This is a genomic window from Priestia sp. RMT2NF4 (assembly GCF_047872835.1).
GTDB classification, from domain to species: domain Bacteria; phylum Bacillota; class Bacilli; order Bacillales; family Bacillaceae_H; genus Priestia; species Priestia zanthoxyli.
On record NZ_JBLQZO010000001.1, the window covers coordinates 862,740 to 1,668,702 of the forward strand.

An 805,963-nucleotide genomic window follows, 5' to 3' on the forward strand; every position below is an offset into this window, starting at 1 on the left:
AAGATACTTTTCTTATCCACTGGACGGTCTTCTTGCTGAGTTGGATCATGAGCAGGTAATACCTTATATCCGATAAACAGAGAGACAAGAGAAGCAAGTATTCCTAAAACAAACACCCAGCGCCAATTATCCATGCTAAGAGATACAGCACCTAAAAAGGCTCCAATCGCCGTTGAACCGAACAGTCCGCCGATCGCTAATACTAAAAAGAAGTTTCGGATTTTATTCGGAAACGAAATCAGCGCAGCTGGAATAATGGTTAAAAACAGCATTCCTGAGCTTAAGCCTTGAATCAGACGACCAAGGGATAAAAACGCCACATTTTCAGAAAAAACGTTGATAATCGAACCTGCTAAAAAGACTAAAACGAACGTTAAGTATGCTTTACGCACGCCATATTTTTTCGCAAGCATCGGACCAATTGGTACCCCAAGTCCAAATGCCAAGTTAGAAATAATAGATGGCAATAGTAAGCTTTGTGTACTCGCATCAAATCGATTTTGAATCAATACTTGATTGACCGTGTAAGATAAATTCAAAAAATACTGAGGGCCAATTGAAAATAGCGTTAAAATCGCCATAATTAAGTATTTAGGTACGCTTAAACCTTGTTTGTCGGAGGCTACTGCTGGATTATTCTGACTCATATTTATTCCTCCTTTTATTAAATTCTTTTCATATGACTAACAATTCCTTACATATTTTATTGTACAAGTTGTATCATGCAAGTTATAGCAGCACTACATATTATACATCTTTTAATGAAGAAATCAACTTCTTTGTTTCAACTTAAAAAGACTATTTTTCAATAGCCTTTTTGTTCATCTATATGTATTCGCTTTAACATCCATTACTGCGCCATCTTTTAAAATCAAGATTCAAGCGTGATAAACTTTTTTCCAGTGCCAAAACCTCTTCTTCCGACCAATTTTCTAACACTTCAGCATAGGCTTGTTTACGCTTGCTTTGTACATGCTGCAAAATATCTTTCCCTGCATCCGTCATTTCAATTAAACTAATCCGCCCATTTTCTGGACTCGGAAAGCGACGAACAAACTGTTTAGTCTCAAGCGCAGATACTTGCCGGCTAGCTGTAGATAAGCTCAGCTTTAAATTTTCAGCTAATGCATTAATCCCGAGCGGACTGCGCTGATCTAGCTCGCTTAACAGTAAATACTCAGAACGGTCCAAGCTTCCAAGCTTAGGACTGTGCGTCGTTGTTAGACGAACAAGCAGCGCAATTTCGTGTTCAATGGTTTGCAGCGAGTCTCGCTTCACCTCTGTCTCCCCCTTTATCTCATGAAACATTCTGTACTTTTTAATATGTTTACTATACCGCAACCGTTCGCGTGAACCAACCTTTTTTCCGTTTTTCTTCTATTATATAGAAAGATATCATAGATGAGGTACATTTAATTCCAACATCACAGGACAGTGGTCGCTTCCCATTACATGCGGATGAATAGTAGCTTCTTGAATAACATCTTTGATTCTCTCCGAGACGATAAAATAATCAATGCGCCATCCGATATTTCGTTCTCTCACTTTGTTCATATACGACCACCACGTGTATGCTCCTTCTTGATTCGGATACAAATAGCGAAATGTATCAAGAAATCCGCTAGCAAGAAGCGTCGTCATTTTTCCTCGCTCTTCTATTGTAAAACCAGAATTCCCTCGGTTTGGCTTCGGATTACGCAAGTCAATTTCTGCGTGTGCTACGTTTAAGTCTCCGCACAAAATCACCGCTTTACGGCTATTCAATTTGTTTAAGTACACGAGCAAATCGTCTTCCCATTGAAGCCTTTCTTCAAGCCTTGCTAAATCTCTTTTAGAATTTGGCGTATACACATTTACTACATAGCATTGTTCAAATTCAAGCGTAATGATACGTCCTTCGTCTTCCGATTCTTTATCCACACCGTATGAAACCGATAAAGGCTTCTGCTTTGTAAAAACAGCCGTTCCAGAATAGCCTTTTTTCACGGCGTAATTCCAATACTGATAATACCCTTCTAGCTGCAAATCAATTTGGCCTTCCTGCAGCTTCGTCTCTTGAATACAAAATACATCTGCATCCACTTCTTGAAAATAATCTAAAAAACCTTTTCGCACACACGCGCGAATGCCATTTACGTTCCAGGAAATCAACTTCATAAACTGTCCACGTTCTCCTCACTTGATTTATGTATCAGTGTTTAGTGTAGACAATTTTTTGCACGAGTTCAAATAATTTAAAGAGTACCCTTCTCTTTAAGGTATTCCTGATATTTCTTCTTATTTTATTTTCTGTACCTCAAACACTAGATACAAGAGGTGAAACATAATGTCAACAAACTACACGTATGAAAATAACGAACAAGTTTCTACTGTTTCTAAAAAAGAAGAGCATCCTACTAAAGAATGCGAAACACAGAATCAAACGGCGCTTACCAAAGAAGATTTTTCTTTAAATGATTCTGCCATTAAGCACTTCAGCAGATAATGGCTCCGCAAAAATAGAGGTTGAGACATAGTTAAGTAGGCGAAACCTTCGTTTACCAAACCAATAAAAAGATCCGAACGATTTATCGTTCGGATCTTCCTTAAACTATTCCTACCCTAAGTTCTTTCTTTACGAAATAAAGCTGCGAATCGTATCTGCCACAAGTTCATGATCTTCTTCTTGCGACATACCTGATACGGTAATGGTTCCAATTACGCCGACGTTTTTAACCGAAATTGGAAATGACCCTCCTACTGCTTCGAATTCCTGAGGATTCGCTGCGTAAAACTGCGCGTAAGAACGATCTTTTAACTCGCAGTACAGCTTCATATAATACGAGCTGTGATGGTGACGAAGAACGGTGTTTGATTTTCGTTTTATCCATTCTTCATGATCGGGAATAGCCCCTTCCATCGCATGTTGAAAGAGAGTTTGACCATTTCGTTTAATACTTACGGTTACTGCCTTACCTTTGCTTTTCGCTTCATTAATAATGGCCGTGCCGATCTGTAACGCCTGGTCATTTGTAAATTGATGAAAGATTAGTTCTTTTTCCTGTTGAACTACTTTTTCAAGCAGCGTCTCTGTCGAATGATTACTCACTGTTTCTCGCTCCTTAGTTAAAATAAACCGCTCGTTTTTCTTTGCTGCTTTCAAATGCCGCTTCGATAACTTTAACCACGTCACGAGCTTCTTCTGCTGAAACCGGAAGCTCTTCTCCTCGAAGCAGGCTGTCGGCGATTTTTTGATAATACATTACGTAAGAACCGTGCAGCGTTTCAATTTCTGTTGTTTCTCCTTCCCCTGTTGTCAGCTTACCGTAGTGTTCAGGACGATCCGCTCCCCACGTATCATCCACAGGCTTCTTGCCAGCTCTTAGCATATCTTCTTGGCCGTCAATTCCGTATTTGATATAGCTTGCTTTTGTTCCGTGAACTTGAAAGCGAGGCCCGTTGCTTGGCACAATGGCGCTTGAATGTAAAATAACACGAAGAGAACCGTATCCAAGCACTAAGTGGAAGTAATCATCCGTGCGTGCATGATCTCGCTGCCCAAACACATCAGCTTGAACAAAGTCAGGCATTCCAAAAAGATGTAAAGCTTGGTCAATTAAATGAGATCCTAAATCGTAAAGCGCTCCTGACCCAGGTCCTTCATTTTCTCTCCAGCGGTCTCGAACAGCTGGACGATAGCGATCAAAATGAGCTTCATACATTTTTACGTCGCCTAATTTCCCTTCTTCAATCAGCTGTTTCACTGTCAAATAATCATTGTCCCATCTACGGTTATGATAGACGCTTAGTTGAACACCTTGTTCTTTTGCTAATTGAATTAATTCATTTGCTTCTTTTTCGGATACCACCATCGGCTTTTCAACAATTACGTGCTTACCTGCGCGTAGTGCGTCTTTCACCATTTCATAGTGCATGCCGCTAGGCGTTGTAATAATAACTAAATCAATGCTGTCATCTTCTAGAAGTTCAGACAGAGTGCTCACTACTTCAACATCTTCTAAGTCGCTCTTTACTTTTTCAGGATTTGAACTCATTACCTTTGAAATATGAAATTCGTCTAACACGCTTAAAAGCGGCGTGTGAAAGACCGTTGCTGAAAATCCGTATCCTACTAATCCTACTTTTATTTTTTTCATCGTTTTTCCTCTCCTTTATCAAAATCTGTGACGATAAGCCGCACTTGATTTTGTTCTATTTTTTCTTTTACATCCGCTTCTGGGTCTTTATTTGTAATTAAGATATCAATGTCGCTCATATCACATACTCGATGTAAAAATTCACGTTCAAACTTCGTATGATCCGCAAGCATAATCACTTGTCTTGCACATTGAATCATCTGTCTTTTTAAAAACGCTTCTTCTTCACTTGGAGACGTAATAGCATCTGCACCAACGCCGCACGTACCTAAAAACAGCTGATCTACTTTGTATTCCTGCAACGTAGAAATCGTTCTTGGCCCGGTGACGTTACGGTTTTTCCCGTTAAACTTGCCCGGCAGCAAAAACGTATCACACGGGGTATATTGATCGAGCAAATCCACATTATCAATGGAATTTGTAATAACGTTTACATGCTTTACATCCATATACTTTGCCATCAGTGCGATGGTAGAAGACGTATCTAAAAGCACGTCATACCCCTCCGACATTAACGCAGCTGCTTCTTTAGCAATTTGTTCTTTCGCTTTGGTAGGCGTTCGCTCACTGTAATCGATGATATGACTTGACGATAGCGTCGCTCCGCCTTTGACTCTCATAACCTCACCGTGTTCTTCAAGCTTGACTAAATCGCGTCTCGCCGTATCTTTTGAAACGGTGAACATATCGCAAATTTCGTCTAATGTAATCGTGCGGTGTGTGTGAAGGTATTCAATAATCGCACTCATGCGCTGCTCTTGATACACCCGAATACCCTCCTTTTTTACTTTGATATGAGCTAATTGTAGCGCAAAGAAAAGTTAAAAACCAGAAAAAAACTTAAAAAAATTAAGTATTTTGCTTTTTTAACTTAAATTATAAAAGTACACAAACGTCTTCTGGAAATAACTATCTTATTTTGGATAATACTTCTTTTATATCTGATACCCTTTCACGCTTTTGACTAATCGCTTATGATTTAGACTTCTAGCAAACAAACGTATGTGCAAAAAAAAGCGGGAATCTTTACGATTCCCGCTTTTTCGTTACATCTTATGTTCAAGCGCCTTGAAGTTTTTTTGAAATTGCTCCAAGCGAACAAGTCCTTCTTCACGAAGGCGTTTATTTTCTTCTTCAATTGCTTTTGTTTCCTGCATTCCTTTCATAATAATATTCCACGTTTGTTCCATCGTTTCTACTTTTACGCTAGGGGCACCGGACATTTTGGCGGTTTTAACACTTTGCTGTGAAATATTTTCTGCATTTCGAATGAGCAGTTCATTTGTGCGTTTGTCTAATTCGTTCATAGACTCCGCTACTAAATTTTGACGCTTTGCTGCGATTGCGTTAATGAGTCCATTTTTAAAAATAGGAATCGTTGTAATAAACGCCGAATTGATTTTGCCGATCAGCTTTGTATTTCCTCGCTGCAGCATACGGATTTGAGGAGCAGATTGATAAGATACTTGTTTTGCCATTTCTAAGTCATATAATCGCTGCTCCATTAGCTCAACTGCGTTTTTTAAAGTTTGAAGCTCCATTGCCGCCAGCTGATTTCCACTCGACGCTCTTTCTTCAAGCACCTTTAGCTCTTGTTTCAACTCTTCTACTTTCACTTCGCCCGCTACAATGTATTTTTCAAGCTCCATATAATACTGATAGTTTTGCTCGTAAAGCTGTTCAAGCGTTGTGGTCGAATGCTTCATTTCCGTTTCATATTTTGTAATCTCTACATATACTTTATCAATTTCAGAGCCCATTGTTTCATATTTTTGAAACAGCTTATCCACTATTTTTTGACCGCGTTTAAAAAGCTTAGAGAAAAACCCTTTATCTTCAACAAAATCCTTTGCATCAAATTTATCCATAATTTTTCCAAGCTGCTTTAATAATTGACTGGACTCTTCCATGCTAGACGATTTAATTGTACTAAGCACTTTTCCGGAAAACGAGGAAATTTCATTAGCTGTTTCTTTCCCGTATTCAAGCAGAGCCAGCTGATTTTTATAATCAATTTGTTCTGCCAAGCGACGTACTTCCGGCTCTTCTCGCAGTTTTGCTTTTACTTCGGTAGGCTTTGTTTCTAAAACTTCTTCGGCTTCGTTTACATCTAAAGGCTGTAATTCATTTGTTGCCATTTAAAAACCCTTCTTTCTTTAAAAGATTCGTTTTAACCATTTTTGAATGAGCGACGGTTCTTTGAATTCTTCATTAAAGCTAATATCTTCTAGCCAGTGCATATCGAAATACTTTTCTTCGACGAACGCTTCTATATCCAGTTGACCGGTTGGATTAAAGAGAACAATATCAACGCCGAATTCATTTAATAGAAGCAGTAAAGCTGCATCTTCACGCGTAAACGCTTCTCGTTCATTTCCATGATAAATAATGAGACGGGGTACATGCTGCGTATAATCAAACTTTTGAAGCATGCGAAGCACGTTGTTTGGAAGCTTCAAAGACTGATTAAACAAATACATTTGATGCTGATACGCATCTTCATGATCCAAGCGAAGGAGCTTTGAATGTGCACAATACCTAGAAATAGCTGCAGCGAGCCCTTTCTGAAGTCCGATAGGCAGCTCTTTATAGCGCCACCAGTTGCTTTCAATCATTCTATCAGGACTGAGCGTGCCATCACTTCCGAGAGCTCCTTGATAGTGAAAGTGATTATTTCCTTCTATTTTTTTAGCAAAAGGAACAGAATCAATCGTCAGAGCTAACTCATCTTCCGTTTGCATGAGCTCATGCACTTTACTCCAGTACTCTTTTCGGTTTTTAGAGATACCAAGTACTTTTGAAAACAAGACCGGCACGTGTACATATGGCTTGGACACTTGAAAATTAGGACGAATAAACGCCCGTTCTCTCATTAATAAAAAGATTTCATCATACGTCGTTTTAAGAGTAACTGAAGTTGGAAAATACGAACGAAATTGCCAAGGTTTATACAGCATGGACTCCTCTGAATGAAGCACTTGCTCAATTTCTTGAGAAGCTCGAAATGCTACCGTACCTTTTCGAACCGGTTTATCCGTTGGAAAAGGTACAAGAGAGCTAGTAGAAGGAAACGTATAAACCGTTGTTAAGTGCTGATTCTTATCTACTTCTTTTAAATGATCCTTTCCTTCTGGATGAAAGGTAAGGACGTCAAAACCTAGTAAAATTAAATAATGGAGAAAATACTGCTCGCTTTTATTTGCATCCCCATACCACATGATGCGAGGCGCGTGCTCAGGAAATGCTTTATCGACCATCCAAGGTTTTACATGATTCCACTGCCACTTTATTAAATCGATTAATACGCGTTGAAAATGCCCGTCCATAAAGCCCTCTGCGTGCTGTTCTTTAAAACACGTTAACGTTTCAATAAATTTTTCACGTACTCTTCTATGTATAGCGGGATTTTCTGACTTCACGATCAGCTTTTTCCCTTCTAAAAAAGCAAATAGCCGATTGACAGAAAGGCCGCGTTCTTCTTGATTAATTTTAAGGATCGTTTGTACTTCTTTTAATCTATCATTAGAAATGGACTTATCAAGCTTATCGTGCAGGACAAGGATCGATGGTGATGAATGCGCAAGTTCATAAAGAAAATCTGCGTACTCGTCCGCATCAAGATGAGTGCCTACATATCTGCCTGCCACTTGTTTATAGGTAGTTTGCTGCTCATTTTGTATAAAGTCACCTCGCAGAGAAACACCTTTAGAAAAAAGAGAAGTTCCATCCTCCTCGTTAAGATTAATCATATGAGGATCAATTAATTTACTCACACCTTACAGCTCCTTTCTTTTCAGACATATACATGCTAAAAAGAAAGGGTACTCGTTAAAGCACCCTTTCTTTTTCATTTATCGCATGCCTTTTTTATACGGATAGTCCGTAGTTGCGGCAAAGATTGGCCAATCCGCCAGAAAAACCGCTGCCAATGGCATTAAATTTCCAGTCGTTTCCGTGCTTGTATAGCTCACACACCACAACAGCTGTTTCGATTGAAAAATCTTCGCCTAAATCATAACGAAGCACTTCTTCATTTGTTTGGGCGTCAATGAGCCGAACAAACGCGTTGGATACTTGTCCAAAGTTTTGTCCGCGAGCATCTGCGTCGTGAATCGTGACGCTAATTCCGATTTTTTCAACGTGGTCAGGAAGAAGAGAAAAATCAACGGCGATTTGCTCATCGTCTCCATCTCCTGCACCTGTACGGTTGTCACCGGTATGCTCCACAGCTCCGTTTGGACTTTTTAAATTGTTGTAAAAAACAAACTCTTCGTCATTTACGACTTGGCTTGATTTATTGGCTAAAAATGCACATGCATCTAAATCGAAGTCCTGAGACCCAGCATATTTATTTGTATCCCACCCAAGACCTACTATTACTTTTGTTAAGCCTGGGTTCGTTTTGGTTAGGTCAATGCGCTGACCTTTTGATAAAGAAATTGACATAAAAACATCCTCCGTACATTTTCTTACTTTAATGATTAGGCGTTTAAACCAAAGTCGTTTACAAGTGCCGCCAAGCCGCCTTGATAGCCGCTGCCAATGGCATTGAACTTCCATTCTCCACCGTGTCGATACAGCTCGCCTACCACGACCGCTGTTTCAATCGAGAAGTCTTCACCTAAATCATAACGAATTAACTCTTCGTCATTTGTTGCATTTAAAATACGAACGTAGGCGTTGCTTACTTGGCCAAAGTTTTGACCGCGTGCTTCCCCTTCATGGATCGTAATGGTGAACGCAATACGTTCAATAGATTGAGGCACATTTTTCAAATCTACTTGAACCTGCTCATCGTCTCCTTCACCTACGCCTGTACGGTTATCTCCGGTATGTTCAACCGCTCCGTTTGCACCCGTCGTATTGTTGTAAAAAATAAAATCAGATTCTGAAGCGCATTTTCCCGCTCCGTTTAATAAAAAGACAGATGAATCTAAATCAAAATCGTTTCCACCGTCATACTTATTTACATCCCACCCAAGACCTACTACTACGTTTGTTAATCCTGGATTCGTTTTTGTTAAATCTACTTTTTGTCCTTTTGAAAGATTAATAGCCATTTCGTTTCCCTCTTTTCTAGTTGTTTATTTTGTATATTTGTTTGCAATTTCAGCCAATCCAGTATCTCTCGTTGCATCTCCAGTTGCTGAAAACTTCCACTCTTTTCCGTCTCGATAAATTTCCCCTGCAAATAAAGCTGTTGCTCCTGAATGGTCTTCAGATAGATTAAAGTGTACAAGCTCTTCGTTTTTAGCGCTGTCCACAACACGAATAAAAGCATTTTTAATCATACCGAAATCTTGGTTTCGCTCAACACACTGATAGATGTTGACTACAAACACAAGTTTATGTACGTTTCCAGGAACATTTTTTAAATTAACAAAAATTTGTTCATCGTCCCCTTCACCTGCTCCGGTAAGATTATCGCCTGAATGCTTGACGCTTCCACAGTTACTATGACGATTTCCAAAATACACAACGGCTGAGTTACTTACAAGTTTATCGTTCGAATTGAGCATAAGAACAGATGCATCGCAGTCAATCTCTGGGCCGCTTCCTCCAAAACCAAAAAAGCTGCGTTTTTTTACAGGATCCCATCCTAATCCAACCGTAATAGAAGATAACCCTTCTCTTCCCTTTGTTAAATCAATTTTCTGCCCTTTTTGTAGATTAATAGCCACGTTTATTTACTCCTTTACTATAGCGAACACATTCTTTTACAGGTTCTATATAACTTTACATAATAGCGTAGATAAATGAAAAAATAGTGAAATCTTTGATACTATTTTTAACGTTTACGTAAGTCTTCTTATGGAGAGAATACCACAATTTGGTGATTGTTTCAAAAATTAAGCTATGTTTTATAACGTAAATTCATTGACTGAGAGTTTAAAATTTAAGTTAAACTATTAAAAAAAGGCTGTCTCTAAACCGGAAATCCGAGTTATGAGACAGCCTTTTTTGGCTTATTGAGCTATTTTTAAAGTCGGTTCTTGCTGTTCAGCTGTTTTAGCAGCTGCCACGTTTTGAATACGGCCTTCAGCTTTGTATTCAAACGGGCTCTGAAGTGTTTTAATATAGTTTACCGTTGCTTGTAAATCTTCTGGTCCCACTTCCATATCTGACGAAAGTGCACCAATACCATACTTTTCATTTCCGTACATGTAGTTATTCACTACTACCGTATATTCTTTTTCTTTGTCGATTTTACTTCCATCTGGTAGCGTAATATCGACTACTTTATTTGTGCTTCCATCCCACGTATAGTTAAAGCCTGCAATATGGAAATCTAGTCCAGATGATGTAATTTGATTATTTAACACCGTTTCTAAATCCGCTCCGCTTAGCTTTACTTTATTTAAGACGTTGCCAAACGGCTGAATCGCAAACAAATCACCGTATGTCACGTCACCTGCATCAAGCTGTGAACGAACGCCTCCGCCATTCATTAACGCAAAGTCAGCGTTCATTTCTGCTTTCATACCGTCAGCAATTAAGTTTCCAAGCGCGATATCACCTGTTGCTCCGCTAGAAGGATAGCCTTTTGCCAAATCTGTAGATGAATTCCCAACCACTTGTGCTTTAATAGGCGCTGCTAAATCTTCGTACTTTTTCATAATGCTTGAAACTTCAGGATCTGGCGTATAGTCTTTTTGGTATACGGTCACAATTTTTGCATCTTTTTTCACGATGTCACCCGTGTTATCAATTTCAACGTCTACGTCAGAAAACGCTGAGCCGTATGAATAAGCTTGAACGATTAGTTTGTTATCTACTACTTTGTTGTTGTATACGTGATTGTGAGCTGAAAAGATCACGTCAACTTCATCGTCAACTTTTTTAGCGATATCTGCTGCATCAAACTCGGTAGACGTTCCATTTTGATTAGATGGATTATGAGCAAGTACAACGATTGCTTTAATACCCTTATTTTTCAGCTCTGCCGTATATTTATCAATTGCTTCTGCTTCGTCCGTAATTTTTAAGTTTTCATTTCCTTTACGAACAATCATGCTTGGCGTTTCTTGTGTTACAACGCCGATGAAGCCGATTTTCTTGCCGCCTACTTCTTTTATCGCATAAGGTTCTGTAATTAATTTATTCGTTGACGTATCATAAGCATTTGCCGCTACTACTGGGAAATTCATGCCGTCGTATCCTTTTGTTCCTTTTGGATGGTCTCCGCCTTCAATCATACGGTGAAGCTCAGCAATACCTTCATCAAACTCATGGTTTCCAAGCGTCCCTACATCAAATCCAAGCGATTCCATCACTTCAACCGTTGGCTCGTCTTGAAACAGCGCTGAAACTAGCGGACTTCCGCCAATCATGTCTCCTGCATGAACTAAAAGCGTATTCGGATTTTCAGCTTCTTGTTTACGAATAGCTGCTGCTGTATATTTCATATTTCCAGCTAACAGCGATTGGCCATTTGAATTGATTTTTGTATCTGTATCGAGCTGACCGTGAAGGTCGTTCATGCCTAACAGCTGAATCTTTGTATTATCTTTTGATTCGCCGTTTAAATTAATTTTGTAAATGCCGAATCCTTTGTCGTCCGTTTTATTTGTATACGTAATGTTACTTCCTTCAGTTAAATAGCTTTCTCCGCGCGGTGAGCTTGTGAACGTCACGTTAGCCGTTCCTTTAATTGGTGCAATGGACCAGTTATCATCAGCTGTCGGTGTAATTTCTTTTTGTTCGGTGATGTAGTCCATTAGAATTTGACGGTTTTCATCCGCTGAATCCACCACAAGCTCGCTTCCTTTTAGACCAGGGAAGTTTCCGCCTCCGCCAGCTCGGTAGTTATTTGTCACAACGATAAACTCTTGATTCGGGTCAACTGGTTTACCGTTATACGTTAAGTTAACAACTCGGCTTGAATCTGCGTGAATCACGTTTCCATTCACATCGTATTTTGCTGGTTTTGTCACGTCGATTTGGTATTGAACGCCGTCAATGACGTCAAAATTATAAACAGGGAAGCTTGGGTTTAATAATTCCTGCTCTTCTGTTTTGTTCGGTGTAATTTGATTAAACTTACCGGCAGACATATCAATCCAGTCTTTTACCACAGAACCCTTTACTTTGACCGCTTTTAACGTGTTGTCATATAGATACAGGTCGCCTGCGCTTCGAATCGTTAAGTCACCTTTTTTAATTTCCGTATATTCATCAACGCCGTTTCTTCCTGCTTTAAAAGGGGCTCCCACTGACAAAATCGGAAGGTCTTTATATTCCGGCTTGTTTTGAGAAACGTATTTTTCCACGTAGTCTTTTTGTGCATTTGTTACAACTTGAATAGAGGGATCATCTTTCACAAGAGAAAAATAGCTGTGAATATCATCCGTCGTTTTACCGATGGGTGTGTTCACATATTTAACCGTTGCATCGTGATCTTTTTGAACTGCTTTAACAACACCTTTATCCGGTTCTACCGTACTTTGCGTAACCGTTTTCCCTGACGCATCTTTTACGTCTTTATACGTTTCACGCGTGGACGATTGAGAGTTTACTACTTTCCATTTTCCTTTTTCTTCTTTTAACGTTAAGTCAATTAAGCCAAGTGACCCTCCGCCGTAACCTGCTTGGACAGCCGGAACGCCGTTGATTGTTCCTTTTGCATTATCAACGCCAGGAAGAGGCTTTTTATCTGCTCCAAGGAACAAACCGTCTAGCGAAGCTTCCGTTTTAGCAGGGAAGACTTTATGCGTATGCGAAAACGTAATAGCATCAATGCCTTTTACTTCACTTAATGAGTAAATGACATCTTCCGTGTTTTGCTTGTTGCTGCTAAACCCGGAGTGAGCCATCGCGACAACTACGTCCGCGCCTTTTTTCTTCATTTCTGGAATGTACTTGTTGGCTGTTTCCACAATGCCTTTTGTAATGACTTTTCCATCAAGGTTTGCTTTATCCCAATCGTTAATTTGAGGAGGCACAAAGCCAATGAAACCAACTTTAATCGTTCGTTTCTTTCCATTTTCATCGACGACTTTTTTATTCATAATTTTATACGGCGTAAATTTATTTTTGTCGTTTTTCGGGTTGTTGTCATGATCATCAACGTAAACATTGGCATTTATGTAAGGAAAGTTCGCGTCGTTATACGCTTCTGTTAAGAAGTCTAATCCATAGTTGAACTCATGATTTCCAAGTGTTGCAATATCGTAATCCAGCTGATTCATGGCTTTAAATACAGGATGAACTTCACCTTTTTTCAGCGGGTTAATCTTGGCTTTATACGTGCCTAGAGGCGTTCCTTGAATGAGGTCTCCGTTATCTACTAATAAGCTGTTTTTTACTTCTTTTCGAGCATTTTTGATTAAGGTAGCGGTTTTAGCTAAACCTACTTTTTCATAAGGGGCGTCTTTGAAATAATCATAGTTTAATAGATTCGTATGAACATCAGTTGTTTCCATCAGGCGTATATTCACAAGCGCATCTTTTTTATTGTGGCCTTGATGCTTGCTTTGCTGTGAGCTTTGTCCAGGGTGACGTTCTTCTGCTCCTGCCTGTGTAGTTAGAAGCGGCATTGATAATAAAGAAAGTGCCAGTGATGTAGTTAGTATTTTCTTCGTTTTGCTGCGTTTGTTCTTTTTCATCTACCATTCACCTTTCAAGTAAGTTATCATCGCTATAAATCTAGCAACTGTTCAAAAATAGTATAGCAGAAAAGATTTATAAAGGATGTAAATTTTTTGATTTTTTAGTAAACCATTTGTATGCGTTTTATTAACTTTTTGTAAACCGAAAAAATTTTTTTAGTTTCTCTCTTTAAAACAAAGGACTATAGTTTTTATTAATTGGATGAACCCTCCTTTTTAAATGAGTCTTATTACCTAATACATCAACGTTCCCACGTTCTCTTTTCATTCAAAAAAAATTTATTTCAAGCGGTGTGTATATATGTACTATACATAGGATGTGAAAAGCAGACATTAAGTTTGTCACAGCTTCTAACAAAATTTCGTAGATATAAAAAAGAAAGAGAAGGTTTTGTCTTCTAATAAATAGATATATTTATATAATTTTACATTTATAACATGGAAACGAGATTGAATTATAAGGCATACCTACTATATCAATCCAATCTAAAGCATCTATACACATGAAACCTACGTTCATCCTACAAATAAAAAAATCCGAACGAAGTTGATTCTCCATCAAGAATCGTGATTCATCGTTCGGATTTTCTTCAATTAGCACACTTTTGTCCCAGGTTTGTTTTTTTACTGACCTAATTCTTTAATTTGTTTCATAATACTTGATACATCTTGAATTGATTGAAACAATTCACTGTTTTTTAGCGCTTCTGGATTGAAGCTGCCATCCTTTATATTGGCTTCATACGCTTCAATTCCACTAATGATTTTTTCGTTTTGCTGAACAAGCTGATCGTGCACATCAGAAGCGATGTCAGGAGCTTTGGTTTGATTAAATTCTTCGGCTTTCCCTTTCATTTCCTGCAGCTTTTGCTCGAGCTTTTTTATTGCCTCATCGTCATTAACAGCTTTTTCCGCTAGAGGCGGTATTTCTTCAGCAAACTTTTGAGCTTCACTCACGTAATCTTTCGCATCGTTTGCGTAGTTCAACGTACTGCTTGTATCTTCAAGAAAAGAACAGCCGCCGACCATAAAGAGAACAGCAGTTGACATGACTAGCATCCACTTTTTCACTTAGCACTCAACCTTTCTTATTTTCTTTTCTACTATCTTCTTTTCGATTTTCGTTTCTTTAACTCTTTCATAATAATGGGTACAGCTTTTTTTATTCCTTTTTTTACAGCGGGGCTTTTTAACAGTCTCGATAGTTTTGACATTTTTAAGCTCCTCTCTTCTTTTGAAATAACAAAAAACACCTTTACCATATGTGGTAAAGGTGTTTGTATCCAGACCTTTACCAATGGCAACATTGGCAAAGGTCTCGCTAACAATTTGCATTGTCAATAAAGCCGGAGATAATAATCTCGAAATGACGACTTTACTGCAAGAGCTACTCCCCTTTGAGCAAAACAGCATTTTTTGTTAACACAATCATAACGTATGTTCCTGATTATCGTCAACTTATATGGAATTAATACACATCTTTTTTGGTAAATACCAGAAACGACACGAGCAGCCCGGCAAGTCCCCAAATGGTTAAAACACCTAAGGAAAATCCTAGTGTCATTCCTTCAGTCGGAGGAGCTGTGCCTTGCAGGTAAGAAGTTAAATTTAAATTGACCATAAACAAGTACTTAGCTGAATTCCACGAAGAAACCATACTGCTTAAAATCGTACCTGCAATCAAACAAGCAAGCATCACCCCCATACCAGCAGCCGTACTTTTAATTAAAACGGACAGCATAAAAGCAAGCGTTCCAACCACCAGGGATACAAACCAAGCAAGGCCAAATTCCATTAAAATATATCTCCACTGCGAAATTAAATGAACGTCCGCTGTATTCAAATCATTGCCCTGCACGCTAAATCCCGTAAGAATAGGCGCTGTCCAGCCTTTAAATCCAAATACAACGCCAGAAATGAGATACGACAAAACGCCAAACATTAAAATTAAAAACGAGACGGACATGACGAGCGTGATGTATTTACTAAGCAGGATTTTCCACCGTTTCACAGGCCTCGTCAACAGTACCTTGATGGATCCCAAGCTGTATTCTGAAGACACTAAATCCGCTGCAATAATCATAATCATTAGCGGCAGCAAAAGCTGAATGGCGTTTTCAATGAACCCTCGCACAAACGTTGGGGCTCCTGGTTCCGAAGGATTAATATCGTTATCTAAGTAATACTGCTGCTGCGCCACGCGAATTTCAAGCTGCTTGCGCCAATCATCTGAAATTTGGCTTCCGCTCAGCCGGTTTTGCGTATCGATAATTTCTTGCTGCAGCGTACTGCGCCAATCGGTCGTTCCTAGCTTTTCTTGAAGGCGCTGCGTTTCGCGAAGCTGAGCATAGGTGAACATGGAAATCAAAGCGCCCATAATAAGGGTAACGATTAACAGGCGCTTTTTTCGAACGAGCTTGATCATTTCATTTTGAACCAAACTAATCAATCGATTCGCCTCCTGTCATTTCGATAAATAAATCTTCAAGAGTCGGAAGCTTTCGGTTCATTTCTTTTACCGTTACTCCTGCTTGAATGAGCTGTTTGTTCCACTCTCCCACTTCAGCTTCTTCATAAAACGTCGTGACATATTCTCCCTGCACTTGCACAAAGTCCGTCACTTGTTTTAAGACGTCTATTCCCGCTGGCTGCGGATCTAGCTTCCACAGTAGGCGCTCCTGCTGAGTTAACAGGGTCTTCACCGATTCTGTGTGAATAACTTCTCCTTTTGCAATAATCGCTACTCGGTCACACATCAGCTGAATCTCGCTCAGCAAATGACTCGATACTAAGACGCTTAGACCTTCACTTTCAGCTAAAAAGCGAATAAATTTACGCATATCCCGAATCCCAGATGGGTCGAGTCCGTTCGTTGGCTCATCTAAAATGAGCACTTTTGGTTTTCCGAGAAGCGCTTGCGCAATTCCTAAACGCTGCCTCATGCCTAACGAATACGTGCGAACTAAGTCGTGGATGCGCTCTTGCAAGCCAACTAATGCCACAACTTCATGAATGCGTTCTTCCGTCATAGAAGGAATCATACGTGAAAAATGCTGCAGATTTTCCCAGCCGCTTAAGTATGGATACAGCTCAGGATTTTCAACAATACAGCCGATATGCTCCATCGCTTTTGTAAACTGCTTCGATACGCTGTATCCACAGATAGAAATGGAACCAGCCGTCGGGCGAATCAAGCCGACAAGCATTCGAATCGTTGTCGTTTTACCGGCTCCATTGGGTCCTAAAAAACCGAACACTTCGCCTCTTTTTAATTCAAAATCAATATTTTTGATGATTTCACGTTTTCCTATTACTTTTCTCAGTCCTTTTACGGAAAGTGTTACTTCACTCATATCATTCCCTCCCTTACCACGTAATAAGCGATGCTACACGTTCTGCGATCAGCTTGTAGCCTTTTGCATTCGGATGAAACTTATCAGTATATAAGTAGTCATCTACCTTTAACTGAAACAAATCAAAGGTCGGAACAAAAACAGTTTGCTTATAATTAGCGCTTAATTCGCTGCTTTTATAATTCCATTCTCGTACAATAGCCGTTGTCGTTTTTGCATCTTGCAGGTTACTAAACGGATTATACAAACCAATTAAAAAAATCGTCGCGTCTTTATTTGCCGAACGGATGCTTTTTAAGATGCTGTCTACGTTTTTTAAATAGTCATTTTCTAGCTTTTGAATATTGTTTTTATTTAAGTTTTGCAGCGTTTGTCCACCTTGAAATAAGTCATTTCCGCCAATCGTAATCAGCACGGTATCTGCAGACTTAATCTGCCGCTGAATTTGCTGCTGCTTTACTTGACTTGCCAGCTGCGAAGACGTTTGACCTTTTATTCCAAAGTTACTTAAGAGGATTTTTTTCTTCGTTTTTTCTTCAAGATTATCTTTTAAATACCCAACGTATCCTTTTCCCGCTGCGTCTCCTGTTCCTCTTGTCAGTGAATCTCCTAAAGCAACAATCGTATAATTTTTGGTGCTTTTGTTACTGCTGCTTGTTTCTTGCTTCGGCTTTGGCATTTCTTTTACAGTAGCTTTTGAGGCGCTAACATAATCATAAATAGACATTCCAAGCCCTGCTGCAAACAGCAGACACGAAATAATTGAAATAAAGGATACGATCCATACCCACTTTCCTTTCGCTTTCACTGGCTGCACTCCTTTTCGTCTTTTTAGTTATCTTTTTTTAGAGCTTCAACTGTTTTTAGTAACGCCGACCAGTCTAAATGACCCCAGCCATTTTCGACCCCTTGTTCATAGTGACCTTTCACAAGCTCTCCTAACGGAAGCGGCGCGGACACTTTTTTGGCTGCATCAATAGCCAAGTTTACATCTTTTAATCCAAGCTCCAGCTTAAATCCGGCTGGATCAAAGTCTCTTTTAGCAATTAAATTGCCGTAATTTTTATACACAGGAGATGCAAATAAGCTGTTAACCACTTCAAGAAACTGCTCCGCTTGCATCCCGTACTGCTCTACCATTACTACTGCTTCAGAAACAGCTTCTAACATCGATACTAGTAAAAAATTATTGCCAAGCTTAGCTACATTTGATAAGTAAGGCTCGTCTCCTACAGTAAAAATAGTTTGACCAATCGCTTCAAACAGCGGCCAAACGTGCTCTCTTGGTTCTTTATTACCTGCAACTATTACTTTGAGAGCCGCAGCAGCTGCTGCGTCGGGGCGCCCTAAAACGGTCGCTGCAACAAAATGCTGTCCTGATGCAGCATGTGCGCTTGTTAATTTTTCGGACAAATCTACGCTAATAGTACTCACAGAAACGTGAATACCGCCTTCTTGGAGGCCTGCAAGTATACCGTCTTGTGACATCGTTACTTCTTCTAAAGCCTCGTCATTGGAAAGAATCGTAAAGACAAGATTCGCTTCTTGTGCTGCTTGGGCAGGTGTCTCTACAACCTTTGCTCCTTTTTTCACAAGACTTTCCGCCTTTGAAGCAGTTCGGTTATAAATCACAAGTTCATGACCCGCTTTTATCATATTTTCCGCCATCGGTAATCCCATATTTCCTAAACCAATTAAACCCACTTTCATCTTTACCACTCCATTTCAGCGCTCAGTATGTACATTTATACTTGTTTTCTACCTTTAGAAAAACCATATTTTCATTATTATATAACTACAGTAAAAGCGAATACAAAGAATAGCCTTTCTAAAATGTTCAAAATGTGACATTTTTTAGACGTGTCTTATGAAAAACTTGTCAAAAAAATACGGATAGTTTTTAAATAAAGCGCTTGCAAGCATAGGAAATTTCTGCTAAGATATAAGAGAATTATTTTTGTTCGGTGGGGATGTATGAGTATTGTCACTTTTCGTCTTTAGATTTGAGCAAGAATAGTACCACAATGTGCGAGTCCGCACGAGGAGGCAACAATTATGGAACAAGGTAAAGTAAAATGGTTTAACGCAGAAAAAGGTTTTGGATTCATCGAGCGCGAAGGTGGAGACGATGTATTCGTACACTTCTCAGCAATCCAAAGCGAAGGCTTCAAATCTTTAGACGAAGGTCAAGCTGTAACATTTGACGTAGAACAAGGTCAACGCGGACCTCAAGCTGCTAACGTTCAAAAAGCATAAGAAACACAACATATCAGAAACAGATCCTTTAAGGGATCTGTTTTTTTGTGTACAAACATAAAAAAGCCCTGTTTTTCAACAGGGCCAGTCGGTACAAATACAGAAGTAAAGTTAATGGTACTCTTAGTATAGCACAAGATCATAACAATCTATACGAAATAATAAAATAAAACTTTCATCCAGCACGTTTACCTATGTTTATAGCTATTCCAGACTCTCTAGGGCGCTCGCAAATCGTTTAATTCCTTCTCGAATAACCTCTTCTTCCCCTCTGCCAAACGTAAAGCGAATAGCTCCGCTTTGAGAACTCAGCACGCTTCCTGGGACAAAGGCCACTCCTTTTTTAAGCGATTCTTCCAATAGACGATAGTCATCGACCGGCTGATTCACTTTGCACCATAAGTGAATCCCGCCTTGAGGCGAATCGAAAGATACTTTTGATCCAAGCAATTCGTTCAGACTCGACGACAGGGCATACTCTTGCTTTTTGAGCTCTTGTCTAAGCTTTTCAATATGAGAAGAAAACGTAGGAGAATCTAAGAATTGATAAGCAATCCACTGCGGAAAGATGCTATGACCAAAATCAATTTGCTGCTTAGCGTCTGCCAGGCGCTGAATTACTTGCTCCGGCCCCACTATCCAGCCGATTCGAAGGCCTGATGCAACAATTTTAGAAAGCGAGCTGATATAGAGGACGTTTCCGTTCTCGTCCATCGATTTCAGCGTTTGATGTACATTGCCATCAAATGCCGTGAGTGAATAAGGATCATCTTCAATAAGCGGAATGCCGTATTCTGAAGAAAGCTCTAGAAACCGCTTTCGGCGCGCTTCTGATAACACAATACCGGTCGGATTTTGATAGTACGGATTTAAAAAAACCATTCGAATGCGATGCTTTTTATGTAATTCTACTAAGTCGTCCGGGTTGGCTCCATTTTTATCTACAGGCAGTAAAAACGTTCGTAGACCTGCTGATTGAAAAAGTGGCAGTGAATAGCTATAGGATGGATCTTCAATCGCTACTGCATCCCCTGGTTTTAACAAACACTGCACAATCAAATGAAGTGCTTGCTGTGCACCTGATGTAATTAGAATAGAATTGGAGTCAGTGGAGATTTTCCGGTACTCATAAACATGAGCAGCAATAGCATCACGCAAACGTTCATTGCCGTGGGGATGATCATAGCCTAAATGTTCATTAAAAGGCATGCCCGCTAATATTTGCTGAAAATCTTCGCTTGGAAATAAGCTAGGAGCTAACTCTCCGCTGGCTAAGTTCACAAAATCTGTTCGCAAAGCCTCGCTTCTGATTCGCTGTACGAGCGGTAAATTAGGCAAAAATGAACCGTCTTCTACATATCTCCCCCAGTTTGGAATACGTTTTCGGGAAATTCCCCAGATGCTCGAACTCACTCGCGTGCCGCTTCCTTTTTTACGTTCTACGATTCCAAGTGCCTGCAGCTCTTCATAAGCAGCTACTACCGTGCTTCTGTTCACGTTGAGCTCAGCGGCAAGCGTTCGTTCTGATGGCAGCATAGAATCCGGTGGAAAAGCTCCCGATGAAATACAGCTTTCAATATATTCTGCAATTTGTTTATAAATCGCTTTTTTGCTAGCGCGATCTGGTCTCCAGTTCATGCGGCGTCAGTCCTTACATTTAAACTTTCTTAATTAGTAGTTTATCCTTTATCTCTCTTATCTTAAAGCAGTTTTATAAAAAAAGACCATCCAATTCGGTGTTTTTTTGCTCATCCACTTTATCAAAAATTATAATAGTAGCTATTTTTCATTTTTAGGTATTTTAGTTTACATAATAATTTTATAGTTAATCATATTGAATGAATTTCACCATGAAAAAGAGATTGAGACATAACCACACCAGTCCAATCTGAAGACGAACAAATGGGATACATGAGCCCATATGGGTTGCTTGGTACACCACATTTGATTTCCGTGCAAGACTTCGCTTTCCGCGGGCGGCCGGTGAGCCTCCTCGTCGCATACGCTCCTGCGGGGTCTCACCTATTCCGCTTTTCCCGCAGGAGTCTTCGCCTTGCTCTCCAATCAACTGCTAGAAGCAACGAAATACATGAAAACTACATTCACCATGCCAATAAAAAAACCCAAACGAAGTTGATTCTCCATCAAGAATCTCGATTCATCGTTCGGATCTTTCTTCAACTAAAATACTTTCGTCACAGCCTATTTTTTTATAAAGGCGGTAAATCTAGCTTGCCTTCTTGAAACAATTCTTTCACCATGTGCTTGGCATACCCTGTTGCTTGCCCAAGCGTTATTTTTGCTGGCATAGGCGCTTCGTTTGCATCAACGATTACATCGATAATACACGGTTTATTCTGTCTAACTGCACTTTCAAAAGCAGGCAACAGCTCGTCTTCCTTTTCTACTCGGTAGCCAACACCTCCGCAGATATCTGCATACCTAGCAAAATTCGGGTTTGTTAAATCTGTCCCAAATTCAGCATTTCCCATTACTTCTTGTTCAAATTTAATCATGCCGATTTTATGATTATTAAATAGCACTACGACTAGCGGAAGATTGTATTTAACAGCTGTAATAAAGTCAGCCATTGTCATCGCAAAGCCGCCGTCTCCACACACCGCAAACACCTGCTTCTCGGGATAAGCAATTTTTCCAGCAATTCCGCCCGGCAGCCCGCATCCGAGAGTGGCTAACCAGCTTGAAATCACAAACTGCTGATTTGTCATCCGAAAATGACGCGCCATCCATACTGTGACGTTTCCTACATCTACAGACAAGACCGCGTTATCATCCGCTACGTGCTGAAGCGCTCGAATCACTCGCTGAGGCTTGATAGGTACACTTTCTTTGGCTTCTTGGTTATCAAGCTGATTCCACCACTTTTTCATACGTTCTTGACTTTGCTCTAAAAACTGGCGATGCTCTGAGCGGCCCACATTTTCTAAAAACCACTGAACCGTTGCTTTCGCTTCTCCTGCAAGCCCCGCATCTACAGGATATCTTTTGCCAATTTGTGCAGGATCAATATCAATATGAATCGTTTTCGCATGGTCTGGCAAAAAGCCTGTAAACGGATAGGACGTCCCAATCATGATGAGCGTATCCGCTTCTTGCATCGCTTCATACGCTGGCTTTGTCCCGATTAATCCAAGTCCTCCGAGACAATATGGATGCTCATCCGGTATTGCGCCTTTTCCAGGAAGCGTAAGGACAATAGGTGCTGCGATTTTTTCTGCAAATGCAAGCAGCTCTTCTCTCATTTCATGTGTGCCTCGACCGGCTAGGATAACCGGGCTTTCCGCTTTACCAATCAAATCTTTTGCTTTTTCAAGATCTTCTCTATGGGGAAAAATGTCTTGCTTGACAATGATGCTTGATGTTTCTCGTGCTTCTGATCCAACTTCAAAACGAGGAATATCATCGGGAATGGTTAACACAGCCACACCTTTTTTAGCATACGCTGTTCGAATCGCTTGATTAACAACAGTCGGAAGCTGCTCAGCGGACATGACTCGCTGGTTATATACAGCCACATCATCGAACATTCTCTCTAAATTAATTTCTTGAAACGCATCGCTGCCGATGAGATCTGATTCTACTTGCCCCGTAAGTGCTAAAACGGGCGCTTTGTCTAATTTGGCATCATATAAGCCATTTAGTAAATGAATTGCTCCCGGTCCGGCAATAGCCGTGCATACACCGATTTTACCCGTTAACTTCGCATATGCAGCTGCTGCGAGAGCTCCCGCTTCTTCATGCCTTACTTGAATAAATTTAATTTTATCCTGGGCTTTGCGAAGCGGTTCAATAATTGAATTAATGGAGTCTCCTGGCATGCCGTAAATATGATCAACGCCCCATTCAATTAGCAGTTCAATCAGTTTTTCTCCAGCTTTTTGTTTAAACATATGACTACCCCTTTCTTCTTATATATAGAGATAGTGTGACCTGATACGCTCTTTCTTACTTATTTTCAGCCGTATAATTTTCGTTTTCTTTCGTTAAAAGAAGGCAACATCTTCGTTAAATTTTCTTCATTCCTTGCAATTATCATTATCTTTTGATATTCTATAAGAAGAATTATTTTTGTTCGGCAACAATCGATAGGTGAATACTTTCGTCTTAAAGATTTTGATCATGAGCAAGGATAGTAATACAATGTGTGCATAGCACACGAGGAGGCAACATTCATGGAAAAAGGTACAGTAAAATGGTTTAACGCAGAAAAAGGTTTCGGATTTATCGAGCGCGAAAACGGCGACGATGTATTCGTACATTTCTCAGCAATCCAAAGCGAAGGATTCAAATCTTTAGACGAAGGTCAAGCTGTAACATTCGACGTTGAAGAAGGTCAACGCGGACCTCAAGCTGCTAACGTTCAAAAAGCATAAGTAGTAAAAAGACTCTGATTTCAGTCAGAGTCTTTTTTTTATGTAGAGCTACGCATAAATTTTTTTAACATGTAGTTTGTACACGTTATTATAAATAGTAAACTAAAAGAGTCTCTTCATTCCGAAGAGACCTTTTGTGGAAGAAATAGTTGAAGAAATAAAGTGTGGATGTTGCATCGTCCTCATTTTTTAATAATTAGCACCAGCCGCCGCCGAAGCAAGAAGCGCCGATGATGATTAATAAGATGAAAAGTACAATGATTAAAGCGAAACCGCCGCCGCAGCCACCGCCGCCATAACCACAACCGTATCCGTAACCTCCGTAGTATCCCATGTGTTTCACCTCCATTTGCTATACTTTAAGATATGTGGATTTAGTTAAATTGCTCCTAATAATTCCATAGAACTTTTGAAAATGTTTGTCATACACTAAAATACTGAGCTTCTCAAACAAGTTCCACAAAGTGATAAAATATCTGATTTTATGGGCATTTACTCCTCTTTTCTTTATCTTTTAAAAATGTAATCGCTCCCTTTTTCATGAATGTACACCGCGCTGAATACCTTTAGTTATGTACACTCACACAGGAGGGGTTCAATATGTTAACACTCGAAATTTCAAAGCAAATCGTTAAAAACGTCTACCCTATTGTCTTATCGAATCGCAGTAAAATTTTTCAAGAGGAAGTGAGCGTCGCCGCTTTGCAAGACTACTTTGGTCTTGATCATGCCTTTAGCGTGTATGCAGCTGCCACCATTATTTATCAGCTAGAAGCCGACGGATATGTATCCAAACCTCTGAAGCGCAGCGAATACAAGCGAATTTTGCTCAAATAAAAACAAGCATCCCCGCAAGGATGCTTGTCTTATTTATAGCTATACCTGTCGAATAATTGCTCGACTCTTTTGTGATAGTCCGCAAGGTAATCAGAGAGCTCTGTTTTACTCAATTTATTTGCCTGCTCCTCAAATAGTGACAGCAGCGAAATTTTAATCATTTCCATTTCCGTTTCCGAACGATTTTCATTTCGCAAATCTTTTCTTAAATTCCACAGGCTTTGCTCCATTTCATGCTTTAATTGTTCTAGTGAGTGTGGTTCTTCAAATCCGGCACGAATGTCTTTTTTAAATCCACTCATCTTATCACTCCTCGCATTTGCACCTGCTAGACAGTATCTAATGTATACTATACCATAAATAACTATACGAGGCTTAAGCATGCATTTTAAGCAATTGGTCACAAAATAAAAAACATCTCTTTGGATGTCTTTACGTTACTTTTTATCTTACTTCGTCTTCTTCACCTTTTACATATTTAAAAAATGAATCAATCATTTCATTTAAAAAATCATTTCGATCTTCAAAATTCATAATTTCTAAAAACTCCACAATATCCTTATCTAAGCTAATAGCAGCAGGAACATAAGCAGCTGCTTCCCTTCTTTGCGGGAATGGAATTACATTATCTTTCTTCTTCATAAAACACCGTCCTTTTTCTGTGCTTTACTAGTGTAAGCTTTCAAGGAACGATTTGCAAGTCCCTCTGATGTAAAATTTTATATAAACATTCTTCTGAAAAGACAGAGTATATCTTTAGCTACTCAAGTAAGCTCATTTGACCTTAGCCTTTTTCGTGTTCTGGCGTCATATTAATAATTCGCCGCTGTTTTCTCTTTTCCTTTTGGCATATTTTAGCAAATTTAAACACAAATAGTTTAAAAGAGGTTTTTATTTCCTTCTTATAGGTTAAAGAAAGGAAACAACATTTTTATATGGAGGGGTTACAAATGATTGCATTAACTGGAAAAGTTGCGCTTGTGACGGGAGCTGCATCTGGAATTGGACGCGCTTCAGCCATTACCTTAGCTGAACAAGGAGCGCGCGTTGCTCTTTTAGACTTAGAGGAAGAAAAATTACAAGAAGTAAAAGAGACCATCATGGCGAGCGGCGGAGAGTGTATAGCCATTAAAACAGACGTATCTGACTCTGAAAGTATAAAAGAGAGTATCGAAACGATTAGCAGCTTATGGAGTCAATTACATATTGTTTCTATTAACGCAGGCATCAACGGTACGTTTTCTTCTATTGAAGAACTATCACCAGAAGATTGGACAAAAACAATTGATACAAATTTAACGAGTACTTTTTTAACCGTGAAGCATTCTATTCCTTATTTGAAAGCTCAGGGAGGAAGCGTTATTATTACTAGCTCCATTAATGGCAACCGTACATTTTCAAACATCGGCATGAGCGCATACAGTTCCTCAAAGGCTGGCCAAATGGCCTTCGGCAAAATGGCAGCTCTTGAACTTTCTACATACGGAATACGGGTTAACGTCATTTGTCCAGGAGCAGTTGATACAAATATTGAAAGCAATACATTCCGTCAAGAAGACAAATTAAAAGAAGTCGCGATTCCAATTGAATATCCAAATGGCAATCAACCGCTTGCTAAACGCTCGGCTAATCCCGAAGAAGTAGCAGATTTAATTTCCTTTTTAGCTTCTGACGCGTCCAAACATATTACCGGAAGTGAAATGTTTATTGACGGCGGAGAATCGCTGCTGTAACGTACAAGCCCCTGCATCAACGTCAGGGGCTTGTTTTTTTACTTTTATGAACAACGTCTACTCCGCCCGAAGCAGATATAATGCTGCCTGTAATCATATCTGAGTTTTCATCACAAAGAAACTCAATAATACGCGCAATGTCTTCTCCCGTACCTGATCGGCCCACAGGCGTTTCCTTGTCTTCTAGTAATCTTGCTTTTATGATATCACTTTCTTTCATGTCTCCTACAATATCTCCGGGACAGACCATATTGGCCGTAATCCCGTATTCGGCTACTTCTAGAGCAAGCGATTTGGTCAGAGAAGCCAGCCCTGACTTAGCGGCACTAAAAGCCGCGCGGTCCATCCATCCAGGGGTATGCTCTACATCTTGAAAACCGTATGTAATAATCCTTCCAAACTGCTGCTTTTTCATAATAGGAACAACAGCTTTAACAAAGTGAAAAACAGAGCTTAAATTCCCTTCCACCATTTCATACCATTCACTGTCTGTGTACTCTATTAATTTCTTTCTTTCAAATACATACGGACCTGCATTATTAATTAAAACATCAATACGTCCAAACCGCTCCATAGCCTGCGCAACGACATATTCAATATCTTCTTTATTTGTTATGTCTCCTTCTACAAACTGTACGTTATCACTATATTGATGCCATTCTTCTTGCAGTTCTCGCACTTTATTTTTATCACTGCGAAAATGGACGGTAACGGAATACTGCTTTTTCAGAAACTGTTCTGTTACTTTTTTGCCAATACCTTTATGACCTGCCGTAATTAATGCATGTTTCATCGACCTTCACCTCTTTTACTCTACTTCTCTACTACATATTAGACAGCTCCTTGATTTCTCCTTTACTAACGGAAAAAAGCCCTTGACGAAAGGGCTTTTCTTTTACGGTCTTAACAAAATTTTACCTGTACTTTTTCGGCTTTCAAGAAGCTCATGTGCTTTCGCTCCGTCTTTTAAGTCAAATACCACAGGATCAGTTAGCACAAGCTGACCTTTGCTGATCCACTCAAACAGCTGCTGTGAGCGTACTTTGCGTTCTTCATAAGATACAAGCACGTTCCACAGATCTCCTCCTGTAAGCGTTTTAGAGGTATCCATTAGCATACGCGGATCCACTGGAGCCGGATCGCCTCCTGCCATTCCGTAAAACACTACGGTTCCTCCTGTTTTTACGGCTTCAAAGCTTTTTTCTAGCGTAACCCCTACAGATTCGTAGGCAACATCTGCGCCTCGTTTCGTTACTTCTTTCACTTGTTCTACCCAGTTATCTTCGTACAAAAAGACATAGTCAGCCCCTGCTCGAGCCGCTGCTTTTGCTTTTTCAGAAGATGACGTTAAGCCAATAACCTGTCCGCCTAACAGCTTGGCAATTTGAACTAAAAGCTGCCCTACACCTCCAGCAGCTGCGTGAACAAGTACATAATCGCCCGGCTGAATGCTGTAGCTGTCTTGTGTTAAATAGTGGGCCGTTAACCCTTGCAAAAGCACAGAAGCAGCTGCATCAAACGAAATATCGTCAGGTACAGCAATTATTTTATCTTGTGGCACGGCAACAAGCTCTGCATTTGCAAAAGGAACGTCAGCAAAAGCAATGCGGTCTCTTACGTTAACATGACTTACTTCTGCTCCTACTTCTTCTACCACACCTGCTCCTTCATATCCTAAAATATATGGAGGTGTACCCGTTAAGTGATAGTTCCCTTTTCTTCGGTAAACATCCGCAAAATTAAGTCCAATTGCTTTTGTTCTTACTAGTACATCTGTTGGTCCAATAGAGGGATTCGGTATATCTTGATAGTGAAGAACGTCAGGTCCTCCAAATCTTTCAAATACTAATGCTTTCATATATAAGTTACCTCGTTTTCTTTATGTATTCCCTTTCATCGTAATTCAACGAGATAACAAACACAAGTTTCTTACTCAGCAAAAAACGCTTTGTCTCCTCATGAGACAAAGCGTTCTTTTACTTTGTTTGCGCTACAACTTCTCGCATTGTTCCATTTTTTTGATAAGACGTATGAAAAGAAAAGGCTTTTTCAAGAACGTGCGGTGTTTGGCCGCCTCGCGTGAGCGCTTCTTCGTAATACGCCATAAGCTGATCGCGATACATTGGGTGGGCACAATTTTCAATAATGCGTTTTGCTCGTTCTCTTGGAGCGAGTCCGCGTAAGTCTGCGTATCCTTGCTCTGTTACAATGACATCCACATCGTGTTCCGTATGATCAACGTGCGAAACAAACGGCACTATGCTTGAAATATCACCGTTTTTAGCAATGGATTTTGTTACAAAAATACCAAGGCGCGCATTTCGGGCAAAATCTCCTGAGCCTCCGATTCCGTTCATCATTTTTGTTCCCATCACATGTGTGGAATTGACGTTTCCGTAAATATCTAGTTCTAGCGCGGTATTAATTGAAATCAGCCCTAAACGACGAATGATCTCGGGATGGTTGGAAATTTCCTGCGGACGAAGAATAAGTTTACCTCGATAGGCTTCAAAATTCGAGAAAACTTGTTTCATTTTATCTGCTGAAAGCGTAATTGAGCAGCAGGAAGCAAACGTAACTTTTCCTGCGTCAAATAAATCAAACACGGCGTCCTGCAATACTTCGGAATATACTTCTAAATCATGAAACTCAGAATCTAACAAACCGTGGAAAACGGCATTTGCCACGGATCCAATTCCAGATTGTAAAGGAGCAAGCGATTCAGTTAATCGCCCTTCTTTAATTTCTTGGCGTAAAAATGAAATCAAATTTTGAGCCATCACAACCGTTTCTTCGTCAGGTGCTACAATTGTAGACGGTGAATCTAGCTGATTTGTAAACACAATACCCTTTACTTTATCTAAATCAATTGGTATGCCTAACGAACCAATACGATCATCGGATTTTTTCAAAGGAATTGCATCTCGCTTTCCTTGAGCGCCCGGATCATACAGATCGTGAATACCTTCTAACAGCTCTGGCTGCGCTGTGTTTATTTCAATAATAATTGATTTTGCATGCTCGGCAAACACCATTGAATTGCCGATTGACGTTGTTGGAATCATCATTCCGTCATCTGTGATAGAAACCGCTTCCAAAATAGCGAAATCTATTGAATCTAACACGCCTGAACGCACCCATTCAGAAGTATGCGATAAATGCTGGTCAATAAACTGAAATTCACCTTCATTAATTTTTTTACGCATCGTCGGATCCGCTTGAAACGGCAGGCGTTTGTTTAACATGCCTTTTTCTGCAAATAGCTTATCCACATCTGACCCAAGTGAAGCACCGGTATACACGCTGACTTTTATTGCCTCAGTTTCCGCTCGTTTCGCTAGCGCAAACGGCACAGCTTTGACATCGCCCGCGCGTGTAAAACCGCTTAGACCAAGCGTCATTCCATCTTGAATCCAAGACGCTGCTTCTTCAGCAGAGACAACGCGATTCTGTAATGCTTCATGCTTAATTCGATTACGTACGTTTTCCATTCTCTTCACTCCTTGTTTTTGCTCTTTTTACCATTTTACTGTAAAGAAAGCGTCCACAAGAGTTTTTGGAATGAAATGGACAAAAATAGCGACAAAACAGCATATTTGATGATAATGAAGCTAAATGACGGTTAAAACCCAAGCAGCTTTCGAAAATAACTGGCGTACGACTGACTGACCGGAATTTTTTCTCCATTGTTCATCACTAATAAAAAAGTCGAATGTGTATCAGGGTAAATTTCTTGAATTTGTGTCACATTGACGATAAAGGAACGATGACAGCGCACAAACTCTTCTTTTGGAAGCACATAATCAAATTCATTTAACGTGTATTTATGCGTACCCGTATACTTCTGTGCGTACACATAGGTTTTTCGGTCACGCGCTTCTACGTAGATGATTTTTGAGAAAGGAACCGGTATCCATCCTTCGTTCACCTTTAACGTCACAACTGACTTTCCGCTCGTTAACGCAGGAAAAATCGCCGTTACGCATCCTTGAACATCTCCTTCATCTAAAAAAGGCACGGCCATGCCGTAGTAAGGTGTGCCGAACACGTCTCGGTGAATAAATTCCGATACTTTTTGCTTTCGTTCTAATGCTTTATATGTAATCGTTCCTTTTTTTATTTGATCTCCAGGGCTGATTTTCAAATTAATTCGTTTGCTTGCTCGGTAATACACGTACGTTTCTAGATCTGAAACGGCAATCGACGCTTCATCGGAGAACAATTCACTGATAACATCTAGTAGGGCTGAGGCTTTAAATGGTTTCATGGTTTCACCTTCTTTTGTCTAGTTAAACACGTTGCTTCTTTATTGTAGCGCAAAAGCAAAAGCGATTGGGAGACAAGCATGGAATTTATCCTTTTAACTGCATAAAATTTCTATTTTTTCACAACATAAAACAATGAAATGAAGGAAGGGTGAAATGTATGGGCTATGCTGAATCGACGTTTCGAATCGCCTGTTCATTTTTTGTGTTGCTTCTTTTAACGCGGCTCATGGGAAAAACAGAAATCAGCCAGTTAAATGTATTTACATTTATTACGGCGATTACGATTGGTAATATTGCTTCTTCCCTTTCCACTGATAAGCGAGTAGAGATTGATAAAGGAGTTTATTCACTGCTAGGATGGACATTTTTAACAATCGCTATGGGCTATATTGGAATGAAATCGAAAAAAGCACGGCATCTTATTACCGGTGAGCCTAAAATTGTGATTAAGCAAGGAAAAGTGATGGAAAAGGCGTTAAAACAAGTGCGGCTAGATATTGAATCTCTTTTAGGCATGCTGAGGCAGCAAAACGTATTTTCCATAAAAGATGTCGAATACGCCATATTAGAAATCAATGGAAATCTTTCCGTTATGCAAAAACAAGATAAAAAGCCAAACGCGTGGTCACAAACGCTTTTATTTCCCACTTCAACCGGCGTTATTTACGACGGAAAAGCGAATGAAGATGCGTTGAAGGACCTGCACGTAGATCATAACTGGCTGCATAAGCAGCTCGAAAAAGCCGGAGTCAAATCAATTGATGACGTCTTTTATGCTGAGGTTCAGTCGGACGGATGGCTTTATATTGACTATAAAAAAGATAAATTTAACTCATAAAAAAAATCCGTACCATATAAGGCACGGATTTTTTATTAGCTTGCTTTTTTTACACGATTTGTAATGGTATCTTCTTTTGGTGATGTTTTGCGAATAAAGAAGGCTAAAACAAACGCGATCACACTTAAAATCGTTGCGATCATAAACGCATCGTTAATACCCATTGCTGTACCTTGATTCACAGCTTCAGCCATACTGCCTTTATCTGTCGGCAAAATTTGCTGATTCGTTACGATGTTTTTCACGTGTTTTTCACCTTGATTCATCATAATGGATACAAAGAACGCCATTCCTACAGCTCCGGCAACCATTCGAAGCGTATTAACCATCGCGGTACCGTATTTATTTAAGCTAAGCGCAAGCTCATTTAATCCAGCTGTAAAGATCGGCATCATAAGCAGTGACATCCCAAACATACGAACAGTATAGACAATCATGACATACATAAATGTTGTGGTTGTTTCAAGCTTTGTTAATTCATATGTTGTCACAACGGTAATTGCTAAACCAATAACAGCAAGCCATCTTGCGCCGAACTTATCAAACAGCCTTCCTGTAATCGGAGACATAATCCCCATTACAATTCCCCCAGGAAGTAGCAGCAAGCCTGAAAGAAACGGTGAAAAGCCGCGTACGTTTTGCATATAAATCGGCATTAAAATCATCCCTGAAAACATTGCCATCGTCACAATTACGTTAATAATTGTTGTCAGCGTGAACATGCGGTAACGGAAAATACGGAATTCAAGAAGCGGCTGATCAATTTTTAACTGACGGAAAATAAAGAACAGAATCGAAATACCGCCTACAATAAACATGGCTAACACTTCGGTGCTGGTCCACCCCTTTGTACCGCCCGTAGCGAAGGCATACAGCAAGCCGCCAAATCCAATTGTTGATAAAATAACGCCAAGCACGTCTAGCTTAGGTCGGCTTGTTTCCGTTACGTTTTTCACCAAAATAATAGCCGCAATTACGTTGATAAGTGCAATTGGAAACATCATAAAAAATAAAACACGCCATGAGTAGTGCTCAACGATTAAACCAGAAAGTGTCGGCCCTACTGCCGGTGCGAAGTTCATGGCTACTCCAAAAATCCCCATCGCAAAACCGCGTCGGTCAGGCGGGAATAACGTGAAAATAACGTTTGTAATTAACGGAAATAAAATTCCCGCTCCTGCAGCTTGCACGACGCGTCCCACTAAAATAACAGAAAATGTCGGTGCGATACCGCAAAGGAGTGTTCCTACTGTAAACAGACCCATTGCTGTAATATACAGCTGCCTTGTCGTAAATCGATTCATTAAAAATGCTGTAATTGGAATAACAATTCCGTTTACTAACATAAAGATGGTTGTTAACCAGTTCCCCGTAGCCGCCGTTACATGGAAATGATCCATCATTTGCGGAAGCGCAATGTTAATTAGCGTTTGATTTAAAAAAGCGACGAGCGCTCCCATTATCATTACGCCAAAAATAGACCGAGTTCGGGCTTGATCGGACTGTTGTGTTTGTGTATTCATTTTAACAAGACCTTTCCCTTTTAAAATTATCTGTATGTAAATCTTCAGATGACAAACAGGTTAAGAATATAGTTTATGTGTTCATTCTATTAATTTATGTCACGAATATTTAATGAACTTAATTATATACCGGATAAATATATCCGTTTCCGAAATATTTGTCAACAAATATGATCATTTTCGTAAAACTTTTCCATCAGTATATATAAAGTAGCTTGCCCTTTAATGAAGAAAAAAATGAGAGCCTTTCAACGAAGGCTCTCATTTCTTTAAGGAATACTTATTTTAAGATTTGAACTTTTACCGTTTTTCTTCCCCATTTTAACGCTTCTTTTTGAGAAGGAAGAAGAACATCAATTTTATTTCCTTTAATCGCACCGCCTGTATCAGCTGCGATTGCCGTGCCATAACCTTCTACGTATACTTTTGAACCAAGCTTAATCACTTTTGGATCGACAGAAATCACTTTTTGATTTGGATTCTTTTTTAAATCGATTCCAATCGCCGTTTTTCCGCTGCAGCCTTTGCAGTTCGCTGTGTACGCTGTTGCTGTTACTTTAAATTCTTTCACAACGTTTGAAGACTTCGCAGGCGCTGCTTTAGCAGGCGTGCTTGATTTTACTTGAGATACTTTTAATACTTGTTTCGGATGAATGCTGTCTGACTTTAAGTTATTCCACTGTTTCAGCTGACTAACCGATACTTTATATGTCTTTGCAATTTTGTATAGCGAATCTCCGCTTTTTACTGTATATGTATTTGTTGCAGCTGATGCACCACTTGCCACTCCGAACAGTGACATTAGAACTAAACTGAACGTAATCATTGTCTTTTTCATGTAATTGATTTCCCCTTTATCTACCAATACATAAAAAATAACACATGAATATTACAGTTATATTTCAATAACATGTCAATAGTTTGATAGTTTAGTTACAGTAAAAATAAATATTCTTCCTTTTAAACTAGTAAATTAATCACCTTAACATTTTAAAAACATACATATTTAGGAATATAACGGTGCTTTTACACACATTTATATTAGATTATTTCATTTGTAACATTTAACTGGTTCTAGAGGCTTATACTTTATTTTAAAATGGTTATTTAGAACATAGTTTATTTAAAATCAATAAATGCGTTAAAGGATCTTAATATAAATCACTTTTTACACCGCAGTTGATTTCCGTGCAAGACTTCGCTTTCCGCGGATGGCCGATGAGCCTCCACGTCGCTTGCGCTCCTGCGGGGTCTCATCTATTCCACTATTTCTACAGGAGTCTTCGTCTTGCTCTCCAATCAACTGCTAGAAGCGTATACATATATGAACCGCCATAACAATAAAAAATCCGAACGCGTTGGATTCTCCATCAAGAATCTCGATTCATCGTTCGGATCTTTCTTCAACTAATATAATTTTTTCATATCCTCTTTATTTGAAATTAAGATAACTGCAATACTTGTTAATACGGCTGCCACTGAAGCATTCTAGCTGCCTCAAACCTTTTTTCTACATTCGGCCAGTAAACGATTTTCCACCAATTATCAACGTATGGATCACGTTCATTTTTGTACTGTAAATAATATGCGTGTTCCCATACGTCTAATACGAGCAGCGGAATCGTATCCCACTGCGTGAGAAGCTGATGGCGCTCAGCTTGCAGAACTTCAAGCTTTCGCGAACGCGGCGACCATACTAAGATTGCCCAGCCAACACCTTCGACTTTTTTAGCGGCTTGAGAAAAGTGCATCATAAACTTCTCATAGCTGCCAAAGTCTTTTTGAAGCTGCTGCAGCAGCTGTCGTCTCGGTCGTCCTCCTCCTTCTGGACTCATAATCTCCCAAAAGATTGTGTGTAAGTAATGACCGGAGCCATGAAAAGAAGCTTCCCGTTCCCAATGTTTTATGAGGTCAAAATTGTTTGTGTTACGGGCTTGCTGCAGCATGAGCTCTGCTTTATTTAATCCATCGACATAGCTTTGGTGATGCTTGCTGTGATGAAGACGCATAATTTCCCGGTTAATATACGGTTCAAGAGCTGAATAGCTATAGCCAAGCGGCGGCAGCTCGTGCTGTCCTGGCGCTATCGATTCTCGCTCCCTGCCATCGTCTCCAAGCCGCTCTTTTAAAACTTTATCAATATGCCGCACTGCATTATTGATTTCTTCTAACGTATATTCGTTGACATCTTCTTCGCTTAAATATTCAAGAACGTCTTCTTGCGTGCGCGTTATATATGACGTTATATCTACTTCTGTAATGGCTTCTTCAAATACAGGATCACATACTTGTTCAAGCCAGGTCTGAACTTCCATCAAGTATCTTTTTCTCTCATCTTGATCGGCCATACTTCCCCTCCTTACACCTCATCTTCACTATCATATTCAAAAGAAAAAGCAACATAACTTCCTACTTGTATCTATTGAGGTAGAAAATTCGACATAAAAAAGCAAGAGCTCCTTAAAGGATAAACTCTTGCCTTTTTTCTTATATCTTCTTCGCCATATCCACATAATCAATCGTTTCTTGCTTACTAACAGCTGCATGCTTCAGCTTTGGGTCATAATAGAGCTCCACTTTTATATTATTGATTTCACAGTCATCTGGCATGTCCTGCAAATCCGTTAAAAACGGCAGCAAGTGATTGTTCATATCGTATTCAAACGCCCCGTTTTGCAAGTAATACACCTTTGGCACATAGTTAATATGGCGAAAAAACTTCACTACGTTGATTCTCTCACCGTATGAGGCGATCACTTCCTCTTCTGTCAGGTTAGGATAAGATAAATTAAACACCTGTTGAACCGGTGTTTTTAGCCATTTGGTTAAACAAGTCTGCGGATTATTGACAAGCGCTTTTGCTCCTTTTACGTACCCCGCTAAAAACATTGACATAAAGCCGCCGCCTGAAGATCCGTAAAATAGCACATTAGACGAACTCACCTGTACTTTTTTCATGAACTTTTCAATTAAAACCGCAATGTCTTTTAAATAAAAACGGTCGCTTGTCCCTTGCCCCCACGCAAGCGACACCTTTCCTAAATAAAGCGTAGGATCGTTATAATAAATAATTGAATCTTGGAATTCATTCATCCACGAATGGCGCTGAAAATATGGAGGACCTGCCGGCATTTCTTGACTTGCTCCTCCTCCTGAACCAAACACAAGCAAATGAGAAGACTCTTTTTTTAATCTCACCAAAAACTCAAACAGCACTCCGTTCCACTCGACTCCTACTAAAATGGGCTTATCAAACGGCAGCTGAAGTTCATCCAGCTTTTCATACGTACTATTTATCTTTTCATATTGATCAAGCAACAGCTCTGCAACTCACTTTCCTTAAAATGATCCGTCTTATGCGTCTGACATTGATCATGGCTCTGTAAAAAAAGAACCTGTTACAGTGTATGAAAATCAGTGGACAAATGTTTGTACACGTTATCAAAAATAGGCCCTACCTACATATCCTCCTAGGCTTCTGTCACGAAATAAAACTCTCTACATACGATACAGCATCATAAAAAATTCAAGGATAGGAGCTGGAGACCCTTGTCAACGCCCTATATGGATTACAATAATCCAAACGTACAATACTTTTCTGATGTGAACAAAAACAGACTTAATACGCGAAACGATCAAAATTACATTAACCGATTGGGCCGGGATGTGCTCAACACATTAGGAAATGTATCATTACTTGATATTTACTTAAGCAAAAGCCGCGTAGTCGAACCGCACTATCACCAAAATGCCGCTGAGCTTGTCTACTGCATTTCAGGCTCAGCCGTCGTTTCATTAATCAATCCGTTTAACAACGAAGTCACAAATATTCCGATTACTCCCGGTCAAGTAGCCAATATCCCTCAAGGCTGGTGGCACTGGGAAATTGCGTCTGAAGACAGTACGCATTTACTCGCTATTTTTGACGCTCCATATCCGGAATACATTTTTGGGTCTGATATTTTAAATAAGACGCCTATTGAAGTGCTTGCTCACACGTACTGCTTAGATCCGGAGCAGCTAAAGAAAACGCTGGCTCCGCTAAAAAATCAAACCATCGTAATTGGACCAACGGACGAATGCGGAGAAAAAAAACACTATAAAAAGAAAAAACAAGGAGGCCCTGTTCACCACCAGAAGCCTACTTATACGTATCCTCCGCCTCAGAATTCTTATTATCAACCTCAAAATCCTTATCACTATCGATACTGGTAGAGACAAAAAAACCCCGCTGCCAGTGCAACGGGGTTTTTTGACGAATACATAACGTTATTAATCTGTATATGTACTGTGAAAAGCGGCTTCAATATATGCAACTTGGAAATGATAATGTCCAATTAAATATTTCACAATATCCACTTGATCGATTTTGCCAGGCTTATCGACCATCGCTTCTTTCACCATTTTTTCAAATGTACCTTGATCAAATTGTTCTTCATGAATAACAATTGTTTCAGAGTACGTTTCGCCTTGCCCTTCTGAAATGCGGTAGTAATACAATTTCTTCACCTCAATTTATCTTAAATGTATGTATACCCTTAACTACTCATTTTAAAACATTTTTTCAGCGTTCTTTTTCCGCTTTACGATAGGCTGCGGCTTTTGCTTTTACGAGCAGCCTTGTAACCCAATACGCTACTAACGTTATTCCTATATCAATCAGAAAAATATAAAACAAGCTCATTCCTTTTCCTGAATCAATAAATTTAAAATGGTGTTCAAGAGGGGCTAGCCCAAATGAAAAAACAGCGCTCAGCAGAATTGTATACAGATAAAAATTCTTTTGGTGATTCGTACAATATTGATAAAGCAGCAGAAAGCCTACCGGCAAAATAGAAGCGGTAATATTCGTTGCGTTCGGAAGCAGCGGCGTTAAGAAAAACGTGTGCGTTAAATGACCGCTTCTCCCAAGTGCAATATCAATATATGCCCAGAGCATGTGCACTGTGTAACCGAAGAAAAACACCTCAAAGATCCTCGTCCGATCTACGGTAAAATACAACAACACAAGAGGAAGAACGAGCGAAGCAAGCACCACCCAAAACTGCCAGTTTCCAAAATCTGAATACTGATGCCAATACGACGATAATAACTCCTGCAGCTTATCGCTTTGTTCATGTATGTGTCCCCAGTATCGTTCATAACTCACTGAAGTAACCTCCTATATAGAGTCTCTGCTTATGTATGTACGAATAAGCTCCATTTTATACAGAGAAACATGGAAAGCGGCCATTTATTGCTTGTGATCACCCAAATAGGTCACCAGGAGTTCACGTTCAATGATTTTGCTCGCTTTTCGATCAACAGCGTACGCTTTTGCTGTAGACCTTGAGCTAACTGACGCGGATAGCTTCTCATCTTTAAAATGCAGCGCGACTCCGTCATCTACAGCGTAGCCTTCTTTCATTTCTCCGCTTGCCATTAACTCATGATACGAAGGTCTTCGATTGCTTTCTCCGTCGTAGTGAGGACAGTTGCTGCCCGTTAAAAATCCTAAACAGTCGATTTTAGACAGTTTATTGTTCATTGAATCGGTGACGCCTTCTTCAAACCAGCAAAGTGAACCTGCGCTTATTCCTGCTAAGATTATTCCTTTTTTATAAGCTTCTTTTAGAATTGTATCAAGTCCCCACTCTTTCCATAAAGAAAGCATATTCCTTGTATTACCGCCGCCTACATACAAAATATCGTGCTGCATCACATATGCTTTTAAATTCATAAAGTTTGGTGAAAACAGCGATAAATGAGACGGTGTACATACCAACTTCTCAAACGCTTCATAAAACCTTTCTATATAATTATCGGCATCTCCGCTGGCTGTAGGGATAAAACAGATTTTCGGCACATCTATATGAGCTTGTGAAAGTATGTATTGATCCAGAAGCAAGTTATCCGGCTCCATCGAAAAACCTCCGCCGCCCATGGCTATAATTTGTCTCATTTCAATCATTCCTTTCAAAAAAGTGATATAGGAAATGTAAATTCATACTATTTCAAACAAGAAGTTTTCCGTATAATGGAAGAGTGATAAAAAGGTGGTGCAAAGCTCTTGAAAATAGTACGAGCACTTTTACTAATACTAGGCATTTTTATTATCTTGTTTTGTATCTTTGGCTATATCGATTATAACGGTCAAAAAATGGAACTTGGAGCCAAACAAGAAAAAAACATTCCTTCTTCCATTAACACTGACGGGGGAACTATTACGCTATCTGCTATCAGTAAAAAATACGATAAAACGCAGTTTGGCTTTTTTGTTATTCAAAACAATTCGACGCATACCTTAACGATTCCTTATGAAAATACGGCGGATCACTTAAAAGACGGAAAGTGGTACGAAGTTGTGCTAAACGGATTGGAGTTTCCTGATAAAACTGTCACGCTGAAGCCAGGGAAATCACTCAAATTAGATATCGCAACTCCTAACTACAAAGTAGGAAAATATCGTTTTGTTCAACACTTTAAAGATGAAAACGGAAAAGAGTATGTACTAGCGGCTCCTTTTGAAATCGTTTGGCCGAGTCTTAAAAATGTTCTCGGACAGTTTGATTAAAGGTAAAAAGAGAGATTTAGAAATACCGAAATTTATCTCACCTAAAGACGAACAAATCGGGTGAATGATTAGTATGAATTGCTTGTTACCCCGCTGTTGATTTCCGTGCAAGACTTCGCTTTCCGCGGGCGGCCGGTGAGCCTCCTCGTCGCTTTCGCTCCTGCGGGGTCTCACCTATTCCGCTTCTCCCGCAGGAGTCTTCATCTTGCCCTCCAATCCACAGCTAGAAGCAGCTACCTTCACTATAAAAACAGAAAAAACGAACGGTTAATCGATAAACCGTTCGTACATTAATTCAACTTATCCTTGCCTCTCTTTATCAGTTCTGATTTAAAACACGAAGCGTAACTTGCTTTGTTCCGACTTTTACCGTCTCTCCGTTTTCGGTAGCTTCTGTCACATGAAGACTGTGTAGCAAAAGATTTTCTTGAAGCAGCGTTTCAAACTTCTCGACAGCTTTCTGCACTTCTTCGTCTCCGCTAAGCTCCAAATCGATACGTAAATTCACGGGTAAATCCAGCTTTTTACGATAGTCTTGAACCGCTCGAATTACTTCACGAGCGACTCCTTCCTGCACAAGTTCTTCGGTTAACGCCGTATCCAACACCGCAGTATACATGCCGTTTGAAGCAACCGCAAAACCTTCTTTTGGCACTTTTTCAACAAGTACGTCTGCCGTTTCAAGCGTTAGGTTTTCTCCTGAAGCAAGCGTAACACTTAGCTTGCCTTGTTCAACAAACTCTTTTCCTTTCTCTTCTGAAAGGTTTTTCAGCGCTTGGTTGACCTCATTAACTTGTTTCCCGAACTTTGGTCCAGCCTGTTTAAAATCAAGTTTTAATACGTATGAAACAAGTTTGTCGTCGTCTTGCTCCACGTTAAAGTTCTTTACATTAAGCTCATCTTTGATGACATCACGATATGCTTTCCACTCTACATCTTCTTCCGTTACCACAAGCGAAAGACTTTGCAGAGGCTGCTTTACTTTTAACGAATGCGTATTTCGGATGCTTCGGCCTAGTTCCACCACTTGAAGCACCGCTGCCATTTCTTTTTCCAGCTTTTCATTCACTTTGGTTTGATCACACACAGGATAGTCTGCCAAATGAACGCTTTTTCCTGTCAGATTTTCATGAATATCATCCGCAACAAACGGCGTAAACGGCGCTAACAGCTGACTAAGCGTGACTAACACTTTATGAAGCGTATCGTAAGCCGCTGCTTTTTCGCCGTCCATCCCTTCTGACCAAAAACGATCGCGAGAACGTCGTACATACCAGTTGCTTAGCTCTTCAATAAATGCCGCGATTTCACGAGCGGCACTTGTAAACCCGTAATCTTCAAGATGTGCTGTGACGCGCTTGACCGTGCTGTGCAAACGCGAAAGAATCCATTCATCCAATTTTGTTTTTTTCAATTCGTACGTTTGCTCAGGGTTATAGCCGTCAAGCTTGGCGTACAGAACGTAAAAGCCGTACACGTTCACAAGTGTATCAATCACTTTTGACTTCGCTTCTTGCACGACGCGCTCTGAAAATTTCTTCGGATTCCAAGGTGCACTGTCTGCTAAAAGCGCCCATCTAAGCGCATCCGCACCAAATGTATGAATAAGATCAACAGGGTCTAGCGCATTTCCTTTACTTTTAGACATCTTTTGACCGTTTTCATCTAACACGTGGCCAAGAGACAAAACGCGCTTATAAGGCGCTTTTCCAGTAAACAGCGTTGAAACTGCCATCAAGCTGTAAAACCAGCCGCGCGTTTGATCAATTCCTTCTGCGATAATGTCTGCTGGAAACTGCTTTTGAAACAGCTCGCTGTTTTCAAACGGATAGTGATACTGCGCAAACGGCATCGAGCCGCTGTCAAACCAAACGTCAATCACTTCCGGCGTTCGCTTCATTTTTCCGCTGCAGACCGGACACGTTAGCTGCACGTCATCTACGTAAGGCTTATGCAGTTCAATGCTGTCACCAACGGAATGAGACGCATGATTTTGAAGCTCTTTGATACTTTTCGGAGCTATTTGATGCGCACATTCCCCGCATTCCCATACGTTCAGCGGCGTTCCCCAGTAGCGCTTTCTGCTGATGTTCCAGTCCACCATATTTTCTAAAAAGTTACCAAAGCGACCGTGCTTGATATGATCCGGGTACCACGTCACGCTTTCATTGTTTTTCAAAAACTGTTCCTTCAACGCCGTCGTTTGGATAAACCAGCTTTCATTTGCGTAATAAAGAAGCGGCGAGTCGCATCGCCAGCAAAACGGATAGCTGTGCTCATGCTTTTCTTTATGATACAGCACGCCTTCATTTGCTAAATAACGTACGATATCAACGTCGCAGTCTTTCACGAAACGTCCTTGAAAAGGCGGCACTTCAGACGTGTACTGTCCTTTTTCATCCACTACGTTCACAAACGAAAAGCCGTTTTCTTTTACGACTCTGTAATCATCTTCACCATATGCAGGTGCTAAATGAACAACACCCGTTCCGCTTTGGTCCGTTACGTAATCAGCCGTTACGACTTCATGACCTTTTTCAACGTTCACAAAATCAAACGGCGGCTCATATGACATCCCTTTTAACTCATTTCCTTTATGATGAGATAAAACCGTATACTCTCCTTTTAACACTTTGTCTGCAAGTGCTTCTGCCACTATATACACGCTGTCGCCTTGCTGGGCTCGAACGTAGTTCATCTCTTTATGCACCGCAAGCGCCACGTTTGACGGAAGCGTCCAAGGCGTTGTCGTCCACCCTAAAAAATACTCATTATCGCGGTTTTTCACTTTAAATTTCACCGTTACCGTTAAATCTTTTACATCTTTATACCCTTGCGCCACTTCATGTGAACTTAATGATGTTTGACAGCTCGGGCAGTAAGGTGATACGCGGTGTCCTTTATAAAGAAGTCCTTTATCATGAATCGTACCAAGCACGTTCCATACGCTTTCAATGTAGGAATTCTCCAAGGTGATGTAAGGGTCTTCCATATCAACCCAATAGCCGAGCTGCTCCGTGAACGTGCGCCATTGTTTTTCATACACAAACACACTTTCCTTACACTTGTTGATAAAAGCTTCTACGCCGTATTTTTCAATGTCATGCTTCCCCGATATCCCGAGCTGCTTTTCGACACCGAGCTCTACCGGCAGTCCGTGCGTATCCCAGCCTGCTTTTCGGATCACTTGATGCCCTGTCATCGTTTTATAACGAGCCACCACGTCTTTAATCGTCCGGCCTAGCGCGTGCCCCACGTGAGGCAAACCGTTGGCTGTTGGAGGCCCTTCATAAAATACAAACGAAGGATGCCCTTCTCGATTTTGAACCGACTGCTGAAACACATTTCCTTTTTGCCACTGCTGCTGGATACGCTGTTCGCGCTCTTGCGAAGACTCCCTTACATTCACTTCTTTCATGTGATACCACTCCTTTTAAAGTTAAAAGCACACAAAGAAACCCGTCCCTATGACTAGGGACGGGTTTTAACCGCGGTACCACCCTGGCTTCTATTGATCCGTTCATCAATAGCACTCAGCAACGTACAATCATACGCGTTCTTTTTAACGGTAGACTACCGTTCAAACTTACTTATAGTTCAGTTTGACTTCTCAGAGAGGATATTCCCCTGCGGCTTGAACACTGGCTTTCAGCTATCACCAGCTCTCTGTGGAACAAACTTGCAGCGTACTGATTCTCTTCAACGAATTTGTGTGCTTTTATTAGTAGCTATTGTATGCGGTTTGGAAGGGAATGTCAATGTTTATGATATTTATGTATGTTTCTCCGTATAACGTAGCCATCTATTGATAAAATAACTGCTTACCACTGTTTGCTGTCTTTTTCACGCTCTCAGGAAAAGGAAATATACACAAAAAACCACCTCATTTAAGGTGGGTATTATTTGGCTCTCCGACTTGAAAGACGCTCTTTAAAACCAGTTAATAAACGGCGGAATGCTCTGAGGGAAATGAAATAGATTGCACGGATCATATGCTCGTTTCACTTCTCGAAGCTTTTTAAAATTCTCTCCATAATAAGCTGTTGGCCAATCTCTGATGAACCGGTCCGGCCAGTTCACATAATCTCCAGTTGTATATCTCGATAAAGCATTTCTTAATTCTTCAATCCATCGAATATTTGCTCGCTCTTCTGAAGGATGGCTCCATGTGGAAAGATATTCCTGTGCAATAATAGCATCTCTATAATAGAAGGCCGTTTCATTAGAGCCAACTTCCTCCACTGCTCCCCCAAGAGACTGGTGCCAAATACTAGATTTTTCATTCGGAGCATTTTCTAAAAAATGCTTCATTGTTAAAATAGCGTCTTTTGGAAAAGGTTTATTAAGAAAAGAACCTGACCTTTTTCGAGGGGCGGGTTGGTTTCCGCTCGGATCGTCAAAAAATTGTACAGCTTCAATATATGAAACTTCCTTTATTACTACTTTTTTAGGACACCCAACATCTATTAAAGGCTGCAGAAGTTCCTTTAACTTGAATGATGAACCAACGAATTCACCTTGAGCAATAATCTGATTCGCTTCTTTCGATTTTAACTCAATCTCCGAAGTTAAGCGCTTATCGGTATTTGTGGCCCAGTGCTGCCATGCATCAAAAGCAGCTTCGAAATCTTCCCATTCCCATGTAATTGAAAAGATTGACACCTTTGAAATAGGCTGCACCTTAAAGGTAAGAGACGTAACAATACCAAAGTTTCCGCCCCCGCCGCCACAACACGCCCAAAAGAGATCACTGTTGTGATTTTTATTTGCCTTAATGAGTTCAACTTCTCTCTGTTCATTTACGATCGCCATTTCAACTTCAACCAAATTATCACAGGTAAGCCCAAACAGCCTTGATAACATCCCAATTCCTCCGCCAAGCACAAGGCCTACAAGACCAACACTGCTTTCCGTTCCTGCAGGGATAGTCGTTCCCTTTTTCCATAATTCATTATATACTTTCCCTAGATTAGCTCCTGCTTCTATTTTTGCTGTCATGCTTTTACTATCGATCTTGATTCTATCCATTTCACTGACATCAATCACTAATCCACCGTTTACTAATGAAAAGTTTTCATAGCTATGCCTGCCGCTTCTTATTCGAAATGGGACATGATTTTCCTTTACCCACTTCAATGCATTTACTACATCGTTTGTATTCTGACAAAATACAAGTATTCTCGGAAATTTAGGCACACCTAAATTATTATTTGTTCTAGCCTGATCATATTCCGCATCATCAGGTGTAACGATTCGTCCAGTAAGCTTTGTTTCCTCCACGATATAACCCCTTTCTTAATACAGATAAGATGCTATATCCTATGAATTTTCTTCAAAAAAGACACACAGTTTAAAGGGAGGAAAAAGAGAATAGAAAACTTACTGGAGGAGTTCCTCGTATGCTTATCTGCATAACTTGAATCCTGAAGAATCCGCAAAAGAGATAATCATACCTCTACAACAAATAAAATAAATATATACAGAATACTCTCATGGGATTCGAAAGGAGAAATCACCTTTGACAACATATCGGATTATGACCTTTGATAGAGGCGGTACTTTAGGTGCTTTAAGTTTACAACTTTTGAATAGATTGGCTTATCAAAATCCCAAGTTAATTAGTGAAACTAATGTTTTTTCGGGAAATTCCATTGTTTCATTCACTGCTCTTGCACTAGCAAGCGGAAGATCACCAGAGGAGACGTTTCAGTTTTTCAAAGATCAAATCTTACCAGCGTTCAGCGTTTCCCGACCGGGCGGACCTGTTTTTAATCAACAATTACCCTATTCTGGTTTTATTAAAGCCATACGAACGTTTTTCCCCCGAGACCTTCGTCTTAGAGACTTAAAGAAACGAATTGTTGTGCCATCCTTTCACTTATTTTCACCAGAGCTGAATCGTTGGAATCCAGTGTTATTTCACAACTTTCCTGGTTCCCCCTATCTTAATGAAAAAGCAAGTGACGTAATACTTAGGAGCAGCGGTGCTCCCGCGACGCAAAGAGCTTATCAAAACTACGTGGATGGGTATACAGTAGCAACTAATACCAGTACAGCTAGTATCGCGTGTGCAGTGGGAAAAGCAAAGCAGCCGTTAAATCAAATTGCCGTATTATCCATCGGAACAGGTGAGCAGCCCACTCAATTAAGAAGAGATACGAAGGGATGGGGAATGGTGAGTGCGGATAACATACGCCCTGAAGATATGGAGGACCTGCCTCCGAATTGGGGAGTGCTTTTAGACCAATCGCCTAATGAACCACTGCTGCCTTTTCTTCAGATTATCTCTGGTGGATCAAGCTACTATGAATCAATGGTTAGCTCTGAGCTTTTAGGCAATCAGTTTTTTCGGTTAAATCCGCGGATTCCTAATTTCTCTAAAACGAATCCTTCGGTGGTACCCGCTCTTATTTCAATTGCTAATAAAACGAATTTACGGCCTGCGTTTCACTTCATTGAAAAAAACTGGAAGTGTTAATATTTTTTAAGAAGAGTATTGAAATACGGAATTTGTTGTTTTATCAACACAAATTCCTCTTTTATAAGAATTTAGCGTTTTTAACTAATTTCAATTTATTTATCATTTCTACCAGGATCAATAAGATCTTTTATTTCTTCTCTTTCAGATAACCCTTATACTCCAGCCCGGTTATTTTAATTCGCAAATTATCATGTAGTAATGTTTTCTCAATCGTACTCATTTTTCCTCATAAAAATTTACACTTTGTAGCATTTTTACAATACACTTGTTGATAAAAACTTCTACGCCGTATTTCTCAATGTCATGCTTCCCTGATAACCCGAGCTGCTTTTTGGATCACTTGATGCCCTGTCATTGTCTTATAACGAGCCAGCACGTCTTTAATCGTCCGACCTGACACGTGCCCCACGTGAGGAAGACCGTTTGCTGTCGGAGGCCCTTCTCGATTTTGAACCGACTGCTGAAACACATTTCCTTTTTACCACTGCTGCTGGATACGCTGTTCGTGCTCGTGCGAAGACTCCCTTACATTCACTTCTTTCATGTGATACCACTCCTCTTAGAGTTAAAAGCACACAAAGAAACCCATCCCTAGTCATAGGGAGGGGTTTCAACCGCGGTACCATCCTGGCTTCTATTAATCCGTTCATCAATAGCACTCAGCAACGTACAATCATACGCGTTCTTTTTAACAGTAGACTACCGTTCAAACTTACTTATAGGTTCAGTTTGACTTCTCAGAGAGGATATTCCCCTGCAGCTTGAACACCGGCTTTCAGCTATCACCGGCTCTCTGTGGAACAAACTTTCAGCGTACTGATTCTCTTCAACAAATTTGTGTGCTTTTATGAGTAGCTATCGTATGCATTTTGGAAGGAAATGTAAAAATAATCCGAAAATCCCTTCAATATTCTAGTTACTGGATAGATTTCTCAACCAAATAATTCTTTAATGATATTCAAATTTATTTTTTCATTAGTTATCACTATATATACCTTATAAAAACTTTATAAAATCATAAGCTAAACTATTGATCTTTCTTTCAATATTTATTATAATAGAAGACAAGCTATTCTAAAGCGAAAGGATGTTCTTATTTGGTAATGAAAGATATTAAGGTAGCCGAATTGTTCGCAGGCGTTGGCGGATTTCGTTTAGGCCTAGAAAATGCAGGTGGGTTTGATGTTAATTGGACTAATCAGTGGGAACCTGCAACTAAGAGTCAACATGCGTTTAATTGCTACGTAGAAAACTTTGGGGAAAACCCTTCCCATGTAAATGAGGACATTTCACAAGTATGGAAAGATATATCAGATCATGACTTACTAGTAGGTGGGTTTCCTTGTCAAGATTACTCAGTCGCACGATCTTTATCGGGTGAAAAAGGTATACAAGGAAAAAAAGGTGTTCTCTTCTGGGAGATCATGAACATCGTTCAATATAAAAAGCCAAAATATGTACTTTTAGAAAATGTGGATAGACTATTAAAATCCCCTTCTAAACAGCGCGGTAGAGATTTTTCAATAATGTTAGCAGCTTTTCGTGATGCTGGATATTGCGTTGAATGGCGGGTGCTTAACGCAGCGGATTATGGATTTGCACAGCGCAGAAGGCGCGTGTTTATTTTTGCTTATGCCGTAGAAACTGAATTTGCTAATCAACAATTCAAATTAAAAGATAAACAAGTTTTACACCATAATGGTTTCTTTGCTCCGGCATTTCAAGTCGAAAAAAAACCTTCTTTGAAACATAAAGACGCTTCCTTCGTTTTACCGCGAGACATTATAGATGTCTCAGATGAATTTAGTGCAATCTATAAAAATGCTGGTATTATGCGTGATGGAATGGTATACACCGCTGAACTTCTTCCCATAATAAAAAAAGCAAAAACGTTAGGTGAAATTGTAGAAGAAGTTTATAACGAATTGGGACCAGTTGACGAACGATTCTATCTAGATGAGAATAAAATTAATAAAAAAGGTCGTACTGAAATTGAAGAGCTACGTTATTTAAAAGGTCCTAAGAAAATTGAGCGAATTTCACAAACAGGTCATAAATACGTTTATTCAGAGGGCGGCATGGCTTTTCCAGAGCCGTTAACCTTACCAGGAAGAACCATGCTGACAAGTGAAGGAACTTCCAATCGTAGTTCTCATGTAATTGAAGACCCGTATACAAAGCGCTTGCGTTATTTATCTCCAGAAGAGTGTGAACGTTTGAATGATTTCCCAATAAACTGGACGAACACTGGTATGCCTGTACGCACTCGATATTTCTGTATGGGAAATGCTTTAGTTGTAGGTTTAGTTACACTAATGGGGCAAAGAATTAAAGATGTGTATGAGCTAGATATTGATAAATTCCATAAACAAGGGTTTGAACAACCTAGTATGCTTTAAAAAACAAAAAGACTTTCCTTACCCAAGGAGAGTCTTTTTATTTCTATTATCAACTAAGTCCTTACTAGTTAAATGGATAAAACTAGTATGTATTGCCTTAGTGTATTATACTAGGCCTAGTACTTATAATTTATACTTTCCAATATAAATTATACGAAAGGAGTGATAATATGGAATACTTAACAACTACGCAACTAATGAAAAAAGCACAAGAAGCCGAAGGAAAATCCTTTAAAGAAATTGATATAACAAATCGATTATCTAATAAGAATTCTAAAGGTGGATTAGGACAAGTAATAGAAGAAAGTTTATTTGGGTACAAGATTAACTCAAATGCCAAACCTGATTTTGAACATTTAAATGTAGAATTAAAGGTTACTCCTTTTAAACGGAATAAAAACGGAAAACTCGCGGCAAAAGAACGCCTTGTTCTAAACATAATTAATTACATGGAAGAAATCAATTATACATTTGAAACATCTAGCTTTTGGAAAAAAAACCAACAAATGCTTTTAATGTTCTATGAATGGTTACCCTACGTAAACAGAGAAGATTTAAAAGTTTTTAAGAGCGTACTGTTCACATTTCCCGAATCCGACTTAGAGATTATTAAACATGATTGGGAAATCATAACCAAAAAAATTCGGGATGGAAAAGCACACGAGCTCTCTGAAGGAGACACAAATTATTTAGGAGCTTGTTCGAAAGGTGCAAATAAGCAGTCTCTCCGATTTCAACCGAATTCCACAACACTTGCAATGCAACGAGCTTTTTCCCTTAAACAATCTTATATGACTGCACTGGTTAGAAAACATCTCAAAAAAGATAACTTAGTAAGCCTTACTACTTCCGGTGAATTAAAGAAAAAATCTTTAGAAGATATTTTAATATCTAGATTCTCACCTTATAAAGGGCTCTCTGCAAAGCAAATTTCAGAGAATTTAGGTGTAGCGTATAAACCTACTGGAAAAAGTTTTATTCCTTTATTAATCAGTTCTCTATTGGGAATCAAAGGAACAAAATTAGAAAACATAGAAGAATTTTCAAAAGCAAACATTCAATTTAAGACCATTCGGTTAGAACCAAATGGAAAACCTGAACAAAGCATGTCATTTAAAAATATTGATTTCCAACTTTGGACAAACGAAGAGTGGGAAAACAGTTACATAAGAAAAACATTTTATGAAACTAAATTTTTGTTTGTTATTTTTGAATTTGAAGAAAAGAAGAAAGATAATCCGAATCGAGAACCTTACTTTAAAGGTATTAAGCTCTGGAATATGCCAGTTACTACAATAGAGAATGAAATAAAGCAGCTTTGGGAAGAAGTTAATAGACTCATAGCAACTGGTGTACAAATTGAATATAAACCATATGGTAAAAAGTTAAGAGAATATAACAATTTTCCTAAAAAAAATTTTAATGGAGTTACTCATATTCGTCCAAAGGGTCAAAACGGAGAGGACAAAGTGACGTTACCCAATGGACAAGTAATAACAAAACAATGCTATTGGCTAAACGATACATATATTGCTTCACTTCTTAAAGATTTAAATTAAAAGTAGAGACTAGCGACAAATTCATTGTGGCTAGTCTCCTGTTCTCTAATTACATCAATAATCGACTCTTTAAATTAACCTGTCCTCTAATGAGGTTATGTTAATAACAACTGGTGAATTTTGTTTTAAAGTTCCATCTGCTTGTAGCATTGGTCCCGCTACAATACACTGCCCTTTCTTTAACGTAGATAATTTCTTTTCCCATTCTTTACGACTTATATTATCTTGAGAAAGGTTAGACGCAATTGAAATGACTTCATTTTCTGGTGGCATAAAGTATATTTTTTGACTTGAATTTTGAAGCCTTGAAATTTCATCTGTACTAAATTGACCTTTTAAGGATTGAGTGGCATACCAACCCGACCAACCAAATTTCCTTCCTTCAGTCAGTATTTTTGCACTAGGAGAATACTCACGGTGATCAAGATTCTGAGCTTCATCTAATACCACTGGTAAAGGTCTATTTTTATCTCCATGATTTAACTGGTGATTCCACATATCCCATAAAATGAATTCTGTAATCATCATTTGCACTTCACGACTGTATCCAGTTAGCTGAACGATAAATACTTTTCCTTTATCTGCAAGTATCTCACTCCAATTATATTGACCTTCATTATTAAATGGATTCTTATCAATCAACGGCTTAATTTGAGATCGTGCAGTCTTAGCCGGACCTGAATTGTCTTGTTCTAATTCATTTAAAAGAAGCTCCAAATTCATACCTTCTTTGTATTTATCTAACCCACGCAGTACTGCTTCATAAATAGCATTCTGTTGTTGAATACCTAAATCTTTAAATATAGAGGAGAAAACTGCTTTAATTCTTTCAGCAATATCCGTATTATCCTCATCAATATAAAGATTCACATCTAATTCTTTTTTATTACGTTTAAAAGGGTTAATTGGAAAGCCATCTTTTGCGACAATAAACTGCTCTAAGCGTCCATTTAACTTCTCTTTAAACTGCGATTCCAATTTTGAACTTTTAAAGCCATCTGTGTAATCAAAAATAATATTTGAAATTCCTTTTTGAGCCAGTTCAAGTAATAAACACTGTATAAAATAACTTTTTCCTTGACCAGATTTTCCTGAGATTAAAATATGTCTATTAGCTAATTCAGAATGACCATACTCCCAGTATATTTCTTTTTTTGAACCCTCAACAGTTCCTAAAAGCACTCTTACATCTTTTAAATCCACAGTGGAAAAATCAGTAGTCTCATTTTCAGTATTTTTATTTACTGCTTCTTCTGTAGCTGATATTGTAAGTTGGGAATGATTTATTATATTTTCCTTTACTTGTAACTGCTTAGCGCTGTTATAATTGTGGGATAAAAGCTTTTCAACTCTAATGTCCGTCTTCCCACCCATTATCTGTTCTTTTAATGCTTGTAGTTCAACCATAATACCTTCATATCCATCTTCTTCTGTTAATTCCACAATTAAAATATCATCTTCTAAATTAACAGCTCGCCAATTTTGTTCTTTTTTAAAGGATAATACTGCACCCTTCCCGATAAATTCTTGGAGATTATCAGCGATTTGATAGTTATCATTTAATAACTTCTCTTTTAGTCTTTCAACTTTTTCATATTGTTTCTCAGGCCAAATAGAATTCACGATTAATTTCTCTACATTGGAAATAAGCAGTTGAGAAAAGAAGTTTCTAAAAAACTTGTTTTTGAATAAGTACTCCCCATCCTCATTATGTTTAGCAAGTTGCTTATTAAATAAGTTATAGGTTTTATTAATTTGCTCTCTAGCCTTAGAAATGGTGGAATCTGGATTGTTACCTATCTTAACCTCTACAGGATAATAATGTAACTTAACATCTTCACCTTCAATTTCTACTCCTATTAATAATAAATCATCACTATGCATTCCATTGACATTTAGGTTCTTAGCCGAAAAAACGCCTTCGCTTTTTGTTAATCTTACTGCACCAGCAATACGAAGAATTTCTTCTAAAGAAACAGGGACCCAAAATATATTTTCATGATCTAACGTACTAATAATATATTTGATAGCTGAAATGATACTTAATTTTTCTCTAGAAAACTGGCCTTTGCTTCCAATAATACGAAGCAACCATTCTCCATTCAACGTATTAAAACTTTTAATAGCAGTTTCAATGCCATTATCTGTTACAGGTATATCTTTTGCGGATAGATATTGTTCAATAATTAACTTATATTGTTCAAATCTATTAGTAACAGTTATAGCATCATATTGAGCAGAAGAAGAGTACTGATCGCTGTAATGAATTACCAATAAATTTTTTGATGATGTTTGAAAGAAATTCAAATCGACATTTGGTTCAATAAAAGTCACCCAATATGACGCATCATATAAATGACTTAAGATATCTTCGTCATAACTCGCTGTTCTAGTTACAATTGTCTCATTTTTACGATAGGGGTTTGTCCCTCCACTTTCTAAGTTACTTGCCAACTCATTGAGAACTTTTGCTACTTGAAGAAGCGGATTTAAGGGCCCACTCACATTCTTCAATCCAAAACCTGTTCTATAATCATGCGTAGTCTCTAAGAATGATAACGAAGACAACAAGCCATCTAGAGAACTTCCTGCTCCAATCTCTTCAACTGTATTTCGAGCAGGTAAATCGTTGGAAAGCATTTTATAAAAAGAAATATGAGCATATCCATAGGCCTGATTATCCATAGGCCTATAGTATAAAATATTTTCTCTAATTAGACGTAATACATCTGTGGAATCAAGCTTTTTTGTATTCAACGATACCCCAAAAGCATCTTCGAATTCCTCCACATTTTCAAATGAAGAAAACCTTTCAAATGAACTTATTAAGTAGGGATTACTATGCAATGCCACTTCAATAGGTACAATCTCTGCTGGACCTTTTTTATCGATTTGTTTTTTTATAAAATTAATTAAACCTTTTACTACTTCCCGATCATTAGTAATGTTAATGACATTAATTTGAATAGGAGATTTGGAGTTTTTTATAAATAAATACTGAAAATGTTCTACAAACTGTGTAAGTTTTTCTTCTACTACATTAGATAAAAATGCGTTAGATTCGCCTATTGCAACTTTTTTTAGCGGCTCATAAATAAGCCATTCTGGGGCATCTTTCTGGGTAACAGGACGATAAAGATTTGCCCCTTTTCCATAAATATAAGGCAGTAAATTATTGGGATTTAATCTATTTAAGATATGCATATCTACCTTTTCATTTTTTAATGACTCAGAAACCTGTAGTTGATAAGCTACATTTAAAGGATGTAATGGAGTAAATAATATTCGATTATTTTCAATAATGCTTCCCAACTTAAACAAATTTTTAATTTCTTCTGGTAGAATAGTGTTTTCAGTAATATTAGCAATTTGGTTAATAAATATATTCACGTATGTAAGCGATAAATTGTATAATTCTTCATTCATATACGTTAGACTTGGTACTTGGTCATGAGACTGATAGTAATTTATTAAATTTTTATATGCTTGCTCTACGGACTCATGTATATTCAATGCAGAGTTTTCTAAACCTGTAACGTCTCTTCTAGCAAATAACAAGCCTTCAGCTATCCAAACATATTCATCTAGCAAGTATTGTTTGAATTCTTCACGAGCAGAAAACTCGACCGTCCCTTGCTTTAATTTATTGGTATTTTCATCGTATTGAAAGTCTTCTTGTCGCTCCCTTTTCAACTTCCAAACACGACTTCCAAATATAGGAGTTACTCGTGAAGTCTCTTCTTTAATAATAAAAGGAATTAAAGAATCCATTATTTGAAGTTCAAATTTAAGAGTATCGTCATTCCACGCAGAAGAGCTGGCAGAAATTCGAAATGCGTTTTTTTGTTCCTCAATTTTTTGATTCTCTTTTTCTATAAATAATTCCACTATACCATTGGATTTATCTCCAAAAACAATCTCATCTTCCTTTTTGTTAATAACAATTTTGCTTGTTCGAACATTTACTTCGTATAAAGTCTTTATATCTTGCAAGAATGGCGGTTCACATTCTACGATTACAATATTGAAATCATATTTTGATTTTGATTGATTATCATGTGCATATACTACTTGACAAAAAGTAGTATTGCCAGGTTGGTGTTCTAACGAAACTAATAGCTTTTTCCCTGAAACAACACAATGTCTCTCTGATTTTTTATGAATAAATTCTTTTTTTAACCGATCATCAAATTCAAAAGTTAAGTTAACTTCCTTCTGTTTAGTAGGATTAAACACAATAATATGACGTTTTTTTTGTCCAGCTTTTGTATCTTTGTTTGGCTTATCCCAATATAATAACTTTTCTTTAGTAAGTTTATATGGAGACTCTACATAATTAAGCATTCTTTGAGGCTTAATCCCTTCCTCATTCCATTCTTTAACTTTTCCATATTCCTCTTCTCTCCAAGTTTCTTTCTTTAGAGCATGTACGCCCTTGTCTCCAAAGTTCTTTTCCAACTGTACTTCAAGGTTCTCATACTCGTGAATATGTTGTACTTTCTCAAATAAGCTATAGTTATCTTCAAGCCTCTTTCTCATTTGAGTAGGTGTATATTGCTCCAGTGTTTTATCAAAAAATAGTCCTAAATGTGCGTAGTCTTCTTGATTGATTTGTCCCTGCCTTAGAAAACCAAGTATTTCTTCATAATCCCATAGAGAAGATTGAACAAAAGCTTCGTCTAATTTTTTAGAAAGATGAAAAATTAGTACTTCTTTATTAGCACGCTCTAAATGAGAATCTTCGATTTTCTCTTTTAAAGTTGCTAATACAGTTTTTACGTTAAATGGCATACCCTCTTTTTGAAGATCACTACTTCCCCCTCTAATACTGTCTAAGGTTTCATAACAAATGCTTAATAGAGCTGTATTTTCCCAAACACCTTTTTGTTCTCCTACTTGATTTCGTAACGTAACTAAAAAGTCAGGAGTTACACTTTCAGAAGTAGCTGCTACTACTACATTAGCCTTTCCTGGTAACTTCAGCAAAAATGTTTGATAGGGCGAGCCTTGTTGATGTTGATATTGAAATGATTGAGAAAATTCTGTTACCTGTAACACATTATAAAATTGATTTACTTGTTCTTCGTTATCAAATTGCAAATAAAAGCGTTCTCCTGCTTTGAAAGACGCTTTTTTTAAGTAATGAATTAGTTCATCTGAGAGGTACTTATAAAATTGGTTTAACATACTGAGCATCACCACTATCACTTTTTTTATCTAGTAAATTTAATTTATCTAACAATTTTACAACTTCTTCCTTAGAATATCTATCAAAATACATGCCGCGCTTTTCTAATTCAAAAAAGACTTGTTTAAGTGACTTTCTCTCATTCTTCAAGCATAAAGCAGTTAATAGTAAAAATAAGTCTTGAGAAACATTTAACATATACCCTAAAGATCCTCTTGTCTTCAAGAAATATTTTTTCCCAACCTCTTCAATTGATAATGAGTAACGGTTTCTAGGACCTTGCATACTAGGCTTCTGATATGCCTCTTCAATACTGGAGAATAGATTGTCCGTCAAAGACTGATAAGTAGAAGAAAATGTCTTATCTTCTTCAGGTAATAAAGAATGCAAACGATATTCTGTAATCCATTGTTCTAAAAGTTTCAAGAACAGTTCTTTTTGTTCTTGAGGCATTGCTTCATATGTATCCAACAGTTCTGAATATGATTGTGAATTCTTTGTACCCATTAATGTATTTAAATGTTCTAATGTATTGATATGAATTAATAGATTTCGAGCTGTATCTTTGATCATATGATATCCATATCCATATCCTTTACGATTTTTACTAGTAGCCTCCCAATCCAACGTGTAATAAACTTCATTACTATTATAGTAAGTTGCTTTAGACTGTTGAGCTAACTTCAATGTTAACTGTGTAATGTAGGTGAAATAATAATAACTTAATAGCAGTTCATAATGATCTTTAAAATAATCCTCATGCTTAACTAAAAATAAAAAATCCTTTTTAAAGATTTCAGAAAGAAAAGGAAGTTTACTTATATACTTTTTCTTTCGTTCAATATTCTCCAGTCCTTGCAATTCATTCAAGATTAGTTTTGCTACTAAATCATCTGATGAATGATTTTTAAACAAACTTTTAAATTCACTGTCATTGTCAGTTAAAATATCCGCTAAAAATTTAGCGATTTCCTGCTCTCCTTTCATTTCTGGCCCACTGCTATAAGGTAAATATTGAAATATATGTGGATGAAAAACTTTAATTTTCCCATTCTTTTGTTGTAAAAACATACGTAATATTTCATGAAAATAAGACTGATCTTCAGGTTTTACGTCTACCAAATTGCTAACATTGTTTATCAGTCTTTCTAAATCTAATTCTTCCCTCAATTCGTTATGGGAAATATAACGCGTAAAACCGCCTAATACACCTTCAAACCCTTTTCTAAATTTTGGTCTTTCAGTCCCCCTAGTCAGAAAAGGTAGAAACGTAGATTTCCGATTGATTGTATGTTTCAAACCAGCTTTTTCATTTTTAATAGACAAAGCGTCTTTTAGTTCTTGTAAATTGTTTTGTTCAATCATCTTTTATTCCCTTCTAAAAGTAAATTCTTCATAATCCTCATCGTACGTTAACTTAAACAGTGCATTTGATTGCAAATTTATAAACATTAATTCTGTCTCTTTATTCCCATGTTTCATTATTTTATCAATGAATTCTACAAATTGAATACAATCCTCTTTATCTTTTTTATTAGGTCTATACCCTTTAGAAATGTTAACCATCATTTCGTATAAAGGGTAATCAATGTCTATTGAGACTGGGTTTTTCTTATTTTCATCGCTATACGCTAACACGATTGTTAAATGAAAACGATTTAGCTTATCTTCGCTATTAGATGGCAAATGAGAAAAAGAAGGGTAAATATTTAAATACTGTGCCACTTGTATATCTTGATTTGATTTATCAATGTAGATGTAATTATCTTTTGGTTTACCATTCCATAGAAAAATTGAATCTTTTAAGAGCTTATACAATTTTTTTAGTCCAGAACGGTTTCCTACATTAAAATGGTAGAGATATATAAGGTAATCATTATAATTTTCATTGTTAAATATTTCTTTTTCTGATTTTGATAAGAATGCTGAAAAACGAATTAATGTTTTATTAAATAATTGGCATGAAGCATTACTTAATTCTTGAAAAGCCCCTAACTCTTTAATTTCAGAATCCCACTCTTCTAATGATTCTAAATCAATATACTGCTCAAATGTATGTCGAATATTAATTGAATTATTGAGCTCAATTAACATTTGATCAAATAAACTCGAGCGTACATGGATTGGATCCAATTGCGAGATAGCTGCTAATAATGGAGATTTTTCTTTCCCTTCAAAAATTAAATTTGGCAATAAACGCTCAGTTTTTTGAATTACATCAGCATTAAAATATTCAACATTTGCATCTGCAGGAATCAAAATATCATGAATAAAATTCAAAAGTGCACGTGTCGAAATGATAGTTTTATGTTTGATAATAACTTGAATTAGTAAATTCACAACATGTTTTCTAACTTGAGGTAGCATAAGTAACTCATAGTTTTCTATAAAAAATCCACGAATTTTATTGTCCTTATCTTTCCTATAGGCCTGGTAGAAAGGGTTTGTATCTAAGGGACTAATAATTTTCTCTAACAAAGTTGAATAATACTGAGATTCAGGTCCACTATCAGTCAATTCAAATGGTTGATAATCACTAAAACTGATTAATTGAAAGTTACAATCATTACGATTTTGAGTAATCATAGAGTCTTCAAAAACTTTACATTTTTCGATAAAATCAGCTAGTATCTTAAATTTTTCTTTACAATACGTCGACTCAATAAAATTATGAAGCACTCCTAAGTTAATAGCTAAAATTAATTTTTCTTGGGAACTTTCAATATTTTCATCACTAAATGGTTGCAATACTTCAGCTAACGTATCTAAAGAACTTTTATGTGGATCAAAGCTTTCTGTAGCATCATTGTGAATTACAAATTCATTTACTAACTCAGGATGCTTATTTTTCATGTATGCAAGTAAATGGGATTTACCATCACCTACACTACCGCATAAAAAAATTAATTTTGAATTCTCTTGAGTTACTGAAGAAAGCAGTGAGGTTTCTAAATCATCCTGTATAGAACGCTTTACATGTAAATACTCTTTAAATAAACTAAATTGATTTGAGTTTTCTATTGCTTCTTGCGAAGATTCTTTTAACTTTGACAGTTCCTGCAAAAGATAGCTTTCACCTTCTTTAAGGTTAAAATTCAATTCACAATTAGCAGTTTGCAATTTTTCATTTTTTAGATACTCTCTATCTTCTGTAGGTGCCTCAAGTTTTTTATCTGGCACTTCTACCGTAGCAGCAGTCGCCCTTGTCGCTTGTAGTAAAAGTTCAAATTTCTCTTCTAAACTAGAAGTTAATTTTTCTTCCAATTTATTAACTATATCTGGATTACTTTTAGGTTGAGGATATTTATATTTAGGAGCAACAAACGAATAATCACCATATACTTCCATGAACCAAACTGCTATTTCAAAGAGACGCTTATGCATCTTAAAAGCTTGATCTAAACCATACTCTAAATACTTATGGGATGCTTTGTTACCAAGATATCGAATTGTATCAAAAGAGCGAGCGATTTGATTTGTTAAAATTTCTTCCTTTTCTAAGTACTGAATTCGTTCAACTAACCTTAAATTATCAATACTCAATAGATCGTCATGCTGATTTGTGACTTCTTTCAATAACTCCTCTGAAAATATTCTTCCTTTTATTAGTACTGTTTGTGGATCTTGATAAAAGATTTCTTCAATATTTTCACAAAGCTCTGCTAGCTTTGGAAATTTATCTTGTAGAAAGATAAAATTATGTGTTTGCAATTACTACCACCTCAAAATATGTATACTTTAAATAATAAGAATTCGCTTTTATAATTCAGCAAATATCTTATGAATTTGATTTATTAACTAATTTTCAACCCATAGTTATTATAACGCATCTTTTACTATGAACCTAGGATAAAGTAATCACTATCTAAATTGGCGTACTATCCCAAATAATACCCATCACCCTCCATCACCTTCTCTAAAAACTCTTCCAAGGAATCGGCGATCTTTATATCATCGTAATAAATCGCATTGTTCTGCTCTTCACTTATTTCTATCAGCAGCAGTGCACTTTCATTAGCTTCAAAAAATAGTAATTTACCCTCTTCTAAATCTTCGTAAAGTTCGATATCAGGGTAAAATTCAAAATCGTTTACTTTTAATCTAGCGTCTCTGATTGAAGAAGGGCCCATGATACGGTTTATATTATATTCAGACCCCTGAATGAAGCCGTACCCCACCTCTAACAGAAACTTCCTTAACTCAAAAGGAAACTTTAAACCTAACGTTCCTTCTACTTCTTTAATATCACTTTCACATACGGGGTAAAATTGATTATCTTTTTGATCCGCAACAAAATCATACCTCATCATTTTCTCTCCTTTAGAACTTACACATACGTACACTCATTACACATTGCTTAACTTAATCCTCATCAGACAAAGCAAAAGCATCACTAACATCCTCTAATTCTTCCATGATGCTATTGAAGTCACCCTCTATATGCAATAATTCCACCATCTGGATAATCCCCACACCATCCACAAGGCAAATACCCGGATCTATGTAATTTAAATATGCTTTCAAAGAAGTTATTTTTAGTACCATTAACCGCTCTACTAATTGCACAATTGTTTAAATCTGCTACGATGTCTTCAAAAAAGGCATCATAACCTTGTAGGCTCTGTCGTAAGTTTTCAGCTATAACTTCTACTATTCCTTCTAACTCACGAGTTTTTTCAGCATCCGTTAAATCATAATATCGCTCCCATACGTCACTCATTTTTAATTCTCTAATGTCTTTCCAACTGTATTCTTCTTCACCATATACTTCTTCATATGCAAGACATTCAGCCTTACCATAATCGTATATTACTTGTATTTTATCTACATCTTCTTTTTCTAGAGAAACCTGGCCATAATTTTTTGATAGCTCAATGACCTCTTCTACTAGAGTATTAAACTTACCACCATTATTCATTACTTATGGAGCCGCCTTTCCAAATTGTGATTCTTTCTTTTTTCCGAATGAAGCCTTGTATTATAAACCCCTAATCAATCCCGAGAGATTTTCGCTAATCCTTTCAAATGATTTTCTTTCATAATTTCCATTGCTTGCTTCACATTTACTATTCCTTTCCTCATCTTCTCGATAAACTATGATTTCTTCAGCTTTATTTTTCTTATTAATTCCTCAAGGGAATGCTCCAATAATGTTAATTCGTTTGTTTCATAATCTTCTATATAAACGTTTCCAGTCTTATTATCTATGTTAATGGCCATTTCGTCCGGAGAAATAAAACCTATCTGTATGTATCTAAATTCCTTTCCTTGACTTTCATCATAATGCGTAAGATGTTTAAAATAACTTTGTACATCCTTACCCGGTTCAACAGGCTCAAGGCATATATATTTCGAATGATAAAGACCTTCTAAGCTTAAAAATAAATAACTGTTAAAATACTCTTTAATTGAATGATGCAAAGGCATTTTAATTTCAGCTTCGATCATACTAAAGTTTTCAACAGCCTTTTTTTCTACTGGTTTCCAAAAAACATACTCTTCTTCATCAGGCTCACTTACATATAGCAGTGGATGTATATCTTCATCCCACGGTGCCTTTGGAAATGTGTTATAGTTTTCATTCCAATGATATAGCAGTTTCTCAAAATAATCCGTCATGGCCGCTTTTACACTCATTTTAAGCCTCCTATTCATACTTGCAAATCCGTCAAATCCAACACCCCCCTGTGTTTATCTATTAGGTTAGCTTTAACGTCTAGTAGATTCGTTACGACACAATATCCCGATACCCCACTTCTTCTACACCTTCATCTTCCATTTTAATTCCTATTCCATTTTCAATATCCCAAGAAACATCGCAAAGTAAACCCAGTCTTCTTTTTCCATTCTTCCTTACTCTTCTTACGATTAATTCCGTGGGCTCCACTAATTTTTTAAAATCTAAGACGGAATGAATGTTTGGAACAACCTGATCTGCTTCTGATTTATTAGCTATCATCTCTCTATACTCTTCATAGTTCTCCATATAGTAATCGTATATATGCTTTTCTGCCTTATTCATTATGTTTTCCATATCTTGAATAAAGTTAAGAAATACTTCTTTTTGTACATTTGAAAAATTAGTGTTTTCGTATGCATCAATGCTTAAAAGAATTTCCTTTTCTTCACCAAACATTTTAATCGTAGTTTTCCCTCGCCAAAAGTTGTTTTTATGTTCAAGCTTTCCAAATAACTCATCATTAATCCTTGTCATTCTAATCGCTCTCCTAGCTTGGCTTTTAAATTACATAGCCTGTTTATTTGTAGCAGCTACCGTTTTTTCTACTCTTCAATTAAATCCATGTAATACTCATTATTGTCTACAAATTTCTTAAAAAAATCTTCTAATGAGTCTGCGATTGCCGTGTCCATATAAAAGACTGGATTATGAGGTAATGTTAAGTCTAACGATATGTATACTCCTTCATTCACTTCAAAGAAAATAAGTTTACCTTCTTCGTCAAGTTCTTCTAAATCGAAGTCGAATTCAAATATTCCTTTTCGTAGTTTAGCATCTGCTATCGTTTTGGGTCCCATAATTCTATTGATTGCCGTATTACTTGGCTCCTTAATAAATCCATACCCAACGTCTAAATATAACTGCCGTAAATCGTTAGGAAAACGAATACCCATTCTTTCTTCTGCTTGTAAAATCTCCTGCTCAGATACATGATAAATGTTATTTTTCCCATTATTAATAAACGCAAAATCTGCCATTGCTGTTACCTCCTATGAGATGCCGTTCATACATTTTTTATGATCAATTAGATTCACTCCAATGGTGAAAACTGTGTACGATTAGCGAAAGTGCAAAATATCTATTTCACTTAAAATCCAGCTGAGAAATGAGCTCTTTTAAACTAGACGACAAATATTTATAGCTTTTCTCTTCATCGTTTTCTACGAAAATTTCTCCAGACTCATTATTCATAACAACTAGCATGCCATTGCTTTCAAAACCTAACGGAATGTACGTACTGTTTTCTTTTTCAAGAATATACTCCTTTACACGTTGACAAAATGTTTCAGGTTCTACACCGGGAATGACAGGATATAAGTTAATATTATACTGAGACACCCATCCAATCATTTCAAGAAACCAATACGCGTTAAAATAAGCTTTTACATCATTATGAAGTATCACGTTTATTTCTTGTTCAAACTGTTGAAAATTTGTATTTTCATACTTTTCTAGAGGCTTCCACGCTATATAGCCTTCTTCGTCTTGAGAACCTACATAAATATGTGCATCTGCTTCTTCATTCCAAGAAATCAAAGGCAACGTTCCATTGAACTCTTCCCATTTTCCCGTTAGTTTCTTAAAATATTGTTTCATTACATGTTTCAAAAGCTTCCCCCTACCTTATATACAACTATATTTCCAACTCGATATTCTCCGTCCCATTCACACGGAATATAACCGCTAAAATCCATACCTAACAATTAAAATAGGATTGCAGAAAATCAGAAAAGGTAGGCCACGTTGCCTCTAATTCTCCTTTTAACAGCAGCTCGTCTCCTCCTTCGAAATTAACTATGTACACGCTATAGGTTAAAGCATCAAGCACTAGTGCGGCATTAGCTGATATTTCACTTAAAATCAGATATTGTTTAGGAAAGCCGTATTCTCTTCGGGAAATAAGCGTATATGCTTCAATGTTATTTTCTTGATCTACTAAATCGAGTAATTCAAAAGGTACGTATTCTTCCCAGAATGGCCGAGCATACCGGTTATAAAATTCTGTGAAGGTTTGGGATACCTTTACTTCTAGCCGTGATAAAGCATCCTTTACTGCAGCTTTACCTTCACGTATATATATTTCCCCTTCAAGAGCTTGGTTCAATTTATCTGGCAACATCTTAATTTAACATTCCTCCTATGTCTTGTTTTCTACCAATTAATTGCCTATTCAACATTTACCGAAATGAATGTAGCAGCATCACTCGGAAAATCATCTAGAAATGCATCACAAGCTAACTTTTTTGTAATGATTTTACATAAAAAAACCGGTCATGGACAGTGAGTAAATATAATTTTCAGGCAATCTAGATTCATACACCACCACTTTCCATTCGGTGGGGCTCCCTTCAGTTAGCCAATATAATTCGTCACCATTCTCCGTATATCCCCAAGGAAGAACACTTCCATTTTGTGGATAAAAATGATGTTTATAATATTGAGGGAATTGAATATTAAACTTCAGTTCAAGCTCTTTTAAGGCCTCTTTATTTACTCCTGGATTTAACTTATGGCTACCTTCAACATATTTATTTCTTCAACAAATAGCTTTAGTTCAAGATTTCCTCAATAAAGCTCTTCGCCCATTTATAAAACCTCCTATTTATTTAGACTTCATAGGGATCTATTGTCTAACTCTTACCATTATCACCTGCATAATCTGACTCCCAAATAATCAGTAAAAGAGATACTCATACCTCTACAGCACATTAAATAAACATATACAGAATGATACCTCTCATGGAATTCGAAAGGAGAAATCACCTTTGACAAAATATAGAATTATGACCTTTGATGGAGGCGGTACTTTAGGTGCTTTAAGTTTACAGCTTTTGAATAGATTGACTTATCAAAACCCGAAGTTAATTAGTGAAACCGATGTTTTTTCAGGAAATTCAATTGGTTCATTCACTGCTCTTGCATTAGCAAGCGGAAGATCACCAGAAGAGACGTTTCAGTTTTTCAAAGATTACATCTTACCGGCGTTCAGCGTTTCCCGACCGGGCGGACCTGTTTTTAACCAACAACTACCCTATTCTGGTTTTATTAAAGCCATACGAACGTTTTTCCCCCGAGACCTTCGCCTTAGAGACTTAAAGAAACGAATTGTTGTGCCATCCTTTCACTTATTTTCACCGGAGCTGAATCGTTGGAATCCTGTGTTATTTCATAATTTTCCTGGTTCTCCCTATCTTAATGAAAAAGCAAGTGACGTAATACTTAGGAGCAGCGCTGCTCCCGCAACGCAAAGAGCTTATCAAAACTACGTGGATGGGTATACAGTAGCAACTAATACCAGTACAGCTAGTATCGCGTTTGCAGTAGGGAAAGCAAAGCAGCCGTTGGATCAAATTGCCGTATTGTCCATCGGAACAGGTGAGCAGCCCACTCAATTAAGAAGAGATACCAAGGGATGGGGAATGGTTAGTGCCGATAACATACGACCTGAAGATATGGAGGACCTTCCGCCAAATTGGGGAGTGCTTTTAGACCGGTCTCCTAATGAACCCTTGCTGCCATTTCTTCAGATTATCTCTGGTGGATCGAGCTACTATGAATCAATGGTCAGCTCTGAGCTTTTAGGCGATCAGTTTTTCCGGTTAAATCCGCGGATTCCTAATTTCTCTAAAACAGATCCTTCGGTTGTTCCCGCTCTTATTTCAATTGCTAATAAAACTAATTTACGACCTGCGTTTCATTTCATTGAAAAAAACTGGAAGTGTTAATATTTTTTAAGAAGAGTATTGAAATACGGAATTTGTTGTTTTATCAACACAAATTCCTCTTTCAGATAAACCCTTATATTTTAGCTGATCATGACAATTCGTTCGTTATTATAATCGTGCTTTTTTATTCTTGCTCGTTTCCCCTATTAAAACTTTACACTTTTCAGCATTTTCACAATCAACTTGTCTTGTTTTTCCCCTTGTTTATCTGTTAAATGATCTCCAGTATATTTGTAATAAAGCTCGATTACTTTATTCGTATTTTTATCTGCTATATATGCTACGTATGTATTTGGAACATACTTAATATTGTTCTTTACAACTTTTTCTTCAGTTCCTTTAAAATATGTATATGCTGAATCGTAATATATACTGATATGCGCTGTTTCTATCTTTTTTGGTTGATTCACATGTAGGTTCTTTTTGAACAGACTCTCTACATTTACCTCCTCATTTTCTTTTACCTTCTCTGCCAGTTCTACGTTCATGTATGAAATTTCATTTTTATTATTAAAGAAATTTTCGGAAGAAGCTACCCATCGCTCATAAAACTGACCGTTGATAGCATAGTCTTCTTTATTTTCATGAATTAACTGATACTCCTCTGGAAACCACATCGTATACTGCCCTGTCTTCGATTTAAACTCATAAAATCCATCATCTACTTTTTTATCTTTTTCTAAAAATTCTCGTGTAAAGTAATCATTAAAAGCGGGGACGTTTGGATAACCGGTTTCATTTATCATCCATATACCTCCTATTAAAATAGTAGCTCCAGCAATGACTGCACTAACTGTTTTGGTGCGTTTTTTCATCATAGCACCTCCTTTTACTTATGTTACGACCTATATTTTATACATGTTCGATACTACCATAATTCTACTAGAAGAAGCATGAACTTAATCAATGAAAGACTCACAAATAGTTCCTACCGCTCTACAAAAAAAGGAAAAAACCACTCCAACCACAACAACCGCTAGCTCCAAAGGAACTAGCGGTTATTCATAATCTCTCAAAAACCATTCACTCTTCCACCGGCTTCTGCTCATCTGTTAATGTATCAATTTTAGTAATTTGAAGTTTGTCTTTACCAGCAGTTTTCACATGGTAAATTCGTTCTTTCTTAAACTGCGTGCTCGCGTCATATGAGTCAGTGAACGTGTATACTTCGTTTGTATAAATGCTGTAGGTTCCGTCACCATGTGACTCTGTTTTTGTCACTAAAAATTGATCGTTAGCAAACGATACGTTTTTGCCGGCGAGTGATGTGATGTAGCTTTTCAGCTGTTTATACACTGGGTGATTCGAGTCGATATAGGGTGCCATCCCACTAAAGTCTCCACTGTTTAAACTTGAAAAGTACGCGGCTTTATAGGAAATAAAAAAGTTTTCAAGATCCGTTTTGCTTACAGCATCTGGCTTAGGCTGTTCATTTTTTAACGACGTCGTGCTGGTCGTTTCTTTTATATCTGAGCTTGTTTCTGCCGTTTGATTGTCACGATTCATATATACAATCGTCAGTAACAAGACAAGGACGATAGCTCCTCCTATTAAAATAGGAAAAGTGCGCCGTGATGATTGCTGCTTTTTGAGCACGGGAAAGTCTGCGTAGGATGGCAGTGTAACAGGTTCTATATCTACCTTTAACCGAGCTAACGGCTTTGGCATCTCCGTGCTTTTTATACTATTAAGCGGCTGAAGTGCTAAAAATTCTTCGTAGGTAACAATAAACTCGTTTACTGCTATTCCTTTATACATGCCGTAAATTCGGTTCCACAGTTCTCGACATCGAGTAGCCTTTATATCTTCACTCAGTTCGTTAAAAAATGGTCGTGATTTTTTAATAAAAGCCGCTAACCACGTTTGATGAGCGTCGACTTTGTGGACTGCATGTAGGTCGGTAAGTGATTGCTTTAACTTGGCGTGTTCATTGGCATCATGTTGGCAAATGACTTCTATACCATGTTCCGTTTCTTTCAGTACAGTAAAAAGACTCTTACTCATTTTTTCTTGTAGCGCATCAAACTGGCTGCAAACATCAGGCCAGTGCAGTTCGAGTAACTGTTTTTGTGCAGTTGTGGCTTTTCGAATGTTTTCATTTAGCTCATGCTGCTTTGTGCGAAAGGCGGTCGTTTTTTGTTTGGTCACTACTTTATTTTTGCTTAGCTGATGCCATTCTTGCTTTAAACTCTTGTCTTCTTCAAGTACTGTGGCTGTCGCTTGTTTTACATGTTCATGCTTTTTTTGAAAGTCAACGAACGCTGACAAATACGTATTCCAGTTTTCCTTCATTTCTTTTAACGATGACGTGTTAGCATGTTTTTCTGTTAGTTGAAAAAAGTCATTTCTAAACGCCACCATATCCGCTTCGGAAGAAAGTTCTTTTCCGAAAAGCTCTGTAACACTTCTATGTATGCTTGTTAACTGTTCAATCTGTCTCATATTGCTTTGACGCTTTTTTATGTACTCCGGATAGTCGCTTGAAAGAAACGTCACCATTGTATATTCACTGTTGTTCATGTTGTACTCTGTCCGTTCTTTTTCCAGTTCGTCATACACTTTTTGCAGATGACGTTCTACTATGGAGAGAAATTTTTCTTTATCCATCCCGTCTACTTCTTCTTTTAGCATGTTTAAAGATTCCGTTTCTCCAATAAGAAATTCCTTTTCCTTATATAGCTGTATCCATGCTTCTAGCAGCTGCGCTGCTGATTTATTCCAGTGGCTTGTATTCATCGTTTGCTTCACCTGTTGTTTTTATTTTTATCCTTTTTTAACTATACAGGAATTTAACAGAAATTCTATTACAGTTTTATTACTCTTGAAAAATCAGGTTCAAGCTTTCTAGAGCCGCTTCTAGCGTTTGTTTGTCTCCTTGATCGTAACTGTGTGCCACCAGCACTACGGTTGTAAATACGGCTTTCCATTTTGCCAGTCTGTGCGTTTCTTCGTCTACTTTTCCGTATTCTTTAAAAAAACGCGCTCTTCCTTTAGAAGGCAAAAAGCTATAGGCAATCGCTAGGTCAACTGCCGGATGACCAATATGAACGTCTCCCCAGTCAATAATGCCTGAAACCATGTTGGTTTGATCAACAATCATGTTTTTAATATGAAGATCTCCGTGAACTAGTACATGTTTTTCTTGATACTTAATTTCTTGTATGTCATTTACATAGTCTTCAAGAATCTCTTGTTTTGAATAAAGACTACGCTCTTTCATTTGCTTGACATACTTCTCTAGCGCAGGCTTTCGCTTCATCATATCAAGCCGATTTAACTCATCAAACGGAACACTGAGCTCTTGCGCTTTTGAGTAAGGATAGTGATGTAACGTGCGAAGAAACCTTGCTAGTACAGAAGCAGATTGTATGCGCTCTTCTTCTGTTAATCTTGCAGGCGGAGTTCCTTGCACGTAGTGATAGCCCGTAAACGGCCAAGGATATGCTGCATTCGGCTTACCGAAAAAAATGGGCTCTGCAATCGATAGCGGCAATTGAGAAGCAAGACTTGGTAAAAGCCGATTTTCCGTTTTTAGTAGTCCCACTGCGAGTTCTCGTCTAGGAAACCGGAAAACAAACCGGTCGTTTACTTGATAGACCGTATTGTCAAAGCCGTAGCCAAGCAGCGAAATTGTAGCGGGCGCAAGTTCTGGAAACTGCGTCTCGATTAGCATTTTGGCAAGCGGTGCTGATACGATTTGTTCTGCATCCCATGCATTTGGCACTGTAATCACCTTTCTTTGATGTTGATTTTGTACGTAAAGTATACTATAAAAATGAAAAAACCTCTGATTCGTTGTCAAAGGTTTTTTCACTATACGTATTAGACATTCACCGAGTTAAAAAACTGCGGTAAATGAGATTTATGCGCGTCTAGCATTTCGTCCAAGAGCTGCTTGGCAATAGTATCAGATGGGACTAATGGATTGATTGTCATTGCAACAAGCGCGGTATTGTAATCTCCCGTAACGGCTGCTTCGGCCGCGACGCGTTCAAAAGATTTGATTTGCTGAACAAGTCCTCGAACAGCTACAGGTAAATCACCAACTGCAATTGGCTTTGGCCCTTCTTTTGTAATCACGCAGCTCACTTCAACAGCAGAATCATTTGGAATGCTGGCAATTGCCCCATTGTTAATGGTATTTACAGGCTGAATATCGCCTTTATCATTATAGATAGATGAAATTAAGCTGCAGGCTGCATCGCTGTAGTACGCTCCTCCTCGCTTTTGAAGCTGAGGCGGTTTAATTGCAAGATTAGGATCTTTATAGAGCTCAAATAAGTCTTTTTCTAACGCGCGCACTACTTCAGCCCGTGTGCCTTCGAGCTCAGCTGCATTTTGTTCTTCTTGCAGCATCTCGTTTGTTTTATAGTAATAGCGGTGGTAGCCGCATGGAATAACTCCTAGGCCTTTAATAAAATCAGGATCCCATGAAACTCCTTTGATATTTCGCATAGACATCGCATTCGTCGGGTCTGCCATGGCGTCAATCACTTGATCTTTCACGCTCACTCCGTCTAAAAAGACATCTAATCCAAAGACCATATGATTTAACCCGGCAAAGCTAACCTGTACGCGGCTTTCGTCTACTTCTAGCGCTTTAGCAATCCCCATGCGAATACCTATTGGCACGTTGCATAAGCCCACTACTTTTTTATGATTGCTATAGCGTAAAATGGCTTCTGTCACCATACCAGCTGGATTCGTAAAGTTTACAAGCCACGCATTTGGACATAGTTCTTCTATATCTTTCACAATACTTAAAATCACAGGAATTGTGCGCAGCCCTTTGAATAAGCCGCCCGGTCCATTTGTTTCTTGCCCAATCACGCCATATTTTAACGGAATTCGTTCATCTTTCATTCTTGCGTCTAACAATCCTACGCGAAATTGTGTAGTGACAAAGTCGGCATCTTTTAACGCTTTTCTTCGATCCAACGTAAGATGAATATCAATTGGGACTCCTGCTTTTTCGACCATTCGTTTTGCCAGGTTTCCAACAATCTCTAGCTTTTCTTTTCCTTCTTCTACATCTACTAGCCAAAGCTCTCGTACAGGCAGCTCGTCATAGCGCTTAATAAATCCTTCAACAAGCTCCGGCGTGTAGCTTGAACCTCCGCCAATGGTTACAATTTTAATTCCTTTTGTCATTTGAATCCCTCCGCTATAATGAATGATTTTAAAATACGTTATACAATACTTTGCTGTTCTTCTGTTACCGGTGAACGATCTATAGAAGCTCCGGTTTCTTCTATAAGTTTTTGTTTGTCCCACATTTTAAAGAATGGAAAATAGACACCAAACGATACCACCATTAGCACAAGCTGCAGAACAGCCCCTGATATGCTTCCTGTAATCAAGTAGCCGCTAATCACCGGCGGCATTGTAAACGGCGTGACAATTCCTATTGGCTTTGCAACGAGGCCTATATCCATTGATACATACGTAATGATGACCGATAGAAGCGGTGCTAAAATAAACGGAATAATCATAATCGGATTTAATACGATAGGCATTCCAAAAATAACAGGTTCGTTGATATTAAAGAAGCCCGGTCCGATGCTTAATCTTCCTAGCTGCTTCATTTGCTGGCTTTTCGCAAACAGCACCATCGCCAACACAAGAGAAAGCGTAGTGCCGGACCCTCCTACAAACACAATATCGTTAAATTCATTCGTTACAATATGCTTTACTGGCTCACCAGAAGCAAGAGCGGTTGCGTTTTCCGTTGTTAGTGTAAGCCATACAGGCGTCATGACAGAACCAACAATCGTCGCACCGTGTAGCCCCGTACTCCACATAAGAGTAATTAAGATAAAAATCAGAATCGTACCGACTAAGCTTGTACCAATATGAGTTAAAGGCTGCTGCAGTAAAACCGTCACGACATTATGTAAATTCCCGAAGTCTCCGACGTTTTCTACAAGCAAACGTAGCATCCATATAACCATTACAGCGCCAAACCCTGGTATTAAAGCTGAAAATGAACGGGCGACAGCTGGCGGAACAGTTTCTGGAAGCTTAATCACGATATTTTTTTGAATAATCTTCCGGTAAACTTCTGTTGCGATAACAGCTATGACCATCCCCACAAAAAGACCTTTACTCGTGAACATCGCCGTTTGATAAGCTGTTTCGACCATAGCCGTTCCATCTGCGTTTTCTCCAATCGTATACGAAACAAAAGGTGTACCGACAAAGAAAGCAGCTAAAGACACTGCACCTGAAGCAAGTGCATCCACTTTATACGATTCTGCTAAGCGATAGGCAATCCCGAACGTAGCTACTAAAGCCATAATTTCAAACGTTCCTCTGTACGGATATAAAATGCTTGCTTTTAGCTTAGGGTGTTCTGTTAAAAAATCTGTGTAGGCTTGAAAAGGCAAATTGGCTAAAATTAAGAAAAGTGAACCGATAATAATAAGCGGCATCGTCAGGACCATACCGTCTCTTAATGCTTGAAGATGACGCTGCTGAGCAGCTTTTCCAGCAAGCGGCATAATATATGTTTCAAGTACACGATTCATTTTGCTCAATTGATTCCCTCCTATTTCGAAACTAACTGCTCAGCAGATTTTAGCACTTCTTCTCCGTTACACATTCCGTAATGAACCGGATTAATAACCTCTACTGGAATTCCTTTTTCCTCTCCTAACTTTTTCATTTGAGGAAGCAAGTAGCGCACTTGTGGACCTAAAAGTAAAATATCTGCATTATCGATATGATTTCTAACCGCGTCTCCTGGCACTGCCCAGATTTTGCACGTTGTCTCTTTTTCTTTTGCGCTTTTTTCCATTTTAGTCACTAACAAACTTGTAGACATCCCTGCTGCGCAGCATAGTAAAATATTCATTTCCAATTCCCCCTTGATCAGTGATTGATTAACATTCATAAGTGAGATGAGTATCTTGCTAAGATGTTTTCTTGTTACCTTCACTATATATTGAAAACGCTTTCAATTAAACGCAATATTTTTCCGTTACCAAAGGAAAAATATTGTTTGAATATTCTTTAAATTAAGAGAGAAAGGGATTGTAAATCAAATTGAATTGTGGTAGATTCTTAAAAAAGATAAGCAGCTCGCCCATCTAGGTAAGCTGCTTATCGACCCTTATTATAACCCAGTAGAAATTGTCTCCTGATGTGAGATTCCTAAGATGGTTACTTCTTGTATACTTATATTATCTGCAAGAGAAAGCGCATATATCTGATCACTTTCTTTTCCTTTGTACGATCTTTCTAGCTGTTCGTCAGGACCTGTATGCGGCTGCAACTTCACACTTTGCAAGCTCTTAAACGTATAGCCTTTTGTTTCTTCGCTAGTAAAATCTCCAAGAAGGAACCCTTTTTTATCATTACTTACTTGTATTTTTGCATATTCGGGCGTTTTGTTTCCGTTGATAAGGATTTGTTCTATTTCGTGAAATACAGCTTCTTTTCATTGTCTTTTTCATACACACGCATCCGCAAATTTCTTACAAGCTCCTATCAACTCTTCTTTTTTAGCAAGCTGACAAACCCACTCTTTAGGAATGCCATCCAGCTGATAATATGCTCCTGCCATAGTACCGGTAATAAAGCCTATTGTGTCTGTGTCTTCTCCTAAATTCACAGCGGTAAGTACAGCTTCTTTGTAGTCATCACTTTGCAGAAAAGACCAAAGAGATGCTTCTAGCGAGCTGACGACGTATCCGGTTGACCCGATTTCATTTCTCGCTGCGTGCGGCAAGCTTAGGTTTAACACTCGTTCATACGCAGAAAACTCTGCTTCATACTCCGTACCTGTTAACTGCTTTTGACAGAGATTTACCGCGTTTTCATATGCTTCAAAAGGCTCGTTGCCGTCAAGAAGACGAATAAGCAGCTCCACATATATAATGCAACCAAGCGTAGAGCGCACATGGCGGTGCGTGACGTGAGCAATTCTTTCTATTTCTTCTTTTCTTTTTGTAAAGCTAGGTTCATCACATAGTGTAAACGCAAGCGGGGCAATACGCATAAGCGCTCCGTTTCCGTTGTCGTATTCAGCGCTTCCTCCCCACTCTTCTTTAGGAAGCCCGCTTTTATAGCGGCGAATCGCTTCGCTTGTTGCGATGCCAATATCAAACATTTCTCCGTACGGCGTCCAGTAGCCATTCGACCAATAATTCGCAAACTTTTGCATCAAATCATATTCATCTTGTTTGTCTATTAAATTATCAATCAAGCACATCGTTAAAGACGTATCATCGGACCACGTTCCTTTAGGCTGGTTGTATGTACCGTAGCCGGTCATAGTCGTAATCCGAAATGTATCGCGTTTTTTAAACTCAACTGGAACGCCTAAAGCGTCTCCGACAGCTCCTCCTAGAATTGTAGAAAGGACTTTTTTATGTAGCGTCATGCAATCAACTCCTTTCTATTATTGTAATTGTTTGATTTTGGAATTTGCAAGAGATCTCTTGCCTAGACGCTTTTTCTTCTTTATAAAAAGGAATTTACCAGCGTTCATCTAATTTAATAAGAGGTAAAAAAACATGTGAGGTGTGGTAGATGATTCAGTTTTTTGAATACAATTGGCAAGTGAGAGATGAATGGTTTAGCTGGTGTTATCGACTTTCTAGAAAAGAACTGTTGAAGAAGCGGACTGGAGGAATGGGCAGCATTTTACAAACTCTGTTTCATATTATTGATGTCGAATACAGCTGGATACGTGCTATCCAAGGTAAACAAGATATCGTGCTTTCTTTTGAAGAACACGATACTCTTGAAAAGCTTCAAGCGCTCTCTTCTGCACATAGACCTGACATTGCCGACTTTCTAAGTCATTTGAATTTTTCTAACAAAAGGTACGTAACAGTCCCTTGGGATTCTACTTCTTACACAGAAGCTGACATCTTGCATCACATCATCATTCATGAAATCCATCACATCGGCCAGCTTTCTATTTGGGCAAGAGAAGTGAATAAACGGCCTATTTCTTCTCACTATGTAGGAAGAAACATAAAAGACATTCCTTCGTACTTCTCTAAAAACAATTGACCAACAAGAACAAACGTTCTATAGTAAATATATGGAGGTGAAAACGATGCGACCTGAACTTACAAAAGATTTACTTATCAAAGACTTTACCGATTTTTACTGGCTCAAAACCGAGCTGCAGCAATTTTGCCGAGAAAACAACATGAGCCCGTCTGGATCTAAAATGGAACTTTCAAAAAGAATTGAAGTGTTATTAACGACCGGTGACACTCAACAAATAACAACGCGACCTAAAAGACGCTCGTCCTCTAAAACACAAGCGCCGCTAACATTAGATACCGTCATTGGGGAAAATCACCGCTGCAGTCAAGAATTACGGGCTTTTTTTAAGAAAGCCATTCATCCTACGTTTCATTTTTCCACGTATATTCAAAACTACTTTAAAGAAAATGTAGGGAAAACCTATCGAGATGTGGTAAAAGCGTGGCATGAAGAAGAAAAACGAAAAAAGCAGCCTTCTTATCAAAAAGAAATTGCGCCTCAGTTTGAGTACAACCGCTTTATTCGCGATTTTTTTAACGATCCGAAAAACAAAGGAAAAAGCCGCGATGATGCAATTGCGGCGTGGAAGTATTTGAAACTTCAGCCTGGAAGCAATCAATACCACTCTTAAATCAAACTCTACATAAATAAAGAGCATTAAAACACCACCTCAAGAAAAGGTGGTGTTTGTGCACGCCTGTAGATTTCTTCATATACGCATGTGCTGTTTGTTACGGCGTAAAATCTTTAGCTATAAACAGACTCTTTTTTAATTAAACCAAGCGTCTGTGAAGTGGACGCATGAATTTCGTTAAAGAAGTCTGGATGATCAACTAATGACATGCCATAGGAAGGAATCATTTCTTTTATTTTTGGCTCCCACTTGTTCATGTTTTCTGGGAAGCATTTTTCCAATACTTCAAGCATAACGTGAACCGCCGTTGATGCACCAGGCGAAGCGCCAAGAAGTGCAGCAACAGAACCATCAGCGGCACTTACAACTTCTGTACCAAACTGAAGCGTTCCTTTTCCTCCGGCTTCCGTGTCTTTGATTACTTGCACACGCTGGCCTGCTACAACAATATCCCAGTCTTCGCTTTTCGCGTTCGGGATAAACTCACGCAGTTCTTCCACACGTTTTTCATTTGATAACAGCACTTGCTGAATTAAATATTTTGTTAACGCCATTTCTTTGACGCCTGCTGCTAGCATGGTTAAAATATTATTCGGCTTTACAGAACTGATTAAGTCCAGGTTTGAACCTGTTTTTAAGAACTTCGGTGAAAAGCCGGCAAACGGGCCAAACAACAGCGTCTTTTTGTTGTCAATATAGCGTGTATCAAGGTGCGGAACTGACATTGGCGGAGCTCCGACTTTGGCTTTTCCGTATACTTTTCCGTGGTGCTGCGCAATTACTTCAGGGTTATTGCATACCATAAATAATCCGCTTACCGGGAATCCTCCAATATGCTTGGATTCAGGAATACCTGTTTTTTGAAGTAAAGGCAAGCTTCCGCCTCCACCACCGATAAAGATGAACTTTGCCGTGTGGTACTCAACTTTTCCGCTGTCTACATCTGCGACTTTTACTTCCCACATACCGTCACTTTTACGTTTAATATCTTTTACACTTCGTTTGTAATGAACGTGAACCCCTTTATTCTTCAGGTGGTCAAACAACATGCGTGTTAAAGCACCAAAGTTTACGTCTGTTCCCGAATCAATTTTAGTTGCGGCAATCGGTTCATTTGACGTGCGCCCCTTCATGATTAACGGAATCCATTCTTTTAGTTTGTCAGGACTGTCGGAATACTCCATTCCTTGAAACAACGGATTGTTTGACAGCGCTTCAAAACGCTTTTTCAGAAACGATACATTTTTTTCCCCTTGTACCAAACTCATATGCGGAATTGGCATGATAAAATCTTGCGGATTGCGAATCAACTTGCTGCTTACAAGATAAGACCAAAACTGTCTTGACAGCTGAAACTGCTCGTTAATTCGGATCGCTTTCGTTATATCTATAGATCCATCAGCTTTTTCTGATGTATAGTTTAGTTCGCACAGCGCAGAATGGCCCGTCCCTGCATTATTCCATTCGTTCGAGCTTTCTTCCCCTGCGTCTGCGAGTTTTTCAAATACTTTAATGTCCCATTCAGGTGCTAACTCTTTGAGTAATGATCCCAAAGTTGCGCTCATGACTCCGGCACCAATTAAGATAACGTCTGTTTTTTTCTGCACGTTGCTCATTATAACCTTCCTCATCCCCTATATTTGTAAAAAGATGTAGGCGCTCCTGCTTACGTAGTAAAAAAATTCAGGTGCGACCTAAGAACACACCTTTTTCTGTCTCACTTATAACTATATCACAGTATAATTGTCTGATGATTATAAACTATTCAAAAATGATAAAAAAGTGAGAAAATCGCCCACAAATTCCAAAAAACTTATTAAATTCCGTCTGCATTTTCTTTTATTAGGAAACTTTTATACCTACTTCTAAGTGGCAAAGCATTGATTAATAAAATAACAAACTATTCCAAAAATTCAGCTTAAAAACCAAAATAACTGCCTTGAAAATTTCACCTACTATAACTATACTCAGCCCAAAGAACAATCAGCACTATAAATAGAAAAGCCTTCATTCTTTTTGACTAGTTATACGTAGATGTATTCATATATGTATAGAGCACCAGCTCATCCAGGTTCATTTTTAGAAAAATAAGTATATATTGCAATGGCTAATTTTCAGCCCATATTGCAAGTTACAATATCTATGTCATATAACATACCATGAAATAAGTGAATAAGTAAATGATTATTCAGAAATTTATGTTATAAAACCTAACATGTATGTTGACTTTTACATAGGACATACTTAACAGTACTTTACATGCTTCTTTCATTTTAAATTTGTTTAATTGCCTTGTTCATGCGCCATAGTTGTTGCTGAGTTCAATCAAAATAAGCCACGATTAGCACGTGACTTATTTTGATTCTTATTGAGCTGGTTGAATATCATCTTGTGTAAACGTCCAAATACCACGATTTTTACTAAAACCGCTAAATTCAAACTTAAAATCGCCTTCTTTTGGTATATCAAACGTTGCAATACCGCTTTGTTTTTCTCCTGGTGAAATGTTTCCGTTCAAATGATTCTCTGTGGCACCAGAAACAACTGTAGCAAAGTATTGAGTGTCTTCTTTTTGAATATTAAAATGAAGTAGCTCACTTATTTTATGATTTTTCTTTCCTTTATTCTCAATCGTAATATTCATTTTGATAAACTGTCCATTTTTGTTTTTAGATAGCTCATCATCCGGTACGACTTGTGGAGAGTCTACTGTAATCGTAAGATCATCAACATTAGCAGTTTCACCTAATTTTTTGGTGACGGTATTGTATAATTTATCCGTTTTTTCTTTATCAAACTTCGCATCAACATTTAGCTCTTTATCGTCCGATTTCTTTTCTGATGACTCAGCTGAGTGTTTCTCGTTTCCACTAGCCTTTTCTGATTCTCCGCTCGAACAAGCCGCAAGCCCTAATACTAGGAAGCATGTAGTTGCTCCTATTAACCATTTTTTCTTACTCATTACGGGTTCTTCCTTCTTTGAATTAGTATTTTATGTATAAAGAGTTAAATCTACGTAACTCTTAATCCAAAAATAGGATATACCAAATACTAACAATCTGTCAAAAGTAAATATATTACAACTGTTCTATATATTAAATAAGGACCTTCTGCTCAAAACTCATTCATTAGACAATAGCAGTACTCATATACCTTAGCAAATTGCCATTCATCACGTACTTAAGTAATGTTTCTATTCCACTGAAGGGTTATGATCGGCTTTTACATGCTTTAGTCCTTCTATTACTTTATTCATTCGTGGCAATAAATCTTTTATTTCGTCTAATGTTAGCTCGTTTTGCGCTTCTTTTGGGTTAAATTTCCCTAACCTTCCTGTTATACCTATAATGTGCCCAACGAAAACTTGCTCATGAGTAATTGCAATTTCTCCAATAGCAGTATCCACAATAAAATCTTCTACCTTGCCTAAATTATCAAATTCATCCGTTAGTTTTGCTATAGCATATCTATACCCTCTACCTTCGTCTAACAATTCTTTATATGTTTCCTGAATTGCATCAAATATTTCATTATACTCCCAATCTTTCATGGTATTACTCCTCCTTTATCTCCGATTAACGCTTAAAAAACAAAGTTTTTCAACCTTGTCCTTTAAATGACTAGCTTATTTTATTTAACCGCCAAACCCCATAAGGGTTATAAAAAGGATCATCACTTTCAAACAGCACACACGATTCTGCCCTTAATTGAAAAACCGGAGCTTTAGGGTCGACACTAAATGTTTCTCCACTATTAAATACGGGATTTTCAATTAACGTATATAGGCAAAAGGTTTGAAACAACTCTACCGTTTCAGCTGGATTGGTATTAGATGTAGACGTTAGTAAATCTTTATAGCCGAAATTATGCATACCACAGGTGTAAAACACATCTTCTTCTCTGGACATTTGAACGAAAGCAGCAAATGCTCTGTTCTCTGTACCATTGTTAACGTATTCTATCCAATTATTTTTGGTAGTGGCCTTTCCAGATGACTCAACGCTCACTGCTAAACCGCCCGATTGAAGAACTGCCTTTGCGACACTCATAATTTCAATAACTTGCTCAAGTGATCCACCTTCTGCAAGAATATACACCATACTACGGTGACTTTGAAGAGTTTCAATATCGCCCTTTGTAAACGATCCATTTCCACCAAGCTCAAACGCTTCAGCTACATAAGGAATATGTTCGTCAACAAATTCTATTTGATACAAATATTCAGGCGTCTGTAATTTACCTATATGTTCCCCTAGGTATACAAACTCTCGTTGACTTTCGTTAAATTTGTCTTTAAATGCTTGTCTATCTTTCCATGTGCCCGGTATTCCCAAAATAATTTTCGGATTATTTTCCACGCTCTCACCCACTGATTAATTTATTGCTAGCTGTTCTTCAACAATAGCTTAAGCAAGTATTTTATTTTGTCATAGCTGACTTCATTAATTATACATTTCATCAGTTTTTCTTATATTTTAAAAAATTTGAAAAGCGCATAGCTGCTCAAGATTCACTTGAAATCAGGATTAACCTCTCTTCGTTCACAACTTCATTATTTGTGTATTCTTGCATTCTAATAGAAGGGATTAGTTTAAATTAAATATTTTCCTGCGTTAACTTTTGAGTTCAAAAACTTTGAGACCCCAAAGTTAATACATGTACTCCTCAGCAATCTTGTATACTTCTCTTTAAATTTAAGCCTGAGTATCTTTGATCTAGGTAATATAGTAATTCAATATACTTTTTACTTTGCAAATTATACGCCACTTCTTCAAAGATTTTACTTAAAAATGAAAGTTCTGTTTTTGTACAAAGTAGTAACTTTCTTATCTAACCTACCTTTTAATGCCACAAACTTTATCATTATCGTTAGTTTTCTAGCCATTCCATGTCATAACTACCTCTGCCATGTAACTGTCATCACTGGCTTCATGAGCTCTCTATTCCCCTACAAATTATTTTCTTATCGTCTCACTCAAATATCCGCTGATTTAATATAAATTAAAGTAAAAAACCTTGAAAGGTAATTTAGCCCATCAAGGTATATGTTTAAAGTGACGTTTTTATTTTTGATTATCCCTTTTCCATACACTTTCTCCGTTAGTTAAAAAAACTGCACTAGGGGGATCATCGTAAAGTGAAATTTCAACTAATGAACCTTTTTTTTGTATTAGCCAGTTGTATAAACTACTTTCCTCACTAGTAGGATGCGCTAAAATATCATTTACTTGAAATGCAACTGCATAATATTCGGTATAATTTGCGTCATCGTCATCTAATCCATTGTCTGTTTCAAAGAGTGTGTCTGGTTCACCAATAATCTTTAATCCACTATCCCACTCTATTATCAAGTCACTATCTTTATAATTTTTTAACGCTTTTATTAAAGGATCATATTCCATGTATATCCCTCTCTTTTTACTTTTTTAATGGTTCTGAAGGCACTATATGCGCTCCGTCCTTTCCGTAATGAATCATCCCTCTAGTAGTTTCAAGATATTCACCAGTATCACGATCGTAGTATTTTCCAATTGGTTTACCAAAGTCTAATCTTTCTTTTTTACCGTTTGGTAGTAGTTGACCTTTCCCTGCAAACTTATCAAGCAATTCTTGTGCTGTTTTATTATCGCCATAGAAAATACTCTTGTTTTTTCCATTTGCTATTTCTTGTTTGTAATTTGGCGTATTAGGAATATGTTTCTCTTGAGCACCTGGCTTTACTTTAGCTGGAAATCCATTTACTTCTCGGTAAGGTCCTATAGGCACTGACTTCTTTCCATAAGAAGGTACACTATTACTCTTACCCTTATCCCCACTACCGCTACTCTCTTCTTTAAACCTCCCTCTCTCTTCAACCTTCTCCACAGCTTTCGACTCGCCCTTGGAAACATCTTTAACCTTATGCTTGGTTACGGTCTTTTCTGCTTTGTTTACACGAAGTACGTATTCTGCTCCTTCGCTTCCGTATTTCACCACTTTCCCTGGCACTCTCGCAAAGCCGCCAAAAACAATTCCTGCTCCAGAAACAGAACGGTCAAAACTAGATAGTTCATTCCCAGTAATAGGATCGTATCCTACACTTGCTTCCCATCCACCTTTTACATTGGAAACTACAGGGACCATATCCGCTACAAAAGAAACAGCTGCTAAACCATCCTGTTGTTGCTTTTTGGCTTCCTCCTCATATACACTTCTTGCGATTTCAGGCTTTTTGTAATTCTCATATAGATACGGATACTTTTTCAACTCTTTTTCTAATTTTGCTTTAGAATGAGACAGTGCCGCAAGATCGCGCTGAACCTTTGGACTGTTTTCCTTTTGAATATGTTTAAAAACTTCTTTAACATGGGGAGCTTTTTTTTCAAGCTGTTCGAGCTTCTTTTTTTGATCCAGTGGATGCATCATTTCCAGCTCTTTTAGCTGTTTTAGTCCAACTGTTTTAATAACTTGCTTTTCTTTTTGTTGAATTTATTAGCATTTTTGTGTAGTCTAAAGCATAAATTTCTTACAAAAAACAAAAAGCACCTGTTGCCTTTAATTGACAATAAAGTGCTTTAAGCTTATATCTTAAATGTATAAAACCTCTATACAATCTTATTCAATAAAACTACCTAATTCCTCTTCCCAAAAACACCCTTTAGTTAAAGAGGCAGCGTCGATTTTTTGAAGTTGGCCAGAAATCCAGTCTAACAAATCTTTAGTTGCATTTTTTTCGAGATAAGCTCTTCTTCCGTTAACAGCCTTTACTTTCTTTATAAATTCTACGTAGACAAGTAAAGCTTCTGCAAACTTTGCTATCGTAGTATTTATTAAAACAACCTTATTATCATTATCATAATCTATATATACGAGCTCTGAGTTAGATTCATCAATACATATTGGATATCCACTACCAGTAAATCCGAAATATAAAAACTTATGATACGTCGTTTCTAATTTATTGTTTTTTTCAATTAATCTTTCTCCACCACCGCTAACTGCAGATTCAAATGTTAGAAATGGAGGAGAAGATTCAGGAAAACCTGCTTCAATTAAGAAATCTTTAGTTTCTTGGGATAAGGGAAGTGAGTTAATTATTTTTTCATCATAGTTAACCAAACCATATATGTCTTTATTCCAATTGTCTAAAAAATCTTGTGGTGAAATCATTTTTTATACCTCCACTAAATATTATTAATTTTCACTTAATACGTTATCTTAATGTTTACGGCTGCTTTTGAGACGTAAATACTTCTCCAATCTCAGTCAAGGGGTCGTTGTCTCTAATCTTGTATTCTTTTTCAAAATTGTGTATGCCTCCAAACCCCTTATGTAATGATTGTGGCACAGCAGCAGCTTGACCTCCACCACCTATATGATGATGTATCAATTTATCACCCTTACAATCTTTATATTGAGGAAAATACTTAATAAAGTCGTCATCTACTACAGGAACTAATCCGTTTTCAATCCTCTCAATATTTGCTTCACTAAAAAATTCGGGATGCTTATCTAATAATTCATTAAAGTGCTTAGAGGCACTTCTTTCCCATCCCGCTGCATTTGCTCCACTTTTTTTCTTTCCTTTATATATAGTTCATTTCAGAAACAAGTCTAGGATCGGCCCTATATTCTATTGGTACTTTTTCTATATCAATATCACGGTAAGCACGGATATCACTATAATCAACTTCATTGACTGTTTTAATTATAGTTTCACCCGTACCCTTAGAAACAGCCGCCTGATCATGAACCCCTTCAACACCCGCCTTACCACCAGGCTTTTCCACTTTCTCCAACGCTTTGGACTGACCTTTCGAAACATTCCCTATCTTATACGTCATTAACCCATTTAACGCTTTACCAAAGGTCTATCGAGGTAACGCCTCTTCTATCCCTACCAGTTGAGGTTGAGGACGTAAAGTCGGTATCTCAGCATCTAGTAAAGGTTTGATCTGCTTTTGAAACGGTTCATACACCTTTTCCGACCAATTGCTTGCTGCTTTTGGGCTAAATCTTTTGTTCAAGACCTACTTCCTTTATCACGTTCCCTTGTTTTTCTTTTCTTGTCAAGGTTAGTTAAATCCAGACTTACCCCTAGTTAGCTACTCTCATTACTTCTTGATCACTATATCTATTCTTCTTCGGATACCTTTTTACCAAATCCAACTTTATAAAAAAACCTTGAAAGGCGTTTAGCCAATCAAGGTAGTAATAAAAAATGTTAACATAAATATTTTTCTTGTCTATGTTCGTAAAATCTCATTTCCCAGCATGAATTTCATAATTTTTTCTTTTATAAAAATTTTAGCAAATCATTCATCCATCCTAAAGTGGAAGAACCGTCTCTTCCTAATTAACACTATTCAAACATTACACCAAAACTAACATTTTCAAAATTCAAATATGCGTTGCAAATATCAGAAGTATAATAGGGTTCAAGTTCTAGAATTTTTCTTGAAGTAATAAACAATCCAAATCCTGATATATCGTTACAATTTTTTTCGAATATTTGGATTTCCGTATCTGTATCATCATTAGCTACAATTATTTCTACATTTTGATTAACTAATTGAATAATCTTTTCATGAATCTTAATCAACTTATCAATTTCTACATATATATTTTCCTTTAGAAATTCTACGTCAATTATATCAAAATCAGTTTCATAATATTTACGATCATCATATTTATAGCTATTTACTTCTATATTTTCATCATATTGTTTCTTAAATATATTGCAAATCACTTCAATATCTTCTTTCTTTAATTCATGTTCTGAGAGAAGGGTATTAACTAATCTCACTATTTTACAACTCCTTTTTCAATTAAATATTTGTATTGTGAATCACTTAATTTGAAAGCTGTATTCATAGTTCCATCTGAGTTAATAAAAGTCCATTGTTTAGTAGTTTCGTTGTAAATATGCGTTCCTTCAACGTTTCTATATTTACCTTGTTTTTGAACTCCAGTATTAATCAGCTCTGAAACATCGTTTTTGAATAATTCCACACTAGATTTGCTACCATCAGGATAACTTCCAAAATCATTTCTGTGTTTACTGAAAGCTTTATCTATTGAACTTTGTTTGAATACAACATCATCAGCATTGTTGACAAATTTACCCGTACCCTTAGCAACACCCGCCTGATCATGAACTCCTTCAGCATTCGCCTTACCACCAGGCTTTTCCACTTTCTCCACAGCTTTCGACTCGCCCTTGGAAACATCTTTAACCTTATGCTTGGTTACGGTCTTTTCTGCTTTGTTTACACGAAGTACGTATTCTGCTCCTTCGCTTCCGTATTTCACCACTTTCCCTGGCACTCTCGCAAAGCCGCCAAAAACAATTCCTGCTCCAGAAACAGAACGGTCAAAACTAGATAGTTCATTCCCCGTAATAGGATCGTATCCTACACTTGCTTCCCATCCACCTTTTACATTGGAAACCACAGGCACCATATCCGCTACAAAAGAAACAGCTGCTAGACCATCCTGTTGTTGCTTTTTGGCCTCCGTTTCATATACACTTCTTGCAATTTCAGGCTTTTTATAATTTTGCTTTAGAGTGAGAAAGTGCTGTAAGATCTTGCTGAGCCTTTGGACTGTTTTCTAGTTCAATTGCTTACTCTTAAGGTGACAGTGCGGCTAATACTATTTGTATGGTATTGCCCTTCATGAGTTATGAACTTCATACAGTCATTTTTTATATTTTTCAAAGGTGTAATTTCTCACAAAAAAGCACTTGTTGCCTAAAATACAATCAAGTGCTTACAGTTAATTTTCGTTTTTTTGTTTTATCTTATATTACAATTAATATCTTGAATATTAAAAATGTATATTTAATTCTTCACGAATTGCTTTTTCTAAATATTCCTCAAAACTCTCTGCTATGATTTCTTTCCCACCGAAATTAAAGTCAAATGTAATAATTTCTATATTCGGTGAATTAAAGCCTACTGGATTTCCTGCACCGTCTATACCAATAGCAGTAAAATTCTCATACTCTTTAGGGAGTACCTTTCTAAAATGCAGAGATTTCTCAACAAATGATGGTGTCGCAACAAACTCTGCCTCTTTCAATCCTAAAATAATAGCCTCACCAACTGCTCCAGAACCATATCTCAAAAGAAATTCTTTAAAATCCTCTGGCAATTTTACTTTTAGTTCATCTTCTGCTTGGTTTACTTCCTCGATATTAAGAGGTCCTCCAAAGGCTTCTGGACACATTTCGAACTCTTCATCGATAGCATTTAATATTTCTATCTTCATTCAATGATCCCCCTTTTAATCATTTCATTGGCATATCTTGCCTTCCAATATTCTTTACGCCACTTATTAAATTCTATCCTAGCTTCTCCACTTCCAACTCCACCTGAATTTCCAAATGGATGTTGTCTTTTATTACCTAAATCATGGTATCTATTAGGCATCTCAATTATTGGGCCCTCAACTTTTTGTTCATGATGATGGAGTATAATTGTATCATTTGCTCCATCTTTTGGTGAGTAACCTTTTTTAAATGAATATATTAATTGTTTATCAGACATATGCGATAATGAACGCTGTGCTTTTACTTCAAACCCTCTAAAATTCGCAGCGAATTTATGAGTTTGATCATAGCCTTCTAGTGCTTGGTGAACATCTTTAGGTAATACTTTATAAATATCTTTTTTTGAATTTAATCTACCCGTACCCTTAACCACTGCCCCCTGATCATTTATCCTCTCAGCATTTGCCTTGCCACCAGGCTTTTCGACTTTCTCCACCGCTTTCGACTGGCCTTTTGAAACATTCCCCATCTTATACGTCGTTAACCCATCTAACGCTTCACCAAAGGTCTTTCCAGGCAAAGCCTCTCCTATCCCTACCAGTTGAGGTTGAGGACGTAAAGTCGGTATCTCCGCATCTAGTAAAGGTTGAAGCTGCTTTTGAACAGGTTCATACACCTTCTTCGACCAATTGCTTGCTGCTTTTGGGCTGACAACATTCCGCATATCACTCAATGTTTTGGTCCCTTTATGTGCAGGTACACGCGGAACGTTTGTTACCATTGGAACAGCTTTTACGGCACCTACTGGTTTCGCTCCTCCAATTATACTTGCAAACAGAATCATGCTGTTTTCCCAGTGCTCTTTTGAAAGAGGTTTGTCAGGATTAAGTGCCTGTTGCCCTACATCTAGAAGTCCCATCGTTGCGTGATTGACAAAGTCATACGGTGAATCAAACGATTTTTCCCCTCTTTCATCCAATCCTTCTTTGAGAGCGATAGCTCCATCAAACCCACCTACCGTCACAAGGTTTCCAAAGTCATACCAGGAGTTGTCCCATTTATCTAACCGCTGTTCTATTACGGTCAAAAAGTCTTGTGCTACTCCTTTATTACCCGTAACTGTACCTTTTGCTAAGGTGACAGCACCTTCTCCTACGTCCTTGACTAAAGCTTTTATACCGGTTTCTTCTTTTTTAGCTTTAGGATTTTCACAGATTTCTGTAAAGTCAAAGGATTCAGCTGTTTTTTTAGTCCCAACACTCCTAATCTGCCCCTGACGCACCACCGACTGCATAAGCATTCCCTCAACGCTCGTAGCGTTTTGAAGAATCTGTTGAGACGTTAGCATGCCCACAGTTGAAGAATCGTTGAGCGCCTGCAGGTATGGACTTTTTTCTAGTTCCACTGCTTGCTCTGCAGGTGACAGTTCCGCTAGTTTTTTCATGTTAGCAGGTGCTGTATCCTGCTGAATTTGCGTTAGCACTTCTCTTATGTAAGGCGAGTTTTTTTCAAGCTTGTGAATTTCTTTTAACTGTTCAGCAGGCGTCATTGCTTGAAGCTGAATCAGTTTTTCAATGCCTACTTCCTTTATCACTTTCTCTTGTTTTTCTTTTCTTGTCAAGGTTGTTGGAATGCCTTTTTCAAAAACCGAGACGCCTCCTGAATCGGTCATCGCTTTTTTCGCCAACGCGCTCAGCTCACTTACATTGCCCGGCTGAATGGAACCATTTTGAAACCCAGCTTTCACTTTAGAAAGCAGCGAATTTAAAGACGTCAGCTGATCTTGAATGACTGAAAGGCTTTGCGTTTGCTGTTCGTCAAAACGGACTAAACCATTCATCGTTTTGTCCGCTTTGTTTTTTGCTTGTTCTACTTCTGTTAAAAAACCTTGGTCGTTAAGCGCTGAAACAGAAGCAAGGTGACTGACTTTTTGAATCGCTGCATTCGCTTGATCGACAAGCGAGACGGTTGTATTTCTTGTTTGATTTAAATGCGCGGGAATAGTGTCTTGCAGAAAGGGCTGCGTAATGTAGCCGTCTTCGCTCGGTTCGAATGAGCGCAGCGCATGTGTGATTTGAGTTAGTCGAGCTTCATAGGAAGTGAGTAATGAATGATACAGCGTTAAAAAAGAAGCATGTCCCGTTTCGTAAAAAGACCGAATCGCTTCTCCTCCTTTTCCTTTAAACGCATCATCTAAGCTTGAAAATGCCTGAACCTGTGAAATCAGGCCCTGAATTTGTTCTTTTTGACTTTTAATAGAGTCTAAGATAGCTTGAATATTTTCGTGAAAAGCATCGACATCAAGTGTTTTCAATAACCTGTAACCTCCTAGCTGTATCGATGTAGAAAAACAACAAACGGTTAACGAACAAGCGCCCGTCATTTTTCTAAACCTAAGCGGACGCTCCTCTTTATAAGGCTTGCATCATCCGCTAGGTAAAACCTTTTTATTTGAATGCCAAATCTATGCTGGTTGAAAGGTTGTTTTTGATAGCTTTATATAAAATATGAACATTATTTAGCGGCGTTTGCAGCTTTTTCATCTGCTTCTTTTATGGACTGCACGGATTTTTTGGTGGCGTTCAAATCATCGAGGAGCGTTTGCTTGTAGTCCACAATTAACGTTTGCAGCTGCTGGTTCAGCTGGTTTAATTCATCGAGCACCGCTAGATCTTGTCCGCTTCCTACGTGAAACGGAAAAAGCGGCTGGAACTGCTGCGCAGCAGCGCTTAGGTCACTAAGCGTTCTATTAATTTCACCATCTATTACTTTAATTTCGTCTGCCATATTGCATCACACCTTATCTTTTGCTTCGTCTTCTTGCATTTTAATGGCGCGTTCCATCCCTTGTATATCCGATTGAAGCGCCGTAATTTTTGCTTCAATTGTCGCAAGGGCATCCGTCAGCTGACGGGTCAGCAAATCATCGTATTCGTCTAACATAGCGGTGCGGATGTCTTCAAACCCAACAGCAAGGCTGCCTGACCAAGTGTCGGAAGTGAGCTCTGGTTCTTTTACCTTTTCCTTTGCACGTTCAAGCTCGCCTTTAACTTCCGTTAACGTGTTTTTACTAGCGGTAAGCTGCTGGATATCTTCATGTGCCTGCTTCACTTGGGTATACAGATGAGCAACAAACATCTCATTCATATGATGACACTTCCTTTATATCTATCTCTTGGTTCTTCTAACAGTAATTCCCTTTTATAGCTTATCAAATAAAGAAAGAGAGCACATCGGCACGTTTTCTTATATTTTTTGGGAATAATGTAGGTTTTTAGTTCAATACCCACTCTTCAGGATAAAATAACCAAAACTATCTTACTATTGACAATTTATCAAGATTTTCGAACTACTTCATGTGTTATTTCCATGCCACTAAAAGGTCTTTTTACACAATTTTTTTGTTAAAACGCATTCATTCTTTCTATTTCCAAATATTTAAACATGCGCTAGTATATACATAATATAAAGAGGAGGTTGAGTATGAGAGAAAAGCTCGTAAGACTCGGTTATTTACTGGGGTTGGCTCTTGTTTTGTCCAGCATTTTATATTTCTTTGCATCGAACTGGCAAGGCTTTGACCGCTACACTAAAATTGCGCTGAGCGTGGGGCTGATGCTGCTGTTTTACGGAAGTGCATTTGCGGTGCGAAAGCTGCTTCCTCAGCAGGCGTTTTTAAGTCACTGGACGCTTTTGGCCGGCGCTCTTTCATTTGGATTAAGCATCGCGCTTCTTTCTCAAATTTACAACACGCACGCTGAATCGTACTGGCTGTTTTTAATTTGGCTTGTGCCGATTATTTTGTTTAGCTTTTTTACAAAGTATCAGCCGTTTTACGTGTTATCGTTTGTTTTATTTCAATTCACCATGGCTTTTTTTATTTCACCAACAGGCGCAGTTTCACAGCGAGGCGAACACGAGACGCTTTTACTTTACGCAGGAATGGCGTTTGTGAACTTACTCATCTTTTGGATCATAAAAAAGAAACAGCGCTCGTCTCCTGTGATCATGTATGCAGCGTTTTGTTTGTTTCACTACATTTTTTTAACTATCTCCCTGCCGGATTTCACAGGCAGCTCTAGCTTACGGATGGGTCTTATTATTTTTTATTTGCTGTTTTTACTAAGCTCCTTGTTTTATTTTTCAAAAGTGGAGCCGCAAAGGTCATTTTTAGGGATTTCCATTGTGGCATTTGCTTTATTTGTTATTGAACAGTTTTTCTCTTTTATTTTTAAACACTACGCTGAATGGTCACTGTTCTTAGCTTTAGGATTTGTGATTTTATTTATTGGTGCAAGCGTATGGTTTGTCAAATGGCTCACTGCTAACACGGCAGCACAAAAAACCTCGCTCCGCGTAATCAAACGAATAGCTGTGATTGGGATTACGGCCATTGCATCGGTCATCGGCAGCAGCTCTTTAGGAGGACTTGTCACACTTATTACAGGAACGTACCCAACAAACGGAATGCTTGTGATTGGCGTTTTGCTGATTGTGGCATGTTATTTAATTAAAGCAGATATTCCAACCGTGAAATATACGCTTTTAATGATGGGCGTATTAATTAGCGGCGGCGCTTCTTTTTTTGTGAACGACATTCTGTTTTTTATCTACGTCATCGCACTTGTAGCGCTTTTAGTATTCACAAAGCATACGCCCGTTCGCCTGTTGCTTTTTGTGCTAGTGCAAGGGCTCCTGTTAATAAAGGTTCCGACTGCTTACTATGACACTATCAAAATAGATTATGTGCTGCTCGCTTTGTTTCTATTAAATGCCGCTGTGTACACGATAAACGTACACCACGCGTTTAAAAAAGCAGCGCTGCTTCTTGCTTTTATCTTTTTACTGTCGCTGACTGAATTAAGCGAACCTTCTTTTTTAAATATTATTTACTGTACGGTGTTTTTTGTAATTTCGACCGTCTTTTTATTTGTGACGGTACGAAAAGAGCCAAAGTATGATTTTATTGTCGGCATGATCTTCTGGTTTGTTTTTTTAGCGATGAAATATTACGACTTTGTGTGGAATTTATTGAATAAATCACTTGTGCTTGTTGTTTTAGGTCTGATCTTTCTTTTCCTAAGCAGGAAATGGGACCTGTCAACGCCTGATCAGCCGCAGCCGTCGTTTCTTGACCGCAGCCGAACCGCTGTATGGGTCATCGTTCTTGTTCAGCTCATTATGCTGGGCGGCATTTTCACTAAAAACGAAGTGCTTCTTCAAAACGGAAAAGAAATTAAGCTCGCTTTACAGCCGATCGATCCGCGCTCGCTGCTGCAAGGCGATTATGTTGAACTTAATTACGACATTGCGCACGTTACCTTACCTCATGTGAAAGACGGAGAAAAAGTGAAGCTCGTTCTTCGCCCTGACAAACAAGGCGTGTATGAATACGCAAAAATCTACCAAGCGGATGATGACTGGAATAAGCCGTATACTTCTAAAGAAAAAGACGTTGTCATTACGGGCAGCTATCACGACTGGGGAATTCAGTACGGAATTGAGCATTACTTTATTCCAGAAGGAACCGGCAGCAAAGTGGAAAGCGAAGCTCGTTTTGCTACTGTACGAGTTGGAAAAAATGGAGATGCGATCGTTACAAAAGTAGGCAAATAAAAAAGCAGCTGCTTCAACATTGAAGCGGCTGCTTTTTGTTTTAATTGATAAATACGCTGATGATCATCGTTAGAATAAGAATCACAAAGAAAATAATGATTCCATAGCCAATCCATTTTATTCTTTTGGGCGTTCCTTTTACATTCATATCCGTCATTTTTCCTTCAATACGCTTTTGATGTTCAGTAACATCATTGTATTCATTGTTAGGTGAAGTGATATTACCCTTCCTTTCTATTTAATCGTTTTCTTTCTTCTAAAAGCTCTTCGTATCTTTTTTCAAGACGCTGCTTGTCTTTTCCTTCTGGGGTGATAGAAAGCTCGCTAATCACTTTTGTTAATTCTAGTTGAAGCGCAAGTTTCTCCGCTTCATTTTGCTGCTGTGACGCTTTTTTGCTTTTACCCGTGTCTTCAATCGCCGCGAGCTCCGCTTTGGACTGTTTTAACGTCAAAACATGCGTCGCAAGCTTTTTAACAAAATAGCGGTCGTGCGTCACAAATAAAATCGTCCCTGGATAAGCTTTTAACACTTCTTGAAGCGCTTCTTTTGTATGAAGATCAAGATAGTTGGTCGGTTCATCTAAAAGAAGAACGTTATAGTTTCCTAAAAAGACTTTTGCTAATGCCGTTTTGACTCGTTCTCCTCCGCTTAGCATCTCTACTTTTTTATACACGTCTTCACGTTTAAAAAGTAAGCGCGATAGCACCGTACGAATAAACTGCTCGGTGTACGGACTGTCTTCTTTAATGTTTTCTAAAATGCTTTTAGCGGGATCTAGATTTTCAAGGCGCTGATGGAAAAAGCCGAGTTTTACAGGCTTCGCAACCGTAATTCCTTCTGTTCGCTGCTCAATCATATTCAGCAGCGTAGATTTTCCGGCGCCGTTTTTGCCGACAATCGCTACTTTCGCTCCTGGCTTCACACCGCCTTTTAGTTTTTGAAACAAGATATGATTACCAGCTGATGCTGAGACTTTGTCAAAGCTTAGTACCTGCTTGCTGTGCACTTGGTGAAACTGCGATAGGTCAAAATGAATTTCTTCCATTTCTTTTGGCTTTTCTTTTTTCTCCAGCTTTTCAATTCTTGTTTCAATCGCTTTTGCGCTTCTATCTAGCTTGGCTTTTTGTTTTCCGACCGCTCGTTTATGAAGTCTCGCTTCAGAGTTCCCCATACGGCTCGGCGCTTTTTTAAGCGACTTTGATTTTTGGCTTTTTTCTTCAGAGGCCAGTTCAAGACGCTGCTTTTCTTTTACATACTGTTCATATTCAAACTGCTGTCTTTCAACCGCGTGTTTTTTTTGCGTCACATATTCTTGATAATTGCCTTCATAACAGTGAATTTTGCCGCCTTCTACTTCCCAAATAGACGTACAAAGGCGGTTTAATAATTCTCGGTCATGTGAAATCAGCAGCAGACTGCCTGTAAAAGACTTCATTTCTTCTTCAAATTTTTCTACGCCTTTTACATCTAAGTGGCTCGTTGGCTCATCGGCTGCAAGCAGTTCCGCGCCGGATGAAAGAGCAGATGCAATTTTCTTTCTTGTTTCTTCTCCTCCGCTAAGAAAGTCCGCTTCAGTTGGCACACTCCACTGACTTTTCATCTCAGGAGAAACGGCAGATGTAGGTTGAACATCAAGCTGCGGAATCAGTGAGGAACGGCCATATGTTTGCACAATCCCTTGATCTGGACTCATTTTCTTCATTAAAATATGAAGCAACGTCGATTTGCCTTCTCCGTTTTTCCCAACAATTCCAATTCGCTCTCCGCGATGTACTTGAAGCTTCTCCGCTTGAAACAGCAGGCGATCTCCATAGCTTTTTTCAATATTTATAGCTTCTAACAATAACATAAAAAAACCTCCCTAGGATTTCTAGAGAGGATTAGAGGTCATAATTAGGCATACGCAAATATGCACCCTTTTATAGAGTAAAAAAAGGGAGAAATCACTTCATATAAGACATATAGAAATGGCACCTAAAAATGTACAGACTAATCCTATCTAGACAAATGTTCATTTAAAATAAAGTTTTAAAAGAATGTCTAAAAAAATAGGATTACTTATCCATTGTCTACGGTACCTTTCCTTTCTTAGTATAAAATGACTTGCTTCTTACAGTGTATGATGAAGTTTTTTAAATGTCAATATCGCTTTGGATGATATTCCCTTCTTTTCCTAAGCACAAAAGATCCTCAGCTGATCTCAGCCGAGGATTCTTTTCTTACACGTATTGGTTCACTTTCCCTGTAAAGTCAGGCAGCCACTCGCCGTGGGCTTCAATTAAATCATCGCACATACGAATGATGTCATCCATAGATAATTCCGCATTTGTATGAGGATCTAGCATCGCTGCTTGATAGATGTGCTCTCTTTTTCTAGTGACCGCTGCTTCAATTGTTAGCAATTGCGTATTAATATTCGTACGATTTAACGCCGCAAGCTGCTCAGGTAAGTCTCCTACATAAGTCGGCATAATGCCGCTTCGGTCTACAACACATGGAACTTCTACGCACGCTTTTGTCGGCAGGTTACTAATTAAGCCTCCGGTATTTAATACGTTACCCGCAAATTTAAACGGCACGTTTGTCTCCATTGCTTCAATAATTCTAGAGCCGTACTCATGTGAACGTGTATGAGTTAACTGACTGTTGTTAACCATTTCTTCTCTCATGGATTCCCAATTGCTGATTTGCTCTTCGCATCGGCGCGGATATTCATCAAGAGGGATGTTAAACTGATCAACAAGATTTGGATATTTATGTTTAATAAAGTATGGATGATACTCTGCGTTATGCTCAGACGATTCAGTAATATAATAACCGAACTTATCCATTAGCTCAAAACGCACCATATCGTGATGCTTTGTTCTTTGTTTTCCTTTTGCCAGACGCTTGATTTCTGGGTATAAGTCTTGTCCATCTCTTTTTACTTCTAGCAGCCATGCCATATGGTTAATGCCTGCAATTTTCTCTTGGATTCCTTCATGGTCCATTCCGAGAGAATCAAATAAATCTTTTGTACATACTTGAACACTGTGACAAAGGCCTACCGTCTTTACATTGGTATAGCGCAGCATTGCACCCGTTAGTGTTGCCATTGGATTGGTGTAATTTAAAAACAGCGCATCTGGACATACTTCTTCAATATCTTTTGCAAAATCAAACAGCACCGGAATCGTGCGCAGTGATCTGAAGATTCCTCCAATTCCTACTGTATCTCCAATCGTCTGACGCAAGCCGTATTTTTTAGGAATTTCAAAATCAATAACGGTGCTTGGTTTATAACCGCCTACTTGAATGGCGTTAATCACATACTTTGCTCCTGTTAAAGCTTCTCTGCGGTTCAAATAGGCTTTAACCGTAATATTCACTTTGTAGTTTTCTTTTAGATTGTTTAGCATATTTTCCGAATCTCTTAAACGCTCAGCATCTATATCGTAAAGTGCAAACTCAAAGCCAGCTAAAGCAGGCACAAACATGCAGTCTCCTAAAATATTTTTTGCAAAAACTGTACTTCCCGCTCCGATAAATGTGATTTTAGACATCGTCATCTTCCTTCCTCGTATTGGTTTTATCCTTTTACAGATCCTGATGAAAGCCCTGCAATAAAGTATTTTTGTAGCACTAAAAATAAAATGGTCATTGGAAGCATCGCAATGATCGCAGCTGCTCCTACTAAGCTAAGATTATTTTGATTTTCGGCAAAAAAGCTCGCTAACGTAACGGTTAATGTATGCATTTCCTTATCTTGAAGGAAGAAAATTGCAAACTGATAGTCGTTCCAAATATAGACGCTTGCAATAATTAAAATAGACGCAGTAACAGGCTTTAGCAGCGGAAATACGATTTTAAAGAAAATCGTTAACGTGCCGGCCCCGTCAATTCTTGCTGCTTCCTCGAGCTCTTTAGAAATAGTGGAGCGAATGAAGCTCGCATATAAAAAGATCGTTAGCGGCAAAAATGCTGCGACATTATTTAAAATAGCAATTTGATACGTGTTCATCATCCCCATATTCACAACCATTTTGTACAGCGGAACTAGCGCTGTTAAAGGCGGTATTACCATCACGGCGATAAAGATAAAATAGACGTACTTATTTAGTTTCGTTTGGCGTCGCGCTAAAGGATACGCAGCCATTGATCCTAAAAAAATAAGCAGAATCGCCGAAACGAACGTAATGATAAATGTATTAACAAAAGAATTTCCTAAGTTCGCTTGCTCCCAAGCCGCTGTGAAATTTTCAAGGTGTATGCTTTTTGGAAATACCCATTTTGAACTAAAATCCCCGGTTGCCTTTAAAGAAGTCGTAACTAGAATATAAAAAGGGACAATATGAACGAGCGTTATACAAAGCGCTAGAAAGGTAAAAAATCGTTTTTTCCGTTTATTTGTATAGTCCATCACGCTTCTGTCTCCTTTCGCTTAAAGTACACAAGTGCTGATAAGCTAATGACTAAAATAATGAGCGCCATGCACACACCTTGAGTTGCAGCATAGCCGGCGTCCTGTCTTCTAAAATATAAATCATACATAAAAGTAGACATTGACTGCGATGCATCTCCAGGCCCTCCTCCTGTCAGCGCAACAATGACGTCAAACAGTTTTAAACCTCCGATAATATTTAAAACGACGTTAATTGTAATCGAAGGCATGAGCAGTGGAAGCGTAATGTTTTTAAACTGCTGAAGAGCCGATGCTCCGTCAAGCTGCGCCGCTTCGTAATAATCTTTTGAAATACTTTGCAGCCCCGCTAAATAAATAATCATCGCAATTCCAACGAATTGATACGTATTGACGAACACAATAATCCAAGAGTTAAGCTCCGGAGTCCCCAAAGCATTAATCTTCTCAAAGCCTAAAAATACAAGAAGGTCATTTAAAGCGCCTCCTTGGTAGGCAAAAAAGAAGTACCAGATATACCCCATAATAATTGGGCTGATAATAACTGGAAGGTAGACAATTGTTCTTGTTACAGCTTTCATTTTAATGCTTTGATTGAGAAGCAAAGCATACAACAAGCCAATAATGTTTTGGAAAATTGTACTGCCTATTCCGTAGAGCAGCGTATTTTTTATCACAAGCCAAGTCGTTGGGTCTGCAAGCAAACGTTTATACTGCTGGAGCCCAATCCAATCGTATGTTTGTGAAAATCCATTCCAATTAGTAAAGGAAAGTCTAATTCCGTTAATAAAAGGATAGATAATAAAAACGGTGATAATTACTAAGCCGGGAAGGTACATCCACCATAAAGAAGACTCTGTTTTTAATTTTTTCTTTCGTTTTTCCGTATCTCTTACTACGGAAACCGACTCTTTCCTGACTATTTCATTCATCGTGTTCACTCCTATTTCAGCTTGTGTTGAAAAGAAGCAGAAGACTATCTCCCTGCTTCTTAGCGAACAAGGAACTTTTGCACACTATTTTATTGTTTACTGAGACGCTTGTACTCTTTTTCCATCTCTTTTGATAATTGCTTTGGCGTTAAACTTCCCGCTAGCAATTCTTGACCTGTAGAAGACATCACTGCCCACATACCGCTCGGTAAATACTTTCGGTCGAAGTATGGCTCAACTTTAATATCGCTATACTTATCGTAGTATTCAGAGTAGTAGTTTTGGGTTTTATTGTTTGTCAGAGCCGATGCTGAAGACGTTCCTTCGGCAATCTTTTTGGCAACTTCCGGCTGTGACACAAATTCAATAAATTTTTTCGCTTCTTTAAGGTGCTTAGAATCCTTCCACGCAGCAAGGGTAAAGCGCTCTCCGCCAATCCAGCTTTGCGTGCCCCCTTTATGAATAGCAGGCACCGGTACCGTTCCTACTTTTACTTCAGGATTTAATTCTGTTGCATCCGGTCCAAGAGATCCGCCCACAAATGTAAAAGCAATTTTATTTTGAGCCATTAATTCCGTTGCTTGAGATACTTTTGCGGTTAATACATCTTCATTCAGCAGCCCTTTTTTCTTCATTTTTGCCATTGTTTCCGCTAGAGGCGTATAGTTTGACCAATTGAATGTCCCTTTTTCCAACTGCTTAGCATAGTTCTTATTTTTTGCTGTAATAAGCTGAGGTGTAGCCAGCTGATCAAACACTTGAGCAATATTGCCATTTTCCCCTCCTGGGATCCATAGAGGCGCTACTTCTCCTTTGCTTTTCTTTTTTACTGTTTCTAACGCTGTTATAAATTCATCCATTGTGTTAGGAGGCTTTATTCCGTATTTTTCTAACAGCGTCGCATTATAGCTAATTCCGTCTTTTGCTTGATTTAAAGGATACGCATACACTTTGCCGCTTTTATCTTTTAAAATTTGATTTAGCGCCGGATCCAAATGCTGAACCCAATCCATATCTTTTAAATCTGCTACATACTCCCCGTAGCGAAGCTGAGACCAGCCGTGCGTATCAAATAAATCAGGCATATCATTTGCACCCATTTTCACACGAAGCATATCTTCATAGCCGTTACCCGGAAAATTCGCATCAATTTTAATATCTGGATTTTGTTTTTCAAATTCTGTAATCGCGTTTTGAAGCGCTTTTCTCTCGCCTTTATTACTCATCGTAGAAAAAAGCGTTAGCGTTGTTTTCCCATTTCCGCCTGTTGCCGCTTCTTTATTTCCGCAGCCCGCTGCCACAACAGAAAAGACTAGTAATAGAACAAAAAGATACGTAAGCTTTTTCATTTATCTTTTTTCCTCCTTATACTCTATCAAGACACAAATAACTGAATATTCAGTTATTTGTACATAGACAAATTCATTGCACAACGAAATAAAGTCACTTATAATTTAATCCTATACTTTTACAAAGGTTCAAAGAGTCCTAGAAATGAAAAAGCTTTTTCATCTACATATTTATCTGCCAATAAGTATGTAGTTTCTAGGGCTTTTTAACCTGCCTTTTTTATGATTTTTTCTATTTTTCTTCCCCCTTATCACTCTTTATGTATGAATTCTGCTTTTCTATCACCCCCTTTCAAGTTATAACTTTTAGGTTACTGCTTCTTGAGCAAAGCTCCGCAGCTTTCACGGTAAATTAGTTTGGTCGGCACCATGACTTTTAAAGGAATGGACCTGCCGCTTAACCGATCTACTAGCATTTTAACAGCCTGCCTTCCCATTTCTTCGGTATATACTTTAACTGTGGTGAGCGGCGTGCTCGCAAATGCTGCGACATCCACATCATCAAAGCTTACAATCGCTACGTCTTCAGGAACCTTTATATTTGATTGCTGCAGGGCACGCATCGCTCCTATCGCCATTGCATCACTTGCGATAAAAAATGCCTCAGGAAGATTTCCTTGCTTAATCGCTTGTCCCATCAGCTCATATCCTTCATTCATTGAATATTCGCCGACATAAACTTTCTCAGAATCGAACAGGCCTTTTTCATGCATAACGCGTTCAAAAACCGTTTGACGCTGATCTTCAATAATAGAACTTCCATTGATATAATGTTCTCTTTCTGTCCCTCCGATATAGCCAATTCTTTTATAACCGAGGTCAAATAAATGATTTAATGCATGTTTAGTAGCTTTCTCAAAATCAATCATGACCGAATCGTACAAATCCTCATCCGCTTTGTGATTGATAAAAACAATAGTATCTAAATGATTGCTCACTTCTTGAACCGTTTCTGGACTAACTCTTCCCACTACAATTACTCCATCAAGATCCTGCAGCAGCTCTTCTTGCTTCATGCCTTTTAGTCTAAATGACTTTACTGTAAAAATTTCTTTTTCTGCGCATTCACTCTCTATTCCATGGCGAATAGAAGAGAAAAAAGGGTCTACTAACTCTTCTTCAAGGGATTGAGCAAAAATGATACCTATCCTTGGAGCTTCTATGTCTTTTCCGTTTGCCGTTCCTTTTCGTATCTTCACGGGCGTATATTGCAGCTCCTTGGCTGCATGAAGAATGCGCTCACGAGTAACCTCAGATACAGAAAGCGTATGATCATTATTTAGTACTCTGGATACGGTTGAACTGGAAACATTAGCGTACGCCGCTATATCTTTTAAAGTTGCCATCTTTTTACCTCTCTATTGTAATCTTCTATTTTTACTAAATATTTATCTCTTATATTGGAAGAATAGCACATTAATAAAACGCTTTCAATAAATAATTTTAAAATTTCAGTAAATTTATTAAAATATTCTCCAAAATTCTTCATTTCTTTTGCTAGTTCCGCCGTTAAAATGACAAAATCACTGCTATTACTACTTTATTTTTATCACACTGCACTAAAACTTAAGTAAACTTTTAGTAAATATTAATTTTTGTGAGAATTTGTTCATATTTGATATAAAACGGTTTGTTGGGGAAAATAAAAGGAGAAATACTGATAAGGAAAGAGAGAGCCTATGATTAGCCAACATTCTTATTTTCAACAATGTCTGCCTGCCCTTCAACAATTACATAATATGAATTTCACGAAAGAACAGCTGTTGCAAAAAGACTTTTTAATTCGGCAAGAAAATGGATTAAGCATGTATTACTCACCTCATAACGACTACATAAATCCAGACGCTCATATTTTCATTGCGGGCATCACACCAGGCTGGTTTCAAATGAAAACCGCTTTTAAACAATGCGTTTCCAGCCTGTCCCATCATCATCCGCTTGAACAAGTACTGTACGAAACAAAAAAATCCGCTAGCTTTAGCGGAACGATGAGAGTCAATTTAATAGACATGTTAGACAGGTGCGGCGTTCAAAAAGCGATCGGTATGGACAGTGCCGCTGAGTTATTTGCTTCACAGCGAGATTTACTGCATACAACTTCTGTACTGAAATATCCCGTGTTTTATAAAGGAAAAAACTATACGGGCCATCAGCCGCCAATTGAACGATCAGCGCTTCTTTCACACTATGCTTTTGAAGTGTTTCCACAGGAATTGAACGAAATAAAGAATCCATGCTTAATCATTCCGCTAGGAAAAGCAGTTGAAAATGTTTTAAGAAAACTTTCGCGTGAACCTTCGTTTTCTCGGCATACGTATTTATTTGGCTTTCCTCATCCATCCGGAGCAAACGGACATCGAAAACGGATATTTGAAGAACACCTAGATGAATTCACGGAAATTGTGGAGGATTGGGCTGTAAAAAGAAAGAGCTGAAACTAGTTTTGCCTCTTTCTTTTTGTAATTTAAGCCTCTTTATTTCGGGCGATATTTGATGCTTTATTACGCAGCCCTGCCCTCATAAAAATTCGTTCTGAAATAAAAGCAGCGATAAAAAATAAAGCGACTAGTCTTCCTAACGTGAACACCAATGAGCATACAGCAATTAAATGGTAGAGCGCTGAAAACATAGGCTCACGTTTTTCACTTGTTTTTTTAATTGAAACGTTCACGGCTAATTCAATCACAGCGGAAAGCAAAATGAGCAGTGCTATTACTTTACCCATCCAACTAAAATCACCAAATCGAGTAGGAATATCAAATACTGGCAGGTTAAGATCCAAATGCAGCCACCGATCTATATAGCTGAAAATAATAGATACAGCAGCTAAGAATACGCATAAAGTCCAAACCTTCACGACGACAAATCCCACCGCTATTTTTCTAATCATAAAAGAATATAGATACTCCAAATTATTTACCACTCCATTTCTCTATGTTTTTAAGAACATTAGGAACCTTATTTGCTATAATTATGTAAAAATACACCTACACGGAGGTCCGCTTTTATGTTAACAAATTTAGAAGAATATAATAACCCTCTTTTATACGACGATGAAAATGAGCAGTATACAGAAGACGTTGCTTTTTTACTAACAGAAGCAGCTAAGGAAAGCGGAATAATCCTTGACTTAGCTTGTGGTACAGGACGTGCGACCATTCCATTAGCAAAAGCGGGACATTCACTGATTGGAGTAGATATTCACCCACCCATGCTGCAAGAAGCACAAAAGAAAGCAGAGGCTTTAAAGCTATCTGTTAAATGGGTAGAACAAGACTGTACCAAACTCGACTTAAAAATAAAAAGCGACTTTATTTATATCGTAGGAAATTCATTTCAGCATTTTCTAACAAATGAGGAGCAGCACGCCTTTTTACACCACGTTTATATGCATTTGAACGATGGTGGAACCTTTATTGTTGGAATACGTTTTCCTTCTATAGAAGAGCTAACGTCAACAGCCGCCGAAGAGTATTGGAAAAGCTATCAAGATTCCGACACCGGATATACAACAGACGTCTACATAAGCAGCCACTATGATGCCATCAAACAAATTCAGCATAATCTCACAACTAGAAAGATAAGAGATCACGAAACAATCATAAAAGAAATAACATCGAAAATAGATTTACGCTACACGTTCCCGCAAGAAATGGAACATCTTTTAGCACGTATCGGATTTATGATTACGAACGTCTACGGAGATTGGAAAAAGAGCGCTTTGACCAACCAAAGCACTCAAATGATTTACGTTTGTAAAAAACAAAGAGTCAATTCCACTCCTTAACACGGTTTATAGCCTGTTTATTTCTAGTATTACAAAGAAGGATACACATATCACCTTAGCTTTTTCTTCTTTTGGCATCTCCTTCTTTTTCTTCTATTTCTCGTTCATTTTGCGCTTCGTGAAACTCTTCTTCTGTTTGTGCAGCAAGATAATCAAACGGCGTATAGTAATTACGGGGAAGCTTTCGATGCCACACCGTTTTAATCATAATAATCATCAACGGAATACTCACCATTAAAATAGCGGCTAAAACTAGTAGCGAAAAAATCATAAATTATTTCCTCCTGCTTTATGAACCCTACCTCTTAAAATAACAAAGCGGATATCCTACACCCATTCACTTATATTCAATCTACATTTACTGTCATCAGTATACGAGATTCATGAGTAACAAAACCGTTTTTTTCAAAGAAACGTTCTGGTTTGCCTTGGCCTCTTTCAGTAGACACATAGACTTCTTTCACTTCTTTTTGTATAAGTAGCTCTTTAAGGAAAGATAAAAGACTCGTTCCTATGCCAGTTTGCTGAGTGCTGCTTAACACACAAATTTCATTTACATAAAACGTCTTATAGTTCGCCCACTGTTCTTCATTTCCTACTATAAATCCTATGAGTTTATTATTTTCACTATGAAAGAAACCTATCCCTATGTAACCTGGAGTTTTACTGATATCGTATAAACGAGCATAAGCAGTGTTTATACTCCAAGGCTCATTCCACGGTGACCCACTAAAAACATTTGTATAGATGATTGCTGCTTCTTCTAATTCTTTATCGGTTAGTAAACGAACTTGACTTTTCATCATTGCTCCCCTTTTCTCAACAGGTCTCTTGAAACTCATTCATAACGTTCAATAGTTCTTTTAAATCCTCTATTATATATGAATCTGTAAAACTTCCGTCAAAGAAAGCGTCTTTTTTCCATACAGCATGCATGCCCGCGCCTCTTGCGCCAAGCACATCATTTCCTGGATGATCCCCGATATATACACTTTCTTCAGCCGACACATCAAGCGCTTTTAACGCTCGCAAAAAGATATCTTTATGCGGTTTTTTAATGCCTTCTTGCTCGGAAACGAGTATAGTATCAAAATAGTGATCAATTCTAAGCGCCTTAATATTCATCCACTGAAAGTCCGTAAAACCATTTGTGATCATGCCTAGCAACAACCCTTTTTTCTTTAGCTCTTTTAGTACATGCTCCATATGTAAAAACGGAACGCAGTGAGCTGGAAAATAGTGAAGGTAATCATCTAGCATCTCTTCCCACGCCAGATTCGAAAGATCATATTCGTTCAAAAGCTGCTGATATACTTTGTCTTTCCATACGTAGCCTTTTTGATCCAGCTCAATAAATCTAGATATGTATTTCTGCTTCGGTATGTGTGCTAGCTCTTTACTATAACGCTCATACTGATCTTGAATAAAATGTTTTAACGAACTGTCTCGGTCTAATAGTGTCCCATCTAAATCAAAAATAACGGCTTTAATCATGATTTGCCTCCTCTATATATAAATCATTCCAGCGATTGGTTAATTATAACATTTATAGCTATACAGCTAACTAGATTTAATTCTTCTCTATAAAAAAGGAGACCTCTTGTTTGGACTCCTTTTTCTTATATCCTTTATTTCCTTGTACTTGAATTAATAGATGTATCTATAAAATCATTTACATATTTGCTAATTTCTCTGTACTTTGTCCAGTGTAAATAGTGATGCCCTTGTAAAACAACTAGTTTTTGCGACGATACGTGACTTAATTGATTTTGGTAAAACATAATATTTGATTTTCCTTCTTCTTTTTTGTCTATTTTTCTAGTAAAAATCATTACGGGCATTTTTGAAGGAAACGACATATCGAGAGTTTTATTTATATTGTTGTTCAGCTCTTTTGCTTCATCAATGACGTTTTTGTTGTAGCCTTTCCAGCTGGAGATTGCTTTTGTCATTTTTAAATTTTTTGCTGTATACGTTCCTTCTTCGGCTAGCGGTAGATACTGATTAGGACTAGTAAGCAGGGCTAAGCGCGCAAGTCCACTTGGCGCTAAAACACTCATCAAACTTGGTATATTCGGCGTTTCTTCTTTAAAATAATCCAGCGCTTTTGGTAACGTAGGATCTATTCCAATAATTGCTTTTACTTCATCTGGATATTTATTAGCGTAATACATGCTGTACACGCCAGAAACTGAGTGCGGCATTAATATATACGGACCTTTTATATCCGATTTTTGCAAAGCTTCTCTCATTTCGCTTACACTATTTTCTACCGTACGTTTTTTATTCGTAATGTCACTCCATCCGTATCCAAATGCTTCTACTACCACAACTTTATTATCCTTCGACAGTTCATTTACTAACGGTTCAAAATCTAGTGCAGGCGCAGCCGTTCCCAACCCGCTTAGTAGTACCATCGTATTTTCCCCTTTACCTTTTGTATATACATGAATATCTCTGCCATTAACCTCTACTAATTGACCAATAGGCGGGTACTTTTTCTTTTCCACTGCCGTCATTACTTGATTCGTTACAATCCACATGATGCATATCCCCAATATAGCTACTATCACGTTTCGTAGAATTCTCAAGAACCTAAACTTTTTTTGCACGTTTACCTCTCCTTTCCGTAAGTAGCAGTTAGTAAGCTGACGAGAATGCTAGCGAATCTTTGTAACTGCTTACTTACTATGACGCTTTAGAAAATGTTTAGTTCTATTTCCTATATAAAATTTAAAAGAATGATAGCAGCTTACTTCAGCACTAAACGAAAAAAAGGCCTCTTCTTATGGTAGAGACCTTTTACTATTTATTAAAAAGCGAACAATAAAAACTGTATCTCCTTCACTTGATGCCTAAGCGTATAACTGACGCTACGTTTTTAGCCGTTCTTTCAATATTTTCATCAGCTTTTTCTAGCGCTTCCTGAAGAGACACTGCCCCGGGCACGACGCTGAATAAAGCAGAAATACCATGTTCATACACAGCTTCACTTCCCGCTCCAATGCTCCCTGCTATCGCTATCACCGGAACGCTATGCTTTTTTGCTGTTTTGGCTACGCCAATGGGTGTTTTTCCGTAAATGGTTTGTCCATCTATTTTTCCTTCACCGGTAATGACAAGATCGGCATTTTTAATATAGCTTTCTAGCTGAGTTGCTTTAATGACGATGTCTACACCTGGCTTTAACTCCGCAGATAAAAATGCCAGCAGGCCGCCTCCTAGTCCTCCTGCCGCTCCGGCACCAGGAATACTTTGAATATGAATACCCATTTCTTTTCCAACAATCGCTGCGTAATGAGCTAAATTACGGTCAAGCTGTTTAACCATATCAGGAGTCGCACCTTTTTGAGGACCAAACACAGCGGATGCTCCGGTTTCACCCGTTAACGGATTGTCTACGTCGCACGCCACTTCTACTTTGACTTCAGCAAGCCGAGAATCCAAGTTTGTCAGATCGATAGAGGCTAACTGAGCTAAACTGCCTCCTCCTTCTTTTATTTCTGCTCCGTTAGCATCAAGAAGCTTTGCCCCTAAAGCTTTTGCCATACCGGTTCCTCCATCATTTGTAGCACTTCCTCCAATGCCAATGATGATATGCTTTACTTTGTGATCTAACGCTTTAAGAATGAGCTCGCCGGTTCCTCGCGTTGTTGTGATAAGCGGGTTTCGTTTATCGACAGGGACATGATGAAGACCTGAAGCGGCTGCCATTTCAATAACAGCCGTGTTGCCGTCTCCAAGAATTCCGTAAAAAGCTTCAACCTCTTTACCTAAAGGTCCGGTTACTCGCGCTTGTATAATATCTCCACCCGTTGCGTCTACAAGCGACTGAACAGTTCCTTCTCCTCCATCTGCCATAGGTACTTTACTAATCTCCGCGTCTGGAAAATGAGATTTTATTCCTTTTTCAACCGCTTCACAAACATGCAGAGCCGTTAAGCTTTCTTTAAATGAATCCGGTGCAATCACAATTTTCATAGAAACACTCCTTTTTGTTTTTACCCGTATAGCTTTAATACACCAAATATAAGCGTGGATACAATTGCCATAATGAGTCCAATCAGCGATTCATAAGGGATTAATTTTAAACGTTCTTTTATTTTCATATTTACACTTCCGCCCGTTGCGTGGAAAAAGCTTCCGTGCGGAAGGTGATCAAGTACGGTCGCTCCGGCATGAACCATAGCAGCTCCGGCTAAAGCAGAAACGCCTAGCTCTAAAATCGTCGATCCAAAAACTTGGCTTGCGACTGCTGTTCCTGCCGTTGTCGAAGCCGTTGCGGCTGACATAAAAATACCTGAAACCGGTGCTAAAACATAAGCAGGCAACCCAATGGCAGACAAGCCTTGAATGATCACGTCTTTTAGCTGAGAGTTAGCAATGATTCCTGCTAATGTCCCCGTTCCAAGCAGCATAATGGCTACACCTGACATTTTCCCTAACCCTGAAATAGCGTATGTATTAAGCTGTTTTCCTTTTTTCATCACAATGGCACCAACAATCCCTCCTGCAGGAAGAGCAACCATCGGATCAACATTAAGATCAAAAAGCGGACGCAGCGCCAGCAGCACGATGGTAACAATAGGTGCTATGATAGCCGTTAAAAACAGCGGTAAGCTGCTTGCATCCACTGTATCTATTTCTTCAGCTTGAACCATTGTTCCTTTTTTCACTAATCGTTTGGCTACTAGATAAGTGGCCGCTACGCCAAATACAGCGGGAATGATTCCTGCAGCCATCACGGATGTAAGCGGAATATTAAATGCATCTGAAGCAGCAATAGCGTTAGGATTAGGAGACATTAAATTCCCTGCCTTTCCCCCTCCAATCATTGCTAATAAAATAGCTGGCTTTGACATACCCGTACGTTTAGCAATCGCTAAAGCAATAGGCGCCACTGTGATTACAGCCACATCAACAAACACGCCTACTGTCGTAAGAATGAGTGTGGCTAGCGCTAGAGCTAAAAGCGCTTTTGTTTCACCTAGTTTTTTCACAATGGTTTCTGCTATAACCGCTGCAGCACCTGATTCTATTAATACCCCGGCCAATACCCCAGCTGCAAGAATTCGCAGCACTGCAGGAATGATGCCTTGCGCTCCTTCAATCATTAAATTAACGGTATCAGCGATATTAACTCCGCCAATCAGTCCTCCAATTAAAGCTCCGGCTATCATTCCGTATGCTGGAGCCACTTTCTTTAAGATTAATATAATAGCAATTACTAATGCACAAATAGCGCCTAATGCGCTTACTTGAACGTCCATAAAGCATCCCCTTTCTTATTTCTTCTATCCCCAGTGCTAATTGTAAGCGCTACCTTTAATTCTTTCATTAGTCACTTCAACAAAAAGAGACCTTGCTATCGCAAGATCTTTTATGCACGTGCACAATTATGAAATTTTAGATAGCAGTAGCGCTACATACAGTTCGAGAAGGTCTTTTACTTTCCTTGGATCTTTTCCCGTGATATCTTGAATTTTATCTAGACGGTAGCTTAGCGTATTCCGATGAATAAAAAGCTTTTTAGCTGCCGTGCTTCCTTCGCCATTTTCTTCTATGTAGATCGTTAACGTTTCGATAAGCTCTTTTTTCTTATCATATTCCTTAAGCTTTTCATAGTATTGCAACAGATCATGATTTTCTTGAAAACCGGCGCGTTGACGTAACAGTACGGGAATTTGATAATCCGAATAGCTGTAGAAATCAGCTTCTGGATGAAGCTTTGAACCAACAGCAAGCGTATCTTTCGCCTGCTGATACGATACATGAAGGCCTTTAAAGTCAGCTTGAACAGATCCTGCAGATAACTTACACACCATACCAGACGCACGAAGCTGTTTTTCCAGCTGTTCAGCATAGCTGCTAGCGCTGCCCGCTTCTATAGATTTCAATAAAACCACTCCGTCTGGAAGCATAGCGTATAGATCATTATTAGCTATGTATTTCTTTACAACCTTCATAACTTCATGGCGATTTTCAGCTTTAATAATTAGTGCCATTCTTGGAAGGTATAAGTTAATATTAAACCGATTCGCTCGTTCAAAAAATAAGGAATCCAGCGGCTCTTCTTGTTGAAGAAGCTGATGAACCACCTCTTCTTTTAATCGTTCATCCCACTGAATTTCCTCTATTAAAATCATTTCTTGAAAAATCATTTCAGCAGCCATACGCACAAGCTCTCCGTAATTACGAATCTGTTCTGGCAGTCCTGTTAATCCCACGACTCCAACAATTTCTCCGTTAAAGAAAATAGGCAAATTCACGCCCGGTTTGGCTCCGCGCAGCGAGTCAGCCTGCTGCTGAGTAATTTCGTAAGAACTGCCGCTTTTTAATACCATTAGCGCTCCTTCGTGAATTTGGTCCATTCGCTTTTTGTCACCAGAACCAATAATGACTCCTTTTTCGTTCATCACGTTAATGTTGCAATCAATAATCTCCATTGTTCTACCGACAATTTTCTGAGCTAATTCTTTTGTTACATATCTCAAGCCTGCTCCTCTCTTTCTTTACATTCCCATCTTTTTAGTTTCTTTATCAAAGTAGAATGATCGATACCTAATTCTTTCGCTGCCTGCCGGAGTGATGAACAATGTTGAATAGTTTCTTTAACGAGTCGCTGTTCAAACTGCTCCACTTTCTTTTTTAGAGGTAAATAATCACATTTTTCATCTTCATGATAAGTATGAAAAGGTAAATGATGGGCTTCAATTGTTTCTCCAGGAACAGACACAATCATATTCTCCACCATATTTCGAAGCTCTCTTACATTCCCTGGCCATTGGTAAGCTTCTAATACTTGCTTCGCTTTATTTGATATGCGCTTTTGGACGTAATACAAGCTGCAAAAGTAGGAAACATAATGATCAACCAGTAAACTGATATCCTCTTTACGTTGAGATAGAGGCGGAAGGCTGATTTCGACTACCTTTAAACGGTAGTATAAATCTTCACGAAACCTCCCCTTTTTAATAAGCTCTCCTAGATGTTGATTTGTTGCCGAAATGATTCGTATATCGATACTTTTTGTTTTAGTTCCTCCAATTTTCTGTACCTGCTTTTCCTGTAACACTCGAAGCAATTTCACTTGCAAGGAAATCGGCATTTCACCAATTTCATCAAGCATCAAGGTTCCGCCATCAGCGAGTTCTAACAGTCCTATTTTCCCTTCTGTTCGAGCGCCAGTAAAAGCTCCCTTTTCATAGCCGAACAACTCCGATTCTAGCAACGGCTCAGGAATGGCTCCGCAGTTCACTTTAATAAATGGCTGATTGTTTCTATCGCTTGAATCGTGAATAAGGTTAGCGACTACTTCTTTTCCGGATCCTGAGGGACCTGATAGAAGAATACTTGTAGGAAACGGAGCTACTTGTTTGGCTTGCTGATAAACCAAGTTCATCCTATTGCTTTGAAACACTAGGGGCTGTTCCGACCCATTCACGTTTACAGCGTATTTATTTGCATTCATATGCGAAAACTCTTGTACCTTTAACAGCTCTTTTTTAACTGCGTTTAACTGTGTAATATCCTGTACAGTGGTCACAACGAGCTCTATTTCACCTTGTTTGTTAAACACTGGATTTCCTGTTACCATAACGTCTCTTTCGCTTGAAATGGTTTGCATAATAGAGCGCTGCTGTTTTTCTACTAACACAAGTAGGGAAACAGATTGATCAATATATCCTTCATCGATAACGGTTTGCATATGCTTTCCTAATACGTCTCGTTTATTTGTTCCTGTGATTTTTTCATAAGCTTCATTTACATATATCGTTATTCCCTTTTTATTTACTACATATATTCCGTCCGTAGAGAATTCAATGATGGCCTGTAACGTTTCCTTCGTCAAATCTTTTTTCCCTTTAAAAGAAGTCATTGTTTCGCATTCCTTTCTTATGGTGAATTTCCGCCAACATATGGTGAAACTTTTCACCACTAACCATTCAATGCACAATAGCCTTTTTCCTTCTAAAAGCGGTGAATTTTTTCCGCGCTTGGTTATAAGAACCAAGGAAAACTGCGCTAATATTTACTTTTCAAATACTGGCATAAAAATTGCAGTCTAGTATGTTGAAAGAATAGGAAAGAGTCTATCCATTTTAAAAAGGATTATTCTCTCCAGCATATAGGGTAAATGTAGTATAAAGTCATTTTGAAAACGCAAACAAAAATTCAACTACGTTTAGGAGGCTATTATATGTGTAATATTATCAAACCTAACCCAAAGCTTTATGTGATGGACAACGGCTCGATGCAAATGGATAAAAACTGGATGCTTGCAATGCATAACCCAGCAACTGTTAAGAACCCTCATGCACCTACGGAATTTGTAGAGCTTCCAATTTATACTGTATTAATTGATCATCCTGAAGGGAAAATTCTGTTTGATACAGCCTGCAACCCTGAATCAATGGGACCACAAGGGCGTTGGACTGAAGCAACTCAACAAATGTTTCCTTACTCCGCTACAGAAGAATGTTATTTACCAAATCGATTAGAACAATTAGGGGTTGACCCTAAAGAAATTAAATTTGTTGTTGCCTCCCACCTTCATCTTGATCATGCCGGCTGCTTAGAATTGTTCACTAACGCCACTGTTATCGTTCATGAAGATGAGTTAAACGGCACTCTTCAGTCTTATGCACGCAATCAAAAAGAAGGTGCTTACATTTGGGCTGACATTGACGCCTGGATAAAAAATGACCTTCGTTGGAAAACGATTAAACGAAACGAAGATACCATCAAACTGGCAGAAGGAATTAATGTCTTGAATTTTGGAAGCGGACATGCTTGGGGTATGCTTGGTCTTCATGTTCATTTGCCTGAAACAGGTGGCATTATCTTAGCATCCGATACAATCTATACAGCTGAGAGCTATGGTCCTCCTGTTAAACCACCCGGTATTATCTACGACTCTCTTGGATATGCAAACACGGTTGAACGTATACGCCGTCTAGCCTATGAAACTAATTCGCAAGTTTGGTTTGGTCACGATGCAAATCAATTTCAGCAGTTCCGCAAATCTACTGAAGGTTATTACGAATGAAATCAAGCAGATGCTTAATATAAAAAAATTTTCTATAAATCGGAGGGCAAACAAATGACCATTTCAAAACTAGTTTTCACCCCTCTCAGCTACACAGGATGGGGATCACTTCAGCAACTGCTTCCCGAAGTAAAAAAATATGACCCAGCTCATATTTTAATCGTCACAGATCCCGTGTTAAAAGACATTGGACTTGTAGATAAAGTGAGTGCTCCTCTTATCCAAAATGGATACGAAGTAGATGTATATGCAGATACGGCACCAGAGCCGCCCTTAGCGCTTGGTGAAAAACTCGTATCTTACGCAAAAAGCCGAAAATTTGATTTAGTCATTGGAGTTGGCGGCGGCAGCGCATTAGATTTAGCAAAACTTACGGCCGTTTTAGCCGTTCATGACGGAGCTGTAGAAGAATATTTGAACTTAACTGGCACGAAACAAATTACGGAAAAAGGGCTTCCAAAAATTTTAATTCCTACGACCTCCGGCACGGGCTCAGAAGTAACGAATATTTCTGTATTATCTCTTGAAAGCAGCAAAGACGTCGTGACCCACGACCATTTGCTTGCAGACGCCGCCATTGTAGATCCCGAGCTTACGCTGAGCGTTCCTTCTAAAGTAACGGCAGCTACAGGGATTGATGCATTAACTCATGCCGTTGAGGCTTATGTATCGGTAAATGCAAATCCAGCAACGGACGCCTTAGCCCTAAAGGCTATACGCATGATCAGCTCTTCTTTAAGAACAGCTGTAGAAAATGGCGAAGATAAAGAAGCACGAACTCAGATGAGCTACGGAAGCTATTTAGCAGGTCTCGCTTTTTTTAACGCTGGTGTTGCTGGTGTTCATGCACTTGCATATCCATTAGGCGGACAGTTTCATATTTCTCACGGTGAATCAAACGCCGTACTGCTTCCATACGTTATGGGCTATATCCGCAGCAGCTGCGTGACAAAGATGCGGGATATTTTTGAAGCACTAGGCGGAAACGCTACTTCTTTATCAGAAGAGAAAGCTTCTTATCAGTGTGTAAAACAACTGCAGACACTTGTTGAAGACGTCGGCATTCCTCAAACCCTTCGCGGCTTTAATATTCCAGAAAGTGCCCTTCAAAAGCTGACAGAAGATGGCGTCCAGCAAAAACGAATTCTTGCTCGCAGTCCTTTGCCTCTTCATGAAAAAGACATACGAGCTATTTACCAGTCGGCTTATGATGGAGCTATAGTGGAACCTATGCACTAAAAAACTCCCCCTTATATAAGGGGGAGTTCTATTTATGCTGCTTTGGCTGTTGTACCAAAACGATTTTCTTTTGGATCGCTAGGCTGGCAGAATAACACAATTAGCCAAATACCGCCGATAAGTGGAACCAATGTAATGAGCTGCCACCATCCGCTTTTTCCCGTATCGTGGAGTCTTCTTGCTCCTACCGCTAACGATGGGACTGCAACCAATAACGAATAGATAACCGGAAGAAAAAGAGGCTTATCAATAACGAACTGAAGGGACGAAAGAATAAATGAAATAACAAAGTTAACTAACACAAACATCCAGTATTCAGTTCGGCTTGCTCGACCAGAAAATACCCCGTAATTTTTTAACACCTTTATGTACCATTTCATCTGCAAAACCCTCCTTTTTTATCATATAATTGTAAATTTATAGTTTATATATCCTTTTTATTCAAAAAACAAACCGTTAAATAAACAAATAACGACATTTTTTATCCAAAAGAAAAAACTTCTTTAAAAAAAGAAGTTTTCTTAATGTATTATGCTTTTTCTATTTAATCAAATCATTTCGGTCTTCCATACTTGGCGGTTCCTCAAGCCATCCGTTTTTGGCCATGATTTTTCCCCCTTCTTGCCCGTATGTTAAAATGTCTTTGGCCGTACTGACAAGTGTAAGGGGAAGATCTCCACGCAAACTAAAGGCAGTGCCTAAAGCGTTGCTTCCCAGCCCGAAACTGCAGAATAAACTCACGCAGTACATCATCAGCTTATCTGAAAAAGGTGCTACTTTTGATTCTGTCGCTTTCGCTCCCCAAGTAGCAGGCGTCTGAATATCGCTCTCCAAAAGAATCTTGCTATAATCACTTACAACTTTTTTAGCCAGCTCTTTTCCTTTTACAAAGTACTTCTTCACTTCAGGTTCATTTGCTACTTGAGCAAACCCTGTGATCATTTGCATGCCCAAAATGTTGCTTTCGATAGCGTAATAAATATGTGCTACCTCTACAGTATTTAATACCCGTTTACTCGAAAATAGATGGATTCCATCCATGTAATCTGTGCCTTCAGCAAACTTCGCTTTTTTAGGCACTGAGACAGCTGGAGGTCTTGGAAGCACGTCTTTTTCCTGAAGGTAATCTACACATTTGTCATACACATCTTGTGTGAAAGCCGTAAGCTTTTTGTAAAAAGAGATCATGTCTTTTCTGTAGGACATGGTTAAATGCAGCGTATGTAGACCCATACTAATTTCTTTTAAAAGGCGAAGAAACATGATATCAAACATCTTATCATAGAGCTTAGGAACGCCTACATTTACGTCTTTTTCTGTATACCCAACCGGTATGGCAGCCCCTTCATTCTGTAAAATTGTTTTGATATCTTCAATGTAGTTCACCACTTGCCTATACGTATCTTGCATAATTTCTTTGGCCCCGTCATCTTCTGCCCGTGCAATAAAATATTCCAAAATCCTTTGGGTCATTGTTTTTTGCTGATAGGTCATCCAAAGAGTAGCAATTTCACTTGAACTTAAGGGTATTTCTTGACTCATACACTAAACCTCCTGCTAGGGATACATAGAGCTCTATTTATTCAAAAGTCGGCATCTGTACAAGTGAAGATTGTATTCTACTTTAACGTTCATTCACGTAATCAGATACAAAACTCTGTCTCTTCCTCAATTAATTCTGCTTCATTTACTATGCACAAACTGGAAGAATTCTATGTATTTCCCCTTGCTTTTAAATGGAGGAAACAAAAAAAGCCCCTTTCCATTCAAGGCGCTTTTTCAAAGAAAACGGTTTTATTCCGTCGTATCAGAAATTCTTCTGTAGCTTCCGCACTTTTTTAGATATTGAATAATATCTTGATCTTTTACACGCTGAATAGCTGATCCGAACAGCTCTGCCGCTATCTGCATACGTTCATGTTTATGTTCAATGGTCATAATATATCGAAGCGCATCCACAACCGGTGCATTGTGACGTGTACGACGAGTTATGTACTCGTGAATGGCTTCATTTAACCCTTCCGATTCCGCTTGTTGAAACTCAGGCTTTCTTACTGCTTGACTATATACCACTTTTTTGACACTCCTTCTCCTTGTTTTTAATCAGGTTTTATCTCTCTTTTATTTCCAGTTCCCTAACAGAAAGAAAACAAAACATGCAATCTTACTTTTTTATAAAAATAATTATTTTTCATATAGTTCTAACAGACGTTTGTGTATCCAAATAGCAGCTTGTAAACCTTCTCCCATCGCTACCGTCACTTGTTCAGAATGAGCCACAATGTCTCCTGCTGCCCACACACTTGAAACATTTGTTTCTTTTGTACGCGGATTTACGATAATGTGCTGATTTTCTAAAAGTTCTGCTCCGAGCTCATGCGCTAATTCTGTTCGAACTTTATTTCCTCCGAACGCTAAAAAACCTCTTTCACCATAGACGATTTCATTGTTTTCGAGGATGACTCCTTTTAACATTTCTGCTTCAGCTATGATTTTTTTTATTGCCGCTTCTTTATAGGTAATTCCCTTTTGCATCAAGGTATCTGCTAAAGGTCCAATCTCTTTTTTGTCATGATTAATGTACGTAATGTCATTTGTCCAATATGTTAACGTAAGAGATAAACTGGCTCCTGCTTTTCCTGACCCTAGTACTAATACCCTTCTATTATTTACTTCATACCCATCGCAGTCGGGACATACATATACGGTTTTTCCCATACAGTGATATAGCTCTTGCTGAAGTTCAGGCGGAATCCGGTCTACTACTCCCGTCGCAAACAGTAAAGTAGCTGCTTCGTAGTTCGCAGAGTTTGTAATGACGTTAAACCCTTCTATTTCTTTTTCACACTGAAGGACACGTTCTTCTGCAAATTGAATGCCGTAGCTTTTTGCTTGCTGCCTCCCCGTTTCTCTTAGAGTTTGCCCGCTTATTCCCTCAGGCCATCCCAATATATTTTGATAATTTTTGCAGAGATTGGAACGTCCATCTTTTGAATCAATAACCAATACACTGCGCTTATATCTTCCAAGCTGAATAGCAGCTTGAAGTCCCGCAATTCCTCCACCTATAATGACGCAGTCATACTTGTCTGCCACAGCACATCACCCCAGCTTTTACTATTTTCTAAACGAAAGCTTCAGTTTTTCATTATCTGTTTTTCTATTATTTTTATACGCTTTATTGTCTTTATTTTTTGAAGTCATTCTACATACAAAAAACCGCCTCGGCAGCTACCCTGCCTAGAGACGGTTTTTTATAAAATGAAAAAGACGATATTACTCATTTTTCTTTCCTGCTTCTTTTTCATTAATTTTAGTAATCAAATCTTCTTTATATACTTCACTATCTTTCCCGTAGCGTAGACGACTATGACAGTTGGGACATAGTGCCGCAGCGTCCTTTGGTTTAGCGAGTCCGCTCTTTGATAGCTTTGAAAGATAGTACATTTGCAAAAAGGAGCTTCCATCTTTTGCGATAAACGGCGCGCTTTCTCCGCAGGCTTCACAAATACCCGCTGCGCGTTTGTGAACATATTGTCCAAGAGCTGCCGTTTGTTCATAAATACTTGTCTTTTTTTCTTTCCCTAACGCCATATGACGAAGCTGTTCAGTTGAATAAGCTGAAACATCCAGCTGTGCTGCTTTTTCCTCAATCACGGAATTTCGTTCAAGTTCAAAAATAATGGCTTCACGCAGCTCTCCGTCTGAATCCCACATAATTTCTAATTGATGATTGATATACGTCACTTCATCAACAAACTCGACCACTCCCGGCTCCACGTAGTGAAATAAATAAACGGCTTTTCCTGATAAAAAATGTTCACGAAGCGCTTTATTGCCTTTAATGAGCTGCATCGATCCTCTTTGGCCTTCCCCCGTATAGAAAAAAGCGGTTTTATCTTTGTTCCATCCGTGCCCTGTACCGTATTCACTTCCGCTTTCTTTTGTGAAAATAAAAATATATGGATGCGCTTTTGGCGTTGATATTTCGCTTTGTTCCTGTCCTTTATAAAGCTTATGAATTTGTTTTCTGCGATAACGATGTCCTTTTTGAAAGAAATCTCCGCGCTGTAAATCCGTAATCAATGAATGGCCTCCTACTGCGGTCCTGCTTTTATAGTACTTATAGCTCTACTATACACTAATTTTTGTTTTCTTTGCAGATCGTTTCTTCTATCTATTGGATTTATATCATGCAAAAAAAGCAGCTGTATGGACAGCTGCTTTTTTTGCTATAGTCAATTTTGCACCGTGTAGTCTTCTCCTAGCCATTTTGTGCTGAGTTTTTTTAACGTCCCGTCTTTTTTCAGCTTTTTAATCGCTTGGTCAACTTCCGACTTTAACTTTTCGTCTTTTTTGTTAAACATAAAATACACTTTTGAATTAATCACAATATCTCCAACCGTTTTTTGCTGAAATTTTAGCGCTTGATTGCTAAAATCGATGGAAAATGGTGTCGCAAGCGTAGCATCTGCTCGGCCTGTTTTTAATTGAGTGGTAGCATCATCCGCACCTTGACCGGCGTAAACTACATCGATTTTATTGCCGTGTTTTTTATTATATTTGTCTAGATAGACAGCCGCATTGCTTGTAGCTCCTACAATCATTTTTTTCCCTTCTAAATCTTTTAATGAATGAATATCATTTCGAGTTTTAGGAACTGTTACATAAAGCGGAGAATAATTATATGTTTCATCATTAAATAAAAACTTTTTCTTTCGCTCAGCGTTCTGAGCCATGTTATGAGCAATCATATCAATTTTATTACTTTCTAAGCTAAGAAGCAGATTTGAAAATTCCATCGTTTTAAATTCAAATTTATAATCCTTTAACTCTTTGTCGATCGCTCTTACTACTTCTACATCATAACCGGTCAGTTTGCCTTTATCATCAATAAAGCAAATGTTAGGAAACTGAGTGCCCGTTCCAACAACAATCGTTTGAACATCTTTTTCTTTCTTTTCTCCCGCACTTGAAGATGCGTTTGTTCCGCATCCTGCCACGCTCACAGCTACTACAATTGAAAGTAAAAACAGCCAATATTTTTTCATACGTTCCTCCCCTGAATCCCTCTATTATGTAATAAAAAGAGGCTCTTGATAAAGCATCTGCTTCATCAAGAGCCTCTGGTTAACCAGTGGGCTTACTTCGTGTAAGATTATTCACATCATAATACTAGTTAACCGATAAATCAAGTAGGTTTTAAAAAAAGATTATCTTGACAGCTCAGTGTCTACCGCTTAAGATACAACTAATAAAACAATAAAACTACATATCTACCAGTCAACTGGAGGCAAATGGACACGACAATATGTGTACGTTTGCTTTTTTTATTGTCGTCCAGCATTTTATCTTTTGGAGGTAAAACGTATGAAATTTGCTTTATTTAGTCTTATTCAAAATATCCCGAACCCGGTTACTGGAGAAACATTAACTGCTCAAGAAAAATTTCAGCATGTGTTAAATCAAGCAGTGCTTGCCGAAAAATTAGGTTTTGATGCTTACGGAGTCGGCGAAAGACACGGAGCTCCTTTTTTGTCTTCTTCTCCTCCCGTTGTTTTAAGTGCAATCGCTGCTAAAACGTCACACATTCGTCTTCTTACTACCGTTACCGTTCTAAGCATTTTAGATCCTGTACGAGTAGCTGAAGATTACGCAACGCTTGATCACCTGTCGGGTGGACGGCTTGAACTGATTATCGGAAAAGGCAATGACCCGCGTCATTATCCGCTTTTTGGCATTACAGAAGAAGAACAATGGGAGTCTCTTGCTGAAAGATACGCTCTTTTAAAACAGCTTTGGACAGAAGAAAATGTCACGTGGAGCGGCCGTTATCGTCCGCCTTTAACTAACGTTACGACTCAGCCTCGGCCGTTTCAGCCTTCTATTCCCGTTTGGCATGGAAGCGCGTCAAGCCCGCTGTCTACAGAACTTGCAGCTAAATACGGAGAGCCTCTATTTTCATCCAATTCTTTTCACCCTCAGGCTAAATATAAAGCGCTGATTGACCATTACCGCGAACGTTTTGCTTATTATGGCCATGACCCACGCAAAGCCATCGTCGGTTCAGGGGCAAGCAGCCTATATATTTCTAATACAACGGAAGAAGCGATTCGCCGCTATCGCCCGTACTATAACGCGTTTAGCAATACAGAGGCAGCGAAACATAATCAATCGCCGTTCACGTCACTAGAAGATATCGTTCAACACGGTCCTGCTTTAGTAGGAAGCCCGGAGCAAATCATTGAAAAAATAATAGATTATCACAACGCTTATGGAAACGAAGTGCTGAGCATCAGCGTAGACGGTCTAAGCGAAGCAGAACAGCGCGAACAGCTAGAGCGCTTCGCAAGTGATATTGCACCTGTTCTTCGAAAAGAAATTCCCAGCAGCGTATGGGAAAATGAAAAAAAGAGATTGAGACATAATGAAATCAATCCAATCTAAAGACGAACAAATCAGATACATGAGCTGAACCGCTTATGACACCGCCGTTGATTTCCGTGCAAGGCTTCGCTTTCCGCGGGCGGCGCTAGAAGAACCTATACACATAAAATTCACGTTCACAATCACGCTATGAAAAAATCCGAACTAATTGGATTCTCCATCAAGAATCTTAATTAGTTCGGATTTCCCTTCAACTAAATTACTTTTGTCCCAACCTCTTTTTAATTTAGATACAATTCGCACGTTTAGTTTACTAACTTTTTAAACTAATAAACTACTCTGGTTAAGACGCCTGCGTGTCTGTATCGTAAATATTGGCTGTTACTTCGCTTCTTTGACAAAGTAAGATGAGCAGCCAAATGCCTCCAATAACTGGAACAAAGTTAATTAAATACCACCAGCCGCTTCTTCCTGTATCATGAAGTCGGCGAACAGTAACGGCAAGTGAAGGCAGAATCATTGCTGCTCCGTAAAGTAATACTAAAATAACTCCAAATACTGCAAGTGAATCGATAAAAACCAAGATATATGGAATGATCATAAAGATATAAGCAAATAATGTAAACATCCAATACTCCGTACGCGTTGCTCTTCCTCGAAACGTCGCATAATTTTTTAACGCTTTTATATACCAGTACATTTTTAAACCCTCTCTTTGTTTATTAAATTAAACTACCTAACCGTTTAATTCCTACGCAACTTTATTAGGTACATCAAACCGGTTTAACTGCGACTCACTCCGTAGACAAAGAAGAATTAATAGACAAATACTTCCCGCAATCGGAATAATAGTAGTGAGCTGCCACCACCCGCTTCTTCCTATGTCATGCAGTCGACGTGCCGTCACAGCAAGGGATGGAATGAAGACTGCAACAAGATAAACTATACGCAAAAACGGAGGCATATCTGTTATAAGTTCAATAGCTGAAAGCACACACCATATAATAAAATTAAATAAGACAAACATCCAATACTCTTTACGTGTTGCTCTTCCTTGAAACGTTGCATAATTTTTTAGCACATGTAAATACCATTTCATACAAAAACCTCCTTTTTAAACCGAATTTTGTAAGACAAGCTTACTAGCAGTAATTACCTTAGCATACAAAAAATTAATTTCATATCCTATTTTTTGAAAAAATCCCAAATGGTAATATAGATATAGGAGAGAGATGGATAATAGTTAGTAATAAATACCCAATAAATTCAGTTAAAAAACCATTTAATTACTATAATTACTTTTAATTTATAAAATGTTTTTTTATAACAAAAATCCTGCCGTATTAATCGGCAGGCTCTATCTTTACTTACGTGCGGTAAAAGTAAGGTCCACATGAGCTTTCATGAGTAATCACATAAGTCCATGTAAAGTCTTTATCTACGACATATAAATCTTCTAAATACATGTTTGTATTTTCACTTAAATCAGCGCTTGTTAGATGCTTACATTTAGATAGCTGCAGCACTCGTTCATCATGCTCAAACAGCAAATAACAGTCGTTCTTAACTTGGTTCTCAAACGCTTGAACCGCTTGTTCCTCTTGCAAGCAAGGAAGCTTTTCATAGCTAAACGTATGCCACAGAAACTGATCCATATAAATTTTCTTTTTTTGCGATGCGCTTAAAGCATCTGCAAATTCATTTTCCCACCGCTTCCGGAAGAATTCACCTTGATTCGATAATTTTTTAACAAACATTCCTTTTTTCTTTAACGCATCTTTCATTTTCACTGTGCTTTCTCACCCTTTATTCTGTATTCATTTCTTTTTATCGGCTTCTTAGCTTATTTGTCCATTAGTACCTATGCGTTAGATTCCTTGTTTTTTGACTAAACTTATTTTATAAAACGCCGGCTTTAACGTGCACAAAAACAATACAACCGTACTTAAAAGCATGATCAGGCTTCCACCAATTACAGCTCCTTGAATTGAAACAATGTGTGCAGCCATTCCGCATAGAAAGGTCATCATAATAATTAGCAGTGACTCAAGTAGCCCATAGATACTTCCTACTCTCCCCATCATGTCAACGGGAATGCTGTTTTGATAAAAGGTTTGAAAACCAGCACTTGCAAAAGCTAACGCAAAAGATAAGCTAAAAAATCCCGCTCCCATGGTTTGAAAAGAAGACGAACACGCATACAGCAAATAGCCAAGCGATACTCCTACACTGCCGGCACCTATTAGAAAGTTCGTGGACAGCTTCTTAGCAAACAGTGTATTAATAACTGCGCCAATCATAATACCAGCGCCTGCTACGCTTACTAAAAATCCGTATTCGCTTTCGGATAAATGAATGACTCTTGTTGCAAATGAAACTTCAAGAGAATCAATTGCCGTGGCCATGACCATTAAGAAACTGAACAATACATAAATGGTGATAATGTATCTGTTGGCTCTACTGAAACGAAACACCGCTTTCCAATCTTCTCGAATGGTGTTTACAGAGAGTTTATTTTCTTTAGTTTTTGTTTTTATATCTAAGTTAGGCATTAATAAAGTAACCATTCCTGACAACACGAGCGCTGCAGCATTGGCATAGATAGCAAACGCGGGCGTTCCAACCATAAATAACGCACCTGCTGCGGCCGGACCAAGAAGAAAGCCTCCTGAGTCAATCAAACTGCGCAGCGAATTAAATCTTTTTCGCTTTTCAGTTGGAATAAGCTTTGTAATATAGACCATCGATACCGGACGAAACATCGAACTTGCCATACTGATGATAAATACCAGCACATAAATGATCAGTATGGATGAGAAGAGCGGAAGGCAAGCAATGACCCCGGCGCGCATCCAATCTAAAACCATCATAAGCTTCCGTTTGTTCATGCGGTCAATTAAGCTTCCAGACCATATATTTGTACATAGCGCAGCAAGCGGCTTTATCATGTATAGCCCTGAAATCGCAAGCGGCGAATTCGTCATATCAAGCATCATGACATTTAAAGCGATCAAATAAATCCAGTCGCCGATATTGCTAGTGCCAATTCCAAACAGCAATAAACACGGGTATTTCCAAGACAACAGCTTACTTTTCATAAAAGAAAGGCCTCCGCTTCACTATTGATTTTTGTCAATAAAAAAATCCCACCCCCAAGACATGTGTCTTAGGGGCGAGATTATGAATCGCGGTGCCACCCTAGTTTGTTCATATGTCGCCATATAAACCTTGTCGAGTACGGCTTTCGCTTATACTCTAGCTTTGTAACGGAAGCAGCCGTCGCACTATCACGTTAGATCCAATGCGCTGCTCAGAGGCTTGTTTCAACAGCGTTTTTCTTGCTCCTTTTCAGCTTCCGGAGCTCTCTGCTAAGAATACGCGCTGTCTACTTTTCTCTTCACGGCATTTAATTTCTAACATCTTACCATTATTATCTATTTTTTGTAAATACTTTATTTCAAAATCATTTTTTTCGGCTGAGAAAAGAATAGTCGGTATCCTACGTATACAAAATAAATGATGGAAGCTACCAGCACGATTCCCCACATATTGTACATATCTTTATTTCCCCATACGCCCGTTAGCGAAAACAGCGCTGGAATTGTTAAAGTAACCCACGACTGTACAATCGCCACTTTCCCTACATATGCAGATACATCTTTTTTGCTCGTATTAAGCACATAAAATAAAAACCATAAAAACGACCAAAGAATCCATGTAATGGCGTTTACGACGTCATGATAGTGAACAAGAGAAACCGTCACGTACACTAAAGCGATAATCGATACCCAAAGTGAGTAGTAGCCAAGCCCTGTTCCCTGCATTCCCTTTAATACCGTCACGCCTACATATAAATACGTAAGGCCAAATAAAAAGATTGCCGTTCTTTCATACAAAATCCAGTTGCTTTGATCTGACGTAATAATTAAATAAAACGGAACAATAACTTGAAAAGCTCCAACAAATAAGTTAAATACGCCTACGTTTTTTTCATCTGCTTTTCCAAGCAGCATGAGTCCGTTTAAAAATAAAGCTGCACCTGACAGCAACAGTCCAATTTGATCCATTTTTCAGTAAGAAAAGCCCCCAGCTTTTCTTGTCCTCCTCTGTGTCGATGTTTTTCTTTAGGATGCGCGGAGCTATGGTTTACATGTAAAAAAGAAAAAGCAATTCCTTTTGAAAAGGAAACTGCTTTTCTTTCTGTTTCTATTACACTTATAAAATGAAGCTGACAACAATCGCTGACAGTACGCTTACAAGCGTAGCTCCATACAGTAAACGAAGACCAAAGCGCGCTACTGTATTTCCTTGCTTTTCACTTAAGCCTTTAACCGCTCCTGACACGATTCCAATTGATGAGAAGTTAGCAAATGATACTAAGAATACGGATACAATTCCAAGTGTTTTAGCACTGAATGTTGAAGCCATATCTGAAAGACTCATCATTGCCACAAATTCATTTGTTACAAGTTTTGTTGCCATAATTCCGCCCGCTGCTACTACTTCTGAAGCAGGAACACCCATGATGAATGCAAACGGTGCAAACACATAGCCAAGCAGGTGCTGGAACGACAGACCAAACAGCATTTCAAACACGTTATCAATCGCAGCCATCAGCGCAACGAAACCAATCAGCATCGCACCTACGATAATCGCTACTTTAAATCCGTCCATAATATATTCGCCAAGCATTTCGAAGAACGTTTGCTTATGACCTGTTTGTACCTCTAAAATATCTTCTTGATCCGTTACTGTGTAAGGGTTAATGATAGAAGAAATAATAAATCCGCCAAATAAGTTAATCACAATTGCTGTTACTACGTATTTTGGTTCAATCATTGTCATATAAGCACCAACAATGGACATTGAAACAGTCGACATAGCTGATGCACAAAGCGTATATAAACGGTTTGGCGGCAGTTTGTCTAATTGCTTTTTAACGGTAATAAATACTTCTGACTGACCTACAATGGCAGAAGCTACTGCGTTATAAGACTCTAATTTTCCCATTCCGTTAATCTTACTGAGAACCAACCCAATCCATTTCATAATGAAAGGAAGAATTTTAAAGTGCTGTAAAATCCCGATTAAGACAGAGATAAAAACGATTGGAAGCAGCACGTTTAAGAAAAACGGCATTGATCCTTTATTCGCGATTCCGCCAAATACGAACTCTACGCCTTCATTTGCGTATGAAAGCAGCTTTCCAAAAACGCTGGCAATCGCATTAATAATAATCAAGCCAAACTTTGTGTTTAGAAGTAAAGCTGATAAAAGAAGCTGAATCACAACCATAATAACGATTGGTCTATATTTGATTTCTTTACGGTTATTACTTGCAAGATACGCTAATCCAAAGACAACGAGTAATCCTAAGATGCCAATTAAATATTTCATAGTATCCTCCACTGCTTACTTATTTTTGTAAGTCTTTTGATGAAAAATAGCCTGGTAAGATTTCGTTAATGTTTGTAATCACAAAATCTCCTTTTAGGTTTGCTAAGATAATTTGTGTGTGATCATCACAGAACTCAGCTAATACTTGTCTGCATGCGCCGCAAGGAGAAATTGGGCCGTCCGTATCTCCTACAACTGCAATAGCTGAAAACTGCTTGTCCCCTTCTGAAACAGCTTTAAAAATAGCCGTTCGCTCAGCACAGTTCGTCAATCCATAGGAAGCGTTTTCAATATTACATCCACGATAAATCTTCCCATCGGTTGTTAAAAGAGCTGCACCAACATGGAAGTGAGAATACGGTACATGTGCTTGTTTGCTTGCTGCGATTGCTTCATCTATTAATTGTTTTGGCTCCACAGTCATCATCCTTTGCTTAGTTTACAGCAGGTTAGTTAGTACTAACCTGCTGTCATTTATTAATAATCAGAGTTGCTTAATTGACCTTTTGCAATTGATACGCCAGAGCTTGCACCAATACGTGTTGCACCAGCTTCAATCATTGCTTTTGCATCTTCTAAGCCTCGAACGCCGCCAGAAGCTTTTACACCTACATCTGGTCCAACCGTTTTTCTCATAAGCGCTACGTCTTCTACCGTTGCGCCTCCTGTAGAGAAGCCTGTTGACGTTTTAACAAAATCAGCTCCAGCTTTTACAGCTAGCTCAGAAACTTTTGCTTTTTCTTCGTCTGTTAAAAGAGCTGTTTCAATAATTACTTTTACTAGCGCTTTTCCTTTTGCAGCATCCACTACTGCTTGAATGTCGCTTTGCACTAAGTCATAGTTTTTATCTTTTAACGCGCCGATGTTGATTACCATATCTACTTCATCTGCACCGTTTTCGATTGCATTTGTTGTTTCAAATGCTTTTACTGCTGAAGTCGTAGCTCCAAGAGGAAAGCCAATTACCGTACACACTTTTACTTCTGGAGCATCTTTTAATAACTCAGCTGCTTTTTTTACCCACGTTGGATTTACGCAAACTGAAGCGAATGAATATTCTTTTGCTTCTTGTGCTAAAACCGTAACTTGCTCTTCTGTTGCATCTGCTTTTAATAATGTATGATCAATAATACCCGTAATGTTTTGACTCATTTTGTTCTTCCTCTCTCTTTCTTAATGAATTTCTTTATAAATTAACGTTGGAGCTTCTACTTTTTCAGCGACCGTGCTGTAAGAATCATAAACGATATCCATTACTTCCTGTACATCCTCGCTATTGCTGTGGATTGTAACAAGAGAGTCGCCTTTTTTCACTGAATCTCCAACTTTTTTATTAAGCATAATACCAACTGCTAAGTCGATTTCAGATTCTTTTGTTGCACGTCCTGCACCTAGCTTCATTGCTGCTACGCCAATTTTTTCTGCAACGATTTCTGAAATGTATCCATCTTCTTTTGCTGGTACTTCAATTTTGTGCGCTGCATCCGGTAATTTAGACGGATCGTCTGCCACAGAAGCGTCTCCGCCTTGTGCGCTTAAGAATGTTTTAAATGATTCTAATGCTTTTCCGTTTTTAATTACTTCTTGAAGCATTGCACGCGCTTCGTCTAAGCTGCTTGCTTTTTCAGCAAGTACAACCATATGACTTCCTAATGTTAAGCAAAGCTCCGTTAAATCTTCAGGGCCTTCGCCTTTTAACGTGTCGATTGCTTCTTTCACTTCAAGCGCATTACCAACCGCAAAACCTAGAGGCTGGCTCATATCTGAAATGATTGCTTTTGTGTTTCGGCCTACGCCTTTTCCGATTTCAACCATTGCTTTTGCTAATTCTTCAGCGTCTTCAAGCTTCTTCATGAATGCGCCGTTCCCCGTTTTTACGTCCAAGCAAATGGCATCTGCTCCAGCGGCAATTTTCTTACTCATAATTGAGCTTGCAATTAACGGAATCGAATCAACCGTTGCGGTTACATCACGAAGCGCATAAAGTTTTTTATCCGCTGGCGTTAAGTCTCCGCTTTGGCCGATAACGGCAATTTTATTTGTATTTACTAAACGAATAAATTCTTCGTTTGTAATTTCAACGTGGAAGCCAGGCACTGCTTCAAGTTTATCAATCGTACCGCCAGTATGTCCTAAGCCGCGGCCAGACATTTTAGCAACCGGTACATCAACCGCAGCTACTAAAGGTCCTAATACAAGTGTTGTTGTATCACCTACGCCGCCTGTGCTGTGTTTGTCTACTTTAATACCTTCAATTTTTGATAAGTCGATTTGATCGCCTGATTCAACCATTGCTTGCGTTAAATTTACGCGTTCTTCCTGCGTCATTCCTTGAAAGTAAATCGCCATCGCAAATGCCGATAGTTGATAATCAGGTAAATCCCCTTTTGTATAACCTTCGATAATAAAATCGATTTCTGCTTTATTTAATTCATGTCCATTACGTTTTTTTTCAATTAAGTCAACCATTCTCATGACGTTTTCCCCCTAAAAGTATCTGCATATTGTGCATCCACTAAAACGTTTTCAACAACTTACACCCTTACTATATAATAGCTTTGAACAATTGTAAACAGATATATTTACATTTGTTCAAAAATATTTATAGCTGCTGTTTTAGTGAATAAAAAAAGACTTCCGCACTCGGAAGTCTTCCCTTATTTTTCAGCTTTTATCACAAATGACAATACGATTCTGTACTTATTCTTTACCTTTTTATAAGGAATCAATACATATGGCTGAACAGGCGGCGTAAATTGTTCAATTCCTTTTTGATTAGCATCAGGAGAAAAGTACATTCTTCCCCACCGTTTAATGATATAGCCCGTGGTTCCTTTAGCAATTACCCCGTCTTTTGAGACATCTGTTTGAAAAGGATACCTGTTTCGCTGTGCCTGCAGAGATGACGCCGAATAAGATGCAATATCTTCTACTATTTCAATGCGATGAAGCTTTTGCTCTTGAAAAAACAGCGTCTTCATCTCCTTTACTCTTGTTTATCTAATAAAAAGCGCGCCGTGAACTGATCAGTAACGAGTACATTTGCAAATTTCCCTTGCAGCGCTCCGTAAATGCTGTCGATTTTCTGATCCCCGCCAGCTACTAAAATGGCGTACTCTTTCTTCTTAAGCTCCTCCAAATCAAGTCCAAGCGTCCGTTCATCCAGGCTTTCATTGCAAATTTGTCCATCTTTATCAAAAAAGCGTGAACAAATGTCTCCTACCGCTCGGGAGGAAATCATCTCTACATCTTGTTCGGAAAAGTAGCCAAGCTGAAAAAGCAGCGAATCCGTTTTGATGGGGCCCGTAGTAAACACGGCAATGTTGGCTTGCTTGCCTAAATCTAAAATGCGCTTAATATGACGATCCGTTTCCATTGCTTTTTTGACTACCACGTGATCGACAATCACAGGCAGAGGAAGATGCATAGGAGGCGTATTGTATGCCTTTCCAAATAAGTACATAATTTCAGAAGCATATGTGCTCGTTTCCGAATGGCTTACTCCGCCTTTTAACTGCACAACCTGCACGTCATTCACATACTTTTGTTTTAAATCGATGGCCACTTGATAAAGAGTTGTTCCCCACGTCACCCCAATAATATCTCCATCTTTTACGATGTCATAGAGATAGTCAGCTGCTGCCACGCCTAGATGACTTTTAATAATGTGATTTTCATATTGAGGCACCGGTGTGACGATTGCTTTTTTTAGATTGAATTTTTGTTCAAGCTGAGAAGACAATTTTTCACTATTGATAGATGAATCCACAATTTTAATTTGAACAATGCCTTCTTCTTTTGCTGTCTGCAGCAATCGAGAAACCGTAGGCCTTGATACACCAAGCTTTTTTGCAATTTCACTTTGATTATAATCAAGAATATAATACATCCTTGCCGCTTCAATCACTTTATTAAATTTCTCTTGATCCATCTCCATCGACTTGTTCTCCCTTACCTCATGAATTTCTTATCCCAATTTTACCAAACTTATGTCTTTAGTTTACTTGTTTGATGAACAAAATTTCAAGAGGGGATTTTGTAACTGAGATGAAAAGAGAAATACTCGGGTTTAAGAAGACCAGTTTTCTACGTATCCATTCATTCCAGCATACTCATAAAGAGCTTCTAATTTACGCTCCGAATAATAGTTAAAATCATTGTGAACTGCTGTTAATTTAAGATTCTCATTACGAACAAACATCTTCTCAAGATATAAGCTCTTAGCAAGTTTATTGCTCTTTTTTGTGTTGCAGCTTTGACAGCTTAGCACCAAATTCCACATATTATCTGATTGGATATAACTCCATGGAATAAAATGATCTACATGAGTAGCGATGCGTTTATCAGAAAGAACTTTCCCACAATAAAAACATTCTTTTGTTTCATATTTCCAAAGGATGTTATAGAATGCATGCAGCGATTCGCGTTTTGATATATTTTCCACTTTCAACAAGACATCTTCCAACTTATTTTTGTCATTATGCTTTTCTAAAAATTTCGCCAAATGATAATTGGTTAAATGAGTAACAATTTGTCTATATTTTTGTAAAAAAATATAGATACTGCTATTAAACTTTATGTATTCTGTTCTTTTATCAAACTCATAAACAGAACCTTCCATATCTCCGTATAACGCCCCTACTACATACCTTGCCCCCACTTTTTTAGTTCTTTCTACTAATTGCAATTGAAGATTACTTGGTAAATGATCAAATACTACTTTATTGGGGATACCATGCATTAACTGAAATTCCTTTAACTCTTTTTGAATTCCAGCTTGTCTGTTGGACGTATTTAATTGATTCAAATCATGATGAATAACCAAGTTCCAATATATTTTAGCAAATGAAAAATACACTTGATCAAACGTGAGGACTAACCGATTGTCAACATTATATAGGTTTTCAATTAAAGCTTTCATCAATCCATATTTATATGTTGTGGTAAAGTGACCATTAGCGAAAAATTGATTAATGATCTTCCAAATTTCTTGTTCTGTTAAATAAGTTTTTTTTATTTCTCCTACTTTTAAATTGAAACTCACCTGCCACCGCTCGCTCCTTCCACTATTGCACCACCAAACTACGCTTCTTCTGTTTCCACTAAATAAATTCGACCATCAAACTTCCCGCGCTCCTTCGCCTTCTCCTCACGCACTTTCTCCAGCTGTTCTGGCGTGGCTCCGTGCACAGCTGCTAGCGCCTGCATAACTTCCAGTAAATCTGCGAGTTCTTCAATAGCATCTTGATGGGTTTGGGCTTCTATGTATTCTTGAAGCTCTTCTTTTGCCTTTTCCTTCAGCTCATTTTGATACTCCTCTCGCTGCAGCACGCGTGATTTGAAGGTGTTTCCACTTTGCTCAATCATTGTTGGAATTTTATCTCGCACTAGCTTGTTATAAGTAGGCATTATTTTTTCCTCCATCTCTTACCTTTCTAGTAAACTAGTATCTTTCAAATTCTGCTTTGTTTCCGTTAAACACATTTAAATCAATAAACGTTTCTTTACCTTTATAGCCGCTGGCACTCATTGCATTTGGAATTACCCAGCCTATACTCCATAGTAGAAATATAAAACTTACAAGAGCGGCTAATATAACTCCTACGGCAAGAAATCTGTTCTTCTTTTGATTTTCTTTATCTATTGTGTTTACCCCCTTTTTTAGAAAATACTTCTAATATTCTAACATAAAAAGGATTTTTCAAAGCAAAAGAGCCTACCAGTCTTTATTTGGAAATATAAAAAACCACCTAAAATCAGGAGGCTCTTCTTTTATGCTGCGTCTTCAGATGGTTCATTATCTTTGGCTGCTTCTATAAGTAAGAAAATAGCCGTTAAGATGTGCATGATCATGCCGACAATTGGAATCCACGCAATAGCAGAACAGACAATTCCCATGATATGCCCTGTCCGAACTTTGTTTGTTTTAATCGCAAATACTAAACCTACAATATGCAATGCGAGCATTAAAATAAGCGGCGTGTAGGCTAGGCCAATAACCAAGGTCCCGCCTAGAATTGGAATCCCCCAAAGAGCCTCTAATCCTCCGCTGACCCATTTCAATATACGACTTGTTTTTCCCAATGTATCCTCCCCCTTTGTCTTCAATGTATGCACAGAGGTTTTGTTTCTGAACGGTTGTATATGAAAAAAGTGGCAAAAATACGTGTACTAAAAATAAATCGATAGTCCCATATAAAGATACGTTTTTATACGGGACTAGTGTAGTAGTGGAAAATGAATGAGAGGAAAAGGCTTTGTTTTACATGTAATAACGAGGAGCTCTTCGTCGAGAGAATGAAGTAAACATCAACAAAGAAGCCGAACTCAAAATGTAAGCTCGGCTTTTTCTTATATGATAAATAGAAGTATTATAAAATGTTTTTTGTATTAGTGTTCTCGACTCTTCTCAAATTTTTCAACAGCCTCAAAATCAAGCTCGGCTGATATCCAATCGCCTTTTTCCGGGAATTCTAGATTTCGAACGACTATTTTATTCGGCCCTTTTTTTTCTAAAATTTTCGCCTGGCAGTTTTTGTACATAACTACTTCTCGTTCTTTGATATCTGTCCACAACAAGTGCAGAACCCCTTTCAATTTTAAGAAGTTAATATTTCGAAACACTGTTTTACATTTTATTATATTTTTTTGGATTTGTTAATTTTTTTGTCTTGTTTTTCATAAAAAAATGATCAAAACGCTTTTTCCTACTACAATATACCCAAAATATCTTTTAACCTTTAAATATTTATGTTATATTTTTAAAATTGTATTACAAGTTTTTTTGTTTTTGCCTTTTCGTTTCTTCTCTTTTCTTCTTTTTACATATTCATAATAGACATATCAATCTATACTAATACGTATTAAGGCTTAAAAGTTCAAAAATATCTTAACATACTAAAAAGCATTGGGTTGTTCCACTAGAAATCCAATGGAATTTACAAAAACTCCACCGAAAAAACTAGAAGCCTTTAGCCATACAAAAAACTGCTTTTACCGCATTTATATTTTAATGAATACTAACAACACAATTTGAGGTGCCAATAATGAACGTACTAACAAACGCTATAATTATCTTATTAGCTTATTTAATTGGATCAATTCCTTTTGCTTTAGTGATTGGAAAAGGGTTTTACAAAACCGATGTTCGTAAGCACGGAAGCGGTAACTTAGGAGCTACTAATACCTTTCGCACTTTAGGAAAGAAAGCAGGTATTATAGTATTGATCGGCGATATAGCAAAAGGCTCGCTAGCCGTCTGTTTACCGCTTATGATGAATAGTCACTTGCATATGCTTGTCCCTGGATTTATTGCTATTCTTGGACATAGCTATCCGGTTTTTGCAAAGTTTAAAGGAGGAAAATCTGTAGCGACTGCCGCTGGTGTATTCCTTGCATTTTCACCATTAGCTTTCATTCTAGGGATTCTTGCTTTTTTAATTTCTCTCAAAATTTCTAAATACGTATCCTTATCTTCACCTATTGGCGCATTGGTTGCCTTTTTAGCATCAATTTATGTAGGTGATGTTGTACTAATCGTATTTGCAGCCGTTATTTTTGTTTTCATTACATGGAAGCATATTAAAAACTTCAAACGAATTAAATTAGGTACAGAGCCTAAGGTTAATTTTTAAACGTCATGAAGTTATTGACTAGTAATCTTTAAATATGTTTACCAAAAAGGTGTTCATGAGTTGAACACCTTTTTTTATTATTTTAGTACGCCTTGTCCCAAGATAGACGTAAATTATGAAATTTATTTTTAAAAAACGCTCTGGATTATAGAGTAAACAATGCATTCCATTTGATATTTACAATTTAACTACTTAACATAGTAATCTTTTTAGTAAATTTGAATAAATAAATGAAACCTTTCCTCTCTACTAACCGTATACCTATCATGCACGTATTAGTTAAAGGAGGAAGACTTGTGCTAAAACGAATTTCACTGTTTATTTTCGTTAATATTTTAGTATTAATTACAATCACAACGATTACATCTTTATTAGGTGTTCAAAGCTATATGGGAAGCGGCGGTTACGGCGGCCTGCTGGCATTTAGCGTCATTGCCGGCTTCAGCGGCGCGATTATTTCTCTTATGATGTCACGCTTAATGGCAAAGTGGATGATGGGTGTTCAAGTTATTGATGAACGTTCCCCTCAAGGTGAATACGAACGATTTGTTTTAGAAGAAACGCACCGACTTGCATCTGTGGCAGGATTAAGAAAAATGCCTCAGGTCGGAATTTATCACTCAGCCGAAGTTAACGCGTTTGCAACAGGGCCAAGTAAAAGACGCTCGCTTGTTGCCGTTTCAAGCGGAATGCTGGAACGAATGGACCGCGATGCGATCAGCGGCGTTATCGCTCACGAAATAGCGCATATTAAAAGCGGTGATATGGTCACAACTACGCTTCTGCAAGGAGTATTAAATACATTCGTTATTTTCTTCTCTCGTTTAGTAGCCAAAGCGGTGTCAAACTTTGTGCGAGAAGAGTTTGCGATGGTTGTTTATTTCCTTACATCGATTGTATTTGAGATTCTCTTTAGTATCTTAAGCAGCCCAATTATTTTCTGGCATTCAAGAAGACGTGAATTCAAAGCTGATGAGCTTGCAGCTAAACTCGGCGGCAAGGAAAAAATGATTTATGCATTAGAATCGCTTCGTCATACTACTTCATTAGTAGATGACCGTCAAAAATCAATTGCCGCTTTTAAAATTAGCGGTAAAGAAAAATTCTCACGCTTATTTTCTACTCATCCACCGCTTGAAAAACGCATTGAGCGCTTGCATTCACTATAAGCAGACAAAACCAGCTTCTTTAAAGAAGCTGGTTTTTTTATGTTATGACTGAGGAGCAAGTACGCGTGCAGCTTCCCACAGTAAGACGCCGTCTTTATTTTTTGTTAATTCCACGTAGCCTTCTTTTTCTAGATACGTAAGCTGGCCGTACACTTCTGAGAAAATAAAGTCAGGTGCTTTTTGATACATATCCGGGAAAAATGCAGCGCTGACTTCAAGCGTTGTTTTCTTTCCTTCCCCCATCGCTTGTAACACGCGCAGCGCCCATTTATGCTGCTTTTGAATACGTTCCATAATTAAAGAATGAATGTCACTAAGCGGTTCACCATGACCGCTGTAAATCAAATCAATGTCGTAGTTCAACGTTTTTTCTAGAGACGCTAAGTAGTCCAATAGCGGCGTTGGCTTAGGGTTTTGAATAGTTGGCTCTAAATACGGGTTTGACGGGACTTTTGGCAAAATATGATCTCCGCCAAACGCGACTTTTTCTTTTCGATTGTAAAACATCAGCTGACTCAAAGAATGTCCCGGCGCTTCAATTACTTCCCACTCATTCGCATACGGAAGTGTATCGCCTTCTTTTAAATAGCCTGCCAGCTTCTGCCCTTTAGGTGAATATACTTGAATTGCAGCCGTTGCTTTACGAAGCCATTCTTCCATTACATCATCACTGACTCCAAACTCCGTAAGAAAATTACGATATAGCTCACTATGCTGCTGAACAAACTCTTCATCTTGATAAATCCAAGGCTCCACAAGCTTATGACCGTAAACCGGTATATCACTCGGCAGCCATTCTAAAAATCCAGTGTGATCCGGATGCTGATGAGTCAGAATAACTTGTTCAATATCCGTTACTTTATATCCTTCTTTACGAAGCGCCTCTTCAAAAACGCTCCACGCTTCTTTGGTTTTCATACCTGCATCAATTAACGTTACCTTGTCTGCTTTTAATAAAAACACATTCACTGGTCCAATTGGAAATGGCGTAGGCAGTTCAATGCGTATCACTTTATGATCTAAACTCATTTTACCAAACCCCTATATCTGCATTCTTTTTACTTTTTTATACTGTTAAACGTCTTATTCTTTTAATTAGTCAATTTCCTGCTAACGTCTACCTGTAAAAGTACTCTGAGGAGCAGTCATTACATAGCTCTTTGCACTCGTACAAACAGTCACATAAACTCATACTATTAATAGTTTAGCAGGTTTGAAGACAAATTGATAAAGGAATGCTTTCCAGTGCGCTTATTTAAAGCAAACGAATGGTTCATCAAACGAAAAAAGTAAGATAGAATAAAGAGACGAAATGATGATATAAGGAGTATAGGTTATGATTAAAGCGATTTTTCTTTTTATCTTAGCAGGTCTTGCTGAAATTGGCGGAGGCTATTTGATTTGGCAGTGGCTGCGCGAAGGAGCTTCGAGCTGGTTAGGACTTCTGGGCGGTATTGCTTTGGTGCTGTACGGCGTCATTGCTACGTGGCAGTCGTTCCCTGACTTTGGACGTGTATATGCAGCTTACGGCGGTATTTTTATTGTTTTAAGCCTGTTTTGGGCGTGGTGGGTTGATAAAAAAATGCCCGATACATACGATTGGATTGGCGGACTTGTGTGTCTGATTGGCGTAGCGGTTATGCTTTGGCCAAGAAGTTAAGTAACCACACAGGAAAGAGCGCGCTTTCTCCCTTTTTGTAAGAAGAAGCAAAATAAAAAGAGGCTAGGACATAACGAGTTGAATCCAATCTAAAGACGAACAAATGAGAGACATGAGCTGAACCGCTTGAGACACCGCCGTTGATTTCCGTGCAAGACTTCGCTTTCCGCGGGCGGACGCTGAGCCTCCTCGTCGCTTACGCTCCTGCGGGGTCTCATCTGTTCCGCTTTTCCCGCAGGAGTCTTCGTCTTGCCCTCCAATCAACGGCTAGAAGAATCTAAACAGGTGAAACCTACGTTTACCCTAACAAAAAAACGAACCACTCATCAACATGGTTGATAAATGGTTCGTTTTTCACTTCGTCTAACATACTTTTGTCCCAGCCTCTTTTTATTTATCACTTATTAAATCTGCCGAAAAAGCCTTTTCTTTTTTCCTTAAACGTATTAGGTCTATGTAAGTTAAATAAGTGTTCGATGCCATTTTCCATCATCTTTTCTAGCAACGCTTCTTGTCCATGCTGGAAATAGTACTCCATTTCTTCTTCGTACAAAGGGAGAAGCGTATGGAAATAGACTGGCCACTCTCCGTGGGTTTCTTTTCCGTTTTCAAGATACGGCATCATAAATGCCTCTTGGCACTGCGGCAGAGGCGGCACGACCATAACACCACAAAAGCCGCTTTCTGGTGAATACGGTTGAACCTGTAATGGCAGCTTCACTTTTTCACCTGTTAACGTTCGTTCATAGGTATCCACGTAGCGATCCAGCTCTTGATTTGGAAATACCATCCACTGACCAATCCAATTCATATGGTTTACTGCAAAGCTTCCTACTTGATGCATGACTTGTGGAATCCAGCTGTACCTTTTATCTTCAAACGGATCTTGATCTGCATGCATCACCAGTTCAACGTACGCGCTGTCTAATCCAGGGGGTGTCGGCAGGCGAAGCGTACTATAACCATGTGTTGCGACCGTATAAAACGGCACTGATTCTGTAGGAGCCATTTCATAAAAACCTGCCTCTGTCACCTCAGCTGATTCTGCTTCGACACGGCGGATAATCGGCCCATAATATGCTTGTAAGTGAGCTTCCACATCCTCATCGAGCGATTCCCGAACAAATGGATTTAACTCTTCAACTGATGCTTCTTCTTCTTGTGATGACCATACTTCATAGAAAGTAAAACCGGTTAAATCACTTTGAAGGATATAATCGCGTACGTCATCTGATACATAAATTTCTTGAGAGATTATTGGAAAATCTCCGAAACGATGCTTGGTTGATTTTGTACGGAAAATATGACTCTTTTTCAATTCGTTTTCTATAAATGCTATTTGTTCAAAACCACCAAACTTATTAGGTATCGAATTTTCATAATCAATACATTCTAAAATATTTGTAATATTAATTGCATAATAATTATCATCATTATGAACTACCTGTAGTATTTCAGCACTGTCTGTTAAATAACGGTCTAAATGCTGAGTAGCCTTTTGTGAGAAAATAGGGGGATTCGAACGCCCTTTATATGTTATATAGTCCTTATACTCTCCTTCTTGAAAAGTTTCCATTACAATAGATTCCCAGCTGTGCTGAAGAGACTCTCCCATAAGTCCCCTATCAAAAAAATCTTCATTCTTTTGTTTATTCTTTGCTGTCAGTTGAACAGCTTCGTCGGTGCAATACATTTGCCATATTTTCATCAGATCACCTAGTTCTTCATTAAGCTTTTTATATGTACTTACACGCTCTTTTGCATAAGCAAGCAGCGAACTTGCTTCATACACTTTACCCATTAAATTCCCTCTTTTATCACTGTAATTAGAAAACCATCAAACTTTTTGTATTTAATCAAATTTTTCCCTATATTATCCATTATAAAGTTTCAGCTAACCTATCTAAATAGGAATATCTAACCTTTTATACACAATTAATTTCTATAAAAAGGATAAAGATACAAAAATATTACATTTTTGATTCCACAAAAAAAGACAACCCAAAGGTTGTCTTTTCCATTACTTCAACTCAGCCCATCTTTTATCTAATGATTTTAACAGCTCATCTTCAGATGTTTGGCCGCCGATGTATTCTTGTACATCTGCTCCAAATTTTTGCGTTACGCCTTCAGGGAATTTTGTCCATTCCCAAGGAAGCGTTTTTTGATCCTTAGAATATTTAAGAAGTTCTTCACCTAAAGGTCCGATGTCTTTTGCTTCGATTGACTTAAAGGCTGGAATGTACTTGAAGTCTTCTATTAGCGCTTTTTGACCTTCTTTAGATGTGACCATCCAGTTTAAGAAGTCTTTTGCTGCTTTTTTATCTGCCGCTGGTGCTTGTTTGTGAATAACCCAGTTGCTTGGAACGTCAATTGCAAGCTTGTCAGATGCAGCTGCATCGTCGCTTAGCGGCATAGGTAGAATCCCTACATCCATGTTCGGCGTAATTTTATCAAGCATTGGCTGAATCCAGTTTCCTTGCTGAATCATCGCTGCTTCACCGTTCGCAAATTTCGTTACTTGCGTGTTATAGTCCGTCGTTAACGGATTTTTATTTCCATATTTCACTGTTAAATCAAGCAGCTTTACATACTGTTTGAACTGCTCGTTTCCTGCAATTTTCGTACTGCCGTCATTTAATCCTTTAATAAATGCATCCGGATCTTTTTGACTGGCAAATGGAATGTTTAAGCCGTGGTTTCCAAGCACCCACCACTCGCCGTAGCCGATAGAAAATGGCGTAATACCGGCAGCTTTTAGCTTTTTAGCCGCTGCTTCTAATTCCGAATATGTTTTTGGAAGTTCTTTAATGCCTGCTTTTTTGAACAGTTTTTTGTTATATGTAAATCCATAGCCTTCAAGACTGATCGGCTGTCCATATACTTTACCGTCCATCGTCATTGGAGTAAGTGTGTTTTCGTACGCGTCATCAATCCAAGGCTGATCCGATAAATCTTCTAATTTATTTTTCCACGTTTTCGCCTCTTGATATCCTCCGTTTGTGAAAAGGTCAGGTGCATTGCCCGACGCAAACTGCGCTTTTAAAGCTGCTGCACCGTCAGCTCCTCCACCAACCGTTTGGATATTGAACTTCACGTTTGGATGTTCTTTTGTATATTGATCAGTTAGAGCTTTTAGCTGATCTGCAATTTCTACTTTTCCTTGAAATACATCTACTACTACTTGATCTCCGCCGCTTTTTTTATTACCAGATGCGCTTTCGTTTGAACATGCGGTTGAAAATAACAGCGTAGCCGATAAAACACCTACTGCTAAAGGCCATTTTTTCATTTTAAATGCCATTTTCCGTTCCTCCCTATTTGCTGCTGGTTTTGATGCCTCAGCCTCAAAACCAGCCCTGTTGCCGCTTCTATTATTTAATTGAACCGCTTGTAATTCCTTTAACAATGTGTTTTTGCATTGCAAAGAAGAAGATTAATAGCGGGATAATACTGATTACAAGTGCTGCTAGTGCTAAATCCCACTGCTTTGTATACTGACCAAAGAAGAAGAATGTCGCAAGCGGAATCGTTCTTAGCTCAGGATCTTGCAAAACAAGAGACGGAAGTAAGAAGTCATTCCAAATCCATAGGCTGTTTAAGATGACGACAGTCACTGTAATTGGCTTTAATAACGGGAATACAATTCTCCAGAATACGCCTAGACGTGAGCATCCGTCGATGATTGCCGCTTCTTCTAGCTCAACTGGAATTCCTTTAATAAATCCGTGGTATAAGAAAATCGTCATACCTGAACCGAAGCCTAAGTACATGATCACAATACCCCAAATGCTGTTTAACAGATTTAAGTTTCCTGCTACTTTTACAAGTGGAATCATGATGGATTGAAATGGAATAACCATTGCCGCTACGAATGCCATAAAGATAATGCTGCTGATTTTTTTCTTTGTTCGAACCAGCATGTAAGCTGCCATTGAACAGAAGATGACTAGAACTGCGTTACTGATGACTGTAATGATCAGCGAGTTGCTAAGCACTTTTAAGTAGTTCATTTGGTTAAATGCATTAACAAAGTTTTGAAACTGAATCGTTGTTGGCAGTGCCGATGTGTTTGATAAAATTTCTGCAAATGACTTCAGTGAGTTTGAAAGCACGTAATAAAAGGGAACCAAGAACACCAGTCCAAGCAGGACCGCTAAAATTTCAACAATAAAGGTTTTGCTCGTATATTTGTTTCCCATTACGATTCAACCTCCTTCTTCTTCGTGTATGTTACTTGAATAATCGTAATCGCTGCTACGACGATGAAGAAAATTAAGGCTTTTGCTTCACCTAGACCGTATCTGTTATTCACAAATGCTTCTGTATAAATGTTAAGCGCTAACATTTCTGTTGATTTGAATGGACCACCGTTTGTTAATGATAAGTTGACATCAAATACTTTAAATGACCATGAAATCGTTAAGAATAAACAAACCGTTACTGCCGGCGCTACCATTGGAATTGTAATGTGACGAAGAATTTGCCATCTGCTTGCTCCGTCAATTTTTGCTGCTTCAATCAGCTCTTGCGGTACGTTTTGCAGTGCTGCTGTGTAAATAAGCATGATATAACCTGCTCCTTGCCATACACTTACAATCACGATGCCCCAAAATGCTGTTTTTGCGTCTCCCAACCAAGGAAGTTCAAAAAGCGAGATTCCCGTGATTTGTCCGATAGATGCAAATCCTTTTACGAAAATGAACTGCCATACAAATCCTAGTAAAAGTCCGCCAATTAAATTCGGCATAAAGAAAACCGTACGTAAAATATTTCGTGTTTTTAACATTTGAGTAACAAGGATTGCTAACACGAACCCAACCACATTCGTTAAGATAATCGCAACGACCGTATATTTTGTTGTGATCCAAAACGACTGCTGAAACTGCTTATCTTCGGTGAACAAGTACTTGAAGTTATCAAGCCCCACCCAGTTAATCGTGCCGTTTACTCCGTTCCAGTCTGTAAATGAGTAATAAATCCCTGTAAAAAATGGTATAAGTACAATCACACAAAACGCTAAAAGTGCGGGCCCTACAAATAGAGCAAATAAACCTGCATTTTTCAAATTTTTACGTTTTTTCGTATTAACTGATGGTTCTCTTTTAAGTTCTTGCTCTAAAGGAACATATTCTGTCTCCTGTAATTTACTTTGGCTATTCATCTTACTAGCACCTCCCTATGTCTTATTTTAGCGAAATCCGCTATTTATGAAACCGCTTTAATTGACGAGTAGGGTGTAAAATATTGACCTTTGTGCAACATTTTCTCCCCTGTGCACATTTTACATACTTTTCTAAAGCATGAAAGAAATAAAAGAAAAAGCTAGAAGTGGACGACATATCTTCTTATCTTATACACTAGAAAAAAGATGTAGTTGGGAGGAACATACTCATGACAGCAAAACGAGCGCTAATTACAGGTGCCAATTCAGGAATGGGGCTGGCCACAACGATTGAACTAGCTAAAAAAGGCTTCGAAGTCATTATGGTATGCCGAAATGAAGAAAGAGGAAATGCCGCTTTAGAAGAAGCGAAACGCCAAAGCGGATCGGATTCCATATCTCTTATGACCTGTGACCTAGGTTCTCTTGACAGTATCCGGGCTTTCAGTGAAGACTTTACGTCTCGCTACAGTGTACTTGATGTGCTGATTAATAACGCGGGCGTCGTGACAATTAAGCGGGAAACAACACAAGACGGATTTGAAATGATGCTTGGTGTCAATCATTTGGGTCACTTTTTATTAACTAATTTACTTTTAGATCCGCTGAAAAAATCTCAACAGGGACGCATTATAAACGTTGGATCCGGTGCTCATAAAGCGGGAAAAATAGACCTCAACAACCCTCACTTAACAACAGGATTCGGAATATGGCGAGGATACTCTCAGTCTAAATTAGCAAATAACTTATTTACGGTTCATTTAAGTAAAAAGTTAAAAGACACCTCTGTAACCGTAAATTGCCTTCACCCCGGAGCCGTTTCTACCGCTATCGGCGTTAATCGTCAAACAGGTTTTGGAAAAAGCGTTCACGCCGTGCTTCGCCCTTTCTTTTTAACACCTCTTCAAGGTGCCGAAACAGCTATTTATTTAGCTGACAGTCCTGAAGTGACGCATATTAGCGGCGCTTATTTTTATAAAAAACGCGTGACTCCTCCTTCTTCAAAAGCAAAAAATGAGCGGCTTGCAGAAGAATTTTGGGACTGGAGTGCGCGCGAAGTTGGTTTATAAAGTAGATAGATACGCTTGGGAAAGAAAAAAGTAATGAAAAAAGGTCAGCTTTTCAGCTGACCTTTTCGTATTAAAAAAACGTTAGTCCTATAGCAAAAATAAAGCCTGATACAATTAAGGTCGTCACGCAGTAGCCCATTATATCGCGTGCTCCGAGCCCTGCGATAGCTAGTGCAGGTAGTGCCCAAAACGGCTGCGCCATATTCATCCATGCTTCTCCGTAAGCAATGGCCATCGCAGCGACTCCCGGATCTACGCCGAGCTGTTCAGCTGCCGGCATAATAAAAGGTCCTTGTACAACCCAGTGTCCTCCTCCTGACGGAACAAAAAAGTTCACAACGCCAGAACTTAAAAACGCAAGAAACGGAAATGTCGTTTCATTTGAAATCGAGATAAATGCGTTTGTTAGCTTCCCGCCTAAGCCTGATAGCTCCATCATGCCTTGAATACCTGCGTAGAATGGAAACTGAATCACAATCCCAGCGGTTCCTTTCGCAGCATTGGAAACGGCATTCATATAGGATAAAGGCGTGCGGTGAAGTAAAATACCCGTCGTAAAAAACAATAAATTCACTGTGTTGATATCCATTTTAAAACCGTTTGTAGCAAAATAATAAATTAAATATGAATACCCAAGAAGTGCAATTGTTAGACTTAAAAACCTGCTGTTCTCCATGCGTACAGCAAATGTTGGCTTAGAAGAAGTTGTCTCAACAACTGTAGCCGGCGCCATTTCATCTTCTGCCAATAGTCTTGGATCAATTTCTACCACTTCTTTTCCCGTCGGCATCATCAGTCTTGTCATAATAGGCAGGACAATCAACAATCCGAGGGTAATAAATAAGTTGTAGCCTGTAAAAATTGTGTCTGAGAGTGGAATAAGTCCAGCCGTTTTTTCCATTGGGTTTCCAGGTGTAGCAGCGACAAGAGGAATCGAACCTGACAAGCCTCCGTGCCATGTTAAAAACCCTATGTAAGCACAGGCAATTAAAAACCGATAATCAGATCCCGGCACGCGTTTCGCTACTTCTTTCGCAAACAGCGCACCTACAATTAAGCCAAACCCCCAGTTAATCATACAAGCCATGGCTGCGCCTAGCGTGACCAGAATAACCCCTTGCGCCGGAGTTTTGGCTAACAGTGCTATGTTTACAAGCCACTTCTTTACAAGCGGCGAGCTAGCAAGCGCATGCCCTGTGACAAGCACTAAGCTCATTTGCATCGCAAATGCAAGAAGGTTCCAAAAGCCGCTTCCCCAAAACTGAACCATCTCAATCGGCCCGTGAGGAGTAAAAACAATACCTGATACAAATAAAATCAGCGTCAGGATTAAAGCAAATACAAACGGATCAGGTAAAAAGCGCTGAACAAGCGCCGTGAAGAAATTAGATAACGCTTTCATTTTACTCCTCCTTTACAGGAATACTCCTGTGAATAAATGTCGACAAGCATCTTTAATTATACATAATTTGTTGAAAATTGTTAATATTTAGTTTAAATAAAAAACCCTTCTGTTTTCCAGAAAGGTTTTACACACTAAACGTTTGAATAAGAGTTGGCTCTCCGTCAAGTTCAATTTTCTTTTCTTGAAAGGAAATATGTAAGCTTTCATAAATATGTTTCCAAAATGAAATAGCCCGCTTATTGCCTGCAAGCTCAATAATCATATACGTTCCTTTTCGATGAGAGAAAATGTCTTTTACCGTTTCAGAAGCAATGCCCTGCTTTCGGTATTTGTTTAAGATAAAAAAATCATTGATGCAGTAATCTGCTTCTTGCTGAAGTGCGGGCTGTTCAAGAAGTAAAAAAAAGCCCGTCAGCTTATCATCTACTTTAATAAAGTATGGCGAGAGGCCTTCTACTTTCCAAAACAAGGGCAGCTCTTCAAAATAAAAAGCTCCATCTTCGCGAATATCTAAAGAAGGTGTATACGCAGATAAATCATGGAGATAAAGAGAATACAAATTTTGCAAAACGCCCGCTTGGCTTTTAGGTACTTTTTCAATCGTAAGCATTCTTAGTTCATCTCCTTCTTTTCCTATCATAAGGGTTTTTTGTGAAAGTTTACAGTAAAAATGTTTGAGGCAAAGTGAAGATAGATAGTCAAAAAGCTCTTTTTTTATTTTGTAGATGTATGAAACGCAATAAAAAAACGATCATCTCCGGTACTGTACGCTCCGTCTGATAATCGTTTTTTATGTTTTGTGTGCTGATGCTGAAGTTTTTCCTTCTTTGTTTTGGTTTTGCGCGTTTCCATGTCTGCAAATATAAACAGGCTGCGGTTTAATTCTGGATTTCGTTTTCCTTCACGCGTCATTTTATCACGCATTTTTTTTGCTTTTGACTTTGCCATGTAGCTTCCTCCCTATATAAACGATGTATACACATCTTACTGCTTTTTTATAAAATGTCAAGTTCAGAAGCACTGATGTGTTAACAGTGCTTCTGTATAGTCATGACTCTTTATTTTTCAGCATATCATCTAATTTTTGCTCCATTCTCTGAAGCCTTTTTTCATTTGCCCCCTGCTTTTGAATCAACCTTTTTAAGCCTATAATAAATGCAATTATTACTCCTGCTATTCCTATCAGGATCAGCAGCATAAGAATTTGAAAAATAATATCACCTATATTAACCATAGTTCCACCTTTTATCTATTTTTTTACATTATATCATTTTTTTAGTTATTTCTGCTTTATTTTATAAAAAAAAGCTCTCAGTGCTGAGAGCTTCATTTACTATCTTCATCGTAGACCGTCCACTTTTCCTGTTTGATTTGATTGGAAACATCAATCAGTTTATTTTTCACTCGATCCTTTTCTGCTCCTGTTAAAGGCGTAGGTCGGTAGTCGTTTCGCGCCGTTGTGGAAGAAATGCGGAATGGAATCACATTGATGTCTTTATTAGTCGTTAGCTTTCCATCTTTAATCGTAAACGTCTGCTGAAATACAAATGTATCCTTATCACTTGGATTTTTGTTTCCGCCAAACATAAAGTTTCCTAAGCTATAGACAATAAATTTATTTTTGTATTCTTCAATTCCTTGAACAACGTGAGGGTGATGACCTAAAATCAAATCTGCTCCGTTATCAATTGTATACTTCGCCAGTGCCTGCTGCGCTGTATCAGGAACATAGTGTCGTTCAGATCCCCAGTGGAAATGCACAATAATAATTTTAGCGCCTTTTTCTTTTAAAGACTTAATTCCGTCTTTAATCTGACTTCTTACTTCTTTTGTGTCATCCCAGCCCGGATATCCAAGCAATCCTACTTTGACTCCCTTTACCGTTGTAATATATGTATCTTCATAGCCAAAATAGCCTATTCCGCTTTTCTTTAAGTTTTCTCGTGTATCATCATATCCTTGCTGTAAATAATCATGCGTATGATTATTAGCCAAGTTAACGGTTTCAATACTTCCTTGTTTTAAAATATTTACAAACGAAGGATCACCTTTAAAACGAAATGTTTTACTTGCTTTTTCCGTCGCAGTTGTCAGCGTTGTTTCTAAATTAACCGTTGTTAAGTCATCTTGCTCAAAGATCGATTTTACATTTTGCGTAAAATACGGCAGGCCATTTCTTGCTGCTACGTCGTTAAAAGTAGAATCGTACCCAAAGCTTTCATCGTTTCCTAAGGTAAAATCTCCTGCTGCGCTAACTTTAATAGTTGTATTGATTGCGTCTTTTTTCTCTTTTTTACTCGCTTCTTCTTTAGACTTTACTGTTTCTTCTTTTTTCTGCGGCTCAGAAGAGGTTTGTTCTCCTGCTCCTCCGCACGCTCCCAATAAAAAACACAAACTTCCATAAATAACAGCTTTTTTTAAATACTTGTTCATGTAACGTTAAAACCCCTTTTTACGTTTTAATAACTGTGTCTGGACTTGGTGTTTACTGCTTATTTCGCCAAATACATACAATTCTCCTGTTTTATCGGCAAAATAAGTGAAATTTTTATAAAAAAAGGAAGTTTTTATATTCTTTTTGGGTTAGAACAAGAGGATTTGGCTAAGAGAAAAGTAGCGCAAACGCTGCGGATAAAACTGATGAGCTGTACTAAACTTCAAGTGATTCACAAAATAGCAGAGCGATTCCAAACGGCACCTAAAATAAAAACCTCCTTTGCTCATGCAAAGAAGGTTTTATTTAAACTTAACAAATCGAATCATTAGATTTAGGATTTTTGAGTCCAAATAACGGGCGGATAAATAGTGCTAAGCCTGTGCCAAGCATTGCCATAACCATCCATACCCATCCATGAAGACTAAATGAAGCAATGCCGCCAAAGTAAGCGCCAATGTTACAGCCAAAGGCAAGACGCGCACCATATCCCATTAAAAGGCCTCCCACAACAGCTGCTCCTGCAACGCCAGGTTTAATCTTTCCTGGTTTGAACGTTCCTTGCGCCGTCGCTGAAATGAAAGCGCCTAGTATGATCCCAAAATTCAATACGCTGGTAGAGTCTGCTAGCACACTTTGCGTTAGCGCTTCTCCATTTGCACCTTGGAAAAATCCCCAGCTTGATACATCTATTCCAGCTGCCATCATTGCTTTTCCGCCCCATAAAGCAAAAGCAGAAGTAATACCCCAAGGATTTCCTCTTACAGCCAGCGTTAATGCATTTAATACAGCCAGCACAATCGCTGCAGTGAATAGAGGCCAAGAGCCGCGAATGATCTTTTTCCACCCTTTTGTCGTAGGAAGCTGCTTCATCATAGGCGGATTTTTCTTTTTGGCAATTTGAATCGTAATCCAGTAAATCGCTGCAAACGCGATAAGCTGTACAATCCAAGCACCAAAATAACCAAGGCCTGTCGATTCAGCTAATGAAATAGGAGGAAGCGAAGGTTGTTTTTGCCAAAATGGCAAATGATACGCCCCGAACATAGAGCCTACAATAAAGGCTAAAAGCGTTAAAATCATGGAAGAAGAGCCACCGCCTAACGAATACAGCGTTCCTGAGGCACATCCATTTCCTAGCTGCATGCCAATTCCAAACATAAACGAACCAACTATCACGCTGACTCCTACAGGTGAAACATATCCTTTTGGCGTTACCCCTGTAAAGCTAAAGCCTGTACTTAAAATAATAGCAAACAGCGTTGACGCAATCGCTAGCATAAGCATATGCGCTTGCAAGCCTTGAACGTTGCCGACAGATACGAGTCGGCGAAATGCTGATGTAAAGCCAAAACGTGCGTACAGAAGCGTCATTCCTAGTGCTAGACCGATAATAAATAACACACCTTGCGTCCAATCAGTCGTTAGCACAATCGCTAGAAGTAAAATAACCGCTGCTATAACCCCTCCTGCAAATAACGGCTTTTGCATAGGGCTTAATTCTGTTACAACAGTAGTTGGCTTTGATTTATATGATGAGTGCAACGTTTGTGCCAAATCATCCACTCCTTTTCTGATAGAAATACTAAGAATTAATATTTATCATCTTATAGCACTTCCCTTTCTCTGTAAACTATTTAGCAAAATGAAAGTGAATTGTTTATTTTTTGAGTATTCTTACTTTCATTCATACAAAAAGCAGAAGTTTCTGTTCTTCTGCTTTTGGCTGCTAAACGTAAATAGAATGAATCTCTTTTAACGGTTTAGGATTAGGCTTTGCAAAATAATACCCTTGAAACAAATCATACCCCATCTCTATCAGGCATTTTAAATCTTCTTCTGTTTCTACCCCTTCTGCAAGAGCCTGTGCCCCCATTTTATGGGTGATAGCTAACATCTCTTGGGCCACTTTTTTCTGTTTCTCATTCTTACTGACTCCGTTTGTGAATTCAAATGCCAATTTCACGACGTCAGGCTCCACTTCTAAAAGCCGATTCAGCGTATTATAGCCAACTCCTACGTCATCTAGCGCATATTTAAATCCGTGGGAGCGATAATAATTCAAAATGTTTTTCAAATGCTCAATATCTTGAACATCCTCCGTTTCAATCACTTCAAACACAATTTGCTCGGGCTTTATATTCAATTCTTTAATTAATGTAAATGTAGATGCTAAGCAATGCTCAGGATTATATATTGCTGTAGGAATAAAGTTAATAAAAATCAGCTGATGATCAATAATACTAGCATTTTTTACAGCTTCTAAGCGGCAGGCTCGGTCAAGAGCGAAGGTTTTATTTCTTATTTGAGCAGCTTCAAACATTTTAAAAGGAGGTATAATACTTCCGTCTTCTTCTAATCCTCTTGATAAAATTTCGTGGCCAACGATATGCACGCGTTCATGATTAACCGATACAATCGGCTGATAATACGAGCAAATTCGCTTGTCTTCAATCAGCTCATCAATCCACAAGGCATCTTTCATTTTTTGGAAAGCGGTGATTGGCTCCATACGCCGCAGGTTTTCAAACGGGCTCCGCTGCTTGGCTTCTACAGCCCACACATGCCGAGGGTCTAGATGCTGATGAACATAATCCATAAAACTCCAAAAGATATCTTCCCTCATCCAGATCATATCTTCTCCAAGAGTCTTCCATTGGTTTTGAGAAATATCTTTAAAGTATTTTTCCAATTTCTTCACATCCCTTGATTGCTGAAAAGAAACCGTATATCCTGTCCTAATTGGCAGACACGCGTCGCACCCCATAGCTCATCTTCTCCCTCATTTATCATCAGTTTTTTGTATGTATACACGGATAGTTCTTAGGAACTATACCACTTTTAAGAAACTTGCAAACCCTATTTTTCCGCTAAAATAGAATGTACCAAAAAGTTTTGGTAAAATGATAGACGTGTTTTATTGTCTACATCATAAGACGCACTTGATAAAAGGAAGTGAACTATACATGAGCAAAAACCGTTTTACGAAGTGGTTTTTATTTTCTTTACTACTCTTTGCCTTAAGTACTGGAGCAATGTATTATACGCTCTATATATCGTACTGGGCGTATTCTATTAAACTGTTTTTAATTGTGGTGCCGCTCTTTACATTATTATCGGTTGCTTTTGGTTCGTTGGTAATCGTTCATGAGCGCAAAAGAAAACGCGTATTTCAGCTACAAAATGAAGGAGGCATTTCCAAAAATACGTTTATTCAAGGTTTTTCCGAAATAACGGTAGGAGCAGGCTGCATCTTGGTGTGCTTTTTTCTCTTTCTTTATTTTCTGATGGATTATTAAGTACATATAAAAAAGACGAGCAGGCAGCTCGTCTTTTTATTTGGATCTTTCTAGAATATCTCGAACGCTTGCATAATCAAGCTCTTTATAAGTACCAACACCTGGTTTTACAAAGGTCTTTTCAACAATCGCATCAAATTCAGAGTCATCAATATCATAGTCACGCAAGCTGTTCGGGGCTCCTAAGTCATTCCAGAAAGTGCGAAGCGCTTTTGCACCTTCCATTGCTGTTTCTTCATCGCTTTTTCCTTCTGGGTTGATGCCAAATACGTTTACAGCCAGTTGTTTTACACGAGAAGGATCTTCTTTTAGCACATGCTCCAGCCAATTAGGGAACAAGATAGCAAGGCCGCCTCCGTGGGGAATATCATACACGGCCGACAAAGCATGTTCAATACGATGAGTAGCCCAGTCTCCCCCGTCCGTTCCGTTTGCTAAGCTTCCGTTAAACGCCGTCGTGCTTATATACATCATCGTTTCACGATACTGATAAGAAGTCAGATTTGTAAGAAGCTTAGGACCTTCTTGTACAGCTGTTCTTAGCAATGATTCAATAAAACCGTCGATCATCGGCGTATTTTCTGTGCGGTGAAAATAGTGTTCAAGCGCATGCGACATACTATCAACAATTCCATAGACTGTTTGGTCGCGCGGCACTGAAAACGTGTACGCCGGATCTAAGATAGAAAAGACGGGAAATACATGAGAAGACGTCCAACCTAGCTTTTCTTTTGTTTCCCAATTTGTAATAACAGAAGTTGAATTCATTTCAGATCCTGTTGCCGCAAGTGTTAAGACCGTTCCAAAAGGAAGAGCACCTGTAATCTCTACTTTGCGTGTAATTAAGTCCCATGTATTCCCTTCGTACACGGCTCCAGCTGCGATAGCTTTTGTACAATCAATCACGCTTCCTCCCCCAACGGCTAAGAGAAAATCAATGTTTTCTTTTTTACATATGTCAACGCCTTTAGCTACCGTAGTCAAACGAGGGTTCGGTTCTACACCAGACAGCTCGTGAACAACTGCGTTAATAGACTGAAGTTCAGCTTTCACTTCGTCGTATACGCCATTTTGTTTGATGCTTCCTCCTCCGTATACTAACAGAACGTTTACTTGTTTAGTGTAAGAAGCAAGCTCTTGCGATAGCTTCGTAATTTGATTTTTTCCAAAGTATAATTTGGTAGGATTGTGCTGCAAAAATATATTCATGTTCTACACCTCTAGTTTTCTTTTCTTGTAAAAAGTGTATCACGAAAGCAGCTTCATCATTATTGAAGATTCTCTATATCTATTATCAATATTTTTGATAACCTTCTTGTACAAGTGAAATGAAGTGTTGAATGGGTGCCGTCAGCCATTTTTTCTTTTTGAATATGAGCTGTGAATAAAGATAAAATTCTTCATGGTCAAACGGGATTTTAATCAGTTTTCCATTTTCAATCTCTTGTTTTACCGCTATTTCTGGCACAAGAGCAATACCTAAATTATCCGCTACGCACTGTTTAATTGCTTCAAGACTGCTAAATGAAATCACCGATTGCATATGAATACCCCTGCTGCGCATCATCTCTTCTAAAAGAGTACGATAAGGGCAGCCACTCTCGGTTAAAATGATGGTTTCACCTTCAAACTCTTCCATTACAACGTTGTTTTTTTCACTAAAAAAATGCGAAGGCGAAGCAATCATAACCATGTTTTCTTTTCGAATAGGAATCACTTCTAAACTTGAAGAGGTTTGAAGGCGATCAAGCAAAACGGCTACGTCATACTTTCCGTCAATAATCCCTTGTGTTAAATTTGGACATAAACCCGCTTCTAGCATAATCTTTAGAGAAGGGTGCTGCTTTTTTAATTCACGAATATACGGTGTAATAAAATAAGCGGCCAGCGACTCCACGGTTCCTATTGAAACTGTTCCTCTAGCATCTTCATTCGTAGTAAGGCGCTCTTTTGCTTCATTTAATAACTCGGTTACTTGATTCACATAATAAAGCAATTCTTCACCAGGCTGAGTCAGCTTCATTTTTTGTCCTGTTCGTTCAAATAGTTTTTGACCGTAATGATCCTCTAATTTTTTTATATGAGTGGTAACGCTTGACTGAGCATACCCTAACTCCTCGCCCGTTCGTGTATAGCTCCCCCACTTCGCTACTTCTTTAAATGTATATAAATAGTTAATATCCATGTGCTGCTCCTTATGTACTGCTGTTTTGTTTCGTTATCCATATGCTAAAGCTGTTCTTAATCAGAACCTATACGTAAATAGAATCACAGTACAGTATAAGCGAACTTGTTTTGCCAAGCAATTTTATCAACCTTAAAAATTCTTTTTATATTAGGCAATTACGTCGTTTTTTGTTCATAGAATGAAAAACAAACTTATGAAAAGAAAGGGTGTATCTCGTGACAGCCTACAAAGAAGTGCTATATAAAGGAAAACGCTTTGTACTGATTCACGTATATGATTCAGGGTACTGTGAAATTCGACCGATTGATCATGCTTTTAAAGTCGAACTTGTGCGATTAGATGAGATAGAACAATGTGGATAACAGTCATGAACGCAGCCATTGCAGCTGCGTTTTTGTTTGTATTATAAACAAGTGGATGAGATAAAAATACCTGAATTGGCTGGCCTTTTACATAATTTCTTCCTGTATACTTTGTAACTAAGGATATCCGCACTTATTTACTTTTTATACTTACACGAGGTGATGACATGAAAAAAGGCTGGCTGGAATGGATATTATTATCCGTTGCGTTAATTTGGGGAGCCAATTATACAATCGGAAAATTTGGAGTTGCTCATATGTCTTCTATCCAATTTAGCGCGCTGCGTTTTATAATGGTTGCTCCTATTCTTTTACTTATTACAGGAATCGTAGAGCGAGGCATTCGGATCGAAAAGAAAGACTGGGGACGTTTAATAGCGGTCAGCATAGTAGGCGTTACACTCTATCAAACGCTGTTTATGGTATCTGTTAAATATACGACAGCTACAAATGCTTCTTTACTTATTTCGATGTCTCCTATTTTCACAGGAATCTTAGCTATCTTATATAAGCATGAAGCTTTTTCGTTAAAAACACAGCTAGGCTCTGTGCTTGCTTTTTTCGGTGCTGCGTTTGTACTGCTGTTTGGTCACTCTAGTCATGCGCTGTCGCAGCTTGCATGGTTCGGAAATATCATGGGGATTGTAGCGGCCGTTGCGTGGGGCTGGTATCCAATTTTAGCAAAACCTTTAGTCGTAAAATATTCTGCTTTGCGCGTAACTGCCTGGTCTGCTTTGATCGGAGCTATTCCTCTTACTGTCTACTGTCTTTTCACCTATCAAACGCTTATCTGGCCAACAGATATAGGCAGCTGGAGCTCTTTGGCATACTCTGTTTTGTTCGTGACGGTGTACGGGCTGGTAATGTGGTATGTAGGAATTGGAAAAATTGGATCTACAAAAGTAATGGTTTACATGTATGTTATTCCTTTGTTCGCCGTTGTCTTTGCTGCTGTAGCCATTGGAGAAACCATCAATTCCATGCAGCTGCTTGGAGGACTTATTATTTTTAGCGGTTTGTATATTGTTAAAAAAAGCCCTGCTCCTAAAACAGCTCTCAAACTTAAAAAAGCAAACTAAAAAGAGTAACGGGTTCGGTTGATGCAAAAAAACAAGCTAAAAGCCATGTAATTAAAAGCCTAATTAGCATCTATTTTAATAGTGAATTAGCAATATGAATGGTAACGAATAACGCTCAGATTTTGTCTGAGCGTTATTCGTATATTATTTTAATGTCCTAATTGAATTAAGCCCCCGTTGGTTTTATTAATAAACATTTAGTATGTTGATTAATTTTATGATTTTTTTATCCTCACCTGGGTCAACGTGAACCAGCTTTGCATTTCGAATAATATCCTCTGTGTAATTTTTCATAAAATCCTTATCTACCTGAGCAGAACTGGACCAATGTGAAGGAACGTTGTACACGTTAATTGTACCATTTCCGTTACTACTATAAGTCACTGAACCATCAACAGAACGAGAACCCTCTAATGTAACAACGTCTTTTGGATAGCTAGCACTAGTATCGTCATAAATATTGACTAATTCTCCGGCTGAAATGTGGCGAACATTTAGCTCATCTATCTCTTGATTTGGTCCTAGCTGTAACCAAATTCGAGCATATTCAATTTGTTTGCTCGAATAGCTAGACTCTTTTTAAACTGTATTCATGAGTAATTTTATATTGATTATATACGCGTTTAAAACCGGTTCGTTCATAAAATAACTTCGCTTCCTCAGTATCTGTATAAAGAACGAGGCTGTCGTAGTAGTTCTCTGCATAGTGAATAATTTCTTTTAAAAGTCGCTTACCTATACCCTTTCTGCGAAACTGAGCTGAAACATAAAATCTTCTTACTCTTCCAACGTTAGCACACTTACTGTAAGGATCTTGATTAAGGGCCGCTACGGCTATTAATTCATTTTGTTCACCGTAAACTCCCCACAGTCTTTCGCCTGTTTTATTAAATACGTTTTGCCCGCTTTTATACTCCGCTATTAGCTTGGTAAGAAAGAAAAAGCCTTCCTCCTGGCTTTCTATTAACAGCTCTTTTATATCATGCTCCATAAGATACGTTAGCGTGATGATCTTCATATATTCTCTCCCCGTTCAACAGGTGATGTTGTTTCCACAGACTGCTTGTTATGAACTAATACTGCAATACCTATGAGAGACGTTACCAGCAATAGGAAGCTTGCAAATAGATATACAATCCTCACCCCAAAGAAGTCCGCTACTGTACCTACAAACGCGATAGAAAGAATAAACGCACCCTGTACAAGAGTTGATTTTGCCGCTATTACTTTAGAAAGAACCCCACTGCTGCAGGCATTTTGATAAATGGTTTCCTGCGCTGCGTCTCGAAGCTGATAGGCAGGACCCATCATTACCAAAAGTGCTAAAGCTAAATACGGGTTCGTTACTAAGCCGTAAAAACCGGTTAAAACAGCATAACCAATTGAGCCCGCGAACATAAGAAGCAAAAGCCTTCCTTTTACCATAGAAGACATTCGGTACACAATAATTCCTCCGACTATGCTTCCAAAATAATACGCACCGTTTATATATCCCCACCATACTTCTCCTTTTCCAAGCACTTCTTTCACAAAAGAAAGAGTAATAGCCCCAATCCAAATGGTTCCAACGAGTGATTCAGTTATGTCCATTATAACGAGTGCTCTGATGCGTTTATGTACCCATAAAAAGCGCCATCCTTCCATTAGCTTTGCCACGCTTCGCTTTTCTGGCTGCTTGTATCTATGAGCTTCTTTTATAAACAGCAAGCAAACAAACGAGAACAATAAAAGACCTGCCGTTATACATAAAGAATAAGTGAATCCTGTTAAAGACAAAACGAAACCACCAAGGGACCACCCTGCAAATAGAAAGGTTTGGTCAATTGTTGAAAGCAAACTATTCGCCTGCATTCTTTGACTATCACTTACTAAGCTGCGGACAACCGACGTTTTAAAAATAGTAAAAAAACCGTTAAAAAAAGAAATGATCCCAACAATGACAAAACACATCGCTAGTACTGTGACTGTAAATTCTTGTGTGAGTAGCATATACAATCCAGCGAGCATTCCTATTTGCATAACCTGTACAGCCCGCATAATATGAATAGATTTATATGTATCCGCTAGTAAAGGTACGCTAAGACCACTAAGGAGGCGAGCAAGTAAGCTCGTCATCGTAATCATTGATGCAAGAGCTGTTGAACCGGTGTTTTGATTTATATAGGAAGTGAGGGCCATTGTATAAAGAACAAAACCTACATTTGTGGTTACTTGACTTGCTGCTAAAAAATAAAAACGCTGAGTCAATTTTTTCTCCTTTCCGTTAGGCGTAACATACAAAGGGAGAATATTTTTTGTTAATTTTTCCCTTTTTAAACTATAACACTATTTGACGAAATCCAAAACTATCTATAATTTAGTAGATGGAGGTTTTTATGTTTAAATATAGTTTTCTTATTGTTCTTATTGCTTTTTTACTTATTAACTTTAACGGCCAGGAAAATCAAATTGTAGGTGGGAGAATAAAAAAAGAGCGAAGTGAGGTTTTCTTTGGAGAATATGACAGCTTTACAGGCCGCTACTCTCGGAGCATTAAACTCAAAAAAGGCGTAACCTACGCTTTTACACTATCTAAAAACACTAAAAGTGGAGACCTTTCTCTATATGTAGAAGATCCAAGACGTACACGTTTCTTTGAGATGACTAATAACTCTCTTTATCTAACACCCGAAAGAACGAGAAGATATCGTATTAACTTTATAGGCTCTGAGCATAAAGGATCTTTTCAGCTTCACTGGAAAAGCAGCGTTCAAAGGGATGATAATGAAACATCTGTTTAATGCCATGTGATTTAGACAACGTTTAAACGAGGAGGAATGGTTTATGATGATTAATCAAGCTGTCCTGTACACTCATCTATTGGACGAAATGAAGGATTTTTATGTAAACTCTCTCGATTTCCCTTTAACCGCCGTTTCGGCTGATTCTTTTTCCATTAAAGTTGGTGAAAGTGAGCTAACTTTTAAAGAAACTTCTCTACATACAAAGCCCTTTTACCATTTTGCTTTTAATGTTCCAGCAAACCGCTTTATGGAAGCAAAGAAATGGGCTACTCAGAGAGTCTTCCTCAATACAGAAGAGAAGAAAGATGAGATTTATTTTGAAGCATTTGATGCTCATTCGTTTTATTTTGAAGATCCTGCTCATAATATTGTTGAATACATTTCCAGATATTCAGACTGCCCGCCATCCAACGACCCCTTTTCTTCTAAGTCGCTTTTAAGCATAGGAGAAATCAACTTGACAACGCCTCATGTCCGCTCTGTAGGGACACAGCTTATTAACTCGGGTATCACCGTGCGCAACAACAGGCCATTAAACGAGAACTTTAACTTTTTAGGAAGCGACAGTGCGTTTTTTCTTGTAGGGGCGCCTAAAAGACGGTGGTTTTTTTCGGACCGAGACTCTGAAGTTCATCCATTAACGGTGAAGGTCAATCATTCTTTAACAGTTGCGCTGGACGAAAAAGGAATGCTGAAGATTACACAATAAATGATTGTTTTTTTAATATAGCCATGTAACAAGCGAACTTGTTACGTGGCTGTTTTTGTTCAAAATTCAGCTCGTACTCCACCTATAGGTTTTGTATATAGTTTTCGATGTCCTTTCTATTCATCAGCATAAAAACCTTGCAATCCTCATCGTTTCTAAGCTTTTCAAACCGTTTTCTCATCTTTTTTTGCCGCTCTCTGTACGTCGTAAGAATAAATGTAAAAAATGACCAATCTACTTTTTCAGGACATCCTTTTGCCATATCTTCACGCGTTTTTCTTGCATATACAATCCTCCGCTTTATCACTCGGTACACACAAACGATTAGCGGAAGCTCTAAATAAATAATGGTATCTGCACGCTTCACTCGCAGGTCATACGAATTGCTGTAGTTCCCGTCGATAATCCAGCTGTCTTTTTTTACAATGTGCTCCTGCAATTCTCTAAAACTATCATTGTCTCTTTCCGTCCAGCCCGGCTGCCAATACAGGCTGTCTAAATGATGTACTTCTAGATCAAGCTTTTTCCCTAATTTCTTGGCAAATGTGGACTTTCCTACTCCTGGAGAAACGCCCATTACCAGCACTCTTTTCATCTCATCACCTTACCTTTTTAGAAAATAAAGCTAATTGAAGAGAAGGCAACTGTTTATACTGACTCGGTGCACTAAAAGCAGACTGCTGTATAAAGAAGCTTCATGTTAGCAATTTTATTCACATAATTTTCAGATAACATATAAACATTCATCATAAATTTCTGTATTCCTTCTTGCTTTGTAGTAAATAGGTTGCTTTTATTAATCGTTTCCTTTACCTTAAATGTGAGTATATAAAAGTAAGGTGAAAAAAATGAATGCATCTATGCTAAAGAGATTTTTACGAAACCTCGGGATTTTTATTTATATTGTCATCGCAGCTATTAATATTTACTTAACGAGAAATGACTTGGGCGATATGCTTACTCGCCTTGTGCTGTTGACTATTTTACTTCCTTTGTTTTTTAGTTTTGTGTATGCGTTAGGAAAATCACATTTTAAAAGACAAGAAGAGCTCGCTGAACAAGAGAAGAAAAAAGAGTAAAAAAAGCCTTTTATAGAGGGGATTCCCCTTTCTAAAAGGCTTTTACTTTTTTTCATATAACTGAACATTAACTACATCAGGATTAACGTGATACTGCTTGGCAAGTTGATTTACGACTTGCTGAATCTCCTTCTTTTTATAGGAAGAAAGTTGTTCGGCGGGCAGAAGAACGAGAACTTGAGCTTCCGCATAGTCATTCAGCACTCTAACCTCTTGAAAACCATACTGCGTCAAAGCTGATTTTAACTCTTTTTCAAAGTCGCTGCTTTCTTGTGGGACGGCTATGGAGAACCGATTGTAAGAAACTAGCGAAACCTCTTTCTCTTCAGGCTTTGTATACACCGCCCAAGCAGTTGTCAGCACTGTGACAGCAATACCAACATTCAATACCCACACTTTCATACCATGAACGCCCCTTTTAATCGAGTTTGTTCATGATATGAAAAAATTTATTGGTTCATGCGTTATCTTCCTAGCCATCCTCCGTCTACGGCAAGCAAGTGCCCGTGAATATAAGCAGACGCATCAGATGCTAAAAAGACGACCGCTCCCTTAAAATCATCTGCTTGTCCCCATCTTCCTGCGGGAATACGTTCAATAATTTGTCTGCTGCGCGTTTCATCGTTAATAAGTGCTTCATTCATATCAGTAGCAATGTACCCTGGTACAATTCCATTAACATTTACGCCTTTTGCTGCCCATTCATTAGATAAAGCCTTTGTAAGCTGAGCAACTCCGCCTTTTGCTGCGGCATAAGCTGGAACGGTAATACCTCCTTGGTAAGAAAGCAAAGATGCCATATTAATGATTTTTCCGCTTCCTTGTTTAAGCATTTGGCGGCCCGCCTGCTGACATAACAGCCATACGGTTTTTAAATTAACGTTCATAACAGCGTCCCAATCTTCTTCTGCAAAGTCTACAGCGGGTGAACGTCTTTGAATGCCCGCGTTGTTCACTAAAATATCGAGCTTGCCAAAATAAGCAACAACCGATGAGATTGCTTCGCTTACTTCAGAAGCATTTTCTAGATCACAATTAACAATAAAACATTTTCTTCCGAGCCGTTCAATTTCTTCTTTTACTCCAAGAAATTCCTTTGATCTCTGCAGCAGAGCGATATCCGAACCTGCTTCTGCCAAAGCAATCGCCATTGATCTTCCAATTCCTCTTGTTGCTCCTGTAATCGCTGCCACTTTACCATCTAAAGAAAAAAAATCTACTGTCATTGTTCATTCTCCTCTCCGTTTGGTGCAAATAAAACCTTAAGTGATTCATCAGGCCGCTGCATAAACTCAAACCCCGCTTGAATATCTTCAAGCTGCAGTTTATGAGAAATTAAAGAATCTGCTGCTATTTCACCAGTTGCCAGTAAATCAATAGCCGTCTGAAAATCTTCCCTTGTATAACATCTCGTTGTAGTTAATGAAATTTCCTTAAAGTGCATTGCTGCTAAATCTACTTCTGGAGCGCTTTTGTATACGCTCACCACCACAATCTCTCCTTGAATACGGCTTGTTTCAACCATTTGTTTTGCTGTAATTTGATTTCCGGCTACTTCAAATACAACGTCTGCACCGACGTCATTCGTAAGCAAACGCACTTCTTTTACAACGTCTTTTTTCGCTGCATCAATTGGTATAAAGCCAAGTTCTTTCGCTTTAGTTAAGCGATAAGAACTAATATCTGAGATCATTACTTTTTTTGCTCCTGCTCGTTTCGCGATCATCCCGATCAGCAGTCCAATAGGTCCTGCCCCTAAAATGACAGCTTGGTCTCCTACTTTCAACCGCGAGCGTCTTACTGTATGTACGGCAACCGCTACAGGTTCTGCAAGAGCTGCATGATCGCTAGACAGTTTCTCTGGCAAGAGGTGAAGGCGGTTCACTGGAACAGCCACGTGCTGTGCGAATCCTCCATCTTGATCAATACCAATTAGTTTTAACTTCTTACAAACGTGAAACTGTCCTCTTACACAGGCTTCGCATGTTCCGCAGCTAAGCGTAGGTTCAACTGCTACCCGGTCACCTAAAGAAAATTCCGTTTCTCCTCGGATCTCCTCTATCACTCCGCTGAATTCATGCCCCATAATAAGTGGTGCTTGTGCTCTGGGGTGTTTTCCAAAATAAATCATCATATCCGTTCCGCAAATTCCAGCATGAGATACCTTTACAAGCGCTTCTCCTTCTTTTATAACCGGTTTCGCTTTTTGCTGCATAACGGCTTTTGCTTCTGAAACATAGACACCTGCTTTCATTTCTCCATCCCCTTTTGTATACTTGTCGACAAGTTAAAGAGAAAAAGGTCCAAAAACATTTTGAATCTTTTATCTCTTTTTTATGCTTCATTCAAAAGTGAAGCTGTTATCGTATTTCGCGTGTCTTCAAAGTGACGTTTCACTTCATCTTGAATACGTTCTGTATTTTGAGACTTTAATGCCTTAATCATTTCATGATGCTGCTTAATCAGTGGGAGCACAGCTGCTTTATCATCTCGAAACCTTTTTTCAGTCGTAATTAAAAGAGCAGCTAAAATAATTTCACGGATGCTTTCCCACAATTTTAATATCCGCTTGTGGTCTGCTTCGATAATCACGAGCTCATGAAACCGCAAATCTTGATAAGCAAACTCTACATAGTCATCGTATTTAGCTGCCATCTTCATTTGATCAATGCTTTGCTCCAGCTTTTTAATAAGCGAATCATGGTTGACTTCAGATAAACGTTCTAAGACAAAGTGTTCTAAAAGCAGACGAACATCGTACAGCTCGTTTAAATCCCTAGTTGTTAAACCAATAACAACTGCTCCCATTCGCTGTAAATCAATGAGCCCTTCGTTTGAAAGGATCCGCAGCGCTTCTCTTATAGGAGATCGACTCATTCCAAACTCTGCCGAGAGCTGATTTTCTGATAGTATGGTTCCTTTTTTCAGCTCGCCGCTCATAATTTGAATTCTTAATTTGCTTACCACTTGTTCTCCCAGCGAGGCTCCGCGAAGCCATCTTTCCGGATAGGTTACCTTTTTAATATGTCATCACTTCCTTAGTCAACTTGTATACAAGTATTCAAGATTTATTATATAGATAAGAAAGCTATTTGTAAACGTTTTCTTTATAAAATGTATATTTTTACAATTCTTTCTTACACTAAGAACTACTGATAAATAAAAGGTGGGAAGATGAATGAATCAAATTATATTGTGGGGGATTCTTGTTATTCCATGGTTTTTACTGCTGCTTCTTGATAAACAGCGAGTTAAACGATTTTTTACTGTAGGGTTGTTTGCTGCATTAATGATGACAATCGCTTATCAAGTAGCGGAAAAAATGCACTGGTGGACGGTTCAAGAAAACGTATTTTTTCTTACTAGCATGGGAGCAACGATTTATTGCCTTCATATAGTGATTACGATCTTTGTCTTTTACCTTACGTATCCCGGGTTTATCTTGTACATAATTGTTAACGTGATTTTGGATTTGATTCATGGTTATGTTATTGTTCCTTTTCTCGCTAAAATCGGGCTTTATAATCTGTATGAAATTAGTCATTTTGGGCTTTTCCTTGTCATGACTACTGTAGCCATTATCCTTTACTTGTTTCAACGGCTGCTTGACTTTATATTTGAGGAAATCCCTGCATAAAAAGCCACAGCAAACGCTATGGCTTTTTATCAATAGAAAAATGGAATAACTGTATCTCCGCGAATCGGTTCAATAGCCGCATGAAACTGAATTCGCAAACTTTTTGACGTTTCGATGTCAGCGGCATCCATGACGTGAAAATGAATGTGAGGTTCGGATGAATTCCCAGAATTTCCACACCTTCCGAGCAGCGTTCCTTTACGAACCACGTCTCCTTTTTTCACAGAAACCGACCCTTTCTTCAAATGTGAAAGCACACTGTATTCTTTTCCTTCATGCTCAATGATAACGTGATTTCCTAAAGGATTTTTTTTATTCGTGTGTCCTATTTCATTATCTTCTTGGCCATCAGCTGCTGCGATAACGACTCCTTCAAGCGGAGCTACAACCTTTTTTCCATATGCATAGTAATCTTCGTTTTTCATTCCATCATTTTTATAGCTTTGCTTTCCTTTTCGCACGACTAAATCATACGCATACCTTTGGTTTTCGACTGGATGGTGATAGTTTAACACCTCATGCTTTCCTCCCCAATAGACAAACCATTCACTTTGAATCGGCATTGTATATTTGTTTGTACTCCATCGCTCTCTCTCTGAAGATGATTCTATAGGAGCAAGCACAAGTGCTTGTATAATGTTATGTTCATCAAACATAACGCTGATGGTTTTTGTCTGCGTAGAATTTATCCAAATAAACTGCTCAATTTGAGGGGTTAAATAAAGATTTGTTTCTAGTCTGTAGAACTGTTCTCCTTGATTAAACAATTTGCTCTGCTCCAAAAATTGCTGAAGCGAAACTTGACGTTTAAATTCTTCGCTTACACAATCATAAAGCTTCTTAAAGTCCCCTTCTGCAAATAAAGTTCCAAACTCTTCTCTGATATTCACTTTTCTCTCTGTATCCATCATTGTAATCCACCCTTTTATATGTATTTCAATTTGTTTGAATTATCTATAAGTAATACGTTTTATGTTATAAAAAGGTTTCATTTTCCAATTATTCTATCTCAAAATCTTCTTCTATGCCGTATTTACAATTTTCTCAATCCATTTTATACTTATTTTACAAATATTTGAAAGGAGGTGCAGCATGATGAAAATAACGTTAAATAAGAAAATCAAGCTGCGCCGGGTAAGTGTTTTTGGCGCTTAGATTTTAAGGAGATTTCACAATGAAAGTAGCATTAGTACGTCATTACAAAGTAAACAAAGGGCTTCCAGAGAATCACCGCTTATCCACCGATGAACTAGTGGCTTGGTTTCAGGAATATGATGAATCAGATATTACGTATGGAGAGACTGATTTGAATAATATTGAATGGAAACGCTGTTTTTCAAGCGATATGCCACGAGCACACAAAACGGCAAAGCATATTTATAAACAAGAGATTACTCTTCTTCCGGAACTTAGAGAAATACCTATGCCCATTATTCCATTAAAATTTAAACTTCCTTTTATTCTCTGGGCATTACTGTTTCGCATGTCCGGACTCATCAACAAACAAGCTCGTAAAGATATGTCTGAGACTAAGAGAAAAGTAGCAGCAGTGCTAGATCGCGCTATTTCCGAGTCAGAAGACGATTTGCTGATTGTCAGCCACGGAGGCATTATGAAGTTTATGCGTAAAGAACTTATAAAACGCGGCTTTAAAGGGCCTCGGTTTGATATTGCTGTTAACGGAAAGCTTTATCTTTTTGAAAAGCAATAGAATGAAGCTTACTAGAAAAACATTCATAAAAAAGTCGCAGAGATCAGTCCCTGCGACTTTTTAATAACCATTTTCTTCAATTGTTAATGCTTCACGCAAAGCGATATCTTTTCGGATATTATGAGCGATTTCACGCGTGATTTCTCCTTTTTCATAAAGTTCTTGCACCGTTTCCCGCTCGGTATGAAACGCTTTATAACATAAATCTCTCGTTGCTTTTTTACGTTTGCCTGAATTATACTCCGTACTCTCTTTTCTAAGTCTTGCCATGGATCTATGGTATTCACTAATGATAGCAAGTGAAATCATTCGATTTTCTTCGTTCATATTTTCTTTAATGACCTTTATTGCTTCTTCCATCATTTGAATACGTACTTTGTTCACTTTGCTTCTTCTTCGCAAGCTTTGTTTTCTTAAAGCCTGCTTATTCGGTGAAAAAATTCGGACTAATAATAATAAAACTTTTTTAAACCTCATCCAGCTCACCAATAATTTGTACCTTACACGATTGGTTACAGCCATTTCAAGCTTGTGCGTATGTTCCAAACAAATATACGCTGTCTCACGGTCTATTTTTTCCTCTTTTAATAGCTTTTCCACCAATTTCCCCTTGGCCTGAAGAGCCAGCAATCGAATTTCTTCTTCATACTGTTTGTTTTCAGAGGCTTCTAAAGGATGAGTTTTAACAATGATGTTATTAATCGTTGTATTATACGTTGAAATTAACGAAAGGGCTGCTCCACGATTTTCCTCGGTCATTTCTCTTTTTAACCGCTGAATAGCAGCTTTGTGCACTTTGATGCGTGCTTTAACCTCTTTTGTATTGCGCTCAGGCTTCTTCGGCGCCTTTTCTGTTTTCGCAATAACAGGTAAAAGAATGCTTGCCGCAACTAAGGTTAACAATATAACGCCTGCTGCTAGAAAAATAATCAGAGAGCGTTCCGGAAAATCACTGCCGTTATCAAGCGTATATGGAATCGAAAACGCTCCGGCTAACGTAACAGCTCCTCGTACACCTGAAACCGTAATAATGCCAATAGACCGAGGCTCAGGTTTTAGATGCTTGTTATTTTTGTAATACCAGCCTACTGACCATGACACCATCACCCAAATAAATCGTAGTACAAGCAAAAAGACAGTAATAATCAAAATATAAAGAAGCACTTGTCCATTATTAAAGTTTGGATCTTGAATAATTGCTTTCGCCACTTTTGGTATTTGCAGACCAAGCAGTACAAACACCAAACCATTTAACAAATATAAAATAACCGTCCAAGTACTTTTTGATACTACTTTAAGCTGCTGGTTAGGTGATTCCTCTCGGTCGCGCTCAATCGCATGCACAATGCCACCTGCTACAACTGCCAAGATTCCTGATAAATGAAAATGCTCAGCAATGTAGAAGACAACAAATGGAGTTAGAATTTGTATTAACATATGAATCGTAATATCTTCCATTCCTAAACGTCGAACAAGTACACGCAGTCTGATAATCAAAAAAGCGATAAATGCTCCTACAAACAAACCGCCTAGCGCTACCCAAAGGAACTGAAATGTAGCATCTACGATGGAAAAGACGCCCGTTACGGTAGCAGCTACTGCTACTTGAAACGCTACAAGACCAGAGGCATCATTCATCAGCCCTTCGCCTTCCAGCAAATGCATAATTCGCTTAGGCAGCTTTACTCGGCTCGCCATAGCTCCAACAGCCACTACATCTGTTGGGGACAAAATAGCGGCTAGTGCAAATGCAGCCGGTAACGGAATGGAAGGAATGAGCCAATTGATTAGATATCCCCCTACTGCCACCGTTACAAAAACCAGTCCCAGCGCTAGTAATAAAATAGGTGTACGAAGCTTCCAAAGAGCAGCTCTTGACACGTTTTTCCCATCATTAAATAATAGCGGGGCAATAAATAAAATAAAAAATAATTCAGGCTCCAAATGGACATCTCCGCCAAATGGCAAGATAGCAAGCCCTGCTCCCAAAGCTATTTGAACTAATGGAACAGGAATAAATGGTACAAAATGATTAATGATATTAGATAGACCAATCAAAGCCAATAAGACTAATATCGTCAGAAAAAATTCCATAAAAACAATCGACTCCTACTTCTATTTACATCCTTTTAAAGTTTCACGTTATCTCTTTTCGTTCATTTTATAGTGTTTAGTTTACGCTTTTTCTGCCAAAAAATGTTGCGGGTTATTAAAAAGTGCTCTTTCTTTTCGGTAAGTTTATTTCTACGGAGATTAAGGGAACAGTATACATGATATTCTTTATTTACCATATAAATCAGCTCATCAAACTTTTATAAAGGAGGTGTTCCCTTATCCGTTTCAACGGGGTAAGGAGATAAATTTGGAAACAGTAAATGTCATCTTATTCATCGTATTAATCATATTAACAGCCTTTTTTGTTGCAACGGAATTTGCCGTCATTAGGGTACGGTCGACTAGAATCGACCAGTTAATTGAAGAAGGAAACCGGAACGCTTTAGCAGCAAAAAAAGTAGTATCAAATTTAGATGGTTATCTTTCAGCCACACAGCTGGGCATTACGGTTACCGCACTAGGTCTAGGATGGATAGGTGAACCTACGGTAGGTCATTTATTAGAGCCGCTTATTGACATGCTTCCTTTTGCTACATCACTTTCGCATGTCATATCTTTTGTTCTTGCTTTTTCGATTGTCACATTTTTAAATGTGGTAGCTGGAGAACTTGCGCCCAAAACGGTGGCGATTCAAAAAGCCGAACAAGTGACGCTGTTATTTTCCCGTCCCCTTATTCTTTTTTCTAAGTTACTTTATCCGTTTATTTGGCTTTTAAACCACTCAGCCAGAGGCGTTGTCGGATTATTTGGCCTGAAGCCAGCTTCTGAAAATGAAGTAGCTCATAGTGAAGAAGAGCTTAGAATTATTTTATCTGAAAGCTATGAGAGCGGTGAAATTAATCAATCGGAGTTTAAGTTCATGAATAATATTTTTGAATTTGATAATCGTACGGCTAAAGAAATCATGGTGCCTCGTACAGAAATTGTTAGCGTATCAGCAGATGAAACGATAGAAGAATTCTTAAAAATGGCTAGAGTAGAGCAATATACTCGCTATCCAGTAGTTGTAGATGGAAACAAAGATCAAGTGGTGGGATTAGTTAATATTAAAGAAATATTAGCTGATTACATAAAAGAAGATGATATTAAACCGCGTACCGTGCAAACATATATGAAACCCATCATTCAAGTTATTGATTCCATCGCCATTTACGACTTATTGCTTAAAATTCAAAAAGACAGAATTCACATGGCCATCTTAATAGACGAGTACGGAGGAACAACGGGGCTTGTAACGGTAGAAGATATTTTAGAAGAAATTGTTGGTGAAATTCGTGATGAATTTGATGATGATGAAATACCGGACGTACACAAAATTAATGAAAATCACTACGTACTAGATGCGAAGGTGTTGATTGAAGAAGTAAATGATTTACTCGGAACAAATATTGAACAAGAAGATGTTGATACCATTGGCGGCTGGATGCTGACCGAAAAGTTTGACCTTGCTAAAGGTGATAGCATCAAAAACGAAAGTTTTTCATTTAAAGTCATTGATATTGAACATCACCATATTAAACGAATCGAAATAACAAAGGAAAAAAGTACGGATACCAGCTAATTATCCGTACTTTTTTTGATGCTCTTTTTTCATTTGCAAATACTCTTTATTCTCTCGTACCTCCTTCCATTTTTCCATAAAAATAGATGCCGATTCTGCTTTTTGTTCATCAATTTGCCGTTCGTTCCGCTCACCGTCTTTGTTGTATTTCTTTCCGCCTTTGTAGTTCGCGTAGCGCCTCGATCGCGTGTATCCCATTTGGAGAAATTTCCGGGCCATGTCCATTCCAACAAAATCACTTTTTTCTTTGTAGGTTAAAAAAAGCTGATAGATGGCGTCGGCGGATTCCTCAGCAATTTCAGGTGTACGAAAACGCCAGTGAGGAAGAATTTCACTTTTATATGGCTCAACAAGGAGAACTCCTTGTTCTCCTTTTCCTACTCTATACTTTTCAGGATGTTTTCTAAAATCGATATGTTCAAAGTCAAGTGAATAATCAAATGCCACGGCTCTCCCCTCCTTTTTTGATCTCTACCCTTTACAAATGAATGATAAAACTTTTCTTAAAGAAGTTTTTCACATGCAGGTGCGGGTAATAATAGGTGGATAAGTATGGCTAACTTTTTTCTTCATACTAAAAGAAGTCCGAACTTATTAAATCATGATACGGGAGATTTCGTTATGTCAATAAAGCTACAGCAAAATCGAATAAAAGCTAATTTTTGGATTACTCCTTCTATATACGGAATTGTTGCTTTTGTTTTAGCCACTATTAGTACATTTTTAGATCGATATTTGACAGCTCACAAACAGTGGTTAAAGCTAGTTCCTTCCGTGTTTCTAACGGATAAAGAGCTTGCTCATACTATTTTAAGTTCAGTATCAAATTCCTTATTAACGATGACGACGATTACCTTTTCTTCTGTTTTGGTGGTACTGACCACGTTTGTAGGTCAGTTTTCTCCTAGAACGATTCAAAATTTTAATACAGATGCCAAAACTCAGCGCGTGCTTGGCACTTTTATCGGTGGATACGTATACGTGCTTGTACTGCTCATTCAAGTTCGCAGCAACCAAGTCAGCAATACTTTTATTGTTCCTTCATTAGCCATCGTGGTAGCATTCATTTGCTTAGGGATGTTTGTGTTTTTGATTCACCACGTCATCAACTGGATTAAAGTCGGAAATTTAATTTCAAACATTGCAAAAAAAACGATGCTTACCATTGAAGAGAGACGGCTAGAACAACAAAAGCACCCCGAATCAAAGAATGAAATACAGGTTGATTTTGATAGTGAAAACACACTGCAAATTAAAAGTAACAGACAAGGATATATTCAATATATCGAACTCAACCATTTAACAGCACTAGCATCTAAATTAAATGTCATTGTTAAACTCGAAAAAGCACCCGGAGAGTATGTAGAAGCAGACACACCGTTATTAACTGTGATCACTCACAATCAATCGTTAGAACGTGAAAAATTTCTTCATTGCTTGTTTATTACAAATGATCAAGAATCGATCCAAGACGTAAAATTAGGTATTCAAAAACTAAGTGAAATTGCATTAAGAGCTATTTCACCAGCTATTAATGACCCTGAAACAGCTATTAACTGCATTGAACAGCTCACGCAAGTGTTTATCAAACTCGGACAAAGCTATTCTTCTTCTCCTTATTATTGCGATGAAGAAGGACGTATTCGAGTGCTGCTAGAAAAACCTTCTTTTACGGATTATTTGTACAAAGCGTTCTATCAAATTCGCCATTATGGAAAAGAAGATGTTTCCGTGATGTCTGCTGTCATTAAGGCATTAACTGTAATCGCTGAAACAAATCGCTCTGCCATCAAAAACGACGTGTGGTTTTTTTCTTCCTATATCGTAGAAGGACTGCAAAAGGAAGAGTGGCTTAAAATGGACAAAGAGTTTCTTAATCAGCTTCTCAAAAACCTTGCAAAAGCTTGTGAAAAAAAATGCGGGTCTATGTTGATAGAATAAAAACCAAAAAAAGCCGCTCATCAACTGAGCGGCTTTTTCTTACGATATAAAATGCTCTATCTTTTCTCTCTTTTTCACTATTATGAGTTTATCGCTATATGACGTACAAAGGATATGCAAAATTTCAGGTTTACTTTGCTTTTTGAAATCTGAATTCCACTGAAACATTTTAATGAAAATAGAAAACGTGGGTGCATAATTCGCTTTTTCGATTTTAGCTTTTTGCAGAACATACCTTTTGATAATAAACCATATTCTTCTTAGGTAATGGGTATCGAGAAAAATAATAAGGTCAGCTTCATTAAAGCTTTCATTCACCCACGTATAGTGTACACCTTCTATGATCCATCCTTGTGAAGCTGTAATATGATGTAAACACTTTTTTCTATCCGCTTCACTTCTTCTTTTATCTCCTTCATGTGTTCGTTCCCACATAATATTATCAAGTTCGTAGTGAGGAACTTCTAATCTATGGGATAACAAACGGGCTAGAGTCGTTTTTCCACTTCCAACGGATCCAACGATATGTATTTTTTTACATGAAGCGCTTTGAATACTTCATCTCCTCCTACTTCAAACCTGTTCTTTTATACATATTGTATCATTCAAGTTCTTTTTCTCTAATGCAAACCAAAACGTTTTATGCTAGTATTTTATGGTACTTGACTGACAAAAGGAGTGAAAACACAGTGCCTAAAACCCTTTTTGGAAAACTTACGCTGTTTTGGATTGGACTATTTTTATTAATTACAGGTCTATTTTTTTATTATAAATATACAAACCAAAGGTTTACAGCTGCAGATTTATTCTTTCGCGCCTCTCCTCCTTTAGCTACTATTGGCTTTCTTTTAAGCGCAGCCGGACTATATGAAGAACGAGGAAAAAACAAGCTAATTCCTCTTGTTGTACTCACCATTAGTTTTATCATGCTCTGCCAAGCAGGCTATCACTTTATCCATATGCATACTCCACCGCCGCGTCCCTGACTTTGTCTCATTCTCATTTATAAAAAAGCTCTTCGTTTAGTATATTAAACGAAGAGCTTTATTTTCTATTCAAATAAACGCACAAGCTTTTTTGTATAGGGATGCCTGTTTTTATCAAATAGCTGTGCACAATCAAATTGATCGATAACCTCGCCTTGCTGCATAACCATCATGCGACTGCTCATAAATTTTACTGCTGCTAAATCATGCGAAATAAAAAGATAAGACAGCTGAAAAGTCTCCTGCAAATCTTTTAATAAATTTAAAATCTTTGCTTGTACCGTAACATCAAGGCTCGCTGTTGGTTCGTCTAACAGTACCAGAGACGGACCTACGCTAATGGCACGCGCAATCGCTACACGCTGAAGCTGTCCTCCGCTGAGTTCATGGGGATAATTCAACGCATATTCTGCGTTAATTCCGACTTTTTCTAACAAATAAAAAGCGATTTCTTTTTCATTTCTGCTCACATGAGATAAAAATGAAGGAACGGTTCGCTGCTGCCGCAAAGGCTCGAGCAAAGAATCGATGATTTTTACTTTTGGATTAAAAGAAGCCGCGGGGTTTTGAAATACCACTTGCATGCCTAGACGAGCTTGCTGCAGTTTTTTCCCTTTTAACCGGTGAAGAGGTTTCTCTGCAAACCATACTTCTCCCTGCTGAGTCTCTGTTAACCTTAGCACGCTTTTTACAAGCGTACTTTTTCCGCTTCCACTTTCTCCGACAATCCCTACACATTCCCCTTTATCGATATGCAGGGAAACATTATTTAGCGCTTTAACGTCTTTATACTGTTTCACAAGCTGCGTGACGCGTAATATATTTTTTTCTTTCATATCTCACTCCTATATCAACACTTTTTTCTGCGTATCTAACAATCGATCAGGCGTTTTCCGTAAAGAAGGAATGGCGTTAAACAGTTTTTTTGTGTAAAAATGACGCGGAGTGTGAAGCAGAGATTCGATACTGTTTTCTTCCACGATTTCTCCTGCTAGCATAATGGCTCCCCGGTCCGCATATTTCCGCACATGACGCAAATCATGAGTAATAAACAGAATGGCACAGCCAGCTTCTTCTTTCAGCTTATACAGCAGCTGAAGAACTTCAGCTGCTGCCACGCTATCTAAAGCCGTAGTTGGTTCATCTGCGATAATCAAGGCAGGCTTCATCACCAGCGCTAAAGCAATCGCTGCTCGCTGAAGCTGTCCTCCGCTCAGCTGAGCAGCATAGCTTTTATACACGCGTTCATTAGGTAAATTCACCGCTTTTAAAGCCTGAAAAATGGCGGCTTTCCTGTCTTTTTTAGACAGCTCACTATGAGTACGAACCGTTTCATCAAACTGCTTTCCAATTGTTAAAAAAGGCGTAAAAGCGCTTCGATAATCTTGAAAGATATACGAAATATCTTTTCCAAGGATAGGAGCCTCTCCTTTCTGTTTAAAGGTGATAGAGCCTTCTTTAAGCGTTACACCTGAAGGCAGCAGCCCTCCTATCGAAGAAGCAGTGATGCTTTTCCCGCTTCCGCTTTCTCCAACGAGCGCCATCCACTGTCCTTGTTCGATTGTGAAAGAAACGTCTTTTATGATTTGTTTTGTTTTATTATAAATGGCTAGATGCTTTACTTCTAAAACGATGACGATCACCTCTTTTATCGATTAACTTGATATTTCCCTCGAATATATTCATCTAAAGCTGTAAACGTCAGCACAAATAAAATAATGGCCACACCTGGTATCAACATTAGCTGCGGAGCATTGTAAAAGTAAGCCCTGCCTTCATTTAGCATCGTTCCCCATTCCGGAGTAGGCGGCTGAGTCCCTAGTCCAATATAGGATAATGAGGCCATCATTAAAATAATTTTCCCTATATCCAGCGTAGCAAGAACAAGAATATGTCCCCCGACGTGAGGAAGAAAATGGCGAAGGATTAAAGGTAGTGTTCCCACTCCGTTTAATTTAGCAATCAGCACATATTCTTTTGACTTCTCTTGAAGCACAATACTCCGCACTACCCTTGCATAACTAACCCACTTTACAATAACCATTGCAGCAATTAAGTTAAATAATCCAGGCCCTAACAGTCCGCTTAAGACAATGGCTGCAATATAATCAGGAAAAGCTAAAAAAGCATCTACAATTCTCATTAAAAAGCGATCTATCTTTCCTCCAATATACCCTGAAACTAAACCAACCGGGACTCCAATCAAAAGAGAGAGCGCTAAGACAAGAAAACTAGTTCCAATCGTAGTCTGAGCTCCAGCTATGATTCGTGAAAAAAGATCTCTGCCTAAGTGATCAGTCCCTAGCCAGTGATCACTGTTGGCTTTTTGAAGCCGGTCTTGCATATTGACTTGTGTGGGGTCCATTGGTATTAGCTGACTTCCAAACAGACAAAATAAAATAAGCACAATACCACACATGCTTATTACTACAAAAAGAAGCTGCGGCTTTTTCACGTTTTATCCCCTCCCTTTACATAGAGCTGGGGATTTACATATTTGTAGCTCAAATCCACAAGTGAATTGATTAAAACAACAAACAGGCCCATCCACAAAATATACCCTTGAATCATAGGATAATCACGATTCATAATCGCATCAATAACTAATTTTCCAATTCCAGGATAAGCAAAAAGCACTTCAATAATAACCGTTCCTCCAAGTAAACTCCCTAAGCTTGTCCCTAAAATGGTAAGAATGGGTGTTAAGCTATACCGAAACGCATGGAAAATAAAAATGCGGCTTTCACTTATTCCTCTTGCTCGAGCAGATCGTACAAAATCTTGTTTCAATCCTTCTAGCAGACTAGCTCTAATCATTCGCATATACACAGCGGACATGGCAAAACCAAGTGTTAAAGAAGGCAGCACAAGATGGGCTGCTGTGCCTGTACCCATTGAAGGAAGCCATTGAAGACGTACAGAGAACAGCTGTATAAACAAAAGACCGAGCCAAAAGCTTGGAATAGACGCTCCAATTAGAGAAATACTTCTGCTGAGATAATCAATCCACTTATTTGGATATAGTGCTGACAGCGTTCCGAGTGGCACAGCTATTAACAGCATCACAACCAAAGATGCAACCGTCAAGCGCAGCGTAGCCGGAAACTTCTCAACTAATTCGTCGATGACAGGCTCTTTTGTCATATATGAAGATCCTAAATCAAACTCAAAAAAACGCTTCAGCCACTTTACATATTGAATATATACGGGTTCATTAAACCCTAGCTCTGTTCGCAAACTATTTATTTGTTCCTCAGAAACTGCCACGTCATCTACGCGGAGCATTTGCTTAACTGGGTCTCCTGGAGCCAGCTTCATTAAAACAAAGCTGAGAAACGATAGGATAACTAAAAAAATGAGTAATTCTATTATTCTTTTACCAATTAATTTCATATCTATTTCACATCTAAATCCTTTGTTATCACATAGTATTCACTTTTGGCTGTAACCCAATTTTTTACATTGTCTCTATAGGCTACAAAATTGTTCGGGTGAACAATCGAAGAATGCAGCGTTTCCTTTTCTGCTATTTCTCCCGCTTGTCTTGCTAACTTATTGCGCTGTTTTTGATCAACGGTTTTATTAAGCTCATCAATAATGGAAGCTAATGCTGGTTCATGAAAATGTCCAACATTAAATGCCCCTCCCTCCGTATAAAGAGCATTAAAGAAATATCCTGCATCTCCTCGCGGCGCGGTTACTAGGCTGTATGTAACGATTCCCCAATCATCTTTTGTTGTCATATACTCATCCATATTTTCCACTTGTTGAATGTCTATTTTCACACCAATCTTTTTGGCTTCTGACTGAAGCATTTGTGACATTAAAGGCAGTTCTGGACGATAAGGGTATGTAACAAGCTTAAAAGAAAGTTGTTTTCCATTTTTTATTGCTTTTCCATCCTTGAGTATATAACCGGCTTTTTCTAAATGTTTTTGAGCCTCACTTGGTCCGTAGGTTTTCGTTTTTTGATCGTTCGAAAAATCCAAACTATCTAAAAATGGACCTGCTGCTGGTGAACCTTGACCTGCGAGCGCTGTGTTGACAACATCTGTGGGATTTAATAATACATCAAACGCTTTTCTCACATTTTTATCTTTAAACGCTTCTTGCCTTGAATTATAGAAAAGCATTTGATTTCTGAGGCTCGGCTGTATATCTACTATAATAGATGAATCTTGTTTTAAAGTATTTAAGCTTTCAATTGCCGGACGATATACAATATCAGCTTCACCTGATTGTAAAGCAGACGTGCGTGAATTTTCATCATCATTAAATGTTAACACAACTTCATCCAATTTTGGTTCCCCGTCCCAGTATTCTTTGTATTTTTTTACTTTCATTTCACTATCCGGTTTAAACGAAGCTACTTTAAATGGTCCCGTTCCCACTGGCTTACTTTTTATATCTGAAGTATCTACATCAATAATTGCCGTGTTTGGATGAACAAGTTCAGAAGGCAGCGTAGCAAGCGGCTCTGTTGTTGTAATGATCAAGATTTGGCCACTGGCTTTCATTTCTTTAATTTTAAGTGCACTTTTCATTGCTTCGCTTTCTTTTATCGTTCTTTCTAACGAATGTTTCACGGCTTCAGCATTCAGATCCTTGCCATTTTGAAACGTAATCCCGGCTCTAATCTCAAATATCCAGGTCGTCCCATTATCTTCTGTTTTCCATTTCTTTGCGAGCCATGGTTCAATCTGTAATTGCTCATTCACTTTGACTAGTGTTTCCGCAATGCCAGCTCTTACAGTGGTGTAATTTAACTGTGGATCGAGCGTGTCACTTGGAAAATTCGATACAAAAGTAAGTGATTTTGTTTCCCTCTCTTGTCCGGTACTCGCGGATTTACTCGAACATGCCGCTAGCATACCTATCGTAGCAAGCGTTAAGCATAGCAGACTTATCTTTTTTTTCATATAAACCCTTCCTTTATTAAAAGCTATCCTTTTTTATGTACTGTCTCTAACTATAATTCCCCTCCTTTAAATCGTAACGATTATTATTATCATAAAAAGTTTAATTTGTTTACCTTACTTTGTCAACAAAGGTTTTTAAAGGATACAGGTGCTCTAACATCTGTTTTCATCCGTTATGATGATTGAATTTATTGATAACGTATACAAATGAGCAAAAAAAACAAAGCCTTCTCGAGGCTTTGTTTATGCAGGGTATTTTTTTCTTTTATATTTCCACATCATATATCGATAACGAATCGTGCAGCCTATACAATACCCCATCAGCGCTACACCTGCAGCAAGAATCACCATTATACTAAATAAATAGCCGACAAGCGTATAACCCATTAAAAAGGAAATGAAAGCAACTCCCACACATATCGTTGCAATCCATTGGTTAAAAAGCTGCTGATCCCGGTCTTCCATTTGATAAGAAGAAGCAGGCTTTCGGAGAAGCGTTTTCCCTGCCATAATTACGGGATTACGCTTTGTTGCAAGTGTGACTACTCCAACGAGAAAAGGCAAAAGTAAAAGCCACTTTGCCGCAAGTAAAGCGATCAAAACCGTTATAACGATAAAGAGTTGATTAAGCTGAACTAATGGTTTGGGAATGCTCATGGAACTCCTCCTTCTTAAAACCTATTATACAAATTGGTTTACTAATTTAAAAGAAAAAGCACTCCAAATGAGCGATAAGACTCATATAAAAAAAGTTACATAATTTCACTAACGTACTTTAAGATCAGTATCGTAAATAAAATCAAGACAACGTATCGTAAAGAACGGATTCGACGTTGAAGAAGACGTTTTACATGCCTTTTATTACGCATATGGGTTCTTCCTTTCGTATATTGAATTGTCTTTAGACACACTTATATCATACTTTTTCGGAAAACACCAACGTCAGAAAAAATTGCCAAGAACCACAGCTTTATGCGCTTAAAAAGCCTTTTCCAATTACGTCTCGTACATCGTGTACAATCACAAATGCTTCATCATCAATTTTTTTAATTAACTTTTTAAGTTTAAGAAGCTCTTGTTTATTAATGACAACGTACAAAATTTCTTTTGATTCTTTTGTATAGTTCCCTCGACCGTTTAGAATCGTTACCCCGCGATCAAGCTGTTCATTGATTTGGTCCGCTACCTCGTTTTTGTTGCTTGAGATAACGGTAACGGCCTTTTTGGCATCAAATCCTTCAATAACGAAGTCAATTACTTTTGTTGTAATGTAAAGCATGACGATCGTAAATAGTAACTTTTCGATTCCAATAATAAAATAAGAAGCCAATACCACTAGTAAATCAACAATTAAAAGTGCATGACTGACTTTCCAGTTTAAAAACTTATTTAGAATTCGAGCAATAATGGCTGACCCTGCTGTTGTTCCACCAACTCGCAAAATCATTCCAATTCCAACGCCTAGCAGTACACCGGCAAAAACCATGCCAATGAGCTCTTCGTGAAGATGAAGACCCCAGCCTTCAGTTACGTGAAGAAAAATAGATGTAGTGATAATCGTAATCATTGTATAGACGATGGTTTTTTTCTCTAAAAATTTATACCCTACGATAAGCAAGATACCGTTTAGAATAAAGTTAGTGACGCCTGTTGAAAGATGCGTTGTATAATATAAAATAATGGATATACCCGTAACGCCGCCTTCACCCAGTCCTATTGGAATGACGAACATGTTAACTGCAAGTGAAAATACAAACGAACCTATTAATAAAAAGATGACATCTTTTACTGTTTTACTCATCAATTAAACCCTCCTCGGCATAAAAATTCACATAAAAAAGCCCCTTCTCCAAAAGAGAAGAGACGCTTATGTTTAGTTTTTATATTACGTATTCTTAAATTGCCATGTATGACTATAATATGTTCACATACGTTTGTCAAACGGAAAGTTTATGCATTATGTGTAACCAAGGCTATGAGTCATTTATCTTTTATGTATACTAGGAATGTTTTAATTTATTTAAGCAAAGACGGATGCAGGAATTAGTCGACTCAATTAATTCTTTATCGCCTTTTTTCAATCGAATTTCTAACGCGCGTTGAAAATAGTGATGTGCTCTGGAAACAACCCGCTGATCAAGTAAACATTTTCCATAATGCTGATAGACAAAGTCTTCATATATGTGAAGGTCTTCATCTGCTTTTAATTGTTCAATGAGTAGCTGAAACGTTTCATTCGCCTTATCCCACTGTTCTTGCCAGTGATATGTATGTCCAAGTCGGATTGTATTCAAAAATTCACCTATTGTATCAGCATGTCGGTCATATAGATAAATGGCCAGCTGCAAGTGTCTTTCACTGCTCGTTAATTCTCCAAGTATGCGCTCATATACACCAATATGTCCATATGTTTTAGCAGCGGCACACTCATCCTCTTCTTCAAGAGCTCGTTTCTTTAAATAGATGATTCCCTGCTTCATTTGGTGTGGGTTAACCGGAACTTCTCGAAGCTGTTCATTAAATCGATAACTCATATTAAACGGAAGATCTCTGATGTTCATGCACGCTCCTTTCATGTGGCACATCAGCAAACATACTTTCATGACCGCTTGCTTATGGTCCATTGGATGTAGGATTCTTTCCATTTTGATACGTTTACGCGATTTACAGGAAAGCTCAGCAAAAGTGCTGAGCTGTTGGTTCTTATTATTTTACTTATATATCCATTTTATCACAAAAAATACTACCGTAAAGATGATCAGGCAGTCTTCATATAAAAAAATGGTTTTTTATCAATAAAAATGGTTTTGTGCTCTTGAAAGCCTATACGCTGATACAATTTTTTGGCTTCTATGTTATTGTATTCAACGTTTAACGATAAAAACATCTTACGCTTTTTGGCTTCTTGCTTGGCTACATTTAAAAGAGCCGTTCCTATCCCTTTTCCGCGGTAATCTTCGTCTACACACAGAGAATCAATATAATAATCTCCATGTTCAGTTTCTATATCAATTTCCCACGCTGGATTATTAAGTTTCGCACGCACAAAACGCTTAACTGGTTCATAAAGCGTTTGTAACATACTTCCTTCGTAGCAAAGCATAAGTCCAACTACCTTCTCATCGACTTCTGCGACTGTAATATGATGATAGCTATAGCGATTCTTCTCAGACAGAATAAACGCTTTAAGTCTTAAAAGCGCTTCTTCATTCGTTGTAGCCGCCGTATGAGAGCGTGCAATACTCCCAAGCATGTCATAAAGTAATTCCGTTACAGCAGAAGCATCTTCTTTTCTTGCTTTCCTTATTTTCACGATTTTCAAACTCCCTTTATTCTCTTCGCTTGCGTTATTTGTAGCAAAACTTCTTACCTATCTACTTTAACACGAAAAAGAAAAGAAAGAAAAAATTAACTCCTAATCTTCCTTTCATTGTATAATTAATGTATATTTTCAAATGAATGGATGATGACTATGAAAAAACGCTGTCAGCAGAAAGATAATACGATGAGCGGGAGAGAACTTATAGCGGAGGTTCTTTTACAAGTGCCTCAGCTGCTCATATGGCCCCTGCGTCTTCTTATACGAATTGGCCGTTCTTTGTTGGATGGTATTTAACAAATTAGGTAGAATCTAAACCATTAAGGCCGCTCTAGGTCTGCCTTAAACATCAGAATATATACAAAGAAAAGACAGAACTATTATGTACAGATAGTGGTGATTACTAACATATGTTCACGTTCTTCATAACTTACAGAAGCACCCTCTTCTGTAATGCCTTCGTTGAACTCATAATTTTCATCATACATCCCGTTCGAAAGCACTTAACTTCTGCTCCTAAATGTCTCCACATTACCAGGGTGCTTTCCAAGCGGTAAGCTCACGCCGCAGCTCATTCAATAACGTTGTCTGCAGGTTCCCAGCTATTTGATTTTTTCGTTGTACTAGTCCTATGGGATAACTTAGCTGCATATCATTTACTTTTCTTACATTATTATTGTATCTATCGGTACGTTATTAGGCTGGTTAAAAACTCCATCTGTTTCCGCAGTGAAGGATGTATCAGGAGCACTGTTTTATACAGCATTTATTGCAGGAGTATTAGCCTTTTTTGTTTGGAATATCGGGAATCGACTGATTACTCCTGTAAATGGTATTCTATTTATGAACATGGTTCCTGTAACTACTTTTATTATCTCCGTTATTCAAGGTTATCACTTGTCTACATTTGAATTAGCTGGTGCACTCATTACTGTAGGAAGTTTGATTGGCAATAATTTATATACTCGTAAAATTAACAAGAAAGAAGCTGTACATTTTACAGAAAGCACAGCGAAATGACTATTTTCTAGTTCAATAAAATAAAAGAGGCTGAGACATTACGAGATGAACCCAATCTAAAAACGCACCACTCATCAAACATGTTGATGAGTGGTGCGTTTTTCACTTCGTCTAAAATACTTTTGTCTCAGCATCTTTTTTGCATTGATTCTGTCATAAGCTTTATTTACCTCATACAAAAGACAACAATCTCGATCTTTACTGAACTCGAAAAAACAAACTCAGCAATTACTGAATTTCTTTGTTAGTTCTTTGCTTTTGTGTATCCTGCTTCTTGTGCATCTTTTTCAGTACAGAACCAAATGACGTTGTTCATTGTTTGATTGTAGTGTGCCCCTGTTGGCACGTGATAAATTTTAGAGTTTTGATTTCCTTTTATTTTACCTTCGCAGCTTGTGGCAGATTGAGTATCTTTTCGATTAGAAGAGGACTGATTTTTTACAGCATCCGTATTATATCCTTTTTCTTGGGCATAGTTTTCAATACTCCAGATGCCTTTTTCGCTTTTTCGAGCCTGCTCCTGTATTTTCTTAAATTCGTCTACGTACTTTGTGTTAGGAGGAAATACCGCTACGCGGGCTAGCCCTTTTGCTAGCAGCTCTTCATTGTATAGCTCATTGTCTATCCATATATACGCAAGTAACCGTCCATATTGATCACGTTCTTGCACATCAAATTCAAGAGTGATCTCCTGCCCTTCTAGCCTTTTTTTCGTGTAAGCAGATGCTTCTGGACCAAAGGGCTGTACGCCTAGTTTGGGATGCTTTGTTTCTGGAGTATCGACAAGAAGTAGTCGTACGCGATCCGTCTTTCCGTTCAGCATTTTTACTTTAAGCGTATCGCCATCCACCACTCTTTCTACCGTAGCTGCCTCACCTACTACGTCTTCACGACTTGCTTTAGAAGGACTATGGTCTTCTTCTTGATCTGATGAAACTTCTACTTGAACTTCTTGTTTTGTATCCGTAGAAGGTGTGCTTGAATGACTTGCCTGCTCATCACTGCATCCAGTAAGAAGCAGCATAAACATCGCGATCATGATGTAAATAATTGCTTTTATTTCTTTCAAAACCCGGGTCCTCCTTTAACACATTCCCTATCTACTATATAAAAGTAAAATGATTTTATAAATAGTGTAAATCACCTAAAAACAAAAACTCGTGAAAATACCTTTCACGAGTTTTTCGCGCAGCCTGTTTTAAAGTCATTATTTTAAATAGCATCTATTTTATTTTTATTTCACGACACATTTTTCGTTTTTGTGTATCCAGATTTTTAATCATGAGGATATTTTACACTACAAATACATTTATCGTCTACCGGCTTATAAGAATAAGGAATAGCCGCACAAATAGAATAAGTGTGAATATTTCAATATAATAACTGACTACCATGATGACTATTTTTTTGTAACATAAATAAGAGCCCTTACTAACAATAGCTAATAGGACTCTTCAAACCTTTGTTTTTACGATCGAATTTTTTGTTTGCGCATCCACTGGGTAGCGACCCACTTTTCTCCTTTTATAACAGGAGCTCCCCCGTGGAGAGTACGGTCATTAAGTTCAGCATCACTATAAAAATATTCAAAGTACACGGCCATTCCCTTTGTCGGAGATACGGAAAGACCCAGCTTAGGAAAATAAGTTTCTCCTCCTTCTTCCACATCGTTTAAGTACATAACCAATGTACTAATACGGTTATTTTTAGATGCTTTACTTGCAGAAGTGAAATAGTCGTGATGCGCTTTGTATTCTTGATCAGGCAAGTATTTTAAAACTTGAAGGCCTTCAGCATATTCAATAGACGGTCCCATTATCTTAGAAAGTCTCTTTTCAATTTGATGTACAAGCTCGTTTTCACTTTCTTCAAAAAACATGCCGCTGCTCGTTCGAATACTGTTTACTTCACGTTCAGCTCCAATTTTTGATCGCTGCATTTTATCTTTGGATAGCTGTATAAGTTCGTCACATTCTTCGGTACTTAGGACATTTCCTAAAACTAGAACAAGAGGCTCTTCAAATCGAGCAACAATATTAATCTCTCTGTCTTCTAATTTAATTTTATTCCCTGAATGGCTAAAAATCGTTTGTTCTTTCGTTAGTAAAGATGTATTAGTTGTAATCATCTTTTATCGGCTCCTCAAAATAGCTATTTTCCAATTCTTCACTCCATTATATGTAAACGCTTACTAATAAGAATTATATCATGTATACGAAGTAAATTCTGCTAGCAAAGGAAATAAATAAAAAGAAGCCCGTTATATAACGGAGCTCCTTCATTTTTTCTTATAGATTTCACTTATATTTTAAACACTTTATAAAGCAGCCTAAAAAAATTCTTTTAATCTAAAGCATACGTGCCAAAGGCCGCCTAAAATCATCGGTACGCAAGTTCTTTTTCACTTAAATTCAGCGTTTGTGCTGTAGAAGCATGAATTTCGTTAAAAAGCGCTGGATTTTTTACCAGTGACAAGCCGTAAGAAGGAATCATTTCTTTTATTTTTGGTTCCCAGTTCTTCATATGCTGCGGGAAACATTTTTCTAGCACTTCAAGCATAACATGAACGGCAGTCGAAGCGCCTGGCGAGGCCCCGAGCAATGCAGCAACGGAACCATCCGCTGAACTCACAACTTCTGTACCGAATTGAAGAGTTCCTTTACCTCCGGCTTCCGTATCTTTGATTACTTGTACACGCTGACCCGCTACGACGATATCCCAGTCTTCGCTTTTTGCGTTTGGAATAAATTCGCGAAGTTCTTCCATACGCTTCTCATTTGACAATAGCACCTGTTGAATCAAGTATTTCGTTAAGCCCATCTCTTTGACGCCTGCTGCTAACATCGTTAAGATATTATTCGGTTTTACAGAATTGATTAAATCCAAATTTGAACCCGTTTTTAAGAACTTTGGTGAAAATCCGGCAAAAGGTCCAAACAGCAGTGTTTTGTTGCGGTCGATATAGCGTGTATCAAGATGTGGAACCGACATCGGCGGAGCGCCAACCTTTGCTTTTCCGTACACTTTCCCGTGATGCTGCGCTACAACTTCGGGATTATTGCATACCATAAATAATCCGCTTACCGGGAACCCTCCAATATGTTTGGACTCAGGAATACCCGTTTTTTGGAGTAAAGACAGACTTCCGCCTCCTCCTCCGATAAAAACAAAGTTCGCCGTGTGATATTCCTGTTTGCCGCTATGAATATCATGTACTTTTACTTCCCACGAGCCGTCTGCGGTACGTGTCAGATTTTCAACGCTGTGGTTATAGTTTATTTCTACGCTTTTACTTTTTAAATGTGTAAACAACATACGAGTTAAAGCTCCAAAGTTCACGTCCGTTCCTGAGTCAATTTTGGTTGCCGCAATTGCTTCAGTCGATGTACGGCCTTTCATAACAAGCGGCATCCATTCTTTTAACTTTTCAGGACGATCCGAATACTCCATCCCTTGAAACAACGGATTATTTGATAGCGCTTCAAAACGTTTTTTCAAAAAGGATACGTTCTTTTCTCCTTGTACGAAACTCATATGAGGGATTGGCATAATAAACTCTTGCGGATGATGAATTAAATTACTGCTTACAAGATACGACCAAAATTGCCTTGAAAGCTGAAACTGTTCATTAATTCGCACTGCTTTCGTAATATCTATAGATCCGTCAGCTTGTTCAGATGTATAGTTCAACTCGCACAGGGCAGCATGCCCAGTCCCTGCATTATTCCATTCATTGGAGCTTTCTTCTCCTGCATCTGCGAGTTTCTCAAATACTTTGATTTCCCATTCCGGCACTAACTCTTTTAGTAAAGATCCCAGCGTTGCGCTCATCACTCCGGCCCCAATTAAGATAACGTCTGTTTTTTTATATACATTGCTCATCACAATCTTCCTTATCTTTTATATTTTAAAAAAGCACCTTTTAGCAACACGCCTGTTCTACCTGACTCTCTATAAATTAAGTATGTCTGACAAGTTGTCTGTCTTACATAATGGGAGTTTTTATACATACCCTTTCATCTTGTCCTTTTTTAACATGCTCAATATCACTTCAGCGGTTTCTTCAACTGCTTTGCCTGAGACATTAACAATAGGACAACCAATGCGCTTCATAATTTTCTCAGCATAGTCCAGCTCTTCAAGGATTCGATCTACATTGGCATAATTGGCTTGAGACGCTAAACCTAAATTTTTTAATCGTTCTTTTCGGATTTCATTGAGCTTATCCGGTGTAATAACTAAACCAATACATTTATTTTTTGGAATAGTAAAAAGTTCATCAGGAGGCGTCACTTCTGGAACTAACGGTATATTCGCTACTTTAAGACTTTTATGAGCTAAATACATAGAAAGTGGCGTCTTAGATGTTCTCGAAACACCAATCAACACTAGATCAGCTCGCTTGATGCCTCTGAAGTCTTGTCCATCATCATATTTAACAGCGAATTCAACTGCTTCTACTCTTCGAAAATAGTTATCGTCTAATTTTCTTGTTAATCTCGGTTGAAGATTAGGTTCTTTATTAAAGGTTTGGCTAAAGGCACTCATAAGAGGGGTCATCAAATCAATGGCTACAATTCCTTCTTCTTGTGCCGTTTGGTCAAGATACTGTTTTAAAGGTGGGATGACGATAGTATACGCAATGATGGCTTCGTTACACCTTGCTTCGGCAATGATATTATCAATATTTTCCTCATTTTCTACGTAAGAAGTATTTTGAATTTCAATATCTTCTCCACTAAATTGAGTTAAAACTGCTTTTACCATCAGCTCAGCCGTTTCACCTACTGAGTCGGAAACTATATAGACAATTTTTCTTTTATTCACATTAAATCTTCCTATTCTTTGATTTTGATAGTTTAATAACGCTAATATTTTTATTTAGCAGCTTACAAGATACACAATTTAATAGTAATGAATAGATAAATATGCTGGTCACTGTGATTATAAACACTTTAACAAAACAATTAAATTAAGAATTTATGTCATACTAATTATGAAATAAAGATAAATATGTTATACTATTTTCATTAAATGTTATATTAGCATTAAATATACGGAGATACAATCCCTTTTCTGCGCATTTTATAAAAAGTTTGAAGAAAGAAAAAGTTTAGATTTTAAAATGTTTTATGCTTTGGCATGGTGGCACTCATCAGGGCTGAGAGGTGTTTTGCAGGGATAGGTACGAGGATAGTTATATAATTATGTTGTTTATAAATAAAAATAATGAACGGTTTACTTTTCACCTTATGTATACTAAAAACATCGCCTAAAAGACGATGTTTTGAAGAGCTGGTTATAATGCATTGTCGTGAAATAGATTCATTTTTATAAAACGGGATTACTTCTAGTAGCTTTTTGTAATAAAAATTTAGAAAGATAATGAGATACGCCGTTTTCGTCACAGTTAAATTCCGTTATGTCATCGACAATTTCTTTAATATGATCCGGCGCGTTTTTCATAGCTACAGCGTAGCTGGCAAACTGAAACATTGGTAAATCATTGTTGCTGTCGCCAATTGCTAGAATGTCTTGCTCGGGCAAATTAAAATGTTTTAGCATTTGCTGAATTCCCGTTGCTTTATTTACGTTTGCCACCATCACTTCGACATTGTGTTTAGATGAAGTAGAAGTTGTAAAGTCTGTTTCTTGCTTGAGTTTTTCAAGCTCTTCTTTCCATTTATCGATATGCTCGTGCGTTCTTGCAAAGAAATAGAACTTTGAAAATTCACTTCCTTCTACGGAATCTTTCCAGTCAATTTCTTCTTTAATTGCTTGTTTACGAGAAAGCCATTCGTTAATTTCCACACTGTCTGGCTTTGGCTCTTTAATTTCATTTTCAACATACGGCTGATCTTGTTTTAACGTCACGCGAGGTGTGCCATACGGGAAAAGCTCGTAGTATACCTTGTTCGCTCTTGCTTTTTCAATAATAGTTTCCACCAATTGAAGTGAAAGCGAATGCTGAAAGACTGATTCTTTTCCTACGTATCCTGCCATACCATTTGATGTGATAAATCCATCTACTTGAAAGCCTTCAGGAACTAACTCTTCTATTTCATCAAACGCTCTTCCCGTAGCAATAAAAACAAAAATTCCCTGTTTTCGTAATTCGTCAATGGTTTCTTTTGTTTGAATACTTACTTTGTTGGAGCGATTTAATATCGTACCGTCCATATCTAAAAAAATTGCTTTAGGTTTTAACAACATATTTATTCCCCCTATTTGTAAAAAGATTGTACTTGGCAAGTATAAACTTTTCCATTTTCAAACTCAATGAATGTACTTTGCTTTTCTCTTTTATAAAGCTACTATAATACTCTCCTTACATCTAAAATTGTACAAGCGCTATAAAGAAAGAATTTTATATTTGCAATAAGCCTTTATATACTAATAGCTGGTTAGGCTAATTTGATATAAAACAGCATTCACAAAAACGAATTTTCCTTTTAGCCTTTAGAGTATCGTTCAAAAAAGATATAATAAGAGTGTTACAGATTAAATACATACAGAGGAGGTCAACATGAACGAACCATCCAATTTTTCTCCTTACCTTATTAAACAAATCAGCGATGCGATCGATGACAATATCAAAGCAAAGTGCATAGACTTTTTATATGATTCTCATTCGTTTTTTTCGAATGAAAAAGATTTTATAGAAGACTACATTTTAAATATATTGCAAGATACGTTTGTTTTAGAGAATAAATTAATAAATCCTAAGGAAATACGAAACCCAGCCTACAAAAGAAGACAATCAAATAAGAAAAACTGGCTGCAAACATTAAAAAAAGATATTAAAGCAGAAAAGCCTAATCCTATTTTTGAAGACATTGAATTAGCCAAAAAAGTGATGGATAAAAAAGTGGATACCGAACACTTAAAAAAGCTGTTTGGCGTGGAAAAACCTGAAGATATTTTAAAGATAAAGTTAAAAGAAGTAGAGGCATGGGCTAAAAGCAAAAAAACAAACATTACCGATTTTCCTTATTTAGATTCAAAAATGAATTATCAAATAGAGAAAGCATTTCACACGGACTTTACTTTTTTAATTGCGGAAATCATCTTAGAAAAATACAATGGAAATTTAAGCAACTGGATTGATAAACGATTAAATTCGTGGGTAGAGGCGCCTATCTTCTCAAACGAAAGTCATTCTCTTAAAACCAATATGGAAGTTAAAACAAACTCCCAAGAAGTCGTTTTATATAATGACTATAAAGTTGATGAAGAATATTTCATTCGCACCATTATCCCTGTGAATGATAATCAAACGGTTCTTTCCAAACGAAATATGGTTTTAGACCCAAAAGATTCCCAAATTATCCAGTTTGCTCTTTCACAGCGCGACGAGATGTTTTATAAAGAAAAAACGGTGACTCTTGATTTAGCGGATATCGTGAAAGAAATTTATAATTCAAAAGGTGTAAAAAACTATGAAGCCGTTGAAGCCCGCATTATGAAAATTGCCAGATATCACGTAGAAGGTGTAGCAAAGAAGAAAAATTCCAGAGATACAAAATTTGCGATCAACTTCTTTCAAAAGGCTGTTATTGAAACCGATGAAGTAACGGGCAGACGATATGCAACGATTGTATTTAGCGATGATACGCATCAAGGCTTTTTAAATCAGCAGTTTGTACAAATTTACAGTGATGTTATTAAAAAGTTTAAAGATAACTCGCTGTCTTCTTTACTGCTTTATGCATTTCAAAAAGAGCGTTTAGACTGTTATTTACAAGAAAAGTCTTACACTCATTTTTACCCGTATCAATATTTTGCTTCAAAAGTTCGTTTTCGTTCAAAGAAAATTGATGTAAACCTAAAATTAATTAATGAATCTCTAGCAGAATTTGTTAGCAATCAAGTACTGATCCAAAGTTATCAGCAAAAACTTCAAGGATTTGAAATCTCTTTTATTCCTCTTCAAAATTATGAAATTCAAGACTATTTTGGAGGAGAACATAGAGAAACATTGGAAGGGTAAATCATTCCCTTCCTTTTTTATTTGACATTTTGCCATTTTCGTCTTTTTGATACAAAATCTCCCTCTATTTTCATTTCATAGTTTGGAAGTTTTGTCATTTTTAACGTACTACACAAAAGCTTTTGCCGTTTTTGACGTACTCCTCCGCTACTTTTGCCGTTTTCTGCGTACTAATTACTGTCTTTTGCTGTTTTTGACGTACTACTTTGCTTCTTTTGCTGTTTTTGACGTACTAAATTCATTTTATTTACTCGTCATCACTTATTAATTGTTAATTATTCTCTTTTTTTCGTAAAACAATCCTACCTTTTGCCATTTTTGACGTACTCCTTCACTACTTTTGCCGTTTTCTGCGTACTAAACATTGCTTTTCCCTTTGTTATGTCCTTTTCAAACCCTATTTTTTATTTTTTTCGCAGCATATATAAAGCTTTTGCCATTTTTGACGTACCAAACGATAACTTTTGCTGTTTTTAGCGTACTACCAGGTCGTTTTTGACGTTTTTCACGTACTAAAAATAGCTTTTGCCATTTTTGACGTACTATTGAAATTCATTGTGTTATTTACAGCGATCAGAGAAGTGATTTTTTTCCCTTTTTTTAGGTGAATCGAGATCACTTTTGCTGTTTTTGGCGTACCACTCTTCACTTTTGCTATTTTCGGCGTACTATATTGAGCCTTTTGCCGTTTTTTACGTACTAAAACGCATAAAGTTTTTTTTGATTTTTACTGATCGTAACAAACACTGTTCTACCGGCGCTTGCTTGCTTTTGCCGTTTTTGTCGTACTAAAAAACCTATACGCTGAATCCCTTGCTATGACAGCATTCTTTGAACCTTTTGCCGTTTTTCGCGTACTACTCGTTCGTTTGCGATTCTGTTTCTTATTGATATAATTTTCACAAGGTATTCTTTGTTATTTTACCCTAATAAATTATTGTTGATATGAAATAGATTGGAGGGATTCTCATGATAAAAAAAGAATTTGCGAAAATTGGAAAACAAATTATTCGCCAATTGTCTAGCACCGTAGAAAAATATAAAGATATTGAAGATCACATGGACCTAGACGCTCATGGGAACCCTACAATCAAAACAGTGGCAGAACATCACCGTTTATCTAAATCTCAAATTTCACAATTAATTTTTTATCACTTCCTTCACGTTGATGAAAGAGGTATTATTTGTGATGTTTCTGAAAAAGAGATTGCAGCCGCTTTGAATTGTACAGTTCGAACAGTTCGCAACAACAATGTAGTATTAGCAGAAACAGAATTAATTTCCTATTCTCGCAGCGGCAAAGGAATCAATATTTTTATTGTTCCCTACCCTCAATATTTTGAAGAACACGGCTTTGGGTTTATGGAATTAGAATATACTCGCTTTGAAGAACTTATTCTAATTGAAAACGTAAATGCCCTTCGCTTAGAGCTGCGCAAAGAATTGGTTTATGACAACGATACGATTAAGCGTCAGTTTAATCCTGGAGAAAACACTTCAAAAATTAGCTTTAATGACTATAAAATTTTTACGCCGAAATATACTCACTACAAGGGTATGATGCAAAAAATAGCTGAAACGCAGGCGAGCGCATTTAAAACCGTTGTCCAAGGATCTACTATTTTCTTTGTTTTAAAAGACGGAGCTAAAAATGGCAAGATGTCAAAACAAGAAAAGAGAGATCAATACGATGCGGCGATTCGACGTACTATTGAAGAGACTTTTGTAAAATTATCTGGACACAGCACAGATTCTACAGGAATTGTTATGTCTTCATTCCAAAACGAAGACATCGCTGATTTGGTTCAGCTTTCTTTTGAATATGGTATTGAACGAGTGAAGTCTGCCCTTTATACATTGATTGAACAGGCCTTCTTCAGCCATGATGCTCAAGTCGTTGAAAATTACGGTGGGAAAATCCGTACGCTCATTCGAAAAGAGCTTTCAAAAAATCTTCAAGATCAAGTCCCTGCCGAACTTACAGCTTCATAAGGGGCTTCTTTGGCATGCCTTTTTTTTATTTTCTATCCCTTCTCCTCTCTTTTTGATACAAATAGTACAAACAAACACCCATTTTTTCAGCTCTCAAATTTCATTATCCTATCTATATAAACGTAATGAGTTTAAATAAATGATATTTCTTGTGTATAACTATGGAATATTACTAAAAAAACACCTTCATACTTATCCACAAAAGAAAGAAAACATATTCAATGACTGTTAGATCATCCTCTTTATTAATAAAAACATCCCTTTTATTTTTTTATTAACGATAATTTCCAGGTTATTTACTCTTTAACATAACTACTTTTACCCACAGTGGAAATAATTCATACTTTTAACAGCAATCTTCATACTATTGATTTTAAAATCCATCTATTGTAGAAGAAAAAACATAGTAAATAAAATAGATTCCATATCTACTACGATAAAAAACATCCTTTAGCCAAAGGATGCTGTTCACAAAAAAGGGCTATTTTCCACACAGTTATTTATTGAAAAGCTATTTTCTTTCTAACCCTTGATATCATTGGGTTTTTAGAGGATTTTTCTTTCTTTAATATCTGTATATAATGTTTGCTAATAAGATCTATACTAATCTCTGCTATAAGATTTTATTTAATATTTGTATAAAGAAATGTTTTAAAAATATCTATACCTGAGGATTTTCACTTTTTCTAAATTAAGGAGTTTTCATTACATATACCAAATACAAATAAATTAAAATAAAACAATAGTTCAAACGCCTCTTAATAAATTCTAGTAGTATATTTTTTAAAATAAATTATACTATTCAGTAGAGAAAAATTTATAAAGCAAGAAAGGGACTTAGTCATGAAATACATACAGTGGGTACAGCAAACTTTATTTAATACCGGTAGGTGGATTGACATTAGTGAAGTAATCATAAAGATTATCCTCATTTTTATCATTGCTCAAATTGTCATCCGGTTTGCTCGCAGTGTCATTAATAAAATCTTTGATTTCAGATTTAAAACTAAACTGCTGAGGTACAACGAACGAAAAGAAATAACGCTGAAAAAACTTTGTCTGAGCATTGTCATGTACGTTGTGTATTTTATTGCACTTATTACGTCTTTAGAGGCAATCGGAATTAATATGAAAGCACTTTTAGCTGGTATTAGCGTAGCAGGGTTTATTACAGGCTTAGGTGCACAGAATTTGATTAAAGATATTTTAAATGGGTTTTTTATTCTATTTGAAGATCAATTCTCAGTAGGAGATCACGTATCTATAAATGATACGAAAGGAACTGTTGAAGAAATTGGATTGCGCACGACAAAAATTCGCGGAGTCGACGGAGAGTTTTATTTTTTTGCTAATAGTAACATTACAAAAGTAGCGAACTACACGCTCGGTGAAATCCCCGAAATACATACACCTGAACAAATAAAAACTCGTGAAGAATAGCTTCACGAGTTTTTATTTACGACCGTTGTAAAGAATTGATCATATGATGTAAGGTGATAATCTGCTTCAATATCGTTATTTTGAAATGCACATGTTTTAATTCCCAGTTCACGGGCAGGTTTTAAGTCGAGTTCGCGATCCCCAATTACTAAATCGAGCTGATACTTATCGTGAAGATAGGCATAAGCTCCGCTATCAGGCTTTCGTTTGTAGCCATCATCCTTTGTAATAATCTCCGTGAAGTAGTGCTCCATATTAAAAAATGCCAGGATATCAAGCGTAGATTGTCTAGACTTGTGCGTAACAATTACATTTGTATCCGCAAAGCTCAGTACGTCTTCTACGTGAGAAAAAGCAGGCTTATCTTTAGGATTGATTTTTTGTTCGAGCACATGGAAGTGTTTATCAAACAAAGACTTTTCAATATCAAAATGCTTGATTGCTACGTCAGAAGATATTTTCATTTGTTTTAAAATATCATCTTCTGAAATCGTTTGATCTGTTAGTAATTCTTTGAATGCTTTCACGATAGTCGGATAGGTATCAAAGATGGTTCCATCAAAGTCCCATAAAATATTCATTTTCGCTGTCTCTCCTTTTTAAAAACGTAACGATTATACCAAATTTTTCACTGCTTGTCAGTGAATCATTTTGTCGTCGTTGCATTTAAAGTAAAAAAACTCGTTTTATACGAGTTTTTTTACTTTATTAGCTGCTGCTGCACCCACTCCCGCAGCTAGAGCTTGAACAGCTGCTGCCGCTGTCATGATGGTGATGACCTCCATCGTTGTGGTGATGGTGGCGGTTGTCTTCCCAGGGGCTTGAACAGCTATACCCACTGTAAGAGGCTGTCTCTCCCGCATACATCGTCTTTTTATATAGCAACAGTTCATTCATATGGCTTGAAAAGTTGGTAGCTTTGTAGAGAGAATAAAAAACAAAGCCTTGAAGAAGAAGTTCGTTTGATACATTTCCTTTTTTAGCCGCTTTTTTAAAATAAGTTGATCCGCCCGTTTTTTTTCTTTTTCGTGCAGCAGTGACTTCTTCTTTTAACGTTTGAATCAGGGCTCTCTGCTGTTTTTCCCATTTGCCGTTTCTTAAAAAATAGCGATCTAGTAATTCATCTTCTGATAACCTTTGAAAATCTTGAAGCGTACTTTTATCAAGCGGATGCTGAAAAAATTTCCCCCAAAGCAGTCGGCTGTTACCCGTTATGTCAAACAAATGAGCATACATCCAATCGAAGAACGCTCGCTTATCCGGCTGTGGGGATGGAGCTGTTTCTACATTTGGCTGGTGATGCAAAAAGCGGTTGAAAAAGTGTTCTGTAAAACGCTCATAATCTACTGTAAACATAATCATTTCATGCCATACTTCATCCACTTTTGCACTAAACATCGGTACGTCTTTGATGACTGCATTTAATAAAAAGTAGCGCTTCATCTCAAAAAACGTCCATTCCACTTCATCGTCTTTTGTATTTTTTCCTTTCATGCGCTGTTTCACTTGCTGAACATAGGCTGCCGGTAAAGAATCTTCTAGTGAATGAACAATATCTTCAAAGCCATTATCTTTATATATTCCGAGCTCATCTGGAAGCTCCTCTTTATACAAGCGAAATCTTCTCGACTTTGCAACCCCTTTAATAATCAAAACTAAAAGAATTACCGCTACTACTATAATTGCTGCTATCATCTTCTTCCCCCTGTATCGTATCTATATATTCAATATTTTACCACATTCGTAAAACACAAAAAAAGAGCTCAATTAACTTGAGCTCTCGTCATCATCGGGTATCTCGTCTACCTTTTCTACTTTGACTAGACCTTTCGTGCTATATTCAAGATCAAAGTATGCTTTAACGATATCCCCTTTTTTCAAATTACTTGGAATCGGTTCATTTAAATTTTTATCGGAAAATTTAATGCCCGTTCCTTCTTTTGTTGTTCCGCTGTATGTACCATTTTCGATTTTTTCAATAGTAATATAATACACTCGATATTTGTGCGCTTCCTCGTCGCCTTTCGCTTTTTCTTTAACGGTTTCTTGTTCAGGAAGCTTACTCAGTGTTTCTTGGGCCTGTCCAGAAGTCGGCTCTGCTGATCGATTTATGAATTGCATCACAACTAACACTAAACATATAACTACTAAAACTAATAATAATATCTTTTTTGCTGATAAAGACAATGAACTGTGCCTCCTTACACCTTTATGTATATCATGCTGCACACAAGAGATTATACACGATAAAGGATTAGAAATTGGAATAAATTCTATAAAAATAGTAAAAATATGAGAAAGTACCTAGAATTTTTTACGCTTTTCTGCACTTTTTTGAGATAGAAAAGAAATTTGGTACCTTATCCTTAAATTGTAACTGATTCACTTCATTTTCGGAAAGAGTTTTGCCCATTTTGTCGTAAAAAAGTCATAATAAGAAGGAATATCACACCATATTGTCGAACGTATGTATATACTTATAATGAACTGCCGAACTGCTTTTCTCTATCCTCATTGTTGAGGCAATATGGCAACTGGAACAGCTTGCTGTTAAATTCAGATTACACATCTATACTCAGGAGGTGGAATGCAAAATGATGTTTGCACTTATTGTTGTGGTTGGTATCGTAGCACTTGGCGTAGCTAGCTTCTACGTCATTAAGCGACCTCAAGGCGCTGTTGATCCTGAGGATCGCAAACCGCTTGTTTCTGTAAACGGGCATGTTAAATTTGCAGAAGGAATTAATCAAATTTCCATATCTAAAATTGACATGTACGATCAGCGTCTTGTTATCAATCAAGTAGCTATTATTCCATTTAACCGTATTCAACGAGCAGAATTTTCAAAGGTTGTCAAAAATGAAAAAGGCCTTCACGGAGCTCCTGTTCAACGCTATTTCGGTGAGTTAACCATTCATTTCACAGACAAGAACGGGCAAGAAACCTACATTCGCTGTGAAACACCGAAAAAAAATCAATTTCACCTCATCTACCAGTACGATTTAATGAAAAGACAATTAAATAAGCGTCTTGGTCTTGAAGATCAGCAGCCTTACCTTACTCTTCAAGAACCATACGAACTATAAGAGAAAACCTCCCTTTTTCACATATTATTTCACTTCCCTGTACATACTAGAAGCGAAACTGAAAATGGGAGGTCATTTCAATGGATTTCGTCCGTTTTTTGCAATATTTTTGTTCAATCGCCGGCGCTCTATGCTTGGGGTTTACCTACTATCACATGTTCAAGCGTGACGCTCCGGTTAAAAAAGAAGAATCACAGCAAGGTGGAACTGACTAACGTTCACCTTGTTTTTTTATTTCCAGGCATGTGTGCTTCGCATTTTGTGGTTGAAAGTTAGATTACTTTAATCATTTGTAAAATCACGGGCGATTTTTCTAAAGGAATATCCTCTGTGTTAATGATAAGAAGTCCTTTTTGGACGCTGTAATTGGAGGAAGGCTGCAACACACCGTTTATGAATAGATTACTGTATGAGTAGCTCTCAGGATCCAATATACGCTGAGTGCCATATTCTTTTAACGCATCTTGATCTGTAAAGATGCGCTTGCTGCCTCCGGCTACGGTATAGTATTCAAAGATGCGAACTTTTTTCGGGAATATATACCTAAATTCCTGCTGAGGCAACACGGGAAGCTTAATAAAAGGTGTTGAACAAGAAGGTGCATACTTATCGCAGCCGTAAGATTTTTTTTTCAAGAAAGACTCTCCTTCACAGATGTACTTAGTTTAGTTATAGTCTTTAAGAATTAAATTTATGCCATTAAACCTATTCCTCAGAAGGAACAAATGCATATATTGAAGGATAGAACATGAAAGGAGGTAACACATTTATGCCTCTTCAAATTATGAAACTCGCTATAGCCGCTGCTACCACTGTAACAGCCAGCCCAACCGTCTCACGTTTCTTTTATACAGCAACTGCTACAACTACGGGTGCAACTACTTTAACAATAGATGCCGCTGACTTTTTTGGTGATACAGGTGGCGCGGCTACTGCACTTCCAGCTTTAGCTACGGATAACAGCTATTACAATGTGTATATCAACGGCGTTTTACAAATGGCTGGCCTTTCCACATATACGCCAGGAGCCACGGGTGTCGGTTCTTTAGCTATTACTGTTCCTGCAGGATCTAGCGTTTTAACAGGTTCTCCTATAGTTTTGGAAGTTGTTAACTTTGCTCCTGATTCTACAACTGATGTACAAACTTAAAAATAACTTGCTACCGTTTTATTTTAAAGCGTAATCGCGTGTAAGATATATAAAATCTCAGTTTTACAGAAATTTAGTGATCACAATAAAAGCTTCTGCGGATGTAGCGCAGAAGCTTTTATTATTGTTATTTATTTAATTCAAAACGCCCAGTTCCCTTTTCTAAACACAGGCTCGCTTGTACCGTCAGCTTTAATGCCGTCGATGTCCATTTCAGCTGAGCCAATCATGAAGTCAACGTGGGTGATGCTGTCGTTTGCTCCGTTTTGTGATAGCTCTTCTTTAGACATCGTTTTTCCGCCTTCTAAACAGAAGGAATACGAGCTGCCGATGGCTAAATGGTTGGATGCATTTTCGTCAAACAGCGTGTTGTAGAAAATGATGTTTGACTGAGAAATTGGCGATTGATGCGGTACTAAGGCTACTTCTCCTAAGTATTTGGCACCTTCATCTGTTTCAATTAGGTGCTTTAACGTTTCTTCGCCTTCTTCTGCTTTTACATCCACAATTTTTCCGTTTTCAAATGTTAGCGTGAAGTTTTCAATTAAGTTTCCTGCGTAGCTAAGCGGTTTTGTGCTTGTTACTTGACCATTTACGCCGTCTTTTTTTGGAAGTGTAAATACTTCTTCTGTTGGCATATTGGCCATGAACGAGTTACCCTCTTCATTAACACTGCCTGCGCCCACCCAAATATGTTTGTCAGGAAGTTCAATTGTTAAATCTGTTCCTGGCGCTTTATAGTGAAGCTTAGAAAATCTCTTTTCATTTAAAATGTCTACTTTTGTATGTAATGAAGCATTATGCTCTTCCCATGCGGCCACTGGATCTTCTTGGTCTACGCGCACAGATTTAAAAATAGCTTCCCATAGTTTTTCTTGCTGCTGTTCTTCTGGAACGTCAGGAAATACTTTAGCTGCCCAGTCTTTCGAAGGAACAGCTACGATGGACCAGCTGATTTTATCAGATTGGATCGCTTCACGGAATTTTTTCATTGCTTTTCCGCTTACTTTTTGGAACGCAGCAATACGTTTGCCGTCTACTCCTTTTAGTAAGTCAGGACCGCTTGAAATTACAGATAAAACAGCGCCTCCGTTTTTCACAAGCTCTTCTCTTGCCTGAGCTTTCCAAGCAGGAAATTCATTAAATACAGATTCATCCGCTTTTTCATATTTCAAACGAACTAAATGATCGTCATGCCAGTCTACATCAACAGACTTTGCTCCGGCTTCGTACGCTTTTTTCGCAATCTCACGAACAAAATCAGCGGAAGAAATATCAGCATTAATGTTTAATACTTGCCCTTTTTGAATGTTTACACCGACTTTTACAGCTAGCTCGGCGTACTTTTCAATATTGCGCTCAAACTGTTCCATAATTTATCTCCTTTACGTATATATTCTAACAACTTTATTGTATCATGAATAAAACATCAATTAAAAATCCTAGCCTATAGTTTACATAATATAATTACGTTATTTTACAGATTATTATATAGAAAAAGTTTGTTCTCTAAGAATCAGAACAAACTTTTGTCTTTCACAGATTCCGTTTTGTAGCCGAGCCGCTCCGAAATGTTCTTGCCTATATCAACCATGCGTTCTTGAAGGTACGTTAATCGCTCATTGGTCATACGCATCGTAGCACCGGAAATGCTGACTGCAGCAACGACTTGACCAAGGTGATCAAAGATAGGGGCTGCGATGCAAGTAATTCCGTATTCATTTTCTTCTAAATCCAGCGCATATCCCTTTTGCTTCACTTCTGAAAGTTCCCGGAGAAAGCTTTCTTCATCTGTAATGGTGTGATCGGTATGAGCTGGTAAGCCTTTTCTTTCAAGAATGCTTGTTACCGTGTTAAGCGGTAAAAAAGCTAGGATAGCTTTACCGACAGACGTACAGTGCATAGGCGCTCTTTTCCCCACTTTTGAGTGCATGCGCAGCGTCTGATTTCCTTCTAGCTTTTCAATATACACTACTTCACCTTGATCGTAGACAACAAGATGAATAACTTCATTTGTCTCACTTTCAAGTTCTTGCAAAAACGGCTTTGCTTCCGTTCGTAGATCAATAGAATCTAAAAGCTTTGAACTTACTTCTAAAAACTTATACCCAAGCTTGTACCGCCCGCTTTCTTGATCTTGTTCAATATAGCCATACTGAGCAAGAGTAGTTAGAATACGGTATACGGAGCTTTTATTAATGTCCATTTGCTTTGCAATTTCTGTCACCCCTACCCCTTCTCTTTCCATGCTGACAATTGTGACAATGTCCAATGCCCGGCTTACAGACTTAACCATATTTTCTCGCTCCATTTTTCCTCTCTCCTCTATGTGTCATTTTACTGCCGGGCATTTTTTATCACTTTTATACGTTTACACGTTCTTTCTCTGCAACAAACGGATTTTGGAGGGTCCCAATTTCTCGGATGGTGCATGCAATAACATCGTTTGCGCTCACCAGCTCCGCGCCGACCGGACTTCCTGTTAAAACCACATCTCCCGGCTTAAGGGTCATAACAGTAGATAGGTAAGCAATCATTTCTCCAACCGAAATAATCATTAAATCTGTCGAGCTGTTTTGTTTTTCAACGCCATTTAAAAACGCTTTTACATGAATGGACTTAAGATCAAGCTCTGTTTCGATTACGGGGCCAAGAGGCGTAAATGAATCAAAGGATTTTCCAATGGTCCAGTGCCCGTCTTTATGAAAATAATCCGGAGCCGTTACATCGTTTCCAATTGTATACCCAAATATATAGTCCTGTACGTCTTCTACTGCGATGTTCTTCGCTTCTTTTCCAATAATAACTGCAAGCTCAGACTCAAACTTGACGTGCTTAATGGCAGTTGGAATGACAATGTCTTCGTTTGGACCAATCACAGAGGATGTGGGCTTAAAAAAGAAGACAGGAATAGAAGGCATTTCTTTTGGCAGCTCCGACTTTGCAGCTGCATAATTAGCGCCTATTCCAATAATTTGATTCGGCTCTAAAGGAGCCAAAAGCCTTACTTCACTCGGTGAAAAAGTCTGCCCTGTATAGTCCCACTTCTCAAATATATTTCCTTCAATAACGCTGATCGTATCCTCTTTTAGTACACCTGTATGACGACTATCTTGTATAGCAAACCTTACAAATTTCATGACATAACTCCTTTTCCCATTTGCTTTGTTTTAATAAGGATCGTAGGTAGTCAGGTTCTTAAGATGTAAGTACAGCCTGCCATCTCTATGCTGACAGGCCGTTTTTTTACTGTTTTATAGCTGCTTTTGCCTTTGCTTCGATACGACGGCGGTGTAAAATGGGCTCCGTATAGCCGTTTGGCTGATCATAGCCTTGAAATACTAAATCGCAGGCTGCCTGAAAAGCAATGGATGCGCTGTAGTTCGATGACATTGGCTGATACAGAGGATCATTTTCATTTTGTTGATCCACTACTTTTGCCATTCGCTTTAGCGTTTCCGTTACTTGTTCTTTTGTACAAATCCCATGATGAAGCCAGTTGGCTACGTGCTGACTGGAAATACGAAGCGTTGCCCGGTCTTCCATTAGCCCTACATTATTAATATCCGGTACTTTTGAGCACCCTACTCCTTGGTCGACCCATCTTACTACATAGCCGAGTATTCCTTGAGCGTTGTTGTCTAGCTCCTGCTGGATTTCATCTTTGCTCCAATTTGGTTTTTCGGCCACAGGAATTTGCAAAATGTCATCTTGTAAATCAGTGGACTTAGTAAGCAATTCGTTTTGAACATCTCTTACATCAATTTGATGATAGTGAAGAGCATGAAGCGTTGCTGCGGTTGGTGAAGGCACCCATGCCGTATTCGCTCCTGCTTTTAAATGCCCCACTTTTTGTTTCAGCATTTCGGCCATCATATCCGGCATTGCCCACATTCCTTTTCCGATTTGAGCGCGGCCTTGGAACCCGCTTGCTAACCCTACATTTACATTAGACTGCTCGTAGCCTTGAAGCCATTTAGACGCCTTCATATCATTTTTACGAATAACAGCTCCTGCTTCCATAGAAGTGTGAATTTCGTCACCTGTTCGATCCAAAAATCCAGTATTAATAAACGCCACTCGGTCTTTTACTTCTTTGATGCACGCTTTTAAATTAAGCGTTGTGCGGCGCTCTTCGTCCATTACGCCAATTTTAATCGTATGACGCTCAAGCCCTAGCATATCTTCAATTGAATTAAATAACGTGTTGGCAAAAGCCACTTCTTTGGAGCCGTGCATTTTCGGTTTAACGATATAGATAGAGCTCTTTTTAGAATTTTGATACGTACCGTTTTTAAGCAAGGTGTGTTTGGCAATTAAACTAGTAATCACGCTGTCTAAAATACCTTCATAGATTTCTTTGCCATTTCGATCTAAAACAGCGCTGTTTGTCATTAAATGCCCAACGTTTCGAACAAACATAAGCGAACGGCCAGACAGTGAAATCTTTTCCTTGTGGGGAGAAATATAGGTACGGTCTGGATTTAAACGCCTTGTCATGTTTTGACTTCCTTTTTTAAAAGTAGACGTCAAATCACCTTTCATTAATCCCAGCCAGTTGCGGTAAACGTCTACTTTGTCTTCTGCGTCTACTGCCGCTACTGAATCTTCACAGTCCATAATCGTCGTAAGAGCTGCTTCCATTAAAATATCTTTTACACCCGCATCGTCTGTTTTACCAATCGAATCCGTACGATCAATTTGAACTTCAAAATGCAGGCCGTTGTTTTTGAATAAAAGAGCATCAGGGCTTTCTTCTTCCCCTTGATACCCTACAAATTTATCTTCTTCCTGTAACTCTGTTAAACTGCCATCGTTTAATTGAGCAACAAGCTTTCCATTTTCAAGACTGTACTGAACCACTTCTGCATGAGAAGACTGAACGAGCGGAATAACTTCATCAAGAAAATTCTTTGCAAACGCAATAACTTTTTCTCCTCGAATTGGATTATAAGAACTCGTGCGCGAAGCTCCATTTTCTTCACTGATTGCATCAGTGCCGTAAAGTGCATCATAGAGACTACCCCAGCGTGCATTAGCAGCGTTAATAGCATACCGAGCGTTATTCACTGGTACCACAAGCTGTGGTCCCGCTTGATAGGCAATTTCGCTGTCTACTCCTTCTGTACCAATAAGAAAATCTTCTGCCTTGTCTTCTAAATAGCCAATTCTCGTTAAAAACGATTTGTATTCGTTAAAGTCACCGTCAGGATTTTCTTGATGCCATGCATTAATTTGAGCTTGAAGCTGATCACGCTTTTCTAACAAACGTTTATTTACGGGTGTTAACTCAGTTACTAACGCTTCAAAATCAGACCAAAAATTTTCTGTACTTAGGCCGCTGCCCGGGAGAGCTTCCTCATTAATAAATTGATAGAGAACTGGAGCTACTTTCAGATTTCCAACTTGTTTGTAGTTTGTCACCGTCTGTTTCCTCCTCTTACTTCTTTACATTTTTAAATTTGGACGCGCTTTCAATTCTTTTTGCCAAAATGGTTAAGACGAACATATGCGGTACTGTTTCTTATTACAAAACAGCGTTTTATTTTTGTTAAAAAAATCATATCATCGAGCGAATGTATTTTCAAGAATTTTCTAAAAATAACCCACTTTTTTCTTTTCTTTCTTGACTTCAGCGCAGCGGCTGGGACTTGGAAAAAGCTTTCCTGCATTTAATAGATTTTTAGGATTAAATACTTCTCGTATATTCGTTTGTGCTTGAATTTCATCTTCATTAAAAACAAATCGCATTTCTTCTTTTTTTTCAATGCCCACGCCGTGTTCGCCGGTAATCGTTCCTCCTACTTCTGCACATACTTGCAAACATGCGCTTCCGGCTTCGAGTGCTTTTTCAGTTTCCCCCGGCTTTCTAGCATCAAATAATACAAGCGGATGCAAGTTCCCGTCTCCAGCGTGAAAAATATTGGCAATGCGAAGGCCAGATTCTTCGCTAATTTTGTTGATTCGCTTCAGCACTTGAGGCAGTTTACTTCTTGGAATAACGCCGTCTTGTACGAGGTAGTCAGGGGATATAGCTCCCATCGCTCCAAATCCTGTTTTGCGATTTGCCCACCACCTGGCGCGCTCTTCTTCACTTTCAGCTACTTTCACTTCCCGTACGTTTTGTTTTTTACATACGTCTAAAATACGTAGAATTTGCTCTTCGATACCGGCTGAAATGCCGTCTACTTCAATTAATAAAAGAGCTTCAATATCTCTAGGGTGTCCGACTGGAAACGCAGCAGCTTCCACTCCTTCAATGGCGGTTTTATCCATCATTTCAAGCGCAGCGGGCACAATGCCGGCTGATATAATGTCGGATACCGCTTGACTGCAGTCTTCTACGCGGTCGAAATAGGCAAGTACCGTTTGTTTGGCTTCGGGGTTTTTCAAAATGCGCACCGTAATTTTTGTAACGATTCCTAACGTCCCTTCTGATCCTGTTAAAAGTCCTAATAAATCATATCCCGGTTCATCTGGAATACCTTGCTTGCCAAGTTCAATCACATCTCCATTTGGAAGCACCACCTCTAGCCCTAAAATATGGTTGGTAGTTACGCCATATTTTAGACAGTGTGCCCCTCCCGCGTTTTCCGCTACATTTCCACCAATGGTGCAGCAATACTGACTCGAAGGATCGGGTGCATAATAATATCCTTTTTCAGAGATTGAATTAGTTAACTTAAGATTAATAAATCCGGGCTCTACAACGGCACGTCTGTTTTCATAGTCGACGCTAAGCAGCCGCTTCATTTTTACTAAACTAATAATCACTTCGTTATTAAGCGGAATCGCTCCTCCGCTCAGTCCTGTGCCTGCTCCTCTTGCAAGAAAAGGCAAGTCATGTTCATTGCAGTATTTAACAATGCTAGAAACTTCTTTCGTATTTTTAGGAAATAACACCGCTTTAGGCAAGTGTCTGTGAATAGTAAACCCATCGCAGTCGTACGCAAGTAAATCTTCTTTGTGATACAAAATAGAATGAGCATCTACTAGTTGAGAAAGATTTTTCACGTGAAGATCTTTTATTCTATTTTTCTTCAACACGATGCGCTTCCTCCTCTTCTTTTTGATAGGCCCACTCCAAAAGCTGTACCGTGTGAACAATTTGCTGACTTCGTCCATATTTTTTCACTCCTACTGCCATCTGCAGCATACATCCTGGGTTTCCCATTGAAATCATTTCTACGTCAGGGGGCACATTTTCCATTTTATTTTGAAGCACGGCTCCCGCCATGTCAGGGTTTGTTAAATTATAAATTCCTGCGCTTCCACAGCATCTGTCTGCGTTAGCCATATGAACCATTTCAACTCCCGGAATAGAAAGCAAAATATCTCTTGGTTCTTCTCTAACTCCTTGACCATGAGCTAAATGACAAGCGTCGTGATACGTAATGCGCGTATGCAGCTTCGCCTGCGGAGGGCGATATCCCGTATCGTGAAGGTATTTTGAAATATCCTGGACTTTTTTAGCAAAGACTTCGGCTTTTTCAAGCCACTCTTGCTCTTCTTCTCTAAATAGTTCAGGATACTCTTTTAACATGCAGCCGCATCCCGCAGCGTTTACAATAATGGTATCGGCATGCTGAAACGCCTCTATATTTTTTTTGGCAAGCTGCCTTCCCATGTCTCGGTCTCCTGCATGAACGTGCAAAGCACCACAGCACGTCTGAGAATGAGGAATAACAACGTCGTTTCCGTTTCTTCTTAATACATTAAGAGTCGCTTCGTTAATATCACTGAACATGACGTCCATAATGCAGCCCGTTAAAAAAGCAACTTCGGCTTTTCTTTCGGCTTTTGCTTTTAGAACGCGTTCTTTTTTATATTTTTTTCGAACAGAACGGGTAATTTTAGGCATTACATGTTCCATTTCTGTTAGATGTGTTGGCATCATATTTAACATGCCTGTTGTGCGCATCATTTTTTGCATTCCGCTTTTTTGATACAGCTTCAATAGACTTCCTGCAGCTTCTAAGCGATGAGAATGAGGAAAAAGTTCTTTTAGAAAAAACTTGCTAATCATTCCTTTCCATCCCGTCAAAGGCATCGCCTGACGAATTTGGCCGCGAGCTTCTTCAATGAGTCCGCCAACGTCTACATTTGCAGGACAAGCAGTTGTACAGGCACGGCAGTCCAAACAAGCAAATACAGGATCTGTAAACTGTTCATTCACGCTTATCTTTCCTTCTGCTACCGATTTGATAAGGTGCACGCGTCCTCTTGGTGAATGCTGTTCTTGCCCCGTTATTTCGTAAGTAGGACAAGACTCCAAGCACATTCCGCAGTGTACACAATCCGCCCATTTTTTTTCGTCTGGCGCGTCTTTCCACAAATAATTGCTAACGCTTTGACATGGAGCATCTTTGATATCCGCTTTCGCTGAATTCACTTAGATTCCTCCTATAAATCGTTTATAGTTAAGCACATTTTTAGCGTCCACCTTTGCTTTAATTCCTGCTAGTAACGGAAAATGAGAAGGTTTTTCCCCCCACACATTTACTTTTTGACGCAGTATAAAAGGCAAATGTTTAACGACCACATATCCTCCGTACGTTTTAGCCGTTTCAGTAAATGAAGTGATAACGGAAAGAATGGCTTCTTCTGAGCCCTTTATGTAGACTGAGCAAAGACCGTGTCCAACTCCTCCATGTGCTTTTACCAGCATGGGAAGGGATGTTTTTAAAGCAGTACTTTTGTTTATCACGTCAAGTACATTCATATTTGGTACACCGACTTTTAAAGTGGCTTCCGTTTCCTCTTCGGAAGAACAGCATGCACCATTTGGACTAATGTTACTAAAAAATCCCCAAAATACTTCGGCTTCTTTTTCATGAAGCACTTTTAAAATCGTATCAGACGGCTGAATGCTTTTGATGTAATTCTCTTGATAATGAACGGAACTTTCCACATCTTCAAAGCTGATTACAAGCGTAAACAGATGCTGCCCTATTACATCTTCAGCTAGAGAAGGATTTAATAATTCCAAGGAAACGGGCTCTATCATGGAGTCTAAGACTTTGCTAACAAACGCATGAACTTCTTCGATATTGCCTGTTGAAAAAGAAAGAAAAAGAACGCTTTGATACTTGGGCAGCGGACGCAGCTTTAACGTTATTTCGGATATAACGCCGAGCGTTCCCATTGAACCAATAAACAGCTTATTCATATCATAGCCAGCCACGTTCTTGACGACTTTTCCCCCTGAACGAACAATGGTTCCATCTGAATATACGACTCTCATACCGATTACTGCATCTCGAGCTGATCCATAAGACAAGCGCTTTGGGCCACTTTCATTCGCTGCAATAACTCCGCCGATTGTAGCGTAGTCTCCTAGAGCTGGATCAAGTGAAACTTGCTGATTGTACGTTTTTAAATACGTTTGCAGCTCTCCAAACGGCGTACCAGCTTTTACAGTAACCGTCATATCGCCTACTGTATGTTCAACAATTCCGCTGTATTCAGTCAGCGAAAGCAAAAGATCTGCTGTGTCTATAAGCCCGCCAAAGCCTTTTTTGGTACCGTTCCCTTCAATGACGACTTTTTTTCCGTGTTCCGCCGCATACCTTAAAACGGCTGCTATTTCTTGTTCTGAAGTTGGCTTAACATGCACGGACCCGTTATTTCCAAGGAAGTGATTCATATGCTGTTCTTCAAGTGTGGAAGGATGAGATAAAATGGATTTTAAATGACCTGGAAGTTCTAACGTACTCAATAAATTGACTCCTCTCGTTTTGTAATAGCAAACAACGTTTCACTAATAACATACAGAAGTGCCATGTATAATACGACTGAAAGTAGTAGATTAATAAGAAGAATAATTAGTAGAATAGATGAAAAGATATATTTTAAGCGCTTACAATCATTTAATCACCTATTCTTGGGATTTTCAACCAGTATTTTCTTCTTATCAACAAAAAAATGTCCGTTCTTTAGAAAAAAAGTTTCTTTTAGTACTTGCCTATCACGAAAGTATTAGAATATAATGTAAGCGAATTCATTTTTACATAAGTCATCAGATGACCTTATCATCGTAGTTTTAATGGTTTCGTTTTACTAAATTCGTAGTTCACTAATTTGAAAATGAGGTGTTAGTTATGACATGGACACAGCAGTTCACTCCTGTAGGAAACAGCGTCATTTGGTCTTCATTAATCGCTTTGATTCCTATTCTTTACTTCTTTTGGGCTCTGGCTATTAAACGAATGAAAGGTTATATGGCTGGGATTACAACCTTACTGGTCGCACTTGCCGTTGCGATGCTTGCCTATAAAATGCCGGCTAGCATGGTTTTTATGTCAGCTAGTCAAGGAGCTGTATACGGTATACTGCCGATTGGATGGATTATCATTACATCCGTTTTTCTTTACAAACTAACTGTAAAAACCGGTCAGTTTGATATTATTCGTACCTCTGTCGTATCTATTACAGAAGATCGCAGACTTCAAGCTTTGTTGGTTGCTTTTTCGTTTGGGGCTTTTCTTGAAGGTGCTGCTGGTTTTGGCGCACCTGTTGCGATTTCAGCAGCTTTGCTGGTAGGCCTAGGTTTTAATCCGCTGTATGCCGCGGGCTTATGTTTATTAGCAAATACAGCACCCGTTGCTTTTGGTGCAATCGGTATTCCTATCACGGCTATGGAGGGTCCTACTGGAGTAGCGGCAATGGAAATCTCTAAAATGGTAGGCCGCCAGCTTCCTTTTATTTCTGTATTTATTCCGCTATATTTGGTTTTTGTAATGGCTGGATTTAAGAAAACAGTAGAAGTACTCCCTGCTATTTTAGTATCCGGCGTCTCTTTTGCTCTTACACAGTTTGTCAGCTCTAACTTTTTAGGACCTGAACTTCCCGATATTTTATCGGCACTCGTTTCACTTTTTGCGCTCGCTATTTTCTTAAAATTCTGGAAACCGAAAACAACGTTTCGCTTTCAATCTGAAAAAGCAGCACATGAAGTAGCTTCCGCTTCGGCTGAGCCAAGAGAAACTCAAGGTCAGCCCGCATTCACGGGGGCTCAAATTGCAAAGGCGTGGTCACCTTTTTTAATTTTAACGATCTTTATTTCCATATGGGGAATTCCTCAAATTAAAACCGCTCTGACGGGACATTATGAAGGAACTAACGCTTTTTTGAGCGCTATCAATTCCGTCGGACATTATTTAACGTTTATGCCAGAAGTACCTTGGTTAAATAATTTAATTTTAAATGGAAATGGAGAACCAATTGCGGCAGTGTATAAGTTAGAATTACTAGGCGCTGCGGGCACAGCTATCCTGTTGTCTGCTGTTGTCACAAAATTTATCGTCAACATCTCTTGGAAAGAATGGTTTATTACGTTTAACGAGACGTGTAAAGAATTAGTGCTGCCGCTGCTTACGATTATGTCCGTTGTGGCATTTGCTTACGTGACAAATGCTTCTGGAATGAGTACAACATTAGGACTGCTATTGGCTAAAACAGGCGCGTTATTTCCCTTTTTCTCTCCTGTACTCGGCTGGCTTGGTGTTTTTATTACAGGATCAGATACATCAGCCAACTTATTGTTCGGCAATTTGCAAAAAATCACGGCCACGTCTATTGGAATGGATCCGCTTCTTGCGCTTGCAGCAAACTCTTCGGGCGGAGTAACCGGTAAAATGATTTCACCGCAGTCCATCGCTGTCGCCTGTGCTGCGGTTGGGCTGGCAGGAAAAGAATCCGATCTGCTTCGTTTTACGGTGAAGCACAGCTTATTTTTACTGCTGATTGTCTGCATATTAACATTTTTACAATCTAGTGTATTATCGTGGATGATTCCTTAATCAAAAAAGCTTCCGCAGCTAGAGGTGAACCTCTGCACGGAAGCCTTTTTCTTTTAGTTAAGATCGATTAATGGCATATACAACAAATAAAACTATGTCTAGCAAAATCATGACAACACCGACAAGCAGCCAGATGTTTCCTTGCGTCTTTTTCTCTCCTTCTTGCATTTCAAACGCTCGAATAGCAAATACAATTCCAAGGGTAAACACGAGAAAAAACAGCTGACGGTAATCAAAAAACGACAGTACGACAAAAATTAAAGTGAAAAACACCATAATCATTTCTAGGATCCGATAAGGCTGCTTTTGACATGCTAATAATAGTTTCATTTCTTGACCTACTTTCATCCCGTTTCTAATAGCGTTATTTTACTATTAATTTTAAATGAGATGTTAGTGTTTCGGGCACTGTTCACTGTTTTGTAACAAAAAAAGCGTACGTTAGCTAAACGCACGCTTCTCCTTTTATTCATTTACATTTGGATTCATTGGATTATCCATCCCTGTTTTATCTTGAATTTTTTTATAGATAAAATACGTGTAGACGGCAATTAAAATGGAGAATGCCCACGTAACGGCTTGACGGAATACAATCATGTTCCCGTACCCTTCTACTCCGTACTTTTGAATCAATACGTATTTTACAATTGCTAAAAATACATAGCGACCTGCGAACAGTACTGTAAGCCAGTTCATCATTTTGAATAAATCAGGCTGGTGGAAGAGCTTAAGAGAATCTTCTCGCTTATAGCCCATTAAGTACGCCGTATCTACAAAAAAGTACAAACCAATTGGCTTTTTTATCACAATGGTAAAAAGGACAACTACAGCCAGTCCAATCATAAAGTATACTTGATTGTTTAACATCGTCGCTGCGTTTCCTGAAATTAAATCAATAATGGTACGTGCCAGCAGCGTAATGACAATAAACAATCCTGTTACGTTAAACTGGCGATCTTTAATAAATGTATAAATGGTATACACAAACGCTGGTGCTGTTGAAAGCAAAATGGCATAGTAATCACCAATAATGTCTTTTCCCTGATTCCATATTAGGTAAGGAATAGCGATATAAAAAAGTAAATCAAACCATACTCGTTTTGTATTGTTCATATATAACTCCTTTAAAAACGTTGTTCCTGCTATTATATGGGATACTACGCAAGAAAAAAAGGCTTTTACCTGGAATGTTATGAAATTTTAATCATTTATGTTTAGATCCAAAGCGACAGGGAAAACGATTTCTAGAAAGACTTCAAGAATTATAAACATCGAAACACTTGAGCAGCAATACATGTGCCACAAGTGAAAAATGCTGAAAGGATTGATTCATTATCGCACTTCACCTAACGTACACGTCAGAAATGGAAAAGGCCATGCAGCTTTCTCACGGCGTGGGGTATGCTGAATATAGCCGTAAACTAGACAAACGTCTACAGGTGGAAAAAGAACGGGAAAAAGATTATCAGGCTAGCAAAGATATACTTCGTGATATTAACCAGCATCGATAATAAAAAGCCGCTTGCTACTCTTGGTAGCAAGCGGCTTTTTATTTACAAATGAACCAAAATTATACATAATAAGGAAGTGCGTGTATCAAAGAAAGGAACTTACTTATTATGATGGAAAAATTACTGATTATTTGTGTATTTGTAGGAATTATTCACATGATTGAAACACTAGCCTACTCTGTGAGACTCGCGGGCTTGAAAACTGGAAAACTAGTCGTGGCCCTATCTCTTTTTAATATTATTGTCATCGTTTCAAGAACAGCTAATATGGTGCAAGCTCCGCTGACCGGCAAATTAGGAGATGCGGTCCAGTCTAAAGAAGATTTGTCCCTTCTACTTCATCAGCTTCAAACTATCTTGCTCGCGGCCTCTATTGGGACAATCGCAGGTGCTCTTTTAATTCCTAGCTTTGTATCAATCTTCTCTCGCATGATTTCACACTTAGAAGTAGCAGGATCTGTACCCAAAATGATGAAAAACATTACTTCCATACATACCCTTGAGAAAGCAAAAAAACACGTGAAGCGTCCTAGGTGGATTATGCTGTCTCAGCTGCGAATAGGCGGAGTGCCCAAGCGATTGCTTCTTTTAAATTTAATGGCTACGACCATTTATACAGTAGGTGTTCTTTCCACTCTTTATGCTTCTACGCTCGAGCCTACTCTTTCTAAATCGATTCTGATGTCTTCTGGTCTTATTAACGGACTAGCGATGATTACCCTTGCAGTGTTTGTAGATCCGCAAGTAGCCATTCTAACTGAAAAGGTAATGAAAGGTGAATCGACTAAGCAATCTATGAATAAAATGGTTGGTACACTCGTCATCTCTCGTTTATGCGGGACAGTATGTGCCCAGATTCTCTTAGTCCCCGCTGCTCTTTATATCGCTTGGATTTGTAAATTAATTCCTTAGAAAAAAGACTTCGTTTCAGAAGTCTTTTTATACATATTCTACTTTTTTGTATCTATAAACAGCAGCAATTAAAAGAAGAAAACAGCTCACTAATGTAACAACTACGGTATAGGTGACACTTTGTGACCAGTGCAATTGTTCAAGTATACGACCGGCGTATTGTGACAGCGCCGCAGGACTCCACTTTAATTGATTCGTAAACAAAGTACTTAAAAATGAAAGTGACGCAATAATCAAAATGCTTACTCCAGCAATTCCTCCGCTTTGTAAAAGAAAGGTTCCAGCTGCCACTAGCACGGACAAGATAAAAATCAGCCACAGGCTGTATAAAAGAAAGCTAACTATCATATGAGTCCAATCCACATGTGAAAATAAAAGGTTTGTATAATACCACGCTGCTATATAGCTTATAAACATTGAGCCAATAACCAGTACGATTTGCGCAGCCCATTTACTCATAATGTATTGAATGACGCTCACCGGTCTCATCATAACAAGTACAGCCGCATGATTTTGTCGTTCATTTGAAATCATATTCATGCTTGCTAGTACAATCAATAAGATTCCTATTGTGCTATATTGTGAAAGGACACCTTGCAATACTTCTTGACCGGTGGGCGTAGGAAGTTGAATAATTGCTCCTTTTGGCAAATTTCCTGCCATGTCAATGATTTGTGGCATATAATAATTCGTTAAAGGCTGTGTGATGCCTAGCAAAATTAGAGAGATGGGCAGCCAAATTGCTTTGCCGTTCGCAAATAATTCATGCAGCTCCTTTTTAAATAAGACTCCAAATATATTCATTTATTCATCACCTCTAGATACACATCTTCGAGAGAATGCTGTTTTCGTTCAAATAAAACAAGATTTGCTTGTTGATCAACAAGCAGTTGAAGCAGCAGCTGCTGCTGAGATGTATCTTTTACACTTACAGTGGCTTTATAAGGAGAATGAAACAGCACCTGTTCACTTGGCAGACTGCTAAATGATGCAGGGAGCCTTTCTTCTGTTTCAATCGTAAAAGCAGGATCCGCAAACTCTTGGCGCAGCGAACTCTTTGTTCCATTCCATTTCATGCGTCCGTTTTTAATCATAATCATGTTATCGCATATTTGTTCTGCATCATGCAAAATGTGAGTTGAAAAAAGGATGGTCGTATCTTTTTTTAATGTTTCGATAATCATTAGGACATCTTTTCTGCCTTCAGGATCCAAAGCCGAAACGGGTTCATCTAAAATTAGCAGTTCAGGTTTATGTAACAAGGCTTGAGCTAAGCCCAAACGTTGTTTCATTCCTCCAGAAAAGCCAGCAATTTTCTGCTTTTCCTTTCCTTTTAAACCTACCGTTTCAAGTACTTCATCTATTCGTTGGGAAAGCACATTCTTTGAAATGTTAGATAAAAGACCTAAAAAAGTTAAATACTGCTGAGGCGTCATCCAATTAAAAAATGTAGGATGCTGGGGCAGAAAGCCAATAAATGATCGTACGTCTTGATGCTGTTTATCTTCAAAAGAAATTTTCCCTTTATTAGGTGCAGTAAGACCTGCAATCATATGCAAAGTAGTCGTCTTACCTGCACCATTAGGGCCTAACAATGCTGCACATTTTCCTTTATCGAGATTAAATGAAAGGTTATCTACAACGGTTATATTACGGTACGTTTTTGTCAGTCCTTCTACTTGCATAAACATCTTCGTTCCACCTCACTGTTTTTTACGTCCTAAAACAAAATATAAAACGGGACCGACTGTACTTACACATAAAATGATGAGTCCCCATAACCATTTTGGTCCGTTTGTCTCTTCTTGCTTTATGCAGCTTATTAACGCTGGAATCATTAAAAGCAATTGTAAGAATAGAATTGGAGCAATTAACAACCAGTTAATGTCCTTCATTTACATCCCCCTTTTTTTTCGTGCTGGAAGCCAAATAATAAAAAACCAATAAAAAAGCGTTGGCATTGGAATTTGAATCAGTCCCCATATTCCCCAAAACCATGGATGGGCGCCGCGTTTTTTTGCATTGATAAAAAGTAGAAAGCTTTGAAGAAGGAGAAATGGTGAAATAAACAGCACAATAATCCATTTTTCATTCATTATAAAAACATCTCCTTTTTTCGTTTATAGTGAAAAACGATAAAAGAAAGAGGCGCAACAATGATGCCAATTACCTCAATGGCGATAAATAAGGCAGGTATTTGTAAAATAGCCGTTGCCATTACCGTTAAAATAACAAGTGCTGTTAATGTAAATAAGCATAACTCTTTTCGAAAAGCCTTTTTCTGCTTTTGTTTTTCAATAAGAAGTTGCTCTTTAATGACGCGAAGAGAAATACGTTCATGACTTGCTAAACTCTCTAGCTGCTCCCAATCTTTTTTTAAAGAATGTAAGGACTGATTGTCATTTTCTTCCCTCATTCTTTCCACTCCTTTCTCAGTATATTTACTCCTTTATTTACTCTTGATTTGACCGTTCCTGCTCGCATATTCAGCATATGGGCAATCTCATCGTATGTATATCCGTAATAATGTCGAAGCAAGACAGGAATTCGAAAGCGTGAATCGAGTTCATTAAAATCGGAAAACATCTCGCTCCACTCCACTCCTTTGTATTTAGCTTTCCACTGAAGCTGATGCGATAAAGCCTGCTTTATTCGCTGAAGACTGCTTTTTTCACGTTTTTGCTTGCGCAAATAATCCATGTACAGTCTTGAAGCAATGGATATCATCCAAGTCGAAAACTTTGCTTCATTTTTGTATGAAGAAAGATTCACGTAACACTTCATCATTGCTTCCTGACACAATTCACTGCATAAGTCCTCATCTAATGTCAGCTTTAAAAGGTATTTATATAAAAATGAATGATAGCGCTGAAATAATAATGAAAAGGCATCATCATCACCTTGTAATGCTTTTTGGACAAGGATGAAATCATCTTGTTCCAAAGCGGTCACCCCTCCTTTTTGTTTCATCACCTATATGACGCTTGAGCGATTGAAATCGTTCATTTTTTATATAAAAAAAACGCCCCGCAGGACGTTTTTATTTAGTACGAAGCATTTTTAATCCTTCTTCATCTTCTTCTAATGAATAGACTTCATCGTTTTTAGCGAATAAAACACCGTGGAAGATTTGAAGGTCATCATCACAGGCTTCGCAAAATTCCTTTTCGCCTTCGTTCCAAAAGCTAAAGAGCGCTAGTTCATCACTTCGCACGCTTGCGTATTTTTGATGAAATTCATAAATCATCATCGCGTAGTAGCGAAGCGCTTCTTCTTTTTTTTCAAATTCAATGGTTTCAATAATATCTTTTTCCCAGCCTTCTAAAAAAAGCCAAGGTTCACAATCACTTTTTATTTTATGAACTCTCCATTTATCTGTCATGATTGAACATCTCCTTACTTACAGCTTACTTCTAAAAATTCTCTTTTCCTTATTATTCAGCAAAAATAACTTTGAATCAAGTAAAACGGAAAAAAACGCCTATTTTTAGGAAATAGGCGCTAACAAGTTGGCTTAATCTGAACTTCTTTTTTATATTAGTAATAGCCCCTTAAACTATAAGGAACTAAACTGCCCGTATAATACTGGGTAACAGGAGGGAAAACGCCGGCTGAAGGCGTGATTTTCCCCCACCAAGATGGTTTTTTGCCCCACCAGTTATCCATCGCTCCATCAGGTGACACGACAAATCCAATTGGACGTGCAAAAGAAGGCATAAAATACGGATAAAACGAATACTGAAAAGGCGTGTAGAAAGAAGAGTAAAACATCTCTTTCCTTATCCGTTTCCGAAGCCGTTTTGGTCAGAACCATCCGGATCGAGCGTATTTGTATTAGAAAGTCCCGAATTTGTATTTACACAAATTCCTGTATTTGAAGACCCTGAACCTTGCGCAGTTTTACTGTTACTTTTTGGAGAAACATAGTACGTGTCGCCAAATGTAACGACTCCTCCTGTAACATTTGGAATCACTACATGATTAATAACAATCGGCATTATCCTCACCCTTTTTATTTTCATCGTGATGTAATATATGAATAATTTATCAAAAGGGTTATAAATTAATGGATATAAATAAAAAATCCCCCTGCAGAGTGGGGTATTTTTACGCTTTTACCTCTTTTTTAGAATGACTTAATTCATCTCGAAGAATATCAAAATCTCGTTCTGCTACTTCTTCAATTTTAGTATACAACTCATTCTCTGTTAGAAGTCCTTTTTCTTCAAGTATTTCGACAAGAGCCTTAAACTTTATTCTAGATAAAAGCATTTCATTTACCGTGCTCTCTGTTGGACGTTCATTTTTCACTTGTTCTTTTTCTTTAACAGGTTCTTGCTGCAGCTTCACTCTGAAAACAATATTTGTATGATCTGTAATTTCAGGTGACTGATAAAATGTGCTATGCGAAATGTTTTTTAGTGTTAGCGTTTCTTTTGTCTCCATATTTGTTACTTCAAAGTACGTATCCTCAAAAAATGCATCATATTTATCATAAGCTGCTTTGCCTACAACCGAAAAAGAAAAGTTTAGCCTTTTCAACTCTTCACCTGTATTCGCATCAGTAATCATTTTTTCTTCAAACATATCAACGTGAAAATTTACGTTATTAATCATTAGTTGTGTCAATTCAATCGCCTCCTTCTTTATTAATACGACATGGAGTGACAAGTTCCCTGTTTTTTTATATAAAAAAACATCTCCCAAAAATGGGGATGTTTTTCAAAGAGCTAGAAAAATGCTTTTTTTAGCTCTACAATTCTTCTTCTGCTTTGTCGTATTTGCGTTCGTGCGCCGTATCTTCTTCGTTATCACGAATGGTTTTTTGAAGCACAAAAGCGGACATCGTTAAGTATAATGTTCCAACAGCATAATAACCTTTTACCGGTAATGATGCATCTAAGGTATAAATTCCTATAAACATAGCTAATAGTGCTGTAATAAAAGCTGTCCATGCTAAAAATGTAAAAGCTGCTGTATTACGCTTTTTCATCGTATGACCTCCTCTTTTCCTTTTTCTGTTAAGCGTCGCTTTCATTTTACATTGTAAAATAATTGTTGTCATGGGTATTTATAGTCAGTTACCCTTTTAATCAGAACAAGAAACGGAAGAATTTAGGTCTTACATCCTATTTTTATCATAAAGCTTTTTTTCGAAATGATGAGATATATGGAATTTCTCTTTAAAAGTATGTTCATTCGTTTTCATTAAGAAAAGCTCCATTTAATTATTGCAATAAAAAAATCATCGCCGAGACGATGATTTTTTTGTTTAGCCTTCAAAGTATTCTTTATAAAAGCCGCCGACTTGGCCAGTGTTATCAACAACAAAATAAAATTCTTCTGTTTCGTTTTTTACATCATATGTTTTTCCTGCTGTTAAAACATTTTCAACCACGAATTTTTTTGCATCTGTATGTATGCATTTTACTTGTTTAATTGTTGGACGATCGTTCCATTCTAAATGAATCATGTATGTACACTCCTTTGTTTTCATTCAAGATTCATTTTATCTTACTTGAAGTAAAAAAGAAACGGAGCGAATTTAAAAATTAAAAAATTCGCTCATGCACTTTTTTTTTGGTAACTGTTGCTTGTACAAACTGTGCCGTTTGTGCAACAATTGTGTCTTTATCAAAATCCATCGACGCAACATGGTAAGAGTTTCGAAGCATGTACTGTCTTTTTTCTGCTGATTGAATATGGTTTAAGATATAAGCTGAATTCTCAGGCGGTACTACGTTATCAACGGTTGATGTTAGTACTAAAGCCGGGCATGTTACATAAGATAAGCGTTCTTTTGTTTCGTCCATTAAAGAAAGCAGCTCACGCATAGAGCGCACTGGTACTTTGTCGTACGTAATTTCATGTACGTTTGGATCCTTAATATCAGGATGATCTTCTTTTAAATAACGAGGCGTATGACGAGAGCGGTAAGGTTCCATTGAAGGAATGGACGTCATAGCCGGATTGATTGCAATAACTCCGTCAAGATCTAATCCTTGGCTTGCTGTATGAAAGGTGAGAGTGCCTCCCATGGACTGACCTAAGATAAATACATGACGGCATTCTTGCTTCAAACGCTGATACCCATTTAAAAAGTCCTGCTTCCATTCCTCGTACGTTGTTTGTTCAATATCATAGTAGTGAGTACCATGTCCCGTTAGTCGCAAACCGTACACAGTAAAACCTTTTTTAGCTAATTCTTTTCCGATATATTCCATACTTTGAGGAGTCCCCATAAATCCATGAGAAACAAGTATACCAATGTCGCTGCCTTTATAATAAAAAGATTCTGCGCCTTGAATTACGTCATAACGTTCCATTTTCTTCACCCTTTATCACAAATTTTCTGACTAAATGAACTATCTTTATAATACACCTATAATTCCTATAAGTCAACTGGGGTTTTTATTTTTTTACGGTTCAAAAAGAACGAAGCAAGAATTATCTCTTGCTTCGTTCTTTTTGAATATGTGGAAATACTAGCTCAGCAAACGTATATGCTTCTTCTAGATGCGGGTATCCTGATAAAATAAACGTATCAATTCCTAGCTCTTTGTACTCTTTTAACCGATCCGCTACAATTTCAGGACTTCCAACAAGAGCGGTTCCAGATCCTTCTCGTGCTAAGCCGATTCCAGCCCATAGATTCGGAGCAATCTCCAGCGCACCTCGATCTTTTGTGCCGCTGTGCAAACTTGACTGTATTTTTTGGGCAGTGGAGTCAAATGACGCAAACTTATCTTGAAACGCTTTGATCGTATCATCATTAACATGTTTAATTAATTTATCTGCAGATTCCCACGCTTCGTCTTCCGATTCTCTTACAATAACGTGCAGTCGAATACCAAAGCGAATGTCCCTGCCTTCTTTTGCAGCTTTTTCTTTCATCTCATCAATTTTCGTCTTGATCACTGCAGGAGGCTCTCCCCATAACAAATATACATCTGCATGCTTTGCGCCTACTTCTTTGCCCGCTGGAGAAGACCCGCCAAAGTACAGCGGAGGATACGGTTTTTGGACAGGAGGCGACGGAATGTACGCACCTGTTACATCAAGATGTTCTCCTTTATAGTCCACTTTTTTTCCTTCCATTACATCTCGCCAAATCGTTAAAAATTCATCTGTTAACTCGTAGCGTTTATCATGGCTTAAATAGTTGCCGTATGTTGCTTGTTCCACGGGATCTCCTCCCGTCACAATATTTAACATAAGTCGGCCGTTTGATATTTGATCGAATGTCGAAGCCATCCGTGCTGAAAGTGTGGGAGACATGACACCCGGGCGAAGTGCAATTAAAAACTTCAGTCGATTCGTAACGGAAGCAAGTGCCGATGCAATCACCCACGAATCTTCACAATTTGAACCAGTAGGCAACAAAGCACCGTCATATCCTAGATAATCCAGCCCGTGTGCGATTTGCTTTAAGTAGTGAATATCACTTGTTCTACTTCCTTCGGTTGTGCCTAGATAATGTCCGTCGCCTGCTGTAGGGAAAAACCATAAGATGTTCATTTCCATTTCCTCCTAAATATTCTCGTATTCTATATAAAGCGTTTTCATATTATTTGTTCAATTCTTGTCCGCTAATTACAGAGATGCATTTGTATATTAGCGTATGTAATACGACTCTTTTTATTTATTAAATTAGTAAAATCATAATACCTGTTTAACCTATATGTCAAGTATGAATTGAAATAAAAAAACAAGAATTAAAAATAATTCTTGTTTTTTTATTTCCTCATACGTGAAGCCATCGCATTAGCAAGAGTTGATTTTGTGGATATATTTTCAAACGATAAACCTAAATGAGAAGCGGTAATTGCGATTTCAGGACGTACCCCAGAGATCGTTGATTCTACGCCTATTAATTTTAAGGCATCGATCAGCTGGAAAATCTGATGAGCAACCATCGTATCAACAATAACCACTCCTGAAATATCAATATAAAGGTGATTCACTTGCTGTTCAGCACAGCGAGTTAGCGTATTTTCTAAAATTCGTCGTGCTCTTGCTGTGTCGATATCCCCAACAAGCGGAAGAATCGCAATATGATCGCTCAATGGAATAACTGGGGAACTCAGTTCGTTAATCAGCTCTTTGTGTGCTTCAAGCAACCGTCTTGAATGCTGATGGTGCTCTTCAACAAATTTATAAACGGTGATATCAAACACGCGTACAATCAATTCGTTCCATTCGTCTAGTTCTTCTTGCGTAATATCTTGGTCATACGCTTCTACAAATTGATTTAAATATGTTAAATACTGTTTTCTAACTCGGAAAAATTCTCGAATAATATAATGAATAGGCGTTCTTACATGCTCTCCGTCTTCCGCAATCTTTAAAATCCACGTTTCAAATGAATCAAAAAATTCTTTTTCACTTTTTATAAATACATCGGCTATGTATAAATGAAATTCATTATTTTGACCTTTTAATACTGAAATGACTTCCGGATGAGTAGATGCATAAACCGATTCTGGGTCATTGTCTTCAAGGCTTTCATACCATTCTTCCGTCAGTTGATCTGCATGTTTTAAGAAAAACATTCGAAGTGCTTCATTTTTATTCAAAACAATTCCCCTTTCCATACGAGCTACTACTATCATTATAATTCAACTTTTTCCCCCTTACTAGTTTTATAAAAAGAGGAGAAAGAAAATTTTTAAAAAAATACGTTTAGTTTATTGATTTTATGCTACATTGAAAATGGCTATAAAAACACGAAGGAGTTTTCAAATGATACGAACGTTAGCTCTTATGAACGATAACAAACTTGTGAAACATATACAATTAGATCAGATTCACGACCCCTCTATTCAGTACTATTGGATTGACTTTAACTGCCCTTCTGAAGAAGAAGCGCTGCTGCTTCAATCATCCTTTCACTTTCATCCGTTAGCGATTGAAGATTGCTTTCATTTTCTGCAGCGTCCAAAACTCGATTATTATGAAGGATACAGTTTTTTTGTCCTTCATTCGTTAAATCGGCAAACGTTAGAAGCTGAAGAAGTTGATCTTTTTATCGGCGATAATTATATGGTTACTTTTCATTTTCACCCGTCAGCTGCAATTGATAAAGTATGGGAAAAGCTGCTTCATACACCTTCGATTCAAGAAAAAGGAATAAGCTACCTTGCGTATTCTGTGATGGATAAAGTGGTAGATGAATATTTTCCCACTGTATATCAAATTGAAGATGAGCTGAATGATATAGAAAACATAGACGCAAAAAAATCCATCTCTGTTTTAATGGAAGATGTATTTAAACTTCGAAGTGATTTGCTAAAAATCAGAAGAACCATTTTGCCTATGCGCGATTTATTGTACCGTGTTATAAATTCTGAACGCTTAGATGTTCATCCTGAACAAAAAAGGTATTTTAAAGATGTCTATGACCACTTATTAAAATTAGCCGATATGATTGAATCAAACCGGGAAATGACGTCTGATATGCGCGATAATTATCTTTCTCTTAATTCAAACCGGATGAATTCAATTATGATGACACTGACTGTTATTTCATCTATCTTTATTCCCCTTACCTTTATCGTTGGCGTATACGGAATGAATTTTGAAAATATGCCTGAGCTAAAGTGGCACTATGGCTATTTCTTTGTACTTGGCTTCATGGGATTGATAACGCTTGGTTTAATTCTATGGTTCAAGCGAAAAGGCTGGTTTAATGCTGATAAAGAGTAGAAAGATTGAGACATATCGAAATCAATCCAATGTAAAGATGAATAAATTGGATAAGTGAGCTAGTGCTATCAATTTCCGCGGCCGGCCGATGAGTCTCCTCGTCGCTTACGCTCCTGCGGGGTCTCCCCTGTTTCGCTTTTCCTGCAGGAGTCTTCGCCTTGCTCTCCCATCAACCGCTAGAAATCCTGCATACATGAATCCTACGTTCATCCTATCAATGAAAAAATTCGAAAGGTTTCGATTTCTACTAAGAGTATGGATTGATTGTTCGGCTCTTCCTTCAACGAAAATATGTTTGCCTAAACCGCCTTTCTATGTGATGATAACTAGTTATTTCCCGAAAATATTTATAAACTAACGTGCTTGCGTTTCCTTTTTCTGAAAAATTTCATAAGATAGTGAAAATAATGCTCAGAAAGGAGGCTGAAGTAGTGGATATTAAAGGCGAACACTTGCTAATGGATGCGTTCGAATGCGATGAAGTGATATTAAATGATCCCTCACTTTTAAGGCAAATTCTTATTGAAGCTGCACTAGATGCAGAGATGGAAGTTTTGCACTGTTATTTTCACCAGTTTACGCCCCAAGGCATTACAGGTATTCTCGTATTAGCTACCTCTCACTTGTCTATTCATACTTGGCCGGAGGAAAACTACGCTTCATTAGATTTTTATACGTGCGGAGACAAAGAAATAATTGAAATTGGTTATGCGTTGCTGAAGCAATTAGCTTCAAAAAAAGCTGTTGTATATTCAATTTCTCGCGGAATTCAACACGCCGAAACTCTAACAAAAAATCGTCAGCATGCTGAAAGCACTCGTCTTCTCGATCGTGGAGATGACTCAGATCACGTTAGTCTACAGCAGATCTTATCAGGTCAGCATGACATTTTGTTTCATCAAAAAAACCGTATTCAAGATATTCAGCTAATCAAAGCATCTGATATTCGAATGTATTTGGATGAACAGCTGCAATTTAGTTCATTGGATGAACATGCGTACCATGAAGCTCTTGTACACCCTATCTTTGCAGCTTCCTTAAGTCCTCGCCGCATTCTTATTCTGGGCGGTGGAGATGGTTTAGCTTTACGAGAAGTCCTTAAATATAAAGAAGTTAAAGAAATAGACCTTGTGGAAATAGATGCTGACGTTGTAAATGCTGCGATGAATGTAAAAGAATTAAAGAAGTTAAATCAACGCTCATTTGAAGATTCTCGTGTCACCGTTCATATTCAAGATGCTGTTGACTACCTCTCTTTGAATTCAGCGTGTTATGATATCATCATTATTGACTTTCCTGATCCTACTAATAAAAAAATAAGTGCGCTTTATACAAAAGAATTTTACACACTTCTCCAACGTTCACTATCGCGCAGCGGCTTGGTCGTGTGTCAGTCAAATTCTCCTAGAGACACACCTATCGTTTTTTGGAGCATTAATAAGACGATGAAAGCTTCTCAGTTTTATACGTTGAGCTACCACACCATTATTCCCTCTTTTGGAGATTGGGGTTTTCACATCGGCTCGAAAACATCTTTGTCTGCCCCTATACTCTCTACTGATGTTTCATCTACTACGCTGCCATCAGACTTTACTAAGCTAATGCGTTTTTCTCCTCATTCTCTTTCTAAAAAACAGTTTGCCGTTGTGAACTCTGCTGAGCACTTGGTTCTGCATAAAATATTTAAAAAAGAAGGCTTATATTTGTAAAAAAGAAAGCTTGGCTTATACATTCCTTTTCTTTTGACATACTAAGATAGTCTCGTCATCACTGCGCGTTAGAAAGGATTGTTATGAGAAAAAATTTGGTTTTTGTTATCTTATTGCTAACTGTTATTTTCCCTTCCCCCGCTTTTAGCCAAGTGAAAGTACCTATACTGATTTACCACTCTATTGATTCCTACACAGGCCACGGGGAAAAAGAACTGTATGTGACACCTGAAAATTTTGAGAAACAACTTCTTTATCTTAAAAAGCAAGGATATACGCCGCTAACATTTGAAAAATGGCAGGAACTAAAGCATGTTAAAAAACCTATATTTATTACATTTGACGATGGATATAAAAACAATCTTACTATCTTGCCTATTTTTCAAAGAACAGCCAGCCCTCAATTTCATCCAGCGGCTACAATTTTTGTAATTTCAGATTTTATCGGTCGTCCCAACCGTTTGTCTCCAGCGGATCTAAAAAAATTTGTTGATTCAGGATTTTTTTCTATTCAGTCTCATACCGCTACTCATCCGGATTTAACTAAGACGAAAAATTTATCCTATGAGCTAGCTGAATCAAAGCTGAAAATTGAAGCCATCACGAGCCAGCCCGTTATTGCTCTTGCTTATCCCTACGGAAAGGTCAATAGCCGCGTAGTGGAAGAAACAAAAAAGAATTATACATTTGGTCTTTCAACGATTCCAAATTTTTTTACTGAAAGTGGACAAAAAAATGAAAACTATCTTATTCCCCGTCTGTACGTCACGTATTCTACAACGATTGAAGATTTTGCTAAGCTATTAAAAGAAAACTAAAAACCCTTTTCTTAAAAGAAAAGGGTTTTTAGAATTTTGTTATTTCCAGTCCTCGCTCTTGCTGCCATTCAGCATAAAAAACTTCGCTGTATTCCTTTATTTTCTTGATTGCAAGCTGTTTTTTTAACCACTTTTCATCTACATTGGCTTCTTTTAAATTGCCAGGCACTACTTTTCCATCCATGATTAAAGCAATAGGTAAATTAGTTTGAGAATAAGGGATGTTTAAATCATTTTTCGTCGGAGGGCCGAATTCATGTTTAGGAGCGACGCTCACCTCTCCATTCGTTTCTAAAATGACGTATTCTGCTTCATACAGTGAAAAATACCCTTGCTGTCTCATTAGATGCTGAAGCTGATTCAAGTCCAAGTTGTTTTTCTTAAGCTCTTTATAAAGGATTTTCCCTTTATAAATAATCATTGAAGGTTTTCCTTCAAGAATTCCTCTAAACCCTGTAAAGGTTTGAGATAGCTTTGTCACTGCGTAGATCAGAAGCCCCCAAATCAAAACGCTATAAAGAATTTCAGTTAACTCTACTCCTTTTTCAAGAGCTGCATCCCCTACAATATTTCCCAGGACAAGCGTTGTAATAAAGTCAAACGGAGTGATTTGAGCAAACTGTGTCTTACCTAAAAGCTTCAGCATAATAAATAGCGCTAAAAATCCACATATCAGTTCAATCGCAATATCTTTATACATTGATACCCTTCCTCTATAGCAAGCATGTTATAGTATCAGTTTGTATCATATGTGAGAGTGATAAACCTGACTTTTCATTTTTCTTTCCTTCGTTTTCCAGCTATAGAACTTTTGATTAAGCTTTTGTCTTACTTGCATAGGTTTCTAACGTTATATATTGATTAAAAATGGATGAGGCTGCCTTTTTTCCTACATATCTAAGGTGCCATGGTTCGTATTTATAACCGGTAACTTCTTCTTCACCTTGAGGATATCGAATAACGAATCCGTATTGATACGCATGTTTTGAAAGCCAATGAGCTTCTAGTGTATCAGCAAAGCAGTCTGCTGCAGCACATATTCCCTTTCCTCCTGTGACATCGATTGCTAGTCCCGTTTCGTGTTCACTCGTTCCTGGGTAGGCGCTATAAGTGCGTGCTTGTTCTTCACCGTCTCGCTTTGCGTAAAATGCAAAAAGCTCTTTTTGCCGCTCGTGAGATCGATAACCAGATACGCCAAGTAAGCTGATACCCTCTTTTTCCGCGTCTCGAAAAAGTTCTTCAAGCGCTTGTGCCGCAGGCTTTCTAAGCATTCGTTTTTCTATTTTTTCGTTAAAGATAAACGGAACGTCGGCATAGACTAAATCGGAAGGCTGGTAAGATTCAGGAAGCTGATGCTTTTTATTAACTAAAGCCGTAACCGATTCTGGATTGGCTATTACCACTGTTTCGTCTACATTAGATTTCGTTAAAGATGAAGAAGCTGATGAGCTTTCTAGTTTTTGAGCCTGTCCATTTTTTGTGAATTCTCCGACAGGCTTTGATGAAGAATTGCTTGTGCCGCACCCTGCTATCATCAGCGCAAAAGCTAAAGAACAAATAAATAAAAAGTATTTCATGATGTCTTACTCCTTCCACATGGCTTTTGATACGCTATAAAAGCCTGTAAAGAAAGAATAAAACATAAATGTTTCTGTCTTTTATTCAGTTGTTTCAAACTTGTAAACACTCTTAAAGAAGTTTAGTATGCGTAAAAAAAAGACTGCCTAAGCAGTCTATTTCAAAAAGATAATATACGTATGAACTTGATTTTGCGTAAAGCTCGATGCAACTAGTTTATTTCCTGATTGACTCCAGGCAAGCTGATCAGCGGCATAGTCTAAATTTACGTTTAAGTGTGTAACATCTCCTGTTAATCCATCTGCTATGAATATCCCTTTATCTCCCTCTTTTTCAGAAATAAAATTATAAGCTAATTTCGAACCGTCGGGAGACCAGCTTACGCCAAAAATTTGAGTGGACAGAGCAAGCTGAAAGGCCTCTGATCCTTTTAAATCTGTGATAGACAGCGTTCTCGTTTGGGCATCTTTTTGCTGAACGAGCGCTAATTGCTTTCCATTTGGAGACGGGATAATAGAAACCACATTATCTCGGATTTTTTCAGGGTCCGTCTGTTCGTTATGAAGAAAAAAAAGCTGGTTGTTTACACCAATATAATAAATGCCACCTATCCCTTTAACTGCATCTAAGATTCGATCGTCTCTGTGCAATAGAGGTTCTGCTTTTCCTTTTACATTTGCTTTAGAAAGCTTTCCTTCCATTGTAATAAACATTACTTCTGAATTATTAAGCCACTCTCCGCTTGATGGGTAGAGAAGAACATTCTTGATTTCAACTGTTTTTTTTGTTTGAACGTTCATTATATAACCAAATGTATCTTCGCCTTTTGCAACTTTATAAAAAAGATATTTACCATTTGGAGAAAGCTTCGCCGCATGTTGAATTTCATTGCTTGGATGCAACACAAAAGTAGACTTGTTTTTTAGATTATAAGTAGCTAAATTCTGCGCATATACCTCTTTGGGACCGAAATCGTGCGACCGAAATTGTTTATTTTCTTGACTAACAATCACTGTGTTTTCATTCAAAAATTGAAACGCTCTTACTCCGTTAATATCTTGAACGTCTTTCACTTCTATTTTTCCATCTTGATCTACGTGGTCCAATACAGTAATTTTCTTGTCTGGTTTTTCAACCGTTTCTCTATGACCTTCTCCTTGGCCGCATGATGCTAAAATAAGAAAAGTGCTTGCGATATATATCATTAATCTATACCGTTTCAATAACGGTTCACTCCTTTTAGCTAACTCAGTTCTCGTTTTTTAAAGGAAACGACACTTTAAAAGTTGTCCATGTAGAGTCAGAATGATGCAGCTTGATAACCCCGTTTTGTTTTTCAGTTAAATCTTTGGCTAATGCTAAGCCAAGACCTGTTCCTCCGGATAAACGCGACCGATCTTTATTTACGGTGAAAAATGGTTGGAATAATTTCTCTTCTGCTTCGGGTGGAATTCCTATTCCGGTGTTGGCTACATCTACAATGATAGAATTCTCTAAAGTATAAGATGCTACTTCCACTTTTCCTCCGGGTTCATTATATTTAATAGCATTGTCAATTAAATTAATAAAAATGTGTATTAAGCTTTCGCGATCAGCCCAAACAACCGCTTCTTTTATATTTGTATGAAGAGTCAAATCAAATTTAGCAGCTTTTCCTTTCATACGATCGCATATGTCTTCTAGAAGCCGTTTCAATTCAACTTGCTCTGGTCGCTGCTCGAAATCATATTTCTCAAGTGCTGAAAGCTTTAAGATTTTATCCACCATTTCATGGAGGCGATTCGTTTCTTTACGAATGTTTTGCACACCGTCTTCCATAAGCTGAGGATCATCTCGATACATATCAAGTAAGTCAACATAAGCTTTGATCGATGTTAAAGGCGTCTTAAATTCGTGGCTGATGTTACCGATAAACTGCTTTTGCTGCTGTTCGAGAGACTGCAGTTTCGAAATGGCGAACTCAAGCTTTCTTTTTTCTTTATTCATTTGATCGATGTTTTTTTCAATCGACGTACTCATAAAAAACAAGCCTTGACTGAGCTCTCCGAGTTCATCGCGCCGTTTGAAGGGCACATCAGTTAAATAATGGCCTTTTCGAATCTGCTGTGAAGTTTTTTGAAGCGTAGCGATGAGAGAAGCAATGCGATAAAAATAAGCATAGCCAATTAAAAAAGCTGCTGCCGCTGCAATCGTTCCCCCCATACGAAATAAGTGCCTAATGTCAGCTATAAACTGCTGATTATTTTTTAGAGAATGGTCAAAACGAAGGACTCCAATAAATTGATTCTCGATTGACACAGGTGCAAAGTAAATAAGGGAAGAACCCGAGATTTGATAGGCTATTTTTCCTTTCAAAGCATAGCTAAGCGTATCAGAAACATCCACATCTTTTTGGCCGATGGGAATAGAGCTTCCTGCTTCCTGTCCTTTTTGATTATATAGGACTGTTTGCATTCCGCTTTGTGATGCAATTGAAGATGCAAGGCGCTGTCCTTTTTGCTGAAGAAAGGAATCTGTATTCAGAGACGGGTCACCTGTTACATAACTTTGATGAATCGTTTGCTCCGCTGCTTTGCTTTTTTGAATAAGTTCACTTTCTAGCTGATCACGCTGATTGGTCTCAATTCCTTTTAATACGAGTACGCTCAGTACGGTTACTGTTAAAATAATTAAAAAAGCAAGAACGAGTCCCATCTTAGCTTTTAGGCTGATTTTCATTCATTGATCCCTGCAGTCGCTTTATATCCAACCCCGTATACCGTTTGAAGCAAATAAGGCTCTGCTTCTCCTACTTTTTTTCGAAGGCGCTGCATGTGAATATCTACCGTACGTGTACCGCCTGCATAATCCATTCCCCAGACAAGATCTAGTAAATCTTCTCGTGTGTACACTCTCTCTAAATTGGCAAGCAATAAAGCAATAAGATCAAACTCCTTTGGTGTAAGCTTAACTAACTCATTGGCAACATGTAACGTGCGCTGAATTAAGTTCACTTTCACTTTTCCCACCGTGATTTCTCCCACAGCTTCAGGAGCTTCATTTTTTTCTATTCGCCGAACAAGTGCTTTAGCTCTAGCTACAAGTTCTCTTACATCAAATGGCTTGGTCATGTAATCATCAGCGCCTAACTCTAAACCTAGAACTTTATCGACGATATCATTTTTAACCGTTAACAAGATAATCCCCATTCCTCTTCGATTCTCAAGTTTTCGGCATACTTCATAGCCGGTTAATTTTGGCATCATCACATCTAATATCATCACGTCAGGTCGAAAGCTTTTTACTTTTTCAAGTGCTTCTTCACCGTCAGATGCTGTGTCTACAATATATCCTTCGCGCTTGAAAGCATAAGATACCGCTGTGGCAATACTTTTTTCATCATCTACTACTAAAATCCTTTTATTCAATGTATCACGTACTTTCATTTGATATTTCTCTTCGTCTATCTTATCAAACAGCTTTAGCAAAAACATCTCCAAGTTGTTTCGAAATTGTAAACAAAAATAAAGAGATTGAGACATAACAAAATCAATTCAATCTAAAGACGCACAAATGAGATAAAGGAGGCTTAGTATGGAGCGCTTTTGACACCGCGGTTGATTTCCGTGCAAGGCTTCGCTTTCCGCGGGCGGCCGCTGAGCCTCCTCGTCGCTTGCGCTCCTGCGGGGTCTCACCTGTTCTGCTTTTCCTGCAGGAATCTGCGCCCTGCCTTCCAATCAACCGCTTGAGTAAACTAAACAGATGAAATCTACGTTTACATGACCATAAAAAAATCCGAATAAAGTTGATTTTCCTTGAAGAGTCTCGATTCATCGATCCAATTTTCTTTTAGCTAAAATCATGTTGTCTTAGCCTTTTATTAGCGTTATTATTCATTTGTAAAAGGAAGGGTTTTATGAGTATTCAAATATTGATAAAGAAGCTCTATACGCTGTTCGCTGCTAATAAAACCGATATACCCGTCCGGTCTAATAACATACAGTGCATCTTTTTGAAGCCCTGCTTTCTTCATATAGGGGTTCCAAGAAAACTCATGCAAAGAGAAGCCTTTTTCTCTCATGCTCTTTTTTAGCTTCTGTGCTGCTGTTCCATAGACGTGTATTTGCCAGTTTAAGGACTGTAAAGATTCAAAATTCCCTTCCACATAAGGTAACCGATCACCACTTTGTACGTTTGTCCCTTGTCCGCTGCTTAGGTTACTATTTCGATATTTAATGCGGATTTGAGATAAAATTGTAAATGCTTTGTGACGGGGATAAGGAAAGCGAAATAAAAAGGATAGTACAGGCGGAAAGATATGCTTTCTAAAAAATTGACTCGTTTTATCTCTTGCCACCATTCGCTTAAAAGCGCGATCAGTTGTATTTACAAGCAGCTCTGCAAAAGGTAACCTTTCTTCTTCGTATGTATCTAATATGGAAAGTGCCGCTTTGTGTTGAAGGACAGCTGCTAATTTCCATGAAAGGTTGATTGCATCTCCAATTCCTGTGTTCATTCCTTGGCCGCCTGCAGGACTATGAATATGGGCTGCATCTCCACTTAGAAAAATACGCCCTTGTCGGAAACGACTTGCTACTCTGTGATGGATATTGTATGTTGAGAACCAATTTATATTTTCAATCTCAGCACCAAATGTTTGTTGAAGAAAAGTTTGAATATTTTCAGCTTTTATATCGTTTTGATCCAAAAGAGCTGAAGGAATAATGCCGATCATTCGATACGTTCCTTTACTTCTAACAGGCATACAAATCAAAAATTCTTCATTGCTAAATGAAATACTGATTTTTTGATCCTTCATCACTTCACCAGAGCCGTGAACATCCATCACATAAAAATGCTGTTTATATTTTTCTCCTTTAAACTCTATATTCATTTGTTTACGAACTGTACTGTGTGCTCCGTCACATCCACAAATATACTTAAAATAAGCGGTTTCCTCTTGCTGGGCTTTTAATAAAGTTTTTACCTCTTCTCCGTGTTCAGCTAGAGATAGTAGCTCCGTCTTCCATTCTACTTCAATCCCAAGATTTTTTAATTTTTCAAGCAGAAACCGCTCGTGGTCGTCCTGTGGAAATGTAAGAACAAAAGGAAAAGGACTTAATCCTTCTCCTAAAGATCCTAGATGAACTTTTGCTTTTATTTTATTCTTTACTCGGACGTATACATCTTCCATCTTAATCCCGCGGTCTATGACTTCATCTGCAAAACCGAACTGCTGATATAATTCAAGGGTTCGCGGTAAAATAGCCATTGCCCGGGAGGCTTGCCCAGGCCCTTCGTTTCTATCAATAATTCGAAAAGAAATGTTATGTCTTGCTAAATTATAGGCCATCACAAGGCCAGTAGGTCCGGCACCAACGATTAGGATTTGTGGCTTCATCATTATCTCTCCTTCTCATTCAGTTGCAGTATCTTTATATTGAGCGAGACTTCTCTTTTTTTACAGAAGATGCAGGTAAAGCAGAAGCAAACAGAGCACACAAACTTATTAAAGAGATAAGAGCTAGAGCGGATACAGAATGATTCCATGTCAGATGTTCTCCAAAGAAAAATAGTTCTCTTACGCCATCTACCATAAACCTCATTGGCAGCCATGGATAAATCCACTCTCGATAAAAATCAGGCATAATTTCTGGGGCCATTGGAAGCAGCGGTGCGCCAAAAAATAGAATAATAACGAAAATCGGAAGTCCCTTTAGTCCTAACCATGAAAGTGCGGCTGATATCAAGGTGAAAAAACTGAAGTAAGCAATAGCTAAGAATAGTGCTGTATCCAAAAATGAAGGAACGCTTATTCCAACTACTTCAGCTAGCCACGCTAGCCCGAAACCTGCAGCTAAAGCAAGTGTAGCACCAATGATTACGAACCCTATTTGGTTAACAATTTTCTCTTTGCGAGAAGAAAACGTGATTTTGTGGATGCTGAGGAAGACAACTGCTGCCCCTGCTATGCTTGCCATCCACAGCGGCTGAAATAATGAAACGGGGGCATTTCCGTTGACACTATGAGTCCCTGTTTTATTGACGTTTATCACTGTCTTTTGAATCGGTGTAGCGAGTGCTAATGCTTGGTTTGCACTTAGTTGCGTTCCGCTTTGTTCAAATCTTTTCACTAGTTGCAAGCGCATATTTTCATTCATCTGATCAACTGCTCCGTTTAGCACCTGACTGGCTAGTGTTGAAGCAGCTGTATTCATTCCTTGATTCACTAACAATCTAATAGCAGGTGCCTCAGGCTGAGCCGTCTGAAGAGTCGCCTGTTTTTTGGTGAAATCTTTTGGAATGATAAGCGCTCCGTAGTATTTTTGATTATTTAACCCTGTTTCAACTTCTTTAGTAGTTGATACAAAAATCCATTTAACCGAAGCCTGTTCAGCGCTTGAACTCTTCATATTTTGTTTTATATGATCTCCTATATTTACCTTACCCTTTGCTGGAACTGTCATTCCTTCGTCGGCATTTACAAATGCGATTGGCAAATTCTTAGGTGCTTGGCTTACTGAAGGAATTAACGTTAGGGTAAAAATGAAAATAACTGCTACCACTATAATTGGTGAAAGATATATAAGCTTTTGATTACTTAATTTCATATAGATATCCCCTTCTTTAAGCATATACACGTTGACGGAGAGATAATGTACATGCTGTTGATTAGTGATCACTATGTAAATTATAATAAATTTACCTGCATTCTCAATATGCAATAATCATGGGAATGTCGCTTACTTAACACAAAACACATAACTGTTCATTATTAAAGAAAAAAGTAGGTGTTTAAAAACTGTGGGGAATTCAAAAACAGATCGTAGAATTATTCGAACGAAGAAATTTATCCGAGATGCTTTAACAGAATTAATGGAAGAGAAAGGATTTGAAGGCGTAACGGTCAGAGATCTGACGAAAAAAGCCGATATTAATCGAGGAACTTTTTATTTACACTACCAAGACAAATACGATTTGCTTGAAAAAAGTGAAAATGAAGTCATTCAAGAGATAAAAGAATTTATCAAAAAAGCAAATCCAAATGAGATTGTATCTGCTAATTTGAAAGAACAGCCTTTGCCGTTTATTATTGCGCTTTTTCAATATATTCAAAAGAATGCGCGTTTTATGCAGGTTATGCTTGGTCCAAAAGGCAACCCTGGCTTTCATCTTAAAATTAAAGAAGTTATGAAAACCAATATGCTGGAAAAATTAGAGCTCATGGATAATAAAACGCCTCCGCTTGTTCCACTTGAACATTTAATGTCTTATGTAACGTCAGCGCATCTTGGCGTCATTCAGCACTGGCTAGAACAAGATATGAAGCAGTCACCTAGAGAAATGGCTCTGACACTCGCTAGCATGACTTTTTTGGGTCCTGCTTATGTTGCAGGCATTAAGCGAACATAAAAGAACCTGCTATTCTCTCGAAGAATAGCAGGTTCTTTTTATTAACCTTCTAGTAATAAAGATTCTGGATCTTCTAATAGTTCTTTAACAGTAGCTAGGAAGCTTACGGCTTCTTTGCCGTCAACGATACGGTGATCGTAAGAAAGTGCAATGTACATCATCGGACGATTTTCGATACGCTCTTCATCAATTGCTACCGGACGAAGCTGAACTTTGTGCATTCCTAAAATACCAACTTGAGGCCCGTTTAAAATTGGTGTAGACATTAATGAACCGAATACACCGCCGTTTGTAATTGTGAACGTTCCACCTTGTAAATCTTTTAATGCTAATTTGTTGTCGCGCGCTTTTTTCGCTAAATCAACGATAGATCCTTCGATACCAGCGAATGTTTTACGGTCAGCATCACGTACAACTGGAACAACAAGACCGTCTGGAGCTGACACAGCAATACCAATATCGTAGAATTTTTTAATTAATAACTCGTTGCCTTGAATTTCAGCATTTAATAATGGGTATTTTTTAAGTGCTGCTACTACTGCTTTTGTGAAGAATGACATAAAGCCAAGTCTTACGTCGTGCTGTTCAAAGAATTTGTCTTTGCGTCGTTTGCGAAGAGCCATAACAGCCGTCATGTCTACTTCGTTAAACGTTGTCAACATAGCCGCTGTTTGCTGAACTTCAACGAGACGTTTGGCAATTGTTTGACGACGACGTGACATACGTTCGCGTTCAACAGGTTTGTCGCTATTTTCACTTGCCGCTGGAGACGGAGATACCGGGTTAGCTGGCTTACTTGCTTGTGCCTGCTGTTTTTGCTCATTTGATTTTTGATCTGCATATGAATCAATATCATGTTTACGCACACGGCCAAGAGGATCAGTAGTTGGTACTTGATCTAGCTTGATTCCACGTTCTCTTGCTGCTTTGCGAGCTGCAGGAGAAGCAATCAGCCATTGTTTTTGATTTCCTTGTTGAGGCGCTTCAGCTGCTGGCGCTACTTCTTCAACTGTTTTTTGCTGAGCTGGAGCAGCTTCTTGTTTTGGTGCTTCTTCTGCTGGTTTTTCTTCAGCTTTTGGTGCTGCTGGTGCTGAAGCTCCTTCTTTCGCTTCAAGACGTGCAATTGTTTCACCAACTTGCACTGTGTCGCCTTCGCCAGCAAGAAGTTCTGTTAGCACACCAGAGTCTTCAGCTGTAATTTCAACGTTAACTTTATCTGTTTCAAGTTCAACGATATAATCGCCTTTTTCAACGAAATCTCCTACTTGTTTTAGCCACTGTGCAACTGTTCCTTCAGAAATTGATTCTGCTAATTCCGGTACTTTAATCTCTCCCATGGTTCATTCCCCTTCCTTATCGTGTAACAACGTCGTTAGCAATTTCATTTTTAGTTAATGCATCTTGTAAAATACGTTCTTGTTCTTGTCTGTGAACTGTTGGATCTCCTTCAGCTGGACTTGAGCGTCTTGTGCGGCCGATGTAGTCAACAGTAGCTCCTTCTGGTGCTACTTCACGCAGTCGATCTTCTACATAGTTCCATGCGCCCATGTTTTCAGGCTCTTCTTGTAACCAGACAATCTCTTTTAAATTTTTATAGCGAGCAAAGATTTCAGCAATTACGCGTCTTGGGAACGGATAAATTTGTTCTAGACGAAGAACGTGTAGCCAATCTTTATCATCTTCTGCTTTGTTTAAGCGTTCCGTTAACTCACTGCTGATTTTTCCGCTGCACAGAACGATTCGTTCAACTGCATCTTCTTTTTTGCCTAATCCAGGCTGTTCTACTACTAAGCGGAAAGAGCCTTTTGTAAACTCTTCAAGGTTTGACACACTAAAAGCATTACGAAGCAAACTTTTTGGTGTCATAACTACTAGCGGTCTTACTTCTTCGCGCTGTAAAATGGCAGCTTGTCGTCGAAGTAAGTGGAAATATTGCGCAGCGCTTGTTACGTTTGCGATTGTCCAGTTGTTTTCTCCAGCTAGCTGTAAATAACGTTCTAGACGAGCGCTTGAGTGTTCTGGCCCTTGACCTTCATGGCCATGTGGCAGCAATAAGACCATTCCAGATTTTTGTCCCCACTTAGCACGACCTGCTGCAATAAACTGGTCAATAATAACTTGACCTGCATTGGCAAAATCACCGAATTGTGCTTCCCAAAGAACAAGCGTTTCAGGAGCAAATACATTATAGCCGTATTCAAATCCAAGCACTGAACCTTCAGATAATGGACTGTTACGAATATCAAAGGAAGCGCTTACGTTCTTCATTGCGTGTAGTGGTGAGTAAACATCCCCTGTCTTATGATCATGAAGAACAAGATGTCTATGTGCAAACGTACCACGTTCAGAATCTTGGCCTGTAATACGAATTGGCGTGCCGTCTCTTAAAATCGTAGCAAATGCAAATGCCTCACCCAATGACCAATCCACGCTTTCATTTTCTTCAAACGCTTTGGCACGTTTAGATAAGATGCGATCAAGTTTTGGAAATACGTTAAATCCTTCAGGGTATTTCACTAGCTCTTGATTCACTTCAAACAGCTCTTCTTTTGTAACAGATGTATCAATATCTGAAATTCCTTTGAAGACTGCTTGTGGCATTTCCATAATTCTATGTTGTTTTTCAGCTTTTGGCGGTACTTTCTCATAAGCTGCTTTTAACTTCGCTTGTAACTCTTCATTAATTTGATCTGCTTGACCGCTTTGAATAACGTTTTGTTCTTCGAGCTGCTTTGCATACATAGCACGAACGGTTGGACGTTTTGTCACAATTTCATACATCTTCGGCTGCGTTACAGACGGTTCATCCATTTCATTGTGGCCAAATCGACGGTATCCAATTAAATCAATCAAGAAATCTTTGTTAAAACGTCTGCGATACTCATAAGCAAAATAAGCAGCCGCTAAACAGGCTTCCGGATCATCCGCGTTTACGTGAACGATTGGAATTTCAAACCCTTTTGCTAAGTCACTTGCATATTTTGTTGAACGAGAATCGACGCTTTCTGTTGTAAATCCAATCATGTTGTTAGCAATAATGTGGATTGTTCCACCTGTTTGATAACCAGTCAATTGATTTAAGTTCAGCGTTTCTTGTACAATACCTTCACCAGGGAACGCAGCATCTCCGTGAATTAAAATCGCGAACGATTTTTTTACATCTTGTTTCGGGTATCCATTCACATCACGCTCATCTTGAGCCGCTCTTGTAAACCCTTCCACAACCGGATTAACAAACTCCAAGTGACTAGGGTTACTAGCCAATGTCAAACGAGCTCGAACTGTGTTCTCTGCTTTAATTTGTTTGTCGGCACCCAGGTGATATTTTACGTCTCCCGTCCAGCCGTAGTTGATACCGATTGAACCTTCTGAAGGAACTAATTCCTTGTTAGGCGCATGCTGGAATTCCGCAAAAATCATTTCATACGGCTTGCCTAATACGTGTGCTAATACATTTAAACGTCCACGGTGAGCCATACCGATATTAACCGTTTTTGGGCTTGTTTCCACTGAGCGTGCAATCAGTTCATCTACAAGTGGAATTAACATATCTACGCCTTCAATAGAAAAGCGTTTTTGTCCGACAAATGTACGGTGTAAAAATTGTTCAAAGCCTTCTACTTCTGTTAAACGCTTTAATACAGAAGTTCTTTTCTCATTTGAAAGAGGTTGGAAAATAGCACCTGACTCGACCATATCAGTCAGCCACTTATTCTCTTCCATGTTATGTACGTGATGGAATTCAAACGCAATGGTTTTTGTGTAGACATCTGTTAAATAGTTAATTGCGTCTAAACCATTTTTGACGTGTGATGGCGCATTCGTACATAAAATATCAACCGGAATTGATTTTAAATCTTCTTGCGTTAAATTGTAATCTTCCAAGTGAAGCAAGACAGGATCTTTCTTCTCGCTTTCAAGAGGCTTAATTGACGCGTATAGATGACCATAAGCACGGATGTTTTCCGCTAGCTTAATAGCCGATGCAATTTTAGATGTGTTAGCTGAAGGTGCAGTCTGTGCGTATTCAGCTTGCTGAACCTGCTCACTTTCGTTTAATGGAGGAGCACCCCAATAATCAAATAATTCTTTTAAGTCTGGATCTACTAGATCTGACTGCTCTTCATATAACTCATACTGTTCTAATACATAGCCATAGTTCGGACCCAAAAATCCTTGCCAAGGCTCCCCTCTATTCGACGTTTCGTTACCCATGATAAAACCCCCAACGAGTTATAATAATTGTCGTACTCAACAATCTTTCCATTTTGAATGTCGATTACCTTATCGTCTGACATCTTTACAACGAGTGATAAATCTCACTGCGTGTGTATCTGATATCTGCTTATATTTTACCACTCTTTTACTCGTCAATCAAAATGAAATCGCTATATTTCTTTAATTTTTTTTACTTTTTTAATAGTCTTACTACTTTTTGAAAGCGTTTTATAAGTAAAGCTGATTAAAGGTCGAATCAGGTGTTAATTAATTGTTATTGACCTAGCTTTTGGCGAAATTAAATTGCTTGAAATATATTTTATGACTATTTAAAAAAAGAAGCAGTGTTTTGCTTCTTTTTTTAAAACTCATCTACGATTTTTTCAACGTCTTTAAAATAACTATCATCTACTTCTGTAAGCTTGCTGCTTTTCGCCGCTTCGAGTAAATGAGTGAACCAAGTTACTTCTACTTTCAAATGCATAATCGTGCGCATAATGATTGACAGATTTGCAATGGAATGATCCACCTTTTTAACTTGGTACAAATTTTGCATTTTTTCTAAATAAGCTGCCGTTTCCTCAATCTTTTTTTCTAAAGCAGAAGCCACTTTTTTTTGATCCACGTAAGAAGTAAATGAAAGAGCAGCATAAACAGGTCTATGCATATGCTCTTTTTTTAACAGCTGTTCAAAATAAAGGCGTTCAAATTCTTCTCTTCCTGCATCCGTGATAGAATAAACGGTCTTTTCAGGTCTGTTCGTCTCTCGAATCACATCGACTACTTTCACCAACTGATCTTTTTCGAGCGTATCAAAAGCGTAATATAAAGAACCGCTTGCAAGTTTAATATAGTGCTTCATTTGTCTTTCATTAATGGTTTGCTGAATTTCATAAGGGTGCTTATTTCCTTCCATTAATAAGCCCAGTATGACTAATTTAACACTCATAACACCTTTCACCTCTTGACATGCATCTTATTTAGTAAAAAAAGCACGAATAAATTTGTGCCTTTTCTATTTTTGAGCTGCAGGTTCCTTAGCTTCTACCCGCTTTTTAGGGGGAACTTCCACTCGTTCATTTCCCATTAAAAAGACAGTAATAATAGCTACTGCAATTGGAATAAGAGCAAGCATAAATGCATACGTGATCGATGTAGACATAGCATCAACAATCTTATCTAATATTTGAGGCGGAATGCTGTTTCGGGCACTTGATTGAAAAACTGCACTCGGATCTCCTATTTGAGAAAATGCTCCTTGTGATCCATTTCCCATACCTTGAAAATTGCGCTGCAGCTCATTTGTAAATGTATTGCTTTGAATCGTTCCAAAAATCGTAACTCCCAGCGTCATTCCTAAAGAACGAGCAAATGAGTTTGTTGAGTTGGCAGAACCTCTAAACTGTGGATCTAGCTTATGAGTTGACGACGTTGGTAAAAGAGAAAAGCTAAACCCTACGCCAAATCCAGTCAAAATCATAAATACCGTGAGCATCCAACGAGGTGTATCAGGTTCCATTGTTCCTAACAAGAACATTCCTACTGCAAATGAAAAAACGGACATAATCATCAAGTTTCGGAAGCTTGTTTTTGTGAGAAAAATCCCGCCGATCGCACTTCCTGCTACTGAGCCTAACATCATCGGAGTTAAAATTAAACCTGCATTTGTAGCAGAACCTCCGTAGACAGCTTGAACGAAAATAGGAATAAATACCGTTAAAATAATAAACGTTGCTCCGTATAAGAAAGCGAGAATCTGTGATGTTGCAAATAAACGGCGCTTGAACATCCAAAATGAAATAATCGGCTCTTGCGCGCGCTTTTCCACAAAAAAGAAGAGTGACAGCGCCACAGCAAAGATAGCAAAAAGAGATAAAATTTGCGGAGAAGACCACTCATACTCTTTTCCTCCAAGTTCAAGAGCAAACATTAAACTTACTACTGAAATGACAAGAGTGGCTGCACCAGCCCAGTCAATTTTTTGCTTTTTATGACTTTTTGACTCTTTATAAAAGCGCATAATAAAAAATAACGATAAAAGTCCAATTGGCACGTTCACGTAAAACACCCAGTGCCAGCTGATGTATTCCGTAATGTAAGCACCGAGAAGTGGACCAAATACGCTTGCTGAGCCAAAAACGGCACCTAATAATCCCGTCATTTTCCCGCGTTTTTCAGGAGGGAAAATATCAAATACGATGGTAAAAGCAATCGGAAGAAGCGCTCCTCCTCCAATTCCTTGAATCGCTCGGTAAATACTTAGCTGCACAATGCTTTGTGCTAAACCACACAATGCGGATCCAAGTAAGAATACGGTTAACCCAAAAATAAAAAACCGTTTACGGCCGTACATATCAGATAGTTTACCAAATATCGGCATACCTGCCATCACGGCAACCATATAAGCGGACGTAACCCAAACAAACTTATCTAATCCGCCTAGATCAGAAATGATTTTCCCCATAGCCGTCGCTACGATGGTGTTATCCATGGCTGACATAAAAATACCGAGCAGCAATCCTGCTACGATAAAACGAATATGTTTTTCTGATGAAACCATTTCAGTTCCTCCTTTCGCGTCATCTTTTTGATGAACAGAAATGATAGCTACTTAAATTATTATATTCAAATTTGAGTATTTTACAATCTTAAATGTGCTATTTTTTAGAAATAAACATAACAAAAGCGTAATGGATTCATTACGCTTTTACTGTGAGCTGAGGTTCTAATTCGATCTCTACATTTCCTTGAATGGCTCTTGAAATCATACAGGACGTTTCTGCTTTTTTTATAAGTCGATTGATTTTCTCTTCTTGGGCCGCAAATTTAGGTGTGACGATCACGTGAGGTTTATGAATGATTTTTTCGTACGTAAACACACCATTCGTTACGTCCACGATAGCTTCTGATTCCATCGTTAAAGCCTCCTGATGGATTCCACTTCTTTCTAGCATCGCTGCAAGCGTGATAATGTAGCAGGTGGCTGCTGCTCCTAGCAGCATTTCATCTGGATTTGTCCCGGCTCCTGGCCCGTCCATTTCTGGTGGAATAGAAATGTTTGTTTTTAATTGCCCTGCTTCAATTGTTCCCACTTCATTTCGGCCTCCTGGCCAATTTGCTTGCAAATGAAAGTGATGTTTTGCCATAGTGTATCCTTCTTTCTTCTATATAATGATGTATACTTAGCGTACCTTTTTTGCTCATAAAATAAAAGTGTTCTGCTTGTAATAGCAAAAAGACTGCTAAACGTGCAGTCTTTGTTGTTCTCTAACTTAAAGGTACTTTCTTTTCGCTTTCAACGACAGTTTTGATTAATGAAGGCAGCCAGTCCTGCAGGTTCGTAAATGAATATCCCCAAAAGCTAGCTTTTTCATTGCTCATCGTCCAAGAATGATCTACTCCGTACGGAGAACTATTTTCATCCGTTAAACGAGAGGTTGTTCTTGCTGTTTTATCCGCTGCTTGTTCAATATATGAAAATAAATTTTTGAGTGAAATGGTACCATTTGAACAAGCGTTAATCGGCCCTTTTAGCTTCTGTTCTGCACACCAAACTAAAAATTCACCTGCTTCTTCCTGTGAAATGAAGTTCATTTCTGCTTCAATAGCCGGTACACCAATTTCTTCTCCATGCATAATTTTTTCTATGTGAAAACGCAAGCGGTCCGTATAATCATCTTTTCCCATAACAATTGGAAAACGGACAGCTGTTACCGAAAACGGTGCTTTTTGAAAGAATACTGCCTCGGCTTGGCGTTTTCCTTCTTGATAGGAAATATTTTCACGGCGTGTATATGAAATAGGATACTTGTATGGATCAAAATCTTCTTCATAACACGTTTTTTCTAAAGAACCATATACTGAAAGAGTCGAGGTAAGTACATAGTGACTCGTACTATGACGAAAAGCTTCAACAGCAACAGCTGCGCCGTGTGAAGAATAGCATATTTGATCGAAGATAACATCCCATTTTCTTCCTCTTGTTGTTTCGATTATAGAATCTTTTTCTACACGATCAAGAAAAATTCGCTCAACTCGGTCGCCGAAATCATCCGGTGTTTTACCTCGCGTTGCTAACGTAACCTGTACTCCTTTAGAAAGCAATGTCTGAACTAAATTTTTTCCGAAAAAACGCGTTCCACCTAACACAAGTGCTGTTTTCATCTTTTTCTCCACCTTTCATATTTGATATGGGTGACCATACCATTATTATCCAACTTTTTCATCCATAAAGCTATGAATCTTTCCGCTTATTTTTTTGTACTTCCACCTATTTTTTCGCCACTGTCGTGTTAAGATGTACATATCTAACCAAAAGGAGCGACAGCGATGAATCCTTCTCCACTTCCCCTTAACGAACGTCTTGTTATTCTTGATATTATTCGGGGCATTGCTTTGCTGGGCATTTTTTTAGTGAATATACCGGCTTTTACTTCTCCGATATTTATTTTTCAGCTGTACAATGTTTCTTATAAGTATGAAGGAATAGATGCTTATATTGATTTATTCTTGCAGCTGTTTGTCCAAGGGAAGTTTTTTACCATCTTTTCTTTTTTGTTTGGACTTGGATGCGGAATTTTTTTGCATAGAGCTGAAGAAAAGCAGTACTTTGCCGCTGCTTTATGGTCAAGAAGAATGGCTTCTTTGCTATTAATCGGGCTTTTTCATCTTGTCTTTTTCTGGTATGGAGACATTTTGCATGTGTATGCTATTGGCGGTCTTTTATTATTCTTTTTTTACAATCGAAAAGCTAAGACGATTTTGCTGTGGGCAATAGGCTTGCTATGCTTTTTTTATCTTTTGGCTTGTATGCAGTTTTTTACTCCAGCACACGTCTTGCAGGAGGCTCAGTGGGAGTATAAAGCTTTACATGAACATGTCTTAACCCAATATTTATCCACCTACAGGCAAGCAGACTATTTATCTTGGCTGTTTTATCGTTTGAATGTTGAAGTGGTGCCTATGCTATTAAATCTACCGTTTTCTATCTTTCCCGTATTTTCTATGTTGTTATTTGGCTTATATACTGCTAAAAAAGGATTGGTACATAATATCGAACAAAATCGTTCTTTTTTAAAGAAAATTCAGTCAATAACAGGCGCAGCAGGTTTCACTTTAACTATTATTCTGGCCATGCTAAAAACAGAGATTTTAAGATACGAACTCTATCAGCAGGCGGCCATTCACCTTTTTACAAGTTTGAGCGGCATTTTTCTATGTTTTTTTTATCTTACCACCTTACTGTTATTCCTGCAATTTTCTCCTTACGCTTCAATGCTGGGTCTTTTTAAGTATAGTGGAACAATGGCATTAACAACTTACCTTAGCCAAACTTTAATTTGCCTGTGGATGGTTCGAGTCTTTGGTTTATACGGAACTCTTACCTTAACGGAAAGCACGGTTATTTGTCTCATCATCTATACACTCCAGCTTTTTCTTAATAAGTGGTGGCTTTATTATTTCTATTACGGTCCGTGTGAATGGTTATGGCGGAGCTTTACATACCGATCTCTCCCGCCTCTTAGGCGGAATAGAAAAGCTTCAGCTTAACAGCAAATCGGCCTTCAAGGTTGAAAGCCGATTTGTCTCCTTTACTGCAAAGGCGGTATAGTTATTCGTTTAATTCCATTTGTCTCAAACTCTCGTATATAATCCATTTCTCGATGAAAAATTTGCATAAAAACTTCATTTTTTATTTCTTTAGTGGGTCCTATTTGCTCTATCACATCTCGTTTAGCCATGCGATAGGCTAGCGCTTCCCAAAACACTTCGTTATCGTATTCTCCAATAATATCTTGAAGAGAATCTTCATGTTCTTCTGTAAACATAACCTCACTGTTTAGCGTGTGAAAAGGTCCTTTTTCAAGGAAAGGCTCTGCGTGTGAAAACATTTGTTTTTCTACATCCGTATATTCCTGTGCATGCTCATCTTCCACTCCAGAACATGCTGTGACCATCCAGTTACCTAAATAAATTAAATCAAGCAGTTGAAAAAAGTGCGTTTCAGATAGTTGAAGTTCAATATCGTTTTTTACAGGAGCTTTTGACATAAGCGCGGATCTCTCCTTTAATTTTGAGGGTAGTTGCTACTAAATAAAATAGCTAAAAGGGTTAATATGCAGGCTAGCAGGAAAACTGAAGAAATGGCTTCACCTCTTTTCTGTAGTGTAAAAATAGAGGTACTGACATCCAAAGAAGTGAATACGAAGGGTGTAAACTTATCATAATCGAAATAAAGACAAGATACAAGACTTTTTTACTAAATTTTCTGACTATTTTCGTCATAAATACCTATTTTTGTTTTGTTTATACTAGAAAGGTCCGAAATTTGTGTGCTGAGCTGTTCAAAATAAAAAAGCGCTGAACCAGGCGCTTTAACGGTGTAAAAAAATAGATAAACCAATAAAAAAAGCAGCTAAAATAAAATCAAAAATCCATTGCCACTTCTCACGTTTTAACAATACGTGCTCTACCCCTGATAACAGCGAACTTATACTAACCAAAACAAAAATAAAGCTTAATTGGTTAAACGAAAATTTAGTGACAAAATTTGATACAAGTATGACTGCTACGGTGATGAACAGTGCCATTTGACTTATAAGTACCCATTTAATTCTCTGTTTATATCCGTCTTTTAAAGCTTGTAATAAATCGTTGCTGATCACTCTCACTAAACCCCTTTTGTATTCCTATCGTCAAAAGTAAGAACGCAGCAAAAAACGCTTATCTGCATCTTAACTACTTAGCAAAACTAGCTATTAAATTGAAACATAAATATCAACTTGACTGCACTCAGGATCAATACAGCGTTCATCATATAATTCAAAGTCTATTTTATAGGCACGATGATTTTTTTTAGCCCACTCGCGAATATAAGCCCAAGCCTCTACTACTACCTGTCTAGCTGGCCCAACAGCTGTTGTAAACACCATATATTCACCTTCTGGGATGATGAACTCTCTCATATCATCTTTGAGTTCGCCGCCAGGTAAAACTTCATATCCTAGAGCAAATGTAAAATCCATTTTTTGATTATATTCAAATTCTGTATAAAGAGCAAATGTATTACCATTTACTTTATTGGCGATTTTATTAGCTAACTGTTGTTTATAAAAAGTCTGCCAGTGCTCAGGAATAAGACCTGTGCCCGTTTCTTCCACAGGTTCATCTGTTCGAATAGGCACTCCTACAACAGTAAATTCATTTACCTTGACTACTTTTTGACTTACGACTAAGTCAGTCAACATATTGAGCCCCCTTAATTCTTCTTTTTCTGTAGTTACAATGAGGGAAATACTTCTTAATATGCATTTTATTTGTATTCAAAGAAAACGTCAACCTTTTATGCAAATCCCTTAACGAAGGGGCTGAAGATCATTCTTCTAAACTATAAAAAAACGATTCTATTTTCTTTGTACACATCATACGTATAAGATACCCCTAATTTACAATAGAGTGAGGTAAAAAAATGAAGATCATTGAACTTGCCGAATTCATTAAAACAAGTAAAAAAACAACTAAACTTGCTCTCTCCTCTTCTACAGTACAGTATACATTAGAAACAGATGATTTGAAAATTGAATTAAAAACAGGCGGCACGAATAAGCGAATCGTGTTTTTTCGCATCTTCTTAAAAGGAACGTACAAGGATTGGATTTGTTATCACCGGAACGAACATCATATTTACGAATTGTATCAAAATATTCCTTTATCTCCTAAAATGCAAAAGCAGCTTTTGTATGCTATTGCATCATAAAAGAGCTGGCTTAGTTAGCCAGCTCTTTTTCAATACATTAGACGAAGCTCAAGCCAATTAGGTTTTAAATGACTCATTTTTTATCAAAAAAACACCGGAAGCTTTGGGGTCAGTCCCTTGCTCCGGTGCTTTTCTTATTTATGCTGTAGCTTTGTAAACGAATGTTTGTGCGGCTTTGCATGTAACTTTCCCTTTGTCCATTGAATCCCTCTGTATAAATAGTACGAGCACCAAAAAACTGCTGGGACGATAAGTACATATGCGACGATACTATTTGTAAAGAAAGAAGAATCTATGGAACGAAGCAATCGATAGGTCTCATTTAAAATACATATATGCACGACATAAATGCCAACTGAATTTTTCCCAACCTTTGAAAAAAACGAGTTTTTGCCAAGACTTGGACTGCTTAATACGAATAAAAACAATGATGCCGATAAAAAAATCGTAGAAATAAAATAGTCTCCGGGCTTGCTGTGCTGGATATTGACCAACCAGTAGCGCTCGGCGATCTCTAACGCTGAAAACACAAAAAAGCTGGCTAAATAAATCATGGGCCTTACGTTTAATACTGACAGAATTTGCTTACCATAAAGGGCAAACATAGCTCCTAATACTGTATAGAACAAACCAAAGAACAGGGCATCTCTCGTTTGAAAAGAAAGTGGAAAAAATAAAGAATAAGACTGTCCAAATAACCCAGTTACATATAATACGGTGCTGATAATCATTAATAAACCGATCTTTTTCCATCTTTGAAATAAGAAAACGATGACAACAGCCCAAATTAACGCAATTAAGTACCAAAGCTGAAATCCGCTTGTGTCACTTCCATAATAAAAGATATCTTTGAATGTGATGGATGATGTTAAATAATCAGCTACTGCATCTTTTCGCTCTGCTAATGTTCCGTGGTTCTGAAATAAGCGCAGAACTACACCAAACAATAAATAAAAGATGAACCAACATGCATAAAGCTTTGAAATATTCCACGTGTATTTTTTTAAGTATGCAGAAGGTTTTGGATGTTTTTGAATTTTATTCGTAAACAAATACCCTGATACAATAAAGAAAAAAGGAACCGCGAATCGTGCAAATGTGTCAACAATGACATCTAGCACATTTTCCTGGTTCCCTAAAAAGAAATCGTCATGTGATGGATTAACATGAATACAAACCACAAACACTGTAGCAAAAAACTTAATAAAATCAATTGAATAATTACGTTCCATCTTGTTGTCAGCTCCTTAAAATAAACTCGAGCTCTATTTTAGCATAATTATCCAAACGAAAAAGACATTTTGGTAAAATTAACCTTATAGTCATGGAAAAATTTTCTTAACTTCCAATATTCTAGTCTTGTTTACTTGTATGATGTCTTTCAATATTCCAAATAAATGATTCTAAAGAACTACAAAACAAAAAACAGATTACCGGTAACCTGTTTTTTAAATTAACATTTTCCATGCAAACTTCTTATCTTGTTTAATATCGATTTCTTTTTCATGTAAAGCCTGCACATGCTGTTTAATTTGTTTGAGAAACAGCATTACTTCTCCGCTTGATACGGCAGCTGAGTTGAGAGATAACGAATGTTTTTTAGCAATTTTTAATTCCTCTGTTTCCACTGAAATACTCACGTGGCGAAATAAGTGCCAAGGGTAATAAACTGTTTTAAAAGATTTTGAGAAATAAATTCCTTTAGAACAAACGGTAATCCCCTCGGTTTTTTGAAGAGGATATGTATTTAAATGAGCTACAATTTTTTCTTTTGCAGGTAAATAGAGCCTGTTTCGCATCTCTTTTTCAACTTCTTCACATAGTTGTCCTGCTACCGACAACACATCTTTTGGATCAGGTGTTTGATGAATTTGAAAAGATGAACAAATAGAAGTTAATTCTTTTGAGGATACACATGGATATATATAGTCTTGACACATATATTCATGGGAATGAGTGCGAATAAATTTCTTGATTTTTTTTAATAGAGATACTAGCTTTCTAGCTGAGTAATCGTTTTGATTGACTTGAAATTTCTCCACGTCATTAAAACAAATCATTTCTTCTTTTCGAATGGTAATGGATTGAATGTTAGCGAAATCTTCCCATAACATTTTTCCTTTTTTCATCCCTCTGCTTTTCCAGTAAATCCCCTTATTTGTAAAGCAAATTCCCCTTTTATCTAGGCCCGCTATAAAAGAGCTGTGTAAATACGCAATTATTTTTTCTTGGGGCTGAAACTGAAAGTATTTGCTAGCCATTTTTTTGTAGAAACTAGGTATTTGCATTACATAAAATTGACTTTCTCTATAGATTAAGCATAAGTCAGTCAAATAATTAGTTTTCAGCGTCGCCACGCTCTCACTTCCTTTTTGAGTGTAAATAACCGTACCCATTTTTTTCTATTACTTTATAAACGTTTTTTGATGAAAAAAGTTTCAACTTTTTTTGTTTTTTATGAAAAAGCTTTAAATTGAAGCATTCCTTTCATCTAGGAGGTTATCTAATTACTCACTTATTCAATAATCTTATTTTAAACGTTCCCTACTTAATTAAGAAACTAAACCAGATAATAGCAATGCTTACCTGCTTTATCCAAATCATCCCCTGTGAACAAAAATAAACCGCAGCGTTAAAACGCGATGCGGTTTGTTTTTTAAGCTAAATAAGCTTCTTTTATTTTTTCATTGTGAATTAATTCCGGTCCTTTTCCTTGCAAAATAATTTCTCCCGTTTGAATCACGTAGCCTCGGTGCGCGATTTGCAGTGCTTGATAAGCGTTTTGTTCAACGAGCAAAATGGTCATTCCGCTTTTATTTAATTCCATAATGATTTCAAATATTTGTTCTACAATGATGGGAGCAAGCCCCATAGAAGGTTCATCTAGCATAAGCATAGAAGGGTTCATCATAAGCGCTCGCCCGATAGCTAGCATTTGCTGTTCACCGCCGCTCATCGTTCCTCCTTTTTGAGTCAGCCTTTCTTTTAATCTCGGAAAATATGTGAGTACTCTACCCATATTTTCTTCTATTATTTTTTTATTAGAAAGTGAGAAGGCTCCAATCGTTAAATTTTCTTTTACCGTCATCTTAGGGAAAATTTTTCTTCCTTCTGGTATGTGAGCTATTCCTAGCCGGGCCGTTTGGTGAGGAGGGAATTTCGTGATGTGGGTGCCTTTATACACGATACTACCTGCTTTGACAGGAGCTTGACCGCTAATGGACTTTAATGTGGTAGATTTACCGGCTCCATTGCTTCCAATAAGAGTCACAATTTCTCCTTCTTCTACATCAATCGTTATTCCTTTAAGCGCTTGAATTCCTCCGTAAAAGGTGTCAACTTCAGTTAACTTTAATAGAGTCATGTGCTTTTCTCCTTCCTTTCTATCTCCTCTGCCGCTCCTTTTCCTAAATAGGCTTCGATCACTTTCGGGTGCGTACGGATATGTTCAGCATTTCCTTCTGCAATTTTTATTCCATGATCTAATACAATAATATGATCAGAAATTTCCATGACGAGCTTCATGTCATGCTCAATTAATAAAATGGTTATTTCCCGGTCTCTTCGTATCGTGTGAATAAGATCCGTCAGCTCTTTTGTTTCACGCGGATTCATACCAGCAGCCGGTTCGTCTAATAATAACAGTGAGGGTCTAGTAGCTAACGCTCTCGCAATTTCGAGTCGGCGCTGCGCTCCATATGATAAGTTAGTGGCTACTTCGTTATATAAAGCTTCTAGCCCAACGTATTCCAACAGCTTATACGCTTCTTTTTTAGCTGCTTTTTCCGCTCTTCTTGCTCGAGGTAAATTCAACAGCGTTTCAAAAGTGGTTGCTTTCAAATGGTTGTGCATCCCAACTAACACATTTTCTAAAACCGTTATATTACTAAACAACCTGATGTTTTGAAATGTCCGAGAAATCCCTTGTTTTGATACGCTGTGAGGTTTTAGCCCTGTTATGGATTGACCATTTAACATAATATCACCTGAGGTTGGCTGATAAACACCTGTCACCATATTAAAAAACGTGGTCTTTCCAGCGCCGTTTGGTCCTATTACAGCTGTTATTGAATTTTTTTGAATATCCATTGTTACGTCTTGATTGGCAACTAAACCACCAAAGGTCTTGGTTACATTTTTCACTTCTAAAATAGACAATTTCTTTCACCTCTATAGATTGACGTTTTTCTTAGCCGTTGAAATCACAGGCTGTATTTCTTCTTCAGCTTCTTCTTTCAACTCTTTCAAATCGAACGTAGGCTGTTTAGCAGGAAGCAATCCCTGAGACCTGTATAGAGCAAATAAAATAAGAAGTCCGCCAAAGATAAATCGCTGCATTTTAGCTGGCGAAAGTGCATCCGGTATAGAGATAACTCCGTTTAAGCTCAGCTGATTAAACCAATCCGTGAGCTCCGTTAATACTTGAAGATTAAGAATGGTTACAACCGCTGCTCCAAGTATGACGCCCGGAACGCTCCCCATTCCTCCTAAAATAACCATCACTAAAATCGTAATAGATTCTAACAGCGTAAAGCTGGTTGGATCGACAAACGTTTGCTTCGCGGCAAAAACAACTCCCATCATGCCTGAAAATGATGCACCAATAGCAAACGCAAGCAGCTTTGTTCTAACAAGGTGAATTCCCATCGCTTGAGCGGCAATTTCATTTTCACGAACCGCTTTCCACGATCGTCCTACTTTAGAATATTCAAACCGCCGTACAATAAAAATAACCGCAGCTAAGATGACTAATACTACATAATAGAACTGACTTGGATATACTAAATTAATCCCAAAAATAGAAGGCGGCGTCACGGAGGACAGCCCCATTGCCCCGTTTGTAATATTGATCGGTTTATCCAAATTGTTAAACACAATTCGAATAATTTCCCCGAATCCAAGCGTAACGATAGCTAGATAGTCTCCTTTTACGCGCAGCACAGGTATACCAAGCAAAACTCCAAATAAAGCGGCTATTAGGCACCCTGCAATGATAAAAAACCAAAAGCTTTCTCCTGATAATGGGTACGTACCAAAAGGCATAAAATTAGCAGCTTGATTAGTCGCGAAAATTCCATACGTGTAAGCCCCAACTGCAAAGAAAGCAACAAATCCCAAATCCAATAATCCGGCCAATCCGACTACAATGTTCAACCCAAGTGCCATAGCAACATAAATGCCTACTAGCGTAGATACTTCCATATATGATTCATAAGCAGGGCCTTGGCTAGCTGAAAAAGGAAGCAGCACAATTAAAATGACCCCTGCTATTAGCCATTTTAATTTAGTAGAAAGAGACATAAAGTACAGAAGTAATAATGAAAATAAAAGAAGTAAAAATGCGACGACGGACTTTTGGGCAAGCATTAAACTACCGCTTGTTGCAATTACATATATAAAAAATAAAATGATTTGCGCCTTTTTGTTTCCTTCAAGCCTACTCATTAATTTTTTCATCGTCATCACCTACACTTTTTCTGTAACGGCTTTTCCAAATAAGCCTTCTGGTTTAAAAATTAACACCAAAATCAAAATAGCAAATGCAAATACATCTTTATACTCTGCTCCTAAAACATTGCCGGTAATTGTTGATAAATTCGCAGCTGCAAACATTTCAAGAATGCCAAGCATTAGCCCTCCAAACATTGCGCCTCGTATATTGCCTATTCCTCCTAAAACTGCTGCTGTAAAAGCCTTTAATCCTAATATGAAACCAATGTAAGGGTCAATTGTTCCGTAATGAAGCGCAAATAACACGCCGGTTGCTCCCCCTAAAGCCGAACCAATAAAAAAAGTAAGAGAAATAACTTTGTTTACATTAATGGACATGAGTGAAGCCGTATCGGGATCTTGAGCTACGGCTCTCATTGCCATTCCCCATTTGGTTCGATTGACGAAAATTTCGAGTCCGATCATTAAGCAAAGAGCAACAATTAACACTACGATAAACGTTACTTTAAATGTAGCATCATCAAATGATGATGAAAGAGAAGAAGCGTTAACCGATACTTTTCCTGAAAATAAAGCAGGGGTATTAACAATATAATTACCATTCTTAAGTTCCGTAATGAAGCGCACAAAATCCTGTAATAGAAACGACATTCCGATAGCTGTAATAAGTGTAATCAGTTTAGAAGACTTGCGCAGGGGGCGATAAGCCACTCTTTCAATTCCCATACCAAGAAACCCAGTCGCAACACTCGTAATAAGAAGAACTAAAATTAACGTCACAACAGCTGGAAAAGCTGCAATCCAACCTACGCCTGTTAATCCTATTAAAATAGCGGTTCCGATAAAGGCCCCTGACATAAAAATTTCGCCGTGTGCAAAATTGATGAGTTCTAAAATGCCATATACCATCGTATAACCTAGGGCAATAATTGCATATACAGCTCCTAATGTTAGTCCGTCGATTAACACTTGCGGCAGCGTTTGTATAATATGAGCAAACATATAACCTCGTCCCTTTCGTCCTATAAAATCAATTTTAAGAAAAGAAAGGTACGGAACATCCATACCTTTCTTTTCTAAGGTTTACTGTGAGATTTCCCCTTCTAATTTAGCTGGATATGAAGGAGCGTCAAACTTATAGATAAAGATTTTAGCGTATTTATTGTCTCCTTTCTCATCAAATCCTACCTTCGTAAGTTCTCCTTTGTATTCTTTAATACCTCGTACAGCATCACGCACTGCTTCATGAGAAGGAAGCTTTTTATCATTGTCTTCAATTGCTTTTTGAATACCTTGAAGCATAACCTTCATGGAATCATACCCGTATACAGAATATGACTCTACTTTTTTATTGAATTTCTTCTCATAATCTTTAGCAAATTGTGTTTTGGAAGCATCTCCTGCTACTGACGTAAGGTACGTATCTTTTACAGCATCTCCAGCAATATCAACTAAAGTTGAGGAGTCTAAGCCATCTCCTCCCATAAATTTAGCGGTAATTCCTTTGTCACGAGCTTGCTTAATTAAGAGTCCGCCTTCTGCGTAGAGCCCTCCAAAATAAACGAGATCTGGCTTTTCTTTAGAGACTTGATTTAACACACCGTTAAAATCTTTTTCTCCAACTGTAATTCCTTCAAATCCAACAATTTTTGCCCCTTCTTTTTCAGCCGCTGTTTTAAAAGCGTCTGCAAGCCCTTGTCCGTAGGCTGTTTTATCTTGAATGACAAAAATATTTTTTGCTTTCAACTCTTTAACAGCATATTTCGCTCCTGCAGGCCCTTGGAAGTCATCACGGGCTACAATGCGGTTAACTGTTTTTAACTTTCGGTCTGTTACATCCGTTGCTGTACTTGCAGGAGAAATCATTGGAATTGAGTATTTCTCATACGTTTCAGATGAAGGAATGGTAACTCCTGAATTTAAATGTCCTATTACGCCATAGACAGCTTTGTCTGATCCGATTAACTGAGCGTTTGCTACGCCTTTTTTAGGATCGCCTTGGTCGTCATACGGCACAAGCTGAAGTTTATATCCTAATTTTTTAAACGTGTCTTTTTCTTCATCAAGAGCTAGCTGAGCTCCCAGTTTGATCGCTTCACCTAACGTTGCACTACCTCCTGACAAAGGGCTTTGCGTAGCAATTTTAATAACATTGCTGCCTTTGTCTTCTCCTGATGTACTGTTGCTGCCACAGCCAGCTACCAATCCTACTGATAAGACCGTTGTTGCTAAAATAGATAACATTTTTTTACTTAGCATGTAGTAATCGTTATAAAACGCGTAATAGCGGCTAGTCTTTTATAACGATTTTCCCTCCCTTTGTTCGCGTCTAGAACGCTTTTTATCTTTTTGGCAAATGTCATTTCTGAAAACGGTAAAAAAGCTTGCTGTTTATGTACACTGATTGTCACATCCTTTCATAATAGATTCACTCTCCTATACAGAGAGAAACTAATAAAAGTAAAATTATAGTCATTTTTTACTATTATAAAAGGATAAACAGCACTATTTCACCAAACTTGTCAGTAATAATGACACATATTTTTATAATTTTCTTAATTTTATAAAAATAATTTTAATTATATTCACTTGTTTTTTGCGATATACTCCTTGACCGTATATATAACAAAAAAGCATGTCACCATAAGGAAACATGCCTTGTAACTATTCAACCTAAAAAAAGGTTGAGACATAACGAAATGAATCTAACCGAAAGACGGACAAATGAGATACATGGGCTGGCCGGCTTATGACACCGCAGTTGATTTCCGTGCAGGGCTTCGCTTTCCGCGGGCGGCCGCTGAGCCTCCTCGTCGCTTGTGCTCCTGCTGGGTCTCACCTGTCCCGCTTTTCCCGCAGGAGTCTCCGCCTTGCCCTCCAATCAACTGCTAGAAGGACAGAAACAAATAAAACGATAGGCATCATCACAAAAAACAAAAAAAACGAACCACTCATTAAATATGTTGATGAGTGGTTCGTTTTTCACTTGGGCTAAACTACTTTTGTCCCAGCCTCTTTTTATGACCCTTTGTTTTCCGCTTCTCCCCGAGTTTAACTATTGTTTCGTAATGCCTGTGATCCCTCTTCCCCTGTTCGGATCTTAATCGCATTCTTTAATTCATAGATAAATATTTTCCCATCCCCAGGCTGACCTGTATTTAGTACTTTTCTTGCTTTATCAACAACGTCGGATACGGGAACTTCGCACACAACAATTTCTACTTTAATTCGGGCGTGCATATTGTCTTGTTTTTTGACCCCCCTGTAAAGTTCCGTAATGCCTTTTTGCAATCCGCACCCTAACGCATCTGTAACCGTAATACCGCTCACGCCAATTTTTGCTAGTTCTTGCTTAAGCTCTTCAAACTTTGAAGGGCGCGTAATAATTTCAATTTTTGTTAAAACATCACTCACTGTGCCCACCCCTTTTACATATTCGATTCGTGATACGCTCTTTCACCGTGCAGCGTAATATCAAGCCCGAGCGTTTCTTCTTCTTGTGTTGCGCGTAGAGATACTACCAACCCAACCACTTTAACAATAATGAAGGTAGCGATGCCGACAAATAGATACGTTGCTACGATAGCCACCAGCTGTTTCCATAGTAGACTTGGGTCTCCGTAGAATAAACCATTCGCGCCGGCATCATTTACAGAAGTTGTGGCAAATAAACCCGTTGCGATACCTCCCCATGTTCCCCCAATACCGTGAAGACCAAATGCATCTAACGCATCGTCGTAACCGATTTTCTTTTTAAGTGAGAAGATACCCCAGAAACAAACTGCTCCGCCGATAAAACCAATTACAATAGAAGCAAACGGTGTAACGAATCCACAAGCTGGTGTAATAGCTACAAGTCCAGCAATCGCTCCCGAAACGGCTCCAAGCAGCGTAGGCTTTTTATTAATAATCCACTCTACTACAAGCCAGCCGATAATTCCTGTTGCTGCCGCTGTATTCGTGTTAATGAAAGCCGTCATTGCAACGCTGTTAATAGTTAAGGAACTTCCAACGTTAAATCCAAACCACCCGAACCAAATCAGCATTCCGCCTAAAAGAGTTAGCGGTAAATTGTGAGGTGCTGCAGCATCGGCATTTTTTCGTTTTCCAACAACAAGAGCTAGAATTAATCCTGCTACACCTGATGAAATGTGAACGACGTTTCCGCCAGCAAAGTCAATAGCTCCTAGTTCACGAAGCCATCCGCCAACTCCCCAAACCCAGTGTGCAACGGGTGCATATACAAATAATGACCATAGGATAGCAAATAAGATAAATGCTGAAAACTTCATGCGCTCTGCAAAAGCACCAGAGATAATAGCTACTGTTAACACAGCAAATGTTAGTTGAAACATCATAAACATGTTATGCGGGATCGTTGCGCTGTAGTCCCCGTTTGGAGTGAATCCAACGCCTTTTAATCCCACCCAGTCCAAGTTTCCAATAAAAGCATTGCCACCGGTCGAAAATGCTAGAGAATAGCCAGCTACTATCCAAAGAACAGATATGACAGCTAATGAACCTACGCTATACATCGCGGTACTTAACATGTTTTTACTTCGAACCATGCCTCCGTAAAACAATGCAATAGCTGGTGTCATAATCCAAACCAATAATGCCGAAAAAAACATAAATACTGAATCGCCCATTTGCATGATGATTTCCCCCTTAAGTACGAATAAATAACCCCTAAATTCAATGTTAGATTATATAACATATCTTGTTATGTTTACTATCATATTTGATTTATATGTATTTAGCAACTACTTTTTGCAAATTTATTCAGAAAACTTTTGTTTTTAAAACTCTTTTCTTTTTGTTATTTATTCTTCTATGTACACAGAAGCTGCAATATTATTTGTGTTTGTTAGAATTTCTGACATAAAAAATCCTCTTCTACTCCAAGAAGAGGATTTTTTTTACAAATACATATATACACCTGGTCCTAAAGGAATACCGAATACAGCAAAAACAATCAACATTACAATCCAAATTCCTAAGAAGGCTAAAGTATAAGGAAGCATAAGTGAAATGATGGTTCCAAGTCCTGCTTTCGGCTCGTATTCTTTCATAAAGGCTAAAATGACAATCATGTATGGATTTAAAGGAGTGATTACATTCGTAGACGAATCCGCTATTCGGTAAGCTGCTTGAATAAATCCAGGATTGTATCCTAACAGCATGAATAATGGAATAAAAATAGGTGCTTCTAGTGCCCATTGAGCAGAGCCGCTAAAAATAAGAAGGCTTAGAACCACAGTTAAAAATACAAAACCAACCACAACTGGAAGTCCAGTTAGATTTAGTGCTTTTAATGCATCCGCTCCTTCTACTGCAATCCACGTTCCAATATTAGTCCAATTAAAGTAAGCGATAAATTGAGCGGCGGCAAAAATAAGGACAATATAGCTAGCCATATCTTTCATCGAATCAGTCATATAAGCAGGTATATCTCTAGAACTTTTGATTTTCCCTACTGTTATTCCATAAACAGAGCCAACTACCACAAAAAACAGCAGCGTAATCGGAATGATACCATCTAAAAAAGGAGATGGAACAATTCCGCCGTCTTCATTTCGTAGAGGAGAGTTGGGCCAAAATAAGAAAACAGCTAGTACAACGACATAAATACATGTAGCAACGATACTGTTTTTTAATCCTTTTGCTTCTACCTCACTGATTTCACCAAAATCATTGCGTTTTTTCCCTTTATAATTACCCAGTCTAGGTTCTACAATCTTTTCAGTGACGATCGCTCCTATAATAGTTAAAACGAATACAGAAGCCGCCATGAAGTACCAGTTCGCTGCAGGACTGACGGCAGCGCTTGGGTCGATTGTTTTAGCAGCTTCAGTAGAAATGCCTGATAACAATCCGTCGGTTCCGGATATAATAAGATTCGCTGTAAAGCCTGATCCCACCCCAGCAAATCCTGCTGCTAATCCAGCAAGCGGGTGTCTTCCTACTGTATAAAATATCATTGCGGCAAGCGGAGGCACGATGACAAAAGCAGCATCTGCGGCTAAGTTGGCCATAATCCCTGTAAAAATGATGGCGTATGTAATAAGAGCTTTTGGAGCATTTAAAATCGTTTTCTTTATGGCCACTTCAAGCAGACCTACTTTTTCTGCAAGTCCGACTCCAAGCATCATAGCAAGTACAAGTCCTAGGGGCTTAAATTCAGTGAAATTGGTCAGCATCGATGTTAAGATATACTGAATGCCTTCATGCGACAACAAACTTTTAATTGGAAGAGTCTTATTAGTACCAGGATGGACCACTGTTACTCCCATACTATTAATAGCAACAGACGCTAATACGATAATAAGCGCTAAGCATACAAACAAAATAAAAGGATCAGGTAGTTTGTTTCCGAATGCTTCTACTCTTCCTAATAGTTTGTCTAGTAAGGTTGTTGGATGTGATTTTTGCTCTGTTTGCAAATTAGGTTGTGCCATACTTTCTCTCCCTTTTCTTTTAGATTCTTTTTGTTTTTTTCCTTTTAATTACCAAAAAGACTATTAGTACATAATAATCTGAATATTTATATTATTCAAGTATTATTTTTGAGGAATTTTTATTTATCTATTAAAACTAATAGCATTTAGATAAATAGAAAGCCAGAAGATATCTTTTGAATCGACAATCAAAAATAACAAAAAGCTCTCCGTTTGAAGAGAGCTTTTTGTTATTTCGCTATACTAGATGGGGCAGACTCTTTTCCTGACTCGTTAACAGCTGTTACATAATAACGAGACTGAGATGCGTCGGAGTCGGCAAAGCTTTTTCGCTCAAATTCCGAAACGCTGCCAATATGGACAAATGTTCCGCCTGGGTTCTTTTTATAAATTCGGTAACCGATAATATTGCCTTCTCGTACCGCGTACCACGTAAGCAAATTACCGCTCATCTTTACATGTGTGGGAGGTTGTGGTGCAGTTGCTTCACGCTCCAATTCTTTTGCTTGGTCAGCTTTTAGTTCTGTATATACAACTAACCTCTCTTGATGGGTTCCTTCTGCACGGTCAAACGTGCCTGTACACGTAATTAGATTTAAATTACGTTTGTTGCTGTACCCAAAAATTTCGTTTAAAGGTGCCTTATCTCGCGGATAGCTTTTTGTACGTTTAACAACAAAGGTAAGCGTGGTCCCCTGTGCATCTCTTACGGTAATTTCATCGTCTTTTTTTAAGTTTTTTAGATTGTAAAAGACGGCAGGGCCGGTTTTACTGTCTACGTGTCCTGCTAGTACAGCATTTCCTTTTACGCCAGGTTTAGCTCCTGGTTCAAACCAAGCAACTCCATTTTCTGTAGATGGCGCTGCCATTTCACCGCTGTCTAATAACCCTACTTGTTCAATTGAAGCCTCCACATGAATAGCTGGAATGGACACTTTTGCAGGAATAATTCCTTTGAATTCTTTGTTTAACTGTTTGGCTTCTGTTTTATGCTTTTTTAATACAGCAAATTCCTCTTCAAGCGTTACCCGGCTTTTTAAATCCTTTGATTGTGCTTCTTTTTCTTTTTGCTTAGCTGCATTCTGTTGCTTCATTTCTTTTGCTTCTACCATTTGTTCTTTAAAATATAGTCCGCCGCTAACAAGCAGGACTAAACTTAATATACAGTAGGCGAGAACAATCGCTTTTTTCACATCGTCACCTCGTTTCACAGCTGTTTATAAAAAAGAAGAGAGAACAACCTCTCTTCTTTTTTTAGGACTCTTGACTTGTAATTCATAAGGAAAAGGAGAAAAAATATTATTTGCTTACTGGTTTCTTGCGTAAAATAACTCCAGCTGTTAATACAGCTAACGAACCTAGTGCAATATAGATCGCTGTTAGTGGGTTCATCGTTGATTCAGATGCCCCGCCCATACCTGTTTTCGGCATATCTGTTGGCATAGCTGTCTCAGCAAACTTATCGGGATTTTGTTTTACAATCGCTTCACCTAAAGCTTGGCCGACACCAAACATTAATTTATACCCTTCACGGTACGTATCATAACTTCCAGCGTAGTCGCCGGATGCATATTGCTCAAATGTTTTAATAACCGTATCTTCATGTGCTTTTATAGCTGCCTGTGCGTCTGCAGTTGGAAGGTTTCCATCTGTTGCTGTTCCTAAGAATGTACCAAATTCTTGCGCGAATTTATGGAGCTTGTCTTTAGCAGCTTTTTCTCCTGCTTCATCGCCTTTTACTTGTGCACTTACTAGTTCAGCTTGGGCATTGATGTGATCTCCTTGCCAAATTTTTTCGAATTGTGCAGCCCCTTCATCGCCATATACTGAACCGATTGCAGCTTTAAAATCTGCTGTGTTAGCATTTTCTAACCAGCTAACATAGTCGTAATCTTTTGAACCGTTGAACCCTTTTTCCATTCCCATTGTTGCTAAAGCAAAATGTTCTGCTGCTAAGCTGTTTAATGAAGAACGTAAATCTGCTGCTGGTGTATCTACTTTGGTATTGTCGAATTTATCAGGCATTTGCGTTACGATTGCATTTGATAACGCTTTACTAATGGCAAACATTTGCTGATATCCTTCGCGGTATGTTTTAGCGGCCGCTTCGTAGTCACCTGCTACATAATCTTCAAATGTTTCTTTTACTTGGTCTTCATGTACGCGAAGCGCTTCTTTTGCTGCATCTTCAGGTAGTTTGCCTTCCGTAGCAGTACTTAAGAACTTAGCAAATTCATTTACGAATTGATTTACTTCTTTATCTACTTCAGCCATGGCTTCTTTGTCATTTTCTTTTGTTGCTTTTACAAAATCATCTGTGTAATTGTTATGTTCTCTGAAAATTCTTTCAAATTCAGCTGCTCCTTTATCACCATAGACAGACGCAATAGCAGGCTCCATGTCAACGGCATTTTGGTCCAATGCTTTAAACGCAGCGTCAGCGTCTTTAGAACCGTCATAGGCTGTTGTCATAGCGGCAACGGCAAGCGTAAAGTGTTCAGATAATAAGTAGTCTAAGTTCGCTCGTAAATCTGCAGCTTTTGTTACTGCCGTTGGTTGTGCTTCCTCTGCGTTTGCAATTGTGGGCATCAATAGTGAAGCTCCTAATACAGGGATCATTAACTTTTTGCTTAATTTCATCATTTTCCACTCTCCTCATTTTTAGTTGATGTACGCTACTTTTTTCATTCTTACTACATCTTAAATCATTAAACAGATTGAACATTTTGAATATTCTATATATTTTATCTTCATGTTCTCCCGTATTTAATGACTCTTTTTAGGAAGTATTCTCTTTCTATCTACTAAACGATTGGCGAATGACCTTGGATCACTTTTTTAAAACTTTTTTAAGATGTCATTTTCGTCAAGAATTCCTTCCCTTTCTACTTATCTAACGAACGCTTTGTTCAGCTAGATCACTTTTTTTGAAAAAGTTTTTAACCGCTTTTTTTCAAGAAGTACTTCCTTTTCTACTTACCTAACGATCACCTTATTCTGTTGGATCACTTTTTTAAAAATTATTTTAAATTCAAAAGAAAAAGAAAGGTTTCTAGAGGAAACCTTTCTTTTTCTCTTTACTTATTTAAAAAATTCCACATCACGCTGTTTACTTCTTGAGGCTTTTCATGCTGAGGGGCATGAGATGCTTCAGTTAATCGGTGAACAGATATGTTTGGCACATATTCTTCAATACCATCTAAGTTTTCAGGCATAAAAGTAGGATCTTGATTTCCCCAAATAATTTGTACCGGGATGTTTAACACTTCTTCTTCTAACGGAAACAAAGATTTTCTTCGAAGGTCTTCTTCCGTGAAAATCTTTAAATTGCGGTAATAACTTAGCATGGACAGCACAGAGCCATTTTCCCAAGAGTTCATGTATGCTTGAACATCATCAGCTGTTAGGTATCCTTTTTTTACACCTGGGTCGATCACAAGCTTACGCAAACCTGAGAAGTTGTCTCGTTCCATATAGTCCTGTGCTTCTTGTTTTTGAAACCATTTCATATACTCACTTGCTTTTTGCTGATTTTTATTTGTTCTAAGCTCACGCATAAATGTATAAGGGTGCGGACCGTTAAAAGCAATTAATTTTTGTACATATTCCGGGTAGCGATAAGCGAATGTCCATCCGATTCCTGCTCCCCAGTCGTGTACAACTAGCGTGCAGGAGCTATATCCTAGGCCTTCAATCACTTGGCGAATATCTTCTACTAATACATCAATCTCGTATGATTCTAGTCCGCTTGGCTTTTCAGATAAGTTATATCCTCTTAAGTCCAGAGCAACTGTGTGAAAATCATTAGAAAATTCATCTATCTGGTGTCGCCAAATATGCGAAAAGTCAGGAAACCCATGAAGAAATAGCATAAGCTCTCCTTGTCCCTTGCTTATGTAGTGCAAATTAACGCCATTTACGTTTATATACTGTTTGCTCATTGTTCATTTCCTCCTTTTATGTAGCTGTAGAGCAGTATAACGCTGTAAAAAATGAACGTCAATTCATTTGCTTCGTTCACTTCTTTTTAGTTTCTTTTATGAATATAGTTAATTATTTAGAGTGGATTTTTTTGAAGGAGTGATTAACAATGGCTCATATCTACTCAAAAGGCTGGTTTGTTCAGCAGTTAAAAGCGGCCAATATCTCTAAAATTGATGGAAGAAAGCTAGAAAGTTATAAAACCTACATTCTTCGTAATTTATATACTGAGCTTATAGAACAAGGTAAAATCAACGGCTAAGAGAGGTTGAGACATAACGAAATGAATCCCATCTAAAGATTTACAAAATGAAATCTACGTTTGTTCTAACGAAAAAAACGAACCACTAATCAAAAGTTTTGATCAATGGTTCGTTTTACATTTCGTCTAACATATTTTTGTCCCAGCCTCTTTTTTTACAGCGATTGCTCAATAAAAGATAGTACGCGCTTTACATATTCTTTTTTGTATACATGATAATTTTGAACGTGTTCTGCTTTATCAGTTTTCCAGAAGTGAAAAGCATCCGGGTGCGTTTTAGCCATTTTTTCACTTTCAGTGTAAGGAATTTTTGTATCTCCTGTGCTGTGTATAAATAAAATGGGTCGAGGGTAAATATGCTCGACTGCTTTAATAGGACTAGCTTCAGCAGGATTTACATCTGCAATAACAGGAAGAATAGCAATGGTTAGCGGTGTAAACGGAAAGTTTGGTAAATGAGACCATACAGATAGATTTTCTTTTAAATAAGAGGTTAAATCGCTAAAAGGACTATCCGCTACTACAGCTTTTACGTCGTCATCTTGAGAAGCTGCTAATAAAGAAGTGGCTGCTCCCATTGAAATGCCGTAGAGCACAATTGGCTCTTTTGTTGTTTCTTTCATTTTCTGAATAACGCCTAATAAATCGAGCTGTTCTTTTACACCAATCGTCGTTTGATTTCCTTCTGAGTCTCCTGAATCTCTAAAGTCAAACATGACTACTCGATATCCCGCTTTTACAAATTCTTTACTCAGCGGCAGAAAGCCAGCTCCTTGTGCTTCACGGTTATTTCCGTATCCATGTGACATAATAATGGTCGCTTTTGGCTGTTCCGTTGGTTCAATCATCCATCCTTTTAAATGGGTTATTCCGTCTTTGCTCAAAAATACTTGATTGCTATAGTGCATGCCGTAATCACTAGGATTTTTCACAGCAGGATTTTTATCTAGTTTTGTCAGGCTTATGCCTACATAAAGAGAAATGGCCGTACAAAGTACAAAACAAAGAATAACAAAGGATATCAGGCTGATCCATATTGTTTTTTTCTTTTTACCTGTATTTGTCTGTCGATTTAGAACTGGAGTCAAGCTCGTTCCTCCTTTTTATCTAAGATCATCTTTCCTATTCTTATTGCTGCTTCCCTTTCTCCATTTTAAAGCTAGCCCATCTATTTTATGAATAAAATTCGTTTTATTTTCCACATATTTTTCCGGTTCAAAGCGATAGCGATGCGCTAGTTCTGTTTTCAACGTTTCGTATTCTTTTGCTGCATCAGGGTGAGTACGCAGATAATCTCGAAACCATATATGCCGATTAATTTCTGGGTGGCCTTTTTCATAAATATGAACGTGATGCGTTCTTTCATTTCCGCCTTTTTGGAAGTATCGTCTTCCTTTTATGCCGTTTTCACCTTTCGCTTCGTAACCAAGCTGTTCCATCTTTTGATTATATGTATCTACTTTTTTTATATCTTTTACTTCAATAAGTAAATCAATAATCGGTTTTGCGCTTAAGCCGGGAACAGCAGTGCTTCCGATATGATGAACCTCTAAAACTTGAGCTGACATTATAGTTGTTAAGGTGGCAGCTTCTTTTGAAAATTCCTTTTCCCACGCGATATTATGAGGTGTCAGCTGAATTTCTCTTACGGACTTCATCTTCAATTCCTCCTTTTGTAACGAAAAAACTGCTTACTATAGAATAGCCTATAATAAGCAGTTTTTCATCATTTAACATGTTATTAAGTTTTATCTAGCAAACGCCTGCTTCGCTAAATTAACAACCGTCATATCATCCATTGGAGGGTTGTGGAGCCCAGCACGCACGTCTCTATAATAGCGCTGCAGCGGATTACTGCGCTGCAAGCTACGCGCTCCTACTATGCGCATGGCTTTGTCAACAACCGTACAGGCACTATTGGTCACTACGTGTTTGACAGCTGCTAATTCTCCCGCTAATGCTGCTCGGTCGCTTGTTTCATCCCATTTATTTGCCACGCTGTACATAAAGTGACGCGCCTGCATGAGTTCAAGTTCCATCTCTCCGACTAAACGCTGCACATTTGGCAACTCGCTAATCGTTCCTTCAATACTATTAGGCGAATATTCTGTAGCAAATGCGACAGCATAATCTCTTGCTGCGATGGCTGTACCCATGTAGCAAGCTGGTATATGAAGCAACCAGCCGCTTGGCTCATTCTTTTTAAAGCCACCTAGGCGTTCAACAAGAAAGTCTTGTTCAATATCGACATTTTCTAGCACAAGATCGTGACTTCCTGTCCCGCGCATTGCAATCATATCCCATGTTTCTTCTATTGAAAGTCCGCTTGTTTCACGAGGAATTAAAAATAAGCCGATCTCTTCTTCACCTTCAATGCTTGCTTTTACTAAGAAGTAATTTAACACCGGAGACATCGTGGTGAATGTTTTTCGGCCATTGATTCGCCAGCCTTTTTTTGTTTTTACAGCTAGCGTTTCCGGTTTGCCTCCTCGAGTAGGACTTCCTGTCTTCGGTTCAGTAGCAGCGGTATTAATAAGTGCACCTTTTTCTATTTCTTTAAAAATAAAATCGAGCATTTGCTGACTCCAAGGCTGTTTTTCACGCAAGTCCATTGTAATCCCCATATGCCATCCAATACTAAGAGCCGTAGAAGCGTCCCCTTGAGCAATTAATTCTTGAAATAATAAAAAATCATAAAGGCGTAATTCATCTCCTCCATAGTTGCTTTCTAGAGAAAGACGTGTATAGCCAGCTTCTTTTAACTCTTGAATATTTTCAAACGGAAACGTACCTTCTTCATCTATTTTAAAAGCTCGTTTCTTAAATTTTTCGACTAGAGGTAGCAGTTTTTCGTACGTAGACTTTTGATTTTTATTTACAAATGAAACACTCATTTGCTTCATCTCCTTTTTATATGACAGAGTGTCCCTATCGGATTAATATATAGTTCTTATCATAGCATACCTCATCTTTTCTGTGCATGTTTGGTGTGTTTATCTTTCTCGTTAAATCTATTCTTTTTCCAATTTAATGGTCTGTTTTACCTACACATTCCATACATTTAATGGAATAAAAAGAAGGGAATGGTGTGAATGAATCAATGTCCAAAATGCGGTGCCAGTGCAAGCACAGATCAATTATTTTGCAATAACTGCGGCTTTTCTTTCACCGTGTCGCCAGCTGCAGCTAAGCATAAAAAGAGCTGGTATATTGGCGGGGGTATTGTGCTTATACTTCTTTTAACTTTTGTATTTTATTTCTTTTTCTCTGGTTCAGAAGAAAAAATGGCCGACCGCTTTATTGAGGCATTGGAATCGAAAGATACAGCTGTGTTAAGAGAGTTATTAGACTCTTCGCAGTCTACTATAGTTATTAATGACACATCTATTCAAGCTCTGTTGGATGCAACTTCCGATGGTTCTATTTTACGAGACGTTGAAAATGATTTGAAAAATAAATCGAGTATCTACTTTACAATAAAAGAACAGAAACATTCACCACTCTTCAAAAAACAGTACGTGGTTGTGCCGTCATCATATTATATCTCCCTCACCACGCCAGAGGATGCAACGGTTACAGTCAATGATACAAAACAATCCATATCCAAAAATCAAACGCAAAAAATAGGGCCTTTTATGATTGGAAATTACCCGCTTACAGCTTCTTATGAAAGCTCTTACGGAAAGCTTACAGACCAAACCACTGTAAATTTTCACCGTCAAAAAGAAGAAAATATATCTGTTGTATTTAAAGGGGCTTATGTTACAATCTCATCGAATAGAGATGACGCTATTTTATTCGTAAACGGAAAAAGCACGGGGCTTCAGGTGAATAGCTCATCACAAATAGGGCCTGTTGCCACGGATGGAAGCGTCACTGTTCATGCAGAAGTGCAAAAAGGCGGCACCACGTTCAAAAGCAGTCCTTACACCATTCAAAGTGAAGAAAGTATTATATTAAATATACAAACGCCCCCCGTTGAAAAGGAAAAAACCGTCATAAAAGAACGAGAAGTAATCGTGCCTGGGCCGCGCTCTTATGCTACTTCAAGCTCTTATATTCTTCCGGGTTCGGATTCTTACAAATTAAGTTATGGTGATATTAGCAGTTTGAGCTCGAGTGAACGAAGGCTAGCTCGAAATGAAATCTATGCGCGGCATGGGTATGTATTTAAATCGAAAGATCTTCAAGCCTATTTTTATGAAAAGTCATGGTATACGCCTGATTCATCATTTAGAGACTCCTACTTATCAAGCGTTGAAAAATATAACGTTGATTTTATTAAATCATATGAATAAAGTGAACTCCCCTTTACCCAGGGGAGTTTTTTGATTGAAGCGAGTGCTTACTCCTACGTTTTTTTACATACCATGATCCCTACATACGTTAATAAATTTTTTATAGCCTTCTTCATTCTTTTCACTGTAAAATATAAAGTAGATGTACATAAACTTACTACACGCATAAGGAGAGATGGAGAATGAATGGAATTGGACGACTTCCACAAAAGCTTAATGGACATTTGATTTTAGAAAATATTCAAGAAACCATGATCATTGCAGATCAAGACTATCGTGTGCAGTGGATGAATGCAAGAGCAATTGAAACACTTCAGCCAGTACTCCCAATCTACCAGTTATCTCATATCGAAGAGTTAATTGGAAAGCATATGGACTTCTTTCATTCCAATTCTGAAGAAGCGGAAAATTTACTCACCTCTCTTCATACAACCTACAGAACGCGTATAACGATTGGCAGTCAATACGTAGCAGAAGCTGTGATTCACCCCATTGATACAAAAGACGGCGAGCGTTATGGCTACTTGCTTATGCTATTAGACTTTACAGATCAAGCCGAAGCAGAGCTTGAAAAAGAACGGTTAATTGAGGATTTGTCCACTCCTTTATTAAAGATATGGGACGAGGTTTTAGCTGTGCCCATTACCGGTAAGATGGATATAGAACGTGGAAAGAAGCTAACTGAAACGGTATTGGAGGCAGTTGTAAAAGAACAGGCGCGCTATTTGCTTATTGATTTATCTTCCCTTCATTCATTAGATGAAGAACACGGTTATTATATTAACACGCTCCACGATGCTTTGCGTTTGATTGGTACCACTTGCCTTATTGTTGGTCTTTCTTCAAAAATGGCTCTGTCGCTTGTAGATTCTCAGTTTAATTGGCGAACATTTTCCACTGTCCAACAAAGCATCTCTTACATTTTAGAAAAAAAGAATTGTCGTATTGCACCCATTTCATAAGCCCATCATATCATTAAGTAATCCTCTCTCAATCGCTTTTTCCTTCAATCGGAAAAGGCGATTTTAGTTATGAGGAATTGTGAACGTTTAGGCACTTATCATCATAGGATACATTAATCAACCATAGAAAAGGGTGAGAGCCTATGCCAAGTGTTATTAACATTTATAATTTAAAGATCAACAGTATCTCAAGCAACGGTTCTGTCAACATTGGCGAAGCACTCCATAACAGTCACACGGCTCATTCAAAATCCACTGGTACGAACTCTTCTTATGGCGATGTCTCACCTGCTTCCTCGAAAATGCGAAACATTTATATCGATCCTGATACAAATGACCAAACAGATATTGCAAACGTTGATCATGTCAATGGTTATCAGCAGTGATATAGGGCAATGCTTGTCAACAGCATGACGACAAACGGTGAATACATTCTCTCTGAACGCAATAGGCCGTTGGAGTAGAATGAATAAAAACAGTAAGGAGTCTCTTTATGCCTCTTCAAATTAACGTTTTTAATATCGTAACAAACGGTGTCACGCAAAACGCAAATATTGATTTCGGTTCCACCATTCAAAACAGTCACACGGCGAACTCAAAGTTTAACGGCGCAAATTTCTCTTTAGGTAACTTCTCTCCTACTTGCTCTCAAATGAATACGGGCGTGTTAGATCCTGACGTAAGCGATCAAGATCAAATTGCAAACCCTTCAGCTCCAATTGGAAATCAAATTTAGATTTAACGATTTTGTCGTTTTACTTGGCACATTACAAGGAGGTGTGTAAATATGTTTCCATTTGGAAAGTCTCCGTTTAAAGGAATGATGGAAAATATCCCAAAAGGAATGGCATCTAAAGACATGAATAAATATATTCAGCAAATGATTTCTTCTACGATGTCCCATTCTTTTCCGGATTTTATGCAAGGAAATGAATTCTTTAAGCAGGCCCAAGACATGATGAAAGAACAGCAGGATGTGGGAAATGAAGGTCATGGACAACAGCTAAGAAGATTTGATTCAAACGTCATTAATACATTAGACGAATGCATTGTTCAGTTAAAAATTCCTAACCGCGATATTGTATCAAGCATTAAAGTCTATCATACTCCATACGTGTGTACGATTGAAGGAATAGATGGAGAAGAATCCTTCAAAGAAGAAATTCAGCTTCCTTGTTCGGTTCGCAAAAAAGGTACACGCGCCGTATATCGTTCCGGGGTGTTGGAAATCCGGATGCCTAAACATGTTAATATTCCTATGTCTCAAATAGACGTCCACGATTTAGATTAAAGTGGACGTTTTTTTCTGTTTTCATGCATACATATAAAATAGAAAGCGGCAAAAGGCCTTGTTTTATTTTTTTAAAGAAGGTGACAAATATGAATCATGGAAAGTTTAAAAAGTGGGCAGAAACGTTACAAGAAGAAAACCATACAAAATTTTGGGAAAAGATTTTTGACGATGATCCTGAAGAAAAGAATGATACGGAAGCAGATGCTTCTCCTCAAATTGTAAATGAGTATCGAGATTATCCTTTAATTGATGTATACGAATGGGCAAATCAACTGTTAGTTGTGATTGAAATACCCGGTGCTAAACGAACAGACGTCGAATTGACCATGCATGAAAATACTTTACACATATCCGGTTCATCTCTTTTAACGATGAAGGATGCAAATGTTCTTCACAAAGAAAGACGTGAAGGAACGTTTCAACGATCAATCATCCTTCCACCTGCTGTAGGGGAAGCGCCATGTCACGCATCATTTAAAGATGGTCTATTGCACGTGAAATTTGATTTGTAATTTATTGTGCAGAACTATACGTAGCATGAAAGGCAGGGAATTTCATGTTTTCTAAGTGGTTTAAACAATCGCCTAAAATTGAAACAGTCCGCAAAATAAATCCGTCTTCCCTTCCAACCAAAAAAAAAGTAAGTCCCATAGACCAAAGCTCTAATCAAAAGCGGAAAGAATTACCCGAAAAGATGAAAACTAAAAAACAGTCTAATCTAAAGAAACCCCCTCAGCAGCCAAAGAAGTTGCCGAGCCAAACGGAGCCTAAGACATCTGATGAAGTTGAATTCACAAAACCTGTTCATTCGTCAGATTCAGCGCTGAACCTGCAGGGAATTATTGATCAAGTGACGCGTTTAACCGACGCGATTCCTAAAATAGAAGAGCTTCATCAGCAATTACATGAATCAGCTCATCTTATTCAATCATTGTCTCAACTGCACGAGCAAACAGCTCATTTACTTTCGGCTATGCAGTCAGCTCCTAATTTCGAAGACATTCAAAATCAGCTCTCTGCGTTAAAGGAAGAATCGTCCAATACAGCTTTATATGAGATGGTGAAAACTCTTGACAAAAAGATTGATGAAGTAACTCAGCCAAAGCAGTCCATTGTTGTTGAAAAAATTATGGTGGAAAAAGTATTGTTAGACAAAATTGACCTTAGTAATAATTTTGGCCAGCTAGGAATTAAAGATTTGACCGGCCACTTAAACATTGGTACAACTTACAGCGCTGACTCTGATCAAGTGGATGAAGAAGTCAAAGACTTATTCTCTGTTAAGCTAAAAGAAAAAAAGATTGATGAACATACAACTGAGACAACGATGAGTTCAGGAGGTGAAACAGAAAAGCCTGATCACTCCGAAGAATAAAAAATGACCGCTACTGCTTATTTAAAGCAATTGTCGGTCATTTTTGTTTCCATAAATAGTTGTAATTCTTTCTGTAGGCGTTCCATTAAGAACGCTGAAATTTCTTCTTGATTTTCTTCTTTATGATGAGATGATGCTACAACAATACGGCCTGTTTTTCCTAAGAAAGCCCGGTATTCAATTACCTTCATCGCAGCATGAAGTAAGTTCGCGTCCGAAAGCGGTGTATTTGTTAGTAGAACAATATTCATTTCATTCTCTTTTTGTCCATGTGTCAGTACAGTCAGCCACGAGTAACCTTTATCGTCTTTTAAGCGAACTTCATGACTAGATAAAGACGCAGATTTCCACGCCGTGTTAGAACTGCTTTGCTGTTGAACAATTTCTTGACACCAGTCTAGACCTGTTTCATTGGAACCCAGTGAAAGAGTTCTCAAAGGACGAGCAAAGGATAAACATAGCTTGCCCGGTTCCTTTTGCAACTGATACAACTCATGGAAGTCCGTCTCTGGATATTGATACGGGGGCACAAAAGCAATTTGCCGCTTGTTCACAGCGGGATGGTGAAATACATGCAAATCAACGCCATATACTCTTTTTAACGTAGCTGCATCCTGAAAAATGGCATCCATCCCCGTTTCTTCTACTCTTCCATCTTTCAATAATACGGCATTATCTGCAAACAGCGAGGCAATGTTGAGATCATGCAAAATGGCCAGAACCGTCAAGCTCATTTCCTGCTGTAACGTTTTTAACAGCTGAAGCAGTTCCATCGTATGTTTTACATCTAAGTGATTCGTTGGTTCATCAAGAAGTAAGTAGTCAGGTTCTTGCGCCAGTGCTTTAGCAAGTAAAACCCGCTGTTTTTCTCCACCGCTCAGCGATTGAAAGGTATGATTTCGATAGTGCCAGACGTTTGTTAATTTCATCACGCTTTCTACCACTTCTTCATCCTGTGCTGATACAGTGCTAAACAAACCTTTTGCCTGATAAGGATAACGTCCAAGTGAAACAATTTCTTGAACCGTAAATTCTAATCCAATTTGATTTTCTTGCGTCATGACTGCAACTTTTTGCGCCAGTTGTTTTGGTGAATAAGCCTTCACGGACTTCCCTTCTACCTTCACTTCTCCTGATTGAGTGGTTAATACATTCATAATTAAGCGAATAAGCGTTGTTTTTCCGCTTCCATTTGGTCCTAGTAAAGCAACAAAAGAACCTTTGTCTACGGTGAACGTGATGTCACGAACGGTCGGTTTCTGCTTATCGTATCCTCCCGTCACATTATATAGTTCAATCATGATATTCCTCTTTTCCGCATACGTTCTTTTACAAGCAGCAGCGTAAAAATTGGCGAACCAATTAAGGCGGTTACGACTCCAATCGGCAGTTCACGAGGTTCTAATATCGTTCTTGCTAATAAATCGGCTAAAACCAAATAACTTCCTCCGATTAAAATAGAAAGCGGCAGTACATGCTTATGATTAGCTCCCGCTACGAGACGCACTACGTGGGGAATAACTAAGCCAACAAATCCAATTGCCCCAGATACTGATACCGCAGCCCCGGTTAATACGGATGCACCTATTAAAATCATTCTTTTTTTCTTCTTTACGTCTATCCCCATAAATTGAGCGGATTGATCGCCAAATGCTAAGCCGTTCAGCTCTTTCACATGTAACAGCAGCATAATCGTACCGACTAAAAAGAACGGCCCTAAAATTTGAATATGCGACCATCCTCTCATTGATACGCTTCCCATTAGCCAATATAAAACCTGCCTTACATCTTCTTCAGGAGAAAGAGCTACAATTAATGAAATAAGCGCGCTCATAAAGGATGATAAAATAATCCCCGCTAAGATGATGGTTTCATTAGCCAAATTGCCGCTTGCGAGTTTCGTAATACCAAAAACTAAAAGAAGAGTAATAAAACCAGATACGATGCCGACTACAGGCAGCGTGAAGATAGACAAACCAAAAATACTCCAGTGAAAATAAATTGCCATGACAGAGCCAAGGGTTGCACCTGAGGAAACTCCGATCGTGTAAGGATCCGCAAGAGAGTTTCTTAATAGCCCTTGAAAGGCAGCCCCTGCTATTGAAAGCGAAGCTCCTACTAAAAATGCCACCAGTACTCTTGGAAAACGAATTTGCCAAATGATTAAATCCATGTTTTCTGGACCGTGATATAAGGATAGTCCGGTAAGGTGGCCAATAATAATTTTGATTGTATCTCCTACGGTTAACGAAACTGTACCAATAAATACTCCCATAATCACCGAAGTACATACAATAAATAAACTGACTATGTATAAAATAGATGCTTTGTTTAAAAAAATACGTTTAAAAATCAATACTTTCAGCTCCTCTAGGAAACGAGGCGTGATGTTTTACATTACATTAACCATTCATTTTCCTGTCCATAAACCATGTTTCCATCCTACATAGTATTGGAAACAATCATCTTTTATTTGTTACGAGTGCTAGACTGTTGAACTAGGCAACGTAGAATAGCGTACTAAAGTTCTCGGTGAAAAAACAAGCGAAAACCTCTACAAGCTACACTTTTTGTGCTTGCTCCGGGCTTTTATAGTTGTCTATTAAATGATACAGCTTTTCCATATCTATAGCTTCTCTCACATATGCTGCTGCTTTTGAAAAAGACTCCTCTTTTTGCAGGCGACTGTTGAATGTATCCGTAATAGGCGGCAATTTTTTATGTTTACGAATTTGATTAAGCAAAGCTCTGCGCAAAGCATCGTTATGAAACACATCATGAACATACGTGCCAATGATGTTGTCTTTAACCGTTCCTTCTTTTTGATCATCTACCACCGCAAAGGCTTTCGTCATGCTTTTAGAAACCGTCTTTCCCATATGAATTTCATAGCCTTCAATCGAAACCTTCTCACTCTCTAACTGAACATATCCAGAAACTCTTTCTGTTTTTTTGCTGGTTGTCATAACGGTTTCCACTGGAAGCAAACCCAGCCCTTTAATAGATTCAATCCGGGACTCTACTGCATCGGGGTCCGTAATTGTCTCGCCTAACATTTGATATCCCCCGCAGATGCCAATAACGTGAGCGTTCGTTGCGTTCAAGACTTGATTAATGGCTAGAGCCAGGCCGCTTTCTTGTAAAAACTGCGCATCTTCAATCGTATTTTTGCTTCCTGGTAAAACAATTAAATCAGGCGTACCTAGTTGTGATGGCTTGGTTACAAGTCTCACATGACAGTCTTCTTCTAAGCTTAGAGGATCAATGTCTGTAAAATTTGAGATGCGAGGATACGAGATAACCGCAATATCGATTTCTTTTAACGGATTTACAAGCGTTGAGTAATTTCTGAGTGATAGCGAATCTTCAGCGTCAATTTCCACGTCGTGCATATAAGGAATCACTCCTAGTACCGGAACTCCCGTGTATTCTTCAAACCACTTCAACCCCGGTTTTAAAAGCTCTAAGTCTCCTCGGAATTTATTGATTAACACTCCAATTACTCTAGGTTTATGTTCATCTGGAAGCAATTGAAGAGTACCCACCAGACTCGCAAAAACCCCTCCTTTATCAATGTCTCCTACTAACACAACAGGGGCTTGGGCTATCTTTGCTACGCGCATATTTACCAGTTCCCGATCGTTCAAATTCACTTCAGCAGGACTTCCAGCACCTTCAATCACAATTCGATCATAATGATTGGCAAGCTCTTTATAAGACTCCGTGATAACGTTCAAACCTTCATTAAAAAATTCTTGCCGATACTGAAAAGCAAACATATTACGAAGCGGTTTTCCATGAACGACAATTTGAGATTCATGATCACGAGTTGGTTTAATTAAAATAGGATTCATATTGGTTGTTGCTTCTACTCCAGCCGCTTCAGCTTGAATTCCTTGCGCTCTTCCAATTTCTTTTCCATCCATTGTAATGTATGAATTAAGCGCCATATTTTGCGATTTAAACGGTGCAGTTTGATAGCCGTCTTCTTTAAAAATACGGCAAAACGCTGTAGCAATCATGCTTTTTCCAGCGTCTGAGTGCGTTCCTTGAATCATAAGAGGTTTTCCTTTTTTCACTTTTTCCACTCCCTATCACATAAAAAAACCTTAACTGTAAAAGTCAAGGTTTGGTCATGCGCTCATTAACACATTGTCTTGACTTATTTCTCCCACCGAAAAATAAGGGGTTTTTAAAAGCAGGTCTCCTGGCTTATGCTTCATTTTACTTCTGCATCCTTCCTAGTTTGACTAGTGGGTCTTTGCAGGTTCATCCACATTTACAGTAGCGGGGGCTGCACCGGATTTACACCGATTTCCCTATTATCCTCCTTAGAGGCACTTTTAAAATCATTTATTCTTTATTGTAACGAATTTTATAACCATTCACAATAACGATTTTCTTCTATTATTATATATTACTGTGTTTATACTTATTTGGGTCTCGTATGCTATAATAACAATTATTTTCCAAACATCTTATGAAATAGCTAGGAAGGTGCTCGTAGTTGAAGAAAAAAATCATTTATATCTTTATTAGTTTGCTTGTTCTTTACATAGCAATCATGTCTTTTTGTATGTATCAAACCGCTCATCAGCCTGTTCCGCAAAAAGCAGATTATGTGCTCATTTTAGGTTCCAAAGTAGACGGAGATCAAATGTCTCCTAGTTTAAAAGAACGAGCAAAAACGGCTTTATCTTATTTAAAGACTCATAAACAAACAAAAGTTATCGTAACGGGTGGAAAAGGATCCGATGAAGAAATTTCTGAAGCAGAAGCAGCCTATCGTTTTCTACGAAAAGAAGGAATTAAAAAGAATCGAATGATAAAAGAGGATCAGTCAACTTCTACTTTTGAGAATTTCACTTTCACTAAAAAGAAAGTTGATATTCAACACAAAAAAGTCGTGCTTGTTAGCAGTGATTTTCATTTATTTCGCGCCTCTATTATTGCCAAGCGTCAAGGTTTTGACGTTTATCCTTTAGGTGCAAAGACACCAAATTCAATTAAACTTCAAGCCTACTTTCGTGAGTATGCTGCTATCTTAAAAACGTGGCTGTTTGATAAATAAATAGAGTACACCCCTATACAAACGAAAAACACGGCATGAATTCATGCCGTGTTTTTTATTAATCATCCGTATCGATAACTGCTTTTGGTAAACCCGTGTATTTCGCCCAGTAGAAAATACCGATTGAAACAAGAGCAATTAAAATTAAGTCAAGCGGGTTGCTTAGCACACCTTGTCCTCCACCAAATGAGCCTAGGTAAGAGATAACAAGCATAATAATATAATAAGCAACTAGCCACCAAGCAGATTTAAGCTGCTGTGCAAATTTTACAACGTCAGTTGGTACGTATTTCTTAAATGCTACGTAGATAACAACCATTAGAAGCTGTGATCCTAGAAGCCAAGAAATTGTCGTCCATCCTGACCAATATACGATGTATGAACAGAAGATAAATGACACAGGAGCAATAACGCTCATGCCTTTTAATTTGAAAGGCTTTTTAAGGTCTTTTGCATTTACTCTGAATGCAGCAGCTGAAATTGGCGCAATCGCATAAGACAGAATAAGTGCTACTGAACATACGTTTACTAGCGCTTCCCAAGAAGGAAATGGCAGTGTCCAGAATACGGACATTCCAAACGATAGCCATAGTGACGCACGTGGAATTCCTGTTTTCTTATCTACTTTTGAGAAACGTTTAAATAGTGTTCCATTACGAGACCAAGCATAAACTAAACGAGAAGTTGTATTCATGAAGATGTTCCCGTTACCGCCTGGTGATAAAATAGCATCAAAAATAACAAGCGTTACTAACCAGCCAAGGCCTAAAATAAGTGCAATATCTTTAAATGGTAAAGAGAATTGCTCTTGAATTGTTCCCCATCCTCCTGATAGCATATCAGCCGGAATGTTACCAATGAACAATACTTGCAGTGCTGTGTAAATAATCGCTGAAAGTACAATACAGATAATGAGCGCGATTGGAATATTACGCTGCGGGTTTTTAACTTCACTGGCTACAGAAACAATAGGGTGAAGTCCTAGGTAAGCAAACATAACGCCACCTGTTGAAATGGCTGCTTGAATACCATTAAAACCAAACGGAGTAAAATCGCCAGTTGTAAAGTTAGCTGATTTAAAGTGATAAGCTAACACGACGATAATTGTAAGAGGAACCGCATATTTGAACACAGATATAATAACATTTGACTTAGCAAATGCTTTTACACTTACGTAGTTAATGATAAAAAATAGCGTTAATAACGCGAACTGAAATAACCAGCCGATTGTAGTAGGCGATTCAGAACCATGTTTAGTTAGACCAGGAAGCCAAAACGCAACATACTGACGTACAGCCGTTACCTCGATGGCAATCAAACTTGTGTAAGCAATAATGGTAATGAATGAAATTAAGTAACCCACTAAATGACCATGTGAGTAAACCGGATAACGGATAATTCCACCGGTACGCGGCAGCGCTGCTCCAAGTTCAGCATACACTAAACCGATAAGTAAAATAATGACTCCGCCAATCAGCCACGAAAAACTTCCGGCTGGACCAGCCTTTGACGCTACGTTACTAACCGCAAATAACCAGGCGGAACCAAAAATAGCTCCCATCCCAATTAACGTTAGGTCAAGTAACGATATTGATTTTTTAAACTTTCCTTGATTTCCTTGATCAGACATAATATCCTCCTTTAAAATTTCCACTCCACATATCTACGCCCTTGCGTCCGATATGGGATTCTTTACATCATCCTCCTCTTACTAAGACCTCACAAGTGGATATGTTAACAAATATTCTCTAAAAAACCAAGTTAAAAACTTTATTTTTTTGTAAAACATCGTTGAATTGCTTATGTATAGCGCATAAATTCCACAGAAGATTTGAGGACTACTCCTCCTATTTAACCGCATTTTTCTTAGGTTAAACATAAAAGAATATTCAAACTATTTACCGTAAAAAAGGGTCTGAGATATAACGAAATCAACCGCTAGAAGCAGCTACATACGCAACACCTACGCTTGCCATACCAATAAAAAAATCCGAACGATGAATCGTTCGGATTTTGCTTTAATTAAAATAATGTTGTCCGTGCCTTTTTTTGCTTATTTAAATACTTTTACACGTTCACTTAGTGGTTGAAATTCTTTTTCACCCGCAGGTGACACGGGATTACCAAATGGCATTTGAGCAATCAGCTTCCATGAACTTGGAATATTCCAAGCTGCTTTTACTTCATCGTCAATCAATGGATTGTAATGCTGTAAAGTTGCTCCTAGGCCTTCGAGCTCAAGAGCTGTCCAGATCACATGCTGCAGCATGCCTGATGATTGGTTAGACCAAACCGGGAAATTTTCGCTGTAAGATGCGAACTGCTTTTGCAGCCCTTCAACTACTTCTTGATCTTCAAAGAAAAGAACTGTTCCATAGCCGCTTCCGAATAAGTTCATTTTTTGATCCGTATCTGAAAAATTTTCAGCTGGAACAATTTTACGAAGCGTTTCTCTCGTAATATTCCACACTTTATCATGCTGTTCGCCAAATAAAACGACTACGCGTGCGCTTTGGGAATTAAATGCTGAAGGAGTATGTTTCACCGCAAAGTTAATAATTTCTTCAATTTTTTCTTCTGACATTTTTACATTTTTATCAATTGCATAAATAGAACGTCGGTTTTTAATTGCTTCATAAAAATCTTTTCCAACCTGTTGTTGATCACTTGATTTATCAAATAATTTATCTAAAAAACCCATTTTCCACACTCCTAATTGTTTGTTTTTTTAAGCTTAAATTGCATGTTTATACCCTTCCCCCTGATAAAAGGAGATAAACAAGATATAATGAATTCTTATATCTCTAATTCGAGATATTAAACCAAAAAAATATTAATTGAAATTTAATTACTTTATGTAACTTACTTTACAATGATTATTTTGTTCTGTCAAGCGAAAATTATTATCTTTTTCTTTTCTTGATTATATGAAAAAAGACTGCTAAATACGGCAGTCTTTTTTCGTAGATGCTTAATGTTCATAAACCATCTTTCGCGTCATTCCCCCGTCTACTACGAGGTTAGCTCCTGTTACAAAATCATTTTCGGCGTTTGTTAAGTACATACACGCTCTTGAGATATCCGCTGGCGTTCCTACCCGATTAGACGGATGCTGCGTATGATCGATTTCACGAAGGCCATCGTAGTCAGATGTCTCAATCCATCCTGGAGAAATAGCATTTACCGTGATGTTGTCATCACCAAGCGAAACGGCAAGTGCATGAGTTAAAGCAACGATTCCTCCTTTTGTAGCAGCATAGGCTTCTGTATCTGGTTCAGACATTGAAGCTCTTGTAGAAGCTAAGTTTACAATGGAGCCCCCGCTTTCGTTTTTCCTCATCACTTTAGCTGCTTCGCGAGAACATAGAAACACGCTGCGCAGGTTCGTATTGATAATGTCATCCCATTCATCAACGGTTAGCTCATACGGTGATTTCCAGCGGGAAACGCCTGCATTATTAATCAAAATATGTATCGTTCCATACGTACTGACCGTTTTTTCAACGAGATGTAAAATGTCGCTTTCTTTTCGGACGTCTGTTTTTACAAAAATGGCTTCTCCGCCTTGTCTTTGAATAGCTTCTGCGTGACGCTCGCCTTCGGTTTCGTCCACATCTGCCAATACCACTTTTGCTCCTTGTTTTGCGTATGTGCGTGATACATCTTTTCCTATTCCATTCGCAGCTCCGGTAACAACAACAACTAAATCTTTAAATGACATAGCATCTCCTCCTTATACGCTTTATTCACTTTTTTCTTCGTCTTTAAACAAGTGATCCGTGACGAAAAGAGCAAACGTTTCAGCCGTTAACTTGCATCCAGAAGCTTTTGGGTGACCTCCTCCTCCAAGGTGCCCAACAATTTCGGCTAAGTTGATTTCGTCTTTTACTGCACGGAAGCCAATCTTTTGGCGTCCCATGTCCACCATAACGGAAAAGTCGATATCTTCGTTTTCTAGACACAGTGCATTTCCTAGCTCAGACTGATATGTATCTGCAAATACAATGCCTACGTTGTACGCTGTTTTAGCAATTTCAACACTTTCTTTTATGATTTGTTTTTGCTTGTCGTAAATATATTTTTCAATCTTTTTTTCTTCTGCTTCTAGTAAAATTTCGTGTTTGTCCGTAAACGTAAATTCTTGATTTTCAGTATGGTACGATTCACGAAGCGTTTCTAGAATGGTCTCTTTAAATTCTTCATGCGGGATTAGATAATATAGGTGATTGAGGCGCTTTGCTTTCAAATTATTTTCATGAAACCAGTCCCACGTATCAAATAAGCGCACAAGTTCTACATATTCATCAAGCAACTCCGTTTTTTGAAGCATGTTGTTGCGCACTAAGTAGTCGTAGAAAAGAGATGTAGCTGCTGTCTTTTTACCGTTTTCGTCTTCTGCAATAACATGAACCCAATCGTATTTCTCAGCTAGTGGAAGAGCAGAGATATGATGGTCAATAAGAGTGATTTTCTGGCCTTTTTTTACCAGTTCATTTAATTTTTCCGCTACTTCATCGTTTACGCTAATATCCGTTATGTATAAAGCTGTGTCTCCATCGTTTTCTTCTTCAATAAAATGCGTCACTGTGTCATTGATGCGGCCAATGCTTACCGTGCTGTAATCAAAGTTGTCGTCGCCAAACGCTAACCGACCCAACAGTGCTGGACTTACCCCGTCTAAATCGTTATGTGAAATTAATTTTATTTTTGTCATCAATCAAAACTCCTTTATTTTCAGTCGCCTTAGTATATGTACCGGCTTGTATATTATAGCAATTTCAACATAAAAATGCTGTTATTTACTTTGAAGAGAAGGAATATCTTCGCAATAAACAAAAGTGAAGTAAACGTTTAGACTTACCTGTATCAAAAGAGAGTGAGACATAACTACATCGATCCAATCAACAGCTAGAAGCAACTACACACATGAAACCTACGCTCACCAATACCAATAAAAAAATCCGAACGAATGTGATTCTCCATCAAGAATCTCGACTCACCGTTCGGATTTTCTTTTAACCAACCTACTTTTGTTTCAGCCTATTTCCACTTACTCTAAATTGCTGTGCTGCTTAAACGCCTGTTCATGATCCGTTTGGTTCAAATTCCCGTATTCTAAGCAAATCGTATCAAACACAACATGAGCACATTGATCAAACAATGAACCAAGCGGCTGAATAGAAGCGGCTTCATTTTCGCTTCGGTATTTGGTTGCAGCGGGAATGTGCAGCAGCTCATCAGTATGAGCAGTTAATGGTGATTCTGTACTAGCTGAAATGCCGATAACTGAACATCCTACTTCTTTGGCTTTTTTAGCTACGCTCACCACTTGCTGTGTTTTTCCTGAACCAGATACAGCCACCAATACGTCACCCGCTGCAATCGAAGGAGTAATGGTCTCTCCTACAACGTATACTGTTGCACCTAAATGCATCAGTCTCATCGCAAATGATTTGCCCATTAACCCGGAGCGACCTTCGCCTATAACAAAAATTCGTTTTGCTTGGTAAAGTGAAAACGCTACTTCTTCTATTTGCGGTTCTTTTATGTGATTCATTACGGTCGTAATTTCATGTAAAATCGTTTGTGTTTTTGTCATTATACGTTCCCCCTGCTCATAAATAAGTCTTGAAATTCAGCAGATGCCTTTGCCACATCCGCACTTTTTGTAATCGCTGATCCAATAATCGCGACGTCCGCTTTCATTTGAAGTAATGATGCTGCTGAGGCTGGATTAATTCCTCCTGCTACTGCTATTTGCGCATCTGAATGAAAATACTGCCGCAAATTTATTTGACTCAGCGATTTTCCTTCTTTTTCTTGCTCGTCTTTGCTGATATGATGGCAAAAAATAGCGCTTCTATAAATACTTACTTGCTTTTGCGAGCTGCTTGACGTGTTTAATAAATCAACCATCATTTTTTTATTCCATTTTTCGCTGACATTTGCACACGTCTCTATCGTGGGTAAAGGTGATACGCCCATTACTGTTGCTATATCTGCTCCTGCCTGATAGCACATTGTAAATTCATACTCTGCGTTATCAATCGTTTTGATATCTGCTACAATCATCTTGTGCGGAAATGCCTGTTTGATTTTATAAATGCTTTCAATTCCATACTCTTTTATAAGAGATGTACCTACTTCAATCCAATCAACATAGGGTTCTGCCAGCTTGGCAAGGATAATAGCTTCTTCAATTGTGACGCGATCTAATGCTAATTGTATCTTCATCTTTCTTCTCCTCACTTTCTACTAAACCGGTTTAGTAACAACGTAAAAAAAACGAATATTTTGATGAGCTAAAAAGAGCACGCCATAGGCGCTCTTTTTAGCTTAATACGACAACGTTGTTTCTCGAATAATTAATTCACATTCATACTGGTACTCTTCATAAGCTATCTTTTCTTTCAAAATTTGTTTAATAAGTAAATCTGCTGCTTTTGTTCCCATGTCAAAAGCAGGCTGCGAAATCGTGGTAACGGCAGGCGTTGCTACATCTGCGTAAGGAATATTATCATAAACAATTAAAGATAAATCATTGGGGATATTAAATCCGTGTTGTTTAATAAATTTCTGCACTTCAATGAACACTAAATCGTTTCCAGCCAGCAGCGCTGTCGGCGGATTATCGGCTGCAAATAGCTTCTCCAGCGCTTTTTGCATGTCCGCTTTTTTGCAGTTAATAATCATAAATTCATTTACAGGCATATTGGCTGATGTTAACGCTTCTTTGTACCCTTCTACACGTTCAATCCGGGGTGTAATAGTTAATGGTTCTGTAATGATCGCTATATGCTTATGTCCAAGCTCGAGCAGATGCAAAATAGCCTGTTTTGTGGCTTCTTGGTTGTTCGCCACTACGGATGGAATTTTTCCTTTTACATCATGAATTTTACGATCCATAATAACAACCGGATATTCTTCTTTGATCATCTGCTCATAAAGAGAAGTATTGGCACCCGTTGGAAATAAAATAAGGCCATCTACTTGCTTTGCTTTTAACATATTAATATATTTCTTTTCTTTATCAGGGTCATCATCTGCGTTGCAAATGATGGCATGTATATCTTGCGAATGGCAATAGTCTTCAATGGCACGAATGACTTCAGTAGAAAATCTGTGCATAATATTTGCGACAATAATCCCGATCATCGACGTTCGCTTTTGTTTTAAGCTCCGTGCTAGATAGTTGGGCTGATAGCCCAGTGTATCAATCGCTTCTTTAATTTTCTTTCGTGTTTCTTCGCCCATATATTCGTATCGCTTGTTAATGTATTGTGATACGGTGCTTTTGGAGACATTTGCTGCTTTTGCGACATCAAGCATAGTAACTTTTTGCATCATGATCCGTCCTTTTCATTCAATCCCTAAAATTATGCTACTCCTAGTGTAAACGAAAAAAACGAAAAAGGAAAAGCCTTCTTGATAGCAGAAGGCTTTATTTATTAAGCGTACGCAAGCCTAGCTTCTTGAATTTCATGAGTAAAACGTTTCGCTTCCCTTGTTACTTGAAGTAAGTATTCAGGAGTTGGAAGCTGCTTTCCATCCACTAATGTGCTTCCTGCTCCAATAGCAGCTGCTCCGGCTTTAATATAAGCTCCCGCATTCTCAGCCGTAACGCCGCCTGTTGGCATTAACGGAATATGAGGAAGCGGTCCTGCTATATTTTTAAAATAAGCGGGGCCTACTACGCTTGCCGGGAAGACTTTAATCATATCTGCGCCGCATTCATAGGCTGTTAAAATTTCAGTAGGTGTAAAAGCACCCGGAACGCTAATGACTCCGTATCTTTTAGCCGTTTTAATTGTTCGTTCGTTCACCGTAGGGGAAAAAATAAATGACGCTCCTGCCATAATGGCAATTCGTGCTGTTTCTTCGTCTAGAACAGTTCCTGCTCCAATAAACATCGAATCGTCAAATTCATTTTTCAATTCTTTAATAACCTCTACGGCAGCAGGGTTTTCCATTGTGATTTCTAGATTTGTTACTCCGCCTTCTTTTAACGCGTAGGCAAGCGGAATAATTCGCTCAGCGCTTGCTCCTCGAATGACCGCTACAATACCGCTACTTGTAATTTTCTCAATATGCATCTCAATTCTCCTTTTCTATCATTACATTAAGCCGTTGTTTCAACTGGCTTCACACTCTGAACTTCTCTTGGCTTTTTCGTTGCGACAATGGTTAAAACTGCCGCAAGGAATAATGATCCAGCCATAAAGATATAGGAAGCGCCAAACCCTCCTGTTGATCCATTTAAAAATCCTACAATATAAGAACCGGCAAATGAACCAAGTGCCCCCATGCTATTAATTAAAGCCATCGCTCCTCCGGCAACATTACGCGGTAAAATTTCAGGAATAATCGCAAAGAACGGTCCGTACGGAGCATACATCGTTCCTCCGGCGATAACGAGTAAAGTAAAAGAAAGCCAGAAGTTGCTTGTGCCAACTAAATAAGATCCGTAAAAGGCAAGAGCTCCTACTAATAAGAACGGCCATACAAATGCGCTTCGTTTTAAAAACTTATCTGACAGATATGAAACCGTTAACATTAATACAACTGCTAATACGTAAGGAACGGACGCTAACCACCCTGTCTTCACTATACTCATGTTAGGCGCTGCTTTAATAATAGACGGCAGCCACATAACAAATCCGTAGACGCCAATACTCCATAAAGCATATTGAATGCTTAATAAAATGACAGTACGATTTTTGAAAGCTTCTTTATAGCCTTTAACAGGTTTAATTCCTTCTTGTTCTTTTTGCAGCGCATCGTGTAAGTCTGCTTTTTCTTTTTTCGACAGCCAGCCTGCATCTTTTGGCTCATCGTTTACTAGTTTCCACCATAAAAACGCCCAAATAACAGCTGGAAAACCTTCTAAAATAAACATCCATCTCCAGCCAAATGATTCTAGCAAATATCCAGAAACAATTGACATCCAAAGGACCGTTGCCGGGTTTCCTAAAATTAAGAACGTGTTGGCTCTAGAACGTTCTGCTTTTGTAAACCAGTGGCTTAAAAAAACGAGCATAGCAGGCATAACGGCACTTTCCACTACTCCTAAAGCAAATCGAATAACAAACAAAAATCCGACGTGGCTTACCATACCTGTAGCTGTAGCAAGTGCTCCCCATAAAATCAGAGACCAAAAAATCAGCTTTTTGGCGCTTTTATTTTCAGCATAGTGAGCGCCAGGAATTTGGAAAAAGAAATAACCTAAGAAAAAGAGCGATCCTAATAAAGACGAAATACCTGGCGTAATATGAAGATCTTCTGCCAGCCCTGCTGCTGCTCCAAACCCGTAGTTTGCACGGTCTAAATATGCAAGGCTATACGTAATAAATACGATAGGAATTAACCGAAGCCATCTTTTTTTTGCTAGCTGCTGTTTCATTATCACTTCACTCCTTGTTTTTGGGATTCCATATATTTTTGCAACTGCTGTTCAGTTGGATATCCGTCGTTATCTCCAGGGCTTTGTACAGCTAATGACCCAATAGCATTTGCTCTCATGACAGATTGAGTAAGAGCATCATGTTGAAGAAGTCCGCTTAACAGCCCTACTGCAAAGCCGTCTCCTGCACCGACTGTATCCACTATTTGTTTGACTTTTATTCCTTCAACCATTCCTTGCTCTTTAGCCGTCTTAAAAAAGGCTCCTTGTTCACCTAGTTTAATAACGACAAGCTCTACGCCTGCATCTAAATAGTAAGAAGCGATGTCTTCTGGGTTTTCGTATCCGGTTAAAATTTTCCCTTCTTCAATGCCTGGCAGAACGTAGTTTGCTTGTTTAGCAGCTTCGTTGATTGTAAAAATCATTTCTTCCTTCGATGTCCAAAGAGTCGGTCGCAGGTTCGGGTCAAAGGAAACCGTTCTGCCAGCTGCTTTCATCGAGGTAAGCGCGTGTAGAGCAAATTCACGCATGCTTGCTGACACAGCAAGCGGTATTCCTGTCATATGCATGTGTTTTGCCGCTAAAAAATAGTTTCGATTAAAATCGCGTGGGTGCAAGTGACTGGCTGCCGAATTTTTTCGGAAGTAACAAACTTCCGGATCTCCCACTTCCACTTTTGATTTAATTTGAAAACCTGTTGAATGTTCGCTATCTACTAGTACACAATCGGTGTTGACCGACTCCTCTTGTAGCCGTTTCATAATAAACGTACCGAAAGGATCATTGCCGACTTTGCTCACCCACCCTGCGCGCAGACCGAGACGAGCGAGACCAATTGCTACATTTGTTTCTGCTCCGGCTAGCTCTTTTGTATAATGCTTAATCTCATACAGCGGTCCTGGTTGTTCTGCCATGAACATCGCCATTGCTTCTCCGAAGGTAATAACGTCTAATGAATTCATTGCACTTCCTCCTGTTCTGCTGCTTGCACCAATGAAATGAAGCGGGGGATTTGTTCCGGTTCATCGATTGGAAACTCTAAAGCTTTAAAAATCGAATGAGAAAACCCTTTCAAAATATCTTTCCACATTTCATTTGAATCGTTTGATATAGAGGTTGTTACTAGCTTTCCGCTATTCTTTATTACGTGTTTAATATGAATATAGCCTACAAATGACCTTAGCTTTTTGATTGCTTCCTGGGGTCGTTCCTGTACATAAAGCCAGTTACCAATATCAAACGTCATGGAAACAGGAATTTCGTAAGCGTTATCAAAAAATGCGTGCAAAGATGCTATGTTGCCTCCATAACTGGTTTGATCGTTTTCCACAAATAGATGTAAAGCTGGAAATGCCTGCAATAGCTCCTGCAATTCCCCTATAGGTGATTGTGGCTGATAAAAACCAAGAGAAACTTTTACCCACTGAGCGCCAAGTGATACGGCTTCTTCAAGAATAGATTTTAATTCTTGTTTGTTTAACTCTCCACTTTCTTTCCACAGTTCGATTGGAGCCGAATATACTGTAAAAAGCGGATATCTTTTTAATTCTTTGGCAATAAGCTCAATCTCTTGATCTACTTTTTTCATTAACTCTCTTCGAATTTCCACTCCATGTACTTGCTGTTCATATATTTTCCCAATCATGGTGTGCTGAGAGCTTGTCGTTTCAAATGCATTTAAAGGAATAATGATATGATTCATAAATCGACCTACCTTTCTTATTATACTAGCTAACCACTTACTAAACCGGTTTAGTAAATCGATTTATCTAAATTATAAGACTATTGAAAGCGCTTTTCAAGCCTTTTTTATAAATTATAAAAAAAAGAAACAACACGGCGTTATGCCGTGTTGTTTCTTAGTGATCTTCTGTGCTTTTTACTAAATTGCGATCTTGTTGATAAATATCATAGATTAAGAAACTAAAACCATAGTACAAGACCATGATTACAACTGACTTTGTCATGATAAATAAAGCGCCTAGCCCGATACCAACTAACAGCGTCTGGACACTCAAACGGTCACGCTGAAAAGCTAGCTGTGATAGGAAATAACCAATACCAATTAAAATAGCCAACACCCATGTATTTTGAATGGCTAATACATAGTGACTATATAAATAAAAGCTAGGAAAATAGACGGTGCTTTCTACGAAGCTGGAAATACCGCTGTATGCAAGCCACCACTTTTGCTCTCTTTCTGTTTTAGGAACGGTTGCCTCAATTGACGTGGGCATCTCCTGTTCCACAAAAACCGTTTCTCCATGATCTTTCATCCATTGGATCATAATGGAAATAATAATAAAACCTGCAAAGATTAAAAGCAGCAGATATTCAATCCACGCTGGATACGGAGCCGTCCGGTGAATCGTATCTAGATATACTCCCTGCAATCCTAACATAGAAAGTGGAACCGCATGGTATACCATCACCGCAATATAAAATAGTAAAATTAGCACATAAAAAAAGAACTGTTCTTTGTAGTAGCGAATTTTTTTGCCTTCTGAAGCAATTCGCTTAACAGTCACGCTCTCCAAGTACGGACGAATAATGCTTATGATAATAATAAGACACGTAAATACAATCATATAGTTATGTAATCACCTTTTCAACTTCATTATGTAACATTTTTTTCCATCCGCGAGAACAGGTGGTTAACAGCCTCTGTCCTTTCTTATAGTACCAAAAAACTAAACTTTTTGACAATCCTGATTTATCAATTAGGAAGATGAAATAAGCGTAGCTACATTGATACCGCTAATTGTGACCATAGGAGATCCCCCGCCTGGGTGAGTCGTTCCTCCTACAAAATATAAGTTTTTAACATCTTTTGAGACGTTGCTTGGACGAAGAAAACTATCCATTTTCCGATTTGAACTCACTCCATACAAAGCGCCTTTAAATGCACCAAAGGTTTGTTCAATTTCACATGGAGTAACAATTCGTTCATGTACAAGCGAGGGCTCAATATCTAAACCAAACTGAGAAAGCTTGCGATAGACAACCTCTCTGTAAGCTTTCATTTTTTCTTGATTCTCTTCTTTTACAGCAGGGGCATTCACTAAAATAAATAAATTATCACCCGGAGCTACCGTGTTATCGGTATACGAAGAATTACAAACGTAAATGGTAGGGTCGGTTGGAAGCGTTTTTTGCTGAAATAGTTCATAGAATTCCTGCTTGTAATCCTGAGAAAAGTACACTTGATGATGAATCAGCTGAGAAAAGCGCTTTTTAACTGCTGCCATAATTACATAGGCTGATATGGAAGGCTCAAACTCAGCTGCTTTTTTGTTTTTAAAATGAGGTCTATCCTGCTCTTTTACGAGTGCCGGATAGGCTTTTAGCAAGTCCCCGTTTACAATAACGATATCCGCGTCTATCTTTTCTTCTCCATTCACTTCCACTCCGACAGCCCGCTTATTTTTTACTACTATTTCAGTCACGCTGCAGTTTGTGTACAGCTTTCCTCCAGCTTTTTGGAACACATGCCCCAGCCCTTTTGCAATTCTAGTATTTCCTCCTTTTACATAGTACACCCCGTCATTCATTTCTAAGTGTCCAATCAGTGAAAAGGTAGCGGGCGATGTATAAGGTGAAGATCCAATATAGGTTGCGTATCGATTAAATGCATTTCGAATGTTTTCATTTCGAAAAAAGCGCTGATGAAACGTATCTACTGTTTCAAACGGCCTTACTTGCAGCAGTGCTTTTAATAGAGAAGGGTTTGTGTAATCTTTCCATGACGAAAATGTCCGGTAGAAAAATTGACTTTTTGCAATGTCATATATTCTTTTTACTTCTTTTAAATAGGCCGGGTATTGTTTAGCAGCAAAGGGGTCGAGACGTTCAAGCTGCTCAATCATTTTTCGTTCGTCGATAGACATGGAAAATTGTGAACCGTCGGTGAAGAAATTATTTGTATGATTCGTTAGTTTGACAAGAGGCATATAGTCTTCTGCACGTTCGCCCGCTTGCTCAAATAACCACTGAAAAACTTCTGGCATTGTAATGGTATTAGGCCCGAAATCAAAAGAATATTCTCCTAGCTGCACAGGCATCATTTTTCCGCCTACGTGCTCGTTTTTTTCAACGATTGTGACATCGAACCCTTTTGTTTGAAGAAGAACTCCTGCAGCTAATCCGCCTAATCCTGCCCCTACAATTAGTACTTTTTTCATTGATAATGCCTTCCTTTCCATTCATATCCCTGCTTTTTTCGTTCACGCTTCATAGAATGGTTCATGAGCAGCATCAGCACAATTGCCGACGCCGGCATAGTAAGAAACAAAAGCCCTTTTTGCTGAGCCGACCGGTCAATTAAAAACCGCTGAAAAAGCATAATGCAAAAAGGAAGAATCCAAAGTATGTTGCCTGTAAGAATTCCTGCTATAAACAAAGGAAGCGGCAGCACATAGTACCAGGTAAAAAAAACGCTCAGTATCCAAACTGCTTTAGCGGATCGGCCTAGACCAACAAAGATATTTTTAGCAAACCCATTCCATACTTCTTCAGTTGTTTTATACATATAACAGCTAACGTGAGACGTAATATTGGCTAAAATAACGCGCTGTTTCTTTTTCTTAAAAAGCTGAGCTAGATGCACATCTTCTACTAGTGAAGTTTTAACAGCTTCATGTCCTCCTGCGATCTCATAAGCTTCTTTTTTTATAAACATAAAAGCACCGTGAGCTGCTGAAGCTTTGCTCACCTTGTTACGGTTCGCTACCACAACCGGTAAATAGCTAAAAACAACCACATGCTGAAGCGGAACAACCAATGCTTCTAACCACGTTTTTACGGGAAAACGAGGAAATCCTGTTAAAAGAGCGGCTTTTGTCGCTTGTGCGGTGGCTAAAGTATGTTCTAGCGTGCGTTCTTTGAGCTGTACATCGGCATCTACAAACAATAAATAGTCTCCATTTGCAGCTTGCGACAGCTGATGACAGGCATGAACTTTTCCTACCCACCCTTCTTTCAGCTCTTTTCCTTCTATGATGGTAAACCTTGAATCCCCTTGAATTTCTTTCCACAGCTGTGTTCGTGTTTCATCTGTGGACTGATCGTCTAGTATGACACATTCTAGATTGCTGTACGTTAATCCTTTAACAGAAGAAATGATTCGCTTTACATTTCGTTCTTCGTTTCGCATTGGAATCAAAATAGAAATGAGAGGCTGAGGTGTTTTTGAATTCAACTTGTATCTATTTAATTTAGGCATTGCTTGAATATTTACAATGGTCAGAAGCAGCATCAAAATAAATAAAAGCATATAGTAAATCATTCTTTCACCTTCGCTTTCCACCACGTTAACCACTCGCTAAGCGTCTTTCGTCCTTTTAATAAAACCGTAAATTCCTCATCGTTTTCTTGAATGATTTTTTGTTTTTGATGATCGAGCTGAGCAGTGACTGCACCGGCTAGCGTTTTAGTTATATCTTCTCTTGCATTGGCTAAGTCGTAAAAAACAGCTTGCCCTACCCAGATAAAAAGCTCGGGTCGCTGATCATGGCGAAACGTATAATAATATGTAATGGGAATAACTTCAACGTCAGATTGCTTTTTTAGAAGAAAAGCAGGTCCTTCAGAAAAAGCTAACGGTCTTTTCTCAAGATGCTCTTCTTTTCCTTGAGGAAAAACAAGCACCGCTTTTTTATCTTCTAACAGCCTACTGGCAAACCTTAACGATTCCACCGTATGCTTCGGAGACGCTGCATTTACTGAAAAAGCCCCGATTCGTTGAAAAAAAGGAAAATCCTTCATTCCTTGTTCAGACATCATAGCGTATAGATCTGTTTTTAATACCGCGTTATTTAAATAAAATGTCACTAAACCGTCCCACCAGCTGGAATGATTAGCAATTAATAACATTTTTTTATCTTTTGGGAGCTCTTCTATATGTAAATGAATACGATAAAACTGTTTTTTGAGCTGATATGTGACAAACAGTTGAAAAAAGCGCTCAAATATTGAGTTTTTCTTCGGATAAATCATAAGCGAGTCTCCTTTTTATACACAATATAAAGAATAAGAAAAGGAATCATCGTCAGCCATACCACAAGCCACAGGCCATTTACTAATGCTACAATTACAAACATCATGACGACTGCACTATACAAAAACACCATTCTTCTTTCCCATACCGGCTCTTCTTCTTTAGGAACCTTAGCTAAAAAGAAATATACGACCAGCTGAATGAAGAAAGACAGTAAAAACCAGCCGGAGAAATTGGATAAAGGAATATTATAATAAAAGCTGTCCCCTTCCCACACCCAATATTGTTTAACAACATAGGCAACGGGATCAATAGCCAAATCCATAATAACAGCAAATAGCGAACTAATGACCGCATAGGCAATTCCATGGACAATAAACGGCAGCTCCATGCGCTTCATAATTCCGAGAGCTAATATTCTGCTTGTGATTACGACCATAAACCAAGCCGATCCAATGGTCAGAGGAACTCCTAAGATTTTAGCGCCAAAATCTTTTTCATAATCGTAGGATCCAAACAAAAACCCATGTTTAACACCTAGACTTTCGACATAAATAGATGCGCCTGTCACAAATACGGCAACGACCAGTGCCCGCCTTACTCCATAGGCTTTAGCTAGATAAATAAGAGCAAGAAGACTGCTCAAGTGTAAAAAAACAGCATTTGCCCATTCTAACCATGAAGGCAGCAAATCAAATGAAAGCAAAACGACTCCGCATACGTACCAAATAAGAAAAAAACGATAAATACCATTTGTGATCATCGATTCACCTTCTCTCCAGCTTCTTTTTATCAAATTGCTATTATATAAGCTTGTACACATTCTCTCCATTTTCAATGTGCTCTTTTCTATGAGTAGAACACACTCTCTTAAGATTATGTGAAAATAGCCACTGTTAGTACGTTCCCTAAATAAGAGACTTTATTACTTATTTATAAACAAAAATAAAATAAACGTCCATTAAAATCTACGGATGTATAGATTGAAATGACGTTTATTTTTTCTTATGTATATACACTTCTAATAGCTTTTTGGCAATGAGTCCAATAACCAGTCCCGGTACAACAGACAGCATAGGGAGCCAAATTGGGCCTATAAAAACACCGTTGATGGTTGTCACTGAGGAATACATAATGCCTACTGTAACAAAATAAGCACAGGAGACAAAAGGAATAAATGTAAATCTCGATGCGCCGTTTTCTGCTTCTTTAACAGCATCCCAAATTGCAAAAAAATATAAACATGGATAAAACATTAACCACTGCATGTTCATTACCTCGAGGGATTGCTTTGTTTCCCCCAAAAAGCTTAAGCGAATGCCTTCATTAAAATTTGCGCCCATATTAATGAGAAATTCAAGTACAATAAACAAAATTCCTTTTATATGTTTTTTGTTTAGTAATTGTCCAAAGCCTGGCAACGCAATGCTCCATAAAAGAGCTTCTAGTCTAGTCACGTTCTATCCCAACATTTTGACGTATAAAAGAACTCCACAGCATGATATCAGTAGAAATTTTGTCCATAGTTATCAACCTCACAATAATTTACTTATAGTTTTTGTAAATGTAAAATTTTTATACTACATCTCCTTTAATATTTGTAACTTATTGTAAATTGATAAATGTTTTAGCTATTCAACCAGACATTTTCGTTTAGAATTTTCTGTTTATTAAAACAAAAGCGTGCGATATACTAGTTTTATACGTACGAAAGGATGAGAAAGCTGACATGGAAACAAGTTTTTTTTCAATTTTAATACTAGGATTTTTTTTAGGAATCAAGCATGCTCTAGAACCAGATCACATTATCGCTGTATCAACCATTGCTTCAAAAAGTAAAAAGCTGTGGCGCTCTTCGCTTGCAGGAGTATACTGGGGGATTGGTCATACGCTTACGCTGTTTATTTTTGGCATGATTTTAATAGTGTTAAAAAGCAGTATTTCTGAACGTATGAGCATGTCACTTGAATTTTTAGTGGGCATTATGCTCGTTTATCTCGGTTTTACATCGTTTCTGTCTTACAAAAAACAAGTGCATACGCATCACGAAAAAACGTCTTACTTAAAGTCATTAGGCATTGGCTTTGTTCATGGACTGGCCGGAAGCGCAGCGATGGTTGTAGTAACGATGAGCACCGTTACTCACGTATGGCAAGGTGCGCTGTACATTATCATTTTTGGAATCGGCACTTGTCTTGGCATGCTGTTATTTACGACGGTTATTGGAATTCCATTCGTTACAACTAAAAAGCAAGTGACGTTAAACCGCTGTTTGATGCAGGTAACAGGTGCTGTCAGCATTATATTTGGCCTCTATTATATGTATAATTTAGGTGTAAGCGACGGATTATTTAGTCTGTGGTTCTAACAGAGCATAAAACATAATGAAAATAATTCAATCTAAAGACGAATAAGTAGGATAAATGATCTGGACTGCTTGTTCCACAGCTGTTGATTTCTGTGCAAGACTTCGCTTTGTCCTCTAATCAACGGCTAGAACGAACTACATACGGGAAACCTACGTTCACCCTACCAATAAAAAATCCGAACGAATTTGATTCTCTATCAAGAGTTCAGCTCGTTCGGATTTTTCTTTAACTACTATACTTTTGTACAGGCACTTTAATACTTACGCAAAAGTGATACTTCAGCTTTTAATAACTCCTGCCGGAACAATCCGTATACTTTGACGATTATCTCTTCCACTTCTTGTGTACTAGCAGCTAGTATTCGAATAGCACATCCGGAAATCGGAAGTGCGGAAGCTCCTGCTTTACAGCCTGCCTCTTCGCACAGCTGATGTACTTTCGCTATAAATGCGTCGTCGGCGTTTGGATGAACAATAATAATCGATCCAAAATGAGTATACCCTTCCATTTTCATCATGCCGCGCAGATGGTTTTCTGGCTTCAAGTATAAGTGATCGTATACCTTCAGCTGCTTTTTTACATACAGTTTCAGCTTGGAACGCATAGAGGTATATTGAAACAGCTGCCCATCCGGCGACCACCCCGGGGTGATGCTGTCACACATAAACAAAGCAGCGTTTTCTGCCATATGAACCGTTATTTCTTGGACAAATGCAGCATTTTCATACAAAATAAGCGGGTCTGGTATATATTCCATGATGGATTGTTCTTCAAGGGTTATGCACGTTTCTTGTAAAACAGCTGCGTTCGGTGTTTTGTACACCTTTGTCGCAGATTGAGTAGTAGCAGTCAGCTGAGCATTTTTCTCGACCGTTATCATCGTTTTGTATTTGTCTCCACTCACGTATCCCCCGCCTACGTGAAGCATATAAACAAAAGGTGATTCAGGAGTCATGTAAATAGGTCTGGCAACTTTGAAAGCCCCGTAATGATAAGTATCTTTAATAACCGTTCGCTCACTGTTTCTTTCTGCACGAAGCTCTAAATAACCCGTGTAGCTCATGATTCAAGGCCGATTAAAAAGGCCTCTTTTTTGATCCATTCTATCACTTGATTGAGCCCTTTATCTTCTTTTAAATTGGTGAAAACAAAAGGCTTGTGCCCTCTCGCTTGGATTGTATCTTTTTCCATTACTTCTAAACTCGCTCCTACATATGGGGCTAAATCTGTTTTGTTGATAATGAATAAATCAGATTTAATCATTCCTTGACCGCCTTTACGCGGGATTTTTTCTCCTTGTGCTACATCGATGATATAAATTGAAAAATCAACGAGCTCTGGGCTAAACGTTGCGGCTAAATTATCTCCTCCGCTTTCTACAAAAATAAGTTCAACATCGGGGTGACGTTCCACTAACTCATCAATTGCAGCAAAGTTCATGGATGCATCTTCTCGAATAGCTGTATGAGGACATCCTCCTGTTTCTACTCCTACGATACGATTTTCTGGCAAAATACTGTTTTTTACTAGAAACTGTGCATCTTCTTTTGTATAAATATCGTTTGTAATGACTGCCATACTGAGCTGCCCTTCTAGCGCACGCGTTAATCGTTCTACTAACATTGTTTTTCCTGCACCAACAGGTCCACCAATTCCAATTTTAATTGCATCCATTTTTTATGCCTTCATCATTCGAAGGCCTTCCCTCCTTTTTTATGACATGAACAATCGAACATGCAGTTGTTCATGCTGCATTTGAGCAATTTCTAACCCTGGTGTCACGGCACCAAATTCCTCTTGATCTGCTTGCAAAATATGCTGAAGCGCTTGCTGCAGCAGCGGCTGAAAAAGAACGAGCGTTTTTTGCCCATCGGTTTGGCCGATTGGTATGCCGCGAACAGCATTTTGAATTAATGAAGAGATGCTAGCGTACAAATGACTTAAAATTGCCTCTTCTTTTGTAATGTTTAACTGCAGGCTGGCTAATGCAAATACAACAGCAGGATGTCCGTACGCCTTCTTTGCTTTTACTTCACTCATATACTTTTCTAAATAAGAGCCTTGAAATAACTCTAAGCAAAGCTTTAACATGCGCTGGCCCACCCGTCTTGTCCCTTCTCTTGTTTCTTTTGACAAAGCAAGAGCGTATAGTTCATGATCAATTCTCATAATTTCGTTAAACTGGTCACGAACAGCATACTCATAAGCCAGCCTGCATGCTAAGCCGTCCGTATACGTCAGCTGAACATCAAGGTATGTACGAAGCGCTTCTTGAAAGGTTTCTGTGTCGTAAATTTGATTTCGCTGAATATACGTTTCAAAACCAAACGAATGCGAAAATGCACCCGATGGGAAATTTGAATCACATAGTTGAATCAGCGAAAGCAATGAATTAGTCATGACTATGTCCGATATGCTTAAAAGCTTGTTTTACTTTTCTTTTTTCGCGCTTATAGGGAATGTTGAGCTGCTGAAGCAATTCTTCGACTAAATAATCGTACTGTACAAGCATGTCTCCACCTTCAAACTGCGCCGGCAAATGGCGGTTCCCAAGCTGATGAGCAATTTCTCCCATCTGCTGAATATCAATCGGCTGAATGGTCAAAATATCGTCTGCCAGAACTTGCACAACAATCATATTGCTTTCATCCATAAATAGTACATCGCCATCAACTAACTCGCGGTTTTCTTTCAGACGAATTCCGAGTTCCTTACCGTGATCTGTTACAACGCGCTGAACGCGTTTTACTAAGTGATCACTTTCGATATATACCTTTTCTATATGTGGAGCTCGTTTTTCTAATGTTGCTATATTTCCGATAATTTTTTCGATTACCATTTTTTCACCTCAAAATAAAAAGTATCGCTGCGCCATAGGCACAACTTCTGCCGCTTCACATGTAATCATTTGTCCATCTATTTTTACTTCGTACGTTTGGGGATCAACTTCAATCTTAGGCATTTCTCCATTTAACTTCATATCTGTTTTTTTTAACTGACGAATATCTTTTACTGGTTTAAGCAGCTTTTGTAACCCTAGTTTTTCGCCCACTTTGTTCTCATACGCTGCTTTTGACACAAACGTAACGGAGGTTTTAGCTCTTGCTTTTCCATAAGAAGCAAACATCGGACGATATAAGACCGGCTGTGGGGTTGGAATTGAAGCGTTAGGGTCTCCCATTAAGCTGTGAGCAATTAAACCGCCTTTTACAATCAAGTCAGGCTTTATTCCAAAAAACGCTGGCTCCCATAGGACTAAGTCAGCTATTTTCCCTGTTTCTACCGATCCTACGTATTCGGAAATTCCATGAGCGATAGCTGGATTAATCGTATATTTAGCTACATAGCGTTTGACACGTGCGTTATCGCCGACTTCGCTGTCACCATCAATTTTTCCTCGCTGCTTTTTCATCTTATCAGCTGTTTGCCACGTTCGTGTAATCACTTCTCCTACACGTCCCATTGCTTGAGAATCTGAAGAAATCATACTGAATACACCTAAATCGTGTAAAATATCTTCAGCTGCAATCGTTTCTTTGCGAATGCGGGAATCAGCAAAAGCGATGTCTTCTGGTACAGCAGGATCAAGATGATGACATACCATGAGCATATCTAAATGCTCTTCAAGCGTGTTGACCGTATAGGGTCTTGTTGGATTAGTTGATGATGGAAGCACGTTTGGAAAGCTTGCCATTTCCATAATATCAGGTGCATGCCCGCCTCCAGCTCCTTCAGTATGGTAGGTATGAATGACTCGATCACCAATTGCTGCAATCGTATCTTCAACAAAGCCGCCTTCATTTAAAGTATCTGTATGAATCGCAATTTGAACATCGTACTCGTCTGCTACTTGCAGGCTTGTGTCGATGGCAGATGCCGTGGTTCCCCAGTCTTCGTGAAGCTTTAGTCCAATTGCTCCTGCTTTAATTTGTTCAATTAAAGGCTCTTTCGCACTTGCATTTCCTTTTCCTAAAAAGCCAATATTCATCGGAAATGCTTCAGCGGCTTCAAGCATTCGTTCGATATGCCACGCTCCGGGTGTACAAGTGGTAGCCTTTGTTCCTGTAGCAGGTCCTGTTCCTCCTCCAATCATCGTTGTCACGCCAGAGGCAAGGGCGGTTTCAATTTGCTGCGGACAAATGAAATGAATATGCGCATCAATACCGCCGGCGGTTACAATTTTCCCTTCAGCTGCAATTACTTCCGTACTCGCACCAATGATGATGTCTACTTCATCCATCAACAGCGGATTACCCGCTTTTCCAATAGTTTGAATGAGTCCATCTTTTATTCCAATATCTGCTTTATATATGCCTGTATAATCAACGATAATGGCATTTGTCAACACTAAGTCCGCTGCTTCACTTCGCGTTGCAAGAGGGTGCTGCCCCATTCCGTCACGAATCACTTTTCCTCCGCCAAACTTCACTTCATCTCCGTAGGTTGTGAAATCTTTTTCAATTTCAATAAATAGCTCTGTGTCTGCTAAACGAACAGCATCTCCAACGGTTGGTCCAAACATATCTGCATACTGACGTCGCGACATTTGAAAACTCATCTTATGCATCTTCCTTTCTATCAGAAAGCGATCTGTTTGTTTTATTGTTCAGACCGTAAATTTCTCTTGTTCCGGAGAAAGCAACCAGCTCTACTTCTTTTGCATCACCTGGCTCAAAGCGAACGGCTGTACCGGCTGGAATATTTAAATGATAGCCAAGCGCAGCTTCGCGGGGGAATTGGAGCGCGGCATTCACTTCAAAAAAATGAAAATGTGAACCTACTTGAACGGGGCGGTCGCCTCTATTGATTACAGTCACGCTAATTGATTGCTTTCTGTTATTACATGTGATCGGTTCTTTTTTTAAGACGTATTCCCCTGGAATCATATTTTTCCCTCCTCTTAACGAATTGGATCGTGAACAGTGACGAGCTTGGTTCCGTCTGGAAAGGTAGCTTCTACTTGAATATCATGAATCATTTCCGGAATACCTTCCATTACATCTTCTCGTTTTAAAATCTTGGTACCTTCTCGCATTAGCTGTGCTACCGTCTTGCCATCGCGAGCTCCTTCCATAATTTCATATGTAATAATCGCTACTGCCTCGGGATAGTTAAGTTTTAATCCTCTTGTCTGACGGCGTCTTGCTAAGTCTGCAGCTACGACAATCATTAATTTTTCTTGTTCTCTCGACGTAAGTTTCAATGAAAGCTTCCTTTCTGCTAATCTATTTTCTTATTAACATCAAATGTGATATTTTCTAACACAAACACACAACTAATTATATTAAATTTTCTGATAAAAAACAAAGGATTTATATCTTTCGATAAAAAAAGATGAGCATATTTGCTCACCTTTTACTCTTCTGAAATCACTTGTGTTTTCCATTTCTGCAGGTGTTTCCAACCCAGACCTTCAGCTAGCTGACGTTTTGCATAGTCTACTCCTTTTTCAATAGAAGTTTCATAGCCAAATAAATAATAGCGCAAGCCGGCGTTTAATACTACTTGATTATAGACATAAGTCAGTTCGGAAGAAGATTCACCCTCCAAAATGCGCGTCACATATGCCGCTTGTTTTTCAACACTTATTTTCTTTTCAAAGTGTTCTTCTTCCACAAACAGTCCGTATTCTTTTGGATTGACAATAAACGACTCCATCTCTCCTTCTGAGATAGTAAAAACAAAGCTGCTTCTATGTACAGGTACATCTTCAGATCCTTCTATACCTTGCACCACGTATACATGTTTAAACGGGAGCGAAGCAAAAATGGGCACAATTTTGTTAATGGCCGTGCGGTGAAAAGCGCCCATCATTAAAGAAGAAGCATTTGATAAATTTAATAGTTTTTCAACCGTATTAATTAGTGTTCTTACGCCAATTTCATGACGAATTTGTTTGATGCGACTAAGAGGATAAGAGATTGTTTCAGCATTTACAAAGCCAATTTTTAATGTTTCTAACGTATGACCGATGTCTTCAATCGTTTGAGCTTGAGGGATCTGTAATGAATGAAGTACATCTTCAATAGTTGTTCCAAACTTTGGAGGAAGCGCTTCTGTACAGTGTAAAAAAGCTGGCACACCTCTTTCAGCTAATAAAATCGATACAGGAATGGTCGCAAAAAATGAATTTCTCCCTGCATAAGGGCTTGCAAAATCAATTGATTTATCTTTTAACGGCTGAGACAGCGGTATCTCTTTTGTTTTTTCACGAAAAGCATGAACGAATCCCAATAGTTCATCTGCATTTTCGGTTTTAATGCGTTCCGCAATAAAAAAAGCAGCGACCTGAGCATCCGTAGCTTGTCCAGAAGCGATTAAGCGAGCTGCTTCTTTTGCTTGTTCATACGTTAAGTCAGTTGATCCTCTTTTTCCGCGCGCTATTTCTTTGATAAATTGTTGCATATCGTACACTTCCTTTTTAACTGAATATTTGTACATTGTATCACATATTTCCTTTGTTCCTTAGATTATCTTCTATCAGGTACGCAAACTGCTAAAAAATATGAAATTAAAGGAAAAGTACTAGTTCTTTTATAACCTAATATAGTATAATCTATCTGCTATACTATTATTTGGATATTTGGGGGACTTTACAAATGAAAAAAGAGAAACTACTTGTACCATTTATAGCGGCATCCGTTTTAGTAGGAGCATCGGTGACAACGCCTGTTTTTAGTCACTCTGCTTATGCTGCTTCTTCTGTCAGCGTTTATCAAAAAGACGTTAATTCGCTAGCAGATTATTACGCACCATTTTATAAAACCGTAGAAAAAAAGCTAAAAGAAATTGAAGGAATAAAAGATGACGAAAAAGCGTTAGCCGCATATGATCAGCTTGCAGATCAAATTGACCAGTTTCTAACAAAGACCGATAAAAATTACGCGATGAATCATCTTAATTCAGAAGCTGATCAGCTTCAAGGGTATTTATATGACAGCTTAATTGCTCTTTACAATTACATTGTGGATCTTGAAGACTATGCGTATGGAGATGTAAGTGACGCGGAATTTAATAAGATCTCTGCAAATTTTGAAAAAGAAATCAACGCATACAATACGCAATTTCAGCAAAAAGCGAAGAGCTATAAAACGAAGCGAAAAGTAACGTTTAGCGCAAATATGAGTTATTTGCTTGATGAAGATATTCAACCTTCACCAACAGCTCCATCTACACCCGCTGATAGCAATGGCACCTACACGGTGAAAAAAGGAGACACGCTTACAGCAGTCGCTAAAAAGTACGGCATGACGGTAGCTGAATTAAAAAAATTAAACAATTTAAAAACAGATGCGCTAAAAGTTGGACAAGTGCTGAAAGTGAAAAGTGCAAGCGCACCTTCGCCGGCTCCAGCACCTCAAACTTCTGTTAGTACAAAACAGCAGCAAATTGTATCGTATGCTAAAACACTGATCGGAAAGCCATATAAATATGGAGGCACGACACCAAAAGGTTTTGATGTATCGGGGTACACACAGTATGTATATAAAAACGCGGGCTCGAATATTTCTATCCCCCGTACAGTAGCAGATCAGTATAAAAGCGGAACGGACGTAAAGCAAAACAGTCTGCAGGCTGGAGATTTAGTTTTCTTTAAAAACGGCAAATCCGTTTCAGTCGTAGGAATTTACCTAGACAAACAAGAATTCATTTATGTCAGCAGCAAAGGCGTTAAAACGCAATCACTTTCAACAGCGTACTGGAAAAACAGCTATGCGGGCGCAAAGCGTATTATAAAGTAAAAAGAGGTGCCATAAGGCACCTCTTTTGTTTTACTAGCTATGTATTTCTATACTAGACTAGCAATTTTATAAAGAACTTCTTAGTTCATAACCGTGATTTTAACAGATTTTCTTCCGAACTGTTGAGCATCACCTTCAGAAGGAACGAATACATCGATTCGATTGCCTTTAATTGCTCCACCTGTATCGGCAGCTACAGCTTCACCATAGCCTTCTACATAAACTTTCGAACCTAACGGAATAACACTAGGATCAACAGCGATTACTTTTTGGTTTGGATTTGCTTTTAAATCCACTCCTGTAGCAGTTGTACCGCTACATCCAGCACAATTAGCCGTATAGGCAGTTGCTTCAACTGTCATTGATTTGCCGCTGGCTTGTTGTGACGATTCAGCAGGTTGTTGTTGTTTTTGAGCTTGTTCAGCTTGAGCTTGCTGCTGTTCTTTTTGAGCTTGTTCAGCTTGAGCTTGCTGCTGTTCTTTTTGAGCTTGTTCAGCTTGAGCTTGCTGCTGCTCTTTTTGAGCTTGTTCAGCTTGAGCTTGCTGCTGTTCTTCTTGAGTTTGTTCAGCCGGCGCTTGAGCTTGCTGAGTTTCTGGAGCAGCTTGGGCTACTGAAGGGCTTGATTGCTGAGCTTGGCCGTTTGGAGACTGAATTTTTAGTTGTTCGCCAGGATAAATTAAATCTGACTTCAGTCCGTTCCATTCTTTAATTTGATCTACCGTCACGCCGTATTGCTGACTGATGGACCATAATGTATTTCCTTGCTGAACTTTGTGCGTCATTTCTTTTATAGTAGCTACGTTTAATTCTTGATTTGGATAAATAATATTAGATGTTAAGTTATTTGCATCTTTTAGCTCGTCTACGCTCACGCTGTGCTTTTGAGCGACTTTCCATAACGTATCACCTTTTTCTACGTGATACGTTCCGCTTGTAGAAGCAGAAGCTGCACCTACAAATCCCGCTGAAAGGATTGCTGTTGTTCCTAGAGTAAATATAAATTTTTTCATTACGAATACCTCCTTATTTACTCAATGATTGAATGATATCATCCTCACATTTCACAGCCGTTACAGAGCTATGCTACTTTTATTACAAAACTTAACAAAAAGGAACGTTTAAACGTAATATTTCTGATAATTTGGCTATATGATGAAACGTTTCTACTTTTTACTGCTTTTTATTGTTGTTTTAACCAAAATAGTTAAATTTCTCTATCATTGCTGGCTATGCCTCTTCTTTTTTATTGACCCTTTAACGGGTATATTAAGTTTTTTTCGTAACAAAAAAGAGGTTGGAAATGAATCCAGTCAACTGCTAGAAGGAACTACATAAATGAAACCTATGTTCACCATAACAAAAAAAGCGAACCGCTCATCAAAGATTCTGATGAGCGGTTCGCTTTTCAATTCGGCTAAACTACTTGTGTCCCAGCCTTTTTATTTCTTATTAAATCCTTGCTTTTCAACAAATTCTTTCATATACATACGCTTAGGATTGGAAAGCATTTCAGCCATTTGACCAGTCCATGTGTCTTGGCGTTTGCCATTTGTTCGTTCGTTGTAATAAGCAGAAATTTCTTCGTTATACGTCGTTAATTCTTTTTTCGTCTGCTCATGGTTTGGCTCATATGTTTCTTCATGATACACATGTTTAAATGGTAAGCGCGGCTTTTTATCCGTCATACCCGCTGGATGTCCAACCGTTAGACCAAATAACGGGATTACATGATGAGGCAGTTTTAACAATTTGCTTACTTCTTCTAATTCGTTACGCAAACCGCCAATATAACAAGCTCCAAGTCCCATTGATTCAGCAGCAAGCGTTGCATTTTGCGCAGCAAGGGCAACGTCAATAATAGCTACCATGAACTGCTCTGTGCTTTCGAGCGCTGTCGATAAATCTTTTTTCTCCATTTCTGCAATGACATCATGACGATGAAAGTCAGCGCAAAATACAAAGAAGTGTCCATTTGTTTCTACGTAAGGCTGATTTCCTGCTAATTGGGCAAGCTTTCGCTTCGTTTCTTTATCTTTTACTCCAATAATGGAGTACGCTTGAATATAGCTTGATGTGGAAGCTGCCTGTGCGCTTTCTACAATCGTCTGAATTTGCTCTTCCGACAATGGTTTGTCTTCATATTTGCGAATAGAACGATGATTTAAAATCGTTTCAATAACTGAGTTCATATTATAATCTCCTTTTACTTCATTTAACCTTCTACAGATGTTATATCTACAGTTAGTTTATCGAATGTAAAAAGAAATAACCAATGTTCTGCTTAAAATTGATTTTGACTTGTCTCATATCGATACAGCTTAAAGTGATCTGCAAGCACGCGATCTACTTTTACTTCTAAGCTGTCTACATATTCGTCCATTCGTTTTATCAACCGGTTTCGTTTCACATCATTTTCTAAAATGTTCTTAAGCTGCTGTTCAAAGGCTTCAGCATCATTAAGCGGTATCAGCAGCTCTTTTTCTTTTAGATATTCAATGTTAATTTGTTCTTGACCGGGAAGAGATGAATGAATAAAAATAGGTAGTCTCTTATGAAGGGCTTCGCTAATTGTAACGCCTCCTGCTTTTGTGACAATGGCATCTGCTCCTTCATATAAATCATTCATTTTCTCTCTTGATTTTACATACGGGACCGCTTTAACTTTCGGGTGGTTTAGTTTCACTAGTTCTTGATACAACTTTTTATTTTTTCCACACAGCACATAATACATATACGTACAGTTTTGCGGAAGCTGCTGAAGCATTTTGCGTACATTCCCAAGGCCCGAATTTCCGCCGGCAATCAGGATATGCTTCTGTGGCATGAGATGGTCAATCCGTCTTTTTAAAAACGCTTTATGAACGGGAATGCCCGTTACATAAATAGAAGACTCTTTTACACCGTGAACGTTTTGTAGAAATGCTTTCGTATCCTGATCAGGCACGCAGTGAAGCTCGATTCCATTTTTACCCCATACGTCGCTTACTAAGAAGTCGGTGTATACGTTTATAATAGGAAGATCAATGATTCCTTTTTCTTTTAAGCCGCTTAATACACAGGAAGGAAAGCTGTGTGTGCAAACAATGACGTCGGGCTGCTCTGCATCAATTAATTTCTTCATATGATATTCGATAATCGGCCACTTTTTCACGACAAAATCATCCATCGTATGGTCGTTTTTTTTGTATACATGCCCGTAATAAAATTTTTCAAACTGCTTTGGAAAAACAGAAATCCATTTCATGTATATCGATGAAATCATTTGTTCAAGCGGTTTGCTCCAATAGCTTAAACAATCAATTTTTTGACAAATAACGTGAGAAAAACGTTCCATGATGGCATCCATAACGGCGTCTGCTACTTGGTGATGACCAGATGGCATCTGAAAAAGCGGCAAGAACAGAACCTTCCTCATTGACCATCCCTCCTCTCAAGACGTTTTCGGTTTCTTTTTCTTTTTATAAGTAAATAAATAACAAAAAAAGCTACAGCTCCCATAATGATATACGAAATATGAATCCGGTCTCCTACATAGTAACCTAGAACGAGAAAAGAAAGGACCCATACTAGACTGCCTACCACCGATAACAGCAAATAAAGCAAAAACGGATAGCGACTTATTCCTGCCATATATGGGCTAATTTGACGTAAGCCTGGAATATATAAACCAAATAAAATGGTCCATATCCCATATTTATGGTAGCTGCCGCTTGCCGCTTCAATTTTCTCTTTGGTTAACCCTACGTATTTTCCGTATTTATCAAAAAATGGGGTTCCCGCATACCTTCCTAGCCCGTAAGCAGTAAGCATTCCAGTTATAACACCTAAAAAAGCAAAAAGAGATGATTCGTATAAGTTCAGCTGATGTTTGGCAATAAACATGCCTAATAATATTAAAAATGATTCTTCAGGCGCTGGAATTCCAACGATCCCACAAAAAAGTACAAGTAAAATAACAATATAACCATAGGAATGTATATACTGAGAAATAATTGTTAAGTCCACTGCTCGCTCCTCTATTTACGATTGATTCATCAATTGCTGCATGGTTATACTTTCATACCCTTGCTGTTTTAAGTAAGGTAAAAATTCTTCTAACGCCGCAATCGTCATTTCAGGTGCTTTTTCATCTGCTCCCGGGGTATCTCCATTATCGTGTAAAACAAAAATGGCTCCATCTTCTACTTTACGCATTAGTTTTTGAACTAATGCCGTTTTCGTTGTTTTTAGTGTCCAATCCTGAAAGATTCCTGTCCAGATCACGAGGTGATATGGCTTGGCCATTAATAAACTGCTCATATTTAAATGTCCCCACGGCGGACGATAAAAAAGCGGCTTTTGATTTGTTACTTTCTCTATAACCTGTGCACATTGATGAATTTGTCTTTTTAATTGCCAAGGTGTTTGCGTCCATGCACTCACGTGACGATGATGATGTATAGCTACTTCATGTCCTTCATCAATCATCCTGTTTAAAATAGACGGGTGTTTTTCCCCTAGTTCTCCCACAATAAAAAAAGTAGCTTTCATTTCATGCAGTTTGAACAAGTCCAAAATTTTTGGCGTATAAACAGGATGAGGCCCATCGTCAAATGTTATAGCTATTTTATGCTTTTTTGCCCCTTTTATTATGACTGATGAATGATAGCGACGGTAAAGGGTTTGCGAAATAATGGTATATACACATATAACCATTAGAACGAAAAGTAAAACAATAAAAAAACGAGTCATATGCTTTTAACCATCCTTTTGAATTTAAATCCTGCATTTATTATAACGGTTTACTCAGACTTTGGTTTCATTTTTTTGTGATAGAAGCCAGGAATTTTAAAATAATTTGATACTTTACCTAAAAATAGCTGTTCTGCAAGGATATACCGGAAATAAAATGATATCATAAAATTTCCCTTCATTCAGTAAAAAAAGTACTTTTTACCATTTATATCTATCTTTTGTATGATAACTGTCCTTGTTTTTTGAAAATAAAAAAACTTCCCGCACGAGTGCGGAAAGTTTTGAAATTAAAATTTTGACCGATACCATTTTTCAGCTGCTTCAATTTCTGTTCGTGTTAACTGATGTCCAAATGATTCCCAATGGACCTGTACGTCCGCTCCGGCTTTTTCTAAAAGAGCAGAAAGTTCTTCCGTTTCTGATGCTGGGCAAATAGGATCGTTTGTACCTGCGCCGATAAAGATAGAGGCGTCGGTCTTAGGCACTTCAATTCCTCTTCTTGGAACCATCGGATGAAGAAGAGCCGCCCCTTTTAAAGAATTCTCATAATGAAACAGCAAACTTCCTGCAATATTGGCACCATTTGAGTAGCCTACAGCTACGATGTTGTGTCGGTCGAATGAATATGTTTCAGCCGCTTCATCTAAAAATTGATGAAGTTCTTTTGTACGTTCAATTAAATCTTCTATATCAAATATTCCTTCTTGTAAACGTCTAAAGAAACGGGGCATTCCGTTTTCTAGTACATTTCCTCTTACAGATAATACGGAGCAAGAGGAATCAATCATATCTGCAACAGGGAGCAGATCTTGTTCTGTACCTCCTGTACCATGCAACAGCAATAAAGTCGGTTTCGTCTCGTCCGTTCCTTTTTTAAAAATATGTTTCACGTATATCCACTCCTTTTAAATATCTCGAATTAAAGATAATTTTATTATAAGAACTTTCGAAGCATTTGTAAAGGAACTACTGTCAAAGAAATACCTGTATGTTTTGCTGGCAGTATCACATAATACTGAATAACTTCATATGGCCATTACTCATATGCAGCTAGGTATTTAATTCGTTTGACTTACAGCGGGTAAAGAAATATTCCACTTTTATCTAAGTGCTCCCGTCAAAAGGTGGATAATAATTAAAACTCGCCCGTCCTCCTTCGTATAAAAAGTGCCCTAGTCTGATAAATTAGTTAATTTTTTCTTTATTTCGTTACTTTCAACAGATATCAGCATTTATACCCGAGCGTACTAAATCGTATTTCTTATACGTGTTATAACAACTTTTTTCTATGAGAAACAGAACGTAAAATACCCCCTTGGTTTTTCATAAAGGGGAACAAAGCCCCGAATGGTGCTTTATACGACTTTATTTGACAAACACAAATTTATGGGTAAACTAAGTTCAGATGATTGTATTTCACTTTGTTTCAGTTTAATAAAAAAACGAAGCATCTGCGAGTAAGCAAAAAATAACTGCGTAAAGAGCTATTTATGTCAATCATCTTATACCCTAAAAACTTACCTGCACTTGAATAATAGCCTTTATTAAACTTAGCGCGTCAGCTTTTAAACGTTAATACTTTATCACCCATCTCTTTGTTAAAAGATTGAATGGGTCAACAAACTTCAGCATTCTTTACATAACGACCTTGTAAAGACGAAGAATGTAGCTATGTGTGAACATGGAATTATTACTTAGTGGAGTGAACCAACATGAGGAAATTTATTTTAGCCTTTTTAGTCGTTGTTTTAATTGTAATGCTAGGAGTTACCTATGTATTAAAGCAATTTCAGCAAACGGCTGATTTATCTTACTCGAAACTGCAGTCGGTTCAAAGTACGGTAGTCTATGACAAAAATGACCGTAAGATTGACGAATTGTATAAAACCGTTCCCCGTCAAAATGTTTCGAGCAATGAAATTCCCGATTATGTAAAAATGGCGTTTGTTGCAACGGAAGACCGTCGCTTTTACAAGCATTTTGGGATTGATTTACAAGGTATTGGCCGCGCCCTTTTTAAGAACATTGTAACAATGAGTAAAGCTGAAGGCGCAAGTACCATTACACAGCAGTTAGCAAGAAACCTTTACTTATCTAGTGATAAGACCATTAAACGTAAAGTAGATGAAATGTTTCTATCACTAGGCTTAGAAAGACAATTTACAAAAGATCAAATTTTGGAATTATATTTAAATCAAATTTATTTCGGAAGCGGTGTATACGGTATTGGTGCAGCTTCTCAGATTTATTTTAATAAGCCTGTATCAGATTTAACCGTAGGCGAAGCTGCGCTTTTAGCAGGACTCCCAAAAGCGCCGAGTACGTATTCACCAAGCAATAGTACAGAAAAAGCAACAGCCCGACGAAACGTTGTATTGAAACTGATGCATGACCAAAACGTTATTAGCGATACTCAGTATCAGCAAGCGTTAAACGAACGCGTAGTCGAGCCTAGTATTCCGGTTAAAAAACCGAACTCAAATCAAGCATTTATTGATTATGTAATTAAAGAAGCTGCTCAACAATATGGCGTATCTGCTGATGACCTTTATAAGGGTGGTTATGCCATCTATACAGATTTAGATCCTAATTTACAGGAATCGATTAATAACTCTGTAGCAAATCATACGTTCCGAGATGATGACATCAACAGCAAAGTAGAGGTTGGGATTTCAGCTGTCAACCCTAAAACAGGCGGGATTTCAGCGATGTATGGAGGACGCAGCTATGAGCGAAACGGCTTAAACCGTGCTACAAGCGGCTATCAGCTTGGTTCAGCTATTAAGCCTTTAGCCGTATACGGTCCAGCATTAGAAACTGGAGATTATACACCAACTTCACTCTTAAGTGACGAACGACAAGACTTTGGCGGTGGATATAGCCCTAAAAACGCAGAAGGTGAATATCAAAAGCATGTGACAATGCGTGAAGCACTTACTCGTTCACTTAACGTTCCAGCTGTTTGGCTTTTAAAACAAATTGATATTGATACAAGCGTAAAATTCATGGAAAAAGCTGGACTTCCTCTTGAAGATGACGATAAGTCAAAATTAGGACTTGCTCTTGGAGGAACGACGACAACGTTCTCTCCCCTTCAGTTAGCACAAGGATATACAACCTTCGCTAACAAAGGCGTCATGACTAAGCCGTACGCAATTCGAAAAATTGAGATGCGCGACGGTGAAGTGAAAAAGCCAGACATTCAGACAGAGCGAGTAATGAGTGAAGAAAATGCGGATACAATGACATCCATGCTGCAAGACGTAATTGAAAAAAGCTATGGAACAGGTGTTAACGCTCGTTCTTCACGAGATGCTGCAGGTAAAACCGGTACCACCAACGACGTCAAAGATGCTTGGTTTGTCGGGTATACCGATGATGCAGTCGTTTCTATCCACGCTGGCTTTGATAATGCTAATTCTACGCAAACAACGAAATACTTATCAGGCGGCGGCGGACAAGACCCTGCTACACTGTTTAGCTCAATTATGAATAACTGGTAACCAAAAAACCTCCAACTTCACTGTTGGAGGTTTTTTTAAGATAAATGCGTTTTATGCTTAAGTGAAAAAAAGGAAACGTTAATGACTTTGCAAATCGTTACATAATGCAGAACGGTCAAAACAACCACGCCACAGTTCATCCCGATAATAATGCCCTGCATGCCAATATTTGTTTGTGATCCTAAGAAAAACATCAGGGAAAAAGAGACAATATGAGACCAAATCGTATGATAAAAAGCATCTTTTACATAGCCGAGTCCAATTAAATAAGCTTGAAGCGGGACGGCAAAGAAGTGAAAAAGAAAATACGGCCATAAAGCCTTTAGATAGTACACGGCTTCTGTAGAATGAAAAAACAAGTTAGTAAGCGGCTCAGCAAAGAAATACATCGCCACTATAGACGGAATCCCATATAAAAATGTCATTTGCATACTTTGAGTCAAAAGTCTTTGAAGCTGTTCTTCCTGATTTTTCGCATGAGCTTCAGATACAGCAGGTATGAGTGCTACTAAAAGAGAGTGAGCAAAGAAAGCCGGAAAAAAGCCGATCGACATCGCTACCCCTGTTAGCATACCAAAATGCTGCGTTGCCCCGGTTAACGTCATGCCCGATAAAACGAGCGCGTGTTTGATTAAAAACGGCTGAATAGCATTACATACCGCATTAAATAAACGCAGTCCCGTGGTCGGAAGTGAGACGCCTAACAGCTTTTTCCGAATCTCACTTGGAGAAAGCAGAGGCCTGTGCCCTCTTGATAAAACACTTAACTGAGTAACATACGTGATAAAAAAATAAAGCAAAATAACAGCTTCGGTTCCAATCAGTGTACAAATCGCAATAAACAGAGACATTTTAACATCTGTGAAAGCGAACATTTGAAAAACAACAAATAAAATAGTTAGCTGAAAGGCTTTGCGAATAAAATTAGACACAGCGATGGTCGTCATATTATTTTTACCCGTAAAATATCCACGAAGCACCGCTGAAAATGAAACAACCGGAATGAAACATAGTACAACCCATTTCAAGTAAGGATGATAGTGACTGAAAAATGGAAAGGCTGCTAATACGGCCAGTGTAATAAAAAAGATCCCCAAGCTCACAGCAGTCGCAAAAATGGTGGCATGCTTCATCATATGCTGATGTTCTTTGCGATGATGTTCAGCAAGAAATTTAGAAATAGAAATAGGCAGTTCTAAGTTGGCTACGGTGGCAATAAGAAAAATGATAGGAAGAACAGTCATGTACATGCCCATGCCTTCCCTTCCTAATTCTCTAGCAAGTACCATATTTACAAGAAATTCAATTAACTCTCCTGCAAAGGCAGCACCTGCTAGAATAAACGTTCCTTTCAAAAAAGTGTTCATCTCGTTATCTCCTCTATCTCCCGTCCTTTTTCATCACTACCTCTTCTCTCTATGTATATGACAAGCCCAATACGAATTATTTGTCTAATTGTATTTTTTCGGTGTACAAGTTCTTGTATAATGTTCAACCTATGTGAAAAAAAACCGTTATATACCTTTTTTACATAGGAAATTCATTCATTTCTTATCTTTTGGCTCTTGAAACTTACATAGAAAAACAGGAGACTGAATGAACCTGCCGATTGCTAAAGGAAATAGAGCATGTTGTTTTAATGTAACAAATTTACATATTAGTTAAGCGTCTTTATTCATCATTTTCTGGGGATGCACTTCTTTTTTTGATACCGAGGCGTTTTTGCCTAGCACAACCGAAAAGACAACAATTATTGCTATAGCAAGAGTAAAAAGTGTAATTGATTCGCCTAGAAATAGAGCTGCAAACAGAATCATTAAAAATGGCTGCAAATATTGAACCTGGCTAACTCTGGCTATTCCCCCCATAGCCATCCCGCTGTACCAAGCAACGTATGCTAAAAATTGACTCACGACTGATAGATAAATCAAACTAACCCACGCTTTTAAAGGCGCATGAAGCATTTCAGCTGTAATGCTTAGTCCCACTGGAATCATAAAAAATGGCGCACCGATGATAATGGCCCAAGCAATTACCTGCCAGCTGCCTAATTCTCTTGCTAACACCCCTCCTTCTGCGTAGCTCAGTCCAAGTATCAGCACCGCTGCTAGTAGAGCGGCATCGGCAAACTGCAGTTGACCAAATCCGAGGTGAAGAGCATACACGATAACAGCTGCAGAACCAATCATGCTTGATATCCAGAATTTGAAAGAAGGACGTTCACCTCCTCTAAACATCGCAAAACCGGCTGTGGCTAATGGTAAAAGAGCGAGTTCAACCGCTCCGTGAGAAACAGGCAATGATTTCATTGCCCAGGAAGTGAGCAGAGGAAACCCTAAAACTGCGCCTAAAGCAACGATCAGCAGACTTTTAAATTGGCGAAGAGAAGGAAATTTTTCTTTTCGTACAATCAATATCACAGCTACTAAGATAGCAGCTATAGCTGTTCTTCCTAAACCGGCGACTGTCGTTCCGAAATACTCGACTGCAACACTTGTAGAAGGAAGGGTTAAGCTAAAACAGATAACGCCTACTACCCCTAACAATAAGCCGATTTTCTCTCTCGTTTCTTTTTGCATCTTACCCTACCCCTGTCTTTTTATTTTTCAGAACTGTACCATTTTTCTAAAAAAAGTTCTGATATAATTAAAAGGATAGCGCAGGACAACTAGTAAAATAAATCATTCTTTTACCTAACTGTACGGGTACAAATTAAAGGAGTAGGACCTATGAGTTTGAAATATCTAAAAATCATGGAAGAAATTAAGCTTGGCCTAGCAAATGGATCGCTTATTGCAGGTGGTAAACTCCCTTCTGTTCGCCGACTCTCCCACCATTTTTCGTGCAGCAAGAATACCGTTATTAAAGCGTACAGCGAATTAGAAAAAGAGCATTTAATTTATTCTGTTCCTAAAAGCGGCTACTACGTTGTGGCAGAATTTCAACATAGGACGAATGAAAATGAAGTGATTGATTTCTTGTCTGCTGGTCCAGATAAAAACGTTATGCCTTATCTTGAATTTCAGCATTGTATAAACCAAGCAATTGAACACTACAAAGAAGAGCTTTTTACATACTCTGATCAACAAGGCTCTTACTCATTGCGGGTACAGTTAGTGAAACACTTGCAGAGCCTACAGGTGTTCACTCAAGCTGAAAGGTTAGTTGTTGTATCTGGGTCTCAGCAAGCTCTTCACTTATTAGTTTCTATGCCATTTCCAAATGGAAAAAATAATATCCTGATTGAACAGCCCACTTATTTCGGTTTTATCGAGTCTCTTACCCTGCACCAAGCTACTACTTTTGGGATCGAGCTATCGATGGAAGGGATTGATCTTGATCGTTTGGAGTACATTTCTCGAAATAATGACATAAAATTTTTCTATATTATTCCAAGATTCCATAATCCTCTTGGACATTGTTATACAAATTTCGAGAAGAAAAAAATCGTGGAGCTGGCCGAAAAATACGATGTATATATAGTCGAGGATGACTTTTTGGGCGACCTTGATCCCGATGCAAAATCAGATCCTTTATTTTCTTTTAATCCTTCTGGACGAGTCATTTATATTAAAAGCTTTTCAAAAATTTTTCTTCCTGGGTTACGCATTGCTGCTATCGTGCTTCCTTCGTTAATGAATAGCAACTTTTTACGATATAAATTCAGTTCAGATTTTAATAGTTCAGCGCTTTCCCAAGGCGCTCTTGAAATTTATTTAAAAAGCGGCATGTTTACTAGTCATCTTAAAAAGATAAAAGAGGTATACCATACCAAAATGCAAACTCTTGTAGAAGCATGTGATTCACTGCTGCCCGCTCATACACATTTTTCTAAGCCGCCTTCAGGATTCTATTTATCCATTAGTTTGCCTGAGCATGTGAAAGCAAAACAGATCGTCCACATGCTAAACGAGCAGCACATATATGTTGATGATGCTTCTAGATTTTTTTTACCAGAATATAAACGAGACACGCTTCTCCGATTAAGCATCTCACAAGTAAATAAGAATACGATCAAACGAGGGATTGAACAGCTGGCTCAGTGCATTACTTTAATTGATGATAGAAAACATCATCCTATTCCTAATAACCTTTTCCCCTTGTAGAATGGGAATTTAACGGACATACTAAACGAAAAGAAGCCAAGGAATTAGCATCCTTGACTTCTTTTATTTAACCGTAACGGTTATAAGAGGCATGTTATGCGTCCCTTTTGCAGAAACATGTGACTGCACGGTATATGTGCCAGGCTCAGAGAAAGATGTTTGTATCTCATATACACCTTTTCCTATTTGTTTAGGCTTTAACATCTTCCCTTTCCCTTCGCCATCTTTTTTCTCTATTTCAAATTCAATCATTTCAACGTCATCATTTTTTACTTTTTCGTCTCCATATGTAACTTCGGCTTTGTAGATACCGTTTTCATTTTTCTGTAACTTCTCTGGGCCTTGAAGGTTTACGTCCAACGGTTTTGGCTGCTCAGCATTTGTGCTTTGAGCAGGTTCCTGACCACAGGCTGTTAAAAGTAAACAAAGACTGATTATAGATATACTTATTCTTTTTTTCATGTATTCATCTCCTTTTTAAACCCTTTGTTTAACTATAACGCGTATTGCAAAGAAAAAAATGAATTTTTTTAAAAAAGAAGGATTTTTAAAGATTTTTTAAGAAAAAAAGTTCATACTGATACTAACTAGTTTTTTCCAAGGAGGAAGAAAATGAATTCCGCTAAATCTCCAGCTAAAAAATCATGGCTACAGACGTTAATCAAAAATAAAAGTGAGCGTAAAAAAGTGATCTTTATCTTTACTATCTCTTTTTTACTAGTTGTAGCAGGGCTTATTTACGTCCCTATTTATAAACATTCCCTTCCGCTTGATTCTAAAATATACGAAGGGAATTTTAAAGAGCTTGGTTCTATCGCACGAATTGGTTTCTTTGCAGCTTTAGCTATTTATCCTATCTTTTTATTATTAAAATGGAAACCGATATCGCAAATTAAAAAAGGAAAGTTTGAGTTAAAACCGCTTATTCAGTTTTTAGCCAAGTACGTTCGTCAGTGGCACGTTCCCGTTGCCCTTATATCAACTGCTTTGATTATTTTACATGGTTATATGGCTTTGATAAAAGGATTTCAAGCAAATTTTACGTACTTTTCAGGAATTATCACGATGGCTGTTCTAGCTTGTCTGCTCGTGATGGGCGTGAAGCGCTATAAGCGTACAGATAAAAAGTGGCATCTTAAATTTGCTATCTCTTTTTTGGTTTTGTTTATGATTCACGCTACCTTTTCATAACTTGCCATTGTTTAAAGTTTTTTTATATAGGGTACAGTTCACAATGAATACATGATATGTATCACTATACGTTTTACATCATTTAGGAGGTATAAACATGGCAAGAGTGTTAGCTGTATTATCAAGCGGATACGAAGAGAAAGATTATCACACAGGTTGGTGGGCAGAAGAATTATTTGCTCCGCTGCAAAAGCTTGAGAACGCAGGACACACCGTTGACTTAGCCTCACCTTTTGGAGGTAAGCCGGAACTAGACGTTCGAAGTATTTCAGAAGACTTTGATCCAGACGGAACGTATAAGAAATTATATGAGTCAGGAAGAGCGGATCAGACAATGAAACTTGAAGAAGTAGATGCTGAGAACTATGACGTTATCTTAGTAGTAGGCGGCCACGGCGCTATGTTTGACTTAGCAAAAAATGTGGACTTGCATGCACTTATGAACAAAGTGTACGACAACGGAGGTATTTTAGCAGCTGAGTGTCACGGACCTTCTGTGTTTGCTTTCTTGAAAGGATCCGATGATGAACTTTTAATTAAAGGACTAGACGTAACCGGTTATCCTGATGAAATTGAACCGGAAGAAGTACTTCCCTTTTTACCATACAGTTTAGAACAAGAACTTCGTGAAGTGGCTAATTACATCCCTGAGATGGATAAAAAAGCATATGCTGTTTGGGCAAATGATCAAATTGTCACAAGCCGAGATCCTTTTTCTTCTGAGTTAATGGGTGATGAATTAGTTAAAAAGCTAAATAAATAAACTAAAAAAAGACTGCTCGAAAGCAGTCTTTTTTTGTTTGTTCTATAGGGATGTTTGAAACTGCTGCTCTACCAAACGCCGGTAAAAAGAATGAGAGGCTAACAGCTCTTTATGCGTTCCGCTTCCTGTAACTTGCCCTTCTTCTATTACAACAATTTGGTCTGCATTAATGACCGTAGATAGACGATGGGCAATGACGAGTGATGTGCGTTCTTTCATTACTGTCTCCAATGACTCTTGCACAAGCTTTTCTGACTCGGAGTCCAAGCTAGCTGTCGCTTCGTCCAGTAATAAAAACTGAGGATTTCGTAACAGCGCTCGGGCAATTGCAATACGCTGTCGCTGTCCTCCTGAGAGATTAATACCTCTTTCTCCAATCATTGTTTCATATTGAGCTTCAAAGGACTGAATGAAATGATGAGCATTCGCTAACTTTGCTGCTTCTTCTATTTCTTCATCCGTCACATGCCGCTCTAATCCGTAAATGAGATTTTCTCGAATTGTTCCTGCTAAAATCGGAGAATCTTGCTGAACATAGCTAAATAGGTGACGCCACGAACGTAAGTTGACGTTTTGACTGTCTGTTCCATCCAAGAATATGTGACCCGATGAAGGCTCATAAAAGCGTTCGATAAGAGAAAAAACAGTAGATTTTCCAGCTCCGCTAGGTCCAACAAAAGCGGTAACTTCTCCTTTTTTAGCAGAAAATGAAACTTCCTGCAATACGGGTTTATCTTCATATTGAAAAGCAACTTTATCGAACCTTAAACTCCCTACCTGTTCAAGCACTTCTCCATTTTCATAGTTCTCTTCTTTCTCAGCTAATATATCAAAGATTCTTTCTGAAGCTCCTTTAGTTTGCTGAAAGCTCGTAACAAATCGGGTAAGTGAACCAACCGGAACCATAATTTGAAAAAGGTAAAGAACAAAAGCCACCAGCTCTCCTGCAGTGATAAATCCCTCACTCACCCGGTATGCACCAAACCCGACGATGGCAATCATAACAGCGGTCATCACCGTGCTAATAACCGGTGTAATGATAGCTTCAATTTTAGCTCTCTTTACACCGAAGAGGTAGAGTGACTGAAACGATTGTAAGCCGGAATCAACTTCTTTTTTCTCTGAACCGGATACTTTAATCAAGCGGATTTCACTCAGCATTTGAGCTAAAAAAGCTGTAAGCTTGGACATTTTATCCTGCTGCTCACGTGAAATTTTATGTATTTTTCTCGCTAGCGGCATAACCAGTACAAACATAACGGGAATAACCGCTAATAAAATGAGCGTCATGGGTACATCAAGCGTAAATAAAATAACAATGGCAACGATAATAGATAAAATATTTTTAACAAAGTCAATCATTTCTGTTGACAATAAGTTCATCACAATGGTTGTATCATTTGTAATGCGGCTTACCATTTCACCGGAACGATTTTGGTCGTAAAATGAAACCGGAAGCTTTATGAGCTTGTTCCACACTTTATGTCTGAGTTCTTTTACAACACCTTGGCCTACTTGAGCAAGGAGATAAAGAGATACTGCGCTTGTTGCCATTTGAGCAGCAAATAAACCAAGGAGTCCTGCTATAAGCTGCGGTGAGACGCCTACTGCAATTTTCTCCATCACTTCTTTAATGACAAGAGGAATAGAAAGCGACGCTCCGGTATTAATTAAGGCCAGTATAAACGAAATGAGTAGCTTTCCTGTCGGAGGGTTCGTTAGCAACCATAATTTTTTAAATGAAAAATGAATTCCTTTTTGCGTATTCATCTTAGTTCCTTTCTACTTCTTTTAATAGGTGATATCAACACTTTACCTTCAAAGTTCTATCTTATTTTACACCATTTCCTTTCTCAACCTGAACTTCTAAGCTTTTACCTATTTTTTAAACTCGTCTATACAAAAATGACAAGCTGGTCATATACTATGGTACACTGAATTCTTTTACTAGATGAGAGGTTGAATAAGGATGTCTGTTTATATTAAATCTATTTCTATTGGCACAATTTCTGGCGGGATCGTTATTTTTGGAAACGCAGGAAATATATCGCCTCCAAGCGGCTCTACATCCGGCTCCGGTTCTAGTTCCCAAATGCCGATGCCCCCTTCTCCGAGAAATGGCCCGAGAGATAACACTACTTTTAATGGCTAATAAAAAAACAGTGAGATATTTCTCACTGTTTTTAGACTTGAATACTTGTCATCATCGCAATATAAAAAGCAAACACAAACAAACCCGCACTTAATACGCTGAGCCATACTGTCTTTTTGTAAAAACAAACAAGTAAATACACAAAAAACAGCAGTGCAACAAATAAGAATAGGATTCCTACAATCGTTACGTGAAACGTTAGAGGCAGCGTCACTTGTTTCCCATAGATAAAAGGAAGAATCGATGAATCCATTGCCATATGACTTATATTAGTTGGCGGCGATTGCGTTACCATGATAGCTGTAAATAAAAAAATGATAAGCAAAATAATGCTTTCTGCTCGAATCCACATCACGGGCTTATATTCTGGATGTTTTATCGCTTTTTTCATAAGAAAGCCATTGATGACGGCAAATGCAAGCAGCGGAATAATCGTAATATGCTTTAACAAAAGAGATTGCCCGTAATCTGTAGCCCATGAATTTACATAGTTGGACAGCCCCATGATAATAACCATCGAAATGAACCCACTTAATGAAAGAAGCACAAAACAAGCGATCGCAAAAGGAGTAAACCAGCTTAAGAAACTTTTCCAATTGGAGGTTTCTTTTGAAAAAGCGGCAACAATCAGAACCACTCCTCCCCACAGTCCAACTGCTAAAATATGAAGGGAATGAGACAACATGCCGCTAAGCACAGAAGCGGATGCTGCGTGACTTGCGTAGGCGATTCCTCCCACTAAGGCTACAGTCAGTAATGTATACATATGGGGGTGGCTCTCTATTGAAACAGCAACCATACATAAAATAGCAATCAGTACAACAAAGATCCAGGCGTGTCCCGTTCTTGTTTCCAATAATACAAGACGAACTGTTTCACCTAACCCTCTTATTTTTGAAAAAGATAAAATAATCTCAAGCGAATTTCCAACCGAAAAAAGAGCGACAGCCGCTGCACTTGCAAGTAGCCATCGCTTTGATAATAAAATTGTTGGCTTTTTTGTAAGGGGCACATATTGCAGTACGGCAAATCCTAATAATAAGGAAAGAGCTACGTATGTGAACCACTCAAAAACAGGCAACAAAACACTCATCTTTTTAAGCCTTTTTCTTTCTGAAGATTAAGAGTAATGCGCCAACCACCACTACAATAGCAATAATCACGATAACAAAAAACGATGAAGAATCGTTGTTCTCTGTTTTTTCATCATTTGCTGCTGCACTTTTTTGGTGCTGTTCGGATTGCGTGGCGCCCTGCTTTTTTTCACTATCTTTTCCGGCTGCTTGAGTATTCTCTTCTTTCGCTTCATCTTTCACATCTACTTTAAAAGCAATCGAATCTTTCATTACATGACCATCTTCCCCTACAATTTCCCAGTTTACTGCGTAAGATCCGTTTTCAAGAGGCTGATCAACAGAAGCTATTAAATCATGCCCCTCTACTTTTTGCGATGCAAGTGAAATTTTTTGTCCATCTTTTGTAATGGTCACAGTACTGATTTTCTCGATGGGTGTTTCAAAGGTTAATTTAATTTCTTTTAGAGGAGCTGTAACAGTTGCACCATTTTCCGGTACTGTTGTTTGCACATGTGTATGAGCAAAACTAACTGTCGGGACAGCTAAAAAGCATGCTAAAAGTAAACCTATTATTTTTTTCATATTTATGACTCCCTATCTCTTTTTTCTTTTTTCATTCATCATATCCAAAAATGTTTTTATGTAGACGTTTCCGAACACGATCTATTTTCCTAGTAAGTGTACTCCTTTTTCACTCAATCTCACAAGAACTATCACCAATTCGTTATAAAATGTTCACAAATCCTAGGTAAGGTGCTGTTGTAATTTTTTTGAATATTCTTTCAGTTAACCTTTGAATATAGTAAAATAGTTAAATAAGATGGCTGACTTTTTTCTAGTTTAAAATCTCATACAGAAAGGATAGGAACAATGAAAAAGTATACGTGCCCTTGCTGTGGTTATCAATCGTTAGACAGTGATGGTGACTATGATATTTGTGAGATATGTTTTTGGGAAGACGATCCGTATCAAAAACTGAATGCCAATGAACTAGGAGCTAACTCTATTTCTTTAATAGAAGCTCAGCAAAATTTTATAGTTTATGGAGCATGTAATAAGGAAAGCTTACAGCATGTGAGAAAGCCTTCTGTTCAAGATGTAAAAGATTTTAACTGGAAACCTATTATAAGTCACGAGTAGCAAAAATAGTTTATAAAAAGAGAATGCTTGCGAAAGCATTCTTTTTTGGATTCAGTAAGAAGTGGTAACAAATGTAGAAAGCACATTTGTAAACTTATAAAAAGTTTGAGTTTTAGACGAAGCTCTTCCTTTTGAAGTGAATGAATGAAACATAGCACTTCGCAGCGGTTGGCTAATCTCTAATTGAATACTTTTGCCGGTACGATTTTTATTTGCAATATTTTTAGAGTTAATGCCTGCAATCTCATCGTGCCCTTTTGTAATCAGTTCCGCGGGAAATCCATTTTGATTTAATAATTGCGTTAATTTTTTTGCACGTTCCCGATCAGTTCCCCCCACAAAAATATGTTTTTCATTCCCAGAATACCCGTGAAGAGATAAAACATTATCATACATGCTTACCATCTTACGCGCTGTGGGCTCATCAAAATGAGTGCTTGTGAGGTGCAGATCTCGCGAGCCTTTCGATTTTAACGATTCGAATAGGTAAAGAGCATTTTGTTTGCTAAGCTCTTTGGCAATTTCGCTTGTCCCGCCTTCAATTCCTCCACCGTGTGGAGCAAAGATAAGGACAGGGCTTTTCGCTTCTTTAGTCGTCACTTTATAGCTAGCTGAAGACTCGTGCTGTGAGAGCTGCTTGAAATTTTGATATTTATCAGTTGATGCACTAGATGTGTCTTGAAAAGGTGAAATGAATAAAACGAATAGACAGATACATAAGGTAGAGAAACTTACTAAACGATAGCTTTTCAATTTGTACTCCCGCTTTCTATTATGCAATAAGACCTAAAACATTAGAATCCTAAAAAAACCAAAAATAATATTTTAGTAGTCTTATTTACTTATCTTTTAAAAATACAATTTATTTAACAGTTCTTAATACCTATTTATACTATTTAAAAAAACTTCAGCGCATATCCACTGAAGTTTTTTACTTTTTTGTTTTTATTTATTTAAAGCAAGCGCCAAACTAATTTTATCCAGCCAAAGAAGGCGATCCATAAAGGTATGCTCAAAGATGTTCCCCACGCTAAACCAATTAAGAAGTTTCCTCTTTCAATCATACAAACCACTCCTTATGAACATTGTAGGTGAACAAGTACAATTCTATACCTTTACTATAACAGAAAGCGCTTTCATTCAACAGTCACTTACACGTTTTTAGTGCTATATTCATACAGAAAACCGAATTTCAAATAGATAAAGGGCGATATATAAGAAAATGAATAATTACAAGGTGTAAAAGTATAATAATCTACTAAAAAAAAGAAACCTTCTTTGAAGGCTTCTTTTCTAGGTGTTTTTTATTGTTCGCCGCTGCGCTGCAAGCGATTCTCAATAAATAGGCGCTCAACAAATTTATTTAGCTGGGCTTGATACAAACGGCGCTCATCTAGCGTTTTTGCGTCTTGTATTTGCTGTTTAAAGCGTTTGATTTGCTGTCTTTGTTCAACCGTTACATGATGAGAAAGAAGCATAGGTCCCCCTCCATTTCACTAACGTTTGAATTAAGTAAACCAAGGTTTACCAAAACAAACAACAAACCTGTTAGCTTCTCTTACATAAATTTTTTACTCAGCTTCTTTAGCTCCAACTAATGCTAAACCTGGGCCGTACGGCGTTGTATGGACATCTAACATTAATTCATTTGTATAAGGCACAATAGAAGCTTCCATTGCTACTTGTACTCCGTCGACTTCATACATTTCATCATTTTCAAAAGGCTCTTCAAAAGCTAACCCAATGTTAGGGATTTCACAGCTAATTCCTTTGAAATACAAGCGAATTCCTGTTATCTCCTGCTCTTCAAGTATATTGTTAATTAATTGTTTTGCTTCTGGTGTAATATGCATGACTACCCCTTCTTCCTTTCAATACTCTTGCTCTATCCTATCATATCTTTAGAGTTTTTAAAGAGAATAACTGCAATTTAAAAGCATTCTGATTATTATTTAATAATAATTATAAATAAGTATTGATTTTAATTTGATATTTGATATAATATAAACATAAGATAACAACAACTCATTAGGAGGCTATTAACTATGAATTTAGAAAACGTATTGAACCAACAAATTGCCGATTTTAACGTATTATATACAAAGCTACATCGCTTTCACTGGTATGTAAAAGGGCCTCAATTTTTTACGCTTCATGAAAAATTTGAAGAATTCTATAATGAGACGGCGGACTATATAGATGAATATGCAGAACGATTACTAGCCATTGGAGGAAGCCCAATTGCTACGATGAAGCAATTTTTACAAGCAGCTACTCTTTCTGAAGATGGGAATGAGCAAACGAGTGAAGAAATGGTAGAAACCTTAATTAATGACTATACGCTACTTGTTAAAAACCTAAAGAATGCAGTTGAAAAAGCTGAAGCAGCACATGATCACGTAACAGCTGACTTATTCATTGGAACAATTGGCAACATTGAAAAACATATTTGGATGCTAAAAGCTGCTTTACCTGTAAAAACATCCGTACATGCATAAAAAGAGCCCAATCGGCTCTTTTTTTACGTTTGTTGATTTCCTTTTTTTTGTTTTTGCAGCCACATAAAAAAAGACATATCATCGTAAATGTCATCTTCTAGCACAGCCTTATAGACATGATCACTCGTATAGTAGCGATTATATCCGCTTTGCTGCTTGAAAAATAAAATACATTCCCGCTTCTTTTCAGTGAGAAGTGATTTTAATAATACTTGTTTCTCAACTTTGCCCTTCACGATATTTTCTGGAAGCACGGAAATATCAAGCTTCCACTCTTCACCCTTCTGAATCATATACACACTCCACTGATACTTACCTTTTTCATTAGCAAATATCATCTTATAAGGTTGAAAACGCTTTGTAAGCTGATACCCCATGTGAAAAATAGATTCTTCATCCATTTCATCATTTCCTACGTAAAAATTAATGATGCGATTTGTCATGACATTTAACTCAAAACTCTCCCCTGAGAGCGGGCAACCGTACTCTCTTAACAAATTAAATAAACGGTTGGATACCACCAGTTGATTTGCTTCATGTTTTAATTCACTTGAGTATGACAGCAGCTCATTCATGTTTTTTGATTCCCCTATCTATAGATCGTGAATTGTTATTGATATTCGCTTTTTTTTTATAAAACCCTTTCACTTTTACCCTTTAATTAACTAACTAGAGGTAAATTAAGTTATGTAGAGCAACATTTTATGAATAAATCAAGTTTGAGTATAAAACTTGAAGAAGTTTAAAGACTATAGTCGATACCGATTTTAAGGAGGACTTAGTATGAATAATCACGAACTTCCTACAAACATGCAAACTGGAGCTATCCCCCCTCAATTGAACCATGGAGGGCATGAGCTATTTGACGTTCATGAAACACTTGCCGGCTCGATCAATGTAATGGATCAGTTTATGATGTTTAGGCAATATGTAAAAGAACAAGAGCTGCTTGATATTATTGATCGGCAATATCAGTTTATTTTAAATGAATATAATTTAATCGTAGAAGCTTTTTCTACTGGCCAAAAGCCGGCCGGTTCTACACATGTATATAACATGAAACAGTCTCATACCTTTGTTTATGGCTTAAAGCCTTCGCAGCCTAAAAAGCCGAATCAGTCCGTTGAGGAAATTAATGAAAAAGGAATTTCAGGTCATATGCTGGGTCTAGTCAAGTCTCAAGCATCTCTTTTAACTATGACAGCTTTAGAAATAACTAATCCTGTTGTTCGCCGAATATTCGGAGACAGTGTTCCTAATTGGATTGAAATGGCTTATGAAATTTCTCTTTATCAAAACAAACATCATTATTATCAAGTGCCGCAGCTTGCAAAAGAAGATATGCAGCAAATGATCACAAGTTTCGCAAAAGCTACTGCCTCTCCTCAGATGCCTAATAACCATAAACTGCATTAATTACAAAGAGGCTGGGGCAAACGTATTTTAATTAAAGGAAGATCCGAACGATTCATCGTTCGGATCTTTTCATTAGTATGGTGAATATAGGTTATGTTTAGAGTTGATTCTAGCTGTTGATTGGAGGGAAAGGCGAAGACTCCTGCGGGAAGTGAAGTCATGCACGGAAATCAACAGCGGTGGAACAAGCGATCCATACTCGACCATTTATCCAATTTGTTCCCCTTTAGATTCGATTGATATAGCTGTGTCTCAATCTCTTTTGCGTATATATTTCAGAAAATGACAAAAAACTATGCATTTTGGATTATTTTCTGAATATTTGTAGTATTTTGATTAATTATGTATTATAATACAGTTAACTAATAGAAAGGAGTGAGAGATGCATCATATATACTCGGATTACAGTTAAAGGAGGTGTCATAACACGCTCGCAATACGTTTGCTAAAAGTCAGTTGAACTGTAGAACCGATATGTGATAGACCATGATGGTAAAGTTAAGATTAATTCCCCTAAATGAACATGTAACATAATAAACTGCTTCTTTTTCTTTTTAAAGATAGAAGCAGTTTTTTTATGTGCGTTTTTCTTTTCCCGATTTAATACATGTTTTCTCCACTTTGGCTAACACTTAAGATATACATTTACATACAAGGTGGTGACTTTGATGATCGCCGTAAAATTACTATTAGTCGCAGTTTTGATTGCATTAACTGCTTTTTTTGTAGCGACAGAATTCGCTATTGTAAAAGTAAGGAGTTCAAAAATCAATCAGCTTCTAGAAGAAGGAAATAAAAAAGCCGTATCTGCCAAACATGTTATTACGCATTTAGATGAATATCTATCCGCTTGTCAGCTTGGTATCACCATCACGGCTCTCGGGCTTGGTTGGCTTGGTGAACCGACGCTAGATCGGTTGCTTCATCCTCTTTTTACTACCTTCCATACGAATGAGCCGCTTGCTGGTATTTTATCTTTTGTCATTGCATTTGTTGTTATTACCTTTTTACATGTTGTCTTAGGAGAATTAGCTCCTAAAACGTTTGCTATTCAAATGGCTGAACAAATTACGCTGAACTTTGCAAAACCGATTATCGTGTTTTACAAACTTATGTATCCGTTCATTAAAATATTAAACGGCTCAGCTCGTATGTTGACCAAGATGTTTGGTATAACGATGATTTCGGAAAATGAAGCTGCTCATAGTGAAGAAGAACTTCGCATTTTGTTATCTGAAAGCTTTGAAGGCGGTGAAATTAATCAGTCCGAATATCGATATATGAGCAAAATTTTTGATTTTGATGACCGTTTAGCTAAAGAAGTAATGGTCCCGCGAACGGAAATTGTAAGTGCTTCTAAAGATGACGTGGTAGAGGTTTTTTTGCAAATTGCAAATGTCGAAAAATATACCCGCTATCCAATTGTTGAAGATGGAGATAAAGATAAGATAATTGGTCTCGTTAATATTAAAGAAATTTATAATGATATTGTATTTAACGAAAAAGACGGCACCAATACGTTAGAATCATATGTCAAGCCTATTTTTAAAGTAATTGAAACCGTACCTATTCATGACTTGCTCGTAAAGATGCAAAAAGAACGCATTCAAATGGCTATTCTTTTTGATGAGTATGGTGGAACCGCGGGGCTTGTGACAGTAGAAGACATTATTGAAGAAATTGTGGGAGAAATTCGAGATGAGTTTGACACGGACGAAATTCCTTATGTACAAAAAATTAAAGACGATCACTATATTCTTGACGGAAAAATGCTCATTAGCCAAGTAAATGATTTACTCGGCACGGATATTAGCGACGAAGAAGTAGATACCATTGCCGGGTGGGTGTTAACCGAAAAGTTTGATGTGACCAAAAATGATATCATTCAGCATGAGCAATTTTACTTTAAAGTTTTGATTATAGAAGATTTTCACATTAAGTATATAGAAGTAAAAAAAAGAAAGAAGAAAGAAAAAAAGGATGATCATCATTAATCATCCTTTTTAGTTATTCAAAATCCCTTTTACCAATCGTCTCCTCCATCAAAAAAGTCCCCATCCAACAGATCCTCCCCGGCTTCTTCAATATCTTCTCCAATTTCACCAAGCGCCGAGTCTTCAAACATATCATCGATCAAATTCTCAATGAGCAGCCCGCCTAACATACCGGCTGCAAAGCCTCCCATTGCTCCTCCTAACCCGCTCATACGTGGATGATGTGAATGCTGATCATAGTGAGAAGGCTTATAATATTCATAGTCTCGAGGATTTTCCATCATCTCTTCCATCGCTTCTTCCAGCAAACGAGCGATAGTGGATGGATGGCTTAGTTCATCATTTGTAAAAAAGAGTTCGTTTTTTATTTCCCTCTCCCGGCCGAAAGAAGGCAAATCTAGCTCCAATAACACGCGTATACCTTCTCGTTCAATGGCTACCTCAAACTCAACCTCATTTACATATCCCTTTAAGAAGTCTGTAGGAAAAAATGCAAATTCTTGTTTGTATCCGTTAAATTTTCCTGAATGGTGTTTTTCTCTAAACCCAAGTGCTTCAAAGCCCTCTACTAGCTGATATAAGCTTTTTGGTGCTTTAATGCGCACAGGGTCCCGGTCTGTTGAGTCAACTCCCCCTTCAATATCTAAGTGTGTCTTAAAGAAATAGCTAACGTTGCTCGCAGAGATTGGAAGATCCAAAGGTAAATGATATGTAAATGGAATTTCCTTTTTCTCACCTTCATTAATTGTAAATGAAGAAGCTGCGCGCAGGCTTTCCACACGATGTGTATGCATTTGACCGCTTTTCATTTGAACTTCAAGCCAAAATTCAACATCAATTAAATTAATATGTTGCTGAACGTTTCCGCCTTGGATGACAATAGCTCCTTCAATGACATGACCGAGCGTATAGGCTGTTTCATTTAATCGTAAATCTACTTTGGCAGCTCCAACTCCCATTTTAGCAAACATTTTTTTAAACATTTTTTTCCTCCTCCAAAATGCTCTTACTATATATACGAAGTATACCGTTTATAAGTTTCAACTTACAAAAAAAGAACTCAATTTCTTGAGTTCTTTCTGTTGCTTCAAAGCTCCGGTATTAAAAAACCCAGCCCCAGCAGCAGTTACGTCTTTTGCAGCAATGACGTTTTTTACAACCGCCGTGATGACAGCCACTGTGGTGACCATCGTGATGCCCTCCATCGTGGTTACCGCCGTGATGTCCGCCGTGGTTGCCGTCATGCCCTCCACCGTGGTTACCGCCATGATGTCCGCCGTGGTTGCCGCCATGACCCCCACCGTGGTTACCGCCATGATCGCCACCGTGACCCCCGCCATGATGACATTTTTTATGACCTGAACGATGATCATCATCATGTTTAGGACAATGATCGTTATGCTTATAATCGTTATGACAGCATTTTCCTTCGTGGCTACTTCTTGGATCATAACCAGAAGTTTTGTAATAATACTGATTAGAACACCAGCAACACTTCTTTTTGTTGTTGTAACTCACATAAACCATCCTTATCTATAAATAAGATTTATATAGGCAATTTTATACCTATATATAAATAGATTATGTAAACTAGTACAAGGAAGTGCATTGCTGTGGGCCATGACCTAAGCCTGTTTTTAGGAGTATGTACGGGGAAGATAAGACAAGAAAAAAAGCCATCTCTAGATGGCTTTTTTATATTTGATTTTTCACTTTACTTGCGCTTTCTGCATAAAACTCTAGAATTTCTCTTCTTCTCACAATTCCAATAAATACGCCTTGATCATCCGTTACAGGCACAAAATTTTGGTCAATTGCCTTTGAAAGGATGTTTTGAACTTCATCATATATAGCAACTGGGTTATAATCTTGATAGCGGTCAATCTCTGTTAATTTAATATTTTCCGTATCTTGAAAGCGATAGTCTCCTAGGCTTTTTAACTTCCAAAGAAGATCTCCTTCAGTAAGAACGCCCACATATTTACCATCATCATCAACCAGTGGAACTGTAGAATAGCGATGATACTCCATTTTTTCAAGAGCCTGTCTTAATGTGGATTGAATATTTAATGTTACAACATCACTTTTTGGTACTAAGAAAAATGCAATATTCATTTTTTAATCTCCTTTTCCTTACCCGCTCATCTTACAATTTCTATTTATTTGTTCAGTTTTCGGCTTATTTTAATGTTTTAATCATACAAAATGCAGCTCGCAGTTATCTTACATTTACAACTATAAGCTGTCAATCCTAAGCTATGTAATTTCGGCTTCATATTTCTTTATTACAGTACCCGTTTTCTAAATAATCAAATCCTAATTTTTAGAAAAAACCGTCTAGTTAAAATGATTGCTCCTGCAGCTGCTGCTTTATACTAATAAGGGCCGGAAGAGCTACTTTCAGCTCTTCTTCTCTGCGATAAGACCGCAACTGAACCTCATTATATGCTCTGTTTATACTTTTTGACTCATGAAAAAGTCCCACATGATTCGGCTAGCATTGGGGCCTTTAGGATCCGTATAGCTGCCCGCTGAATTCCCTCCTGACCATGCATGCCCCATTCCATTGATAATATATTTATCAATAGCCAATTCTCCCTTACTGCTTTCGTAGCGATACGTTGTATAATCCCGTCCAAAGAGGATTTTTTCTTCTCTCGTTTTAACCGGGCTATTCTGAATCCATCCATCTATTTTTCCGTTATAAGCAAGATTATTCGTTGTAATCCACTGGTGAACCACTTGATCTGCATTGGCTACATTTACCGTCGAATCGGCGTTACCATGAAATACAATGAGCGGCAGTGGCTTTGCCCGTTTTCCCATTTGCTGATAAGCAATTCTTCCTTGTTTAACGGGGGAAGGACCTTTACTGGCCATGACGGAATACGCATTAAATACGTTAAGAGCCGCCTGATATTCGATACCTGCTGACACACCTATGCCAGCAAACAGTTCTGGATACGTTACCCCCATGACGATGCTCATGGCTCCTCCTGCTGACAGACCGGCAACAAACACTTTATTTTTCTGAATAAAGTGCATGTTTTGGACTTTTTTTACAATCCCTGCAATAATCGCTGGCTCGCCAAATCCTCTAATTTGATGAAGCGGTTCAAACCAGTTCCAGCATTTATTCATATTTGAGTTAGAAGACTGCTGTGGATATACGACAATAAATTCCTTTTCGTCGGCGAGCTCATTCATTTGCGTGCCTATCGCAAAATCATCTGCATTTTGTGTACATCCATGCAGCATAACCATTAGTGGGTAAGATTTCAAAATATGATAGGATTTAGGTAAATAAACCTTGAATTTTTTTCCTTTATGAGTATATGTTTTAAATGATTCAGATGACGCTTCTTGTTGTTCACTTGAAGACACGAGCGTTGACGTATTTATAACATTAGGTAGTGAACCCAACATGGTACCCCTCCTCTTTTTGTCAACGTTTTCATTTTTCTTCCCAATTACGTCCTGTATTACAATACTACATATTATTTCGTTTTTTTGCACGTTCTACATACTCTAAGAGTACAACTTGTTTTGGTTTTAAGCCGTTTTTTATATTCTTTAAAATTGGGATTTTTTTGCTATATATATACTTTATTACTATATATGAAAATTGTCACTATAATCATGAAAAAAGGACAAACATGCCGTTTGCCCTTTTATTTGGACCTTGATGTTTACATACCTTTTGCCGAATTAAGCATCTATACTTTTATTATATGATGCTCCCTATCATTTATATGAATTTATTGCTCTGCATGTTTAAATCTGTAGCCTTTTATTATTTCATGCTCTGCTTTTTATTCACCAATTCTATAGGAGCAAATGACAAGGTCCAGGTGTGGAAGCCACGTTGAAAAAGAAGCGTCTTGAATAGCAAATGTTTTGGGTTAACCTCTTCTTTGTTCGCAACATTCATACAAAGGCTGATTGTAATCACTCTTTTCCCCTCCTTTTTTTTTAAACAGGTATAGCCAAGAGGTGCTATTAGAGTAGATTCCTTTATTTTGCATACATTTTTTTAGAAAACTATGGTAAAAATAAGACTTATCATATGGAGGTGAATAAATTGGCAAATATCCCAAAGGATACTGAGCCCTACTGGCGCGATCATTTAAAGTTTCCAACATACCCATCTCTTTCAGAAAATCGAAAAGTTGATGTTGTAGTAGTAGGAGGCGGTATTAGCGGTATTACAACGGCTTATTTATTACAAAAAGAAGGACTGAACGTGGCGTTAATTGAAGCTGATAATATTTTAAATGGTACAACCGGTCACACAACAGCAAAGATTACAGCTCAGCATGACGTTATCTACGATGAACTGCTTTCACACATTGGCGAAGAAAAAACGCTGCTGTATTATAAAGCAAACGAACAAGCTCTGCAGTTTATGAAAAACTTAATTCAAACGGAAAACATTGACTGTGATTTTTCAGTACAAGATGCTTACTTATACGGAGAAACGCTGGAGTTTGACCATCGAGTTCGTAAAGAATTTCGAGCCTATCAGCGATTACATATTCCATGTGAATTTGCAACAGAGCTTCCTTTTAGTTTTGATATTAGAGCAGCAGCTATTATGAAAGATCAAGCTCAGTTTCATCCGTTAAAATATCTGCTTCATTTAGTAAAAAAATTCACAGAAAGCGGTGGATTGATTTTTGAAAACACCGTAGCAACGGATGTAGAAGAAAGCACGTCGCCCACCGTTGTCACAAGAGACGGACATCGCATTTCTTGCAAATATGTAGTGGCGTGTTCACACTTTCCATTTTATGATGGAGCGGGCTTTTACTATACGCGCATGTATGCCAAACGTTCGTATGTGTTAGCAGCAAAAGTTGAACAAGCTTACCCTGGAGGCATGTATTTAAGTGCTGATCAGCCTACTCATTCGCTGCGTTCAACAAAAGTTGACGGAGAAGAACTCATCTTAATTGGCGGAGAAGGCCACAAAGCTGGACAAGGAATTAATACTATGTTCCACTATGAGTCCCTTCAGAGGTTCGCCGAAGAAAATTTTACTGTCCAACATTTTCGTTATAAATGGTCTGCACAAGATTTATTTACGCTTGATAAAATTCCATATATCGGGCCCCTTAAAGAAAGCAAGCCAAATATCTTTATTGCTACCGGATTTAAAAAATGGGGCATGACTCATAGCACCATTGCAGCACATATTATCCGGGATGCAATAACCGGGAAAGACAACCCATATGCAGAGTTGTATAATCCGTCTCGTTTTTATGCGGACCCTAGCCTTAAGCATTTCTTTCGTCAAAATCTTGATGTGGCTGAACACTTTATTACCGGTAAGTTTTCAATGCCTGAAAAAGGACTCGATCAGCTTCAAAATGATGAAGGGTCGGTCGTATATGTAAACAGCAAACGTACGGGGGCGTATAAAGATCCTCAAGGGAAGCTTCACTGCGTCGATACTACATGCACGCACTTAGGATGTGAAGTAAATTGGAACGCCGGTGACCGCACGTGGGACTGTCCTTGTCACGGTTCTCGTTTTTCTTACGACGGATCTGTGGTAGAAGGCCCTGCTAAAAAGCCGCTTACACCAGTGGATGTCAATTCAAGCGATAAAAAAAGCACGCCGTAGGGCATGCTTTTTTTATCATTATCAATGGATTCACATTTGAATTTACTCTTTACATCCTTCTTTTCTAAAGTATCGATTATACACTAAAACCATTGCATAAATGACTAAAAAAGAAAACGTAAAGATAATTAACCTTCCAGATTCAGGGACATGATCAAGATAGTCTGTTTCAAAAAACATAACAAACATCAAAAATGGCAATAGAAACAAAAACCAAATAAAATCTCGATCCATAAACATTTTTATAAAAAATAAAATGGCCCCGATGTAGACAATCATCAAAAACATAATCATTCACCAAATTCTATTTAATACTAGAGGTGTTGTAATGATTATATCGGATTTCTCCGGCGAAATATAGAGTCATTGGTTTTAATTTTATAAATTCCTTACAACTTTCAAACTGCTATTTTAACATAATAAGGGAATTTACTGCTGTAAAGACTCTAAGTGAGCAAAAAACTGCGGGTACGAAACGGATACCGCGTCACGATTTTCAATAATTGTTTCCCCTTCTGCAATACAAGAGGCAACAGCAAGCATCATGCCGATACGGTGATCTCCGTGGCTGTTTACATTTGCTCCATGAAGTTTTGTACCTCCGTGAATAATCATTCCATCTTCCGTTGCTTCAATGTTAGCTCCCATTTTGGTTAACTCATTCACTACCGTATCAATACGATTTGTTTCTTTGACTTTTAACTCTGCAGCATCTTTAATAACGGTAATCCCTTCTGCCTGTGTGGCAGCTAGTGCAATAATTGGGATTTCGTCAATTAGACGTGGAATTAAGTCTCCGCCTACTTCCGTACCTTTTAAGTGAGAAGCTTCTACAACTAAATCTGCATAGGGTTCCGCCGTTTCTTTTGTTTCTTTGACTGTCTCGATCGAAGCCCCCATATTTGAAAGCACATCTAAAATACCCGTTCGAGTCGGATTCATCCCAACTTTTTGAATTTCAATGCGACTGTTTGCAATAATAGCCCCCGCTACTAAAAAGAATGCAGCTGACGAAATATCACCAGGCACTTCTACATGCGTTCCTCTTAACGTTTGACCGCCTTCAATTGAAACGGTTAATCCTTCTTCTTTCACTTTAACTCCAAACGCCTCTAGCATACGTTCTGTATGATCACGCGATTTCGCCGGTTCCGTTACAGAAGTTGTTCCTTCCGCCTGCAGTCCAGCAAGTAAAATAGCTGATTTTACTTGTGCGCTTGCAACAGGAGATGTATATTGTATACCTTTTGCTTTCCCACCTCGAATAACAAGCGGTGTAAAATTAGCGTCTTTTCGGCCGTCTAAATGAATATTCATATCACGAAGCGGACCAGTCACACGCTTCATAGGGCGTTTGGCAATAGATTCGTCTCCAATTAACGTTGAATGAAAGGGTGTATTTGCTAAAATCCCCATCATGAGGCGAATCGTGGTGCCCGAATTTCCGACATCTAAAATATCAGATGGCTCTTTTAGCGCTTGTAGACCTTTTCCTTTTACCACGACGCTTTGTTCATCAATCATTTGAATATCTACACCTAGTTTTTGAAAGCAGGAAATGGTGCTAAGGCAATCATCTCCCGGCAAAAATCCGTTAATTGTTGTTGTTCCTTCTGCAATTGAACCAAACATGACGGAACGGTGAGAAATGGATTTATCTCCTGGAATTTGAATCGTTCCTCGTAAAGCTTTTACTGTCACAATCTGTCTCTCCTTTTATGCGTGAAGCGAATCACGAAATTCTTTAGCATCTGAAAAGTAATCAAATAACTCGTGTCCGTCACCTTTTTCTACTAATAGTTTTACTTGTTCCATTTCTTTCATCCAGTCATCGAGCAATGTTAAAAGCATAGAACGGTTTTGCTTTAATATGTCTCTCCACATATGAGGGTTGCTTGAAGCAATTCTCGTAATATCTCGAAAACCGCCTGCCGCCATTTCTGTAACAAGATGATTATTTGCTGAATAGCCTTTGACTTGTCTTACTAGACTGGTTGCAATCACATGTGGTAAATGACTGACAACTCCGGTGATTTGGTCATGAGTAGCTGCATCAAGCGGTACAAATTGTGCACCTGTAGGCTCTAGCAAATGCATAAGCGCATCTATTTTTTCTTTTTGCTCATTTTCAAACGGCGTTAAAATATAGCGCGCCGAACAAAATAAATCCGCTCGTGCATTGACTGCACCGCTCGTATGAGAACCAGCCATCGGATGCCCCCCAATAAATGAAATACGTTTTTTATTCAGCGCTTGGGCTGCTTTCATAATTTCACCTTTTGTACTTCCGACATCCGTTACGATAACCGTTTCTTTAAGCTTCCAAGTAGAAAGGTCGTGTATCCATGCTGTCGTATACTCTACTGGAGTAGCAAGCACGATATAATCTGCTTGGGCTGCTTCTGTTTTTATATCTTCAGCTACATAATCAATGATACCTAGCTGGTTGGCTACTTGTACTTCATTTGTGTTGATATCAGCTCCAACGACTGTTACGTGACGATGCTTCTTCATAGCTAGCGCTAATGATCCTCCAATAAGGCCAACGCCAATAAGTAATACACGTGTTTTCACCTTTCATTCTCCTTTATTCTTTAAAATTGCTTTGCGTATTCTTCGTGTTTTTTTACATTTTCTTGAATTAACTGAATTCGATCTGCCCCAAATTGATCGATAATAGCAGATGCTAGTTCCCAAGCAATCACTGATTCTGCTACAACCGCCGCCGCCGGTACTGCACAGCTGTCTGATCGTTCAATACTTGCAGCAAACGGCTCTTTTGTATCAATATCTATACTTTGCAGCGGCTTGTATAAGGTAGGAATAGGTTTCATGACGCCTCGCACCACAATCGGCATCCCTGTTGTCATGCCTCCTTCTAAACCTCCTGCATTATTCGTTTTACGCGTATAGCCGTTTTGTTCATCCCATAGAATTTCATCATGGACTTCACTTCCCGGTCTGCGAGCTGCTTCAAAGCCTACGCCGATTTCAACGCCTTTAAACGCGTTAATGCTCATAATAGCAGCAGCTAGCTTTGAATCTAACTTACGATCATAGTGCACGTAACTGCCTACTGCAGTAGGCATTCCTTCTACTACTACTTCCACTACGCCACCAATGCTGTCTCCATTTTCTTTTGCATCATCGATTGCTTTCATCATTTTCTGTCCCGCTTCTTCATCTAAGCAGCGAACAGGTGACGCTTCAGTTTTTTCCTGAAGTTCTGTTAGCGACTCATATGCCGTTTTTTCAGCTTTCACACCGCCGATTTCAAGTACGTGACATGCAATATTTACACCTACAGCTTTTAATACTTGTTTGGCAACTGCGCCTGTGGCTACTCGTACCGTCGTTTCACGAGCAGATGAACGTTCTAATACGTTTCGCATATCTCTGTGGCCGTATTTAATCGCTCCATTTAAATCCGCGTGACCTGGACGAGGTTTTGTAATTTGTCTCTTTACTTCTTCATCATGATCAACTGGATCAGCACCCATAATATTTCTCCAGTGCGTAAAATCTTTGTTTTCAACGACTAAAGCAATTGGTGAACCAAGCGTCTCACCGTGGCGAACACCGCCTTTAATCTGAACTTGGTCTTTTTCAATCTGCATGCGGCGTCCGCGCCCATGTCCCTTTTGTCTTCTTGCTAAGTCTTCATTAATATGTTCGGCTGTTAACTCAAGTCCTGCTGGTACTCCTTCAATAATCGCTGTTAATTGAGGTCCGTGCGATTCTCCTGCTGTTAAATATCTCATATTATCGATTCCTTTCTGTTATAAAAAATAAAAAACTCGCCCCTACGTCATAGGGACGAGTTTTTCTCGCGATACCACCCTAGTTGCAAACATTGCTTGCCACCTCGAATTGTTAACGATCCGCTGACCGCTCTGTAAAAGAGTACTCAAAGAGTGTAATTCGCTCACATTTTTGTACTGACTTCCACCAACCGTCAGCTCTCTGAGACAGGGAAATGTTTGCTACTAGTTTCTTATCACTGTATCACTATGAAATTAAGATAATTTTACTGCTGCACCTTTTAATTCTTCCATGAATTTGTGGAATTCAGGAATGTTCATTTGCTGTGCTGAATCTGATAGTGCTACTGCTGGGTCTGGATGAACTTCTGCCATTACAGCATCTGCGCCGATAGCAATCGCTGCTTTTGCACATGGTAATAGTAAGTCTTTGCGTCCTGTCGAATGCGTTACGTCTACTACAACTGGTAAATGCGTTTCTTTTTTCAAGATTGGAACAGCTGAGATATCTAATGTGTTGCGTGTTGCACGCTCGTATGTGCGGATACCGCGTTCACAAAGAATAATGTTTCCATTTCCGCGAGACATAATGTATTCAGCAGCGTTAATGAATTCTTCAATTGTTGCTGCCAATCCACGTTTTAAAAGAATTGGTTTGTCTACAGAACCTGCAGCTTTTAATAGCTCGAAGTTTTGCATGTTACGTGCACCAATTTGAATCACATCTACGTAGTCTAGAGCCGTTTCAATATCTTGAGGAGAAACAATTTCACTGATAATTGATAGACCTAGCTCATCTCCTACTTGACGTAAGATTTTTAATCCTTCCACTCCAAGACCTTGGAAATCGTAAGGTGATGTACGTGGTTTGAACGCTCCGCCGCGCATTAATGTAATGCCTTGTTCTTTAAGCGCTAAGCCCACTTCTTTTACTTGTTCGTAGCTTTCTACTGCACATGGTCCCATTACGAATTCTAAGTTTCCAGGTCCTACTTTTGTGCCGTTGATGTCAACGATTGTATCTTCTGATTTCTTTTTACGAGATACAAGAAGTGCTTTACGGTGATCGTCTTCTTGAAGTTCTAAGCTTGCTTTGAAAATTTCTTTGAAAATATGCTGAATTGTTGAAGCTTCGAATGGACCATTATGGTTAGCTAAGATTTGATCTAATGATTTACGTTCACGAACTGGATCAAAGCGATTCACACCTTGTGTACCTTTTACTTTTCCAATTTCTTGTGCGATTTCACCGCGTTTATTTAATAATTCTAAAATTTCTAAATTTATTTCGTCGATTTGTCCTCGTAATTGTTCTAGTGATTTTGTCATTTTAAAAATCCTCCTTTGATTTTACAACCTTGAACGGATCTTTTCGTTTAGTTTGTATTTAAAAATCCGTTTTACACCTACACAGCCGCTTATGCGGATATACAAAAAGTCCCTACTGATTGTATCAGTAGGGACGAATTGATCGCGGTACCACCCTAATTGCAAGCATTGCTTGCCTCTTCATTAAGATAACGGCTATTGCCGCTTTTGACTATTGCCAAAAGAAAGCTCCAAGAATGTAATTCGCAATCTCTTTTGTACTGATTCGCACCAACCATCAGCTCTCTGAATACAGGGAAGATTTTGCTACTATGCTCTTTTCATCGCTTGTAATGGATATAAAATTATAATGGACCGAAATACAAAAAGTCCCTACTCACCCTTAAGATTGTTCTTAAGAGTCAGTAGGGACGAAAATTCGCGGTACCACCCTAGTTGCAAGCATTTTGCTTGCCTCTTCATTAAAATAACGGCCAGGCCGTCTTTTCCTGCTCGGAAAAGATGCTCAAGGAATGTACTTCGAAAAAATTTTTGTTCTGACTCGCAGCAACCGTCAGCTCTCTGATACAGGGAAATTTTTTCTACTCGTGCTCCTATCAACGCTCAGTATTGACTATGTATGCGTACTTGGATAATCAGTTCCGATCGTTTGAAACTGTTTGTCGCTTCCAAGTTGTGTGTAATGTTGTGTGATGTTGATTTGTATTATGAATGGTTTTTTTATCTTCGTCAACACTTTTTATTAATTTTTTTTATTTTTTAAAAACCATTTCCCCTTCAAACCTCTCTCTATCAAGAGTTTTGTCACTTTAATTTTTTTCAAACACGTATTCCATTTCAGAGTCATATTCAATAAATCCATGTTTTTGATACAAGCTTTTTCCAGCGGCGGAAGCATTTAACCATATTCGATTTACACCACTTTTTTGGCCGTACTGCATCAAGTGCTTTAAAATAGCGGAAGAATAGCCGTGCTTTCGGTGATCAAAAGCTGTATACATGTTCATAACATATGCTTCTTTTCCTTGAAGGTTACCCGGTGAAGGCGGACGTATAAAAAAGACGATGCTTCCTGCTGATACAACTTTTCCATCGACTTTTAAAATAGCCGTATAATTATTTGGGCTATTTATATTCGCAGTAAAATATTCTTCTGTCGCCTTTCGAAACAGCTCCTCACTCTCATTTAGTTCTCCCAGTTCTTTCATGAGCAGCATTCGCAGGCTAACCAGGTCCTGCACGTCTTCTAATAGTGCTTTTTCAACCATTGTTCTCCCTCTTTTCGTCTCTTTTACAAAAAAAACTCTCAGCATTTGAGAGCTTCATTTAAGCAAGAAAAACAGCTCCGTATACGAGTGCTCCGACAATAACGAACGCTGGATGCACACGTAATTTTTCCAATAAAAGAAAGCTGGCTGCTACTAAAAATAGAGTTTGCCATATACCTGAATCACCGTATGAATTCATAAAAAATTCATACGCCATTAAGCCAAGTAAAATAGCGATTACGGGACGAATGTAGTTGGTCATTTTCTTAACATTTGGTGAATCTTTATACTTAAATAATATTCGAAGTAAAATGACTAAAAGCAAAACCGACGGAGCAATCGTTGCAAAAAGAGCAATCACCGAGCCTAAAATCCCTGCCTGCTGATATCCGATAAATCCCGCCATTTTTGTCGCAATTGGACCTGGAAGCGCATTTCCAATTGCCAGCATTTCACTAAACTCTTTAACGGTAAGCCAATGGTAGCGGTCTACAACTTCTTTTTGAATGAGCGGAATCGACGCAGGTCCTCCTCCATAGCCTAAAATATTTGAAACAAAAAACGCCATAAATAGCTGAATATAAATCATACCGATTCCCTCTTTTGCTTGTGCTCATCGCTTTCGCCTTTTTTTCCTTTTCGTTTTAGCGGAATCCAAGCTGCTGCCATAAGTACAATAATAATAACTGCTGGATGAATATGGGCAAATTCCATTAGTCCTAAACTAATAATGAGTAAGATAATAGCTGGCGTCCAGCCTAAACCAGACGTTGATTTTTTGAAAAAATCCCATGTCATAACTGCGAGCATCACTCCCACTACAGGAACGACTGCTTTGGTCATCCCCATAACCCAGGGCTGATCTTTAAATTGCGTTAAAGTGGTCAACAGTAATACCATTAAAAAAACGGTTGGAATAACGGCTGCAAATAAAGCTGTACCGAGACCTAAGATACCGCCGACTCGATAGCCGATGTATCCAGCCAGCTTTGTCGCAATAGGCCCAGGCAGCGTATTGGCAATTGCTAATAAATCGCCAAATTCATCGTCATCCATCCACTTGTACGTATCGACTACTTCTTTTTTTACAAGTGGAATAGCTGAAGGTCCTCCTCCGTAGCCGAGCATACCTGAGCGAAAAAACGCTATAAAAATATCCAATTGTCGCATTTCTCGCGCTCCTTTCTCTGTGATCTAATAAGCAACGACGGCTCCGTCTGTTCGCGCTTCTGTGCCGCCGTATAATACACCGGTTTGTTCATCTCTTAAAATAATCTGCCCTCTTCCAAACGTATGTCTGCTCGTAGCCACATGAATATCATGCCCTTTGCGTTCTAATGCTTCTACAATATGTGAAGGCATTTCTTTTTCCACAAGAACCTTTTTATGTTCAATCCACTGCCATCTTGGTGCATCTAAAGCTGCCTGAGGATTTAGATGAAAATCAATCATATTCATGATGACTTGCACATGTCCTTGCGGCTGCATAAATTTACCCATTACACCGAATGAACCTACAGCACTTTTATTCTTTGTTAAAAATCCAGGAATAATGGTATGATAGGTTCGTTTTCCAGGCTCTAATCGGTTATGGTGCTGTGGGTCTAACGAAAAATTGTGCCCGCGGTTTTGCAGGCATATGCCCGTATTAGGTACGACAAGTCCTGAGCCAAAATCCATGTAATTACTTTGAATGAATGATACCATGTTTCCTTCTCCATCAGCTGTAGCCAAATAGATCGTGCCGCTATGAGACGGCTGTCCGGCTTCGGGAATAAGCGCTTTTTCACCAATCAGCCCTCTGCGCTTGTTTGCATAAGAATCATTCAACAAATCTTCAACTGCTACTGTCATTTTATCAGCATCTGTAATAAATTTTTGTCCATCTGCAAACGCTAGCTTCATAGCTTCAATTTGCTTGTGGTATGTATCGACAGAATCTTTGGCATCAAAAGAAAAACCTTTTAGCGTATTTAGAGCTAAAAGCGCAATAAGGCCTTGGCCGTTGGGCGGTATTTCCCACACATCGTATCCTCGGTAAGAAGTTGAAATCGGCTTTACCCACTCTGCTTTAAAAGCTGCTAAATCCTCTTTTGCTAAAAATCCGCCGTGTTTTTTCGAAAAAGCTGCTATTTTATCAGCTAAATCCCCTCTGTAAAAAGATTCTCCATTCGTTTCGGCAATTTCAAGCAGTGTAGCAGCATGGTCTGGTGATCGCCACATTTCCCCTACCTTAGGAGCAGATCCATTGTTAGTAAATGTCTCAAACCAGTGTTTATATTCTTCACCTTTTAACGCGTGTGTAAATCGTTCAAACGCTCGTTCCCAATTGTACCCTAAAATTGGGGAGATTGGGAACCCTTCTTGCGCATAAGAAATAGCCGGCTGCAGCACTTCTTTTAACGGTAGCCGGCCAAAGCGTTTTGACAGCTCCACCCACGCACTCGGGGCACCTGGGACCGTAACAGGAACAAAACCGCGAGCCGGCATCTCTTTTATCCCCATGGCGCGCAGAGCCTCAATAGAGATAGAAGCAGGAGCAGGACCGCTCGCGTTGAGTCCATATAGTTCTTCATTTATCCACACAAGAGCAAATGCGTCTCCGCCAATTCCATTTGAAGTAGGTTCTACCACCGTTAAACAAGCTGCGGAGGCAATAGCAGCATCTACTGCATTGCCTCCTTTTTTCAACATTTCAAGACCCGCCTGAGCGGCAAGAGGCTGACTAGTTGCTACCATTCCGTTTTTTCCAAACGTGCACGTACGCTGCGATGCATATGGGTGTGTGAAAAAGTATTCGCTCATAGAAAATCTCCTCTTTTCTTTATATGGTGAATAACGAATCTTTACAGACTAGACAACGCTACTTCTTCCTCATAAACTTCTAAAGCTGCTTGCAGAGCAGAACCTGCATTTACGCTTGCCCCGTTTCGAATAAGCACTGCTTCAAGACCGGCTAATGTAAAGAGAACGTTGTCTTTACGGCAGCTGTATCCCATTGTACCGATACGCCATATTTTTCCGTGCATCGGCCCAAAAGAACTTGCGATTTCAATTCCAAATTGTTCAAGAAGCGTAGAACGAACTGCTTCCCCGTCAATTCCTAATGGAATTAAGACGCACGTAACGGTTGGAACTTTTGAGTGCTCATCGCCAAATAAAGATAATCCCATTGCTTTAATTCCGGCTACAAGTGCTTTTTCGTGGAGACGATGCCTTGCAAATCTTTCTTCTAACCCTTCTTCTAAAATAACGCGCAGTCCTTCTCTCAAAGCATAGAGCATGGACGTTGCTTCCGTGTGATGATTTAGCCTGCGCTCACTCCAATAGTCTTGAAGCTGACTCAAATCAAAATAGTTGCTGATAATATTTGGACGCAGACGAACAGTTTGAGCATCTGCTTTTGTCGCAATTCCTTTTTCAACTTTTTTACGTTCCATGATAATTTTTTCAATACGATCATTGTACGTGATAGGTGCCATACCCGACGGAACAGATAAACACTTTTGTGTACCTGCAATCAATGCGTCAATGTTCCACTCGTCTACTTTTACATCCGTGCCGCCGATAGTAGCTACTGCGTCGACGATAAATAAAACATCTTGGTCGCGACATGCAGCACCAATTTCTTTAAGAGGCTGCATTCTCCCTGTAGACGTTTCGCCATGAACCATTGCAACGATTTTTGGGTTTACTTTTTTTATTTCCTGGATTACGGTCTCAGGGTCAAACACTTCTCCCCATTCGCATTCAATATTGTGTACCTCAGCTCCGTAGCGCTCGGCAATTTCCGTTAATAAATAGCCGAAGCGGCCGAAAATCGGGACGAATACTTTATCGCCCGGTTCAACTACACTTGCAAGAACTGCTTCAATCCCAGCTCTAGACGTTCCATCAACGGGAAAAGCCCATTTGTTTTTGGTTTGAAATAGCTCACGAAGCATTTCCATCGTTTCGTTCATAATGCGCGTAAATGCGGGGTCGAACTGACCTAAAATAGGTGTTCCTAATGCTCTTAATACGCGTGGATCTGCTTCTACGGGGCCTGGTGTCATAATCGTACGCGGCGGTGTATGAAGCTGTTTTGTTATAGTCATGTCAAATTCCTCCTAGTAGGCAAGTTTATATAATAGTTCTATTAAGACCTTTACTCCTTTTTCTAACTGTTCTCCTTTGGTGAATTCCTTTGGGGAATGGCTGATTCCATCTTGGCTCGGGACGAATAACAAACATGTGGGAACTCTTCGCCCGAATACCTGCGAGTCGTGTCCTGCACCGCTTACTAATTCTCGGGAGGAGATATTCTTTTCCGAGGAAATAATTTTGGAAAGTTCAGATAATTTTTCGCTCATGGCAACAGGTTTTTCATCCATCCAGCAGTTGAGATTCACTTCTAAATCCCCTGCTGTTCGCTTGATAATTTCCTTCATTTCTCGTTCTGCTTCTTGTAAAACCTTATACTCATGATGTCTTATATCGACCGTGAATTCTACATATCCTGGTATTACATTCGGTGCATTTGGAGAAAGTGTAATTTTTCCAACCGTTACGTATAAAGCGTTATGATATTTTTCGCTCAATTCAATAAATGCCTTAGCGAGTTTGCAGCTCACATAAAATGCATCTTTTCGGATGTTCATCGGGGTTGTGCCCGCATGGTTACTTTCACCTTTAACAGATACTGTAAATCGTTTCTGCCCGACGATACTAGAAACAATTCCGATATCGCAATGAGACATTTCAAGCTGCTTTCCTTGCTCGATATGCAGTTCAATAAAAGAAGCGATGTCTGTGCGGTATGGCTCGCTGTGGAGGCCTTCTCCGAAATTGAGCTGTTTCATTGCGTCATCCAGCTTAACCCCTTCTTTATTTATAACATGTTTTGCATCACTTTTGCTGTGTAATCCATTCATATTACCTGATCCCCAATACGTAAGAGGAAATCTGCTACCTTCTTCTTCACAAAGTGATACGACCTCTAAGGTTTTTGTAGGGGAGCCATAATGCGCATATAGGTACTGCAGAGCAATGATACCTGCCACAACACCAAAAGCCCCGTCATATTTTCCTCCGTTTATCACGGTGTCGATATGGGATCCTGTTAAAATAACTTGTTGTTCTGGACCCGTTCCTTGCAACCGTCCAAATAAATTTCCTACATCATCGTAATACGTTTTGAGGTGAAGTCCCTTCATTTTTTCTTCCAATGCCTTTTGAGCTGCATTCCACTGTTCCGTATATAAAAGCCTCGTGACACCTTCTTTTTCATCTAACCCAAACTGTGACAACCAGCTAATGTTTTCTTCGATTTGCTGACAAAGCTTAGATTTTCCCGTCATATCTGCAACCATTGCTATCCCTCCTGCTATCTTCATTTTAAGAAAATGACTGATTGTTTTCATTAACACTTCCTACAATGATTTAGTGTTTTTTTGGCTATTATCACTAAATACACAAAGTCTTATATACGTTACTTTTTCTAACGTTATATGTTATTTATCTTATCTTACAGAATTAAATAAACTTCTTCATTAACAATTTATACATTTTTTTCTGAAAATTTTATTTATTTTAACTAAACTTTCTTATAAAATAGAAGGTAGATAAAAATACGCGCAGGGAAATGTGAGAATTTTTAACAAAAGGAGTAAAGAATAATGGAACTACAAACTCTTTTACGCATCCCGATTTATGAGAAAGCATCTGTAGTAGCCGGACAAAAAGGGGTCACCCGCAAAGTACATAACGTCAATATGATGGACGCACCCGATATTTTATCTTTTTTAAAAGAAGGAGAATTTTTAATTACAACGGGTTATCACTTCAAAGAACATGAAGAAAGCTTAGCAAAACTTGTAGAAGGAATGGCTAAAAAGAAATGTGCAGGATTGGCCATAAAAACGAAGCGTTTTTTCGAACACGTGCCTGTTTCTATTTGTCAGCTAGCTGATGAACTTCACTTTCCAATCATTGATTTCCAAACGGACGAAACGTTAGGCGCGGTTATTAATGAATCTCTCAGCTTTATTTTAGATAAAAAAACAGCCGAGCTTCAGCAAGCGATGGTCACACATCAGCTATTTTCCTCCTACATCTTACAAGGAAAAGGCATTGAGAAAATTATGCAATCCATTCAAACGTTATGCAATGCTCACGTTGCCCTTTTTGATACCCATGGCCATGAACTCTTTTACACAAACAAACGCGAACCTTTTTCGCTCCCAATGGAAGAAGCGGTAGCGGGCGCTAAGCAGCTGTTTTTACGAACGTCAAAATATACAACCTTTTCCTTTTTGAACACAAAAAAAACCGTTACGCTTTTTCCGATTGCTACTCATACAAGAAAGTACAGTTATTTATTTATTGAACACCAAGTTTCTTTATCCGATTCAGCGCTCCTAACGATTGAACAAGCGACAAACGTTTTATCCTTCGAAATGATGAGACAGCAGGCTTTGTATGAAGCTGAACGGCGACGAAAAAACGATTTTTTCAATCAGCTTGTTAACAATTATTATAAAACGCCTGAGGATGCTTCCTTTCAAGCACAGATGATGGGCTTATCAGCAGGAAACAGCTATATTTGCGCCGTTGGGAAAATTCATTCTACATTCACGCCTTACAGCGATGATGATATGATCTATGAGCTCCTTCAATATGAGTTATCAGCAGGTCCTACAGAGGCCGTTTTGTTTTTCTATGACAATCTTTACATTCTCTTGTTTACACCTCATTCTCAACCTATGATTATAGAATGCTTGCATCGCTTGCAGGAAGCTGTTTACCGTCACTATGATAAGCGAATGTCATTTGGAATTGGAAACCAAAGCCAATCCCTACTTACAATCGCTGACTCATATAAAGAAGCTGTTGAAGCTCTTGAAACCATCCATTTTAAAGATCAGTCAAAGCTTATTCAATTTTATCAGCCAAAACAGTTTAAAGAGCTGCTGAGGTTGCTTCCAGCAAACGATTTACAGGATTACTATTCTCAAACATTAGAAGGTTTGCTGCAGTACGATAAGAAAGATCGCTCCATCTTACTTGACACGCTTGAAACATATCTAAATTCCAATTGCCAAATCTCAGAGACTGCTAAGCAGTTATTCGTTCACCGGAACACGGTAATCTATCGAATCGAAAAATGCGAAGAGTTACTAAAAAGACCTATTCACACGTCAGAGGAAACCCTTCGGCTGCGCGTAGCTTTTCAAATTTTTTCTCTTGTGCATGCCAATTAAGTATAACTACAATAAAAAACGCCTGAGTAGATACTCAAGCGTTTTTTATTGTAGTGCATATTATTTATTTCGCTTTTAATTTAGACTGTACTGATTGTAATTTCCCAGCCATCGTATGATTTTCTTTATCACGGCGATCATCAATTCGTAAATTTGTACACACGCGCTGAATACCATTTTCAAAAGGTACTTCATGCATCTCTTGAACAATTTTTAGCAGCGTGCTTAATTCCCCTTCAATCAATGTATTCATAGGGGTTAATTGATATGTAATTTCATCTTCATGCTTGGCCAGCACTTTTTGAATATCAGCTACGTACTGACTCACGCTTGGCGTTTCCGTACCTACCGGAATAATGGTTACATCTACAATAGCCATTTTATACACTCCTTTTGTTTATTCTCCAATTATCATACCAAACGACACAAAAATTTCCTACTTTTACGTTTACGGTGCATAGAAAAAAGGAATAGTTATGCAACTACTCCTTTTTGTTACACTCTTATAGGTAACGCTTTGCTCCTAAGTAACGTTTTGACCAGTAAGAGTTGCTTAATGATGTGATTGTTACGCCTGTTGAAGAACCTGCATGCATGAATTGACCGTTTCCGATATAAATTCCAGCATGGCTAGCTCCTGGTTGGTACGTTTCAAAGAAAACGATATCTCCAGGCTGAGGTGAACTTACACGCGTACCAGTTTGATAGATACTAGCAACTGTACGAGGAAGACTTACACCTACTGCATTGCGATATACATAGTTAAGGTAACCACTGCAATCAAATCCTCCAGGCGCAGCTCCGCCCCAAACATAAGGTGTTCCCATAAAACGTTTACCGTATGAAATAACTTTTGAAGCTGAGCTTGAGCTTGTGCTGCTTCCTGTTGATGTTGAAGGTTTTGAGCTGCTAGAGCTGCTTGAGTTTAATTTATTTAGCGTATCCGGACCCGCTTCTCCGTCTACTAATAAACCATTTGCACGTTGAAATGATTTTACTGCACTTGTTGTAATTGAGCCAAAGTATCCTGTTACACCAGCTGAGAAGTAACCTTTATTTTTTAGTTTTTGCTGAAGGCTGCTTACTGCTGAACCTTTCATACCTTGACGTAAAATAGTTGAGCTGCTAGAGCTAGAACCGCCAGTTGAAGCGCTAGAACCCCCATTTTTTAATTTACTTAACGTAGCTGGACCCGCAATTCCATCCACAGACAGTCCATTTGCACGTTGAAATGCCATTACTGCATTCTTTGTAATTGAACCGAAGTATTGAGTTGTAGTTCCTTTAAAATAGCCTTTATTCTTTAGCTGTTGCTGTAAAGATTGTACGTTTGGTCCTGTTGAACCAACGCGCAGCAATGAGCTTGAGCTAACTGATGAACTTGATGAGCTTCCGCTTCCTAGCAGTTTATTAAATGTAGCTTGACCTGCAATACCATCTGCTGATAAACCATTTGCGCGCTGAAACGATTTTACTGCGCTAGTCGTGATTGAACCGTAATAGTTTGTTGTTGTACCGTATGTAAAATAACCTTTGTTTTTTAATTTTTGCTGTAATTCTTTCACATCTGAATTACTTGTTCCTGGGTGCAGCGTAGCATCTCCTAAAGCAGCTTCACTAATTGTAGGTACTACTGTTAAAGATCCACATAACGCTAACGAATATATCAACTTTTTCATAAAAAAAGGTTCCTCCAATGCCATAATCTACTAATCTATAAGACGTTTACATTGTAACAACACATTATTACAAAATAACATCACTAATATTACATTTATGTTACAGGAAACGACAGTAGCGCAGCCGTATGGTGTATATTGTCGTAGTTTATTGTCGTTTAACACTTAATAAGTTCGACAAAAAAGCTAATATATTCCAATATTATTCCTTTTCCTACACTAATAATAGGTAAAAAATCACCCGTAACATTATCTTTATATTTCAAAAAAAACAATTTATTTTTTTTTGAAATGTGAAACTTTTTTTAAAATTATTCGTTTAGTGGATTTGTTCCCCTCTTCAGCAAAACAGCTTTTCTTCTAAAAATTTATATTATTTCCATATTAATGAATAAAAAAGCGCGGGCTGAAAAAAATAGTCTTGGTTATGTTTTAAATAAGGAGGATTATTTTATGAGCCATAAAGGCATTCATGGTACAAATGTTAGCGGATCAGGTGACTCGGAAGACAAACGCTATGCAAGCGGAGAGAACGAGCAGACGCTTACGACGCGTCAAGGTCACCCCATTCGTGATAACCAAAATTCTCGAACGGTAGGCAACAGAGGACCTGCTACTCTTGAAAATTACCAGCTGATTGAAAAACTTTCGCATTTTGATCGTGAACGTATACCGGAACGTGTTGTTCATGCCCGAGGAACGGGAGCTCATGGATATTTTGAAACGTACGGAAAACTTGGGGACGAGCCCGTTGAAAAATATACCCGCGCAAAAGTTTTTTCAGGAGCAGGCAAACAGACGCCCGTTTTTGTCAGATTTTCTACCGTAACTCATGGAAAGGACTCTCCAGAAACGATGCGAGACCCAAGGGGATTTGCTGTAAAGTTCTATACAGAAGACGGGAACTGGGACTTAGTAGGAAATAACCTTAAAATATTTTTTATTCGCGATGCTATTAAATTCCCTGATTTGATTCATGCTTTTAAGCCCGATCCTGTGACAAACCGTCAAGATACCGAGCGTATTTTTGATTTTATTTCTCATACACCTGAGGCTATGCATATGATTACTTTTTTATTTTCACCTTGGGGAATACCTGCTAACTATCGGCAAATGCAAGGTTCCGGTGTTAATACATATAAGTGGGTAAACAAAGATGGCGATGCCTTTCTTGTTAAATACCATTGGGAACCAAAACAAGGAATTAAAAATTTGACCCAAAAACAAGCAGAAGAAATTCAGGCTAAAAATATCAGTCACGCTACTCAAGACTTGTATGAAGCGATCGAGAGCGGCAACTACCCTGAGTGGGAACTTTGTATGCAAGTCATGGAAGACGGAGAGCATTCCGAACTAGATTTCGATCCGCTTGATGACACGAAAATTTGGCCGGAAGACCAGTTTCCATTTCTTCCAGTAGGTAAAATGGTCCTAGATAAAAATCCAAGCAACGTATTTGCTGAAACGGAGCAAGTCGCATTTGGTACGGGTGTGCTTGTGGATGGGCTAGATTTTTCTGATGATAAAATGCTGCAAGGAAGAACGTTTTCTTATTCCGACACGCAGCGTCACCGTGTGGGAACAAACTACTTGCAACTGCCTATTAACGCGCCGAAAAAACATGTAGCAACAAATCAACGAGATGGTCAAATGGCCTATCATGTAGATGCAGCTCCTGGTCAGAACCCGCATGTGAATTATGAGCCATCTTCTCTTGGAGGTCTTCAAGAAGCGCATGATCATCCAAAACCTCATCAGCCTTATGTTGAAGGGAATGTAAAAAAAGAAAAAATTGACCGTACAAATGACTTTAAGCAAGCTGGTGAACGCTATCGTTTATTAGAAGACTGGGAACGTGATGAGCTTATTCAAAACTTAGTAGACGGTTTAAAGTGCTGTCACCATACCGTTCAAACAAAGATGATTGAGCTTTTAACTCAATGTGATTTTGACTACGGCAATCGAGTAGCTAATGGTATCGGTCTTCTCATGCATGATGATGGTTCTTTAGAAATTGAAATGGGAGCAGAAATGACTCCTACATATGGGAAATTGCCAAAAGAAGGCGGTTCACCGTTAGGAAGCAACAAAGCTGCTGATGCGGTAGAAGAAGCTAATGAAAAAGGAAAAGACGCCCATCCTTATTAACAAAAAACATCCTGCAGCGACAGCAGGATGTTTTTTGGGTTAAACGCTTATGACCAAGTAACGGCAAACACGTGGTAGTCATTTTTTAACTGTGGCGCATCAATGGGTGTCCCGTGCTGATATCCTTGTGTAACTCTTTTAGGATGTAAGGGTTGAACCCATTCTTTCACTTGCTGGTTTGTACCATTTGCTAAAATATATACACAATCAGAAAATGCCCCGTCATTGTTTGGACTATCAACTTTTAGTACTTCCACTAACACATCTTGGACACACGTTTTTCTCTGAATACATGTAAGCGTATGGTAGATGATATCAGCGGACACATCGTTATTTAAACGAAAGCCCACCTTTTTTTGTTCAAAAAAAGACGAGAATGAGACGATTGGTAATGTCTTTTTTTGTTCATACGCTTGAGATAAAATCTTGACAAGAACTTCTCCACTCAAGATGATCCCTCTTTCTAAAAAACGCTTCATCACAACATATGTGAGCATTGGTTATGCTCATAGGATAATATATTATCATAGTTTAATTCTGTGGTGTTAGTCTTTTTTGGGGTTTTTACACTGGGAATTATACCCGCCTATTTCTTGCGTTTCCCCGACGTTCTCGCTACTAGCAAAAGAACGAATAATAAAATAAATACCCCTGCTCCTACAAACATATCGTACAAGAAATCAAGCATCATACTCCTCCTTTTCCTCCAAAAAAAACGCTGTTAAAACCAAGCGTTTTAACAGCGTTTTTTCGTTAGATAAAGCCTAGCATATTAATAAATACAATGATAATTAAAACAGGTGCGATGTATCGAATAGCAAGAAGCCATAAAGAGAACCAGCGCTTCACATTCGTCGAACCATGCTTAAACTCTTCAATTAACACATCTTTTTTCATCTTCCAAGGAACAAAGATGGCAATTAAAAGAGCACCGAGAGGCATAAGGATATTACTTACAAGAAAATCAAAAGCGTCAAAGATGCTTTTTCCAAAGATCGATACGTCACTTAATAAACCATACGATAGTGCTGAAGGTATTCCTACCACAAAGATTAGTAAGCCCGAAATCCAAGATAGCTTTATGCGCTTATGCTGCTCTCCTTTGGCTAATGAAGCAACAATAATTTCTAACATCGAAAACGCAGATGTTAAAGTAGCAAATAAAAACAGCGCCAAAAAGAAAGTTTGAAACACAATTCCGAACGGAAGCTGTTCAAAAATAGAAGGCAATACAATAAATAAAAGACCTGGTCCTTCCGTCGGCTTTACGCCCATTGAAAAGACTGCAGGGAAAATTGCCAAACCTGCTAGTAAAGAAATCAAAATATTTAACGCTGAAATTGAAATAGCCGATTTTGGCAAGTTTTGCTGTTTAGACAGATACGAACTGTACGTAACCATAACCGAAACGCCTACGCTAAGCGAAAAGAATGCTTGTCCCATTGCAAACAAAATGGTTTGGGAGGTAAGCTTTGAAAAATCTGGATACAAAAAGAAAGATACGCCTTCCATCGCTCCGTCTAATGTTAAAGAACGAATAATAATAATAATAAATAAAATAAAGAGAGCAGGCATTAAAATTTTGTTTGCTTTTTCAATACCATTTTGAATACCTCTTGCTACTACAACAATTGTTAAAAGAAGAAAAACAAATTGAGAGATAACAGCACTTGTCGGATTAGCAATGGTGGAGTTAAATAAACTCCCGTAGTCACTTACTCCATTCAGCTGACCCGTGACGCTTGCAAAAATATATTGTAAAATCCATCCTCCTACTACACTATAGAAAGATAATAAAATGAAGCATGTAATCACGCCTAAATACCCGATTCCTTTCCAAAGAGAACCGGGAGCAACTGCATCATAAGCACGAATTGCTTCTTTTTGTGTATGTCTACCTAGTACAAATTCAGCAAGCAAAAGCGGCAAACCAATAATTGCTGTAAACAAGATAAACAGTAAAAAAAAGGCCCCTCCTCCGCTTGTTCCGGCTACATAAGGAAGTTTCCAAATGGCTCCGATTCCAATTGCTGAACCGGCGGATGCCAAGATAAAGCCGAGTTTTGATGTCCATTGTTCGTTTTGACTCATGTTTTCTCACCATTTTTCTTTATTTATTCTGATTTGTCATACTATATCACACAACCCTGCTGTCGAAAAGGGTTTTTGTTGTTTTAACCCCCATCATGTGTTATGAATAGTATGTAGGTTTCATTATTTATTTTCGTAACTAAAAAAAGTTTGACAGTTAGAGGTACAAAAAATGACAAATCAACAAGTAATACAGCAGCAATTTTTAGATAAGTTCCTTGACTTTATCTTAGTAAAATGTCCAAACTGCGAACTATGTGCGCGAGTTGTAAAACTGGATAAAAAATTGAGCGGGTCAACGCACTCATGCACGTGTCCTCACTGTGGTTATCTAGACGTCATCAGCGCTGAGGGCCAAGGACCGTTAGAACTTTCTGAAGCAGTAGATCCTTTTTTTCAGCTTCCGCTTTACTTGGAAACAATCTGCCCTGAACGTCGACTTTGGGCTTATAACTTAGATCACCTTCAATATATTGAATCTTATATTGAAGTTAAAACATGCGGGGCTTGTTTCGACGAGCTGTCGGTTGAACACTCATTGCCAGATTGGGTAATTCATAAGCAGGAAGAAGCACTAAACGAAATTCAACGTTTAAAAGACACCGTCTTTTGCACATTCAAATGAAGATAGAAAAGAAACGTTGCCAAAGAGGCAGCGTTTCTTTTTTACGAAGAACTTTCTTCGGTAAGTTTTCTTCGATAGTCCCCGGCCTTGTCGAACTCTTTTGCGGTGCCGACGAAAAAGTAGGTTACCGTATGATTTTTGTTACCTTGAGTCGTGCCATGAATCATCTTCCCTTGCTTCAATTGCTTTCGCTCTCCATTTTTATTTACATAGAAATATTTATTTCTTGCCCAGCCGCCGCCGCTTAAAAGCGTTTTGGTTTTCCCGACTCCCTGCTCGTTTACTTTAAATACAGTGTAGTCTCCTTCTGTCTTGCTAGGATTTCCGTTATCTTTATCATATTCGACCATAACCCATCCTTTGTACCCTTCTGGTATAAGGAAAATGCTCGGTTGAGACGTTTCATCTGGACGTCCACATCCAGATGCGATTACGATCAATAAAAACAAAATGAGCCACCTTTTCACTTTTCCCAACTCCTTTCTTAATAAAAGACGTGTCTCTATACTGCTTTTAGTTTTTGTTGAAGGTAAGATTATATTCTTTTTGCACCCCTCAATTTTTCCCAGTTTATCCAGTCAAATATGCTATATTTACGTATTGTTTGTCACACACTATTAGCAGGCGTTTACAATTTACATGGGAGGATAACAAAAATGAGCTATGTTTTTTTATTTATTTTGCTCTTTGTCATTCCGCTTTACACACAGCAAAAAATTGTTCGTGCCGACCGTGAAAATACACGTATATTATTACTAAGTGAACACGAGCAATCTGGACATAAAAAAAGCGATTCCCCGTAAAACAGGAATCGCCTTCTTTTAATATGTTAAGCTTCCAGCGACAATAAGGCCAACGGCTATCGATGCTGCAAAAAGAGTTACTCCAACCGCTACATTTCCTTCTTCTACTTTTTTGGCTAGGCTCGTTTTAGGCGTCATAATAAATTCAATAATCCAATATGTCACTACTTGAGTAATGATACCTACTACTCCCCAAAGAGTTGCATCTACCAAATTTAAGCTGTTGCTCCACACAGTGAAAATGACAATAGCAAGCCCAATTCCTTTTCCCCATAACTTCAAAGCGACTGCGACATTTCCTTTTTTTATAAGTTCACGATCATTAAATTTTGTTGTTAATTCAAATACGATTACTCCGATAAATAATAGCCCTAATCCTACCGCTACGTGAGATAAAAAACTCCCTATACTAGCCCAATCAATCCATTGTGTCATTTTTAGTTCCCCTTTTCATTTTAATCCAATCGGCAAATAATACGATTCGTTATCTGTAATTTGATTTCCAGCTCGAATTCCTACTGCGCTTGCTTTTCCATTTAATAAAAAGCACCCGTACATGATATGAGCCTCTACTGTTTTCGTTTGCGTCTTCATTTTTGCAGTTGGCAAAGGAATAAACTGTTGATATACAGCCGTGTATTCTTGATATGTCTTATGCTGATCTTCGTCTATTTTGATTCCGTCTTCATTATAAATTTCAACGGTATCTCCTTCACGACCAAACGATGGTTTCTTCACAAATGCTTGTTTTCTTTCAATAAATGGATCTTCTTCTAAATACGTTGGTAAAAAGTATGTTTCAATAATGTGATGCTCTTCTTTAGTGAAGAAAGGATGATGTTGTTCATACAAAGCCCAAATGAGTGCTTGCACGGCTTTAGACTGCAGTAAAAATGCAGAAGGCGGATTGATTATGGCTACTTGTTTTTGCTGTGCCAATGTTAAAAGCATGTGTCCGACTTTTTCATGCGTACTCGGATCTTCATCTTCAATTAAATGTTCAAGCGGATAAGTTTGGCGATAGAGTACGTCTATTTTTTGTCCATGTTGATCATACACGCCCGCTTCTATATGTTCACCTTCTTCAACTGTAGAGGCAGGGACAATTCGAAGCTGCGATAACGGAACGTATGTAGCATCTACATCGGCTAGCTTCATTAAATAAAGAGTCGTTAGCTTATCTTCTTCATGTGTATCATGAGAAGAAAAAACGACGTTTGGATAGTTCGTTCTATCGAGCTCGTTATAAGCTTCAAAAATGGCGTGTTTTAATGCTAAAGCAAGCTTTTTTTCTTCAAGCTTATTAGGGTTTTGAACCTGAAAATGCCGACAGACTAACTCATTTACATGAAATAATTCTTTGATGAATGTAGGCGTATCCGCGTTTAGTTCTAGAAGCTTGATTTGATCAGCCGTAACAGCAAAATCAAGGCGTGAAATAACACTTTCTGTTTCCATCGTTTTCAGTCGCAGGTACGGTAAACTGGCTTTTGGAAATCCTAAAGAAAGAAGCGTCTGATCATCTAATGAACGAAGTAAAGGTGCCGTTTTAAAAAATAGTTCCCCGATTTGATTTGCTGCTTCTTTAATAGAATGAATGATGTGAGAAGACTCCATATGTACGTCATAAAGAGCATACTCTGTTCCATATAAGTCGTACCAAAAATCTTGAATTTCTTTATAAAACATTTCTCGCTTTTCTTTATGCATTACCCGCCAAAACCGCCTTTAGAGCCGCTCCCAATTCCAGATTTATACGAGCTGCTTGATTTAAATGACTTATAGGACGATGATGAGGTCAGCTGTTTTTTAGACCCGTAGTAGCGCCCTCCGTGATAATATGAACCGCTGTGCGAAGAAGAAGAATCTGAACAGTAGTACGTTTTCGTATCTTCATCCCATTTCCACTTGTCGCACGATTTATCTTTCGGTTTAGCCGGTCTTGCCTGATCAGTTGAACCACAGGCAACGAGCGATGTCATTAAAGCAGTGGTCAAAACCCCCGCCATCATTTTTTTTGTTTTGGACATTACGCCTTTCCCCTTTCATACGTTACGCCTGTTTTTGTTACATATAAACTGTACACGCTGCGATCTTCATCAATTTCCGCAGAGTCTCTTTCCCATTCCCATCCATTATAGTATGTATAAACTGTTCCGATATAGCTTAATACGTCCAAATGCGTATAAAATGAAGAGACGAATAAAACTGGATGTCCTCGAAGAGAATTTAATTCGCGGACTTCTAACGTAATCTCTCTGTGATCATCTTCTGCTTGCTCTTTCGGTCCATTTTCATGTTCTTTTACATAAACAATATGGATATCATCTTCGACTGCAGATGAAGTTTGTTTATACGTTACTCCTTCTTTAACAAAAAATTCGCATTCTCTTCTTGCTAAAATTTGTTCAAGTTCAATAGACTGATAGTGATAAATAGATACAAACGTATCGTCAGGCTTTAGCAGTCGGTATTCTAACTTTGCCATTGTGCAACTCCTTTTGTGACTTTTTCGTGAACGCTCTTTAGTAAATACGCACAGATTTTCAAAAAGTTTCAATTTTTTCTCATATAAAAAGGCTTAGCTTTAAATAAGCTAAACCTTTATTTTTTTATCACATCTGTCACAACTTCATAACCGCCTGTGTATGGGTCGAATACATATTCAAGCATGCCGTTTCCACGATGAACTTTGAATAGATACCTGTATTTTTTAGGGCTGTCTTTTGCTGGATATACGTATTTTCCTTTTTGGAACTGACTTAGCAAGAGCTGTTCTCTTTGCGCAAGCATTTTTTTTGCTTCATTATAACCATACAGCGGGAGATTTTTGGCATAGAGAACCGGTACGAATACAAGTACAACGACTGAAATCGTAATAAGCCCTTGTTTAAACCACCGCATAAACCTCTTTGGATTTCGCGAAAGTAACATCGTTATGACAATTACTATTAACAAAGGAACAATATATACTTGCACATACGGAATGTTTGCAAATACAGGTCGATTAATCAACAAGACAATTACTTCGATAGCTGCTACTAATACTAAAATAAAATAGACCACTTACTCTTCACACCTCGACGATTCAATGAATTTTATATGTGTTAGAAAGTATTCCCACTCATGAATGAACTCGTCTATTGTATCATAAGACGCAAAAAAAATATCTACGCTCGTCTATTTTACGGTATTCAGATACTAAAAGAGATTGAGACATAACAAAATCATCCCAATCTAAAGACGAGCATGAGATAAATACGCTAGTATGCTCCCTTGTTACACCGTTGTTGACTTCCGTGTAAGGCTTCGCTTTCCGAGGGCGGCCGCTCCTGTCGGGTCTCATCTGTTCCGCTTTTCTCGCAGGAGACTTCGCCTTGCCCTCTAGTCAACAGCTAGAAGCACTTACATACATGAAACCTACATGTACCCTAACCATAAAAAAACTGAACGCATTTGATTCTCCATCAAGAATCAAATGCGTTCAGTTTTTCCTTTAACTAAGCTATTTTTATTCCATCCTTTTATTACGAAACTTCTACGTTTCGATTTTGATTATATTTTTTCCCTTGTAAAAATGAGTAAACGATTGCTGCTGCCCATACAATAAGGATAAATGCGTATACAGCTATCTGCGTTGAGCTGCTTGATACCCATGTATTTAAGAGTGTTCGAGCATTTGTTAAAATGATAAACCCACCAACAAGCGAACCAAGCAAGTGAGCCGGGATAATACGAACAAACCATGCAGCAATCGGAGCCGCGATAATTCCGCCAATCATAAGAGCGCCTACCCAGAACCAGTTTACCTGCTCCCAGCCAAGAGAAATTAAAAAGCCAAGTGTAGCCGAGACGGCAATAGCAAATTCACTTGTATCAACGGTTCCAACGACTTTCCGTGCTGTTGTGCCTTTTTTAGCTAGCAATACAGGCGTTGCAATCGGCCCCCAGCCGCCTCCTCCTGTAGCATCAGCAAATCCAGCAATTAATCCTAACGGAATGGACTGCTTCGTCGATAAAGGTTTGGTGCTCTTTTCTTCGTTTGTTTTAAACGTAAATAAAAAGCGAAATAACACATAAACTCCTAGGAGCAATAAGAATGTTGAAACGTAAGGTCTTACTGCATCTCCAGGTAAATTACTTAGAAAGCAGGCTCCTACAAAAGCCCCGATGGAACCAGGAATAATCAGTTTTAAAACCATCGATTTATCTACGTTGCCAAATTTAATATGTGAAACACCAGACGCTGCTGTTGTTACAACTTCTGCCAAGTGAACAGATGCCGAAGCCACAGCTGGTGCAATTCCAAACGTTAAAAGTAGGGTAGTTGATGTCACCCCGTACGCCATTCCAAGTGATCCGTCAATTAACTGAGCTAAAAAGCCAATAAGTGCAAACGTAATTAACTTTTTCATGTTGTCCCTCCACTTTAATCTTCTGTTAGAGAGCACAAAAAGGCCTCCAACAGTTGTTTGCTAGAAGCCTTCGGTATGTCCGATCAGCTGTCCGTTTTATAAATAAGTTGTTTATATTGTAATCCTAACTATTCCTAGAAGTCAACTGTGTTTTTAGTTTTTCTTTTAGTCTATGTATGCTGCTTGGTTATAGTATCAGTAAAATAAAATTCTTCTTGTTAAGTCAACAACATAAAAACGACCGCTCACTTAATAAGGGCGGTCATTTTTATGCATGTCTTGCCAGTGAGCTAGCACTTCAGGTAGTAAACTCACATCTTTATCTAATGACGTCACATCCATAGAAGTAGGCTCATCGCTATTTATCACTTTTTCTACCCAATCTGGCTGTACGACTAACGCTTGTTCAATCGTAATTAAAGCCAGACCTTGCTCAAAAGCTTCTGCGACTTCCGTTGCCGTAAGTCCTCCTGTACCCACAAGAGGGACCCGGTAATTGACATGCTTAATGATCGAAGAAAGCAGTGAATGATTTTCTTCCCTTTTTGAGGTAGGTTCATGCAAAGCACTGATATGTAAATAATCAATTTCTGTATGAACAAGACGATCAATCCACTCAAATGTATCTTCCACTTTATTTCCTAAATAGCCTTTTTCTTTGGGCGCTAATGTATATCCCACAATAAATGGTTTGCCCGCATGTGCTGCTCGACGCGTCACTTCACGAATAACTTCAAGTGCAAAAGTGAAGCGGTTTTCTGCGCTTCCTCCATAAGAATCACTTCGTTCATTGGCTTGCCTTGACGTAAACTGCTGCAGTAAACATTCATTTCCTCCGTCAATTTCCACTCCATCAAACCCTGCTTCCATAGCTCTTGTGGTAGCTTCGCCAAACGCTTGAACAATATAAGTTATATCGCGCTCGGTCATTTGAACAGGCTTTTTTCCTTTACGTTTGTGAGGCTTTTCACTAGGGCTAATTGCTTGCCACTTACTTTCCATTTCTACGCACTTTCTTCCCCCGTGCGATAGTTGAAGAATCGCTTTAGCTCCTCTTCTATGAATCATTTGGGTTAGTTGATGAAGCTTTCGTATGACCTGATCACGATGAATTCCGATTTGACCATGTGCTACTTGGCCATTTTCTGTGATAAACGCGGGGCCTATAATTATCGTACTGACGCCCCCTACTCGTTTTTCGTAAAAAGTCAGATCGATATCGGATATTTCCCCGTTTTCTCGTGAAGCGTATGTGAGTATAGGTCCCATTGCTAATCGGTTTTTCATCTCAAGAGCATCAACAAATTTAAAATGTTTAAATAACTTTTCATAGGCCGTCTTCAATTGATTCACACCTTTTTTCCCTTAGCTTGCCCATCTATAAGCGGAGTAGACATAGGCATAAAAAAAGAAATACCTTTATCGGCATTTCTTTTTACGTTGTTTTTCTTATTTTTTTGACCGGATAAAATACAAATTCGCTTTTTCCGACAATTCGTTTTTCATCAATAAGACCTAGACCGTTGCGGCTATCCATACTGTACAGACGGTTGTCACCCATTACAAATACTTCGTTTTTAGGTATTTGTACGGGTTCAAAATCTCCCGTAAGCTCCATATCCATGTTGTTGGCAATTTGACGATTCGTTTTTAAATAAGGTTCACTTACTTTTTTATCATCAATATAAAGCTGATCTTTTTTCATTTCGATTTTTTCACCTGGCAGACCGATTACTCTTTTTACATAATGCTTATTCTTAGCCTCATCTTTAATAATCACAATATCTCCGCGGCGAATATCATGGAGCGAATACGACAGTTTATTCACAAACAACCGCTCTCCGTTATGCAGCGTTGGGTTCATTGAAGCGCCTTCTACAATATACGGAGAAAATAAAAATGCGCGAATCATAAATACTAGAGCGATAGCGAAGATAATAGTTTTGAATATGCTGCGTAATTGATCGCTTTTTGTTTTTTCCGTAGTCAATATGCTTTGTCTCCTTTGTACAGCTCACTTTTCTTATGTAAAAAAGCAAGAAACCTCTTACTTTAACACTTATTCTAACTTAACCATAGAAAGAACTGAAATCAAATGTTTTATGTTATGTAAAAAAAGAACCTCTAACAAATGTTAGAGGCTTACATTACGCAAGTTTCGTCTTTACATCTCTTATTATAACATTAATTATATAAAAAGAGACTACCTTTTATGTAAAAATTATGTTTTTTACGCAAACTTAACTAAATCTTCACATTTAAAGGCGTTTCTCCATGTATAAAAAGTTGGGAGATACAATACTCTATAATCTCTCTTCGCCGCACGAGTCCAATAAAAATGTTTTGATCATCTACAACTGGCACAAAATTTTGTTCAGACGCGCGTGACAAAATACTTTCCATTTCATCGTTAATGGTGATAGCTTCGTAATCGCGATGTCTTGGAACCTCCTCAATTCGTAGGTGTTCTAACTCATGGAGTTCTATATGTTCTAGGCTTTTTAGCTTCCATAACAAGTCTCCTTCTGCCAAAGTCCCTACATATTCTCCTTTTTGATTAATAAGCGGCACAGAAGAGTAGCGATGATACTCCATTTTCTCCAATGCTTGACGGATCGTTGACTGTGTCGATAGTGTAACGACTTCTTTTTTAGGGAGTAAAAAGAACGCAATATTCACTCATATTCTCCTTTTGTTATATATGCATTTTATTTTTGTTGTTTTGCTGAATCTGAAACAATATGAATGTCGATGTTATGAGTCTGTCGCATAATTGTATTCACAATAGAGCCTTTTCGAATCTCTTCCCACCTTGTCCGTGCTGATTGCCCTAGTAAGATTTGAGTAACGCGATAATGCTTGGCTACATTCACAATCACTGCAGCTGGTTTTTGCTTTTTAGCTTCTTCAACAATTAACGATGCGTGAAAACGGTCAGCGAATGCCTGCCAGTGTTTGATTTGGGCTTCTTGCCTTTCAGTTTGCTCGCCTGTAAAAACATGCAGCAGCAGTAAATCTGCTTTCAATCGGTTCGCCATTCTCCAGCCTCGCCGAATTAATTTTTCAGCTGTTTCACTGTATTGAATGCATACTAAAATGCGTTCACAAATACCTGTTACGCCAATTTCATGCGCATGAATCAGCTTGCCATCCACTTCATCCGCTATTTCTCTGAGCGTTAATTCACGAAGTGCATGGAGATTCGCAAGCTTAAAAAACGACTGCAGGCTTTGTTCAATTTTATGGACTTCGTATATTTTCCCTTCACGAAGCCGCTTTTGCAGCTGTTCCGGCGTAACGTCGACAAGCTGAATTTCATCTGCTTGCTGAATAAATAAATCTGGCACCGTTTCACGAACTTTTACTTGGGTAACAGCATATACGAGGTCATGTACGCTTTCCATATGCTGAATGTTCATTGCTGACATAACTGAAATACCTTGGTTGAGCAGGTAAGAAACATCTTCAAAACGTTTTTTATGGCGGCTTGTCGGAACATTTGTGTGAGCAAGTTCATCGATAATTACAACTTTTGGGCGCCTTCTTACAATCGCCAGCAAATCAAGCTCTTGTAATTCTTTTCCTTTATAAAAAATGGTTTCTCTTTGGATTACTTCTAGATTTCCAATCATCTCTTTAGTCTCATCCCTGCCGTGTGTTTCTACATATCCAACTACGACATCTATGCCTTCTTTGACTAAATCGTGCGCATCTTGAAGCATTTTATACGTCTTTCCTACTCCCGGCGCGGCACCGATGTAAAGTTTAAGCTTTCCGCGCTTCTGATTATGAAGTTCACGCAATAGTTCTTCCGGAGTTTTTCTTCGAAAGTATGGATGAGCTTCTTTTTCTTTCATTGTTTGTGCCCCTTTATCACACTCGCTTCAGTACATGAAGCGAGTGCATGTAATTAGCGCTCTCGTTGAACAGCTAAATTTAGCTCTACTACATTTACTCGTTTTTCACTAAAAGCCCCTTGCTGAGTATGTTCTTTGATTAACTGTTTTAGCGTGTTGGCTTTAATATGTGTGGCTTTTGCCACACGCTCTACTTGTGCATATGCAGCTTGTGGCGTAATGTCAGGATCGAGTCCAGAAGCCGAATTTGTGACGGCATCAATTGGAATTCCTTCTTTGGGCACTTCGTTTTCTTTTTTCCACGCCGCTACGGATTTCTCGATACGATTCGTAAGGTCTTTATTTGAAGGTGCTAAATTCAACGAGCCAGACCCTGCCCCGTTATAATCAATACTAGAAACTCTGCCGTGAAAAAATGCATTGCTTGTAAACTGCTGCCCAATCAGCTTAGAACCGATAACTTGATGATTGTTTGAATAGATTAGGCTGCCGTTTGCTTTACTTGGAACAGCTGTTTGAGCAATACCTGTCATCACAACAGGATAAATAAGACCACAAAGTATCATCATCATAATCGTTAAGCGAACAATAATGCTTCCCGTTCGTTCTGTTTGTATCATCGTTTCTTCTCCTCTACATTACAAATGAAAGTATAAAGTCAATCGCTTTAATCCCAACGAATGGAACCAATACGCCACCTAACCCGTAAATGAACAAATTTTTTCGCAGCAGGGCGTTAGAACTCATCGGCTTATACGCAATTCCCTTCATGGCTAAGGGAATTAAAAGCGGGATAATGACCGCATTAAAAATAAGCGCTGACAATACAGCAGATAGTGGTGAATTCAGCTTCATTACGTTAAGAGCCTCCATTTGCGGAATCGCCAAGGTAAACATCGCTGGAATAATCGCGAAATACTTAGCAATATCGTTTGCGATGCTGAATGTAGTTAAGGCACCCCTTGTCATTAATAGCTGTTTTCCAATTGAAACGACTTCAATAATTTTAGTAGGGTCAGAATCTAAATCCACCATATTTGCTGCTTCTTTGGCAGCTGAAGTTCCGCTGTTCATTGCTAAGCCAACATCAGCTTGAGCAAGTGCAGGGGCATCATTTGTTCCGTCACCTGTCATCGCAACTAGCTTGCCTTGCTGCTGTTCGTATTTAATCACTTGAATCTTGTCTTCTGGCTTGCATTCCGCAATAAATTCATCTACTCCAGCTTCTTTTGCAATAGTTGCTGCGGTTAGCGGATTATCTCCTGTGCACATCACTGTTTTAATGCCCATTTTACGAAGTTCATCAAAGCGTTCTTTCATTCCTGGTTTTACCGTGTCTTTTAAATAAATCAAGCCATAAATTTTATTATCAGCGGCGACGGCAAGCGGCGTGCCACCAGCTCCTGCAATATCGTTTGCTTTTTCCTGCAGATCAGAGGGAACCTTCCCGCCATTTGACTCTACCCATGCCGTGACGGCGTCCACTGCTCCTTTTCGTACAGATACATTCTGTAAGTCAATGCCGCTCATTCGCGTTTCAGCTTTGAATTCTACAAACGTTCCCTGCGTTTTTCTAAGGTCTTCTACTCCCATGCGAGTTTGGATAAAATCAACAACTGAGCGTCCTTCTGGTGTTTCGTCGTAAAGAGAAGAAACAAACGCCCATTTGTACAGTTCACGTTCGTCTACGCCTTCTACAGTCGTTAACTGATGAGCCATTCGGTTTCCAAACGTAATGGTGCCGGTTTTATCTAAAATAATTGTATTGATGTCACCAGCTGCTTCTACTGCTTTTCCTGACATAGCAATCACGTTAAACTGCGTGACTCGATCCATTCCAGCAATTCCAATGGCCGATAATAATCCTCCAATCGTCGTAGGAATAAGGCAGACGAGCAGTGAAATTAAAATAGCCGTGTCGAGTTGAAAATGTAAATAGTTTGTAAAGACAGGAAGCGTCACAACAACTAGTAAAAAAATAATCGTCAAACTCGTCAAAACCGTGTTTAGCGCAATTTCATTTGGCGTTTTTTGACGCTCTGCTCCTTCAACAAGCGAAATCATTTTATCTAAAAACGATTCACCTTGCTCACACGTAATTTTAATTGTAATTTCATCGCTGACAACTCTTGTACCTCCCGTTACAGAGTTAAAATCCCCGCCTGCTTCTTTCATAACAGGTGCCGATTCCCCCGTAATGGCCGATTCATCAACGGACGCCAGTCCTTTAATAATTTCTCCATCTCCAGGAATCATTTCGCCTTGTGAAACGACGACGATATCTCCTTTTTTTAGTTGCGATGCCGAAACTTGTATCATTTGCCCATTTTGAAGTTTATTAGCCGTAATATCCCCTTTCGATTGCTTTAATGAGTTTGCCTGTGCTTTTCCTCGACCTTCTGCTAATGCTTCTGCAAAATTAGCAAAAACAATGGTAAAAAATAACACGAGAGATACGGCAACATTAAACCCTGTGCTTACTGTACTTTCTCCGAAAAGGTCCGGAACAACGGCTAAAAAAAGCGTAATTATAAACCCGATTTCTACTACGAACATGATAGGGTTTTTTATCATCGTTCTTGGGCTGAGCTTGATAAACGCCTGCTTTACTGATTGAATAAAAATCGATGAAGCTTGTTTATCTACAGAACCTTGAATATGACTGTTGCAATCCAATTCAATATTATTTGCAAAATTCCGTTTATTCATTATGATCCTCCGCTTTCTTGATTACAGTGTTAAATACTCAGCAACCGGCCCAAGCACAAGCACTGGGAAAAACGTAAGTGCTCCTACAATAACGGTAGTTCCAATTAAAATGCCGCTAAATAAAGACGTATCCGTTTTAAATGTTCCAGGTGTTTCGGGAACAAGCTGCTTAGATGCTAGTGAGCTCGATACCGCCAGCATCGTAATTAGTCCGAAGTAGCGTCCAATATACATAACAATTCCCGTTGAAATGTTCCAAAACGGCGTTGCATCACCGAGTCCTTCAAAACCGGATCCATTGTTTGCTGCTGACGACGTAAATTCATACAGTGCCTGACTTAACCCGTGAAAGCCTGGATTTGATATACCTTCCATTCCTAAATGAGTGGTAAGTGCTACAGCTGTTCCTCCTAAAATTAGCAGCGGCTGCAGAATAAGCGTCACGGCGATTAGCTTCATTTCTTTTCCTTCAATTTTTTTACCTACGTATTCTGGTGTTCTTCCAACCATTAAACCTGATAAAAATACGGCAATGATGACGTACATCATAACATTCATAAATCCTGCTCCGACACCGCCAAATACGGTATTTAACATCATATTTCCAAGCGTTAATAACCCGGTAAGAGGCGTCAGGGTATCGTGCATGGTGTTGACTGCACCTGTTTCACTTGCTGTCGTCACGATGGCGTAAAGCGTCGACATGCCGACACCAAAACGGACTTCTTTCCCTTCCATATAACCGCTCGCTTCATTTAGATGAAAAGCACCAAGTCTTGGATTGCCTCCCCACTCTGTTACAAACGCTGTGCTTAAAATAACGATAAACAGCATACTCATCGCTACAAACAAGATGCGGCCTTGTTTACGCTGTCCGATCATTTTTCCGTATGTGAAAGGAAGTGCTGTTGGCAATAAAAGCATAAGGACGATTTGTAATACATTGCTCAACGCGTTAGGATTTTCAAATGGATGAGCTGAATTGACACCAAAAAATCCCCCTCCGTTGTTTCCTAGCTCTTTAATTGAAAGAAAAGAAGCAACTGGTCCCCTTGCTATTTGCTGTGTTGCTCCTTCTATTGTATGGGCAGTCACCGTTCCGCTTAACGTTTGAGGGACACCTAAAAACATAAATAAAATGCCTGTTATAAAAGCGATAGGAAGTAAAATACGCGTAATTGACTTTACAAAATCAACAAAAAAGTTTCCCATTTCTTTCCCTGCCAGCCCGCGAATAAAAGCGATTGCTACTGCAAGTGCCGTTGCTGGTGCAGCAAACATCATAAATACAATGGCGGCCATCTGCGAGAAATAGGACAAACCTGATTCGCCGCTGTAGTGCTGCAAGTTCGTATTTGTCATAAAACTAATGGCCGTGTTAAAAGCAAGTGCCGGATCCATTCCTTTGATGTGGCTTGGGTTAAGCAGCAGTACCCCTTGAAACCGGAAGATAAGGTACACCACAAAAATCATAAACGTATTCGCCAAAACAAGAGCAAATGCATATTGCTTCCACGTCTGATTAAGCCCTTTAATTCCTGCTGCTTTAAACATCAACGTTTCTATCTTTCCTATCAAGCTAGTGTTTTTATCGTTTGAAAACACATTCGCTATATAAATACCTACGGGCTTTGCAATAAGCGCTACAAAAACAAGCAGCAGCGCAACTGATAGTAGAAAAATCCCCACTTTTTATTCCTCCGCTTATTAAAATTGTTCTGGATTTAACAGTACATACACTAAATAAATTAAAACGAGAACTGAAATACCTAACAAAATGAACGACACGTTCACTTCTCCTCTCTTTCATCTACTACATGAGACGACCAGCAAATAATTCCGTACATAGCAGCTGTTAATATGACAAGCGTTCCAAGCATGATCATATCCAAGTTGCTCCCTCCTAACTGTTTCCTAACAAAAATGATAGCTTCTAAGTTTAGTGACGGTTTCTTTTCATAAAGCATCACGTCCAAAAAAGCTAACCGTGAGACGTGATGCTGATTTTTCCCACTAAAAAACCGCAGAAGAGAGTTCTCTTCCGCGGTTTAATGCACGACAAATAAGCCGTGATTGACACGAATTTTTTACTCCCAAAACGCTTACGGAGTTAGCTGTCGGATTCGGGTTATGGAAGTAACCCTACTCAGTTAAGAGATTCACCCCTAGTACATACGTACAAAATATTGGGTCCCCCGCTCATAATTGATTAAGCGTATCTTTGTTATTTAATTTTTAGACTTAATAATAGTTTTTACTGCTGCGTTTAAAACTTTGATTAGCTAACGTAGACAAATAGCGGTTTGCTAGATCAAAAGATTGCTGATCGCACATGGCCCGATATTCAATCATTTGAATCATTTGCTTAGATAAATGCATCCTGACGCTCCTTTCACCTATATTTTGAAAGGAGCGTACTATCCGCTGTTATAGAAAACGACCACGATTACACCATCCTCTCTCTTAACGCTTACGAAGTTAGCTGACGGGTTCGGGTCAAGAAAGTAACCCTACTCAATTAAGAGATTCACCCCTGATAATTGGGTCCTCCGCTCTTTCCTTCTCTTTCAGAAAAGACTCAGCGTTTCACAGTGGAACGTTTCATGAGAGTAATCTTACTCCTGTTAAAATTTACTGTCAACAACATTTTTTGAAATTTTAAAAGCTTTATTTTTCTATATTTATTCATTATTTTAAAATAATAATTTCAGAAGAAAAAAGCGTTCTTATCGAGGAGATAAGAACGCTTTTTTTAGCTCATTTTCTCAATTTCATTTACAAGAATTGAAATGGCATCCGTTTTTGTTGCTTCACGCATTGTACGCTTCATCGTACTTGCCTGCTGCTGAAGCTCATTTACTTCACGCAAAAACAGTTCTTTTGTTAACTGCTCTTCTTCTACAACCATACAGTAGCCTTTTTTCTTAAAGGATTGTGCATTTAAAATTTGATCTCCGCGACTCTGTGCTTTTGATAAAGGAATAATCATCATCGGTTTATGAAGAGCTAAAAACTCAAAAATGGCATTGGATCCGCCGCGTGTAATCACATAATCAGTTGCCGCTAGAACATCTGGAAGCTGTTCGTTTACGTATTCTAACTGACGGTAGCCCGACTCTTTTTCAAGGCTTGTATCAATATTGCCTTTTCCGCAAAGGTGTACAATTTGGAATTTCTTTTGCAGTTCAGGCAAAGACTCTCGAACGATTTCATTAATACGGCGTGCTCCTAAACTTCCGCCCATAATTGTTAAAATGGGGCGCTTATCATAAAAGCGTAGCCAGCTTTCCCCGTTCGCTGCGCTTCCGCTAAATAGCTCTTTTCGAATAGGTGAACCAACAACCTGCACTTTTTCTTTTGGAAAGTAGTTTGCGGCTTCATCAAAAGAAGTAAAAATTTTAGTGGCAAATTTCTGCGCAATTTTATTTGCCAGTCCCGGTGTTAAATCACTTTCATGAATGAACACGGGAATGTTTAAAGATTTAGCAGCCATTACCACAGGAACTGTGACGAAACCGCCTTTTGAAAAAACAAGAGAAGGCTTTAACTTTTTCAGCACGCGACGTGCATCGCCAACCCCTTTTGCTACTCGAAATACATCTTTTACATTTTCCATATCTACGTATCGACGCAGCTTCCCGCTTGAAATCGCATGATATGGAACGTTTAATTTTGTAATTAATTCTTTCTCAATACCATTGTGAGAACCGACATAATGGATATCCCATTTTTCACTGTCTAATTCTTTCATGATGGCAATGTTTGGTGTTACGTGTCCAGCTGTTCCGCCTCCGGTAAAAACGATAACTTGCTTACTCATTTTTTCTTCCTCTCTTTACTTCACTTAATCGATCTGTTTTGACATCAATTTTTATCTGATCTTTTTAGCATGCAATCTGACATGTAAAACGATGGTTTTATTATAGCATTTTTCTTTTTACATATGTATGATAAGGCGTATAAAAGCATGCTATACTTTTCATAAGGAGTGATGATAATGAACAAATCTGTACCTGCAGTAAAAGGTGACACAGTGGATTCCGAAACGCGCTGTACGCACTATCATACGGATAAAGATATTATTGCAATAAAATTTTATTGCTGTCATACATATTATCCATGCTATCAATGTCATAACGCACATGCGGATCACGACATTAAAAGATGGCCAACATTTATGTTTAATGAAAAAGCTATTCTTTGCGGAGTATGTAAACATGAGCTCTCAATTAATGAATACTTAACCTGTAACTCGACTTGCCCTCACTGTCGTTCTTCTTTTAATCCCGGATGCAGCCTGCATGGACACATTTATTTTGAACAAAAAAGCTGAACAAAACATCGTTCAGCTTTTAAAATAATTGCTCATCTATATTTATAATGGAAGGAAGCAGACCTGGGAACAGTTCCTCAAGTTCTTCTAAACGCAAGGAATAATAGTGCTGCGTACCTTCTATACGTAGTTTGATAATTCCAGCTTCGCGAAGTACTTTAATATGATGTGATAGCGTTGATTTTGATACATTTAATTTTTGATAATACGAACAGGTCTGCTCCTTTCTTGTCGCTAAACACTGTACAATTCGCAGCCGGTTAGGATCACTCAATGCATGTAAAATAGGCGTTAATTTAATTTCAGATTTCGGTGGTTGATAAGGTTTTCTCATGCTTAAAATATAACACAGCTTCTTTTGTGTATCAATGTTCGATAACTTTCGAACTAAATTCCTTGCACTGTTATTTAATCGGTGTTATAGTTTCATTGTTCGATGATATTCGAACTTATCTTCATTTTAATCGTAAATTGAATGAAAGATTAAAAACAAAACAAATAATATAAAGCACCATCATTATTAAAGGAGGAATCACCCATGATTCATTTACAAGCTTCAATGAAAGTTAACCCAGCAAAAAGAGAAGAATTTTTAGAAAACGTACAAGAACTAATTAAGCATTCTTTACAAGAAGAAGGAAACAGCAACTATCAACTATTTGAAGATGCTTTTACACCTAACACATTTATGATGATTGAAGAGTGGAAAAGCGAAGAAGCAATTCAAGCACACAATAAATCAGCTCATTTCCAAAGTTTTGTAGCATTTGCTCAAACTGGCGTACTTGTAGCACCTTTAGATGTAAAAACATTACAAGGCTAAAAATAACTTCTTTGAAAGGATGACGCATCATGAATGAAGCAATTCGTACAATTCAAAATCATCGTTCTATCCGTCAATATACAGACGAAGCAGTAAGCGACGAGCATTTAGATACAATTATTCAATCTGCTCAGTCAGCCGCTTCTTCTATTAACGGACAGCAAGTAACTATTATTAGCGTCCAAGATAAAGAAAAGAAGAAAAAGCTTTCAGAGCTTGCAGGCAACCAAGCGTGGATTGACCAAGCTCCTCTATTTTTAATCTTTTGTGCAGATTTTAATCGTGCTAAGATTGCAGCTGAGCTTAACGATGCGCCTCTTGGCGTAACCGATGGACTTGAGTCAATTTTAGTGGGGGCAACCGATGCTGGAATTTCTTTAGAAGCAGCAACAGTTGCAGCAGAGTCACTCGGTTTAGGTACAGTACCAATCGGCGGAATTCGCAGAAAGCCACTAGAAGTCATTGAACTCCTAGATTTACCGGAATACGTATTCCCAGTAAGCGGTCTTGTCATTGGACATCCGGCAGATCATTCTGCGAAAAAGCCTCGATTGCCACAAGCTGCTGTGCACCATCGTGAAAGCTATAATCATGACTTAAAGTCATTGATTCAAGACTATGATGCTGAAATGGCAGAGTATATGAAAAAGAGAACAAACGGTGCAGATGACCGCAACTGGTCACAAACTGTATCCGCTATTTACAAAACCATTTATTATCCAGAAGTTCGAGCGATGCTTGAAAAACAAGGATTTAAATTCGAATGATCAAAAGCTGCGATGTTCATCGCAGCTTTTTTTATCTACTTTAACAGCGTCTTGAATAGACTAAAAGTAATACTCGATAAATGAGGTGTTTGGATGGAGTTTATTTTAATTTGTAATTTTCTTTTAGGTGCAACGGCAGCGTTTTTATTGGTGCCGGCTTTTACAAAAAAGAACACCCTTCACGTGACTTTGCTGTCTCTCCTTTTCCTCCTTTCAATTGTTCCAACCTTTCTTCTCGCTAATCCACATATCGGCGTTTTACCTTGGGCTATTCGAGACGGTCTTCTATTGTTTTCCGCTTTCCTTTTCTTTTATCTAACCTTCACTTTAAGCAGATGGAAAACACTTTTGTTTTTTCTTCTCCTTTTACTGTCAATTGCTCCTCTTGCCTACGTCGTATATGATGACTTCACGCATACGTATATAGATGCCAATATCGGACTTGGCCTAGGCTTTTTATTGACGTGGCTCTTAACAACCTTGTACAATATTTTGGCTATTCTTCGATTTTTCCGTCAGAAATCTCAGTAAACACGTTAAAAGTTAACAAACAAACGAATAGTTGATTTTATTTAGTATACGCTAACAACTGCACAGTCCTTCTCTTTACATAAAGCTGTGTATACTAAAAAAGGAGTGATACTTGATGAAACGACTATTCGTAATGGTAGCAGTGATTGCTTTCTTGGCACTTAGCCGCATGTTAGTATTTGCCGCTGAAACACCTCCTGCTGCAGATGAGCGACCAGCTCAAAATGCAGAAGTTCGTATCGTTCATGCTTCACCGGATGCTCCAGCTGTAGACATTTTTGTGGATGACAAAGCTTTAGTAGAAGGAGCAAAGTTTAAAGATGTCTCCAACTCCCTGCCTTTGTCAGCTGGTTCTCATAAAGTAGAAGTATACGAAGCGAAGACAAAAGGAACAAAAGATTCCATCATCGAAGCTACCCTTGTTGTAGACGGTGGAAAATCGTATACAGTAGCCGCTGTAAATAAAGCCGAAAATCTTGAACTGCAGGCTTTCACGAATAATAAGCAAGGGATGGATGGAAAAGCAAGCTTACGTGTTGCTCATTTATCTCCTGATGCTCCTGCGGTAAACGTAGGTCCTAAAGGGGCTGCTCCTTTATTTAAAGATCTGTCTTTTAAAAGCATTTCAGGTTATCAAGTAGTAAATCCGGGTTCGTATGATTTATCTGTTTCCACAGCAGACGGAAAAGAAATACTAAGTCTTCCTGGAACAAATCTTCAAAGCGGTAAAAACTATACGGTTCTCGCAGTAAATACTGCTGATAAGCTTGAGACCATTGTTTTACAAGATAATTAATTAAAAAAACGTCATTTCAATTGAAATGACGTTTTTTTATAGACTGCGCTGAATGAATTCTTCTTTTTTGTACTCATAGGTAGAAATATCGTTCCACAATCGTTTTGAAAGCTCGTATTTCATACCTTCATATTTTTTTCTAGCACGTTCGCTCGAGCGTAACTGCTCCCTGAAATTAATTCGTTCATTCCAGTAAGGTGATTCACTGACCGTTACGTACACATGACTTCTTCTAGCATCATGTGGAATGAGCTTACGGGCATTTTTAGCTGTCATAATTGGAGGGTAGTGTGCAGCTGGAACGCCTTCTTTTAATAAGACGAACATCTCCTTTTCCGCTACGTATACGTGAGATTTATTTTTTAATATAGCGCGCACTTCATTTATGTCTTCTTCGCGTTTGACGCCGATTAAAATATCAACGATTGGTGAACCTGCCAATCCTGGAACGGACGTGCTTCCAATATGTTCGATGTCTACTGAAAAATCTTTTAGTGTATTAAGTAACGCTTCTTTTTCCATTTGATACAAAAGCGACCACTTTGTTTCATACTGAACAATCTTTCGCATATCAGTTTCCACCCTTTCACTTTTTTATACTGTACCATGTTTCAAAATAAAAAGAAAGAATTTTCTAACTATTTACTTTTGGTTTATGCTATGAGCTTTTCCATCGATATAGACAGGCTTTATATTATTTTATATATTTTTGTTATTTTTATTCTGAATGTTTCATAATTGTGGATGTTTCCTCCTCCAAAAGATAGATACTCTTTTATTTGCTATCTCTCCTCTATCATATTCACATTCAGCTGCTTTATACTATTTTACATTTTTTCTAGTATAAAACATGTCCTCAAAACATCGGTGAACAAAGGGCTAAAGACCTTTATATGCCCTTGACATCCCTACATTTCACCTTTGATATAATTATATTTTACATTAATGTAAAATTTTATCGTTAAGGATGGCAGATAGTTCAAATTCATTATACAATTGAAATTCGACATATAGTATGATGGATAATATCGGCATTATGAGATAATAGTAGATTTAACTCAAAATTTTGGGCTATTTGCCGATATATGCTTTGTATACTAATTAACTTATGTTGAAATTTGTAATTTGCAAGGAGGAAAAAATGAATAAAAAACATGTCATGTACACAGCCGTTTCTTCTGTTCTTTTAAGCTCTTCATTGCTTTTGCATTCGATTGACGCAGATGCAGCTGAATCGGCCAAAGTAACTGCTACATCGTTAAATGTACGTGCAACGCCTAGTACAAGCGGCGCTATCGTTGGAAAAGTAACGAAGGGAAACACCGTTAATATAGTAGATGAAAGCAAGGGATGGGCTAAAATTACGTATAACGGTAAAGAAGCTTGGATTTCATCTCAATACATAAACAAAACACAAACAAACAGTACGTCTACGGCAAATTCGACATCCAAGTCAGCCGTTGTTAACGCCAGTTCATTAAATGTTCGCTCTTCTGCGAGCACAAGCGCGTCTATCGTGACGAACTTATCCCGAGGTTCCAAAGTAACGGTGGTAAAAGAAAGCGGATCTTGGTCACAGATTAAAACGGCAGCGGGTCAAACAGGCTGGGTAGCGAGTCAGTACCTACAAGCAGGCTCCGGTTCTTCTACACCAACTAGTAACTCGAGTTCTACGACATCCAAGTCAGCTGTTGTTAACGCTAGCTCATTAAATGTTCGCTCTTCTGCGAGCACAAGCGCATCGGTCGTGACGAACTTACCGCGCAATTCAAAAGTAACGGTGGTAAAAGAAAGCGGATCCTGGTCACAGATTAAAACAGCATCAGGTCAAACGGGCTGGGTAGCGAGTCAGTACCTACAAGCAGGCTCCGGTTCTTCTACACCGACTAGTAACTCGGGTTCTACAACATCCAAGTCAGCTGTTGTTAACGCTAGCTCATTAAACGTTCGCTCTTCTGCAAGCACAAGCGCGTCTATCGTGACGAACTTATCCCGGGGTTCCAAAGTAACGGTGGTAAAAGAGAGCGGATCCTGGTCACAGATTAAAACAGCATCAGGTCAAACAGGCTGGGTAGCAAGTCAGTATTTACAAGCTGATTCCGGACAGTCTTCACAAACAGCCCAGTCGATTCAAATTACAAAAGCTTCAAATTTACGCAGTCAGCCGAGCTTAAGCGCGGGCATTATCCGTGTAGCAAAAGCGGGCGAACGATTCAAAAAAGTAGGCGAAACGAATGACTGGGTGCAAATTCAGTACTCTGCAAGTCAAACAGCATGGGTGTCAAAAGGGTTAACAGCTGCAGCTGGTTCTACAACTTCAGCTAGTTTGCCTTCCCCATCTGCTGCTTTAAAAGATAAAATTATTGTAGTAGACGCTGGACACGGCGGATATGACCCTGGCACTTCAGGCAAGTCATCGATTGAGAAAAACCTAGCGTTAACAACAGCAAAACTTGTGGCAAGCCGCTTAGCTAATGCCGGAGCAAATGTATTTATGACGCGTTCAAACGATACTTTTATTTCACTGAGCGGACGCGTGGATGTTAGTGAAGCAAAGCATGCAGATGCATTTATCAGCGTTCACTATAACGCTTCTACTTCATCTTCTGCAAACGGCATTGCGTCATTTTATTACAGTGAATCCAAAGATAAAGAATTAGCAAAATATATTCAAGAAAGCATGGCTGAAAATGCGCCTTCTATGAAGGATATGGGGGTTCGTTTTGGAGATTATTATGTTACTCGAGAAAACAACCAGCGTGCTGTACTTCTTGAATTAGGCTTTTTATCAAATGCTCACGATGAGCAAATTGTTTCTTCTAATGCGTATCAGCAGCAAATATCTACAGGTATTTATCAAGGAATTGCTCGATACTTTGCAGCTAATAAATAATAAAAGCCCTCATTATGAGGGCTTTTATACTACCAGCTTGCTTTTTTAACACCTGGGATTTGTCCTTTGTAGGCCAATTCCCTAAAAGCAATGCGTGACATTTCAAATTTTCTAAGATAGCCTCGAGGGCGACCGGTAACGCGGCAGCGATTATTTAAGCGCGTTGGTGAAGAATCTCTAGGCAATTTTTTTAACGCTTCGTAATCTCCTTTTTCCTTCAACTCTTGGCGCAATTGCGCATATTTCGCTACTATCTCTTGGCGCTTTTGTTCTTTTACAACTTTTGATTTTTTAGCCAAACTCTTTGTCATCCTTTCGCTTTATCAATTTTTTATTTGAAATACGTAATCATTACGATTTAATTATTTTGAGCAAGTTACTTTTTAAATTTAATCATATTTTCTTTATTCTTTCAACTTATTTACTCCTGCGCTTACATGTAGCCTTCCCTTACCCCCGGATTGCTGTATAAACATAAATAAAATTGTATGTCAAATGTAATTAATTCCTTCATCTCCTATATCATACAAAGAGCCCTACATATTCCATTTTGTAGGAGGATTTGTATTTACAGATAATATTTCAATAATATTACAGTTCATTTACATATTAATAACTTCGACAAATTTAGCGGTTATCTAGTATATAATCATCTTAGAAATTCCAAAAATAATATTTTGTGTACTCAATAAAATATAAAAGTAAAGGTGATTAAAAAATGAAATCGACTGGTATTGTAAGAAAAGTAGATGATTTAGGTCGTATCGTAATTCCTAAAGAGTTAAGACGTGTTCTTGAAATAGATGTAAAAGATCCTGTTGAAATTTTTGTCGAAACAGATCGAATTATTTTAAAGAAATATGAGCCGAACGGTGCTTGTGCGATTACTGGCGAAGTATCTTCTGACAATGTAACAATCGCAGATGGCAAATTAACTTTAAGCCGCGAAGGTATGGAGTTATTACTTGAAGAGTTAAAACAACGTAATTTCTAATAAAAAGAAAAGCAGCTGCTCACGTGCAGCTGTTTTTCTTTTTATTAAAGTTTTTTCTTCGCTTTCTGATTTTCAGATGCTATACTCAGAAGCGAATACATAATAAAGGAGCCTTTCATCATGACAGTTGAACAAATGACTCATCACTTTTTAGCACATCGAAACGTAACTAATGAATTAATCAACAAAATTGAAGCAGGTCACTACGAATACAAGCCTGCCCCGACATCTATGTCCGCTTTTGACTTATCTACGCATATTTTAACATCCTTTTATGCATTTGCATCAGTGGTAAAATCCGGTGATTTATCTCCGCTTGGTCAAAAAGCTGATTTTAGCGGTAAGACATTATCGGACCTTGCAGCTGAATATACGGAAAAAACAGTAGCCGTATTACGCTCACTTAGCGAAGCTGACTTAAACAAGACCATTGACGCAACTGCAGCGTTTGGAAGAAAGCTTCCCGGAAGACAGCTTTTACAAATGGCCATTGATCATGAAATTCATCATAAAGGAAATTTATACGTCTACGTACGTGAGATGGGTCATACAGACCTTCCTCTATTTGTTCAGTTCGGTTAATGGTTATAAAATAGTTCGGCTTGTAAGCGCCCAAGCTAGAAGTTTGGTGCGCTTTTTCTTTGGAGTTTTCGGCATAATAAGTAAGATATATGGTATAATTCTATCAATAACTTCATATCTACTATTCAAAGCTTGTTTCTTCTTATAAAACGATCGTCATCATCTTTTACAAAGGAGGAATCACTTCATGAGTCAAACTGTTAATCAACAAAAAATTGCTCAAGTGTATCATCTTCCGTTTGTTTCTTCATTTGGAGGAAGTGCTATGAACCTTCTTTCTCCTCAAGCTGGCGAACATATTTTAGATATTGGCTGTGGCACTGGCGAATTTATTTCGCAGCTCAATAAGCTTCATGTCCGTGCAACGGGCATCGATTGCTCTGAAAATATGATTGAACAGGCTCGTCATCAGTACCCGACTCTATCCTTTGAACAGTTAAACGCCCTTAACCTTCCTTATTACGAACAATTTGACGCAGTTTTTTCCAATGCAACTTTACACGACATCCGTCCCCCTCACCTTGTCATTAAAAATATTTACAATGCTTTAAAACCAAATGGCCGATTTGTAGCAGAATTTTGGGGAAAAGGAAACATGGACGAAATTTTCACAGAAATCATTCGTCAATTTAAAACGTTTGATATCCCTTATAACGATGTAGATTTCCCATGGTACTTCCCTTCTGTAGCTGAATATTCTTCTCTTTTGGAATCACAGAATTTTCAAGTCACCACGGCCATACACTACAGCCGGCCCCTCTTGTTAAAAGGGGAAAGCGGCTTGCGTAATTGGCTCGAAACAAATGCAGCCCCTCTTTTTGCTCACGTGACGACAGAAACTAAAAATGTCCTCATTACGCGCTTAGAAAATCGAATGCAAGACAAACTATTTCAAAACGGATCTTGGCTAGCAGAAGCTAAACATATACGTGTACATGCTGTAAAACGAGATTAAAAAATGGACGTGATTCTATTCACGTCCATTTTCGTTAAAGTGCAGCCAATATCCTTTTCCTCGAATCACTTCGATTTCTAAATATGTTCCTATTTTTTTGCGAACCCGGTAAATCAGCGCATTCAGCTCTTCCGCTGCTACCAGAATTTCTCCATTTGACTCTACTCGTTCAGGCCAAACGCTTTTTTTTAATGCTTCTTTTGAAACAAATTGATTGTTATATTCTAGAAGGTAAGCTAAGCACGCGTATTCTTTATCTGACAGAATATACGTTTCCTCTTTTACTTTTACTTTCTGCAAAATTGGATCTAATGTGTAAAATGGCTTATTTATTTGTTTTAGCAAAGGTCCTAAATCGAGGGTTGCATCCATATCATCATTTCTAAATACTAAAGCTGCCTCCTCATTTGCTAAGGTAATGACATCCTGCTCTTTCAAGAAACGAGGGGTTCCAGGCTGTAACTCTTCTCCGTTTACTTTTGTCCCGTGTTTACTAAACAAGTCTGTAATGAAAAATGCATTGCTTTCGTACGTTACTTCAAAATGCTTGCGTGAAATGTAAGCACTTTGAAAGGCCAGATAAGGCTCCCATTCTTCACTGCTTCGTCCGATAATACAAGCTTTATCTTTTGGAATAGGCACGGAAGCTCCTTCATAAAAAGGAGCACCGTTCCGAATAATCAACATACCGTTCATTGTTTGCTCACACTCTTTTTTAAAATTTTCTGACTCTTATCATGTAATTATAACACTCACATTTATTGAGATTTCTTCCAACTTTGGATAACATCATAGTATAGTCAGTTATATGATAAAGGTTGTTGCCATGTAAGTAAACCTTTAGAGCAGTCCTTTTCTAACTGAAAAAATACGTATTCTTTGCCCTGCTGTAACGTGGATACAATTTTTTTGTAAAATAATTTGTTTTTTAGTAACTTTGACATATGTTCTCTCTTTTTAAAGCGGAGTAAAATAGGAAAATACGTGAAATATTTACATAATGGAGGAAGACCAATGGGACGTTTGCCAAAAGATAGAGAAATTCAAGCGATTAAACGACGCGTTGCACTGGTATTGTTAATTATTGGATCATTTATTTTAACAGGTGCTAGCTTTAGCGTTTATTGGTTTATGATGTTAAAAATATAAGATTTTTTTATAAAATAAAGAAAAAAGACATGGTTTTGTTCCCATGTCTTTTTTAGGTTTATTTTTTTCTAAGTTTATTCTTTCTCAGACACTCCCGCAGATTGAAACGTAGCCATATTAGCAATCATCAGCGAAGCCGAGTGCAGCAGCGGAAATGTAACAGCAGCTCCACTTCCTTCACCTAACCGAAGATTGAGGTTGAGAAGCGGTTTCTTGCCAAGAAGCTTCATTGCACACGCATGACCTTGTTCAACAGATTCGTGACTAGCAAACATATAGTCTCTTGCTTGTGTATTGATTTCTGTCGCTAGAAGAGCTGCAACTGTACAAATAAAACCATCTACTAAAATAGGAATACGGTGAGCAGCTGCCGCCAGCATAGCACCTGTCATCCCTGCAATTTCAAGCCCCCCTATTTTACTAATAATATCAATCGGATCCTGAGGGTTGATGTGCCTGTTTTGCAGCGCTTCTTCAATTACCTTCACTTTGTGGCGCAGTTGTTCGTCAGAAATCCCTGTGCCCATTCCTGCAAGCTTAGAGACTTTTTCTCCTGTCAATACAGCTAAAATAGCCGTGCTTGACGTAGTGTTTCCGATGCCCATTTCTCCCACAATCAAACATTTAATTCCTTGGGCAATAAGCTCTTCAGCTTCTTCATATCCGACTTGAACAGCCAATTCTGCCTCACTGCGCGTCATCGCGTCTTCTTTATAAAAACTTGCTGTGCCCAGCTTCACTTTGCGTTGTACAAGATCCTTATGGGAAAGGTCAGAAGCAATGCCGATGTCAATCAGTTTGAACTGGGCATCTATTTGCCCACTAAACACGTTAATAGCTGCTCCTCCCTGCAAAAAATTTAGCGCCATTTGTGCCGTTACGTCTTGAGGGTAAGCTGAAACTCCTTCTTTTACAATTCCATGATCGCCTGCAAAAACGAGGACTCCTGGCGGCGTGACTGTCGGAAAAGCTTCCCCGGTCATGGCCGCTAATTCAACTGCTATTTCTTCGAGCCTTCCAAGGCTTCCTATCGGTTTGGTTAATGTATCAATATAGCGTGCCGCTTTTTCGCCAGCGCTTGTTTGAAGCGGTGGAATATAAACGTTTATCATATGTACAGCTCCTTTATTTCAGCAAATGTCTACCGTTTAATTTAACAGGATTTTGTTTATTCTGGCTAGTCTTTTTTAAAGTAGATAATTGGATAGAGTTCCCAAGACTTAGTTATACTAGTAAGAGTTGCGTATAGGCAGTATGTTGAAAGGAAAGATTTTATGACAACGAAACAGCACAAAAAGGAAAAGGCAGGTCGGCTCATTTATCGCTACATTATGATGTTAATTGGAGCTTCCTTGGCTGCCGTTTCTATCGAATTATTTTTAGTCCCAAATTCCGTAATTGACGGCGGTATTATCGGTATTTCTCTAATTTTAGTTTACTTAACGAAATTGCCGTTCAGTCTACTTATCATCATCTTTAATCTCCCTTTTTTATATAGTGGATACAAACAAATTGGTCGTAGCTTCTGCTTTTCATCTATGTTTGCAGTTGTTGCTTTATCCATTGTAGAATCTCAATTGCACCATGTTCCAGCTGTAACATCTGAACCGCTTCTTGCTACCGTATTTGGCGGGCTCCTTTTAGGAGCAGGTGTAGGAACGGTCATTCGTCACGGTGGAGCGTTAGATGGAACTGAGATTTTAGGTATTTTATTAACAAAAAAAATCCCGTTTTCTGTGGGTGAATTTGTGATGTTTTTAAATATCTTCATTTTCGCTTGGGCAGGGTTCGTGCTAGGTTGGGAACAGGCCATGTACTCAATCCTTACGTACTATATTGCGTCTAAGACAATCGATGCGATCATTCAAGGGCTTGATGAAACAAAAGCAGCTTTTATTGTGTCAAATCACTATGAAGAGCTATCAGACGCTATTACGCATCGTCTAGGCCGCGGCGTGACGAAACTGTATGGTAAAGGCGGATTTGAAGGTACAGAAAAAGAAGTCATATACGTAGTTGTGACGCGTTTAGAAATTACCAAGCTTAAAACCATTATTTCTGAAATTGATCCACAGGCATTTACAACCATTATGGATACCCAAGAAGCGCAGGGCGGCAAATTCAAATCAGCCATTCACTAACTATACATAAGCGTGAATTTCTCTGAGCATGCTAATAGCTGACTACCCGTAAAGGAGATCACCACAATGAAAGAACAAATGTCCAACTTATTTAACCAATTAAAACAGTCGGTTTCGGATGTATCTGATAAGTTATATGACAAAGTACATACGCTGCAATCTTCACCAGGAGTGAGTGTTTTTGAACTGTATGAATGGATTAAAGAAAATCCAAGCGCAAGCGTACAAAAGCAAACGCTGCTCGGGATTTCGTACTCTTTCTATGCACTCCACGAAGACGGCGTTTTTTTCTATATGGAAACGAAATATGATTATTTACTTTACATGACTATTTATAGTCCAACACGTCATTATTTCACCTATCATTCTTACCGAGATTCTTTATCAACAGTGACTCCCTTGACGTTTCCTATTACTAAATAATAAAAAGCTCCTCAATCGAGGAGCTTTTTTTATATGGTTATCTTCCTTTTCGGACTTTAAAGATAAACAGCGCAAGTAAAAAACCGCTCGTCGCAGTTACTATTTTCCACGCGTTTAAGATTGGATTTTTTTTCAAGGTCCTGCTCCTTCCTTGCGGCTATACTAAAAATAGGATGGCCGCCTTTCAAACAGCTAGTCCAACTTCCCCCTACTATTCATACCATCATCTAACATATAGCCCACCGACATTTTCATCAATTTCACTTTTCATACTATAACATATTTTTGCCATTTAGTAGAAGTCTTAAAAGTAAAAGCTGTACTTCTCTTAAAAAAAACGGTATTGAACCCCTGCATTTTCTTTACCGTTCATTTTTTGATAAAGGTTTTGAGCAACTTTATTTTCACTGCTGCACTCAGCGGTCATTCCTGCAAACTCATACTTTTGAGAATAGGCAAGGCAAATCTTAAACAAACGTTCACCAATTTTATTTCCTCTGTTTAAAGGAGATACGTACAAATCTTTTAAGACGCCTGTTTCTTTAAAATAATGGGTGCTCCACGATACGTACACTGTCGCAAAACCTACTAGTTTCCCTTCCAATTCAGCAACAAACTGGATACCGTAGGAAGGATTATTCAATAGACGCTTAATATGTAAAGTTAAAGCTTTCCGGGAAGGGTCAGGCTGCTCGCAGAATTTCACTATATATTCTTGCATTAACGTAGCCAGTCGCTCTCGATCAGTTTCAACCGCCTGTCGAATGACAACCATTTAATCACTCCTTTTAGCTCAACGCTCTTAACATAATTCGATAGCTATACTTTTTTTCCTTTCGTTTTCGTGAAAAGCTCCCTACTTTTACACAAGGGGATATTTAAAGCAAACAACCTTATACGGCTTATGGTTGAGGAGAGAAAATACGCTGTTTTAAAAAAAGGTTGCAAACAGCAACCTTTTTTAGTTAGCAAGCGCATAATTTCGTAAGAATAAACCTACGCAGCCGCTGATTACAATCAGTCCTCCTGCCGTTAGAAACGCCGCCGTCACATTTAGCGAAGCAACAGCGCCAAGCAGCAGCACCGAAAGTCCAAACGTCACATATGAAACGCTCAGCGTAGCGGAAAGCACCTTAGGAAGCTTTTCTAAAGGAACGGCCGTTTGTGTAAGCGTGTAAGAACACGTAGCGCTTATTTGAAGGGCAATGCCAATAGTAAAACTAAGTAAAAGGGAAAGAAACGGCACAGATATCACTCCGAACAATAATGTAAAGAAACCTGAAAAAAGACTGCCTAGTATTACGATATGATAAAGACTTCTCTCTTGCTCAACTGAAATCTTCAGCAAAACGAAACCACCAAGAACCGTTCCAACAAAAAAACTGCTGTTAATATATCCCCACCAAGCTTCATTTTTATTTAATATTTCTTTCACAAACACGTAGACAATAGCTGATGCCCAAACGCCGGCAGCCATCCCTTCTAAAACCTCCATGACTAATAAAACCCGCAGGCGCGGATAATGCCAAATTAGCTTCCATCCCTCTTTTAACCCTTGTTTTTGCTTCGTTTTAGAAGAATGAACGTTCATGCGAATGGCCTGCATGAATACGAGTGACAAACTAAATAACGAAAATGACAGCCATAAAAGGCCGGTAGCATCCCAGCTAATAATCAGAAAGCTTCCAAGCGGATAGGCTGCAATTTGAATCGTTTGATCCGTGACATTAAACATACTGTTCCATTTTAACAGCTTCTCTTTATCTACTAAATGAGGAAGCATAGAGCTTTGAACCGGAGCTGCCCACCCATCGAAAAAAGCAATAAGCGCCACGCAGCACAGCATGCTGATAAGCGACATATGCCACAAGAAAAACATAGACAAAACACTGGTTTTTAACAGCTGAGACACCACAAGAATACGCTTAGCTCTGTAGCGATCTATAAGAAAAGGCACCGTAAAACTGCTCAAAAACTTAGCAGCCGTAATGGTAAACGGAATGCATGAAAGCAGCACAGGAGAACTATTTTGAGCGTAAAGAATGCTTATTAACGCAACAATATATAATACATCTGCTAAATTAGCTTGGCTTTGACCAAACCATAAAAAAAGTACGGAACGATTTTTCACGACAATCCCTCTTTCTTTTTAGTATGACTGAAAAGAAAGAGAATCCTACACGTAATCAACCCCTTTATATAACGGCTTGCTTTTATCGACTTATTACAATCGTATGCTTTTTACAGAACACAACTTTTATATATATTAAAAAATACAAACAGTTAAACAGTATGGTAAAAAATCAAGAAATTGTCGTGAAAACGAAGTTAGATTAACTATAGAATATCAGAGTTATAGAATCAATACTTTTTACATAATTTTCTTTTTTCTTCTTCTTTACTTCTAAATAACCTAAGCTTGTCATATACATAGATGGACGAGTACTCCCATTAAAATTTAACGTATAGGGTGAGGAATATTTTTTCGAGAGTGGTTTCGATTTGCTGTGGCAGCTTATTAATTGGCCTAGGGCTAAACGGATTTATTGCTCCGTATCACTTACTAGACGGTGGACTTATAGGATTTGGGCTTATCGTATATTATGTGTTTGGAACTCCTATCGGAATGTCCATTTTCTTTTTGAACGTACCTGTCTATTTATATGCTTTTTTTCGTCATCGCCAAAACTTTTTTTATGGAAGTATAGGTTTGTTTGTTTCTTTTTTTATGACAGAATGGCTGTCTATTCTCGAAGGCACGCTGGAGCTTCCTTTGCTCTTTAGCTCATTGCTTGGAGGCACACTCGTAGGAATGGGAATAGGACTGATGCTTCGCTACGGCATCAGTTCGGACGGTCTGGATTTAATCGCTATTATTGTATCAAAAAAATGGAAAATTAATATAGGAATAACCATTTTTATCTTAGACAGTACGATTATGATAGTGGGCTTACATATTATCGGATTTACAGCTTTTTGCTACTCCATGCTTGTTATTACGATGAGCAGCATAATGATTATGCTCTTCACTTCTCCGCGATGGCTGTCTTCATAAAAAAAACGCTTGAAGTTTCAGCGTTTTTTTTATTTGTTTCCTACTATCATATTTATGTGATTGTGGAGAACCGTAATCGTTGAAGGTGTTGTCGTTTCTTTTTCTCCATCACAATCTACCGTTTTTTCAGGAGTGGTTTCAATATGGACTTCTTTTGTCCGAAAATGCATAAGGTTGCTTTCAGGGTCAAGCTGTTCCTCATCAGGAGTTGTTTGTAACCATGCCATAACCGGCTCGATTCCCATTTCTTTAATAACGAATACATCTAATAATCCGTCTTGAAATGAGCTGTTTCCTAGCATAGCGCGAGTTCCTCCTAAAAAAGGACCGTTCCCAATTAACACCATAACTGCTTCTCCTTCATAGGAAGCTTTTTCGCTCGTCATTTTTAATTGAAAAGGCTCTGCTTGATTTAACGTTCTACCTACGCTCATGTAGTAAGAGAGCTTACCAAATTTCTCTTTATTTTCTTCTAAAATATTTTCAGATACATCAGCTACAAGACCGATTCCCCAAAAGTTTAAAAAATAATCTTCGCCATGTTTTCCAACATCCACTGCTTCCGTCTGCTTTTCAATAATTTGCTCCACTGCTTTTAAAGGATTTTGATTCATTCCGATTGCACGCGAAAAGTCGTTGCACGTTCCTCCGGGTAAAATAGCAAATACAGGGCGTTGCTTCAGCGGAGCAAGAGCGTTGATCAACTCATAAATCGTCCCGTCTCCTCCTGCTCCAATAATGACATCCGCTTCGCCTTCCAATTTTCTTACCAGCTCGGCACCATCTCCAGGTTGCTCTGTTTTATATAAAGTAACCGCCTCAAATGCTATGTTTAACCGATCACATATAAAGTCAATTTCATTTACTAATTTTTTGTTTCCTGCGTTTGGATTCAAAATCACTGCTGCCTTCATCTTTCTCTCTCCTCTATTCATATCTTCCGTTTCACCTTTTTTCCCTTTCTTTTGAAAAAACAAACCTTTTGAAATATGAACGTTTTATGAAACCATTCCAATAGTGCTTTTTTTACTTTCAAAACCTGCTATAATAATTTTCGGACTTGTATTAACAAAAGATGGTTATTGAGAGGAGCTTTCTATACGTGTCAATAAAATGTATGACGCAGCTATTTGCAAGTTGTTTTGTTTTTTTACTTTCCTCAGTCGCTACTTGGTATAACGGCTCTTCGATGCTTGAAGGACCTTTATCAGCTAGTTTGACCGGAGGGCTAACAAAGTCCTCGGCGGTTCATCACTATTCTCACATCGATTATTTGTTATATACAATTAAATTCCACCCTCAGTTTCCAATTATGATGATGGTGAGCGGGATTTATTTGATTGTATTACTATCTATTATTGGGTTCAAAAAGCGGTATGGATTGATTAGCTCCTGCTGTTTATGTATCACAGCTCTCTTATGCTACAGCAGCTATAAACTTTCACATACCCCGACCGAAGGTGAACACGCCATGATTACCTCTAGCTTAGCTGCAGCAAGTTTATGCTTAGCAGTCGGATTATTCTATTTATTAAAGCGATTTTATTCTCAAAAAGAATATATTTAACTATATGAAAAAAACGTCGGATCTACCGACGTTTTTTATGTGAAATCCGGTTTATTATTGATTTTGCTCAACTGGCGTATAACCAATATAAGCAGACTGAGGTCGGTAAATACGATTATTTTCTGACTGTTCTACGACATGAGCTGTCCAACCAACCACACGGCTTGCTGTGAAGGTCGGAGTGAATAGTTCAGAGGGAAGCTCAACCGCTTTCATAACCGCTGCAGCGAAATATTCTACGTTGGTATAAATACCTCTACCCGGCTTGTATTCATTGAGTAACTCAATGGTTTTATCTTCAATTTTAACAATTAAATCAAATAGCCCGTTGTCTCCTGAAATTTGTTTCGATACTTCTTTTAATGCTTCTGCTCTCGGGTCATGTGTACGATAAACGCGATGACCAAATCCCATGATTTTCTCTTTATTATCTAATTTTTTACGAACCCAAGGCTCAATATTCTCTTCACTTCCAATTTCATCAAACATGCTAATAACACCAGAAGGAGCTCCTCCGTGAAGCGGACCTTTCATCGCGCCGATTGCTCCGCAAATAGCTGAAACCATGTCAGATTCGGTAGATGAAATAACGCGTGATGAGAAGGTTGAGGCGTTCATTCCATGCTCAATTGTCAAAACAAAATATGCGTTCAGCGCAGTAACCAAACTTTGATCTGGAATTTCCCCGTTAATCATGTATAAATAGTTTGCTACATGATCCAAATGCTCGTTAGGCTCTACTACTTCTAAATCATTCATTTTACGATACCAATAGGCAATAATGGTAGGTGTTACCGCTGTAATCGCAAGCGCCTGCTCTTTTGTCGGAGGCCAGCTGTATGAAGGGTCTCCTAACGCCGAGATACATGTGCGAAGCGCGCTCATCACTTCTGTATCTTTTGGCAAACAGTCCATTAACGCAACAATATTAGCTGGAAGCGTACGATGAGTCACCATCTCTTGTTTAAATGCTTTTAACTCATCATGATTTGGCAGCGTGCCGTTCCAAATTAAATAAGAAACTTCTTCAAAAGAATAATTGATCGCCAAATCTTTTGCCCAATATCCGCGATAAATCAGCTGACCTTTCTCTCCATCAACATGCCCTACTTTTGTTTCAGCTGCAACGATTCCTTCTAGTCCTTTAACATATGTCATCTCAACCACTCCCCCAATTATTTTTAACAAACCGGCCCTTTTTTTTATGTACGGCTCGTTTGCAGAATGAATAGACTCACCTTAGTGGTGCACTATACCATTTTATTCCTCTTTCTTAATTGTCAGAACAGTATACAAAATGAACATTTCAACACGTGTTATTTCTGCGCTCGCGGCTTTGTTTTACGGGAGAAAAAAATATTTTTTTAGGATTTTCTTCGAGGGTACTTTTTTGTTAACGCTTACAAATATGCGGGTTTCTAACGTATTTAGAGGAATTTGATGTGCTATTTTTAGATGAATCACTATTCACTTCCTTATGTAAGAGTTTACATTTATTTGAATCATAAGTAAAATAGATAAATAGAATAAATAGTATGAAAACTAAGAATACTAGTGAGGAGAATTTATGGATATTCGAGAACTGCAACATTTCATGGAAGTAGTTAATCAAAAAAGTTTCACGAAAGCAGCAGCTGCAATTCACTTGTCTCAGCCAGCATTAAGTAAAATTGTAAAAAAACTAGAAGAAGAACTCGGCGTAGACCTTTTTGATCGCTCTACTCGAAAGCTGACATTAACCGATGCAGGACAGATTGTGTACGGGCAAAGCCAAAAGCTGGTATCCACTCTTCACGAGCTGCATGCTCTGTTAGATGATTTACGAAATCTGCCTACAGGAGATATTAAAGTAGGAATTCCTCCTTTAGTAGGGACTGTCGTTTTCCCGATGATTGCAAAAAACTTTACATCAAAACATCCTCAGGTGAAATTAGAGCTTGTGGAGCTTGGCGCAAAGCGAATTGTCGAACTTGTAGAAAACGAACAAGTAGACCTTGGCATTATCGTATTGCCTATTCAAAACCCTCTTTTTCACGTCTATCCGTTTATTGAAGAAGAGTTTAATTTATACATTCATCATGAGCATCCCCTGGCAGCTAAATCAATTGTTGCTTTGAGCGAGCTTAGAGAAGAGCCGTTTGTCCTGTTCAGCAAAGATTTCTCTCTTCATGATCGCATTATTCATGAGTGCATTCAAGCGGGTTTTCATCCAAAAATAGCGTACGAAAGTTCTCAATGGGATTTGATTATTGAACTAGTTGCTTCTGAATTAGGTATTGCTATTTTACCAAAGTCCGTGTTTCCAAAAATCAATAATCCCTTTATTAAAAGTATTCCAATTGCCGCACCTACTCCAATGTGGGAGCTCGGCATCATTTTGAAAAAAGATCGCTATATGTCATATGCTACACGAGAACTTTTATCCTTCCTAGTAGACCAAGACATCATTTTGCCGTCTCATACGATGTCAGCAAACTCTTAACAAAAAAGCCTCTTCTTTCATTAGAAAGAGGCTTTTAGTCATCTTTGATATCTTCTTCACCCTTTTTTGTCTTGCGATTAACTAAAAACAAGTCAGCAAATGGCGACTTGTTTTACAGCTGCTTTTTGAATAGCACACCTTTTTTAAAATGTACTCCCAAAGCTTCACGATTGGCCATAAATACTCCTATTAAAATAAGAAGACCTCCGCCAATAATAGAAGGCGTGATAGCTTCATTTAAGACTACATAGCCGATTAACACGGCGATTAAAGGAGATAAATACAACCAAGTAGATGGAAAAACCGGATTTGTTTGGGCGATTAGCCAATAATATAAGCCGTGTCCAGCAATTGAACCAACAAAAATTAAATATACAATAGACCATACTGCGTTCCAAGGCATAATAGTCGAAACATGAATCTGCTCTGTACATAAAGATAGCACGAGTAGAAATATTCCCCCGTAAAACATTTGAATACCGTTAATTAAAAACGACACAGGGCTTCAACGTCTTAACGCCATTCTTTCAGCTGAAATATAAAAAGATTCTTTAATAGATGTTTAATTATAAGAAGAGAAGTGTATACAGAAAGAGGAGAAGAAAGTTATTCTTTCTTCTCCTCCACCCTTTTAACTCACATTTTTATTCACAGCAATAATTTCACTCAGGTTATTCATATAAATAATTTGTTCACCAAACGTTCTATTTTTCAAAGCAGCCGTATGGTGCGGTTTCATGCCAATAATATAGCATGTGATCCCCATAAGATAGAAGGACTGCATAAAGCCTGCAAAAGCTTGAATTCCTTCGGTTGTTAATATATCTAGGCCCCCAAAGTCAAATAGAAGCGTGGTGTAATTTCCTTCATGTGCAAAGTTTTGCAAAATGGACGTATTTTCAGCTACAAGAGCTGTGTCTAAGTCTCCAAAAAGAGGTATAAGCCCTACTTTAGAGGATAATTTAATAAAAGAAGCGGACAATTGCTTAATTTTTTGTAATGATTTTTCGAGACGTTCTTTTTGTTCAAGCAGTTCAAAATCTGTATCTGCTAATCGTTTCCGATGGTCTTGAACAAGATTCGTTAGCTCCTGTATACGTTCATCTTGGCGAATACAAACTAAATGACCTATATCACTATCCCATTGAATTAAGCATTCAAACAGTGAATACGGCGAATCATTGGTTTGCATCACAAGCTCTACTTTCTGAATAGCCTGGCCTCGGCTTTGGACAAGCGTTTGCTCATCATGGGGTTCGTCTACAGACAATTCTCGAGAATCTTTCTGGCGCAAGCTTAAAAACTTTCTCGCCTTTTCTTGACTAAATACGTCTACAAGATCTAAAAAATTAGCTGAAGGCTTAAATAAATGACCTGATTGTTGCGACCATTCCAAAATATTAAATTCAGTATCCACTAGAAAGTAAGGAATTGGAACATATTCAAGCATCGACATTAACTTCCACTCCTTTGTGATAACTGATTAACCAGTTATTTAGTTGGTAAAGATCCGGAATTAGGCGTGTATGCTCAGAACAGTAAGAACGGAAATCAATTTGAGAAACTAAACGCCCTCCTACCATTACTGTTGGTCTTGGTTCTAATTTGTCCAAAGTTTTGGTATATTCAGCAAGCCTCTCAATATGATAAGGAATGCTGACAGATAATCCTACCATGTGCGGCTTCCATTCTATAGCCATTTTCTCAGCGTATTCCAGAGGTAGATTGGCCCCTAAAAAGCGAGTATTCCAACCATGTTCCTCAAACAATAAAGCCACCATCTTTAAACCAATGAAGTGCTGTTCTTGTTCCAAGCATAGAAGCAGTGCCCTTGGAGCGGTGTCTGAAGCGTGTCCCTGAATTTTTTTATAAAAGCGATAGCGAGTTAGCACATAATCACACGTCGTAGTTGCAACATGCTCATCAGCTACAGAAATGATATTTTCTTCCCACATATCTCCAGTTACTCGCATTGCGGTTGTAATTAAATTTTCATAAATATCTAGGCTGTTCTTTCCTTGGTGGATTTCTTCTAGCACAACTTCCCAAGCGCTGTCTTGATCACCAGCTAATAAATAGCCTACAAATTTTTGTACTTGAGATTTCATTGTTTCACCTCAGTAAACGTAAAGCTTTTAAGAAACTTGAATAAAAGCTTCTCGTCTCTCTTTTTCAAGATCGCCTAAAATGTATACCACTTTTAGACTAACACATGTTGCCAATAGCAACAACCTAAAAATAGAATAATAACTTTTTATCTTACTACACTCAGTAAAGTATGACTAGTATTTCTCTAAATATTCTCCTTTCCCTTTTATTTACGAAAAACACCTCGGCATTTTTTACCGAGGTGTTTTTTCCAGTTGTCATCATTTCGGCTAAAAGAATGTAAGTTCGTCTTTTTCTCTTTTAAGCATCCCTACTCATTTTCCACTTTTAATAGACTTTCAAACATATGTATTTATGACTCTTCTGCTCCAACCATAATGCTGATAAGATAGAGAGCTGTCATAACTGAACCGATTGTATTCCATATCAAATGAATATATTGGCTGGTCGCCATAAACAAGTATACGCTTAGCGAGAGCAGCACCGTTCCGAACAAAAAAGACCATTTAAAGAATGACAGTGGTCGCTTGAACTTTATACGCAAACAAAAAATGAGAATAAAGCCTACTAGCGCCATCACAAAGAAACTAACGTTAAATAAATTGATAGTTATCACATTTGTTCACACTCCCTTTGCCCCCCAAAACTATTATAACATATTTTTCCTTATCTTCATTCTTTCTCTAGAAGCAAACGCGTCGAAAATTGTTTTTTAAACGTGTTTATGTCACAATATTTTTATAAAAATTCCAAGGAATGAGGGAATGCATTGACTACACCTGAAGCTCAAGATTCAAAATGGTCCATTTTAAATAAAGCCCTTCATAGTTCGCAATCTGGTATTATCGTGACGGATCCTTCTTTACCTGATAATCCAATTATTTACCTCAACCAAGGGTTTTCCCTTATGACCGGCTATAAGGAAGAAGAAGTATTAGGGGAAAATTGCCGTTTTCTACAAGGGCCTCTTACAAGCCCGCACCACGTTGATGAAATTCGCAGCGCTATAAGCCGCAATCAGTCAGTTTCTGTTACGCTTGTGAATTATCGAAAAGACGGCTCTTTCTTTCATAATCAGCTAACGATTGACCCGACATATGTAGAGGAAGAAGATAAATACTACTTTATTGGTGTTCAAAAAGACGTAACAATAGAGATTACAGCCCAGGAACAGCTTCAGCAAGCTTTAGAAGAAGTGGAAAGGCTATCCACTCCTATCGTACCAATAGAAGAAGGAATCTCTGTTCTTCCATTAATCGGAACTTTAAATGAGCGGCGTATAGAAATGCTATTTAATAGCTTCACCTCGCGTAACACAAGCAGCAAAGATCGTTACTTAATCTTAGACGTCTCAGGGTTAGCTGGATTTAACGATTCATTCGGCCGTGATATTCTTAATATTTACAATTGGCTGAAGCTAATGGGAACTCAGCTCGTTTTAACAGGAATTTCTCCTAACATGGCCATACATATGAGCACTATAGAAGATGATATGTCCTTTATTTTAGTCTATCAAAGCATTAAAGATGCCTTACCGAAGCTAAAGCTATAAGCACAAGAAGTGGTTCTTTATGAAAAATAGGTAAAATGTATGAATAGGCTAGTTAAAAAATGTTTATTTTTTAATAAATTGGGTTTGAAATTATACAGTTAGGGAAAACAAGGCGTATAGGAAAATAAATGCGCTTCATAATGGATTTATTTATAAGCATCCTCACTCTAGATCAGGGGATGCTTTTATGCCTTTATTTATAAAATAATTAGACTATACATATGTAAGGAGAGTCTTCATGCATAGAAATCAGGACCTATATCATTTTTTAAAAGAACATTCTCTTCAATTAACTGAAGACTGGTACAATCAGCTCGACGATGAAAACGAGTTCTCCGTGTATTCGAGTAAAAATCCAGTAATTGTGAAAGAACTGAAGCAGCAAAATCAAGATTATTTCCAGCATTTATTTGACGTATTTATAAAAGATGAGGAATATTTTTTTTCCGATTTCCAGCAGTGGTCCGTCGAACTTGCGCGTGATCCAAAGCATTTAAGTACGCCTCTTCACTTTGTTATTCGAGAATACTTTAATTCACAAAAAATTGTCGTTAATTACTTAAAGAAGTTTATCTCTTTGCATTCAGAAGAGGTAAGCGTGGATAAGATATTTATGTGGTATGACATTATTGTTAAAGCGTTTGATCTATCTATTTATATCTTTATTCAAGAATATCATAAAAATACGCAAGAACAGCTGAACGCTCAGAAAGAGTTAATTAATGAATTAAGTTCTCCTGTGATCATGCTCCAAAACAAAGTTGCACTTCTGCCTCTTGTGGGAGATATTGGAACGGTTAAAAGTCAGTTTATTTTAGAAAACACGCTTCAGCAATGCTCGGAAAAAGACGTTGAACATTTATGTATTGACCTGCTCGGTGTAGCTACGATTGACACGATGATGGCACAAGAGATTTTTAATTTGGTAAAAGCTCTTCGTTTAATCGGGGTGCAAACAATTTTATCTGGAATTCGACCGGAAATTTCTCAAACTGCAATTCGCTTAGGGCTTTCATTTGAACAGGTCAAGACTACTTCTTCTCTTGCACAGGCGCTTAATTCTATTAGTTAAACATATGGCTCTCTATTACAGCATAGAGAGCCATATCTATGGCGTTTCAAATTTTACTGGAGTATAGTAGACGCGCCCGATTAACTTTTCACCGTTGTTATCTTTCCAGTCCGCTACGAGTATATACCGATCACTGTTACTGTGAGAGGCAGAATCTACTGTAATAGCAGATGTTTTTTTTATGTCCTTTTTTTCTACTATGTTTTCATAAATAGACTGATTGCGAATTTGTTTGTAATAAAGCGCATTAGGTTCTTTACCATCTATTTCAATGGACACTTGACCATCTTGAGAGACGGGAATACTATCTTTCATAACAATTTGTCTAAAATTTTTTCGTTCGCCAAAATCAGCTTCACATTCGGTCCAGCAAAAAAATAAAGGCTTGATGATGGCTTCTTTGCCTTCGGCTATTATTTTTATAGCGGGTGGATAAGGATCTTCAAGCGTTTCAGCTGTAGGAACCTGACATGCGGTTAATGAAAATAAACTAAATAGGATAACCACCACTTTTTTCATACTATGTCCTCCCTTTTTTGTGAACGTGGTGCACGTAAGTGAGTGGGTGCATAGTATAATCTTTCGCCTGCAACCAAAAGATTCCTTTTATAAGCAACAAAAAAACAGCTGCCTATTTGTTTAGACAGCTGTTTTTTTCTATTTACTTAGCATGCTTATTTCTTTTTTCATATCTTTTTCTACATATTCCATTAAATCAGATACGTAGGTTTGAAGCGGTTTTGTTGCGTCTTTGTGATCATTCATCGTTAATTCATAAATGCTATCGATATTATCAATCATCAGTTCCATATCATCGATGACGCCCGTATGCTTATACATCGTTTTCATCGTAGGATCAAGGGAAGCTAATTCATTATATTCATAGTTTATCGTATTTGAAATATCATCGAGTTCATTGATAAATTGCTTTTTGGTTTTTTTTTCGGCCATAAGCTGATTATACTCTTTAAAAGCAGTTTGAAGGTTTTTCTGAGAGGCAGTCAATACTTTCAGCTGTTCTCGTCCTAAATAATAATCATAAATACTAGTAACAGTAAAATATCCCCCAAATGTGAGCGCGATTCCGACAACTAAACCTATCCAAAACGTGCTCGTTTTAAAAAAATGTTTCATAATGACTCCTTTTATCTGTGTTCTATGTACAACACTAGCTCATGCTGCTGCTTTTTCCTAGGATACACCAAAAACGAAGTGGAAGCTACACTTTTTTAAAATTTTGTCGAATTTTGTCTCTTGTTTCACAAGCTTCAGCACATTATTTTCCATCTCTATTTCTCCATCTGTATACATCAAATTCGTTAACCGCTGTAAAACCAAGTTTTTCATAGGCTGGCTTTCCTGCACTTGTAGCATGCAAAATACACGTATCTGCCTGTTTTTTTGCTTCAGTAAGAACTTCCTTCAAATAGGCGGTAGCCAGGCCTTTTCTCCTCATATGTCTAGCTGTAGTGATACAGTACAAACCCGCTGTACCGTCATAAAAAAAGAGAGACCCAGCTACAGCTGGCCGGTTGTGATAAAGACCCAAATATAAGTGATATTGGTCAGTGTGCTGCATAAGCTCCCTAAACCTTTCAAGAAAGTCAGCTTGATATTCTTTTGGTTTTTGATAGCCGTCTATGTATACCGTTATCCATTCTTTCAATTCAGCTTTTGTGTGCACTCGCTTACATTGAAACCCTTCTACTCCTGTGTGTACGTATTCTTTTTCTTGAGTGTGCTGAATCATTCCGATCCATTTTTCATAAGGAACAAATCCATTTTTATGAAGAACTGGCCCAAGGTTATCATATGAAGATGGACCAACAATCCATAGAGGTTCTTCCCCTTCCGAAGAGCACATCCCTAACGCAGTCTCAATATGACGGGTTCCTGCATATATGCCGCGATTATAAGGAGATGCAGAAATCCATTTCATTTCTGGTGTATCCACCTTCACAGATTTCTTCGTATGCTGAAAATACATCCAGTGCTGAATCAAGTGTTGTTCTACTATATCGCTTTGATTTTTTATTTTCACTTCATGTTTCCTTTCTCTTCTAAACTATGTTCCTTTTTCTATTATATACTAGTTAGTCTATTTTCTATGACTCTATCCCAGTTCTTAAGTCCTTTTCCAAGTTTTTTTTATTTTTTTTGTTATTCTATGAATAGTTTTCTTTTAAGTGGGGTACTAACCTATATAAGCAATACATCATTAAAAAGGAGGATGATATTTATGTCATTTTTATGGGCACTTATTGTAGGTGGTATTATTGGGTGGCTTGCCGGATTAATTACGGGAAGAGACGTTCCAGGAGGTATTATTGGTAACATTATTGCCGGTTTCATCGGTTCTTGGTTAGGTTCAGCTATCTTTGGAAGCTTCGGACCAGTTGTAGGTGGATTTGCTATTATTCCTGCTATTATCGGATCAATCATTTTAGTGTTAATCGTAAGTTTCATCATGAGAAAAATGCGTGGTAGTCATAAACATGCATAATGAATTATTATATTAGAAAAAGAACCTCTGTTGAAAAAGAGGTTCTTTTTTTATATGAAAAATTCTTAAGATTTACTATTTTTAATTTCATAATATTGAAAAATAAACCTATTAATGTTAATTTAACCATAATCACTATAAAAAAAGAGGAATTAACATGCTGCTTTCAACCCATCAAAAAGACAAATCCATGTACCAAATACTAATAGAAGAAATCGAACAGACACGAACGTTGATGATTCAAACGGCTGTCCGTGAAGGAATGACAAGTCCTAACACACTTCAAGTTAGTCAATCATTAGATGCTTTGTTAAATAAACTTCAAATTTTCTTCTACCAATAAAAGCCCATGAATATGTAACCATATCATGGGCTTTTGTTTTATATTAGTCCGCTTGATTAACATATTCCACTGCTTGGTGAAGGCTACTGAAAGTTGTAATATCAGCCAAATCTAACCCTAAGTTCACCATCGTCTGAGCAATTTCAGCACGGATACCGCTTAAAACCACTTGAATTCCTAATAATCTTAAAGCACCGATTACTTTAAAAATTTGGTCCGCTACCATTGTATCAATAATTGGAACCGCATATAAATCAATAATCAGCCAATTTAGCTTGTACTCGCTGCCGTGCTGAAGGGCATTTTCCATTAAAATTTGAGCCCGATTTGTATCTAAATCGCCAACAAGAGGAATCACGCCAATTTCTTTCGTAATGCGTACTACAGGAATTGAAAGTTCATCAATTGCATAGCGAGCGGATTGGATTTTGTTTGCAAAGTCGGTCATATATGATTTACTAACCCAGTGCACAGCCTTGTCCACTACTAAGTTGAAACGAGAAATAACTTGATAGAAGGCATCAAACGTAAATGTTTCAGTCTTTGCTTCTTCTTTAATAATTTCCCCGATAATATTTCGGTAATAGCTGATTTCTTCTAATGCTACATCCAGCGGAAGCTGAAGGACAACAAGTAGATTTGCTACTTCTCTTCCCCATTCCTCAAGCACTTCAAAGTTTTTCGTATCATTTGTTGAGACAGAATCAGCGTATATTTGAATTAAATGAACGCGCCACGGTTCTAACTGTTGTTGAATATCTTTGTCTTCATCTTGTTTTTGTTTTGAGAACTCTTCTTTTTTTTCTAGAATTAAATTCGTAATGTGTTTAAGCTTTTTATCTAATAATAATGACTCCATATTGTTCTCCCGTTAAGAATTTGTTTACTTAAAATGATATCACATATACCGTTAAAAAAAGTAAAACCAAGGGAAAAAGCTTTTAAAAATGAACCAGATGTCCCCTTTTGCGAATAGAATGAGCTAAATTGAATCTAAAACGTACATAAGCTGAACTTCTCTCCTTTATTTTATCGTTACATTCACGGTGAATTCTCATACATAACTCTTCAATTTAATGTTGGGCTATCTTAGCATATATGATAAATAGATGAAAAAATGTAAAAGGGTTTGCAGCAAGCATGTCGCATGACAAAATGTGTTTTAGGAAAGACTGAAAAGGAATTCCCTATAAAAAGGAGGTTAGGTATATGTCATTTATTTGGACGCTTATTGTTGGAGGACTTATCGGGTGGCTCGCCGGTGTGTTAACAGGACGAGATGTTCCAGGTGGAATTATCGGAAACATCATCGCTGGGTTCATTGGAGCATGGTTAGGCTCTCTAATTTTTGGAGATTTCGGTCCAGAGATCGGCGGATTCGCAATTGTTCCTGCAATTATTGGTGCTGTTATTTTAGTTTTAATTGTGAGTTTTGTTTTACGCAAAATGCGCGGAAATAATAATCATCGACACGCCTAAATAAAAAAGAGAAATCAGCGTCTTGATTTCTCTTTTTCCCTTACTTCTTATAGCAAAATGTTTTAATAATGGACCTACCTATAAGTGTAATTCTTTATGGCTACATTTAATAATTGCTGTTTGTCACCTCTTACATTTAATATTTCTACACCCTCATATCAAGCGCGTTAGTAATGAGCACCTCTGTCCCTTCGAGGTCATCAAGCATATCAGTGAAGATAGCTTCAATATGAACAAATGCAGTTTTAGCTTTCATTAGACATTGTTTTATAGCTGCTTCCTATTTCGGTTCTACTAGTTCAATAAATGACCTTGCTTGTTTGCCCTTTAACTGTGCGTAGTGTGTATCTGTAGCTAATTCAACGGTTTCGTTGTCTAAGTTGACCCACATCCGATAAGATTGTACCTTTATATCCTTTTTGGTTTCTACCGGTTCAAAGTGAAGAATGTAGTTAGGTTTTCGAATCATTTCAGCTTTTTCTTCTCTCCAGGATACATCTTTTAACCACTGCTGCACTTTCTGCACTTGATTTTGGTCTTTCATTTTAACCGCATGGCCATATTGATTATCGGCTATGTATTTTTCGATTACGAGCTTTTGTTCAACAGTACCGCTTGAAGCACTGCTTTGCTGACATCCTGTGATCACCCAACAAATAGCAATGAGAACTACTAATCCAGACCATACTTTTTTCATTTACATCTACCTTTCTTTTTGTAATTGAAATGAGATGTTCTTGCTGAATGATGCTACCAGCTGCTCGTTTTTAAATCTCTTTTTGCATTCTCTTTTCTTCCTATAAATCCCTGCTTCATTTGCTCAAAAAAACTGAATCCCCGAAAGGATCCAGTTTTTCGTTACGATTCGACATCTTCTATGACATGAACAGCGCGAATAGCGGCGTTTACTTTTGTATGTTGAACGTATTCTTTTGCTTCGTGTATCGTCATTGCTTCTACTTCTTGGTAATAAATCACGTTTCTCCATTCATATTCTACTGAATAACGATTTGACTTTTCCACATGGTATCCTCCTTATTGATGAACTAAAATTTGATCAATCAAGCCATATTCTTTTGCTTCATCCGCTGTAAAGAATGTATCTCGATCAGTGTCTTTATTAATCGTTGACAGCGATTGTCCTGTTCGTTCAGACAGAAGTTCATTTAGGTGGTCTTTTAAGCGCAAAATACGCTTCGCTCGAATTTCAATTTCAGCTGCTTGTCCTTTTGCTCCTCCTAGCGGCTGATGAATCATCACTTCGCTGTTAGGAAGAGCAAAACGTTTCCCTTTTTGACCGCCCGCTAGTAAAACTTAACCCATAGATGCTGCTAGCCCTATACACAATGTACTTACATCTGCACGTATAAGCTGCATTGTATCAAAAATAGCCATGCCCGCTGTAATGGACCCTCCCGGTGAATTAATATAAATGCTAATATCTTTTTCTGGGTTTTCTGCATCTAAAAATAAAAGCTGAGCGATAATGCTAGTAGCCACCTCATCCGTAACTTCACCTGTGAGCATAATCACTCGGTCGAGCAACAGCCTTGAATAAATGTCATAGGCACGCTCTCCTTTACTTGTTTGTTCTACTACATAGGGAGTTAAGTTTATGTGACCGCCTCTTTCCACTGAATTAATACGAGCAAATTTTTTTACTTTTGCACTGACTTCTTGATTTAAAAATGAATCCCCTATCAAATCTTCATCGGTAAATTTAATCATTAGAGAATGTCTTTCTTGCTGTATATGCAAGTGTTCATCGCGGTAAGTCACCGCAACTGCAATCTCTGCCTGTGGATATAAAACGGTCTCTTCCGTGTAGAGCTCTATTAATAAAGGTTCATCGTCAATATGTTTTACTTCGATTTGTCCTTGTGGGTTTTCACAGTACCCATTTAAGTTTCTTGTTTTGAACAAACCTTGGGGCAGCTGAATATCAATCGTGATGTTTTTAACTTTTATTTGCGATCGTTCAAATGTAATACATAGGTGGTTCATTCCTTCTTCTTTTTCCATTACTGATTTTGCCACCGCTAATTTAATCATGCGATGAATGATCCTTTAAAATCTGAGTAACAGACTCAATTACTTTTTGCCGTACGTCTGCTGATAAATTCCGATTCATAGCGACAAACACATCTTCATTGACTTGATGCATTTCTTGATTTTGAATTTGTTTGCTTTGGTAAAGAGGGAGCTGCGCACCTATACTTTTCACTTCTTCCACACTCATTGAACGCAGCGTTTCTTGAATGGAAGCTAGTGACTCCCCTGCTTTTGATAATGTTAAAGCGGCTCGAAAGTAATGAACATGCTGATCTGTATAGACGCGCTTATTTCCCACTAGCTCCAGCGGAGGAACAATTTCTATTTGCGTGTAATACCGCACCGTACGCAGGTTCAAGTCCGCACCTTCATTGTTTAATAATTCCGTAATTTGCTTGCCTGTATATGTTTTCAAACAATCCCCCCTTTTCAGTTACAGTTAACTGTTATACTGTCATTATACTGTAAAGATATTGATTTTACAATTAAAACCATGGTAAATTTTAGATAAAGCAGCAAAGCCTATAAATAAAAAGAACGAACCAAAGAGCCCAGGTCATATGCCCGGGCTCTCTTTACTAAGCGAAAAAACAACTGTGTATATTTCAATCTATTCCTCCTGACACTTCTCATGCTACACTTTAGTTATCTTAAAAAAGGAGAGAACATATGATGGGGAATCCAAGTATAGATTGCTTAGGGTGTCGATTAGCAAATGACCAGGAGAAATCGCATATGATATTTGAAGATTCGTTTGTGACGTGCCTGCTAGACCACAAGCCGTTTAACGAAGGCCACCTCTTAATTCTTCCTAAAGCACATATAGTGGAAATCGACGAATTCGATACTGAACACATATTGGCCGTGATGAATGCAGCGAAGCTAATGACAAAAGCAGTTAAGACGCTTTTTATTCCAGACGGAGTTACTCTCTCTCAAAACGGGGGTATGTTTAACGAGTTAACTCATTTTCACATGCACATCGTTCCGAGATATAAAGAGGAGTGTTTCGGAGATTTTTATACGCAAATTCCCGAATATGCTGAAAATGATGACGTCTTGGCTGCAACAGCTCAGAAAATGCGCCGCGTCATTCAGCAAATGTCTTTATAAAAAAAACGGCCTCCTTATGGAAGCCGTTCTCTTTATTGACGATCAAATAATGAACTTCCTGCAATACCAGGGTTCGTCATTTCAAATGGATTTAAAATGAGATCTAATTCCTCTTCTGTTAACACATCGTATTGAAGGCAAAGCTCACGAATTGGTTTTCCTGTTAAAATCGCTTCACGCGCAATACGCGATACGACTTCATAGCCTAAGTGAGGGTTAACAGCTGTAATAATCCCTACGCTTTTTTCTACATATTCTTTCATCCGCGTTTCGTTTGCTTCAATTCCTGCTAGACAGTGATCTGTAAAGCTTCTGAAACCGTTGTTCATGATGCTGATTGATTGAAGTAAATTAAATACAAGCACAGGTTCCATAACGTTAAGCTCCATCTGACCTGCTTCTGAAGCAAGAGAGATCGTTTGGTCATTTCCCATTACTTGAAACGCAATTTGATTGATTAATTCAGCCATAACCGGATTTACTTTTCCTGGCATGATTGAAGAACCAGGCTGACGAGCAGGAAGGCTAATTTCACCTAGGCCTGCACGGGGGCCAGATGCCATTAAACGCAGGTCATTGGCAATTTTAGACATATTCGTCATACAGATTTTAAGCGCCGCAGATACTTCTGTATAAGCATCTGTATTTTGAGTAGCGTCCACTAAATGCTCTGCATGTACAAGCGGCAGACCGCTGATATCGGCTAAGTGTTTGACTACATTTTCAATATAGCGAGGATCTGCATTTAAGCCTGTTCCAACAGCTGTCGCTCCCATATTTACTTCATGCAAGTGGTCACGCGTCGCGCTGATACGCTTAATGTCGCGCGCTAACACGCGGCTGTATGCTTCAAACTCTTGACCAAGACGAACGGGTACAGCATCTTGAAGATGCGTACGGCCCATTTTAATTACATGATCAAATTCTTGCGCTTTTCGTTTAAATACATCATGCATATCATTCATTGTAACAAGAAGTTTATTTAATAAGTTCAGCGTTGAAATATGGATAGCCGTTGGAAATACATCATTTGTTGACTGAGACATATTCACATGGCTGTTAGGACTTAATTTACCGTATTCGCCTTTATTGTCTCCCATAATTTCAAGGGCACGGTTTGCAATCACTTCATTAGCATTCATATTCATTGACGTTCCTGCTCCGCCTTGAATAGGATCCACAATAAAGTATTCATGCCACTGACCTGCTAAGATTTCATCAGCTGCTTGCACAATCGCATTTCCAATACCTTCATATAAGCGCTTTGTATCCATATTTGCAAGCGCTGCCGCTTTTTTTACGATAGCAAGCGCTTTAATCATTTCTTCATGTACTTTATAACCCGTAATCGGGAAATTTTCTACGGCACGTGCGGTTTGTACACCGTAGTATACGTCTGCTGGAATTTGTTTTTCTCCTAGAAAATCAGCTTCTGTACGATATCCTGCTGTTTCTTGTTTCATAGCTGTACCTGCTTTCTTTTTTAATTAATATCTTCTGCAATCGACGTTTCCATCATCTTTTTCACTTGGTGAGGGTCTTTGGTTTGTCCGAGCACCCACATTAATTTAGGAACAATGGCTTCTGTGTTCATGTTTTTTGAGCGAACGACGCTGTCATGATTAATCATTCGGCCTACTTCATAAATGCCCATGTCTTCTCCTTCTTCAAGGCACTGAGTAGTAATGACAACGGATACACCGTGATTTGTCAATTCAATAAGCTTGGCTAAAATATTGCGAACTTGAAATGGAATTCCTCCACTTCCATAGCTTTCAACAACAACGCCTTGATATACATCTTTTAATCCATCGAAAAATTCAGGCTTAATGCCGGGAAACAGTTTGACAACTGCCACATCCGTACAAAGAGATGTATTAACCGTCAACTCTTCTTTACTAGAGCCAACCGATTTTGTATATTCCACCGTATTATCATGGATAGACGCCACGTATGGATAGTTAATGCTTTCAAATGCATCATAACTTTTTGTACGAAGCTTAATTGCTCTTGTGCCTTGAATCACACGACCGTCAAAGACTACATAGACTCCGCCTGTTTCCTCACATGCAAAGCGAATCGCATCTGCAATATTGCGCTTCGCGTCCGTTTTACTAAATGAAATAGGAATTTGAGATCCTGTAATCGCAATTGGTTTTTTAGAATGCTGAAGCATGTAAGAAAGAGCTGCCGATGTGTAGGCCATTGTATCTGTTCCATGGGTAATAACAAAACCATCGTATTCATTATAATGCTCTTCAATCGCTTTTGCCATCTCTATCCAACATTCAGGCTGCATATTTGTACTATCAAGATTCATAAGAGATTTGCTGTCAATTTGACAATGTTCATTTAAATCAGGTATGTAGCTTAGTAATTGATCTGGCTCCATTCCAGGAACAAGTCCATTTTCACCTTCAAGTGAAGCGACCGTTCCGCCAGTTGATAACAATAATAGTTTTTTCAAAACCGACATCCCCTTTGCTTAATTTCTGTAAAAAAACCTGACAATCTATCAAATAAATTATATTCATTTCGCGTACTTCACCTGTAATTATAGTAACCCAAATTCAATAAATCAAGAGAAAAATTATTCGTTTCGCGTACACTTTTCTCTACGGCAATGATATAATGAATAAAAATGTAAATTGGCTCACGGTTTGATTCCAAAGATCTGCGCGCGAGCTGAATGCCTCGGTTTTTTACATACTACACCTACAAAGGAGCGTCATGAATGTTAAGCAGATTAGCTCAACTCAGGAAAGAAAAAAAATGGTCTCTTCAATATACAGCTGACCAGCTTGAAATTGCTAAAAGCACCTACGCAGGATACGAATCTGGCTATCGTCGTCCTTCTCTTGAAGCACTCGTTACAATCGCAGAACTATTTGATACATCAACAGACTATTTGCTAGGTAAGGAAAAGGAACCTCATTCTCCTTCAGATGCACCCATCGAATTAACATCGCCTCAGACTCATAGAATTACGGTCGACGGTGCGGAACTATCTCAAGAAGAAATTCAGCAGCTGACGGCCTTTATTCGTGCTAAAAGACAAATTGAAAAAGAAACTGCACCTTCTTCAATTTAAAGAAGATTAGAAGCAGGTTGCTTCTAATCTTCTAGCTGCATGTCTAAATAGGCTACTACTTCTTTTATTATTTCCTCTTCTGTTTCTTCCATCAGCTCTCCGGTTATCTTGCTGCCTGGGAGCTTCTTCGAAGAACGAATGCCCAAAAATGTGCGTACACAGTGCCAGATAGGAATAAAAAGACCATCTAAAAACTCATCTTTTTCTAAAATACCCACTTGAATAGTGGCGTGATAACCAGGGTGAAAAGGATTTTCCCCTTCACGGATCACATCTACAGAGATCTCCATCCCCTTTTTTTCAAAAGCTTCTTTATATTGTTCATATATGGATTTGAGAAGTTCTTGCATAGACCTTTCAACCTTATGTATATGCTTTTCTAACTGCGGCGTAAATTGTTTTGCGGTGTATTCCATCTATTTCCCTCTTCTTTCGGTTCCCTATCTATTATTTTAGCGACTTTTATTTTATTGTATCATAAGAAAAGCGTTCGTCTGTCTAGCAGAAAACCCCGCTTTTTTGTAGAAAAGCGGGGTTCATACATACCTTTATTAGCAATAGCCTACATTGCTTTATCTTGTTTAGAAGATGATTTTAATTTTTTATTTTTAGTTGGATCTGGCTCATTAGAAGACATGATGATGTTTCCTTCGCCGTTGCACACTTTGCACTTTATCAATCCAAATTTCTTACCGGCTCCTTGGCATTGTGGACAAACATATCGAATTGGCATAAACTGTACCTTCCTTTTTTCTAATTTATACCTGCGCCTTGAAAGCGCCTGTGGTTAGTTTATAGTTTCATTATAAATTGTACAATCCACCCTATCAAGACGTGCCAAATTGCACATCTTTAATGGCAAGAAATTCTTCCTTTCTAAAATTCACCTAAAAAATGAGTCGATAGGCAGGAGAATTTCTATTGTTGTTAAAAGGCAATACGTCAGAGGAAGTTTCTTATTGGATATAATTAGCGAATCCCCGCGCTAAAAATTTTACTTTTTTTCGTGAATCTAAAGGCTAAACAACCGTTTTATCTCGAATTTCTTTTGAAATGGTTACGTCTTTCCAAAGCTGTTCGTATTTATAGCCCGTTAAACTTTCACAAACCGCTTTCGCTTCAGGAGTAACGGCGGTCGCCGGGCCCCCCTTTTTTCTTCTTTCAATTTCAGCTAATAAAATTTTGTGATTTTTCGGACTTATTTTAAACCATATGGTTGCTATAATTCCCATGAGAATTAAAATAGCAGGTACAATCATGAACAGCTTTTGTAAGCCGGCTAGCGTAGACGCTGACTGCTCGGCATTTGGTACATAGCCAATATTCTTTAAGGCAATACCAACAAGAAAAATCGCAAGCGCCTGAGACGATTTTCGAATAAATGACATCAGCCCTGCATACACGCCTTCTCGTCTTTTTGTCGTAATCATCTCATCTACATCTGATACAAACGGCAGTACATTCCATGGAATCATGATCGCTCCCGAATGACCGCTTCCTAAAAAAAATGCCGCTAAGTAAATAAGAACTAACGAGCTATCTGTTGTTAGGAAACTGAATAAAATAATGCCCGTTCCCCAAATGACCATGCTGAAGTTATAGGTTAATTTATTTCCTAACTTAATGGCTATGTACGTAACAAGAGGAATAAATAGCACTTGTGTAATTTGCACAAAGCTCAGGGTATCTGCATAAATCGCTTCGCGCAGCATGTAATAGGCAATAAAATAAAAGAAAAGAGCATTAAATACATCCATTGCAATGTAAGATGCTAAATACATGGCAAGGTACACGTTAAACGACTTATTTTTAAATGCACTTCCAAAACTGATAAACAGCTGCTTAAATTCTAACCAAAATCCGTTTTTCTTTTTTCGTTCCACTACTTCTCCGCTATCCCATGTTCCCTTGTAAACAAAAATCCATGGAAGAGCAAAAAGAAGTCCAAAGATAATGCCCATGATTAAATATCCTTGTCCGCCTGGAAATGCATCAATGATTCGTTTCGGGAAAAAAGCACCTAAAAATGAAGCGCCTTGTGAAAAGACCATGCGTATTCCCGTCATTTTCGAACGAATACTATAATCTGTCGTCATTTCTGCTGCTAGCGTATTGTAAGGAACCATGACCATACCAAACGCGGTATTAAATAAAAGATAGGCTAAAATAAAATAGGTGTATTTAAACATATGTGAGCCTTCAATAGGAATCCACAGCATACTGAACGTGATGGCAACCGGAATGATTCCAAAAAGAAAAAAGACTCTTCTTCGTCCTTTTTTTGTCTGAAGATGATCAGATATGTACCCAATGGTTGGATCTAATAAAGCATCCCACACTTTTCCAAGAGCTACAATCGTTCCTGCTTCTACAGGAGAAAGCCCGACTACATCCGTTAAAAAAACCATAAATAATGTGCCGATAATAAAAAAGGATCCTCCGCCAAACAAATCCCCAAATCCATACGCTACCATATTACGAAAGCGCACTTGTTTTGTTTTCCCTTGCATATGCAGCCCTCCCCCTGAGTAAATAGACTAGCTTCTTTTGTTATTCACTTTTTTCTATTTTACTAAACTATCCCTTAAAAAATAAGGAATATGTCATCTGTTCTACTAACAAAAATAAGATGCTTTCTACTTATATAAATAGAAAAGCAGCTGGATAAAACGTTCTTCTTTATACCCTATTATAAGTTGACTTTTTGTTCACAGCTGTTATAATTCAACCCATCGCTGATTATTTAACTATAAAATGCAAACTTGAACATTTGACATCTGAGCTGTGACGAATAAAATAATAAGTATGAAACCTATTGATATCTTTAAAGCATTATCTAATGAAACTCGATTAAATATATTAGAGTGGTTAAAAGAACCTGAAAAGCATTTTAAAGACAAACAAGCACATTTGCCTAAGGAGGTCAGCAGCAGAGGCGGTGTTTGCGTGGGAGATATTCAGGAAAAAGCTCAGCTGTCTCAGTCCACAGTATCCAGTTATCTTTCCATGATGCAAAAAGCAGGTTTGTTAGAGTCAATTCGGCACGGTCAATGGACATACTATCGCCGAAATGAAGAAACGCTTCAAGAGCTTTCTTCATTCTTACGAAAAAAACTTTAACGAGTTTTTTTCACTCGTTATATCTATTTTTCTAGATATACAAATATAAAGAAATATTGGAGTGATAAACGTGAAGTTGTTGGTTTATTTAGTTGCGGTTTTAGGCGGCGCTGCTTTAAGTATGGAAGGCGCCATTGCCGGAGAACTCGGAAAAACAGTTGGAAAACTTGAAAGCAGTTATTATATTTTTATCATGGGAACGCTCATTTTAGGTCTGACCACTTTATTTGCTGGAAAGGGAGATCTACCTTACGTCTTAAAAGCGCCTAAGTGGAATTTAACCGGTGGATTATTAGGTACGGTTTATTTAACGATTCTAGTGATTAGTATCCCCTTTATCGGAATTGGTGTTTCAATGGTTGCGGTTATTGTGGGCCAAATGATTACAAGCATGATCATTGAGCATTTTGGTTGGCTTGGCAGCAGCAAAATTAAAATTAACAAAGAACGCGTAATGGCTATTGTATGTATGGGAATTGCGCTTGTACTTATTTTCTAGGAGGGTTTTACGATGAGTTTATTAATGGTAATACTTACCTTAATAGGAGGATTAACGCTAAGCGCTCAGTCTTCTATTAACGGTACTTTAAGTAAAAAAACAGGTACGTTTGAAACAGCTTTTTTAACCTTTGCAACAGGTGCCATGATTTTAACGATTGTCGTGGTCTTCTTTGGACAAGGAAACATTCTCTCTGTTTTTGATGTCCCTAAATGGCAGCTTACTTGCGCTTTATTCGGAGCATCTTATTTGTTTCTAACCGTTTTAGCCGTTCCTAAAATTGGCGTAACAGCAGCTAATATTTCAACTGTTATCGGTCAGTTATTTGCAAGTATGATTATCGACCATTTTGGCTGGTTTGGAAGCAAAGAAGTACCCTTTGATCTATCCCGCTGGATTGGTGTAGCATTTATGTTATTAGCTCTTTATTTTATTTTCAAAGGCAATAAGAAAACAGCAGCATAAAATATTCATGAAAATAGCCAAGTGTCCCTATGTAAAGGCGCACTTGGCTATTTTTGTACGTAAACCGCGTTTGAATTTTCAATCAATTATTTAGAACATATTTTATTTAAACGAAATTGGTTTTTAATCAGGTGAATTTCACAAAAAACTGTGCATACCTTCATGCCTTTGTTCAAAAGATAAAGATGCAGATCTAGAAAATCAGCTACATAAACGAACAGGTAAGGTGGGTTTTTTCGTGGGAAAATTTTTGTTTTTAGCAGCATTTGTCTTTTTTTGTTTTACGCTTTCCATTTCCGCAGAAGAAAATATACCAGAAGAAAATATAGAATCACACGTAAGTCAGCCTGTTGTAAAAGATTTTATTTATCAATCTCTTGAACCTTGGGTACATCAAGATATTACTTCTCATTATGAGAAGGTGTACGGTAAACAGCATAAAAAAGTAAAAGTTCGCCCGATTAAAAAAGATGATATCGGAATACAAATGGGTGAAATACAGCCAGGTAAAGGCGGTAAGTTCACTCATATTGTGCGGGTAAAAATCTTAAACTTGAAAGTAAAACCTGAGGGAGAAGATGAATTCTTTGCAACGGATACGCTTATTTACAAAGTGAATATCAACGACCTTTCTGCTGAAAATGATGTAGAAAACGTCGTAAAATTACTCGAGTATAAACATCAAGAAAGATAAAGGCTCAAAAAGCCAATTCTTACCCCTTTTGAAGGTATTTATTCCGCTATTCAAAAGGGGCTTTATTATGAAGTGTGTTTTCTCTTCACAATTTTAGGGAATATAACTACCACTTATCCCCTAATTTTTTCATATTGCTAGTGCATAAGATACGAACTTGATAACTTTTTGTCGGTTTTTATCTATTTCTGTAGGGTTTCTTGTAGGATGAAAAAGAAAGTAAAGCGCTTTAATTGCTATGACAGAAAGGTTGAGGATAGCTGTCCTGCATAACTGGAAATCAATAGGTATTAAGAACTGCATGTAACGACAAAAGTTGACAGCTAAAGATTTCAGAATAATAATAATAAAGCAACAACGTTTAAACGAAAGACTTATTTTACATGAAAGGTGTTAGTCAGATGAACAATTTACATCGAAGAATGGGAACATTCGCGTTAACCATGACGGGACTTGGATCAATTATTGGTTCCGGCTGGTTATTTGGAGCGTGGCGAGCAGCTCAAATTGCAGGGCCGGCTGCTATTTTATCATGGGTCATTGGAATGGTCGTTATTTTATTTATTGCACTTTCTTACAGTGAATTAGGATCCATGTTTCCCGAAGCCGGCGGGATGGTCAAGTATACGCAGTACTCACACGGCTCGTTTATTGGTTTTATTGCTGCTTGGGCAAACTGGATTGCGATTGTATCCGTTATTCCAGTCGAAGCAGTAGCTTCTGTACAGTATATGAGTTCGTGGCCTTGGAAGTGGGCACAGTGGACAAGCCACCTCGTAGAAAAAGGAACGTTAACTGGCGAAGGGTTAGCTATCGCTACTGTGCTATTGATTATTTACTTTTTACTGAATTATTGGACAGTTGGACTATTTTCCAAAGCCAACTCGTTAATTACTATTTTTAAAATTGTTATACCAGGACTTACAATCGGAGCACTTTTGTTTGTAGGCTTTCACGGCGAGAACTTCACTTCTGGAAGCAGCATCGCACCAAACGGCTGGGCTAGCGTGCTTACAGCAGTTGCTACGTCTGGGATTGTGTTTGCTTTTAACGGTTTTCAAAGCCCTATTAATATGGCGGGAGAAGCGAAAAATCCGGGCCGCTCTATTCCGATTGCGGTAGTAGGCTCAATTTTAGTTGCTACAGTCATTTATTTGCTTCTACAAATTGCATTTATCGGGGCAGTAAATCCTTCTGATATTGCGAAGGGATGGAGTCATTTAAACTTTAACTCTCCGTTTGCAGATTTAGCCATTGCGCTTAACATTAACTGGCTTGTCATTGTCCTGTATGCAGATGCGTTTGTTTCACCATCTGGAACGGGTATTACGTATACAGCTACTACTGCTCGAATGATTTATGGTATGGAACAAAATAAATATTTGCCAAGTGTCCTAGGACGCCTTCATCCGATTTATGGTGTTCCGCGTCAAGCCATGTTTTTTAACTTAGCTGTTGCTCTTGTCTTTTTGTTTTTATTTCGGGGCTGGGGCGTGCTTGCTGAAATTATTTCAGTCGCTACGCTTATCTCTTACATTACAGGTCCTGTTACGGTTATGACGCTAAGACGAACTGGCAGCGATTTATATCGTCCCCTTCGTTTAAAGGGATTAAGCATCATTGCGCCGCTTGGTTTTATTTTTGCTTCTTTAACCTTATATTGGGCGCGCTGGCCGCTAACTGGACAAGTTTTGTTTATTATTTTAATCGGCCTTCCTATTTATTTTTATTATCAAGCAAAGGCTAAATGGAAAGGCTTTCGACAGAACTTCAAAGGCGGCGTATGGATGGTTGTATACTTACTTTGTATGATGACTATTTCCTGGCTTGGAAGCGAAAAGTTTGGCGGCCTTAATGTCATTAAATATGGATGGGATATGGGAATTATTGTTGTTGTTTCTCTTCTCTTCTACACATGGGCTTTAAAAAGCGGCTTCAAAACGGAGTATTTAGAGAATGGAAGAAAAGTAAATGACGACTTAAAAGCAGCAGTGAATGAAACAGCAGCTTCTAAAGAGTCATAACAAAAGCACCTTGCATAAGCAAGGTGCTTCTTAGTGAGCAGTTCTAACTTTTTTCAGCACGTCTTCAATCGTAATTTGATCTAGATGCCTGATTACGCTTTGCTCACTTTCCGTGAAAATGTCGTCCATCACTGTTTGAATGTTTGATTTCACAATACAGTCAGCGTCAGGGTCGCCGCTGCACCAGTGAGGCTTCAACGTTCCTGTCGATATAACTCGGTAAATCAGCCCAAGACTTATTTCAGCAGGGCTGCAGCCTAAAGTATAACCGCCGCCTAGCCCTTCTTTTGTCCGAACCAAGTTGTTTTTTCTGAGTGTACTCATTGTTTTCCGAACCCGTGCAGGATTGGTACAGATGTTATAAGCAATCGATTCACTGCTTGCCCGGTGATCTGGTAAATTTGCTAGGAACACTAAGCTGTGCACGGCAATGGTAAATTCACTGTTCATCTTCCATAAACCACCTTTTTTCTTTCTCTACTGTAACGTTAAGTGACACAGTTCAAAAAGTCAAGAGAGCAAGGAGGGAAAGAAGAACTGTAGCTTTATTTATTCACGGTCTTCTTTTTCTATACTTTCTACTTCGTTAGCTGAGTTGATTTCAAGGTATACCGTCTTTTCTTTTAAACTGCCTTTTTCTTCTTTTTCAAAGTCAGTGCTTTTTTGATACGTTTTTTTGCCGTTTGGAACTTTTACCGTTAGATTTTTGTTACTTTCTTCTATAAAAATACCCACAACTTTACGTTCGTTTCCATCTTGTTCGTACACGCCATCTTTATCTGCTTTTGCTTTTGGAGTTAATTCAATACTAATTGCTTCTTGTGTAGCTGCGTCAATCTCAGCTTCTACTTCTTTATTAAGCATATTTTTTAGCTGTGAGCCTTCCACTTCCATCCCAGAGCTCTTTGGTACTTTAACAAGTTGATCATCAATATTCAGCGTCATTTCTTTTTCAGCGTCTTTTTTTAACGTACCGATCAAATCAAAATCTTCTTCTTTCCCCTTTTTAATGTCTGGGTCATTGGAATACTGCTGTAGTTTTGTCAATTCTTGACGGTCTTCAATTGCTTTTTCCTCTGCTTTATGATTGTCTGATTTTATCTTGTTAGCTGGTTCACCTGAACAGGCTGCCCCACTTCCAATCATACAGAGAGTGACTAAGGACAGGATTCCTTTTGTTAGCTGTTTTTGCATATGTATTCTCCTTTTTCTTTTTTATTTCCACCTTTATACATATGTAAAACAAAAAATGAAACATAACGACATCCAGGAAACCTACGTTCACCCTACCAATGAAAAAATCCGAACGGGTTGAATTCTTTATCAAGAATCAAACGCGTTCGGATTTTCTTTCAACTAAAACACTTTGGTCCTAGCTTCTTTTTAAAGCTGCTGTTGCTTCAATATATGATTCGCTTCTTCTAAGTAAGTCACATACGCCTGTACTTGTTTATCACCGTAATTATCTAGTTCAAACAGCGCTTCTTGTATAAAATTAAAATTATCAATAATATGCTGTGTTTTCATGCCTCGGCTTGTGAGTAAATTGTTTAACCATAAGGCATAGTCCGTAAAAATTTGTAGATTGTCTAACTTATATGTTGTCTCGAGATACTTCATATGATAATGATTATCTTCATGGCATCTTTCTTTGCCGCGCTCTCCGAATTTTTCGAGCAAAGAAGGTTCTAACTCGTAGATTTTCTCCGTTACTCTTTCGACGATCTTATTAACGGGAAGTGAACTCATCGTGCCACCACTTTGTACTGAGAAACTTTTGGGATGACGGCTGCCAGTTCTTGATCAGGGTACTTTTTCTCTAAATCATGAATACGCTTGAAATCTTCGCTTCGTACCCAGCTTAAATAATTCTCTTTCGTATCAAATGTAAGCTGAACGGTGAGCTCCCCTGCTCGCTTATCGTTTTGAAGAAGTAGAAAGTCTACAAATCCTGGAGCCTCGTCGACTGATTTTGAACGATTTTTATAAATTCCAATCACTTCTTCAGCTTTTTCATCCGGTACATTAAATGTTGAAAATACGGTGTACATCTTGGTTCCTCCCTTTATGATACAAAACCTGGGTTCTTTTCTCTTTATTGTACATCATATAGGAGATGAAATGGTGTTACGTTTAGATTTCACTGGGGTTACAGCAGGTCTTTAACCTAAAATCCCTTTGAAACAGCGTTTCAAAGGGATTTTCTATCTGTTATTATATTAGTTTTCGATTTTTGTTAATTGTTCTGTATGTGTTTTTACACGTGCTGGATCAATTGTAATACGGGCAACGCCTGAATCCATTGCTGCTTTTGCTACAGACTCTGCTACAGCTGGCGCTACGCGAGGATCAAATGGTCCAGGGATCACGTAATCTGCGTTTAGCTCTTCTTCTGTAATAAGGGCTGCAATTGCTTCAACAGCAGCTTTTTTCATTTCTTCGTTAATATGAGTAGCGCGAACGTCTAACGCACCGCGGAAAATTCCAGGGAATGCAAGAACGTTATTTACTTGGTTAGGGAAGTCTGAACGACCTGTTCCAATAACAGCCGCTCCTGCTTCTTTTGCAGCGTCTGGCTTGATTTCGGGATTAGGATTTGCCATCGCAAAGATAATTGCATCTTCATTCATTGATTTAACCATCTCTTGAGATAATGCATCTGCTGCAGATACGCCGATAAATACATCTGCGCCTTTAATTACATCGCTTAGCGTACCGCTTTCTTTGTTTACATTTGTATAAGAAGCCACTTCAGCTTTCACTTTGTTCATACCTTGAGGGCGGCCTTCATAAATAGCACCTCTTGTATCACACATGATCATGTCACGTACGCCGTAAGAATAAAGAAGTTTTGTAATAGCAATGCCGGCAGCTCCTGCTCCGTTTAAGACGATTTTTAAGTCTTCCATTGATTTGTTTACAATTTTTAATGCATTTACAAGTCCTGCTACCGTTACGATTGCTGTACCGTGCTGATCATCATGGAACACAGGAATATCTACTTCTTTTTTCAGGCGCTCTTCAATTTCAAAGCACTGTGGAGCTGCGATATCTTCTAAGTTAATGCCTCCGAATGTATGAGCCATTAATTTCACAGTTTCAACAATTTTATCTGTATCTGTTGTATCAAGTGCAATTGGGAATGCATCTACGCCTGCAAAGCTTTTAAATAAAATTGCTTTTCCTTCCATAACGGGAAGTGAAGCCGCAGGTCCGATGTTTCCAAGACCAAGAACAGCAGTACCATTTGTCACAACGCCGACCATGTTTCCTTTCATTGTGTAATCATACACCGTTTCTGGATGTTCATGAATTTCTTTACAAGGTTCTGCTACTCCCGGAGAGTAAGCTAAGCTTAAATCTTGAGCGTTTTGAACTTCAACTTTTGATTTAACTTCTAACTTACCTTGTTTTTCTTGATGCATATGTAGTGCTTGATCACGTAGTGACATAATTGTATTCTCTCCTTTTTTTCTATACATTTAAATTTTTTAATGAATTTATTTAACACTTGCTTTTTATCTCCATAATTGTAAGACAACCTGACTGAATAAATTCACAGACAAGTGCCATTATGAAACAAGAAACATAAAAAGTAAACTATCTTGCTTAAACCACTGCTGCGCTTTGTTAATATAAAGTCTAGACGTGTCGGCAACTCTTGTTTGTCTCACTTCAAGTTGTCTGATATACAGACAACTTAGAAAATATACAACCGTTCACTATAGCGCTTTCAAATACGTTTCAGCAAAATCGACGGCTTTAGGCATTGAAAAGAAGTATGCACGTGCTGAACCAATTTTTTCAGCTTTTATTCCTTTTGCTTCAATAAACGCTTCACCTATCTCTTCAAACAGCCCTTCTCGAAACTCTAATTCTTTATACGTCTTCCATACTCGCTTTCCTGAATCTATAACTGGAGATCCTTTTTGAATCACATTTCGATATGGAATCCGATATTCTGCTAGATGAAAAGAAGTATTATTCCCAAACCCGACACCTAATAATAAAACAAAGGCATGTTTTTTGTAAAGCCTTTCAAGAGGAGAATTTTCGCCTAAACTAAATTCAAGGGGATGATCTCTTAAGATGTCTTCGCTGTCCTTTCCCCAAGCGGCGAATGAATACATTGGATGGCTGCTTCTTCTTACGCCAGGATATGTTCGAAAAGTTTCCACGATTTGTCCCATCCCGCTTGTTGGCGTTTGGGCTGGATCATATGCAGGCATCGTTTCCCGAATATTTTCCCACCACTCTTTTGGCACAGCCGGATTGCCCCATTCTGATGGATCCGAAAGATCGACCGACTGTGACGGCATAACGATCGTTCCTTCCTCTGTCACTGTCTCCATTAAAGCTTGAACAACGGCTACTGAACCTCCGTTTACCCATCCTAATGAAGATAGTGAAGAATGAACCATGATAGTCATCCCTTGTGTGATGCCTAACCTGCGTAAATCTTCTTTTAACGTCTCTTTCGTTCTAGGATGATCTGTTGCTTGGACAATGTGCTTCATCGTAAGCTCCTTACTTATAGTGCTGCTAGAATGTGTTGCTGAACTCTAGCAATATATGTAAAACTTATGTTTCCATAATAGTAAGAATAACACCAATTGTCAAATTATTTAAAGTAATAGAAAAACTTAGTTTTATTCATATCAGTTATCACACAACTGACTTGTTGGTAAGTTTTATTTCCTTCAACTATCTTACTATAATAACAGCTAATGAATCTTTTCAGTAAAGTAAAAAGAAGAATATTCCTATAAATAAAAGAAATACTAATGAAGCTATACATATTTACATATCACTATTTTCAGGAGGAATGTGTACAATGAGCACATCAAAACTTCCGCCGCTCACGTCCTCGGAGCTCGCTAACTTATGGATGACTTATCAAGAAAAAACGATGATTTCGAGGTTTTTAGAATATTGTCTTGAAGGTAAAGAAGATCATAAAGAGCTTTTTGAGCTGTATTATAGCCGCTCATTAAATATTACAGAGCAAATCAAAGAAATTTTAGAGAACGAAGGTGCGGTTATTCCTTTAGGATTTACTAAACATGATGTAAACCTAGGAGTGCCGAAACTGTTCGACTCCATGTTTGAAATCATGTACGTACGCTTAATGTCTCAGATTGAAACAGGCCTATTTGCTTTGCATTCAACGATGTCCTACCGGGAAGATATACGGAATTTTTTTGTAAATGCAACATCACAATCGCAGAACATATACAATCAATCCACTCAGATATTATTAGAAACCGGCGTCATTGCAAAGCCTCCTTACGTTTCGATGCCAAAAGAAGTTCGGTTTGTCCACGAACAAAATTATATCGGCGGGCTAAGTTGGCTTAGTGAAAAAAGATCTCTTAATACAATTGAAGTGTCGCTTATTCAACATGCCGTTGATACAAATCTTGTCGGAATGCAGCTGATGATTGGCTTTGCTCAAGCAGCTGGCAACAAAGAGGCACAGCAGCATTTTGTCAGCGGGATGAAGCTATCAAAAAAAATTGAAACAGAACTCGGAGATATTTTACGTCATAGCTATATAGAGCCTCCTGCTACCCATGCCGGAAAAGCAACAAGCTCAACTGTTTCTCCTTTTTCAGATAAATTAATGATGTACAACACCAGTCTTCTAAGCACCTTTGGCCTAGGAAGCAATGCTTTAGGGGGTGCTTTTAGCTTAAGAAGTGATTTGCCGCTCAAAATGCTGCAGCTGGCTAAAGACATTTACTTTTTTGCAAAAGAAGGTGGAAAAATTATGATTCAAAACGGATGGCTTGAAGAGCCTCCTCAAATTGAAGATCGCAATCAGTTAACGAAAAAATAGGTTCTTGCAAATGGGAAAGCTAGCTGCTAAACGTGCAGCTAGTCCTATTTGTTTTTTTAGTATACTGTTTTTGCTACCCTTACATAAAAATTGTTTGGGTTGTTTAGAAGCTCTTCCTCTCTTCTTCTCAGTCTTTTAGCTCATATTTCTACTTACCTTATGACAAAAAATAAAAGGAATTTTCTCCGGGCTGCCGAAAACTTTCTATATAAAATAGAAAGGAGAAACGTATGTTTCCTATTCTTCGTACACCTCGCACTACACTGCGTGAAATAACAGAAGCGGATGCAGATACTATTTTCGACTGCTTTTCTCAGGAAGAAGTTATCAAATATTACGGGCAAGAAAAATTCACAACTTTCCAAGAAGCTTTGGTGCTGATTGATATTTTTGCTGAAAATTACAGAAATCAAAAAGGTTTGCGCTGGGGAATCGAACGGCTCGATACGGGGGAACTAATCGGGACAGTCGGATTGAATCAGTGGAACCAAAAGCATAAGCGGGCGGAAATTGGCTATGAGCTGCACCCTGAACACTGGGGGCACGGCTATGCTTCGGAAGCTGCTTCAGCTGTTATGGCTTATGGATTTGATACCCTTCAGCTAGTGCGAATTGGAGCTGTTGTGTTTCTTGAAAACAAGGCATCTCAGCACGTGCTTGAAAAGCTCGGGTTTCAGCAAGAAGGAGTGTTAAAAAACTATATGTATCAAAACGGAAAAGCTCACGATACGCTTGTTTATAGCTCCCTGCCTCCTACATAATAAAAAAAAGGATTCTTTTTAAGAAAAGAATCCTTTTTTTTATTATTTAAACGCCGCATACCCATCATCAGCCATGATGACACTGCCGTTTACAGCTCCCGCTTCTTCTAAGGACAGCAAATAAACCATATCTGCAATTTGTTTTGGATTAGTGAGCTTTCTGCTCATCGTTTTTGCTTTCATTCCTTCAATCATACCGTTGTCTTTATAGCCTTGAATAATAGGCGTATCAACAAATCCTGGCGCAACGGCGACGACGCGAATACCGTATTTAGCGAGATCTAGCGCAGCTGATTTTGTCATCATCACAACAGCTCCTTTTGTTGCATGATAAGCATACGTTCCGGGTGAGGCTAAGAAGCTAAAAATAGAGGCCGTATTGATAATGACGCCTTTAATACCTAACTCTCTCATTTTCCTGCCTGCTGCCATAATCCCATATGTAACGCCGTGCTGATTCACATTAATAATACGGTGATATTCTTCTAAGTCTTGATCTAAAATAGATGTAGGACGTCCAATCCCTGCATTGTTAAACATCACATCAATTCGTCCAAATGTATTCACCGTTTTCTCAATCAGTGCTTCCACTTCTTCAAACTTGGTGACGTCCGTTTGCACAAATAAAGCGTGGCCTCCAGCTTCTTCAATTTTTTGAAGAGTCTCTTTTCCTTTTCCTTCATCATAATCAGCAATGACCACTGCGTCTCCTTTTTGCGCGAACTTTAAGGCAGTTTCTTTGCCAATCCCGCTTGCTCCCCCTGTAATAACCGCTACTCGTTTTTGCTGCATGTTTCTCCCTCCTTGGTGAAAATTCCTTTCTTTTACATTATAGCATTCTTTTTTTCTATCAGCTGTTTCTATTGATTCCTTCATTGCCATAAAAGTGGTTAACTGGGGCATAGTTGAACGCCTTTTTTAACAAAAATCAGCATGTGTACAAGCAGTTTGGCGTTTTTTACATTTACTATAGGGTAAGGAGGTGATGGCTATGCATGAACACACAGGTAATGTATCTATTCCGCGTCCTCCGGATGTGGTGACAATTCTTTGGGAGCGAAATCCATTGGATAGACAAGCTCCTCGTACCATCGTAGAAGCAACGGTAATTGGCCGCGCAAATCCTTGCGGAGGCTCATTAGCTCAAGGCAAGCGCTACCGCACTGCAGCTCATTGTTTACTTGACAACGGCTTTGAACAAATTACTGCTGAAAGATTAGGGGTATTTGGAGTAGCTGTATTTGTTAGAGAATATTAAAATAGAAAAAGGGACTTTTCTGTAAGTTAGAAAAGTCCCTTCATACGTATTATGCGTGGAAATTCGTGCCGTCTGTTACAGCTTCAATTACTCCAGCGCGGATGACAAAGTCACCAAAGTGCTCGCCTTCTTCTCTTTCTTTTGCATAGCGAGGAAGTAAGACGCGCAGTTCATTTAAAATTTCTTCTTCACTGATATTTTCACGGTACATTTTGCTTAAACGGCTGCCGTCAAATGCTGCTCCAAGATACATATTGTATTTGCCCGGCGCTTTACCGATAAAAGCAATTTCACCTAAAGCAGGACGCGCACAGCCGTTAGGACAGCCCGTCATACGAATCGTGATTTCTTTATCGCGAAGGCCGTTTTCATCTACAATTGCTTCAATCTTCTCAACAAGAACTGGAAGATAACGCTCAGCTTCTGCCATCGCAAGCCCGCAAGTCGGAAGCGATACGCAAGCTAATGAGCTGCGGCGAAGAGCCGAATAATGCTTGCCGTCTGTTAATCCATACTGTTCAATCAAGTCACTAATTTGCTTTTTCTTTTGAGTGGATACGTTCGCGATAATTAAATTTTGATTGGCCGTTAAACGGAAATCACCGCTATGAACTTTTGCAATTTCACGAAGACCCGTCATAAGCTTATAGTCTTCAAAGTCAGCAATACGTCCACCTTGAACAAAAAGAGTAAAGTGCCATTTTCCTTTCACACCTTTTTCCCAGCCGTAGCGGTCTCCGTTATGATCAAAGTGATAAGATTTTGCTTCGTCTAAGCTCCAGCCCAGACGGTTTTCAAGCTCTTCTTTTACCGTTTCTAATCCAAGACGATCAACCGTGTATTTAAAACGCGCGTTTTTACGCACAGAGCGGTTTCCGTAATCACGTTGAATCGTAATGACTTTTTCCGCTACTTCTAGAATTTGGTCAGGTCGGCAGAAGCCAATCACTTTTGCAAGCTGAGGGTAAGTTGTTTTATCCCCGTGCGTCATACCCATACCGCCGCCGATTGCTACGTTAAATCCAACAAGCTTCTCGTCTTCTAAAATGGCAATAAAACCAAGGTCTTGTGAATACACGTCAATATCGTTAGAAGGTGGCACAGCTACGCCAATTTTGAACTTTCTTGGCAAATAGAGCGGACCATACATTGGTTCCACTTCTTCTTCCACTTCCGGTGTGCTAATTACTTTCTCTTCATCTAGCCAAAGTTCGTGGTACGCTCTTGTACGAGGCAATAAATAATCACTTAATTTTTTTGACCATTCGAATACTTCAGCGTGCACTTCTGACTGATATGGATTCGGATTGCACATTACGTTACGGTTTACATCTCCGCAAGCTGCAATTGTGTCTAATAAAGAAGCATGAATTTCTTGAATCGTTTTCTTCATGTTCCACTTTAAAATTCCGTGCATTTGGAACGCCTGACGAGTTGTCAGCTTTAACGTTCCATTTCCGTATTTTTGTGCTAAATCATCCATCACTAGCCACTGTTCTGGTGTTGAAACACCTCCTGGCGTACGAACGCGAAGCATGAATTGGTAAGCTGGCTCTAGCTTTTGTTTTTGACGTTCATTACGAAGATCTCGATCATCTTGTAAGTAGCTTCCGTGGAACTTCATCAAACGATTATCGTCTTCAGAAATACCTGAGCTGATGCGGTCTAGCATTGTTTCTCCTAATGTACCGCGTAAATAATTACTTTCATCTTTTATGCGCTCAACGTCACTTGGAGGACCTTCGGGCGCTTTTAAAATTTTGTTTACCATGTTGAAAATCTCCTTTCAATCCTCAGTATACATCACGCTGATAACGTTTTTGTTTCTTCATTTCAGCAAGGTAAGCTTCCGCCTCTTCGCGGCTCATCTTGCCTTCTGTTTCAACAATTTCAACTAGCGTGTTGTGCACGTCGCGTGCCATATTTGTTTTATCTCCGCACACATAAAAAGATGCGCCTTCTTCTAACCACTGGAATAATTCTTTACTATGTTCAAGCATACGGTTTTGTACGTATACTTTTTCTTCAGTATCGCGTGAAAACGCCACGTCCATTTTCGTTAGCACGCCGTCTTTTAACCACTTTTGCCACTCTGTTTGGTAAAGGAAGTCTGTTACAAAGTGCTGATCTCCAAAGAACATCCATGACTTACCTTTTGCTCCTGTTTCTTCACGCTCTTGCATAAATGAGCGGAACGGAGCCACACCTGTACCAGGTCCCACCATAATAATCGGCGTTTCTTGGTTTTGAGGAAGCTTAAAGTTTTTATTGCTTTGAAGGTATACAGGAATCGTATCACCTGGCTGCAAACGTTCTGAACATAGGACTGAACAAACACCTTTACGCTCGCGTCCATGCGCTTCGTAACGTACCGCTCCAATTGTTAGATGAACTTCGTCAGGATTTGCTGACAAGCTGCTTGCAATTGAATAAAGGCGCGCTGGCATTTTGCGTAAAATAGCTACAAACTCTTGTGCTGATACGTTCCATGGGCCGAAGTCACGAACTAAGTCAATTACATCACGGCCTTGTGTGTATGCTTTTAATTCCTCGCGATTTTCTACAAGCGCTTTTAATTTATCATTTCCAGTAAGCTCAGCTGCTTGCTTTAAAAGCGGCTTTGTTAACACGGTAATTTCAAAATTAGAGAGTAGCGCTTCTCTAAGAGGACGCGTTTCTCCTTCTTTATTAACCGTTACACTTTTACTCGCATCCCACTTGAATTCGTTAAGAAGAAGATCAACAAGCTCAGGATCATTTTCAGGATAAATACCTAAACTGTCTCCTGGTTCATACGTCAAACCTGAACCTTCTAGAGATAGTTCTAAGTGTCGCGTTTCTTTATTTGATCCGCGGCCGTTCAAGTTTAAGTTCTCAAGCACTTCTGCTTTAAAAGGATTTGTTCTTGAGTACGGCGAAGTTCCTGCAGGAGCTTCCGCCGGAACAGCTGCCGAAGCGCTGTGTCCTTTCGCTTCGCTTAATCCGTCAATAACACCTTTAAGCCATTTATTTGCGGGCTCTTCAAAATCTAAATCACAGTCAACGCGCGGATACAGTCTTTCACCGCCAAGTTCTGCTAAGCGCACATCAAATTCTTTCCCTGTTTGACAGAAAAATTCGTATGAGCTGTCTCCAAGCGACAAGACAGAAAAACGGAAATTCTCAAGCTTTGGCGCTCGACGGCCGTGAAGAAATTCGTGGAAAGATAGCGCGTTATCAGGCGGCTCTCCTTCTCCATGTGTACTTACAACAATTAATAAATTTTCAAGTTTCTTTAAATTATTTGGTTTGAAATCATTCATAGAAGATACAGTTACATTAAAACCTTTTGCTTCAAGCGTTTTGCCTGTATTTTCAGCAAGACCTTGAGCATTTCCTGTCTGTGATCCGTAAAGAATCGTTACGTCTTTTGAAATCGTCTGCTCCGCTTGAGCAGGCGCTGCTGTAGAAACGTCTGGCGTTCCTTCGGCAGACGTAGATTGAGATGCTGTTAAATAACCACTCAACCACATTTTTTGTGCTTCTGTTAATGTCGGCAGAAGGCGATTAAGCAAATCTGCTTGTTCTTGATTAAAAGGGCTGTTTACTACCTTAAGTTGCAACACTGTCCACCTCACAAAAATATATAATTTAAATATGTATGCTTTTACGAATCATCTTCAACAACATGTAATACCTGTGTCTAATTAATCAATGATGTTTCCCTTCATACATTATTATTCCTATAGATTATATCAAATTTAATTATATAAATCATTAGAAAATTCTTATCAAATTCGTCTACCTGCATTTTATCGGAGAAGAATAAATTAGTAAAATACATATAATTGATAACTAGTATTAAGATCATTAATAATTGAAGCTGTCGTTACGTTTTTTATAAATGCAGTTACTTCCATATCTGCTCATTCTACATCCTTCACACGAATATGAATATTTTGTAATTTTTAGAGAAGTTTTGTAGAAACGGTTTTCTTTCTCATCAGAATGTTACATAATAAATGTAACATTAATCCTTTTAAAAAACACTATACGCAAAAGACAGTATATTCTGAAATTTAGGACAGTTTATAGGTGAGCTAGCAACCTTTTATCTATTCATACACGGTGAAGAATATAAAGGGAAGCTTGCAGTACATACCATTCCCTTTTGCTCATCTCAAATGAAAGGACTGGCTTTTAAATCAGGTAATCTTTTTTAAGGAGGCTTCTTGAATGTTTTTACGAGAATTAACGAAAAGTGGGACGATAACTGTTTCTTACTATAAAGATGGAACGTTGCAAACGTGCAAAGGCCGCGTGCACAACTTAAATCTCCATCAGCAAATTCTATCCGTAAAAGACGAAAATGAAGCCGTTGTTTCCCTTTTGCTTTCTGATATTAAATCCATTCATTAGTATGTAAAATTAAGGAGGAATTACTATGTGGAAAGATAATAAGCAAGCGCTTACAGATTTTGTGTCGGAAGATCGGTTTGAACTGAACTTATATTTATCGTATTTGCTTGATCAAATTTCGTATGACACGTCTAAACAATCCCCTTTTCTTCGCAAGCCTAATGAAACAACTAGTTAATATAGAAAAAAAGCGCACAAATTTGTGCGCTTTTTTTAATGTGATGGCTCTACTTCAGCAATGCCTTCTTCTGGTTTTTCTTCGGCTTTTTTATTTGAAAGCTTGATCTGTCTTAAGAACAATGTGCATACCGCTCCTAAAATAATAAAAGCTAAGCCCATGAAAAAGACGCTGTGCAATGCGCTCATTAGCGAGGTCTTCAAAATAGGCACAATGCTGTCTGAAAGCGCAGCTGGAATACTCTTTAGCGCCTCAGGACTAAACAGCATCTGCAGCACACTTTCAGGATTCGTATCAATCGCTTTTTTGAACCCGTCGGCAAAAGCGCTTGCTTGAGCAGGCAATGAGTTTAAATATGGAACGAGTTTGTCAGTAAGAAGCGTACCTGATTTGGCGTTCATTATCGCTCCTAAAATGGTAATACCGAACGTTCCTCCAATTGAACGGAAAAATTGACTTGATGATGTAACAACACCGAGCTCTTCTTTTGAAAAGCTTTCTTGAAGAGCAAGCGTTAAAATTGGCATTACAAGACCCATTCCTAAACCGATTACGGCCATATAAGAAGTAGCAACAAGCTTGCTAGTATGAAGGTCTAATGTTGTTAACAAGAAGAACCCTCCTGCCATAATGAGCATACCCGTAACGATTTGAGGCTTGATTCCAACTTTATAAACAAGCTGACCTCCAATAATACTCGTTACAATCATTGAAATCATCATTGGTGTCATAATGGTACCTGATTCTGAGGCGCTGACTCCAACGATTCCTTGCATAAAGAACGGAACAAATGTAATAGCTCCGAACATACCAATGCTCATAAAAAAGCCAATGATATTTAAAAGCGTAAACGTTCGGTTCTTAAATAAATACATCGGAAGAATCGGTTCTTTAGCTTTCGTTTCCACAATAATAAAGCTTATGATCCCAGCAACAGCAAGTGCAAACAAACTAATAATCTGCCAAGAGTTCCAGTCGTAGTCTTTTCCTCCAAAGCTCAGGGCCAGAAGCAAGCTTACTACTCCGATAACCATTGTGAACATACCAGCTACATCGAATTTAACAGGTCCTGTATGTTTTTTTCCTTGAAGTCCGAGCGCAATAAAAACGGTAGCGAGTATCCCTACCGGCAAGTTAATGTAAAACACCCATTTCCAGTTCAATGAATCAACAATCCATCCGCCAATTTGCGGACCGATGACAGAAGCAAGACCATAAATTCCTCCGAATACTCCTTGAAACTTTGCTCGTGCTTTTCCTGTAAATAAATCACCGATTACAATCATTGCCATCGGCATCATAACGCCGCCGCCAATTCCTTGTAATGCACGGAATAAAATAAGCTCTGTCATATTATTTGCCATCCCGCATAAAGCAGAAGCCACCATAAAAATAATAAGTCCTGTAACATAAATTACTCTGCGTCCTACTAAATCAGCGAGCTTTCCTGCAATCGGAACAACCGTTGTTGACGTTAATAAATAGGCTGTTGTCAGCCATGTCATCATGCTTAAACCACCAAGATCTCCTACGATTCTTGGCATAGCTGTTCCGACAATGGTTCCATCAAGTGCAGAAAAGAACATCGCAATAATTAACCCAATTAATAAAAGCGTGCGCTTTGAATTTTTTTGATTTTCCATCGTGTGTCTCTCCTCTTTTTTGTTACTGCTGCTTATCTTTATAAGAAGCAGCTGATGTTGCAAGCTTTTTCGTAATAGAAGCCATCATGGAAAGCTCTTCTTCTGTTAGATGCAAAAGGTAGCGGTCCATAATGGCTTTTCGACCATTTAGCACGTCTTCAAGTTTGCGATGCCCAAACTCCGTTAAGGTAATGTCAACAACTCTTCTGTCTTCTTTATTGTGTTCTCTTACAACAAAATTGTGCTGTTCAAGACGATCCACTAAAAGAGTCACGGCGCTCGGTTTTACATCCATTAGCTCTGCAATTTGAGAAACCTTACTGCTCCCTACTTTCTTTAAATAAGAAAGAACAAATAATTGCGTAGGAGTCATCTCATGCTCATTAAGGCTCTCCATCATTTCGGGCTGCATTTTTTCAAATAGCACTTGAAGCGATGAACGAATCTCCCCAAGATACTGATTGCTTTTTGTCACATCTATTCCTCCAGGCTTGCTTATTTATTTCATGTTATAAATAGTTAATGCTAATTAAATATAAATGCATATAAACTAAAAGTCAATTATTTCTTTTTTAGTATTGACCCTTACGCTGCGTTATATTTTATAGTAGATTTCAGAAGGGAGATGAAAGAATGAACAGAAAAGTAAAAGAAGTGGCTGACTTAGTAGGAATCAGCGTCCGCACGCTGCATCACTATGATGAAATCGGGCTATTAAAACCTGATGCTGTCAGTGAATCCGGCTACCGGCTTTATTCACCAGCCAATCTTGATATGCTTCAGCAAATATTATTTTTTAAAGAACTTGGCTTCCCTTTAAAACAAATTCACGAGATTATAACAGACCCAACATTTAATCGCACAGAAGCGTTAATACTGCAAAAAAACATGCTGATTGAAAAACGCAGTCGGCTCGATCAAATGATTGCAACCATTAATAAAACGATTCAATATGAAAAAGGAGCGATTGAAATGAACGAAAAAGAGCGGTTTAAAGGGCTGGATTTTTCGCATAACCCATACGAAGAAGAAGCCCGGAAGCGCTGGGGAAATCAGCGAGTAGATGAAGCGAATGAAAAAGTACAAAGCTTTTCACATGAAGAACAGCAGCGCATGTCAAACGAATGGGAAAGTATCTACACTCACTTAGCTTCTCTGCGTGATCTGTCACCATCCTCTACAGAAGCTCAAAAAGCCATTGAGCAATGGTATCAATTTTTAAATGAGAACTTTGGAACGTATTCGTTAGAAGCCTTTAAAGGTCTTGGAGAGATGTATGTACAAGATGAGCGGTTTACAGCCAACATCGATCGCTACGGAAAAGGATTAGCGAAATTCATGAACGAGGCGATGAGTACATTTGCTGATGCTAAAAAACAATAAATCAAAAGAGATTGAGATATAACTACATCAATTATATGAAGCCTACGTTCATCACCACAATGAAAAAATCCGAACGATTCATCGTTCGGATTTTCATTCACTTAACATACTTTTGTCTCAGCCTCTTTTTATAAGTGAAGACCCATAAGCATTGTATTATAGTAGACGCCATTTATATAGGTGTCTTTTTCTTTTAATCCTTCTGTTTGAAACCCTAGCTGTTTGTATAAAGAAATAGCTCTTTGATTATCTTCTCGCGTCACAAGTTCGATTTTTTTTGTTTGTTTATTCATACGTGCCCATTCAATCAGCTCAATCATTAGCTGTCTTCCTAGCCCTAGCCCGCTATAAGCATTCTCTACCACGATACCAAGGGTACCCATATGCTTATTACGCGGGTTTTGAGACGAGGTGATGGATGCAATACTAATGATTTCTTCTTCTTTTTCAGTCACGACTATAAGAGAGTTTTGCTCTTGTTTTACAGAAGCTAAAAACACTTCATACTCTGAAACTGGTCTAAGAAACTCCCCTTCTCCAAATGAAAGAAAATCACTTTCTCCTCCCACTCGATTGTAAAAAGCAATCATTTTCTCTGCGTCTTTTGATTCTGCTTCTCGAATGGTGACGCCTATACCATTCTTTAATGTACGTAAACTCATATCTCTATCTTCCTTTTAGTTATTCTTGTTTGCCTATATGGGTTTTAGCGCTGTTTTTCTCTCCACTGACCTAACCACATGCGATTCCCTAAAGCCGTAAAATCATTTTCGTCGGCGTAGCGTTCAATGACGGAAAGCGCGTTGTCCTCAAGCATTGGTGAATAGCTCATAATTTCTAAAATATGATGTGCAGCCCATAGGTCAATTCGATAAGTAGGATTCGTCAGCAGTGTTGAAAATTCAAAGAGCATGCCTGGATAGTATAAATGAATGAGCTGCGCAATTTTTTTCATATCTTCTGCAGCTCGGTTTCCTTTTTTTACAGATTTTTTATCTCGATAATCGATTTCATAATGAATTTTTGCGCTTTTTTGATAAAGATCAACTAGCGTTTCGTACGTACGATGTTTCTGCATTTCTCATCTTCCTTTGCTTCTAGATTTCCTCGTTTGAAGATGCTATAGTTCATTTTTAGGTTTCATATATTCAAATAAATGCAGCAAAAATATGATGCTTCCGCCAATGCACATCACAAAACTTAACGTAGCAGGATACTGAATAAAGAAACCGACAACACCAAAAATCAGCATAGCAAGCGCTCCTATCATCATAAACAGATGATAAGCCGGTGTATTTTCTTCATTATTCATACATAACTCCTTTTCACTATTTTTTAAGTTATTAAAAAGATATGACACTTCTTTTGGACTATGATCTTTTATTTTGCTGCCGCTTTATTTCTTTAGCTTAGCACGAAGTAACGTGAGAAGGCCTCCTCCAAACATCACGCCACCCACAATTTGATACAGGTGTATGTAGCTTTTTACCGTTTCAACATACAGATCTGTGTCTACATTCCCTTTACTTTCTAGCCATTTTTGGCCCATTGCCTGACCCGTTGCAACGCTTTTTAACAAAACGACCAGGCCTCCGAGCATGACAACGGCGGCGATCATAAGCTGTACCTTTTCTTTGTCATCTAGTATTTTTTTGAATTCGTCTGCCATCTATCTCTCTCCCATCCTTACCTTGTTATGTATCTACTTGTTTGTAATCATGCTGTTTTTTCTCTATTATAACGCTCAACTTGGTCATTATAACACGGTTTTGCACTGCCTTTAGTCTTACTTTTCATAAATGAAGCCATTTTGGGTGATACTATTTTTGAAACACAGGCGTCTTTAACATCCCTTCATTATTTTTGAAGGGTTACTAATTGAGGTTGATACATGCTTATATTTTTAGGGATTTTTTTACTTTGTGCAGCTGTTTGTTTAGTAGAAATACCTTATTTAAAAAAAGTGAACAGTCAAAGAGAAAAGCGAATTTTTTGGAGTTTGTTCACAGTAAGTATTTTAATTGTTAGTTTAAAATATGGCGGTGTGGAAATCCCTAACCCTGGAGACGGCATTGCTTTTTTATTAAAACCTTTTAGTGATTTTTTGTTCAGTCTGTTGAAGTAAAAGGAAGTGAACAACGTGCATAGTCAGATAAAATTATCCGCAGCACAGTTTCGAATACTCGTGATTTTTTATAGTTTAGGCGACACTATTTTAGTCGTACCTGGAAGCTTAACGGCTGATTCTAAACAAGAGGCATGGATTCCAGCCATTTTAGGCGTAGGTGTAGGCGTTTTTCTTGTATGGATGTATATCAAACTTTCTAGCCTTTATCCGAATAAAACCCTTGTAGAACTAAACGAAGCCATTTTAGGCAAGTGGCTAGGAAAGTTTGTCTCTCTTTTATTTGTCGCTTCTACTCTTCTTTTTTGCAGTCAAGTTTTGTTTTACGTGGGCTCATTTCTAACAACTCGCATTATTATTCAAACGCCTATGCTTGCTGTTCATATTTTGTTTATGGGAATTGTGATTGTCGGCGTTCGTCTTGGCATTGAAACGATTGCCCGCTGTGCTGAAATTCTCTTTCCTTGGTTTGTTATTCCGTTTTTAATCTTAGTTTTTTCGATCTTCCCTCAAATTCATTATGAGAATTTGCAGCCTTTGTTAGAGGTAGGCGTTAAGCCTATTATTAGATCTATTCTGGTCTTTACAAGTATTACGTCTCTCACTTTTATTGTATTGCTGACCGTTTTCCCTGCTCACGTAGGGGAACCTGATCAGCGAAACCGCGCTTTTTTTACAGGAAGCTTAATCGGCGGAGGCATTATGATTATTATTTTATTACTTGGCATTCTTGTACTTGGAAATACGTATACACGTATCGCTTTATATCCAAGCTATGAGCTTGCAAGGCGTATCGAAGTTGCCGATTTTCTGAAAAATATTGAAGTAATCATGGCCATTATGTGGTTTTTATCTCTTTATTTCAAAACGTCTCTCTACTATTATGCGACCGTTTCCGGACTCGCTCAAATTCTTGAATTAAAAAACTACCGAATTTTAACTCTTCCGCTAGGCATTATTGCCGTTACATTTTCACTTATCGTGTATCCAAGCATTCCCTATGAACAAACGTGGGACAGAGATACGTGGATTCCGTACAGTCTGTTATTTGGACTATTTTACCCTCTTGGGTTATTAATAGTTGGGAAAATTCGCGTAAAGCATTCGGCGTCTTTATCGAAATAAAAAGAAATTGAGACATAACGAAATCCATCCAATCAACAGCTAGAAGGAAGCTACATGCATGAAACTTAGATTCATCCTACCAATAAAAAAATCCGAACGATGAATTGTTCGGATTTTCCCTCAACGAAACTACTTTGTTTTACCCTCTTTTAAAAGAACACGGTTATACTCACTAATCCATTCCACAGCATATGTAAAATCATAGATGGGAAAATAGATTTTGTTCGATAATAAATAATGGCGAAAACAAGTCCCATGACGGTAGCTGTAATCGGAAAGCCAATATGTAAAAGACCGAATACAAGAGCGGAAACGAAAATGCCCACAAGCACGTGATGGCGTTTGTTTAAGAAACCACATAAAACACCTCTATAAAGCAGCTCTTCTTTAATAGGCGTGATAACTGCTACACTTATAAAAAATATCCAGCTTGAAAGCTGCGTTTGATTAAAACTGCCTTGATTTAAATCTTTTTGCTGCTGATCTGCGCTTTCTACGTTTAAAAATGAAAGCATCACGTACTGCACCGCGGCTACAATTAAAAAGCCTACCACAATATATACATACGTTTTCCCTTCTTTTAATACCGAGACGTTCCACATAGGTTTTAAAAATCTGCGCACAGGTCTATAAAGCACCGCAACCCCTAGAAAAAATGCCGCGTCTACAAGCAGAGCATATGGGCCTTCTAATAAAATTCCTGTCATATTTGAACCCATAACTTCATCGTAAATAGCTACTCCAATTCCGGCTATGATTTGCAGTCCAAAGCCCAACACGATAAATAGAAGCAATGTGAAGTAAGTAAACTCTTTTTTCTTTTTAGGCTTTAAAACCGGTTCTGAATTTGTTGATAACGTACTCAAAATAGCAACCTCCAAAAATGATTCTTTCTCTCTAGTGCTCTCAAAATTCTATCATAAACTCAGTTTAATTATGTTATTTTTTAGGAAAAAAGTTATATTTTTTCACATTTTATACACAAAGGCAGGGCTTCAAAAAATAAATGCGCTAACCAAATTAGTTGTCAACTTCCTTATATTTGATTACGCTTGAAGAAATCTTACCGAAAGTGAAGTGAAAAAATGGCAAACATTTTAATGATCAACTTTCCCGCTGAAGGTCACGTAAACCCAACGCTTGGAATGGTAAAAGCTTTTTCAGACCGAGGTGATACAGTTCATTACATTACGGCCGAGCGTTTTAAAGAGCGCCTTGAAAACGCCGGGGCTATCGTACACATTCACCCAGACTTATTAAGCGGTGTATCCATCAAGCCTGAAACTCCTCAAGGAATCAACGCTTTTTTAAACATCCACATCCAAACGTCTTTAGATACGCTGAAGCTTGTTCATATATTATCAAAAAAAATTGAATTTGATTTTGTGTTTTACGACAAGTTTGGAGCAGGCGAATTAGTGCGTGATTATTTGCGGATCCCTGGCATTGTATCATCTGCTTCTTTTTTAATGCCGAAAGACCGCTTAGCAATGATGCCTCTTCATCCTGATTCAGACGTTCCATTTCAGCCGGATGAACAAGCTCAGTACGGGCTCAGCCTGCTTAAAAATCAGTTTGGCATAGAGCCTAAAAATCTGCTTCAATTTATGAACAATGAAGGCGAATTAACGGTCGTGTACACAAGCCGCTTTTTCCAGCCGCTTCATGAACATTTTGATGACTCGTGTTTATTTATTGGGCCAAGCTTTCCAAAGCGTCACCGCTCTCATGATTTTCCATTAGAAAAGCTGAAAGACGAAAAAGTTCTTTATATTTCAATGGGAACGGTACTTCATGACGTAGAAGGCTTTTTCAACCTTTGCATCGACGCATTTAGCGATTTTGATGGAAAAGTTGTGATTGCAGCAGGAGACCGGGCCGATTTTAAAAGAATTAAAAAAGCGCCAGAGCATTTTATTATTTTGCCCTATGTTCCTCAGCTTGACGTGTTAAAAGAAGCGGACGTTTTTATCACGCACGGAGGCATGAACAGCGTAAACGAAGCTATTCATTTTAACGTACCGTTAGTCGTTTTACCTCATGGCAAAGATCAGCCGATCGTTGCTCAAAGGCTCGTGGAACTAAACGCTGGTTATCGCTTAGCAAAAGAAACGGTAAATGCCTCTCTTTTAAGAAGTGCCGTTGACGAAGTTGTCCGCGACGATTCCTATAAAAAAGGAATTAAAGAAATCAACGTAAGTTTCCAGCAGGCATCTGGACCGGCTGCAGCAGCCGAGCAAATTATCAATCACGTAGTGAAGCAACATTCATAAAGAAAAGGTGCACTGATGTGCACCTTTTCTTTATAAAAACAGCCATGTACAAACTGTATATATGCCGATGATTAGTAAACTGACGACTGTAAGGAAAATCAATGCACATCCAGCTACAATAAGTTTATCAGCTCATTTGGATACGTAACGAGCAAAGCGTGCAGGTTGTCTCTCACTTCCCCAAGTTCTCTTCTTTGATATCTCGTTGAGTATTTTGCCTTGTTTTTTGATACTACATAGCTCATAAGCCTCTCCTTTTTAGGTGTTTATGCTCATTTTAACAAGGGTACAATGAACTATAATTGATTTTCGAAGGGGCTCGTTTATGAACAATGATCTTTTACTCATTCAAGAGATAAAAAACCGAAAGAAAGAAGCACTTCATCAGCTTTACAATCGATATGAAACGCTTTTGTATCGTCTTGTCTATTCAGCAGTAAAAGATCCACATGCTTGCGAAAGCATCTTAACAGAGCTATTCAAAGAAATTTGGCATTCCCCTGATCTTTTGGTCAAAGAACGTACTCTTTCTCTTTCCTTGTGCAAGCAGTGTGTAAAAAATATAAAAAAGCACAGCCAGAACTCAGAGAAGATTTCGTCGTAAATCATTTTTTTGCTGTACATACTATGAATACAAATCCATATGACTGAAATAATCGAAAATATGATGTAAATCTGTAATCTTTATGCTATGAGTGCTGTAAGCAACGATTATTTCAGCCAGCATAAGAACAAATAAAATGGCCAATAGCACCTTAACAAGCGGAAATTGTCGGAACTGAGGAGAAAAAAGCAGCTTACTGACTGTATACAAAAACAGCAGGATAAAGTAAATCATCATGGCATTGGTCGCCTGAAGGGGCACATTCCAGACAAATATGTACACGCTGAATGTCAAAATTAAAATAAACGACATTTCTTTCCCGCTAAAAAAATCACTCATTGCGTAACACCTTTTCTTGTTCATGAATGAATAAGAAATTATAAACTCACGAAACATTAACGTTATTTTTACAACAGTATACACGATTTTCCTGTTAATTTCTATATACCGGTGTATATATGGAGCTGCTTTTAGCGGATTGGCGTCATGTTTTTGAATGCAATGGGTTATAGTAACAGGGAAAGCTCATAAAGGAGGTATGGATAATGGAAAACACAAATCAATTTGTTCAAAAGCTGAACGACAATCAAGAAAAGCAGCGTAAAAATAAGCAGGGTCAAGCTACTGGCCACCCGGAGAAAAAACTTCCTAACAAACAGCATTAATATCGTAAAAGCTGGCTGTCAAAACAGCCGGCTTTTTTTGTGATCATTTTTCGGAAGTCGAAATGTTTGAAGATAAAACAAATCCCCTGTTACAATAAACTGAACCCGCTGCAAAAACGTTCGCAGCTATACTTTCCTCTTAAGGAGCTGAATATAAAATGAGTAAATTTGAAAAATTATTCCAACCAACAAACATTGAAGCATTTGATTTACACACTCGTACAGCAATGGCACCGATGACACGATGCTTTGCTGATCCAGAGACAGGCATAGTCGGTCAAGACGTTGTAGACTACTACCGCCGCCGCGCAAAGGATGGTATTGGCTTAATTATTAGTGAAGGAATTGTTATCAGCGAACGCGCAAAAGGAAATCCTGGCGTTCCCGGTATCTATACACAAGAACAAATTGATTCATGGAAGCCTGTAACAGAAGCTGTTCATGAAGAAGGCGGCACGATTATCGCTCAAATTTGGCACGTTGGCCGCTTGAGTCATTCCGGGTTAATCAATGGGCATAAACCTCAGGCCCCTTCTGCTATTGCAGCACAAGGTCAAGTGCCTCGTTTCCGCAAGCCGTACGAAGAGCCTGAAGAAATGTCAAAAGAAGATATTAAAGAAGTTGTAGGACAGTACGCTCAAGCAGCTAAAAATGCCATTGAAGCAAGCTTTGACGGCGTTGAAATTCACGGTGCTCACGGCTATTTAATTGATCAATTTAATTCAGACTGGTCTAACAAACGCACGGATGAATACGGAGGCGACCTTGCACAGCGATTAACGTTTATGAAAGAAGTGATTTCTGCTGTTATTGACGCTATCGGAAAAGAACGAGTTGTGATTCGCTTCTCTCCTCATAAGCTTGATAAACCAGACTATCGCTGGGATGATACCGAAAAAGCCATTCAAACGTATACAGAAGCTTTTAAAGAAACAGGCATTGAGATTATTCACCCGTCTATGCTTGATTTTTACGAAGATGTCCAAAACGGCCAAAACCTTTATGAAATCACGCGTAAGTACTGGGATGGACCGATTATCGGCGTGGGTGATTTAACGCCTGAATCAGCTGAAAAAGCGCTTCAAGCCGGCTGGATTGACGTAGCTGCTATTGGCCGCCCGCTAATTTCAAATCCTGATTATTTACACCGCATTAAAAACGATGATGCTCTTGTCGAATACGATGCTAAAAAACATTTACCAGAGCTTATCTAAAAAAAGCGCTCCTTCCGGAGCGCTTTTTTTATTGGTTTACGTATGACTGAACTTCTTGCTTCCAAACAGCATAGCCTTGGCCTTTTAAATGAAGACCATCCACCGTGAAACTACTTTTTAACTGATTATGTGTAGATACTTTCGAATACAGGTCAATATAAGAATCACTATGTTTCTTAGCTAGACGCTCTACATAGTTGTTTAATGCGATAACATCTTTATTGTCCACTGCGTCGCCGCATTTTTTATTGTTCACGGGCAGTACACTTTGAATATAGACTTTTGTATTCGGTGATTCTTTATGAATACGTTCAAGAATTTCAGCGTAATTGGCTTTGGTTTTTTTTACAGATTTTTGCTCATTTAAATCGTTAATGCCAATCATTAAGAAAATCTTTTTTGGTTTAGCATCTGTAATGCTTTTTAAACGATGCAATACCCCTTCAGTTGTATCATCGGCTACACCTCGATTGACAATCTGCTTATTATGAAAAAGTTCGCTCCACTCAGAGCGCTGGGTAATGCTATCACCGAGAAATACGATGGACTCTTTAGGAATACTTAATTGCTTGAACAAAGTAGTCCGTTCAATGTAATAAGGATTGTCTCTATAGCTTTGCTTAGACGAACCCTTAGATGACAGCGGATTTTTCATCGCGCTGCTGCTTGTTGCATAAAAAGCAAAAACACCTATGAAAAGGACATTTAAAATAATGGAACTGATAAATACAACTTTCTTTGTTGAACTCACGAAAACGACACTCCTGTACTTTGTATGGTTTTTAGATAACTCTACGATGATATAGTAAAGCTTCCTGTTAACACTCTTTCCCTCCATACAAGACATTTAATCATTTTTTGTAAATAATGATTTTACATAAAAAAGAAGCGGCGCTCGAAAGCGCCGCTTCTTTTTCTATAATATAAGGGGTTAAAACGTACTTTTATTATAACATATAGTCTATGGTCATATTTTCCTCTATTAGAAAATAGTTCTTATGTCGTTTCTTTTTCCAGCTGTTTTTCTCTTTTTACTTGTCTTGCGAAGAAGAGTTCGTATACAACTGGAATAATAATTAAAGTAAGAAGAGTAGATGACGTAAGTCCTCCAATTACCGTGATGGCTAAGCCTTTTGAAATCAGCGTTCCGCTTGACGTAGTAAGCGCCAGCGGGATTAAAGCAGCAATGGTAGCAAACGCCGTCATTAAAATTGGACGCAAGCGCGTTTTCCCAGCTTCAATAAGAGCTTCACGGATCGTCATGCCTTTTTGTTCGCGATTTTGGGTAATTCGATCTACAAGCACAATCGCGTTTGTTGTAACGATTCCAATCAGCATTAAGAATCCAATCATGACGCTGACAGACAGCGGTTCTTTTGCAATGACAAGACCAACTAACGAACCGATTGGCACAAAAATGAGTGACGATAAAATGATAAATGGAATACGCGCTTTTCCAAACGTAACGAGCATTGTTAAATACACAAGGCCGATTGCTGTTAAAATGGCTAGACCTAGAGATTGGAAGACTTCTACTGTCTCGTCGCTTCCGCCTCCTCCGTCCAAGCTCACATCTTTCGGCAAGTCTAGCTTTTTCACTCCATCTACAACATCTTTGGTCACAGCTTGAACATCATCGCCTTTGATGTCTGCTTCTACTCGTGCAAATACTTTACCGTCGAGTTTTTGAATAGAAGTGAACGTATCAATTGTACGAACGTCAGCGATATCTTTTACTAACACAGGCCCTCTCTCTGTAAACACTTGCAGGTCTTTAATTTCTTTTACTGAGGCAAGGTCTTTATCGTACGAAAGCTGAACCGCTCGTTTTGTATTATCCAATTTTAAGTCTCCAACCGATACCGGTTTGGTTTGATCAGAGATTGTACCAAGCAGCTGAAATCCAGATACCCCATACTCTGCGGCTTTATCAGGATCTACTTCTACTACAAGCTGCTTTTGCTTATCTGAGAAGTTATTTGTTACATATTTAAGACGTTTGTCTTTGTTTAAGTGGTTTTCCACTTGCTTAGCTGCCTTTTGCAAGTCATCTAAATTAGAAGAATATAAATCAACCGTCACGTTATTATTTGTAGGCGGCCCTCCTGTTGATGCTTCTTGCACATTAACTGTTGCTTTCGGTGATTCTTCTTTCGTGATGCTTTCCATTTTCTTTTGAACTTTATCAATAAACGTATCGACATTCACGCCTTCTTTTACATTCAAGAAATAGCCAACTTGGTTCGGACGTTTTACACCTGTTGAAAAGTCGCGTGATCCAACTTCCGTTGTCACGTCTGAAATTTCGTTTTGGTCCGCAAACATCTTTTCAATTTTTAAGGATACATCGTTTGTTTTTTCAAGGGACGTAGATGCCGGTAATTGAACGTTGGCTTGAAGCATTTTTTGTTCTTCATTTGGAATAAACGTAAAGCCCAGTGAAGGAACAAGCGCAAATGATCCAAACAGTAAAATAAAGGATAAAATCAAAATTTTGATTTTATGATTAAGCGACCATGCAATCGCTTTTGCATACCCGCGCTGCAGCTTTCCTTCTTTTTCTTCAGGCGGTACTTTTTTAAATGCAAACTTTGCGAGAATCGGCACGATTGTAATCGCTACAAGAAGAGATGCTAACAGTGAAAAAACAACTGTCAAAGCAAACGGCAAGAAGAACTCTCCTGTAATTCCTCCTACAAAGCCGATTGGCAAGAATACGACAACCGTTGTAATCGTAGACGAGGTAATCGCTTTTAAAATCTCTTTTGTTGACGACTCGACAAGCTCATTGCTCATGCCTTCTTCTGAACGGCGAACGCGTCTGAAAATGTTCTCAATCACAACAATACTGTCATCCACTACGCGCCCAACGGCTACAGCCATTCCACCTAGTGTCATAATATTAAGCGAAATATCAAGCTGGTTTAAGAAAATAGCTGATACTAACAGCGATAATGGAATCGATATAATCGCAATGATTGTCGCACGGAAGTTACGCAAGAAAATCAGCACGGCGAGTGACGCAAATAATGCCCCGAGCAATCCTTCGCGTACTAATGTTTCAACAGACTTTTCAATGCCGTCAGCTGAGTCAAAACCAATTGCGTAGTCTAACTGATCGTCATATTTTTTCAAAATCTTCATCGTTTCGTTGGCCACTTCAACCGTATTAGCGTCTTGCTTTTTTGTGATGGCCATCGACAGCGCATCTTTGCCGTCATAGCGTGTATATTCGCCTTGTTCTGTTACGGCTTCGACTTTGGCAATATCGCCAAGTTTCACAGGCTGTGCTTCAGGGTTCATCGTGGATTTCAGCTGGATTTTCTTTAATGCATCGATCGTGGCAACTTTTTCTTCTACTCGCACTGGAATTTGGAGCTCTTTTCCGTTTAATGTTCCTGCTGGGAAGGAAACGGCTTTTTGATTAATTTGTTCTTTCATCCCATCAAGCGTTAAACCAGCTTGAGCTGCTTTTTCTTTATCGACCGTAATTTGTAAAAGGTCCTCTTTCACACCGCCAACTGAGACGGAGTTAATACCTTGAATTTTATTCAATTCAGGAATCACTTCATCGTTTAATACTTTTTCAAGATTTGCATCATCTTTTGCAAACAGTGAAATGTTGAAAATCGGGAAGGAACCAAATGAAAAACGGTTTACGTCTACATTTGATGACTCTGGCAAATCTAATTCTTTTATCGACGAGTTAATTTGCTGTTCAACTTTATCTAAATCCGTATTAAACGGGAATTCTAAATTAATAATACCGACGTTTTCATATGATACGCTTTGTACGCTTTTAACGCCTTCAATTCCTTTTACTTGGTCTTCGATTTTCGACGTGACACTTTCATTTACGTCATCAGGAGAAGCCCCAGGATACGTTGCTTCAATGGACAGCTGCGGAAATTCGATATTCGGCAGTAAATCAATTTTTAGTTTTGAAAATGAATATAGCCCCGCTAAAATAAGTAAAAATGAAACGATAAACACAGCTACCGCATTTTTTAAACTAAATCTCGTCAAAAAATTCATCTTTTTCCTCCGTTACGTAACTAAGTTATTTGAGAAGCCTTCATCCTTTAATAGCTGCAGACCCGTTTTATTTTTTTAAACAATTTTAGAGTACCCATGGGTCAGTTTTTCGTAAAAAAAACTCACCTCCTTTCATGTGCTGATGAACTGTCTATACAAACTGAAATTTGATGGTCGCACGCTCCCCCTGGAAGCGAGATAAAGGAAAAGCCGTCTTGACCATATAAATCCCAGCCTTCAAAAAACGAGCTGTCATGAAACATATCTAGCGCATACCCATTAGAAAACGCAATTCGAAGTATACCGATATCTTCATACCACTGTATAGAGAGAATGCGCTGGCCAAGCAGCAGCGCTTCGACTTGCTGACGCTGCTCGGCGGAATGTAGCGATTTCCAGTCTGCTTGACCAAGCAAGATGCTGCGTTTGTTTTTTAGTCTCCATGGACATTCTGCCACAAGTCCGCCTTTACTAAATCCAAGAGAAAACGGCAGGGTGTTGTCTGTGTTTACCTTGGTAACGGTTTGTTCTTGAAAATATGAAAAATTAATTACTGTGCTGCTGTTACTCATCATATCCCTCCATTATCAACCAGTACCGACGAGTCATTTTTGGGTCTCAAAATAGCAGCCTTCAATGTATAAGTTCACAATGAACTCCGCATAGTTCATGATATCTTCTTCTGTTATATCATCATCGGAAACGATATCCATCCTATACCCATTTAACATGCTGCAAAACGCTTTTGAGTGTAAAAAAGCGTTTTTTATTTTTTGCTCTTCAATCAATTTAGCAACAAGCCCGTGATAATCCTCAAAAAATTGATGAAGACGACCCATCATTTCTGGCATTTGGTGAGGGGCTTGCCAAAAAGAGTCCGGATATTTTTTAGTTTCGTAAAAAAAGAGCAGGTGATGTTTCGCAACTGAATAGAGCTTTTCGTGAAACGTTTGGCATTTATCTGTTCTTCGCTTTGCATGATACAAAAACTCATCAAACGAACGATTATTAACAGCGATATAAAGCGACTCTTTAGACGAAAAGTACAAGTAAAGCGTTCCTTTAGATACACCCGCTAGTTTAGCAATATCAATCATTTTTGCTTCATAGTAACCTTTGGATCCGAACACTTCAAAAGCAGCATCTAAAATTTTCTCCCGCTGCTGTTTTCGGTTTGTCATGGTAAAAAATCCTCTCATACGTTTTCGATACTATACATATAAAATAATTAAAATAACTTGTCAACACGTAGTGTGCTTCTTTATACATTGCATCACAAGAGTATGTCAGTTTTTCAAACAAAATACTTCTATAGCACAAATTAAAGCGTTTTCGACTTTTTTGTGACAGATACAAATGATGCTTGTATATGAAGAGCTTGCTATGGTACATTTTTGTCATCGATACAGAAAATTATTCCGTCGTTACGGGAGGAGAAAACATGGTTCTTACATCACCAATCGGTCGCCTGCGCTTAGTAGGAATTTTAGAAGGAATTTCATTTTTACTGCTGCTGGGCATTGCTATGCCGCTAAAATATGCAGCAGGCATACCCGAAGCTGTATCAGTTGTAGGCGCAGCACACGGTGCACTTTTTGTGCTGTATGCTCTTGCAGTCGTTCATGTAAAATTCGCTCATAAATGGTCAATCGGCCGCTCTTTATTTGCATTTCTTATGTCGGTTATTCCGTTTGGTCCTTTTATTTTAGAGCGCCAGCTGAAAAAAGAACAGTAAAAGAAAAGAACGTCACGGACATCATGTTTCCATGACGTTCTTTTTCCTTACTGTTCCGCACTATTTTCGCTAAAGTGGTCAATCGTTTTCCACCACTTCAGTGAGTGAGGTTTTAATAGCATTCCAATTTCTTCTGGACTAATTTGCTGATCTATAATCATTTCATGCATTGCTTGAAAGAGTCCCGTTGTAACAGCTTCTTTCACATCAGATTCACCTTCTATATACAGCTGTTCAATCGCTTCAAACACGTCCGGTTCACGTTCGAGCTGGCCGTTATATTCAAGAGAGATCAAATGACCCGCTACTCGGCTTAATTCATGCTGCAGCTCTTCTTTATCGTTGAAGTTGATTTCTTCGCTTGGCTCAAAAGATGGGCAAGCTTCTTTTAGTAATGGAATAACATTTTGTTTTGTAATCATATCTAAATTCCCTGCCTTTGCATGTGTGACAAATTCTCTATTCTTTACCCTTTTCTCTTTTTCTATAAACTTGTTTTACAAAACTTTACCGTTTTCTACAACTACTTCTCCTTTTTTCACTACGCTATCAATATGATTCAAGCCATACTGATATTGAAGGGTTCGATAACTAGAGACATTAAAAATCGCTAAGTCAGCTTGTTTTCCGGCTTCAATACTCCCAATCTTATCTCCTTGATTAATAGCATGAGCTGCGTTAATAGTTGTGGCTACAAGCACTTCTTCAGGACTCATGTTCATATTCATACATGCCAGATTCATCACAAATTGCTGTGAAGTCGTTGGAGATGAACCTGGATTGCAGTCTGTAGAAAGAGTAACCGGAACGCCTAAATCGATCATTTTTCTAGCATCTGGCCATTTCATTCCAACAAATAAGGAATTCCCCGGTAAAAGTGTGGCTACGATCCGTTTTTCAGCCAGTTTCTTTAACCCTTCATCAGAAGCATACAAAAGATAATCTGCTGATATCGCTCCTACCTCTGCTGCGAGCTCTGCTCCTCTGCAGTATTCAAAGGGGTCGGCATGTATTTTAGGAAGCATGCCATGGCTTTTCCCGGCTTCGAGTATTTCTTGACATTGTTGGAATGAAAAAGCATTTGGAAGACATACAGCATCATTAAATGCTGCGAGCTTATAAGAAGAAATTTGAGGAATCATTTCGTGAATAAGTAAATTGACGTATTTCTGCGTATCTCTTTTATATGCTAAAGGTACGACGTGTGCTCCTAAGAAGGTGCTTATGACATCAACTGCGTGTGTATCATTCAGCATTTTAGCGATTTGCAGCTGCTTCAGTTCTGTTTCTAGTTCTAAGCCGTACCCGCTTTTGACTTCTACAGTCGTGACTCCGTGAGCTAGAAAAGACGTAAGACGCTCATAGCTCTGCTGATAAATTCGATACGCATACTCTTCCTGTGTTTGAACGACAGTGGAGTGAATACCTCCACCTTCTTCTAATAAATCCAAGTAAGAAGTTGGTCTTTCAAACCGCCTATAAAATTCTTCTTCACGAGAGCCAGCGTACACAGCGTGTGTATGAGGATCAATCAGACCCGGAGTTACAATTTTGTGAGAAGCATCAATAATCGTTGCATCATTTCTTTCCCTTTCATATTTTTGTTCTAGCTCTTTTGTTGTACCTACGGTCACAATTTGATCTCCTTCTATCCAGACTGAGCCATTTTCAATCACCGTCAAGTTTCTCATTTCTTTTCCAGCTAAAGGACCTTTATTTTCTTTGGCCGTTACAACTTGCGAAGCATTTTTAATCCATAGCGCTTTTTTGGACATCGTTGAATTTCCCCCTTTTCTAGCGTGTACCACGTTTTGGGGCTCCATGTTTACCGTAAACTCATTTAGATTCACCTACACATTTCGCACCTCTTCCTTCTTTCTTGTAGGTAGAAATTCGAAAAAGCATGTCCATGGTCTGAAAAGCGTGTTTTTAAGTCTTTAAAGCTAGATAACTTATATTTTTTTCAATTATATACGCTTTTAGACCCTTTTTTTCTCCGTTTTCTTACTTATTGACTCTTGTTTTATACAGATATATCCTTATATACTAAATCTTTTATCACATGTATTTTATAAACATCACGGCGAGGTCCCCTCAATAGGATAAATAATAGATTTCTAGGAAGAGAACGTTTATAATATTCTTTGAAGTTTTACTTTTAGAAAGATTCACTAATGGAGGAAGAAATATGATTGTCAACTATAAAAACCAAGCAACCGGCCATCGCATGAATAACGGCTGGAATCTTTTCTATGCGTCAAACTTAACGATGTGGCGCAAAGATGAAAAGTATTTGCTTTTAGATGAAAACCAAGATGTAGTGATGATCTTTGGCTTTAAAAAAGACGAAATCATTCTAGATAAATTGCAAACGTGGGGCTATACATTTGGTGTCCATCCAGAGAAAAAACAAATTTCTTGCTTGCAGCGTCAAGAAGAAATTGGTGAATAAAAAGAGGGCTGAAAAAATTCAGCCCTCTTTTTTATTAATGGGTTTGTTGAAACATAGCGCTCAGCTGCTTTTTTTCAGATGGTTTTACAACATAATACCATGTACCATCTACCATTTGTCCTTCTCCTTTTACCGTTACCGTTTCGAAATCAGGCCGTCCATTCTTAATGACGTTATACATCGTAAATGCATCGCTGACATCAATATTCGTTTGGATATGCTTTTTTGCGAGCGTGAGAAGACTTGGGATATTTTTCACCGTTGACATGTTCATTCCTTTATCTAATAGAGCTTCCACCACTTGACGCTGGCGATTGTTTCTTCCTAAATCACCTTTTGGGTCTTCATGTCTCATCCGTACATAGGCAAGAGCTTTTTCACCGTTCAACGCATTTTCTCCTTCAGGAAAGATAAATGAATCAAAGACAAAAGGAAACGGGTTATTCACGTTCACGCCGCCAAGTTCATCGACTACATCTTTGAACCCCTCCATATTTACTTTCACATAGTAGTCAACGTCAATATTTAAAAAATTCTCAACCGTGCGCACGGTTAAAGGAATGCCTCCGTATCGATAAGCATGGTTAATTTTCTCATCCGTCCCTTTTCCATCAATGTGCACGCGCGTATCTCTAGGGATCGGCATAACCTTTGCTTTATTATGGCTTTTATCTAAATTGACCACCATTAATACATCTGAGCGGCCCGTATCGCCTGGCCTTTCATCTACGCCCATAACGAGTACATTAAACGAATGAGGCTGCTCTTTAGCAGATGTTTGATGATGATAGACAATTCCCAACCCAGCGGTTCCTAAAAGCAACATACATGCCACTAAGATGCCTACTTTGTATTTTTTCATTCATACGGCCTCCTTTACACATCACTTACTCTCTATATGCCTTAATGAATGAAAATTTATACCTTCTTGAGGAAATTTAAGCACACGTCAAAAAAGCCCGCTTGTTGGGAAGCTGGCTTTTCACTAGTAGATGTTAGCTTGATTTTTGATGCACATCACGCTGTGCCCATTCACTTTCTAGCATACTCATTTCAATTAAGCTCCAGTACTGTCCATCTACAAGCCGGACATCTCGAAGAAGGCCTTCGCGTGTAAAGCCAATTCGTTCATAAGACTGAATCGCCCGCTCGTTAAAATCAAAGACGCCGAGCGAAATTCGGTGAAGGCCCAGTTCTTCAAAACCGAAAGCTAACACTTTTTCAAACATGTGCGAGCAAAACCCTTTTCCTCTATACTTTTCACCAAGCAGCACTCGGCCAATTCTTCCTGTTTTATGATAATAATCAATATGAGCCAGGGAAATATGCCCAATAAGCTGTTCATTGTCATCTATGACAGAAAAAGCATAGGTAGAGGCACCATCTTCATTTGCATATCGAATATAGTGTTTTAACTGTCTAGGAGTAAGCGGAAAAGAAAAGCTAGAGCCGCTCCATTGCACCATAAATGACTCGGAGGGAATCCAATCCATTAGCTGTTTAAAGTCTTTTTTGGAGAACGGTCGTAGAGCTATCACATAATTCTCCCCCTTATTATTTCTGACTTTTCTAAATATATTACATTTATCATAATAAACTGTCAACTATCTATGTAAAAAAAAGCCATCATTTCGATGACTTATAGCTGTAATGCTTTTCTGAGAAGAGTTAAATCATGAGTAAATTCAAAAAAATAGGTTCTATTTTCATTGTCAAATACCATCATGATTGGTTTTTGGTTCGGTTCAAGAACAAAAATAACTTCACTTGCCAGCGTGTTGACCGCACTATTTTCAATTTTCACGGCTGGATCAAGAGGTACTTTAACAAGATAGCCTTTTTTAGGAAGCGGACTTGCCTTTTTATATAAACCAGTAATGGACGCAATACTTTTTTCGGCTTCTTTTTGAACATTTGGAGGTTTGGGCGTTGAACGAACGACTCTGCCCGTTTCAATTTGAAACACCTCTACTTTTGGCTGTTCAGCACTTACTGCTTGCGGAAAAATAAAAGCAGCGAATACGACGCATACAGCAACCCATTTTCGTATCATTTTAAGCACCTCTTTCCATAGTGGATGAGATGGAGATAAGAATGGTCGTCTCTTCTTATACTATGACCTATTTTTACGTATTTATTTCACTAAATGAATGCCTATACTTCCATGTTTTTGTCATGTTCTCAGAACTTCCTCTATACACTACTAATAAGGACACGCTGTATGAGGTGATAAGATGTCGTGGTTTGAAGCATTTATTTTGGGAATCATTCAGGGGCTTACAGAGTTTTTACCGATAAGCAGCACGGGGCATTTGTATTTAGGGCGCCACTTATTTGGCTTAGACGATGCGGGATTGTATTTAGATACGATGCTGCACATGGGCACTCTGCTTGCTGTGTTTGTCTTTTATAAGCGTGAGCTATGGCATATTATTCGGCATCCCTTTAGCAAGCTTACAGGGCTTTTAGTGATAGGAACGATCCCTGCAGTTGCGATTGGTCTTTTGTTCAAAGACTATTTTGACAGCATTTCTAAATCAGGCCTAACGATCGGCTGGGAATTTCTTGCGACGGGACTGCTGTTATGGTTTGGTGATTCCGTAAAAAATGGCTATAAAAAAATGGATCATATTTCATACGGAGATGCTTTTTTTATCGGCTCGTTTCAAGCAGTTGCGATATTCCCTGCTGTATCCAGGTCAGGCTTAACGATGGTAGCTGCGTTAATGCGAAAATTAGACCGTGAAACAGCCGCTTATTTTTCCTTTTTATTGTCGACTCCGGCCATTTGCGGAGCAGTGTTACTTCAGTTAAAAGATGTAGTCACAGGTGAAGTCGAGCAGCTTTCCGTTTTCTTTTTATTCGTCGCTACCCTTTCATCTGCTTTATTTGGTTATGTAGCCGTAAAATGGATGATCAATTATTTAAAGCATCATTCGTTAAAAACGTTTGCGATTTACGTTTGGATATTAGGTGCAGTCGTGCTTGTTTGTCAGTTTACGGGGGTGTTTTAAGATGAAGATAAAAGTCCGGACGCTTTTTTTAGTATTGTTTTTTGCCGGCATTTTAGTCGTGACAAGCTACGTTGATAACAATTCCCAGCAGTCGTTTGACAGCTTAGCTCACCTTTCACTTGATGGAGGAGCTGTTGAAACCTCTGCTGATGAAGACGCTGCGGAACAATTAAATATGTCGGTCAAAGAAGTTCATGTTAAAACAGAAAAAAGAGGCGGATACCGAATTGAAGTATACGAACAAGTAAATGTTTATAGAGATGATAAAGGAAAAGTAGTAAAAAAAGTAGCTACGGGAGAATATCAAACGTTGAAATATAAACTGAATGAAAAAAAATAAACCACTTACCGAAGTAAGTGGTTTTATTTTTAATGGTTAAAGTGAGCTGCAAGAATCCACAGTGTACCAACAACGATACAAAGTGCAATAAAGAAACTGTAAAGAATATTTGCAACCTGTACTTTACCATTTTCACTTTCAGTCATGTGCATGAACATTACTAGCTGCATTGCTGCTTGTAATAACGCTAGGATCATGATAAGAGTCATCGTAATGCTTCTTGATAGATCAGCTAGCACTACTAAACCAAGCGCTGCGAATGTTAAGGCTAGTGAAAGGATAAGCCCAAATACATGACTAAGCGGAAAACCTGCTTTTTGGCCTTGTTTATTTTCCATGTCTTATCCCACCAATCCGTTCAAGTATACAAGCGTGAAGATGAAGATCCATACAACATCAAGGAAATGCCAGTATAAACCGATAATAAATACTTTACGAGCAGTAACTGGTGTTAATCCTCGTCTTACTAATTGAATAATAATACTGATTGCCCAGAATACACCGACTGTTACGTGAAGACCGTGCGTTCCAAGTAGTGTAAAGAACCCTGATAAGAAGGCACTTGTTTGCATTGTTGCACCTTCGTGAACTGCGTACATGTAAAACTCACGAATTTCGTAGAAAAGGAATCCTCCACCAAGAACAAGTGTAATAACAAACCAAACTAAAAGTCCTTTTAAATCATTATTACGCATTTTAAAGATGGCAATTCCCATCGTGAAACTACTGAATAGTAGTAACAGCGTTTCGATCATAAAATCTTTAACAACGAACAGTTCTTCTGCAGTAGGGCCACCCGCTGTACGTGTATGGTACGTTAAGTACGTTACGAACAGCGTAGAGAACAACGCGATCTCGGCACCTAAGAAAATCCAGAATCCAAGGATATTCAGGCGACTTTGTTCTTCTTGGTATTCTAACGGCAATGATTTATCTAAATGTCCTGCCATTATTTGTCACCCCCTGTAATTCCTTCAACCTTCTTGATTTCATCTACTTTTACATAGAAGCCCGGATCATAATCAAATGAACGAGCAAGCATACAAGCAAAAATACCTGCTAATCCAACGATTGCCATTGGAATCCATTCAAATACTAAGCCAAATCCACCGATAAACCAGAAAATACCTGAGATAAACGGCACACCAGAGTTGCTTGGTAAGTGAATTGGTTTTAAGTCTTCTGCTTTAATTTCTGTTTCATTACGTTTTTTCATGTGCCAGAATGCATCCATTTCTTTCACATGAGGAATTACTGCAAAGTTGTAAGCTTGAACTGGTGATTTAGTCCACCACTCAAGTGTACGACCATCCCAAGGATCGTTTGCAGTGTCGCGTTTGTTTTTCCATGCACTGTATAATAAGTTAACTACTAATACGAAGAAGCCAAGACCCATTAAGAATGCACCGATTGTTGAAACTAAGTTTAATCCGTTCCAGCCAAGGTTGTCTGCATAAGTTTGCATACGACGAGTCATACCGTCTAAACCTAGGAAGAATTGTGGGAAGAAACATACGTTAAATCCAACAACAAAAATCCAGAATGAAATTTTTCCTAATTTTTCGTTCAACGTGTGACCGAAAATTTTCGGATACCAGAAGTATAAACCTGCGAAACAGCCAAACACTGTACCAGAGATTAATACATAGTGGAAGTGAGCGATTAGGAAGTAACTGTTATGATATTGATAATCGGCTGATGCCATCGCAAGCATAACCCCTGTTACCCCACCGATTACGAAGTTTGGAATAAACGCTAATGACCAAAGCATCGCAGTCGTAAATTTGATACGGCCTTTATACATTGTAAAGAGCCAGTTAAAGATTTTAACTCCGGTTGGTACGGCAATTAACATCGTTGTGATTGAGAAGAACGAGTTAACTGACGGTGAGTTACCCATTGTAAAGAAGTGATGCACCCATACAAGGTAACTTAAGAATGCGATACCGACCATTGATACTACCATTGCTTTATAACCGAATAAGTTCTTACGAGAATGTGTACTGATAACTTCTGAGAAGACACCGAATACCGGTAAAATAACGATATATACTTCAGGGTGACCCCAAATCCAGAATAAGTTAGCCCACATCATTGGAAGACCGCCGTTAGCCATTGTAAAGAAGGCTGTTCCGAATACACGGTCAAGTGTCATAAGTGCAAGCGCTACTGTTAATACAGGGAACGCGAAAATGATAATAATTGATGTGATGAAGATTGACCAAGTAAACATTGGCATTTTCATCATTGTCATGCCAGGGGCACGCATTTTTAAAATTGTTACAAAGAAGTTGATACCAGTCATTAATGTACCAGCACCAGCAATCTGTAGTGAAACGGCATAGAAGTTATTTCCGATACCCTCACTGAATTCTTTACCTGCAAGCGGGAAGTAACTTGTCCAACCTGCATCAGGAGCTCCTCCGATTACGAAAGAAAGGTTAAATAGCATTGCTCCCATAAAGAATGTCCAGAAACTGATTGCGTTTAAGAACGGATATGCTACGTCACGCGCACCAATTTGTAATGGAACGATTACGTTCATTAGTCCGATAATAAATGGCATTGCCATGAATAAGATCATGATAACACCGTGAGCCGTGAAGACTCCGTTGTAGTGATGTTCATCTAAAATGTTCATACCCGGGAATGCAAGCTGCATACGCATCATGATTCCATCAATTCCGCCGCGGAAAAGCATTAATACAGCTGAAAGGATGTACATGACACCGAGTCTTTTATGGTCAACTGTTGTTAACCATTCTGTCCATAACCATTTCCATTTCTTGAAATATGTTAAGACAAAAACGATACCGATGACCGTCATAGCGATTGCTGCGTCAGCAGCGTAAATCATAGGTTCGCCAGTGACGAAAAATTCATCTAGCTTCATTATGTCTTCCCCCAATCATTACGTTATTTAGTGTAATAAATGAATGTTATTCATGATTTGAGTGATCCATGTTTTCCATTTCTTCATTACTCGTTTTTTCGTCTTCTTTCATCTTGCTGTGATCATGTCCTGTACCGCGTTCTAGCTCTTTGCCAGGAATGTATACATCTTTTGCATGGTCAATCCATTTTAAATGTGTACCGTTGTAAGTTTGACGACCAACAACGCCTGGGCTTAGGATTTGATCATATTTCTTTTCAGTCAATTTACCAGCTGTACCTTTTACGTCACTAACCCACTCTTTGAAGTCTTTGTCCGTTTGAGCTTGAACTTCGAACTGCATTTGAGTGAAATGTTCACCCGAGAAGTTAGCACTACGTCCCATATAAGAACCAGGCTTATCAGCTTCTAAGTATAATGGCATTGACATATTGTTCATCGAATATTTTTGTCCGCCAAGTTCTGGTACCCAGAATGAGTTCATAGGTCCTTGAGCCGTTAACTCAAATTTCACTGGCGTATCTGCTGGAATGTTTACGTAGTTAACCGTCTCGATATTTTGTTCCGGATAACTGAAAATCCATTTCCAGTTTGCAGATGTAACGTGAATCACGATTGGATCTTTATCCTTTGATTCTGCCGGTACTTCTTCTGCAGAGTAGATCGCTTTAACAGTTGGCACTGCTAATAGAATTAAGATGATGATTGGGAATGCTGTCCAAATAACCTCCATCTTTAAGTTACCTTCTTGCTCAGGTGGCTCATAGTCCATGTTTTCAGGTTTTTCACGATATTTGACAAGAACAAATATAAAAATAGCAAATACGACAACAACCACGATCAACATCATCCACATAGACCAAATGATTAAATCAGATTGCGTTTTTGCAACAGGACCTTGCGGGTTCAATACAGCAAGTTTTGAACAACCGCTCAAAAATACTAGTGAAAGCGCAGATAGTAAACCTACTAGCTTCCAAAATCCTTTTTTTGGTTTCACTTAAAACTCTCCTTTCTAACAACACATGATGCGAAGCCTATATTGATGAACATTCAAAATGCGCTATCTTTCGCTAGATAACGACATTTTTATACAGACTCTCTTCCCCCTTATTTGTAGGCCACTACTATTGTAATACAAAATGACATTTTTTTCGTCCCTTTTGCTTTATTTTTTTATATTAAAAATATTCTAATATAGTGACTGTACCAATGGGGTTAGAGTGCTTCAACCTTGCGATATTCTATCACATAATTTGGTATGAATAAATGTAAATAAAAGGATTCAGCTCCCATTTCTTAACTATTTCTTTAGGAATAACTGCAAAATTAGCTTTGCATGTTTGCTGCAACATTGATATATCAATACACATCGACATAATTGAATATTTTGTGACAAATTTTCAAAGAAAATGTGACGCCCTGTATGAAACTTATTTTGCCCGTTAATTCCCCTTTGTTTTGTAGCAAATATTTGATTTTTTTGCTTAAAATTCTTTCTTTCGAAAATATGAACAAAACGTGAATTTTTTTTAAAAAGCTTTTTATTATAGAAAAAAGCCGCGTGTTATTCACGCAGCTCTTGATCCATAAATTCTTTAACCGTGATATCATCCCCTGCTTTATCTAGCAGCGTTGTCGTTGCTGGAAACGGATGTTTAATATGACTCGGTATTTTTTCATACAGCACAAAATAATCACTTTTTGGAACCGCGGCATCAATTGTATATGTATCGTGCACCAAAGCCGCCTTTACGCGCTCAATTTGTTTACTTCTATTTGTTCCTGTAAACAGCGCATATGTACCTTTATTTGTATGGATATCATCATAATCCACTAAATTGCTCATTTTGGTACTGACTTCAATACGCAGGCGTTTGTTCCATCCTTGCTTCAATACGGCCATTCCTTCTTTATCACCAGGTATGGAGAATAAGGCTATGTATGTATTAGAGTGATCAACCCGTTTAAAATCTTGCAGCGTAATCCTTGCAGAACCATCAATACTTTCTTTATGCTCCCAATTTCGCAAATGCTGCTGCACACTTGCAGCATTGTTTTCAATCGGATATCGAATCATCTCATACGCAACAATTACAACCGCTATACAAATGAACAGAAATAGCAACCGCTTTATCTTTCGCACATCTATTCACCTTCCTTAGCTTACTCCCCTTTTATGTAATTGCCTAAATTATAACTTCCTATTAAACCTCTGTCTATGCACTAGGAGAACTACGTTTTTTTTTACCACAAAAGGGATTTTTCAAACCTTTTGTCATAAAAATACGCTAAAAGACTCAGTAGCTGTTGAACCAAAAGAAACCGATCTCCACTCCCCTTCTTAATCCTTAAAGCAAAAAAAGATACCCATTTTGAAATGAGTATCGCTTAGCTTATCTATTATATCCTTCTATATCAAAGTCGTTTAAGGCTTATTTGCCGTTTTTTTATTATACACATCTTTCCGCACACATGTATCCTTTGACCTGATACCCATGTTTTTTGAGCTGCCGAATGCTTAAATTTCGGGAAATGCTGTCAGGAACAATTACGACCACTTCTTTATATGGAATTTCCTCATGCTGTCTCTCTAAATAAGGAAGCGGAATATGGATTGCTTTTTGACAGGGGTTTTGTTTCATTTCATGAAAATGACGAACATCTACATACGAAATCGTTGTAGAAGCACAGTCGACGGTCGTCACTTTCTTTATTCCTTGCACCGGCACATAGCGTTTATAAAAACTGTAACAAATTAATAAAAGTAAAATACCTATGCTCATATATAATATCGCCATGTTTTCCTCCCAATTAATTTCTATACCCCTGTATGTATACTATATTCAAAAGAAAGAATCAACACAGAAGTACTCTATCTCATTTCTCTCTGTAAGAAAAATGGTCTTTTTACACTTTATTATGAAACCACAATAAAGTGACGAAATCAATCATTATTTATTTTGATTTTTCGAAAGATTTAAATACTAGTAAACAGATCGTTTTTTCTTATTATAATGAAGAAACGCAGAATTTTTATCTTCATTTCCCCTTTTCTTTCCCGTTAAGGCTGAGGTTCGCTTATGAGTAATATAGTAGACCCAATGTTGCAAGAACGTGAGAAAAATGATTCTAAAAACGAAGGATGCGAGATAGGATAGTATGAACACGTGAAGCGAAAGACTATATTGTGATTGGCTCAGAAAAATACGAGTTAACTTAAAAATGCAATATACACAAAAAAGGAAAGCCTCGGAGACGAAAGCTTTCCTTTTATAGATTAATCTCCGTCAAGGTTTGCACGACAATTATTATGAGACAAAGAGGTACTTTGTGCTTCATGCTGTTTTTTCTCACCCTGCATTGTCATATTTTCTTCTTCCGTGCTCCCTTTAGCAATATGTTTAGTTTTCTTTCCTTGGTTTAATGTCATGTTCATTCCCCTTTCTGGTGGATATAGTGTATGAAAATAACTCACACGCCATAAGAGGAAATGATATGAAAAAGCCCCTCTTAAATTGAGTGAGCTTTCTGCCTAAAACTGCTTTTCCTTTTATTGCTGAATCCGCATGAAAGGATATTCTCTATTTTAAACGTTCGTTTCTCGTTCCTTAGTAAGCACCAAGCTTTTACGCTCTGAGGATCAATTTTATACACAATGATAAATCGCTGTGTCAAACATCCTTTATCATCCATATAAATAATTTCAACAGGTCGTTTCGAAGAGTAGCTTTCTTGAAGTAGCCGTTCCATAGAATTCGCTCCTTTAATTTTTAGTTTACCGAACAGACGTTCCTTTTTCAAGTGTTTTAAACTGAATAATTCGGTAGCTTTTACAGCTTAAAACGGAGAAAAGAGTGGGAAAAATGATAAAAATCATACAAATATTAGGTAATTGTGATATGGTAAAAGAGATTACTTAAGTTGGGAGAGGTGCATGATGGAAAGTAACATACTTAAATGGATCCCCGTTCCTTACTTTCAATTAAATCAAGAAGGTGAAATCCTGCATTTTTCTAGTCAAGCACATTCTTATTTTTCTTCAGTCTCCAGTCTGTGGAGCATTATTCATAAAGACGACCGGAAACAAGCAATGTGGATGCTGTCACAGCACTCTTCATCTAACCCCATCATCAGGCATTTGCGTTTGAGAACGAGCGATGATACATTTGTGAATTTTAAATGCACGATTCATTGGAAAAATAATGTTGGTCATTTAGTATGCACCGAAAAGAAAAATGTCAAGGATCCATTAGATGTTGTATTATCTGCTCAATCCTATTTAGAAAACTCAGACAAGCGATTAAAAGAATCGGACAAGGTGTTAAATAATGCAGCAGATTTATTATTTAATCGATTAAAACGATAACCAAATGAACATAATTTGCGCTGTATTCGGTTATTTCTCTCATTTTTAAAAGTCATTGAAAGGCTACCTATAGGGGTGGCTTTTTGTTTTGTTCTACACGTAAAGTCATTCTCTTTTTGTCCGCACCATTTAGTCCAGAGTACATACACTAATAGGCATACTTTTCATATTTATTCTTTCTATATTTATGTTTTGCCCAGAAAAAAAGTCCGAATAATCAATAAATGTTTGAACATTTTTTTAAATTGGCATATATTATAAACAAACAATCATTTGAATGTTTGAATGAAGGAGGAAACTATGCCAAAAGACCGCTGTGATATTTATTGTTTTAACGAAGAAAAGGTGAATCGTATTAAGCCTTCTATCGATGTTGAAGCTGTTCAGGATATTTCTACGATGTTCAAAGCGTTGGGAGATGAAACGCGGCTGAAAATCGTATTAGCCCTTTATAAAGGTGAGGAATTATGTGTATGTGACGTAGCCAACATTGTAGGCTCTACGGTTGCTACTGCTTCTCATCACTTAAGACTGCTGCGAAATATAGGAATTGCCAATTATCGCAAAGAAGGAAAGTTAGCTTTTTATTCTTTAAGGGATGCACATATTAAACAAGTAATTGATATTATGTTTGCTAAAAAAGAAGATGTAACCATTTAAGTTTTTCTTACCGTATAGGGAGTGGGACACAATGAAACACGAAGATAAAAAACATCATCACCATACCGGAAGCTGCTGCAGCGGCCCTTCTTCATCAGAAATTGAGAACAGCCCCTGCTGCTCCTCTTCTTCAGAAGCCGCACCTACTGAAGAACCTTCTTCCTGTAGTACAAAGAGTCACGCACACAGTCACAGCTGCTGTTCAGATACAAGTGCGTTAACGACCGATAAAAGCCAGCATTCGTGCTGCAGCGATCACGATATAGCAACAGGCAGTGACATAGAAGAAACGGCTGAATACCGCGTGTATGGAATGGATTGTCCTTCTTGTGCTGCTACGATTGAAAAAAGTTTAAAAACGTTAAACGATATTCAACACGTAGCAATCAACTACAATACAGGAAAGCTTCAAGTGGCGGCGGCAAGTGAATCAGCTCTGTCACTCATTCCAAACTCAGTGGAAAGACTGGGCTTTAGTATTGAGCCTATTCAATCAAATAAGAAAATGAAAACGTATTTGATTGAAGGAATGGACTGTGCAGCTTGTGCAAACACGATTGTGAATCATTTAAAAACAGTTCCTGCTGTCAAAGACGTACGCGTTAACTTTTCAACGGGAAAAGCACAAATTGAACATGATAATGAAGCTGATGACATTATTAAAGAAGTATCTAAAGCTGGGTATACCGCTACTTTAGTGACCAGCAGCAGGCAGCCCGCTGAATCTCGGCACCATAAAGGCAAAAATGGTCCGATTATTTTTTCAGGTATTCTCATCGCACTAGGTTTTATCGGTTCTCATACAGGAATTGCTTCTTATATGACAACTGTACTGTACGCTATTGCCATGATTGTTAGCGGATATAAGCCGGCTAAAAGTGCTTATTACGGAATCAAAAGCCGTTCTTTAGACATGAATGTTTTAATGACCGTTGCAGCACTTGGAGCAGCTGTTATTGGTGAATGGCTTGAAGGTGCTACGGTCGTCTGGCTATTTGCTTTAGGTGTAGCTCTGCAAACAAGATCAATTGAACAAACAAGAAACTCGATACGAGGTTTGATGGATTTAGCTCCTTCTGAAGCATGGGTAAAGGAAAACGGGCAGCTGATTAAAAAAGCTGCGGAAGATATTTCAATTGGCAGCACGATTGTCGTAAAGCCAGGAGACCGAATTCCGCTCGATGGTGAAATTATAAACGGGGAATCCAGTATCAACCAAGCTCCTATTACAGGTGAATCTATTCCCGTTGATAAAGTAATGGGCGATGCTGTCTATGCCGGCACGATTAACGAAAGCGGATTGTTAGAAATTAAAGTAACAAAGCTAGTCGAAGATACGACCATTGCTAAAATCATTCATTTAGTGGAAGAAGCACAGGAGAAAAAAGCGCCGACTCAAGCATTTGTTGATAAATTTGCAACCATTTACACACCTATTGTCTTTATTTTAGCTTTATTCATTATGGTCATCCCTCCCCTGTTTGATGGTGCATGGAGCGAGTGGTTTTACAAAGGGCTTGAATTATTAGTTGTCGCTTGTCCATGCGCGCTAGTCATTTCGACTCCCGTCGCCATTGTGTCTGCGATTGGAAACGCGGCGAAAAATGGCGTGCTCATTAAAGGCGGGACGTTTTTAGAAAAAGCTGGTGCAATCAATGCAATTGCTTTTGATAAAACAGGAACCCTGACAGAAGGCAAACCAGCCGTTTCAGAAGTTGTTTCCCTTGCTGCTGAAGAAAATCAGCTTTTAGCGATAACCAAAACGCTTGAAGATTATTCGAATCACCCTATTGCCCGCGCTATTGTGGATTATACTGCGGAGAAAAAAGTCGTTTCTTTACAAGGATCAAATTTTAAAATCCTTACGGGAAAAGGCGTGCAAGCAACAATTCAAGACACGGTTTATTACGCAGGTAATGCAAAATTATTCTCAGATTTAGGAACACCTCTAACACACTGCTGGTCTCAGATTGAAAAGCTTCAAAACGAAGGTAAAACGATTATTATTGTCGGAACAGCTAAAAGTGTTCTAGGCATTATTAGCGTAGCTGATACCATCAGACATACAACCATATCTGCTTTAGAAAGCCTTAAGCAAAACGGAATGCAGCAAATTGTGATGTTAACCGGTGATAACGAAGGAACAGCTAAAATGATTGCTTCTCAGTCTCGGGTAGACCGCTATTTCGCTGATTTGCTGCCTGAAGACAAAGTAAAGGCCATACAGCAGCTTCAACATGAAGGGTATCAAACGGCTATGGTTGGAGATGGAATTAACGATGCCCCTGCCCTTGCTACTGCTGATCTTGGCATTGCAATGGGCGGTGCTGGTACTGATACAGCCATGGAAACAGCTGATATTGTCCTGATGGCAGACAATTTAGAAAAGCTTCCTCATACAATGAAGCTAAGTCGCAAAGCGTTAGCTGTTATCAAACAAAACATTTGGTTTTCTATTATTGTTAAAGTCATTGCCTTAGCCTTTATCTTCCCAGGGTGGCTTACTCTGTGGATTGCCGTCTTAAGCGATACAGGAGCAGCGCTACTTGTTATTTTAAACAGCCTTCGCTTACTCAAAATGAAAAAATAAATGGAATCTATAAGCTTTCCAGCATGCGTTGGAAAGCTTATTTTTTAGGAGGGTTTACGTGAATAACCGCTGGAACCAATTTATTTATAAGTGCTGGGCCCCTTTTTATGATGTCTTTTTTAATAACGGGATGTTTTATCGAGCCAGAAAAAAAGTCTTTCAAGATGTCCCCTTTTCGTCTGAGCAGCGCATTTTATTTGTAGGTGTTGGAACGGGTGCCGATTTAGCTTTTATTCCTCATCAAGTAAATGTAACAGCCATCGACTATTCCAGTGAAATGCTTCAAAAAGCAAAAGATAAATACAAAAACCCGTCTATAACTTTCCACCAAATGGACGCTCAGCAGCTAACATTCGACTCTTTTTCGTTTGATGTTGTTGTAGCAAGCTTGATTCTTAGCGTAGTACCTGATGCTGAGCAAGCTTTAAAAGAAATGACAAGAGTAGTAAAGCCCAAGGGAACGATCCTGATTTTTGATAAATTTGAAACCAAAAAGAAATCCGCGGCTTTTCCTAAAAAAATATTCCGCCTCTTCGTAAAATTACTAGGAACAGATATTGGCCTCTCTTTTGAACATATGCTTGAAGCAAGCCGGGATCAGCTTATCTTGAAGGAAAATTCAAGCGTCATGTTGAAAGGTATGTATCGGAAAATTATTTTGCAGAAAGTTGATGAATGACTTCAAAGACGAATGATGTCTTTTTAACGTGATGGATGTACATATTATTTTCTATCTTTAATTGAAGAAAGGATGAACATTTTGATGATGAAATCAAAGGTCATACCAGTTGTCCTTGCAGCAGGCATAGTGTCCGGCTGTGGAAACGAAAGTAAAGAAATTTCAGCTAACAAACATACAGAAACAACACAACATGAAGAACATCAGCCGCACACATTAGGGGATAAACGAGAAGAAACAAAAAATAGTGAAACTCTCCCTTCCTTTCTGAGTGACAAGCCCGAAGATATGCAGCTTATTTATGCAGCCGCTGCTAAGCATCAAACCTTACTAGAAAACATTCCTTGCTACTGCGGATGTGGAGAAGAAGCTAATCATCAAAACAACTACGACTGTTTTATCTTTGAAAACAAAGAAAACGGCGCAGTAACGTGGGATGATCACGGAACAAAATGCGGTGTCTGCTTAGAAATAGCGGCTCAAGCTGTAGTAGACTACAGCAAAGGCAAAAGCATCGAAGACATCCGTCAAGAAATTGATCATAAATATAAGGAAGGCTATGCCACGCCTACTCCTACGCCGGAAGTATGATGCTTCAGTATAAAAATCATGAAAAGACTTTTATTTCTTTATTCAAAGTCTTCTTTTGTCATTTTATTATTGGTTGATAAAATCTCGTTTGACCTCACCTTTTTAAGTCCTTGTAAAACGCCATCATGTAAAAATAACACATTTGGACGTTTATTTACTGAATCCTCAGGGAATATGCTTTCTAACACCCAAATATAACCATGAGAGGAGAAAAAATCTATGAGTAATTCTGTAGAAACAAATCATTCAGCAAAAGTTGAAGGAGCCATTAATTCTATGAGCGAGGAGAAAAAAGAGGATATTCTCTCTAGCTTCGAAGGATTTAAAAGTTATCTAGGGGACAAGGTCTCAAAAGGTGAAAAGTTAGGGATGAATGAGGAACAGCTGGCTAAAACAGCTCAGAAAGTAGCTGATTATCTCGCTAAGCATGAAGAGCCTCGCAATCGAGAGGAAAACCTGCTTCACGAACTGTGGAAAGTTGGAGACAAAGAACAGCAGCATCACCTTGCCCATATGCTTGTAAGATTAGTTCAATAATAAAAAAGATGACACGCTGCCGTGTCATCTTTTTTATTTACAGATATTAAACAGCGGGAATGATAATTTGCTGCCCAATTTGCAGTTTGGTAGGATCTACGCTGGGATTTGCATCCTGCAGCTGCTGAACAGTCATATTATACTTCTTTGCAATGCTATAGAACGTATCTCCTGCTTGTACAGTATACGTAGTGACAGGAAGAACAATCTGCTGCCCAATTTGCAGTTTGGTAGGATCTACGCCGGGATTTGCATCCTGCAGCTGCTGAACGGTGATATTATACTTCTTTGCAATGCTATAAAACGTATCTCCAGATTGAATGGTATAGAATGTAACGCTAGTAGAAGGTAAGTTTAAATACGCAGCAATTCCACGCGCGTGTGCTTCTCCCACTTCACGAAGAAACGTCGCGTTTTTTAATTTTTCAGCGTCGGCTGTTGTATCGATAAACAAGTTTTCAGTTAAAACAGCAGGCATATTTGTTTCACGCAGTACAGCATAATTAGCTGTTTTTAAACCGCGATCTGCAATCGTTCCAAATTTGCGCATGGTTGGTAAAATCTCTGCATGAAGCTCTTTTTGTAAAAGAGAAGATTGACTTCCCTCTTGTGATGGATAGCGATACGTTTCAAATCCAGTACCTCCGCCGGCATTAATGTGCATCGAAACAAATATATCTGCTCCCCATGCATTAGCTCGGTTCGCTCGATCTGATAATGAAACGAACACATCGGTTGAACGAGTTACTTGAACATCTACTAAATAGTTATGCTCTAAATACGCCCGCGCGTGTAATACAAGCTGCAGCGTAATATCTTTTTCACGCAAATTATTTCCTAAAGCGCCTGAATCTGTACCGCCGTGCCCTGCATCTAGCCATACTTTTTTCATGTGAACCTTTCCTTTCAGCCATAATATGAAAGAACTTGGGGTTAACACCGGCTTTGTCCGATGTTTTATCTCTCATTCTATATATATGTAAGTGGACAAGGAGGGTTCGTCCTCTTAAAGGTTAGAGAACAATAACTTAAAAAACTGGATTTTACCATAAACATAAAAAATCCGAACGAATTGGATTTATCGTTCGGATCTCCCTTTAACTAACCTATGTCCACGCCTTTTAATAGAGATAAAAAGCAGGTTCGCCATCTTATCTTCTGCTATTTCTCACTAAAAGCAATTTTTAAGCCAATAAGCGTAAAGATAGAGCCTTGAACGAGATTAAGCCGCTTAGACAGCGCCGGAGATTTTCGCAAAAACTCCCCTACTTTCCCTGCAAATAGACTAATTAACGTAAAAATAATCAGCGCTTGAACTAAAAACACAGCTCCATAAACAAGCATTTGCTGTGTGGCGTGTCCGGTTGAATGATTAACAAACTGAGGTAAAAGAGCAAGAAAAAAAAGCGAAACTTTTGGATTTAGCAGGTTCATAATCACTCCTTTTTTATATAGCACCTTGTACTCAATGGCTTCTTTATTTTCAACAGCGAGAGCGGAATCTTTGGCTGTAAACGTCTTATAAGCCAGATATAATAAATAAGCTGCCCCAGCGTATTTGACAATAGCAAATGCTAAAGCTGATTGATAAATAATAGCCGACAGACCCAACGTTGCCGCTGCTATATGACCAAGCAAGCCCGTGCAAAGACCTAATGAAGTCGAAATCCCTGCATATTTACCGTTTGATATGCTTTGTGCTAAAACAAATAAGTTATCAGGACCAGGCATAACCGTAAGCAAAGCGGCTACACCTAAAAAAGAAGTGATTGATACGATATCCATAAGCCGTTCTCCCCCTGCATGATTTTGCCAACCATTATAGCATTTTTTACTATCTAGTATTCAAAAAAAGAAAATTTATCCATAAAAAAAGGATGGGACATAACTAAATCAATCTAATCTAAAGACGAATAAATTGTATACATGAGCTGAGCTGCTTGTTACACCGCTGTTGATTTCCGTGCAAGGCTTCGCTTTCCGCGGGCGGCCGCTGAGCCTCCTCGTCGCTTACGCTCCTGCGGGGTCTCACCTGTTCCGCTTTTCCCGCAGGAGTCTTCGCCTTGTCCTCCAATCAACTGCTAGAAGCAATTGAAAACATGAAATCTATCTTCAACATAACAACAAAAAACACGAACTACCAATTAAAAAATAATTAATAGTTCGCATTTGACTTTAACTGAAATACTTTTGTCCCAGCCTCATTTTTACTACTTATTTAATTTGTTTTTCTATAACTTGCTCTTTAGCCGAGGCAGTCTGTGCTTCCGCTTCTTTCATTTCATTATTAACATGAATTGCTTCTTTTAAATACTCTGTTTTGTACCCGCTTTTAAGTGCCCAAGCATAAAAGAAAAGTGCAACAATTGCAATAAGTCCCATATCCCAGCCGTATTTAATAATATTGAGTCCCCCGAATTTTTCACTTCCTATCCAGGAGATTGTCATCATACATAATAAGTAGACAATCATCCAAACGCCAGCTCGGAAGTTTTGACCAAAGCCTTTCCATTTTGATTTTGCTTGATAATAAAAATAAATTGGCAAACCAATTAAAATAATAAATAATACCTGTCCAGTTAACGGCCATCTCGCCCAGTAAAGAGTAAGTGAAGCAAAAATAAAGCCAAGAGGCGCTATTACATTTAACCCTTTTATACGTAAAGGTCTATAAAGATCGGTCCCCGTTTTTCTTAACGTCATAGCTGTGATAGGACCAGTAAGATATGAAATTAACGTAGCTACAGAAATAATTTCGGCTAAAATCCCCCAGCCTCTAAATAAAAATAAAAAGATGAATGAGACAAATAGATTAAAAAACATGGCTTGACGAGGAACGCCGAAAAGCGGATGAACTCGTCCTAGTATATTCGGCAAGTATTTATTTTTTTCCATACCATAAATCATGCGTGACGTGGTAGCTGTATACGTAATACCTGTTCCAGATGGCGATACAAACGCATCGGCATATAAAACAATAACAAGCCAGTTAATATTTAGTGCAATCGCTAAATCGGCAAACGGCGAATTAAAGTTAAGATGACTCCATCCTTTTACGATTTCTGAAGGATTTACCGCTCCAATAAACGCAATTTGAAGCAATACATAGATCACGGTTGCAATCAAAATGGATCCTACCACAGCAATTGGAATAGAGCGTCCCGGATTTTTCGCTTCTCCCGCCATGTTAATAGGGCTTTGAAAACCGTTAAAAGCAAACACAATCCCAGACGTAGCAACAGCTGTCAACACGCTTGCCCATCCATTTGGAGCAACGCCTCCTGCAGAGGAAAAGTTTCCGCCGTGAAATCCTGCAAATAAAAGAGCACCAATTGTAAGCCCTGGAATCACAATTTTAAAAACGGTAATAAGTGAGTTAGCTTTCGAAAATAAGCCTACCGTCCAATAATTTAAAAGAAAATAAATGATTAATAGCCCTGTAGCAATAGCCAAGCCTTTTCCAGTAAGAATCCCGTTTTCTACTAAACTGCCTGTCCATTTCGCCCACTCCCACGGCCATGAACTCATGTACTGAACAGAGGCAACCGCTTCAACAGGAATAACGGATACAATGGCAATCCAGTTTGCCCAAGCCGCAATAAAGCCAAGAAATGAGCCGTGTGAGTACTGCGTATACTTAACCATACCTCCTGCTTCTGGAAACATCGATCCTAGTTCACTGTAAGAAAGAGCTATAAATAAAATAACAACCATTCCAATAATCCAAGAAGCAATTGCTGCAGGGCCTGCAATTTGAGCAGCTCTCCATGCCCCAAACAGCCATCCTGATCCAATAATAGATCCAAGGCCGACCATCATGAGAGAAAACGTTCCCATTTTTCTATGTAAGTTATTCATGTATCTAACACCTTTCTTCTATATATTCTGAGAAGTGAGTTATTAAGCGCTTTCATTAAATTTAAAAAATAAAATTCATTTTGATCTCTAAAAATGCTGCTTAAAAGTACTAACCAAAAGCTTTTACATTCATTCACCCGTCCCCCTTCTTCATTTATTATTTGCTATTATATCATCATCAAGTTAAAAAAGTACGCGTTTTGAATAAAAAATATTTTTATTTTTAGAATTTTGTGCGTTTTACCAATTAAAAGTGCGCGTTTTGAACACTAACATTTATAAAAACAGCCTTTTCATTAAAGTGATATACAAACGATTTTGCTGCAATAACCAGAAAAAAAAGCAGGGTAAAATGAAGCGCTCATTTTACCCTGCTTTTTTAAATTATTTTACAACAGCTAACACTGTTTCTTTGAAGCTGTTATAAACATACGACCAAAGAGCCGGTTCTTCTTTATATCTTGTTCGTAACGCAGAAAAGACTTCTTTTTGCTTTTCTTCAAATGAAGGATCTTCTTTTGAAGGAAGTTCGGCGCGAAGCTCATCCACGATTTGCTGAACTTCAGGAGCACGAGGACCCCATTTACCTAGTAAATTTCCTTCATTATTAAAAATTAAAATAATCGGAATAGCACGGCCGCCGTTTGTTAAGTGACGATCAATTAATTCGGTGTCCGCATCGCGCAGTGCAACACGCACATCGATACCGGCAGCTTCAGCTACTTTACGAATGATTGGGTTAATCATCATCGCATCTCCGCACCAATCTTCAGTAATCGCTAAGAAGTGAAGCTTATGAGCTTTTAATTTGTCAGCCAGTCCATCTTTAGGAAGCTGAAATTGTTCATAAACAGCTAAACTTTCCTCTTTTAATGTACTCATGTCGTTCATATATGTTTGAATTGATTTTCCTTCTTCAAAATACTGTTGTTCTGTTTTCATCAAGATCCCTCTTTCTTTTTTGTATACGAATAGATGAGATATCCAATCTCGTTTTCGTCTTTTCTATACGCACTACTAGTATAGCTTTTAAGCACCATGAATCAAAATATAAAAGTCTGCGTGCTCATTTTGATCATGTTTTTTTATTCTGCGACGGAATTCATAAAACTTCAATTTAAAAACAGCACATTGAGATGTTATAAAAAAAGAGAATGGGGTACATGTACACTATCAATGTAACAAATTTTAAATCTTTGTGAATATTTGAGAATGTTTATTGTGTAACCGTCATCTTTTGATTATGATAATGATATGTTAGCTACTTGACTAAATATGGAGGATGAGGCGAATATGAATCAATCCCCGCATGAAAAGCGAAAAAAACGCAAACAGTTTGTAGAACGTTTAAGACTAAAAGGAATCAAAATAGAGCTGACAAAACCGCGCTCTCACTTTTCTTCACTATCCTTACTAAAATCATAACTCGTAGCCACCTTTTTCTAAAGCGGAACGGTATCGAATTTCAACTATCTATGCTAATGCTTACATATCATTTCAAAAAGAACAGCTTCTAAGTGCTGTTCTTTTTTGATGTTTCTTTATATTTCTGCTTTGTCAAAAAAAATATAAACCTTTTTCTTTATTTTCCCCTTTTTTCTACCTAGGGCTTTCCGCTCCCTTCCATATGGTATTCTCAAAATATATAGTTCTATAAATACCTTAAATTACCACTATATTCAAGGTATATATAATATAAGTATATATTGTAAATTTATAACTCTTACTATATAATCTTGTAGAAAACGTAAAAAAAAGGAGAAAATTGATGAAAAAACTGGGGACAATTTTATTATCATTTCTGCTGTTTGTTGGCGTATTTCCAACGTCTTCATTCGCAGCCGCGTCAACATTTGACGCAGACTTCAACAAATATTTAAAATCCGTAAGCCAAACGCGAGGTTTTGAAGTAACCAAAGACGACGTTGAATATTCACTTTCACTGTATGACGATAGTCTTGAAAACTACGATACAATCGCAGATTTAGAAGATTTTTTAGGTGAACCGATTGCAGCTGACTTACATAACGTGCAAGATTTGTATGCAGATTTTGACTTAGACAAAACAAGCTTAAATGCGTTATTAAAAGAGAACGGCCAAAGCTTAGACGATTATGTGTACCTAGATGATTTATACGATGATGTCGGCTTCTATCTAGAAGGCGATGACTGGTATGAAGATGATGAGTCATATGACGAAGAAGACACTTCTTACGATGATGAATTAAGTGAAGAAGATTTAAGCGGCTTACTATCATTTATGCAGTCTGAATTAGGCTTAACTTCAGAAGAGTTAAATCGAATTGAAGCACATTTTACATCGTTAGAAGATGAGCTTTCAAATGAAGCAACGCTTAACCGCTTAGATCAATTAGGCGAGCGCTTAGCGGCATTCGAAGATTTTGATACAGCAACAGAATTATCTGCTGATCAAATCGCTGAATTAATGTCTATTTATAAAGAAATGCTATCAATCTTCCATTTAGACGCTAAATTTTCACTTGTACAAGGCGGAAATGAAAGACCGCTTTCTCTTACTGATTTAATCAACTTAGAAGAATTAAAAAATGCAAGTCTAAAAATTTCTCTTTATACAACAGACGGTAAATTTTTAGCAGACATGGTGATCACAGGCGATATGTTTAATTCTGATATCATCACAGATACAGGAAAAGAAGTAGAAAAATCTGCTGAAGCTGTAGCAAAACCAGCTCAAGCGCAAAAACCAGCAGTGGAAAAGAAACAAGAACCGGAGAAGCAACAAACGAATAGCGCTGTACAAAAAACCGTTAAAGGCGGAAAACTTCCGGAAACGGCTTCTAATTATGTAACAAATACATTAATTGGATTAGTGCTTGTAGCCGCTGGCTTTGTTCTTTTCCGCAAAGTGAGACGCGCATAAAATGGAACCAAGAAAAACAAGAAGAACAATCAATCGTAAAAAGCGGTTGATTGTTCTTTCCCTTTTAGCCGCTGTCATCTGCTTTGGTCTTTGGTTTACAACAACAAACGCCTATAAATTTGCAAGAGGCTATTTGGCATTTAAAACAATGGATACAGAAGAACCAGCCGCAGCTTCAGTCTCTAAAAGCAAGGACTCATCAACAGCAGACTCTTCTGCTGAAGCTTCTTCTGTTGAACCCAAAAAAGCGGTACACTCTCGTACTGCTAGCTCAGAAAAAAAGCCAAAAGTGTCAAATGTGTCTTATCCGAAACAGCCAAAAATCGGTGATTTAATGGGAGAACTATATATTCCTAAATTAAACGCGAAGCTGCCAATTTATCACGGTACGAACGAAGATGAATTAGAAAAAGGCGTCGGTCATTTTGCGGGAAGCGTGCTGCCTGGTCAAAACGACAATTCTGTTCTATCAGGACATCGCGATACGGTTTTTCGTAAGCTTGGCGACGTGGGTGAAGGCGATTCGCTTGTGGTAAGTACAGCAGCAGGCACCTTCACATACAAAGTAAACAAAGTACGAATTGTGGATGCGGATGACCGGACCGTTATTGTGCCAAAACCTAGAGCCACTTTAACCGTCAGCACGTGTTATCCATTTAACTACGTTGGTTCAGCACCTGAACGCTATATTTTAGTCGCTCACCTTGTTGCATCAACAACAAAATAAAAAAGCTGCCCTTAAAGAGGCAGCTTTTTTTAATGAATAGATTTCATTAGTAAATCAAACCATATTTTCAACGAAGTCGCCGTAATAACGACTGCTAAGATCACTTGCAGCGACGCTACCTTCGTCTTTTGCCCGACAAAAGCGCCAATCGGAGCTGCTAGTAAGCTTGCTCCAATAATCATAAGCGCCGGAAGCAAAAGGACTTGATGCGTCATTACTTTACCGAATGTTGTTCCCATAGACGAAATAAACGTCACGGCTAATGAGCTTGCAATCGTTACGCGCACAGGAATTTTTAACACGGTAATCATAATAGGAACAAGTAAAAATGCGCCTCCTGCTCCGACAATTCCCCCGCAAATCCCAACTAAAAACGCCAGGGCTGCTGCCAAAGGTTTTGAAAACGTCACTTCGAATGAATCGGCCGCTGGATTATTTTTTTTGGGCATAAACATTAATCCTGCAGCAATTGTTGCCATCACGCCGTAAATGAAATTGATCATTCCTTCTGAAAACGAGTTTGATAGCGTTGAACCAATGAGACTACCAACTAAGACACTGACGCCCATATATAAAATTAACGGTTTATTCAAATAGCCGCCCTTTTTATAAGCAAGAGCTCCTGAAACGGAGGCAAACAGCGACTGCACAGCTCCTATACCAGCTACTTCGTGTGCGCTGAATATTCCCACTCCTACAAGAGGCGGAACAAATAGCAACAGCGGGTACAAAACAACTGACCCTCCAATTCCAAGCATACCTGCTAAAAATGACCCGAAAAACCCGAGTGCAAATACCGTTATTAATAGTTGTACATCCATGTTTTTACCACCTGCTTTTATCAATCCAATATCATGTTTGTTAGAAAGTATGTATACATACAACGCCTTATCTCTTCTTCCATTGTATCACTGTATATGCTTCTTTTCTGTAAAAATATTGATAAAAGTGCTTTCAATTATTAATTTTTTTAATCATTAAAATCCTATCGACTTTATGCGTTATTTACGTTTAGCTCAAACTTCCTCGTTCTCCGCTCTGCTACTTGTGGTAGAATAAAGAAAAACTAGATGTTAGAACTGCCTACACGCTACGCTTATCTCAGCAGGCCCATCATCACAGGAGGCTTTCGTATGTTTGAATACAAAATTGATGACGAAGTTAGTTTGCATTTAATTGAATCAACTGACGCTTTCCCCTTGCTTTCTCTTATTAACGAGTCAAGACCTTACCTAAAAGAATGGCTCCCATGGGTAGATAGCATGCAAAGTATTGCTGACTATGATGAACTCATCCCTGAATGGAGAGCTCAATACTATAATAACCAAGGGTTCCAGGCGATCATTCGGTACTACGGAGAAATCGCCGGAATGATTGGTTTCCACGGAATTAATTGGGGAAATAAAAGTACAAGTCTCGGCTATTGGATTGGACATGATTTCCAAGGAAAAGGCATTATGACAAGAGCCGTACACGGATGCCTGAATTATGCATTTAATACGTTAAACCTTCATCGAGTCGAAATACGCTGCGGCGTTAATAATGAAAAAAGCAAAGCCATCCCTACGCGTCTAGGTTTTACAGAAGAAGGCATTTGCAGAGAAGGTGAATATCTATATGATCACTACCACGATCTTGTAATTTATGGCATGTTAAAACACGAGTGGAAGCAAGCTCCTTATGCTCCGTGGCTTCTTTCTTAAAAAGCAGGATCATTTGTACAAGCTATCGTTTAAATAGGGTATAGTAAAAAGATTAAAAGAAGCTGGGACAACAATATGTGAGTTGAAGAGAAATCCGAACGAGGTTGATTCTTAATGAAGAATCAACCTCGTTCGGATTTTTTATTGTGATGCTGAACACAGGTTTCATTCAATGCAGGTGATACCAGCTGTTGATTGGAGGGCAAGACGAAGACTCCTGCGGGAAAAGCGGAATAGATGAGACCCCGCAGGAGAGAAGCGACGAGGAGGCTCATCGGCCGCCCGCGGAAAGCGAAGTCTTGTACGGAAATCAACAGCGGTGTAACAAGCGGTTCAGCTCATGTATCCAATTTTTTCGCCTTTTGATTGGAGCGATTTCGTTATGTTTCAACCTATTTTTTAATTAAAATATTGAAGCTGTTCGCGGCGAAGCTTATCTTTTTGTTTGTTCGAAATTGAGTAGTCGTAGTTATAAATAGCTCCTTCCCAATCTCCATACATTGGATTTGGAAACACAATTAGCTTTTGACCAAATGCTTCTTTTTGTTCTTCTACAAGCTTATTTCGATCGTTCATCGACTTTTTATCAAAGCCGCTAAAATCAGATAAGTTATCACCAAACAGCAGGACTACATTATGATTCGTCGCTACTTTTTGACGGCGCGTTTCTTTTCCTTCGTCTTTTGGACCCGTCAACAGCACATGGTCTTTGGTTGCTTGAGGAATATGTAAATTCTTTAGGTTTTTAATTGTTGCCTCAAGCTGAGAAGTTGTACGGCCTGAAATGTAGTAAATATCTACACCTTTTTGATCTGCATACGTCAAGAAATCGACAGCACCTGGCACTGCTTTCGCTTTTGCTGCTTGCACCCATTCATCCCACTTATAAGGGAATCCTTTACCCGTTTTGATGGCTGAAGCTTGAAATGGGCTATTATTAAGCACGGTCTCATCTAAATCCAAAATAATGGCAGGCTTTTTATCGGTACTTTTTGCAAGCGCCTCATCTAAACGAAGCTTCCCTGTATTATAGCCTTGGTAATACAAAGCTTTCATTTCGCCGGATGTCTGGTACCAAGCGTCCGCCATAATTTGCTGATCAGCTAGATTTTGAACGGGTTCTTTTTTCTCAGCTGAAACCTCTTTTTCCTGCTGAGGGGCACATGCTGTAAGCGAAAAAGCAAGTACAGCCACCCCTGTCAACGCTGATAATTTCTTATTCATTTTGCATCCACTTCCATCTCTACATATTTTCATGCTAATAATGTTATATATTACCTCAATCAAACAAAAAATCAACACAAATACGAATAATATTTTAATTAATAATTAAAATAGTTCGTTTTAACTGATATTCCTTCCCTTTTTTTGACCATTATCCAAATATTTGTTTATACATTTTCCAAAATCCGTTTTTCTCATTCTTTCTTTTTAATCTTTTTTTAGAAACATATCGGCTTATCACTCATTTGCTCCAGAAGAACTCAATAAATCTGAATTATCTAACTTTTTATCTTGTGTTAGATTCTCTCACAAAAGTGCTTTTTTTTGAAAAGATATATAGTAAAATAGATTTTGTGAATTAAAAGACGGTGTTTTCTATCGAAAGTATTGTATAAATATACAAAAGGGGATGGAGATATGAATCACGTAAAACAATGGGGATGGATTACCTTTGGCTGCTTATGCGTTGCCATCGGAATTCAATTTTTAACCGCTTCTAACCTCGTTATTGGCGGAACGGCAGGACTTGGCATTGTGCTGCAGCATTTAACCGGTATTTCATTTGGGGTATTGTTCTTTATCATCAATCTACCGTTTTATTTTATGGCTCTTACACAAATTGGACTGCAGTTTACGATAAAAAGCTTCATCAGCGTTAGCTTGATGTCAGTGATGTCCGATTTATTAGCTGCCAACTTTTCATTTGCACTTCCGCATCCGCTTGTAGCCGCGGTTATGGGCGGCATTATCGTCGGCATTGGACTAATCTTTTTGTTTCGTCACGGCTCTTCTCTTGGCGGAATCAACATGCTATGCGTGTTTCTTGATAAGAGATTTGGCATTAATCCAGGTAAAACAATGCTTTTGACAGATGTGTTGATTGTAGGCTCTGCAACAGTGGTATTCGGCGTAGTTCAAGTTCTTTATTCGTTAATTGGTATTTTTATCATGACAGGACTGCTTGGACGCTATCACAAACGCTCGCCAATCGAACGAACTGGTGAACATATTGAAGAAGAAGCCAAGCAACAAACGGCTTCAACTATGTAAAAAAACCGTGCGGAAATGATCCCGCACGGTTTTTTTACGCTTATTCTGCTACTTTTACAAGCTGTTTTCCTAAGTTTGCTCCTTCGAATAACCCAAGGAACGCTTCAGGTACATTTTCAAAACCTTCTACAACGTTTTCGCTGTACTTGATTTTCCCTTGCTGCACCCATTCGCCTAACTGCTTAATGCCTTCAGGGAATTTGTCAGCATAGTCGGCTACGATAAACCCTTTCATTAGCGCACTGTTAATTAATAAAGGTGTTTGAACACGTGGTCCAACATCTTGTTTTTCTAAGTTATACAGTGAAATTTGGCCGCAAAGTGGAATGCGCGCAAATTTATTTAATAAGCTAACAACTGCATCTGAAATCTCTCCGCCGACGTTTTCAAAGTAAACATCAACTCCATTAGGACACGCTTCTTTCAATGCTTCTTTCACATTTCCTTTTTTATAATTAATCACTTCATCAAATCCGAGCTCATCTTTTAAATAAGCAATTTTATCTTCAGAACCTGCGATGCCGACAACACGTGCGCCTTTAATTTTAGCGATTTGACCAACAACAGATCCAACAGCACCTGCTGCACCGGAAACGACTACTGTTTCGCCTTCTTTTGGCTGACCGATTTCAAGCAGTCCAAAATAAGCTGTGAGACCAGGCATACCAAGAACGCCGATAGCCGTTGTAATTGGCGCTAGCTCTGGATCAACTTTCTGTAAGTTTTTTGCTTCTGCGGCTGAATAGCGTTTCCAAGGAAGCATACCTGTCACGATATCGCCTTCTTTAAAGCGATCTGATTTTGATTCCGTTACGCGTGCTACAATGCCGCCTGCAAGCGGTGCGTTTAGCTCAAATGGAGGAACATATGATTTTGTATCGTTCATACGTCCTCTCATATACGGATCAACAGAAAGGTAAAGTGTTTGAACAAGTACCTCGCCTTCTTTCGCTGTAGGCATTTCAATTTTTTCGTATTTAAACGTATCTTTTGTTGGCATTCCCTTTGGGCGTTCTGCTAATAAAATTTGTTCATTCATCGATATCGCTCCTTTTTATTTCTCTGTTTTTTGTAAAATGTGCTAAACTTACCTTTGTTATTTTAAATTATATATTGTGCACAACGCAAAAAATATGATTGTGCAATAACACCGAAGGAGAAAAAGACATGGAGCTAATGCGCTGTAAAGAAAATGTTGTTAAAAAACTAAACGAGTTTGTTGAAGTAACTCCCCCCGTTATTTTGTTTAAAAAAGGCAATATGTATCCGATTAAAATGGATATCAACTATAACTGGATTGCCACGGATGAACAAGGTCATGAGCATATTGTCGCTTCAAACACAAAGAATGTGCAGGACGACTACTGGTTTAGCTACCATTTTGACTTATATTAAGGAGTTTCCCGGATTTACTCTTCGTAAACGTTATATAAATAAAGTGTTGTATTAGTAAAAACAGCGTACGAATTCGCGCGCTGTTTTTATGTAATAAATAGAGCAACTTAAGCATGTGTTTGAAGCTTTGCTCATGTTCCATTTTCTGCATCGATATCTACTTAAGATTATGTTACAATCACGGTAAAGTAATTTATGATTGATAGAATAAAAGCTAGAGCTTGAAAAATTCGAGGTGGATTATGCAAGGTAAAGTTGTATATAAAGAAGGATTTTCAGTGATAGGCATAGCAAAAAACGGAGAGTATCAAAAAGAGAATCTTTTGAAGCAAATACTTAAAGAAAAAGAAATGATTACTTCTTCAAAAGAACCTCATATGATTACAGGCATTTGCATGGCTCCGAAAAGAGAAAATTATTTTTATATTGCAGGTACAGAAGTGGCTGATACGGCTTGTATTCCAAGCGGTATGAGCGTTCATACGTTTCCTTCGTTTACATACCTGCAGTTTAAACACAGAGGTCCCATTACATCGCTTGGGTCGACGTATAACAGCATCTGGAATGAATGGCTGCCGAACTCTCCTTACAGCATGATTGAAGGTCCTGCTCTTGAAATTGTAAATACAGCTATACACGGCAATTTATATAGTGATACATATGAAATGGATATTTATATTCCCATAAAGCTTGGACATTAAAAAAGGTGAACTTACGTTCACCTTTTTCCTATTTTTGCAGCTGTTTGTATAAATGATAAAGAGTAAAAACGCACTCTGGATGACGCTCTTTATGGTTAAAAAAGCCATGGGGAAACATGAGTGAAAGATTCCCTTTTTCAATTCCGGTCACATACTTGTTTTCCATAAGCGGATATTCTTTCACAACCCAGCGCGCTTCATCAATCGTAGACGTAACCACCTCACCAAAGTATACGCCCATACACTCTTCGAATTCTTCTTTTGTCATTGAAAAATAGTCAAAGCGATCGCCGTCTTCTAGATCATAGTAAAGAAGCTCTAATATTTTCAAACTTTCATCTGTAAAATCAACGGTGAATTCAGCTACCGCTTTGCTTATTTCATGAATGTGATTCATGCACTGTTCGCGCACTTGATGATAGTAATAGCTAGCTTCAAACTGATGTTCACACGTCACTAGCGATTCTCCGTATGATGCTGTTAGATCATGATGCTTGCTCATGCTGACACCTCCACGCTAAGCTTATGGAGCAAGTATAACATTAACCAAGCTACTATTGAGCATCTTCCATTAACAACCTATTCGCGGCAATATTAGGTTCACTTCTTACTCATTATTCTGCCGTACACAAATCCTCCGCTAACAAGAAGAATACCGCTAATTAATACGCTGCTTAAAAAGATTTGCGAATGCATCAAGTGATTATACATCATCCACACGCTCATTTCGTCATCTCCTTTTGGCCTTTTTTAACTAGTATCCCCGATTTTCTTGCCGCACATGCCGGCATTTTCATCATTTTTTCATCAAGCCTCTATATAGTGAAAACTGTGAAGCCAATCATACTTTTCTTCATCGTTTTACTCCTTAAAAAGCCTGCTTATGACTCTAAAGCAGGCTTTTTTTATAGGTTGAAACAAGTAATTAAGCCGTCTATCCCCACTAATTGTGCATAGTAAGGTATAATTAAAGATAGTTTCACTTTTCTAAAGTGAGAAATACATAAGAGACATCAAAGGAGACATGCAAATGACAGAACTCGAAAAAGCGAAAATTCAGCACCGAAAGCTGTCCAAGGGACAGGTATTTGGTAGGGCTATCGCCATTGCGATCGGTGCCCTGCTCATGGCCACAGGACTTGAAATCTTCCTTGTTCCAAACCACGTTGTCGACGGAGGAATTACCGGTATTTCCATCATGCTTTCGCATATTACCGGCGTAAATCTAGGAATCTTTCTTTTTGTACTAAATCTTCCGTTTGTATTTATCGGGTACAAGCAAATGGGAAAAACATTTGCCCTTTCCACTATTTTTGGCATACTGGTTGTATCCATCTTAACTTCTATGTTTCATGAAGTCCCCGCGTTTACCGCAGACGTTCTTCTTGCTACCGTTTTTGGAGGGATTATTCTCGGAATTGGAATTGGACTCGTCATTCGCTACGGCGGAGCGCTTGACGGTACGGAGATACTTGCCATTTTAATCAGTAAAAAAATTCCGTTTTCTGTAGGAGAAATTGTAATGTTTTTCAACTTCTTCATTTTAGGAGCAGCGGGATTTGTGTTCACGTGGGACCGCGCCATGTATTCTATCCTTGCGTACATCATTGCGGCTAAAGCCATTGATACAGTTGTAGAAGGATTGGAAGAATCAAAATCAGCTTGGATTATTAGTGATCATTCTGATGACATCGGCGATGCGATTAATGCGCGTCTAGGTCGAGGCGTTACCTATTTGCACGGTGAAGGTGCTTATACGGGCGATGATAAAAAAGTGATTTTCTGCATCATTACGCGCCTTGAAGAATCAAAGCTAAAAACCATTGTTGAAGATTTTGACCCTACTGCCTTTTTAGCCGTTGCAGATATTACCGAAGTCCGCGGCGGACGCTTTAAAAAACGAAACATTCACTAAAAAAACGCGCAGAAAGCATGATGCTTTCTGCGCGTTTTTATGTAAAAGAGACTTTTTGAACCCGCTTAAACCATTCATAACAAAGAAGTACAATTAAACATAAGTCGATTAAATCGCCTCCGTAATACATCAGCATAGCCCCTTGCTGCGCCTCTTCTGCCGAGACGTGCATAGGCGGGTGAGCGTACACATATTTTGATAAAATACCGTGGGCGGCAAGAGCAAGAACCAATACGGACGCTCGGTGCGTAAAAGCTTTTTGATGCGGCGAAGGATCAATTGAAATCATCGATACGGTGAACAAATAGCCGGCTAAAAATACGTGAATATGTACAGCGACATGCACGAAAAAAGAGTGATGCATCATGCCATACAGACTTGTTGTATAAAGAATCCAAAGTCCTCCTACGTTAAGAACAGAAGCTGTCACCGGACTGCTGATGAACCGAACAAACCGCCCTTTTAAAAGTTTTGACACCTTTCTGGCTACATGAACCGGAAGCGTGCGAAGCAGCAGCGTAAGAGGTGCTCCTAACGCCATTAAAAGCGGAGCTAGCATACCTAAAAGCAAATGCCCCGTCATATGCGCGGTAAAGTCCATATGAGCACGAGCTGCGAGCGGTCCTGCTACAGAAGATATGGCGCATAAAATACCAAGTGTCCAGCTGGACGTCCTATATAATGACCATTTTCTATACGTTGCATTTGAAGACGTTACAGCCCACATGTATAAAAAAAAGGCAGCGACAAAAGGCAGGGCTAATAAAAGCTGAGATAGTACTTCATATTTAATCATGATGTGCACCTTGTTTACGTGTAAACCATGTTAAAACGATGCCAATAAGCAGCATCAAACATGCAAGTACATTCCACGTAATGTCGTAAGGTGCAATCTTCACTCCGTACCGAATTTGGTGAAGGCCCATAAGCTTATGCTGCACGGTCCCGTCATAAAGCTGAAACGCCCCGGCTCCAAGCAATACTCCTCCTATCCACCTTTTCACCCACCAGCCGCCCCGGCGCCTTAGATCTGCCACCATAAAAAGTGATGCGATTGTAGCGAACCAGCTGAATGCATGAAACAAACCGTCCGACACTAAACCAGCGGCCGTTGTGGACTTATCATAAAAATGATGCCAATGAAGCAGCTGATGAAACACTGCTTCATCAATAAAAGCAACTAACCCTACGCCAAACAAAAAGCCTGACCAGCTATTTCGAGCGCGGTGAACCACGCGCTGATTTGCAGTTGCTTCGTGCTTCTTTTCCATATATATATCCCTCCCTGCCAGTTCTTTAAGTTTATATCGATTCTAATGAACGTATACCCTATTAAAGAGAAATGAATCTATAATATGGAAAAATAGGAGCTATATCCTAATCTCGTTTTCACTATCTTTTCACCATAAAGGTATAGGATAGTATTTGCGAAGCCAATTAGCATATTTTTTCATAGTTTTACTCCCTTTCTAATGACCTGTTTCCCCAAAACAGGTCTTTTTTATATCCTGCTTCTCTTTTCATCGTTTTTTCACCATAAAGGTATAGGATAGTACTTGCGAAGCCAATTAGCATATTTTTTTCATAGTTTTACTCCTTTGTGAAGACCTGCTTCCCCAGAGCAGGTCTTTTTTTGTTTGATGTTTCTTTTCACTGTTTTTTCACTATTGGGCGGTAAGATAGTATATGTAAAGCCAATTAGCATATTTTTTCATAGTTTTACTCCCTTTCTAGTGACCTGTTTCCCCAAAACAGGTCTTTTTTTATTTTTTCTAAAAGCTTCCATCTTTTCACCGTTTTTTCACTTTTCTTTTGTATACTAAGTTTGTCAAAGCAATTTCATCATTTTTCATAAATGACCCCTATTTATTCCCCGCTTTTTGTGAGCGGGGCTTTTTTTATAAGAAAAGCATATTTTTTAAAAAAGCTTTTCTCTTTTCACCGTTTTTTCACTTTTCTTTTATATACTGTTCTTGTCAAAACAATTTCATCATTTTTCATAGATGTACCCTATTTGCACCCGCTTCTTGTAAGCGGGACTTTTTTTGTTTTCAGATAAAAAAAGCTTAACCCGGAGGTTAAGCTTTTTTCATCTGCTTGCGAAGAACAAGCATCATAATCGTAATAATGGTAAACGCAATAAACGCTAAAAAAGGAATGGTGATAAATCCAAGCCAGTTAATATATTGACCTGAGCAAGGAACACCGCTTGTACACGTTTCAAATGCTTTAAGAGCCGGTATCTTCTGCAGGCAATAATGATAGCCTGAAAGCGCCATACCAATCACCGAAAACGGCAGGACGTATTTGTAGATGAACGTATCATTCCGGTACACGGCTACACCTAGCACAATCGCGAGCGGATACATTAAAATTCGCTGATACCAGCAAAGTTCGCACGGGATGAAGTGAAGAACTTCACTAAACGTCAAGCTTCCAAGCATCGCGATAAGCGCTGTAATCCACCCGAAAACCAAAGACTTGTTCATTATTTGTTCTCCTTAGCCGCATCTTTGACCATTTGATCAAAGTCATCGATTGTTTTTCCTTCGAATTTTTTGCCGCCTACATAAATGGTTGGTGTACCTGTGATGCCTAAGTCATTGGCTGTCTTCATATCTTGATTAAACGCATCTTTTCCTTTTCCGTCTTTAAATGCACTCGCTACTTTTTTCGCATCGGCATCGCTTGACACTTCTTTCAGCGTATCTTCTAAGTAAGATTCCGTTAAGACATCTTTCTTTTCGTCCGCTGCGTTTTGCTTTTTATAAAGAAGTTCATGGAATTTCCAAAATGTATCGTTTCCAAGCTCTTTGTATACCGTTTCGGCGAATTCTGCTGCACGAGAGGAGTCGTTGTTGATAAATGCATAGTTCATAAAGTAGAATTTCACTTTACCTGTATCCACATAATCTTTTTGAATCAGCGGGAAAAAGGATTCCGTGAAGTTTTTGCAAGCCGGGCATTTGTAATCTCCAAACTCTACCACTTCTACCGGAGCTGACTCTTTTCCAAGATACGGCTGATTATCATATGTAAGAGCGGCCTTTTCATCTCCTCCGCCCTTTGACATATTCGAAAGGACGATTAACCCTAAAATACAGACCGCAATAATTCCAATCACCCAAAAAATCCACTTGCTTGAGGATGTTTGCTGATTGGGCGTTACTTTTTTCTTTTTCTTTGCTTTTGACACAATCTCATCTCCTTCTTTTCTTTCTCTCTTACAAACTTACAAAGCTGTTAGAGCTGTAAAAATCAGCGCACACAAAATAAAAAACACGTATAGCGACGTCAGCGTTAAAATAACAGGAGGCTGCATCGGCATTTTCGTTTCCGGATTTAAAATATATTGAATGCGATAATTAACCGACGTATCAGCAAACGATACGTGCGCACACGAGAGACTTGTCTGTCCCGTTTTCACCATTTTTAAAAGCGCGCTGCCGATGTGAGCAGGCGTGCCATTTTTCACAATGGCATCTTGATCAGCCAGCACTTCACGCATAACTTTGAAGCGTTTATGGCTCCATTTAATAAATGGAATATACCATAATGCAGAGGCAAGCGTACTTAGTAAAAACGTTTTGAGCGGGTCTTTGTTTGCAACGTGCGACTGCTCGTGATAAATAACGGCTTCGAGTTCATTTTCATCAAGCACCGACAGCAACCCTGTAGACAGGACGATATGCGGTGTAAACAGCCCCATCGTTAAGGCAATGGGCTGATCTGTTGTTAAGACCGTTAAATCCTTTCCGTACGCTTTTTGCAGGTCAGCCGTTGTTGTTTCATCTCGCAGCTTCGTAATCATTTTACGGACTTTCCGCATTTGAATCACTTGCTTTACAGCTTTAATGAACAGTACAAACATCGTGTGAAAAATAACGGCATTCAGCATGTATTCAATAAAAAACAAGCCGAAAAAGTGGGCTACTTTGTTACAAAGTAAAATTAAGTTAAACGATAAATTCCATCCAAACAGCAAATGCAGCACATACATCCCCATTTGCATAAGCAACGTCACGGCAATAAAAAAGCACAGGTTAAAAATAAGCTTAGAACGCTTTAGTATTCCTTGATTCATTGATTATTCATCCTTTTTTAACTGTTTGACTTTTGATTCGAGCATACTTAACAGTGAATCATCGACTTCTTCTAGCGCATCAAGCATATGAGTAACAGCAAGCGAGCCAAATTCATCGATCAATTCGTGCGTTAACTCTTTCGACTGAGCGTCGATAAATTCCTCTTTAGAAAGAATCGGCTGATACATCGACGTACGTCCTTTTAAACGCTTTTGCAACACGCCTTTTTCCACCAGTCGATTCATAACGGTCATAACGGTGTTGAAGTTAACTGTTTTTTCTTTCTCAAGCACGTGCTGCACGTCTTTAATGGACATTTCACTTCCGTTCCATAAAGCCGTCATAATTTTTGCTTCAAGCGGGCCAAAAAAGCGATTAAGGCCGGTTTCGTTAAATTTGAATTTTTCAATTTTCATATTCGACACCTCACACTACTAATTGTAGTGTGAGGTGTCAAATCCGTCAACTTTTCCATGACAACCGCCTTACAATTGTCATAATCACTTTTTTACTTCATCGGTTAAATGCTGAATGGACAGCACAACTGTATCGAGCTTGGCTTCGATTCGGTGAAGTAAATAAAGCGTCACCACAATAGGAAACCCAACGTCTGAAACAAGCGTAAACCACTCTGCCATCTTCCTCTCTCCTTTTAAAAAAGCCCTTCGCACCGAAGTGGAAGGACTTTCATTTTTAAATCGTAAATTCGGTTACATTTCGCTCGACAATTTGGGCGCCTTTTCTGGCAACAAGCGCTCCGCCGCTTGAAGTAAAGACATCGCTTGCGATCAGCGCGTTCATTGCTGCTGTGATGGCTGCTGCGTCTAACGTATCTTTTGGTGATTCAATCGATAGGCTTACTGCTTTTTGTGACTCATTCAAAAACTGCATCGTTAAAGTTTTCATACTCTACCTCTTTTCTTATTTTAAAAGTGAAAACGTGACAACTTCGTTGATTTCAACAAGCGGCAGCGACTGCAGGCTGGCGATGGTTTCGCTTGCTGTAATGAGTGCATCTGCAGAACTTCCGGGCTGAATGTTCATATAGGATTTTGTCTTTAAATCGGGTTTTCCATCCTCTTTTATTCCTTGTTCTAATACTAAGCGAAGCTGGCTTGAATGCTGAATTTTTTCTGCCATCTTTTATTCCCCCTTTCACTTTATATATAGAAATGGAAATAGGAAAGAGGGATGATGGAAACATAAAAATTTTTGGTTTATAATGGGAGATAGTCTGAGTTAGAAAGAGGCTTTGGTAATGAGAAAGTGGAGCTTTTTATTTTTTGTTCTAGCATTCATGCATCCAGCTTCAGCACTTGCTGATGACGGTGCAGATGAAAAAAAGCTTGGTCCGTTTTACTACACGGTTTCTCATGATTATAGTCGAGAAAAATGGGATGTAGGGGTGTTAAATCAGCAAGACAAAACGAACATTCCTGAGACTGATTTGAACGATGAAACGCTAAAACTGTTTCAAAGCACGGTTGATGATTTAGCAGAGCTCGCGATTCGATTTGCTGCTATGAGCGTACTGCTTGTATGTTCACTCGTTGTTTTTACGTACTTTCGCATTCAAAAAAAACGCCCTTTTCTCCGCTTGTTTTTTATTTTTTCAAGCGTTGGCTTTCTATTTTGCGTCTATACATCATTGGAGTTATTTAAAAAAACTGAACAAGCAAAATCTTTATTTTACTTACTATGACTTGAAACCAAAAAAACCAGCCAATCGGCTGGTTTTTTCATGCATTTCTTACGGTTATGTAGTTCTGTTCATACGTCATTTCTTCCGTTTGCTTTTGCTGCTCCAAATGATAATAAGCAGCGCATACTCCTCCTAGACCAGCAAGTGCTAGGACAATTAGAAGTATGGATGTCGCTTTTTTCATTACTTTTTCTCCCCTTATGTTTAACCCTACCTAGCAACGGCAGCTGTAAAAAAGAGTCCCCTTTCTCTTCTTTACTTGCTCATTACTTACGAAAGATATTATCATACTTTTTTTCATTTTTGTCATTTTTTTAGCTATTGTCAAAAAATTGTATATTTTATACTCGGTTTAACGAATGTTTAAGAAAGTCCATGGACTGGTTTTTTGAAAGGCCAAACGCCGTTACGATATAATCAACGTAGGCAAGAAGCTCGACGTTTCCCCCTAGTTTTGTTGTTTTAAATGATTGATTAAACCGATACTGCTTTTTATCTGAAAAGACGAGCCCTTCTTCTTCTAGAAATGTTTGAAACTGCTGATGCGGAAAGTAAAGCACATCATTTCGAACGTTCTCTAAATCAATTACAATAATCATGTCTTCGAGCTCAGTTTTTAGTTCTATCATACAATCGATGTATCCGCCGATGCAGCTGATTAAAGATGTAAGAAAAAAGGGTCCGTTTATATATTGAAACTGCTCAAAAATCGTCTCATCAATGTAGCTTGAAATGCTTGATTTCAGCACGTCATGAATTTGTTTTGGTTCTTCCATATACGGAATAGGAATGTGAAACTTAGCTGATCCGTTATAAAACTGCTCCCACGCAATTGTTTTATCGTATGCATCAATTACATCTGTGCTTCGAAAAATGATGGATTCCGCTGAATAAGAAGCTTTGACAAACGGTGTATGCAGCATCACCATACTCTCGTCGTCCAAACGATAGTGTTTTGGTTCGCTAGACTTGCTTAAAATATATTGCTTTAACCGTTCTTCTTCCATTTGTTCGATTAAATGCAAATCATATAGTGGCAGCACGTACATATTACACATCCCGTAATGAATATAGCTTTTCCCATGCATCGGCCACTTTCTGTTATAGATAGACAGTTCTTTTGTGCAAAATTCCTCTATTCGCTGCGTTTGATCCTCCGATTTTTGATAAAGACGATCTAAATGATAGCGATCATCGATTTCCGTAACGGGAGATGTGCCGCTTCCAATTCTTCTGTAAATTTTCCCGTAAGACATGTACGGAGGGTTCGGACCTTCGGGAATCCAAATAACAAAGACACCTTGCCCGGGGTGATCTTCAGGTGATAAAAAGCGCGTAACGATACGAGGAATGGGGTTGGTGACATCTTTCAGCATATTATTAATAAACAGCTCATATTCCTTGCGCTCGAGCAGGTTAATGGAATGGTCGTCTTCATCTACGCCAAAAATAAGCCACCCTCCTTTTTCATTGGCAAACGAAGCGATGATATTTGGGATTTTCCGTTTGACCGTTGAGCTTACTTCGCGCTTGAACTCAAGCTGATAGCCTTCTTCTAAATGTTTTTCCATCATGCGCTGCACATCTGAAAACTCAATTTCTCCAATTGTTTTTTTCTTTCCGTCTTCGCTTATAAATGGTGAATAAAACGATTCTTCGTTCACTTGTCTTCCCCTCCTCACCACTTCTATTTAACTTATCCATATGATGAGAAGTAAAAAGACAGTCATATTTCTTTGATTTTTTTCAAAAAACAAAGTTTTTACCAAATTCATCCTGTTTTATATTATGATAGAAAAAGAGGTGAATAACATGATTGAAGCAATATTTTTAGACCGAGACGGAACGATTGGAGGCAGTAATGACATTCAATATCCAGGTGATTTTCAGCTGTTCCCCCAAGCAAAGCAAGCGATTAAAGACATAAAAAAACAAAACATTCCGCTGTTTTCCTTTACGAATCAGCCCGATGTTGCAAAAGGAAAGGTAAATAAATCACAGTTTATCTCTGAACTTTTAGCTTTTGGATTTGATGATGTTTACCTTTGTCCTCATGAAGATTCAGACGCCTGTTCGTGCCGCAAACCAAACCCCGGCATGCTGTTAAAAGCAGCGGAGGAGCACAACTTAAATTTGGCTAACTGCATCGTGATTGGCGACCGGTGGAAAGACCTAGTAGCGGCCAGTGCAGCAGGCGCTCACTGCATTTTAGTGTTAACAGGTGCCGGGCATGACACGTTACATGAACGAGAAAAGTGGGCTGATGTACAACCAACTCTTATTGCAGCCGATATACAGGAAGCTGTTGAATTTATCTTTACATCACTGAGTTCACAGCCGATACTATCGCATTCACATACTCGTTGAACAGCTGCTCATCCTGTAATAATTGTTCATACTGCGGAGTGGTGATTTCAAGCTGCAGTCCTTTATGCCGCTGATTGTCGTTGGCGATATTTCGAGGTGAAACGCCTTTTAAATGTACGGGCGTTTCACTGATCGGAAAATTCGAAAGTGCTTGACGCACCGCTTTTTCTAACTTTTCGTCTCTTCCTCCAATATAAGTTGTGCAGACATCGCTATAGGCACCGTGAAGAGAAATTGTGATCTCTGATTTTTTCACAAGATGACGCGCCATTTCTTCATCGTAGTTTGCAGACGTAACATGTAATTCAAACGGATTTTCTGTTTTCAGCGTTTTAAATACGTACACCGTTGCGTTCAGCTTTTCTGCTATTTTTTCCGCTACTTCTTCTGTCCCAATTTCCATCGTTCCCCCGTGAATCGCAAGCACGACAATTTCTCTCCGGCGAATGACACATTTTATTTCGTAATCAATTCCGGCTCGTTCGCACTGTGATAATTCTTGAAAACTTTGATACACATCCCTCATCGGTTTCTTCACACCTTTCTTTTATCTTTCATATACCCAGGCTTTAATTTTCCTTTTTCTTCATATAGTAAAAGTAGTAAAGGGATTAACCCTTTATTTACGCGTTCATTTTTGTTTTTATACTTTATATTTTAGTGTGCACAAAAATTTTTTTTGAAATTCGAAATAAAAGTATTGCCAAACAAACCGTCCAGACGGTAAAGTATTCTAGGGAAAATCAAAAAGGAGGAAATTCATGTGTCTACATATGATGATATATTGCTTGGGGCCACTCAGGTTGTGCAGCGTGACGGCGTTGGAAATTTGACGCTTGAAAAAGTAGCAAAAGAAGCCGGTGTTAGTAAAGGCGGCTTGTTGTACCACTTCTCATCAAAAGATGAATTGATTCAGCAAATGCTGCATTCAGTCACAAAGCAATATGATGACGGGCTACACGTGCAAATTGAACATGACGATGCTCCTGGCAAATGGAGCCGGGCTTATCTCGCTGAGACGCTTCATGACCTTCAGCGTGAACAAGCGATGAGCGCAGGGTTGCTTGCAGGTATTGCAACGAATCCTGAACTTCTGCAGCACCTTCAAACACACTACAAAAAGTGGCAGCACCATATTGAACAAGATGGCATTGACCCTGTCCTTGCTACCATTGTGCGCTTAGCAGCCGATGGATTATGGTTCAGCCAAATGTTTGGGCTCGCACCCGTGGATCCAGACATGCAAAAACAGATTCAACAACAACTTCGGAAATTAACAGAGGAGGGTTTTCGATGAAAGCCTATTTATTTTTAGCAATTGCAATTAGTTCAGAGTTATTTGGTACATCTATGTTAAAAGCATCAAACGGATTTACAAAATTTTGGCCTAGTCTTGGTGTTTTATTAGGATTTGGTCTTGCTTTCTATGCGCTTTCCACATCGCTTCAGCACATTCCGCTCAGCGTTGCATACGCCATTTGGTCTGGTGTAGGAACTGCTGTGACAGCTGTGATTGGTGTAGTCATTTGGAAGGAAAGCGGCAGTCTTACGATGGTATTTGGCATCGTATTAATCATTGCAGGAGTCATTCTTTTAAATTTAAAATCAGTGGCTCACTAAAAAAAGAGCCAGTAAATACTGACTCTTAAGCAAAGGAGGAAAATCGACTGTCTACTTATGAAAGTAGTATGTATCGTTTTCCTTTTTTTATACTCTTTTATAGATTAAACGGATCTAGGAATTTAACAGATGGATATTTGTCCTGGAACAAACGCCATACAAAATCGTTTTCAAACATAAGAACAGCATGCTTATCACGATCTTCTACTAGCATCACGCGAGAATCTAGCATGCGATCTTCAATTGTTGCTTTGTCTACCCATTTTGCAATGTTGTGAGACATGCGTGTGAATTCAAGATCGACATTGTACTCACCTTTCATACGATGTTCAAATACTTGGAACTGAAGTTCACCGACTGCTCCTAAAATATAATCTCCAAAGAACGGCGTACGGTAAAGCTGTACCGCCCCTTCTTGTACAAGCTGATTAATTCCTTTTTCAAAGTGCTTGGATTTCATTGCGTTTTTCGCACGAACTTTTACAAACAGTTCAGGCGGGAACTTTGGAAGAGCGTCGAATTCGAATACTTTTCCCTCTCCTACAATGGTATCGCCAATTTGATACGTACCTGAGTCATACAAGCCAATGATATCCCCTGGATACGCTGTGTCTACTGTTTCACGGCTTGAGGCCAAGAACTGATGAGACTGCGCTAGCTTCATTTTGCGGTTCGTTCTTGCTAATGTTACGTTCATTCCACGCTCGAATTTTCCTGAACATACGCGTACGAACGCAATGCGGTCGCGGTGAGCTGGGTTCATGTTCGCTTGAATTTTAAAGATGAAACCTGAGAAGTTTTCATCCGTAGGCTGAACGGTGCCATTCGTTGATTCACGAGGCTGCGGCGGTGATGTTAATTGTAAAAATGAATTAAAGAAAGACTGTACGCCGAAGTTCGCAATCGCACTTCCGAAGAAAACAGGCGTTAATAAGCCTTGCTTTACTTTTTCAATTGAAAAATCATTACCTGCTTCGTCTAATAGAGATAAATCATCCACTAAGCCTGGTAAATACATTTCATCGACGTGTTTTTTAATTTCATCGTCGATATTTTCACCGTCAAAGTCTGCAAAATAAGACTCTTTGTTTCCTTGATACACTTCAATTTGCTTTGAAAAACGGTCATACGTTCCTTGGAATCGTTTCCCCATGCCAATTGGCCACGTTACAGGGTATGATTCGATACCAAGTACATCTTCAATTTCTTCAAGCAGCTCAAGCGGCTCTTTTCCTTCACGGTCTAATTTATTGATAAACGTTAGGATGGGAATACCGCGCATACGACAAACTTTAAAAAGCTTAAGCGTTTGTGCTTCAATTCCTTTTGTTCCGTCAATAACCATGACCGCACTATCTACAGCTGTTAAGGTACGATACGTATCCTCACTGAAGTCTTCGTGTCCTGGTGTATCCAAGATGTTAATAAAGTGATCTTTATACTCAAACTGCATAACACTTGATGTAACTGAAATTCCACGTTGTTTTTCAATTTCCATCCAGTCAGATGTAGCAAACTTGCCTGATTTTTTTCCTTTAACCGTTCCGGCTGAACGAATCATTCCGCCCAGTAACAGCATTTTTTCTGTTAACGTTGTTTTCCCGGCATCCGGGTGAGAAATAATGGCGAATGTACGACGTGAATCGACCATCGTTTCTTGAAGTTGGTTGCTCATACGTTTTAAAATCCTTTCTGCTCTACAATTCCTATTTTCATCATTTCATTATACGCTTTTTTTATACTGCGTGACTAGTTTTTTTCATATTTGAATACTTCTGCAAAATCAAAGAAATCGTCAACAAGGTGTAAAAAGCGAACAAGAAAAGACCCCTTTTATAAAAGGGGCCTTCTCCCAGTTTAGTTTAACGAACGACCAGAGAAACGTTCTGCTGATCGGCTTAAACTTTATAAAAAAAATTACTTTTGAACGTTAGCAGCTTGTGGTCCACGGTTGCCTTCAACGATTTCAAATGTAACTTCTTGACCTTCTTCTAAAGTTTTGAAACCTTCGCCTTGGATAGCAGAGAAATGAACGAATACATCGTCTTGTCCTTCTACTTCGATGAAACCGAAACCTTTTTCAGCGTTGAACCATTTTACTTTACCTTGTAACATATCTCTTTTCCTCCTTGTGTGACAATCCACACATTGTGTATTACTCTATTCCTGCTCTTACAATAAGTCAAGACGAACACTTCGAACTATCCTTACCGAACAAAAATAAGCACCTTTATTGTAACAAATCCTCCAAAAAATTTCAAAGGAATTTGCACATTCTTTTTGTTTGCTTCTATCCCTTACCTACAGCCTTTCTACCCCTTTTTAAGCAGCCGAATGTGAACGAATTATCCGCACTTCTTCTTGATGCTTTTTCTTGTATAACGATCCTTTAAATGGATAACGCTATAGAGATAGATACTCTTTCTATTTATGAGAAAGCAGGTGACATCACAAGCGATGGAAGACATTCTTTTGTCCCTTCTTAGAACCTTTGTTTCTTTTATTATCTTAAGCATTACAACTTTCCTGATTGGAAAACAAATTAACACGCATAATAATCATTTTACATTTGCAATGTCCATCATTATTGGGTCGTTCATCGCAAATATGGGATTTGATTTAAAATTAAAATTTCTGCCGATGTTCGCTTCTTTTGCTTTTCTTGTGGCCATTCATTTTCTTTTAGCATCAACAGCTCTAAAAAGCAGGCGCTTGCGAAAATGGATTACAGGCCGTCCGACGGTTATTATGGAAAAAGGAAAGCTTCTTGAAGCAAATATGAAAAAAGTCAAATATTCTATTGACGACTTGAATCAGCATTTACGAGAACTAGGAACGTTCAACATTGCTGAAGTAGAATTTGCTGTTTTAGAAGTAAGCGGAAAACTGTCGGTATTAAAGAAAACTGCTTATCAAAACATTGCCAAACAGGACGTTTTGTCTAAGCCGTTTAAAGAAATGAATTTACCGGTAGAACTCATCATGGACGGAGAAATTATTCATAAAAATTTAACACCTCAATATACCGAACAATGGATCAACCTTGAGCTTTCAAATCGTCAGCTTCAGTTGAACCAAGTGCTGTATGCAGTTGTGTCAACAAACGGCATGCTCTATGTAGATGAGTATAAAGATCAGCTGTCCGCTCCTACAGACAGAGAATAAGGTTGAGACATAACTAAACGAGTTTGATTCTCCATAAAGAATCAAACTCGTTCGGATAAAATACGTTTGTCCCAGTTTTACTGTGCCATTTCTTCAACTGTTCCTTCTTTTAAGCCATAATAGTTCCGCTCAAATCGCTTTATTTCTTGATCATAGCGGCGTACTTTTGCATCGGCTAGCTGGCGGCTTTGTTTTGTTTCTTCAAGCAGCTCGACCTGCTGATTAATTTGAAAAATAGTCGTCGTCAGCTCGTCTTGATAATCATAAATTTCATTTTGAATATCCACGCATACGGGCAAGCGATTTGCTAAAATAAAGTCCGTCATTTGCATAAGCACTTTTTTACGCTCTACTTCTTTCACTTTGCTTTTGACAGCTCGTTCTGCAGAACGGAACGTCAGCCTTACTTTAGAGAAGAAGTCACCTTTAATCGAAAGCTTGCGCTGCAGTTCTTCTACATCCTGTTTTAATGATTCATGCTCTTCAATCATTTTTTGAAGCACAAGCCCTCCGTTTAACGATGTGAGCTCCATTTCATCAAGCTGATGGCGAATGGCTGTTTTGAGCGTTTCAATTTGTTTCACCGTCTTTTTCTCCGTAGCGCGGAGCTGCTTAACATACTGCTCTGTTTTATAAATAAAGTTGTCTAACCGTTCACGATCAAACAGTGACTGCTCTTTCTTTTTTACATAATCTTGATACGTTGTGTGTACAGATGACCACTTGATCAATAGAGACTGATAATTCAACAGCTCATCCTGATGCTCAAGCTTGTACGTCCACATCAGCTGAACAACTACTAATAACAGCGGTAAAAACGTTCCAGCTTCTTTGCGTTTTGCAATAATTTCATGACTTTCAAAGCTCGCCATTAAAAAAAGCGGCGCATTCATACTAAATAGCAGTGCTGGCGGGTAATTAACGGGAATAAAGATACTCATTACGGTTGCCATAAGGCCTGAAATAGCAGGGTATGCGTGCGGAGGAAGCTGTTTGTATAGCTCGATTGTCCCTTTTTTTTGCAGCAGTTTCACAAGCGCTGCCTGCTGATAGTCTCCTAATACATCAATCATTCTTTCTTGATACATGGGAGGAAGCTGCTCAATCCAATTCATCAGCTGCTGCTGAAACACAGCTTGCTGACGATTTGTAGCAATCATGTATTGCGAATCAATTAGATGAAAGAACAGTCGGATTTGATGGCGCATTACGTCTTCTAGCGTATGACAGCGTGCAATTGAAAACAGCTCATTGTATTTAGATACAAGCAAATTTCCAATGTTATCGCTTAACTCGTACAGCTCGCCGTTTGTTGTAGCATGAGAAACGGGAAGTTCAAAAAACTTCGCCATTTCAAGCAAAATATGCAGATGCATGTCTACTTCAGGCTGTTTTTCAAGCAATTTCATTTCTTCTACCAATGATGCTTGAAAATCCGTATGCTCCGTTTGCTGATACTGTGCTGACATTTCCGTATAAATGCGGTGGTCACATAACACATAAGCAGCTCTTAGGATATCGCCTTTAGACGTAAGCAACCCATACAATAACTGTTGTCCGTTCATCTTCACACCGTCCTTCATTAAATTTTCTTACTATAGCTTTCTATCATTTTATACTTTTTCTATAAATTCGATGCAATAGTTCAAATTTCCTGTTATCTTTCTTCTTGTTTCCTTAATACAAAAAGTGCCGTCCAACATGACATCAGCGCAGGCGGAATGGTCCAGGTCATATATCGCCACTCACCGGTCACAAGCGCCATAATGAGAAAGATGAGCGGAAAACCTATTAGTACTATGATAACACGTGCTCGGCTTACCGATTTTTTCATCGTGCATCGCCCCTTCTGTTCGTCCCTTATTCTTATAATACCCTTTCGCTTCTATAGCATTAAACACCTTTATAAACCGTTCGTACATTTCCTTGTTTTCTAGACAGTCTATGACATAAGTTTTAAAAAAGAACAGAGGATACCTCTTACTTTGATGAATCTCGTAAGCAGCTTTTATGTTTTGACAAGCTAAATCGAGAAAAATGTGTTATGGTAAAAGAAAATTTCGTTTTTACTACCTACATTGAAACGAAAGGGTTGATCGTATGAACATTTTTTTGATTGGCGCAAGCGGCAGGACCGGACAGGAAGTAATCAAGCAAGCGATTAAAAACGGACATTATGTAAAAGCTTTTGTGCGAAATCCATCTAAGCTTAAGGTAACGCATGCGAACGTACACATCATACAAGGCGACGTGCTGGATTATTATGAAGTGTGTCAGGCTATGCGAGGGTGTGATGCAGTCATTTCTTGTCTGGGAACCGAAAATCTAGGGCATTCTACCCTTTTAGTAGAAACGACAAATCTGCTGATTCAATGTATGAACGAAAACGGAATTCAGCGTATCGCCTACACGGCTTCAGCCGGAATCGACGGAGAAATTCCAGGCATGACGGGCTGGCTTGCTCAGCGTATTTTAAAAAATGTGCTTCGCGACCATCACGAAGCCGTGAAGCTCTTGAAGGTAAGCGGACTCGACTGGACCGTTGCTCGGCCAATGGGTCTAACGAGCGGTCCGTTAACCACGTATTATCGTATAGGAGAAGCTAGCATACCAGAAAACGGACGCAACATCAGCCGTTCTGATGTCGCTCATTTTCTCCTTCAAGCCGTAGAAAACAACAGGCACATAAAAAAATCACTAAGTCTTTCGTATTAAGTGTTCTAAAGGAGTGTTGATAGTGAACCTATCAAAAATTTTTCTAAAAATAAGTCTTGTACTTTTAATGGCATGCGTCTTTATTGAAGGTAATTTTCAAGTGGCGCTTGGCATCTTTGCTGCTGTTTGCATGCTTGTCATCATTTTTGCCAAGCCTCTTTCAAAATCGCTGCTTCCTGCTAATAAAAAAACAGGAAAAAAAGACCGCGAAACATTAATGATGGTCATTGGTGTCATCATTTTTATTTCAGGAAGCTTTTTTATTGCGTAGTAGCATTATAAACATCCACATTTTTAATCATATAAAGGGCTGTGCTGTAAGTCGAATATTCGCCTTATGACGCAGCCTTTTTTAGCTTTCATGAGGTCTCTTTCAGCAATAGCTTCTGTACCATTCCATTATTTAAGCAAATTACCTGCCAAACCCTCTTATGCTTTTTTTCATCAACTCACATAATATATGTAGAAGATATCGTAAGACAAGCGTCAAAAGAAAGAGGAGGAAGATAAATGAAATGCCCCCATTGCGCTTATTCTAATCCGGAAGGGGTAAAATTCTGCTTAAATTGCGGCCATGAAATCGTGGACCACGATGAAAACTATAGCATATTCTACTTGTTTGCCCATCGTGTTGATAAAATTCCAAGAAATGAACGTTCGGTTGAACCTAAATTTCGAAATATATTCTCTCGAGTCTTCCGACAGCACAGTGAAATGGAAGCTGAACGGCTTTTTATTGTAGGAACAGGGCTTACGACTCCTAAAATAGAAGAGGTTGTAAATACATGGCCAAAGCCTTGGCTTTTTGCAAGGGTCTTTCTTATTGCGCTTGTCGCATACTTAGGACTATATCTAGGCGTAAGCTTATTCGAAAACATCAACTTTATACCCGGTCTTATTGTAGTCGGTGCTTTTGCAGTGCCATTTACTACGCTCATTTTCTTTTGGGAAATGAACGCTCCGCAGAATATTGCTATTTACAAAATTGTTTATGTCGTTTTTATTGGCGGAATCCTCTCACTTTTATTAGCACTTGTGTTTTATGATATTCTTGGAAATAACACAAACGTGATCGTGATTGGAATATGTGAGGAACTGGCTAAAGTTATCGCTGTTATTTATTTTGTACGCAATCTTAAATATAGATATATCCTTAACGGACTTCTCTTAGGAGCTGCAATAGGAGCTGGTTTTGCTGCTTTTGAAACCGCTGGCTATGCTTTGCGAGCACTTCTTTCCGGGAGCTTTCACATGCTCTATTCTACAATACTCTGGCGCAGTATTTTTGCTCCTGGAGGACATGTGGCTTGGGCTGCCTTGACTGGCGCTGCCATCTGCATCGTGCAAGGAGATAAGAAATTTCAGTGGAACATGTTGATAAAACCCAAATTTCTTGGTGTATTTTTGCTTGTCGTTTTTATGCACGCTCTTTGGGACTCACCTATACTAGGTATTTTCCCAGCGGGACATACGATTTTAACGGTTATATTATGGATTTTGGTATTCAGTATGATTCGTATTGGGCTAAAAGAAATCGCGGATAAAAAGTTGGAGTTGACCCACTACAAAGAAAAGCCTACACCCTCATAGGAAATATTCAGCGTACGTTAAGCTGCTCGTTTTAACTTTTTATTACCTTTATGTTTCATTTTAAAAATTGTTGTTACAAATTGTAAAAAACAGTATTCAAATTACCTGGACATGGTATGATAACCTAAATAACATGAAAGGGTGACTTGGTGGATGAACCTAACTGAAATTAAGCACATGATAGCAAATTTAGTAAATTATAGAGATAGCGACATTACTCATACTTTTGCCAATAGGTTTACACTAAGTTATTCAAACCAATTAAACAGTTTTCAAATCTGCGATATTGAAAACGATATTATTCATCGTTATAAAGAACCAGAAACAACTGCGTTAGCTCTGTTTAATATGATTCATAATCTTCCCAAGATCATGTATAGACATACTAATTCGTTTGAACAAGTCTAAAGCAGGAAAAAAAGCTCATTTATTAACTAGCATGAGCTTTTTTCTAGTTTTTGTCTATTTCAGTTATTTATAACCTTCTTCAAAAGAAGAATATCCTTTTTGATTGCTCGTCTAATTTCTTCAGCTTTACAGCGTTTGTATTCTTGTACTAAGCGATAGAGCTCTCTTTTAAATAAAAATTCATCTTGTTGACTACTCATAGCAGCATGCCCCTTATTAACTTTCTATCGCAAGCGATTAAAGAAAGTATTCCCTTTTCTTCTTATAAAAAACAATTAAATGAACACACATTTCATCCGAAGTTTATAAAACCGGCCAGATGTTCTTGCCCTTAGAGGAATAACAGCTCAAAAAACATAAAAAAACATTGACTACTAGCCCTCAGTCAATGTTTTTTAAATTACTTTAGTTCTAATTCACTAAAGCTAATTCGCATATTTTTAAGCGTTCCTGTCTCCTAAACCTGGAGCGTGCTCATTTGGCATTTCAGATAAGTGAGGAACGGGAAAAGCTTCCGGTGGAGGCGTTACGCTCAAGCCTCCGCCATTTCTGCTTGGCGTCTGCCCTTGGAATATTTCTTACATTCTGTGCGGATCTGACCTAAAATCAAATTGCGTGTTATGATAGCCCCTCTCGACAAATTTTCTTCATTCAGGGTATTTATTAATATCATAATTTGGTACAGGGAAAAGCTTGCCCCAGTCCATGCACAAAAAAAGGAGCTGGTTAAAACCAGCTCCTTTTTCTCTATTATTTCTCTATCCCTGCTTTGATTTCTTTAATCATGCCTGCCATTGACTCAAGGCCTCCTCCAGATAAATACCAAAGACCTGGATCAAGATACACAACGTGATTGTTTTTCACTGCATTGACTTCTTTTACATACTCATTTTCAACAATTTGTTTAGCAGATGATTTTTCACCAATTGCTGCGCCGCGGTCAACCACGAATAAGTAGTCCGGGTTTTGCTTAACTAAATATTCATATGCAATGCTTTGACCGTGCTTAGCCGATGGATCTAGGCTGTCGTCTGCTGCTTTGATACCAAATACATCATGAATTAATCCGTATTTAGACCCTGGACCAAATGCTGTCATCTTGCTGTCATTTGCCATCATTACAAGCGCTTTTTTATCTAGTTTGTCCGCTTGTTTTTTCAAATCTGCAATTTGCTTATCAATTGCTGCTAGCTCTTTTTTCGCTTGATCTTCTTTATCAAAAATTTGTCCTAGTACTTTTGTGTTTTCTTTAAATGACTTCATATAGTGCTGGTTGTCCGTATCGATATAGATCGTCGGCGCAATTTTTGAAAATTCATCAAATGAATCTGCTTGGCGGCCTTGAATAATAATTAAGTCTGGCTTTAGTTCTGCAATCTTTTCGAAATCAGGTTCTTTTAAGCCACCTACATTCGCATACTTATCATCTTGATACTTTGATAAATACTCAGGAATCGCTTGTTTTGGCAAGCCCGCTACTTCAACGCCTAGTTTATCTAGCGTATCAAGTGCACCCATGCTGAATACTACAACTTTTTTAGGATTTTTCTCAATTTTAATTCCGTCTTTATTGAACTGATCGGTTACCGTTACCGTTTCTTTTTGCTTACTTTCTCCACCTGTTGTTTCTTTTGCTCCTTGATTACCGCAAGCGGCCACAACAATCGCCGTTAAGACTGCTACAAACATTACTAACACTTTTTTCACTTTTGTCACCTCATGAATAAATTTTATGAAAAATAAACGCAAATACGCTGTCCGCCAACCGTTTCGATTGGAATATCCATATCGTATATATCCTTTAATACAGATGTTTGAATGATGGTTTCTGTTGGGCCTTCACGGATCACTTCACCGTTTTTAAGCGCCACGATGTAATCCGAATAGACAGACGCAAAATTAATATCGTGAATGACAATCACAATGGTTTTGCCTAAGTCTTCTACGAGACGTTTCAACAGCTTCATAATTTCAACAGAATGCTTCATATCTAAGTTATTGAGCGGTTCATCTAAGAAGATATACTCCGTGTCCTGTGCGATGACCATAGCGATAAAAGCTCGCTGACACTGTCCTCCGCTCAGTTCATCTAAGTATTTATCTTGAATACTTTCAAGCTTCATATAACTCAGCGCCTGATCAACCGCTTGTTCATCGCTTTTTGTTAACCGGCCTTTTGAATAAGGAAACCGGCCAAAATTTACGAGTTCACGTACGCTAAGTCTGATATTCAGCTGATTGGACTGTTTTAAAATGCTCATTTTTTTGGCTAAATCCGAGCTGTCAATATTCTCTATATTTTTTCCTTCTATTGATATTGATCCTGAGTCGGCTTTAATAAGACGGCTCATAATGGAAAGCAGCGTACTTTTCCCCGCTCCGTTTGGGCCGATAAATGACGTGATTTTCCCTTTTGGAATCACCACAGATGTTTTTTCTAAAACGGTTTTTTCTCCGTATTTTTTACTGACATTTGTTACTTCTACCATGATCTATTCTCCTTTAGCAGCAAATAAATAAAGTAAATTCCGCCGGCAAAGTCAATGATGACGCTCAGCGTGGTGCTGAAGGTGAACACTTTTTCAACAATAAATTCTCCTCCGACGAGGGCTATAACACTAAGCAGCAGTGATCCCATCATTAGATAGGTGTGCTTGTACGTTTTGAACAGCTCTCTCGCAAGGTTCACAACAAGCAGTCCAAGAAAGGTAATCGGCCCAACTAAAGCTGTGGCCACTGAGACAAAAATGGCGATCACAATCAGCATTTTTTTGACAAGCCTGTCATAATCAATACCTAAATTTACCGCATGTTCTCTTCCTAACGACAGAACATCAAAAATGCAGGTAAAACGCCATACGTAAATGCCAAGCAGGATAAAAATAACCGCTGCTATGTATAGCAAATCAGTATTGACATTGTTAAAGCTTGCAAATGATTTATCTTGTACAATTTGAAATTCATTCGGATCAATCAGCATTTCCATAAATGAAGACATGCTTTTAAATAACGTGCCGAACACAATTCCAACCAGTAAAATAAAGAAAATATTCTTACCGGCTTTTTTGAACATCAGTATGTAAAGCAAGACCGAAAAGATAATCATCAGCGAAACGCAAAGAAGAAAGTTAAGATTTTTGTTCATGATGACAATATTCGTCGAGCCAAAGATGTACACAATAAACGTTTGCAGAAATAAATACAGTGAATCCAGTCCTAGAATACTAGGAGTTAGAATTCGATTATTGGTAATCGTTTGAAAGATAACGGATGAAAACGCAATCGCTCCTCCGGTTAAAACAATCGCAGCGACTTTTTCAATTCTTCGCGGCAGCGTGTACTGCCAGTAGCCTAAATCATAGCTGATAAACAGCGCAGCCGACAAAATAGCCAGCGCGGCGAGAATAATAATTTTATATTTGTTATGCATAACGACCTCTCCTTATCAGCATAAAAAGAAAGATCGCACTTCCTATTACACCGACCATTAACCCAATAGAAACTTCATAAGGGAAAATAATGACTCTGCCTAAAATATCGCACGCAAGTACGAATACAGCTCCAAGCACCGCTGTATGAGGCAGGCTTTTTCGCAAATGATCTCCACGGTAAATCGATACGATATTTGGGATGATTAATCCTAAAAAAGGCAGCATGCCAACGGTCAAAATCGTAATCGACGTAATAAGCGAAACAATGACTAATCCAATGTTTACGATTTGTTTGTATTTCACGCCTAAATTGATTGAAAAGCTTTCTCCCATACCAGCAACCGTGAACTTATCTGCGTAAAGATAAGCAATTATTAAGAGCGGTATACTCAGGTATAAAAGTTCATATCGCCCTTTGACTACTAGCGAAAAGTCGCCTTGCAGCCATGAAGAAAGATTTTGAATCAAATCGTATTTGTAAGCGATGAAGGTAGCTAGGGAACTTACGATACTGCCGAGCATTAAACCAACTAGCGGAATATAAATCGTATCGTTAAATTTAATTCTGTCTAGTATTCTCATAAACAATAGATTGCCCGCAAGTGAGAAAATGAAAGCAATGCTCATTTTTAATAGAGGACTTGCTGAAGCAAATACTAGTAGAGAAATCAACACACCAAGTCTTGCCCAGTCCATCGTTCCTGCAGTTGTTGGAGAGACAAACTTATTTCGCGTAATTTGCTGCATAATTAACCCGCAAATACTAAGGCTCATTCCCGCCATAATAATACTCAAAAGCCTAGGAAAACGACTAAAAAACAGCGTTTGGCTTTCTTCTTTTGTTAAATGAAACAGATCCATCGCTGACAGGTCTTGTACTCCTACAAAAAGAGACGAAACCGCTAGTACAGCAAACACAAGAATTAACTGATAAAACTTCAACTTTCCTTGCTCCTTTCTTTCATCTAGAAGTCTAGTTATCTCCTCCTCTATATCATATGTAAATGATTATCATTATCAATTGACTACCCCTATAATACCATTATTCTCTAAATAATCAATGGTTTTCTTAAAATTAAAGCAAAAAAATGCCTTAACAGATGGATCTGTTAAGGCATTTTAAGGTTAAATTAAACTTAAAAAGAGCTATTTCTCTCTTCATACATAAGAGATTAAAACATACCTAACTCGCCCTCATTTAAAGACGAATAATAGGAATAAATGATCTGGACTGCTTGTTTCACCGCTGTTGATTTCCGTGCAAGGCCTCGCTTTCCGCGGGCGGCCGATAAGCCTCCTCTTTGCATGGGCTCCTGCGGGGTCTCATTTGTTCCGTTTTCTCCCCAGGAGTCTTCTCCTTACCCTCCAATCAACAGCTAGAAGTACCTCTACATATACGAAACCTACGTTCACCATAACAAAAAAATCCAAACTATCAATATTAATAGTTTGGATTTTGCTTTAACCAAGATACTTTTGTAGCAGACTCTTTGTATGAATATTACATATATATGAAATATATGTTTATATTTGAAAGAAATCTACTTATTTTGCAAATACATGGTTTCCGATAACTGCCGTTACTTGCTGCGTTGCAACCCATTGGCTTTCAGCGATTTTCGGATTATAGAAAAACAGCGCATCGTTTTCATGCGGGTTTGATAATGCTTCGCTTACCGCTCGTTTTGATTCTTCTGATGCAGGTTGATTAATTGCTCCGTTTGCTACTGGTGAAAATTGATATACGCCGTTTCCTAGCTGCTGATAAATAACGTCGTGAATGCTATTTGGGAATTCCGGTGAAGCTACACGGTTTAATACCACAATTGCTACCGCTACTTTTCCTTGGTACGGCTCACCTTTTGCTTCTGCCTCTACTAATCTAGCTAGTAAATCTTGATCTTGTGCAGAAACCGATGTAGACGGAGCAGTTTGTGCCGGCGCCGGTGCTTCTCCTTGAAGTTTTAATGTTTGTCCGATGGTAATGATATCACTTTGTAAACCGTTAACAGCTTTTAACTGATCCACAGTCATGCCGTTTTGTGTTGCAATATGATATAACGTTTCGCCTTGTGCTACTGTATGTACAGATGTTGCCGGACTAGCGGCAGATTGTGCTTGTCCCTGGTCAGGAATCGTTAATGTTTCTCCAACGTAAATCATGTCGTTTTGGCGGTTATTAGCGCCTTTCAGCTCATCTACCGTAACCCCATTTTGTTGGCCAAGCCCCCACAAGGTATCTCCTTTTACGACTTTGTGCGAAGCTGCTGCTGATGCTGTTCCTTGACTTGCTAGAAATGCTACAGACGCTGCAGAAGCAACTGCCCATTTTTTTACACGTTTTTTACTCACAAAAACTACCTCCTAAAATTTGAACCTGTTATTACCTTAGCACATAGATTCGCCTTTTCATTAAAAAAAACAGTAACATTTGTTCTAATTGGATTAAGTTTCTTACAGTGCCATTCATTATGTTACAACTTTTACATGACCCTTAAAGAATATGTAGAAATATGACGATTTCATTGCGAAACGCGCTTTTTATCTGTTTACTTACATTCCTCTTTCTGTAAAAAACTTGATTTAATTATGATTAATCGCAGAGATTAAAAGGAAAACAGCAGTCAAATAGAGAAATAGTGTAACTATTGAGGAATGATTCAGCGCTTCTTTGTCAATTTACGTTTGTTTATTAATAAAGGAGGTCCATTTGGATGTGTGCAAATAAAATGTATGTAACGTATAATACGGAAAAACCGGCTATTACGATTCAAGGAGCTTTTTATCATACGGGAGGAACGCAGGAAGAGTTTTTGCGGGAATTCAAGTACTGGCTTGAATCTCACGGCTGGTCATTTATGGGCGTAACAAATGAAACGACCATGACAACGGCGAACAAAGAGTTAAAAGAAACGATGGAACAGCATAAAATAGAAGGCAAAAAAGTTCAAAGACTAGAAGATTTATAACGATTGCTTCTATGACCCTTCACACATGTCCAAACGCCAATACGTAAAAAAGCCTTTAGATGAGCTAAAGGCTTTTTTACATTAACGAGAAAGGGCGACCACCTTCTGATTTTCTACTCTCTCTTCAACAGGCTTTCTCATTTCTTTTTCCGTCCATACGCCAATGCGTTTTTGTCTTTTCCCAAGAGGCTGTTTTTCACATGCATAGCAAATTTCTGAAATATCATCAAAATGAGCTAACGACATCTTTATCCCTCCTTTTCTAAATATACACAGGCAAGTTAGTATGTTTCTTCCCTTATTTTCCAAAGCTAAACTGCTTCATCTTATATTTAAACAATTTATAAACAAACGGAATAAATAATTTCTACTTCATTATCATTTAGATTGTTTTATTTAGATATAGACGGGTAAACAAAAACTACCCCACCTCACACCCTGAAGTTTGAAACTGTCACATAAAAAAGCGGCTTTATCTAAGATAAAGCCGCTTTTTTATGTTTTTTTCTAGAATCTATAGAGCCTCTCAGAAAACGATCAACTCTATTTTTAACGATGCTCTCCTATTCCAAATACTTCTGCTACATGATTTTGTAATTTATGCTTGTAGTGATCAATGTTTGGATGTTTAACTACATCGTGAATAGAGTATGTTGGAAGTGGACTCATACCGACGTACTGATTCATTTTATGCAAATGCATAATGGCTTCGTCTAAACTTTTTCCTTCATAGAAAGCTTCGTCATTGTTAAAAATCGCTTCCGGCGCATTCCATGTAAGAGAAAACATGTATTGTTTCCCTGTTAATAAGCCGCCTCGCCCGTATTGATTGGAACCTTTAAAGAAAATGTTATCCATATACACGCGATCAATATATTGCTTAAACTTTCCGGGAATGCTGAACCAGTAAATAGGCGTCTGCATAATCACAACATCAGCCCATAGCCACTTTTCAATTTCTTCTTCTACTTCGTAGCCTTTATCAACCACCGTTGTTTTAATGTCAAATTGATCAGCGAGTAAATGCTGCATTTCATTAAAAATCGTCTGGTTTAACTCTCCTTTTGACTTTTTATAATACTCGTGTCCATTAATGATTAATACGTTTTTCATGCTGACCTGCTCCTTTCCAAAATCCTTACTTCTTTATCTTCATATATCTGTATACCCATAAAAACTGCTTATCTATCAGTACTACCTCTTACTTTGAAGTAACATAGGTACCTAGAAGTCCCTTTTTAAACACCCTTATGATTTCCTAAATAAAGAAAAAAACAAGATCTAATTTACTAATTTCTTAGAAGATGTTTAACTTGCATAAAGCAAATCGTTTTTTTAAAATCAGTTCTTTTCACCCAACAAAAAAAGACTGACGGATTAAATTTCGTCAGTCTTTCTATCTTTTTTATTTCGGTTCGCCCACTTCATTTAACGGATAGTAGCGAAACTGCACTTTTCCGATCACTGATTTTTGTGAAATAAAGCCAAATGCTCGTCCATCATGACTTACAGGACGGTTGTCACCCATTACAAACAGTGAATTTTTCGGCACTTTCACTTTGCCATCAGTTGCGGGCAGCGTTTGAAGCGTAAAATCTTCCGTGAATTTTTCATTAGGTGCAAGAGATTTTTTAGATTCTTTTAAATACGGCTCTTTATAAGCTTTTCCGTTAATATACAGAACGTCGTTTTTCATTTCTACCGTATCTCCTGGCAGTCCAATCACACGTTTAATATAATTTTCATCTGCATCCGGTGCATGAAATACAATCATATCAAAGCGATCAACATCACTGATTTTATTTAAAATAACGCGATTTGAATCTTCAAACGTTGGATACATCGATTCACCGTGAACCGTAGTTGGCGCAAATAAAAAATGGCGAACGCCCACTACAATAACCAATGCAATAACAATGGACTTAATCCATGAAAACACTTCTTTTTTTACGTTATTTTTGCTCATTTCAAAACATCCCTTACGTCAAAATATACTTTCATCATAGCATCAAATAGAGGGAAAGTATAATAATAACCGAATAATCTTATTTATTACTCACCGTTTGTCACTGTGCCTTGATGGAAAAACAAGCGCCACTTTTCTTCTCTTTTTCGCCAAATAGAACTGCGAAGCGTCTTTTTTTCTGCCGTATGGTTCATAAGATGATAGGTAGTTAATACGCAGTCAGGAGACAATACGTCTACATGAAAATGAGAGATCTCAAATACATCTGGCGAAAGTACATGATTGTTATTGTAATCTTTTCGTTTCCATACCCTTCCTGAACTGCCAAACTCCACGTAACCATCTGCAAGAATGTTTGAAAGCTCTTTAGCAGAGGTTCGTATCTCTGATTTTAAGTGGCTGCATTCTAACTCATAAAATGTTCGGGTGATATTCGCTTTTTCCACTTTCACAGTCTCCTCTCATTCTTTCTTACATTTATTATAAAGGAATACTGCCGTTTTCCCTTAAACAAATAATACTCCTATCTCAAATAGACAGGAGTATTGTTTGTTTAGCTAACGCTATAGCCTCTCTTCTTACCCGCAATCCAATCGCTAATCATTTTCACGACAATTCCCATGACGAATACGGTAAGAAATGAATAAAACATCGACCAGTTCAGCAATTGGTACAAATACAGCGCTTTGAATATCGGAATGCCTATAAAAGCAATAACGGCAGACGTAATAATATGTGCGATAAAGAAAAATTTCCATTTGCTAAAAAATTGGTAGACGAGTGCGATACTTACCGGAATAATAGCAAAGTCAACCGTATTGAAGCGATCGGTAAATGGAAGCATCTGGTGAGGATAGCACCACAGATTAAAAAATTTACCGAATTCATCTACCAAGCCGATTATATCAAAGCTGATAAAAAAAACGAGAAGCATAAAAAAGAGACGCTGTCTATCAATAAAAAAGTAAAAAAGCAGCAGGAAAAGTGCATTTATCACTACTATGAGCCACCACTGAAAACTAAAAAGATCTTGATGAACCCAATAAGAAAATTCTTTTTCGTTTAAGACTTGTTGCATCATTTTAATCATTTCAAACATAGAAATCCCTCCTACCTTAGAAAGTCTTTCCATGAGGGTTTCACTTCATACTAAAATAAAACATCGCACACAGTGCTTTTGCACCTCCTCCTTCTTCAAAAGCAGATTGTACCTACTTAGAGATTTCTATCTGTCTAGTAAAAATTTTTGTAAGAGCGCTCTTTTCATCTCAGAACCTATTGACTATTATTTTCATTTCATACAAAATTAACAATTGTGCATGGTTTACATGTTAATACGAGCAAAAAGATACTGTTTTGCAACATTAAAGGAGGAACAACATGAACATCGGTACGATTAAAAGAGAAGCTAAAGCTTCTTTAAAGAATCGCTGGGGACTTGCGATTCTACTGACGGTGGTGACGTACGGAGTATATACGCTTCTGCCTATTCCATTTGAAATTGTGGCAAGCGGAGGCTATGACAATTGGATGAAAGATGAATCTGATTCCGCTTCATGGATTTCAACTGCCTTTGCTATTGTCTTCTCGCCTCTTCTGATGGCGAACTACTGGGCATTTTTAGGTCTAGCACGAGGTGAATCTGTTCGATTGGGGCACTTATTTAAAACATTCCAAGACTTTGGCCTTTATGTAAAGTCATTAGGAATTTATGTACTTATGACTCTTTATGTGATGCTGTGGTCGCTGCTTTTACTGATTCCTGGAATTATTAAAGCACTGGCATATTCACAAACGTACTATATTTGTAAAGACAATCCTACTTACTCGATGAATCAAGCGATTACAGAAAGCCGCAGGTTGATGAATGGTTATAAAGGACAGTACTTCCTGCTGCTGCTAAGCTTTCTTGGCTGGTTTTTATTAAGTATTATTACAGTAGGAATCGGCTTTTTATGGTCTATTCCATACCTTTCTGCTTCACTTGCTCGTTTTTATGAAAATTTGTTAAACGAACGTTCATCGCATGCTGAATAATAAAAAAATCCTCTTCATCGTGAAGAGGATTTTTTTATAAGAACACGGTTTGCATAAGTGAAGCTCTTATGTCATAAAGCTTACTAAGAGTATAGAAGAAAGGCAGGGGCTTATATGTATACTACAAGTGAGATATGTCAGCAGTTTGGCCAGATTTTAAACGCTAAAAGCAAAGTTAGTCCAACAGGATGCTCAGTGTCGCTTAAAAGAAGCTTTCAGGCTTCTGTTCAAGGGCGGAAAAGCAGCTCTGTCGTTCCTGTTGGCGTATCATTTGAGGCGATAGACGCGCAGGGAAACGCGTTAAACTTGGCTGAGATTGCTATTTTACAAGAAGAAATCCCTCGTTTTACAGAAGCTGCTGCGCGGCAAGGTCTTATCGTAAGCGCTTTGCATAACCATTGGCTTTTTACAGAACCCGTCCTTATGTATCTTCATATTCAATCTGTAGAGCCTCCTTTGCATTTTGCAAAAAAAATGGCTTTTTGTTTTACAACGCTAAGCAGCTTGCCTGTTTCAACAGACGTATAATAAAAAGAAGCACCTTTTAAAAGCATGGTAGAGCTATAAAAGATGCTTCTTTTTTATGAATGAACATATTATGAGTAGACTCAATTTTATCTTCAACTAAACGAAAAGCCTCTTTTATGAAAATAAAAACAAACGAAGCAGCGCCATCATTCCAACTCCGCTAATAACGGTGATGGATAAACTTTTTGTTTTCAGCGCAATCAGTAAGGTTGGAATAACTACGATGATGACGGGCCAGTTAATTTTCACACTGTCATTTGTTTGAATGATAAAGTTCTGTACAACAAGTGCTGTTAAAATACAAATAGGAATATAGGACAGCCATTTTAATACGGGTTCTGGCAGCGCGATGTTACGCACAACTAAAAACGGAACAATACGAGGAACTACGGTAACAAGGGCACACCCTAAAATAATGATAAGTGTTGAATAGTGGATACTCATTTATCCGTCACCACCCCAATCGTCGCTACAATAATCGTTGAAATTAAGACAGCTACATGTGAAGGTACCAAAAAAGACAGCACAATCATAATAATCGCCATATAAAGAATTAAACGTAAATAATGATTAAGTTTTGAAGGTAACACGCTTTCGATTTGTAAAACAAGCAGAGCTAAAAACATAGCCGTTAAGGCAAAATCAAATCCAAAGGCTTCCGGGTCAGATAGCAAATGCCCAAAAATGGCTCCCATCGTACAGGCGATAATCCAGCTGACGTAAGCCGTTATATTTAATCCGTTCATCCAGCGGTCATTAATTGGCTCCCCTTTTGCAATTTTATTTGAAGACACTCCAAATGATTCATCCGTCAGAAGTGCTCCAATTCCGACGTTTTTTAATAACGAATATTTTGTGAATTTAGGCGCGACCGTAGCACTCAAAAGAAAATGTCGTAAGTTAACGATGAATGTTGTGAGAATAATAGCTGAAATCGAACTGTTCGCAACCATCAGTGCACAAATAATAAACTGAGCAGCCCCGGCATACACGAGCGCTGATAATAAAGTAACTTCCATAACGGAAAGATGCGAGGACACGCCGACAATCCCGGCGGCAAGCCCTATGCTTATGTAACCGAGTAGCGTAGGGACACAGTCCTTGGCCCCTTGTCTGAACGTTAGATCCACTTTTTCTCTCTGCTGTACTGCTTTTTCTGCGATCACCGTACTCCCTCCTTTTCTGTTATATTATACATCTATACGTTATATTAAACAACGGTATGTTATACTATCTTTATAATCATTAAAGGAGTACAACAATGGACGCGATTCAAGATATTATTGCTAAAAATCTTGTTAAACTACGAAAAAATCGAAATTTGACGCTTGATCAAGTTTCTGAATTAACAGGTGTGAGCAAAGCAATGCTTGCACAAATTGAAAAAGGTAAATCCAGTCCGACAGTTACTACGCTTTGGAAGATTGCGAACGGCCTTCAAGTCTCTTTTTCTGTATTTATAAAAGAAGACACTCCGGATGTGCAGAAAGTAAGCATAAAACAGCTAGATCCCATCACGGACAACAAAGGTGATTACTTAGTGTATTCTTTTTTTCCTTATCACCCGGAAAAAAAGTTTGAAATTTACATTGTCACATTAAAGCCCGGATGCGTGCATGAAGCAAAAACTCACTTAGGAGATGAATACTTACTGATTAAAGAAGGAGAATTAACGGTTCGTTTTGAAAGTGAAGAACATGAATTAGTCTCAGGAGACGCTCTGCATTTTTCAGGAAATACCTCTCACAGCTATATCAATTCATCTGAAGAAGAAGCAAGCTTTTTTTTACTTATGCACTATCCCGAATCATAAAAAAGAGCGTACGGATCATCCGTACGCTCTTTTTTTATTAAGCTGCGTGGGCTTGTTCTTTTTTCATTTTTTTGTTTTTCATGTATCCAATACTTACAACTGCAATCGTTAAGATAACTTGAACAGCAAGATGTAAAGCTGTACTTGGAACAAATCCACCAATAATTTTATCTTCAACAATCATTTTTCCAGCAGACCATGCGAGCATCGCCGCTCCAGCGTAAATGATAATCGGAAATTTTTCCATTGCTTTCATAATAAAGCTGCTTCCCCAAATAATAATCGGAATTGAAATTAATACACCAATCATAATTGGAACAAATTCATGAGCTACACCAGCTAGAGCTAATACGTTATCTAATGACATGACCGCATCTGCGATAATAATCGTTTTAACCGCACTCCATACCGTTGCTCCACCTTGAGGGTTATCGCCGTGTTCGTGATTATCGGCTAATAATTTATACGCGATCCAGACTAGCATCAAGCCGCCGACCGCTCCGATTAATGGAATCTTTAATAATGGGACAATAATAGCCGCAAATAATAATCGAAGACCAATCGCGCCGCCTGTTCCAATTAAAATCGCTCTTTTTTGTAAGTCTTTTGGTACGTTACGAGCCGCCATTGCAATCACAATCGCGTTATCTCCGCTTAAAATTAAATCAAGAAAAATAATTTGCAGCAAACCTTGCACTGATACGCCAATTAGTTCCTCCATAGTTACCTCCACCTTCTCTTTTTATGTAACGTTTCTCCTCTAAATGTCCGAGCCTTTTCCTCCTTTTTTATAATTGAATACAAAAAAGACCCTTACCAAATAAGCGGTAAAGGTCTTGCTAACAACATAATGTCGCCAACAAAGCCGAGAGATAATCTCTGTAATGACGACTTTGCTGTTAAAGCTACTCCCCTTTAGGAGATACGTTCAATTATTTGTTTGTATTTACACCATTCATACTATAGCATCTCCTACATTCTGTCAATCATTTTTTATGTAAAACGATTGTCAACGCTTTCTCTTTCAATCAATTCATAGTTCGAAAGTGTAAGCTTTTCAACTTCTTCGCCGTTAACTAGCTTGATAATTCGCTGTGCTCCCATTTGGCCCGCTTCTTTATAGTAATATTTTACGGTTGTTAAGCTCGGATGAATCACACCTGTAATTTCATAGCCTCCAAAGCCGGTAATGGATACATCTTCAGGAACGCGCAGTCCGTTTAAATAAGCTGCCTTTAACGTACCAAGCGCAATGTTATCGGTCGCACATACAATCATGGACGGGTTAAATTCTTTCATCACTGCCGTAGCTGCTCCGATTGCATCGCTCATGTTAAAGCTTGTTTGATAACAGCGGATTTCGCAATCGCTGTCTTTAAGACCGTCCTTTACGCCTTCTTTTCGCTTTACACCTACAGCTATGTCTTTTTCGGTTACGCCTAAAAAAGCAATTTTTTTATGCCCTTTTTCCCCTATGTACCTTCCAATGTCGCATGCAGCCTCGTAATCTTGGTGAATTAAGCTGTGGACTTCTTTATGCTCCTGTCCAATTAGCAAAACAGGAATTGAAATCGTACGGAACGCTTCCAAATGAGCTTTCGTGATTTGAACGGCAAGCAAAATAATACCGGCTACCTTCTGCTTAGCCAGCGTATAAATATTTTCAATTTCTCTTTCTAAATCTTGATTAGAATTGGAAACAATCATTTGGTAGTGGTGGTCTCTAAGTTCTTGATCAATACCATCTAATGTGCGGGAAGTCGCAAAAGAACCCATACGCGGAACAATGACACCGATGATATTTGTTTTTTTCGCTTTTAAGCTTTGAGCAAAAGCATTTGGGCTATAGTTTGTTTCTTTAATAATTCCTTCAATTTTTCGTTTCGTTGCATCGCTCACAGACCCTCCGTTAAGGTAGCGGGATACAGTGCTTTTTGCTACTCCTGCAAGCCGAGCGATATCTGCAATAGTTGTCATTCTCTCATCTCCGTATTTTGTTGCTGTTTCTTTCACAGTATACACGAATATCACGTGCATATTAAGTAACTGCTTTACTTTTTGATTCATAAGCGTTATGATGTGTACAATGTGGATAATAATTATCCACATTGTACACATATAGCAGGAGATGATGTTTTTGCATATGAAAACAGGCGTTGAGCAATCGGTGTATGCCATTTTGCTGCTTACGTTTTTACCTGAAAAAGCTGTGCTGCCAGGAGATGTCATCAGCACTCAGCTTGGGGGTTCGCCTACGTATTTTCAAAAGCTTCTTCGCAAGCTGGTTAGCGCTGATTTACTTGCTTCCGTTCCTGGTAGCAAAGGTGGATTTCGCTTAAAGAAAACGCCGGAAGAAATCCGAATTTATGACGTATACGTAGCCATTGAAGGCAAGCAGTCTCTTTACTCATCAAGCGGTATTTTTCACGATATGCTTAATTTAAAAGACAAAGATATTTGCTTATTATCCGATTTAATGGAAGAAGCTGAATCTTCATGGCAGTCCATTTTAAAACGGCAAACCATTGCTACGCTCACAAATGAAATTCACAAAAAATGTCCAAAAGAAAACCTGGACATGCTAAAAGCAACTGTAGAAGAAAAAATGGTGCTGTAGCACCCAAAGGAGATTATCATGGAAAACTTAAATAGATATTTTGATTTATTCGATCAATCACGTACAAGCGAACAAGCATTTGAAGAATTGGTGAGCCTTTTTTCAGACGATATCGTATTTGTCTTAAACGGCCACGAAAAGCAAGGCATTGAAAACTGGAAGCTGTTTGTGAAAATGGTTTTTAAAGAAAATGCTGATATTAAGCATATGTTCGAAGGCTGGAAAGCAGTTGAAGGTACGGACATGTTTGAAACGCCTTGGGCAGTATGCGGAAAACGTGCATCTGGCAGCGTATTTACTCAAACAGGAAAAGATATTGCTAAGCTAGATAAAAACGGGAAGATCAGTTATTTAGAAAACGTACCTGATGACACAAACATGTTTGATACGTATAAAAATTAATATGGAGAAAAGAAGGGATATATAGGCCCTTCTTTTTTTTACGGCGCAAACCCTTCTTGAGAAAGATAAATCATCGAAGAAGGATAAAATTTTTCAAAATAACGAATGGCTTTGATATGAATGTCTTTGTCATACCAGTCTAGGAAACCGTGCTTCTCAAATAATTCCGGCATTCCTAGCCTTTTAGACGTTTTACCTAAGGAACCGTCTCCTAAGTACAAGGTATCAATGCAAATTCGGTCCATCATTCCTTCTATTTTTTCAGGAAATTCAGGCGTGAAAGGAAGCATTGGAGCAATGGTTACTTGCGTTGAAATTCCGCTTTCTTTTACTTTTTTTAACGCATTCATACGAAGTTTCATCCCCGGAGCATAAGGAGAAAAAATTTGTTTTACATCTTCTCGGTCCGTTTCAACAGTCATCGATACGCGAAGATCACATACTTTTTGAAGCTGTAAAAGCAAATCAATATCCCTCGCCACAAGTGGCGACCTTGTTTGAATCAATAAAAAATCAGGGGGATGATTGATCATTGTTTCTAAAAGGGCACGTGTGATGCCTGCTTTGCGCTCAGCAGGCTGATAGGGATCTGTCGCTGAAGACATAAATATGTGCACCGGCTGCTCTTTTTTTCGCAGTTTTTGTATTTCTTTTTGATAGACTTCAGCTGCGTTGACTTTAAGCTCTAGCCATGTCCCCCACTCCATCTCTTTAAAACGCTGAATTGGCAGCTCGCGCACGTAGCAAAATTTGCAGGAAAATGCACATCCGGCATACGGATTTAAACTATGAGTATAACCAGATGCTAAAAAGCCGGTCGCTTTTGTTAAAATACTTCTCGAAACCACGTCTTTTTGGTTCATCTTTCTCACCTCGTTGTCCAATAAGTATATCAAGTTCGCAAATGAAAAAACTACTTTCCACATGGAAAGTAGCCCTTTATGTTTTCAATTCGTCAACTTTGATTTTCTTTCTTTTCACTTGTCGTTTCAAGTAAAGAAGTTAAATATGAATTTAACTCAAATTGGTCCTTTTCAATAAAATCAGATAATACCGGCTGCTCTTCTTTTCTCATCTTTCTCCACTCCCTTTGTTTTTTATGTATGTGTTTTCATTCATCAATGGATAAAAGTAATGTACTTAACTCTACCCGTATTAAAACAAAAATAATCATGGTATTTTATACTATTTTTTAATTTATGCACGTTTCATTTGTATATTTTTTACAATATCACGCACATTAATAGCAAGATTAGCAAACGTATATATTTTACTATGCAACATGAGAGGGTTTTCATCATGACGATTAACAAATCAAACGATTGTTCTAGTCTAGCTGAAGTAGTTGACCGCATCTTAGATAAAGGCGTGGTAATTGACGTATTCGCTCGTATTTCCGTTATTGGTATTGAATTAATTACCATTGAAGCTCGAATCGTTATTGCCAGTGTGGACACATGGCTGAGGTATGCCGAGGCAGTTCGGCTGCTTCATAATGAAAGAGAAGATTTTCTTTCTTCGAATAACGGCGGAAAAAAACTTGAACAGCTAAACCTTTTACAAGATTTAGATTTATAAACTCATAAAGGTGGGTTAGAGAAGTGAAAGTAGCCGAAATTATGGAATCCGTGACTGATTTTTTTAAAGAACACGTTGCTCCTCCTCATCGAATTATTTCGTATGAATCGATTCAAAATGGAGGATGGAAAATAACACTTGAGGCATTTGAAGAACAGGAGTATATGAGGCGCTATGCAAAAGATGAACTGCTTGGTATCTATGAAGTGCTGGTCAATAAGCAGCATAACATTACGTCTTTTTCACGCACCAGCCTGCGCTATCGAAGCTCTCCAGCAGAGAAGTAAGCCTATTATTTTAAAGGAAAGGAATGAAACAGAAATCGATGAGTGAAGCAACGGGCATTTACATTTTTTGCAGCATTCCTGCCACCGAGGCGCATACGTTTGGCAGCGTCACGATTGATCATCAAGAAAGAGCTACTTTTACCATTCACTACCGAGATGCAGCTATAGTGGCCGCTGCCTTTCCTCTTAAAATTTATCACCCTACCAAAGAGAATGTCACAGCGCACCAGCAGGTGATTTCCAAAGTAATGAATAAGCATGATTCGGTCATTCCAATCAGCTTTGGCAATGTATTTCATAGTCAACAAGATGTTGAAATGCTGTTAGAAAACTTATATCCACAGTTCTCCTCCCTTTTCCCACAGTTAAAAGGAAAAATAGAAGTCGGACTAAAAGTAATTGGGAAAGCGGACTGGCTGAAACAAAAAGTGGGGCAAGACTCTTCTTTGCAGCAAGTGCGAAATCCGCGTTCTGCCAGTGCTGATTTTTATAAACAAATTGCGCACGGAGAAACAGCTCAGAAATTCTTTTTAAAGCTTCAGCATGACTGTAAAAAAGAGCTGTATCAACATTTAGAACCGATGGCTGAAGCGTCTAGACTTAATCCTCCTATTGTCGAAACGATGCTTTTGAATGCTTCATTTTTAATTGACCGAGAAAAAGAAGCAGCGTTTGATGAACGTGTAAATGATCTTTATGAAAAGTGGAAACACAAAGCCGATTTTAAATATTCCGGACCGTGGGCCGCTTATAACTTTATCAATATTCAATTAAAAGTAGAAGAGAATGTATGATTCATAAACTGCTGTTATCTCCTGTCACGCTCATTGTTAAAGTTGGGCAAAAAATCAAAGAAGAAGCGGATAAGGAACTGTATGACGTTTCTTTTATTCAGCAAAAAATCGTTCATCTTCAAATGATGTATGAGCTTGGAGAAATACCAGAAGATGCGTATATGGAAAAAGAAAAAGAACTGCTGCTTAGGTATGAAGCAGCAAAAGAACATGAATTAAAAAGATGGGAATCAATGACGAAGAAACAAAAGTGAGGTTGAAAGAGATGGAAAAGCTCATTTATTTATATGGTCTAGTTCCAACCGAAGAAACTAAGCAAATTGCCTTCCCCGCGCTTGAAGGCATGGACAAGAACAACCCTATCTATACTCTTTGCTTTGATGATATTACCGCATTCGTATGCGACTTGCCAAGCGTTGAGTATTCAGAAGAAATGCTAAAAGAAAAGATAGAGCAAGATATGAAATGGCTGCAAGACAAGGCTATGCATCACCATGAGACCCTTCTTTTCTTACAGAAACACTACACGCTTCTTCCAATGAAATTTTGTACTGTCTATAAAAGCAAGGACAGCTGCCAAAAAAGCATTGTCGATAACAAAGAAAAAACCCTTTCTTCTCTTCAGCTTTTAAAAAAATCTGAAGAATGGAATATAAAAGTGTATGCCCATACGAATCATTTAAAGAGCTACCTCTTGACATACAGTGAAACGATCCAAAAGAAAAAAGAAGAAATAAATACGTTACCTCCGGGCAGGCAGTTTTTTGAACGTAAAAAGATAGAAAGGCTGATTGAAGAAGAAACAGAAAAAGAGCAGCTTTCGCTTTGTGATCACCTGCACAGTGAGATAAGTCCCTACGCCGCTTACCACACAATCAAAAATAACTGGAGTCAAAAAATAACCGGCGACAGCTACAGCATGTGCTGGAACAGCATCTACCTTTTGTCCAAGAGCAATGTGGAATCGTTTCTAAAAGCCATTAGCAACAAGCAAGCGCTTTACAAAAGCATGGGACTGAACATTGAAGTAACAGGACCATGGCCTGCTTATCATATCGACACTCTCCGCTCGGAGAAAGATGCGGGATGACATCGCTGCGAAAACAAACGCTCGAGCAAAAAGACATTGCCCTCATTGATATATTGGATGTGATCCTCGATAAAGGAATTGCCATTAAAGGTGATTTATTGATTTCAATTGCCGGAATTGATTTAGTCTATCTTGATCTGCGCGTACTGATTTCTTCTGTAGAAACGCTGATAGGCTCTCATGATCGTCAAATCATTTCTTCTCAGCAGTTTGAACAGGAAACGGAGGCGTTGCGAAATGGAAAATAACCCTAAACGGAACGGTCGCATTGAGCTGAGTGCGGAAAATGCTGAACAGGGCCTAGCACAGCTTGTTTTAACCGTCATTGAATTGCTGCGGCAGCTCATTGAAAAACATGCGATTCGCCGAGTCGACAGCGGAAACCTGACGGACGCTCAAATCGAAGATCTGGGCGTGGCGTTGATGAAGTTAGAGAACAAAATGGAGGAGCTAAAATCAGTGTTTAACTTTACAAATGAAGATTTAAATATTGATCTAGGTCCCCTGGGAAAAGTGTTATAACAAGGAGTGAAAAAATGGCGGCGGAACATAACGGGCAGCTGGGCACCATTGTAGAAGTATTGGAAAAAGTATTAGATAAAGGTCTTGTTATTGCTGGAGATATTAAAGTGCAAATTGCTGATGTTGAACTCTTAACCATAAAAATCCGGCTGCTTGTCGCTTCTATTGATAAAGCAAGAGAAATTGGCATGGACTGGTGGGAAACAGATCCTTACCTATGTTCAAAAGCAAATCAGTCTTATCAAAAACTCCAGGCGGAAAATGACAGTTTAACGCAGCAAGTTGCCTCTTTAACACAGCGAATTCAAGATGATTTGCTTTCGCTTGATTAACAGCTCACTTCATAGAAGGAGGAATGACAAACATGAATCATGAACAAAAACCCACGCTGTCTCCTGTTTCACAAGAGCAGCAAAGCCCCGATACTCAACTAACGGAAAAAGAAGAGCGTATGCCGGAGTATACGCATACTTCGCTTAATCCAGACTCATAGAACAAAAAGAGAAATGCCTCGGCATTTCTCTTTTTAATGTTTCTATACTTTTCTTCATTAATCATGACGTTGTGACAAATAAAGGTAAAGATAATGAACATGGCGAATGAATACCATTATCTATTAATGACAAAGGAGAACGAGCATGAAGAAAAAAGTGATGGGAGCAATTTATGCTCTTTTAACGGTGATCATTTTAAGCGCCTGCAGTACCGAAGAAGTTACGACAAATCACTCAGACCCGCAAGTTTCTGTTTCTACTACAGTTAAACCGCTGACGAAAAAAGAATTTAGTGAAGTTGAAATATCCAAATTAACAAGCCCCTCTAAACAAGATTTTCGCAAAGTGCATGTGGTTCTTACATTACGCGGTACGGATTACCTGTCGAATATTCAAGTTAAGCTGCCTAATTATAAACAAGCTTTTAATAACATGAACGACGATCAGCAAACAAGATATTGGTTTGGCAGCGGTGCAGATGAAGAGCAAGAAAACAAAAACATCTATACAAGGGAATTTGTCCTTTATACGAAAGGCTTAACCGATAAGCAAATCAAAGATATTTTAGCAGCAGCTAAGGTAAAGACGTCCTGGGTGGTAAAGTATACAAAAGCGAAGGATCAATCCGAATTTGCTGCTGGTAAAAACATAAAATTTGAAGCAAAATGAGAAATGCACCAATTAGCAAAAGCCCTCTTTATGAAAAGAGGGCTTTCTCTTATTATATGAAGAAGAATTACCTTGTCACCTGCAGCTAACGGGTTGGATTTGAGGCCAGACTTTCAAAGCGCAGCATATCTTCTAAGCTATCTACCCGTTATAAACGCTAGCGCATGTTCCAGGCTTTGGCTCATAGTAGCAATGATTTTTGTATTGACCAGAAGCGGGTTGACCGTACCATGTTGGAGGGCATGGAGCGGATGGGTTAAAGTACCACAGTGCATATTTCCCCGGGTGTTCTCTCCAATAATCCAAATTCTTTTTGGCTAACCTTTTTTCAACACCTCTTGCTCGTTGATAAAATACATTTCCTTTTTGAACAGCCTCGAACGAATAGTTGCCTCCCTGCACCTGATAAATAACTTGCGGAACGGATCTTAAATTCTTGAAATCTAAACAGTTTGCTTTAAGGCGATTTACAATGACATTTCCAACATACAGCATGCCTTGTTTTCCTTCGCCTTCAGCTTCTGCTCTCATCATCCTTGCCATTAAAGCAACGTCTGAATCTCGATAATTTACTCTTGGCATTTTTTCACCCCAAAAATATACTATGAAAAAAAGCCGGTCTTGATGTCATTGTCCCTAAAATAACAGTAATTGAATGCTCCGCAAAAGGCTTATCCTCTTTTGTAATACAGCTGAGCAATTTGTCCATACTGCTTCATATTAGTGAGCTTGAAGTTCATTTCTGGAATTCCTGGCTTAAACAATGGAATACCAGCTCCAAGCAAAACAGGAATAACCGATATAATAAATTCATCCACCCTGTTTGCTTTTAAGAAATCAGCGAGAATATCAGCACCTCCCACCAGCCATATTTTTTTCGTATCTTGATTGAGGTTGTGGAGAAATGACGCCACGCTTTCGTTTATAAACTCCACATACTGATCTTTTCCTTGAGCTGAGCGGCTAAACACGTAGCACTTTTTATCGAGATACGGAAACTCGGGTGTGAGCTTCAGCACGTGATTGTACGTAGCCTTTCCCATAACGACCGCATCACACGTTTGATAAAACGCTTCGTAGCCGTTGTCTCCCTCTCCTTCTACACTTTCTAGCCAGTCAATCTCTCCGTTTTCTCTTGCGATATACCCGTCTAAGCTTGCGGCAATATATACGACGATTTTTTTCTTCATTCCCTTTTCTCCTTTCAACTTTACTGTTTCTGTATGATATCATCTTAATACGACACTTTTTGTCATATTAAAAGAAAAAGGTGAAAATAAATGGCTAAGTCTAGACGGCTTGTTGATATGCTTATGTTTATTAATACAAAAAGAACGTTTACGGCAAAAGAACTAGCGGAGGAATTTGGCCTTTCTGTACGGACCGTTCAGCGCTATTTGCTGGACTTAAGTGAATTAGGACTGCCTCTTTACAGTGAAAAAGGACGGAGCGGTGGTTACAGAGTGTTAAAAAACCGTATTCTCCCTCCTATCTTGTTTACGGAAGAAGAAGCTATTTCGATCTTTTTTGCTTATCAAGCTCTGCAGTATTATCATGACCTTCCGTTTGATGCAGAAATTCATGCGGCTCTTCAAAAATTTTATGTGTACCTGTCTGAAGAAACGAAGAAAAAAGTAGATAAAATAAGTGCTCATATTGCGTTTTGGAATCCTAAAAGAAACTTAGACACTCCTTATTTAAAAGAGCTGCTAGAAGCAAGCCTTACAGGAAAATATATTGAATTTCTTTATGATTCAAAGACGGGTCAAACAAGAAAAGAAGTCAAACCCCTTGGCATTTATGCTCATAACGGCTTGTGGTACTGCCCCGCTTATTCCTGCGATAAGCAAAAAGTATTATTGTTTCGAGCAGATCGTATTCACTCGTTAAAAGTTTTAGAAAAAGACGAAAAGATGTCTCTTACGTTAAAAGAATGGCTTGAAACAGAACCGGTAAACTCACAGCCGATTTCGTTAAAAGTAACCTTGACGCACGAAGGCGTTCGTCAGTGTAAAGGCGTTCCGTGGCTTGAAAATCATGTGAAGGTAACGGAAGACGGGGGCGGCTATATCGATACGATAACTGATGGAAATGAATTAAACTACATGGCTTCTTTTTTCTATACCTTAGGTGCTCATGCTTTAATTGAAGAACCTCAGGAGCTAATTGAAAAAATTTGCTGTCACGCAGAAGAAACGCTGAGGCGCTATAAATGAGGTGGGTTTAGTTATGTCTCAATCTGACTATAAAAAATAACCTCCGCTAAATAGCGGAGGTTATTTTTTATTTACCCAGCCCACACGTCTTTTGCGTATCGGCCCTTTTCTTCTAGCTGCTGCAGCCATAAGCGAGCGTCTGCTTCACTTACTTCATGAACATCAGCATAGCTTTTAATAAGCGTTGCTTCAACGTCAGGTGCCATTTGGCTTCCGTCTCCGCAAATATAGAAGTGCGCTCCTTGATCAAGAAGTTCAATCAATTTCGTGCCGTCTTGTTCCATAACGTGCTGAACGTATGTTTTCGGCTGATTTGGTACGCGTGAAAAAGCGGTATGAAGCGTAATGACATCTTCATTTTGTGCGTTTTCAAGCTCTTCTTGATACAGATAGTCTTCATGAGGTGAACGGCAGCCAAAGTATAAATGCGCTTCTCCAAGCGACTGTCCTTGTTCTTTTAACTGCTTGCGAGCCTGCACAAAGCCTCTAAACGGCGCGACGCCTGTTCCTGGTCCGACCATGATAATCGGTGTTTCAGGATCTTTTGGCAGCGTAAAGCCTGACTGCGGTGTGGAAACAAAGCACGTAATTGTATCTCCTTCTTGCAGCTCAGCAAGATAGTTCGACGCAATTCCTTTATATTCTCCATATCCGCTCCACGCCTCTCCTGAGACGACGCTAACCGTGATGCTTGCTTGTTTTTCATCGACGCGAGGTGATGAAGAAATGGAGTAATAGCGCGGACGCATGCTTGGAAGAAGAGCGATAAATTCGCTGAATTCCATTTCACACGCCGGATATTTTTCAAGCAGTTCAAGCATTGTTAAGCGTTTTGCCAGCACTTTTTCTTTATACGCTTGCTTTTCAAGCAAGGCTTCAAGCTCCACTTTATGCGGCGGGCAGACCGTTTTAGCAGCCATTGCGCGAAGCTGTGCGCGCGTAACAGGATCTTGAAGCTCCACATATTGCAGAAGCTCTTCTACTGATACGGTTTTACCGAGTGGCAAATGCGCTAATTTTTCTTCTTCAGCTTCCAAACGGATTTGCTGTGATGCATCTAGACCGAACCTTGTCGTTACACGATTTACTATTCCTTCATAGTTGCGAGGAATAATACCTAAATGATCTCCTTCTTGATAAGAACCTTCTTTTGGAAGCTCAATTTCAAGATGACGCGTGCTTCGTTCACTGCCTGGTTTTTGTAGTTCTTTGCTTGCTACAACGTTCGCCGAAAAAGCACCGTGCATTTTCGCAAGCGGCATGTCCGCAGCGCTGTCGACAAATTGAAGTGAAAGCGTAGATTTATTATCTTCACTGTTTTCTATGTCGAGGTTAAAGTAAGCTGCTACGTCACTCCACATATGTTCACGCCATTCTTCGTATGTGCCTTCAAAGTCGTCGCTTGCATCTGCTTCGCCGCGTTCAGCTATGTTTTCTGCCCCTTTAGCTGCAAGCGTTTCATCGATAAAAGCAGGCACTTTTTGATAGGTAGTTGCCCAGTTTTTATCGCCGCATCCAAATACGGAGTAGCGAACGCCTTTTACTTCATCAGCAGACGCTTGGTCTAACCAGTCGACAAACTGCTTTGCGTTATCAGGCGGATGTCCGTTATAAGAAGCCGTTACAATTAAAACAGCTCCTTCACGCGGAAGATTTCCTGCATGGGAATCAAGCGTTGCAACCTGAGGTGCGAATCCTTTGCTCATCGCAATATCTGCTAAATCCCTCGCCGTTCCTTCAGCTGTTCCCATATTTGAACCGTATAACACAAGCAGCGGCGTATTATGAGCGTTCTCTACCTTTTTGCGTGCTTTTTTAGCAGGCTGTTCCGTGCTAGGTGAAGGAATGCCACCAAGCGGAATTTTTTTTGATTTTGCTTTTACAACAAAGCCTTCAGGTTTTAACGTTAAAGTTTCTTTAATATCCATCTCGTAGTTTGTATGATCTTCAAAATCAAAATGTTTTAGCATCATACCAAGTACAAGCGTTGCTTCATGAAGAGCGAACTGCTGACCGATACACGCACGCTGACCGTTTCCAAACGGTTTAAACGCATGCTGCGGAATCGCGCTTGGATTTTCAAAACGCTCTGGGCGGAACTCTTCCACATCGTCTCCCCAAATCGTTTTATCACGGTGAAGCTGAGGAATTAGAACCATCAGTTCATCGCCTTTTTCTAACGGATATTCTCCTCCAAGCACCGTATCCTCTTTTGCATATAGAGAAAATGCAGGAGCTGTCGGCCATAAGCGCAGCGCTTCGTTTAAGACCATGCCGACGTATTTAAGCTGTTTCACTTGTTTATAGCTTGGAACAGGATCTACTAAAACTCGTGCTGCTTCTGCTGCTGCTTTTTGTAATACATGTGGATTTTTCACTAAGAAATACAGCGCAAATGATAAAAGACCACTTGTTGTTTCGTGTCCCGCAATTAAGAACGTAATAATTTGATAGCGAATGTTCTCATCATCAAGCGGCTCACCTGTTTCTGGGTCTTTTCCGTTTAGCATATGCGTTAATAAATCATCGCTTTGTTCACCGCTTGCCTTGCGATCTGCGATAATTTTATCTACTAGATCGTTCATCACCTTAATATCTTCTTGAAACTGACGCTTATTTTCATCGTAGGCAGGATCATCTGGATTTGCTCGCTGCAGCTTGTTCATCGCTTCGTCTAGTGCACGAACCATACTTGTAATAAACGGGTGCGGCTGATCGCGATAAAAGCTGTTAAAGCGGTAATTAAAGCCGCAAAGACCGATTGTATCAAGCGTTAAGCGCGTCATATCTTCCGGTACTTCAATATGCTCATCTGCATTTAGACGCTCCCACTTTTGAATAAGCTGCACGGCGATATCGACCATCATCGCGTGATAGCCTTTCATCGCTTGCTGACTGAAGCTTGGAAGTAAGATATTATGCGCTTTTTTCCAGTTTTTTTCGTGCGTCCAGCTTGTAAATAAACCGTCTCCTGCAAAATCACGCACAAATTTAAGCGCTTGACTTAAGTTTTTATCAAAGCGGGATTCATCGCATGCTTCTTTAATTAGACGCTGACTTGATAAGTAGCGCGTCACACGTCCAGGCGCTTCAAATTTGAAGATTTCCCCTAATTCATCTGCAATTTTCATCAGCGTTTGAATCGGTTTATCTGTGTTTAATAACGGTAAGTTTTTAAGCTCTCCAAATGTTTTTGGCTGAGGCATTTCTTTAATTGTCATGTTATCCCTCTTTCACTTGTTAAGTTTCATGATTGTCTGCTAAGTGCTGCCCACAGACTCTCTTCTACGCCGGCAAGAAGTTCATCAGTTAAAGATAAATAGTCATTTTCAATCATTTCATATACTTCCATAAAGCTTCCAAATAAAATAGCAATGAGCGCATTTTCAGGAAGGTTTCTAATAATGCCTTGCTTTTGTCCTTCTCTGAAGAACGTGCAAACAAATTCCACCAGCTTTTGATAGGCTAAGCGACTCTCTTCTGTTAAAAAAGCTCCTTGACTATGAGTTTTAATAAAGCCAAGCGCACGAGGATGATTTTTAGTGAATGTCACCATACCTTCAAAGATATGATGAAATCCATCTCGATATCCTTCTCTTTCGTTAGCCAGGCCGCTTTCAATACACTGTAAAAACTCGTTTACATGCTGCTGAAACAGTTCGTTTACAAGGCTTTCTTTATTTTTAAAGTAGCGATAAATTGTTCCTGCTCCTACTTTGGCATTTTCTGCAATCATTGGCATCGTGGTTGCATCAAATCCTCTTTCTGCAAACAGCAGAAGCGAAGCAGAAAAAATCGCTTTTTGTTTTGTTGGAGTAGATTCCACTTTATCACCTCTTTCCAAAAACGGAATGAACGTTCATTCCGCTACAATTACAAGTATAAAAAACTGCTTCTTAATAGTAAAAAGATAACTAGACAAGTGGAAAGAAAAGGTTCTTTCACTCTAATTTTATACCATTTAAAGGTAAATAATGGAGTCTTTCAGAATATTTTATGCTTACAGAAAATTAGTCCACTTATCCCCTTGATTAACATAATTTAACACAATCTATTAAAGGAAGAAGTTTAAAGGAAAAGTAAGGTGGAAATAGAAAAGAGTTACACAAGGCGTAAAGGAGGATTAAAAATGAACCAAGCAAGAGTGATAGAATACGAAGAAATGCTTCGCTCAGCCATGCTTTCTAATAACGTAGAGTTATTAGAAGAATTACTTTCAGATGAGCTTATTTTTGTGAATCACTTTGGGCAATGGTTGTCAAAAGAGCAAGATATAAATGCTCATCGTTCAAAAAGTCTTGATATAGCGGGCATCGAAGTGTTGGAACAAGAAATTAAACTGTTTCAAGAACTTGCCGTTACCGTTACAAAAGTAGCGTTAAATGGGTCGCTGGCAACTGGTGAATCTATTGGAGGCGAATACTGCTATACGCGAATTTGGAAAGATGTTGAAGGAACATTAAAGGTTGTTTCTTGTCACTGCAGTTCTAGCGCATAATCAACGCTGCCATAATAAAAAACATCCCTTCTTTCATTTGCATTCGCAAAGAGGGATGTTTTTTGCTAGTTAAAAGATTTTCTTCCTGTCTCTGTCATCTTTTAAAATCTCCACGGCCTCACGGAAACGCTGTGAATGAACAATCTCTCTTTCTCGTAAAAATCGTAAGCTGTCGTTTAAATCAGGATCATCCGATATATCAATTAACCATTGATATGTAGCTCTTGCTTTTTCTTCTGCCGCTATGTCTTCATAAAGATCTGCAATCGGATCTCCTTTTGCCTGTATATACGTAGCGTTAAACGGAACGCCAGCAGCATTATTGTAATAAAGTGCACTATCATGGTTTACATAGTGTTCTGTCAATCCAGCTGCCTTCAGCTGCTCCGGCGTTGCATCTTTTGTTAGCTTATAAATCATCGTCGCAATCATTTCAAGATGAGCAAACTCTTCTGTCCCTATATCGTTTAGCAGTCCAACAACTTTATCGGGAATGGTATAGCGCTGATTCAAATAACGAAGTGCAGCTGCAAGCTCCCCGTCCGCTCCCCCGTACTGTTCCATTAAATATTTGGCAAGCGTTGGATTACACGTACTTACTTTAACTGGATACTGCAATTTCTTTTCATACACCCACATATAGTTCCCGCCTTTATCTGCTTATATTTGCCATGGCCAAGGGCTTGTTCCCCAGCTCCACTTCCCGTCGGTATAGCTGTTTCCATACTGCTGGAGCGGCCCGTACTTTGTTTCAAAGTTTCTTTTTAACTGCATAGCCTGCTGCGCGTATTCGTTAAACTGCTGCATAGCCTGCTGGTCATTTGGATGGGTATCTAAATACAGCGTTAATTCTACAAGTGCAAAATCAATCGCCTGTATTTCTTCTAAATCCTGATAGTACTCCGGAGGTAGTTTTTTCATTCTTCATCCCTCTTCTTATCTTTGTATGGATTTTCATAGTAGTCCCAAAAAGCCGGCCACAGCGTTCCTTTTTTTAGCGCTTCTTTCGGTGAAAACTGCTGCAGATTCGCGGGCTGAAATCCCATGTATAATTGAGGCGGCGTAGAATAATATTTAACTCCTATCGGCCGGCACGGATCATAGATACTGTGGAAAGGTTGATAGGTCTTAACCGGTGTAAACATCTTTTTTGGATTGTTATCCATGAAAAGTCCTCCTCTAAAAACACACTCTGTTTTATCCTATTCAGTTTTTATCGAGTTCATGAAGGAATTCCTTCCCGACTTAAGAACCAAACTTTTCTTCATAAAAAAGACCTATGTAAAAAACGCTATAGTTGCCCAATCCCTTTAGGCAGCTTTCTCATACTTTATAAAATAGTGATTAAGAAAATAGAGGTGCTTAAAAAATGGACATTAATTACATGGATTTTTATTTTTACCCAGCACGATTTCCTGGACCTCAACTCCCGCCCGGTCCACCTAGACCACCAGGCGGTTTACCTACACCTGACCCGCAGCAAGCTCCAACTTCCCCTCCGCCGGCATTTATTCCAGCTCAGCAAACGGCAACTCCATTTGCTGTTGACCCAGGAGCCATTTCTCTTTGTCTATTCCGCAATACGTTCATATGGCTTAGAAACGGCTCTAGCTTCTGGTATTTCCCTATTTTTGTAGGACCGCGATCGGTTGCAGGATTTAGATGGAACGGACGTTTTTGGACCATTTTCGGTGTCGATACACGACAAATTGTTTCGTTTACGTGTTTTTAAACGTTAAGAAAAGAGATTGAGACATAGCTAAATCAATACAATTTAAAGACGATAAAATTGAATACATGAACTAGTATCGGTGGCTTGTTACACTGCTGTTGATTTCCGTGCATGGCTTCGCTTTCCGCGGGCGGCCGGTGAGCCTCCTCGTCGCTTGCGCTTCTACGGGGTCTCACCTGTTCCGCTTTTCCCGTAGGAGTCTTCGCCTTGCCCTCCAATCAACAGCTAGAAATAACTGAATAAATATACGAAGGCTATGTTCACCATACTAATAAAAAATCCGAATGAGTTTGATTCTCCATCAAGAATCAAACTCATTCGGATCTTCCTTCAACTAACATATTTTTATCCCAGCCTCTTTTTTGCTTACTAGCTACTATTACACGATTGTTCTTATTCCAAAACCAATCAGCAGCACTCCGCTGCATCTCTGAAAAACTTTTTGAAACATCGGTTTTTTAAGCCATTTTTTCACGTAATCTACTACATACACTAAGATTAAAAACCAACCTACCGCTATGAGTGTAAGAATAAAACCAAGCATAAGCAGCTGCTGATTCGTGTGAGCATCCAAGTTGATAAACTGTGGCATGAATGTAATATAAACCAATACCGTTTTAGGGTTAAGAAAATTACTAAGAGCTCCCTGTATGTATGATTCTTTATAGGCGTGATTAGATGAAGGCTTAACAGCTTTTTCTTCTTCTGAAATGTGCTCCAATGAGAGCGTATTTTTTGTCAGAAATACCCTGATACCTAAGTAAAATAAATACGCGGCACCTATATATTTAATGGTGTTGAACAGATACACCGACTGCGCGATAGCAACAGACAAGCCAAGCACAGCAATTAACGTCCAAAACGTGAGGCCTGTAGCCATGCCGAGTATGGTAAAACGTCCTGCTTTTGCTCCGTGATGAAGCGTATTTTTCATGATAAGAATCGTATCAGCACCAGGTATCATTGACATAACCAGCGCCATCAGCATATAAGCAGCTAAATGATCCACAGCTCTTCTCTCCTTTTTAAGCTATTACTAGCATTCTGTTTTCTTTTCACTTTCAAAGATTTTCATGTATTGTTTTGGCGTTAGCCCCACCTGACTTTTAAAAAATCGAGTCAAATGACTTTGATCACTGAATCCAGTTAAAAAGGAGACGTCAATCGGTTTTTGTCCCTGTTCTAGAAGCTTTTTAGCCTGATTGATTCGAACTGTTTCTAAGTAGCTGTATGGAGAGATTCCTTTTTGCTTTGTAAAAGAGCGCAGCAGCCGGTATTTGCTCCATCCAATTAGCTTACTTAATTCATCCAGCGTGATCTTGTTTGTATAGTTGTCTTCCAAATAGCTGCAGATTGTTTTGATTTCATCAGACGTGTCAGCAGCTGACGAAAAAAAGGAAAGGTTTGAATGATCGTGCATGAGCTCTTCTAGCAAATATAAAAATAACTCTTCTTTCTTAAACTCCCGTTCACCATTTAAAATTTGTAAATGAAGCTCTTTTAAACTAGAGACAGCCTCACTTCGTTGTACCACATTGCTGTTAAAACGCGGAAGACTTTCACTTCCGTTAATGTCAAAAACAGCTTTTTTCATCGCGTCTGGCGTCACGTTAATACAGCGATAATCAAGCGTTTTGCCGTCTATTTGTTCACAGCTATGGACATCATACGGATTAAACAGCAGCAAATCGCCTGGATTAATGATGTATTCTTTGCCTTGGCAAATTAAATGACGCTGACCTTCTTCAATAAATCCAATCACATAATACTCGTGAAAATGAGCAGGGAACTTTTGCATAATTCCTTTAAAACGGTAAGCTTCAATATGTAAATCAGCGTCAACGTGCGCTGTCCGAATTTCTTTTGCCATTAATAAATCACTCCTTGTCACATCTTAAGCTTTTTAACCATACCATTGACTCGAAAATTTTTCTTGTATGATATTGCAGATAAGATTTTCTTTATTAACTTTATCCACTCACCCCTAAGAGTGATTTCTCTTCTTTCCTCTAGTAATTTTCCGCTCAAATGATAAAATATAGACACATTTTATGGATGAAAGAAGGGATACCGTGAAATATAGACAAATTAAATGGCTGATTTTGCTTCTTCCAACTCTGACCATCGCACTTTGGGAGTATGTTCGCCATGCCTTTTTGCTCCCTTACATCTCAATGGACATGGGAAATGTTCTTTCTCCGCTGCTTGTCTTTTTTGTAACGCTTGTCTTTGTCCGCTATTTATTTTCTATTTTAGAAAAAATACAAGAAGAACTAAGGCAAGAAAAAGAAAAGAAAGCTGCGCTTATTGAGCGTGAAAAATTAGCTCGTGAACTGCATGACGGCATTGCGCAGTCGCTGTTTCTCCTATCTGTTAAAATGAACAAGTTCGGAAGAAAAAACAACTTAGAGCAGGATCCTGATTTTATCCGAATGAAGCAAACTCTGCAGCATGTTCATGACGATACGCGCCAAGCGATTACAAATTTAAAGCACTCTCCTTCAGACTCTTCAGAAAGCTGGACTGAAAGCATTCATCAATACGTCGATGATTTAACACATACTCATTTACTAGATGTCAATTTAGATTGGAGACTGTCAGAAACAACGCTTTCGAGAAAAGAAAAAAATGAGCTGTTTGCCTGTGTGAAAGAAGCTGCTATGAACGTCATTAAACATGCAAAAACAAATAAAATCTGGATTACAGCCGGTGAAACGGCCGGCGGATGGATTTGTGAAATTACAGATTTCGGTATAGGTTTCACCTCTGAATCTCTTAAGGCCGGTCTTGGCCTGCAAATTATGAAAGATCGTGCTAAAGATATGAACTGGGACTTTTCCATTCAACGAAAACATAACCAGACCATTGTTAGTATTAAAAAGGAGGTTACGTAAATGCAGCCGTTTCGTATTTTGATTGTAGATGATCACGCTCACGCAAGAGAAGGCATTCGCGATATTTTAGAAGAATACGAAGATTTTATGATTGTTGGCGAAGGAACCAACGGGCAAGAAGCAATCGAACTAACCGAAAAATTAATGCCTGACATTGTGCTAATGGATATTAAAATGCCCGTGATGAATGGATTAGAAGCGACAAAACAAATTAAGCTTCAGTTTCCGTATGTTAAAATTGTGGTCATCACGGTTTCAGACGATATTACGGATTTGTTTGATGCGTTGAAAAAAGGAGCCCAGGGCTATTTGTTAAAAAACCTGCAGTCTGAAGTGTGGTACGACTATTTGCGTGCGTTCGCTTTAGATGAAGTTCCTATGTCAAAAGAAATTGCATTTCAAATTTTAAAAGAGTTTCCGCAGGAAACATCGATTACAAAGCCAGACACTCCCCTGTCTGCACGGGAGCTTGAAGTACTTCAATTAGTGGCTAAAGGGCTGTCAAACCGCGATATCTCGGCGCAGTTATTTATTTCTGAACACACGGTAAAAAGCCATTTGAAAAATATTTTAAGCAAGCTTCATTTAGAAAACCGCGTGCAGCTGACAAGCTATGCGTTTCAAAATGGCTTAATGAACTAACAGCTTTTACGAGCTGTTTTTTTGTGTCTTGGTAGATGTGAAACATTCTATTTTTCTATAAATTATCTGAAAACTATCATAGAATTATTAGCATCGGGATATTGAAAGTCAAAGCCGATTCTTATAGGATTTTTTTAGAAGTAAGCATTAAAATTAAACAACTACTTGGGGGATGCTATGAAATTTTTGAGAGCGCTTTTCAAACGAAAATCTGTATGGTTTATTTTGATAGGAACCGCTGTTTTTGTATACATAAACAATAGCTCTTTATTGACAAAAAGAAGCGGACAGCCTCTCCTTCTTGCTCATAGAGGTGTAGCTCAAACGTTTAATATAAAAGGCCTTCAAAACGACACGTGTACAGCGGAACGCATCTACAAACCTGAGCATTCGTTTATAGAAAATACAATTCCTTCTATAAACGAAGCCTTTAAAGACGGTGCTGACATAGTCGAGCTTGACGTTCACATTACAAAAGACAATCAGTTTGCTGTGTTCCATGATTGGACGCTCGATTGCCGGACAAACGGAACGGGCGTAACACGAGATTACACGATGGCGGAATTAAAAACGCTTGATATTGGGTACGGCTATACGGCAGACGGAGGAAAAACGCATCCTTTTCGCGGCAAAGGAGTTAACCTTATGCCTTCTCTAGACGAAGTGATGAAATACTTTCCGCACAAATCTTTTCTTATTCACGTAAAAAGCAATGATCCTGAAGAAGGAAAAAAACTAGCAAAGTACTTGTCACAGCTCTCTAAAAAACGCTTAACAAACATCACTGTGTACGGAGGAGACGAACCGATTGATTCGCTGAAAAAAGCGATGCCCAATCTAAAAGTTATGTCAAAAGCAACGATGAAATCTTGTCTTATTCCGTATATAGCAACCGGGTGAACCGGATACGTGCCTAAAGCATGCGAAAACACTGAACTGCATATACCTGAAAAGATCGGACCTTTTCTGTGGGGATGGCCAAATCGCTTTTTAAATCGAATGGATCACAGCAATACCCGGACGATTATTGTAGGCGGAAACGGAAGCGAATTTTCCACAGGATTTGATTCTGCCAAAGACATAAAACGCCTTCCAGCTAATTATTCAGGTGGAATTTGGACAAATCGTATTGACCGTCTAGGTCCTTATTATGAAAAGAAAAAGGAATAAACGAAAAAGCATCTGCCCTTTCCACGTGAAGCAGATGCTTTTTTTATCCATGCCCTCCTTTTATAATCCCCAACAATCACTCTCAGGGGTGATGGCTAATTCTCCCTTTCCTTCTATAATAAAAGCACGTTAGTTAGTAAAAAGGAGGAAAAAACGATGCAGGAAAAGCGCGAAGAATCAGCGAGTACAACGAAAAAAAGCACGGCGCGTTCTCAAGGTCTATACAAAGCCATATGGCGCTGGCATTTTTATGCGGGTTTAATGTTTACTCCGTTTCTTCTTATATTAGCTGTTACGGGCGGGATGTATTTATTCAAGCCTCAAATTGAAGAAAAACTGTATCACGACTTCTATCATGTACAAGCTCAGTCACAGTCCGTATCCCCTTCAACACAAGTACAGGCTGTAAAGGAAAAGTATCCAGACGCTGATGTGTTGACGTATAAGCCCAGTGATCGCTCTACTCGTTCTTCAGAAGTAGGAATTTCATTAAAAGACCATACATATACGATGTTTGTTAACCCTCACAATGGTCACATCATAGGAAAAGTAGATGATTCCAGTCGCTTGATGAATCAAATTGAAGAATTTCACGGAGAGCTGATGGCGGGAACAGCAGGTGATCGTATCGTAGAACTTGCGGCCTGCTGGGCAATTGTCTTAATTGTAACCGGCGCTTTTTTATGGTGGCCGCGCAAAAAAGACAAAATAAAAGGCGTGCTGATTCCTCGTTTTTCAAAAGGTAAAAACGTACTGATACGTGACCTTCATGCAGTACCGGCCTTTTGGATTTCAGCGGGGATGCTTTTTCTCGTACTAACAGGACTTCCGTGGTCAGGACTGTGGGGCAATGCGTTTCAGCAAGTCGCCACAAACGCAGGTGTTGGGTACCCTCCGTCTATTTGGGTAGGAAGTGCTCCTACTTCAACCGTGCAAACAAAAGATGTTGCGGACGTGCCTTGGGGAGCTGAAACGTTAGAAGTGCCAAGCTCCACAGCTTCGCAATATACAAAAGTATCGCTTGATGACATTGTAGGGATTGCAAAAGAACAGCATATGCACGACGGCTACACCATTTCTATTCCGCAAGACGCTCAAGGTGTGTATACGCTCTCTGTTTTTTCACCAAGAGCTCAAGATGAAGCAACCATTCACCTTGATCAATACACCGGAGCTGTGTTAGCCGATTATCGGTACGACAACTATGGATTTATGGGCAAATTGATTGCGCTTGGTATTACGCTTCATAAAGGCACACAGTTTGGATTTATCAATCAGCTTATGGGCCTTATTATTTGTATCGGAATTGCTGGTATCGCTATCAGCGGATCCTTACTGTGGTGGAAGAGAAAACCAGCTAAAAACATGGGGGCTCCTAAAGTTCCTGAAGGAAGTGCAATGCGAATCGTGACGTGTATAATCGTCGTGTTTGGTATCCTCTTTCCTTTAGTCGGACTGTCCTTAGTTATCGTGTGGCTTTTAGATTTCTTTGTTATCAAACGAATTCCAGCATTGAAGCGATTTTTAAACGCATGATTGATGAAACGATGTGAGGTGCAGTAACAATGAATAAATGGAAAATGTCCGGACTAGTCATACTCAGTACGCTTGTGCTTTCCGCGTGCTCCGTAAACAGTGACGCAGACCAGCTCTACAAGCAGCAAAAGCCTCTGTCGGCGCATGTGATGCTTCCTGAAAATATAGAGCCACAGAGCACACAGGTACTAAAAGTGCACGTAATGCAAGAAAATAAAACGGTGGATGATGCCAAAATCGTTCAGTTTAACGTGTGGAAAAAAGATGCTCCCGGTAAAGTTGAAACAATAAAGGCACATTATGACGGCAGTATGTATAAAGCAAAAGCTGCCTTTAATGAGGATGGTATTTACTATATTAAAACCGATATTAATGCTCGCGGTGAGCACATTCTTCCTACTCAGCAAGTCGCAGTAGGCAAATTATCAAAAGAAGAGTTACGTTCACTGCAGCCAGCTGAAAACGAAACGCATCATCACCACTCTCATCATTAGACATAAGCTCACGTTCAGCAGCTGAACGTGAGCTTATGTTTGTGTTATGAATTCTAGCTAGTTCCATTATATGTTTTTACATTTTTTTCTTATTACTTTACAATAAGAGTGATAAACGTTTTATAAAGGAGTTTTACAGGTTGAAAAAAATTGTTTCTGGTATTTTAATTTTAGTGATAGCCGTTATTGTTATGATTGAAGGAAATCCGTTAGAGCAGAACTCTTCAACGAATCCCTCCTACGATGAAGTCATTACCTTCCCTGCTGATCGTTACCCTGAAACTGCAGCGCACATTCAACATGCAATCGATAAAGGAAAATCGGCTGTTTGTACAATCAATCGAGACGGTGCTGAAGAAAACCGCCGTGAGTCTTTAAAAGGCATTCCGACTAAAAGCGGCTATGACCGAGATGAGTTTCCGATGGCCTTTTGTGAAGAAGGCGGAAGCGGCGCAGATATTGAATATGTAAAGCCTTCAGACAACCGAGGCGCCGGGTCTTGGATTTCACATCAAGTAGATGAGTTTCCAGACGGTACGAAGGTTTTAATTGAAGTGAAGTAAAAAGAATGGTCATTGCTACCATTCTTTTTTTATGTTGAGAGCCTGTATAAGAAAAAGAATAAAAAAGGAAGAATTGTTCTTGCCTAAAGATACTCTTCACTTTTAAAATAAAAATGTATGTTATACATATATGCATCATCGTTTTATAGGAGGAATGAGTTTCTTGGACAATCTATGGCAGCAGTTACTTCCTGCCTCATGGCAATTAACTTTATTTATTTTCTTTTTTGTCTATATCTTGCGCTACAAACAAGAGAATAAATTCAGCATGCAGCTTCACGTGCTGCTTAAGTTTCTTTATGCCGTTATTTTGATTTTAAATGCGGTGTTGTTTTTAGTGGAAAGTCAGCGCGATTTTCTTTTTTATGCAACGCTTTTCATGAGTATCCTGACAATTATTTTGATGGAGTTCACGCTTTCTGCAAAAAAACAGAACGAGCTTGATTTTATTTCAGCCGTTTCTTGCTGTGTTCTTCCGATTTTTATTTCTTTACTTGAACTTAGTTAATGAACCAAAGGCCTCTGGTGATTCAGAGGCCTTTTTATGTTATTGATCTTTGTTGTTACGATCCATCATATCTTTTGGATCTTCTACAATATCTTCCGGATCACGGTTGTTGTCTTTTTCATCATCTTTATAGATGTTGTCATTTTTATCTACACCAGGTACGTTATTGTTGTTATTCATATTGTCTAAACCCGTGTTGACAAACGCCACGTATACTTTGTCAATTTTACTATCTGCTTCTCTCACACGGTCCGCAATTTTTTGTTCAAAATCAGTTGAAACTTCATGGTAAGTATCGCCGTTATACGTTACCGTGTTCACCTTGCCGTTATCATTGTTGTCCGCTGCGTCATTTCCAGCTAGGTCTACTGTTACATAGGCGTTGTTATTATCACGAAGCACATATGCATCATCAACTTCCTTCATATCTTCTACATTTTGCGCTGCTTCAACTGACTTGGTCGGCTGATCAGTATTATCCATTGGGATATTGTTATCAACTCCGTCGTTTGTAGAAGTGTTGCGTAAATCATTTTGAGTATTGTCCATTGCGTTATTGTCCTTATTTCCTCCGCACGCAGCTAGGCCTGAAAGGAAAAGAACCGAAGAAGCAATGATAAGTCCTTTTTTCATTTTTTCCATCTCCTTAAATATAGTTTGCAGTCGTATTATGCTTAATTATTGCAAAACTATTCAAAAGAGACGGAGAAGTGAAAGCCTTTTTTCTAACTATGCTTAACGCCGCTAGCCATACGATAAGGAACATTTCAAGATTGCAGCTGTACTTATTCACCTAACAGCTTTCGGACAGCTACTGACAGCGTATTGATATGACGTTCTACGTTTGCCTCTTCTGCAACTTGTTTCTGTTCATCGACGTTGTAAACCGGCGCTGGATTTTGTGTAATTCCATTAATCGTTGTAGCCATAAAAGCTAGCAGGTCATCTGCTGGTACAGCCGGAGAGAAATTCTTTACTTCTATTTGTTCCGTAATAAAGTCGTGAAGCTTTTTTTGAATATATTTAAGGTTTGATACTTCAACTAGCTGATCTTCAATTTTCATAAAACGCTGAGGGTCTTTTGAATACAACGCTACTAGTTCAAAGTAAATTTCTCCTCCCGCTGTCATTGATTCCTGGATATGCTCTCCAATATACATAATGAAATCATGCAGCATTTCAAAGGAGTCTTTCTTTGTCTGAAGCAGGGCTTCAATTTTATCTTTTACTTTATAGCTGAGGCTTTCTTGATTAAGAAGTCCGACAAATACTTCATCAAGGTTTGAAAAATATTTGTACACGCCTCCTTGACTCATTCCAGCTTCCAAAACGATATCTCGCATGGCTACATCATGCACCGGTTTGCTCTTGCATACTCTTTTGGCTGCTTCTAAAATCTCTTGCTTCTTTTTTTCAGCGTATCCTTCCCTTACTTTTGGCATTTTTTTCACGCTCGCTTACTTTTTATTTATTCCCGAATGTCTCGAGTGTATTAATAATCACCTGAGCTGCTTTTTCAGCTCCTTGTTCAGCTCGGATTTGTTTTCCGATTTCTTGTGCTTTGGATTGAATTTCATTAACTTGCGTATAGGAAATAGCTGCGGATAATTTTTCAGCCGTCAATTCTTTTCTAGGAATGGCTTTTGCTCCAGCTCCCAGCTCATAAATTTTTCTTCCCCAAGCGAATTGGTCATTTCCATAAGGAATAATAACACTTGGAACACCGGCTCGAAGGCCTTCGGCTGTTGTTCCTGCTCCTCCGTGATGAACAACGGCAGACATTTTAGGAAACAGCCACTCATGAGGGATATCTTTTACAAATAAAATGTCTTCTGTTATCTCCTCCGTGTGATTCATTCCACTTCCTCCTATATTGATGATACCTCGTTTCCCCGCAAGTTTTAAAGCTTTAATCACTAAAGCAGTCGTTTCGTCTGCGTTTTGTTTATCCCCAATACTTCCAAATCCAATATAAACCGGCGGTTCTCCATTCTTTAAAAATCTTTCCAGCTTCTCTTCCGGCTGATAGCTATGGTCACTGTCCATAAACCAATTTCCGTAGGAATGAACGTGTTCAGGCCAATCTTTAGATACGGAAAATACGGCGGGACTTGATGAAATAATAGTTGGGTTAGCTGCTGTACGCTGCTTTGGGTACGGACATAAAAAATCTTCAGGTCCTTCTCCATGCTGCTGAACCCAATATTTTTTTAAAGGACCACTTACTACTTTCCAAAATCCCCATTCAAAAATGCGATGCGTCAGCTTATTGTATATTTTTCCAAATCGTGGTCGATCATAAAAAATTAAAGCTGGATAGTCTTTTGTTGGTGTCATTGGAAAAGGGCTGGCTAAGATACTTGGTATATTCATCTCTTTAGCAGCAAAGTAACCAACTGCCGCACCTGGATGATATACAATTGCATCGGCTCCTTTGCATGCTTTGTGCAAATCTTCTTGTATATTAATCATCATACCCATCATCTTTTCATTTTTTAAGCTTGAAAAAAATTTGAGAGGATTGTCTGCATTAATTGCGTCGTCTGCTGCTCCGCTCTCTATAATTTTAGAAACATTTCCTCGAAGCATGGCATATTCAAACCCGTACGATTCTATGAAGTTTTGGTAAGCTTCTGAAGCGGCAATTCGTACACGGTATCCTTTCTTTTTTAGCTCTAATCCTAAAGCCATAAAAGGCTGGGTGTCTCCTCGAGTTCCTGTTGTTAACATCGTAATAAGCATCATTTCAGCCTCCTTATATTAAAACGACAACTATGTCGTTTTAATATAATGTACCCTTCTCCGATTAATTCGTCAACAAAAACGACAATATTGTCATTTTTATTGCTATCCTTTCTTTTTCTAAGGCTCTTTTCGTAAAGTTACATAGTTGAATTTGCTGGTCTTAAGTCCAAAAACGTAACATAGATGTCTTTAATCATTGAGAAAGCGCCTCCTGAAAGAGTATTCTAAAGATAACCCCCTCTTTATAAAGAATGAAAAAAGATGCTTCGTGTTTTAAACGAAGCATCTTTTTCTATTGCAGCTATGAATGCCTACCTACTTTTTTAAGTTAAACTGCTCGTGAAGCAGCTAATTTCTCGATTGGGGCTTGTTCAATGTCTGCTGCTGAAATATGCAGCAACTTTTCTAAAATAGCCGTTATGCCCTCATTTGTTTCATTACTTTTTTTGTAGTCATTAATATGCTGGTTTAATTGCTTTTTATAAGCCTCGGTATGAATGAGCCACTGACTTAAAAGCTCTTTTGTTGCCGTTCTTTCGTCTTCGCTTTTAGCTCCAAATAAACTTTCCATATCAGGTTCTTGAATAATTAGCTTACTAAAATCTTCGCTTACTGCAAGCCAAAAATAGTTTTTTTCGTATTCGTAATATCTGTGTTCTTTTAATAAAAAGTAGCCAATTTCAAATTCAATGCGATAGAGCGGCTGGTTAACTTTCGGCGCATGAAGGCTTTTAAAGTTAATATGCTCTGCATCGTCTACATAAACTTCTGAACCGTATTGGGTTTTAATAATTTTAGCGTCTACTGTATTCATGATGTTTACCTCTTTAGGGATATTATGAGAGAACGCGTGCATTCTTTTTCTAGAATGCGCACGTTCTTTATCTTTTACTTAGTTTTGAACAGCGTTTTTCCAATCAGCCGCAAACTTTTCAATTCCTTGTTCGGTTAAAGGATGTTTAACAAGCTGCTCAATTACTGAATACGGAATAGTTGCAATATGAGCGCCGGCAAGGGCTACGCGTGTAACGTGGTCCGGATGTCTTACAGAAGCCGCAATGATTTGAGAGTCGATATTTTGAATGCGGAACAGCTCGGCAATTTTAGCCACAAGCTGTACGCCGTCTTCTGAAATATCATCAAGGCGACCAAGGAATGGAGATACATACGTTGCACCTGCACGGGCTGCTAAAAGCGCTTGGTTTACAGTGAAAATAAGCGTTACGTTTGTTTTTACACCTTTTTTAGCAAGGTAGCGAGTCGCTTCTAGTCCAGCGAGTGTCATTGGAAGCTTAATCGTAATGTTTTGATCTCCGCCGTTAATTTTGATTAATTCTTCTGCTTGCGCAATCATATCTTCTGCTGTTTCGGCATCCGGCGTCACTTCTGCTGAAACGGATTCTACTTCTGGAACGGTTTTTAAAATTTCTTCAATACGATCTTCAAACTTTACGCCTTCTTTGGCAACAAGAGAAGGGTTCGTTGTAACACCAGATAAAACGCCCAATTTGTATGCTTTTTTAATATCGTCAAGGTTTGCAGTATCAATAAAAAATTTCATTTTTTCATTCCTCCATTAGTTTTTTTTACTATACCCACTATTTCACTTGTTATTTCTTTTCCACAGCATGACCGCCAAACTCGTTTCGAAGCGCGGAAACTACCTTTCCTGTAAAGGTATCATCTTCAAGTGAGCGATAGCGCATCAGTAAAGACATCGCAATAACCGGCGTAGCTGTTTGAAGGTCTAGAGCCGTTTCTACCGTCCATTTCCCTTCACCAGAAGAGTTCATAACTCCTTTGATGTCATCTAGCTTAGCATCTTTAGAGAATGCATTTTCGGTTAATTCCATGAGCCATGAACGAATAACAGATCCATTGTTCCACACTCTCGCCACTTTTTCGTAATCATAGTCGAACTGGCTTTTTTCGAGAACTTCAAATCCTTCTCCGATTGCAGCCATCATGCCGTATTCAATGCCGTTATGAACCATTTTTAAAAAGTGACCGCTGCCTGCTTCTCCAGCATATAGATATCCGTTTTCTACTGCTGTATCGCGGAAAATAGGTTCAACAATTTCCCACGCTTCACGATCTCCGCCAATCATATAGCAAGCTCCGTTACGAGCGCCTTCCATTCCGCCAGATGTCCCAACGTCCATAAAGTGGATTTTGTTTTCTTTTAACTCGTTATAGCGTCGAATAGACTCTTTGTAATGAGAGTTTCCGGCTTCAATAACGATATCTCCTTCAGCTAAAAGAGGCGTCACTTCACTAATAACAGAATCAACAACCGTATGAGGAACCATCAGCCATACAACTCTTGGTGTTTCGAGTGACTGAACAAGCTCCTGTAAGCTTGATACTCCTGAAGCACCGTACCCTTTCATTTGTTCAACTGCGTTTGAATTTACGTCAAATGCTACAACGTCATGACGCTGATCCAGTAAGTTTTGTCCTAAGTTAATCCCCATTTTCCCTAAACCAACTAATCCTACTTTCATGTGAACCGCTCCTTCTATTTATCTTTTTATCTTCTTATTTAAGCCTTTAGTAATTCATTTGCCTGTGCCACTACGTTTTCTTCTGTAAATCCAAACAGCTTCATCACATCAGCTCCGGTTCCTGAAGCACCAAATGTGTCAACTGCTAAAACTTTTCCTTTTGGCCCTACAAAGCGTTCCCAGCCAAGTGAAATTCCCATTTCTAGAGAGATTCGTTTTGAAACAGATTCAGGCAAGACGCGTTCTTGATACTCTTTTGACTGCTTGTTAAACAGCTCCCAGCTAGGCATCGCTACAACTCGTACGGATGTACCTTCACGTTCTAGCTGAGCTTTTGCACTGACCGCTAGTGCTACTTCAGAACCTGTGGCGATGAAAATCATCTCCGGCTTATCGTTTGTTTCGGTTAATACGTAAGCACCTTTAGCTAGGTCGTTGATATTTTGTTTTGTTTCTTCAAATACAGGCAAGTTTTGACGGCTAAGTACTAAGGCTATAGGACCTTCCGCTTGCTGAAGCGCATAAGCCCAAGCGCTTGCCGTTTCGTTTGCATCAGACGGACGGATAACGGTAAGCCCTGGAATTGCACGAAGAGAAGCTAAATGTTCAACCGGCTCATGAGTTGGTCCATCTTCTCCTACTGCTATGGAATCATGAGTAAACACATATGTGACCGGCAGCTTTTGCAGTGCAGCTAAACGAATCGCTGGACGCAAGTAATCATTAAAAACAAAGAATGTGCTCACAAACGGCTTCACACCGCCGTGAAGGGCCATTCCATTACCGGCCGCTCCCATTGCATGTTCACGTACGCCGAAATAAATATTTCGATTACCGAAATATCCGGGTGCGTAAGGGCCTTCTTCTTTAATGTCCGTCATCGTGGAATGCGATAAATCAGCGCTGCCTCCAAAAATAGATGGCACAGATTTAGTGAAATAATTAATCGCTTCTCCGCTTGCAACACGCGTCGAAATCGCTTTTTCCGATGAGAATGTTAAAATATCATTCACTTCAATTAACGCTTCGCCCATGATGGCACGTTCTAATTCATCAGCCAGCATAGAGTATTCTTTTTGGTAAGAAGCAAACAGTTCGTTCCACTCTGCTTCTGCTTTCATCCCTTTTTCTTCTAGCTTTTCAAAATGAGCTTTTACTTCTTCTGGAACATAGAAGTTTTCTTCCGTTTTCCAGCCGTAGGCTTGTTTTGTTGCTTTTGCCTCTTCTTCTCCAAGCGGATTGCCGTGTGCTTTATTTGTTCCCGCTACTTTCGGGCTTCCGTAGCCAATAATTGTTCTCACTTCAATAAGCGTTGGCTGTTCCGTGTTCTGTTTCGCTTTTTCGATGGCGCTTGTGATTTCATCCACGTCATTTCCATCTTCTACACGTAAATACTGCCAGTTCGCAGATTCCGCTCTTTTTTGGATATTTTCGCTAAATGAAAGATTTAATTCCCCGTCTAACGAAATATCGTTGGAGTCATATAAAGCAATAAGTTTACCAAGCTTCATATGGCCAGCCATTGACATCGCTTCATAAGAAATGCCTTCCATTAAGTCACCATCGCCTACTAACGTATACGTATAGTGATCAATAACAGAGAAATTTGGTTTATTAAATTTTGCTGCTAAGTGGGCTTCTGCCATTGCCATTCCGACTGCATTTGCAATTCCTTGACCTAAAGGACCTGTTGTTGCTTCTACGCCGTCCGTATGGCCAAATTCAGGATGACCCGGTGTTTTACTATTTAGCTTGCGGAAGCTTTTTAAATCCTCTACTGATACATTGTATCCGCTTAAATGTAGCATGCTATACAGTAAGCTTGAGCCATGACCGGCTGATAAGATAAAACGATCTCGGTTAAACCAGCTTGAATTTGCCGGATTATGCTGTAAGTGATTCGCCCACAGCGCATAGGTCATCGGAGCCGCTCCCATCGGAAGTCCAGGGTGCCCTGAATTAGCTGCGTTCACCGCGTCAATTGACAGGGTGCGAATCGTATTAACTGCGAGTGTATCTATGTTGGTACTCATGTGTCATCCTTCTTTCAATTTGTTCGTATTAAACTGGCTGTACTTCTCGTGATTGACTTGCTGTTTCTTCATCCAACCACCATTTAAAACCGTCTTTTTCTAAAAGCTCATTTGATGCGTCAGGGCCGTGTGAACCAGCAACATAGTTGTGAAGCGGCACTGTATTTTCCTGAAATGCTTCAAGAAGCGGCTGAACCCATTCCCAAGCTAGCTCTACTTCTTTCCAATGAGCAAAAAATGTAGAATCTCCGGCGCATGCATCTGCAATAAGGCGTTCATATGCTTCCGGCGCTCCTTCTTGCTGACCTGAAAAATTAATTTGTACAGGCTCAATATGACCATGATTAAATGGATTTTTGCTGTTTAACTGCAGCGTAATATTTTCGTGCGGGTTAATTTCAATGATCAACAGATTTGGAGATGTTGTTTCTCCTTTGTCTAAGTACAACTCTTTTAGCGAGTCTTTGAATTCAATAACAATTCGCGTCGCTTTTTCCGCCATTCTTTTTCCTGTACGAATGTAGAAAGGAACGCCTTTCCAAAGCGAATTATCGATATATAGTCTGGCTGCTAAAAACGTGTCCGTCTGAGAAGATGGTGATACACCGGGCTCATTTATATAGCTCGGCACTGAAGCCCCGTTTATTTTTCCAGCCTCATATTGACCGCGAACAACGTCTAGATCCATATCTTCTTTTACAAGCGGACGAAGCGCTTTTAACACATTTATTTTTTCGTTTCGAATATCATCAGCGCTAATGCGGGCCGGTAAGTGCATAGCCGTCATCATCAGCATTTGCAGCATATGATTTTGAACCATATCTCGAATGGCTCCTGAATGGTCATAATAGCTTGCTCTTTCCTCTACGCCGACCGTTTCACTTGCTGTAATTTGTATATTCGCAACATGTTCGTTATTCCATAATGATTGAAGAATAGGATTAGCGAATTCCAGCGCTTCTAAATTTTGTACCATCGACTTGCCAAGATAGTGGTCAATGCGGTAAATCTCTTCTTCTTTAAACGCTTTGCTTAAGTTTTCGTTTAATTGACGAGCTGACTGTAGATCATGGCCAAACGGTTTTTCAATAATTAACCGTTTCCAACCTTTTGTAGCACCTAAGCCACTGTCTTTAATATGCTCGGCAATCGTACCAAAAAATTCTGGTGCAACGGATAGATAAAACATTCGGTTGCTTGGAATGTTTCGTTCCTCTTCGCGTGCTTCTACTAGATTTAACAACTTTTTATAATCTTCAGCATTCGTTGCATCCAATGGGCTGTAGCGAAAAGCTGAAAGAAAATGCTGCATAAGAGATGAATCTTTTTCGACGCGACGTGAAAAAGTATGAATAGACTCTTTTACTTTTTCCTGAAATTCAGCGTCGGACATCTCCCTTCTGCCTAGTCCTACAACAGAAATTGATTTAGGGATTTTCCCGTCTACAAATAAATTATAGAGTGCAGGATAAATTTTGCGTTTCGCTAAATCACCTGTTGAACCGAATAAAACAAAAGTCATCGCTTCCATATCTCTTCCTCCTGTTAGGAAAAATATAATCTTTAAAAAGTAACTTTTCTTTCATTCGTTACTTTATGTAACCTATCTTATTCCTGAAATATTTTTTCGTCAAGATATAAAACTCATAAAAAATCATTTCAATTTTCTTTTGTTCTTTAAACCCTATAGCCGCTTATCTTAGATAATTTATGGAAAAATAATGAAAATACTTTTTAGTTGAATTTAAAAAATAAAACTGTTTTAATGGATTTGATAGAATTGTATGAAAGCAAAAACGCACATAATGTCTACATATGTGTCAGTGAAAATATCAAAAGGTGGAAGTAATATGGAAGCTCAGCTAATGAAGACGTTTGAAGACTTATCTGTTTTTTACATAGAAAAATCGTAAAACCATTTAAGGGAGAAAGAAAGTTTGACCTCTTTCTTTTAAGCTGCACGCACGCCTTTAATGCGTAGCTACAGCAAGAAGTATAACCATCATATAGAGACTAAAAACAGCCAGTAAAACAAGAACGGTATAGACTAATTTTTTACCTGTTTTGCCTAAAAAGTAGACGTTTATTAAACTAAAATACACGCCTGCTGCGCATAAAACGAATGCAAGAAATTCCTTGCACTCACTGGGCTTCATTTGAAAATCTGGATTATAATAAATTCCGAGGTTGTTACTAATAGCGAACGGAACAGTCCACCATCTGATTAAAACCCCTATAAACATAAATATTCCGATTACATTTAGCGTAAATTGCAGCGTTCTCTCCTTTTTCACGCTTCTTTTTGCAGATTCTTTAAAGTTTACCCGCATGTATTTCCCCCCTGATGTTTTTAACACAGTAACTGTTTTGAGCAGATCTATATAAACGTTCCTTCTTCTAATTTTATACACGCTAGGCCTTACAGATGACATGATTGATATAAGAAAAGCTTCTTCCATTTATAAAGGAAGAAGCCTTAAATAATGAGACTATATTAATCAATGCTTTCGTTCACCTCAGTATTCTTTTCCATTACAGCTCTTACTACGATGACTTTCCCATTCTCTTCGCAGAATGCCCATTTTAATGCTGTCAAAATAGTTTCCGTTTACAATACGTGCTTCTCTAATTCACGCTTCTCTTAGCAACACTTTTTCTCCTATTAGTTTTATCATGAGAGGCATCACTCCTTGATTTATAATAACGACGCAGAGTAACTCACCCTGCCCCACATGTAAAACACCGAGAGTGAATGCTCCCGGTGCTTTTTCTTTTCCCTTTATTTATGATCCACGTTTTCCATAACTGCAAAGTAGTTACCTTCAATGTCTGAAAAATTAAAAACTTTTCCTGAAGGCATCGATACCATTTCTCCCACCGTTACGCCTTTAGCCGTTAAATCGCTGTATAGCTCATCCACATTCTCTGTAAAAAACAGAAGCGAAGGAGTTCCGACGTTTAATTCTGGCTGCATTTTTGCTATTAGCTGTTTGTTATGAAGGATAATGGTTGTTTCAGCACCCGCTACCGGCGCTAGCTCAATCCACTTCATGCCTTGTTCATTATTTTGTTCGGACATAACCTGAAATCCCATTTTTTCTGTCCAAAACTTTACCGCTTGATCTTGATCGTTTACATACACCATAATTTGACCGATTTTTTTAATCATTGCTTTCACTCCTTCGATATAGATGAAATAATTTCTTTTGCTACTGTATCTGCCGACTTGTCCTTTGTGTAAATTGTTTGCTTTGCCAGCAGCTCATTTGACGGATGCGTTACAAAATGTTTGTTAAGCTTAAAAACATCTTCATCATCCGTTATTTGCTGCAGTCTTTGATGTAATAGTTGTATGGACTCTTCTTTATCAGCACTGGGAAGCAATAAAAATAGAGACTGATAAGGTTTTAATATCTTTTCTACTTGCTGAAACAGTCCCATGTCTTCGTAGACCGAGTGACCGGCGCCAAAATCAATGACCGCATGCCTGTAATCTTCTAGTATTCTTTTAACGGCATAGGCTTCAAACGGCTTCCAATAGGCGTACATACCCTGAAACCCTTGTTTTTCTCGAATGTCCTGCTGTGTTTCTTTGCTGAAACCTATTTCCTCGTAGTAAGAAAATCGTACTTCGTCCATTGAGCACTGAGGAATACTTAGTTTTTGCGCTACTTTTTCACCAACCGTCGTTTTACCCGCGCATATAGGTCCAATGAGAATAATAGGGGGTTGCATAGGCTCTCTCCTTATTTCACTTCCAATACAAACGCGTACGATGCATCTCCATTAGATACATTTTTTTGACTTTCATCCATCCACCACACTGAATATGAGTAGTAGTACGTGCCTGCTTCAGAAGGTGCTTTCAGCTTATTTTTCTTCAGTGGTATTTCCATTTCATGGTTGTTTTGTATTTGTGCCATATGCTTTTCGTTGGGCTGTCGTTTATACTCGATAACAAGCGATAGCGATTCATTTGCTTTTACTTTAATAGGCTTTTCGTTTTTTAATAATTCCAAAGGGCCTGTTTTATCCACACACGTGTTTTTCCAGCAGTAAGTGCCAACTTTTGTGTCATAAAGATGGTTGCTTGCTTCAAGATACGCTTTTGGCGGAGATTCTTCAAGAACTCCACTGCTTGAACACCCAGAAAAGCTTGCTATAATAAGTCCAAACGCAGTCACTTTCCATGTTCTCATCCTTTCATCACCTTTTTACTATTTCTTCACGGTTCGTTTATTTCCTGTTTCTTATTTTCTCCTTTCCTAAATAGCATTGTCTTATGAGCTGAACTGCTTGAGACACCGCAGTTAACTTCCGTGCAAGACTTCGCTTTCCGCGGGCGGCCGCTGAGCCTCCTCGTCGCTTACGCTCCTGTGGGGTCTCATCTGTTCCGCTTTCCCCGCAGGAGTCTTCGTCTTTCCCTCCAATCAACTGCTAGAAGGAACAAAACAGATAAAACGATAGGCACTATCACAAAAAAAACGAACCGCTCATCAAACATGTTGATGAAGGGTTCGTTTTTCACTTCGTCTAACATACTTTTGTCCCAGCCTCTTTTTTAAACTTGCACGCTAGTTGATTCTGCTAATTTCCCATCTTCCATCCACACAACGCGGTCACATAAATCCAACATTCTTTGGTCATGGGTAACCATTACAGCTGATTTGCCCCTTAGCTTTACTTCATCTGCGAGCATTTGCACGACCGCTCTTCCTCGCTCTGAATCCAAGCTTGCCGTAGGCTCGTCTGCAAAGATAATTTCAGGGTTATTCATCCACGCTCTTGCAATCGCTACCCGCTGGCGCTCTCCGCCGGATAGACTTTCAGGATAGTGATGTTTTCGATGGGCAAGCCCGAGCTTTTCAAGCAAATCATCCGCTCTTTTTTTTGCTTCTTTGTTTCGGTTTCCTTCTAGTTCCGTGACAAGAAGCAGCTGATCGCGAACCGTTAAATACGGGATTAAATTAGCTGATTGAAAGATAAAGCCAATTTTTTTAAGACGAATGCTGTTCATTTGCGCTGAAGACATGTTATTAATCTCGTCTCCGTCAATAATCACGCGTCCACTAGACGGTGAAAGCAGCGCGCCAGCAATGGATAAAAAGGTACTTTTCCCAGAACCAGAAGGACCGACAATCGCCACAAGCTCTCCCTCTTTTACACGCAGCGATAGATCATTTAACACGTCTACAGCGTTTTCTCCGTCTCCAAACGACTTGCTAACACTCTCTAAAACTAATTTTTCTTCACTCATTAAACAGCCCTCCCAATCGCTTCAACCGCATCTACTTTTGCTACGCGATACAGCGATAATAATGAACTCAGTACAGAAACAGCTACAAACAGCGCTGAACACCCTGCGATTAGCGATACGTCTAAGTGAAACGGCATCGAATCCGGCAATAAGGCTGCTACTCCGTATGTCAATCCAATACTAATAGCAAGACTGCATAAAGTTAACACAACTACTTGAGATAAAATCGTTCGCGCTAAATAGCTTGTTTTTGCTCCTATCGCTTTTAACACGCCAAACTGATTCATTTTTTGAAGCGTCATCACGTAGAAGAAAACGGCTAGCACAAAAGCGCCAATGATAAACAAAAATGCGACCATCATTAAAAGCGAGCCTTGTTCTTCTTGATAACCTGGAATTCCTTTTAACGCTTCATCTTTACTAATCACGTCAATGTCAGACTCCTTTTTTTGAAGAGCATGTGCTTTTTTATCGTTCATGTTTAACACCACTGCATTAAACGCACCTGTGTTTTCAATTGTTTTCCACTCTTTAAGATTAATATGAATAACAGGCGCGTGACTAAACGACTGATTTTTTGTAAAACCAACAATTCTAAAGCTTTTTCCTGAAGCTGTATCTTTTATCGTATCACCTAGCTTTACTCCTTCTTCTTTTAGCGAAGAGTCCGCCACGGCTTCATGTTTCGCATCGTCCGTAATCATCTTCCCTTCTGTTACGTTCGGAGCTAAAAAGCCGCTTGTGCTTATGGCAAAAAATGAGGCGTCTATTTTTTTCGCTTTTCCATCATTTATAACGGCTGTCATCATCACACCAAGCGGCTCAGCTTTTTTCTTTCCGCTTAGTTGTTGAATATCTTCTGTTTTGTTTATGGATAAAACAGAGCGCGTCAGGCGCTGATCCGCTTCTTTTTGAAGCACAACGTAATTTCCTTTCATTTCTTGAACAGCTGAAGCATTGTCAGAGGAAAGCCCCTTTGCTAAGCCCGATACAAAAAGTACAAGCCATACAATTAACACCATAATCACGCCAATGAGTAAGTAGCGCAGCTTCGCATGTTTTAATTCACGTAAAGCCAAAAACATCTTTCTTTCATCTCCTTTTTTCATTCTATTTAAAGTATAAAAACAGAAAATGAATGGAAGATGAACGGCTCATTACATTTTCGGAAGATAGACGTGAAAAGTGCTGCCTTTTCCTTTTTCGCTTTCAACGTGAATGGAACCTCCGTGCATGTCGACGATTTGCTTCACAATCGCTAAACCAAGACCGCTGCTTCCTTCCGTCCGGCTTCTTGCTTTATCTTCCTTATAAAAACGATTAAAAATATGCGTTAGGCTTTCTTTTGACATGCCGATTCCCGTATCTTGAAACTCCACGTGGCAATACGTATCTTCCATACCAACGCGAAGAGACAGCGTTCCTCCTTCTTCCGTGAACTTTACGCTGTTAGTAATCAAATTTGTCCACACTTGATGAAGCAGTTTTTGATCGCCTGAAATCATCGTTGAAGGAAGATCCATTTCAATGGCTAATTCTTTTTCACGCCAGCTCCACTCCGTCATAAACAGCACTTGCTTGATTTGAGTTGCAACGTCAAACGTGCTTTTTTCGATATGCTCACTTTCTTTATCAAGTGAAGCAAGCGTAAGCAGCTGTTTGCTGAGGGACGACATGCGCCGGCTTTCTTCTTCAATAATAGACAGATACTCATTTCTTTGTTCATCTGAAAGGTCAGCAGAACGGAGCGTTTTCGAAAACCCTTGAATGGACGCCAGCGGAGACTGAATTTCATGTGACACGTTCGATACAAATTCCTGGCGCATCTCTTCAAGCTGCTCTAAACTTTTAGCCATTTCGGAAAAATGTGAAGCAAGCGCGCCGATTTCGTCTCGGCGCTTTACGTACAGCTCAACGTTGTATTTTCCTTTCGCCACTTGCTTTGTTGCTTCCGTTAGCTTGACGATTGGTTTTACTAAATAACGCGTGCTAATAAGTACAAACAAAATACTTAATACAATCATCAGCAGTAAAATGACCGAGAAAAAAATGCGCATTTCCCCGAACTGCAGCTGAATATCAGGGCGAATAAACAGCGCTTGCTGCTTGTTACCCTCTCCTTTTAACGGCACGCCGATGGTATTAGCTAACACATTATCAAAAAACCCCGTCACAAACACCTGTGAAGGAAAGTTTGCAATTCCGTGATACATTTTGCCTTCTAACACTTGTTTGACAGCACTCTTTTCTAAGCGCTGGTTTCTAAACTCTCGTCCGTAAAACGTCTCATGTCCAGTGCTGTCCACTACATATATTTGATAGCCAAGTTTACTAATATGCTGTAAATAAGACTGTTGATCTACGCCTCTATTGCTTTCGTAAAAGCTCGCAATGTCTTTTGCCATACGCGTAAGCTTTTGATCGTTATAAGGTTTTAAGCTGTACTGATAATAAACGTTCGCCACAATAAACGCGAGGAGACTGCTAAATACCATCACAGCAATGGTTGTCAGGACAATCCGCAAATAGAGCGTCTTCATTTTGCCGTCACCTCAAGCTTATAGCCGACGCCTCGAACCGTCGTAATGACAAAATCATCGGTATGTTCAAACCGCTCGCGCAGCCTTTTTACGTGTACATCGATTGTACGGTTATCTCCGTTAAAATCCGCTCCCCATATCAGATGAATTAATTCTTCTCTTGTGAAAATTCTTCCTGGATAGCTCGCGAGCTGAGCTAATAATTCAAATTCTTTCATTGGAAGAATGAACAGTCGTCCGCTGCAGTGCACTTCATAGCTTTTTCGGTCAATAGAGGTGCTGTTCAGCACGATCATCTTTTCATTTACCACTTCGTATCGGCGAAGCAGGGCTTTGATTCGGAAAATCAATTCTTTTGGTTCAAACGGCTTTGTCACATAATCATCCGTTCCTGCTAAAAAGCCTTTTTCTTTGTCTTCGAGCTGATCTTTTGCTGTTAATAAAATAATGGGAAAATCATAGTAGCTGCGTATTTCTTCGCAAACTTCATATCCATCTTTATGAGGCATCATAATATCGACAACCGCTAAATGAATGTGCTGCTTAGCAAGCAGACCCGAAGCTTCTTCCCCGTCTTTTGCTTCATGCACCATATAGCCTTCAAGCTGCAAATAGTGACGAACCAATTGCCGCATATGCTCATCGTCATCCGCCAGTAAAATGTGAATCATTTCTTCTGCCACTCCTTTTATCAACCATTCAAAATGGCGGCCTTTTGGCCGCCATCATTTATTCTTTCAGTATCTATCTGTTTACTAGTGTAACCAAACGTAGTAGTCCTATTGCGTTTTTATTAGGATAAGGACTTATTGTGAACAGCAGATGAACAGCTTGTTACAAAATCCATTCACCGCGCGCAATCATCTCTACTTTTCCGCCTACTTTAATGTGAAAAGCCTCTCCATCATAACTAGCTTTTACATACAGCAGTGAAGGTCTTCCTATTTCGTATCCTTGTTCTACACATATGTCAATAGCTTGCTGATTAAAATAACCGTATTTGACTAAATATGCTGCTAAACAGCCGTTGGCGCTGCCGGTTGCCGCATCTTCTGGAACGCCGTAATAATCAGCAAAATCTCGCACATTTACGTGATGATCTTGGTGATAGGTTTCCGGCGAAAAGACCATAATTGCTTTTGCTTCTGTGTTTTCTATCAGCTTGAAATATTTTTCTTTGTCTACATTTATCTCTTTAGCAGCTTCTAATGATGTTAAAGGGACAAGAATGACCGGCAGACCCGTGGATACTTCTTGAACGGGAAAACGCATATCGATATAAGTTTCATCAAGGTTTAACACGTCCGCCACCTGCTTTTTATCTAACACTTTCCCAAACGTCGGCTGACCTTGTGTCATCCACAGTACATCTTTTTGTTCATCGTATGTAACAGGCGTAGGACCTGCTTTATAATGAAGAGTAAGCTCCTCTGTATCTTTTTCTTCTAGTTCTTCTCGAATAACATAAGCGGTACCGAGCGTCGGATGGCCTGCAAATGGCACTTCTTCATTAGGTGTAAAAATCCGCACGTCATATTCTCCTTTTTGCGGAGAAGCCGACGTAATAAACGGCGTTTCAGAGAAATTAATTTCTTTAGCCATTTGCTGCATCTCTTTGTCTGAAAGGCTTCCGGCGTCTTTAAAAACGGCGAGCTGATTTCCCGTATATTTTCTCTGTGCAAATACATCAACAATGGAATACTGAATAGTTTTCATTCCTGTGTTCCTTTCTAACGCAAATTTTTATGTACAAAATGGGTCATTACTTTTTTCTTTAAAGCCTCATATTGCTCCTCATTCGTATCCATAAACGCTTCTTCCCTACTGGATAAAATGTCTGCGTAATGGAGAGGCTCACGAAATTGTTCTTGTGTAAAATCATAGCGCCGTTCGTTGAGCTGATTATAGAAATGCCAGCCTTCTTTACACGGCGTTTTTAAAATATCTCCTCCTTTGATATCTTGAACGACAAGCGCGGTCACTCCGCACTGTCCTTTGGCAGGATTGTCAGCCGTCCACTTCGTGCTTGAATGAATTGACCACGATTGATGCAGGGCTTTCTTTAAACGATTCACGTTGGGGCAGCTCCTTTTTCTTCAAATCTACCATATTCTTCTTTTTTATGAAAGTTCCCATTAAAAAATACACAGCGCAAATATTCTTACTTTAAAAATAATTTAAGGAAGAATAGAAAAATACTAGAAATAATGTATAATAATAGAGTCATTTTAGATGATAGATTATAACCAATGAAAGGTGTTTTAAAACGAATATTAAAGATGTAGTTCGCTACGGCGACGAAGCAATTACGCTTGAAACGTACAACGATCATCCAAAATGGACCTATATTAAAAAAGAAGGCCGTCATCACATTGTACAATTTACCGGCTACGATTATACAGAAAAAGAGCATGTGCGCATTGTGTTTAACGTTTATTTGGATAAACAAATTTACGAATGGGACAAAATTTACATCAACGGCAAAAAGTTAAACAAAAAAGATGCGGAAGACTATGAATACTGGATTGAAGACAGTTCAGCATATTAAAAAAGTCAGCAAAAAAAGAAAGGATGAGTGCGTACTCTCCTTTCTTTTTTGTTTTATCTTAAAGCGTCAAAGGCAGCTTCACCGTCACTACTGTCCCGTTCTCATCACTTTCAATCGCAAGCGTACCGTTATGCTCGTTGATGATCGTTTTACAAATAGAAAGCCCTAACCCCATGCCTGTTCCATCTTTTGTTGAGAAAAACGGATTTCCTACTTTATTAATAATGGATAGCGGAATGCCAGAACCGGTATCTTGAATATCAATAAGAGCCCAACCTTCCCATTCTTTGATAATAAGATTTATTTCGCCGCGTTTCTTTTTCTCCATTGCTTCAATGGCGTTTTTCAAAAGATTCATAAACACTTGTCTCATTTGAGCAGGATCGATTGATACAAGTGGAATGGCTCCTTCTATTCTTACATTCATTTCTACATTATACAGCGCAGCTTCACTTTTCAAGAAAGCAACGGTATCATGAATAACTTCTACAATCGATACGATTTCTTTTTTGGGCGCCGTTGGCTGCGTGACAAGCAAGAAGTTGTTAATAAGTTCATTCATACGATCCAGTTCATCAAGAACAATTTTTTGAAAAGGCTCTGCCTGCTCATTTTCATTAAATAAAAATTGAATAAAGCCGCGCACCGACTGCATCGGGTTTCGAATCTCATGCGCTAACCCTGCTGCTAGCTGCCCTACGAGTGCCAGCTTATCAAGCTGCAGAATTTTCTCTTCAATTTTCGGCAAAACAGCCGCTTGATTTTTATAAATAATATGAGACAAAATACCAGCCAGCCGGTTTAACCCTTGAATTTCACTTTCGCTAAACTGATAAGGATCCGGATCGACCGCACATAAGGTACCAAACATTCTCCCATCTTCTAGCACAATAGGTGTTCCTAAATAAGAACCTACCCGTGCACCATCAATGATGGCTAAATTAGACGTTCTAACATCGCGTTTTGTATTGGGAATAACAAGGGGTTCATCACACGTGACTAAGTTGCATACCGCAAGCTCTAACGGCAGCATCAGTCCATCCTCTACAAGGCTTCCCCCTTCTTTATTAAAGGCTTTCATAACTGAAAATTGTTCGTCGAAAACCCCTACAAACAGCGTCCTGCTTCCGACTACTTCGCTAGCCATCTGCAATACATCCCAAACCGCTTTTTCATTGATGTTCCTCTCTTCCATTACCTTAGTCACCTACTATTTAAATATAGACTGTTCTATTCTTTTATCCTCATTATAAATTTTAAATGTAAAAACGTATATCAAAATTTTAAGAACTCATTTATTTCTTCTATTTCATCATTAGGGTTAAGGATAGCCAAGACTTGATGATCTTCCCATACGCCATTAATATTTACATTTTTTCTAGCGATTCCTTCCCTATGAAACCCTGCTTTTTCGAGTACGCGCTGAGATGGCACATTACGTGGCATGACGCCCGCTTCAATACGGTGAAGATGCAGCTCTTCAAACGCATAGTCAACAAGTGCTTTTACGGCTTCTGTTGCGTACCCTTTTCCATTATGATGCTGATCTAGAAAATAGCCGATAAACGCGCTTTGTAAAGATCCGCGCATCACTTGAAAAAGACTGATAGTGCCAATTAACCTCTTAGTCTCTTTTTGAAAAAGACCAAAATAGTATTCTTGATCGTTTTTCCTATTCTCTTCGTGAAGCTGAATTTTTTCTACTTGGCTCTCTAACGTATAAAAAGAATGCTCTCGAATCATAGAAAACTGCTTAAAAAAGTCGCGATTGTCCTTTTGCAATCGGAGGCTGTCGTGCGCATCGCTGGCAATCAACGGGCGCAAATAAATAGTATGACTTTCGATCATGTTATGTCTCTCCCTCTTTTACTTCTCACAGAAAGTTGTGTAAAAAGAATGCTTCGTTAATATTTTCCATTTTCTCACATAGTAAGCGTTTCTTACTGTAATGTAAAGAACAAATCGCGCGGTTCTAATCTCTTTTTTGATTCTTTTGCTATGTGAAAGTGAAAAAATTACGCAAAAACCACCTGGAAAAATAACCAGGTGGTTTTATATATGAGATGGGGTGTACGTTCTGATTCACTGTGGATGGATATAATGCCTTACGTTTCAAAACAGACTTCCTTATAGAAAAGAATGATATAAAAAATACTTCTTCTGAGATTTTTCTTTTATTTATATTTAACAGCCGCAGCCAAAGCCATAACCGCCGTAACCGCCGTAACCGCCGTAGCCGCCATACGGATAACCACCGTAACCGTATCCGTAACCGCCATAGCCATATGGTGATAACAGTGAGCCTGCTACTAGCCCACCTGCTAATCCTCCTAAAAATGGACCTCCAAAGCCATAGCCGAATGGTCTGCCAAAACCATAACCAAACGGGCGTCCAAAACCGAACGGTCTGCCAAAGCCATAACCAAACGGGCGTCCGAAACCAAACGGTCTGCCAATAAACCTTTCATCTTCGTGTTGAAGTTGATGATGATCTTGAGCATACATAGTAGGTAAAAAATGCATTTCTGAATTCATGAGAGAAACCTCCGTTTTTTTGTTTTTTGCTTTCACCCAAGAATATGCATTTACCTATTCGCTGTCTTGGGCAAATATCTTGGTTATGCTGAAAATAAGGGAAAAGAATTACGAAAAAAAGCAAATGACTAGGTTTATATGAAAATGAGCTTGATTTCTCTTTAGTACCTAATACATACAAAAAGAAGCGGACCCTGACTTAGAATGTTATAAGGAACGTACTAACGTGTTTATTTCATCGTAAAAAACAAGAAGCCGAAGAAAAAATTCTTCGGCTTCTCCTTCATTATTATGTACGCAGGCTAAGGAGGAAGTGGTATTAGCCTGCTTCGTTATAACATGGGGGCTCATATATGAGATCTTGGGATGATTCATCCTATGTAGAAAGTGCAAAAAAGTACCGTGTCCATCTTATTTTCTTATCTTTTTTTATTTTCATTGAAATCGTTGGATATTTTTGGAGCACTTTTGCATTTCAGGCATATGTTAAAAATGTACTCAGAACTTGGAGGTGAACTATATGGGCTTCTATGGTGGCTGTGGTTATGGCGGTTACGGTTACGGCGGTGGCGGCTGCGGATTTGGCAGTGGCTTTGCTTTAATCATCGTATTATTCATTTTATTAATCATCATCGGCTGTGCTTGCTGGGGAGGATTTGGCGGTTGCTAATCATTAGAAATAATGATGAACAGCTTCATTTTCACTAATTTTTTTACCAAAAGCTAGCTTTCCACTTTATTATGAAAAAGCAGTGTCCACATAATGGGCACTGTTTTTAAGTGTGCTCATAATGAGACTCACCACTGAGAAAAAACAACATGCTTTTTAATTTACCGTTCCTTGTTTACGCCTTCTCATTACCTTATTTTTCTTGTTCATACTTCCCTTTCTTCTACATATTAATAGATAAAAAGATTAATTAAAAAGAGAGCCACTCTGCAACTCTCTTCCCGCTTTATGTAAAAAATTATACAAACGATTTTTTCAAGACGACCCGCTGATCATTTACAGTATAGCCGTTTCTTTCATAAAAAGCCTGTGCAGCTCCTCCAGTCGCCGTCAAGAGATACAAGCTGTTGATATCGCGTCTTTGAAGTTCGTTCTCAAACCGGCTTAAGATAGCTGAACCATATCCTTTTCCCTGCACGCTTGCGCTGACGCAAAGCTCGGCCACGTAAAAGGTCATACCGCTGTATGATTTTTTCGCGTGACCTGCAATCATTCCAATCAACTCTCCTTGGTCATAAAATAAATAGCCTATAAATTTAGGCGTGTTCAGTAGATCAGTCAGCCTTTCTTTAGCTGATTCTTCCGTCCATGGTTCATTCCAAGGCTTTTTTGTAAATACATTCAGATACAAGTCAATGCACTGCTGCATATTCTCTGCAGTGAAAGGTACTACTTTTTCGATCATTTTTACGCTTCCTTTTTTGTTTAGTTTGAAGGCTTATTAACAATTCGCTCGTACATTTCCGGCAGGTGCTTGATTTTATAATCAATCGTCTCAAGCTTGTGATGAATTTCTTCAATTTCTTTTAGCACTGCTTTTTTGTGATCCATCAGCATTTGAAGACTTTTATCAAGCACGGCATTCTCAAGCGTACAGTTTTCAATAAGCGTTCGAATATCCTTGATTTGCATACCCGTGCTTTTTAAACAGCAAATTAAATCAATCCATTCAATATCTTGTTCTTTAAAAATACGATTTCCTGACGCTGTACGATCTAAAAATGGAAAAAGCCCTTCTTTATCATAATAGCGAATGGTATAAATTGTCACGTTCAATTTCTTCGCAACTTGTGAAATGGTATACGTCATACTGCTTCCTCCTACAATTAAACTTCTCAGAAAAACATGATGAGTTTGTCTTGACCTCCAGTTATCTCGAGGATTTATTCTTTTAGAGTCTTCTTTATTGCGCTCTTTATGCTGCAGGTTTTTTGTACAAGCAGCAACATACATTCAAATCAGAAAGGATGATACGATGAATACTGCTCACATGATGCTTACCATTGTAATCGGCGGTTTTATTGCCTTTTTATTAGGTTTTGGCGTCACAAAAATAATTGAGCTGCTGCTAAATCTTTTTCTAGCTTAACCAGTAGTTCTTAACGTAAAACGCAGGTAACTCCGTTCCATGTTCGAACGGAGTTACCTGTTTTATTTTAGAGACTAAAGCGCTTAAGGCACCATGTTGCCAGCGGCTTTATAAATATCGTACCATTCTTGGCGTGTTAACTTGATTTCTGAACCTTTGCTTGCATCTTTCATACGCTGAATATTTGTCGTACCAAGTACTACTTGAATATTTGCAGGATGCGTTGTAATCCACGCAACGGCAATCGCTGTATTCGTCACGCTATATTTATTTGCGATGCGATCAATTACTTCGTTTAGCTTTCCAAATTTCTCTTTATCACCTAGGAAAGGACCTTCAAAAAATCCGTTTTGGAACGGCGACCATGCTTGAAGCGTGATATCGTTTAAACGGCAATATTCAAGCACGCTGCTGTCGCGGTTGACAGCTTGATCAATTCCCATGTTTAACGAAATACCAGAATCAATGATTGGCGTATGTGCGATGCTGAACTGCACTTGGTTTACGACAAGCTTTTGGTTAATATATTTTTCAAGCAGCTGAATTTGCGCTGGGTTGTGATTCGATACACCAAAGTGACGTACCTTTCCGCTGCTTTGAAGCTCATTAAATGCTTCTGCTACTTCTTCAGGGTCCATTAGTGGATCTGGACGATGCAGTAATAAAAGATCTAAGTAATCTGTTTTTAAACGCTCTAAGCTGCCGTTAACAGAGTCTATGATATGCTTCTTTGAAAAGTCATAGTAATTTTCCGCTGCGTTAATGCCGCATTTGCTTTGAATCACCATTTTTTCACGAAGACTTGGGTTCATTTGTATAGCGTTTGCAAAATATTCTTCGCATTGTCCTACATAATCAGGACCGTAAATATCAGCATGATCAAAAAAGTTAATTTCTTCTTCCATCGCTGTGCGGATTAGCTTCTCTGCTTCTTGTAAAGAAAGCTCTGTTAAACGCATGTTTCCCATAATTAAATTTGATACGTGTAAGTCAGTATTAGCAATTGTATGATACTTCATGTAAAGCCCCTCCTTGAAATAATACTACTACAAGATAAACCATAGAGTTAACTCTAGGTCAAGCAGAAAGAATAAAAAATTTTGCAAGCAGCGGCGGTAAAACACCCTATCTTTTTTGGTAAAAAGATGAAATACTAGGTTGTGGTGTGATAAAAGTCACTGCCGCTTTGCATTTGATTTAGTAGTATATGTTACGTTCTTTTCTTCCTTTTTATCAAAGCTTATTTCATAGCAATACATTAATTTATCAGGCAAAGGAGTTTATCACCATGGAGAAAACGAAAACAAAACAATTTGAAATACATTATTCCGTTCTAAAAGATGAAGCCAAAATCAAAGGAACTTTTTTAGTAGAAGCTGCTAAAAACCGAGACGACGCATCAAGACTTGCTAAATTAAATGTCTCTACAAAAGAAAGAGTGTTTATTCAATATGTAAAGATTTTAAAAGTCAAACGAGTGTCCACAGATTCGGTGGCAAAGTGACATTGGTTTGCTTCTTCTTTTAGCAAGCCTCCATTTATGCTGAAAGTGTCGTCTCAGAAGATGCTTGTTTCGTTCGTGTGAGTAGTAGAACTAATCCAATAATACAAGCTGTGCCAATCCATTGATAAAAACCAAAAGGCTCTTTCAGCCAAACAACGGTTGTAATAACAGCGGCTAAAGGTTCTAAACTTCCGAGCAAACTCGTTTCTTTAGGTAAAAGACTTTGCAGGCTTTCTACATAAAACCAAAAGGCAAGCATCGTGCCAAAAATAATGACAAATAAAATATATCCCCAGGTTATTGGTGATAAGCTTGACGCTTCCCAAGGCGGATGAATAAAGCTCATTACGCTTCCCCCGATTGCCATTGCCCAGCCAACGATAACAAGCGAACTGCACTTTTAAATCAGCGGCACGGCATACAGCGTATAAAATGCTTCTACACCTGACAACACTCCTCAAACAGCGGCAGATACAGAAACAGACAGTGAAGAAACAGAGCCGTTTGTTAGTAAAAAGAAGCTGCACATCTCATCACTAAAAAACGGCGGGGCACTCACCCCGCCGTTTTTTATGAACTCTTTTTACTCGTTGATTTTGCATCAGAAATCTTCCCTAAGAAGAATCCGTCTACTTCTGCTATTTTCCCTCTCCAAAAGATCTTGCCTTTTGAAGGAGTGGATTTACTGTCTCCGCAGTAAATCTTTGTATTTTTCAAATGAATAAAATGGGCTTCTGCTTCTCCGTTTGATTCGCTCGCTTCGCTTGCTAAAGAGAATTGTTCGCTTAGCGCCTGAGCCACTTCGCTGCCTTCTTCAAACGTTTCGCTTAAGTAATCAAAGTATTCTTTTGCTGAAATCATGGTACCGGAAATCACAGCGCCGTTTACATTTAATGAAATATCAAGTGAAAAGCCGTGTTTATTAGAAGCTTTCACAAAGTATTCAAGCGTATTGTCTTTAGTTGAAAAAGAAGGGCCTGTACTCATGTCTTTCTTTCCTCCTTTACGTCTTAGGCTGTTGTATCGTCTTCACTAGAAAGAGATGTTGCGTCATCATCTTCTTCATCCGTGTTTTTCTTTGCTTTTGTATTTTTTGATTTTTTAGCTGTTGACTTTTTTGGTTTCGCTTCCTTTTTTTCTTCTTCACTTTCCTCTTCTTCGTCTTCTTCTTCTGTTTTTACTTTTTTATTTTTTTTGTTTGAACGAGAATCTTCCTCTTCTTCCTCGCTGTCTTCGTCACTTTCACTTTCTTCTTCCTCTTCTTGCTCCTCTTCTTTTTTGTTCTTTTTACGAGGCTTAGATGTTTCTTCTTCGTTTTCATCGTCCTGCTCGTTTTCTTCGTTCTCATCGTTCTCTTCTTCGTCAGAATCTGTATCTTCTGTTTCTTCATTTTGATTTTTATTGAGGCTAAGCTCAACAAGCATGTTCATTTTTTCTTCAAGCTGTGATAAACGGTCTTGAAGCGTTTGATTTTCTTCTTTTAACTCATCGTACTCTTGAACGTTATCGTCTTCTGTTTCGCTACTAGAAGAATTTACGTTTTCTTCATCATCTTTTGATTTATCTTTTTTAAACAAGCTTCCCGCAGATGTTTTCAGGCTGGCCACGCTGCTTTTTGATTTTTCTTTTACCTTTGTTCCTAAATCAGATGCTTTGCTTTTTAATTCGTCTGTATCAATGCGGTCAAGGAGACTTTTTCGATTTTCAGGAGTCGATACATATCCAATCGTTGCACCGATGATACCTCCTGCTACCGCTCGTTTGATTGGCCCGCTGCTTGTTGTTTTGCTTGCTTTTGAATCGTTCTTTTCTTTTGAACCGTTTTCCGTATTTTTGTTTTCCTTGTTTTCTGCCTGTGTGTTATCTAATTTTGTTTCAGTTGCCATTGTAAATCCCTCCATTTTTTAAGTAGCGTACAGTTTTTAACGTTCTGTTTCTATTTTTTCTTCAAGCGTTTTTAACCGCTCATGCAGCATTTTATTTTCTTCTTCGAGCGCTTTATTATTGGCTCCTTTTGAACTGAGATAGGGATCATTTTCCCACCAGTCCATGCCGATTTCTTTTGCTTTATCAACCGAAGCCACAATCAAGCGGATCTTTATCGTTAATAGCTCGACATCTGCAATTCCTACGGTGATGTCCCCCGCTATGACGACTCCTTTATCCAAAATCTTTTCGAGCACATCTACAATCGTACTTGACTGCATATTATGTTCGACTGCCATACTGTTCCTCCCACTGACCGCTTAAAGCAGGCTGCCTAGCGGTCCAAGATCAATATTTAAATCTTCTGCGTCCAGACCGAACACCTCTTTCAACTCGTCCATTTTTTCTTCCAAGTTCATTAGTGCAATTCCTAAGTTTTCAATTTGTTCGTCCGTCAACGTTCCACCCTCCACCCGCCTCATGGCATGACGTTCAACGATTTGCCTCAATAGCTCAATAACTGTCATCACAAGCTGCGCTAAGCCTTGTTCAGCTTTATCAGGATCCAAGTGGATTCGTCCATTTGCTTGGCTGACCGGTTGCATCCAGTAATTCCTCCTTTTGTTTATCAAATTGTTCAGAAGTGATGGGTTTGCGATTTCCTTCTTTTGCTTGCACAAGCGTTTCAACCGAAGAAATTAGCACCCGCAAATCCAAATACACTAAATCGACGCCGGCTATGGAAATGATTAAGTCTCCTTTAATGGCGACTCCTTTATCTAAAATGACATCTAAAATATCAATAAGAGCAATATCTTTATTCTCCATGGATTGTTTAAGAGACATAATGTTAATTCCTCACTTTACGCAAAGCTCGAGAAATGATAGGGCGGCCATGGTCCCGTCACTTCAAATTTCCAGCCTTTATTTTCAAGCTTTTGCTGAAGCTCTTCTATTTCGTTTACAAACTTAGTGATCTGCAGAGACGGGAGAAGAAACACGCTGTTCCACGCCATTTGTTCAGCTGCGCCCGTTACGTCCTTGCTCCAATTCTTTTTAACAGAGTCATAAAGCGACAGTTCTTTGAGCTTGTCATGTATCTCTTCACACACTTTGTTTTTGTGAAGCTCTAATTCTCTTTCAATCAGCTGATCTATTTTTTTCTTTTCAAAAAACTGTCTTCCTGGTGATAAGTGACTAATTTCTTCTTTTTTCGCTTTTACGCTTTCATTCGTCTCGCTGATTCCTTTTTTAAGCTCTTTATCATCACAGTAAATCTTCACGTTCCACTCTTCATTTCCTTGAAGCAGCGTCAGTGAATTCTCTAGCTTTTCTTTGTTAAGCTCAATAGCTGCCTGCAGACTTTCTTTACTTTTATAAATGGTGCAAAATTTTAATGGAATAATCGTAAATTCTTCGTACAAAGCGGCTACCGTTTCGTGATGATGAAATGCTTTTTCCTGCAGCCAGCTCATATCCTGCTCCATTTTTTCTTTAATCACTTCTTCTGAATAGGCGTCAGCATCCAGCTTAGAAACGACAGCCGTCACCTGATCAATCGTTATTGGGTACAGTGAATGTTCTCCGTCAAACCCTTTATAAGATGGAAACGGCTCTCTGGCTGCTGCTTCTTTTGTTGGAATTAAACCGTATAAATACAGTAATTCTCCCATCTAGGATTCCTCATTTCTTTTTTTTGTCAGCTCTTCCCATTGTTCAATTTCTCTGCGTTTCGCGATTTCGTACCTCATTAACAATTCATTTTCTTTTTCTTGAAACGCTTCTTCCGGAATTTCACCAAGCTCAAACATCATTTGAAGCTGAATGAGTTTTTGCTGAATCGTCGGAAGGTCATATAGCTGTTTATCAGCTTCTTCCTGTACTTTTTCGCCGATTTTTACTACAAGGTTAATAGGTGCGGTTACTAATTTGTGAAGCACGTTATTTCTCTTCTACTTTTAGGCGAATGTTCACAAAATTATAAGCAGGCCAAGGACCGCTGTAATGAAAATCGGCTTTGTCTTTCCAGTTTTCATGCGCTTCATTCACTTTTTCATCAAACTTCGCTTCATCTTCTCGGTTAATTAAGAAAGAAGCGTTTAAAAGCATCGTTTCGCCCGTAGGCTCATTTGCTTTTGCTGCTTCCGCTGCTTCTTCAAGCGGAGAAAACACATCTGTCTTGACTTCTTTTTGCAGGGAAGTAAACATCTTTTGAGCCATTCCTCCAAGCTGAATACGCTCATAATAACCGGCTGCTTCTGATTTTCCTTTTACGGAGGCTGATACTTTTTCAAGTTCAGGATTTTCGTTTACTTTTTTCTCGAGCCATTCTTTTTTTCCAATTACTTTTAAACCAACTTCAATTTTTCCTTTGATGGCTGGAAACAGCTTTTCAAACTGCGGATAAAGGTTTTCTAAAAGAACTTTTACGTCTTCTTTTGATTTGAATACATTCCCAAAGCTGATTGGAATAACCGTATCATTTTTGTCCATAATCGCTGCTACTGCGTGTTGATGCATTAATAGATTTTGGCGATTAGGATGATAAATTTTCATCGGCACTTCAGCTGCTACCATCGCCGCGTCTTTGTAGCGAATCAAAAACGTTTCAGCTTTTGTTCCTTCTACTTCTACCGATCCAAAATCTTCGTCTTTATCCGTTTGAATGGCGCTAAAAATATAAATGCCCGTTTCGTTTGTTTCACTCATGTTTTCAAGCTCCTTTACTTTTCTTCAGTGTCTATATTCTTACACTCTTCTAAAATGATTTTTTCGGCTTTGCTTTTTGCATTTTTCTCGTCTAAACATTTGGTAAGCGGATGATGCAGAATATCCATACATAACGTTTGAAAATCTTCGTCATTTCCATCGATAGCAATGTCTTGCTGCGTAGCAAGGGTAGCGATCATAAGCGAAGCCCGCAGGCTAAGCCCGCTGCTGTTTTCGTCTCCAGAGCGGTTTCGTACGTTTGCTACGAGCGTTACAATTGTGCGCGCTTCGTCTTCTTCTACATCCGTTTTCTCCGTTAAAATCGCTGTCTCTCTGTCGATGTCTTTATAATCAATAAACATAGTAATTAACCTGTCAAGAAGCGCATCTTGCGTATCATATACGCCAGCATACTCAGCTGGGTTGCTTGTGAAGATGACGCGGAAATCGGGGTGCACGCGTACAAAAGGATCGGTCATTTTTACTCCATACAGCGGCAGCACGCCTTCTTCTAATATTGATAGAAAGATATTATTCGTCGCAGGCTTAGACCGAGTAAATTCGTCGTAAATCAGCGTATAGCCGTTTTTTACGGCTTCAAGTAACCGTCCATCCTGCCAGTTTTCACTTACTTGTTCATCTTTTTTATAAACAGAACGAACATACTGGTCGATTACTTTTTTGCTCGTATAGCCCGTAAAATCGCCAATTAAATCTTTGTTGTTGAGCTCGTGATTCCCGTGCATCAGCATCACAGGACGCTTTCTCTTTTTAGCAAGCGCTCGCGCTAAAGAGGTTTTACCTCCGCCGGCAGGACCTGTAAAATGAATGGAATAGCCGGATTTTAAATAGCTCAGCGCTCTTGAAAGAACCTCTTTTGTCTCGTCATCTTGTATAAAAGCTCCACTGCCTTTTTTCCTTTTGTCTGTTAAGACGGTCATTTTTACGTTCCTCCTGCCATCTTATCGTTTATGCTTCAATGCCAATGGCGCTTCTATATCTGACGTCGAGTCGTTTGAATGAAATGACTTCTTTTTCTTTATTTAAAAAGCACTCGTATGTTCCGAGCATTTCATCTTTGGCGTACTTTTTCATATATTCTCGTTCTTCAATGACTTCAACAATAACTCTCCAGCCTTCATCTTCAGTGACTTCCACCGAGGTAATTTTATGAGGAGGAGCTACGTTTTCAGCAAAAAAGTCGTTCACGGCTTGCATAATTTTTTTAATTTCCATCTTTAGTAGCCTCCAATAGTTAGATCTAAAAGCTGGAACCACCCTCAAAAAGGAAGGTTCCATACCACTTCATATTAAATACTAAAACGCGGCTGCCCTTCACTTGAATTTGAACGTTCAGGAAGACCATTTTCTTCTACGTCGTCACGAAGAAGCCCTACTGCTTCTGCATAGCGTAACCATGTATCAACACTGGCAATAACCACTCGTGCTTCAATTGTTAAAATTTCAATTCCTACAACAGACACTCTTGCAAACGCATCAATAACAATTCCTTTATCTAAAATACGGTCAATGACTTCTGCTAAACTTGAACTATTAGTACTTTTTTGAATAGACATATCCCATTTCTCCTTTCGCTTATGATCCCATTGTTTTTAAATCTGTAGATGATTTAATATCATTGGAACTTTTAATCTTAGTAGAGCTTTTAATATCCGTTGCTTTTTTAATCTGATTTACGCCTTTTATTTTCCGCTTGTTTTTTGACTTATCTTTATCGTCTGAAGAAGAAACTTTTTCTTGAAAGTCTTCTCCAGCTTCTTTTACATCGCTAAGCTTATGTTTTACTGATAATAAGACGTCTTGAAGCTTTTCTTTTGCGTCTTCTCCTTTGCCGTGTACCTTTTGGGCATTTTTTTCTTTCGTTTCCTGCAGTTTTTCTGACGCTTCATCCGCTTTTTCCTGCAGTTTCCCTTCGGTTTTTTCGACAAACTTTTCTTTCGCTTTTTCTTTAACCTTTTCTTCTACTTTCTCCTTAACAGGTTCAGGCGTGTGCTCAACTATTTTTTTCCCTGCTTTTAAGGCTGCTTTCTCCACATCTTTTTTATCCATGAAATTCCCCTTCAGGACGGATATCTTACTTCTTCGCGTCCATGAGTTTGTTTAGCATCTCTTCAATGCGCTGCAGCTGATCGTTCATATTTTTATTTTCTTCTTTTAACTCTTCGTACTGAGACGTTTCCATTTCTGCGCTTGCGCTGACTTCTTCCTGCGAATCTCCCTGTTCATTTGATGTTTCTTCTTTTTTCTTTTTAGGTGCCAGCAGCTTGCTTAAATTGTCTTTTTCAAGATAGCCTGTAGCCGTCTGTCTTAACGCTCCCATCGCTTGCTGCGTTAAAATATCCTGTGCGTTTCTTCTTAACTCTTGTCCTGTCGCACGTACAATTTCTGATTGTCCTAAGCGACTGAGTACTTTTTTACTCGTTTGCGGACTTGAAAGAAGTCCAATTCCCGCTCCTACTACGCCTCCTAAAATGGCAAGATTCAAAGAGTTTTGCGTTTTTTCTTCCTGCTGCTGATTTTCTTGTTTTTCACTTTGTACATTCTTATCAGTTGTTGACATGTTTCATCCTCTTTTCTCTTATTATTATTTATTTAATGAATTTTCTTACGATTAAAAGACTTAAAAACTAAGCCCTGCTCCTCGCTCCTCTGTTCGGCTAGGCAGCCCTTCTTCCTCTACTTTGTCGGTTAATAACCCGACCGCTTCTGCGTAGCGAAGCCACGTATCGACACTTGCAATAACGACTCGTGCTTCAATCGTTAAAATTTCAATTCCTACGAGTGATACTCGAGCAAAAGCATCGATGACAATTCCTTTGTCTAGAATTCGATCAATCACTTCTGCTAAACTTGAACTATCTGTACTTTTTTGAATACTCATTTTTTAGCAGCTCCTTTTGAAATTTAGCTAAATGAATGATGCTACTAATCAACCTGCTTAACTTTTTAAGTAAACATACTTTTGAAATATACTTTTTAGCCCTCTTTCAAACATGAAGAATTTGCTAAAAATTAATTCTTGGAAAATAATTAGAAAATTATTCTACTTAGTATAATAGTTTACAGTTAATTTATGGATGTATTTTGCACGTAAATCCCGTTGTTAAAGCTTTTATCGAAACTCAAATTCCAAAATAAAACAATAAATACATTATTGTTACAATAATATTACATTATAATTTAAGGCATATTATCTTTCAGGTTACCCTCAAATACTTTGATATTTTTAACTATTATGGAATATTATTGTGCATTCAGTTCTCTTAAATAAAACCAGCGCATAAAAAAAGCTGCCGCACTGCGACAGCTTTCTCCTATACATAATAAGTTCTATAAAATCATTCCGGTTAAAGGCGCTTTCGGGTTTCCATCATGATCTGAGTCTTCTTTGTCTACTAAAACAAGCAAGCTTCCTTCTTTGACTGAATCATTATATTGTTCGGCCTGCTGTTTTGGAATTCCCATACCGACTAAAATACCAGACAGACCTCCTACACTCGCACCAGCTGCTGCACCTGTTAATGTAGCTACAATCGGACCAGCCGCTACAATTGGGCCTATTCCCGGGATTGCAAGAGCTCCGGCACCTGCTAATATTCCGGTCAAGCTCCCTAACGTACCTCCGGTAAGCGCTCCAGTTGCTGCCCCTTCTGCTTTTGTATTCGTTTCTTTCTGAACTTTTTTGGTCTTTTTATGTTTACCGATAATAGATATTTCTTCTGATGCGTATCCTTCTTTTTTTAAATTCTCTACAGCATGAATTGCTTCTTGTTCCGTTTCATATACCCCCACAACATTCTTTGCTTTTGCTTCCATACTATCTCCTCCTCATTAATGTTGTGTGTACCCGGGAGCATGACTTTGAAACGTTTTAGAGAGTAAGAAGTCTTCTCTATTCTTAAATAAATGGCCCTACATCACTTTTCATTTAGTGACGTTTTTATTTAAAAATGAATGAATTCGCTCTTTTTTTAACCATATTCCTCCACAAGCAATGAAGCATGCAGCCGTACTAAAAGCCAACGCGTAGCTCCGGAGCCAATCCACAAGGAGCCCAAACCAAATCGGTGCGAGCACAATGGCAAATTGATTGAGCGTTAACGCAATGCTTACCGTTAAACCAATAAAACGATCATCGGCTTTTTCTGCTATTAACACGATAAACAAACTAAACCAGCCAATTGCAAAAAAACCGAGGCTAAAACAAAAAATAGTTAGTAGCCAAAAAGGCAAAGTAAATCCAATATAAGAAATAGCTATGATTAGTCCTACAGTCACCCAAACCGTCGCTTGCAAAGGTGTTCTTCGATTTCCGTTATACACATGATCGCTTAGCCAGGCTAAAGCAATTCTCCCAATCATTCCCCCTAACAGTGTGACGCTCAGCAACATGCCCGCTGAAGCAAAATCCATCTTTATGGTTTTCGTTAAATAGCTTATAAAGTGCCCCACAATGATCATTTGAAGAGAAATCATTGAAACACCTACAAAGAATAAAGGATAGAGCGTTTTATCTTGAGAAATACGCATGATTTTTTGACGAAGCGTAAATGTTTCTTTTTTTTCTGGCGATGATGGGTATTCTCGATAGAATACTAAAAAAAGAAGACCTCCCCCGATAGCTGCCGCAGCCTGTATGAGAACAGCCCCATGCCACCCGTATTGATAAAACACCAGCGGTAATGCCGCGGAAGCAACAGCGCCTCCAATGGGAATTCCCGTTTGCCGAATTCCCATGGCAAGGCCTCTATGATGAAAAGGAAACCACTTCACCACGGCTTTGCTTCCTCCTGGCTGTGCTGTTCCATACCACACGCCTGCTGCAAGAAGCACGCCTGTTAGATACAAATAATGATCGGCTCTATAGGCAAAAAGCATGCTTATCCCCAGCAAAATAGATCCTCCTCCTACAAGCCACCTTTCTCCATATCGATCCATCCAGTTTCCAAAGAACAGCATGGAAAAAATCGGACCAATTTGAACAGCTGATACGAGCAGTCCTGTTTGAAACTGCGATAAATCATATAGTCTTTGCCAAAGCGCTGCCAATGGTCCCGCGCCGTACGTGACAAACGTTGCACACGTCTGAGAAAGGGTGGCAATAAATAAAATCATCCACTTATAAGAAGCTTTTTGTCTGCTCATTTTCTCTCCTCCACCTTTACTTTCAGTGTAGAGTAGCGGTGATATCATGTAAAATAAGCAATAAAGATAAAAGTCATCAATAAAAATGATAGCTGAAGGAGGAGATTTGATGGATATAAAAGATTTGCTTGTTTTTACAACGGTAGCAGAAGAAAAAAACATTTCAAAAGCTGCCAAAAGCTTAAGCTACGTGCAGTCGAATGTGACGATGCGAATTCAGCAATTAGAAGCGGAGCTGGGTACAAAGCTCTTCCAACGAAGCGGTAAAGGGGTAACGTTAACTTCCAGCGGAGAGCTGTTGCATCGTTATGCTGAACAAATTCTTCGTTTAACCAATGAAGCCACGGCAGCTGTGCAAAGCAGCTCGCAAACGCCGATAGGACCTTTAAAAATAGGTGCAACTGAATCCACCGCGGCTCTTCGGCTGCCGCCTTTGCTTTCTACTTATTGCACTGCCTATCCTAATGTAGACTTCATCTTAGAAACACATACAACCGATGTTCTTATTCAACTGGTTTTAGAACGAAAACTTGAAGGCGCATTTGTTGCAGGCAGCTGTGAACATCCTGATCTAAACTCTTTATTTGTTCAAGATGAAGAGCTTGTACTTGTGAGCCGCCACCCTCTTCCTTCTCTTCACAGCCTAAACGATATGAATTTATTAGCATTCAGCAGCGGATGCGCATATCGACATACGTTAGAAATGCTCATGACAAAAGAAGGCGTGTTTCCAAAACGCATATTAGAATTTGGTACGATTGAAGCCATTATTGGGTGTGTAAAAGCAGGTATGGGCGTAGCTGTAATGATGAAATCCATTGTATCTAATCACGAACATTCATTAACGTTAACTCCGCTGCCGCAGCCATATAGAAAGGTTCCCACTTTTTTTATTACGCGAAAAGATGCCTTTGTATCGGCGGCTTTACGTGAATTTTCTTCTCTTCTTACCGAGCAGCTTTGCACAACAAAACCCTAAGAAAATAGGCGTTCTTAGGGTTTTGACTTAAGCCGTTGCCGGATTCTTTTTCACAAATTTCATAAACAATCCGCGAACTAAAGGTCCCATAATGAGAAGCTGAAGCGGATAGGCTACGATAAAGTTTTTCATAACGATAAATGCATAGCTTGAAAGAAGCGGCTCTCCGTCTAAACCTTTCGTAAGTGACATCGTAATTAATCCATATACAGACATGGAAAGCACCATTCCAATAACCATGCATGATGATAAAATCAACACGACTTTTAACTGTTTAGACTTATCAAACGGCAGTGAAAATGCTACTTTTTTTGCTGCGGGACCTACTAAGAAAGTTTCGACAGCCATGGCAACTACAAATGTGATAACCAAGTTTAAAATACCTTCTGCAAGTGTGATATGCCCGATGACATCATTTATGAACATGTTATACATCGTCATCACAAGCACCATCCCTCCGCACATCATCATTCCAAAATACATACTTTCTTTTTTAGTTGTGGGCATATTCCTCATCCTTTTCATGTTTTTTACTTGGCTTAGTATAGCTTTTTATCTTCCTTCTTCGTAAGTGAACAATTTGTGAACATTCATCTAAAAAAAAGCCCTGTGACCAAAAAACAGTCACAGGGCTTTTTTTTTAGACTTAAGCGGCGCGTCCTCTTTTTTTGAGTAGGGCTGAGTATGACAAATTACTCTAGTCTACATCGTTAATGATTTAAGAAAAAACCCCCGCTCTATGAGCTAAAGCGGGGGTTGGTTTTATAAAGATTCCGTGTGAGATGCAGGCGGAATTGGCGTTTGGGTTCGAAATACTTTTTCCCATTTCGAGACGACGATACAGGCAATGGCGTGGCCTGGAACGTTGACTCCTGTTCTTGCCATATCCATGATGCGGTCCACTCCTGCAATGATTGCAACTCCTTCAGCCGGCAGACCTACTGCGTTGGCTGTAGCTAAAAGCACAACAAGTGAACCTGACGGGACAGCCGCAATTCCTTTACTTGTCATTACGAGTATAAGCATCATAAATAATTGCTGAGTTAAGGGCATGTCAATATTAAAAGCCTGTGCTAAAAAGACGCATGAAACGGATAAATACAAAGTAGATCCATCACAGTTTAACGACAGGCCGGACGGAATAACGAACGACACCACTCGTTTAGGACATCCGTACTTTTCCATACGCTCCATCAGCTGTGGCAGCACCGTTTCTGTACTTGTTGTTGAAAACGCAATAAGAAACAAGTCCCAAATCATTTTGAAGACTTCAAAATAGTTGAATTTGAACAAAAACCCAACAAGCGGAAATAAAACAAATAAAATAATAAAAAGGCCTAAAAAGACGGTTCCAATTAGCTTCAGCATCGGAAGCAGAAGTACAATGCCGTATTGCCCCACAGATGCAGCCATTAGCGCTAGTACACCAAGAGGCGCTGTGACCATCACAATTTGCGTTAATTTAAACATAATTTTAGCGGTTGATTCAAAAAATTTCATTGCAGGTTCGGATGCTTTCCCAACTCCTGAGGCGGCAACACCGAATAAAATAGCAAAGAAAATCACGGCCAGCAAATCATTTTTTGCCATCACATCTACGATATTCGTTGGAATGATGTTTAAAATCATTTGTTTAAAGTCCACGACCTTGTCGGTATACTGAGACAATTCACCGATATCTTTTTTAACAAGATGAGAAAGATCGAGGCCTACTCCGGGCTTTAGCAAATTCACTAACAGCAGACCAATCCCTAATACGATGGTAGTAATAATTTCAAACCAAATAATCGTCTTTAACCCTAGACTTCCCATTTGTTTCATACTGCCGCTTCCCGCAGCACCTATGACGATGGTTGAAAAGACAATCGGCACTACAATCATTTTAATGAGCCGGATAAACCCGTCTCCTACCGGTCTTAAAGCCATCCCGAAATCCGGAAAAAAGTGCCCGATAACAGCTCCAATTACTAATGCAATTAAAATTTGAAACGCTAAAAATTTTTTCACATTTCTCCCTCCCCTTTGTCTTCATGAAACGGACATCAGTTCCATTAATATCCAAGTTCTCAGACACTTTAAGTAAATTCGGGACATTTAGTTAAATCCCTTCTAAAATAGACAAAACGGTCTATATATTTCACTTTGTCCGTTAAGATACATAGAAAAAAGCCAGGATGAAAGTCTTCTTCATCCTGACTTTTTTATCGTTATGCTTTTTTCACAAACTGAGATTTTAAGCTCATCGCTCCAAATCCATCAATCTTGCAGTCAATGTTATGATCGCCTTCTACTAAACGAATGCTTTTTACTTTCGTTCCGATTTTTACAACCGATGAGCTTCCTTTTACTTTTAAGTCTTTGATGACAGTAACTGAATCTCCGTCTTTTAAAGCATTACCGTTTGCATCTTTTACAGTAAGCTGTTCTTCCGTGCTTTCTGCTTTTTCATCTTGACCCCATTCATGCGCACACTCCGGGCAGATGAACAGGTTTCCATCTTCATATGTATACTGTGATTGACAGCTTGGGCAATTAGGTACATTCATTTTCTTTTCCTCCAGCAGCAGCCCGTAACCAATGGTACGATCACGAGATTACGTTTTTTATCTGTTTTATACTGTCACATTTTTATACGTTTAACAAGCTTTTCTATTTTCTCTCTGCTGATGTTTTCTTTTCCAAATAAGTGAGCCGATAAACAGAACAAAACCCGCTCCAAAGACAAGAAGCTGATCTAAATAAAAGTCCCCTGTTTTTGCATACCGTATAATAAATAATCCTCCAAACATGAGCATCAGCATACATGAAAACCGAATGAGGTATGAATTGATTTCCATTTTTCATTCCTCCTTTTTGTAAGACTTTTTTGTTACGAACAAAACGCGAACCATATGCCGAATGTAACTGCGTATAACGGCAAAATGACGGCTAGTTTTTGCTTCCAACCTTTAAAAAAAGAAGAATTATGAGGTGCAAACCAAAGCTCTAACGTACCGTATACCAGCAGTGCTCCCGCTGCTAGTATCGCAATCACAGTCTCTCCCAAGCCCATAAACACTCCTCACTTTCATTCTACGCACTTGAAGCTAAGCGCAGCGTATATAGTAAATCTCATCATTACAAAAAACCTTATAATCGTGATGCATGCGGATTTTGAGCACTTTTAACAATACATTTATTACCATTATATCATAATAAAAGCATTTTCGAGACTTTTTATATATGTAAATTATTGTATAATCAAAAGTAGACAAAGAGAATAAGGGGGGATTTTTTGAAGAAAACTCAGCTTTTTTTTGTTATTACCCTGCTTATTGAAGGGGGATTAACCTATGCGTGCTCATCTTTTTTGTCCATTCGCTTTATTGAGCTTATGTTTTTTAGCGGACTTTTGTTTTCAGTTTTAACTTTTTGGTTTTCAAGCAGCGGAAGCAACAGCGCTCATTCTCACTATAACACTCACTCCATGAGGTTAATGTCTGGAGCCAATGTCGAACATAATCCGTTTCGTTTGCGCTGGACGGCTTATTTTCTTGCTTCTTTAAGCTTTACGGGAGTCGGCCTGATTTTTTTCATTCTGTTGCTGACGGACGTTATTCCTTCAGTAAGCTAAAAAACCTGCTCTTCACAGAGAGCAGGCACTTACGAGAACAGCTTGAGAAGCAGGCATTTTCGCCTTACTTTATTCGCAACAGCTTGAGTCACATGATCTTTTAAAGGCCGAGTCAATATTCGTTTCAGCGGATGTTTTAGCATTCGTTTGCTAATGGGAACTTTAAAAATGATGCTGAGAACGACTGTTGCAAAAACCGATAGCAGCAAGACCGCAAAAGGCTTTTTTTGAAACCATCTCGAAAAGATAAGCATCATTACATAAATAAGTGCTGACCACCCCAAATGCCAGCCATGTCTAAATGTAATCCCCTTACACCTCAGACCAAGCCATTCTACAAATGAAGCTGTACATACCCATTTTACGATATATTTTACCTGTTTAAGAAGTGTAGACGGATAAGTAGCTAAGAACGACAAAATCATGAGAGGTGTAATAAACATAAGGTGTAAAATACGCAGTACTTTTAATGAAAGATGAGAAGATTTAAAATCCCAAAGCAACTTATCGTTACATAAAAAGTAATAAAGAATATTAAAAAAGCTCACGTATAAAACCCCAGCATATAGCTCGTGAATTTTTTTCCACGTTTTCTTCTGGATATTTTGAAAAATCAGCCATAGAAGGACAGAAATATGCACCTTTGTTCACCTCTCTAACGTCGTTTTTAGAACCAATGTTATTTTATTTTCATTTCGTCCTGCTTCTTTTCAATTTTCCGAATCCATCCAATCAGCAGCCGGTTAAGGTAGGATTTTAACGTTACGCTAATAAAGGTGTGGTACCACATCCAGCCTGTTTTCCATTCGATGAGCTTCGTTCGTTTTTCAGCCCATAATTCAATAAAAAACATGGGAATCGTAAAAAGTACAATTTTATATAAAATCTTTAACCCTTTATCGTGATACGTAGCCTGATTAATCATAACGGATATGCTAGGATACAGTAAAAAGTCGAACAACACATTAATTCTAAACTGTTTTTTCAGTAAGCGAGTTGGATATCGAAGAAGGCCGTGAGAGACAATAAATTTATCAATAATACCATTTGTTAATGCATTAAATGCATAAGCCAGCAGCCAGTCTTTGATCGGTGGTTTTCTAAATAGAAAAGGGAGCATTCCCAGCCCTATAATCAGCATTGTACGTAAAAAATTCACTTCAAATTTTTTATTTCTCATAACCTTTTCGCTCCTTTCACCAAGTGTTGTTAGTATACCTTCGTGTCGATTGGCAGCTTAAGACGGTTGTTCTAATCCCGTTCTCTTTACGTACATGTTTGTTTTAGTTTTCAGTTCTTTGAAGAGATTTATACATATGGTTGAGACATGAAAAAAGCCCGACTCTAATCAGTACGGGCTTCTTTCTTGATCTATTTTGTTCTTACCATCCAGCTACACAACCATCCGTTCGTGATTCACTTCCTCCGCATAGCACGCCGCTTTCAGGGTCTCTCCAAATAATCTGTCCGCGCCCAAATGCCATCGAATCCACGGCTACTTCAATTTTATGTCCTTTTCGTTCAAGCGCTTGTGCTACGTGTGAAGGAAAAGTCGGCTCAACAAGCACCGTTTTATCTTTTTTCCACTGCCATCTTGGCGCATCTAAAGCGGCTTGAGGATGAAGGTGAAAGTCAATCGTATTCATGACAACTTGCATATGTCCCTGCGGCTGCATAAACCCGCCCATCACGCCAAAAGGTCCTACGGGCGCATTATTTTTAGTGAGAAAGCCTGGAATAATGGTATGAAACGTTTTTTTATTAGGAGCAAGACAGTTATCGTGATTAGGGTCCATTGAAAAATTGTGACCGCGGTTTTGCAGAGCAATTCCCGTTTCTGGCACAACAATTCCAGAACCAAAGCCCATATAATTACTTTGAATGAATGAAACCATGTTTCCTTCTTCATCAGCCGTTGCTAAATACACTGTTCCGCTTCCGACAGGTTCTCCTGCTTCAGGCTGCAGAGCATGTTCTTCTATAAGGCTGCGGCGATAGCTTGCATATGTATCAGACAGCAGTTCCCTGACAGGTACGTTCATTTTCGCTTCTTCGGTAATGTATTTTGCTCCGTCCGCAAACGCAAGCTTTATCGCTTCGATTTGTTTATGATACGTATCGACGGCGTCTTTTTCTTGAAGCTCAAAGCCTTTTACGATATTTAATGCCAGTAACGCAATAAGCCCTTGTCCGTTCGGAGGAATTTCCCAAACATCATATCCACGGTAGTGAGCGGAAATAGGATTTACCCACTCCGGTTCGTAAGCTGCCAAATCTTCTTTTGATAAAAAGCCGCCATATTTTTTGCTGAATGCATCCATACGTTCTGCAAGCTCACCTTTATAAAAGGCTTCTGCATTTGTCTCACCAATGAGCTGAAGCGTATGAGCATGATCAGTAGATGACCACATCTCTCCTGCTTTTGGTGCTCGTCCATTCGGCGCAAACGTTTGAAACCACGATTCAAATTCTTCGCTTGTATGTACTCGTTTAAACGTATCGTACGCTTGTTTCCATTGTTTAGCGAGTGTAGGCGCCAATGGAAATCCTTCTTTAGCATATTGAATAGCAGGCTCCAGCACTTGAGAAAGAGGCAGTTTACCAAATCGCTTTGATAAAGCAGCCCAACCAGCCGGAGCACCGGGAACCGTAACGGGAATCATTCCGTACTTAGGAATTTCTCTGTATCCTTTTTCCTTCAGCGCATCAATGGAAATAGACTGCGGAGAAGGTCCGCTCGCGTTTAGTCCATACAGCTGATTATTCGTCCATACAAGCGCAAACGCGTCTCCTCCGATCCCATTAGAAGCCGGCTCTAATACGGTAAGACTTGCCGCTGTCGCGATCGCTGCATCAATAGCATTACCTCCTTTTTTTAAGATATCAAGACCTGCCTGCGCTGCAAGCGGCTGAGATGTAGATATCATTCCTTTCTTTGCATAAACGGGCACTCGGTAAGATGGATATGGATGATAATGCGGATCATAGTTCATAAAAGCTCCTCCTCTTTTACACTTCTTAATTTATTTTAATTTTCTAAATAATTTAACTTCTTTATTTTACCATATTTATAGCCCAGCGCCTTTCTTTTTATCTCAGAATGACATGACTTCATTTACCTAAAATTGGTATACTGGTAGAGTAAAAGAATCGCCAAGGAGGATGATGTATGAAAAAAGTAAAAGCTGCCCTTCCACTCGCTGTTTCTTTAGCTCTCGGCCTTCAAGTACTTCCTATGTCCACTTCAACCATTCAAGCTGAAGCAGCGGCGAATGCTGCTCATCACTCAGCAAAAGTTGAAGTCAAACGAGCAAACGTATTTTTAACGAATGTAGCAAACGGAAAAACAAAAGAAGCTACGCGCTACTTTTCCCGCAGCCTGCAGGCAAAAATGAGTGAAGACAACCTAAAAACGTGGTGGTCATCTTTAACCGCTCAGCTTGGTGCTGTAAAAAAGGTTGGTACAGCTGTACAAGGCGAAGTCAATACCGTTCATCGGAATATAGACATTCCCATTAAATTTGAACATGCATCAGCTACTTTAACCGTTCGTTTTAGTCAAAATCGTCAAATCGATGACTGGCGAATTGTACCGGACGAGCGCCAGTTTTCATTTTCCACACCGCCTTATGACACCCCTAAGAACTACAGTGAAAAACAGCTTTCAATCGGCAAAGCACCTTACGAACTTCCAGCAACGCTCACTCTTCCAATACGTTCAAAGCATCAAAATGTCCCCGTTGTCATTTTAGTTCACGGATCAGGTCCTTCTGATCAAGATGAAACCTTTATGAGCTTAAAGCCGTTTCGAGATCTGGCTTCAGGACTGGCTTCTCAAGGAATCGCCGTTTTACGCTACAACAAGCGTACATACGAACATACAGCTAAAATGTCCGGTGAAAGTAAGATAAGCGTTGACGATGAAACAACTGATGATGCCGTACTCGCAGTCAAAGCAATGGCGAAACAAAAAGGCATCGACAGCCGTAACATTTTTATACTAGGACACAGTCAAGGAGGCATGATGATGCCTCGAATTTTAAATCAAACGCCTGATAAAAGCGTGCGGGGCTCTGTTTTACTTGCTGCACCGAGCCGCACACTTCCAGAGTTAATGCTTGAACAATTTGCCTATCTTGTATCGCTGAATCAGCTTCCGAAAGAGCAGCTTTCTTTTTTCCAGCAGCAGTTTGCCATTTTACAAGACCCAAGCTTTTCGCCAGCTCAGCCGCCAAAAGAATTTTTGCTTGGCACGCCTTATTTTTGGTATGACTTAGCTCACTGGCACCCCGCAGAAATTGCAAAATCTCAGAAAACGCCGCTGCTTCTTTTACAAGGAGCGCGTGATTATCAAGTAACGACCGAAGATTTTGAAGGCTGGAAGCAAAGCTTGTCTCAGCGTTCCAACGCTTCTTTTAAGCTTTATCCAAAGCTCAACCACTTTTTCACAGAAGGAACTGGTGAAAAAAGCACGCCCGATGAATATGCTGTTTCAGCCAACATTCCTTCTTATGTCATTGATGATATTGTGAAATGGGTTCGTGAAACGCAAAAGTAAAGAAAAAAGAGCGGCTTTGTCCGCTCTTTTTTGTCTATTTTCTATTTAAGATGATATGCGACTGATCAGAAGAAGCGGTGGATTTTCTTCCTTTTCCCCAGCCTACAGCTTCTCGGTAACTTCCGAGCAGGTGATGATTAATTAGGTGCTGTTCATCTACTTCTGCAGTTTGTTCAGCTAAAGGCGTCACGTACAAAGCATCTACCGGACAATACAGTTCACACATAAAGCAAGTTTGACAATCGGATTGACGAGCTATGGAAGGAGCGCCTCCCATGCGAGAGCGGTCAAAGACATTTGTTGGACAAACGGATACACAAAGATTGCAGTTAATACACCGGTCTTCACTAAGGATCTCGATCATTATATAACCCCCTTTACGTGATTAGAAGACTTTGTACCTAAAGGTCTCGCCCAAACTTCCTGCACGCCTCCGCTCAGAATCCGGTAGTGCTGCTTGGAATCCATAAACGGAAAATCGTCACGCCGGTGCATTCCTCTCGTTTCTTTTCTTTCTAATGCACTTGTATACATCCATCGCGCCGTGGCCGTCATGGACGCAAGCTCTCGACTTCTCACGATGTTTCTTTCTTTATCATACACTCCGTTCTTCAACTCATTCCACACCGCATTTAACCTCGTCAGAGAATCTTGCAATCTTGCTTCTGAACGAAACCAGTTCCGGTCATATGGAAAGACTTCGCGCTGAACCGATGCTATCATTTCTTTCGTATCAGCTGAATCAGAAGAAGCTACTGACTTTGTGATTCCTGACGCTTCTGATAAGCCGTTGGCATGTCGACTTGCAGTATTTCGCCCTTGCTTAACAGCAAATGCTGCCGCTGCTTTTCCTGACCAGCAGCCTGAAGAGATAGCCCATGCTGCATTATGGCTGCCTCCTCCGGTAAATCCTCCGCAGATTAATTCGCGTGTTGCCGCATCTCCGGCTGCATATAACCCTGGAATGTCGGTTCTACACGTTTCGTCTATAATGTGAATACCGCCTGTTCCTCTAACGGTTCCTTCAAAACGCAGAGTGATTGGAAACATTTGAGTAAAGGGATTCATATGAAGACGATCAAACGACAAAAAGAAATTTGGCTGTGATAAGCGCATTGCTTTTTGAATACGTTCATCCGCTTTATCCAGCCTTGCATAAACAGGCTGGGTCATTAACGTTCTGGCTATGATGGAACGCCCTTTATGAGAACCGGCTCCTTCAATCACTGTACCGTCTTCATAATAAAATGTAGCCCATTTATAAAATGCTGATTTTGTGATTGGAGAAAAAGCTGGCGAAATTGAATAAGCATTTGAAAACTCCATGCCGGAAAGCGACGCACCTGCTTCTGTAGCTAATAAGTAACCGTCTCCTGTTAAAACATTTGTACCGAGTGCTCCGCTCAGAAATGCACAGCCTCCAGTTGCAATCACAACTGCAGCAGCCTCCACTCTCCATGTTTCTTTCGTTTGATTATTGATTCCGCAAGCACCTGCCACACCGTGTTCATCTGCAAGAAGCTCCAGTGCCGGGCTATGATCTAAAATCTGTACGCCTGCTTTTTGAAGCTGACGCCGCATTAGCCTCATATATTCAGGACCTTGAAGCGTCGTTCGCTGAGAAATCCCTTTTTCATCTACTGGAAACGGATAGCCAAAATGAGCTAATTCATTTACTTGTTCAAACGTACAATCAAGCACTCGTTTCATCCAGCTTCTTTCGGCTAAATATCCCCCCAGCTCTTCTCTGCTTTTCATCGCGGTCATCTGTTCATCAGAAGTGGGCTTTACATACCAAACTCCTGTACCAGAAGGCGCAGTTGCTCCGCTCGTTCCACAATATCCTTTATCTACAAGTACAGCTTTTGCACCTTCTTTAACTGCTTGCAGAGCTGCCCATGCACCGGCAGGGCCTCCTCCAATAATTAATACATCTGTATGAAAATGAAAGTCGGCAGTCATATACGGATCCCCCTCTTAAAATGTTTGCGCTCTCAAAAACCTTATTAAGAAAAACCTTGCCTATTATCCACTCGACTATTTTGCTCATCGCTAAATCTATACCAACTATTCCGTTCCAGAATCCAACTCTTCCATAACACCCATTCAATATAAAAAGGAGACCAGTCCATTTGTTTCACCACAATGGTCTGGCCTCCAGTTGCCTAGTAGGCGCTTTTTCGTACAGTATCATCAATACCAAGTAATTCACTTTGTTTAATTATATATTAAAAGTTTATGCTACGATTGTCAATGATTATGTTATTCTTAGAATTTATTTGAATCGTTCGTATCTCGTATTGACAACTCTATGAATTTTTTGGTAAATTAATCTCACTAAACATATAGGATTTAAAAACCGACCAGACAACTGGAGGCTCTCATTCTTTTTAATAGATGAGAGTCTTTTTTGTTTCTTTGGTTAAGGGTTTTAATACGATAAGGAGGTCAAGTATGGCAAGTGCTCAACCACACGTAATTCAATCCCGTCAAGACATTATCAACTTTGTTAATTCAAATCCAGTTACCTCTAAAAGCTGGAAAATCATTTTAGTAGCTTTAGGGGGCATTTTTGTCGATGCCTACGACTTTACCAGTCTCGGAATTGGAGCTGATCAATTAAAGGAACAATTTAACCTTTCTCCTGCCGGCCTTGGAAGCCTTACAGCTATTATGGCCTTTGGCGCCTTGCTAGGAGCTACTGTAGGAGGATATTACACGGACAAATTCGGCCGCAACAAAATGTTTTTAATCGATTTATTTTTCATGGTATTCTCTGCTCTTGGCGCTGCTTTAGCGACTGATTTAGTTTGGTTATTTATCTTTCGGTTTTTAATGGGCCTAGGCGTAGGACTAGATGTTCCGGTAGCGCTCAGCTTTATTGCTGAGTTTAGTAATTTAAAGAAAAAAGGCCAATACGTGAACTTGTGGTGTCCCCTGTGGTACGTGGCCGCAACTGTTACTGGACTTGTTGTTCTTCCTTTTTACCTGCTCGGGCAGCACGAAGACATTTGGCGCTGGTCGGTAGGATTTGGAGCTGTTGCTGCACTAATCGTGTTAATTTTGCGCTACCGCTACATGGATGAAAGTCCAATGTGGGCGGCTCATCATCTTCCGCTTAAACAAGCTGTCAAGGTGTTAGAGAAAACCTATGACATACAAGTCACGGTGGCTAAAAATGCAAAAGAAGAACCAGTATCTCGTTCAAAAAAACTGTCTTACAAAGCTATTTTCCAAGGAAAGTATCGGGCTCGGACATTTCTAGCTTCCATCATTACGGCTACTCAAAGTATGCAGTATTTTGCAGTTGGCTTCTATATCCCAACCATCTCCACGCTTATTTTTGGTAAAGGAATGATTTATGCAATTATCGGTACTCTTTTCTTTAATTTATTTGGGATTATTGGCGGCTTTACACAATCACGGCTAACTGAACAAGTTGGCATAAGAAAACTTGCGATTACAGGCTATATCATTTGTTCTTTAAGCTTGGTCCTGATGGGACTAACAGGTGATACTCATTTTATTGCGCTACCGATTTTATTTATTGCTTTATTTATTTTTGGTCAATCTTTTGGCCCGGGAGCGCAAGGGATGACAATGGCCACTCTTTCTTACCCTACTGAACTGCGAGGGCTAGGCTCTGGATGGGGGCAAGGAACAACGCGTATCGGCAGCATTTTAGGTTTTTACTTATTCCCGGTTGTCCTTTCGATTGGCGGAATCTATACAACATTTCTCGTCCTTACAATCGTTCCCGTTATTGGTCTGATCGCGACGTTTCTTATTAAGTGGGAGCCTATTGGCACAGATGTCGAAAAAGAAGAAGAACAAGGATTTGAAATCAATAAAAGCTTTAGTGAAAAAAGTGAGGTCTATCACTAACTATCATTCTAGTAAAACAGGCGAAACGCAAAACACCTTCAAGTATAGTGTACTTGAAGGTGTTTTTTTCTTTAAAGATCGATAAAAAAATCCTCGTAAAAAGCTATGCAAAGCGCCCCATCACTACTGTATTATAGAGCTTGCCGTCTGACAGCACCTTGTCATTCTTTAATACTCCTTCTACTTCAAATCCGAACTTTTCATATAAATCAATGGCTTTTTTATTCGTTTCTAACACATTCAGCGTCATTTTCTTCATGGTCGCGCTCTCTGCCCACAGTATGGATTGCTGCAAAAAACCTTTGCCAATTCCGTATCCCCAATATTCTTTTGCGATGCATACACCAAACTCTACTTTATGAGCCAATCGCTTCAACTCATTACCTTCACATCTTGAAAATCCGACAATTTCATTATGTACAACCGCTACTAAAAATAAGTTTCGTTTACTTTCTGTGTCACGTTGAATAAGTTTTTCAAAGTCGGATTCGTCCATATACCCTTCTCCTGATTCACGATCTAAGTTTTCCGTTTCTCCATCTAGCTGAACTCTTAGGTGAGACAGTTCGTTTGCATCGCTAGTGGCAGCTGAGCGAATAATGTACTGAAGTCCTTTTACATGGTAAATCTGCTGGTTGATGACCACCCTATACCTCCAAATGTATTTCTTTCATTCAATCTATCAATTAGTTTTAATTTCCTTTACTATAAATATTATACATAAAGAGATGAAAGAGAGTTGAAGGAATTGCTTTGGTTATTGCTTTTGATTCTATACGGCATTTACAAGTTCTATAAATCAAGGAGACCGCTAACGAAGTTTGATCATTTTTACGAGAGAGCGTTTGAGCTGGAAGAGAAAAAGCGCTATGGAGATGCGCTTGATATACGTAACCAAGGAATTGAACTCCATACCCTTACCGATTTAGAACGAGCTGATTTACATTTAGCGAACGGGCGTATGCTTTTAAAACTAAAGCAATATGAAGAATCAACGAAACACTACGATGCATCATTTAAACTCGCAAAATACGAAAAATTCCCTTACTCAGAAGGATTTGACGAAGTCATTGAAGCTTACTTGTATGCAGGGCGTAAAGAAGATGCGCTGATAATAACCAACGACATGTTAAAACGGCAAAGCTATGATCAAAAATTTAAAAAGCTAGAGCCTTTAAAAGAAAAGCTTCTTTCATATGAAGACTCATGGTAAAATTAAACAATTGAAAGCGTATTATTAAGAGCGACTGAGGTGAACGTAATGGTCATAACCGTCATTGTAGGAGTGCTGGGTTTAATTGGTTTAATTGCAGCAGGTTTTGCGACGAATTATAAAGATACGAAGTAAGGATACATAAAAAAGAACAAGAACCAAATAGGTTCTTGTTCTTTTTTTAACGAGCCAACAGCTTTTCTGTTATGCGCAAAAACATCTTTACGCCAATTTCAAGCGAGTCTTCATCTACCGTAAACTTCGGATGATGATGAGGGTATACGATGCCTCCTTCTTCATTTCGGGCTCCGATGTTAAAAAAAGCTCCTTCCGTTTCCTGCAGGTAAGCTGAAAAATCTTCTCCTCCCATTTTAGGAGACAGTGTCTTTACACGGTCTTTTCCGTATTCTTCAATGGCTGTTTCTTCAATTAACCTTGTAATTTCTTCAGAGTTAATGACAGGGTGATAGCCTTTTTCATACGTAAACGTGTACTCTGCGCCGTAGGCTTCTGTTAGTCCTTTTACAATCCGGTCAATTTGTGCCGGAACTTTTTCTCGCAGAGCCGCGTCAAAGCTTCGAACGGTACCGTTCAGCTGCACTTTATCAGGAAGTACGTTGTGCGTAGTTCCTCCGTGGAATTGTGTAACCGATACGACTAATTTATCGATTGGATTCGTCGTTCTTGAAACAATCGTTTGAAGGTTTGTCACAATTTGCGCTCCTACAACGATGGCGTCAACTGCTTCATGAGGCGCCGCGGCGTGTCCTCCTTTTCCTTTAATCGATATATTAAACGTGTCAGGCGAAGCCATCATAGGACCTGCAAGCACGCCGATTTCTCCGACCGGAAGACCAGAATTCAAGTGCGTACCAATTACATAATCCACACCTTCCATCACGCCTTCTTTCACAAGCTCCTGCGCTCCCCCGGGCAGCAGCTCTTCTGCGTGTTGAAAAATTAAGCGAATTTCTCCTTTAAATTCATTTCCTAACTGAGAAAGCACAGAAGCTACTCCTAGCAAAATAGCCGTGTGACCGTCATGTCCGCATGCATGCATCACGCCTTTATGAACCGAAGCAAATGCAAACGTGTTTTCTTCTTCAATCGGCAGCGCGTCCATATCCGCTCGAATCGCAACCACTTTTCCCTGCTCTTTTCCTATTAATCTAGCCACCACGCTTGTTGGTGTAGGACGCGTAATGATAAAGCTTCCAAACGAACGAAGCGTATCTTCAACGTACTGAGCCGTTCGATGCTCTTGAAACGATAATTCAGGATAGCGATGAAAATGTCTTCTCCACTCAATTACCTGCTTCTTTAAGCTTTCTGTGACGCTGTATTCACTGATTGATTTAACTGTCATATACAAACTCCCCCTTTGTTTGACTATATCGATTGGCTGGAACGGAAAGGTTCAAATTCTCGCGCAGCGTACTGCTTTCGTATGAAGTGTCGTAAAGACCACGCTCTTGCAAGATAGGCACCACTTTTTCCACAAACTGATGAAACGTCTCGCTCATAAACGGGCGAAGCACAAATCCATCCGCTGCTTCCTGCTCATACCATTTTTGCATTTCATCCGCTACGTGCTCTGGCGTTCCGGAAAACGGCGAACGAGGCAAAATTGTTTCAAGCGCGACCTCTCTTAACGTTAACTTTCGAGCAGCCGCCGCTTGTTTAATTTTATTCGTGGTGCTTTGAAAGGCATTGGCTCCGATATCCCCTAACTCTGGAAACGGTGCGTCTACGTCAAATTGATGAAAGTCATAATCATCAAAAAAACGAGCTAAATATGTAATGGCATGATCAATTGGAATTAAAGCAGCAAGCTCTCCATATCTTCTTTCTACATCTTCCTCGCTATCTCCTATAATTAAATCAATACTTGGAAAAATGAGAAGCTCTTCAGGACTTCTTCGGTGATTTTTCGCTCTATTTTTCATATCTTGATAGAATGCCTGCGCCTCTTCTAGTGTATGTGCATTTGTGTAAATCGCATCCGCATTTTCCGCTCCGAAATCTCTTCCCCTTTCTGATGAGCCAGCTTGAAACACAACCGGATGTCCTTGCTTTGAACGAGCAATATTTAAAGGCCCTTGAACTTGAAAATGCTTGCCTTTAAACCCAAGTGTATGCATTTTTTTCGGATCAAAAAACTGACCGGTTTCTTTTTGATAGATAAAAGCATCGTCTTCCCACGAATCCCACAGCCCTTTTACTACGTCGAGATGCTCTTTTGCCATTTCGTATCGCTCGCTGTGAACAGGAAGATATCCTCTGCTGTGATTGCGCGCTGCCCCTTCTTGCGGAGAAGTAACTAAGTTCCATCCTGCTCGGCCACCGCTGATATGATCAAGAGACATCAGCTGACGAGCGATTGTAAAAGGCTCACTGAAACTTGTTGAAACCGTTCCAACTAGTCCGATGTGACTCGTAGAAGCAGCAAAAGCTGACAGCAGCGTAATGGGCTCAAAACGATTTAAAAAGTGAGGAATAGACTTTTCAGATATGGCTAATCCATCCGCAATAAAGAGAAAGCTGAAAAGTCCTTTTTCTAATATGCGCGCTTGTTTCTTATAAAACTCAATATTAATGCTCGCATCAGGCTCTACGTCCGGATGTCTCCATCCATCCGTCGTATTTCCAAGTCCTTTAATATTTGCTCCTAGCTTTAGCTTTCTTTTTTTACTCAACGTATACTTCCTCCTTTTCACGACAAATAAAAAGAGATGCTTTGATTGTTCAAAGCATCTCCAGTCGTCTGGTCGATTATTTTTAAACGGCTATTTATTTAGAGAAAATAACTGCTGACCTCTCATTTATTTAGCATATTTGAATAGTATACTCACTATTCCTATAAGTCAAGTTTGTTTTTTGATTGGAATAGATGATTTCTTCCTTCTTTAGTTAAACTTAATTACGATTTCATTTCTTTTAAATTCCTTAAAACTCACTTTGACTATCGGAATAACCGGTGATATAACTATATGTACATTCAGCATCCATACCGCCTGTCAGGCTACTGAAGGCTCTTATTTTCTCTTCAACTTGAAGAGGGATAAGAGCCTTTGGCATTTAAGGAGATGAATGTTTTCCCCAGCTCATTTATTTTCACTACTTAACTAAGGAGGCGTTACATATGAGTTTACAATTTGCTTATTGGGCCCCGAACGTAAGCGGAGGCCTTGTCATTTCCAACATTCCTCAAAAAACAGAGTGGTCATTTGAAGCAAACAGCCGGTATGCGCAAATTGCCGAGCAGGTAGGCTTTGATTACGTTCTCTTGCAAACTAGATTTTTTGCAAGCTACGGCGCTGAAAATCAACTAGAAGCTGCAACTCTCGCTTCTGCACTGGCCGCCACTACTAAAAAAATCAACATTATTACAGCGGTTCTTCCGGGGTTATGGCATCCCGGCGTATTTGCTAAAATCATTTCGACTATTGATCATATCAGCAGCGGGCGCGTCTCTGTGAACGTGGTAAGCGGCTGGTTTAAAGGCGAATTTAACGGCTACGGCGAACCGTGGCTAGATCATGATGAGCGCTACCGCCGTTCTGAAGAGTTTATTAACGTGCTTCGAGAACTATGGAAAAACGAAACGACTACGTTCAAAGGAGACTTTTACCGATTAAATGACGCACCTTTAAAACCAAAGCCTCTTCAGCCGCCGAAAATATTTCAAGGAGGAAACTCTAAAGCTGCGCGTGAAATGGCAGGCCGGGTGTCAGACGTCTATTTCATGAACGGCAGCTCAATCGAAAACTTAAAAAATCAAATTGAAGACATAAAAGCAAACGCAAACGGCCGTGATATTCAATTTGGCGTAAACGGGTTTGTCATTGTCCGTGAAACAGAAGAAGAAGCAAAACAAGTGCTAAAAGAAATTGTTCTACAAGCAGATAAAGAAGCCGTTGAAGGGTTTGAAAGTCAAGTGAAATTTGCGGGCAAAGCTTCTCCTCAAGGTGAAGGCATGTGGGCAAACTCTTCGTTTGAAAACTTAGTTCAGTATAATGATGGTTTCCGAACTGGCCTTATCGGAACAGCCGAACAAGTCGCCAATCAAATTATCGAACTGAAAAAAATCGGTGTGGATATTATTTTGACAGGCTTTTTACATTATGAAGAAGAAATCAAAACTTTTGGCGAAACCATTATTCCGCTCGTAAGACAAAAAGAACAGGAACTAAAAGAAAAAGCGGGTGCATTATAAATAGTTTATCGTAACGAACATTAAAATTTTTGGAGGTATGTTATGTCAATCGAAGTTTCTGCACGTCCTGTATACAATCAATCAACGCGCGCTTATTACGCATCTATCCGGGAGAAAATTGCTTCTCTCGTAGATGAAGTGATCCGGCCTAATGCAGCCCGTACAGATGAAGAAGGCATTTTTCCACGAGAAAATTTAGAAGCGCTTATTAAAGCAGGCTGGGGAAATATTCTTGTACCAAAAGCATACAGCGGCTTAGAACTTGATCACGTGGCTTTTGCGATTGTAGCTGAGGAAATTGCAAAAGCTTGTGCTTCTACTGCTTTAGTTTACGTGATGCATGTCGGAGCGATTCAAACTATTACGCTGTACGGAAACGACGATCAAAAGAAACGCTGGTTAAAACCCATTGACCAAGGGCTGATTGGTACGTACTCTACAAGTGAAAAAGCCTCAGGAGGACACTGGTGGTACAACTTCAGTCAAGCGCAGCGAAATGGTGAAGATTATGTAGTTAATGCTGACAAATCGTTTACTACGAGCGCCGGGCAAGCTGATTTTTATATCGTCCAAACACGCAGTCCTGAAGCACAAGAAGCAACTGATATTAGCTTTTTTATTGTAGACGGGAAATCAGACGGCATTACTGCAAGTCCATGGGAAGCTCTGGGCGTTCGCGGTAATCACAGCGGTCCGATTTCTTATAAAAATGTACACGTGCCAAAAGAAGATCTTTTAGGCAGTGAAGAAACAGGTAAAGAAATCGTCTTAAACGGCGTTTCCCCTATTTATTTAATTGGCCTTGGTTCTGCTTGGCTTGGCGTAGCGGAACATGCATTAGAGCTTGCGGTTAACCACGCAACGCGAACGATTCACCGCGATTTTAATAACCAGCTTAGCGACTATCAAGTCATTCGCCAGCAGATTGCTGAAGCAAAAGTGCTCATTGAAAGCACAAAACCATGGCAAATTGACTTGGCAGAACAACTTGATATTTTACAAGCTGAACAAAAAGCACAGGGTGTTCTTACCCTTCCGCTGACTGAATTTAAAGTTCATGCTTCAGAAGTAGCCAACAAAGCGACGCGAATTGCCTTGGATGTAAGCGGCGGATACGGCTATAAAAAAGGCCCTATTGAACGTTTGTTCCGAGATGCCAGAGCGGGCATTGCTATGGGCCCTTCTAATAATATTGCCAGAGAATGGATCGGAAAGAACCTTGTAGGGCTTCCTCTGGAACTTTGGATTAAAGGCGGAGAGTAACGTTTAATATCGTAAAAAAGAGGATCTTTTAAAGAGATTCTCTTTTTTACTTTTTTAACGTAACGACTACGCTCCCTATTTTATGTCCGGTTTCTACATACTCATGAGCTTCTGGAATTTGTTCTAAAGAGTAGCATCTATCAATCACTGATTTTATCTGCCCTTCTTCCATCAGCTTTTTAAGAAGCAATAAATCTTTCGTCTGCACTTTGGCAATTCCTTGCCCTTCGACCGAAACAAAGCGTCCATTTAAGGCTAACGCTTCCTTGGACTGATTTTTTGTGATTTTCCCAACGGCATCAAAGATAAGATCGTATTTTTCTTCTTTTTCAGTAAAATTTTCGTGTTGGTAGTCGATGACGCGGGCTGCTCCTAAAGACTTTACTAGTTCACTATTTTTAGCACTGCACACGCCTGTCACTTCAGCTCCGTAATAGCTAGCAAGCTGTACAGCGGCAGTTCCTACGGCACCTGAAGCACCGTAGATAATCACTTTTTGCCCGGCTTGAATGTTTCCTTTTCTAAAAAAATGCAGAGCCGTCGCGCCGCCGAAAGAAATAGAGGCGGCTTCTTCATGGGTTACATTCTCTGGTTTTACGGCTATTGTCCCCTTTTCTGGTAAGCAGATATATTCCGCATATCCTCCGAACTTCATCCCTGTCATCGCAAAAAGCTGATCGCCTTTTTTGAACCGCGTTACGTTCTTTCCGACTTCTTCTACCTCTCCGGCCAGCTCTACGCCTAGTATTGATTTTCTAGGCTTCCGTAATCCTAAAGCTATTCGCATTAGAAGCCACAATAGCAGTGGACTATTAAAGCTCCTCACTCTGCAGTCGCCCGATGTGACCGTGGTGGCATGAATTTTTATCAGTATTTCATTCTCTTTTGGAATAGGCTTTTCCACTTCTTGAAGCTGAAGAACATCTGGTTTACCATACTTAGTACATACCATTGCTTTCATAACAGCTCTCTCTTTTTTACTAGAGTTCAATATATGTTTATAAACTATGCTCGTCGAAAGCTATTCTTTCACATTTTATAAAGAACACCGGTGAATCTACTTTCACATATGGTAAATAAAAGGATATTGCTATAAAATAAGTATAAAAACAGAAAGCGTGGTACGTGTTATTGTTTAAACTTCTTTTAATTGAAGATGATGTAACGCTGTTTAACGAACTGAAAGAGCGGTTGGAGCAATGGTCATATGATGTTTATGGCATCCGTGATTTCAGTAACGCTATGCAGGAGTTTAGCGAGGTAAAACCTGATTTAGTGATTATGGATATTCAGCTGCCGAAGTATGACGGATTCCACTGGTGCAGAATGATTCGCTCTCACTCGAAAATCCCTATTATATTCCTATCTTCACGAGATCATCCTTCTGATATGGTCATGTCTATGCAGTTTGGAGCAGACGACTTTGTGCAAAAGCCGTTTCATTTTGATGTGCTTGTAGCAAAAATACAAGCCCTTCTCCGCCGCGTGTATAATTACAGCGTTGAACAAGTAAGCCTTCTTTCGTGGCAAGGCGCAACGATTGATTACGAAAAAAATAAAGTATCAACGGAATCTAAAGCTATTGAGTTAACCAAAAATGAAATCTTTATTTTAAAATGCTTAATATATAAAAAGAATACGATTGTAAGCCGAGATGAGCTGATTAATAGTTTGTGGGAAGATAAACGGTTTATCAGTGATAATACCCTAACGGTAAACGTCAATCGCCTGCGAAAAAAGTTAGATGAAATTGGACTGGGAAGCTTTATTGAAACAAAAGTCGGTCAAGGCTACGTAGCGATTGAAGAGGAACGCTATGATTAAACTCTTTATTCGCGAGCGTCTAAGCTGGATTCTTTTCTTTTTTATGATGCATCTTTTAATGCTTTTTATCGCTTATATTGATGAATCCATTCCTCTGTCTTCGATTCTTTATATCGTGTTTTTATCATCGATTATCTTTCTTATTTTTTGCGTCTTCCGCTATCAGAAAGAAACGAAATTTTACCAAGGGTTAAAAGATGAAGAGGATTTCTTTGATTCTTCTACTCTTTCTCATCCGCTGCGCCCCTTTGAAAAGATTGTTCAGCAAAATCTGATGCAACAATTAGAACAGGCGAAAAAAGATGCGGTGCAAACTCAGCTGCACGTGACGCAGGAAAAAGATGAAATGTTAGCTTGGATTCACGAAATTAAAACGCCGTTAACTGCAATGCATTTAATAATTGAACGCTTAGAAAATCGAGAAGTTAAAGCAAACTTGACGTTCGAGTGGCTCCGTATTCACTTTTTACTTGATCAACAGCTGCATCAAAAGCGCATTTTCTTTATCGAAAATGATATGTATATTGAACATCTGGATTTAGAGTCCCTTATTTTCACCGAGATCAAAACGCTGCAAGCTTGGTGTATGCAAAAAAAGATTGGGTTTGATGTGGACATACAGGCAGGACATGTACTGTGTGACGCAAAGTGGCTTTCGTTTATTATGAGACAGCTCTTAACAAACGCAGTCAAGTACAGTGAAGAATCTGACGTAATGATTAGAAGCTACAAGCACAATGGTCAAGTGTACGTCGAGGTAAAAGACAGCGGACGCGGCATTTCTCCTAAAGATATGCCGCGCATTTTTGAGAAAGGTTTTACATCAACCACTCAGCATGAAGACAGCCGTGCCACAGGTATGGGTTTGTATCTCGCTCAAAAAGCTGCGCACGCTCTTTCGATTCACATTGGCGTGCAGTCAGCTCTTAACGAAGGCACGACGTTTACACTTGCCTTTCCTAAATCAAATGATTTTGTTGATATGAAAAGCATGTGACAAAAATGTCACATGCTTTCGTTATTTGTTCGGTGAATCAAAGGAAAACGCAAGGCTCTTTTTTTATAATAAACGTATCAGATTAAAGGAGTGAATACATATGAACATATTAGAAGCAACTAATATTCATAAAAGCTACGGAAATAAATTTAATAAACAAGAAGTATTAAAAGGTGTAGATATTACGATTATGAAAGGAGAATTTGTAGGAATTATGGGGGCTTCCGGCTCAGGTAAAACCACGCTTTTGAACGTGCTTTCCTCGATTGATAAAATCAACGGCGGAACCATCAAAATTGAAGGAAATGAAATTAGCAGAATGAAAGAAAAGCAGTTAGCAAACTTCCGAAAAACACATTTAGGCTTTATTTTTCAAGACTATAACTTGCTCGATACACTGACAGTCAAAGAAAATATCCTCTTGCCTCTTTCTGTTGTCAAAACTCCTTCAGCAGTAGCTCACAAAAAATTTGACGCGCTAGCCAAACAGCTCGGCATCTATGAGCTCAAAGATAAATATCCAAATGAAATTTCGGGCGGACAAAAGCAGCGTACTTCTGCTGCAAGAGCCTTTATTCATGAGCCAAGTATGATTTTTGCTGACGAACCAACCGGTGCACTTGACTCAAAAGCAGCTAGCGATTTATTAAACAAACTGACCGAGCTTAATGACAAAAGAAGCGCAACAATTGTGATGGTAACGCATGACCCAGTGGCAGCCAGCTACTGCAGTAAAGTGATCTTTATAAAAGACGGACAAATTTATACGCAGCTGTATAAAGGGGATCAAACGCGAAAAGACTTCTTTGAAGATATTATGAAAACTCAAGGTGTACTAGGCGGAGTGCAAGATGAATATTAATCAGCTCGTCTTCCGCAACTTCAAAAAGAATGTAAAAAACTATTATTTGTACGTTTTTGCACTGGTTTTCAGCGCAGCTTTATATTTTGCTTTTGTCACGCTTCAGTACGATCCTGCTCTTGATGCAACCAAAGGCTCCATTAAAGGAGGCGCGGCGGTTCGGGCCGCTTCTGTTTTACTTGTAGCCATTGTTTCTATCTTTCTACTATATGCAAATACGATTTTTATTAAGCGACGCAGTAAAGAAATTGGCTTATTTCAGCTAATTGGCATGACCAAAACAAAAATTTTCCGTATTTTGACCGTTGAAAATTTTATGCTGTATTTTGCCTCACTGATTGTCGGCATTTTAATTGGGTTTTCGTTTTCAAAAGCGGTCATTATGATTTTGTTTAAAATCACCGATACAAAAGGCATTGCCAAGCTTCACTTTTCAGAAGAAGCCTTGATTCAAACGCTGATTGTGTTCGGCGTCATCTATTTGTTAATCATGACGATGAACTATCTTTTTATTAAACGACAGACCATTTTAGCCCTATTCCGCGTTACGTCATCTACAGAAAGCAAAACAAAAAAAATCAGTATTCTTGAAATTATTATTGGAATTCTTGGCATGATCTTTATTGCTTCCGGCTACTATATTTCTGCTAAATTGTTTGACGGATCTTTTACAAGCATGAATGCTTTGTCCATCGCAATGGTATCTATTTTAGCTTCGGTTATCATCGGAACCTATTTGTTTTATAAAGGCTCAGTTCGCTTTTTATTAAATCTGATGCGTAAAAGCAAAAAAGGCTATTTATCGATTAACAATGTATTATCTCTTTCTTCCATTATGTTTCGCATGAAATCAAATGCACTGTTGCTGACGGTTATTACAACCGTATCGGCTCTGGCTATCGGTTTTTTATGTTTGAGCTACATTTCCTATTACTCTGCTGAAAAGTCGGCTGGAGACTATGTACCTAACGATTTTGCTATCAATAATACAAAAGACGCTGCTTCATTTAAAGCCGCGCTGGATCAAAAGAAAATAGCATATACGGAAAAAAAGATCGACGTCATCCAAGTAAAAGCAAACGTAAAAAGCATCTTAGAACATGAACTAAAAAGTCCAATGGTCGACTCATCTGCTATGACGATTCCGATGATTAGTGAAAAATCAGTTAATGGCTTAAATCTAGCTCAAAACGAAACCTTGTTTACCGGCTATAATAATATGCTTCAAAAAACAATGGCATTTAAAGATTCGGGACAAATTGAGTTAAAAGGAAAGAAAAAAGTAATTTCCCAAAAGTATGTAGGATTAAATCGAGAATTTCTTCTACCTATTTATTTTACCGGGGGCGGTTTGCCTACTGCCATTGTAGATGATGCTGTATTTAATGAGCTTAAACAGAATGCAGACCCTTCTATTCAAAAAGAATCGTCTGTCTACACTGGAATGGACATATCAAATGAAGATAACTTACAAAAAGCAAATGAGCTTTTCGGAGAAATGAAATTTAGCAATAACAGCTTAAATGATTCCCGTATGGATATGATGCGGAGCCAAAAGCAGACTATGGGTCTAATCATGTTCATTGTCGCTTTTCTAGGACTGGCATTTTTAATCACATCAGGGTGTATTCTATACTTTAAGCAAATGGATGAAAGTGAAGATGAAAAACCAAACTATACGATTCTTAGAAAGCTAGGATTTACCGAAAAAGACTTACTAAACGGAATAAAAATAAAGCAGCTCTTTAATTTTGGCATACCGTTAATCGTAGGCTTGCTTCACAGTTATTTTGCCGTGCAATCCGGCTGGTTTTTGTTTGGAACTGAACTTTGGATGCCAATGATTATCGTCATGATTATCTATACGGTCCTCTACTCTATTTTTGGTATTTTATCTGTTCTTTACTATAAAAAAATTATTAAAGAAGCTCTGTAAAGATAAAAAGCACAAGCTATAGCTTGTGCTTTTTATCTTTACATGCCATTAATTGCTGGCGTTTTCTTTATTTTCCGCACTGGCTGCATGCAAAAAATTTTCTAACCGCTTTTTGACAAACGGCCATTCGTCATCGATTATACTGAAGATGACCGAATCTCGTACGTATCCATCTGGTAAAAGCATATGTTTTCTGCTAATGCCTTCTTGCGTAGCACCTAACCGTTTAATAGCCGCTCTAGACCGCTTGTTTCGCGCATCCGTTTTGAACTGAACGCGGTGAAACTTCAGCTCTTCAAAACAGTATTTTAATAATAAATACTTACACTCCGTGTTGACTCGCGTTCGCCACACGGATGGATGATACCACGTCCACCCTATTTCTACGCTTTTGTTAGGAAGTGATATATCTAAAAATCTTGTGCTTCCTACAATTGAATGTGACTCTATATCAAATACAGCAAAAGGCAGCTCTCTTCCTTCCTGCTTTGCTGTTAAAGCACTTTCAATCAGCTGTTTCATATCACTTAGACGATGAACTTTTACCGGGAGATGCTCCCAAATTTCTTTCGGTTTTGCAGCTTCATAGAGTCCTTGCTCATACATTTTTTCAAGCGGCACTAGCTTTACCGCTGTTCCTACAAGTTCAACTGACTTTAGCATAACCTCACTCCTTTTTGATACGTTTAAAGAAAATGTTAATACAGGTATACGTATTGAAAAAGGGTCAGTTTCTGCTTATTGCAAGGTATCACTTTCAGCGTGTATAGCTAGTGATCAGCTAAGTGCTTTTCGAGAAAGTCACTTACTGTTTGGAAGGCTTCGTCCGCTGATTCTTTATTAAAGGTTTGTGAAAAAGGATTCATAAACCCATGAAATCCATAAAACTTTTTGATTTCCAAAAGCGGCTCTCTTTTTTGCTCTAGTGAGTTTATTAAACAGTCTACATCAAATGTTTGCTCTTCAGCGGGAAAAATAAGAAGAGTTGGACACACAGGACGTCTATTTATATAGTCTCTAATGCGCGATCCGTAACAGCCAATCACAAAGTCACACAAATTGTTTTCACTGCATAGCCACGATATTGTGGCTCCTACACTAAATCCCATGATCCCTACTTCTTCATATTCTTGTTTTAGCTGAATTAACATGTTAGTAATTTGTTTTGAACCCTCGTCAATCCCAATGTTTTGAACAAAGTTCTGATAAGCCATTCCTTCTTCTTCATAACTATAAGGAATGTCTCTAGATAATAAGTTAGGGCAGATAATATCTGCCTCTAACTTAGACAATTTCTCTTTCATAAACTTCATATGATCGTTCACACCGTATATTTCATGAATTAATAAAATGGCTTTATTTGGCTTTTCCATACCTTTTTACAAAACAGTCGTTTCTCTCGCCAGTTCACGGTGCAATACGTCTCCCATGCGCTTCATGCCTTCTACGATTTGCTCCGCAGACATATTCGAGTAATTCAAGCGCAGCGCGTTGTTTCTTGTACCGTTTGGAAAGAAAGGAGTTCCCGGCACGCAGGCTACGTTATTTTTTAGACATTCTGAAAAGATATGTGCTGAATCGATTCCTTGGGGCAGTTCCACCCAAATAAACAATCCGCCTTCTGGCTTACTGTAAGACAAATTCTCTGGGAAAAATTCTTCAATGCACGATAACATTTGCGTACATCGCTCTTTGTATACGGCTTTGATTTTTTGAATGTGCTCTTCGATATCGTAAAGCTCCATGTACTTAGCCGTTACGCGCTGAGCAAAGCTGTCGGTATGTAAGTCAGCCACTTGTTTAAACGCCACGTACTTATCAATGAAAGCTTCATCTGCGCACACCCAGCCGATTCGAAGACCTGGTGCAAAGATTTTAGAGAATGTGCTGATATAAATAACTCTGCCTTCTGTATCAAAATGCTTGACGGGCGGAAGGGTTTCTCCTGCAAATCGTACGCCTCCGTACGGATTGTCTTCTACAATCAGCACGTCGTATGCATTCGCAAGCTCGATCATTCGCTGACGTCTTTCTCGCGTTAAGGTGCGTCCTGTAGGGTTTTGAAAATCTGGAATTGTATAGATAAATTTAGCATGCGGATTTTCTTGAAGTTTTTTCTCCAGCTCTTCCATAATCATTCCGTCTTCATCCATATCTACTTCTACAAACGTTGCATTGTAAGATTTGAAGACGTTAATGGCTGCTAGGTACGTTGGACTTTCACAGATTACCACGTCTCCGTCATTAAGAAACAGTCTTCCTGTAAGATCGATTGCCTGCTGAGATCCGGACGTAATTAAAATGTTTGAAACAGCGGACTCGATGCCGATATGCTTCATTCGTGTCGAAATGGCTTCTCGTAAAGGAATATACCCTTCAGTTGTACTGTATTGAAGCGAAGCGGCTCCGTCTTCATTTAATACGGCGCGGCACGCATCGTTCATTGCTTCAACGGGAAATAGCTCCGGCGCTGGAAGTCCTCCTGCAAACGAAATCACTTCTGGTCGTTCCGTTACTTTTAAAATTTCGCGCGTTTCAGAGGATTTTACAAGACTAGCTCGTTGGGCAAATTTATCTTTCATTGATGATCATTCCTTTTTTAGATTTTAAACTTTTGCAGTGACTCAAACTTTCAATGGTAAAACTAATTATTCGAATAGTCAGAAAAATTAAGACGGATGCTTCTATTCATGAGATTATGCAGCTTTTACAGCTTGCAAGATGCCTTTTTAACAGACAACTAGCATGTGCGTCCTCTCTGACTCTCCCTTTCTCCTTTCAATATATATTTTCTTATTCCCTATCTGCAATACAATTCAAAGGTCGTACGATAAATGTGGCCTTATATTTAATGTATGTTAAAAAGGATAACATAAAATTCAAATAAATAAACAATAAATTCTACAAATTCTTAATTTTTTATACAAATATATTTATCTCACTAAACGATTCTTCAAAATCATTCCTTTTATATATGTATCAAAGAAGTTCATGGCGCAATTATAAACCTAAAATTTAACATTTTCTATTGACTATTTATATCATTAAATGATATATATTAATTAACGATATATCGTTTAATGATATAAGGAGGTTGAATATGCCGCGAAACGATTCATTAGAGACGGGGGAACTTACCGACACGTCTTACTACATCTTAGTGTCCCTCATAGAAGCAAAACACGGGTATCTTATCATGAAAACGATTGAAGATATGACCAATCAACAGTTTTCGATTGGACCTGCATCTATGTACACTACAATTAAAAAACTTCTTGCAGCTGAGTTAATCATGCTTTGTGGCGAAAGCAAAGACAAAAAGAAAACGTATGTTGCAACGGAAAAAGGAATTCAGTTTTTAAAAAAAGAAATTCAGCGCCGCAAAGAAATGATTAAGCACGCTGAAGATATTTTAGGAGGTTTATAAATGAAAAAGACAAAATACATACTGAGCGGCGGGACTGCTTTTGCCGAAAAAGAAGATTTACAAAAGCTCAGCGACTATGCAAAAAAAGGCTGGCTTTTAGACCGTTGGGCTCTTTTTGGATATACATTAAAAAAAGGAAAGGCTCAAGAGCTTCAATATTCACTAGATTTTCAAGAACATGCAGATGATGAATATTTTTTGCTTTTTAAAGAAGCCGGATGGCAGCACGTTTGTTCAACAGGTCATGCTATGCATATTTTCAGCGCATCTCCGGGAACAAAACCTATTTATTCCGATGTAGAAACGATCATTGACAGATACGAACGAGAAAAGCGTTCTGTAGGAAAAGCAGCTCTATCTATTCTTGTCGCGATGGTGTTTCTGCTGCTTTTTGACGTTATGAGCTTATACGGCTGGCTTCCGGAAGCAGTAGGTACAATAAGCGAGATTTTATTAGCGATTTCAACAGTAATTTTAGTATTTCCAGGACTTCCTTACCTTGCGTATCAGCGTAAGCTAAAAAAGCTTAGTAACACCTAAAGAGATTCCCTTTTCATTGACCTGCCGTATAAAACCCTTTATAATCCTTATTAACTCGATAAGACTTAAAGGTTTTAGTACAGGAGTGATGAAAAGTGAAATGGTTTCATTTTCTGTTTAATGAACGATGCCCAAAATGTAAGCAAGTGTTAAATACATCAAAATCTAATGCACTTCACGCGACTATAGTGAAAGTGTGTCCGTCTAACCACTACCAAAAAGAATTTCATCCTGCGCTTGAAACGTATGTGGAAAGTGATGAAGTGCTATAAAAAAAGCTATGGGAATCCATAGCTTTTTATAGTAGCCCCCACCAAATCTTAATTGCCGTTGCTAAAATCAAACCGGCAAGGATCCACTGAAGCACTTTTGTATTCATTTTCTGACCAACTTTTGCACCGACTGGAGAGGCAATTAAACTTGCCGCAACTAAAATAAGTGCCGGTATAAATGGAACTTGATGGGTCACCAGCTTTCCAACCGTTGAACCAATGGAAGAAATAAAGGTAACGGCTAGTGAAGTTGCAATGGTTATTCGAGTTGGAATTTTAAGCACCACAAGCATCACAGGAACTAAAATAAAGGCTCCTCCTGCTCCTAACACGCCTGCTACGGCTCCAATAAGTAATGATAAAATAGAAGATAACCCTTTATTGAATTGAAGTTCGCCTTCTTTTATCTTATCTACATTTTTCTTTGGAATAAACATCATCATAACCGCAATAAGAGCTAAAACTCCATATACAACATTTAATCCTTGTTCACTCATATAATGTGAGAGGTAGCTTCCAAGCATGCTCCCAATTAGAATATTGCTGCCCATGTATAAAATTAATGATTTGTTTAAAAATCCGCTTTTTCGATACGCCCATACGCCGCCTAATGTCGCAAAGAATACTTGAATGGCTCCTGCACCTGAGACGTGATGAGCCGTTAATGCTCCTACTCCTACTAATGGAGGAATATATAACAGCATCGGATAATTAATAACAGACCCGCCAATACCGACCATACCGGAAATGAACGACCCAATAAATCCAATAAGAAAAAGCGTGATGATAAATGTAAGATCCATCTATAGTCGCTCCGTTTCATATAAGGAAAGGGTACCTTTTACAAGAGATACCCTTTTCGTCTATTATTTCTTATCCTTTTTTAATCCAAAATTTAAGAACGTCGCCTTCTTCTGTATGAAGAAGCTCGTGACCGCCAGATCTTGCCCAGGCTGCAAGGTCATTTTTTGCCCCTTTATCCGTTGCGTGAATTTCTAACACTTGACCTGCTTCTAATTCATTCATTGCTTTTTTTGTTTTAACAATCGGCATTGGACATGCCAGCCCTTTTGCATCTAGTACTTTATTTGATTCCATTTCTTTCTCTCCTTTGTTTAGGTTTTAGCGAATCGCACAGCGGTTTGGTCCAATTTCCATTTCACGCTGTTTTTCTTCATCTGGGCTTACTTTTCCCATGTTGGTTTCACGAATTTCTTGATACGCATTTGGCTGCGGCGGTAAGTTGTCTGTTACTAAGTGTCTGAACTCTGCTTCGTCTTTAATATTTAATCCGTGATTTTCCACAAACAACGTACCTAACTTTTCAGCTACGCTGCCGTTGTCATTTAGCTCATCAATAATCATAAAATGAGCTGGCAATACGATTAACTCGTCTGACAATGCTTTATAGCGTGTATAAAGCGTCTCGCGCAAATCGCCTACCCAGTCTTCAGCCATACCAGCTAAATCAGGACGTCCAATTGAATCGATGAACAAAATATCACCTGAAAGCAAGTATTGATCGTCTACGATAAAAGAAGTGGAACCAATCGTATGACCCGGTGAATAAAGAGGCTGAATCGTAATCGTTGTGTTGCCAATTACGACATCACTGCCTTCTTCTAACGCCTTGTAGTCGAACATCACTTCTTCTGCATCTTTTGGAGGCAGCCAGTACGCTGCATTTGTTGCTTCCGCAATGACTCTTCCTCCTGAAATGTGATCTGCATGAAGGTGCGTATCAAACACGTGCTTAACCGTGACACCAAGCTCTTTGGCAAAGTTGATATACACATCCGCCATACGCGTTGCGTCAATAATAGCCGCTTCACCGTTTGATACGATCATATAAGATAAGCATCCTTTACCGATACGAACAAACTGATAGATCTCTCCGCCGTCTTTTAAATCGCCGACTTTAACAGGCTCTAAATATTCACTCCATGCTTTCATACCGCCTTTTAGGTACGATACGGTAAGACCCGCTTCTGAAAGCATGTCAGCTACCATCACGGATGAACCTTCTTTAGCACAGACAACTAACACTTCTTTATCAGAAGGGATTTTTTCTAAGATTTCTTCTACTCCGTCTAAAAGATCGAAGTATGGAACATTTAAATGCTGAAATTGATGACCTTCAATTTTCCAATCGCTAAAATCACTTTCGTTACGAACGTCCAAGATAAATAACGCTTCTTTATTGATAATTTTAGATGTAACTTCTTTTGCAGTAAGTACATGTACTGTCATATTAAAATACCTCCTTAGGTATATGAACTATCAAAATTTTTTAATCCATTATAATCGATTGGTTATTCTACTTTACCCGTCCAGTCACGCATACCGGGAACCACGTTAATTAAATGTTTAAATCCTTGCTTTTTCATTGTTTGGCCTGCCATTTCACTTCGTCTTCCAGAGTGGCAAATAATATAAATTTCATCTTCTTTATTTAACTCATTGAAACGTTTTTCTACTTCACCAAGCGGAATATGAACCACGCCTGGAATATGAGCTTCATCGTATTCTTCTACTTCACGAACGTCTAAAATGTGAAGATGTTCATCATTCTCTACTTTTTTCGCAAATTCTTCTAATGAAATTTCAGGAATTGGCGTTACGTTTTCTTCAGCTCCGCCTTTACGAAGAAAGTGGTGAAGAACGTCACCTGCTGCCTCGGTACCTAAATACTCATGACCTGTGCTTTTTGCCCACGCTTGTAAGTCAGCGGTAGAGCCTTTATCCGTTGCTTGAATTTCTAGCACTTGACCTGCTTCTAATTCATTCATTTTCTTCTTTGTTCTTACGATTGGCATTGGACATGCTAACCCTTTTGCATCTAATACGAAGTTTGCTTGCATCATTTCTTTTTCCTCCTTGGTTTAAATACTGGTAGGGGTATATTTTTATCTAAAAAAATTAGACCGTTTCCCCTTTCCACTCCATCATGCCGCCGGTCATATTCGTTACACTGTAGCCTTGCTGCTCCAGAAAACGAGCTGCCATTCCGCTTCTGCCACCAGAACGACAGACAACAATATAATTCTTTGCTTTATCTAACTCATGCATACGGAATTCCAATAAAGGAAGCGGAATATTTAACGCATTTGGTATTTTACCTATTTTTACTTCCTCTACTTCACGCACGTCTAAAATGTGAATTTGTTCTTGTTTTTTTACTAAGTGTTCTACTTCTTGTGCTGCTATTGTCTTCACTCTGCGTCTCCTCCTTCTTGATTTATCTCCACGTATTCATGCCGCCTTTAACGTTGGTAATGGATATAAAACCTTGCTTTTTCAACAGCTTACTTGCTTTCATACTTCTCATTCCGCTTTGACAAATAACGACTACCTCTCTGTCTTTTGAAAGCTGACCTGTTTGCGCTGGCAATTCTGATAAAGGAATGTTTCGAAACCCTTTAATATGTTTGGTACGAAATTCATGTGGTGTTCGCACATCGATAAACTGGTTATTTTTATTTTTTAACTTTGCTTTTAACTCCGTTGTGGCTATTTGCTGAATACCTTTTACCGGTGCGAAGCGCTGATATAAAAACCACAGCAGAAGAACGATAATAAGCGCATTGATAATCATATTAACCCTCGCTTCATGAGCTATCTTTTAGATGAATAAGTTTACGTTTCCGTCTTCTGCGTCGGCTAAATACGCCGCTACGCCTGCATATTCAATATTATCTAGCAGCTCTTTTTCCTGTAACCCTAGAAGATCCATCGTCATTGTACAAGCTACTAGCTTAACGTCTTGTTCCTGTGCCATTTCGATAAGCTGCGGCAGCGTTAAAGCATTATGCTTTTTCATGACATTTTTAATCATTTTAGGTCCCATACCTGCAAAGTTCATTTTAGATAAGCCCATTTTATCCGCACCGCGCGGCATCATTTTGCCAAACATCTTTTCTAAAAATCCTTTTTTCACCGGCACCATTTCTTCTTTACGAAGCGCATTCAATCCCCAAAACGTATGGAATATCGTCACTTCATGGTCATAAGCAGCCGCTCCGTTAGCAATAATATAAGCTGCCATCGCTTTGTCATAATCACCGCTAAATAATACAATTGTTGTTCGTTTCTTTTGTTCAGTCATGTTGTTCCTCCTATTACCCTGTGGGGTATATTTAATTCTAAAAAAATTAGCTCTTTTGAATGTAAAAGATAAATGTGCTTCCTTCTTCTTTAAAATCAATAAGCTCGTGTCCTGTTGATTTTGCCCAAGCTGTTAGATCACTTTTAGCACCTTTATCTGTCGTTTGCACTTCTAATACTTGGCCTGTTGTTAAAGTATCCATTGCTTTTTTTGTTTTTACGATTGGCATTGGACACGCTAATCCTTTTGCATCTAAAACTTGATCAATTTTCATAGTGTTTATCTCTCCTTTTATATACATATACCTGTAAGGGTATATTATATTAAATAATGATATTCGTCAACCTTAAATAAGGTGACAACGATTAACGACTTTTCACTAACAGCTGTACAGCTTCTTTCACTAACCCTTCCGTTGGCTCTCCTTGCTGAAGGCTTTCTCTGACGCACTGTTCAAGATTGCTGCTCACAATAACTCCCATTGTGCGATCAATGGCACTTCTTGCAGCAGATAATTGAGTCACGACGTCTCGGCAGTCTTTTCCTTGTTCCATCATGCTAAGCACGCCTTTTAACTGCCCTTCAATTCGGCGCATGCGATTTTTCACTTGTTGATTATACTCCATAATCGAATACCCCTTTCTTTCCTTTACTTTTACACGCTGCTAACTCATAGCTGCGTACTTTAAAACCTTTTTTTCGTAAGAACCGTACGCCTAAATTTAACTCCACTCTATCTCCGGCAATCAGATGAACGCTGCCCTGTGGAATTTCTGAATAAAAGCGTTTGAGATACGCATACGGAATAACTATACTAATCGAATCATGAACTTCATGATAATGACGAATATCTACAACCGTTCGCCCAAGTTCTTTTGCTTCAGATTCCCGTATGCACTGTATTCCTTTAACAGGATAATAACGTCTGTATGCAATAAATAAAATAGCAAGCAACAATACTGCTATATAAAGCATAACAATCACCGCCTTGCTATTGAATTGATGTTGTTTACACGCTCTATATTATACCCCTACAGGTATATTGTCAAGCGAGAAAATTATAGTTAATTTTGCTGATTTACATGGATCCTTTCATACGAGCCAATCCACTTTATACAGTTTAGGAATTATGAATGTTTTCTTTAACCTGCTTTATTGTGTGTACCCCCTCCCCTATAGATCAAACATACTTTTCCGTTTTCATGCATCACCTGTGCTCATATAAATGACTAAAAAATAAGCTTACTGCCCCATTGATCATCTGCGCACAAAAGGTCCAGTTCTCCTTAGGAACTGGACCTTTTGTGTTAAAAAGCTGATTAGCTTTGATGATAAATATTATGCCATTGATTCCATGAACTGTGTGGATGCTGCTGGTGCCACTGATTCCATGGCACATATGGATTTTGCTGATGCCACTGATTCCACGAACCGTGCGGATACTGCTGATGCCACTGATTCCAAGGTGTGTATGGATGTTGTTGATGCCATTGATTCCATGTGCCGTGCGGATACTGTTTATGCCACTGCTCCCAAGGTACATGAGGATGTTGCTGATGCCATTGATTCCACGTGCCTTGAGGATGCTGGTGATGCCATTGTTCCCATGGAATATAATGTTGCTGTCCTTGATGCATGTTTCTTCAACTCCTTTTCCTTTGCCACATCATATGTTCATGTTGGGATTTAGAGCTTATCTATTTTAAAATATATAGGCGTTTGATTAATTATGAATTACATAACACTTTTGTTTGTATATGGTAATATCAATATAAAACATCCAGGAGGATTTCAATTGGTTAAAAACTTACCTTTATTAATGGCTATCTTACTTATAGGAGTAAGCTCTTCTCTTATAAGCGGAAGCATAAACTTATCTGGAAGTATAGAATGGATATTTTTTATTATTAGCCTTATTGCTAATATTACTGCCGTGATTGGTCTTTCTTTACACGTATTCCTTTACCTTCCTATGAAAAAAGCTGAGAAAAATCTAAAAGAAACGTTTAAATGAATATAAGCAAAAGAAGCAGATTTCTTATGAGAAGTCTGCTTCCTTTGTCAGCTTGTATTAAACTTGTTTTTTTCGACTTCTTTACACCAAAAGATGCATATAGCTCTTTATTCGGAAGGAGATGGAAATCTTGCTGCTTCGAAATGCGACACATTTTCTGTTGTGACAATTGTGCCGTCAACATTACTTTCTGCGAAGACTTCAACTCGGTCTCCTTTTTCTAAATTATAAATAGTAGAAACGGATACCACGTTAACAAACACAGTGTTTCCCCCAAAGAAATCGTTATCAATCGCGATAACCGTCGTACCGTTGACACGAATTTCTACGCGCGCTCGATAATCGACAGTCGTATCATTAGGAAGAAATCCAATTGTAGCAACAAGAGAATATACGCCATCTTTTTTAGGACGAAAAGTGGATGTAACCGGGTTATATTCATTCGCTAAGTCAAATTGTTTAAACTGATAGGAAACTTTTACAGAAGTGTTTGCTGATACGGGTTGATTTGTAAGGCTAAGAGCACGAAATGCTGAGTCTCTTGTATTTCCTTGCTTGTCTTGTGGGCAAGAACTATGGTGATGTTTCTTAGCAGAATAAGATCTTTCTACATGATATTTATCATCTTTTTTAATCGTAATCATCCTCTCTTTATGTGTCTATCTATTTTATTCATTCGCAGGAAAAATGCTTGGATGCTTGTCCTTTGACTCATAATTTTTAATAGAGGAAGTGATAGATTTCTGAATTTCCCACAAAAAAACACCTTCTCATTTGAGAAGGTGTTTTGCAATTAACCTACAATATTATAGCCAGCGTCTACGTGTACGATTTCTCCTGTTACGCCGCGTGAAAGATGGCTCAGTAATACAACCGTCATGTCGCCAACTTCTGCTTGCGTTACGTTACGCTTAAGAGGTGCTTTTTCTTCAACTTTGTGAAGAATTTGGTTAAAGTCAGAAATGCCTTTTGCTGCAAGCGTACGAATTGGGCCTGCTGAAATCGCATTTACTCGGATATTGTCTTTTCCTAAGTCTAATGCTAGGTATTTTACTGAAGACTCAAGTGCCGCTTTCGCTACGCCCATTACGTTATAGCCTTCCACTGCACGCTCTGCACCAAGATAGCTCATTGCTACAAGAGAACCGCCTTCTGTCATAAGAGGTTTTGCTGCTTTTGCTACAGCGATAAATGAATAAGCGCTTGTGTCTTGAGCAAATGCATATCCGCTTCTTGATGTATTAATGAACTCGCCGTTTAAATCTTCTGAGTGAGCAAACGCAACAGAGTGAATAACTCCGTGAACTGTACCTGCTTCTTCTCCGATTTTTTTGAACGCTGCTTCAATACTTTCGTCGCTGTTTACGTCACATTCAGCAATTAATGATGCTTGAATTTCATTTTTTTCTAAAAGCTTGTTCAATTTTCCTAGTGAACGTTCTTTACGGTATGTAAAAATTAAGTTTGCTCCTACTTGATGAAGGGCTTTTGCAACACCCCAAGCAATACTTCGGTCGTTGGCAACTCCCATAATAACGATGTTCTTGTTCTTTAATTGTAATAAATCTTCCATATTATCCTCCAAAAAAAATTAGTCATCGATGATGACTAATAGGTAATTGTATAGCTTCATTATAGCATAAAGATGCGCTTAGTTCCTAAATGTCTTATGAATTATCCATTTTTGGTCTATAAATGACCTCTTACTTGGCTGCAGATGAGAATGAGTTCATTCCTGACCACAACCGTTTGCTTATACCCCATATGTATAAAACTTTTTATCGACGTTCATCACCGGGAAATTCGCAGGCAGCTTTTCTTTTTCTATAGCTTGAAATCCATTTTTCTCATAAAAGCGATGGGCAGCCCTATATTGCAATGTCGTTCCTAAGTATATTCTTTCCACTTCTTGCTCTTTTGCCCACGCGATGGCTGTATACAATAAACGGTGAGCTGTTTTGAAGCTTGCTCCTCTATAAGGCTTTGCTACAAACATTTTTCGCAGGGCTACTTGGCGGCTGCCAATGTCTATTAAAGCTACGCTTCCTACTACTTTTTCGTTGCAAACAGCCACCCAGAAGTTTCCGTTGCCCTGCTGATAGAAGCTCTCGATTTCAAATAAATCCGGCTGATCTTTTTCCGTTATTGGAATGTGATATTCTTGCTGCTGAATAGGAAGAATTAAATCCACTACTTGCTGTTGATACTTGCTCGTATATGGCTGAATAACAATACTTTCACTCAAAACCTCCACCGCCTCTAATCTATTTACTCCATCTTATTTTTGACTGTTTTTAATACTGCATAACCTATGTTTATTACAAAACCAATCACGGCACCTGTAAGAATCGATATCACACCTACAGCGATAAAATCCTCTTTAGTCGGCTGAAATAAATTCATGGAAAGCAAACCAAACATAAAAAGCATTGGAATAAGATAACTCAGCATCTTTTTCAACTTCGCACCTCATTTTCTTATTTCTATAAACCCTGTAACCATTTTACCGTATATTAATTTCCTATTTATTACAACCTTTATCTTCTTTCATGTTTTTATCAAAGAAATGAAAAAAAGTGCCTGCCTCTCGTTCCTTGGTAATTGAGAGACGGGCACTTTTTTATAAAACATGACTTGTTGCTTGTAAAAAGAACTGCGACTGTTCGTAGTTATACGTCACTTTTGAAAAGTCAAACGGCTGGCCATTCGCTAAGTGAAAGAGCGTTTCAATAAATAATTTAGGATCGCCTTCTTTTAATCCTAAGTACTTTGCTTCTTCTTCGTTCAGCTTGCCGACGTGAAGATATAGATCAGAAAACCCGATTTTTAAGCCAAGGCCTTCTTTAATGTAATGAAAAATAGACTGAGAAACAATTTCGTTATTTAAGTACGTAACGATGGATTTATTATAAAACGATTCTTCCAGACAAAGCGTCTGGCCGTTAATATACCGTACTCTTTTTACATAATAGACGTCGCTATTTTCTTCTATGTTTAAATTTAACGCCGCTTCTTGTGTCGGTTTCCGTACATCTAGCTCAATTACTTCCGACGTTAACTGAAAATCTTCAAGTTCACTTGTAAATCCTTGATTGGAAAGCAAGCCAATATATCCTTTTCGTTTATGACGACGGACAAAAATGCCGCTTCCTCTTACTTGAAAAACAACGCCTTTTTTCTCCAGCAGATCTAAGGCTTTTGTTACGGTGCTTTTGCTCGCCTTAAACTGTGCCATCAGCGTTTCTAATACCGGCAGCTTGTCTCCTTGCTGAAGCTTGTGTTCTTCAATATAGGTTTCAATTTCAATTGCAATTTGTTGGTATTTGATCATAGCTATACCTCTTTACTGATATTTGTCTCAAGAATAACACGATTATACCATAATCTAACTCCAACCCATAAACTTAAATTATTTATTGATTATTATTTTATTTGGGTATTGATAAATTGTATCGGTACAATTATACTGAAAGCGTATACTCAACAAGGGTGTTAACAATCACACCGGTTATTATCACACATTCAAGCGATTATCGAGAAGTAATCGTTGAAGATATTAAGAATAGCGGACTGAATCAAACATTATTTACCGTAGTGAAATAAGGAGGAACTAACAATGACAAAGATGCCAAAAGATTTTTTATGGGGCGGCGCATTAGCAGCTCATCAATTTGAAGGTGGATGGAATCAAGGCGGAAAAGGACCGAGCGTAGTAGACGTTATGACTGCAGGTGCGCACGGTGTACCGCGACAAATCACTGAAACAGTGGAAGATGATAAATTTTATCCAAATCACGAAGCGATTGATTTTTATCACCGCTACAAAGAAGATATCGCACTGTTTGCAGAAATGGGCTTAAAATGTTTGCGAACGTCTATCGGCTGGAGCCGTATTTTCCCTAAAGGCGATGAAGCTGAGCCAAACGAAGAAGGACTAAAATTTTACGACGATGTATTTGATGAACTGTTAAAGCACGGGATTGAACCGGTTATTACGCTGTCTCACTTTGAAATGCCTCTGCATTTAGCTCGAGAATACGGCGGATTTAGAAGCCGAAAAGTGGTAGATTGCTTTGTGAAATTCGCTGAAGTTTGTTTCGACCGCTACAAAGACAAAGTCACGTACTGGATGACGTTTAATGAAATCAACAATAAAATGGACGTAAACAATCCTCTATTTCTATGGACGAACTCAGGCGTTTCTGTAAAGCCTGGTGAAAATGCAAAAGAAGTGATGTATCAAGCGGGACATCATGAACTTTTAGCAAGCGCTCTTGCCGTATCAAAAGGAAAAGAAATTAATCCAGATTTCCAAATCGGAGCAATGGTGTCACATGTGCCAATTTATCCGTATTCTTCAAACCCTGAAGACGTGATGTTAGCAGAAGAAACAATGAGACAGCGCTACTTCTTCCCTGACGTTCAAGTTCGCGGCTATTACCCGAGCTACGCGTTAAAAGAATTTGAACGAGAAGGCTATCATATTCCGTTTGAAGAAGGCGACGAAGAAATTTTACGAAACGGAAAAGTCGATTATTTAGGCTTCAGCTATTACATGTCCACAACGGTTAAAAGCGACGTTGAAGCTGATAACACGGGTGATATCGTAAACGGCGGCTTGCCAAACGGCGTAGCAAACCCTTATATCAAATCAAGCGATTGGGGCTGGTCGATCGATCCAACGGGCTTGCGCTATACGTTAAATCGTTTCTACGACCGCTATCAAATTCCGCTATTCATTGTAGAAAACGGATTTGGCGCCATCGATACGGTTGAAGCAGACGGTTCCATTCATGACGCATCGCGAATTGAATATTTAAAATCGCACATCGAAGCGTTAGAAAAAGCTGTAACGTACGATGGTGTTGATTTAATGGGCTACACGCCGTGGGGAATTATTGATATTGTTTCCTTTACAACAGGCGAAATGAAAAAACGATACGGGATGATTTATGTCGACCGTGACAACGAAGGAAACGGATCGATGAAACGCTACAAAAAAGATTCTTTTAACTGGTATAAACATGTGATTGAAACAAACGGTGAAGAACTGTAAGAAATCAGAAAAGCCGGGTACCTGCGTGAAGACACAGGAAACCGGCTTTTTTAAATGTAAAAATAAATGCAAATACGTTATCTCGGTTTATCTACTAGCTGCGTTTGCGCAATTTCTGTTTGCTTAATTCCCGCTCGTTGAATTTCATCAGCAAACGATTCATGTTTCAGCGTTTTGATTACCTTTTCGCTTCCATCTCGAAGAGTATACACTCTAAATTCATACATACTCTGCCCTCTCCTTTAAGCTATGATTGATGCGATTCATTAGATGCGCTTCTGTTCAAAGCAACTCCTAATAGAGGTTACTTTTTACTCTTCTTTACTTTACCCACTTTTTAGGAAACTAGACAAAGAGATTTACTCTGACGCGATAAAAGACACATAAAAAGCCTTTGCCGTAAGCAAAGACTTTTATCTATTGAATATTATTGTTCAAAGATGGTTCCTTTTTTGAACTTTGACTGTTTAAAAGCAAATTTCGTTAAAAGAATATACGCGACTCCTGCGACTACTACTCCTATAATCCAGCCTAAATCAACTTCAATAAACGCAGCGCCTGCACCGATGAGCATCGCAAACAAAGCGCATGGATTGTAGCCGGAAAACGGCCCTTTTTCTTGATACAATTCCTCTACATTCACTTTTTGCTTCCGTAAAATATAGTAATCGACTAGTAAAATAGAAACAATCGGCCCTAAAAAAGCAGAGTAAATCAAAATGAACAAACCAAGACCTGCAGCTGATGAATCTTGAACAAGCACCCAAGGGAACGAGCAAAAGGCAAGCAGCCCGGTAATCGTAACCGCTACTTTATAGTTTGCTTTTGTCAGCAGCGTAATGACATACGTAGGCGGAATAATGTTTGCCACCATGTTTACGGCAATCACGCCAATCACAATAAATGCTGATACAGCAACAGTGATATACGAATTATCGACTACAACCGCGAACGCTTTAACTGGATTGGAAATACCCGTAGCAGAAGCAAGCATAGCCCCGATTGTAAGAACAAATCCGTAGGCTACTAGAATTGGTGTAAAATATAAAAATCCGCGCTTCTTGTCGCTAATGCCTGGCTTTAGCTCTCTGGAGTAATCGGCTGCGCTTAGAAAAATCGCCGCATAATTACCCATAAACATCATGATGAAAGAAAAGAACGGAAGTCCCCACGAGCCTTTTGTATGTACCCACTTCTCCCCTACTACTTCACTATGAGACGTTAAAAGAACACCAAATACATACACAAGACCAAGCAATATAATGATCGACGCAAGCATCTCTACCCATTTAACCGCGTGGAAGCTGTACAGCGAAAGAACAATTTGCAGCAGTTGAATGATAATAAAACAAAGAACAAGATTGTCAAAAGACCCTTTGCTCACAATTTTACCAATTTCGTTTAAAGCTGTACCCCCTGTCCAGCTTTGGAAACCATACCAAATGATAGCTGGAATACCTCGTAAAAGAGACGATATAACGGAGCCTTTTATGCCAAAAGACATTCGAAGCTGCATCACATACGGTATACCCGTCTTATAGCCAATTCGATCGTTTAACACAAAAAAAGTAGAAATAATACCAATAGCAATAATGGCTGCCACAAACGTTTGAAAAAGATTTAATACCGCTGTACCCGCAATTACTAAGCTCGCACCAAGCGTCATGTTTCCTAAATTAACGCCGTCTCCAATCCACATAAACATATAGGACAGCGGAGTTAGCTTTCGATCACTTTCCGCTTTTGGCTTTAGTGACGGATCAAGACCCCTATCTTGATGAGAATGTACCTCTTCTATAACGGTACTTGTTGCATTTGTAGACACTATACACTCAACTCCTTTTTTATGGTGCTTACACGCCTAAAACTAACATCTAATGTGAGTTAACTTAACATGTACATATTGTATACGAATCGCAGTGCAAGTTCATCATTATTTATGTGAATTTTCTGATATTAATTTGTGCAACCTGACTAATTGTTGACCTCAGTTCGTAACAAACAAAAGTTGATAACAAAAAATCCAAGCGCTTACAATAAGCGCTTGGATGAGTCACTCAGTATTTATTTTTCACAGGCAATGTAGTCTTTATCTCGATCTAGCTTTGTATTGGCATCATACAATGCTTTTGATACGTACGGCTTGTACTTTGTTTTGCCGCCTTTATTTTTCACATTAGCCGCACGAGCTACGCCGCCTTTGTAGTCTTTGTTTAATTCGGTACAGTTTTTGTAAGATTTAGCTGCCGCATCTACGTTTGAAACCATGCCAAAAGATACACTTGTTAATAAACCGAAAGATAGAACAATTGGAAAAATCTTTTTCATAACAGATACTTCCTTCCTATATTTTGTCTCATTAATAATAGAATGTTCTATCAATCTTTTCAATCTTTTTTTTACATTTAAACTACTATTATCCAATTTTTTTATTTATAAGTAGCTTTAAGAGCCTTGACCGCTTGTTTAGCCGCTTCTGCAATCAGTTTATCATGATACTCCGCATCTTTTTCCGTACGATCGGAAAGGATCGCAAGAACAATTGGATCTCCATTTGGCGGCCAAAGAATGGCAATATCATTTCGCGTCGCGTAGGAGCCTGCGCCTGTCTTATCGGCTACTTCCCAGCTTTTTGGCACGCCCGCTCGTATCAAGGCATCCCCTGTCGTATTTCGTTTCATCCAATCCGTTAAAAGTGCACGTTTGTCTTCAGGAAGTGCCTGTCCAAGTACATACGTTTGAAGACTTGAAGCAAGTGCTCTTGCTGTACTTGTATCGTGGGTTTCTCCTGGATTCACTTCATTTAAATCCGGCTCAAACCGCTCAGGCAGCGTTACATCGTCTCCTATGTTTTCTAAAGCTTCTTTAAATCCGTCCGGTCCGCCCAGCTGCTGCAGAATTAAATTCCCTGCCGTATTGTCGCTGTAGCGAAGCGATGCATCCGCGAGTTCTTTAAGAGTCATGCCTGTATCCACGTGTTTTTCTGTAATAGGGTTATAGTTCACAAGGTCATCGCGCGTATAAAAGATTCGCTCGTTGAGATCTTCAATTGATTTCTGCTGTAAAAGTGCACCGACAGCAAGCGCTTTATGAGTAGACGTATAAGCAAAACGCTCGTCCGGGTGATACGTTACCGTTTTATTTGTACCGGTATCTAATGCATAAATGCCAAGATTCGCATCATATTTTTCTTCAAGCTTAGCAAACTCTCGATCACTTTTCGTTTCTTGTTTTTGACACTTCACCGTTTCAGCCTGTACTCCGCTGCTTGAAAAGCCTACAACCGCCGCGCATGATAGAGCCAGTGCAGGCATCATTTTTTTAAGCTTTGAAGTGTAAAACATCTCTTTCCATCTCTTCATTACCTTTCAACACCTTTCCAAAAAGTATTTAGTATGTAGTCTCTTAGGTAGAGATTACCAACAATTCTATTTTATCAATTGTTTACTCTCACAAACATGATAGTTTTATCACATTTATATAATAAAGTACCCGATAATGAAGAATAACTAGCATACCACCTATTAATAAATTTAAAATACCGGGGGCGTAACGGAAAATAAAATAACGGCTTTCTCATCAAACGGATTGTCCCATTTGTGCTTAAGATGCGAAGGGATTTTGACGCTATCTTCTTTTTCTAGCACGTATACTTCCTCGTCCAAATACACTTTAATTTTTCCTTCTAAAACGTATGCCACTTCCTCCCCTTTATGTGCTAAAGGAGTTTCAGATGAAGACATCATGGGAGGAACTTCCATAATCGCCGTAGCTAGATTTCCAGTAAAATCTGGTGATACTAGCGAATACGTTAACTCTTTTACCTTCATCGTTTTACGCTCGTTTGACCGTACGACTAAATGAGAGGTATTTATGTCTTCAAGCAAAAAGCTAAAAGTAGGCACGTCGAGGCATTTAGCTAAAATCTTAAGCGTTGAAATAGACGGATTAGCTAACCCTCGTTCAATTTGACTTAGCATAGACGGCGTGATATCCGCTAATTTTGCTAATTCACGACTGCTTAGTCCCTTTTCTTTTCGAAATTTCTCTACTTTTTTTCCAATATCTATGTTTTCCATGATAATTCCTCCGTAAAAGATGTTTAATTATATTTAATTTTATTAAATTAAACTTAATAAACTGAGTTAAGTGTGTTAAATTATATTTAATAAATAAAGTATATTTTAATTTTATCACAGCGAGGAGGAAGAAAAAAATGAATGATATCTTGACCTTTTTGGTTCTTACATTGTTTGTTATTATGAGCCCTGGTATCGATACCGCCCTTATCACGAAACGAACGATGGCAGACGGACAAACGGGCGGCTATAAAATGGCATTAGGCTTAGCGAGCGGCTCTTTAGTTCATACGCTCGCCGCCACGTTTGGCTTATCGGCTCTTCTCCTTCAGTCAGCTCTGGCATTTGAAATCGTAAAATACGCAGGAGCCCTTTACTTAATGTACTTAGGCATCTCTGCCTTCCTTTCTAAAAAAAGCAATGCATCTTCTTCTGAAAAAGAGGAGCAGTCAAAAGAAACATCCGCTTTTCGTCAAGGCCTTGTCTCAAACGTTCTTAATCCAAAAGTAGCGGTGTTTTTCTTAACTTTTTTACCTCAATTTGTTCAAACTGATCAAAACGTAACGCTTCAATTGCTTCTTATGGGAATAACGTATACGATCCTTGCGATCACGTGGTTTTTCGTATTCGTCTTTTTTATTAACTATTTAAGAAAATGGCTTACAACACCTAGCGTGCAGCGCTTTATGGATAAAGCAACGGGCGTCGTGTTAATCGGATTTGGATTAAAGCTCGCTTTTGAAAAACATAAATAACAAAAGTATGTTAGTTGAAGAAAGTTCCGAATGAGTTTGATTTTTGATGGAGAATCAAACTCATTCGGATTTTTTTATTAGTAGGGTAAATGCAGGTGCTTCTAGCCGGTGATTGAAAGGCAAGGCGAAGACTCATGCAGGAAAAGCGGAATAGATGAGACCCCGCAGGAGCGCAAGCGACGAGGAGGCTCAGCGGCCGCCTGCGGAAAGCGAAGTCTTGCACGGAAATCAACAGGCGTGTAACAAGCAATTCATACTCGATCATTTATCTCAATTGTTATTTATGCACGTCAGGTTCATAGAGATAGAGTTTAAGATCAAGTCTTCCCTCTGAAGAAACGAGTATTCCTTCCGCTTCGAGTGAAAGCTTTTGAACAACATGCATTTCTTCGTCTTTAAATCCAATTTCTCCTTTAGAATTGATCACTCGGTGCCAAGGCAGTTTGTGTTTTTTGCTCATCGAATGCAAAACTCTTACCACTTGCCTTGCACCTCGAGGACTCCCAGCTAGGCGGGCAATTTGTCCGTATGTCATGACTTTTCCGCGAGGAATTTGTTTAATAAGGGCTACTGCTCGCTCTGTAAAACTCATGCTGTCCCTCCTTTTATTGTTTAGTACAACATTACCATAATTAATAAACCGTGAAGTAATCACTCGATTTTTCTTCAGCAACATTATAAGATAATACATAAGAAGTACGCTCATCATTGTGCAACATTCTTCAGGTAAATGCTTGTATTTCCTATTCTTCAACTAGCAAATCTTTGCGCGAGTGGCAGCTTATCCCTTATTTATGACACTGTGATTATAAAAACGTTACAGAAATCAACACAGCAAAGTACGTAGAAGCGTTACATGATAAGATAAACAGTAGATACTAGTACAATTTCAAATTGATGCTGACGAATAAGTAATCATTTAAAAAGTGGTGAGAAAATGACAAAATGGCTTAGTGTAAAAGAATTATCTGAAGAAACGAGTATTCCTACTTCAACTATCAGAAGATACATAGATAAATTCGAAGATTTCTTTATACAAAAAGAAGATCATCGACCAAAACAATATGAAGCTGCAGCTGCGACCGTTTTACTGAAAATTAAGCAGCTTTATGATGAAGGCTGTCAAGCAGAAGAAATCAATGAAGCGCTGCAAAAAGAATTCTCTTTGACTACAAGCGAGGATCAAGCTGCCGTGTCTCTAGACGAAGACAAAGAGAACACAGAGAACACAGCAGAAGCAGCTGACCAGCCCGAGGCCGATGACCAGCAGCCGACACCTCCCGAACAGCCGGTACAGCCTCCACCCCAACAAGAGCCTGATACAAAACAAATTCTTCAGGAAAAAGATAAGCAGCTTATTCAATCTTTGCGTAAAAGTCTGCGTGAACAGCAGGCCATTTCAGAATTAGTAGAAGCTTCAAAAGAAAGCAGCGTAGTAGGTAAAAAGAGATCGATTTTAAAACGATTATTCCAACGAAAAAAGGACTAAGTTTGTAAACAAGCCTAGGCCATGAAGCATCTTTATTTCTGATCATTAAATTTATGTAAAACAAAGTTTCTAAACTGTTTAACAGCCGGTGATAGATATCTTCCTTCAATCCATGCTAGTCCAATGACTCGGTGGCAGTTGGCCTTAGCTAATGGGATTTTCACTATTTTGCTTTGATCGATTCCGTGTAAATCTGGAAGGATAGAAATTCCTAAGCCGGCTCCTACTAGTCCCGCTACGGTATCAGCTTCCTCTCCTTCAAACATGATGTGAGGCATTCTTCCTGACTCTTCAAATAACTGCTCAAACGTAAGACGAAGAGAAAAGCCTTCTTTTAAGTGAATAAATGATTCCTCAGCAATTTCTTCTAGTGCAATACATTCACGATCAGCGTACCGGTGATTTTTCGGTACGATTATAAACAGCTCTTCACTCCAAAGATGCTGCCATTTAATGAACGATTTCTCTTCCATCGGCGCAATCAAACAAAGATCTAGTTCGCCGAGCTCCAGCTGTTCAAGAAGCACGTGCGAAGGACTTTGCCTCAGCTGAAAATTCACCTTAGGATATAAACTGCGAAACGAAGCGATTAAATCTGGAATCAAATCCGTGCTGAGCGTATGTAAAAATCCAAGTGACACCTGCCCTTTTTCAGGATCTAGCAGCGCTTGAATTTCCTCTTGTCCTTTATCAAATTCTTTCATTATGTTATCTACACGCTTTAAAAAAACTTTACCATATTGATTTAATATAATGGAACGTCCTTGCCGGTCAAATAGCGGTGCTCCTACTTCCTCTTCAAAACGAGCGATTGAACGACTGAGCGCAGGCTGCGTAATTAACAGCTCTTCTGCGGCGCGCGTCATATGCTGCGTACGTGCTAGCGTTTGAAAATATTTAAACTGCTGCCATTCCACTTTGTACCATCTCCTTATCAAGCGGCTCTACTCATTACATAGATGTATGAAAAATATGATTATAATGAATTATACATTATAAATAGCAGGTGTTACGATAAAAAACGGAAACATACTCGAGGATGTTTTTAGTTTCTTTTAACGACTGCTGTATACAGCTCCTACAAAATTTTATGATCATCATTTTCTAGCAGAAAGAAGGATTTGTTATGAAACGTATCGTACATCTGAGAAAGCGTAAGCTGGTTGCTCTATGAGTTACATAAAAAAAGGAACGCCCGTTTTTCGCAAAACGAGCTTTGCATTTTTTGCAGCCGGGTTTAATACATTTGCGATTTTATACTGCGCACAGCCTTTAATGCTAGCGTTCACAAAAGAATTTCATATTTCTCCAACAACTTCTAGCCTATCGCTTTCCGTTACAACCATAGCTTTGGCTATCAGTATGCTTATTTTCGGTTCGCTATCGGAAGTTTGGGGAAGAAAGCCTGTCATGGTCTATTCCATGCTTGCCGCTTCTTTATTATGTCTGTTGACTGCATGGAGCCCTACTTTTCATATTCTGCTATTTTTCCGAATAATGGTAGGAATTACGCTAGCCGGTCTGCCGTCAGTGGCAATGGCTTATTTAGGGGAAGAAATCGAAGCTAAAAGCCTTGGTTCAGCAATGGGCCTCTACATAAGCGGCAATGCAATTGGCGCGGTTGGCGGAAGAGTGATTGCGGGAACGCTCAGTGATTATTTCGGCTGGCACGGTGCAATAGCAGGGATTGGTATTATAAGTATAGCAGCGACCGTTATCTTTTGGATTAGCCTCCCTCCTTCACAGCACTTTCAATCTCGTAAATTAGAAGTTGGAAAGTTAGGGAAATCGTTACTTGATCATCTTAAAGATCCGAGGTTAGTTTGTTTATATGGCTTAGGATTTTTGTTGTTAGGCAGCAACGTCGCCTTATTTAACTATATTGGGTATGTACTAACGGCTCCACCTTATTCCTTAAGCCAAACGATTGTCAGCTGGGTCTTTTTAATTCTTATTATCGGAATGTTTAGTTCGGTGTGGACCGGCAGACTGGTAGACCGCTACGGAAAACAAAAAATACTTATGATCAACCTTTTAATTACGCTAGCCGGTGTCGTTTTAACGTTAAATCCTGCTTTACTTGCTAAAATAGCCGGTTTGGGCTTGTTTACGTTTGGGTTTTTCGGTAGCCATTCGATTGCCAGCAGCTGGGTAGGTCAGCGCGCTTTAACAAATAAAGCCCAGGCTTCTTCACTTTATTTGTTTCTATATTACACGGGGTCAAGCGTAGGCGGAACGCTCGGAGGAGTCTTTTGGTCGATGTTCGGCTGGAGGGGCCTCATTTGTATGATTATTGTTTTTTTATTGATTGCTTTTCTCCTTTCTGGTTTTCTTTTAAAGAGCTCAGTAAAGACAAGACGCGCTGCGAATGTTAAGGAAAGTTATTAGCTCTCATAGTAAATACACATCAAAAAAGACCTTTTTTTTATCATAAAAAAAAGGTCTTTTTTGAGAATGTAAAATACATTTTTTCTTGTATGTACCCCTTTAAAGTAAACTTTTTTAGAGTTTAACCCGCTCTACTAACTGCAGCAATTCATCATTAGGTCCGTGAAATAAAATCATCCGTCCGCCTTCAAGCGTTGGCTGAGGCTCAGATGATAAAAATTCAATTCCTTTGCTCTTATAATGTTGAATCGCCTTATTTATATCCTCTACCGTAAAGGCAAGATGGTTAACAATCCCGCTATTGGTATACTCGCCAATCGGATCAATATCTCGAATGAGCTCAATTTCAATACCCGGCTGTTCTTCAAGATACAAAAAAGCCATCTCTCTTTTTTCGGTAGAGCCTTGAAGGCGAACTTTAAAGCCAAACATATCCCCGTAGTAGTGAATCGTTTCATCCATATTTCTAACAATAATTGCTGTATGTTCCATTTTCTTAATCATTCATCTTCTCCCTTTCCCCATGTTTAGTAAGTACAAGTAAACTATACAACAATTTAGGCAATATGTATTTACATATAGTAAGGGAATTCAAGCACTCTATCAATGAGTCGGCTATGAGTTGAAAAATAACAAACAAAAAAACAAACCCCATTGGTTTGTTTTGGTTACATATTATATAGTCAGTCTCTGTTTCAACAACGTTCGATAAGCCATGTTTTGTACCTTTGTACTGCAAACGATTTTACTCTCGTACTCAGGCGGTAATCATCTATCTACGATTACGCATGTAACCGTCCGTCTCTCCGTTAAATTCCTTCGAGACAGTTCCCCTACCATTGTTTGGGTTTCTCGCTCGTGGGGTTTACCGCGTTCCACCTTTGCTGTTTCCAGCAAAGCTTCGTCACTGTGGCACTTTCAGGGATACTCGACCATATCCGAGGACTTAGGTGGTTTTTCCCGCCGTCAGCTAAGCTATAAGCCAAGCTGCCCTAGCTTATTTTTTCACTAGGCACGAACACTACGGGCATCTCAGCACCGTGCGAGCATGGACTTTCCTCTACATCAAATGATGCAGCGATTACCTGAACGTTATTTCAGATCGTGTATGAGTAGTATATGCGTTTTAATAAGCCAAATCAAATGTAACTTTTGGAACGGATTCCAATTCAATTTTTACAGCAAATTAAATAAAATAACTTGTTTCTGTACACTCTTTTTAGTAGATGAATCACCCGCAAATTCAAGAAATATTCTCTTCATCCATTTCTACGAGGGATACTTTGTTTCTTTGTAGAATATTCTATACACCACACAAAAAGATGACAGAGGTGATGAAACATGAACGCTGAGTTAAAATTTGATTTTCATACCCATCACGACCGATGCGGACATGCTCGCGGAACGATTCGCGATTATATAGAAGCGTCTATTGATAAAGGCCTTGATATCATTGGGATTTCGGATCATTCTCCTTATTTTGCGAGCAAAGAAGACCAGCCGTTTCCTCATATTGCGATGGGAAAAAGCGCATTCTCCGGATATGTAGCTGAGATTTTGAAACTAAAAGAAGAATATAAAGAGAAAATTGAAGTGCTGTTAGGCGTGGAGTCTGATTTCTTTCCCGAGCATGCGGAAATATATCAAAGCTACTATAAAAAATATCCGTTTGACTACATAATCGGCTCTGTCCATCAAGTTGATGAAATCAGTATCTTTCATAAAACGCGTTGGGAAGGACTTTCTCAGCAAGAAAAGCAGCGCACGAAAGAAACGTATTATCAATTAATCGAAGAATCCGCCCGGAGCAGAATGTTTCAGATTCTTGGCCATATTGATGCCATGAAAGGATTCTATCCCTCTTTTTCTTCTATCGAGACGGCTGTCATTGATCAGACGCTAAAAGTGATTTCGGCACATGACATTGCTATAGAAGTGAATACATCAGGCAAAACCAAAGACTGCGGAGGCTGGTATCCTGCAGACGATATTTTAGAAAGAGCCCTGCACTACGGGGGACACATTACATTTGGTTCTGATGCTCATGACCCAGAGCGTATTGGCGACGACTTTGAACTAGTAAAAAAGCGTCTTAAAGAAATCGGTTTTACGGATTGGGTCTTTTTTAGACAGAAAAAAATGCAGATGACACCTTTATAAAACGTAAATAGAACTCCAATAAAAATATGCCTGAAGACACGGAGATGAAGGATATCTCGTGTTTTCAGGCATGTGTTTTTTACTGAGAAACTTTGACTTTTGTAGATGAAGATAAATCTTCTCCGTTTGTTTCAATTACTTGTTGCTTAGGCACCATTTTTTCATCGTCTTGAACTACCCTTGTATTCCCTGTACTACTAATTTCCTACATAAAATATCCACATTTCATTTCAACTGTGCTACATTTAACTAAAAATGCTTTCTTAATGAGGGATACAATTGTGAATTTAGATTTAACAGCTTATATAACGCTTATCTGTACGTCCGGTGTTCTTAATCTATACTTATGTTTTTACGTATTTATTAAGCGTCACCACTACGCTAACATTGCGCATTTATTTATTCTCCATACAGGTTTCACCACTATTTATTGTATGGGTGCGGCGTTTAGCTTACTATCCGTTAACCTCGGAGAAATGAAATTTTGGACCGCTATTCAATACGTGGGCATGCCTTTTTCGCCTCCTGCAGGACTGCTGTTTGTTATGCAGTATGTCGGCATAAAAGTAAGGAAAAAACATATTTTCACCCTTTTTATCATTCCTTTTATTAGTTTGATTATGGTCGCAACAAATGACTGGCATCACCTTCATTACCGCGTGTTTGAAATTGATCCCGTTCTAGGTGCTCCTTACGTTCATCAAGAAATTGGGCCATGGTACACAATTCACGGCATGTTCATCTTTTCGTCTATGTTCGTTGCTTTTTTGCTCGCCGTTTACCGCTGGAAAGAAACAGCCAAAGCTTACCGCCTGCAGTTAATTTCATTAATGGTCGGTCAATTAGTCCCTATCGTCACAGCTTTTATCTATTTAATGGGCCTTACGCCGAAGGGAATTGATCCAGTTCCGATGGTTTTATGGGTTTCTTCATTTTTATATTTATGGTCCATTAACTCATCGCGTATGTTTACAGTCATGCCCGTTGCGAAAGACGCGATATTTAACAGCATTAATGACGGCGTTGTCGTGCTCGATGAAAGCTATAGATTAATTGAATTTAATCTAGCGTCTAAAAACATGTTTCCGCAGCTAAAAAAGTCGATGCTTGGAAAACATTTTGCTGATATTTGGGTGACGCTGTCCGGCCGTTCGTTTCCTTTTGCATTAGAAAATACAAAAAGCAGTCATGAACTGGAGCTTTTTTCTGAAGATCAATCTTCGTATACGTATCAAGTTCGCACTTCTCCTTTGCAGTATGCTAACAACAGTCACGGCTTGCTGCTTATTTTTACAGATATCACGGAGCTAAAAAGACTTCAGCTAAAGCTTGAAAATCAAGCTTATTACGATGAGCTGACGCAAATCTATAATCGTCGGGCATTTTTTCAGCACAGCAAGCAAGCGTTCGATGAAGCAAAAAAGTCCGCATCTTCTTTTACACTTCTTTTACTTGATATTGATTATTTTAAAAAAGTGAACGACACGTATGGTCATTATGCCGGCGATCAGGTGCTTGTACATGTCGTAAAAGCCTGCGAGTCCGCATTGCCGCAAGGAGCCCTTTTTGCTCGGTACGGCGGTGAAGAATTTGTACTCGCTCTAAAGGGCCATACTTTATCTGAAGGCGAAACGCTTGCTGACCAAATTCGCCGTCACGTCGAGACTCAGCCCTTACTGATTAATGAAAAAACCATTTCTGTTACGCTAAGTCTTGGAGTAGCACAAGCGGAAAAACAAGAAAATGAAACGTTAGATGAGCTGTTGAATAAAGCAGATATCGCCCTGTACGCTGCCAAACAACATGGACGCAACCAAGTACGTGTATATAAAGAAATAAAAGAAATCTTAGAAAGAACCTAAACAGCACTGTTTCGGTTCTTTTTTCTTTTGAGTACTATTCTTTCATTTATCAAGTAAAAGTGCTAAAAGACTTGATTTTGTTTATGTATTTGAAAACAGCTCATCCTATAAACTAGAGGTAGATCAAAAAAAGGAGAGATAGAGATGAAGATTACACACATTCGAAATGCTACTTTACTTGTTGAATACGGGGGAAAAACGTTTTTAATTGATCCTATGTTAGCGGAAAAAGGCACGTACCCTCCCTTTCCAAATTCGATCAGACAAGATCAAAACAACCCTTTAGTAAGCTTACCGTTATCCGTTGAAGAGATTATTGAGGGTATTGATGCCGTCATTCTCACTCACCTTCATTTGGACCATTTTGACGATGCCGCTAAGCAGGCGTTGCCAAACGATATCAAAATGTTCGTTCAAAATGAAGAAGATGCCGCAGTAGTAAGAGCTGATGGTTTTAAAAATGTAGAAGTACTAACAAAGAACACGGTCTTTGAAGGCATCCAATTATCCAAAACAAAAGGTGAACACGGAAGAGGAGAAATTTTAAAGCGTACTGGTTTAGTATGCGGCGTTGTTTTTAAACACAAGAGCGAAAAAACGCTTTATGTAGCTGGAGATACGGTATGGTATTCCGCTGTTGAAGAAGAAATCAACACCCATCAACCGGATGTCATTGTCGTAAACGGCGGCGATAATCAGTTTTTAGAAGGCGGTTCTCTTGTGATGGGGAAAGAAGATATTTACGAAGTACACAAAGCGGCCCCTCATGCTACGATTCTTTCTGTTCATATGGAAGCTGTCAATCACTGGACCCTATCAAGAGAAGAATTAAAAAGCTTTATCACCAAAAAAGATATGGCGTCCCGCGTCTTTGTTCCAGATGATGGCGAGGTTTATACTTTTTAAGAGAGAAGATGAGACAAAAGTATTTAAGTTGAAGAAAGGTCCGAACGAGTTTGGTTCTTAGTTGAGAATCAAATACGTTCGGATCTTTTCATTGATATAGTAAACGTAGCTTTCATATGTGCAGTTGCTTCCAGCGGTTGATTGGAGGCTCAGCGCCCGCTCGCGGAAAGCGAAGCCTTGCATGGAAATCAACCGCTGTGTCATAAGCGATCTACGAGCTATTTATCCCACTGATTCATCTTTAGGTTAGATTGATGTAGTTATGTCTCCCTCTCTCTTTTATAGCTCTTTAATTTATCAAGTAGTAGTCGTAGTAGCAACTGCTGAAGTGCTCGCAATAACCGCTAGCATAGCTGCTTGCTGAGCTTGAATAATGGTTTCAATCGTTGTATAGATGCCCGTTTCGACCACTCTAGAATCCTTCAGTTTTTCACTGATAACCAAATTAACCGCCAGCATAACGTTGATGTCTTTCTGCCATTTAAAAAGTTTATCTGCATTTAACTGCTTCACCACTTCATGGATAAGTTCAATTTCAGTTTCTGGTTTTTCAAACAGTGCTAATAAGCCAATGACCGGATAATGCATCGCTTTTACTTTCATGCCTGCCGATTCACAGGCTTCTTTTACTGATACGCATCTTTCAATAAGGGTATCTGCATCTAAATTTTTATCGATTGAAAGAATATGACTTAAAAATTGAAGGTCATTTCCTTTTTTAAATCCATGCTGCGCCAATGTTGTATAGAAGTGTTCAATTTCATGCATGAGATCATCAGTAGACTCGCTCGTTTCAGCTAATAAAACGGCAAGAGGTACATCGCCGCTTGAAGTAAGGAAAAGGTGCTTTCTTTTCATGCCTTGATAAATTTCTGCGGATCTTCGGACCATTTCTTTATGACTTCGGCTTGACTCATTCGACAGCATAGCCGAAGCCGCAATGTACGTAAAAGCGCCTCTCGTAAATCCGCCTTGTATCAATTGATCATATACGTCAAGAAACTCATGAAACGTTTCTTTTGGATTCTCATAGCGAGTATCAAGCATAGCTGCTATTGTAAAACGCTGTGATGATTTTAACGTAGAAAACATCCCTACTTGATTTTTGATATAGTCGCTTAACTCGAGATAATCCTGAAGCTCGAGCGATTTACCTTTCACTGCATACATAGAAGCGATAGCCATAAACTGCTTGTGATCTGCCGCTTTCCATTTGAGCTCATTTTTTAAGCTGATATAAAAATCTCTATACTGATTTATTTTTTGTTGAATATTCTCTGGCACCATCTCAACACGTCCTTTATTAGGTGTTAGCTTATATACGTAACACTTCAACAAAAGTTTCAATATTTGGTAAATATTCTGCGCATTTATTGCAAAAAAAAGACCTCGGAATATTCCGAGGTCTTTTTTTGTTCAGTTCTATTTATTAACCTCTTCCCGCTTGGAAAGAAGGATATTTTGTCATACCGCCATCCGCAAATAATGTAATACCTGTTACATAGCTTGCTTGTGATGATGCTAAGAATGCTGCAACTGACGCGATTTCTTCCGGGTTACCGATGTAGCCCATTGGAATCATACTTTCTACGTCTGCACGCTGTTCTGGATCAGCGAATTTTTCAGCGTTAATTGGTGTATCAATTGCCCCAGGTCCAATGTTATTCACGCGGATTCCTTTTGGTGCATATTCAAGAGCCAATGTTTCCGTCATCAGCTTCATGCCGCCTTTACTTGCTGCATAGTGAACAAATAATGGCCAAGGAATCATTTCGTGAACGCTAGACATGTTAATAACGTTACCTTTAATGTCGTTTTCAACGAAATATTTGATTGCTTCACGGCTTCCTAAAAACGCGCCCGTTAAGTTTGTATCAATTACTTGATTCCAGTTTTCTAATGATAATTCATGAGAAGGAACCGGGTTTTCAACACCAGCATTATTAATCATAACGTCTAATGTGCCAAATTCTTTAACAGCTGTCTTCACAAGGTTCACAACGTCTTCTTCTTTTGTTACGTCGCCTCGAACAATAATTGCTTGACCGCCAGCTTGTTCAATTTCTTTTTTTACTTCTAGCGCTTCGTCTTCGTTGCTGCGGTAGTTTACAACCACTTTTGACTGCTCTTGTCCAAAACGAACGGCCATTGCGCGACCCAATCCTTTTGATCCGCCTGTTACAACTACTACTTTATCTTTTAAATCTGTATACATCTTGAAGTCCTCCTACTTTTCCTGTTTAATATGTCTTGTTATACTGTACTAATTACAAATACAGTTTAGGTTTTAAAAAGAGAATAAACATTTTTCTATCTCTTCTTTGTCAAACTGTCATTCATTTAAAGAGCAGTAAATTCAATTTTGCTCCCTTTTCGTTACTTATCGTAACCAAGAGAGATAAAGTAGTCAAACTTTTTGTTTGATCATTTTTATCATTTCTTTTTTCCTTACTCTCTTTATAGTTGTTTGTTCCCTGGAGAATGAGTCTTCACACTTCCAATTCACACCACTTCAAAAGTTTAAACTTTTTCCCTTGCAATTCTTAAATCAATGTATTATATTGTTGATGTATCAATTATTGATATGTCAAACAATTGTCCACAATCAAAAATATGGAAATGACAATAAATAAGTTTAACGCCTAAAAAGAAAGGAATAATGACTATGACTACAAAAGACTTTAACGAAATTGCTTTAAAACGTCGTTCAATTAAAAAATATGATCCTTCAGTAAAAATTAGCCGTGAGGAAATGGAGGAAATTCTTACAGAAGCTATGCGCGCTCCTTCTTCTGTTAATATGCAGCCGTGGCGCTTTGTTGTAATTGAAACGCCGGAAGGAAAAGAAAAGCTAGCTGAACTTGCGAAATTTAACAGTGAACAAGTTCATACATCTTCAGCTGTTATTGCCGTGTTTGGTGATATGAATAACGTTGAATATGCAGATGAGATTTTCGGCAAGGCCGTAGAGCTTGGCTATATGCCTCAAGACATTAAAGAACAGCAGCTAAATTTCTTTAAGCCGATTTACGAAAACATGCCAAAAGCAGATATGAAAGACATCGTGCTGATCGATTCAGGTCTTGTGTCTATGCAGCTTATGCTTGTGGCTCGTGCTCACGGGTATGATACAAATCCAATCGGCGGATACGAAAAACACTTAATCGCAGAAGCATTCGGTCTAGATAAAGAACGTTATCTTCCAATTATGCTTATCTCAATCGGAAAAGCAGCAAGCGAAGGTCATGCTTCTTACCGTCTACCGGTCAATACGGTTACGACTTGGAAATAAGCAGCTAGTTCTATTCAATAAGTAAAGAGCTAAAAATGTGAAGTAAAAGGAGACTTTCTGATGAATAACTATCAAGAACTTACAAAAAAACAGCTTTCATTCTTCAACAGCGGTAAAACAAAAGACGTTGCGTTCCGTATCGAAACGCTAAAAAAATTAAGAGAACTTGTTGTCCGACATGAAGACGACATTTTAAAAGCAGTAAAAGCTGATCTTAACAAACCAGAAATGGAAGCAAAACGTGCAGAAGTGGGTCTTGTACTAAGCGAAATCGACTTTGCAGTTGAGAATCTTGCAGAATGGGCAGCGCCAAAAGAAGTAGAAACACCATCTACTCACGCTGGAGCAAAAAGCTACATTTATCAAGATCCATACGGTTTAGCTCTAGTGATTGCACCTTGGAACTATCCGTTCCAACTTGCTGTATCACCAGTAGTAGGCGCGATTGCTGCAGGTAACTGCGTGGTGTTAAAGCCTTCTGAATTAACACCTCATACGTCAAGCCTTCTTGCTAAGATGTTTAATGAAAACTTCCCTGAAGAATACTTGACTGTAGTCGAAGGTGAAGTGGAAACAAGCACGGCTTTACTAAAAGAAAACTTTGATTACATCTTCTTTACAGGAAGTACAATGGTCGGCAAAATTGTAGCAGAAGCTGCAGCTAAACATTTAACGCCTGTTACGCTAGAACTAGGCGGAAAAAGTCCTACAATTGTACACGAAGATGCTAATATTGAAGAAGCAGCTAAACGTATTGCGCGCGGTAAATTTGCAAATGCTGGCCAAACGTGCGTAGCGCCAGACTACATTCTTGTTCAGCGAAATGTAAAAGACGAACTGCTAGCTAACCTAAAACAAGTCGTAACAAACACGTACGGCGAAGATGTTTCACAAAATCTAGACTTCCCTCACGTAGTGAGCGAAAAGCATTTTGATCGTCTTAACAGCTTCTTAACAAACGGAGATATCGTTTTTGGAGGCAAAACGGACCGTTCTCGTCTGTTTATTGAACCAACTGTTCTTGACAACATCTCATGGGAAGACAATGTGATGCAAGATGAAATCTTTGGACCAATTCTTCCAGTCATCGTATACGATGAAATCTCAGAAGTAATCCAAGCAATCGTAAAACGTCCAAAACCATTAGCACTTTATCTTTTCTCTGAAGATGAAGCAGTCCAAGATCACATCTTAAACAGCGTGTCATTCGGCGGGGGTTCTATTAACGATACAATTAACCACATGACATCTCACTACCTTCCATTTGGCGGCGTTGGTGACAGCGGAATGGGTGCGTATCACGGAAAAGCAAGCTTTGATACATTTTCACATGCTAAAAGCATCTTAAAACGTTCAAATAAATAAAGAAAAAGCCGAAGTCAGCGTCTGACTTCGGCTTTTTTTATTCTTTCATTTGTTTGGCGATTTGTTCATACTGCTCTTCTTTTTTTGTGGAAACCGCTAAATCGCAAAGAATATGTAAAAAATATTTTTTATCTTGAACAAATAAATACTCTTCTTCAAAGCCTTTAGAAATGTATACGGCAAACTCCCAGATGTCGTCATAATAAGCTGGCCCAATGGCCTCAGCGAGATTTCCAAGCGTTTTGAGCAGCTCCATCGTAATGATAATATTCCGTCTCGCATAGTGCCGGATATTAGCAAATCCATCATATAAAAAGTCCTCAAACTTTTTGTCAGGGATCACCATTCGTATCACGCCTTTATCATCAACTAAGTAAGAAGAAAATTGACTCGCAGCACAAATTTCCCGAAGAATATCGCTAATTTGGTGAATGGAGTTAACCGCCGTTTTGAAGTCATCATTTCCTAGTGATTTAATTGCCATCTCGACAAACTTGGTAATAATATACGTCGTGTCTTGAATATCAGTCTGAGATTTCCCTACATGGATATATTGGTGAAAGACGGTGCAATCCATTTCATCGTGCTCTGTCGAATCTCTATGCCAATAATAAAACAATACGGTTCCGCTGAGCACATAATCCCCTACTTCACGCTCCATTTTTATCACTAAATTATGCTCTTTGGCACAGTGAATCAATTGGCTGTAGTTCAACGTTTGAATATAGCCAGATGTTTGAATACATACCGGCTTTTTCTCTCCTTCTGGAAAGGAAAATTGTTCGCTATGACTAGACTGCGTTCGATGAATCTCCAGTTCCTCGCGAATCGTTGTCTTAATCGCTTTTATGGACGCTGTTTTCATCGATTGAGTCATATGATTTACTTGCAGCCACTTAACAGAATGATTAATGAAGTAGACAAACGTGCCCGCACTAAAAACAGAAAGAGCTGTCGTCACAAACGGAATCGCAAAATATCCGTCTACTTGAGAGCTGTTTAAAAAAAGAAAGACAAAAAGTGTATACAAAAAACTCCCTATAAAAATACCTAAAATTCGCTGAGTAGACTTAGAAGAAGCAAAGTTTTTTAACACGCGAGGAGAAAACTGAGCTGCAAATGATGTAAACACAACAAGCATTAAGTTAAAGGTAAATGTGGTAATCGATAAAATCCCGGGCATAATCGTACTCACTAACGTATTCGTTAAATCCATGTTGATTGAAAAAAATGAAGGGACCTTCTCTCCTACTTTGCAATAATAGTCAAGAAACAGCGTCAGTGCAGCTAAAAGAACAGAAAAGAAAGCATAAATTAAGGGACTAAACCAGATTTGACTAGTTAACTCATCTTTAAACGCGCGAGGAGAAAGCTGTTTCCTTGCCGCTATCCATCTAAATGTATTCATATAAAACCTTCCTTTTTATTTGTAAATCTCTAACTTTTTTCTTAGTTCCCTAATTTTTTTTGATTATGCTTATACAATGGAAAAAATCTATTTTTTAAGATATAGGCACACAAAGCAAAAAAGAGGTTGAGATACCCCTAATTATTTCATCTAAATGAGTACAAATAGAATACATGAGCTGAACCGCTCATGACGCGGCCGGTGAGCCTTTCCCCCCAGGAGTCTTCGTCTTGCCCTCCAATCAACTGCTAGAAGTAACTGAATGAAGATATGAAAGCTAGGTTCACCATACAAACAAAAAATCCGAACGCGTTGGATTCTCAATCAAGAATCCATCACGTTCGGATTTTCTTTCAACTAACCTAATTTTATCTCAGCCTCTTTTAACTCTTACCTTTTTACCAGCCTCGGCTCGCTCCGCCGCCTCCGGAGCTGCCGCCTCCCCCTCCGCGAGGACCGCTTCCACTGCCGCCACCTCCGCCGCCTCTTCCTCCAAACATGACAAGGAAGTTTAGCAGAAATTGAGTGATGGCTCCTTTAAAAAAGACAAAGTCAAGGATAAGCAAGCCCACAATAGCAGCTGCAATCAGCAGCGTTTGAAGGGGTGTGAAATGAACACCGCTATCAGAAGAAGCGGATGCTTTTGGCACTTTTTGTTCAAAATCTTTTCCTAAATCATACTCTTTTACGACTTGGTTATAAACAGCTTTATATGTAGTTTCTAGCGCCGTATCGTATTTGCCGTTTTTTAAGTTAGGAATAGCATAAGAGTCAATGATTTCTCCAGATTTGATATCGGTGATAGCTCCTTCTAACCCATACCCTACTTCGATTCGGATTTTTTGTTCTTTTTTAGCGAGCAAAATAAGAACGCCATTGTTCAGCTTTTTATCACCGAGTTTGTACTTTCGAAACGCTTCATTTGCGTACTCTTCTACATCCGAATCACCTAATGAATTCACCGTAAGAATCGCTACTTGAGCTTTCGTTTCATCATCTAACTTTCTGCCCATTTGATTGATATCCGCTTTTTCCTGGTCATTTAACAGATGAGCAAAATCTTGAACGTAAATATCGCCTACCGGATTTGGGATATCAGGTGCAGCAAAAGCAACGCTTACCGTATTACATAAAAGAGATAATAATAAAGCAAACGAAGCAAGAAATTTCATCACTTATCGCTCCCGAAATCAACTTTCGGCGCTTGTTTTTCTTCATTTGTTACTTCAAAATATGATTTTTCATCAAACCCAAACGTGCGCGCAAACATGTTTTTAGGAAATCCCTTAACGGATTTATTATATTTTGCAACTTCATCATTATAGTCTTTACGCGCTACAGCGAGTCGATTTTCCGTTCCTTCTAAGCTATCCATCAAGCTTCTGAAGTTTTCATTTGCTTTTAAATCCGGATACTTTTCAACCACTACAAGCAGGCGATTTAACGCGCCGCTTAATTGCTGATCTGCATCAGCTTTATCTTCAGGCGTTTTCGCTCCCGCTAGCTGCGCTCTTGCCTGAGTGACTGAATCAATTGCTTCCTGTTCATGCTTAGCGTAGCCTTTTACCGTTTCCACTAAGTTAGGAATTAAATCAGATCGTCTTTTTAGTTGGTTATCCACTTGGGAAAATTTATTATCTACATCTTCCTCTGCGCTAACGAGGCCATTGTAAGAGCTTATTCCGTAAATTACAATAAGCACTAACACAACAATCGTAGCGATCAAACCTTTGTTTCTCAATGTATTACCTCTTTTCTTCATCAAAATTATGTATCTATTTACTAGTACGAATCATACCCTAAAAAGATTCATTTTTTTCCAATTTTATTTATGATGACCACATGCTTTAACGATCACTCTCTCTATAAGTTGAAATACTTTTATACTACTCTCACCGCAAACTCCTCATTTCTCAAACACGTTTCTCTATCTAGTCTTTCTATAACCTAGTACATGTAATCCTTATCCATTTTATCTTATTTCATACATCTAAAAAAGGAATGACTAAGAACCATTCCTTTTTCTACTTAAGACCAACCTTCAATCTTGTATGCGACTCTGTGAAATTCAGGAACCGTTACAAATTGATAGTCGTTCTTTATTAAATACTTAATGAGTTTTGGCAATGAAGCAACAATTTGGTCCCGCGCTCCGCTGCCGTATCGATCTCCGTCGTGCATGACGATAAGATTCTTTTCTTGTAGATTTTTAATCGTATGTTTGCATATGGCCAGTGGATCTTCTTCACGCCAATCCTGGCTATCTATATTCCATAGAACAGACGTCATTCCCAATTCCTTAATGGCAGCAAGAGCTGTATCATTTATCGAACTGTAAGGTGGACGAAATAGCTTTGGAGAATAGCCGATAATTTTTTCTATTTGAGCATTCGTCGAAGTAATTTCTTTCCACAGTTCACGCTTAGAAAGCGTTGTGATATCAGGATGATTCCACGTATGGTTTCCAATTACGTGATTTGCTCTATGAATACGCCGAATCAGCTTTGGGAATTTTTCTGCTTCTGAACCTACGACAAAAAAGGTCGCACGTACATTATATCTTTTTAAAATTTTTAAAATAGCAGCCGTGTAAGCTGAAGGTCCATCATCAAACGTTAACGCAACATACTTTGGTGAATTTTGATTCATGTTTTCTCCCCTTATATAAAATAGATATAGAAATAAACCCCTCAATTTTTTTGCGTAAGCTGAGGGGTTTTTACGGCGGGACAATTTTCACGAGTTGATGTTATAGCTGCTTTTGAATGTGATAACCACTATAGGTAATAGATTTGTTCAAAAGAACTCGCCAAGTAGTCAAATCCGCGAGGACGCAGTGTTTCGAACTGCTGAATAATTTTTATTCTTTCCTCTGATCCTCCTGGGAGATCGTAAAGTTTCGTCACGGGCTGTCCACTATTTAAATATTCAATGATTCTATACAGCATGACGCGAAAAGCATGTTTAAATTCCTTATATTCATCAGGAAAACGCTGCTCCAGCGCTTTATATTCAACTAATGTTTTATGCATATGCATAAACGGAAGCTCTTTCCATTCAAGAGAGAGGATAAGAACGTCTATATTGGGATGTTTTTTAACGAAGCGATAGTGATTTCCCCACTGTTCTTTTACTTTTCGCTTAGACATACCGTGTTCTTGGTGATAAGCAACCGTAGAGGAATCTAAAACAAATTGTGCACCATTCTTATATAAACGATATCCAAGCTCCCAGTCTTCTGCCCCGTAGCCGACAAAAGTCTCATCAAAATAGCCTGATTTCTTTAATTGCGCTTTTCTCACTGATACGTTTCCACTTAAAAATGCAATATAAGGTAGCGTAAATCCCTCAAGTCGCTCTCCGAAATGTTTTAGCCCGCTGTTAAGGAAATAACGATTAGGAAATGATAAACGTTGAAAACGGTTTGTATCAATATCTTCTTTTGTTATAAGAGGACAAGGGACATTTGAATGCTGCTTCGTTTGTTCATAGTTTTCATACAATCTTCTATACTCAGGATCCCTGCCGACCAGTTCTTTTAAGTGCGCCATTTGATCTTCATTATAGTCTGGCATAATAAACGTGTAGACTCCTTCATAATGCATAGCTCCGGTAACCACAAGATCGGATTCATGCACATGATGTTTATAGTGATTTTCAATAAAAGCAGGAGGAGCTAGCATCTCCCCATCTAAAAAGATTAAAAAATCTCCTTCAGCATGGTTAATTCCTATATTGCGCACAGATGAGCGCCCTTTATTTTGTTTCATGCGGATATACTTAAATTTGAACGGGACATCAGCTTCTTTTAAAATGTTAGGTGTGTTGTCAGAAGAAGCGTCATCCACTAGAATGACTTCATACTGAGCGTGGGGAAACGTTTGTTTAGATAAACCGTAAAGCGAAAGAGAGGTTTGGTGGTATTTATTATAAGTAGGCATAATAATACTCACTTTAATAGGTTGTTTATGATTATTTTTTATACTCATACTATATAATGAATGGTCTGCTTTATTTATTTTATTTTTGGTCTCTTTTAAGGGATTTGGACTCTTTTTTTTCTTTTTAATATAGTATTTTCCATCGGAACGGTTGTAATAGGAATCATATAATTCTATTTTAATCATCCTTTCTTTGTTTTTCCTCTATATACTATTCAATAAGTGACCAGGTGCTTGTACAATATATAAATTTTTTTAGAAAAGGCGTATATAATAGATTCACGAACTTTAGTAGATCATTCTATTGAATTAGAAACATATTCTTTTATCATAAATAAGTGTTCTACTTCTCAGCATAAAAAAGCTGCTTATAACTTCATGTGTTATAAGCAGCTCTCTTTTATAGCTGATTTCCATATACCCCATCAATATTCGCAACAGCCGTTTGATCAAATATATCTGCATCCATATTTGTATTTTTCATTCGCGCACAAGCAGCTGAAATGTCTCCATAGGTTGAGTTGATTCCAACAGATTTAACATCCGCTGTGTGTCCGTTGTGAAGAACTTCTCCAAAATTCATCGATCCGTTTCTTGCCATACCATTAATTCTCGTGTTACAGATGTTAATAACTCCTGCCATGACCATACCACCTTTTCTTAAAGAGAATTTGTACATCATATGTTGTGACAAGCCTATGTGTGAAAAGTTTTTATAAAACAAAAGGCAAGGTACAAACATTAGTGAATTTATTCATTTCACCCTGCTTCACCCAAAGTTTCCACATGTTTTTATGCTTTTTCTGTTACAATAAATGCATAAGTTATTTTTCATCCATATTGTTTGAAGGAGGATACGTAATATGGACGAACCAAAAGATATTCAACCTAAAGTAGAAAAAAGTTTCGAACTGATTGGCAAGAAGTGGACAGGATTAATCATCTATGTGCTTATGAGCGGTCCTAAACGCTTTAGTGAATTAAATGAAAGTATACCAGCTTTAAGCAGAAGGCTGTTGACAGAACGGATTAAAGAGCTTGAAGACCACGGAATCGTTGTCCGAAATGTCATTCCCGACCGCCCTATTCGTTCTGAATATTCGCTGACTCAAAAAGGAACAGAGTTAGGTAAAATACTAGGACCGATTAGCCAGTGGGCAGAAAGCTGGGTCCAAGATTAATAAAACTACTCCATAGAAAGGATGAGCATCATGGCAAATGTTCTCTATATTACTGCACACCCTTTAGCTGAAGACGAATCGCTTAGCATGGCTGTAGGGAAAGAATTTATTGACGTGTATAAGCAAACCCATCCAGAAGATGATGTGGTTCATTTAGATTTATATCAAGCAGATATTCCATACTTAGATGCAGACGTATTTAACGGATGGAAAAAGCTTCGTTCTCACTCCTCCATCCAGGATTTATCAACGGATGAACGATTAAAAGTGGGACGGTTAGCCGAACTAGGCGGACAGTTCGTACTCGCTGACAAATATATTTTTGTCACGCCAATGTGGAATTTTTCTGTTCCTGCGATCATGAAAACGTACATTGATGCGATTACCGTGTCAGGTAAAACCTTTACATATACAAAAGAAGGCGCTCAAGGATTGCTTAAAGGAAAAAAAGCAATTCACATTCAGTCCCGCGGAGACGTGTATTCAGAAGGCCCTGAAATGGCAAGAGAAATGGGCCACCGCTATTTAGAAATCATGATGGACTTCTTTGGAATCGAAGCGTTTGAAAGCATTATTATTGAAGGGCAAGTAAAATTCCCGGATCAAATTCCGCAAATTAAAGAAAAAGCACTCCAAAAAGCACATTCAATGGCCAAAACGTTTTAAATTCAATAAGAATCAAAAAGACCTCGAAGCTGACCGGGGTCTTTTTCTTTTCTTTCCTCTTCCCTACATTATATTTCCCTTGAAATATTCCTCTCTTTCTGTCTCGTTTTGCGCTAAAAATATATGTTAAACAAACGGTTAAACGCTGTTATTTTTTGTTACTATTAATAACGCATGAAACAAAAATATATAATTTTTCTTTTTCGTTTTTTAATTATCCACCTTCAAAAAAAGATAGTTCCTCTAGATAAATAACGTTTAAAATCACACTTCAACCTGAAAAAACCCTTATTTTTAAAGGATTCAGCCATAAAATCCAAAAGCGTAATACTCTTAAAAATGTTTGTGAACATGATAAAACCCAATAAAAAACCTTTGACTAAATTTATTACGTAAGTTACTATTAATAACGTAGTAGATGTTTTCGAACATATTATCTTTAATTCATAAAACAACATTTATATATTGAAAACAGAAAGGTGAAAAGAATTATGGCAAAAGTATTATATATTACAGCAAACCCTAACGATGCTACGCAATCATTCAGTATGGCTGCGGGAGATGCATTTATTAATGAGTATAAAGAAGTAAACCCAACGGATGAGATTGTTCACGTTAACTTATATCAAGAGCATATCCCTCACATCGACGGCGATGTATTCAGCGGATGGGGCAAACTTGGAAGCGGCGCAGAATTTGATACACTTACTTCTGAAGAACAGCGCAAAGTTGCTCGCTTAAACGAGTTAAGTGACCAATTTGCTCAAGCGGACAAATATGTATTTGTTACACCAATGTGGAACTTCTCATTCCCTCCAGTGATGAAAGCATACTTAGATGCTGTAGCAGTAGCTGGAAAATCATTTAAATATACAGCAGAAGGTTCTGTAGGTCTATTAACAGATAAAAAAGCGTATCATATTCAAGCAAACGGCGGTATCTACTCTCGCGGCCCTGCTGGTGAACTAGAAATGGGTCACCGCTATATGCGCATTATGATGAACTTCTTTGGGGTTCCTTCTATCGGAAGCCTATTTGTAGAAGGACAGGCTGCAATGCCAGATAAAGCACAAGAAATTAAAGAAGACGGTATTGCTCGCGCTAAAGAAGCTGCACGTACGTTCTAATAACAAATATAAGCACAAAAAAAGGAACATCTCCCCATGTTCCTTTTTTTGTGCTTACAATTATATCTTTGCTTCCCCGCGCAGCAGCGAATAAACATATGTATCAAACGGGATATTGTTTTGATATAGGTACTCTCTTAACGTCCCTTCTTTTTTAAATCCTACTTTGCTTAACAAAGCGATAGATCCGCTATTTTGCGTAAATACAATCGCTCCTATGCGATTGTATTGAAGTTCGTGGAAGCCATAAGAAATCGCTTCATGAACGGCTTCCGTTGCGTATCCTTTGTTCCAGTGCTCTGGAAAAAGTGCATAGCTTATATTTGCTTTTTTATGTTCTGCAGACCACTCTTGAAACCCTATTGTGCCAATCAGCTTTTCGTTTTCTTTTAGCTGAATCCCCCATTTAATCAACTGCTTTTCTTCGTAGCCTTTGGAAAAATTCTTAATGATCCCTTTCACTTGGTCAATCGATTCTAAAGATTTTTGCCCGTAATAGCGCAGCACGTCTTCATCAGAAAAGCATTCTAAAATCTCACCCGCATCATTTTCTACAATTTTTCTTAATATCAGCCGTTTTGTCTCTAATTCCGGAAATATTTTCTTCCCTCTTTTCTGCGCAGCTTATCTATCTACGGTAAACCATACTATTCTCCTCTCAACTAGCAATATCCTGCTAAAACCTCACCCGGGAGGGCTCATTTCCTATCCAAATAGTCGATTTACAGCGGAGATAGTGGTATTTTATATAGTGGGCATACGTTGCTTTTTATCAATACAGAGGCGGTGAACGCAGAAATGAACCAAGATAAAGAATTGCTGTCCACGATACACGCTCTTCAAAAAGAGCTGCAGCAAGAAAAAGAAAACCGTGCGTATATGCAAAAAGATATGGACGAACTAAGAAGCGCTTTATTACAATCAGAACAAGTAAAACAAAACTTAATCGATCAGCTAGAAAAGAAAGTTGATTTGATTTTAACGTTGATTCAAAAAGGAGACGCATAAAGGAATGGATTTTTTTAAAAACAGCAAAATACTATACACCATTGTAGCACTTGTGATTGCTCTCATCGCTGTATTTACCAACAATTCGCCTATTTCCCTCATTCAGCAGCATGAAAATTCAAGCAGCACATCCAGCAGTACATCGGGGAGTACATCGGACACTACATCAAGCAACGAATGCTCTGCAGAGACTCAAAGCGACAGGTTATTTACCGGCAAAGAGCTTGTCTTACAAGAAGGAAATGATAAATACGGATATTGCCACATTGTCGCGCATATGCAAAAACCAGGAGCGGACAATTACCATGGTAAAAGCCAATTCAGCAAGTATTTAAATGAAAAACAAGCCATGTCTATTGCCGAAGAAGTCATTAACGAAGGTGAAGACGGCACCAATAATAAATCTGGCAATTACGTTAAAGAAAAATATATTAGTTCTTTAAACCAAGAAGTTAGAGTTGTGTATACCGACTACAGAGGCAAAGGCTACGACTACAGTGTAACGACCATGTATCCAATAGGTCATTAACCCTAATATATACAATGAAAAAAGCAGGCCCACGCCTGCTTTTTTTCATTATACCTCTTCTCATTATCTACAGCTCTAGAAAGTTAATAATTGATTTAAAGTCTATTTGATATGTAAAAAATCCAACTTTAGACTGTGAAATTTTGGAGATATGACAGTAGCACTTTTACCTCTTGGACATATTCTAAATATAAAAAAGAAACAGTCCTTTGCTTCTTTTTTAAGAAAGAGGTTTAAAAATGAGTAACAAATATAAAGTCAGAAAAAACGTATTACATCTTACAGACACCGAAAAAAGAGATTTTATTCGTGCCGTGCTAATACTAAAGGAAAAAGGAATATATGACCGCTATATAGCCTGGCATGGTGCAGCAGGTAAATTTCATACTCCTCCGGGCAGCGATCGAAATGCAGCACATATGAGTTCTGCTTTTTTGCCGTGGCATCGTGAATACCTTTTGCGATTCGAACGTGACCTCCAGTCGATCAATCCAGAAGTAACCCTTCCTTATTGGGAATGGGAAACGGATGCACAGCTGCAGGATCCATCACAATCACCAATTTGGAGCGCAGATTTTATGGGCGGAAATGGAAATCCCAAAAAGGATTTTATCGTCGATACCGGGCCATTTGCAGCTGGGCGCTGGACGACGATCGATGAACAAGGAAATCCTTCCGGAGGGTTAAAACGTAATTTTGGAGCAACGAAAGAGGCGCCTACACTCCCTACTCGAGATGATGTTCTCAAAGCTTTAAAAATAACTCAATATGATACGCCGCCTTGGGATATGACCAGCCAAAACAGCTTTCGTAATCAGCTTGAAGGATTTATTAACGGACCGCAGCTTCACAATCGTGTACACCGTTGGGTTGGCGGACAGATGGGCGTTGTCCCTACTGCTCCGAATGATCCTGTCTTCTTTTTACACCACGCAAATGTGGATCGTATTTGGGCTGTATGGCAAATTGTTCACCGCAATCAAAACTATCTGCCGATGAAAAACGGGCCGTTTGGTCAAAACTTTAGAGATCAGATGTATCCTTGGAATACAACCCCTGAAGACGTTATGAACCATCGAAAGCTTGGGTACGTATACGATATAGAATTAAGAAAATCAAAACGTTCATCATAACCAGTTCTAAAAACAGCGGTATACAATCAAAAACAGGTAAACCCCTTCCCTTCTGACATAACTTATAAGGCCATAAGCATCGTAAAGCTTTCACATAAAATCATCGTAAAACTCACTGCATCATTTCCATTCACCATAAAATATAGTTAATCAACCATAATTGGGCTGTGAATAAGCTTCATATAAGGACCTTTGAACATATGAATAAGTTATCAAAGCTTTATAAAAGTTTTATAAATGAAGGGAAGATATTAAAATGCATAATAACGTAAACGCACCGTTTAGTTCTCACGAGAATGTACCGTTCTCACCTGCTATGGCTCACCACGCCTATACTGCTCCTGCTTATGACCATATGATTCCACACTGCGGATATACAATGCCGGACTATGGATATATGGAATGTGGATATAGCGTTCCTTGCCACAGAGGTAATGGTTTTGCCATTATCATCGTACTGTTTATTTTACTCATTATTATTGGTGCATGTGGTTTCGGTTTCCATCACGATGATTGTTAACCTAAAAAACTCCAGTATAAATACTGGAGTTTTTTCATGTCTTAGTCGCTGCAAACCTTATAGCGTTTCGTCCAAATCTAGCGGTCTCAGCTTCTCTTCAATTTCTTTGCGCTTCGGCTCTAAAAATGGGGGCAGCGCTAGTGTTTGACCCATTGTTTCAAGCGGTTCATCGGTCGCAAATCCAGGTGTGTCCGTTGATAATTCAAATAAAATGCCGTTTGGTTCTCTGAAATAAAGTGCTTTAAAATAGTATCGTTCTACTTTACCGGAATTCGGCAGACTGTTTTCATTTAGTCGAGTTGCCCACTTATTGTATTCTTCTTCATTTGGAACACGGAAGGCAACGTGATGAACGCCACCGCGCCCTAAGCGAACTTTCGGCAAATCGGGTCTCGTTTCAATATGAACTTCGGCTCCGCTTCCGCCTTCACCCGTTGCATAAACCAAAATATCCTTTTGATTTTCTGCAAAAGATGGATAAGAACCCACATAGCGAAATCCCATAATGTTTGTTAGTACATCGACTGTTGGTTCTGCCGTGCCCACCGTTAGCGTGACCGGTCCTAAGCCGATGATCGCATGTTCTAACGGAATGTCTTCGCGCTTCCAGGGCACGCCTGCTCTTACCCCTTTTTCACCGTTGTCCGCGATAAGAAGCAAACGTGTACCTTCGTAATCTTTAAATGCTAATGTATCACGATTAGCTCGTTTAGCTATTTCTTCATATTCCACTCCGTGCTGCTCGAAGCGTTCTTTCCAAAAGTGTAGAGAATCCGTACTTTTAACGCGAAGCGACACAGTCGAAATGTCAGATGCACCTTCATGCGTTCTTGCAAGCCCCGGAATATCAAAAAACGTTACTTCCGTTCCTGGGGTCCCTTCTCCATCTGCATAAAATAAGTGGTAAGACTGAGTGTTATCTTGATTCACCGTTTTTTTTACTAATCGCATGCCTAAAACTTTAGTGAAAAACTGATAGTTTTTCTCAGCTTTCCCCGTCAAAATAGATACATGATGCAACCCTAACAATTCCATCTGCTCCGCCTCTTTTCATAATGTATAAATTTTTAACTTACGCTAAAATTATCTTTAATTTAATTATCTTTAATTAAAGATAATTTTAAAGGATATACAGCCTGTTTGTCAATAACAAGAAAATGTTGTGAACATAAAAAAGAAACTAAACACATAGTTAGTTTCTCTTTATCTTCCCTTCAACAAACTGCTGATCTTTTCCAACAGCGGTTACTTCTTAAGCACGCGCTGCACATTTTGCTTCATCAGCTCCGCAATTTTTGTTTCATTTTCACGCGACGTCTGCTCTAATTTTTCTATAACTAGCTGCTGTCTCTCTGCTGAATGATTTTGACTTAGCTTTTGCTTGCCTTCCATTTTAGTAATATCGATCTTAAATCCAACGATTCCTTTGCTTAAACCATTCATATAAGCAGGGTCAACGTCATTTAGTGTATATGTACTGCTCGGGCTTTCATATTTTTCTACCATCTTACTCAGCAGCCCAAGCAGTTCTGTTGGTTCTTCAATCATTTTCATGGTTCCATACACGTGAACAGCTTCATAATTCCATGTTGGTACAGCTATACCAAGACGGTGAAATATAGCAGTGAGGCCCTTGAAACACAATCAAAATTTCTTGATTTTCAGCATCTTTCCACTGCTGATTCGGACGAGCGAAATGCCCGTATAAAGCTTTTTCTTTCCGATCTAACATCAGAGGCAAATGAGTAGCATAAGGCTTTTCATTATGATACGAAAACAAAGTGGCGAATCCATTGTCTTCAATAAAATCATACATGATTTGTTCATCATTTACTTTAAAATACTTTGGAATATACATCGGCGCTTCTCCTTTATCTTTTATTTAGTAAAGAATATAATAATACAGGTGTTTGCAACAGCGTCAGTTATAAACTTTTTATGGAGGTCAGCAAACATTTAATCGTTTATGAATCGATTTTTTAAGAAGCTTATGCTACACTGCTGTGATGTAAACCGCTGATTTTTAATATGTATTTATTTAGCACATGATGCAATTAGATAGTTGTTGGTTAAGCAAAGCGTTGGGGATCAAAAAAAAGAAGAGCCCGTTTAAAACAGCTCCTTTTTCTCGCTTATCTATACAATTGAGGATTTTTTTCTCGTTTGATAGGTCCGCCTTTGGCTATATGCCACTCAATGACGCAATCCGTCAAGCGATCGTATACGTCGTCTTCTAAATACGGATCTTCTGCTGAAGTAAGCAAGGTGTGAACATCGGCTTTTATTTCGGCTAGCATAGCTGCGCTGAATACGTCCGGGTCATTTAATACGTCTAATATATATAACACCAGCATCTCAAACCCGCCGTCCCAATTGGCATTTCCGTTTCCTTGAGCTTCACAGCGGAGCTTTTCAATAGCTCGGATAACCTCTCCTTCTACAATATCCGACTGCCCATTTCTCGGGACATAGTTTACCCATAGTTCTTTTGCTTCGTCAAAATATTTCATTCTCTACTCCTTTCTTCAGAAATCTATTCCTTATTGTTTCTTTGATTCATCGTCGTTCCAAAAACAACGCCTAATGAGGTCCCAATCGCAATACCAAACCTAATATTATCCATCATCATCCCAAGAGAAGCCCCCATCGCAATGCCCAGACCTAATCCCATTCCTAGATAATCTGTCTTTTTCTTTTCTTCAGACAAAAAACCACTCCTTTTTCTCCTATTTTATTGATACCTTTTATACGTAAAAACCACGCTAAAAGTTTCATAAAAATGGAAAAAAGCAGCCGCTGTAACTGCTTTTTAAATGACGAGCTGATAAACGGCCTCTCCGAGCAGCAAAATCGACGTAAGCATGCAGATTACACCGAATACATACATCGTTTTACGTGCAAACCTCTCAAACGATATACCAAAGCATCCTTTAGCTATCCAGTACATGGGGTTAAGAAGCCCTCTAATCCGAACCCGCTTCATTGATTCATCGGATAATGATCGAGATAAAGAAAGGATGATTAACCCGGCCATCATAGAAAAAACCGCTATCACTATGTTTAAAATAGAACTATCCATACGTTCCCTTCTTTTTCCTTTTTATACCTCCTATTTTAGCATAAAGGCCAGTTAAAATGTACGTGCAGAAAAATACAAACAACTCAACAGGGAAAGGTATCCAAACCTTAAGAAAAGGGCAGTTTAAAAATAAAAAACTTTTCTTACTTAAAAAGGATGGATCACGTTGACAACCAATCAAAAGGAATATCTTGAAAAAATACATAGCATACAGGAAGATCTCTCCAAAACGTGGGCTGAATATTGGCATCACTACTCGAGTCCAAGCTCTTGGCAGTTTTGGGTGACCTTGGGCGCTTTTATTTTGCCTTTAGTCATTCTCTATTTTTTTATTGATCGAAAAAAAGCTTTTCATCTAGGGTTTTATGGATTTAACGTGCACGTTTGGTTTCACTATAGTGATACCGCTGGCGTTTATAACGGGCTGTGGACGTATCCTTACCAAATCAACACAATCATACCCGTAAGCTTTAGCCTAGATGCTTCGCTTATTCCTGTCTCTTTTATGTTGCTTTACCAATGGACGACCAACCGTCATAAAAATTATTATTTATACGCAACGGCTCTTTGTTTATTTTTTGCTTTTATTTTTAAACCATTATTAACAGGAATCGGCTTTTTCCAGCTGCATGAATGGGCTACTTACGGTTATTTATTTGTATTTTATCTCGGTGTAATACTGCTATCAAAATGGATTACCAATCTGTTTCTTTATTTTGAAAAGCAGAATTGAATATGTTGAGTGCATGTAAAAAAACGTAAGCCTCTTTGCAAAGACCTTACGTTTTTTGTAGTGGCTTTATTTACTCCCTGTCAGCTTCCTCAAAAGATAGCACGCTTTTTTCATCACACAGTATCTCTTTTTCAGGCAGCCCATTTTTCTTGTGTGGATTTAGAACATGCTGCATCTAGCAACTATAAAACTTTTGTTAGGAAAGAAAATCTCGCTTTTCCTAAGCCCTGCTTAACTTAGCGTTGTATAAGTCCATTAAACTGCTTAAATCATCTAACAACGGGCAGTGGCCTACACCTTTCATGATTTTTAACGTTGCATTTTCCCCTATGCCTTTTGCGATGTCAGATGCATCTCTTGTTGAAACCATTTTATCTTCATCTCCTTGAATAACCATAGTAGGAATCGTGATTTTTTCCACCTCTCCTGTCCCTTGAACAACACCGTTAAAATCGTTTGAAATGTTAAATCTCATGAGTGCGTAATTGATATCAATTAAGTTTCGCTGCTTGATCGTTCCTTCTAAATACTTTTCAAATTGATCAGCAGACGGCTTATTTTTTGTATATAAAAATTGACGCAGCATCATTTTTAAAAACCATGTGTTTTTTGTTTCTTTCGCGTTTTCTACCATTCTAAATGCTTCTTTTACTTCTTCTTTGGTTTGTATAAAATTGTTAGGAATAGGCAGTTCTAAAAACGTTCTTCTTGGAATGGGATAGCCTTTGATGTTGACGGAGCTTAATAGGATTAAATTTTTGGCATCATTCGGATGATCAATCACATATTGCATAGCAACTGCTCCTCCTAATGACCACCCGCTTATTGTAAAAGCAGACAACTTTAAAGCATCTGCAAACAGTTTGACATCATCTGATAAGTCTTTGATTGTGTGGATAGGTGTATGATAAGTGGAGTCTCCAAACCCTCTTAGGTCGATGGCATAAGCTGTGATATGTTCTGGCAGTTCGTTCATTAACACATCCCAGTTAAGGGAAGAATTCATGTTTCCGTGAATTAACAAAAGCACCTCTTTTCCGCCTTTTTTCATTCGGTAATTTACTGTTTCTCCATTCGGTAATTCTACTTTTGCTTGTTCTAAAGCAGATACGGTCATCGCTATTTTCCTCTTTTCTTATATGATTAGAACGATAGCTATCTTTAATTTTTACATACCCTATTTATCTAGAGTTAAGCAGTTCAAAAGAAGTTGTACAAACACCAAGATGATTGTGCGTCATTCTATTTGCTAAAAAAAGCAGCCAAATACGCGATTCGGCTGCCTTTTTATTATGAAGAAATATACGAATGAGCAACAAGGCCATTACTTTTTCGGTGCGTCTAATGCTTGATAAGCAAGCTGATATTTCCCGCCTTCAGCCACTTCTGCATGGTAGAGAGCTTTAAGAGCAAAGTTTTTTTCAAGGCTGTGCTCTTTCATCAGTCCATTCAGCTTACCTTGCAGTTCCTGATTGTCTTTAATGAGCTGCTTCATCTGTGATTTTAGATATTTCATGGTGTTTTCCGCTCCTTTCACTTGATGAATATCTATCAAGTATATCACTTAAGGATAGGATAATGGTAAAACGACTTACGATTGACGGATTAAATTTGTACCGCTCTGTTCTTTAAGCGCGCTACAAGCGGAACGACAATGATACCGGCGATAACAACTTGCATCACATTGCCTGGTATAGAGCCAAGCGGAAGGATCCAGTTACCGTAAAGAATCACTTCGGCAAAATAGTAGCCCACGATTTTCACAATCAGCGCAGCAACAACTGCCAGTGTGTTGACAAGTGCTCTTTTACCAGGTGCTTTTTCAGAGATAAGACCTGCTAAAAAGCCCATGGCCCCTACAATAATAAACGTAAACGGTGCCCATGCTGTCCATCCCGAGATCAGATCGAATAACCCCATTCCAAAAGCGCCGGCGATGGCTCCTGTTTTTTTACCGTAAATAAAGGCCGCTATAAAAAGAGGAACGTTGCCTAAATGGATGAGGCCTCCGTTACCCATGATTGGAAGCTTGATGTTGATAAACATTGTCGCTACAAACGTCAGTGCGATAAAAAGCGCATGCATGGATAAAGCTTTGATTTTGGTTGATTCTCTTGGTGAGTATGTTGAATTCATCTGTTGACCTCTTTCTTTTTTTACTACTATCATACTCCTATTTGGATACTAAATAAATATGTAAAACTATTTATTTAGTAGGGTATATCATTCTAGCAGCACACAGAGATCCGCTAACTTCAAAAATTGTCCTATCCGTTCTTAAAAAAATAAAGCTGCCTCTCCTTCCTTTAGCAGACTTCACCTCCTAATTTTTGTTATGGCAAAGTGTCTGTTCGGACATAATATGAGCAAATCGTTCTTTTTCAAGAGTTGACGAAGGCTGATAAATATGAGAAGTTATATGTTTGTAGAAATGAATGGAATAACTTAGAATTCCAGCGGAACCTGTTACTATAATTGTACTGATATTGACCAAGTCCGTTCAGATTGTGGCAGTCATAATTTTTACATACAGCAAGCAAGTTATAGGAGGAGCAAGAAATGGATAATAACGATATTTTAATTAGATTACGATATGCCTTGGATTTAAAAAATACAGAAATGGTAGAAATCTTTAATCTTGGCGGAGAAGATGTAACCAAAGAAGACGTATTAAAAATCCTTACGAGAACACCGGATGAAGAAGACGAGGATGCAGTTCATGCGGACGATCATATACCGTGCACGAACAGTATGTTAGATTCTTTTTTAAACGGTTTTATTACCTTTAAAAGAGGAAAACAAGATCCTAAACCAGGGCAAGCACCTCCAGCGCCGGTTCAGAGCAATCAAAATATGTATAACGTCTTATTAAAGAAAGTGAAAATCGCTTTATCCCTAACAAGCGAAGAGATGTTAGAAGTATTTGACGACGGTGGAATACGTGTATCTAAAGCAGAATTAGGTGCTTTATTACGAAAAAAAGGCCATAAAAATTACAAACCGTGCAAAGAGAATTTTGCTCGAAAATTCCTAAGAGGCTTAACCGTACAATATAGAGGATAACATGATACACACTTTTTCAAATCAGAGTATCCATTATGAAATACGATATAAAAACCGAAGTTCTTTTGCAATTAAAGTAGACGGATACGGAACGGTCGAAGTCCTTGCTCCTAAAGGAACCTCTACTGAACAAGTACGTATGTTATTAGAGAACAACTGGGCATTAATTCAGCAAAAAATAAATGAAATGAAAGATAGAACGCATGGACCCAAGAAAAAAGTCTATGAACACGGAGAAAGCTTTTTATATGTAGGAAAAAACTATCCGATACAGATTCATCACGATTCGACCATTACAAAGGATTCTGTAGTGTTTGAAGCGAACACGCTTCAGATTTATGTCAATCAGCACGACGATGAAGCGATAAAACAAGCGCTCAAACGTTTTTACTATCAACAATGTAAAGCGCTCGTAACCAAAAGTATCTCCTCCTATCAAAAACATTTTAAAACAAAGCCGCGATCCATCTCGATTTCGGATAGCAAAAAAGCGTGGGGCACGTGTGATTCTAAGCGTCAGCTAACCTTCAACTGGCGGCTGGCAATGGCACCACAGCACGTCATTGATTACGTAGTCGTTCATGAAATGTGCCACATGGTTCACATGAATCATGATCGTTCCTTTTGGCGTCTTGTCGGGAAAATCATGCCCGATTATCGTGAACAAGAGCACTGGCTGGAAATGTCGAGCTGGGAAATGACGGTGTAGTGGCTACATAAAAAAGAGCAGAAGCCCAGGGGCATACTGCTCTTTTTTTATCTTTAACTATAGCGATATTTTCTTAAATCTTTTAAAATCGAAATTTCTTTTAACAATTCTTCTCCGACATTTGTTTCTAAAACCATTTTTCTTTCTAGTTCTTTATCAACCAATCGCTTTACGGATAAAACGTCCGTTCCTTCTAATAAAATCTCTTCTTTTGAATTAAAGTGTTTGTGAGCAACTAGCTGCATGCCGTAAGAATTATATAATAATGTATATCCAGCGATACCTGTTGTGGATTGATACGCTTTTGAAAAACCGCCGTCAATAACAATCATCTTTCCATTTGCTTTGACCGGGTTTTCTCCTTCGATTTCTTTGACAGGCGTATGACCATTAATAATATGACCGTGATCAGGATTCAGATTAAATTCTGCGAGGATGTTTTGGCAGACTTCCTCATTTTCCCGTAAATAGTAGTATGGATTCTTCTTCTCTTTATGCGTTGCTTTATCACTGATAAAATATCGTTCAAACGTCGTCATGGCGCGTTTCCCAAAGAGTGATGAATATTCTCCTGTCCATAGGTACCAGACCATATCTGTTGCCAAATCATCCGTTTCTTCAGGATGTGCAAAAGCCTCTTGTAAATAATGTTCAAACACATCAAGCAAGTTACGTCCTGCATACGTTTTATCTTCTATCGTCATTTTTTCCATGTTTCCTTCTTCATCTAAAGGAATGCAGCCGTGTATTAATAAGTTTCCGTTATATTTTAAATAAAGGCTGCCTTTTTTCATCAGAAACTTCATATGTCTCGCCAGCTTTTCTGAGTGCTGCACGGAAAGCAGCAGTCTTTCCATTACCTGCTCTTCTTCTTCTAATAGCTGATCAGGCTGCTCGGGGTTAACCGTTGCAAAGCAGCTGTTTTCTAGCGGATACGTGTTTCCGTATATCGTAATTTCATTTTTATCATAATCAATTTTTTCAAGCAGCAGCCTTTCTGACATATTAAAGAAAGGACGTCTTTTTATAATCGGACTTTCAAGCTTGAACTGAATCATCGCAATGGCCTGATGAATTTTCGTAATTTGTAGTCGCTCGTGATCGGATAGTTTGTCACTCGAGCTTACTTTTGGTCTAAAAGCAGGATTATCATCATAATATTTCTCCGCCAAGTTAAGCAGCGGTCTTAGGTTAATGCCATATACGTCTTCAATAATATCTAGATTGTCGTATCTCGCGCAGATCCGAATAATATTGGCAAGGCACACTTTCGAGCCCGCAAAAGCGCCTAGCCATAGCACATCGTGGTTTCCCCACTGAATATCAACGGAGTGATAGTTAATCAGCGTATCCATAATTTTATCCGGTTCAGGTCCACGATCATAAATATCCCCTACTACGTGCAGATGGTCCACAACCAATCTTTGCGTCGTATAAGCAAGCCCTATAATAAGTTTATCGGCTTGCCCTAAAGAAATAATCTGCTGAACAATCTTTGTATAGTACTGTTCTTTATTTGTAAATTCATCCGTTTTATATAGCAGCTCTTCAATAATGTACACAAATTGATCCGGCAACGCTTTACGCAGTTTAGAGCGCGTGTATTTAGAAGAAGCGTACGAGATGAGATTAAGCATACGATCGATGATTTCTTTATACCATTCATATAGTTCTCGTTTGTTTCGAAACTGCGCTTTAATCAACGGTAATTTTTCTTCAGGATAATACACTAATGTCGCAAATTCATTGATTTCTTTGTCAGATAATACATTTTTAAAAAGGTCTTTGATTTTCTCTTTTACATTTCCTGAACCATTTCGCAGCACGTGCTGAAAAGCTTGATATTCGCCGTGTAAATCACTGACAAAATGTTCAGTCCCCTTTGGCAGATGAAGAATAGCTTCAAGGTTAATAATTTCGGTTACCACTTTTTCTTCCGTATCATACTTTTGTGCAAGTAAATCTAGATATTTTGTGTTCAAAACTATGTATCCCCTTTCAACGTTCACCATTTAGTACAATCACTCATCAAGCTTGTGATTATGATGTTAAATACCTTTTATTTAACTCTTCTCTTTTCTCTCCACGCCTCACCCCTTTATTCTAACCTATTTTACGTATGGGTAAAATGGTATAAAGTCTATTTGTCTATAAAGATTAAGCGGTCTTGCCCCCTTGAAGATGATAGCTAGCTGGTAACAAAAAAAACCTGCTGATCTTAGTCAGCAGGTTCGATACATATGAAAGAAGCGCACATAATTAAGAAAGTTTACTCCGACCTCTATACAATAGCAGAGTTTTTCTTCCCTCGCTGTGAGAAAACGCACAGCGCCAAGTCCTTGGTGGTGGTAAGATAAAGATGACCTTTCTGAGACAGGAAAAGTCATCCTTTGTATGATATAAGAATCATCATTCTGTTGAATCTCTGTTCTTCTACGTTCAGAGATTTTTTCTGTTGGCTTTGTTAAATACAGCACGAGAGGAAAATGAATACAAATCCATATGGTACACGTAGGCTATCTGAGTCTGCTGTTTGACGGCGGAAGAAGTTGCATGTGGCTTTTCCGAGTAACAATTGCTTCTATTATAATATGGAACGCTGTTGTCAAGTTTCCAAAGAAGAAACACAAAGGAAAAATCATTACGTGAATGTATGCAGGTACCCTATCTACTTTAACTCTGACCGTCTCACTTTTTCAGCATATCCGATTTTAAAACCCTCCGCTCAGCAAGTGGATTTTACGATATAAAAAAGCAGCGGATGTAAAACATCACGCTGCTTTTTCTTATCTCTACACGCCTAAGTAAAAAAGGATGTAGTAGAGTGTTCTTACAATGTATTGATGATGTTAGTGAATATTATTCTTTCGGAAATTACCGCCTTTAACTTCGGCTACGTCATATACCGTAACAAAAGCCGTCGGATCAATTTCATTGATAATTTCTTTCATTTTGCTTTCTTCCAAGCGGTTGATTACACATGTGATTTCCTTGAATTTCTCATGAGAGTATCCGCCGTAAGCTTCTTTATATGTAGCGCTTCGACCTAAACGATCACGTATTGTCTCTACCATTAACGCAGGCTGAGAAGTGATAATCTGGAAGGTTTTCGATCCGCTTAGACCTACTTCTACGATGTGAATAACTTTGGATGCAATAAAGTATGCAATTGCAGAAAGAATCGCGCCTTGCAGACCAAATACTAATGAAACAAAAATAAAGACAAACGCATTTAAGAACAAAATAAGATCACTTGTTCCAAACGGCAATTTTCGAGAAAGCAGTACAGCTAGCATATCGATGCCATCTAGCGCGCCGCCATTACGCAGTGCAATTCCCATTCCAAAACCAAGGATAATACCGCCGACAACGGTTACGAGTAGTGTATCTCCTTCAATAATCGCTGGAGTATGATGCATGAGGCTTGTACCGACAGCTAGTGAGACGATTCCGAGGATGGAAAATATAGCAAAACTTTTCCCGATTTGTTGATATCCTAACCATACAAAAGGAATATTAATAACGGCAATTAGAACACCTAGTGGTAATCCAAATAGGTTTGACGCAACGATACTAATGCCTGTTACTCCTCCATCTGAGACGTGGTTTGGAATTAAGACAGTTTCTAAGCCGTAAGCTGCAATAATCCCTCCGATAATGACCATTAGTGCTCGGAAAGCAATTTTTAGCCGCTTAGGCCTGTGGTGTTTTTTAGTTGTGTTCATATAATTCCTCGCTTTTAAATGTTTTTTACTATTTAAGTGTACCACAAACATTCTCTTTATTTGAACTGAGGAGGCTTACGTATCGGTTTTTAGCTCACATAGTGCAAAATAGACAAAGGCGAACTTCTAGCTATACAGACTCTATCCTTGCAATACGTCATCATTTCTGTTAAGTTTAAGAAGAATTATTTTTGTTCGGCAAAGATTGATAAGTTACATAACTTTCGTCTATAGATTTGAGCAAGGATAGTAACACAATGTGTGCGTGTCACACTAGGAGGCAACAATTATGGAACAAGGTAAAGTAAAATGGTTTAACGCAGAAAAAGGTTTTGGATTCATCGAACGCGAAAACGGAGACGATGTATTTGTACATTTCTCAGCAATCCAAAGCGAAGGCTTCAAATCTTTAGACGAAGGTCAAGAAGTTACATTTGAAGTAGAACAAGGTCAACGCGGCCCTCAAGCTACTAACGTTCAAAAAGCGTAATCCGTCATAAATAGAAAAAGACAGACTCCATGGAGTCTGTCTTTTTCATTACTTTGAAAATGTAATAATAAAACCCTATCCACTGAGGAATAGGGCTTATTAATACAAAAATAGTAATCGGTAATACAAATGGTAAACTCAGTATAGCATAGTATTGGCGGAATCCAAACTATAAATCAATATTTCTTCATGAATAATTATGATTCGTGCTTCATTAACTCTTCTTCAAAGAAAAATGTACTGGGATATTTATCAACTGTATAAGAATATCTTTTCATATTTTTCACATAATGACTTTTTAAGATGATCACTATTTCATTAGATGCTTTTATACTTACTGTTTCTCCATTAGCAAATAAGCTTATACTCATATCCTTCATCCTCTCTCGTATCAAAACCAATCAAATTTTTAACTTTATTTATCGGGAAATATAATGTGCAGCTTATATTTGAGACGTTATCAGCATTCTGATAGTCAGCAACCTTTTCCAACGGCTAGTCCAATGAAGATTTCTTTTTTAATTATTAAAATCCAAAGCAAAAAGACCCCTATGTGGAGTCTTTTTACGTTGGATTAATTATGCTACTTTATGAACGTTAGCAGCTTGTGCTCCGCGTTGACCTTGTTCAATGTCAAACGTTACTTTTTGACCTTCTTCTAACGACTTAAAGCCTTCACCTTGAATAGAGCTGAAATGTACGAATACATCGTCTCCGCCTTCAATTTCGATAAAGCCGAAGCCTTTGTCTGCATTAAACCATTTCACTGTACCTTGTTCCATAATAGTGCCTCCTGGTGTGGAATACTCCACGGTTGTATTACTACCCTTGTCCAACCATACTATCTTAAGATAAAAAATTCTATTGAAGAGATTTCTCTTCTCTCAATCCTATACCGAACAAAAATAATTAATTTAATCGTAACATACGGAACCGCAGATAGCAAATACAGGAAATGGAATAAATCATCGAACGATAAAAAGAGCCTTCTCTTTGTAGCTCTATACAAAGAGAAGGCTCTTTTTCAGTGTTCCTATTTTACGCAGCAGTGAATGTAGCAGCTGCTTATTATTTACTTTATTTTTCTGTTTGCTCTGTGTGCCACCATAATGAATCTTTTGGATTTTCAACCGCTTCATTGTACTCAGACTTAGAAGCAACTGTAGGGTATGAACCTTTCAGTGATTTTCCTGCCGTGTTCGCGAACAGGAACAAGATTACGAAAAATCCGATGATGCTCACAATCGTTAAATAGAACGCTGGAGCTAAGTGATTGCCCGTTGCGTGAACTAACCATGTCGCAACTAATGGCGTCGTTCCACCAAAGATAGAAACTGAAACATTAAACGTAATCGCTAATGTTCGGTAGCGAATATCTGTGTAGAACATCGTTGGCAGCGTTCCTGGCATTGTTCCTTCATACGTAGCAAGTAAAACACCTAGAATAAGAATACCGATTGAAATAAAAACTAAACCATTTAAGTTGATTAAATAGAACGAAAAGGCTGACAGTAAGCTCAATCCGCCTAAACCGATTAAGAAAACTTTCTTGTTTCCGATTTTATCGCTCAGTTTTCCAAACATAAGAGCAAGCGGCACCATTAAAATCATAACTGCCGTAATTAATACCGTACCAACTGTGTTTGATAAACCAATAATTTCATTCAAATAAGAAGGCATGTACGATAATAGCATATAGTTTGTAATGTTAAAGAAAGCCACGGCTACGAAACAAACAAACACATCTTTTTTGTGATTTTTTAAAATAGAGAGGAAGCTTTCTTCTTCAACTTCGTCTTCGTTGGAAAGTTCATTTTCAAAAATAGGTGTTTCCCCTAAACTTCTTCGTAAATAAAAACCAATAAGTCCTAAAGGCAATCCTAATAAGAAGGGAATTCTCCAGCCCCATGAGGCCATCTGTTTATCCGAGAGAACAAAAAACAGTAGGCTGGCTAGCAGTGAAGCAAGAATATAGCCAACAAGTGTACCGATTTCTAGTCCACTTCCAAGCACATTTCGCTTATTGTCTGGAGACGATTCTGCAATATACACCATCGCACCAGCATATTCACCACCAGTTGAAAAACCTTGAATGATTCGTGCAATTAATAAAAGGATGGGTGCCCATATACCGATTTGATCATATGTAGGTAACAACCCAATGAGTAATGTGGAAAAAGCCATTAAAATAATGGTGGTGGTTAAAACGACTTTCCTTCCTAACTTGTCTCCAATTTTACCGAATATAACACCGCCTAATGGACGCATTAAAAAGGCAATCGCAAATGTGGCAAATGTGAACACTAATTTGAGCTGATCATTTTCAACTGCACTAAAAAAGTTTTGACTAATAATAACGGCTAAATATGAATACAAGCCAAAGTCAAACCATTCCATCGCGTTTCCTACTCCTGTAGCAAAGACGCTTTTTTTAGCTTTGTCAATATCTACGACGTTAATTTTTTTCTTGTTAAACTTCATTTCATCACGTCACCTCCGCGGTATACGATTATACAAGACTGAGTAGTAAAGTCAAATTTGACTTAATGTATTTCACATGTAAATGTGTTGGAACACTTCTTATTTTTAAGTAAAAAACGAAAACTATTCATGTGATGTTAAATATTAAAAAAGGTTATGGCTAAAGGGTTTGAAGCCGAAAAAAGCTGAGGAAGAAACACTAATAAATAAATGAATTAAAACCAAAATAAACTTTTTTTATTTCAACGTACAATTCGTTGCTACTAAAAAAACGGTTTTTGCCTAAAATAGGGATCGCTTTTGATGGAATTACAATCGCCGAAATAGTAACTAGTCATTAAAGATAGCGCATTTGGTTTACAATGTTCTTGGTAGCAATTTCCACTCAGGTTATCTGACAATTATTGTTTCAACCCATTAGATATAAGCTTTATTTTGTAATAGATACACTGTTTCTATTACAAAAATTATGTAGCTTCAAAAATAAATATAAAGCTCGTTCTAACAAGTGCAGCACTGGATGATTCGGTCCATAGAATAAAACTTTAAGGGTTGGCTGGGATTCGAGGGATAAAAATTCAACTCCTTTCTACGTATAATCATTCGTGGCTTCAAGTAAGTTTTCTACTGTAAAAGCAAGCTGGTTTACAGTGCTACTTTTGTCATATTATTCAATTTTCTTAACATGCCAGCTCCACTCCCTCACCACGCTGTTTTTCGAGATAGAAAGTTACTCTCTTTCTTCTTTTAGATACCCCATAGGACGAACTTTAAACCTAAATACACCCGTATAGTTTTGAATATAAAGATTCACACTTATTACATTTTTTTACATTAGATAAACATTTTATCTCCGATAGAATAAAAAAATAGACCTCTGCTTAGACAGAGATCTATTTTTTCACTTGCTTTATTTTTTAGTAAGGCTGCCATTTCGCTCTAAAATTGGTACTTCAATATCTACCGTGTTTGGATATTTAACTCCAAGCCCTGTATTTAAAGCAACAACCGTTTCGTTTTCTTTAATCCAGCCTTCTTCTCGCAAACGGCGTGCAGCTAAAAATGTAGCCGCACCTTCCGGACAAATAAACGATCCTTCAAGCTGCGCAACCTTTTTTTGTTCTTCCACAATCTTATCTTCATCGACCGCAATCGCACATCCATTTGTATTGTATACGGCTTCTAAAACGAGAAAGTCCCCGATTGCTTTTGGTACGTTGATACCAAAGGCGATGGTTGAAGAATCCGGCCAAAATTCAGATTCTTGTTTTCGTTCATTCCATGCTTTTACAATAGGCGCGCAGTTTTCAGCTTGTACCGCAACTAAACGAGGAAGATCACCTTTAATCCAGCCAAGCTCTTTTAACTCATTTAACGCTTTATAGATTCCAATTAAGCCAACGCCTCCTCCTGTTGGATATAAAATCACATCAGGAAGATTCCAAGAAAACTGTTCAGCAATTTCTAAGCCCATTGTTTTTTTACCTTCAATTCGGTACGGTTCTTTAAGCGTAGAAGCGTCATAAAGACCCCATGCTTTAATAGCCTCACCAACAATCTTCCCTGCATCGCTGATGAGTCCATCGACTAAGTAAAGGTCAGCTCCAGCGACAGCACACTCATTTCGTGTAATAACAGGCGCATCTTTTGGCATGACAACGGTTGCTTTTATGTCAGCACGCGACGAATACAGCGACCAAGCAGCTCCGGCGTTCCCATTTGTAGGCATGGCTAACTGTTCAACGCCCAGTTCTTTTGCTTTTGACACCCCTACCGCAGCTCCTCTAGCTTTAAACGATCCCGTTGGAATAATGCCTTCATCTTTCATATATAAGTTTGGAATGTTCATTTCTTTCCCTAGCTTAGGCATTTTTATAAGCGGAGTCATCCCTTCACCTAAGGACACGACGTTTTTAGGATCTTCTACTGGAAGGAGCTCATGATATCTCCATAAATTTGGTTCCCTGCTTTGAACAGCTTCTGGAGTCAAGTTAGCTTTCAATCTCTCTAAATCATACGCTACCAATAGCGGTGAGCCACATTCACATAATTGATGTTTTTCTTTTGGACTATATTCTTTTTTACATTTAGGACAATATAAGTGAGAAACATAACTAAACGGCATCATACACACTCCTTTAAATTCTGTAAACATAATACCATATATAAAATATAATTTATAGTATTTTTATCAGAATTATAAGGTATGATATCTCCATCATTTTATTGTTCATTATTAAAAACACAAAAACCCTATCAAATTAGGGTTTTTATGCTTTTTTTGACTTTATTTATATTACTTTTTTTAGAAGTAAACCCAGTAATTTTAGATAAAAACAGGAAAAATAAATAAAATCCATACTTTACTTATAGGAATAATTGTTTTAGTATGTAAAAAGATATTTGAAGGAGGTAATTAAGGTGAACGCACTTTCCATAGTGAATAAGCATAATAACAGCATGTGTACTTGTCTAATTCTCAAAGGTTACTAAAACATACACAATACTACACTACAAGGAGAATTAGACAGATGGCTACAAAAAATAGATTTAAGCTTAATTTAGGATTAAAAGTAATTATTGGATTAATTCTTGGATTGATGGTTGGCTACTTTAGCAAAGAAGTTGGTTTGAAGTTAGAAATAGTAGGAAAAGCGTTTATCCAGCTTATTCAAATGGTTATTGTTCCTCTTGTTTTTCCGTTAATCGTATTAGGAATTACAGGAATGCATGATACAAAAAAACTAGGGCGAGTTGCGTTTAAAACACTTCTTTATTTTGAGATTGTGACCACAGTATTAATTATATTAGGAATACTCATTGCTAAAGTAACAAATGTAGGTGGACATATGCATGTAGGTGCAGTGGATACTTCTTCATTAGGAAACCTGGCAAAAGGCATCGACTTTGGACAGTTTTTCTTAAGTATTATTCCAAGCAATATTGTAGAAGCAATGGCGCAAGGAAAGCTGTTGCCGATTATCTTCTTTGGTATTTTTGTAGGGTTAGCTCTTACATCACTTGAAGAGAAAGCGAAGCCCGTTATTACATTTTTTGAAGCATGGCTACAAGCGATGTTTAAAGTAGTCGAATACGCGGTATCATTTGCCCCGGTTGGCGTATTTGGATTTATCTCTTTTAGCGTGGCTAAATACGGGATTGGCAGCTTGCTTTCTTTAGGTCAATTTGTAGGTATTACGTATTTATCTTTTGCCATTACGGCATTTGTTGTGTTTCCTATTATCGCACTTATCTTCCGTATCCCTTATAAGGAACTATTAAAAAGAACCGGAGATTTAATTTTATTAACGTTTACAACGCGCAGCTCAGAGGCTTCTATGCCGCTGCTCATTCATCGACTAGAAAATTTCGGAGTGTCACGTTCTGTCACTTCTTTTGTATTACCAACGGGCTATTCTTTTAACCTAGATGGGGCTAGCATCTATATCAGTGTAGCGATTATCTTTCTTGCCAATGTATATAACCTACCTCTTAGTCTTGAACAAATTATTGTGATTATTGGTTTATTAATGCTTATGACGAAAGGATTAGCAGGCGTCCCTTCAGCTGTCATCGTTGTGCTGTTAGCTGCAGCTAAAGAAATTGGCTTACCTGCAGAAGGAGTCGCTTTATTATTAGCAGTTGATTTCTTTGTAGACATGGGCCGTTCAGCGTTAAATGTCGTAGGAAACTCTTTAGCTACTGTTGTGATCGCAAAGTCTGAGAAGTCGTTTCATTTTAATGCCGAGGATAAATAACCATACCCCCTCATCATTAAAAAACACGATAGTGAGAAAGAAGTGTTAGTTTGTTTAAACAGAAAAAATCATTTGAAGAGCTAGTAAAAGAAAATAAACAAGCATTACTAAAAGATAAAAAAGCAATCGAGAAAATCGAAAAACGTATTGAAAAACGCCATGAAGTGATAAAGCTAACTTAGTAGGGTTAGCTTTATCACTTCATTTTTTATACTCATATCTTTTAGCAACTTTATTATTATTCAGAACGAAACTGCTTCAGCAAGATCTCTCTTAAACTAGTGGACAAGGCCTCTGCTTGCAGAACTCTATCCAGCTTCTCTTTATTAAACCGGTCTTTGAATTTTACATCATTAACTGCTGCTATAGACACTTTGTTCGGATCTTTTTCAAGCAGGATCAACTCATCTCTCACGGAGACGATGCCTTCTTTCAAAACGCGAAATAAAAATCCTGTATAGCCCGTGTCTCTCATTTTCACAACGATATCCGGCACTTCATATTTTGCAGCAAGCTTGTAACAAGGATTTCTAGGTTCAGATACTTGAATAATGGACTCACCAAATGCAAATATATCCCCGACGTGCGCGTTCCTTTCTGTTAATCCAACGGTTGTGATGTTTTCTCCAAACAACGCGGTTTTAACAGGGTTTTGGATGATGTTATTCCAGTATTCATAATAATCATAAGGATACAGACATAGCGCTTTGTCCACTCCTCCATGATCTTTGTACGCCTGCTCGTCACCTTCTAGCCCCAACTTACTTAAAAAGACGGGTTCATCTGCTGCTGTTTTTCTAATAGCTGATTGAAACGTTCGTTTTCCATACGTAAGTGTTTCAATTTTTCCGTAGTTAAGCGACTGAACTTGATAGTGATCTGCCATATGCTCTCTCCTTTTTTAAATCAATAGATTTTTTCATCATGTGATAATTCTTTCACCTCTGAACGCTTGTGCATGAATGCAGTAAGCACTAGCAAACAAATTGTTAAAACAAGTAAAACAAAAAATAACGGCGTATTTGTATGAAAGATATCGCGCACAAAACCAGATAAAACCGGAGCGCACCCTCCTACAATATATCCCCCTGATTGCATCATAGCTGTCCATGAGCTCGCTTCTTGAGGCGAATTTGTCTCGTTTAACGGCAGCATAAGTGCTAAAGGAAAAAGTCCTCCAAGCCCTATTCCTAATAGTATCGAAGAAAACCAAAGACTGGTTAAAGGATAGAGAATGAAAACTAAACCCGCTGATGCAAATAATGTACTGCTTACAAGCCAAAAGGTTTGGTTTTTATAATAATCGGCTAGCGTTGGAATTAAAAAGCTAAACGCCATTTGAACGAACGTAAAAACGGTAATAAGCGTACCCGCTTCTTGATTACTCATGCCCAAATCGTGTGCTGCTGGCGCTAGCCAAGTGGTCACAGAGTAAAAAATGCCGGCTTGCAGCCCAAAGAAAAGCGTAAACAGCCAGGCTTTTTTATTTTTTAACGGCAGCTTGTTTTTTCTGGAGCCAAACGCTTGCTGAGATTTACGCGCAATCGGAGACCAAACAATGAGAGCAATCACGGCCAGCACGCTCCAGCTAGCAAGAGCTACATTCCACGAATCGTGCAGTACATGCTGCAAAGGTACCGTCAGCCCTGCGCTTAACGAAGCGCCCGTTCCCATGCCCACGGAGTAAATTCCGATCATGAGGCCTATTCTATTCGGAAATTTCTTTTTGATAAATCCCGATAACAGCGGTCCAGCGATGGCAATACCTACACCTAAAAGAAAAGCACTGCTTAAAAGAACAGATATTGAGTGTGCGGCCACTCTCATACACGTCGCGATTCCAATCACCACTAAGCAAAAAGAAATCACTTTTTCAGCTCCCCACAGCCCTTCAAGTTTTCCTGTAAACAATGCAAACAACCCCATACATAACACAGGAATAGCTGTTAAAAAACTAACTGTAACATTGCTCAGTCCCAGCTGATTACGTATGGTCTCAAGCACAGGCGATACGGATGTAATACCGATTCGTAAATTAATTGAAACTAAAAATAAAGCAATCACATACACATATATTCTCTCTTTTGACTTCATGTAGTATTCCTCTCCCCGTTAATTCAGTATATCATCTGATGTTTAGTTTTTTAAAAAAGGAACTTAGGTAAGCTCCAAATTTTGACCGGCATATTTTTTTGCTTGCTCTGTATCTCCATTCAAAATAGCGGTAAATAAGTTTTCATGAATGGTGGAATTATCTTTATAATCAACCGTTTTTAAAATGAGCTGACTCAGTGTGTGTCGCAGCACAGGCACAAAGGAGTGATATAAATCCATTAACACGTTATTTTTGCTGGCTTCTGCAATCGAAAGATGAAACTGAATGTCCGCTTCTATATATTCAGCGTAATTGCCTTTTTCAAGCTCTTTTTTGCGTTTATCTAAATGCCCTTTCATCTTTAACAAGTCTTCATCCGTTCGACGCTGCGCCGCTAACATCGCCACTTGCAAATCAAGCATTTCACGCGCTTCATAAATATGATTGATATCTGCCGTTTGAAGTCTTGTTTCAAACGAATCCTGTGTGAAGCTAAGAGACTTAATTCTCGTTCCTTTTCCTTGTTTCACTTCCAGTACATTTGCATGAACAAGAATTTTAACCGCTTCTCGCAAGGTAGATCGCCCTACCCCCAGCTCTTCCATTAGCTGAGGCTCCGTTGGAAGCTGATCTCCCACCTGATATTGACCTGAAAAAATTTTCGTTTGAAGCTGCTCTAGCACTTCGTCCACTAGCTTTCGACGCGGTACTTTTGAAAACGATTGTTTATTATGTATATTCATCTGCTCATCTCCTGTTTATGTCACCTTTATCATAAACAAATTTATGTTGTTTGGCAAGGTTGTTAGAGCTTTAGGAATTAATCCAAGCGAACTGCTCTGATAGACTTTCTAGAAGCTTGGTACAAACAGGGTGCTTTTAATTTCACTTTAAATAAGAGCAGCATCTTTTAATCGATATAATAGGTATGCAGTATAAGGCGTAACTAAAAGAACAGCCGTATATAAACCTGGCGTATATGCTTTAATAAATAGTGTTTGTAAAAGATGAATAAGGTTATGTACTAGTACGAAAATAAGAAAACCCACAAAAAGAATTGAACTCCAATAACTTTCTAGATAAAGAACTTTCATAAAAGTAATGAGAGACATAAACAAAAAGATAAAGACATCTCTTTTTGCAAAAGCATATGAGCTTATGTTCCAGAATTCCCAAATCTTGTGGCTAATCCATTTGTTCTGTAATTTAATTTTTGCCTCTTTGGTTTTAGCCCATTTCTCAACTGTAATAATTTCTTCAAAATCATGTAGCATAAAAACCACAACGAATAACCAAAGAACATTGTATAACTCAAGTTCAATCAATTATAAATCTCCCCTTTTTCTACATAGACTTATTTACATTCTCTTTCTTAAAAATCCCTATTAACAGCGTAACGAGTCCTACTAAAAAGAAAAACGGAAACAATAACATCATTAAGGCAACTCCTGCAAAACCTTCTTCCTGGCTAATTGCAAACAAAATTGAAACGGCCCATGAAAAGAACGGAGCTATGATTAATATAGTTGTTGTTCCCCACACTATATATTTTCTTTTAGCTGATTTTCCTTGGCTTAGTCCGCTTGCAAACATCAGACCTAATACTAAAACAAGTAATGCCACTCCAATTGCCATTTTATCCCCGCCTTTAGCAGCCATTTATTTTTCACTTTACAGCGTTTTCTTTTTTGCCTCTTGTACGGAAATGAATACGCTTGTAACAACAAGCAAGAGTAAACCTTCTCCGATAATGATTAAACCTTTTATTTGAATGTCTAGAGCATCAAGCCCGCTTATTTTCGCAAAAGCGTAAAAAAGTAGAAATAAACCGAATAACACTGTAACGAAGGAAATAACCAGCGCGGCTATTCTATTGTTAAATACAATACTTACAAAAAGGATTCCCACAAATATGATACTAATGGCCATACAATTAGTAAGAATGAAAGACATACATACCTCCTTGAAACATCTTGTTATACCGTTTGAACATATTCGAGCTGTCAGCTATTCTAATTAGCAATGAACGGAGTTTTACCTATGTAAGATGGATTATGTATCTGCTCAATCATAAATCTCGCAATATCACGAGAAGATATCTTAAACCCTGGCATATCAAATTCATCCTCTTTTATGGCTTGAGACTTTTTGTTTTCTTTAACAAAAGGAAGGCGTATAAGCGTCCAATCTAGTTTACTTTTTCGAAGAAGCTGCAATTCTTTTCTTTTATCTTCCATCATTTCAGCGTACAGAATACGAAATACACTAGCTCCTACCTTATTAAGAATTGATTTTTTATCTCCTTCTATATCTAAAGATCCCCCAGTTACTCCAACATATCTCCTTATTTCAAGCTCTTTCATAGTCTGAATAACTAATGCTGTAATTTCGCTATATAAAGGTACAGCTTTGTTAGGCTGACCGAATGTATTGATAACGGCATGGCATCCACTTAATAAGGAAAGAATGACATCTTGATCTCTAGCATCTCCTTCAATTAAAGTGATGTTTGGATCGTCGAGTAAAGATTTTTTTGGAGTTCTAACTAGCATACGAACGCTGTAACCTTTTTTTACAGCTGATTTAGCTAAAAATTTACCCGCTCTTCCAGTTCCTCCAATAATCGCAATTGTATTTTTCATATTAATTATTCCCCCATATGTATAGCATCAACGTTTCGATAATAACCATATTATACCATTATCAAGAAATGAGATAAACACTATGAATCTACAATGCGATAAGATTAAATTCCATATTGTCCTCTAACTTATTCAAACCTAAACCCAATCCCGCCGTCTACAATAATGTTTTGACCCGTAACAAACGATGCGTCGTCCGAAAGAAGCCATTTTACTGCTTTTGCGGCTTCAAACGGATCACCAATTCTGCCTAGCGCGTTTAATTTTTGATAGGATTCATTGAGCTTTTCTTTTTCCTCTGAAGATAGATCAGAAAATTTTTCTTCTAACATAGATGTCCGAAATGCACCTGGACACAGAGAGTTAATTCTTATATTTTGATGGCCATATTCCTGAGCAACTGATTTTGTTAAAGCGATCACACCGCTTTTGCCGGCCGCATATACGCCTGTCCCTGCTGAACATAAAATAGCGTCCATTGACGACGTATTCACGATGACACCGCTGTTTTGTTTGGTCATTACCTGCAGCTGGTATTTCATACAAAGCCATACGCTTTTTAACGTAACGTTTATTAAATGGTCAAAGTCTTCTTCTTTGAATTCATGGGTAGCATTAGAAGCTGCCTCCGTGTTAGCCGCATTATTAAAGCCCACATCAATTTTTCCAAATGCAGAGTATGTTTGGCTCACAAGGTTTTTAACATCTTGACTATTCGTTACATCCGTTTTGATAAAAAGAGAGTGAGGAGACCATTTTCTTAATACAGAAAGAGCTTCTTCTCCTTTTTCACTATTTCTAGAAGCAATCACAACATGCATGCCCTCTTTTGCGAGTAATTCCGCTGTTGCTAAGCCAATCCCCGACGTTCCACCCGTAATAATCCCTACTTTTTCTTCAAACATACGTTTCTCCCCTTTTGCGTTTAATAAAATCTCAACAAATTAAATTGAGTAACACTAGCCATAGAAGTTATTCAGCTTTGGGTAGATTAATCCCTGCTTTAAAACACTAAAAAGAGACTGGGACAAAAGGAGATTAGACGAAGTGAAAAATGAGTCATTGATCAATACTTTTGATTCGTGGTTCGTTTGTTTGTGGTAAACATAATTTTCATGTGTGTAGGTTTTTCTAGCAGTTGATTGGAGGGCAAGGCGAAGACTCCTGCGGGAAAAGCGGAACAGGTGAGACCCCGCAGGAGTGTAAGCGACGAGGAGGCTCATCGGCCCCCCGCGGAAAGCGAAGCCTTGCACGGAAATCAACTGCGATGTAACGAGCGGTTCAGCTCATGCATACTAGTTGTTGTTTTTAGATTGGATTCATATCTCGTTACGTCTCAACCTCTTTTGATTAGCTACTAACCTGATGATGAGAAACAGATAAAGTAGATTTTCGGTTCCATAAATAAAAGGCATATCCGCTTAAAAATAGAAGCAGCGCGTAATTAACAAATAAAGAATCATTTGCGTTGACAGGACTTGTAAACTGGAGAAAATTATTTAAGCCGTGAAATACGATCATAACTCCAATGGATTGACCGTTAACGATCAGTAAAGCCAAGACCAATCCAATAACAAATGCAAATAAAATTTGAAAAATTGTATTTCCTACCGATTGACCGCTTAGCATATTCAAACTGTGCGTAAAGGCAAATAGGAACGATGATAGAAGAACCGCCACTTTATAGCTTTTTGATAACAGCAAATTCAGCATAAATCCTCTAAATACCATCTCTTCTACAAATGCTATGACTAGAGTTTGGGTAAGCAAAATAAGAACAATATCTGCAATGGAACTTCCGTGTACACCTTTGTTCCCGATGAGGATAATAAGCAAATACAAAAGAAGCGGAGAAAGAACGAGGATTCTTGTTCTAAAGGACATGTTTTGTTGAAAGGAGAAAAAATGCTGCCACTTTTTTGTTTTTGTTAGATAAAAAGCTATTCCTATTGCTAAAGGGACAACTCCTAAAAACTGAAGATAATGTGCAGTAGGATGCGTCATGCTCACGTATGCACCGTTTACCACAAACCAAAAGATAACTAAGATTTCTAGGCCAATAACTTTCCATAAAAGCTTTGACTTGATCATCACTACACTACCTTTCTACTTTAGGCTTCATTGATAACCTATATTCGTTTTAAGGATTTTATATGTTTTCATCTTTTTATCATTCGAGCTCAAAGATCATGTGAGGCAACGCTTCTTCCTTTTAAAATAAGAAGATCGTTCCTTCCTTTTTTACTGTGATTACACAAGGTATAAAAACACACAAAACCCTGACCACGTGACATAGTCACCAAACTTCATTTTTTTACCGCCTCTCACAAGTACATTTACAGCCCAATTCAAAACACTTCCCTCAGACGTTTTATCTACATATTTTCTCGCTAAAGCGTATGCTCCCACTCGAAATAAGTAATAGCTGACTAAGCATAAAAAAGAGATGGTCATAAAATTTAAATTTAACTCTTTCACCTTGTACACCTCATCGTTTTTGTGTTATTACATAACATTGCTTTTTATTTCTGTTCATAAAAATCTTTTTTGACACCTTTCAAAAGCTTTAAGATTTCTTTATAAAAACAGATAATTAACATTCCAGCGATGTTTGTCACAATCATAATCATAAGATTGCCGATGATGAGACTCAGAAAATTCCCAAAAAACATGAGGCCAATTCCGATATAAAAGCCTGGGTGAAGCAGCTTATCGTCGTCTTCTTTTTCTTCTTCCTGAATGTTTATTCTGTTTTGTAATGCAGCATCATTTTTAATAAACTCATTAATAGTTGTTCCATAGATGTCGCTTAAGTTTAAAAGTTGTTGGATATCAGGGTAGCTCTGATTATCTTCCCATTTATGTATGTGCTGTACCGATACACTCAGCTGCTCAGCAACCTCTTCTTCTGACATTTTTTGTTCTTCTCTTAATTTTTTTAATTGATTTCCTAGCCTCAACTCATTCACCTCTATAACTATGGCAGCGTATAAACAAAATTTGCTTGCACTACGTTTTCTCGTTTTCTACAATTCTAACATATTGTGGTAAAAAAGAAAGAAACAGTAATGAGACGTATAAACCATAAAACGATACCCCTAAAAAATAGTGAGAATTCTCATGTGTAAAAAATGAAAGAATGCACTTTTATCTTCATCCTTTTATTGTTTATACTAAATAGTGGATTGTACGAACGTAGAAATAAAAAAGGAGGCAAAATCACGATGGAAATGCTGCTTATTTATCTATTTGTTATCGCTCTTATCGGATTCATTATTTGGAGAAAAATGAAAAAGAAAAATAAGCCCATTAAAAAGAATGGACTTGGTATATTAGCACCTATTTTCTTTATAGTCATTGCATTTTCTCTTAGTCTAAGTCAGATGATGCACATACCGGGCCAATCATTTCACTTACCACCCTACTGGGAAATGATGATTGCTGGTGTATTAGGTGTGATATTCGGGCTCATTATGCTTAGCCAAACGGACTATGAAGTAAGAGAAGATGGCTTTATTTATTCAAAGCCAAACAAGAATTTTAAATATGTGATTATCGCCATTATTTTTATAAGAATGGCTTTGAGCCAGTACTTCAAAGGCTTAGATTCCATAGACTTCGCGGTCTTAACGATGACATTAGCTTTTATTTATATTGTCATTTGGAGAGTTGGCAGCTATTTAAAATTCCGTAAATTAAATGGTGATAATTACAGTGTAAATGCTGGATAATCATCAATATGACTAGTCCTTCTTCCTGTTTGGAAAGAAGGATTTTTTTTCATAGTCAGTAAAAGTCTCGCGTGTTGTGTAAGACAACCTATATATTGTATAATGCAATATGTGTTTTTTATAACAGAAGTCTATCTATAAAAACAGATTATAGTAAAACTGTACCTAATCACCAGCTGTTTGATTTACAGGTATAATGAAAGGAATCGTCACATGACATTTATCAATTCTGTAACAGGCCCAGTCAGCACGTCAGAACTAGGGCTAACACTAATCCATGAGCATATGCGCGTTCGTTCTGAATCTGTTCACGCACAGTTTCCTCATTTATATGATGAGAAACAAGAAATCGCTAAAGCAGTCGAACAAGTAAATCGTGCGAAGAAACTTGGAGTTAAAACAATCTGTGATCCTACGGTGATGGAACAAGGACGCGATATTCGTTTTATTGAGCGAATTGCCCGTGAAACGGATACTCAAATCATCGCAGCCACAGGAATTTATACGTATAACTACATTCCTACCCACTTTCAAACTCGGAGCATTGACTATATGGCAGACCTGTTTGTTCGAGACATTGAAGTCGGCATTCAAAACACATCGATTAAAGCAGGCTTTTTAAAATGCGCTACGGATGCACCTGGCGTAACGGCTGATGTAGAAAAAGTAATGCGCGCTGTCGCACGAGCTCATAAAAAAACGGGCGTGCCAATTATGACGCATTCACATCCTGCAAGCGGCACAGGCTTAAAGCAGCTGGACATCTTACTCGATGAAGGCGCTAATCCAAATCAAATTCTGATTGGACATACGGGAGATACGGATAACCTTGAGTATATTTCAAACATATTAAGTCAAGGTGCCTTTATCGGTATGGACCGCTACGGCCTGACAAGAGAATGTTCAACTGAAAATAGAAATGAAACGGTCATTGAATTGGCTAAACAAGGCTATTCAAACCGCATGTTTCTCTCACAAGACTACTGCTGTACAATGGACTGGTTTCCAGAAGGCGTGATTGAAGAACGTTTTCCAAAATGGTCGATGAGCTTTGTATTAGAAGAAGTCGTGCCTGAGTTAAAAAGAAAAGGCGTAACGGAACAGCAGATTCAGCATATGCTTTTTGATAACGCCCGCTGCTGGTTTGAAGGAAAGTAATTAAAATATTATAAAAAACCCCCCTGTGCAAGCTTACAGTGGGGGTCTTCCGCGTATTATTCTACTTTACGTTAACCTGTTTTTCTTAATAATTTCTGCTTTTCTTGGCTCTTTTTTATCATAAAGTGGGCAGCCGACAGGCATAATCCAACTGCGATTCCGATCGTCAAGTTTGTAAACACCGTTAATGAAAATGTCGTGAGTAAAACCACTGAATGAAACGATTTTTCTTTTATCACCTTTGCAAACTGTTCTTTTTTACTGATATTCCACGCTACGACCATCAAAACTGGCGCGAGACTGGCAAGCGCCACGTATGAAGCATACGGAGCAAGCACTAGCAGCACAATCAACACAAAGATAGCGTGCGTGATTCCTGCAATTGGAGATGAAGCGCCGTTTTTAATATTGGTAACGGTTCTTGCAATCTCTCCTGCTGCAGGAATACCTGAAAACATCGGCGTTACCATGTTTACGATTCCCTGGCCAATCAGTTCTTTTTTGCTGCTGTGCTTTGACTTTGTCATTTCATCCGCAACGCGAGCTGTCAGCAAAGACTGTAACCCTACAAGTACAGCAATTACAAACGCAGAAGGTAAAAGAGTTACCACCCTCTCCACTGTTATATCTGGAAACGCTGGCGCCGGGAAATGACGAGGTATCTCTCCGTAAATCGAACCAATCGTTTCAAACTGATTTGCAAAGAAAAAAGATGCTAATCCCGTTGATACAACGATTCCAAGTAAATAGGACATTCCCAGCGACTTAGGCGAAAAGTAAAGAACAATTAAAATCGTAGCTAAGCACAATCCTGCTGTAGCGATACTATAGATGTTGATGAAGTGTAAATTACCAAAGATCTCTTTTATATTCAAATGAAAAAACTGAAATTTGTCAATCGCGTGCAGCCCAAGGAAGTTTGGTATCTGCCCGCTAAAGATAATCAGCGCAATTCCTGACTGAAATCCTACAATAATAGAAGACGGAAAATACTTGATTAAAGCTCCTACTTTACATAGCGCAAAGATAATGAGGAGAATCCCTGACATAAAGCCGGCAATTAATAAGTTTTCATAGCCATATTGCAACACAATTCCTAATAAAACAGGAACAAACGCACCCGTAGGTCCAGCGATTTGAAACCTACATCCACCTAAAATAGCAATTAACAATCCTGCTACAATCGTCGTATAAAGTCCTGTAACAGGCGATATTCCAGAAGCTATCGCAAATCCTAACCCTAAAGGTATAGCTATAATGCCAACAACAATACCCGATAGTATATCTTTCTTCAAGTGCTGCAAGGAGTAATTTCGAAAAACCTCTAGATTCATAAGTGTACATCAGCCTCCATTTTAAGTAGTGAGGTTACCCATTCGTATTTTCGTCATACAACCTTATTGAGCTTTCTCAAAATAAGGTGGGCTACTCGATTACTTCTATCTTAAAGGAGACAACTTACAAAAAAATAAAGAGGAAATTAGAAGTTTCTTAGACAGTTATTAAAATTTTCTTAAAAATTCTTACTTTTTATTCTTTCAGTTATTTTTTAGATAAAATGCGGTTCTTTGTTGTAAATAAAGCAAGATAACTAGACCCTATAGTAACGATAGAATGAATGGATGTGGACAGGCTGTGTTTAAAAATCTTTAAGTTTAAGTAGACGACACGCCTACCTCCATTCGTTTAACTATATTCGAATTCATAGGAAGCTCGGTTACATAAGGCCAATTAATTACAAACGTGAACACTAAAAGACAGGGGCTTTGAATCATAATTCAAAGCCCCTGTTTTTACTAATAAGATATATAATACCAATTCTTTTGTATCTTTTCTATTTCATCAAACTTCATCCCAAAATCGCCCGATGAAGGTTTACGGTTTTTTGGGTCATACACAAAACCTGAGAAATGGCCGAATAGTCCATTGTTTGTAAAGAAAAGTACGGAGGTTACCTTTCCTTTGGTTTTTACTGCAACATCATCTCGACCTCTGGACACACTCGCATACTCTTTCGGTAGATCAATTAGCGATGAGTTGTCGGGTTCATTGGAGAAAGGAATGAGCGATGGGTAGTCGACTCCATCGGCTTTCAAGACGCCACTTTGTATGTGAGCTGCCACTTCTTCTCTTTTCTGCTGATGGAGTTTAAAGTTTATGTCTAAATTAAGCTGCTCAAACGGAATGAAGAACCACAGCACAAAGGTTATCACTTGAATAACAAGTGGTAGCCACTTTCTACTACTAAAGAGATAAATCAATGTCCACAGCGTTAGTAATAAAAAGAAAGGAAGGACAAAGAATAACCATATATATGGACTTACGTATTTCCCTATACGATCATCTAAATCCCATTGAAACAGGGACAATAAAAAAATGAATAAACTGCTACATAACGATAAAAGCAAAGTTAAATGACGCTTCACATATTTCCCTCTCTCTGAAATAATTCTTTTTAACCTTCACTCTTTATCATTCATTATTTACTATAGTTCTGTGAATCCGCTTTAAGAATTCTCTTATTATTCTAGAAAGCCCATTATTGGCGTTATAAAAATACCCAAAAGAATAAGTTTTATAGTGCGGAGGAGCAAAGTTAACGACTACATATTGATTACTTCTAGATAAACCAGCATCTGTTTTAAATGCGTAGTCAAATCCTATATTTATTGCCGTATTATTTTCCAATGTATGACGAATTGTATCTACATTATTGGTAGTAAACAAGATATCACATGGCAGTGAACTAAAACCTTTCATAAATTCCTGAATATACTTGTCGTTATATAAAACAATTGGCTGGTTAATTAACATCTCTTCAGTAATGAGTGTTTGTTTGGCTAATGGCGACTTCTTATTTACTGCAGCTACCATATGACCATCCAATAACTTTTTAAATACCAAGTTCCGATACTTTTTTTCTTCTTTTTCTGTATAAGTAATGAAACCTACATCTACTTCCCCATCTAGAACTTTATCTATAATATACTCGGTGCTATTTTCATAGACAGAAGCCTTTATGTTCGGATATTCTCTTTTAATTTCTGTTATTAAGCGAACGAGAATCTCCATTGGTCCTGGGTAGGTTGCAATCTTTATTTCACCATTCATTGTATTTGTATACGCTTCTGCTTCATCCATAAATTCTTGAATTTTCAATAAAGCAGCGCTGGCCTTTTCAATTAACCTATGACCTTCTTCAGTTGGAATAGATCCTCTTCTGGAACGATGAAAAATCATTATATTTAGTTCTTTCTCTAAATTTTTTATAGATTGGCTTAATGCAGGTAACGTAATATGCAGGTTACCAGCTGCTTCTTTTAGTGAACCCGTTTTATCTATTTCCACTATATGTTTTAATTGTTCAATATTCATAATGCCCTCTTTTTCTTTTAGTTAAGTATTACTTAACAATCGTTAATATTAACTAAATTTACCATAAGTATATCTGGTTGTATACTGATAGATATAGTAAAAGAAATGACACAAGGAGATGGAGTATATGAAGGCGCTAAGATGGCATAATCAAAAAGATATTCGTCTTGAAGAAATAAATGAACCAGTTGTACAGGCTGGTCAGGTAAAAATGAAAGTTAAATGGTGTGGAATTTGCGGTAGTGATTTGCATGAATACTTAGGTGGTCCCATCTTTATTCCAGTTGATAAACCGCACCCTCTCACTAATGAGGTTGCTCCAGTGACGCTTGGACATGAATTCTCAGGTGAAGTAGTAGAGGTTGGAGAAGGTGTAACCCAATATAAAGTTGGTGATCGTGTGGTTGTTGAGCCAATCTTTGCTACACACGGACACCAAGGTGCTTATAACCTAGATGAACAAATGGGATTCTTAGGTTTAGCCGGAGGCGGTGGCGGTCTTAGTGAATATGTCGCAGTAGACGAAGAACTTTTATTCAAACTTCCAGATGATTTATCTTATGAACAAGGTGCTCTAGTAGAACCAGCGGCAGTAGCTCTTTATGCAGTACGTTCAAGTAAAGTGAAAGCCGGAGACAAAGTTGCTGTATTTGGATGTGGACCAATTGGACTTCTTGTCATTGAAGCGTTGAAAGCAGCAGGTGCAACCGATATTTATGCAGTTGAATTGTCTCCAGAAAGACAAGCGAAAGCAGAAGAATTAGGAGCTATCATCATTAATCCTGCTGAAGTTGAAGATACGGTAGCCGAAATTGCTAGATTAACTGACGGTGGCGTAGATGTATCATTTGAAGTAACAGGCGTACCTATTGTATTACGTCAAGCCATCCAATCTACGGGAATTGGCGGAGAAACGATTATCGTTAGCATATGGGAAAAAGGAGCAGAAATTCTACCGAATGATATTGTAATTAAAGAACGAACTGTTAAAGGAATCATTGGCTATCGTAACGTGTTCCCAGCAGTATTGTCTCTTATGCAAAAAGGCTACTTCTCAGCCGAAAAGTTAGTAACGAAAAAGATAGCTCTAGACGATGTAATTGAAGAAGGGTTTGAAAGCCTGATTAAAGAAAAAAACCAAGTTAAAATTCTGGTTAAATCGGAACAGCAATAACAATCATCAACAATGAAGATTTCTCTAAGCCACTGATCGTAATTAGTGGCTTTTTATTTCTTTAATCGGGTCCAGCCGAGAGATGTGTAAAATTTCACCAACACAATTTGACAGTTTAGAAGAATGAACGAGTCAACTACATAACGATGCCCATTAATTTAATTACATTTGAATCCGTGGGACGCTTGGTTACATGAATCCCATGCATTACGGAATTGATCCCCTAAAAAACTTTCCTAGTCTAGTGTTGAGGTACCAATGGGTTAATCGACGAGGACCAGACAGATATCAAATACACATGTCCGCCCTTTTTAACCACCGTAGTAATACTTTAAAAAGTTTAAAATGGATAACAGGATAATCAAAATAACCAAAACTCCTCCTATTAATATCCTTCGTCCTTCTTTTGGGGATTTCTTTTGTTTTTTATGGGCATACAAAATCAGTTTTCGAAAGGCAATGTGCAGTAAAATAACGAAGGCAAACATACCAATCTTCACAAGAATAAACAGATTATCACATCCATTTCAACAAACTAAAGATCTAAGAGACATTCGGCAAACAACTTAGCTATGAAACTTTTTATTTTTTTTGTTCTTTTGATACTCTACAAAAAAGGATACTGGAACTGCTCCAATACCTATACCAATCGAAATAAACAGCGACTGGTTCATCTGAAGACTCGGATTTGCCGCTGCCTTACTATAAATGATAAAACACACAAAGCTTAAAAAGCCTATAGCTAAAGGAATAAGCGCGTGCTTGTACCATTTCATTGTATTAGCCTCCCCTCTTTTTCACCCCGCCTAGCTTGATAGTCGCAGCATACGATTTATTTGTCAGCAATTAAGAGATGCACCGATTAATAGCACAATCCTGTTTAGGTAAAATGACTTCCCGTTATAGCGCTGGCTAAAAGAACGATTACGGCTAGCCCTCTTATCATATAGGTTTGGCTTTCACTCAAAGGTTTCCCCTTTCTTTCACTCATAACAGGGTAAAAATAAAAAAGGTAAAAAGATAAAAGAAAACCCATACCCGCTGTCACAGCTATGATCATTTCCAAATTATCACATCTCCTTTTTCTTCCTTTTCCTTCTTTTCTTCTTGTTAAACAAGTTTAGCCAAATAGTCAGCGGCGCCTCTCGAGAAAATACAAACCACCTTGAAATCATACAAAAATAAAAAAGGCAGGATTTCTCCTGCCTTTTTGCATATGTAATTCCTCTTTACTATGTCAACTCAGCGCTTTTAGCGAGCATAAAAGCAGAGATACTAAACAAAACAATCAATAAAGAAGCGGCATGTAACAGTAAAAAAAGAAATTTTTGGCCGCCTTTAATGAAGAACGAATAAATCATTCCTAGGATTGTTACTAAGATTAAAAGTGCTGCTGCTATTTTAATTACTATAGCAAAGAAAGCTCCTGCAAATACAATTGACGGAATAAAACACGCTACAATAATTATGTACAAAATCAGTGTAGCAATAAAAGCGGTTTTTGATACGTTTGAAGCCCGTTTAAACAAATTCCCCATATAGTCTCCTTTCACATTTTAAAACTGCATCTTTTACTATAATACATGTGCTTAGAGGACACAATTAACTTTTTTAAAAGTGCCCATCACTTAAGTTTTATCACCAATAATATCGGTTATATTTTTGAGATCTTCTTTGCTTGGTTTATCAAACGTTGTGGCTGTTTTTTTGTTTGAACTATTGGTTGATAAATAACCTTAAAGAACGCTTTGTAGTCTTTACTTCAAAATCAATTCACACTAAAATTCTCTCTTTTGGTAGATAGACAGCGCAATAAAGTAAGAAGCAATATACATCCCCACTCCAAAGAGAGTATATAAGATAGGAACATGCAAAGAAGAAGCGATCGGTAAGCTGGATGCTGCTAATATTTCAACTATATACCCAACAACTCCTTGTAAAGCAATCGCAACGAAAAGACCTCCCATTCCCCCTCCAAGTACTATTCCGTCAGATTTCTCTGCTCCGAATACATAAAGAAGCGGATAAGCAAGTGCACCGGCAAAAAGGACGATAAATGTACCAAATGAAACGATATTTACTATATTCTCTACTGCACTCTTAGAAATAAGCGAATACATTGAGAAAACACCATAGGACAGGATGGTTCCGATGACGACAATTAAAAAGTAAAAAACATAGTGGCTTTGCACCACATTTTTTCGGCTAATTGGAAGAGTGAGCACGTATTTGTCATAGCCGGTCTTACTTTCTAATTTGATCACTTCAAGCGCGGGCATTGCCATTAACAAAATAATTAACATCGCTATAATACGGTAAAATGAAGGATCCGCAAAATAAAAGATGACCGCAGAAATAACTATGGCGAGCGCTGTGTACGTCAAAAAGCTTCGGTGAATGAGGTAGTAATTCGTTAACAATAGACCTTTCATTTACGTTTCACTCCTTGTTAAAAGCACGCTTAGTTCTTCCATCGACATCGGTTCAATTACAGTTCCTTCTGGCAGTTGATGCTTATCTGATACGAGTACACGGACAGATTTATCATACGTTCTTTTTGCTACTACTATCTCTTCGGGAAGTACGTTTAGCTGCTCTTCATTCGTAACGGCAATTGCGTACTCCTCAAACACTTTCTCTTTTTCTTCATTTAATAAAATTTTTCCGTTTCTAATCACAACAAGATGGCTCGCGATTTTTTCAACGTCGCTCATAATGTGAGATGAAAGCAGTATTCCGCTGTGACCGTCGCTCACAAAAGCTTTTAACTCATCTAATATTTCCTCTCTAGACGAAGGATCCAATCCTCCTGTCGCTTCATCTAGCAGCAATAGTTTAGCACCGTGAGACAGCGCTACAGCTAGAGATAATTTCATCGACATGCCGCGTGAAAACGTATGTATTTTTTTATCATCTGGCAATGAAAAAGAATGAATCAATCGATGAAAATCAGCTTCTTCCCAAGAATTAAACAGCTTCTTAAAAACGTTGTTTAGCTGTTTTATCGTTAAAGAAACGGGCAGATTAATCGCATCAAACACGACTCCAATGTCTTCTTTAATTGTGGCATCTTTATTCAAATTGTCTTCACCCAGTATTTCTACAGTACCGCTATCTTGAGAAATTAACCCTAGTACCGCCTTAAACGTCGTCGATTTCCCCGCTCCGTTATCACCAATAAATCCAACAATCGATCCAGGAGGTACATGAAAAGAAACATCTTTTAAAACCTCATTTCGGCCAAACGATTTTACCATGTTTCTAACTTCTAAAAGATTTGTCATGTGCTCACTTCACTTTCTCTATTAGTAGAGTTAGGTGTAATCATAGAAAGTAACTGATTTATTCATTTTGACGGTACTTTAAACCACCTTTTATTTACAAAAATGACTATTTAATACCAATTATAGCTAGTAAACTATAAAAAGTCGATGATAACATAAAGGTTTGCTGCCCCTTCGTTTGTTTTTGATGACCGTAATATGTATGACAACATCTGCCTGTACTATTCTTGCCTGACCTATTTAGCGAAATCACAAATAAAAAAAGGATCTGCTATAAAAGATCCTTTTTTCTTCACTATAATTGATGACCCTGCTTTTTTTCTTTTTCACTTAATACGTAGTCGGTTATAAACCCTAGAATAAGTCCGACGGCTACCGGTATTAAACCGCCTTTTGCTTCCATTTGAAAATTTTCCGGTTCATTTACATAAAGCCACTGAACTGAAAACAACGAAATATGAAAGGTATTGCCAATAAAAAATAAAAGTGCTATCGTTCCAAGCGTTACGCCGAATGAAATGATGTATTTCTTCACTGTACCCCTCCTTTCATTAAAAGGCTGCTCGAAGCAAAGCAACCTTTTAATTTCTTTATTTTGCTTCAAGCACTGCCTTCTCTCGAAAAATCTTCTTTAATACAAGAGATTGAAAGATCATAAACAAACTGCCCGTCATCCAATACAAGACGAGACCTGACGGTGAAAATATCCCAAAAGAAAGGACCATGACAGGCGAAAGAATTTGGGCTAGCAGTGCGTGGGATGAATTCATTCCTTCTGCCCCTGTTTGCATGACTCTTGTCTGCAAATACGTAGCCACTGCCGCCACTATTGGAAGAATAAAGTACGGATCTGCATGTCCTAAGTCAAGCCACAAAAAAGATGATGCGCTAATCTCATCTATTCGTCTAATCGCGTAGTACACAATTGAAAAGACGGGAAGCTGGACAAGTAAAGGAAGGCAGCCCATAAGAGGATTGGCTCCATTTTCTTTAAGCAGTTCCATCATTTCACGCTGATATTGCTGCTGACTCTCAGGATCTTTATTTTTGTACTTCTCTTTTAGCTGTTGAAGCTGAGGCTGTATACGTTTATTGCTCAGCTGATTTTTATATTGAAGAATGTTTAAAGGCGCCAACAGCATACGTACGCCAACGGTCACAAGCATGATGGAAAAGCCAACGCTTTGATGAAGCCACGTATTTCCTATAAACAAAATGAACAGTGAAAAAGGATAAATAAAATAGTGATCCAAAAAGTGAGTGTGCGAACTTTGAATCACGTTTGCTGAATCACATCCGGCAAGTAGAAAAATGGAAACAAAGATAAAGAAAAGCTTCTTTTTATGTTTTAACATTTATATTCCGCCAGTATTTTTTTAGTTAAACGAAAAAAATACTGGCGAATGTGGACCTTCATCATCTTGTTCACCTATTGCTTCTTGTCTGTGAACAGAATGTATAAATTTAAATTTATGATACACACAGTATATGAGATTCTGAGCGCGTAACAGATTTACGTTTTGTATGAGATACATGTCTTTTTGCTGCAGGCAAACATGCTTATGTAGCGTTTGAAAGGTAGCTAGTTTAATAGCCGCATGTACAAAAAAGGCCGTCATAATCGCAAATGACACATACAGAAAAGCATCCGGTATAAACAATTCCATTTATTCACATCCTTATGGATTATTGTATCATATTTTCCTTAATTTGGGTTAAATGTTTTATAACGCAGAATCTGCTATCTCAGTAAATATACTCTACAGAGTCGATTTCCTTATAGGAACGTCAAAGAATAAGTTTCTTTTTGTACATATCATCTTACCTTTAATAAAACGACGCATAGAAAATATACAGAGACACATATAATTCTAAAAATTTCTACTTTTATTAGTAAAAAGGATATTATTCCTTTTTATGGTATAATCAAAAAATATAATTCATAGGGAGTGAATTCATTGGAAACTAATACAAAACCTCAAGTAAACACCAACTCTATTGTTTCTCTAACTCTAGGTATCGTATCTATTTTCATTCCAATCATTGGGTTTATTACAGGGATTATTGGAATTATCTTCTACAAAAAAGCATCTAATCAAATAGCTGCTACGAATCAAAGCGGTAAAGGACTCGCGATTGCCGGTCTGATTTGCAGTATAGTAGGCATGATTTCTCAGCTACTTTTTATATTAGGAATTATTACGTTTATGTTTGGAGGAACAACGGTTGACTATGAATAAAACAGGTCAATTAAAAATGTAAGAAAATCGAGATTTAGATAGGATCATTGAATTTTCTATATGAAAGAATAAAAGCTTGATTTTCGACTATCCGAAAATCAAGCTCTTGAAATTTAAACGTCCACTTATGACTCATTGTTACTACGCCTATAGCTCTTAATATAAATTGCAAAGGAGAATGAAAAATTAAATCTATCGTTGAATCCAGAATAAAAGAAATCATAATTGTTCTACTTACTTTACTGCTAGTCATCTCTGTGTTGATTAACTGTTCTAGCTATTTTAATAGTACAGAGATAAAAACGTTCACTTCAAAATGTTATGATAACGGCGGAGATGCGATAGTAGAAATACATAATCCAATTACCAATGATTATTCTTTTGAATGTAAATAATTTAGTTAAAAAACAGCTGGTCACTTAACAAGCTTACCTAGAAGAGGGCTAACGATTTAGCCCTCTTCTATACGTTAAAGTATAGACGTATTCAGTCAACAATAAAGGAGTTCTTTATGAAACATGTCATATTAGGCATCTGCGTATCCGTATATGCCGTACTATTAGACTATCTAAAATATAACTATGGTCTTAACCTTATAGGAAAGGTGCTAATTCTGTCTGTTTTAACTGGTGTTACGTATAAAATTATCGAGAAAATATATGAGAATCGAGCAACTAGACCAAAGAATGAGAGGTAATTTTAAGCAAACTTACTATTTTGATTATTTGTGCGGCATGCTTAATAAAGAAGTATCTATAAAAAGAAAAGTGTTTAAGCCAGTACATGTATTTGTTACGTACTTGTAGACTCCTTTTTCAAGCAGCTTCTAAGGGTGTTACTAAAAGAAGTTCCTTCGTTTATCTATAGCGTCTATAAAAAAAGATTTGGATAATTGACTTAGTTTGCTATTTAAAATATAACTTAACTTTCAGCTGTTTCCCCCCATTAACTCTTGTTCTTTTATGTCACGACGCACACGAAAACCATTTAATAGTAAGAAAGCGTTTATATAGGAGCAAATTGTTACATTAGAAGAGTATAATACACCATATGGAAATTAAATGAGTCTTTAGACACCTATATGTGGTATATTATTAATCGTTGAAAAAATATATATAAATATTCGGGGGAAGTAAAATTTGAATAACTTATTAGCAAAGAAAGACTTAACAGCCGAGCAACTAGCAATGGTTCAATCAGAAATGAATAAAAAAGGTAAATCAAAAGGAATTGCTTATGCTTTATGGTTCTTTCTAGGTGGCCTGGGCGGACACCGTTACTATTCAGGAAACATTGGAATGGCAATTGCAATGACTTTAACACTTGGTGGATTAGGTATCTGGGCTTTCATTGACGTATTTATGATTGGTGGAGCAATTGAAAAGAAAAACGAAGAGATTGAATTTGAAGCTATTCAATTAGTGAAAACGCTAAATAACTAATTAGAGGCGCACTAGCTCTCTTTTTTTAATAGATCAATATATTTAAATTGAGTTCATGTAAATATAATAACAAAGTAAACACCACAAAGAACAAACGGCAGCTGCAGTTTGTTCTTTTTATATGCTATTAAGGCAATTCATCATTAAAAATCCTCTGCCACGGCTCCGCTGTTTGCGTACGTGTAAGTAAACTGTAAGAGTTCTTGCCCATATTGATTCATACTCAATTTCATTGTTGTACTTCTTATGTACGTGCTACGAGAAAAGATAGCCGGTAAAGACAATAAACCCTGTAACGAGGATTAGTACACCGCTAATTACCACTGTTAGAATACTTCTTAGAGCCGATGTCCAATTGTTTATTCCAAAAAATCCTGCGATGCTGATGAAAAATAGAATAATTGCTAAACATAAATTTATATTCAATAATGAAGGGTGATTAAAAGCGATGAAAAAGAAAACCACACACATTAACGCACATATAAATGACCAAATGTTGATAATTCGTGCCACTATAACTAACCTCCCTTATCTATAAAATAAACCATATTACCTTTTAAATCTCAGTAATTATAATACCTTTTCTTCTTTTACTACATCCGATACTGTCATAGCTGTCTTAAAAAAAGAGCTATACTATACGCTATGGATTCTACCATAATACGGTAGTCTATACTAAACCGTTAACTACCTTATATAAAAACTCACCATAGATTTCATAGGAGTTTCATCATTTTGTAATTAATTGGATAATAAGGTATATTGTTATAAATGGTAATAATTTCATAAACCGAAAGCGAGGATACATATGGGCCTGTTACTAATTGCAGTTATTATCACGCTATCCATCATTTTAGATTACTTTATTTTTGACTATGACGATAAGCACTGGGGCTGGCTAAAGAAAGCTTCTAAACCTGTTAGAAGAAGTGTTATTGGCTGTTACTTGCTTATGTCGTTTGTTATTTATTTTGGTTTGAGCCTACCGTATATTAAGCCTTTTTTATAAATATTAGTCTGCCTAAACTGGTTAGCCTATAACTCTTATTTAAAGGTTATAGGCTAATCCCCTCACTTCACCACCACTACAAATTGTTTGTCTTCAAATTTGAACATTTCCCCTAATTCATAGATATACTTCTTTTTGTCTAATTTATAATACTTTCCAAAATACAGCGTTTTTAAGTTAATACTCATATCTAGACTTAAATCTTTTTCATCCGCTTCATCACCGTCTAAGCATGAATATAATTCCATGTGACAGCCCTCTATCAGCTGTTCTTCAATATAAGTAAACAGCTCTCTTATTGATTTAGGATGTGTATCACAAGATAATTCGTAGATATATGGCAAGGTGAATACGTGCTTGATGTCGCTATACCCGTCGGTTAAACGATTAATACTAATACCGTACGCATCTTCTTCTTTTTCATAGATTGTAATTATCTTTTCTTTCTTTGAATTTCGATTAAAGGAAGAAACTTCGGATAAAGGCACCAGCGTTTCTTTTGTGCCAAAACTTCCTGTAGGCAATTCATAAGGAGATCCTATATAGTGATGTACAGTCATATTCGTCACTTCTCTTTCTCTTTGCTTATGTAAAATACTATTATTCTATCACTCTTATTAAGATTACATACAAATACAAGGAAAATATGTATAATAAAACCAGGAGGTGACAACATGAAAAAACTACTGCCTTTTCTATTTCTAGCGGCTCTTTATTTGTATGACTCTTCATACAATCATACTGCTTTTTTACATAAACCGGTTGTTTCTGCGTTTTTATATGTAGCTGCTATTTTTGCCTGTGCGCTACTGCTTGTAAATGTAAAAAAAGATCGAGCTGTTTAAATAAGGAGATTACTATGAGCTATAAAATTGTATTCTTTGACGTAGATGGAACTCTTACTCATCACGAAAACGGGACTATTTCCACCAAAACTCGAGAAATTGTAAAAAGTTTAAAGCACAAAGGATTAAAAATCGTAGCCGCTACCGGAAGGCCTTTATCTCTCTGTGAAGAAATTAGAGAATTGGGTATAGATACGCTCATTACCGCGAACGGAGCGTTTACTGTACACGATGAAAAAGTTATTCATAAGCTGTCCATGGATAAGGACGTTGCGCACGAAGTCTTTGAATACGCAGCCTCGCAAAATCACGGTCTTTCATTTTATACAAAAGAGCTCAGCATGAACGGGATTAAAGATGATAATATTTTAAAAGCCCTGAAGGAAACGCTATCGCTCAGTGATTATCCTCAAATTAATGAGCGTATTTATGACGAAGATATTTATTTAATGTGCTTGTATGCCAATGAGGAAACCGCCGAGCAGTATGCACAGCGATTTCCTCATTTACTATTTAAAAGATGGCACCCTTTTATCGTAAGTGTGCTTCAAGAAGAAATCACAAAATCGGTAGCTATCCTGAAGGTCTTAGACTATTTTAACATCCATCAATCCGAGGCTATTGCATTCGGAGACGGAGAAAATGATATTGATATGATAGAATTAGCCGGCCTTGGAATTGCGATGGGCAACGGATCTAATAAGTTAAAAAGCGCCGCTGATTTTGTAACGAAGAAATCGGGTGAAGACGGTATTGAATTTGCTTTAAAAAAATTCAAAGTCTTATAGAAAAGCAGCACGCTTGGATAAGTCATCTAAGCGTGCTGTTTTTTTATCTCCATAAATGCTTCAGGATGTAGCTCCTCCGATTGAATGACAATGGCAGTCATACCTTCTTCACTTCCCGACATATGCCATTCTCCTTTTTCCCACAGTGCCGCTTCTCCACGTTTAATCGAAATTCGCTTTTGGTCCTCTCCTGTTACCCACCCTTCACCTTCGACTACGATAAATAACTGAGGTATAGGCGCTTCGTGATATCCTACGGTTCCTTCTCCGTCTATATACATATAACCGATCGTAGCTGCTTCGTTTGTTTGAATCATTTTTACGTAAGTAGCTAAATGCGACTGATATTTTTCTACTTTTTTGCCATGTTCTTTACTAAAATTATAGATTTTCAATGTACACCTCTTCTTTGTTCATTACGATTTCTTATTTATTTTTACTGCGTTTAAGATACTCAGGCGTAGACACAGACTCAACAAATAAAGCACCGTCTAGCTGGTCACGCGGTACAAATAAAGTCGGCATAGTACCGCTTTCTAAAAAGATCGTTTTAGTAAATATCCATTTGTTGTCTGAGTTTTTTTCAACCTGTGAGAAATCGGTAAATAAAGCCGGTGACTGCACTTGATGCATATAGTCCTCTAGACTTTTTTTCGGCGGCTTCTCTATTTTGTATGGCTGCCCTGTATCCGTATGTATTTCACCTTCATACATAAATAAGCCTAAGTAATAAGACTGTTTTTTTATTTCATTAGAGACAATTGCTCCTAGAGGTTCAAATCCCGTAAACGTTTTGTATTGTTTAAAGATATGAAGGTTATGGGCCCAAATAATAATTTTCTCGTCAGGATACAGATCTTGACAAACCCACTCTAGATTTTCTTTCATCCTTTTTTCTCTTACTTTTTTATACGTTCGGTGGTTATGGTGAATATGGTTAATAAAATACAAGCGATTTTGCAGGCATCGAATAATCATTTTAACCTTACATACAAGCTCTTGATTTTCAAGATACAAAACGTATTCTTCATGTAGATAGGCTTCTAAATCTCCTATCACCGCGCTTACTTTTTCTTTAAACTCTTCAAACTCACGTAGCATTTCTGCTGGGACTTTTTTTCTTTTTGCTTTATATTGCCCTAGCTGGTAGTACCATTTATATACGCCTGCTTCAATGTATTCTATCTTTTCTATTACGTCTTCAGACACTACGGGACTCAGCTGCTGAACAAATTTTACGAAAAGATCAGGATTAGAAGAAGGGTTAATATCTGTTCCTATTAAACTTAAATCTGATTTTTTCATTAGCTGAAACAAGGGCATATTTTCCTTTGTGGCCCATAAAGAATAAACGGCGTTTTTTAAAAAGGCTTCATCTGTAAACTCTTTCTTTAACTCGTTAGCGCTGTAGCATTCCGCTAAGCCGCTCTCAAATGCCAGTACGGTAAAATTCATTTCTTTATGTAGAAATTCTATTATTTTTGACTTCATCATATTATGTTCTCTTATGTTATGACCGTTTTCCCCTAACCACACAATTCTCTTATCTTTTACGATATGACGGAGAAATTCAAACTCTTGCAGCTTACATTCAGTTGGTTTGCTTAAATGGATTGAGTTTTCAGATAGCCATTCTATAGAGTTTAAATACTTCTCTTTTCATTTTGAAAAAATTCCCATTCCTATCCCCCTTAACTATGTTACCTATTACTTCCATTTTACTAAAATACAGCTAGTACTTCACTATTTATGTCCGGTAACTAATCAACAGCAAAAAGACCTTATAGATATCTCTATAAGGTCTTATCTTTCTAGAATTCTAGATCAGCTCATCCCGCTTAGCTTTCTCCAAACGTTCTTTGACTATTTTTTTAAACGCATGTGGATTATCTACGCGAATGGCGACCTGCTGGTATTTCTTTTTAATTCCCATAAAAAGCGTCGCCTCTACTGGAGACTTTAGTGTTAGTAAAAGATCAGAATGAACGGTTTCAAAATCGCGTGCGATAAATTCAATCGTGGTGCTGGGTATTTTTTGTTTCAGGGTGTGAGTGTCTTCTATTATTTCTTCAATATCTTTAAAAGAGATTTCCATACGCTTAGCTAAACCAAATGAAATGTATATGCGATCATCGTCCACTCGTAAAGGGTTAAGCCTTAATGCTTGAATATCTCCTATAAAGAAAACAATACTATAAATATTAAGGATTAGTAAAACGATTGAAAGAGTCATAGACGTGTTGTGAAGCAGCCAGTGAAGTCCTAATGTTTCAATAACAATCGCATGAATAATCATAATTTGAAACGTGATAAAACTTGAGCGTTTATACAGAGTAAACGTATTCTCTTCAGTACTCGGCTGCTTCTTCCACGTTCCAAACGCATAGTAAAACATCAGCATTTCTGAACACAGTACGTGTATAAACGGTTGTTTGGAGAACTTTTCGTTTACAGCCCGTGAAAAGGAAAATAACAGCGGTAAAGAGCTTGATTTGATCCTTCTTAAAATAGGCGGTACGTTGTTGACTAGCATAAATAGCAGTGAAAGTTCAAACAAAATAAGTAGTCCTTCTATGCCAACTCCTAGCCACATAACCGACTGAAAAGAAGCCAAGTATTCACTCGGAATGATAAAACGCGCAGCAATAAGGCCTGTAGCCATTAATACAATAAAGTATTTTAGACTGAACTTACGCTGCCAAGCTAGAAATAAGAGCGGAGCCACAAGGCTTAAGTCTAAAATAGAACCTACTACTACTCCGTTGAAATCAGCAGGCAACGACTGAAGTCCAAAAGAAGAATGATATAACACATAATTCGAGCTTATCACTAATAACAACAAGAAAAGAGCAACAAAAGACACTGTTTTTTTATGAAGAACCAAATAACCCACCTCACTTTTAGTTGGTGAAACACAAAAATTCCTGTTACTTCCATTTTACCAATAGATTTGATTTAAGTCACTTTGTAGCGTGACATTGTGTTATAAAATCCATTTAAAGATATCCACTCTTCTATAGCGATTCTTATATACAAATAATTTACAATGTAAAAAGAGTTTGACATTTATGGAACTGATGCTACAATAATAAATGTAAAATACTTTTTACATTTATTATAAGGAGGAGTAAGAATGGATTGGGTTAAAATTGTGTATTCATTCATCCTGTTAGTTTGCGGAATTTTGATTTTTGTTTCATCATCTTCTCGAAAAGGTGATGAAAGAAAGAAGTTTATCAGTACGAAGGCTCAATCATACGCATTTGTGGTAGTTATAGGTATGCTGATTTTAGAAGTTATAGAGTCCATTTACCGGACTTTTCAAGGGAAAAGTTCTTATGATGGCATTGGCATTTCGCCATTAATATTTCTAACAATGATTTCAGTTATATATTTGATAACGTTTCTTACCTACAGAAAAAAATACGGTGATTAAATGAAAGCTCACAAGTAAGAAATAAAGAAATTGAGCTCATATTTTCTGGTGAAACGATAAATATAACCTCACTTTATAATTAGCCTCTAGATGACATCGGACAGTAAATGAGCTTGTTATAAGTACTTTTATTAAAAAGTAATAACTAGACCTCCTACTGAGGTTTTTTTTATGCACTCTTAAAATAAAACATCTCCCTTAACTAAACTCAGGAGATGATATTATAAACGGTGAGTTCATTAGCGTTTTCTCACTCTCTATTCTGTTTCTCAAGTAAATCAATGATTCTATCATTTTGCTTAACGATTGTTTTTAGCTTTGCTTCTAATGAACACAAAGTAATAAAAACGGCTATAAATCCTATAACGCCATAAAACATAACGGCTTCTCCCTTGTTGCAAAATAATCAGCCATATACGTCCTACATCTCAAAAAAGCTATGTCTTTCCACTTTACACACTCTAAGCGAAAACGTTTGATACCATTCTGTTTTTCCTTTGTGCTGGGCTGCGCGGTGAGCTGAATGTTCTTTCCATATTTTGATTGATTCTAAGGAATCCCAGTATGAAACGGTAATGCCTAAATCTTGATCTCTGGCACTTTCTATTCCTAAAAAGCCTTTTTGTTTAGATGCAAGCTCCACCATTTTATCTGCCATTATTCCATAACCCTTCTCACCTTCCGTTCTTTCAGAAGCAAAAATAACGGCATAATAAGGCGGTTCGGGGGTTTTAGCAATTCCACTCATATTGATTTCCTCCTTTAGACGTCATATTAATAATAAAAAAGTATAAATGCATAATTAATTTTTCTATTACCTTTATCTTCTTTTAGTACTATTTTTATAAATTCCATTATAATACCTTTTTAAGTTTACCTATACAAAATGTAACATTTAATAGTATATAAAGATAAATATTCCATTTATATGATATAGTCTTTATAAGTAAGTAATAAACAAATAGAAATGGAGTTTCAACATGAGGAACATAAGCAAGATAACAACGGGGACCCTTACAATCGCTTTGGCGCTTGGATTAATGGGGTGCAGTCACGCACGTTCAAACAATAAAAGCATAGATGAAACCGAAGCAAAAAAAGAGCTGACCATAGAGTTGAAATTTCTGCAAAACGAGTGTGAACGGTTAATCAATAAAGATGGAAAATCAGACGATAAAACGTTTCAAAGCTACAAAAATGATTTTAACCTGCTGTCTGCGTCTATTAATAGTACGTCAAAAGTAGAAACACAAAGTGATAGCGAGCTAAAAAAAAGCATAGCCCACTTAGCAAAAGACGTAGATACTTTAACAGAAAAAGAGTATGTAACATCCTATAAAAAATTCAATTCAAGCAAGACGATCTATGAAGTTACGCTCATGAACAATATGCATGACGTTATAGATGCAACAAAAACTTCGGAAGAAAGCAGTAACGTGTTAGACTCATTTGATGATCAACACTTTCATTCTTCCGAAGCACAAATAAAAAAAGATATGGGGCCTGCGATTAATCATATCAACACCGCATCTAAATATAAAATAGAGCTCATGCAAGACGAAATCCAAAAGCACCGCGATAGTTTCACCAAGCTCCAGCTCGAACAATTAAAAAAAGCCACTCATAATTTTGATTTGTCTCTTAACGATCAAATTAAATCGATTCAATCCTATAAACCTATAAGTGGAGATTATAATATAAGTAGAAACTTTCGCTATAATTCCTATGATAAATATACAAATGCCTGTGTATACATTACTGACTTTGAATCTAATTTAGGAATTGCCAAGGCCGGTGATTTTTAAAAAAAGGCTCTCTATAAAGTACTTTTAGAGAGCCTTTTTGCTGTATTCATTACAAACGCGATTTCTTTATTTCTAGCGTTCTATAAATATTTTCTTCTCATGAGCCAGATAAAGCATCGCGTACATCCTAGGAATATCGAGGTTATATTTCATAAATAATAACCAAAATAAGGGTTTTAAGAGAGCTTTATAGCTCATTTATCGCGTAAGGAAACCTTATTGTTTGATACATCAACTAATAAAGAGTAAAGTTTTTCTATAATAAAGGTTAAAAGCGAAAGGATGAGTAACATGTTTAAAGACGGTTATGTAAAAGTAAATGATGTAAATCTTCATTATGTAACAAAAGGTGAAGGCGAGCTTATGCTGTTTTTACACGGATTCCCTTACTTTTGGTACACGTGGCACCATCAGTTAGAAGAGTTTTCCAAAGATTATCGCGTGGTAGCTGTAGATATGCGAGGCTATAACTTATCAGATAAGCCAGAAGAAATTTCTTCTTACAGCATGCCCATTCTAATGGAAGATGTAAAACAGCTAATTGAAGCATTTGGTGAAAAAGAGTGTGTGCTAGTGGCGCATGATTGGGGCGGCGCTGTTGCATGGGCATTCGCTTATACATATCCGCAGTATGTCAAAAATTTAGTGATGTTTGATGCACCGCACCCTTACACCTTTATAAGAGAGCTTGCTGAAAATCCTGCTCAACGAGAAGCAAGCAGCTATATGAGCTTTTTCCAACAGCCAAACTCTCAAGATGAGCTACTCGCAAATAATAGTGAAAAGCTAAGAAACATGCTGACGGAACCAGGCATTAAAAAAGGCTATTTAACAAAAGAAGAAGAAACTAAATATGTAGAGGCGTGGAACCAGCCGAATGCGATGAAATCCATGCTTAACTACTACCGTGCGTCTTCACTTTACCCGTTTGAAGACCGCGTTCATAAACCTGTAGCACTGCCGCATAAAGTATTCAAATCTCCAACTTTAATTGTATGGGGAAATGCGGACGAAGCGTTTGAAAATAGTAATTTAGACGGCATTGAAGAGTACGTTCCAAATGTAACAATCCACCGCTTAGACGGTGTGGGACATGCTCCTCAGCATGAGCAGCCAGAAAAAGTGAATGAATTTATGAGAGAGTTTTTAAGCAAATAAACGAGAGAAAGACTGCAGAATACGGTATACCGCCGTTTTGCAGTCTTTTTTTAAATGCTAAAAGCTGATTTCATTTATTTTTTACATGATTGGTTTATTTTTCAACGTTTTAACAAGTGCATACCGGGTATAAATTTTACTGTACAGATGCAGTCCCCCCAAAGGAACATGTACATTTCTTTCTTACTTACCCTTTTTGGAACTCTCTTTTTTGAGGGTTCTTTTTTTACGCATTTACTCTTTCCTTATCGGAAGAACAATCTTAAATAATGCCCCTCCCGTCTCTTTATTATCGACCGTGATGCTTCCTCCGTGGTTTTTCACAATGGAATGAGCAATATAAAGACCTAACCCTAAGTTTCCGTGGCCGCTTGTTCTCGACGCATCTTCTCTGTAAAACTTTTTAAACACCTGCTCTTTGTTCGATAACGCAAAGCCGGGACCCGTATCATTTATTTCAAAGATTACTTCGTTATGATGAATGACGGTATTCCACCCTATCTCCCCTCGTTCAGGCGTGTAGCGAATACAGTTTGTAATGATATTATCTAGCACTTGAGAAATACGCTGAGGATCTCCGTAAAATTGACTTGATGCTTCTGTTTCACTAACCGAAGATAAAAAGGCAATCTCTTTTTTTTGACATAAAAGCTGAAACTCGTCTGTTTTCTCATGAACAAATGAGATTATATCGATTGGCTCTCTCTTTACGGTAAAGCCCGGATTTTCGATTACAGATACTTCTTGCAGCTGATTTAATAGCTGAATCGAACGCTGTGTATTTGTGTAGATCGTATGTAAATATCGATTAAGCCTCTCCGGGTCTCTTTTGCTTCCTTCTACTAAAATTTCCGTATGTCCATGAATAATCGTAAGAGGCGTTCGTAAATCATGCGCAATCGCAGCCGTCATATCTTTGCGGTCTTCTTCTAGCTGCCACTGTTTAGCTAACGATTGCTTTAATTCTTTTCGCATTTCTTCAAAGGCATGAAGCAGCTGACTTAATTCTTTGGCGTCTTGAGTGACGGACAGCGAAAAATCTAAATTATTATGCTGAATATTTTTAGCTGCGGTCATCAGCTCATTAAAAGGCCGTTCAATTTTTTTGCTAAATCGTCTTCCAAACAAATAAGCAAACAAATAAAAGTAAAGAAACGGGCTGGCTAGCGATACAAATGTGACAAGCGCAACGATCCATTTAATATTCGGATTAGCAGAAGCCATATTTAATTGATATCTTAGCGCAATCGCCCCGTTTACTTCGTCTTTTGAATTAAAAAGCGGATAAACTTTTATAATATATTTACCTGAGCGGATATTGGTATTGACCTGAGAGTAAAAATCCCGTTTATTTTTTATGTATGAAGTGGACATGGACCCATACACAATTTGCCCTTTTTTATTTATAATTTGATAATCCATTCCTTCTAGCGGAATCACCGCTTCTGCTTGGTTTTTAGCATCTCTTGAAAGGAGCGCATCTTCTTTTTCTTTGACGAACTGAAGAATATCAGGAATTTGTTTTTCATAGTAATTTGCTGGATTCAGTGCTCCAGGCATAAGAAACCAGTTTACTGCAATCACAATGCCCCACGTTAAGAGCGTCGCAAGCAGGCTGTACAGTAAGATTAAATGAAACGATAACACAAACTGCGCTTTTAATGTTGCTCGGTTCATCCATTTTTTTATTTTACCCATTTGTAGCCAATGCCCCAAACGGTTGAGATGTAAGGCGTTTCGTCATATTTTAATAGTTTTGCTCTAATTTTCTTTACGTGTTCCGTAATCGTAGACGAATCTCCTTCCGCGTCGTAGCCCCACACCTTTTCATACAGCTGCTCGCGTGTAAAAACCTGACCTGGATGAAGAGCGAGGAAATGAATGATCTCAAATTCTCTTGAAGTAAACGGAATTACTTCATTGCTATGTAAAATTTGATAGCCATTTAAATCAATGGTTAACTCTCCAAAGTGAAGCCTGTTATAGGAGTTACTGTTAATTCTCTGCTCTCGGCGCAGATGGGCGTAAATGCGGGCTTTTAGTTCTTTCATGCTAAAAGGCTTAACTAAGTAATCATCTCCACCCACTAATAGTCCTTTTACTCGGTCCTGCTCCGTTTGTTTAGCGCTTAGAAAGATAATGGGGCATGATATGCTTTTTCGGATCATTTCACAAAGTGCAAAGCCGTCCATGCCTGGCATCATCACATCCAGCACAATTAAGTCTGGATTTATTTTTAACTTTGTTAACGCTTCTTGCCCTTCGTAAGCAAACACCACCTCATATCCTTCATCTTGGAGCGCATCTTTCATAAAGGAAATAATGTCTTTTTCGTCGTCCACTAGTAAAATTGTTTGCTTCATCTCCATCTCACCCTACCCATTCCTTCTTTTTCCATACGAATAGGTTTATTATAAGGCTAATAAGCAAAATTGGAAATAATAGGTTCACTAAAAATTCAGAGTTTGGCCTGCTTAATTCATGAAAAACAGAATCGGTTACGGAGAAAAAGAAGCTTAGTTTATCTGACACATACACACTTCCAATTAAAGCACCAATGGTTGCGACGTAAGATAAAATGGAATTAGGCATAAGAACACTCAGGATACTCCCGATACTAATAACTGCTATAAAGATGCAAAAACAAATGCCGTAAAATTTCAACGAATATAGTAACGCCCCTAAAGTCCCTAGCGTATGTCCGCCTAAAAATGTTGTTTCATTTACATGAGGCATAACCATTTTCCCAAGGCATGTCCCCACTACCCACGTAATACAAAGAATAATAAAAACTAGTAAACATTGAACCGCCCACTTTACAAAAAACAGCTTCACGCGATGGTGCGGTCGAATTAGTACCATGCGCAGAGCTCCCGACGTATACTCGCCGTTAAAGCTATCTGCCACAAACATAGGAATGACAATAAACGTAATCGCAAAGGATAGGTCTCGAAGAAGCAGCGGTGCTGAATTTAAAGAATCAATTTTTACGTCATGAGCCGCATCAAAAAATGAAATGCCTCCCCTTTGAAAGAAAAAGAACCAGCTAAAAGCAAGTAACCCTATGTACACACCTAGTACCACCGCTGTCTTTTTCCGTCTAAACGTTCGCTCTAATTCACTGACAAAAAGTCCTGTCATCATGTCTTCTCTCCTTTTATAAAAATGATTCTTTTTTTCGAATCGCTGCATATGTTAAACTGCTAAAAAACAGAACATAAAAACCTAACACGCCGAAATTCCAGCCTACAAACTGCGGTTTCTCTGCCATCATGACTGTGATCCCCTGCCATTGAATCATCGGTACGGAAGTAAAAAACAGCTGTCCAAAGAGCTCTTCACTCATCCACTGTCTAAACCCTCTTAATAAAGTAGGATACGAAAATGATATTAGTATAAAAGCAACCCCAATTCCAACAGCCGTAGTAGTCGTTTTGCTGATAACAGAGATAAAAAACAGCACGCAGCATATTGCAATCGTCGTTAAATAGGCATACCCATAGAATACAAGATTATATACTAGCGCTTCTTTTATGTTGAAGACATGGCTGTGATAAAACACAAAGTAGCTTTGCGGATGTTCAAACATTAGAAAGCCTATCGCATAGCTCACACAGAAATACGTGATAAAAAACAGTAAATTAAACAGCAGAAGCGCTATGGCCTTTGCGATGATAATTTCTTTAAACGAATACGATCGGATCATGACCATTCTCAGCTGTCCTGATCGGTACTCTTCAGTAACAACGAGTGTAATAAAAACTAAGAACATGGCATTAAAAACGGTAAATAACATTTCGACTAAACTCAGTACAGGGAAGTTTCCCGCAAACGTATACTGTGGTAAATCGACTGTGAGTGCTCCATTTTGTTTTTGGAGATAAGAAGAAGCAACTAACAGCACAACAGGAACTAATAAAAAGGTCAGCCACGCCACTTTTCGTTTCCAAAGTCTTTCCCACTCCGCTACTAACAGCTCCTTCATTGCGACACCAGCTCTACAAACGCATCTTCAAGATTTTTACCGGATGCTAACTGATCTAAAGCGCCGTCCCACATTAGCTCTCCTTCTCTCATCACCACAATTTGATCACATACTCGCTGTAATTCATCCAGTAAATGACTAGAGATTAAAATCGTTTTGTTATAGTCACGTTTTAAGGTAAAAAGCAGCTCGCGCAGTTCACGTACGCCCATTGGATCTAAGCCGTTGGCTGGCTCATCTAGTATTAATAAGTCCGGGTCGCCTAGGAGCGCTTGAGCAATACCGAGTCTTTGCTTCATCCCAAGAGAATACGTTCGAACTTTATCATTTTCTCTGCCGGTTAATCCCACAATATCAAGCACTTCTTTCACTCTTTGCTGCCTTTCTTGTTTTGTCGAAAATGTATGCAGTCGAGCTAAGTTTGTCAGGTTTTCTTTTCCCGTCATATAAGGAAAAAAGATGGGTGACTCTACGATCGCACCAACGCTTTGCAGTGCTTCTTTTCTTTGTGAAAGAATGGTTTTGCTATTAATAAAAACTTCTCCCCCAGTTGGCTTAATTAACCCCGTCAATAAACGAATTAACGTCGTTTTACCAGCTCCGTTTGGCCCTAGCAGTCCGCATATTTCTCCTTCACCAATTTGAAACGATACTTCTTTAACTAAGTGACGACGTCTCACTTTTTTTGAAACGCTTCTTACCTCTAAAATAATATTTTTCATATTAAATCCCCCCTACACGTAGTATAGGAGGGAATTATAAAGAATTTATAAAGTTTATAAAAATTATCCTACAGGTTTTTTGGCAATGATAAATGCAACAGTGGCAAACACAAGTAAACATATGGATAAAAACAAATAGCCAGCGCCTTCAAACCCTCTTACTTCTACATAGCCAATATAAACAAACACAGCGGCAGCCATAACGGTTAGCATGGAAGGAAGCATTCTAATGACCTTGTTCCATTTCATTTTTCTGAACAGCCAAGTTAACATGAGTATAAGTACACCTGGCAGCAGGGCAATCAGTAAAGGACCGCCTATCATCATATCTATCAACCTCTCTAAATCCTAATCATTCACCTATAATAAAAATAATAAACTTACGGCTCAGAAATTCCATTTGCAATCGCTAATAAAAAAATCAAGCTAGAAAGCAACACAAAAAAGATGCTGTTTGTGATAATGCTAAACCACACGACGCTCGGCTTATTTGTTCGAACTCCTAAAACTAACGCCACAATAAAGCCAATATCTATCGCAAAAAACAGCCACAGCAGAATGGTCAAATCACCGGTTTCACTTGGAAAAATTGAATTTTGGGGAAGCAGCCGATTTGCAAAAAATACAACAAACGCAGCCGCCAGTAACATAATCGTTAATAAAATCGGCTTACTTTCTTTTGATATACTCATTTCAAATACCTCCTAACTAAAGAAAATAATACCATATAATACTGAATTGAAATATACAGATTACAAAGTCTTAATACCACACAGAAAAAGAAGACATAGATTTTTATTTACTGGTTCTTTTCTAAGGGGCAAAATTTATTTTCATAATGCACTTTTAGCGTAAATTCACGTTTTTTATTTGCTTGGTATTACTTCTATATTTGCTATTTCCTCTTAAATTCAAGCAGGAATTCGCATGAAAATTCTCCAATATGGAAATAATTATTCGAATTTAAGTGAATTATTTAGTGAGTTTTAAGGGTATTATTTATTTCAAGTAGGTTCTGATATCTTTCGTTGTTGATTCACTTTATTAAACTACTAAGAAGTTTTGTTGAAAAAGTTGTAAATGTAACCTTCTAAAGTAAGAGCATTTTTTCGTATTGAGAAATGCTTTTTATTTTTTAAAAAATTAAAAGGATATTTCAATAACAACAATAATATAATAAAAAACGATAATATTTTATTGTAAAACGATAAATCATGTGTTAAATTCGTATTATTATTAAATAAGTGAGGTGTTTTTTATGAATGTTAAACGAGGCTCTACCACTTTCTTAAAGGTAATCATTTTTCTGATTGGAATTGCAGTGCTTGCCGCATGTATATTTTTGTTGCCTGAGGCAGCCAGAAGAGATGCTATAGAGCGTCCTGGTGATTATTCGTTATATCCACTTTTGGTATGTACATATGGAATATGTATTACGTTTTCTTTGGCGTCGTATCACACTTTTAAGCTTTTAACCTATATCGAAAAGAATAATGCTTTCTCTGAGTTATCTCTTCAGTCTTTGAAGGTGATAAAAAAATGCACTTTTACTGTCATTTTGTTTATTCTGTTAGCAATAGTTTATTTAAGGGCGCATGCTCAATTCACAGGTGACGATGCAGCAGGTCCAATATCTCTAGGTCTAATGGGCATCTTGGCAACAAGTATCATCGCAGCCATTGTGGACGTGTTTCAAAAACCTATAAAGAATGTCATGGATTCACAGCCAAAAAACAATTAACATTTAGAAATATAGAAGAGGTGTTTTTATGAAGATAGCAACCACATTATTTTTGAAGATAGCAGTTATTCTCATTGGAATTCTAGTTCTAACTTTGTGCATATTTCTAGTTCCTGAACTGGCAGATGCGGTAGCGGAGTTCTTAGGTATTCATTCCATAAAATATATCATTTTCATCCTTTTATATGGAGGAACATTACCTTTTTACTTCGCCCTTTATCGAGCTGTTAAACTGTTGAGTTATATTGATAAGAACATTGCTTTCTCAGAATTGTCTGTTCGAATTTTAATGAGCATCAAATACTGCGCCATTTCTATCTGTAGTTTGCATGTCTTAGGTTTGCCCATCTATTATCTCGTGGCAGATAAAGACGATGCCCCAGGTCTCATTTTTGTTGGAATGGTTATTCCTTTTGCTTCGTTGGTTATCGCAGTTTTTGCTGCTGTTCTCCAAAGGCTGTTGCAAGAAGCGATTAACATAAAATCAGAAAATGATTTAACGGTCTGAGGTGAAGGATATGGCAATTATTATTAATATTGATGTGATGTTAGCAAAACGAAAAATGAGCGTAACGGAGCTTTCAGAGAGGGTTGGAATTACTATGGCGAATCTTTCCATCCTAAAAAATGGAAAAGCAAAAGCGGTTCGTTTTTCAACATTAGAAGCAATATGTAAGACTTTGGATTGTCAGCCAGGCGATATTTTGGAGTACAAAAGTGACGAAGACAATTCATAATAAAAGACAACAACCCCCTTCAATCATGAGGGTTAGGTAGTGAAATTAAAATGAAGGGGCAGCTTAATTGCTGTCCCTTCTCTGCTTTTATTGATTTATTTAATTAGAGAACTCGATTGAGAATTATATTAATATTGGTGACAAAAAGTGTGATGGGATTTGTAATATTTGCACCTCACAAGTGAACACGGTAGATTTTTCTACGTCCTCTTTACTATTCATTTAGTACATACTCTAAAATGTCACCCGGTTGACAATCTTAGACATAGATCATTGCAAATATTCTTCCGCTAAAGAAGGGTTTAAGTAGCGAGCCATACCGGTTTTCATTTTACGAAACCCTGCTTTTTTATAAAACTCTTCATTACCCGCTGTGGAAACAAGATGAACGCAGGAAATATCCTTAAACTGAGCCAGCAGGTTTTCTATAATTTGCTGTCCGATTCCTTTGTTCTGATAATGCTCATCAACCACAACATCATAGATCGCAGCATTAAACACCCCGTCTGAAAGAGCTCTGCCAAACCCTGCTATGTTATCTTCATCATAAGCAATAGCTACTACGTTGCTTGATTGAAATACTTTTTTAATCTTTTCTTCATCATGGTTCTTCCATCCTACGGAGTGATAAATGTCTTTCATTCTCGACCACTCAACATTTTCTATAGAATTTAAAAAAGAGACCTTCATAGAATCTACTCCTTTTGTTTTTTTATAAACTATTTCGGTCTTTGAAAATAAAAACCCTTGGTACATCCTTCATTCATTGTTCCAATAATCTTGATTTCTCAGATTAAAAAACCATATATTCAATAATATGGTAAAATCATTTATATAACATCGTTTAAGGAGTCTATATATGAAAATGAATTCGAAAAGAAAAAACATTCAATCAAAATATAGAGAAAAAATGAACGTAAAAAAAGCGGAAAGACAACATTCTGTCGAAGCCTTATTTGTTTTTGCCTTCTTTATACTGCTTGGTTTTTTAGTCTTCCAAAACTATATAGACTGGTAAAGCGAATTAAAGAAAAGGTTCAAATCATATATGATTTGAACCTAGGAATTATCACTCTATCAATGAGCTGATGCTCTTGCGCTCGGCTTATTGTAAGTCGCTAATCTTTGAAGTAATTCTTCACTTACATCATTTAAACCTGTCAGCTTGACCTCCGTAGACGTTTGTTCTTTTAACTTTAATACGACTTTATCAATGGCCGCTACGGCTGAGTCGTCCCAAATATGCGCTTCTGAAAAATCAATTAAAATTAAATCTTGTTTTTCTGTAAACGAAAACGAGTTAACGAAGTCTTCTACAGAGGCAAAGAACAGCTGACCTCTTACTTTGTAAACTGTTCGATGTTCGGATTCTTTTGCTGACACGTCTAGCTTTGAAATTTTAGCCGCAAAGAACACTGCGCTTAAAATAACACCCGCAATAACTCCTTTGGATAAATCATGTGTTGCTACAACCGTAATCACCGTAACAAGCATCACAACGGTATCTGTTAAAGGAACTTTCGTTAGCGTACGAAGTGAAGACCAGTCAAATGTTCCGATCGATACCATAATCATGACCCCGGCTAGTGCAGCCATTGGAATTTTAACAACCCAGTCCCCTAGTACCAAGATAAGAAACATTAAAAATAGACCTGCTACAAACGTTGATAAACGACCGCGTCCTCCTGATTTTACATTAATAACGGTTTGACCGATCATCGCACAGCCAGCCATGCCGCCAAAGAAACCAACGACCATGTTCGCAATTCCTTGCCCTCTGCTTTCTTGGTTTTTATTACTAGACGTATCTGTCATATCATCCACAATCGATGCCGTTAGCAGCGATTCCGTTAATCCGACAATAGATAATCCTAGCGCTGTCGGAAAAATGATGGACAGTGTTTCCATATTCCAAGGAACGTTAGGAATAGAAAACACCGGCAGTGACTTTGTAATCTCTCCCAAATCTCCTACTGTACGCAAATTGAATCCTCCTAAAATAGCTGCCATTGTCATAACGACAATGGCTACTAATGGAGAAGGAACCGCTTTTGTAAAGCGCGGTAACACGTAAATAATGACAAGAGTTAACGCAACAAACACATACGTCATCGTTGAGATTCCTACAAAATGCGGAACTTGTGCCATAAAAATCAAAATCGCTAATGCGTTCACAAACCCAACCATCACGGACCTCGGAATGAATTTCATAAAACGAGCAATTCTAAAGATGCCAAACAGAAGTTGAATCACACCTGTTAAAATAGTCGTTGCCCATAAATACTCCATTCCATGCTCTTTTACGAGTGTCACCATCAGCAGGGCCATCGCGCCGGTAGCTGCTGAAATCATCGCAGGACGCCCTCCTACAAAGGCCATCACAACTGCGATACAAAAAGATGCGTGTAAGCCCACCATCGGATCTACTCCGGCAATAATGGAAAAAGCAATGGCTTCAGGGATGAGCGCAAGCGCTACGACAATACCTGAAAGAATATCTCCTTTCACGTTGCCAAGCCACTCCATTTTTAATTTATTGAACATGATAACCAAAAACACCTTTCTCTCTATAGTCATAAACGTTTACTGTACACATTTCTAGATTTTGGATAATAAGAGTAGTAAAATAGAAAACAAAAAAGAACCTAAATGGTACGTTTATGGTACTTTTAATGTATAAAAAATGAGTGAAAACAGGCTAACAGCTCCCATACCCCTCAAGTATTACATTCACGTACATAAAACATTTCCCTGCACTTTTTATCTACGCTCTTATTAAAATGATGAAGTCAATTTCTTTATTTTTTCCTCATTTAACCCAAACGCTTCTTTCACTTTATTTTCTAAGTCCTCTGTAATTCTTCTCTTCCCAACTTCCACTAATGCAATGAGTGAAAAGCTGCAGTTTACTCTTTCAGCAAAGTTCCGCTGATTTAAATTGTAGCTTTTCCGAATCAGTTTAATGGTCTCTTTGTCCATATTACACCTCGCTTTTCTTTTATAGGTGGCTTCCAACTCTCATAGAAGCCGAGACGTTGTGAACAACTAAAACTCTAGCAGACCTAAAACAAAATGTCTATCATTTTTTGTTCCAAAAACGATCTTTTTTGGAACCACACTTTTTTCTATACTGAAAAGAAATGTTATGAGTGGAAGGAATTTGGTACAATAGGTAAATATAAATAAACAATCCATGCAGGAGATGGTGTAGTGATTATTGGTTATACCCGTCCATATAGCGAAGATGAACATTTGGACAAACAGTCACAGGCATTGCAGCCTTTTAATTGCGATAAAATTCATCAAGAAAAAACAAACTCCATAAAGAAAAGAGTAGAATTTGATGAGATGGTAGCCTCGCTTCAGCCGGGCGATACAGTCGTTGTGTATAAGTTTTACTGCATTGCAGACTCTACTCGGCACCTCATTGAATTAATTGAGTATCTTTTTGACAATGGGATTCATTTTGTATCGATTTTAGATGACGTTGATACGTCCACGCCACAAGGAAAAGCCTTTTTCAGTACCATTAAACGTATTGGTGAATTTCAACACGACGTCATCAGCGAGCGCACAAAAGCCGGTCTTCAAGAAGCAAAATCAAAAGGAAAAAGCGGCGGCCGGCCGAAAAAACCTGACTATAACGTACACCGAGCGCTTGATATGTACTGGAGCAAAAACTATACGATTGCTCAAATAACGGAAGCTACAGGTATAAGTAAGACGACTTTATACCGTTACTTAGATAACTGAAATAGTAAAAACATATGCGAAAAAGACGCCTTTTTTCTAGTAAAAAGGCGTCTTTTTTTAAGTTCTTCAGTGTACGTTTTATTAGTCCGTACTGATAACATAACAGCGTTCATAAACGTGTCTACATCGCATGTTTTACCCCTTTTTTAACAAGTACCCAGTTAGCAGGATAGCTTGTACAAAAGCCAATGATCATGGCGATTTGCATCATAAACCAAAAGACCGCGCTGTCTGGTTTGGGTGCCTGTGTAAAAAAAACATAATGTGATAAAGCCATCCAGCCGAACATGCCAATTTCAAAGGCAATAAGCGACCATGTATCTGCTTTTACCGCGTTTTTCAGCTCCTCTTTTGAGCCGTTATCTTTCATACTCATGCCGTAGTATTGAAAAGCAATTCCCGCTATATAAGCAAGAAGAAATTCCACTACGTAATCCGCAAAAAGTACGCTTCCGGCAATCGTCCATCCCGTTAAAAATACGATTGGTGCGCCAATTAAATCTCCGACCGAGCACCCGCTGCTGCAGTGGGTCGTAGATACAAAAACACTTTGCCAAAAAGGCTTCTTACTATGATGGTGTTCATGATGATCTTCATGGCTATGATGCATATGTTCAGAGGAATCATGAGCGTGATCGGATTTTTTTCTATCTTTACGACCTAATTTAAAGTAAAACCATATCCCGACGACAGGAAAATATAGCCCGGTGATAGGCCACACAATATTCATCACAAACATCATCTGCGGATGCCTGATCACGTCGATTGTAATAACTAAAAATTGAATAATTCCGATTGTAATAGCTATATAAGAAAGTATTTCTAGCCAGCTCATGTGCTACACTCCTTTAAGATTTATCTATCACTTACATACCCTCTCCCCCTATATTTAAACGTAAAAAAGAACCTGCTCATTACTTAATAAGTTTTACAGCACTCTTATTTTTATTAGGTTTAATAAACTAAACGATAGTCTAATGTAATAGGGAGAAGAAAAAATAAGGAGGAATTTTACAATGTCTAACGAAAATTATCAAACTGTTATTCAAACGCTGCATGACTGTATGAGTGCTTGTAACCATTGCTTTGATGCTTGTCTAAAAGAAGAAAATGTGGGTATGATGGTGGACTGTATTCGCTTTGACAGAGAGTGTGCAGATATGTGCGGATATTTGGAACAAGCTTTAGAAAGAGGAACGCCTTTCGTTGCTGAACTGGCTGGAGTTTGCGCCGAAATTTGCAAAAAATGCGGAAATGAGTGTAAGAAACACGATCATGATCACTGTCAAAGATGTGCAGAGGCCTGCTTGAAATGCGCGGATGAATGTAGAAAATTAGCTGCATAATCTTTGGAACACAAGAAAGCTAGAACCCTTGAAGCGCATTTCAGGCATTAAGGGTTCTTTTTAGTGATACGGGAAGAGAGAATCTATAGGCTTTCTAAAAAACGAATAAACTTTTTAAGACTTTGCGAGCGCTGCTTCCCTTTCTTTACTATAAAATCAATTTGAACGTCTTCTGCAAGCTCTTGGTATTCAATTCTTTTCATATCACCACGATAATTTACTACGCTAGCCGGGACTACACTCATCCCAAGTCCATCGCGGACACCTTGTAAAATCGCTTCTAATGAATCAAATTCCATCATGTTGGCTTTATGTATATGATGTTCTTTTGAAAACGCTAATAGTCTGTTTCTATAGATGCAGCTTACATCACTATTGATGAGCAGCATTGGTGGGGTTTTTTCTTCTATATCTTCAGACGTAGGTGAGATGAGTACCACCTTTTCTGCGTAGTGATAAACTCTTTCAAACTGAGCCCCGTTATAGGTACCGCTAAGAAAAAGTCCATCAATTTCCCCGTACGAAAGCATTTCTTGCAAGACTTGTTTTCTATCTGTTTTTAGTTTAACTTCAATATTTCGATATTCTTTCAGAAAAGGTGAGAATAAAGAAGGAATTTTAATAGCAGAAACCGTCTGCGACGCACCAATGATTAAAGATGTTCTAAACTTATTCGGATTAACTTCTGCTTTAGCTTCCTCCATTAACAGTAAAATACGCTGGGCATAGTTAAACAAAGCTTCCCCTTCATCCGTTAACGTGACTCCTCTATTTGTGCGTGTCAGTAATTTAGTATCTAACTCTTCCTCTAATTTTTTTATGCGCTGGCTGATATGCGGTTGAACATATCCTAATACCTCGGCGGCTTTTGATAGTGATTTTGTTTCTGCCACACATTTAAAAATTCGTAAGTCTTGGCTTTCCAATTTCAATTCCTCCGCTGATATCATTTTAAATGATACCTCTCTTAGTATTACCTATTATATCCTTTTTTTCATCGAAGATATAATAAAAGATGTTAAGAGAAAGGAAGGTTAAGAAAAATGAACGATTTTAAAAACAAAGTATTTATTATCACAGGCGGAGGCACTGGTGTAGGTAAAGCAACGGCTTTAAAGCTAGCCGATAAAGGCGCAAAACTTGTGATAAACTACAGCAACTCAGAAAAGGAAGCTAAAAAAGCTGTGGAAGAAATTTTAGAAAAAGGAAGTATGGCTTTTGCTTTTAAAGCGAATGTAGCCAACGAGAATGAAGTGAATGAAATGATTCATCAAACGATTGCACAATTCGGACGGTTAGATGGATTAGTGAATAACGCTAGTATTACTGCTCAAATCCCGATGCATGACTTAGAGTCTGCAACGGATGACGTATGGGACTCTTTATATGATGTAAACGTAAAAGGCATGTTTCACTGTGTAAAAGCAGCCGTTCCACATATAAAAAAACAAAAGTCAGGGGCGATTGTTAATGTAGGAAGTGTTGCCGGCAAAACTGGAATTGGCTCTTCCATTCCCTATGCAGCAACAAAAGCAGCGATTCATACGATGACAAAATCGTTAGCGATTGCCTTAGCCCCCCATATTCGAGTAAACTGCATCTCTCCTGGTGCAGTCGACACAAGGTGGTGGTCTGGCAACGAAGATAAAATGTATCAGCTTGCAGGAAATCTGCCTCTTCAGCGCATTTCTTCTCCTGAAGATATCGCAGATGCTATTCTTTTTCAGTTAAAACAAGAGTCCGTGACGGGCCAAGTGTTTACGATTGATAACGGACAAACTCTTTAAGCATACGTGAATATCCCTAAAAATAAACCCCACTACTAGCAAAAACTAATAGTGGGGTTCTAACAAGGCTACTGATTCAACCTCTCTTTCCCCAGTGAAAATCCTTCAAACAGCCTGCCTCCGTATGGTTCTAACACTTTATCAACCAGTTGAATCACTTTATCTTTACTCCCTGTTTTATAAAAGATTTCGAATGCCTCCACAAACTCTTTACTAAAGCGTTCATTATAGTGATTCAAAGACCGGACAATCCATTTAGAATCCCCGATCCAATGACCGTTTGTTCTTAACACAAATTCATGCGTTATATAAGCGAGCGTGTTGGCAATAAAAAGGGCTTCACCTGTATTTGAAGAACCGATTAAATCATCCAACGCATCGCTTATAAAATATCTTTTTAATCTAATCGTCTCTTCTGACCATTTTTCCGGGCCTTTTTCTAGTAATTGTTTCGCTTCTTTTTTTATAGACTGGATTACTCCTTTATCCACTAAAATAATTCCCTCGGAAATCATTCTTGGCAGTGAAGGTCTAGCCCTCTTACAGTCGCTTTTAAAAAAGACTTGGTATGAAGTCCGATTATGAGCAAAAACTTCAATGGCCCATCCAAATTCAATGAGTGACTCCCTAAAAGAAGAGGTAAAGCTATCGTCAAAAATAACAAGATCAAGGTCGGACGTATGTGTAGCTTCGCCTCTGACTACGCTTCCGGCAAGTAATGCCCCCTGACAATTAGGATAATACTTAGAAATAAATTGTGTAGCTGCTTGCAGCGGTTCTAACCTTTTTAGCTCTTTCATCGTATTCCTCCAGAAAATGATATATATTGTTTTTCTTGTTAGAACGTGGAAATTCCTTTAACAATCAGTTCTTATTTAACCTTTCTGAACATGTCTACCGTATTTACTTTTAGTTACCGTCATTTAAATGACTCTTTTATCCAAGTTCCCTCTTGCCTTAAAGTATACTTTAACGTTTAAGCTAGTTTTATAGTTTTTAAAATACAAAAAAGGGGAAACACTATGCTAATTAAAAGAATAACGGTGCAACTTTCCGGTGGACTTCTAGCTAGACATACAGCTTTGTTTGTACGCGAAGCGTGTTCGTTTCAAAGTGATATTTTTCTTGGTAAAGATGGAAAATGTGTAAGTGGAAAAAGCATCATGAAGGTAATGGCTTTGGCTGTTAAGAAAGGAGATGAAATAACACTGCTGACAAATGGAGTTGATGAACAAGCTGCCGCTCGCACCCTTGAAGAATTTCTTTTAACTAAACATAGATAGAAAGCTGCCATGCTATTCCTTCCTTTCCTTTTTTCATAAAGTCATAGAACGAAATTTTTTTCAAAAAACTCTTGCTTTAAAGTCGACTTTAACGTTTAAGCTAGTATTGTAGTTTTTAAATACATCAAGCGTAGTCAGTGAATGCACGTTTAGTAGCAACTGGTTATGTTTAATACGAAAGGATTGTGTTTTTACTTATGTGTAATAATCATCAACATACAACAACATCACGTGTTTTAAGTGCACCGCACGCAAAGGCAAAATTTGAAAATACGACAATTGAACGCAGAGAACTGCGAGCAGACGACGTTTTAATTGATATTAAGTTTAGCGGTATCTGTCACTCTGATATTCATAGTGCATTTGATGAGTGGGGCGGCGGGATGTTCCCGATGGTTCCTGGTCACGAAATCGCAGGAGTGGTTGAAGCGGTTGGCGAAAACGTAACAAAATACAAGGTTGGCGATCGCGTAGGCGTTGGATGTTTCGTTGACTCTTGCGGAGAGTGCGAGTACTGTGTGAACGGTGACGAGCAATACTGTACAAAAGGCGTTGTTCAAACGTACAATTCATTGGATTACGACGGAAACCGTACATACGGCGGCTACAGCCAAAAAATCGTCGTAAAAGAAGGATTCGTTGTTCGTATTCCTGATAACTTAAGTATGGATGCAGCAAGTCCGCTTCTATGCGCAGGGATTACAACATTTTCTCCATTAAAGCACTGGAATGCTGGTCCTGGCAAAAAAGTGGCGATCGTGGGAATGGGCGGCCTTGGACATGTAGCGATTCAATTTGCACATGCAATGGGTGCTGAAGTGACGGTATTGAGCCGTTCTAACAATAAAAAAGAAGAAGCGCTAAGCTTTGGTGCGGATCATTATTTTGCAACAAGTGATGAGACGACGTTCACTGAATTAGCAGGTCGCTTTGACCTTATCTTAAACACGGTATCGGCTAACTTAAACGTAGATCAATACTTATCATTACTTCGCGTAGATGGAACGCTTGTTAACGTTGGTGCACCGGCTAACCCAGATCAATATAGCGTATTCTCCCTTATCATGGGACGTCGTAGCATTGCGGGTTCACTTGTAGGCGGCATTCGTGAAACACAAGAAATGCTTGATTTTGCGGCTGAACACGGCGTTGCTCCTATGATTGAAGTCATTGATGCAAATCAAGTAGACGAAGCGTACGAGCGCGTTCTTCGCAGCGACGTTCGCTATCGATTTGTTATTGACATTTCTACACTATAAATTTTAAAAAAGCGGGCAGCTAATTGGATTAGCTGCCCGCTTTTTATTTCTTTATAAAATAAAAAACAAACGGTAAATTAGGCTTTAGATGAAAGCTCTTCCTGATACTTTTGCTCTAATTTATCATAGTAGTCGATTTTTGTTTCCACTTTTCTAAAAGCTGCGTCCAGCTCTCTTTGTTTTTCCATCATTTTCTCTCTATGCTTTTCAAATATCTGCTTGCGCAAACCGATTGTATCATCACCTTCTTGTGTTAATTCAACAATTTTACGTAATTCTAAAAGGGAAATATCTGTTTTTCGTAAGCAAATAATAAATTCCAGCCACTCGATATCAGACTCGCTAAAAATACGATTTCCGTTTTCGTCTCTTTTTATAAAAGGCAAAAGCCCTTGCTGCTCGTAGTATCGAAGCGTATGCGTAGGCAGCTCTACCTTTGCAGCGGCCTCTTTAATATGATATTCCATTCCACTATACCCTCCATCGCCATTCTTAGTACGGCGTTTGCTTTATGTATCTAAGCTTCCCTTTTCACGGGCGCTTTCAACTCATCTTCTAGGTTTCTACTATACGATATATATAATCAAATCCGCTATTTTCTTTGCTATGAGATAACTGTATAAATAGTATCATAAAAGCGTTAAGGCAACTTATAAAGAGCTGCCGTGAAGTCAGCAGCTCTTTTCATTTTTATATAAAATACGATTAATCTGCGGCCATCACTTTACTTAGTTCATTTAATAAATAATCAAGGGTTTGACTGATTCGAACTGTATTACGACTTGTAAGACCTTCTGTAAGTCCCAACATAACCATGTGCTCTCTTGCTGTTTCGATTTCTGTCATTAAGACTTGCATGACAACTCCTTTATACCACTTCACAGCTCATCACCCCTTTTTACTATACATATATCTCATATGCGGCAATCTTAAACCTATCATACAGGTTTTTGGGGGTGAATAGCGAGTTTCAGACCTTCAACAGCTGTATTTTTTATGAAGTAAATATACTAATATACTTATTGAAATAGAAAGTATCACTCCACTTACTACTAGAAGTGAAGAAAAGGCCCCCTAAATGGAGGTCTTTTCTTATTTCTTATAAAGCAGTCTAATACAAAGCCTTAGCCTTTAAAATATTCTCGGTAATACGAACCTTTCTCACACTCTATCTCATAGCGCAGCCTCGTTTGCTTTCTGTAAAGCTCTTCGGACAGCTCATTAAATTCACCTTCTGTGATAGATCCATGAATTAAATTGTTGAATAAATTATTAAGATGTTCAGTTAATTCTTGAAGTTTTTTTTCTTTCAATGAACGTCACCCTTTAAAATAATTTTCATCTTCTAAAATTATATCAAATAAAACGTTTTCATACGATATATTTTTTACTGAATTATCGTATTAAAGTGATGAAAGTATTTTTTCACCACCGAAAAACAATCAAAGAGCTCAGAGAAATCATTAATTACATGATTTGGGCAAAAAATAAGTGGATAAAGACCGCGGACAAAAAGGCAAATGGTATCAACCGTTTTGACAAAAGCATAGGATGAAAAGAAAAATGAAACGAGAAAAGGAGAATGAGTATGCACTATGCACCTTATTATCATCAGTGGCAGACCCCAGTGTACTACGGCTGGCAGCCATATAGTTATTATGTGCCGAATCACTATCACACCAGCGAACAGTTTCAACAAAGAAACGGTAAATTAAAGGACTACGGACCAAGGCCATTTGTGATTAACATTAATGAAGCGTCAAAGCAAAACAATACGTACCGCACTGCTTTATGGACGGGAACACATTTACAAGTGACGCTAATGAGTCTAAAGCCCGGTGAAGATATCGGCTTAGAAATCCACCCTAACGTTGATCAATTCCTGCGTATTGAACAAGGGCAAGGCGTTGTTCAAATGGGCAAAAGTAAAAACAATCTAACCTTTAAACGAAAAGTCTACGATGATGATGCGATATTTATCCCTGCCGGAACATGGCATGATGTCACCAATATCGGTACCACTCCGCTAAAGCTTTACTCCATCTACGCTCCTCCAAACCATCCATTTGGCACAGTTCATGTGACAAAAGCAAATGCCTTAGCTGAAGAACATTAACTAACATAAGCTCGCTAGAAAATCGGTGTACGACCTTTTCTAGCGAGCTTTTTTTAACTTGCTATACATAAAGGATTTTATAGCCAAAGAAAGAATTATAGAATAAATGAACCTTTTTAAACAGCTTAAAATAACTGAAAGGCAAACGGGCGATGAAATTATTTTATAAAATTCCTAAATCAAACGTAAATCCTTCCCTTAAACTAGCAAGAAAAGTTCTATATATATCGGTAGAAGCAGTCATTATGACCATGCTTGTGATTAAATCTTTTACTGTGGCTTATGAAAACGACATAAATTTAATTCTCAGGCAGCTAAATGAACTAAAAGCTTCGATTGGCGGATTTGGCATAAACGAAGCTCTATTTTGGTTTATGATAAAATGCAGTATTTGTACCATCATTACATTTGATATTTGCTTATATTTTCAAAAAAAGCTAAAAAGAAACCAAAAAGATTTATGATGTATACGCTAAAGCTTTTACATCGGACCGCTGTTAATTTCCGTACAAGTTGGATTCACAATCAAGAATCAAACTCGTTCGGATCTTCCTTTAGCAAAAATACTTTTGCCCCAGCTCCATTTTTAATAGAAAAATAATAAAAGTAGAGGCATAGCACGCCTCTACTTTCTGTTTAGAAATCTACATCGATATCTTCTTGAATGGTTCCGGTCACTTTTTCACTTTTAATTAACTGACCTTCTTTAAACGTTTCTTCCTCATCTGTAACGGGTTTCAGCTGCTTATAAGAAGGCGCTGATGCAGAGCCAAGCTCTTTTTTAAGCAAGTGAATTTCTCCTAACAGCTCGGTTCTCAATGAATGAACTAACGATTGAAAATCTTCTTCGCGGCTGTCTTTCTGCCCGTTTTGTTCCACAAGCTTCGCTACATAATCCTGAAGTTCATTTGACTGCTTGGACTCATACTCCTCACGATTTGCAGCAAAACGTGAATTCATTTCTTGTTTTAGCAAGTCAATTTCGCCCAACAGCTCTTTTCGAAGTGAATGAACGAGCGACTCGACTTCATCTTTTTTATTCATTTTTTGCAAGTCTTGCTGTATGAGTCTCACTATATAGTTCTGCAGCTCGTTTGCCTGCTGTTTTTCTTTTAGAAATGAAGACACTTCTGACGGAATGTCAGCAGTTTCAATTGTAAAACTTGCATGTTCATCTCTATTACTTACGGTCTTTCCCCTTGCTCCCATCATATCTGCTGATAGATTCCCAGCTGTTAGAAACGCATTTGATAATAAGTAAAATGGTGCAGCCACCTGGGAGCTTAGCTGACCGTACCAATCGTCTAGTGCTTCCTTAAGGCGAGTGTGTTGATGACTCATGTATGCTCCCCCTTTTTAAGCGTGAACCGCTGCGTTTGTTTCATGTCTGCTTAAAATTTCAAGACCGTATAAATTTAACTTTCGTGTCTCCGGCAAGAAAAGATGGTTTTCTTCTCTGATTTCTTCCCCGTACATGTTATCAATCTGCTCTGCAATAAACTGTTGAAGGATAGGAGCCAGTCCTCCAATATAAATATATTTATAGACTTTATCTTTTGGCGATGGAAATAGATTTTCAACTTTTGTTAATAAAATTTGCGTGTATTCTCTAAGCGAAGCGTGAATAGGCTCCGTGAGATCGACTTTTTTCCCGCTGTTGCCGTCTCTTTGCTCCATTTTTGCTTTATGGATATTGGCAATAATAAATTCTTCTAATGAACGAACATCATCAAAATACTCAAGCAGCTTTTCATTTCTTAGCTTTTCAATATGCTTCAAATATGAAATATCCGTAAGACACTTCAACGAATTTCTGCTTTTAGGAGCTTGAAGTCCTGCAGGAAGCAGTGCCAGGTCAACCGTACCTCCGCCCAAATCTACAATTAGTGTTTCAAAATGTTTGAATGCATTTGCTTCTTCTCTATCTTGTAATTCAAAATCTTTTTTGATCGCCCAGCGAGCCACTTCGCTTTCAATACGGCATTTGCTCGTTTCAATGTTCACAGTGACCGTTTTTTCTAATCCAGGAGTCAATACCGTTACCTTATGCTCTCCTTGAAAACGTTCGGCCATCTTCTGCTGCATTTCACTGAATTTATTTGTTTTCTTAAGCAGCCAAATCGGAAGCATAGTCGAGAAAAAATTAATCGTCACATGATTATCCTCTTTGTCTTTTCCTTTAAGTATGTTGTAATAAGCAACTGAAGCTAAAAACATCACATAAGGAATATCAGATTCAGTTTTATTATGTAACTTATTAATATGGATATTGCCTAGCACGTGTTTCTCTGCGGCGTCTCCTACTAAATAATACTTTTCTACTCCTTCAATTGTGGTAGAAATCAGTAAATTTTGAAGAAGTAATTCCGGTTCATTTACACTTGAAGGAAAATGACCCTCTGCCTGATCTTTTGTGATTTCTACTACGTTTGTAGGAATTTCATAGTAATAACCATCCACTAGCGTTTGAAAAATTGAGTTACCAAAATCAACGTTTTGACGTTTGATATCCATCCTTGTTTCTCCCCTTTATCTTTTCGTGACAACACTAATAAGTATATATTTTCCTCATTTGTTTGTCTAAGTATTTAAATAATTTATGTTATTCGAAATTGACAATTAATTAATTTTAGACGGCTAATGTAATTGAAAAGCGCTTGAAATGCTTCTTTTTACCAGTACCCCTTTTTACAAAGAATGTAACATGTGACGCTGTGACTTCCCCCTTAAATTTGTCGCAATATAAGCCTTTCTATTATTTTTTAGAGACACGAGAAAACAAAGAGGTGGAAACATAACTGAATCAACCCAATCGAAAGACGAACAAATGAGATAAATGAGTTGGACTGCTTTTTACACCGCTGATGATTTCCGTGCAGGACTTCGCTTTCCGCGGGCGGCCGGTGAGCCTCCTCGTCGCTTATGCTCCTGCGGGGTCTCACCTGTTCCGCTTTTCCCACAGGAGTCTTCGTCTTGCCCTCCAATCACCAGCTAGAAGCAGTTACATACATGAAACCTACGTTCACCATAACAACAACCATAACAACAAAAAAACCCGAACCATCAATCAAATTAATGGTTCGGGTTTGACTTCAACTAACATACTTTGTCTAAGCCTCTTACTTTTTTTATTTATTGAAAAGGCCATTTGTTTGGTTTTCTTTGCGGATTTTCTGGCAGTTTACTGAAGCCTATTTCTTCAAGACCTTTTTCTAACGTAGCTCTTGTTTTGATTGTTCCAAAATCGACGCCTAAATCAACAACGGTTTGCGCGATTTCCGGACGTATTCCGGTAATCATCGTTTTAGTGCCGATAAGCTGTAAAGCTTTTACGATTTGAAAAATATTGTCCGCTACCATCGTATCGACGATCAGAACACCTGAAATATCAAATATTAAATAACTCAGCTGCAGCTGAGCACTTTTTTCTAAAGCCGTTTCCATAATAAGCTGCGAACGATGCGTATCAATTTGTCCAACGATTGGCATCACAGCGATTCCTTCAGAAAGAGGAACGATGGGAACTGATAATTCTTCTAGCGCTGCATAAGCGCGTTTTATGGTTTCGGTATTATGTTCTTCGTAAATTTCGACAAATATATGATTAAGCTGATCAAGCATCGGATCAATTTTTTTACTTACATCAAGCATCGTAATAGGAGCAAACTGCTTCTGCTGCAGCTCTTCTGTAAAAACACCCCATATCACTGTTCGAAACAGCGCGAGTGATTTTAACGTTTGACTCAACGAAAGTCCGTTTTCCACAGCCACTTTTCCTATATCTGTACCCCACTGAATGATTTTCTTTAAAACGACCGAGTGCTCTTCGAATAACGACTCGCCTAAATACTCAATGAGTTCTGCTCTCCATTTTAAAACTTCGCTTTCTTCATGGTAAACAAGCTTCCGCTTATATTCAGAGTCCATCAGATCAGAAAATTGTATCGCTAATTCCTGTTTATTATCGATAATTTTCTTCCCTATATATAACAACTCATCCCTCATTTTTTTCTTTATCTCCTTTAGTTAGCAGAATTAACGATTACATTTTATAACAATAGTTATGTCACAGACAATATAAAAATATAACCGAAATGAAAAAATTGTTAAGCCCTCCCTATTTGCTCTTCCCTACTCTTCTAATCGGTATAACTACCATAAAAATGATTGAGATTTCAGCGTTTGGGTAAAAACCTATTAAGAAATTATTTCTATACTTATAAGGGGGATTTATCAATGAGCAAACATAAAGGAACCGTTAAATCGTTCAACGAATCAAAAAGATCTGGATTTATCACACCCGAGGACGGATCAAAAGAAGTGTTCGTTCACTCTAATGCGATCGACCGTGAGGAATATAAAAATCTGTCAGAAGGACAAAAAGTAGAGTTTGAAATCCAAGAAGGAGCTAAAGGACCCAGCGCTATAAAAGTACACCCAGTTGACTGATAGAGTGATGTTTACATACAGGTTATGAGTAGACTCTCGAATCGAATACTCTTCGAATAAAAACACCTCTTCGACTTTCGTTCGAACGAGGTGTTTTTTATATAATGCAACTAATTCTACATTCAAAATTAGTTACTAGTAGCTATTAAAAAAACAGTTCTAAAGTTGTCGGACAAGTATCCAAACATTTCCTCTATGAGTGAATATAGTATAGAGTACTGCAAAGAAAGGGTGATTATTATAAAAAAGTATTATTTCCATTACAATGATAAAGATGATAAATATTATGTAGAAAAATCTTATCCTCACAAGAAGAAAGCTTCCCTTAACGATAAGAAAGAGCAGCATCAAGAAGATGCTCCTGAGGAAGCACGCGGCTGGGCTTATGGTCTCGAAGAAGATAGCTCTGAAGAATCACAAGTTTGGACTTATGGACGCGCAGAAGATTTCTATGAGGAATCACATGATTGTGCTTCTAAATGTAAAGAAGATAAAGACAAAAAAGGAAGCACGCGGGAGTCAGCATTTAGAGCGCTCAATTTAACGATGCCTCAAAATGTTCCTGCAAATACGTTTGTAAAAGCAGTTTTCCCAACTGAACAATTTGATTTAGCAAATGAATATAACCCGATTACTTCTACCTTCCGCCCCAAAAAAGATGGCGTATATTCTATCATTGCTACAATTGGATTCTCTCCTAACGACCAGATGCTAGATTATAGAACTCGCATTGAAATACGTGTAAATGGGACAACCGCTATCGCAATCGATAACGATTTCTTTGGCGGGAACACACCGTTTGTTAATGCGGTATCCGTGTCTACTATTTACAATTTAGAAGCTGGAGACCGCGTTGAAGTTTTTGTTCAAAGCAGCATAGCCGGTACAATCGTCACATCCGAAGATGGCTCACATTTTGAAGCGGCAAGATTTCCTTCTCCAACAAACAACTAAACAAATGGAACATTAGCTTTTAGAGAAAAGTATAAATCCCCTTTTGCAGATAGCTTCATATCTCAAAAAAGGGGATTTGTACTAAATTCAGTGATCTAACGGCAGAAAGTTTTTTAAGCGTTGGTATTTACATAATTTTTTAATAGATTTATTACATTTTCTTGTCCATTCTCTATCGCTACATCAAGCGGCGTTTGATCATCATCTTTTTTCACCTGAATCTGAGCTCCGTTTTCAACTAAAAGTTTGACGATGTCTTCTGCGCCGAGCAGGGCAGCTTCGTGAAGGCTTGTCCATCCGCCGCTTTGCTTGGCGTTGCTGTCTGCACCGCCCTGTAATAAAATCTCTACCACTTTTGTCTGTTTATTGGCAACAGCTGCGTGAAGCGGCATATTTTCATTGCTATTTTTCGCCCGAGCTTTCATGTTCGCTCCTAATGATAGCAATAGTTTTGCAGTTTCTTCTTTCCCAAAATACGAGGCTAAGTGAAGCGGTGTCCATCCGTCTGAATTAAATTCATTAATAAGTGCAGGGTTTTCACCAATCAAAACTTTTATTTCTTCATTATTTCCACTCATTGCGGCCTGTGTAAGTTCTTCCATTCTATCCATATGCCATTCCCCCATATAAAAGATGAATTACTTATCCTTCCATTTTATCACATATAACTGGAAAATAAGCGAATCGTATTTCTAATGAAGAGGCTAAAAATTATGTACGTCTACGTCATCTGCTGCTCTACCTCATTCACGCTTGCTTCGCTAACTTTTCCGTTACGCTGCCAAGCTCTTCAACTAATCCACTTAAAAATTCAGCCGTCTGGTCAATAGTCTGCAGCGATTGCAGCTGACGCACGGAAGCAGAAGAAATGCTGCTGCTGCTTGCGGCTGATTGGTTCGCAAAAGCGGTCATCTCGCTGACGGCATGGAGCACCTGCGTAGATCCGGCTGCTATTTGCTGTGCGGAAGCAGCCGTTTGCTGAATTTGTTCGTGAACGTACGTAGATGCGTCGGCGATTCGATTAAAAACATTTTCCGCTTCGTTGGCTAGTAAAATACCGTTTTTTACATCAGCAGTTCCTGATTGAATGAATGCTACGGCTTGAGACGTTTCTTGCTGAATATGCTGAATGAGTCTTGCTACTTGTTCGGCTGACTGATTGGATTGTTCTGCAAGTTTTCGAACTTCCGCTGCTACGACCGCAAACCCTTTACCATGTTCGCCTGCACGCGCTGCTTCAATTGCAGCATTTAGCGCCAGTAGATTTGTTTGTGCAGCAATGCCTGAAATCACACTCATAATATCGTTGATTTCTGCAGAACGTTCTTTTAACTGATGAATAACGCTAGCTGCATGCTGAACAGAAGAATCGATTGTATAAATTTGTTGAATGGCTTCTTGAATTTTTTCTTTTCCCTGCACGGCTTCATTTGCTGTTTGATCAGAAGCTTCGCTGACTGCCCCTGAAGCCTCGGCTATTTTGGTTACGCCTTGCGTCATCTCTTCTAGAAACTCACTGCTTTTTTGAGCCATTATTACCTGCTGGTCCGCTCCTGCCGCTAGTTCTTGCATTGAAGCCGTCGTATGATGACTAGCCGCTTGCGATTCTTCTAAGCTTCCCTTTAAGTCAGCAACCGTTTGTCTTACCTGACCATTCGTTTCATGCAGTTTTTTCATCATGTCATAAATGACGTGCTGCTTTTGTTTATTTTGCTGCTGAAGCTGTTCTGTATATTTTTTCTTTGAAGTAATTTGCCAAGCGGTCGCCCCTGATGTAAAAAGCAAATACGCCGCGTGAAGGCACAGCATCGAAAAAGAATAAGAAGACGTTCCGAAAATAATCGGTGTAAAAAATGGCACGAAAAATCCCACTAGATGCTCGATGACAAAAATACCCGTCATTAACAATAACAGCTTTACATTTTCATAGTAGGAAAGAATGGCTATCACCATAAAAATTGAAAAGTGATACTCGACCATTCCTCCTCCGCCTACAACCGTGCTGATGCTTGAAAACGTGAGCGTTAGCGTCACAAACGCAGGTACTAGCTCATGCTTTTTAACATACAGTACAAGCAGCACGCCAAGAAAAAGAATAGGAAGCATCAAAAAGATCAGTGACACTTCGCCTGGCGTTGAATTATGTTCCATCGACATGCCAGCCATATCCATCGGCCAAATACGATGAATGATATGTATGAGCAGAGAAAGTATCACTGCTCCGCTTGATAAAACAACCATTAATTTATGTTTATTCATATTTCTCCCTTTCTATATTAAACAATACTTTCTTTATCTATAGAATCGGCTACAGAGTGGTTTTTTTTATAGAAATTCACGTTATTTTTCCCCTGTCGTTTTCCTTCGTACAGCGCTTGATCCGCCTGTTTTAACAGTTCTTGAAATGATTCTCCGTTTTCTGGATAATAAGCGGCTCCGATGGTCGATGTAGCTGTAAAGATGCAGGATTCAATACTCCATTCTTTTTGAAGCTCTCGATGAATTCGTTCCATGATCTGCTGAATTTCCTCGCGCCTTTCAATGTGCCGAAGTAAGATCACAAATTCATCTCCTCCGAGGCGATACACTTCGTCACATGTGCGAATGCAAGACGTTAACCGATGCGCGTACTGAATTAAAAATGCATCGCCAATATCATGACCAAATTGATCGTTCACTTCTTTAAAATTATCACAGTCTAAAAACAGCAGGCCAAATCTTTCCTTTTGCTCGATCGCAGCCTGCACTTGTTTTTGCAGCATCATTCGATTCGGCACCCCCGTCAAACTGTCATGAAACGCCTTAAACTTCAGCTGATTTTCTAGGTTTTTTTGCGCAGTAATATCAGTTTGAATCAGCACGTAGCTTGAGATGCGGTGATGAATATCGGTCAGCGGAACAATGGTCTTATGGCTCCACACGATGACGCCTTCTTTTGTTATGCTTTTGACTTGCCCTCTCCAAACCTTTCCTTGGCCAATACTTTCAAGAACCCGAAAATCATAGCTTACATCAAATAACTCGTATGATTGTCCAATTAGCTCTTCTTTTTCATAGCCAAATATCGTACAGAACATATCATTGACATACCTAATCGTTCCATATGGATCCAGGACGCTTACGATTGCGGACTCATCAAGGGCATACTTCATGTTTGCTAAATCTTTCACCGTGTTTTCCAGCTTTATTTCAGCTACCTTTTCCTTTGTAACGTCCTGAGCAATCAAGTAAATACCCATCCATTCATTTTCCACGATGATGGGCACGTTTGTAACATATAAATAAATCATTCCTTTTTCTTTGTGCCACGCTTGGATTTCTTTGCTGTAGCTTTGGTCGTATATGATGTGATGCAGAGGCAAAGCACGAACATCAATCTTCAGCTCTTCTAGAAGCTGCATGTAAGAACTATTGATGATCTCTTGCGTATCGTAGCCGAACATTTGCTCACAGGCAGGATTTGCTTGAACAATTTTACCGCTTAGATCCATCATACATATGGCGTTTTCATGGTTCATAAAAAGCGACTTATACCGCTCCATACTTTGGGCTAAATCTTTTTTTAACTCCTGGATATTTTTACTCATCACCAATAGGTGCGTACTATTGTCGGTATCATCAAAAATGGGGGTAAGCGTTGTTTCAAACGCTTCAGCTTCATCTGAGAAGGTATTTATGTCATGGTAGGTAACTGGCTTTTTTGTTTCCATCGCTTTTATATGGTAAGGGTAAAGAGAGTGATACGCCCGCTCAGGGAGTACGCTTTCTAGCCGCATGCCCGCTTCTCCTTGGTACCGTACAAGCTTAGCAGCCGCTTTATTCATTTTTTTATAATAAAGATGTTGGTTCTTTACTTCCGCCAAAAAAACCAGCTCATTCATTTGATCAAAATAAAATTCAAACATATGATCTTTCAACATGATAGGATGCATCTCCTTCGTTTTTTCACAGATGAACGCCCCCTGTACTTTACACTTCTGTATGAAATATACACTAGATCTTTTCACACACAAACTCAACTTTAAATGTACAAACAGTAGTTCTTTTGTATCATTACCTACCCTCCTTCACAAGAAGGGTAAACATGATGAACAAAAATAAAAGAGATTGAGGCATAACAAACCACTAGAAGCACCTACATACATGAAAGCTATCTTTACCGCAACAATAAAAAGATCCGAACGCGTTTGATTCTAAATCAAACGCGTTCGGATCTTCCGTCAACTAAGCTACTTTTATTCCAGCCTCTTTTTTAAACCTACTTAATTCCGTAATATTCTTCAAGCGTAATGCCTTTACTCTTAATCGCCTGCGCCACTGGTTTGCCTACATAGCGCAAATGCCACGGCTCATATTTATAGCCGGTTACCGCGTCTTTCCCTTTTGGATAGCGAATAATAAATCCATATTCGGCTGCATGGGCATCGAGCCAAGCTGCTTCTTTTGTTCCGCCAAAGCAGTCTTGAGCAGCACATGTGCCGTCTCCTTTTGTTACATCAATTCCAAGACCTGTTTCATGTTCACTCGCGCCTGGCAGTGCGCTATAAGTTGCCGCTTTATCATAACCGTCTCGTTGAACATACGAACTAAAAAGCGCGCTTTGCGTTGCATGTGAACGGTAAGCTGATACGCCAAGAAGCGTAACGCCTTGTTTTTTCGCACCCGCAAACAACTGTGCAATAGCAGCGGCTGCTTCACTGCGCATTTTTTTCTTTTCCGTTTGTTCTTTGAATGTAAACGGAATCGTTGTATATACTAAATCTTTCGGAACGTAGTTTTCCGGAAGCTTGTTTTGTTTATTCACAACAACTTGTATACTTTCAGGGTTCGAAACCACTTTCATCCCAGCTAATGCTCGTACGTATTGACCGCTTACATAGCCAACCTTCCCTTGATACGTAATTTTCAGCCAGCCGTTTGCTGCTTTAGCCGTGACGTCGAGCTGTGTGCCGGCTTTCAGTGTTGCGATAACCGCACCAGAAGTTGAAGCAGTTGTTCGAACATTTAAATTCGCCGTTGCCACATAGACAGAAGCCTCCGGAGCTGGAGCTGGAGCCGGTTCAGAAGAACCCGTTGATTCTTTTACGTACTGCGTGCTCACGTAACCCGTTTTGCCTTGATAGCTTACTTTTAGCCAGCCGTTCGCTGCTTGTGCTGTCGACGTTAGCTGCGTGCCTTGTTTGACCGTTACAACAATCGTGCTTGACGTCGATGGAGCGCTTCGAATATTTAAATTTGCCGTTGTTACATAAGTTTTAGTCGTTGAACTCCCTGACTTTTTAACATACTCACTGCTTACGTAGCCCGTTTTGCCTTGATAGCTTACTTTCAGCCAGCCGCTTGCTGCTTGTCCAACTACCGTTAGCTGTGTGCCTTGTTTAACTGTCGCAATAATCGCGTTGGACGTCGATGGACCGCTTCGAATATTTAAATTCGCCGTGGTTGTATAGGTTTCCGCTGCTGCGCTTGCGACAGTTGGCTCACCCGTAAAATGTAAGGAATGAAGACCTAGAGTTCCAGCTCCTACAAGTGTAAAAGCAAGACCTGTTACCGCTAATTTTTTGTAAAATCTTTGTTTGTTCACTTCTGTCATTTTTTATACCTCATTTGCAAAATATAATAGAAATACATGTTGCCAGTTTAATAGATTAAGTGAAAACAGGATCCGATGTTTAAGCTCAATCTTAAACTAGCCACACTAAATAAAATCATTTGACGTCTAGAGGCTCTGTACATTTGTTCGCTCCAGCTAGCACGTACTTTTAGAATACCGGATAATCGTGTCAAAAGTATATCAAAATATTTCAAACTTGTTTCCAAACTGATACATTTTCAACAAAAATAGAATAATAGAGCAAAAACAGCAAAAAAACCCTTACGTTTACTACCAATGGCTTAGGGTAAAAAACAATTAAAAACAAAGATTGAGATGGTGATAAAATGAACACGGCAACGGATTTTTCCTCAACTGCGTTTCGAAAACCTCACACATTAAAACAGCATATTTTTGATACGCTTCATTTCTACTACCCCGCTTGTATTGACCAAAAAAACGGCGGGTATATCCATGAATACTACGACGACGGCACCGTCAACAACACGCATTCAAAGCACTTAGTAAGTACGGCGCGCTTTATTTATATCTTCAGTGTAGGGGCTCTTTTAGACGGACCGGATTGGTGCAAAGAAGCAGCTCAGCACGGCATTCGTTTTCTACAAAACAACCATTATGATAGAGAGAACGGCGGGTATTTTTTTGAAATAGCCGATGACGGAGAAGTCAAAGATGATTCTAAACAAGCATATGGCCACGCTTTTGCTCTTTTAGCTTCTTCCATCGCGTACCAAGCCGGCATTTTACAAGCAAAAGAAACAATTGAACAGGTCTATGACGTGATGGAAAAGTACTTTTGGGAAGATGCGCACGGCTTTTACCGAGACGAATGGGACGCATCGTGGTCAGCTTCTTCTTTATATCGCGGCCAAAATGCAAACATGCATATGTGTGAAGCGATGCTTTCTGCCTTTGAAGCAACAAGAGATAAAAAATACGTAGACCGGGCATACGCGCTTGCAAAAGGCGTTACTCAGCAGCTTGCTGAACGATCTGGCGGCATGATTTGGGAGCATTATGATACAGACTGGCAGCCGGATTGGGACTACAATAAAAACGATACAAAAGATGAATTTCGTCCGTACGGCTTTATACCAGGACATCAGTTTGAATGGAGCAAGCTGCTTTTATGGCTTGATCGGCACCGTTCGGAAAACTGGATGACAGAACGTGCAAAGTATTTGTTTGATAAGGGCTGGAACCGAGGCTGGGATGCTAAGTACGGAGGTCTTTACTTTGCGCTGTCTCCTCAAGAAGAGGTCATTGACCCGGATAAAAACTACTGGGTGATGGCCGAAGCCATTTCTGCGGCTTCACTGCTCGGGGTAAAAGCCGGAGACAGCGGATATTGGAAAGCATACGACGCCCTGTTCTCCTACTGTCAGAAACACTTTATCGATCACACATATGGAGGCTGGTATCAGCTGTTAAATCAGCAAAACGAACGCTACAGCTCGAAAAAAAGCCCGGCTCCTAAAGCCGATTATCACCCTGTGGCAGCTTGCTATCAAACGCTGATAGCACTGAATTCTCTCTAAGATAACAATCATAAAGAAACCGTTTTCTTCCAAATGCGTTTATTTTGTTTATTTAAGGGAATTTACTTACTAACAATCATTGTTTCTATATTTCATAAAAAGCACGACTATATATATAAGGAGTGAAGATGATGTATTTTTACGCGTTAGCACAAGGAACAGATTCTGGAGACCCAGTAACACTGCATCATGAGAAGCAGTTTTCGAAAAAAGAATTTCTAGCGATGTTTAACGAAGCATTAGATGAGTTGGATACGCATCCATCTCCAAGCGCTGTCGGTGAATACCTTTGCCGTGCATACGGATTTCAAGAAATTGAAATCGAGACGGGTGTTGTCTGCTACTGCGCTCCGTTTAGAAAGCTAGACGACTCAGATATTATAGAAGACCGTACGTACATGGACGCCACAACAGGGACACTAAAATACAACTAAATAGAAAACGAAAGGTTGGATGCGTGTGAAGACCGTCCAGAACATTTATCGAACGAGTGAAGCTGTACCAGAATCGGGCGCTTACATTTGTGCGGAAGGTGAAATTAAACTTTTTCAAAAAGATGATCTTTTTACACCTTGCCCGCACACACGTGAATCAACGACGTGGAAGCCTGTAGATGATGCCTTTTCAACCGGAGAATTGGTTCCACAAACCGGTCGCTATACCGACGAAAACGGCAATCAAGTAAAGCTAAAAGAAAACGATTTATTCCCAAGATGCCTTCGTTCAGGTGAGCCTACGACGTGGAGGCGAGGATAACAAACAACAAAGAGGCTGAGACAAAAATAGTTTAGCCAAAGTGAAAAACGAACCATTAATCAACATGTTTGATGAGTGGTTCGTTTTTTGTGATGGTGAATATAGTTTAATCTATTTTGTTCCTTCTAGCAGTTGATTGGAGGGCAAGGCGAAGACTCCTGCGGGAAAAGCGGAACAGATGAGATCCCGCAGGAGCGCAAGCGACGAGGAGGCTCAGCGGCCGCCCGCGTTTGCACGGAAATCAACTGCGGTGTCATAAGCAGTCCAGCTCATGTATCTCCTTTGTTCGCCTTTAGATTGGATTCATTTCGTTATGTCTCAACCTCTTTTATTAAAGCTTATTTAAAAAATGAGTTCTTTTTTCTTCCTTTTAAGAGATCGCCCGTCCATCCTTTCATTCGTAAATAGAGATAAATGGCAATGGTCGAAAGAACGATTAAAATGAGTGCATAGATATAGCCAAACTTCCAATCAAGCTCCGGCATCCCTTTAAAGTTCATTCCCCAAAGGGCTCCAAAAGCCGTTAAAGGCGTACTGATGGCTGTCAGCAGCGTTAAAGCTTTCATAATCTCATTTCCTCGATGAGTCGACACAACTTCTTCTAATTTAATTAACGCGTCAAATTCTTTTTGATATTGTTCAATTAGCGTTAAGCCGATTTCGATTTTTTTGCACATTCGCTGATATTGAATCGTTTGGTTAATTTTTTTATGAAACGCTTCTTCGATTCCCATTGTGACTTCTCGAACAGAACTGATTAAATTTGTCCATATAAGCAGGTCATAACGCGCTTTATGAATTTCATCTAACACGTCGATGTTATTATTATGGCGCACTTCCCACAGAAGCTCTCTGAAATGACTTTCAAACTGATCAAATCCATTTAAGTGCTTTTTCATAATTTCACCTAAAAGAATAAAAAAACTTTCCGCCGTATTAGCAGACTGCTTCATGCGTTCAATCATTCGTTCATGGTTGGTTTGTTCGAGGATTTTTAAATCAAGTCCCGCGGTTATAATAAACTCCTCGGTAATATAAAAGTGAAACGAATCGTAATCCCTTTGATCAAATGACTTCTTATGATAAATGAGTGAACCATAAATCAGCTCACTTTCTCCTACTACATCTACTTGAATGTGATTAGAGTTTTTCTTTTGCAGCTGATGGCAAAACCATTCATCTCGTGGGTACTGATAGTCTTTAAGGACATCAGCTATTCCATCTGCTTCTTCTACATCAAACTGATACCATTTCCACTGATCGCTCGTCACGGTATTCATACTTTCCCTCTTTCCCCTTTTATTAGGATTTTTCCCTATATCCAATCAATTAAAACCTCGCACATTAAATAAACATACATTTCATATACATCTTTATTTCAAAAGTGCTATAATAATAGATACACTGCGCGTATGCGCGATGCTTCATCAGTTTGAGAGGAGAATAACAGTGAAGAAAGATATCGCTTTACGTTCTTATCTGCTAGAAAGTGCACCAACTATGACGGAAGAATGGTATGAATCTTTGGATAAAACATCTTCTGAAGGCGTTTATATCTCTAATGACCCTGATGTCATTCAACGGTTAAAAGCGCAAAACTATGAATTTCATTTATATATCAGCAACATCTTTATAGAAGAAGAAAAGAGCTTTTTTGACTCTTTTAACACGTGGCTAAATAAAGTTTCTAAAGATCAACACCATCTCCAAACTCCCATTCAGTGTATTATTAAAGAGTTTATGAACGTCCGTAAACAATATTGTGATTATATTCGTCAGTTTGCAGAACTTCATCATGACGTGACTCAACAGCATATCGATAAGTGGAACGAAAAAGTAGTAAGAGTATTTGATATTATTATCTTAAAATTCATTACAGAAGCTCAAAATTATGCGTCAAGTCGTCTTCGTTCTCAGCAGGAAATGATTCACGAACTAAGTTCACCTGTTATTGTGATTAAAAAAGACGTGGCTCTTTTGCCATTAGTTGGTGATATTGACACGACAAGAGCTAAAATGATTCTAGAAAGCACGTTAAAACAGTGTACAGAAAAGCAAATTGCTCATTTGTATATTGATTTATCAGGCGTTGTAATGATTGATACAATGGTCGCACACGAGCTATTCCAGCTGATAGATGCACTTGATTTAATCGGCGTCAAATCGATTCTATCAGGTATCCGCCCTGAATTGGCCACTACTGCGATGCAGCTTGGACTAAAATTTGACCGTATACGGATTAAATCGAATCTTGCTCAAGCATTAGAAGATGATTCAAAAATTGTCATTGCTTCTAATGCTCATTAATATAGAAACACAGATAAAAAAACAGCCCGAGAAGGCTGTTTTTTATTTTCGATGATGAATGTTTTCAGAACCCGATTCATCTTTTGTTTTCGTTTTATTTTTCTCTTCTTTTTGTTCAAGTCTTATATCTTCCATTGGCATAGGATCCACTGTTTCTTCTTCTTTGAAACGTTCAAACAACGTTTCGTCTTGATCTGTTACACGCTGCTCCGTTTCATCTCGTTTTTTTGGTGCATTTGAAATAGATCTTTTCTGGCGCTCTCCCATCGTTTTCTCCTCCTTTATAATAGGTGAAGCAATTATGTGTTCATGAAATCTCCGCCGTTGACATGAAGCGTTTGACCCGTCATATAAGATGAATCATTTGAAGCTAGCAGCACATAACAGCCCACGTGCTCCACAGGGTGTCCAGGTCTGCCCATCGGTGTGTCTGTACCGAATTCTCCTACTTTATCGCCTGAGAAAGTAGACGGAATAAGCGGTGTCCAGATTGGTCCCGGCGCTACGCCGTTCACACGAATACCGTCTTTGACAAGCGCTTGCGCCATACTGCGCGTAAAGCCGTTAATTGCACCTTTTGTCGCCGTATAATCGATCAGCTGAGGATTCCCGCGGTAAGGATTAATGGACGTTGTATTAATGATGGCACTGCCTTTTCCTAAATAATCAAGCGCTTTTTTCGTAAAATAAAAGTATGAATAAAAGTTCGTTTTGAACGTTCGTTCAAGCTGTTCACTCGTAATTTCTTTAATGCTTTCTTTTGGATGCTGCTCTCCGGCATTGTTCACAAGGATATCAAGCTTTCCAAGCTCACTCACCGTTTTTTCTACCGCTTCGTTACAGAATGATTCGTCTCCTACGTCTCCTGCAATCAGCAAGCATCTTACACCTTCTTCTTCAATGCGGACTTTTGTTTCCTCGGCGTCGCTATGTTCGTTTAAGTAAACGATGGCTACGTCCGCTCCTTCTTTCGCATAAGCAATGGATACAGCTCGTCCAATTCCGCTGTCTCCCCCGGTAACCAGCGCTACTTTTCCTTTTAATTTTCCTGTACCAATGTAATTGTCATCCTCATAAATAGGGAGAGGATTCATCTCACTTTCGATACCCGGCTGGCGGTCTTGCGTTTGCTCGGGCTGGCCTTGTGTTTGTTGATCTTGTAAATTCATTTTAATCTCCTCCTATTTTTGATGGAACTTTTTAGTATAGTCTAGGTTTAGCCTTCTGTTTTGAAGTTCAAACATCTTTTTTTGAAAATTTATGATGTTTCTATTCTCTTTTACTATCTGAGAAAATTCATAGAAAACAAGTTTAAAGTTGGAAACAAAGGCTACATGATGAGTAGAAGATGTATTTCGGAAATATCTTTTATCAGGAGGTTTGGTTCGTGTATGAAACACATTCAAGTAGCAGAAAACCAAGAGGAGGCAGTCTGCGTCATCCGTTCTTTTTTAAAGAGAGGATTTACAAGCAAAGAGATTTATCTGCTGGCCTACGATAAAGAACGGGCTCAGCATTTAACGGAGGCAACACATACAAAAAAGTACAGAATGGCAGAGCAAGGTATTTTTGAAACAGTGGTCAATATGCTTCTTTCAAGAGAAGATGAGCTTCTTTCAAAGATGGCTTCACTCGGCTTATCTAACAGGGAGGCAAACCGGTATATAGAAGAGATGAGACAAGGTCATGTCGTGGTTGTTGGCGCACAGAGTCAATCCATTCCCTACTAAAACAGCTGAAACGTTTTCTATTAGCGTATAAGGGTATTTAGTAAAATAAACCATTTTTTATCAAGAAAGGAAGTTATGATAATGTTAAACTATTTGGGCATTCAGATAGGCTCTCTTTACTTTCCTACTAGTATTCTTCTTATTACACTTCTTGTATTAGCCGGCTTTTTTATTTATTTCTTTTCTAGAAGAAGAAAAAACCGACAGCAGTCACGTGATCATAATGAAAAAGCGTGAAGCCAAGCTCCACGCTTTTTCATTATTTACGGGATTCTTTTTGCAAAGGCGATTTTTCAATGGAACGCGTAAACCGGTAAACATCAAGCTCTTGCCCTACCTCTGAAGGCAAATAACCAAACGTTGTGAAGCTGTCCACAGATTCTGGCTCAAGCGATAGAGACAATAAATTGTTTTGCGGCTGAGACGTTAAAAAGACGTAGCTTCCTCTTGGGAACGTCACCGTTTTTGACTTGACGATTGTTTGCACGTCCACATTTGGTTTATTTTCGTAGACTTCATTTTCAATGCGGCTGCTGACATTATACGCTTCTACTGAAAGAGCCGTTTCTTTCGTTAACTTGAAGCCTTTTACGCCTTGTCCCTGCAGTTTTTCTGCTAACTCTTCATGTCCCGGTTTTAAAAGGTAAGCAGTCGGACGTTCGCGGACAAGCGTCGGCGTTGCTTTCTTTGCACTGTAGTACGTCACAGGAATTTCTTTAACAGACGCGCTTTCTACATCGACCATTTCTAACGTAGAGTTTGGTATTTTTTTATTTTCACTGTTCACCACAATTGGATCATGATCATTTGCATTTTTTCCTTTTTTGACAAGCGCCGCTTTTTCTTTGGCAATCAGCGCTTTAATTTGTTTGGCGTGATTGGCTGTTTGTGTAATCAGCTTTTCTTGTGTAGCAATTTGCGCACTCACTCGCCGCGGAAAATCTTCTCGGCCAATGCCGATTCCTCTGCTTTCGACTAAAAATGAAAACGATGGATACAAGCCTAGTGAGTTTCGCCCGATTCGCGGTTCAACTGAGCCTTCTTCTACTTCCAGCTGTCCTTGTTTATTCACTTGAGACGTATAGTATACTTCTCCTGAATATCCTTGCTTTTCAATGGCTGTAAGCGTACTGTTCACAAACAGCTCATCCGACACGTCGCGAATGTTCTGCGGAATATTTAAGTTTCGACCGGACTGCAGTAAAATATCATGATACTTCCACACGCCTTCTTTACCGATATTTTTAAATCCGCTGCTGTAAGGCGTATATTCATGAGCGTCGATGACGACTTCTGGTGAAAAACGGTTAAATTCAGCTCGTACGCTCTGTACTTCCGGACTTTCAAGCTTTATGTAATCGCGGTTTCCGTCTAAATTATTTGCTAGCTGACGTTTAAATGCATAAGATCCGTCAGGATTAATGCGCGGCACAATGACAATGTTGACTTTATTTAACACATCTTTTCCAAAGTCTTGTGTCAAACGCGTTGCAACGGCGAGTACGGATTCACCGCTTGCCGGTTCATTACCATGAATTTGACTTTGAAGCCAAATCGTTGGCTTTTTAGATGTCTTTCCATCAGCAAACTTCTTTTCCTTTGAAAAATATAGAGCCGGAATGTCTCGCCCTTGCTGTGATTTACCGATAATCTTCAGCTTTACGTACGGACTTTTATGAGCAAGCGTTTGGACATAGCTCATCATTTCTTCTTGAGTCGTAAATGCGTCTTGCCCTTTCATAAATGCCGGCGTTGCTTCATTCACCTTTATTTCCGGATAAAGCGCTTTAATTTTTTCCGGCTGACTGTAGTCTTTTCCGTAGTAAGGCATCTCAGCTTGTACCGCAAGCGGCGACAGCAATAATCCAATTGACAAAATCGCCGGCACGGCCGTTCGTTTTACAGTTTTTTTCATTCATTTACTCCTCCCCATCCCCTTGATTAGACATTTTAAATTTTTTAAATATTTAAAATGTTACATAAATAATTATACCGTTTAAGGAAATAACTTCAAGATAAGGGAGCTGAACCTTTTTGACTATTTTTAATGTATCAAATGAGTGCATTTATATAAAAAAGGATTGAGACATAGCAGAATCAATTCAATCTGAAGACAAATAATCTGGATTAACAATTCGGACTTCTTGTTCAACCTAACAAAAAAAGAACCACTAATCAAACATGTTGATCAATGGTTCATTTTTCACTTCGGCTAAAATACATTTGGTCCAGCCTCTCTTTTATGTATGAACTGCTATAAACTTTAGCCCTTCATTGAACCCGCACTGTCCGTAATTTAGCTGCCCATACTCCATGCAGCTATCGATCATTTCTTTACAGATTCTAACGTCTCTAAATCATATCGACCAATTTCTTTGTTATTTCTTGTAATGACGAGCTTTCCATGCCTCGCAACTTTTTGGAGTTTTTTTAATTCCTGATCGGACGGAGCCATAGGCATTTCTTTGTTTTTAACAGTCGCCCCCAGATCGTAGTGCACATCGACTTTTCCTTTTTTCATATAGTCAAACTCTTCAATTCCCATCCCTGTACCAAACTGCTCATGCCACTCATCAAATACATTAACGCCTACTGTATTGATAGATGCTTTCTTTAAATCTTCATTCGGTATAATTTTAGCTTCTATTTCGTCTTTATCATTTTGATAGAATTTACGCTTGCCTTGCTGCTTCATTTTAAACTCGTAATACAGCGCTTTTGGTTTTACGTCGACCATTTTTCCTTTGCTATCTTGTATACCAACTTTTCCAATTAAATCAGCATCATCCGTTATCTTGACTTTCACTTTTTGAATGCTATAGCCGCTCTCTTCTTTGCTAGCAGAGTTTGAGCACGCTACCAATGACATTGCCAAAAAAGCACTCAATGTGCCCACCATAATTTTTTTCACTTCACCACTCCTTAAGGATTAATATACCATAAAAGGAATTTAAATGGATGTTTCTCAGTCGATTTTGTAAATAAGTAAAGAGGCAACAACCTATTGATTTAAGTTTCCTTATCAACTCTATAGAAACATAAAGAAACTCTCTCCATCAGGAAAGAGCTACTCGATCACAAAATCCGCTTCTGCTTTTACCACTCCGTTTACAATAACAGAAAGCGTATGCTTACCATTATAATGTTTTCGTGTACTTAAATCTTTAAACCCATGCTTTTTTGTGACTGTCAGCGCTTGGCCTGCTTTTGCTTGAACATTTTTTAGCATAAACACTTTTTGAGTGCGGTTTCCTTTTGCTTTTACGTAATGAATTCCATACTCTATGCGAAGCGGCATGTTTTTTTCCACCGATAACTCAAAGGAAAAGTCAATGCTATCACCAATCGCAATGACATGCGGCTGTAAGCCAAGACCTGTGACAATTACGCCTGGGTCATCTCCATAGCCAAAAAGAGACAGAGCTTCAGAATCTCCTTTTTTCAGCAGTGAACGGCACGCGTGTTTAACAATCCAGTCGGTTTTAGCGTCTTTTCCGTACCAGCTTTTCATCACATCAAGCATCCAATCTTTTTCTATATACGAAATATCGTTTAAATGATTGGCTACGCTTTTGCGGACATAGAGCGATTCATCGCGTTTTAACTGTTCTAAAATCGGCAGCGTTTGTTTTGGATCCTGCTTTAACGCAGGTACTGATTGTCCCCACGGAAGTCTAGGTCGGCTCCCTTCGCTTGCTAATCTGCGAATATGATGGTTTTCATCTCCTGCCCACTCAATCATTTGCTGGAGCATTCGTTTTTGATCTTGAATTAAAAACGGACGCACCCCAAATTCTGATGTGGAAAACGGTGTAAAAAACGCGAGTGCTTTTATGGAAGCTTCCCAAGCGTTTAATCCGTATAGTTCAACGTAATCTGGAAAAATCGTGCCTTGAAGTCCTCCTACCGTTGGAGCCGCTTTATATAAAATATGAAGTGCTTCTTCATAATCCGCCGGCAGCACTTCATGCATGGAAAGCGTAATTCTTCTCATGCGCTCTTTCAGCCCTAAGTCTTTCCAGTCCTGTTGAAAAACCAGCTCATGAAATGCTTTTTGATCAAATGAACTCATTTCACGTGAAAAAGCGTCGCTCAAGTGCGTAATCAACTCTTCATTAAATACGCTTTTACGTAACTCTTCAGCCATACCTATCCCTCTTTTCCAGGCAGTATTTTATCTTCCTTTGAATAAAGCGCCCGCTCGTACATGCCCTTTTTAAAAATTTGCATAAACAGCTGTTTGTTTTTGACTTCTTTGAATCCGTACTGACTGTACAAACCGTGAGCATCTTTTGTCGCTAGTAAAATTTTTCGTACGTGTTGAATCGGCTGATAGCGAATCATTTCTTGTACCAATGCTTTTCCAAGGCCGTTGCCTCGCACGTGCGGAAGAATAAACACATCTGCCAAGTAAGCAAACGTCGCAAAATCTGAAATAATCCGTCCAAACCCTACTTGTTTATCGCACTCATCATAGACGCCAAAACAAACGGAATGTTCAATAGATGTTTGAACAAGATGAAACGGAATTCCTTTTGCCCAGTATGATTCATGATGAAGGTACGAGTAGATAACATCTATATCAAGCTTTTCTTTATCTGTATGTATGGTAAACTGATGATTTTCTTTCATGCTGTATCCTCCTTGCTTCTCTATCATAGCACAAATGTTCGCCATAGAAAAAAGCCTTTTATAGAGAAAAGGCTTTTTTCGTTAGTATGATATTTTTTTAGAAACGGAAGGATTTTTTCGATAGCGTCTTCCGACTAAGTAAATAAGCGGACTGCCAATAATCGTCGGCAAAAACCAATAAAAAAGAGGCGGAAGCATATTTAACAGCGGAATACTGTCTCCAATATTCACAAGCAGCGCGGTAACCGCTCCGATATAAGACCCCAGCATCCCGCGAATATGATGCTGAAGCCAGCTCTTCCATTTTTGCTTGCGTGCTAAGTACCCGTATACCGCTAATCCGTATGAAAACACCGCAATATAAAATAAATAGGCAATTTCATTCCATTTCCAAATCGCTAACATGATAGCTGTAGCGGCTAGGGCTGCGTAAACACCGTGGTACACTTCTCCCCATTTGGTATGCCCTCCTTTTTTCTTAGCCGCTAGCATGGACACCGCTCCTGAAAGCAAACAAATCATTCCGAGTCCAATATGGATACTCAATATAACTTCAAATAAATCCAATACGCTCTCTCCTTTTACGTACTTCTCTCTTATATCTTCGGCTAGCGCACTTAGTTTTTAACAAAATATCCCTATTTCCTTTCCAACTCTTTACTTACATGATGCATATGCTTCACGTTAAAAAGCGCATACTAGCTGTAGAAAAGGAGGCGGATAGGCAGTGGAAAAAACTCGAATTAGCGGATGGCAGCTGTTTGTGTTAATTACGCTCTTTGAGATTGGCAGCGCCTTTTTGGTCGGCTTAGCAATGGACGCTAAGCAAGATGCTTGGATTGCTATTTTAGTTGGTATGATCAGCAGCTATGCACTTATTTTTATGTATTATCGCTTGCACCGCTATTATCCGGATTTAGCCCTGACGGAGTATATCGAAAAAATTATTGGAAAAGTGCCGGGACGCATACTTGCTTTTCTTTACATATTATATTTTGCGAATGGAGCCGCGCGGGTGCTGCGCGATTTTGGCGCGATGCTTCTTACGTTCGTCTATCCCGATACGCCGCTTTTTATAGTGAACGCTTTACTGATGCTCGGAATTATCTATACCGTTCGCCAAGGAATTGAAGTAATGGCACGTTCGGCGGAACTGCTGTTTTTCTTCATTTACGTACTCGCCGTTGCTGGCTTTATTCTTATCTTTGTTTCCGGCCTCATTGATTTTACAAGCCTGCGGCCGATTCTTGAAAAAGGCATCGCTCCGGTGCTTCGCGTTGCCTACAGCCAAACGCTTTATTTTCCTTTTGGTGAAGTGATTGTATTTGCAATGATTTTCCCGTATACAAAAAATGTGAAAAAGACCGCTCTGATTGTATTCAGCGCAATCACATTAAACGGTATTAATCTTATGATCACAATGATTGTGAATATAGGTGTGCTGGGCGTTACCTTAACATCGAGGTCTGCTTTTCCGCTTTTAAGCACCGTTCAAAGCATTCAATTTGCAGGGTTTTTAGAGCGGCTTGATGTATTTTTTATGGTGGCTTTAATCACTGGCGGCTTCTTTAAAATCGGTCTGTTTTTCTACGCCACCGTGCTGGGCCTTTCTCACGTGTTTGAGCTTAAAAACCCGTCACCGCTTGTATTTCCAATCGGCTTGGTCATTTTGTTTTATTCATTGTCTCTTGCTCAAAACTATTTCGAACATGTCTATGAAGGTTTAAAGATTATTCCGTTCACTTTACATCTTCCGTTTCAAATTGTCATTCCTGCTTTTTTACTCGTGATCGCCTTTTTAAGAAATCGAAAAAAAGTACAGTCCGTCACTGTGAAAAAGACCGCAGAAAATTCGTAGTATGTCCATTTCTCTATTGGATTTAATCTCCTAAAATTATACAATATAGTCAAGAAGCCAAAAGGAGAACCAATATGATTGGATTAATTCTTTCTATTTTAGTATTTAACGTTCTTGCTTTTAAAACAAACAAGCGCTTCACAGCAAATCAAATTGTACACATTTGGATGTTCACCATTGCTGCTCAGCACATCTTTGACGTCTTTATTAATTTCAAATTTCACGGCTACTGGTATTTTACACAAGAGACGGACTGGCAAGGTATTTTTGCTTATACTGTTCTCATTCCGCCTGTAAACATGCTTTTTCTTACCTATTATCCCCTTGCCGGGAAACTCACAAAAAAAGCCGCCTATATTTTATTTTGGTCGGTTGCTGTTTTACTTTATGAAGTAGTGGCTCTTCTCCCTGCTCCTTGGGGTTATTTTCACTACGGATGGTGGACGTGGTGGTATTCGCTCCTCTTAAATCCACTGTTGTTTTGGATGGTGGTGCAGTATTACCGGTGGGTGTGTAAAATTGAAAAAAGAGCGATCACTTAAAAATAGAATAGCCTTTGGACAAGCACATCATCATTTTCAGCACGCGCAATAAAACGAATGTCTGCTTCTCCGCTGGCTATTCCCTTTTTATTTAAAAGCGTCTTTGGACAAGGAAACTTGCTTTTCTTTTCCAACTAACGACACAAGAAATCCTGCTATTCCAGCTATACATAGAACCACCAATAGACCAGTAGTACCTACTAACAAGCTCACCGCAGCTGACGCTAACATTCCTCCGATATAACGAAAAGTGGAATAAATGCCCGATGCAGTCCCTGATTGCTCTTTTTTGACAGATTGAATATTCATAGCCTGCATAGATGAAACACCGATTCCTGCTCCCACTCCTCCTACTAATAAAGATACAATGGTATAAGAAATGGATGCATTCGCTAAGTGGAAATAAAGCATCGCCGCAAGCAGTGAAATAAGAAACGATAATCGGATCGGATGTTCTTTCCCTACCTTTTCCGCTAACAATCCTCCTATCCAAGAAGAAATAGACATGGCTAATGAAAAAAAGAAAAGAAGCAAACCAATTAAACGAATATCATACTGCTTCTCTAGCAAAAGCGGAACAAACAAAATAGTACTATACATCATAAAATTGCTGCATAGAATAGAAAGATTTGAAGAAAAAAAGGGACGAACCTTAAAAAGCTTAAAATCAATCAGCGGCTCTTGGACTTTGCGTTCTTGCACAATGAAAAGAACGATAGACGCTATGCATATAAAAATAGTCCAAGCATTAAACAAATCACGGTGCGTCAGCATTAGCGTAAAGCTCGTCATGCTTACTCCAAGCAATAAAGCGCCCACTATATCCAGCATTTTTGCTTTTTGTTTTACGTTAGACGGCACGTATATAAATGAACAAATCAGCGATAGCACAGCAAAAGGAACGTTAAACCAAAAAATCGACGTCCATCCAAGATACTTGATTAAAAAAGCACCTAATACAGGCCCTACAGCTGCTCCTAGCCCCATTGATAATCCAAATAACCCAAGCGTTCTTCCGAGCTTTTCTTTTGGTAAACTGTGTCTCATAATCGCTGTTGCATTAGGAGTAGCTAGTGCGCCTCCTAATGCTTGCAGCGTTCGAAAAACGGTGAGCGAAAGTAAGTTATATGAAAACACACAGGCGGCAGATCCCACTAGAAAAATAATCATTCCAGCTACGAACATCGTTTTATTTCCATATAAATCCCCAAGTTTCCCCGCAATGGGCTGAGCAACTGCCATCACAATTAAATAAATAGTTACCACTACTGATACATGTACGATGGAAAGATGAAGCGCTTTGGCAATAGACGGTAAGCCTACCGCAATCATAGTGGAATTAACGGGAATTAAAAAAGTTCCCGTTAAAATAGAAAAGATAATCAAAGACGGCTTACTGCTGTTCAATCGTCACCACTCCGTTAGTTCCGTCTACGGTAACAACATCTCCGTCTTTTAGTAGATCCACGGCTACTTTTGTGCCAAGAACCGCTGGAAGTTTATATTCACGAGCCACTGTTCCTGCATGAGATAAAATTCCTCCTGCATTGGTTACAATCGCGCCAGCAAGCGAAAATAACGTGGTCCAAGCAGGTGCTGTTGTTTCACACACAAGAACATCTCCTTGTTTAAGCTTAGAAAATTGACTTGGATCTGAAATGATTTTTACCACTCCCGTATAAACACCTCTTGAAGCGGCACTTCCTTTAAAGATCTTTTGCGTTTCATCTACTTCTGGAGGCCCCATTTTTCCGAATACCCGCTCCAATAAAGGATCTTCTCCTGTTTGAGGAGGCGTTCCATAAGCAGGCGGCGTTTTTTTATGACGATTTTCTTTAAACTCCTGCTTTCTATTGGCGATAAGTTCATGAGATGCCACGGGTTTTTTTAATACTTCCAGCAATTCATCGTAATAAAAATGAAAAATATCTTGAGGCTGATGAATCACTTGGTGATCAGCTAAAAGAGTTCCTACATTCAGCAAAAAAAGTCTTGCTGTAGCAGGCAGCATCGCATCGATATAAAAATGATGATCTTCGTCCAACCCCCATGCGTCCAAAGCCCATCCATAAAACAGCTTAAACTGCTCTTTTTCTTCGCACTCCGGCATGTTTGCGAGTACATCACGATAGCTTTCTTCTCTCTTTTTTACGACGTCTTCATAATTTTTCTTGAAGTCGTAATCTTTACGCACATAGCCAGCAATAATCGATAGCGCATGTAAAGGATTTTCTACCCACGTCTCATCAATAAACTCGTGCGAATTTGCAGAACGATAGCCATACTCATTTAAAAAGCTTTGCAGATTCTTTAAAAATTCTCTGCCTTCAGCTGTGCCTAATAGATTTGCTTCTATTTCTTCTGACCTTTGTTCCGTAAAAGCTTGTTTTAACGGGCCGGAACGCTTTACCGTGTCAGTTAGTTCCCACAGTGCTTGATCACTTTCAAGTGACTTGTTCATCACGCCTTCCAGCAGATCATATACGTAAGCGGTATTCGCGTCCCCGGTCAAGTTTCCATATAGCTCTTCTAAAATCATTCCTAAATCACTTCTTGGCATGACAATTTCAAAGTGAAGCTGCCAAGCTTTTTTATAAAAATCATGCAGCTCTTTTACTTTTTTTCCTGCTTCTTTTAAAGATAAAGGACGTTCTGCATTTCTTTTGACTTCCGTATAAAAAGGTAAAAACACCTCATTAACGTACTCGTATAATCTAGGTTTAAGTCGAGGCAACAGCGGCTTCACTGCTTCTTGGTGCTCCTTTAAGCGATCATTTACGTCACCAGGAAACGGGATATTTTGCTGATACATTTTTCCATCAGCTAATTTCACTACAAATTGAGCAATAGGCAGTTTTAACGTTTCAAAACCTTGCTTTGTCCCATACGTCATTGCCGGAAGCTGAAAAGAAGCGTATAAAGGGCTTAGTGCATGTGCGATATGTAAATTATCTTGTACCCAAAACCCCGTTTGTTTTTCTTCCTCACTTAAAAATAGGTCGTTTTGAAATGCAGATAATACGTTCATTTGATTTCCCCTTTCCTTTTCATTATGTAGTAACCGGTCTTACTTGAAGCAGATAAATATCTTCATTTTTTATGGCAAATTCAATGTCTACAGCGTACTGACAATACTCCTCTACTTGGTTCGTTAGACGAAGCAGCTGTAGTGCTGTTTCATCTGATATAGAAAATTCATTTTTTTCTTTATTCGTTGTCATCGCTTTTGTTATTCCTGTAAAACCTGACACTAACTTATATTCTTTTAATCCTAGTTCTTTCATTATATTCTTTGTCTGTTTATGAATAATAAATAAATCCGGCGTAACACCACCTGATACGATTCCTTCTCCTAAGCCGTACGCCACGTTAATGACCACTTCATCTTCACTTTCTGTAATAGGATTTACGCTAAAAATTACTCCCGATACATCGGCTTCAACCATTCCTTGTACAAGGACACCCATCTGGGGATTAGAAAGCGCAATTTCCTTATCTTCGGCATACGCTTGAACCACGGATGAAAAGTAAGAAGCCCAGCATCTTTTTATACTTGTCAAAAGTTCTTCTCTGTTTCTTACGTTTAATATCGTTTCATACTGTCCGGCAAAAGACGCATTTTCCAAATCTTCAAGTGCGGAAGAAGATCTTACGGCTACGGCTTTTATACCAGCACCTTGAACGTTAGCATACGAAGAAACAATTTCTTTTTGCAGAGCTGCAGAAAACGTGCCGCTTTGAATCTTCTTTTCTATGACGCTGCTATCTTCTGCTTTTATTTCTATTTGGTTAAATGTTAAAAAGGAAAGTAATGCGTGAGATGTTAAAACAAATCCTTTAGGGATATGAGAAACGTGCTGAATCATTTTTGAAAGATTGTAAGCTTTTGAACCTACTGCTTGTAGTTCTGCATAACATGCTTTTTCTAAAGAGACGATATGCAATTACTTCACCTCCTTTCATTTATGTCAAAAGATCATCAAATACAGCGATAAAATTCCACTTAAATCCATGGTGAAGTTTTATAAAATTAACCTAATTTTAAATATCTTTACAAAAAAATCACAAACCACATTCACTAGAATATGATTTGTGATCTTTTTTATAACTAACACATTTGAAATTCGTATTGTTTTGACAAATTAAACTGTATCTCTATCCTTCTTCTCCCTCACGAACTCCACCACAGGCCCGACAATAATACAAATCCCTGCGATAATCAGCCAGCCAAACGCCAGATACGTCCAACCTTTAAAAAAGGAAAGCGTATATTGATAGCCCGTTAAAAACATCACGCCTGGAAACAAGAGGACAAATAAGAATGTAAGTCCCAGCGCCCAGCGCGTACATAGCTTTGCGTCTTTATTTAACTGTTGTTGTGGATCCATACGCCACTTCCTCCCTTAATGGTTCATCTCCATGTTCATCAAAGCTTTTGAATTTGTCTTTTAGTTCATCAAAGTCAAATTCTTTTTTAGCAAGCAAGCCGTGTCCAATTGATATGACCCCACTGATGATAAAAACGGTAGAATTTCCAATAAGCATTGGATACAGTCCGCCAAGGGCTTCCACATTAATGTGACCATTAATCACGTAAGCAGATGTGTTCCATGCGATAACGCCTCCGATCATTCCTAACAGCGCGCCGTAAAATGCACCTGTGTTCGTCGCTTTTTTCCACATCAGTCCAAGCGTGACGGGAATAACGGCTCCGCTGACGAAAATACCCATGGCCATATACACAAACCCAAGGCTAATTCCTAAGTAAAACAGTAAAATGGAAAACACGCCCATCGCCAGCCCAAAGCCAAGCGTCACTTTTCGCGACGTGCTTAAGATTTTTTTACTGCTTGCTTTCGGGTTGATAGAACGCAGGTAAATGTCCGTTACGATAATATTCGTGATCGCCGTTAATTCAGCCGCTCCTGTCGACATTACTGCCATAAACAGCATCGTTAAAAACAAAATAGAACCTAGATTTCCAAGCACGTGTGACGCCATAACGGGTGCAATGGAATCTGGTGAATCAACCGCAATTCCAAGACCAGCGGCACTTACGCCAAGGAAAGTGGCAACGGCAAAGGGAATCGAAAACCAGGCAATTCCGCCGTAAATATACGCTTTTGAAGCAGCGCTGTTTTTACTTGCGATGGCACGCTGCCAGTAAGCTTGATCCACAAAGACCGTACCGAAGTTCCCGATAATATTAATCATCCCAAACAAAAGGCCCGGCACCGATGCCATCGTAAGCATATGCTGTGACGAAGGCAGATTTTTCAGCCCTTCGTACACGCTTGTTACGCCGAACTTATAATAGACGGCAGCAGCAAAAATAAATAAAATAATGAAAATAAAAACAGTGTTAAAATAATCAGCAACAAATGAGGCTTTTAAACCGCCAATCATGGTGTAGATGGTAAACGTAAGAGGAATTAAAAAAGCGGCAACAAAAATATTCATCCCAGTAAGAGAGTTTAAAGCAATGGCTCCTCCTAAAATAACCATGGCGGTCACAATAATATTTGTCATAAGAGCAAAGCCAAGCATTAAACGATGATTTTTCACGTCGAAACGCTGTGCAATAAATTCTAAAAACGTATGAGCGTTCGGTGCTTTTTTCTTCAGGTTAATCGCTACAATGGCAAACAGCAAAATTTGAATGCTTGCTCCCGCTGCGTACCAATACGGTCCGCTAATGCCGTACTGATACCCTGTGGAAGAAGACATCATTAACGTAGCGGCCCATGTCCACGCGGCGATAATGGATGCACTCGCCAGCCCAACGCCTACATTTCTTCCGGCTGTACTGAACTGCTCAGCCGTCATTTCCTTTCCTTGACGGCGCTGCATCATAATTGTAACGGCCGTAAATCCTCCTCCAAAAATCAGTAAAATCAAATATCCGACGCTTGATGAAAGCATCTTATCCCTCCTCTTTCTATAAATGTAAGATTTACTAACATAAATATGTAAATAAAAGTAACATTTGTTAATAAAATACCACGTCGTAAAATTATTAACAATACTGTATTTTCTGATTATTAAAGAGTATAATTAGATATTTTCTCCTTTCACACACAAAAAAGCCGGCACATTTGCACCGGCTTAAGCATAAATTTTCGTTTTCATCGTGTGCTATTTCCTCACATGAATGGTCTGAGTAATAAAAAACGACAGCCACTCGGGCTGTCGTTTTTTTATTATTGAGATACCATTACTTTTTGGCGAACGTGCTCTAAGTGATCACGAACCGCTTCTGCTGCTTCTTCTGGCTCTCCATTTTTAATCGCTTCAAAAATGCGTTCATGGTCAGCATCCGTTTGCTTGCGATTTTCTTTTTGGCTTTTATTTAACGAATAAGCAAGCGCTTTTCGATATAAATGCCCTAAATCTTCTACGGCATGAAGAAGGAATGAATTATGAGCTGCTTTCACGATATCATGGTGAAAACGATAGTCTGCTTCATGTCCAATTTCTTCACTGTTATGAACCGTCTTTTTAAATGCTTCTAACGATTCTTTAATTTCAATCAGTTCTTCATCTGTGCGGCGCAGCGCGGCTAAGCTTGCTGCCTGCGACTCAATGATAATACGCATTTCAATTAATTCAAGAACCTGATCTGCTTCAACCATTTCAAACGTCATTGGATCAAGCATGCCCACTAAGTTTACACGCTTTACGTAGCTTCCTCCGCCTTGTCGTGATTCAATCAATCCGCTTGCAGAAAGAACGCTTAGCGCTTCACGGATCGGTGCGCGGCTCACTCCAAACATTTTTGACAGTTCATGTTCCGACGGTAAACGAGACTCTGGCGGGAACGTTTTCTCTTTAATCATCTTCTTTAATTGATCAAGCACTTGACTAGATACTTTTTTACGCTCAATAGGTACAAACATACTTCTATTCCTCCTCCAAGTAATTATCTCTCTCTCTTTTTTTAGTGTTCATCGGACCCAGATTAACTATGTGTATTCCGATTTATGTAAACGCTTCAATCTTTGTATTACAAGTATACATTATTTCAATTCAAATGTGTTGATAAAATTTTACTATTATTGTTATTATACCATGAAAACAAGTTATAAATGAATAACGATTCATGGTTTTTTGATATAATACCACTATCTTACATATAATCCGTATACAATCATAATCGCCGCATCCGCTAGCGCATGACTAATAACTGCCGCTTCGGCCCCATATCGCTCCCTTATACACGCCCACATTATACCTGCTAAAAAAACGCCTGCAGCCGAGATCCAATTAAAAGGAAACGCAAAAACGGGCAGAACAATAAACAGGTGATAAAGCGTATAAAAGCTTGATGTAACAATGGTTGAAGTAGTTAAGGACAGATGCTTCTTCACTTTATTCTGCATATAGACTCGCCAATACATTTCTTCTAAATAAGGGTTAATAAAAATCAAAATGACGGCTAAAATGATAACTTTCCATCCGCTAAATCCCCATATTTGCAAAACCGCTTGCATATCTTCTACATGAAAGATTTTACCAGAAAAAAACAAGCTGCTTCCAATTATCGCAGCGGCACATAGAATTCCGCTGAGAGTTCCCACATACAGAGATTTCTTTGTAAGCGCTACCTTAAAGTTAATTTTATTATTCGCATATAAAATCATAAACATCCAGCCGTAAAAGCAAACAAATGTTACCAACACATTTTGGATAAGCCACAAACCGAAAAAAACAAAGATTGTAGGCATGAACAGCAAAAACAAAAATTTTATCACGTTTATGGCGCACCTTCTTTAAAAGCCGCTTTTCTTTTACCAAGTAAACCTTTCGTCTTCAAAAGGTTTACTATCTTTTATCTTATAAAAGTCCAGTGGTATTTTCAATTATTTTTTAATTCTTGCTCCAGCTCGCGAAGACTTTCTGCCAGCTTTTTCTTTTCTTTTTCAAAGTGAGCATCGTCTTTAAAAGCTGAAGCTAAAGGCGCTGCCTCTTTATTTTCTCTTAGCCAATCCGGCGTCAATTCTCTGCGAACGACACGCTTTTTATTGACGTAGGAAATCGGCTTTTCAGTCTGTTGACTCGCTAGCGTACGCTGTGATGTTACATAATGCTTATGAAAAAGATGCTGTTTGATATAGGCAAACGCTCGAATAGTATCACCGCTGTATTTAGGCACGTAGTGATCGAATGCTTCATGCAGTCCTGATAGCGCCGTTTCTAGTGGTATTTCGCTTTTTGCGACTTCGTACATATGCTTTAAATCACTGGCTGAAGGATACATCCCTCGGTTTCTTCTAGCGATAAAAGCGCCTTCTAACGTTTGAGCGTAAGTGTCATGCGCGTCTTCTTCTTTTTTTATTTGAGTTGTATTTTCTGCTGTAGTCTCTGTTAATGACGCCTTCACTGTGACCGGCTCCGCTGCTTCAATTTGACTAGCCCTTTCTGTCAAATTGACATCTTCGAGCTCTTCAAATTCATCGCTTGGCATAAGCTTTTCTAATTGCTCATAATCAATTCTATACCAAACCGTATTATTAAATTTAGAGCGGTTGTATTTTCCTTTTATAATTAACCCTTCTTTTTCAAGCTTTGAAATGATGCGTTGAATCGTTGAAAGCGACCAAAACGGAAACTGCTGCAGCCACTGCTGATTGGTATTGTATACCCACGTATATCCGTCCTGCACGTTTACGCTTTTTTCAAGCCAGTAGTGAAGCTGCTGAAGAAACAGCGCTCCGTTCACTCCTACTTTGACTGCAAGCGCCGGCAGTACAAGTAACGGCTGATCTTTTAATAATAATTTACTCATTACGTCATCTCCTTTGTTATGTAAAATAGCTACTATATATATACAAAGAAAACGGAAAAACGGGGATACCACCTTTAAATTTATGTTAAAATATAGAAAAAAACGAGGTGAGCAGATGATACGTCAAGGGAGAATTGGTGATGAAGCGGGCATTGCCCACGTACACGTAGAAAGCTGGAAATCGACTTATAAAGGACTTTTTCCGGATTCTTTTTTACATTCGTTGAACGCTGAAAAACGAAAAGCCATCTGGAAAAAGCAGCTGGAATCAAATTCTGTTTTCGTTGCAGAAGAAAACGGTCAAATCGTAGGCTTTGCTTCTTATGGTAAAGAAAGAACCAACAAGCATCCTTCCTATACCGGAGAACTGTATGCCATGTATTTACTCACAGAGCATCAGCGAAAAGGAATTGGCAAAGCGCTTATGCATAAAATAGCGCAAGAGCTTGTAGACCGTGATATACATACGATGCTCACATGGGCTTTTGAACAAAACGGCGCCTGTCAATTTTATGAAGCGCTTGGCGGAAAAAGAATCGATCGCGCTGACGTTATCATTGATGGTACATCTCTATCTGAAGTGGCTTTTGGGTGGGACACACTTGAAAATTTGTAGGACAACTCTCTGGACAGATTTTTTTCTTCACGGTAAACTGTTTAGTTGGTATAAAAAGAAAGGATGACTTACCGTGACGAATTCTACTTATCGAAACATTATTTTGCTCGTTCTTTGCGTAACAGCAGGTATTGTGGATGTAATTGGCTACTTAAGCCTTGGCCATATCTTTACTGCAAATATGACGGGAAACATCGTGCTGCTTGGGTTAGCAATCGGAAACTCGCTTGAAACAACTGTTTTTCATTCCCTCACAGCTTTAGGAGGTTTTATTGTAGGAGTTGTAGGAGCTGCAATCCTAGTTGGAAACAAAGAAAAAACGTTTTGGCCTAAAGCCGTAACGATTGCCCTTGGAATAGAAGGATTGATTTTACTTGTTTTTGCACTTTTATCTTCGTTTTCTCCTTCTTTACACTTAACTTACTTATTTATTTTCTTATTAAGCTCAGCAATGGGTCTTCAAACAACGGCCGCTCGAAAGCTTGGCGTAGCCGGAATTTCTACAACTGTATTAACAGGGACGCTTGCTAACTTCTTTGAAGACGTAACGGCACGTTTTCGCAGCTCTCGCTACCGCAAAACGTTTAACACCGATGCGATTCTTCGCGCGCTGTCTCTTGTGCTTTACTGCTTTGGCGCTGTTATCGCCGCACTTGCAGAGCCAGCTTATAAATTTGAAATTATTTGGCTGCCAATTGTGATTCTATTAGCCATTATCATTTTTGTCAGCACAAAGTTTCGCTCTGATTCAGAAAAATAATAATAAAAGACCCGTTTCGATAAAGAAACGGGTCTTTTATTTTCCGGATAGTGCCGCTAACACGCCAAAAATAATGGCGACCACAGGTCCTACAATAAATAGTCCAATTAAAATCGATCGTATAGCTTCCCATAGAAACCATAAAGGGCCTTGCTTAGACTCTGCTTCTTTCACTCTTTTCTCTAGGTGTTCAACTCTTTGCTGAAGCTTCGCTAATTCCTGCGTAACATCTATTTGTTCGCTCATCGCTCAAGCTCCTTTTTACTCTACATTACCATATACTTCCTTACCAAAACTACTATTTATTTGTGATCACTTCAATGCCGATTTCGCGATAAGCATTTAACACGGTTTCGTTCACATGTTCTTCTGTAATGAGCCAATCTAGTGAGTTGGCTGAGCTGAACGTGTACGTTGAAGACGTATTGAGTTTTTTAGCTGTTACAATAGCCGCTACTTCACTCGCGCTTTTTATCATTTGACTTTTGATGTGCATTTCTTCAAGCAAAGGAATGCTCATACCGATTTTAGGATCGATTGCGTATACGCCTAAAAAACAAAGATCCGCTCGAATTTGCTTAAGCGTATCAACCACGCTTTGTCCTACCGTGACCATCGATTCTTTTCGAAACGTTCCTCCTAGAGAAACAACTTCTACAAAGTCATGTTCCGCTAGTGCAACGGTAATTAACGGACTGTTTGTAATAACCGTAACGTTTAAATTCTTTGGAAAAGCTTTGACGAGCTGAATATTTGTTGTACTTCCGTCCATCAAGAGCACCTGCCCGTCTTTAATTAACGGAAGCGCCGCAACGGCAAGTGAATGCTTAACATCCATCAATTCACGTTTACGCTCTTTGTAATCAACCGCAGACGTGGAACGCGGAAGCGCTCCTCCGTGTACGCGCTGCAGCAGACCAAGCGCATCCATTTCCCGCAGGTCTCTGCGGATTGTATCTTCTGAAACGTTCAGCGTTTGGCTAAGCGTCGTAGCTACAATGCGCCCTTCTTTTTCAAGCAAATTCATAATTTGTTTGCGTCTTTCTTGTTTTAACATTGCTTGTTCACCTGTTTTCTTTCTGCTTTTTACTTTATTATACTTGTTTCTTTTGTAAAAACAATGTAAAAACGCTTGATTATCAGTGTTTTTTCGTTTATTGTAGGATAAACAAGATAAAACAAGCAAAAACACGTAATAATAGTCAAAGGGAGAGATAGTTTATGAAGATGATTTTTACAGACTTAGATGGAACTCTTTTAAATAGCAGCAGTGAAATTAGCACAATTAATGCAGAAGCAATTAAAAAAGCGCAAAAACACGGAGTTGAAGTCGTGGTTGCTACGGGGCGCGCTTATTTCGACGTGCAGGAAATTTTAAAAAAAGCTGAGCTTTCCAACCTTTGGGTGATTGCCGCAAACGGAGCGACTATTCATGACCCGGACGGACAGCTCAGACATTCTGTTCCAATTGATGCCCATCACGTAAAAGAAGCGCTTCAGTGGCTGGATGCAAACGAATTTTATTATGAAGTGTTTGCTGAACATGCCATTTATACGCCAAACTCAGGCCGTGAGCTGCTGGCCATTGAAATTGACCGAGTAAAAAGCGCCAATAAAAACGTGGACGAAGAAAGACTTCATCACGCGGCGGCTAAGCAGTACAGCCAAACGGGATTTGCCTTTGTTGCATCGTATGAAGATATTTTAAATACAAACGCTGAGCTTTATAACGTATTGGCCTTTTCATTTGATGATGAAAAACGAAAAAAAGGCTGGGATCACTTTAGCAAGCAGCACGACATGACCCTTGTCTCTTCCGCTGATCATAACTTTGAACTTGAACACAAAGACGCCTCAAAAGGAAACGCATTAAACTACGTTGTAAAAGAGGTTGGCGCTTCTCTTCACGATACCATTGCCATTGGAGACAGCTTTAACGACGTATCGATGCTGCAAAGAGCTGGAAAAGGAATCGCTATGGCAAATGCGCATGCAGAAATTAAAGCACTAGCTGATGACGTTACATTAACAAACGATGAAAACGGAGTAGCTTCCGTTATTGAAAACGTGTTAGAAACGCAGCTAAAAGCACATTAAAAAAACGCTTGGCGTATGCCAAGCGTTTTTAAATGGTCATGCGATAAAGACCGACAAACCAGCTGAATAGCGCAACGAAAAACAGCAGCCACGCGCTGGTTTTCTTTCTTTTTTGCCACTCAATTGCTCCTAAAACTAGCATCGTTAAGCCTAGAAGTATATTTAAAAGCGAAAGGAACTGGTCATTGTGGGTGAGCATCATATAAAGAGCCAGTCCAACGGTAATAATTGAAAAAATAAGCTGTAATGCTTTTAACAAAAAATCTCTTCTTACTTGTAATTCACTTCTTCGTTTACACACGTCACTAAAGGCTTTTTCTCAAGGCCTAAAAGCAGGTTCTGTACGGCTAGATCTGCCATTCGATTGCGCGTTTCGTACGTAGCGCTTCCAATATGCGGCGTTACTAGCACATTTGAAAGCTGCAGCAGCTTGTGATCTGCCGGAAGCGGCTCTGGGTCTGTTACGTCCAGTGCGGCATACGCAATTTCTTCATTTTTCAGCGCTTCGTACAGTGCTTCCGTGTCCACTAATCCTCCGCGCGCTGCGTTCACAAAATACGCGCTGTTTTTCATAGCTTTAAATTCCACTTCTCCAAACATGCCTTTGCTTTCATTTGAAAGCGGCACTAAGCATACGATACAGTCAGCTGTGTGAAGCAGTTCTTCAAGCGAAAGGTATACGGCATCAAGCACTTTTTCTGCTTCATGCTTGCGGCTTCGGTTGTGGTAAACGATGTTCATCCCCGATGCCTTTGCTCGTCTGGCAACGGCGCTTCCGATATCGCCCATTCCAACAATACCAAGCGTTTTTCCAAATAAATCAACGCCAAATACCGTTTCCCAGTTTCCTTGTTTCACTTTTTCATAGCCTTCATGAATGCGGCGAGCTGCTGACAATAAGAGACCAAACGTTAAATCAGCCGTCGCTTCTACTAACACGCCCGGCGTATTGCTAAACGGCACGCCTTTTTTGGTACACGCTTCGACATCTACACTGTCATACCCTACGCCTGATTGAGAAATAACGCGCAGGTTCGGGGCTGCTTCTAACAGCTCTTCATCTACTGTAATGTGGCCGATATTAAAAAAGCCGTCAGCATCACGAAGCCAGTCGCGCAGCGTTTCTTGTGGAATCTTCCCTTCTCCTTCCCACATTTGAATATCGCAATGCTCCGCTAGCTTTTCATAAGCATTTGGCCACGTTTTTCCAGACATAACAACTTTGTATTTCCCCATGTGTATCTCTCCTTTTCCTTGTTCACTCATATGTATGAATAGAAACTAGCTATTCTATCATAAGCCTACTATAAAGATGAAACTTTTTCCATTCAGTAATCGTATTTATAGTAAGGGGGAATACGAATGTTTGAAGATGAAATGATATTTGAAGATGATCCGTCCGGAGATGACATTGTTTTTGAAGGTGATGCTGACCTAAGCGGAGGCGCTTTTTTTCCAGACGATGCGTTATTTAACGGAATGCCTACGTTTGTTATGTTATTTTTTGTTATTGTTATTGGTATTTTCTTATTTTCTATTTTTAAAGGAATCAGCACGTGGAGCAAAAATGAGCAGTCTCCCCGTCTATCTGTAAAAGCAAAAATTACGGGCAAACGGACAAACGTCCAGCACCACAACAGTCACGCTCACGAACATCACCACTCTCATACGTCTACAACTTACTACGTAACCTTTCAATTTGAAAGCACCGACCGCTCTGAATTTACTGTTTCAGGCAGCCAGTACGGCAAGCTTGCAGAAGGAGACGAAGGAATACTGACGTTTCAAGGAACTCGTTTTTTGGATTTTCAAAGAAATCTCAGTGAAGAACATACAGATGCTTAGCTTATGACCTCGTGCTTTTAGAGGTCTTTTTTACTGTAATGGAGCATTCATATAGCCAATGACCTAATTGTGCCCTTTTTGCATTGTAGAAGAACGTTAACCAACGTAAAAACATACCGTGTAACACATTCATTTAAGCAGGCAGGTGATTTTATGTATTCTCCTTATTCAGGCAGCGGTATCTACTACGGACATTACGGAGAGGCCCCTCATTCGCACCCTATTCAAACAATACTGACGCAATACTGGCACGAAACCCACTATCCAGGCCCACACAAAAAATATGTTCACGTGTATTATCTCAACCCATCTTCTCTTCATTATTATCCAGCCTATCGAACATTTTTGTAAAAAATTGGTGATTTTCGGACTTTTATATTGTAAAATTAATCCATATACTTTTAATTTGGAAAGGAGGTTAACAAACAGTGCGTAATTCTACAGCAAAAAATAGTGTGGCGATCACCACTTTGCTTTCCGCCCTATTTTTCTGCTCTATCATAGTTCTTGCTTCGCTTTCTCCTCTAGCAGATTCTGGTCCCAATGTTAACACGTTCGGTTCAGTTGGGATGTGGTTATCTCTTGGCATGATTCTATTTTTATATCTATTGCCTTTAGCATTTTATTTGCTAGGAATGCATTTCTTAAAATTTGTGATGGCTGCTTTTTGCAGCATTGGACTTTTAATCGCTGCTAGCACTCTATTACTAATGCCGGCTCTGTTTTTATTTGGACTGGAAGATTTCTCAGGAAACTTAGCTTCCATCATAGGTGTAATGATTTCTTGCTTAGGCTTACTGATTACGAATATTGTGTGGTTTGTTGCTGCGTTTAAAAGACCGTCAACTACCGTGCAGGAAAGCGTTTAAAATGGTGAAGAGGAGCAGCTACTGCTCCTCTTTTTATAGCTTGGTAGGTAAAAAGTTCAAATATATATCGAAGCAGCCTTTGTGCTTACTGTTTTTTATACATAACATCAAATTTCACTACATATTTTTATATAATGAAAGACCACTTAAACGGAAAACGATAGTAGATACGAGATTGAAAGAGGTTTTGTTTTTGGTGACGTTATTTTTAACAAATGTGCTGCTCGGTCTTTCGATTGCCCTTCCGGTTGGCACGGTGACGATTGAAATGACAAAACAAGGTTTAAAAAACGGGTTTCTTCACGGATGGGTTGTGGGACTTGGAGGCATGACGGTTGATTTGTTGCTAATTGTGCTTCTTTACTCTGGACTGGCTTCTTTTTTGTCTGCTCCTTTTATCCAGCTTGTTATGTGGCTTGTAGGGGCACTTTTTTTACTTTATATTGGCTATGACAGCATTAGACACGCGGATCATGATATAACGGCTCCTGGAGAACACGTAAAAAAGTCGTTTGCCTCTTCTTATGTGAACGGAATCTTTGTTGCGATTTCTCCGAGCAATCTCATTTTTTGGCTGAGCGTATTTGGAACGGTGCTGACAAATTCGCTTCAAGCCTCTCACTCTTTTCATTTCCTAGTGATTGCTGCCGGAATATTAACGGGAATTTTAATTCATGACCTGGGCTTAATGACAATTGTCTCTGGAACTAGAAAAGTGCTGAATCAGCTTTATATCAAATGGGTTTCTATTGCAGCTGGATGTATCTTAATTGGCTTTTCATGCTATTTTCTCTACCGATTTATCGGGAATCTGCGCATGTACTTTTAATGTTTCTACATATTTTATGATTTACTATATCCCCTCTTTATCTAGTATAGAGAGGGAATTTTTATAATCTATCAGGGACTATCAGACAAAAAGTTCACAATTTCGTCACATTTCTATTGATTTTTTTCTCTTTTTATACGAAAATATAAAAAAGGGAGGAAATATCATGAAAATCAAAAAAGCACTTCGCATCTTTATTGGATCAAACGTCCTTGTATTATTAACATTTGGCCTTCTTCCAGCACTGTTAGTTAACCCCGATATTGACCTAATTCAATCATTTATTAATTATATAGGCAAGGATTAATTCCACTTAAAATAGTCAAAATTTTCAATCTATTATTTTTATAAAAAAAGACAGCGCAGGCTGTCTTTTTTAGTAGGTTTTTTATTTAGTTGAAAACAGCTTTTTAACATCTACTTTTTGATCTTTAACAATCGTATACGTCGCTTGTTTTTTATCTTCAAAGTTAAACGCTTTTATGTAATCGTCATCGTAAATCGTTAATCCGTACGCATCTTTTCCGTTTTCAACGATTTTTACCCAGTAAGACTGGTCAAACTTTGGATCGAGTTCCTTGCTTTTTTTCACTTCTACTTTTGCTAAAAAATGTACGATTTGCTTTATCTCTTTTTTGTCATCTACTACACGTTTTCCTTCGTCCGTATCTATTTCAATACGCGTAACGTTTGCTTCCTCTACTTTTATGACGTCTTTTAACTGATAGGCTTTCCCGGTATATGTAAAATAAAATACGACGATAAATAAAAGTGCAGCTATAATAATCGTTCTTTTTTTCAAAAGGAACCTCCTTTTCTACATCACGCTGCATTCAGGTGATACACCTTTTTATTCCTCCTGTTCCGCATCCTTTTAGTACAATGCTGCTTCCTACAAGTAAACTATAGATTAATCCCGGAACAGGAAGTATTAACGTTATCATCAACAGTAACATGCCCGTACTTGTAAGAGCTACTCCTGCAGCTCGATTTTCCATTCATTTCACCGCCATCTCTTGGTGAATTTTTTATATGAAGCAATAGAAATAGTATTAATCTTCTACCTACTTATGTATTGTTCGCTTATAGGTCAGAATCGTCAACACGCCTACTAGGAAGATCGTTGCTTCACATTACCTTTTTTTAACTAACTCATGATTTATGAAATAAAAACAGCTCATCTACTGTTGCTCCCAGTTCTTGGGCCAGCTGGAAAGCCAGCGCTAAGCTTGGATCATACTTATTGTTTTCAATTGCATTAATCGTTTGTCTCGATACACCGCATACTTTCGCCAATTCATCTTGAGACATCCGCTTGACTTTACGCAGTTCTTTAATTAGATTTTCCACCATTCATCACTCATCTCTAAAATGTAAAAAACTTTTTACACCCATATCTTATATTATCTTCCTTGTTACTGTCAAATATGTTTGACAAATTAATGTCTCTTACCTATCTAAAAAAGAGATTGAGATATAACAAAATTAATTCAATCTAAAGACGAGCAAACGGGATAAATGATTGAGGATGAATCCCGCGGTTGCTTTCCGCAGGCGGCTGGTGAGCCTCCTCGTCGCTTACGCTCCTGCGGGGTCTCACCTAGTCCGCTTTTCCCGCAGGAGTCTTCGCCTTGACCTCCAACCAACCGCTAGAAGCAACGAAATAGATTAAACACATGTTCATCATCACAATAAAAAAAACCGAACGAATTTGATTCTTCATTAAGAATCTCAATTCATCGTTCGGATCTTCCTTCAACTAAAATACTTTTGTCCTGTCCACTTTTCCCTTATTGTTATACATTTGTTAAAATTAGTTAAAAACCCCTCACTTCTTACTTTTCTATAATGCCTACAACGAACAAAAACACTGCTAATGAAAGCATCCAAAAGTTTAAAACAACTCCGCCAATAATTGAATACCATTTTTTCGACATAGACGCAAAAACAATGCCCACCAGCGAAAGAATCCCCAGCACTGCAATATCGACATACATATTCACACCGGGACCTCTTCTTACCATAAAAAATGAAAAGCTGATGATTACTAGTATAAAAGAAAGCACGCCGTACTTATTCATGTAAACACCCTCACTTTTACATATTTACAATAATTATACATAATAAAGAGTAAAAAAAGCACAAATTCATTAAAAGAGAACTTGTGCTTTTTTTATATCATTTTATTTTTCGTAAAAATTAAAGCTCCTTACTCATATTAAACCACTGCACGCCTGCATGCTGGGACTGCGCAACTCCTTGATTCACATATCCGTTTTTTTCATAAAAAGGAATCAATTCTTCTTTACACGTTAAAGTCACCGTTACGCGCTGTTTGTTCCGTGCTTGTTTTTCAAACTCTTTTAGCAGCATACTGGCAATTCCTTTGTGATGATGCTTGGGGTTTACAACGATACCTAAAATACTTTGATGACCACCTGTCTCAGGGTTCGAAATCGTTTTTTCAAACAAATCATCCGTAATAAACGGAGCTGAAATGACGGGTCCGTTCACATATCCGATTATTTCTTCATTTTCTTGGGCGATGATAAACGTATCAGGAATGGTGTTGATCCGCGTGATAAATGCATCTTTTGAGGCAGCTTCTTCAGGTGTAAACCCTTTGTTTTCTAACGTAATTAATTGGTTTAAATCTTTTTCATCCACTTGTCTTATAATCATTGAAACGATTCCTCTCATTATGTATTTCTCTTTTTTCTCTAAAAGCTTCTATTATATATAACTATCTCTTTCTACTATATATAAAAACGCACAAACAAAAAAGGATTGACCTCTGCATCATACAGAATTCAACCCTACTTCGCTGTTTAATGAACGTCTTGATTATTTAATAAATGCACCAAACGGCTTGCCCACCGGAAGCACAACTCGACCATAGTGAGTATTTAATACAGCCGCGGCAGATCCATAGAATGAAAACAAAGCGATCAATAGCTCTGACACTGCTGCTAGTAAGTGCGTGTATTCATAGGCCACATCAAATGTACTTAGCGATAATCCAATAAATAAGAAATCAATTAATACAAAAATAATAAATAATACTTTATGAGTGCCCATTGCTCCAACTGTCATAAAAACGCTGAAAATCAAATAGCCGACAAAAGCAAATGCTAGCTGCTTCGGATCCGCTTCTTTTACGAGCGCTTCTCCAAATGCGCCAAGCTGAATAAGCCATGTCATAGCTACACCTAGCCAAAATAAACCGAAGGCACCAAAAGCAGTTGCGCCGAAGGTATTATTATGTTTGAAATCTTGCATAGACGCGATTAGCTGCCCTATTCCGCCTAAAAAAATTGCCCATGGCAATACCAATGAAACACCATCGGTTACCCCAAGCTTTTGAAACGATGCAACAAGTGTCACCATGGCAAGTCCGAATAGGCCTAGCGCTGATGGATCCGCTGTTACAATTTTAACGTGCTGCGTGCTGTTGTTACTCATGTTGTACCTCCCTGATTTTAAAAACACCTTTAAAAAGATACAAAAATCTACGGGAAGTGTCAATGGATATTTTTGGCCTTTAAAAAACCCATAAGACCAAGCAGTGTAGCGTTTACACTGCTTGGTCTTGACTTTCTTGTTATTAAGCGTTTTGTAATAAATTTTTTCTTGTTTGTTTTGCAGACTCAACCATCACTTTTAAAGCTTCCACCGTCTCGCTGATTCCTCTTGTTTTAAGACCGCAGTCGGGATTAATCCAAAACAATGCAGGATCAAGCACTTTTAGAGCGCGGTCAATGTTTCGTGTCAGCTCTTCAAGCTTCGGTACGCGCGGGCTGTGGATATCATATACGCCAAGTCCAATTCCCTGGTTATACGTATGTTTTTCAAACGCATAAATTAATTCACCGTGGCTTTTGGACGTTTCAATGGAAATCACGTCGGCATCAAGCGCTTTGATCGCATCAATAATCTCTTCGAATTCCGAATAGCACATATGCGTGTGAATTTGCGTCTCGTTTTGCACCGATACCGTGGCTAATTTGAACGCGTACACCGCGGCGTTCAAGTAGCTTTCCCAGTTTTCTCGTTTTAACGGCAGTCCTTCACGCAGCGCCGGTTCATCTACTTGAATCATTGAGATGCCCTGACTTTCAAGTGCTTCCACTTCTTTTCTAAGAGCAAGCGCAATTTGATTTGCCACGTCGTAGCGCGGGATATCATCACGCACAAATGACCAGTTTAAAATCGTAATCGGCCCCGTCAGCATTCCTTTAACAGGCTTATTGGTTAGAGACTGTGCGTAGACCGTTTCTTTGATCGTCATCGCCTGCTCGTACGAGACATCTCCGTAAATAAGCGGCGGCTTGACGCAGCGAGAACCGTATGATTGCACCCAGCCAAACTTCGTAAACTGAAAGCCTCCTAATTTTTCACCGAAGTATTCAACCATGTCGGTACGCTCAAACTCTCCGTGCACAAGAACATCTAAGCCGATGTCTTCTTGAATTTCAATCCATTTTTTGATTTCAGCGTTAATGTACGCTTCATATGCTTCATCGCTTAACTCTCCTTTACGCCACTTCAGACGCTCTTTTCGCACTTCTTTTGTTTGCGGAAAGCTTCCAATTGTTGTCGTTGGAAGAAGCGGCAGTTGAAACGCTTCTTGCTGAACGCGTTGACGTACGTCAAACGGCGCTTGGCGCTCTGCTTTATAGCTGTGCAGCTGCTTCAGCTCTTTTTGCACGTCTTGGTGATTTCGAAAAGATGATCCATTTAATGCTTGAATCGCCTGTTTGCTTACACTTATTTCTTTTTCAATTGCTTCTTTTCCTTGCTGCACCGCTTTTGTTAAAAGCGTGATTTCCTTTAGCTTTTCATCTGCAAAAGACAGCGCGTTTTTTAGAATTGGCTCAATGGTTTTTTCGCTTTTCACCGTGACAGGAACATGTAATAAACTTGATGAAGGCTGCAGAATCAAACGGTCTTTTGATACGGCTTCTTCAATTTCACTGATTGTTAAAAGCTGTTCGTCCAAGTTTTCACGCCAAATGTTTCGTCCGTCAATCACTCCTGCTGCCAGCACTTTATCAGTTGGAAACCCATATTTATTAAGCGCCGTGAGATTTTCGCCTCGGTCATGTACAAAATCCAATCCAATTCCGTGAACAGGAAGAGCAACTACTTCTTTATAGTAATCTACGCTGTCAAAATACGTCTGCAAAATGACTTTTACATTCGGTGCCGCTTTTTTCAAAGCTTTATAGACTTCTTTATACAGTGCCACCTCTTCTTTTGATAGCGTTGTAGCTAAAATCGGCTCATCTATTTGTACCCACTCGACCCCTTCTGCCTCCAGCTCCGCTAAGATTGTTGCATAAAGAGGAACAAACTGTTCAACTACTTTCTTAAACTCACTTTTTTTATATCCTTTTGACAGCTTCACAAATGTTACTGGACCTAAAATAACGGGCTTGCCTTTGATATTCAGCTTTTGCTTTGCTTCTTTGTAAAATTGAAGCGGACGATTTTCTACAAGGGCAGGCGTATATTCGTCAAGCTCGGGTACGATGTAGTGATAATTTGTGTTAAACCATTTTGTCATCGTAGAAGCTACCGCACCTTTTGTTCCTCGGGCGATGTCAAAATACGTTTCAAGGGATACCGGGCCTCCGTTATATTCAAAGCGCTTTGGCACCAAACCAAACATAGCGGCTGTATCTAACACGTGATCGTATAAGCTAAAATCGCCGACTGGAATTAATTCAATTCCTGCGTCACGCTGTTTTTTTAGATGTCCTAGACGAAGAGCTTCAATTTCCTGTAGAAAGATATCTTTCTCTAGCTTTCCTGCCCAAAACTGCTCAAGCGCTTTTTTCCATTCTCGTTTTTCACCAATTCTTGGATAACCTACATTTGAACTTTTTACACTGCTCATTTTTTCCACTCCCTGTATATTTTTTTATCGCTAAACTAAAAAATCTCTCTTTTCGAAATGAAAAGAGAGATGATACGCATACTTAACTAAAGTTGAGATAGCCTGTTTTTCTCAACACGTATTCCTCACTCCTCTCTATATCCCGTAGAGCTTAAGTGCATACAACAGGCAGGTCTCCTGACTTAGGTTCATCGCTTCCTATCCCTTCCCATTTCAACATGAAACAGTGGTTAATAAGTTGCTCCCCATTACAGTGGCGGGACCGCGCCGGCTTTTCACCGGTCTTCCCTTTTAAGCTGCGTACATTCGTTACACAGCACCTGATGCATTTCTATGAAATTGTTCATTCAAAACACCTTCACATAAAATAAAAAGCCTCTCTATTATGAATAGAGAGGCATAGTATCTATGAAATCCTCTCTTATTTTTCAAAGCTGTACGCTTTGCAGGATGTAGCACCTTTTTAACAAGATTGTTAAATGGTTGCCGGGCTTCACAGGGCCAGTCCCTCCGCCTCTCTCAATAAGAGTTTTAATTGTTTATAATATTTTGAATGTAGAGTCATCTTAACACCTTACATTTATGTTGTCAAAAGAAATTTCAAAAAAATTAGTTTTCAGGAGGCGTTGACGCTAATTTTTGCCTTAATAATTTGTAATCATCTTTTCGATGTGTTTCGATCAAGTCTTTTGCTCCTTGATGATACCCTGAAGAATAAATGTACTCTACCGCCGTTTCGATAAGCATTCTCTTTTCTTCCGCACATTCTCGGTCCATTAGGGGGAACAGTCTACCTAAAAGGTCATTTAAATCTTCCTTAATAAAACGATTGAGTCCTTCTTGCATCTTTTCGTTTGCCATGATAGCTCCTCCATTTGCTGTGTATGTTCTAAGTTTCTATAAACAGGCATTTCACTGTGAATGTTAAGATAAAGTTAAGTCATTAAACAGTATATCAAGTGAATGTTTTTCTTCAATTACATATGTAATACAAATATATGACAAATATAGAGAATATATCATCATTCACTATCTATTATAACGCTTGGCTTAGCCTTCTGCTACAAGGTTTCGTACGGTTTTCCAAAAGAGGTTGAGACATAACGAAGTGAATCCAATCTAAAGGCAAATGGGATTCATGAGCTGAATCGCTTGTGACACCGCAGTTGATTTCCGTACAAGACTTCGCTTTCCGCGGGCGGTCGCTGAGCCTCCTCGTCGCATAAGCTCCTGTGGGGTCTCACCTGTTCCGCTTTTCCCGCAGGAGTCTTCGTCTTGTCCTCCAATCACCTGCTAGAAAGACCTATACACATGAAATCTACGTTTACCCTAATAAAAAAATGAACCACTAATCAAGATGCTTGATTAGTGGTTCATTTTTCATTTCGCCTAAAACCCTTTTTTCCCAGCCTCTTTTTTTGAACCTAGCTTTCTACTTTCTTGTTTTTACAAACAACTTCTTCGAGGTCGTCCAAAATCCTTCCAAAGAAGAGGTCCTAAAATGTCGTACCGGCTAACAAAAAACTCCGTAAAATTATAATTATTTAAAATTAAAGGCGGTTCAAAATCAAGGGGAGCACCCGCGCCTCCTGATAATACAAAATCAGTACCTCTTCCAAGCGTAAACGACCCGTTTCTGTTTTTTCTAATAAACTGCTCGTCATACGCATGCACGTGGCTGACTAACACTTTTTTCACGCGATGTTCTTGAATTAAATCAAAAAATTCTTGACTTTGAGGAGTCGTTACAGGAAAACCTCCCAGGTCTGACCACCGGCCAATATTTGGCTGCGCATGCATGGCTACAACGGTATTACGAGGAGCATCCTCTAGCTGCTGCTCTAAATAATTCAGCTCTCTATCTGTAAATCCATATATTTTATTCTTGGGACTGATGATATTATTTAATGCGATGCACCGGAAGTTAAAGACAGGAATATCAATGACCCAGTGCACTTTTCCGATAGTGGCTCTGAAGTTTTCGAGGTTGCTTTCTTCAAGGTTTAATTCATCATGATTCCCTACGCATACAAACACGGGAATGTTTGGTGCTATTTTTTCGACAACTTTAACAAAGTGCTCCAAATACCTCTTTTCTCCTGTATACACGGTGTCTCCCCCATGAATAATAAACAGCGGATTCAATTCCACCGCCTTTTTTAACACAAGCTCAAATTCACCGCTCATCGTGTAACAATTATCGTTTGGTCCGTCACCTCTGCTGTCGCCCATAAAAACAAAGTTGAATGGATCTCTCGGATTTAATTGTTTAATTCTTTGCTTTAATAACTTTTCAGAACGTTCATGAAGCGTCAAATTCATCAACTAGTTAATCCCCCTATTACTAAATAAATTTAGTTAAAAGTAAACAAGCTTACTTATTTATATGAGAATTTGCTGATGAAGGTCACTATCTTCTTGTAAGAAGAACGCACATTTAAATGAGTTTCCATAGCCTATCTATTCTTTCATTTTGTTAAGCACGGATAGGACAACATAAAAGCTAGAATCTCAGTATCTATTAATAAGAGCTGGAGCATAATCCAAAGACGAACAAAGGCCGACATGAGCTGAACCGCTTGTTGCCCCGCAGTTGATTTCCGTGCAAGGCTTCGCTTTCCGGGGGCGGTCGATGAGCCTCCTCGTCGCTTGTGCGCCTGCGGGGTCTCATCTGTTCCGCTTTTCCCCCAGGAGTCTTCGCCTTGCTCTCCAATCAACTGCTAGAAGAAATGAAACAGCTGAAACCTGCGTTCACCATAAAAAACGAACCACTAATCAAAGTGTTTGATTAATGGTTCGTTTTTCACTTCGGCTAACATACTTTTATCGCAGCACCTTACATTTAAAACATTTACGACAATTAAACGTATTTATTACGCTCAACTGGACTTAAAGAATTTCTTTCAGAGCGAGCTGCCATGTCCGTTTCAATTTGCTCTAGGCTACGTCCTTTTGTTTCAACAACTACAAAGCGTATGAAGAATAATCCGAGAACACAAATGATCCCAAATGTTGAAAAGATTACGCCTAAGCTAAACTGATCGGCTAAAATAGGAAACACAAGCCCTACTGCCAGCGATCCTGTCCAGTTAAAGGCAGATGAAATTCCAGCACCGATTCCGCGTACAGAAAGCGGGAAAATTTCTCCTACAATGATCCACGTAAGCGGCGCCCAAGAAAACGCATAGCAAAGGATAAAGCAGCACAGTGCAATTAACGTAACCCAGTTCACGACGGATTCATTAACGCCTACTGCTCCAAGAATAGCCGGGGTAAAAAAGGAAAGAGCCATTCCCGCTCCGCCAACCGTAAGAATAGTACGGCGATTAAATTTATCAACAAACTGCAGAAAAATAAGTGTTGTCACAACGAAGATTACCCCAACAATAACCGTAAAACCAGCAGCTACCTGCGGCGCTAAACCAACTTGACGGGCAATGCTTGTTGCATAATAAACAATTGAGTTGGAGCCTTGAATTTGCTGAAAAGTTGCCATTCCGACACCGATAATTAAAGCTAAACGAAACTTTTTCTGAAACAGCTGTTTAATGCCTGATTGTTCATGCACAGCTACGCTTTGAATTTCAGATACTTCAGCTTCGACTTCAGCTGCTGAGGAACGAAGCGTGCGCAGCACTTCACGCGCTTTATCTGCCATTCCGTTTTTAATTAAGTAGCGAGGTGACTCCGGAAGCTTGATCATCCCGATGCATAAAACGATCGCAAAAATACCGGCGCTTCCAAGCATTAATCGCCAGCTGTTTGGAACCGGCTCAAAAATAAAGGCTACGATATAGCTTAATAATAATCCAATTACAATCATTAGCTGATTTAAACCTGAAAGCTTCCCGCGAATATGAGCAGGTGCGATTTCTGACATATAGGCAGGAACTAACGAAGAAGCCGTTCCCACTGCTGTACCTAAAAAGACGCGCGCAATCGTTAACGTAATTTCCTCTGGTGCAATCGCTGAACCGATGGAGCCTAACAGAAAAATGATAGAGGAAATTAAAATTAACTTTCTTCGTCCAAACTTATCACCTAATAATCCGCTTAAAATAGAACCGATAATGGCTCCGCCCATGAGCGATGAAACCACAATCCCCAGCCAGAGCGGACTTAAATGAAACGCTTCACGGATATGACCTTCTGCACCAGCAATAATCCCAATATCATAACCGAATAAAATACCGGCAAATGAGCCGAAGAAGAAGATAAACTTACTTGATACTTTACTCATGATTATATCCCCTTTGTATTGTCTTAGTTTTTCTTCCTGCCACACTTATTTAAAACGCTTTCATTTATTTCTAAAAACGGCGTTCTTTTACTGACGCTATATTTTCACTTCCAAGGAAGCAGCGCTCCCTTGGAAGTAATGATGCTTACTTAATAATGACGTACTCTAAATTCACAAGCTTTGCATAGCTCACAATTTGATCCGTAGTTAAATTTAATGAAAGAACTGTATGATGTCCTCCTCCGTTTTCAATCCACGCTTTAACGCCGTCTTGGAAGTTCGGCTTAATGTTCCAAAGCACGCGCGCCACCGGAAGATGTGGAGCTGGAACTTCCGGCTCAAATGCCGATACTTCGTTAATTAACAGCTTGTAATGCGTGCCGAAGTCAGCCATAGAAACGACTACGCCTTCTCCTTGTTTACCGTCAAACACTAAGCGGGCCGGGTCTTCGCGGTTGCCGATACCTAGCGGAGAAACGATTAGTTTTGGCTTGTTTACCGCTAGCGTTGGGTCTACTTCAAGCATGTGTGATTGAAGCACTGACTCACGTCCGGGAGCCAATTCATACGTGTAGTCTTCCATAAAGCCCGTTGACTGATTATGGCTCATTACTTTAAGCAAACGGTCAAGTGCGGCTGTTTTCCAGTCTCCTTCACCAGCAAATCCGTATCCCTTTGCCATCAAGCGCTGTACCGCTAGACCAGGAAGCTGTTTCATACCGTACAAATCTTCAAAGTTAGTCGTAAAAGCGCTGTAGCCGCCTTCGTCTAGAAAACGTTTAATCGCAATTTCATAGCTTGCCTGTACTTTTACGCTAGATTCCCAGTCTTCTGCAGAATAATCGCCGTAGACAAACTCATATGCGTCGGCATATTCAGCAAACAAATCATTGATTTCTTCTTCCGTAACGGCATTGACATATTGAACAAGGTCACCGATTCCAAAGTAGTCAACCGTCCAGCCAAATTGAATTTGCGCTTCGATTTTATCTCCTTCTGTTACCCCCACGTTGCGCATATTGTCGCCGAAACGCGCGACTTTAATGTTGAAGCTTTCGTTATAAGCAGCGGCTACGTCCATCCACTGTGCAATTTGCTGCTGTACTTCGGGGCGCTCCCAGTAGCCTACTACGATTTTATTTTTCTTGTTCAAACGCGCGTTGATAAAGCCGTATTCACGATCACCGTGAGCGGACTGATTCAAGTTCATAAAATCCATATCAATCGTTTCCCAAGGAATGCTTTCGTTAAATTGTGTTGCCAAATGAAGCAGCGGTTTTTGCAGTAATTTTGTACCGCGAATCCACATTTTTGCAGGCGAGAACGTATGCATCCATGTGATCACCCCGGCAACTTCATCTCGGTAATTCACTTCTTTCATCATGCTTGTAATCGTATCAGCGTTCACAGCTAAATCTTGCAGCACAAGCGGATAAGGTAAGACACCGCTTTCATTTAAAGCATCAGTCATACTTTGCGCGTGTGCTTTTACTTCTGCTAGCGCTTCTTTTCCGTAAAGGTGCTGTGAACCAACAATAAACCAAAATTCTTTTTGAGTCGTTTTTAACATGATAAATCCCCTTTTCTGTATGTAAGCCTTTTAATTCCCTTGCCCGTAATACGCGTTTTGTCCGTGTTTTCGTAAATAATGTTTGTCTAATATGCGCTGAGGCAGCTCTTCAGCCAGTCCGTTTAATTTTTGGGTAAAGAAATTCATTTTTGATACTTCGTCTAATACAACGCTGTTCATTACCGCCGTTTTGGCGTCTTTTCCCCACGTAAACGGCCCGTGTCCTTGAAGTAAAATTCCAGGAACTGCTAGCACATCTAAGCCGCGCTTTTCAAACGTTTCAATAATCACCTTGCCCGTTTCAACTTCATATCCGTCATTCACTTCTTTTTCTGTCAAAAAGCGCGCGCACGGTACGGAACCATAGAAGGTATCAGCATGAGTCGTTCCCATTGCCTGCACATCAAGTCCTGCTTGAGCCCAAATGGTCGCCCACGTTGAATGCGTATGAGCAATACCGCCAATTTCGGGATAGTGTTTATATAGTACTGCGTGCGTCAGTGTATCAGAGGACGGATTAAGCTCACCTTCTACCACTCGGCCATCTAGGTCTACGACGACCATATCTTTGGCCGTCATTTTTTCATACGTCACCCCGCTTGGTTTAATCACAAACAAACCGCTGTCTCGATCAACTGCACTTACATTTCCCCACGTGTACTTGACCAGTCCGTGTTTTGGCAAATCGAGGTTTGCTTGAAATACTTCTTCTTTTAATTTATCTAGCACAGTAACTCCTCCCGTTCTTCGCTGTGATGCTCGGCAGCTGCTTTTTCAATTACTAGCCCTTTTTTATATCTTTTAATAAATGCTTCAAACCCTTTTACATCGAGTTCGTCAGGGTAGATTTGCTGTGCGGTCACTTCTTTAAAAACTTTATCATCCAAGAAATCTTCTAAACTTTCATTCTCACTTTTATTGAGCATATAAGAAGAAAGAATAGCCATGCCCCACGCGCCGCCTTCTCCCGCTGTGTCCATGACGGAAACCGGGGTATTAATTGCCGCTGCCATCATTTTTTGACCCACTACCGGCGTTTTAAATAATCCTCCGTGTGCTAAAATGCTGTGAATCTTTACATTTTCTTCTTTGACTAAAAGATCCATTCCGATTTTTAAAGCGCCAAAAGCTGTAAAAAGATGCGTTCTCATAAAGTTTGCTAGATTAAAATTGCTTTTTGCTGACCGGACAAATAGCGGACGTCCACTTTCTACTCCGGTAATATTTTCACCTGAGAAATAGCCGTAGCTAAGCAAGCCCCCTCCATCAGGATCAGCTTCTAACGCTTTATTTAACATCACTTCAAACAATTTATCCGACTCTACTTTTTGCCCCATCGCCTCCGAAAATTCACGAAACAATCCGAGCCAAGCGTTTAAGTCGCTTGAGCAGTTATTCGCATGAACCATGGCAACTGGACTGCCGTTTGGCGTGGTAACCAAATCAATTTCCGGATAGACTTTTGAAAGCTTTTTATCTAGTACAATCATCGCAAAAACGGACGTTCCTACTGAAACATTTCCCGTGCGTTTTCTTACGCTGTTTGTCGCCACCATTCCCGTTCCTGCATCTCCTTCTGGAGGACAAAACGGAATGCCCGGCTGCAAATTTTTCGATTGATCTAAAATGCTAGCTCCTATCGCTGTTAACGTGCCTGCTTGCTCGCCTGAAGTATGAACTGCAGGCAGAATATCTGATAGTTGCCACGGATATCCTTTGTAAGAAATAAGCTCATCAAACTTCTTCATCATATCTTCACTGTAATTTTTTGTGCGTTCATCAATCGGAAACATCCCCGAGGCATCTCCAATCCCAAGCGCTTTACTGCCCGTCAGCAGCCAGTGAATATAGCCGGCTAGCGTTGTTATGTAATGGATGCGCGGCAGGTGTTTTTCTTGATTGATGATTGCCTGATACAGATGCGCAATGCTCCATCGTTCAGGAATATTAAAGTTAAAATGTTCAGTTAATTCTTTTGCTGCTTCGCTTGTTGTTGCATTACGCCACGTTCGAAACGGAACAAGCAGCTCACCCGTTTTATCAAACGCCATATATCCGTGCATCATAGCTGAAACGCCGATAGAGCCAACTGTTCGAATGGTGATTCCGTAGCTTCGTTCCACTTCTTGCTTCATTTCACGGTAAGCACTTTGCAAACCTGTAATAATATTAAGTAAGTTGTACGTCCAAAAACCGTCTTCCAAGAGATTTTCCCATTCATAACTGCCTGATGCGATCGTTTCAAAATTTTCGTCAATCAGCACCGCTTTAATACGAGTAGATCCAAGTTCAATTCCAAGGGACGTTTTTCCTTTAGCAATTGCTTGTTTTATGGTTTCTTGAGTTGTTTTCACGTTTAATCTCCTTTCTGATAGCTATAAAGATACCTATAGCAGTAAGGAAGCGCTTTCCGTTTTATGTAACGCTGTTTGAATTTGTTAACAACTTAAGTATATTTATTTGTACGTACATTTGTCAATAATAAAATTATATATGCACACAAATACTCAAAACACCCTACTATTCTCTTCTTAAACTTTTAAAAAATCGGTATTCAACCCTTAAATCATTTTCCTTTTGATTAAAAATTACGGAAATCTTTTCATTTATTCACGTTCATGATAAAATATGTCCATACAAATTTTACACATAAAAAAAGTTGAATGTATACAACTACGAAAGAAGTGAAAACATGAAGCCAAAATATCAGGTGATTATTGAGGATATAAAAAGCAAAATTCTTTCAGGCGATTACAGCATTGGCGAGCAAATCCCGACTGAATCGGTCATGCAAGAAACGTATGGTGTCAGCAGACATACGGTTCGAAAAGCGATTTTAGAGCTGTCGAATGAAGGATTTTTAAGAAGCGAAAAAGGGTCTGGCACCTATGTAAGCAATCAGTATCAATCCAAAGCGAGCGGGGCTTCTGCCAACAAAACGATCGGCGTTATTACCACGTATATTTCCGACTACATTTTCCCTTCTATCATTCGCGGAATTGAAAGCAGATTAAATAAAGATAATTATTCGCTGCTGCTGGCGAGCACGAATAATGATGTGGAACAAGAAAAAAAAGCGCTGGAAATGATGCTTTCCTACGGAGTAGACGGCTTAATTGTTGAGCCTACAAAAAGTAATTTGTACAATCCAAACATCTCGTATTATTTATCATTCAAAGAACAAGACGTTCCATTTACGATGATTAACGCCTACTACGAAGAATTAGAGGTTCCGTTTTTTTGTTTAGATGACGTTCAGTCAAGCTACCTTGCCACAAATGAATTAATTTCAAAAGGACATACACACATTGGACTTATTGCAAAAATGGATGACTTGCAAGGAAAATACCGAATGAAAGGCTACATAAAAGCGCTCGGTGATGCAAAACTCCGCTTTCAGCCTGAGCATATTTTGTCTTTTAACACCGAAACAAAGCTCGATTTGTACGCTAATTTAAAAGAGTTTCTTACTGAAAATCAAGACGAAATGACCGCTCTTGTCTGCTATAACGATGAAGTAGGGTTAGAAGTCGTAAATGTATGCAGACAGCTTGGCATTTCCATTCCGGACAAGTTGTCAATTATTGGTCAAGACAATTCGTACATCGCTAAAAATGCGACGATTAATTTAACAACGTTAACCCATCCGCAGGAACAAATGGGACGCGATGCGGCTGATTGGATCATTAAAAAGCTGCAGGGCAAAAAAGATTTGCCCAACGAAACTTACTATCAGCCTGTGTTAGTTGAAGGAGAAACGATTAAAGAATTAACTGCGAAGCGTGATGAAGTTCGTTAAGAGAAGGCTTCCTTAGAGGTCTATAAAACTTCTTATAAGATAAGGGGATGCACATTATTGCATCCCCTTTTTTATGTAACGATTCATTTTATAACGGAGCCTGAACGATGATATATACTCCTTTTTCTATCCTTTGTTTCGCTTGCTCTATTGCTCTTTTAGCGGTAAGTGATAGCTGAGATACAGGAGCCGCCCCATCTGAACCAATAACAAGAGGATCAACCCAGCGCATTTTTGTCGTTTGGTAAACATCATAACAAGACGCAGTTCCTGTTTCTACTTTGCTGTTAAAAAGAGCAGATAACATCCCTTCAATGCTGCTATCTCCAGCGTTTTTCAGCAACCTAATCACATCGTCATCCTGCTTTAAAAAATCTTCCATAGACACTATATCTTTCTGCAAAGCAAGCTTGATAATTTCCGTCAGCTGATAATTCCCAAACATATTGAGCGGATTCATAAAAAAGTCAATGACTTCTTTGTAGTAAGCATCCACAAACCACTCTGCCGCTGATAAATTACTGCACGCCATTTGTCCATTAAATCCGACAAGCTGATCCAAAAACGCATGCACTTCTTGTAAAGTAATCTCGCCGCATACGTACAAATCCCTCAGCGTATAATCCACGCGGTCAGCGCATAAGCGCGGAGCGTTCTGTTCAAGCAGCGTCCACTGGCTTTCATCAAGTAAGATATCTCGCCAGTTTAAACCGGCGCTCGTTAAAATAGAAGGAATAGACGACCCGGTCACAATTTGTTCGTAAATCATTTCATGATAATTTTCTTCTTTTTGTTCCAAAACATAGTCAATTACATGAGAAAATGCCGTATGTGAAACGTCATGTAATAAAGCCGCTATTTGCTCTTCCAAAGAGCCTCCTAGCCTATGTACAAGCATCATCGCACCAATGGAATGATCATATCGAGTAGTATTCCATTTTTCATTTACAAACCGGCTCGCTCCGCCTTGGTAAATTCCTTTTAAACGCTGTACGGGGTCACTTTGAATCAGTTCTAAAAGAACGCCTTCTGCTTCAAAATTGCCGTACAGTTCATCATAAAGTGTAAGCATATCCTTCTCTCCCTTTCCTAGCTTATTATGTTTAATCCTAAGGTCAAGACACAATGCTGTAAAGCCGCATTGTGATAGTAACCTATTTTTTGTAACAAAATGTTCAATTTTCTTGCCGTCACACTCATAAAAAATCACTCATTGGGATGATTTTATTTTATAACTTAAGTGATAAAGTTTTATGGAGAAATTTATTTACTAGTAGAAAGTAAGATAAAAAGGAGATATTTATGAAAAAGCTTAGTATGCTGCTGCTCATTTTAGTCATTGCCGTAGTCGGCTGTTCAAAAGGAAACGAGCAAAAATCACAGGAAGTTAAAGGAACAATTGAAGTCCCTCAAACCATTAAAGCAAATGAAAAAACAGCTATTAACGTGCTCGTTACACAAGGAGACAAAAAGATAGAAAATGCAGATGCCGTACAAATCCAAGTCGAAAAAGAAGGCTATATTAATCAAGAAATGATCGATGCAAAACATCAGGATAACGGCGCATACAGCACCGACTATACGTTTAAAGACGACGGCGAATATACGATTACCGCTCATGTGACGATAAAAGGCGACATGAAAATGTTTACGAAAAAAGTGACGGTTGGCGAGAAAGAATAAATAGCCTATCAAAAAGCGACCTCTGCTTGTCAAAGGTCGCTTTTATTATTTCTTTGATTCTTTAATACGGTCAAGATACTGCTTCGCATGAAGCAGACCAAGATTTTTTTCTTTTCGTATGTATTTAATAGCCTGAACGTCACTTCGGCCATTCATCATCATCAAATTGACTCTGTTTTCAAAAGCCTCGTCTTTCTCTATTTCTAGCTGCTTCCACTCTTTCTCTAAATCACGTTTAGGTGTTTTGAGCAGGAATACGACTAGTATAACAAGAACGCTACTTGTGGTGATATAAAGCCACAGCCACTCGAGAAACCAGCTGTTAATCACATTGATTATGATGAGAACAGTGAAGCAAGAATACAGCCTTGTTTGATACTTACTTCTCTTGTTTGAATCTATTTTATTAAAAAATATCCCCACCGTCAGCCTCCTTTTAGCATTTCATTGGCGCTTTTTTCTATTAATCTCTCGTGATGCAAACCGCCGCTTCTTTTTACCTGATGATAACGCTTTTGGTCGTACCCTCGCTTGTCTCATAGCTTCCCGAACTGTTGCTGCCAATCACTTGTATGCTGCCGTAATCACGATAATCTTTGTTCGAAGAATGAGAGGTTTGTAGTTGTTTTAACTCCGTTCCCTCTAGAACAAAGTAAGGACCGTCATAGCTCGTATTCTCGTACTCACCGGTAGAATAAAGGTGCGTGTACGCATAGCGACTAGTTGTAAAGAAATGCTGGTTGTTAAGGATTTCCACCTTCGAAAAGAACTCATCTGCGGTCATTAATCGGTCATATTGAGCAGGCTTTCCATCAACTTTGTCGCTTGTAACCGTCAACCAGTCCTCTCCTTGATCTTCACATGAAAAACAAGAGCTGTAACCCAACATTTTATAGGAGTTATTATCAGAAGGATCTATCACTGTAAACCGCATAGAAGATATGTTTTGATCTCTATCTAGCGTTAAACGAAAATTTTCTATTTTTGCTTTGTGCTGTGACAGCTGCTGCTCTTTTCGAAACGATTCCCAGCTTTTGCTTACTTCTCCAGACTTCAGCTCATCTCTCGTAAATAGAAGCGTTTGTTTTGTACCTTTATAAACGACATTTACGATACTGAGAATAAGGAGAGCAAGGATTGCCAGCCAGCAGATGGTTTCTGCTGCCTTGTTTTTTGCCATAGTTGTTCTCCCCCAGAAGTTAAATCTGTGCATATCATAAAAGAAATACACACCATATAAATTACCATTTCATCTAAAAAATATCAATTCATCACCCGTGGGGAAACTAAAAATCTATTAAAACAGCAGCTCATAAAAAATACAGGGCTTTTCGCAAAGCCCTGCACGTTTATTTCATATTTAAATAAGGTTAAACGCTTTTACCACTTGAGCAACCGCAAACGTAACCCCAATCGCAATCACTGTTGGAATCGCAAAAGCAAGAAACGTCCACTTAACATTTTTGGTTTCTTTATAAATGTTCACAAGCGTTGTTCCGCACGGAAAATGCAGAAGCGAAAACAGCATCATATTAAGAGCCGTTAGCCACGTCCAGTGGTGATCAAGGAAAATTTGTTTGAGTCTTGTTGCATCTTCAATTTCAATTAATGAGCCCGTTGATAAATACGCCATCAGTAAAACCGGTACAACAATTTCATTAGCGGGCAAGCCAATAATAAAAGCAGCTAATATATACCCGTCTAGTCCTAGCGTCTTGGCAAACGGATCAAGAAACTGAACAAAGTGCATTAAAATACTCGTATCGCCAATATAGATATTAGCCAATACCCACGTTAACACCGCCGCGGGTGCTGCAACAATAATCGCGCGTTTTAACACGAACAGCGATTTATCCAGCGTTGCGCGTACAATTGTATCTACAAATTTTGGCTTACGGTAAGGCGGAAGCTCCAGCGTATAGTGTGTTGGAACTCCGCGCAGCGCCGTTTTAGACAGGGCCCACGATACAAACAGCGTCACAACAATTCCAAATAACACCGTTCCCACTACAACAAGCGCCGTTACGAAAGTTTTAGCACTCCCTGTAAAGCCTGTTGCCATAAATAAAGAAGCTAATAAAATCAGCGTAGGCCATCTGCCGTTACATGGAACAAAGTTATTCGTTAAAATCGCCATCATACGTTCACGCGGCGATTCAATAATACGCGTTGACATAATCGCTGCGGCGTTACATCCAAACCCCATTGCCATCGTCAGGGACTGCTTGCCGTGTGCACCTGCTCGTTTGAACAAACGATCCATATTAAACGCGACGCGAGGCAAGTAGCCGTAGTTTTCTAAAAGGGCAAACACCGGGAAAAAGATGGCCATCGGAGGCAGCATCACGCTAATGACCCATCCCGTACCGCGAAACAGTCCTAGTACAAGAATTCCGTGCAGCCATTCTGGCGCATGCATCGCTTGAAAGAAAGCTGTTAAATATCCTTCTGCCCAGCTAAACCCATCTGCGATTAATCCAGAAGGAACGTTTGCGCCTGCTATAGTGATATAAAAGATGACCGATAAAATACCAAGCATAATCGGAAATCCCCAGATTGGCGAAGTGAAGACTTTATCCAATTTCTCCGTGCGCTGAAGCTTTGAGCGGTCTTGGTACACAACGGCTTTTTTACATATTTGCTGTGAAGACTGATAAATGCTTGCGACCATATTTGAACGATGATCTTTTTCTTTTGCCTGCTGCGCATAGCGCGTTAGCTGTTCCATCGCTAATGAGTTTTCAGGAGTTAACGGATTTCCCATATGCGCTGTTCCTCCTTTCTGTGTGGCTGATATCTTTTTGTTGACGTTGCTGAATCGTCTCTAAAAACGACGTATCTCCATCAAGAACTCGTAAAGCAATCCAGCGGAGAGGAAATTGATTTCCCACAATAGAAGCAACTTGAGGTTCTAGCTCTTTTAGCGATGCTTCAATTTCTTTTGTGTACTGCACCTGATAAGGAGTAAGCTTTACTTCCCCGCGTACGACTCCTTCAATCGCATCCAGTAAATTCGTAATGCCTTTTTTATTGCGAGCTGATATAGGCACAACCGGTACCCCTAAAGATTCAGCCAGCTTTTTTTCGTTAATTACAATTCCTTTTTTCTTTGCTTCATCCATTAAGTTCACGCAAATCACGACGTTTTCCGTCATTTCCATTACCTGCAGAGCTAAATTAAGATTTCGTTCCATCGCCGTTGCATCGACCACAACAACCGTCACGTCAGGTCTTTCAAATAAAATATAATCGCGCGCTACTTCTTCGTCTGCCGAATTTGAATAAAGTGAATACGTTCCAGGCAGATCGACGATTGTGTAGAGCTGCTGGTGATGTTCAAACGTCCCTTCTGCTTTGGCTACAGTTTTCCCCGTCCAGTTTCCCGTGTGCTGCTTAAGACCGGTTAATCCGTTAAATAACGTACTTTTTCCCGTGTTCGGATTTCCTGCTAATGCAATGCGATACTCACTCAACGTCGTCACCTACTTTTTTCACATAAATTTTTGAGCTTTCTTCTTTTCTGAGACCAATCGTTGTATGACTGACTTGATAAGCAACAGGATCTCCTAACGGGCTTTTTTGAAGCACTTTGATGATGGCTCCTGGAATAAACCCTAAATCTAACAAGCGGCGCTTTAAGGCACCTTCGATTTCAATTCGCTCTAGCTGCACCGTTTCACCTGTCGTAAATGTAGACAGCGGAGAATTTTTTACACTAGCCATCTATTTTTCACCCCTTCTTGTTTTTTATACAAGGTTATATTTTTTTCATTAGACCAACTTTTAAGGTAAAAAAATATACTCGTTGATTTGTAATAGGCTATTCTGCTTAAGCAGAAAAGTGAACCTGTCTGCATCAATTATTTAAAAATTTTAGTTTTCACTTATAATAATACCGAAAGTTTACCACAGGAAACTTTTTTAGTCCAGGGTAAATAATTGACTTTTTTCTTCTTTCTACTGAAGGGATAAAGTGGTAAGTGCTGGTCTATTTTTTCTAATAAAAGTAAGTCGAAAAATAATTACGTAAAAAGGAATTAATAAAAGTAAAAAAATGTAAAGTTGTGCTATACTAGTGAATGAGCTTTTTTGGAAAATAAAGTATGTATTAGTTTTAAAACCTACAAAAATCACTTTAGGGGGCTTTTATGAAAAGGTTCAAAAGGGTTAGCGCAGTTGTTTTAGGTTTTGCTTTGTTATTTTCACCGCTTGCACCCCAAACCGTTGCAGAAGCAAAAGTCGTGTGGGGGAATCAGGAACTGGTTAAAGGGCAAATAGGACGCGTTACCGTTTTAAAGAACACGAATCTTTACAACATAAAAAACAACAAGTTAGCAGCGGCTAGAAAAGTGACAAAAGGGCAAGTATTCCGCGTGTATTCTGAATCTAGCAAATTTGGTGGTCTTTATGGGGTATCAAAGGGTACCTATGCTCAAAAGTCATCAAGCATTAAGTATGAAAAAGCCCCTATTGACAAAATTCAAGCCTTAGGGGTAACAGTTACGAAGAAATCTTTAGCAAGCAACATTAGTTACCCTCAGGTATCTGCTCTTATCAATAAACCATTTGAGGCTAGCTATAATCGAAAGTTCTTAAATATTGCGAAAGAAGCACAAAAAGAACATAACGAGCTAAAAGAACAAGAGAAGGAAGACCGCAAAAACGGCTGGGCGCCAGGTCCTTATTCTCGTAATATGACATACTCTGTACCTTACAACCAAGATAATATTTTAAGTGTTGCTGTTACGAATGATGCGTACGCTGGCGGCGTTCACGGCAACGCTTGGATTGATACTTACAATTACGATTTGATAAAAGCTCGACAAATTAGCTTAAAAGATATTATTAACAATAATACGAAGTTGAATAAAGTTAATAACTATATCCGGAATGAAATGATTGCGCGTAATAAAAAAGGTGCTCAGTTCTGGGTTAATGAATTTAAGTCTGTAAATTTAAAAGACGATCAGTTTTACTATACAAGTAGCGGCATTGCCATTATATTTGGTGAGTATGAGTACGGCCCGTATTCTAACGGCATTCATACGTTTAAAGTTCCGTCCACCATTTATAAATAAGATAGTCGTACAAAAAAACATAAAAAAAAGAAGCATGCGAACCATCAGTTCACATGCTTCTTTTTCTTTTTTTCTGCAGAATAAGCGGAGCAAAAAAGAAAGGTGAGCCCTATTCCGCCTCCAACCATCATTGAATAGGAAAACGTATCTCTTAACGCTAGGCCGCCTATCATTGACAATACAAACAGAAAATAAAACAGTAATGTGTAGTTCCTCTTCACAATCTCTACTCTCCTCTTCCTCATCATTTTCCGAAAACCAAATCATACAACCACGGAAGAACTCAGGGCCGCATGTATTACGCTTCTTGTAGCAGACGAAAAACCGCTTTTTAAGGTATTTTTATAGCGTTTGAAAAAGTGAAATGGTCAGAGCTAACGTCAGCAAGGAGCCTGCCGATGTTAACATCATTATCTTTCGGTTACTCTGATTTTTTTCAGGTTTTAAAAACTCTTGAATGGCTACAAACCAGATAACAAAAGTGATGAAAGAAAGTATCCCCATAGACATACGAGCATCTCCATTCTTATATGTATTTAAATTTTCAACACATCTAATCAACAAACTTTCCCGACCGAGTTGCGAAAATAAATGTTACTCTCTACTTAATATTAACATAAAATTCCATAATTTTTTAATGTGTGATGTAAAAACCGCAGCATTTTAGAAAATAAGCTATTTATAAAACGCTCATTTGAACTAAAAATGAACATAAAGCTGTCTCTGGCTATGCTCCACTTTACAAATGATATACTTATTTATAGAAAAACCTCTCAGATCTCACCCAGTACTTACCCTAGCCTCAGAGGAAGAAAGTGTACATTGTTAGGAGGAAACGAAATGATTAAAAAACTAGACCATTTTGTGTTAACAGTAAAAGACATTGAAAAAACCATTCACTTTTATACGGTTATTTTACGTATGCAGAAAGAGACGTTCGGAGAAGGAAGAGTAGCGCTTCGTTTTGGTGAACAAAAAATAAACTTACATCAAGCGGGCCATGAATTTGAGCCAAAAGCAAAGCATCCTCTTCCAGGTTCCGCTGATTTATGTTTTATTACAGAAGAAAAGATCGAAAGCATAATCCATTATTTACAAAAACATAATGTAGAAATTGAAGAAGGGCCGGTCAAACGTACAGGTGCTTTAGGTCCGATCGTTTCTGTCTACATAAGAGATCCTGATTACAATTTGATTGAGCTGTCGAACTACGTAGATTAAAGTGTTCTTATGAAAAAAAGAGAATGCACAAGGCATTCTCTTTTTAAATGGCTATATAAGGTACTACTCTTTAGACTTGCCTACCTCTACTTTTTTCGTAAACATTTTCATGTCACCATCTACCGTAACATGAGCGGTAATCATATATTCGCCGTCTTCTTTAAACGTATAGTCCGTGCTGTAGACGCCTTTTCCTTCGTGCGGTGCTTTTGTCATTTCTTGATTGATGTAGCCTTCTTTTTCAACTTGGAACTGTACGTCGTCCGCGTTTTCTACTTTTTTATCTCCTTGTGTCACAAGGACTTTAAGCTTGACTTGTTCATTTGCTTGAATGGATTCCGGTACTTCAATCGTTCCTTTTACTTCTTTTGAACGTGAATCATTTCCTTTTGAACAGCCTACTATAGCTATCATTAAAACAAATAATACGATGGTGAGTTTTTTCATTATGTTGTTCTCCTTTGTTATGTAAATGTGACGTCTTCCTGCAATTTCATATTATACTCATTTATCCGGTAAAAAGAGAAAAATTGCTTATTGTCCACATAAAGTTCTTATTTCTACAGTAGCTTTTACATCTTTTCATTTCTCTAATCGTCATTTCCTTCACAAAAAAGCTGAAGAAGCGTATTGCCTTCTCCAGCTTTACCTTTATCTCTGCGGTTCTTCTAGCGTATAAGCAGACAGTGCGTTTTCGACCCATCGTACAAAATCTTTGCTTGCTCCCCAGTCAATATTTAATACTCCTTCTGCGCTTCCTGAAGGAATACACTTAACTTTGTTTGGACCCGACACATTTTCTAGAATAATGGTTAGTGATTCTCTGCCGCCGGTGCGGAAAAAATAGCGTTCAAACACAAGCGTGCACAGCTGCTTGCCGTCTCCAAGGTCATAATATTCTTTGTATAGTAAGTCACTTTCCGAATTATTTGCGTTCACAAGCTTTTTTGCTCCATCAAAAGGAAGCAGCGTCGTTTTAAATTCAATTACCTTTCCCATCACTCAAGCCCCTTTCTATCGCAACAGATACCTACTACTTCTCTTTTTCCCTCTAAAAAACCTGCCGCTTCTCTTTATGTACAATATGGTACAATAGAAAAGAAAAGAAATTGTTTGAACGGAAAAAGGAGCATGCAACCTCTATGAATACACGAGATCAACTTATCCAAAATGTGGTTTCCACGATGCGAAACCAAACGAAAAAAATGCAGCTGTCGGTTATCCCCACTTTAAAATCATATATTCCTTTAAATGAATTTTTAGCGCTTCGCCTGCTGTATAAAGAAGGCAATCATATCGTTTCTGAGATTGCCGAGCATATGCACATCTCAAACAGCAGCATGACGTGCGTCAGCGACCGTCTCATGGAAAGAGAATTTGTCACGCGCGTACGCAGTCAAAAAGACCGCCGCGTTGTCTACTTATCGATTACGGATAAAGGAAAAGCGTTTGCAGAAGAAATGGAAAAAGTGCTCACTAAAGAATACGGTGAAAAGCTTAGTCATTTTACGGATGAAGAATTACAAACGTTTCTTCGCTTGTTAAATAAAATGGATATTTAATAAAAAACCAGATGCCCGCTAAGCAGGCCTCTGGTTTTTATTTTGGTTAGTTGTTGTTTACCTTCAAATTAAATGCGTCTGAAGTTAAGTCTTTTGACCAGTCTTTTTCGTGATCACTTACATACGGAATAAATCGAAGCATAGTGACGTCCTTATCATTTCGGTACTCTCCGTCCATCTCTATCACTGTGTCTGTTCCTCCTCCACTGCCGCTTTCAGAAAGATTTCTTCCATTTTGATCTTTTATGTCTACACCAACATCCGTTCCGCCTCGGATGCTTCCGTTTGATGATGTAAACGTATAGTGCATTTTAATCGAAACAGGCGATACGCGAACTTCTTTAATAGACAATACGCCTTCTATTCCCTTTTCGCTAATCGGAATTTCCTTGTTTAACGGATACACTTTAGTATCAGCAATAATTTTTGAGCCGTTTACGCTGGTGTGTACGGTCCAATTCCCTTTAATTTCTCCGTACGAATCCCGGTAGTTCCCGCTTTTCGTCTGACCAGGATTCTTTTCAAATTCGAGGCTTGTGAACTGCGCGCTGATTTGATAGTTTTTGTTTGGATCAATATGATCTAGCACGCTGTAGCCTTCCACATCGATTTTCCCGTCTCCGTTCGTGTCCGCTTGCGTTAATTTTAAAGCGTACAGATAGTCCCAGCTTCCGTCTTTGTTTTTGATTGGTTCCTCTCTAATACTTGAAGCAGAATCAAAAAACGACATATTACCAATTTTCACGCGCAGCTCTCCCGGTCGAATTGGGGTGTTTCGGTTAAGACCTAGTGCCGTTCTTCTAAATTCATCTGCGCTAATGGTTAACCCAAGCAGCACCTGTCCGTCATCAAGCATCATTTCATTTACTTTTACTTGAATGCCTTGGTCCGTTGCCGTTTCATTTACCGCTTTTTTATAGCTGCTCAAACTGCCTTCAGGCTTGTTCATAAGCAGCTCAATTTGCTGACCAAGCTGCTGACTGATTCGCACAGCCGATGCCCATACCGTTTCGTTTTGTATCATCACAGGTGTTACAGCAAGCAGCAGCACCGCAGCGGCAATCAGCGGACGCGCTTTTTTACGCGCCGGCTTTATTTCACGTTTTAAACGTTTTTTCATTCGTTTTTTCTCGCTTTCCGTTAGCTCAATTTCTTCATATTCATCAACATCTATAGACGATCCGTTTAATAAGTCGTACTCATTTTTCATCTTTGTCCCTCCTTATTTCTTATTTAAAAATGGCTTTTAATTTTTTTCGTCCGCGCGACAGCCGGTTGTATAAATTGCTGATGGTGGTCTCTTGTTTTTTAGCAATTTGCTTCAGCTCGATTTCCTGTAAGTAATACGCTTTAAACAGCTCGCGGTCTCCTTCACTTAAATGACCTAAAAGTTCTTCCACGTCGTCCCTTTGAACGTTATGAACTCCTGATGTTTCACCAAATTCCGCTTCATTAAGCGCTTCGTGCTGCGTTTTTATGTATTTGCGCTGATAGTCGATGGCTTTGTACTTAGCAACAGCCGCAACCCAGTTTTTAAACGTATTTTTCTCGGAATCAAAGCGGTGAATATGGTGCCATACCGCTAATAATACGTCGTTTATACACTCTTCTTCATAGCTTTTTAACGTGCCTAAATGCTTGCGGACGATGGCCGTAATTAATCCTCCGTACTGATCAATTAACAGCTCCAGCCCTTTTTCTTTTTGACGCATTATACTCGCAACGATCCAGTCATCTTCCATGACATTGCTCCTTTCTCCTTGCTTTTACATCTATTAATACGGATTCTTTTTACAAAACCTATCAATCTTCCTAAATTAAATAAAAAATAAGCTTGTTCCGTATTTCTCTCGCTGGTAAAATAAGCTAAAACCTTTGAAGGAGGCCGCTATGATTACCTATCCTTTTCTTACATCTAACCCAACCATCGGCGTAACCGCACCGTCTTCTGGCGTACCTAAGCCTCTTCACTCCATGTTTTCTTTATCGTGTGAACGAATGGAGGAAAAAGGTTTTTCTGTTATACCCGGAGAAACCGTTTGGACGCAGCATAAAGCAAAATCCGCTTCTCCTAAAAACCGTGCGAATGAGCTTCAAGGCATGATTGCTGATAAAAACATTGATATCCTTATCCCGCCTTGGGGAGGCGAGCTGCTGATTGAAATTCTTGAACATCTTGACTTTACAAAATGGAAAACAAAATGGGTGCTTGGCTATTCTGACACCAGCGTTCTTCTGCTGGCTATTACACTTAATACGGGAATCGCAACGGCTCATGGAACGAATTTTGTGGATTTACGCGGAGAGTACTGGGATCCAACGACTGCGATGTGGCAGCAGGTATTAACGACCAAAGAAGGCGAAAGCGTGGTTCAAGTTTCTTCTGATTCCTATCAAACAGAATGGCAGCACGATAACCCGTCACCATGCGTGTTTCATTTAACCGAGCAAACGGCTTGGAAACATACAGAGTCACGTGACGTTCACCTCGAAGGGCGCTTGCTTGGAGGATGTATCGACGTGATCAGACACTTAGCCGGCACTTCTTTTGGAGACGTCAAAGCTTTTCGAGAAAAACATATTCCTTCAGAACCGGTCATTTGGTATTTTGACAACTGTGAACTGACGACTGTAGACCTTCGCCGTTCGCTTCTTCAGCTTAAGCTAGCGGGCTGGTTTGATAACTGCTCGGGTATTTTATTTGGCAGAAGCATAGCTAATGAACCCGTTGATTCCTACACTGCTGAAGACGTGTATCATGACCTCGCCTCTGACTTACATATTCCAGTTATCTATGACATCGACTGCGGCCACCTTCCTCCTCAGCTCACGCTTATTAACGGCGCGTATGCTCGTGTTAACGTAGAGAAGAATAAAGGCACAGTTGTTCAATGCTTTACGTAAAAAAAGAGGCTTGTATATAAGTAGTTTATTTAATTGAAGAAAAATTCGAACGAACTTGATTCTTGATGCAGAATCCAATTCGTTCGGATTTTTTTATGGATATGGTGCATGTAGGTTTGTTTCATATATGTAGGTGCTTCTAATGGTTGATTGGAGGGCAAGACGAAGACTCCTGCGGGAAAAACGGAACAAGTGAGACCCCGCAGGAGCGTTCGCGACGAGGAGGCTCACCGGCCGCCCGCGGAAAGCGAAGTCTTGCACGGAAATCAACCGCGGTTCATTTCGTCGTTTCACAATTTTGTTTTACATATCTGTCATCAGTAATATAAACGTCCCAAACAAGAAAAAAGTTGCACCAAACCACGAGTGATAGTGCTCTTTTTGTTTTCTTTCAAACTTCCATTCTTCAAATCCTCGAATTACGTACAGGAAAAAAAAGAAAAGAAACATAAAAACGGAGGTATAGGCTGGAGGTATAACAAAGATCAGCACTAAAAACGCAGCAAGCATCACCATTTCAAGTGTGATAAACAGCGGACGCCTTCCCTTAAAGCTTCTCCAATAGCTTTTTTTCATCTTTGTATTCAGCTTCTTTCGCATGGCAAGATCCAGAAAGATATAAACGACTGCCAGAATCAGCAAATACACAAGCGTCATTTCCGTCCCTCCTTCCGACTTAAAATATCCTTATACTTCCATCTTAAAGGACTTTCCATAAATTTCAAGTCTCTAAAAAACTTTATCCAACTTATTAGTGCAAGCATTCATATATTTAAAAATCGCTAATATATTGACTAATGTACAGGTTGAATTCTCTGTATAAACTCACCTAGAGGGGGACATCAAGTTATGAGAATAAAAGAAGTGAAGCAAGGTGCACTCACAGCGCTGAAAAACCGCTGGGGATTCGCCGTACTGCTTACGTTCGTTACGTATCTAATTGCTGCCGGTATTCCAGGACTTATTGACTTTCTTGTTAACGGATTTCCAAGCGGGTCTGAAACCGAATACTCTCAGTCTACCTTAGCTAATATTGTATCCCTGCTGCTCGTACCGCTCTTTTTCTCTTACTACTGGGTACTATTGCGTCTGGTGCGAGGAGAAAGTGTACGTGTAGGAAACGTGTTTGATTCATTTTCATCTGCAGGATTATACTTTAGAACCCTCGGACTTTACTTGCTAACGATTATTTATACCGTGCTGTGGAGTATTTTACTAATCATTCCCGGCATCATCAAAAGCCTTGCCTATTCACAGGCTTACTACGTATTCCGCGATAACCCAGATTATTCAGTGAACCAGTCTATTACTGAAAGCAGACGGTTAATGAACGGCTACAAGTGGACCTACTTTTTACTCCTTTTAAGCTTTATTGGCTGGGGCATTTTAAGTATGATCACGCTTGGTATCGGGTTATTATGGCTTGTTCCTTACGTAACGACTTCGCTTGGCGTATTTTATGAAAAACTAAAAGCAAATGAAACAGAAGTTGCTGAATAGAAGAAAAACCGTATTCGAGTTGCGAATACGGTTTTTCTATGGGTGATTTCAAGCTGCCTGGTCTCCTCCATCAGAGGGCTTTAACTTTTGATTCTTCGCTTTTTTATTCACTAAATAAATACTGATAATAATAAGCACCAGCCCTACAAGAAGTGACGACGTAAACGGTTCGTCTAAAAAGAGCGTGCCAATGACAATTGAAATAATAGGAACAAGAAAATTAAAGGACGCCACTTTGCTGGCCTCTCCTTTACTGATTAAATAAAAATAAATGAGCCACGCAACGGCAACAGAAAACAGTGCTAAAAATAAAAGCAGCAGCACAGATGATGAATTCCATACCATATGAGACCATCCTTCCACTCCGCTTCCGGCTGCTGTCATAACCACTCCGCCGACAAGACTTTGAACGGTAATAAGCCAAATGCCATCTACACTGTCGCTAATACGCTTGATATAAACGGTTCCAATCGCCCAGCTCAGTGCCGTAAGGACAGCTAAAAGAATTCCAACGGCTGAAGCATTAGCAGATAATTCTCCCGTGCTGATGGTAGCTACGCCTACAAAACCAAGAAGCAAGCCCCCTATCTTCACAGCGTTCATGCTTTCTCCAATCCACAGCCACGCAATGATGCCGATGAGCACCGGCTGCAAGTAGACAATAACGCTGAAAACCCCTGCTGGCATAAACATAAGTCCAATCGTTTGCAGACCGTAGAATAAGATTGAATTAAATAGACCTGACACCATATATTTACGCCAGTTCTGCTTCCAGTGAAGCTGCTTGTATCTTGGCAGTGCGACTGCTAATAAGATGATTCCCGCACTTAACGACCGCAGTCCAGATAACAAAATAGGCGATGAATAGTCAAGCGCCAGCTTCGACATCGGCCACGTTAATCCCCAAATCAGTACAAGAGCAGCTAAAAGAATTCCATTAATAAAAGATGATGACTGTTTCATACAACAACCACTCCTACATATATGAATGTAAATGATTCACGCGTTCATTCCTCCTTGTATACTACGCTTCTTTTTCACTTGCTTCAACTGGATGCTTTTGATTATGTATAGCAGTTATAGTAACTGAGTTTCTTTTATGACAGCGTATCCTTCTTCTCTATGTTCTCATTTAGAAAAAAATAAAGTGTATCGCTAGTGGCGATATCACTTTTTACCTATAGCTTTTATACATCCTAAAAGCCTTGAAGCCATTCAGCTGCTGGGTTTCTGCTCCCCTTTTTCATTTAGCTTACATATTTTCTAATAAATCTATGAATCTCCTAAACATTTCTACCTAGATAAATTGTCAGAATTATTACAGAGAAGGTGACAATTCTACTTATATCGCCCTTTAATATTAAAACTATGTTACAAAATGTCGTAATTTGGAATTAGATGTTTACTTTTCCTGTCAGGATTGATAGACTCACAGTTGTGAATAAAACAAGTTATGGAAAGGGAGAAAGAACATGCTAAAGAAAGCAAATCGTACAGTTATGAATATGGGGTTAGCAGCATTACTTGTTCCCGCTGCCCTAACATTTAGCACAACTTCAGCAAGTGCAAATGACGGAGGCGCTGCACCAGCACCCGTACAAGAAAAGGTAACGCCAAGCGTACCTCAACAACAAGCAACTACTGCTACTAATCAAAAAGTCATCGTAAACGTGAGTGCGTTAAATATTCGTCAAGGAGCTAGCTTTTCATCTCCAGTTGTTGGAACGGCAACACAAGGCCAAGAGTTTGCTATTTTAAAAGAAGCAAACGGCTTAGTTGAAATTGCACCAAACAAATGGATTTCAAAAAGCTCAAGCTACGTAACAATTGCATCAGGTAAACCAAGTACAACAAGCCAAGTAAAAGGTGTAAGCACATCAACTCCTTCTACTTCTACAGCATCTGCATCTACATCTGCAGCACAAGAAACAAGCACACCAGCACCTGCTCCAACAACAAGCACGGCTTCTGGAAGCACAGTAAATGTTGCACGTAGTTTAGTAGGATCACCTTACCAATGGGCAGGAAACACACCAAGCGGATTTGACTGCTCAGGCTTTATCGCATACGTGTTCAACCATAGCGGTCACAGCATTTCACGTACAAGCGTAGCTAACTACTGGAACATGGCGACAAAAATTTCGTCTCCACAACCAGGCGATCTAGTATTCTTCCAAAACACATACACAAGCGGCCCATCTCACATGGGAATCTACATCGGAAACGGCCAAATGATTCATGCTGGTTCACACGGTGTAGCTGTAGCTGACCTAGATGTTTCTTACTATCAAGATCATTTCTTAGGATACGGACGCTTCTAAGAAAAAAATGCCCTCCAATCGTTAGATACGTTCTAACGATTGGAGGGCATTTACTTTTTATCGCTGCGCGACAGAAAGCGCCTTTTCAATCCGCGTTTGAAATTTATTTTTCCAGTCTTCCGCAAGCTCAGCCACTTCTAAAGCCCGCTGCATTCCTTCTACATCTTTTGAATGATGGAAATATAAATCAAGCGTGAACCACACGGATACTTGGTCCGGATGAGCTTGAATTAATTTCACTTCCGCGTCTTTCGTAATCGTACCTTCTTTCAGCACGCGGCAAAGATAGCCGGTATAGCTTGTCTCAATCATTCGTTTTAAAATCCCTTTAACGCCCGTTCTCTTTGTAATCGTGTCACATGGGTTTCGCCCTTGCGTCACTTGAATAACGGCGTCTCCCACTTGATAAACGTCTCCAATACATACGTCTTTTTCAACCATGCCCGCTAAGACAAGATTTTCTCCAAACGCAGACATTGGCAGCTCCGTATCAAACTCTTCGTTCCATTTTTTGTAGTGCTCATACGGATACACGCACACCGCACGATCCGGTCCGCCGTGATACCTTAAGTCAGCTACGCCGTCGCCTTGAAACCCTTCTTTTGCTAAAAACGTTTCGTCTACTTGCTTTTTGCATATACCTGTCCGCATTTCTTTGTCAGAGCCGTATGCCATTTGTTCAGGCATGGCGGTTGCTAAATGAATCAGCCTTCTCTCGGGTGTTGTCATTATGTTTACACCTCTTTTATCATTTTTACTAGTTTACCACATTTATTATAGAGCGTTTTATTTACTGGATGTACTTATGAGCTGTCTCAGCGGTTTCCACTTAAGTCCTAATGCATAAGTAATAGCGGTAGCTGCGACAAATCCAAGCAGCACTCCTGAAACGGTCGGCATAAATAAAGATGGAAAGACCGCTACGCACGCTAGTGTTACCACAAAATTTCCGGTATACGACCATTTCGGATGCTTTGAAAAAAAGGCTTGAATACTATTCATTGTTAACTCCTTTGTACTTTTACTTTGTCATTATTCATGAATATTCTACCATTAAAAAGGAAAAATTTCTCTTGAACAGCATATGATAAGTGATTTTGTCTCTTTTTTACTTCTCATGCTGTAATTCCAAGGACCGGAAGTATCATAAATTTTTAAAAATATTTCACAATTATATTAAAAATATCTTCATTTCCCCTTTTTCTTTTGTTCAAAATGATTTAAGATAGTAGAGGCTGTCGAAATATAAGTTATTATGTCAGTTCTGCATGTTTTTTTACATATTAGCACATAGTAAATATTATTTTACAATTACGTCATTTTTTATAATGGCCTAAAAAATTTTGCCCATTTTTAACAAAATTGGCGTAGAAGTTCCGTTTTTGTATAAAATAGAGGCCGATTTACATAGTCATTTCTATGCACGTCCCTCTTTTATAAATATAGAATACATGTAAGGAGAAAAGTAAATGTCAATTTTAATGGGAATTATCGGGATTGTAATTATCTTAGCAGTTGCATTCCTCATGTCAAACGACAAGAAACTTATCAACTATAAAGGCATCGCAGTTATGCTTGTCATCCAGCTTGCTATCTCTGCTTTTATGATGAATACATCGATTGGTCGCAAGGTGCTTGACTTTATCACAAGTGTATTTACAAAGATCTTATCATTTGGTAACGACGGAATTTCGTTCGTGTTTGGAGATCTTGCAGGAAAAGGCATTTTCTTTATCCAAACGTTAGTTATGATTGTATTCGTTTCAGCATTATTAAGTATTTTAAACTACTCTCGTATTTTACCCTTTGGAATCAAATATATCGGAGGACTTGTTTCAAAAATTACCGGACTTCCCCAAATTGAAAGCTTCACAGCCGTGAACGCAATGATTTTTGGTGATACAACGGCGCTAATTGCGGTGAAAAACCACATCGGAGGTTTAACACCAAACCGTTTATTTATCGTTACAACAACATCTTTAGTATCCGTTTCTTGTTCAATTCTAGGCGCATACATGCAGATGATTCCGGCTGAATACGTATTAATTGCCCTTCCGCTAAACGTATTCTCTGGCTTAATCGTTTCTTCTATGGTTGCACCTGTAAAAGTGGAAGATGAAAACGAAGTCGATATTAAAGCGCCTGCTAAGCAAGGCACGCTGTTTGAAGCAATCGGTGACGGAGCACTAGACGGCGGACGCGTTGCGTTAATCGTAGCAGCCATGCTTGTTACATACGTTGGTCTTTTAGCATTAGTGAACTACGTATTAAATGGCGTAATCGGATTAACGGTTCAAGACATTTTAGGCTATATCTTCTACCCAATTGCCTTTATCATGGGTATCCCGGCAGACGAGCTAATGAGAGCCGGCGGCGTAATGGGAACAAAAGTAGTAGCAAACGAATTCGTTGCGATGCTTGACTTCCAAAAAATGATGCCAAACCTTTCTGAAAAAACGGTTGGGATCGTATCAGCTTACTTAATCTCATTTGCCAACTTCAGCTCAATCGGTATCGTTCTTGGTACGATCCAAGCAATCAACGGCGAACAAGCTTCACGCGTTGCCAAGTTCGGCTTGAAGATGCTGTTAGTAGCGACAATGGGATCGATTTTAACAGGTATTATGGTTGGATTGTTTATTTAATGGAAAAGCACTCACTGTTGGTGAGTGCTTTTTTGTTGGGGTGGTTCTTTTTGGGTTATATTTGGAGCGTTTCTACAATGTTGAAATTTATTAAATATTTCTGTTGACATATTCCGAGTTATCGGCACTATTATCAAATGCTTTTTATCTTCATTCTAATAACATTTAAATTAGTTTTACATAATGGATTAAAGCAAGATCTCTTATCCAATAAAAAGACAGCTTGCTTTATCAGCAAACTGCCTTTTTTGTAATGACCCGTCCGGGATTCGAACCCGTGTTACCTTTTTAAAAGGATAATCTCTTGACCACTTGGCCAACGGACCAGATAAAATTATAAAATGGCAGAGAAGAAGGGATTCGAACCCTCGCACCGCGTTAACGATCTACTCCCTTAGCAGGGGAGCCCCTTGAGCCACTTGGGTACTTCTCTGTATGGATCTCCCACTGAGACACTGTGGAATAATGGTAGGCCTAAGTGGACTTGAACCCCCGACCTCACGCTTATCAGACTTGAGCTCTACCAAAATGAGCTGCTTCTTGTTTATGGCGCGCCCGAGAGGAGTCGAACCCCTAACCTTTTGATCCGTAGTCAAACGCTCTATCCAATTGAGCTACGGGCGCTTCCTAAAATGGTGCGGATGAAGGGACTTGAACCCCCACGTCATAAGACACTAGATCCTAAGTCTAGCGCGTCTGCCAATTCCGCCACATCCGCATGTGAAAAATGGTTGCGGGGACAGGATTTGAACCTGCGACCTTCGGGTTATGAGCCCGACGAGCTACCGAACTGCTCCACCCCGCGATAATAACAAAGATATAATGGAAGAGGAAGAGGGATTCGAACCCCCGCGGGCTTTGACACCCCTGTCGGTTTTCAAGACCGATCCCTTCAGCCAGACTTGGGTATTCCTCCATATGTCAGGTTCAATGGTGGACCTTGTAGGACTCGAACCTACGACCGGACGGTTATGAGCCGTCTGCTCTAACCAGCTGAGCTAAAGGTCCTTTCTAAGCTCTCTATTAGAATGTGGAGCCGGCAAAAGGTATTGCAGACCTTGACCTTACCACCTGACTATGCCACCAATAATCATGGAAAGAATTTACAGTCAGTGGTGTTTATCTGTATGCTATCCCTTCATATAAAACATGGACTAGTAATTAAATAATTGATATCTGTTTCGCTACCAACAAAAATTATTTTACCTTATAACTTCGTAGAAGTCAACATCTATGTAATTGGTGTTTTAATACTTAATTTTGCAATTATTAAGTAGGAATATACACCTAAATAAAAAAACTCTGTAACAAGAATCATGATTCTTGTTACAGAGCTTATTTTTATAAAAAGGTTTGCGTAATCGCATTTTCTAAATTTCTTGTAGAAGATTTTAGGTATCGTTTTGTAACATTCACATCAGAATGGCCTGCTAGTTCGGCAACTGTTGCAATATCTATCCCTTTCTTAACTAACTCATGACAGAAAGTGTGGCGTAATTTATGAGGATTTACATTATATTTTTTTAGCATGTACTGAACCGTACGTGCAGACATTCTTCTATCAAAATTAGACACAAATAAAGCTTCATGATTAGAATCAAGTGAATCAATATATTTCTTTAAACTATTCCTTGCTTCTGTAGAAAGAGGAACAAATCGCTTTTTACATCCTATAGCATTACGGATAATTAAAAAACCGTCAGATTTGTTAATCTCTACGTCTTTACGATTCAAAGCACAAATCTCTGATACTCGAATCCCTGTATGTAATAAAGTATATACAATAGCAATATCACGAAGGTTTCCCTGTTGCTTTACTTCAGATAAAAGGCGGTCACGCTCACTTGCTTCTAATGACTGTGGTACAACCTCGTTATTTTTCTCTTTTTGTTTACGTTCAATATTTTGAACAATTTCTGGTTTTTCAAGAAAGCGTGCAAAAACGCTAATTGTTACAAAAGCTTTTTCTATAGTCGACGCACTTTTATTATTAGATTCAAGGTTAATCATATAAGTTTGGACATTATTTCTTGTTACTTGATCTAAATGTTCACCTTCACTTAGGAGCCATTCATGAAATTGGTTTAGCACTGCTCGATAGGTTTTAATCGTATTATCAGATTTGCCTGATTCTATTAACCATTGGCTAAAGTCATCAATCAACGGAATAACTTCTAGGCTATTTTTTTTCACTCTAAATCCTCCTACATATACTAATAAATTACGTAAAACATAACATTTAATTTCGTAGAAATCAATTTAAACGAAATTAATATACAAAAAAACAGCCCATCATTGATATGATGGGCTGTTTTTTGCCTGACAACGTCCTACTCTCACGAGGACAAAGTCCCCACTACCATTGGCGCTAGAGAACTTAACTTCCGTGTTCGATATGGGAACGGGTGTGACCTCTCTGCTATCGCCACCAGACCTATTAAAGATAGTTTTCTTAACACTCAATAAAAATTACTAAGTAAAAACACCGTGCACCCGTCATTGACATGATCAAATAAGCGTTACGTGTACAGTTAGCTCGACCGGGTTGTGCTGCAACACACAGAAGAATCTACTTATGGCTGCTTCCTTCCGGACCTGACCATGTTCATAGGTTTCTGTTGTGCAGGACCCAGTTGTCAACACCACTTGTCCAAGTCAGACCTTATCTGACTCATACCTCTGTTAGGAATTAAACCCTGCTAAGGCGGATTGCAGGTTACAGGGCACCGCCATCTCCCCGTCTAGCACGGTATGTATAGTTAAGGGATTCCCACCTATGTCGTCCTCCCAATCTGTTTTGTGAACCCGCGGTCTCGCAGGTGGGTTTCCGCATATTAACGTTCCAGCAATCCTGTGTCAAAGACAGGCATGGCATCCGTCAACAAATGTAGGAATCCCAAATAAACAGTACGGTTCAAAACAAATAGGGCATAACGTACATCGTAGGATAAGTATTTAATGTGTTTATTGATGATATAGATTATCCTACAATAAAATTTCGTAGAAGTCAACATAAACGAAAAAAAAACTTCTAACCTGCAATGTTTTCTTATTTGCTTGATTTACTGTTGTTGGGAAGGGATTTCTTTGAAAGATGGAAGTTATAAGGAGTCGTGTTCCATTATATTGAGTCCTCCATTTAAAAGTAAAGTTCATTACGGTTAGATTTTTATACATCCTTGATCTAACAACACTTTTCTAATGTGGTTATTTTTTCTTCTTATCCCCTCTCCATAAAAATGAGAGAAAAATAAAAAAAAGCCTACATAAAACGGCTTTTTTATTCTAAGAGTAAATTATTGTTCTGTTAGTTCAGTTATAGAAACACTTTGCTTATTATTTGGTTCATCCAGGTTATGAATTGTAGCTACCCCATTTTGTTGGTCTACATGCTCAATGTAAATACTTTTCCCGTTATGTATTACATTGGCCATGTCCACTGAATCGGCAATTTCTTGTGCTCTTTGTGCATCCACCTTTATCTAGCCTCCTTTTTATTTATGACAGTGAAAGTATTTGTTTTTAATTAATTTTTATGCATTTAATTCCTCTATATAAAATCAACTTTAATTTTTCAAATGAGACATGAAGCAATAAAAAAACTATCTCCTTTATTATTTGAGATAGCTTTTTATTTTATTATACAGTTTAATCTTCTTCTGGAATCTTAATTAAAATGGCTATAGCTATTGTTGCCAAAAATATAACCCCTAAAGTTAGCAATAGACTCGTACTCATATGCCTCATCTACCCTTCTCTTTTCATCCCTATGATTCCATTTTAGCAGAGGAAATTAGTTAATAAAACTGGAAATGATAGCGTTTTACTAAAATTTTTATACATGTTAAAATAATGTAGTTGTTTTAACTCAACCAATGTATTCAACTTTTAGCTTGAGTAGAGCTCGCTACCTCTTTCCTATTTTGGGGTAGCCCTTTTTTTATCGTAATAAAATAAAATGTTGTTTTGGATCTATTTCTTCCTATCCTCGGTTTACATTCGTTATTTACGAATCTGTTCAATCTCTTCATCTGTAAGCTCCGTTAATTCAGATATTGCTTGATTATCCATACCTTTTTGCAGCATTTTTAACGCTACTCTTTTAATAGCTCTTTTTTCCCCTTGCTTTTCAGCTTTTTTTAATGTCAGTGTTTCATCTACTTGGAATTCCTGGTTTACTTCATAAGTCACTAACATTTGTGGATCCTCAGTCACACGTGCCCATTCATTCATCGCATTTTTCAACGTTTGATAATTCTCCATTACAACTTCCTCCAAAAATGAGTAAAATCTTCATTTCCTGACATATTAAACAACAGTAATTGTTTTACTAATTATGTGTCCTTTTTACAATCCTATTCTCACTTATTCCAAAATCAAATTAATCCCATAAAGCTTGTCCCTCCACCCTAAAACTAAAAAAGAAAAATTACTGTATTAGGTAAGGAGTAGGCAGCAATCTAAAATGTGCTAGGTTGTTTATATGCTGGGGTTCGCCTAGTGGCAAATAAGGCTTTGATTCAGAAGCAACTAACAATTTATTTATTTAATTTATATGTTTTTTCTTTTAGTTGTACATATTAAAAACAATACTAGATGAAAGCGAGATGAGATAAGTAATGTCAAAACAAGGGATACAGAAAAAGAATCAGACAAGAGAGCAAGTAGAAAAGCAAGATAAAAGAAATGATGTTGAATTAGGGAATGAATTTCAAACTGGCAACACGAGTTCCCAGAGTCAGAAAAAAAGTGGACACCAAGTAAATAAAAAATAAATTTAACCTTTCGAGGATAATAAGAAACCTCAGTTCAAATGTATGAGTTGAACTGAGGTTTCTTTTATAGAGTGAAGAAGACTTATGTGAAAAAGAGGCACCAAGCTAAAAAGAATTTGAATTCTATTATGAAAAAAGAATTCAAATAAAAAGAAAGTATCTCACATTAAATAATCGTTAAGTAATGTAACAAAATAAAAAAGTGAAACTTATAATAAAACGATTATTTTATAAATACGGTATTATCTTATATCTCTTGCTATATTTATCCTCAAATTTTCTAACCTGATTTTCTGTATAAAAGTGTGCTATTTTATATCCGTCGTTATTATAGGCTTCTGCGATTCTAAGAGGTTGTTTAACATCTTTTGGATAGTAAGTTGGCATTATTGTAGATATACGATTATAAGTCAGAACGCCTGTCTCTTTGCTTTTTTCACGATTTAGTACATAAAGTCCTTTAAATATCGCTTCAAAGCGTCCGGAAGAAGTTTTCGCATATGCAAATAGCGCGATCTTCTGATTCAGCTGATACATTCTTTTCTGAAAGTAGGCTTCGTTCTCTTCTGGAATTGTATTATATTCAATAAACAGTTCTTCATTTTCAAGAAGTTGATTGTTCCACGTTTCGTTAGGGAAAAATTTTAACCTTTTAATATCTGTATCTTCTTCAAACTTATGTGGTGCGCCGCTTTTTTGAATTCCGTGAGCATAGCCAGCTCCAAACACATTGCAACAGTCTGCAACTAACCTTAAAGAAATATTATCGTCAGCATCTATATATCCTTGTTCAATATAAGTATTTGGATCATATTCCTTCTCCGCATCCCACGGAACAAACCATTTCTCCTTTGTTAGCGAATTAATTTTTTCTACTATTTGGTCAATCTTTTCGTGAATCTTTTCAAGAGATTCAGTAGCATCTATTCTGATAAATTCACAATCTAAGGCATGTACAATATCGTTTTTTCTAATTTCGTCTAATGTTTGATTTATATCATTCTTATGATGGGCTTCATCAATTTCAATGGCCAAATTAAACTGTGGAAAATACAAATCAATTAATCCGTATTCAACCTTTTGGTGTTTATTTGATCGTACTACATACTGTTGAGTATTTATTTTTATATCGTAATTATCAAGCAAATGCCAGATCCTTGTAATGATATAATTCTCATCGTTTTTTTTATTCGTTTTCGCTAATTGTCTTTTAATATAGTCATACTTGTTCATTACTTTTCTAGATCCTCTCTTTTCCTCTACTGTAGCACTATAAAAAAATAACCATATCCAAACGATAAAGACAGTGCAACTCTTTTGATGAACCGTCTACTGGGCCTCGCCTTTGTAATTCATCCCTCTTGTTGCTATAAGTTTCTGCTAAGTATTTTGATATACATACGTACACACTATTTTTAATATTTATATATTGGAAAAATAATTTATATATACTAAATTTAACCATAAAAAACATATCAAGGCTTAATTTCAGGATAATAAGTCCTGATTAATGTATATTAAGCAGTTTGATCTAACCTATTATTAAAATAAGGAAATTTGATATTGTAATATAACTATTTATATGTAAAGATTAAACATGCATTATAAATACATAATAAATGCATGCTTAATGGTACAGGAGGAAATGCACTAAAATGAAAAAATTTTTTAAGATTGGCTGTTTAGGATTTATTATTCTTATTGCACTTATTGTAGTAATTGCTGTCGTAGCATCAGGTGGAGACGATAGTGGTTCTGGATCTAGTTCTAACTCTTCAAAATCAGAAGAACAAAAAGCTCATAAAGTGGGAGACACTTTTACAGTAGATAATAAAGCGGAAGTTTCTGTAACAAAAGTAGAGGAAAGAGAACAAGTTGGAAACCAATATGCAAACAAAAAAGCTTCTGAAGGCGGTACACTTGTTGCTATTCAATGGACTGTTAAAAACATCTCTGACAAACCATTAGGTGCTTTTTCAACCCCAACAATTAACCTCGTTGATGAAAAAGGTACAAAATATGACGCTGATATTGATGCAACATCAAATTATGCAGTTGAAACTAACATTGATAACTCTAAGATTGCAAGTGATTTAAATCCAGGTATCAAAGTTACGGATGTTGACGTATTTGAGGTTTCAAAAGATAGCTATGCAAAAGGTAAATGGTATATTGAAATAAACGGAAGTAAAGTTCAAATTAAATAATACTTTTCTATACAGTAAAAGCTCAATAGACGTTCAACGTTTAGTGAGCTTTTACTGTTTATACTATTATCCTTACCCGTAACAGAGTATATTGGGAAACGGCCCCTTTTTCTGCAGAGAATGTTGAGTATTAAGGGGATATTATATACTTACTTTAGATAGATGCAATTTGTGCACCAAAATTATAAATAGAGTCCTTTAATATAAATAGACGCGATATTCTTAGCAATTTGTTCGACAGGGGCTCATATTCATTACGAACAATTTCCCAAAGATACATTTCATTAGTGAAAAACCACCCTCTTGCTACTAGCTCATTATGTACATCTTTACGTGCTAATCCATTGCGCTGCGCATAGGCAATGTCTTCTGAAATTCGTTGAATAAACTTTTCCTGAATGTTTTTCCATTTTTCTGAAACGAGAGGAGAAATACAGATTTGAAATATTCCCACCTAACACTCTTTCTGCAACTTCTCCACTAGTTGCATTTGAAAAATTTGCGTGTCTTGAATCCCGGCTTTTTGGAGCCCCTGTTTAAAGGATTTTACTTTTTTAGTTTTAATAATTAACAAATCTATACGAACTCCACTCCTCACAAAATGGGATTAATTCTGCTTTACTTACTTTCATTAATAGTAGAGATATTAATAGAAAACTCCTCAAAACTTACTTGTCCCAAGGCAAACTTCATACTTTCAACAAATATACGTTCATTTTTAGTTAGTTCACGCTTTGCTTCCTTTTCAATCCATTCATGCTCAACGTCTAAAACATCTAACACATGCTTTTGTTTTGAAAAAGCCTCATAGTATCTTAATCCAAACTTTCTTTGAGAGACGGCATCAATATGAATGCCATCTGGATTTGCTGTTAAGCCTTTGGATGTTACAAAATAACAATTTTTTTCAGTATGGGAAACTTTAGACAATATCTGGTTTATTTGTTTATATTCTACGGCACTTTTTCCAAATCCGACGTCTCCAAGGTAATTCCCCAACTCACCGATAACAATCGGGATATCTGGTGCATTTAACTCTTCTCTCAAGTGTTTAAATAATGAAAGCAATTTATCTTCATACGTTTTATAACGTTCTCCGTAACTGTCGCTTTCTCCTTGATGCCACAAAATTCCCACTAACTCACTTGTTTCCATTGCGAATTTTGCTTCAGAAATCGCGTGTCTGGTTAATAGTCCGTCAATTGTCCACTCATCAATTGAGCTTCCTCCCTCGGCACATGGTATGACCCCAATGGACTCGCCCGGATGATCCTCTGTCCAAGCTTGAGCAAAAGAGGCTGCGGGCCCAACACCAGATATGTGACGATCAAAATTAAGTGGTTCTGCCATCGTTTGCCATCTACCGTTTCTCAACATATGTATATGCTCATTATAAATCGGCGGTACATCCTCAATAAATCCTCTGCCTGCCATATTTGATTGTCCAATTAATAATACAGATTTCATAGAAATACCTTCTTTCTTTGTCATGTTAATCACTTTTTTCTAATTTGCCCGTGGTTATACTTATAGAATTAGTTACACTCTGGTATATAGCTCAATTAATGGCTTCAAGAGCTTGTTTCAAATAATCCATTTCAGAGGTTATATCATCTATTTTTTGGTTTAACTGACTTACTTTATTAAGAGTATTCTGTGCGTCCAATAAATTAATTTCTAACATCAAACGGCTTGCTTCACTCTCAAGTTCCAATCTCTTTGCAAATAATACCTCGTGCTTTTTTATAATTTCTGATTTTAGATTCTTACTATTGGTTTCTTTCATACTTCTACCTCACTAACTTGTAATAACAGTATTTTATTGAGCTGTAAATTCCCCTATATAATTTAATAATTACCTACAGGGAGGTTTATGACATAGTTAAAGTTGCCCTTTTCACTTACAGGAAAACCGCATTTACATAAGATAAATAATAAGAACCAATTAAAATAAAGTCCATCATTCACTTTCCTCGGATGGTGTTTATAAGTTCTTGGTGTTGACATTCAGATACATACTGAGCGCTCAAAAGCTTCTCTAACTGTTAAAAACAAATACAGCATTCCATAATAAGGGAAAATTGAAATCATTTTGTTTTTTTTGCAGGAAAAAAAAGCAAAGTATATAAAGATAACAGTATGCATCAAAAAGTGTTGAGAATATTTTATGATTATTTTCTATCAGCACGAGATCCATAATTTGAGAAAAGAGCTTATATCAGTCCGTGTCTTAAGTATGCCTATTATATAGAATGGGTTACTTAGTAAATAAGGGAAGGTGATTTATATGTTAGGGGAAGAAGATTTAAAAGTAAATTGTATATCAGCTGCTATAGGTTTACTCATCCAACATAATATCATCACTCACCAGGAACTGGACAAACTAACTAAAACGAATTATCACGTTTTCTATCATTTTCTCATGGATAAGTTAATTGAAGAAGAGTTTAGTAAGGATAGAGTGGTACAAACATAAGTGCTTCAACAAAAAAAAGAAGCGCAGGATCCAAAGCAAAGATCTCCTATTTCAAATGTGATTCTTATAAAGGTCCTTACATATTAGACATACATAATATGTAAGGGCTTTCTTGTTCAACAAAGCCTCCTATAGTTTAAATGTATTTCTTCATAATCTATCATTTTAAAAGTCATTTTATCAAAGGAAGTCTGCCAGTATTGTTACAAAAAAAGTCCTCTTCTCGTTTCAAGAAAAGAACTTATACTCAGTAAATTTTATAAGCTACTTCCAAGTCTGATCCAGTTTATCTGAATAGAAATGTAAGGCTTTTTTATAACTTAGTATTTCATTGTCATTTGTCGTATTTAGTAAGCATTTCAGTATCAGTTCCATCGCTTTACTATGCTCTTTTAAATTGTATAAGGTCATAGAATAAAACACTTTAATTACATGATTATCTGGGAATGATTCTATTCCTTTTAAAAATATATCTTTTGATTTTTCATATTCCCCTAAGGCTCTATACGTGCTGCCCAATCCCAATACTGCACCTTCCATATCCTCCTTAGAAGGTAATCCTATCTTTATGGCATTTTCGTAAAAGGGCACTGCCTTTTCTTCTTCTCCTAATACGTCAAAGCTCCAAGCACATTGATAGTTATATAAAGCATTGTCTGGAAATTCCTTAACTAATTTACTTAGCAATTCGTTAGATTCTTTGTGATTTCCATTCTTTCGTAACGCTAATGCTTTATCTAGTTTGTTATTCATCACTTAAATCTCCAACCCTTCTTTTTCCCACTACTTATCTCTTAACACCCTTCCATATCCGGAAATTCAGCGTATTCATACACTTTATCGATATCTATTTCTTGCTTTAACTATCCTTGATGTTTAATTTTTAAAGGCTAACTCATTGTTCTGCAAAGCTTCTCTAAGTTTAGGTAAAGAAGCCGGACCCATACCATGAAATTGTAATATCTCTTTTTCACTAAATTTTGATAGCTGCTGCAAAGAAGTTATCCCGTTGCTTTCCAATGCTCGTCTTGCTGGTGCTGATAGCATGGAAAGAAATCCATTGTCAGGTTTGCGTTCTTGCTCACAGGTTGGGCAGGTGGGACAGTTACTGCTTTTATAATATTTGTGTCCTTTATGACAGATTCTTAGATTTCCCTTTTGAATTTTCATTTTTATTCTCCCCTTTTCACAAGAGTTTTTTAGCTTTTATCCCCTGCCACTTCTTCAATGGATGATTTATGGAGAAACAGAACATCATGCGTATAGTAAGCTAACTATTATTAAATGCTTGTTAGTCTCGTTTCAGATAGTGTAGCTCCATTACAAATCATGCTAACACCTTACATGTTTACGTTTGAAACCAATCCGTCCTCTATCTATATCCTTTTGAATGTTTTCGGAAGCAAGAAGAATACTACTTTTTTTCTTATCCTTCTTAACTTCGACTGGACCTACTGCCTTTGCAGTTTCAAGCGCCTTTTCATGAAGTGGCAAATATGAAACACCGACTGTATAGATAAAATTATTCATAGCCGATTTCGTTCGATCTGGAGAATCGTGAATCGTATTTTTCACTTGTTCAAGCATATCGGCAACCTTGCTTGTGCTAAATTCATCGTCAGGACGATTACCCAAAAGCCAGCAGTAACAACTCCAACCTGCTGACATTTTCAATTCTTCACCGCTTGCCACCCATCTATCAGCAACAGCTTGCGCAAAATCGGTTTCTGACAAAGTTACTGCAACTACATAATCAGATAGCATGTAAAAATACGCTTTATCGATCCAACGCTCAAAATCCTCCGCAGTCATCTCTGTTGGGTCTGCAATGATACCGGCAAAATACATAGCATCATAATTGCCAGACGCATAAAGCTGCTCGGCTAAAGCCTGGTTTTTCTTGATTTTCTTTGCAATCGGCTTCATTTTTCCTGTTGCTACTCCAAAAAGTGGATCGTGTGCACCATTGTTTATGTAAGTCTTTTTAATTCGTTCTGTGCCAAGCGCTTCAAGTTCTTTCATAACCATTTCAAAGTCCACCGTTCTGTACCCTCCTTCTTCTCCGTTCATAATCTACTCTTTATTTCCGCCAAAAAGTTGAACAGTCTTTTTTATCTAACATATTAAACTCGATTATTTTTTTAAGTAATTCATAGTTTACCCGCTCAGTCCATAGAATTCGAAACAGGCCTTTGGTAGCGCTGTATCCAACCTGGGCGATGTCATGATTAAAGTGCGCAATCCCTATGTCTTCAGGTGAAACGCTCAAATGATGTTTTGCTGAGGCAAAGCCGATGATAAATGTTCCATGATTAGTAAACATTGGCGTATTCCATTTAATTTGTGGTTCCAAATTTGGGAAAGTATTAGCAACCCAAGCCAAAACCTCCTCTGTTCGGTCACGGTGGTCAGGGCTATCTATACGCGCTAAATATTCTGCAAAAACTTCCATAGCATCTTCTCCTAGAATAAAAATTTTTGAACGCTGTCATTTTTTAATCTACTCTACTTTTACACAAAGCGAACATAAATGAGTTCACTTAGCCCTATTTCATTTTCATCTAAAATACATTAACAACTTATATTAGCCATGTTTTAAATAAAATGTACTAATCATTTAATCCTTTTCCATTAAGAATGTTTGGAATGCATTTTTCAACCCTTGATTCTCGAGTCTTAGATTGTTTGGCCGCAGAAAAATAAAGAATGTATGCTCTTTGCCGTCCTGGAGTCAATGTAGTAAAAGCATCTTTTAGAGCAGGTATTTCATCAAATTTATGCTGTAGCTCTTCAGGAATAATGAGTTCTTCAGGCTTTTTAGCTTTGACTTTTAATCCGGCTTTTTCCACCTCAATAGCCTCATAAATATAAGCTTTCAACATAGCCTCCTTTTCAACTATTTCTTGCACATTGGTAAACCGAATTTGTCGTGCCCCTTGTACATTCTCCGTTTGTTGAATTAGAATACCATGAGAATCTTGTAACAGAGAACCTTTAGGAAACAGCAGCGCACAGTATTCTTTAAATCCATGTATTAAAACAATGTTTTTTTTCTCAAACGTGTAACAAGGATTCATCCACTTAAAATCTTCGGTCAACTCACAGTCAAGAACAATCTTTCTCAACGTCTCATATTCTTCTTTCCACTTTTTAGCTTTAGTTAAAAATTCATCGACCTTAGGATTCATTTTGCTATTTGTCATCAAGGAACACTCCTATTCAATTTTTTAACCTGTGGCTCTCGCAATGATATAGTCAGCCGTCAATTCATTTAATGGTGTTACTATTCTTCAAATGTAGGAAATGCCCTTCTTCAATTGACTTGATAGTTATTAAAATTATAAACATTTTAACTTTATAAGGAAGAGGCTTTCGTTTACTTATCAAGCGTTACCCTTTCACCAGTCTCTGCAGATGTTCGAACCGCATCTAATAGTTGATGAAGTTTAACAGCATCATGGAAGTTTGGAATTTGACTTTTGTGTTCAAATATATCGTTTACTAACACCTGATAAGCCTTTTCAACGTAATCTTTTGGATGATTATCTTTTGCTGAAGATACGTTTAGCTCTTCAACATACACACTTTCCGTACTTAATAAATAAGTAGGATGCTTAACCTTCTCTAATTTGAGATTACCAAATTGTACGTGACCGGATGAAGAATTCTGGATTAAGCGAAAAACACCTTTTTCTCCTCTAACCTCTAATTGAAAAGCAGGATAAACTCCTCCTTGAATATGAACAGAAGCCGAAATATCACCGTCGAGTGTTCCCTGTATTAAGATTTGGTCCGCTGTATCCTTTGGCACCGTAACTTCTGTTCCTTGTATGAGAGCTTCTGTATAATACGTATTCATTATCGACGATAACTCTTTAAAATCACCTAAGATGTAGCACAGAACATCAAGCGAGTGTCCACCGTTGATTGTAAGAAGGTTGGCTCCGTTTTCTCTTTTTAAGATATAGCTGTTTGCTTCATCTGTTATTCCACCCTTTCCTTGTGTCGCTACCTGCATGGTGCAGGAGATAATTCTTCCAATTTCCCCTTGGTTAATAGCCTGCTTTACATAATTCACCTCGGGAGATTGTCTTGCTTGTAAACCAATCGCATGGTGAATGTTTGCCTCATCCGCTAACTTTGCCAGTTTAATTGTTTGCTTAGTATCTACACCTAAAGGCCACTCGCAATAAATGTGTTTCTTTTCCTCTATGGCAGCAATTGAAGCTTCGTAATGAAACGGAACTTTTACACTAACTACTACTAAATCAACATCTTTGGATTGCGCTAATCTCTTATAGTCTGTAAAGCTATGGGGAGCATCAAGTACCCTCGCACTTTCCTTGGCGGTTTCTGCTTTTGATGTTCCAATTGCGGTTATTCGATAAAAAGGACTTTCTTTAAGTACTGGAATATGTGTTTTGCTCGCCCATTGATTATTTAAAGATCCCCCTATAATTCCTACTTTTATTAATTTCTCCTTCATTAGACATTCCTCCATCATTTTGTAGAAAATATTACCTTTTAATCAAGTATAATTAAAATGAATCATCATTTTAAATGTTAAAATATGATGGCTATATCACTTTTTTTGATGGAGGGTGAATATGAATGGATATTGAAAATATGAAAGCTTTTGTTTCAGTGGCCGAATTAAGAAATATATCTGCGGCTGCAATAAAACTGAACCATCTTCAATCTAATATGACCGCCAAAATAAAGAAAATAGAAAGCTATTATAATCAAGAACTGTTTATTAGAAACTCGAAGGGCGTTAAATTAACCAAGCAAGGAGAAAAGTTGTATCACCAATTTAAAAAGATATTGCTTCTTTGGGAAGAAACTGAAAATAAGATGAAGAAACAAGATGAAAAACTCCGTATTGGCACCATGATATCAGTTGGGGGCACTCAATTCTCAAGCGCTTTAAACAAACTTTACAACACCTATCCAGATCTAGCAGTAACATTAAAAACGGGTTCAACCGAATATATCGAAAATCAAATTCTACTTGGACAAATTGATGTAGCTTATACAATTGGATCATTAAACAACCAAAAGATAAAATATAAAAAAGTAGGCGTAGAAGAAATGGTTGTCATTGGTAGCGATATTGATCAACACACGACATTTGATGACTATGTAAGGCAAAAAAATATACTGGTACTTTCAGATAAGTGCTTGTACATGACAATATTACATACTATTTATGCCAGCTTACATATTGAACAAGGTGACATGATCGAAGTCGGCGATCCAGAAACATTAGTACAATTTGCATTAATGGGCATGGGAATTTCCTTAGTCTCTAAGCGTATCGCAAACCGTTATAACATCCATAATTTTTTAGAAGTTCCACCACCTTATCGGTACACTGACTTTTATCTCATTTCCCGGCTAAATTATGAATTTACACCTATCGAAAAACAGTTTATTGAATTGAATAACTTCCTTGGCGACACTTTTAGCAGAGTAGAAGTTTAATATTGAGGTTACAGTTTTTCTTGTAACCTTTTTTGTGATTTCTTGGTTATCATTGTTTCTATATAGGTACAGTGAAGGGTTTTTCCACTTTACATAAAGCGTATTCTTAGCAGCCATTTATAATAAAGAGCAAATCAATGTTTGATTCGCTCTTTATTAATCTTCCCTCATATCCAACGTGTAGAATTCTACAACGTTATCTTCAGTATCCTTAAAATACAACCGCTTCTCTTTTTGCATATTAATATTAATCTATTCTATAACTTTATGATCGATACTAGCATCATTTAATACTTTAATGGCAGAATCAAAGCTTTCTGTTTTTATATGTAAAGCAAAATAGACATGAATACCGCCTTGATCATAACTATTCATACCTAATACTTCCTAAATATTTAACACCATTAATTTCGTTATCACTCTTTTTATTGTGCTGAAAATCATAAATTAAAATCATACTGTTGAAACCATCAGGCAAATATTCTCCATATTTTTCAACAAAGTTAGGAATTACTACATCATCATACGAACAGCCTTCCAATAGGTGCGAAAGCTTACACATGTCCTGATTTGCATAATGAGCTTCGCTAAAATCTTCGTCAAAGTAATCAACTTTAAAGTCCTTTTCAAATTGTGAGGGTATAGCATCTCCATCTTCCGTATAAGCAATCAACAGATATTTTTCTAGCTCTTCGCTAGTTGAAAACTTACCGACCCATAAAGATACATAACCTATCTGTTCCATACAATCCCTCTTTCAAAAAAACATTTCTTACATTACAATCATTCTTTATACTTTAACTTTACACGAATTAAACATCAATTAGCTCACTTAATCTCATTTTGTTCTTTAAATCAAACGCGTCATTAATAAAAACAAACGGTTCACCTAAGGAATCAAAAAACTGAATGAATCCTGTCTCTGTTATGTATTGGCCTCTCTTATAGTACGTAAGTTAGACTTGTTTATTTGTATGTAAAGCTTCAATCGTTGCGACTCTCGAAGTATAGCTTTAAGAATTTTTGATGGGGGAAATTGTTCGCACCGTTCGTCTCAACAAAATATTCTAATTGCCATTTTTGTGTTTCCATAGCTTGTTTGCTAGTTGGTTTATCCCATATCGGATACACTCTAATTGCCATCTTACCTTTTGTGGTAGCCGTTTTAAGGATTTTTTGTTTTAAAAGAATTTCTTTTGGAAAAATGAATTGTCCAAATCTATTTGTACTAGTGAAGGTATTAATAACTAATAGATCGGTAGCTTTTCCATACGAAAAGGCTTGGTTTTTATGAGCCGTATCTTTTTCCCAAAAGGATACAAACTGCCCTACCTTGTTAGGGGTAGTTTTCGCCACCCTAAATCGTATAGATTTTGAATTTAACTGAAAGATACCAGCGCCATAATCTGAATTCTGAGCTTCTTCTCGAATAGCTTTTATATCGAAGTGATTGGGTTTATAAAAGTTCTCATTTACATAGGTTAACGCCTCATAAAATTCCATTGTTTTTACCCCTTATGTTTATAACTCTCTTCAATTAATAATACGTGGTTTGTATTTCTTCCCTCGAAATCGCGTCTGAATATCTTAAATATTCCAAAATGTTATAGCGAAGCTATCCTCGTCTTATAACACCTCTTGATCCCTCAAGCATTTCTACCCTCTTAATATGGTTGATATGCTACATATTAACCTCATTTTTTTACTTTGGTTCGCAATCTCTTTGTATTACTGAAATACTTGGAGGTTCAGTTGAAACCACATCAATTATATGATTTAAAGCATGTATTCCATAGTGTTTAAACGGGCCAAGATGTATATCGTCAGCTATGGTACCAACTTCAATAAAATCTAGATATCTGGACTTTGAATAAACTGCAAAAGCGCTTCCTTTATACATTTCATACTTATCTATTACAGTAAAACTTTCGTTTCTAACAGAGTATGCAATGTACCAATCAAATGTAAGGCGAATTATAGGCAGGAAGTTAGGATTTATTTTATCTTGAATATGGTCTTTCTATGATCCTGCTTTATACGTTTCAAGCGCAGCTCTATTTTTCTATCTAACATTTTATGTGCGGTTTGAAAAGTTACACATATGAACAGTAAGATAATAGCAATAATTATAGCGTCTGGCACTTGAAAGCAAAAACATAATACTGCTAAAAGAAAAGATATAGTACAAGTAAAGTTGATTATCCATTTTCTATTTCTATGAGCTTGAAGACTTTTTTCAAGCAGCTGCTTTTGTCCTTCTTCCCTTTTTATATCTTCTGAATTATTGAGTGTAGAGTTCAATGTTATTTCTCCTTAGAAACTAATTTTATATAATTTTTATCTTGGTTATCTTTTCCCTTTAAGATGATAGTATAATTGGATGTTCTTAAAGAGAAAGCCAAATTTAATTAATCGTTTTGGCAAGCGCGTAGGCTTCTTTCGCGCTGATTATAATATCCTCCAACAAGCTCATCTTCTCCTCTTCTTCAACGTTTGCGTTTAATAGAAAAAAATAAAGCACGGAATACCTTCATGTCGGTGCATATGACGACTCTATTTGGTAGCTATTCTTAATCGATCCAAAGAAACTATGAAAAAAGAACATTCGTTCTCTACATTATACAAGAACAAACGTTCCCTTTTCAATAAAAACTCTAAACTTTTCCCGAATTATTCCTATGAAGAACGTCAAATTTATTATTTTATAAAAAAAGAAATATTTTATATACCTAGAGAAAGATATCGAGATAACGAAAAAAACATGAGAAAATGTTCTACAAAGTAAAATTTCGGAGTGAAATAATCAACAAAATTTGCCATAATAAGTGAAGTAAGGAGGTGTATTATGTTTCGATTGTATGGAGCCTTAATTGGGCTTAGTTTCATTTGGGGTTTATCTTTTGTATTTATGAAGTGGCTGCTTCCCTCAGCTGGTATATGGGGAATTGTATTTTTTCGTTGTCTAGCAGGTGCAATCATCTTGCTCCCTTTTCTATGGTGGAAGCGTAGAAAAGTTAAAGAGAAACTACCCTGGAAGGCGTTGATTGTTGTTGGTATATTTAACTGTGGTTTGGCGTGGGGATTAATTTCCTTAAGCGAAACTGAGATAAACAGTACAACCGCCTCCATTCTAAATGCGACCACTCCAATCTGGACAGGTCTTATCGGATTTATTCTTTTTTCTTATCGACTTACCGGACGTCAGTGGATCGGTATTCTTATCGGTTTTTTCGGGATACTCGTCCTTATGGATTTTCAATTTGGTCAGATTTTCGGGAAAGGGTTTGTCGGAATTGGAACAATGCTTGTTGCTTGTATCTGCTATGGGCTTGCTGGGCAGTTAACAAAGCGGTTTTTGTCTGGCGTGAGCGTATTAACTATAACAACCTTCACCTTACTAACAGGTGCTATCATCGGTTTAATTGGAATGTTGTTTACTGAACCATTCAAATCAGATTTGTTGATTCATCCACTTCCGCTTCTGGCAATTGTGGGTCTCGGCTGTTTTGGCTCAGGATTGGGTCAGTTAATCTATTTCTATATCAATAAAAATGGTGGCCCTGAATTAGCAGCGACGGTTACTTACCTGATCCCTGCCTCGGCCATGGTCTGGGGTTATTTACTACTGGGAGAGACAATTACTCCAAATGTCATTGTTGGACTACTTATTATCTTTGCTGGCGTTTATCTTTCATCTAGGAAATCAAAAGGTAAAACTCCGCATGTCACTCTCTTTAGCAATAAACAAAATTAAGTAAGTAGATTTTATAATGTGAGTCTTTAAAGTTATCTATGAGAGAAGAATTAAGAAACTGAAGGACTACAGAATATGATATATTTCAAATGAAATTCATCATATGTAGTGATAAAACGTAATTCTAGTTGTTCAATCTTGTTTAAAAGGCAGCCAAACAGAGGGCTGCCTTTTTTTATTTCAACGCAGAAAATAATTTTAAAATTCAGTGCTAGTTATCCCATACAACATAACATCACACAAAAACGCTGAATTTATATATGAAGCAAATTCGAGATATTTCCACCTAACACTCTGTCTGCAACTTCTCCGCTAGATGTATGACGCTTAACGGCCTGTAGATTTAAATATGGATCTCCATATGGAAAATCTGAACTAAATAACGTTCTTTCAGGTATTTCTTTTATAGCCAACGACAAGGCGTATGTTGTATAAAATGCAGATATATCTAAGTAAGCATTTTTAGTGTCTTTTATCATCTTTATCGTTTGTAGCCAATGAATTCCGCCCATATGCCCGTATATTACCGGCACGTTTTCATATTTTTGAGTTAGAAGAAATAACTCCTGAATATCCTTTAAGTTTAAAGGATGAAAAGTATGTACCCAGATAGGCAAAGACGTATAGTCACTTGCTGCTTTAAATATAGGTTCTAACAATGGAATTTGACCTGGGCCAAGAGTAAATTCTCCAAGACCTTTCATCTTTTGCTCTTTGACAAGTTTCTCTACCCAGTCGTTTAAGTTGACATCACCTGGAGAATAAGAAAGAGGGACTGAACCAAACCCTACAAACCTATTTGGATATTGCTCAATCGCAACGCTTACTTCTTCTAGCGCATTTAAGCGTGCTTGTACGGGATTCACCTCATTATTTAGAATTTGATTTAATTTGTTCATTTCGGTTGTAAATTCTTTAACGTTGCTGCTTTTTTCTGGATGAACAAGAGTAGAAAACAATACAGTTTTATCTATTCCACTGTCATCCATCATTTTTATATGTTTCTCTATAGGCAAAACCACATGTGCGTGACTATCAATAATCATTTTGTTTCTCCTTTTCATTTCTTTCGTAAAAGACTTCATTAGCGACAGTCAAAATCGTATTTAAAGCTACAGGGAATCCAGCATAAATGACCATCTGTAACATTGCTTCTAAAATTTCTTCCTGTGTCCACCCAACATTCAAAGCCCCGTTCAGATAAAATTTTAGCTGTTTCGTATTGCCTAATGCAGTTAGGCCAGCCACCGCAGCAAGAAGGCGTGACTTTAAGTCTAAACCTGGTCTCGAGAAAATTTGTCCGTAATTAAACTCTACAGCTAGCATTCCTAAATCAGGGAGAGCTGACTGTTCAAAGCCTACCATTATATCCTCATGATTCTCTGGATCAATCTTAGCTAATATATCTAATCCTCGTTGAAAGTTATCTGTATGTGTTCTCATTACACATTACTTCCTTTCTTATTCATTAAGTTCCCTATCGTTTTTTTAGAGATGTTCATCGGAATTAAAGAACAAAAGCTAATGGCTATCATCAGTATGGCTATGGCACACACTCCATCCCACTCCCATTTACTCCATGCAAGTAAACCCACATAAGACCCTAATGAACCTCCTAAAAATGTGGAAACCATATATAACCCATTTAATCGACTTCTCTTTTCTTCTCCTAGTTGGAAAATAGTAAACTGACAGGCAACTTGGTTTGCTTGAGTTCCTATCGTTATGAGAAGAGCTCCTAAAATTAACCCAGGCAGCCAGTACCCTCCCCTTATAAGATCTATAAAAGCAAGTAAAGATATGGACATACACAAAAGACTTGCAAACTTTGCCCCTTTTGTATCAATTAAACGTCCGATAACGGGCGTAGCAAACGCTCCCGCTATCCCGACTAACCCTATTACCCCCACCATGTCACTTCCATAGAAATAGGGATGTGTATGTAATAAAAAGACAAGCGTGGTCCAAAATGCGCTAAAAGAAGCAAACATCATTCCCTGACTTACACATGCTTGTTGCAGAACTCTTTCTTTTATAAACAGCGGACCTAACGACATGAGTAAGTGTTTATAGCTGGTCGCATTTCCTCCTTTACTTTTTGGAAAATAGACGTAAACTAACAAAATCATAAAAAGTGTAGCTACAGCGGACGTCCAATACACGGTTCGCCATCCAAAATGTACATCAATAAAACCACTAGCAAGCCGAGCGCCTAAAATACCACAAACTAATCCAATGGCGACATTTCCTAAAACTTTTCCTCTATTATGATCTGAAGCTATATTCGCAGCCAGCGGAACAATAATTTGAGGAACAACCGTTACGATTCCTAAAGCTAAACTTGTAACCATCATCCACGTTTTGTTAATAGATAAAGCGTTTAAAGCGAGAACGATACATATAGCGAATAATAAAAACAAAATCAATTTTTTTCGTTCGAAGATGTCTCCTAACGGTACTAAAAGGAGATTTCCTAGTGCATATCCAATTTGAGCTAAGGTAGCTATAATGCCTATGCTGGCTGCAGAAATGTGAAAAGTAGCGGACATGCTTACTAAAAGAGTTTGGTTCAAGTAGACGTTAGCCACTGTAAACCCGCAAACCGTAGCCATTAAAAGAACTAATCCTTTTGATATATCAGACGTCTTTTCGCTATCTTTTACTATCATCTGTTTCACCTCCCTTACCTAGATCATAAAATAAGGATTATAATGGTAATAGGAGTCTAGTTATACTAGTAGTAAAAGTACTACCTACACAAAGGAGTAAAATCATGGTAAGCGATAAAGAAAGAAGAAAAGAATTAGGGGATTTTCTAAAGATAAGACGAGAACGATTGTCTCCAAAAGATTTTAATTTGCCTATTGGACCGAGAAGAAGAGCTAAAGGATTACGTAGAGAAGAAGTGTCTCAACTAGCAGGAGTCGGCATAACTTGGTATACGTGGCTGGAACAAGGACGAGATATACAAGTATCTTCCGAAGTATTAGAAGCCATATCCCGTATTTTTAAATTAAACAAAGAAGAAATGGAGCATTTATTCTTACTAGGCAATCAGCCCCTTCCATCTGCAACCATGCAGAATGAAAGAGAAAATATAGATCGTGTTGTCAAAAATCTATTAAACCAATTAGGTCATTGCCCTGCCTATGTAACAGACGAAAAACTTAATATCGTAGACTGGAATAAAGCTGCTGTGAAGGTATTTGGGAACTTTCATGAAATGGACGAGCTAAACCGCAATGCAGTGTGGCGCTGCTTCACTTCCAAAGAATATCAAAATCTTTTTCAAAATTGGGAAGATCATGCCCAACGGCTAATTGCCCAATTTCGTTTAGCTTACACACGCTTTGTCGGAGATGAGTGGTTTAAAGCTATGATTAGTGAACTTAGCGAGAAAAGCCCTCAGTTTTACGAGTGGTGGTCTAATCATGAAGTTTTGGGAACGCCTTGTGGAAAAAAGACCATTATTCATCCTGTGGCAGGAAGAATGATTATGGACCATATTACGCTTCAAGTGTATGATGCACCTGAATTAAAGGTAACTGTTTATCAGCCTCGTCGGGAGAATGAGACAGAAGAGAAGATGAAGCGGTTATTGGGGTAATAGTAGTGTACATATTAATAGCTTTGATTAATAGAAGCCTGTGTACTCCTGACAAGTATATAGGTTTTTTCTGTTTGAGTTGAGATAGGTTTGATTAGAGGAAGCAACTCAAAAAAGTAAAATTAAAGTAATAAGTATTTAAAAAACTAGATTTAAATAGAAAGTTTTTAATGATTTCAAAAGAAGTCTTGGGTATTTTTCTATTTTGCCTATAAAATTTTTTGGGACTTTAACAAAGACCGTTCATTAGTGCGGAGCACAATGAACGGTCTTTTATTGCTTTTATTTAACTTTTCCTAACAAAAAGTTATAGATTACTTATTATTTTTTTTGAAGTTTGCTACTCTCAAAAAAAAGTTTGCGTCTCTTTTAGACATCTTGTCATTATTACTTATATATTGAGCAAGTGAAAGTACGATTAAAATCATACTGAGTAATACTTGAAGAACATGAGCCAAAGTCCAAATCAAATAATGGTAAGATGTAAATGAAAAGTTAAAGCTAGACATTGAGATGCTGTACAATACGAAACTATAAAAATCTACAGATTGTGTCTTATCAAGAATATCCGGTAGACAGTCTATACATTCACCAATTATTCTCCAATAAGTTAAATAATAGAATAAGGAAAACACCAACACAATTTCTACTAAGGTATGTATAGCTAAAGACACCCTAGCTGTTTTTCTCAAGCTAGAAGATTTCCAATTATTTATATATTTACTCTTATTGGATTCATTTGTAAAAATAATTGAATCTACTTTTACGACGTCTTTAAAGTAAGCATATAAAATCTCAATTGAACGTGAAATTATTCTATAACACAATAAACAATAAATAATATCTACTAAGAAGCCTCGATTATCTCCAACAAAAACAACTATAATGAAAGTACATACTATAGTAACTATTACATTTAACCAATTAGAAAATTCAATAAAAAATCTTCTTGCATTCTTTATACTATCCCAGTTACAAAAACGGATCTCCTCATGTCCATTTTTACTAGAGGGGCAATTTGCTTTGCATTGGCAATCTTTATTACTATAAAAATCATTTATAAAATTTTTAAATGTTTTTGCAAAAAAATAATCTGGTGAAATTATTAATAAAAAAAAGTTTGTTCCCTTTAAATTTATTTTTCTGATATTAATGGGCTTCGCACCTATATCTGAAGATGTTAAATAAGGGTCTTCTATGTATTTAAAAGCAAAATAATGCGTATAAAAAGAAATAAATATGTAAAAGAAAAATGCTATAAGTATGGAGTAACCAATATTAAATGAGTAATAAAACCATTCTGGTCTTCGATAATATGGATTTAATGCGATACTGAGAATGAATAATACTATAGCCATCCCTAAACTAAAATTTTTAATTTTACTGATTTTCCCCTCTACTTTTAAAAGTAATTTGTACCGGCCTACCTCCTCTTCGTGAATATTTTTCAAAAAATTTTTTTTCATCTAAACACTTCCCTAACTTATTAATCTTTATCTATTGGAAATAAATTTCCTACAATATTGAATAAGCTGCTTAAATATCTTTTTTAAAGGTATTTATAGAGGATTAATATTACTTGGTATCTTCAAGAGCCATCTTCTGAACTGACAGGTGTAAATGCCTTCATCCAATTATAGATTGTTACTTCTGATACGCCATATTCGCTGCTTAATTCTTTAACCAAGTTTCCTGTATGATATAAATCTACAATCGTTTTCTTAAACTCATCATTGTATGTTTTCTCTGCACGTTTATGTTACATTTCGGACACATCCTCTCAAAAATAATTGTAAGGACTTAATTAAATTGTGTCCGTGAATCTACACTAACTCCACCTACTTTTTTTCTGTTAAACAATTGCGCTTTCCACTTTATAAAAATAATCTAATGTTATCCATTAAATATGACAGTATAATTCCCTTGTGAAGTAGTATCAAAGTAATAAATATTTAAGTTTTACGAAAGAGCAACTCTAATGGCTGCCCTTTCCTAATTCAATACTATATTCTTATACACGATTATACTTCCACCTCATCATTTTGTTGCTCCTCAAGTTCCTTTTGTTTAATTAAACCTAAAAATAAATCCTCGTAATCTTGTTGATCATTAATCTTTGAAAATCCAAAGCCTAACTCTGTTTTACTATCGCGTTTAACAATATAATTAAATAGTTTTTCAACTTCTTTTTGAGCAGCAATCAAAGAGGGATCATTAGTTAATTCATGAATAATATCATATATGACCTGCGTTTTCTTATGACTAGATAGAGAACCTATTCCTAATGCTACTTCAAAAGTTGATATTGAAGCATATATCTCTATGCTATCTTTTGTCTTTAAATTTAAGATGTTCTTACAATTTGTCAATTGAGCTTTTAATGTTTTTAAATTATAATTGTTGTCATTGTCTACGTCATGCAACACATAATATTCTGTATTGAATTGATTAAGTATTTTCATAAGAGTACAAATTGTTGCTTTACCTCTAGCCCTAATAATGTGTATATTTTCATTATTTTTTTTAGCTAAGTGTTTGAAGGCAATGTACTCAGTATCGCCCTCTACAATAATAATTTTCTTGGCAAAGAAAAACTCATTTACATATGAATCTACATAGTTGAGTATTTTCATATTCTTTCTGTCATCTTCGGTAAATTGATTAGTCTTTGATTTATATAGTTGAATTGCTTCCTCATTCACAACACGTAATACTTGGATAGACGTGTGCTTTTCTGAGAGATCAATAAGTATTGGTGAATGAGTCGATATCATAAGGGGCATTTGAATACCAATCTTGTATAACGAACGACTTAATGCACGAACTGCCTCAGGATGCAAGAAGGCTTCGGGCTCATCAATTAATAATAATTTATTATCCGTCTCACCCATTATTTTATTTTGTATCATATTTTGAATGAGGTAAATTAAGCTCATTCTTTGTAACCCAGTTCCTTGATTAGATAAAGGCATTTCTTTGTTTCTTTGACTATCAATGTAAACACTAGAGTTTGTGGACTTTATAATGTCATTAGTTGAGAAGCCATCACTTTCTCCTCCTATTACTCTAAGTGATAACTCTTTATTGGAAAAAAGATCTTGCAAGTCCTTAGAGACATCTTGGCTTACTTGGTTCAGTAGATTATCTGTACTACTTTTAAGTTTTCTTAAGAAGGCTGGTAAAGCACTTTTTATTTGTGCATATTCTTCTCTAATCTCATTTCTACTTTCACTAACTTTCTCTTCTTCGTGCTCTTGATCAAGTTCTTCCTCAAGTTTTTGTAAATCACTTTTTATTATCTGCGAATATATTGTTTGAATTAAATTATTTATATCGTCCGAGGACATATATGGAGTTATATAATAAGGCTTATTATCTATGATTTCATCAAATTTTTCTTTCAAAGGATGATTTGCTTTAATTTCTTTGTTATCAGCATAGTACTTGGGAGCTTGTCCATCTTGATAATACTTAGTGAAGACTAATAATTTGCCATTGATTTCGAATTGTGCTTCCAAAACTATTTTGAAATTACGATTAGAGTAGCAATCACTAGGAATTGTAGTCGCTTTAGTTTCTTTTGTGAAAAAACAATTAATTGCTTCTAAGATTGTCGATTTTCCGGTATTATTTCTTCCTGTCAAAATAACAATTGAATCGGTAGCAAAATCCACACTAAACCTCTCATTAAACACCTTATAGTTTGTTACACTGAATTTTTTTAACCTCATTTTCTAGTCTCCTAACCCTCATTGAATTTGTATAAATAAACCTAATTTTACAACAAAAAAATACATTAATATACATATATTTCTTTTTAGTGAGCCTTTTATCCCTCAATAAGCTTATATATACCGTATGAAATGCACTTAACAAGCCATGAAATGTTAAAGATTAATATTGCAAAATTATACATTTTTGAAAGAGAGCAAATAATCAGGAAAACTTTAGAGTTTTTATCAAACAGAGAACCATCTTTTTTTATTTAAGGAATACTTTCGATGAGGGACAGCTACCAAGCAGCATCATTATTCGCATCAACCTAAAGACATTTTATACTTTGTTTTCTCTATGAAGGTTAGACCTTTTGAAAAGGAGACTTGCTAGGAGATATTAAACGTTTGAAATCAGTTATGTTATGGAGTATACCCCTATTAAAGAAAGAAGGGATTAAAACAGGAAATGTCCTTTTTGAAATTCTTAAAAGGAAATATATTTATGTCGTGAATCCATACATTGATATATATATCAAAGCTTCGAATCATATTTTTAGCTTGTTATTATAGTGTGTGACTCCCGAGGATTTTCATGGGTATAGGTTTGATGGTTATGCCGTAAAAGAAGAAGGTTTTTATCCGATATTATTCCTTACAGATAGAAGTCAAAAAAAGAGAACGTGCTATGATGTCCTTGCGGGTCTACTTGGAGCGGTTTTTTTTATATAAAATAGAATGTGTTCATATCTATATACACATGTTCCCCTACTCCGCTTTGGTTATAGTTGATTTATAAAAGAGTAGTATCACTTTCATTATTTTATCTACAATATAAGGGGTAATCATGAGTTAGTATAGTTTCATGCATACTACTTAATTAAGCCCTTACAATAATCTTTGAAAGGGTGTTTCTGAAATTTAACGTAAACGTGCAGGCAAAAGGTAACATATCTCAGTTTATAGAAGGATTGTATAACCGAAACTGCCCCCACAGCAGCCTCGGCTATCCCCTCCTACCTCCCCCCTTTTAATTATTATAAGCATTCATCTGCTCATTGTACTCATACTGAACCATCTCAAAGTCATAGCCCCATCTGCTTAATGCGTTTTCCATTTGCGTTTGTTTCACTTCACTATCAACCGCTACGTTCTTCAATTGATTATAAGCTGAAGTTTGTTGCTGTACCTCATAGTCTTGCATTTGATAATCATCTTTCCATCTCTCTTCTGCATTTGATTTAATTGTACTAGCTACATTGCTTGAATCAAGATCCAGAACGGGATTATGAAAGCTACCTGGTGTTGCAGTTTCTTTTTTAGGTTCTTCTTTTACTGGCTCTTCTTTAGCAGGTGTTTCTTTTACTTTGGCCAATGCCTTTTCAGTTTCTGCTTTTGCCTCTTCCGCTTTCGCATTCGCCGTTTTCACTTCATCTTTGGCTTTCGCGACTTGATCGTTAGCTTCCTTTAATTGTTTTGTTAACTCAGTTACCTTAGCACTCGCACTATCTAATTTATCCTTAGTCTCTTTTAAATCACCTTTCGTTTCTTTTAAGCTGCTTTCACTTTTAGCTAATTTGTTTTGGAGTGCTTTCGAATCTTTTTTACCAGCTTCTTTTTTATCTTTTGATGCAGACTCTGCTTTCTTCAGCTTTGCTTCGCTATCCGCTAGCTTGGCCTGAGCGTCTTTAAGAGAAGATTTTGTTTGTTCCAGTGAAGATTCTACTTTTTCTCGTCTTGCTTCACTCTTATCTAGTTTTTCTTGAACTTCTACCTTTTGCGAGGTCACTTCTTCTACTGATTCTGGTATAATCCCAATGCTGATAATCAGAGCAGTAAAAATAAGAGCAATACATGCAACAGGTACTAGTGCCCATGCCCACCACTTACTAAATAACGTTTTAAAGAACCCTTTTTGCTCCTGTTGTCTCGACATTCTCTTTCCCCCATTATTTGATTTAATCAATACGCACTTCTAAACTATTTAACTTGCTTGCCAGTTCATTATCTTTTTCATTTGTGGTCTGGGAATAAGTCTGATAAGAACCAGAAGGATTTAGGTAAGTATTCATATTTTTGACAGCCGTATAAGCATCAAGAGCGACAGCGTATTCATCTTTAAACTTAGCCGGAGGATTCTTTAATTTATCCATTGTCTGGTCTAATGCAGTCATGGTAGCTTCTACCGTGGCTAAGTCTCCATTTGTATCATAAGATGCCATTTAAGCGGCTAACGCCATGTTAAAATCTGTATAGCGTTGACCATCGATCGTAGCACCATTATTCCATATAGCCGCATGCCAAACCTCTGTATAACCATTAATGATGTCTTCCATCATTGAGCCAGCAGCTACCATTTGGTCATAGACTGACGACAAATTCTCTTTATATTTTTGCTCGGCCTTTTTCTTTTGCTCTGCTGCTACGCGTTCTTGGTGCTTATGATAAGCACCAATTGAAGCAAATGCTGCAATAATGAGCACAAATGTCAAAACAATAAGCATCAGTTTTCTTTTTTTTTCTTTTTCTCTGTCTTCCTGTGCTAAATTACTCACATTCATTCCCCCTCTTAACAACATCATATTACGATTAGAATATTTTTAACTCATAATATAAAAAAAGAAGCAGGGAACTTTCCCTGCTTCTTCTCACTTCACTCTTATTTTCAAATATGAGATCGATGCTAGTGAAATATGAACAAAATAAAAGGTATAAAGTATTTATGCTCTCTTTATAAGGTATACTTCTAAAGAGAGGAGCAGTGATTAATATGCATTATAGTAAAAGAAATCAAGAACCTCCGATTCAAGAGGAAACAGAAATTTGGGAATGTACAGTAGAAGAGTGTAAAGGCTGGATGAGGAAAGACTTCTCTTACGATAGGCATCAGAAATGTCCTTTGTGTAAAAGTCAGATGGAAGCTAAAAAACGGCTTATTGATAAAATCCCCCGTAATCCGCATAAAAGATAATATAAACCTATGCTTTCTAAAAGATTAAACACTATTTATCCATAAAGAAGTTTTGGTTCCTATTTGCTTTCTATTTCTGTTGTATGTTATAACTAGTTAACCTTGTACCAATCGTCTTGTCTAAAACCCAGGCTTTTTCAAAGCCTGGGCTTTCTATTGAACCAATAGTATGCTAATTATGACACCATAAAAAAAAGACCCCTTCACAGGAGTCTTTTTTTATCACTTTTAATTATGCTTTGTGAACGTTAGCAGCTTGTGCTCCGCGTTGACCTTGCTCGATATCAAAAGTAACTTTTTGACCTTCTTCTAATGATTTGAAACCTTCACCTTGAATAGCACTGAAATGAACGAATACATCTTCTCCGCCTTCAACTTCGATGAAACCGAAACCTTTGTCTGCATTAAACCATTTTACTGTACCTTGTGTCATAATGTTGCCTCCTGCTGTGGAATACTCCACAAATGTATTACTAATCTTGCCCAAACATACTATTTCAAGATAAAAACTTCTACTTAGGGTTTTTTCTTTTCTCAATATACCGAACAAAAATAAGTTATCTGTAGTGTAACACATAGTAGGATTGATAGCAAACAAGAAAAATATCCCCTTCAACAAGTTCTACCTATTCATCTTTCCCCTACCAAGACTTATGGTAGGCATATGTAGCATAGCTTATAAATGCTCGAGCATATTGAATATGTATATATCTCCATTTATTATAGCTATTCATGATAATTCACTATTTAACCTTTCTTATAAATAAAGGATATATGTAATCCAAAAAACACCTGTTAACTTTACTGAATTATAAAGAGGCTATTGGGATATTCTAATTAGGGAAGAAGGAAAACAAGTTATTGATTACATCTAATCATTACAAAGCTTCTTACATTTGGGATGAGGTGTCTACAGCAGGCCTATTTCAGAAAACCTTATTGTAAATCGATGTATGTTTGATTCATAAGGGGATGGTAGTCATGAACGTAGTAAGAATATATATAATGGGTAGACAATAATATTCATTTATCACTATACAAATGAGGTGTTTGTCCCAGACCAAGAACGATTTCGTTCACATTGTATATTTTTTTAGTTCAATGCTTAAATGAGGTGTTTGTTAAAGAGAATATACTTTTTCAAGTGACTGTTTCATTAGGCAATGGAATTACGTAAATGAGGTGTTCCTTAAAGATCATATGCTGCATTAAAAGCTGATTTTTCCTTCTTCACATGACGGGATGCATAATCGTTTGCATCTCGTTTTTGTTATACATACTATCTAAGGTATACTTGTTTATTTGTATGTAAGGCTTCCATTAAGGTGTACAGAGTTTTCTACATAGGCTTTCTTTAATTGTATCCGTACCCTGTTACTCAGTAATCATCACCGTAATCTACTGTGACAGACACCTCTTTTTTCTTCTCTTTACCATTAGCATATCCGTGGACTAATGCTGTACTTAAATCTTCTCCACCTAAAAATTCAACATCTTTGGGAACAAAATCAATGTCTTCTTCGTCTTTCATATACGTAGCCGCTACCGCTAAAGCAAGTTTACTAATTTCCTTCTTATCCATTTCAATGGATGGTTTATGAAGGAACAAAATGAGGTTAAGCGGTTTAATCGATGTTCGCTTTGTATAGTGATCCAAAATAAAAAAATAGCCAACGTAAAAAGCCACTTGTATAAAACAAATGGCCTTTTGCTACGTTAGATATGAGACTTTTATTTTTCTATACAAAGATTACTCTGAGTTTGTTTGGTCTGTTTTCGTTTAGATAGAACGTTGTCGGCAACAATTACTACGACAGAAACGGCAAGAGCAAAAGCACCAATCCAAGGAATATAATTCAACAATCCATTTTTGACAGCAACACCACCGATACCAGCTCCAGCTGCCATTCCAAGTTGTCCAAAAGCACTGTGTAAACTAAGCACAATGCTTGCTGCAGCAGGAGCAAGGCTTATAAGCTGAAATTGTATTGGCGCGCCGGAAGACCAAGCTGAAAGCGCCCAGAAAATAAGCAATACATAGAAAAGAAAAGCAAATTGACCGATAAACGGAAATAGCAATAGTGCAATAGCATGGAGTAATATCCCTCCAGTTAATGTACGAAATGATCCCCACTTATCTGTACTAAAACCTCCTAATTTGGATCCAATAGCGCTAGCAATACCAAATATAAAGAGAGCTGTAGTTACCCCTTGATTGCTCATTCCGAATGTATTTAAGAAATACGGTGAAATGTACGTAAATACAATGGAATATGAACCTAACCATAGAAACGTAATGAGCAAGTATGCTGAGATCCGTGGTTTCATAAGAAATTTAAACTGCTCACGCAAAGGTACAGGTTCTTCAGCAACTGTTTTTGGTATAGTAAACGACGCTAAGGCGGTGAAAAGTAATCCTACTACACCAAGCCCAATGAATATTACATTCCAATCATAATGCGAAGCCACAACTCTTCCTATAGGTACACCTACAACCAAAGCAGTACTTTGCCCCGTAACAACTGTAGCAATCGCACCTCCCTGCTTTCCTGGAGCTGCTAAAACTGCAGCAAGGGTTAGAAGCGTAACTTGAATAACACCGGCACTCAGAGCAGAGATGATTCTAGCTGCCATTAGCATTTCATATCCTGTTATAATCGCAATAAGAATATTAATGACAGAGAAAACGGTTAAAGCATAGACAAGCAGTTTTTTTCGTTCCAGTCGAGCAGTCATAGCAATTAGAAAAGGTGTCCCTGCTCCAAAAGCTATTGAGAACACAGTAATTAGCTGTCCTGCAGATGAAACTGAAATGTTATTGGCCTCAGCAATTCTGTCTAAGATTCCGGCAATAACATATTCTGATGTACCATTAAGAAAACTAATGGCAGCTAATAAATAAATTTTCCATATATTTGACAAAATAAATCACACCTTTTGTTTTTATATTTCGGTATTTCTAGAAATACAGATTTAAGTTCGTAAATTAACCGAGTGTTTGAAAAGTTAACTGTAAAGAGCTGATCTTTGCGCGTAGACAAAGTGACCTTTACAGTTTCTTAAAAAATGTTTTATAAAGGTGACACACCATGAATTTAACGCGCTTATGATAACGATAAGTGATTTGCTTTAGCCTTTTTATCTAAAGTACCAGTAATGGATATACTCAGAATTTAGATGAGGATACCTATTAAGCACTTTAGCCATAATCCAGACAAGAAAAATCATACCTCTTATTTCTATATTTCCTTAAGTATAGAAATAAGAGAAATTACTCCATCACATATGGAGCATACTTTCCAATTAACTCACGGTCTAGGCTGTAGTATATATATGTTCCTTCTTTGTAAGTACTCAGAAGTCCGCAATCAGTTAATTGTTTTAAGTGATGGGATAAAGTTGATCCAGCAATTGATTCAAGTTTTGTCCCAATATCCGAACAACATAAATTTGCTTCATTAGCAAGCAACCGAGCAATTTTTAATCGTGTTGGTTCACCGAGTGCTTTATATATTTTTATCGCCTGCTGTAACTTCGAGTTATTCTCCATTGTTAGCACCCCGCTTTCCTAAATCAATTAGATACATCATATGAGTACAAGCTAACATTACAGTAGCAAATACACTATTGAGATCTCATTTGCTAAAGCCAAATGCACTTTAAAAATAAAATCCTCAAAACAGTACTATAAGCACAAATGAAAATAATTTATTACAATCGCTAATCCTAATTATCTTCGGTTAATTTCTTGAAGTTTAATTCTCTTTCATGATACATTGGATTCTAATACAAATGAAATGCATATTAATTATACAGGAGATAACAAAATTGATATGAACAAATCACAAATTGAACTTATTGTCCGGATATCAGAAACAGGAAGTTTTACAAAAGCCGGTGAAGAGCTACATATGACACAACCTGCGGTAAGTCGCGCTGTAGCAACAATTGAATCGCAACTAGGAACGAAGTTAATCAAGAGAGATAAGAAGAACGGATTATCTTTTACAGATGTAGGAGAGCGCATATTAATTACTTTTAGAACAATCCTGAGTGAATTACAAAAAGTAGATGAATTAATTGTGGCTGAACAGGGGTTAGAAATTGGGAAGGTACACATCGGCGCTTACCGAACTGCTTGTACTAGGTTTATTCCTAAGATCATACGTACAATGGAAAGTCAGTATCCTGGTATAGAAATCAAGCTTTCGGAAGGTAATGTAGATCAAGTCAAAGAGTGGTTACGTTCCAAATGCATTGATGTAGGAATTATTATTCCTCCTGATAAAGATTTTGATACCGTACCTTTAATTAAAGATCAACTGATTGTACTTATGCACTCAAGCCATCCTTTATCTCAGAAAGAAACAATAAGTATTCCTGACCTACAAGGTGAAGATATACTAATTGGAAAATGCGGTTATGAGGTACAAATTCATGCTTTATTCAACGAGTATAACTTGACTCCTAAAGTACGGTTTGAAATGGATTATATAGAGACAGGATTAAGTATGATACAAGAAGGGTTAGGAATTACCATTACAACGAAACAAAATATTTGGTGGTTGCCAGACCAAGTCGTTTTTCGTGAATTAAAACCAGATACGTTTAGAGATATCAATATAGCAGTGCTAGATATGAAAGATACATCCAAAGCAACAGATGCCTTTATTCAAACAGCTCTCACTCTTTTTGCTCAAGAAGATGCTTAAATAGCACTTAAAGAAACATGTGTTGCTATTTAGTGCATATAAAAAAGACAGCCGGTTGATTCAAAAAGTGGCTGTCTTTTTTATTTCTACTATTTTTAATCGTTGTTAATCAAACAAAAAGATGATGGAAGAATCCGTATACGATCCTGATTAGAGAAAGGAATATTCAGTAACACCGCTTATTGTATACCGTTATATACCTTGTTTAACAATGTCTTTAGTTGAGTATTTTCTTCATCACTTAATTGACGCGTGACGAAGAGGTCAGCGTCTTTAACTAAAGGTGAAAGAGTTTTCTTTAACTCTTCTCCCTTTTCTGTAAGAAATAGATAGTGTAAGCGACGATCTCGTTCACTGTACATTCTTTTTATGAGTCCTTTTTCCTCCATCGCATAAATCATTTCTACAATAGTTGTTTGTTTCTTATCAATTGCTTCTGCTAGTTCTGTTTGGGTTATCCCTTTGTGAGAGTCTAGAACACTAATGATGCTCCATCGTACTGGAGTCATGCCATAAGGTTTGAGCTTTTTCTTGAAATAATTCATTGCTCTTACATCTGTACGATGAATAAGATGGCTTGTTAAATCATGTAAATCCATAACGTCACCTCAGAAAGATAGAAAAATATGTATTAAGAATCGAGTAATATAAGTCTTTATTAGTAGGCGATACCCACGCGTGATTCTATATAATCGCTACTATTTTTCTGACTAAATGTATTCATGGGACCCCCCTCTTGCACACAGTAATATCACTCTATACTTTAAAAGTTGTTATATAGGCTTTTTCAAAAGTTAAAATAAAAACCACGATTTACTTCGTGGTTTTTATTTCACAGGTAGACCCTCTGCTTTACCCCTAGCTGGTTTTGTGATTTTCCATCCTAATAAGATGGCAATGAACCCTATAATTATAAGAAGATATAACGTCGGAACAAAACTTCCTAGATAATCATGAAGAAATCCAATTATGAACGGGCCGACTGCACCGATCATATATCCAATTGCTTGAGTCATTGCTGACCAAGTACTTGCTTCCATAGGGGAAGATGCCATATCTAATGGTAACAACAAAGTTAGCGACACAAGACCACCGGCACCAATCCCTAAACATATACTTGAAACGATAGGTGTTACGTTTGTAAAACATAACAGAGATAAACCAATTATTATACTTAAGGTAAAGGCTGTAATCCAAAACCTTCTGCTCGGTAGCACTTTTAAAAGACTAGGTAATAAAAAAGTAGCTGGTAGCTGTGCAATCATAGCAATTGTACCTACAAGACCACCAAATGCTGGCGTCCACCCTTTTTCCTCTACAATGGCTGGTAGCCATGCTGAAAAACAATAAAACAACAGAGTTACAATCCCTACAAAAGAAGTTAATAACCAAGCTTTTTTATTTTTTAACGGTAAAGAAACCTTTGTCTTTTGTGAAAAATTACTTGCAGGAATACGAGATTGTTTTATCACCACAAGCCAAATTGGAATAGCGAGTAGAGCAAGAATACTCCAAAATGCTAATCCATTTTTCCATGAATGATTGAACCAGTGTTGAAGTGGTGTTGTTAACCCAATAGAAATAGATGCACCCACTACCATTGAAGTAGAGTATATGCCTATCACCGATGCTGCCTTGTCTGGAAAATGACTTTTAATGAAACCAGAAAGCAAAGGGCTTACAACACCAATTCCTGCACCAATTAATAAAGCCGTTATTAACAGGTAAATTGAGGAATTTGCAAAGGCCCTTAGAAACGTTGCAATACCTATGCAAGTTATAGCAAAAGTAATCATCTTCTCTGGTTGATAGCGATTTGCTAAACGACCAGCAAATAACGAACAAAAACCAAAACATACCAAAGGAATGGAAGTGAGCAAACTAGCTAAAGTTGAACTCATACCTAGATCCTTCGTTATTCCATGCAATACTGGGCTAACTGAAGTTAGACCCGGCCTAAGGTTAAATGCAGCTAGTATAAGTGCAAATAGAAACAATTTATTACGATTGACCATACTAATTACCTCCGGTTGATTTCTTGAAACTTAATCCTCTTCCATGGTACATTAGGTTTTATTATAAATAAAATGCATATTAATTATATGGTATATAACAAAAATGATATGAACAAATCACAAATTCAACTTATTGTTCAGATATCGAAAACCGGAAGTTTTACAAAAGGCGGTGAAGAACTACATATGACACAGCCTTAAGTATGGTACAAGAAGGATTAGGAATTACGATTACAACAAAAAGAAACTACTTGTCACTGCCAGAACAAGTAGTTTCTAGAGAGTTAAAGCCCAACACGTTCAGAGAAATTAATATAGCAGTGCTAGGAAAGGTACATCAAAAGAAACGGATGCCTTTATCCAAACGGCTCGTGACCTGTGTACTGATGAAGATGCTTAGATATTTTTATCACTTACCCAATAAAGGAATGCTCCTATTAATGCTCACCATTATCCGGCTTTACCTCTAGTTTCTTCGACATTATAAACTCACTCATATGTTGAAAACCATATAACAGAAGTTGTCTAACAGTCAAAATGGTTACGTACTGAAAAGGATTAATTTTCTTAAGCTTAAAGATGCTGTCCTTTTTTAATTTAGGTACAACTACAAATGTAAATGTAGTATGAATCATAAAGTTTACAGCTATATACAGAGGCAATTTACGGTATGTGGATTTAAGCACCCACATAGATACAGTAAAAAAGGGCCCCCATGTCCACACATCTTCACCAGGAATTTTCGGATGTATACTTTGTTTAAAAGACCAAAAATTCTTTCTCTTAGCATAAGAATTAAGGTATTTAGTTACCATACAAATAGCAATGGATGCTGGAAGAAAACGTTTAAAATCTTTGCCTTTCATAAATGAAAAGCTGGACCAACAAGTGATAACTAACAGTATTAAAAATAGTCTATTCTTTTTCATGATTTTATACACCTCTCTATTTTAAGGTGTACATCTATTCTAAAATTACACAACGAATTATCTTAAGAGCATGCTGCCTAAGGATTATAATATATAATCGGTAAAAATTTGAACAACCTATTGACGGTGTTTTCTTGTACATGTTACCTGATAGAACAACTTGCTAAGAGTGGCAGCAGGTTGTTCTATTTTTCAACTCCAAAGCTTAATTGCTTTAAGTCAATTTAAATCAACGCAATGTTGATTACTATAGCTTTTAAATACGTTCTGTTGCCTCATAGTGATATGCCCAACACTTCCTGAAATTTTCAATTTTTTCTTACCACGTACTTCTAAGGATACTGTCTCTCCACTTGGATATATTAATTCTTGTGGAGGTGATAGTAATGGAAAACAAATACTCTAACAAGACAGCTTCAGGAACAGATGTACAACACGTGAAGCAAAAGAATGCTCAAGCATCTTCTGGCAAATACGGTACGGAATTTGCTAGCGAGACTGACGTACAACACGTTAAACGTCAAAACGCTCAAGCAAACAAAAACCAAAAATAATGTTAAAAGGGTTCTTTCATGCTCGTTGAAAGAACCCTTTGTGATACAAAGTTATTCTTGGGGAAGTAATAAAATCTTCCCTAACTTCCCTTTATTTTTAAAATACACTTGGGCTTCTTTTGCTTTGTCTAAAGGGAAAATTTTATCAATAACTGGTTTAATTTTCCCCTCAGAAATTGCCTTAAGCATATCTTTAAACTCTGCTCTCGTTCCCAACACAGATCCATACATTGTAATATGTTTTAGATACAATGTTCTAAAATCAAAGTTTGTATGCTGACCACCAGCAGAACCTGAAATGCAAAATTTCCCTCCGTTTTTTAAAACTTGAAGAGATATGGAAAACAAAGCATCTCCTACAACATCTAGAACGGAATCGACCGGACCTCCGTTCAGTTCTAAAATGTCTTCTGAAAGAGTATCAGATTTATATGATAATACGTGTGTGGCTCCCAATTCCTTAATTCTTTCTTGATTCTCTAAGTCCCCCGTGATTGCAATAACTTTAGCACCAAAGACTTTAGAGGCAATCTGTACATTTAATGATCCCACACCACCATTTGCTCCAGTTACTATAACTGTCTCACCTGGTTGAGCTTGAATTTGGTTGACCATGTGCCAAGCAGTTAACCCACTTACCGAAAAAACAGCACTTTCTGAATAGCTTGATAGGGGCATGTCAAAGCAAAGTTCAGCAGGCCAAACCACATATTCAGCATAACCACCATCGTATTCTGAACCTATAAAGGACATATCATCAGCAATATGTTCGTACCCTTCTTCTCCGCTAGATATAAAAGGGAATAACACAACGTCTTTTCCCACTATAGACTCCTCTACTAACTTTCCTGCTTTTACTACTTTTCCCGTGATATCAGATCCTGGTGTACGTGGAAACTGGACTCCTTCCGGTCGCCATCCAGATTTTGAGTCAGTACCGTAAGCACCCTCTCTCATCCAAATTTCTGTATTGTTAATAGCACAGGCCTTTACTTTTATAAGAACTTCATTTTCTTTCGGTTCAGGTATAGGAATTTCTACTAGGCTTAATTTACTTACGTCTCCATACCCTGTTACTTGTACAGCTTTCATAGAACAGTCCCCTTCTTTTTTACGAATATAGTTTTTAATATATTTCATACGGCTACGGCTGCTTATAGTTTAGAAAAAAACATGCATATTTCATTATGCACTCTTCTCTCTATTATCATCAAGTTTGGAGTCAGTATACTTTTACGGCCTTTTCTTTTTACTTCTGTTTCGCAATGTCAAAAACCATTGGATCATTAAATTTAGAAATATTAATAAACTCTCTTTTTTATTGTTTTGTAACATGGCGCTACCATATAATAAAAAACACCAGCAAAAGATTTTGCTGGTGGAAAGAGATTATTTATTAGTAAGCGCCTTGTGAATAAGTTAACTCATAGCTATGCGTATAAATTTCAAAAATATTTCCAAATGGATCTTCTACATAAACCATTTTATATGGTTTTTCTCCTGGGTAATATTCTCTGATAGGCATACGTTGTTTACCACCATGTTGCTTAATTTTCTCTACAAGACCTTCAATATCTGGATCCTGAATGCAGAAATGGAAAATTCCTGTTTTCCAATACTCAAAGTTATTTTCAGGTTTTTCATTTTCAGGGAACTCAAACATTTCTACGCCAATTTTATCTCCCGTAGCTAAATGTGCAATTCTGAATTTATCCCAGTCATTTCCAAATACATCTCGACACATTTGACCGATAGGTGTATCATCATTTTCTACATCTGAAGGTTCCATAATAACGTACCAACCGAACACATCAGTATAGAATTTAATTGCCTCATCTAGGTTAGGTACTGAAAGACCAATATGAGAAAATGTTTTAGGATATGTGAACATAATTTATATTCCTCCAATATTTTTAATGATTTTAGTGTTTGCTGTCGAACACATAAATAGTGTATTTCACAATTTTAAATTATGGAAGAACGCACTTTTTTGTAAGAAACTAACCTAAAGGTAAGAAAGGACTGAAGAATGGAATGAGCACTCCGATAGACGATACAGGAAAATTAAAATGTTCTATTGAATATACATTAGGAAAAATAGGTAACAAATGGAAAACGGTGATCCTATGGCATTTAGGCGTAGACGGGACATTAAGGTATAGTGAATTACGTCATTTGTTACCTGGTGTGAGCCATAAAGTAATGACGAAACAATTAAAAGAACTTGAGCAAGATGACTTAATTAATAGGACTCAATACAATACTGTACCACCTAAAGTGGACTATTCCTTAACCAGCAAGGGAAAAACATTAATGCCCATCTTAGACCTGATGCATACATGGGGGAAAGAACATGGAGAGGGTTTTTGATTTGAGAGCTTTGACAAAAATATTTGCCTATCATAAAACACTCTAAATCTTGGTAATCAATTAAAAACTGGTATATAGGAAGCGATACCGTTAGAAGGTAATCTTGTACATATTAAATTAAGTGGTACTAAGGGTTATACAGTATTAGGAAATCTAACTCACCCTTAAAAGTGGTTAAGAGCATCAGAAAATGAGATGGTCGAAAGCTTTGAGTGAAGATTAGAACTTGAATAACGTTATAAAAAAGCAACCTAGGCATTGGCCAATGAACGAAGTTGCTTTTTTATAAGGGTTTGTTCATACGTATCCGAAGTATTGAAATATAAGAATATTACCACTTTATGTAATTAAAGGATATTTTTAATATGTCTATGCATATGAATAAAAGGTGCGCTTTTTATGCATCATCTCTTCAACTACTTGTAAGGAGAAATTCGTCATATCAAGGATGTATAAAAAGCTGAATATTCTATAAAAGTGACCCTTGTAGAACCCTTACTCCCATAAGGGTTCTCTTTTTTCTTGTCTTCTGGAAAGAGGTATTATGTTAACTAATAATGTATGGAGTATACATAGTTAAAAGGATAATGTAATCAACCCCAAAAGCCTTCAAAATGAAGGCTTTTGGGGTTGATGCTAATTTACAATACCAGTTTTATAATAAGGATAATCCATTTGTTTTTGAATCTTTGCTGCAGTTTCTGGTCCATCAATTAATTCACATATATATAGTCCCAGATCTACTGAAGTAGCAACTCCACCACCAGTAATAATACTAGTATCTTTAACAATCCGTTCTTTTTCTACTTTGTCTGTATATTGTTTTAATAAATCAAATCCATTTGGGTGAGTAGTAGCTTTTATATTTGTTAGGAAGCCAGCTGCTCCTAGTAGAAGTGATCCAGTACACACAGAAACTTTATAAGGAACATCTTTTGCTGTTTTTAGCCAGTTAATGAATTCAGGATCATATTGCAAAGATCGGGTACCCATTCCACCTGGCACAAAGATTAAATCATACTCTGATAGGTCTGGTGAAACTTTATTTATTTTAAATGTAATTCCACGGTCATCGCTTATTTCATTACTTAATGCACAAAGATCCCATGTTAAATCTTTTTTGAATCCTAGTGTTTTTAACCGTGTAATGCCATCGTAAAACCCAATAAAGTCTAAAGCTGTTAATTGATCAAAAAGAATAAAACCAACTTTCATTAAATTACACCTTCTTTAACATAGTTAATAATGTAATTTAATTCTCCATATTTTTCTAATACCCTCTTATTCTTTATAATTTGTCATATAACCAGATATATCTGTTCCTATAATATGGATTATGTTGACTAGCTTTTCATTTAGTAGATAGTTATTACCTATTATTTAATTTAATGGTATAATGTGGTCTTGTCATTTTAGAATAGATTGGTGTTGAAATAGCTTTAA

At 38.4% G+C, this 805,963-nt stretch carries 909 protein-coding genes, 6 tRNA genes, 1 rRNA gene, 3 other RNA genes, 14 pseudogenes, 5 riboswitches and 6 other annotated features (1 of these 944 running past the window's edge); of the genes and pseudogenes, 271 read left to right on the plus strand and 662 right to left on the minus strand.

Annotated elements, in window-relative coordinates; genetic code table 11:
* From ACMX9J_RS04395 to ACMX9J_RS04405, 3 genes are all read right to left on the minus strand, one after another.
* Positions 1-647, minus strand: the beginning of a protein-coding gene (locus ACMX9J_RS04395; RefSeq protein ID WP_028413057.1) for an MFS transporter. The gene continues 1,009 nt to the left of window position 1, outside the view; the window shows 647 of its 1,656 coding nt (coding positions 1-647); its start codon is at positions 645-647; the stop codon falls past the left edge of the window.
* A 193-nt stretch (positions 648-840) separates the two neighbouring features.
* Positions 841-1,278 (minus strand): MarR family winged helix-turn-helix transcriptional regulator, encoded by a 438-nt coding sequence (locus ACMX9J_RS04400; protein WP_014459764.1) that lies wholly within the window; start codon positions 1,276-1,278, stop codon positions 841-843.
* A gap of 117 nt (positions 1,279-1,395) precedes the next feature.
* Positions 1,396-2,157, minus strand: a complete 762-nt coding sequence (locus tag ACMX9J_RS04405) for an exodeoxyribonuclease III (protein WP_028413056.1) — start codon at positions 2,155-2,157, stop codon at positions 1,396-1,398.
* A gap of 169 nt (positions 2,158-2,326) precedes the next feature.
* On the opposite strand from ACMX9J_RS04405, the gene ACMX9J_RS04410 reads away from it, so the two are divergent.
* Positions 2,327-2,485, plus strand: a complete 159-nt coding sequence (locus ACMX9J_RS04410; RefSeq protein WP_165635279.1) for a hypothetical protein — start codon at positions 2,327-2,329, stop codon at positions 2,483-2,485.
* 129 nt (positions 2,486-2,614) lie between these two features.
* Here ACMX9J_RS04410 and ACMX9J_RS04415 read toward each other — a convergent pair whose 3' ends face one another.
* The 14 genes from ACMX9J_RS04415 to ACMX9J_RS04480 form a co-directional block, all read right to left on the minus strand.
* A complete protein-coding gene (locus ACMX9J_RS04415; protein WP_154991224.1) occupies positions 2,615-3,088 on the minus strand; it encodes a heme-degrading domain-containing protein in 474 nt (157 codons plus the stop codon).
* A gap of 13 nt (positions 3,089-3,101) precedes the next feature.
* Complete coding sequence (locus ACMX9J_RS04420) at positions 3,102-4,136, minus strand: oxidoreductase (protein WP_154991223.1); 1,035 nt, start codon at positions 4,134-4,136, stop codon at positions 3,102-3,104.
* Positions 4,133-4,903 (minus strand): DeoR/GlpR family DNA-binding transcription regulator, encoded by a 771-nt coding sequence (locus ACMX9J_RS04425; RefSeq protein WP_033579226.1) that lies wholly within the window; start codon positions 4,901-4,903, stop codon positions 4,133-4,135. Before ACMX9J_RS04425 ends, ACMX9J_RS04420 begins: the two co-directional genes overlap by 4 nt.
* A gap of 279 nt (positions 4,904-5,182) precedes the next feature.
* A complete protein-coding gene (locus tag ACMX9J_RS04430) occupies positions 5,183-6,274 on the minus strand; it encodes a toxic anion resistance protein (protein WP_416225450.1) in 1,092 nt (363 codons plus the stop codon).
* A gap of 18 nt (positions 6,275-6,292) precedes the next feature.
* Positions 6,293-7,909 carry a YceG family protein gene (locus ACMX9J_RS04435; protein WP_257042360.1) on the minus strand — a complete coding sequence of 539 codons (1,617 nt, stop codon included), beginning with the start codon at positions 7,907-7,909 and terminating at the stop codon, positions 6,293-6,295.
* Positions 7,910-8,003: 94 nt separating this feature from the next.
* Complete coding sequence (locus tag ACMX9J_RS04440; RefSeq protein ID WP_416225451.1) at positions 8,004-8,582, minus strand: TerD family protein; 579 nt, start codon at positions 8,580-8,582, stop codon at positions 8,004-8,006.
* 35 nt (positions 8,583-8,617) lie between these two features.
* Positions 8,618-9,196, minus strand: a complete 579-nt coding sequence (locus ACMX9J_RS04445; protein ID WP_025751616.1) for a TerD family protein — start codon at positions 9,194-9,196, stop codon at positions 8,618-8,620.
* 24 nt (positions 9,197-9,220) lie between these two features.
* Positions 9,221-9,817: a TerD family protein gene (locus ACMX9J_RS04450; RefSeq protein ID WP_028408239.1), complete on the minus strand. Its 597-nt coding sequence runs from the start codon at positions 9,815-9,817 to the stop codon at positions 9,221-9,223.
* A gap of 285 nt (positions 9,818-10,102) precedes the next feature.
* Positions 10,103-13,741 (minus strand): multifunctional 2',3'-cyclic-nucleotide 2'-phosphodiesterase/3'-nucleotidase/5'-nucleotidase, encoded by a 3,639-nt coding sequence (locus ACMX9J_RS04455; protein WP_176343936.1) that lies wholly within the window; start codon positions 13,739-13,741, stop codon positions 10,103-10,105.
* Positions 13,742-14,368: 627 nt separating this feature from the next.
* Positions 14,369-14,815: a DUF6376 family protein gene (locus ACMX9J_RS04460; protein ID WP_049164979.1), complete on the minus strand. Its 447-nt coding sequence runs from the start codon at positions 14,813-14,815 to the stop codon at positions 14,369-14,371.
* A gap of 397 nt (positions 14,816-15,212) precedes the next feature.
* Positions 15,213-16,193: an ABC transporter permease gene (locus ACMX9J_RS04465; RefSeq protein ID WP_416225452.1), complete on the minus strand. Its 981-nt coding sequence runs from the start codon at positions 16,191-16,193 to the stop codon at positions 15,213-15,215.
* The gene (locus ACMX9J_RS04470) at positions 16,186-17,097 is read right to left on the minus strand and encodes an ABC transporter ATP-binding protein (protein WP_014459750.1); all 912 of its coding nucleotides are present in this window, start codon (positions 17,095-17,097) and stop codon (positions 16,186-16,188) included. Before ACMX9J_RS04470 ends, ACMX9J_RS04465 begins: the two co-directional genes overlap by 8 nt.
* Positions 17,098-17,110: 13 nt before the next feature.
* Complete coding sequence (locus tag ACMX9J_RS04475) at positions 17,111-17,905, minus strand: GDSL-type esterase/lipase family protein (protein WP_033579231.1); 795 nt, start codon at positions 17,903-17,905, stop codon at positions 17,111-17,113.
* Between the two features lie 23 nt (positions 17,906-17,928).
* Entirely contained in the window at positions 17,929-18,807 is an 879-nt protein-coding gene (locus ACMX9J_RS04480; RefSeq protein ID WP_416225453.1) for an NAD(P)-dependent oxidoreductase, read from the minus strand.
* A 345-nt stretch (positions 18,808-19,152) separates the two neighbouring features.
* On the opposite strand from ACMX9J_RS04480, the gene ACMX9J_RS04485 reads away from it, so the two are divergent.
* Positions 19,153-19,353, plus strand: coding sequence for a cold-shock protein (locus tag ACMX9J_RS04485; protein WP_013057405.1), 201 nt, complete (start codon positions 19,153-19,155; stop codon positions 19,351-19,353).
* A gap of 204 nt (positions 19,354-19,557) precedes the next feature.
* On the opposite strand, the gene ACMX9J_RS04490 is transcribed toward ACMX9J_RS04485, so the two are convergent.
* The 3 genes from ACMX9J_RS04490 to ACMX9J_RS04500 all read right to left on the minus strand — a co-directional run bounded on the left by ACMX9J_RS04490 (position 19,558) and on the right by ACMX9J_RS04500 (position 23,264).
* Positions 19,558-20,991 carry a PLP-dependent aminotransferase family protein gene (locus ACMX9J_RS04490; protein WP_033579233.1) on the minus strand — a complete coding sequence of 478 codons (1,434 nt, stop codon included), beginning with the start codon at positions 20,989-20,991 and terminating at the stop codon, positions 19,558-19,560.
* Between the two features lie 187 nt (positions 20,992-21,178).
* The gene (locus tag ACMX9J_RS04495) at positions 21,179-21,421 is read right to left on the minus strand and encodes a hypothetical protein (RefSeq protein ID WP_416225454.1); all 243 of its coding nucleotides are present in this window, start codon (positions 21,419-21,421) and stop codon (positions 21,179-21,181) included.
* A 142-nt stretch (positions 21,422-21,563) separates the two neighbouring features.
* Complete coding sequence (locus tag ACMX9J_RS04500) at positions 21,564-23,264, minus strand: pyruvate oxidase (RefSeq protein ID WP_034268570.1); 1,701 nt, start codon at positions 23,262-23,264, stop codon at positions 21,564-21,566.
* Positions 23,265-23,546: 282 nt separating this feature from the next.
* Between ACMX9J_RS04500 and ACMX9J_RS04505 the strand changes: the two genes are divergently transcribed.
* Complete coding sequence (locus ACMX9J_RS04505; protein WP_013057408.1) at positions 23,547-23,747, plus strand: cold-shock protein; 201 nt, start codon at positions 23,547-23,549, stop codon at positions 23,745-23,747.
* A gap of 196 nt (positions 23,748-23,943) precedes the next feature.
* Here the strand turns inward: ACMX9J_RS04505 and yjcZ (ACMX9J_RS04510) are convergent, their stop codons facing one another.
* On the minus strand, positions 23,944-24,081 hold the full coding sequence (gene yjcZ / locus ACMX9J_RS04510; RefSeq protein ID WP_013057409.1) for a sporulation protein YjcZ: 138 nt from the start codon (positions 24,079-24,081) through the stop codon (positions 23,944-23,946).
* A gap of 266 nt (positions 24,082-24,347) precedes the next feature.
* Here yjcZ (ACMX9J_RS04510) and ACMX9J_RS04515 point away from each other — a divergent pair, with 266 nt between their 5' ends.
* Entirely contained in the window at positions 24,348-24,584 is a 237-nt protein-coding gene (locus ACMX9J_RS04515) for a hypothetical protein (protein WP_014459745.1), read from the plus strand.
* Between the two features lie 29 nt (positions 24,585-24,613).
* On the opposite strand, the gene ACMX9J_RS04520 is transcribed toward ACMX9J_RS04515, so the two are convergent.
* On the minus strand, positions 24,614-24,886 hold the full coding sequence (locus ACMX9J_RS04520; protein ID WP_153252987.1) for a hypothetical protein: 273 nt from the start codon (positions 24,884-24,886) through the stop codon (positions 24,614-24,616).
* A gap of 142 nt (positions 24,887-25,028) precedes the next feature.
* Positions 25,029-25,226, minus strand: coding sequence for a hypothetical protein (locus ACMX9J_RS04525; RefSeq protein ID WP_048019147.1), 198 nt, complete (start codon positions 25,224-25,226; stop codon positions 25,029-25,031).
* Positions 25,227-25,534: 308 nt separating this feature from the next.
* Here ACMX9J_RS04525 and ACMX9J_RS04530 point away from each other — a divergent pair, with 308 nt between their 5' ends.
* A complete protein-coding gene (locus tag ACMX9J_RS04530) occupies positions 25,535-26,317 on the plus strand; it encodes an SDR family oxidoreductase (protein WP_416225455.1) in 783 nt (260 codons plus the stop codon).
* Positions 26,318-26,339: 22 nt separating this feature from the next.
* On the opposite strand, the gene ACMX9J_RS04535 is transcribed toward ACMX9J_RS04530, so the two are convergent.
* From ACMX9J_RS04535 to ACMX9J_RS04550, 4 genes are all read right to left on the minus strand, one after another.
* The gene (locus tag ACMX9J_RS04535; RefSeq protein ID WP_154991218.1) at positions 26,340-27,110 is read right to left on the minus strand and encodes an SDR family oxidoreductase; all 771 of its coding nucleotides are present in this window, start codon (positions 27,108-27,110) and stop codon (positions 26,340-26,342) included.
* A gap of 102 nt (positions 27,111-27,212) precedes the next feature.
* Entirely contained in the window at positions 27,213-28,175 is a 963-nt protein-coding gene (locus ACMX9J_RS04540; RefSeq protein ID WP_416225456.1) for a quinone oxidoreductase family protein, read from the minus strand.
* A 118-nt stretch (positions 28,176-28,293) separates the two neighbouring features.
* A complete protein-coding gene (locus ACMX9J_RS04545) occupies positions 28,294-29,808 on the minus strand; it encodes an acetyl-CoA hydrolase/transferase family protein (RefSeq protein ID WP_033579242.1) in 1,515 nt (504 codons plus the stop codon).
* A gap of 131 nt (positions 29,809-29,939) precedes the next feature.
* A complete protein-coding gene (locus ACMX9J_RS04550) occupies positions 29,940-30,584 on the minus strand; it encodes a LytTR family DNA-binding domain-containing protein (protein WP_014459738.1) in 645 nt (214 codons plus the stop codon).
* Between the two features lie 158 nt (positions 30,585-30,742).
* Here ACMX9J_RS04550 and ACMX9J_RS04555 point away from each other — a divergent pair, with 158 nt between their 5' ends.
* A complete protein-coding gene (locus ACMX9J_RS04555) occupies positions 30,743-31,423 on the plus strand; it encodes a DUF421 domain-containing protein (protein ID WP_416225457.1) in 681 nt (226 codons plus the stop codon).
* A 35-nt stretch (positions 31,424-31,458) separates the two neighbouring features.
* Here the strand turns inward: ACMX9J_RS04555 and ACMX9J_RS04560 are convergent, their stop codons facing one another.
* The 5 genes from ACMX9J_RS04560 to ACMX9J_RS04580 all read right to left on the minus strand — a co-directional run bounded on the left by ACMX9J_RS04560 (position 31,459) and on the right by ACMX9J_RS04580 (position 36,264).
* Positions 31,459-32,946, minus strand: coding sequence for a DHA2 family efflux MFS transporter permease subunit (locus ACMX9J_RS04560; protein ID WP_028413037.1), 1,488 nt, complete (start codon positions 32,944-32,946; stop codon positions 31,459-31,461).
* A 280-nt stretch (positions 32,947-33,226) separates the two neighbouring features.
* Positions 33,227-33,784: a 3D domain-containing protein gene (locus ACMX9J_RS04565; protein WP_014459735.1), complete on the minus strand. Its 558-nt coding sequence runs from the start codon at positions 33,782-33,784 to the stop codon at positions 33,227-33,229.
* Positions 33,785-34,114: 330 nt separating this feature from the next.
* Positions 34,115-34,249: a hypothetical protein gene (locus ACMX9J_RS04570; RefSeq protein WP_255287274.1), complete on the minus strand. Its 135-nt coding sequence runs from the start codon at positions 34,247-34,249 to the stop codon at positions 34,115-34,117.
* Positions 34,250-34,409: 160 nt separating this feature from the next.
* Positions 34,410-35,294: a superoxide dismutase gene (locus ACMX9J_RS04575; RefSeq protein WP_016764472.1), complete on the minus strand. Its 885-nt coding sequence runs from the start codon at positions 35,292-35,294 to the stop codon at positions 34,410-34,412.
* A gap of 139 nt (positions 35,295-35,433) precedes the next feature.
* A complete protein-coding gene (locus ACMX9J_RS04580) occupies positions 35,434-36,264 on the minus strand; it encodes a hypothetical protein (protein ID WP_033579245.1) in 831 nt (276 codons plus the stop codon).
* Between the two features lie 231 nt (positions 36,265-36,495).
* On the opposite strand from ACMX9J_RS04580, the gene ACMX9J_RS04585 reads away from it, so the two are divergent.
* The gene (locus ACMX9J_RS04585) at positions 36,496-37,161 is read left to right on the plus strand and encodes a cupin domain-containing protein (RefSeq protein WP_251439958.1); all 666 of its coding nucleotides are present in this window, start codon (positions 36,496-36,498) and stop codon (positions 37,159-37,161) included.
* Between the two features lie 57 nt (positions 37,162-37,218).
* Here the strand turns inward: ACMX9J_RS04585 and ACMX9J_RS04590 are convergent, their stop codons facing one another.
* The 3 genes from ACMX9J_RS04590 to ACMX9J_RS04600 form a co-directional block, all read right to left on the minus strand.
* Positions 37,219-37,455, minus strand: coding sequence for a hypothetical protein (locus ACMX9J_RS04590; protein WP_226313298.1), 237 nt, complete (start codon positions 37,453-37,455; stop codon positions 37,219-37,221).
* 55 nt (positions 37,456-37,510) lie between these two features.
* A complete protein-coding gene (locus ACMX9J_RS04595) occupies positions 37,511-38,095 on the minus strand; it encodes a hypothetical protein (RefSeq protein ID WP_182030084.1) in 585 nt (194 codons plus the stop codon).
* Between the two features lie 84 nt (positions 38,096-38,179).
* Positions 38,180-38,887: a Type 1 glutamine amidotransferase-like domain-containing protein gene (locus ACMX9J_RS04600; protein WP_416225458.1), complete on the minus strand. Its 708-nt coding sequence runs from the start codon at positions 38,885-38,887 to the stop codon at positions 38,180-38,182.
* A gap of 108 nt (positions 38,888-38,995) precedes the next feature.
* On the opposite strand from ACMX9J_RS04600, the gene ACMX9J_RS04605 reads away from it, so the two are divergent.
* Positions 38,996-39,499 carry an immunoglobulin-like domain-containing protein gene (locus tag ACMX9J_RS04605; RefSeq protein WP_416225459.1) on the plus strand — a complete coding sequence of 168 codons (504 nt, stop codon included), beginning with the start codon at positions 38,996-38,998 and terminating at the stop codon, positions 39,497-39,499.
* A 319-nt stretch (positions 39,500-39,818) separates the two neighbouring features.
* Here the strand turns inward: ACMX9J_RS04605 and ileS are convergent, their stop codons facing one another.
* Both ileS and ACMX9J_RS04615 read right to left on the minus strand, forming a co-directional pair.
* Positions 39,819-42,917: an isoleucine--tRNA ligase gene (ileS, locus tag ACMX9J_RS04610; RefSeq protein ID WP_416225460.1), complete on the minus strand. Its 3,099-nt coding sequence runs from the start codon at positions 42,915-42,917 to the stop codon at positions 39,819-39,821.
* Positions 42,918-42,969: 52 nt separating this feature from the next.
* Positions 42,970-43,211, minus strand: a binding site (T-box leader).
* Between the two features lie 218 nt (positions 43,212-43,429).
* Positions 43,430-44,779 carry an FAD-binding oxidoreductase gene (locus ACMX9J_RS04615; RefSeq protein ID WP_416225461.1) on the minus strand — a complete coding sequence of 450 codons (1,350 nt, stop codon included), beginning with the start codon at positions 44,777-44,779 and terminating at the stop codon, positions 43,430-43,432.
* 238 nt (positions 44,780-45,017) lie between these two features.
* Here ACMX9J_RS04615 and ACMX9J_RS04620 point away from each other — a divergent pair, with 238 nt between their 5' ends.
* On the plus strand, positions 45,018-45,977 hold the full coding sequence (locus ACMX9J_RS04620) for a patatin-like phospholipase family protein (protein WP_416225462.1): 960 nt from the start codon (positions 45,018-45,020) through the stop codon (positions 45,975-45,977).
* A gap of 355 nt (positions 45,978-46,332) precedes the next feature.
* Here the strand turns inward: ACMX9J_RS04620 and ACMX9J_RS04625 are convergent.
* Positions 46,333-46,524, minus strand: a pseudogene (locus ACMX9J_RS04625) (class I tRNA ligase family protein); the annotation flags it as partial.
* A 52-nt stretch (positions 46,525-46,576) separates the two neighbouring features.
* Positions 46,577-46,819 (minus strand) — a binding site (T-box leader).
* Positions 46,820-47,083: 264 nt separating this feature from the next.
* On the opposite strand from ACMX9J_RS04625, the gene dcm reads away from it, so the two are divergent.
* Positions 47,084-48,379: a DNA (cytosine-5-)-methyltransferase gene (gene dcm / locus ACMX9J_RS04630; RefSeq protein WP_098250005.1), complete on the plus strand. Its 1,296-nt coding sequence runs from the start codon at positions 47,084-47,086 to the stop codon at positions 48,377-48,379.
* A 170-nt stretch (positions 48,380-48,549) separates the two neighbouring features.
* Positions 48,550-49,938, plus strand: coding sequence for a Sau3AI family type II restriction endonuclease (locus ACMX9J_RS04635; RefSeq protein WP_416225463.1), 1,389 nt, complete (start codon positions 48,550-48,552; stop codon positions 49,936-49,938).
* A gap of 69 nt (positions 49,939-50,007) precedes the next feature.
* On the opposite strand, the gene dptH is transcribed toward ACMX9J_RS04635, so the two are convergent.
* The 10 genes from dptH to ACMX9J_RS04685 all read right to left on the minus strand — a co-directional run bounded on the left by dptH (position 50,008) and on the right by ACMX9J_RS04685 (position 62,991).
* Entirely contained in the window at positions 50,008-55,125 is a 5,118-nt protein-coding gene (gene dptH / locus ACMX9J_RS04640) for a DNA phosphorothioation-dependent restriction protein DptH (RefSeq protein WP_416225464.1), read from the minus strand.
* Complete coding sequence (gene dptG / locus ACMX9J_RS04645; RefSeq protein WP_098249507.1) at positions 55,106-56,491, minus strand: DNA phosphorothioation-dependent restriction protein DptG; 1,386 nt, start codon at positions 56,489-56,491, stop codon at positions 55,106-55,108. Before dptG ends, dptH begins: the two co-directional genes overlap by 20 nt.
* Positions 56,492-56,494: 3 nt before the next feature.
* Positions 56,495-58,837 (minus strand): DNA phosphorothioation-dependent restriction protein DptF, encoded by a 2,343-nt coding sequence (gene dptF, locus ACMX9J_RS04650; protein WP_098249506.1) that lies wholly within the window; start codon positions 58,835-58,837, stop codon positions 56,495-56,497.
* Positions 58,838-59,004: 167 nt separating this feature from the next.
* Positions 59,005-59,433, minus strand: a complete 429-nt coding sequence (locus tag ACMX9J_RS04655; protein ID WP_416225688.1) for an SMI1/KNR4 family protein — start codon at positions 59,431-59,433, stop codon at positions 59,005-59,007.
* Between the two features lie 122 nt (positions 59,434-59,555).
* Complete coding sequence (locus ACMX9J_RS04660) at positions 59,556-60,044, minus strand: hypothetical protein (RefSeq protein WP_416225465.1); 489 nt, start codon at positions 60,042-60,044, stop codon at positions 59,556-59,558.
* A gap of 176 nt (positions 60,045-60,220) precedes the next feature.
* Positions 60,221-60,763: a SecY-interacting protein Syd gene (locus ACMX9J_RS04665; RefSeq protein WP_098249504.1), complete on the minus strand. Its 543-nt coding sequence runs from the start codon at positions 60,761-60,763 to the stop codon at positions 60,221-60,223.
* A gap of 91 nt (positions 60,764-60,854) precedes the next feature.
* Positions 60,855-61,340, minus strand: a complete 486-nt coding sequence (locus ACMX9J_RS04670; RefSeq protein ID WP_098249503.1) for a DUF6985 domain-containing protein — start codon at positions 61,338-61,340, stop codon at positions 60,855-60,857.
* 68 nt (positions 61,341-61,408) lie between these two features.
* A complete protein-coding gene (locus ACMX9J_RS04675; RefSeq protein ID WP_034268630.1) occupies positions 61,409-61,843 on the minus strand; it encodes an SMI1/KNR4 family protein in 435 nt (144 codons plus the stop codon).
* 106 nt (positions 61,844-61,949) lie between these two features.
* Positions 61,950-62,474: a SecY-interacting protein Syd gene (locus ACMX9J_RS04680; RefSeq protein WP_034268633.1), complete on the minus strand. Its 525-nt coding sequence runs from the start codon at positions 62,472-62,474 to the stop codon at positions 61,950-61,952.
* An 88-nt stretch (positions 62,475-62,562) separates the two neighbouring features.
* Positions 62,563-62,991, minus strand: coding sequence for an SMI1/KNR4 family protein (locus ACMX9J_RS04685; RefSeq protein ID WP_416225689.1), 429 nt, complete (start codon positions 62,989-62,991; stop codon positions 62,563-62,565).
* Positions 62,992-63,631: 640 nt separating this feature from the next.
* On the opposite strand from ACMX9J_RS04685, the gene ACMX9J_RS04690 reads away from it, so the two are divergent.
* Positions 63,632-64,591 carry a patatin-like phospholipase family protein gene (locus tag ACMX9J_RS04690; protein WP_416225466.1) on the plus strand — a complete coding sequence of 320 codons (960 nt, stop codon included), beginning with the start codon at positions 63,632-63,634 and terminating at the stop codon, positions 64,589-64,591.
* Between the two features lie 146 nt (positions 64,592-64,737).
* Here ACMX9J_RS04690 and ACMX9J_RS04695 read toward each other — a convergent pair whose 3' ends face one another.
* The 8 genes from ACMX9J_RS04695 to ACMX9J_RS04730 form a co-directional block, all read right to left on the minus strand.
* Positions 64,738-65,406, minus strand: a complete 669-nt coding sequence (locus ACMX9J_RS04695) for a hypothetical protein (RefSeq protein ID WP_416225467.1) — start codon at positions 65,404-65,406, stop codon at positions 64,738-64,740.
* 208 nt (positions 65,407-65,614) lie between these two features.
* Positions 65,615-67,327, minus strand: coding sequence for a TcaA NTF2-like domain-containing protein (locus tag ACMX9J_RS04700; protein ID WP_416225468.1), 1,713 nt, complete (start codon positions 67,325-67,327; stop codon positions 65,615-65,617).
* A 79-nt stretch (positions 67,328-67,406) separates the two neighbouring features.
* A complete protein-coding gene (locus ACMX9J_RS04705) occupies positions 67,407-68,315 on the minus strand; it encodes a phosphotransferase (RefSeq protein WP_416225469.1) in 909 nt (302 codons plus the stop codon).
* Between the two features lie 98 nt (positions 68,316-68,413).
* Positions 68,414-69,742 (minus strand): 6-phospho-beta-glucosidase, encoded by a 1,329-nt coding sequence (locus ACMX9J_RS04710; protein ID WP_047931442.1) that lies wholly within the window; start codon positions 69,740-69,742, stop codon positions 68,414-68,416.
* 38 nt (positions 69,743-69,780) lie between these two features.
* On the minus strand, positions 69,781-71,127 hold the full coding sequence (gene celB, locus ACMX9J_RS04715) for a PTS cellobiose transporter subunit IIC (protein ID WP_274862434.1): 1,347 nt from the start codon (positions 71,125-71,127) through the stop codon (positions 69,781-69,783).
* Between the two features lie 11 nt (positions 71,128-71,138).
* Positions 71,139-71,444 (minus strand): PTS sugar transporter subunit IIB, encoded by a 306-nt coding sequence (locus ACMX9J_RS04720; RefSeq protein ID WP_028413003.1) that lies wholly within the window; start codon positions 71,442-71,444, stop codon positions 71,139-71,141.
* A 261-nt stretch (positions 71,445-71,705) separates the two neighbouring features.
* A complete protein-coding gene (locus ACMX9J_RS04725; protein ID WP_155726331.1) occupies positions 71,706-71,870 on the minus strand; it encodes a hypothetical protein in 165 nt (54 codons plus the stop codon).
* A 171-nt stretch (positions 71,871-72,041) separates the two neighbouring features.
* Entirely contained in the window at positions 72,042-72,974 is a 933-nt protein-coding gene (locus tag ACMX9J_RS04730) for an ADP-ribosylglycohydrolase family protein (protein WP_416225470.1), read from the minus strand.
* 149 nt (positions 72,975-73,123) lie between these two features.
* On the opposite strand from ACMX9J_RS04730, the gene ACMX9J_RS04735 reads away from it, so the two are divergent.
* Together ACMX9J_RS04735 and ACMX9J_RS04740 are read left to right on the plus strand one after the other, a co-directional pair.
* Positions 73,124-73,612, plus strand: a complete 489-nt coding sequence (locus tag ACMX9J_RS04735; protein WP_328152923.1) for a DinB family protein — start codon at positions 73,124-73,126, stop codon at positions 73,610-73,612.
* A 46-nt stretch (positions 73,613-73,658) separates the two neighbouring features.
* Positions 73,659-74,225: a DUF6434 domain-containing protein gene (locus ACMX9J_RS04740; RefSeq protein ID WP_416225471.1), complete on the plus strand. Its 567-nt coding sequence runs from the start codon at positions 73,659-73,661 to the stop codon at positions 74,223-74,225.
* A gap of 116 nt (positions 74,226-74,341) precedes the next feature.
* Here the strand turns inward: ACMX9J_RS04740 and ACMX9J_RS04745 are convergent, their stop codons facing one another.
* The 16 genes and pseudogenes from ACMX9J_RS04745 to ACMX9J_RS04820 all read right to left on the minus strand — a co-directional run bounded on the left by ACMX9J_RS04745 (position 74,342) and on the right by ACMX9J_RS04820 (position 87,627).
* A complete protein-coding gene (locus tag ACMX9J_RS04745; RefSeq protein ID WP_013083523.1) occupies positions 74,342-75,844 on the minus strand; it encodes a malate:quinone oxidoreductase in 1,503 nt (500 codons plus the stop codon).
* A 749-nt stretch (positions 75,845-76,593) separates the two neighbouring features.
* Complete coding sequence (locus ACMX9J_RS04750) at positions 76,594-77,190, minus strand: DUF4352 domain-containing protein (protein WP_416225472.1); 597 nt, start codon at positions 77,188-77,190, stop codon at positions 76,594-76,596.
* A 231-nt stretch (positions 77,191-77,421) separates the two neighbouring features.
* Positions 77,422-77,778: an Imm3 family immunity protein gene (locus ACMX9J_RS04755; protein WP_311264613.1), complete on the minus strand. Its 357-nt coding sequence runs from the start codon at positions 77,776-77,778 to the stop codon at positions 77,422-77,424.
* A gap of 70 nt (positions 77,779-77,848) precedes the next feature.
* Positions 77,849-78,586, minus strand: a complete 738-nt coding sequence (locus ACMX9J_RS04760) for a DUF4261 domain-containing protein (RefSeq protein ID WP_311264614.1) — start codon at positions 78,584-78,586, stop codon at positions 77,849-77,851.
* Between the two features lie 705 nt (positions 78,587-79,291).
* A complete protein-coding gene (locus tag ACMX9J_RS04765; protein WP_311264615.1) occupies positions 79,292-79,630 on the minus strand; it encodes a hypothetical protein in 339 nt (112 codons plus the stop codon).
* A gap of 16 nt (positions 79,631-79,646) precedes the next feature.
* A pseudogene (locus tag ACMX9J_RS04770) lies at positions 79,647-80,024 on the minus strand (polymorphic toxin type 50 domain-containing protein); the annotation flags it as partial.
* Positions 80,025-80,210: 186 nt separating this feature from the next.
* Positions 80,211-80,633, minus strand: a pseudogene (locus tag ACMX9J_RS04775) (pre-toxin TG domain-containing protein); the annotation flags it as partial.
* 189 nt (positions 80,634-80,822) lie between these two features.
* Positions 80,823-81,377, minus strand: coding sequence for an SUKH-4 family immunity protein (locus ACMX9J_RS04780; protein WP_416225473.1), 555 nt, complete (start codon positions 81,375-81,377; stop codon positions 80,823-80,825).
* 55 nt (positions 81,378-81,432) lie between these two features.
* Complete coding sequence (locus ACMX9J_RS04785) at positions 81,433-81,801, minus strand: hypothetical protein (protein ID WP_116740707.1); 369 nt, start codon at positions 81,799-81,801, stop codon at positions 81,433-81,435.
* Complete coding sequence (locus tag ACMX9J_RS04790) at positions 81,794-81,997, minus strand: hypothetical protein (protein WP_416225474.1); 204 nt, start codon at positions 81,995-81,997, stop codon at positions 81,794-81,796. The genes ACMX9J_RS04785 and ACMX9J_RS04790 overlap by 8 nt, the downstream gene beginning before the upstream one ends.
* Positions 81,998-82,569: 572 nt before the next feature.
* A complete protein-coding gene (locus ACMX9J_RS04795) occupies positions 82,570-83,013 on the minus strand; it encodes a hypothetical protein (protein WP_416225475.1) in 444 nt (147 codons plus the stop codon).
* Positions 83,013-83,795, minus strand: coding sequence for a pre-toxin TG domain-containing protein (locus ACMX9J_RS04800; RefSeq protein ID WP_310884526.1), 783 nt, complete (start codon positions 83,793-83,795; stop codon positions 83,013-83,015). The genes ACMX9J_RS04795 and ACMX9J_RS04800 overlap by 1 nt, the downstream gene beginning before the upstream one ends.
* Before the next feature lie 240 nt (positions 83,796-84,035).
* On the minus strand, positions 84,036-84,479 hold the full coding sequence (locus tag ACMX9J_RS04805) for an SMI1/KNR4 family protein (RefSeq protein WP_063247811.1): 444 nt from the start codon (positions 84,477-84,479) through the stop codon (positions 84,036-84,038).
* The gene (locus tag ACMX9J_RS04810; RefSeq protein WP_416225476.1) at positions 84,476-86,794 is read right to left on the minus strand and encodes a T7SS effector LXG polymorphic toxin; all 2,319 of its coding nucleotides are present in this window, start codon (positions 86,792-86,794) and stop codon (positions 84,476-84,478) included. The genes ACMX9J_RS04805 and ACMX9J_RS04810 overlap by 4 nt, the downstream gene beginning before the upstream one ends.
* A gap of 200 nt (positions 86,795-86,994) precedes the next feature.
* The gene (locus ACMX9J_RS04815) at positions 86,995-87,267 is read right to left on the minus strand and encodes a DUF5344 family protein (protein WP_045292218.1); all 273 of its coding nucleotides are present in this window, start codon (positions 87,265-87,267) and stop codon (positions 86,995-86,997) included.
* Between the two features lie 6 nt (positions 87,268-87,273).
* Positions 87,274-87,627 carry a YwqH-like family protein gene (locus tag ACMX9J_RS04820; protein ID WP_182030229.1) on the minus strand — a complete coding sequence of 118 codons (354 nt, stop codon included), beginning with the start codon at positions 87,625-87,627 and terminating at the stop codon, positions 87,274-87,276.
* Between the two features lie 336 nt (positions 87,628-87,963).
* On the opposite strand from ACMX9J_RS04820, the gene ACMX9J_RS04825 reads away from it, so the two are divergent.
* Entirely contained in the window at positions 87,964-90,096 is a 2,133-nt protein-coding gene (locus tag ACMX9J_RS04825; protein WP_416225477.1) for a GDYXXLXY domain-containing protein, read from the plus strand.
* Between the two features lie 221 nt (positions 90,097-90,317).
* On the opposite strand, the gene abc-f is transcribed toward ACMX9J_RS04825, so the two are convergent.
* From abc-f to ACMX9J_RS04855, 6 genes are all read right to left on the minus strand, one after another.
* Positions 90,318-91,946 carry a ribosomal protection-like ABC-F family protein gene (gene abc-f / locus ACMX9J_RS04830; protein WP_416225478.1) on the minus strand — a complete coding sequence of 543 codons (1,629 nt, stop codon included), beginning with the start codon at positions 91,944-91,946 and terminating at the stop codon, positions 90,318-90,320.
* 370 nt (positions 91,947-92,316) lie between these two features.
* Positions 92,317-93,639: an alpha-glucosidase/alpha-galactosidase gene (locus ACMX9J_RS04835; RefSeq protein ID WP_098627493.1), complete on the minus strand. Its 1,323-nt coding sequence runs from the start codon at positions 93,637-93,639 to the stop codon at positions 92,317-92,319.
* A gap of 26 nt (positions 93,640-93,665) precedes the next feature.
* The gene (locus ACMX9J_RS04840) at positions 93,666-94,496 is read right to left on the minus strand and encodes a carbohydrate ABC transporter permease (RefSeq protein WP_028412981.1); all 831 of its coding nucleotides are present in this window, start codon (positions 94,494-94,496) and stop codon (positions 93,666-93,668) included.
* Positions 94,496-95,428 (minus strand): carbohydrate ABC transporter permease, encoded by a 933-nt coding sequence (locus tag ACMX9J_RS04845; protein WP_033579310.1) that lies wholly within the window; start codon positions 95,426-95,428, stop codon positions 94,496-94,498. The genes ACMX9J_RS04840 and ACMX9J_RS04845 overlap by 1 nt, the downstream gene beginning before the upstream one ends.
* Before the next feature lie 89 nt (positions 95,429-95,517).
* A complete protein-coding gene (locus ACMX9J_RS04850; RefSeq protein ID WP_033579311.1) occupies positions 95,518-96,777 on the minus strand; it encodes an ABC transporter substrate-binding protein in 1,260 nt (419 codons plus the stop codon).
* A 311-nt stretch (positions 96,778-97,088) separates the two neighbouring features.
* Positions 97,089-98,123 carry a LacI family DNA-binding transcriptional regulator gene (locus tag ACMX9J_RS04855; protein WP_154992434.1) on the minus strand — a complete coding sequence of 345 codons (1,035 nt, stop codon included), beginning with the start codon at positions 98,121-98,123 and terminating at the stop codon, positions 97,089-97,091.
* 333 nt (positions 98,124-98,456) lie between these two features.
* On the opposite strand from ACMX9J_RS04855, the gene ACMX9J_RS04860 reads away from it, so the two are divergent.
* Complete coding sequence (locus ACMX9J_RS04860) at positions 98,457-99,212, plus strand: hypothetical protein (RefSeq protein WP_416225479.1); 756 nt, start codon at positions 98,457-98,459, stop codon at positions 99,210-99,212.
* 29 nt (positions 99,213-99,241) lie between these two features.
* Here ACMX9J_RS04860 and ACMX9J_RS04865 read toward each other — a convergent pair whose 3' ends face one another.
* Positions 99,242-99,667 (minus strand): hypothetical protein, encoded by a 426-nt coding sequence (locus tag ACMX9J_RS04865; protein WP_416225480.1) that lies wholly within the window; start codon positions 99,665-99,667, stop codon positions 99,242-99,244.
* A gap of 117 nt (positions 99,668-99,784) precedes the next feature.
* Between ACMX9J_RS04865 and ACMX9J_RS04870 the strand changes: the two genes are divergently transcribed.
* On the plus strand, positions 99,785-100,564 hold the full coding sequence (locus ACMX9J_RS04870; RefSeq protein ID WP_325075333.1) for a class I SAM-dependent methyltransferase: 780 nt from the start codon (positions 99,785-99,787) through the stop codon (positions 100,562-100,564).
* 55 nt (positions 100,565-100,619) lie between these two features.
* Here ACMX9J_RS04870 and ACMX9J_RS04875 read toward each other — a convergent pair whose 3' ends face one another.
* The 8 genes from ACMX9J_RS04875 to ACMX9J_RS04910 all read right to left on the minus strand — a co-directional run bounded on the left by ACMX9J_RS04875 (position 100,620) and on the right by ACMX9J_RS04910 (position 108,443).
* Positions 100,620-100,835 carry a DUF3951 domain-containing protein gene (locus ACMX9J_RS04875; RefSeq protein WP_014459685.1) on the minus strand — a complete coding sequence of 72 codons (216 nt, stop codon included), beginning with the start codon at positions 100,833-100,835 and terminating at the stop codon, positions 100,620-100,622.
* Between the two features lie 76 nt (positions 100,836-100,911).
* The gene (locus ACMX9J_RS04880) at positions 100,912-101,367 is read right to left on the minus strand and encodes a GNAT family N-acetyltransferase (RefSeq protein WP_416225481.1); all 456 of its coding nucleotides are present in this window, start codon (positions 101,365-101,367) and stop codon (positions 100,912-100,914) included.
* Positions 101,368-101,383: 16 nt separating this feature from the next.
* The gene (locus ACMX9J_RS04885; protein WP_416225482.1) at positions 101,384-102,058 is read right to left on the minus strand and encodes an HAD family hydrolase; all 675 of its coding nucleotides are present in this window, start codon (positions 102,056-102,058) and stop codon (positions 101,384-101,386) included.
* 134 nt (positions 102,059-102,192) lie between these two features.
* Positions 102,193-103,107, minus strand: coding sequence for an alpha/beta fold hydrolase (locus ACMX9J_RS04890; RefSeq protein ID WP_416225483.1), 915 nt, complete (start codon positions 103,105-103,107; stop codon positions 102,193-102,195).
* 301 nt (positions 103,108-103,408) lie between these two features.
* The gene (locus tag ACMX9J_RS04895; protein ID WP_155008011.1) at positions 103,409-104,545 is read right to left on the minus strand and encodes a glycerate kinase; all 1,137 of its coding nucleotides are present in this window, start codon (positions 104,543-104,545) and stop codon (positions 103,409-103,411) included.
* A 20-nt stretch (positions 104,546-104,565) separates the two neighbouring features.
* On the minus strand, positions 104,566-105,834 hold the full coding sequence (locus ACMX9J_RS04900) for a GntP family permease (RefSeq protein WP_028412973.1): 1,269 nt from the start codon (positions 105,832-105,834) through the stop codon (positions 104,566-104,568).
* 126 nt (positions 105,835-105,960) lie between these two features.
* On the minus strand, positions 105,961-107,058 hold the full coding sequence (locus ACMX9J_RS04905; RefSeq protein WP_033579321.1) for a sugar diacid recognition domain-containing protein: 1,098 nt from the start codon (positions 107,056-107,058) through the stop codon (positions 105,961-105,963).
* Positions 107,055-108,443, minus strand: a complete 1,389-nt coding sequence (locus ACMX9J_RS04910) for a sigma-54 interaction domain-containing protein (protein WP_416225484.1) — start codon at positions 108,441-108,443, stop codon at positions 107,055-107,057. Before ACMX9J_RS04910 ends, ACMX9J_RS04905 begins: the two co-directional genes overlap by 4 nt.
* Positions 108,444-108,764: 321 nt before the next feature.
* On the opposite strand from ACMX9J_RS04910, the gene ahlS reads away from it, so the two are divergent.
* Together ahlS and ACMX9J_RS04920 are read left to right on the plus strand one after the other, a co-directional pair.
* Complete coding sequence (gene ahlS / locus ACMX9J_RS04915) at positions 108,765-109,613, plus strand: AhlS family quorum-quenching N-acyl homoserine lactonase (protein WP_416225485.1); 849 nt, start codon at positions 108,765-108,767, stop codon at positions 109,611-109,613.
* Between the two features lie 54 nt (positions 109,614-109,667).
* On the plus strand, positions 109,668-110,852 hold the full coding sequence (locus ACMX9J_RS04920) for an iron-containing alcohol dehydrogenase (protein ID WP_325075326.1): 1,185 nt from the start codon (positions 109,668-109,670) through the stop codon (positions 110,850-110,852).
* A 32-nt stretch (positions 110,853-110,884) separates the two neighbouring features.
* On the opposite strand, the gene ACMX9J_RS04925 is transcribed toward ACMX9J_RS04920, so the two are convergent.
* From ACMX9J_RS04925 to ACMX9J_RS04950, 6 genes are all read right to left on the minus strand, one after another.
* Positions 110,885-111,232: a DUF805 domain-containing protein gene (locus ACMX9J_RS04925; RefSeq protein WP_416225486.1), complete on the minus strand. Its 348-nt coding sequence runs from the start codon at positions 111,230-111,232 to the stop codon at positions 110,885-110,887.
* A gap of 160 nt (positions 111,233-111,392) precedes the next feature.
* Entirely contained in the window at positions 111,393-112,394 is a 1,002-nt protein-coding gene (locus ACMX9J_RS04930) for a DUF3231 family protein (RefSeq protein ID WP_416225487.1), read from the minus strand.
* Between the two features lie 252 nt (positions 112,395-112,646).
* Entirely contained in the window at positions 112,647-112,925 is a 279-nt protein-coding gene (locus ACMX9J_RS04935) for a hypothetical protein (RefSeq protein WP_140451478.1), read from the minus strand.
* A gap of 111 nt (positions 112,926-113,036) precedes the next feature.
* Positions 113,037-113,948 (minus strand): NAD(P)/FAD-dependent oxidoreductase, encoded by a 912-nt coding sequence (locus ACMX9J_RS04940; RefSeq protein ID WP_416225488.1) that lies wholly within the window; start codon positions 113,946-113,948, stop codon positions 113,037-113,039.
* Between the two features lie 180 nt (positions 113,949-114,128).
* Positions 114,129-114,938, minus strand: coding sequence for an HNH endonuclease (locus ACMX9J_RS04945; RefSeq protein WP_098113128.1), 810 nt, complete (start codon positions 114,936-114,938; stop codon positions 114,129-114,131).
* 152 nt (positions 114,939-115,090) lie between these two features.
* Complete coding sequence (locus ACMX9J_RS04950; RefSeq protein WP_033579330.1) at positions 115,091-115,903, minus strand: amino acid ABC transporter substrate-binding protein; 813 nt, start codon at positions 115,901-115,903, stop codon at positions 115,091-115,093.
* Between the two features lie 319 nt (positions 115,904-116,222).
* Here ACMX9J_RS04950 and ACMX9J_RS04955 point away from each other — a divergent pair, with 319 nt between their 5' ends.
* Entirely contained in the window at positions 116,223-117,299 is a 1,077-nt protein-coding gene (locus ACMX9J_RS04955) for an LLM class flavin-dependent oxidoreductase (protein WP_034268789.1), read from the plus strand.
* A gap of 283 nt (positions 117,300-117,582) precedes the next feature.
* Here ACMX9J_RS04955 and ACMX9J_RS04960 read toward each other — a convergent pair whose 3' ends face one another.
* The 15 genes from ACMX9J_RS04960 to ACMX9J_RS05030 all read right to left on the minus strand — a co-directional run bounded on the left by ACMX9J_RS04960 (position 117,583) and on the right by ACMX9J_RS05030 (position 129,215).
* The gene (locus tag ACMX9J_RS04960) at positions 117,583-117,939 is read right to left on the minus strand and encodes a DUF805 domain-containing protein (protein WP_028412963.1); all 357 of its coding nucleotides are present in this window, start codon (positions 117,937-117,939) and stop codon (positions 117,583-117,585) included.
* A 51-nt stretch (positions 117,940-117,990) separates the two neighbouring features.
* A complete protein-coding gene (locus ACMX9J_RS04965) occupies positions 117,991-118,338 on the minus strand; it encodes a DUF805 domain-containing protein (protein ID WP_416225489.1) in 348 nt (115 codons plus the stop codon).
* Positions 118,339-118,606: 268 nt separating this feature from the next.
* Entirely contained in the window at positions 118,607-119,029 is a 423-nt protein-coding gene (locus ACMX9J_RS04970) for a DUF4275 family protein (RefSeq protein ID WP_034268792.1), read from the minus strand.
* Positions 119,030-119,107: 78 nt separating this feature from the next.
* On the minus strand, positions 119,108-120,337 hold the full coding sequence (locus ACMX9J_RS04975) for an MFS transporter (RefSeq protein ID WP_176343897.1): 1,230 nt from the start codon (positions 120,335-120,337) through the stop codon (positions 119,108-119,110).
* Between the two features lie 67 nt (positions 120,338-120,404).
* Positions 120,405-120,649: a binding site (T-box leader), on the minus strand.
* A 42-nt stretch (positions 120,650-120,691) separates the two neighbouring features.
* Positions 120,692-121,306 (minus strand): AmiS/UreI family transporter, encoded by a 615-nt coding sequence (locus tag ACMX9J_RS04980; RefSeq protein WP_013057473.1) that lies wholly within the window; start codon positions 121,304-121,306, stop codon positions 120,692-120,694.
* Positions 121,307-121,454: 148 nt separating this feature from the next.
* Positions 121,455-122,636 carry a NupC/NupG family nucleoside CNT transporter gene (locus ACMX9J_RS04985; protein WP_028412960.1) on the minus strand — a complete coding sequence of 394 codons (1,182 nt, stop codon included), beginning with the start codon at positions 122,634-122,636 and terminating at the stop codon, positions 121,455-121,457.
* A gap of 19 nt (positions 122,637-122,655) precedes the next feature.
* On the minus strand, positions 122,656-123,054 hold the full coding sequence (locus ACMX9J_RS04990; protein ID WP_013057475.1) for a cytidine deaminase: 399 nt from the start codon (positions 123,052-123,054) through the stop codon (positions 122,656-122,658).
* Positions 123,055-123,113: 59 nt separating this feature from the next.
* A complete protein-coding gene (gene deoC, locus ACMX9J_RS04995) occupies positions 123,114-123,788 on the minus strand; it encodes a deoxyribose-phosphate aldolase (RefSeq protein ID WP_014459662.1) in 675 nt (224 codons plus the stop codon).
* Positions 123,789-123,809: 21 nt separating this feature from the next.
* Entirely contained in the window at positions 123,810-125,111 is a 1,302-nt protein-coding gene (locus ACMX9J_RS05000; protein ID WP_013057477.1) for a pyrimidine-nucleoside phosphorylase, read from the minus strand.
* A 182-nt stretch (positions 125,112-125,293) separates the two neighbouring features.
* Positions 125,294-125,617 carry a hypothetical protein gene (locus ACMX9J_RS05005; protein ID WP_221818108.1) on the minus strand — a complete coding sequence of 108 codons (324 nt, stop codon included), beginning with the start codon at positions 125,615-125,617 and terminating at the stop codon, positions 125,294-125,296.
* Positions 125,618-125,622: 5 nt separating this feature from the next.
* On the minus strand, positions 125,623-126,567 hold the full coding sequence (locus tag ACMX9J_RS05010) for a sugar-binding transcriptional regulator (RefSeq protein WP_026106623.1): 945 nt from the start codon (positions 126,565-126,567) through the stop codon (positions 125,623-125,625).
* Positions 126,568-126,705: 138 nt separating this feature from the next.
* On the minus strand, positions 126,706-127,680 hold the full coding sequence (locus ACMX9J_RS05015; protein ID WP_416225490.1) for an HNH endonuclease: 975 nt from the start codon (positions 127,678-127,680) through the stop codon (positions 126,706-126,708).
* Positions 127,681-127,718: 38 nt separating this feature from the next.
* Positions 127,719-128,045 (minus strand): phosphoribosyl-ATP pyrophosphohydrolase, encoded by a 327-nt coding sequence (locus ACMX9J_RS05020; RefSeq protein ID WP_416225491.1) that lies wholly within the window; start codon positions 128,043-128,045, stop codon positions 127,719-127,721.
* A 363-nt stretch (positions 128,046-128,408) separates the two neighbouring features.
* Positions 128,409-128,720: a hypothetical protein gene (locus ACMX9J_RS05025; protein WP_028412954.1), complete on the minus strand. Its 312-nt coding sequence runs from the start codon at positions 128,718-128,720 to the stop codon at positions 128,409-128,411.
* Between the two features lie 306 nt (positions 128,721-129,026).
* On the minus strand, positions 129,027-129,215 hold the full coding sequence (locus tag ACMX9J_RS05030; protein ID WP_016764545.1) for a hypothetical protein: 189 nt from the start codon (positions 129,213-129,215) through the stop codon (positions 129,027-129,029).
* Positions 129,216-129,682: 467 nt separating this feature from the next.
* On the opposite strand from ACMX9J_RS05030, the gene plsY reads away from it, so the two are divergent.
* Together plsY and htpX are read left to right on the plus strand one after the other, a co-directional pair.
* Positions 129,683-130,270 carry a glycerol-3-phosphate 1-O-acyltransferase PlsY gene (gene plsY / locus ACMX9J_RS05035; protein ID WP_063247784.1) on the plus strand — a complete coding sequence of 196 codons (588 nt, stop codon included), beginning with the start codon at positions 129,683-129,685 and terminating at the stop codon, positions 130,268-130,270.
* Between the two features lie 296 nt (positions 130,271-130,566).
* The gene (htpX, locus tag ACMX9J_RS05040) at positions 130,567-131,439 is read left to right on the plus strand and encodes a protease HtpX (protein ID WP_014459652.1); all 873 of its coding nucleotides are present in this window, start codon (positions 130,567-130,569) and stop codon (positions 131,437-131,439) included.
* 42 nt (positions 131,440-131,481) lie between these two features.
* Here the strand turns inward: htpX and ACMX9J_RS05045 are convergent, their stop codons facing one another.
* Positions 131,482-132,468, minus strand: coding sequence for an MBL fold metallo-hydrolase (locus ACMX9J_RS05045; RefSeq protein ID WP_416225492.1), 987 nt, complete (start codon positions 132,466-132,468; stop codon positions 131,482-131,484).
* A 307-nt stretch (positions 132,469-132,775) separates the two neighbouring features.
* Here ACMX9J_RS05045 and ACMX9J_RS05050 point away from each other — a divergent pair, with 307 nt between their 5' ends.
* Positions 132,776-133,099 (plus strand): YnfA family protein, encoded by a 324-nt coding sequence (locus tag ACMX9J_RS05050; protein ID WP_014459650.1) that lies wholly within the window; start codon positions 132,776-132,778, stop codon positions 133,097-133,099.
* A 63-nt stretch (positions 133,100-133,162) separates the two neighbouring features.
* Here the strand turns inward: ACMX9J_RS05050 and ACMX9J_RS05055 are convergent, their stop codons facing one another.
* From ACMX9J_RS05055 to ACMX9J_RS05075, 5 genes are all read right to left on the minus strand, one after another.
* Positions 133,163-133,363 carry a hypothetical protein gene (locus ACMX9J_RS05055; RefSeq protein ID WP_081213998.1) on the minus strand — a complete coding sequence of 67 codons (201 nt, stop codon included), beginning with the start codon at positions 133,361-133,363 and terminating at the stop codon, positions 133,163-133,165.
* A gap of 133 nt (positions 133,364-133,496) precedes the next feature.
* Positions 133,497-134,900: a suppressor of fused domain protein gene (locus ACMX9J_RS05060; protein WP_251439885.1), complete on the minus strand. Its 1,404-nt coding sequence runs from the start codon at positions 134,898-134,900 to the stop codon at positions 133,497-133,499.
* A gap of 219 nt (positions 134,901-135,119) precedes the next feature.
* Entirely contained in the window at positions 135,120-136,403 is a 1,284-nt protein-coding gene (locus ACMX9J_RS05065) for an ABC transporter substrate-binding protein (RefSeq protein WP_251439882.1), read from the minus strand.
* Positions 136,404-136,473: 70 nt separating this feature from the next.
* Positions 136,474-137,301 carry a carbohydrate ABC transporter permease gene (locus ACMX9J_RS05070; RefSeq protein ID WP_013057493.1) on the minus strand — a complete coding sequence of 276 codons (828 nt, stop codon included), beginning with the start codon at positions 137,299-137,301 and terminating at the stop codon, positions 136,474-136,476.
* Entirely contained in the window at positions 137,301-138,263 is a 963-nt protein-coding gene (locus ACMX9J_RS05075) for a carbohydrate ABC transporter permease (RefSeq protein WP_028412947.1), read from the minus strand. The genes ACMX9J_RS05070 and ACMX9J_RS05075 overlap by 1 nt, the downstream gene beginning before the upstream one ends.
* A gap of 230 nt (positions 138,264-138,493) precedes the next feature.
* On the opposite strand from ACMX9J_RS05075, the gene ACMX9J_RS05080 reads away from it, so the two are divergent.
* On the plus strand, positions 138,494-139,333 hold the full coding sequence (locus ACMX9J_RS05080) for an SDR family oxidoreductase (RefSeq protein ID WP_416225493.1): 840 nt from the start codon (positions 138,494-138,496) through the stop codon (positions 139,331-139,333).
* A gap of 70 nt (positions 139,334-139,403) precedes the next feature.
* Here the strand turns inward: ACMX9J_RS05080 and ACMX9J_RS05085 are convergent, their stop codons facing one another.
* The 7 genes from ACMX9J_RS05085 to ACMX9J_RS05115 all read right to left on the minus strand — a co-directional run bounded on the left by ACMX9J_RS05085 (position 139,404) and on the right by ACMX9J_RS05115 (position 145,939).
* Entirely contained in the window at positions 139,404-140,735 is a 1,332-nt protein-coding gene (locus ACMX9J_RS05085) for a TIGR00366 family protein (protein ID WP_014459643.1), read from the minus strand.
* 127 nt (positions 140,736-140,862) lie between these two features.
* The gene (locus ACMX9J_RS05090) at positions 140,863-141,348 is read right to left on the minus strand and encodes a GNAT family N-acetyltransferase (protein ID WP_155010067.1); all 486 of its coding nucleotides are present in this window, start codon (positions 141,346-141,348) and stop codon (positions 140,863-140,865) included.
* Positions 141,349-141,452: 104 nt separating this feature from the next.
* Positions 141,453-141,686 (minus strand): hypothetical protein, encoded by a 234-nt coding sequence (locus tag ACMX9J_RS05095; protein WP_063247778.1) that lies wholly within the window; start codon positions 141,684-141,686, stop codon positions 141,453-141,455.
* Between the two features lie 100 nt (positions 141,687-141,786).
* Entirely contained in the window at positions 141,787-141,972 is a 186-nt protein-coding gene (locus tag ACMX9J_RS05100) for a DUF4083 family protein (RefSeq protein ID WP_013057499.1), read from the minus strand.
* A 92-nt stretch (positions 141,973-142,064) separates the two neighbouring features.
* Complete coding sequence (locus tag ACMX9J_RS05105; RefSeq protein WP_014459640.1) at positions 142,065-143,171, minus strand: CapA family protein; 1,107 nt, start codon at positions 143,169-143,171, stop codon at positions 142,065-142,067.
* A gap of 313 nt (positions 143,172-143,484) precedes the next feature.
* On the minus strand, positions 143,485-144,729 hold the full coding sequence (locus ACMX9J_RS05110) for a YeeE/YedE family protein (protein WP_033579343.1): 1,245 nt from the start codon (positions 144,727-144,729) through the stop codon (positions 143,485-143,487).
* Positions 144,730-144,901: 172 nt separating this feature from the next.
* Positions 144,902-145,939: an EAL domain-containing protein gene (locus ACMX9J_RS05115; RefSeq protein WP_155010066.1), complete on the minus strand. Its 1,038-nt coding sequence runs from the start codon at positions 145,937-145,939 to the stop codon at positions 144,902-144,904.
* A 199-nt stretch (positions 145,940-146,138) separates the two neighbouring features.
* Between ACMX9J_RS05115 and ACMX9J_RS05120 the strand changes: the two genes are divergently transcribed.
* Complete coding sequence (locus ACMX9J_RS05120) at positions 146,139-146,471, plus strand: hypothetical protein (RefSeq protein WP_416225494.1); 333 nt, start codon at positions 146,139-146,141, stop codon at positions 146,469-146,471.
* A 36-nt stretch (positions 146,472-146,507) separates the two neighbouring features.
* On the opposite strand, the gene ACMX9J_RS05125 is transcribed toward ACMX9J_RS05120, so the two are convergent.
* Positions 146,508-147,680, minus strand: coding sequence for an iron-containing alcohol dehydrogenase (locus ACMX9J_RS05125; RefSeq protein ID WP_028412939.1), 1,173 nt, complete (start codon positions 147,678-147,680; stop codon positions 146,508-146,510).
* Positions 147,681-147,765: 85 nt separating this feature from the next.
* A complete protein-coding gene (locus ACMX9J_RS05130; RefSeq protein WP_034268834.1) occupies positions 147,766-148,656 on the minus strand; it encodes a LysR family transcriptional regulator in 891 nt (296 codons plus the stop codon).
* 218 nt (positions 148,657-148,874) lie between these two features.
* On the opposite strand from ACMX9J_RS05130, the gene ACMX9J_RS05135 reads away from it, so the two are divergent.
* Together ACMX9J_RS05135 and ACMX9J_RS05140 are read left to right on the plus strand one after the other, a co-directional pair.
* A complete protein-coding gene (locus ACMX9J_RS05135; RefSeq protein WP_013057506.1) occupies positions 148,875-149,021 on the plus strand; it encodes a hypothetical protein in 147 nt (48 codons plus the stop codon).
* A 167-nt stretch (positions 149,022-149,188) separates the two neighbouring features.
* Positions 149,189-150,100 (plus strand): DMT family transporter, encoded by a 912-nt coding sequence (locus ACMX9J_RS05140; RefSeq protein ID WP_033579347.1) that lies wholly within the window; start codon positions 149,189-149,191, stop codon positions 150,098-150,100.
* A gap of 186 nt (positions 150,101-150,286) precedes the next feature.
* Here the strand turns inward: ACMX9J_RS05140 and ACMX9J_RS05145 are convergent.
* The 3 genes and pseudogenes from ACMX9J_RS05145 to ACMX9J_RS05155 all read right to left on the minus strand — a co-directional run.
* Positions 150,287-150,673, minus strand: a pseudogene (locus ACMX9J_RS05145) (hypothetical protein); the annotation flags it as partial.
* Entirely contained in the window at positions 150,669-151,118 is a 450-nt protein-coding gene (locus tag ACMX9J_RS05150) for a GNAT family N-acetyltransferase (RefSeq protein WP_416225495.1), read from the minus strand. The pseudogene ACMX9J_RS05145 and the gene ACMX9J_RS05150, both read right to left, overlap by 5 nt.
* Positions 151,115-152,347 carry an MFS transporter gene (locus tag ACMX9J_RS05155; protein WP_416225496.1) on the minus strand — a complete coding sequence of 411 codons (1,233 nt, stop codon included), beginning with the start codon at positions 152,345-152,347 and terminating at the stop codon, positions 151,115-151,117. The genes ACMX9J_RS05150 and ACMX9J_RS05155 overlap by 4 nt, the downstream gene beginning before the upstream one ends.
* A 128-nt stretch (positions 152,348-152,475) precedes the next feature.
* On the opposite strand from ACMX9J_RS05155, the gene ACMX9J_RS05160 reads away from it, so the two are divergent.
* Together ACMX9J_RS05160 and ACMX9J_RS05165 are read left to right on the plus strand one after the other, a co-directional pair.
* The gene (locus ACMX9J_RS05160; protein WP_047750663.1) at positions 152,476-152,880 is read left to right on the plus strand and encodes a hypothetical protein; all 405 of its coding nucleotides are present in this window, start codon (positions 152,476-152,478) and stop codon (positions 152,878-152,880) included.
* A gap of 43 nt (positions 152,881-152,923) precedes the next feature.
* Positions 152,924-153,592: a glyoxalase gene (locus ACMX9J_RS05165; protein ID WP_047750661.1), complete on the plus strand. Its 669-nt coding sequence runs from the start codon at positions 152,924-152,926 to the stop codon at positions 153,590-153,592.
* Positions 153,593-153,674: 82 nt separating this feature from the next.
* Here the strand turns inward: ACMX9J_RS05165 and ACMX9J_RS05170 are convergent, their stop codons facing one another.
* Positions 153,675-154,187, minus strand: coding sequence for a topology modulation protein (locus tag ACMX9J_RS05170; protein ID WP_028412932.1), 513 nt, complete (start codon positions 154,185-154,187; stop codon positions 153,675-153,677).
* A gap of 253 nt (positions 154,188-154,440) precedes the next feature.
* Here ACMX9J_RS05170 and ACMX9J_RS05175 point away from each other — a divergent pair, with 253 nt between their 5' ends.
* A complete protein-coding gene (locus ACMX9J_RS05175; RefSeq protein WP_013057513.1) occupies positions 154,441-154,671 on the plus strand; it encodes a hypothetical protein in 231 nt (76 codons plus the stop codon).
* A 42-nt stretch (positions 154,672-154,713) separates the two neighbouring features.
* Here the strand turns inward: ACMX9J_RS05175 and ACMX9J_RS05180 are convergent, their stop codons facing one another.
* From ACMX9J_RS05180 to ACMX9J_RS05195, 4 genes are all read right to left on the minus strand, one after another.
* Entirely contained in the window at positions 154,714-155,073 is a 360-nt protein-coding gene (locus ACMX9J_RS05180) for a hypothetical protein (RefSeq protein ID WP_416225497.1), read from the minus strand.
* A gap of 62 nt (positions 155,074-155,135) precedes the next feature.
* Positions 155,136-155,897: a glucose 1-dehydrogenase gene (locus ACMX9J_RS05185; RefSeq protein WP_047750660.1), complete on the minus strand. Its 762-nt coding sequence runs from the start codon at positions 155,895-155,897 to the stop codon at positions 155,136-155,138.
* The gene (locus ACMX9J_RS05190; RefSeq protein ID WP_416225498.1) at positions 155,894-156,925 is read right to left on the minus strand and encodes a zinc-dependent alcohol dehydrogenase; all 1,032 of its coding nucleotides are present in this window, start codon (positions 156,923-156,925) and stop codon (positions 155,894-155,896) included. Before ACMX9J_RS05190 ends, ACMX9J_RS05185 begins: the two co-directional genes overlap by 4 nt.
* A gap of 80 nt (positions 156,926-157,005) precedes the next feature.
* Positions 157,006-157,638 (minus strand): GntR family transcriptional regulator, encoded by a 633-nt coding sequence (locus ACMX9J_RS05195; protein ID WP_228307259.1) that lies wholly within the window; start codon positions 157,636-157,638, stop codon positions 157,006-157,008.
* A gap of 211 nt (positions 157,639-157,849) precedes the next feature.
* Between ACMX9J_RS05195 and ACMX9J_RS05200 the strand changes: the two genes are divergently transcribed.
* Positions 157,850-158,308: a hypothetical protein gene (locus ACMX9J_RS05200; RefSeq protein ID WP_014459625.1), complete on the plus strand. Its 459-nt coding sequence runs from the start codon at positions 157,850-157,852 to the stop codon at positions 158,306-158,308.
* Between the two features lie 29 nt (positions 158,309-158,337).
* Here the strand turns inward: ACMX9J_RS05200 and ACMX9J_RS05205 are convergent, their stop codons facing one another.
* Positions 158,338-159,219, minus strand: coding sequence for a M23 family metallopeptidase (locus ACMX9J_RS05205; protein WP_014459624.1), 882 nt, complete (start codon positions 159,217-159,219; stop codon positions 158,338-158,340).
* Between the two features lie 263 nt (positions 159,220-159,482).
* Here ACMX9J_RS05205 and ACMX9J_RS05210 point away from each other — a divergent pair, with 263 nt between their 5' ends.
* Positions 159,483-160,019, plus strand: coding sequence for a histidine phosphatase family protein (locus ACMX9J_RS05210; RefSeq protein ID WP_014459623.1), 537 nt, complete (start codon positions 159,483-159,485; stop codon positions 160,017-160,019).
* A gap of 60 nt (positions 160,020-160,079) precedes the next feature.
* Here ACMX9J_RS05210 and ACMX9J_RS05215 read toward each other — a convergent pair whose 3' ends face one another.
* The gene (locus ACMX9J_RS05215; RefSeq protein WP_115654189.1) at positions 160,080-162,113 is read right to left on the minus strand and encodes a Na+/H+ antiporter; all 2,034 of its coding nucleotides are present in this window, start codon (positions 162,111-162,113) and stop codon (positions 160,080-160,082) included.
* Between the two features lie 268 nt (positions 162,114-162,381).
* On the opposite strand from ACMX9J_RS05215, the gene ACMX9J_RS05220 reads away from it, so the two are divergent.
* Entirely contained in the window at positions 162,382-163,695 is a 1,314-nt protein-coding gene (locus tag ACMX9J_RS05220) for a hemolysin family protein (protein WP_014459621.1), read from the plus strand.
* On the opposite strand, the gene ACMX9J_RS05225 is transcribed toward ACMX9J_RS05220, so the two are convergent.
* Positions 163,696-164,142, minus strand: a complete 447-nt coding sequence (locus tag ACMX9J_RS05225; RefSeq protein WP_014459620.1) for a DUF4385 domain-containing protein — start codon at positions 164,140-164,142, stop codon at positions 163,696-163,698.
* Between the two features lie 105 nt (positions 164,143-164,247).
* Between ACMX9J_RS05225 and ACMX9J_RS05230 the strand changes: the two genes are divergently transcribed.
* Together ACMX9J_RS05230 and ACMX9J_RS05235 are read left to right on the plus strand one after the other, a co-directional pair.
* Positions 164,248-165,636 (plus strand): DUF2254 domain-containing protein, encoded by a 1,389-nt coding sequence (locus ACMX9J_RS05230; protein WP_416225499.1) that lies wholly within the window; start codon positions 164,248-164,250, stop codon positions 165,634-165,636.
* 689 nt (positions 165,637-166,325) lie between these two features.
* Positions 166,326-166,622, plus strand: coding sequence for a hypothetical protein (locus tag ACMX9J_RS05235; protein ID WP_416225500.1), 297 nt, complete (start codon positions 166,326-166,328; stop codon positions 166,620-166,622).
* Positions 166,623-166,687: 65 nt separating this feature from the next.
* Here the strand turns inward: ACMX9J_RS05235 and ACMX9J_RS05240 are convergent, their stop codons facing one another.
* The 9 genes from ACMX9J_RS05240 to ACMX9J_RS05280 all read right to left on the minus strand — a co-directional run bounded on the left by ACMX9J_RS05240 (position 166,688) and on the right by ACMX9J_RS05280 (position 174,854).
* Positions 166,688-167,458, minus strand: coding sequence for an ABC transporter ATP-binding protein (locus ACMX9J_RS05240; protein WP_416225501.1), 771 nt, complete (start codon positions 167,456-167,458; stop codon positions 166,688-166,690).
* Positions 167,459-167,467: 9 nt separating this feature from the next.
* Positions 167,468-168,265: an ABC transporter ATP-binding protein gene (locus ACMX9J_RS05245; RefSeq protein ID WP_047750653.1), complete on the minus strand. Its 798-nt coding sequence runs from the start codon at positions 168,263-168,265 to the stop codon at positions 167,468-167,470.
* A 5-nt stretch (positions 168,266-168,270) separates the two neighbouring features.
* The gene (gene nikC, locus ACMX9J_RS05250) at positions 168,271-169,077 is read right to left on the minus strand and encodes a nickel transporter permease (protein ID WP_416225502.1); all 807 of its coding nucleotides are present in this window, start codon (positions 169,075-169,077) and stop codon (positions 168,271-168,273) included.
* Positions 169,074-170,015: a nickel ABC transporter permease gene (gene nikB, locus ACMX9J_RS05255; RefSeq protein WP_416225503.1), complete on the minus strand. Its 942-nt coding sequence runs from the start codon at positions 170,013-170,015 to the stop codon at positions 169,074-169,076. The genes nikC and nikB overlap by 4 nt, the downstream gene beginning before the upstream one ends.
* Before the next feature lie 2 nt (positions 170,016-170,017).
* Positions 170,018-171,541 carry a nickel ABC transporter substrate-binding protein gene (gene nikA, locus ACMX9J_RS05260; RefSeq protein ID WP_416225504.1) on the minus strand — a complete coding sequence of 508 codons (1,524 nt, stop codon included), beginning with the start codon at positions 171,539-171,541 and terminating at the stop codon, positions 170,018-170,020.
* 243 nt (positions 171,542-171,784) lie between these two features.
* Positions 171,785-172,198: a DUF4395 domain-containing protein gene (locus tag ACMX9J_RS05265; protein WP_098625777.1), complete on the minus strand. Its 414-nt coding sequence runs from the start codon at positions 172,196-172,198 to the stop codon at positions 171,785-171,787.
* A gap of 313 nt (positions 172,199-172,511) precedes the next feature.
* Complete coding sequence (locus ACMX9J_RS05270) at positions 172,512-173,342, minus strand: YitT family protein (protein WP_416225505.1); 831 nt, start codon at positions 173,340-173,342, stop codon at positions 172,512-172,514.
* 199 nt (positions 173,343-173,541) lie between these two features.
* On the minus strand, positions 173,542-174,102 hold the full coding sequence (locus tag ACMX9J_RS05275; RefSeq protein WP_028412912.1) for a hypothetical protein: 561 nt from the start codon (positions 174,100-174,102) through the stop codon (positions 173,542-173,544).
* A gap of 197 nt (positions 174,103-174,299) precedes the next feature.
* The gene (locus ACMX9J_RS05280; RefSeq protein WP_047750646.1) at positions 174,300-174,854 is read right to left on the minus strand and encodes a GNAT family N-acetyltransferase; all 555 of its coding nucleotides are present in this window, start codon (positions 174,852-174,854) and stop codon (positions 174,300-174,302) included.
* 159 nt (positions 174,855-175,013) lie between these two features.
* Here ACMX9J_RS05280 and ACMX9J_RS05285 point away from each other — a divergent pair, with 159 nt between their 5' ends.
* Positions 175,014-175,157, plus strand: a complete 144-nt coding sequence (locus tag ACMX9J_RS05285) for a hypothetical protein (RefSeq protein ID WP_155017337.1) — start codon at positions 175,014-175,016, stop codon at positions 175,155-175,157.
* A gap of 83 nt (positions 175,158-175,240) precedes the next feature.
* On the opposite strand, the gene ACMX9J_RS05290 is transcribed toward ACMX9J_RS05285, so the two are convergent.
* Positions 175,241-175,363 (minus strand): hypothetical protein, encoded by a 123-nt coding sequence (locus ACMX9J_RS05290; protein WP_255219794.1) that lies wholly within the window; start codon positions 175,361-175,363, stop codon positions 175,241-175,243.
* Between the two features lie 226 nt (positions 175,364-175,589).
* Between ACMX9J_RS05290 and ACMX9J_RS05295 the strand changes: the two genes are divergently transcribed.
* The gene (locus ACMX9J_RS05295; RefSeq protein ID WP_051137148.1) at positions 175,590-175,880 is read left to right on the plus strand and encodes an EamA family transporter; all 291 of its coding nucleotides are present in this window, start codon (positions 175,590-175,592) and stop codon (positions 175,878-175,880) included.
* Between the two features lie 244 nt (positions 175,881-176,124).
* On the opposite strand, the gene ACMX9J_RS05300 is transcribed toward ACMX9J_RS05295, so the two are convergent.
* From ACMX9J_RS05300 to ACMX9J_RS05320, 5 genes are all read right to left on the minus strand, one after another.
* Complete coding sequence (locus ACMX9J_RS05300; RefSeq protein ID WP_416225506.1) at positions 176,125-176,949, minus strand: thermonuclease family protein; 825 nt, start codon at positions 176,947-176,949, stop codon at positions 176,125-176,127.
* Between the two features lie 399 nt (positions 176,950-177,348).
* On the minus strand, positions 177,349-178,008 hold the full coding sequence (locus ACMX9J_RS05305) for a 2OG-Fe(II) oxygenase (RefSeq protein WP_033579371.1): 660 nt from the start codon (positions 178,006-178,008) through the stop codon (positions 177,349-177,351).
* A 251-nt stretch (positions 178,009-178,259) separates the two neighbouring features.
* Complete coding sequence (locus ACMX9J_RS05310; protein WP_416225507.1) at positions 178,260-179,762, minus strand: malate:quinone oxidoreductase; 1,503 nt, start codon at positions 179,760-179,762, stop codon at positions 178,260-178,262.
* 120 nt (positions 179,763-179,882) lie between these two features.
* Positions 179,883-180,707 (minus strand): pyruvate, water dikinase regulatory protein, encoded by an 825-nt coding sequence (locus ACMX9J_RS05315; RefSeq protein WP_042992073.1) that lies wholly within the window; start codon positions 180,705-180,707, stop codon positions 179,883-179,885.
* Positions 180,708-181,211: 504 nt separating this feature from the next.
* Positions 181,212-182,093: an HAD family hydrolase gene (locus tag ACMX9J_RS05320; RefSeq protein ID WP_033579374.1), complete on the minus strand. Its 882-nt coding sequence runs from the start codon at positions 182,091-182,093 to the stop codon at positions 181,212-181,214.
* A 313-nt stretch (positions 182,094-182,406) separates the two neighbouring features.
* On the opposite strand from ACMX9J_RS05320, the gene ACMX9J_RS05325 reads away from it, so the two are divergent.
* The 3 genes from ACMX9J_RS05325 (at position 182,407) to ACMX9J_RS05335 (ending at position 187,302) form a co-directional block, all read left to right on the plus strand.
* Positions 182,407-183,870: a hypothetical protein gene (locus tag ACMX9J_RS05325; RefSeq protein ID WP_013083667.1), complete on the plus strand. Its 1,464-nt coding sequence runs from the start codon at positions 182,407-182,409 to the stop codon at positions 183,868-183,870.
* 969 nt (positions 183,871-184,839) lie between these two features.
* Entirely contained in the window at positions 184,840-185,862 is a 1,023-nt protein-coding gene (locus tag ACMX9J_RS05330; protein ID WP_416225508.1) for a hypothetical protein, read from the plus strand.
* An 843-nt stretch (positions 185,863-186,705) separates the two neighbouring features.
* Positions 186,706-187,302 (plus strand): mechanosensitive ion channel family protein, encoded by a 597-nt coding sequence (locus ACMX9J_RS05335; protein WP_028412904.1) that lies wholly within the window; start codon positions 186,706-186,708, stop codon positions 187,300-187,302.
* Positions 187,303-187,304: 2 nt separating this feature from the next.
* Here the strand turns inward: ACMX9J_RS05335 and ACMX9J_RS05340 are convergent, their stop codons facing one another.
* From ACMX9J_RS05340 to ACMX9J_RS05350, 3 genes are all read right to left on the minus strand, one after another.
* Positions 187,305-187,883 carry an HAD-IA family hydrolase gene (locus tag ACMX9J_RS05340; protein WP_033579376.1) on the minus strand — a complete coding sequence of 193 codons (579 nt, stop codon included), beginning with the start codon at positions 187,881-187,883 and terminating at the stop codon, positions 187,305-187,307.
* A 127-nt stretch (positions 187,884-188,010) separates the two neighbouring features.
* Complete coding sequence (locus ACMX9J_RS05345; RefSeq protein ID WP_416225509.1) at positions 188,011-188,997, minus strand: hypothetical protein; 987 nt, start codon at positions 188,995-188,997, stop codon at positions 188,011-188,013.
* Between the two features lie 72 nt (positions 188,998-189,069).
* Positions 189,070-189,489, minus strand: coding sequence for a hypothetical protein (locus ACMX9J_RS05350; RefSeq protein ID WP_028412901.1), 420 nt, complete (start codon positions 189,487-189,489; stop codon positions 189,070-189,072).
* Positions 189,490-189,896: 407 nt separating this feature from the next.
* On the opposite strand from ACMX9J_RS05350, the gene ACMX9J_RS05355 reads away from it, so the two are divergent.
* Both ACMX9J_RS05355 and ACMX9J_RS05360 read left to right on the plus strand, forming a co-directional pair.
* A complete protein-coding gene (locus tag ACMX9J_RS05355) occupies positions 189,897-190,388 on the plus strand; it encodes a hypothetical protein (RefSeq protein ID WP_028409022.1) in 492 nt (163 codons plus the stop codon).
* Between the two features lie 80 nt (positions 190,389-190,468).
* Positions 190,469-190,603 (plus strand): hypothetical protein, encoded by a 135-nt coding sequence (locus tag ACMX9J_RS05360; RefSeq protein ID WP_013083673.1) that lies wholly within the window; start codon positions 190,469-190,471, stop codon positions 190,601-190,603.
* Positions 190,604-190,660: 57 nt separating this feature from the next.
* On the opposite strand, the gene ACMX9J_RS05365 is transcribed toward ACMX9J_RS05360, so the two are convergent.
* Positions 190,661-191,023, minus strand: coding sequence for a DUF4183 domain-containing protein (locus tag ACMX9J_RS05365; protein ID WP_232217028.1), 363 nt, complete (start codon positions 191,021-191,023; stop codon positions 190,661-190,663).
* A 134-nt stretch (positions 191,024-191,157) separates the two neighbouring features.
* Here ACMX9J_RS05365 and ACMX9J_RS05370 point away from each other — a divergent pair, with 134 nt between their 5' ends.
* Positions 191,158-191,538 (plus strand): DUF4183 domain-containing protein, encoded by a 381-nt coding sequence (locus ACMX9J_RS05370; RefSeq protein ID WP_045292351.1) that lies wholly within the window; start codon positions 191,158-191,160, stop codon positions 191,536-191,538.
* Between the two features lie 140 nt (positions 191,539-191,678).
* Here the strand turns inward: ACMX9J_RS05370 and ACMX9J_RS05375 are convergent, their stop codons facing one another.
* From ACMX9J_RS05375 to ACMX9J_RS05405, 7 genes are all read right to left on the minus strand, one after another.
* The gene (locus ACMX9J_RS05375) at positions 191,679-192,911 is read right to left on the minus strand and encodes an aminopeptidase (RefSeq protein WP_034268925.1); all 1,233 of its coding nucleotides are present in this window, start codon (positions 192,909-192,911) and stop codon (positions 191,679-191,681) included.
* A gap of 143 nt (positions 192,912-193,054) precedes the next feature.
* Positions 193,055-193,849: an IclR family transcriptional regulator gene (locus tag ACMX9J_RS05380; RefSeq protein ID WP_034268928.1), complete on the minus strand. Its 795-nt coding sequence runs from the start codon at positions 193,847-193,849 to the stop codon at positions 193,055-193,057.
* A gap of 52 nt (positions 193,850-193,901) precedes the next feature.
* On the minus strand, positions 193,902-194,678 hold the full coding sequence (locus tag ACMX9J_RS05385; RefSeq protein ID WP_034268931.1) for a fumarylacetoacetate hydrolase family protein: 777 nt from the start codon (positions 194,676-194,678) through the stop codon (positions 193,902-193,904).
* A 106-nt stretch (positions 194,679-194,784) separates the two neighbouring features.
* On the minus strand, positions 194,785-196,962 hold the full coding sequence (locus tag ACMX9J_RS05390; RefSeq protein ID WP_416225510.1) for a malate synthase G: 2,178 nt from the start codon (positions 196,960-196,962) through the stop codon (positions 194,785-194,787).
* A 171-nt stretch (positions 196,963-197,133) separates the two neighbouring features.
* Positions 197,134-198,585, minus strand: coding sequence for an FAD-linked oxidase C-terminal domain-containing protein (locus ACMX9J_RS05395; RefSeq protein WP_416225511.1), 1,452 nt, complete (start codon positions 198,583-198,585; stop codon positions 197,134-197,136).
* Entirely contained in the window at positions 198,569-199,930 is a 1,362-nt protein-coding gene (locus tag ACMX9J_RS05400) for a (Fe-S)-binding protein (protein WP_416225512.1), read from the minus strand. Before ACMX9J_RS05400 ends, ACMX9J_RS05395 begins: the two co-directional genes overlap by 17 nt.
* Entirely contained in the window at positions 199,931-201,256 is a 1,326-nt protein-coding gene (locus ACMX9J_RS05405; protein ID WP_049165207.1) for an FAD-binding oxidoreductase, read from the minus strand.
* Between the two features lie 382 nt (positions 201,257-201,638).
* Between ACMX9J_RS05405 and ACMX9J_RS05410 the strand changes: the two genes are divergently transcribed.
* Complete coding sequence (locus tag ACMX9J_RS05410; RefSeq protein ID WP_416225513.1) at positions 201,639-203,339, plus strand: L-lactate permease; 1,701 nt, start codon at positions 201,639-201,641, stop codon at positions 203,337-203,339.
* Positions 203,340-203,396: 57 nt separating this feature from the next.
* Here the strand turns inward: ACMX9J_RS05410 and ACMX9J_RS05415 are convergent, their stop codons facing one another.
* Positions 203,397-203,669 carry a hypothetical protein gene (locus tag ACMX9J_RS05415; protein ID WP_223260190.1) on the minus strand — a complete coding sequence of 91 codons (273 nt, stop codon included), beginning with the start codon at positions 203,667-203,669 and terminating at the stop codon, positions 203,397-203,399.
* Positions 203,670-203,804: 135 nt separating this feature from the next.
* On the minus strand, positions 203,805-204,452 hold the full coding sequence (locus tag ACMX9J_RS05420; RefSeq protein WP_013057564.1) for a VC0807 family protein: 648 nt from the start codon (positions 204,450-204,452) through the stop codon (positions 203,805-203,807).
* 251 nt (positions 204,453-204,703) lie between these two features.
* Here ACMX9J_RS05420 and ACMX9J_RS05425 point away from each other — a divergent pair, with 251 nt between their 5' ends.
* Positions 204,704-204,850 (plus strand): hypothetical protein, encoded by a 147-nt coding sequence (locus ACMX9J_RS05425; protein ID WP_014459567.1) that lies wholly within the window; start codon positions 204,704-204,706, stop codon positions 204,848-204,850.
* 108 nt (positions 204,851-204,958) lie between these two features.
* Positions 204,959-205,762, plus strand: a complete 804-nt coding sequence (locus ACMX9J_RS05430) for a lipid II flippase Amj family protein (protein WP_049165218.1) — start codon at positions 204,959-204,961, stop codon at positions 205,760-205,762.
* A gap of 27 nt (positions 205,763-205,789) precedes the next feature.
* Here the strand turns inward: ACMX9J_RS05430 and ACMX9J_RS05435 are convergent, their stop codons facing one another.
* From ACMX9J_RS05435 to ACMX9J_RS05505, 15 genes are all read right to left on the minus strand, one after another.
* Positions 205,790-206,566, minus strand: coding sequence for an ABC transporter permease (locus ACMX9J_RS05435; protein WP_028412887.1), 777 nt, complete (start codon positions 206,564-206,566; stop codon positions 205,790-205,792).
* Complete coding sequence (locus ACMX9J_RS05440; RefSeq protein ID WP_048019062.1) at positions 206,563-207,453, minus strand: ABC transporter ATP-binding protein; 891 nt, start codon at positions 207,451-207,453, stop codon at positions 206,563-206,565. Before ACMX9J_RS05440 ends, ACMX9J_RS05435 begins: the two co-directional genes overlap by 4 nt.
* A 12-nt stretch (positions 207,454-207,465) precedes the next feature.
* Positions 207,466-207,657 carry a PLD nuclease N-terminal domain-containing protein gene (locus ACMX9J_RS05445; protein ID WP_013057569.1) on the minus strand — a complete coding sequence of 64 codons (192 nt, stop codon included), beginning with the start codon at positions 207,655-207,657 and terminating at the stop codon, positions 207,466-207,468.
* Complete coding sequence (locus ACMX9J_RS05450; RefSeq protein ID WP_033579387.1) at positions 207,658-207,858, minus strand: hypothetical protein; 201 nt, start codon at positions 207,856-207,858, stop codon at positions 207,658-207,660.
* Positions 207,858-208,178 (minus strand): YxlC family protein, encoded by a 321-nt coding sequence (locus ACMX9J_RS05455; protein ID WP_335707269.1) that lies wholly within the window; start codon positions 208,176-208,178, stop codon positions 207,858-207,860. The genes ACMX9J_RS05450 and ACMX9J_RS05455 overlap by 1 nt, the downstream gene beginning before the upstream one ends.
* Positions 208,175-208,705 carry an RNA polymerase sigma factor SigY gene (gene sigY, locus ACMX9J_RS05460; RefSeq protein WP_033579389.1) on the minus strand — a complete coding sequence of 177 codons (531 nt, stop codon included), beginning with the start codon at positions 208,703-208,705 and terminating at the stop codon, positions 208,175-208,177. Before sigY ends, ACMX9J_RS05455 begins: the two co-directional genes overlap by 4 nt.
* Positions 208,706-208,802: 97 nt before the next feature.
* Complete coding sequence (locus ACMX9J_RS05465; RefSeq protein ID WP_013057574.1) at positions 208,803-209,144, minus strand: DUF1033 family protein; 342 nt, start codon at positions 209,142-209,144, stop codon at positions 208,803-208,805.
* Between the two features lie 155 nt (positions 209,145-209,299).
* Positions 209,300-209,533, minus strand: coding sequence for a hypothetical protein (locus tag ACMX9J_RS05470; RefSeq protein WP_028412882.1), 234 nt, complete (start codon positions 209,531-209,533; stop codon positions 209,300-209,302).
* An 8-nt stretch (positions 209,534-209,541) separates the two neighbouring features.
* On the minus strand, positions 209,542-209,760 hold the full coding sequence (locus tag ACMX9J_RS05475; protein WP_013083687.1) for a spore germination protein: 219 nt from the start codon (positions 209,758-209,760) through the stop codon (positions 209,542-209,544).
* Between the two features lie 109 nt (positions 209,761-209,869).
* Positions 209,870-210,391: a hypothetical protein gene (locus ACMX9J_RS05480; RefSeq protein WP_416225514.1), complete on the minus strand. Its 522-nt coding sequence runs from the start codon at positions 210,389-210,391 to the stop codon at positions 209,870-209,872.
* A 124-nt stretch (positions 210,392-210,515) separates the two neighbouring features.
* A complete protein-coding gene (locus ACMX9J_RS05485) occupies positions 210,516-210,755 on the minus strand; it encodes a YiaA/YiaB family inner membrane protein (RefSeq protein ID WP_013057577.1) in 240 nt (79 codons plus the stop codon).
* Positions 210,756-211,034: 279 nt separating this feature from the next.
* On the minus strand, positions 211,035-211,235 hold the full coding sequence (locus tag ACMX9J_RS05490) for a DUF6501 family protein (protein ID WP_013057578.1): 201 nt from the start codon (positions 211,233-211,235) through the stop codon (positions 211,035-211,037).
* Positions 211,236-211,314: 79 nt separating this feature from the next.
* Positions 211,315-212,088, minus strand: a complete 774-nt coding sequence (locus ACMX9J_RS05495) for an alpha/beta hydrolase (RefSeq protein ID WP_416225515.1) — start codon at positions 212,086-212,088, stop codon at positions 211,315-211,317.
* 121 nt (positions 212,089-212,209) lie between these two features.
* Entirely contained in the window at positions 212,210-213,280 is a 1,071-nt protein-coding gene (gene ssuD, locus ACMX9J_RS05500) for an FMNH2-dependent alkanesulfonate monooxygenase (RefSeq protein WP_416225516.1), read from the minus strand.
* A 218-nt stretch (positions 213,281-213,498) separates the two neighbouring features.
* Positions 213,499-214,374 carry an STAS domain-containing protein gene (locus tag ACMX9J_RS05505; RefSeq protein ID WP_049165233.1) on the minus strand — a complete coding sequence of 292 codons (876 nt, stop codon included), beginning with the start codon at positions 214,372-214,374 and terminating at the stop codon, positions 213,499-213,501.
* Positions 214,375-214,504: 130 nt separating this feature from the next.
* Here ACMX9J_RS05505 and corA point away from each other — a divergent pair, with 130 nt between their 5' ends.
* The 3 genes from corA (at position 214,505) to ACMX9J_RS05520 (ending at position 217,994) form a co-directional block, all read left to right on the plus strand.
* On the plus strand, positions 214,505-215,467 hold the full coding sequence (gene corA, locus ACMX9J_RS05510; RefSeq protein WP_028412877.1) for a magnesium/cobalt transporter CorA: 963 nt from the start codon (positions 214,505-214,507) through the stop codon (positions 215,465-215,467).
* A 431-nt stretch (positions 215,468-215,898) separates the two neighbouring features.
* A complete protein-coding gene (locus ACMX9J_RS05515; RefSeq protein ID WP_409405292.1) occupies positions 215,899-217,176 on the plus strand; it encodes a polyamine aminopropyltransferase in 1,278 nt (425 codons plus the stop codon).
* Between the two features lie 83 nt (positions 217,177-217,259).
* Complete coding sequence (locus tag ACMX9J_RS05520) at positions 217,260-217,994, plus strand: polysaccharide deacetylase family protein (protein ID WP_416225517.1); 735 nt, start codon at positions 217,260-217,262, stop codon at positions 217,992-217,994.
* A 28-nt stretch (positions 217,995-218,022) separates the two neighbouring features.
* Here the strand turns inward: ACMX9J_RS05520 and ACMX9J_RS05525 are convergent, their stop codons facing one another.
* The 8 genes from ACMX9J_RS05525 to ACMX9J_RS05560 form a co-directional block, all read right to left on the minus strand.
* On the minus strand, positions 218,023-218,694 hold the full coding sequence (locus tag ACMX9J_RS05525) for a DUF421 domain-containing protein (protein ID WP_063247748.1): 672 nt from the start codon (positions 218,692-218,694) through the stop codon (positions 218,023-218,025).
* Between the two features lie 115 nt (positions 218,695-218,809).
* Positions 218,810-219,571, minus strand: a complete 762-nt coding sequence (locus tag ACMX9J_RS05530; RefSeq protein ID WP_098625807.1) for a M15 family metallopeptidase — start codon at positions 219,569-219,571, stop codon at positions 218,810-218,812.
* Between the two features lie 156 nt (positions 219,572-219,727).
* The gene (locus ACMX9J_RS05535; RefSeq protein WP_028412873.1) at positions 219,728-220,795 is read right to left on the minus strand and encodes a TolB family protein; all 1,068 of its coding nucleotides are present in this window, start codon (positions 220,793-220,795) and stop codon (positions 219,728-219,730) included.
* 25 nt (positions 220,796-220,820) lie between these two features.
* Entirely contained in the window at positions 220,821-222,290 is a 1,470-nt protein-coding gene (locus ACMX9J_RS05540; RefSeq protein WP_028412872.1) for a sensor histidine kinase, read from the minus strand.
* Complete coding sequence (locus tag ACMX9J_RS05545) at positions 222,287-222,979, minus strand: response regulator transcription factor (protein WP_028412871.1); 693 nt, start codon at positions 222,977-222,979, stop codon at positions 222,287-222,289. Before ACMX9J_RS05545 ends, ACMX9J_RS05540 begins: the two co-directional genes overlap by 4 nt.
* A gap of 121 nt (positions 222,980-223,100) precedes the next feature.
* Complete coding sequence (locus ACMX9J_RS05550; RefSeq protein WP_416225518.1) at positions 223,101-223,292, minus strand: hypothetical protein; 192 nt, start codon at positions 223,290-223,292, stop codon at positions 223,101-223,103.
* A gap of 148 nt (positions 223,293-223,440) precedes the next feature.
* Entirely contained in the window at positions 223,441-224,952 is a 1,512-nt protein-coding gene (locus tag ACMX9J_RS05555) for an FAD-dependent monooxygenase (protein WP_416225519.1), read from the minus strand.
* Positions 224,953-224,986: 34 nt separating this feature from the next.
* Positions 224,987-226,162 (minus strand): ABC transporter permease, encoded by a 1,176-nt coding sequence (locus ACMX9J_RS05560; protein ID WP_416225520.1) that lies wholly within the window; start codon positions 226,160-226,162, stop codon positions 224,987-224,989.
* A gap of 193 nt (positions 226,163-226,355) precedes the next feature.
* Here ACMX9J_RS05560 and ACMX9J_RS05565 point away from each other — a divergent pair, with 193 nt between their 5' ends.
* On the plus strand, positions 226,356-226,964 hold the full coding sequence (locus ACMX9J_RS05565; RefSeq protein WP_416225521.1) for a TetR/AcrR family transcriptional regulator: 609 nt from the start codon (positions 226,356-226,358) through the stop codon (positions 226,962-226,964).
* A 41-nt stretch (positions 226,965-227,005) separates the two neighbouring features.
* On the opposite strand, the gene odhB is transcribed toward ACMX9J_RS05565, so the two are convergent.
* The 6 genes from odhB to ACMX9J_RS05595 form a co-directional block, all read right to left on the minus strand.
* Complete coding sequence (gene odhB / locus ACMX9J_RS05570; protein WP_014459542.1) at positions 227,006-228,301, minus strand: 2-oxoglutarate dehydrogenase complex dihydrolipoyllysine-residue succinyltransferase; 1,296 nt, start codon at positions 228,299-228,301, stop codon at positions 227,006-227,008.
* Positions 228,302-228,317: 16 nt separating this feature from the next.
* A complete protein-coding gene (gene sucA, locus ACMX9J_RS05575) occupies positions 228,318-231,179 on the minus strand; it encodes a 2-oxoglutarate dehydrogenase E1 component (protein ID WP_028412867.1) in 2,862 nt (953 codons plus the stop codon).
* 364 nt (positions 231,180-231,543) lie between these two features.
* Positions 231,544-232,131 carry a PadR family transcriptional regulator gene (locus ACMX9J_RS05580; RefSeq protein WP_416225522.1) on the minus strand — a complete coding sequence of 196 codons (588 nt, stop codon included), beginning with the start codon at positions 232,129-232,131 and terminating at the stop codon, positions 231,544-231,546.
* Positions 232,132-232,197: 66 nt separating this feature from the next.
* Positions 232,198-233,742 (minus strand): MDR family MFS transporter, encoded by a 1,545-nt coding sequence (locus ACMX9J_RS05585; RefSeq protein ID WP_028412865.1) that lies wholly within the window; start codon positions 233,740-233,742, stop codon positions 232,198-232,200.
* Between the two features lie 139 nt (positions 233,743-233,881).
* A complete protein-coding gene (locus tag ACMX9J_RS05590) occupies positions 233,882-234,328 on the minus strand; it encodes an OsmC family protein (RefSeq protein WP_416225523.1) in 447 nt (148 codons plus the stop codon).
* A gap of 121 nt (positions 234,329-234,449) precedes the next feature.
* Positions 234,450-235,346: an NAD-dependent epimerase/dehydratase family protein gene (locus tag ACMX9J_RS05595; RefSeq protein ID WP_416225524.1), complete on the minus strand. Its 897-nt coding sequence runs from the start codon at positions 235,344-235,346 to the stop codon at positions 234,450-234,452.
* Positions 235,347-235,511: 165 nt separating this feature from the next.
* On the opposite strand from ACMX9J_RS05595, the gene ACMX9J_RS05600 reads away from it, so the two are divergent.
* Positions 235,512-236,732: a DUF418 domain-containing protein gene (locus ACMX9J_RS05600; protein ID WP_367078029.1), complete on the plus strand. Its 1,221-nt coding sequence runs from the start codon at positions 235,512-235,514 to the stop codon at positions 236,730-236,732.
* 41 nt (positions 236,733-236,773) lie between these two features.
* On the opposite strand, the gene ACMX9J_RS05605 is transcribed toward ACMX9J_RS05600, so the two are convergent.
* From ACMX9J_RS05605 to ACMX9J_RS05615, 3 genes are all read right to left on the minus strand, one after another.
* Positions 236,774-237,232 carry a hypothetical protein gene (locus ACMX9J_RS05605; protein WP_033579407.1) on the minus strand — a complete coding sequence of 153 codons (459 nt, stop codon included), beginning with the start codon at positions 237,230-237,232 and terminating at the stop codon, positions 236,774-236,776.
* A gap of 324 nt (positions 237,233-237,556) precedes the next feature.
* Positions 237,557-237,847 carry a hypothetical protein gene (locus ACMX9J_RS05610; protein WP_013057601.1) on the minus strand — a complete coding sequence of 97 codons (291 nt, stop codon included), beginning with the start codon at positions 237,845-237,847 and terminating at the stop codon, positions 237,557-237,559.
* Positions 237,848-237,940: 93 nt separating this feature from the next.
* Complete coding sequence (locus tag ACMX9J_RS05615; RefSeq protein WP_033579408.1) at positions 237,941-238,429, minus strand: GyrI-like domain-containing protein; 489 nt, start codon at positions 238,427-238,429, stop codon at positions 237,941-237,943.
* A gap of 221 nt (positions 238,430-238,650) precedes the next feature.
* Here ACMX9J_RS05615 and ACMX9J_RS05620 point away from each other — a divergent pair, with 221 nt between their 5' ends.
* A complete protein-coding gene (locus ACMX9J_RS05620; RefSeq protein ID WP_028412858.1) occupies positions 238,651-238,938 on the plus strand; it encodes a hypothetical protein in 288 nt (95 codons plus the stop codon).
* 134 nt (positions 238,939-239,072) lie between these two features.
* On the opposite strand, the gene ACMX9J_RS05625 is transcribed toward ACMX9J_RS05620, so the two are convergent.
* The 14 genes from ACMX9J_RS05625 to ACMX9J_RS05690 all read right to left on the minus strand — a co-directional run bounded on the left by ACMX9J_RS05625 (position 239,073) and on the right by ACMX9J_RS05690 (position 254,788).
* Entirely contained in the window at positions 239,073-240,170 is a 1,098-nt protein-coding gene (locus ACMX9J_RS05625; protein WP_047750599.1) for an acyltransferase, read from the minus strand.
* A gap of 216 nt (positions 240,171-240,386) precedes the next feature.
* Positions 240,387-241,295 (minus strand): hypothetical protein, encoded by a 909-nt coding sequence (locus ACMX9J_RS05630; RefSeq protein WP_416225525.1) that lies wholly within the window; start codon positions 241,293-241,295, stop codon positions 240,387-240,389.
* 299 nt (positions 241,296-241,594) lie between these two features.
* Positions 241,595-242,302, minus strand: coding sequence for an ABC transporter ATP-binding protein (locus tag ACMX9J_RS05635; protein WP_416225526.1), 708 nt, complete (start codon positions 242,300-242,302; stop codon positions 241,595-241,597).
* Positions 242,299-243,096, minus strand: coding sequence for an ABC transporter ATP-binding protein (locus ACMX9J_RS05640; RefSeq protein WP_033579414.1), 798 nt, complete (start codon positions 243,094-243,096; stop codon positions 242,299-242,301). Before ACMX9J_RS05640 ends, ACMX9J_RS05635 begins: the two co-directional genes overlap by 4 nt.
* 12 nt (positions 243,097-243,108) lie before the next feature.
* Positions 243,109-244,395, minus strand: a complete 1,287-nt coding sequence (locus ACMX9J_RS05645; protein ID WP_033579415.1) for a branched-chain amino acid ABC transporter permease — start codon at positions 244,393-244,395, stop codon at positions 243,109-243,111.
* A gap of 9 nt (positions 244,396-244,404) precedes the next feature.
* Positions 244,405-245,391, minus strand: a complete 987-nt coding sequence (locus ACMX9J_RS05650) for a branched-chain amino acid ABC transporter permease (RefSeq protein ID WP_033579574.1) — start codon at positions 245,389-245,391, stop codon at positions 244,405-244,407.
* A gap of 81 nt (positions 245,392-245,472) precedes the next feature.
* The gene (locus ACMX9J_RS05655; RefSeq protein ID WP_416225527.1) at positions 245,473-246,648 is read right to left on the minus strand and encodes a branched-chain amino acid ABC transporter substrate-binding protein; all 1,176 of its coding nucleotides are present in this window, start codon (positions 246,646-246,648) and stop codon (positions 245,473-245,475) included.
* Between the two features lie 488 nt (positions 246,649-247,136).
* Entirely contained in the window at positions 247,137-247,274 is a 138-nt protein-coding gene (locus tag ACMX9J_RS05660) for a hypothetical protein (protein WP_168760963.1), read from the minus strand.
* Positions 247,275-247,440: 166 nt separating this feature from the next.
* A complete protein-coding gene (locus tag ACMX9J_RS05665) occupies positions 247,441-247,803 on the minus strand; it encodes a P-II family nitrogen regulator (RefSeq protein ID WP_013057611.1) in 363 nt (120 codons plus the stop codon).
* Between the two features lie 14 nt (positions 247,804-247,817).
* Positions 247,818-249,044 carry an ammonium transporter gene (locus tag ACMX9J_RS05670; RefSeq protein ID WP_028412855.1) on the minus strand — a complete coding sequence of 409 codons (1,227 nt, stop codon included), beginning with the start codon at positions 249,042-249,044 and terminating at the stop codon, positions 247,818-247,820.
* 264 nt (positions 249,045-249,308) lie between these two features.
* The gene (locus tag ACMX9J_RS05675) at positions 249,309-250,847 is read right to left on the minus strand and encodes an AbgT family transporter (protein ID WP_176343858.1); all 1,539 of its coding nucleotides are present in this window, start codon (positions 250,845-250,847) and stop codon (positions 249,309-249,311) included.
* Positions 250,848-251,077: 230 nt separating this feature from the next.
* Positions 251,078-252,040: a class F sortase gene (locus tag ACMX9J_RS05680; RefSeq protein ID WP_033579418.1), complete on the minus strand. Its 963-nt coding sequence runs from the start codon at positions 252,038-252,040 to the stop codon at positions 251,078-251,080.
* A gap of 106 nt (positions 252,041-252,146) precedes the next feature.
* Complete coding sequence (locus ACMX9J_RS05685) at positions 252,147-253,490, minus strand: hypothetical protein (RefSeq protein ID WP_033579419.1); 1,344 nt, start codon at positions 253,488-253,490, stop codon at positions 252,147-252,149.
* A 434-nt stretch (positions 253,491-253,924) separates the two neighbouring features.
* On the minus strand, positions 253,925-254,788 hold the full coding sequence (locus ACMX9J_RS05690; RefSeq protein WP_047750595.1) for an alpha/beta fold hydrolase: 864 nt from the start codon (positions 254,786-254,788) through the stop codon (positions 253,925-253,927).
* 149 nt (positions 254,789-254,937) lie between these two features.
* Between ACMX9J_RS05690 and ACMX9J_RS05695 the strand changes: the two genes are divergently transcribed.
* Positions 254,938-255,090 carry a YflJ family protein gene (locus tag ACMX9J_RS05695; RefSeq protein ID WP_080963378.1) on the plus strand — a complete coding sequence of 51 codons (153 nt, stop codon included), beginning with the start codon at positions 254,938-254,940 and terminating at the stop codon, positions 255,088-255,090.
* 155 nt (positions 255,091-255,245) lie between these two features.
* Here ACMX9J_RS05695 and ACMX9J_RS05700 read toward each other — a convergent pair whose 3' ends face one another.
* From ACMX9J_RS05700 to ACMX9J_RS05710, 3 genes are all read right to left on the minus strand, one after another.
* Positions 255,246-256,178 (minus strand): alpha/beta hydrolase, encoded by a 933-nt coding sequence (locus ACMX9J_RS05700; RefSeq protein ID WP_047750594.1) that lies wholly within the window; start codon positions 256,176-256,178, stop codon positions 255,246-255,248.
* 15 nt (positions 256,179-256,193) lie between these two features.
* A complete protein-coding gene (locus ACMX9J_RS05705; RefSeq protein WP_033579422.1) occupies positions 256,194-256,748 on the minus strand; it encodes a GrpB family protein in 555 nt (184 codons plus the stop codon).
* Between the two features lie 90 nt (positions 256,749-256,838).
* Positions 256,839-257,984, minus strand: a complete 1,146-nt coding sequence (locus tag ACMX9J_RS05710) for an acyl-CoA dehydrogenase family protein (protein ID WP_033579423.1) — start codon at positions 257,982-257,984, stop codon at positions 256,839-256,841.
* A 198-nt stretch (positions 257,985-258,182) separates the two neighbouring features.
* On the opposite strand from ACMX9J_RS05710, the gene ACMX9J_RS05715 reads away from it, so the two are divergent.
* From ACMX9J_RS05715 to ACMX9J_RS05745, 7 genes are all read left to right on the plus strand, one after another.
* Positions 258,183-259,388 (plus strand): TcaA 3rd/4th domain-containing protein, encoded by a 1,206-nt coding sequence (locus ACMX9J_RS05715; RefSeq protein WP_416225528.1) that lies wholly within the window; start codon positions 258,183-258,185, stop codon positions 259,386-259,388.
* Positions 259,389-259,570: 182 nt separating this feature from the next.
* Complete coding sequence (locus ACMX9J_RS05720; RefSeq protein WP_028412846.1) at positions 259,571-260,350, plus strand: STAS domain-containing protein; 780 nt, start codon at positions 259,571-259,573, stop codon at positions 260,348-260,350.
* Between the two features lie 143 nt (positions 260,351-260,493).
* Positions 260,494-260,736 (plus strand): spore germination protein, encoded by a 243-nt coding sequence (locus tag ACMX9J_RS05725; protein ID WP_013057625.1) that lies wholly within the window; start codon positions 260,494-260,496, stop codon positions 260,734-260,736.
* A 107-nt stretch (positions 260,737-260,843) separates the two neighbouring features.
* Positions 260,844-261,086: a spore germination protein gene (locus ACMX9J_RS05730; protein WP_013057626.1), complete on the plus strand. Its 243-nt coding sequence runs from the start codon at positions 260,844-260,846 to the stop codon at positions 261,084-261,086.
* Positions 261,087-261,137: 51 nt separating this feature from the next.
* The gene (locus ACMX9J_RS05735; protein ID WP_028412845.1) at positions 261,138-261,641 is read left to right on the plus strand and encodes an Hsp20/alpha crystallin family protein; all 504 of its coding nucleotides are present in this window, start codon (positions 261,138-261,140) and stop codon (positions 261,639-261,641) included.
* A gap of 89 nt (positions 261,642-261,730) precedes the next feature.
* Positions 261,731-262,156 carry an Hsp20/alpha crystallin family protein gene (locus ACMX9J_RS05740; RefSeq protein WP_028412844.1) on the plus strand — a complete coding sequence of 142 codons (426 nt, stop codon included), beginning with the start codon at positions 261,731-261,733 and terminating at the stop codon, positions 262,154-262,156.
* 44 nt (positions 262,157-262,200) lie between these two features.
* Positions 262,201-263,019 (plus strand): hypothetical protein, encoded by an 819-nt coding sequence (locus ACMX9J_RS05745; protein WP_028412843.1) that lies wholly within the window; start codon positions 262,201-262,203, stop codon positions 263,017-263,019.
* 17 nt (positions 263,020-263,036) lie between these two features.
* Here the strand turns inward: ACMX9J_RS05745 and ACMX9J_RS05750 are convergent, their stop codons facing one another.
* The 3 genes from ACMX9J_RS05750 to ACMX9J_RS05760 form a co-directional block, all read right to left on the minus strand.
* A complete protein-coding gene (locus tag ACMX9J_RS05750; protein ID WP_033579427.1) occupies positions 263,037-264,320 on the minus strand; it encodes an ABC transporter ATP-binding protein in 1,284 nt (427 codons plus the stop codon).
* Entirely contained in the window at positions 264,317-265,375 is a 1,059-nt protein-coding gene (locus ACMX9J_RS05755) for a FecCD family ABC transporter permease (RefSeq protein WP_028412841.1), read from the minus strand. The genes ACMX9J_RS05750 and ACMX9J_RS05755 overlap by 4 nt, the downstream gene beginning before the upstream one ends.
* Positions 265,376-265,580: 205 nt before the next feature.
* Positions 265,581-267,107, minus strand: coding sequence for a cobyric acid synthase (locus tag ACMX9J_RS05760; protein ID WP_080963377.1), 1,527 nt, complete (start codon positions 267,105-267,107; stop codon positions 265,581-265,583).
* 91 nt (positions 267,108-267,198) lie between these two features.
* Positions 267,199-267,379, minus strand: a riboswitch (cobalamin riboswitch).
* Between the two features lie 147 nt (positions 267,380-267,526).
* Here ACMX9J_RS05760 and ACMX9J_RS05765 point away from each other — a divergent pair.
* Positions 267,527-268,090 carry a YdcF family protein gene (locus ACMX9J_RS05765; RefSeq protein ID WP_033579429.1) on the plus strand — a complete coding sequence of 188 codons (564 nt, stop codon included), beginning with the start codon at positions 267,527-267,529 and terminating at the stop codon, positions 268,088-268,090.
* A 58-nt stretch (positions 268,091-268,148) separates the two neighbouring features.
* On the opposite strand, the gene ACMX9J_RS05770 is transcribed toward ACMX9J_RS05765, so the two are convergent.
* The 17 genes from ACMX9J_RS05770 to ACMX9J_RS05850 form a co-directional block, all read right to left on the minus strand.
* Positions 268,149-269,720: an APC family permease gene (locus tag ACMX9J_RS05770; protein WP_028412838.1), complete on the minus strand. Its 1,572-nt coding sequence runs from the start codon at positions 269,718-269,720 to the stop codon at positions 268,149-268,151.
* A gap of 423 nt (positions 269,721-270,143) precedes the next feature.
* Positions 270,144-270,791: a nitroreductase family protein gene (locus ACMX9J_RS05775; protein WP_033579430.1), complete on the minus strand. Its 648-nt coding sequence runs from the start codon at positions 270,789-270,791 to the stop codon at positions 270,144-270,146.
* 270 nt (positions 270,792-271,061) lie between these two features.
* A complete protein-coding gene (locus ACMX9J_RS05780) occupies positions 271,062-271,811 on the minus strand; it encodes a glucose 1-dehydrogenase (protein WP_416225529.1) in 750 nt (249 codons plus the stop codon).
* A gap of 21 nt (positions 271,812-271,832) precedes the next feature.
* On the minus strand, positions 271,833-272,804 hold the full coding sequence (locus ACMX9J_RS05785; protein WP_098113318.1) for a DHH family phosphoesterase: 972 nt from the start codon (positions 272,802-272,804) through the stop codon (positions 271,833-271,835).
* Positions 272,805-273,140: 336 nt separating this feature from the next.
* Positions 273,141-273,689, minus strand: coding sequence for a 6-phospho-3-hexuloisomerase (gene hxlB / locus ACMX9J_RS05790; RefSeq protein WP_033579433.1), 549 nt, complete (start codon positions 273,687-273,689; stop codon positions 273,141-273,143).
* A complete protein-coding gene (gene hxlA / locus ACMX9J_RS05795; RefSeq protein ID WP_063247739.1) occupies positions 273,689-274,324 on the minus strand; it encodes a 3-hexulose-6-phosphate synthase in 636 nt (211 codons plus the stop codon). Before hxlA ends, hxlB begins: the two co-directional genes overlap by 1 nt.
* Before the next feature lie 102 nt (positions 274,325-274,426).
* Complete coding sequence (locus ACMX9J_RS05800; RefSeq protein WP_168760970.1) at positions 274,427-275,437, minus strand: LacI family DNA-binding transcriptional regulator; 1,011 nt, start codon at positions 275,435-275,437, stop codon at positions 274,427-274,429.
* A gap of 101 nt (positions 275,438-275,538) precedes the next feature.
* Positions 275,539-276,183, minus strand: coding sequence for a bifunctional 4-hydroxy-2-oxoglutarate aldolase/2-dehydro-3-deoxy-phosphogluconate aldolase (locus tag ACMX9J_RS05805; protein WP_014459503.1), 645 nt, complete (start codon positions 276,181-276,183; stop codon positions 275,539-275,541).
* A gap of 26 nt (positions 276,184-276,209) precedes the next feature.
* A complete protein-coding gene (locus ACMX9J_RS05810; protein WP_013083743.1) occupies positions 276,210-277,490 on the minus strand; it encodes an MFS transporter in 1,281 nt (426 codons plus the stop codon).
* Between the two features lie 2 nt (positions 277,491-277,492).
* Positions 277,493-278,452, minus strand: a complete 960-nt coding sequence (locus ACMX9J_RS05815; RefSeq protein WP_416225530.1) for a sugar kinase — start codon at positions 278,450-278,452, stop codon at positions 277,493-277,495.
* Positions 278,449-279,192, minus strand: a complete 744-nt coding sequence (locus ACMX9J_RS05820) for a sugar phosphate isomerase/epimerase family protein (RefSeq protein ID WP_416225531.1) — start codon at positions 279,190-279,192, stop codon at positions 278,449-278,451. Before ACMX9J_RS05820 ends, ACMX9J_RS05815 begins: the two co-directional genes overlap by 4 nt.
* 157 nt (positions 279,193-279,349) lie before the next feature.
* Positions 279,350-280,078 carry a hypothetical protein gene (locus tag ACMX9J_RS05825; protein WP_028412829.1) on the minus strand — a complete coding sequence of 243 codons (729 nt, stop codon included), beginning with the start codon at positions 280,076-280,078 and terminating at the stop codon, positions 279,350-279,352.
* A gap of 132 nt (positions 280,079-280,210) precedes the next feature.
* Entirely contained in the window at positions 280,211-281,671 is a 1,461-nt protein-coding gene (locus ACMX9J_RS05830; protein WP_416225532.1) for a phytoene desaturase family protein, read from the minus strand.
* A complete protein-coding gene (locus ACMX9J_RS05835; protein WP_416225533.1) occupies positions 281,668-282,795 on the minus strand; it encodes a glycosyltransferase in 1,128 nt (375 codons plus the stop codon). The genes ACMX9J_RS05830 and ACMX9J_RS05835 overlap by 4 nt, the downstream gene beginning before the upstream one ends.
* Complete coding sequence (locus tag ACMX9J_RS05840; RefSeq protein ID WP_033579440.1) at positions 282,771-283,484, minus strand: lysophospholipid acyltransferase family protein; 714 nt, start codon at positions 283,482-283,484, stop codon at positions 282,771-282,773. The genes ACMX9J_RS05835 and ACMX9J_RS05840 overlap by 25 nt, the downstream gene beginning before the upstream one ends.
* Positions 283,481-284,248, minus strand: a complete 768-nt coding sequence (locus ACMX9J_RS05845) for a carotenoid biosynthesis protein (protein WP_033579441.1) — start codon at positions 284,246-284,248, stop codon at positions 283,481-283,483. Before ACMX9J_RS05845 ends, ACMX9J_RS05840 begins: the two co-directional genes overlap by 4 nt.
* Positions 284,249-284,480: 232 nt before the next feature.
* Positions 284,481-284,942: a hypothetical protein gene (locus tag ACMX9J_RS05850; protein WP_033579442.1), complete on the minus strand. Its 462-nt coding sequence runs from the start codon at positions 284,940-284,942 to the stop codon at positions 284,481-284,483.
* Between the two features lie 272 nt (positions 284,943-285,214).
* Between ACMX9J_RS05850 and ACMX9J_RS05855 the strand changes: the two genes are divergently transcribed.
* Complete coding sequence (locus tag ACMX9J_RS05855) at positions 285,215-285,853, plus strand: urease accessory protein UreH (protein WP_033579443.1); 639 nt, start codon at positions 285,215-285,217, stop codon at positions 285,851-285,853.
* A gap of 254 nt (positions 285,854-286,107) precedes the next feature.
* Here the strand turns inward: ACMX9J_RS05855 and ACMX9J_RS05860 are convergent, their stop codons facing one another.
* The 8 genes from ACMX9J_RS05860 to ACMX9J_RS05895 form a co-directional block, all read right to left on the minus strand.
* A complete protein-coding gene (locus ACMX9J_RS05860; protein WP_098113311.1) occupies positions 286,108-286,917 on the minus strand; it encodes an urease accessory protein UreD in 810 nt (269 codons plus the stop codon).
* Positions 286,914-287,528, minus strand: coding sequence for an urease accessory protein UreG (gene ureG / locus ACMX9J_RS05865; RefSeq protein WP_028412821.1), 615 nt, complete (start codon positions 287,526-287,528; stop codon positions 286,914-286,916). Before ureG ends, ACMX9J_RS05860 begins: the two co-directional genes overlap by 4 nt.
* Positions 287,529-287,567: 39 nt before the next feature.
* Entirely contained in the window at positions 287,568-288,254 is a 687-nt protein-coding gene (locus tag ACMX9J_RS05870; RefSeq protein ID WP_028412820.1) for an urease accessory protein UreF, read from the minus strand.
* Positions 288,247-288,693, minus strand: coding sequence for an urease accessory protein UreE (ureE, locus tag ACMX9J_RS05875; RefSeq protein WP_028412819.1), 447 nt, complete (start codon positions 288,691-288,693; stop codon positions 288,247-288,249). The genes ACMX9J_RS05870 and ureE overlap by 8 nt, the downstream gene beginning before the upstream one ends.
* A 9-nt stretch (positions 288,694-288,702) precedes the next feature.
* On the minus strand, positions 288,703-290,412 hold the full coding sequence (ureC, locus tag ACMX9J_RS05880; RefSeq protein WP_028412818.1) for an urease subunit alpha: 1,710 nt from the start codon (positions 290,410-290,412) through the stop codon (positions 288,703-288,705).
* A gap of 1 nt (position 290,413) precedes the next feature.
* Positions 290,414-290,740 (minus strand): urease subunit beta, encoded by a 327-nt coding sequence (locus tag ACMX9J_RS05885; protein WP_340843438.1) that lies wholly within the window; start codon positions 290,738-290,740, stop codon positions 290,414-290,416.
* 14 nt (positions 290,741-290,754) lie between these two features.
* Complete coding sequence (locus tag ACMX9J_RS05890; protein ID WP_013057659.1) at positions 290,755-291,057, minus strand: urease subunit gamma; 303 nt, start codon at positions 291,055-291,057, stop codon at positions 290,755-290,757.
* Positions 291,058-291,209: 152 nt separating this feature from the next.
* Complete coding sequence (locus tag ACMX9J_RS05895; RefSeq protein ID WP_154992080.1) at positions 291,210-292,259, minus strand: anthranilate phosphoribosyltransferase; 1,050 nt, start codon at positions 292,257-292,259, stop codon at positions 291,210-291,212.
* 194 nt (positions 292,260-292,453) lie between these two features.
* Between ACMX9J_RS05895 and ACMX9J_RS05900 the strand changes: the two genes are divergently transcribed.
* On the plus strand, positions 292,454-293,596 hold the full coding sequence (locus tag ACMX9J_RS05900) for an NlpC/P60 family protein (RefSeq protein WP_176343847.1): 1,143 nt from the start codon (positions 292,454-292,456) through the stop codon (positions 293,594-293,596).
* 80 nt (positions 293,597-293,676) lie between these two features.
* On the opposite strand, the gene ACMX9J_RS05905 is transcribed toward ACMX9J_RS05900, so the two are convergent.
* The 6 genes from ACMX9J_RS05905 to ACMX9J_RS05930 all read right to left on the minus strand — a co-directional run bounded on the left by ACMX9J_RS05905 (position 293,677) and on the right by ACMX9J_RS05930 (position 299,220).
* Entirely contained in the window at positions 293,677-294,606 is a 930-nt protein-coding gene (locus tag ACMX9J_RS05905) for a 3D domain-containing protein (protein ID WP_047750571.1), read from the minus strand.
* Between the two features lie 429 nt (positions 294,607-295,035).
* Positions 295,036-295,785, minus strand: a complete 750-nt coding sequence (nfsA, locus tag ACMX9J_RS05910; protein ID WP_028412813.1) for an oxygen-insensitive NADPH nitroreductase — start codon at positions 295,783-295,785, stop codon at positions 295,036-295,038.
* Between the two features lie 92 nt (positions 295,786-295,877).
* Positions 295,878-297,011, minus strand: coding sequence for an MGDG synthase family glycosyltransferase (locus ACMX9J_RS05915; protein ID WP_028412812.1), 1,134 nt, complete (start codon positions 297,009-297,011; stop codon positions 295,878-295,880).
* On the minus strand, positions 297,008-297,601 hold the full coding sequence (locus ACMX9J_RS05920) for a DedA family protein (protein WP_028412811.1): 594 nt from the start codon (positions 297,599-297,601) through the stop codon (positions 297,008-297,010). Before ACMX9J_RS05920 ends, ACMX9J_RS05915 begins: the two co-directional genes overlap by 4 nt.
* A gap of 15 nt (positions 297,602-297,616) precedes the next feature.
* Positions 297,617-298,327 (minus strand): polysaccharide deacetylase family protein, encoded by a 711-nt coding sequence (locus ACMX9J_RS05925; RefSeq protein WP_034270087.1) that lies wholly within the window; start codon positions 298,325-298,327, stop codon positions 297,617-297,619.
* Positions 298,328-298,617: 290 nt separating this feature from the next.
* Positions 298,618-299,220: an alpha/beta hydrolase gene (locus tag ACMX9J_RS05930; RefSeq protein ID WP_033579450.1), complete on the minus strand. Its 603-nt coding sequence runs from the start codon at positions 299,218-299,220 to the stop codon at positions 298,618-298,620.
* Positions 299,221-300,042: 822 nt separating this feature from the next.
* On the opposite strand from ACMX9J_RS05930, the gene ACMX9J_RS05935 reads away from it, so the two are divergent.
* Positions 300,043-301,833: a transglycosylase domain-containing protein gene (locus ACMX9J_RS05935; protein WP_416225534.1), complete on the plus strand. Its 1,791-nt coding sequence runs from the start codon at positions 300,043-300,045 to the stop codon at positions 301,831-301,833.
* A 35-nt stretch (positions 301,834-301,868) separates the two neighbouring features.
* On the opposite strand, the gene ACMX9J_RS05940 is transcribed toward ACMX9J_RS05935, so the two are convergent.
* Both ACMX9J_RS05940 and ACMX9J_RS05945 read right to left on the minus strand, forming a co-directional pair.
* The gene (locus ACMX9J_RS05940) at positions 301,869-303,200 is read right to left on the minus strand and encodes a polysaccharide biosynthesis protein (protein ID WP_013057669.1); all 1,332 of its coding nucleotides are present in this window, start codon (positions 303,198-303,200) and stop codon (positions 301,869-301,871) included.
* Between the two features lie 294 nt (positions 303,201-303,494).
* Positions 303,495-304,412 carry a DMT family transporter gene (locus ACMX9J_RS05945; protein ID WP_028412807.1) on the minus strand — a complete coding sequence of 306 codons (918 nt, stop codon included), beginning with the start codon at positions 304,410-304,412 and terminating at the stop codon, positions 303,495-303,497.
* A gap of 150 nt (positions 304,413-304,562) precedes the next feature.
* Here ACMX9J_RS05945 and ACMX9J_RS05950 point away from each other — a divergent pair, with 150 nt between their 5' ends.
* Positions 304,563-305,939 carry a PLP-dependent aminotransferase family protein gene (locus ACMX9J_RS05950; RefSeq protein WP_416225535.1) on the plus strand — a complete coding sequence of 459 codons (1,377 nt, stop codon included), beginning with the start codon at positions 304,563-304,565 and terminating at the stop codon, positions 305,937-305,939.
* A 63-nt stretch (positions 305,940-306,002) separates the two neighbouring features.
* Here ACMX9J_RS05950 and ACMX9J_RS05955 read toward each other — a convergent pair whose 3' ends face one another.
* Positions 306,003-306,401 carry a FixH family protein gene (locus ACMX9J_RS05955; RefSeq protein WP_034270096.1) on the minus strand — a complete coding sequence of 133 codons (399 nt, stop codon included), beginning with the start codon at positions 306,399-306,401 and terminating at the stop codon, positions 306,003-306,005.
* A gap of 150 nt (positions 306,402-306,551) precedes the next feature.
* Between ACMX9J_RS05955 and ACMX9J_RS05960 the strand changes: the two genes are divergently transcribed.
* Positions 306,552-307,130, plus strand: a complete 579-nt coding sequence (locus ACMX9J_RS05960) for a hypothetical protein (protein WP_028412804.1) — start codon at positions 306,552-306,554, stop codon at positions 307,128-307,130.
* Between the two features lie 97 nt (positions 307,131-307,227).
* Entirely contained in the window at positions 307,228-307,893 is a 666-nt protein-coding gene (locus ACMX9J_RS05965) for a type 1 glutamine amidotransferase domain-containing protein (protein WP_028412803.1), read from the plus strand.
* Positions 307,894-307,935: 42 nt separating this feature from the next.
* Here ACMX9J_RS05965 and ACMX9J_RS05970 read toward each other — a convergent pair whose 3' ends face one another.
* The 3 genes from ACMX9J_RS05970 to ACMX9J_RS05980 all read right to left on the minus strand — a co-directional run bounded on the left by ACMX9J_RS05970 (position 307,936) and on the right by ACMX9J_RS05980 (position 311,703).
* A complete protein-coding gene (locus ACMX9J_RS05970) occupies positions 307,936-309,663 on the minus strand; it encodes an ABC transporter ATP-binding protein (RefSeq protein ID WP_340843443.1) in 1,728 nt (575 codons plus the stop codon).
* 413 nt (positions 309,664-310,076) lie between these two features.
* On the minus strand, positions 310,077-311,138 hold the full coding sequence (locus tag ACMX9J_RS05975; protein WP_232217049.1) for a copper resistance D family protein: 1,062 nt from the start codon (positions 311,136-311,138) through the stop codon (positions 310,077-310,079).
* A gap of 4 nt (positions 311,139-311,142) precedes the next feature.
* Positions 311,143-311,703, minus strand: a complete 561-nt coding sequence (locus ACMX9J_RS05980; RefSeq protein WP_416225536.1) for a copper resistance CopC family protein — start codon at positions 311,701-311,703, stop codon at positions 311,143-311,145.
* 288 nt (positions 311,704-311,991) lie between these two features.
* On the opposite strand from ACMX9J_RS05980, the gene ACMX9J_RS05985 reads away from it, so the two are divergent.
* Entirely contained in the window at positions 311,992-312,261 is a 270-nt protein-coding gene (locus tag ACMX9J_RS05985; protein WP_033579458.1) for a CPCC family cysteine-rich protein, read from the plus strand.
* A 51-nt stretch (positions 312,262-312,312) separates the two neighbouring features.
* Here the strand turns inward: ACMX9J_RS05985 and ACMX9J_RS05990 are convergent, their stop codons facing one another.
* The 3 genes from ACMX9J_RS05990 to ACMX9J_RS06000 all read right to left on the minus strand — a co-directional run bounded on the left by ACMX9J_RS05990 (position 312,313) and on the right by ACMX9J_RS06000 (position 314,114).
* Entirely contained in the window at positions 312,313-313,014 is a 702-nt protein-coding gene (locus tag ACMX9J_RS05990; RefSeq protein WP_416225537.1) for a poly-gamma-glutamate hydrolase family protein, read from the minus strand.
* A 551-nt stretch (positions 313,015-313,565) separates the two neighbouring features.
* On the minus strand, positions 313,566-313,739 hold the full coding sequence (locus ACMX9J_RS05995; RefSeq protein ID WP_013057683.1) for a hypothetical protein: 174 nt from the start codon (positions 313,737-313,739) through the stop codon (positions 313,566-313,568).
* Between the two features lie 93 nt (positions 313,740-313,832).
* Complete coding sequence (locus ACMX9J_RS06000; protein ID WP_013057684.1) at positions 313,833-314,114, minus strand: hypothetical protein; 282 nt, start codon at positions 314,112-314,114, stop codon at positions 313,833-313,835.
* 192 nt (positions 314,115-314,306) lie between these two features.
* Here ACMX9J_RS06000 and ACMX9J_RS06005 point away from each other — a divergent pair, with 192 nt between their 5' ends.
* Positions 314,307-314,759 carry a Dps family protein gene (locus ACMX9J_RS06005; protein ID WP_028412796.1) on the plus strand — a complete coding sequence of 151 codons (453 nt, stop codon included), beginning with the start codon at positions 314,307-314,309 and terminating at the stop codon, positions 314,757-314,759.
* 23 nt (positions 314,760-314,782) lie between these two features.
* Here the strand turns inward: ACMX9J_RS06005 and ACMX9J_RS06010 are convergent, their stop codons facing one another.
* Positions 314,783-315,334 carry a hypothetical protein gene (locus tag ACMX9J_RS06010; RefSeq protein WP_033579460.1) on the minus strand — a complete coding sequence of 184 codons (552 nt, stop codon included), beginning with the start codon at positions 315,332-315,334 and terminating at the stop codon, positions 314,783-314,785.
* A 208-nt stretch (positions 315,335-315,542) separates the two neighbouring features.
* Here ACMX9J_RS06010 and ACMX9J_RS06015 point away from each other — a divergent pair, with 208 nt between their 5' ends.
* Positions 315,543-316,175 carry a spore coat protein gene (locus ACMX9J_RS06015; RefSeq protein ID WP_033579461.1) on the plus strand — a complete coding sequence of 211 codons (633 nt, stop codon included), beginning with the start codon at positions 315,543-315,545 and terminating at the stop codon, positions 316,173-316,175.
* Positions 316,176-316,843: 668 nt separating this feature from the next.
* On the plus strand, positions 316,844-318,169 hold the full coding sequence (locus ACMX9J_RS06020; protein WP_047750563.1) for a hemolysin family protein: 1,326 nt from the start codon (positions 316,844-316,846) through the stop codon (positions 318,167-318,169).
* Between the two features lie 29 nt (positions 318,170-318,198).
* On the opposite strand, the gene ACMX9J_RS06025 is transcribed toward ACMX9J_RS06020, so the two are convergent.
* The 5 genes from ACMX9J_RS06025 to ACMX9J_RS06045 form a co-directional block, all read right to left on the minus strand.
* On the minus strand, positions 318,199-319,152 hold the full coding sequence (locus tag ACMX9J_RS06025; RefSeq protein WP_033579463.1) for a sporulation protein: 954 nt from the start codon (positions 319,150-319,152) through the stop codon (positions 318,199-318,201).
* Between the two features lie 57 nt (positions 319,153-319,209).
* A complete protein-coding gene (locus tag ACMX9J_RS06030; RefSeq protein ID WP_416225538.1) occupies positions 319,210-319,548 on the minus strand; it encodes a hypothetical protein in 339 nt (112 codons plus the stop codon).
* Between the two features lie 316 nt (positions 319,549-319,864).
* A complete protein-coding gene (locus ACMX9J_RS06035) occupies positions 319,865-320,284 on the minus strand; it encodes a CBS domain-containing protein (protein WP_013057690.1) in 420 nt (139 codons plus the stop codon).
* 339 nt (positions 320,285-320,623) lie between these two features.
* The gene (locus ACMX9J_RS06040) at positions 320,624-321,595 is read right to left on the minus strand and encodes an alpha/beta hydrolase family esterase (protein ID WP_033580627.1); all 972 of its coding nucleotides are present in this window, start codon (positions 321,593-321,595) and stop codon (positions 320,624-320,626) included.
* Between the two features lie 367 nt (positions 321,596-321,962).
* On the minus strand, positions 321,963-322,121 hold the full coding sequence (locus ACMX9J_RS06045; protein WP_416225539.1) for a hypothetical protein: 159 nt from the start codon (positions 322,119-322,121) through the stop codon (positions 321,963-321,965).
* Between the two features lie 129 nt (positions 322,122-322,250).
* Here ACMX9J_RS06045 and ACMX9J_RS06050 point away from each other — a divergent pair, with 129 nt between their 5' ends.
* Positions 322,251-323,795, plus strand: a complete 1,545-nt coding sequence (locus tag ACMX9J_RS06050) for an FAD-dependent oxidoreductase (protein ID WP_028412790.1) — start codon at positions 322,251-322,253, stop codon at positions 323,793-323,795.
* Positions 323,796-323,837: 42 nt separating this feature from the next.
* Here ACMX9J_RS06050 and ACMX9J_RS06055 read toward each other — a convergent pair whose 3' ends face one another.
* From ACMX9J_RS06055 to allC, 11 genes are all read right to left on the minus strand, one after another.
* Entirely contained in the window at positions 323,838-324,083 is a 246-nt protein-coding gene (locus ACMX9J_RS06055) for a hypothetical protein (protein WP_013057694.1), read from the minus strand.
* A gap of 141 nt (positions 324,084-324,224) precedes the next feature.
* Positions 324,225-325,496, minus strand: coding sequence for a 3-phosphoshikimate 1-carboxyvinyltransferase (aroA, locus tag ACMX9J_RS06060; protein WP_325075255.1), 1,272 nt, complete (start codon positions 325,494-325,496; stop codon positions 324,225-324,227).
* Positions 325,497-325,511: 15 nt separating this feature from the next.
* The gene (locus ACMX9J_RS06065) at positions 325,512-326,369 is read right to left on the minus strand and encodes a prephenate dehydrogenase (RefSeq protein ID WP_033580624.1); all 858 of its coding nucleotides are present in this window, start codon (positions 326,367-326,369) and stop codon (positions 325,512-325,514) included.
* Between the two features lie 20 nt (positions 326,370-326,389).
* Positions 326,390-327,556: a chorismate synthase gene (gene aroC / locus ACMX9J_RS06070; protein WP_047750559.1), complete on the minus strand. Its 1,167-nt coding sequence runs from the start codon at positions 327,554-327,556 to the stop codon at positions 326,390-326,392.
* 48 nt (positions 327,557-327,604) lie between these two features.
* Positions 327,605-327,805, minus strand: a binding site (T-box leader).
* A gap of 6 nt (positions 327,806-327,811) precedes the next feature.
* Positions 327,812-328,885: a bifunctional 3-deoxy-7-phosphoheptulonate synthase/chorismate mutase gene (locus ACMX9J_RS06075; protein ID WP_013057698.1), complete on the minus strand. Its 1,074-nt coding sequence runs from the start codon at positions 328,883-328,885 to the stop codon at positions 327,812-327,814.
* A gap of 126 nt (positions 328,886-329,011) precedes the next feature.
* Positions 329,012-329,218 (minus strand) — a binding site (T-box leader).
* Between the two features lie 70 nt (positions 329,219-329,288).
* Positions 329,289-329,494 (minus strand) — a binding site (T-box leader).
* 200 nt (positions 329,495-329,694) lie between these two features.
* The gene (locus ACMX9J_RS06080; protein ID WP_416225540.1) at positions 329,695-330,153 is read right to left on the minus strand and encodes a GNAT family N-acetyltransferase; all 459 of its coding nucleotides are present in this window, start codon (positions 330,151-330,153) and stop codon (positions 329,695-329,697) included.
* A 58-nt stretch (positions 330,154-330,211) separates the two neighbouring features.
* Positions 330,212-330,742, minus strand: a complete 531-nt coding sequence (locus ACMX9J_RS06085) for a chromate transporter (protein WP_014459451.1) — start codon at positions 330,740-330,742, stop codon at positions 330,212-330,214.
* Positions 330,739-331,323, minus strand: coding sequence for a chromate transporter (locus ACMX9J_RS06090; RefSeq protein WP_028412785.1), 585 nt, complete (start codon positions 331,321-331,323; stop codon positions 330,739-330,741). The genes ACMX9J_RS06085 and ACMX9J_RS06090 overlap by 4 nt, the downstream gene beginning before the upstream one ends.
* A gap of 24 nt (positions 331,324-331,347) precedes the next feature.
* Positions 331,348-332,958, minus strand: coding sequence for a gamma-glutamyltransferase (ggt, locus tag ACMX9J_RS06095; RefSeq protein ID WP_048019000.1), 1,611 nt, complete (start codon positions 332,956-332,958; stop codon positions 331,348-331,350).
* A 41-nt stretch (positions 332,959-332,999) separates the two neighbouring features.
* Positions 333,000-334,250: a pyridoxal-phosphate-dependent aminotransferase family protein gene (locus ACMX9J_RS06100; RefSeq protein ID WP_028412783.1), complete on the minus strand. Its 1,251-nt coding sequence runs from the start codon at positions 334,248-334,250 to the stop codon at positions 333,000-333,002.
* Between the two features lie 12 nt (positions 334,251-334,262).
* On the minus strand, positions 334,263-335,504 hold the full coding sequence (allC, locus tag ACMX9J_RS06105; protein WP_416225690.1) for an allantoate deiminase: 1,242 nt from the start codon (positions 335,502-335,504) through the stop codon (positions 334,263-334,265).
* Between the two features lie 306 nt (positions 335,505-335,810).
* Here allC and ACMX9J_RS06110 point away from each other — a divergent pair, with 306 nt between their 5' ends.
* The gene (locus tag ACMX9J_RS06110; RefSeq protein WP_028412781.1) at positions 335,811-337,394 is read left to right on the plus strand and encodes a PucR family transcriptional regulator; all 1,584 of its coding nucleotides are present in this window, start codon (positions 335,811-335,813) and stop codon (positions 337,392-337,394) included.
* 64 nt (positions 337,395-337,458) lie between these two features.
* On the opposite strand, the gene ACMX9J_RS06115 is transcribed toward ACMX9J_RS06110, so the two are convergent.
* Positions 337,459-337,773, minus strand: coding sequence for an MTH1187 family thiamine-binding protein (locus tag ACMX9J_RS06115; RefSeq protein WP_013057706.1), 315 nt, complete (start codon positions 337,771-337,773; stop codon positions 337,459-337,461).
* 124 nt (positions 337,774-337,897) lie between these two features.
* The gene (locus tag ACMX9J_RS06120) at positions 337,898-339,073 is read right to left on the minus strand and encodes a peptidoglycan-binding protein (RefSeq protein WP_028412780.1); all 1,176 of its coding nucleotides are present in this window, start codon (positions 339,071-339,073) and stop codon (positions 337,898-337,900) included.
* A gap of 453 nt (positions 339,074-339,526) precedes the next feature.
* Here ACMX9J_RS06120 and ACMX9J_RS06125 point away from each other — a divergent pair.
* Positions 339,527-341,051, plus strand: a pseudogene (locus tag ACMX9J_RS06125) (catalase); the annotation flags it as partial.
* 217 nt (positions 341,052-341,268) lie between these two features.
* On the opposite strand, the gene ACMX9J_RS06130 reads toward ACMX9J_RS06125, so the two are convergent.
* Positions 341,269-341,670 carry a hypothetical protein gene (locus tag ACMX9J_RS06130; protein WP_224980258.1) on the minus strand — a complete coding sequence of 134 codons (402 nt, stop codon included), beginning with the start codon at positions 341,668-341,670 and terminating at the stop codon, positions 341,269-341,271.
* A gap of 304 nt (positions 341,671-341,974) precedes the next feature.
* A complete protein-coding gene (locus ACMX9J_RS06135; protein WP_014459442.1) occupies positions 341,975-343,312 on the minus strand; it encodes a sodium-dependent transporter in 1,338 nt (445 codons plus the stop codon).
* A 172-nt stretch (positions 343,313-343,484) separates the two neighbouring features.
* On the opposite strand from ACMX9J_RS06135, the gene ACMX9J_RS06140 reads away from it, so the two are divergent.
* Positions 343,485-343,937, plus strand: a complete 453-nt coding sequence (locus tag ACMX9J_RS06140; RefSeq protein WP_028412776.1) for a hypothetical protein — start codon at positions 343,485-343,487, stop codon at positions 343,935-343,937.
* Between the two features lie 41 nt (positions 343,938-343,978).
* On the opposite strand, the gene ACMX9J_RS06145 is transcribed toward ACMX9J_RS06140, so the two are convergent.
* Positions 343,979-344,404, minus strand: a complete 426-nt coding sequence (locus ACMX9J_RS06145; protein WP_033580617.1) for a DUF6843 domain-containing protein — start codon at positions 344,402-344,404, stop codon at positions 343,979-343,981.
* A 189-nt stretch (positions 344,405-344,593) separates the two neighbouring features.
* Between ACMX9J_RS06145 and ACMX9J_RS06150 the strand changes: the two genes are divergently transcribed.
* Positions 344,594-344,740 (plus strand): hypothetical protein, encoded by a 147-nt coding sequence (locus ACMX9J_RS06150; protein WP_165351762.1) that lies wholly within the window; start codon positions 344,594-344,596, stop codon positions 344,738-344,740.
* A gap of 18 nt (positions 344,741-344,758) precedes the next feature.
* Here ACMX9J_RS06150 and ACMX9J_RS06155 read toward each other — a convergent pair whose 3' ends face one another.
* From ACMX9J_RS06155 to ACMX9J_RS06230, 16 genes are all read right to left on the minus strand, one after another.
* Positions 344,759-345,175 carry a DUF350 domain-containing protein gene (locus ACMX9J_RS06155; RefSeq protein WP_033580616.1) on the minus strand — a complete coding sequence of 139 codons (417 nt, stop codon included), beginning with the start codon at positions 345,173-345,175 and terminating at the stop codon, positions 344,759-344,761.
* Between the two features lie 15 nt (positions 345,176-345,190).
* Positions 345,191-346,450 (minus strand): glutathionylspermidine synthase family protein, encoded by a 1,260-nt coding sequence (locus tag ACMX9J_RS06160; protein ID WP_034270136.1) that lies wholly within the window; start codon positions 346,448-346,450, stop codon positions 345,191-345,193.
* Complete coding sequence (locus ACMX9J_RS06165; RefSeq protein WP_028412772.1) at positions 346,450-346,770, minus strand: hypothetical protein; 321 nt, start codon at positions 346,768-346,770, stop codon at positions 346,450-346,452. The genes ACMX9J_RS06160 and ACMX9J_RS06165 overlap by 1 nt, the downstream gene beginning before the upstream one ends.
* Entirely contained in the window at positions 346,770-347,228 is a 459-nt protein-coding gene (locus ACMX9J_RS06170; protein ID WP_028412771.1) for a hypothetical protein, read from the minus strand. Before ACMX9J_RS06170 ends, ACMX9J_RS06165 begins: the two co-directional genes overlap by 1 nt.
* 116 nt (positions 347,229-347,344) lie before the next feature.
* The gene (locus tag ACMX9J_RS06175; protein ID WP_033580613.1) at positions 347,345-347,806 is read right to left on the minus strand and encodes a hypothetical protein; all 462 of its coding nucleotides are present in this window, start codon (positions 347,804-347,806) and stop codon (positions 347,345-347,347) included.
* Positions 347,807-348,267: 461 nt separating this feature from the next.
* Positions 348,268-349,155: a sulfite exporter TauE/SafE family protein gene (locus ACMX9J_RS06180; RefSeq protein ID WP_033580612.1), complete on the minus strand. Its 888-nt coding sequence runs from the start codon at positions 349,153-349,155 to the stop codon at positions 348,268-348,270.
* A gap of 249 nt (positions 349,156-349,404) precedes the next feature.
* Entirely contained in the window at positions 349,405-350,508 is a 1,104-nt protein-coding gene (locus ACMX9J_RS06185) for an NADH-dependent flavin oxidoreductase (protein WP_416225541.1), read from the minus strand.
* A gap of 82 nt (positions 350,509-350,590) precedes the next feature.
* Positions 350,591-351,145 (minus strand): signal peptidase I, encoded by a 555-nt coding sequence (gene lepB / locus ACMX9J_RS06190; RefSeq protein ID WP_028412768.1) that lies wholly within the window; start codon positions 351,143-351,145, stop codon positions 350,591-350,593.
* Positions 351,146-351,399: 254 nt separating this feature from the next.
* Positions 351,400-351,834: a CBS domain-containing protein gene (locus tag ACMX9J_RS06195; RefSeq protein WP_033580611.1), complete on the minus strand. Its 435-nt coding sequence runs from the start codon at positions 351,832-351,834 to the stop codon at positions 351,400-351,402.
* Between the two features lie 29 nt (positions 351,835-351,863).
* Positions 351,864-353,012: a KdpD-like non-kinase potassium sensor gene (gene kdpDN / locus ACMX9J_RS06200; protein WP_034270151.1), complete on the minus strand. Its 1,149-nt coding sequence runs from the start codon at positions 353,010-353,012 to the stop codon at positions 351,864-351,866.
* Between the two features lie 53 nt (positions 353,013-353,065).
* Positions 353,066-353,632 (minus strand): potassium-transporting ATPase subunit KdpC, encoded by a 567-nt coding sequence (gene kdpC, locus ACMX9J_RS06205; RefSeq protein WP_034270154.1) that lies wholly within the window; start codon positions 353,630-353,632, stop codon positions 353,066-353,068.
* A 13-nt stretch (positions 353,633-353,645) separates the two neighbouring features.
* Positions 353,646-355,721, minus strand: coding sequence for a potassium-transporting ATPase subunit KdpB (gene kdpB, locus ACMX9J_RS06210; RefSeq protein ID WP_416225542.1), 2,076 nt, complete (start codon positions 355,719-355,721; stop codon positions 353,646-353,648).
* Positions 355,722-355,742: 21 nt separating this feature from the next.
* Entirely contained in the window at positions 355,743-357,404 is a 1,662-nt protein-coding gene (gene kdpA, locus ACMX9J_RS06215) for a potassium-transporting ATPase subunit KdpA (RefSeq protein ID WP_416225691.1), read from the minus strand.
* Between the two features lie 24 nt (positions 357,405-357,428).
* Positions 357,429-357,515: a K(+)-transporting ATPase subunit F gene (gene kdpF, locus ACMX9J_RS06220; RefSeq protein ID WP_080754503.1), complete on the minus strand. Its 87-nt coding sequence runs from the start codon at positions 357,513-357,515 to the stop codon at positions 357,429-357,431.
* A 291-nt stretch (positions 357,516-357,806) separates the two neighbouring features.
* Positions 357,807-357,947, minus strand: a riboswitch (cyclic di-AMP (ydaO/yuaA leader).
* 15 nt (positions 357,948-357,962) lie between these two features.
* Positions 357,963-358,100: a hypothetical protein gene (locus tag ACMX9J_RS06225; RefSeq protein WP_155278280.1), complete on the minus strand. Its 138-nt coding sequence runs from the start codon at positions 358,098-358,100 to the stop codon at positions 357,963-357,965.
* 72 nt (positions 358,101-358,172) lie between these two features.
* A riboswitch (cyclic di-AMP (ydaO/yuaA leader) is annotated at positions 358,173-358,315 on the minus strand.
* Positions 358,316-358,473: 158 nt separating this feature from the next.
* Positions 358,474-359,541, minus strand: a complete 1,068-nt coding sequence (locus tag ACMX9J_RS06230; RefSeq protein WP_029714620.1) for an undecaprenyldiphospho-muramoylpentapeptide beta-N-acetylglucosaminyltransferase — start codon at positions 359,539-359,541, stop codon at positions 358,474-358,476.
* 177 nt (positions 359,542-359,718) lie between these two features.
* Here ACMX9J_RS06230 and ACMX9J_RS06235 point away from each other — a divergent pair, with 177 nt between their 5' ends.
* Complete coding sequence (locus ACMX9J_RS06235) at positions 359,719-360,054, plus strand: CHY zinc finger protein (RefSeq protein WP_176343832.1); 336 nt, start codon at positions 359,719-359,721, stop codon at positions 360,052-360,054.
* 19 nt (positions 360,055-360,073) lie between these two features.
* Here ACMX9J_RS06235 and ACMX9J_RS06240 read toward each other — a convergent pair whose 3' ends face one another.
* Positions 360,074-360,388 (minus strand): ArsR/SmtB family transcription factor, encoded by a 315-nt coding sequence (locus ACMX9J_RS06240; RefSeq protein WP_013083811.1) that lies wholly within the window; start codon positions 360,386-360,388, stop codon positions 360,074-360,076.
* 204 nt (positions 360,389-360,592) lie between these two features.
* Here ACMX9J_RS06240 and ACMX9J_RS06245 point away from each other — a divergent pair, with 204 nt between their 5' ends.
* From ACMX9J_RS06245 to ACMX9J_RS06260, 4 genes are all read left to right on the plus strand, one after another.
* A complete protein-coding gene (locus ACMX9J_RS06245; RefSeq protein WP_013057729.1) occupies positions 360,593-360,877 on the plus strand; it encodes a putative quinol monooxygenase in 285 nt (94 codons plus the stop codon).
* A gap of 29 nt (positions 360,878-360,906) precedes the next feature.
* Positions 360,907-361,644 (plus strand): oxygen-insensitive NADPH nitroreductase, encoded by a 738-nt coding sequence (gene nfsA, locus ACMX9J_RS06250; protein ID WP_416225543.1) that lies wholly within the window; start codon positions 360,907-360,909, stop codon positions 361,642-361,644.
* Between the two features lie 93 nt (positions 361,645-361,737).
* Positions 361,738-362,175 carry a hypothetical protein gene (locus ACMX9J_RS06255; RefSeq protein WP_033580605.1) on the plus strand — a complete coding sequence of 146 codons (438 nt, stop codon included), beginning with the start codon at positions 361,738-361,740 and terminating at the stop codon, positions 362,173-362,175.
* 115 nt (positions 362,176-362,290) lie between these two features.
* Positions 362,291-362,971, plus strand: coding sequence for a DUF4397 domain-containing protein (locus ACMX9J_RS06260; RefSeq protein ID WP_033580604.1), 681 nt, complete (start codon positions 362,291-362,293; stop codon positions 362,969-362,971).
* Positions 362,972-363,007: 36 nt separating this feature from the next.
* Here the strand turns inward: ACMX9J_RS06260 and ACMX9J_RS06265 are convergent, their stop codons facing one another.
* Complete coding sequence (locus ACMX9J_RS06265; protein ID WP_028412757.1) at positions 363,008-363,541, minus strand: GrpB family protein; 534 nt, start codon at positions 363,539-363,541, stop codon at positions 363,008-363,010.
* 571 nt (positions 363,542-364,112) lie between these two features.
* Between ACMX9J_RS06265 and ACMX9J_RS06270 the strand changes: the two genes are divergently transcribed.
* A complete protein-coding gene (locus ACMX9J_RS06270; RefSeq protein ID WP_176343830.1) occupies positions 364,113-365,864 on the plus strand; it encodes an SH3 domain-containing protein in 1,752 nt (583 codons plus the stop codon).
* Between the two features lie 29 nt (positions 365,865-365,893).
* Here ACMX9J_RS06270 and rpsN read toward each other — a convergent pair whose 3' ends face one another.
* On the minus strand, positions 365,894-366,163 hold the full coding sequence (gene rpsN / locus ACMX9J_RS06275) for a 30S ribosomal protein S14 (protein WP_028414364.1): 270 nt from the start codon (positions 366,161-366,163) through the stop codon (positions 365,894-365,896).
* A gap of 419 nt (positions 366,164-366,582) precedes the next feature.
* Here rpsN and ACMX9J_RS06280 point away from each other — a divergent pair, with 419 nt between their 5' ends.
* The 3 genes from ACMX9J_RS06280 to ACMX9J_RS06290 all read left to right on the plus strand — a co-directional run bounded on the left by ACMX9J_RS06280 (position 366,583) and on the right by ACMX9J_RS06290 (position 368,395).
* On the plus strand, positions 366,583-366,858 hold the full coding sequence (locus tag ACMX9J_RS06280; protein ID WP_013057736.1) for an AbrB/MazE/SpoVT family DNA-binding domain-containing protein: 276 nt from the start codon (positions 366,583-366,585) through the stop codon (positions 366,856-366,858).
* 120 nt (positions 366,859-366,978) lie between these two features.
* Positions 366,979-367,440 (plus strand): DinB family protein, encoded by a 462-nt coding sequence (locus ACMX9J_RS06285; protein WP_034270191.1) that lies wholly within the window; start codon positions 366,979-366,981, stop codon positions 367,438-367,440.
* Between the two features lie 187 nt (positions 367,441-367,627).
* Positions 367,628-368,395, plus strand: coding sequence for a class I SAM-dependent methyltransferase (locus ACMX9J_RS06290; protein ID WP_176343829.1), 768 nt, complete (start codon positions 367,628-367,630; stop codon positions 368,393-368,395).
* 15 nt (positions 368,396-368,410) lie between these two features.
* Here ACMX9J_RS06290 and ACMX9J_RS06295 read toward each other — a convergent pair whose 3' ends face one another.
* A complete protein-coding gene (locus ACMX9J_RS06295) occupies positions 368,411-369,091 on the minus strand; it encodes an FHA domain-containing protein (RefSeq protein WP_033580601.1) in 681 nt (226 codons plus the stop codon).
* Between the two features lie 288 nt (positions 369,092-369,379).
* Here ACMX9J_RS06295 and ACMX9J_RS06300 point away from each other — a divergent pair, with 288 nt between their 5' ends.
* Positions 369,380-369,544, plus strand: coding sequence for a hypothetical protein (locus tag ACMX9J_RS06300; protein ID WP_155017376.1), 165 nt, complete (start codon positions 369,380-369,382; stop codon positions 369,542-369,544).
* A 74-nt stretch (positions 369,545-369,618) separates the two neighbouring features.
* Here ACMX9J_RS06300 and cobT read toward each other — a convergent pair whose 3' ends face one another.
* Positions 369,619-370,656 (minus strand): nicotinate-nucleotide--dimethylbenzimidazole phosphoribosyltransferase, encoded by a 1,038-nt coding sequence (gene cobT / locus ACMX9J_RS06305; RefSeq protein ID WP_033580600.1) that lies wholly within the window; start codon positions 370,654-370,656, stop codon positions 369,619-369,621.
* A gap of 162 nt (positions 370,657-370,818) precedes the next feature.
* Between cobT and ACMX9J_RS06310 the strand changes: the two genes are divergently transcribed.
* Together ACMX9J_RS06310 and ACMX9J_RS06315 are read left to right on the plus strand one after the other, a co-directional pair.
* Positions 370,819-371,685, plus strand: coding sequence for a YitT family protein (locus ACMX9J_RS06310; RefSeq protein ID WP_033580599.1), 867 nt, complete (start codon positions 370,819-370,821; stop codon positions 371,683-371,685).
* Between the two features lie 66 nt (positions 371,686-371,751).
* Positions 371,752-372,108, plus strand: coding sequence for a hypothetical protein (locus ACMX9J_RS06315; RefSeq protein ID WP_033580598.1), 357 nt, complete (start codon positions 371,752-371,754; stop codon positions 372,106-372,108).
* A 328-nt stretch (positions 372,109-372,436) separates the two neighbouring features.
* On the opposite strand, the gene ACMX9J_RS06320 is transcribed toward ACMX9J_RS06315, so the two are convergent.
* A complete protein-coding gene (locus ACMX9J_RS06320) occupies positions 372,437-372,883 on the minus strand; it encodes a GNAT family N-acetyltransferase (RefSeq protein WP_033580597.1) in 447 nt (148 codons plus the stop codon).
* A 186-nt stretch (positions 372,884-373,069) separates the two neighbouring features.
* On the minus strand, positions 373,070-374,239 hold the full coding sequence (locus tag ACMX9J_RS06325) for an MFS transporter (protein ID WP_033580596.1): 1,170 nt from the start codon (positions 374,237-374,239) through the stop codon (positions 373,070-373,072).
* 360 nt (positions 374,240-374,599) lie between these two features.
* Here ACMX9J_RS06325 and ACMX9J_RS06330 point away from each other — a divergent pair, with 360 nt between their 5' ends.
* Entirely contained in the window at positions 374,600-375,163 is a 564-nt protein-coding gene (locus tag ACMX9J_RS06330; RefSeq protein ID WP_033580595.1) for a YitT family protein, read from the plus strand.
* A 29-nt stretch (positions 375,164-375,192) separates the two neighbouring features.
* On the opposite strand, the gene ACMX9J_RS06335 is transcribed toward ACMX9J_RS06330, so the two are convergent.
* Positions 375,193-376,077 carry a diacylglycerol/lipid kinase family protein gene (locus ACMX9J_RS06335; RefSeq protein ID WP_255219781.1) on the minus strand — a complete coding sequence of 295 codons (885 nt, stop codon included), beginning with the start codon at positions 376,075-376,077 and terminating at the stop codon, positions 375,193-375,195.
* Between the two features lie 188 nt (positions 376,078-376,265).
* On the opposite strand from ACMX9J_RS06335, the gene ACMX9J_RS06340 reads away from it, so the two are divergent.
* On the plus strand, positions 376,266-376,730 hold the full coding sequence (locus tag ACMX9J_RS06340; protein ID WP_223260182.1) for a DUF4306 domain-containing protein: 465 nt from the start codon (positions 376,266-376,268) through the stop codon (positions 376,728-376,730).
* A 54-nt stretch (positions 376,731-376,784) separates the two neighbouring features.
* Here the strand turns inward: ACMX9J_RS06340 and ACMX9J_RS06345 are convergent, their stop codons facing one another.
* Positions 376,785-377,888, minus strand: a complete 1,104-nt coding sequence (locus ACMX9J_RS06345; RefSeq protein WP_047750537.1) for a citrate/2-methylcitrate synthase — start codon at positions 377,886-377,888, stop codon at positions 376,785-376,787.
* A 409-nt stretch (positions 377,889-378,297) separates the two neighbouring features.
* Between ACMX9J_RS06345 and ACMX9J_RS06350 the strand changes: the two genes are divergently transcribed.
* Positions 378,298-379,212: a LysR family transcriptional regulator gene (locus tag ACMX9J_RS06350; RefSeq protein ID WP_013083830.1), complete on the plus strand. Its 915-nt coding sequence runs from the start codon at positions 378,298-378,300 to the stop codon at positions 379,210-379,212.
* Between the two features lie 112 nt (positions 379,213-379,324).
* Here the strand turns inward: ACMX9J_RS06350 and ACMX9J_RS06355 are convergent.
* The 4 genes and pseudogenes from ACMX9J_RS06355 to ACMX9J_RS06370 form a co-directional block, all read right to left on the minus strand.
* Positions 379,325-379,705, minus strand: a pseudogene (locus ACMX9J_RS06355) (EamA family transporter); the annotation flags it as partial.
* Between the two features lie 138 nt (positions 379,706-379,843).
* Positions 379,844-380,668 (minus strand): STAS domain-containing protein, encoded by an 825-nt coding sequence (locus tag ACMX9J_RS06360; protein ID WP_029714452.1) that lies wholly within the window; start codon positions 380,666-380,668, stop codon positions 379,844-379,846.
* Entirely contained in the window at positions 380,655-381,320 is a 666-nt protein-coding gene (locus ACMX9J_RS06365; RefSeq protein ID WP_047750536.1) for a cobalamin B12-binding domain-containing protein, read from the minus strand. Before ACMX9J_RS06365 ends, ACMX9J_RS06360 begins: the two co-directional genes overlap by 14 nt.
* A gap of 353 nt (positions 381,321-381,673) precedes the next feature.
* Positions 381,674-381,937, minus strand: coding sequence for a hypothetical protein (locus ACMX9J_RS06370; protein ID WP_176343827.1), 264 nt, complete (start codon positions 381,935-381,937; stop codon positions 381,674-381,676).
* Positions 381,938-382,090: 153 nt separating this feature from the next.
* Between ACMX9J_RS06370 and ACMX9J_RS06375 the strand changes: the two genes are divergently transcribed.
* The gene (locus tag ACMX9J_RS06375; protein ID WP_048018976.1) at positions 382,091-382,873 is read left to right on the plus strand and encodes a PAS domain-containing protein; all 783 of its coding nucleotides are present in this window, start codon (positions 382,091-382,093) and stop codon (positions 382,871-382,873) included.
* Positions 382,874-383,111: 238 nt separating this feature from the next.
* The gene (locus ACMX9J_RS06380; RefSeq protein ID WP_047750534.1) at positions 383,112-383,945 is read left to right on the plus strand and encodes an STAS domain-containing protein; all 834 of its coding nucleotides are present in this window, start codon (positions 383,112-383,114) and stop codon (positions 383,943-383,945) included.
* 36 nt (positions 383,946-383,981) lie between these two features.
* Here the strand turns inward: ACMX9J_RS06380 and ACMX9J_RS06385 are convergent, their stop codons facing one another.
* From ACMX9J_RS06385 to ACMX9J_RS06395, 3 genes are all read right to left on the minus strand, one after another.
* Positions 383,982-384,464, minus strand: a complete 483-nt coding sequence (locus ACMX9J_RS06385) for a hypothetical protein (protein ID WP_047750533.1) — start codon at positions 384,462-384,464, stop codon at positions 383,982-383,984.
* A 138-nt stretch (positions 384,465-384,602) separates the two neighbouring features.
* Positions 384,603-385,079, minus strand: coding sequence for a hypothetical protein (locus ACMX9J_RS06390; RefSeq protein ID WP_014459392.1), 477 nt, complete (start codon positions 385,077-385,079; stop codon positions 384,603-384,605).
* A 142-nt stretch (positions 385,080-385,221) separates the two neighbouring features.
* Positions 385,222-385,986, minus strand: a complete 765-nt coding sequence (locus tag ACMX9J_RS06395; protein ID WP_176343826.1) for a GNAT family N-acetyltransferase — start codon at positions 385,984-385,986, stop codon at positions 385,222-385,224.
* A 198-nt stretch (positions 385,987-386,184) separates the two neighbouring features.
* On the opposite strand from ACMX9J_RS06395, the gene ACMX9J_RS06400 reads away from it, so the two are divergent.
* On the plus strand, positions 386,185-386,448 hold the full coding sequence (locus ACMX9J_RS06400; protein ID WP_013083841.1) for a GlsB/YeaQ/YmgE family stress response membrane protein: 264 nt from the start codon (positions 386,185-386,187) through the stop codon (positions 386,446-386,448).
* A gap of 157 nt (positions 386,449-386,605) precedes the next feature.
* A complete protein-coding gene (locus ACMX9J_RS06405; protein WP_028414380.1) occupies positions 386,606-386,791 on the plus strand; it encodes an aspartyl-phosphate phosphatase Spo0E family protein in 186 nt (61 codons plus the stop codon).
* Positions 386,792-386,834: 43 nt separating this feature from the next.
* Here the strand turns inward: ACMX9J_RS06405 and ACMX9J_RS06410 are convergent, their stop codons facing one another.
* Positions 386,835-387,650 (minus strand): STAS domain-containing protein, encoded by an 816-nt coding sequence (locus ACMX9J_RS06410; protein WP_033580587.1) that lies wholly within the window; start codon positions 387,648-387,650, stop codon positions 386,835-386,837.
* A gap of 350 nt (positions 387,651-388,000) precedes the next feature.
* On the opposite strand from ACMX9J_RS06410, the gene ACMX9J_RS06415 reads away from it, so the two are divergent.
* Positions 388,001-388,270 carry a GlsB/YeaQ/YmgE family stress response membrane protein gene (locus ACMX9J_RS06415; protein WP_013083843.1) on the plus strand — a complete coding sequence of 90 codons (270 nt, stop codon included), beginning with the start codon at positions 388,001-388,003 and terminating at the stop codon, positions 388,268-388,270.
* Positions 388,271-388,550: 280 nt separating this feature from the next.
* Here the strand turns inward: ACMX9J_RS06415 and ACMX9J_RS06420 are convergent, their stop codons facing one another.
* The 4 genes and pseudogenes from ACMX9J_RS06420 to ACMX9J_RS06435 form a co-directional block, all read right to left on the minus strand.
* Complete coding sequence (locus tag ACMX9J_RS06420; RefSeq protein WP_028414382.1) at positions 388,551-388,967, minus strand: hypothetical protein; 417 nt, start codon at positions 388,965-388,967, stop codon at positions 388,551-388,553.
* A 161-nt stretch (positions 388,968-389,128) separates the two neighbouring features.
* A complete protein-coding gene (locus tag ACMX9J_RS06425; protein WP_416225544.1) occupies positions 389,129-389,293 on the minus strand; it encodes a hypothetical protein in 165 nt (54 codons plus the stop codon).
* 12 nt (positions 389,294-389,305) lie between these two features.
* Positions 389,306-389,887, minus strand: a pseudogene (clpP, locus tag ACMX9J_RS06430) (ATP-dependent Clp endopeptidase proteolytic subunit ClpP).
* Positions 389,888-390,314: 427 nt separating this feature from the next.
* Positions 390,315-390,737, minus strand: coding sequence for a MerR family transcriptional regulator (locus tag ACMX9J_RS06435; protein ID WP_034270210.1), 423 nt, complete (start codon positions 390,735-390,737; stop codon positions 390,315-390,317).
* Between the two features lie 254 nt (positions 390,738-390,991).
* On the opposite strand from ACMX9J_RS06435, the gene ACMX9J_RS06440 reads away from it, so the two are divergent.
* Positions 390,992-391,435, plus strand: coding sequence for an HIT family protein (locus ACMX9J_RS06440; RefSeq protein WP_080754500.1), 444 nt, complete (start codon positions 390,992-390,994; stop codon positions 391,433-391,435).
* Between the two features lie 32 nt (positions 391,436-391,467).
* Here the strand turns inward: ACMX9J_RS06440 and aspA are convergent, their stop codons facing one another.
* Positions 391,468-392,898, minus strand: coding sequence for an aspartate ammonia-lyase (gene aspA / locus ACMX9J_RS06445; protein ID WP_014459383.1), 1,431 nt, complete (start codon positions 392,896-392,898; stop codon positions 391,468-391,470).
* A gap of 20 nt (positions 392,899-392,918) precedes the next feature.
* On the minus strand, positions 392,919-393,902 hold the full coding sequence (locus ACMX9J_RS06450; RefSeq protein ID WP_033580584.1) for an asparaginase: 984 nt from the start codon (positions 393,900-393,902) through the stop codon (positions 392,919-392,921).
* Between the two features lie 267 nt (positions 393,903-394,169).
* Between ACMX9J_RS06450 and ACMX9J_RS06455 the strand changes: the two genes are divergently transcribed.
* Complete coding sequence (locus ACMX9J_RS06455; RefSeq protein WP_028414387.1) at positions 394,170-394,526, plus strand: helix-turn-helix domain-containing protein; 357 nt, start codon at positions 394,170-394,172, stop codon at positions 394,524-394,526.
* Between the two features lie 23 nt (positions 394,527-394,549).
* Here ACMX9J_RS06455 and ACMX9J_RS06460 read toward each other — a convergent pair whose 3' ends face one another.
* From ACMX9J_RS06460 to ACMX9J_RS06470, 3 genes are all read right to left on the minus strand, one after another.
* Entirely contained in the window at positions 394,550-394,942 is a 393-nt protein-coding gene (locus tag ACMX9J_RS06460) for a hypothetical protein (RefSeq protein WP_310883932.1), read from the minus strand.
* Between the two features lie 146 nt (positions 394,943-395,088).
* Positions 395,089-395,259, minus strand: coding sequence for a hypothetical protein (locus ACMX9J_RS06465; protein ID WP_013083852.1), 171 nt, complete (start codon positions 395,257-395,259; stop codon positions 395,089-395,091).
* A gap of 286 nt (positions 395,260-395,545) precedes the next feature.
* Positions 395,546-397,036, minus strand: coding sequence for an MFS transporter (locus tag ACMX9J_RS06470; protein WP_049165429.1), 1,491 nt, complete (start codon positions 397,034-397,036; stop codon positions 395,546-395,548).
* Positions 397,037-397,331: 295 nt separating this feature from the next.
* On the opposite strand from ACMX9J_RS06470, the gene ACMX9J_RS06475 reads away from it, so the two are divergent.
* The 5 genes from ACMX9J_RS06475 to ACMX9J_RS06495 all read left to right on the plus strand — a co-directional run bounded on the left by ACMX9J_RS06475 (position 397,332) and on the right by ACMX9J_RS06495 (position 401,328).
* The gene (locus tag ACMX9J_RS06475) at positions 397,332-397,646 is read left to right on the plus strand and encodes an ArsR/SmtB family transcription factor (RefSeq protein ID WP_013083854.1); all 315 of its coding nucleotides are present in this window, start codon (positions 397,332-397,334) and stop codon (positions 397,644-397,646) included.
* A gap of 70 nt (positions 397,647-397,716) precedes the next feature.
* The gene (locus ACMX9J_RS06480) at positions 397,717-398,145 is read left to right on the plus strand and encodes a DMT family transporter (RefSeq protein WP_028409192.1); all 429 of its coding nucleotides are present in this window, start codon (positions 397,717-397,719) and stop codon (positions 398,143-398,145) included.
* A 12-nt stretch (positions 398,146-398,157) separates the two neighbouring features.
* Positions 398,158-398,610: a DMT family transporter gene (locus ACMX9J_RS06485; RefSeq protein ID WP_013057779.1), complete on the plus strand. Its 453-nt coding sequence runs from the start codon at positions 398,158-398,160 to the stop codon at positions 398,608-398,610.
* Positions 398,611-398,848: 238 nt separating this feature from the next.
* Positions 398,849-399,304, plus strand: a complete 456-nt coding sequence (locus tag ACMX9J_RS06490) for a hypothetical protein (protein WP_028414391.1) — start codon at positions 398,849-398,851, stop codon at positions 399,302-399,304.
* 401 nt (positions 399,305-399,705) lie between these two features.
* The gene (locus ACMX9J_RS06495) at positions 399,706-401,328 is read left to right on the plus strand and encodes an APC family permease (protein WP_028414392.1); all 1,623 of its coding nucleotides are present in this window, start codon (positions 399,706-399,708) and stop codon (positions 401,326-401,328) included.
* Between the two features lie 30 nt (positions 401,329-401,358).
* On the opposite strand, the gene ACMX9J_RS06500 is transcribed toward ACMX9J_RS06495, so the two are convergent.
* The 6 genes from ACMX9J_RS06500 to ACMX9J_RS06525 all read right to left on the minus strand — a co-directional run bounded on the left by ACMX9J_RS06500 (position 401,359) and on the right by ACMX9J_RS06525 (position 405,845).
* Complete coding sequence (locus tag ACMX9J_RS06500; protein ID WP_028414393.1) at positions 401,359-401,778, minus strand: Rrf2 family transcriptional regulator; 420 nt, start codon at positions 401,776-401,778, stop codon at positions 401,359-401,361.
* Positions 401,779-401,877: 99 nt separating this feature from the next.
* A complete protein-coding gene (locus ACMX9J_RS06505) occupies positions 401,878-402,522 on the minus strand; it encodes a hypothetical protein (protein ID WP_165636523.1) in 645 nt (214 codons plus the stop codon).
* A gap of 189 nt (positions 402,523-402,711) precedes the next feature.
* The gene (locus ACMX9J_RS06510) at positions 402,712-403,077 is read right to left on the minus strand and encodes a hypothetical protein (protein ID WP_025751140.1); all 366 of its coding nucleotides are present in this window, start codon (positions 403,075-403,077) and stop codon (positions 402,712-402,714) included.
* Positions 403,074-403,379 (minus strand): antibiotic biosynthesis monooxygenase family protein, encoded by a 306-nt coding sequence (locus ACMX9J_RS06515; protein ID WP_013057785.1) that lies wholly within the window; start codon positions 403,377-403,379, stop codon positions 403,074-403,076. Before ACMX9J_RS06515 ends, ACMX9J_RS06510 begins: the two co-directional genes overlap by 4 nt.
* Before the next feature lie 168 nt (positions 403,380-403,547).
* Entirely contained in the window at positions 403,548-404,780 is a 1,233-nt protein-coding gene (locus tag ACMX9J_RS06520; RefSeq protein WP_014459372.1) for an NAD(P)-dependent malic enzyme, read from the minus strand.
* A 270-nt stretch (positions 404,781-405,050) separates the two neighbouring features.
* Positions 405,051-405,845 (minus strand): AAC(3) family N-acetyltransferase, encoded by a 795-nt coding sequence (locus ACMX9J_RS06525; RefSeq protein WP_328132619.1) that lies wholly within the window; start codon positions 405,843-405,845, stop codon positions 405,051-405,053.
* 317 nt (positions 405,846-406,162) lie between these two features.
* Here ACMX9J_RS06525 and ACMX9J_RS06530 point away from each other — a divergent pair, with 317 nt between their 5' ends.
* Both ACMX9J_RS06530 and ACMX9J_RS06535 read left to right on the plus strand, forming a co-directional pair.
* The gene (locus ACMX9J_RS06530) at positions 406,163-407,167 is read left to right on the plus strand and encodes a DUF3231 family protein (protein WP_328132620.1); all 1,005 of its coding nucleotides are present in this window, start codon (positions 406,163-406,165) and stop codon (positions 407,165-407,167) included.
* Positions 407,168-407,397: 230 nt separating this feature from the next.
* Complete coding sequence (locus ACMX9J_RS06535) at positions 407,398-407,928, plus strand: GNAT family N-acetyltransferase (protein WP_034270243.1); 531 nt, start codon at positions 407,398-407,400, stop codon at positions 407,926-407,928.
* Between the two features lie 42 nt (positions 407,929-407,970).
* Here the strand turns inward: ACMX9J_RS06535 and ACMX9J_RS06540 are convergent, their stop codons facing one another.
* The gene (locus ACMX9J_RS06540) at positions 407,971-408,720 is read right to left on the minus strand and encodes an SDR family NAD(P)-dependent oxidoreductase (protein WP_034270246.1); all 750 of its coding nucleotides are present in this window, start codon (positions 408,718-408,720) and stop codon (positions 407,971-407,973) included.
* Positions 408,721-408,919: 199 nt separating this feature from the next.
* Between ACMX9J_RS06540 and ACMX9J_RS06545 the strand changes: the two genes are divergently transcribed.
* On the plus strand, positions 408,920-409,186 hold the full coding sequence (locus ACMX9J_RS06545; RefSeq protein WP_029714425.1) for a hypothetical protein: 267 nt from the start codon (positions 408,920-408,922) through the stop codon (positions 409,184-409,186).
* 49 nt (positions 409,187-409,235) lie between these two features.
* On the opposite strand, the gene cysI is transcribed toward ACMX9J_RS06545, so the two are convergent.
* Both cysI and ACMX9J_RS06555 read right to left on the minus strand, forming a co-directional pair.
* Positions 409,236-410,957, minus strand: a complete 1,722-nt coding sequence (gene cysI / locus ACMX9J_RS06550; protein WP_028414400.1) for an assimilatory sulfite reductase (NADPH) hemoprotein subunit — start codon at positions 410,955-410,957, stop codon at positions 409,236-409,238.
* 22 nt (positions 410,958-410,979) lie between these two features.
* On the minus strand, positions 410,980-412,788 hold the full coding sequence (locus ACMX9J_RS06555; protein WP_416225545.1) for an assimilatory sulfite reductase (NADPH) flavoprotein subunit: 1,809 nt from the start codon (positions 412,786-412,788) through the stop codon (positions 410,980-410,982).
* Positions 412,789-413,401: 613 nt separating this feature from the next.
* On the opposite strand from ACMX9J_RS06555, the gene ACMX9J_RS06560 reads away from it, so the two are divergent.
* Both ACMX9J_RS06560 and ACMX9J_RS06565 read left to right on the plus strand, forming a co-directional pair.
* Complete coding sequence (locus ACMX9J_RS06560; protein WP_013083869.1) at positions 413,402-413,584, plus strand: YolD-like family protein; 183 nt, start codon at positions 413,402-413,404, stop codon at positions 413,582-413,584.
* Between the two features lie 25 nt (positions 413,585-413,609).
* Positions 413,610-413,762: a hypothetical protein gene (locus ACMX9J_RS06565; protein WP_168760996.1), complete on the plus strand. Its 153-nt coding sequence runs from the start codon at positions 413,610-413,612 to the stop codon at positions 413,760-413,762.
* Between the two features lie 35 nt (positions 413,763-413,797).
* Here the strand turns inward: ACMX9J_RS06565 and ACMX9J_RS06570 are convergent, their stop codons facing one another.
* Together ACMX9J_RS06570 and ACMX9J_RS06575 are read right to left on the minus strand one after the other, a co-directional pair.
* The gene (locus ACMX9J_RS06570) at positions 413,798-415,405 is read right to left on the minus strand and encodes an MDR family MFS transporter (RefSeq protein WP_047750520.1); all 1,608 of its coding nucleotides are present in this window, start codon (positions 415,403-415,405) and stop codon (positions 413,798-413,800) included.
* Between the two features lie 22 nt (positions 415,406-415,427).
* Positions 415,428-415,880, minus strand: a complete 453-nt coding sequence (locus ACMX9J_RS06575) for a MarR family winged helix-turn-helix transcriptional regulator (RefSeq protein WP_013057798.1) — start codon at positions 415,878-415,880, stop codon at positions 415,428-415,430.
* A 158-nt stretch (positions 415,881-416,038) separates the two neighbouring features.
* Between ACMX9J_RS06575 and ACMX9J_RS06580 the strand changes: the two genes are divergently transcribed.
* On the plus strand, positions 416,039-416,788 hold the full coding sequence (locus ACMX9J_RS06580) for a MerR family transcriptional regulator (RefSeq protein WP_047750519.1): 750 nt from the start codon (positions 416,039-416,041) through the stop codon (positions 416,786-416,788).
* Positions 416,789-416,916: 128 nt separating this feature from the next.
* On the opposite strand, the gene ACMX9J_RS06585 is transcribed toward ACMX9J_RS06580, so the two are convergent.
* The 4 genes from ACMX9J_RS06585 to ACMX9J_RS06600 all read right to left on the minus strand — a co-directional run bounded on the left by ACMX9J_RS06585 (position 416,917) and on the right by ACMX9J_RS06600 (position 418,457).
* Positions 416,917-417,450: a GNAT family N-acetyltransferase gene (locus ACMX9J_RS06585; RefSeq protein WP_047750518.1), complete on the minus strand. Its 534-nt coding sequence runs from the start codon at positions 417,448-417,450 to the stop codon at positions 416,917-416,919.
* Between the two features lie 44 nt (positions 417,451-417,494).
* A complete protein-coding gene (locus ACMX9J_RS06590; RefSeq protein ID WP_013083874.1) occupies positions 417,495-417,866 on the minus strand; it encodes a hypothetical protein in 372 nt (123 codons plus the stop codon).
* 42 nt (positions 417,867-417,908) lie between these two features.
* Entirely contained in the window at positions 417,909-418,100 is a 192-nt protein-coding gene (locus ACMX9J_RS06595) for a hypothetical protein (protein WP_014459359.1), read from the minus strand.
* Between the two features lie 84 nt (positions 418,101-418,184).
* Complete coding sequence (locus ACMX9J_RS06600) at positions 418,185-418,457, minus strand: hypothetical protein (protein WP_047750517.1); 273 nt, start codon at positions 418,455-418,457, stop codon at positions 418,185-418,187.
* A 222-nt stretch (positions 418,458-418,679) separates the two neighbouring features.
* Between ACMX9J_RS06600 and ACMX9J_RS06605 the strand changes: the two genes are divergently transcribed.
* On the plus strand, positions 418,680-418,913 hold the full coding sequence (locus ACMX9J_RS06605; RefSeq protein WP_028414408.1) for a hypothetical protein: 234 nt from the start codon (positions 418,680-418,682) through the stop codon (positions 418,911-418,913).
* 15 nt (positions 418,914-418,928) lie between these two features.
* Positions 418,929-420,038, plus strand: a complete 1,110-nt coding sequence (locus ACMX9J_RS06610; RefSeq protein WP_028414409.1) for a GerAB/ArcD/ProY family transporter — start codon at positions 418,929-418,931, stop codon at positions 420,036-420,038.
* Between the two features lie 149 nt (positions 420,039-420,187).
* Here ACMX9J_RS06610 and ACMX9J_RS06615 read toward each other — a convergent pair whose 3' ends face one another.
* Positions 420,188-420,904 (minus strand): lysostaphin resistance A-like protein, encoded by a 717-nt coding sequence (locus tag ACMX9J_RS06615; protein WP_416225546.1) that lies wholly within the window; start codon positions 420,902-420,904, stop codon positions 420,188-420,190.
* A 219-nt stretch (positions 420,905-421,123) separates the two neighbouring features.
* Here ACMX9J_RS06615 and ACMX9J_RS06620 point away from each other — a divergent pair, with 219 nt between their 5' ends.
* On the plus strand, positions 421,124-422,311 hold the full coding sequence (locus ACMX9J_RS06620) for a macrolide family glycosyltransferase (protein WP_049165460.1): 1,188 nt from the start codon (positions 421,124-421,126) through the stop codon (positions 422,309-422,311).
* A gap of 113 nt (positions 422,312-422,424) precedes the next feature.
* Here ACMX9J_RS06620 and ACMX9J_RS06625 read toward each other — a convergent pair whose 3' ends face one another.
* Entirely contained in the window at positions 422,425-422,556 is a 132-nt protein-coding gene (locus ACMX9J_RS06625) for a hypothetical protein (protein WP_255287201.1), read from the minus strand.
* Between the two features lie 80 nt (positions 422,557-422,636).
* Between ACMX9J_RS06625 and ACMX9J_RS06630 the strand changes: the two genes are divergently transcribed.
* Positions 422,637-422,915, plus strand: coding sequence for an RNA polymerase sigma factor (locus ACMX9J_RS06630; RefSeq protein WP_028414412.1), 279 nt, complete (start codon positions 422,637-422,639; stop codon positions 422,913-422,915).
* Positions 422,916-422,936: 21 nt separating this feature from the next.
* Here ACMX9J_RS06630 and ACMX9J_RS06635 read toward each other — a convergent pair whose 3' ends face one another.
* Positions 422,937-423,254 carry a hypothetical protein gene (locus ACMX9J_RS06635; RefSeq protein WP_028414413.1) on the minus strand — a complete coding sequence of 106 codons (318 nt, stop codon included), beginning with the start codon at positions 423,252-423,254 and terminating at the stop codon, positions 422,937-422,939.
* 206 nt (positions 423,255-423,460) lie between these two features.
* On the opposite strand from ACMX9J_RS06635, the gene ACMX9J_RS06640 reads away from it, so the two are divergent.
* Both ACMX9J_RS06640 and ACMX9J_RS06645 read left to right on the plus strand, forming a co-directional pair.
* Positions 423,461-423,580, plus strand: a complete 120-nt coding sequence (locus ACMX9J_RS06640; protein WP_080754499.1) for a DUF4023 domain-containing protein — start codon at positions 423,461-423,463, stop codon at positions 423,578-423,580.
* Between the two features lie 173 nt (positions 423,581-423,753).
* Positions 423,754-424,794: pseudogene (locus ACMX9J_RS06645) on the plus strand (alkene reductase); the annotation flags it as partial.
* Between the two features lie 28 nt (positions 424,795-424,822).
* On the opposite strand, the gene ACMX9J_RS06650 reads toward ACMX9J_RS06645, so the two are convergent.
* The 4 genes from ACMX9J_RS06650 to ACMX9J_RS06665 form a co-directional block, all read right to left on the minus strand.
* On the minus strand, positions 424,823-425,545 hold the full coding sequence (locus tag ACMX9J_RS06650) for a GDSL-type esterase/lipase family protein (protein ID WP_416225547.1): 723 nt from the start codon (positions 425,543-425,545) through the stop codon (positions 424,823-424,825).
* 245 nt (positions 425,546-425,790) lie between these two features.
* Entirely contained in the window at positions 425,791-428,829 is a 3,039-nt protein-coding gene (locus ACMX9J_RS06655) for an efflux RND transporter permease subunit (RefSeq protein ID WP_028414416.1), read from the minus strand.
* 122 nt (positions 428,830-428,951) lie between these two features.
* Positions 428,952-429,401 carry a DUF6188 family protein gene (locus tag ACMX9J_RS06660; RefSeq protein ID WP_034270292.1) on the minus strand — a complete coding sequence of 150 codons (450 nt, stop codon included), beginning with the start codon at positions 429,399-429,401 and terminating at the stop codon, positions 428,952-428,954.
* Positions 429,402-429,434: 33 nt separating this feature from the next.
* Complete coding sequence (locus ACMX9J_RS06665) at positions 429,435-430,010, minus strand: TetR/AcrR family transcriptional regulator (RefSeq protein ID WP_028414418.1); 576 nt, start codon at positions 430,008-430,010, stop codon at positions 429,435-429,437.
* A gap of 260 nt (positions 430,011-430,270) precedes the next feature.
* Between ACMX9J_RS06665 and ACMX9J_RS06670 the strand changes: the two genes are divergently transcribed.
* On the plus strand, positions 430,271-430,564 hold the full coding sequence (locus ACMX9J_RS06670) for a DUF3817 domain-containing protein (protein WP_013083888.1): 294 nt from the start codon (positions 430,271-430,273) through the stop codon (positions 430,562-430,564).
* A gap of 47 nt (positions 430,565-430,611) precedes the next feature.
* Here ACMX9J_RS06670 and ACMX9J_RS06675 read toward each other — a convergent pair whose 3' ends face one another.
* Together ACMX9J_RS06675 and hutI are read right to left on the minus strand one after the other, a co-directional pair.
* Positions 430,612-430,986 carry a hypothetical protein gene (locus ACMX9J_RS06675; RefSeq protein ID WP_028414419.1) on the minus strand — a complete coding sequence of 125 codons (375 nt, stop codon included), beginning with the start codon at positions 430,984-430,986 and terminating at the stop codon, positions 430,612-430,614.
* A 75-nt stretch (positions 430,987-431,061) separates the two neighbouring features.
* Entirely contained in the window at positions 431,062-432,339 is a 1,278-nt protein-coding gene (gene hutI / locus ACMX9J_RS06680) for an imidazolonepropionase (RefSeq protein ID WP_311264699.1), read from the minus strand.
* A gap of 413 nt (positions 432,340-432,752) precedes the next feature.
* Between hutI and ACMX9J_RS06685 the strand changes: the two genes are divergently transcribed.
* Entirely contained in the window at positions 432,753-433,016 is a 264-nt protein-coding gene (locus ACMX9J_RS06685) for a hypothetical protein (protein WP_013057818.1), read from the plus strand.
* A 34-nt stretch (positions 433,017-433,050) separates the two neighbouring features.
* On the opposite strand, the gene ACMX9J_RS06690 is transcribed toward ACMX9J_RS06685, so the two are convergent.
* The 3 genes from ACMX9J_RS06690 to ACMX9J_RS06700 all read right to left on the minus strand — a co-directional run bounded on the left by ACMX9J_RS06690 (position 433,051) and on the right by ACMX9J_RS06700 (position 435,069).
* Positions 433,051-433,878 carry an LCP family protein gene (locus ACMX9J_RS06690; protein ID WP_416225548.1) on the minus strand — a complete coding sequence of 276 codons (828 nt, stop codon included), beginning with the start codon at positions 433,876-433,878 and terminating at the stop codon, positions 433,051-433,053.
* 133 nt (positions 433,879-434,011) lie between these two features.
* Positions 434,012-434,554 carry a GNAT family N-acetyltransferase gene (locus ACMX9J_RS06695; RefSeq protein ID WP_034270305.1) on the minus strand — a complete coding sequence of 181 codons (543 nt, stop codon included), beginning with the start codon at positions 434,552-434,554 and terminating at the stop codon, positions 434,012-434,014.
* Between the two features lie 101 nt (positions 434,555-434,655).
* Positions 434,656-435,069 carry a hypothetical protein gene (locus ACMX9J_RS06700; RefSeq protein WP_033580565.1) on the minus strand — a complete coding sequence of 138 codons (414 nt, stop codon included), beginning with the start codon at positions 435,067-435,069 and terminating at the stop codon, positions 434,656-434,658.
* A gap of 181 nt (positions 435,070-435,250) precedes the next feature.
* Here ACMX9J_RS06700 and ACMX9J_RS06705 point away from each other — a divergent pair, with 181 nt between their 5' ends.
* Both ACMX9J_RS06705 and ACMX9J_RS06710 read left to right on the plus strand, forming a co-directional pair.
* Positions 435,251-436,030: an undecaprenyl-diphosphate phosphatase gene (locus ACMX9J_RS06705; protein WP_047750508.1), complete on the plus strand. Its 780-nt coding sequence runs from the start codon at positions 435,251-435,253 to the stop codon at positions 436,028-436,030.
* Position 436,031: 1 nt separating this feature from the next.
* Positions 436,032-436,370, plus strand: coding sequence for a hypothetical protein (locus ACMX9J_RS06710; RefSeq protein WP_034270308.1), 339 nt, complete (start codon positions 436,032-436,034; stop codon positions 436,368-436,370).
* A gap of 29 nt (positions 436,371-436,399) precedes the next feature.
* On the opposite strand, the gene qoxD is transcribed toward ACMX9J_RS06710, so the two are convergent.
* The 8 genes from qoxD to ACMX9J_RS06750 form a co-directional block, all read right to left on the minus strand.
* On the minus strand, positions 436,400-436,708 hold the full coding sequence (gene qoxD, locus ACMX9J_RS06715; RefSeq protein ID WP_013057824.1) for a cytochrome aa3 quinol oxidase subunit IV: 309 nt from the start codon (positions 436,706-436,708) through the stop codon (positions 436,400-436,402).
* Positions 436,709-436,711: 3 nt separating this feature from the next.
* Positions 436,712-437,320 carry a cytochrome aa3 quinol oxidase subunit III gene (gene qoxC / locus ACMX9J_RS06720; protein ID WP_013057825.1) on the minus strand — a complete coding sequence of 203 codons (609 nt, stop codon included), beginning with the start codon at positions 437,318-437,320 and terminating at the stop codon, positions 436,712-436,714.
* The gene (qoxB, locus tag ACMX9J_RS06725; protein ID WP_013083896.1) at positions 437,320-439,263 is read right to left on the minus strand and encodes a cytochrome aa3 quinol oxidase subunit I; all 1,944 of its coding nucleotides are present in this window, start codon (positions 439,261-439,263) and stop codon (positions 437,320-437,322) included. Before qoxB ends, qoxC begins: the two co-directional genes overlap by 1 nt.
* A gap of 46 nt (positions 439,264-439,309) precedes the next feature.
* On the minus strand, positions 439,310-440,263 hold the full coding sequence (gene qoxA / locus ACMX9J_RS06730; RefSeq protein ID WP_013057827.1) for a cytochrome aa3 quinol oxidase subunit II: 954 nt from the start codon (positions 440,261-440,263) through the stop codon (positions 439,310-439,312).
* 567 nt (positions 440,264-440,830) lie between these two features.
* A complete protein-coding gene (locus ACMX9J_RS06735; protein WP_013057828.1) occupies positions 440,831-441,409 on the minus strand; it encodes a hypothetical protein in 579 nt (192 codons plus the stop codon).
* A 307-nt stretch (positions 441,410-441,716) separates the two neighbouring features.
* Complete coding sequence (locus tag ACMX9J_RS06740) at positions 441,717-442,064, minus strand: rhodanese sulfurtransferase (RefSeq protein ID WP_033580561.1); 348 nt, start codon at positions 442,062-442,064, stop codon at positions 441,717-441,719.
* 479 nt (positions 442,065-442,543) lie between these two features.
* Entirely contained in the window at positions 442,544-442,696 is a 153-nt protein-coding gene (locus tag ACMX9J_RS06745; RefSeq protein WP_168761006.1) for a hypothetical protein, read from the minus strand.
* Between the two features lie 80 nt (positions 442,697-442,776).
* Entirely contained in the window at positions 442,777-443,016 is a 240-nt protein-coding gene (locus ACMX9J_RS06750; protein ID WP_033580560.1) for a hypothetical protein, read from the minus strand.
* Positions 443,017-443,203: 187 nt separating this feature from the next.
* On the opposite strand from ACMX9J_RS06750, the gene ACMX9J_RS06755 reads away from it, so the two are divergent.
* The 6 genes from ACMX9J_RS06755 (at position 443,204) to ACMX9J_RS06780 (ending at position 448,689) form a co-directional block, all read left to right on the plus strand.
* Positions 443,204-443,632, plus strand: coding sequence for a PAS domain-containing protein (locus tag ACMX9J_RS06755; protein ID WP_230624700.1), 429 nt, complete (start codon positions 443,204-443,206; stop codon positions 443,630-443,632).
* A gap of 300 nt (positions 443,633-443,932) precedes the next feature.
* Positions 443,933-444,292: an ArsR/SmtB family transcription factor gene (locus ACMX9J_RS06760; protein WP_028414427.1), complete on the plus strand. Its 360-nt coding sequence runs from the start codon at positions 443,933-443,935 to the stop codon at positions 444,290-444,292.
* Positions 444,293-444,323: 31 nt separating this feature from the next.
* Entirely contained in the window at positions 444,324-446,882 is a 2,559-nt protein-coding gene (locus ACMX9J_RS06765) for a heavy metal translocating P-type ATPase (protein WP_416225549.1), read from the plus strand.
* Positions 446,883-446,940: 58 nt separating this feature from the next.
* Complete coding sequence (locus ACMX9J_RS06770) at positions 446,941-447,561, plus strand: class I SAM-dependent methyltransferase (protein ID WP_416225550.1); 621 nt, start codon at positions 446,941-446,943, stop codon at positions 447,559-447,561.
* Between the two features lie 84 nt (positions 447,562-447,645).
* Positions 447,646-448,152, plus strand: a complete 507-nt coding sequence (locus tag ACMX9J_RS06775; protein WP_416225551.1) for a PCYCGC motif-containing (lipo)protein — start codon at positions 447,646-447,648, stop codon at positions 448,150-448,152.
* 219 nt (positions 448,153-448,371) lie between these two features.
* Positions 448,372-448,689, plus strand: coding sequence for a DUF3243 domain-containing protein (locus ACMX9J_RS06780; protein ID WP_013083905.1), 318 nt, complete (start codon positions 448,372-448,374; stop codon positions 448,687-448,689).
* A gap of 46 nt (positions 448,690-448,735) precedes the next feature.
* Here the strand turns inward: ACMX9J_RS06780 and ACMX9J_RS06785 are convergent, their stop codons facing one another.
* The 5 genes from ACMX9J_RS06785 to ACMX9J_RS06805 form a co-directional block, all read right to left on the minus strand.
* Positions 448,736-449,581 (minus strand): N-acetylmuramoyl-L-alanine amidase, encoded by an 846-nt coding sequence (locus ACMX9J_RS06785; protein WP_033580557.1) that lies wholly within the window; start codon positions 449,579-449,581, stop codon positions 448,736-448,738.
* Positions 449,582-449,850: 269 nt separating this feature from the next.
* A complete protein-coding gene (locus ACMX9J_RS06790; protein WP_033580556.1) occupies positions 449,851-450,474 on the minus strand; it encodes a LysE family translocator in 624 nt (207 codons plus the stop codon).
* Positions 450,475-450,632: 158 nt separating this feature from the next.
* Entirely contained in the window at positions 450,633-450,767 is a 135-nt protein-coding gene (locus ACMX9J_RS06795) for a hypothetical protein (RefSeq protein WP_255286050.1), read from the minus strand.
* A 136-nt stretch (positions 450,768-450,903) separates the two neighbouring features.
* Entirely contained in the window at positions 450,904-452,547 is a 1,644-nt protein-coding gene (locus tag ACMX9J_RS06800) for an APC family permease (protein WP_416225552.1), read from the minus strand.
* Between the two features lie 384 nt (positions 452,548-452,931).
* On the minus strand, positions 452,932-453,489 hold the full coding sequence (locus ACMX9J_RS06805; protein WP_028414434.1) for a thioredoxin family protein: 558 nt from the start codon (positions 453,487-453,489) through the stop codon (positions 452,932-452,934).
* A 351-nt stretch (positions 453,490-453,840) separates the two neighbouring features.
* Here ACMX9J_RS06805 and ACMX9J_RS06810 point away from each other — a divergent pair, with 351 nt between their 5' ends.
* The 3 genes from ACMX9J_RS06810 to ACMX9J_RS06820 all read left to right on the plus strand — a co-directional run bounded on the left by ACMX9J_RS06810 (position 453,841) and on the right by ACMX9J_RS06820 (position 456,176).
* Positions 453,841-453,972 carry a hypothetical protein gene (locus ACMX9J_RS06810; RefSeq protein ID WP_013057845.1) on the plus strand — a complete coding sequence of 44 codons (132 nt, stop codon included), beginning with the start codon at positions 453,841-453,843 and terminating at the stop codon, positions 453,970-453,972.
* Between the two features lie 343 nt (positions 453,973-454,315).
* A complete protein-coding gene (locus ACMX9J_RS06815; protein ID WP_028414435.1) occupies positions 454,316-455,449 on the plus strand; it encodes a processed acidic surface protein in 1,134 nt (377 codons plus the stop codon).
* 1 nt (position 455,450) lies between these two features.
* Positions 455,451-456,176 carry a class D sortase gene (locus ACMX9J_RS06820; protein WP_028414436.1) on the plus strand — a complete coding sequence of 242 codons (726 nt, stop codon included), beginning with the start codon at positions 455,451-455,453 and terminating at the stop codon, positions 456,174-456,176.
* A 29-nt stretch (positions 456,177-456,205) separates the two neighbouring features.
* Here the strand turns inward: ACMX9J_RS06820 and ACMX9J_RS06825 are convergent, their stop codons facing one another.
* Complete coding sequence (locus ACMX9J_RS06825) at positions 456,206-456,997, minus strand: sulfite exporter TauE/SafE family protein (RefSeq protein ID WP_033580552.1); 792 nt, start codon at positions 456,995-456,997, stop codon at positions 456,206-456,208.
* Between the two features lie 312 nt (positions 456,998-457,309).
* On the opposite strand from ACMX9J_RS06825, the gene ACMX9J_RS06830 reads away from it, so the two are divergent.
* Positions 457,310-457,879, plus strand: a complete 570-nt coding sequence (locus ACMX9J_RS06830) for a GNAT family N-acetyltransferase (RefSeq protein WP_013083913.1) — start codon at positions 457,310-457,312, stop codon at positions 457,877-457,879.
* 191 nt (positions 457,880-458,070) lie between these two features.
* Positions 458,071-458,286: a hypothetical protein gene (locus ACMX9J_RS06835; protein WP_162200722.1), complete on the plus strand. Its 216-nt coding sequence runs from the start codon at positions 458,071-458,073 to the stop codon at positions 458,284-458,286.
* Here the strand turns inward: ACMX9J_RS06835 and ACMX9J_RS06840 are convergent.
* Complete coding sequence (locus ACMX9J_RS06840) at positions 458,279-459,103, minus strand: 5'-nucleotidase, lipoprotein e(P4) family (protein ID WP_416225553.1); 825 nt, start codon at positions 459,101-459,103, stop codon at positions 458,279-458,281. The two genes, ACMX9J_RS06835 and ACMX9J_RS06840, sit on opposite strands and share 8 nt — an antisense overlap.
* Positions 459,104-459,520: 417 nt before the next feature.
* Here ACMX9J_RS06840 and ACMX9J_RS06845 point away from each other — a divergent pair, with 417 nt between their 5' ends.
* Positions 459,521-460,153: a YitT family protein gene (locus ACMX9J_RS06845; protein WP_028414439.1), complete on the plus strand. Its 633-nt coding sequence runs from the start codon at positions 459,521-459,523 to the stop codon at positions 460,151-460,153.
* 40 nt (positions 460,154-460,193) lie between these two features.
* Here the strand turns inward: ACMX9J_RS06845 and ACMX9J_RS06850 are convergent, their stop codons facing one another.
* On the minus strand, positions 460,194-461,192 hold the full coding sequence (locus ACMX9J_RS06850) for an NADP-dependent oxidoreductase (protein ID WP_028409240.1): 999 nt from the start codon (positions 461,190-461,192) through the stop codon (positions 460,194-460,196).
* 128 nt (positions 461,193-461,320) lie between these two features.
* On the opposite strand from ACMX9J_RS06850, the gene ACMX9J_RS06855 reads away from it, so the two are divergent.
* Complete coding sequence (locus tag ACMX9J_RS06855; RefSeq protein WP_048018940.1) at positions 461,321-461,548, plus strand: hypothetical protein; 228 nt, start codon at positions 461,321-461,323, stop codon at positions 461,546-461,548.
* A 242-nt stretch (positions 461,549-461,790) separates the two neighbouring features.
* Positions 461,791-462,249 (plus strand): GyrI-like domain-containing protein, encoded by a 459-nt coding sequence (locus tag ACMX9J_RS06860; protein ID WP_047750500.1) that lies wholly within the window; start codon positions 461,791-461,793, stop codon positions 462,247-462,249.
* A gap of 28 nt (positions 462,250-462,277) precedes the next feature.
* On the opposite strand, the gene ACMX9J_RS06865 is transcribed toward ACMX9J_RS06860, so the two are convergent.
* Positions 462,278-462,751: a hypothetical protein gene (locus ACMX9J_RS06865; RefSeq protein ID WP_176343802.1), complete on the minus strand. Its 474-nt coding sequence runs from the start codon at positions 462,749-462,751 to the stop codon at positions 462,278-462,280.
* 98 nt (positions 462,752-462,849) lie between these two features.
* On the minus strand, positions 462,850-462,975 hold the full coding sequence (locus tag ACMX9J_RS06870; protein ID WP_016764808.1) for a hypothetical protein: 126 nt from the start codon (positions 462,973-462,975) through the stop codon (positions 462,850-462,852).
* 304 nt (positions 462,976-463,279) lie between these two features.
* On the opposite strand from ACMX9J_RS06870, the gene ACMX9J_RS06875 reads away from it, so the two are divergent.
* Positions 463,280-464,164, plus strand: a complete 885-nt coding sequence (locus ACMX9J_RS06875; protein WP_025751091.1) for a YitT family protein — start codon at positions 463,280-463,282, stop codon at positions 464,162-464,164.
* Positions 464,165-464,201: 37 nt separating this feature from the next.
* Here the strand turns inward: ACMX9J_RS06875 and ACMX9J_RS06880 are convergent, their stop codons facing one another.
* The 9 genes from ACMX9J_RS06880 to ACMX9J_RS06920 form a co-directional block, all read right to left on the minus strand.
* On the minus strand, positions 464,202-464,960 hold the full coding sequence (locus ACMX9J_RS06880) for a cytochrome c oxidase assembly protein (protein WP_416225554.1): 759 nt from the start codon (positions 464,958-464,960) through the stop codon (positions 464,202-464,204).
* Positions 464,953-465,435 carry a DUF2243 domain-containing protein gene (locus ACMX9J_RS06885; RefSeq protein ID WP_034267886.1) on the minus strand — a complete coding sequence of 161 codons (483 nt, stop codon included), beginning with the start codon at positions 465,433-465,435 and terminating at the stop codon, positions 464,953-464,955. The genes ACMX9J_RS06880 and ACMX9J_RS06885 overlap by 8 nt, the downstream gene beginning before the upstream one ends.
* A gap of 807 nt (positions 465,436-466,242) precedes the next feature.
* Complete coding sequence (locus ACMX9J_RS06890; RefSeq protein ID WP_028414446.1) at positions 466,243-466,653, minus strand: disulfide oxidoreductase; 411 nt, start codon at positions 466,651-466,653, stop codon at positions 466,243-466,245.
* A complete protein-coding gene (locus tag ACMX9J_RS06895; RefSeq protein WP_033580543.1) occupies positions 466,653-467,360 on the minus strand; it encodes a DsbA family protein in 708 nt (235 codons plus the stop codon). Before ACMX9J_RS06895 ends, ACMX9J_RS06890 begins: the two co-directional genes overlap by 1 nt.
* A gap of 36 nt (positions 467,361-467,396) precedes the next feature.
* Positions 467,397-468,248 carry a M56 family metallopeptidase gene (locus ACMX9J_RS06900; protein ID WP_028414448.1) on the minus strand — a complete coding sequence of 284 codons (852 nt, stop codon included), beginning with the start codon at positions 468,246-468,248 and terminating at the stop codon, positions 467,397-467,399.
* A 3-nt stretch (positions 468,249-468,251) separates the two neighbouring features.
* The gene (locus tag ACMX9J_RS06905; RefSeq protein WP_028414449.1) at positions 468,252-468,665 is read right to left on the minus strand and encodes a BlaI/MecI/CopY family transcriptional regulator; all 414 of its coding nucleotides are present in this window, start codon (positions 468,663-468,665) and stop codon (positions 468,252-468,254) included.
* 84 nt (positions 468,666-468,749) lie between these two features.
* Complete coding sequence (locus ACMX9J_RS06910; RefSeq protein ID WP_028414450.1) at positions 468,750-468,887, minus strand: YvrJ family protein; 138 nt, start codon at positions 468,885-468,887, stop codon at positions 468,750-468,752.
* 55 nt (positions 468,888-468,942) lie between these two features.
* Positions 468,943-469,155 (minus strand): DUF2922 domain-containing protein, encoded by a 213-nt coding sequence (locus ACMX9J_RS06915; RefSeq protein WP_013057867.1) that lies wholly within the window; start codon positions 469,153-469,155, stop codon positions 468,943-468,945.
* 15 nt (positions 469,156-469,170) lie between these two features.
* On the minus strand, positions 469,171-469,389 hold the full coding sequence (locus tag ACMX9J_RS06920) for a DUF1659 domain-containing protein (protein WP_013057868.1): 219 nt from the start codon (positions 469,387-469,389) through the stop codon (positions 469,171-469,173).
* Between the two features lie 118 nt (positions 469,390-469,507).
* Here ACMX9J_RS06920 and ACMX9J_RS06925 point away from each other — a divergent pair, with 118 nt between their 5' ends.
* Positions 469,508-469,951, plus strand: a complete 444-nt coding sequence (locus ACMX9J_RS06925; RefSeq protein WP_028414451.1) for a hypothetical protein — start codon at positions 469,508-469,510, stop codon at positions 469,949-469,951.
* 37 nt (positions 469,952-469,988) lie between these two features.
* Here the strand turns inward: ACMX9J_RS06925 and ACMX9J_RS06930 are convergent, their stop codons facing one another.
* Positions 469,989-470,135, minus strand: coding sequence for a hypothetical protein (locus ACMX9J_RS06930; RefSeq protein WP_165351766.1), 147 nt, complete (start codon positions 470,133-470,135; stop codon positions 469,989-469,991).
* A 157-nt stretch (positions 470,136-470,292) separates the two neighbouring features.
* The gene (locus ACMX9J_RS06935) at positions 470,293-471,615 is read right to left on the minus strand and encodes a helix-turn-helix domain-containing protein (protein ID WP_416225555.1); all 1,323 of its coding nucleotides are present in this window, start codon (positions 471,613-471,615) and stop codon (positions 470,293-470,295) included.
* A 148-nt stretch (positions 471,616-471,763) separates the two neighbouring features.
* Here ACMX9J_RS06935 and ACMX9J_RS06940 point away from each other — a divergent pair, with 148 nt between their 5' ends.
* The gene (locus ACMX9J_RS06940) at positions 471,764-472,318 is read left to right on the plus strand and encodes an HAD-IIIA family hydrolase (RefSeq protein WP_416225556.1); all 555 of its coding nucleotides are present in this window, start codon (positions 471,764-471,766) and stop codon (positions 472,316-472,318) included.
* On the opposite strand, the gene ACMX9J_RS06945 is transcribed toward ACMX9J_RS06940, so the two are convergent.
* Complete coding sequence (locus ACMX9J_RS06945) at positions 472,269-472,844, minus strand: poly-gamma-glutamate hydrolase family protein (protein WP_034267864.1); 576 nt, start codon at positions 472,842-472,844, stop codon at positions 472,269-472,271. The two genes, ACMX9J_RS06940 and ACMX9J_RS06945, sit on opposite strands and share 50 nt — an antisense overlap.
* Positions 472,845-473,081: 237 nt before the next feature.
* Here ACMX9J_RS06945 and ACMX9J_RS06950 point away from each other — a divergent pair, with 237 nt between their 5' ends.
* Together ACMX9J_RS06950 and ACMX9J_RS06955 are read left to right on the plus strand one after the other, a co-directional pair.
* Complete coding sequence (locus ACMX9J_RS06950; protein ID WP_034267861.1) at positions 473,082-473,615, plus strand: TetR/AcrR family transcriptional regulator; 534 nt, start codon at positions 473,082-473,084, stop codon at positions 473,613-473,615.
* Complete coding sequence (locus tag ACMX9J_RS06955) at positions 473,612-473,938, plus strand: DMT family transporter (RefSeq protein WP_013057875.1); 327 nt, start codon at positions 473,612-473,614, stop codon at positions 473,936-473,938. Before ACMX9J_RS06950 ends, ACMX9J_RS06955 begins: the two co-directional genes overlap by 4 nt.
* Positions 473,939-474,035: 97 nt before the next feature.
* On the opposite strand, the gene ACMX9J_RS06960 is transcribed toward ACMX9J_RS06955, so the two are convergent.
* Positions 474,036-475,613 (minus strand): peptide chain release factor 3, encoded by a 1,578-nt coding sequence (locus ACMX9J_RS06960; protein ID WP_028414456.1) that lies wholly within the window; start codon positions 475,611-475,613, stop codon positions 474,036-474,038.
* A gap of 242 nt (positions 475,614-475,855) precedes the next feature.
* A complete protein-coding gene (gene cspD / locus ACMX9J_RS06965) occupies positions 475,856-476,053 on the minus strand; it encodes a cold-shock protein CspD (protein ID WP_013057877.1) in 198 nt (65 codons plus the stop codon).
* A gap of 327 nt (positions 476,054-476,380) precedes the next feature.
* On the opposite strand from cspD, the gene ACMX9J_RS06970 reads away from it, so the two are divergent.
* Entirely contained in the window at positions 476,381-477,103 is a 723-nt protein-coding gene (locus tag ACMX9J_RS06970; RefSeq protein ID WP_230624699.1) for a DUF421 domain-containing protein, read from the plus strand.
* 77 nt (positions 477,104-477,180) lie between these two features.
* Here ACMX9J_RS06970 and ACMX9J_RS06975 read toward each other — a convergent pair whose 3' ends face one another.
* Both ACMX9J_RS06975 and ACMX9J_RS06980 read right to left on the minus strand, forming a co-directional pair.
* Positions 477,181-478,668, minus strand: coding sequence for a hypothetical protein (locus ACMX9J_RS06975; RefSeq protein WP_416225557.1), 1,488 nt, complete (start codon positions 478,666-478,668; stop codon positions 477,181-477,183).
* Positions 478,669-478,760: 92 nt separating this feature from the next.
* On the minus strand, positions 478,761-478,937 hold the full coding sequence (locus tag ACMX9J_RS06980; protein WP_016764823.1) for a hypothetical protein: 177 nt from the start codon (positions 478,935-478,937) through the stop codon (positions 478,761-478,763).
* Positions 478,938-479,203: 266 nt separating this feature from the next.
* On the opposite strand from ACMX9J_RS06980, the gene ACMX9J_RS06985 reads away from it, so the two are divergent.
* The 3 genes from ACMX9J_RS06985 (at position 479,204) to ACMX9J_RS06995 (ending at position 481,408) form a co-directional block, all read left to right on the plus strand.
* Positions 479,204-479,818: an NAD(P)-dependent oxidoreductase gene (locus ACMX9J_RS06985; RefSeq protein ID WP_034267848.1), complete on the plus strand. Its 615-nt coding sequence runs from the start codon at positions 479,204-479,206 to the stop codon at positions 479,816-479,818.
* Between the two features lie 22 nt (positions 479,819-479,840).
* Complete coding sequence (locus ACMX9J_RS06990; RefSeq protein WP_033580533.1) at positions 479,841-480,089, plus strand: hypothetical protein; 249 nt, start codon at positions 479,841-479,843, stop codon at positions 480,087-480,089.
* A 239-nt stretch (positions 480,090-480,328) separates the two neighbouring features.
* Positions 480,329-481,408, plus strand: a complete 1,080-nt coding sequence (locus ACMX9J_RS06995; RefSeq protein ID WP_328152958.1) for a PrsW family intramembrane metalloprotease — start codon at positions 480,329-480,331, stop codon at positions 481,406-481,408.
* A 467-nt stretch (positions 481,409-481,875) separates the two neighbouring features.
* Here the strand turns inward: ACMX9J_RS06995 and ACMX9J_RS07000 are convergent, their stop codons facing one another.
* The 8 genes and pseudogenes from ACMX9J_RS07000 to ACMX9J_RS07035 form a co-directional block, all read right to left on the minus strand.
* Entirely contained in the window at positions 481,876-482,016 is a 141-nt protein-coding gene (locus tag ACMX9J_RS07000) for a hypothetical protein (protein WP_176343797.1), read from the minus strand.
* A gap of 240 nt (positions 482,017-482,256) precedes the next feature.
* Positions 482,257-482,523 (minus strand): annotated as a pseudogene (locus tag ACMX9J_RS07005) (manganese catalase family protein); the annotation flags it as partial.
* A 43-nt stretch (positions 482,524-482,566) separates the two neighbouring features.
* The gene (locus ACMX9J_RS07010) at positions 482,567-483,523 is read right to left on the minus strand and encodes a siderophore ABC transporter substrate-binding protein (protein WP_033580631.1); all 957 of its coding nucleotides are present in this window, start codon (positions 483,521-483,523) and stop codon (positions 482,567-482,569) included.
* Positions 483,524-483,546: 23 nt separating this feature from the next.
* Positions 483,547-484,305 (minus strand): ABC transporter ATP-binding protein, encoded by a 759-nt coding sequence (locus ACMX9J_RS07015; RefSeq protein WP_028414465.1) that lies wholly within the window; start codon positions 484,303-484,305, stop codon positions 483,547-483,549.
* Positions 484,299-485,246 (minus strand): iron chelate uptake ABC transporter family permease subunit, encoded by a 948-nt coding sequence (locus ACMX9J_RS07020; RefSeq protein WP_328171359.1) that lies wholly within the window; start codon positions 485,244-485,246, stop codon positions 484,299-484,301. Before ACMX9J_RS07020 ends, ACMX9J_RS07015 begins: the two co-directional genes overlap by 7 nt.
* Positions 485,239-486,189 carry an ABC transporter permease gene (locus ACMX9J_RS07025; protein WP_028414467.1) on the minus strand — a complete coding sequence of 317 codons (951 nt, stop codon included), beginning with the start codon at positions 486,187-486,189 and terminating at the stop codon, positions 485,239-485,241. Before ACMX9J_RS07025 ends, ACMX9J_RS07020 begins: the two co-directional genes overlap by 8 nt.
* Before the next feature lie 230 nt (positions 486,190-486,419).
* The gene (locus tag ACMX9J_RS07030; protein ID WP_255219778.1) at positions 486,420-486,554 is read right to left on the minus strand and encodes a hypothetical protein; all 135 of its coding nucleotides are present in this window, start codon (positions 486,552-486,554) and stop codon (positions 486,420-486,422) included.
* Between the two features lie 238 nt (positions 486,555-486,792).
* A complete protein-coding gene (locus ACMX9J_RS07035; protein WP_028414468.1) occupies positions 486,793-487,599 on the minus strand; it encodes a cell wall hydrolase in 807 nt (268 codons plus the stop codon).
* Positions 487,600-487,961: 362 nt separating this feature from the next.
* Here ACMX9J_RS07035 and ACMX9J_RS07040 point away from each other — a divergent pair, with 362 nt between their 5' ends.
* Positions 487,962-488,216: a hypothetical protein gene (locus tag ACMX9J_RS07040; protein WP_013057893.1), complete on the plus strand. Its 255-nt coding sequence runs from the start codon at positions 487,962-487,964 to the stop codon at positions 488,214-488,216.
* 81 nt (positions 488,217-488,297) lie between these two features.
* Here the strand turns inward: ACMX9J_RS07040 and ACMX9J_RS07045 are convergent, their stop codons facing one another.
* The 5 genes from ACMX9J_RS07045 to ACMX9J_RS07065 all read right to left on the minus strand — a co-directional run bounded on the left by ACMX9J_RS07045 (position 488,298) and on the right by ACMX9J_RS07065 (position 491,281).
* On the minus strand, positions 488,298-488,462 hold the full coding sequence (locus tag ACMX9J_RS07045) for a hypothetical protein (protein WP_013057894.1): 165 nt from the start codon (positions 488,460-488,462) through the stop codon (positions 488,298-488,300).
* Between the two features lie 303 nt (positions 488,463-488,765).
* Complete coding sequence (locus ACMX9J_RS07050) at positions 488,766-489,329, minus strand: NAD(P)H-dependent oxidoreductase (protein WP_034267823.1); 564 nt, start codon at positions 489,327-489,329, stop codon at positions 488,766-488,768.
* Between the two features lie 292 nt (positions 489,330-489,621).
* Positions 489,622-490,182, minus strand: coding sequence for a signal peptidase I (gene lepB, locus ACMX9J_RS07055; RefSeq protein ID WP_028414470.1), 561 nt, complete (start codon positions 490,180-490,182; stop codon positions 489,622-489,624).
* An 86-nt stretch (positions 490,183-490,268) separates the two neighbouring features.
* Positions 490,269-490,628 carry a DUF4440 domain-containing protein gene (locus tag ACMX9J_RS07060; RefSeq protein WP_028414471.1) on the minus strand — a complete coding sequence of 120 codons (360 nt, stop codon included), beginning with the start codon at positions 490,626-490,628 and terminating at the stop codon, positions 490,269-490,271.
* A gap of 107 nt (positions 490,629-490,735) precedes the next feature.
* On the minus strand, positions 490,736-491,281 hold the full coding sequence (locus ACMX9J_RS07065) for a CBO0543 family protein (RefSeq protein WP_416225558.1): 546 nt from the start codon (positions 491,279-491,281) through the stop codon (positions 490,736-490,738).
* A 281-nt stretch (positions 491,282-491,562) separates the two neighbouring features.
* Between ACMX9J_RS07065 and ACMX9J_RS07070 the strand changes: the two genes are divergently transcribed.
* Together ACMX9J_RS07070 and ACMX9J_RS07075 are read left to right on the plus strand one after the other, a co-directional pair.
* On the plus strand, positions 491,563-492,219 hold the full coding sequence (locus ACMX9J_RS07070; protein ID WP_028414473.1) for a DUF975 family protein: 657 nt from the start codon (positions 491,563-491,565) through the stop codon (positions 492,217-492,219).
* Between the two features lie 114 nt (positions 492,220-492,333).
* Positions 492,334-492,747 (plus strand): DUF1259 domain-containing protein, encoded by a 414-nt coding sequence (locus ACMX9J_RS07075; RefSeq protein WP_154992041.1) that lies wholly within the window; start codon positions 492,334-492,336, stop codon positions 492,745-492,747.
* A gap of 114 nt (positions 492,748-492,861) precedes the next feature.
* On the opposite strand, the gene ACMX9J_RS07080 is transcribed toward ACMX9J_RS07075, so the two are convergent.
* Both ACMX9J_RS07080 and ACMX9J_RS07085 read right to left on the minus strand, forming a co-directional pair.
* Positions 492,862-493,191 carry an AzlD domain-containing protein gene (locus tag ACMX9J_RS07080; RefSeq protein ID WP_033580525.1) on the minus strand — a complete coding sequence of 110 codons (330 nt, stop codon included), beginning with the start codon at positions 493,189-493,191 and terminating at the stop codon, positions 492,862-492,864.
* Entirely contained in the window at positions 493,188-493,913 is a 726-nt protein-coding gene (locus tag ACMX9J_RS07085; RefSeq protein ID WP_033580524.1) for an AzlC family ABC transporter permease, read from the minus strand. The genes ACMX9J_RS07080 and ACMX9J_RS07085 overlap by 4 nt, the downstream gene beginning before the upstream one ends.
* A 95-nt stretch (positions 493,914-494,008) precedes the next feature.
* Here ACMX9J_RS07085 and ACMX9J_RS07090 point away from each other — a divergent pair, with 95 nt between their 5' ends.
* Positions 494,009-494,560: a helix-turn-helix domain-containing protein gene (locus ACMX9J_RS07090; protein ID WP_028414477.1), complete on the plus strand. Its 552-nt coding sequence runs from the start codon at positions 494,009-494,011 to the stop codon at positions 494,558-494,560.
* 37 nt (positions 494,561-494,597) lie between these two features.
* On the opposite strand, the gene ACMX9J_RS07095 is transcribed toward ACMX9J_RS07090, so the two are convergent.
* Together ACMX9J_RS07095 and ACMX9J_RS07100 are read right to left on the minus strand one after the other, a co-directional pair.
* The gene (locus ACMX9J_RS07095; protein WP_028414478.1) at positions 494,598-495,281 is read right to left on the minus strand and encodes a TerC family protein; all 684 of its coding nucleotides are present in this window, start codon (positions 495,279-495,281) and stop codon (positions 494,598-494,600) included.
* A 272-nt stretch (positions 495,282-495,553) separates the two neighbouring features.
* Positions 495,554-496,537: a LacI family DNA-binding transcriptional regulator gene (locus ACMX9J_RS07100; protein ID WP_230624698.1), complete on the minus strand. Its 984-nt coding sequence runs from the start codon at positions 496,535-496,537 to the stop codon at positions 495,554-495,556.
* Between the two features lie 160 nt (positions 496,538-496,697).
* Here ACMX9J_RS07100 and ACMX9J_RS07105 point away from each other — a divergent pair, with 160 nt between their 5' ends.
* Entirely contained in the window at positions 496,698-497,177 is a 480-nt protein-coding gene (locus ACMX9J_RS07105) for an RrF2 family transcriptional regulator (protein WP_013057917.1), read from the plus strand.
* 18 nt (positions 497,178-497,195) lie between these two features.
* Positions 497,196-497,579 carry a nuclear transport factor 2 family protein gene (locus ACMX9J_RS07110; protein WP_028414480.1) on the plus strand — a complete coding sequence of 128 codons (384 nt, stop codon included), beginning with the start codon at positions 497,196-497,198 and terminating at the stop codon, positions 497,577-497,579.
* Positions 497,580-497,617: 38 nt separating this feature from the next.
* On the opposite strand, the gene ACMX9J_RS07115 is transcribed toward ACMX9J_RS07110, so the two are convergent.
* The gene (locus ACMX9J_RS07115; RefSeq protein WP_416225559.1) at positions 497,618-498,442 is read right to left on the minus strand and encodes a radical SAM protein; all 825 of its coding nucleotides are present in this window, start codon (positions 498,440-498,442) and stop codon (positions 497,618-497,620) included.
* Between the two features lie 436 nt (positions 498,443-498,878).
* Here ACMX9J_RS07115 and gvpA (ACMX9J_RS07120) point away from each other — a divergent pair, with 436 nt between their 5' ends.
* The 10 genes from gvpA (ACMX9J_RS07120) (at position 498,879) to ACMX9J_RS07165 (ending at position 503,013) form a co-directional block, all read left to right on the plus strand.
* Complete coding sequence (gene gvpA, locus ACMX9J_RS07120; RefSeq protein WP_013057921.1) at positions 498,879-499,157, plus strand: gas vesicle structural protein GvpA; 279 nt, start codon at positions 498,879-498,881, stop codon at positions 499,155-499,157.
* Positions 499,158-499,180: 23 nt separating this feature from the next.
* On the plus strand, positions 499,181-499,444 hold the full coding sequence (locus ACMX9J_RS07125) for a gas vesicle protein GvpO (protein ID WP_013057922.1): 264 nt from the start codon (positions 499,181-499,183) through the stop codon (positions 499,442-499,444).
* Between the two features lie 23 nt (positions 499,445-499,467).
* Complete coding sequence (locus ACMX9J_RS07130; protein ID WP_033580520.1) at positions 499,468-500,238, plus strand: GvpL/GvpF family gas vesicle protein; 771 nt, start codon at positions 499,468-499,470, stop codon at positions 500,236-500,238.
* Positions 500,235-500,492, plus strand: a complete 258-nt coding sequence (locus ACMX9J_RS07135; protein ID WP_033580519.1) for a gas vesicle protein GvpG — start codon at positions 500,235-500,237, stop codon at positions 500,490-500,492. Before ACMX9J_RS07130 ends, ACMX9J_RS07135 begins: the two co-directional genes overlap by 4 nt.
* Before the next feature lie 11 nt (positions 500,493-500,503).
* A complete protein-coding gene (locus ACMX9J_RS07140) occupies positions 500,504-501,328 on the plus strand; it encodes a GvpL/GvpF family gas vesicle protein (RefSeq protein WP_047750482.1) in 825 nt (274 codons plus the stop codon).
* Positions 501,325-501,576: a gas vesicle protein gene (locus ACMX9J_RS07145; RefSeq protein ID WP_033580517.1), complete on the plus strand. Its 252-nt coding sequence runs from the start codon at positions 501,325-501,327 to the stop codon at positions 501,574-501,576. Before ACMX9J_RS07140 ends, ACMX9J_RS07145 begins: the two co-directional genes overlap by 4 nt.
* Entirely contained in the window at positions 501,566-501,850 is a 285-nt protein-coding gene (locus tag ACMX9J_RS07150) for a gas vesicle protein K (protein WP_047750481.1), read from the plus strand. The genes ACMX9J_RS07145 and ACMX9J_RS07150 overlap by 11 nt, the downstream gene beginning before the upstream one ends.
* A 14-nt stretch (positions 501,851-501,864) precedes the next feature.
* A complete protein-coding gene (locus tag ACMX9J_RS07155; protein WP_013057928.1) occupies positions 501,865-502,182 on the plus strand; it encodes a gas vesicle protein in 318 nt (105 codons plus the stop codon).
* A 32-nt stretch (positions 502,183-502,214) separates the two neighbouring features.
* The gene (locus ACMX9J_RS07160; protein WP_416225560.1) at positions 502,215-502,343 is read left to right on the plus strand and encodes a hypothetical protein; all 129 of its coding nucleotides are present in this window, start codon (positions 502,215-502,217) and stop codon (positions 502,341-502,343) included.
* Positions 502,344-502,488: 145 nt separating this feature from the next.
* The gene (locus tag ACMX9J_RS07165; RefSeq protein WP_416225561.1) at positions 502,489-503,013 is read left to right on the plus strand and encodes a hypothetical protein; all 525 of its coding nucleotides are present in this window, start codon (positions 502,489-502,491) and stop codon (positions 503,011-503,013) included.
* A gap of 141 nt (positions 503,014-503,154) precedes the next feature.
* Here ACMX9J_RS07165 and ACMX9J_RS07170 read toward each other — a convergent pair whose 3' ends face one another.
* Together ACMX9J_RS07170 and ACMX9J_RS07175 are read right to left on the minus strand one after the other, a co-directional pair.
* Positions 503,155-503,595 carry a cell wall hydrolase gene (locus ACMX9J_RS07170; RefSeq protein ID WP_013083968.1) on the minus strand — a complete coding sequence of 147 codons (441 nt, stop codon included), beginning with the start codon at positions 503,593-503,595 and terminating at the stop codon, positions 503,155-503,157.
* Between the two features lie 89 nt (positions 503,596-503,684).
* Positions 503,685-504,203: a dihydrofolate reductase family protein gene (locus tag ACMX9J_RS07175; protein ID WP_416225562.1), complete on the minus strand. Its 519-nt coding sequence runs from the start codon at positions 504,201-504,203 to the stop codon at positions 503,685-503,687.
* 90 nt (positions 504,204-504,293) lie between these two features.
* Between ACMX9J_RS07175 and ACMX9J_RS07180 the strand changes: the two genes are divergently transcribed.
* Positions 504,294-505,229 carry a helix-turn-helix transcriptional regulator gene (locus tag ACMX9J_RS07180; RefSeq protein WP_416225563.1) on the plus strand — a complete coding sequence of 312 codons (936 nt, stop codon included), beginning with the start codon at positions 504,294-504,296 and terminating at the stop codon, positions 505,227-505,229.
* Positions 505,230-505,300: 71 nt separating this feature from the next.
* Here ACMX9J_RS07180 and ACMX9J_RS07185 read toward each other — a convergent pair whose 3' ends face one another.
* Positions 505,301-508,450 carry a bifunctional cytochrome P450/NADPH--P450 reductase gene (locus tag ACMX9J_RS07185; protein ID WP_416225564.1) on the minus strand — a complete coding sequence of 1,050 codons (3,150 nt, stop codon included), beginning with the start codon at positions 508,448-508,450 and terminating at the stop codon, positions 505,301-505,303.
* A 26-nt stretch (positions 508,451-508,476) separates the two neighbouring features.
* Positions 508,477-509,055 (minus strand): TetR/AcrR family transcriptional regulator, encoded by a 579-nt coding sequence (locus tag ACMX9J_RS07190; protein ID WP_028414486.1) that lies wholly within the window; start codon positions 509,053-509,055, stop codon positions 508,477-508,479.
* Positions 509,056-509,358: 303 nt separating this feature from the next.
* On the opposite strand from ACMX9J_RS07190, the gene ACMX9J_RS07195 reads away from it, so the two are divergent.
* Positions 509,359-509,727 (plus strand): nuclear transport factor 2 family protein, encoded by a 369-nt coding sequence (locus ACMX9J_RS07195; protein WP_033580511.1) that lies wholly within the window; start codon positions 509,359-509,361, stop codon positions 509,725-509,727.
* A gap of 69 nt (positions 509,728-509,796) precedes the next feature.
* Here the strand turns inward: ACMX9J_RS07195 and cotJC are convergent, their stop codons facing one another.
* From cotJC to ACMX9J_RS07210, 3 genes are read right to left on the minus strand one after another with little or no spacing between them, the layout of a single operon-like run.
* Positions 509,797-510,366, minus strand: a complete 570-nt coding sequence (gene cotJC, locus ACMX9J_RS07200; RefSeq protein WP_416225565.1) for a spore coat protein CotJC — start codon at positions 510,364-510,366, stop codon at positions 509,797-509,799.
* Positions 510,367-510,387: 21 nt separating this feature from the next.
* On the minus strand, positions 510,388-510,648 hold the full coding sequence (locus tag ACMX9J_RS07205; protein ID WP_025751042.1) for a spore coat protein CotJB: 261 nt from the start codon (positions 510,646-510,648) through the stop codon (positions 510,388-510,390).
* The gene (locus ACMX9J_RS07210) at positions 510,645-510,893 is read right to left on the minus strand and encodes a spore coat associated protein CotJA (RefSeq protein ID WP_033580510.1); all 249 of its coding nucleotides are present in this window, start codon (positions 510,891-510,893) and stop codon (positions 510,645-510,647) included. The genes ACMX9J_RS07205 and ACMX9J_RS07210 overlap by 4 nt, the downstream gene beginning before the upstream one ends.
* Positions 510,894-511,096: 203 nt before the next feature.
* Between ACMX9J_RS07210 and ACMX9J_RS07215 the strand changes: the two genes are divergently transcribed.
* A complete protein-coding gene (locus ACMX9J_RS07215) occupies positions 511,097-511,459 on the plus strand; it encodes a hypothetical protein (RefSeq protein WP_033580509.1) in 363 nt (120 codons plus the stop codon).
* A gap of 379 nt (positions 511,460-511,838) precedes the next feature.
* On the opposite strand, the gene ACMX9J_RS07220 is transcribed toward ACMX9J_RS07215, so the two are convergent.
* Both ACMX9J_RS07220 and ACMX9J_RS07225 read right to left on the minus strand, forming a co-directional pair.
* Positions 511,839-512,468: a LysE family translocator gene (locus ACMX9J_RS07220; RefSeq protein ID WP_028414490.1), complete on the minus strand. Its 630-nt coding sequence runs from the start codon at positions 512,466-512,468 to the stop codon at positions 511,839-511,841.
* Between the two features lie 27 nt (positions 512,469-512,495).
* Positions 512,496-513,329 (minus strand): AraC family ligand binding domain-containing protein, encoded by an 834-nt coding sequence (locus ACMX9J_RS07225; RefSeq protein ID WP_028414491.1) that lies wholly within the window; start codon positions 513,327-513,329, stop codon positions 512,496-512,498.
* 202 nt (positions 513,330-513,531) lie between these two features.
* Here ACMX9J_RS07225 and ACMX9J_RS07230 point away from each other — a divergent pair, with 202 nt between their 5' ends.
* From ACMX9J_RS07230 to ACMX9J_RS07260, 7 genes and pseudogenes are all read left to right on the plus strand, one after another.
* Complete coding sequence (locus ACMX9J_RS07230; protein WP_416225566.1) at positions 513,532-514,353, plus strand: sensor histidine kinase; 822 nt, start codon at positions 513,532-513,534, stop codon at positions 514,351-514,353.
* A complete protein-coding gene (locus tag ACMX9J_RS07235) occupies positions 514,354-514,995 on the plus strand; it encodes a response regulator (protein WP_033580507.1) in 642 nt (213 codons plus the stop codon). It begins immediately after the preceding gene.
* A gap of 177 nt (positions 514,996-515,172) precedes the next feature.
* Positions 515,173-516,165, plus strand: a pseudogene (locus tag ACMX9J_RS07240) (glycerophosphodiester phosphodiesterase family protein).
* 156 nt (positions 516,166-516,321) lie between these two features.
* Positions 516,322-517,701, plus strand: a complete 1,380-nt coding sequence (locus tag ACMX9J_RS07245; RefSeq protein WP_274862588.1) for a PepSY-associated TM helix domain-containing protein — start codon at positions 516,322-516,324, stop codon at positions 517,699-517,701.
* A 29-nt stretch (positions 517,702-517,730) separates the two neighbouring features.
* Positions 517,731-518,195, plus strand: a complete 465-nt coding sequence (locus tag ACMX9J_RS07250) for a FixH family protein (RefSeq protein ID WP_221832550.1) — start codon at positions 517,731-517,733, stop codon at positions 518,193-518,195.
* Positions 518,196-518,386: 191 nt separating this feature from the next.
* Positions 518,387-518,758 carry a DNA-entry nuclease gene (locus ACMX9J_RS07255; protein WP_416225692.1) on the plus strand — a complete coding sequence of 124 codons (372 nt, stop codon included), beginning with the start codon at positions 518,387-518,389 and terminating at the stop codon, positions 518,756-518,758.
* Positions 518,759-518,912: 154 nt separating this feature from the next.
* On the plus strand, positions 518,913-519,266 hold the full coding sequence (locus tag ACMX9J_RS07260; RefSeq protein WP_223272376.1) for a DUF1516 family protein: 354 nt from the start codon (positions 518,913-518,915) through the stop codon (positions 519,264-519,266).
* Positions 519,267-519,305: 39 nt separating this feature from the next.
* Here ACMX9J_RS07260 and ACMX9J_RS07265 read toward each other — a convergent pair whose 3' ends face one another.
* The 19 genes from ACMX9J_RS07265 to ACMX9J_RS07355 form a co-directional block, all read right to left on the minus strand.
* On the minus strand, positions 519,306-519,899 hold the full coding sequence (locus tag ACMX9J_RS07265) for a hypothetical protein (protein ID WP_028414498.1): 594 nt from the start codon (positions 519,897-519,899) through the stop codon (positions 519,306-519,308).
* A 152-nt stretch (positions 519,900-520,051) separates the two neighbouring features.
* Complete coding sequence (locus ACMX9J_RS07270; RefSeq protein ID WP_416225567.1) at positions 520,052-520,708, minus strand: TetR/AcrR family transcriptional regulator; 657 nt, start codon at positions 520,706-520,708, stop codon at positions 520,052-520,054.
* Positions 520,709-520,730: 22 nt separating this feature from the next.
* Positions 520,731-522,011, minus strand: coding sequence for a glycosyltransferase (locus tag ACMX9J_RS07275; protein ID WP_416225568.1), 1,281 nt, complete (start codon positions 522,009-522,011; stop codon positions 520,731-520,733).
* Positions 522,012-522,339: 328 nt separating this feature from the next.
* Positions 522,340-522,825, minus strand: coding sequence for a hypothetical protein (locus tag ACMX9J_RS07280; protein ID WP_416225569.1), 486 nt, complete (start codon positions 522,823-522,825; stop codon positions 522,340-522,342).
* A 78-nt stretch (positions 522,826-522,903) separates the two neighbouring features.
* Positions 522,904-523,572 carry a fructose-6-phosphate aldolase gene (gene fsa / locus ACMX9J_RS07285; protein WP_013083988.1) on the minus strand — a complete coding sequence of 223 codons (669 nt, stop codon included), beginning with the start codon at positions 523,570-523,572 and terminating at the stop codon, positions 522,904-522,906.
* Positions 523,573-523,621: 49 nt separating this feature from the next.
* The gene (gene gnd / locus ACMX9J_RS07290) at positions 523,622-524,515 is read right to left on the minus strand and encodes a phosphogluconate dehydrogenase (NAD(+)-dependent, decarboxylating) (RefSeq protein ID WP_047750468.1); all 894 of its coding nucleotides are present in this window, start codon (positions 524,513-524,515) and stop codon (positions 523,622-523,624) included.
* Between the two features lie 38 nt (positions 524,516-524,553).
* The gene (gene tkt, locus ACMX9J_RS07295; RefSeq protein ID WP_416225570.1) at positions 524,554-526,548 is read right to left on the minus strand and encodes a transketolase; all 1,995 of its coding nucleotides are present in this window, start codon (positions 526,546-526,548) and stop codon (positions 524,554-524,556) included.
* Between the two features lie 28 nt (positions 526,549-526,576).
* A complete protein-coding gene (gene zwf, locus ACMX9J_RS07300) occupies positions 526,577-528,079 on the minus strand; it encodes a glucose-6-phosphate dehydrogenase (RefSeq protein WP_416225571.1) in 1,503 nt (500 codons plus the stop codon).
* 439 nt (positions 528,080-528,518) lie between these two features.
* Positions 528,519-528,878 carry a hypothetical protein gene (locus ACMX9J_RS07305; RefSeq protein ID WP_416225572.1) on the minus strand — a complete coding sequence of 120 codons (360 nt, stop codon included), beginning with the start codon at positions 528,876-528,878 and terminating at the stop codon, positions 528,519-528,521.
* Positions 528,879-529,327: 449 nt separating this feature from the next.
* Complete coding sequence (locus ACMX9J_RS07310) at positions 529,328-529,717, minus strand: VOC family protein (RefSeq protein ID WP_416225573.1); 390 nt, start codon at positions 529,715-529,717, stop codon at positions 529,328-529,330.
* Between the two features lie 5 nt (positions 529,718-529,722).
* Positions 529,723-530,283 (minus strand): shikimate kinase, encoded by a 561-nt coding sequence (locus tag ACMX9J_RS07315; protein ID WP_416225574.1) that lies wholly within the window; start codon positions 530,281-530,283, stop codon positions 529,723-529,725.
* 11 nt (positions 530,284-530,294) lie between these two features.
* A complete protein-coding gene (locus ACMX9J_RS07320; protein ID WP_033580493.1) occupies positions 530,295-530,747 on the minus strand; it encodes a hypothetical protein in 453 nt (150 codons plus the stop codon).
* A 37-nt stretch (positions 530,748-530,784) separates the two neighbouring features.
* Positions 530,785-530,982, minus strand: a complete 198-nt coding sequence (locus ACMX9J_RS07325; RefSeq protein ID WP_416225575.1) for a hypothetical protein — start codon at positions 530,980-530,982, stop codon at positions 530,785-530,787.
* Positions 530,983-531,109: 127 nt separating this feature from the next.
* Complete coding sequence (locus ACMX9J_RS07330; RefSeq protein WP_416225576.1) at positions 531,110-531,805, minus strand: ABC transporter ATP-binding protein; 696 nt, start codon at positions 531,803-531,805, stop codon at positions 531,110-531,112.
* Positions 531,805-532,890 carry an ABC transporter permease gene (locus ACMX9J_RS07335; protein ID WP_416225577.1) on the minus strand — a complete coding sequence of 362 codons (1,086 nt, stop codon included), beginning with the start codon at positions 532,888-532,890 and terminating at the stop codon, positions 531,805-531,807. The genes ACMX9J_RS07330 and ACMX9J_RS07335 overlap by 1 nt, the downstream gene beginning before the upstream one ends.
* A gap of 72 nt (positions 532,891-532,962) precedes the next feature.
* Positions 532,963-534,345 (minus strand): sensor histidine kinase, encoded by a 1,383-nt coding sequence (locus ACMX9J_RS07340; protein ID WP_416225578.1) that lies wholly within the window; start codon positions 534,343-534,345, stop codon positions 532,963-532,965.
* Positions 534,342-535,016, minus strand: coding sequence for a response regulator transcription factor (locus ACMX9J_RS07345; RefSeq protein WP_028414515.1), 675 nt, complete (start codon positions 535,014-535,016; stop codon positions 534,342-534,344). Before ACMX9J_RS07345 ends, ACMX9J_RS07340 begins: the two co-directional genes overlap by 4 nt.
* Before the next feature lie 163 nt (positions 535,017-535,179).
* Positions 535,180-536,061, minus strand: a complete 882-nt coding sequence (locus tag ACMX9J_RS07350) for a PhzF family phenazine biosynthesis protein (protein ID WP_416225579.1) — start codon at positions 536,059-536,061, stop codon at positions 535,180-535,182.
* A 14-nt stretch (positions 536,062-536,075) separates the two neighbouring features.
* Positions 536,076-536,420, minus strand: a complete 345-nt coding sequence (locus ACMX9J_RS07355; RefSeq protein WP_063247383.1) for a hypothetical protein — start codon at positions 536,418-536,420, stop codon at positions 536,076-536,078.
* A 188-nt stretch (positions 536,421-536,608) separates the two neighbouring features.
* On the opposite strand from ACMX9J_RS07355, the pseudogene ACMX9J_RS07360 reads away from it, so the two are divergent.
* A pseudogene (locus ACMX9J_RS07360) lies at positions 536,609-536,893 on the plus strand (hypothetical protein); the annotation flags it as partial.
* Between the two features lie 58 nt (positions 536,894-536,951).
* On the opposite strand, the gene ACMX9J_RS07365 reads toward ACMX9J_RS07360, so the two are convergent.
* The 3 genes from ACMX9J_RS07365 to ACMX9J_RS07375 all read right to left on the minus strand — a co-directional run bounded on the left by ACMX9J_RS07365 (position 536,952) and on the right by ACMX9J_RS07375 (position 539,428).
* Positions 536,952-538,088, minus strand: a complete 1,137-nt coding sequence (locus ACMX9J_RS07365; RefSeq protein ID WP_176343778.1) for a sensor histidine kinase — start codon at positions 538,086-538,088, stop codon at positions 536,952-536,954.
* Between the two features lie 80 nt (positions 538,089-538,168).
* The gene (locus tag ACMX9J_RS07370) at positions 538,169-538,741 is read right to left on the minus strand and encodes a GNAT family N-acetyltransferase (RefSeq protein ID WP_033580485.1); all 573 of its coding nucleotides are present in this window, start codon (positions 538,739-538,741) and stop codon (positions 538,169-538,171) included.
* A 336-nt stretch (positions 538,742-539,077) separates the two neighbouring features.
* Positions 539,078-539,428 carry a hypothetical protein gene (locus ACMX9J_RS07375; RefSeq protein ID WP_416225580.1) on the minus strand — a complete coding sequence of 117 codons (351 nt, stop codon included), beginning with the start codon at positions 539,426-539,428 and terminating at the stop codon, positions 539,078-539,080.
* A gap of 520 nt (positions 539,429-539,948) precedes the next feature.
* Between ACMX9J_RS07375 and yjcZ (ACMX9J_RS07380) the strand changes: the two genes are divergently transcribed.
* Entirely contained in the window at positions 539,949-540,098 is a 150-nt protein-coding gene (yjcZ, locus tag ACMX9J_RS07380; protein WP_014459214.1) for a sporulation protein YjcZ, read from the plus strand.
* A 298-nt stretch (positions 540,099-540,396) separates the two neighbouring features.
* Here the strand turns inward: yjcZ (ACMX9J_RS07380) and ACMX9J_RS07385 are convergent, their stop codons facing one another.
* The 3 genes from ACMX9J_RS07385 to ACMX9J_RS07395 all read right to left on the minus strand — a co-directional run bounded on the left by ACMX9J_RS07385 (position 540,397) and on the right by ACMX9J_RS07395 (position 542,546).
* Positions 540,397-540,843, minus strand: a complete 447-nt coding sequence (locus tag ACMX9J_RS07385; RefSeq protein ID WP_328141311.1) for a GNAT family N-acetyltransferase — start codon at positions 540,841-540,843, stop codon at positions 540,397-540,399.
* Positions 540,844-540,863: 20 nt separating this feature from the next.
* Positions 540,864-541,247 carry a MerR family transcriptional regulator gene (locus tag ACMX9J_RS07390; protein ID WP_014459212.1) on the minus strand — a complete coding sequence of 128 codons (384 nt, stop codon included), beginning with the start codon at positions 541,245-541,247 and terminating at the stop codon, positions 540,864-540,866.
* A gap of 363 nt (positions 541,248-541,610) precedes the next feature.
* A complete protein-coding gene (locus ACMX9J_RS07395) occupies positions 541,611-542,546 on the minus strand; it encodes an aldo/keto reductase (protein WP_098627560.1) in 936 nt (311 codons plus the stop codon).
* A gap of 269 nt (positions 542,547-542,815) precedes the next feature.
* On the opposite strand from ACMX9J_RS07395, the gene ACMX9J_RS07400 reads away from it, so the two are divergent.
* Positions 542,816-543,031: a hypothetical protein gene (locus ACMX9J_RS07400; RefSeq protein WP_154990220.1), complete on the plus strand. Its 216-nt coding sequence runs from the start codon at positions 542,816-542,818 to the stop codon at positions 543,029-543,031.
* Between the two features lie 34 nt (positions 543,032-543,065).
* On the opposite strand, the pseudogene ACMX9J_RS07405 reads toward ACMX9J_RS07400, so the two are convergent.
* The 17 genes and pseudogenes from ACMX9J_RS07405 to ACMX9J_RS07485 all read right to left on the minus strand — a co-directional run.
* Positions 543,066-543,551: pseudogene (locus tag ACMX9J_RS07405) on the minus strand (DMT family transporter); the annotation flags it as partial.
* A 50-nt stretch (positions 543,552-543,601) separates the two neighbouring features.
* On the minus strand, positions 543,602-544,018 hold the full coding sequence (gene gvpU / locus ACMX9J_RS07410; protein ID WP_013057987.1) for a gas vesicle accessory protein GvpU: 417 nt from the start codon (positions 544,016-544,018) through the stop codon (positions 543,602-543,604).
* 23 nt (positions 544,019-544,041) lie between these two features.
* Positions 544,042-544,917: a YtxH domain-containing protein gene (gene gvpT, locus ACMX9J_RS07415; RefSeq protein WP_221817596.1), complete on the minus strand. Its 876-nt coding sequence runs from the start codon at positions 544,915-544,917 to the stop codon at positions 544,042-544,044.
* 36 nt (positions 544,918-544,953) lie between these two features.
* Positions 544,954-545,256 (minus strand): gas vesicle protein, encoded by a 303-nt coding sequence (gvpJ, locus tag ACMX9J_RS07420; protein WP_102813804.1) that lies wholly within the window; start codon positions 545,254-545,256, stop codon positions 544,954-544,956.
* A 21-nt stretch (positions 545,257-545,277) separates the two neighbouring features.
* A complete protein-coding gene (locus ACMX9J_RS07425; protein WP_028414529.1) occupies positions 545,278-545,562 on the minus strand; it encodes a gas vesicle protein K in 285 nt (94 codons plus the stop codon).
* Positions 545,516-545,803 (minus strand): gas vesicle protein, encoded by a 288-nt coding sequence (locus tag ACMX9J_RS07430; protein WP_033580320.1) that lies wholly within the window; start codon positions 545,801-545,803, stop codon positions 545,516-545,518. The genes ACMX9J_RS07425 and ACMX9J_RS07430 overlap by 47 nt, the downstream gene beginning before the upstream one ends.
* A 17-nt stretch (positions 545,804-545,820) precedes the next feature.
* Positions 545,821-546,630, minus strand: coding sequence for a GvpL/GvpF family gas vesicle protein (locus tag ACMX9J_RS07435; protein WP_028414531.1), 810 nt, complete (start codon positions 546,628-546,630; stop codon positions 545,821-545,823).
* Complete coding sequence (locus tag ACMX9J_RS07440) at positions 546,631-546,897, minus strand: gas vesicle protein GvpG (protein WP_416225581.1); 267 nt, start codon at positions 546,895-546,897, stop codon at positions 546,631-546,633.
* A gap of 1 nt (position 546,898) precedes the next feature.
* Positions 546,899-547,666 carry a GvpL/GvpF family gas vesicle protein gene (locus ACMX9J_RS07445; protein WP_028414532.1) on the minus strand — a complete coding sequence of 256 codons (768 nt, stop codon included), beginning with the start codon at positions 547,664-547,666 and terminating at the stop codon, positions 546,899-546,901.
* Positions 547,667-547,680: 14 nt separating this feature from the next.
* Positions 547,681-548,607, minus strand: a complete 927-nt coding sequence (gene gvpN, locus ACMX9J_RS07450; protein ID WP_098627563.1) for a gas vesicle protein GvpN — start codon at positions 548,605-548,607, stop codon at positions 547,681-547,683.
* Between the two features lie 28 nt (positions 548,608-548,635).
* A complete protein-coding gene (gene gvpO, locus ACMX9J_RS07455) occupies positions 548,636-548,902 on the minus strand; it encodes a gas vesicle protein GvpO (RefSeq protein WP_033580317.1) in 267 nt (88 codons plus the stop codon).
* 74 nt (positions 548,903-548,976) lie between these two features.
* On the minus strand, positions 548,977-549,243 hold the full coding sequence (gvpJ, locus tag ACMX9J_RS07460; protein WP_013057997.1) for a gas vesicle structural protein GvpA: 267 nt from the start codon (positions 549,241-549,243) through the stop codon (positions 548,977-548,979).
* A 19-nt stretch (positions 549,244-549,262) separates the two neighbouring features.
* Complete coding sequence (gene gvpQ / locus ACMX9J_RS07465) at positions 549,263-549,736, minus strand: gas vesicle protein GvpQ (RefSeq protein WP_416225582.1); 474 nt, start codon at positions 549,734-549,736, stop codon at positions 549,263-549,265.
* Between the two features lie 25 nt (positions 549,737-549,761).
* On the minus strand, positions 549,762-550,247 hold the full coding sequence (gene gvpT / locus ACMX9J_RS07470) for a GvpT/GvpP family gas vesicle accessory protein (protein WP_048019585.1): 486 nt from the start codon (positions 550,245-550,247) through the stop codon (positions 549,762-549,764).
* 60 nt (positions 550,248-550,307) lie between these two features.
* On the minus strand, positions 550,308-550,568 hold the full coding sequence (gene gvpA, locus ACMX9J_RS07475; RefSeq protein ID WP_034265327.1) for a gas vesicle structural protein GvpA: 261 nt from the start codon (positions 550,566-550,568) through the stop codon (positions 550,308-550,310).
* Positions 550,569-551,017: 449 nt separating this feature from the next.
* The gene (locus tag ACMX9J_RS07480; RefSeq protein WP_034265325.1) at positions 551,018-551,503 is read right to left on the minus strand and encodes a general stress protein; all 486 of its coding nucleotides are present in this window, start codon (positions 551,501-551,503) and stop codon (positions 551,018-551,020) included.
* A 108-nt stretch (positions 551,504-551,611) separates the two neighbouring features.
* Positions 551,612-552,832, minus strand: a complete 1,221-nt coding sequence (locus ACMX9J_RS07485; protein ID WP_416225583.1) for an MFS transporter — start codon at positions 552,830-552,832, stop codon at positions 551,612-551,614.
* Positions 552,833-552,941: 109 nt separating this feature from the next.
* Here ACMX9J_RS07485 and ACMX9J_RS07490 point away from each other — a divergent pair, with 109 nt between their 5' ends.
* Positions 552,942-553,811, plus strand: coding sequence for a LysR family transcriptional regulator (locus ACMX9J_RS07490; protein WP_416225584.1), 870 nt, complete (start codon positions 552,942-552,944; stop codon positions 553,809-553,811).
* A 27-nt stretch (positions 553,812-553,838) separates the two neighbouring features.
* Here ACMX9J_RS07490 and ACMX9J_RS07495 read toward each other — a convergent pair whose 3' ends face one another.
* From ACMX9J_RS07495 to ACMX9J_RS07515, 5 genes are all read right to left on the minus strand, one after another.
* A complete protein-coding gene (locus tag ACMX9J_RS07495; protein ID WP_367031673.1) occupies positions 553,839-554,318 on the minus strand; it encodes a DUF2798 domain-containing protein in 480 nt (159 codons plus the stop codon).
* Positions 554,319-554,573: 255 nt separating this feature from the next.
* Positions 554,574-555,818 carry a glutamate-aspartate/proton symporter GltP gene (gene gltP / locus ACMX9J_RS07500; RefSeq protein WP_029715022.1) on the minus strand — a complete coding sequence of 415 codons (1,245 nt, stop codon included), beginning with the start codon at positions 555,816-555,818 and terminating at the stop codon, positions 554,574-554,576.
* A 200-nt stretch (positions 555,819-556,018) separates the two neighbouring features.
* Positions 556,019-556,357: a zinc ribbon domain-containing protein YjdM gene (locus tag ACMX9J_RS07505; protein WP_029715023.1), complete on the minus strand. Its 339-nt coding sequence runs from the start codon at positions 556,355-556,357 to the stop codon at positions 556,019-556,021.
* Positions 556,358-556,447: 90 nt separating this feature from the next.
* Positions 556,448-556,648 carry a hypothetical protein gene (locus ACMX9J_RS07510; RefSeq protein ID WP_033580309.1) on the minus strand — a complete coding sequence of 67 codons (201 nt, stop codon included), beginning with the start codon at positions 556,646-556,648 and terminating at the stop codon, positions 556,448-556,450.
* Between the two features lie 32 nt (positions 556,649-556,680).
* On the minus strand, positions 556,681-556,863 hold the full coding sequence (locus ACMX9J_RS07515) for a hypothetical protein (RefSeq protein ID WP_047750446.1): 183 nt from the start codon (positions 556,861-556,863) through the stop codon (positions 556,681-556,683).
* Positions 556,864-557,085: 222 nt separating this feature from the next.
* Here ACMX9J_RS07515 and ACMX9J_RS07520 point away from each other — a divergent pair, with 222 nt between their 5' ends.
* Complete coding sequence (locus tag ACMX9J_RS07520; RefSeq protein WP_416225585.1) at positions 557,086-557,424, plus strand: hypothetical protein; 339 nt, start codon at positions 557,086-557,088, stop codon at positions 557,422-557,424.
* Positions 557,425-557,453: 29 nt separating this feature from the next.
* Here ACMX9J_RS07520 and ACMX9J_RS07525 read toward each other — a convergent pair whose 3' ends face one another.
* The 3 genes from ACMX9J_RS07525 to ggt (ACMX9J_RS07535) form a co-directional block, all read right to left on the minus strand.
* Positions 557,454-558,065, minus strand: a complete 612-nt coding sequence (locus ACMX9J_RS07525; protein ID WP_034263929.1) for a CBO0543 family protein — start codon at positions 558,063-558,065, stop codon at positions 557,454-557,456.
* A gap of 38 nt (positions 558,066-558,103) precedes the next feature.
* Positions 558,104-558,604, minus strand: a complete 501-nt coding sequence (locus ACMX9J_RS07530) for a CBO0543 family protein (RefSeq protein ID WP_034263928.1) — start codon at positions 558,602-558,604, stop codon at positions 558,104-558,106.
* A gap of 202 nt (positions 558,605-558,806) precedes the next feature.
* The gene (ggt, locus tag ACMX9J_RS07535; RefSeq protein ID WP_416225586.1) at positions 558,807-560,417 is read right to left on the minus strand and encodes a gamma-glutamyltransferase; all 1,611 of its coding nucleotides are present in this window, start codon (positions 560,415-560,417) and stop codon (positions 558,807-558,809) included.
* Positions 560,418-560,593: 176 nt separating this feature from the next.
* On the opposite strand from ggt (ACMX9J_RS07535), the gene ACMX9J_RS07540 reads away from it, so the two are divergent.
* Positions 560,594-561,982, plus strand: coding sequence for an alpha/beta fold hydrolase (locus ACMX9J_RS07540; RefSeq protein WP_416225587.1), 1,389 nt, complete (start codon positions 560,594-560,596; stop codon positions 561,980-561,982).
* A 34-nt stretch (positions 561,983-562,016) separates the two neighbouring features.
* On the opposite strand, the gene ACMX9J_RS07545 is transcribed toward ACMX9J_RS07540, so the two are convergent.
* Complete coding sequence (locus ACMX9J_RS07545; RefSeq protein WP_033580302.1) at positions 562,017-562,346, minus strand: 4Fe-4S dicluster domain-containing protein; 330 nt, start codon at positions 562,344-562,346, stop codon at positions 562,017-562,019.
* Positions 562,346-563,944: an FAD-dependent oxidoreductase gene (locus ACMX9J_RS07550; protein WP_176343770.1), complete on the minus strand. Its 1,599-nt coding sequence runs from the start codon at positions 563,942-563,944 to the stop codon at positions 562,346-562,348. Before ACMX9J_RS07550 ends, ACMX9J_RS07545 begins: the two co-directional genes overlap by 1 nt.
* Before the next feature lie 492 nt (positions 563,945-564,436).
* On the opposite strand from ACMX9J_RS07550, the gene ACMX9J_RS07555 reads away from it, so the two are divergent.
* A complete protein-coding gene (locus tag ACMX9J_RS07555; protein WP_176343769.1) occupies positions 564,437-565,867 on the plus strand; it encodes an MFS transporter in 1,431 nt (476 codons plus the stop codon).
* Between the two features lie 103 nt (positions 565,868-565,970).
* On the opposite strand, the gene ACMX9J_RS07560 is transcribed toward ACMX9J_RS07555, so the two are convergent.
* Complete coding sequence (locus tag ACMX9J_RS07560; RefSeq protein ID WP_176343768.1) at positions 565,971-566,513, minus strand: GNAT family N-acetyltransferase; 543 nt, start codon at positions 566,511-566,513, stop codon at positions 565,971-565,973.
* Between the two features lie 93 nt (positions 566,514-566,606).
* Between ACMX9J_RS07560 and ACMX9J_RS07565 the strand changes: the two genes are divergently transcribed.
* A complete protein-coding gene (locus tag ACMX9J_RS07565; RefSeq protein WP_226555214.1) occupies positions 566,607-567,080 on the plus strand; it encodes a hypothetical protein in 474 nt (157 codons plus the stop codon).
* A 181-nt stretch (positions 567,081-567,261) separates the two neighbouring features.
* Here ACMX9J_RS07565 and ACMX9J_RS07570 read toward each other — a convergent pair whose 3' ends face one another.
* Both ACMX9J_RS07570 and ACMX9J_RS07575 read right to left on the minus strand, forming a co-directional pair.
* Entirely contained in the window at positions 567,262-568,446 is a 1,185-nt protein-coding gene (locus ACMX9J_RS07570; RefSeq protein ID WP_176343767.1) for an amidohydrolase, read from the minus strand.
* Positions 568,436-569,776, minus strand: coding sequence for an LLM class flavin-dependent oxidoreductase (locus ACMX9J_RS07575; protein WP_416225588.1), 1,341 nt, complete (start codon positions 569,774-569,776; stop codon positions 568,436-568,438). The genes ACMX9J_RS07570 and ACMX9J_RS07575 overlap by 11 nt, the downstream gene beginning before the upstream one ends.
* 446 nt (positions 569,777-570,222) lie before the next feature.
* Between ACMX9J_RS07575 and sfnG the strand changes: the two genes are divergently transcribed.
* Both sfnG and ACMX9J_RS07585 read left to right on the plus strand, forming a co-directional pair.
* Entirely contained in the window at positions 570,223-571,296 is a 1,074-nt protein-coding gene (gene sfnG / locus ACMX9J_RS07580; RefSeq protein WP_416225589.1) for a dimethylsulfone monooxygenase SfnG, read from the plus strand.
* Between the two features lie 42 nt (positions 571,297-571,338).
* Positions 571,339-572,559: an acyl-CoA dehydrogenase family protein gene (locus ACMX9J_RS07585; protein ID WP_416225590.1), complete on the plus strand. Its 1,221-nt coding sequence runs from the start codon at positions 571,339-571,341 to the stop codon at positions 572,557-572,559.
* Positions 572,560-572,605: 46 nt separating this feature from the next.
* Here ACMX9J_RS07585 and ACMX9J_RS07590 read toward each other — a convergent pair whose 3' ends face one another.
* On the minus strand, positions 572,606-573,520 hold the full coding sequence (locus ACMX9J_RS07590) for an NAD(P)-dependent alcohol dehydrogenase (protein ID WP_416225591.1): 915 nt from the start codon (positions 573,518-573,520) through the stop codon (positions 572,606-572,608).
* 170 nt (positions 573,521-573,690) lie between these two features.
* On the opposite strand from ACMX9J_RS07590, the gene ACMX9J_RS07595 reads away from it, so the two are divergent.
* The 4 genes from ACMX9J_RS07595 to ACMX9J_RS07610 all read left to right on the plus strand — a co-directional run bounded on the left by ACMX9J_RS07595 (position 573,691) and on the right by ACMX9J_RS07610 (position 578,178).
* Positions 573,691-574,383 (plus strand): response regulator transcription factor, encoded by a 693-nt coding sequence (locus ACMX9J_RS07595; protein WP_063247539.1) that lies wholly within the window; start codon positions 573,691-573,693, stop codon positions 574,381-574,383.
* Positions 574,376-575,380 (plus strand): sensor histidine kinase, encoded by a 1,005-nt coding sequence (locus ACMX9J_RS07600; protein ID WP_416225592.1) that lies wholly within the window; start codon positions 574,376-574,378, stop codon positions 575,378-575,380. The genes ACMX9J_RS07595 and ACMX9J_RS07600 overlap by 8 nt, the downstream gene beginning before the upstream one ends.
* Before the next feature lie 100 nt (positions 575,381-575,480).
* Complete coding sequence (locus ACMX9J_RS07605; protein WP_014459175.1) at positions 575,481-576,242, plus strand: ABC transporter ATP-binding protein; 762 nt, start codon at positions 575,481-575,483, stop codon at positions 576,240-576,242.
* Positions 576,232-578,178 carry an FtsX-like permease family protein gene (locus ACMX9J_RS07610; RefSeq protein WP_416225593.1) on the plus strand — a complete coding sequence of 649 codons (1,947 nt, stop codon included), beginning with the start codon at positions 576,232-576,234 and terminating at the stop codon, positions 578,176-578,178. The genes ACMX9J_RS07605 and ACMX9J_RS07610 overlap by 11 nt, the downstream gene beginning before the upstream one ends.
* 48 nt (positions 578,179-578,226) lie before the next feature.
* On the opposite strand, the gene ACMX9J_RS07615 is transcribed toward ACMX9J_RS07610, so the two are convergent.
* The 3 genes from ACMX9J_RS07615 to ACMX9J_RS07625 form a co-directional block, all read right to left on the minus strand.
* Positions 578,227-578,841, minus strand: coding sequence for a GNAT family N-acetyltransferase (locus ACMX9J_RS07615; RefSeq protein ID WP_416225594.1), 615 nt, complete (start codon positions 578,839-578,841; stop codon positions 578,227-578,229).
* Between the two features lie 107 nt (positions 578,842-578,948).
* The gene (locus ACMX9J_RS07620) at positions 578,949-579,551 is read right to left on the minus strand and encodes a dienelactone hydrolase family protein (protein WP_416225595.1); all 603 of its coding nucleotides are present in this window, start codon (positions 579,549-579,551) and stop codon (positions 578,949-578,951) included.
* A gap of 6 nt (positions 579,552-579,557) precedes the next feature.
* Entirely contained in the window at positions 579,558-580,760 is a 1,203-nt protein-coding gene (locus ACMX9J_RS07625; RefSeq protein ID WP_049165619.1) for a PLP-dependent aminotransferase family protein, read from the minus strand.
* Positions 580,761-581,278: 518 nt separating this feature from the next.
* Between ACMX9J_RS07625 and ACMX9J_RS07630 the strand changes: the two genes are divergently transcribed.
* The 3 genes from ACMX9J_RS07630 (at position 581,279) to ACMX9J_RS07640 (ending at position 582,417) form a co-directional block, all read left to right on the plus strand.
* On the plus strand, positions 581,279-581,605 hold the full coding sequence (locus tag ACMX9J_RS07630; protein WP_063247412.1) for a PadR family transcriptional regulator: 327 nt from the start codon (positions 581,279-581,281) through the stop codon (positions 581,603-581,605).
* The gene (locus ACMX9J_RS07635) at positions 581,606-582,145 is read left to right on the plus strand and encodes a DUF2812 domain-containing protein (protein WP_098627576.1); all 540 of its coding nucleotides are present in this window, start codon (positions 581,606-581,608) and stop codon (positions 582,143-582,145) included.
* Positions 582,146-582,240: 95 nt separating this feature from the next.
* Entirely contained in the window at positions 582,241-582,417 is a 177-nt protein-coding gene (locus ACMX9J_RS07640; protein ID WP_221816836.1) for a hypothetical protein, read from the plus strand.
* 26 nt (positions 582,418-582,443) lie between these two features.
* Here ACMX9J_RS07640 and ACMX9J_RS07645 read toward each other — a convergent pair whose 3' ends face one another.
* The 11 genes from ACMX9J_RS07645 to ACMX9J_RS07695 form a co-directional block, all read right to left on the minus strand.
* A complete protein-coding gene (locus ACMX9J_RS07645; protein ID WP_416225596.1) occupies positions 582,444-583,220 on the minus strand; it encodes a sulfite exporter TauE/SafE family protein in 777 nt (258 codons plus the stop codon).
* A gap of 70 nt (positions 583,221-583,290) precedes the next feature.
* Positions 583,291-583,515 (minus strand): sulfurtransferase TusA family protein, encoded by a 225-nt coding sequence (locus tag ACMX9J_RS07650; RefSeq protein WP_216144668.1) that lies wholly within the window; start codon positions 583,513-583,515, stop codon positions 583,291-583,293.
* 24 nt (positions 583,516-583,539) lie between these two features.
* Positions 583,540-584,667: an MBL fold metallo-hydrolase gene (locus ACMX9J_RS07655; RefSeq protein WP_416225597.1), complete on the minus strand. Its 1,128-nt coding sequence runs from the start codon at positions 584,665-584,667 to the stop codon at positions 583,540-583,542.
* A 62-nt stretch (positions 584,668-584,729) separates the two neighbouring features.
* The gene (locus tag ACMX9J_RS07660) at positions 584,730-585,281 is read right to left on the minus strand and encodes a sulfurtransferase TusA family protein (RefSeq protein WP_034263896.1); all 552 of its coding nucleotides are present in this window, start codon (positions 585,279-585,281) and stop codon (positions 584,730-584,732) included.
* 55 nt (positions 585,282-585,336) lie between these two features.
* On the minus strand, positions 585,337-585,633 hold the full coding sequence (locus tag ACMX9J_RS07665; protein WP_033580281.1) for a rhodanese-like domain-containing protein: 297 nt from the start codon (positions 585,631-585,633) through the stop codon (positions 585,337-585,339).
* Between the two features lie 22 nt (positions 585,634-585,655).
* Positions 585,656-586,012, minus strand: coding sequence for a rhodanese-like domain-containing protein (locus tag ACMX9J_RS07670; protein WP_416225598.1), 357 nt, complete (start codon positions 586,010-586,012; stop codon positions 585,656-585,658).
* Positions 586,013-586,039: 27 nt separating this feature from the next.
* A complete protein-coding gene (locus ACMX9J_RS07675; RefSeq protein WP_013058040.1) occupies positions 586,040-586,522 on the minus strand; it encodes a DsrE/DsrF/DrsH-like family protein in 483 nt (160 codons plus the stop codon).
* Between the two features lie 46 nt (positions 586,523-586,568).
* On the minus strand, positions 586,569-586,796 hold the full coding sequence (locus ACMX9J_RS07680; RefSeq protein WP_028414566.1) for a sulfurtransferase TusA family protein: 228 nt from the start codon (positions 586,794-586,796) through the stop codon (positions 586,569-586,571).
* 91 nt (positions 586,797-586,887) lie between these two features.
* Entirely contained in the window at positions 586,888-587,148 is a 261-nt protein-coding gene (locus ACMX9J_RS07685) for a metal-sensitive transcriptional regulator (RefSeq protein WP_033580279.1), read from the minus strand.
* Positions 587,138-587,497: a hypothetical protein gene (locus ACMX9J_RS07690; protein WP_047750421.1), complete on the minus strand. Its 360-nt coding sequence runs from the start codon at positions 587,495-587,497 to the stop codon at positions 587,138-587,140. The genes ACMX9J_RS07685 and ACMX9J_RS07690 overlap by 11 nt, the downstream gene beginning before the upstream one ends.
* Positions 587,498-587,841: 344 nt before the next feature.
* Positions 587,842-588,159, minus strand: a complete 318-nt coding sequence (locus tag ACMX9J_RS07695; protein WP_045290693.1) for a hypothetical protein — start codon at positions 588,157-588,159, stop codon at positions 587,842-587,844.
* Between the two features lie 158 nt (positions 588,160-588,317).
* On the opposite strand from ACMX9J_RS07695, the gene ACMX9J_RS07700 reads away from it, so the two are divergent.
* Entirely contained in the window at positions 588,318-588,536 is a 219-nt protein-coding gene (locus ACMX9J_RS07700; protein WP_028414570.1) for a hypothetical protein, read from the plus strand.
* Between the two features lie 107 nt (positions 588,537-588,643).
* Here the strand turns inward: ACMX9J_RS07700 and ACMX9J_RS07705 are convergent, their stop codons facing one another.
* The 5 genes from ACMX9J_RS07705 to ACMX9J_RS07725 all read right to left on the minus strand — a co-directional run bounded on the left by ACMX9J_RS07705 (position 588,644) and on the right by ACMX9J_RS07725 (position 591,867).
* On the minus strand, positions 588,644-589,180 hold the full coding sequence (locus ACMX9J_RS07705; RefSeq protein ID WP_416225599.1) for a hypothetical protein: 537 nt from the start codon (positions 589,178-589,180) through the stop codon (positions 588,644-588,646).
* 149 nt (positions 589,181-589,329) lie between these two features.
* Entirely contained in the window at positions 589,330-590,109 is a 780-nt protein-coding gene (gene fabI / locus ACMX9J_RS07710) for an enoyl-ACP reductase FabI (protein ID WP_014459159.1), read from the minus strand.
* A 180-nt stretch (positions 590,110-590,289) separates the two neighbouring features.
* Positions 590,290-590,781, minus strand: coding sequence for a GNAT family N-acetyltransferase (locus ACMX9J_RS07715; RefSeq protein WP_221817618.1), 492 nt, complete (start codon positions 590,779-590,781; stop codon positions 590,290-590,292).
* A 23-nt stretch (positions 590,782-590,804) separates the two neighbouring features.
* A complete protein-coding gene (locus ACMX9J_RS07720) occupies positions 590,805-590,987 on the minus strand; it encodes a hypothetical protein (protein ID WP_230624696.1) in 183 nt (60 codons plus the stop codon).
* A gap of 169 nt (positions 590,988-591,156) precedes the next feature.
* Entirely contained in the window at positions 591,157-591,867 is a 711-nt protein-coding gene (locus ACMX9J_RS07725) for a GntR family transcriptional regulator (protein WP_033580274.1), read from the minus strand.
* 285 nt (positions 591,868-592,152) lie between these two features.
* Here ACMX9J_RS07725 and bglA point away from each other — a divergent pair, with 285 nt between their 5' ends.
* Positions 592,153-593,592, plus strand: a complete 1,440-nt coding sequence (gene bglA / locus ACMX9J_RS07730; RefSeq protein ID WP_033580273.1) for a 6-phospho-beta-glucosidase BglA — start codon at positions 592,153-592,155, stop codon at positions 593,590-593,592.
* Positions 593,593-593,669: 77 nt separating this feature from the next.
* Here the strand turns inward: bglA and ACMX9J_RS07735 are convergent, their stop codons facing one another.
* From ACMX9J_RS07735 to ACMX9J_RS07755, 5 genes are all read right to left on the minus strand, one after another.
* A complete protein-coding gene (locus ACMX9J_RS07735; protein WP_013058052.1) occupies positions 593,670-593,819 on the minus strand; it encodes a hypothetical protein in 150 nt (49 codons plus the stop codon).
* 200 nt (positions 593,820-594,019) lie between these two features.
* On the minus strand, positions 594,020-595,417 hold the full coding sequence (locus ACMX9J_RS07740; protein ID WP_176343751.1) for an NCS1 family transporter: 1,398 nt from the start codon (positions 595,415-595,417) through the stop codon (positions 594,020-594,022).
* A gap of 239 nt (positions 595,418-595,656) precedes the next feature.
* Entirely contained in the window at positions 595,657-595,920 is a 264-nt protein-coding gene (locus tag ACMX9J_RS07745) for an excalibur calcium-binding domain-containing protein (RefSeq protein ID WP_028414580.1), read from the minus strand.
* 101 nt (positions 595,921-596,021) lie between these two features.
* Complete coding sequence (bla, locus tag ACMX9J_RS07750; protein WP_033580270.1) at positions 596,022-596,954, minus strand: class A beta-lactamase; 933 nt, start codon at positions 596,952-596,954, stop codon at positions 596,022-596,024.
* A 171-nt stretch (positions 596,955-597,125) separates the two neighbouring features.
* Positions 597,126-597,671: a helix-turn-helix domain-containing protein gene (locus ACMX9J_RS07755; protein ID WP_033580269.1), complete on the minus strand. Its 546-nt coding sequence runs from the start codon at positions 597,669-597,671 to the stop codon at positions 597,126-597,128.
* A gap of 137 nt (positions 597,672-597,808) precedes the next feature.
* On the opposite strand from ACMX9J_RS07755, the gene ACMX9J_RS07760 reads away from it, so the two are divergent.
* Both ACMX9J_RS07760 and ACMX9J_RS07765 read left to right on the plus strand, forming a co-directional pair.
* A complete protein-coding gene (locus ACMX9J_RS07760; RefSeq protein ID WP_047750410.1) occupies positions 597,809-598,426 on the plus strand; it encodes a LysE family translocator in 618 nt (205 codons plus the stop codon).
* A gap of 108 nt (positions 598,427-598,534) precedes the next feature.
* Positions 598,535-598,669, plus strand: coding sequence for a hypothetical protein (locus tag ACMX9J_RS07765; RefSeq protein WP_268990040.1), 135 nt, complete (start codon positions 598,535-598,537; stop codon positions 598,667-598,669).
* 34 nt (positions 598,670-598,703) lie between these two features.
* Here ACMX9J_RS07765 and ACMX9J_RS07770 read toward each other — a convergent pair whose 3' ends face one another.
* Positions 598,704-599,018, minus strand: a complete 315-nt coding sequence (locus ACMX9J_RS07770; protein WP_033580267.1) for an MGMT family protein — start codon at positions 599,016-599,018, stop codon at positions 598,704-598,706.
* 345 nt (positions 599,019-599,363) lie between these two features.
* Between ACMX9J_RS07770 and ACMX9J_RS07775 the strand changes: the two genes are divergently transcribed.
* Positions 599,364-599,915 carry a MerR family transcriptional regulator gene (locus ACMX9J_RS07775; RefSeq protein WP_416225600.1) on the plus strand — a complete coding sequence of 184 codons (552 nt, stop codon included), beginning with the start codon at positions 599,364-599,366 and terminating at the stop codon, positions 599,913-599,915.
* Positions 599,916-599,947: 32 nt separating this feature from the next.
* On the opposite strand, the gene ACMX9J_RS07780 is transcribed toward ACMX9J_RS07775, so the two are convergent.
* Positions 599,948-600,832 carry a LysR family transcriptional regulator gene (locus ACMX9J_RS07780; protein WP_416225601.1) on the minus strand — a complete coding sequence of 295 codons (885 nt, stop codon included), beginning with the start codon at positions 600,830-600,832 and terminating at the stop codon, positions 599,948-599,950.
* A gap of 253 nt (positions 600,833-601,085) precedes the next feature.
* Between ACMX9J_RS07780 and ACMX9J_RS07785 the strand changes: the two genes are divergently transcribed.
* Positions 601,086-602,303, plus strand: coding sequence for an MFS transporter (locus tag ACMX9J_RS07785; protein WP_034263827.1), 1,218 nt, complete (start codon positions 601,086-601,088; stop codon positions 602,301-602,303).
* 114 nt (positions 602,304-602,417) lie between these two features.
* Here ACMX9J_RS07785 and ACMX9J_RS07790 read toward each other — a convergent pair whose 3' ends face one another.
* Together ACMX9J_RS07790 and rnpB are read right to left on the minus strand one after the other, a co-directional pair.
* Positions 602,418-602,807: a VOC family protein gene (locus tag ACMX9J_RS07790; RefSeq protein ID WP_033580261.1), complete on the minus strand. Its 390-nt coding sequence runs from the start codon at positions 602,805-602,807 to the stop codon at positions 602,418-602,420.
* A gap of 200 nt (positions 602,808-603,007) precedes the next feature.
* Positions 603,008-603,396, minus strand: an RNA gene (gene rnpB, locus ACMX9J_RS07795) — RNase P RNA component class B.
* A 248-nt stretch (positions 603,397-603,644) separates the two neighbouring features.
* Here rnpB and ACMX9J_RS07800 point away from each other — a divergent pair.
* The 3 genes from ACMX9J_RS07800 to ACMX9J_RS07810 all read left to right on the plus strand — a co-directional run bounded on the left by ACMX9J_RS07800 (position 603,645) and on the right by ACMX9J_RS07810 (position 607,231).
* The gene (locus tag ACMX9J_RS07800; RefSeq protein WP_416225602.1) at positions 603,645-604,463 is read left to right on the plus strand and encodes a histidinol-phosphatase; all 819 of its coding nucleotides are present in this window, start codon (positions 603,645-603,647) and stop codon (positions 604,461-604,463) included.
* A gap of 281 nt (positions 604,464-604,744) precedes the next feature.
* Positions 604,745-606,325: a diguanylate cyclase gene (locus ACMX9J_RS07805; protein WP_416225603.1), complete on the plus strand. Its 1,581-nt coding sequence runs from the start codon at positions 604,745-604,747 to the stop codon at positions 606,323-606,325.
* 144 nt (positions 606,326-606,469) lie between these two features.
* Positions 606,470-607,231, plus strand: a complete 762-nt coding sequence (locus tag ACMX9J_RS07810; protein ID WP_047750405.1) for an MBL fold metallo-hydrolase — start codon at positions 606,470-606,472, stop codon at positions 607,229-607,231.
* A gap of 297 nt (positions 607,232-607,528) precedes the next feature.
* Here ACMX9J_RS07810 and ACMX9J_RS07815 read toward each other — a convergent pair whose 3' ends face one another.
* Both ACMX9J_RS07815 and gdh read right to left on the minus strand, forming a co-directional pair.
* Positions 607,529-608,518 (minus strand): DUF4003 family protein, encoded by a 990-nt coding sequence (locus tag ACMX9J_RS07815; RefSeq protein WP_249886637.1) that lies wholly within the window; start codon positions 608,516-608,518, stop codon positions 607,529-607,531.
* Between the two features lie 142 nt (positions 608,519-608,660).
* Positions 608,661-609,446 (minus strand): glucose 1-dehydrogenase, encoded by a 786-nt coding sequence (gdh, locus tag ACMX9J_RS07820; protein WP_311264742.1) that lies wholly within the window; start codon positions 609,444-609,446, stop codon positions 608,661-608,663.
* A 450-nt stretch (positions 609,447-609,896) separates the two neighbouring features.
* Here gdh and ACMX9J_RS07825 point away from each other — a divergent pair, with 450 nt between their 5' ends.
* Both ACMX9J_RS07825 and ACMX9J_RS07830 read left to right on the plus strand, forming a co-directional pair.
* A complete protein-coding gene (locus ACMX9J_RS07825; protein ID WP_080754489.1) occupies positions 609,897-610,523 on the plus strand; it encodes a nitroreductase family protein in 627 nt (208 codons plus the stop codon).
* Positions 610,524-610,583: 60 nt separating this feature from the next.
* On the plus strand, positions 610,584-611,888 hold the full coding sequence (locus tag ACMX9J_RS07830) for an aldehyde dehydrogenase (RefSeq protein ID WP_048019534.1): 1,305 nt from the start codon (positions 610,584-610,586) through the stop codon (positions 611,886-611,888).
* Between the two features lie 37 nt (positions 611,889-611,925).
* Here ACMX9J_RS07830 and ACMX9J_RS07835 read toward each other — a convergent pair whose 3' ends face one another.
* From ACMX9J_RS07835 to ACMX9J_RS07860, 6 genes are all read right to left on the minus strand, one after another.
* A complete protein-coding gene (locus ACMX9J_RS07835) occupies positions 611,926-613,296 on the minus strand; it encodes a DUF2254 domain-containing protein (RefSeq protein WP_047750403.1) in 1,371 nt (456 codons plus the stop codon).
* A gap of 398 nt (positions 613,297-613,694) precedes the next feature.
* Positions 613,695-614,468: a TPM domain-containing protein gene (locus tag ACMX9J_RS07840; protein WP_416225604.1), complete on the minus strand. Its 774-nt coding sequence runs from the start codon at positions 614,466-614,468 to the stop codon at positions 613,695-613,697.
* The gene (locus ACMX9J_RS07845) at positions 614,468-615,037 is read right to left on the minus strand and encodes a LemA family protein (RefSeq protein WP_080754488.1); all 570 of its coding nucleotides are present in this window, start codon (positions 615,035-615,037) and stop codon (positions 614,468-614,470) included. Before ACMX9J_RS07845 ends, ACMX9J_RS07840 begins: the two co-directional genes overlap by 1 nt.
* A 287-nt stretch (positions 615,038-615,324) precedes the next feature.
* Positions 615,325-615,945 (minus strand): polysaccharide deacetylase family protein, encoded by a 621-nt coding sequence (locus ACMX9J_RS07850; protein ID WP_367031620.1) that lies wholly within the window; start codon positions 615,943-615,945, stop codon positions 615,325-615,327.
* Positions 615,946-616,073: 128 nt separating this feature from the next.
* Positions 616,074-617,423: a glycosyltransferase family 2 protein gene (locus ACMX9J_RS07855; RefSeq protein WP_416225605.1), complete on the minus strand. Its 1,350-nt coding sequence runs from the start codon at positions 617,421-617,423 to the stop codon at positions 616,074-616,076.
* Positions 617,424-617,637: 214 nt separating this feature from the next.
* Entirely contained in the window at positions 617,638-617,880 is a 243-nt protein-coding gene (locus ACMX9J_RS07860) for a spore germination protein (RefSeq protein WP_013084095.1), read from the minus strand.
* A gap of 220 nt (positions 617,881-618,100) precedes the next feature.
* Here ACMX9J_RS07860 and ACMX9J_RS07865 point away from each other — a divergent pair, with 220 nt between their 5' ends.
* From ACMX9J_RS07865 to ACMX9J_RS07875, 3 genes are all read left to right on the plus strand, one after another.
* Positions 618,101-618,418, plus strand: a complete 318-nt coding sequence (locus ACMX9J_RS07865) for a winged helix-turn-helix transcriptional regulator (protein ID WP_013058076.1) — start codon at positions 618,101-618,103, stop codon at positions 618,416-618,418.
* 30 nt (positions 618,419-618,448) lie between these two features.
* Positions 618,449-619,084 carry an FMN-dependent NADH-azoreductase gene (locus ACMX9J_RS07870; RefSeq protein ID WP_028414603.1) on the plus strand — a complete coding sequence of 212 codons (636 nt, stop codon included), beginning with the start codon at positions 618,449-618,451 and terminating at the stop codon, positions 619,082-619,084.
* A 491-nt stretch (positions 619,085-619,575) separates the two neighbouring features.
* A complete protein-coding gene (locus ACMX9J_RS07875) occupies positions 619,576-620,211 on the plus strand; it encodes an FMN-dependent NADH-azoreductase (protein ID WP_033580247.1) in 636 nt (211 codons plus the stop codon).
* A 60-nt stretch (positions 620,212-620,271) separates the two neighbouring features.
* On the opposite strand, the gene ACMX9J_RS07880 is transcribed toward ACMX9J_RS07875, so the two are convergent.
* On the minus strand, positions 620,272-620,811 hold the full coding sequence (locus ACMX9J_RS07880) for a GNAT family N-acetyltransferase (protein WP_416225693.1): 540 nt from the start codon (positions 620,809-620,811) through the stop codon (positions 620,272-620,274).
* A gap of 198 nt (positions 620,812-621,009) precedes the next feature.
* Between ACMX9J_RS07880 and ACMX9J_RS07885 the strand changes: the two genes are divergently transcribed.
* From ACMX9J_RS07885 to ACMX9J_RS07900, 4 genes are all read left to right on the plus strand, one after another.
* The gene (locus ACMX9J_RS07885) at positions 621,010-621,219 is read left to right on the plus strand and encodes a hypothetical protein (protein ID WP_014459119.1); all 210 of its coding nucleotides are present in this window, start codon (positions 621,010-621,012) and stop codon (positions 621,217-621,219) included.
* 52 nt (positions 621,220-621,271) lie between these two features.
* Positions 621,272-621,748: a hypothetical protein gene (locus ACMX9J_RS07890; protein WP_416225606.1), complete on the plus strand. Its 477-nt coding sequence runs from the start codon at positions 621,272-621,274 to the stop codon at positions 621,746-621,748.
* Positions 621,749-621,987: 239 nt separating this feature from the next.
* Entirely contained in the window at positions 621,988-622,881 is an 894-nt protein-coding gene (locus ACMX9J_RS07895) for a tyrosinase family protein (protein WP_416225607.1), read from the plus strand.
* A 316-nt stretch (positions 622,882-623,197) separates the two neighbouring features.
* Positions 623,198-623,401 carry a YjcZ family sporulation protein gene (locus ACMX9J_RS07900; protein WP_372454474.1) on the plus strand — a complete coding sequence of 68 codons (204 nt, stop codon included), beginning with the start codon at positions 623,198-623,200 and terminating at the stop codon, positions 623,399-623,401.
* Positions 623,402-623,458: 57 nt separating this feature from the next.
* Here ACMX9J_RS07900 and ACMX9J_RS07905 read toward each other — a convergent pair whose 3' ends face one another.
* The 5 genes and pseudogenes from ACMX9J_RS07905 to ACMX9J_RS07925 form a co-directional block, all read right to left on the minus strand.
* Positions 623,459-624,436, minus strand: a complete 978-nt coding sequence (locus tag ACMX9J_RS07905) for a ring-cleaving dioxygenase (protein ID WP_416225608.1) — start codon at positions 624,434-624,436, stop codon at positions 623,459-623,461.
* Between the two features lie 210 nt (positions 624,437-624,646).
* A pseudogene (locus ACMX9J_RS07910) lies at positions 624,647-625,259 on the minus strand (FMN-binding negative transcriptional regulator).
* A 274-nt stretch (positions 625,260-625,533) separates the two neighbouring features.
* A complete protein-coding gene (locus ACMX9J_RS07915) occupies positions 625,534-625,911 on the minus strand; it encodes a hypothetical protein (protein WP_154990155.1) in 378 nt (125 codons plus the stop codon).
* A 23-nt stretch (positions 625,912-625,934) separates the two neighbouring features.
* Positions 625,935-626,108, minus strand: coding sequence for a hypothetical protein (locus ACMX9J_RS07920; RefSeq protein ID WP_416225609.1), 174 nt, complete (start codon positions 626,106-626,108; stop codon positions 625,935-625,937).
* Positions 626,109-626,210: 102 nt separating this feature from the next.
* A complete protein-coding gene (locus ACMX9J_RS07925) occupies positions 626,211-626,480 on the minus strand; it encodes a hypothetical protein (protein ID WP_416225610.1) in 270 nt (89 codons plus the stop codon).
* Positions 626,481-626,646: 166 nt separating this feature from the next.
* On the opposite strand from ACMX9J_RS07925, the gene ACMX9J_RS07930 reads away from it, so the two are divergent.
* A complete protein-coding gene (locus tag ACMX9J_RS07930) occupies positions 626,647-627,213 on the plus strand; it encodes a CBO0543 family protein (protein ID WP_049165673.1) in 567 nt (188 codons plus the stop codon).
* Positions 627,214-627,433: 220 nt separating this feature from the next.
* Here the strand turns inward: ACMX9J_RS07930 and ACMX9J_RS07935 are convergent, their stop codons facing one another.
* From ACMX9J_RS07935 to ACMX9J_RS07945, 3 genes are all read right to left on the minus strand, one after another.
* Entirely contained in the window at positions 627,434-628,330 is an 897-nt protein-coding gene (locus ACMX9J_RS07935; RefSeq protein ID WP_028414614.1) for an alpha/beta fold hydrolase, read from the minus strand.
* 207 nt (positions 628,331-628,537) lie between these two features.
* Positions 628,538-628,729 carry a hypothetical protein gene (locus ACMX9J_RS07940; protein ID WP_013058089.1) on the minus strand — a complete coding sequence of 64 codons (192 nt, stop codon included), beginning with the start codon at positions 628,727-628,729 and terminating at the stop codon, positions 628,538-628,540.
* An 89-nt stretch (positions 628,730-628,818) separates the two neighbouring features.
* A complete protein-coding gene (locus ACMX9J_RS07945) occupies positions 628,819-629,349 on the minus strand; it encodes an ECF transporter S component (protein WP_033580236.1) in 531 nt (176 codons plus the stop codon).
* 423 nt (positions 629,350-629,772) lie between these two features.
* Between ACMX9J_RS07945 and ACMX9J_RS07950 the strand changes: the two genes are divergently transcribed.
* Together ACMX9J_RS07950 and ACMX9J_RS07955 are read left to right on the plus strand one after the other, a co-directional pair.
* Positions 629,773-630,276, plus strand: coding sequence for a DUF1456 family protein (locus ACMX9J_RS07950; protein ID WP_034268493.1), 504 nt, complete (start codon positions 629,773-629,775; stop codon positions 630,274-630,276).
* A gap of 1 nt (position 630,277) precedes the next feature.
* Positions 630,278-630,985, plus strand: coding sequence for a M48 family metallopeptidase (locus ACMX9J_RS07955; RefSeq protein WP_033580234.1), 708 nt, complete (start codon positions 630,278-630,280; stop codon positions 630,983-630,985).
* A 53-nt stretch (positions 630,986-631,038) separates the two neighbouring features.
* On the opposite strand, the gene fbp is transcribed toward ACMX9J_RS07955, so the two are convergent.
* Positions 631,039-632,967 (minus strand): fructose-1,6-bisphosphatase, encoded by a 1,929-nt coding sequence (fbp, locus tag ACMX9J_RS07960; protein WP_221816845.1) that lies wholly within the window; start codon positions 632,965-632,967, stop codon positions 631,039-631,041.
* A gap of 867 nt (positions 632,968-633,834) precedes the next feature.
* A complete protein-coding gene (locus tag ACMX9J_RS07965) occupies positions 633,835-634,710 on the minus strand; it encodes a YitT family protein (protein WP_013058095.1) in 876 nt (291 codons plus the stop codon).
* A gap of 289 nt (positions 634,711-634,999) precedes the next feature.
* Here ACMX9J_RS07965 and ACMX9J_RS07970 point away from each other — a divergent pair, with 289 nt between their 5' ends.
* The gene (locus tag ACMX9J_RS07970) at positions 635,000-635,200 is read left to right on the plus strand and encodes a cold-shock protein (RefSeq protein WP_029714163.1); all 201 of its coding nucleotides are present in this window, start codon (positions 635,000-635,002) and stop codon (positions 635,198-635,200) included.
* 197 nt (positions 635,201-635,397) lie between these two features.
* Here the strand turns inward: ACMX9J_RS07970 and ACMX9J_RS07975 are convergent, their stop codons facing one another.
* The 4 genes from ACMX9J_RS07975 to ACMX9J_RS07990 all read right to left on the minus strand — a co-directional run bounded on the left by ACMX9J_RS07975 (position 635,398) and on the right by ACMX9J_RS07990 (position 639,806).
* Positions 635,398-635,571 (minus strand): hypothetical protein, encoded by a 174-nt coding sequence (locus ACMX9J_RS07975; RefSeq protein WP_014459100.1) that lies wholly within the window; start codon positions 635,569-635,571, stop codon positions 635,398-635,400.
* 207 nt (positions 635,572-635,778) lie between these two features.
* Complete coding sequence (locus tag ACMX9J_RS07980) at positions 635,779-635,982, minus strand: cold-shock protein (RefSeq protein ID WP_013056405.1); 204 nt, start codon at positions 635,980-635,982, stop codon at positions 635,779-635,781.
* Between the two features lie 295 nt (positions 635,983-636,277).
* Entirely contained in the window at positions 636,278-637,681 is a 1,404-nt protein-coding gene (locus ACMX9J_RS07985) for an MFS transporter (RefSeq protein ID WP_033580232.1), read from the minus strand.
* 910 nt (positions 637,682-638,591) lie between these two features.
* Complete coding sequence (locus ACMX9J_RS07990; RefSeq protein ID WP_325075181.1) at positions 638,592-639,806, minus strand: threonine synthase; 1,215 nt, start codon at positions 639,804-639,806, stop codon at positions 638,592-638,594.
* Positions 639,807-640,212: 406 nt separating this feature from the next.
* On the opposite strand from ACMX9J_RS07990, the gene ACMX9J_RS07995 reads away from it, so the two are divergent.
* Both ACMX9J_RS07995 and ACMX9J_RS08000 read left to right on the plus strand, forming a co-directional pair.
* Entirely contained in the window at positions 640,213-641,439 is a 1,227-nt protein-coding gene (locus tag ACMX9J_RS07995; protein WP_047750388.1) for a dicarboxylate/amino acid:cation symporter, read from the plus strand.
* A gap of 50 nt (positions 641,440-641,489) precedes the next feature.
* The gene (locus tag ACMX9J_RS08000; RefSeq protein WP_080754487.1) at positions 641,490-641,621 is read left to right on the plus strand and encodes an FbpB family small basic protein; all 132 of its coding nucleotides are present in this window, start codon (positions 641,490-641,492) and stop codon (positions 641,619-641,621) included.
* A 56-nt stretch (positions 641,622-641,677) separates the two neighbouring features.
* Here ACMX9J_RS08000 and ACMX9J_RS08005 read toward each other — a convergent pair whose 3' ends face one another.
* From ACMX9J_RS08005 to ACMX9J_RS08040, 8 genes are all read right to left on the minus strand, one after another.
* Positions 641,678-642,325 carry an MOSC domain-containing protein gene (locus tag ACMX9J_RS08005; protein WP_047750387.1) on the minus strand — a complete coding sequence of 216 codons (648 nt, stop codon included), beginning with the start codon at positions 642,323-642,325 and terminating at the stop codon, positions 641,678-641,680.
* Between the two features lie 20 nt (positions 642,326-642,345).
* Positions 642,346-643,533 (minus strand): CynX/NimT family MFS transporter, encoded by a 1,188-nt coding sequence (locus ACMX9J_RS08010; RefSeq protein WP_033580227.1) that lies wholly within the window; start codon positions 643,531-643,533, stop codon positions 642,346-642,348.
* Between the two features lie 63 nt (positions 643,534-643,596).
* Entirely contained in the window at positions 643,597-644,277 is a 681-nt protein-coding gene (locus tag ACMX9J_RS08015) for a FadR/GntR family transcriptional regulator (protein ID WP_047750385.1), read from the minus strand.
* A gap of 147 nt (positions 644,278-644,424) precedes the next feature.
* Positions 644,425-644,859: an HXXEE domain-containing protein gene (locus tag ACMX9J_RS08020; protein ID WP_047750384.1), complete on the minus strand. Its 435-nt coding sequence runs from the start codon at positions 644,857-644,859 to the stop codon at positions 644,425-644,427.
* A 19-nt stretch (positions 644,860-644,878) separates the two neighbouring features.
* Positions 644,879-645,193, minus strand: coding sequence for a hypothetical protein (locus tag ACMX9J_RS08025; protein WP_224980335.1), 315 nt, complete (start codon positions 645,191-645,193; stop codon positions 644,879-644,881).
* Between the two features lie 12 nt (positions 645,194-645,205).
* Positions 645,206-645,487 carry a hypothetical protein gene (locus tag ACMX9J_RS08030; RefSeq protein ID WP_047750383.1) on the minus strand — a complete coding sequence of 94 codons (282 nt, stop codon included), beginning with the start codon at positions 645,485-645,487 and terminating at the stop codon, positions 645,206-645,208.
* A 59-nt stretch (positions 645,488-645,546) separates the two neighbouring features.
* The gene (locus ACMX9J_RS08035) at positions 645,547-646,176 is read right to left on the minus strand and encodes an NAD(P)H-binding protein (protein ID WP_028414626.1); all 630 of its coding nucleotides are present in this window, start codon (positions 646,174-646,176) and stop codon (positions 645,547-645,549) included.
* 128 nt (positions 646,177-646,304) lie between these two features.
* Complete coding sequence (locus ACMX9J_RS08040; RefSeq protein ID WP_416225611.1) at positions 646,305-647,081, minus strand: SDR family NAD(P)-dependent oxidoreductase; 777 nt, start codon at positions 647,079-647,081, stop codon at positions 646,305-646,307.
* A gap of 233 nt (positions 647,082-647,314) precedes the next feature.
* Here ACMX9J_RS08040 and ACMX9J_RS08045 point away from each other — a divergent pair, with 233 nt between their 5' ends.
* Positions 647,315-647,449, plus strand: a complete 135-nt coding sequence (locus ACMX9J_RS08045; RefSeq protein ID WP_258524406.1) for a hypothetical protein — start codon at positions 647,315-647,317, stop codon at positions 647,447-647,449.
* A 77-nt stretch (positions 647,450-647,526) separates the two neighbouring features.
* Here the strand turns inward: ACMX9J_RS08045 and ACMX9J_RS08050 are convergent, their stop codons facing one another.
* The 3 genes from ACMX9J_RS08050 to ACMX9J_RS08060 form a co-directional block, all read right to left on the minus strand.
* Entirely contained in the window at positions 647,527-648,267 is a 741-nt protein-coding gene (locus ACMX9J_RS08050; protein WP_416225612.1) for a lysostaphin resistance A-like protein, read from the minus strand.
* A gap of 159 nt (positions 648,268-648,426) precedes the next feature.
* Positions 648,427-648,654 carry a hypothetical protein gene (locus ACMX9J_RS08055; protein ID WP_034328128.1) on the minus strand — a complete coding sequence of 76 codons (228 nt, stop codon included), beginning with the start codon at positions 648,652-648,654 and terminating at the stop codon, positions 648,427-648,429.
* 44 nt (positions 648,655-648,698) lie between these two features.
* Positions 648,699-649,145 carry a helix-turn-helix domain-containing protein gene (locus tag ACMX9J_RS08060; protein WP_416225613.1) on the minus strand — a complete coding sequence of 149 codons (447 nt, stop codon included), beginning with the start codon at positions 649,143-649,145 and terminating at the stop codon, positions 648,699-648,701.
* A 255-nt stretch (positions 649,146-649,400) separates the two neighbouring features.
* On the opposite strand from ACMX9J_RS08060, the gene ACMX9J_RS08065 reads away from it, so the two are divergent.
* Together ACMX9J_RS08065 and ACMX9J_RS08070 are read left to right on the plus strand one after the other, a co-directional pair.
* Positions 649,401-649,907 carry a CcdC protein domain-containing protein gene (locus tag ACMX9J_RS08065; RefSeq protein WP_034268453.1) on the plus strand — a complete coding sequence of 169 codons (507 nt, stop codon included), beginning with the start codon at positions 649,401-649,403 and terminating at the stop codon, positions 649,905-649,907.
* A gap of 213 nt (positions 649,908-650,120) precedes the next feature.
* Positions 650,121-651,065, plus strand: a complete 945-nt coding sequence (locus ACMX9J_RS08070) for a phosphotriesterase family protein (RefSeq protein WP_033580219.1) — start codon at positions 650,121-650,123, stop codon at positions 651,063-651,065.
* 71 nt (positions 651,066-651,136) lie between these two features.
* On the opposite strand, the gene ACMX9J_RS08075 is transcribed toward ACMX9J_RS08070, so the two are convergent.
* From ACMX9J_RS08075 to ACMX9J_RS08085, 3 genes are all read right to left on the minus strand, one after another.
* The gene (locus ACMX9J_RS08075; protein WP_416225614.1) at positions 651,137-652,399 is read right to left on the minus strand and encodes a SulP family inorganic anion transporter; all 1,263 of its coding nucleotides are present in this window, start codon (positions 652,397-652,399) and stop codon (positions 651,137-651,139) included.
* A gap of 462 nt (positions 652,400-652,861) precedes the next feature.
* A complete protein-coding gene (locus tag ACMX9J_RS08080) occupies positions 652,862-653,491 on the minus strand; it encodes a hypothetical protein (RefSeq protein ID WP_416225615.1) in 630 nt (209 codons plus the stop codon).
* Between the two features lie 46 nt (positions 653,492-653,537).
* Complete coding sequence (locus ACMX9J_RS08085) at positions 653,538-654,440, minus strand: LysR family transcriptional regulator (protein WP_063247448.1); 903 nt, start codon at positions 654,438-654,440, stop codon at positions 653,538-653,540.
* A gap of 127 nt (positions 654,441-654,567) precedes the next feature.
* On the opposite strand from ACMX9J_RS08085, the gene ACMX9J_RS08090 reads away from it, so the two are divergent.
* A complete protein-coding gene (locus ACMX9J_RS08090; RefSeq protein ID WP_416225616.1) occupies positions 654,568-655,614 on the plus strand; it encodes a 2,3-butanediol dehydrogenase in 1,047 nt (348 codons plus the stop codon).
* Between the two features lie 566 nt (positions 655,615-656,180).
* Here ACMX9J_RS08090 and ACMX9J_RS08095 read toward each other — a convergent pair.
* The 8 genes from ACMX9J_RS08095 to ACMX9J_RS08130 form a co-directional block, all read right to left on the minus strand.
* Positions 656,181-656,390 (minus strand): hypothetical protein, encoded by a 210-nt coding sequence (locus ACMX9J_RS08095; RefSeq protein WP_224980339.1) that lies wholly within the window; start codon positions 656,388-656,390, stop codon positions 656,181-656,183.
* 104 nt (positions 656,391-656,494) lie between these two features.
* Entirely contained in the window at positions 656,495-656,680 is a 186-nt protein-coding gene (locus ACMX9J_RS08100; RefSeq protein ID WP_028414638.1) for a hypothetical protein, read from the minus strand.
* 166 nt (positions 656,681-656,846) lie between these two features.
* On the minus strand, positions 656,847-657,152 hold the full coding sequence (locus ACMX9J_RS08105) for a hypothetical protein (protein ID WP_028414639.1): 306 nt from the start codon (positions 657,150-657,152) through the stop codon (positions 656,847-656,849).
* Between the two features lie 240 nt (positions 657,153-657,392).
* A complete protein-coding gene (locus tag ACMX9J_RS08110; RefSeq protein WP_154990109.1) occupies positions 657,393-658,046 on the minus strand; it encodes an ABC-2 transporter permease in 654 nt (217 codons plus the stop codon).
* Entirely contained in the window at positions 658,047-658,898 is an 852-nt protein-coding gene (locus ACMX9J_RS08115; RefSeq protein WP_371906048.1) for an ABC transporter ATP-binding protein, read from the minus strand.
* A gap of 295 nt (positions 658,899-659,193) precedes the next feature.
* Positions 659,194-659,433, minus strand: a complete 240-nt coding sequence (locus ACMX9J_RS08120; RefSeq protein ID WP_224980342.1) for a hypothetical protein — start codon at positions 659,431-659,433, stop codon at positions 659,194-659,196.
* A 55-nt stretch (positions 659,434-659,488) separates the two neighbouring features.
* Positions 659,489-660,253: a membrane protein insertase YidC gene (gene yidC, locus ACMX9J_RS08125; RefSeq protein ID WP_416225617.1), complete on the minus strand. Its 765-nt coding sequence runs from the start codon at positions 660,251-660,253 to the stop codon at positions 659,489-659,491.
* Between the two features lie 21 nt (positions 660,254-660,274).
* Complete coding sequence (locus ACMX9J_RS08130; protein ID WP_154973883.1) at positions 660,275-660,565, minus strand: hypothetical protein; 291 nt, start codon at positions 660,563-660,565, stop codon at positions 660,275-660,277.
* A 291-nt stretch (positions 660,566-660,856) separates the two neighbouring features.
* On the opposite strand from ACMX9J_RS08130, the gene ACMX9J_RS08135 reads away from it, so the two are divergent.
* From ACMX9J_RS08135 to ACMX9J_RS08145, 3 genes are all read left to right on the plus strand, one after another.
* Positions 660,857-661,138: a DUF4190 domain-containing protein gene (locus ACMX9J_RS08135; protein ID WP_033580207.1), complete on the plus strand. Its 282-nt coding sequence runs from the start codon at positions 660,857-660,859 to the stop codon at positions 661,136-661,138.
* Positions 661,139-661,649: 511 nt separating this feature from the next.
* Positions 661,650-661,835 (plus strand): hypothetical protein, encoded by a 186-nt coding sequence (locus ACMX9J_RS08140; protein ID WP_416225618.1) that lies wholly within the window; start codon positions 661,650-661,652, stop codon positions 661,833-661,835.
* 442 nt (positions 661,836-662,277) lie between these two features.
* A complete protein-coding gene (locus ACMX9J_RS08145; protein WP_080963371.1) occupies positions 662,278-662,580 on the plus strand; it encodes a TM2 domain-containing protein in 303 nt (100 codons plus the stop codon).
* Positions 662,581-662,835: 255 nt separating this feature from the next.
* On the opposite strand, the gene ACMX9J_RS08150 is transcribed toward ACMX9J_RS08145, so the two are convergent.
* The gene (locus ACMX9J_RS08150) at positions 662,836-663,093 is read right to left on the minus strand and encodes a hypothetical protein (protein WP_154991955.1); all 258 of its coding nucleotides are present in this window, start codon (positions 663,091-663,093) and stop codon (positions 662,836-662,838) included.
* A 295-nt stretch (positions 663,094-663,388) separates the two neighbouring features.
* Here ACMX9J_RS08150 and ACMX9J_RS08155 point away from each other — a divergent pair, with 295 nt between their 5' ends.
* Complete coding sequence (locus ACMX9J_RS08155) at positions 663,389-663,589, plus strand: hypothetical protein (protein ID WP_049165703.1); 201 nt, start codon at positions 663,389-663,391, stop codon at positions 663,587-663,589.
* A 62-nt stretch (positions 663,590-663,651) separates the two neighbouring features.
* On the opposite strand, the gene ACMX9J_RS08160 is transcribed toward ACMX9J_RS08155, so the two are convergent.
* Positions 663,652-664,149: a hypothetical protein gene (locus tag ACMX9J_RS08160; RefSeq protein WP_098627626.1), complete on the minus strand. Its 498-nt coding sequence runs from the start codon at positions 664,147-664,149 to the stop codon at positions 663,652-663,654.
* A gap of 114 nt (positions 664,150-664,263) precedes the next feature.
* On the opposite strand from ACMX9J_RS08160, the gene ACMX9J_RS08165 reads away from it, so the two are divergent.
* Together ACMX9J_RS08165 and ACMX9J_RS08170 are read left to right on the plus strand one after the other, a co-directional pair.
* Complete coding sequence (locus tag ACMX9J_RS08165; protein ID WP_016766569.1) at positions 664,264-664,434, plus strand: hypothetical protein; 171 nt, start codon at positions 664,264-664,266, stop codon at positions 664,432-664,434.
* A 14-nt stretch (positions 664,435-664,448) separates the two neighbouring features.
* The gene (locus ACMX9J_RS08170) at positions 664,449-665,222 is read left to right on the plus strand and encodes a Cof-type HAD-IIB family hydrolase (protein ID WP_033580202.1); all 774 of its coding nucleotides are present in this window, start codon (positions 664,449-664,451) and stop codon (positions 665,220-665,222) included.
* A 26-nt stretch (positions 665,223-665,248) separates the two neighbouring features.
* Here ACMX9J_RS08170 and ACMX9J_RS08175 read toward each other — a convergent pair whose 3' ends face one another.
* The 3 genes from ACMX9J_RS08175 to ACMX9J_RS08185 all read right to left on the minus strand — a co-directional run bounded on the left by ACMX9J_RS08175 (position 665,249) and on the right by ACMX9J_RS08185 (position 668,106).
* Complete coding sequence (locus ACMX9J_RS08175; RefSeq protein WP_098334287.1) at positions 665,249-665,617, minus strand: cupin domain-containing protein; 369 nt, start codon at positions 665,615-665,617, stop codon at positions 665,249-665,251.
* Positions 665,618-665,648: 31 nt separating this feature from the next.
* The gene (locus ACMX9J_RS08180; protein ID WP_416225619.1) at positions 665,649-666,716 is read right to left on the minus strand and encodes an erythromycin esterase family protein; all 1,068 of its coding nucleotides are present in this window, start codon (positions 666,714-666,716) and stop codon (positions 665,649-665,651) included.
* Between the two features lie 325 nt (positions 666,717-667,041).
* Positions 667,042-668,106, minus strand: coding sequence for a beta-carotene 15,15'-monooxygenase (locus ACMX9J_RS08185; RefSeq protein ID WP_416225620.1), 1,065 nt, complete (start codon positions 668,104-668,106; stop codon positions 667,042-667,044).
* 249 nt (positions 668,107-668,355) lie between these two features.
* Between ACMX9J_RS08185 and ACMX9J_RS08190 the strand changes: the two genes are divergently transcribed.
* Entirely contained in the window at positions 668,356-668,658 is a 303-nt protein-coding gene (locus ACMX9J_RS08190) for a hypothetical protein (protein WP_028414656.1), read from the plus strand.
* Positions 668,659-669,079: 421 nt separating this feature from the next.
* Here ACMX9J_RS08190 and ACMX9J_RS08195 read toward each other — a convergent pair whose 3' ends face one another.
* Positions 669,080-669,406, minus strand: a complete 327-nt coding sequence (locus tag ACMX9J_RS08195) for an antibiotic biosynthesis monooxygenase family protein (protein ID WP_034268400.1) — start codon at positions 669,404-669,406, stop codon at positions 669,080-669,082.
* A 232-nt stretch (positions 669,407-669,638) separates the two neighbouring features.
* Between ACMX9J_RS08195 and ACMX9J_RS08200 the strand changes: the two genes are divergently transcribed.
* Positions 669,639-670,463, plus strand: a complete 825-nt coding sequence (locus ACMX9J_RS08200) for a hypothetical protein (RefSeq protein WP_416225621.1) — start codon at positions 669,639-669,641, stop codon at positions 670,461-670,463.
* A 291-nt stretch (positions 670,464-670,754) separates the two neighbouring features.
* Positions 670,755-671,621 carry an alpha/beta fold hydrolase gene (locus ACMX9J_RS08205; protein WP_416225622.1) on the plus strand — a complete coding sequence of 289 codons (867 nt, stop codon included), beginning with the start codon at positions 670,755-670,757 and terminating at the stop codon, positions 671,619-671,621.
* A gap of 234 nt (positions 671,622-671,855) precedes the next feature.
* Here the strand turns inward: ACMX9J_RS08205 and ACMX9J_RS08210 are convergent, their stop codons facing one another.
* The 7 genes from ACMX9J_RS08210 to ACMX9J_RS08240 form a co-directional block, all read right to left on the minus strand.
* On the minus strand, positions 671,856-673,319 hold the full coding sequence (locus tag ACMX9J_RS08210) for an ATP-binding protein (protein ID WP_416225623.1): 1,464 nt from the start codon (positions 673,317-673,319) through the stop codon (positions 671,856-671,858).
* Positions 673,307-673,984, minus strand: a complete 678-nt coding sequence (locus ACMX9J_RS08215; protein WP_033580353.1) for a response regulator transcription factor — start codon at positions 673,982-673,984, stop codon at positions 673,307-673,309. The genes ACMX9J_RS08210 and ACMX9J_RS08215 overlap by 13 nt, the downstream gene beginning before the upstream one ends.
* Positions 673,985-673,991: 7 nt before the next feature.
* Entirely contained in the window at positions 673,992-674,765 is a 774-nt protein-coding gene (locus tag ACMX9J_RS08220; protein ID WP_221817645.1) for an ABC transporter permease, read from the minus strand.
* A 13-nt stretch (positions 674,766-674,778) separates the two neighbouring features.
* Entirely contained in the window at positions 674,779-675,606 is an 828-nt protein-coding gene (locus tag ACMX9J_RS08225) for an ABC transporter permease (RefSeq protein WP_416225624.1), read from the minus strand.
* Entirely contained in the window at positions 675,603-676,328 is a 726-nt protein-coding gene (locus tag ACMX9J_RS08230; protein WP_416225625.1) for an ABC transporter ATP-binding protein, read from the minus strand. Before ACMX9J_RS08230 ends, ACMX9J_RS08225 begins: the two co-directional genes overlap by 4 nt.
* 63 nt (positions 676,329-676,391) lie before the next feature.
* Positions 676,392-676,655, minus strand: a complete 264-nt coding sequence (locus ACMX9J_RS08235) for a YesK family protein (RefSeq protein ID WP_047750353.1) — start codon at positions 676,653-676,655, stop codon at positions 676,392-676,394.
* 53 nt (positions 676,656-676,708) lie between these two features.
* Positions 676,709-677,020, minus strand: a complete 312-nt coding sequence (locus ACMX9J_RS08240) for a hypothetical protein (protein WP_047750352.1) — start codon at positions 677,018-677,020, stop codon at positions 676,709-676,711.
* Positions 677,021-677,586: 566 nt separating this feature from the next.
* Between ACMX9J_RS08240 and ACMX9J_RS08245 the strand changes: the two genes are divergently transcribed.
* Genes ACMX9J_RS08245 through ACMX9J_RS08255 form a run of 3 tightly spaced genes read left to right on the plus strand, consistent with a single transcriptional unit; the run spans position 677,587 to position 678,806 of the window.
* Positions 677,587-678,069, plus strand: a complete 483-nt coding sequence (locus tag ACMX9J_RS08245; RefSeq protein ID WP_251439635.1) for a DUF2975 domain-containing protein — start codon at positions 677,587-677,589, stop codon at positions 678,067-678,069.
* A gap of 28 nt (positions 678,070-678,097) precedes the next feature.
* On the plus strand, positions 678,098-678,577 hold the full coding sequence (locus tag ACMX9J_RS08250; RefSeq protein WP_047750350.1) for a DUF2975 domain-containing protein: 480 nt from the start codon (positions 678,098-678,100) through the stop codon (positions 678,575-678,577).
* A gap of 10 nt (positions 678,578-678,587) precedes the next feature.
* Positions 678,588-678,806: a helix-turn-helix domain-containing protein gene (locus ACMX9J_RS08255; RefSeq protein ID WP_013084157.1), complete on the plus strand. Its 219-nt coding sequence runs from the start codon at positions 678,588-678,590 to the stop codon at positions 678,804-678,806.
* Positions 678,807-679,076: 270 nt separating this feature from the next.
* On the opposite strand, the gene ACMX9J_RS08260 is transcribed toward ACMX9J_RS08255, so the two are convergent.
* Positions 679,077-679,496 carry a GNAT family N-acetyltransferase gene (locus tag ACMX9J_RS08260; RefSeq protein WP_047750349.1) on the minus strand — a complete coding sequence of 140 codons (420 nt, stop codon included), beginning with the start codon at positions 679,494-679,496 and terminating at the stop codon, positions 679,077-679,079.
* A gap of 169 nt (positions 679,497-679,665) precedes the next feature.
* On the opposite strand from ACMX9J_RS08260, the gene ACMX9J_RS08265 reads away from it, so the two are divergent.
* Entirely contained in the window at positions 679,666-679,824 is a 159-nt protein-coding gene (locus tag ACMX9J_RS08265) for a hypothetical protein (RefSeq protein WP_155404189.1), read from the plus strand.
* 59 nt (positions 679,825-679,883) lie between these two features.
* On the opposite strand, the gene ACMX9J_RS08270 is transcribed toward ACMX9J_RS08265, so the two are convergent.
* A complete protein-coding gene (locus ACMX9J_RS08270) occupies positions 679,884-681,350 on the minus strand; it encodes a SulP family inorganic anion transporter (RefSeq protein ID WP_047750348.1) in 1,467 nt (488 codons plus the stop codon).
* A gap of 231 nt (positions 681,351-681,581) precedes the next feature.
* Positions 681,582-681,785, minus strand: a complete 204-nt coding sequence (locus ACMX9J_RS08275) for a helix-turn-helix domain-containing protein (protein WP_251439631.1) — start codon at positions 681,783-681,785, stop codon at positions 681,582-681,584.
* Between the two features lie 231 nt (positions 681,786-682,016).
* On the opposite strand from ACMX9J_RS08275, the gene ACMX9J_RS08280 reads away from it, so the two are divergent.
* Positions 682,017-682,559, plus strand: coding sequence for a recombinase family protein (locus tag ACMX9J_RS08280; protein ID WP_416225626.1), 543 nt, complete (start codon positions 682,017-682,019; stop codon positions 682,557-682,559).
* A gap of 121 nt (positions 682,560-682,680) precedes the next feature.
* Here ACMX9J_RS08280 and ACMX9J_RS08285 read toward each other — a convergent pair whose 3' ends face one another.
* Positions 682,681-683,394, minus strand: a complete 714-nt coding sequence (locus ACMX9J_RS08285; protein WP_257042175.1) for a DUF4396 domain-containing protein — start codon at positions 683,392-683,394, stop codon at positions 682,681-682,683.
* A gap of 181 nt (positions 683,395-683,575) precedes the next feature.
* Here ACMX9J_RS08285 and ACMX9J_RS08290 point away from each other — a divergent pair, with 181 nt between their 5' ends.
* Entirely contained in the window at positions 683,576-683,905 is a 330-nt protein-coding gene (locus ACMX9J_RS08290; protein WP_416225627.1) for a four-helix bundle copper-binding protein, read from the plus strand.
* Between the two features lie 83 nt (positions 683,906-683,988).
* Here the strand turns inward: ACMX9J_RS08290 and ACMX9J_RS08295 are convergent, their stop codons facing one another.
* Positions 683,989-684,831, minus strand: a complete 843-nt coding sequence (locus ACMX9J_RS08295) for a LysR family transcriptional regulator (protein WP_416225628.1) — start codon at positions 684,829-684,831, stop codon at positions 683,989-683,991.
* A gap of 117 nt (positions 684,832-684,948) precedes the next feature.
* Between ACMX9J_RS08295 and ACMX9J_RS08300 the strand changes: the two genes are divergently transcribed.
* Complete coding sequence (locus ACMX9J_RS08300; protein WP_416225629.1) at positions 684,949-685,692, plus strand: SDR family NAD(P)-dependent oxidoreductase; 744 nt, start codon at positions 684,949-684,951, stop codon at positions 685,690-685,692.
* Positions 685,693-685,760: 68 nt separating this feature from the next.
* Here ACMX9J_RS08300 and ACMX9J_RS08305 read toward each other — a convergent pair whose 3' ends face one another.
* The gene (locus ACMX9J_RS08305) at positions 685,761-686,492 is read right to left on the minus strand and encodes a nucleotidyltransferase domain-containing protein (RefSeq protein WP_311264782.1); all 732 of its coding nucleotides are present in this window, start codon (positions 686,490-686,492) and stop codon (positions 685,761-685,763) included.
* Between the two features lie 222 nt (positions 686,493-686,714).
* Here ACMX9J_RS08305 and ACMX9J_RS08310 point away from each other — a divergent pair, with 222 nt between their 5' ends.
* The gene (locus ACMX9J_RS08310) at positions 686,715-686,975 is read left to right on the plus strand and encodes an HPr family phosphocarrier protein (RefSeq protein WP_049165740.1); all 261 of its coding nucleotides are present in this window, start codon (positions 686,715-686,717) and stop codon (positions 686,973-686,975) included.
* A 197-nt stretch (positions 686,976-687,172) separates the two neighbouring features.
* The gene (locus ACMX9J_RS08315; protein WP_013058175.1) at positions 687,173-688,234 is read left to right on the plus strand and encodes an NAD(P)-dependent alcohol dehydrogenase; all 1,062 of its coding nucleotides are present in this window, start codon (positions 687,173-687,175) and stop codon (positions 688,232-688,234) included.
* Positions 688,235-688,311: 77 nt separating this feature from the next.
* On the opposite strand, the gene ACMX9J_RS08320 is transcribed toward ACMX9J_RS08315, so the two are convergent.
* From ACMX9J_RS08320 to ACMX9J_RS08330, 3 genes are all read right to left on the minus strand, one after another.
* The gene (locus ACMX9J_RS08320) at positions 688,312-688,701 is read right to left on the minus strand and encodes a MerR family transcriptional regulator (RefSeq protein ID WP_034268334.1); all 390 of its coding nucleotides are present in this window, start codon (positions 688,699-688,701) and stop codon (positions 688,312-688,314) included.
* A 238-nt stretch (positions 688,702-688,939) separates the two neighbouring features.
* The gene (locus ACMX9J_RS08325; RefSeq protein WP_223260221.1) at positions 688,940-689,116 is read right to left on the minus strand and encodes an aspartyl-phosphate phosphatase Spo0E family protein; all 177 of its coding nucleotides are present in this window, start codon (positions 689,114-689,116) and stop codon (positions 688,940-688,942) included.
* 242 nt (positions 689,117-689,358) lie between these two features.
* Complete coding sequence (locus ACMX9J_RS08330) at positions 689,359-689,547, minus strand: hypothetical protein (RefSeq protein WP_028414680.1); 189 nt, start codon at positions 689,545-689,547, stop codon at positions 689,359-689,361.
* Positions 689,548-689,822: 275 nt separating this feature from the next.
* Between ACMX9J_RS08330 and ACMX9J_RS08335 the strand changes: the two genes are divergently transcribed.
* Both ACMX9J_RS08335 and ACMX9J_RS08340 read left to right on the plus strand, forming a co-directional pair.
* Positions 689,823-690,350: a cupin domain-containing protein gene (locus ACMX9J_RS08335; protein ID WP_033580183.1), complete on the plus strand. Its 528-nt coding sequence runs from the start codon at positions 689,823-689,825 to the stop codon at positions 690,348-690,350.
* A 152-nt stretch (positions 690,351-690,502) separates the two neighbouring features.
* On the plus strand, positions 690,503-690,814 hold the full coding sequence (locus ACMX9J_RS08340) for a hypothetical protein (protein WP_416225630.1): 312 nt from the start codon (positions 690,503-690,505) through the stop codon (positions 690,812-690,814).
* 172 nt (positions 690,815-690,986) lie between these two features.
* On the opposite strand, the gene ACMX9J_RS08345 is transcribed toward ACMX9J_RS08340, so the two are convergent.
* From ACMX9J_RS08345 to ACMX9J_RS08360, 4 genes are all read right to left on the minus strand, one after another.
* Complete coding sequence (locus ACMX9J_RS08345; protein WP_047750337.1) at positions 690,987-691,691, minus strand: hypothetical protein; 705 nt, start codon at positions 691,689-691,691, stop codon at positions 690,987-690,989.
* 15 nt (positions 691,692-691,706) lie between these two features.
* Complete coding sequence (locus ACMX9J_RS08350; protein ID WP_047750336.1) at positions 691,707-692,864, minus strand: ParM/StbA family protein; 1,158 nt, start codon at positions 692,862-692,864, stop codon at positions 691,707-691,709.
* 339 nt (positions 692,865-693,203) lie between these two features.
* On the minus strand, positions 693,204-693,338 hold the full coding sequence (locus ACMX9J_RS08355) for a hypothetical protein (protein ID WP_274862684.1): 135 nt from the start codon (positions 693,336-693,338) through the stop codon (positions 693,204-693,206).
* Between the two features lie 144 nt (positions 693,339-693,482).
* Positions 693,483-694,355 (minus strand): STAS domain-containing protein, encoded by an 873-nt coding sequence (locus tag ACMX9J_RS08360; RefSeq protein ID WP_028414685.1) that lies wholly within the window; start codon positions 694,353-694,355, stop codon positions 693,483-693,485.
* A 231-nt stretch (positions 694,356-694,586) separates the two neighbouring features.
* Here ACMX9J_RS08360 and ACMX9J_RS08365 point away from each other — a divergent pair, with 231 nt between their 5' ends.
* Positions 694,587-694,799: a cold-shock protein gene (locus ACMX9J_RS08365; RefSeq protein WP_047750334.1), complete on the plus strand. Its 213-nt coding sequence runs from the start codon at positions 694,587-694,589 to the stop codon at positions 694,797-694,799.
* Positions 694,800-695,030: 231 nt separating this feature from the next.
* A complete protein-coding gene (locus ACMX9J_RS08370; RefSeq protein ID WP_047750332.1) occupies positions 695,031-695,753 on the plus strand; it encodes a hypothetical protein in 723 nt (240 codons plus the stop codon).
* 113 nt (positions 695,754-695,866) lie between these two features.
* Here ACMX9J_RS08370 and ACMX9J_RS08375 read toward each other — a convergent pair whose 3' ends face one another.
* The 4 genes from ACMX9J_RS08375 to ACMX9J_RS08390 form a co-directional block, all read right to left on the minus strand.
* The gene (locus ACMX9J_RS08375) at positions 695,867-696,364 is read right to left on the minus strand and encodes an ankyrin repeat domain-containing protein (RefSeq protein ID WP_033580176.1); all 498 of its coding nucleotides are present in this window, start codon (positions 696,362-696,364) and stop codon (positions 695,867-695,869) included.
* A gap of 136 nt (positions 696,365-696,500) precedes the next feature.
* On the minus strand, positions 696,501-698,012 hold the full coding sequence (locus ACMX9J_RS08380) for a methyl-accepting chemotaxis protein (RefSeq protein WP_053001469.1): 1,512 nt from the start codon (positions 698,010-698,012) through the stop codon (positions 696,501-696,503).
* 17 nt (positions 698,013-698,029) lie between these two features.
* A complete protein-coding gene (locus ACMX9J_RS08385) occupies positions 698,030-699,673 on the minus strand; it encodes a diguanylate cyclase domain-containing protein (RefSeq protein WP_416225631.1) in 1,644 nt (547 codons plus the stop codon).
* Positions 699,674-700,011: 338 nt separating this feature from the next.
* A complete protein-coding gene (locus ACMX9J_RS08390) occupies positions 700,012-701,346 on the minus strand; it encodes an SH3 domain-containing protein (protein ID WP_416225632.1) in 1,335 nt (444 codons plus the stop codon).
* 347 nt (positions 701,347-701,693) lie between these two features.
* Here ACMX9J_RS08390 and ACMX9J_RS08395 point away from each other — a divergent pair, with 347 nt between their 5' ends.
* The 3 genes from ACMX9J_RS08395 (at position 701,694) to ACMX9J_RS08405 (ending at position 703,661) form a co-directional block, all read left to right on the plus strand.
* Entirely contained in the window at positions 701,694-702,905 is a 1,212-nt protein-coding gene (locus ACMX9J_RS08395; RefSeq protein ID WP_416225633.1) for an AGE family epimerase/isomerase, read from the plus strand.
* Between the two features lie 128 nt (positions 702,906-703,033).
* Complete coding sequence (locus ACMX9J_RS08400) at positions 703,034-703,339, plus strand: hypothetical protein (protein ID WP_230624686.1); 306 nt, start codon at positions 703,034-703,036, stop codon at positions 703,337-703,339.
* Between the two features lie 19 nt (positions 703,340-703,358).
* Positions 703,359-703,661, plus strand: a complete 303-nt coding sequence (locus tag ACMX9J_RS08405) for a hypothetical protein (protein ID WP_016764991.1) — start codon at positions 703,359-703,361, stop codon at positions 703,659-703,661.
* Positions 703,662-703,786: 125 nt separating this feature from the next.
* Here the strand turns inward: ACMX9J_RS08405 and ACMX9J_RS08410 are convergent, their stop codons facing one another.
* Both ACMX9J_RS08410 and ACMX9J_RS08415 read right to left on the minus strand, forming a co-directional pair.
* Complete coding sequence (locus tag ACMX9J_RS08410) at positions 703,787-703,918, minus strand: hypothetical protein (protein WP_260506417.1); 132 nt, start codon at positions 703,916-703,918, stop codon at positions 703,787-703,789.
* 81 nt (positions 703,919-703,999) lie between these two features.
* Positions 704,000-704,941: a magnesium transporter CorA family protein gene (locus ACMX9J_RS08415; RefSeq protein ID WP_416225634.1), complete on the minus strand. Its 942-nt coding sequence runs from the start codon at positions 704,939-704,941 to the stop codon at positions 704,000-704,002.
* 169 nt (positions 704,942-705,110) lie between these two features.
* Here ACMX9J_RS08415 and ACMX9J_RS08420 point away from each other — a divergent pair, with 169 nt between their 5' ends.
* Positions 705,111-705,968: an STAS domain-containing protein gene (locus tag ACMX9J_RS08420; protein WP_416225635.1), complete on the plus strand. Its 858-nt coding sequence runs from the start codon at positions 705,111-705,113 to the stop codon at positions 705,966-705,968.
* 42 nt (positions 705,969-706,010) lie between these two features.
* On the opposite strand, the gene ACMX9J_RS08425 is transcribed toward ACMX9J_RS08420, so the two are convergent.
* Together ACMX9J_RS08425 and ACMX9J_RS08430 are read right to left on the minus strand one after the other, a co-directional pair.
* Positions 706,011-706,235: a hypothetical protein gene (locus ACMX9J_RS08425; RefSeq protein ID WP_029323273.1), complete on the minus strand. Its 225-nt coding sequence runs from the start codon at positions 706,233-706,235 to the stop codon at positions 706,011-706,013.
* A gap of 32 nt (positions 706,236-706,267) precedes the next feature.
* Positions 706,268-707,137: an SDR family oxidoreductase gene (locus tag ACMX9J_RS08430; RefSeq protein WP_416225636.1), complete on the minus strand. Its 870-nt coding sequence runs from the start codon at positions 707,135-707,137 to the stop codon at positions 706,268-706,270.
* A gap of 222 nt (positions 707,138-707,359) precedes the next feature.
* Between ACMX9J_RS08430 and ACMX9J_RS08435 the strand changes: the two genes are divergently transcribed.
* Both ACMX9J_RS08435 and ACMX9J_RS08440 read left to right on the plus strand, forming a co-directional pair.
* Positions 707,360-707,698, plus strand: a complete 339-nt coding sequence (locus ACMX9J_RS08435; protein ID WP_416225637.1) for a general stress protein — start codon at positions 707,360-707,362, stop codon at positions 707,696-707,698.
* Positions 707,699-707,779: 81 nt separating this feature from the next.
* Positions 707,780-707,935 (plus strand): intracellular growth attenuator family protein, encoded by a 156-nt coding sequence (locus ACMX9J_RS08440; protein ID WP_141483553.1) that lies wholly within the window; start codon positions 707,780-707,782, stop codon positions 707,933-707,935.
* A 22-nt stretch (positions 707,936-707,957) separates the two neighbouring features.
* On the opposite strand, the gene ACMX9J_RS08445 is transcribed toward ACMX9J_RS08440, so the two are convergent.
* The 5 genes from ACMX9J_RS08445 to ACMX9J_RS08465 form a co-directional block, all read right to left on the minus strand.
* On the minus strand, positions 707,958-709,613 hold the full coding sequence (locus ACMX9J_RS08445) for a M14 family metallopeptidase (RefSeq protein ID WP_416225638.1): 1,656 nt from the start codon (positions 709,611-709,613) through the stop codon (positions 707,958-707,960).
* 411 nt (positions 709,614-710,024) lie between these two features.
* The gene (locus ACMX9J_RS08450; RefSeq protein WP_416225639.1) at positions 710,025-710,609 is read right to left on the minus strand and encodes a hypothetical protein; all 585 of its coding nucleotides are present in this window, start codon (positions 710,607-710,609) and stop codon (positions 710,025-710,027) included.
* Positions 710,610-710,765: 156 nt separating this feature from the next.
* On the minus strand, positions 710,766-711,845 hold the full coding sequence (locus ACMX9J_RS08455; RefSeq protein ID WP_416225640.1) for a DNA alkylation repair protein: 1,080 nt from the start codon (positions 711,843-711,845) through the stop codon (positions 710,766-710,768).
* A 2-nt stretch (positions 711,846-711,847) separates the two neighbouring features.
* Positions 711,848-712,330: a GNAT family N-acetyltransferase gene (locus ACMX9J_RS08460; RefSeq protein WP_416225641.1), complete on the minus strand. Its 483-nt coding sequence runs from the start codon at positions 712,328-712,330 to the stop codon at positions 711,848-711,850.
* Between the two features lie 81 nt (positions 712,331-712,411).
* The gene (locus ACMX9J_RS08465) at positions 712,412-712,897 is read right to left on the minus strand and encodes a hypothetical protein (RefSeq protein ID WP_047750315.1); all 486 of its coding nucleotides are present in this window, start codon (positions 712,895-712,897) and stop codon (positions 712,412-712,414) included.
* A 160-nt stretch (positions 712,898-713,057) separates the two neighbouring features.
* Between ACMX9J_RS08465 and ACMX9J_RS08470 the strand changes: the two genes are divergently transcribed.
* Positions 713,058-714,188 (plus strand): GerAB/ArcD/ProY family transporter, encoded by a 1,131-nt coding sequence (locus tag ACMX9J_RS08470; protein ID WP_416225642.1) that lies wholly within the window; start codon positions 713,058-713,060, stop codon positions 714,186-714,188.
* A gap of 74 nt (positions 714,189-714,262) precedes the next feature.
* Positions 714,263-714,730 carry a hypothetical protein gene (locus ACMX9J_RS08475; protein ID WP_063247484.1) on the plus strand — a complete coding sequence of 156 codons (468 nt, stop codon included), beginning with the start codon at positions 714,263-714,265 and terminating at the stop codon, positions 714,728-714,730.
* An 87-nt stretch (positions 714,731-714,817) separates the two neighbouring features.
* Here ACMX9J_RS08475 and ACMX9J_RS08480 read toward each other — a convergent pair whose 3' ends face one another.
* From ACMX9J_RS08480 to ACMX9J_RS08515, 8 genes are all read right to left on the minus strand, one after another.
* Complete coding sequence (locus tag ACMX9J_RS08480; protein ID WP_416225643.1) at positions 714,818-716,137, minus strand: MFS transporter; 1,320 nt, start codon at positions 716,135-716,137, stop codon at positions 714,818-714,820.
* Entirely contained in the window at positions 716,124-717,758 is a 1,635-nt protein-coding gene (locus ACMX9J_RS08485; protein ID WP_155007809.1) for a PEP-utilizing enzyme, read from the minus strand. Before ACMX9J_RS08485 ends, ACMX9J_RS08480 begins: the two co-directional genes overlap by 14 nt.
* A gap of 22 nt (positions 717,759-717,780) precedes the next feature.
* Positions 717,781-718,674 carry a PEP/pyruvate-binding domain-containing protein gene (locus ACMX9J_RS08490; protein ID WP_416225644.1) on the minus strand — a complete coding sequence of 298 codons (894 nt, stop codon included), beginning with the start codon at positions 718,672-718,674 and terminating at the stop codon, positions 717,781-717,783.
* Between the two features lie 198 nt (positions 718,675-718,872).
* Positions 718,873-719,118, minus strand: a complete 246-nt coding sequence (locus ACMX9J_RS08495; protein WP_034264415.1) for a hypothetical protein — start codon at positions 719,116-719,118, stop codon at positions 718,873-718,875.
* Complete coding sequence (locus ACMX9J_RS08500) at positions 719,093-720,652, minus strand: sodium:solute symporter family protein (protein WP_154991918.1); 1,560 nt, start codon at positions 720,650-720,652, stop codon at positions 719,093-719,095. Before ACMX9J_RS08500 ends, ACMX9J_RS08495 begins: the two co-directional genes overlap by 26 nt.
* A 278-nt stretch (positions 720,653-720,930) precedes the next feature.
* Positions 720,931-721,626 (minus strand): FadR/GntR family transcriptional regulator, encoded by a 696-nt coding sequence (locus ACMX9J_RS08505; protein WP_013058211.1) that lies wholly within the window; start codon positions 721,624-721,626, stop codon positions 720,931-720,933.
* A 225-nt stretch (positions 721,627-721,851) separates the two neighbouring features.
* Positions 721,852-722,481, minus strand: coding sequence for a CPBP family intramembrane glutamic endopeptidase (locus ACMX9J_RS08510; RefSeq protein ID WP_416225645.1), 630 nt, complete (start codon positions 722,479-722,481; stop codon positions 721,852-721,854).
* 104 nt (positions 722,482-722,585) lie between these two features.
* Positions 722,586-723,515 carry a hypothetical protein gene (locus tag ACMX9J_RS08515; RefSeq protein WP_416225646.1) on the minus strand — a complete coding sequence of 310 codons (930 nt, stop codon included), beginning with the start codon at positions 723,513-723,515 and terminating at the stop codon, positions 722,586-722,588.
* Positions 723,516-723,630: 115 nt separating this feature from the next.
* Between ACMX9J_RS08515 and ACMX9J_RS08520 the strand changes: the two genes are divergently transcribed.
* Together ACMX9J_RS08520 and ACMX9J_RS08525 are read left to right on the plus strand one after the other, a co-directional pair.
* Positions 723,631-724,131, plus strand: coding sequence for a GNAT family N-acetyltransferase (locus ACMX9J_RS08520; RefSeq protein ID WP_416225647.1), 501 nt, complete (start codon positions 723,631-723,633; stop codon positions 724,129-724,131).
* Positions 724,132-724,204: 73 nt separating this feature from the next.
* On the plus strand, positions 724,205-724,891 hold the full coding sequence (locus ACMX9J_RS08525; RefSeq protein ID WP_176343666.1) for a YoaK family protein: 687 nt from the start codon (positions 724,205-724,207) through the stop codon (positions 724,889-724,891).
* A gap of 36 nt (positions 724,892-724,927) precedes the next feature.
* Here the strand turns inward: ACMX9J_RS08525 and ACMX9J_RS08530 are convergent, their stop codons facing one another.
* Together ACMX9J_RS08530 and ACMX9J_RS08535 are read right to left on the minus strand one after the other, a co-directional pair.
* Positions 724,928-725,137, minus strand: coding sequence for a hypothetical protein (locus ACMX9J_RS08530; protein ID WP_176343665.1), 210 nt, complete (start codon positions 725,135-725,137; stop codon positions 724,928-724,930).
* A gap of 52 nt (positions 725,138-725,189) precedes the next feature.
* Positions 725,190-725,948, minus strand: coding sequence for a DeoR/GlpR family DNA-binding transcription regulator (locus tag ACMX9J_RS08535; RefSeq protein ID WP_014458988.1), 759 nt, complete (start codon positions 725,946-725,948; stop codon positions 725,190-725,192).
* 164 nt (positions 725,949-726,112) lie between these two features.
* On the opposite strand from ACMX9J_RS08535, the gene ACMX9J_RS08540 reads away from it, so the two are divergent.
* The gene (locus ACMX9J_RS08540; RefSeq protein ID WP_028414709.1) at positions 726,113-726,988 is read left to right on the plus strand and encodes a Cof-type HAD-IIB family hydrolase; all 876 of its coding nucleotides are present in this window, start codon (positions 726,113-726,115) and stop codon (positions 726,986-726,988) included.
* Between the two features lie 28 nt (positions 726,989-727,016).
* On the opposite strand, the gene ACMX9J_RS08545 is transcribed toward ACMX9J_RS08540, so the two are convergent.
* Positions 727,017-727,247: a DUF3953 domain-containing protein gene (locus ACMX9J_RS08545; RefSeq protein WP_049165787.1), complete on the minus strand. Its 231-nt coding sequence runs from the start codon at positions 727,245-727,247 to the stop codon at positions 727,017-727,019.
* A gap of 11 nt (positions 727,248-727,258) precedes the next feature.
* Positions 727,259-728,224, minus strand: coding sequence for a 2-hydroxyacid dehydrogenase (locus ACMX9J_RS08550; protein ID WP_416225648.1), 966 nt, complete (start codon positions 728,222-728,224; stop codon positions 727,259-727,261).
* A 126-nt stretch (positions 728,225-728,350) separates the two neighbouring features.
* On the opposite strand from ACMX9J_RS08550, the gene ACMX9J_RS08555 reads away from it, so the two are divergent.
* From ACMX9J_RS08555 to ACMX9J_RS08575, 5 genes are all read left to right on the plus strand, one after another.
* Positions 728,351-728,833 (plus strand): DUF2500 domain-containing protein, encoded by a 483-nt coding sequence (locus ACMX9J_RS08555; protein ID WP_155009926.1) that lies wholly within the window; start codon positions 728,351-728,353, stop codon positions 728,831-728,833.
* Between the two features lie 153 nt (positions 728,834-728,986).
* A complete protein-coding gene (locus ACMX9J_RS08560) occupies positions 728,987-729,184 on the plus strand; it encodes a hypothetical protein (protein ID WP_047750298.1) in 198 nt (65 codons plus the stop codon).
* 77 nt (positions 729,185-729,261) lie between these two features.
* Positions 729,262-729,702, plus strand: a complete 441-nt coding sequence (locus ACMX9J_RS08565; RefSeq protein WP_416225649.1) for a DUF5391 family protein — start codon at positions 729,262-729,264, stop codon at positions 729,700-729,702.
* Positions 729,703-729,898: 196 nt separating this feature from the next.
* Positions 729,899-730,531: a LysE family translocator gene (locus ACMX9J_RS08570; RefSeq protein WP_033580350.1), complete on the plus strand. Its 633-nt coding sequence runs from the start codon at positions 729,899-729,901 to the stop codon at positions 730,529-730,531.
* A gap of 166 nt (positions 730,532-730,697) precedes the next feature.
* Positions 730,698-730,838 (plus strand): hypothetical protein, encoded by a 141-nt coding sequence (locus ACMX9J_RS08575; RefSeq protein WP_013058226.1) that lies wholly within the window; start codon positions 730,698-730,700, stop codon positions 730,836-730,838.
* A gap of 81 nt (positions 730,839-730,919) precedes the next feature.
* Here ACMX9J_RS08575 and ACMX9J_RS08580 read toward each other — a convergent pair whose 3' ends face one another.
* The 16 genes from ACMX9J_RS08580 to ACMX9J_RS08655 form a co-directional block, all read right to left on the minus strand.
* Positions 730,920-731,333 (minus strand): DUF5301 domain-containing protein, encoded by a 414-nt coding sequence (locus tag ACMX9J_RS08580; protein WP_416225650.1) that lies wholly within the window; start codon positions 731,331-731,333, stop codon positions 730,920-730,922.
* 31 nt (positions 731,334-731,364) lie between these two features.
* Positions 731,365-731,529: a hypothetical protein gene (locus ACMX9J_RS08585; RefSeq protein WP_168761083.1), complete on the minus strand. Its 165-nt coding sequence runs from the start codon at positions 731,527-731,529 to the stop codon at positions 731,365-731,367.
* 154 nt (positions 731,530-731,683) lie between these two features.
* Positions 731,684-731,884: a helix-turn-helix transcriptional regulator gene (locus tag ACMX9J_RS08590; RefSeq protein WP_034328143.1), complete on the minus strand. Its 201-nt coding sequence runs from the start codon at positions 731,882-731,884 to the stop codon at positions 731,684-731,686.
* Between the two features lie 137 nt (positions 731,885-732,021).
* A complete protein-coding gene (locus ACMX9J_RS08595) occupies positions 732,022-732,177 on the minus strand; it encodes a hypothetical protein (RefSeq protein ID WP_176343661.1) in 156 nt (51 codons plus the stop codon).
* Positions 732,178-732,366: 189 nt separating this feature from the next.
* Entirely contained in the window at positions 732,367-732,612 is a 246-nt protein-coding gene (locus tag ACMX9J_RS08600; RefSeq protein WP_416225651.1) for a hypothetical protein, read from the minus strand.
* Positions 732,613-732,730: 118 nt separating this feature from the next.
* Entirely contained in the window at positions 732,731-733,231 is a 501-nt protein-coding gene (locus tag ACMX9J_RS08605) for a GNAT family N-acetyltransferase (RefSeq protein ID WP_416225652.1), read from the minus strand.
* A 144-nt stretch (positions 733,232-733,375) separates the two neighbouring features.
* Positions 733,376-733,993 (minus strand): acetate uptake transporter, encoded by a 618-nt coding sequence (locus ACMX9J_RS08610; protein WP_049165806.1) that lies wholly within the window; start codon positions 733,991-733,993, stop codon positions 733,376-733,378.
* A 142-nt stretch (positions 733,994-734,135) separates the two neighbouring features.
* Entirely contained in the window at positions 734,136-736,430 is a 2,295-nt protein-coding gene (gene metE, locus ACMX9J_RS08615) for a 5-methyltetrahydropteroyltriglutamate--homocysteine S-methyltransferase (protein WP_416225653.1), read from the minus strand.
* A 149-nt stretch (positions 736,431-736,579) separates the two neighbouring features.
* Positions 736,580-736,769: riboswitch (cobalamin riboswitch) on the minus strand.
* Positions 736,770-736,848: 79 nt separating this feature from the next.
* Positions 736,849-736,959, minus strand: a riboswitch (SAM riboswitch).
* Positions 736,960-737,039: 80 nt separating this feature from the next.
* Positions 737,040-737,291 (minus strand): hypothetical protein, encoded by a 252-nt coding sequence (locus ACMX9J_RS08620; RefSeq protein WP_028414722.1) that lies wholly within the window; start codon positions 737,289-737,291, stop codon positions 737,040-737,042.
* Positions 737,292-737,549: 258 nt separating this feature from the next.
* Positions 737,550-737,720, minus strand: a complete 171-nt coding sequence (locus ACMX9J_RS08625; protein ID WP_176343659.1) for a hypothetical protein — start codon at positions 737,718-737,720, stop codon at positions 737,550-737,552.
* A 156-nt stretch (positions 737,721-737,876) separates the two neighbouring features.
* A complete protein-coding gene (locus tag ACMX9J_RS08630; protein ID WP_223546690.1) occupies positions 737,877-738,752 on the minus strand; it encodes a metallophosphoesterase family protein in 876 nt (291 codons plus the stop codon).
* Between the two features lie 146 nt (positions 738,753-738,898).
* Positions 738,899-739,147, minus strand: coding sequence for a hypothetical protein (locus ACMX9J_RS08635; protein WP_416225654.1), 249 nt, complete (start codon positions 739,145-739,147; stop codon positions 738,899-738,901).
* A 143-nt stretch (positions 739,148-739,290) separates the two neighbouring features.
* A complete protein-coding gene (locus tag ACMX9J_RS08640) occupies positions 739,291-740,670 on the minus strand; it encodes a sugar porter family MFS transporter (RefSeq protein ID WP_033580154.1) in 1,380 nt (459 codons plus the stop codon).
* A 145-nt stretch (positions 740,671-740,815) separates the two neighbouring features.
* Positions 740,816-742,240, minus strand: coding sequence for an L-arabinose isomerase (araA, locus tag ACMX9J_RS08645; RefSeq protein ID WP_257042777.1), 1,425 nt, complete (start codon positions 742,238-742,240; stop codon positions 740,816-740,818).
* Between the two features lie 30 nt (positions 742,241-742,270).
* Entirely contained in the window at positions 742,271-742,969 is a 699-nt protein-coding gene (locus ACMX9J_RS08650; protein WP_108674800.1) for an L-ribulose-5-phosphate 4-epimerase, read from the minus strand.
* The gene (locus ACMX9J_RS08655) at positions 742,963-744,594 is read right to left on the minus strand and encodes a xylulokinase (RefSeq protein WP_416225655.1); all 1,632 of its coding nucleotides are present in this window, start codon (positions 744,592-744,594) and stop codon (positions 742,963-742,965) included. Before ACMX9J_RS08655 ends, ACMX9J_RS08650 begins: the two co-directional genes overlap by 7 nt.
* Positions 744,595-744,932: 338 nt before the next feature.
* On the opposite strand from ACMX9J_RS08655, the gene ACMX9J_RS08660 reads away from it, so the two are divergent.
* Positions 744,933-746,039, plus strand: a complete 1,107-nt coding sequence (locus ACMX9J_RS08660) for a GntR family transcriptional regulator (protein ID WP_416225656.1) — start codon at positions 744,933-744,935, stop codon at positions 746,037-746,039.
* An 88-nt stretch (positions 746,040-746,127) separates the two neighbouring features.
* Here ACMX9J_RS08660 and ACMX9J_RS08665 read toward each other — a convergent pair whose 3' ends face one another.
* Positions 746,128-747,111, minus strand: a complete 984-nt coding sequence (locus ACMX9J_RS08665; protein WP_416225657.1) for an HD domain-containing protein — start codon at positions 747,109-747,111, stop codon at positions 746,128-746,130.
* Positions 747,112-747,341: 230 nt separating this feature from the next.
* Between ACMX9J_RS08665 and ACMX9J_RS08670 the strand changes: the two genes are divergently transcribed.
* Positions 747,342-747,722 (plus strand): FixH family protein, encoded by a 381-nt coding sequence (locus tag ACMX9J_RS08670; RefSeq protein WP_394553974.1) that lies wholly within the window; start codon positions 747,342-747,344, stop codon positions 747,720-747,722.
* A 45-nt stretch (positions 747,723-747,767) separates the two neighbouring features.
* Here ACMX9J_RS08670 and ACMX9J_RS08675 read toward each other — a convergent pair whose 3' ends face one another.
* The 5 genes from ACMX9J_RS08675 to ACMX9J_RS08695 all read right to left on the minus strand — a co-directional run bounded on the left by ACMX9J_RS08675 (position 747,768) and on the right by ACMX9J_RS08695 (position 751,445).
* Positions 747,768-748,145: a hypothetical protein gene (locus ACMX9J_RS08675; RefSeq protein WP_154991898.1), complete on the minus strand. Its 378-nt coding sequence runs from the start codon at positions 748,143-748,145 to the stop codon at positions 747,768-747,770.
* Positions 748,146-748,218: 73 nt separating this feature from the next.
* On the minus strand, positions 748,219-748,902 hold the full coding sequence (locus tag ACMX9J_RS08680; RefSeq protein ID WP_165636333.1) for a hypothetical protein: 684 nt from the start codon (positions 748,900-748,902) through the stop codon (positions 748,219-748,221).
* A gap of 180 nt (positions 748,903-749,082) precedes the next feature.
* A complete protein-coding gene (locus ACMX9J_RS08685) occupies positions 749,083-750,450 on the minus strand; it encodes a nucleoside recognition domain-containing protein (protein WP_373921268.1) in 1,368 nt (455 codons plus the stop codon).
* 13 nt (positions 750,451-750,463) lie between these two features.
* On the minus strand, positions 750,464-751,195 hold the full coding sequence (locus tag ACMX9J_RS08690; protein ID WP_176343652.1) for a FeoB small GTPase domain-containing protein: 732 nt from the start codon (positions 751,193-751,195) through the stop codon (positions 750,464-750,466).
* Positions 751,188-751,445, minus strand: coding sequence for a FeoA family protein (locus ACMX9J_RS08695; RefSeq protein WP_108674805.1), 258 nt, complete (start codon positions 751,443-751,445; stop codon positions 751,188-751,190). Before ACMX9J_RS08695 ends, ACMX9J_RS08690 begins: the two co-directional genes overlap by 8 nt.
* 425 nt (positions 751,446-751,870) lie before the next feature.
* Between ACMX9J_RS08695 and ACMX9J_RS08700 the strand changes: the two genes are divergently transcribed.
* Positions 751,871-752,800 (plus strand): DUF3298 and DUF4163 domain-containing protein, encoded by a 930-nt coding sequence (locus tag ACMX9J_RS08700; protein ID WP_416225658.1) that lies wholly within the window; start codon positions 751,871-751,873, stop codon positions 752,798-752,800.
* Positions 752,801-753,142: 342 nt separating this feature from the next.
* Here ACMX9J_RS08700 and ACMX9J_RS08705 read toward each other — a convergent pair whose 3' ends face one another.
* Positions 753,143-753,310, minus strand: coding sequence for a hypothetical protein (locus tag ACMX9J_RS08705; protein WP_196246103.1), 168 nt, complete (start codon positions 753,308-753,310; stop codon positions 753,143-753,145).
* A gap of 330 nt (positions 753,311-753,640) precedes the next feature.
* Here ACMX9J_RS08705 and ACMX9J_RS08710 point away from each other — a divergent pair, with 330 nt between their 5' ends.
* The gene (locus ACMX9J_RS08710) at positions 753,641-754,021 is read left to right on the plus strand and encodes a VOC family protein (RefSeq protein ID WP_416225659.1); all 381 of its coding nucleotides are present in this window, start codon (positions 753,641-753,643) and stop codon (positions 754,019-754,021) included.
* 63 nt (positions 754,022-754,084) lie between these two features.
* Here the strand turns inward: ACMX9J_RS08710 and ACMX9J_RS08715 are convergent, their stop codons facing one another.
* Together ACMX9J_RS08715 and ACMX9J_RS08720 are read right to left on the minus strand one after the other, a co-directional pair.
* On the minus strand, positions 754,085-754,468 hold the full coding sequence (locus tag ACMX9J_RS08715) for a FixH family protein (protein ID WP_154973942.1): 384 nt from the start codon (positions 754,466-754,468) through the stop codon (positions 754,085-754,087).
* 204 nt (positions 754,469-754,672) lie between these two features.
* Positions 754,673-755,020: a DUF6054 family protein gene (locus ACMX9J_RS08720; RefSeq protein ID WP_416225660.1), complete on the minus strand. Its 348-nt coding sequence runs from the start codon at positions 755,018-755,020 to the stop codon at positions 754,673-754,675.
* Between the two features lie 143 nt (positions 755,021-755,163).
* Here ACMX9J_RS08720 and ACMX9J_RS08725 point away from each other — a divergent pair, with 143 nt between their 5' ends.
* Complete coding sequence (locus ACMX9J_RS08725) at positions 755,164-755,583, plus strand: MarR family winged helix-turn-helix transcriptional regulator (RefSeq protein ID WP_016765035.1); 420 nt, start codon at positions 755,164-755,166, stop codon at positions 755,581-755,583.
* A gap of 46 nt (positions 755,584-755,629) precedes the next feature.
* Here the strand turns inward: ACMX9J_RS08725 and ACMX9J_RS08730 are convergent, their stop codons facing one another.
* Positions 755,630-756,793 carry a DUF5643 domain-containing protein gene (locus ACMX9J_RS08730; protein ID WP_176343648.1) on the minus strand — a complete coding sequence of 388 codons (1,164 nt, stop codon included), beginning with the start codon at positions 756,791-756,793 and terminating at the stop codon, positions 755,630-755,632.
* A gap of 19 nt (positions 756,794-756,812) precedes the next feature.
* On the minus strand, positions 756,813-757,325 hold the full coding sequence (locus tag ACMX9J_RS08735; protein WP_176343647.1) for a sigma-70 family RNA polymerase sigma factor: 513 nt from the start codon (positions 757,323-757,325) through the stop codon (positions 756,813-756,815).
* Between the two features lie 148 nt (positions 757,326-757,473).
* On the opposite strand from ACMX9J_RS08735, the gene ACMX9J_RS08740 reads away from it, so the two are divergent.
* On the plus strand, positions 757,474-758,487 hold the full coding sequence (locus ACMX9J_RS08740; RefSeq protein WP_416225661.1) for a S66 family peptidase: 1,014 nt from the start codon (positions 757,474-757,476) through the stop codon (positions 758,485-758,487).
* A 146-nt stretch (positions 758,488-758,633) separates the two neighbouring features.
* Positions 758,634-758,816 carry a hypothetical protein gene (locus ACMX9J_RS08745; RefSeq protein WP_108674812.1) on the plus strand — a complete coding sequence of 61 codons (183 nt, stop codon included), beginning with the start codon at positions 758,634-758,636 and terminating at the stop codon, positions 758,814-758,816.
* Here the strand turns inward: ACMX9J_RS08745 and ACMX9J_RS08750 are convergent.
* Positions 758,791-759,144 (minus strand): DUF4181 domain-containing protein, encoded by a 354-nt coding sequence (locus ACMX9J_RS08750; RefSeq protein WP_047750252.1) that lies wholly within the window; start codon positions 759,142-759,144, stop codon positions 758,791-758,793. The two genes, ACMX9J_RS08745 and ACMX9J_RS08750, sit on opposite strands and share 26 nt — an antisense overlap.
* A gap of 192 nt (positions 759,145-759,336) precedes the next feature.
* On the opposite strand from ACMX9J_RS08750, the gene ACMX9J_RS08755 reads away from it, so the two are divergent.
* Positions 759,337-759,987 carry a DUF975 family protein gene (locus ACMX9J_RS08755; protein ID WP_221815583.1) on the plus strand — a complete coding sequence of 217 codons (651 nt, stop codon included), beginning with the start codon at positions 759,337-759,339 and terminating at the stop codon, positions 759,985-759,987.
* A gap of 48 nt (positions 759,988-760,035) precedes the next feature.
* On the opposite strand, the gene ACMX9J_RS08760 is transcribed toward ACMX9J_RS08755, so the two are convergent.
* A complete protein-coding gene (locus ACMX9J_RS08760; RefSeq protein ID WP_275036234.1) occupies positions 760,036-760,950 on the minus strand; it encodes a DMT family transporter in 915 nt (304 codons plus the stop codon).
* A gap of 509 nt (positions 760,951-761,459) precedes the next feature.
* Here ACMX9J_RS08760 and ACMX9J_RS08765 point away from each other — a divergent pair.
* Positions 761,460-762,308 carry a C40 family peptidase gene (locus ACMX9J_RS08765; protein ID WP_416225662.1) on the plus strand — a complete coding sequence of 283 codons (849 nt, stop codon included), beginning with the start codon at positions 761,460-761,462 and terminating at the stop codon, positions 762,306-762,308.
* Between the two features lie 57 nt (positions 762,309-762,365).
* Here the strand turns inward: ACMX9J_RS08765 and ACMX9J_RS08770 are convergent, their stop codons facing one another.
* Complete coding sequence (locus ACMX9J_RS08770; protein WP_034267110.1) at positions 762,366-763,037, minus strand: MOSC domain-containing protein; 672 nt, start codon at positions 763,035-763,037, stop codon at positions 762,366-762,368.
* A 57-nt stretch (positions 763,038-763,094) separates the two neighbouring features.
* Positions 763,095-763,310: a hypothetical protein gene (locus ACMX9J_RS08775; RefSeq protein ID WP_416225663.1), complete on the minus strand. Its 216-nt coding sequence runs from the start codon at positions 763,308-763,310 to the stop codon at positions 763,095-763,097.
* A 467-nt stretch (positions 763,311-763,777) separates the two neighbouring features.
* Between ACMX9J_RS08775 and ACMX9J_RS08780 the strand changes: the two genes are divergently transcribed.
* The gene (locus tag ACMX9J_RS08780) at positions 763,778-764,953 is read left to right on the plus strand and encodes a NupC/NupG family nucleoside CNT transporter (RefSeq protein ID WP_416225664.1); all 1,176 of its coding nucleotides are present in this window, start codon (positions 763,778-763,780) and stop codon (positions 764,951-764,953) included.
* Between the two features lie 342 nt (positions 764,954-765,295).
* Here the strand turns inward: ACMX9J_RS08780 and ACMX9J_RS08785 are convergent.
* From ACMX9J_RS08785 to ACMX9J_RS08840, 12 genes are all read right to left on the minus strand, one after another.
* Positions 765,296-765,386, minus strand: a tRNA-Ser gene (locus ACMX9J_RS08785).
* 114 nt (positions 765,387-765,500) lie between these two features.
* Positions 765,501-765,577 (minus strand) — tRNA-Arg (locus ACMX9J_RS08790).
* Between the two features lie 9 nt (positions 765,578-765,586).
* Positions 765,587-765,671 (minus strand) — tRNA-Leu (locus ACMX9J_RS08795).
* A 10-nt stretch (positions 765,672-765,681) separates the two neighbouring features.
* Positions 765,682-765,758: transfer RNA gene (locus ACMX9J_RS08800), tRNA-Met, on the minus strand.
* A gap of 18 nt (positions 765,759-765,776) precedes the next feature.
* A tRNA-Ser gene (locus ACMX9J_RS08805) sits at positions 765,777-765,869 on the minus strand.
* 15 nt (positions 765,870-765,884) lie between these two features.
* A tRNA-Ile gene (locus tag ACMX9J_RS08810) sits at positions 765,885-765,961 on the minus strand.
* Positions 765,962-766,294: 333 nt separating this feature from the next.
* On the minus strand, positions 766,295-767,146 hold the full coding sequence (locus ACMX9J_RS08815; RefSeq protein WP_416225665.1) for a tyrosine-type recombinase/integrase: 852 nt from the start codon (positions 767,144-767,146) through the stop codon (positions 766,295-766,297).
* A gap of 124 nt (positions 767,147-767,270) precedes the next feature.
* Positions 767,271-767,386, minus strand: a 5S ribosomal RNA gene (gene rrf / locus ACMX9J_RS08820).
* 52 nt (positions 767,387-767,438) lie between these two features.
* Positions 767,439-767,703: signal recognition particle sRNA large type (gene ffs, locus ACMX9J_RS08825), an RNA gene on the minus strand.
* A gap of 13 nt (positions 767,704-767,716) precedes the next feature.
* A non-coding RNA gene (gene ssrS / locus ACMX9J_RS08830) (6S RNA) lies at positions 767,717-767,905 on the minus strand.
* Positions 767,906-768,249: 344 nt separating this feature from the next.
* Positions 768,250-768,429 (minus strand): small acid-soluble spore protein H, encoded by a 180-nt coding sequence (locus ACMX9J_RS08835; protein WP_043981050.1) that lies wholly within the window; start codon positions 768,427-768,429, stop codon positions 768,250-768,252.
* Between the two features lie 526 nt (positions 768,430-768,955).
* Entirely contained in the window at positions 768,956-769,216 is a 261-nt protein-coding gene (locus ACMX9J_RS08840; protein WP_416225666.1) for a hypothetical protein, read from the minus strand.
* Between the two features lie 356 nt (positions 769,217-769,572).
* Between ACMX9J_RS08840 and ACMX9J_RS08845 the strand changes: the two genes are divergently transcribed.
* Positions 769,573-769,728, plus strand: coding sequence for a hypothetical protein (locus ACMX9J_RS08845; RefSeq protein WP_176343638.1), 156 nt, complete (start codon positions 769,573-769,575; stop codon positions 769,726-769,728).
* 228 nt (positions 769,729-769,956) lie between these two features.
* On the opposite strand, the gene ACMX9J_RS08850 is transcribed toward ACMX9J_RS08845, so the two are convergent.
* Positions 769,957-770,961 carry an AbaSI family restriction endonuclease gene (locus ACMX9J_RS08850; RefSeq protein ID WP_416225667.1) on the minus strand — a complete coding sequence of 335 codons (1,005 nt, stop codon included), beginning with the start codon at positions 770,959-770,961 and terminating at the stop codon, positions 769,957-769,959.
* A gap of 422 nt (positions 770,962-771,383) precedes the next feature.
* Between ACMX9J_RS08850 and ACMX9J_RS08855 the strand changes: the two genes are divergently transcribed.
* The gene (locus ACMX9J_RS08855; protein ID WP_047750235.1) at positions 771,384-771,935 is read left to right on the plus strand and encodes a DUF4352 domain-containing protein; all 552 of its coding nucleotides are present in this window, start codon (positions 771,384-771,386) and stop codon (positions 771,933-771,935) included.
* A 154-nt stretch (positions 771,936-772,089) separates the two neighbouring features.
* Here ACMX9J_RS08855 and ACMX9J_RS08860 read toward each other — a convergent pair whose 3' ends face one another.
* From ACMX9J_RS08860 to ACMX9J_RS08870, 3 genes are all read right to left on the minus strand, one after another.
* Entirely contained in the window at positions 772,090-772,389 is a 300-nt protein-coding gene (locus tag ACMX9J_RS08860) for a hypothetical protein (protein ID WP_255219763.1), read from the minus strand.
* Between the two features lie 164 nt (positions 772,390-772,553).
* Entirely contained in the window at positions 772,554-773,402 is an 849-nt protein-coding gene (locus ACMX9J_RS08865; RefSeq protein WP_394530713.1) for a sialate O-acetylesterase, read from the minus strand.
* Between the two features lie 91 nt (positions 773,403-773,493).
* Positions 773,494-773,721 (minus strand): hypothetical protein, encoded by a 228-nt coding sequence (locus ACMX9J_RS08870; RefSeq protein ID WP_034267138.1) that lies wholly within the window; start codon positions 773,719-773,721, stop codon positions 773,494-773,496.
* Between the two features lie 501 nt (positions 773,722-774,222).
* On the opposite strand from ACMX9J_RS08870, the gene ACMX9J_RS08875 reads away from it, so the two are divergent.
* Positions 774,223-774,411 carry a hypothetical protein gene (locus ACMX9J_RS08875; RefSeq protein ID WP_014458940.1) on the plus strand — a complete coding sequence of 63 codons (189 nt, stop codon included), beginning with the start codon at positions 774,223-774,225 and terminating at the stop codon, positions 774,409-774,411.
* Positions 774,412-774,675: 264 nt separating this feature from the next.
* Here the strand turns inward: ACMX9J_RS08875 and ACMX9J_RS08880 are convergent, their stop codons facing one another.
* The 6 genes from ACMX9J_RS08880 to ACMX9J_RS08905 all read right to left on the minus strand — a co-directional run bounded on the left by ACMX9J_RS08880 (position 774,676) and on the right by ACMX9J_RS08905 (position 778,897).
* Entirely contained in the window at positions 774,676-775,164 is a 489-nt protein-coding gene (locus ACMX9J_RS08880) for a tetratricopeptide repeat protein (protein WP_394530370.1), read from the minus strand.
* Between the two features lie 123 nt (positions 775,165-775,287).
* Entirely contained in the window at positions 775,288-775,581 is a 294-nt protein-coding gene (locus ACMX9J_RS08885; RefSeq protein WP_416225668.1) for an RNA polymerase alpha subunit C-terminal domain-containing protein, read from the minus strand.
* 162 nt (positions 775,582-775,743) lie between these two features.
* Positions 775,744-776,451: a DNA alkylation repair protein gene (locus tag ACMX9J_RS08890; RefSeq protein WP_394530372.1), complete on the minus strand. Its 708-nt coding sequence runs from the start codon at positions 776,449-776,451 to the stop codon at positions 775,744-775,746.
* 40 nt (positions 776,452-776,491) lie between these two features.
* Positions 776,492-776,863 (minus strand): iron chaperone, encoded by a 372-nt coding sequence (locus ACMX9J_RS08895; RefSeq protein ID WP_394530373.1) that lies wholly within the window; start codon positions 776,861-776,863, stop codon positions 776,492-776,494.
* Positions 776,864-777,020: 157 nt separating this feature from the next.
* Positions 777,021-777,614 (minus strand): YdeI/OmpD-associated family protein, encoded by a 594-nt coding sequence (locus ACMX9J_RS08900; protein WP_416225669.1) that lies wholly within the window; start codon positions 777,612-777,614, stop codon positions 777,021-777,023.
* Between the two features lie 173 nt (positions 777,615-777,787).
* A complete protein-coding gene (locus ACMX9J_RS08905; protein ID WP_034267155.1) occupies positions 777,788-778,897 on the minus strand; it encodes a Gfo/Idh/MocA family protein in 1,110 nt (369 codons plus the stop codon).
* Positions 778,898-779,022: 125 nt separating this feature from the next.
* Here ACMX9J_RS08905 and ACMX9J_RS08910 point away from each other — a divergent pair, with 125 nt between their 5' ends.
* Positions 779,023-779,895: a LysR family transcriptional regulator gene (locus tag ACMX9J_RS08910; RefSeq protein WP_034267158.1), complete on the plus strand. Its 873-nt coding sequence runs from the start codon at positions 779,023-779,025 to the stop codon at positions 779,893-779,895.
* 252 nt (positions 779,896-780,147) lie between these two features.
* On the opposite strand, the gene ACMX9J_RS08915 is transcribed toward ACMX9J_RS08910, so the two are convergent.
* The 4 genes from ACMX9J_RS08915 to ACMX9J_RS08930 form a co-directional block, all read right to left on the minus strand.
* On the minus strand, positions 780,148-780,270 hold the full coding sequence (locus ACMX9J_RS08915; RefSeq protein WP_275036246.1) for a hypothetical protein: 123 nt from the start codon (positions 780,268-780,270) through the stop codon (positions 780,148-780,150).
* Complete coding sequence (locus ACMX9J_RS08920; RefSeq protein WP_275036247.1) at positions 780,263-780,640, minus strand: immunity 22 family protein; 378 nt, start codon at positions 780,638-780,640, stop codon at positions 780,263-780,265. The genes ACMX9J_RS08915 and ACMX9J_RS08920 overlap by 8 nt, the downstream gene beginning before the upstream one ends.
* Before the next feature lie 239 nt (positions 780,641-780,879).
* Positions 780,880-781,398 carry a MepB family protein gene (locus ACMX9J_RS08925; RefSeq protein WP_275036248.1) on the minus strand — a complete coding sequence of 173 codons (519 nt, stop codon included), beginning with the start codon at positions 781,396-781,398 and terminating at the stop codon, positions 780,880-780,882.
* A 492-nt stretch (positions 781,399-781,890) separates the two neighbouring features.
* Positions 781,891-782,196 (minus strand): hypothetical protein, encoded by a 306-nt coding sequence (locus ACMX9J_RS08930; protein WP_049165879.1) that lies wholly within the window; start codon positions 782,194-782,196, stop codon positions 781,891-781,893.
* Positions 782,197-782,740: 544 nt separating this feature from the next.
* Here ACMX9J_RS08930 and ACMX9J_RS08935 point away from each other — a divergent pair.
* Positions 782,741-783,649 carry a DMT family transporter gene (locus tag ACMX9J_RS08935; protein WP_416225670.1) on the plus strand — a complete coding sequence of 303 codons (909 nt, stop codon included), beginning with the start codon at positions 782,741-782,743 and terminating at the stop codon, positions 783,647-783,649.
* A 254-nt stretch (positions 783,650-783,903) separates the two neighbouring features.
* Here the strand turns inward: ACMX9J_RS08935 and ACMX9J_RS08940 are convergent, their stop codons facing one another.
* The 3 genes from ACMX9J_RS08940 to ACMX9J_RS08950 are packed head-to-tail and all read right to left on the minus strand — an operon-like array spanning position 783,904 to position 786,318.
* Positions 783,904-784,695 carry an amidohydrolase family protein gene (locus ACMX9J_RS08940; protein WP_367031458.1) on the minus strand — a complete coding sequence of 264 codons (792 nt, stop codon included), beginning with the start codon at positions 784,693-784,695 and terminating at the stop codon, positions 783,904-783,906.
* Entirely contained in the window at positions 784,685-785,092 is a 408-nt protein-coding gene (locus ACMX9J_RS08945; protein ID WP_367031456.1) for a carboxymuconolactone decarboxylase family protein, read from the minus strand. The genes ACMX9J_RS08940 and ACMX9J_RS08945 overlap by 11 nt, the downstream gene beginning before the upstream one ends.
* The gene (locus ACMX9J_RS08950; protein ID WP_416225671.1) at positions 785,092-786,318 is read right to left on the minus strand and encodes an MFS transporter; all 1,227 of its coding nucleotides are present in this window, start codon (positions 786,316-786,318) and stop codon (positions 785,092-785,094) included. Before ACMX9J_RS08950 ends, ACMX9J_RS08945 begins: the two co-directional genes overlap by 1 nt.
* 104 nt (positions 786,319-786,422) lie before the next feature.
* On the opposite strand from ACMX9J_RS08950, the gene ACMX9J_RS08955 reads away from it, so the two are divergent.
* Positions 786,423-787,256 carry a helix-turn-helix transcriptional regulator gene (locus tag ACMX9J_RS08955; RefSeq protein WP_416225672.1) on the plus strand — a complete coding sequence of 278 codons (834 nt, stop codon included), beginning with the start codon at positions 786,423-786,425 and terminating at the stop codon, positions 787,254-787,256.
* A 314-nt stretch (positions 787,257-787,570) separates the two neighbouring features.
* Here the strand turns inward: ACMX9J_RS08955 and ACMX9J_RS08960 are convergent, their stop codons facing one another.
* The 6 genes and pseudogenes from ACMX9J_RS08960 to ACMX9J_RS08985 all read right to left on the minus strand — a co-directional run bounded on the left by ACMX9J_RS08960 (position 787,571) and on the right by ACMX9J_RS08985 (position 793,524).
* Positions 787,571-788,722, minus strand: a complete 1,152-nt coding sequence (locus ACMX9J_RS08960; protein ID WP_416225673.1) for a hypothetical protein — start codon at positions 788,720-788,722, stop codon at positions 787,571-787,573.
* 131 nt (positions 788,723-788,853) lie between these two features.
* Positions 788,854-789,006, minus strand: a pseudogene (locus ACMX9J_RS08965) (transposase); the annotation flags it as partial.
* Positions 789,007-789,277: 271 nt separating this feature from the next.
* On the minus strand, positions 789,278-790,987 hold the full coding sequence (locus ACMX9J_RS08970; protein WP_289578190.1) for an ATP-dependent nuclease: 1,710 nt from the start codon (positions 790,985-790,987) through the stop codon (positions 789,278-789,280).
* 1,012 nt (positions 790,988-791,999) lie between these two features.
* The gene (locus ACMX9J_RS08975) at positions 792,000-792,905 is read right to left on the minus strand and encodes a hypothetical protein (RefSeq protein ID WP_416225674.1); all 906 of its coding nucleotides are present in this window, start codon (positions 792,903-792,905) and stop codon (positions 792,000-792,002) included.
* A gap of 22 nt (positions 792,906-792,927) precedes the next feature.
* A complete protein-coding gene (locus tag ACMX9J_RS08980; protein WP_416225675.1) occupies positions 792,928-793,191 on the minus strand; it encodes a hypothetical protein in 264 nt (87 codons plus the stop codon).
* Positions 793,192-793,524 (minus strand): hypothetical protein, encoded by a 333-nt coding sequence (locus tag ACMX9J_RS08985; RefSeq protein WP_416225676.1) that lies wholly within the window; start codon positions 793,522-793,524, stop codon positions 793,192-793,194. It abuts the gene before it with no gap.
* A 215-nt stretch (positions 793,525-793,739) separates the two neighbouring features.
* Here ACMX9J_RS08985 and ACMX9J_RS08990 point away from each other — a divergent pair, with 215 nt between their 5' ends.
* On the plus strand, positions 793,740-793,940 hold the full coding sequence (locus tag ACMX9J_RS08990) for a cold-inducible protein YdjO-related protein (protein ID WP_224980425.1): 201 nt from the start codon (positions 793,740-793,742) through the stop codon (positions 793,938-793,940).
* A 232-nt stretch (positions 793,941-794,172) separates the two neighbouring features.
* On the opposite strand, the gene ACMX9J_RS08995 is transcribed toward ACMX9J_RS08990, so the two are convergent.
* From ACMX9J_RS08995 to ACMX9J_RS09010, 4 genes are all read right to left on the minus strand, one after another.
* A complete protein-coding gene (locus ACMX9J_RS08995; protein ID WP_033580115.1) occupies positions 794,173-794,373 on the minus strand; it encodes a cold-shock protein in 201 nt (66 codons plus the stop codon).
* Positions 794,374-795,318: 945 nt separating this feature from the next.
* Positions 795,319-795,627, minus strand: coding sequence for a hypothetical protein (locus ACMX9J_RS09000; protein ID WP_047750201.1), 309 nt, complete (start codon positions 795,625-795,627; stop codon positions 795,319-795,321).
* A gap of 44 nt (positions 795,628-795,671) precedes the next feature.
* Positions 795,672-796,862 (minus strand): MFS transporter, encoded by a 1,191-nt coding sequence (locus ACMX9J_RS09005; protein ID WP_165636283.1) that lies wholly within the window; start codon positions 796,860-796,862, stop codon positions 795,672-795,674.
* Between the two features lie 349 nt (positions 796,863-797,211).
* On the minus strand, positions 797,212-797,490 hold the full coding sequence (locus tag ACMX9J_RS09010; protein ID WP_034267237.1) for an ArsR/SmtB family transcription factor: 279 nt from the start codon (positions 797,488-797,490) through the stop codon (positions 797,212-797,214).
* A 283-nt stretch (positions 797,491-797,773) separates the two neighbouring features.
* Between ACMX9J_RS09010 and ACMX9J_RS09015 the strand changes: the two genes are divergently transcribed.
* Entirely contained in the window at positions 797,774-798,652 is an 879-nt protein-coding gene (locus ACMX9J_RS09015) for a LysR family transcriptional regulator (RefSeq protein ID WP_047750197.1), read from the plus strand.
* A 179-nt stretch (positions 798,653-798,831) separates the two neighbouring features.
* Here the strand turns inward: ACMX9J_RS09015 and ACMX9J_RS09020 are convergent, their stop codons facing one another.
* From ACMX9J_RS09020 to ACMX9J_RS09030, 3 genes are all read right to left on the minus strand, one after another.
* A complete protein-coding gene (locus ACMX9J_RS09020; protein ID WP_034267243.1) occupies positions 798,832-799,251 on the minus strand; it encodes a MarR family winged helix-turn-helix transcriptional regulator in 420 nt (139 codons plus the stop codon).
* Positions 799,252-799,479: 228 nt separating this feature from the next.
* Entirely contained in the window at positions 799,480-800,667 is a 1,188-nt protein-coding gene (locus ACMX9J_RS09025; protein WP_047750194.1) for a CynX/NimT family MFS transporter, read from the minus strand.
* A 437-nt stretch (positions 800,668-801,104) separates the two neighbouring features.
* The gene (locus tag ACMX9J_RS09030; RefSeq protein WP_053001464.1) at positions 801,105-801,596 is read right to left on the minus strand and encodes a hypothetical protein; all 492 of its coding nucleotides are present in this window, start codon (positions 801,594-801,596) and stop codon (positions 801,105-801,107) included.
* A gap of 386 nt (positions 801,597-801,982) precedes the next feature.
* On the opposite strand from ACMX9J_RS09030, the gene ACMX9J_RS09035 reads away from it, so the two are divergent.
* Positions 801,983-802,150 (plus strand): gamma-type small acid-soluble spore protein, encoded by a 168-nt coding sequence (locus tag ACMX9J_RS09035; RefSeq protein WP_033580113.1) that lies wholly within the window; start codon positions 801,983-801,985, stop codon positions 802,148-802,150.
* A gap of 51 nt (positions 802,151-802,201) precedes the next feature.
* Here ACMX9J_RS09035 and ACMX9J_RS09040 read toward each other — a convergent pair whose 3' ends face one another.
* Together ACMX9J_RS09040 and ACMX9J_RS09045 are read right to left on the minus strand one after the other, a co-directional pair.
* Positions 802,202-803,242, minus strand: a complete 1,041-nt coding sequence (locus tag ACMX9J_RS09040) for a zinc-binding dehydrogenase (protein WP_047750192.1) — start codon at positions 803,240-803,242, stop codon at positions 802,202-802,204.
* Between the two features lie 304 nt (positions 803,243-803,546).
* Complete coding sequence (locus ACMX9J_RS09045; protein ID WP_047750190.1) at positions 803,547-804,041, minus strand: lactoylglutathione lyase family protein; 495 nt, start codon at positions 804,039-804,041, stop codon at positions 803,547-803,549.
* A gap of 143 nt (positions 804,042-804,184) precedes the next feature.
* Here ACMX9J_RS09045 and ACMX9J_RS09050 point away from each other — a divergent pair, with 143 nt between their 5' ends.
* Positions 804,185-804,520: a winged helix-turn-helix transcriptional regulator gene (locus ACMX9J_RS09050; RefSeq protein ID WP_047750188.1), complete on the plus strand. Its 336-nt coding sequence runs from the start codon at positions 804,185-804,187 to the stop codon at positions 804,518-804,520.
* A gap of 636 nt (positions 804,521-805,156) precedes the next feature.
* Here ACMX9J_RS09050 and ACMX9J_RS09055 read toward each other — a convergent pair.
* The gene (locus tag ACMX9J_RS09055) at positions 805,157-805,735 is read right to left on the minus strand and encodes a DJ-1/PfpI family protein (RefSeq protein ID WP_416225677.1); all 579 of its coding nucleotides are present in this window, start codon (positions 805,733-805,735) and stop codon (positions 805,157-805,159) included.
* Positions 805,736-805,963: the final 228 nt, after the last annotated feature.

Bases quoted from the DNA above. Each gene is read 5' to 3' on its own strand.
- ACMX9J_RS04405 (WP_028413056.1), bottom strand. From the start codon at position 2,157: ATGAAGTTGATTTCCTGGAACGTAAATGGCATTCGCGCGTGTGTGCGA.
- ACMX9J_RS04410 (WP_165635279.1), top strand. From the start codon at position 2,327: ATGTCAACAAACTACACGTATGAAAATAACGAACAAGTTTCTACTGTT.
- ACMX9J_RS04420 (WP_154991223.1), bottom strand. From the start codon at position 4,136: ATGAAAAAAATAAAAGTAGGATTAGTAGGATACGGATTTTCAGCAACG.
- ACMX9J_RS04430 (WP_416225450.1), bottom strand. From the start codon at position 6,274: ATGGCAACAAATGAATTACAGCCTTTAGATGTAAACGAAGCCGAAGAA.
- ACMX9J_RS04440 (WP_416225451.1), bottom strand. From the start codon at position 8,582: ATGTCAATTTCTTTATCAAAAGGTCAGCGCATTGACCTAACCAAAACG.
- ACMX9J_RS04445 (WP_025751616.1), bottom strand. From the start codon at position 9,196: ATGGCTATTAATCTTTCAAAAGGACAAAAAGTAGATTTAACAAAAACG.
- ACMX9J_RS04455 (WP_176343936.1), bottom strand. From the start codon at position 13,741: ATGAAAAAGAACAAACGCAGCAAAACGAAGAAAATACTAACTACATCA.
- ACMX9J_RS04470 (WP_014459750.1), bottom strand. From the start codon at position 17,097: ATGAGTGAAGTAACACTTTCCGTAAAAGGACTGAGAAAAGTAATAGGA.
- ACMX9J_RS04480 (WP_416225453.1), bottom strand. From the start codon at position 18,807: ATGAAAGTGGGTTTAATTGGTTTAGGAAATATGGGATTACCGATGGCG.
- ACMX9J_RS04485 (WP_013057405.1), top strand. From the start codon at position 19,153: ATGGAACAAGGTAAAGTAAAATGGTTTAACGCAGAAAAAGGTTTTGGA.
- ACMX9J_RS04490 (WP_033579233.1), bottom strand. From the start codon at position 20,991: ATGAACTGGAGACCAGATCGCGCTAGCAAAAAAGCGATTTATAAACAA.
- ACMX9J_RS04500 (WP_034268570.1), bottom strand. From the start codon at position 23,264: ATGTTTAAACAAAAAGCTGGAGAAAAACTGATTGAACTGCTAATTGAA.
- ACMX9J_RS04505 (WP_013057408.1), top strand. From the start codon at position 23,547: ATGGAAAAAGGTACAGTAAAATGGTTTAACGCAGAAAAAGGTTTCGGA.
- yjcZ (WP_013057409.1), bottom strand. From the start codon at position 24,081: ATGGGATACTACGGAGGTTACGGATACGGTTGTGGTTATGGCGGCGGT.
- ACMX9J_RS04515 (WP_014459745.1), top strand. From the start codon at position 24,348: ATGTTAACACTCGAAATTTCAAAGCAAATCGTTAAAAACGTCTACCCT.
- ACMX9J_RS04520 (WP_153252987.1), bottom strand. From the start codon at position 24,886: ATGAGTGGATTTAAAAAAGACATTCGTGCCGGATTTGAAGAACCACAC.
- ACMX9J_RS04525 (WP_048019147.1), bottom strand. From the start codon at position 25,226: ATGAAGAAGAAAGATAATGTAATTCCATTCCCGCAAAGAAGGGAAGCA.
- ACMX9J_RS04530 (WP_416225455.1), top strand. From the start codon at position 25,535: ATGATTGCATTAACTGGAAAAGTTGCGCTTGTGACGGGAGCTGCATCT.
- ACMX9J_RS04535 (WP_154991218.1), bottom strand. From the start codon at position 27,110: ATGAAACATGCATTAATTACGGCAGGTCATAAAGGTATTGGCAAAAAA.
- ACMX9J_RS04540 (WP_416225456.1), bottom strand. From the start codon at position 28,175: ATGAAAGCATTAGTATTTGAAAGATTTGGAGGACCTGACGTTCTTCAC.
- ACMX9J_RS04545 (WP_033579242.1), bottom strand. From the start codon at position 29,808: ATGGAAAACGTACGTAATCGAATTAAGCATGAAGCATTACAGAATCGC.
- ACMX9J_RS04550 (WP_014459738.1), bottom strand. From the start codon at position 30,584: ATGAAACCATTTAAAGCCTCAGCCCTACTAGATGTTATCAGTGAATTG.
- ACMX9J_RS04555 (WP_416225457.1), top strand. From the start codon at position 30,743: ATGGGCTATGCTGAATCGACGTTTCGAATCGCCTGTTCATTTTTTGTG.
- ACMX9J_RS04560 (WP_028413037.1), bottom strand. From the start codon at position 32,946: ATGAATACACAAACACAACAGTCCGATCAAGCCCGAACTCGGTCTATT.
- ACMX9J_RS04565 (WP_014459735.1), bottom strand. From the start codon at position 33,784: ATGAAAAAGACAATGATTACGTTCAGTTTAGTTCTAATGTCACTGTTC.
- ACMX9J_RS04575 (WP_016764472.1), bottom strand. From the start codon at position 35,294: ATGGCCGATCAAGATGAGAGAAAAAGATACTTGATGGAAGTTCAGACC.
- ACMX9J_RS04600 (WP_416225458.1), bottom strand. From the start codon at position 38,887: ATGAGACAAATTATAGCCATGGGCGGCGGAGGTTTTTCGATGGAGCCG.
- ileS (WP_416225460.1), bottom strand. From the start codon at position 42,917: ATGAAAGAAGTGAATGTAAGGGAGTCTTCGCAAGAGCGCGAACAGCGT.
- dcm (WP_098250005.1), top strand. From the start codon at position 47,084: ATGAAAGATATTAAGGTAGCCGAATTGTTCGCAGGCGTTGGCGGATTT.
- ACMX9J_RS04635 (WP_416225463.1), top strand. From the start codon at position 48,550: ATGGAATACTTAACAACTACGCAACTAATGAAAAAAGCACAAGAAGCC.
- dptH (WP_416225464.1), bottom strand. From the start codon at position 55,125: ATGTTAAACCAATTTTATAAGTACCTCTCAGATGAACTAATTCATTAC.
- dptG (WP_098249507.1), bottom strand. From the start codon at position 56,491: ATGATTGAACAAAACAATTTACAAGAACTAAAAGACGCTTTGTCTATT.
- ACMX9J_RS04655 (WP_416225688.1), bottom strand. From the start codon at position 59,433: ATGAGGTATGATTTTGTTGCGGATCAAAAAGATAATCAATTTTACCCC.
- ACMX9J_RS04660 (WP_416225465.1), bottom strand. From the start codon at position 60,044: ATGAATAATGGTGGTAAGTTTAATACTCTAGTAGAAGAGGTCATTGAG.
- ACMX9J_RS04665 (WP_098249504.1), bottom strand. From the start codon at position 60,763: ATGAGTGTAAAAGCGGCCATGACGGATTATTTTGAGAAACTGCTATAT.
- ACMX9J_RS04670 (WP_098249503.1), bottom strand. From the start codon at position 61,340: ATGACAAGGATTAATGATGAGTTATTTGGAAAGCTTGAACATAAAAAC.
- ACMX9J_RS04675 (WP_034268630.1), bottom strand. From the start codon at position 61,843: ATGGCAGATTTTGCGTTTATTAATAATGGGAAAAATAACATTTATCAT.
- ACMX9J_RS04695 (WP_416225467.1), bottom strand. From the start codon at position 65,406: ATGAAAAAACGCACCAAAACAGTTAGTGCAGTCATTGCTGGAGCTACT.
- ACMX9J_RS04700 (WP_416225468.1), bottom strand. From the start codon at position 67,327: ATGAATACAAGCCACTGGAATAAATCAGCAGCGCAGCTGCTAGAAGCA.
- ACMX9J_RS04710 (WP_047931442.1), bottom strand. From the start codon at position 69,742: ATGACAAAAGGAATTAAAATTGTAACCATTGGCGGAGGTTCAAGCTAC.
- ACMX9J_RS04720 (WP_028413003.1), bottom strand. From the start codon at position 71,444: ATGAATATTTTACTATGCTGCGCAGCAGGGATGTCTACAAGTTTGTTA.
- ACMX9J_RS04730 (WP_416225470.1), bottom strand. From the start codon at position 72,974: ATGACGCTACATAAAAAAGTCCTTTCTACAATTCTAGGAGGAGCTGTC.
- ACMX9J_RS04735 (WP_328152923.1), top strand. From the start codon at position 73,124: ATGATTCAGTTTTTTGAATACAATTGGCAAGTGAGAGATGAATGGTTT.
- ACMX9J_RS04740 (WP_416225471.1), top strand. From the start codon at position 73,659: ATGCGACCTGAACTTACAAAAGATTTACTTATCAAAGACTTTACCGAT.
- ACMX9J_RS04745 (WP_013083523.1), bottom strand. From the start codon at position 75,844: ATGAGCAACGTGCAGAAAAAAACAGACGTTATCTTAATTGGTGCCGGA.
- ACMX9J_RS04750 (WP_416225472.1), bottom strand. From the start codon at position 77,190: ATGAGTAAGAAAAAATGGTTAATAGGAGCAACTACATGCTTCCTAGTA.
- ACMX9J_RS04755 (WP_311264613.1), bottom strand. From the start codon at position 77,778: ATGAAAGATTGGGAGTATAATGAAATATTTGATGCAATTCAGGAAACA.
- ACMX9J_RS04765 (WP_311264615.1), bottom strand. From the start codon at position 79,630: ATGGAATATGATCCTTTAATAAAAGCGTTAAAAAATTATAAAGATAGT.
- ACMX9J_RS04780 (WP_416225473.1), bottom strand. From the start codon at position 81,377: ATGATTTCACCACAAGATTTTTTAGACAATTGGAATAAAGACATATAT.
- ACMX9J_RS04805 (WP_063247811.1), bottom strand. From the start codon at position 84,479: ATGAAGATAGAAATATTAAATGCTATCGATGAAGAGTTCGAAATGTGT.
- ACMX9J_RS04815 (WP_045292218.1), bottom strand. From the start codon at position 87,267: ATGGCAGACGAAATTAAAGTAATAGATGGTGAAATTAATAGAACGCTT.
- ACMX9J_RS04820 (WP_182030229.1), bottom strand. From the start codon at position 87,627: ATGAATGAGATGTTTGTTGCTCATCTGTATACCCAAGTGAAGCAGGCA.
- ACMX9J_RS04825 (WP_416225477.1), top strand. From the start codon at position 87,964: ATGAGAGAAAAGCTCGTAAGACTCGGTTATTTACTGGGGTTGGCTCTT.
- abc-f (WP_416225478.1), bottom strand. From the start codon at position 91,946: ATGTTATTGTTAGAAGCTATAAATATTGAAAAAAGCTATGGAGATCGC.
- ACMX9J_RS04835 (WP_098627493.1), bottom strand. From the start codon at position 93,639: ATGTCTAAAATCACATTTATCGGAGCGGGAAGTACAGTTTTTGCAAAA.
- ACMX9J_RS04840 (WP_028412981.1), bottom strand. From the start codon at position 94,496: ATGGACTATACAAATAAACGGAAAAAACGATTTTTTACCTTTCTAGCG.
- ACMX9J_RS04845 (WP_033579310.1), bottom strand. From the start codon at position 95,428: ATGAATGAAATAGTCAGGAAAGAGTCGGTTTCCGTAGTAAGAGATACG.
- ACMX9J_RS04850 (WP_033579311.1), bottom strand. From the start codon at position 96,777: ATGAAAAAGCTTACGTATCTTTTTGTTCTATTACTAGTCTTTTCTGTT.
- ACMX9J_RS04855 (WP_154992434.1), bottom strand. From the start codon at position 98,123: ATGGCAACTTTAAAAGATATAGCGGCGTACGCTAATGTTTCCAGTTCA.
- ACMX9J_RS04860 (WP_416225479.1), top strand. From the start codon at position 98,457: ATGATTAGCCAACATTCTTATTTTCAACAATGTCTGCCTGCCCTTCAA.
- ACMX9J_RS04865 (WP_416225480.1), bottom strand. From the start codon at position 99,667: ATGATTAGAAAAATAGCGGTGGGATTTGTCGTCGTGAAGGTTTGGACT.
- ACMX9J_RS04870 (WP_325075333.1), top strand. From the start codon at position 99,785: ATGTTAACAAATTTAGAAGAATATAATAACCCTCTTTTATACGACGAT.
- ACMX9J_RS04875 (WP_014459685.1), bottom strand. From the start codon at position 100,835: ATGATTTTTTCGCTACTAGTTTTAGCCGCTATTTTAATGGTGAGTATT.
- ACMX9J_RS04880 (WP_416225481.1), bottom strand. From the start codon at position 101,367: ATGAAAAGTCAAGTTCGTTTACTAACCGATAAAGAATTAGAAGAAGCA.
- ACMX9J_RS04885 (WP_416225482.1), bottom strand. From the start codon at position 102,058: ATGATTAAAGCCGTTATTTTTGATTTAGATGGGACACTATTAGACCGA.
- ACMX9J_RS04890 (WP_416225483.1), bottom strand. From the start codon at position 103,107: ATGTGGATTGTAACGAATCAAGTAATGACGGCAGTGGAAAAGAAAAAG.
- ACMX9J_RS04895 (WP_155008011.1), bottom strand. From the start codon at position 104,545: ATGAAAATTGTGATTGCACCGGATTCATTTAAAGAAAGCTTAACGGCT.
- ACMX9J_RS04900 (WP_028412973.1), bottom strand. From the start codon at position 105,834: ATGGACGTTCAAGTAAGCGCATTAGGCGCTATTTGTGCATTAGTAATT.
- ACMX9J_RS04910 (WP_416225484.1), bottom strand. From the start codon at position 108,443: ATGACTTCTTTTAAAGGGAAAAAAGATTTGACGAAGGAAACGTTACAG.
- ahlS (WP_416225485.1), top strand. From the start codon at position 108,765: ATGTGTAATATTATCAAACCTAACCCAAAGCTTTATGTGATGGACAAC.
- ACMX9J_RS04920 (WP_325075326.1), top strand. From the start codon at position 109,668: ATGACCATTTCAAAACTAGTTTTCACCCCTCTCAGCTACACAGGATGG.
- ACMX9J_RS04925 (WP_416225486.1), bottom strand. From the start codon at position 111,232: ATGAAATGGTACATAAAGGTGTTAAAAAATTACGGGGTATTTTCTGGT.
- ACMX9J_RS04930 (WP_416225487.1), bottom strand. From the start codon at position 112,394: ATGAGTCAAGAAATACCCTTAAGTTCAAGTGAAATTGCTACTCTTTGG.
- ACMX9J_RS04950 (WP_033579330.1), bottom strand. From the start codon at position 115,903: ATGAAAAAATATTGGCTGTTTTTACTTTCAATTGTAGTAGCTGTGAGC.
- ACMX9J_RS04955 (WP_034268789.1), top strand. From the start codon at position 116,223: ATGAAATTTGCTTTATTTAGTCTTATTCAAAATATCCCGAACCCGGTT.
- ACMX9J_RS04960 (WP_028412963.1), bottom strand. From the start codon at position 117,939: ATGTACTGGTATATAAAAGCGTTAAAAAATTATGCGACGTTTCGAGGA.
- ACMX9J_RS04965 (WP_416225489.1), bottom strand. From the start codon at position 118,338: ATGAAATGGTATTTACATGTGCTAAAAAATTATGCAACGTTTCAAGGA.
- ACMX9J_RS04975 (WP_176343897.1), bottom strand. From the start codon at position 120,337: ATGAAAAGTAAGCTGTTGTCTTGGAAATACCCGTGTTTATTGCTGTTT.
- ACMX9J_RS04980 (WP_013057473.1), bottom strand. From the start codon at position 121,306: ATGGATCAAATTGGACTGTTGCTGTCAGGTGCAGCTTTATTTTTAAAC.
- ACMX9J_RS04985 (WP_028412960.1), bottom strand. From the start codon at position 122,636: ATGAAATATTTAATTGGCATCTTAGGATTACTCGTTGTCTTTGGATTA.
- deoC (WP_014459662.1), bottom strand. From the start codon at position 123,788: ATGAGTCAAAACATTACGGGTATTATTGATCATACATTATTAAAAGCA.
- ACMX9J_RS05000 (WP_013057477.1), bottom strand. From the start codon at position 125,111: ATGAGAATGGTTGACTTAATTGAAAAAAAACGTAATGGACATGAATTA.
- ACMX9J_RS05005 (WP_221818108.1), bottom strand. From the start codon at position 125,617: ATGAAGACGCTGTTTTTTCAAGAGCAAAAGCTTCATCGCATTGAAATA.
- ACMX9J_RS05010 (WP_026106623.1), bottom strand. From the start codon at position 126,567: ATGGATCAAGAGAAATTTAATAAAGTGATTGAAGCGGCAAGGATGTAT.
- ACMX9J_RS05020 (WP_416225491.1), bottom strand. From the start codon at position 128,045: ATGCCTACTTATAACAAGCTAGTGCGAGATAAAATTCCAACAATGATT.
- plsY (WP_063247784.1), top strand. From the start codon at position 129,683: ATGAACGTACTAACAAACGCTATAATTATCTTATTAGCTTATTTAATT.
- ACMX9J_RS05045 (WP_416225492.1), bottom strand. From the start codon at position 132,468: ATGAGTTTAGATCATAAAGTGATACGCATTGAACTGCCTACGCCATTT.
- ACMX9J_RS05050 (WP_014459650.1), top strand. From the start codon at position 132,776: ATGATTAAAGCGATTTTTCTTTTTATCTTAGCAGGTCTTGCTGAAATT.
- ACMX9J_RS05060 (WP_251439885.1), bottom strand. From the start codon at position 134,900: ATGGGTAAAGTGTATGAAGCAAGTTCGCTGCTTGCTTATGCAAAAGAG.
- ACMX9J_RS05065 (WP_251439882.1), bottom strand. From the start codon at position 136,403: ATGGCATTTAAAATGAAAAAATGGCCTTTAGCAGTAGGTGTTTTATCG.
- ACMX9J_RS05070 (WP_013057493.1), bottom strand. From the start codon at position 137,301: ATGGGAAACAAATATACGAGCAAAACCTTTATTGTTGAAATTTTAGCG.
- ACMX9J_RS05075 (WP_028412947.1), bottom strand. From the start codon at position 138,263: ATGAATAGCCAAAGTAAATTACAGGAGACAGAATATGTTCCTTTAGAG.
- ACMX9J_RS05080 (WP_416225493.1), top strand. From the start codon at position 138,494: ATGACAGCAAAACGAGCGCTAATTACAGGTGCCAATTCAGGAATGGGG.
- ACMX9J_RS05085 (WP_014459643.1), bottom strand. From the start codon at position 140,735: ATGAAAGCGTTATCTAATTTCTTCACGGCGCTTGTTCAGCGCTTTTTA.
- ACMX9J_RS05090 (WP_155010067.1), bottom strand. From the start codon at position 141,348: ATGCTTACGATTGAAAAAGTACCTAAAAGCCAAGCGGGCGTTTTGCAA.
- ACMX9J_RS05095 (WP_063247778.1), bottom strand. From the start codon at position 141,686: ATGGCAAAGTCAAAAGCAAAAAAAATGCGTGATAAAATGACGCGTGAA.
- ACMX9J_RS05100 (WP_013057499.1), bottom strand. From the start codon at position 141,972: ATGGTTAATATAGGTGATATTATTTTTCAAATTCTTATGCTGCTGATC.
- ACMX9J_RS05105 (WP_014459640.1), bottom strand. From the start codon at position 143,171: ATGAACAAGTATTTAAAAAAAGCTGTTATTTATGGAAGTTTGTGTTTT.
- ACMX9J_RS05115 (WP_155010066.1), bottom strand. From the start codon at position 145,939: ATGGGGTGCGACGCGTGTCTGCCAATTAGGACAGGATATACGGTTTCT.
- ACMX9J_RS05120 (WP_416225494.1), top strand. From the start codon at position 146,139: ATGAGCAAAAACCGTTTTACGAAGTGGTTTTTATTTTCTTTACTACTC.
- ACMX9J_RS05125 (WP_028412939.1), bottom strand. From the start codon at position 147,680: ATGAATATATTTTTGCAGCACAATCCTACCAAATTATACTTTGGAAAA.
- ACMX9J_RS05130 (WP_034268834.1), bottom strand. From the start codon at position 148,656: ATGGATATTAACTATTTATATACATTTAAAGAAGTAGCGAAGTGGGGG.
- ACMX9J_RS05140 (WP_033579347.1), top strand. From the start codon at position 149,189: ATGAAAAAAGGCTGGCTGGAATGGATATTATTATCCGTTGCGTTAATT.
- ACMX9J_RS05150 (WP_416225495.1), bottom strand. From the start codon at position 151,118: ATGAAGATCATCACGCTAACGTATCTTATGGAGCATGATATAAAAGAG.
- ACMX9J_RS05160 (WP_047750663.1), top strand. From the start codon at position 152,476: ATGTTTAAATATAGTTTTCTTATTGTTCTTATTGCTTTTTTACTTATT.
- ACMX9J_RS05165 (WP_047750661.1), top strand. From the start codon at position 152,924: ATGATGATTAATCAAGCTGTCCTGTACACTCATCTATTGGACGAAATG.
- ACMX9J_RS05170 (WP_028412932.1), bottom strand. From the start codon at position 154,187: ATGAAAAGAGTGCTGGTAATGGGCGTTTCTCCAGGAGTAGGAAAGTCC.
- ACMX9J_RS05175 (WP_013057513.1), top strand. From the start codon at position 154,441: ATGAATGCATCTATGCTAAAGAGATTTTTACGAAACCTCGGGATTTTT.
- ACMX9J_RS05180 (WP_416225497.1), bottom strand. From the start codon at position 155,073: ATGAAAGTGTGGGTATTGAATGTTGGTATTGCTGTCACAGTGCTGACA.
- ACMX9J_RS05185 (WP_047750660.1), bottom strand. From the start codon at position 155,897: ATGACAGTAGATTTTTTTTCTTTAGATGGTAAAGTGGCAGCGATTACA.
- ACMX9J_RS05190 (WP_416225498.1), bottom strand. From the start codon at position 156,925: ATGAAAGCAGGTGTCTATGTTTCAGAAGCAAAAGCCGTTATGCAGCAA.
- ACMX9J_RS05200 (WP_014459625.1), top strand. From the start codon at position 157,850: ATGAATCAAATTATATTGTGGGGGATTCTTGTTATTCCATGGTTTTTA.
- ACMX9J_RS05205 (WP_014459624.1), bottom strand. From the start codon at position 159,219: ATGATGGATACAGAGAGAAAAGTGAATATCAGAGAAGAGTTTGGAACT.
- ACMX9J_RS05210 (WP_014459623.1), top strand. From the start codon at position 159,483: ATGAAAGTAGCATTAGTACGTCATTACAAAGTAAACAAAGGGCTTCCA.
- ACMX9J_RS05215 (WP_115654189.1), bottom strand. From the start codon at position 162,113: ATGGAATTTTTTCTGACGATATTAGTCTTATTGGCTTTGATTGGTCTA.
- ACMX9J_RS05230 (WP_416225499.1), top strand. From the start codon at position 164,248: ATGGCTAACTTTTTTCTTCATACTAAAAGAAGTCCGAACTTATTAAAT.
- ACMX9J_RS05240 (WP_416225501.1), bottom strand. From the start codon at position 167,458: ATGAAAGAAAAAAATATATTACGCGTCACGCAGCTTGTGAAACAGTAT.
- nikB (WP_416225503.1), bottom strand. From the start codon at position 170,015: ATGAAATTAATTGGTAAAAGAATAATAGAATTACTCATTTTTTTAGTT.
- nikA (WP_416225504.1), bottom strand. From the start codon at position 171,541: ATGAAAAAAAAGATAAGTCTGCTATGCTTAACGCTTGCTACGATAGGT.
- ACMX9J_RS05265 (WP_098625777.1), bottom strand. From the start codon at position 172,198: ATGAGCATTCCCAAACCATTAGTTCAGCTTAATCAACTCTTTATCGTT.
- ACMX9J_RS05270 (WP_416225505.1), bottom strand. From the start codon at position 173,342: ATGAGTAAAACAGTAAAAGATGTCATCTTTTTATTAATAGGTTCGTTT.
- ACMX9J_RS05275 (WP_028412912.1), bottom strand. From the start codon at position 174,102: ATGAACATCAGAGATCTTCCGTTTAATATGAGTTATCGATTTAATGAA.
- ACMX9J_RS05285 (WP_155017337.1), top strand. From the start codon at position 175,014: ATGAAAAAACGCTGTCAGCAGAAAGATAATACGATGAGCGGGAGAGAA.
- ACMX9J_RS05305 (WP_033579371.1), bottom strand. From the start codon at position 178,008: ATGATTACAACTAATACATCTTTACTAACGAAAGAACAAACGATTTTT.
- ACMX9J_RS05310 (WP_416225507.1), bottom strand. From the start codon at position 179,762: ATGAGCAATGTATATAAAAAAACAGACGTTATCTTAATTGGGGCCGGA.
- ACMX9J_RS05320 (WP_033579374.1), bottom strand. From the start codon at position 182,093: ATGTTGTTAAAACCTAAAGCAATTTTTTTAGATATGGACGGTACGATA.
- ACMX9J_RS05325 (WP_013083667.1), top strand. From the start codon at position 182,407: ATGAACGAACCATCCAATTTTTCTCCTTACCTTATTAAACAAATCAGC.
- ACMX9J_RS05330 (WP_416225508.1), top strand. From the start codon at position 184,840: ATGATAAAAAAAGAATTTGCGAAAATTGGAAAACAAATTATTCGCCAA.
- ACMX9J_RS05335 (WP_028412904.1), top strand. From the start codon at position 186,706: ATGAAATACATACAGTGGGTACAGCAAACTTTATTTAATACCGGTAGG.
- ACMX9J_RS05340 (WP_033579376.1), bottom strand. From the start codon at position 187,883: ATGAATATTTTATGGGACTTTGATGGAACCATCTTTGATACCTATCCG.
- ACMX9J_RS05345 (WP_416225509.1), bottom strand. From the start codon at position 188,997: ATGATAGCAGCAATTATAGTAGTAGCGGTAATTCTTTTAGTTTTGATT.
- ACMX9J_RS05355 (WP_028409022.1), top strand. From the start codon at position 189,897: ATGATGTTTGCACTTATTGTTGTGGTTGGTATCGTAGCACTTGGCGTA.
- ACMX9J_RS05360 (WP_013083673.1), top strand. From the start codon at position 190,469: ATGGATTTCGTCCGTTTTTTGCAATATTTTTGTTCAATCGCCGGCGCT.
- ACMX9J_RS05370 (WP_045292351.1), top strand. From the start codon at position 191,158: ATGCCTCTTCAAATTATGAAACTCGCTATAGCCGCTGCTACCACTGTA.
- ACMX9J_RS05375 (WP_034268925.1), bottom strand. From the start codon at position 192,911: ATGGAACAGTTTGAGCGCAATATTGAAAAGTACGCCGAGCTAGCTGTA.
- ACMX9J_RS05380 (WP_034268928.1), bottom strand. From the start codon at position 193,849: ATGGAGCGAGAAAATATGGTTAAGTCTGTAAGCCGGGCATTGGACATT.
- ACMX9J_RS05385 (WP_034268931.1), bottom strand. From the start codon at position 194,678: ATGAAATTTGTAAGGTTTGCTATACAAGATAGTCGTCATACAGGTGTA.
- ACMX9J_RS05410 (WP_416225513.1), top strand. From the start codon at position 201,639: ATGACATGGACACAGCAGTTCACTCCTGTAGGAAACAGCGTCATTTGG.
- ACMX9J_RS05415 (WP_223260190.1), bottom strand. From the start codon at position 203,669: ATGAAACTATTATTAGCATGTCAAAAGCAGCCTTATCGGATCCTAGAA.
- ACMX9J_RS05420 (WP_013057564.1), bottom strand. From the start codon at position 204,452: ATGAACAATACAAAACGAGTATGGTTTGATTTACTTTTTTATATCGCT.
- ACMX9J_RS05425 (WP_014459567.1), top strand. From the start codon at position 204,704: ATGGAAAAGGCCATGCAGCTTTCTCACGGCGTGGGGTATGCTGAATAT.
- ACMX9J_RS05430 (WP_049165218.1), top strand. From the start codon at position 204,959: ATGATGGAAAAATTACTGATTATTTGTGTATTTGTAGGAATTATTCAC.
- ACMX9J_RS05435 (WP_028412887.1), bottom strand. From the start codon at position 206,566: ATGAATATATTTGGAGTCTTATTTAAAAAGGAGCTGCATGAATTATTT.
- ACMX9J_RS05440 (WP_048019062.1), bottom strand. From the start codon at position 207,453: ATGTTTATGCAAGTAGAAGGACTGACAAAAACGTACCGTAATATAACC.
- ACMX9J_RS05445 (WP_013057569.1), bottom strand. From the start codon at position 207,657: ATGAAGGACATTAACTGGTTGTTAATTGCTCCAATTCTATTCTTACAA.
- ACMX9J_RS05450 (WP_033579387.1), bottom strand. From the start codon at position 207,858: ATGAATGAAAAATGGATTATTGTGCTGTTTATTTCACCATTTCTCCTT.
- ACMX9J_RS05455 (WP_335707269.1), bottom strand. From the start codon at position 208,178: ATGAGGGAAGAAAATGACAATCAGTCCTTACATTCTTTAAAAAAAGAT.
- ACMX9J_RS05465 (WP_013057574.1), bottom strand. From the start codon at position 209,144: ATGACAGATAAATGGAGAGTTCATAAAATAAAAAGTGATTGTGAACCT.
- ACMX9J_RS05470 (WP_028412882.1), bottom strand. From the start codon at position 209,533: ATGTTTTACTCTTCTTTCTACACGCCTTTTCAGTATTCGTTTTATCCG.
- ACMX9J_RS05475 (WP_013083687.1), bottom strand. From the start codon at position 209,760: ATGCCGATTGTTATTAATCATGTAGTGATTCCAAATGTTACAGGAGGA.
- ACMX9J_RS05485 (WP_013057577.1), bottom strand. From the start codon at position 210,755: ATGAAAAAGCGTAATACAGCAGCTTTTACATTTTTAGCATGGACAGCT.
- ACMX9J_RS05490 (WP_013057578.1), bottom strand. From the start codon at position 211,235: ATGATTCATTTAGAATGGAACGATCGTCCAACAATTAAACAAGTAAAA.
- ACMX9J_RS05495 (WP_416225515.1), bottom strand. From the start codon at position 212,088: ATGGAACGTTATGACGTAATTCAAGGCGCAGAATCTTTTTATTATAAA.
- ssuD (WP_416225516.1), bottom strand. From the start codon at position 213,280: ATGAACATCTTATGGTTTTTCCCTACAGCAGGCGACGGACATTATCTA.
- ACMX9J_RS05505 (WP_049165233.1), bottom strand. From the start codon at position 214,374: ATGATAGTAGTAGCTCGTATGGAAAGGGGAATTGTTTTGAATAAAAAT.
- corA (WP_028412877.1), top strand. From the start codon at position 214,505: ATGATACGAACGTTAGCTCTTATGAACGATAACAAACTTGTGAAACAT.
- ACMX9J_RS05520 (WP_416225517.1), top strand. From the start codon at position 217,260: ATGAGAAAAAATTTGGTTTTTGTTATCTTATTGCTAACTGTTATTTTC.
- ACMX9J_RS05525 (WP_063247748.1), bottom strand. From the start codon at position 218,694: ATGTATAAAGATATTGCGATTGAACTGATATGTGGATTTTTAGCGCTA.
- ACMX9J_RS05530 (WP_098625807.1), bottom strand. From the start codon at position 219,571: ATGAAATACTTTTTATTTATTTGTTCTTTAGCTTTTGCGCTGATGATA.
- ACMX9J_RS05540 (WP_028412872.1), bottom strand. From the start codon at position 222,290: ATGAAAATCAGCCTAAAAGCTAAGATGGGACTCGTTCTTGCTTTTTTA.
- ACMX9J_RS05555 (WP_416225519.1), bottom strand. From the start codon at position 224,952: ATGAAGCCACAAATCCTAATCGTTGGTGCCGGACCTACTGGCCTTGTG.
- ACMX9J_RS05560 (WP_416225520.1), bottom strand. From the start codon at position 226,162: ATGAAATTAAGTAATCAAAAGCTTATATATCTTTCACCAATTATAGTG.
- odhB (WP_014459542.1), bottom strand. From the start codon at position 228,301: ATGGGAGAGATTAAAGTACCGGAATTAGCAGAATCAATTTCTGAAGGA.
- sucA (WP_028412867.1), bottom strand. From the start codon at position 231,179: ATGGGTAACGAAACGTCGAATAGAGGGGAGCCTTGGCAAGGATTTTTG.
- ACMX9J_RS05580 (WP_416225522.1), bottom strand. From the start codon at position 232,131: ATGAGTGTTAAATTAGTCATACTGGGCTTATTAATGGAAGGAAATAAG.
- ACMX9J_RS05585 (WP_028412865.1), bottom strand. From the start codon at position 233,742: ATGGTTTCATCAGAAAAACATATTCGTTTTATCGTAGCAGGATTGCTG.
- ACMX9J_RS05590 (WP_416225523.1), bottom strand. From the start codon at position 234,328: ATGGCAAAACATCACTTTCATTTGCAAGCAAATTGGCCAGGAGGCCGA.
- ACMX9J_RS05595 (WP_416225524.1), bottom strand. From the start codon at position 235,346: ATGAAAACAGCACTTGTGTTAGGTGGAACGCGTTTTTTCGGAAAAAAT.
- ACMX9J_RS05600 (WP_367078029.1), top strand. From the start codon at position 235,512: ATGAATCCTTCTCCACTTCCCCTTAACGAACGTCTTGTTATTCTTGAT.
- ACMX9J_RS05605 (WP_033579407.1), bottom strand. From the start codon at position 237,232: ATGTCAAAAGCTCCTGTAAAAAACGATATTGAACTTCAACTATCTGAA.
- ACMX9J_RS05615 (WP_033579408.1), bottom strand. From the start codon at position 238,429: ATGTTGACTGACTTAGTCGTAAGTCAAAAAGTAGTCAAGGTAAATGAA.
- ACMX9J_RS05620 (WP_028412858.1), top strand. From the start codon at position 238,651: ATGAAGATCATTGAACTTGCCGAATTCATTAAAACAAGTAAAAAAACA.
- ACMX9J_RS05625 (WP_047750599.1), bottom strand. From the start codon at position 240,170: ATGGAACGTAATTATTCAATTGATTTTATTAAGTTTTTTGCTACAGTG.
- ACMX9J_RS05635 (WP_416225526.1), bottom strand. From the start codon at position 242,302: ATGACTCTATTAAAGTTAACTGAAGTTGACACCTTTTACGGAGGAATT.
- ACMX9J_RS05645 (WP_033579415.1), bottom strand. From the start codon at position 244,395: ATGAAAAAATTAATGAGTAGGCTTGAAGGAAACAAAAAGGCGCAAATC.
- ACMX9J_RS05650 (WP_033579574.1), bottom strand. From the start codon at position 245,391: ATGTTTGCTCATATTATACAAACGCTGCCGCAAGTGTTAATCGACGGA.
- ACMX9J_RS05655 (WP_416225527.1), bottom strand. From the start codon at position 246,648: ATGCTAAGTAAAAAAATGTTATCTATTTTAGCAACAACGGTCTTATCA.
- ACMX9J_RS05670 (WP_028412855.1), bottom strand. From the start codon at position 249,044: ATGCAAATGGGCGATTCAGTATTTATGTTTTTTTCGGCATTATTGGTT.
- ACMX9J_RS05675 (WP_176343858.1), bottom strand. From the start codon at position 250,847: ATGGCACAACCTAATTTGCAAACAGAGCAAAAATCACATCCAACAACC.
- ACMX9J_RS05685 (WP_033579419.1), bottom strand. From the start codon at position 253,490: ATGATGAAATTAAGCAAAAAGTTAATGATCCCTGTATTAGGAGCTTCA.
- ACMX9J_RS05690 (WP_047750595.1), bottom strand. From the start codon at position 254,788: ATGAGCAAACAGTATATAAACGTAAATGGCGTTAATTTGCACTACATA.
- ACMX9J_RS05695 (WP_080963378.1), top strand. From the start codon at position 254,938: ATGGCTCATATCTACTCAAAAGGCTGGTTTGTTCAGCAGTTAAAAGCG.
- ACMX9J_RS05705 (WP_033579422.1), bottom strand. From the start codon at position 256,748: ATGAAGTCCGTAAGAGAAATTCAGCTGACACCTCATAATATCGCGTGG.
- ACMX9J_RS05710 (WP_033579423.1), bottom strand. From the start codon at position 257,984: ATGAGTGTTTCATTTGTAAATAAAAATCAAAAGTCTACGTACGAAAAA.
- ACMX9J_RS05715 (WP_416225528.1), top strand. From the start codon at position 258,183: ATGAATCAATGTCCAAAATGCGGTGCCAGTGCAAGCACAGATCAATTA.
- ACMX9J_RS05720 (WP_028412846.1), top strand. From the start codon at position 259,571: ATGAATGGAATTGGACGACTTCCACAAAAGCTTAATGGACATTTGATT.
- ACMX9J_RS05725 (WP_013057625.1), top strand. From the start codon at position 260,494: ATGCCAAGTGTTATTAACATTTATAATTTAAAGATCAACAGTATCTCA.
- ACMX9J_RS05730 (WP_013057626.1), top strand. From the start codon at position 260,844: ATGCCTCTTCAAATTAACGTTTTTAATATCGTAACAAACGGTGTCACG.
- ACMX9J_RS05735 (WP_028412845.1), top strand. From the start codon at position 261,138: ATGTTTCCATTTGGAAAGTCTCCGTTTAAAGGAATGATGGAAAATATC.
- ACMX9J_RS05740 (WP_028412844.1), top strand. From the start codon at position 261,731: ATGAATCATGGAAAGTTTAAAAAGTGGGCAGAAACGTTACAAGAAGAA.
- ACMX9J_RS05745 (WP_028412843.1), top strand. From the start codon at position 262,201: ATGTTTTCTAAGTGGTTTAAACAATCGCCTAAAATTGAAACAGTCCGC.
- ACMX9J_RS05750 (WP_033579427.1), bottom strand. From the start codon at position 264,320: ATGATTGAACTATATAATGTGACGGGAGGATACGATAAGCAGAAACCG.
- ACMX9J_RS05770 (WP_028412838.1), bottom strand. From the start codon at position 269,720: ATGTCTGATCAAGGAAATCAAGGAAAGTTTAAAAAATCAATATCGTTA.
- ACMX9J_RS05775 (WP_033579430.1), bottom strand. From the start codon at position 270,791: ATGGGTTTTTTAGATAAATTATTTGATAAATCAAGTGATCAACAACAG.
- ACMX9J_RS05780 (WP_416225529.1), bottom strand. From the start codon at position 271,811: ATGTCATTTAAAGATTTAGTTGTTGTTGTTACCGGAGCTGCGAATGGA.
- ACMX9J_RS05785 (WP_098113318.1), bottom strand. From the start codon at position 272,804: ATGACAAAAATAAAATTAATTTCACATAACGATTTAGACGGGGTAAGT.
- hxlB (WP_033579433.1), bottom strand. From the start codon at position 273,689: ATGACAAAAACACAAACGATTTTACATGAAATTACGACCGTAATGAAT.
- hxlA (WP_063247739.1), bottom strand. From the start codon at position 274,324: ATGAAGATACAATTAGCATTAGATCGCGTCACAATTGAAGAAGCTATT.
- ACMX9J_RS05800 (WP_168760970.1), bottom strand. From the start codon at position 275,437: ATGATGCAAAAAGTTACTATGCTTGATGTCGCAAAAGCAGCAAATGTC.
- ACMX9J_RS05805 (WP_014459503.1), bottom strand. From the start codon at position 276,183: ATGCATATTGAGAAAATTACAAGTAGCGGTATTGTAGCGGTCATTCGA.
- ACMX9J_RS05810 (WP_013083743.1), bottom strand. From the start codon at position 277,490: ATGAAACAGCAGCTAGCAAAAAAAAGATGGCTTCGGTTAATTCCTATC.
- ACMX9J_RS05815 (WP_416225530.1), bottom strand. From the start codon at position 278,452: ATGAATTCATTAGACGTTATTACCTTCGGAGAAGCAATGGCGATGTTC.
- ACMX9J_RS05820 (WP_416225531.1), bottom strand. From the start codon at position 279,192: ATGAATCATATCATTATTCCTTTAAATGCATTTGAAACGACAAGCTCT.
- ACMX9J_RS05825 (WP_028412829.1), bottom strand. From the start codon at position 280,078: ATGATTGTATTTACGTGTCTTATTATTATCATAAGCATTATTCGTCCG.
- ACMX9J_RS05830 (WP_416225532.1), bottom strand. From the start codon at position 281,671: ATGAAAAAAGTACTAATTGTAGGGGCAGGATTAGGCGGATTAGCTGCA.
- ACMX9J_RS05840 (WP_033579440.1), bottom strand. From the start codon at position 283,484: ATGATTTATCCGAAGAAAAACTCAATATTTGAGCGCTTTTTTCAACTG.
- ACMX9J_RS05845 (WP_033579441.1), bottom strand. From the start codon at position 284,248: ATGATCACAAATGGTATTTATCGTTTTTTTCTTATTTGGTACGTATGC.
- ACMX9J_RS05855 (WP_033579443.1), top strand. From the start codon at position 285,215: ATGGAAACAAGTTTTTTTTCAATTTTAATACTAGGATTTTTTTTAGGA.
- ACMX9J_RS05860 (WP_098113311.1), bottom strand. From the start codon at position 286,917: ATGAGCTACACGGGTTATTTAGAGCTTCGTGCAGAAAGAAACAGTGAG.
- ureG (WP_028412821.1), bottom strand. From the start codon at position 287,528: ATGGATGCAATTAAAATTGGAATTGGTGGACCTGTTGGTGCAGGAAAA.
- ACMX9J_RS05870 (WP_028412820.1), bottom strand. From the start codon at position 288,254: ATGACTAATTCATTGCTTTCGCTGATTCAACTATGTGATTCAAATTTC.
- ureE (WP_028412819.1), bottom strand. From the start codon at position 288,693: ATGGTAATCGAAAAAATTATCGGAAATATAGCAACATTAGAAAAACGA.
- ureC (WP_028412818.1), bottom strand. From the start codon at position 290,412: ATGAGTTTTCAAATGTCGCGACGTCAGTATGCAGATATGTTTGGACCA.
- ACMX9J_RS05885 (WP_340843438.1), bottom strand. From the start codon at position 290,740: ATGATTCCAGGGGAATACGTCTTAAAAAAAGAACCGATCACATGTAAT.
- ACMX9J_RS05895 (WP_154992080.1), bottom strand. From the start codon at position 292,259: ATGCAACAATTTATCAAAGAAATAGCGCGCGGAAAAAGAGGATCAACT.
- ACMX9J_RS05900 (WP_176343847.1), top strand. From the start codon at position 292,454: ATGAAAAAAGAGAAACTACTTGTACCATTTATAGCGGCATCCGTTTTA.
- ACMX9J_RS05905 (WP_047750571.1), bottom strand. From the start codon at position 294,606: ATGAAAAAATTTATATTTACTCTAGGAACAACAGCAATCCTTTCAGCG.
- nfsA (WP_028412813.1), bottom strand. From the start codon at position 295,785: ATGAACTCAGTTATTGAAACGATTTTAAATCATCGTTCTATTCGCAAA.
- ACMX9J_RS05915 (WP_028412812.1), bottom strand. From the start codon at position 297,011: ATGAGGAAGGTTCTGTTCTTGCCGCTTTTTCAGATGCCATCTGGTCAT.
- ACMX9J_RS05925 (WP_034270087.1), bottom strand. From the start codon at position 298,327: ATGACTCGTTTTTTTATTGTTTTACTTTTCGTTCTAATGGTTATATGT.
- ACMX9J_RS05935 (WP_416225534.1), top strand. From the start codon at position 300,043: ATGAGGAAATTTATTTTAGCCTTTTTAGTCGTTGTTTTAATTGTAATG.
- ACMX9J_RS05940 (WP_013057669.1), bottom strand. From the start codon at position 303,200: ATGAACACTTTTTTGAAAGGAACGTTTATTCTAGCAGGTGCTGCCTTT.
- ACMX9J_RS05945 (WP_028412807.1), bottom strand. From the start codon at position 304,412: ATGCAAAAAGAAACGAGAGAGAAAATCGGCTTATTGTTAGGGGTAGTA.
- ACMX9J_RS05950 (WP_416225535.1), top strand. From the start codon at position 304,563: ATGAGTTTGAAATATCTAAAAATCATGGAAGAAATTAAGCTTGGCCTA.
- ACMX9J_RS05955 (WP_034270096.1), bottom strand. From the start codon at position 306,401: ATGAAAAAAAGAATAAGTATATCTATAATCAGTCTTTGTTTACTTTTA.
- ACMX9J_RS05960 (WP_028412804.1), top strand. From the start codon at position 306,552: ATGAATTCCGCTAAATCTCCAGCTAAAAAATCATGGCTACAGACGTTA.
- ACMX9J_RS05965 (WP_028412803.1), top strand. From the start codon at position 307,228: ATGGCAAGAGTGTTAGCTGTATTATCAAGCGGATACGAAGAGAAAGAT.
- ACMX9J_RS05970 (WP_340843443.1), bottom strand. From the start codon at position 309,663: ATGAATACGCAAAAAGGAATTCATTTTTCATTTAAAAAATTATGGTTG.
- ACMX9J_RS05975 (WP_232217049.1), bottom strand. From the start codon at position 311,138: ATGAGTGTTTTGTTGCCTGTTTTTGAGTGGTTCACATACGTAGCTCTT.
- ACMX9J_RS05980 (WP_416225536.1), bottom strand. From the start codon at position 311,703: ATGAAAAAAATAATAGGTTTACTTTTAGCATGCTTTTTAGCTGTCCCG.
- ACMX9J_RS05985 (WP_033579458.1), top strand. From the start codon at position 311,992: ATGAAAAAGTATACGTGCCCTTGCTGTGGTTATCAATCGTTAGACAGT.
- ACMX9J_RS05995 (WP_013057683.1), bottom strand. From the start codon at position 313,739: ATGCTTCTTTCTCATCATGTAACGGTTGAACAAAGACAGCAAATCAAA.
- ACMX9J_RS06000 (WP_013057684.1), bottom strand. From the start codon at position 314,114: ATGCATATTACACCAGAAGCAAAACAATTAATTAACAATATACTTGAA.
- ACMX9J_RS06005 (WP_028412796.1), top strand. From the start codon at position 314,307: ATGAATTTAGAAAACGTATTGAACCAACAAATTGCCGATTTTAACGTA.
- ACMX9J_RS06010 (WP_033579460.1), bottom strand. From the start codon at position 315,334: ATGAATGAGCTGCTGTCATACTCAAGTGAATTAAAACATGAAGCAAAT.
- ACMX9J_RS06015 (WP_033579461.1), top strand. From the start codon at position 315,543: ATGAATAATCACGAACTTCCTACAAACATGCAAACTGGAGCTATCCCC.
- ACMX9J_RS06020 (WP_047750563.1), top strand. From the start codon at position 316,844: ATGATCGCCGTAAAATTACTATTAGTCGCAGTTTTGATTGCATTAACT.
- ACMX9J_RS06025 (WP_033579463.1), bottom strand. From the start codon at position 319,152: ATGTTTAAAAAAATGTTTGCTAAAATGGGAGTTGGAGCTGCCAAAGTA.
- ACMX9J_RS06030 (WP_416225538.1), bottom strand. From the start codon at position 319,548: ATGATGATGATCATCGTTCAGGTCATAAAAAATGTCATCATGGCGGGG.
- ACMX9J_RS06035 (WP_013057690.1), bottom strand. From the start codon at position 320,284: ATGAATATTGCATTTTTCTTAGTACCAAAAAGTGATGTTGTAACATTA.
- ACMX9J_RS06040 (WP_033580627.1), bottom strand. From the start codon at position 321,595: ATGTTGGGTTCACTACCTAATGTTATAAATACGTCAACGCTCGTGTCT.
- ACMX9J_RS06055 (WP_013057694.1), bottom strand. From the start codon at position 324,083: ATGTTTTTGATGATTGTCTACATCGGGGCCATTTTATTTTTTATAAAA.
- aroC (WP_047750559.1), bottom strand. From the start codon at position 327,556: ATGAGATATTTAACAGCAGGAGAATCGCACGGACCTCAATTAACAGCG.
- ACMX9J_RS06075 (WP_013057698.1), bottom strand. From the start codon at position 328,885: ATGACAAAATCACTAGAACAATTACGAGGACAAATCGACGAAATAAAT.
- ACMX9J_RS06080 (WP_416225540.1), bottom strand. From the start codon at position 330,153: ATGGTTGAAAAAGCACTATTAGAAGACGTGCAGGACCTGGTTAGCCTG.
- ACMX9J_RS06085 (WP_014459451.1), bottom strand. From the start codon at position 330,742: ATGATTTATATTCAGCTATTTATGGCGTTTTTTGTTTCAAATATTTTA.
- ACMX9J_RS06090 (WP_028412785.1), bottom strand. From the start codon at position 331,323: ATGCGACAATTGGATATTTTTATAGCGTTTTTTCGCTCAGGTATGCTC.
- ggt (WP_048019000.1), bottom strand. From the start codon at position 332,958: ATGAGCGAATACTTTTTCACACACCCATATGCATCGCAGCGTACGTGC.
- ACMX9J_RS06100 (WP_028412783.1), bottom strand. From the start codon at position 334,250: ATGACTATAACAAAACAGCTTCATACACCGCCGCGTACGATTATGACA.
- allC (WP_416225690.1), bottom strand. From the start codon at position 335,504: ATGGTTGCAGATATGACGGGAAAATCTAAGCTTTGTCAGCAAATCGAA.
- ACMX9J_RS06110 (WP_028412781.1), top strand. From the start codon at position 335,811: ATGGAACTACAAACTCTTTTACGCATCCCGATTTATGAGAAAGCATCT.
- ACMX9J_RS06115 (WP_013057706.1), bottom strand. From the start codon at position 337,773: ATGGCTATTGTAGATGTAACCATTATTCCGGTAGGTACGGAAACGCCA.
- ACMX9J_RS06120 (WP_028412780.1), bottom strand. From the start codon at position 339,073: ATGAAAAAGTTGATATATTCGTTAGCGTTATGTGGATCTTTAACAGTA.
- ACMX9J_RS06135 (WP_014459442.1), bottom strand. From the start codon at position 343,312: ATGAGTCAAAACGAACAATGGACATCAAAACTCGGCTTTATCTTGGCA.
- ACMX9J_RS06140 (WP_028412776.1), top strand. From the start codon at position 343,485: ATGACAAATCAACAAGTAATACAGCAGCAATTTTTAGATAAGTTCCTT.
- ACMX9J_RS06150 (WP_165351762.1), top strand. From the start codon at position 344,594: ATGAGCTATGTTTTTTTATTTATTTTGCTCTTTGTCATTCCGCTTTAC.
- ACMX9J_RS06155 (WP_033580616.1), bottom strand. From the start codon at position 345,175: ATGACACAATGGATTGATTGGGCTAGTATAGGGAGTTTTTTATCTCAC.
- ACMX9J_RS06160 (WP_034270136.1), bottom strand. From the start codon at position 346,450: ATGCATAAAGAAAAGCGAGAAATGTTTTATAAAGAAATTCAAGATTTT.
- ACMX9J_RS06165 (WP_028412772.1), bottom strand. From the start codon at position 346,770: ATGTCCAAAACAAAAAAAATGATGGCGGGGGTTTTGACCACTGCTTTA.
- ACMX9J_RS06170 (WP_028412771.1), bottom strand. From the start codon at position 347,228: ATGGCAAAGTTAGAATACCGACTGCTAAAGCCTGACGATACGTTTGTA.
- ACMX9J_RS06180 (WP_033580612.1), bottom strand. From the start codon at position 349,155: ATGAAAAAGTTAATTACGTTTGCACTTATTGGCTTTTTAGCTCAGTTA.
- kdpDN (WP_034270151.1), bottom strand. From the start codon at position 353,012: ATGAAAGAAAAAGAAGCTCATCCATACTTTCGAAGAAAAACTCCGGAA.
- kdpC (WP_034270154.1), bottom strand. From the start codon at position 353,632: ATGATACAAACAGAACGAACGGGAAGCATTATTGTTCGCTTAACGATT.
- kdpB (WP_416225542.1), bottom strand. From the start codon at position 355,721: ATGAATAAACGGAATTTTGCAAATAATATTGAATTGGATTGCAACAGT.
- ACMX9J_RS06225 (WP_155278280.1), bottom strand. From the start codon at position 358,100: ATGCATTTATCTAAGCAAATGATTCAAATGATTGAATATCGGGCCATG.
- ACMX9J_RS06230 (WP_029714620.1), bottom strand. From the start codon at position 359,541: ATGAGTAAGCAAGTTATCGTTTTTACCGGAGGCGGAACAGCTGGACAC.
- ACMX9J_RS06235 (WP_176343832.1), top strand. From the start codon at position 359,719: ATGAACAAATCTGTACCTGCAGTAAAAGGTGACACAGTGGATTCCGAA.
- ACMX9J_RS06240 (WP_013083811.1), bottom strand. From the start codon at position 360,388: ATGAGAAAACCTTATCAACCACCGAAATCTGAAATTAAATTAACGCCT.
- ACMX9J_RS06245 (WP_013057729.1), top strand. From the start codon at position 360,593: ATGATTCATTTACAAGCTTCAATGAAAGTTAACCCAGCAAAAAGAGAA.
- nfsA (WP_416225543.1), top strand. From the start codon at position 360,907: ATGAATGAAGCAATTCGTACAATTCAAAATCATCGTTCTATCCGTCAA.
- ACMX9J_RS06255 (WP_033580605.1), top strand. From the start codon at position 361,738: ATGGAGTTTATTTTAATTTGTAATTTTCTTTTAGGTGCAACGGCAGCG.
- ACMX9J_RS06260 (WP_033580604.1), top strand. From the start codon at position 362,291: ATGAAACGACTATTCGTAATGGTAGCAGTGATTGCTTTCTTGGCACTT.
- ACMX9J_RS06265 (WP_028412757.1), bottom strand. From the start codon at position 363,541: ATGCGAAAGATTGTTCAGTATGAAACAAAGTGGTCGCTTTTGTATCAA.
- ACMX9J_RS06270 (WP_176343830.1), top strand. From the start codon at position 364,113: ATGAATAAAAAACATGTCATGTACACAGCCGTTTCTTCTGTTCTTTTA.
- ACMX9J_RS06280 (WP_013057736.1), top strand. From the start codon at position 366,583: ATGAAATCGACTGGTATTGTAAGAAAAGTAGATGATTTAGGTCGTATC.
- ACMX9J_RS06285 (WP_034270191.1), top strand. From the start codon at position 366,979: ATGACAGTTGAACAAATGACTCATCACTTTTTAGCACATCGAAACGTA.
- ACMX9J_RS06290 (WP_176343829.1), top strand. From the start codon at position 367,628: ATGAGTCAAACTGTTAATCAACAAAAAATTGCTCAAGTGTATCATCTT.
- ACMX9J_RS06295 (WP_033580601.1), bottom strand. From the start codon at position 369,091: ATGAACGGTATGTTGATTATTCGGAACGGTGCTCCTTTTTATGAAGGA.
- cobT (WP_033580600.1), bottom strand. From the start codon at position 370,656: ATGATAAACGTTTATATTCCACCGCTTCAAACAAGCGCTGGCGAAAAA.
- ACMX9J_RS06310 (WP_033580599.1), top strand. From the start codon at position 370,819: ATGACAACGAAACAGCACAAAAAGGAAAAGGCAGGTCGGCTCATTTAT.
- ACMX9J_RS06315 (WP_033580598.1), top strand. From the start codon at position 371,752: ATGAAAGAACAAATGTCCAACTTATTTAACCAATTAAAACAGTCGGTT.
- ACMX9J_RS06320 (WP_033580597.1), bottom strand. From the start codon at position 372,883: ATGGTTGTCATTCGACAGGCGGTTGAAACTGATCGAGAGCGACTGGCT.
- ACMX9J_RS06335 (WP_255219781.1), bottom strand. From the start codon at position 376,077: ATGAAGGCAGCAGTGATTTTGAATCCAAACGCAGGAAACAAAAAATTA.
- ACMX9J_RS06345 (WP_047750537.1), bottom strand. From the start codon at position 377,888: ATGACATATGTTAAAGGACTAGAAGGAATCGTTGCAGCTGAAACAAAA.
- ACMX9J_RS06350 (WP_013083830.1), top strand. From the start codon at position 378,298: ATGGATATTCGAGAACTGCAACATTTCATGGAAGTAGTTAATCAAAAA.
- ACMX9J_RS06360 (WP_029714452.1), bottom strand. From the start codon at position 380,668: ATGTCGATGCTTGAATATGTTCCAATTCCTTACTTTCTAGTGGATACT.
- ACMX9J_RS06365 (WP_047750536.1), bottom strand. From the start codon at position 381,320: ATGAAATCTCAAGTACAAAAATTTGTAGGCTATTTATTAGCTGGTGAT.
- ACMX9J_RS06380 (WP_047750534.1), top strand. From the start codon at position 383,112: ATGCATAGAAATCAGGACCTATATCATTTTTTAAAAGAACATTCTCTT.
- ACMX9J_RS06385 (WP_047750533.1), bottom strand. From the start codon at position 384,464: ATGAAAAAAGTGGTGGTTATCCTATTTAGTTTATTTTCATTAACCGCA.
- ACMX9J_RS06390 (WP_014459392.1), bottom strand. From the start codon at position 385,079: ATGAAACATTTTTTTAAAACGAGCACGTTTTGGATAGGTTTAGTTGTC.
- ACMX9J_RS06400 (WP_013083841.1), top strand. From the start codon at position 386,185: ATGTCATTTTTATGGGCACTTATTGTAGGTGGTATTATTGGGTGGCTT.
- ACMX9J_RS06405 (WP_028414380.1), top strand. From the start codon at position 386,606: ATGCTGCTTTCAACCCATCAAAAAGACAAATCCATGTACCAAATACTA.
- ACMX9J_RS06410 (WP_033580587.1), bottom strand. From the start codon at position 387,650: ATGGAGTCATTATTATTAGATAAAAAGCTTAAACACATTACGAATTTA.
- ACMX9J_RS06415 (WP_013083843.1), top strand. From the start codon at position 388,001: ATGTCATTTATTTGGACGCTTATTGTTGGAGGACTTATCGGGTGGCTC.
- ACMX9J_RS06420 (WP_028414382.1), bottom strand. From the start codon at position 388,967: ATGAAAAAAGTATGGTCTGGATTAGTAGTTCTCATTGCTATTTGTTGG.
- ACMX9J_RS06440 (WP_080754500.1), top strand. From the start codon at position 390,992: ATGATGGGGAATCCAAGTATAGATTGCTTAGGGTGTCGATTAGCAAAT.
- aspA (WP_014459383.1), bottom strand. From the start codon at position 392,898: ATGAAACAAGAAACAGCAGGATATCGTACAGAAGCTGATTTTCTAGGA.
- ACMX9J_RS06455 (WP_028414387.1), top strand. From the start codon at position 394,170: ATGTTAAGCAGATTAGCTCAACTCAGGAAAGAAAAAAAATGGTCTCTT.
- ACMX9J_RS06460 (WP_310883932.1), bottom strand. From the start codon at position 394,942: ATGGAATACACCGCAAAACAATTTACGCCGCAGTTAGAAAAGCATATA.
- ACMX9J_RS06465 (WP_013083852.1), bottom strand. From the start codon at position 395,259: ATGCCAATTCGATATGTTTGTCCACAATGCCAAGGAGCCGGTAAGAAA.
- ACMX9J_RS06470 (WP_049165429.1), bottom strand. From the start codon at position 397,036: ATGCAAGGGAAAACAAAACAAGTGCGCTTTCGTAATATGGTAGCGTAT.
- ACMX9J_RS06475 (WP_013083854.1), top strand. From the start codon at position 397,332: ATGAAACCTATTGATATCTTTAAAGCATTATCTAATGAAACTCGATTA.
- ACMX9J_RS06485 (WP_013057779.1), top strand. From the start codon at position 398,158: ATGAGTTTATTAATGGTAATACTTACCTTAATAGGAGGATTAACGCTA.
- ACMX9J_RS06495 (WP_028414392.1), top strand. From the start codon at position 399,706: ATGAACAATTTACATCGAAGAATGGGAACATTCGCGTTAACCATGACG.
- ACMX9J_RS06500 (WP_028414393.1), bottom strand. From the start codon at position 401,778: ATGAACAGTGAATTTACCATTGCCGTGCACAGCTTAGTGTTCCTAGCA.
- ACMX9J_RS06505 (WP_165636523.1), bottom strand. From the start codon at position 402,522: ATGCAAAAACAGCTAACAAAAGGAATCCTGTCCTTAGTCACTCTCTGT.
- ACMX9J_RS06510 (WP_025751140.1), bottom strand. From the start codon at position 403,077: ATGAGTTCACTTCCCGTTAATAAGATCGTCGAAAGAGTAACGGAGAAA.
- ACMX9J_RS06515 (WP_013057785.1), bottom strand. From the start codon at position 403,379: ATGTACACCGTATTTTCAACATTTAATGTACCGGATGAAAAAGCTGAA.
- ACMX9J_RS06520 (WP_014459372.1), bottom strand. From the start codon at position 404,780: ATGTCACTACGTGATCAAGCACTACATATGCATCAAGAAAAACAAGGT.
- ACMX9J_RS06525 (WP_328132619.1), bottom strand. From the start codon at position 405,845: ATGAAGCACATTGTCCAAGCAACAGATCATCCTAGAACGAAAGAGACG.
- ACMX9J_RS06530 (WP_328132620.1), top strand. From the start codon at position 406,163: ATGAGCACATCAAAACTTCCGCCGCTCACGTCCTCGGAGCTCGCTAAC.
- ACMX9J_RS06535 (WP_034270243.1), top strand. From the start codon at position 407,398: ATGTTTCCTATTCTTCGTACACCTCGCACTACACTGCGTGAAATAACA.
- ACMX9J_RS06540 (WP_034270246.1), bottom strand. From the start codon at position 408,720: ATGCAGCAAAAACGAGTAGCGGTTATTACAGGGGGAGCAAGCGGGATT.
- ACMX9J_RS06545 (WP_029714425.1), top strand. From the start codon at position 408,920: ATGCATGAACACACAGGTAATGTATCTATTCCGCGTCCTCCGGATGTG.
- cysI (WP_028414400.1), bottom strand. From the start codon at position 410,957: ATGGTAAACAAAATTTTAAAAGCGCCCGAAGGTCCTCCAAGTGACGTT.
- ACMX9J_RS06560 (WP_013083869.1), top strand. From the start codon at position 413,402: ATGTTTTTACGAGAATTAACGAAAAGTGGGACGATAACTGTTTCTTAC.
- ACMX9J_RS06565 (WP_168760996.1), top strand. From the start codon at position 413,610: ATGTGGAAAGATAATAAGCAAGCGCTTACAGATTTTGTGTCGGAAGAT.
- ACMX9J_RS06570 (WP_047750520.1), bottom strand. From the start codon at position 415,405: ATGGAAAATCAAAAAAATTCAAAGCGCACGCTTTTATTAATTGGGTTA.
- ACMX9J_RS06580 (WP_047750519.1), top strand. From the start codon at position 416,039: ATGAACAGAAAAGTAAAAGAAGTGGCTGACTTAGTAGGAATCAGCGTC.
- ACMX9J_RS06585 (WP_047750518.1), bottom strand. From the start codon at position 417,450: ATGAGTTTACGTACATTAAAGAATGGTATAGGCGTCACCATTCGAGAA.
- ACMX9J_RS06590 (WP_013083874.1), bottom strand. From the start codon at position 417,866: ATGCAGAAACATCGTACGTACGAAACGCTAGTTGATCTTTATCAAAAA.
- ACMX9J_RS06595 (WP_014459359.1), bottom strand. From the start codon at position 418,100: ATGAATAATGAAGAAAATACACCGGCTTATCATCTGTTTATGATGATA.
- ACMX9J_RS06600 (WP_047750517.1), bottom strand. From the start codon at position 418,457: ATGGCAGACGAATTCAAAAAAATACTAGATGACAAAGAAAAGGTACAG.
- ACMX9J_RS06605 (WP_028414408.1), top strand. From the start codon at position 418,680: ATGCTTATATTTTTAGGGATTTTTTTACTTTGTGCAGCTGTTTGTTTA.
- ACMX9J_RS06620 (WP_049165460.1), top strand. From the start codon at position 421,124: ATGGCAAACATTTTAATGATCAACTTTCCCGCTGAAGGTCACGTAAAC.
- ACMX9J_RS06625 (WP_255287201.1), bottom strand. From the start codon at position 422,556: ATGAGCTATGTAGTATCAAAAAACAAGGCAAAATACTCAACGAGATAT.
- ACMX9J_RS06630 (WP_028414412.1), top strand. From the start codon at position 422,637: ATGAACAATGATCTTTTACTCATTCAAGAGATAAAAAACCGAAAGAAA.
- ACMX9J_RS06635 (WP_028414413.1), bottom strand. From the start codon at position 423,254: ATGAGTGATTTTTTTAGCGGGAAAGAAATGTCGTTTATTTTAATTTTG.
- ACMX9J_RS06640 (WP_080754499.1), top strand. From the start codon at position 423,461: ATGGAAAACACAAATCAATTTGTTCAAAAGCTGAACGACAATCAAGAA.
- ACMX9J_RS06655 (WP_028414416.1), bottom strand. From the start codon at position 428,829: ATGAATTTTTTGACGAGATTTAGTTTAAAAAATGCGGTAGCTGTGTTT.
- ACMX9J_RS06660 (WP_034270292.1), bottom strand. From the start codon at position 429,401: ATGAGTAACAGCAGCACAGTAATTAATTTTTCATATTTTCAAGAACAA.
- ACMX9J_RS06665 (WP_028414418.1), bottom strand. From the start codon at position 430,010: ATGACAAACCGAAAACAGCAGCGGGAGAAAATTTTAGATGCTGCTTTT.
- ACMX9J_RS06670 (WP_013083888.1), top strand. From the start codon at position 430,271: ATGGTTCTTACATCACCAATCGGTCGCCTGCGCTTAGTAGGAATTTTA.
- ACMX9J_RS06675 (WP_028414419.1), bottom strand. From the start codon at position 430,986: ATGATTACAAAACAAAATGTTATTCCATTACTAAAAGAAGCTTGCCCA.
- hutI (WP_311264699.1), bottom strand. From the start codon at position 432,339: ATGTCCAAAAAAGCGCTATGGATTAAAAATGCTTCGCAAGTTGTAACG.
- ACMX9J_RS06685 (WP_013057818.1), top strand. From the start codon at position 432,753: ATGATTGTCAACTATAAAAACCAAGCAACCGGCCATCGCATGAATAAC.
- ACMX9J_RS06690 (WP_416225548.1), bottom strand. From the start codon at position 433,878: ATGAAAAAATACAAAGTAGGCATCTTAGTGGCATGTATGTTGCTTTTA.
- ACMX9J_RS06700 (WP_033580565.1), bottom strand. From the start codon at position 435,069: ATGATACGAAAATGGGTTGCTGTATGCGTCGTATTCGCTGCTTTTATT.
- ACMX9J_RS06705 (WP_047750508.1), top strand. From the start codon at position 435,251: ATGTCGTGGTTTGAAGCATTTATTTTGGGAATCATTCAGGGGCTTACA.
- ACMX9J_RS06710 (WP_034270308.1), top strand. From the start codon at position 436,032: ATGAAGATAAAAGTCCGGACGCTTTTTTTAGTATTGTTTTTTGCCGGC.
- qoxD (WP_013057824.1), bottom strand. From the start codon at position 436,708: ATGGAAAATAAACAAGGCCAAAAAGCAGGTTTTCCGCTTAGTCATGTA.
- qoxC (WP_013057825.1), bottom strand. From the start codon at position 437,320: ATGGCAGGACATTTAGATAAATCATTGCCGTTAGAATACCAAGAAGAA.
- qoxB (WP_013083896.1), bottom strand. From the start codon at position 439,263: ATGAAGCTAGATGAATTTTTCGTCACTGGCGAACCTATGATTTACGCT.
- ACMX9J_RS06740 (WP_033580561.1), bottom strand. From the start codon at position 442,064: ATGGCGATATTATATATGAGCATAGGTATTTTACTTTTATTAATTTGT.
- ACMX9J_RS06745 (WP_168761006.1), bottom strand. From the start codon at position 442,696: ATGACATTAAACCAAGGAAAGAAAACTAAACATATTGCTAAAGGGAGC.
- ACMX9J_RS06750 (WP_033580560.1), bottom strand. From the start codon at position 443,016: ATGGAACGGCTACTTCAAGAAAGCTACTCTTCGAAACGACCTGTTGAA.
- ACMX9J_RS06755 (WP_230624700.1), top strand. From the start codon at position 443,204: ATGGAAAGTAACATACTTAAATGGATCCCCGTTCCTTACTTTCAATTA.
- ACMX9J_RS06760 (WP_028414427.1), top strand. From the start codon at position 443,933: ATGCCAAAAGACCGCTGTGATATTTATTGTTTTAACGAAGAAAAGGTG.
- ACMX9J_RS06765 (WP_416225549.1), top strand. From the start codon at position 444,324: ATGAAACACGAAGATAAAAAACATCATCACCATACCGGAAGCTGCTGC.
- ACMX9J_RS06775 (WP_416225551.1), top strand. From the start codon at position 447,646: ATGATGAAATCAAAGGTCATACCAGTTGTCCTTGCAGCAGGCATAGTG.
- ACMX9J_RS06780 (WP_013083905.1), top strand. From the start codon at position 448,372: ATGAGTAATTCTGTAGAAACAAATCATTCAGCAAAAGTTGAAGGAGCC.
- ACMX9J_RS06785 (WP_033580557.1), bottom strand. From the start codon at position 449,581: ATGAAAAAAGTATGGCTAGATGCAGGGCACGGCGGTACAGATTCAGGC.
- ACMX9J_RS06790 (WP_033580556.1), bottom strand. From the start codon at position 450,474: ATGGATATCGTATCAATCACTTCTTTTTTAGGTGTAGCCGCTTTGCTT.
- ACMX9J_RS06800 (WP_416225552.1), bottom strand. From the start codon at position 452,547: ATGAATAACTTACATAGAAAAATGGGAACGTTTTCTCTCATGATGGTC.
- ACMX9J_RS06805 (WP_028414434.1), bottom strand. From the start codon at position 453,489: ATGAAAACAGAACAACAGTATTTTGAAGAAGGAAAATCAATTCAAACA.
- ACMX9J_RS06810 (WP_013057845.1), top strand. From the start codon at position 453,841: ATGAATCAATCCCCGCATGAAAAGCGAAAAAAACGCAAACAGTTTGTA.
- ACMX9J_RS06815 (WP_028414435.1), top strand. From the start codon at position 454,316: ATGAAAAAACTGGGGACAATTTTATTATCATTTCTGCTGTTTGTTGGC.
- ACMX9J_RS06820 (WP_028414436.1), top strand. From the start codon at position 455,451: ATGGAACCAAGAAAAACAAGAAGAACAATCAATCGTAAAAAGCGGTTG.
- ACMX9J_RS06825 (WP_033580552.1), bottom strand. From the start codon at position 456,997: ATGGATGTACAACTATTAATAACGGTATTTGCACTCGGGTTTTTCGGG.
- ACMX9J_RS06830 (WP_013083913.1), top strand. From the start codon at position 457,310: ATGTTTGAATACAAAATTGATGACGAAGTTAGTTTGCATTTAATTGAA.
- ACMX9J_RS06840 (WP_416225553.1), bottom strand. From the start codon at position 459,103: ATGAATAAGAAATTATCAGCGTTGACAGGGGTGGCTGTACTTGCTTTT.
- ACMX9J_RS06845 (WP_028414439.1), top strand. From the start codon at position 459,521: ATGAATCACGTAAAACAATGGGGATGGATTACCTTTGGCTGCTTATGC.
- ACMX9J_RS06850 (WP_028409240.1), bottom strand. From the start codon at position 461,192: ATGAATGAACAAATTTTATTAGCAGAACGCCCAAAGGGAATGCCAACA.
- ACMX9J_RS06855 (WP_048018940.1), top strand. From the start codon at position 461,321: ATGGAGCTAATGCGCTGTAAAGAAAATGTTGTTAAAAAACTAAACGAG.
- ACMX9J_RS06860 (WP_047750500.1), top strand. From the start codon at position 461,791: ATGCAAGGTAAAGTTGTATATAAAGAAGGATTTTCAGTGATAGGCATA.
- ACMX9J_RS06865 (WP_176343802.1), bottom strand. From the start codon at position 462,751: ATGAGCAAGCATCATGATCTAACAGCATCATACGGAGAATCGCTAGTG.
- ACMX9J_RS06870 (WP_016764808.1), bottom strand. From the start codon at position 462,975: ATGAGCGTGTGGATGATGTATAATCACTTGATGCATTCGCAAATCTTT.
- ACMX9J_RS06875 (WP_025751091.1), top strand. From the start codon at position 463,280: ATGACAGAACTCGAAAAAGCGAAAATTCAGCACCGAAAGCTGTCCAAG.
- ACMX9J_RS06880 (WP_416225554.1), bottom strand. From the start codon at position 464,960: ATGATTAAATATGAAGTACTATCTCAGCTTTTATTAGCCCTGCCTTTT.
- ACMX9J_RS06885 (WP_034267886.1), bottom strand. From the start codon at position 465,435: ATGGAAAAGAAGCACGAAGCAACTGCAAATCAGCGCGTGGTTCACCGC.
- ACMX9J_RS06890 (WP_028414446.1), bottom strand. From the start codon at position 466,653: ATGAACAAGTCTTTGGTTTTCGGGTGGATTACAGCGCTTATCGCGATG.
- ACMX9J_RS06900 (WP_028414448.1), bottom strand. From the start codon at position 468,248: ATGAATCAAGGAATACTAAAGCGTTCTAAGCTTATTTTTAACCTGTGC.
- ACMX9J_RS06905 (WP_028414449.1), bottom strand. From the start codon at position 468,665: ATGAAAATTGAAAAATTCAAATTTAACGAAACCGGCCTTAATCGCTTT.
- ACMX9J_RS06910 (WP_028414450.1), bottom strand. From the start codon at position 468,887: ATGGCAGAGTGGTTTACGCTTGTTTCAGACGTTGGGTTTCCTATTGTG.
- ACMX9J_RS06915 (WP_013057867.1), bottom strand. From the start codon at position 469,155: ATGAAAACTTTAACGATGCAGTTTTTGAATGAGTCACAAAAAGCAGTA.
- ACMX9J_RS06920 (WP_013057868.1), bottom strand. From the start codon at position 469,389: ATGGCAGAAAAAATTCAGCATTCAAGCCAGCTTCGCTTAGTATTAGAA.
- ACMX9J_RS06925 (WP_028414451.1), top strand. From the start codon at position 469,508: ATGAGAAAGTGGAGCTTTTTATTTTTTGTTCTAGCATTCATGCATCCA.
- ACMX9J_RS06930 (WP_165351766.1), bottom strand. From the start codon at position 470,135: ATGAAAAAAGCGACATCCATACTTCTAATTGTCCTAGCACTTGCTGGT.
- ACMX9J_RS06940 (WP_416225556.1), top strand. From the start codon at position 471,764: ATGATTGAAGCAATATTTTTAGACCGAGACGGAACGATTGGAGGCAGT.
- ACMX9J_RS06945 (WP_034267864.1), bottom strand. From the start codon at position 472,844: ATGAGGGATGTGTATCAAAGTTTTCAAGAATTATCACAGTGCGAACGA.
- ACMX9J_RS06955 (WP_013057875.1), top strand. From the start codon at position 473,612: ATGAAAGCCTATTTATTTTTAGCAATTGCAATTAGTTCAGAGTTATTT.
- ACMX9J_RS06960 (WP_028414456.1), bottom strand. From the start codon at position 475,613: ATGAGCAACCAACTTCAAGAAACGATGGTCGATTCACGTCGTACATTC.
- cspD (WP_013057877.1), bottom strand. From the start codon at position 476,053: ATGTTACAAGGTAAAGTAAAATGGTTCAACGCTGAAAAAGGTTTCGGT.
- ACMX9J_RS06975 (WP_416225557.1), bottom strand. From the start codon at position 478,668: ATGAACGGACAACAGTTATTGTATGGGTTGCTTACGTCTAAAGGCGAT.
- ACMX9J_RS06980 (WP_016764823.1), bottom strand. From the start codon at position 478,937: ATGAAAAAATCGGTAAGCCGAGCACGTGTTATCATAGTACTAATAGGT.
- ACMX9J_RS06985 (WP_034267848.1), top strand. From the start codon at position 479,204: ATGAACATTTTTTTGATTGGCGCAAGCGGCAGGACCGGACAGGAAGTA.
- ACMX9J_RS06995 (WP_328152958.1), top strand. From the start codon at position 480,329: ATGAAATGCCCCCATTGCGCTTATTCTAATCCGGAAGGGGTAAAATTC.
- ACMX9J_RS07000 (WP_176343797.1), bottom strand. From the start codon at position 482,016: ATGAGTAGTCAACAAGATGAATTTTTATTTAAAAGAGAGCTCTATCGC.
- ACMX9J_RS07015 (WP_028414465.1), bottom strand. From the start codon at position 484,305: ATGGTAGAAGTAACAAATGTCAGTAAAAAATACGGAGAAAAAACCGTT.
- ACMX9J_RS07020 (WP_328171359.1), bottom strand. From the start codon at position 485,246: ATGCATAACAAATATAAAATTATTATTCTCGCCGCGCTGGCTATTTTG.
- ACMX9J_RS07030 (WP_255219778.1), bottom strand. From the start codon at position 486,554: ATGCAAAGAGGAGGCTTATCGGCCGCCCGCGGAAAGCGAGGCCTTGCA.
- ACMX9J_RS07040 (WP_013057893.1), top strand. From the start codon at position 487,962: ATGTGTGCAAATAAAATGTATGTAACGTATAATACGGAAAAACCGGCT.
- ACMX9J_RS07045 (WP_013057894.1), bottom strand. From the start codon at position 488,462: ATGTCGTTAGCTCATTTTGATGATATTTCAGAAATTTGCTATGCATGT.
- ACMX9J_RS07050 (WP_034267823.1), bottom strand. From the start codon at position 489,329: ATGAAAAACGTATTAATCATTAATGGACACGAGTATTATAAAAAGTCA.
- lepB (WP_028414470.1), bottom strand. From the start codon at position 490,182: ATGAGCAAAAATAACGTAAAAAAAGAAGTGTTTTCATGGATTAAGTCC.
- ACMX9J_RS07065 (WP_416225558.1), bottom strand. From the start codon at position 491,281: ATGTTTGAAATGATTAAAATGATGCAACAAGTCTTAAACGAAAAAGAA.
- ACMX9J_RS07070 (WP_028414473.1), top strand. From the start codon at position 491,563: ATGAACATCGGTACGATTAAAAGAGAAGCTAAAGCTTCTTTAAAGAAT.
- ACMX9J_RS07075 (WP_154992041.1), top strand. From the start codon at position 492,334: ATGTATACTACAAGTGAGATATGTCAGCAGTTTGGCCAGATTTTAAAC.
- ACMX9J_RS07080 (WP_033580525.1), bottom strand. From the start codon at position 493,191: ATGAGTATCCACTATTCAACACTTATCATTATTTTAGGGTGTGCCCTT.
- ACMX9J_RS07090 (WP_028414477.1), top strand. From the start codon at position 494,009: ATGGACGCGATTCAAGATATTATTGCTAAAAATCTTGTTAAACTACGA.
- ACMX9J_RS07095 (WP_028414478.1), bottom strand. From the start codon at position 495,281: ATGGAGGAACTAATTGGCGTATCAGTGCAAGGTTTGCTGCAAATTATT.
- ACMX9J_RS07100 (WP_230624698.1), bottom strand. From the start codon at position 496,537: ATGACAACTATTGCAGATATCGCTCGGCTTGCAGGAGTAGCAAAAAGC.
- ACMX9J_RS07110 (WP_028414480.1), top strand. From the start codon at position 497,196: ATGGAAAACTTAAATAGATATTTTGATTTATTCGATCAATCACGTACA.
- ACMX9J_RS07115 (WP_416225559.1), bottom strand. From the start codon at position 498,442: ATGAACCAAAAAGACGTGGTTTCGAGAAGTATTTTAACAAAAGCGACC.
- gvpA (WP_013057921.1), top strand. From the start codon at position 498,879: ATGACGATTAACAAATCAAACGATTGTTCTAGTCTAGCTGAAGTAGTT.
- ACMX9J_RS07130 (WP_033580520.1), top strand. From the start codon at position 499,468: ATGAAACAGAAATCGATGAGTGAAGCAACGGGCATTTACATTTTTTGC.
- ACMX9J_RS07135 (WP_033580519.1), top strand. From the start codon at position 500,235: ATGATTCATAAACTGCTGTTATCTCCTGTCACGCTCATTGTTAAAGTT.
- ACMX9J_RS07140 (WP_047750482.1), top strand. From the start codon at position 500,504: ATGGAAAAGCTCATTTATTTATATGGTCTAGTTCCAACCGAAGAAACT.
- ACMX9J_RS07145 (WP_033580517.1), top strand. From the start codon at position 501,325: ATGACATCGCTGCGAAAACAAACGCTCGAGCAAAAAGACATTGCCCTC.
- ACMX9J_RS07150 (WP_047750481.1), top strand. From the start codon at position 501,566: ATGGAAAATAACCCTAAACGGAACGGTCGCATTGAGCTGAGTGCGGAA.
- ACMX9J_RS07155 (WP_013057928.1), top strand. From the start codon at position 501,865: ATGGCGGCGGAACATAACGGGCAGCTGGGCACCATTGTAGAAGTATTG.
- ACMX9J_RS07160 (WP_416225560.1), top strand. From the start codon at position 502,215: ATGAATCATGAACAAAAACCCACGCTGTCTCCTGTTTCACAAGAGCAG.
- ACMX9J_RS07165 (WP_416225561.1), top strand. From the start codon at position 502,489: ATGAAGAAAAAAGTGATGGGAGCAATTTATGCTCTTTTAACGGTGATC.
- ACMX9J_RS07170 (WP_013083968.1), bottom strand. From the start codon at position 503,595: ATGCCAAGAGTAAATTATCGAGATTCAGACGTTGCTTTAATGGCAAGG.
- ACMX9J_RS07175 (WP_416225562.1), bottom strand. From the start codon at position 504,203: ATGAAGAAAAAAATCGTCGTATATATTGCCGCAAGCTTAGACGGGTAT.
- ACMX9J_RS07180 (WP_416225563.1), top strand. From the start codon at position 504,294: ATGGCTAAGTCTAGACGGCTTGTTGATATGCTTATGTTTATTAATACA.
- ACMX9J_RS07185 (WP_416225564.1), bottom strand. From the start codon at position 508,450: ATGACAATTAAAGAAATGCCTCAGCCAAAAACATTTGGAGAGCTTAAA.
- ACMX9J_RS07195 (WP_033580511.1), top strand. From the start codon at position 509,359: ATGAACCAAGCAAGAGTGATAGAATACGAAGAAATGCTTCGCTCAGCC.
- cotJC (WP_416225565.1), bottom strand. From the start codon at position 510,366: ATGTGGGTGTATGAAAAGAAATTGCAGTATCCAGTTAAAGTAAGTACG.
- ACMX9J_RS07205 (WP_025751042.1), bottom strand. From the start codon at position 510,648: ATGAAAAAACTACCTCCGGAGTACTATCAGGATTTAGAAGAAATACAG.
- ACMX9J_RS07210 (WP_033580510.1), bottom strand. From the start codon at position 510,893: ATGGATAACAATCCAAAAAAGATGTTTACACCGGTTAAGACCTATCAA.
- ACMX9J_RS07215 (WP_033580509.1), top strand. From the start codon at position 511,097: ATGGACATTAATTACATGGATTTTTATTTTTACCCAGCACGATTTCCT.
- ACMX9J_RS07225 (WP_028414491.1), bottom strand. From the start codon at position 513,329: ATGGCAAAAGAAATTCGGACAGCGCACGTTGACGCTGATTTACATATT.
- ACMX9J_RS07235 (WP_033580507.1), top strand. From the start codon at position 514,354: ATGCAGCCGTTTCGTATTTTGATTGTAGATGATCACGCTCACGCAAGA.
- ACMX9J_RS07245 (WP_274862588.1), top strand. From the start codon at position 516,322: ATGCAGGAAAAGCGCGAAGAATCAGCGAGTACAACGAAAAAAAGCACG.
- ACMX9J_RS07250 (WP_221832550.1), top strand. From the start codon at position 517,731: ATGAATAAATGGAAAATGTCCGGACTAGTCATACTCAGTACGCTTGTG.
- ACMX9J_RS07255 (WP_416225692.1), top strand. From the start codon at position 518,387: ATGATTGAAGGAAATCCGTTAGAGCAGAACTCTTCAACGAATCCCTCC.
- ACMX9J_RS07260 (WP_223272376.1), top strand. From the start codon at position 518,913: ATGAGTTTCTTGGACAATCTATGGCAGCAGTTACTTCCTGCCTCATGG.
- ACMX9J_RS07265 (WP_028414498.1), bottom strand. From the start codon at position 519,899: ATGAAAAAAGGACTTATCATTGCTTCTTCGGTTCTTTTCCTTTCAGGC.
- ACMX9J_RS07270 (WP_416225567.1), bottom strand. From the start codon at position 520,708: ATGCCAAAAGTAAGGGAAGGATACGCTGAAAAAAAGAAGCAAGAGATT.
- ACMX9J_RS07275 (WP_416225568.1), bottom strand. From the start codon at position 522,011: ATGATGCTTATTACGATGTTAACAACAGGAACTCGAGGAGACACCCAG.
- ACMX9J_RS07280 (WP_416225569.1), bottom strand. From the start codon at position 522,825: ATGAATACAGTAGACGCTAAAATTATTAAAACCCAATACGGTTCAGAA.
- fsa (WP_013083988.1), bottom strand. From the start codon at position 523,572: ATGAAATTTTTTATTGATACTGCAAACCTTGACGATATTAAAAAAGCA.
- gnd (WP_047750468.1), bottom strand. From the start codon at position 524,515: ATGAAAGTAGGATTAGTTGGTTTAGGGAAAATGGGGATTAACTTAGGA.
- tkt (WP_416225570.1), bottom strand. From the start codon at position 526,548: ATGAGTACCAACATAGATACACTCGCAGTTAATACGATTCGCACCCTG.
- zwf (WP_416225571.1), bottom strand. From the start codon at position 528,079: ATGGAAGCGATGACTTTTGTTTTATTCGGTTCAACAGGTGATTTAGCG.
- ACMX9J_RS07305 (WP_416225572.1), bottom strand. From the start codon at position 528,878: ATGCGGGTAAACTTTAAAGAATCTGCAAAAAGAAGCGTGAAAAAGGAG.
- ACMX9J_RS07310 (WP_416225573.1), bottom strand. From the start codon at position 529,717: ATGATTAAAAAAATCGGTCAAATTATGGTGTATGTAAACGATCAAGAT.
- ACMX9J_RS07315 (WP_416225574.1), bottom strand. From the start codon at position 530,283: ATGCAACCCCCTATTATTCTCATTGGACCTATATGCGCGGGTAAAACG.
- ACMX9J_RS07320 (WP_033580493.1), bottom strand. From the start codon at position 530,747: ATGAGAACATGGAAAGTGACTGCGTTTGGACTTATTATAGCAAGCTTT.
- ACMX9J_RS07330 (WP_416225576.1), bottom strand. From the start codon at position 531,805: ATGAGTGAAGAAAAATTAGTTTTAGAGAGTGTTAGCAAGTCGTTTGGA.
- ACMX9J_RS07335 (WP_416225577.1), bottom strand. From the start codon at position 532,890: ATGTTTTTGGCTTTACGTGAATTAAAACATGCGAAGCTGCGCTACTTA.
- ACMX9J_RS07340 (WP_416225578.1), bottom strand. From the start codon at position 534,345: ATGAAGACGCTCTATTTGCGGATTGTCCTGACAACCATTGCTGTGATG.
- ACMX9J_RS07345 (WP_028414515.1), bottom strand. From the start codon at position 535,016: ATGATTCACATTTTACTGGCGGATGACGATGAGCATATGCGGCAATTG.
- ACMX9J_RS07350 (WP_416225579.1), bottom strand. From the start codon at position 536,061: ATGAAAACTATTCAGTATTCCATTGTTGATGTATTTGCACAGAGAAAA.
- ACMX9J_RS07365 (WP_176343778.1), bottom strand. From the start codon at position 538,088: ATGGAAGAGAGGAACATCAATGAAAAAGCGGTTTGGGATGTATTGCAG.
- ACMX9J_RS07370 (WP_033580485.1), bottom strand. From the start codon at position 538,741: ATGATCGAAAGTCATACTATTTATTTGCGCCCGTTGATTGCCAGCGAT.
- ACMX9J_RS07375 (WP_416225580.1), bottom strand. From the start codon at position 539,428: ATGAATTCAGAAATGCATTTTTTACCTACTATGTATGCTCAAGATCAT.
- yjcZ (WP_014459214.1), top strand. From the start codon at position 539,949: ATGGGCTTCTATGGTGGCTGTGGTTATGGCGGTTACGGTTACGGCGGT.
- ACMX9J_RS07385 (WP_328141311.1), bottom strand. From the start codon at position 540,843: ATGATCGAAAAAGTAGTACCTTTCACTGCAGAGAATATGCAGCAGTGC.
- ACMX9J_RS07390 (WP_014459212.1), bottom strand. From the start codon at position 541,247: ATGACGTATACCATTTCACAAGTTGCGAAGAAATTGAACGTGACAATT.
- ACMX9J_RS07395 (WP_098627560.1), bottom strand. From the start codon at position 542,546: ATGAAGTATCATACAATTGCTAATACTGACTTACACGTATCAAATTTA.
- ACMX9J_RS07400 (WP_154990220.1), top strand. From the start codon at position 542,816: ATGGAGAAAACGAAAACAAAACAATTTGAAATACATTATTCCGTTCTA.
- gvpU (WP_013057987.1), bottom strand. From the start codon at position 544,018: ATGAGTACAGGCCCTTCTTTTTCAACTAAAGACAATACGCTTGAATAC.
- gvpT (WP_221817596.1), bottom strand. From the start codon at position 544,917: ATGGCAACTGAAACAAAATTAGATAACACACAGGCAGAAAACAAGGAA.
- gvpJ (WP_102813804.1), bottom strand. From the start codon at position 545,256: ATGGCAGTCGAACATAATATGCAGTCAAGTACGATTGTAGATGTGCTC.
- ACMX9J_RS07425 (WP_028414529.1), bottom strand. From the start codon at position 545,562: ATGCAACCGGTCAGCCAAGCAAATGGACGAATCCACTTGGATCCTGAT.
- ACMX9J_RS07430 (WP_033580320.1), bottom strand. From the start codon at position 545,803: ATGTCTCTTAAACAATCCATGGAGAATAAAGATATTGCTCTTATTGAT.
- ACMX9J_RS07435 (WP_028414531.1), bottom strand. From the start codon at position 546,630: ATGGGAGAATTACTGTATTTATACGGTTTAATTCCAACAAAAGAAGCA.
- ACMX9J_RS07445 (WP_028414532.1), bottom strand. From the start codon at position 547,666: ATGAGTGAAACAAACGAAACGGGCATTTATATTTTTAGCGCCATTCAA.
- gvpN (WP_098627563.1), bottom strand. From the start codon at position 548,607: ATGACCGTCTTAACAGACAAAAGGAAAAAAGGCAGTGGAGCTTTTATA.
- gvpO (WP_033580317.1), bottom strand. From the start codon at position 548,902: ATGGAAATTAAAAAAATTATGCAAGCCGTGAACGACTTTTTTGCTGAA.
- gvpJ (WP_013057997.1), bottom strand. From the start codon at position 549,243: ATGTCTATTCAAAAAAGTACTAATAGTTCAAGTTTAGCAGAAGTCATT.
- gvpQ (WP_416225582.1), bottom strand. From the start codon at position 549,736: ATGGATAAAAAAGATGTGGAGAAAGCAGCCTTAAAAGCAGGGAAAAAA.
- gvpT (WP_048019585.1), bottom strand. From the start codon at position 550,247: ATGTCAACAACTGATAAGAATGTACAAAGTGAAAAACAAGAAAATCAG.
- gvpA (WP_034265327.1), bottom strand. From the start codon at position 550,568: ATGAGTATTCAAAAAAGTACAGATAGTTCAAGTTTAGCAGAAGTGATT.
- ACMX9J_RS07480 (WP_034265325.1), bottom strand. From the start codon at position 551,503: ATGGAAGCAAAAGCAAAGAATGTTGTGGGGGTATATGAAACGGAACAA.
- ACMX9J_RS07485 (WP_416225583.1), bottom strand. From the start codon at position 552,832: ATGAGCAGACAAAAAGCTTCTTATAAGTGGATGATTTTATTTATTGCC.
- ACMX9J_RS07490 (WP_416225584.1), top strand. From the start codon at position 552,942: ATGGATATAAAAGATTTGCTTGTTTTTACAACGGTAGCAGAAGAAAAA.
- ACMX9J_RS07495 (WP_367031673.1), bottom strand. From the start codon at position 554,318: ATGCCCACAACTAAAAAAGAAAGTATGTATTTTGGAATGATGATGTGC.
- ACMX9J_RS07505 (WP_029715023.1), bottom strand. From the start codon at position 556,357: ATGAATGTACCTAATTGCCCAAGCTGTCAATCACAGTATACATATGAA.
- ACMX9J_RS07510 (WP_033580309.1), bottom strand. From the start codon at position 556,648: ATGGAAATCAATTCATACCTCATTCGGTTTTCATGTATGCTGATGCTC.
- ACMX9J_RS07515 (WP_047750446.1), bottom strand. From the start codon at position 556,863: ATGGGCTTGGGAGAGACTGTGATTGCGATACTAGCAGCGGGAGCACTG.
- ACMX9J_RS07530 (WP_034263928.1), bottom strand. From the start codon at position 558,604: ATGAGAAATAAAAAATTTGAAGTGAATTTTTTACGTACAATGCTGATT.
- ggt (WP_416225586.1), bottom strand. From the start codon at position 560,417: ATGAACTATGATCCGCATTATCATCCATATCCATCTTACCGAGTGCCC.
- ACMX9J_RS07540 (WP_416225587.1), top strand. From the start codon at position 560,594: ATGAAAAAAGTAAAAGCTGCCCTTCCACTCGCTGTTTCTTTAGCTCTC.
- ACMX9J_RS07545 (WP_033580302.1), bottom strand. From the start codon at position 562,346: ATGATCGAGATCCTTAGTGAAGACCGGTGTATTAACTGCAATCTTTGT.
- ACMX9J_RS07550 (WP_176343770.1), bottom strand. From the start codon at position 563,944: ATGACTGCCGACTTTCATTTTCATACAGATGTATTAATTATTGGAGGA.
- ACMX9J_RS07555 (WP_176343769.1), top strand. From the start codon at position 564,437: ATGGCAAGTGCTCAACCACACGTAATTCAATCCCGTCAAGACATTATC.
- ACMX9J_RS07570 (WP_176343767.1), bottom strand. From the start codon at position 568,446: ATGACAGTTAAATCAATCAGTGAATACAGCGTCACAGAAAGCTTAAAG.
- sfnG (WP_416225589.1), top strand. From the start codon at position 570,223: ATGAGTTTACAATTTGCTTATTGGGCCCCGAACGTAAGCGGAGGCCTT.
- ACMX9J_RS07585 (WP_416225590.1), top strand. From the start codon at position 571,339: ATGTCAATCGAAGTTTCTGCACGTCCTGTATACAATCAATCAACGCGC.
- ACMX9J_RS07590 (WP_416225591.1), bottom strand. From the start codon at position 573,520: ATGAAAGCAATGGTATGTACTAAGTATGGTAAACCAGATGTTCTTCAG.
- ACMX9J_RS07600 (WP_416225592.1), top strand. From the start codon at position 574,376: ATGATTAAACTCTTTATTCGCGAGCGTCTAAGCTGGATTCTTTTCTTT.
- ACMX9J_RS07605 (WP_014459175.1), top strand. From the start codon at position 575,481: ATGAACATATTAGAAGCAACTAATATTCATAAAAGCTACGGAAATAAA.
- ACMX9J_RS07610 (WP_416225593.1), top strand. From the start codon at position 576,232: ATGAATATTAATCAGCTCGTCTTCCGCAACTTCAAAAAGAATGTAAAA.
- ACMX9J_RS07615 (WP_416225594.1), bottom strand. From the start codon at position 578,841: ATGCTAAAGTCAGTTGAACTTGTAGGAACAGCGGTAAAGCTAGTGCCG.
- ACMX9J_RS07620 (WP_416225595.1), bottom strand. From the start codon at position 579,551: ATGGAAAAGCCAAATAAAGCCATTTTATTAATTCATGAAATATACGGT.
- ACMX9J_RS07625 (WP_049165619.1), bottom strand. From the start codon at position 580,760: ATGAAAGATAAATTTGCCCAACGAGCTAGTCTTGTAAAATCCTCTGAA.
- ACMX9J_RS07630 (WP_063247412.1), top strand. From the start codon at position 581,279: ATGCCGCGAAACGATTCATTAGAGACGGGGGAACTTACCGACACGTCT.
- ACMX9J_RS07635 (WP_098627576.1), top strand. From the start codon at position 581,606: ATGAAAAAGACAAAATACATACTGAGCGGCGGGACTGCTTTTGCCGAA.
- ACMX9J_RS07645 (WP_416225596.1), bottom strand. From the start codon at position 583,220: ATGGATCTTACATTTATCATCACGCTTTTTCTTATTGGATTTATTGGG.
- ACMX9J_RS07650 (WP_216144668.1), bottom strand. From the start codon at position 583,515: ATGGAATCAAATAAAGTACTAGATGCAAAAGGGCTGGCATGTCCAATG.
- ACMX9J_RS07655 (WP_416225597.1), bottom strand. From the start codon at position 584,667: ATGACAGTACATGTACTTACTGCAAAAGAAGTTACATCTAAAATTATC.
- ACMX9J_RS07660 (WP_034263896.1), bottom strand. From the start codon at position 585,281: ATGATGCAAGCAAACTTCGTATTAGATGCAAAAGGGTTAGCATGTCCA.
- ACMX9J_RS07670 (WP_416225598.1), bottom strand. From the start codon at position 586,012: ATGATTATCAATGCGCTTATTATCGTTCTTCTGCTGTGGTTTTTATAT.
- ACMX9J_RS07675 (WP_013058040.1), bottom strand. From the start codon at position 586,522: ATGACTGAACAAAAGAAACGAACAACAATTGTATTATTTAGCGGTGAT.
- ACMX9J_RS07680 (WP_028414566.1), bottom strand. From the start codon at position 586,796: ATGAAAATTGATCAAGTTTTAGATGCAAAAGGATTAGCGTGTCCAATG.
- ACMX9J_RS07685 (WP_033580279.1), bottom strand. From the start codon at position 587,148: ATGGAGTATAATCAACAAGTGAAAAATCGCATGCGCCGAATTGAAGGG.
- ACMX9J_RS07690 (WP_047750421.1), bottom strand. From the start codon at position 587,497: ATGCTTTATATAGCAGTATTGTTGCTTGCTATTTTATTTATTGCATAC.
- ACMX9J_RS07695 (WP_045290693.1), bottom strand. From the start codon at position 588,159: ATGCATCAAGGACAGCAACATTATATTCCATGGGAACAATGGCATCAC.
- ACMX9J_RS07705 (WP_416225599.1), bottom strand. From the start codon at position 589,180: ATGATTACGATTAAAAAAGATGATAAATATCATGTAGAAAGATCTTAT.
- fabI (WP_014459159.1), bottom strand. From the start codon at position 590,109: ATGGAAGATTTATTACAATTAAAGAACAAGAACATCGTTATTATGGGA.
- ACMX9J_RS07720 (WP_230624696.1), bottom strand. From the start codon at position 590,987: ATGCTGAGTTATCTTATTCCAATGCTTTTTATGTTTGGTTTGCTTTCC.
- ACMX9J_RS07725 (WP_033580274.1), bottom strand. From the start codon at position 591,867: ATGATCAAATACCAACAAATTGCAATTGAAATTGAAACCTATATTGAA.
- bglA (WP_033580273.1), top strand. From the start codon at position 592,153: ATGACAAAGATGCCAAAAGATTTTTTATGGGGCGGCGCATTAGCAGCT.
- ACMX9J_RS07735 (WP_013058052.1), bottom strand. From the start codon at position 593,819: ATGTATGAATTTAGAGTGTATACTCTTCGAGATGGAAGCGAAAAGGTA.
- ACMX9J_RS07745 (WP_028414580.1), bottom strand. From the start codon at position 595,920: ATGAAAAAGATTTTTCCAATTGTTCTATCTTTCGGTTTATTAACAAGT.
- bla (WP_033580270.1), bottom strand. From the start codon at position 596,954: ATGAAGAGATGGAAAGAGATGTTTTACACTTCAAAGCTTAAAAAAATG.
- ACMX9J_RS07755 (WP_033580269.1), bottom strand. From the start codon at position 597,671: ATGGAAAACATAGATATTGGAAAAAAAGTAGAGAAATTTCGAAAAGAA.
- ACMX9J_RS07760 (WP_047750410.1), top strand. From the start codon at position 597,809: ATGAATGATATCTTGACCTTTTTGGTTCTTACATTGTTTGTTATTATG.
- ACMX9J_RS07770 (WP_033580267.1), bottom strand. From the start codon at position 599,018: ATGAGTTTTACAGAGCGAGCAGTAGCCCTTATTAAACAAATTCCTCGC.
- ACMX9J_RS07775 (WP_416225600.1), top strand. From the start codon at position 599,364: ATGACAAAATGGCTTAGTGTAAAAGAATTATCTGAAGAAACGAGTATT.
- ACMX9J_RS07785 (WP_034263827.1), top strand. From the start codon at position 601,086: ATGAGTTACATAAAAAAAGGAACGCCCGTTTTTCGCAAAACGAGCTTT.
- ACMX9J_RS07790 (WP_033580261.1), bottom strand. From the start codon at position 602,807: ATGATTAAGAAAATGGAACATACAGCAATTATTGTTAGAAATATGGAT.
- ACMX9J_RS07800 (WP_416225602.1), top strand. From the start codon at position 603,645: ATGAACGCTGAGTTAAAATTTGATTTTCATACCCATCACGACCGATGC.
- ACMX9J_RS07810 (WP_047750405.1), top strand. From the start codon at position 606,470: ATGAAGATTACACACATTCGAAATGCTACTTTACTTGTTGAATACGGG.
- ACMX9J_RS07815 (WP_249886637.1), bottom strand. From the start codon at position 608,518: ATGGTGCCAGAGAATATTCAACAAAAAATAAATCAGTATAGAGATTTT.
- gdh (WP_311264742.1), bottom strand. From the start codon at position 609,446: ATGTATACAGATTTAAAAGATAAAGTAGTAGTTGTAACAGGCGGATCA.
- ACMX9J_RS07825 (WP_080754489.1), top strand. From the start codon at position 609,897: ATGACTACAAAAGACTTTAACGAAATTGCTTTAAAACGTCGTTCAATT.
- ACMX9J_RS07830 (WP_048019534.1), top strand. From the start codon at position 610,584: ATGAATAACTATCAAGAACTTACAAAAAAACAGCTTTCATTCTTCAAC.
- ACMX9J_RS07835 (WP_047750403.1), bottom strand. From the start codon at position 613,296: ATGAATACATTTAGATGGATAGCGGCAAGGAAACAGCTTTCTCCTCGC.
- ACMX9J_RS07840 (WP_416225604.1), bottom strand. From the start codon at position 614,468: ATGAAATTTCTTGCTTCGTTTGCTTTATTATTATCTCTTTTATGTAAT.
- ACMX9J_RS07850 (WP_367031620.1), bottom strand. From the start codon at position 615,945: ATGAATCAAAATTCACCAAAGTATGTTGCGTTAACGTTTGATGATGGA.
- ACMX9J_RS07855 (WP_416225605.1), bottom strand. From the start codon at position 617,423: ATGATTAAAATAGAATTATATGATTCCTATTACAACCGTTCCGATGGA.
- ACMX9J_RS07860 (WP_013084095.1), bottom strand. From the start codon at position 617,880: ATGGCAGGAGTTATTAACATCTGTAACACGAGAATTAATGGTATGGCA.
- ACMX9J_RS07865 (WP_013058076.1), top strand. From the start codon at position 618,101: ATGGACGAACCAAAAGATATTCAACCTAAAGTAGAAAAAAGTTTCGAA.
- ACMX9J_RS07870 (WP_028414603.1), top strand. From the start codon at position 618,449: ATGGCAAATGTTCTCTATATTACTGCACACCCTTTAGCTGAAGACGAA.
- ACMX9J_RS07875 (WP_033580247.1), top strand. From the start codon at position 619,576: ATGGCAAAAGTATTATATATTACAGCAAACCCTAACGATGCTACGCAA.
- ACMX9J_RS07885 (WP_014459119.1), top strand. From the start codon at position 621,010: ATGAACCAAGATAAAGAATTGCTGTCCACGATACACGCTCTTCAAAAA.
- ACMX9J_RS07895 (WP_416225607.1), top strand. From the start codon at position 621,988: ATGAGTAACAAATATAAAGTCAGAAAAAACGTATTACATCTTACAGAC.
- ACMX9J_RS07900 (WP_372454474.1), top strand. From the start codon at position 623,198: ATGGCTCACCACGCCTATACTGCTCCTGCTTATGACCATATGATTCCA.
- ACMX9J_RS07905 (WP_416225608.1), bottom strand. From the start codon at position 624,436: ATGGAATTGTTAGGGTTGCATCATGTATCTATTTTGACGGGGAAAGCT.
- ACMX9J_RS07915 (WP_154990155.1), bottom strand. From the start codon at position 625,911: ATGAAATATTTTGACGAAGCAAAAGAACTATGGGTAAACTATGTCCCG.
- ACMX9J_RS07925 (WP_416225610.1), bottom strand. From the start codon at position 626,480: ATGGATAGTTCTATTTTAAACATAGTGATAGCGGTTTTTTCTATGATG.
- ACMX9J_RS07935 (WP_028414614.1), bottom strand. From the start codon at position 628,330: ATGACCGTATCTGCTTTAGAACAAGCAAAAGTAGAATTACCGAATGGA.
- ACMX9J_RS07940 (WP_013058089.1), bottom strand. From the start codon at position 628,729: ATGAAATATCTAAAATCACAGATGAAGCAGCTCATTAAAGACAATCAG.
- ACMX9J_RS07945 (WP_033580236.1), bottom strand. From the start codon at position 629,349: ATGAATTCAACATACTCACCAAGAGAATCAACCAAAATCAAAGCTTTA.
- ACMX9J_RS07950 (WP_034268493.1), top strand. From the start codon at position 629,773: ATGGATAATAACGATATTTTAATTAGATTACGATATGCCTTGGATTTA.
- ACMX9J_RS07955 (WP_033580234.1), top strand. From the start codon at position 630,278: ATGATACACACTTTTTCAAATCAGAGTATCCATTATGAAATACGATAT.
- ACMX9J_RS07965 (WP_013058095.1), bottom strand. From the start codon at position 634,710: ATGAACACAACTAAAAAACACCACAGGCCTAAGCGGCTAAAAATTGCT.
- ACMX9J_RS07970 (WP_029714163.1), top strand. From the start codon at position 635,000: ATGGAACAAGGTAAAGTAAAATGGTTTAACGCAGAAAAAGGTTTTGGA.
- ACMX9J_RS07975 (WP_014459100.1), bottom strand. From the start codon at position 635,571: ATGAGTATAAGCTTATTTGCTAATGGAGAAACAGTAAGTATAAAAGCA.
- ACMX9J_RS07980 (WP_013056405.1), bottom strand. From the start codon at position 635,982: ATGGAACAAGGTACAGTGAAATGGTTTAATGCAGACAAAGGCTTCGGC.
- ACMX9J_RS07985 (WP_033580232.1), bottom strand. From the start codon at position 637,681: ATGAAGTTTAACAAGAAAAAAATTAACGTCGTAGATATTGACAAAGCT.
- ACMX9J_RS07990 (WP_325075181.1), bottom strand. From the start codon at position 639,806: ATGCCGTTTAGTTATGTTTCTCACTTATATTGTCCTAAATGTAAAAAA.
- ACMX9J_RS07995 (WP_047750388.1), top strand. From the start codon at position 640,213: ATGGCTACAAAAAATAGATTTAAGCTTAATTTAGGATTAAAAGTAATT.
- ACMX9J_RS08005 (WP_047750387.1), bottom strand. From the start codon at position 642,325: ATGGCAGATCACTATCAAGTTCAGTCGCTTAACTACGGAAAAATTGAA.
- ACMX9J_RS08010 (WP_033580227.1), bottom strand. From the start codon at position 643,533: ATGAAGTCAAAAGAGAGAATATATGTGTATGTGATTGCTTTATTTTTA.
- ACMX9J_RS08015 (WP_047750385.1), bottom strand. From the start codon at position 644,277: ATGAATATACATAATAAACAATCGTTTTCAAAAGTACCGCGTCGAAAG.
- ACMX9J_RS08025 (WP_224980335.1), bottom strand. From the start codon at position 645,193: ATGGCTGCTAAAGGCGGGGATAAAATGGCAATTGGAGTGGCATTACTT.
- ACMX9J_RS08030 (WP_047750383.1), bottom strand. From the start codon at position 645,487: ATGTCTTTCATTCTTACTAATTGTATGGCCATTAGTATCATATTTGTG.
- ACMX9J_RS08035 (WP_028414626.1), bottom strand. From the start codon at position 646,176: ATGAAAAATACAATTGCGATTATTGGAGGAACTGGAAGAGCGGGTAAA.
- ACMX9J_RS08040 (WP_416225611.1), bottom strand. From the start codon at position 647,081: ATGTTTGAAGAAAAAGTAGGGATTATTACGGGTGGAACGTCGGGGATT.
- ACMX9J_RS08050 (WP_416225612.1), bottom strand. From the start codon at position 648,267: ATGATCAAGTCAAAGCTTTTATGGAAAGTTATTGGCCTAGAAATCTTA.
- ACMX9J_RS08065 (WP_034268453.1), top strand. From the start codon at position 649,401: ATGGAAATGCTGCTTATTTATCTATTTGTTATCGCTCTTATCGGATTC.
- ACMX9J_RS08070 (WP_033580219.1), top strand. From the start codon at position 650,121: ATGACATTTATCAATTCTGTAACAGGCCCAGTCAGCACGTCAGAACTA.
- ACMX9J_RS08075 (WP_416225614.1), bottom strand. From the start codon at position 652,399: ATGAATCTAGAGGTTTTTCGAAATTACTCCTTGCAGCACTTGAAGAAA.
- ACMX9J_RS08085 (WP_063247448.1), bottom strand. From the start codon at position 654,440: ATGAATATTGAACAATTAAAACATATAGTGGAAATAGATAAAACGGGT.
- ACMX9J_RS08090 (WP_416225616.1), top strand. From the start codon at position 654,568: ATGAAGGCGCTAAGATGGCATAATCAAAAAGATATTCGTCTTGAAGAA.
- ACMX9J_RS08095 (WP_224980339.1), bottom strand. From the start codon at position 656,390: ATGAAATGGTACAAGCACGCGCTTATTCCTTTAGCTATAGGCTTTTTA.
- ACMX9J_RS08105 (WP_028414639.1), bottom strand. From the start codon at position 657,152: ATGGGGAATTTGTTTAAACGGGCTTCAAACGTATCAAAAACCGCTTTT.
- ACMX9J_RS08110 (WP_154990109.1), bottom strand. From the start codon at position 658,046: ATGAAAGGTCTATTGTTAACGAATTACTACCTCATTCACCGAAGCTTT.
- ACMX9J_RS08115 (WP_371906048.1), bottom strand. From the start codon at position 658,898: ATGACAAATCTTTTAGAAGTTAGAAACATGGTAAAATCGTTTGGCCGA.
- yidC (WP_416225617.1), bottom strand. From the start codon at position 660,253: ATGTTAAAACATAAAAAGAAGCTTTTCTTTATCTTTGTTTCCATTTTT.
- ACMX9J_RS08130 (WP_154973883.1), bottom strand. From the start codon at position 660,565: ATGGAATTGTTTATACCGGATGCTTTTCTGTATGTGTCATTTGCGATT.
- ACMX9J_RS08140 (WP_416225618.1), top strand. From the start codon at position 661,650: ATGAAACATGTCATATTAGGCATCTGCGTATCCGTATATGCCGTACTA.
- ACMX9J_RS08155 (WP_049165703.1), top strand. From the start codon at position 663,389: ATGGGCCTGTTACTAATTGCAGTTATTATCACGCTATCCATCATTTTA.
- ACMX9J_RS08160 (WP_098627626.1), bottom strand. From the start codon at position 664,149: ATGACTGTACATCACTATATAGGATCTCCTTATGAATTGCCTACAGGA.
- ACMX9J_RS08165 (WP_016766569.1), top strand. From the start codon at position 664,264: ATGAAAAAACTACTGCCTTTTCTATTTCTAGCGGCTCTTTATTTGTAT.
- ACMX9J_RS08170 (WP_033580202.1), top strand. From the start codon at position 664,449: ATGAGCTATAAAATTGTATTCTTTGACGTAGATGGAACTCTTACTCAT.
- ACMX9J_RS08180 (WP_416225619.1), bottom strand. From the start codon at position 666,716: ATGATGAAGTCAAAAATAATAGAATTTCTACATAAAGAAATGAATTTT.
- ACMX9J_RS08190 (WP_028414656.1), top strand. From the start codon at position 668,356: ATGGATTGGGTTAAAATTGTGTATTCATTCATCCTGTTAGTTTGCGGA.
- ACMX9J_RS08195 (WP_034268400.1), bottom strand. From the start codon at position 669,406: ATGAGTGGAATTGCTAAAACCCCCGAACCGCCTTATTATGCCGTTATT.
- ACMX9J_RS08200 (WP_416225621.1), top strand. From the start codon at position 669,639: ATGAGGAACATAAGCAAGATAACAACGGGGACCCTTACAATCGCTTTG.
- ACMX9J_RS08205 (WP_416225622.1), top strand. From the start codon at position 670,755: ATGTTTAAAGACGGTTATGTAAAAGTAAATGATGTAAATCTTCATTAT.
- ACMX9J_RS08210 (WP_416225623.1), bottom strand. From the start codon at position 673,319: ATGGGTAAAATAAAAAAATGGATGAACCGAGCAACATTAAAAGCGCAG.
- ACMX9J_RS08215 (WP_033580353.1), bottom strand. From the start codon at position 673,984: ATGAAGCAAACAATTTTACTAGTGGACGACGAAAAAGACATTATTTCC.
- ACMX9J_RS08220 (WP_221817645.1), bottom strand. From the start codon at position 674,765: ATGATGACAGGACTTTTTGTCAGTGAATTAGAGCGAACGTTTAGACGG.
- ACMX9J_RS08225 (WP_416225624.1), bottom strand. From the start codon at position 675,606: ATGAAGGAGCTGTTAGTAGCGGAGTGGGAAAGACTTTGGAAACGAAAA.
- ACMX9J_RS08230 (WP_416225625.1), bottom strand. From the start codon at position 676,328: ATGAAAAATATTATTTTAGAGGTAAGAAGCGTTTCAAAAAAAGTGAGA.
- ACMX9J_RS08235 (WP_047750353.1), bottom strand. From the start codon at position 676,655: ATGATGATAGGCGGTCCTTTACTGATTGCCCTGCTGCCAGGTGTACTT.
- ACMX9J_RS08240 (WP_047750352.1), bottom strand. From the start codon at position 677,020: ATGAGTATATCAAAAGAAAGTAAGCCGATTTTATTAACGATTATGTTA.
- ACMX9J_RS08245 (WP_251439635.1), top strand. From the start codon at position 677,587: ATGAATGTTAAACGAGGCTCTACCACTTTCTTAAAGGTAATCATTTTT.
- ACMX9J_RS08250 (WP_047750350.1), top strand. From the start codon at position 678,098: ATGAAGATAGCAACCACATTATTTTTGAAGATAGCAGTTATTCTCATT.
- ACMX9J_RS08255 (WP_013084157.1), top strand. From the start codon at position 678,588: ATGGCAATTATTATTAATATTGATGTGATGTTAGCAAAACGAAAAATG.
- ACMX9J_RS08260 (WP_047750349.1), bottom strand. From the start codon at position 679,496: ATGAAGGTCTCTTTTTTAAATTCTATAGAAAATGTTGAGTGGTCGAGA.
- ACMX9J_RS08265 (WP_155404189.1), top strand. From the start codon at position 679,666: ATGAAAATGAATTCGAAAAGAAAAAACATTCAATCAAAATATAGAGAA.
- ACMX9J_RS08270 (WP_047750348.1), bottom strand. From the start codon at position 681,350: ATGTTCAATAAATTAAAAATGGAGTGGCTTGGCAACGTGAAAGGAGAT.
- ACMX9J_RS08275 (WP_251439631.1), bottom strand. From the start codon at position 681,785: ATGGACAAAGAGACCATTAAACTGATTCGGAAAAGCTACAATTTAAAT.
- ACMX9J_RS08285 (WP_257042175.1), bottom strand. From the start codon at position 683,394: ATGAGCTGGCTAGAAATACTTTCTTATATAGCTATTACAATCGGAATT.
- ACMX9J_RS08290 (WP_416225627.1), top strand. From the start codon at position 683,576: ATGTCTAACGAAAATTATCAAACTGTTATTCAAACGCTGCATGACTGT.
- ACMX9J_RS08300 (WP_416225629.1), top strand. From the start codon at position 684,949: ATGAACGATTTTAAAAACAAAGTATTTATTATCACAGGCGGAGGCACT.
- ACMX9J_RS08305 (WP_311264782.1), bottom strand. From the start codon at position 686,492: ATGAAAGAGCTAAAAAGGTTAGAACCGCTGCAAGCAGCTACACAATTT.
- ACMX9J_RS08310 (WP_049165740.1), top strand. From the start codon at position 686,715: ATGCTAATTAAAAGAATAACGGTGCAACTTTCCGGTGGACTTCTAGCT.
- ACMX9J_RS08315 (WP_013058175.1), top strand. From the start codon at position 687,173: ATGTGTAATAATCATCAACATACAACAACATCACGTGTTTTAAGTGCA.
- ACMX9J_RS08320 (WP_034268334.1), bottom strand. From the start codon at position 688,701: ATGGAATATCATATTAAAGAGGCCGCTGCAAAGGTAGAGCTGCCTACG.
- ACMX9J_RS08335 (WP_033580183.1), top strand. From the start codon at position 689,823: ATGCACTATGCACCTTATTATCATCAGTGGCAGACCCCAGTGTACTAC.
- ACMX9J_RS08340 (WP_416225630.1), top strand. From the start codon at position 690,503: ATGAAATTATTTTATAAAATTCCTAAATCAAACGTAAATCCTTCCCTT.
- ACMX9J_RS08345 (WP_047750337.1), bottom strand. From the start codon at position 691,691: ATGAGTCATCAACACACTCGCCTTAAGGAAGCACTAGACGATTGGTAC.
- ACMX9J_RS08350 (WP_047750336.1), bottom strand. From the start codon at position 692,864: ATGGATATCAAACGTCAAAACGTTGATTTTGGTAACTCAATTTTTCAA.
- ACMX9J_RS08360 (WP_028414685.1), bottom strand. From the start codon at position 694,355: ATGAGGGATGAGTTGTTATATATAGGGAAGAAAATTATCGATAATAAA.
- ACMX9J_RS08365 (WP_047750334.1), top strand. From the start codon at position 694,587: ATGAGCAAACATAAAGGAACCGTTAAATCGTTCAACGAATCAAAAAGA.
- ACMX9J_RS08375 (WP_033580176.1), bottom strand. From the start codon at position 696,364: ATGGATAGAATGGAAGAACTTACACAGGCCGCAATGAGTGGAAATAAT.
- ACMX9J_RS08380 (WP_053001469.1), bottom strand. From the start codon at position 698,012: ATGAATAAACATAAATTAATGGTTGTTTTATCAAGCGGAGCAGTGATA.
- ACMX9J_RS08385 (WP_416225631.1), bottom strand. From the start codon at position 699,673: ATGTTGAAAGATCATATGTTTGAATTTTATTTTGATCAAATGAATGAG.
- ACMX9J_RS08390 (WP_416225632.1), bottom strand. From the start codon at position 701,346: ATGACAGAAGTGAACAAACAAAGATTTTACAAAAAATTAGCGGTAACA.
- ACMX9J_RS08395 (WP_416225633.1), top strand. From the start codon at position 701,694: ATGAACACGGCAACGGATTTTTCCTCAACTGCGTTTCGAAAACCTCAC.
- ACMX9J_RS08400 (WP_230624686.1), top strand. From the start codon at position 703,034: ATGATGTATTTTTACGCGTTAGCACAAGGAACAGATTCTGGAGACCCA.
- ACMX9J_RS08405 (WP_016764991.1), top strand. From the start codon at position 703,359: ATGCGTGTGAAGACCGTCCAGAACATTTATCGAACGAGTGAAGCTGTA.
- ACMX9J_RS08410 (WP_260506417.1), bottom strand. From the start codon at position 703,918: ATGACACCGCAGTTGATTTCCGTGCAAACGCGGGCGGCCGCTGAGCCT.
- ACMX9J_RS08415 (WP_416225634.1), bottom strand. From the start codon at position 704,941: ATGAATACCGTGACGAGCGATCAGTGGAAATGGTATCAGTTTGATGTA.
- ACMX9J_RS08425 (WP_029323273.1), bottom strand. From the start codon at position 706,235: ATGGGAGAGCGCCAGAAAAGATCTATTTCAAATGCACCAAAAAAACGA.
- ACMX9J_RS08430 (WP_416225636.1), bottom strand. From the start codon at position 707,137: ATGAATTTACAAGATCAACAAACACAAGGCCAGCCCGAGCAAACGCAA.
- ACMX9J_RS08435 (WP_416225637.1), top strand. From the start codon at position 707,360: ATGAAACACATTCAAGTAGCAGAAAACCAAGAGGAGGCAGTCTGCGTC.
- ACMX9J_RS08440 (WP_141483553.1), top strand. From the start codon at position 707,780: ATGTTAAACTATTTGGGCATTCAGATAGGCTCTCTTTACTTTCCTACT.
- ACMX9J_RS08445 (WP_416225638.1), bottom strand. From the start codon at position 709,613: ATGAAAAAAACTGTAAAACGAACGGCCGTGCCGGCGATTTTGTCAATT.
- ACMX9J_RS08455 (WP_416225640.1), bottom strand. From the start codon at position 711,845: ATGGCTGAAGAGTTACGTAAAAGCGTATTTAATGAAGAGTTGATTACG.
- ACMX9J_RS08460 (WP_416225641.1), bottom strand. From the start codon at position 712,330: ATGAAAGAAAATCATCAGTTTACCATACATACAGATAAAGAAAAGCTT.
- ACMX9J_RS08475 (WP_063247484.1), top strand. From the start codon at position 714,263: ATGATTGGATTAATTCTTTCTATTTTAGTATTTAACGTTCTTGCTTTT.
- ACMX9J_RS08485 (WP_155007809.1), bottom strand. From the start codon at position 717,758: ATGAACGTATTATCTGCATTTCAAAACGACCTATTTTTAAGTGAGGAA.
- ACMX9J_RS08495 (WP_034264415.1), bottom strand. From the start codon at position 719,118: ATGGATCCACAACAACAGTTAAATAAAGACGCAAAGCTATGTACGCGC.
- ACMX9J_RS08500 (WP_154991918.1), bottom strand. From the start codon at position 720,652: ATGCTTTCATCAAGCGTCGGATATTTGATTTTACTGATTTTTGGAGGA.
- ACMX9J_RS08505 (WP_013058211.1), bottom strand. From the start codon at position 721,626: ATGTTTGTACCTATTGAGCGTAAAAAAGTATCTAGTCAAGTGCTTGAT.
- ACMX9J_RS08515 (WP_416225646.1), bottom strand. From the start codon at position 723,515: ATGAGTAAATTATTATTAAAAGATCAGCCGTTACTTGTACTGCCGGCG.
- ACMX9J_RS08520 (WP_416225647.1), top strand. From the start codon at position 723,631: ATGATACGTCAAGGGAGAATTGGTGATGAAGCGGGCATTGCCCACGTA.
- ACMX9J_RS08530 (WP_176343665.1), bottom strand. From the start codon at position 725,137: ATGAGCGAACAAATAGATGTTACGCAGGAATTAGCGAAGCTTCAGCAA.
- ACMX9J_RS08535 (WP_014458988.1), bottom strand. From the start codon at position 725,948: ATGTTAAAACAAGAAAGACGCAAACAAATTATGAATTTGCTTGAAAAA.
- ACMX9J_RS08540 (WP_028414709.1), top strand. From the start codon at position 726,113: ATGAAGATGATTTTTACAGACTTAGATGGAACTCTTTTAAATAGCAGC.
- ACMX9J_RS08550 (WP_416225648.1), bottom strand. From the start codon at position 728,224: ATGGGGAAATACAAAGTTGTTATGTCTGGAAAAACGTGGCCAAATGCT.
- ACMX9J_RS08555 (WP_155009926.1), top strand. From the start codon at position 728,351: ATGTTTGAAGATGAAATGATATTTGAAGATGATCCGTCCGGAGATGAC.
- ACMX9J_RS08560 (WP_047750298.1), top strand. From the start codon at position 728,987: ATGTATTCTCCTTATTCAGGCAGCGGTATCTACTACGGACATTACGGA.
- ACMX9J_RS08575 (WP_013058226.1), top strand. From the start codon at position 730,698: ATGAAAATCAAAAAAGCACTTCGCATCTTTATTGGATCAAACGTCCTT.
- ACMX9J_RS08585 (WP_168761083.1), bottom strand. From the start codon at position 731,529: ATGGAAAATCGAGCTGCAGGAGTAGCTCTTACAAGTACGGGCATGTTA.
- ACMX9J_RS08590 (WP_034328143.1), bottom strand. From the start codon at position 731,884: ATGGTGGAAAATCTAATTAAAGAACTGCGTAAAGTCAAGCGGATGTCT.
- ACMX9J_RS08600 (WP_416225651.1), bottom strand. From the start codon at position 732,612: ATGAATAAGTACGGCGTGCTTTCTTTTATACTAGTAATCATCAGCTTT.
- ACMX9J_RS08605 (WP_416225652.1), bottom strand. From the start codon at position 733,231: ATGAGAGGAATCGTTTCAATGATTATAAGACAAGTGGATGAAAAAGAT.
- ACMX9J_RS08610 (WP_049165806.1), bottom strand. From the start codon at position 733,993: ATGAGTAACAACAGCACGCAGCACGTTAAAATTGTAACAGCGGATCCA.
- metE (WP_416225653.1), bottom strand. From the start codon at position 736,430: ATGAGCAGTGTAAAAAGTTCAAATGTAGGTTATCCAAGAATTGGTGAA.
- ACMX9J_RS08620 (WP_028414722.1), bottom strand. From the start codon at position 737,291: ATGGCAAACGAAAAGATGCAAGAAGGACTCAATCGTTTTATTAAGGAA.
- ACMX9J_RS08630 (WP_223546690.1), bottom strand. From the start codon at position 738,752: ATGAATTTGACGCTTCATGAACGTTCTGAAAAGTTATTAAAGCAAAGA.
- ACMX9J_RS08640 (WP_033580154.1), bottom strand. From the start codon at position 740,670: ATGAGTAAAGTATCAAGTAAGTTTATCTTCTTCTTCGGCTCATTTGCC.
- araA (WP_257042777.1), bottom strand. From the start codon at position 742,240: ATGTTAAAAACGACTCAAAAAGAATTTTGGTTTATTGTTGGTTCACAG.
- ACMX9J_RS08660 (WP_416225656.1), top strand. From the start codon at position 744,933: ATGAAGCCAAAATATCAGGTGATTATTGAGGATATAAAAAGCAAAATT.
- ACMX9J_RS08665 (WP_416225657.1), bottom strand. From the start codon at position 747,111: ATGCTTACACTTTATGATGAACTGTACGGCAATTTTGAAGCAGAAGGC.
- ACMX9J_RS08670 (WP_394553974.1), top strand. From the start codon at position 747,342: ATGAAAAAGCTTAGTATGCTGCTGCTCATTTTAGTCATTGCCGTAGTC.
- ACMX9J_RS08680 (WP_165636333.1), bottom strand. From the start codon at position 748,902: ATGGCAAAAAACAAGGCAGCAGAAACCATCTGCTGGCTGGCAATCCTT.
- ACMX9J_RS08685 (WP_373921268.1), bottom strand. From the start codon at position 750,450: ATGGAACAGCTAACGCGCTATGCGCAGCAGGCAAAAGAAAAAGATCAT.
- ACMX9J_RS08695 (WP_108674805.1), bottom strand. From the start codon at position 751,445: ATGGCTAGTGTAAAAAATTCTCCGCTGTCTACATTTACGACAGGTGAA.
- ACMX9J_RS08700 (WP_416225658.1), top strand. From the start codon at position 751,871: ATGAAAAGGTTCAAAAGGGTTAGCGCAGTTGTTTTAGGTTTTGCTTTG.
- ACMX9J_RS08705 (WP_196246103.1), bottom strand. From the start codon at position 753,310: ATGTCTATGGGGATACTTTCTTTCATCACTTTTGTTATCTGGTTTGTA.
- ACMX9J_RS08710 (WP_416225659.1), top strand. From the start codon at position 753,641: ATGATTAAAAAACTAGACCATTTTGTGTTAACAGTAAAAGACATTGAA.
- ACMX9J_RS08715 (WP_154973942.1), bottom strand. From the start codon at position 754,468: ATGAAAAAACTCACCATCGTATTATTTGTTTTAATGATAGCTATAGTA.
- ACMX9J_RS08720 (WP_416225660.1), bottom strand. From the start codon at position 755,020: ATGGGAAAGGTAATTGAATTTAAAACGACGCTGCTTCCTTTTGATGGA.
- ACMX9J_RS08725 (WP_016765035.1), top strand. From the start codon at position 755,164: ATGAATACACGAGATCAACTTATCCAAAATGTGGTTTCCACGATGCGA.
- ACMX9J_RS08730 (WP_176343648.1), bottom strand. From the start codon at position 756,793: ATGAAAAATGAGTACGACTTATTAAACGGATCGTCTATAGATGTTGAT.
- ACMX9J_RS08735 (WP_176343647.1), bottom strand. From the start codon at position 757,325: ATGGAAGATGACTGGATCGTTGCGAGTATAATGCGTCAAAAAGAAAAA.
- ACMX9J_RS08740 (WP_416225661.1), top strand. From the start codon at position 757,474: ATGATTACCTATCCTTTTCTTACATCTAACCCAACCATCGGCGTAACC.
- ACMX9J_RS08750 (WP_047750252.1), bottom strand. From the start codon at position 759,144: ATGACGCTTGTGTATTTGCTGATTCTGGCAGTCGTTTATATCTTTCTG.
- ACMX9J_RS08755 (WP_221815583.1), top strand. From the start codon at position 759,337: ATGAGAATAAAAGAAGTGAAGCAAGGTGCACTCACAGCGCTGAAAAAC.
- ACMX9J_RS08760 (WP_275036234.1), bottom strand. From the start codon at position 760,950: ATGAAACAGTCATCATCTTTTATTAATGGAATTCTTTTAGCTGCTCTT.
- ACMX9J_RS08765 (WP_416225662.1), top strand. From the start codon at position 761,460: ATGCTAAAGAAAGCAAATCGTACAGTTATGAATATGGGGTTAGCAGCA.
- ACMX9J_RS08770 (WP_034267110.1), bottom strand. From the start codon at position 763,037: ATGACAACACCCGAGAGAAGGCTGATTCATTTAGCAACCGCCATGCCT.
- ACMX9J_RS08775 (WP_416225663.1), bottom strand. From the start codon at position 763,310: ATGAATAGTATTCAAGCCTTTTTTTCAAAGCATCCGAAATGGTCGTAT.
- ACMX9J_RS08780 (WP_416225664.1), top strand. From the start codon at position 763,778: ATGTCAATTTTAATGGGAATTATCGGGATTGTAATTATCTTAGCAGTT.
- ACMX9J_RS08840 (WP_416225666.1), bottom strand. From the start codon at position 769,216: ATGGAGAATTATCAAACGTTGAAAAATGCGATGAATGAATGGGCACGT.
- ACMX9J_RS08845 (WP_176343638.1), top strand. From the start codon at position 769,573: ATGTCAAAACAAGGGATACAGAAAAAGAATCAGACAAGAGAGCAAGTA.
- ACMX9J_RS08850 (WP_416225667.1), bottom strand. From the start codon at position 770,961: ATGAACAAGTATGACTATATTAAAAGACAATTAGCGAAAACGAATAAA.
- ACMX9J_RS08855 (WP_047750235.1), top strand. From the start codon at position 771,384: ATGAAAAAATTTTTTAAGATTGGCTGTTTAGGATTTATTATTCTTATT.
- ACMX9J_RS08865 (WP_394530713.1), bottom strand. From the start codon at position 773,402: ATGAAATCTGTATTATTAATTGGACAATCAAATATGGCAGGCAGAGGA.
- ACMX9J_RS08870 (WP_034267138.1), bottom strand. From the start codon at position 773,721: ATGAAAGAAACCAATAGTAAGAATCTAAAATCAGAAATTATAAAAAAG.
- ACMX9J_RS08875 (WP_014458940.1), top strand. From the start codon at position 774,223: ATGTTAGGGGAAGAAGATTTAAAAGTAAATTGTATATCAGCTGCTATA.
- ACMX9J_RS08880 (WP_394530370.1), bottom strand. From the start codon at position 775,164: ATGAATAACAAACTAGATAAAGCATTAGCGTTACGAAAGAATGGAAAT.
- ACMX9J_RS08885 (WP_416225668.1), bottom strand. From the start codon at position 775,581: ATGAAAATTCAAAAGGGAAATCTAAGAATCTGTCATAAAGGACACAAA.
- ACMX9J_RS08895 (WP_394530373.1), bottom strand. From the start codon at position 776,863: ATGGAAGTTTTTGCAGAATATTTAGCGCGTATAGATAGCCCTGACCAC.
- ACMX9J_RS08900 (WP_416225669.1), bottom strand. From the start codon at position 777,614: ATGACAAATAGCAAAATGAATCCTAAGGTCGATGAATTTTTAACTAAA.
- ACMX9J_RS08905 (WP_034267155.1), bottom strand. From the start codon at position 778,897: ATGAAGGAGAAATTAATAAAAGTAGGAATTATAGGGGGATCTTTAAAT.
- ACMX9J_RS08910 (WP_034267158.1), top strand. From the start codon at position 779,023: ATGGATATTGAAAATATGAAAGCTTTTGTTTCAGTGGCCGAATTAAGA.
- ACMX9J_RS08915 (WP_275036246.1), bottom strand. From the start codon at position 780,270: ATGAATAGTTATGATCAAGGCGGTATTCATGTCTATTTTGCTTTACAT.
- ACMX9J_RS08920 (WP_275036247.1), bottom strand. From the start codon at position 780,640: ATGGAACAGATAGGTTATGTATCTTTATGGGTCGGTAAGTTTTCAACT.
- ACMX9J_RS08925 (WP_275036248.1), bottom strand. From the start codon at position 781,398: ATGGAATTTTATGAGGCGTTAACCTATGTAAATGAGAACTTTTATAAA.
- ACMX9J_RS08935 (WP_416225670.1), top strand. From the start codon at position 782,741: ATGTTTCGATTGTATGGAGCCTTAATTGGGCTTAGTTTCATTTGGGGT.
- ACMX9J_RS08940 (WP_367031458.1), bottom strand. From the start codon at position 784,695: ATGATTATTGATAGTCACGCACATGTGGTTTTGCCTATAGAGAAACAT.
- ACMX9J_RS08945 (WP_367031456.1), bottom strand. From the start codon at position 785,092: ATGAGAACACATACAGATAACTTTCAACGAGGATTAGATATATTAGCT.
- ACMX9J_RS08950 (WP_416225671.1), bottom strand. From the start codon at position 786,318: ATGATAGTAAAAGATAGCGAAAAGACGTCTGATATATCAAAAGGATTA.
- ACMX9J_RS08955 (WP_416225672.1), top strand. From the start codon at position 786,423: ATGGTAAGCGATAAAGAAAGAAGAAAAGAATTAGGGGATTTTCTAAAG.
- ACMX9J_RS08960 (WP_416225673.1), bottom strand. From the start codon at position 788,722: ATGAAAAAAAATTTTTTGAAAAATATTCACGAAGAGGAGGTAGGCCGG.
- ACMX9J_RS08970 (WP_289578190.1), bottom strand. From the start codon at position 790,987: ATGAGGTTAAAAAAATTCAGTGTAACAAACTATAAGGTGTTTAATGAG.
- ACMX9J_RS08975 (WP_416225674.1), bottom strand. From the start codon at position 792,905: ATGTCGAGACAACAGGAGCAAAAAGGGTTCTTTAAAACGTTATTTAGT.
- ACMX9J_RS08980 (WP_416225675.1), bottom strand. From the start codon at position 793,191: ATGGCATCTTATGATACAAATGGAGACTTAGCCACGGTAGAAGCTACC.
- ACMX9J_RS08990 (WP_224980425.1), top strand. From the start codon at position 793,740: ATGCATTATAGTAAAAGAAATCAAGAACCTCCGATTCAAGAGGAAACA.
- ACMX9J_RS08995 (WP_033580115.1), bottom strand. From the start codon at position 794,373: ATGACACAAGGTACAGTAAAATGGTTTAATGCAGACAAAGGTTTCGGT.
- ACMX9J_RS09010 (WP_034267237.1), bottom strand. From the start codon at position 797,490: ATGGAGAATAACTCGAAGTTACAGCAGGCGATAAAAATATATAAAGCA.
- ACMX9J_RS09015 (WP_047750197.1), top strand. From the start codon at position 797,774: ATGAACAAATCACAAATTGAACTTATTGTCCGGATATCAGAAACAGGA.
- ACMX9J_RS09020 (WP_034267243.1), bottom strand. From the start codon at position 799,251: ATGGATTTACATGATTTAACAAGCCATCTTATTCATCGTACAGATGTA.
- ACMX9J_RS09025 (WP_047750194.1), bottom strand. From the start codon at position 800,667: ATGGTCAATCGTAATAAATTGTTTCTATTTGCACTTATACTAGCTGCA.
- ACMX9J_RS09030 (WP_053001464.1), bottom strand. From the start codon at position 801,596: ATGAAAAAGAATAGACTATTTTTAATACTGTTAGTTATCACTTGTTGG.
- ACMX9J_RS09035 (WP_033580113.1), top strand. From the start codon at position 801,983: ATGGAAAACAAATACTCTAACAAGACAGCTTCAGGAACAGATGTACAA.
- ACMX9J_RS09040 (WP_047750192.1), bottom strand. From the start codon at position 803,242: ATGAAAGCTGTACAAGTAACAGGGTATGGAGACGTAAGTAAATTAAGC.
- ACMX9J_RS09045 (WP_047750190.1), bottom strand. From the start codon at position 804,041: ATGTTCACATATCCTAAAACATTTTCTCATATTGGTCTTTCAGTACCT.
- ACMX9J_RS09050 (WP_047750188.1), top strand. From the start codon at position 804,185: ATGAGCACTCCGATAGACGATACAGGAAAATTAAAATGTTCTATTGAA.
- ACMX9J_RS09055 (WP_416225677.1), bottom strand. From the start codon at position 805,735: ATGAAAGTTGGTTTTATTCTTTTTGATCAATTAACAGCTTTAGACTTT.